This window comes from Pseudomonas sp. PSE1(2024) (assembly GCF_050990555.1).
GTDB classification, from domain to species: domain Bacteria; phylum Pseudomonadota; class Gammaproteobacteria; order Pseudomonadales; family Pseudomonadaceae; genus Aquipseudomonas; species Aquipseudomonas aphyarum.
Genome location: NZ_CP158967.1, coordinates 1,670,220 through 2,592,965, shown reverse-complemented (window position 1 = coordinate 2,592,965; position 922,746 = coordinate 1,670,220). Strand labels below are relative to the sequence as shown.

The 922,746-nt window shown below is 60.4% G+C and carries 839 protein-coding genes, 16 tRNA genes, 1 other RNA gene, 7 pseudogenes and 1 riboswitch (2 of these 864 running past the window's edge); of the genes and pseudogenes, 357 read left to right on the top strand and 506 right to left on the bottom strand.

Features of this window, described 5'->3' with window-relative positions:
• The 4 genes from ABTV87_RS11830 to ABTV87_RS11815 all read right to left on the bottom strand — a co-directional run.
• A protein-coding gene (locus ABTV87_RS11830; RefSeq protein WP_433899567.1) for an Orn/Lys/Arg decarboxylase N-terminal domain-containing protein crosses the window boundary here: on the bottom strand, positions 1-1,494 show its 5' portion. It extends 762 nt beyond the left edge of the window; 1,494 of the gene's 2,256 nt are visible here — the first part of the coding sequence; its start codon is at positions 1,492-1,494; its stop codon lies off the left edge, out of view.
• 154 nt (positions 1,495-1,648) lie between these two features.
• Positions 1,649-2,407 carry a DNA polymerase III subunit epsilon gene (gene dnaQ / locus ABTV87_RS11825; RefSeq protein ID WP_085608959.1) on the bottom strand — a complete coding sequence of 253 codons (759 nt, stop codon included), beginning with the start codon at positions 2,405-2,407 and terminating at the stop codon, positions 1,649-1,651.
• A gap of 83 nt (positions 2,408-2,490) precedes the next feature.
• Positions 2,491-2,952 carry a ribonuclease HI gene (gene rnhA / locus ABTV87_RS11820; RefSeq protein WP_003224162.1) on the bottom strand — a complete coding sequence of 154 codons (462 nt, stop codon included), beginning with the start codon at positions 2,950-2,952 and terminating at the stop codon, positions 2,491-2,493.
• 92 nt (positions 2,953-3,044) lie between these two features.
• Complete coding sequence (locus ABTV87_RS11815) at positions 3,045-3,803, bottom strand: methyltransferase domain-containing protein (protein ID WP_007956935.1); 759 nt, start codon at positions 3,801-3,803, stop codon at positions 3,045-3,047.
• A 65-nt stretch (positions 3,804-3,868) separates the two neighbouring features.
• Between ABTV87_RS11815 and gloB the strand changes: the two genes are divergently transcribed.
• The 10 genes and pseudogenes from gloB to fabI all read left to right on the top strand — a co-directional run bounded on the left by gloB (position 3,869) and on the right by fabI (position 17,342).
• Entirely contained in the window at positions 3,869-4,636 is a 768-nt protein-coding gene (gloB, locus tag ABTV87_RS11810) for a hydroxyacylglutathione hydrolase (RefSeq protein ID WP_433899565.1), read from the top strand.
• A 99-nt stretch (positions 4,637-4,735) separates the two neighbouring features.
• Positions 4,736-6,214, top strand: coding sequence for a transglycosylase SLT domain-containing protein (locus ABTV87_RS11805; protein WP_433899564.1), 1,479 nt, complete (start codon positions 4,736-4,738; stop codon positions 6,212-6,214).
• A gap of 92 nt (positions 6,215-6,306) precedes the next feature.
• Positions 6,307-7,560 (top strand): annotated as a pseudogene (locus ABTV87_RS11800) (IS3 family transposase).
• Between the two features lie 265 nt (positions 7,561-7,825).
• Positions 7,826-8,977 carry an integrase core domain-containing protein gene (locus ABTV87_RS11795; RefSeq protein ID WP_433898162.1) on the top strand — a complete coding sequence of 384 codons (1,152 nt, stop codon included), beginning with the start codon at positions 7,826-7,828 and terminating at the stop codon, positions 8,975-8,977.
• 169 nt (positions 8,978-9,146) lie between these two features.
• Entirely contained in the window at positions 9,147-10,979 is a 1,833-nt protein-coding gene (locus ABTV87_RS11790) for an extracellular solute-binding protein (RefSeq protein WP_085608962.1), read from the top strand.
• Complete coding sequence (locus ABTV87_RS11785) at positions 10,976-12,817, top strand: extracellular solute-binding protein (protein ID WP_433899563.1); 1,842 nt, start codon at positions 10,976-10,978, stop codon at positions 12,815-12,817. The genes ABTV87_RS11790 and ABTV87_RS11785 overlap by 4 nt, the downstream gene beginning before the upstream one ends.
• A 4-nt stretch (positions 12,818-12,821) precedes the next feature.
• Positions 12,822-13,895 (top strand): microcin C ABC transporter permease YejB, encoded by a 1,074-nt coding sequence (locus ABTV87_RS11780; RefSeq protein ID WP_007956943.1) that lies wholly within the window; start codon positions 12,822-12,824, stop codon positions 13,893-13,895.
• 1 nt (position 13,896) lies between these two features.
• A complete protein-coding gene (locus tag ABTV87_RS11775) occupies positions 13,897-14,916 on the top strand; it encodes an ABC transporter permease (RefSeq protein ID WP_007956945.1) in 1,020 nt (339 codons plus the stop codon).
• Between the two features lies 1 nt (position 14,917).
• On the top strand, positions 14,918-16,528 hold the full coding sequence (locus ABTV87_RS11770) for an ABC transporter ATP-binding protein (RefSeq protein WP_007956946.1): 1,611 nt from the start codon (positions 14,918-14,920) through the stop codon (positions 16,526-16,528).
• A gap of 19 nt (positions 16,529-16,547) precedes the next feature.
• Positions 16,548-17,342 carry an enoyl-ACP reductase FabI gene (gene fabI / locus ABTV87_RS11765; protein WP_007956947.1) on the top strand — a complete coding sequence of 265 codons (795 nt, stop codon included), beginning with the start codon at positions 16,548-16,550 and terminating at the stop codon, positions 17,340-17,342.
• Positions 17,343-17,387: 45 nt separating this feature from the next.
• Here the strand turns inward: fabI and ABTV87_RS11760 are convergent, their stop codons facing one another.
• A complete protein-coding gene (locus tag ABTV87_RS11760) occupies positions 17,388-18,251 on the bottom strand; it encodes a LysR family transcriptional regulator (protein WP_433899562.1) in 864 nt (287 codons plus the stop codon).
• A 113-nt stretch (positions 18,252-18,364) separates the two neighbouring features.
• Between ABTV87_RS11760 and ABTV87_RS11755 the strand changes: the two genes are divergently transcribed.
• Complete coding sequence (locus ABTV87_RS11755; protein WP_007956949.1) at positions 18,365-18,790, top strand: VOC family protein; 426 nt, start codon at positions 18,365-18,367, stop codon at positions 18,788-18,790.
• A 69-nt stretch (positions 18,791-18,859) separates the two neighbouring features.
• On the opposite strand, the gene ABTV87_RS11750 is transcribed toward ABTV87_RS11755, so the two are convergent.
• The 5 genes from ABTV87_RS11750 to ABTV87_RS11730 all read right to left on the bottom strand — a co-directional run bounded on the left by ABTV87_RS11750 (position 18,860) and on the right by ABTV87_RS11730 (position 24,497).
• Positions 18,860-20,059, bottom strand: coding sequence for a hypothetical protein (locus ABTV87_RS11750; protein WP_221533084.1), 1,200 nt, complete (start codon positions 20,057-20,059; stop codon positions 18,860-18,862).
• A gap of 195 nt (positions 20,060-20,254) precedes the next feature.
• On the bottom strand, positions 20,255-21,220 hold the full coding sequence (locus ABTV87_RS11745; protein ID WP_433899561.1) for a sensor domain-containing diguanylate cyclase: 966 nt from the start codon (positions 21,218-21,220) through the stop codon (positions 20,255-20,257).
• A gap of 61 nt (positions 21,221-21,281) precedes the next feature.
• Positions 21,282-21,860 (bottom strand): hypothetical protein, encoded by a 579-nt coding sequence (locus tag ABTV87_RS11740; RefSeq protein ID WP_085608968.1) that lies wholly within the window; start codon positions 21,858-21,860, stop codon positions 21,282-21,284.
• 1 nt (position 21,861) lies between these two features.
• Complete coding sequence (locus tag ABTV87_RS11735) at positions 21,862-24,024, bottom strand: molybdopterin cofactor-binding domain-containing protein (RefSeq protein ID WP_433899560.1); 2,163 nt, start codon at positions 24,022-24,024, stop codon at positions 21,862-21,864.
• Between the two features lie 17 nt (positions 24,025-24,041).
• Positions 24,042-24,497: a (2Fe-2S)-binding protein gene (locus tag ABTV87_RS11730; protein WP_007956954.1), complete on the bottom strand. Its 456-nt coding sequence runs from the start codon at positions 24,495-24,497 to the stop codon at positions 24,042-24,044.
• A 240-nt stretch (positions 24,498-24,737) separates the two neighbouring features.
• Here ABTV87_RS11730 and ABTV87_RS11725 point away from each other — a divergent pair, with 240 nt between their 5' ends.
• Positions 24,738-25,568, top strand: a complete 831-nt coding sequence (locus tag ABTV87_RS11725) for an alpha/beta fold hydrolase (RefSeq protein ID WP_258713289.1) — start codon at positions 24,738-24,740, stop codon at positions 25,566-25,568.
• A 38-nt stretch (positions 25,569-25,606) separates the two neighbouring features.
• On the opposite strand, the gene ABTV87_RS11720 is transcribed toward ABTV87_RS11725, so the two are convergent.
• Positions 25,607-25,999, bottom strand: coding sequence for a GFA family protein (locus ABTV87_RS11720; protein WP_433899559.1), 393 nt, complete (start codon positions 25,997-25,999; stop codon positions 25,607-25,609).
• A 109-nt stretch (positions 26,000-26,108) separates the two neighbouring features.
• Between ABTV87_RS11720 and ABTV87_RS11715 the strand changes: the two genes are divergently transcribed.
• Together ABTV87_RS11715 and ABTV87_RS11710 are read left to right on the top strand one after the other, a co-directional pair.
• Positions 26,109-27,257: a GGDEF domain-containing protein gene (locus tag ABTV87_RS11715; RefSeq protein ID WP_258713287.1), complete on the top strand. Its 1,149-nt coding sequence runs from the start codon at positions 26,109-26,111 to the stop codon at positions 27,255-27,257.
• 38 nt (positions 27,258-27,295) lie between these two features.
• Positions 27,296-27,967: a class I SAM-dependent methyltransferase gene (locus ABTV87_RS11710; protein ID WP_433899558.1), complete on the top strand. Its 672-nt coding sequence runs from the start codon at positions 27,296-27,298 to the stop codon at positions 27,965-27,967.
• Between the two features lie 5 nt (positions 27,968-27,972).
• Here the strand turns inward: ABTV87_RS11710 and ABTV87_RS11705 are convergent, their stop codons facing one another.
• On the bottom strand, positions 27,973-29,127 hold the full coding sequence (locus tag ABTV87_RS11705) for an NnrS family protein (RefSeq protein ID WP_433899557.1): 1,155 nt from the start codon (positions 29,125-29,127) through the stop codon (positions 27,973-27,975).
• A 2-nt stretch (positions 29,128-29,129) separates the two neighbouring features.
• Positions 29,130-29,378 (bottom strand): transmembrane sensor/regulator PpyR, encoded by a 249-nt coding sequence (locus ABTV87_RS11700; RefSeq protein WP_248738972.1) that lies wholly within the window; start codon positions 29,376-29,378, stop codon positions 29,130-29,132.
• A 262-nt stretch (positions 29,379-29,640) separates the two neighbouring features.
• Between ABTV87_RS11700 and ABTV87_RS11695 the strand changes: the two genes are divergently transcribed.
• The 3 genes from ABTV87_RS11695 (at position 29,641) to ABTV87_RS11685 (ending at position 34,928) form a co-directional block, all read left to right on the top strand.
• On the top strand, positions 29,641-30,144 hold the full coding sequence (locus ABTV87_RS11695) for a VOC family protein (RefSeq protein WP_433899556.1): 504 nt from the start codon (positions 29,641-29,643) through the stop codon (positions 30,142-30,144).
• Between the two features lie 34 nt (positions 30,145-30,178).
• A complete protein-coding gene (locus tag ABTV87_RS11690; RefSeq protein ID WP_433899555.1) occupies positions 30,179-31,012 on the top strand; it encodes an AraC family transcriptional regulator in 834 nt (277 codons plus the stop codon).
• A gap of 268 nt (positions 31,013-31,280) precedes the next feature.
• Positions 31,281-34,928, top strand: a complete 3,648-nt coding sequence (locus tag ABTV87_RS11685; protein WP_433899554.1) for a hypothetical protein — start codon at positions 31,281-31,283, stop codon at positions 34,926-34,928.
• A gap of 53 nt (positions 34,929-34,981) precedes the next feature.
• Here ABTV87_RS11685 and ABTV87_RS11680 read toward each other — a convergent pair whose 3' ends face one another.
• Positions 34,982-35,569 (bottom strand): LysE family translocator, encoded by a 588-nt coding sequence (locus tag ABTV87_RS11680; RefSeq protein ID WP_433899553.1) that lies wholly within the window; start codon positions 35,567-35,569, stop codon positions 34,982-34,984.
• 142 nt (positions 35,570-35,711) lie between these two features.
• Here ABTV87_RS11680 and ABTV87_RS11675 point away from each other — a divergent pair, with 142 nt between their 5' ends.
• On the top strand, positions 35,712-36,467 hold the full coding sequence (locus tag ABTV87_RS11675; RefSeq protein ID WP_433899552.1) for a type 1 glutamine amidotransferase domain-containing protein: 756 nt from the start codon (positions 35,712-35,714) through the stop codon (positions 36,465-36,467).
• A 9-nt stretch (positions 36,468-36,476) separates the two neighbouring features.
• On the opposite strand, the gene ABTV87_RS11670 is transcribed toward ABTV87_RS11675, so the two are convergent.
• Together ABTV87_RS11670 and ABTV87_RS11665 are read right to left on the bottom strand one after the other, a co-directional pair.
• Positions 36,477-38,714: an ATP-binding protein gene (locus ABTV87_RS11670; protein ID WP_433899551.1), complete on the bottom strand. Its 2,238-nt coding sequence runs from the start codon at positions 38,712-38,714 to the stop codon at positions 36,477-36,479.
• Complete coding sequence (locus tag ABTV87_RS11665; protein WP_085608986.1) at positions 38,711-39,316, bottom strand: biliverdin-producing heme oxygenase; 606 nt, start codon at positions 39,314-39,316, stop codon at positions 38,711-38,713. Before ABTV87_RS11665 ends, ABTV87_RS11670 begins: the two co-directional genes overlap by 4 nt.
• 276 nt (positions 39,317-39,592) lie before the next feature.
• Between ABTV87_RS11665 and ABTV87_RS11660 the strand changes: the two genes are divergently transcribed.
• Entirely contained in the window at positions 39,593-40,213 is a 621-nt protein-coding gene (locus ABTV87_RS11660; protein WP_433899550.1) for a LysE family translocator, read from the top strand.
• On the opposite strand, the gene ABTV87_RS11655 is transcribed toward ABTV87_RS11660, so the two are convergent.
• A complete protein-coding gene (locus tag ABTV87_RS11655; RefSeq protein ID WP_433899549.1) occupies positions 40,210-40,623 on the bottom strand; it encodes a VOC family protein in 414 nt (137 codons plus the stop codon). The two genes, ABTV87_RS11660 and ABTV87_RS11655, sit on opposite strands and share 4 nt — an antisense overlap.
• Positions 40,624-40,732: 109 nt before the next feature.
• On the opposite strand from ABTV87_RS11655, the gene ABTV87_RS11650 reads away from it, so the two are divergent.
• The 3 genes from ABTV87_RS11650 to ABTV87_RS11640 are packed head-to-tail and all read left to right on the top strand — an operon-like array spanning position 40,733 to position 43,263.
• Positions 40,733-41,815, top strand: coding sequence for a bifunctional transcriptional activator/DNA repair enzyme AdaA (locus ABTV87_RS11650; protein ID WP_433899548.1), 1,083 nt, complete (start codon positions 40,733-40,735; stop codon positions 41,813-41,815).
• A 21-nt stretch (positions 41,816-41,836) separates the two neighbouring features.
• Positions 41,837-42,634: an isocitrate lyase/PEP mutase family protein gene (locus ABTV87_RS11645; protein ID WP_433899547.1), complete on the top strand. Its 798-nt coding sequence runs from the start codon at positions 41,837-41,839 to the stop codon at positions 42,632-42,634.
• Positions 42,635-42,636: 2 nt separating this feature from the next.
• On the top strand, positions 42,637-43,263 hold the full coding sequence (locus tag ABTV87_RS11640) for a DNA-3-methyladenine glycosylase family protein (protein ID WP_433899546.1): 627 nt from the start codon (positions 42,637-42,639) through the stop codon (positions 43,261-43,263).
• A 135-nt stretch (positions 43,264-43,398) separates the two neighbouring features.
• Here ABTV87_RS11640 and ABTV87_RS11635 read toward each other — a convergent pair whose 3' ends face one another.
• From ABTV87_RS11635 to ABTV87_RS11620, 4 genes are all read right to left on the bottom strand, one after another.
• Positions 43,399-44,787, bottom strand: coding sequence for a hypothetical protein (locus ABTV87_RS11635; RefSeq protein ID WP_433899545.1), 1,389 nt, complete (start codon positions 44,785-44,787; stop codon positions 43,399-43,401).
• Between the two features lie 160 nt (positions 44,788-44,947).
• A complete protein-coding gene (locus ABTV87_RS11630; RefSeq protein WP_433899544.1) occupies positions 44,948-46,045 on the bottom strand; it encodes an extracellular solute-binding protein in 1,098 nt (365 codons plus the stop codon).
• Positions 46,046-46,047: 2 nt separating this feature from the next.
• Positions 46,048-47,163, bottom strand: a complete 1,116-nt coding sequence (gene aguA / locus ABTV87_RS11625; RefSeq protein ID WP_433899543.1) for an agmatine deiminase — start codon at positions 47,161-47,163, stop codon at positions 46,048-46,050.
• Positions 47,164-47,262: 99 nt separating this feature from the next.
• Entirely contained in the window at positions 47,263-48,147 is an 885-nt protein-coding gene (locus ABTV87_RS11620; RefSeq protein WP_085608994.1) for a LysR substrate-binding domain-containing protein, read from the bottom strand.
• A gap of 236 nt (positions 48,148-48,383) precedes the next feature.
• On the opposite strand from ABTV87_RS11620, the gene ABTV87_RS11615 reads away from it, so the two are divergent.
• The 3 genes from ABTV87_RS11615 to ABTV87_RS11605 all read left to right on the top strand — a co-directional run bounded on the left by ABTV87_RS11615 (position 48,384) and on the right by ABTV87_RS11605 (position 52,103).
• On the top strand, positions 48,384-48,872 hold the full coding sequence (locus ABTV87_RS11615) for a GFA family protein (protein ID WP_433899542.1): 489 nt from the start codon (positions 48,384-48,386) through the stop codon (positions 48,870-48,872).
• Between the two features lie 108 nt (positions 48,873-48,980).
• Positions 48,981-51,191: a TonB-dependent siderophore receptor gene (locus ABTV87_RS11610; RefSeq protein ID WP_433899541.1), complete on the top strand. Its 2,211-nt coding sequence runs from the start codon at positions 48,981-48,983 to the stop codon at positions 51,189-51,191.
• Between the two features lie 114 nt (positions 51,192-51,305).
• Positions 51,306-52,103, top strand: coding sequence for a MipA/OmpV family protein (locus ABTV87_RS11605; protein WP_433899540.1), 798 nt, complete (start codon positions 51,306-51,308; stop codon positions 52,101-52,103).
• Between the two features lie 6 nt (positions 52,104-52,109).
• Here ABTV87_RS11605 and ABTV87_RS11600 read toward each other — a convergent pair whose 3' ends face one another.
• Together ABTV87_RS11600 and moaB are read right to left on the bottom strand one after the other, a co-directional pair.
• A complete protein-coding gene (locus ABTV87_RS11600; protein ID WP_433899851.1) occupies positions 52,110-53,315 on the bottom strand; it encodes a molybdopterin molybdotransferase MoeA in 1,206 nt (401 codons plus the stop codon).
• Positions 53,312-53,851, bottom strand: a complete 540-nt coding sequence (gene moaB, locus ABTV87_RS11595; RefSeq protein WP_039770868.1) for a molybdenum cofactor biosynthesis protein B — start codon at positions 53,849-53,851, stop codon at positions 53,312-53,314. The genes ABTV87_RS11600 and moaB overlap by 4 nt, the downstream gene beginning before the upstream one ends.
• 298 nt (positions 53,852-54,149) lie before the next feature.
• On the opposite strand from moaB, the gene ABTV87_RS11590 reads away from it, so the two are divergent.
• From ABTV87_RS11590 to ABTV87_RS11555, 8 genes are all read left to right on the top strand, one after another.
• On the top strand, positions 54,150-55,049 hold the full coding sequence (locus ABTV87_RS11590; RefSeq protein ID WP_007957027.1) for a LysR family transcriptional regulator: 900 nt from the start codon (positions 54,150-54,152) through the stop codon (positions 55,047-55,049).
• A gap of 160 nt (positions 55,050-55,209) precedes the next feature.
• Positions 55,210-56,052: a formate dehydrogenase accessory sulfurtransferase FdhD gene (gene fdhD, locus ABTV87_RS11585; RefSeq protein ID WP_433899539.1), complete on the top strand. Its 843-nt coding sequence runs from the start codon at positions 55,210-55,212 to the stop codon at positions 56,050-56,052.
• Positions 56,049-56,534, top strand: coding sequence for a cyclic pyranopterin monophosphate synthase MoaC (gene moaC / locus ABTV87_RS11580; RefSeq protein WP_039770876.1), 486 nt, complete (start codon positions 56,049-56,051; stop codon positions 56,532-56,534). Before fdhD ends, moaC begins: the two co-directional genes overlap by 4 nt.
• Complete coding sequence (gene moaD / locus ABTV87_RS11575; RefSeq protein WP_433899538.1) at positions 56,531-56,782, top strand: molybdopterin converting factor subunit 1; 252 nt, start codon at positions 56,531-56,533, stop codon at positions 56,780-56,782. The genes moaC and moaD overlap by 4 nt, the downstream gene beginning before the upstream one ends.
• A gap of 3 nt (positions 56,783-56,785) precedes the next feature.
• Positions 56,786-57,247: a molybdopterin synthase catalytic subunit MoaE gene (gene moaE, locus ABTV87_RS11570; protein WP_433899537.1), complete on the top strand. Its 462-nt coding sequence runs from the start codon at positions 56,786-56,788 to the stop codon at positions 57,245-57,247.
• Positions 57,248-57,318: 71 nt separating this feature from the next.
• Complete coding sequence (chrA, locus tag ABTV87_RS11565) at positions 57,319-58,662, top strand: chromate efflux transporter (protein ID WP_433899536.1); 1,344 nt, start codon at positions 57,319-57,321, stop codon at positions 58,660-58,662.
• A gap of 424 nt (positions 58,663-59,086) precedes the next feature.
• Positions 59,087-60,451, top strand: coding sequence for a glutamine synthetase family protein (locus tag ABTV87_RS11560; protein ID WP_236197496.1), 1,365 nt, complete (start codon positions 59,087-59,089; stop codon positions 60,449-60,451).
• Positions 60,452-60,595: 144 nt separating this feature from the next.
• Positions 60,596-61,879, top strand: coding sequence for an NAD(P)/FAD-dependent oxidoreductase (locus ABTV87_RS11555; protein ID WP_433899535.1), 1,284 nt, complete (start codon positions 60,596-60,598; stop codon positions 61,877-61,879).
• 107 nt (positions 61,880-61,986) lie between these two features.
• Here the strand turns inward: ABTV87_RS11555 and ABTV87_RS11550 are convergent, their stop codons facing one another.
• Both ABTV87_RS11550 and ABTV87_RS11545 read right to left on the bottom strand, forming a co-directional pair.
• On the bottom strand, positions 61,987-62,772 hold the full coding sequence (locus ABTV87_RS11550) for a DeoR/GlpR family DNA-binding transcription regulator (protein WP_221533051.1): 786 nt from the start codon (positions 62,770-62,772) through the stop codon (positions 61,987-61,989).
• Positions 62,773-63,017: 245 nt separating this feature from the next.
• Entirely contained in the window at positions 63,018-63,911 is an 894-nt protein-coding gene (locus ABTV87_RS11545) for a LysR family transcriptional regulator (protein ID WP_433899534.1), read from the bottom strand.
• A gap of 84 nt (positions 63,912-63,995) precedes the next feature.
• Between ABTV87_RS11545 and ABTV87_RS11540 the strand changes: the two genes are divergently transcribed.
• A complete protein-coding gene (locus ABTV87_RS11540; RefSeq protein ID WP_433899532.1) occupies positions 63,996-64,772 on the top strand; it encodes an NAD(P)H-dependent oxidoreductase in 777 nt (258 codons plus the stop codon).
• A gap of 41 nt (positions 64,773-64,813) precedes the next feature.
• Here ABTV87_RS11540 and ABTV87_RS11535 read toward each other — a convergent pair whose 3' ends face one another.
• Entirely contained in the window at positions 64,814-65,329 is a 516-nt protein-coding gene (locus tag ABTV87_RS11535) for a transporter suffix domain-containing protein (RefSeq protein WP_127797652.1), read from the bottom strand.
• A gap of 129 nt (positions 65,330-65,458) precedes the next feature.
• Here ABTV87_RS11535 and ABTV87_RS11530 point away from each other — a divergent pair, with 129 nt between their 5' ends.
• Genes ABTV87_RS11530 through ABTV87_RS11520 form a run of 3 tightly spaced genes read left to right on the top strand, consistent with a single transcriptional unit; the run spans position 65,459 to position 69,117 of the window.
• Positions 65,459-67,012: an efflux transporter outer membrane subunit gene (locus ABTV87_RS11530; protein ID WP_433899531.1), complete on the top strand. Its 1,554-nt coding sequence runs from the start codon at positions 65,459-65,461 to the stop codon at positions 67,010-67,012.
• Positions 67,005-68,102, top strand: coding sequence for an HlyD family secretion protein (locus ABTV87_RS11525; protein WP_007957059.1), 1,098 nt, complete (start codon positions 67,005-67,007; stop codon positions 68,100-68,102). The genes ABTV87_RS11530 and ABTV87_RS11525 overlap by 8 nt, the downstream gene beginning before the upstream one ends.
• Positions 68,092-69,117, top strand: a complete 1,026-nt coding sequence (locus ABTV87_RS11520) for a DUF2955 domain-containing protein (protein WP_433899530.1) — start codon at positions 68,092-68,094, stop codon at positions 69,115-69,117. Before ABTV87_RS11525 ends, ABTV87_RS11520 begins: the two co-directional genes overlap by 11 nt.
• On the opposite strand, the gene ABTV87_RS11515 is transcribed toward ABTV87_RS11520, so the two are convergent.
• The gene (locus ABTV87_RS11515) at positions 69,102-69,542 is read right to left on the bottom strand and encodes a hypothetical protein (RefSeq protein ID WP_433899529.1); all 441 of its coding nucleotides are present in this window, start codon (positions 69,540-69,542) and stop codon (positions 69,102-69,104) included. The two genes, ABTV87_RS11520 and ABTV87_RS11515, sit on opposite strands and share 16 nt — an antisense overlap.
• Before the next feature lie 169 nt (positions 69,543-69,711).
• Here ABTV87_RS11515 and ABTV87_RS11510 point away from each other — a divergent pair, with 169 nt between their 5' ends.
• Positions 69,712-69,954, top strand: coding sequence for a DUF4177 domain-containing protein (locus tag ABTV87_RS11510; protein WP_085607494.1), 243 nt, complete (start codon positions 69,712-69,714; stop codon positions 69,952-69,954).
• Complete coding sequence (gene yidD, locus ABTV87_RS11505) at positions 69,951-70,157, top strand: membrane protein insertion efficiency factor YidD (RefSeq protein ID WP_201817465.1); 207 nt, start codon at positions 69,951-69,953, stop codon at positions 70,155-70,157. Before ABTV87_RS11510 ends, yidD begins: the two co-directional genes overlap by 4 nt.
• A gap of 18 nt (positions 70,158-70,175) precedes the next feature.
• On the opposite strand, the gene ABTV87_RS11500 is transcribed toward yidD, so the two are convergent.
• The 5 genes from ABTV87_RS11500 to ABTV87_RS11480 form a co-directional block, all read right to left on the bottom strand.
• On the bottom strand, positions 70,176-71,195 hold the full coding sequence (locus ABTV87_RS11500) for an AbrB family transcriptional regulator (protein ID WP_433899528.1): 1,020 nt from the start codon (positions 71,193-71,195) through the stop codon (positions 70,176-70,178).
• A 39-nt stretch (positions 71,196-71,234) separates the two neighbouring features.
• Positions 71,235-71,657 (bottom strand): HD domain-containing protein, encoded by a 423-nt coding sequence (locus ABTV87_RS11495; protein ID WP_085607498.1) that lies wholly within the window; start codon positions 71,655-71,657, stop codon positions 71,235-71,237.
• A gap of 15 nt (positions 71,658-71,672) precedes the next feature.
• Positions 71,673-72,062 carry a hypothetical protein gene (locus ABTV87_RS11490; protein WP_433899527.1) on the bottom strand — a complete coding sequence of 130 codons (390 nt, stop codon included), beginning with the start codon at positions 72,060-72,062 and terminating at the stop codon, positions 71,673-71,675.
• A 201-nt stretch (positions 72,063-72,263) separates the two neighbouring features.
• Positions 72,264-72,677 carry a hypothetical protein gene (locus tag ABTV87_RS11485; RefSeq protein ID WP_007957072.1) on the bottom strand — a complete coding sequence of 138 codons (414 nt, stop codon included), beginning with the start codon at positions 72,675-72,677 and terminating at the stop codon, positions 72,264-72,266.
• Positions 72,678-72,739: 62 nt separating this feature from the next.
• Entirely contained in the window at positions 72,740-73,165 is a 426-nt protein-coding gene (locus ABTV87_RS11480) for a hypothetical protein (RefSeq protein ID WP_077572288.1), read from the bottom strand.
• Between the two features lie 588 nt (positions 73,166-73,753).
• On the opposite strand from ABTV87_RS11480, the gene ABTV87_RS11475 reads away from it, so the two are divergent.
• Both ABTV87_RS11475 and ABTV87_RS11470 read left to right on the top strand, forming a co-directional pair.
• The gene (locus ABTV87_RS11475) at positions 73,754-74,029 is read left to right on the top strand and encodes a fructose-bisphosphate aldolase (protein WP_221533043.1); all 276 of its coding nucleotides are present in this window, start codon (positions 73,754-73,756) and stop codon (positions 74,027-74,029) included.
• Positions 74,030-74,159: 130 nt separating this feature from the next.
• Positions 74,160-74,429 (top strand): hypothetical protein, encoded by a 270-nt coding sequence (locus tag ABTV87_RS11470; protein ID WP_179695546.1) that lies wholly within the window; start codon positions 74,160-74,162, stop codon positions 74,427-74,429.
• Positions 74,430-74,505: 76 nt separating this feature from the next.
• Here ABTV87_RS11470 and ABTV87_RS11465 read toward each other — a convergent pair whose 3' ends face one another.
• The 4 genes from ABTV87_RS11465 to ABTV87_RS11450 all read right to left on the bottom strand — a co-directional run bounded on the left by ABTV87_RS11465 (position 74,506) and on the right by ABTV87_RS11450 (position 79,802).
• A complete protein-coding gene (locus ABTV87_RS11465; protein ID WP_011333561.1) occupies positions 74,506-75,054 on the bottom strand; it encodes a cupin domain-containing protein in 549 nt (182 codons plus the stop codon).
• A gap of 361 nt (positions 75,055-75,415) precedes the next feature.
• A complete protein-coding gene (locus ABTV87_RS11460) occupies positions 75,416-76,699 on the bottom strand; it encodes an NAD(P)/FAD-dependent oxidoreductase (RefSeq protein WP_108561094.1) in 1,284 nt (427 codons plus the stop codon).
• Between the two features lie 52 nt (positions 76,700-76,751).
• Positions 76,752-78,242 carry an aldehyde dehydrogenase gene (locus ABTV87_RS11455; protein ID WP_433899526.1) on the bottom strand — a complete coding sequence of 497 codons (1,491 nt, stop codon included), beginning with the start codon at positions 78,240-78,242 and terminating at the stop codon, positions 76,752-76,754.
• Between the two features lie 183 nt (positions 78,243-78,425).
• Positions 78,426-79,802, bottom strand: a complete 1,377-nt coding sequence (locus ABTV87_RS11450; protein WP_007957099.1) for a glutamine synthetase family protein — start codon at positions 79,800-79,802, stop codon at positions 78,426-78,428.
• A 282-nt stretch (positions 79,803-80,084) separates the two neighbouring features.
• On the opposite strand from ABTV87_RS11450, the gene ABTV87_RS11445 reads away from it, so the two are divergent.
• From ABTV87_RS11445 to ABTV87_RS11425, 5 genes are all read left to right on the top strand, one after another.
• A complete protein-coding gene (locus tag ABTV87_RS11445) occupies positions 80,085-80,846 on the top strand; it encodes a gamma-glutamyl-gamma-aminobutyrate hydrolase family protein (protein ID WP_007957108.1) in 762 nt (253 codons plus the stop codon).
• A gap of 219 nt (positions 80,847-81,065) precedes the next feature.
• On the top strand, positions 81,066-82,208 hold the full coding sequence (potA, locus tag ABTV87_RS11440) for a polyamine ABC transporter ATP-binding protein (protein WP_007957110.1): 1,143 nt from the start codon (positions 81,066-81,068) through the stop codon (positions 82,206-82,208).
• Positions 82,205-83,119 carry an ABC transporter permease subunit gene (locus tag ABTV87_RS11435; RefSeq protein WP_007957117.1) on the top strand — a complete coding sequence of 305 codons (915 nt, stop codon included), beginning with the start codon at positions 82,205-82,207 and terminating at the stop codon, positions 83,117-83,119. The genes potA and ABTV87_RS11435 overlap by 4 nt, the downstream gene beginning before the upstream one ends.
• The gene (locus ABTV87_RS11430) at positions 83,116-84,000 is read left to right on the top strand and encodes an ABC transporter permease subunit (protein ID WP_007957119.1); all 885 of its coding nucleotides are present in this window, start codon (positions 83,116-83,118) and stop codon (positions 83,998-84,000) included. The genes ABTV87_RS11435 and ABTV87_RS11430 overlap by 4 nt, the downstream gene beginning before the upstream one ends.
• Positions 84,001-84,068: 68 nt before the next feature.
• Complete coding sequence (locus ABTV87_RS11425; RefSeq protein ID WP_007957121.1) at positions 84,069-85,166, top strand: polyamine ABC transporter substrate-binding protein; 1,098 nt, start codon at positions 84,069-84,071, stop codon at positions 85,164-85,166.
• Positions 85,167-85,441: 275 nt separating this feature from the next.
• On the opposite strand, the gene thpR is transcribed toward ABTV87_RS11425, so the two are convergent.
• Positions 85,442-85,981 carry an RNA 2',3'-cyclic phosphodiesterase gene (gene thpR, locus ABTV87_RS11420; protein WP_221533038.1) on the bottom strand — a complete coding sequence of 180 codons (540 nt, stop codon included), beginning with the start codon at positions 85,979-85,981 and terminating at the stop codon, positions 85,442-85,444.
• A 107-nt stretch (positions 85,982-86,088) separates the two neighbouring features.
• Here thpR and ABTV87_RS11415 point away from each other — a divergent pair, with 107 nt between their 5' ends.
• Positions 86,089-86,283: a hypothetical protein gene (locus ABTV87_RS11415; protein WP_007957125.1), complete on the top strand. Its 195-nt coding sequence runs from the start codon at positions 86,089-86,091 to the stop codon at positions 86,281-86,283.
• 37 nt (positions 86,284-86,320) lie between these two features.
• Here ABTV87_RS11415 and ABTV87_RS11410 read toward each other — a convergent pair whose 3' ends face one another.
• The 3 genes from ABTV87_RS11410 to ABTV87_RS11400 form a co-directional block, all read right to left on the bottom strand.
• Positions 86,321-86,581, bottom strand: coding sequence for a hypothetical protein (locus ABTV87_RS11410; protein ID WP_433899525.1), 261 nt, complete (start codon positions 86,579-86,581; stop codon positions 86,321-86,323).
• Between the two features lie 123 nt (positions 86,582-86,704).
• On the bottom strand, positions 86,705-87,058 hold the full coding sequence (locus ABTV87_RS11405) for a DUF1428 domain-containing protein (RefSeq protein ID WP_433899524.1): 354 nt from the start codon (positions 87,056-87,058) through the stop codon (positions 86,705-86,707).
• A 2-nt stretch (positions 87,059-87,060) separates the two neighbouring features.
• Positions 87,061-88,140 (bottom strand): hypothetical protein, encoded by a 1,080-nt coding sequence (locus ABTV87_RS11400; RefSeq protein WP_007957129.1) that lies wholly within the window; start codon positions 88,138-88,140, stop codon positions 87,061-87,063.
• A gap of 223 nt (positions 88,141-88,363) precedes the next feature.
• Between ABTV87_RS11400 and ABTV87_RS11395 the strand changes: the two genes are divergently transcribed.
• Complete coding sequence (locus ABTV87_RS11395; protein WP_085607515.1) at positions 88,364-88,636, top strand: hypothetical protein; 273 nt, start codon at positions 88,364-88,366, stop codon at positions 88,634-88,636.
• Positions 88,637-88,679: 43 nt separating this feature from the next.
• Here the strand turns inward: ABTV87_RS11395 and ABTV87_RS11390 are convergent, their stop codons facing one another.
• Positions 88,680-88,886: a hypothetical protein gene (locus ABTV87_RS11390; protein ID WP_064382340.1), complete on the bottom strand. Its 207-nt coding sequence runs from the start codon at positions 88,884-88,886 to the stop codon at positions 88,680-88,682.
• 304 nt (positions 88,887-89,190) lie between these two features.
• Between ABTV87_RS11390 and paoA the strand changes: the two genes are divergently transcribed.
• From paoA to paoC, 3 genes are read left to right on the top strand one after another with little or no spacing between them, the layout of a single operon-like run.
• Positions 89,191-89,832: an aldehyde dehydrogenase iron-sulfur subunit PaoA gene (gene paoA, locus ABTV87_RS11385; protein ID WP_433899523.1), complete on the top strand. Its 642-nt coding sequence runs from the start codon at positions 89,191-89,193 to the stop codon at positions 89,830-89,832.
• A complete protein-coding gene (locus tag ABTV87_RS11380; protein WP_433899522.1) occupies positions 89,829-90,785 on the top strand; it encodes an FAD binding domain-containing protein in 957 nt (318 codons plus the stop codon). The genes paoA and ABTV87_RS11380 overlap by 4 nt, the downstream gene beginning before the upstream one ends.
• On the top strand, positions 90,782-92,980 hold the full coding sequence (gene paoC, locus ABTV87_RS11375) for an aldehyde oxidoreductase molybdenum-binding subunit PaoC (protein WP_433899521.1): 2,199 nt from the start codon (positions 90,782-90,784) through the stop codon (positions 92,978-92,980). Before ABTV87_RS11380 ends, paoC begins: the two co-directional genes overlap by 4 nt.
• Before the next feature lie 84 nt (positions 92,981-93,064).
• Here the strand turns inward: paoC and ABTV87_RS11370 are convergent, their stop codons facing one another.
• Both ABTV87_RS11370 and ABTV87_RS11365 read right to left on the bottom strand, forming a co-directional pair.
• Positions 93,065-94,408: a dicarboxylate/amino acid:cation symporter gene (locus tag ABTV87_RS11370; RefSeq protein WP_433899520.1), complete on the bottom strand. Its 1,344-nt coding sequence runs from the start codon at positions 94,406-94,408 to the stop codon at positions 93,065-93,067.
• Positions 94,409-94,504: 96 nt separating this feature from the next.
• Complete coding sequence (locus tag ABTV87_RS11365; protein WP_039770942.1) at positions 94,505-95,560, bottom strand: tartrate dehydrogenase; 1,056 nt, start codon at positions 95,558-95,560, stop codon at positions 94,505-94,507.
• A 136-nt stretch (positions 95,561-95,696) separates the two neighbouring features.
• Between ABTV87_RS11365 and ABTV87_RS11360 the strand changes: the two genes are divergently transcribed.
• Positions 95,697-96,611 (top strand): LysR family transcriptional regulator, encoded by a 915-nt coding sequence (locus ABTV87_RS11360; RefSeq protein ID WP_039770944.1) that lies wholly within the window; start codon positions 95,697-95,699, stop codon positions 96,609-96,611.
• Here ABTV87_RS11360 and ABTV87_RS11355 read toward each other — a convergent pair.
• Positions 96,608-97,552 carry an aldo/keto reductase gene (locus tag ABTV87_RS11355; RefSeq protein ID WP_258713250.1) on the bottom strand — a complete coding sequence of 315 codons (945 nt, stop codon included), beginning with the start codon at positions 97,550-97,552 and terminating at the stop codon, positions 96,608-96,610. The two genes, ABTV87_RS11360 and ABTV87_RS11355, sit on opposite strands and share 4 nt — an antisense overlap.
• 111 nt (positions 97,553-97,663) lie before the next feature.
• Here ABTV87_RS11355 and ABTV87_RS11350 point away from each other — a divergent pair, with 111 nt between their 5' ends.
• Both ABTV87_RS11350 and ABTV87_RS11345 read left to right on the top strand, forming a co-directional pair.
• Positions 97,664-98,434, top strand: a complete 771-nt coding sequence (locus ABTV87_RS11350) for an alpha/beta hydrolase (protein ID WP_433899519.1) — start codon at positions 97,664-97,666, stop codon at positions 98,432-98,434.
• A gap of 130 nt (positions 98,435-98,564) precedes the next feature.
• Positions 98,565-99,431 (top strand): CAP domain-containing protein, encoded by an 867-nt coding sequence (locus ABTV87_RS11345; RefSeq protein ID WP_433899518.1) that lies wholly within the window; start codon positions 98,565-98,567, stop codon positions 99,429-99,431.
• 9 nt (positions 99,432-99,440) lie between these two features.
• On the opposite strand, the gene ABTV87_RS11340 is transcribed toward ABTV87_RS11345, so the two are convergent.
• On the bottom strand, positions 99,441-99,887 hold the full coding sequence (locus ABTV87_RS11340; RefSeq protein WP_433899517.1) for an NUDIX hydrolase: 447 nt from the start codon (positions 99,885-99,887) through the stop codon (positions 99,441-99,443).
• 418 nt (positions 99,888-100,305) lie between these two features.
• Between ABTV87_RS11340 and ABTV87_RS11335 the strand changes: the two genes are divergently transcribed.
• Positions 100,306-100,734 (top strand): nuclear transport factor 2 family protein, encoded by a 429-nt coding sequence (locus ABTV87_RS11335; protein WP_433899515.1) that lies wholly within the window; start codon positions 100,306-100,308, stop codon positions 100,732-100,734.
• 66 nt (positions 100,735-100,800) lie between these two features.
• On the opposite strand, the gene mqo is transcribed toward ABTV87_RS11335, so the two are convergent.
• Entirely contained in the window at positions 100,801-102,450 is a 1,650-nt protein-coding gene (gene mqo / locus ABTV87_RS11330) for a malate dehydrogenase (quinone) (RefSeq protein ID WP_011333540.1), read from the bottom strand.
• A 433-nt stretch (positions 102,451-102,883) separates the two neighbouring features.
• On the opposite strand from mqo, the gene ABTV87_RS11325 reads away from it, so the two are divergent.
• A complete protein-coding gene (locus ABTV87_RS11325; RefSeq protein WP_433899514.1) occupies positions 102,884-103,309 on the top strand; it encodes a nuclear transport factor 2 family protein in 426 nt (141 codons plus the stop codon).
• A 40-nt stretch (positions 103,310-103,349) separates the two neighbouring features.
• Here ABTV87_RS11325 and ABTV87_RS11320 read toward each other — a convergent pair whose 3' ends face one another.
• Complete coding sequence (locus tag ABTV87_RS11320) at positions 103,350-104,963, bottom strand: methyl-accepting chemotaxis protein (RefSeq protein WP_433899513.1); 1,614 nt, start codon at positions 104,961-104,963, stop codon at positions 103,350-103,352.
• A gap of 247 nt (positions 104,964-105,210) precedes the next feature.
• On the opposite strand from ABTV87_RS11320, the gene ABTV87_RS11315 reads away from it, so the two are divergent.
• Both ABTV87_RS11315 and ABTV87_RS11310 read left to right on the top strand, forming a co-directional pair.
• Positions 105,211-105,525 (top strand): DUF2388 domain-containing protein, encoded by a 315-nt coding sequence (locus ABTV87_RS11315; RefSeq protein WP_007957157.1) that lies wholly within the window; start codon positions 105,211-105,213, stop codon positions 105,523-105,525.
• Positions 105,526-105,639: 114 nt separating this feature from the next.
• Positions 105,640-106,044 (top strand): hypothetical protein, encoded by a 405-nt coding sequence (locus tag ABTV87_RS11310; protein ID WP_170929433.1) that lies wholly within the window; start codon positions 105,640-105,642, stop codon positions 106,042-106,044.
• Here ABTV87_RS11310 and ligD read toward each other — a convergent pair whose 3' ends face one another.
• The 4 genes from ligD to ABTV87_RS11290 all read right to left on the bottom strand — a co-directional run bounded on the left by ligD (position 106,045) and on the right by ABTV87_RS11290 (position 111,850).
• Positions 106,045-108,591: a DNA ligase D gene (gene ligD / locus ABTV87_RS11305; RefSeq protein ID WP_433899512.1), complete on the bottom strand. Its 2,547-nt coding sequence runs from the start codon at positions 108,589-108,591 to the stop codon at positions 106,045-106,047.
• A 17-nt stretch (positions 108,592-108,608) separates the two neighbouring features.
• Positions 108,609-109,562: a methyltransferase gene (locus ABTV87_RS11300; RefSeq protein WP_433899511.1), complete on the bottom strand. Its 954-nt coding sequence runs from the start codon at positions 109,560-109,562 to the stop codon at positions 108,609-108,611.
• A gap of 11 nt (positions 109,563-109,573) precedes the next feature.
• A complete protein-coding gene (locus ABTV87_RS11295; protein WP_433899510.1) occupies positions 109,574-110,950 on the bottom strand; it encodes an iron-containing redox enzyme family protein in 1,377 nt (458 codons plus the stop codon).
• Between the two features lie 168 nt (positions 110,951-111,118).
• Complete coding sequence (locus ABTV87_RS11290) at positions 111,119-111,850, bottom strand: tellurite resistance TerB family protein (protein ID WP_433899509.1); 732 nt, start codon at positions 111,848-111,850, stop codon at positions 111,119-111,121.
• 260 nt (positions 111,851-112,110) lie between these two features.
• Between ABTV87_RS11290 and pcsA the strand changes: the two genes are divergently transcribed.
• Positions 112,111-112,833: a phosphatidylcholine synthase gene (pcsA, locus tag ABTV87_RS11285; protein ID WP_115079921.1), complete on the top strand. Its 723-nt coding sequence runs from the start codon at positions 112,111-112,113 to the stop codon at positions 112,831-112,833.
• Positions 112,834-112,943: 110 nt separating this feature from the next.
• Here the strand turns inward: pcsA and ABTV87_RS11280 are convergent, their stop codons facing one another.
• Positions 112,944-113,756 carry a class I SAM-dependent methyltransferase gene (locus ABTV87_RS11280; RefSeq protein ID WP_433899508.1) on the bottom strand — a complete coding sequence of 271 codons (813 nt, stop codon included), beginning with the start codon at positions 113,754-113,756 and terminating at the stop codon, positions 112,944-112,946.
• Between the two features lie 25 nt (positions 113,757-113,781).
• The gene (locus tag ABTV87_RS11275) at positions 113,782-114,054 is read right to left on the bottom strand and encodes a DUF4242 domain-containing protein (protein WP_007957179.1); all 273 of its coding nucleotides are present in this window, start codon (positions 114,052-114,054) and stop codon (positions 113,782-113,784) included.
• A 232-nt stretch (positions 114,055-114,286) separates the two neighbouring features.
• Between ABTV87_RS11275 and ABTV87_RS11270 the strand changes: the two genes are divergently transcribed.
• Positions 114,287-114,748, top strand: coding sequence for a GNAT family N-acetyltransferase (locus ABTV87_RS11270; protein WP_007957180.1), 462 nt, complete (start codon positions 114,287-114,289; stop codon positions 114,746-114,748).
• 18 nt (positions 114,749-114,766) lie between these two features.
• Here ABTV87_RS11270 and ABTV87_RS11265 read toward each other — a convergent pair whose 3' ends face one another.
• The 3 genes from ABTV87_RS11265 to ABTV87_RS11255 all read right to left on the bottom strand — a co-directional run bounded on the left by ABTV87_RS11265 (position 114,767) and on the right by ABTV87_RS11255 (position 116,696).
• Positions 114,767-115,981, bottom strand: coding sequence for a cytochrome c biogenesis protein DipZ (locus ABTV87_RS11265; RefSeq protein ID WP_221535107.1), 1,215 nt, complete (start codon positions 115,979-115,981; stop codon positions 114,767-114,769).
• A gap of 77 nt (positions 115,982-116,058) precedes the next feature.
• Complete coding sequence (locus tag ABTV87_RS11260) at positions 116,059-116,397, bottom strand: hypothetical protein (protein ID WP_127797616.1); 339 nt, start codon at positions 116,395-116,397, stop codon at positions 116,059-116,061.
• 29 nt (positions 116,398-116,426) lie between these two features.
• A complete protein-coding gene (locus ABTV87_RS11255) occupies positions 116,427-116,696 on the bottom strand; it encodes a DUF2790 domain-containing protein (protein WP_007956290.1) in 270 nt (89 codons plus the stop codon).
• 306 nt (positions 116,697-117,002) lie between these two features.
• On the opposite strand from ABTV87_RS11255, the gene ABTV87_RS11250 reads away from it, so the two are divergent.
• Positions 117,003-117,743, top strand: coding sequence for a response regulator (locus tag ABTV87_RS11250; RefSeq protein WP_085607563.1), 741 nt, complete (start codon positions 117,003-117,005; stop codon positions 117,741-117,743).
• Positions 117,740-119,047, top strand: coding sequence for an ATP-binding protein (locus ABTV87_RS11245; RefSeq protein ID WP_433899507.1), 1,308 nt, complete (start codon positions 117,740-117,742; stop codon positions 119,045-119,047). Before ABTV87_RS11250 ends, ABTV87_RS11245 begins: the two co-directional genes overlap by 4 nt.
• Before the next feature lie 141 nt (positions 119,048-119,188).
• On the opposite strand, the gene ABTV87_RS11240 is transcribed toward ABTV87_RS11245, so the two are convergent.
• Positions 119,189-119,938, bottom strand: coding sequence for an HvfC family RiPP maturation protein (locus tag ABTV87_RS11240; protein ID WP_433899506.1), 750 nt, complete (start codon positions 119,936-119,938; stop codon positions 119,189-119,191).
• A complete protein-coding gene (locus tag ABTV87_RS11235) occupies positions 119,931-120,770 on the bottom strand; it encodes an HvfB family MNIO-type RiPP peptide maturase (RefSeq protein WP_433899505.1) in 840 nt (279 codons plus the stop codon). Before ABTV87_RS11235 ends, ABTV87_RS11240 begins: the two co-directional genes overlap by 8 nt.
• 812 nt (positions 120,771-121,582) lie before the next feature.
• Between ABTV87_RS11235 and ABTV87_RS11230 the strand changes: the two genes are divergently transcribed.
• Together ABTV87_RS11230 and ABTV87_RS11225 are read left to right on the top strand one after the other, a co-directional pair.
• Complete coding sequence (locus tag ABTV87_RS11230) at positions 121,583-122,629, top strand: class I SAM-dependent methyltransferase (protein ID WP_085607571.1); 1,047 nt, start codon at positions 121,583-121,585, stop codon at positions 122,627-122,629.
• A gap of 81 nt (positions 122,630-122,710) precedes the next feature.
• Positions 122,711-123,553 (top strand): NAD-dependent protein deacetylase, encoded by an 843-nt coding sequence (locus tag ABTV87_RS11225; RefSeq protein WP_433899504.1) that lies wholly within the window; start codon positions 122,711-122,713, stop codon positions 123,551-123,553.
• A 10-nt stretch (positions 123,554-123,563) separates the two neighbouring features.
• Here ABTV87_RS11225 and ABTV87_RS11220 read toward each other — a convergent pair whose 3' ends face one another.
• Positions 123,564-124,442 carry a LysR family transcriptional regulator gene (locus tag ABTV87_RS11220; RefSeq protein WP_007956275.1) on the bottom strand — a complete coding sequence of 293 codons (879 nt, stop codon included), beginning with the start codon at positions 124,440-124,442 and terminating at the stop codon, positions 123,564-123,566.
• A 266-nt stretch (positions 124,443-124,708) separates the two neighbouring features.
• On the opposite strand from ABTV87_RS11220, the gene ABTV87_RS11215 reads away from it, so the two are divergent.
• The 3 genes from ABTV87_RS11215 to ABTV87_RS11205 are packed head-to-tail and all read left to right on the top strand — an operon-like array spanning position 124,709 to position 127,290.
• A complete protein-coding gene (locus ABTV87_RS11215) occupies positions 124,709-125,407 on the top strand; it encodes a CoA transferase subunit A (RefSeq protein ID WP_007956274.1) in 699 nt (232 codons plus the stop codon).
• A gap of 24 nt (positions 125,408-125,431) precedes the next feature.
• Positions 125,432-126,097 carry a CoA transferase subunit B gene (locus ABTV87_RS11210; RefSeq protein WP_115077327.1) on the top strand — a complete coding sequence of 222 codons (666 nt, stop codon included), beginning with the start codon at positions 125,432-125,434 and terminating at the stop codon, positions 126,095-126,097.
• Between the two features lie 11 nt (positions 126,098-126,108).
• On the top strand, positions 126,109-127,290 hold the full coding sequence (locus ABTV87_RS11205) for an acetyl-CoA C-acetyltransferase (RefSeq protein ID WP_433899503.1): 1,182 nt from the start codon (positions 126,109-126,111) through the stop codon (positions 127,288-127,290).
• Positions 127,291-127,470: 180 nt separating this feature from the next.
• Here the strand turns inward: ABTV87_RS11205 and ABTV87_RS11200 are convergent, their stop codons facing one another.
• Positions 127,471-128,073, bottom strand: a complete 603-nt coding sequence (locus ABTV87_RS11200) for an NADPH-dependent F420 reductase (RefSeq protein WP_085607579.1) — start codon at positions 128,071-128,073, stop codon at positions 127,471-127,473.
• A 114-nt stretch (positions 128,074-128,187) separates the two neighbouring features.
• Here ABTV87_RS11200 and ABTV87_RS11195 point away from each other — a divergent pair, with 114 nt between their 5' ends.
• On the top strand, positions 128,188-129,081 hold the full coding sequence (locus tag ABTV87_RS11195) for a LysR family transcriptional regulator (protein WP_433899850.1): 894 nt from the start codon (positions 128,188-128,190) through the stop codon (positions 129,079-129,081).
• Here the strand turns inward: ABTV87_RS11195 and ABTV87_RS11190 are convergent.
• A complete protein-coding gene (locus tag ABTV87_RS11190; RefSeq protein WP_433899849.1) occupies positions 129,078-130,346 on the bottom strand; it encodes an Nramp family divalent metal transporter in 1,269 nt (422 codons plus the stop codon). The two genes, ABTV87_RS11195 and ABTV87_RS11190, sit on opposite strands and share 4 nt — an antisense overlap.
• Positions 130,347-130,473: 127 nt before the next feature.
• The gene (locus ABTV87_RS11185; protein ID WP_433899502.1) at positions 130,474-131,013 is read right to left on the bottom strand and encodes a chalcone isomerase family protein; all 540 of its coding nucleotides are present in this window, start codon (positions 131,011-131,013) and stop codon (positions 130,474-130,476) included.
• Between the two features lie 148 nt (positions 131,014-131,161).
• Between ABTV87_RS11185 and ABTV87_RS11180 the strand changes: the two genes are divergently transcribed.
• Both ABTV87_RS11180 and ABTV87_RS11175 read left to right on the top strand, forming a co-directional pair.
• Entirely contained in the window at positions 131,162-131,935 is a 774-nt protein-coding gene (locus ABTV87_RS11180) for a hypothetical protein (protein ID WP_433899501.1), read from the top strand.
• Between the two features lie 86 nt (positions 131,936-132,021).
• Complete coding sequence (locus ABTV87_RS11175; protein ID WP_433899500.1) at positions 132,022-132,588, top strand: hypothetical protein; 567 nt, start codon at positions 132,022-132,024, stop codon at positions 132,586-132,588.
• A 3-nt stretch (positions 132,589-132,591) separates the two neighbouring features.
• On the opposite strand, the gene ABTV87_RS11170 is transcribed toward ABTV87_RS11175, so the two are convergent.
• The 4 genes from ABTV87_RS11170 to ABTV87_RS11155 all read right to left on the bottom strand — a co-directional run bounded on the left by ABTV87_RS11170 (position 132,592) and on the right by ABTV87_RS11155 (position 136,084).
• Positions 132,592-133,308 (bottom strand): alpha/beta hydrolase, encoded by a 717-nt coding sequence (locus ABTV87_RS11170; protein WP_433899499.1) that lies wholly within the window; start codon positions 133,306-133,308, stop codon positions 132,592-132,594.
• A gap of 66 nt (positions 133,309-133,374) precedes the next feature.
• Positions 133,375-134,487 (bottom strand): succinylglutamate desuccinylase/aspartoacylase family protein, encoded by a 1,113-nt coding sequence (locus tag ABTV87_RS11165; RefSeq protein WP_262160125.1) that lies wholly within the window; start codon positions 134,485-134,487, stop codon positions 133,375-133,377.
• A 128-nt stretch (positions 134,488-134,615) separates the two neighbouring features.
• Positions 134,616-135,395 (bottom strand): ABC transporter substrate-binding protein, encoded by a 780-nt coding sequence (locus ABTV87_RS11160; RefSeq protein ID WP_221535094.1) that lies wholly within the window; start codon positions 135,393-135,395, stop codon positions 134,616-134,618.
• A gap of 254 nt (positions 135,396-135,649) precedes the next feature.
• Positions 135,650-136,084 carry a rhodanese-like domain-containing protein gene (locus tag ABTV87_RS11155; RefSeq protein WP_433899498.1) on the bottom strand — a complete coding sequence of 145 codons (435 nt, stop codon included), beginning with the start codon at positions 136,082-136,084 and terminating at the stop codon, positions 135,650-135,652.
• Between the two features lie 100 nt (positions 136,085-136,184).
• Between ABTV87_RS11155 and ftrA the strand changes: the two genes are divergently transcribed.
• Positions 136,185-137,174 (top strand): transcriptional regulator FtrA, encoded by a 990-nt coding sequence (gene ftrA, locus ABTV87_RS11150; protein WP_433899497.1) that lies wholly within the window; start codon positions 136,185-136,187, stop codon positions 137,172-137,174.
• Here the strand turns inward: ftrA and cobF are convergent.
• Both cobF and ABTV87_RS11140 read right to left on the bottom strand, forming a co-directional pair.
• A complete protein-coding gene (gene cobF / locus ABTV87_RS11145; protein ID WP_433899496.1) occupies positions 137,143-137,898 on the bottom strand; it encodes a precorrin-6A synthase (deacetylating) in 756 nt (251 codons plus the stop codon). The genes ftrA and cobF overlap by 32 nt on opposite strands.
• Positions 137,895-138,467, bottom strand: a complete 573-nt coding sequence (locus ABTV87_RS11140; RefSeq protein ID WP_433899495.1) for a histidine phosphatase family protein — start codon at positions 138,465-138,467, stop codon at positions 137,895-137,897. The genes cobF and ABTV87_RS11140 overlap by 4 nt, the downstream gene beginning before the upstream one ends.
• 320 nt (positions 138,468-138,787) lie before the next feature.
• Between ABTV87_RS11140 and ABTV87_RS11135 the strand changes: the two genes are divergently transcribed.
• The 8 genes from ABTV87_RS11135 (at position 138,788) to ABTV87_RS11100 (ending at position 147,045) form a co-directional block, all read left to right on the top strand.
• On the top strand, positions 138,788-139,642 hold the full coding sequence (locus ABTV87_RS11135) for a MurR/RpiR family transcriptional regulator (RefSeq protein ID WP_007956246.1): 855 nt from the start codon (positions 138,788-138,790) through the stop codon (positions 139,640-139,642).
• A gap of 2 nt (positions 139,643-139,644) precedes the next feature.
• On the top strand, positions 139,645-140,289 hold the full coding sequence (locus tag ABTV87_RS11130; protein ID WP_085607605.1) for an isochorismatase family cysteine hydrolase: 645 nt from the start codon (positions 139,645-139,647) through the stop codon (positions 140,287-140,289).
• Positions 140,286-141,617, top strand: a complete 1,332-nt coding sequence (locus ABTV87_RS11125; RefSeq protein ID WP_433899494.1) for a glutamine synthetase — start codon at positions 140,286-140,288, stop codon at positions 141,615-141,617. Before ABTV87_RS11130 ends, ABTV87_RS11125 begins: the two co-directional genes overlap by 4 nt.
• On the top strand, positions 141,601-142,353 hold the full coding sequence (locus ABTV87_RS11120; protein ID WP_433899493.1) for an N-formylglutamate amidohydrolase: 753 nt from the start codon (positions 141,601-141,603) through the stop codon (positions 142,351-142,353). Before ABTV87_RS11125 ends, ABTV87_RS11120 begins: the two co-directional genes overlap by 17 nt.
• 87 nt (positions 142,354-142,440) lie before the next feature.
• Positions 142,441-143,790 (top strand): APC family permease, encoded by a 1,350-nt coding sequence (locus ABTV87_RS11115; RefSeq protein ID WP_011333496.1) that lies wholly within the window; start codon positions 142,441-142,443, stop codon positions 143,788-143,790.
• 118 nt (positions 143,791-143,908) lie between these two features.
• On the top strand, positions 143,909-144,925 hold the full coding sequence (locus tag ABTV87_RS11110; protein ID WP_433899492.1) for an arginine N-succinyltransferase: 1,017 nt from the start codon (positions 143,909-143,911) through the stop codon (positions 144,923-144,925).
• A gap of 55 nt (positions 144,926-144,980) precedes the next feature.
• Complete coding sequence (gene astA / locus ABTV87_RS11105) at positions 144,981-146,015, top strand: arginine N-succinyltransferase (protein ID WP_007956239.1); 1,035 nt, start codon at positions 144,981-144,983, stop codon at positions 146,013-146,015.
• Positions 146,016-146,175: 160 nt separating this feature from the next.
• Positions 146,176-147,045, top strand: a complete 870-nt coding sequence (locus tag ABTV87_RS11100; protein ID WP_007956238.1) for an isocitrate lyase/PEP mutase family protein — start codon at positions 146,176-146,178, stop codon at positions 147,043-147,045.
• 88 nt (positions 147,046-147,133) lie between these two features.
• Here the strand turns inward: ABTV87_RS11100 and ABTV87_RS11095 are convergent, their stop codons facing one another.
• Together ABTV87_RS11095 and ABTV87_RS11090 are read right to left on the bottom strand one after the other, a co-directional pair.
• On the bottom strand, positions 147,134-148,369 hold the full coding sequence (locus tag ABTV87_RS11095) for a M20/M25/M40 family metallo-hydrolase (protein WP_127797590.1): 1,236 nt from the start codon (positions 148,367-148,369) through the stop codon (positions 147,134-147,136).
• A gap of 84 nt (positions 148,370-148,453) precedes the next feature.
• Entirely contained in the window at positions 148,454-149,527 is a 1,074-nt protein-coding gene (locus tag ABTV87_RS11090) for a diguanylate cyclase (RefSeq protein WP_433899491.1), read from the bottom strand.
• A gap of 190 nt (positions 149,528-149,717) precedes the next feature.
• Between ABTV87_RS11090 and ABTV87_RS11085 the strand changes: the two genes are divergently transcribed.
• The 14 genes from ABTV87_RS11085 to ABTV87_RS11020 all read left to right on the top strand — a co-directional run bounded on the left by ABTV87_RS11085 (position 149,718) and on the right by ABTV87_RS11020 (position 165,906).
• Complete coding sequence (locus tag ABTV87_RS11085) at positions 149,718-151,172, top strand: flavin-containing monooxygenase (RefSeq protein WP_433899490.1); 1,455 nt, start codon at positions 149,718-149,720, stop codon at positions 151,170-151,172.
• Positions 151,173-151,188: 16 nt separating this feature from the next.
• Positions 151,189-152,127: an alpha/beta fold hydrolase gene (locus tag ABTV87_RS11080; RefSeq protein ID WP_007956226.1), complete on the top strand. Its 939-nt coding sequence runs from the start codon at positions 151,189-151,191 to the stop codon at positions 152,125-152,127.
• 111 nt (positions 152,128-152,238) lie between these two features.
• On the top strand, positions 152,239-153,624 hold the full coding sequence (gene hglS / locus ABTV87_RS11075) for a 2-oxoadipate dioxygenase/decarboxylase HglS (RefSeq protein WP_433899489.1): 1,386 nt from the start codon (positions 152,239-152,241) through the stop codon (positions 153,622-153,624).
• A 314-nt stretch (positions 153,625-153,938) separates the two neighbouring features.
• Entirely contained in the window at positions 153,939-154,454 is a 516-nt protein-coding gene (locus ABTV87_RS11070; protein WP_003226246.1) for an Hcp family type VI secretion system effector, read from the top strand.
• Between the two features lie 130 nt (positions 154,455-154,584).
• Complete coding sequence (gene tssI, locus ABTV87_RS11065) at positions 154,585-156,627, top strand: type VI secretion system tip protein TssI/VgrG (RefSeq protein WP_433899488.1); 2,043 nt, start codon at positions 154,585-154,587, stop codon at positions 156,625-156,627.
• The gene (locus tag ABTV87_RS11060) at positions 156,617-157,354 is read left to right on the top strand and encodes a DUF4123 domain-containing protein (protein ID WP_433899487.1); all 738 of its coding nucleotides are present in this window, start codon (positions 156,617-156,619) and stop codon (positions 157,352-157,354) included. Before tssI ends, ABTV87_RS11060 begins: the two co-directional genes overlap by 11 nt.
• On the top strand, positions 157,354-162,000 hold the full coding sequence (locus ABTV87_RS11055; protein ID WP_433899486.1) for an RHS repeat-associated core domain-containing protein: 4,647 nt from the start codon (positions 157,354-157,356) through the stop codon (positions 161,998-162,000). Before ABTV87_RS11060 ends, ABTV87_RS11055 begins: the two co-directional genes overlap by 1 nt.
• 1 nt (position 162,001) lies before the next feature.
• Entirely contained in the window at positions 162,002-162,538 is a 537-nt protein-coding gene (locus ABTV87_RS11050) for a CPCC family cysteine-rich protein (protein ID WP_433899485.1), read from the top strand.
• A gap of 77 nt (positions 162,539-162,615) precedes the next feature.
• Positions 162,616-163,011 carry a hypothetical protein gene (locus tag ABTV87_RS11045; RefSeq protein WP_433899484.1) on the top strand — a complete coding sequence of 132 codons (396 nt, stop codon included), beginning with the start codon at positions 162,616-162,618 and terminating at the stop codon, positions 163,009-163,011.
• A gap of 75 nt (positions 163,012-163,086) precedes the next feature.
• Positions 163,087-163,419: a hypothetical protein gene (locus tag ABTV87_RS11040; protein ID WP_433899483.1), complete on the top strand. Its 333-nt coding sequence runs from the start codon at positions 163,087-163,089 to the stop codon at positions 163,417-163,419.
• A gap of 151 nt (positions 163,420-163,570) precedes the next feature.
• The gene (locus ABTV87_RS11035; RefSeq protein WP_433899482.1) at positions 163,571-163,957 is read left to right on the top strand and encodes a hypothetical protein; all 387 of its coding nucleotides are present in this window, start codon (positions 163,571-163,573) and stop codon (positions 163,955-163,957) included.
• Positions 163,958-164,344: 387 nt separating this feature from the next.
• Positions 164,345-164,632 (top strand): barstar family protein, encoded by a 288-nt coding sequence (locus tag ABTV87_RS11030; protein ID WP_433899481.1) that lies wholly within the window; start codon positions 164,345-164,347, stop codon positions 164,630-164,632.
• A gap of 531 nt (positions 164,633-165,163) precedes the next feature.
• Positions 165,164-165,556, top strand: a complete 393-nt coding sequence (locus ABTV87_RS11025; protein WP_433899480.1) for a hypothetical protein — start codon at positions 165,164-165,166, stop codon at positions 165,554-165,556.
• Between the two features lie 44 nt (positions 165,557-165,600).
• Positions 165,601-165,906, top strand: a complete 306-nt coding sequence (locus tag ABTV87_RS11020) for a hypothetical protein (RefSeq protein WP_433899479.1) — start codon at positions 165,601-165,603, stop codon at positions 165,904-165,906.
• Positions 165,907-165,963: 57 nt separating this feature from the next.
• On the opposite strand, the gene ABTV87_RS11015 is transcribed toward ABTV87_RS11020, so the two are convergent.
• Positions 165,964-166,782: a VanW family protein gene (locus ABTV87_RS11015; RefSeq protein ID WP_433899848.1), complete on the bottom strand. Its 819-nt coding sequence runs from the start codon at positions 166,780-166,782 to the stop codon at positions 165,964-165,966.
• Between the two features lie 244 nt (positions 166,783-167,026).
• Here ABTV87_RS11015 and ABTV87_RS11010 point away from each other — a divergent pair, with 244 nt between their 5' ends.
• Complete coding sequence (locus ABTV87_RS11010; RefSeq protein WP_433899478.1) at positions 167,027-167,845, top strand: glycosyltransferase family 2 protein; 819 nt, start codon at positions 167,027-167,029, stop codon at positions 167,843-167,845.
• Positions 167,846-168,174: 329 nt separating this feature from the next.
• Here ABTV87_RS11010 and ABTV87_RS11005 read toward each other — a convergent pair whose 3' ends face one another.
• The 7 genes from ABTV87_RS11005 to ABTV87_RS10975 form a co-directional block, all read right to left on the bottom strand.
• Positions 168,175-168,759, bottom strand: coding sequence for a hypothetical protein (locus tag ABTV87_RS11005; protein WP_433899847.1), 585 nt, complete (start codon positions 168,757-168,759; stop codon positions 168,175-168,177).
• A gap of 83 nt (positions 168,760-168,842) precedes the next feature.
• Positions 168,843-169,022: a hypothetical protein gene (locus ABTV87_RS11000; RefSeq protein WP_221535081.1), complete on the bottom strand. Its 180-nt coding sequence runs from the start codon at positions 169,020-169,022 to the stop codon at positions 168,843-168,845.
• 11 nt (positions 169,023-169,033) lie between these two features.
• Complete coding sequence (locus tag ABTV87_RS10995) at positions 169,034-169,276, bottom strand: hypothetical protein (protein ID WP_127797575.1); 243 nt, start codon at positions 169,274-169,276, stop codon at positions 169,034-169,036.
• A gap of 86 nt (positions 169,277-169,362) precedes the next feature.
• Positions 169,363-170,430 carry a lipocalin-like domain-containing protein gene (locus tag ABTV87_RS10990; protein ID WP_221535080.1) on the bottom strand — a complete coding sequence of 356 codons (1,068 nt, stop codon included), beginning with the start codon at positions 170,428-170,430 and terminating at the stop codon, positions 169,363-169,365.
• Positions 170,420-172,891, bottom strand: coding sequence for an FtsX-like permease family protein (locus ABTV87_RS10985; RefSeq protein ID WP_433899477.1), 2,472 nt, complete (start codon positions 172,889-172,891; stop codon positions 170,420-170,422). Before ABTV87_RS10985 ends, ABTV87_RS10990 begins: the two co-directional genes overlap by 11 nt.
• A complete protein-coding gene (locus ABTV87_RS10980; protein WP_007956196.1) occupies positions 172,888-173,541 on the bottom strand; it encodes an ABC transporter ATP-binding protein in 654 nt (217 codons plus the stop codon). The genes ABTV87_RS10985 and ABTV87_RS10980 overlap by 4 nt, the downstream gene beginning before the upstream one ends.
• Before the next feature lie 50 nt (positions 173,542-173,591).
• Positions 173,592-175,289 (bottom strand): sulfatase-like hydrolase/transferase, encoded by a 1,698-nt coding sequence (locus ABTV87_RS10975; RefSeq protein ID WP_433899476.1) that lies wholly within the window; start codon positions 175,287-175,289, stop codon positions 173,592-173,594.
• 391 nt (positions 175,290-175,680) lie between these two features.
• Here ABTV87_RS10975 and ABTV87_RS10970 point away from each other — a divergent pair, with 391 nt between their 5' ends.
• From ABTV87_RS10970 to ABTV87_RS10890, 17 genes are all read left to right on the top strand, one after another.
• Positions 175,681-177,033 (top strand): UDP-glucose dehydrogenase family protein, encoded by a 1,353-nt coding sequence (locus ABTV87_RS10970; protein WP_007956193.1) that lies wholly within the window; start codon positions 175,681-175,683, stop codon positions 177,031-177,033.
• A complete protein-coding gene (locus tag ABTV87_RS10965) occupies positions 177,030-178,067 on the top strand; it encodes an NAD-dependent epimerase (protein ID WP_433899475.1) in 1,038 nt (345 codons plus the stop codon). The genes ABTV87_RS10970 and ABTV87_RS10965 overlap by 4 nt, the downstream gene beginning before the upstream one ends.
• A gap of 18 nt (positions 178,068-178,085) precedes the next feature.
• Positions 178,086-178,832, top strand: a complete 747-nt coding sequence (locus ABTV87_RS10960) for a sugar transferase (protein WP_007956191.1) — start codon at positions 178,086-178,088, stop codon at positions 178,830-178,832.
• Positions 178,832-179,479, top strand: coding sequence for a CpsD/CapB family tyrosine-protein kinase (locus ABTV87_RS10955; protein ID WP_221535076.1), 648 nt, complete (start codon positions 178,832-178,834; stop codon positions 179,477-179,479). Before ABTV87_RS10960 ends, ABTV87_RS10955 begins: the two co-directional genes overlap by 1 nt.
• Before the next feature lie 21 nt (positions 179,480-179,500).
• On the top strand, positions 179,501-180,526 hold the full coding sequence (locus ABTV87_RS10950; protein ID WP_262157764.1) for a polysaccharide biosynthesis/export family protein: 1,026 nt from the start codon (positions 179,501-179,503) through the stop codon (positions 180,524-180,526).
• 16 nt (positions 180,527-180,542) lie between these two features.
• Positions 180,543-182,135: a GumC family protein gene (locus ABTV87_RS10945; protein ID WP_433899474.1), complete on the top strand. Its 1,593-nt coding sequence runs from the start codon at positions 180,543-180,545 to the stop codon at positions 182,133-182,135.
• A gap of 35 nt (positions 182,136-182,170) precedes the next feature.
• The gene (locus ABTV87_RS10940; protein ID WP_433899846.1) at positions 182,171-183,223 is read left to right on the top strand and encodes a glycosyltransferase family 4 protein; all 1,053 of its coding nucleotides are present in this window, start codon (positions 182,171-182,173) and stop codon (positions 183,221-183,223) included.
• Positions 183,220-184,590, top strand: a complete 1,371-nt coding sequence (locus ABTV87_RS10935) for an O-antigen ligase family protein (protein WP_433899473.1) — start codon at positions 183,220-183,222, stop codon at positions 184,588-184,590. Before ABTV87_RS10940 ends, ABTV87_RS10935 begins: the two co-directional genes overlap by 4 nt.
• The gene (locus tag ABTV87_RS10930) at positions 184,587-185,555 is read left to right on the top strand and encodes a glycosyltransferase (RefSeq protein ID WP_127797565.1); all 969 of its coding nucleotides are present in this window, start codon (positions 184,587-184,589) and stop codon (positions 185,553-185,555) included. Before ABTV87_RS10935 ends, ABTV87_RS10930 begins: the two co-directional genes overlap by 4 nt.
• The gene (locus ABTV87_RS10925; RefSeq protein ID WP_127797564.1) at positions 185,548-186,684 is read left to right on the top strand and encodes a glycosyltransferase; all 1,137 of its coding nucleotides are present in this window, start codon (positions 185,548-185,550) and stop codon (positions 186,682-186,684) included. The genes ABTV87_RS10930 and ABTV87_RS10925 overlap by 8 nt, the downstream gene beginning before the upstream one ends.
• A 13-nt stretch (positions 186,685-186,697) precedes the next feature.
• Positions 186,698-187,699 (top strand): polysaccharide deacetylase family protein, encoded by a 1,002-nt coding sequence (locus tag ABTV87_RS10920; RefSeq protein ID WP_433899472.1) that lies wholly within the window; start codon positions 186,698-186,700, stop codon positions 187,697-187,699.
• Positions 187,696-189,015, top strand: a complete 1,320-nt coding sequence (locus tag ABTV87_RS10915; protein WP_179695627.1) for a lipopolysaccharide biosynthesis protein — start codon at positions 187,696-187,698, stop codon at positions 189,013-189,015. The genes ABTV87_RS10920 and ABTV87_RS10915 overlap by 4 nt, the downstream gene beginning before the upstream one ends.
• A complete protein-coding gene (locus ABTV87_RS10910; RefSeq protein ID WP_433899471.1) occupies positions 189,012-190,931 on the top strand; it encodes a hypothetical protein in 1,920 nt (639 codons plus the stop codon). The genes ABTV87_RS10915 and ABTV87_RS10910 overlap by 4 nt, the downstream gene beginning before the upstream one ends.
• Before the next feature lie 68 nt (positions 190,932-190,999).
• Positions 191,000-191,689 carry an N-acetyltransferase family protein gene (locus ABTV87_RS10905; RefSeq protein WP_433899845.1) on the top strand — a complete coding sequence of 230 codons (690 nt, stop codon included), beginning with the start codon at positions 191,000-191,002 and terminating at the stop codon, positions 191,687-191,689.
• A 4-nt stretch (positions 191,690-191,693) separates the two neighbouring features.
• Positions 191,694-192,881, top strand: a complete 1,188-nt coding sequence (locus ABTV87_RS10900) for a GNAT family N-acetyltransferase (RefSeq protein ID WP_433899470.1) — start codon at positions 191,694-191,696, stop codon at positions 192,879-192,881.
• Positions 192,853-193,641, top strand: a complete 789-nt coding sequence (locus ABTV87_RS10895; RefSeq protein WP_221535068.1) for a ChbG/HpnK family deacetylase — start codon at positions 192,853-192,855, stop codon at positions 193,639-193,641. The genes ABTV87_RS10900 and ABTV87_RS10895 overlap by 29 nt, the downstream gene beginning before the upstream one ends.
• Positions 193,642-193,758: 117 nt before the next feature.
• Positions 193,759-194,451: a GNAT family N-acetyltransferase gene (locus ABTV87_RS10890; protein WP_375746598.1), complete on the top strand. Its 693-nt coding sequence runs from the start codon at positions 193,759-193,761 to the stop codon at positions 194,449-194,451.
• Between the two features lie 49 nt (positions 194,452-194,500).
• Here the strand turns inward: ABTV87_RS10890 and ABTV87_RS10885 are convergent, their stop codons facing one another.
• Positions 194,501-195,307, bottom strand: coding sequence for a class I SAM-dependent methyltransferase (locus ABTV87_RS10885; protein WP_433899469.1), 807 nt, complete (start codon positions 195,305-195,307; stop codon positions 194,501-194,503).
• A 174-nt stretch (positions 195,308-195,481) separates the two neighbouring features.
• Between ABTV87_RS10885 and ABTV87_RS10880 the strand changes: the two genes are divergently transcribed.
• Positions 195,482-195,850: a hypothetical protein gene (locus ABTV87_RS10880; protein ID WP_085607681.1), complete on the top strand. Its 369-nt coding sequence runs from the start codon at positions 195,482-195,484 to the stop codon at positions 195,848-195,850.
• Here ABTV87_RS10880 and ABTV87_RS10875 read toward each other — a convergent pair.
• From ABTV87_RS10875 to ABTV87_RS10855, 5 genes are all read right to left on the bottom strand, one after another.
• Complete coding sequence (locus tag ABTV87_RS10875) at positions 195,841-197,277, bottom strand: sigma-54-dependent transcriptional regulator (protein ID WP_085607683.1); 1,437 nt, start codon at positions 197,275-197,277, stop codon at positions 195,841-195,843. The two genes, ABTV87_RS10880 and ABTV87_RS10875, sit on opposite strands and share 10 nt — an antisense overlap.
• Positions 197,246-198,739: an ATP-binding protein gene (locus tag ABTV87_RS10870; protein WP_433899468.1), complete on the bottom strand. Its 1,494-nt coding sequence runs from the start codon at positions 198,737-198,739 to the stop codon at positions 197,246-197,248. Before ABTV87_RS10870 ends, ABTV87_RS10875 begins: the two co-directional genes overlap by 32 nt.
• Before the next feature lie 104 nt (positions 198,740-198,843).
• Positions 198,844-199,935, bottom strand: coding sequence for an SCO family protein (locus ABTV87_RS10865; RefSeq protein WP_433899467.1), 1,092 nt, complete (start codon positions 199,933-199,935; stop codon positions 198,844-198,846).
• Entirely contained in the window at positions 199,932-202,739 is a 2,808-nt protein-coding gene (locus ABTV87_RS10860; protein WP_433899466.1) for a multicopper oxidase domain-containing protein, read from the bottom strand. The genes ABTV87_RS10865 and ABTV87_RS10860 overlap by 4 nt, the downstream gene beginning before the upstream one ends.
• 159 nt (positions 202,740-202,898) lie before the next feature.
• Positions 202,899-204,347 (bottom strand): sensor histidine kinase, encoded by a 1,449-nt coding sequence (locus ABTV87_RS10855; RefSeq protein WP_433899465.1) that lies wholly within the window; start codon positions 204,345-204,347, stop codon positions 202,899-202,901.
• 318 nt (positions 204,348-204,665) lie between these two features.
• Between ABTV87_RS10855 and ABTV87_RS10850 the strand changes: the two genes are divergently transcribed.
• The 4 genes from ABTV87_RS10850 (at position 204,666) to ABTV87_RS10835 (ending at position 210,324) form a co-directional block, all read left to right on the top strand.
• A complete protein-coding gene (locus tag ABTV87_RS10850) occupies positions 204,666-206,012 on the top strand; it encodes a hypothetical protein (protein WP_433899464.1) in 1,347 nt (448 codons plus the stop codon).
• Positions 206,013-206,047: 35 nt separating this feature from the next.
• A complete protein-coding gene (locus ABTV87_RS10845; RefSeq protein ID WP_007956151.1) occupies positions 206,048-208,282 on the top strand; it encodes an Ig-like domain-containing protein in 2,235 nt (744 codons plus the stop codon).
• Positions 208,283-208,381: 99 nt separating this feature from the next.
• Positions 208,382-208,846, top strand: a complete 465-nt coding sequence (locus ABTV87_RS10840) for a curlin (RefSeq protein ID WP_007956150.1) — start codon at positions 208,382-208,384, stop codon at positions 208,844-208,846.
• Between the two features lie 26 nt (positions 208,847-208,872).
• Positions 208,873-210,324, top strand: a complete 1,452-nt coding sequence (locus tag ABTV87_RS10835; RefSeq protein WP_433899463.1) for a curlin — start codon at positions 208,873-208,875, stop codon at positions 210,322-210,324.
• Between the two features lie 68 nt (positions 210,325-210,392).
• Here ABTV87_RS10835 and ABTV87_RS10830 read toward each other — a convergent pair whose 3' ends face one another.
• On the bottom strand, positions 210,393-211,115 hold the full coding sequence (locus tag ABTV87_RS10830; RefSeq protein ID WP_433899462.1) for a hypothetical protein: 723 nt from the start codon (positions 211,113-211,115) through the stop codon (positions 210,393-210,395).
• A 204-nt stretch (positions 211,116-211,319) separates the two neighbouring features.
• Here ABTV87_RS10830 and relB (ABTV87_RS10825) point away from each other — a divergent pair, with 204 nt between their 5' ends.
• Positions 211,320-211,544, top strand: coding sequence for a type II toxin-antitoxin system RelB family antitoxin (relB, locus tag ABTV87_RS10825; RefSeq protein WP_085607698.1), 225 nt, complete (start codon positions 211,320-211,322; stop codon positions 211,542-211,544).
• Here the strand turns inward: relB (ABTV87_RS10825) and ABTV87_RS10820 are convergent.
• The 23 genes from ABTV87_RS10820 to ABTV87_RS10710 all read right to left on the bottom strand — a co-directional run bounded on the left by ABTV87_RS10820 (position 211,537) and on the right by ABTV87_RS10710 (position 235,674).
• Positions 211,537-211,755, bottom strand: coding sequence for a hypothetical protein (locus tag ABTV87_RS10820; RefSeq protein ID WP_007956145.1), 219 nt, complete (start codon positions 211,753-211,755; stop codon positions 211,537-211,539). The two genes, relB (ABTV87_RS10825) and ABTV87_RS10820, sit on opposite strands and share 8 nt — an antisense overlap.
• A 94-nt stretch (positions 211,756-211,849) precedes the next feature.
• Positions 211,850-212,041 carry a type II toxin-antitoxin system RelB family antitoxin gene (relB, locus tag ABTV87_RS10815; RefSeq protein WP_007956144.1) on the bottom strand — a complete coding sequence of 64 codons (192 nt, stop codon included), beginning with the start codon at positions 212,039-212,041 and terminating at the stop codon, positions 211,850-211,852.
• A 71-nt stretch (positions 212,042-212,112) separates the two neighbouring features.
• Positions 212,113-212,493 carry a DUF6124 family protein gene (locus ABTV87_RS10810; RefSeq protein WP_258713217.1) on the bottom strand — a complete coding sequence of 127 codons (381 nt, stop codon included), beginning with the start codon at positions 212,491-212,493 and terminating at the stop codon, positions 212,113-212,115.
• A gap of 819 nt (positions 212,494-213,312) precedes the next feature.
• Positions 213,313-214,173 (bottom strand): CsgG/HfaB family protein, encoded by an 861-nt coding sequence (locus tag ABTV87_RS10805; protein ID WP_085607704.1) that lies wholly within the window; start codon positions 214,171-214,173, stop codon positions 213,313-213,315.
• 29 nt (positions 214,174-214,202) lie between these two features.
• Positions 214,203-214,634: a curli assembly protein CsgF gene (locus tag ABTV87_RS10800; protein ID WP_007956141.1), complete on the bottom strand. Its 432-nt coding sequence runs from the start codon at positions 214,632-214,634 to the stop codon at positions 214,203-214,205.
• Positions 214,631-215,023, bottom strand: coding sequence for a curli production assembly/transport protein CsgE (csgE, locus tag ABTV87_RS10795; RefSeq protein WP_007956140.1), 393 nt, complete (start codon positions 215,021-215,023; stop codon positions 214,631-214,633). Before csgE ends, ABTV87_RS10800 begins: the two co-directional genes overlap by 4 nt.
• On the bottom strand, positions 215,020-215,559 hold the full coding sequence (locus ABTV87_RS10790; RefSeq protein WP_007956138.1) for a type II secretion system protein: 540 nt from the start codon (positions 215,557-215,559) through the stop codon (positions 215,020-215,022). Before ABTV87_RS10790 ends, csgE begins: the two co-directional genes overlap by 4 nt.
• The gene (locus ABTV87_RS10785; RefSeq protein WP_007956137.1) at positions 215,534-215,908 is read right to left on the bottom strand and encodes a type II secretion system protein; all 375 of its coding nucleotides are present in this window, start codon (positions 215,906-215,908) and stop codon (positions 215,534-215,536) included. Before ABTV87_RS10785 ends, ABTV87_RS10790 begins: the two co-directional genes overlap by 26 nt.
• 5 nt (positions 215,909-215,913) lie before the next feature.
• Complete coding sequence (locus tag ABTV87_RS10780; RefSeq protein ID WP_007956136.1) at positions 215,914-216,387, bottom strand: type II secretion system protein; 474 nt, start codon at positions 216,385-216,387, stop codon at positions 215,914-215,916.
• A gap of 2 nt (positions 216,388-216,389) precedes the next feature.
• Positions 216,390-218,237, bottom strand: coding sequence for a secretin N-terminal domain-containing protein (locus ABTV87_RS10775; RefSeq protein ID WP_433899461.1), 1,848 nt, complete (start codon positions 218,235-218,237; stop codon positions 216,390-216,392).
• A complete protein-coding gene (locus tag ABTV87_RS10770) occupies positions 218,234-218,752 on the bottom strand; it encodes a hypothetical protein (RefSeq protein WP_007956134.1) in 519 nt (172 codons plus the stop codon). Before ABTV87_RS10770 ends, ABTV87_RS10775 begins: the two co-directional genes overlap by 4 nt.
• Entirely contained in the window at positions 218,752-219,300 is a 549-nt protein-coding gene (locus tag ABTV87_RS10765) for a GspMb/PilO family protein (protein WP_007956132.1), read from the bottom strand. The genes ABTV87_RS10770 and ABTV87_RS10765 overlap by 1 nt, the downstream gene beginning before the upstream one ends.
• Positions 219,287-219,832: a PilN domain-containing protein gene (locus tag ABTV87_RS10760; RefSeq protein WP_433899460.1), complete on the bottom strand. Its 546-nt coding sequence runs from the start codon at positions 219,830-219,832 to the stop codon at positions 219,287-219,289. Before ABTV87_RS10760 ends, ABTV87_RS10765 begins: the two co-directional genes overlap by 14 nt.
• 1 nt (position 219,833) lies before the next feature.
• Complete coding sequence (locus tag ABTV87_RS10755) at positions 219,834-220,637, bottom strand: hypothetical protein (protein WP_433899459.1); 804 nt, start codon at positions 220,635-220,637, stop codon at positions 219,834-219,836.
• Positions 220,618-222,339 (bottom strand): GspE/PulE family protein, encoded by a 1,722-nt coding sequence (locus ABTV87_RS10750; protein ID WP_433899458.1) that lies wholly within the window; start codon positions 222,337-222,339, stop codon positions 220,618-220,620. The genes ABTV87_RS10755 and ABTV87_RS10750 overlap by 20 nt, the downstream gene beginning before the upstream one ends.
• Positions 222,340-222,422: 83 nt before the next feature.
• On the bottom strand, positions 222,423-222,956 hold the full coding sequence (locus ABTV87_RS10745; RefSeq protein ID WP_085607714.1) for a response regulator: 534 nt from the start codon (positions 222,954-222,956) through the stop codon (positions 222,423-222,425).
• Between the two features lie 236 nt (positions 222,957-223,192).
• Positions 223,193-224,146 carry a peptidylprolyl isomerase gene (locus ABTV87_RS10740; RefSeq protein WP_433899457.1) on the bottom strand — a complete coding sequence of 318 codons (954 nt, stop codon included), beginning with the start codon at positions 224,144-224,146 and terminating at the stop codon, positions 223,193-223,195.
• A 15-nt stretch (positions 224,147-224,161) separates the two neighbouring features.
• On the bottom strand, positions 224,162-225,712 hold the full coding sequence (locus ABTV87_RS10735; RefSeq protein ID WP_433899456.1) for a cytochrome c/ABC transporter substrate-binding protein: 1,551 nt from the start codon (positions 225,710-225,712) through the stop codon (positions 224,162-224,164).
• A gap of 9 nt (positions 225,713-225,721) precedes the next feature.
• Entirely contained in the window at positions 225,722-226,360 is a 639-nt protein-coding gene (locus ABTV87_RS10730; RefSeq protein ID WP_179695655.1) for an SCO family protein, read from the bottom strand.
• A complete protein-coding gene (locus ABTV87_RS10725) occupies positions 226,357-227,007 on the bottom strand; it encodes an SCO family protein (RefSeq protein WP_064595146.1) in 651 nt (216 codons plus the stop codon). Before ABTV87_RS10725 ends, ABTV87_RS10730 begins: the two co-directional genes overlap by 4 nt.
• A gap of 13 nt (positions 227,008-227,020) precedes the next feature.
• On the bottom strand, positions 227,021-228,943 hold the full coding sequence (locus ABTV87_RS10720; RefSeq protein ID WP_433899455.1) for a cytochrome D1 domain-containing protein: 1,923 nt from the start codon (positions 228,941-228,943) through the stop codon (positions 227,021-227,023).
• A gap of 75 nt (positions 228,944-229,018) precedes the next feature.
• Positions 229,019-234,859, bottom strand: coding sequence for a manganese-oxidizing multicopper oxidase MnxG (gene mnxG / locus ABTV87_RS10715; protein WP_433899454.1), 5,841 nt, complete (start codon positions 234,857-234,859; stop codon positions 229,019-229,021).
• A 203-nt stretch (positions 234,860-235,062) separates the two neighbouring features.
• The gene (locus tag ABTV87_RS10710) at positions 235,063-235,674 is read right to left on the bottom strand and encodes a lytic transglycosylase domain-containing protein (protein ID WP_433899453.1); all 612 of its coding nucleotides are present in this window, start codon (positions 235,672-235,674) and stop codon (positions 235,063-235,065) included.
• Between the two features lie 203 nt (positions 235,675-235,877).
• On the opposite strand from ABTV87_RS10710, the gene gspG reads away from it, so the two are divergent.
• The 3 genes from gspG (at position 235,878) to ABTV87_RS10695 (ending at position 238,289) form a co-directional block, all read left to right on the top strand.
• Positions 235,878-236,306 carry a type II secretion system major pseudopilin GspG gene (gene gspG / locus ABTV87_RS10705; protein WP_007956107.1) on the top strand — a complete coding sequence of 143 codons (429 nt, stop codon included), beginning with the start codon at positions 235,878-235,880 and terminating at the stop codon, positions 236,304-236,306.
• A gap of 14 nt (positions 236,307-236,320) precedes the next feature.
• Positions 236,321-237,508 carry a type II secretion system F family protein gene (locus ABTV87_RS10700; protein ID WP_007956102.1) on the top strand — a complete coding sequence of 396 codons (1,188 nt, stop codon included), beginning with the start codon at positions 236,321-236,323 and terminating at the stop codon, positions 237,506-237,508.
• Between the two features lie 79 nt (positions 237,509-237,587).
• Positions 237,588-238,289: a hypothetical protein gene (locus ABTV87_RS10695; protein WP_433899452.1), complete on the top strand. Its 702-nt coding sequence runs from the start codon at positions 237,588-237,590 to the stop codon at positions 238,287-238,289.
• Between the two features lie 152 nt (positions 238,290-238,441).
• Here the strand turns inward: ABTV87_RS10695 and ABTV87_RS10690 are convergent, their stop codons facing one another.
• On the bottom strand, positions 238,442-239,341 hold the full coding sequence (locus ABTV87_RS10690; protein ID WP_085607732.1) for a LysR family transcriptional regulator: 900 nt from the start codon (positions 239,339-239,341) through the stop codon (positions 238,442-238,444).
• Between the two features lie 162 nt (positions 239,342-239,503).
• On the opposite strand from ABTV87_RS10690, the gene ABTV87_RS10685 reads away from it, so the two are divergent.
• Positions 239,504-240,520, top strand: coding sequence for an alpha/beta hydrolase (locus ABTV87_RS10685; protein ID WP_085712057.1), 1,017 nt, complete (start codon positions 239,504-239,506; stop codon positions 240,518-240,520).
• A gap of 63 nt (positions 240,521-240,583) precedes the next feature.
• Positions 240,584-242,011 carry a mechanosensitive ion channel domain-containing protein gene (locus ABTV87_RS10680; protein ID WP_433899451.1) on the top strand — a complete coding sequence of 476 codons (1,428 nt, stop codon included), beginning with the start codon at positions 240,584-240,586 and terminating at the stop codon, positions 242,009-242,011.
• A 57-nt stretch (positions 242,012-242,068) separates the two neighbouring features.
• On the opposite strand, the gene ycaC is transcribed toward ABTV87_RS10680, so the two are convergent.
• The 7 genes from ycaC to ABTV87_RS10645 form a co-directional block, all read right to left on the bottom strand.
• Entirely contained in the window at positions 242,069-242,695 is a 627-nt protein-coding gene (gene ycaC / locus ABTV87_RS10675; protein WP_064595127.1) for an isochorismate family cysteine hydrolase YcaC, read from the bottom strand.
• Positions 242,696-242,764: 69 nt separating this feature from the next.
• Positions 242,765-244,603, bottom strand: coding sequence for an amidohydrolase (locus ABTV87_RS10670; protein ID WP_221534563.1), 1,839 nt, complete (start codon positions 244,601-244,603; stop codon positions 242,765-242,767).
• Positions 244,604-244,648: 45 nt separating this feature from the next.
• On the bottom strand, positions 244,649-245,275 hold the full coding sequence (locus ABTV87_RS10665) for an antibiotic biosynthesis monooxygenase (protein WP_221534565.1): 627 nt from the start codon (positions 245,273-245,275) through the stop codon (positions 244,649-244,651).
• Complete coding sequence (locus ABTV87_RS10660; protein WP_007956088.1) at positions 245,268-245,684, bottom strand: DoxX family protein; 417 nt, start codon at positions 245,682-245,684, stop codon at positions 245,268-245,270. Before ABTV87_RS10660 ends, ABTV87_RS10665 begins: the two co-directional genes overlap by 8 nt.
• Positions 245,685-245,770: 86 nt before the next feature.
• On the bottom strand, positions 245,771-247,501 hold the full coding sequence (locus ABTV87_RS10655; protein WP_433899450.1) for a hypothetical protein: 1,731 nt from the start codon (positions 247,499-247,501) through the stop codon (positions 245,771-245,773).
• Positions 247,502-247,616: 115 nt separating this feature from the next.
• Positions 247,617-248,540 (bottom strand): LysR substrate-binding domain-containing protein, encoded by a 924-nt coding sequence (locus ABTV87_RS10650; protein WP_433899449.1) that lies wholly within the window; start codon positions 248,538-248,540, stop codon positions 247,617-247,619.
• A 45-nt stretch (positions 248,541-248,585) separates the two neighbouring features.
• On the bottom strand, positions 248,586-249,569 hold the full coding sequence (locus tag ABTV87_RS10645) for an MBL fold metallo-hydrolase (protein WP_433899448.1): 984 nt from the start codon (positions 249,567-249,569) through the stop codon (positions 248,586-248,588).
• Positions 249,570-249,816: 247 nt separating this feature from the next.
• On the opposite strand from ABTV87_RS10645, the gene ABTV87_RS10640 reads away from it, so the two are divergent.
• Positions 249,817-250,218: a helix-turn-helix domain-containing protein gene (locus ABTV87_RS10640; protein WP_064595111.1), complete on the top strand. Its 402-nt coding sequence runs from the start codon at positions 249,817-249,819 to the stop codon at positions 250,216-250,218.
• A gap of 6 nt (positions 250,219-250,224) precedes the next feature.
• Here the strand turns inward: ABTV87_RS10640 and ABTV87_RS10635 are convergent, their stop codons facing one another.
• Positions 250,225-250,794 (bottom strand): flavodoxin family protein, encoded by a 570-nt coding sequence (locus tag ABTV87_RS10635; RefSeq protein WP_433899447.1) that lies wholly within the window; start codon positions 250,792-250,794, stop codon positions 250,225-250,227.
• A 333-nt stretch (positions 250,795-251,127) separates the two neighbouring features.
• On the opposite strand from ABTV87_RS10635, the gene ABTV87_RS10630 reads away from it, so the two are divergent.
• Positions 251,128-253,914, top strand: a complete 2,787-nt coding sequence (locus ABTV87_RS10630) for an ATP-binding protein (protein WP_433899446.1) — start codon at positions 251,128-251,130, stop codon at positions 253,912-253,914.
• Here ABTV87_RS10630 and ABTV87_RS10625 read toward each other — a convergent pair.
• Together ABTV87_RS10625 and ABTV87_RS10620 are read right to left on the bottom strand one after the other, a co-directional pair.
• A complete protein-coding gene (locus ABTV87_RS10625; protein WP_085607756.1) occupies positions 253,876-255,348 on the bottom strand; it encodes an ATP-binding protein in 1,473 nt (490 codons plus the stop codon). The two genes, ABTV87_RS10630 and ABTV87_RS10625, sit on opposite strands and share 39 nt — an antisense overlap.
• Positions 255,349-255,438: 90 nt before the next feature.
• Positions 255,439-256,389, bottom strand: coding sequence for a GlxA family transcriptional regulator (locus tag ABTV87_RS10620; RefSeq protein ID WP_085607758.1), 951 nt, complete (start codon positions 256,387-256,389; stop codon positions 255,439-255,441).
• A 211-nt stretch (positions 256,390-256,600) separates the two neighbouring features.
• Here ABTV87_RS10620 and ABTV87_RS10615 point away from each other — a divergent pair, with 211 nt between their 5' ends.
• Positions 256,601-257,323 carry a pirin family protein gene (locus tag ABTV87_RS10615; RefSeq protein ID WP_085607760.1) on the top strand — a complete coding sequence of 241 codons (723 nt, stop codon included), beginning with the start codon at positions 256,601-256,603 and terminating at the stop codon, positions 257,321-257,323.
• 50 nt (positions 257,324-257,373) lie between these two features.
• Here ABTV87_RS10615 and ABTV87_RS10610 read toward each other — a convergent pair whose 3' ends face one another.
• Both ABTV87_RS10610 and ABTV87_RS10605 read right to left on the bottom strand, forming a co-directional pair.
• The gene (locus ABTV87_RS10610) at positions 257,374-258,114 is read right to left on the bottom strand and encodes a hypothetical protein (protein WP_433899445.1); all 741 of its coding nucleotides are present in this window, start codon (positions 258,112-258,114) and stop codon (positions 257,374-257,376) included.
• Between the two features lie 249 nt (positions 258,115-258,363).
• Positions 258,364-259,239: a LysR family transcriptional regulator gene (locus ABTV87_RS10605; RefSeq protein WP_221534577.1), complete on the bottom strand. Its 876-nt coding sequence runs from the start codon at positions 259,237-259,239 to the stop codon at positions 258,364-258,366.
• A gap of 112 nt (positions 259,240-259,351) precedes the next feature.
• Between ABTV87_RS10605 and ABTV87_RS10600 the strand changes: the two genes are divergently transcribed.
• The 4 genes from ABTV87_RS10600 (at position 259,352) to ABTV87_RS10585 (ending at position 263,265) form a co-directional block, all read left to right on the top strand.
• The gene (locus ABTV87_RS10600) at positions 259,352-260,572 is read left to right on the top strand and encodes a YbfB/YjiJ family MFS transporter (protein ID WP_433899444.1); all 1,221 of its coding nucleotides are present in this window, start codon (positions 259,352-259,354) and stop codon (positions 260,570-260,572) included.
• A 64-nt stretch (positions 260,573-260,636) separates the two neighbouring features.
• Positions 260,637-261,635: an NAD(P)H-quinone oxidoreductase gene (locus ABTV87_RS10595; RefSeq protein WP_433899443.1), complete on the top strand. Its 999-nt coding sequence runs from the start codon at positions 260,637-260,639 to the stop codon at positions 261,633-261,635.
• A gap of 112 nt (positions 261,636-261,747) precedes the next feature.
• Positions 261,748-262,692 carry an alpha/beta hydrolase gene (locus ABTV87_RS10590; RefSeq protein ID WP_433899442.1) on the top strand — a complete coding sequence of 315 codons (945 nt, stop codon included), beginning with the start codon at positions 261,748-261,750 and terminating at the stop codon, positions 262,690-262,692.
• 159 nt (positions 262,693-262,851) lie between these two features.
• Positions 262,852-263,265: a VOC family protein gene (locus ABTV87_RS10585; protein WP_433899441.1), complete on the top strand. Its 414-nt coding sequence runs from the start codon at positions 262,852-262,854 to the stop codon at positions 263,263-263,265.
• 57 nt (positions 263,266-263,322) lie between these two features.
• On the opposite strand, the gene ABTV87_RS10580 is transcribed toward ABTV87_RS10585, so the two are convergent.
• Positions 263,323-263,652: a hypothetical protein gene (locus ABTV87_RS10580; protein ID WP_007956060.1), complete on the bottom strand. Its 330-nt coding sequence runs from the start codon at positions 263,650-263,652 to the stop codon at positions 263,323-263,325.
• 225 nt (positions 263,653-263,877) lie between these two features.
• Between ABTV87_RS10580 and ABTV87_RS10575 the strand changes: the two genes are divergently transcribed.
• Positions 263,878-264,135, top strand: a complete 258-nt coding sequence (locus tag ABTV87_RS10575; RefSeq protein WP_085607776.1) for a hypothetical protein — start codon at positions 263,878-263,880, stop codon at positions 264,133-264,135.
• A gap of 105 nt (positions 264,136-264,240) precedes the next feature.
• On the opposite strand, the gene ABTV87_RS10570 is transcribed toward ABTV87_RS10575, so the two are convergent.
• From ABTV87_RS10570 to ABTV87_RS10520, 11 genes are all read right to left on the bottom strand, one after another.
• Positions 264,241-265,263 (bottom strand): ABC transporter permease, encoded by a 1,023-nt coding sequence (locus tag ABTV87_RS10570; RefSeq protein WP_007956055.1) that lies wholly within the window; start codon positions 265,261-265,263, stop codon positions 264,241-264,243.
• Positions 265,264-265,320: 57 nt separating this feature from the next.
• Complete coding sequence (locus tag ABTV87_RS10565) at positions 265,321-266,886, bottom strand: sugar ABC transporter ATP-binding protein (protein WP_221534584.1); 1,566 nt, start codon at positions 266,884-266,886, stop codon at positions 265,321-265,323.
• A 70-nt stretch (positions 266,887-266,956) separates the two neighbouring features.
• On the bottom strand, positions 266,957-267,883 hold the full coding sequence (locus ABTV87_RS10560; RefSeq protein ID WP_085732515.1) for a sugar ABC transporter substrate-binding protein: 927 nt from the start codon (positions 267,881-267,883) through the stop codon (positions 266,957-266,959).
• A gap of 161 nt (positions 267,884-268,044) precedes the next feature.
• A complete protein-coding gene (locus ABTV87_RS10555; protein ID WP_433899440.1) occupies positions 268,045-269,094 on the bottom strand; it encodes a Gfo/Idh/MocA family protein in 1,050 nt (349 codons plus the stop codon).
• A gap of 66 nt (positions 269,095-269,160) precedes the next feature.
• Positions 269,161-270,186 carry a Gfo/Idh/MocA family protein gene (locus tag ABTV87_RS10550; RefSeq protein ID WP_433899439.1) on the bottom strand — a complete coding sequence of 342 codons (1,026 nt, stop codon included), beginning with the start codon at positions 270,184-270,186 and terminating at the stop codon, positions 269,161-269,163.
• Positions 270,187-270,221: 35 nt separating this feature from the next.
• Positions 270,222-272,153, bottom strand: a complete 1,932-nt coding sequence (iolD, locus tag ABTV87_RS10545) for a 3D-(3,5/4)-trihydroxycyclohexane-1,2-dione acylhydrolase (decyclizing) (RefSeq protein ID WP_127797509.1) — start codon at positions 272,151-272,153, stop codon at positions 270,222-270,224.
• 45 nt (positions 272,154-272,198) lie between these two features.
• Positions 272,199-273,020 (bottom strand): TIM barrel protein, encoded by an 822-nt coding sequence (locus ABTV87_RS10540; protein ID WP_433899438.1) that lies wholly within the window; start codon positions 273,018-273,020, stop codon positions 272,199-272,201.
• Between the two features lie 25 nt (positions 273,021-273,045).
• A complete protein-coding gene (locus ABTV87_RS10535) occupies positions 273,046-274,548 on the bottom strand; it encodes a CoA-acylating methylmalonate-semialdehyde dehydrogenase (RefSeq protein WP_433899437.1) in 1,503 nt (500 codons plus the stop codon).
• 30 nt (positions 274,549-274,578) lie between these two features.
• Positions 274,579-275,388, bottom strand: a complete 810-nt coding sequence (gene iolB, locus ABTV87_RS10530; RefSeq protein ID WP_085607789.1) for a 5-deoxy-glucuronate isomerase — start codon at positions 275,386-275,388, stop codon at positions 274,579-274,581.
• Positions 275,385-276,278, bottom strand: a complete 894-nt coding sequence (gene iolE / locus ABTV87_RS10525) for a myo-inosose-2 dehydratase (RefSeq protein ID WP_007956043.1) — start codon at positions 276,276-276,278, stop codon at positions 275,385-275,387. Before iolE ends, iolB begins: the two co-directional genes overlap by 4 nt.
• A gap of 43 nt (positions 276,279-276,321) precedes the next feature.
• Positions 276,322-278,259, bottom strand: a complete 1,938-nt coding sequence (locus tag ABTV87_RS10520) for a bifunctional 5-dehydro-2-deoxygluconokinase/5-dehydro-2-deoxyphosphogluconate aldolase (protein ID WP_433899436.1) — start codon at positions 278,257-278,259, stop codon at positions 276,322-276,324.
• Positions 278,260-278,580: 321 nt separating this feature from the next.
• Here ABTV87_RS10520 and ABTV87_RS10515 point away from each other — a divergent pair, with 321 nt between their 5' ends.
• Together ABTV87_RS10515 and ABTV87_RS10510 are read left to right on the top strand one after the other, a co-directional pair.
• On the top strand, positions 278,581-279,501 hold the full coding sequence (locus ABTV87_RS10515; RefSeq protein ID WP_085607793.1) for a MurR/RpiR family transcriptional regulator: 921 nt from the start codon (positions 278,581-278,583) through the stop codon (positions 279,499-279,501).
• Between the two features lie 119 nt (positions 279,502-279,620).
• Positions 279,621-280,742, top strand: coding sequence for a Gfo/Idh/MocA family protein (locus ABTV87_RS10510; RefSeq protein WP_433899435.1), 1,122 nt, complete (start codon positions 279,621-279,623; stop codon positions 280,740-280,742).
• A gap of 144 nt (positions 280,743-280,886) precedes the next feature.
• Here ABTV87_RS10510 and ABTV87_RS10505 read toward each other — a convergent pair.
• From ABTV87_RS10505 to thrS, 9 genes are all read right to left on the bottom strand, one after another.
• Positions 280,887-280,963, bottom strand: a tRNA-Pro gene (locus tag ABTV87_RS10505).
• Positions 280,964-281,052: 89 nt separating this feature from the next.
• Positions 281,053-281,409, bottom strand: coding sequence for a MerR family transcriptional regulator (locus ABTV87_RS10500; protein ID WP_003179985.1), 357 nt, complete (start codon positions 281,407-281,409; stop codon positions 281,053-281,055).
• Positions 281,390-281,692 (bottom strand): integration host factor subunit alpha, encoded by a 303-nt coding sequence (gene ihfA / locus ABTV87_RS10495; RefSeq protein ID WP_002553164.1) that lies wholly within the window; start codon positions 281,690-281,692, stop codon positions 281,390-281,392. The genes ABTV87_RS10500 and ihfA overlap by 20 nt, the downstream gene beginning before the upstream one ends.
• Before the next feature lie 3 nt (positions 281,693-281,695).
• Positions 281,696-284,074 carry a phenylalanine--tRNA ligase subunit beta gene (gene pheT / locus ABTV87_RS10490; protein ID WP_085607825.1) on the bottom strand — a complete coding sequence of 793 codons (2,379 nt, stop codon included), beginning with the start codon at positions 284,072-284,074 and terminating at the stop codon, positions 281,696-281,698.
• A 26-nt stretch (positions 284,075-284,100) separates the two neighbouring features.
• Positions 284,101-285,117, bottom strand: a complete 1,017-nt coding sequence (pheS, locus tag ABTV87_RS10485; RefSeq protein ID WP_011333387.1) for a phenylalanine--tRNA ligase subunit alpha — start codon at positions 285,115-285,117, stop codon at positions 284,101-284,103.
• Positions 285,118-285,226: 109 nt separating this feature from the next.
• Entirely contained in the window at positions 285,227-285,583 is a 357-nt protein-coding gene (gene rplT, locus ABTV87_RS10480; protein WP_007913489.1) for a 50S ribosomal protein L20, read from the bottom strand.
• 30 nt (positions 285,584-285,613) lie between these two features.
• A complete protein-coding gene (rpmI, locus tag ABTV87_RS10475; RefSeq protein ID WP_002553160.1) occupies positions 285,614-285,808 on the bottom strand; it encodes a 50S ribosomal protein L35 in 195 nt (64 codons plus the stop codon).
• Between the two features lie 60 nt (positions 285,809-285,868).
• Positions 285,869-286,420 (bottom strand): translation initiation factor IF-3, encoded by a 552-nt coding sequence (gene infC / locus ABTV87_RS10470; RefSeq protein ID WP_170929410.1) that lies wholly within the window; start codon positions 286,418-286,420, stop codon positions 285,869-285,871.
• Complete coding sequence (gene thrS, locus ABTV87_RS10465; protein ID WP_007956031.1) at positions 286,420-288,342, bottom strand: threonine--tRNA ligase; 1,923 nt, start codon at positions 288,340-288,342, stop codon at positions 286,420-286,422. Before thrS ends, infC begins: the two co-directional genes overlap by 1 nt.
• A gap of 372 nt (positions 288,343-288,714) precedes the next feature.
• Here thrS and ABTV87_RS10460 point away from each other — a divergent pair, with 372 nt between their 5' ends.
• Together ABTV87_RS10460 and ABTV87_RS10455 are read left to right on the top strand one after the other, a co-directional pair.
• Positions 288,715-289,017 (top strand): hypothetical protein, encoded by a 303-nt coding sequence (locus tag ABTV87_RS10460; RefSeq protein ID WP_085607829.1) that lies wholly within the window; start codon positions 288,715-288,717, stop codon positions 289,015-289,017.
• A gap of 290 nt (positions 289,018-289,307) precedes the next feature.
• Complete coding sequence (locus tag ABTV87_RS10455; protein ID WP_007956027.1) at positions 289,308-289,520, top strand: cold-shock protein; 213 nt, start codon at positions 289,308-289,310, stop codon at positions 289,518-289,520.
• A 71-nt stretch (positions 289,521-289,591) separates the two neighbouring features.
• Here the strand turns inward: ABTV87_RS10455 and ABTV87_RS10450 are convergent, their stop codons facing one another.
• Both ABTV87_RS10450 and ABTV87_RS10445 read right to left on the bottom strand, forming a co-directional pair.
• Positions 289,592-289,909: an I78 family peptidase inhibitor gene (locus ABTV87_RS10450; RefSeq protein WP_007956025.1), complete on the bottom strand. Its 318-nt coding sequence runs from the start codon at positions 289,907-289,909 to the stop codon at positions 289,592-289,594.
• 167 nt (positions 289,910-290,076) lie between these two features.
• Positions 290,077-290,382 carry a hypothetical protein gene (locus ABTV87_RS10445; RefSeq protein WP_007956024.1) on the bottom strand — a complete coding sequence of 102 codons (306 nt, stop codon included), beginning with the start codon at positions 290,380-290,382 and terminating at the stop codon, positions 290,077-290,079.
• 128 nt (positions 290,383-290,510) lie between these two features.
• Between ABTV87_RS10445 and ABTV87_RS10440 the strand changes: the two genes are divergently transcribed.
• Positions 290,511-290,723, top strand: a complete 213-nt coding sequence (locus ABTV87_RS10440) for a hypothetical protein (RefSeq protein ID WP_007956023.1) — start codon at positions 290,511-290,513, stop codon at positions 290,721-290,723.
• Positions 290,724-290,756: 33 nt separating this feature from the next.
• On the opposite strand, the gene ABTV87_RS10435 is transcribed toward ABTV87_RS10440, so the two are convergent.
• From ABTV87_RS10435 to ABTV87_RS10400, 8 genes are all read right to left on the bottom strand, one after another.
• Positions 290,757-291,785 (bottom strand): nucleoside hydrolase, encoded by a 1,029-nt coding sequence (locus tag ABTV87_RS10435; protein ID WP_085607831.1) that lies wholly within the window; start codon positions 291,783-291,785, stop codon positions 290,757-290,759.
• Between the two features lie 44 nt (positions 291,786-291,829).
• Positions 291,830-292,234 carry a D-ribose pyranase gene (rbsD, locus tag ABTV87_RS10430; RefSeq protein ID WP_007956017.1) on the bottom strand — a complete coding sequence of 135 codons (405 nt, stop codon included), beginning with the start codon at positions 292,232-292,234 and terminating at the stop codon, positions 291,830-291,832.
• Positions 292,231-293,148, bottom strand: a complete 918-nt coding sequence (gene rbsK / locus ABTV87_RS10425) for a ribokinase (protein ID WP_433899434.1) — start codon at positions 293,146-293,148, stop codon at positions 292,231-292,233. Before rbsK ends, rbsD begins: the two co-directional genes overlap by 4 nt.
• Before the next feature lie 23 nt (positions 293,149-293,171).
• The gene (locus tag ABTV87_RS10420) at positions 293,172-294,191 is read right to left on the bottom strand and encodes a LacI family DNA-binding transcriptional regulator (RefSeq protein WP_433899433.1); all 1,020 of its coding nucleotides are present in this window, start codon (positions 294,189-294,191) and stop codon (positions 293,172-293,174) included.
• Positions 294,192-294,194: 3 nt separating this feature from the next.
• The gene (locus ABTV87_RS10415; protein WP_007956013.1) at positions 294,195-295,172 is read right to left on the bottom strand and encodes an ABC transporter permease; all 978 of its coding nucleotides are present in this window, start codon (positions 295,170-295,172) and stop codon (positions 294,195-294,197) included.
• On the bottom strand, positions 295,169-296,722 hold the full coding sequence (locus tag ABTV87_RS10410; protein ID WP_433899432.1) for a sugar ABC transporter ATP-binding protein: 1,554 nt from the start codon (positions 296,720-296,722) through the stop codon (positions 295,169-295,171). Before ABTV87_RS10410 ends, ABTV87_RS10415 begins: the two co-directional genes overlap by 4 nt.
• A gap of 55 nt (positions 296,723-296,777) precedes the next feature.
• On the bottom strand, positions 296,778-297,734 hold the full coding sequence (locus ABTV87_RS10405) for a sugar ABC transporter substrate-binding protein (protein ID WP_433899431.1): 957 nt from the start codon (positions 297,732-297,734) through the stop codon (positions 296,778-296,780).
• 197 nt (positions 297,735-297,931) lie between these two features.
• Positions 297,932-298,381, bottom strand: a complete 450-nt coding sequence (locus tag ABTV87_RS10400) for a hypothetical protein (protein WP_085607839.1) — start codon at positions 298,379-298,381, stop codon at positions 297,932-297,934.
• Positions 298,382-298,730: 349 nt separating this feature from the next.
• On the opposite strand from ABTV87_RS10400, the gene ABTV87_RS10395 reads away from it, so the two are divergent.
• From ABTV87_RS10395 to ABTV87_RS10385, 3 genes are all read left to right on the top strand, one after another.
• Positions 298,731-299,819 (top strand): asparaginase, encoded by a 1,089-nt coding sequence (locus ABTV87_RS10395; protein ID WP_007956004.1) that lies wholly within the window; start codon positions 298,731-298,733, stop codon positions 299,817-299,819.
• Positions 299,820-300,005: 186 nt separating this feature from the next.
• Positions 300,006-300,275: a DUF1654 domain-containing protein gene (locus ABTV87_RS10390; protein WP_371857356.1), complete on the top strand. Its 270-nt coding sequence runs from the start codon at positions 300,006-300,008 to the stop codon at positions 300,273-300,275.
• 4 nt (positions 300,276-300,279) lie between these two features.
• Complete coding sequence (locus ABTV87_RS10385) at positions 300,280-300,969, top strand: endonuclease (RefSeq protein WP_007956001.1); 690 nt, start codon at positions 300,280-300,282, stop codon at positions 300,967-300,969.
• Positions 300,970-301,023: 54 nt separating this feature from the next.
• Here the strand turns inward: ABTV87_RS10385 and ABTV87_RS10380 are convergent, their stop codons facing one another.
• Both ABTV87_RS10380 and ABTV87_RS10375 read right to left on the bottom strand, forming a co-directional pair.
• The gene (locus ABTV87_RS10380) at positions 301,024-301,926 is read right to left on the bottom strand and encodes a siderophore-interacting protein (RefSeq protein ID WP_221534604.1); all 903 of its coding nucleotides are present in this window, start codon (positions 301,924-301,926) and stop codon (positions 301,024-301,026) included.
• Positions 301,927-302,012: 86 nt separating this feature from the next.
• Positions 302,013-302,378: an SPOR domain-containing protein gene (locus ABTV87_RS10375; RefSeq protein WP_433899430.1), complete on the bottom strand. Its 366-nt coding sequence runs from the start codon at positions 302,376-302,378 to the stop codon at positions 302,013-302,015.
• A gap of 251 nt (positions 302,379-302,629) precedes the next feature.
• Here ABTV87_RS10375 and csrA point away from each other — a divergent pair, with 251 nt between their 5' ends.
• Entirely contained in the window at positions 302,630-302,824 is a 195-nt protein-coding gene (gene csrA, locus ABTV87_RS10370; protein ID WP_003179932.1) for a carbon storage regulator CsrA, read from the top strand.
• 207 nt (positions 302,825-303,031) lie between these two features.
• Here csrA and ABTV87_RS10365 read toward each other — a convergent pair whose 3' ends face one another.
• The 3 genes from ABTV87_RS10365 to ABTV87_RS10355 all read right to left on the bottom strand — a co-directional run bounded on the left by ABTV87_RS10365 (position 303,032) and on the right by ABTV87_RS10355 (position 304,557).
• A complete protein-coding gene (locus ABTV87_RS10365; RefSeq protein WP_127797493.1) occupies positions 303,032-303,487 on the bottom strand; it encodes a DUF2214 family protein in 456 nt (151 codons plus the stop codon).
• Between the two features lie 347 nt (positions 303,488-303,834).
• A complete protein-coding gene (locus ABTV87_RS10360) occupies positions 303,835-304,233 on the bottom strand; it encodes a GNAT family N-acetyltransferase (protein WP_433899429.1) in 399 nt (132 codons plus the stop codon).
• A gap of 197 nt (positions 304,234-304,430) precedes the next feature.
• A tRNA-Ser gene (locus ABTV87_RS10355) sits at positions 304,431-304,557 on the bottom strand.
• A 168-nt stretch (positions 304,558-304,725) separates the two neighbouring features.
• Between ABTV87_RS10355 and ABTV87_RS10350 the strand changes: the two genes are divergently transcribed.
• Positions 304,726-305,070 carry a hypothetical protein gene (locus ABTV87_RS10350; RefSeq protein WP_433899428.1) on the top strand — a complete coding sequence of 115 codons (345 nt, stop codon included), beginning with the start codon at positions 304,726-304,728 and terminating at the stop codon, positions 305,068-305,070.
• Here the strand turns inward: ABTV87_RS10350 and ABTV87_RS10345 are convergent.
• The 38 genes from ABTV87_RS10345 to ABTV87_RS10160 form a co-directional block, all read right to left on the bottom strand.
• Positions 305,067-305,579 carry a lysis system i-spanin subunit Rz gene (locus ABTV87_RS10345; RefSeq protein WP_433899427.1) on the bottom strand — a complete coding sequence of 171 codons (513 nt, stop codon included), beginning with the start codon at positions 305,577-305,579 and terminating at the stop codon, positions 305,067-305,069. The genes ABTV87_RS10350 and ABTV87_RS10345 overlap by 4 nt on opposite strands.
• Entirely contained in the window at positions 305,579-306,004 is a 426-nt protein-coding gene (locus ABTV87_RS10340; RefSeq protein WP_433899426.1) for a cell wall hydrolase, read from the bottom strand. Before ABTV87_RS10340 ends, ABTV87_RS10345 begins: the two co-directional genes overlap by 1 nt.
• Before the next feature lie 51 nt (positions 306,005-306,055).
• Complete coding sequence (locus ABTV87_RS10335; protein ID WP_433899425.1) at positions 306,056-306,391, bottom strand: hypothetical protein; 336 nt, start codon at positions 306,389-306,391, stop codon at positions 306,056-306,058.
• 5 nt (positions 306,392-306,396) lie between these two features.
• Positions 306,397-307,659, bottom strand: a complete 1,263-nt coding sequence (locus ABTV87_RS10330; protein ID WP_433899424.1) for a hypothetical protein — start codon at positions 307,657-307,659, stop codon at positions 306,397-306,399.
• Positions 307,660-307,680: 21 nt separating this feature from the next.
• Positions 307,681-308,364 carry a hypothetical protein gene (locus tag ABTV87_RS10325; RefSeq protein ID WP_433899423.1) on the bottom strand — a complete coding sequence of 228 codons (684 nt, stop codon included), beginning with the start codon at positions 308,362-308,364 and terminating at the stop codon, positions 307,681-307,683.
• Positions 308,364-308,675: a hypothetical protein gene (locus ABTV87_RS10320; protein WP_433899422.1), complete on the bottom strand. Its 312-nt coding sequence runs from the start codon at positions 308,673-308,675 to the stop codon at positions 308,364-308,366. The genes ABTV87_RS10325 and ABTV87_RS10320 overlap by 1 nt, the downstream gene beginning before the upstream one ends.
• Before the next feature lie 15 nt (positions 308,676-308,690).
• Positions 308,691-312,254 carry a phage tail protein gene (locus tag ABTV87_RS10315; protein ID WP_433899421.1) on the bottom strand — a complete coding sequence of 1,188 codons (3,564 nt, stop codon included), beginning with the start codon at positions 312,252-312,254 and terminating at the stop codon, positions 308,691-308,693.
• A gap of 59 nt (positions 312,255-312,313) precedes the next feature.
• On the bottom strand, positions 312,314-312,517 hold the full coding sequence (locus ABTV87_RS10310; RefSeq protein ID WP_433899420.1) for a hypothetical protein: 204 nt from the start codon (positions 312,515-312,517) through the stop codon (positions 312,314-312,316).
• Positions 312,518-312,570: 53 nt separating this feature from the next.
• Positions 312,571-313,164 (bottom strand): tail assembly protein, encoded by a 594-nt coding sequence (locus tag ABTV87_RS10305; RefSeq protein ID WP_433899419.1) that lies wholly within the window; start codon positions 313,162-313,164, stop codon positions 312,571-312,573.
• 57 nt (positions 313,165-313,221) lie between these two features.
• Positions 313,222-313,566 (bottom strand): hypothetical protein, encoded by a 345-nt coding sequence (locus ABTV87_RS10300; protein WP_433899418.1) that lies wholly within the window; start codon positions 313,564-313,566, stop codon positions 313,222-313,224.
• Between the two features lie 32 nt (positions 313,567-313,598).
• Positions 313,599-314,354 carry a C40 family peptidase gene (locus tag ABTV87_RS10295; protein ID WP_433899417.1) on the bottom strand — a complete coding sequence of 252 codons (756 nt, stop codon included), beginning with the start codon at positions 314,352-314,354 and terminating at the stop codon, positions 313,599-313,601.
• A 1-nt stretch (position 314,355) separates the two neighbouring features.
• The gene (locus tag ABTV87_RS10290) at positions 314,356-315,105 is read right to left on the bottom strand and encodes a phage minor tail protein L (RefSeq protein ID WP_433899416.1); all 750 of its coding nucleotides are present in this window, start codon (positions 315,103-315,105) and stop codon (positions 314,356-314,358) included.
• Between the two features lie 9 nt (positions 315,106-315,114).
• The gene (locus ABTV87_RS10285) at positions 315,115-315,453 is read right to left on the bottom strand and encodes a phage tail protein (protein ID WP_433899415.1); all 339 of its coding nucleotides are present in this window, start codon (positions 315,451-315,453) and stop codon (positions 315,115-315,117) included.
• Entirely contained in the window at positions 315,443-318,334 is a 2,892-nt protein-coding gene (locus ABTV87_RS10280) for a phage tail tape measure protein (protein WP_433899414.1), read from the bottom strand. The genes ABTV87_RS10285 and ABTV87_RS10280 overlap by 11 nt, the downstream gene beginning before the upstream one ends.
• A gap of 3 nt (positions 318,335-318,337) precedes the next feature.
• Positions 318,338-318,541, bottom strand: a complete 204-nt coding sequence (locus tag ABTV87_RS10275; protein WP_433899413.1) for a phage tail assembly protein T — start codon at positions 318,539-318,541, stop codon at positions 318,338-318,340.
• Between the two features lie 23 nt (positions 318,542-318,564).
• Complete coding sequence (locus ABTV87_RS10270) at positions 318,565-319,005, bottom strand: phage tail assembly chaperone family protein, TAC (protein ID WP_433899412.1); 441 nt, start codon at positions 319,003-319,005, stop codon at positions 318,565-318,567.
• 9 nt (positions 319,006-319,014) lie between these two features.
• Complete coding sequence (locus tag ABTV87_RS10265) at positions 319,015-319,755, bottom strand: phage tail tube protein (protein WP_433899411.1); 741 nt, start codon at positions 319,753-319,755, stop codon at positions 319,015-319,017.
• Between the two features lie 84 nt (positions 319,756-319,839).
• Positions 319,840-320,205, bottom strand: a complete 366-nt coding sequence (locus ABTV87_RS10260) for a DUF3168 domain-containing protein (protein ID WP_433899410.1) — start codon at positions 320,203-320,205, stop codon at positions 319,840-319,842.
• On the bottom strand, positions 320,205-320,648 hold the full coding sequence (locus tag ABTV87_RS10255) for an HK97-gp10 family putative phage morphogenesis protein (RefSeq protein ID WP_433899409.1): 444 nt from the start codon (positions 320,646-320,648) through the stop codon (positions 320,205-320,207). Before ABTV87_RS10255 ends, ABTV87_RS10260 begins: the two co-directional genes overlap by 1 nt.
• A complete protein-coding gene (locus tag ABTV87_RS10250) occupies positions 320,641-320,982 on the bottom strand; it encodes a phage head closure protein (protein ID WP_433899408.1) in 342 nt (113 codons plus the stop codon). Before ABTV87_RS10250 ends, ABTV87_RS10255 begins: the two co-directional genes overlap by 8 nt.
• Positions 320,982-321,281, bottom strand: a complete 300-nt coding sequence (locus ABTV87_RS10245; protein WP_433899407.1) for a head-tail connector protein — start codon at positions 321,279-321,281, stop codon at positions 320,982-320,984. The genes ABTV87_RS10250 and ABTV87_RS10245 overlap by 1 nt, the downstream gene beginning before the upstream one ends.
• A complete protein-coding gene (locus ABTV87_RS10240; RefSeq protein ID WP_433899406.1) occupies positions 321,282-321,500 on the bottom strand; it encodes a hypothetical protein in 219 nt (72 codons plus the stop codon).
• A gap of 57 nt (positions 321,501-321,557) precedes the next feature.
• Complete coding sequence (locus ABTV87_RS10235) at positions 321,558-322,760, bottom strand: phage major capsid protein (RefSeq protein ID WP_433899405.1); 1,203 nt, start codon at positions 322,758-322,760, stop codon at positions 321,558-321,560.
• The gene (locus ABTV87_RS10230; RefSeq protein ID WP_433899404.1) at positions 322,757-323,398 is read right to left on the bottom strand and encodes an HK97 family phage prohead protease; all 642 of its coding nucleotides are present in this window, start codon (positions 323,396-323,398) and stop codon (positions 322,757-322,759) included. Before ABTV87_RS10230 ends, ABTV87_RS10235 begins: the two co-directional genes overlap by 4 nt.
• Positions 323,385-324,599 carry a phage portal protein gene (locus ABTV87_RS10225; RefSeq protein ID WP_433899403.1) on the bottom strand — a complete coding sequence of 405 codons (1,215 nt, stop codon included), beginning with the start codon at positions 324,597-324,599 and terminating at the stop codon, positions 323,385-323,387. Before ABTV87_RS10225 ends, ABTV87_RS10230 begins: the two co-directional genes overlap by 14 nt.
• Positions 324,600-324,601: 2 nt before the next feature.
• Complete coding sequence (locus tag ABTV87_RS10220) at positions 324,602-326,281, bottom strand: terminase large subunit (RefSeq protein ID WP_433899402.1); 1,680 nt, start codon at positions 326,279-326,281, stop codon at positions 324,602-324,604.
• A 3-nt stretch (positions 326,282-326,284) separates the two neighbouring features.
• On the bottom strand, positions 326,285-326,773 hold the full coding sequence (locus ABTV87_RS10215) for a terminase small subunit (RefSeq protein ID WP_433899401.1): 489 nt from the start codon (positions 326,771-326,773) through the stop codon (positions 326,285-326,287).
• 179 nt (positions 326,774-326,952) lie between these two features.
• The gene (locus ABTV87_RS10210; RefSeq protein WP_433899844.1) at positions 326,953-327,285 is read right to left on the bottom strand and encodes an HNH endonuclease; all 333 of its coding nucleotides are present in this window, start codon (positions 327,283-327,285) and stop codon (positions 326,953-326,955) included.
• 114 nt (positions 327,286-327,399) lie between these two features.
• Complete coding sequence (locus ABTV87_RS10205; RefSeq protein WP_083368521.1) at positions 327,400-327,723, bottom strand: phage holin, lambda family; 324 nt, start codon at positions 327,721-327,723, stop codon at positions 327,400-327,402.
• A gap of 212 nt (positions 327,724-327,935) precedes the next feature.
• Positions 327,936-328,289, bottom strand: coding sequence for an antiterminator Q family protein (locus ABTV87_RS10200; RefSeq protein ID WP_433899400.1), 354 nt, complete (start codon positions 328,287-328,289; stop codon positions 327,936-327,938).
• A gap of 3 nt (positions 328,290-328,292) precedes the next feature.
• Positions 328,293-328,610, bottom strand: coding sequence for a hypothetical protein (locus tag ABTV87_RS10195; protein WP_433899399.1), 318 nt, complete (start codon positions 328,608-328,610; stop codon positions 328,293-328,295).
• Positions 328,607-328,858 (bottom strand): hypothetical protein, encoded by a 252-nt coding sequence (locus ABTV87_RS10190; RefSeq protein WP_433899398.1) that lies wholly within the window; start codon positions 328,856-328,858, stop codon positions 328,607-328,609. Before ABTV87_RS10190 ends, ABTV87_RS10195 begins: the two co-directional genes overlap by 4 nt.
• Positions 328,859-328,874: 16 nt before the next feature.
• Complete coding sequence (locus ABTV87_RS10185) at positions 328,875-330,155, bottom strand: tyrosine-type recombinase/integrase (protein WP_433899397.1); 1,281 nt, start codon at positions 330,153-330,155, stop codon at positions 328,875-328,877.
• The gene (locus ABTV87_RS10180) at positions 330,152-330,523 is read right to left on the bottom strand and encodes an endodeoxyribonuclease RusA (protein WP_433899396.1); all 372 of its coding nucleotides are present in this window, start codon (positions 330,521-330,523) and stop codon (positions 330,152-330,154) included. The genes ABTV87_RS10185 and ABTV87_RS10180 overlap by 4 nt, the downstream gene beginning before the upstream one ends.
• The gene (locus tag ABTV87_RS10175; RefSeq protein ID WP_433899395.1) at positions 330,520-330,822 is read right to left on the bottom strand and encodes a nuclease domain-containing protein; all 303 of its coding nucleotides are present in this window, start codon (positions 330,820-330,822) and stop codon (positions 330,520-330,522) included. Before ABTV87_RS10175 ends, ABTV87_RS10180 begins: the two co-directional genes overlap by 4 nt.
• Positions 330,813-331,022 carry a hypothetical protein gene (locus ABTV87_RS10170; protein WP_433899394.1) on the bottom strand — a complete coding sequence of 70 codons (210 nt, stop codon included), beginning with the start codon at positions 331,020-331,022 and terminating at the stop codon, positions 330,813-330,815. Before ABTV87_RS10170 ends, ABTV87_RS10175 begins: the two co-directional genes overlap by 10 nt.
• Positions 331,015-331,677, bottom strand: coding sequence for a replication protein P (locus tag ABTV87_RS10165; protein WP_433899393.1), 663 nt, complete (start codon positions 331,675-331,677; stop codon positions 331,015-331,017). Before ABTV87_RS10165 ends, ABTV87_RS10170 begins: the two co-directional genes overlap by 8 nt.
• Positions 331,677-332,468, bottom strand: coding sequence for a helix-turn-helix domain-containing protein (locus ABTV87_RS10160; protein ID WP_433899392.1), 792 nt, complete (start codon positions 332,466-332,468; stop codon positions 331,677-331,679). The genes ABTV87_RS10165 and ABTV87_RS10160 overlap by 1 nt, the downstream gene beginning before the upstream one ends.
• 261 nt (positions 332,469-332,729) lie before the next feature.
• Here ABTV87_RS10160 and ABTV87_RS10155 point away from each other — a divergent pair, with 261 nt between their 5' ends.
• The gene (locus ABTV87_RS10155; RefSeq protein ID WP_252959790.1) at positions 332,730-333,002 is read left to right on the top strand and encodes a hypothetical protein; all 273 of its coding nucleotides are present in this window, start codon (positions 332,730-332,732) and stop codon (positions 333,000-333,002) included.
• Here the strand turns inward: ABTV87_RS10155 and ABTV87_RS10150 are convergent.
• Positions 332,999-333,193, bottom strand: a complete 195-nt coding sequence (locus ABTV87_RS10150) for a hypothetical protein (RefSeq protein WP_433899391.1) — start codon at positions 333,191-333,193, stop codon at positions 332,999-333,001. The two genes, ABTV87_RS10155 and ABTV87_RS10150, sit on opposite strands and share 4 nt — an antisense overlap.
• A gap of 42 nt (positions 333,194-333,235) precedes the next feature.
• Positions 333,236-333,520, bottom strand: coding sequence for a hypothetical protein (locus ABTV87_RS10145; RefSeq protein ID WP_433899390.1), 285 nt, complete (start codon positions 333,518-333,520; stop codon positions 333,236-333,238).
• Between the two features lie 83 nt (positions 333,521-333,603).
• Here ABTV87_RS10145 and ABTV87_RS10140 point away from each other — a divergent pair, with 83 nt between their 5' ends.
• From ABTV87_RS10140 to ABTV87_RS10120, 5 genes and pseudogenes are all read left to right on the top strand, one after another.
• Positions 333,604-334,344 (top strand): S24 family peptidase, encoded by a 741-nt coding sequence (locus tag ABTV87_RS10140; RefSeq protein WP_433899389.1) that lies wholly within the window; start codon positions 333,604-333,606, stop codon positions 334,342-334,344.
• A gap of 357 nt (positions 334,345-334,701) precedes the next feature.
• Positions 334,702-334,935: pseudogene (locus ABTV87_RS10135) on the top strand (response regulator transcription factor); the annotation flags it as partial.
• A 359-nt stretch (positions 334,936-335,294) separates the two neighbouring features.
• Positions 335,295-335,612, top strand: coding sequence for a hypothetical protein (locus ABTV87_RS10130; RefSeq protein WP_433899388.1), 318 nt, complete (start codon positions 335,295-335,297; stop codon positions 335,610-335,612).
• A gap of 11 nt (positions 335,613-335,623) precedes the next feature.
• Positions 335,624-335,917, top strand: coding sequence for a hypothetical protein (locus tag ABTV87_RS10125; RefSeq protein WP_433899387.1), 294 nt, complete (start codon positions 335,624-335,626; stop codon positions 335,915-335,917).
• Positions 335,918-336,001: 84 nt separating this feature from the next.
• Positions 336,002-336,385, top strand: coding sequence for a hypothetical protein (locus ABTV87_RS10120; RefSeq protein ID WP_433899386.1), 384 nt, complete (start codon positions 336,002-336,004; stop codon positions 336,383-336,385).
• A 49-nt stretch (positions 336,386-336,434) separates the two neighbouring features.
• Here ABTV87_RS10120 and ABTV87_RS10115 read toward each other — a convergent pair whose 3' ends face one another.
• Entirely contained in the window at positions 336,435-337,082 is a 648-nt protein-coding gene (locus ABTV87_RS10115; protein WP_433899385.1) for a hypothetical protein, read from the bottom strand.
• Positions 337,083-337,148: 66 nt separating this feature from the next.
• On the opposite strand from ABTV87_RS10115, the gene ABTV87_RS10110 reads away from it, so the two are divergent.
• The 13 genes from ABTV87_RS10110 (at position 337,149) to ABTV87_RS10050 (ending at position 344,727) form a co-directional block, all read left to right on the top strand.
• The gene (locus ABTV87_RS10110; protein WP_433899384.1) at positions 337,149-337,928 is read left to right on the top strand and encodes a DUF2786 domain-containing protein; all 780 of its coding nucleotides are present in this window, start codon (positions 337,149-337,151) and stop codon (positions 337,926-337,928) included.
• 45 nt (positions 337,929-337,973) lie between these two features.
• Positions 337,974-338,897, top strand: coding sequence for a DNA cytosine methyltransferase (locus ABTV87_RS10105; protein WP_433899383.1), 924 nt, complete (start codon positions 337,974-337,976; stop codon positions 338,895-338,897).
• A 407-nt stretch (positions 338,898-339,304) separates the two neighbouring features.
• A complete protein-coding gene (locus ABTV87_RS10100; protein WP_433899382.1) occupies positions 339,305-339,889 on the top strand; it encodes a hypothetical protein in 585 nt (194 codons plus the stop codon).
• Positions 339,890-339,903: 14 nt separating this feature from the next.
• Positions 339,904-340,665, top strand: a complete 762-nt coding sequence (locus ABTV87_RS10095; RefSeq protein WP_433899381.1) for a hypothetical protein — start codon at positions 339,904-339,906, stop codon at positions 340,663-340,665.
• A gap of 46 nt (positions 340,666-340,711) precedes the next feature.
• Positions 340,712-341,146, top strand: a complete 435-nt coding sequence (locus ABTV87_RS10090) for a hypothetical protein (RefSeq protein WP_433899380.1) — start codon at positions 340,712-340,714, stop codon at positions 341,144-341,146.
• A gap of 73 nt (positions 341,147-341,219) precedes the next feature.
• Positions 341,220-341,594 carry a hypothetical protein gene (locus tag ABTV87_RS10085; protein WP_433899379.1) on the top strand — a complete coding sequence of 125 codons (375 nt, stop codon included), beginning with the start codon at positions 341,220-341,222 and terminating at the stop codon, positions 341,592-341,594.
• Between the two features lie 49 nt (positions 341,595-341,643).
• Positions 341,644-341,832 (top strand): hypothetical protein, encoded by a 189-nt coding sequence (locus tag ABTV87_RS10080; protein ID WP_433899378.1) that lies wholly within the window; start codon positions 341,644-341,646, stop codon positions 341,830-341,832.
• A complete protein-coding gene (locus ABTV87_RS10075) occupies positions 341,829-342,143 on the top strand; it encodes a hypothetical protein (protein WP_433899377.1) in 315 nt (104 codons plus the stop codon). The genes ABTV87_RS10080 and ABTV87_RS10075 overlap by 4 nt, the downstream gene beginning before the upstream one ends.
• Positions 342,144-342,159: 16 nt before the next feature.
• Positions 342,160-342,468: a hypothetical protein gene (locus ABTV87_RS10070; RefSeq protein ID WP_433899376.1), complete on the top strand. Its 309-nt coding sequence runs from the start codon at positions 342,160-342,162 to the stop codon at positions 342,466-342,468.
• Positions 342,469-342,519: 51 nt separating this feature from the next.
• Positions 342,520-343,113: a hypothetical protein gene (locus tag ABTV87_RS10065; RefSeq protein ID WP_433899375.1), complete on the top strand. Its 594-nt coding sequence runs from the start codon at positions 342,520-342,522 to the stop codon at positions 343,111-343,113.
• Between the two features lie 52 nt (positions 343,114-343,165).
• A complete protein-coding gene (locus ABTV87_RS10060; RefSeq protein ID WP_162803818.1) occupies positions 343,166-343,321 on the top strand; it encodes a hypothetical protein in 156 nt (51 codons plus the stop codon).
• A gap of 36 nt (positions 343,322-343,357) precedes the next feature.
• Entirely contained in the window at positions 343,358-343,591 is a 234-nt protein-coding gene (locus ABTV87_RS10055; RefSeq protein ID WP_433899374.1) for a hypothetical protein, read from the top strand.
• Positions 343,591-344,727, top strand: a complete 1,137-nt coding sequence (locus ABTV87_RS10050; protein ID WP_433899373.1) for a tyrosine-type recombinase/integrase — start codon at positions 343,591-343,593, stop codon at positions 344,725-344,727. Before ABTV87_RS10055 ends, ABTV87_RS10050 begins: the two co-directional genes overlap by 1 nt.
• 110 nt (positions 344,728-344,837) lie before the next feature.
• Here ABTV87_RS10050 and ABTV87_RS10045 read toward each other — a convergent pair.
• Positions 344,838-344,914 (bottom strand) — tRNA-Val (locus ABTV87_RS10045).
• Positions 344,915-345,098: 184 nt separating this feature from the next.
• On the opposite strand from ABTV87_RS10045, the gene ABTV87_RS10040 reads away from it, so the two are divergent.
• Complete coding sequence (locus tag ABTV87_RS10040; protein ID WP_074687695.1) at positions 345,099-346,382, top strand: NAD(P)/FAD-dependent oxidoreductase; 1,284 nt, start codon at positions 345,099-345,101, stop codon at positions 346,380-346,382.
• A 52-nt stretch (positions 346,383-346,434) separates the two neighbouring features.
• Here ABTV87_RS10040 and ABTV87_RS10035 read toward each other — a convergent pair whose 3' ends face one another.
• The 23 genes from ABTV87_RS10035 to leuC all read right to left on the bottom strand — a co-directional run bounded on the left by ABTV87_RS10035 (position 346,435) and on the right by leuC (position 371,261).
• Positions 346,435-347,406, bottom strand: coding sequence for an XdhC family protein (locus ABTV87_RS10035; protein WP_102717967.1), 972 nt, complete (start codon positions 347,404-347,406; stop codon positions 346,435-346,437).
• Positions 347,407-347,408: 2 nt separating this feature from the next.
• A complete protein-coding gene (locus tag ABTV87_RS10030) occupies positions 347,409-348,644 on the bottom strand; it encodes a c-type cytochrome (RefSeq protein ID WP_433899372.1) in 1,236 nt (411 codons plus the stop codon).
• 2 nt (positions 348,645-348,646) lie between these two features.
• Positions 348,647-349,186, bottom strand: coding sequence for a (2Fe-2S)-binding protein (locus ABTV87_RS10025; protein ID WP_433899371.1), 540 nt, complete (start codon positions 349,184-349,186; stop codon positions 348,647-348,649).
• Positions 349,179-352,010: a xanthine dehydrogenase family protein molybdopterin-binding subunit gene (locus tag ABTV87_RS10020; protein WP_433899370.1), complete on the bottom strand. Its 2,832-nt coding sequence runs from the start codon at positions 352,008-352,010 to the stop codon at positions 349,179-349,181. The genes ABTV87_RS10025 and ABTV87_RS10020 overlap by 8 nt, the downstream gene beginning before the upstream one ends.
• 422 nt (positions 352,011-352,432) lie before the next feature.
• Positions 352,433-352,509, bottom strand: a tRNA-Asp gene (locus tag ABTV87_RS10015).
• Between the two features lie 93 nt (positions 352,510-352,602).
• A tRNA-Asp gene (locus ABTV87_RS10010) sits at positions 352,603-352,679 on the bottom strand.
• Between the two features lie 55 nt (positions 352,680-352,734).
• A tRNA-Val gene (locus tag ABTV87_RS10005) sits at positions 352,735-352,810 on the bottom strand.
• A 90-nt stretch (positions 352,811-352,900) separates the two neighbouring features.
• Positions 352,901-353,677, bottom strand: a complete 777-nt coding sequence (locus ABTV87_RS10000; protein ID WP_007956470.1) for an SDR family oxidoreductase — start codon at positions 353,675-353,677, stop codon at positions 352,901-352,903.
• Positions 353,674-354,885, bottom strand: coding sequence for an O-succinylhomoserine sulfhydrylase (locus ABTV87_RS09995; protein WP_085607856.1), 1,212 nt, complete (start codon positions 354,883-354,885; stop codon positions 353,674-353,676). The genes ABTV87_RS10000 and ABTV87_RS09995 overlap by 4 nt, the downstream gene beginning before the upstream one ends.
• Before the next feature lie 80 nt (positions 354,886-354,965).
• Complete coding sequence (purF, locus tag ABTV87_RS09990) at positions 354,966-356,471, bottom strand: amidophosphoribosyltransferase (protein WP_007956466.1); 1,506 nt, start codon at positions 356,469-356,471, stop codon at positions 354,966-354,968.
• A 41-nt stretch (positions 356,472-356,512) separates the two neighbouring features.
• Positions 356,513-357,073 carry a CvpA family protein gene (locus ABTV87_RS09985; RefSeq protein WP_007956464.1) on the bottom strand — a complete coding sequence of 187 codons (561 nt, stop codon included), beginning with the start codon at positions 357,071-357,073 and terminating at the stop codon, positions 356,513-356,515.
• A gap of 98 nt (positions 357,074-357,171) precedes the next feature.
• On the bottom strand, positions 357,172-357,840 hold the full coding sequence (locus ABTV87_RS09980; RefSeq protein ID WP_221534614.1) for an SPOR domain-containing protein: 669 nt from the start codon (positions 357,838-357,840) through the stop codon (positions 357,172-357,174).
• Positions 357,824-359,131, bottom strand: coding sequence for a bifunctional tetrahydrofolate synthase/dihydrofolate synthase (gene folC / locus ABTV87_RS09975; RefSeq protein WP_258713179.1), 1,308 nt, complete (start codon positions 359,129-359,131; stop codon positions 357,824-357,826). The genes ABTV87_RS09980 and folC overlap by 17 nt, the downstream gene beginning before the upstream one ends.
• Positions 359,128-360,048 (bottom strand): acetyl-CoA carboxylase, carboxyltransferase subunit beta, encoded by a 921-nt coding sequence (gene accD / locus ABTV87_RS09970; protein ID WP_007956457.1) that lies wholly within the window; start codon positions 360,046-360,048, stop codon positions 359,128-359,130. Before accD ends, folC begins: the two co-directional genes overlap by 4 nt.
• 192 nt (positions 360,049-360,240) lie before the next feature.
• Complete coding sequence (locus tag ABTV87_RS09965) at positions 360,241-360,855, bottom strand: phosphoribosylanthranilate isomerase (RefSeq protein ID WP_433899369.1); 615 nt, start codon at positions 360,853-360,855, stop codon at positions 360,241-360,243.
• A gap of 64 nt (positions 360,856-360,919) precedes the next feature.
• Complete coding sequence (truA, locus tag ABTV87_RS09960; protein WP_085607862.1) at positions 360,920-361,744, bottom strand: tRNA pseudouridine(38-40) synthase TruA; 825 nt, start codon at positions 361,742-361,744, stop codon at positions 360,920-360,922.
• 150 nt (positions 361,745-361,894) lie between these two features.
• A complete protein-coding gene (locus ABTV87_RS09955) occupies positions 361,895-364,549 on the bottom strand; it encodes a FimV/HubP family polar landmark protein (protein ID WP_433899368.1) in 2,655 nt (884 codons plus the stop codon).
• A 209-nt stretch (positions 364,550-364,758) separates the two neighbouring features.
• Positions 364,759-365,769, bottom strand: a complete 1,011-nt coding sequence (locus ABTV87_RS09950) for an aspartate-semialdehyde dehydrogenase (protein ID WP_433899367.1) — start codon at positions 365,767-365,769, stop codon at positions 364,759-364,761.
• Positions 365,770-365,962: 193 nt separating this feature from the next.
• Positions 365,963-367,075: an aspartate-semialdehyde dehydrogenase gene (gene asd, locus ABTV87_RS09945; protein ID WP_085607866.1), complete on the bottom strand. Its 1,113-nt coding sequence runs from the start codon at positions 367,073-367,075 to the stop codon at positions 365,963-365,965.
• 66 nt (positions 367,076-367,141) lie between these two features.
• Positions 367,142-368,224 carry a 3-isopropylmalate dehydrogenase gene (gene leuB / locus ABTV87_RS09940; protein WP_433899366.1) on the bottom strand — a complete coding sequence of 361 codons (1,083 nt, stop codon included), beginning with the start codon at positions 368,222-368,224 and terminating at the stop codon, positions 367,142-367,144.
• A gap of 69 nt (positions 368,225-368,293) precedes the next feature.
• Positions 368,294-369,058, bottom strand: coding sequence for a class I SAM-dependent methyltransferase (locus tag ABTV87_RS09935; protein ID WP_007956447.1), 765 nt, complete (start codon positions 369,056-369,058; stop codon positions 368,294-368,296).
• Positions 369,059-369,186: 128 nt separating this feature from the next.
• On the bottom strand, positions 369,187-369,831 hold the full coding sequence (gene leuD / locus ABTV87_RS09930) for a 3-isopropylmalate dehydratase small subunit (RefSeq protein WP_007956446.1): 645 nt from the start codon (positions 369,829-369,831) through the stop codon (positions 369,187-369,189).
• Positions 369,832-369,842: 11 nt separating this feature from the next.
• Complete coding sequence (gene leuC, locus ABTV87_RS09925; protein WP_007956445.1) at positions 369,843-371,261, bottom strand: 3-isopropylmalate dehydratase large subunit; 1,419 nt, start codon at positions 371,259-371,261, stop codon at positions 369,843-369,845.
• Positions 371,262-371,401: 140 nt separating this feature from the next.
• Here leuC and ABTV87_RS09920 point away from each other — a divergent pair, with 140 nt between their 5' ends.
• A complete protein-coding gene (locus ABTV87_RS09920; protein WP_433899365.1) occupies positions 371,402-372,292 on the top strand; it encodes a LysR family transcriptional regulator in 891 nt (296 codons plus the stop codon).
• Between the two features lie 68 nt (positions 372,293-372,360).
• Positions 372,361-375,639: a bifunctional diguanylate cyclase/phosphodiesterase gene (locus tag ABTV87_RS09915; RefSeq protein ID WP_085607870.1), complete on the top strand. Its 3,279-nt coding sequence runs from the start codon at positions 372,361-372,363 to the stop codon at positions 375,637-375,639.
• 46 nt (positions 375,640-375,685) lie between these two features.
• Here ABTV87_RS09915 and ABTV87_RS09910 read toward each other — a convergent pair whose 3' ends face one another.
• The 10 genes from ABTV87_RS09910 to gltX all read right to left on the bottom strand — a co-directional run bounded on the left by ABTV87_RS09910 (position 375,686) and on the right by gltX (position 381,538).
• The gene (locus ABTV87_RS09910; protein ID WP_007956437.1) at positions 375,686-376,129 is read right to left on the bottom strand and encodes an Hsp20 family protein; all 444 of its coding nucleotides are present in this window, start codon (positions 376,127-376,129) and stop codon (positions 375,686-375,688) included.
• 120 nt (positions 376,130-376,249) lie between these two features.
• Positions 376,250-377,209 carry a tRNA dihydrouridine synthase gene (locus ABTV87_RS09905; protein ID WP_007956436.1) on the bottom strand — a complete coding sequence of 320 codons (960 nt, stop codon included), beginning with the start codon at positions 377,207-377,209 and terminating at the stop codon, positions 376,250-376,252.
• Positions 377,210-377,244: 35 nt separating this feature from the next.
• A complete protein-coding gene (locus ABTV87_RS09900) occupies positions 377,245-377,706 on the bottom strand; it encodes an acyl-CoA thioesterase (RefSeq protein WP_007956435.1) in 462 nt (153 codons plus the stop codon).
• 47 nt (positions 377,707-377,753) lie between these two features.
• Positions 377,754-378,587: an alpha/beta fold hydrolase gene (locus ABTV87_RS09895; RefSeq protein WP_262157889.1), complete on the bottom strand. Its 834-nt coding sequence runs from the start codon at positions 378,585-378,587 to the stop codon at positions 377,754-377,756.
• Between the two features lie 30 nt (positions 378,588-378,617).
• Positions 378,618-379,157, bottom strand: coding sequence for a TetR/AcrR family transcriptional regulator (locus tag ABTV87_RS09890; RefSeq protein WP_007956432.1), 540 nt, complete (start codon positions 379,155-379,157; stop codon positions 378,618-378,620).
• A gap of 183 nt (positions 379,158-379,340) precedes the next feature.
• Positions 379,341-379,416, bottom strand: a tRNA-Glu gene (locus ABTV87_RS09885).
• A gap of 78 nt (positions 379,417-379,494) precedes the next feature.
• Positions 379,495-379,570 (bottom strand) — tRNA-Ala (locus ABTV87_RS09880).
• A gap of 53 nt (positions 379,571-379,623) precedes the next feature.
• Positions 379,624-379,699: transfer RNA gene (locus ABTV87_RS09875), tRNA-Glu, on the bottom strand.
• Between the two features lie 79 nt (positions 379,700-379,778).
• Positions 379,779-379,854, bottom strand: a tRNA-Ala gene (locus ABTV87_RS09870).
• Positions 379,855-380,056: 202 nt separating this feature from the next.
• Positions 380,057-381,538 carry a glutamate--tRNA ligase gene (gene gltX, locus ABTV87_RS09865; RefSeq protein WP_007956429.1) on the bottom strand — a complete coding sequence of 494 codons (1,482 nt, stop codon included), beginning with the start codon at positions 381,536-381,538 and terminating at the stop codon, positions 380,057-380,059.
• Positions 381,539-381,768: 230 nt separating this feature from the next.
• On the opposite strand from gltX, the gene ABTV87_RS09860 reads away from it, so the two are divergent.
• Complete coding sequence (locus ABTV87_RS09860) at positions 381,769-382,818, top strand: HlyD family secretion protein (RefSeq protein ID WP_433899364.1); 1,050 nt, start codon at positions 381,769-381,771, stop codon at positions 382,816-382,818.
• Between the two features lie 49 nt (positions 382,819-382,867).
• Positions 382,868-384,358 carry an MDR family MFS transporter gene (locus ABTV87_RS09855; RefSeq protein ID WP_170844900.1) on the top strand — a complete coding sequence of 497 codons (1,491 nt, stop codon included), beginning with the start codon at positions 382,868-382,870 and terminating at the stop codon, positions 384,356-384,358.
• A gap of 113 nt (positions 384,359-384,471) precedes the next feature.
• Here ABTV87_RS09855 and uvrB read toward each other — a convergent pair whose 3' ends face one another.
• Positions 384,472-386,487 carry an excinuclease ABC subunit UvrB gene (gene uvrB / locus ABTV87_RS09850; RefSeq protein WP_007956424.1) on the bottom strand — a complete coding sequence of 672 codons (2,016 nt, stop codon included), beginning with the start codon at positions 386,485-386,487 and terminating at the stop codon, positions 384,472-384,474.
• A 336-nt stretch (positions 386,488-386,823) separates the two neighbouring features.
• On the opposite strand from uvrB, the gene ABTV87_RS09845 reads away from it, so the two are divergent.
• Both ABTV87_RS09845 and ABTV87_RS09840 read left to right on the top strand, forming a co-directional pair.
• A complete protein-coding gene (locus ABTV87_RS09845; RefSeq protein WP_262157894.1) occupies positions 386,824-388,020 on the top strand; it encodes an amino acid aminotransferase in 1,197 nt (398 codons plus the stop codon).
• A gap of 111 nt (positions 388,021-388,131) precedes the next feature.
• Positions 388,132-388,332, top strand: a complete 201-nt coding sequence (locus ABTV87_RS09840) for a hypothetical protein (protein ID WP_262157895.1) — start codon at positions 388,132-388,134, stop codon at positions 388,330-388,332.
• Here the strand turns inward: ABTV87_RS09840 and ABTV87_RS09835 are convergent.
• The gene (locus ABTV87_RS09835; protein ID WP_007956420.1) at positions 388,329-388,559 is read right to left on the bottom strand and encodes a hypothetical protein; all 231 of its coding nucleotides are present in this window, start codon (positions 388,557-388,559) and stop codon (positions 388,329-388,331) included. The two genes, ABTV87_RS09840 and ABTV87_RS09835, sit on opposite strands and share 4 nt — an antisense overlap.
• Before the next feature lie 228 nt (positions 388,560-388,787).
• On the opposite strand from ABTV87_RS09835, the gene ABTV87_RS09830 reads away from it, so the two are divergent.
• Positions 388,788-388,863, top strand: a tRNA-Asn gene (locus ABTV87_RS09830).
• A gap of 124 nt (positions 388,864-388,987) precedes the next feature.
• On the opposite strand, the gene ABTV87_RS09825 is transcribed toward ABTV87_RS09830, so the two are convergent.
• Entirely contained in the window at positions 388,988-390,508 is a 1,521-nt protein-coding gene (locus ABTV87_RS09825) for a nucleobase:cation symporter-2 family protein (RefSeq protein WP_433899363.1), read from the bottom strand.
• A gap of 255 nt (positions 390,509-390,763) precedes the next feature.
• Here ABTV87_RS09825 and ABTV87_RS09820 point away from each other — a divergent pair, with 255 nt between their 5' ends.
• On the top strand, positions 390,764-391,048 hold the full coding sequence (locus ABTV87_RS09820) for a BrnT family toxin (protein WP_433899362.1): 285 nt from the start codon (positions 390,764-390,766) through the stop codon (positions 391,046-391,048).
• 3 nt (positions 391,049-391,051) lie between these two features.
• Entirely contained in the window at positions 391,052-391,381 is a 330-nt protein-coding gene (locus ABTV87_RS09815; protein ID WP_085607883.1) for a BrnA antitoxin family protein, read from the top strand.
• A gap of 3 nt (positions 391,382-391,384) precedes the next feature.
• On the opposite strand, the gene ABTV87_RS09810 is transcribed toward ABTV87_RS09815, so the two are convergent.
• Positions 391,385-392,212, bottom strand: coding sequence for an arylamine N-acetyltransferase family protein (locus ABTV87_RS09810; RefSeq protein ID WP_433899361.1), 828 nt, complete (start codon positions 392,210-392,212; stop codon positions 391,385-391,387).
• A 101-nt stretch (positions 392,213-392,313) separates the two neighbouring features.
• Complete coding sequence (locus tag ABTV87_RS09805) at positions 392,314-393,108, bottom strand: exodeoxyribonuclease III (RefSeq protein ID WP_221534634.1); 795 nt, start codon at positions 393,106-393,108, stop codon at positions 392,314-392,316.
• Between the two features lie 118 nt (positions 393,109-393,226).
• Between ABTV87_RS09805 and ABTV87_RS09800 the strand changes: the two genes are divergently transcribed.
• Complete coding sequence (locus tag ABTV87_RS09800; protein ID WP_433899360.1) at positions 393,227-393,814, top strand: GNAT family N-acetyltransferase; 588 nt, start codon at positions 393,227-393,229, stop codon at positions 393,812-393,814.
• A 4-nt stretch (positions 393,815-393,818) separates the two neighbouring features.
• Here ABTV87_RS09800 and ABTV87_RS09795 read toward each other — a convergent pair whose 3' ends face one another.
• Both ABTV87_RS09795 and ABTV87_RS09790 read right to left on the bottom strand, forming a co-directional pair.
• A complete protein-coding gene (locus ABTV87_RS09795; RefSeq protein ID WP_433899359.1) occupies positions 393,819-395,261 on the bottom strand; it encodes a mechanosensitive ion channel domain-containing protein in 1,443 nt (480 codons plus the stop codon).
• A 139-nt stretch (positions 395,262-395,400) separates the two neighbouring features.
• On the bottom strand, positions 395,401-396,267 hold the full coding sequence (locus ABTV87_RS09790; protein WP_433899358.1) for a pirin family protein: 867 nt from the start codon (positions 396,265-396,267) through the stop codon (positions 395,401-395,403).
• A gap of 221 nt (positions 396,268-396,488) precedes the next feature.
• On the opposite strand from ABTV87_RS09790, the gene dkgB reads away from it, so the two are divergent.
• A complete protein-coding gene (dkgB, locus tag ABTV87_RS09785) occupies positions 396,489-397,292 on the top strand; it encodes a 2,5-didehydrogluconate reductase DkgB (RefSeq protein ID WP_085607893.1) in 804 nt (267 codons plus the stop codon).
• Between the two features lie 4 nt (positions 397,293-397,296).
• Here the strand turns inward: dkgB and ABTV87_RS09780 are convergent, their stop codons facing one another.
• From ABTV87_RS09780 to ABTV87_RS09750, 7 genes are all read right to left on the bottom strand, one after another.
• The gene (locus ABTV87_RS09780; RefSeq protein WP_433899357.1) at positions 397,297-400,509 is read right to left on the bottom strand and encodes an ATP-binding protein; all 3,213 of its coding nucleotides are present in this window, start codon (positions 400,507-400,509) and stop codon (positions 397,297-397,299) included.
• Between the two features lie 8 nt (positions 400,510-400,517).
• Complete coding sequence (locus ABTV87_RS09775; RefSeq protein WP_085607897.1) at positions 400,518-401,147, bottom strand: response regulator transcription factor; 630 nt, start codon at positions 401,145-401,147, stop codon at positions 400,518-400,520.
• A 107-nt stretch (positions 401,148-401,254) separates the two neighbouring features.
• Positions 401,255-401,689 carry a hypothetical protein gene (locus tag ABTV87_RS09770; RefSeq protein WP_007956400.1) on the bottom strand — a complete coding sequence of 145 codons (435 nt, stop codon included), beginning with the start codon at positions 401,687-401,689 and terminating at the stop codon, positions 401,255-401,257.
• Between the two features lie 109 nt (positions 401,690-401,798).
• Positions 401,799-402,515, bottom strand: coding sequence for an MgtC/SapB family protein (locus ABTV87_RS09765; RefSeq protein ID WP_085607898.1), 717 nt, complete (start codon positions 402,513-402,515; stop codon positions 401,799-401,801).
• Between the two features lie 55 nt (positions 402,516-402,570).
• Complete coding sequence (gene mgtA, locus ABTV87_RS09760) at positions 402,571-405,270, bottom strand: magnesium-translocating P-type ATPase (protein ID WP_433899356.1); 2,700 nt, start codon at positions 405,268-405,270, stop codon at positions 402,571-402,573.
• A 577-nt stretch (positions 405,271-405,847) separates the two neighbouring features.
• Positions 405,848-407,185 (bottom strand): lysine N(6)-hydroxylase/L-ornithine N(5)-oxygenase family protein, encoded by a 1,338-nt coding sequence (locus tag ABTV87_RS09755; protein ID WP_085607901.1) that lies wholly within the window; start codon positions 407,183-407,185, stop codon positions 405,848-405,850.
• Positions 407,186-407,298: 113 nt separating this feature from the next.
• The gene (locus tag ABTV87_RS09750; protein WP_007956380.1) at positions 407,299-407,781 is read right to left on the bottom strand and encodes a sigma-70 family RNA polymerase sigma factor; all 483 of its coding nucleotides are present in this window, start codon (positions 407,779-407,781) and stop codon (positions 407,299-407,301) included.
• Between the two features lie 319 nt (positions 407,782-408,100).
• On the opposite strand from ABTV87_RS09750, the gene ABTV87_RS09745 reads away from it, so the two are divergent.
• The 3 genes from ABTV87_RS09745 to ABTV87_RS09735 are packed head-to-tail and all read left to right on the top strand — an operon-like array spanning position 408,101 to position 412,649.
• The gene (locus tag ABTV87_RS09745) at positions 408,101-409,273 is read left to right on the top strand and encodes an efflux RND transporter periplasmic adaptor subunit (RefSeq protein ID WP_433899355.1); all 1,173 of its coding nucleotides are present in this window, start codon (positions 408,101-408,103) and stop codon (positions 409,271-409,273) included.
• Complete coding sequence (locus tag ABTV87_RS09740) at positions 409,274-411,247, top strand: MacB family efflux pump subunit (RefSeq protein WP_433899354.1); 1,974 nt, start codon at positions 409,274-409,276, stop codon at positions 411,245-411,247. It begins immediately after the preceding gene.
• 7 nt (positions 411,248-411,254) lie between these two features.
• On the top strand, positions 411,255-412,649 hold the full coding sequence (locus ABTV87_RS09735; protein ID WP_221534643.1) for an efflux transporter outer membrane subunit: 1,395 nt from the start codon (positions 411,255-411,257) through the stop codon (positions 412,647-412,649).
• A gap of 131 nt (positions 412,650-412,780) precedes the next feature.
• On the opposite strand, the gene pvdP is transcribed toward ABTV87_RS09735, so the two are convergent.
• Complete coding sequence (pvdP, locus tag ABTV87_RS09730) at positions 412,781-414,400, bottom strand: pyoverdine maturation tyrosinase PvdP (protein ID WP_262157920.1); 1,620 nt, start codon at positions 414,398-414,400, stop codon at positions 412,781-412,783.
• A gap of 174 nt (positions 414,401-414,574) precedes the next feature.
• On the opposite strand from pvdP, the gene pvdM reads away from it, so the two are divergent.
• The 5 genes from pvdM (at position 414,575) to ABTV87_RS09705 (ending at position 424,269) form a co-directional block, all read left to right on the top strand.
• Positions 414,575-415,945, top strand: a complete 1,371-nt coding sequence (pvdM, locus tag ABTV87_RS09725) for a pyoverdine-tailoring dipeptidase-like protein PvdM (protein WP_433899353.1) — start codon at positions 414,575-414,577, stop codon at positions 415,943-415,945.
• A complete protein-coding gene (locus tag ABTV87_RS09720) occupies positions 415,942-417,225 on the top strand; it encodes an aminotransferase class V-fold PLP-dependent enzyme (RefSeq protein WP_433899352.1) in 1,284 nt (427 codons plus the stop codon). The genes pvdM and ABTV87_RS09720 overlap by 4 nt, the downstream gene beginning before the upstream one ends.
• Positions 417,226-417,257: 32 nt before the next feature.
• On the top strand, positions 417,258-418,166 hold the full coding sequence (gene pvdO / locus ABTV87_RS09715; RefSeq protein ID WP_127797451.1) for a dihydropyoverdine dehydrogenase: 909 nt from the start codon (positions 417,258-417,260) through the stop codon (positions 418,164-418,166).
• A gap of 151 nt (positions 418,167-418,317) precedes the next feature.
• Positions 418,318-419,979 carry a cyclic peptide export ABC transporter gene (locus ABTV87_RS09710; protein ID WP_007956365.1) on the top strand — a complete coding sequence of 554 codons (1,662 nt, stop codon included), beginning with the start codon at positions 418,318-418,320 and terminating at the stop codon, positions 419,977-419,979.
• A 126-nt stretch (positions 419,980-420,105) separates the two neighbouring features.
• Positions 420,106-424,269 (top strand): amino acid adenylation domain-containing protein, encoded by a 4,164-nt coding sequence (locus tag ABTV87_RS09705; RefSeq protein ID WP_433899351.1) that lies wholly within the window; start codon positions 420,106-420,108, stop codon positions 424,267-424,269.
• 177 nt (positions 424,270-424,446) lie between these two features.
• On the opposite strand, the gene ABTV87_RS09700 is transcribed toward ABTV87_RS09705, so the two are convergent.
• The 5 genes from ABTV87_RS09700 to ABTV87_RS09680 all read right to left on the bottom strand — a co-directional run bounded on the left by ABTV87_RS09700 (position 424,447) and on the right by ABTV87_RS09680 (position 457,436).
• Positions 424,447-426,936, bottom strand: coding sequence for a TonB-dependent siderophore receptor (locus tag ABTV87_RS09700; RefSeq protein ID WP_007956360.1), 2,490 nt, complete (start codon positions 426,934-426,936; stop codon positions 424,447-424,449).
• Between the two features lie 335 nt (positions 426,937-427,271).
• Positions 427,272-430,502, bottom strand: a complete 3,231-nt coding sequence (locus ABTV87_RS09695) for a non-ribosomal peptide synthetase (protein WP_433899350.1) — start codon at positions 430,500-430,502, stop codon at positions 427,272-427,274.
• A complete protein-coding gene (locus tag ABTV87_RS09690) occupies positions 430,499-444,046 on the bottom strand; it encodes a non-ribosomal peptide synthase/polyketide synthase (RefSeq protein ID WP_433899349.1) in 13,548 nt (4,515 codons plus the stop codon). The genes ABTV87_RS09695 and ABTV87_RS09690 overlap by 4 nt, the downstream gene beginning before the upstream one ends.
• Positions 444,046-456,456 (bottom strand): non-ribosomal peptide synthase/polyketide synthase, encoded by a 12,411-nt coding sequence (locus ABTV87_RS09685; RefSeq protein WP_433899348.1) that lies wholly within the window; start codon positions 456,454-456,456, stop codon positions 444,046-444,048. Before ABTV87_RS09685 ends, ABTV87_RS09690 begins: the two co-directional genes overlap by 1 nt.
• A 242-nt stretch (positions 456,457-456,698) precedes the next feature.
• A complete protein-coding gene (locus tag ABTV87_RS09680; protein ID WP_433899347.1) occupies positions 456,699-457,436 on the bottom strand; it encodes a thioesterase II family protein in 738 nt (245 codons plus the stop codon).
• A 129-nt stretch (positions 457,437-457,565) separates the two neighbouring features.
• On the opposite strand from ABTV87_RS09680, the gene ABTV87_RS09675 reads away from it, so the two are divergent.
• The gene (locus ABTV87_RS09675; RefSeq protein WP_258713159.1) at positions 457,566-458,699 is read left to right on the top strand and encodes a cupin-like domain-containing protein; all 1,134 of its coding nucleotides are present in this window, start codon (positions 457,566-457,568) and stop codon (positions 458,697-458,699) included.
• A gap of 6 nt (positions 458,700-458,705) precedes the next feature.
• Here ABTV87_RS09675 and ABTV87_RS09670 read toward each other — a convergent pair whose 3' ends face one another.
• A complete protein-coding gene (locus ABTV87_RS09670; protein WP_433899346.1) occupies positions 458,706-459,878 on the bottom strand; it encodes an MFS transporter in 1,173 nt (390 codons plus the stop codon).
• Positions 459,879-459,962: 84 nt separating this feature from the next.
• Positions 459,963-461,132 carry a 1-deoxy-D-xylulose-5-phosphate reductoisomerase gene (ispC, locus tag ABTV87_RS09665; protein ID WP_221533009.1) on the bottom strand — a complete coding sequence of 390 codons (1,170 nt, stop codon included), beginning with the start codon at positions 461,130-461,132 and terminating at the stop codon, positions 459,963-459,965.
• 404 nt (positions 461,133-461,536) lie between these two features.
• On the opposite strand from ispC, the gene idi reads away from it, so the two are divergent.
• The 12 genes from idi to ABTV87_RS09605 all read left to right on the top strand — a co-directional run bounded on the left by idi (position 461,537) and on the right by ABTV87_RS09605 (position 474,674).
• Positions 461,537-462,082, top strand: a complete 546-nt coding sequence (gene idi / locus ABTV87_RS09660; protein WP_433899345.1) for an isopentenyl-diphosphate Delta-isomerase — start codon at positions 461,537-461,539, stop codon at positions 462,080-462,082.
• Positions 462,083-462,095: 13 nt separating this feature from the next.
• Positions 462,096-463,928 (top strand): 1-deoxy-D-xylulose-5-phosphate synthase, encoded by a 1,833-nt coding sequence (gene dxs, locus ABTV87_RS09655; protein WP_433899344.1) that lies wholly within the window; start codon positions 462,096-462,098, stop codon positions 463,926-463,928.
• 27 nt (positions 463,929-463,955) lie between these two features.
• Positions 463,956-464,915 (top strand): SAM-dependent methyltransferase, encoded by a 960-nt coding sequence (locus ABTV87_RS09650; RefSeq protein WP_221533006.1) that lies wholly within the window; start codon positions 463,956-463,958, stop codon positions 464,913-464,915.
• Positions 464,916-464,945: 30 nt separating this feature from the next.
• The gene (locus ABTV87_RS09645) at positions 464,946-466,025 is read left to right on the top strand and encodes a terpene synthase family protein (RefSeq protein ID WP_433899343.1); all 1,080 of its coding nucleotides are present in this window, start codon (positions 464,946-464,948) and stop codon (positions 466,023-466,025) included.
• Between the two features lie 219 nt (positions 466,026-466,244).
• On the top strand, positions 466,245-467,165 hold the full coding sequence (locus ABTV87_RS09640; protein WP_433899342.1) for a Rieske 2Fe-2S domain-containing protein: 921 nt from the start codon (positions 466,245-466,247) through the stop codon (positions 467,163-467,165).
• A gap of 167 nt (positions 467,166-467,332) precedes the next feature.
• Complete coding sequence (ispH, locus tag ABTV87_RS09635; protein WP_221533003.1) at positions 467,333-468,262, top strand: 4-hydroxy-3-methylbut-2-enyl diphosphate reductase; 930 nt, start codon at positions 467,333-467,335, stop codon at positions 468,260-468,262.
• Positions 468,263-468,287: 25 nt separating this feature from the next.
• Positions 468,288-469,556: a flavodoxin-dependent (E)-4-hydroxy-3-methylbut-2-enyl-diphosphate synthase gene (gene ispG, locus ABTV87_RS09630; RefSeq protein ID WP_433899341.1), complete on the top strand. Its 1,269-nt coding sequence runs from the start codon at positions 468,288-468,290 to the stop codon at positions 469,554-469,556.
• Positions 469,557-469,800: 244 nt separating this feature from the next.
• Positions 469,801-470,601, top strand: coding sequence for a glucose 1-dehydrogenase (locus ABTV87_RS09625; protein WP_433899340.1), 801 nt, complete (start codon positions 469,801-469,803; stop codon positions 470,599-470,601).
• Complete coding sequence (locus ABTV87_RS09620; RefSeq protein ID WP_433899339.1) at positions 470,594-472,420, top strand: glycoside hydrolase family 15 protein; 1,827 nt, start codon at positions 470,594-470,596, stop codon at positions 472,418-472,420. The genes ABTV87_RS09625 and ABTV87_RS09620 overlap by 8 nt, the downstream gene beginning before the upstream one ends.
• A gap of 308 nt (positions 472,421-472,728) precedes the next feature.
• Complete coding sequence (locus ABTV87_RS09615; RefSeq protein ID WP_433899338.1) at positions 472,729-473,118, top strand: hypothetical protein; 390 nt, start codon at positions 472,729-472,731, stop codon at positions 473,116-473,118.
• An 11-nt stretch (positions 473,119-473,129) separates the two neighbouring features.
• Positions 473,130-473,762 (top strand): BRCT domain-containing protein, encoded by a 633-nt coding sequence (locus ABTV87_RS09610; RefSeq protein ID WP_433899337.1) that lies wholly within the window; start codon positions 473,130-473,132, stop codon positions 473,760-473,762.
• 12 nt (positions 473,763-473,774) lie between these two features.
• The gene (locus ABTV87_RS09605; protein WP_433899336.1) at positions 473,775-474,674 is read left to right on the top strand and encodes an alpha/beta fold hydrolase; all 900 of its coding nucleotides are present in this window, start codon (positions 473,775-473,777) and stop codon (positions 474,672-474,674) included.
• On the opposite strand, the gene ABTV87_RS09600 is transcribed toward ABTV87_RS09605, so the two are convergent.
• Positions 474,643-475,626, bottom strand: coding sequence for a GlxA family transcriptional regulator (locus ABTV87_RS09600; RefSeq protein WP_085607944.1), 984 nt, complete (start codon positions 475,624-475,626; stop codon positions 474,643-474,645). The two genes, ABTV87_RS09605 and ABTV87_RS09600, sit on opposite strands and share 32 nt — an antisense overlap.
• A 90-nt stretch (positions 475,627-475,716) precedes the next feature.
• Between ABTV87_RS09600 and inhA the strand changes: the two genes are divergently transcribed.
• The 5 genes from inhA (at position 475,717) to ABTV87_RS09575 (ending at position 479,894) form a co-directional block, all read left to right on the top strand.
• Positions 475,717-476,403, top strand: a complete 687-nt coding sequence (gene inhA, locus ABTV87_RS09595; RefSeq protein ID WP_433899335.1) for an isonitrile hydratase — start codon at positions 475,717-475,719, stop codon at positions 476,401-476,403.
• 250 nt (positions 476,404-476,653) lie between these two features.
• A complete protein-coding gene (locus ABTV87_RS09590; RefSeq protein ID WP_433899334.1) occupies positions 476,654-477,445 on the top strand; it encodes a lysostaphin resistance A-like protein in 792 nt (263 codons plus the stop codon).
• 102 nt (positions 477,446-477,547) lie between these two features.
• A complete protein-coding gene (locus tag ABTV87_RS09585) occupies positions 477,548-479,113 on the top strand; it encodes a methyl-accepting chemotaxis protein (RefSeq protein WP_433899333.1) in 1,566 nt (521 codons plus the stop codon).
• A gap of 208 nt (positions 479,114-479,321) precedes the next feature.
• Entirely contained in the window at positions 479,322-479,468 is a 147-nt protein-coding gene (locus ABTV87_RS09580) for a hypothetical protein (RefSeq protein ID WP_433899332.1), read from the top strand.
• Between the two features lie 6 nt (positions 479,469-479,474).
• Positions 479,475-479,894: a type II toxin-antitoxin system YafO family toxin gene (locus ABTV87_RS09575; protein WP_433899331.1), complete on the top strand. Its 420-nt coding sequence runs from the start codon at positions 479,475-479,477 to the stop codon at positions 479,892-479,894.
• A gap of 93 nt (positions 479,895-479,987) precedes the next feature.
• Here ABTV87_RS09575 and ABTV87_RS09570 read toward each other — a convergent pair whose 3' ends face one another.
• Complete coding sequence (locus ABTV87_RS09570) at positions 479,988-480,347, bottom strand: DUF6124 family protein (protein WP_433899330.1); 360 nt, start codon at positions 480,345-480,347, stop codon at positions 479,988-479,990.
• An 87-nt stretch (positions 480,348-480,434) separates the two neighbouring features.
• Complete coding sequence (locus ABTV87_RS09565) at positions 480,435-480,800, bottom strand: DUF6124 family protein (RefSeq protein WP_102717702.1); 366 nt, start codon at positions 480,798-480,800, stop codon at positions 480,435-480,437.
• A gap of 622 nt (positions 480,801-481,422) precedes the next feature.
• On the opposite strand from ABTV87_RS09565, the gene ABTV87_RS09560 reads away from it, so the two are divergent.
• Entirely contained in the window at positions 481,423-484,020 is a 2,598-nt protein-coding gene (locus tag ABTV87_RS09560) for an AAA family ATPase (protein ID WP_433899329.1), read from the top strand.
• A gap of 696 nt (positions 484,021-484,716) precedes the next feature.
• Here the strand turns inward: ABTV87_RS09560 and ABTV87_RS09555 are convergent.
• Entirely contained in the window at positions 484,717-485,397 is a 681-nt protein-coding gene (locus ABTV87_RS09555; protein WP_221532993.1) for an alpha/beta family hydrolase, read from the bottom strand.
• A gap of 95 nt (positions 485,398-485,492) precedes the next feature.
• Here ABTV87_RS09555 and ccoN (ABTV87_RS09550) point away from each other — a divergent pair, with 95 nt between their 5' ends.
• The 10 genes from ccoN (ABTV87_RS09550) (at position 485,493) to ABTV87_RS09505 (ending at position 493,226) form a co-directional block, all read left to right on the top strand.
• Positions 485,493-486,917 (top strand): cytochrome-c oxidase, cbb3-type subunit I, encoded by a 1,425-nt coding sequence (ccoN, locus tag ABTV87_RS09550; RefSeq protein ID WP_085609009.1) that lies wholly within the window; start codon positions 485,493-485,495, stop codon positions 486,915-486,917.
• 10 nt (positions 486,918-486,927) lie between these two features.
• Entirely contained in the window at positions 486,928-487,536 is a 609-nt protein-coding gene (gene ccoO, locus ABTV87_RS09545; protein WP_433899328.1) for a cytochrome-c oxidase, cbb3-type subunit II, read from the top strand.
• Positions 487,537-487,539: 3 nt separating this feature from the next.
• Positions 487,540-487,737: a cbb3-type cytochrome oxidase subunit 3 gene (locus ABTV87_RS09540; RefSeq protein WP_102717705.1), complete on the top strand. Its 198-nt coding sequence runs from the start codon at positions 487,540-487,542 to the stop codon at positions 487,735-487,737.
• Positions 487,734-488,687, top strand: coding sequence for a cytochrome-c oxidase, cbb3-type subunit III (gene ccoP, locus ABTV87_RS09535; protein ID WP_433899327.1), 954 nt, complete (start codon positions 487,734-487,736; stop codon positions 488,685-488,687). Before ABTV87_RS09540 ends, ccoP (ABTV87_RS09535) begins: the two co-directional genes overlap by 4 nt.
• Positions 488,688-489,168: 481 nt before the next feature.
• Positions 489,169-490,611 (top strand): cytochrome-c oxidase, cbb3-type subunit I, encoded by a 1,443-nt coding sequence (gene ccoN / locus ABTV87_RS09530; protein ID WP_007960352.1) that lies wholly within the window; start codon positions 489,169-489,171, stop codon positions 490,609-490,611.
• Complete coding sequence (gene ccoO, locus ABTV87_RS09525; protein WP_007905434.1) at positions 490,611-491,219, top strand: cytochrome-c oxidase, cbb3-type subunit II; 609 nt, start codon at positions 490,611-490,613, stop codon at positions 491,217-491,219. The genes ccoN (ABTV87_RS09530) and ccoO (ABTV87_RS09525) overlap by 1 nt, the downstream gene beginning before the upstream one ends.
• A 6-nt stretch (positions 491,220-491,225) precedes the next feature.
• On the top strand, positions 491,226-491,411 hold the full coding sequence (locus ABTV87_RS09520; RefSeq protein WP_003175465.1) for a CcoQ/FixQ family Cbb3-type cytochrome c oxidase assembly chaperone: 186 nt from the start codon (positions 491,226-491,228) through the stop codon (positions 491,409-491,411).
• Positions 491,408-492,391: a cytochrome-c oxidase, cbb3-type subunit III gene (ccoP, locus tag ABTV87_RS09515; protein ID WP_262157976.1), complete on the top strand. Its 984-nt coding sequence runs from the start codon at positions 491,408-491,410 to the stop codon at positions 492,389-492,391. Before ABTV87_RS09520 ends, ccoP (ABTV87_RS09515) begins: the two co-directional genes overlap by 4 nt.
• A gap of 172 nt (positions 492,392-492,563) precedes the next feature.
• Positions 492,564-492,818 carry a type II toxin-antitoxin system Phd/YefM family antitoxin gene (locus ABTV87_RS09510; protein ID WP_039770179.1) on the top strand — a complete coding sequence of 85 codons (255 nt, stop codon included), beginning with the start codon at positions 492,564-492,566 and terminating at the stop codon, positions 492,816-492,818.
• Positions 492,819-493,226, top strand: coding sequence for a type II toxin-antitoxin system VapC family toxin (locus ABTV87_RS09505; RefSeq protein ID WP_127797431.1), 408 nt, complete (start codon positions 492,819-492,821; stop codon positions 493,224-493,226).
• A 76-nt stretch (positions 493,227-493,302) separates the two neighbouring features.
• Here ABTV87_RS09505 and ABTV87_RS09500 read toward each other — a convergent pair whose 3' ends face one another.
• A complete protein-coding gene (locus ABTV87_RS09500) occupies positions 493,303-494,307 on the bottom strand; it encodes a metallophosphoesterase family protein (RefSeq protein WP_221532992.1) in 1,005 nt (334 codons plus the stop codon).
• Between the two features lie 369 nt (positions 494,308-494,676).
• Between ABTV87_RS09500 and ABTV87_RS09495 the strand changes: the two genes are divergently transcribed.
• The 7 genes from ABTV87_RS09495 (at position 494,677) to hemN (ending at position 502,055) form a co-directional block, all read left to right on the top strand.
• On the top strand, positions 494,677-494,865 hold the full coding sequence (locus ABTV87_RS09495; RefSeq protein ID WP_433899326.1) for a hypothetical protein: 189 nt from the start codon (positions 494,677-494,679) through the stop codon (positions 494,863-494,865).
• A gap of 264 nt (positions 494,866-495,129) precedes the next feature.
• Complete coding sequence (gene ccoG, locus ABTV87_RS09490) at positions 495,130-496,545, top strand: cytochrome c oxidase accessory protein CcoG (protein ID WP_007951662.1); 1,416 nt, start codon at positions 495,130-495,132, stop codon at positions 496,543-496,545.
• A gap of 11 nt (positions 496,546-496,556) precedes the next feature.
• Entirely contained in the window at positions 496,557-497,096 is a 540-nt protein-coding gene (locus ABTV87_RS09485; RefSeq protein WP_127797428.1) for a FixH family protein, read from the top strand.
• Positions 497,097-497,228: 132 nt separating this feature from the next.
• Complete coding sequence (locus ABTV87_RS09480; protein WP_433899325.1) at positions 497,229-499,679, top strand: heavy metal translocating P-type ATPase; 2,451 nt, start codon at positions 497,229-497,231, stop codon at positions 499,677-499,679.
• Between the two features lie 22 nt (positions 499,680-499,701).
• A complete protein-coding gene (ccoS, locus tag ABTV87_RS09475; protein WP_007951659.1) occupies positions 499,702-499,914 on the top strand; it encodes a cbb3-type cytochrome oxidase assembly protein CcoS in 213 nt (70 codons plus the stop codon).
• Complete coding sequence (locus tag ABTV87_RS09470) at positions 499,907-500,590, top strand: sulfite exporter TauE/SafE family protein (protein WP_039770036.1); 684 nt, start codon at positions 499,907-499,909, stop codon at positions 500,588-500,590. The genes ccoS and ABTV87_RS09470 overlap by 8 nt, the downstream gene beginning before the upstream one ends.
• 82 nt (positions 500,591-500,672) lie before the next feature.
• A complete protein-coding gene (gene hemN / locus ABTV87_RS09465) occupies positions 500,673-502,055 on the top strand; it encodes an oxygen-independent coproporphyrinogen III oxidase (RefSeq protein ID WP_433899324.1) in 1,383 nt (460 codons plus the stop codon).
• On the opposite strand, the gene ABTV87_RS09460 is transcribed toward hemN, so the two are convergent.
• Positions 502,052-502,534, bottom strand: coding sequence for a hypothetical protein (locus ABTV87_RS09460; protein WP_433899323.1), 483 nt, complete (start codon positions 502,532-502,534; stop codon positions 502,052-502,054). The two genes, hemN and ABTV87_RS09460, sit on opposite strands and share 4 nt — an antisense overlap.
• A gap of 155 nt (positions 502,535-502,689) precedes the next feature.
• On the opposite strand from ABTV87_RS09460, the gene fnr reads away from it, so the two are divergent.
• Positions 502,690-503,424, top strand: a complete 735-nt coding sequence (gene fnr, locus ABTV87_RS09455) for a fumarate/nitrate reduction transcriptional regulator Fnr (protein ID WP_007951654.1) — start codon at positions 502,690-502,692, stop codon at positions 503,422-503,424.
• Positions 503,425-503,502: 78 nt separating this feature from the next.
• On the top strand, positions 503,503-504,051 hold the full coding sequence (locus ABTV87_RS09450) for an adenine phosphoribosyltransferase (protein WP_003223345.1): 549 nt from the start codon (positions 503,503-503,505) through the stop codon (positions 504,049-504,051).
• A gap of 127 nt (positions 504,052-504,178) precedes the next feature.
• On the opposite strand, the gene ABTV87_RS09445 is transcribed toward ABTV87_RS09450, so the two are convergent.
• From ABTV87_RS09445 to dnaX, 5 genes are all read right to left on the bottom strand, one after another.
• Positions 504,179-505,327 carry an acyl-CoA dehydrogenase family protein gene (locus tag ABTV87_RS09445; RefSeq protein ID WP_433899322.1) on the bottom strand — a complete coding sequence of 383 codons (1,149 nt, stop codon included), beginning with the start codon at positions 505,325-505,327 and terminating at the stop codon, positions 504,179-504,181.
• 71 nt (positions 505,328-505,398) lie between these two features.
• The gene (recR, locus tag ABTV87_RS09440) at positions 505,399-506,001 is read right to left on the bottom strand and encodes a recombination mediator RecR (RefSeq protein ID WP_007951652.1); all 603 of its coding nucleotides are present in this window, start codon (positions 505,999-506,001) and stop codon (positions 505,399-505,401) included.
• Positions 506,002-506,067: 66 nt separating this feature from the next.
• The gene (locus ABTV87_RS09435) at positions 506,068-507,102 is read right to left on the bottom strand and encodes an NADP-dependent oxidoreductase (protein ID WP_433899321.1); all 1,035 of its coding nucleotides are present in this window, start codon (positions 507,100-507,102) and stop codon (positions 506,068-506,070) included.
• Between the two features lie 148 nt (positions 507,103-507,250).
• Complete coding sequence (locus ABTV87_RS09430) at positions 507,251-507,589, bottom strand: YbaB/EbfC family nucleoid-associated protein (protein ID WP_007951650.1); 339 nt, start codon at positions 507,587-507,589, stop codon at positions 507,251-507,253.
• 67 nt (positions 507,590-507,656) lie between these two features.
• Entirely contained in the window at positions 507,657-509,747 is a 2,091-nt protein-coding gene (gene dnaX / locus ABTV87_RS09425; protein ID WP_433899320.1) for a DNA polymerase III subunit gamma/tau, read from the bottom strand.
• Positions 509,748-509,892: 145 nt separating this feature from the next.
• Between dnaX and ABTV87_RS09420 the strand changes: the two genes are divergently transcribed.
• Positions 509,893-510,642: a substrate-binding periplasmic protein gene (locus ABTV87_RS09420; RefSeq protein WP_433899319.1), complete on the top strand. Its 750-nt coding sequence runs from the start codon at positions 509,893-509,895 to the stop codon at positions 510,640-510,642.
• 9 nt (positions 510,643-510,651) lie between these two features.
• Here the strand turns inward: ABTV87_RS09420 and ABTV87_RS09415 are convergent, their stop codons facing one another.
• The 7 genes from ABTV87_RS09415 to ABTV87_RS09385 all read right to left on the bottom strand — a co-directional run bounded on the left by ABTV87_RS09415 (position 510,652) and on the right by ABTV87_RS09385 (position 522,103).
• Positions 510,652-512,607 (bottom strand): hypothetical protein, encoded by a 1,956-nt coding sequence (locus tag ABTV87_RS09415; RefSeq protein WP_433899318.1) that lies wholly within the window; start codon positions 512,605-512,607, stop codon positions 510,652-510,654.
• Between the two features lie 235 nt (positions 512,608-512,842).
• Positions 512,843-512,939: signal recognition particle sRNA small type (ffs, locus tag ABTV87_RS09410), an RNA gene on the bottom strand.
• A 111-nt stretch (positions 512,940-513,050) separates the two neighbouring features.
• Positions 513,051-514,217, bottom strand: coding sequence for a zinc-binding metallopeptidase family protein (locus ABTV87_RS09405; RefSeq protein ID WP_433899317.1), 1,167 nt, complete (start codon positions 514,215-514,217; stop codon positions 513,051-513,053).
• Between the two features lie 165 nt (positions 514,218-514,382).
• Entirely contained in the window at positions 514,383-516,740 is a 2,358-nt protein-coding gene (gene ligA / locus ABTV87_RS09400) for an NAD-dependent DNA ligase LigA (protein ID WP_433899316.1), read from the bottom strand.
• Between the two features lie 87 nt (positions 516,741-516,827).
• Positions 516,828-517,694 (bottom strand): cell division protein ZipA, encoded by an 867-nt coding sequence (zipA, locus tag ABTV87_RS09395; RefSeq protein WP_007951644.1) that lies wholly within the window; start codon positions 517,692-517,694, stop codon positions 516,828-516,830.
• A 258-nt stretch (positions 517,695-517,952) separates the two neighbouring features.
• On the bottom strand, positions 517,953-521,441 hold the full coding sequence (gene smc, locus ABTV87_RS09390) for a chromosome segregation protein SMC (RefSeq protein WP_433899315.1): 3,489 nt from the start codon (positions 521,439-521,441) through the stop codon (positions 517,953-517,955).
• Positions 521,442-521,443: 2 nt separating this feature from the next.
• Positions 521,444-522,103 carry a GntR family transcriptional regulator gene (locus ABTV87_RS09385; RefSeq protein WP_007952019.1) on the bottom strand — a complete coding sequence of 220 codons (660 nt, stop codon included), beginning with the start codon at positions 522,101-522,103 and terminating at the stop codon, positions 521,444-521,446.
• Positions 522,104-522,369: 266 nt separating this feature from the next.
• Here ABTV87_RS09385 and xdhA point away from each other — a divergent pair, with 266 nt between their 5' ends.
• The 4 genes from xdhA (at position 522,370) to guaD (ending at position 528,529) form a co-directional block, all read left to right on the top strand.
• On the top strand, positions 522,370-523,824 hold the full coding sequence (gene xdhA, locus ABTV87_RS09380) for a xanthine dehydrogenase small subunit (protein ID WP_085609029.1): 1,455 nt from the start codon (positions 522,370-522,372) through the stop codon (positions 523,822-523,824).
• Positions 523,817-526,216: a xanthine dehydrogenase molybdopterin binding subunit gene (xdhB, locus tag ABTV87_RS09375; RefSeq protein WP_433899314.1), complete on the top strand. Its 2,400-nt coding sequence runs from the start codon at positions 523,817-523,819 to the stop codon at positions 526,214-526,216. Before xdhA ends, xdhB begins: the two co-directional genes overlap by 8 nt.
• Positions 526,217-526,353: 137 nt before the next feature.
• Positions 526,354-527,211: a xanthine dehydrogenase accessory protein XdhC gene (xdhC, locus tag ABTV87_RS09370; RefSeq protein WP_085609031.1), complete on the top strand. Its 858-nt coding sequence runs from the start codon at positions 526,354-526,356 to the stop codon at positions 527,209-527,211.
• A 13-nt stretch (positions 527,212-527,224) separates the two neighbouring features.
• On the top strand, positions 527,225-528,529 hold the full coding sequence (guaD, locus tag ABTV87_RS09365) for a guanine deaminase (protein WP_085609032.1): 1,305 nt from the start codon (positions 527,225-527,227) through the stop codon (positions 528,527-528,529).
• A 231-nt stretch (positions 528,530-528,760) separates the two neighbouring features.
• Here the strand turns inward: guaD and ABTV87_RS09360 are convergent, their stop codons facing one another.
• The gene (locus ABTV87_RS09360) at positions 528,761-529,525 is read right to left on the bottom strand and encodes a GntR family transcriptional regulator (RefSeq protein ID WP_007952027.1); all 765 of its coding nucleotides are present in this window, start codon (positions 529,523-529,525) and stop codon (positions 528,761-528,763) included.
• Positions 529,526-529,872: 347 nt separating this feature from the next.
• On the opposite strand from ABTV87_RS09360, the gene ABTV87_RS09355 reads away from it, so the two are divergent.
• Positions 529,873-531,063 (top strand): benzoate/H(+) symporter BenE family transporter, encoded by a 1,191-nt coding sequence (locus ABTV87_RS09355; RefSeq protein WP_207985526.1) that lies wholly within the window; start codon positions 529,873-529,875, stop codon positions 531,061-531,063.
• A gap of 54 nt (positions 531,064-531,117) precedes the next feature.
• Here the strand turns inward: ABTV87_RS09355 and ABTV87_RS09350 are convergent, their stop codons facing one another.
• The gene (locus ABTV87_RS09350; protein ID WP_433899843.1) at positions 531,118-531,426 is read right to left on the bottom strand and encodes a 50S ribosome-binding protein YggL; all 309 of its coding nucleotides are present in this window, start codon (positions 531,424-531,426) and stop codon (positions 531,118-531,120) included.
• Positions 531,427-531,494: 68 nt separating this feature from the next.
• On the opposite strand from ABTV87_RS09350, the gene ABTV87_RS09345 reads away from it, so the two are divergent.
• From ABTV87_RS09345 to ABTV87_RS09330, 4 genes are read left to right on the top strand one after another with little or no spacing between them, the layout of a single operon-like run.
• Positions 531,495-533,798: a hypothetical protein gene (locus ABTV87_RS09345; protein ID WP_433899313.1), complete on the top strand. Its 2,304-nt coding sequence runs from the start codon at positions 531,495-531,497 to the stop codon at positions 533,796-533,798.
• On the top strand, positions 533,785-535,863 hold the full coding sequence (locus ABTV87_RS09340) for an integrase (protein ID WP_433899312.1): 2,079 nt from the start codon (positions 533,785-533,787) through the stop codon (positions 535,861-535,863). The genes ABTV87_RS09345 and ABTV87_RS09340 overlap by 14 nt, the downstream gene beginning before the upstream one ends.
• Before the next feature lie 18 nt (positions 535,864-535,881).
• Positions 535,882-536,496 (top strand): hypothetical protein, encoded by a 615-nt coding sequence (locus tag ABTV87_RS09335; protein WP_433899311.1) that lies wholly within the window; start codon positions 535,882-535,884, stop codon positions 536,494-536,496.
• On the top strand, positions 536,477-537,895 hold the full coding sequence (locus tag ABTV87_RS09330; protein WP_433899310.1) for a tyrosine-type recombinase/integrase: 1,419 nt from the start codon (positions 536,477-536,479) through the stop codon (positions 537,893-537,895). The genes ABTV87_RS09335 and ABTV87_RS09330 overlap by 20 nt, the downstream gene beginning before the upstream one ends.
• A gap of 116 nt (positions 537,896-538,011) precedes the next feature.
• Here ABTV87_RS09330 and ABTV87_RS09325 read toward each other — a convergent pair whose 3' ends face one another.
• The 4 genes from ABTV87_RS09325 to ABTV87_RS09310 all read right to left on the bottom strand — a co-directional run bounded on the left by ABTV87_RS09325 (position 538,012) and on the right by ABTV87_RS09310 (position 543,573).
• Complete coding sequence (locus ABTV87_RS09325; protein ID WP_433899842.1) at positions 538,012-538,086, bottom strand: hypothetical protein; 75 nt, start codon at positions 538,084-538,086, stop codon at positions 538,012-538,014.
• A gap of 131 nt (positions 538,087-538,217) precedes the next feature.
• Positions 538,218-539,732: a zinc finger domain-containing protein gene (locus ABTV87_RS09320; protein WP_433899309.1), complete on the bottom strand. Its 1,515-nt coding sequence runs from the start codon at positions 539,730-539,732 to the stop codon at positions 538,218-538,220.
• Between the two features lie 748 nt (positions 539,733-540,480).
• Positions 540,481-540,660 carry an antitoxin Xre/MbcA/ParS toxin-binding domain-containing protein gene (locus ABTV87_RS09315; protein WP_433899308.1) on the bottom strand — a complete coding sequence of 60 codons (180 nt, stop codon included), beginning with the start codon at positions 540,658-540,660 and terminating at the stop codon, positions 540,481-540,483.
• A gap of 114 nt (positions 540,661-540,774) precedes the next feature.
• On the bottom strand, positions 540,775-543,573 hold the full coding sequence (locus ABTV87_RS09310; RefSeq protein ID WP_433899307.1) for an SEC-C metal-binding domain-containing protein: 2,799 nt from the start codon (positions 543,571-543,573) through the stop codon (positions 540,775-540,777).
• Between the two features lie 464 nt (positions 543,574-544,037).
• Between ABTV87_RS09310 and ABTV87_RS09305 the strand changes: the two genes are divergently transcribed.
• The gene (locus ABTV87_RS09305) at positions 544,038-544,499 is read left to right on the top strand and encodes a hypothetical protein (protein ID WP_433899306.1); all 462 of its coding nucleotides are present in this window, start codon (positions 544,038-544,040) and stop codon (positions 544,497-544,499) included.
• An 88-nt stretch (positions 544,500-544,587) separates the two neighbouring features.
• Entirely contained in the window at positions 544,588-545,085 is a 498-nt protein-coding gene (locus ABTV87_RS09300; RefSeq protein ID WP_433899305.1) for a hypothetical protein, read from the top strand.
• Between the two features lie 559 nt (positions 545,086-545,644).
• On the opposite strand, the gene ABTV87_RS09295 is transcribed toward ABTV87_RS09300, so the two are convergent.
• Complete coding sequence (locus ABTV87_RS09295; protein WP_433899304.1) at positions 545,645-547,828, bottom strand: AAA family ATPase; 2,184 nt, start codon at positions 547,826-547,828, stop codon at positions 545,645-545,647.
• 186 nt (positions 547,829-548,014) lie between these two features.
• Between ABTV87_RS09295 and ABTV87_RS09290 the strand changes: the two genes are divergently transcribed.
• The gene (locus ABTV87_RS09290) at positions 548,015-549,277 is read left to right on the top strand and encodes a phosphoribosyltransferase-like protein (protein WP_433899303.1); all 1,263 of its coding nucleotides are present in this window, start codon (positions 548,015-548,017) and stop codon (positions 549,275-549,277) included.
• 459 nt (positions 549,278-549,736) lie between these two features.
• Complete coding sequence (locus tag ABTV87_RS09285) at positions 549,737-550,606, top strand: reverse transcriptase family protein (RefSeq protein WP_433899302.1); 870 nt, start codon at positions 549,737-549,739, stop codon at positions 550,604-550,606.
• A 463-nt stretch (positions 550,607-551,069) separates the two neighbouring features.
• Here ABTV87_RS09285 and ABTV87_RS09280 read toward each other — a convergent pair whose 3' ends face one another.
• The 6 genes from ABTV87_RS09280 to ABTV87_RS09255 all read right to left on the bottom strand — a co-directional run bounded on the left by ABTV87_RS09280 (position 551,070) and on the right by ABTV87_RS09255 (position 558,365).
• Positions 551,070-552,032 (bottom strand): hypothetical protein, encoded by a 963-nt coding sequence (locus ABTV87_RS09280; RefSeq protein ID WP_433899301.1) that lies wholly within the window; start codon positions 552,030-552,032, stop codon positions 551,070-551,072.
• 308 nt (positions 552,033-552,340) lie between these two features.
• Positions 552,341-553,546 (bottom strand): hypothetical protein, encoded by a 1,206-nt coding sequence (locus ABTV87_RS09275; protein WP_433899300.1) that lies wholly within the window; start codon positions 553,544-553,546, stop codon positions 552,341-552,343.
• 226 nt (positions 553,547-553,772) lie between these two features.
• Positions 553,773-556,331: an AAA family ATPase gene (locus ABTV87_RS09270; protein WP_433899299.1), complete on the bottom strand. Its 2,559-nt coding sequence runs from the start codon at positions 556,329-556,331 to the stop codon at positions 553,773-553,775.
• 328 nt (positions 556,332-556,659) lie between these two features.
• Positions 556,660-557,157 (bottom strand): hypothetical protein, encoded by a 498-nt coding sequence (locus tag ABTV87_RS09265; protein WP_433899298.1) that lies wholly within the window; start codon positions 557,155-557,157, stop codon positions 556,660-556,662.
• 159 nt (positions 557,158-557,316) lie between these two features.
• On the bottom strand, positions 557,317-557,634 hold the full coding sequence (locus tag ABTV87_RS09260) for a hypothetical protein (protein WP_433899297.1): 318 nt from the start codon (positions 557,632-557,634) through the stop codon (positions 557,317-557,319).
• On the bottom strand, positions 557,634-558,365 hold the full coding sequence (locus tag ABTV87_RS09255) for a metallophosphoesterase (protein WP_433899296.1): 732 nt from the start codon (positions 558,363-558,365) through the stop codon (positions 557,634-557,636). The genes ABTV87_RS09260 and ABTV87_RS09255 overlap by 1 nt, the downstream gene beginning before the upstream one ends.
• 335 nt (positions 558,366-558,700) lie before the next feature.
• On the opposite strand from ABTV87_RS09255, the gene ABTV87_RS09250 reads away from it, so the two are divergent.
• On the top strand, positions 558,701-559,129 hold the full coding sequence (locus ABTV87_RS09250; RefSeq protein ID WP_433899295.1) for a helix-turn-helix domain-containing protein: 429 nt from the start codon (positions 558,701-558,703) through the stop codon (positions 559,127-559,129).
• Between the two features lie 60 nt (positions 559,130-559,189).
• Here the strand turns inward: ABTV87_RS09250 and ABTV87_RS09245 are convergent, their stop codons facing one another.
• From ABTV87_RS09245 to ABTV87_RS09235, 3 genes are all read right to left on the bottom strand, one after another.
• Complete coding sequence (locus ABTV87_RS09245) at positions 559,190-559,828, bottom strand: HAD family hydrolase (RefSeq protein ID WP_433899294.1); 639 nt, start codon at positions 559,826-559,828, stop codon at positions 559,190-559,192.
• A gap of 437 nt (positions 559,829-560,265) precedes the next feature.
• Positions 560,266-560,592 carry a hypothetical protein gene (locus ABTV87_RS09240; RefSeq protein WP_433899293.1) on the bottom strand — a complete coding sequence of 109 codons (327 nt, stop codon included), beginning with the start codon at positions 560,590-560,592 and terminating at the stop codon, positions 560,266-560,268.
• A gap of 994 nt (positions 560,593-561,586) precedes the next feature.
• Positions 561,587-562,252, bottom strand: coding sequence for a DCL family protein (locus tag ABTV87_RS09235; RefSeq protein WP_433899292.1), 666 nt, complete (start codon positions 562,250-562,252; stop codon positions 561,587-561,589).
• A 464-nt stretch (positions 562,253-562,716) separates the two neighbouring features.
• Here ABTV87_RS09235 and ABTV87_RS09230 point away from each other — a divergent pair, with 464 nt between their 5' ends.
• Together ABTV87_RS09230 and ABTV87_RS09225 are read left to right on the top strand one after the other, a co-directional pair.
• Entirely contained in the window at positions 562,717-563,355 is a 639-nt protein-coding gene (locus ABTV87_RS09230; protein ID WP_433899291.1) for a hypothetical protein, read from the top strand.
• Positions 563,352-564,554 carry an XRE family transcriptional regulator gene (locus ABTV87_RS09225; RefSeq protein ID WP_433899290.1) on the top strand — a complete coding sequence of 401 codons (1,203 nt, stop codon included), beginning with the start codon at positions 563,352-563,354 and terminating at the stop codon, positions 564,552-564,554. The genes ABTV87_RS09230 and ABTV87_RS09225 overlap by 4 nt, the downstream gene beginning before the upstream one ends.
• A gap of 424 nt (positions 564,555-564,978) precedes the next feature.
• On the opposite strand, the gene ABTV87_RS09220 is transcribed toward ABTV87_RS09225, so the two are convergent.
• Positions 564,979-566,178, bottom strand: coding sequence for a hypothetical protein (locus ABTV87_RS09220; protein ID WP_433899289.1), 1,200 nt, complete (start codon positions 566,176-566,178; stop codon positions 564,979-564,981).
• Between the two features lie 199 nt (positions 566,179-566,377).
• Positions 566,378-567,348 (bottom strand): annotated as a pseudogene (locus tag ABTV87_RS09215) (IS3 family transposase); the annotation flags it as partial.
• Between the two features lie 91 nt (positions 567,349-567,439).
• Here ABTV87_RS09215 and ABTV87_RS09210 point away from each other — a divergent pair.
• Positions 567,440-567,724, top strand: a pseudogene (locus tag ABTV87_RS09210) (pyridoxal-phosphate dependent enzyme); the annotation flags it as partial.
• Positions 567,725-567,858: 134 nt separating this feature from the next.
• Here the strand turns inward: ABTV87_RS09210 and ABTV87_RS09205 are convergent.
• The 3 genes from ABTV87_RS09205 to ABTV87_RS09195 form a co-directional block, all read right to left on the bottom strand.
• Complete coding sequence (locus ABTV87_RS09205) at positions 567,859-568,446, bottom strand: hypothetical protein (protein ID WP_433899288.1); 588 nt, start codon at positions 568,444-568,446, stop codon at positions 567,859-567,861.
• Positions 568,447-568,491: 45 nt separating this feature from the next.
• Positions 568,492-569,742, bottom strand: a complete 1,251-nt coding sequence (locus ABTV87_RS09200) for an HNH endonuclease (protein WP_433899287.1) — start codon at positions 569,740-569,742, stop codon at positions 568,492-568,494.
• A 93-nt stretch (positions 569,743-569,835) separates the two neighbouring features.
• A complete protein-coding gene (locus ABTV87_RS09195; RefSeq protein WP_433899286.1) occupies positions 569,836-570,126 on the bottom strand; it encodes an FCD domain-containing protein in 291 nt (96 codons plus the stop codon).
• A gap of 441 nt (positions 570,127-570,567) precedes the next feature.
• Between ABTV87_RS09195 and ABTV87_RS09190 the strand changes: the two genes are divergently transcribed.
• On the top strand, positions 570,568-571,305 hold the full coding sequence (locus ABTV87_RS09190) for a hypothetical protein (protein WP_433899285.1): 738 nt from the start codon (positions 570,568-570,570) through the stop codon (positions 571,303-571,305).
• Between the two features lie 288 nt (positions 571,306-571,593).
• On the opposite strand, the gene ABTV87_RS09185 is transcribed toward ABTV87_RS09190, so the two are convergent.
• A complete protein-coding gene (locus tag ABTV87_RS09185; RefSeq protein WP_409487824.1) occupies positions 571,594-572,502 on the bottom strand; it encodes a restriction endonuclease in 909 nt (302 codons plus the stop codon).
• A 498-nt stretch (positions 572,503-573,000) separates the two neighbouring features.
• Between ABTV87_RS09185 and ABTV87_RS09180 the strand changes: the two genes are divergently transcribed.
• Complete coding sequence (locus ABTV87_RS09180; RefSeq protein ID WP_409487823.1) at positions 573,001-573,342, top strand: YggL family protein; 342 nt, start codon at positions 573,001-573,003, stop codon at positions 573,340-573,342.
• 549 nt (positions 573,343-573,891) lie between these two features.
• A complete protein-coding gene (gene dacB, locus ABTV87_RS09175; RefSeq protein ID WP_039770010.1) occupies positions 573,892-575,352 on the top strand; it encodes a D-alanyl-D-alanine carboxypeptidase/D-alanyl-D-alanine endopeptidase in 1,461 nt (486 codons plus the stop codon).
• A gap of 201 nt (positions 575,353-575,553) precedes the next feature.
• On the opposite strand, the gene ABTV87_RS09170 is transcribed toward dacB, so the two are convergent.
• Both ABTV87_RS09170 and rlmKL read right to left on the bottom strand, forming a co-directional pair.
• Positions 575,554-577,938: a sensor domain-containing diguanylate cyclase gene (locus ABTV87_RS09170; RefSeq protein WP_433899284.1), complete on the bottom strand. Its 2,385-nt coding sequence runs from the start codon at positions 577,936-577,938 to the stop codon at positions 575,554-575,556.
• A gap of 146 nt (positions 577,939-578,084) precedes the next feature.
• Complete coding sequence (rlmKL, locus tag ABTV87_RS09165; RefSeq protein WP_433899283.1) at positions 578,085-580,355, bottom strand: bifunctional 23S rRNA (guanine(2069)-N(7))-methyltransferase RlmK/23S rRNA (guanine(2445)-N(2))-methyltransferase RlmL; 2,271 nt, start codon at positions 580,353-580,355, stop codon at positions 578,085-578,087.
• A 530-nt stretch (positions 580,356-580,885) separates the two neighbouring features.
• On the opposite strand from rlmKL, the gene rmf reads away from it, so the two are divergent.
• Complete coding sequence (rmf, locus tag ABTV87_RS09160; RefSeq protein WP_003223300.1) at positions 580,886-581,101, top strand: ribosome modulation factor; 216 nt, start codon at positions 580,886-580,888, stop codon at positions 581,099-581,101.
• 138 nt (positions 581,102-581,239) lie between these two features.
• On the opposite strand, the gene ABTV87_RS09155 is transcribed toward rmf, so the two are convergent.
• A complete protein-coding gene (locus ABTV87_RS09155; protein WP_007952033.1) occupies positions 581,240-582,259 on the bottom strand; it encodes a quinone-dependent dihydroorotate dehydrogenase in 1,020 nt (339 codons plus the stop codon).
• Positions 582,260-582,481: 222 nt separating this feature from the next.
• Here ABTV87_RS09155 and ABTV87_RS09150 point away from each other — a divergent pair, with 222 nt between their 5' ends.
• The 8 genes from ABTV87_RS09150 to cobA all read left to right on the top strand — a co-directional run bounded on the left by ABTV87_RS09150 (position 582,482) and on the right by cobA (position 594,085).
• Positions 582,482-583,693, top strand: coding sequence for a CmpA/NrtA family ABC transporter substrate-binding protein (locus ABTV87_RS09150; protein WP_433899282.1), 1,212 nt, complete (start codon positions 582,482-582,484; stop codon positions 583,691-583,693).
• Between the two features lie 15 nt (positions 583,694-583,708).
• A complete protein-coding gene (locus ABTV87_RS09145; RefSeq protein WP_007916390.1) occupies positions 583,709-584,284 on the top strand; it encodes an ANTAR domain-containing response regulator in 576 nt (191 codons plus the stop codon).
• 355 nt (positions 584,285-584,639) lie between these two features.
• The gene (locus tag ABTV87_RS09140) at positions 584,640-585,851 is read left to right on the top strand and encodes a nitrate/nitrite transporter (protein WP_007952035.1); all 1,212 of its coding nucleotides are present in this window, start codon (positions 584,640-584,642) and stop codon (positions 585,849-585,851) included.
• A gap of 7 nt (positions 585,852-585,858) precedes the next feature.
• Positions 585,859-587,529: a bifunctional protein-serine/threonine kinase/phosphatase gene (locus ABTV87_RS09135; RefSeq protein WP_258713129.1), complete on the top strand. Its 1,671-nt coding sequence runs from the start codon at positions 585,859-585,861 to the stop codon at positions 587,527-587,529.
• A 308-nt stretch (positions 587,530-587,837) separates the two neighbouring features.
• Positions 587,838-590,291: a nitrite reductase large subunit NirB gene (nirB, locus tag ABTV87_RS09130; RefSeq protein ID WP_039770178.1), complete on the top strand. Its 2,454-nt coding sequence runs from the start codon at positions 587,838-587,840 to the stop codon at positions 590,289-590,291.
• Positions 590,288-590,605, top strand: a complete 318-nt coding sequence (nirD, locus tag ABTV87_RS09125) for a nitrite reductase small subunit NirD (RefSeq protein WP_007951992.1) — start codon at positions 590,288-590,290, stop codon at positions 590,603-590,605. The genes nirB and nirD overlap by 4 nt, the downstream gene beginning before the upstream one ends.
• Positions 590,605-593,319 (top strand): nitrate reductase, encoded by a 2,715-nt coding sequence (locus tag ABTV87_RS09120; RefSeq protein ID WP_221532974.1) that lies wholly within the window; start codon positions 590,605-590,607, stop codon positions 593,317-593,319. The genes nirD and ABTV87_RS09120 overlap by 1 nt, the downstream gene beginning before the upstream one ends.
• A gap of 13 nt (positions 593,320-593,332) precedes the next feature.
• Positions 593,333-594,085 carry a uroporphyrinogen-III C-methyltransferase gene (gene cobA, locus ABTV87_RS09115; protein WP_221532973.1) on the top strand — a complete coding sequence of 251 codons (753 nt, stop codon included), beginning with the start codon at positions 593,333-593,335 and terminating at the stop codon, positions 594,083-594,085.
• Between the two features lie 75 nt (positions 594,086-594,160).
• Here cobA and ABTV87_RS09110 read toward each other — a convergent pair whose 3' ends face one another.
• The 8 genes from ABTV87_RS09110 to ppsA all read right to left on the bottom strand — a co-directional run bounded on the left by ABTV87_RS09110 (position 594,161) and on the right by ppsA (position 602,324).
• On the bottom strand, positions 594,161-595,195 hold the full coding sequence (locus ABTV87_RS09110) for an OmpA family protein (RefSeq protein ID WP_007951988.1): 1,035 nt from the start codon (positions 595,193-595,195) through the stop codon (positions 594,161-594,163).
• 107 nt (positions 595,196-595,302) lie between these two features.
• Positions 595,303-595,893, bottom strand: a complete 591-nt coding sequence (gene sigX / locus ABTV87_RS09105) for an RNA polymerase sigma factor SigX (protein WP_011333251.1) — start codon at positions 595,891-595,893, stop codon at positions 595,303-595,305.
• Positions 595,894-595,983: 90 nt separating this feature from the next.
• On the bottom strand, positions 595,984-596,808 hold the full coding sequence (locus ABTV87_RS09100; protein WP_007951987.1) for a mechanosensitive ion channel family protein: 825 nt from the start codon (positions 596,806-596,808) through the stop codon (positions 595,984-595,986).
• 2 nt (positions 596,809-596,810) lie between these two features.
• The gene (locus ABTV87_RS09095; RefSeq protein WP_007951986.1) at positions 596,811-597,059 is read right to left on the bottom strand and encodes a hypothetical protein; all 249 of its coding nucleotides are present in this window, start codon (positions 597,057-597,059) and stop codon (positions 596,811-596,813) included.
• Between the two features lie 63 nt (positions 597,060-597,122).
• Positions 597,123-598,118: a zinc transporter ZntB gene (locus tag ABTV87_RS09090; protein ID WP_007951985.1), complete on the bottom strand. Its 996-nt coding sequence runs from the start codon at positions 598,116-598,118 to the stop codon at positions 597,123-597,125.
• A gap of 24 nt (positions 598,119-598,142) precedes the next feature.
• Positions 598,143-598,634, bottom strand: a complete 492-nt coding sequence (rraA, locus tag ABTV87_RS09085; RefSeq protein WP_007951984.1) for a ribonuclease E activity regulator RraA — start codon at positions 598,632-598,634, stop codon at positions 598,143-598,145.
• A gap of 226 nt (positions 598,635-598,860) precedes the next feature.
• Complete coding sequence (locus ABTV87_RS09080) at positions 598,861-599,850, bottom strand: alpha/beta fold hydrolase (RefSeq protein WP_085609042.1); 990 nt, start codon at positions 599,848-599,850, stop codon at positions 598,861-598,863.
• Positions 599,851-599,948: 98 nt separating this feature from the next.
• Positions 599,949-602,324: a phosphoenolpyruvate synthase gene (gene ppsA, locus ABTV87_RS09075; RefSeq protein ID WP_258713127.1), complete on the bottom strand. Its 2,376-nt coding sequence runs from the start codon at positions 602,322-602,324 to the stop codon at positions 599,949-599,951.
• Between the two features lie 174 nt (positions 602,325-602,498).
• On the opposite strand from ppsA, the gene ppsR reads away from it, so the two are divergent.
• Positions 602,499-603,317 (top strand): posphoenolpyruvate synthetase regulatory kinase/phosphorylase PpsR, encoded by an 819-nt coding sequence (ppsR, locus tag ABTV87_RS09070; RefSeq protein ID WP_007951980.1) that lies wholly within the window; start codon positions 602,499-602,501, stop codon positions 603,315-603,317.
• Between the two features lie 134 nt (positions 603,318-603,451).
• Here ppsR and prpD read toward each other — a convergent pair whose 3' ends face one another.
• The 6 genes from prpD to ABTV87_RS09040 form a co-directional block, all read right to left on the bottom strand.
• Complete coding sequence (prpD, locus tag ABTV87_RS09065; RefSeq protein ID WP_433899281.1) at positions 603,452-604,936, bottom strand: 2-methylcitrate dehydratase; 1,485 nt, start codon at positions 604,934-604,936, stop codon at positions 603,452-603,454.
• A gap of 215 nt (positions 604,937-605,151) precedes the next feature.
• On the bottom strand, positions 605,152-606,342 hold the full coding sequence (gene prpF / locus ABTV87_RS09060; protein ID WP_085609046.1) for a 2-methylaconitate cis-trans isomerase PrpF: 1,191 nt from the start codon (positions 606,340-606,342) through the stop codon (positions 605,152-605,154).
• Between the two features lie 54 nt (positions 606,343-606,396).
• On the bottom strand, positions 606,397-608,991 hold the full coding sequence (gene acnD / locus ABTV87_RS09055) for a Fe/S-dependent 2-methylisocitrate dehydratase AcnD (RefSeq protein ID WP_433899280.1): 2,595 nt from the start codon (positions 608,989-608,991) through the stop codon (positions 606,397-606,399).
• 61 nt (positions 608,992-609,052) lie between these two features.
• Entirely contained in the window at positions 609,053-610,180 is a 1,128-nt protein-coding gene (gene prpC / locus ABTV87_RS09050; protein ID WP_433899279.1) for a bifunctional 2-methylcitrate synthase/citrate synthase, read from the bottom strand.
• Positions 610,181-610,223: 43 nt separating this feature from the next.
• Entirely contained in the window at positions 610,224-611,114 is an 891-nt protein-coding gene (gene prpB, locus ABTV87_RS09045) for a methylisocitrate lyase (protein WP_433899278.1), read from the bottom strand.
• Entirely contained in the window at positions 611,111-611,833 is a 723-nt protein-coding gene (locus ABTV87_RS09040) for a GntR family transcriptional regulator (protein WP_169432611.1), read from the bottom strand. The genes prpB and ABTV87_RS09040 overlap by 4 nt, the downstream gene beginning before the upstream one ends.
• A gap of 300 nt (positions 611,834-612,133) precedes the next feature.
• Between ABTV87_RS09040 and ABTV87_RS09035 the strand changes: the two genes are divergently transcribed.
• From ABTV87_RS09035 to pabB, 4 genes are all read left to right on the top strand, one after another.
• The gene (locus ABTV87_RS09035) at positions 612,134-612,670 is read left to right on the top strand and encodes an ATP-dependent zinc protease family protein (RefSeq protein WP_011333239.1); all 537 of its coding nucleotides are present in this window, start codon (positions 612,134-612,136) and stop codon (positions 612,668-612,670) included.
• A gap of 5 nt (positions 612,671-612,675) precedes the next feature.
• On the top strand, positions 612,676-614,211 hold the full coding sequence (locus tag ABTV87_RS09030) for an inactive transglutaminase family protein (RefSeq protein ID WP_007951967.1): 1,536 nt from the start codon (positions 612,676-612,678) through the stop codon (positions 614,209-614,211).
• Positions 614,211-615,197 (top strand): alpha-L-glutamate ligase-like protein, encoded by a 987-nt coding sequence (locus tag ABTV87_RS09025; protein ID WP_433899277.1) that lies wholly within the window; start codon positions 614,211-614,213, stop codon positions 615,195-615,197. The genes ABTV87_RS09030 and ABTV87_RS09025 overlap by 1 nt, the downstream gene beginning before the upstream one ends.
• 227 nt (positions 615,198-615,424) lie before the next feature.
• Positions 615,425-616,768 (top strand): aminodeoxychorismate synthase component I, encoded by a 1,344-nt coding sequence (gene pabB, locus ABTV87_RS09020; protein WP_433899276.1) that lies wholly within the window; start codon positions 615,425-615,427, stop codon positions 616,766-616,768.
• A gap of 56 nt (positions 616,769-616,824) precedes the next feature.
• Here pabB and thrH read toward each other — a convergent pair whose 3' ends face one another.
• Positions 616,825-617,442 carry a bifunctional phosphoserine phosphatase/homoserine phosphotransferase ThrH gene (gene thrH / locus ABTV87_RS09015; RefSeq protein ID WP_433899275.1) on the bottom strand — a complete coding sequence of 206 codons (618 nt, stop codon included), beginning with the start codon at positions 617,440-617,442 and terminating at the stop codon, positions 616,825-616,827.
• Between the two features lie 163 nt (positions 617,443-617,605).
• On the opposite strand from thrH, the gene ABTV87_RS09010 reads away from it, so the two are divergent.
• From ABTV87_RS09010 to ABTV87_RS09000, 3 genes are all read left to right on the top strand, one after another.
• Complete coding sequence (locus ABTV87_RS09010) at positions 617,606-618,340, top strand: phosphoadenylyl-sulfate reductase (RefSeq protein ID WP_433899274.1); 735 nt, start codon at positions 617,606-617,608, stop codon at positions 618,338-618,340.
• Between the two features lie 498 nt (positions 618,341-618,838).
• Positions 618,839-620,383, top strand: coding sequence for an NCS1 family nucleobase:cation symporter-1 (locus tag ABTV87_RS09005; RefSeq protein ID WP_273902037.1), 1,545 nt, complete (start codon positions 618,839-618,841; stop codon positions 620,381-620,383).
• A 54-nt stretch (positions 620,384-620,437) separates the two neighbouring features.
• Complete coding sequence (locus tag ABTV87_RS09000; RefSeq protein ID WP_085609052.1) at positions 620,438-621,166, top strand: aspartate/glutamate racemase family protein; 729 nt, start codon at positions 620,438-620,440, stop codon at positions 621,164-621,166.
• Here ABTV87_RS09000 and ABTV87_RS08995 read toward each other — a convergent pair.
• The gene (locus tag ABTV87_RS08995) at positions 621,135-622,076 is read right to left on the bottom strand and encodes a LysR family transcriptional regulator (protein WP_085609053.1); all 942 of its coding nucleotides are present in this window, start codon (positions 622,074-622,076) and stop codon (positions 621,135-621,137) included. The two genes, ABTV87_RS09000 and ABTV87_RS08995, sit on opposite strands and share 32 nt — an antisense overlap.
• A gap of 125 nt (positions 622,077-622,201) precedes the next feature.
• On the opposite strand from ABTV87_RS08995, the gene ABTV87_RS08990 reads away from it, so the two are divergent.
• Positions 622,202-622,948: a 3-oxoacyl-ACP reductase family protein gene (locus tag ABTV87_RS08990; RefSeq protein WP_085609054.1), complete on the top strand. Its 747-nt coding sequence runs from the start codon at positions 622,202-622,204 to the stop codon at positions 622,946-622,948.
• A gap of 76 nt (positions 622,949-623,024) precedes the next feature.
• Here the strand turns inward: ABTV87_RS08990 and ABTV87_RS08985 are convergent, their stop codons facing one another.
• Positions 623,025-623,720 carry an HAD-IA family hydrolase gene (locus tag ABTV87_RS08985; protein ID WP_433899273.1) on the bottom strand — a complete coding sequence of 232 codons (696 nt, stop codon included), beginning with the start codon at positions 623,718-623,720 and terminating at the stop codon, positions 623,025-623,027.
• A gap of 249 nt (positions 623,721-623,969) precedes the next feature.
• On the opposite strand from ABTV87_RS08985, the gene ABTV87_RS08980 reads away from it, so the two are divergent.
• Positions 623,970-628,757, top strand: coding sequence for an RHS repeat-associated core domain-containing protein (locus tag ABTV87_RS08980; protein ID WP_433899272.1), 4,788 nt, complete (start codon positions 623,970-623,972; stop codon positions 628,755-628,757).
• Positions 628,750-629,127: a hypothetical protein gene (locus tag ABTV87_RS08975; protein ID WP_433899271.1), complete on the top strand. Its 378-nt coding sequence runs from the start codon at positions 628,750-628,752 to the stop codon at positions 629,125-629,127. The genes ABTV87_RS08980 and ABTV87_RS08975 overlap by 8 nt, the downstream gene beginning before the upstream one ends.
• 44 nt (positions 629,128-629,171) lie before the next feature.
• Here ABTV87_RS08975 and ABTV87_RS08970 read toward each other — a convergent pair whose 3' ends face one another.
• The 4 genes from ABTV87_RS08970 to ABTV87_RS08955 form a co-directional block, all read right to left on the bottom strand.
• Complete coding sequence (locus tag ABTV87_RS08970; protein WP_085609061.1) at positions 629,172-629,384, bottom strand: hypothetical protein; 213 nt, start codon at positions 629,382-629,384, stop codon at positions 629,172-629,174.
• A gap of 123 nt (positions 629,385-629,507) precedes the next feature.
• Positions 629,508-629,930: a YMGG-like glycine zipper-containing protein gene (locus ABTV87_RS08965; RefSeq protein WP_433899270.1), complete on the bottom strand. Its 423-nt coding sequence runs from the start codon at positions 629,928-629,930 to the stop codon at positions 629,508-629,510.
• A 137-nt stretch (positions 629,931-630,067) separates the two neighbouring features.
• Positions 630,068-630,436, bottom strand: a complete 369-nt coding sequence (locus ABTV87_RS08960) for a glycine zipper domain-containing protein (RefSeq protein WP_039769955.1) — start codon at positions 630,434-630,436, stop codon at positions 630,068-630,070.
• A 310-nt stretch (positions 630,437-630,746) separates the two neighbouring features.
• Positions 630,747-630,935 (bottom strand): hypothetical protein, encoded by a 189-nt coding sequence (locus ABTV87_RS08955; protein WP_007952174.1) that lies wholly within the window; start codon positions 630,933-630,935, stop codon positions 630,747-630,749.
• A gap of 242 nt (positions 630,936-631,177) precedes the next feature.
• Between ABTV87_RS08955 and ABTV87_RS08950 the strand changes: the two genes are divergently transcribed.
• A complete protein-coding gene (locus ABTV87_RS08950; RefSeq protein ID WP_262158042.1) occupies positions 631,178-631,456 on the top strand; it encodes a hypothetical protein in 279 nt (92 codons plus the stop codon).
• A gap of 45 nt (positions 631,457-631,501) precedes the next feature.
• Here ABTV87_RS08950 and ABTV87_RS08945 read toward each other — a convergent pair whose 3' ends face one another.
• Both ABTV87_RS08945 and ABTV87_RS08940 read right to left on the bottom strand, forming a co-directional pair.
• On the bottom strand, positions 631,502-631,822 hold the full coding sequence (locus ABTV87_RS08945) for a YbjQ family protein (RefSeq protein ID WP_085748512.1): 321 nt from the start codon (positions 631,820-631,822) through the stop codon (positions 631,502-631,504).
• Between the two features lie 504 nt (positions 631,823-632,326).
• Positions 632,327-632,470: a hypothetical protein gene (locus tag ABTV87_RS08940; protein WP_433899269.1), complete on the bottom strand. Its 144-nt coding sequence runs from the start codon at positions 632,468-632,470 to the stop codon at positions 632,327-632,329.
• 766 nt (positions 632,471-633,236) lie between these two features.
• On the opposite strand from ABTV87_RS08940, the gene ABTV87_RS08935 reads away from it, so the two are divergent.
• From ABTV87_RS08935 to ABTV87_RS08925, 3 genes and pseudogenes are all read left to right on the top strand, one after another.
• On the top strand, positions 633,237-633,752 hold the full coding sequence (locus ABTV87_RS08935) for a hypothetical protein (protein ID WP_433899268.1): 516 nt from the start codon (positions 633,237-633,239) through the stop codon (positions 633,750-633,752).
• Complete coding sequence (locus ABTV87_RS08930; RefSeq protein WP_433899267.1) at positions 633,749-635,290, top strand: ATP-binding protein; 1,542 nt, start codon at positions 633,749-633,751, stop codon at positions 635,288-635,290. The genes ABTV87_RS08935 and ABTV87_RS08930 overlap by 4 nt, the downstream gene beginning before the upstream one ends.
• Positions 635,291-635,640: 350 nt before the next feature.
• Positions 635,641-635,782: pseudogene (locus ABTV87_RS08925) on the top strand (site-specific integrase); the annotation flags it as partial.
• A 60-nt stretch (positions 635,783-635,842) separates the two neighbouring features.
• On the opposite strand, the gene ABTV87_RS08920 reads toward ABTV87_RS08925, so the two are convergent.
• The 3 genes from ABTV87_RS08920 to ABTV87_RS08910 all read right to left on the bottom strand — a co-directional run bounded on the left by ABTV87_RS08920 (position 635,843) and on the right by ABTV87_RS08910 (position 638,164).
• Entirely contained in the window at positions 635,843-637,522 is a 1,680-nt protein-coding gene (locus ABTV87_RS08920) for a tetratricopeptide repeat protein (RefSeq protein WP_433899266.1), read from the bottom strand.
• A gap of 146 nt (positions 637,523-637,668) precedes the next feature.
• Positions 637,669-637,881: a hypothetical protein gene (locus ABTV87_RS08915; RefSeq protein WP_433899265.1), complete on the bottom strand. Its 213-nt coding sequence runs from the start codon at positions 637,879-637,881 to the stop codon at positions 637,669-637,671.
• Between the two features lie 193 nt (positions 637,882-638,074).
• Positions 638,075-638,164, bottom strand: a tRNA-Ser gene (locus ABTV87_RS08910).
• Between the two features lie 307 nt (positions 638,165-638,471).
• Here ABTV87_RS08910 and ABTV87_RS08905 point away from each other — a divergent pair.
• From ABTV87_RS08905 to ABTV87_RS08895, 3 genes are all read left to right on the top strand, one after another.
• On the top strand, positions 638,472-639,161 hold the full coding sequence (locus ABTV87_RS08905; RefSeq protein ID WP_011333225.1) for a crotonase/enoyl-CoA hydratase family protein: 690 nt from the start codon (positions 638,472-638,474) through the stop codon (positions 639,159-639,161).
• Between the two features lie 216 nt (positions 639,162-639,377).
• Positions 639,378-640,100 (top strand): 1-acylglycerol-3-phosphate O-acyltransferase, encoded by a 723-nt coding sequence (locus tag ABTV87_RS08900; protein ID WP_433899264.1) that lies wholly within the window; start codon positions 639,378-639,380, stop codon positions 640,098-640,100.
• A gap of 134 nt (positions 640,101-640,234) precedes the next feature.
• Positions 640,235-641,206, top strand: coding sequence for a magnesium and cobalt transport protein CorA (locus ABTV87_RS08895; protein ID WP_433899263.1), 972 nt, complete (start codon positions 640,235-640,237; stop codon positions 641,204-641,206).
• A gap of 39 nt (positions 641,207-641,245) precedes the next feature.
• On the opposite strand, the gene ABTV87_RS08890 is transcribed toward ABTV87_RS08895, so the two are convergent.
• The 3 genes from ABTV87_RS08890 to ABTV87_RS08880 all read right to left on the bottom strand — a co-directional run bounded on the left by ABTV87_RS08890 (position 641,246) and on the right by ABTV87_RS08880 (position 645,431).
• Positions 641,246-641,968, bottom strand: a complete 723-nt coding sequence (locus tag ABTV87_RS08890) for an amidotransferase (protein ID WP_085608794.1) — start codon at positions 641,966-641,968, stop codon at positions 641,246-641,248.
• Positions 641,969-642,063: 95 nt separating this feature from the next.
• Positions 642,064-644,208, bottom strand: a complete 2,145-nt coding sequence (locus ABTV87_RS08885) for a 3-hydroxyacyl-CoA dehydrogenase NAD-binding domain-containing protein (RefSeq protein ID WP_433899262.1) — start codon at positions 644,206-644,208, stop codon at positions 642,064-642,066.
• Between the two features lie 17 nt (positions 644,209-644,225).
• Positions 644,226-645,431, bottom strand: a complete 1,206-nt coding sequence (locus tag ABTV87_RS08880) for an acetyl-CoA C-acetyltransferase (protein WP_433899261.1) — start codon at positions 645,429-645,431, stop codon at positions 644,226-644,228.
• A 624-nt stretch (positions 645,432-646,055) separates the two neighbouring features.
• On the opposite strand from ABTV87_RS08880, the gene ABTV87_RS08875 reads away from it, so the two are divergent.
• A complete protein-coding gene (locus tag ABTV87_RS08875) occupies positions 646,056-646,841 on the top strand; it encodes a c-type cytochrome (RefSeq protein WP_433899841.1) in 786 nt (261 codons plus the stop codon).
• Positions 646,842-646,855: 14 nt separating this feature from the next.
• Here ABTV87_RS08875 and ABTV87_RS08870 read toward each other — a convergent pair whose 3' ends face one another.
• The 10 genes from ABTV87_RS08870 to ABTV87_RS08825 all read right to left on the bottom strand — a co-directional run bounded on the left by ABTV87_RS08870 (position 646,856) and on the right by ABTV87_RS08825 (position 655,927).
• Positions 646,856-647,665: a transglutaminase family protein gene (locus ABTV87_RS08870; protein WP_007959971.1), complete on the bottom strand. Its 810-nt coding sequence runs from the start codon at positions 647,663-647,665 to the stop codon at positions 646,856-646,858.
• Positions 647,662-648,612: an alpha-E domain-containing protein gene (locus ABTV87_RS08865; RefSeq protein ID WP_007959974.1), complete on the bottom strand. Its 951-nt coding sequence runs from the start codon at positions 648,610-648,612 to the stop codon at positions 647,662-647,664. Before ABTV87_RS08865 ends, ABTV87_RS08870 begins: the two co-directional genes overlap by 4 nt.
• Positions 648,613-648,624: 12 nt before the next feature.
• Positions 648,625-650,034: a circularly permuted type 2 ATP-grasp protein gene (locus tag ABTV87_RS08860; RefSeq protein WP_085690507.1), complete on the bottom strand. Its 1,410-nt coding sequence runs from the start codon at positions 650,032-650,034 to the stop codon at positions 648,625-648,627.
• Positions 650,035-650,511: 477 nt separating this feature from the next.
• The gene (locus tag ABTV87_RS08855) at positions 650,512-650,859 is read right to left on the bottom strand and encodes a ribonuclease E inhibitor RraB (protein ID WP_007959978.1); all 348 of its coding nucleotides are present in this window, start codon (positions 650,857-650,859) and stop codon (positions 650,512-650,514) included.
• 210 nt (positions 650,860-651,069) lie between these two features.
• Complete coding sequence (locus ABTV87_RS08850; protein ID WP_007959980.1) at positions 651,070-651,303, bottom strand: hypothetical protein; 234 nt, start codon at positions 651,301-651,303, stop codon at positions 651,070-651,072.
• Between the two features lie 156 nt (positions 651,304-651,459).
• Positions 651,460-652,335, bottom strand: a complete 876-nt coding sequence (gene speE / locus ABTV87_RS08845; RefSeq protein WP_007959983.1) for a polyamine aminopropyltransferase — start codon at positions 652,333-652,335, stop codon at positions 651,460-651,462.
• A 253-nt stretch (positions 652,336-652,588) separates the two neighbouring features.
• Entirely contained in the window at positions 652,589-652,780 is a 192-nt protein-coding gene (locus tag ABTV87_RS08840) for a PLDc N-terminal domain-containing protein (RefSeq protein WP_007959984.1), read from the bottom strand.
• Positions 652,781-652,851: 71 nt separating this feature from the next.
• Positions 652,852-653,382 (bottom strand): hypothetical protein, encoded by a 531-nt coding sequence (locus ABTV87_RS08835; protein ID WP_085608798.1) that lies wholly within the window; start codon positions 653,380-653,382, stop codon positions 652,852-652,854.
• Between the two features lie 90 nt (positions 653,383-653,472).
• A complete protein-coding gene (locus tag ABTV87_RS08830) occupies positions 653,473-653,991 on the bottom strand; it encodes an ankyrin repeat domain-containing protein (protein WP_085608799.1) in 519 nt (172 codons plus the stop codon).
• 97 nt (positions 653,992-654,088) lie between these two features.
• Complete coding sequence (locus tag ABTV87_RS08825; protein ID WP_433899260.1) at positions 654,089-655,927, bottom strand: long-chain-acyl-CoA synthetase; 1,839 nt, start codon at positions 655,925-655,927, stop codon at positions 654,089-654,091.
• Between the two features lie 388 nt (positions 655,928-656,315).
• Here ABTV87_RS08825 and ABTV87_RS08820 point away from each other — a divergent pair, with 388 nt between their 5' ends.
• Positions 656,316-656,594, top strand: a complete 279-nt coding sequence (locus ABTV87_RS08820) for a DUF3509 domain-containing protein (RefSeq protein WP_039769924.1) — start codon at positions 656,316-656,318, stop codon at positions 656,592-656,594.
• A 78-nt stretch (positions 656,595-656,672) separates the two neighbouring features.
• Here ABTV87_RS08820 and mtnC read toward each other — a convergent pair whose 3' ends face one another.
• The 5 genes from mtnC to aroC form a co-directional block, all read right to left on the bottom strand.
• A complete protein-coding gene (mtnC, locus tag ABTV87_RS08815; RefSeq protein WP_085608801.1) occupies positions 656,673-657,356 on the bottom strand; it encodes an acireductone synthase in 684 nt (227 codons plus the stop codon).
• A gap of 4 nt (positions 657,357-657,360) precedes the next feature.
• Positions 657,361-657,906 carry a 1,2-dihydroxy-3-keto-5-methylthiopentene dioxygenase gene (locus ABTV87_RS08810; protein ID WP_039770173.1) on the bottom strand — a complete coding sequence of 182 codons (546 nt, stop codon included), beginning with the start codon at positions 657,904-657,906 and terminating at the stop codon, positions 657,361-657,363.
• A gap of 91 nt (positions 657,907-657,997) precedes the next feature.
• Positions 657,998-658,624: a methylthioribulose 1-phosphate dehydratase gene (locus tag ABTV87_RS08805; RefSeq protein ID WP_221532958.1), complete on the bottom strand. Its 627-nt coding sequence runs from the start codon at positions 658,622-658,624 to the stop codon at positions 657,998-658,000.
• Positions 658,621-659,766 (bottom strand): MFS transporter, encoded by a 1,146-nt coding sequence (locus ABTV87_RS08800; protein WP_221532957.1) that lies wholly within the window; start codon positions 659,764-659,766, stop codon positions 658,621-658,623. The genes ABTV87_RS08805 and ABTV87_RS08800 overlap by 4 nt, the downstream gene beginning before the upstream one ends.
• 31 nt (positions 659,767-659,797) lie before the next feature.
• Positions 659,798-660,889 (bottom strand): chorismate synthase, encoded by a 1,092-nt coding sequence (gene aroC / locus ABTV87_RS08795; RefSeq protein WP_011333207.1) that lies wholly within the window; start codon positions 660,887-660,889, stop codon positions 659,798-659,800.
• Between the two features lie 130 nt (positions 660,890-661,019).
• Between aroC and ABTV87_RS08790 the strand changes: the two genes are divergently transcribed.
• Both ABTV87_RS08790 and ABTV87_RS08785 read left to right on the top strand, forming a co-directional pair.
• On the top strand, positions 661,020-661,973 hold the full coding sequence (locus ABTV87_RS08790) for an alpha/beta hydrolase (protein ID WP_221532956.1): 954 nt from the start codon (positions 661,020-661,022) through the stop codon (positions 661,971-661,973).
• Positions 661,974-662,069: 96 nt separating this feature from the next.
• Positions 662,070-662,861, top strand: a complete 792-nt coding sequence (locus tag ABTV87_RS08785) for a hypothetical protein (RefSeq protein WP_007960006.1) — start codon at positions 662,070-662,072, stop codon at positions 662,859-662,861.
• A 93-nt stretch (positions 662,862-662,954) separates the two neighbouring features.
• On the opposite strand, the gene prmB is transcribed toward ABTV87_RS08785, so the two are convergent.
• Positions 662,955-663,863, bottom strand: a complete 909-nt coding sequence (gene prmB / locus ABTV87_RS08780; protein WP_433899259.1) for a 50S ribosomal protein L3 N(5)-glutamine methyltransferase — start codon at positions 663,861-663,863, stop codon at positions 662,955-662,957.
• 239 nt (positions 663,864-664,102) lie between these two features.
• On the opposite strand from prmB, the gene ABTV87_RS08775 reads away from it, so the two are divergent.
• The 5 genes from ABTV87_RS08775 (at position 664,103) to ABTV87_RS08755 (ending at position 666,873) form a co-directional block, all read left to right on the top strand.
• On the top strand, positions 664,103-664,693 hold the full coding sequence (locus ABTV87_RS08775) for a cysteine hydrolase family protein (protein WP_011333204.1): 591 nt from the start codon (positions 664,103-664,105) through the stop codon (positions 664,691-664,693).
• Between the two features lie 131 nt (positions 664,694-664,824).
• Positions 664,825-665,145: a hypothetical protein gene (locus ABTV87_RS08770; protein ID WP_007960009.1), complete on the top strand. Its 321-nt coding sequence runs from the start codon at positions 664,825-664,827 to the stop codon at positions 665,143-665,145.
• 73 nt (positions 665,146-665,218) lie between these two features.
• Positions 665,219-665,776, top strand: coding sequence for a Smr/MutS family protein (locus ABTV87_RS08765; RefSeq protein WP_085690493.1), 558 nt, complete (start codon positions 665,219-665,221; stop codon positions 665,774-665,776).
• Positions 665,777-665,853: 77 nt separating this feature from the next.
• A complete protein-coding gene (gene folE / locus ABTV87_RS08760; RefSeq protein ID WP_003204506.1) occupies positions 665,854-666,399 on the top strand; it encodes a GTP cyclohydrolase I FolE in 546 nt (181 codons plus the stop codon).
• A gap of 102 nt (positions 666,400-666,501) precedes the next feature.
• On the top strand, positions 666,502-666,873 hold the full coding sequence (locus ABTV87_RS08755; protein WP_323151152.1) for a glutathione S-transferase N-terminal domain-containing protein: 372 nt from the start codon (positions 666,502-666,504) through the stop codon (positions 666,871-666,873).
• 28 nt (positions 666,874-666,901) lie between these two features.
• Here the strand turns inward: ABTV87_RS08755 and ABTV87_RS08750 are convergent, their stop codons facing one another.
• Positions 666,902-668,068, bottom strand: a complete 1,167-nt coding sequence (locus ABTV87_RS08750; RefSeq protein ID WP_433899258.1) for a PLP-dependent aminotransferase family protein — start codon at positions 668,066-668,068, stop codon at positions 666,902-666,904.
• 82 nt (positions 668,069-668,150) lie between these two features.
• Here ABTV87_RS08750 and ABTV87_RS08745 point away from each other — a divergent pair, with 82 nt between their 5' ends.
• The 6 genes from ABTV87_RS08745 to ABTV87_RS08720 all read left to right on the top strand — a co-directional run bounded on the left by ABTV87_RS08745 (position 668,151) and on the right by ABTV87_RS08720 (position 678,078).
• The gene (locus tag ABTV87_RS08745) at positions 668,151-668,594 is read left to right on the top strand and encodes a MarR family winged helix-turn-helix transcriptional regulator (RefSeq protein WP_085608807.1); all 444 of its coding nucleotides are present in this window, start codon (positions 668,151-668,153) and stop codon (positions 668,592-668,594) included.
• Between the two features lie 196 nt (positions 668,595-668,790).
• Complete coding sequence (locus ABTV87_RS08740) at positions 668,791-670,140, top strand: NCS2 family permease (protein WP_007960018.1); 1,350 nt, start codon at positions 668,791-668,793, stop codon at positions 670,138-670,140.
• Between the two features lie 87 nt (positions 670,141-670,227).
• A complete protein-coding gene (locus ABTV87_RS08735) occupies positions 670,228-670,857 on the top strand; it encodes a LysE family translocator (protein ID WP_007960020.1) in 630 nt (209 codons plus the stop codon).
• Between the two features lie 201 nt (positions 670,858-671,058).
• Positions 671,059-674,742 (top strand): calcium-binding protein, encoded by a 3,684-nt coding sequence (locus ABTV87_RS08730; protein ID WP_433899257.1) that lies wholly within the window; start codon positions 671,059-671,061, stop codon positions 674,740-674,742.
• Positions 674,743-674,913: 171 nt separating this feature from the next.
• Positions 674,914-676,524, top strand: coding sequence for a hypothetical protein (locus tag ABTV87_RS08725; RefSeq protein ID WP_433899256.1), 1,611 nt, complete (start codon positions 674,914-674,916; stop codon positions 676,522-676,524).
• Between the two features lie 105 nt (positions 676,525-676,629).
• A complete protein-coding gene (locus tag ABTV87_RS08720) occupies positions 676,630-678,078 on the top strand; it encodes a hypothetical protein (RefSeq protein ID WP_433899255.1) in 1,449 nt (482 codons plus the stop codon).
• Positions 678,079-678,186: 108 nt separating this feature from the next.
• On the opposite strand, the gene uraH is transcribed toward ABTV87_RS08720, so the two are convergent.
• Positions 678,187-678,540, bottom strand: coding sequence for a hydroxyisourate hydrolase (gene uraH / locus ABTV87_RS08715; protein ID WP_011333195.1), 354 nt, complete (start codon positions 678,538-678,540; stop codon positions 678,187-678,189).
• Between the two features lie 430 nt (positions 678,541-678,970).
• Between uraH and puuE the strand changes: the two genes are divergently transcribed.
• The 8 genes from puuE (at position 678,971) to ABTV87_RS08675 (ending at position 687,069) form a co-directional block, all read left to right on the top strand.
• The gene (puuE, locus tag ABTV87_RS08710) at positions 678,971-679,897 is read left to right on the top strand and encodes an allantoinase PuuE (protein ID WP_007960032.1); all 927 of its coding nucleotides are present in this window, start codon (positions 678,971-678,973) and stop codon (positions 679,895-679,897) included.
• The gene (gene uraD / locus ABTV87_RS08705) at positions 679,894-680,409 is read left to right on the top strand and encodes a 2-oxo-4-hydroxy-4-carboxy-5-ureidoimidazoline decarboxylase (RefSeq protein ID WP_007960034.1); all 516 of its coding nucleotides are present in this window, start codon (positions 679,894-679,896) and stop codon (positions 680,407-680,409) included. Before puuE ends, uraD begins: the two co-directional genes overlap by 4 nt.
• Before the next feature lie 87 nt (positions 680,410-680,496).
• Positions 680,497-681,492 (top strand): allantoicase, encoded by a 996-nt coding sequence (gene alc, locus ABTV87_RS08700; protein WP_007960036.1) that lies wholly within the window; start codon positions 680,497-680,499, stop codon positions 681,490-681,492.
• 151 nt (positions 681,493-681,643) lie between these two features.
• Entirely contained in the window at positions 681,644-682,147 is a 504-nt protein-coding gene (locus ABTV87_RS08695) for an ureidoglycolate lyase (protein ID WP_027613342.1), read from the top strand.
• Between the two features lie 51 nt (positions 682,148-682,198).
• Positions 682,199-683,512, top strand: coding sequence for a urate hydroxylase PuuD (locus ABTV87_RS08690; RefSeq protein ID WP_064378710.1), 1,314 nt, complete (start codon positions 682,199-682,201; stop codon positions 683,510-683,512).
• Positions 683,513-683,680: 168 nt separating this feature from the next.
• The gene (locus ABTV87_RS08685) at positions 683,681-685,039 is read left to right on the top strand and encodes a nucleobase:cation symporter-2 family protein (protein WP_221532949.1); all 1,359 of its coding nucleotides are present in this window, start codon (positions 683,681-683,683) and stop codon (positions 685,037-685,039) included.
• An 86-nt stretch (positions 685,040-685,125) separates the two neighbouring features.
• Positions 685,126-685,911, top strand: a complete 786-nt coding sequence (locus tag ABTV87_RS08680; protein WP_007960055.1) for an outer membrane protein OmpK — start codon at positions 685,126-685,128, stop codon at positions 685,909-685,911.
• A 372-nt stretch (positions 685,912-686,283) separates the two neighbouring features.
• The gene (locus ABTV87_RS08675) at positions 686,284-687,069 is read left to right on the top strand and encodes an outer membrane protein OmpK (protein WP_433899254.1); all 786 of its coding nucleotides are present in this window, start codon (positions 686,284-686,286) and stop codon (positions 687,067-687,069) included.
• Between the two features lie 116 nt (positions 687,070-687,185).
• Here the strand turns inward: ABTV87_RS08675 and ABTV87_RS08670 are convergent, their stop codons facing one another.
• Positions 687,186-688,358 carry a patatin-like phospholipase family protein gene (locus ABTV87_RS08670; RefSeq protein WP_085608812.1) on the bottom strand — a complete coding sequence of 391 codons (1,173 nt, stop codon included), beginning with the start codon at positions 688,356-688,358 and terminating at the stop codon, positions 687,186-687,188.
• Between the two features lie 36 nt (positions 688,359-688,394).
• Entirely contained in the window at positions 688,395-689,327 is a 933-nt protein-coding gene (locus tag ABTV87_RS08665) for a lipid A biosynthesis lauroyl acyltransferase (protein ID WP_007960061.1), read from the bottom strand.
• A 117-nt stretch (positions 689,328-689,444) separates the two neighbouring features.
• Here ABTV87_RS08665 and minC point away from each other — a divergent pair, with 117 nt between their 5' ends.
• The 7 genes from minC to ABTV87_RS08630 all read left to right on the top strand — a co-directional run bounded on the left by minC (position 689,445) and on the right by ABTV87_RS08630 (position 696,046).
• Positions 689,445-690,182, top strand: coding sequence for a septum site-determining protein MinC (gene minC / locus ABTV87_RS08660; protein WP_007960063.1), 738 nt, complete (start codon positions 689,445-689,447; stop codon positions 690,180-690,182).
• Positions 690,183-690,351: 169 nt separating this feature from the next.
• Positions 690,352-691,164: a septum site-determining protein MinD gene (minD, locus tag ABTV87_RS08655; RefSeq protein ID WP_007960065.1), complete on the top strand. Its 813-nt coding sequence runs from the start codon at positions 690,352-690,354 to the stop codon at positions 691,162-691,164.
• Positions 691,164-691,418, top strand: coding sequence for a cell division topological specificity factor MinE (minE, locus tag ABTV87_RS08650; RefSeq protein WP_007960071.1), 255 nt, complete (start codon positions 691,164-691,166; stop codon positions 691,416-691,418). The genes minD and minE overlap by 1 nt, the downstream gene beginning before the upstream one ends.
• A 91-nt stretch (positions 691,419-691,509) precedes the next feature.
• Positions 691,510-692,145, top strand: coding sequence for an RluA family pseudouridine synthase (locus ABTV87_RS08645; protein WP_007960072.1), 636 nt, complete (start codon positions 691,510-691,512; stop codon positions 692,143-692,145).
• Positions 692,146-692,213: 68 nt separating this feature from the next.
• Complete coding sequence (locus ABTV87_RS08640) at positions 692,214-693,503, top strand: M18 family aminopeptidase (protein WP_085608813.1); 1,290 nt, start codon at positions 692,214-692,216, stop codon at positions 693,501-693,503.
• Positions 693,504-693,633: 130 nt separating this feature from the next.
• Entirely contained in the window at positions 693,634-693,810 is a 177-nt protein-coding gene (locus ABTV87_RS08635) for a hypothetical protein (RefSeq protein WP_165369545.1), read from the top strand.
• Positions 693,811-693,886: 76 nt separating this feature from the next.
• Positions 693,887-696,046, top strand: a complete 2,160-nt coding sequence (locus ABTV87_RS08630) for a mechanosensitive ion channel family protein (protein WP_433899253.1) — start codon at positions 693,887-693,889, stop codon at positions 696,044-696,046.
• A 368-nt stretch (positions 696,047-696,414) separates the two neighbouring features.
• Here ABTV87_RS08630 and ABTV87_RS08625 read toward each other — a convergent pair whose 3' ends face one another.
• A complete protein-coding gene (locus tag ABTV87_RS08625) occupies positions 696,415-697,128 on the bottom strand; it encodes a UTRA domain-containing protein (RefSeq protein WP_007960207.1) in 714 nt (237 codons plus the stop codon).
• A 351-nt stretch (positions 697,129-697,479) separates the two neighbouring features.
• Between ABTV87_RS08625 and ABTV87_RS08620 the strand changes: the two genes are divergently transcribed.
• Positions 697,480-698,544 (top strand): ABC transporter substrate-binding protein, encoded by a 1,065-nt coding sequence (locus tag ABTV87_RS08620; RefSeq protein ID WP_433899252.1) that lies wholly within the window; start codon positions 697,480-697,482, stop codon positions 698,542-698,544.
• Positions 698,545-698,577: 33 nt separating this feature from the next.
• Here ABTV87_RS08620 and ABTV87_RS08615 read toward each other — a convergent pair.
• Positions 698,578-698,695: pseudogene (locus tag ABTV87_RS08615) on the bottom strand (metal ABC transporter ATP-binding protein); the annotation flags it as partial.
• A gap of 27 nt (positions 698,696-698,722) precedes the next feature.
• On the opposite strand from ABTV87_RS08615, the gene ABTV87_RS08610 reads away from it, so the two are divergent.
• From ABTV87_RS08610 to ABTV87_RS08590, 5 genes are read left to right on the top strand one after another with little or no spacing between them, the layout of a single operon-like run.
• The gene (locus tag ABTV87_RS08610; RefSeq protein ID WP_433899251.1) at positions 698,723-699,529 is read left to right on the top strand and encodes an alkaline phosphatase family protein; all 807 of its coding nucleotides are present in this window, start codon (positions 698,723-698,725) and stop codon (positions 699,527-699,529) included.
• A 5-nt stretch (positions 699,530-699,534) separates the two neighbouring features.
• A complete protein-coding gene (locus tag ABTV87_RS08605; RefSeq protein ID WP_207986185.1) occupies positions 699,535-700,371 on the top strand; it encodes an ABC transporter permease in 837 nt (278 codons plus the stop codon).
• Complete coding sequence (locus ABTV87_RS08600; RefSeq protein WP_007960203.1) at positions 700,358-701,158, top strand: ABC transporter permease; 801 nt, start codon at positions 700,358-700,360, stop codon at positions 701,156-701,158. The genes ABTV87_RS08605 and ABTV87_RS08600 overlap by 14 nt, the downstream gene beginning before the upstream one ends.
• A complete protein-coding gene (locus ABTV87_RS08595) occupies positions 701,155-702,144 on the top strand; it encodes an ABC transporter ATP-binding protein (RefSeq protein ID WP_007960200.1) in 990 nt (329 codons plus the stop codon). Before ABTV87_RS08600 ends, ABTV87_RS08595 begins: the two co-directional genes overlap by 4 nt.
• A 34-nt stretch (positions 702,145-702,178) precedes the next feature.
• The gene (locus ABTV87_RS08590) at positions 702,179-702,832 is read left to right on the top strand and encodes an HAD family hydrolase (RefSeq protein ID WP_433899250.1); all 654 of its coding nucleotides are present in this window, start codon (positions 702,179-702,181) and stop codon (positions 702,830-702,832) included.
• A gap of 45 nt (positions 702,833-702,877) precedes the next feature.
• On the opposite strand, the gene ABTV87_RS08585 is transcribed toward ABTV87_RS08590, so the two are convergent.
• Positions 702,878-703,840: a zinc-binding dehydrogenase gene (locus tag ABTV87_RS08585; protein WP_085748480.1), complete on the bottom strand. Its 963-nt coding sequence runs from the start codon at positions 703,838-703,840 to the stop codon at positions 702,878-702,880.
• Positions 703,841-704,021: 181 nt separating this feature from the next.
• Between ABTV87_RS08585 and ABTV87_RS08580 the strand changes: the two genes are divergently transcribed.
• Complete coding sequence (locus tag ABTV87_RS08580; RefSeq protein WP_007960197.1) at positions 704,022-706,106, top strand: carboxy terminal-processing peptidase; 2,085 nt, start codon at positions 704,022-704,024, stop codon at positions 706,104-706,106.
• A 134-nt stretch (positions 706,107-706,240) separates the two neighbouring features.
• Positions 706,241-708,031, top strand: coding sequence for a bifunctional diguanylate cyclase/phosphodiesterase (locus ABTV87_RS08575; RefSeq protein ID WP_127797360.1), 1,791 nt, complete (start codon positions 706,241-706,243; stop codon positions 708,029-708,031).
• Between the two features lie 88 nt (positions 708,032-708,119).
• On the opposite strand, the gene ABTV87_RS08570 is transcribed toward ABTV87_RS08575, so the two are convergent.
• The 9 genes from ABTV87_RS08570 to ABTV87_RS08530 all read right to left on the bottom strand — a co-directional run bounded on the left by ABTV87_RS08570 (position 708,120) and on the right by ABTV87_RS08530 (position 717,027).
• Complete coding sequence (locus tag ABTV87_RS08570) at positions 708,120-708,536, bottom strand: hypothetical protein (protein ID WP_102688259.1); 417 nt, start codon at positions 708,534-708,536, stop codon at positions 708,120-708,122.
• Positions 708,536-708,943 carry a hypothetical protein gene (locus ABTV87_RS08565; RefSeq protein WP_433899249.1) on the bottom strand — a complete coding sequence of 136 codons (408 nt, stop codon included), beginning with the start codon at positions 708,941-708,943 and terminating at the stop codon, positions 708,536-708,538. The genes ABTV87_RS08570 and ABTV87_RS08565 overlap by 1 nt, the downstream gene beginning before the upstream one ends.
• Before the next feature lie 42 nt (positions 708,944-708,985).
• Entirely contained in the window at positions 708,986-709,336 is a 351-nt protein-coding gene (locus ABTV87_RS08560) for a hypothetical protein (protein WP_433899248.1), read from the bottom strand.
• Entirely contained in the window at positions 709,336-714,102 is a 4,767-nt protein-coding gene (locus ABTV87_RS08555) for an RHS repeat-associated core domain-containing protein (RefSeq protein ID WP_433899247.1), read from the bottom strand. Before ABTV87_RS08555 ends, ABTV87_RS08560 begins: the two co-directional genes overlap by 1 nt.
• Before the next feature lie 226 nt (positions 714,103-714,328).
• Positions 714,329-714,736, bottom strand: a complete 408-nt coding sequence (locus tag ABTV87_RS08550; protein ID WP_085608825.1) for an SEL1-like repeat protein — start codon at positions 714,734-714,736, stop codon at positions 714,329-714,331.
• The gene (locus ABTV87_RS08545) at positions 714,737-715,108 is read right to left on the bottom strand and encodes a hypothetical protein (RefSeq protein ID WP_003223109.1); all 372 of its coding nucleotides are present in this window, start codon (positions 715,106-715,108) and stop codon (positions 714,737-714,739) included.
• Positions 715,105-715,446: a helix-turn-helix domain-containing protein gene (locus tag ABTV87_RS08540; protein ID WP_262158083.1), complete on the bottom strand. Its 342-nt coding sequence runs from the start codon at positions 715,444-715,446 to the stop codon at positions 715,105-715,107. The genes ABTV87_RS08545 and ABTV87_RS08540 overlap by 4 nt, the downstream gene beginning before the upstream one ends.
• 114 nt (positions 715,447-715,560) lie before the next feature.
• Positions 715,561-716,016: a YkvA family protein gene (locus ABTV87_RS08535; protein WP_007950434.1), complete on the bottom strand. Its 456-nt coding sequence runs from the start codon at positions 716,014-716,016 to the stop codon at positions 715,561-715,563.
• A 294-nt stretch (positions 716,017-716,310) separates the two neighbouring features.
• Positions 716,311-717,027 carry an FKBP-type peptidyl-prolyl cis-trans isomerase gene (locus ABTV87_RS08530; RefSeq protein WP_007950433.1) on the bottom strand — a complete coding sequence of 239 codons (717 nt, stop codon included), beginning with the start codon at positions 717,025-717,027 and terminating at the stop codon, positions 716,311-716,313.
• Positions 717,028-717,297: 270 nt separating this feature from the next.
• Between ABTV87_RS08530 and ABTV87_RS08525 the strand changes: the two genes are divergently transcribed.
• Together ABTV87_RS08525 and ABTV87_RS08520 are read left to right on the top strand one after the other, a co-directional pair.
• Positions 717,298-719,106 carry a di-heme-cytochrome C peroxidase gene (locus ABTV87_RS08525; RefSeq protein ID WP_433899246.1) on the top strand — a complete coding sequence of 603 codons (1,809 nt, stop codon included), beginning with the start codon at positions 717,298-717,300 and terminating at the stop codon, positions 719,104-719,106.
• Positions 719,107-719,132: 26 nt separating this feature from the next.
• On the top strand, positions 719,133-720,269 hold the full coding sequence (locus ABTV87_RS08520) for a catalase family protein (RefSeq protein ID WP_433899840.1): 1,137 nt from the start codon (positions 719,133-719,135) through the stop codon (positions 720,267-720,269).
• 145 nt (positions 720,270-720,414) lie between these two features.
• Here the strand turns inward: ABTV87_RS08520 and ABTV87_RS08515 are convergent.
• The 4 genes from ABTV87_RS08515 to ABTV87_RS08500 all read right to left on the bottom strand — a co-directional run bounded on the left by ABTV87_RS08515 (position 720,415) and on the right by ABTV87_RS08500 (position 720,948).
• Positions 720,415-720,491: transfer RNA gene (locus ABTV87_RS08515), tRNA-Asp, on the bottom strand.
• A 19-nt stretch (positions 720,492-720,510) separates the two neighbouring features.
• Positions 720,511-720,586: transfer RNA gene (locus tag ABTV87_RS08510), tRNA-Val, on the bottom strand.
• 190 nt (positions 720,587-720,776) lie between these two features.
• Positions 720,777-720,853: transfer RNA gene (locus tag ABTV87_RS08505), tRNA-Asp, on the bottom strand.
• Between the two features lie 19 nt (positions 720,854-720,872).
• Positions 720,873-720,948: transfer RNA gene (locus ABTV87_RS08500), tRNA-Val, on the bottom strand.
• Positions 720,949-721,107: 159 nt separating this feature from the next.
• Between ABTV87_RS08500 and rdgC the strand changes: the two genes are divergently transcribed.
• The 3 genes from rdgC (at position 721,108) to sugE (ending at position 723,501) form a co-directional block, all read left to right on the top strand.
• The gene (rdgC, locus tag ABTV87_RS08495; RefSeq protein ID WP_007950430.1) at positions 721,108-722,028 is read left to right on the top strand and encodes a recombination-associated protein RdgC; all 921 of its coding nucleotides are present in this window, start codon (positions 721,108-721,110) and stop codon (positions 722,026-722,028) included.
• Positions 722,029-722,102: 74 nt separating this feature from the next.
• Positions 722,103-723,068, top strand: a complete 966-nt coding sequence (locus ABTV87_RS08490) for a bile acid:sodium symporter family protein (protein ID WP_085608827.1) — start codon at positions 722,103-722,105, stop codon at positions 723,066-723,068.
• 118 nt (positions 723,069-723,186) lie between these two features.
• Positions 723,187-723,501, top strand: coding sequence for a quaternary ammonium compound efflux SMR transporter SugE (sugE, locus tag ABTV87_RS08485; RefSeq protein WP_039769847.1), 315 nt, complete (start codon positions 723,187-723,189; stop codon positions 723,499-723,501).
• Between the two features lie 42 nt (positions 723,502-723,543).
• Here sugE and ABTV87_RS08480 read toward each other — a convergent pair whose 3' ends face one another.
• The 4 genes from ABTV87_RS08480 to ABTV87_RS08465 all read right to left on the bottom strand — a co-directional run bounded on the left by ABTV87_RS08480 (position 723,544) and on the right by ABTV87_RS08465 (position 728,338).
• Positions 723,544-725,418 carry an MFS transporter gene (locus tag ABTV87_RS08480; RefSeq protein WP_433899245.1) on the bottom strand — a complete coding sequence of 625 codons (1,875 nt, stop codon included), beginning with the start codon at positions 725,416-725,418 and terminating at the stop codon, positions 723,544-723,546.
• Between the two features lie 110 nt (positions 725,419-725,528).
• Positions 725,529-726,680 carry a TDT family transporter gene (locus ABTV87_RS08475; RefSeq protein WP_433899244.1) on the bottom strand — a complete coding sequence of 384 codons (1,152 nt, stop codon included), beginning with the start codon at positions 726,678-726,680 and terminating at the stop codon, positions 725,529-725,531.
• Between the two features lie 105 nt (positions 726,681-726,785).
• A complete protein-coding gene (locus ABTV87_RS08470) occupies positions 726,786-727,097 on the bottom strand; it encodes a cupin (RefSeq protein ID WP_127797353.1) in 312 nt (103 codons plus the stop codon).
• A gap of 53 nt (positions 727,098-727,150) precedes the next feature.
• A complete protein-coding gene (locus tag ABTV87_RS08465; protein ID WP_433899243.1) occupies positions 727,151-728,338 on the bottom strand; it encodes an MFS transporter in 1,188 nt (395 codons plus the stop codon).
• Positions 728,339-728,429: 91 nt separating this feature from the next.
• Here ABTV87_RS08465 and ABTV87_RS08460 point away from each other — a divergent pair, with 91 nt between their 5' ends.
• Both ABTV87_RS08460 and ABTV87_RS08455 read left to right on the top strand, forming a co-directional pair.
• Positions 728,430-728,972, top strand: coding sequence for a TetR/AcrR family transcriptional regulator (locus tag ABTV87_RS08460; RefSeq protein ID WP_433899242.1), 543 nt, complete (start codon positions 728,430-728,432; stop codon positions 728,970-728,972).
• A gap of 134 nt (positions 728,973-729,106) precedes the next feature.
• Entirely contained in the window at positions 729,107-732,577 is a 3,471-nt protein-coding gene (locus ABTV87_RS08455; protein ID WP_433899241.1) for a hybrid sensor histidine kinase/response regulator, read from the top strand.
• Between the two features lie 9 nt (positions 732,578-732,586).
• On the opposite strand, the gene rmuC is transcribed toward ABTV87_RS08455, so the two are convergent.
• Positions 732,587-733,951 (bottom strand): DNA recombination protein RmuC, encoded by a 1,365-nt coding sequence (gene rmuC / locus ABTV87_RS08450; protein WP_273900421.1) that lies wholly within the window; start codon positions 733,949-733,951, stop codon positions 732,587-732,589.
• A gap of 175 nt (positions 733,952-734,126) precedes the next feature.
• Positions 734,127-734,450, bottom strand: coding sequence for a hypothetical protein (locus tag ABTV87_RS08445; RefSeq protein WP_081493545.1), 324 nt, complete (start codon positions 734,448-734,450; stop codon positions 734,127-734,129).
• A 954-nt stretch (positions 734,451-735,404) separates the two neighbouring features.
• On the opposite strand from ABTV87_RS08445, the gene ABTV87_RS08440 reads away from it, so the two are divergent.
• From ABTV87_RS08440 to ABTV87_RS08430, 3 genes are all read left to right on the top strand, one after another.
• The gene (locus ABTV87_RS08440; RefSeq protein ID WP_007950419.1) at positions 735,405-735,629 is read left to right on the top strand and encodes a hypothetical protein; all 225 of its coding nucleotides are present in this window, start codon (positions 735,405-735,407) and stop codon (positions 735,627-735,629) included.
• Positions 735,630-735,905: 276 nt separating this feature from the next.
• Positions 735,906-736,388: a hypothetical protein gene (locus ABTV87_RS08435; protein WP_007950418.1), complete on the top strand. Its 483-nt coding sequence runs from the start codon at positions 735,906-735,908 to the stop codon at positions 736,386-736,388.
• 146 nt (positions 736,389-736,534) lie between these two features.
• Positions 736,535-737,806 (top strand): OmpP1/FadL family transporter, encoded by a 1,272-nt coding sequence (locus ABTV87_RS08430; RefSeq protein WP_064594534.1) that lies wholly within the window; start codon positions 736,535-736,537, stop codon positions 737,804-737,806.
• A gap of 97 nt (positions 737,807-737,903) precedes the next feature.
• On the opposite strand, the gene ABTV87_RS08425 is transcribed toward ABTV87_RS08430, so the two are convergent.
• From ABTV87_RS08425 to cobO, 14 genes are all read right to left on the bottom strand, one after another.
• The gene (locus tag ABTV87_RS08425; RefSeq protein ID WP_039769833.1) at positions 737,904-738,464 is read right to left on the bottom strand and encodes a glutathione peroxidase; all 561 of its coding nucleotides are present in this window, start codon (positions 738,462-738,464) and stop codon (positions 737,904-737,906) included.
• A gap of 55 nt (positions 738,465-738,519) precedes the next feature.
• Positions 738,520-738,642: a hypothetical protein gene (locus ABTV87_RS08420; protein ID WP_007950415.1), complete on the bottom strand. Its 123-nt coding sequence runs from the start codon at positions 738,640-738,642 to the stop codon at positions 738,520-738,522.
• Complete coding sequence (locus ABTV87_RS08415; RefSeq protein ID WP_007950414.1) at positions 738,639-739,847, bottom strand: MFS transporter; 1,209 nt, start codon at positions 739,845-739,847, stop codon at positions 738,639-738,641. Before ABTV87_RS08415 ends, ABTV87_RS08420 begins: the two co-directional genes overlap by 4 nt.
• A gap of 54 nt (positions 739,848-739,901) precedes the next feature.
• Positions 739,902-740,306 carry a MarR family winged helix-turn-helix transcriptional regulator gene (locus ABTV87_RS08410; RefSeq protein ID WP_007950413.1) on the bottom strand — a complete coding sequence of 135 codons (405 nt, stop codon included), beginning with the start codon at positions 740,304-740,306 and terminating at the stop codon, positions 739,902-739,904.
• A gap of 56 nt (positions 740,307-740,362) precedes the next feature.
• A complete protein-coding gene (locus ABTV87_RS08405) occupies positions 740,363-741,094 on the bottom strand; it encodes an adenosylcobinamide-GDP ribazoletransferase (protein WP_433899240.1) in 732 nt (243 codons plus the stop codon).
• Position 741,095: 1 nt separating this feature from the next.
• On the bottom strand, positions 741,096-741,671 hold the full coding sequence (gene cobC / locus ABTV87_RS08400; protein WP_221534181.1) for an alpha-ribazole phosphatase family protein: 576 nt from the start codon (positions 741,669-741,671) through the stop codon (positions 741,096-741,098).
• Entirely contained in the window at positions 741,668-742,723 is a 1,056-nt protein-coding gene (gene cobT / locus ABTV87_RS08395; RefSeq protein ID WP_221534183.1) for a nicotinate-nucleotide--dimethylbenzimidazole phosphoribosyltransferase, read from the bottom strand. Before cobT ends, cobC begins: the two co-directional genes overlap by 4 nt.
• On the bottom strand, positions 742,720-743,241 hold the full coding sequence (cobU, locus tag ABTV87_RS08390; RefSeq protein WP_085608839.1) for a bifunctional adenosylcobinamide kinase/adenosylcobinamide-phosphate guanylyltransferase: 522 nt from the start codon (positions 743,239-743,241) through the stop codon (positions 742,720-742,722). Before cobU ends, cobT begins: the two co-directional genes overlap by 4 nt.
• A 99-nt stretch (positions 743,242-743,340) precedes the next feature.
• Positions 743,341-744,843: a cobyric acid synthase gene (locus ABTV87_RS08385; RefSeq protein WP_433899239.1), complete on the bottom strand. Its 1,503-nt coding sequence runs from the start codon at positions 744,841-744,843 to the stop codon at positions 743,341-743,343.
• On the bottom strand, positions 744,840-745,847 hold the full coding sequence (gene cobD / locus ABTV87_RS08380; protein ID WP_011333142.1) for a threonine-phosphate decarboxylase CobD: 1,008 nt from the start codon (positions 745,845-745,847) through the stop codon (positions 744,840-744,842). The genes ABTV87_RS08385 and cobD overlap by 4 nt, the downstream gene beginning before the upstream one ends.
• A complete protein-coding gene (cbiB, locus tag ABTV87_RS08375; RefSeq protein WP_375746111.1) occupies positions 745,840-746,748 on the bottom strand; it encodes an adenosylcobinamide-phosphate synthase CbiB in 909 nt (302 codons plus the stop codon). The genes cobD and cbiB overlap by 8 nt, the downstream gene beginning before the upstream one ends.
• Positions 746,745-747,395 (bottom strand): 5,6-dimethylbenzimidazole synthase, encoded by a 651-nt coding sequence (gene bluB, locus ABTV87_RS08370; protein ID WP_433899238.1) that lies wholly within the window; start codon positions 747,393-747,395, stop codon positions 746,745-746,747. The genes cbiB and bluB overlap by 4 nt, the downstream gene beginning before the upstream one ends.
• Positions 747,392-748,687 (bottom strand): cobyrinate a,c-diamide synthase, encoded by a 1,296-nt coding sequence (locus ABTV87_RS08365; RefSeq protein WP_085608844.1) that lies wholly within the window; start codon positions 748,685-748,687, stop codon positions 747,392-747,394. The genes bluB and ABTV87_RS08365 overlap by 4 nt, the downstream gene beginning before the upstream one ends.
• On the bottom strand, positions 748,684-749,295 hold the full coding sequence (gene cobO, locus ABTV87_RS08360; RefSeq protein ID WP_007950401.1) for a cob(I)yrinic acid a,c-diamide adenosyltransferase: 612 nt from the start codon (positions 749,293-749,295) through the stop codon (positions 748,684-748,686). The genes ABTV87_RS08365 and cobO overlap by 4 nt, the downstream gene beginning before the upstream one ends.
• Before the next feature lie 81 nt (positions 749,296-749,376).
• A riboswitch (cobalamin riboswitch) is annotated at positions 749,377-749,602 on the bottom strand.
• Between the two features lie 166 nt (positions 749,603-749,768).
• On the opposite strand from cobO, the gene ABTV87_RS08355 reads away from it, so the two are divergent.
• The gene (locus ABTV87_RS08355) at positions 749,769-750,353 is read left to right on the top strand and encodes a hypothetical protein (RefSeq protein WP_007950400.1); all 585 of its coding nucleotides are present in this window, start codon (positions 749,769-749,771) and stop codon (positions 750,351-750,353) included.
• A gap of 65 nt (positions 750,354-750,418) precedes the next feature.
• A complete protein-coding gene (locus tag ABTV87_RS08350; RefSeq protein ID WP_433899237.1) occupies positions 750,419-751,732 on the top strand; it encodes a PQQ-dependent sugar dehydrogenase in 1,314 nt (437 codons plus the stop codon).
• Between the two features lie 65 nt (positions 751,733-751,797).
• Here ABTV87_RS08350 and ABTV87_RS08345 read toward each other — a convergent pair whose 3' ends face one another.
• The 5 genes from ABTV87_RS08345 to ABTV87_RS08325 all read right to left on the bottom strand — a co-directional run bounded on the left by ABTV87_RS08345 (position 751,798) and on the right by ABTV87_RS08325 (position 756,469).
• Entirely contained in the window at positions 751,798-752,334 is a 537-nt protein-coding gene (locus ABTV87_RS08345; protein ID WP_007950398.1) for a C40 family peptidase, read from the bottom strand.
• Positions 752,335-752,552: 218 nt separating this feature from the next.
• Entirely contained in the window at positions 752,553-753,173 is a 621-nt protein-coding gene (locus ABTV87_RS08340; protein ID WP_007950397.1) for a C40 family peptidase, read from the bottom strand.
• Between the two features lie 214 nt (positions 753,174-753,387).
• Positions 753,388-754,092: a DnaA regulatory inactivator Hda gene (gene hda, locus ABTV87_RS08335; RefSeq protein WP_007950396.1), complete on the bottom strand. Its 705-nt coding sequence runs from the start codon at positions 754,090-754,092 to the stop codon at positions 753,388-753,390.
• Positions 754,093-754,302: 210 nt separating this feature from the next.
• On the bottom strand, positions 754,303-755,376 hold the full coding sequence (locus ABTV87_RS08330; protein WP_433899236.1) for an AI-2E family transporter: 1,074 nt from the start codon (positions 755,374-755,376) through the stop codon (positions 754,303-754,305).
• A gap of 34 nt (positions 755,377-755,410) precedes the next feature.
• A complete protein-coding gene (locus ABTV87_RS08325) occupies positions 755,411-756,469 on the bottom strand; it encodes a DUF2066 domain-containing protein (RefSeq protein ID WP_433899235.1) in 1,059 nt (352 codons plus the stop codon).
• A 375-nt stretch (positions 756,470-756,844) separates the two neighbouring features.
• Here ABTV87_RS08325 and purM point away from each other — a divergent pair, with 375 nt between their 5' ends.
• From purM to ABTV87_RS08310, 3 genes are read left to right on the top strand one after another with little or no spacing between them, the layout of a single operon-like run.
• Positions 756,845-757,903, top strand: a complete 1,059-nt coding sequence (purM, locus tag ABTV87_RS08320; protein ID WP_007950393.1) for a phosphoribosylformylglycinamidine cyclo-ligase — start codon at positions 756,845-756,847, stop codon at positions 757,901-757,903.
• Positions 757,903-758,553, top strand: a complete 651-nt coding sequence (gene purN, locus ABTV87_RS08315; protein ID WP_085608847.1) for a phosphoribosylglycinamide formyltransferase — start codon at positions 757,903-757,905, stop codon at positions 758,551-758,553. The genes purM and purN overlap by 1 nt, the downstream gene beginning before the upstream one ends.
• An 8-nt stretch (positions 758,554-758,561) precedes the next feature.
• Positions 758,562-759,275, top strand: a complete 714-nt coding sequence (locus tag ABTV87_RS08310; RefSeq protein ID WP_007950391.1) for a DUF3108 domain-containing protein — start codon at positions 758,562-758,564, stop codon at positions 759,273-759,275.
• 53 nt (positions 759,276-759,328) lie between these two features.
• Here the strand turns inward: ABTV87_RS08310 and ABTV87_RS08305 are convergent, their stop codons facing one another.
• From ABTV87_RS08305 to ABTV87_RS08295, 3 genes and pseudogenes are all read right to left on the bottom strand, one after another.
• Positions 759,329-760,372 carry a methyl-accepting chemotaxis protein gene (locus ABTV87_RS08305; protein ID WP_433899839.1) on the bottom strand — a complete coding sequence of 348 codons (1,044 nt, stop codon included), beginning with the start codon at positions 760,370-760,372 and terminating at the stop codon, positions 759,329-759,331.
• Between the two features lie 102 nt (positions 760,373-760,474).
• Positions 760,475-760,891: pseudogene (locus ABTV87_RS08300) on the bottom strand (MCP four helix bundle domain-containing protein); the annotation flags it as partial.
• Positions 760,892-761,084: 193 nt separating this feature from the next.
• Entirely contained in the window at positions 761,085-762,140 is a 1,056-nt protein-coding gene (locus tag ABTV87_RS08295; protein WP_433899234.1) for an amidohydrolase family protein, read from the bottom strand.
• Positions 762,141-762,268: 128 nt separating this feature from the next.
• Here ABTV87_RS08295 and ABTV87_RS08290 point away from each other — a divergent pair, with 128 nt between their 5' ends.
• Both ABTV87_RS08290 and ABTV87_RS08285 read left to right on the top strand, forming a co-directional pair.
• Entirely contained in the window at positions 762,269-762,685 is a 417-nt protein-coding gene (locus tag ABTV87_RS08290; protein WP_007959010.1) for an OsmC family protein, read from the top strand.
• Positions 762,686-762,746: 61 nt separating this feature from the next.
• A complete protein-coding gene (locus ABTV87_RS08285) occupies positions 762,747-763,637 on the top strand; it encodes a pirin family protein (protein WP_433899233.1) in 891 nt (296 codons plus the stop codon).
• Positions 763,638-763,679: 42 nt separating this feature from the next.
• Here the strand turns inward: ABTV87_RS08285 and ABTV87_RS08280 are convergent, their stop codons facing one another.
• The 4 genes from ABTV87_RS08280 to ABTV87_RS08265 form a co-directional block, all read right to left on the bottom strand.
• Positions 763,680-764,408, bottom strand: a complete 729-nt coding sequence (locus ABTV87_RS08280) for a dienelactone hydrolase family protein (protein WP_039769796.1) — start codon at positions 764,406-764,408, stop codon at positions 763,680-763,682.
• 68 nt (positions 764,409-764,476) lie between these two features.
• Positions 764,477-766,381 (bottom strand): molecular chaperone HtpG, encoded by a 1,905-nt coding sequence (gene htpG / locus ABTV87_RS08275; protein ID WP_221534197.1) that lies wholly within the window; start codon positions 766,379-766,381, stop codon positions 764,477-764,479.
• Positions 766,382-766,462: 81 nt separating this feature from the next.
• Positions 766,463-766,915, bottom strand: coding sequence for a PaaI family thioesterase (locus tag ABTV87_RS08270; protein ID WP_007959014.1), 453 nt, complete (start codon positions 766,913-766,915; stop codon positions 766,463-766,465).
• Positions 766,912-767,388 (bottom strand): PaaI family thioesterase, encoded by a 477-nt coding sequence (locus tag ABTV87_RS08265; RefSeq protein WP_085608852.1) that lies wholly within the window; start codon positions 767,386-767,388, stop codon positions 766,912-766,914. Before ABTV87_RS08265 ends, ABTV87_RS08270 begins: the two co-directional genes overlap by 4 nt.
• A 158-nt stretch (positions 767,389-767,546) precedes the next feature.
• Between ABTV87_RS08265 and ABTV87_RS08260 the strand changes: the two genes are divergently transcribed.
• Positions 767,547-767,783: a hypothetical protein gene (locus ABTV87_RS08260; RefSeq protein WP_007959016.1), complete on the top strand. Its 237-nt coding sequence runs from the start codon at positions 767,547-767,549 to the stop codon at positions 767,781-767,783.
• A 77-nt stretch (positions 767,784-767,860) separates the two neighbouring features.
• On the opposite strand, the gene ABTV87_RS08255 is transcribed toward ABTV87_RS08260, so the two are convergent.
• The 12 genes from ABTV87_RS08255 to sdhC all read right to left on the bottom strand — a co-directional run bounded on the left by ABTV87_RS08255 (position 767,861) and on the right by sdhC (position 782,157).
• Positions 767,861-768,262, bottom strand: a complete 402-nt coding sequence (locus ABTV87_RS08255; protein ID WP_127797328.1) for an MAPEG family protein — start codon at positions 768,260-768,262, stop codon at positions 767,861-767,863.
• Positions 768,262-768,999, bottom strand: a complete 738-nt coding sequence (locus ABTV87_RS08250; RefSeq protein ID WP_085608854.1) for a DUF599 domain-containing protein — start codon at positions 768,997-768,999, stop codon at positions 768,262-768,264. Before ABTV87_RS08250 ends, ABTV87_RS08255 begins: the two co-directional genes overlap by 1 nt.
• Positions 769,000-769,150: 151 nt before the next feature.
• A complete protein-coding gene (gene brnQ / locus ABTV87_RS08245; RefSeq protein WP_007959023.1) occupies positions 769,151-770,464 on the bottom strand; it encodes a branched-chain amino acid transport system II carrier protein in 1,314 nt (437 codons plus the stop codon).
• Positions 770,465-770,793: 329 nt separating this feature from the next.
• The gene (gene sucD / locus ABTV87_RS08240) at positions 770,794-771,678 is read right to left on the bottom strand and encodes a succinate--CoA ligase subunit alpha (RefSeq protein ID WP_007959025.1); all 885 of its coding nucleotides are present in this window, start codon (positions 771,676-771,678) and stop codon (positions 770,794-770,796) included.
• Positions 771,678-772,844, bottom strand: coding sequence for an ADP-forming succinate--CoA ligase subunit beta (gene sucC / locus ABTV87_RS08235; RefSeq protein WP_007959029.1), 1,167 nt, complete (start codon positions 772,842-772,844; stop codon positions 771,678-771,680). The genes sucD and sucC overlap by 1 nt, the downstream gene beginning before the upstream one ends.
• Before the next feature lie 199 nt (positions 772,845-773,043).
• A complete protein-coding gene (lpdA, locus tag ABTV87_RS08230) occupies positions 773,044-774,480 on the bottom strand; it encodes a dihydrolipoyl dehydrogenase (protein WP_007959030.1) in 1,437 nt (478 codons plus the stop codon).
• A 97-nt stretch (positions 774,481-774,577) separates the two neighbouring features.
• Positions 774,578-775,801, bottom strand: coding sequence for a 2-oxoglutarate dehydrogenase complex dihydrolipoyllysine-residue succinyltransferase (gene odhB, locus ABTV87_RS08225; protein ID WP_011333116.1), 1,224 nt, complete (start codon positions 775,799-775,801; stop codon positions 774,578-774,580).
• Positions 775,802-775,843: 42 nt separating this feature from the next.
• Positions 775,844-778,675 (bottom strand): 2-oxoglutarate dehydrogenase E1 component, encoded by a 2,832-nt coding sequence (locus tag ABTV87_RS08220; RefSeq protein ID WP_011333115.1) that lies wholly within the window; start codon positions 778,673-778,675, stop codon positions 775,844-775,846.
• A gap of 253 nt (positions 778,676-778,928) precedes the next feature.
• On the bottom strand, positions 778,929-779,633 hold the full coding sequence (locus tag ABTV87_RS08215; RefSeq protein ID WP_007959035.1) for a succinate dehydrogenase iron-sulfur subunit: 705 nt from the start codon (positions 779,631-779,633) through the stop codon (positions 778,929-778,931).
• 11 nt (positions 779,634-779,644) lie between these two features.
• Positions 779,645-781,417: a succinate dehydrogenase flavoprotein subunit gene (gene sdhA, locus ABTV87_RS08210; protein WP_007959037.1), complete on the bottom strand. Its 1,773-nt coding sequence runs from the start codon at positions 781,415-781,417 to the stop codon at positions 779,645-779,647.
• A gap of 3 nt (positions 781,418-781,420) precedes the next feature.
• A complete protein-coding gene (gene sdhD, locus ABTV87_RS08205) occupies positions 781,421-781,789 on the bottom strand; it encodes a succinate dehydrogenase, hydrophobic membrane anchor protein (RefSeq protein ID WP_007959040.1) in 369 nt (122 codons plus the stop codon).
• Positions 781,783-782,157, bottom strand: coding sequence for a succinate dehydrogenase, cytochrome b556 subunit (gene sdhC, locus ABTV87_RS08200; protein ID WP_011333113.1), 375 nt, complete (start codon positions 782,155-782,157; stop codon positions 781,783-781,785). The genes sdhD and sdhC overlap by 7 nt, the downstream gene beginning before the upstream one ends.
• 364 nt (positions 782,158-782,521) lie before the next feature.
• On the opposite strand from sdhC, the gene gltA reads away from it, so the two are divergent.
• Entirely contained in the window at positions 782,522-783,811 is a 1,290-nt protein-coding gene (gene gltA / locus ABTV87_RS08195) for a citrate synthase (RefSeq protein WP_007959044.1), read from the top strand.
• A gap of 998 nt (positions 783,812-784,809) precedes the next feature.
• Here gltA and ABTV87_RS08190 read toward each other — a convergent pair.
• From ABTV87_RS08190 to ABTV87_RS08180, 3 genes are all read right to left on the bottom strand, one after another.
• Positions 784,810-786,468, bottom strand: a complete 1,659-nt coding sequence (locus tag ABTV87_RS08190; protein ID WP_064594474.1) for a cation acetate symporter — start codon at positions 786,466-786,468, stop codon at positions 784,810-784,812.
• A complete protein-coding gene (locus tag ABTV87_RS08185) occupies positions 786,465-786,776 on the bottom strand; it encodes a DUF485 domain-containing protein (RefSeq protein WP_007959307.1) in 312 nt (103 codons plus the stop codon). Before ABTV87_RS08185 ends, ABTV87_RS08190 begins: the two co-directional genes overlap by 4 nt.
• Positions 786,777-787,006: 230 nt before the next feature.
• Positions 787,007-787,858: a glycine betaine ABC transporter substrate-binding protein gene (locus ABTV87_RS08180; RefSeq protein WP_085605856.1), complete on the bottom strand. Its 852-nt coding sequence runs from the start codon at positions 787,856-787,858 to the stop codon at positions 787,007-787,009.
• A gap of 300 nt (positions 787,859-788,158) precedes the next feature.
• On the opposite strand from ABTV87_RS08180, the gene ABTV87_RS08175 reads away from it, so the two are divergent.
• Positions 788,159-789,754, top strand: a complete 1,596-nt coding sequence (locus ABTV87_RS08175) for a beta (1-6) glucans synthase (protein ID WP_433899232.1) — start codon at positions 788,159-788,161, stop codon at positions 789,752-789,754.
• Positions 789,755-789,784: 30 nt separating this feature from the next.
• Here ABTV87_RS08175 and ABTV87_RS08170 read toward each other — a convergent pair whose 3' ends face one another.
• The gene (locus ABTV87_RS08170; protein WP_085605850.1) at positions 789,785-790,153 is read right to left on the bottom strand and encodes a hypothetical protein; all 369 of its coding nucleotides are present in this window, start codon (positions 790,151-790,153) and stop codon (positions 789,785-789,787) included.
• A gap of 223 nt (positions 790,154-790,376) precedes the next feature.
• Here ABTV87_RS08170 and ABTV87_RS08165 point away from each other — a divergent pair, with 223 nt between their 5' ends.
• Positions 790,377-791,675: a serine protein kinase PrkA gene (locus tag ABTV87_RS08165; protein WP_007959293.1), complete on the top strand. Its 1,299-nt coding sequence runs from the start codon at positions 790,377-790,379 to the stop codon at positions 791,673-791,675.
• Entirely contained in the window at positions 791,668-792,456 is a 789-nt protein-coding gene (locus ABTV87_RS08160; protein ID WP_011333106.1) for an MlaA family lipoprotein, read from the top strand. The genes ABTV87_RS08165 and ABTV87_RS08160 overlap by 8 nt, the downstream gene beginning before the upstream one ends.
• A gap of 64 nt (positions 792,457-792,520) precedes the next feature.
• Here ABTV87_RS08160 and ABTV87_RS08155 read toward each other — a convergent pair whose 3' ends face one another.
• Positions 792,521-793,435, bottom strand: a complete 915-nt coding sequence (locus tag ABTV87_RS08155; RefSeq protein WP_085605845.1) for a DUF808 domain-containing protein — start codon at positions 793,433-793,435, stop codon at positions 792,521-792,523.
• Positions 793,436-793,569: 134 nt separating this feature from the next.
• On the opposite strand from ABTV87_RS08155, the gene ABTV87_RS08150 reads away from it, so the two are divergent.
• Complete coding sequence (locus ABTV87_RS08150; protein ID WP_007959290.1) at positions 793,570-794,175, top strand: TetR/AcrR family transcriptional regulator; 606 nt, start codon at positions 793,570-793,572, stop codon at positions 794,173-794,175.
• 70 nt (positions 794,176-794,245) lie between these two features.
• Here the strand turns inward: ABTV87_RS08150 and ABTV87_RS08145 are convergent, their stop codons facing one another.
• Together ABTV87_RS08145 and ABTV87_RS08140 are read right to left on the bottom strand one after the other, a co-directional pair.
• Positions 794,246-794,740: an REP-associated tyrosine transposase gene (locus ABTV87_RS08145; RefSeq protein WP_085605843.1), complete on the bottom strand. Its 495-nt coding sequence runs from the start codon at positions 794,738-794,740 to the stop codon at positions 794,246-794,248.
• A 214-nt stretch (positions 794,741-794,954) separates the two neighbouring features.
• Positions 794,955-795,395, bottom strand: a complete 441-nt coding sequence (locus ABTV87_RS08140; RefSeq protein WP_011333104.1) for a GlcG/HbpS family heme-binding protein — start codon at positions 795,393-795,395, stop codon at positions 794,955-794,957.
• A gap of 268 nt (positions 795,396-795,663) precedes the next feature.
• Here ABTV87_RS08140 and gcl point away from each other — a divergent pair, with 268 nt between their 5' ends.
• The 8 genes from gcl (at position 795,664) to ABTV87_RS08100 (ending at position 805,268) form a co-directional block, all read left to right on the top strand.
• Complete coding sequence (gene gcl / locus ABTV87_RS08135) at positions 795,664-797,439, top strand: glyoxylate carboligase (RefSeq protein WP_433899231.1); 1,776 nt, start codon at positions 795,664-795,666, stop codon at positions 797,437-797,439.
• Between the two features lie 138 nt (positions 797,440-797,577).
• Positions 797,578-798,360, top strand: a complete 783-nt coding sequence (gene hyi / locus ABTV87_RS08130) for a hydroxypyruvate isomerase (RefSeq protein WP_007959286.1) — start codon at positions 797,578-797,580, stop codon at positions 798,358-798,360.
• A 157-nt stretch (positions 798,361-798,517) separates the two neighbouring features.
• Positions 798,518-799,411 (top strand): 2-hydroxy-3-oxopropionate reductase, encoded by an 894-nt coding sequence (locus ABTV87_RS08125; protein WP_064594449.1) that lies wholly within the window; start codon positions 798,518-798,520, stop codon positions 799,409-799,411.
• Positions 799,412-799,570: 159 nt separating this feature from the next.
• Positions 799,571-800,845: a glycerate kinase type-2 family protein gene (locus tag ABTV87_RS08120; protein ID WP_433899230.1), complete on the top strand. Its 1,275-nt coding sequence runs from the start codon at positions 799,571-799,573 to the stop codon at positions 800,843-800,845.
• On the top strand, positions 800,842-802,257 hold the full coding sequence (gene pyk, locus ABTV87_RS08115; protein WP_127797320.1) for a pyruvate kinase: 1,416 nt from the start codon (positions 800,842-800,844) through the stop codon (positions 802,255-802,257). Before ABTV87_RS08120 ends, pyk begins: the two co-directional genes overlap by 4 nt.
• A gap of 145 nt (positions 802,258-802,402) precedes the next feature.
• Positions 802,403-803,317, top strand: coding sequence for an urea transporter (locus ABTV87_RS08110; RefSeq protein ID WP_433899229.1), 915 nt, complete (start codon positions 802,403-802,405; stop codon positions 803,315-803,317).
• Between the two features lie 21 nt (positions 803,318-803,338).
• Complete coding sequence (locus tag ABTV87_RS08105; RefSeq protein WP_433899228.1) at positions 803,339-804,163, top strand: ion transporter; 825 nt, start codon at positions 803,339-803,341, stop codon at positions 804,161-804,163.
• Positions 804,164-804,269: 106 nt separating this feature from the next.
• Positions 804,270-805,268, top strand: a complete 999-nt coding sequence (locus ABTV87_RS08100) for a sulfate ABC transporter substrate-binding protein (RefSeq protein ID WP_221534212.1) — start codon at positions 804,270-804,272, stop codon at positions 805,266-805,268.
• A 55-nt stretch (positions 805,269-805,323) separates the two neighbouring features.
• Here the strand turns inward: ABTV87_RS08100 and ABTV87_RS08095 are convergent, their stop codons facing one another.
• Positions 805,324-805,944 carry a hypothetical protein gene (locus ABTV87_RS08095; RefSeq protein ID WP_433899227.1) on the bottom strand — a complete coding sequence of 207 codons (621 nt, stop codon included), beginning with the start codon at positions 805,942-805,944 and terminating at the stop codon, positions 805,324-805,326.
• Between the two features lie 241 nt (positions 805,945-806,185).
• Between ABTV87_RS08095 and ABTV87_RS08090 the strand changes: the two genes are divergently transcribed.
• A complete protein-coding gene (locus tag ABTV87_RS08090) occupies positions 806,186-807,373 on the top strand; it encodes an MFS transporter (RefSeq protein ID WP_085611510.1) in 1,188 nt (395 codons plus the stop codon).
• 45 nt (positions 807,374-807,418) lie between these two features.
• Here ABTV87_RS08090 and ABTV87_RS08085 read toward each other — a convergent pair whose 3' ends face one another.
• Positions 807,419-807,823, bottom strand: coding sequence for a type II toxin-antitoxin system HicB family antitoxin (locus tag ABTV87_RS08085; protein WP_085605824.1), 405 nt, complete (start codon positions 807,821-807,823; stop codon positions 807,419-807,421).
• A 279-nt stretch (positions 807,824-808,102) separates the two neighbouring features.
• Between ABTV87_RS08085 and ABTV87_RS08080 the strand changes: the two genes are divergently transcribed.
• Positions 808,103-808,570 carry a helix-turn-helix domain-containing protein gene (locus ABTV87_RS08080; protein WP_433899838.1) on the top strand — a complete coding sequence of 156 codons (468 nt, stop codon included), beginning with the start codon at positions 808,103-808,105 and terminating at the stop codon, positions 808,568-808,570.
• 149 nt (positions 808,571-808,719) lie between these two features.
• Here the strand turns inward: ABTV87_RS08080 and ABTV87_RS08075 are convergent, their stop codons facing one another.
• The 10 genes from ABTV87_RS08075 to ccmA form a co-directional block, all read right to left on the bottom strand.
• Entirely contained in the window at positions 808,720-809,127 is a 408-nt protein-coding gene (locus ABTV87_RS08075) for a hypothetical protein (RefSeq protein WP_085605822.1), read from the bottom strand.
• Positions 809,128-809,152: 25 nt separating this feature from the next.
• Complete coding sequence (ccmI, locus tag ABTV87_RS08070; protein ID WP_085605820.1) at positions 809,153-810,355, bottom strand: c-type cytochrome biogenesis protein CcmI; 1,203 nt, start codon at positions 810,353-810,355, stop codon at positions 809,153-809,155.
• Positions 810,352-810,822 carry a cytochrome c-type biogenesis protein gene (locus tag ABTV87_RS08065; protein ID WP_221534220.1) on the bottom strand — a complete coding sequence of 157 codons (471 nt, stop codon included), beginning with the start codon at positions 810,820-810,822 and terminating at the stop codon, positions 810,352-810,354. The genes ccmI and ABTV87_RS08065 overlap by 4 nt, the downstream gene beginning before the upstream one ends.
• The gene (locus ABTV87_RS08060; RefSeq protein ID WP_007959246.1) at positions 810,819-811,355 is read right to left on the bottom strand and encodes a DsbE family thiol:disulfide interchange protein; all 537 of its coding nucleotides are present in this window, start codon (positions 811,353-811,355) and stop codon (positions 810,819-810,821) included. Before ABTV87_RS08060 ends, ABTV87_RS08065 begins: the two co-directional genes overlap by 4 nt.
• Positions 811,352-813,340 (bottom strand): heme lyase CcmF/NrfE family subunit, encoded by a 1,989-nt coding sequence (locus tag ABTV87_RS08055; RefSeq protein WP_221534221.1) that lies wholly within the window; start codon positions 813,338-813,340, stop codon positions 811,352-811,354. The genes ABTV87_RS08060 and ABTV87_RS08055 overlap by 4 nt, the downstream gene beginning before the upstream one ends.
• Positions 813,341-813,343: 3 nt before the next feature.
• On the bottom strand, positions 813,344-813,799 hold the full coding sequence (gene ccmE / locus ABTV87_RS08050) for a cytochrome c maturation protein CcmE (RefSeq protein ID WP_011333086.1): 456 nt from the start codon (positions 813,797-813,799) through the stop codon (positions 813,344-813,346).
• Positions 813,796-813,972, bottom strand: coding sequence for a heme exporter protein CcmD (gene ccmD / locus ABTV87_RS08045; protein WP_003222944.1), 177 nt, complete (start codon positions 813,970-813,972; stop codon positions 813,796-813,798). The genes ccmE and ccmD overlap by 4 nt, the downstream gene beginning before the upstream one ends.
• On the bottom strand, positions 813,969-814,724 hold the full coding sequence (locus tag ABTV87_RS08040; RefSeq protein WP_007959237.1) for a heme ABC transporter permease: 756 nt from the start codon (positions 814,722-814,724) through the stop codon (positions 813,969-813,971). Before ABTV87_RS08040 ends, ccmD begins: the two co-directional genes overlap by 4 nt.
• Before the next feature lie 77 nt (positions 814,725-814,801).
• Positions 814,802-815,470, bottom strand: coding sequence for a heme exporter protein CcmB (ccmB, locus tag ABTV87_RS08035; RefSeq protein ID WP_007959235.1), 669 nt, complete (start codon positions 815,468-815,470; stop codon positions 814,802-814,804).
• Entirely contained in the window at positions 815,467-816,102 is a 636-nt protein-coding gene (gene ccmA, locus ABTV87_RS08030) for a cytochrome c biogenesis heme-transporting ATPase CcmA (protein ID WP_007959232.1), read from the bottom strand. Before ccmA ends, ccmB begins: the two co-directional genes overlap by 4 nt.
• Before the next feature lie 197 nt (positions 816,103-816,299).
• On the opposite strand from ccmA, the gene ABTV87_RS08025 reads away from it, so the two are divergent.
• Both ABTV87_RS08025 and ABTV87_RS08020 read left to right on the top strand, forming a co-directional pair.
• The gene (locus ABTV87_RS08025) at positions 816,300-817,874 is read left to right on the top strand and encodes a flagellar hook-length control protein FliK (RefSeq protein ID WP_221534223.1); all 1,575 of its coding nucleotides are present in this window, start codon (positions 816,300-816,302) and stop codon (positions 817,872-817,874) included.
• Positions 817,871-818,200 (top strand): EscU/YscU/HrcU family type III secretion system export apparatus switch protein, encoded by a 330-nt coding sequence (locus ABTV87_RS08020; protein ID WP_007959228.1) that lies wholly within the window; start codon positions 817,871-817,873, stop codon positions 818,198-818,200. Before ABTV87_RS08025 ends, ABTV87_RS08020 begins: the two co-directional genes overlap by 4 nt.
• Positions 818,201-818,323: 123 nt before the next feature.
• On the opposite strand, the gene ABTV87_RS08015 is transcribed toward ABTV87_RS08020, so the two are convergent.
• The 15 genes from ABTV87_RS08015 to ABTV87_RS07945 form a co-directional block, all read right to left on the bottom strand.
• Positions 818,324-818,716 (bottom strand): DUF2802 domain-containing protein, encoded by a 393-nt coding sequence (locus ABTV87_RS08015; protein WP_085605812.1) that lies wholly within the window; start codon positions 818,714-818,716, stop codon positions 818,324-818,326.
• Positions 818,717-819,202, bottom strand: a complete 486-nt coding sequence (locus ABTV87_RS08010; protein ID WP_007959223.1) for a chemotaxis protein CheW — start codon at positions 819,200-819,202, stop codon at positions 818,717-818,719. It lies immediately after the preceding gene.
• An 84-nt stretch (positions 819,203-819,286) separates the two neighbouring features.
• Positions 819,287-820,240 carry a CheW domain-containing protein gene (locus ABTV87_RS08005; protein ID WP_433899226.1) on the bottom strand — a complete coding sequence of 318 codons (954 nt, stop codon included), beginning with the start codon at positions 820,238-820,240 and terminating at the stop codon, positions 819,287-819,289.
• 2 nt (positions 820,241-820,242) lie between these two features.
• Positions 820,243-821,031 carry a ParA family protein gene (locus tag ABTV87_RS08000; protein ID WP_007959220.1) on the bottom strand — a complete coding sequence of 263 codons (789 nt, stop codon included), beginning with the start codon at positions 821,029-821,031 and terminating at the stop codon, positions 820,243-820,245.
• 43 nt (positions 821,032-821,074) lie between these two features.
• Positions 821,075-821,965, bottom strand: coding sequence for a flagellar motor protein MotD (gene motD, locus ABTV87_RS07995; protein ID WP_011333075.1), 891 nt, complete (start codon positions 821,963-821,965; stop codon positions 821,075-821,077).
• A 12-nt stretch (positions 821,966-821,977) separates the two neighbouring features.
• Positions 821,978-822,718, bottom strand: a complete 741-nt coding sequence (locus ABTV87_RS07990) for a flagellar motor protein (RefSeq protein WP_007959217.1) — start codon at positions 822,716-822,718, stop codon at positions 821,978-821,980.
• Positions 822,718-823,854: a protein-glutamate methylesterase/protein-glutamine glutaminase gene (locus tag ABTV87_RS07985; RefSeq protein WP_085747100.1), complete on the bottom strand. Its 1,137-nt coding sequence runs from the start codon at positions 823,852-823,854 to the stop codon at positions 822,718-822,720. Before ABTV87_RS07985 ends, ABTV87_RS07990 begins: the two co-directional genes overlap by 1 nt.
• Positions 823,855-823,903: 49 nt before the next feature.
• Positions 823,904-826,174 carry a chemotaxis protein CheA gene (locus tag ABTV87_RS07980; RefSeq protein WP_433899225.1) on the bottom strand — a complete coding sequence of 757 codons (2,271 nt, stop codon included), beginning with the start codon at positions 826,172-826,174 and terminating at the stop codon, positions 823,904-823,906.
• A gap of 303 nt (positions 826,175-826,477) precedes the next feature.
• Positions 826,478-827,266, bottom strand: a complete 789-nt coding sequence (locus ABTV87_RS07975; protein ID WP_007951961.1) for a protein phosphatase CheZ — start codon at positions 827,264-827,266, stop codon at positions 826,478-826,480.
• Positions 827,267-827,284: 18 nt separating this feature from the next.
• A complete protein-coding gene (locus tag ABTV87_RS07970) occupies positions 827,285-827,656 on the bottom strand; it encodes a chemotaxis response regulator CheY (protein ID WP_003183998.1) in 372 nt (123 codons plus the stop codon).
• A 167-nt stretch (positions 827,657-827,823) separates the two neighbouring features.
• The gene (gene fliA / locus ABTV87_RS07965) at positions 827,824-828,564 is read right to left on the bottom strand and encodes an RNA polymerase sigma factor FliA (RefSeq protein ID WP_007951959.1); all 741 of its coding nucleotides are present in this window, start codon (positions 828,562-828,564) and stop codon (positions 827,824-827,826) included.
• Entirely contained in the window at positions 828,561-829,391 is an 831-nt protein-coding gene (gene fleN / locus ABTV87_RS07960; RefSeq protein WP_003222917.1) for a flagellar synthesis regulator FleN, read from the bottom strand. The genes fliA and fleN overlap by 4 nt, the downstream gene beginning before the upstream one ends.
• 113 nt (positions 829,392-829,504) lie before the next feature.
• A complete protein-coding gene (gene flhF, locus ABTV87_RS07955) occupies positions 829,505-830,845 on the bottom strand; it encodes a flagellar biosynthesis protein FlhF (RefSeq protein ID WP_085605801.1) in 1,341 nt (446 codons plus the stop codon).
• A gap of 11 nt (positions 830,846-830,856) precedes the next feature.
• Positions 830,857-832,986: a flagellar biosynthesis protein FlhA gene (gene flhA / locus ABTV87_RS07950; RefSeq protein ID WP_433899224.1), complete on the bottom strand. Its 2,130-nt coding sequence runs from the start codon at positions 832,984-832,986 to the stop codon at positions 830,857-830,859.
• A gap of 171 nt (positions 832,987-833,157) precedes the next feature.
• Positions 833,158-833,826 (bottom strand): hypothetical protein, encoded by a 669-nt coding sequence (locus ABTV87_RS07945; RefSeq protein ID WP_085605799.1) that lies wholly within the window; start codon positions 833,824-833,826, stop codon positions 833,158-833,160.
• 702 nt (positions 833,827-834,528) lie between these two features.
• Here ABTV87_RS07945 and ABTV87_RS07940 point away from each other — a divergent pair.
• Complete coding sequence (locus ABTV87_RS07940; RefSeq protein ID WP_007951954.1) at positions 834,529-834,903, top strand: DUF6124 family protein; 375 nt, start codon at positions 834,529-834,531, stop codon at positions 834,901-834,903.
• 198 nt (positions 834,904-835,101) lie between these two features.
• Here ABTV87_RS07940 and flhB read toward each other — a convergent pair whose 3' ends face one another.
• The 54 genes from flhB to ABTV87_RS07670 all read right to left on the bottom strand — a co-directional run bounded on the left by flhB (position 835,102) and on the right by ABTV87_RS07670 (position 897,053).
• Positions 835,102-836,241 carry a flagellar biosynthesis protein FlhB gene (gene flhB / locus ABTV87_RS07935; RefSeq protein WP_085605797.1) on the bottom strand — a complete coding sequence of 380 codons (1,140 nt, stop codon included), beginning with the start codon at positions 836,239-836,241 and terminating at the stop codon, positions 835,102-835,104.
• A gap of 3 nt (positions 836,242-836,244) precedes the next feature.
• Complete coding sequence (fliR, locus tag ABTV87_RS07930) at positions 836,245-837,030, bottom strand: flagellar biosynthetic protein FliR (protein ID WP_007951952.1); 786 nt, start codon at positions 837,028-837,030, stop codon at positions 836,245-836,247.
• A 3-nt stretch (positions 837,031-837,033) separates the two neighbouring features.
• Positions 837,034-837,303 (bottom strand): flagellar biosynthesis protein FliQ, encoded by a 270-nt coding sequence (fliQ, locus tag ABTV87_RS07925; protein WP_007951951.1) that lies wholly within the window; start codon positions 837,301-837,303, stop codon positions 837,034-837,036.
• Complete coding sequence (fliP, locus tag ABTV87_RS07920) at positions 837,300-838,058, bottom strand: flagellar type III secretion system pore protein FliP (protein ID WP_007951950.1); 759 nt, start codon at positions 838,056-838,058, stop codon at positions 837,300-837,302. The genes fliQ and fliP overlap by 4 nt, the downstream gene beginning before the upstream one ends.
• Positions 838,058-838,516, bottom strand: a complete 459-nt coding sequence (gene fliO, locus ABTV87_RS07915; protein WP_007951949.1) for a flagellar biosynthetic protein FliO — start codon at positions 838,514-838,516, stop codon at positions 838,058-838,060. The genes fliP and fliO overlap by 1 nt, the downstream gene beginning before the upstream one ends.
• On the bottom strand, positions 838,517-838,975 hold the full coding sequence (fliN, locus tag ABTV87_RS07910; protein ID WP_007951948.1) for a flagellar motor switch protein FliN: 459 nt from the start codon (positions 838,973-838,975) through the stop codon (positions 838,517-838,519).
• A gap of 57 nt (positions 838,976-839,032) precedes the next feature.
• Complete coding sequence (gene fliM / locus ABTV87_RS07905) at positions 839,033-840,001, bottom strand: flagellar motor switch protein FliM (RefSeq protein WP_003222890.1); 969 nt, start codon at positions 839,999-840,001, stop codon at positions 839,033-839,035.
• Between the two features lie 9 nt (positions 840,002-840,010).
• Positions 840,011-840,514 carry a flagellar basal body-associated protein FliL gene (gene fliL, locus ABTV87_RS07900; RefSeq protein ID WP_007951946.1) on the bottom strand — a complete coding sequence of 168 codons (504 nt, stop codon included), beginning with the start codon at positions 840,512-840,514 and terminating at the stop codon, positions 840,011-840,013.
• A 209-nt stretch (positions 840,515-840,723) separates the two neighbouring features.
• Positions 840,724-842,091, bottom strand: a complete 1,368-nt coding sequence (locus ABTV87_RS07895; protein WP_221533338.1) for a flagellar hook-length control protein FliK — start codon at positions 842,089-842,091, stop codon at positions 840,724-840,726.
• A 105-nt stretch (positions 842,092-842,196) separates the two neighbouring features.
• A complete protein-coding gene (locus ABTV87_RS07890) occupies positions 842,197-842,544 on the bottom strand; it encodes an Hpt domain-containing protein (protein WP_007951942.1) in 348 nt (115 codons plus the stop codon).
• A gap of 30 nt (positions 842,545-842,574) precedes the next feature.
• The gene (locus ABTV87_RS07885; protein WP_433899223.1) at positions 842,575-844,278 is read right to left on the bottom strand and encodes an ATP-binding SpoIIE family protein phosphatase; all 1,704 of its coding nucleotides are present in this window, start codon (positions 844,276-844,278) and stop codon (positions 842,575-842,577) included.
• Between the two features lie 5 nt (positions 844,279-844,283).
• Positions 844,284-844,583 (bottom strand): STAS domain-containing protein, encoded by a 300-nt coding sequence (locus ABTV87_RS07880; protein WP_007951938.1) that lies wholly within the window; start codon positions 844,581-844,583, stop codon positions 844,284-844,286.
• Between the two features lie 101 nt (positions 844,584-844,684).
• Positions 844,685-845,134, bottom strand: coding sequence for a flagellar export protein FliJ (gene fliJ / locus ABTV87_RS07875; RefSeq protein WP_085605789.1), 450 nt, complete (start codon positions 845,132-845,134; stop codon positions 844,685-844,687).
• 6 nt (positions 845,135-845,140) lie between these two features.
• On the bottom strand, positions 845,141-846,499 hold the full coding sequence (gene fliI / locus ABTV87_RS07870; RefSeq protein ID WP_085605786.1) for a flagellar protein export ATPase FliI: 1,359 nt from the start codon (positions 846,497-846,499) through the stop codon (positions 845,141-845,143).
• Positions 846,489-847,295, bottom strand: a complete 807-nt coding sequence (fliH, locus tag ABTV87_RS07865) for a flagellar assembly protein FliH (protein ID WP_433899222.1) — start codon at positions 847,293-847,295, stop codon at positions 846,489-846,491. Before fliH ends, fliI begins: the two co-directional genes overlap by 11 nt.
• Positions 847,296-847,299: 4 nt before the next feature.
• Positions 847,300-848,319 (bottom strand): flagellar motor switch protein FliG, encoded by a 1,020-nt coding sequence (fliG, locus tag ABTV87_RS07860; protein WP_007958288.1) that lies wholly within the window; start codon positions 848,317-848,319, stop codon positions 847,300-847,302.
• A complete protein-coding gene (gene fliF, locus ABTV87_RS07855; RefSeq protein WP_007958290.1) occupies positions 848,312-850,099 on the bottom strand; it encodes a flagellar basal-body MS-ring/collar protein FliF in 1,788 nt (595 codons plus the stop codon). Before fliF ends, fliG begins: the two co-directional genes overlap by 8 nt.
• A 15-nt stretch (positions 850,100-850,114) precedes the next feature.
• Entirely contained in the window at positions 850,115-850,444 is a 330-nt protein-coding gene (fliE, locus tag ABTV87_RS07850) for a flagellar hook-basal body complex protein FliE (protein WP_007958292.1), read from the bottom strand.
• 128 nt (positions 850,445-850,572) lie between these two features.
• Complete coding sequence (locus ABTV87_RS07845) at positions 850,573-851,964, bottom strand: sigma-54-dependent transcriptional regulator (RefSeq protein WP_085605782.1); 1,392 nt, start codon at positions 851,962-851,964, stop codon at positions 850,573-850,575.
• Positions 851,965-851,969: 5 nt separating this feature from the next.
• Positions 851,970-853,181 (bottom strand): sensor histidine kinase, encoded by a 1,212-nt coding sequence (locus ABTV87_RS07840; protein WP_085605780.1) that lies wholly within the window; start codon positions 853,179-853,181, stop codon positions 851,970-851,972.
• Between the two features lie 110 nt (positions 853,182-853,291).
• Positions 853,292-854,767, bottom strand: coding sequence for a sigma-54 dependent transcriptional regulator (locus tag ABTV87_RS07835; RefSeq protein WP_003222863.1), 1,476 nt, complete (start codon positions 854,765-854,767; stop codon positions 853,292-853,294).
• 172 nt (positions 854,768-854,939) lie between these two features.
• On the bottom strand, positions 854,940-855,236 hold the full coding sequence (locus ABTV87_RS07830) for a hypothetical protein (protein WP_007958300.1): 297 nt from the start codon (positions 855,234-855,236) through the stop codon (positions 854,940-854,942).
• 10 nt (positions 855,237-855,246) lie between these two features.
• The gene (gene fliS, locus ABTV87_RS07825) at positions 855,247-855,645 is read right to left on the bottom strand and encodes a flagellar export chaperone FliS (RefSeq protein WP_085605778.1); all 399 of its coding nucleotides are present in this window, start codon (positions 855,643-855,645) and stop codon (positions 855,247-855,249) included.
• A gap of 129 nt (positions 855,646-855,774) precedes the next feature.
• Positions 855,775-857,238 (bottom strand): flagellar filament capping protein FliD, encoded by a 1,464-nt coding sequence (gene fliD / locus ABTV87_RS07820; protein ID WP_085605776.1) that lies wholly within the window; start codon positions 857,236-857,238, stop codon positions 855,775-855,777.
• 81 nt (positions 857,239-857,319) lie between these two features.
• Positions 857,320-857,676 carry a flagellar protein FlaG gene (locus ABTV87_RS07815; RefSeq protein ID WP_085605774.1) on the bottom strand — a complete coding sequence of 119 codons (357 nt, stop codon included), beginning with the start codon at positions 857,674-857,676 and terminating at the stop codon, positions 857,320-857,322.
• A gap of 71 nt (positions 857,677-857,747) precedes the next feature.
• A complete protein-coding gene (locus tag ABTV87_RS07810) occupies positions 857,748-858,599 on the bottom strand; it encodes a flagellin domain-containing protein (protein ID WP_085605772.1) in 852 nt (283 codons plus the stop codon).
• Between the two features lie 243 nt (positions 858,600-858,842).
• Positions 858,843-859,109 (bottom strand): hypothetical protein, encoded by a 267-nt coding sequence (locus ABTV87_RS07805; RefSeq protein ID WP_258713079.1) that lies wholly within the window; start codon positions 859,107-859,109, stop codon positions 858,843-858,845.
• Positions 859,106-860,398 (bottom strand): motility associated factor glycosyltransferase family protein, encoded by a 1,293-nt coding sequence (locus ABTV87_RS07800; RefSeq protein WP_085605768.1) that lies wholly within the window; start codon positions 860,396-860,398, stop codon positions 859,106-859,108. Before ABTV87_RS07800 ends, ABTV87_RS07805 begins: the two co-directional genes overlap by 4 nt.
• A gap of 86 nt (positions 860,399-860,484) precedes the next feature.
• The gene (locus tag ABTV87_RS07795; protein WP_007958310.1) at positions 860,485-861,411 is read right to left on the bottom strand and encodes a ketoacyl-ACP synthase III; all 927 of its coding nucleotides are present in this window, start codon (positions 861,409-861,411) and stop codon (positions 860,485-860,487) included.
• A gap of 226 nt (positions 861,412-861,637) precedes the next feature.
• Positions 861,638-862,690, bottom strand: coding sequence for a pseudaminic acid synthase (pseI, locus tag ABTV87_RS07790; RefSeq protein WP_221533343.1), 1,053 nt, complete (start codon positions 862,688-862,690; stop codon positions 861,638-861,640).
• Complete coding sequence (gene pseG, locus ABTV87_RS07785; protein ID WP_433899221.1) at positions 862,687-864,189, bottom strand: UDP-2,4-diacetamido-2,4,6-trideoxy-beta-L-altropyranose hydrolase; 1,503 nt, start codon at positions 864,187-864,189, stop codon at positions 862,687-862,689. The genes pseI and pseG overlap by 4 nt, the downstream gene beginning before the upstream one ends.
• Positions 864,186-864,881 (bottom strand): pseudaminic acid cytidylyltransferase, encoded by a 696-nt coding sequence (gene pseF, locus ABTV87_RS07780; RefSeq protein WP_433899220.1) that lies wholly within the window; start codon positions 864,879-864,881, stop codon positions 864,186-864,188. The genes pseG and pseF overlap by 4 nt, the downstream gene beginning before the upstream one ends.
• The gene (locus tag ABTV87_RS07775) at positions 864,878-865,498 is read right to left on the bottom strand and encodes a pseudaminic acid biosynthesis-associated methylase (protein WP_085605760.1); all 621 of its coding nucleotides are present in this window, start codon (positions 865,496-865,498) and stop codon (positions 864,878-864,880) included. The genes pseF and ABTV87_RS07775 overlap by 4 nt, the downstream gene beginning before the upstream one ends.
• Positions 865,499-865,529: 31 nt before the next feature.
• Positions 865,530-866,687 (bottom strand): UDP-4-amino-4,6-dideoxy-N-acetyl-beta-L-altrosamine transaminase, encoded by a 1,158-nt coding sequence (gene pseC, locus ABTV87_RS07770; RefSeq protein ID WP_221533345.1) that lies wholly within the window; start codon positions 866,685-866,687, stop codon positions 865,530-865,532.
• Positions 866,684-867,685: a UDP-N-acetylglucosamine 4,6-dehydratase (inverting) gene (gene pseB / locus ABTV87_RS07765; RefSeq protein WP_007958320.1), complete on the bottom strand. Its 1,002-nt coding sequence runs from the start codon at positions 867,683-867,685 to the stop codon at positions 866,684-866,686. Before pseB ends, pseC begins: the two co-directional genes overlap by 4 nt.
• A 30-nt stretch (positions 867,686-867,715) precedes the next feature.
• Complete coding sequence (locus ABTV87_RS07760; protein ID WP_433899219.1) at positions 867,716-870,631, bottom strand: glycosyltransferase family 2 protein; 2,916 nt, start codon at positions 870,629-870,631, stop codon at positions 867,716-867,718.
• Positions 870,632-870,686: 55 nt separating this feature from the next.
• Positions 870,687-871,424 (bottom strand): cephalosporin hydroxylase family protein, encoded by a 738-nt coding sequence (locus ABTV87_RS07755; RefSeq protein WP_007958324.1) that lies wholly within the window; start codon positions 871,422-871,424, stop codon positions 870,687-870,689.
• 17 nt (positions 871,425-871,441) lie between these two features.
• Positions 871,442-872,515 carry a class I SAM-dependent methyltransferase gene (locus ABTV87_RS07750; RefSeq protein ID WP_433899218.1) on the bottom strand — a complete coding sequence of 358 codons (1,074 nt, stop codon included), beginning with the start codon at positions 872,513-872,515 and terminating at the stop codon, positions 871,442-871,444.
• Positions 872,512-873,363, bottom strand: a complete 852-nt coding sequence (locus ABTV87_RS07745; protein ID WP_433899217.1) for an NAD-dependent epimerase/dehydratase family protein — start codon at positions 873,361-873,363, stop codon at positions 872,512-872,514. Before ABTV87_RS07745 ends, ABTV87_RS07750 begins: the two co-directional genes overlap by 4 nt.
• Positions 873,360-874,586 (bottom strand): methyltransferase domain-containing protein, encoded by a 1,227-nt coding sequence (locus ABTV87_RS07740; RefSeq protein WP_433899216.1) that lies wholly within the window; start codon positions 874,584-874,586, stop codon positions 873,360-873,362. The genes ABTV87_RS07745 and ABTV87_RS07740 overlap by 4 nt, the downstream gene beginning before the upstream one ends.
• Positions 874,583-875,143, bottom strand: coding sequence for a dTDP-4-dehydrorhamnose 3,5-epimerase (gene rfbC / locus ABTV87_RS07735; RefSeq protein WP_085605746.1), 561 nt, complete (start codon positions 875,141-875,143; stop codon positions 874,583-874,585). The genes ABTV87_RS07740 and rfbC overlap by 4 nt, the downstream gene beginning before the upstream one ends.
• Positions 875,140-876,222: a CDP-glucose 4,6-dehydratase gene (gene rfbG / locus ABTV87_RS07730; protein ID WP_085605744.1), complete on the bottom strand. Its 1,083-nt coding sequence runs from the start codon at positions 876,220-876,222 to the stop codon at positions 875,140-875,142. Before rfbG ends, rfbC begins: the two co-directional genes overlap by 4 nt.
• Positions 876,204-876,977 (bottom strand): glucose-1-phosphate cytidylyltransferase, encoded by a 774-nt coding sequence (gene rfbF / locus ABTV87_RS07725; RefSeq protein ID WP_085605742.1) that lies wholly within the window; start codon positions 876,975-876,977, stop codon positions 876,204-876,206. Before rfbF ends, rfbG begins: the two co-directional genes overlap by 19 nt.
• A gap of 246 nt (positions 876,978-877,223) precedes the next feature.
• Complete coding sequence (locus ABTV87_RS07720) at positions 877,224-879,257, bottom strand: calcium-binding protein (protein WP_085605741.1); 2,034 nt, start codon at positions 879,255-879,257, stop codon at positions 877,224-877,226.
• 97 nt (positions 879,258-879,354) lie between these two features.
• Entirely contained in the window at positions 879,355-882,951 is a 3,597-nt protein-coding gene (locus ABTV87_RS07715; RefSeq protein WP_085605739.1) for a beta strand repeat-containing protein, read from the bottom strand.
• Positions 882,952-883,179: 228 nt separating this feature from the next.
• Positions 883,180-886,776 carry a glycosyltransferase gene (locus ABTV87_RS07710; protein WP_085605737.1) on the bottom strand — a complete coding sequence of 1,199 codons (3,597 nt, stop codon included), beginning with the start codon at positions 886,774-886,776 and terminating at the stop codon, positions 883,180-883,182.
• 117 nt (positions 886,777-886,893) lie between these two features.
• Positions 886,894-888,465, bottom strand: coding sequence for a flagellar hook-associated protein 3 (locus ABTV87_RS07705; RefSeq protein WP_433899215.1), 1,572 nt, complete (start codon positions 888,463-888,465; stop codon positions 886,894-886,896).
• 13 nt (positions 888,466-888,478) lie between these two features.
• Positions 888,479-890,524: a flagellar hook-associated protein FlgK gene (gene flgK, locus ABTV87_RS07700; protein WP_433899214.1), complete on the bottom strand. Its 2,046-nt coding sequence runs from the start codon at positions 890,522-890,524 to the stop codon at positions 888,479-888,481.
• Between the two features lie 21 nt (positions 890,525-890,545).
• Positions 890,546-891,838, bottom strand: coding sequence for a flagellar assembly peptidoglycan hydrolase FlgJ (gene flgJ / locus ABTV87_RS07695; RefSeq protein WP_433899213.1), 1,293 nt, complete (start codon positions 891,836-891,838; stop codon positions 890,546-890,548).
• An 11-nt stretch (positions 891,839-891,849) separates the two neighbouring features.
• Positions 891,850-892,938, bottom strand: coding sequence for a flagellar basal body P-ring protein FlgI (locus tag ABTV87_RS07690; RefSeq protein WP_039765528.1), 1,089 nt, complete (start codon positions 892,936-892,938; stop codon positions 891,850-891,852).
• A 27-nt stretch (positions 892,939-892,965) separates the two neighbouring features.
• Positions 892,966-893,661 carry a flagellar basal body L-ring protein FlgH gene (gene flgH, locus ABTV87_RS07685; protein WP_085605729.1) on the bottom strand — a complete coding sequence of 232 codons (696 nt, stop codon included), beginning with the start codon at positions 893,659-893,661 and terminating at the stop codon, positions 892,966-892,968.
• 53 nt (positions 893,662-893,714) lie between these two features.
• Positions 893,715-894,500 (bottom strand): flagellar basal-body rod protein FlgG, encoded by a 786-nt coding sequence (flgG, locus tag ABTV87_RS07680; protein ID WP_007958342.1) that lies wholly within the window; start codon positions 894,498-894,500, stop codon positions 893,715-893,717.
• Positions 894,501-894,545: 45 nt separating this feature from the next.
• On the bottom strand, positions 894,546-895,286 hold the full coding sequence (locus ABTV87_RS07675; RefSeq protein ID WP_007958343.1) for a flagellar basal body rod protein FlgF: 741 nt from the start codon (positions 895,284-895,286) through the stop codon (positions 894,546-894,548).
• A gap of 204 nt (positions 895,287-895,490) precedes the next feature.
• On the bottom strand, positions 895,491-897,053 hold the full coding sequence (locus ABTV87_RS07670; RefSeq protein ID WP_007958344.1) for a sigma-54-dependent phenylalanine hydroxylase transcriptional regulator PhhR: 1,563 nt from the start codon (positions 897,051-897,053) through the stop codon (positions 895,491-895,493).
• A 280-nt stretch (positions 897,054-897,333) separates the two neighbouring features.
• Between ABTV87_RS07670 and phhA the strand changes: the two genes are divergently transcribed.
• From phhA to ABTV87_RS07640, 6 genes are all read left to right on the top strand, one after another.
• Entirely contained in the window at positions 897,334-898,125 is a 792-nt protein-coding gene (gene phhA / locus ABTV87_RS07665; RefSeq protein ID WP_011333014.1) for a phenylalanine 4-monooxygenase, read from the top strand.
• A gap of 110 nt (positions 898,126-898,235) precedes the next feature.
• The gene (locus ABTV87_RS07660) at positions 898,236-898,592 is read left to right on the top strand and encodes a 4a-hydroxytetrahydrobiopterin dehydratase (protein WP_003222798.1); all 357 of its coding nucleotides are present in this window, start codon (positions 898,236-898,238) and stop codon (positions 898,590-898,592) included.
• Positions 898,592-899,785: an amino acid aminotransferase gene (locus ABTV87_RS07655; RefSeq protein WP_433899212.1), complete on the top strand. Its 1,194-nt coding sequence runs from the start codon at positions 898,592-898,594 to the stop codon at positions 899,783-899,785. Before ABTV87_RS07660 ends, ABTV87_RS07655 begins: the two co-directional genes overlap by 1 nt.
• Positions 899,786-900,091: 306 nt before the next feature.
• Entirely contained in the window at positions 900,092-900,223 is a 132-nt protein-coding gene (locus tag ABTV87_RS07650) for a hypothetical protein (protein ID WP_007958347.1), read from the top strand.
• Positions 900,224-900,296: 73 nt separating this feature from the next.
• Positions 900,297-900,476 (top strand): hypothetical protein, encoded by a 180-nt coding sequence (locus ABTV87_RS07645; protein ID WP_007958348.1) that lies wholly within the window; start codon positions 900,297-900,299, stop codon positions 900,474-900,476.
• Between the two features lie 95 nt (positions 900,477-900,571).
• Positions 900,572-901,759, top strand: a complete 1,188-nt coding sequence (locus ABTV87_RS07640; protein ID WP_162831796.1) for an MFS transporter — start codon at positions 900,572-900,574, stop codon at positions 901,757-901,759.
• Here the strand turns inward: ABTV87_RS07640 and arfB are convergent.
• The 8 genes from arfB to ABTV87_RS07600 all read right to left on the bottom strand — a co-directional run bounded on the left by arfB (position 901,756) and on the right by ABTV87_RS07600 (position 909,448).
• Complete coding sequence (arfB, locus tag ABTV87_RS07635; RefSeq protein WP_011333010.1) at positions 901,756-902,169, bottom strand: alternative ribosome rescue aminoacyl-tRNA hydrolase ArfB; 414 nt, start codon at positions 902,167-902,169, stop codon at positions 901,756-901,758. The two genes, ABTV87_RS07640 and arfB, sit on opposite strands and share 4 nt — an antisense overlap.
• Positions 902,170-902,259: 90 nt before the next feature.
• Positions 902,260-903,678 carry an amino acid permease gene (locus tag ABTV87_RS07630; RefSeq protein WP_433899211.1) on the bottom strand — a complete coding sequence of 473 codons (1,419 nt, stop codon included), beginning with the start codon at positions 903,676-903,678 and terminating at the stop codon, positions 902,260-902,262.
• An 848-nt stretch (positions 903,679-904,526) separates the two neighbouring features.
• Positions 904,527-905,744, bottom strand: coding sequence for a 23S rRNA pseudouridine(2605) synthase RluB (gene rluB / locus ABTV87_RS07625; RefSeq protein WP_433899210.1), 1,218 nt, complete (start codon positions 905,742-905,744; stop codon positions 904,527-904,529).
• 153 nt (positions 905,745-905,897) lie between these two features.
• Positions 905,898-906,089 carry a DUF1289 domain-containing protein gene (locus ABTV87_RS07620; protein WP_007958358.1) on the bottom strand — a complete coding sequence of 64 codons (192 nt, stop codon included), beginning with the start codon at positions 906,087-906,089 and terminating at the stop codon, positions 905,898-905,900.
• Positions 906,090-906,091: 2 nt separating this feature from the next.
• Positions 906,092-907,111 carry an SMC-Scp complex subunit ScpB gene (gene scpB / locus ABTV87_RS07615; RefSeq protein WP_433899209.1) on the bottom strand — a complete coding sequence of 340 codons (1,020 nt, stop codon included), beginning with the start codon at positions 907,109-907,111 and terminating at the stop codon, positions 906,092-906,094.
• An 11-nt stretch (positions 907,112-907,122) separates the two neighbouring features.
• Positions 907,123-907,821, bottom strand: a complete 699-nt coding sequence (locus ABTV87_RS07610) for a segregation and condensation protein A (RefSeq protein WP_170844946.1) — start codon at positions 907,819-907,821, stop codon at positions 907,123-907,125.
• Between the two features lie 120 nt (positions 907,822-907,941).
• Positions 907,942-908,571 carry an L-threonylcarbamoyladenylate synthase gene (locus ABTV87_RS07605; RefSeq protein ID WP_045121866.1) on the bottom strand — a complete coding sequence of 210 codons (630 nt, stop codon included), beginning with the start codon at positions 908,569-908,571 and terminating at the stop codon, positions 907,942-907,944.
• A gap of 13 nt (positions 908,572-908,584) precedes the next feature.
• Complete coding sequence (locus ABTV87_RS07600; protein ID WP_085747145.1) at positions 908,585-909,448, bottom strand: PHP domain-containing protein; 864 nt, start codon at positions 909,446-909,448, stop codon at positions 908,585-908,587.
• Between the two features lie 87 nt (positions 909,449-909,535).
• Between ABTV87_RS07600 and ABTV87_RS07595 the strand changes: the two genes are divergently transcribed.
• The 6 genes from ABTV87_RS07595 (at position 909,536) to ABTV87_RS07570 (ending at position 913,754) form a co-directional block, all read left to right on the top strand.
• The gene (locus ABTV87_RS07595) at positions 909,536-910,132 is read left to right on the top strand and encodes a septation protein A (RefSeq protein WP_007958367.1); all 597 of its coding nucleotides are present in this window, start codon (positions 909,536-909,538) and stop codon (positions 910,130-910,132) included.
• Between the two features lies 1 nt (position 910,133).
• On the top strand, positions 910,134-910,433 hold the full coding sequence (locus ABTV87_RS07590; protein ID WP_011333002.1) for a YciI family protein: 300 nt from the start codon (positions 910,134-910,136) through the stop codon (positions 910,431-910,433).
• Positions 910,434-910,553: 120 nt separating this feature from the next.
• Positions 910,554-910,964: a hypothetical protein gene (locus tag ABTV87_RS07585; RefSeq protein WP_007958369.1), complete on the top strand. Its 411-nt coding sequence runs from the start codon at positions 910,554-910,556 to the stop codon at positions 910,962-910,964.
• A 7-nt stretch (positions 910,965-910,971) separates the two neighbouring features.
• Entirely contained in the window at positions 910,972-911,649 is a 678-nt protein-coding gene (locus ABTV87_RS07580) for a response regulator transcription factor (protein WP_433899208.1), read from the top strand.
• 136 nt (positions 911,650-911,785) lie between these two features.
• Positions 911,786-912,235, top strand: a complete 450-nt coding sequence (locus ABTV87_RS07575) for a Spy/CpxP family protein refolding chaperone (protein ID WP_007958371.1) — start codon at positions 911,786-911,788, stop codon at positions 912,233-912,235.
• Between the two features lie 178 nt (positions 912,236-912,413).
• Positions 912,414-913,754, top strand: a complete 1,341-nt coding sequence (locus ABTV87_RS07570) for a sensor histidine kinase (protein ID WP_085605709.1) — start codon at positions 912,414-912,416, stop codon at positions 913,752-913,754.
• A 5-nt stretch (positions 913,755-913,759) separates the two neighbouring features.
• On the opposite strand, the gene ABTV87_RS07565 is transcribed toward ABTV87_RS07570, so the two are convergent.
• Positions 913,760-914,326, bottom strand: coding sequence for a nitroreductase family protein (locus ABTV87_RS07565; RefSeq protein WP_085747150.1), 567 nt, complete (start codon positions 914,324-914,326; stop codon positions 913,760-913,762).
• Positions 914,327-914,447: 121 nt separating this feature from the next.
• Between ABTV87_RS07565 and ABTV87_RS07560 the strand changes: the two genes are divergently transcribed.
• Positions 914,448-915,902 (top strand): TrkH family potassium uptake protein, encoded by a 1,455-nt coding sequence (locus ABTV87_RS07560; protein WP_007958377.1) that lies wholly within the window; start codon positions 914,448-914,450, stop codon positions 915,900-915,902.
• On the opposite strand, the gene ABTV87_RS07555 is transcribed toward ABTV87_RS07560, so the two are convergent.
• Positions 915,859-916,920, bottom strand: a complete 1,062-nt coding sequence (locus tag ABTV87_RS07555) for an AraC family transcriptional regulator (protein ID WP_011332998.1) — start codon at positions 916,918-916,920, stop codon at positions 915,859-915,861. The two genes, ABTV87_RS07560 and ABTV87_RS07555, sit on opposite strands and share 44 nt — an antisense overlap.
• A gap of 167 nt (positions 916,921-917,087) precedes the next feature.
• On the opposite strand from ABTV87_RS07555, the gene ABTV87_RS07550 reads away from it, so the two are divergent.
• Both ABTV87_RS07550 and ABTV87_RS07545 read left to right on the top strand, forming a co-directional pair.
• Positions 917,088-917,399: a DUF962 domain-containing protein gene (locus ABTV87_RS07550; protein ID WP_127797264.1), complete on the top strand. Its 312-nt coding sequence runs from the start codon at positions 917,088-917,090 to the stop codon at positions 917,397-917,399.
• A gap of 24 nt (positions 917,400-917,423) precedes the next feature.
• Positions 917,424-918,014: an HD domain-containing protein gene (locus tag ABTV87_RS07545; RefSeq protein WP_085605701.1), complete on the top strand. Its 591-nt coding sequence runs from the start codon at positions 917,424-917,426 to the stop codon at positions 918,012-918,014.
• Positions 918,015-918,153: 139 nt separating this feature from the next.
• Here ABTV87_RS07545 and ABTV87_RS07540 read toward each other — a convergent pair whose 3' ends face one another.
• Positions 918,154-918,969 carry a UDP-2,3-diacylglucosamine diphosphatase gene (locus ABTV87_RS07540; RefSeq protein WP_007958385.1) on the bottom strand — a complete coding sequence of 272 codons (816 nt, stop codon included), beginning with the start codon at positions 918,967-918,969 and terminating at the stop codon, positions 918,154-918,156.
• Positions 918,970-919,101: 132 nt separating this feature from the next.
• Here ABTV87_RS07540 and ABTV87_RS07535 point away from each other — a divergent pair, with 132 nt between their 5' ends.
• Together ABTV87_RS07535 and ABTV87_RS07530 are read left to right on the top strand one after the other, a co-directional pair.
• A complete protein-coding gene (locus ABTV87_RS07535) occupies positions 919,102-919,866 on the top strand; it encodes an AraC family transcriptional regulator (RefSeq protein WP_433899207.1) in 765 nt (254 codons plus the stop codon).
• A 72-nt stretch (positions 919,867-919,938) separates the two neighbouring features.
• Complete coding sequence (locus ABTV87_RS07530) at positions 919,939-920,832, top strand: DMT family transporter (protein ID WP_007958389.1); 894 nt, start codon at positions 919,939-919,941, stop codon at positions 920,830-920,832.
• Here the strand turns inward: ABTV87_RS07530 and ABTV87_RS07525 are convergent.
• Positions 920,826-921,113 (bottom strand): SelT/SelW/SelH family protein, encoded by a 288-nt coding sequence (locus ABTV87_RS07525; protein WP_085605697.1) that lies wholly within the window; start codon positions 921,111-921,113, stop codon positions 920,826-920,828. The two genes, ABTV87_RS07530 and ABTV87_RS07525, sit on opposite strands and share 7 nt — an antisense overlap.
• A 71-nt stretch (positions 921,114-921,184) precedes the next feature.
• On the opposite strand from ABTV87_RS07525, the gene ABTV87_RS07520 reads away from it, so the two are divergent.
• Positions 921,185-922,746 carry the 5' portion of a patatin-like phospholipase family protein gene (locus tag ABTV87_RS07520; RefSeq protein WP_085605695.1) on the top strand. Its footprint extends 640 nt past the window's final position, so 1,562 of the gene's 2,202 nt are visible here — the first part of the coding sequence; the start codon lies at positions 921,185-921,187; its stop codon lies beyond the right edge, outside the window.

Below are 922,746 nucleotides of genomic sequence, written 5' to 3'. Positions count from 1 at the left end.
CTGCACCCGGTCGATGCCCTCGACACCCGGCGGCTGCCAGATCGAGAACCACCAGTCGTCGGCGGCAATGTGCTGGCGAAGATTGGCCAGCGCCCGGCGAAAGCTCAGGGCTTCATCGAAGGTTTCCTGTAGCAGCGAACGTCCGGCCGGGCCTTCCATCATCGCCGACGCCACGTCCAGCGAGGCGATGATGCTGTACTGCGGCGACGTCGAGATGTGCATCATGAACGCTTCGTTGAACCGGTCGCGATCCAGCTGCCGCGCGCCGCCGTCCTGCACATGGATCATCGAAGCCTGACTGAACGCCGCCAGCAGTTTGTGGGTGGAATGGGTGGTGAACACCAGCGGACTGTCCTCGCTGCGCGAGGTGGCCATGCCGTAACGGCCGGCAAAGAATTCGTGAAACGCCGCGTAGGCATACCAGGCTTCGTCGAAATGCAGGACTTCGACGCTGTTGCCCAGGCTCTGTTTGATCAGTTCGGCGTTGTAGCAGAGACCGTCGTAGGTGGAGTTGGTGATCACCGCCAGTTTGACTTTCGGCTCGCGACCCTTGGTCAGCGGGCTGGTATCGATCTTGGCCTGAATCGATTCGCGGCTGAATTCACTCAACGGAATCGGGCCGATAATGCCCAACTCATTGCGTTCCGGACACAGGTACAGCGGAATCGCGCCGGTCATGATGATCGCGTGCAGCACCGACTTGTGGCAGTTGCGATCCACGAGCACCAGATCATCGCGCCCGACCATCGAGTGCCAGACGATTTTGTTGGCGGTCGAGGTGCCATTGATCACAAAAAAGGTGTGATCGGCGCCGAAATTGCGCGCGGCTCGCGCTTCCGCCTCGGCGAGTGGCCCGGTGTGGTCGAGCAAGGAACCCAGCTCCGGCACCGACACCGATAAATCGGAGCGCAGGGTGTTTTCCCCAAAGAACTGGTGAAACGCCTGCCCCACCGGACTCTTGTGATACGCCACCCCGCCGCCATGACCGGGGGTGTGCCAGGAATAGTTGGAATCGGCCGTATGCTGCACCAGCGCCTTGAAGAATGGCGGCAACAGGCCGTCCAGGTATTTGCGCGCCGCCCGCGCCACTTGCCGGGCGAGAAACGGCACCGTGTCTTCGAACAGGTAGAGAATGCCGCGCAACTGGTTGAGCTCGGCCATGGCATCGGCCGGGGCATTTTCCAGGGTGACTTGCTCGCCAAGGGCAAAGATCGGCAGATCCGGCGCCCGCACCCGGGCCAGACCGATCAGTTCGGCCATGTTCTGCAACAGATGGGAGTTGGTGCTGGCGTCTTCGGCGGCGATCAGCATGCACGCCAGACCATGATGGGTCGACGCCACCAGCCGGCCTTCGGTGTAGTCGGTGGCCGAAACGATACTGAAACCTTCCAGCTCCAGCTCTCGGGCGATTCCGCGAATGCGGTCACCGGCAACCGTATCGGCCTTGATGTCGCGGTGGACGATCAGCACCGGGAACTTCAAATCTTTGTACATGGGGCTCAGTGTCCTGAGGCGGCGGAGAGTGATCTGCCAATGTCCTCAGGGTAGAGGGTCGGAGCGGATGTGGCGAGGGTGGCCAGTTGTCAGTACTGCCAAAAACAAAGGATCGCCCGCACATGGCTTGGTGTTCGGACGATCCTTTAGTGCCTTACGCTTGAGCTTCAGCTTCCAGCAGCTGAGTCCACAGCGCCGGGGCGCCGGCCGACTTGGCGATGATTTCCAGACGCACCTGATGTTCGGCCAGCTCGGCTTCGGTGGCGCGAATGACTCGCCCCGGCTGACGATCTGCCGGCAGACGACGGATTTCGGTGGCGGAGTTGTCCGCGCCATTGCCCGTGCCATTGCCGTCGGAGGCGTTGCCGGCCAGCGACAGGCTGGTCTGGCCGCCGGTCATGGTCAGGTAGACGTCGGCGAGAATCTCCGAGTCGAGCAATGCGCCGTGCAGCTCACGGCCGGAGTTGTCGACGCCGTAGCGTTTGCACAAGGCATCGAGGCTGTTGCGCTGACCCGGGTGACGCTCCCGGGCCATCATCAGGGTGTCGAGGATCGTGCAGTGCTGCGTGATGTCCGCGCGATCCTGCTGGCCCATCAGGGCGAATTCGTTGTTGATGAAGCCAACGTCGAACGCCGCGTTATGGATGATCAACTGCGCGCCGTTGATGAACTCGAAGAACTCGTCGGCCACTTCGGCGAAACGCGGCTTGCCGACCAGGAATTCGTTGGTGATGCCGTGAACGCCGATCGCGCCCTCGTCACTCTCGCGATCCGGTTGCAGATAAACGTGAAAGTGCCGGCCCGTCAGGCGTCGACCGATCAGCTCGACACAACCGATTTCGATAATCCGGTGGCCGTCGGTCACCGGCATGCCGGTGGTTTCGGTATCGAGTACAACGGATCTGGTGGCCATCAGTGTTCAGCTCTCAACGGGGGTCAATCGTGCAAAAGCGGCGATGTTAACACGCTCGCCGGAAGGGTTTCAGTGGTAAGGACTCAGCTCTGCTTGTAACCGCGAACCTCATCCACTCCACGGTTGGCCAACTGGTCGGCGCGTTCGTTGCCGTGGTGGCCGATGTGGCCACGGACCCATTTCCAGGTGACCTTGTGGCGGTTGACCTGTTCGTCGAGCTCTTTCCACAGGTCGGCGTTTTTGACTGGCTCCTTGGCGGCGGTTTTCCAGCCGCGCTTTTTCCAGTTGGCCATCCACTCGTTGATGCCCTTCATCACGTATTGCGAGTCGGTCACCAGCAGCACTTCGCACGGACGCTTGAGGGCTTCCAGGCCGCGAATCGCACCGAGCAGCTCCATGCGGTTGTTGGTGGTGTTGGCTTCGCCGCCCCACAGTTCCTTTTCGACGCCCTTGCACACCAGCAAGGCGCCCCAGCCGCCCGGACCGGGGTTGCCCTTGCAGGCGCCGTCAGTGAACAGTTCTACGCTATCGACGCTTTCGCTCATGCCAGTCTATCCAGAAAAATGCGTGGCCTCGCCGATCACGGATCGACAATGGCCGAGGCCGGGAATTAACCCGGCCATCAATAAAAGAAGGTTTACGGTTCGATGCGCCGGCGGTTGACCTTGGCCATCGGCAGCGGAATCAGCTTGCCCATCGGCTCGCGGCGTTCCTGACGCACCGGACGCAGGCCGACCACGATCTTGCGCGCGACCAGCAGATAGAAGCCGCCGCCCGACAGTTGCCAGTCGCCGGCCTTGCGTTCCCAGCCGGCCAGACGGGCCTGCCACTTGGGTGACGCGAGCGGCGGACGATAGCACCCGAAGCGGCGTTTCTCCAGCGCGAAGCCCAGCAGGTTGAGCCAGTCGGCCACCCGTGACGGCGAGATGCAGCGCGCCTGACGCAACGCATCATGGGCGAACACATGGCGCAGCCCCCAGGTACTCCAGGGGTTGATGCCGACGATCAGCAGATGCCCGCCGGGGCGCACGCTGCTGGCCGCTTCGCGCAAAAGGCCATGGGGCGACAGGCAGAAATCCAGGCCGTGCTGCAACACCACCACGTCGGCGGCGTGCTCGCTCAACGGCCAGGCCTGTTCTTCGCAGACGATCTCCACGCCCGGCAACGGTGCGCCCAGCCGCACATTGCGCTGCACCTGCGGCGCCGACGGCGGTGTTTCGGCGGACGGGCCGTAATGCACCAGATAGCCGCCGAAGAATCGGCCCAGCTCGTCTTCGAGCATGCGCCGTTCTTCGTCCAGCAAAAATTGCCCGAGGGGGCCGGACAGCCATTCACGGGCTGCACCGATCAGCGCGAGCCAGTCTGGATCGGCCTGAGCGAACGCTTTATCGATCATTGCATTCTCCAACACGCCAGGAACCTCTAAGATGCGCCAATGTTACCCGCTTGGCGAATTCGACGATGATACAGATCAGTGCCCTGCCCGCCTTCACCGACAACTACATCTGGTTGTTACAGGATCATGCCACCCAGCGTTGCGCAGTGGTCGATCCGGGGGATGCCGCCCCCGTGCAGGCGTGGCTCGACGCGCATCCGGGCTGGGTGCTCGGCGACATTCTTATCACTCACCATCACCACGACCATGTCGGCGGCGTCGAAACGCTGAAGAAGGCAAGCGGCGCCACGGTCTACGGACCGGCCAGCGAAAGCATCCCGGGGCGCGACGTGGCCCTCAAGGACAACGACACGGTGCGCGTGCTCGGCTGGGACTTCGACGTCTATGCCGTGCCCGGCCACACCCTGGGACACATCGCCTACTACCATCACGGCCTGCTGTTCTGTGGCGACACCCTGTTTGCCGCCGGCTGCGGCCGCCTGTTCGAAGGCACGCCGCAACAGATGCACCATTCGTTGAGCCGTCTTGCGGCGCTGCCGGAAGACACGCTGGTCTACTGCACCCACGAATACACCCTGAGCAACCTGAAATTTGCCGCTGCCGTGGAGCCGGGCAACCGGGACATCGCCGCCCGTCTGGAAAAAGTCAGCCAGCAACGTGCCAGCGGCGTCATGACCCTGCCCTCGACCCTCGCACTGGAAAAGCTCACAAACCCGTTTTTGCGCACCAGTGAAATATTAGTTACACAAAAAGTGGACGAACGGAACGGCCCCCAAAACCGGGCGCCGAGTGAGGTTTTTGCGGCTCTGCGGGCATGGAAAGATACGTTCTAAGTGGCTCACCGCTTGGTACAAAAATTCTGAATGGTTGACCGCAGGGGGTGCGCTTTCTAGAATCGCCCGACATTTTTGCCCGGAACTTACTTCCAGCCAATGTCGTCATCCATACGTAAGTCCGTCAATTCAGATGCTTTGACCCGCCTGGCGCAAGCCATCGCGGTGGCTGTGTCCGCCACACTGGCGGGCTGTTCCAGCCATGCTCCGCAGACTGAAGCGACACATACGCCGAACATTGCTGCGCGAGCCAAGCAGAAGCCTATCTGGTTGTCGGAAAAGCCCAGCCCGCAGGTGCCTCAGGACATCTGGGAACGTATGCGCGGCGGTTTTCAGCTACAGGATGGTCTGGGTGTAAACCCGCGCATCGAGCAACAGCGCCTGTGGTTCGCCAGTAACCCTTCCTTCCTCGAGAACGCCGGCGAACGCGGCAGCCTCTACATTCATTACATCGTCGAGCGCCTCGAAGAACGCAACATGCCGCTGGAACTGGCGCTGCTGCCGGTCATCGAAAGCGCCTACAACCCGATGGCCTATTCCCGGGCCGACGCGGTGGGCCTCTGGCAGTTCATTCCTTCCACCGGGCGTTACTTCAACCTGCGTCAGACCCGTTTCTACGATGGCCGTCGCGACATCACCGCGTCGACCACGGCAGCGATGGACTACCTGACCCGCCTGCACGACATGTTCAACGGTGACTGGCTGCTGGCACTGGCTGCTTACAACGCCGGCGAAGGCACGGTCAGCCGCGCCATCGAGCGCAACGAAAAGCTCGGTCTGCCGACCGACTACTGGAACCTTCCGCTGCCGGCCGAAACCCAGGCTTACGTGCCGAAACTGCTGGCGCTCTCGCAAGTGGTCCTGACGCCTGAAGCCTATGGCGTGAACCTCAACCCGATCGCCAACGAACCGTATTTCCAGGTCGTCGAAATCAACCAGCGCATGGACCTGTCCAAGGTCGCGGCGGTGGCCAACATCGACGAAGACGAGCTGTTCCAGCTCAACCCGGCCTTCAAGCAGCGCACCACCATCGACGGCCCGCAGCACCTGCTGGTGCCGACCTCGAAGGCGCAACTGCTGACCGCCAGCCTGCAGACCATGCGTCCTGAAGAGCTGATCAGCCCGCGTTCGCTGAAACCGGTGTTCGAAGGCGCCGACCCGAGCGAGATCGCTCAGGCCAAGCGCGCCTATCGGGTCAAGCGCGGCGACAACCTCGGCTCCATCGCCAAGGCCAACAAGGTCGAGGTCAAGGACCTGCAACGCTGGAACAAGCTGACCGGCAAGAACCTCAAGGTCGGCCAGACTCTGGTCATGCGCGACACCACCCAGCGCACGCCTACCCGCAAGAGTGGCGGACGCATCAATACGGTCGTCGCTGCCAACAGCAAAACCAGCAGCAAGGTCAAAGACAAGGACGACAGCAAGCAGCAGACCCAGTACAAGGTCAAACGTGGCGACACGTTGTACGTGGTCGCCAAGCGCTTCAACGTCGAGATGCAACATCTCAAGCGCTGGAACCCGGGCGCCGGCAAGGCACTCAAGCCCGGGCAGATGCTCACGGTCTACCAGCCGCACTGACAAAGAGCCCCTGAATTTCAGGGGCTTTTTTTGGTTCGATGTCTCGTCCTGAATAAGGTTTACACCTTCTGGCTTCTTATCAGGAGGGTGCAATGGATTCGGGCGCAAAACGCAGTCAACGCGATTACACGCTGACTTTTAAATTGTCGGTTGTCGACCAAGTCGAAAAAGGCGAGTTGAGTTATAAAGAGGCTCAACGGCGCTACGGAATTCAGGGTCGGTCGACGGTGTTGGTTTGGTTACGCAAGCATGGTCGGCAAGACTGGAGCCAAGGCGCCTCCATTCGTTCCCAAAGGAACCGACCAGTGGACGAGCCCACTTTGCCCTTAACTCCCGAGCAGAGAATCAAAGAGCTTGAGGAGCAGTTGGCGCTGGCGAATCAGAAAGCCAAGTTTTTTGAAGACGTGGTGGATGTGCTGAAGAACGACTACGGCGTCTCTGTCGTAAAAAAGCGGCCCGGCAAGTCGTTGCGCAGACCCAAACCCTGAGTGTCAGCAGGGCTTGCCATTTTATGGGGATCAGTCGCCAAGCCTTTTACAAACGTAATCGCGTCTATCGGGCTCGCATCGAGCAAGATCAGAAACTCATCCAGTTTGTGCAGACAATCCGAGTACGCCAACCCTGCATTGGCGCCCGCAAATTGCACTCGTTGATGCACGCGGAGCGTGAGAAACAGGAGCTGCATGTCGGCCGCGATCGGTTATTGGCTGTCTTGCGTGATCACCGCCAACTGGTCCGCAGGAAGCGGGCTTATCACAAAACGACCGACAGTCATCATCACTTCCGCTGCCATCCCAATCTGCTCAAACCAGGCCCATCGCAAGTTGTCGCTACCGGTCCGGAACAGGTTTGGGTAGCCGATATCACTTATCTGTCCACCAAGCGTGACGATCCGGTCTATTTGAGTCTGGTGACGGATGCCTTCTCGAGAAAAATAGTCGGCTATCACGTGCATGGCAGCTTACATGCCGACTCGGTGGCTCAAGCCTTGCGCATGGCTTTGAAGACGCGTCGAACACGCCAGAAACTGGTTCATCACTCGGATCGAGGTGTGCAGTACTGCTCGGCGCTTTATCAAAAGCTCCATGCCAAGCATGGCATTACGTGCTCAATGACTGATGGCTACGACTGCTACCAAAACGCCTTGGCAGAGCGGGTCAATGGCATCTTGAAGACAGAGCTTTTGCTCCATCGGCCAACAGACCTGGCGCAAGCGGAGCAAATGGTGCGGGAGGCGATCTTGATCTACAACCAGGAGCGCCCGCACCTGTCCTTAAAATACAAAACGCCCGATGCGGTGCATCGGGCGTTAGGGTGAAACAGGTGTAAACCTATTTCAGGACTAGACACGAATTTTGCGGTGCCATTAAGATCCACCCCTCACCCCAGCCCTCTCCCCAAGGGGGCGAGGGGGAAAGGGAGCCGATTGGGGGCTTTTCCAATCCTGAGCTCGGCTCGATATTTCAGGTCGGCGTACATCTCATAAACACCTCGGTCAGTCCCCTCTCCCTCCGGGAGAGGGCTAGGGTGGGTAAAGACCGGGTACATCCTTTACGTTTGAGACCGGGGACATGGTTTACAGGTATCAATCATGGTCAGGAGGTGCTGACCATGCCCTGGAATCAAGAGTCCCCGATGGATCAACGAGTGAAATTAGTCAGTGACTGGCTCAGTGGCAGCTACACCAAGAGCCAATTGAGCCGGCGTTATGGGGTCAGCCGGCCAACCGTCGATAAATGGCTGGATCGGTATGCAGCGCTCGGCGTGGATGGCTTGAAAGAGCAATCCCGCAAGCCTTTGAACTGCCCTCATCAAACCCCGGATGAAATCATTACCACATTGCTGGCAAAGAAAAACGAGCATCCTGATCGAGGCCCCAAACAGATCATTGATCGCCTGCGAAAGTCCGATCCACAGATCCCATGGCCGGCCGCGAGCACTGCTGGGGAGTGGTTGAAGAAGGCTGGCTTGGTCATTGCGCGGCGCCCCTATCCTTTGCGCCCGCGTGCTCCGACGCATTTACGCCCGGCCGATGAACCCAACCAGACCTGGTGTGCCGACTTCAAAGGGCAGTTCAGGATGCAGGATGGTAATTGGTGCTATCCGTTGACCATTACCGATCAGATGAGCCGCTATCTGCTGCTCTGCCGGGCGCTGCCCGGCACGCACAGTGAGCCGACGCGACAGGGGTTCGAATGGGCTTTTCGGGAGTTTGGATTGCCGGACGTAATCCGCACGGATAACGGGGCGCCTTTCGCATCGACCGGTTTGGCACGGCTGTCGAAGTTGTCTGTCTGGTTCATCAGGCATGGCATCCACATCGAGACAATCACGCCTGGGCGTCCTGACCAGAACGGTCGACACGAACGGATGCACCGCACTCTCAAAGCAGCGGTACTGCGGACACCTGCGGAAAATCTCGTGCGCCAGCAGTTGGCCTTTGAGGAGTTCGTCCGGGACTTCAATCATGATCGACCACACACCGCACTGGGCATGAAGCCGCCGGCTTCCGTCTACAGACCTTCGTTGCGCCCGTATCCGGGCTACTTGCCTGCAGTCGAATACGGCCCTGATGTTGAGGTACGCAAGGTTCGCTCGAACGGCGAGTTCAAGTGGAAGGGGCAACGAATGTTTTTGGGCGAGGCGCTGATCGGCGAGGACATCGCGCTGAAGGAAGTGGCTGATGACGTGTGGGAGTTGTACCTTTGCACCTTCTGTTTAGGCAGGCTTGAACGCGGAGCCAACCGCGTATCAAGCCTGTAAAAGGTGTAAACGATGTCCCCGGTCTAATGTGTAAAGGATGTACCGGTCTCTACAGTGAGGGGCTCTTGGCCTTGTCGATTAACCCCACATTAACCTCTGTCTTTTTCCTGTCCATACAAGCTGTTACTGTACGGCCCACAAAGCCCAAGCCGCCTGGATCGGATCTGACTTGAAGCGTCCCCTCCTCCTGCTCCTGATCAGCCTGGCCTTGAGCTCCCCCGTCAGCGCGACGATCACCGAAAGCCACGGTTATGCGCAGTTCGGCACGCTCAAGTACCCGGCCAGATTTACCCACTTCGACTGGGTCAACCCGCAAGCGCCCAAGGGCGGCACCTTGCGGGTGATGGCGTTTGGCACCTTCGATACGCTCAACCCCTACACCTTCAAGGGCACCAGCCCGGTCACCACGGCGAATTTCCTGCAATACGGCATCAATGAGCTGAACGAGCCATTGATGGTCGGCACCGGGCAATACGCACCGTCCGGGGACGAGCCGGCCTCCAGTTACGGCCTGATCGCCCAATCGGTGGAGTACAGCGAAGATCGCAGTTGGGTGGTGTTCAATCTGCGCCCGCAAGCGCGCTTCCACGATGGCACGCCGATCACCGCGTACGACGTGGCGTTCTCCTACCGTTTGCTGCTAAAGGAAGGTCATCCGCTGTATCGCACCGCCCTTCAGGAAGTGCTCCGCGTCGATATCCTCAACCCGCAGCGCATCCGCTTTGTGCTCAAGCGCAGCGGCAATCCGTTGCTGATCCTGCGCCTCGGCGAATTGCCGGTACTGCCCCAGCATTACTGGAAGGGTCGCGACTTCAAGGCCACTACCTTCGAGCCGCCGCTGGGCAGCGGGCCGTACCGCATCACCTCGGTCACGCCGGGGCGGCAGTTGATTTTCGAGCGGGTCAAGGATTACTGGGGCAAGGACCTGCCGGTCAATCGCGGCAAGTACAACGTCGACCGCATGGAAGTCGAGTTCTACCGCGACAGCGATGTGGCCTTCGAAGCATTCAAGGCCGGCGAGTTCGACATCTATATCGAGCATCAGGCCAAGAACTGGGCCAACGGCTACAACTTCCCGGCGATCCGTCGCGGCGACGTGATCAAGGCGCAGATCCCCCACCAGATCCCGACCCAGAGTCAGGGTCTGTTCATGAACACCCGGCGCCCGGCCTTTGCCGATATCAAGGTGCGCGAAGCCCTGGGCCTGATGTTCGACTTCGAATGGACCAATCGCGCGCTGTTCAGCGACGCCTACAAACGCACCACCAGCTACTACCCCAACAGCGAATTCAGCGCCGTCGGCCTGCCGGTCGGCCATGAATGGCTGATGCTCAAGCCGTACAAGGATCAACTGCCGGCGCGCCTCTTCACCGAGCCGTTCACGCTGCCGCAGACCGACGGGCGCGGCATTCCCCGGGAAACCATGCGCAAGGCCCTGGCGCTACTGGCCGAGGCTGGCTGGAAGCTCAACGGCCAGCGTCTGCAGAACACCGCCGGCCAGCCGCTGCGTTTCGAGTTGCTGCTGGTCAATCCGAATCTTGAGCGGATCCTCCAGCCGTACATCGAGAACCTCAACAGCATCGGCATCGACGCGCGCCTGCGCACGGTGGATCGCGCCCAGTACAAACAGCGTCTGGATCAGTTCGATTTCGACATGATCCTGATGACCCTCAACCAGACTCTCAGTCCGGGGCTGGAACAGTGGCAGTACTTCCACTCCAGCCAGGTCGGGGTCAAGGGCAGCAAGAATTACGCGGGCATCGCCAACCCGGTGGTCGATCATCTGCTCGAGCAACTGCTCGCCGCCCGCACCCGCGATGAACAGGTCGCCGCCGGCAAGGCACTGGACCGCGTGCTGCTCTGGCAGCACTACAGCATTCCCAACTGGTACCTCAATTATCACCGTCTGGCGTACCGCAACCGGTTCGCCTTCGTCACTACGCCGCCCTACACCCTGGGCCTGAGCGCGTGGTGGCTGAAATCTTCGGAGAAAGATCGATGAAACCTATCCGCGCCCTGCTCGTGCAGGCCAGCGGTCTGCTGTTCGCCGGGCTGGCCTTTGCCGCTCCGCAACACGCCGTGACCCTGTACAACGAGCCGCCGAAATACCCCGCCGACTTCAAGCACTTCGATTACGTGAACCCCGACGCGCCCAAGGGCGGGATCTTCCGCCAGGCCGGCTTCGGCGGTTTCGACAGCCTCAACCCGTTCATCAGCAAAGGCGTGCCGGCGGACGATATCGGCCTGATCTACGACACCCTGGCCAAACAGGGTCTGGACGAGCCATTCACCGAATACGGCCTGATCGCCAGCAAGATCGAAAAAGCCCCGGACAATAGCTGGGTACGCTTTTACCTGCGTCCCGAAGCGAAGTTTCACGACGGCCATCCGATCCGCGCCGAAGACGTAGTGTTCAGCTTCCAGACGCTGACCAAGGAAGGTGCACCGATGTATCGCGGCTACTACGCCGACGTCGAGGAAGTGATCGCCGAAGACCCGCTCAAGGTGCTGTTCAAGTTCAAGCACACCAACAACCGCGAACTGCCGCTGATCCTCGGTCAATTGCCGGTGCTGCCGAAGCACTGGTGGGCCGAACGTGATTTCAACAAGGGCAACCTGGAAATCCCGCTGGGCAGCGGCCCCTACAAAGTCACCCAAGTGAAGGCCGGGCGTTCGGTGCGTTACGAGCGGGTCAAGGATTACTGGGGCAAGGATTTGCCGGTGAATCGCGGCTTCTACAACTTCGACGTGATGACCACCGACTATTACCGCGACAACACCGTCGCACTGGAAGCCTTGAAAGCCGGGCAGTTCGATTACTGGCTGGAAATGGCCGCGAAAAACTGGGCCAACGCCTACAACGTGCCGGCAGTGACCGAGGGGCGGCTGATCAAGGAACAGATTGCCAACAGCAACCCGACCGGCATGCAGGGCTTCGTCTTCAATCTGCGCCGCCCGGTGTTTCAGGACGTGCGGGTACGCCAGGCCCTCGGCCTGCTGTTCGACTTCGAATGGACCAACAAGCAATTGTTCAACGGCGCTTATGCGCGCACCCGCAGTTACTTCGAAAACTCGGAAATGGCTGCCACCGGCCTGCCTGATGCAGAGCAGGTGGCGATCCTCGATCCGTTCCGCAGCAAGCTGCCGGCGCAGGTGTTCAGCGAAGCCTTCGAGAATCCGAAAACCGACGCCAGCGGCATGATCCGCACGCAGCAGCGCGAGGCGTATCAGTTGCTGCAAGAGGCTGGCTGGAAAATCGTCGACGACAAAATGGTCGACGCCACCGGCAAACCGGTGGTCATCGAATTCCTCCTGGCCCAGACCGAATTCGAACGCGTGTTGTTGCCGTTCAAGCGCAACCTCAGCGACCTCGGCATCGATCTGGTGATTCGCCGTGTCGACGTGTCGCAATACGTCAATCGCGTGCGCTCGCGAGACTTCGACATGATGGTCGGCAGCTTCCCGCAGTCCAATTCGCCGGGCAACGAGCAGCGCGAGTTCTGGATGAGCGCTGCGGCCGACAAGGCCAGCAGCCGCAACTCGATGGGCCTCAAGGACCCGGTAGTCGATCATCTGGTGGAGAACCTGATCAACGCCGATTCGCGCAAAAGCCTGGTGGCCCACGCCCGGGCGCTGGACCGTGTGCTGCAATGGGGTTACTACGTGATCCCGAACTGGCACATCAAAACCTGGCGCGTGGCGTACTGGAACCACATCGGCCACCCGAAAGTCTCCCCCAAGTACGACATCGGCATTAACACCTGGTGGGTCAAACCCGATGCGAAACCGGCGGTAGAAGTCGAAACCCAACTGCAAGCCGACCCTGTGGGCACGGAGTAATCAGATGCTGGCGTACATTTTTCGGCGACTGCTGCTGATCATCCCGACCCTGTTCGGCATTCTGCTGATCAACTTCGTGATCATCCAGGCCGCGCCCGGCGGGCCGGTGGAACAGATGATCGCCAAGCTCGAAGGCTTCGAAGGCGCCACCAGCCGCATCGCCGGCGGCGGTGCCGAAGTGTCGGTGGCCGGCTCTTCCTATCGCGGTGCGCAAGGGCTGGACCCGGCGCTGATCAAGGAAATCGAGAAGATGTACGGGTTCGACAAGTCGGCCCCGGAACGTCTGTGGATCATGGTCAAGAACTACGCCCGGCTGGATTTCGGCGACAGTTTTTTCCGCGACGCCAAGGTCATCGACCTGATCAAGGAAAAGATGCCGGTGTCGATCTCGCTGGGGCTGTGGAGCACGCTGATCATGTACCTGGTGTCGATTCCGCTGGGGATCGCCAAGGCCACGCGGCACGGTAGTCATTTCGACGTCTGGACCAGTTCGGCGATCATCGTCGGTTATGCGATCCCGGCGTTCCTGTTTGCGATTCTGCTGATCGTGGTGTTTGCCGGCGGCAGTTATCTGGACTGGTTTCCTCTACGCGGCCTGACCTCGAACAACTTCGATGAGCTGAGCCTGGGCGGCAAGGTTCTCGATTACTTCTGGCACCTGGCGCTGCCAGTGACGGCGCTGGTGATCGGCAACTTCGCGACCATGACCCTGCTGACCAAAAACAGCTTCCTCGACGAAATCAACAAGCAGTACGTGGTCACCGCCAAGGCCAAGGGCCTGACCCGCCACCGCGTGCTCTACGGCCATGTGTTCCGCAACGCGATGCTGCTGGTGATTGCCGGTTTCCCGTCGGCGTTCATCGGCATCTTCTTCACCGGTTCGTTGCTGGTGGAAGTGATTTTCTCCCTCGACGGCCTTGGTCTGATGAGTTTCGAAGCGGCGATCAACCGCGATTACCCGGTGGTGTTCGGCACCCTGTTCATCTTCACCCTGCTGGGGCTGGTGGTGAAACTGATCGGCGACCTCACCTACACCCTTGTCGATCCGCGCATCGACTTTGCCAGCCGGGAGCATTGAGATGAACCTGTCCCCTCTCAACCGCCGGCGTTTCGAACTGTTCAAGGCCAACAAGCGTGGCTGGTGGTCGCTGTGGCTGTTTTTGATCCTGTTCGGCCTGAGCCTCGGTGCCGAGCTGATCGCCAACGACAAACCGCTGGTGGTGCACTACGACAACAACTGGTACTTCCCGGCGATCAAGCGTTACCCGGAAACCACCTTCGGCGGCGAATTCCCGCTGGAGGCCAACTACAAGAGCCCGTACATCCGCGAACTGCTCAAGGCCAAGGACGCGTGGGTGCTGTGGGCGCCGATTCCGTTCAGCTATCAGAGCATCAACTACGACCTGAAAGTCCCGGCCCCCGCCCCGCCGTCGGCGGACAACCTGCTGGGCACCGACGATCAGGGCCGCGATGTGCTGGCGCGGGTCATCTATGGCTTCCGGGTGTCGGTGCTGTTCGCCCTGACCCTGACCGTCCTCAGCTCGATCATCGGCGTCATCGCCGGCGCCTTGCAGGGTTTCTATGGCGGCTGGGTCGATCTGGCCGGCCAGCGCTTTCTCGAGATCTGGTCGGGTTTGCCGGTGTTGTACCTGCTGATCATCCTCGCCAGTTTCGTCCAGCCGAATTTCTGGTGGCTGCTGGGAATCATGCTGCTGTTCTCGTGGATGAGCCTGGTGGACGTGGTGCGCGCCGAGTTCCTGCGCGGGCGCAACCTCGAATACGTGCGCGCGGCCAGAGCGCTGGGCATGCAGAACGGCGCGATCATGTTCCGCCACATCCTGCCCAACGCGATGGTTTCGACCATGACCTTCATGCCGTTCATCCTGACCGGCGCCATCGGCACCCTCACCGCCCTGGACTTCCTCGGTTTCGGCTTGCCGGCCGGCAGTCCGTCGCTGGGTGAACTGGTGGCCCAGGGCAAATCCAACCTGCAGGCGCCGTGGCTGGGCATGAGCGCGTTTGCGGTGCTGGCGCTGATGTTGAGTTTGCTGGTGTTCATCGGCGAGTCCGCTCGCGATGCCTTCGACCCGAGGAAGTGACATGAATCAGGACAATCTGATCGAAATCCGCGACCTGGCCGTCGAATTCGGCATCGGTGATCGCGTGCAACGGGTGGTCGAAGGCGTGAGTTTCGACATCAAGCGCGGCGAAACCCTGGCGTTGGTGGGCGAGTCAGGCTCGGGCAAGTCGGTGACGGCGCATTCGATCCTGCGCCTGCTGCCCTACCCGCTGGCGCGGCATCCGGCCGGCAGCATCAACTATTCAGGGCAAAACCTGCTGGAGCTGGGCGAAAAGACCATCCGTCACATTCGCGGCAACCGGATCGCGATGATCTTTCAGGAGCCGATGACCTCGCTCAACCCGCTGCACTCGATCGAGAAGCAGATCAACGAAGTGCTGGGCATCCACAAGGGCCTGACCGGCAAAGTCGCGACCAAGCGCACGCTGGAGTTGCTGGAGATGGTCGGCATCCCCGAACCGCACAAGCGCCTCAAGGCCCTGCCCCACGAATTGTCCGGCGGCCAGCGCCAGCGAGTGATGATTGCGATGGCCCTGGCCAACGAGCCGGAACTGTTGATCGCCGACGAGCCGACCACTGCGCTGGACGTGACCGTTCAGCTGAAAATCCTCGACCTGCTCAAGGAATTGCAGGCCCGATTGGGCATGGCGCTGTTACTGATCAGTCACGATTTGAACCTCGTGCGAAGAATTGCGCATCGTGTATGTGTCATGCAGCGCGGTTGCATCGTCGAACAGGCATCGTGCGAAGAGCTGTTCCGTTCGCCGCAGCATCCGTACACTCGGGAACTGCTTGGCGCGGAGCCCAGCGGAGGCCCGGCGAGCAATAAAATCGGGGCGCCGCTGCTTGAGGTCGAGGATCTGAAAGTCTGGTTCCCGATCAAGAAAGGCCTGCTCAAGCGCACGGTGGATCACGTCAAGGCAGTGGACGGCATCAATTTCAGCCTGCCTCAGGGTCAGACCTTGGGGATTGTGGGAGAAAGCGGTTCCGGCAAATCCACCCTCGGCTTGGCGATCCTGCGGTTGATCGGCAGCAAAGGTGCGATCCGTTTTGAGGGCAAGCAGCTAGACTGCCTGACGCAAAGCGAAGTCCGGCCGTTGCGCCGGGAGATGCAGGTGGTGTTTCAGGATCCGTTTGGCAGCCTGAGCCCGCGGATGTGCGTGAATGACATCGTTGGCGAAGGCCTGCGGATCCACAAGATGGGCACCGCCGCCGAGCAGGAAGCGGCAATTATTGCGGCATTGAAGGAGGTAGGTCTGGATCCGGAAACCCGGCACCGCTACCCCCACGAATTTTCCGGTGGGCAACGGCAGCGAATTGCCATAGCCCGGGCTTTGGTGCTCAAACCGGCGCTGATCCTGCTGGACGAGCCGACTTCGGCCCTCGACCGGACGGTGCAGCGGCAAGTGGTGGAGCTGTTGCGTTCACTGCAAGCCAAGTACAACCTGACGTATTTGTTCATCAGCCATGACCTGGCTGTTGTGAAAGCGCTGAGCCACCAGTTGATGGTGGTCAAGCATGGCCAAGTGGTCGAACAGGGAGACGCGCAAAGTATCTTTGCCGCCCCCCAACATCCGTATACACAGCAGTTGCTGGAGGCCGCTTTCCTGGCACCAGCCACTGCGCAATAACCTGAAAGAGGAGCAACACATGGGTTTTCTCGCCGGTAAGCGCGTACTGATCGTCGGTGTCGCCAGCAAGCTGTCCATCGCATCCGGCATCGCTGCCGCCATGCATCGCGAGGGCGCTGAGCTTGCCTTCACTTATCAGAACGACAAACTGAAAGGTCGCGTAGAAGAGTTCGCACAGGGCTGGGGTTCGAGCCCTGAGCTGTGCTTCCCGTGCGACGTGGCCAGCGATGAAGAAATCGCCAAGGTCTTCGAAGAACTGAGCAAGAAGTGGGACGGCCTGGACTGCATCGTGCACTCCGTCGGCTTCGCCCCGGGCGACCAACTGGACGGCGACTTCACCGAAGCCACCACCCGTGACGGTTTCCGCATCGCTCACGACATCAGCGCCTACAGCTTCGTGGCCCTGGCCAAAGCTGGCCGCGAAATGATGAAAGGCCGCAACGGCAGCCTGCTGACCCTGTCGTACCTGGGCGCCGAGCGCACCATGCCGAACTACAACGTGATGGGCATGGCCAAGGCTTCGCTGGAAGCCGGCGTACGTTACCTGGCCGGCTCCCTGGGCCCGGACGGCACCCGCGTCAACTGCGTATCGGCCGGTCCGATCCGCACCCTGGCCGCTTCCGGCATCAAGAACTTCCGCAAGATGCTGGCCGCCAACGAAGCGCAAACCCCGCTGCGCCGCAACGTCACCATCGAAGAAGTCGGCAACGCCGGCGCCTTCCTGTGCTCCGACCTGGCGTCGGGCATCAGCGGTGAAATCATGTACGTGGACGGCGGCTTCAACACCACCGCCATGGGCAACATCGAAGAGTAATCTTCGCGCTGCCGATAAAAAGCCCGCCTATTCAGGCGGGCTTTTTCATGCCTGCGATTCCAGGCAACGGGCGAACAACTGTTGAATCGGTTGAGAACGCTGGCTGTAACGCTGCAACACCACCATCTCCCGATAAAACGTCAGTTCTCCCAGTTCGATCACCCTCACCTTCAGCGGATGCTCCAGCCATAGCCCGGCCTTGGGCAACAACGAAACCCCGAGCCCGCACTCGACCATCTTCACGATCGCTTCCAGCTCATCCAGCTCAAGCGCTACGTGGACATCAATCCGCTGCTCGCGCAGAAACTGCGTCACCAGCCGTCCACCAAACGAGTTGCGGTCATAACGCACGTGAGGATGCTCCGCCAGCAGTTGCAGCGGATCATCGCCCTCGACCGTTGTCGGCACGATCAGCACGAACGGCTCGCGGCGAATCACCTGCGCCGACAGCTCCTTGGGCAATTCGAACGGTGGCTTGATCATGATCGCCAGATCGACTTCCCCGGCATCCACCTGGCTCAACAGATTCAGCGACACACCCGGCACCAGTTTCGGCTCCACGCCCGGCGCCTGTTGCCGCAAGCGCAATAACGCCTGAGGCAACAACCCGGTCTGTGCGGTCGCCACGGAGCCGATTCTCAGCTCACCGCGAAACTCGCTGACATCTTCGCTGATCGCCATGCGGCTGAAGGTGGCGAGCATTTCCTGCGCCATCGGCACCGCGCGCTGCCCTGCCGGATTAAGGATCGCCTGTCGCCCGGTGCGATCGAACAGGCGCACGCCCAAGGCCTGCTCCAGATTGCGGATCTGTGCGCTGACCGCCGATTGTGTCAGGCCGATATGCAGGCCGGCGGCGGCAAACGTGCCATGCCGCGCCACCGCCAGAAAGGTTTTCAGTTCACGCAGCATGGGCGCCTCGACTGATCGAAATAATTTGAGCTCGGCGCAAAAACTATCGTCTTTCAATCGAAAAGCACAGCGCTAGACTCAGTTCATTCCAACCGTTGATAGAGACCATGCCTATGTCACTCAGCCCTTTCCATCTGGCCATTCCGGTGTACGACCTCGCCGCTGCCCGGCATTTCTACCGTGAAGTGTTCGGCCTTGAGGAAGGTCGCTCCAGCGATCACTGGGTCGACTTCAACTTTTTCGGCCATCAACTGGTGATTCACCTGGCGCCGAAGAACGCCTCGCAGGAGGCGGCGCACACCAACGCCGTGGACGGGCATGACGTGCCGGTGCCGCATTTTGGTGTGGTGCTGGGGATGGAGGAATGGCATGCGCTGGCCGAGCGTTTGAAATCACTGGGCACGCAGTTTGTGATCGAGCCGGGAATCCGGTTTCAGGGGCTGGTGGGCGAACAGGCGACGATGTTCCTGTTTGATCCGTGCGGCAATGCGCTGGAGTTCAAGGCGTTCAAGGATATCGGGCAGTTGTTTGCCAAATAGCAGCCAGGGACATCAGTAGAAACTCGCCTACGTCGAATTTCTACTGATACGGCCTTCGATGGAGCCAGATTAAAGTCGGATCCCCAGTACTTGCGGAAGTCGGGATGTATTTCCCAAGTCACTGGCGACAAGGAGTCTCTGCCGACCCGATTGAATGCACACGTCGTACACCAGACTTTCCTCAACCCGCTGGAAAAGCCCTTGATCGCCGAAGCCAGAATCAATCGCCCCACCCGCGCTGAGGCGCCCCACGTAAGCCTTTATACTCCCCCCCGCCTCTCCAGCGAAGACAATGCCCTTATCCGACTGCACAACGACTGACCGGCAAATCACATATAACCCGGGAAAGTCCGCCCGAATATCAATAGTCGCGGCTGTGCCATTATTGAAGGCAGGATCTGTCACACCTTCAGCCGTCACTCGGGATACGGCTGCGACTGAACTACCATTCACCTGTGCATTGCCCACACAGATAATCGTGTCTCCGTCGACAATCATTTTCCCCATCGCGAGACCGCTTGCCGACTCCCAATACCCTGCTCTGCCGAACGACGAGTCAAGAGCACCTGTAGAGTGAAACCTGCCCACCGCCTTCGTTGTTTTGGTGTCTCTTGTGACGGTGCCTCCCACGAGGATTTTTGCATCGTCGGTGACAGCAACGCTTTTGCCGTCAGATCGCTCGTCATTGAATAGGATATTCACAAAGCCCTGCCCACCGAATGCGCCATCAGGATCTCCGGTGGACATAAAGCGATATAGCACCAGTTCGTGCTCGGTAGTGCTGCTGTTGAGCCGGTTCACCAGTACCAGTATTTTTCCGTCAGCTTGAAGACATCCCGCAGGAAGCGACATATCAATATCCGGTAACACCCTGGTGCGAAAGACAAGGTCAGGACTACCGCCCACGTTGAACCGGGTAATCGCAGTCTGACGCTTAAACGGGTCATCCCCCACTTTCCCAAGCAAAATAACCTTGCCATCCGGCTGCATGATGAGTTCGGTCGGTAGGGAATCAACACCAGGAACAAACGACCATTTGCTGACCCCGTTCTGGCCATACTGAGTATCCAGCCCGCCGTCTGAAAAAATGCGATAGAGCCAACACTGACTTGAAACCCAGACAGCGACCAGGTAAGCACCTTGGCCATCTGCGACAATCGCTCTGATTGATCCTTCACCGCTTGGAATATCGAGAACACCCTGTGCTGCGAATTGCGGGTCAAGCTCGCCGGGACCGGCAACAAGGATCGAATTACTCTGACTGGTCATATCGTTCTTCTCCTGAAAGACAATCCTTTCTCTCTTCCGAAGAACTTCATCTATATCTCGGGGAGTTCGAAAGGGGCAACGTATGCGCTGCACCCTCGTACTATTACGTTGACGCGGTCACTTCGGCACCTGTCAGGAATGACAGTAAAAGTACCTTTTAATGCCAGATCGATGTCGTTACAGGCCTTGAAAGCACTAACAACGCTTCAACGCCTGCTTGTGCTCATACATCGCTGCATCCGCATCCGCCAGCAACTTGTCCACGGTGTCATGGCGCTGCGGGTTGTATTCGATCTGGCCGACGCTGAAGCGAATCGCGTAGCCCCGGTGCAACGTGGCATTGCGCTCTTCGAGGATTTCCTTGAGTCGCGCCATGATCGCCGTGGTTTCGACGTGGCTTGAGCCGGTCAGCAGCGCCACGAACTCATCGCCGCCCAGGCGCCCGACCACATCGCTCTCGCGAAAGGCGATGCGCAGCACATCAGCGAAATTCTTCAGCGCGCTGTCGCCCTCGGCGTGCCCATAAAGGTCGTTGATCTGCTTGAAGTCATTGAGGTCGAAAAACAGCAGCGTCGCCGGTTTTTCCAGGCGTGCGCAGGCGTCGAGCGCGTGCTGGGCCAGCATCTTGAAGCCGCGACGGTTGGACAGCAGCGTCAGCTCGTCCATGCTCGCCATCTGCACGGCCATCAGTTCCTGCTCGGCCATGCCGGCCAGATCACGCAGCAAGGCGCGCTCTTCGTCGTCGAGTTCACGGGGTTTGGTGTCGATCAGGCACAAGGTGCCCATCTTGTTGCCGTTGGGCACGGTCAGCGGATAACCGGCGTAGAAGCGGATGTTCGGGTCGCCGATCACCAGCGGATTATCGTGAAAGCGCTCGTCATCGCGGGCATCGCGCACCAGCAGCAGTTCGTCCTTGAGAATCGCGTGGCCGCAGAACGAAACGTCCCGCGGGGTTTCGGTGGCGTCCAGGCCCACGCAGGACTTGAACCACTGCCGATCCTTGTCCACAAGCGTGACTAGTGCGATCGGCACGTTGAACAGACGCTTGGCCAGTCGCGTCAGCCGGTCGAAGCGCTCCTCCGGGGCGGTGTCGAGCAGTTTCAGATCCTGCAGCGCTTGAATACGCACAGCTTCATTGGCGGGTTTGCCGGGTACCAGCATCACACACTCCTTTGTCGTCGATGCAGTTGAGCGTAGACCGAATCAGCAATGACTCAACTTCTCATCCGCCGGCCACCGGACACGGCCCGCCTGCATCGGCCCACAGTTTGAACTGGGTCACGAAGATATCGTGCGGCACCGGCACCGGCGCGCGCCCTGCCCCGGGATTCCAGCCCCAGAGCACCAGTTTGTCTTCGTTGACGTGCTTGATCAGCGCGGCGAAATCCCGGTCGCCGTTGCTGGCGCGATCCTTGATCATCGCGCACAAGCGATCCGGCGGCAGACCGATCCAGGCCATTTTGTGCGCGGCCGGCGGCAGGCTCCAGTGCGGCGCCCCAGGTGGCGCATGAGGGCCGTAACTGGCCGGCGGGTTGCTTTCGGCGTGGCAGGTGGCGCACGGCAAACCGGCCGCGCCCTTGCCGTCCATGCCGCGCACCACGCTCATGGCGTGGGGAATGCCGGCGTCGAACTGTAACGGTGAATCCCCGGGGATGTGACAGTTCTGGCAACGCGGGCTCTGGAAGACTTTCTGCACCGTGCCGAAGGCCTTCAAGGCTTCCTGATCGTCGGCAAACAGATCCGAGGCGTAACCGCCCAGCCCAAGCAGAATCACCGTGCCCAACAACAGATGTCGTTTCATCTCACACCCCCGACAATAGCAGCGGCAGTTCCCGCAGGCGCTGCCCGGTCAGGGCGAACACCGCGTTGGCCACCGCCGGCGCCGTGGGCGGCACACCGGCCTCGCCGATGCCGCCGGGTTTGTCGGTGCTCGGCACGATGTGCACCTCGACCACCGGCATTTCATTGAGCCGCAACACTTGATAATCGTGATAGTTGGACTGCACGACATGGCCGTCCTTGAGCGTCAGTTTGCTGTGCAGCGCCATGCCCAGGCCGAAGGTGATGCACGACTCCATCTGCGCCGCAATGCTCTGCGGGTTGACCGCAATTCCGCAGTCCACCGCGCAGACCACGCGATGCACGCGGATTGCCAGATTGTCCTGAGACACCTCGGCCACTTGCGCCACGTAACTGCCGAACGATTCGTGCACCGCCACGCCCAGCGCATGGCCGTCCGGCAGCGGGGCTTTCCAGTTGGCCTTCTCCACCGCCAGATTCAGCACGCCGAGATGCCGGGCGTGATCCTTGAGCAGCGTTCGTCGGTACTCCACCGGGTCCTTGCCCGCCGCCGTGGCCATTTCATCGATCAGCGACTCCATGACAAACGCGGTGTGGCTATGGCCCACCGAGCGCAGCCAGAGCACGTTGATCCCGGTGGTCGGCGAGTGCAGATCGACCTGATGATGGGCCAGTCCTTTGATGTACGGGCTGTCTGAAACGCCTTCGACCGACGTCTGGTCGACGCCGTTCTTGACCATGGTTTTCTCGAGCATGGTGCCGGCCATGATCGACTGCCCGACCAGCACATGCTGCCAGGCCAGCGGCATGCCGTCGGCGCCGAGGCCGATCTTCGCCTGATGCAGGAACATCGAGCGGTAGTAACCACCGCGAATATCGTCCTCACGCGACCACACGGTTTTCACCGGCATCGCGGCAGCCTTGGCCACTTGCACCGCTTCGGCGACAAAGTCCGAGGTCGGGTTGGCCCGCCGGCCGAAACCACCGCCGAGGAATTCGGTGTGGATCTCCACCTGCTCCGGCTTGAGCCCGGTGATCTTGCCGGCGACCATCTGATCCAGCGTCTGGAACTGGGTGCCGGTCCAGATCTCGCACTTGTCGGCGCTGATCTTCACCGTACAGTTGAGCGGTTCCATCGGCGCATGGGCCAGATACGGCACGCTGTATTCGACGTCGATTTTCTTCGCTGCCTTGCCGAAGTTGCCCTTGGCATCGCCGGCCTGCGCCGCCGAAGTGCCCGGCGTGGCCGCCAGTTTGCGGAAACTCGCCAACAGCTTTTCACTGCTCAGATCAGCGTTCGGCCCCAGGTCCCAATCGACCTTCAGCGCATCGCGACCGAGCTTCGCCGCCCAGTAATGCTCGGCGACCACGGCTACACCGGTCGGCACCTGCACCACTTTGTGCACGCCGGGGATCGCCAGCGCCTCAGCGCCTTCAAAGGATTTCACCGTGGCGCCGAACGCCGGCGCTCGGGCAACCATCGCGGTCATCAATCCCTCGAACTGCACGTCCATGCCGAACTTGGCGCGGCCGGTGATTTTTTCCGGGGTGTCGAGGCGTTTGGTGGGTTTGCCGATGACTTTCCAGTCCTTGGCTTCTTTAAAGGTGATCGACTTCGGATCCGGCACCGGCAGTTGCCCGGCGGCATCCGCCAGTTCGCCGTAGGTGGCGCGGTTGTCGCCGGCAATCACCACGCCGGATTCAGTGCGGATCGTCGACGGCGCCACGTTGAAACGCTTGGCCGCCGCCTCGATCAGCATCTGCCGCGCCGTGGCGCCCGCGAGTCGATATCGGTCGAATTCCATCCAGGTTGAAGTGGAGCCGCCGGTAATCTGCATCCCGCCAAAACCGGGCATGCCGTAATCGGCTGCCGAAGCTGGCGAGTGCTCGACGCGGATCTTCGACCAGTCGGCGTCCAGCTCTTCGGCGATCAACATGGTCAGGCCGGTCCAGATGCCCTGGCCCATTTCCGAATGGCCGAGCAGCACGGTGACGCTGTTGTCCGCTGCAATCCGCAGGAACGCGTTCGGCGCAAACACCTTGCCTTCATTCTCGGCCGCCATGGCAAAGCGGTTGCCGCCGGGCACCGCGAACGCCACCACCAGACCACCGCCAAGCACCGCACTGCCCTTGAGAAATCCGCGACGGGATACAGGACTGTTCATCACTCACCTCCCCTCGCTCAGCCGATGTCGGCGGCGCGTTTGACCGCCGCGCGGATTCTTGGATACGTGCCGCAGCGGCAGATATTGCCGGAGAGCGCCTGATCGATATCGCTGTCGGTGGGTTTGGGGATTTTCGCCAGCAACGCGGCGGCGGACATGATCTGCCCGGACTGGCAATAACCGCACTGCACCACGTCCAGTTCGGCCCAGGCCTGCTGCACCGGGTGCGAACCGTCGCTCGACAGGCCTTCGATGGTGAGGATTTTCTGGCCGTGAGCGACGGCCGTGGCCGGCGTGATACACGAGCGCAGCGGTGCGCCATCGACGTGCACGGTGCAGGCACCGCACTGGGCCATGCCGCATCCGAATTTGGTACCGGTCAGGTGCGCGACATCGCGCAGGACCCAGAGCAACGGCATGTCCGCAGGGACATCGAGCTCCTGATCCTTGCCATTGATGTTCAAGGTCAGCATCGGGGACTTCCTCAGACTCACGGTGTTCTGAAGGGCGCTGCTACGGCTCTCGATGGCCGTGCGCGCCTCGGCTTATCCCTTTCAGCTAAGCGCATTTTGACCCGACGACCAGCCGCTGCGACCACCGGTCATGCAGCACCGTTCGGGAATTCTTCGATCAAAGTGCCGACTTTGCTCCTACAGTTGATTCCGGTTGTCATCGCAAGACCTGCCCCTTCACACTTTCCAGGAGTCGCGAACATGGGATATGTCACAACGAAAGACGGCGTCGAAATCTTCTACAAGGACTGGGGCCCGAAAGACGCCCCGGTGATTCACTTCCACCACGGCTGGCCGCTCAGCGCGGACGACTGGGATGCACAGATGCTGTTCTTCCTGACGCAAGGCTTCCGGGTCGTGGCCCATGATCGACGGGGGCACGGGCGTTCGAGCCAGGTCTGGGACGGTCACGACATGGATCATTACGCCGACGATGTGGCGGCGGTGGTCAATCATCTGGGGACGCAGAAAGCCGTGCATGTCGGTCACTCCACCGGGGGCGGCGAAGTGATCCATTACATCGCCCGGCATGGCGAGGATCGGGTCTCCAAGGCCGCGATCATCAGCGCCGTACCGCCGCTGATGGTGAAGACCGAAAGCAGCCCCGGTGGTTTGCCCAAATCGGTGTTCGACGATCTTCAGGCGCAACTGGCGGCCAATCGCTCGCAGTTCTATCACGACGTGCCGGCTGGCCCGTTCTACGGCTACAACCGCCCCGGCGCCAAACCTTCGGAAGCGGTGGTCCTGAACTGGTGGCGCCAAGGCATGATGGGCGGCGCCAAGGCCCACTACGACGGGATCGTTGCGTTCTCGCAGACCGACTTCACGGCCGACCTGAAAAGCATCTCGATCCCGGTGCTGGTGATGCACGGCGACGACGACCAGATCGTGCCCTATGAAAATGCCGGCGTGCTGTCGGCGAAACTGCTGAAAAACAGCACGCTGAAGATTTATCCGGGCTTCCCCCACGGGATGCCGACCACCGAGGCACCGACGATCAACGCGGATCTGCTGGCGTTCATTCGCGGCTGATCATATCGTCCGGGGTCAGGTGCCCTGCCTGACCCCGGCTACTCTTCGGTTCGCCCCGTTCCTTCGCGATCACGCACATAATGTCTGGCCAATGGAAAGGCCGGCAGCCACGACTCGCGACGCACCGTCCACAGCTCATAGGTCGGCTGGCATTGATCCGGTGCATCCAGCGCACCGAGATTGACCTCGACTTCATCGCCACTGCGACCGAACACCGACGAACCACAGCGCGGACAGAAATGCCGCCCCGCATAGTCATGGGTCTCGCCAGTAATCGTCACCGCCGCCTCGGGAAAGATCGCCGACGCGGCGAACAGCGCGCCATGGTGTTTGCGGCAATCCAGACAATGGCAAACGCCAATCCTGTAGGGCCGCCCTGACGCCTCGATCCGCACTTCGCCGCACAGACAACCGCCGGTCAATCGGTCCATGGGACACCTCGTCTGAAAATGGAATATCCGGTGAGTGAAAATAGCAGCCCAATGGGGGAACGCTTACAATCGTGGCCCATTAATACTATTCAGGCAGAACCGTTCTTTCATGGCGCTCGATCCTCTCACGATGCTCACCATTTCCACCGCCCTGGCCGCGGCGGCCGCCCTGTATCTGGCGGTCGAATGGCGCAGCATCCGCGAACCTTCCCTGCTGTTCTGGAGCGCCGGTTTCGCCACCATCACCGTCGGCTCGAGCCTGGCCCTGTTGCGCGCCAATGGTTATCCGCTGATCGGCATCTGGTTCGCCAACGGCTTGCTGGTAGTTGCGCACTGGCTGTTTCTGCTGGGGGTCGCGCGATTTACGCAGAGACGGTTGTCGCGGGCCTGGTACTTGATGTTCCTGCTTTGGCTTTCGTTGCTGCTGTTACCCGAAGATCCGTCGTGGTCGAAGATCATGCTTATGGCCAACTCGCTGCTGGTGGCCGCGTTGATGCTGCGGGCCAGCCTGTTGCTGCGCCCGCACGGCAAATCGTTGAGCGTCGGCGCAGTGCAGTTGCGTTATGTGCTGCTGATCCACGGCGCGTTCTATTTCGCCAAGGCGATCATCGCCGTGATTCCCGGCACGCTGATCGATCTGGCGTCGCTGCGTGGCGAAATCATTCAGATTTCCCTGGTCGAGGGCGCGATGGCGATCATGCTGATCGCGCTGTCGATGACCGGCACCGAGCGCTATCGCCGGGAAAAGCAGATTGCCGAACTGGCCGCCCGGGATCCGCTGACCGCGCTGTACAACCGCCGCGCCCTCGAAGTCCGCGCACCGCGTCTGCTCGATGAAGTCTCCAGCGCCCGCCCTGGCGCGCTGCTACTGATCGACATCGACAACTTCAAACTGATCAACGACCTGTACGGCCACACCGCCGGCGACCGCTTGCTCATCGCCCTCAGCGAAATGATCCGCGCGGTGCTGCCCAAAGGCGCATTGGCGGCACGGCTGGGCGGTGACGAATTCGTCATGTTGTTGGGCGATGCGTCCCACGCACAGATCATGGTGCTGGGCAGCGCGCTGCGTGAGCAGTTTCAGCAGATGACTTCCCAGACCTATACCACCCCGCAGGCGGTTACCCTGAGTATCGGCGCCAAGGTGTTCGATCAGCCGCCGGCCAGCCTTGCGGCGTTGATCGAGCAAGGTGACAGCGCGCTCTACGAATCCAAGCGCGGCGGACGCAACCGGATTCAACTGGCCGACTACACCTGACCTATCCTTGCCTGCATCCCGTAACGTCGGAGTTCGCAATGTCCTCGCCTGAATCCACCCTCCTCCAGAGCTGGCACCACAACGCCCTGGCCTGGACCGAAGCCGTGCGCAGCGGCGCCATCGAGAGTCGCCGGCAGGTCACCGATCAGGCCATTCTGCTGGCGGTGATGGGGCGTCAGCCGGAGCGCGTGCTCGATCTGGGATGCGGTGAGGGCTGGCTGTTGCGGGCGCTGGCCGAGCGAGGATTTGACGCAGTCGGCGTGGACGGCGATGCGACGCTGGTCGAGGCCGCGCGGGTGGCCGGTTCATCGCCCGTGCATGTCGCCAGCTACGAAGAACTGGTTGAGGCAAAGGTCGACATCGGCCGCGACTACGATCTGATCTGCGCCAACTTTTCCCTGCTGCATCAGGACATCATTCCGCTGCTCGCGGCGATGAATGCCCTGCTCGTGCCGGGCGGTGCGCTGGTGATCCAGACGCTGCATCCGTGGTCGGTGGCAACGGGTGATTATCAAGATGGCTGGCGGGAAGAAACCTTCGACGGGTTCCAGGGCAAATGGCAGCCGATGCCATGGTATTTCCGCACCTTGTCCAGTTGGCTGAATGCGCTGGACATGGCCGGCCTGCAGTTGACCGGCCTGCGCGAACCGCAGCATCCGCAAAGCCCGGTGCCGCAGTCGTTGTTGATGATTGCCGAGCGTCGCGCTTAAAACGCTTAGAGCCTCGGCTGGAGCAGAATCCCGGTGTAGTGCCGCAAAAACAGCGCGAACCCCGCGCACCAGAGCACCACCGACAGCCCCAGCCCCAGACTGGAAAACGGCACCAGCAACACCCGGCAACCCGCCGCAATCAGCACCAGCGCAAAGCCCGACACCATGCCTTTCGAGGGCTGCAACAACCGGCCGGTATGCCCAAGGCTGACCCGCGCGATCATCGCCAGAATCAACCCGCCCACCCCGCCCACCGCCAGTGCATGGGTCGCCAGGCTTTGCTGGCCGATCAAGCCGAGATGCCACAGCGCCATGGCCCAGGTTGCCAATGCCATCCAAACGTAAGCCAGGTACAGCGACCAGAGCAGCGGCACGCGCCACATCCCGCGATCATGCCAGCGGATCAGCCGCATCAACTGCAAACTGCCGGTCAGCACGAACAGGCCTGCCAGCCATAGTCGGGGCGAATCATTGAGGCCTGCCGTAAAAGTGACAGCGGTCAGCAGGCTGCCGATCAGCAGCAAACGGGTTGGCAGTGGATTGGCAGCAGGCGCCGGTGGACGGTTCAAGCCGCGCTGGATAAAGAACGGAATCACTCGCCCACCGATCACGGTCATCAGCGCCGCCACCAGCCACAACGCGCCCAGCACACCCTGGCGTTGCAGGCCGGCGTCGTCGTTGTAAAGGCCGATCAAAGTCAGTGCCTGACAACCCGCCATCAACCCAAGCACCAACACAATCGGGTAGTTGTCACGTTTGCGGGCGGCGACCAGATCCCGTCCCAGCATCACTGCCAGCAGCGGTAGAAACCCCCATTGCAGCGCCAGAATCAGTCCGGTCGGCAACGGCAGCCACCAGGCCACACGCCCGAGCAGCCAGACCGACACCAACGCGATCAGCGCCCCGCCGCGCACGCCGGGAATCCCGGTCCAGTTGGGCACCGCCGTCAGCAGAAACCCGGCAACGATCGCCGCCGCGAAACCGAAGGGCATTTCATGCCGATGCCAGGCGAGCATGCCGCCCGCCGGTTGCAGGTCGAACCAATGGCCGTAAAGCCACAAGCCCCAGATCAGGATCGCCAGCGCGGCGAATCCGGCCCCGGCCAGAAACAGCGGCCGGAAGCCCAGGCTGAACAGCGGTGCATCAGCGAGTCTGCGCATGTTCAAGCCACTACGGCGGCGTGATGCCGGCCCAGCCGATATTGAGACAGGAGCCGCATCACGTAGCCGATTTTCAGCAGTGTCGGGCCGATGATGGTCATGGCATGCATCGCCACCAGCAGCGCAATCGGCATGTGGCCCTGATAGAGGTAGGCGCCGTAGATGCCTGCCAGCAGCATCACCAGACCGGCGACGAGGATCTTGCTCGACAGGTGCAGAACGTTCAGCGGATTCTCGAAGAAAGTGAACATGTTTCGTACTCCTGAGCGGATCAGTTTGTACGTAAAGCAATTCAACTTGCGTGCCAGATTTCCAGCCCAGCAAAATCAATCAGTTACGAAAATACGAGTCAATTTGACACAAGCACGTAAGAGTCTTTTTGACACCCACGAAAGTCAATACGACTACACCCCACTTTAACAACAGCCAACCACTCGACCCATGGCGCTGCCAGCTGATCACAGACTGACTACTCTGTTATCCAGCGTGTCTAACCTGCCGAGGATGACTGCCATGCAACGCTTTCAAAAGCTGACTCCGTGCCTGTGGTTCGACGATCAGGCGGAAGCTGCGGCGAAGTTTTACTGCTCGATCTTCGACCACTCGAAAATCACCGCCCTGACCCACTACAGCAAGGTCGGCCAGGAATTCCACGGCCGCCCCGAGGGCTCGGTGATGACCGTCAGTTTCGAACTCGACGGCCACACCTTTACCGGACTCAATGGCGGGCCGGTGTTCAAGTTCAATGAGGCAATTTCGTTTCAGGTCAATTGCCAGAACCAGGAAGAAGTCGACCATTTCTGGGGCAACCTCAGCTCGGGGGGGCCGGTGGAAGCGCAGCAATGCGGCTGGCTCAAGGACAAGTTTGGCGTGTCGTGGCAGATCGTGCCGGTGGCGTTCATGCACATGGTGACCGACGCCGACCAGACCAAAGCCCAACGGGCGATGCAGGCCATGTTCGGCATGAAAAAGCTCGACATCGCCGAACTCGAGCGAGCCTTCGCCGGCCAGAGCTAATACACTCGGGCACTGGCCTGCCGAGAACCCAACGATGAAACACGCTGCCGCCAAGAACTCCGAACAAGCCCCGCGCTTCTGGCGCGACGACGCCCTGCCCTTCATCGAAGCGCGGGCCATCGCCGACGGGCGTGAGGTCTGCTATTCACGGCACTCCCACGCGCATTTCTCCATCGGCGCGATCACCGCCGGGCGCAGCACCTACGTGCATGAGCAATCATCTTTCGAAGTGACGGCCGGCACCGTGGTGCTGATGAATCCGGGGGACGTCCACGCGTGCAACCCGATCGATGATCAGCCGTGGTCGTATTTGATGTTGTATGTGGAAACGCCGTGGCTGACAGATTTGCAGCATCAGCTGGGGTTCAGTGCGGAGCTTGAGTTTCGGCGGTTTTCCGATACCCATTTGAATGACGCCCGCCTGTTTCACGACTTGAATGCGTTGTACGCAGTGTTGGTCGACGAGCAGCAAGACGTCCTTTGCAAACAGAGCGCTGCGGTGGAGTTTTTCAGCGACCTGCAACTGCGCCTGAACCCTATCGAACAATCTGTACGAGAGCCGAACTTCAAACTCGAACGCGCCGCCGACTTCATTCGCCAGCATTGCACCGACCTGCTCAGCCTCGACGACATCTGCGCCGCCGCTGAACTGTCGCCGTCGTACCTGATCCGCGCCTTCAAACAGCATTACGGCATGACGCCCCATGCGTTTTTGGTGAACCAGCGTATTCAGTTCGCCCGTGAGTGTTTACGGCGTGGGCAGTTGATTGCGGATGTGGCGCTAGAGGCGGGGTTTGCCGATCAGGCGCATTTTCAGCGGGCGTTCAAGCAGCATCTGGCGGCTACGCCGGGGCAGTATCGGGGGTAAAAGCAAAAACGGCCTGCAATGGGCCGTTTCGGTTTAATTCTACATACCCGGAAAGATATACATATTTATCGCCAACAGTGCTTCAGGCCTTTAAAAACAGCCACCCCTCTCATTCACGCCACCACAAAGAAACACTTCGAACATTAATCCACGCCAACTTTTCGCCTTGGCGCCTTACTCTAAAAACCTGTCTGCCGCACAAACACGACAATCAATAAACAACCACCACATTTCATTTATTTCGCTATCAGAGAATGGATTCTGAATCATGAAGCCAATAGACAACTATGCTTACGACTCCAAAAACACACTTCAGAAGAAGACAGTAAGCCAGACCATTGCAAACTTTATCGGTGATAAATACGCCATTGAACGTCTTGGCTGGAAATGTAACGAAATCCTTGTTCCGTGCGTGGAGGACAGCGCGTTCGACCAAATCCACCGCAGCGGCAAAGTTTCGCTTTCCATACTGCTGCGCCACGACGACTTTCACTTTGTCCGCGCTCGCCGCAAGATCCCGGAAAACGCGATTTTTCTGCTGAATGAGAATGGCCGGCTCTACTTCAGCCATCGAAACATGGTCTCCAGCAACGACCGGCCCGCTACCCCGTTTGTATCTCCGCAGGAGATCACCGCCGACGTCGCGGGTCTGGCGGATTTCGACGACAACCTTCCGCTATTGGCCAAGGTCGCCGCCTCCAGTGGCGGCTGGATCATTACAGGAGACGAAGTTACGGTCGGCCAGTGGCTGCGTTTCAACGGGCTGCAAGTGCCGGACAACGAACAAGACACCCGCAACCTGCTCGACCTGTTGAATTTCTCGACATTGCCCGAGCCACCGAAGTACGGAAACTATTGGCAACTTCTGGACGCCCCCGACGAGTCGCCGTTCAAACTTGAGGGAAACAACCGGGCAATCATTCTTGATCTGATACAAAGTTGCACGCTGGATTTTGAGGCCATCGTCAATGGCCTCGGCAGACGAGTGCAGATTGAAGGCACGCCGGGCGATGGCGCTATAACCAGCACGGACTATCGCCTGCAGCAATTGATCGAAAGTGCGGCATCCCGGCACGGACAGTACTATCTTTCCAAACTTGGATGGCTCACTGAAGCAGCCGCAAAACAACAATCGACTGAACTCATGGAGCAACTGGCGGTTGCCGTGATACTGCTTGACCTGGACCCGGCGCTCGATATTGCCAACACCCACTTCGCCGGTTTCGACCTGTATTCCAAAGGTTACTTCAAACAGCGTCCGGCCCAGGTTCGAACAGACCTGGAAGCGCATCTGATCAAGAACCTTCACGTCGAACCTTCGCTTGCCCCACTGGTGACGCAGATGATTCTGGCAGGCATGGCGCCGGAGTATCTCTTCACCGACTGGCCGTCCAGCCTGCAGATGGGGACGCCGGCCTGGGTGATCGCTACGCAGGCTGTGCATCTGGTCGAAGCACTGGTTCCCGGCACCAGCCGCAAAATGACCTATCAACATCTGATGGGATTCAGCCAGTCGACGAAATCCCTCGCGCCACTGGCAGCTTTGCAAGCCGAAGGCTCGGTGGATCCGGTGGTGACCTGGGCCTGGATGAACGGCCTCATCACGCGAGATGCGCAAGGCAATCTCGACGCAAAAGAAATCGAGCGCGCCACGCTCGAATACGATCAATACATCGCCATGATGCTGGAAGCCGCCGAACGGTTTTCCAGGCCGTTGCCCGATCGCATACAGCTCGCATTGCAAGAATTGAAGTCCCAGGAACGGGATTGTGACCCCGATGAACTGCTGGTCAAACATCGCGGCAGTGGCGGTGGCGCGGGCCGTAAAGTGTCGGTGCTGGACCTGTACATGGGTGACGAGCTTCACACCAAGGACTGGGATCGTCTCAAAGGCACCAGCATCTATAAATCCTTTCCTGAACTGCCTTTTCTGTTTCCCGTTGCCGACCTCTACGAAACCGCGACCTCCAGTCACTTCGACGCCGTTCTCGGTGGGCTGGCGCGCAACATCCAGATCGCCATTTCACAGGTGCTCCCGGAGGATGCGGCGTCCATTGAATACGGGGCGATCGGTGTCTATTGCGTTCAGAAGATGAACTACAAGCCGGCGAGAACCAACGGTCGCGGCGGCGTCAGCCCTGCAAGATACATTCCGGGAGAAACCGGGCGTTACGGGGTCATTCTCTGCGTACAACTCGGTTACGCCATCAAATGCTTCGAGCTGTTTGCGCTCCGGATGGAGTGTCGGTACAACCCGGAGCTTGAAGCATTCTTCGAGCCACTGGTTTCCGGAAGTTTCTTCAAGCTCGACACTCGGTTCACCGATCAGGAAGAGCTTGAAAAAGCCCCCGTTGATCTGCAGGCCTACCTACAAAACGTCGCCCCCAGGGCCAGCATCAAATCCAGAATTCAGGTGCGCAAGATCGGTGTGCTGGAAGCGCCCCGCGAGCGCAGCGATGGCACACCTCTTTATCGCTCTCCTCGCATGGAAATCCTGAGCCGGATGATCGCCGAGAAAAATCCGTACATCACCGAGCAGGAAATCCACCAACTGGGCCTGCAGCAAACCGTACGGGAGAAGGCGATTGAAAAGACCGATGCCATCTTCAATATGATTCTCAACCTGATCATTCCCTTCAAGAGCTGTGTGGAAGGGCTGACTTCCGGGGATCCGAAGAAACACGGTGGCGCAATCTTCGACTGCATTGTCGATGCCGTCGTACTGGCGATGACCATTTTCGCCGCACCTGTGGCAATCGCTGCCGCCGCCAGCAAAGCCGCGAGCATCGCCGGTAAACTGCTGTCGGCCTCGCGGATTCTGGCAAGCGCAGCCCTCAGCCTGTTCAACCCTTTGTCGGGCTTGCCGCAACTGCTCAAGGCCGGAGGCAAATTACTCGGCCGAGGCGTCGCGAAGCTGAGTGGACATGCCCTATCGCTGGCACATCAGGCCAAGCAGCAACTCAGGTTCCTGACCGGCGCAAACAGTTACGACCTGCTCAAAGTGATTGATCACACCGGCTCGGCAACCCACGCGCGGATGTCGCTGGACACGATTTCACATGCTCGGGCGCTGCTGAAAAGCGATGCCATCGAAACCGCTCAACACATCGTCACGCGCTTGAGCGACAAGCACTTCAAGTTGCCCAAAGGGGCTACCGAAACGGAATTGCGCCATCTTGCGAACAACGCCGTGAAGGAAACGGCGTACCAGTCGAAACAGGCAGTTGATCTGGAGTCGCTGATCGGTCGCAAGGCTTTGGAAGAACTGACGGAAGCGTTCATCAAGGGCCACCCCGTCCAGCTCAACGATGCGCGCAGCACGGCGCAGGGTTACACCGAAACGCTGGCAGTCCTGTACGAACTCGAGAGCAAAAAAGCCCGATTCATGACGGGCTATCAGCAAGACATTCTGAAACTGGATTTGGGCAAACCACCCTACAACGACGTCATGCCCGATTCGCTGTTCAACCCGCAGGGGTTCACCGATCCTTCACAACGTGCGACCGCCTGGATGTTGAAAGGCTCGACCTCCAACGGCAACGACTTCGAAAACATCCTTGGCGTATTGCGCGAATACACCGCGAACAAGGCCTCCCTGACCGATCCGAACGTGATCAGGGAGATTCATCGCAAACTTGTGCCGGAAGCTGTAGGGCGCGTGCGCGACGCCGGCGCACCGACCAAGTACGGCAGCAGCCCGACTGGATTCGCCTTGCTCGAGCAGCACCTGAAAAACCTGGACCCGAAACATCCGCACTTCGATAAACAAGTGCTGGGGGCTGTGGTCGGTTTTCAGGGGTTCGGTGATGGCAACGGCCGTACGGCCAGCGCTTTGTATTCGATCAGCCAACTGCGCGAAAACCGCTTCACGGCCATGCCACCCCATGTGTTCAGGGAGCTCAACGGCATTTTCTAAGGGATTTCGCATGAATTGAACTCAGGTCCGTACTCCGTTTGCCGGGGTACGGATCAGGGCAGCAGCAAATACCCCGCACTCACCGCCAACAGCAACGCCATCACCCGGTTGAACAAGCGCATCCCCGCCGGATTTTGCAGATAACCGCGCAAAAACGTCCCGGCATACACCCAGCACCCCACCGACAGATAACAAATCACCAGATACACCGCCGCAAACTGCCACACCAGCCGCGCCTCGCCATCGGCGACAAACGCGCCCATCCCCGCCACGCAGGCCAACCAGGCCTTGGGGTTGAGCCATTGCATCACCGCGCCATACAGCATCGATGGCGCACGTCCCGATTCGCCTGCATTCAACCGGCCGTCATCGGTAGCCAGTTTCCACGCCATGAACAGCAGAAACGCCACCCCGGCCAGTTGCACCACGCGGGTCAGCGAGGGCCACAGTTTCAGTACTTCGTGCAGCCCCAGTCCCATCAACACCAGCAACAGCACAAACCCCAGCGTCGCCCCGGCTACATGCCGCTGGCTGGCGCGAAAGCCGAACTGCGCCCCCGAACTCAACGCCACGATATTCACCGGCCCCGGAGTAATGGACGCGGCCAGGGCAAACGCCGCCATCGACACAATCAGACTCATCGCACACCTGCTTCAAATCGAGGAACAAGGCGCTCACAGTAGCCAGCACACACCGGGTGGTATTGAAGGAAATTACCCCCGCTCGCGCAGACCCACTACGCTCTGGCTATGCAAACACTTTTGACCAGGAAGTCTGCCCTCGATGATCTTGATTCTGCTGCCCTCTGCCGATTACGACCCCACCGAAAGCAGCGTGCCCTGGCAGGCACTGCGCAACGCGGGCATTGAAGTACGTTTTGCCACACCGCAAGGCTTGCCCGCCCATGCCGATCCACGGTTGGTGGATATCGGCTTCGGCCTGTTGAGTTCGATGCTGATGACGCGCAAGGCCGATCTGGACACCTACACACAGATGATCGAGTCCGATGCGTTTCGCCAGCCGCTGGCGTATGCCGATGTCGACACGAAACAATTTGACGGGCTGCTGATACCCGGTGGTCATGCCAAGGGGATGCGCACGCTGCTGGAATCGACGCAGGCTCAGCAGATCGCCCTGCAATTTTTCAAGGCAGAAAAACCCGTGGCGGCGGTGTGTCATGGCGTGTTGTTGCTGGCGCGCACGCTCGATCCCGACACCGGGCGTTCGGTGTTGTTCGGGCGCAAGGTCACGGCACTGCTGGCGGCAACCATGGAGTTGCCGGCGTGGCTGATGACCGCTGCGTGGCTGGGGCGCTACTACCGCACCTACAAGCAGACCGTCGAAGCGGAAGTGAAGACCGTTCTGGCCAGCAAATCCGACTTCATACGCGGCCCGCTGATCGCCAAACGCGATGGCGCGAATAAACTTCAAACGGGATTTGTGGTGCGCGACGGCCAGCTGCTGACAGCGCGCTGGCCCGGCGACTGCCATCGATTCGCCGCAGAATGGGTGGCCATGTTGCAGGCCACCCAACGCTGATCGGCTGTTTCAGTCCTGACGCGGCACGGTGAAGCGGAACTCACTGCCCTGCCCCGGCTCACTCTCGGCCACGATCCGCCCGCCATGGGCCTCGACGATGCCTTGCGTGATGTACAGGCCCAGCCCGGTGCCGTTCGGATTGCCTTCCTTCACCGTCCAGTAACGGTCGAACACGTGCGGCAAGTGATCCTTGGGAATGCCTTCGCCGCTGTCGCGGACCGTGAAGACGATGTCGTCGCCAACCGATTTGGCATACACATCGACCGTACCCAGACGCGGAGTGAACTTGATCGCGTTGCCGACCAGATTCGACAGCACCTGAAACAACCGCTCCGGGTCGGCGTGGATGCTCAGGTCGGGATCGGCCTCGAACGAGATGCTGATGTCCTTGTCCAGCGCCAGCGGTGCGAGCAGTGATTGCGCCTCTTCGAACATCTGCGCGACATCGAGTTTCTGCGGCGCGATGGTGTAGCGGCCGGCGTCGATTTTCGAGGTGTCGAGCAAGTCTTCCAGCAGCGTGTTCATGCGCCCGGCGGCTTGCTGCATGGTATCGATGGCGGTCGAGATGCGCCGCGAAGTGTGCGGCCCGTCCGAGCTGAAAGCCTTTTGCATCATGCCGCAGAGCATCGAGATCACGGTCATCGGGTTGCGCAGGTCGTGGGACACCACCGCCACCAGTTCGTCGCGGGCGCGCACCGCTTCCTGCTCGCGGCGCACCTGACGGGCCAGGTCATTTTCCAGCGCCGAGCGACGCAGGTCGTTGGCGGCAAACAGATCGCCGTGGCTCCACTTGGTGGAAATCCCGGCCATCTCGACCTTCCAGATTTCGAACGAAGTACGCGGCCGCAGGCGCAGGCCGGCGTCGGAGTTTTCCAAATCCAGCGGCTTGCGCGGGTCGCCGCTCCAGTTGATGTTCTCTTTGACTTCGGGGCGGAACCACAGCACGCCGTTGTCCACCGGTTTCGGCAGGCTCATGGCGAGCACACCGCTGGCGACCTGCTGATACTGCGCAGCCGGCGGATAAACGCTGGCCAGGTGATGACTGGCAAACACCGGCTCGCCACGCTCCTGCAACCACTTGTGCAGGGCACGAATTTCTTCCGGCTCCGGGCAGTTGCCGTAGCGGTGCAATTGCTTGTCTTCGATGATCGCGATGCCGCCGGCATTGGCCAGCGCCATCAGGACTTGTGGCTGGTTGGCCAAACCATCGAATACGTTCTGTGGCGAATCGATCATCGCCTGATTGAGCAGCGCCAGCGCTTCAACCTTTTCCTCCCGTTGACGGCTGACTTCCAATGCCTCCATCGCGCTGATCTGCAATGACAGCACCTGGCCGATGGTCTGGCACGCGGTGCGCAATTCATGCGGTACATGCAGCGGCTGGCGATTGCCGCAACTGATCAGGCCCCAGAGCTTGTCGCCCTTGAGCAGGGAAATGCTCATCGAGGACAGCACGCCCATGTTCTTCATGTACTGGCAGTGGATCGGCGACACGCTGCGCAATGTGGCGAAGCTCAGGTCCAGCGGTGTCTGGGTGTCCGGGCGCAACTTGGGCACCAGCGGCACCGGTTGGTAGTCGGCATTCGGAATGATCCGCAGCCAGTTGGTGCGGTACAGCTCGCGGGCCTGCTCGGGGATGTCGGAGGCCGGGAAAAACAGGCCGTTGAAGACTTCCATCGACGGGTCGGACGCTTCGGCGATGACCTGACCGTGGCCCTCCTCTTCGAAGCGATAGATCAGCACCCGGTCGTAACCGGTCATGGCCTGGATTTCCCTGACGCTGATGTCGTACAGCGCCTGCAGGCTCTGAGCCTTTTGCAGGCGCGCGAGCATCCGTCCCAAGTGGGTTTCGGTGCCGGCGACGTTACGCGGCTGGAAGTTCTCGACGTGGATTTCCAGCTCCAGGATCAGCACATCCTGATGCCGGTGCAGCAAACCTTCGAACGCTGTGCCGTTGAGGCGAAAGTGCAGCGGCGGCGCATCGGACAAGGCCGGTTGCTGCAAGGCCTCGCGAACCTGCGCGGCATGAGCATCGCCGATCAGGCTTTGCAGTGGCTGGCCGATCAGCTCTTGCGCCGGTCGCGCGAGCAAGGTCTCGACGTTGGCGCTGATCTGGATGATCGAAAGGTCCGGCTCGCTCAGGGTCAGCAGCAAACCGTGCGGCTGGATCGCGCCGGGAAAGCGGATCGGCTCGTCGGCGCAGTTGGCCAGCAACTCTTCAAAGGCTTCTTTGTCTTGCGGGGTCATACCAGAACCTCCTGGCTTTCGAGCCAGCGCTCGAAACAGCTGAATGTAGTGTGGGCGGCCGCCACGACGGCTTCACGCTCGTCGGCGTCCATCGGGCGACTGCCCAGGTATTCGATGAAATCGCGCCAGCGCCGGCCGGTGGCAGCGCCGTAGATGTCCAGAAACGCTGCACCGTTGTCCGCGTCCAGGCTCAGTCGTGCGGCGATTTCCCGGCGCAGGATCTGTCCGCCGAGGGTTGCGCCTTCCAGCACGTACAGCACGCCCAGGCAGGCGGCGGCGGAGTCGATGGCGGGCAACTGGCGGCAGAGCGAAAACGCTCCACCATTCGCGCCCAACGCTTGCAGATCGCGTTGCAGGGTCGGCGCCTTGAGGCGCGAAACCAGATCGAAATCGGCGGGGATCTCGCCGCTGCCCTGCAACGCAGCCTCCAGTGGCTGATAGAAGCCGTAATAGGCGCGCATCAATCGCTCGAAAGCCTGCAGATCAAGGGTGTCGGAGAAGAAAGGAAGGCGTTTTTCCAGAGCAATGTGCAGTTCGGCCGTGCCGGCGCGCAGGTCCTGCAACACCGGTGGTACATGAACCTCGCGGGCCTTTGCTTGCATGTAGTCGCTCGTACAGTGGGCCGCCTGGGGCCATGGGGGAATGGAAAAGCATTGCGCGAAAGCTTACACGGCAATTGTCCTTTCTGACCCGCCAGATGATTTTTTTTCTGGCGGATTCATCACCCTGTGACGAATTCAGAGTTGACGGGACGGCAGAAAGTTCGAACGGATTTACGCCCGACCGTCGCTGTACCGCGACTCTGCCGCCTGACTGTACGGTTCAGGCCCGCACGCCCGCGTGATAAAAATAGCGCTCCCGTCACCGGAGCCCGCACCATGGATCTCGCCACCCTCTCCCTGTTTCTGCCCGCCTGTTTCGCCTTGAACATGGCGCCGGGGCCGAACAACCTGCTGTCGGTCAGCAACGCCACCCGCTACGGCTATCGTCGCGCCTGCGTGGCGGGTGTCGGTCGTCTGCTGGCGTTTGCCGGGATGATCGCCCTTGCGGCGGCGGGGCTGGCAGTGGTGCTGCAAACGTCGGAACTGTTGTTCTACGGGATCAAGATTGTCGGCGCGGGGTATCTGCTGTATCTGGCGTGGCAGCTGTGGCGGGCCAATCCTGCCGCCGAAGACGCTGTGGCGGCGCCCGCGAACGGGCTTCTGGCCCTGGCGCGTCAGGAGTTTTTAGTGGCGGCGGGCAATCCCAAGGCAATTCTTATATTCACCGCTTTTCTGCCGCAATTCGTCGACCCGACCCGCGCCATCACCCCGCAGTTCATGCTGCTGGGCGTGCTGTTCCTGCTGCTGGAATGGATCGCCATCAGCGCCTACGCCTACATGGGCCTGCATATGCGCCGCTGGTTCGCCGAGCCGCGCGGCAAACGGATTTTCAACCGTTGCTGCGCGGGGTTACTGTCGGCGGCGGCTTCGGTGTTGCTGATGGCCAAGCGGGCCTAAGCTTCGGGCGGGCCTTTGAGTTCGACCTGATTGCCGTCCGGGTCGAAGCAGTACAGCGACAGGCCGTAGCCCTCGGCGCCAAAACGGGTGGCGGCTTTTTCGACGGTCAGGCCGCAGGCTTGCAAATGGCTGACCAGTGCCGCTTCATCGAACGGCTCGATGCGCAGGCAGAAGTGATCGACGTTGCGCCGTTCGCTTCCGGCAGCAGCACCGCCCTTGCGGCCGATTTCCCCGTCGAGGTCGACCAGATCGATCATCGACGTGCCGGCGCGCAGGTGCACCAGGCCGAACTTTTCGTTGCGTTTGACCACTTCGGCGCCGAAGACCCGGTGGTAGAAATCAATGCTGCGTTGCAGATCGGCGACGCGCAGCACGATGTGATCGATGTGTTGAATCATGAACGGTGGCATACCTTCATTTCCCGAGTTGTAGCGACCCGATCACTGTAGTGCAGCGGCCCGAAAATTCACTGTCGATTTTTCGGTGGAGCCATCGAATAACTGGTTTTATCCTCGGCCCATGAACATACAGACCGCTGTCCTGCCCCCTCACGCCGAAATGGTTCGCGCCATGCTCGCAAGCGATACTGCCTATGAAGGCGTGTTCTTCACGGCCGTGAAAACCACCGGGATCTTTTGCCGCCCTACCTGCACGGCGCGCAAGCCGAAACCGGAAAACGTCGAGTTCTTCGCCCACGCTGACGAATGCCTGTCCGCCGGTTATCGCGCCTGCTTGCGCTGTAAACCGCTGGACGCTGCGGCCATCGCCCCGGACTGGGTGCAACGGCTGCTCAAGGCCGTCGACGCCGATTCGGAGATGCGCTGGAGCGATGCGCAATTGCTCGCCGAGGGCATCGAACCGCTGAAGCTGCGGCGTTGGTTCAAACAGCATTTCGGCATGACTTTCCATGCGTGGCTGCGCACCCGGCGGCTCGGTGTGGCATTGGGCGGGATCAAGCAAGGCACGTCCATCGATCACGCGGCGTTCGATTCCGGCTATGAATCCCTCAGCGGTTTTCGCGATGCGTTTCAGAAGTCGTTCCACATCACGCCGGGACGCGCGGCATCCAGCGAGCCGTTGCTGTTCACCCGCCTGACCACGCCGTTGGGGCCGATGATCGCCATGGCAGAACGACGCGGGCTGGTATTGCTGGAGTTTCTCGACCGTCCGGCGCTGACCCGAGAAGTTGAAGAATTGCAGAACCGCTACGGCTACGTGGTCGCACCGGGGCACAACGCGCATTTGCAGCAGATCGAAAACGAGCTGGCGCTGTACTTCGCCGGCAAGCTGAGCGAATTCAGCGTGCCGCTGCACCTGCCCGGCAGCGAGTTTGCCCGGCAAGTCTGGAGCGAACTGCGGCAAATCCCCTACGGCCACACCAGCACTTACGGCACCATCGCCGCACGACTGGGCAAACCCGGCGCCAGTCGCGCGGTGGGTCTGGCCAACGGGCACAATCGGCTCTCGATTGTCGTGCCGTGCCATCGGGTGATCGGTGCGGACGGCTCATTGACCGGCTATGGTGGTGGGCAACCGCGCAAGGCGTTCTTGCTCCGGCTGGAAAACGCCGCCGTGCAGCTCACGCAACCACTGGCTTTCTGAAACCGACAAGAAGGGATCTCGATGAACGCGCTCGACACTCAGTTTCACCAGTTGCACCACGATGGCCTGCTGATCCTGACCAACGTCGCCGACGCCACGGGTGCGCGGCTGGTCGAGCAACTGGGTGGCAAAGCCGTCGCCACCAGCAGCGCCGCTGTCGCCTGGGCCCACGGTTACCCGGACGGCAACACCCTGCCGCTGGAGCGTTTGATCAGCACCGTGGAATCGATTGCCCGAGTCATCAAGGTGCCGTTGAGCGTGGACATCGAGGCCGGTTATTCCGATGACCTCGACCGGGTCGCCGAATTGATCGATGCGGTCATCGCGGCAGGTGCGGTCGGGATCAATATCGAAGACGGCAGCGGCACGCCGGAACTGCTGGTGCGCAAGATCGAAGTCGCGCGGCAAGTGGCCGAGAGGCGCAATGTGAAGCTGTTCATCAACGCCCGCACCGACGTTTACCTCAAAGGGCTGGTGCCGGCCGAGGATCGTGTCGCCGAAACCCTGCACCGCGCGGCGCTGTATCAGGCGGCCGGGGCGGATGGATTGTTCGCTGCCGGCGTGACGTCCGCCTACGAAATCGAAGCGATCTGCAAGGGCACGACTTTGCCGGTCAATGTCCTGGGCTTCGCTTGCCTGCCCTCCCCCGAAGAACTGCAAACCCTCGGCGTGCGCCGCTTGAGCGCAGGTTCCGGGATCGCCGAGTTCATGTACGGCGCCATGGGTTCGCTGGTGAAAAGCTTTCTCGCCAGCGGCAAGCTCGACACCCATGACCTCAAGGCCTTCACCTACGGCGAAGTCAACGGTCTGTTGAAGTAACCATGCCCGATCCCTATCAACCGGCCAGCGAGTTTCTGGCCAGCCTCGACGCCGACTGGCAGCGCCACATTGCTGCGGTCGGCCCTTGCCTGCATCAGCCGCATCCCGCGCGTGATCCCTATGAGTCGCTGGTGCGGGCGATTGCCTATCAGCAACTGCACGCCAAGGCGGGCGATGCGATTGTCGGGCGGTTGGTGGGGTTGTTTCCCGGGCAGACGTTTCCACGTCCGGAGCAGATTCTGGCGACGGACTTCGATCAATTGCGCGGTTGTGGGTTTTCGGCGGGCAAGATTGCGACGATTCAGGGGATTGCCCAGGCGACTCTGGACGGTGTGGTGCCGGATTACGCCACGGCGCTGGCGATGGAGGATGAGGCGCTGATCGAGCAATTGGTCAGCCTGCGCGGGGTTGGGCGCTGGACCGTTGAGATGTTGCTGATTTACAGCCTGGAGCGGCCGGACATTCTGCCGGCGGATGACTTTGGGGTTCGCGAGGGGTATCGGCGGTTGAAGGGGCTGGAGGTGCAGCCTGCGCGCAAGCAGATGGTTGAGATCGGGTTGGACTGGAAGCCGTTTCGGACGGTGGCGGCCTGGTATTTGTGGCGGGTGCCGAAAAGCCCCTCACCCTAGCCCTCTCCCAAGGGAGAGGGAACCGATTGGGGGATATTTCAGATATACGCCGACTTGATCCGGTTTTACTGAATCCTTGATCGATTGGGAATATCAGCTCGATGTATACGGTCGGCGCGCTCTGCCTTTGGCTATTTACGGAAAGATCATCTTCATCTCTTTGTCCGAATAATTGTAGTTCCAGCGCAACTCGGTTCCCGCCGCAATATCCTCCGAGGCAAACAGCGCGTTCAACATGTAGGGCCGGTTGACCAGCCGGTCTCCGATCAGCATGTCCGCTTCGACTTTGAACCCGACGATCTGCACGTTATAGCCGTCCGGCGATTGATGGATCGGTTTGCCGGTGGCGTCGTATTCGAAGTTCGAGTTGATCCGCGAAATGATGTTGTCGCCGATGACCACAACTGGATCTTCAACAAACTTTCCTGGTGTGTAATGCACGCTGAAACCCGCCAGCATGGTGAACGTCTGTTCTTCGCGTCGTACCAGACGCACCGGGCTGAGCGTCCCGCCGTAGAGGCCCAGCGCCTCGCCTTTGCTGATTCGTTTATTGGCGACCACCATGAGTTGTCCGATCAGCGCTTTCTCGCCCGGGACCTTCATGTCGGCCTCGGTAAAGGTGCGCAGCTCGAGTTTCTCTTCGTAGAGCCTCGCGACATCTTCATAGCCTTCGAACTTGATGTAGGGCTTGATCGGCTCCGAGCGGAAACGCTCCCCGGTGGTCAGTGTGACCAATGTCTCCAGCTTGCGGATCCGCACCGGTCTGCCCAGGGTGTCGCGTAGCGGGTATTTGCCGTTGTTGGCACGGTCGTAGGTGCCCAGGCGATTGCCCCGGAAGGAATAGCGCACTTCATCGCGCATGCTCACCAGTTCCTGATCGGTGTAGGGCTTGACCGGCATCGATTCGGAGGCAAGCTCGAATTCGTCGTCGGCGTCGTCCGCACGAGCCCGTCCTTCGTCGCCCTCCGGATGCGGCATGGCCTCCAGTGTCGAGGCGACTTCACTTCGCGGGTCGGGGGTGCGAAAACGGTCGGTGGCAAACTCTTCCAGCGGGTGCCAAAGCTTGCCGTCGCTGTCGCGCTCCAGCACCGGGCCGGAAGGATTGAGTTCGCTGGCCAGTCTGGCCCGGTACAAACCGGTTTGCGGGTCGGCGCCGACCTGAACGATGCCCTGACCGGGCAATTCGGCGAACTGACGCCCCTTGAACGTCCTGAAGCCGTCGGCGTCGATGTCTGTCAGCCGGCTCGCCGCCGGGACGTGATACGCCTCCAGCGGCAGTTGCCCCACGGTGGGCGCGACCTCCACCACCGGCAGTGCATCACGAAAGCTGATCGATGCCGGAGGGCTGACGACCTCTGCGCCGCTGTGATGGGGCGTCCGTACGCCACTGGATATTGCGGGCGGCTCCGGCAGATTGCCGTGGACACTCGGTCGAATCACCGGCCCCGACACAGAGCCATCGCTGGAAGGTTTCAGATGAACATCGGCCGGGCCCGTGCCCTTGACCGGCGGTTTGATTGGCATGTTTTTCTTCCTTGAAAGTTGGCCACTCCAGATCCTGAAAAGTCAGGAACCGAAATGGCATCCGGCGTCATTGCCGGTTCAGATCCATGGCGAAAAAACTACCAGACTCACCCCCACACGCCCACGTACAAACCGCTTCAAGATGATTCCCGGCCCTCGCTCACAACCCCGACTTCAACCGGCTGAATGCCCGAATCAATGCCCGGTTGAACGCCTTGCCATTGTCATTCTTGCTGTACAGCGAAGCCCTCACCGCCTGCGGTGGATAGGTCCCCGGATCATTGCGAATCGCCGGTTCGATCAAGCCATCCGCCGCTGTGATCGCGTTGGCGTAGTGAATGGTGTCAGTGATCGGCGCAATCACATCGGGCGTCATCAAGTAATCCATCAATGCCAGCCCGGCTTCAGGGTGCGGTGCATCCTTGGGAATGACCATGGCATCGAACCAGATCAGCGTGCCCTCCTTCGGAATCCGGTAATTCAACTTGAACGGTTTTTTCGCCGCTTCGGCCTGACCCGCCGCGATGGCAACGTTGCCATTCCACGACATCGCCACGCAGGTGTTGCCGTTGGCCAGGTCGCTGATGTTCAGGTCATTGTCGAAGTAGCGGATGTACGGGCGGATCTTCGCCAGTTGCTGCTCGGCGAGTTTCAGGTCGTCGAGGCTCTGGCGGTTGATGTCCAGGCCCATGTACTTCATGACCGCCGCGAACACTTCGTTCGGGTCGTTGAGCAGGCTCACCCCGCAATCGGCGAATTTCGACACCACTGCCGGATCGAACAGCATCGCCCAACTGTCCCGTGGCGCCTCCGGCAGGCGCTGCTTCACGGCCTCCTCCTGATAGCCAACGCCGGTGGTGCCCCAGGCGTAGATCCCGGCGTAGCGGTTGCCCGGATCGAACACCGCCATGTGCTGACGGAACTCCTCGCCGACTCCGGCAAAGTGCGGGAGCTGCTGCTTGTTCAGGGTCTGGATCGCGCCGCTCTCGATGGCCCGCGACAGGTGCTGGCCGGCGGTCAGCACCAGGTCGTAGCCGCTGCGGCCGGTGAGCAGTTTGGTCTCGACGGTTTCCAGTGAGTCGAAGTGATCGGCGACCACCCGAATCCCGGTTTTCGCCTCGAAATTCTTCAGGGTATCCGGGGCCAGGTACTCACCCCAGATGTACAGGTTGACCACCGGTTTCGCTGTTTCGGCAGCCTGCACACACAGGGGTGCAAGCACCAGCAATAACGCTTTACTCAGTTTGTGCAGGCCCATGGTCAGGCTCCTTTTTTCTGGCCGGCGTATTGCGGCATGGTGATGCACGCGACGTTGCCGCCACCGAGCAGGATTTCCCGGGAGTTTTCGATGCCGACGATCTTGTGCTGCGGGAACAGTTCGGCGAGGGTCGCCAGCGCCACCTGATCGCTGCGATCACCGAACAGCGGCACCACGATCGAGCTGTTGCCGGCGTAGTAGTTGATGTACGAGGCACAGATTTTGGTGCCGGCCTGGCGGGTGTGGGTGCTGTCCTGCTGATCGAGGCCTTCGGCTTCTTCGGCGGTCCACTCCAGCACGTCCGGTTGCGGCAGCTTGTGCACGATCAGTTCGCGGCCACGGCTGTCGCGGGTGCTGCGCAGGATGTCGTAGGCCTCCTGATAGATTTCCCACTGCGGATCGTCGCGGTTGTCGGTCCATTGCAGCACCACTTCGCCGGGGCGCACGAAGCACGCGAGGTCGTCGACGTGCCCGTCGGTTTCGTCGAACTTGCAACCGCGCGGCAGCCAGATCACTTGCTCGGCGCCGAGGTAATCGGTCAGCCGGCGGGTCACTTCGTCCTTGCCCAGGTGCTGGTTGCGATTGCGGTTGAGCAGGCATTGCTCGGTGGTGAGGATGCTGCCCTGGCCGTCACTCTGGATGCCGCCGAGTTCGGCAATCAATGGCGCGCGATAACGGTCGAAGCGTTCGATTTCGAGGATCTTGCTGGCGATCTGGTCGTCCTTGTCCCACGGGTAGTAGAGCCCGCCGTCGAGGCCGCCGTAGGCGTTGAACTCGAAGTCGACGCCACGCACTTCACCGCTTTGATCGTTGACCACAAAGCACGGGCCGCTGTCGCGAAACCAGGTGTCGTTGCAGGTCATCTCCACCACCCGCACTTGCGGCGGCAACTGAAGGCGGGCGGTGGCGAACTGGGATGCCGAAGCGCAGACCGTCACCGGTTCGCTGTGGGAGATCGCGGTGACGATCTGCACCCAGACTTTCTGCGCAGGCTTGGCGCCGTTGCGCCAGACGTCGGTACGCTCCGGCCAGCCGAGCCAGCAGCCGGACTTGGCTTCGAATTCGCCGGGCAGACGGAAGCCGTCCTGTTTCGGGGTGGTGTCGAGCAAACGTGCCATGGTCAAACCTCGTCATCGGGATGGGAATGACCTCAGGCTACGGTCGTGGGCGGTCGCGCCGCCAACGATGATTATTTCGGAACAGTTGAATTCAACTCATCAATCGGCCAGTTGATCGTTGAACCATTCCAGCATCTGCGCCACCGCCGGGCGCTCCAGCCGCACCCGCTCGCAGACCAGCGCGTATTGGCCCAGCGCGGTCATGCTGGAGGTGAACGGGCGCACCAGACGCCCGTTCTGCAAGTCCTCCTGCGCCGTGAGGTTGTCACCCATCGCCACGCCCTGCCCTTGCGCCGCCGCCTCCAGCGCGAGGCCGGCGTGGGCGAAATACAACTGGCGCTCCGGACGCAGGTCGCCGGCATGGCTGGTCAGCCACGCGGTCCAGGTCTTGCCGTCCTGGTCGTCGTGCAGCAGGCAGTGTCGGGCCAGATCCTTCGGGGTCTTCAGGTTGCCCTGGTTGAACAGGCCGGGGCTGCACACCGGGAAGAACTGCAACGCCGGCAATGGACGAACGAAATACGCGCTGCTGTCGACCGGGCCGGTGCCGTAGGTGATCGCCAGATCGATGTCTTCGCCGGGCGCCGTGGCGTCGATCGGTTGCTCATAGAGATGCAAGGTGATGTGCGGATAACGCGCGTAGAAATCGGTGAGACGGTTCATCAGCCACTTCTGCGCCAGCTCCGCCGTGACCGCCAGCCGCAACACCGCGAGCGAGGACGGATCGCGCAATTCATCGCAGGCATCGCCGATCAGTTCGAAGGCCTGTTGCAGGCTCTGCATCAGTCGCCCGGCGGCAATGGTCGGGCGAATCTGCCGGCCCTCGCGGATGAACAGCGATACGCCCAGTTGCTCTTCGAGCTGGCGGATCTGATGGCTGACGGCGCTGTCGGTGACGCACAGCTCGGCGGCGGCACGACCGAAATGCGCGTGACGGGCGGCGCATTCGAAGGTTCGCAGGGCGGCCAGGGAAGGTAATCGGCGCATGGGTTTGGGTCCCTTTTTTTGCGGACATGCTGACCTTCGGATTCGTGGGCGTCCAGTTGTACCGCGTTATCGTTCATCGCGAGCAAGCTCGCTCCCACAGGTTTTGCGGTGTGCCCTCAATCTTTCAAACTCTGAATAACCCTGTGGGAGCGAGCTTGCTCGCGATAGCGGCGGCACAGACACGACATCTCTTCTAGGCTGAACCGCATCAACAAAAGCCCAACCGGAGGCCACTCATGCACCTCGAAGGCTCCTGCCACTGCGGCGCGGTTTCATTCACTCTCGACAGCGCCCACCCCTACCCTTATCAGCGCTGCTACTGCTCGATCTGCCGCAAGACCCAGGGCGGTGGCGGCTTTGCGATCAACCTCGGCGGCGACGCGGCCAGCCTCAAGGTGCGCGGGCGCAAACACATCACGATCTACCACGCGAAAATGAAAGACGAAGGCGATGCCCGCGCCCACCGCAGCACCGCCGAGCGACACTTCTGCTCGCTGTGCGGCAGCGGTCTGTGGCTGTTCAGCCCGGAGTGGCCGGAGCTGATCCACCCGTTCGCCTCGGCCATCGACACGCCATTGCCGGTGCCGCCGGAACACACCCATCTGATGCTCGGTTCCAGGGCGCCGTGGGTCGAGGTGCAAGCGAGCGCCAGGGATCAGCAATTCGAGGTCTACCCCGAAGAATCCATCGCCCAGTGGCATGAACGCCTTGGCCTGACTCGCTGAGCATCGATTCCGTTTAATTTCAGACCGCAGTTCCCTTTTGCATCGCTCGTTCGGTTAACCCACCAGAAGCACTTCAACTACCGATCGATTCGATGCAAAGGGATCTCCATGTCGCACGTCCGTTTCCGTTTTGCCTTGCGCCCGCTGGCGCTGGCCGTTGTGAGTTTTGCCGCCACCGCCCACGCCGCTGAAATCACGACGAAAAAAGAAACCCTGCAACTGGGCGCGACCAATATTTCCGCCCAGGGCCTGGGGGCGACCACCGAAGGCACGCAGTCTTACACCACCGGTGCGACGTCCTCGGCCACCGGTCTGCCGCTGTCACTGCGCGAAACGCCGCAATCGGTGACGGTGATCACCCGCCAGCAAATGGACGACCGTGGAGTGCAAAGCATCGGCGATGCGCTGCGCAACACTCCAGGCATCTCGACCCAGAAATACGACAGCGACCGCACCGAGTTTTCCGCTCGTGGTTTTGCAATCACTAATTTTCAGTACGACGGCGTCAACCTGCCCTACGACGGCGTCTACGGCGAGAACCCGAACAACGGCGACGACGCCTCCAGCATCGACCGTGTGGAAGTGATCAAGGGCGCCACCGGCCTGATGACCGGCTCGGGCGATCCGTCAGCCACGGTCAACCTGATCCGCAAGAAGCCGACCAAAGAGTTCAAGGCCTCGATCAGTGGCACTGTCGGTTCGTGGGACGCTTATCGCACGGTGGGCGATATTTCCGGTTCGCTGACCGATTCGGGCAATGTGCGCGGGCGCTTTGTCGGCGCGTATTCGGACAAGAATTCCTATCTCGATCACTACAGCCAGAAGAAGGATCTGTTCTACGGCATCCTCGAAGCCGACCTGACCGACGACACCCTGCTGACCTTCGGCATCGACAAGTCCAGCACCACCCCGCGCGGTACGTCGTGGACCGGCAATCCGGTGTATTTCGCCGACGGCGGCCGCACCGACTTCCCGCGCCACTTCAACAACGGCGCCGACTGGAGCCGTCGCGATTTCGACAACATCACCTACTTCGCCTCGCTGGAACAGGCGCTGGCCAACGACTGGAAGTTCAAGGTCAGCCTCGACCAGAAAACCACCGACCACGACACTCGACTGGCCTCGGCCAGTGGCGGTAACCCGGATCGCGCCACCGGCGAAGGCATGTTCCTGTACTGGGGCCGCTGGGAAGGTCATCGGGTGCAGAACACCGCTGACGTCAACGTCTCCGGCCCGTTCACCCTCGGCGGCCGCGAGCATGAGCTGATCGCCAGCGTGATGACTTCGCACTCGCGCCAGACCGGTTCGACCTACGACACCAGCGCTTTCGAACTCGTACCGGGCAGCATCTACGACTGGAACGGCGACCTGCCGAAACAGGACTTCCCGAAGAACGGCAAATACGAACGCACCCAAAGCCAGAACGGCGTTTACCTGGCCACCCACCTGCACCCGACCGACGATTTGTCGGTGATCCTCGGCAGCCGCCTGAGCACCTTCAAATACAATGAAGACTACCGTTACAACGCCGGCGCCGGCCTCGACGACACCAACGCCAGCTACAAGGAGCACGGCGTGGTCACGCCATACGCGGGGCTGGTCTATGACCTCGACGACACCTACTCGGTGTACGCCAGCTACACCAGCATCTACCAGCCGCAAACCTACAAGGACATCAACGGCTCGACCCTGGCCCCGGTAGAAGGCGACAGCTATGAAGCCGGTCTGAAAGCGGCGTATTTCGACGGTCGCCTGAACGCCAGCCTGGCGTTCTTCCGCATCGAGCAGGACGGCGTCGCCGAGTCGATCGGCACCAACGCCGTCACCAACGAAGGCATCTACAAAGCCATCGACGGCGCGACTACCAAGGGCGTCGAACTGGAACTGGCCGGTGAACTGGCCGACGGCTGGAACGTCTCCGCCGGCTACACCTACGCCCGCACCCGCGATGCCGACGAACAGCGGATCTACGGCTACCCGCTGTCCACCACCAAACCGGAACACGTGGTGCGCACCTTCACCACCTATCGCCTGCCGGGCATGCTCGACAAGGTCACCGTCGGTGGCGGCATCAGCTGGCAGAGCGCGTTCTACGGCAAGATCTACAGCGCTCCGGCCGGCGATTACACGCGCATCAAACAGGGCGGCTACACCCTCGTCGACCTGATGACCCGCTATCAGTACAACGAGCACCTGAGCTTCACCGTCAGCGCCAACAACGTGTTCGACAAGAAGTACCTGACGGGGCTCGGCAACTTCGACACCACGTTCTACGGCGAGCCGCGCAACCTGATGCTCACCACCAAGTGGGACTTCTGATTCAGCGCCAACGGCGGCTTCACAGTCTTTGACAGTTTCCCGACAAAGCTGCCAAAGATTGCCGGCCGCCACCTCACTAGCATGGGCGCATCCAACCTCCCCCTCGGGTGCCCCATGCCGGTTTCGTTACGCACATTTTCGCTGTCCCTGACCTCCCTCTGCCTGCTGCTGCCGGGCGACTCGCTGCGCGCCGAAGACTGGCACGCCACCCTGCGCGCTGGTGCGGCCAGTGCGCCGCGTTACAGCGGCAGTGATGAGCGGGTGGTGGCGCCATTGGTGGGTGTGGAAATTGTCAGCCCTTACGGCGTGTTTCTCGACAGCAGCCGAGGCCTCGGCTGGGGCTTCGACGAAGAGGACTTCGGCCTCAGCGTCTACATCGGCGCCAGCGACGTGCGCAAGGATCGCAAGACCGGATTCAAAGGTTCGGACAAGCTCAACGGCATGGGCTCGATCAAGTCGCGCCCGGTGATCGGGCTCGACGGGACGTATCACATGGGCCCGATCATCCTCGGCGCAAACTTCGAGCATGCGCTGGAAAAGGACGAAGATGACCACGACACCGGCTCGTCGTGGAACCGCCTCAAGCTGAGCATCAGCGCGCCGTTCTACGAAGGCCGTTACGGCAAGGTTACCGGCGGCCTCAACAGCCAGTTCGGCGACAGCAACTACATGCGCACCTGGTACGGCGTCAGCGATGCCCAGGCCTCGCGCAGCCAGTTCCGGGCCTACAACGCCCGAGGTGGCCTGGTCAGTCGCGGCGCGGATCTGACCTGGTCGTTGCCGCTGGATGAGCAATGGAGCGTGTCGACCGTTCTGGCGGTGCAGTACCTGAGCCACGAAGCGGCCGACAGCCCGATAGTCGAGCGCCGGTTGCAGGCCTCATTCGCCGGGCAAGTGGTCTACACCTTTTGATCGCGCTCAGAACAGCTCGCTGAACGGGATGAACCGCAGCGGATCGCCCCTCTGCAAGGTGCTGTTCTCGGGGATTTCCACCAGCCCGTCGGCCCAGGTCGCGCCGAGCAGAACCCCGGAACTCTGGTTCAGATACAGCGCCGCCTGCCCGCCCTCCAGACGCACGCGCAGGTATTCGCGACGGCTGCCGGGTTTCGGCCAGTCGAAGCCGGCGTTGACCGTGAAGCTCAGCGGCATCACCTCTTCCACGCCTTGAATGCGCAGCAGGTACGGGCGCGCCAGCAGGCCGAAGGTCACCAGCGCCGAGGTCGGATTGCCCGGCAGGCCGATCACCGGCACCGTGCCGAAATGGCCGACTGTCAGCGGTTTGCCGGGTTTGATCGCGAGTTTCCACAGCAGCGGTTTGCCGTTGTCACGCAGCACCTGGCCGAGACAATCGGCGTCACCGGCAGACACGCCGCCGGTAGTCAGAATCAGATCGGCCGCCACTTGCAGTTGCTCGAGTTTGAGCCGGGTCTGCGCCGGGCGATCGGGAAGAATCCCGGCGTCGATCACTTCGCAACCCAGTTCGCGCAACCAGTGGTCGAGCAAGGTGCGGTTGCTGTTGTAGATGCTGCCGGGACGCAGCGGCTGACCCGGTTCCACCAGCTCATCACCGGTCGACAGCAACGCCACGCGCGGACGGCGCACCACCGGCAAATGGGTCATGCCCTGCCCGGCGGCGACGGCCAGTTCGAACGGGCCGAGGCGTTTGCCGGCGCGCAGCAAGGTGTCACCGACGCGGTTCTCCTGGCCCTGGGGACGGATGTTCTGGCCGACCTTCAGCGGTAGCAGGAAACGTACGCGACCGTCCTCCAGCACTTCGACGTTTTCCTGCATCTCCACGCAATTGGCGCCCATGGGCAACGGCGCGCCGGTGAAAATCCGTGCGCAGGTGCCGGAGAGCAAGGCGTCCGGCGCCATCCCGGCGTAGACCCGCTGTGACACGCTCAACGGCTGGCGATGCAGGTCGGCGAGATTCAAGGCGTAGCCATCCATGGCGCTGTTCGGCCACGGTGGCAGGTCGAGGGTGGCGACCAGATCGCTGGCCAGCACTCGCCCGCGCGCTTCAATGAGCGGCACCGACTCGCTGTCCGGCAGACGTTGTTCATCGGCCATCGCCAACAGTTGGTCGAGGGCGTCCTCGACCGGCATCAACCCCGGCTTGCTCATCCGCGCGGCCCGCAGGCTTGCACCGGTTTGAGGTGCGGAACGAAGTTGCACGGGCGATGACGGTTATCCAGTTGTTCGGCGAGGATGCCTTCCCACGCGGTGCGGCAAGCGCCGGTGGAACCCGGCAGGCAGCACACCAGCGTGCCGTTGGACAGCCCGGCCAGCGCGCGGCTTTGTACGGTCGAGGTGCCGATATCGAGAATCGAGATGGCGCGGAACAGCTCACCGAAACCGTCGATCTGCTTGTCCAGCAGGCAAGCCACGGCTTCCGGGGTGCTGTCACGCCCGGTGAACCCGGTGCCGCCGGTGATCAGCACCACTTGAATGCCGTCGTCGGCAATCCACTGCGCGACCTGGGCGCGGATCTTGTACAGGTCGTCCTTGAGCAGGTTGCGTTCACTCAAGGTGTGGCCGGCCTCCAGCAAACGGCTGACCAGCAATTGGCCGGAGGTGTCACTGGCGTAATCGCGGGTATCGCTGACCGTCAGCACGGCAATATTCAGGGGAACGAACAAGGCATCCGATTTAACACTCATGGCACTCTCCGGCCGTCGTCAATTCAATGGATGACGAGCCTAAGTGCCGTTTGTGAGGACTGTCTAATCACTCTGGCCAACCACACTATCGACCTGCTCTATCGGTGAATTTTTTCAGGCCCTCGACCACTGTCCGGCCCAATGAAAACGGGCGTCATCGAAACCCTCGATAGGCTCTTAGACACTGCCGATTGGACGAAAAAAGCCCTCAGTGGGATCGTCGATCCCTGCGCTTTCCGTGCGCCGTACGCATCTGCGTCAATACTCAATCAAAATTCCTTATCGAGCAGGTGCCGTCGTGGACATCAAACAACTCAAGTTCCTGATCGCGCTGGACGAAACCCGCCACTTCGGCCAGGCCGCCGCGCGCTGCCACATCACCCAGCCGACCCTGTCGATGCGCCTGCGCAATCTGGAAGACGAGCTGGATCTGGTGCTGGTCAATCGCGGCCAGCGCTTCGAAGGTTTCACCCAGGCCGGCGAGCGCGTCCTGGCCTGGGCCCGCACGTTGCTGGCGGCCCACGACGGGCTGTTTGCCGAAGCTGCAGCCTGCCGCGGGCAACTGGTCGGTAGCCTGCGCCTGGGGCTGGTGCCGCTGAGCAACTTCAATCCGGTGAATTACATTCAGGGTTTGTCCGGGACTTATCCAGAGCTGAAATACAGCCTGTCGTCGCTGAGTTCGGACGAGATCATCGAAGGCCTGGGCAACAATCAGCTGGACCTGGGCGTGTGTTATCTGGACCACGTCAACCCGAACTATTTCGAGTTTTTCGAGATTGGCGAAACCCGCGTCGGCCTGCTCTACGACACCCGCCACTTCCATTTCGAAGGCCCGGAAATGAGCTGGGAAGACGCCGCCGAACTGCCGCTGGGGATGATCACCACCGGCATGCACTACCGCAAATCCATCGACCTGAGTTTCCGCAGTCGCGGGCTGAATCCGCAGCCGATCATGGAAAGCGACTCGACCTATCAACTGCTGCAGGCGATTCACCAGGGTTTCTGCTGCTCGATCATGCCGCTGGACAGCGGGCTGGAAGAGCCGATCGAGCACCTGGCTTTCATCAACCTGCCGGATGCCAGTGTGCTCGCGCCGCTGGGCCTGGTGATGCGCAAGACCGAACCGCGCTCGGCGATTGCCGAGAAGTGTTTTGCCGAGGCGCGCAAGATGTTCGGGATCGAGGCGCCTGCCGTTTAGCCCTCCCCAAGTAGCCTGAAACGTTGCACTTCGGTGCAGCGTCTTCAGGTTCGCCTGCGGTCATCGACCAATCCAATCACTGCATCGGAACAAGCGATTGGACGCACTTTTCCCTGCCCCGTAGCCTGAACCCACTTCAGCGCTTCGGGGACTTTTCAAGATGCTGTGCCAAGTTGAACAACTCATCGAACCGGGCGACGCCAACGCCCCCGCGCCACAACCGGCGCAAGTGGCCTACCGCGAATACCTCGACGATGCGCCGGTGTCCCACGCGGCGCTGGCGGCCGAAATCGCTTTGGCCATCAGCTACAATGGCCTGAATCAGGCCGTGATGATGGTCTCGCCAGGCAACATCGAGGACTTCATTCGCGGCTTCAGCCTCAGCAACGCGATCGTCGACCGCCTCGACGATATCCACGACATCCGCCTGACCCATTTCGACCAGGCCTGCCAGGCCGACGTGCAGATTTCCAGCCGTGCGTTCTGGGCCCTGAAAGATCACCGACGGCAGATGGCGGGCACCAGCGGCTGCGGCCTCTGCGGCGTGGAAGCCCTTGAGCAGGCGCTGCCGCAACTCGAGATCCTGACCCCGACACCCTTGCCACCTGCCGCACATTTCCACGGCATCCGTCAGCGCATCGAACAGGCACAGCAACTGGCCCGCAGCAGCGGCGCCCTGCACGCGGCGTTGTACTTCGACGCCGACGGCGAAGCGCTGCTGTGCCGCGAAGACATCGGCCGCCACAACGCCCTCGACAAACTGATCGGCGCTTTGCAATTCGAAGGCCTCGATGCGCGTCAGGGCATCGTCGTGGTCACCAGCCGTTGCAGCCTCGAACTCATCCACAAAGCCGTGCGCGCCCGCCTCGGCACCCTCGTCAGCCTGTCCGCCCCCACCGCATTGACCGTGCGCTGGGCGCTCAAGCACCGCTTGAACCTGATCCACGTCCCGCACCGCAACGCCCCGCGAATCTACAGCCCGATCCAGGAGCCCACCGCATGAGCAACACCCTCACCCACCTCGACGATCAGGGCCGCGCCAACATGGTCGACGTCAGCGACAAAGCCGCAACCCGCCGCGAAGCCACCGCCCAGGCCTGGGTGCAGATGCGTCCGGAAACCCTGCAAATGATCCAGTCCAACGGACACCCCAAGGGCGATGTATTCGCCGTGGCGCGGATCGCCGGGATTCAAGCGGCAAAACGCACCCACGAGTTGATTCCACTGTGTCATGCGCTGCTGCTCAGCTCGATCCACGTCGAGCTCAAGGCCTGCGAACCGGACCGCGTGCAGATCACCAGCACCTGCCGCCTCACCGGCCAGACCGGCGTCGAACTCGAAGCCCTGACCGCCGCCAGCGTCGCCGCGCTGACCATCTATGACATGTGCAAAGCGGTGGACCGGGCGATGGTCATCGGCGACATCCGCCTGCTGAGCAAACAGGGCGGCCGCTCCGGCCACTTTCAATGGGAGAACCCGCAATGATTCTGATCAACTACTTCGCCAGCTACCGTGACCGGCTCAATCTGGGGGGTGAAAAGATCCCTGTGACCGACTCGCTCAACAGTGTCGAGGACGTGCGGCAGATGCTGATGCAACGTGGCGATGTGTGGCGTGAAGTGCTTGGCGCCGGCAACCTGATGTGCGCGGTGAATCAGGAACTGTGCCAGCCGGATCAGGTGATCGAGGATTTCGACGAGATCGCGTTTTTTCCACCGGTCACGGGGGGTTGAGGCATGGGCGTTCGAGTCCAGCGTAAAGGCTTCGATGCCGGGCAGTTGATTGCGGATTTGCATGCGCGCAACCCACGGGTGGGCGCAGTAGTGAATTTCATTGGTTATGTGCGGGATCTGAACGTCGGGCAGTCGGTGACCGAGCTGTTTCTGGAGCACTATCCGGGCATGACCGAGAAGGCTCTGGAGCAGATTGCCGAGCAGGCCCGCGAACGTTGGCCGCTGATGGCGGTGGAGATTGTGCATCGGGTCGGCGCGCTGTCGGTGACCGAGCCGATCGTGTTTGTTGGCGTGAGCAGCAAGCATCGGCATGCGGCGTTCGAGGCCTGCGCGTTCATCATGGATGTGCTGAAGACGCGGGCGCCGTTCTGGAAGCGGGAGACCACGCCTGAGGGTTCGCATTGGGTCGAGGCGCGGGAGAGTGATCAGGATGCGGCGGTTCGCTGGAGCCTGGCGCATGCCTGACCGGGTACTGTCGAATGCGACAAAAGCCTGATTAGATAGCAGCTCCCGCCGATTCGAACGTGGAGCCACACTTGAGCCAGACGCCAAAAGACTTGCCCCGTCCTCAACCCATCACCTTGCGCCAGGCCTGGCCGTTCTGGCTCAAACTCGGCTGCATCGGCTTCGGCGGCCCCGCCGGGCAGATCGCGATCATGCATCAGGAACTGGTGGAGCGCCGGCGCTGGATTTCCGAGCGGCGCTTCCTGCATGCGCTCAACTACTGCATGTTGCTGCCCGGCCCCGAGGCCCAGCAGCTGGCGACCTACATCGGCTGGCTGCTGCACCGCACCCGTGGCGGCGTGCTGGCCGGTGCACTGTTTGTGTTGCCTTCGCTGCTGATCCTGATCGCTTTGTCCTGGGTGTACATCGCGTTCGGCGACGTGCCAGCGGTGGCCGGGGTGTTTTACGGAATCAAACCGGCGGTGACCGCGATTGTGTTGCACGCGGCCCATCGCATCGGCTCGCGAGCGTTGAAGAACAGCTGGCTATGGGCAATTGCCGGGGCCGCGTTCGTGGCAATTTTCGCCTTCAACGTGCCGTTCCCGCTGATCGTACTCGGCGCGGCATTGATCGGCTATTTCGGCGGACGCTGGGCGCCGCAGCGGTTCAGCAACAGCGGTCATCGCGGCAGCGAAAAGTCCTTCGGCCCGGCCCTGATCGATGACGACACCCCGCCACCCGAACATGCGCGGTTCAGCCTGCCGAGGCTGCTGCGTCTGCTGCTGATCGGTGCGTTGCTGTGGTGTCTGCCGATGGCGCTGCTGACGGCGCTGTTCGGCTGGGGCGGCACTTTTACGCAGATGGGCTGGTTCTTCACCAAAGCGGCGCTGCTCACCTTCGGCGGCGCTTACGCTGTGCTGCCTTACGTGTATCAAGGCGCGGTCGGGCATTACGGCTGGCTGACGCCGACGCAGATGATCGACGGCCTGGCCCTGGGCGAGACCACGCCGGGGCCGTTGATCATGGTGGTGGCGTTTGTCGGGTTTGTCGGCGCTTACGTGCAACCGACGTTCGGCCCGGAACACGCGTTCGCCGCCGGCGCGCTGGCCGCGACGCTGGTGACCTGGTTCACCTTCCTGCCTTCGTTCCTGTTCATCCTCGCCGGTGGACCGTTGGTGGAGTCGACGCACAACGAACTGAAATTCACTGCGCCACTGACCGCGATCACCGCAGCGGTGGTCGGGGTGATCCTCAATCTGGCGTGTTTCTTTGCTTACCACGTGTTCTGGCCCGACGGTTTTGCCGGTCAGCCCGATGTTTTCTCGATCGTGCTGGCCCTCATGGCCGCCCTCGCCCTGTTCTTTTTCAAGCGCGGGGTGATCGAGGTGTTGATCGTTTGCGCCCTCGTCGGGCTGGGGTTTTACCTGCTGCGTTGAACCGGGGGGCACGCCACCGCTCGCGGAATCAGGCGTTTACTTATCCGGGGATTCCCCCTTACTATCCAGCCACACCGGCATGGCGGGACTCTCCCGCCGCCGACGTTTTCCGCCAACGGAAACACGCGTCATGAGCACGTCACTACAACAATCAGAATCGTTGAACGTCTCTGCACCGTGCGCCCTCCTTCACAGGGGCCGCGCATGAATCGCATCGTCAATCTCCCCATGGCCCTGAGCCGTTCCAAGCTGCGTCACTCCGCACGCCCGCCGGATATCTGCCTGCCCGTCTGATCGCGCCGCTAAAAATCGCGACAGCTCCCCCTCTTTTTCCGATATCCCTGCCAGGACGCCCGCGCCTTTTGCCGCGCTGCGTCCGGCCCGAATCTGCGCGCCTGTGCGGCGCCATCGTGAGTGATTGATTATGAAATTCGCAGCCATTGAAGACGCCCGCCACTTTCTCGAGCAGAACCCCGACATCGACATGATCGAGCTGTTCATCCTCGACGCCAACGGCGTGCCGCGCGGCAAGCTGTTGCACCGCGAAGAACTGCTCGCCGTGTACGAAAGCGGACGCCCGCTGCCAAGCACCATCCTCGGCCTGACCGTGCATGGCGAGGACGTGGAAAACTCCGGTCTGGTCTGGGACGTTGGCGACATCGACTGCCGCGCCTACCCGCTGGAAGGCAGTCTGGTGCGCCTGCCGTGGCGGCAGATTCCGACCGCGGCGGTGCAGGTCAGCATGCATCCGGAACAAGGCATGCCGGCGAGCATTGCCGACCCTCGCCACCTGTTGATCAAGGTGATCGACCGCTTGAAAGCCGAGGGTTACCACCCGGTGATGGCCTGCGAGCTGGAGTTCTACCTGCTCGACGCCAAACGCGATCACAACGGTCGCCCGCAACCGGCGCTGGATGCCGACGGCGGTCGACCGAGACACACGCAGGTCTACGGTTTGCGTGAGCTGGAGCAGATCGAACCGTTCCTCGCCGATCTTTATAGCGCCTGCAAACTGCACGGCATTCCGGCACGCACGGCGATCTCGGAATACGCACCGGGCCAGGTGGAAATCACCCTCGAACACGGCGATGCGCTGGAGGCGATGGACCAGGCCGTGCGCTACAAACGGCTGGTCAAAGCGGTGGCGCACAAGCACGGCATGCAGGCGACGTTCATGGCCAAGCCGTTCGATCACCTGGCCGGCACCGGCATGCACATGCACGTCAGCCTCGCCGATGCCGAGGGACGCAATCTTTTTGCCTCCGAAGATCCAGCGGGCACCCCGCTGCTGCGCACGGCGATTGGCGGGATGCTCGCTTCCCTGCTCGATTCGCTGCTGCTGTTCTGCCCGAACGCCAACTCCTACCGGCGTTTCCAGGCCAACAGCTACGCGCCGCTGGCGCCGACCTGGGGCGTCGACAACCGCACCGTCAGCCTGCGCGTGCCCGGCGGCCCGGCCAACACCCGGCACATTGAACACCGCATCTGCGGCGCCGATGCCAACCCGTATCTGGCAGCGGCGGCGATCCTCGCCGGCATTCATCGCGGGATAAAAGACGACATCGATCCGGGCGAGCCGGTGGAAGGCAACGGTTACGCGCAGGCGAAAGAATTGCTGCCGACCGACTGGCTGACCTCGCTGACCGCGCTGGAAAACTCGGTGTGGGCGCGGGATGCGCTGGGACAGGAATTTCTTGGGGTGTATCTGGCGGTGAAACGCGCGGAATACCGGCAGTTCATGGCCGAAGTGGGCGAGCAGGACTGGCGCTGGTACCTCACAGAAGCCTGATAAATCACTCCGCCCCCTTGTGGGAGCGGGCTTGCCCGCGAAGGCGTCGTCACATTCAACACTTCAGGTGACTGACACATCGCTTTCGCGAGCAAGCCCGCTCCCACAGGGTTCGTGCACCGACTCCCGAATCTGGACACTGAAATGACTGAACGCAGCAATTCCTACTACACCGCAACCCTCAACCGCGACACCGACTACCCGACCCTAGAAGGTCGGCACAAGGTCGATGTGGTGATCATCGGCGGAGGTTTCACCGGCGTCGCCACAGCCGTCGAGCTGGCCGAAAAAGGCCTGAAAGTCGCCATCGTCGAGAGCCACAAGATCGGCTGGGGCGCCACCGGGCGCAATGGCGGGCAGGTCACCGGCAGCCTGTCCGGCGACGGTGCGATGCGCAAACAGATGCGCAATACATTGGGCGATGAGGTCGACGATTTCATCTGGCACCTGCGCTGGCGCGGGCACGAAATCATCAAGCAGCGGGTCGAGAAATACGCGATCGATTGCGACCTCAAGCACGGCCATTTGCATGCTGCCTATAAGCCAAGCCACATGGTCGGTTTGCGCAGCGATTACGACGAAGCCGTGCGTCGCGGCATGGGTGATGAAGTCAGCCTGCTCGACCGCAGCCAGGTGCGCGATCTGCTGCAAAGCGAGCTGTATCACGGCGCAATCAAGAACACCCGCAACATGCACCTGCACCCACTCAACCTGTGCATCGGCGAAGCGCGGGCGGCGGAAAGTCTCGGCGCGCTGATCTTCGAAAATAGCGAAGTGCTGGAGATCATTCACGGCGACAGCCCGGGCGTGCGCACGGCTCACGGACAGATCGACGCCAATCAGGTGCTGCTGGCCGGCGACGTCTACCACAAGCTCGAGCCGGCTCAGCTCAAGGGCAAGATTTTCCCGGCCATGGGCGGCATCGTCACCACCGAACCGCTGGGGGATCTGGCCAAGCAGATCAACCCCGAAGACCTCGCCGTTTACGACTGCCGCTTCGTCCTCGATTACTACCGCCTCACTGCCGACGGCCGCCTGCTGTTCGGCGGCGGCGCCAACTACAGCGGCAAGGATTCACGGGACATCGCTGGCGAACTGCGGCAGTGCATCGAACAGACCTTCCCGGCGCTCAAAGGGGTGAAGATCGATTACCAGTGGAGCTGCGCGATGGGCATCGTCATCAACCGCATCCCGCAACTGGGCAAGCTCTCGGACAACGTCTGGTATTGCCAGGGCTACTCCGGCCACGGCATCGCGACGACCCACATCATGGGCGAAATCATGAGCCGGGCGATCACCGGGCAGATGCAGCAGTTCGACACGTTTGCCGCGTGCTCGCACATTCGCGTGCCGATGGGCGATCTGCTGGGGAATCCGATGCTGGCGGCGGGCATGTGGTACTACCAGATGCTGGAAAAACTGCGCTGATAGGTCTGGCCCTATCGCCAGCAGGCTGGCTCCCACAGGTTTTGTGACGACGCACATTCACTGTGGGAGCCAGCCTGCTGGCGGGCCACCGGCCTCACCGCAAAACCTCAGTCAGGCAACTGCTCCACCTCAATCCCCAACCGCCGATAATCCTCGACACTCCCCGACGCCACATGCCGTTCGGTGATCAGCGTGTGCAAACGCTCGCACGGCGCCACCACAAACGGTTCCACCGCGCCGAGCTTGTCCGCCGTGGTCACGGCAATCACCCGCGCCGCACAGTCGAGCAGCGCCTGCTTGACCGGCACTTCATCGAAATGCAGCGAGGTGATACCCACCTCCGGATGAATCGCACAGACCCCGGTGATCGCCAGATCCGCCTTGATCCCCGACAGCAGCCGCAGCGCCTCGTGACCACCAGCCGACATGGTTTTCGGATTCAGCTGCCCGCCCGCCAGAATCACCTTGATGCCCGGATATTCGGACAACGCGATCGCCGTCATCGGCGATGCCGTGACTGCCGTAAGGTTGATATCCCTGGGCAACGACCGCGCCACCTGCAACGAGGTGGAACCGGAGTCGAACATCACCGTCTGCCCGTTCCGCACCTGCTGCGCTGCCAATTGCGCCAGACGAATCTTCACCTCGTCGATCTCGTCCAGCCGGGTGAAGTAATCCTTGCCGGTGTCTTTGGGCCTCGGCAACGCGCCGCCGTGCACCCGCTGCACCAGCCCGGCGTTGTCCAGTTCGGCCAGATCGCGGCGGATGGTGTCTTCCGACACCGCAAAATGCTGGCTCAACTCGGACGCCATGACCTTGCCGTCACGTTCAAGGATCAGAAGGATCTTCTGCCGGCGCAGAGAGGGAAGCTCGGAAGCGGAATGATCGTGCATGGTTTTGCCTGTTTGTGCTTTTAATTGCAGGTTTGCGCGAGCTTAGCCAAGCAAACCTGCAAACACAACGCCGGTATCAATGGCTTCGATCATTGGAATCACGAAGCCGAATTTTTTCTTTTGACCCGCCCCCGGCAGAATGGCCCCACTTTCAAAAGGACCAGGATGAACACCCCATGAACCTCAATTTCGCTTTCGCCTGCATGGTCGTCGTGTCGTTTGCCATCGCGCTCGGGCATGCCTGATCAGACTGACGCCGCCAGATGCTCACGAAACCATTTGTGCGCCGGGTCACGGTGCGAACGCTCGGCCCAGAGCATGGCCATTTCGTAGCCCGGCACTTCAAGCGGCGGCTCGACCACTTGCAGCGCGGGATTGCCGCGCGCCAGCCTTGACGGCAGCATCGCCACCAGATCGGTGCTGGCCAGCACCGACATCAGCAACAGAAAGTGCGGCACCGACAGCACTACGTTTCGCGTAAGCCCCACCTCCGCCAGCGCCTTGTCCGTCACCCCGAAAAAACCTCCGCCCTCCGGCGACACCAGCACATGCTCCAGCTCGCAGAATTGCGCGCGGGTCGGCTTGCGTTGCAGTTTCGGGTGCCCGGCGCGACCGGCCAGCACATAACGTTCGGTGAACAGCGCACGCCGGTGCAGTTCCAGCGGCGCGTCCTCGCTGGTGTGCAGCGCCAGATCGATCACACTCTGCTCCGCCTGCTTGACCAATTGCCGAGGCGACAAATCAAGCACCGCCAGCCGTGTGCCCGGCGCCTGACTGCGCAGCCCGCCGAGGGCCGGCAGCAGAATGGTCGATTCACCATAGTCCGAGGCCGCAACTTTCCAGGTATGGGTCGCCTGCGCCGGGTCGAACGGACTGGCCGGCGCCACCGCCCGCTCCAACGCTTCCAGCGCCTCGCGCAACGGTTCGCGCAATTCATCGGCCCGCGCCGTCGGGCGCATGCCACGAGGGCCCGGCAGCAAGAGCGGATCGCCAAAAATCTCCCGTAAGCGGGCCAGATGCACGCTCACCGATGGCTGCGACAGATGCAGCCGTTGCGCGGCGCGGGTGACGTTGTGCTCGGACAGCAGCACATCGAGGGTCAGCAGCAGGTTGATATCCAGCCGTCTCAAATTATTCATGGCTATACCAGACATATCAGACATTCATTTCCAATATACCTGCCGGGCGCCGATCCTGCTGTCACTCAGCAACGGAGCCTCACCATGAATGTGCTACTGGTCTACGCCCACCCCGAACCGCAATCGCTCAACGGCGCGCTCAAGGACTACACCGTCCAGCGCCTGGAAGCCGCCGGCCACACCGTGCAGGTTTCCGATCTCTACGCGATGAACTGGAAAGCCAGCCTCGACGCCGACGACAGTCCCGGCCGCGACAGCACTCGCCCGTTCGACGCGTCCCTCGATTCGAAACTCGCCTTCGAGCAAGGCCGGCAAGCCGCCGACATCACCGCCGAGCAGGCCAAACTGCTGTGGGCCGACACCCTGATCCTGCAGTTTCCGCTGTGGTGGTTTTCCATGCCGGCGATTCTCAAAGGCTGGGTCGAGCGCGTGTACGCCTACGGATTTGCCTACGGTGTCGGCGAGCATTCGGATTCTCGTTGGGGCGACCGTTATGGCGAAGGCACCTTGAAAGGCAAGCGAGCGATGCTGATGGTGACCGCCGGCGGTTGGGAATCGCACTACAGCCCGCGCGGAATCAACGGCCCGATCGATGACCTGCTGTTCCCGATTCATCACGGGATTCTGTATTACCCCGGCTTCGAGGTGCTGCCGCCGTTCGTGGTGTATCGCACCGGGAAGATGGATGAAGCGCGGTTTGCCCAGACGTGCGAAGAACTGGGCGCGCGGCTGGATGAGTTGCGGAGTACGCGGCCGATGGGATTTCGGCGGCAGAATGCCGGGGATTACGAGATTCCGGCGTTGACCTTGAAGGACGATATTGCGCCGGGCAGCGAAGGCTTCGCCGCCCACCTGAAATAGCCGCCCACCTCAAAAAACAGGGGGCCTGGCCCCCTGTTCTTTTATTCCACCACCACCCGCGCCTTGCGCACGAACAGCGCATGCACCTTGTCCCAGAAATTGCCGCCCAGCACGAAGAAGCTGCCGATGAACATCAAGTCGCCCAGCGCCTGCATCTGCCAGAGGTTGGGCCGCACGCCAGGGAAGAAGTTGTCGAAATACGGTTCCAGGAAGGACGACAGTAGCGGCAGGCAGAACATCACCACGCCGATCTTGTGGCGCATCGGGCTGACTTCGGCCACCGGGGTCGGAATCACGCCGGAAATATAGTGGCCGATCGTGCGCTTGAGTTCGGCGAACCCGGCCTTGCCCATCACCGCGATCACCAGCAGCAACAGCACTTTATTGCTGATGAACAACACCCCGGTGAGCGCCGCGACTTTCGAGCCCGGCACATCGAGGGCGGCGGCAATCGGCACCATCAGCCACGAACCGAGCATCAGGCAGATGATTGCCACGCCGACCTTGAAACGCCAGCTGGCGCTGGTGGGGGCAAGCGGTTCTTGAGCAGTGTCCATGGCTTCCTACCTTTTCGTCGGGGGCGGTTCAGGGGAGTTCGCCTGAAAAAGCGTAGCAGCTGATTGCTTCGATCAACCCGCAATCTGCGGTCTATGCTCCAGTGACATTTCCCGCTGGGGCCTCCCGGTATGCCTGCAACGCCAGCCCTGCTGATCCGTCCCGGCCACCTGCTGCTGCTCGGTGTGCTGAGCCTTGGCGGCTGCCTGCGGCTGGGCCCGGATTTCCAGCCGCCGGCGGAGGACTGGAGCAAGCAATGGCAAAGTCCGGCACTGGAGCAGGCCAGCGAACGCGGCACGCTGCCGGACCTGCGCCAGTGGTGGCAGGTATTTTCCGATCCGGTGCTCGACCGCTTGATCAGCGACGCCGAAGCCCGCAACAGCAGCCTGAAGATCGCCGGCCTGCGGGTGCTCGAAGCCCGCGCGCAACTGGGCATCGCCGACAGCGGTCGCTACCCGCAACTGCAACAGGCCAGCGCCGACAGCCTGTACATCGACCGCCATCAGTCCGGCGGCAGCAATCCGCAGGACTTGTACTTCTGGCAGCACAGCGCTGCGTTCGATGTCGGCTGGGAGCTGGATTTCTGGGGCCGTTTCAGCCGCGCCATCGAATCCGCCGACGCCAGCTACTTCGCCGCCCAGGCCAACTACGAAGACGCCCTCGTGCTGCTGCGCGCTCAAGTGGCCGACACCTACTTTGCCCTGCGCACCACCGAAGCCCGGCTGCGAGTCGCACGGGAAAACGCCGCCCAGCAAAAACGCAATTTCGAGATCACCGAAAAACTCTTTCGCAGCGGCCAGACCGCCGAACTCGACCTGCAACAGGCCAGAACCCAGTACCTCGGCACCCTGAGCAGCATTCCGGCGTTCGAAGACCAATTGCTGCGCACCCGCAATGCGCTGGCGGTGCTGGTCGGCCAGCCACCCGGTGGTGCGGCGTTTCTGGCCGAACAACCGGGGCTGATTCCACTGGTGGATCGCGCCGTGTTGCAGGACGTCCCGGCCAACCTGCTGCTGCGCCGTCCCGATGTGCGCGCGGCGGAGCTGAACGTGGCCGCGCAATCGGCGCTGGTCGGCGTGGCCGAAACCGATCTGTACCCCTCGCTGACCTTGCTCGGCAGCATCGTCTGGTCCAGCGACACCCTCGGCGCCACCCCGCGCAGCCTCGACCTGATCGGCGGCCCGAGCCTGCGCTGGAACCTGTTCGACTACGGCCGCATTCACAACAACATTCGCGTGCAGGATGCGCGCTTGCAGCAACTGATCGAAGCCTATCGCGACAAGGTCCGCCAGGCTGCCCGCGAGGCCGACGATGCCGCCAGCGGCCTGACCAAAGCGCTGGAACGCGAACGCATTCTCGGCGAGGCCGAAGGTGCAGCGCGGCGTTCGCTGGTGCTGGCCAACACTCAATATCGCGAAGGCTATTCGGATTTTCAGCGGGTGCTCGACGCCCAGCGTGCGTTGCTGGAGCTACAGGACAACTATCTGGTCAGCCGCAGCAACGCCGTGAGCAACCTGATCGCGCTTTACCGCGCCGTGGGCGGCGGCTGGCAAAGCGCCGGGCCGCAGATTGATTCAGCGACCCGGCAACAGATGCAGCAGCGCACCGATTGGGGCGATCTGCTGAGCGCCCCGCCGCCCCAACCGACTTATCCGATTCCCTCGCAGGTAGACCGCCATGAGTGATGAAGCGCCGCCGGATCCGGCGAAAAAAGGCATCCGCTGGGTGCTGCTGGTGATTGTGCTGAGCCTGGTCTGGTATCTGCTGGCCGACCGCTTTACGCCGTATACCCAGCAGGCGCGGGTCGGCGCATTCGTGATCCCGGTGGCGGCAGAGGTCGCGGGCCGGGTGATCAAGGTCAACGTGCGCAACAATCAGGATGTGCAGGCCGGCGACATCCTCTTCGAGCTCGATCCGCAGCCGCTGCAGATCGCCGTCGACCGGGCCCGCGCCGATCTGGAAAACACCCGGCGCACGGTCGGCGCCAGCACCGCGGGCATCGCGTCGGCCCAGGCGTCGTTGCGGGCCGCGCAAGCCAATGAACTCAAGGCGCGCCAGGACAATCGACGGCTGGAAGGTTTGTATAAAGAAGATCCGGGCACGGTGTCCGTACGGCTTCTGGAAGTGTCCCGAGCCAACCACGAAGCGGCAGTCAGCAAAGTCGCCGCCGCCAAGGCCGAAGTGCTGCGCGCGCAGGAGCAGGAAGGCGGCAACACCGACACCAACGCCAAGCTGCTCAGCGCCGCCGCCACTTTGGCCAAGGCTGAACTTGATCTGGCCAATACCCGCATCGGCGCGCGTTCGGCGGGCCTGATCACCGACCTGCGCACCGATGTCGGCCAGTTCGCCGCTGTCGGCAGTCCGGTGATGACGTTGATCACGATCCAGGATGTGTGGGTCAGCGCCGACCTCACCGAAAACAACCTCGGCCGGATCAAGCCCGGCACGCCGGTGTCGATCATCCTCGACGCCCTGCCCGGCGAAGTGCTCGACGGCCGGGTGCGCAGCGTCGGGTATGGCGTCAGCGTCGGTCAGACGCCGCCGCCCGGCACCCTGCCGACGATCCAGAACAGCCGCGACTGGCTGCGCCCGGCGCAGCGTTTTCCGGTGATCATCGAGTTCAGCGAAGAGGCGAAAAAGCGCCTGTTCGAGAGTCGTTCGATTCGCGCCGGTGGGCAGGCGGAAGTCATGGCGTTTCCCAGTGAGGGCAATCTGCTCAATCCGTTGGGCCGGGTGTTTGTCTGGCTGATGAGTTGGCTGTCGTATGCCTATTGAGCGCAGTGTCCCGGCGCAACGGGCCTTGCGCCTGGCCTGCGGCACGGCGTTGTGCACCGCCGCCAGTTACGGCCTCGCCTTGCCGCTGTCGTTTTTGTCGCCGGTGCTCGCAGTGTTGCTGCTGGCCAGCATGCCTCGACCGTTGCCAGTCAAAATGGCGCTGGTACTGACGTTGGTCGCCGCATTCACCACCAGCATCGGCCTGCTGCTGGTGCCGTTGCTGCGTTATTACCCGGTGTGCGGCGTGCTGCTGATCGGTGTCGGACTGTTTCTGGTGTTCACCTACGGACTGCGCGGCGGCAACGTGCTGATCATGACGTTTCTGGTGATCGGCATGACCATGATTTCCGCCGCCGGTTTCGCCTCATTCGAGCTGGCGATGGCGGTGATCGGCGCGCTGGTCAAAGGCCTGTTGCTGGCCGTCGTCATCGTCGGCCTGAGCCACGTCCTGTTCCCGGAACCGGCCAACAGCCCCGCGCCACCACCCGCTCCCGCCCTGCCCGCCGAAGACGTGCCCCGCGTAGCGATGCGCGCAACATTGATCGTGTTGCCGACCTTCCTGCTGGTGCTGATCGACCCGGCCAGCTACCTGCCGATCATCCTCAAAGCCGTCAGCCTCGGCCAGCAAAGCACCACCACCCGCACCCATCACGCCGGACGCGAACTGCTCGGCTCGACCTTATTGGGCGGACTGCTGGCGGTGCTGTTCTGGTGTGCGTTGAGTCTGTTCGTGCACCTGTGGATGTTCTTTCTGTGGATGCTGCTGTTCGGGCTGTTGGTGGCGCGCAAACTCTATCGCCTGCACCCGACACAACTGACGCCGGGGTTCTGGCTCAACACTCTGATCACCATGATCATCCTGCTCGGCCAGTCGGTGGAGGACAGTGCAGCGGGCAAAGACGTCTACACCGCGTTTGCGGTACGCATGGGGTTGTTCATTCTGGTGACGCTTTACAGCGGCGTGATGATGCACCTGCTCGTCGCGCACCGGGAAAGCCGTCAGGGCGTGACCTGATAACCCCGCCCTTGCAGGCAACCTATGTAGGCGCTTGAACTGGCTGAAGCATCGGACCGTCGCTGCTCGCGCCGATCCTGCCGCTGCCGCGCACCGCCAACCACCGCACCGGCGGCAGCCGTCTCTTTGGCTCGGTTCTGGCGGTAATCCTGCTTGCGATCATCGTCCACGGCTTCGTAAAACTCGTCGTGCTGACGGCCGCGCACTTCAGCGGCTGTGGCGCCGGCCGCCGCACCCACGGCAGCGCCCTTCAACCGACCACCGGCCTGGGGTGTCGACGTGGTTGACGTGGATGCGATGGAATGGCAATCGTTGATGTCGATCTGGGTTTGCTGGGAAGTCTGGCCCTTGAGCGGGACGACCGATTCGGCGCTGGCCTGTATGGCGCACAGGCACGCTGCGATGAACAGTGAATGGCGGAACATGATGACCTCCGACGCGGCGGGGTTGCCTGTGGGGCGGGGTAATCTGGGAGTGTAGTTCACGACCGATCCAGCAACGCCCAGCGAATGATGGCCAAGAGATATCAAATTAAGTATAAACGTTCGGTTCTGTCATTCATTCGGAATGCAGCGCTGGAAAGGATGAGCAAGGATGTACGTATATAAAATGGTTCAAGTCCCGCCAAACATTGAAGTTCGTGCCAAAGAGCACCGTGGGAATGAAGCCGCAGTCTATCTTCAGAACGTAGTGAACTCCCACGCAGAAGACGGTTGGGAGTTCTACCGAATCGACACCATTGGGGTTTCTGTCAAACCGGGATGCTTCGATGCGCTGCTCGGTAAGAAAAACGTACTGACCGAGTATTACGTCATTTCCCTACGCAAGCCTGCATGATGGTTCCCATCGCCATATTGGCAATCCGTTGCTATCAAAAAATGGCGCCTGAAAGGCTAAGATCGGCATGTAGATTCGAACCTAGCTGTTCGAACTATTCGATTTTGGCCTTTCAGAAATATGGCTTTTTCAAAGGGGTCGATCTAACCGCTCGACGAATTTGCAGATGTCGCTATCCAAACGGTGGCACTGATTATCCGTAAAAGTCAGCACCACTTGGATCACGCCCCTTCCCTCACCCGCCGTACTTGCACCAACAACGCCGGCGCAAAGTGCAACACCACCATCCGCGCCAGATGGTGAGTCAGGATAAACACCACATTCAGCCCGCCGACGAACGCGACGATTGCGATGGTTTCGATTGCCCCCGGCATGTACGCGAGCCACAGCGACAACGCATCGCTGCCCAGCAATCGCGCGGCGGCCAATGCAAAAACCGCCGCGACCAGAATCATCAAACCGACCGACACCAATGCCGTGCGGCCATGACGTCCCAGTTCCGCGAGGCCCAATCCCTGGAACCGCGAGCCGATCCGCACACCGAGAATCAGCGCCGCCAGATTCAGACTCCAGTCCGGCATGTGAAAGCCCTGCAGCCATCCCGATTTCACAAACACGGCGGTGATGATGATTGCCGTCAACATGAACGGCGCCGGCACGCCAACAGCCAGCAGCAAACGCCCGACCACCACGCTCAAACCGATCACCGACAGCACGGTCAACGCCATGCCCGTCGACAGCGGCTCGACCTCGGCCGCCGCAACCGTTGCCGTTCCCGGAATCAGCAAACTCACCAGCACCGTGATCAGCAGCAGCCGCATCAAGTGCACGATGATCACCTTGCTCGACGCCTGATGCGATTCCAGCAAATCGAACACCGCCGCCAGCGCCCCCGGATACACGGCCAGCAAGGCATCCGTGCGATTCCACCCTGCCCCGCGCGACAGCCACCAGGCGGCCAGCGCCACTTGCACTGCCAGGCACAGCAGCAACACGCCGAGGCTCGGCAACATCGTCGAGACCGTCGCGCTGTCCCACGCTTCAAACATCAACCCGGTGGCGATACCCAGCGTGACCTGGATGTAGCCCAGGCCATAGGGCGTCGCTGGCGCGAATTTGAATTTGGTGACGACCAGTGCCGTCACGAGAATCGAGCCCAACAGCAAACCGTGGGGCACTCCTTCGAACTGCAACAGCGCGCCGAAGCCGGCAGCAATCAACAAACACAGAATGGATTTCATGGTCGCCTTCCTGGCTATTCAAAGTGCTTTTCAGTTAAGTCAGGCGCGCAACCGTCCAATCGCCCGCCGGTATTTTTCGATCCGCTCCAGATCCTCCCAACTCGGCGAGGCGATCCGCGACAGGTCGCTGTTTTCTTCCAGATCCGCCAGTTTCACCACCCGACCGATCGGGTTCTGCGCCGCGCGCTCGACGAAGTCCTCGTAGGATTCGCCGGGCACTTTGGTCACCGATTCGATGGCGGACAAAACGGCTTCGCTGAAACCTTCCTTGCGCAAATCATCCAGGCTGATGCCGCAGTCCTCGACCACATCGTGCAGCACCGCGACGATGCGCTCTTCCAGGCTGCTCATGCGCAACATGACCTTCAGCGGATGCAAAATATACGGCGCACCGCCCTTGTCCACCTGCCCCGCATGGGCTGTGGCGGCAATCGCGATGGCGCGTTCCAGAGTCTGAGTCATGGAGGTTTCCTCGGGTCAGACGCCGTACCGGCCGCCAATATAGAAGTGGCGCTTGAACCAGCGCCCAATCGCCTGAAAACGCCCGGTCGGCTGCGCCGGCTCGGCGTACCGCTGGAGAATCAGCGAGACCAGATCAGCCTGACTCTCCCCCGAACGCGCGTCCAGCAACTCGCCCACCCAGGCACATCCGGCCTTCTTCAAATGCTCACGCCATTCACCGGGCCAGCCATCCAGCTCATCCAGTGCCAACCACCGCGCACCGCCCTGCTCGACATGCCCGCCGCCAATCGATTGCTCGAAACAGAACGGCGTCGCCGGGCGGGACAGGTCGATGCTGAAGATGTAGATGTCCTGGGTTTTGTGCTGCGGCGTGGGGGCGTTGTTGCGGCTGCCGATCTGAATCATGCGCGGTTCCGTCCGTGGGAGAGGCTTTACAACTTGTTTCGCAGTCTACGACGTGGTGCTGATGGGAGGAACCTTTGGCGATGAGCCGGGGCGTGGCAAGTGAAAAGTTTGACTGGGTGGTCCGGGAAATCCGTTTCAATCGCACACAAAAAAGGGACACCGTTGGGTGTCCCTTTTTGCGTTTGGATTCAGGCCGATGGATCAGCGTTTCATGGCTTCACACTGGTTGCGCAGATCCCCGTCGCCGATGCTCGCACAGCTGCTGCCCTGCTTCGCTTCACAGAAGGAGCGTTTGTCACGATCCTGGATACTCGCGCATGAACCGCCTTTCTCCCCTTCGCAAGCGGTGCGAAGATCGTAATTATCGATCGAGGCACAACTACTGCCTTTCTTGGCGTCGCAATAGGCGCGCTGGTCACGATCCTGGATACCCGCGCATGAACCGCCCTTCTCCGCTTGGCAGGCCGTGCGTAAATCGTAATTGTCGATGGAATAACAACTGCTACCTTCCTCCATCGCCTGGCAATAATTGCGTTTGTCTGGGTCAGTGATGCTGGCACAACTGGCGGAAACGTAACCGCTGAACAGCAACAACATCGCAAGAATCAGTTTCATCTCACACTTCCTTGAGCTTGCCGGGAAACAGCCTGGCACTGAGTAAAGCAATCAAAACCAGATCAGCGCTTCATGGCCTCACACCGCGTACGCAAATCATGGTTGTCGATGTTCCCGCAACTGCTGCCGCCCGTGGTCGCATTGCAGTAAGCACGCTGGTCGTGGTCATCGATGTTGCCGCAGGAACTGCCACCCTGCTCCGCGTTGCATCGCGCACGCAGGTCATGATCATCGATGTTGCCGCAACTGCTGCCGCTCTGTTTGGCGTTGCAGTAGGCGCGCTGGTCGTGGTCGTCGATGTTGCCGCAGGAACTGCCGCCCATCTCCGCGTTACACGCCGCCCGCAGATCGTGATTGTCGATGTTGCCGCAACTGCTGCCGCTCTCCCTTGCATTGCAATAGGCACGCTGATCGTGATCATCAATGTTGCCGCAACTGGCAAAGCTGTAGCCGCTGAACATCAACAACATTGCGAGTAATAGTCTCATCACACACTTCCATGGTTGACCAGGAACCAGCCTGGCACTGCTTGAGCCGATGAATGAGCGTCGCGACACGCCATCAAATTGACATCGGTTTTGGGGAAAGTTCCGGGGGTGGAATGTGTGATGAGTTTTTTGATCTGAAAACGCCGTAGGAAATTGCTCCGCGTGGTGAGGGAGCTTGTTCTTGCGGGGCTGCGAAGCGGGCCGAAATCTGGCAAGTCGTTTTCCCCTGTTACTCCGCAGCCCCTGATTTACGCCGGTTGCGCCGCCGAACGCGAGCGAACTCTCTGGCCAGACGTGGTGATTTCACGTCCTACAGGCTGATTGCGACGGTGGGAATCGGTGCCTAGAGTGGGTCTGTCGCTGAACGAATTTGGCGATAGGGTTTCGCAGCCCTTAAGATTGACACCCTGTTCCGCCTAGCACGGCCGACTCTCGGCTGCGCAAATTTTATGGCGGTTGTGCGTGGGAGACCTTCGGGTCTGCCGGGTCTTGGTGTTAATCCTCCGGTCTGCGAACCCGCGCATAGCTGCCACCCATTTTGTTTCGCAGCAGGACGGTGGCAATTCTTCTCAACAAAGGATTAACACCATGACGACACAGAAACTCATACGCCACTGCGCGAACATGTCACATCCAGCTACCGATCACCCCGTCCTGCTCATCGATACTGACGCCCCACTGCGCGACCTCCATGCTTGTGCCAGTGAGCGCCTCAATGCCGTTCTCAAATACCTGGATCTAATGACCTGCATCCGCCTCCCTGACCATGCCGAACACGACATTTACACCGTGACCACCATCGCCAGAATCATGGTGCAGGACGTGAGCGACGTATTTCGCATCATTGAAAACCGGACAAGTTAAATTGTTGCTTTTATTCAGAAAGCTATTAGGGCAATCACGAAATAGACTAGGCACCTGTCAGTTCTGACAGGTGAAATAGAATTTATTTTTCGCCAATCTATCTAGGAAGAAAACTATCGAGGTTCAACAAATGAAATATTTCGCGACGTTCAATTCCGTATCTGAATCAAACTTACTTCAGGTCAACAAAATCATGGATGAAGCGCAAGCGACAACCGGTGTCACGGGGATGCGCGGTCCCTATCCGGAATGCCCTGCAGAAGTCAGGACTGGCTGGTACTTCGACCCTCAAAGTGGAGAGTATTTTTCTCCCGAGCGGTATGAAGAGGTTAAAGAAAAATTTTCGGCAAAAGGTTTGAAGGCTGGGATTGAGTCAACATTCTTTGAACCCAGAAGGTAGTAAGAAAAACTCTAAAAAAGGAAATGTCTGAACAAGCCATTTCCTTTTTTATGAAACATTTCGGGACAAGCCGCCTTTAAAAATTCGCCGGCGTATTCGCACTAATAATCTCAGCCTCATCCGCCCCGATATTCCGGAACTTATGCGGCAGCGTCGTCGGGAAGTAATACCCATCCCCCGCACTCAACACACTCACCTGCCCATCCACCGTCAACTCCACAGTCCCACGCGTCACCAACCCACACTCCTCGCCTTCCGCGTGAACAATCGGCTCTTCCCCCGAACTCGCGCCCGGTGCGTATTGTTCGCGCAGCAAGCGCATCTGGCGGCTTGGGACCGAGGCGCCGATCAGGAGCAGGCGCAGGCCGTGGCGGCCGAGGTCGGGTTGTTCGTTGGCGCGGAAGACGTATTGGTGTTCGCGGGGGGGCTGGTCGAAGGTGAAGAAGTCGGCCAGGGACATCGGGATGCCTTCGAGCAGCTTTTTCAGTGAGCTGACGGAAGGACTGACACGATTCTGTTCGATCAGGGAGATGGTGGCATTGGTCACGCCGCTACGCCGGGCCAGCTCGCGCTGGGAGAGTTTGTAGCTTTCGCGTACTAGTTTGAGTCGAGAACCCGTATCCATGACAGCCTTATGTGAGAACGACTTAAGGGCAATGGGGGTGGGTGGCGGGTGCCGCGCAGGTCGCGCGGATCACGTTGCTCCCGTGTCCCGGAACCGTGAAAGGCGGCTATTAAATCACGTTTGTCGGTGTTGCTCAGCAGGTTCGATGGACGGTGGGTGAAAAGAGCCTGCTGGAGGTAATTGCGGGTCAGGCACAAGACCTGTGGGAGCGAGCTTGCTCGCGATTGGGCGGCATATTCAACATCCCTTTTGCTGATAGGCCGCTTTCGCGAGCAAGCTCGCTCCCACAGGGTTTGTGGTGCTGCTTGCACGGTGTAAAAGCCGGCAACGCCCTTTTTGGGGGCGCCGCCGGCGAGGTTAATCAGATGCCGAAACGGTCGCGCAGCGAGTAGTACACGGCGCCGAGGGCGGTCAGTGGCGCGGAGAAGGTGCGGCCGCCGAGCATCGGCATGTGTGGCAGGGAGGCGAAGGCGTCGAAGCGTTCGGCGTCGCCGCGGATCATTTCCGAGATCAGTTTGCCGGCCAGGTGCGAGCACGTGACGCCGTGGCCGCTGTAGCCCTGCATGTAGTAGGCGTTTTTCTCGATGCGGCCGAATTGCGGCATGCGTGACATGGTCAGCAGGAAGTTGCCGGTCCAGCGGTAATCGATTTTCACGTCCTTGAGCTGCGGGAAGGTCTTGAGGATCTTCGGGCGGATCAGGGTTTCGATGTCGTCCGGTTCACGGGCGCCGTAGACCACACCGCCGCCATAGAGCAGACGGTTGTCGGCGGTGAGGCGGTAGTAGTCGAGCAGGTAGTTGCAGTCTTCGACGCAGTAGTTGTTGGTGATCAGGCTGCGGGCCTGTTTCTCGGTCAACGGTTCGGTGACGCAGATCTGCGAGCCGCACGGCATGCTCTTGGCCGTCACGCGGTTGTCGAGGCCTTGCGGCAGGTAGGCGTTGCCAGCGATCAGCAGGTACTTGGCGCGGACCTGGCCTTTGGCGGTGCGCACGACGTTGGGCTCGCCGTATTTGATTTCCACCGCAGCGGACTGCTCGTAGATCTTGCCGCCCAGACGCACGATGGCGGCAGCTTCACCGAGGGCCAGGTTCAGCGGGTGAATGTGGCCACCCTGCATGTCCAGCAGACCGCCGACGTAAGCGTCGGAGCCGACTTCGCGGCGGATGTCCGCAGCGTCGAGCATCTTCAGGTTTTTATTGCCGTAACGTTCCCAGCTACGTTTTTGTTCGGCGAGTCCCTTGAGCTGTTTGTTGTTCATCGCTGCGAAAATGCCGCCCGGGCGGTAGTCGCACTTGATGTCGTATTCCTTGATGCGCGAACGGATGATGTCGGCGCCTTCGAAGATCATGCTGCCGAGGATTTCGGCGGTCTTGTCGCCGTAGCGTTCTTCGATCACGTCGACGTCGCGGCTGTAGGAGTTGACCAGTTGGCCGCCGTTGCGACCGCTGGCGCCATAGCCGACTTTCGCCGCTTCCAGCACCGTCACTTTGTAGCCGGCTTCGCTCAGGAACAGCGCCGAGGACAGGCCGGTGTAGCCGGCGCCGATGATGCAGACATCGCACTCCACCGACTCTTCGAGGATCGGGAAATCGATCACTTCGTTGCGGGTGGCGGCGTAGTAGCTGTTCACGTGTTGTTGTTTCATTTTTTTATTCTCCGAGGGTCGCCGGTTGCAGGCGACCACCGCTGTAAAAGAGTCAGAGCTTGATCCAGGTCGCTTTCAGCTCGGTGTACTTGTCGAACGCGTGCAGCGATTTGTCGCGACCGTTGCCCGACTGTTTAAAGCCTCCGAACGGTGCGGTCATGTCGCCGCCGTCGTACTGGTTGACCCACACGCTGCCGGCGCGCAGGCCACGGGCAAAGGTGTGGGCCTTGCTCAGGTTGCTGGTCCAGACCCCGGCGGCGAGGCCGAAGATGCTGTCGTTAGCGATGTGCAGTGCTTCTTCAACGGTGTCGAAGGTGATCAGCGACAGTACCGGGCCGAAGATTTCTTCCTTGGCGATGGTCATGGCGTTGGTCACGCCGTCGAAAATCGTCGGCTCGATGTAGGTGCCGCCGGTTTCTTCGAGAGTGCGTCGGCCGCCGGCGATCAGCTCGGCGCCCTGCTCGCGGCCGATGCTGATGTAGCGCAGCACGTTGTCCAGTTGACGCTGATCGACCACGGCGCCGACGGTGGTCGCCGGATCCAGGGCGTGACCCGGTTTCCACGCTTGCAGCGCTTCCACCAGCAACGGAATGAATTGCTCGCGGATCGAACGCTCCACCAGCAGGCGCGAGCCGGCGGTGCAGACCTCGCCCTGGTTGAACGCAATGGCGCCGGCCGCCGCTTGTGCTGCCGCGCGCAAGTCCGGTGCGTCGGCAAACACCACGTTCGGGCTCTTGCCCCCAGCTTCGAGCCAGACGCGTTTCATGTTGCTTTGGCCGGCATAAATCATCAGTTGCTTGGCAATCGCCGTGGAGCCGGTGAAGGCCAGCACGTCAACGTCCATGTGCAGCGCCAGCGCCTTGCCGACGGTGTGGCCGAAGCCTGGCAGGACGTTGAACACGCCTTTCGGAATGCCGGCATCCAGCGCCAGTTGCGCGATACGGATCGCGGTCAGCGGGGATTTTTCCGAAGGCTTGAGGATGAACGAGTTACCCGCCGCCAGCGCCGGGGCGAATTTCCAGCTGGCCATGATCAGCGGGAAGTTCCACGGCACGATGGCCGCAACTACGCCGGATGGCTCGCGAGTCACCAGACCCAGTTGATCGTGCGGGGTGGCGGCGACTTCATCGTAGATCTTGTCGATCGCTTCGGCGCTCCAGCGGATCGCGTTGGCGGTCGCCGGGATGTCGATGTTCATCGAGTCGCTGATCGGTTTGCCCATGTCGAGGGTTTCGAGCAGCGCCAGTTCTTCCTGGTGTTGCAGGATCAGATCGGCGAAGCGAATCAGGATGCGCTTGCGCTCGGCCGGGGCCTTGTTCGCCCACACGCCGGAGTTGAAGGATTGGCGCGCGGCTTCGACGGCCAGGTTGGCGTCGGCTTCATCGGTGCTGGCGACGGAGGCCAGGAAACGGCCGTCGACGGGGCTCAGGCATTCGAAGGTTTCGCCGCTGATGGCCGGGCGGTATTCGCCGTTGATGAAGGCACGGGATTCGAGGGTCAGGGACTGGAAGCGTTGTTCCCAGTCGTTGCGGGTCATGGTCATGGGGGTGACTCACACAGAATAATTGGTGAAAGGCGAGCAGATGCCCGCCCATCAAAACTTTGGTAATACGACCCCCTGTGGGAGCGAGCCTGCTCGCGATAGCGGTGCATCAGATAACAACGATGTCGGCTGACACTCCGTAATCGCGAGCAGGCTCGCTCCCACAAGGTTTTCAATTAGCCCTTAGACGGTATGCAGATACCAGTTGTACTCAAGGTCAGAGATCGAGTTTTCGAACTCGGCGAGCTCGCTTTCCTTGCACGCGACGAACACGTCGATGTACATCGGGTCGATGTAGCGGGCCATGACTTCGCTGTCGTCCAGCTCACGCAGGGCGTCGCGCAGGTTGTTCGGCAGGCTCTGTTCGTTCTGCTCGTAGCTGTTGCCTTCGACCGGGGCGCCCGGCTCGATTTCGTTGGTCAGGCCGTGGTGAATACCGGCCAGCACGGAAGCCATCAGCAGGTACGGGTTGGCGTCGGCACCGGCTACGCGATGCTCGATGCGCACGGCATCCGGCGAACCGGTCGGCACGCGGACGGCCACGGTACGGTTGTCGATACCCCAGCTCGGCGAGTTCGGCACGTAGAACTGTGCGCCGAAGCGGCGGTACGAGTTGACGTTCGGGCACAGGAAGGCCATTTGCGCAGGCAGGGTCTCCAGCACACCGCCGATCGCGTGGCGTAGCGCGGCGTTCTGCTCGGGATCCTCGCTGGCGAAGATGTTGTTGCCTTCTTTGTCCAGGATCGAAATGTGCACGTGCAGACCGTTGCCCGCCTGGCCCGGATACGGCTTGGCCATGAAGGTGGTATCCATTTCGTGGTCGTAGGCGATGTTTTTCACCAGACGCTTGAGCAGGACGGCGTAGTCGCACGCCTTGATCGGGTCGGACACGTGATGCAGGTTGACTTCGAACTGCGCCGGGGCGCTTTCCTTGACGATGGCGTCGGCAGGAATGCCCTGCTCTTTCGCGCCTTCGAGGATGTCTTGCAGGCAGTCGACGTACTCGTCGAGATCGTCGATCAGATAAACCTGGGTCGACACCGGACGCTTGCCCGAAACCGGCGAACGCGGCGATTGCGGACGGCCGTTCACGTTGTCCTGGTCGATCAGGTAGAACTCGAGTTCGAACGCGGCGCAGATGGTCAGGCCCATTTCGTCGAACTTGCGCACCACGTTGGCCAACACTTCACGCGGGTCGGCAAAGAACGGCTCGCCTTCCAGTTCGTGCATGGTCATCAGCAGTTGTGCGGTCGGGCGCTTCTGCCAGGGCTCGATGCTCAGGGTGCCGGGGATCGGGTAGCAGATACGGTCGGAGTCGCCGATGTCCAGGCCCAGACCGGTGCTTTCCACCGTGGAGCCATTGATGTCGAGGGCAAAGAGCGAGGCCGGCAGATTGATGCCTTTCTCGTAAACCTTATGAAGACTGGTGCGCTCGATGCGCTTGCCGCGCACCACACCGTTCATGTCTGCAATCAGAAGGTCGACGTACAAAACCTCAGGATGTTTCTTAAGGAATGCGTTTGCTTCGTTGAGTTGAACGGCACGCAGAGGGACCGACATGATGCACCTATTTAGCTGTTAATTATTATGTTCACTGCTGTTTCGCCGAGCCAGTCAACCCGAACGGCAAAGTGAAGTCAATAGCGAACACAGGGCCGCTCAGCGTTTATTTTTCGGGCTTTTTTTAACACTCACGTGCCAATGCAGGCGCCAGAGCCCCGGTCTTGATGAAGATTTGATGAACGGCGTTTAGAATTTTTTACATGGGAGTTGTTAATTAAAATCAACGAGGCTAAGCTCCGGAAAAGCTCGTTCAAGTGTCAAACTTCGAGGTGAATAAAAATGGCATTCAAGCCATTGATCGGCGTTACTGCGTGCGTCAAACAGATTGGCCTGCACCCCTATCACATCAGCGGCGACAAGTACGTTCGCGCTGTCAGCGTTGCGGCGCTGGGGTTGCCCGTCGTCATTCCTTCCCTTGGCAAACTGACTGAAATCGAAGACCTGCTGGGTCAGCTCGACGGTCTGTTGCTGACCGGCTCGCCGTCCAACGTGGAACCTTTCCACTATCAGGGCCCGGACAGCGCTCCCGGCACGGATCACGATCCGGCGCGGGATGCCACCACCCTTCCTCTATTGCGTGCAGCCATCGCGGCGGGCGTTCCGGTACTCGGCATCTGCCGGGGTTTCCAGGAAATGAACGTGGCGTTCGGCGGCAGCCTGCACCAGAAGGTGCATGAGCTGCCGGGCATGCTCGATCACCGCGAAGCCGACAGCCCTGATGTCGCCGTGCAGTACGCCCCGGCCCATGCCGTGACGGTGCTGGCTGGTGGCGTGTTCGAAGCGCTGGAGCTGCCGGGTGAATTTCAGGTCAACTCGATTCACAGTCAGGGCATCGACCGCCTCGCTCCCGGCCTGCGCGCCGAAGCCGTGGCGCCGGACGGCCTGATCGAGGCGGTCTCGGTGGAGCACAGCCCGACCTTCGCCCTCGGCGTGCAATGGCACCCCGAATGGCAGGTGCTGGACAACCCGAACTACCTGCGGATTTTCCAGGCGTTCGGCGAGGCCTGCCGCCAGCGTGCGGCGCGACGCAACCAGCGCTGACGCCACCCAACGATTGCAAAACCATTTACTGCCCCCGCGGGGTCGGCGGCTGCGCGCTTGCGCATCCGTCATCCGCGATCAGCAACACACCGCGAAAACAAAAAGCACCACCCGGCAGCCAGGACGGCGGCGCCGAACAACCCGCACGGTGCGGGTCTGCAATCCACTCTTAAGCCAGGCCGCGTTGGCCCGGCGACTGAAACCTGTTGGGAGTTTCACATGGCAAACGCCTCCAGCACTTACAGGAAGGCTCTTGAAGGTCATCAGCAACCGAAAAAGGTTCTGGTGAAGGTCGATCGAGTCACCAAGAAGTTCGACGAAACCACTGCGGTGGACGATGTGTCCCTGGAGATCCATCAGGGCGAAATCTTTGCCCTGCTCGGCGGCTCCGGCTCGGGCAAATCGACCCTGCTGCGCATGCTCGCCGGTTTCGAACGGCCGACTGAAGGACGCATTCTGCTCGACGGTGTCGACATCACCGACATGCCGCCGTACGAGCGGCCGATCAACATGATGTTCCAGTCCTACGCCCTGTTCCCGCACATGACCGTGGCGCAGAACATCGCCTTCGGCCTCAAGCAGGACCGTTTGCCGGCCAGCGAAATCGACGCCCGCGTCGAAGAAATGCTGCGCCTCGTCCACATGACCCAATACGCCAAGCGTCGCCCACATCAACTGTCCGGCGGCCAGCGTCAGCGTGTGGCCCTCGCCCGCTCCCTGGCCAAGCGTCCGAAGCTGTTGCTGCTCGACGAACCGATGGGCGCACTGGATAAAAAGCTACGCTCGCAGATGCAGCTGGAACTGGTGGAAATCATCGAACGCGTCGGCGTGACCTGCGTGATGGTGACCCACGACCAGGAAGAGGCCATGACCATGGCCGAGCGCATCGCGATCATGCACCTGGGCTGGATCGCCCAGATCGGCAGCCCGGTCGACATCTATGAAGCGCCGGTCAGCCGCATGGTCTGCGAATTCATCGGCAACGTGAACGCCTTCGACGGCACCGTGGTCGAGGACCTCGAAGGTCACGCGATCATTCACAGCCCGGACTTGCAGCAAAAGATCTACGTCGGTCATGGCGTCAGCACGTCGGTGCAGGACAAGTCGATCACCTACGCGATCCGCCCGGAAAAAATGCTCGTCAGCACGATCAAGCCCGAGACCCGCTACAACTGGTCCGAAGGCAAGGTGCATGACATCGCCTACCTCGGCGGTCACTCGGTGTTCTACGTCGAATTGCCGAGCGGCAAGATCGTCCAGTCGTTCATGGCCAACGCCGAACGCCGTGGCGCGCGGCCGACCTGGGACGACAAGGTCTACGTCTGGTGGGAAGACGACAGCGGCGTGGTACTGCGCTCATGAGAACCTTCAATCAGCAATTCCTGCGCCTGGTGCCCAGCGGGCGAAAGTTCGTCATCGGCATCCCGTTCATCTGGCTGTTCCTGTTCTTCATGCTGCCGTTCTTTTTGGTGATGAAGATCAGCTTCTCGGAAGCCGCGCTGTCGATCCCGCCGTACTCGGAGATCTACACCTACGCCGAACAGAAATTTCAGCTGTTCCTGAACATCGGCAACTACACCATGCTCGGCGAAGACGAGCTGTACCTGTCGGCCTACCTCGGTTCGCTGAAAGTGGCGCTGCTCAGCACGCTGATGTGCCTGGTGATCGGTTTCCCGATGGCCTACGCGATCACCAAGACCGGCAAGGAAACGCAAAACGTCCTGCTGCTGTTGATCATGATGCCGACCTGGACCGCGATCCTGATCCGCGTTTACGCGTGGATGGGCATCCTCAGCAACAACGGTCTGCTCAATGCGTTCCTGATGTGGACCGGGCTCACCGATCACCCGATCGAGATCCTCAACACCAACACGGCCGTGTATATCGGCGTGGTCTACGCCTACCTGCCGTTCATGGTGCTGCCGCTCTACGCCAACCTGGTGAAGCACGACGGCAGCCTGCTGGAAGCCGCGCAGGACCTGGGTTCGAGCAACTTCAACAACTTCTGGAAAATCACCGTGCCGCTGGCCAAGAACGGCATCATCGCCGGCTGCATGCTGGTGTTCATTCCGGTGGTGGGCGAGTTCGTGATTCCGGAACTGCTGGGTGGCCCGGAGACCCTGATGATCGGTCGCGTGCTGTGGCAAGAGTTCTTCAATAACCGCGACTGGCCGGTGGCGTCTGCTCTGGCGGTGGTGATGCTGTTGATCCTGATTGTGCCGATTCTGCTGTTCAACCGCAGCCAGGCCAAAGAGATGGAGGCACGGGGATGAAACGCTTCGGTTTTGCAAAGTTCATGTTGATCTTCGGCCTGACGTTCATTTATCTGCCGATGCTGATTCTGGTGATCTACTCGTTCAACGCATCCAAACTGGTGACGGTCTGGGGCGGCTGGTCGGTGAAATGGTACGTCGGCCTGCTCGACAACACTCAACTGATGGGCTCGGTGGTGCGCTCGCTGGAAATTGCCTGCTACACCGCGATTGCCGCCGTGGCGCTGGGCACCCTCGCCGCCTTCGTGCTGACTCGTGTAACGCGCTTCAAGGGTCGCACGCTGTTCGGTGGTCTGGTCACGGCGCCGCTGGTGATGCCTGAGGTGATCACCGGTCTGTCGCTGTTGCTGCTGTTCGTGGCGATGGCGCAACTGATCGGCTGGCCGCAGGAGCGTGGCATCGTCACGATCTGGATCGCTCACACCACGTTTTGTGCCGCTTATGTGGCGGTGGTAGTCTCCGCCCGCTTGCGCGAGCTGGACCTGTCGATCGAAGAAGCGGCGATGGATCTGGGCGCGAAACCGTTCAAGGTGTTTTTCCTGATCACCATCCCGATGATCGCGCCGTCGCTGGCGGCGGGCGGCATGATGTCGTTCGCCCTGTCGCTGGACGATCTGGTGCTGGCGAGCTTCGTGTCCGGGCCGGGCTCCACCACCCTGCCGATGGAAGTGTTCTCGGCCGTGCGTCTGGGCGTGAAGCCCGAGATCAACGCCGTGGCCAGCCTGATTCTGCTGGCAGTGTCGCTGGTGACCTTCCTGGTCTGGTACTTCGGCCGCAAGGCAGAAGCCAACCGCAAGCGTGCGATTCAGGAAGCGATGGATCAGACCGCCAACGAATCGTGGCAGCAACCGCAACCTCAACGAGTGGCAGCGACGGCCTAGGGCCGTCGCGTTTTACGGCTTTGCGCTTTGCTTAAAAGCTTTTGAATAAAAAGAATGGAGTTTCACCGATGAAAATGTTTGGCAGGACTCTGCTGACACTGTCCTTATTGGGCGCAATCGCCACGGGCGCCCAGGCCAACGACAAGGTACTGCGCGTTTACAACTGGTCGGATTACATCGCTCCGGACACCGTCAAGAAGTTCGAGGACGAGACCGGCATCCGCGTGACCTATGATGTGTTCGACAGCAATGAAACCCTCGAAGCACGTTTGCTCGCGGGTAAATCCGGCTACGACATCGTGGTGCCGTCCAACAGTTTCCTGGCCAAGCAGATCAAGGCCGGGGTCTATCAGACCCTGGACAAATCGAAGCTGCCAAACTGGAAAAACCTCAACCCGGTGCTGCTGAAAAACGCCTCCGCCAGTGATCCGGACAACGCCCACGCGTTCCCGTATATGTGGGGCTCGATCGGCATCGGCTTCAACCCGGACAAGGTTCGCGAAGTGCTCGGCAAGAATGCGCCGACCAATTCCTGGGACCTGCTGTTCAAACCGGAGAACGCCGAGAAGCTGAAGGCTTGCGGTATCAGCTTCCTCGATTCGCCGACCGAAATGCTCCCGGCCGCCCTGCACTACCTGGGCTACCCTGTGAACGACAAGGACGTGAAGCACATCGCCGAAGCCGAAGCGCTGTTCATGAAGATCCGGCCGTCGGTGGCGTATTTCCATTCGTCCAAGTACATCTCCGATCTGGCCAACGGCAACATCTGCGTGGCGGTCGGTTACTCGGGTGACGTGCTGCAGGCCAAGGCCCGCGCGGTGGAATCGGGCAACAAGGTCGAGATCGACTACAGCATTCCCAAGGAAGGCGCCGGCAGTTTCTACGACATGGTCGCCATCCCGCGCGATGCCGCCAACGTCGAGAACGCCTACCTGTTCATGAACTTCCTGATGCGCCCGGACATCATCGCCGAAGTCACCAACAGCATCGGTTACAGCAACGCCAACGAAGCCGCGACGCCGCTGGTAGACGAAGCGATCCGCAACGACCCGGGCTCATACCCGCCGCAAGCGGTGATGGCCACGCTGTATGCGGTGCCGGATCAGCCGATTGCCACGCAACGGATCATGACCCGGGGCTGGACACGCGTGAAACTCGGCAAATAAACCTGGAGTACTCGCGGTGATCGTTCCCACGTCGAGGCGTCGAACCGTCCGCGTGGGAATGCCTCAATGGACGCTCTGCGTCCGCTTTGGGACGCGGAGCGTCCCGGGCTGCATTCCCACGCAGAGCGTGGGAACGATCAGGCAGTCAGCGATCAGAATCACAAGTTTCCGTTCATGCAGCGCCTTACCACCGCTGCCCCCTGCTCTGAACGGCCTCACCTGGCTTCCTCGGTTCAGGTGAATTCAGGCGCCCTCGGGCGCCTTTTTTTGTGGGCTCAGATCAGTGGCCAATCGGCCAGCGAGCGGTAGCGGCCCTTGTGGGATTCGAACAGCGCAAAGCGTTCCGCCCGCAGAAAGAACTCCGGTGGCGTGGCGGATTCCGGTTCCGGCGCCCGGTAGTCCCGGGCCAATGTCAGGTGGGGGCGATACTCGCGTGTCGCCTCTTCAAATCCGAACGGCAACATCGCCTGCTCCAGCGCATACACCAGCCGCAACAATCCCTGCGGCGCCTGCTCGGGCGCCAGCGACAATACCCCGGCACGGCGCCAGACCTGCAACCGATCCAGTGAAATCCTCAGCGCCTCGCCCGGCGTGCGCACCTTCGACGCCGCCTCGCAGACTTCGCCAATCTGCGCCAACGGCACCGCACCGAGAAACAGCAGCGTCAGGTGAAAGTTGTCCGCCGGCACCGGTTTGCCGGTACGCAAACCCAGTTCGCCGCGCCACTGGGCAATCGCCTTGCGCTGCGCCGGCGGGCAGTCCAGGGCGAAGAACAGCCGCTTGAACGGTTGATCCCCGCGCGTTTCGTCCGTCATGGCCACGCTCCTTCGTTCGTCGAGATCCCTGGATTCTACACGCCCGTTTCTGGCGACTCTCGGCATGGGGTTTATAGTTCAACGATTGCCATCAACCGGAGGACGTCATGCGCGAGATCCTCAGCAAAGAACCCTGGTGGGCCCGACCGCCGAATCCCGGACAGGATGAGAGCGAACTGGAATGGGGCTGGCTGGTGCATTACAGCGAAGGTGAGCCGCGTTTCGAATTCGTCCGCGAGCGACCGACGGACGAGCAGATCCGCAACCGCAAAGGCTGCCGGATCACCCCGTCGGCGGAGTGATCCGGTTAATACGATTACGGAAATCGCTCTAATTGCTTCAATACCTGCTTGGATGTTTTGAAAGAGTGCCATCCTCCTCTAAGAAATGCGTGGGCACTCCATGTTCGAGATTTAAATCAACGCTGCTGATGTCAGCGTAAGCAAAGGCCTTATCTTTGCCATAAGTAACCCAGTCAATCGTGATACTTGTTCCACCTACACTTTTTAGCGTGCCGCTGTGGGCCGCGCCGCTGGCATCTCTAACGATAATAGAGGTGCCAGCAGTAACGTTTACAAACGAACTTTGTGAATACGACATCATCATTGCTCCATCAGTGATATGAAGTCGAATCCTGCAACATTCGCATCCATTCGCAACCTGTAAAAAATGACAGTCCTTTATACTGGTTCGCTATTAAAGCTCTGGCTTTGTACATCATGTTCAAGATTCCAATAAATACTTGAAGCCACCGTAAACCATCCGCTGCCCATCGAACGGCATCGGATTGACGTCCGGCTGCATGCGCGGGTCTTCCATCATTTTCGCCATGCCGGCGTCGCGGGTGGCCTTGTCCGGCCAGACCAGCCAGCCGGCCGATACGGTTTCGCCTTCCTTGAGTTTCACTGCCATCGGGAATGAAGTGACGTTGCCATCCGGCACATCATCGCCCCAGCCCTGAATCACCTCCAGAGCGCCGTATTCCTTGAACAGCTTCGCGGCGATTTCGCAGTGTTTTTTGTACTGTTCGCGATTGGCATTCGGCACGGGCGCCACGAACACATCGATGTAAGCCATGATCATTCTCCTTGCAGGGTGGGTTCGATCTGCTGAGTAGTCGACTCGGGCGGCCGCCATTCGACACGGTTGACGCCCAACCCGACCGACGGCTCATCCCGCCCGCCTAGATTTCCCTCGACCTGCGCCGCCATGTGCAGCGTGCCGGCCATCACGCCGGTGGTCGGGTTTTGCACCAGTTTCAGCCAGGCCTTGTCGAAGGTGTTGCCCAGGCTGCTGCGGATCAGGGCTTCGCTGTCGGGGCGGTCATTGGCCTGAATGATCGCGCGGATGCCCGCAACACCGACCGAAATCAGCGCCCCGGCCAGTTTGCCGGCCGCTGCCGCCACCGCGCTCGCGGCGCCGCGCGGGGCCATTTCCGCCTCCATGCGCTGACTGGCGCGCTTGGCCACCGGCGCCATCGCCGTATCGGTCGAGGCCACGCCTTTCGAGCCGCCGTCGGTATGGATCTTGTCGATCAGCGCGGCGTAGGCCGGCAGCGTGTTCAACGGCTGCGTGCTGACAACCTGGTACAACGAGGCGTCCCGGGCTGGCGGCGGGCCAAGGGCGATGGCGGGGATTTTCTGCAACCGCCCGTTGAGCTGGGCGATGGGCACGCCGTGGCGCTGGGCGATGACCGGCATCTGCTGCGCCATCAGCTGCGCGTAGAACGCGGTGGACTGGCCGAGGATCGCGTCCGGGTCGATCTCCACCGCCACCGGCGCCAGCACCCGTTCCTGATATTGCTCCAGCAGATAGGCCGCCAGGCGTTTGGCCGAGGCATCCTGCTCACCGCTGGCACTGATCGTGTACCAGCTGACCTTCATCGACAGCCACTCCTGGGTCCAGTAACTGCTGAACCACGGGATGAAATTTTCTTCAGTTTGCTCATAGACCCGAATGCGCCAATGTTCCATCGAGCCACGGGCGAATAGCTTGACCTGCTCGGTGGCCTGCTTCGAGGCGCTGACGATTTCCCGGTCGATCTGCTGCCAGGTGGCCGGCGAGACCACCACTGCCGGCGCGGTCACCGGGGCCCGCGCCGTGGTGGCGCAGCCGGCCAGCAACACCAGTGCGGCGACGAGCAGCGCACGCAGGTTCACGGTGGCGGTCCTTATCTGTTCCTCGGTCGCAAGACCGGAAGAATCCGGGGGAGATGACATGAGTATAGGTGCGTGCGGTGCGCCGTTTATCCGCTGGTCAGGGCTGCGTCAGTCCAACCATCAATGGCGTCGATATTCACCATCGCGACGATTGCCTTCCGCCGACCGCTCGTCAAAGGCACGATTAACCCATCCGAAACACACAGCACGAGGAGTTCACATCATGATCAGTACCGTCACCCTCGCCGTGAGTTTCCCGGTCTTCGGCAGCAACTACTACGATCAGCACGCCGTGTCGCGCAAGACACAAGCGCTGGTGTTCGACGAAGCCTTCGAAGATCTGTTGATGCCCGCCGCCAGCAATCATTTCAGCAATGAAGTGGTCGGCCTCAACGATCAGTTCCGTTTTCTGAGCGACATTCTCGCCACCCATTTGCTGGACATCGAGGCCTCTGTGCCTGCGCGATCCAGCGTCCGGGCGAGCGCTCATTTTTAATGCCAGAGGGCGTTCCCGTCGGGGAACGCCCTCTTCGTTTCAATCAGTCATCATCCCGGTCGCGGTGATAACGACGCCCGTCGCGGCGATCGTCGTCGCGGTCGTCCCAGCGTCGGTCATGATCGTAGTAACGGCCATGATCGCGGTCGTAATGCCGGCCATGGCGATGGTCATCATCGAAATCCGCCACACAGCCGCCCAGCAGTACGGCGGCGGAAACAGTCAGCAGCAGGCTTGTTGCACGCATCATTCAGAATTTCCCTAAAACCAAGGTCTTGACGTCGGAAACGGTCAGCGCGGGTGCGCGCTGGCGCAGATACGACCGGGGAAAAAGGCTTTGATTCACTGGCCACCAATGACCGTTCATCGCCCATCCTCCCGCGTCCGGCCCATTCAACCAGTGGCCGTTTGATGGCTTTGACTGGGGCGAAATCCGACAAAACCTTTTCCTCCCCCCTGCGGTCACTCCTAGAACAGACCAAGACTGGCTACCACGCCGGCGTGCCCTGGCGGGTCATTTGCAACCTGCCGACCTGATCAGAGGAAGCCCAGCCATGAACGACCATCCGCCGTTGGCGATTTCCCGACGCCGTTTCCTGATTCTCGGGGCCGTGACCGCGACTGCATTCGCGATGCCGCCCTTCATCAGCCTCAAGGCCTACGCGGCCACTCTGGAGCTACCGGCCATGGCCAAAGTGACCCTTGAAGTCAACGGCAAGCCGCAGACGCTGGAGATCGACACCCGCACCACCCTGCTCGATGCGCTGCGCGAACACCTGCACCTGACCGGCAGCAAAAAGGGCTGCGACCACGGCCAGTGCGGCGCCTGCACGGTGATCGTCGATGGCCGGCGAATCAATTCGTGCCTGACCCTGGCGGTGATGCAGGACGGCGCCAAAGTCACCACCATCGAAGGCCTCGGCATGCCGGACCACCTGCATCCGATGCAGGCGGCGTTCATCAAGCATGACGGTTACCAGTGCGGCTACTGCACGCCGGGGCAGATCTGTTCGGCGGTGGCGGTGCTTCAGGAAATCCGCGACGGCATCCCCAGTCACGCCAGCGCCAGCCTCACCGAACCGCCGCAACTGATCGCCAGTGAATTACAGGAACGCATGAGCGGCAACATCTGCCGTTGCGGCGCCTACTCGAACATCATCGAAGCCATCAGCGAAGTCGCGGAGGTGCCAGCATGAGAGCGTTCAATTACAGCCGCGCCGACTCCCCTGCCGCTGCTGCTGCCCAAGCCGCGCAAATCGAAGGGGCACGTTTCATCGCCGGCGGCACCAACCTGCTGGACTTGATGAAACTCGACATCGAAACGCCGCAGCAGTTGATCGACGTCAATCACCTGGGCCTCGACCGGATCGAAGCCACCGAAGACGGCGGCTTGCGCATCGGCGCACTGGTGCGCAACACCGATCTGGCCGCCGACAGCCGCGTCCGGAAAGACTATGCGCTGCTGTCCCGCGCCTTGCTCGCCGGTGCATCGGGCCAGTTGCGCAACATGGCGACCACCGCCGGCAATCTGCTCCAACGCACGCGCTGCCCGTATTTCTACGACACCAATCAGGCCTGCAATAAACGCAAACCCGGCAGTGGCTGCGCGGCGATTGACGGGGTCAGTCGACAACTCGGCATTATCGGCGTCAGCGATGCTTGCATCGCGACCCATCCGAGTGACATGGCGATTGCGATGCGGGCGCTGGATGCCCAGGTCGAAACGCTCAAAGCCGACGGCAGCACCCGGCGCATCGCCATGGCGGATTTCCATCAATTACCCGGCACCACGCCGAATGTCGAAACCAGTCTGACACCCGGCGAGCTGATTACCGCCGTCACCCTGCCCGCGCCAGTGGGCGGCACCCATGTCTATCACAAGGTGCGCGACCGCTCGTCGTACGCCTTCGCCCTGGTTTCCGTCGGTCTGATCCTGCAGAAGGATGGCAGCGGTCGCCTCGCCGTCGGCGGCATCGCGCCGAAACCCTGGCGGGTCGAAGCGGCGGAAGCGCTGTTGCCGCAAGGCGCGAAAGCCGTCAGCGCGCGCCTGCTCGACGGCGCCACGCCGACCCCGGACAACCAGTTCAAAGTGACGCTGGTCGAGCGCACGATTGCCTCGGTGCTGGCCCAAGCGAGGGACGAAGCATGAAATTCGACACGCCCGCCACGACCAACCCGATTGACCAGTTGAACGTCATCGGCAAACCCACCGACCGCATCGAAGGTCCGCTGAAGACCAGTGGCCAGGCGCCTTACGCCTACGAGCAACATGAAGCGGTGAAGAATCAGGCCTATGGCGTGATGGTCGGTTCGGCCATTGCCAAGGGTCGCATCACCCACATAGATCTGGAGGCCGCCCGCGCCGCGCCGGGGGTGCTGACCATCGTCACCGCCGCCAATGCCGGCAAGCTCGGCAAAGGCAAATACAACGCCGCGCACCTGCTGGCCGGGCCGCAAGTGCAGCACTATCACCAGGCCGTGGCGCTGGTGGTCGCCGAAACCTTCGAACAGGCGCGGGCCGCCGCGCAGTTGGTCAACGTCGAATACGCGACCGACAAAGGTCAGTTTGATCTGGCCAGCGTGCGCGATCAGGGTGTGGAACCGAAAGACGAACTGCCGGACGTCACACACGGCGATTTCGCCAGCGCTTTTTCCGCCGCGCCTGTGCAGTTCGAACAGACCTACACCACGCCCGATCAGTCCCACGCGATGATGGAGCCCCACGCGACACTCGCCGCCTGGAAAGGCGATCACGTGACGCTCTGGACCTCCAACCAGATGATCGCCTGGAGCGTCGGTGACATCGCCACCACCCTCGGCCTGCCCAAGGAAAACGTGCGGTTGATCTCGCCGTACATTGGCGGCGGTTTCGGCGGCAAGCTGTTCATTCGTGCTGACGCGATCCTCGCCGCCCTCGGCGCCCGTCTGGCGAACCGACCCGTGAAGGTCGCCCTCGCCCGCCCGCAGATTGCCAATAACACCACCCACCGCCCCGCCACCGTCCAGCGCATCCGCATGGGCGCCACGGCGGACGGCAAACTCACCGCCATCGCCCATGAAGGCTGGTCGGGCAACCTCGCCGACGGCAAGGTCGAGGTTGCAGCGCAGCCGAGTCAGTTGCTCTACGCCGCAGAAAATCGTTTGGTGACCATGCGCCTAGCGCCGCTGGATCTGCCGGAAGGCAATGCCATGCGCGCCCCCGGTGAAACGCCGGGACTGATGGCGCTGGAGATCGCCATGGACGAGATGGCGGAACAGCTCAAACTCGATCCGATCCAGTTCCGCATCCTCAACGACACGCAGGTCGATCCGGTGAAAACCGAGCGGCCGTTCTCCCAGCGGCGCCTGATCGAATGCCTGCAAACCGGCGCCGAACGCTTTGGCTGGGATAAGCGCAACGTAACGCCCGGCAGCCGTCGCGAAGGTCGCTGGCTGATCGGCATGGGCGTCGCGGCGGCGATTCGCAACAACCTGCTGGTGAAGTCCGGCGCGCGAGTGCGGCTGGAGCACGACGGCAAGATCACCGTCGAAACCGACATGACGGACATCGGCACCGGCAGCTACACGATCATTGCCCAGACCGCCGCCGAAGTGATGGGCGTGCGTCTCGACGAGGTGACTGTGCATTTGGGCGATTCGAATTTTCCGGTGTCGTCCGGCTCCGGCGGCCAGTTCGGCGCCAACTGCTCGACCGCCGGGGTCTACGCGGCGTGCATGAAGCTGCGCGAAGCGATCACGGCCAAACTCGGCATGAGCACGGGTGAAGCGCAGTTTGCCGACGGTCACGTGCGACTGGGCAGCAAGAACGTGCCGTTACGTGAGGCCGCGCAACATGCCGCAATCGAAGTCGAGGACAGCATCGAATTCGCCGACCTCGCCAAGCAGTACCAGCAATCGACCTTCGGCGCGCACTTCGTCGAAGTCGCCGTCGATGCCGCCACCGGCGAAGTCCGCGTAAGGCGCATGCTCGCGGTCTGCGCCGCCGGGCGGATTCTCAATCCAAAATCGGCCCGCAGCCAGGTGATCGGCGCGATGACCATGGGCGTCGGCGCGGCGTTGATGGAAGAGCTTTCGGTGGACAAGCGTCAGGGTTTTTTCGTCAACCATGACCTGGCGGGCTACGAAGTGCCGGTGCATGCCGACATCCCGCATCAGGAGGTGATTTTCCTCGATGAAACCGACCCGATTTCCTCGCCGATGAAAGCCAAGGGGGTCGGTGAACTGGGGATCTGCGGCGTGAGTGCGGCGGTGGCGAATGCGATCTACAACGCCACGGGCGCGCGGGTGCGGGAATATCCGATTACCCTGGACAAGGTTCTGGATGCGTTGCCTGAGATGATCTGAAACCGAATGAAAAACGCCCGGCGTGAGCCGGGCGTTTTTGTGCCTGAGACGGCATGGCACCTGCGGTTGCTGTATCCGATTCGTCTACCTGGCGGCCACGCGTTCAAGACCTGGGCGCAGAGATTCGCTGGCGTGGAGAGTGATCTCGGCTTCCGGCACCTGCGCACTCCGTTCCTCGGCCTCGCCATTGAGCGCCCTGTGCATTTTTTCGCTATCGAGCGCCCCGACCCATTTGGCGATGGCCATGGTGCCCACGCCATTACCGATGGTGTTGGTGATTGCCCGAGCCTCCGACATGAAGCGATCGACCCCGAGCAACAGCACCATGCCTGCCACCGGTATCGTGCCGAGCGAGGCCAATGTCGCGGCCAGTATGATGAACCCTGAACCGGTTACCCCCGCCGAGCCCTTGGAGGTGAACATCAACACCGCCAGCACAATCAATTGGTCGGTCAGCGTCAGCGGTGTGTTCGTCGCCTGAGCGATGAAGATCGCCGCGATGGTGTAGTAGATGGCCTGGCCGTCCGGGTTGAAGGTCAGCCCCGAGGGGATGATCATCCCGGCCACCGGTTTCGATACGCCGGCCTTTTCCATCTTCGAGATCATCTGCGGCAGCACCGACTCCGAGGAGCTGGTGCCGAGTACCGTAAACAGCTCTTCCTTGATGAACCTGAGGAATTTCCACAAGCTGAAACCGCTGTAACGGCAGATCGGGCCGAGCACAAAAATCACGAACACCGCACAGGTCAGGTAAACGCAGGCCATCAGTTTTCCCAGTGAAAACAGCGAACCGAAACCGTACTTGCCAATGGTGAAGGCAATGGCGCCGAACGCACCAATCGGCGCCAGACGCATGACCATGTTGACGATTCGAAACATGCCCTGCATCAGACTCTCAAGCGCATCGACAAACACCTTGCCACGCGGCCCGACATGGGCCAGGGCGATGCCCAGCAGGATCGAAAACAACAGGATTTGCAAAACATTGCCCTTAGCAAATGCATCGACGATCGTGTCGGGGATGATGCCCATCACAAAATCCATGAACGACGTATGTTTGGCCGCTGTGGTGTACGTCGCCAGGCTGCTGGTGTCGAGACTGGCGACATCGACATTCATGCCCGCGCCAGGCTTGAACACGTCCACCACGATCAGGCCGATGACCAGCGCCAGCGTCGACACCACCTCGAAATAGATCAATGCACGAAAGCCGACCCGACCCAGCTCCTTCATGTTTTCCATGCGGGCGATACCGGTCACCACCGTGAGAAAAATCACCGGCGCCAGCAGCATTTTGATCAGTTTGATGAAGGCGTCGCCCAAGGGTTTGAGCGCAGTGCCGGTCTCGGGCACCAGCACGCCGATGAGTGCGCCGAGGATCACGGCGACAAGGACTTGTACGTAGAGTTTACCGAATATTCTTTTCATGACAGGGCCCTGATTTTTATTGTTGTCAGGAAATGCCGAGGGGCGCGATACGCCCCTCGGCGGTGTGCCGCAGTACTGATTTGAATTGCAGAGGGATCAGCGGTTGATCAGCGCGATCACCGCGTCGGTGACCTGGCGCGTCGTGGCGGTGCCACCCAGATCCGGGGTGTGCAGACCGCTTTCCGTGACCGCCTCGATTGCCGACATCAGGTGTTTGGCGGCTGTTTTTTCGCCCAGATGCTCAAGCATCATCGCGGCAGTCCAGAACGTCGCGATCGGATTGGCCACGCCTTTGCCGGTGATATCAAACGCCGAGCCGTGGATCGGCTCGAACATCGAAGGGAAATCACGCCCTGGATTGAGGTTGGCCGTGGGCGCAATGCCGAGGCTGCCGGACAACGCAGCGGCCAGATCAGACAGAATGTCGGCGTGCAGGTTGGTCGCGACAATCACGTCCAGCGTCGCCGGCTTGAGCACCATGCGAGTGGTCACGGCATCGACCAGTTCCTTGTCGATCTTCACGTCCGGGAAGTCCTTGGCGACTTCGTAAAAGATTTCGTCCCACAGCACCATGCCGTGCCGCTGGGCATTGGATTTGGTGACCATGGTCAAATGTTTGCGAGGGCGGCTTTGCGCCAGTTCAAAGGCGAAACGATGAATGCGCTCGACCCCGGCACGGGTGAACACCGACACTTCGGTCGCCACTTCTTCCGGCAAGCCTCGATGAACGCGGCCGCCGTTGCCGGAATACTCGCCCTCGGAGTTTTCCCGGACCACGACCCAATCGATCTGCTCACCGTTGTGCAGCGGACTTTTCACCCCCGGCAGCACGCGGGCCGGACGCACGTTGGCGTATTGATCGAAACCCTGGCAGATCGGCAGACGCAGGCCCCACAGGGAAATGTGATCCGGCACATTGAGTGCGCCGACCGCGCCGAAGAAAATTGCGTCGAAGGTTTTCAGTTCCTGCAAGCCGCCTTCAGGAATGTAGTGACCGTTTTTCAGGTAGTTGTCGGAGTTCCAGTCGAAGTGTTTGAAATCCAGTTCAAAACCGGATTTCTTCGCCAGGGCTTGTAGTACTTCGACGCCGGCGGCAATCACTTCCACACCAATGCCATCACCCGGAACCGCTGCAATCTTGTATGCACTCATGGTCAACTCCACTCTCTTCACGTTTTTGTTTTGCCTGCCGGACAGGGCTGTCAGGCGGGGTGTGATCGGAGTATATGTAGTGACCAGAAAGCGGTGAGTTACAGAAAATCACTACATCCATAACTTTGAGTTACCAATGAGCCAGACCCTCGATCTGTCGTTTTTTCATTTGCTGGCCAACAAAGGCAGCCTGGCCGCCACGGCTCGGGAATTGGGTGTGACGCCTCCAGCCGTAAGCAAACGCCTGAGTGCGCTGGAGGCTCGTCTGGGTGTGCGGCTGGTCAATCGCACCACGCGCTCAATGAGTCTCACGGCAGAAGGCGAACTGTATTTTTCCCATGCGGCGCGGATCCTGACGCAGATCGACGAGGTCGAGCAGTTGATCGGCGCCAGCCGGGCAACCCCTAAAGGGCTGATCCGGGTCAATGCCTCGCTGGGCTTTGGTCGTCGCTACATCGGTCCGGCCCTGGCGGCGTTTTTTGCCCGATACCCGGAGGTGGAAATCCAGCTGGAAATCAGCGACCACCCACTGGATCTGACGACCCACGGCTTTGATCTGGGGATCCGTTTCGGCACCCTGCCCGACGCGGCATTTCATGCCCGCAAAATCGCCTCCAACCGCCGCTTGCTCTGTGCCTCGCCGCTGTATCTGGAGAAACACGGGGTGCCACAGAAACTGTCGGACCTGCCGCAACACAACTGTATATTCCTGCGGCAGAACGAAACGCCCTACGGCGTCTGGAGTTTCACTGACGGCGGACGGACGCAAAACATCAAAGTGCGCGGTGCCCTGGGTTGCAACGATGGTGAGGTGGCTTTGAATTGGGCCCTGGAAGGCTATGGCATTCTGCTGCGTGCCGAATGGGACATCGCCCGCTACGTGCGCAGCGGCCGTTTGCGCCTGGTGCTGGAAGACCAGACCCCGACCCGCGCCGATGTGTACGCGGTGTATCCGCAACAGCTGCACCTGTCGGCACGGGTTCGCAGCCTGATCGATTTTCTGGTGGAGCGCTTCAAGCACATCGACAATCTGGATGACCCAGGCGACTAACTCACCAGCGCAATCAACTGCTGACGCTGCGCATCGGTCAGCGTCAGCCCGAACCCGGCGCCCGCGTTGTCGGCCATGTACAGGGGATTGCTGGTACCGGGAATCACACAAGTCACCGCCGGATGCGCCAGCAGGAATTTCAGCGCCAGTTGCGGCCAGCTCTTGGCCCCCACTTGCGCCGCCCAGCCCGGCAGGGGCTTGCCCTTGAGCCGCGCGAGCAGGTCACCGCCGCCGAACGGCCGGTTGCAGATCACCGCCACCCCGCGTTCGCGGCACAGCGGCAGGATGCGCTTCTCGACCCCGCGATCATCCAGGGCGTAATTGATTTGCAGGAAATCCAGCGGCTCGGCCTTGAGCACCGCCTCCACCTCCTCATAGGCCGACGACGTGTAGTGGGTGATGCCGATGTAGCGGATCCGGCCCTGCTCTTTCCAGTCGCGCAGGGTCGGCAGATGGGTTTGCCAGTCGAGCAGGTTGTGAATCTGCATCAGGTCGATGCGCTCGGTGCGCAGCAGGCTGAACGACTGCTCCATCTGCGCGATGCCCTCCTCGCGACCACGGGTCCAGACCTTGGTCGCCAGAAACGCCGGCGAGCGCGGTTCGTGGATCGACAGCAATTCACCGGTGGTTTCCTCAGCGCGGCCGTACATGGGCGAGCTGTCGATCACCGTTCCGCCCTTTTTGAACAGCTCGCCGAGCACCGCCGGCAATTGTTTGTAGACCGGATCGCCGGGGGCGACGTCGAAACCGCGATAAGTGCCCAACCCTACCAGCGGCAGTGGCTCGGAGCTCGAAGGGATGGCGCGGGTCTGCATGGTCTGGGCTCCTGTGGCGTTCGGCGACGTAATGGCGGCCAGCGCCCGGTCAAAGGTGAAAACCGCTGACACCCCGGCTGCCAGTGTCAGCAACCGGCGGCGGGAATATCCCTCAGTGTGGTTCATGCTGGCGCCCTTGCCCTGTGGATCTGTTGCACCTTGTGTTTTGACGCAGCCCGCAAAACCGTTGGACTACACTGCGACAGCCAACCTGCGCGCCCGGTTAAAGTTAGTCGAATGTCCAGAACCCTGTTGTCACTCGTCGCATTGATCGTCGCCGTGTACTTGATCCTGTGCGCGGCGCTGTTCGTGTTTCAGCGGGCGCTGATCTATTTTCCCCAGCCCGCCAGCGTGGAATCACCGGACACACGGATGACGCTGGCCATGCCCGACGCCGAGATCCGCGTGACGGTGCGCGAGCGCGCCGGGCCCAGAGCGCTGATCTATTTCGGCGGCAATGCCGAGGACGTTTCGCGCAATCTGCCGGAGTTTTCCGAGGCGTTTCCTGACTATTCGTTGTATTTGCTGCATTACCGGGGCTTTGGCGGCAGCGGTGGTTCGCCCTCCGAAGAAGCGATTGCCGAGGATGCGCTGGCGCTGTTCGATCAGGTGTATGCCAGTCACCCGCAGGTCGCGCTGCTGGGGCGCAGCCTTGGTTCCGGGGTCGCGGTGCGGCTGGCCAGCCAGCGTCCGGTGGCGCGGCTGATTCTGGTCACGCCCTACAACAGCCTCGAAGAAATCGCCGCCCGCCAATACCCATGGGTGCCGGTGCAGTGGTTGCTCAAGGATCGTTTCCGATCCGGCCAGTACGCGGCGCATATCCGGGTGCCGACGCTGCTGCTGGCGGCGAGCGATGACGAGGTGATTCCACGGGCCAGCACCGAGCGCTTGCTGCACAGTTTCCCCGACGGTGTGGCCACGCTCAAAGTGGTGAACGACTCGGCACACAATTCGATTTCCGAGCGGCCGCAATATCTGCAATGGATCGAAGATGTGTTGAATCGCTGAGCACTTCGTCGGCGACCGTTGAAACCCGGCGCTGCTTCGTGAACCAAGTGCAAAAAGGCCAGTCCTACCCGCGCCGCGTTCTGCGGTTCACTCCCCTTCTGTGTTGTCCTTTTTCAGAGCTTTGCGTCCCATGCGCCACGCCGTTCGTTCGTCTCGCCTCGTTTCGCTGTGCCTGCTGATCCTTTCTCCCCTGCTCTCTCCCTCTGCCCACGCCGGCGCCGAGCGGCAACTGGTGGCCGCCATCAACGACTACCGCGCCCACCCGCAACGCTGCGACCGACGCCCGGCCCAACGGCTGGCGCCGCTGACGCTGAAGTCGAACCTGGCGTTGCCGGTCGGCTATGGCTACGGCGGTGGATTGCGCGAACGATTGAAAGATTCCGGCTATGCGGCCGTGGCGGTGCGCAGCATCCGGATCGTCGGCGCGCAGGACGCCGAAGAGGCGTTCGAAATGCTGCAAGACGATTACTGCGGTGCGCTGCTCGACGGTCAATACGCCGACATCGGCATCAGCCGCGCCCGCAGCGAATGGCAAGTGGTGCTGGCGCGGCCAGTGCTCGACAGTCGCGTCGGCGACAACCGCAGTGTCGGCAAGGCCTTGCTGGCCGAGGTCAACGCCGCCCGCGCCCGACCGCGCATGTGCGGTCGCCAGCGCTTTGCCGCCGCCCGGCCCTTGAGCTGGAACACGGCACTCGGCGCCGCTGCTCAGGGGCACAGCAAGGCCATGGCCTACGGCAATTATTTCGCCCACCGCGACCCGGACGGCGACGGCCCGGCAGATCGCGCCCGGGCGGCGGGCTACCGTGGCCGGCAGATCGGCGAAAATATCGCCGCCGGGCAAAGCTCACCGGGCAAGGCCATGGCCGGCTGGCTGGCCAGCCCCGGACACTGCGCCAACCTGATGAACCCGATGTTCACCCAGGTCGGCGCCGGGTTTGCCAGTGAGGCGCGCAGTGATGAAGGGGTTTACTGGACGATGGTGTTCGGGGCGCAATGACCCCGGCCGTCAGCCCAGCATCTTGACGCTCTCGAGCAGCGCCGCCAGACCGACAGGCACCAGCGGCGACTGCTCCGTGAAGCTTGAACTGTCCTGCCAGCTCACGGTGAACGGTGAACCATCGCTTTCGTGGCCGTCGATCTGCAGTTGCTCATATACCTGCGCGTCTTCGAAAGGGGCGTCATACACCTGGACAATTTCATGCCCCGGCTTGCCGTTGTAGACGAAGAGGCTTTCAAGCGTGCCGAGCAGGCGCAGATCCTTCATTGCAAGACCCAACTCCTCCTGCACTTCGCGCACGATTGCCTCGCGGCTGGTTTCGCCAAACTCTATGCCGCCACCGATAGGCCGGTAGAAGGATTTGTCTGCGACCGGGTCGTGGAACCGGTTAACCAGAATCTTGCCCTGGTGGTGAAAGACACACAGTGCAAGTGCGCGAATACGCTGCTCGGCCATGGGGTGAAATCCGTTTGCTGGAAAAAAGGCCGGCGATTAGATCACACCCCACAGGGATCGCGCTTGCGCTGGTCTCAGACCGGAGAAATCGTGGCAAGGACGCCAATCATGATGGTCAACACAAGAAAGCCGCCGAGGAAAATCGCCATCTTAGCCATGAAGGCCTCCTGAATACTGAATGTCCGGCGCACCGGGCGCTCCGGAATGAAGCGCGTCGCGTATGGCCGAACGGCAGGGGTATTTTGGGCGCATGGCTGAGATGGTTACAGATGCAGATTCGACAGGAAAAAGCGGATCAGATGGATCGGGCTGGCGCATGGGTCGACATTCAGATCGGTACAGATGGTTTCCATTGCGCCGCTTTGATCTAGAGTCATGGGCGCCGCGCCAAGAACAACAAAAATACAGGAGTGAAACCATGTCCGACCTGAACCTGCACCCCAACGCCGCCGAGTCCCTGAATCGCTGGCACGAGATGATCCGCACCGGCAATCTCAAGGCCCTGCCCGACCTGCTCGATTCCAAAGCGGTGTTCCGCTCGCCGATGGCCCACACGCCTTACCCGGGTGCACCGGTGGTCTCGATGATCCTCAACACCGTGTTCGAAGTGTTTGAAGACTTTAAATATCACCGTGAACTGGCGACGGCGGACGGTTTGAACGTGGTGCTGGAGTTCAGTGCAAAGGTCGGTTCGAAAGAGCTCAAGGGCATCGACATGCTCCGCTTCGATGAACAAGGCAAGATCGTCGAGTTCGAGGTGATGGTGCGGCCGCTCAGCGGGTTGCAGGCGCTGGGTGAAGAGATGGGACGGCGGCTTGGCGCCTATCTGGCGGCCGCCAAGGCCTGAAACCCGGACACAAAAAAGCCCACTGACCGTCGCCGGTTCAGTGGGCTTCGTGTGTCAGGCGTCTAGTTACAGAGCCATGTCACGTGCAGCGCTTTCTTTTGGAGCCGGGGCTTTTTCAGCCGAGGCGTCCGCCGCTGGAGCTGCAGCCTGGCCAATCACCGGAGGGGTTGGCAGTTGCAGGATCTTGGCGGTGTAGGCCCACTCTTCAGCCACTTTGGCTGGATCGTTGTTCAGCTGGGTGCCGTAGCTTGGAACGATCTGGTGCAGCTTGGCTTGCCACTCAGGGCTGGCGACTTTGTCTTTGAAGACTTTCTGCAGCACGCTCAGCATGATCGGTGCAGCGGTCGACGCGCCTGGGGATGCGCCCAGCAGACCGGCGATGGAGCCGTCTTTGGAAGCAACGATTTCGGTGCCCAGTTTCAGCACGCCGCCAGCAGCTTCATCACGCTTGATGATTTGCACGCGCTGGCCGGCTTGCCACAGGCGCCAGTCTTCGGCCTTGGCGTTCGGGAAGTATTCCTTCAGCGCGTTCAGACGATCTTCATCCGACAGCATCAGTTGACCGGCCAGGTACTCGACCAGCGGGTATTCCTTGATGCCGACCTTGGTCATAGGCCAGATGTTGTGGGTGGTAGTGCTGGTCAGCAGGTCCAGGTACGAACCTTCTTTCAGGAACTTGGTGCTGAAAGTCGCGAACGGGCCAAACAGGATGACGCGCTTGCCGTCCAGGACACGGGTGTCCAGGTGCGGAACGGACATCGGAGGCGCGCCAACCGAAGCTTTACCGTAGGCCTTGGCCAGGTGCTGTTCGGCGATGGCCGGGTTATCGGTCACCAGGAACGAGCCGCCTACCGGGAAGCCAGCGTATTCCTTGGCTTCTTCGATACCGGACTTCTGCAGCAGGTGCAGTGCACCGCCGCCGGCGCCGATGAACACGAACTTGGCGTCGGTTTCAGTCTTGGTGCCGTCTTTCAGATTCTTGTAGCTGACGCGCCAGGTGCCATCTGCATTCTTGGTGATGTCTTGCACTTCGCTCGACAGCTTCAAGTTGAAGTTAGGCTTGGTCTGCAGGTAACCGGCGAACTGGCGGGTGATTTCGCCGAAGTTCATGTCGGTACCCAGCGGGCTCCAGGTGGCCGCGATTTTCTGGTTCGGGTCACGCCCTTCCATCATCAGCGGAACCCACTTCTTGATCACAGCCGGGTCTTCGGAGTACTGCATGCCGGCGAACAGCGGGCTCGCTTGCAGGGCTTCGTAGCGCTTTTTCAGGAACTTGATGTTGTCATCGCCCCACACGAAGCTCATGTGCGGAGTGGTGTTGATGAACGAACGAGGGTCCTTCAGGACGCCTTGACGAACCTGCCAGGCCCAGAACTGACGGGAGACCTGGAACGCTTCGTTGATCTCGACGGCTTTCGGGATGGTGACATTGCCCTTGTCGTCTTCCGGGGTGTAATTCAGCTCGGCAAGTGCCGAGTGACCGGTACCGGCGTTGTTCCAGCCGTTGGAGCTTTCCAGGGCGACGCCGTCGAGGCGCTCGACCATTTCCATCGACCAGGTAGGTTCCAGCTCATTGATCCACACACCGAGGGTGGTGCTCATGATGCCGCCGCCGATCAGCAGGACGTCGACTTTCTTTGCTTCTTCGGCATTGGCGGAAGACATCCCCATCGCCAAAGCCAGCCCCAGCAAGGCTGTGTTCACTTTCTTAAACATCTGTTGCACCTATGATAAAACGCCTTCCGCCCGCCGCTGTTGTACGTATGAGGTTCCCTCTTTCGCGACACTCAGGCCAGCGTCGCGGGTTCCGGCACACTTCAATTTTGACGGGTGGGCACACAAGGCCGACAGGCTGCGTCGACCTCAGTTATATGTCCCTTCTGAACTGACTTCTTATCATTATTGGCTTCAGCTACTTGAGCGACAGGGGTTCTGTCTGGCCCGCCGAAAAGCGCGCCAGACTGAATTAGGTCAAACCAAGTGGGGCGAAGAATATCACGTCATGGCAAACCCGCGCGTCTGTTCGCGACCGGATAGTTTTCAATAGGTTCCTCAAGCGCTTTCTAACGCCAGCGTGTTCCTGCTAAGTTGTACGACGACTGACAAATCAATCAGTCGTCTTCATTACCTACAACAACAAGGAATACTCATGAACAAATCCAGACTGCTGCTCGGTCTCGCCTGCCTCTTCAGCGCGTACGTCACCGCCGCCCCCGCGGAACAGGACGTCGCCCAGGCCGTCGACCACCTGACCCAGGCGATGCTGCACAAGGACGTCGCCGAACTGAACGCCCTGACCGCCGATAACCTCACCTACGGCCACTCCAGCGGCAAGATCCAGGACAAGAAAGCCTTCATCGCCGATATCGAAACCGGCAAGAGCGCGTTCAAGACCCTGGAGATGCAAAACCAGACCATCACCCTGTCCGGGGACACCGCGCTGGTGCGCCATCATTTTTCAGCACAGGCCCTCAAAGGCACCGAGGTCGTGCCGACGGAAATCGAGAACTTCCAGATCTGGCAGAAGCAGGCTGGCAAGTGGTTGCTGGTGGGGCGTCAGGCGTACAAGTTCTGATGCATGAGCTCTGCCGCCAATGCGGCGGCAGAGCCTGCTCTCACAACCGAAACCGATCCACCGACTGCGCCAGCCGCCCCGCCAGACTCGACAGCTCATCCGTGGTATTGGCCGTCTGGCCGATCACCTTACTGTTGCCCTCCGACATGCCCGCGATCATCTCCACCTGATGGGCGATCTCGTTGCTCGCCTGGCTCTGTTCGCCGATGGTGCGGGTGATGTCGTTGACCAGTTGCGTGGTGCTGAGGGTGGCATCGAGGATTTCGCGGATGGCGCGTTCGACGTCGGCGGTGACCGCCATGCCTTTGTCGACCTGGGCGACACCAGCCTCCATGCTGCTGACGGCCTCGCGGGTGCTGTTCTGGATGCGTGCGACCATCGCGGCGATTTCCTGGGTCGAGGCGCTGGTGCGCGCAGCGAGGCTGCGCACCTCATCGGCCACCACCGCAAAGCCCCTGCCCTGCTCGCCCGCCCGGGCGGCCTCGATGGCCGCGTTGAGCGCCAGCAGGTTGGTCTGGTCGGCGATGCTCTTGATCACCTGAATGATGTTGAAGATGCCCTCGGATTCCTGATCCAGGGTGCGGATCACCTGCGCCGATTGCTGGGCGGAACGGGCGATGTCGTCCATGTCGCTGACCACCTGATGGATCACCTGCCCGCCGTTTTTCGCCAGTGACTCGGCCTGGCTGGCCATGTTCAAAGCACGCTCGGCGTGACGGGTGATTTCCTCGATGCTGGCGGTCATCTGGCTCGCGGCGGCAGCCATGGTGCCGGCGGCGGTGCTTTGCTGCTGGCTGCTGTCGGCCACCTGATGGCAGCCGTGGCTCAGTTGTTCGCTCATGCCGCTGACGCCATGGGCGTTGCGTCGCACCACGTCGATCATGTCTCGCAGGTCGCGCTGCATGGTGGCCAGCGTGCGGATCAGCGCACTGGCTTCGTCCTTGCCGGACGGTTCGGCGATCGGTTCGCTGAGGTTGCCGTGAGCAATGCTTTCGGCGATGCGGCTGGCGGATTTCAGCGGACCCATGATGCTCAGGATCACCCACCGGCCCTGGGCCAACAGCAGCAACAGACTGGCGACCAGGACAATGCCAAGGGCGATATTGGCATTGTGGATCGCCGCCTCGGTGCCTTCGCTGGTGTGCCGGGTATTGGTTTCGATCAGCTCGCTGAGAGCGGCCATCTGTTCTTCGAGCTGGCTGAATGCGGTATTGAAGGTCCCCAGTTGCTGCTGGGCGCTGTCTGGATTTTCCAGTGCAAGACCGACGATCTGTTCGCCGGCGCTGATGTAGGTATCGAGGCTGGGCTTGATCTGCTCCAGCGCGGACTTGATCGTCGGGTTCACCGGCAGCTTGAGGTTTTCACCCAGCACCTCGCGAAAATGCGCCGCATGCTCTTCGACCGAACCGCGCACCTCGTCCGCCGAACTGGTGCTTTTGCCCAGCCCCACCAGCATCGCCGAATACACGTCCGCGCGCAGGGCGTCGTGCATCATGTCGGCTTCCATGTGGTTGCGCAGCGCGCTCATGCTGACCGCGTTATCACTGACCGCCGAAGCCATCCGCTGGTTGCCCACATAACTGACCAGGCTCACGATCAGCGCCGTCAGCAGGCTGGTCGCAATCAGCAACACCAAACGCAGTTTGATCGACACCGTGATTTCCTCCCTGGTCGCGCCACACGGCGCCTTTCAACGCTTCAGTTAAGCCTATTTGGGTGAATCCGCCGCTTTAGAGCGTCGCAGGGTGTGTCGTTACATCCGGTAAAATGAGGACTGTGCGGTGCTTCTCGTTCTATGCCTTCTACCGCCCGGCCCGGCGCATGGAACTCCCGTGCCGTCCGACACCTCTCACATTATGTGGTACTTCCTTTTCGCTTTACGCTGCTGGAGGAACACCGTCATGCGCCGTTTATTACTCGTTTCGTCTCTCATGCTGTGCCTGCCGTTCGGCTCGGCCCTTGCCCGCGTGGACGCAGGGGATGTCGCCACTTCGGCGGGGGTTTCGGCCTCGCTGTACTCGACCTTCAAGGATCACAAAATGGTGATTCCGGCCCGTGACGACTTGTCCGCATTCGTCGCCAGCGGCGGAACGATCCGTGGCGTGTACCTGGAATCGGTGCTGCAACAGGTGCGTCAGGAAAATCCCGGCCTGAACGCCAGCGATGAAGAGCTGGCCAATGCCATCCTGGTTCACTACGAAGGTCTGTCGCAGTAACCACGGCACGTTCGATGATGGTGGCTGACGGACTCGCCACCGTTGTGCCCTGCCGATGGACGGCTGGCGAACGACCATGGGCAAAACCGTCGAACGGCCTCTATGATGGAGGCCATGACGATTTCCGCCTCCCTTCGCTCCCCTTGCCCGCCGGGTCTTTGCATTTGCGGGCGTGATCCGCTGCTGGATACACCCGGCGCGGACGTGCGCATCTTGCTGCTGACCCGCGAGGAGGAAAAGCGTCTGCTCGAGCGTCTGGAAAACCTGAAAGACCTCGCCGACCTCGAGCGTCTGCAAGGCAAGATGTTCGATCAACTAGGGATTCGCGTGCTGATCGCCCCGAAGTTCGGTGAAGTGCGGACCGTGCGCGGAGGCATCGAAATCGAGGTCCAGGACCTGCCGGGACTCTGCCGCAAAACCCGCAAAACCATCCCGGCTGCCATCCGCCGTGGCCTGGAAAACAACCCGCAAGTCGCCTTCGACCTGCTCAACGCCCACGACTTGCTGCGCGGCACCTGATCATTTCTTCATGCCCACCCGCTTGCGCATCTCGGCTGTGATGCTCTGCCGGGTTTTCTTCATGTCCGCCCAAGGCTCATCGCCCACTTCCGCCAGCCGTTCGTGAACGTTGTGCACGTTCCATTGATCGGCGCCTTTGATCTCGCCGACCTCTTCCCGAAACAACGGCACCGACACCGGTAACCCTTCGCGGGTACGCGCTGCGTAGGCACAAATGGTGGTGGCGCCCAGGCCGTTGCGCAGGTAATCGATGAAGATCCGCCCGACACGATTTTTCGGCCCGGACACCGCAGAAAAGCGCTCCGGCAACAGGTTCGCCATGTGAGTGACGATGGCGTGGCTGAAATCCTTGACCTCGTCCCAGCCATGCTTGCGGGTCAGCGGCACCACCAGATGAATGCCCTTGCCGCCGCTGGTCTTGAGAAACGCCTTGAGGCCCAGTTCATCGAGCACGGTCAGGGTCAGCGCCGTGGCTTCGACCATGCTTTTCCAGGGCAGCGCCGGATCCGGGTCGAGGTCGAGGACAAAGCGGTCGGGCTTGTCCAGATCCGTCGTGGTGGCGTTCCAGGTGTGCAGTTCGACCGTGCTCATCTGCACCGCGCCGATCAAGGCTTCGGCGTTGTTGATCAGCATCACCGGCTGGCCGGTCAGCTCCTTGTCGAGCGTGCGGATGCCGGGGATCGCCAGGTTCTCGGCGTTCTTCTGGAAGAACAGATCACCGGCGATACCATCGGGCGCGCGCACCAGCGCCACCGGGCGATCCTTGAGCTGCGGCAGAATCCATTCGGCGACGCTGGCGTAATACTCGGCCAGCTGCATTTTGGTGGTGCCACTGCTGGCGTCGATCACCCGGTCGGGGTGCGTGATCCGCACCTTGCCGTCTGCCAGATCGGATTGGGACGGCGCGGTAGATTGAGCCTTTGAAGTCTTCATAGGTTTGGCGCGCTCCTCGGTGATGTCCTTGGCCGGTTTGTCCTCGCGCAGGCCATGGAACACGGCGTGGCGCACCGAGCCGTCCTGGGTCATTTCGGCAAACGCCACTTCCGCCAGCAGACTCGGCTTGAGCCAGTGCACACCCTTGGCCTCGAATCCTGTGGGCGGGTTGGCCACCGCAGATTTCTTCACCCGCAACGGTTTGAGCTGCGCGAGGATGCTCTTGAGGGTGGTTTCGTTGAACCCGGTGCCGACCTTGCCGGCGTACCGCAACTCGCCGCTGTCACGATCATGCAGACCCAGCAGCAACGCGCCGAACGAACTGCGCGCGCCTTTCGGATCGGTGTAGCCGACGATCACGAATTCCTGGCGATGCTTGCACTTGAGCTTGATCCAGTCGCTGCTGCGACGAGATACATACGGCGAGCCGAGGCGTTTACCGATCAGCCCTTCCATGCGCATCTGGCAGGCGCTGTTGAGCAATGCCTGCGGGGTTTCGTCGAACGCTTCGGAAAAGCGCAACAGCGGATCTTCATGAGCTTTCAGCACCGTGGCCAACGCCGCGCGCCGTTCCTGCACCGGCACTTCACGCAGATCGACACCGTTGAGATACGGCAGATCGAACAGGTAATAGAGGATGTTTTCGCTGCGGCCCGCATCGAACGCGTTTTGCAGGGCCTGAAAATCCGGCACGCCGTCCGCGTCGGCGACGACCATCTCACCGTCCAGCCACGCCGACTCCAAACCCAACGCCGCAAGGGCCTGCGCCTGCTTCGGCAACTTGTGCGTCCAGTCATGACCATTGCGGGTGAACAACTGCACCTCGTCCTGATCGATGCGCGCCATGATCCGGTAACCGTCGAACTTGATCTCGTATTGCCAATCCCCTTCCGGCGCGCTCTCCACCAGGGTGGCCAGTTGCGGTTTGAGTTGCGCGGGAATCCTGGCCTTGTGCGCCCCGGCGAGTTTGCCCGAGGCTGGCTTGCGCGGTGCTTTCGGCGAGGCTTTCAGCGGTTTGACTTGCTTCGCACTGAGGCTGGGTTTGTCGACGATAGTACGTTCACTGAGCACGCTGTCGGGCTCGGCAACCAGCACGTCGTAATCGCTTTGCGGGCGCGCGGCGCTGTCCTGATGCTTGATCAGAAACCACTGCTCTTTCTTGCCCGGCATGTGGGTGCGCACCAGATTCCACACCCCGGCGAGCTTCTCGCCTTGCAGTTCGAATTTGAGTTTGCCCTTGGCGTAGGCTTTCTCCGGGTCTTCCAACGGAATCCACACGCCGCGATCCCAGACGATCACATCGCCGGCGCCGTAATGCCCCTCGGGAATGCTGCCCTCGAACGTCGCGTAGTCCAGCGGATGGTCTTCGACGTGCACGGCCAGGCGCTTGACCTTGGGATCCAGCGACGGCCCCTTGGGCACCGCCCAGCTCTTGAGCGCGCCGTCGAGCTCCAGGCGAAAGTCGTAATGCAGGTGCGAGGCATCGTGTTTTTGAATACAGAACTGCAGGGCATGGTCGCCGGCGGATTTCTTTCCCCGACGGCGTTCAGCTGCCGGTTCAGAGGTGGCCGAAAAGTCGCGCATCCGGTTGTAGTCGTCGAGATTCCTGCTCATCCTGCACCTGCCTTGTTTCAGCCTGTTCGAGTCACAGTCAGTGCGACCACGGCAATCCGGTCGACGCGCTGATAGCCTGGATTCAGCAACTCTTCACCAAACACATCGGGATCAAGTTCGCGGTAGGTCCAGCCGAAGCGTTTTTCATCCAGCCGTGGCAATACCGTATCGAGGAACGGATCGCGGCCATCGACCATCGCCACGCCGGTGTACAGCAGCAACGAGCCGCCGGGCGTCAGGCGATTGAGCGCCTGTTCGACGATCCGCAGCGACAGCCCCGCCCCCAGCGTCCCGCCACCGTGGCGGTAAGCTCGCCCGGCCGGATCGGCCATGTACGGCGGGTTGGCGACGATCAGGTCGAATTCGCCGTCGACGCCTTGCAGCACATCACTGGCACTCACTTCGACATTGGCCACTTCAGCCAGCGCTGCGTTGATCGTGGTCAGGCGCAACGCGGCGGGGTTGATATCCACCGCCAGCACTTGCGCTTCTCGCCGGGCACGGCCAATCAGGATCGCGCCCACTCCGGCGCCGCAACCGATGTCCACCGCACGGTGGATGGGCGCAAAGTTCTGCTGCAAATGGCTGTGAATCAGTTGAGCAAAGCGATAGGTGTCCGGGCCGAAGAACACCGAATCGGCTGCGTCGGTGGGAAACCCGGAATGCACAAACAGCAGGTCATCCAGGCTCGACCAGCGCACCCGGCTCTTCAAGCGCCCGTCGAACTCATCGATCACTTGAGCTTCCTGCAATTGCCGTTGTTCATCGGCAGACAGCAGGCCCGGTTCGAACGGCCGCGACCATCCGAACACATCCCGCAGGCAATCGGCTGGTTGTCCTTCGTCGCGCTGGTTGACCCGTTGATGGGTCAGCGGCGTCGGTGTGATGAAACGATAGCCGTCGGCCTGCAAGCGCCGCCCCAGTTGCAGCAGCACGAGGTCGTTGGCGGACAGTTGTTCTTCCTGATTCATTGATGACTTCCTTAGCGCAGGCCGGATTTGAGTTGGATGAATCGGCGAGTGGCGAGCAGCCCGGCCGGATGGGCATGGCGTGACGGTGCGAGCCACGGGATCAACGTTGCGATTTGGGTGTGAGCGTCCTGCCCCTGAAGTGCCGCATTCAGGCGCTGCACATCGGGATCCTGTTCGGGCACCTCGATCGGTGCAGGGACCGAGGGGCGGCGGCGGAACGCGACGGTTTTTTCTGCAGAAATCCAGTCACCGGCAATCCAGTCGTGAACCAGTTGCTTTTCATAGGCGCTGAACACGCCGAACATCGCCGCACCATCGCCATCGATCAATTGCCAAAAGCGGCTGCCCTGTGGGTTTTCGTTGCGCTTGATCCAGCCCTTGTCCTGTAAGGCTTGCAGGAAGCCGGGCAACTGCTGCGGTTCGGCCAGCCATTGATTGACGGTCTTGCCTTCGAAGCGGCAATAGTCGGAGTGCATGTGCTGAGCGAACGGACACTTGCGCTCAAGCATCGCCAACAATTCGCGCTCCAGATCAAACCCCTCGATGATTGCGCGGCTGCCCTGCCCCAGGTCATTGAGCCGATAGCCCAGCGAGACCCGGCGCAGGAAATCGCTGCGATCGGCCTCCAGAGGCAGCAGATCAAGAACGGCCTGAACGGCTTTTTGCGCATGGCCGGTACTGGCGTTGTCGATGGTCACATGCAGGGTGAAATAGTAAGGATCGATCCCCAGCTCACTCAGCTCGTAGCTGCTGATCAACAGGTGCAACGGCAGTTGCTCGTAGCCAAGGTTGTAACCGATCACCTCCGGCAGAAAATCCATGCCGCCGGCACCGAGGGCCAATTGCAGCGCGCCTTGCAGGTAGCGCTCGTCAGGCAGAGGACTGCCGGGCTCAAGACCATGTTCGGCGAGCAGTTGCCGGTAGATCACGACGTGATTCTGCGCCGGATTGCCCTCGCCCAGTTCTTCCAGATAGGTGCTGATCAGACTGCTGAAGCGCGGATCGCGCCATTGGGCCAGCAAGCCGTAAAGCCAGGCGCCATCAACCAGTTTGGTGGGCGCCACCGCTTGCAGGAAATACAGCGCATGAGCCCTGCAACTGAAGAACTGCCGCGCTCCTCCAGCCTTGCGCTGTTGCAGATAGTCGGCATATTGCCGGGCGACATCGGCACAGTGTTCGGCCACCCAGGCATGCCAGTGCGCGGGGTCCGATGGCAGTTCATCCTTCAACTGCGCGGCTTGCAGCAGTTGATCTTCCAGAAAGGCGCGCGCCAGCTGCTGCGGATGTTCGTCGGCTAAAAGTGCTTCATGGATGCACCGCAACTCAGTCAGAGAGTCGAGCGGACGCGATGGGGCGGAAGCAGCTTGCAGGCGTGTCAGGACAGTCATGGCAATATTCTCGGTCGATTGGCAGGACGCTCAGTCACTCGCCTCTAATGCAGCAGAGAGGCGGCGCCTGCCGAAAATTCAATCGACGTTAAATTTGCCCGGACGGACGGAGCCTTCGGCGCGCCACTGGCTTGAACAGAAGCGCTCGAAGGCTGCGAGGTTTTGCGGTCAGGCCGTGCCCTTGGCCTGCTGCTCGAGGTGAACCTGCAACTCGGGGTCGATCTGCAACGCCGCCGCCAGTTCATCCAGATAATTGCGCTCGGCGTCCTGCTGATTGTCCACCAGCATCACGCTGGCCAGGTACATTTCGGCGGCCATGGCCGGATCGTTCTGCGCCGCCTGGGCCACTTCTGTGGGATCCAGCGGTTTGGCGACTTCATCGTCGAGCCATTGCTGCAGGTTCAGGTCATCGGTGTGCTTGCCGATTTCACTGCTGATGAGGTGTTTTTCCGACTCGTCGATCCGACCATCAGCCTTGGCCGCCGCGATCAATGCACGCAGGACGGCGTGGCTGTGTTCTTCGACTTGCGGCCCGGACAGCAGATCCGCGGTTTGCGGGGTTTGCTGCGGCGCAGCAGAAGCCTGACTGCGTTGCCAGGCCTGATAAGCCTGGAAAGCCATCATGCCCAGCGAGGCGAGTGCTGCGTAATTGGTACCGCCAGAACGACGCTGCGTCCCGCCGCCCAGCGCTCCGCCACCGCCGAGCAGTCCACCGAGCAACCCGCCCAGACCACCGAGCCCGCCAGCGGGAGAACCGCCGCCGCTGTTGCCACCACCGCCCAGCAGACCGCCGAGCAATCCACCCAGCCCGCCCAGTCCCCCGCCGGCCGACGCGCCACCTTGTTGTCCCGCCGAGGCCTGACCTCGCAGCAGTTGTTCGAGCAGATCACTGGTGTTCATGACGTCGTCCTCAGACAAAGGGGTATGACTGCGTCAGGCAACGATAGTCCTCTTGATGCGATGTGCCAGCACCGTTGGGCTGACGTGGCGATGGGCGAGTGATTCTCCAGAGAAATTTTTCCCCGGCCAGCTAATCTTCACGAATGGGTGAACCTTGACCCGGCCCGACCGGTCGATAGCTGCAACCCCGACCCGGTTGGTCGCCGCCCTTGCTGCCCAAGGGTTTACGCGGCTTGCTGCACTTTCTGGAGAACGCCTTCGTGATATCGACCGTCCACATCGCCAGGCTCAAGGCCTGGGGCGCCCATGGTTTCACCGCGACCGGCGTGGTCACTGCCTTTCTGGCCACCCTTGCCCTGCTGGAAAACCAGCCGACCCACTGCCTGATGTGGCTGGGCGTGGCGCTGATCGTCGACGGCCTCGACGGGGCGTTGGCGCGCAAGGTCAACGTGCAGTCGGTGCTGCCGAGCTTCGATGGATCGATCCTCGATCTGGTGATCGACTACCTGACCTACGTGTTCATCCCGGCGCTGTTCATCTATCGCTACATTCCCCTGCCCGACTACACCCTGCTGCTGACCGTGTCGCTGATTCTGGTGTCGTCGCTGTTCTGCTTCTGCAACGTCAACATGAAAAGCAAGGACAACTACTTCGTCGGTTTCCCCGCCGCGTGGAACGTGGTTGCCTTGTGTCTGTACATCATCGATCCGGGGCCGTGGATCACCTTTCTGACGGTGATTGGCCTGGCGCTGCTGACCGTGACCCGAATGAAGTTTTTGCACCCGTTCCGGGTACGCCGGTTCATGCCGATCAACATTGCGGTGACGGCGATCTGGCTGCTGTGCAGTCTGTCGCTGGTGCTGAACCACCCGGTGATCAACCCGCTGGTGATGGGCCTGTGGCTGCTGGCGTCGGCGTATTTTCTCGGCATCTGCATCTGGCGCACGGCGCTGGAGTGGTTTGACAGTGCGCACCTGAAATAGAAGCCCGTCGGGGTCCTGTGGGAGCGAGCTTGCTCGCGAATGCGGCGTGTCAGCCAACAGAGATGTTGAATGTCAGTCTGCATTCGCGAGCAAGCTCGCTCCCACAATGGCTAACGCTTAGTAATCACCACCTCCAGATACTCACTCGGCAGCACCATCGATTCCGCCCCCGCCCGATTCAGTCCGTCGATCAGTTGCGTCAAATCCCCTTCCAGCGCCTGCCCGCTCTCCGGCGGCAACGCCGCGAACGCCTTGTGCACCGGGCCGTACCAGTGGCGAAACACATCAATGAAATGCGCCGCCGAGCGGTAGCGGAAGTTGAAGTGGCGTCGGGTCACCTGCACCTGAAACTGGCGATCGTCGAAGTGCGAATGCAGCCAGGCTTCCGCACCCCAGTTCGAGGGCGGTTGCGCACCGGGTGGCGGCGGCAGATACCGGCCGAGGGTCTTGAACATCTGGCCGACGAAGCCTTCCGGCGTCCAGTTGGCCAGACCGATCCGTCCGCCACGGCGACAGACCCGCGCCAGCTCCTTGGCCGCTTTCGCCTGATCCGGGGCGAACATCACGCCGAAGGTCGACAGCACCGCGTCGAAACTGGAATCGGCAAACGGCAGCGCTTCGGCATCGGCGACCTGAAAGGTCACGTCCAGATGCTCGGCGCGCGCCCGGTCCTGCCCGCGCTCCAGCAGCGCCGCGACATAGTCGGTGGACGTCACCAAACAACCGCGACGTGCCGCCGCCAGCGTGGCATTGCCATTGCCGGCCGCAACGTCCAGCACTTCTTCATCGCAGCGCAGGTCGCAGGCTTCGGCGAGGGTTTCGCCGACGATCTGCAAGGTGGTGCCGATCACGGCGTAGTCGCCGCTGGCCCAGGCGACTTTCTGGCGTTCCTTCAGGGCAGTGAGATCAATGGGGGTACTCATGAATGGGTGCTCCGCGGCAGAGGGGTCAATCGGCGGTGGTCGGGTCGATGATGCTCGTCACCCGGGACACGCTGTTGGCTGGAAATCCCCCACGCTTGGCGTGTTCGCGCACCAGCTCTTCGTTGGGTGCGATGTACACGCAATAGATTTTGTCGGCAGTCACATAACTCTGCAGCCACTGCACCTCTGGCCCGAGTTCACGCAGCACGTTGCAGGACGTTTGCGATACGGCCTTGAGTTCTTGCTCCGATAGCTTTCCGGCTCCTGGAATCTCGCGTTCAATCACGAACTTCGGCATGGCAACCTCGCTTTCTTTTTATGGATGTCAGGGCCGTGGCGGCCCTGCTCGCCCACTATCGCGCGGGCGCTGTGCGGCGTCCCTGCCAATCGTCCGGAGAGCCTGTAAAACCGGGCGCTGGCCGATGAATGGCGGGATTATGTAAAGGCCTCGAAACACTGTCGGGGGGGGGTTGCCAACGCGCCGGCTGATCGGCTCTCATGCAGGCCCTCCTCCGGAACGGAATTCGATCATGTCCTTGCGCTTCGAATGGCTCGCCGATCACATGCAGCACAGCGACACTTACGCGGCATGGATCCATCAACAGTTTCATTACGAATATGCCGAGCAACCCCTGGCCGAATGGCAGCGCGAATTTGCCGAGGGCCAGACCAATGGCGACTGGCGTTGCCTGATTGCGCTGGACGGGGATCGACTGCTGGGCGGCGCGGCACTGGCCCGGGCGGACCTTGCCCTTCGACCGGATCTGGGACCGTGGCTGGCCTGTGTGCTGGTCAGCCCTGAATCGCGGGGCCAGGGTCTGGCAGAAAGGCTGATCGAGGGCATTGCCGAAGAAGCGAAACACCGGGGCCTGCCGCGTTTCTACCTGCACACCCAGAGCAAACAGGACTATTACGCCAAACGCGGCTGGACGGTGCTGGAGCGTTTTCACGCCTGGGGCAACGAACAATGGCTCATGGTGCGCGACCTGTGAGCCATTGAGTTTTGCGGTTTACGCAGCGGGCGCCTTGGCCTCTTTGAGCAGCTGTTGAATCATCTGCTCCTGCGCCTGATAACTGCCTTCGCCGAAGTGGGTGTAACGCACCTGCCCCTTGGCGTCGACCAGGTAATGCGCCGGCCAGTACTGGTTATCGAAGTTGCGCCAGATCGCGTAGTTGTTGTCGATGGCCACCGGGTAGGTGATGCCGAGCTTCTTCACCTGATCCTTGACGTTGTCGATGATCCGCTCGTAGCCGTATTCCGGGGTGTGCACGCCGATCACCACCAGGCCGTCCTTGCCGTACTTCTTCTCCCACTCCTTCACATACGGCAGTGTGTGCTGGCAGTTGATGCAGTCGTAGGTCCAGAAGTCCACCAGCACCACTTTGCCGCGCAGGGACTCAGCCGTCAGTTCCGGCGAGTTCAGCCACTGCACCGCGCCGGACAGCGACGGCATCGCGCCTTTGCCGGCTTCGTCTTCGGTCGAGTCCGCACGGACTTTGCTGACGAAGTAGTCCACCACCTTCGGCACGTTTTCCAGCACGCTTTTCTCGACCGACGCCACGCCTTGGGACGAGGTGTTGGCCAGCAGCAGATTATCGGCACCGGTGGCGATCACCGCCGCCGTCGCCAGCACCGCGACACCCGCACCGCGACGGAACCAGCCGGTGAACGGAATCGACGGTTTCAGCCGGTTGACCAGCCCGCGACCGGCGAAGATCAGCGTCCCCAGCGACAACGCACTGCCCGCACCGTAGGCCAGCAGCAACAGGCTGGTCTGGGCGTTGGCGCCTTGCAGCATGGCGCCGGTAAGGATCACGCCGAGGATCGGCCCGGCGCACGGCGCCCACAACAGACCGGTGGCGACACCAATCATGATCGACGCCATCGGGCCGGCTTTTTTCCGGCTGTCCGGGTCGAGGCGATTGCCCAGCAGCACGAAGGGCCGGGCCAGCCAGTCACCGATACGGGCGGAAATCAGCGACAGCGCAAACAGCACCATCACCGCCAGCGCAATGTGGCGACCGGTGTTGCTGGCCTGGATCACCCACTCGCTGCTGACCACCGCCAGACTGGAGATCAGGGCAAAGGTCAGGGCCATGCCGCCGAGGGTCAGCAGGATCGAAGAACGGGTGCGGTCGGCACCGGCGAACAGAAACGGCACCACCGGCAGAATGCACGGACTGAGGACAGTCAACAGACCGCCCAGGAAAGCGATGAGAAACATGAGGTTCACCTTTTGAATGAGGGGTGGTCTGTCGACTGGATCGGGGGCCGTCTGTTACAGGCAGCCCCCTTCAATCCTCAAGCCGTCTGGCTGTCCAGCCATTGGCTTTGTGGCGTACGGCTAGCACCGTTTTCAGCCACCATCTGGCCTTGCGGCGTATGGCTGGAACCGTCGGCGGCCAGTGTCTGGCCCTGTGGCGTGCGGCTGGAGCCGTCGGCAGCCAGTGTTTGGCCTTGTGGCGTACGACTGGAACCGTCGGCGGCGATCAGGCCGTCGCTGCCCGGCTTGGCCACCGGAGCCAGTTGGAAGCAGGTGCTGCTGCCACAGCTGTTCTGTTCGACGGCAGCGTTGGCGTGGGCTGCGACGCCGGCGAGGGAGAAGGCAACAGCGGTCAGATAGCGCGATACGTTGTTCATGGCGATGTTCCTTTTATAGAGGTGGGTAATCAGTTGTCTTCGTTGCAGCCGTCGGCGAATTTGCGGTAGTCGAGCACCTGGGTCTTGCCGGCCGAGTCGAGGTAGGTCAGGCGGGCGTCGACGATGCCGCAGGTCATCGAGTTGTCCTGTTTCAGCGACACCACTTTCTGGATGTCCAGGTGGCTGCCGTAGGAGTAGGTTTGCGGGGTGACATCGGCTTCGGCGCGGGCCGACAGGGTGCAGATGTTCAAAGCGGCAAACAGGCAAGCGGCAGCGATCGATTTGGTCTTGGTGTTCATGGCGTTTTCCTCGGGGCTTCAATGGTTGAATCGTTGATTTGGCCGAGGCGTTCTGTGTGTGCCTCGATGGAGCTCATTTAAAGCTCGCGAGGTATCGCGCATGTGTCGGCAAATGCCGTGTATAAATCGCTACGTATCCGCACGCGCCCGGGATACACAGCGATACAAAACCCTGTAAAAATCCGCTTTTTGCGTCGGCGTGTATCCGTCACAGCGCTGGATACACTGCAATACAAAGGCAGGCAGGCGGCCTCGCGCAGGCTCGATAGACTGCCCGGCAATCCCCTTTGATTGAGGTTTGGCCCCATGGAACATGTCGATCACATCCTGATCGTCGACGACGACCGCGAGATTCGCGAACTGGTCGGCAATTACCTGAAGAAGAACGGCCTGCGCACCACAGTGGTTGCCGATGGCCGGCAGATGCGCAGCTTTCTGGAAGCCAACACCGTCGACCTGATCGTGCTCGACATCATGATGCCCGGCGACGATGGCCTGCTGCTGTGCCGCGAATTGCGCTCGGGCAAACACAGGGCCACGCCGATCCTGATGCTCACCGCGCGCAATGATGAAACCGACCGCATCCTCGGCCTGGAAATGGGCGCCGACGATTACCTGACCAAACCCTTCGCCGCCCGCGAACTGCTGGCGCGGATCAACGCCGTCCTGCGACGCACACGGATGCTGCCGCCGAATCTGGTGGTCACCGAAAGCGGTCGGCTGCTGGCGTTCGGTCGCTGGCAACTCGATACGTCGGCCCGGCATCTGCTGGACACCGACGGCACCATGGTCGCGCTCAGTGGCGCGGAATACCGATTACTGCGAGTGTTCCTCGACCATCCGCAACGGGTGCTGAGCCGCGATCAGCTGCTCAACCTGACACAGGGCCGCGACGCCGATCTGTTCGACCGTTCCATCGATCTGCTGGTCAGCCGTCTGCGCCAGCGCCTGCTGGATGACGCCCGCGAACCGGCCTACATCAAGACCGTGCGCAGCGAAGGCTATGTGTTTTCGCTGCCGGTCGAAGTCCTCGGAGCCCCCGCATGAATGTCGCCCTGCGCTGGCCGCGCACCCTCGCCTCCCGGTTGTCGCTGATTTTCCTGATCGGCCTGATCCTCGCTCAGGCGCTGTCGTTCGGCGCGCAATATTACGAGCGCTACGAAAGCGCGAAAAACACCATGCTCGGCAACCTCGAAACCGACGTTTCGACCTCGATTGCCATCCTCGACCGCCTGCCCGCCGAAGAGCGCCCGATGTGGCTCAAGCGCCTGGCCCGCAAGAATTACGGCTATCTGCTGAGCGAAGGCGAACCGGGTACGCCGATCGGTCCGGGCGAAGTGCCGATTGCGGTGACCTCGATCACCGATGCGATCGGCGAAGCGTACCCGCTGACCTTCACCGACATTCCCGGCCCGAAAAAACACTTTCAGGGCCACCTGCGCCTGAGCGACGGCAGCCCGGTGACCATCGATGTGCGTCCGTCGATGGTGCCGCTGTCGCCGTGGCTGCCGGTGGTGTTGCTCGGTCAACTGGCGCTGATGCTCGCCTGCACCTGGCTGGCGGTGCGCATCGCCATCCGCCCCCTCACCCGCCTCGCCAACGCGGTGGAAACCCTCGACCCCAACGCCCACCCGATCAACCTCGACGAAAAAGGCCCGAACGAAGTGGCCTACGCCGCCCGCGCTTTCAACTCGATGCAGGCGCGCATCGCCGCGTACCTGAAAGAACGCATGCAACTGCTGGCGGCGATCTCCCACGACCTGCAAACCCCGATCACCCGCATGAAGCTGCGGGCAGAGTTCATGGACGATTCGGCCGAGAAAGACAAATTGTGGAACGACCTCGGCGAGATGGAACATCTGGTGCGCGAAGGTGTGGCCTACGCCCGCAGCATCCACGGCTCGACCGAGGAAAGCCGGCGCACCAATCTGGATTCGTTCCTCGACAGCCTGGTGTTCGACTATCAGGACATGGGCAAGGAAGTGCAGTTGAGTGGCAAGAGTGAGGCGGTCATCGACACCCGCCCCCACGCTTTGCGCCGAGTGCTGGTCAACCTGACCGACAACGCGCTGAAGTTCGCCGGGGCAGCCGAGTTGCTGATTCAACGGGACAAAAGCGGCCTGTCGATCAAGGTCATGGATCGCGGCCCGGGCATCGCCGAAGAAGAACTGGCCCAGGTGATGGAGCCGTTCTACCGCGTGGAAAACTCTCGTAACCGCAGCACTGGTGGCACCGGGCTGGGGCTGGCGATTGCCCAGCAACTGGCGATGGCGCTGGGCGGTTCGCTGAATCTGAGCAACCGTGAAGGTGGCGGGTTGTGTGCTGAACTGAAGCTGCCACTGCACACCTAAAGCAAACATAAATTCCTGTGGGAGCGGGCTTGCCCGCGAAGGCGTCTGTTCAGTCGATGAATACATTGACTGTACCGGCCTCTTCGTCGGATCGCCGCCCGGACCAAGCCCGCTCCCACAGGATTTGCGGTGTTTGCGAAATCAGGTAATGCCTAACACACCGTCCTCATGCATCTGCCGCAACAACGCCAGACCGCTGTCCATTAACGATGCCGTTACCGGCAAACCCGCCTCCATCGCCAGCCCTTCCAGTTGTTCATGACCGTTCAGCGCAGGGAACTCGCCAATGCGCTGCAACAACCGCCAGGCCAGCGGACTCAGCTCGGAAAACTTCACGTTCCAGTCCGTCGTGCGCCGTACCAACAAAAGCGTCGGCTGGGCTGGTGGCGTGGCCGGTTGATGATCCGGCCCCAGCATTTGCACCGGCCAGGTGTACGCCAAGGGCCAGGCGAGTGCCGAAACCTGCAACGGCCGCTCCAGCAACTGCGCCGGATCGCTCGCGGGCAAGGCTTCGGCGTCGGACTGCTGCAACACCATTTCCACCCATTCGTAATGCGCCAACTCCACCAGAAAAGCCGGCCATTTAAGGTCGCCCAATACGGCCGGCTCCGAGGCGAGGTAACCGACGAACTCCTCGGCGATCTCGCCGAATTTCGGCGTCTGCGCGCGGTAGTCCCGCAGGAAGCCGCGGATCAACGTGCGCCAGCGTTCCTGGCCGATGATCCGGATCAGCACCGGAAACGTACCGCCCAGCAGTTGCGAGACATTGTTGAACACCAGGTCGCGATAGACATTGACCCGCGCAGCGTTCATGTCGGCGGGTGGCGCTTCATGTTCTGGATCGCGCAAATAGCGGGTCAGGGCCTGTTGTTGCAGTAGCAGATTATCCACGCGGGCCTCCTTCGGCTTGCAGGCGGCGGATGGTTTGCAGCTCGGCCACCAGTTCAGAAAACGACGGGAAATTGAAATCCCGCTCCAGCAAGGTCGGCTGCGCGCCGAATCGGCGATAGGCGTCGGCCAGCAACGCCCAGACCACCGGTTTGACCGAGGCACCATGGGTGTCGATCTTCAACGTGTCGGACTCGTCGAAATGCCCCGCCACGTGCATCCCGACCACCCGGCCCGGCTCGATGGCAGCCAGAAATGTCTGCGGATCGAAACCGTGGTTGATCGAATTGACGTAGACGTTGTTGACGTCCAGCAGCAGATCGCAATCGGCCTCGCGCAGCACAGCGTTGGTGAAGGTCACTTCGTCCATGTCCTGCCGGGGCGCGGCGTAGTAGGAAACGTTTTCCACCGCCAGCCGCCGACCGAGGATGTCCTGGGCCTGGCGGATCCGTGCGGCGACGTGGTGCACCGCTTCCTCGGTGAACGGCAGCGGCAGCAGGTCGTAGAGATGACCGTCGTCGCTGCAATAACTCAGGTGCTCGCTGTACAGCGGCACTTTGTGATGATCGAGAAAAGCCCGCACTTCCCGGAGGAAACCAACGTCCAGCGGCGCCGAGCCACCGAGCGACAACGACAGCCCGTGGCAGGACAACGGATATCGCTCGGCCAGCTCGCGCAACGCAGCGCCATGGGCACCGCCGACGCCGATCCAGTTTTCGGGGGCGACTTCAAGAAAGTCGAAATCGCCGGTGCGAGCGGCTTGCAAGTCTTTCATCAGGCCGCGACGCAGGCCGAGCCCGACACTGGCCTGCAAGGTGGGGTGGGTAATCTGCATGGGCAACATCTCTGCTGAGGAGCCGCCGGGTGCGGCGACTGACAGGCTCAGTAAAACCGGCGGGTGTATCGCGGCTGTGTGGGTAATGCGCGGGAAGTGGCGGGATTTGTATCGGTGGTGAGCCTGTACACAATGGGATACAGACTCGCTGCCTCCTTCGTGAACGGCGAGTTCATCGGTTTAAACCAACTCAAAAACTGCACATACAACCCTGTATATCCAGAGCTTACGGATGACACCTACAGATGCAGACGAAATGCCCTACCTTCGCACGAGAACCAGCTGCGACATCAGGTACTGAAAACACTGCCCAAGATCTCAAACTCACCTGCTCATGGTGGGTAAAAATTGCATTGCAAGGACAGAAAAAGCTCAATAACATGCCTTCCACGCCAGTGCTTCCGGTCAGACGCACTAAGCCTCAGCCGCAATCTGAGGCTTGCTAAAAAACCGCCCCGCAAGGCGGTTTTTTTTCGCCCATCATTTGCTCCAGGCGGACATGGGCCGGCGGTTTGTCTTGGCCTCTTGGCGAGATCGCCCTGAGTCGCATCGTTTGGCATAGGACAGGAACCGTCGGCGGATAATTCGGGAGCCCACGCTAAAGTGGGAGAGCGCACCATCGCGATACAAGCCCCGAAATCCACACAGCCCGCTCCCACCGGCGCCAACAGCGGCTAGACTCAATCAGTACCCAGTCGAGGGGGACGCAGGACAGCAGTGTCGCCCTGCCCGTTTCCACGACCACCGCCCGGTGGTGAATGCCTCGACCCCCAACGCCACCGGACTGTGATCCTGTCAAAGGAGCACATGAAATGGACGAGGCCAGACTCAACGAGTTCATGGGCAAACTGGTCAACGACATGGGCGGCGCGGCGATGCTGGCCAATGTCATTGTCGGCGAAGAACTCGGCCTGTATCGGGCGATGGCCGACAGCCAGCCGGTCAGCCCCGAATCCCTCGCAGCAAAAACCACCTGCAACCCGCGACTGGTGCGCGAATGGCTGAGCGCCCACGCGGCGTCCGGCTACATGGAACACCACGACGGCAAATTTCGTCTGCCGGAAGAACAGGCGCTGGCCCTGGCCAAGGAAGATTCGCCGGTGTACGTGGCCGGCGGCCTCGGGGTGGTGGCGTCGTTTTTCCATGACAAGGACAAACTGGTCAAGGCCATGCGCGGCAACGGCGCCCTGCCCTGGGGCGATCACCATCCGTGCATGTTCACCGGTACCGAGCGGTTCTTTCGTCCAGGTTACAAGGGGCATTTGATCGCCGAGTGGCTGCCGGCGCTGGACGGCGTGGTGGCCAAACTTGAGGAAGGCGCCAAGGTCGCCGACATCGGCTGCGGTCACGGTGCGTCCACGGTGATCATGGCTCAGGCCTATCCCAACTCGCGGTTCGTCGGCTTCGACTATCACGCACCTTCGATCACCGTCGCCACCCAACGGGCCGAAGAAGGCGGCGTCAGCAGTCGCGCGCGGTTCTTCCAGGGCACCGCGAAAAGCTATCCCGGCGATGACTATGACCTGATCTGCTATTTCGACTGCCTGCACGATATGGGCGATCCGGTCGGCGCTGCCAAACATGCCTTTGAATCCCTGAAAGACGACGGCACGGTGCTGCTGGTCGAACCCTTTGCCAACGACACCCTGGACGAAAACATCACGCCGGTCGGGCGCTTGTTCTATGCCGCGTCGACGTTCATCTGCACGCCAAACTCGCTGTCCCAGGAAGTGGGACTCGGTCTCGGAGCACAGGCGGGCGAGTCGCGCTTGCGCAAAGTGTTTACCGAAGCGGGTTTCAAACACTTTCGGCGGGCGACGCAGACGCCGTTCAACCTGATCCTGGAGGCTCGCAAGTAACCTCGGGCAGCGGACGCCTCTGAAAAGAGGCGTCCGTCGGTGCTAACCTGCAAGGCACTTACAGCCTGCGGAGCGCTGATCATGCTCGACCGTCCCCTCCCCGACCCGCTCGACTATCTGCAACAGGTCATGGCCGACGGCGACTTCATTGTGCTGACCGGCGCCGGCATCAGCACGCCGTCAGGCATCCCGGACTACCGCGACACCGACGGCGTACGCCGTGGCCGGCAGCCGATGATGTACCAGGAATTCCTCGCTGCCCCGGAATCGCGCCGCCGCTATTGGGCCCGGGCCATGCTCGGCTGGACGCGCGTACGTCAGGCGCGGCCGAACGCCGCCCATGAGGCGCTGGCCAGTCTGCAAAGCCACGGGCGGATTGGCGGCCTGATTACCCAGAATGTCGACACCCTGCACGATCAGGCCGGCAGTCACGACGTCATCGAACTGCACGGCAGCCTGCACCGGGTGCTGTGTCTGGATTGCGGCCAGCGCAGCGAGCGGGATTCGATCCAGCACTTGATGGAAACGCAGAATCCGTATCTGGCGGGTGTCGATGCCGTGCAGGCACCGGACGGCGACACTCTGCTCGACCCGGCCTTCGAGGCACGCTTTCAGGTGCCGCATTGCCCGCATTGCGCTGGCGAGCGGATGAAACCGGATGTGGTGTTTTTTGGTGAGAACGTGGCGCAGCCGACAGCGGCGCGGGCCATGGCGCTGGCGGAAAATGCCGCCGGGATGCTGGTGGTCGGTTCGTCGCTGATGGCGTATTCGGCGTTTCGCCTGTGCCGGGTGATTGCGGATCGGGGCAAGCCGCTGATTGCGATCAATCTGGGGAAGACGCGGGCGGATGAGTTGCTGGATTTGAAGATTGAAGCGTCCTGCGAACAGCTATTGCCGCTACTGACACAACGCCTGACTTCGTGACCTCCCAAAGTCAGTGCTCAGCCTTGAGAATGTCAAAAAGCGCCTGCGCCGCCGCCGACAATTCATTCCCCGGATCCGTCAGCACGCCAATCGCCCGTTCCACCACCGGCTCGTGCAAGGTCAGGCAATGCGCGCCCAGTTCGCGCATCTGTCCGGCACACAACGCCGGCACCGCACTGACGCCCAGCCCGCTCGCCACCATCCGCCCGACCGTCGCCAGTTGATGGCTTTCAAATTCCACCGGCAGTTTCATCCCTCGGGCCTGCAAGTGTTCTTCCAGCATCACCCGAACCGTGGATGGTCGTTGCAGGGTGATGAACGGTTCCTGCAACAAGGTCTGCCAATCAATGTCGCTCCGGGTGGCCAGCGGCGAATCCTGCGGCACCACGGCGACGAAGCGATCCCGGTAAAGCGGCGTGAAGGTCAGCGAGGTGTTCTGCATCGGCTCGAAGGCCACGCCGAGTTCGACCTGGCGATCGCGGACCATCTCCAGCACTTGCTCATTGATCACGTCATTGACCGTGACGTTGACGTTCGGATAACGCGCGCGGAAGGTCTTGAGGATCGGCGGCAGCAGGTTGCCGGCAAACGATGGCATCGCCGCCAGCGTCACCCGCCCGCGCTGAAGGCTGAAGCGCTGGCGCATTTCGTCTTCGGCGTTGTCCCAGTCGGCGATCAGGCGCCGGGCCAGCGGCAGCAGCGATTCGCCCTCCGGGGTCAACGCCACGTTGCGCGTGTTGCGGCTGAACAGGCGCCCGCCCAGGCCTTCTTCCAGCGCCTTGATGGTCAGGCTCAGCGCCGATTGCGAGAGGTGCAGGCGCTCGCAGGCCACGGCGAAGCTCAGGCTCTGGGCCACGGCAAGAAAGGCGCGGATCTGCTTGATGGTCATGAACGATTCACTCAAGGGACTAAGCTGAACACCTCATTGATCGTTCCCACGTCGAGGCGTCGAACCGTCTGCGTGGTAACGCAGCCCGTGACGCTCCGCGTCCCTAGAGGCATTCCCACGCAGAGCGTGGGAACGATCAACGAGGTCAATTATTGAGTTTTATCAATCAATCAACCTTAAAAATCAACTTAACAAATATATCCTTCAGCGCGACACTCCAGTCATTCGGCTAGCCAGCCGCCCGACAAACAATAAAAGAGGTGCATATGGCAGGTTTCGACAAGCGCGTGTATTCCTACGAGGAAGCCATGGCAGGTCTTGAAGACGGCATGACCGTGATCGCCGGCGGCTTCGGCCTGTGCGGCATTCCGGAAAACCTGATCGCCGAGATCAAGCGCAAGGGCACCCGCGACCTCACCGTCGTCTCCAACAACTGCGGCGTTGATGGCTTCGGCCTCGGCGTGCTGCTGACCGACCGCCAGATCAGCAAGGTGGTCGCCTCCTACGTCGGCGAAAACAAACTGTTCGAAGAGCAACTGCTCAAAGGCGACATCGAAGTCGTCCTGACTCCGCAAGGCACCCTCGCCGAAAAAATGCGCGCAGGCGGCGCCGGCATCCCGGCCTTTTTCACCGCAACCGGCGTCGGCACTCCGGTTGCCGAAGGCAAGGAAGTGCGTGAATTCCACGGTCGCAAGTACCTGATGGAAGAGTCCATCACCGGCGACTTCGCCATCGTCAAAGGCTGGAAAGCCGACCACTTCGGCAACGTCATCTACCGCCACACCGCCCAGAACTTCAACCCGCTGGCCGCCACCGCCGGCAAGATCACCGTGGTCGAAGTCGAAGAAATCGTCGAACCCGGCGAGCTGGATCCGGCACACATCCACACGCCCGGCATCTACGTCGACCGGGTCATTTGCGGCACGTTCGAAAAACGCATCGAACAACGCACCATCCGCAAATAATCCAGGCTGACGGAGAACAAGAACATGGCACTTACCCGCGAACAAATGGCTCAACGCGTCGCCCGCGAAATGCAGGACGGCTACTACGTGAACCTCGGCATCGGCATCCCGACCCTGGTCGCCAACTACATCCCCGAAGGCATGGAAGTCATGCTGCAATCGGAAAATGGTCTGCTCGGCATGGGCCCGTTCCCGACTGAAGAAACCATCGACGCCGACATGATCAACGCCGGCAAGCAGACCGTGACCGCGCGCATCGGCGCGTCGATCTTCAGCTCTGCCGAATCCTTCGCAATGATCCGTGGCGGTCACGTCGACCTGACCGTGCTCGGCGCCTTCGAAGTGGACGTGCAAGGCAACATCGCCTCGTGGATGATCCCCGGCAAACTGGTCAAGGGCATGGGCGGCGCGATGGATCTCGTAGCCGGCGCCGACAACATCATCGTCATCATGACCCACGCGTCCAAGGACGGTGAGTCCAAGTTGCTGAGCCAGTGCAGCCTGCCGCTGACCGGCGCCGGTTGCATCAAGCGCGTCCTGACTGACCTTGCGTACCTGGAAATCGAAAATGGCGCTTTTGTCCTCAAGGAACGCGCACCTGGCGTCAGCGTCGAGGAAATCGTCGCCAAAACCGCTGGTAAACTGATCGTCCCGGATCACGTACCGGAAATGCAGTTCGCTGCCGAGTGAGGAATTCGAAAATGCAAGACGTCGTCATTGTTGCCGCCACGCGTACCGCGATCGGCAGTTTCCAGGGATCGCTGGCCACCGTCTCCGCCGTGGATCTGGGCGCAGCGGTCATCCGCCAGTTGCTTGAGCAGACCGGTCTGGACGGTGCTCAGGTCGATGAAGTGATCATGGGCCAGGTGCTGACCGCCGGCGCCGGCCAGAACCCGGCGCGCCAGTCGGCGATCAAGGCCGGCCTGCCCCACGCCGTACCGGCCATGACCCTGAACAAGGTTTGCGGCTCGGGCCTCAAGGCTCTGCACCTCGGCGCCCAGGCGATCCGTTGCGGCGACGCTGACGTGATCATCGCCGGCGGCCAGGAAAACATGAGTCTGGCCAACTACGTCATGCCGGGCGCACGCACCGGTCTGCGCATGGGTCACGCACAAATCGTCGACACCATGATCAGCGATGGCCTGTGGGATGCGTTCAACGATTACCACATGGGCATCACCGCCGAGAACCTGGTCGAGAATTACGAGATCAGCCGCGAGCAGCAGGACGCCTTCGCTGCCGCGTCGCAACAGAAAGCCGCCGCTGCCATCGAGGCCGGCCGGTTTGTCGATGAAATCACCCCGATCCTGATCCCGCAGCGCAAAGGCGATCCGGTGGCGTTCAAGGTTGACGAGCAGCCACGCGGCGACACCACCGCCGAATCCCTGGCCAAACTGCGTCCGGCCTTCAAGAAGGACGGCAGCGTCACCGCCGGCAACGCTTCGTCGCTGAACGACGGCGCCGCCGCCGTGATCCTGATGAGCGCCGAAAAAGCCAAGGCCCTGGGCCTGCCGGTACTGGCGAAAATCGCTGCCTATGCTAACGCGGGCGTCGACCCGGCGATCATGGGCATCGGCCCGGTGTCGGCCACTCGTCGCTGCCTGGACAAGGCCGGCTGGAGCATCGGCCAGCTGGATCTGATCGAAGCCAACGAAGCCTTCGCCGCACAATCGCTGGCGGTGGCCAAGGATCTGCAATGGGATCTGGACAAGGTCAACGTCAACGGCGGCGCCATCGCCCTCGGTCACCCGATCGGTGCATCGGGCTGCCGTGTGCTGGTGACTCTGCTGCATGAAATGATCAAGCGTGACGCGAAAAAGGGTCTGGCGACCCTGTGCATCGGCGGCGGCCAAGGCGTGGCCCTGGCGCTGGAACGCGCTTAAACGCAAAGAGCAATAACAGACAGCGGGTGGATCCACGACATCCGCTCGCTGTCTGCCGCAAAAAAACTGTGGGAGCGAGCTTGCTCGCGATGACGGCGGCACAGTCAACATTATTGTTGAATGTAAAGCCACTTTCGCGAGCAAGCTCGCTCCCACTTTGGTTTGAGTTCAGCAATCGAATCAGGCGAACTTCACCAGATTCAGCACCGGCAACGGCCCGCCCGGGAACTGCACCAGTCGCGCGCCCACGCTCAATTCGCCCAGGTCGATCCCGAAGAAGCCGAGCTGATCAATCAGCGCGCCGACTTCTGCCTTGGCCTGCGCATCATCCCCGGACAGGAACAACACACGCTTGCCGCCCTCCGACGCCGGATCCGCTTCCAGCAAACGCGCCAGCAAGTGGTTGAACGCCTTGACCACCCGCGCGCCCGGCACCCATTCGGCGAACACTTCGCTGGACGGCCGCCCCTGCAAATCCACCGGTTTGAACGATGGCGCTTCAATCGAGTTGTTGGCATCGATGACGATCCGCCCGGTAAAGTCCGGCAGCCCGGCCAGTGCCGTCGGCAATTTCGACCAGTTCACCGCGACCAGCACAATGTCCTGGGCGGCGGCTTCTTCACGGGTAACGGCGCGGGCGGTCGGGCCGAGTTCTGCGACCAGTTCCGACAAGGTGTCCGGCCCGCGACTGTTGGCGATGACCAACGGGATGCCCTGACGTGACAAGGCTTTGGCAAACGCTGAACCGATGGCGCCAGCGCCGATGATTCCGATAGTGCTCATGGTGTTCTCCTCAAAGTGGGGTAAGACTCGAAACGAATCTTGCGCTTGCCATTCCCACTTGATTAGCCGGTAATGCCTTGAATGATCTTCAAGCATTGCTATCAGGTCGAAACCATGGAAACCCTTGCCAATCTTGAATCCTTCGTCCGCAGCGCCGAGACCGGCAGCTTCTCCGCCGCCGCACGGTTGCTGGCGCTGACTCCGGCGGCGGTCAGCCGCAACGTGGCGATTCTTGAACGCAATCTCGGCGTGCGGCTGTTTCAGCGCTCGACCCGAAAGCTGTCGCTAACCGAGGCCGGTGAAGGTTTTCTGGCAAGTATCGGCGGCAACCTCGACGCCTTGCAGGCCGCGATTGCCACTGTGGCGACCGAACGCGGCGAGCCGGCGGGTGTGCTCAAGATCAGCCTGCCGCCGACATTCGGCATCGATCACATGCTGCCGCTGCTGCCGGAGTTTCTGGCGCGCTATCCGCTGATTCGCCCGGAATGGCACTTCGAGAATCGTCAGGTGGATTTGATCGCCGAGGGTTATGACGTGGCGATTGGCGGCGGCTTCGAACTGACGCCCGGCGTGGTCGCCCGGCCATTGTCGTCCGCCGAAGTGCTCGCGGTGGCGTCGCCGGCGTATCTGGCCGGACGCGCCCTGCCGCAACATCCGGCCGATCTCGCCGATCACCACGGCATCGTCATGCGCGGCCTGCGCACCGGGCGCCTGCGCCAATGGCAGATGCACAACGAAACAGGCGAACAGGCCAGCGCCCTGCTCAACCCGAACATCGTGCTGAATGACCCGATGGCCATGCGCACCGCTGCGCTGCTGGGTCTGGGCGTGACGATGCTGGTGCTGCCGGATGTCAGCGCGCAGATCGAACGCGGTGAGCTGGTGCGGCTGCTGCCCGACTGGCAGTGCGATGCCGGGGCGATTTCGCTGTACTACCCGAGCCGCACCTTGCTGCCGGCCAAGACCCGGGTGTTCATTGATTTTGTGGTCGAGGCGTTTGGCCGTTAGGCGGCCAGCTGCAGAATCAGCCAGGCATTCGCTCCGCTGATCACCACAAACAATCCCCACGCGAGAACCTTGGTCGGTAACCGGTTCACAAACGGCCCCATCAGCTGTTTGTCGTTGGTCATGCGAATCAGCGGATACAGCGCAAACGGCAATTGCAGGCTCAACACCACCTGGCTCAGCACCAGCAACTTGCCCACCGCGCCGTCGCCCATCAGCCACACGCCGATGAATGCCGGGATCAGCGCCAGCCCGCGGGTGATCAGGCGCCGCTGCCAGCAAGGGATTCGCAGGTTCAGATAGCCTTCCATGATCACTTGCCCGGCGATGGTGCCGGTGAAGGTCGAACTCTGCCCCGACGCCAGCAGCGCCACGCCGAACAGCACGCTGGCCAGCGCGCCGCCCACCAGTGGGTCGAGCAAGTGATAGGCGTCCTGGATGTCGACCACGTCGGTGTGTCCGGACTGATGAAAGGCTGCCGCCGCGAGAATCAGGATCGCCGCGTTGACCAGCAACGCCAGCGCCAGCGAACCAATGGTGTCGATGCGCGCCAGTTTCACCGCGTCTTGCTTGCTGGCCAGATCCTTGCCGATCAGTCGCGTCTGTACGATCGAAGTGTGCAGGTAAAGATTGTGCGGCATCACCGTGGCCCCGAGGATGCCAATGGCCAGATACAACGGCGCGGCATCGCTGATCGCCGACAGCGACGGTTTGAAGCCTTGGGCGACGTCCGGCCAGTACGGTTTGATCAGCAACAGCTCGACGAAGAAACACGCGCCGATGGTGCCCACCAGCACCAGCATGATCGCCTCGAGCCGGCGGAAACCACGGTTTTGCAGGGCCAGCACCAGCAACGTATCGAATGCGGTCAGGGCGATGCCGAACGTCAGCGAACAGCCCAGCAACAGGTGAAACGCCAGCGCACAGCCGAGCACTTCAGCCAGGTCAGTGGCAATGATCGAGATTTCCGCCAGCACCCATTGCAGCCGCGCCGTCGCAGTGCTGTAGCGTTCGCGGGACAACTGCGCCAGATCGCGTCCGGTGGCGATGCCCAATCGCGAGCACAGGCATTGCACGACCATGCCCGCCAGACTCGCCAGCAACACCACGAACAACAGGCTGTAGCCGAAGCGCGAACCGGCCTCGATGGCGGTGGCCCAGTTGCCCGGATCCATGTAGCCGATCGACACCAGCAAACCGGGGCCGGCAAAGCGCAGCACGCGTTTGAAGAACGAGGCGTTGGGATCGACCGGGACACTGCCGGCCACCTCCGGCGGGCAGAACGGCGCCGTGGCGATTTTGGGCAAGCTGAATTTCACGCACACATCCAGAAACAAGTCGAAAGACGCAGCTTAGACGTTTCAGTCGATGTGCCCAAGCGCAGATGTGCTGCGCTCAGGGTTTGGCGTTGCCGAGCAATTGCTGGCGCAGCTCGGGACTGCGCGTGCGCGGGTCGAGCCAGATGTCGAAAAACGCCCGGGCAAACTGCGGATCATCGATTTCATGCTGCAACTGTTGGCCGACAAAGAAACGCGCGCCCTGCCCCGGCAGATAGACCCCGGTGATGCGTGTGCCGGCCTGCACGTCGACGAACGATTGCTGCATGTGGGTTTGCCACACGGCCAGTTGCACCGGGCTGAGGGAAGCACCGGCCAGACGCCTGATCTCATCGACGCTGGCCTTCACCAGGTCATCGCGGGAAATGGAGCGCCGGTAGATCAGCTCAAGTGCAAAGGGCTGCCCATCGGCCAGCGGTCGCGCCGCGCTCCACAATCGAGCGTTGTAGACGTCGAAACCGAACACGCTGAAATCGCCGGTGCCGATGATCTGTGCGCCGGGCACCGCGTCCTGCCAACTGGCCCAGGTGGGTGTCAGCAACAAGGCCCACAAGCCGATCCCGCAGCATCCACGCAACACCTTCGGTGTACTGCTCATCGCGGCATCGACTCCGGTAAACCCTGATACTCAGAGCATAGTCGGCTATCGCGCTCGTCATTTTGTATACATGTTTTGCATGCATATGCAGCAATCCATTCATGACAATGCTAACGTGGCCCTCATTCACCCCGACGGAGACACCTGCGTGCTGATCCTCAAACTGCTGCTGATTCCCGGTTTCCTGCTGCTGATTTCCCTCGCGGGCAAGCGATGGGGCCCCAGCGTTGCCGGGTGGCTGTCGGGATTGCCGGTGGTGGTCGGGCCCATTCTGTTTTTTCTGGCCATCGAGCAAGGCCCGGCGTTTGCCGCGCAATCGGCGGTCGCGGCGCTGTCGGCCATGTTTGCGATGATCGCGTTTTGCGTCACTTATGCGCAGGTGGCCCAGCGGGCGAACTGGCCGCTGGCATTGGTGGTTTCCTTATCGGTCTGGGCCGTGCTGGCGCTGATCCTGTCGCTGATTCCGGCCTCGCTGCCTTTCTCGATTGCCGCCGCTGCAACTGCCCTTCTTGCCGCGCCATACCTGTTTCCCAAGGTGCAACCGGTGGTCAGCGGCCCGGCGCCGAAGTCGGACAAACTGGTCTGGCGAATGATCGCCGGGGCGGCGTTGACACTGGTGGTGACGATGCTGGCCAGCACCGTCGGCGAACGCTGGAGCGGTCTGCTCGCGGTGTTCCCGGTGCTCGGCAGCGTGATGGCGGTGTTTTCCCAGCAGACCCGTGGCCCGGCGTTTACCGCCGCGTTGTTGCGGGCGACAGCGACGGGGATGTATTCGTTTTCGGCGTTCTGCCTGGTGTTGGCGCTGATAGTCCCAAGCCTGGGCTTCGGCGGTTTCGTGGTGGCCGTGGCCGTTTCGGTGGCGATGCTGGGCGTCACCCGGCAGTTGCTGGCCAAACCTGCACCGACACCGTCGCCGAACTGAGCCCGCCTGGACAAACCGCTCTGGAGTGCCGGGTGTGCTCCGTGGGATGATCGCCGCCCAAGCGCGACCATCCCTCGGAGATTCGAATGTCATTGCTTAGCAAGAAAGCCGTCGTCCTGTTGTTGGCGGCGGTGGCCGGTTTCGGCGCCATCAATGCTCAGGCAGCCAAGGCCAAAGAGAAGGCTGTCACCGAGAAAGTCTCGATGCTCGACGGCAAATTCAGTTTTGTCCTGCCCAAGGGCTTTGTCGGCGACCCGCTAGCGGCCGGCCCGACCGGTGCCAAGGGCACTATGTACAGCAACGATGCCACCAAGACTGTGGTCATCGTCGCCGAAAATCAGATTCCCGAAGGCAACAACGTCAAGGACAACGACAGTACGTTCCTCGACGGCACCGTCTCCGATTTCATCGACGCCCAGCGCAAAGCCCTGCCGGACTTCAACAAACTCAGCGAAAAGAGCCTGACCCAGAAAGGCAATGGCCTGGGCCTGCGTCAGGTCGACAGCACCGCCACCCAGGGCGGCGGCCAGACTCTCAACACCACGTTGCTGGCCGGTTCCGGCACGCGCATGGCGCTGGTCCAGGTGATTTCCCGAGCCAGCGACAAGAGCGGTCACGAGGCACTGGTGAAAACCATCCTCAAGGAAAAGTGATCTTCACGGGTTGAGTTGCTGCAACCATTCGTTCAAATCCCGAAGCTCGGCCGCGCTGATGCTGTGGCCGACGCCGGGATAGGCATGAAATTGCGGTTTGTACGACAGCTTCTGCAACAACGCATCGGCCTCGGTGCCACCGCTGTACGGCACACGGTCATCCGCCGTGCCGTGGCCGATGAAGATTTCCAGCGGCGGATGCTGTTGCTCTGACTTCAGCTCGCTCTTGAGCACCGGCAACACCCGCCCGCTCAACGCGGCAATGCCACCCACCGCCGCCGGCTGCCGCAGTCCGACCTCATAGGTCATCATCGCGCCCTGGCTGAAACCGATCAGGTACACCTTCTCCGGTTGCGCGTGATATTTCTGCGCCGCAGCGGCGATAAAGGCCCGCAGTTTCTGGCTGCTGGCCTTCAGATCATCCGTCTCGCCGTTGTAGGCCCCTTCGCCTTTCTTGCGAAACCATTGGAAACGCCCCTCCCCCAACGCCATCGGTGCCTGCACCGACAGGTAGTTGTACTGCTTGGGCAGCTGAAATTTCATACCGATCAAGTCTGCTTCGTTACTGCCATAGCCATGCAGGAAAATCACCAGCGGACGCTGTTCGGCGTCCGGGTGCACCTGGGCCAGGTAGTTGAGTGGCAGATCGTTTTGCAGCGAGGTCTGAGCCTGAACGGCAGTGGACGCGAGCAGCGTCAACAGCGCAAACACCTTCAACATAAGCTTTCCTTCACACAGTGCAGGGTTCGGGGCAGAGCCTAACACTGTGATCCGGAGGATGGGGTGTCAGTCGTTGATCAGCTTTCCAACTCGAATCGGCTCGCGCCCCGCCACTTTCGCCTGCCAGATGCCCGGCTGGGTGTAGCGACCGCGATCGATGGCGAACAACACGCCGCTGGTGCCGGCGCGCACGGTGGTCACGCGGTCGTTCAGCGGATCGACCACCTCGAATAGCGCATCGCCGCGCTCGACCCATTCACCAGCATCGCGTAGGAAACTCACCACGCCATGGTGCGGTGCGAACAGGTATTCGGTGCCTTCGAACGGCATGCCTTCGCAGCATTCTTCCGGCGCTTTCGGCCAATCGCCGCTGATGAAGCCCTGCTCGGCCAGGAAGCCGAGGATCGCCTCGCAATTGGCCTGAGCCTGATCGACGCGGGTGTCGCCCATGCTGCCCAGTTCCAGAGTGGTGGCGAGGTTGGCCGGTGGAATCGCCGCGTTCGGGAAGGCCCGGGCCAGGCGCAACCACGGCGAAGAGCAGGATTCATCGAACGAGCTGCCGCCGGAATCTTCACACAGCAGCGCCACGCCAGCCTTCAGGCGTGCGGCGAGGGACTGCCACTGCGGCCAGTGTTGCGGCAGTGCGTAAATATGAATCGCGGCGTCAAAGTCGCAATGCAGGTCGAGGGTGATGTCGGCCTCACAGGCGTGGCGCAGCAACAGGCGGTGCAGCGCTTCCAGTTGCGAGGCCGGAGCTGGCAGTTCGTCGAGGACCTGGCCCATGGTCTGGCGGATCAACGCAATGTTGGCTTGGGCATCACTACCCAACTGACTCCCGACGCGCTCGGCCACCGGCGCGCTGAGCTCGACGAAGGAGCGGTTGAAGTTCTTGCCGCTGCCCAGCTCGAAACGCCCCATGTGGCTGCCTTGCAGGTGCTGATCGAGGCCGATCGGGTTGGCCACCGGCACCAGTTCGATCACGCCTTGCAACTGACCGTTGCTTTCCAGCTCGGCCAGGCGTTTTTTCAGTTCCCACGCGGTGCGCATGCCCGGCAGTTCATCGGCGTGCAGGCTGGCCTGGATGTAGACCTTGCGCGGGCCGGCGCCGTAACGGAACACGCTCAGGGAACGTTCGCTGCCCAAGTGGCTCCAGGGCAGAAGATGGTCGATGCGTTGCATGGGGAACTCCGGGAATTCTGTGGTCGTTGCCGGGGCAATGACTGCATTGAAAATGTGCTGACAGGATAAATCACGGGCGAAAAAAAAGTGGCCACCGCGTCAACGGGGCCACTTTTTTCTACGGCGTATTAATGGCCGTACACGTCAAAGTCGAAGTACTTGTCCTGCACTTGCTTGTACTTGCCGTTGGCGCGGATTTCGTTGATGGCGCTGTTGAATTTCTCCGCCAGCTCGGTATCGCCTTTACGCACTGCGATACCGGCGCCGCCGCCGAAGTACTTGGCGTCTTCGTAGGTCGGGCCGACGAATTCGAAGCCTTTGCCGGCGTCGGTTTTCAGGAAGCCGTCGCTCAGGTTGACCGAGTCGGCCAGCATCGCGTCGATACGACCGGAAACCATGTCCAGGTTGGCTTCCTGCTGCGAGCCGTAACGCACCAGCTCGATCCCGGCCGGCACCAGCACTTCGGTCGCGTAACGGTCGTGGGTACTGGCACGCAGCACGCCGACTTTCTTGCCTTTGAGTTCGACCAGCGGGTCTTTCACGCCCGAGCCTGCCTTCATCACGAAGCGCGCCGGGGTATGGTAGTACTTGATGGTGAAATCGACGTTTTTCTTGCGGTCGTCAGTGATGGTCATCGAGGACAGGATCGCGTCGATCTTCTTCACTTTCAGCGCCGGGATCAGGCCGTCGAATTCTTGCTCGACCCAGGTGCATTTGACTTTCATCTGCTCACACAGCGCATCGCCGATGTCCACGTCGAAACCGGCCAGTTTGCCGTCAGGGGTTTTCATCGAGAATGGCGGGTAACCGGCTTCGATACCGATACGGATCGGTTTGGCGTCTTCGGCCACGGCGGTCAGGGACAACATCGACAGTGCCAGGGCACCGAACATAACCAGCTTTTTCATTTATTACTCCCGTGTGCGGAGGCTTTTATTGGCAGCTTTCGATTGTCAGGTTCGGCCTTGGGCTGTGTAGCGCAAAGAAACCGAAGTGGCCGGCAGTCTATGGCGGCGCGCACGGGGCAAATTGTGTTTAAGCGACAAATACTTACAGAAAATCGGCGAGTGCCATCACGTGCGAAAAGTGTGCGCCAGAGCGGTGCAAGGGTTGTAGGACAAAGCCGACAAAAGGTGCCGCCGAAGCGGCAACCCTCCGGCTATCAGCAATCGCAGGCGATCGGCGCGGCGGCGACGCGCGGTGTCGCAACACTCAGCTGAAAGCCTTCATCGAGCCAGCCGGTCACCCCGCCGATCATCTCCTTGACCGGATAACCCAGCGCCGCCAGCTTCACCGCGGCCTTGTTGGCGCCATTGCAGTGAGGGCCGGCGCAATAGACCACGAACAGGGTGTTTTTCGGGTAGTCCGCCAGCCCTTCAGCTGTCAGCAAACGCCCCGGAATATTGATCGCCCCGGGGACATGCCCACGCTCGAAGGCCAGCGGCCCGCGCACGTCCACCAGCACAAAGTCGACTTCGTCGGCTTCCTGGCTGCTGAAGACGTCGGAACAATCGGTTTCGAAGGTCAGACGATTGCTGAAATGCATCAGGGCAATGGCCGAAGGGGCGGCAGGAATTTCGCGAACCAGGCTGGGCATGTTGAATCACTCCTTTGTCTGTGGGCATGAGCAGACTTTATCGAGCCGCCGCTTGCCGCTACAGTGGCGCACAAGACACTCACCGGGAATTTTCCGCCAAATGCCTGATTCACCTGGATTGGTCGCGATTCTGGCCTACGACGGCCTCTGCACATTCGAGTTCGGCATCGCCGTGGAGATCTTCGGCCTGGCCCGGCCGGAGTTTGATTTCCCGTGGTACGAGCACTGCATCGCCGCCGTCGATCAAGGCCCGATGCGCGCCATGGGCGGGATTCAGGTGCTGGCCGATGGCGGTCTTGAGCTGTTGGCGGATGCACGCACCATCATCATTCCCGGCTGGCGCGACCGCAGTGCGCCAGTGCCCGAGGCCTTGCTCGAAGCATTGCGTGATGCCCATTCACGCGGCGCCCGGTTGCTGTCGATCTGCTCGGGCGTGTTTGTGCTGGCCGCCAGCGGCCTGCTCGACGGGCACGGCGCCACCACTCACTGGCGCTACACCTCGGAGCTGGCCGAGCGATTCCCGGCCATCGATGTCGATCCGGACGTGCTTTACGTCGATTCCGGCCAATTGATTACTTCGGCCGGCAGCGCGGCCGGAATCGACGCCTGCCTGCACCTGGTGGCGCGGGACTTCGGCACCCAGATCGCCAACTCGGTGGCGCGACGGCTGGTGATGTCGCCGCAGCGCACCGGGGGTCAGGCGCAATTCATTCCGACACCGGTCAGCCCAACGCCGCGCAGCGACCTGTCGCGCGTGATGCAGTGGGCCCGCGAGCGCCTGCACGAACCGCTGGAAGTGCGCGATCTGGCCAGCGAAGCGGCGATGAGCGAACGCACCTTCCTGCGCAAATTTACCGAAGCCAGCGGCCAGTCACCCAAGGCCTGGCTGCAACACGAACGCCTGGCCCGGGCCCGGGAATTGCTGGAAAGCACGCCGCAGAACACCGAGCAGATCGCCCTGCGCTGTGGTTATCGCTCGGTGGAAAGCTTTCGTGTGGCGTTTCGCAGTGTGGTCGGGGTGCCGCCGTCGGTGTATCGCGAGCGCTTCGGTCGCAAGATCAAGGCTTGCGCAACAGATAGGTATCCATGATCCAGCCATGCTCGGCCCGCGCGGCTTTGCGCACCCGTTCGATCTCATCGGCAACGTCGCCGAGCTTGCCATGGATGAGGATTTCATCCGGCGTGCCAAGGTAGGCGCCCCAATAAATCTCGGTCTCCTGATCCGCCACCTGGTGGTAGGAATCTTCCGCGTCGAGCATCACCACCAGACTGTCCGTGTCACTCACCTGCCCCGCCGCCAGGCGCCGGCCGGTGGTGATTTCAATCGAGCGACCGATGGTGTTCAACGGCACCTTGTGTTGTGCCGCCAGGGCCTGAACGCTGGTGATGCCGGGAATGACTTCAAATTCAAACTCACATCGCCCCGAAGCCAGAATCGCCTGCAGAATACGAATCGTGCTGTCGTACAACGCAGGATCGCCCCACACCAGAAAACCGCCGCACTGCCCGTCAGACAATTCGTTATTGATCAGGCGTTCGAAGGTTTGCTGCTTGGCGCGGTTCAGATCATCGACGCTGGCGCTGTAGTCCACATCGCCGCGCTCGCGTTCCGGGCTGTGGGCTTCGGCGAAACGGTACGTACGATCAGTGATGTAGCGCTCGCAGATTTCTCGCCGCAGGTCGATCAGCTTGTCCTTGCTCTGGCCCTTGTCCATCAGGAAAAACACGTCCACCCGGTTCAGCGCCTTCACCGCCTGCATCGTGATGTAGTCCGGGTTGCCGGCACCGATGCCGATCACCAGCAATCGCTTCATTGCTCCGCTCCTTCCAGGTTCATGCCTGACAAGCGTAGCCGCCAGCGCCCGGTAAACCGCAGATCGACCACCGCCAGCGGCTCGACATCGATGTTGTGAAACGCCTCGCCCTGCACGACCTGCATCAATGCAGCACGAATCACGAACGGATGGGTAACCGCCACCACGTGCCCCGGCGTGGCTTGCAGTGAAACCAGCCACGCGGCCACCCGCTCGCGCAGTTGCGCCACCGACTCGCCGCCGTGGGGTGCGGCGTGCGGATCTTCGAGCCAGGCTTGCAATGCCTCGGGTTCGTTTCGTTGCAAGTCCTTGATCGACTGACCTTGCCAGCGTCCCCAGTCGCAATCACGCAGGGCCTGATCGATTTGCGCTTCATGGCCAAACCACGCCGCTGTCTGGCGGGTACGCAGCTCCGGGCCGCAAATCAGCCGTGAAGCTGTGTCGAAACGCGAAGCAAGCGAGCAGGACGCCAGCGCCGTTTCTTCAACAGCTTCGTTCGTAGGAAAACACGCCAATTTTTGTGCGACTGTTCTGGCATGGCAGATCAATGTCAAACGGGTGGTCTGCACGGGAAGTCACTCGGCTGGAAAACAGGACGGTCATCGACAAAGTCGCTGATGCGGCGGCAATTGTGCCGTAAACCGGGCGGCCTCGGGCAAGTCGATTGGGCGACTCGAGCGCATGAAAGCGGCAATGTCTGACACCACTATGGGCAATGGACTACAAGACCGATCGACATCCGTGTAACCCTTGCGTTACGGGCATCCCGCCCCATTTTGGGGCTTGGTTTAAACGCCGAAAAATTCGCTAGACATGTAGCGTCAGTTACATAAATACTGTTTTAACGGATTGTGAAGCGAATTCAACACCCCATCCAGCAGGAGCCCGGATGCCCCCTTTAAGAGACCTGATCACCGACCCCGGCCTTGACCTGACGCCGTCGGAGCGCAAAGTCGTTCGCGCCTTGCTCGATCAGTATCCACGCAACGGGCTTGGCCCGATGGCGCGCCTGGCCGAACATGCCGGCGTCAGCGATCCAACCATCGTGCGGCTGGTGAAAAAGCTCGGCTTCGGTGGTTACGCCGAATTCCAGGACGCCCTGCTCAGTGACATGGACCATCGCCTGCGCTCACCGCGCACGCTGTTGCAGCCGCGCTCGCATCAGAACAAGGACGATGCCTGGAGTCACTACCTGGCTCATAGCCACAACCTGCTGGCCGAAACCCAGGCCCTGACTCAACCGGAAGATGTGCGAATTCTGGCCGACTGGCTGCTCGACACCCGCCATCAGGTGTACTGCTTCGGCGGGCGCTTCAGCAGCCTGATGGCGACTTACCTGCTCAATCATTTGCGCCTGCTGCGCCCCGGCTGCTTTGCGCTGGAAGACAACGCGCAACTGCCGGATCGCCTGTTCGACCTGCAACGTCAGGATGTGGTGCTGGTGTTCGACTATCGCCGCTACCAGACCCAGGCCCTGCGCGTGGCGAGCGCGGCGAAGAACAACAACGCCCGCGTCGTGCTGTTCACCGACATCTATGCCTCGCCGCTGCGCGAACTGGCCGACATGATCATCAGCGCTCCGGTGGAGTCGGCCTCGCCGTTCGACACCATGGTCCCGGCGCTGGCCCAGGTCGAGGCATTGATTGCCTGCCTGACCCTGCGTTGCCCGGACCTGGCCGATCGCCTGGAAGGCATCGATGCCCTGCGCAACGACTTCGACACCCATTTGCTGGAGGATAAATAAGGATGTTCAGCCTTCCCCATCGCTCGCCACGGGACCTGCCGTTTGTCACCGACCACACCGCCCTGTTGCTGGTGGACATGCAGCGCGCCTGGCTCGAACCACAGTTCGACCCGCACCTCGAAGGCCCGGACGCCGCGTACTTCCTCAACCGCACGCGCTCGCAAGTGGTGCCCAATCAGGTCCGATTGCTCAACGCCTTCCGCGACGCACGACAGAACGTGCTGCACACCCTGATCGAAAGCCTGACCGCCGACGGCCGCGATCGCTCGCTGGATCACAAACTGTCGGACATGCACCTGCCCAAGGGCAGCCCGCAGGCTCAGGTCATTGCTGAACTGACCCCGGTGGAAAACGAAATCGTGCTGCCGAAGACTTCGTCCGGCGTCTTCAACTCGACCAACATCGACTACGTGCTGCGCAATCTCGAAACCCGTCACCTGATCATCGCCGGCATCGTCACCGACCAATGCGTGGACATGGCCGTGCGTGACGCCGCTGACCGTGGCTACCTCGTCACTCTGGTGGCGGACGCCTGCGCGACCTACACCGAAGCACGCCACGACGCCTGTCTGAATGCGATCAAGGGCTACTGCTGGATCACCGACACCGACACCGTGCTCGGCCGGTTGCAGGAGATGCAGCCATGAGCGAACGCCTGTCGCCGTTGCCGATGACCACCATCGTCACAACCGACCTGATCGGCGTCACCCGTGGCCGTTCGTTTCCCACCGATGAGCTGGAGCATTATCAGGCCGCCGGTTGTGGTTGGGTGCCGGCCAACAGCGCGCTGACGCCGCAGGACATCATCGCGTCGACCAGCCCGTGGGGCGCTTATGGCGACCTGCGGCTGATTCCCGATCTGGCCAGCCGCGTCACCGTCAGCAACGGCCCGGACGCTGCAGCGCCAGCGCTGGATTTCATCCACGGCGACATCCGCGAGACCGACGGCCGGCCATGGGCCGCCTGCCCGCGCACGCTGTTGCGCAACGAGGTCGAGCGCTATCGTGATGAACTCGGCTTGCAGGTCAACGTCGCGTTCGAACACGAATTCAATCTGCACGCCGGGTTTGCCGAACATCTGGCGTTCTCGCTCGAAGCCCAGCGCCAGGGCGCCGAATTCGGCGGCTGGCTGCTCAGCGCTTTGCGCGCCGGGGGCGTCGAGCCGGAAATGTTTCTGCCCGAATACGGCAAGCACCAATACGAAATCACCTGCCGCCCGACCCTTGGTGTGGCGGCGGCGGATCGTGCGGTCAACGTGCGCGAGATTACCCGAGAAATCGCCCGGCAGATGGGCCTGGATCTGAGTTTTGCGCCGAAGACCGCTGCCGACGCGGTGTGCAACGGCGTGCACCTGCATGTCAGCCTGCTCGATCTGGCTGGCCAGCCGATGCTCTACGACGCCGGCACCAGTAATGGTCTGTCGACCCTCGGCCAGCACTGGGCGGCGGGCGTGCTGCATTACTTGCCGGCACTGTGCGCGTTCACTGCACCGACGCCGGTGTCGTATGAACGCTTGCAGCCGCATCACTGGAGCGCGTCCTACGCCTGTCTGGGCCAGCAGAACCGCGAAGCGGCGCTGCGCATCTGCCCGACCGTGAGCCTGGGCAACAAGCCTGTGGCGAAGCAATACAACCTGGAATTCCGCGCCATGGACGCCACCGCCTCGCCGCATCTGGCAATGGCCGCGCTGCTGATCGCCGGACGCCTGGGGATCGAGCAGCGTCTGGCGCTGAACGCGATCACCGATGAAATCCCCGATTCACTCAACGACGAACAACGCAAGGCCCGGGGCATCGTTGCCCTGCCCGCCTCCCTGGCCCAGGCACTGGATTGCCTGCGTCGCAGTGAAGCGCTGGTCGAAGCGCTGCCAAGCGCGTTGCTCGAAACCTTTTTCGCCCTTAAAACCGAGGAACTGGCGCTGACGGAACAGCTCTCGCCCGCTGATCTTTGTGAGCACTATGCACGCCTGTACTGAATCCGCCGAGCTTGGGTTGTACACCCGACCGGTCTACAACCTGAGCCGTGAAGATTCGACGCACCCGCTGATTCTGGTGTGCGAACACGCCAGCCGCTACATTCCCGAGGCCCTGAACAATCTGGGCCTGGATGACACGGCGGCGCGCGAACACATTGCCTGGGACATCGGTGCCCTGGCGCTGGCCGAGCAACTGTCGGAGCAACTGGGTGCGACGCTGCTGAGCGCCAACTACTCGCGCCTGCTGATCGACCTCAACCGCCCCCGGCATGCGCCCGACAGCATCCCGGCGCAGAGCGAGATCTATCAGGTGCCGTGTAACCGCGAGCTCGACGAAGCCACCCGCGAATACCGGCGCCAGTGCCTGTTCAAGCCGTTTCACACGCGGCTGCAACAACTGATCGATGCCCGTCTGGCCGAAGGTCGGCCGGTACGGGTGGTAGGGATTCACAGTTTCACCCCGGTGTACTACGGCCAGCCGCGTGAGCTGGAAGTCGGCGTGCTGTTCGGTCAGGCCAAGGCCTACGCCCAGCGGATGCTCGACGGTCTGGAACGACACCCGCTGAAAGTCGCCGGCAACCAGCCGTACAGGATCGACCCGCTGGGCGACATGACCGTACCGGTGCACGGCGATGCACGGGGCCTGGAGTCTGTGTTGATCGAAGTGCGCAACGACCTGCTGCGCAGCCCGGAAGCGGTGACCCGCTGGGCGGATTATCTGGCTCCATTGCTGTAAGGATTGTTGTAACCACTACTGACGCTGTAAACGACGGACCGATATAACAACTAAAACGACCGATTGGCTGACAAGGAGTTGCGCTTCATGGAAATAGAAGAGTTCGGCTACAAACAGGAGTTGAAACGTAGCCTGACACTGACCGACCTGGTGGTGTACGGGATGATCTTCATGATCCCCATCGCCCCGTTCGGCGTGTATGGCTACGTCAACGCCGAGGCACCGGGGATGGTGCCTCTGGCTTACATCATCGGCATGGTGGCGATGGTCTTCACCGCGCTGAGTTACGGCAGCATGGCCCGGGCCTTTCCGATTGCCGGATCGGTTTATTCCTACGCGCAACGGGGCCTGAATCAACACGTCGGCTTCATCGCCGGCTGGCTGATGCTGCTCGACTATCTGCTGATTCCGCCGCTGCTTTACGTGTATGCGGCGATGGCGCTCAACCATTTGTATCCGGACATCCCGAAAGTCGGCTTCATTCTGGCGTTTCTGGTCAGCGCCACGTTCGTCAACCTGCGTGGCATCACCTTTACCGCTCGCATGAACATTGTGTTCCTGCTGGCGCAGTTGGTCGTGCTGGGGATTTTCCTGTTCTACGCCTGGAATGCCCTGCACAACGGTGGCGGCAACGGCCAGTTGACCCTCGCGCCGCTGTATCACCCGGAAACCTTCAACTTCGCCCTGCTGATGCAAGCGGTGTCGATTGCGGTGCTGTCGTTCCTCGGCTTCGATGCGATCTCCACCCTCGCCGAAGAGATCAAGGGCGATCCGGGCCGCAGCGTCGGCAAAGCGGCACTGATCACTCTGGTAGTGATGGGTGTGATTTTCGTCGCGCAAACCTGGATCGCTACCGATCTGGCAGCCGGCATGGGCTTCAAGTCCGCCGACACCGCGTTCTATGAAATCGCCGAAATCGCTGCCGGCAGCTGGCTGGCGACCCTGACCGGCGTGGCCACGGCCCTGGCCTGGGGTGTGGCGGTGGCGATCACTTCACAAGCGGCGGTCTCGCGCCTGCTGTTCGGCATGGCCCGCGACGGCAAGCTGCCGAAAGTGCTGGCCAAGGTGCACCCGAAACACAACACGCCGTACCTGAGCATTTATCTGGTGGCCGTTCTGTCGCTGGTGATCTGCTACTTGTTCATCAATTCGGTGGACACCCTGACTTCGCTGGTCAACTTCGGCGCCCTGAGCGGCTTCATGCTGCTGCACCTGACCGTGATCAATTACTACTGGCGCCGGCAGAAATCCGGCCAGGTGATCCGTCACCTGATCTGCCCGGTGATCGGCTTCATCATCGTCGCGGCCATCATGTACAACATGGGCGTCGATGCACAGAAACTCGGCCTGATCTGGATCGCACTGGGTCTGGTGTACCTGTTCTTCCTGAACAAGCTCGGCGCCAGTACCGCGCTGCCTGACCCGAGCAATGGCTGACAAGAAAAAGAGCGGCGTCTGACAACAAATCAGGCGACCGCCGCTTTAACGCGTGGAAACCGACAGTGATAGTCAGGTTCGGCGAATGGGCCGAACCTTTTGATACAGGAGTGCATCCATGCTGGTCTTACGCCCAGTCGAGCCAAACGACCTGCCTCAATTGCAACAATTGGCGCGCGACAGCCTGGTGGGCGTCACATCCCTGCCGGACGACAGCGCGCACCTGGGCGAAAAAATCGCCGCGTCCTGCGCCTCGTTCGACAGCGATGCGGCGGCTCAGGGCCCGGAGAACTACTTCTTCGTGCTGGAAGACATCGACAGCCATCGACTGGTCGGCTGCTCGGAAATCCTCGCCACCGCGGGTTTCAACGAGCCGTTCTACAGCCTGCGCAACCGCCACTTCACCAGTGCCTCGCGGGAGCTGAACATCGAACACGGCGTGCCGGCGCTGTCGCTGTGCCACGACCTCAGCGGGCATACGCTGCTGCGCGGTTTTCACATCGACGCAACGCTGGTACGCACGCCGTTTTCCGAATTGCTGTCGCGGGCACGGCTGCTGTTCATCGCCGCCCACGCGCCGCGTTTTGCCGAAGCGGTGATCACCGAAATCGTCGGTTACAGCGACGAACAAGGCCATTCACCGTTCTGGGATGCGCTGGGCAAGCATTTCTTCGACCTGCCCTACGTCGAGGCCGAACGCCTGTGCGGTTTGCAGAGCCGTACGTTTCTCGCCGAACTGATGCCGCAATACCCGATCTACGTGCCGATGCTGCCGCAAGCCGCGCAGGACTGCATCGGCCGCATCCATCCGGACGGCCAGGAAGCCTTCGACATCCTCGAGCGCGAGGGTTTTGAAACCAACAGCTACATCGATCTGTTCGATGCCGGCCCGACCTTGTATGCACGCACCGCCAACATCCGTTCGATCGCGCAGAGCCAGACAGTCACGGTTCAGGAGGAACCCCTGATCGATGCTCGCGGTCGCTATCTGGTGAGCAACGATGCTCTGCATGGCTTTCGGGCGGTGGTCACCGAGCTGGATTTCCAGCCCGGTCAGCCCCTGGGGCTTGACCCGGCCCTGTGCGCGGCGCTGAACGTCCGCGCTGGCGGCACGATCCGGTTGATCGCCCTGTGAACCGCGCCCCTACCCAACGACAGTGCCCGAGCAGGCGCGCAAAAGGAGTTGCAGCATGATTGTCCGTCCGGTTCAAGTCAGCGACCTGCCAGCGTTGATGACGCTGGTGCAACAGGCCGGGCCGGGGTTCACCACCCTGCCCGCCAACGAAGATCGCCTGGCCCACCGGGTACGCTGGGCTCAACGCGCCTTCGCCGAACAGGTCGAGCGGGCCGATGCCGATTACCTGTTCGTGCTTGAAGACGACGAGCAGCGAGTGGTCGGGGTCAGCGCCCTGGCCGGGGCCGTCGGCCTGCGTGAGCCTTGGTACAACTATAGAGTTGGTCTGACCGTCAGCTCGGCGCCGGACCTGGGCATTCAGCGGCAGATTCCGACGCTGTTCCTCAACAACGAACTGACCGGCCAATCGGAACTGTGCTCGCTGTTCCTGCGCCATGACCAGCGCCACGGCAGCAATGGACGCTTGCTGTCGCTGGGGCGCTTGCTGTTTGTCGCCGAATTCCCGCACCTGTTCGGCGAGAAGATGATCGCCGAACTGCGCGGCAGTGCCGACGAGCAAGGCTGTTCGCCGTTCTGGGACAGTCTGGGCCGGCACTTCTTCCAGATGGACTTCAGCCACGCCGACCACCTGTCCGGGCTGGGCAATAAAGCGTTTATCGCCGAACTGATGCCACGTCAGCCGCTGTACACCTGCCTGCTCACCGAACAGGCCCAGGCCGTGATCGGTCAGGCCCACCCCAACACCGAGCCGGCACTGAAAATCCTTCAGTCCGAGGGTTTCGCCCACAAAGGCTATATCGACATCTTCGACGGTGGCCCGGTGATCGAAGCACCGATCCGCAGCATCCGCACCGTGCGCGACAGCCTGGAACTGACCCTGAGCATCGGCACGCCGGACGATCAGGCGCCGCTGTGGTTGATCCACAATCGGCGCCTGGAAAACTGCCGCATCACCGTCGCGCCGGGCCGTCGGGTCGGCAGCAGTCTGGTGATCGACCGCCTCACCGCCAAACGCCTGCAATTGCAGCCGGGCAACTCGGTGCGGGCGGTGCCGCTGCCCAATCAACAGCAGCAGGCGGTGGCGGCCTGAGCGCCTCTGCCTGCAGCAAGAAAGCCTGAACAGGATTTTCCTGGTTAACTTCCTCGTTAATTCGTCATGATCCTTGACCCATTGGCGTGATAGCCTTTTCACCTTCGGCGTTGACACCTTTGCTCAAGCCTTTCCATTCCTTTGTATTGGTGGAACTCGTATGACCAGGCTTTCTCATCAAGATTTGCGCCGTAACTTCCGTCAGCTGCTGGCTTCCGACACCTGCTATCACACCGCCTCGGTGTTCGATCCGATGTCTGCCCGCATCGCCGCTGACCTGGGTTTTGAAGTAGGGATTCTCGGCGGCTCGGTCGCCTCGTTGCAGGTGCTGGGCGCTCCGGACTTTGCCCTGATCACCCTCAGCGAATTCGCTGAACAGGCCACCCGCATCGGCCGCGTCGCCCAATTGCCGGTGATCGCCGACGCCGACCACGGCTACGGCAACGCCCTCAACGTAATGCGCACCATCGTCGAACTGGAACGCGCCGGCGTCGCCGCGCTGACCATCGAAGACACCCTGCTGCCGGCACAATTCGGCCGTAAATCCACCGACCTGATCACCGTCGCCGAAGGCGTCGGCAAGATCCGCGCGGCACTGGAAGCACGGGTCGATTCGGAGATGGCAATCATCGCCCGGACTAACGCCGGCATCCTGCCGAACCAGGAAATCATCAGCCGCACCAAGCAGTATCAAGCTGCTGGCGCTGACGGTATCTGCATGGTGGGTATCCAGGACTTCGACCAGCTCGAGCAAATCGCCGAACACCTGACCGTACCGCTGATGCTGGTCACCTACGGCAACCCGGCACTGCGCGACGACAAACGCCTGGCCGAACTGGGTGTGCGCGTGACCATCGACGGCCACGGTGCTTATTTCGCGGCGATCAAGGCGACTTACGACAGCCTGCGCGAACAACGCCAGATCTTCACCCAGGCCTCGGACCTGAGCGCCACCGAACTGACCCACACTTACACCCAGCCTGAGGAATACATCCTCTGGGCCAAGGAATACATGAGCGTCAAAGAGTAACCTCGCAACACGCTACAAAGAGGCAGAGCGGCCCGACGCCATCACGAGTCCACTCGCATGGCGCCCGCCGCGAAACCGCTGCCTGCCGTTACCGTTTCGCCAACTCCATAATCATCCGCGACAACAGATAAATCCGCGGCGCCACGCTCTCCACCTCCGCGTATTCCTCCGGCGTATGAATGTTGCCGCCAACAATCCCGAACCCATCCAGCGTCGGCGTCCCAACCCCGGCCGACAAACTCGCATCCGCCGCCCCACCGCTGCCTTCTTCGGTCAACTTGCGGCCAATCTCACCGTAAATCCCCTGGGCCATCGCCATCAACCGATCCGACTCCGCCGTCTGCGGCATCGGCGGCAAGCCGCGCTGCAGCGAAGTCTTCACTTCGGTATCGGGGATCAACTTGTCCTGCGACACCCGCGCCAGATCCTTCTCGATCCGGTCGAACTCTTCCGGCACTGCCGCCCGCACGTCAGCCTTGGCCGTGGCCTGATCCGGGATCACGTTGGTGCGGTCGCCGGCCTTGAGCACGGTGAAGTTGATGGTGGTTTTCTTGGCCTCGTCGCCGAGCTTGCCCAGTTGCAGGATCTGGTGCGCCGCCTCCATCGCCGCGTTGCGCCCCAGTTCCGGTGCGACGCCGGCGTGGGCCGCCTTGCCCTTGACCTCGACCAGCGCGGTTGCGCTGCCCTTGCGCCACACCACCAGACCATCGGCCGGACGGCCCGGCTCGAGGTTGAGGGTCACGTCGTGAAGTTTGGCGGTTTTCTTGATCAGGTCGGTGGCGACGTCCGAGCCGGTTTCCTCGCTGGCATCGAGCAGGAAGGTGATTTGCGCGTAGTCCTTGAAATCGAGGTTCTTGAGGATTTTCAGCGCGTAGATGCCGGCGACGATCCCGCCCTTGTCGTCCATCACGCCCGGCCCGTAGGCGCGGCCGTCCTTGATGTGGAACGGTCGCTCGGCCGCGGAGCCTTCCTTGAACACCGTGTCCATGTGCGCCATCAGCAGGATTTTCGCCTTGCCGGTGCCCTTGAGCGTAGCGAGCACGTGGTTGGTTTTTTCCGGGGTGTTGGGCACCAGCTCGATGGTGGCGCCGAGCTTTTTCAGCTCATCGATCGCGATGTCGCTGACTTGCTTGAGCCCCGGTTCATAGCCGGAACCGGAGTCGATATTGACCAGGCGTTCGAGCAGTTTCAGGGCTTCGGGTTTGTACTGTTCTGCGTCGGCCAGCACCTGTTTGTGCGGTTCGGCGAACGCGCCAGCGGTGGCGAAAGACAGGGTCAGGCCGAGACCGGCGGCCAGCAGGGAACGAGGGAATTTGAACGTCATGAATCAATCCTTGTTTCGTGTCGGGTACTGAACCGTACCTGACATCGCGCCAAGGCTCTATCCCGGATGCGACACCCAATCCGTTCAAACCGAATCGAATACCTCGCGCCGTGGCTTGTCGTCGCTGCAGCAGATCACCCGGTTACGCCCGCCGGCCTTGGCTTCGTACAGCGCCTGATCGGCGTCATCCAGCCAGCGTGTCGCGTCGCCGTGAGCCGGATCGAGCGCCGCCAGACCAATGCTCAGGCTGACTTTCAGCGCCGGGTTCTGTTCGTACACCAGAAAGGAAAAACGCTCACGCAACGCTTCCATCGCCTGCGCCGCGTTGAACAGCGGCAAGTCCGGCAGGATCACGCAAAACTCGTCGCCGCCGTAGCGCCCCGCCACATCGGCCATACGCAGGTTCTGCTTGAGCATCTTGCTCAGCTGGCGCAGGACGATATCGCCGGCCACGTGGCCGTAGGTGTCGTTGATTGCCTTGAAGTGGTCGATGTCGATCAGCGCAATCGCCGCGCCTGTCTGCTGGCGTTTGCAGCGTTCGAATTCGACTTCCAGTTGATCCTTCCAGGCGCCGTGATTGAGCAGACCGGTGAGGCTGTCGGTGCGGCTCAGGGCCAGCAATTCGCGTTTATGCAGGCCGAGGGTGTAGGCCTGGCGAAAGCAGATCCAGCCCAGCGCCAGCGGATACAGCATCAACAACGGCAGACAGGCATAGAGTTGCGCCGGTGTGGTCATCGGGACAAACGCGGGGGCAAACACCACCAGCCCAACGCCGACGCCGAGCAACTGCGCCGCCGCCCCGGCCAGTAGAAAACGCAGGCCGCCGATGGCGACGTTGTTCATCGCCATCATCGAAATGGTCGTGGCACTGGGCAAGGGATTGAAGTGCATGGCGGCGACCCAGAAGCCACCGAGGAAAGCGTCGATCAACAGGTTGCGGTGTTCGGCGTGGTACGGAACCCTGGCCCGGCGGGCCCATTGATACGCGAGGTGCGGCCAGACCAGTCCGTTGAACAGCATCAGCGCCCAGACCCAGGCCGGCGGATCGAGCGGGTACATCGCGACGCTCACGCACAAAAGCCCCAGGACCAAGCCGAGGGTTCGCGATGTATAAAGCCTCCTGGCCAGTGAAAGTCCCTTTCCTCCCGTTCTTCCCATAGGGGCCTCGACCACTCGACGGCACTGCGCAGGCCGCAGACCGGATGTGCTGAGAGTCTATCAGGGCGACGTTAAATAGCCATCACCGGCCAGCGGGCCGAATACCCCGTCATTACCGCCATACGGCAGGCAAATGTTTGGCTATACATGAAAGTAGGAAAATGGAAAAAAGACTCTAAGAAGGAGGCCCATGCAAACCTACCAAGTGTTGATCATCGGCAGCGGTTTTGGCGGCCAGTGCGCGGCGGTCAATCTGCTCAAGGCCGGTATCGACGACTTTCGCTTGCTGGAACGCCGGGACTTTTTCGGCGGCACCTGGTGCCAGAACACCTACCCCGGTGCAGCGGTGGATGTACCGTCGCCGCTGTATTCGCTGTCGTTTGCGCCTTACCGCTGGACCCAGATGTTCGCCGAACAGGCTGAACTGCACCGCTACACCGACCATGTGCTCGAGCGTTTCGGCCTGCGCGACCGGGTAGAACTGCAGGCCAACGTCGAACGCGTCGAATGGGACGACACCGAAAAACGCTGGGCCGTACACACCGGCACCAAAGGTATTTTTTATGCGCAGTTCCTGATCAATGCCACCGGGCCACTGAGCCAACCGGTTATCCCACACTTCCCCGGCCAGGATCGCTTTCAGGGCAAGACCTTTCATACAAACAATTGGGACCACAGCTACGACTATCACGGTAAACGGGTGGCGATTGTCGGCAGCGGTGCCAGTGCGGCTCAGGTGATTCCGGCGATTGCACCGAAGGTTTCCCAATTGCACGTGTTTCAGCGCACCGCGCACTGGGTGCTGCCCCGGGCCGACCGTACGTTCGGGCGTTTCCAGCGCTGGCTGCTGGGTCTGAAACCCGCCTACAAACTGCTGCGCTGGATGATCTACTGGCAGTTCGAAACCCGGGTCATCGCCTTCAAATACTCGAAACCGGCGATTCACATGGTGCAGCGCCAGGCCCTGAAGTTTCTCAAACGCCAGGTGACTGACCCTGAGTTGCGGAAAAAACTGACACCGGACTTCACCATCGGCTGCAAACGGGTGCTGCTCTCCAGCACCTATTACCCGGCGCTGACCCGGCCCAACGTCACGTTGCACAGCCGCGAACAGGGCATCGTCAGCCTCGACGAAACCGGCATCGTCACCACGGACGGTCAGCACATCGACGTCGATCTGATCGTATGGTCGACCGGTTACGACGCCACCGACGGCGTGATTTCCTACCCGGTCAGCGGAAAAAACGCCGTGCAACTGCGCGATGTCTGGGCGCAGTACCCGCGCGCCTACCTCGGCACCAGCCTGCCGGACTTTCCCAACCTGTTTATCGTCACCGGGCCGAACACCGGCATCGGCCACACCTCGGCGCTGTTCATCATCGAATCGCAGATGAACTACATCCTCGACTGCATCCGCACCTTGCACGCCAAAGGTCTGCGCAGCATCGAAGTTCGCCCCGAAGCAGAACGTACCTACACTCAGATGATTCACCGGGAAATGGAACGCACGGTCTGGAAAACCGGCGGCTGCCACAGTTGGTATCAAAGCAGGAGCGGTCATGTGATCGCGATGTTCCCCGGCTTCAGTTTCAGCTACCACCGGTTGACCCGGGCGCTGAAACCGGCCGACCACATTCTGTCTTGAACAAGGAAGACCCACGATGCTTTTGCTGTTTGTCGCCCTCGCGGTTTTCGTGGCCTGGAGCTGGTTGAGTTACCCGGCGGTCGGCCATTGGCTCTACGATCTGAGCGCGGCCCTGGAGGCCAGGCTGTACCGGTTGCACAAGATTGAAGTTCCGATTGCCGAAATGACCGTGTCGACCTGGCAAGGCGGGCCTTATGAAGCGTCAAGCAGCATTTTGATGCTGCACGGCTACAGTGCCGAAAAGAACTTGTGGCTACGCTTTGCCCGGCATTTTGTCGGGCAGTACCGGGTGATCATCCCGGATCTGGCCGGCCACGGCGAAACCGGCTTCAAGGCCGGCGGTGGCTACGACATTCCGGTGCAGGCCAAGCGCATGATTCAGTTGCTCGACGTCTGCGGCGTCGAGAAAGTCCACGTGATCGGCAACTCCATGGGCGGCTATATCGCCGCGTGGCTGGCGGCGACCTACCCGGATCGCATCGCTTCGGTGGCGCTGATCGACCCGGCCGGCGTCACTGCGCCCGAGGCCAGCGACATGGAGCGGCATCTGGCCCGTGGGCACAATCCGTTTCTGATCAATTCCCGGGAAGAATTCCGACGTTTCTATGCGATGACCATGGCCTCGCCACCGTGGGTGCCCGGTCTGGTGCTCGACGCGATCGCCCAGCGCTACGAACAATGCCGCGACGAACTGGAAGAGATCTTCCGGGATTTTCGCGCCAGCCCGCCGATGGAGCCGAAACTGCCGGACATCAAGTGCCCGGCGCTGTTGCTCTGGGGCCGCAAGGACCGGTTGATCGACGTCAGCAGCGTGCCGGTCTGGAGCAAAGGCATCAGCAATTTGCGGGTCGATGTCTGGGATGGCGTCGGCCATATGCCGATGGTCGAACAGCCGTCGAACACAGCACGTCTGTATCGGGAGTTTCTGGGGGAGAATTCGCGTCAGGACAGGTAAACGGTCAGTCGTTGGCAGAATGAAGTTCGTAGGATTCTTCGTTTGCCCGCGTCGGCGAAGGCTGCGATCTTTTCCGACATCCTTTACGTGACCGTGCCAGGAATTTTTTTCATGACCGTGCAGCTTTTCGTCAGCCCCGACCTGATCCGCCAACGCTTCTCCAAAGCGATGTCCGACATGTACCGCGAAGAAGTGCCGCTGTACGGCGCCTTGATGGACCTGGTGGAACAGACCAACCGCGACGTGCTGGCACGCGAGCCGCAGATCGCCAGCCAACTGCACAGCACCGGCGAAATCGAACGGCTGGACATGGAGCGCCACGGCGCAATCCGCGTCGGCACCGCCGCTGAACTGGCCACCCTCGCCCGCCTGTTCGCGGTGATGGGCATGCAACCGGTAGGCTATTACGACCTGACACCTGCCGGGGTGCCGGTGCATTCCACGGCATTTCGCGCGGTGCATGAAGAGGCGCTGCAGGTCAGCCCGTTCAGGGTGTTCACTTCGTTGCTGCGACTGGAGTTGATTGAAGACCCCGAGCTGCGAGCCTTTGCTGAATCGGTGCTGGATAAGCGTTCGATCTTTACACCTTCGGCGCTAAGGCTGATCGAACAGGCCGAGTCCGCTGGCGGCCTCAATGAATCCGAGGCCGGGGAATTTGTCCTGCAAGCGCTGGAGACTTTTCGCTGGCATCACAGCGCCACCGTCACCGCCGCGCAGTATCAGACCCTCAGCGCCCAGCATCGCCTGATTGCCGATGTCGTGGCCTTCAAGGGCCCGCACATCAACCACCTGACCCCGCGCACGCTGGACATCGACATCGTCCAGGCACAGATGCCGCTGCACGGCATAACGCCCAAAGCGGTGATCGAAGGTCCACCGCGTCGGCAGCATCCGATCCTGTTGCGTCAGACCAGTTTCAAGGCGCTGGATGAGCCAATCGCCTTCACCGACCAGACGCAAACCCGCGGCAGCCACAGCGCCCGTTTCGGCGAAATCGAACAGCGTGGCGCGGCGCTGACACCCAAGGGCCGCGCGCTTTACGACCGCCTGCTGAACGCGGCGCGCGATGAACTCGGCGATTTCCCCAACGAAGCCAATGCCTCACGCTACAACGCGCTGATGACCCAGCATTTCAGCGAATTCCCTGACAGCCTCGAGGGCATGCGCGAGCAGGAACTGGCGTACTTCCGTTATTTCCTGACAGACAAAGGGCTGACGGCGGGTCGTCCCGCTGATTTTTCGCTGCAAGCGTTGTTGCGCGACGGCTATGTGAAAGCCGAACCGCTGGTGTACGAAGATTTCCTGCCGGTCAGTGCAGCGGGGATTTTTCAGTCGAACCTGGGAGACGCAGCGCAGATGCACTATGGCGAGCATTCCAACCGCCAGGCGTTCGAGCTGGCTTTGGGGCGTTCGACCATTGATGAGTTGGGCCTGTATGCCGAAACCCAGCAACGCTCGATCGAGGAATGCCTCGCTACAATCACCCGCTCCGTGTGAAAAGCGGCGATTGGCCATACTGCGCAAGAAGTTGCGCACTTGCTCCCTGAAAACGCTCACCGATTCCGCTGGAGGCCATGTTTTTCAAGGCCTCCAGCCAAGTGCGCAAGAAGTTGCGCAGTACTGCGCAACTTCTTGCGCACTTCCAGCCATTTCGCTGTTCAAAAAACGCTCAAAGCCGCGAAGCAGAGCGGCGAAGTCCCCAGCTCCCGGGGATGCGCCAAAAGCTGGCACGCTCCTTGATAACAGTCAGGCACCCACCGGGCGATTTCGCCTCCCGGGCACCCTAACTTTATCCGCAAGGAGCACCTCCCATGGCAACACCAGCGTACATGTCGGTTACCGGCGAAAAACAAGGCCTGATCACTGCCGGCGCCTTCACCGCCGACTCCGTTGGCAACACCTACCAGGAAGGTCACGAAGACCAGGTCATGGTTCAGGCGTTCAGCCACGACGTGATCATCCCGCGTGACCCGCAATCCGGTCAGCCAACCGGTCAGCGCGTTCACAAGCCAGTGATCATCACCAAGGTCTACGACAAGGCTTCGCCACTGCTGCAAGCTGCTCTGACCTCCGGCGAGCGCATGAGCGAAATCGTTATCCAGTGGTACCGCACTTCGGCTCAAGGTACCCAAGAGCACTACTACACCACCAAACTGGAAGACGCGATCATCGTCGCCATCAACAACAAAATGCACAACTGCCAGGATCCAGGCAACTCGCACTTCACCCACCTGGAAGAAGTGCAGTTCACCTACCGCAAAATCACCTGGACCCACGAAGTATCCGGTACTTCGGGTTCCGATGACTGGCGTGCTCCAGTCGTTTAATTACGGCTGATCGTTTCAAGCATCGGCCAGCTCTGCTGGTCGATGTTGTTTACGCCCCTCCAGAATTTCGCGTGCGTTGAACCGCCTGGCGGTCGTCGACACACGCCGCATGCAGCACGAGGAACAAGGGATGTTCGCGCCGGCCAATGAAACCCACTTTGCCCTGACCATCGAAGGTCTTTCCGCCGATTTCCAGGTGTTTACCCTCACCGGTCGGGAAGCCGTCAGCCAGCCTTTCGTATTCGAGGTGGAGCTGGTCAGTGAGCAGCCGTCGCTGGACCTCGAAACCCTGCTGCACAAACCGGCCTTCCTGCAACTGTCGCCCGACGGCAGCGGCATCCACGGCCTGATCTACCGCGCCGCGCAAGGCGATTCCGGCAAGCGCCTGACGCGCTACTCCGTGACCCTGCGCCCGCAACTCGCGTACCTCGCCCACCGGATCAACCAGCGGATCTTCCAGAACCTCAGCGTGCCGAAAATCATCGGCAAGGTGCTCGAAGAACACGGTATCCAGGGCAATGCCTATGAGTTTCAGACCGGTTCGATCTACCCCGATCGCATCTACTGCGTGCAGTACGACGAATCGGACCTGCATTTCATCCAGCGCCTGTGCGAAGAAGAAGGCATTCACTACCACTTCCAGCACACCGCGACGGCGCACAAACTGGTGTTCGGCGATGACCAGACGGTGTTTAAGAAACTGGCGCCGGTGGCCTATCAGCAGGACTCCGGCATGGTCGCCAGCGACCCGGTGATCAAGCGCTTCGACCTTCGCCTGGAAACCCGCACCAGCCGCACCACCCGCCGCGATTACGACTTCGAAAAACCGCGGATCACCCTCGAAAGCGAAAACCGTGGCGACGCCCTGCCCGACCTCGAGGACTACGATTACCCGGGCCGTTTCGTCGACCGCGAACGCGGCAAACACCTGGCCAAACGCGCCCTCGAACGTCATCGCAGCGACTTCCAGCTCGCCGAAGGCAAGAGCGACCAGCCGTTGCTGGTCAGCGGCCATTTCCTCGCGCTGAAAGAACACCCGAAGGCCAAGTGGAATGACCTGTGGCTGCTCACCGAAGTCCATCACGAAGGCAAGCAGCCGCAAGTGCTGGAAGAGTCGGTCACCAGCGACACCACCGCGCTGAAAGACGATTTCCATCAGGGCTACCGCAACCGCTTCCAGGCCACCCCGTGGGACGTGCCGAACCGCCCGCCCCTCAATCATCCAAAGCCGCGCATCCTCGGCAGCCAGAGCGCCGTGGTCACCGGCCCGAAAGGTGAAGAAATCCACTGCGACGAATACGGCCGCGTGAAAGTCCAGTTCCACTGGGACCGCGACGGCCTCGCCGACGACAAGACCAGTTGCTGGCTGCGCGTCTCCAGCGCCTGGGCCGGCGCCCAGTACGGCGGCATCGCCATCCCGCGCATCGGCATGGAAGTGCTGGTCACCTTCCTCGAAGGCGACCCCGACCAGCCGCTGATCAGCGGCTGCCTGTACCACAAGGAAAACACCGTCCCGTACGCCCTGCCGGCGAACAAGACGCGCACCACCTTCAAGACCCTGAGCTCGATGGGTGGCGGCGGCTTCAACGAACTGCGCATCGAAGACAAGAAAGGCCAGGAACAGATCTTCCTCCACGCCCAGCGCGACTGGGACGAGAACATCGAACACGACCAGAAAATCCGCGTCGGCAACGAACGCCACGACGTCGTGGAAAAGAACAGCTACACGGAATTCAAGGCCGAAGAACACCACACCGTCTACGCAGACCGCAAAGTCGAAACGAGGGCCAACGACCACCTGACCGTGGGCGTGAACCAGCACATCAAGATCGGCACCGGACAATTCATCGACGCTGGCCAGGAAATTCACCTGAGCAGTGGCATGAAGGTGGTGCTGGAGGCTGGGGCTGAACTGACGCTGGTCGGCGGTGGCAGCTTCATCAAGATCGATGGCGGCGGCGTGACCATGAGCGGGCCGGCGATCAACATCAACTCCGGTGGTGGACCGGGGAGCGGCACGGGTGCGGCGCCGTTGATGCCGGGGCCGTTGAAGCAGGCGGATGCCGACAAGGCGGGCGCCGTACTGACGCCGGCGCAGATCAATACCCTCAAGCGTAATGCGCCGTTTTGTGAAGAGTGTGAAAAATGCAAGGCAGGTGCCTGTGCCATCTAATCGACTGACACCCAAAGACTGGCTGGCGCAACAGCCGCTGCAGAAAGACGAACGTCTGTATCTGGTCATCAGCGCCGCCAGTGATGCCGAAGCGCTCAAGGCCTTGTATCAGAGCGAACCGTCCGTGCAGGCCATTCCCGTCTGGGGCGGAACGCCCTACTCCACCTGGCAACCGGTGATGCCATACGTCGCCGAACTCAAGACCAACTCGGCCTTCCTGCCCTGGATCACCGAAACCGACGCCCTCGACTGGGGCTGGCTGGCGGTCTCCCGCTCGGAGCCCAACGAAGTTTTCGAACACCTGCGCAGCTTGACCCAAGTGAAAATGCCGGACGGGACCGAAGTGTTTTTCCGGTTCTGGGATGGGCGGCATATCTATCCGATTCTTGAAGGGCTGGGTGAGACGGCTGGGGAAGTGTTGCCGGTGTTTGAGCGGTATCTGATCAATGGGCGGAGGCTGGAAGTCGGGCCGCGGGTGGTGCCGAAGGCGAAGGATTGGCCGTGGTGGGAGGTGCCGAAGAAGTTGCTGGATCAGTTGGCGAAAGAGGATCACACGACGCTGGTCGGCAACTTGATGCAGTGGCTCGAAGAAGCACGCCCGGACCTCTACAGCGCATGGCCCGAGAACAACCTGAAACTGAAAATCACCCGTTTCGTACGTCGCCCGGATGCTCCGGACAACCTTAAAGAAGCACTGTTAAACCACCTGATTCTGGAGCAAGGCTGATGGATCGCGTTGCCTTTGTTGATGCACAACTTTCCTCTTTCCCGGAAAGCTTGAAGGATTACCGAGAGCTGACAGAAAGCAAATATGCGGAGTGGTTGGATAAAGGGCCCCAATTCTTCGATAGACCAGCTTTTTTTGGACTGAGCAGATCCATAAAGCTCGGAAGCGCGAGCACTGCGGTCAGTGTGAAAGACAATGAATTCGAGTCTTCAGTCGCACAGTGCCCAAAGGATGGCAGACTGCTGATCGAAAGTAAGTTTGTTTCCGTAAACGACATTCCCGTAGGCAATATAACGGTCGAGGTCACTCCTAAAGAGGGTGGTACTGCTGTATCCATTACTCTCGATGCTGATGGCAAAGGTGTTTACAAGGGTATACCGGGAAAAAAATATTACGTTCGAGTACAAAGCTCTGTCACGACTAATCAATTGAATGAGTTGTTCAGCTCATACGATGGTTTCACAACACACCTAAAAAGCTGGCTCGATTCAGAATGGGTTAAATACCGGCCACTTTGGCCAAAGGAAACGCTTACTTCTTCTTACTTTGCCCAGCAGAAGGGAACACTAATTGGAAGTTGGGAAGCCGTTAAAGCGGCGTTCGACGGTATCAAGCGAATCTTTGAGATTCTGAAAAACCCAAAAAAATTCGGTGAGGAATTAGGAGAAAGTGCGAATGATCTCCTGAAGCTTGCAAAAGAGACACCAGCAGCGATGGAAAAGCTGATGCTACTTGCAAGTGATCAAGCCGCACTTTTTCTTATACTTAAGGCGTCGGGGATCTGGCTACTGCAACTCCCCCCAAGCATAATCTCCGGAAAAACAGCTGAAAAAATATCCAGCGCCGTAGTAACAGTATTAATTGACATACTCCTGGCGATAGTTCTCACCTTCGCCGCCGAAGGGTCAGGAATTGCTTACCTCGGTATTCGCCTTGTCAACTATGGCGCCAAAGTTATCGAAGCTGTTTCAGGATTCGTAAAATCCATATTCAGCATCGTTAAAAAATTCATGGAAGCCATCGAAAACTACAAAAAGCTCGCTACACGGGCTGTTGCTGGTACTTTCGAAAAAGGCAAGGTAAAGCTTGGCTGGGACCGACAAGATCATGCAAAAGTCGGTAGTTCAGAGCACGTTGACGACAAATCAAGGCAATCAACTAATCACGACGACAAAACCGTTGCTTGTACGAAAGAAACCTGTGTGAACGGCTGCCCAGTTTCGATGGTTACTGGGGAGGAATTGTTGACTCTAACTGATGGACAGTTAAATGGAGTTTTTCCATTCGAATGGACCCGTCTATATCGCACTAGTGCAGCGGAAGTAGACTGCGGGCTTGGCTACGGATGGAGCCATGCTCTGGCGCAGCGAGTAGAGGTCAATCATGACGGGATTATCTGGACAGATCATGAGAACCGTATTACCAGCTTTCCGCTTCCTAGCGAAAAACGGCCTGCTATTACTAACACTTTGGCTAAAGCTGCCATTTTTATCGGTGATGATCCATCTGAACTCATTCTGACCCAAGCTGGTGATCGCCCCCTGTTTTACCACTTTAGGCACGATAGTAAAGGTGCAACACTTGTTGCAATTACTGACCGATACCGTAACCGGCTTCACATTAGTCGCGATATTCATGGCCGTATCAAACGCGTTGATAATGGTGCAGGACGAGCACTGCTATTGCGTTACGACCGAAAGCACATTGTTGGCGTCGACTACCAACAGTTTCTTCCAGCAGAAAACTTGGAAGACGCTTGGAAAACCATACACACGCTTGTCACCTATGGGTATGACGAACATAGTCACCTCATAGACGCAAAGAATGCTGCTGGTGAAAGCGAACGCTACGCCTACAATATCCAACATGTGATTCTAGAAAGACAACTAGCTGGTGGTGCGAGCTTTTTTTGGGAATGGGAGAACGAGGGAAAATCCTCGCGCTGTATCCACCACTGGGCGAACTTTATCCAAATGGATGCTCGCTACACTTGGGACGATAAAGGAAGCGTCACTGTTACTAACGCTGATGGCAGTGAGGAGATCTACACTCATGACGATCAAGCAAGACTTGTAAGCAAGGTTGAGCCAGATGGTGCAGAACATCTAAACGTTTATGACGAAAAAGGTCGCCTTGTTGCCGAAAAAGATCCTCTGGGCGCGATAACCGAATACCAGTACAACGATGCAGGCCGATTGGAAGCACTTATACCACCAGAGGAACTACCTACGCTCTACGACTACACCTCCGGTTTTGTCTCCGAGATTCGTCGTGGCGATTCAATCTGGAAATACACACGGAATAAACAGGGTGATATTACTCAGCAAATAGATCCAGAAGGCTATATCACCAATTACTCCTATGACACTCAGGGCCGCCTTTTAGAGATCCGGCATGCAGATGGCAGTCGCCATCAATTGATCTGGAATAATCTGGGTGAATTACTTGAAGAACACCTTCCTGAAGGCGGCAAACGAAAATACCGTTATGACGCGCTTGGACGGCAAATTACTAGACAGGATGAAACTGGCGCAATTACTCAATATCAATGGGATGCGGTTCATCGTTTAACCCAGGTCACTCTGCCTGGCGGTAACAACCGAGCGTTCAGCTACAACGCATATGGCCGTATTACAGCTGAACGAGACGAACTCGGCCGCATCACACGCTACGAATACGCCGATAACCTGCACCTCGTCAGTCGCCGCATCAATCCGGACGGCAGCCAACTGCGCTACCGCTACGACAACTCGCGCCTGCTTCTGACCGAAATCGAAAACGAACGTGGCGAGCATTACCACCTCGACTATTTTGCAAATGGCCTGATCCAGCAGGAAACCGGTTTCGACGGCCGCCGCACCGCGTACGAATACGACCTCAACGGCCAGTTGCTGAAGAAGACCGAATTCGGCGACGACGGCAGCGAACTGGTCACCGAGTATCAGCGTGACGCTGCCGGACGACTGCTGGTGAAAACCCTCGCCGATGGCGAAGAGATTCACTACAGCTACGATGCCCTGGGCCGTTTGGTGAATGTCGACGACGGTCACTGGCCGCTGGCCTACGAATACGACGTGCAGGATCGCCTGATCACCGAACACCAGGGTTGGGGCACCACACGTTACGAATACGACAGCGTCGGACAACTGAGTCACTGCCGCCTCCCCGACGGCAGCACACTCGACTACCGCCATTTGTCCGGTGGACGTCTGAGCAGCATCGACCTCAACGGCTCACGCCTGACCAGCCACCAGTTCAGCGCCGGTCGCGAACAGCAGCGCCAGCAAGGACTGCTGCTTAGCCAATACCAGTACGACGAACAAGGTCGCCTGCAAGCGCACAGCGTCAGCCAGCGTGAAAAAAAACTGTTCCAGCGTCGCTACAACTACGACGCCAACGGCAACCTCGTCGGCATCGACGACAGCCGCAAGGGCAACCGCAGCTTCCACTACGACCCGCTGGACCGCTTGACCAGCGTACGTGGCGCGACACCGGAAACCTTCGCCCACGACCCGGCAGGTAACCTGCTGGGCCAGAACAACGAAGGCACAGCCAACCTCGCCAACGTCAAAGGCAATCGCCTGATGATGCAGGGCGACCGCCACTACGACTACGACGCCTATGGCAACCTGATCCGCGAACGCCGTGGCACCGGACAGAAACTTGTCACCGAATACCGCTACGACTGCCAGCATCGTTTGATTGGCGTTAGCCAACCGGGCGGCAGTACTGCGTCATACAAATACGACGCTTTCAGTCGCCGCATCGAGAAAACCGTCGATGGCCATACCACTGAATTTCTCTGGCAAGACGAGCGTCTGATCGTTGAAAGTGCCGACAACCGCTATCGCAGTTACATCTATGAACCCGGAACCTTCCGCCCGCTTGCCATGCTCGATGGTGAAGGCCCGCGCAAGGCGAACCCGTTCTATTACCAACTCGACCATCTTGGTACGCCGCAGGAACTCACAGACTACAGTGGCGAGATTATGTGGTCGGCCAAATACCGCGCCTACGGCAACCTCGCAGCACTAGACGTCAGCGAAATCGACAACCCGTTGCGATTCCAAGGACAGTACTTCGACGCGGAAACGGGGTTACATTACAACCGACACCGCTACTACAATCCGAGGACTGGGCGGTTTCTGACGCCAGATCCGATCAAGCTTGCCGGTGGGTTGAATAACTACCAGTACGTGCCTAACCCTACGGGCTGGGTGGATCCGCTGGGTTTGAATACATGCCCCGGTGGAGATAAATGCATCCCGGGACAAGGAGCTGAAGTACCTGAGGAGAAGGCCAAAGCAAATCAGGGAGATGCATCTCCACCAAGGGCTGCATCAGTCAACTGGAAAGGTTTTTCATCTGGAAAACTACAGCCTCATTATCAAAAACATGTAATTGATCAAAAAGAATTTGGAGACATTTCCCAAACGGAGTATTTGAAACAGGCTAAAGAATTTTCCAAGGAATCCGGAAACTTCAATGAAACCAATGTTGGGAATTTTATAATCAAGCATGACCCAGCTACTGGAAGAATATTTGTTGGACACTTAAAGTCTCGAGAAATTAGAACATTCTATAGAGATGACGGAAGAAGCGCCGACGCCTTTCAATCCGCTATCGACTTAGCAAAGGGTTTATAGCATGAAAAAAATCAATAGGCAGCAAGCAGTAAATCAGATCTCTAAAGAAATTTTAATTTCCCTCAGTCATGACGAGCGTGAGTCACTCCTACTCGACTGGTGGGGAATTGACGATACTAGCCCAGAATTTCTCACTTTATCAGAGCAGTTGCAGCACTCAATCAAAACCAATGACGACTTGCCAAATGATATCAGCGACAGCAAATACGACGAACTTATCCAAGTTGCGCTAATATCAAAATTTAAAGGCGTCACAAATATATACCTTTCAAAAAAGCTAGCTTTGCTAAAGCTTGGCGACTACGAAGTATATGGAGATATTGAGCCTTTAGAAGTTTGCCCCTGCTGCGGCTATCACACACTCCCATCACTTGCAAACTATGACATTTGCGATTTATGTCACTGGGAAGATAACGGCACCAACTCCCTTGACTCTTATAGCAGTCCCAATCATATGACTCTTCGAGAAGCAAAAGAAAGATTCGTAAAAAAAGCCGAAAACTTGCCTTTAGACAAGTGGGCGAGAGGGGAAGACTGATAACAACCAAAGGGGCCACACCTATTTCTCGTTGAAAAAATAGAGCTGTCCCCTTTTCCCGAATTTGAAGGACAAAAATGAGCACCCAGAAGACTATCCCTAGAAAAGTTTGGTGGGGTTTGGAGGCAAAATCATATACAGAGATTGCGCAGGAACTACCTTCGCAGGATGAGTCACTTAGAAAGTGGATCGCAATCTACGCTGTTTATCATTTAAACTTTGAAAATAGATACCCTGGAGAGAGTTACTACAAGTTTCTAGAAGATGCAAAAAAATCTAAATACGTCATTATAGAATTCACTCTCCCAATCCACTTTCTCGAAACAAGAGACAGCATTGGCGCCAACGACACAACAATCACAAAGTGCAAAACCATGGAAACAGAGGAAGAAATAAACTCTTTTCTTTATGAAAACAACATAAACCCTGAGCTATTTACGCCCCCATGGACCTGCGAATACCCACTAGACTGAACTCAACAAAAATGAAGACAAAGGAGACAAAGGGGACAGATTTATTTTTAATATTTATTCAACAAAGAGCCTTAATTGAAAACAATATCAGTACCCCTTAACGCACTTGCAATGCAACGTCTAGACATGGACGAAGCTCAACCAAGTGATTTAGCTGAACTAATATTGACGAATAATCAATACGCCGACCTCTCCAATTCTGGAGCTTTTGAAAAAATCAATAAAACTTTAGGAACGCTAATTGACGAATACGAAGATGAATCCATCAAGGGGCGTAAAAATCTAGCAACCACGCTTGCATTCTTTAGCGACGCGTTTAATAGTAGCCATCTTGAAGTATTTAACGACATAGTAAAGCTCAACAAAATAGCAATTGAAAAAGAAACTGGAATATTCTTTTATTTTTAACCAACGCACCTTATAAAAATCAAACGATGAAGATTTATTTTCAGCTTAACAACCCCCCTTTCTAGAATACTAAAACTAGAGGACACAGATTTATTCTTTCCTTAAATAAAATAAATTCATCCCCTTTTTAGAATCCGTTCAAGGGGCAAAAATGACAGCACATAAATGTATCCCAAGAAGTGTATGGAACGGGCTCGACGGAACAGGCTACAACAACATTTCGCAAGAGCTAGAATCCAAAAACCATTCACTAAGAAAATGGATTTCATTATATGCCATCTACAAATACCCCTTTAACAATGACCCACATCAATATTACGACTTTATCCACCAGTCAAAAAATTTCCGATACGCATTAGTAATATTTACAATTCCCACCGAAACACTTGAAAAAAGCGATGGCGTGGACGACCGAGACATTTGTATCGCAAAAATAGAAACCATGAACTCTGAAGCGGAAATCAACGCCCTTCTTGAAAACCTCAACATAGACCCAGAACTGTTCACCACGCCATGGCGTTGTGAATACCCGCTCTAGTAGCCAAACTACAACCAGAGGGGCTTCCCACTGTCGTTTAAGCTGATGGAGCCACCATTCTGCAGGAGAAGAAATATTGCTAACAGACTTAGAATCTCGCATAGCACTCAAAGAATTGATCGAAAAATATCTCAAAGGAAGAGATCCCGATTACGACCGTTTGATCGAAATAGTCCAAGATCCAACGCGTCAAGTCCCGATCAGGGGAGTGCTGGAAAACATTCGACGATACAATAATTCTCAGTGCACGCATGAAGAACTAAAACTGATCAACGACCTTTTGTAAATATATGGGTGAGACGGTCTGATTGGTAGTGCCCACTTTTCATAACTAGCGACCCTTACGACTCCGTTAATCCTATTGAAACGTGGAAGTGAGCTTTAAAGATGATGATAGTACTTGACGGCTTAACCATTTCATCAGAGCAAGAGTTTCATAAAAAAATAGCCATTGCTTTTTCAGTGACGGATTTTTATGGAAACAATCTCAATGCCTTATGGGACTTACTCAGCGCCGGCGTGGAGCGCCCAATAGATTTAATATGGAAAGATTCTGAATCCTCTCAAAAAGACATGGGAGATTCGTTCAGCAAAATAATTAAAATTTTTGAACGCACAAAGCAACAGGACGTGAGCCTTGGACTGGAGGAAAAATTTAACTATTACCTAGAGTAACCACTGGAAAGCCAAAGCAAACGGCCAAAAATGACAGATTTATTCTTCATCGAAGAAAAATAAACCTACCCTCTCCCACCAGTCAATTTTTCATGAAAAAAAAACGTCTCACTTACGGTAAGATCAATGTTAGAAAGCAATAAAACAATATAAATCAATGGAGAGGACGCTCTTGAGGCTCTAGCGGAAATTGAATTTATCTTGATTTCTCTGCACAAGATCGGAAGCTACTATTTCGACAAGCCTGTCAACGATTACCAAAAAGCGACTACCGATTTTATTGACAACGAGCAGGTGACTCAAAGACTTGCGAAGGTAAGAAAAATCATCTCTACAAAATTTGATTCAAACCTCGGAGAGGATGACATGGACGATATTGAGCGTCATATGGAAGGAATCCAATTGTGGAAGCCTTAGACAACCTTTCCCTGCTATCCCAATAATTTGGTATTAACTCTAAAAACGATTGGGCATTTTTTATATTTCCAATCAAAGAAAAAACTCATCAAAAACCCTCCCACTAATAAACTCATGAAAATCACAATATCGCGCATAGTTAAAATCCACACAGAAAAGACCCTTGTTGAATTCTCCACCCCTTACGGAGAAGGTCTTTCAAGCTTATTCACTCTAGAGGCAATAGAAAACCGTTCCTATGACGTCGAAATAAATATTGATGATTATTTCTATTGGGGTAAAAACATCTCCACATCAATGAGCAACACACCATCAATTCGCCACGAATCAGAAACAACCTATATAACAGCAGAGCTGATTTCTATTAGCAAAGATGGATGCGGCTCGCTACAATTCGGCAACTCCATCATCCTCATCCCACTAAAAAACGAAAATAGAGATCTTATTTTTCCGAGCTTTATAGAGATTTCAGCTATTCAAATCACCCTTTACCCAACCAACACCTGAGCAGTGCTAAAAAAGCCCCCTCAAATACCCCTGGATATCACTAAATGAACACAAGCAAAATCATCACTCTCGGAGCCAAAATAACTCTCGATGACATTTCCCAGCTTGATCAAACAATCGATATTTCTCTCGAAATAGAAAACTTAAAAGAAGACCTTTTTCAAGCGACTTTCCCATGCGGCCAAATACTCGATATCGGATGGTATCCAGAATTCAGTACATACGGTTCCTTTGTAATCTCTTTAATCCGCAATCAAGACTGGCAAAATTCGACTCATTGTGAAAAAGCCAAAAACTGGGAAGAGTTCAAAATCGCGCTAGAGAACATATTGAAAAATCTGGAAAGCTAGTATCGATAAACGCTTCCGATATATGGAGTAAACCACCTTACCAAAACAACATCACCGCTATCCCCCCTCAATCATCCCCTCCAAAACCTCATACTTAACCACCACCCGATTCCCATACAACCGCTCCCTCTCCACCAACGCCCCCACCTGCCCCTTCTCCCTCACCTCCCGCCAAATCTCATTCTCCCGATACACCCGCTCCCCCTCCCGCACAAACCGTTGCCCCACCTCAAACACGTGATACCGATACTCCCGCTCCCGATCACACAGCAACTCCCCCTCCAACTGCGTCTCCCCGACCTTCAACTTCAGCTGAAAGCTGCGATCCGTCGGGTTGTGCAGTACCAGGTCGATGTAGTTGTAGAAGATCGCCGCGCCGGAGCCGAATGGCAGGACGCGGCCGTCGTCCGGGAAGGGGTCGAAGCTGTGGTTGGCGCGTTCGATGACGACCAGGGGTGAGTGAATGGCCATCCAGTGGATGAGGTTGCTGAGTTGGCAGATGCCGCCGCCGATGCCGGTGCGGGCTTCGCCGAATGAGAGTTCCATGCCTTCGACATAGCCGCGTTGGCGGGTCGGGCGGCCGACGAGGCGGCAGAAGGAGAAATATTCGCCGGGGGCGATGGTGACGCCATCGATGGCGGCGACGGCGAGTTTGAGGTTGATGACTTTGTTGTGTTGCAGCGCGAGGTCGGAGTCGCCGAGTTTGCGGATCAGTTTTGAGGTGTGTTTGAGGTAGCGGTAAGGCAGGCGCGCGGACGTTGTGGCAGGCCGCGCGTAGCGTTTGCTCGAGCAGTGCCAGGCGATGTGGCGGAACAGTCTTTTTTGCCACACGCGCAGCCAGTAAAGGGCCGGGTGGTAGAGGGAAAGTGGTTTCATCCTTGGCGAACGGCGCGGGCCGTGGTCTTCCTTGAGCTTTAAAGGGCGGCGCATCTTACCGTGGAACCGCGCTTGATCGCCAAGCGCCTCGCCGGTGTCGCAAGCCGTAACAAGTCGCCCGGCCCGGGCGCTCGGAAATTAAGCTTCAACTAAGGTTGCGTCCCTACCATCCGGGCCACAAAGCAGCGGTTCTGTGTGCTGATTGCCGTCAGCAGAACCCTTCAACTTGAAGTGAGCCCGGACCATGAGTGCGATCGATTCCACCTCTAAACAACTGCCCGCCTTCAGTCTTGTATTGGTCAATTACAAGACGCCGGAAATAACCCGGATGTGCCTGGAGTTTCTCCAGCAATACGTCAAGGAGCATCAAATTCCGGTGTGGGTGGTGGACAACGATTCCGCCGATGAAAGCCTGATCTACTTGCGGTCTCTGGACTGGATCAACTTGATCGAGCGCCCTTCACCCGGCAAGGAAGCGGGACATATCGCTCATGGCAAGGCACTTGATCTGGCACTTGCGAAAGTTGAAACCGATTACCTGTTTTTGCTGCACACCGACACTTTCGTTTTTGACAGTACTGTCTTTTCGATGATGATGAATGAGTGCATGCAATCTTTGGATACAGCGGCGGTAGGTTGCGTCGAGCAATTGGATCGCGGCGTGCTTAGAGACACCTGGCGTTTGTCTTCGCGTTACTTCAAACACTATTTCCGCCGGGCAAAACAGCAATTGGGATTGCCGTCCAGAGATCCAAAACCCTACCGGGAAACTCACCTGAAAAGCTTCTGCACCTTGTGGAATGCACGGCTGATCAAGGTTCACGGGTTGCATTTTTCGATGGACGACCGGGTCCCGGGATACACGCTGCAGGATCGTTTAAGCAGCCTTGGCTACGGCATCAAATGTCTCTCGCCGCGGACGATCTTCCGCTACCTCGATCACATCCAGGCCGGCACCGTGGCAGCTATCGGTGGATACGGCACACAGCACCGCCGCACCACCATGTATCAGGAAACGCTCAAGCGCCTGCAGTTACAACAAGGCATGCGACCTGCAAAATAGTAAGACAATAAAAAAGGGCGACTTCAAAGTCGCCCTTTTTGCATCTGAATTCTTTGGCCTCCACTCCGAGGAGGTGTTCGCCCAGTGTAATGGCCTGGCAATCCATGCACCGGTAAAGAGCCCTGACACTGGGCGAACGCGAAGGATTTTAATGGAAGTTGGCGGATATGTCGTGCAAATTGAAGATGAAATTTATGTACTAAAACGTTAACGGATATTGATGACCGATATTTCCCGACAAACTTTCAGAATTATCCGACTCGAACATTTTATATGACTGTTCTCATACCATTACTTGTACAAGAACAGCCATTCTGTAGAGTCAATACTCAACTTTCATGCTGACTGGTCACTTTTAATACATCGGTGTAAGTGACCACGACGCTTTGCCCGACTTTCAAATCTTTCAGTTTGGCCTGAATATCAGGCTTTTCGACGTTGAGGGTTTTCGACTGGCCCGACGGGTTTTCCAGGGTCACCTGGTTTTTCGCCAAATCAATTTTGGTGATTTTCAGTTGCACCTGAACCTGGCGGAAGGCCTCGCCACCGGGGTTACTGCTGCCCACGGCGTTGCGCAGCTCACCCGTGCGCTCGGTAGAGCCTGGCAGACCTTTATCCACGTCGGTGTCCAGATAAGCGGCCACAGAGCGGGTCACTTCGATCTGTACCAGATCGCCCACTTTCAAATTACCGAGGTTTTTCGCCTTGTCGCTGAGCTGAATGTGCACCTGGCGACCTTCCGCGCCTTCCAGAACCACTTGATGATTGGCCGGGTCAACCGCCAGCACTTTGGTGGTGACCCGGTCGGCCTCGACAGCGGCCGAAAGCGGTATATCGGCGGCCACCGCCGAAAAGCTGGCAGTAGAAAGGACAGTGGCAAGTGCAATGGCGTGCGTCAGTGCTTGGAGCTTCATAAGCGGTACTTTCCCTGTGATGGATGGCAACACCCGGCGCCAACGTGGTCAGCGACGGATGTGCCAGTGAGCATAGACGCGCTTCAGGGTTTGTTCCGTGATCGTTGCGCAGTGTCCTGCGCCGTGGACTCGCCACTGGGGGTGCCTTTACCGGAGCTCTGCCGCTGTTTGGGATCGGTGGGGCGCAGCGCGTCGTTGTCGCGCTCGGTTTCACCCGGCGGACGAGGTTCGTCGGGGTGCTCGCTATCAGGAACAGTCTTCATGTCGGACCTCCTCAGGCTTCCGGGTCATCGAGTTCCCGCGTGACGTTCACAGCAGGTGAGTCCTTGTGCAGGTCATCGGCTTTGGCTCTAAGGATCTGCCACTGCTCAAGATCGATGGCACCTTGACCAAGCAAATCGTCAGCAATGCGCTGCAGATCGAAGTAATGGGCATCCGGGGATTGTTGCCAGTACGTCTGATCGTCAAACATTTGCTGCCAGGTCGTCAGGTCTGGAGATTTCAGTTCCTCGCTCATGGATCGGATCCTCGGCCATGTTCCTCGGTAGAGGGGGCATCCCGGACAGAGTTCCAATCGATTCCTTCGCGGCACGGCGCGCGGAATCAATACCCGGTCATCTCCAGATAACCCTGCCCGCTCCGATTGCCGCTCAGGCGCACCGGCCCTTCCCAATACGGAATGCGCAGGTTCATCCAGGCGTCGGGGTTGATTGCATCGAGGGTGATCTGCAGATTTTTTTCCGGAATGCCGATCGACCAGCGCACCGGCATCGAACGTCCGGCGACCTTCGCAGTGTTCTGCGGGGTCAGCTTGATCTGGTCGGCGTGCAGGGTTTCGGTCTGGCCATCGGCGGCAATCCACGTGCCGGTGAGGTACGGCGCCCCTTCCTTCTGGCGCATGCGGTAGAGCATGACGTGTTCGCCGCTGTCCAGATGCAAGGAGAACCAGTCCCAGCCCGTCTGATTGGCGGTCAGAGGTTGACTGCTCCACTCACGATCAAGCCACGCCGGGCCGTTGACGGTGTAGGTCTGGCCATCGATCTGCAGGGTGCCGCTGGCCTGGAAAAACGGTTGGCTGTAGTAATACGACGCCTGGCCCTGTTCGGATTTCTGGCTGAAACCCTTGTCGCCTTGCAACACCAGCGGGCGGCTGGAGGTCAGGCGCAGTTGATAGCTGAAGTTCTTGTCCCGGGCGCTGAGTTGCAGGTCGGCCAGCGGATCGCTCGCCTGACTGACGAAACGCCAGTCATCGATCCACGCCTCGAACGGCGCCGCATGCACGCCGGCCTGCCCCACGCCGCCACGGGCGTAACGCTCGGCGGCATGGTGGACGCTGGCCGAGGTCACCGCCGCATGCCCGAGCCAGATCGTCTGGTTTGCCCAGCCCGGCTGCTGCGGTGAGGCGTTCAGAGCGCTGCGAAACAACGTCCACTGCACGCCGAAATCGTTACCCTGCGCATCCTTGAGATTGGCCGTCACGTACCACCATTCAATGCGAAAACCGTCATGGGCGCCGTGATCCGCCGGAAAGCTGAATACCCGTCCCGGCACCACCGGCGTGAAGGCCTGTGCCTGAGCGCCCATCCCGGCGAAACCCTTCTGCTCCGGTGCGGGGTTGTCGCAACCACTCAACAACAACGCCAGAAACACCAGCGCAAACCTAGTCCTCATGGGCAAACGTCCTCAGCAGGTCCGCCGGTTGCGTGCGGTACAGCGAATACAGCGGCCACGCCGAGGCCAGCAACGTCGCCAGCAGCGCCAGCCCCATCAGTTGCAGCAACTGCAATGGAAACACCCGCAGCGGCAGACGCCAGCCAAAGGCCTGAACGTTAATAACCGCGTCCAGGCACCACGCCAGGCCGATGCCCAACGGCAAGGCCAGCACCAGCGTCAGCAGCGCCAACAGCCACGTTTGCCCGAGATTGAGCAACATCAACTGCCGTCGCGTCACGCCCAGGGCCCACAACGGTGCGAGCTGGCCGAGACGGCTCTGGCTCTGGGTCAGCAGGCTGATGAACAGCGCCACGCCGGCGACGGCAAGCGTCAGGCTATTCAGCGCGGCGGTCGCGGCGAAGGTGCGTTCGAAGACTTGCACCGACCAACCCTTGAGCCGCGCCTGATCGACGATCCGGCTGTCATCGAGTTGGAAACGTGCCTGCAAGGCCGTGAGCAACGCCGGGATGTTCGGGGGGTCGATGCGCAGGTTGAAGCGGTTCGGCGTCAGCTGCGGCCAGCCGCGCAACAGGTGATTGCTGTTGACCAGCACATGACCCTTGGGATTGCCGTAATCGGCGTAGATCCCGACTATGCGCGGCGACCACGACCCGCCCGGCGTGGGAATCGTCAGGTGATCGCCCGGCGTCACTTTCAAGCGCCGCGCCAGTTGTTCGCTGAGCATCACCGCATCGTCCTTGGCCAGCGCCGCCCACGGGTCGTCTCTTCGAGATTCGAGCAACGGCCAGTGCTGGCGATAGTGCGGATGATCGATGATCCCGAACACGTCCGCCGGCCAGCCTTGCAGCGTCACCGAAACCTGCCAGTTGGGCATAATCGCGGTGACGCTCGGTTGCTGTTTGAGCCACGTGTACAGCTCTCGCGCCTGCGCCGGGTTGCTCGGGTTCAGATAAAGCTCGGCTGTGAGCCGTTGTTCGAGCCAGTCGTTGAAGGTCTGGCGAAAACCGGCGGTCATGCTGCCGGCGCCGATGTTCGCCGCCATCGCCAGCAGCAGCGCCATCAAGGCCAGGCTCAGCGCCGGCAATTGCTGGCGGCAATCGGCGAGAAACCATTGCCCGAGCACCGAGCGGCTGCGCCCGAGCAAACCGTTGAGCAGCGCGCTGAGCAACACCGGCAACGCCAGTGCGGCGCCGAGCAACAGCCCCGCCATCAACACAAAACCGCTGGCCAGGCTGTTGCCCCACACCAGCGCGGCCAAGGCAATCACTGCACATACGCCGGCCACCCAACCCTGACGCCGCAACCAGCGCGCATGTTGCTGATGCCAGGCCTGCGGATCCGCCACCGCCAGCAATGGCAGTCGCGCTGCACGCAGCAAACTGTTGGCCCCGGCCAGCAACGCGCCGAGCAGGCTCAAGCCGATACCGCTGAACCACCACCAAGGACTCAGGCGCAACTGCCCCGCCACTTCCGCGCCGTACAGACCGCGCAGGCTGGCCGCGACGTCCGGCAACAGCACGCTCGCCAGCCAGTAACCGCTGACCACGCCGAACAATCCGCCGATCAACGCCAACGCGCCAAGCTCAACGATCAGGCAAGCGATCAGCATCCGCGCGCTGACCCCGCAGGCCCTCAAGGTGCGCAGCAATCCCCGGCGTTGCTCCAGCGCGAGACCGATAGCCGCGTGAACAATGAACAACCCAACGATGAACGAGAGAAACCCGAGGGCATCGAGGTTGAGGTGGAAGCTTTCGGTCAGTCGAGCAAGGTTGTTTTCTTCGCCACTGCTTTTGAGCTGTAACTGGCCTTTGAACGCGGCCGGCACCTCGGCGTGAAAATCCTTCGGCAACAGCAGACGTGACAGTTGATCGGGCTGTTCGAGCACGCGCTGAGCGACGCCAATGTCCACCAGCAGCACGCCGGGTGCCATGTCGGTTTGCGCGCGCAGCGGCGGCAGCGTCTGAGCGGTTTCGGTGGCCGGGGTCGCGCCCTCGGCGAGGTTCAGCGCCCGCAAGGTTTCGGGAGAAATCCAGGTGCTGCCCGGCGGACTGAAGAACTCGACGATGCGCTCGATCGGCATCGCCTGCCCGGCCACCGCGCTGTCGCCGGGTAACGACACCGGCTCGATGCCCATCAATTGCAGACGCTGGTTTTCGTGGCCTTTAAGAATCAGGCGCCCTTGCAGCACCGGCGACACCGGCCAGCCCAGGCGCCGCAGATCAACGAACCATTGTTGCGGGAACGTCGCGCCGTTTGGCGTGCTGAGGCTGGCCTGGGGTTCGCCGCCAACCAACTGGCTGGCCCGGGCGTAACTGTCCCGCGCCTGACTGTTGAGCGCTTCGACTCCGGTCAACAGACTGGTGGCCAACCACAACCCGGTCAGCACGCTGAAAAACTGCACCGGATGGCGCCGCCAGTGACTGAGCAGCGCCATCAACGCGTGGCGGAAAACCTTCACGTCAAGCGACCGCTGGACAGCACCACGCGCTCCGCCAGCCGCGCCGCCACGCGTTGACTGTGGGTGACCATCAGCAAGGTGGTCGGAGTGTCATCGAGCAATTCCAGCAACAGCCGCAACACTTCGTCGCTGGTGGCTTCGTCGAGGCTGCCCGTGGGCTCGTCGGCCAGCAACAGTTTCGGTTGCGCCGCCAGCGCCCGGCCGAGCGCAACCCGCTGTTGCTGGCCGCCGGAGAGTTGTTCGGGATAGCGCTTGAGTAATTCGCCCAGCCCCAGACGCTGCACCAGATGATGCTGCCAGCGCGGGTCATGCCGCCCGGCCAGCCGCGCCTGAAACGCCAGGTTGTCTTCGATGCGCAGGCTGCCGATCAGGTTGTACTGCTGGAACACCAGACCGATTTCGGTGCGCCGCCAGTTGGCCAGTTGCGCCTCGTTCATCCGGTCCAGCCGATGTTCGCCGCTGCTGATGCTGCCGCTGTCGACTTTGTCGAGCCCGGCGATCAGGTGCAGTAGCGTGCTCTTGCCGCTGCCCGACTCGCCCATCAGCGCCAGACTGCTGCCGGGCTTGAGCGTCAGGTCGATGCCTTGCAGCACCGGCAACGGGCCTTGCGGGGTGAGGTAGCTTTTGAAGACGTTTTGAACCTGGAGCATGCCGCCATCCGATCGATCCGTGTCGGCCAAGGATAGCGGATACCGACGCGTTACTGACCCACCGCCACACTCGTCGGCGCCTCACCCGGCGTCACGATGCTGTTCAGGTCGATGTGTTTCCACTCCGGCTTGGCCCCCAGCCGTGCGTTGAAGCGGTAGTTGAAGGTGAATTCATCCGCCGTCGCCACGCTCAGCGGTTTGCCGTACACCGCCTCGATTCCCGGCAGGTCGTAGCCCATCAACTGCAGCAGGGTCGGGAAGATGTTGTAGTGACTGGAGCGATCCTTGTTCGCCGCCAGTTGCGCCGACCAGTCGAGCGTCTGCAACTGATCGCCCTGAATCACCACCAGCGGCACCAGCCCTTCTTCCTCCACCGGGTCGCCGCCGCAGTGGGTGTTGAGTCCCGGATTACCGCGCTCGTGCAAATCCTGGCCGTGATCCGAGGTGTAGATCAGCAGCGCGTTGTTCAGATTGGCCTGGGCAAACACCCGCGAGAAGAACTCGCCGACGTTCCACAGCACGGTGTTCTTGTAGGCGTTGCGATACAGCACCCAGTCATCCGGCTGGCCGTTGAAACCGGTGCGTTCGCCGGTGTCGGCGACTTCCGTGAACTGCCCGCGCGGCAAGGTCGGACGGTAAGCCATGAAGGCGTCCGGGTATTTGTCGTGCACCGGAAAATGCGCGCCGACCTTGTTGATCAGCACCAGCTCCGGTTTGTCGTCGTTGAGCAGTTCGATCAACTTGGCGGCGGCGGCCATGTCGCGGTCGCGCACGCTGGTCTGGTCGAATTGCACGAATTCGTCGATGTCCTTTTTTTCGGCATCGTTCATCAGGTTCTGCAGGTTGCCGCCGGTGCGCTGAGCGTCGATGTAGACCGTGCGCATGCCGGCTTTTTTGGCGTACTGCCAGATCGACGGCAGCGTGCTGTTGATCCGCATGTAGTCGGCGCGGGTGCCGCCGTAGCGCAGGGTGATGTTGGTGTCGGCGCTGCAATTGGCGATGGACGCCGCGTAACCGTAATTGAAGATCTCGACGCCCGGACGGGCCTGCTTGAGGTTGCTGTGCACACCGAACGGCGCGTTGATGTCCAGGTAATTGCCGGAAATGCTCTCGTCGATGATCAGCACGATGTCATGGCCGACCGCCGGACCATTGCGCGCCAGGGTCACCGGCTCACGCGGGCCGACGGTGTTGTGCAGCGCTTCGTAACCGAACAGGTTCAGATAGGCCAGCGGCGTGTACATGATCGGCAACCCGCGCGCGCCCTCGCCGGCGCGCACGAACAACACGGCGCTGAGCAGCAACACACCACACAACGGCGCAGCGATCCGCAAGGCATTGGGCACCGGGATCGCGTGTCGTGGCTTGAGACCGATCCCGAACAACAGCAGCAACCCGTTGAGCAGCCCGTGGATAATCGCCCCCCGGTACTGATACGCCGCCTCCTGGATGAAGCCGCCGGAGTACACCAGCGAGACGAAACTGCTGTAGGTCAGGTAATCGGCGGTCACCCTCGTATAAACATCGAAGAACACCGCCGAAACAAACAGGGTTAATGCGAACAAATGCCGAATGAAAGTCTGACGTATATAGGCTGTTAGTAATAATGCGAAAGTCAGCGTCAAAAACATCGCGCCAAAAAGAAGTACTGCCAACCCCATACCCATCGCATTTAAGCGGTCAAGGTAATATTCGAAATAAAGCAGCAGATAAATAATTAAAAGCAGTTCTTTCAGGTATCGAAACATGGCAATTCCGGGGCGCGTCCGACGAGACATGGTCAATCATTTGTCGGTCAAAATCTGACACTAGCACCGGGCCATCAAAGCGCAAGAAATGTCGGACATAATGCAAAAGCGTCAAAAAACTGTTGACTCAAATCTGACACACCCAAGTCGTTAAAACCCTTGAATTTCGCGGCCTACGACCGTTTATCGTTTTCTTCGGAATGTGAAAAACCCGTCAAGAACGGGACAAATCCATCTACAGCAAGCACTTGATGGCCTTTCGCCCCCAAAAATGGGGGTGTTATACCCTTGCAACATGTCATTTTGCTGACACGCTTTCCCCACGCTGCGCTATACCCCTTTTGACAGTTCCATTTCGATCTTCCATCACCGTCTTACGAGGCACGCCAATATGGACGTGAGCGTATTTGGTACGGGCTATGTTGGCCTGATACAAGCAGCCGCACTTGCCGATGTCGGACATCGCGTATTGTGCGTCGATATTGACCCGAACAAGATTAAACAACTGCAACAGGCAGTACCGCCTATTAGCGAACCGGGTCTTTCGGCAACTTTGGAAGAAAACATCAAGGCCGGGCGTTTGTTGTTCAGCACCCAGGCCAGCGATGCGGTGGAACATGCCGCACTGATCTTCATCGCCGTGGGCACGCCGGCCGACGAAGACGGCTCCGCCGACCTCAGCCATGTACTCAACGTGGCGCGGCAGATCGCAAGCTTCATGGAGGACGATCGCACGCTGATCATCAAATCCACGGTGCCGGTCGGCACGGCGGATCAGGTGCTGCACACCGCTGAAGAAGAACTGCAGCGGCGCGGCAAAAGCGCCCTGGCGGTGCGGGTGGTGTCCAACCCGGAATTTCTCAAGGAAGGCAGCGCCCTCGCCGACTGCATGCGGCCGGACCGGATTATCGTCGGCACCCGCGACGACCTGGCCCGCGAGCAGATGAGCGAGCTGTACGCGCCGTTCTGCCGCAACCACGAAAAACTGATGTTCATGGACAACCGCAGCGCCGAGCTGACCAAGTACGCGGCCAACGCGATGCTCGCCACCCGCATCAGTTTCATGAACGAGCTGGCCAACCTCACCGAACTGCTCGGCGCCGACATCGAAGCGGTGCGCAAGGGTATCGGTTCCGACCCGCGCATCGGCTATCACTTCATCTACCCGGGCTGCGGCTTCGGTGGCTCGTGCTTTCCCAAGGACCTGCGCGCCCTGCTGCACACCGCCGAACACAACGGCATGCCGCTGAAACTGCTGCGCAGCGTCACCGACGTCAACGACGCGCAGCGGCACATCCTGTTCAGCAAACTCAGGGCGCAATTCCCCCAAGGCCTGGCCGGCAAGTCGATCGCGATCTGGGGCCTGGCGTTCAAGCCGAACACCGATGACATGCGCGAAGCCCCCAGCCGCTATCTGATGGATGCGCTGTGGGCCGAAGGCGCCAGCGTGCAGGCCTACGATCCGGAAGCCATGTCCGAGTGCCGGCGCATTTACGGTTACCGCAATGACCTGCACCTGTGCGCCACCCGCGACGACACCCTGGAAGACGCCGACGCCCTGGTGATCTGCACCGAGTGGAAGAATTTCCGCGTGGTGGATTTCGAGCTGCTGGCCAGCAAGCTGCGCTCGAAAGTCATCATCGACGGACGCAACCTCTACAACCCGGAACAAGTGGCAGCCGCCGGCCTGCACTACAGCGGCATCGGTCTGCGCCACATCGCGCCTGACGGGTTGCGGCCATGAAAATCCTCGTCACCGGTGCGGCCGGCTTCATTGGTGCTCATGGCGTGCTGCGGCTGGTGCGCGACGGGCATCAGGTGATCGGCCTGGACAACTTCAACGGCTACTACGACCCGCAGCTCAAGCACGATCGGGTGGACTGGGTGCGCGAGCAGGTCGGGGATTTCCAGCTCGCCACGATTGATCTGGCAGACGCCTCGGCGCTGGAAGCGTTGTTCGTTCGCGAACGGCCGCAAGTCGTGGTGCACCTCGCGGCGCAGGCCGGGGTGCGTTATTCGCTGGAGAATCCAAGGGCTTATCTGGACAGCAACCTCGACGGTTTCCTCAACATCCTGGAGTGCTGCCGCCGGCACCCGGTCGAGCACCTGATCTACGCCTCGTCGAGTTCGGTGTATGGCGCCAACCAGCGCACGCCTTACTCGCTGCAGGACGGCGTCAATCACCCGCTGTCGCTGTACGCCGCGACCAAGAAAGCCAATGAATTGATGGCCCACAGTTACAGCCACCTGTTCGGTATTCCTTGCACCGGGCTGCGGTTTTTCACGGTCTACGGGCCGTGGGGCCGGCCGGACATGTCGCCGATCCAGTTCGCCAAGGCGATCAGCGAAGGCTCGCCGTTGAAGCTGTTCAACTACGGCGAGCATCAGCGCGATTTCACCTACATCGACGACATCATCGAAAGCATCGCACGCCTGATCGAGCGGGCGCCCCGGGCCAATCCCGAGTGGGACCGCGAACAACCCGATCCGGCGAGCAGCATGGCCCCGTGGCGCCTGTTCAACATCGGCGGCCAGCACCCGGTGGCGCTGAAAACCTACCTCGCCCTGCTGGAAAAACACCTCGGCCAGAAAGCCGTGGTCGAGCTGCTGCCGCTGCAGCCGGGCGATGTGCTCAACACCTGCGCCGAGGCCAGTGACCTGGCCCAGGCCACCGGGTTCCAGCCCCGGATAGAGCTGGATGAGGGACTGCGGCGGTTCATCGCCTGGTTCCGCGATTACTACCCCACTGCCTATCGCCCACGCGCCGAACGCGGCTGACCATCAGCGGAGGACTCCATGACTGGACATGAGAAAGGTGTACCGATCCAACAATTGGTGCGGGACAAACGCATGGATCCGGAACAGCGAATGCGCCTCGACGCGGCGATCCATCGCCAGGGTCAGGGCTGGATGACCGGCCGCGAAGGTGGCCGGCCGTGGCAACTGTCGCGCACCAACCGGGTGGTGGCCTGCCTCGGCGCGCTGATGATCCTGCTGATGATTTCGCCACTGCTGATCGGTCTGGCGCTGGCCATCAAGTTCACCAGCAAAGGCCCGGTGATGTTCGTGCAAAAGCGCACCGGTTATCGCGGGCGCAAGTTCGGCATGTACAAGTTCCGGACCATGGTCGCCAACGCCGAAGAGCTCAAGGAGTCGCTGCGCCACCTGAACAAGCACGGTGCCGACGCCATCGACTTCAAGATCGACCAGGACCCGCGCATCACCGGGATCGGCGGCTTCCTGCGGCGCACCAGCCTCGACGAACTGCCCAATCTGATCAACGTAGTGACCGGCGACATGCGCCTGGTCGGCCCTCGCCCGACCTCGTTCAACGCCTACCGCTACAAAGACAGTCACCTCGCCCGTCTGGCGATCTACCCCGGCATGACCGGCCTGTGGCAGATCTCCGGACGCAGCAATATCGACTTCGACCAGCGCGTTGAGTTGGACCTCAGCTATATCGCCGAGCAGAGCCTCCTGCTTGATCTGAAGATTCTGTTGAAAACCCCCTTCAAAGTATTCAGCGGCCACGGAGCAAGCTAATGGACGGTTCAACCAACAAAAGCCTGAGCATTGCCAGCCCCAGCGAGTCGAATCTGACCTCGACCGTGCTGGACCTGGATCTGCGGATCCTGTTCCTGACCGCCGCCAACCCCGGCGCCGGCACCACCACCAGCGCCCTGGCGCTGGCCAGTCAACTGGCGCAGATGAGCAGCGGCCAGGTGCTGTACGTCGATGCCAGCCAGTCGGCGAGCAACCTCACCCAGCAACTGAACCTGAGCAAGGAGCGCGGCCTGCGCGACCTGCTGTTCAACCGGGAAACCCCGCCGCTGTTGCAGGACTGCGTGGTGCAGGTGTCGAGCTTGCCGTTCCACGTGCTGCCCAACGGCCGGCCGATCCGCACCATGGAACACCTGACCGCCGAGCGCTTGAGCCCGCTGCTCGATCAACTGGGCGCTCAGTACCGCTTTGTGGTGATCGACGGCGACGCGGTGTATTCGGCCGCCGACACGCTGGTCATCAGCACTCAGGTCGACGGCGTGGTGTTCGTGGTACGCGCCGAAGACACCCGCTGGGAAGTCGCGCAAGCGGCGGTGCAGCGGTTGACCCAGGCCGGGGCAAAAGTGGTCGGCAGCGTGTTCAACCGGCGCAAGTACTACATGCCCAAATGGCTCTACAAAAACCTGTAAGCAACCGCAAAGGATGACGCCATGAACGCCAGGATTCTTGTGCTGCTGATGCTGCCGCTTGCAGGCTGCTCGAGCACCTCCGAAACCCAGAACATGCCGGTGAACATTCTCACCGCCACCCCGGCCAACGCCCAGGCCACCGACATGCCGAAGATCGAGCAGACCCTGCGCCCGCAGGATGTGCTGGACGTGATCTTCCACATCAGCACCAGCGGCTCGGACGCTTACCGCGTGCAGTCGGGTGACCAGATCGGCCTGAACTTCACCGCCGCCAGCCAGCTCAACGGCAACCAGTTGGTGCTGCCGGACGGCACCATCGAACTGCCGGGCGCCAACACCTCGGTGAAAATCGCCGGGCTGACCAGCGAAGAAGCGCGCCAGGAAATCCAGCGCGCCTACCAGCGCAAACAGCTGTTCCAGCCCAACCGCAATCAGTTGACGGTGCAGATCATCAGCCCGCTGACCAACGAGCAGAACCTGAAAAGCGCCCTCAACCACCCGGCCACCGGCATGAGCCGCGAGATCACCGTCGGCACCGACGGCTACGCGAGCTTCCCGGAAATCGGCGCGGTGCCGCTGCAAGGCATGACCGTCAACCAGCTCGAAACCTTCCTCAACAAGAAGTACGCGCAACTGCCGGGCCGGATGACCGTGGACGTGCTGCTCAAGTCCACCGCCGGCAACGAGATCTACGTGCTGGGCGAAGTCGGCCAGCCGGGTTCCTACCCGATCCGCCGGCCGGTGTCGGTGCTTGAAGCGCTGACCCTGGCCCGCGGCACCAACGTCAAGGCGCGGCTCGATTCGGTGATGATCATGCGGCGCAACGGCAATCAGGTGCAGGCCGTGCGGTACGACGTCGAGAAAGCGTTGTCGGGCGAGGCACCGCAAATCGCCTACCTGCAACCGGACGACATGCTGTACGTGCCGAAAACCAAACTGGCCAGCGCCGGCGAACTCGCCCGGCAACTGGCCGACGTGGTGCTGTTCCAGGGCGTGGGCTTCAGCTTCGGCTACCGCGTCGACAACAAAGACAGTGACAGCAACTGACTCTCAGGTGACCGACATGAATCCAAAGGAAAACTACCTGCATGAGTTCTTCAGGATCTTCTTCGCCAACAAGCAACTGGTGAAACGGGTCTTCCTGATCTTTGCAGTGATCGCGCTGGTGCTGCCACTGTTGCTCAAACAGAGCTTCGATATCACCGCTCAGGTGATCGTGCAGTCGAAAAAACTTTCACAGGGCGACGCCACCACATCGCTCACCGTGGACAACGCCACCTTCATCCCGCCGTCGCTGGCGGACATGGAAACCGAGAGCAATATCCTGCGCTCGCCGGCGCTGATCCGTCAGACCATCAGCGAACTGCGCGACAAGGGCGAATACACCCCGTCGCCCGGAATGTTCAACAAGCTGGTGAGCGAGCCGTTCAAACGCTACATCAGCTCGCCGCTGCGCCAGTACGTGATCAACCCCGTGCGCAACGCTTTGGGCCTTGAGACCGATCCGGTGCGCGACACCGCGCTCGATGCGCTGACCCAGCAAGCCATCGACAGCCTGAAAATCGAGACCCTGCCCGGCTCCAACGTGATCTCGATCGTCTACAGCTTCCCCGATCCGCACCAAGGCACGACCTTCGTCGCCGCCCTGTTGCAGAACTATCTGGTGAGCCGTCAGGCGCTGCAATCGATCGACCTGCCGCAATCGTTCTACGAGTCCAAGAAGCAGCTTTATCAAGTGCGCCTCGATGGCCTGGAAGGCAACCGTCAGGCACTGCTGGAAAGCGTCGGCTCGTCGGATCCGAAGGAGGAAATCACTTTCCGCCTGAACGCGATCAACACCGAAGAGCAGGCACTGAACCTGTACCAGGATCGCCTGCTGCAAAGCCAACGCTGGCTGGAGTACCTGAAAACCAGCCTGGCCGCCGCCAGCAACAACAAGCTCAATGACTACACCTTCCCCTACACCTTCACCACCACCGTCGACAACGTGGCGTTCGAGGACCGGGAAATCAAACAGCTCGGCGAGCAACTGACCACTCAGGTCAGCCGCTACATGAACGATCTGGCGGTGTTCCAGCCCGGCAGCGAGCCGATGCTGCTGACCCGCGAGCAGATCGCCCGCACCCGCCAGCAGTTCCTCAAAGTGGTCAGCAACCGCATCCAGGAACGCACCAACGACCTGGCCGTGGTGAAACAGGTGATCGATCAGAAAACCGCGCGCATCGCCGAGTTCAAGAACCGCATCCACGAGTTGCAGCAGACCCAGAGCAAGCTGCGGCAGATGGACACCGAGATCGACGCCATGCACGCCGCGTTCTCGACCTACGCCCAGCGTTTTGCCGAAAGCAGCACCACCCGCTCGCTGAACGACGACTTGTCCAACGCCCGGGTCTTGAGCCCGCCGTTCGAGCCGACCGAAGCGGCGTTCCCCAAACCGATGCTGATCATTCCGTTCGGGCTGTTCACCGGTCTGTTGCTGGCGATTGCACTGGTCTACGTGCGTGAGTTCTTCGATCACCGCTTCAAACATCCGGCGCAAATCAGCCACGAGCTAGGCCTGCCGGTGCTGCTGGTGATCAACGACCAGAACACGCAGCCGAGCAATCCGCACAAGAACTGGACCGTGCCGAGCTTCGTACACTGGGTGCGCAATTGAACACGCCCTCTACCCAGAACGCCGCGCTGCCGATCATGCATTTGCTCAGCAGCGGCGGGTTCTACGGGGCCGAGCGGATGTTGCTCGATCATTGCCTGGCAACGCCGGGGCAGCACCAGGTGCTGTTCCTCGATGCGCCGCCGGAATTGATCGCGCGCTTTCGCGAGGCCGGCGTCGATGCACAAGGCTGCGCAGGGCTTGCTGCCCTGCTGCGGCACTTGGGTCAGCGGCGCGGTGAACGTCCGTTGATCAATACCCACAATTTCAAAGGCCTGTTGTTCGGTTGGGTCGGCGCCACGCTGTTGCGCCTGCCGCTGGTGATCACTCAACACGGCTTCACCCCGCGCAGCCGCAAGCAGAAGTTCTACACCTGGCTGAGCCTGCAACTGTGCCGCACGGCGTCGGTGGATCGAGTGGTGTGCGTCGCCGAGAGCATCGCGGTGTTGCACCGTCAGGCCAGCGTACGTGCGGAAAAATTGCAGGTGATCCCCAACGGATTGCCGGCAGCCGCCGCGCTGCTTTCCGATGCGCCAAGACAACGCTGGCTCGCCGGCTACGTCGGGCGCTTGAGCAGTGAGAAAGGCCCGGATCTGTTTCTCGACGCGCTGATCCCGCTGTGTCACCAGCACCCGCAACTCGACGCGGTAATGCTCGGCGACGGCCCGGAACGCGAAGACTTGCAGGCACGGATCGACGCCGCCGGTTTGCAGCAGCGCATCCGCTTGCCGGGTTATCAGACCGACATGCGTCACTGGTGGCAGCAACTTGATGCGCTGGTGATCAGCTCGCGCACCGAAGGCACGCCAATGATCCTGCTGGAAGCGATGCAGGCCGGGGTGCCGGTGGTGGCATTCGGTGTCGGCGGCATTCCCGATGTACTGGAGCACCGCCACAATGGCTTGCTCGCCGCCCCGACCGACAGCGCCGCCCTCGCCCGCCAGCTCGACACGTTGCTGTCAGAGCCGGGACTGGCGCGGCAACTGCGCGACAACGCAAAACGCACGCAACAGGACCGCTACGACCTCAAGGCCCTGGCCGAACGCTGGTCGCAGCTGTACATCCGCACGGCACGGGAGGCACGCGCATGATTTTCCCGCTCTCGATCGTCAGTCTGCTGGGCCTGGTCTGCATCGCTCTGCTGGCCAGCCCCTGGCCCTACCTCGCGCCGGGCGCAGTGCTCGGTCTGGTGGGGTTCGCGGTGTTGTACCGCAAACCGACCTGGGGCCTGCTCGGCATTGCCGCGTTGGTGCCGTTCGAGGGCTTCTTCAAGGACAGCCCGTTGTCCGGCAGCAAACTGATCGGCGCTTCGCTGGCGGTGATCCTGATGCTGCAACTGGCGATGCACCAGATTCCCTCGGATCGCCTGCGCAGCAATATCTGGCGCTTTCTGATCGCCTTCATGACCCTGTACTTTCTGAGCCTGCTGAACACCGATGACATGGGCATGTCGCTCGGTCACCTGCGGGAAATCAGCGTCGGCCTGATCCTGTTTGTCATCACCCTGCTGATCGGCCGCGAACTGAACCTCGACCTGTTCGCCCGGCTGGTGACCCTTGCCGTCAGCACGACCTGCGCCATGGCCATGTTCTCCACCAAATTCCAGGATCAGGGCCGCGCCGCCGGCCTGCTCGAAGACCCCAACGCCTTCGCCCTGCTGATCGCGTTCGCCATTCCGCTGGGCCTGCTGCTGGTGATCCGCAGCCCGAACCTGTTGCATCGGCTGTTCTGGGGCGGTTGCTGCCTGCTGTTGCTCGGCGGCATGACCAAGACCGAATCACGCTCCGGGCTGGTGGTGCTGGCCTTGAGTCTGGTGATCGGTTGCTGGCACTACCGCGCGCAACTGGCGCGGATTCGTCCGCGTCACCTCGGCTTTGCCATGCTCGGCGCGGCGATCGTGATTCCGCTGGCGATCTACGCGATGCCTGCCGGTTACATCGCCCGTATCCAGTCGCTCAGCGTATTGAGCGCCGGCGCCAAGGGGCACAATGACGAATCCCTCGGCCGCCGCGCCTCGTACATCGTGGTCGGCAGCCAGATGATCCGCGAGAACCCGCTGCTCGGCTCCGGCCCCGGCACCTTCCCGCTGCACTACGCCACCACCGGCTACGCTAAGGCGTTTTCCGCCAACCGCAAGATCGGCGACCTGTACCGTCGGGCGCACAACACCTACCTGGAAATCTTCAGCGAACTGGGGGTTCCCGCCGGTTTGATGTTCGTCGGCATGCTTGGGTTGGGCCTGTACAACCTGGCGCGGGCACGCAAGGAATGGATGCTGCGCCGCAACTGGCAGCAGGCGGATCTGATGACCCACCTTGGGGTGAGCTTTCTGTCGCTGACGCTGTTTCTGATGTTCCTCAGCGCGCCGAACCAGAAATACCTGTGGATCATGCTCGCGCTGACCAGCGTCCTGCGCCTGAAAGCCGAGCAGGCACCGATGACGGAGGCCAAAGCATGAGTCGGATCAGCATCGTCATCCCGATGTACAACGAGGCCCGGCACATTGGCCGCACCCTGCTGGCCGCGCAAAAAGCGGCGCATGCGGCGGATGTCGAATGTGAGCTGATCGTGGTCGACAACGGTTCGAGTGACGAAGGTCCGCAGATCGCCCGTCAGTTTGGCGCCCAAGTGCTGGTGATGCCCGGCCTGCTGATCGGCGCCCTGCGCAACCGCGGCACGGCGATCGCCACCGGGGAATGGCTGGCATTCATCGACGCCGACATCGAAATGCCCGAAGACTGGCTCACGCAACTGTTCGCCCTCGAAGCCGAAGGCCAGGCCGATGTCTTCGGGCTCGACCTGCACACCCCCGCCGCCGCGCCGTGGTACGCCACCGCCTGGCAACGCCGCACCTTGCGGCCGACCACCCATACCAGCCATGTCGTCGACTGGCTGCCCAGTGCCAACCTGCTGATGCGCAAGCGCTGGTTCGACAAGGTCGGCGGTTTCAACGAAACCCTGCGCACCGGCGAGGACAAGGAGTTCACCTTGCGCCTGAGAGAACACGGCGCGCGGCTGCTCTCGATCAATGAAAGCGTGGCTCTGCACTGGGGCTACGAAATGAACTGGCGCGAGTGGATGGGCAAGGAGCTGTGGCGCCAGGGCAGTCATCTGCAATTGCTGCGCAGCCACGGTTTCAGCCTGCGGCTGCTGCGATTTCCAATGTTGTCGATCTTCGTCTGGATTCTCGATTTCCTGGCGATATCCGCGCTGCTCGACGGTTTTCCCCATCACGCCGCGATCATGGTGATGCTCACGCTGGTACCGGGGCTGGTGCTCAGCGTGCGTCAGAGCGCCAAGCACCACAACGTCTGCCTGACCCTGCAACTGTGGGGCCTGCACTGGGTGCGCCTGCACCTGGCGGGGGCCGCGTTCATTCTCAGTCTGTGTCATTGGAACGCCAGGAGGCCTGCCCGTGGCTGAATTCATTTTCTGGATGTGCCTGCTGCTGCCGGTGTACGCCTATGTCGGCTACCCGCTGCTGCTGACGCTGCTCGCGCCGCTGTTCCCGGCGTGGCGCCACAGCCCGGCACCGCCGCTGAACATCAGCATCGTCATCGCCGCCCACAACGAAGCGCGGCACATCGAACACAAGCTGCGCTCGCTGCTGTCCCAGGATTATCAGCCGGCGACCCTGCAAATCATTCTGGCCAGCGACGGCTCCACCGACGACACCGTGGCCTGCGCGCACAAGGTCGTCGACCCGCGAATCACCGTGCTCGACCTGCCCCGCCAGGGCAAGGCCGCCACGCTGAACGCCGGCACGGCTTTGGCCACGGGCGACATTCTGGTGTTCACCGATGCCGACAACCAATGGTCGCGGGAAACCCTCGGCTACCTGCTGGCGCCGCTGAGCGATCCGCAGGTCGGCGCCTGCGCCGGGCACATGGTGATCCCGGTCACCGGTGGCGGCTTGAGCATCGGCGACAGCCTTTATCGACACTACGAAGGCTGGCTGCGCCGGGTCGAAAATCGCACCGGTTGCATGGTCTCCGCCGACGGCGCCCTGCTTGCCCTGCGCCGGGAACTGTTCGAGAACGTGCCGGCCGAGGTCAACGACGATTTCTTCATCAGCACCTGCGCGCCAGTGAAATTCAAACGCATCGTCTACGTGCCCGAAGCGCAAGTGATCGACCACGGCGTGGACGAAGCGGACAAGCAATTCCGCCGTCGCCAGCGGGTCACCGTCGGCGGCCTGCAAAGCCTGGCGCAACGTAGTGAACTGCTCAATCCGTTCAAGCATGGGCTGTATTCGATTGCGTTGATCAGCCACAAGTTGATCCGCCGCCTGGCGCCGATCCTGTTGCTGCCGCTGCTGCTGAGCAATTTCTGGCTGTGGGAAGAGCACGGTTTCTATCGCCTCTGCCTGATCGCGCAACTGATCGGCTACGCCATCGCGATTGCCGGCCTGCTGGATTCGCAACACCGCCTGCCCAAGCCGTTCCGCCTTGCGGCATTCCTGCTGGTGACACTGGCGGGCATGAGCATCGGCCTGTGGCAGTTCCTGCGCGGCCAGCGTTATGCCCAATGGAACCCTGACCAAAACCGTTGAGAGGGATCGAGCCATGGCGATCAAGCAACTGATTAAACGCACCAGCGGCTGGCTCTATCTCAACTCGTCCGTGGGGCGCAACCAGCTGCACGGCGCCGGCGTGATCCTGATGTTGCACCGGGTGCTGACCAACGACCGCGCCGCCGACCTGCCACACCGCAACGAACTGTGCGTCGGGCCCAAGGCCTTCGAACACTTGCTGGTGTGGTTGCGCAAGCATTTCGATTGCGTGCCGCTGATGGAAATCCTGCAGCCCAACGCCTTGCGCACCGAGCGCCCGCGAGTGGCGCTGACCTTCGACGACGGCTGGCGCGACAACGCCGCCAACGCCTTTCCGCTGCTGCAGAAACATCAGGTGCCGGCGAGCATTTTTCTCTCCACCGATTTCATCGGCAGCCGTCAGCGCTTCTGGTGGGAAAGCATCGGCGAAACCCTGTGGGGCAGCCATGGCGAAAAACCGCGCATGCACCTGATCGAATATTTGCAATCGATCCATCATCCCGTGCCGGTGCTACTGGACGACATCGACGTGGACCGGCGCAGTCTGACCCTGTTGCATTACCTGCAAGGGCTCAAAGCGCTTGACCCGATGATGCTCGAACGCCTGACCGACGAGTGCCCGCAAGAGTCGCAACCTCAGGCACTCGACTGGCATCAGGTGCGGGCAATGGAGTCTTCCGGCCTGGTGCGGTTCGGCCCCCACGGCGCCAGTCACGCCATCCTCACCGGCCTTGACGATGTGCGCCTGGGCGAAGAAATCAGCCGCAGTCGCGATGCCATGCTCAACGGCTGCAACCGGCCGCTGCCGGTGTATTGCTACCCCAACGGCGACAACGACGAGCGGGTGCGCGAACAGATCGCCCATCACGATTACCCCTTCGCGCTCGGCACTGGCAGCGGCATCTATCGCGGCACCGGTGATCCGCTGAACCTACCACGCTTCGGCGTTAGCCAGCGCACCGCGCGCAATCCGCAACTGCTGTCGTGGCGGATCTATCGCGGGGCGCGACCATGAGTCGAGGCAGTTACCTCAAGCATCTGGCGCTGAGCATGGGCACCAAACTGGCGATGATCGCCCTGCGCCTGCTGAGGAATGTGCTGCTGGCGCGAATTCTCGGCCCCAGTGAGCGCGGGCTGTTCGCCCTGCTCAGCACCCTGCCCGATCTGATCAGCGCGGCCACCAGCGGCGGCTTGAATTCTGCTGTTGGTTATCAAGCGGCCAAGCAACGGCCGATGGGTTTGTTACTCGCGCAGGTGCTGGTGTTCGGTTGTCTGCTGGCGGGTCTGCTGACCTTGTTGGTTGTGGCGCTGGTGCGCGAGTTCGGCAGTGAACTCGACGTGACCCTGCAACTCGGGCTGCTGGCGTGGCTGTTGCTGCTGGCGGTGCCGTTGACTGTGCTCAAAAGCGGTCTGCTGACCTTGCACAATGCGTCCGGCGGCGTGGTCGCGTTCAATGCCTTGCGACTGGTGGAATCTCTGGCGCCACTGCTGCTGTTTCTCGCGTTGTTCTGGATGTGGAAAGAAGCGGCCCTTGAAGCGGCGCTGATCAGTTGGCTGGCCGGCATCAGTCTGGTGGTATTGGTCGGCTGGCTGTGGCTCAAACGCGCGCAGCCGTTGCAGCTGCAATGGGATCGCGCGAGCCAGAACGAACTGCTGCGCTTCAGTGCGCGCAGCCATCCGGATCTGCTGTTCCAGCAAGTGATCCTGCGTTCCGATTACCTGTTCATTGGCGCCCTGCTCGGCAGCACAGCCCTGGGGCATTACGCGATGGCCAGCGCCGCCGCCGAGTTGCTGCTGATCGTTCCGGAAGCGGTGACCACACCGCTGATGAAACGCCTGCTGCAACAGGACGAAGGCATGGACAAGGTCACCCCGCTGGCCCTGCGCCTGACCGCCACGGTGATGCTCGGCGCCTGCCTGACCATGGCCGTGATCGGCGAATGGCTGATCGTCACCCTGTTCGGCGTCGCCTACCAACCGGCGTATCCGGCGCTGCTGGCATTACTGCCGGGGCTGCTGGGCCTGTGCTACGCGAGCATCCTGCGCCTGGACCTGATCGGCAAGAATCGACCCGGCACGGTGTCGCTGCTGATGGGGATCGGCGCGCTGCTCAATCTTGCGCTGAACCTGCTGCTGATTCCGGCCTACGGCATCGTCGGCGCGGCGGCGGCGTCGTCGATTGCCTATCTGGCGGTGACCGTGGCGATGCTGGTGTTGTACTGCCGGTTGAGCGGTGTGGCGTTCTGGCAAACCCTGATCATTCTGCCCAGCGACCTCACGCCGATGTGGCTGATGTTGCAGCGTCGTTTTTTACAACGGAAGTCAGCATGAAAGGCCTGGCCCTGCTGCTCGGTCTTGGCCTGTCGCTGGACGCCTTCGCGGCGTCGATGCGCTGGGGTGACATACGCGACGGCAGCCTGTACCTGCAAGCCGATCGCCCCGACACGGTGACCGTGCGCTGGGCGCCGGCGTGGCAGGCGGAGGCCAACGAAGAGCACATCTTCCTGCTCGACGGCCGGGGTAAATTGCAGGGCGAGCGCTTCATCAAGGCCAGTGAAACCCGTGGCAGTCAGAGCTGGCCATTGGCGCCGGGGGCCGCGAGTTATCAGCTGGAAATCCCCGGCTACAGCTTCCGCAGTTATCGGATCGAGCACGACGAAAACACCGTGGCCCTGTTCGCTCCGGCCAAGGTGCATTTCAGTGCAGAAACCCGTAACGGTGATGAGCTGTATTTCAAGGTCGCCGCCGGTGAGCACGCGATATTGGCGGGCAAGTTCCACGGCGGGGTCAGCGCCCTGCAAGCGCAGCGGGTCGGCGATGGACAACAACTGTCCTTGGCGCTGAAACCCTATCGCGCCTATTGGCAGTTCGATCAGGTGGCGTTGCCGGTCAGCGAACGCGAACAGGTCTGGCGCCTGCGTCTGCAAGGCAGCGGCAAAGCGGCGTTCTGGCTCGACGGCACGGCCAATCTGTTCGCGCAGACCCCGCAACAGCTCAAATCGCTGCGCGAAGACGACGGCCAGACGCGTCTGACCCTGCACGACAAAGTCCTCGGCCGCACCCCGGATCTGGGCATCGCCCTGCCCTACGTGATGCCGCCGCCCGCCAGCCATCCGGTGCTCGACGCGCTGAAACCGACGGCTGCCAGTTACTACAGTTTCGTCGACGTGACGGCAAAGAAGCCGCACTTCGAAGATGCCTTCCGCCAGCTCTATCAGGAACGTTTCGGCATTCGCCAAGACATCACTTTGCTCGCCGGCAGTCAGCGCCAGGCCGATCTGCGCGCCGATATGCAAAGCAACAGCGGCCTCGACGCCTGGCTCGCCGGCACCCGTGCACTCGGCGGCAAAGGCACGCACTACATCGGGTTCGCCGACGAGCCCAACCTGAATTATTCGAGTTACGAGCAATACCGTTCGATCTTCACCAGCATGGCCCGGCAAGTGCGCAGCGATCCGGCGAATGCCAAGGCAGGCGTGCGCATCGCGATGCCGGCCAGTTCGCGATTGGTCAACGGGCCATTCGCTGATAACGCGGCGACCAAGCGTGGCATCGACTGGGCCCGGCGCCTGCTGAGTGAGTCCGCCGATCAGGTCGATGCGCTGGCCTGGCACGAATGGATGATTCGCGACCTGCTCGCCACCCGCGTGTACCGCGACAGCGTGCGCCGCGCGGCGGATCTGGTCGGCCTCGATGCCAAGGGTCAGCCGCGCAAGGCCTTGTTGCTGGACCAGACCAACCTGTCCAGCGGCTCGAGCCTGAGCCCCTATGATCAGGAAACCCATTTCACTTCGCTGTGGTGGGCCTCGGTGGTGATCAACGCCTCCCAGGACGGCTTGCTGACGATGCTCAACTGGTTCCAGGCCGCCGATGAACCGCAATACCCCAAAGGCATGTTGCGGGTGCTGGGCGATGACCGCTTCGAGTTGAAACCGGTGGGCCTGGCCCAGCAGTTCATCCAGCAGCACTGGCTGCACAACGTGCTGTGGCTGGAGAACGATGCGTTCGAAGTCGATGTGCTGGCGATGGCCGGCGACGATCAGCGCGGGCTGCTCGGCGTGAACAAAGGTACGCGTTTGCAGCGTGTCGATCTGGCGGGCGCCAAGTGCCCATTGAACAACGGCGCGCTGCGCTACTTCGGCGCCGACAACCGCAGCCGCGACGCGCCTTTTCGCTGTCAGGACGGTCGCGTGCGCTTCGAGCTGCCGGGACAGACCCTGTTTGCCCTGAGCTGGAGTGCCTCATGACCGCCCTGTTGATGTCCGGCCGCGCTGGCCTCTGGCCGCGCGATGACTCGTCATCAGGAGCAACGACCATGAACATGCTGCGCAAACTGACTGAAAACCTACGGCAGAAAGGACTCACTGCCACCGTGAAAAAGATCTGGAAGCACTGCATTTTTTCTCACCAGGAACTGCTGTGGATGGAGCGCGATCTGGTCAGTCCGGTGCCACCTCACAGCCTCAAACCCTATCCGCCGCTGCGGGTGGTGAAGATCACCCCGGACAACGTCAGCGCCTTCGCCCGCCACTTCGGTGACCGCGTCGGCACCATGGCGGAACTGGCTCGGGAAAATCACACCGGGCACATGCACCTGGACGACCAGGGTCATGCGGTGGCCTTCATCTGGGGCACCGCTCAAGACTACTTCGACCGTCACTATTACGGCTGCATGTTCCCGGTGAAACCCGGCGAGTTTTTCGAGTTCGGCGGCGAACTGACCCGCTCGTACTGGGGCACCGAACTGTCGGTGGATCTGCAACTGGAACTGTGGAAAGCCATGGCTGCCCAGGGCTGCGACAAGGTGGTGGACGTCTGCGAGTTCCACAACATCCCGGCGCTCAAGCTGCACCTGCGCATGGGCTATACCGAACAAGGCCGGATCATGAATGTGTATGAGTTGTTCGGTCGCTGGCGCTTCTACCGCGAAACCCGCTACAGCGGCTCGCGCCTGGACGCGCTGCGCAAACCTTCCCGTCCACCTGTCACAGCAACGGCGACCTGAGCCTATGGCGCAATTCGAATGGCGCACCTCGTTGTGCGCACCTGATTTCCCGGCGGCGGCCTATGAAGCGCTGCGCCTGCGGGTGACGGATCACACGCCGTTCAACAGCCTCGACTGGCTGTGTGCGGCAGAGCAGGCGCTCGACGCGCACGAGCGGCTGCATGTATTGCTGGGTTGGGAAGCAGACGAATTGCGCCTGTGCCTGCCACTGGTGGCGAGCCGTGAACGGTTTTTCGGTTTGCCGTTTCGGGTGGTGCATCACCTCGGTTATCCGCTGGCCGATCGCCTGGCGTTGTTATCGCTGCTGAACGCCGAAGATATGCGTCAGGCCCTGCGGCTGATTCGCCAGCGAGTGCCCCACGCCCTGCTGCAACTCAACGAAATCGCCGAACCGGTCGGCGACGAAAGCGTGCTCACCGAATGGATGGCCCACAGCTCCACCGGCGAACGTCGCTTGAGCTGTCGGGTGCCGGTGCACCTGATCAGCGACACCGACCGTCAGGAAGTCTCGGGCGATCCCCGCTACAAACTGCGCCGAGCCCGCAAGCGGATTGCCGCGTGCGGTGCCGAAGTCCGGCGGATCATTCCCGATGCGACCAGCATGGGCCCGTTGCTGCAGGCCATCAGCGAAGTCGAAGCGGTGAGCTGGAAAGGCGACGAAGGCGTCGGGATCTTTGCCAGCGAGCGCAGCCGCCGTTGCATGGAAAACGCCTTCACCGCCCTCGCCGCTTCGGGCCGGGTGCGCGTGGTGATGCTGGAGCTGGACGGACGATGCATCAGCTATCGACTCGGCCTGTTCGAGCAGGGCCGGCTCTACGATTACAACCTCGCCTTCCTGCCGCAGTACGCCGACCTGGGCAGCGGCCGGGTGTTGCTGGAGGAATGGATTCGCTGGGGGCTGGACGATAACTGGCGCTGGATCGATGCCTCCCGGGTCAGCCTGGAAAACTCCAGCCATCAACTGCACGAACGCATGACCGGGCAACTGGAACACTGGCGCTGGAGCTTCTACTCGTGGCGCCCGAGCGGTCTGTTGCTGGGGCTCGGTCTGCGCGTCTGGCACCGGCTCAAGCCTGGGTTGCAACAATGGCGGGCGAAGCGTGCGACGGCCAAAGCGGCAGCCATTGCGACACCTGTGATCAACCCCACCAAGGAGGGCGAACATGCCTCGCCAAGTCATAGTCAACGCTGACGATTTCGGCCTGAGCCCGAACGAAAACGCGGTGATCCTCGGTGCGTTCCAGGCCGGGCTCATCAGTTCTGCCACCGCCATGGCCAACATGCCGGCGTTCGAAGCGGCCTGCGCCATGGCCCGGCTGCCGCTGCTGGAAGGCCGGATCGGCCTGCACTTCAACCTGACCTACGGCCGGCCCTTGAGCCGGGCCATTCTCGAACGTCGCACCTTCTGCGACAGCCACGGCGTGTTCGACCTCAGCCTGCCTCGCCACAGCCTGTGGCTGGGCCGGGAAGATCGCGAGGCGGTGCAGGAAGAATTGCAGGCGCAGTGGCAGCGCTGCGTCGATCACGGCGTGCGTCCCAGCCACCTCGATTCGCATCAGCACGTGCACAATATCTGGCCGATCGGCGAGATCGTCGCGCGCTTCGCCGCCCATCAAGGTGTGCCGGTGCGGCTGGCACGTAACCTGGGGCAAAACCTCAGCCTGCCCAAACGCGTGTTCAAGGGTTTGCTCAACCGCCGATTGCAGGGATTGGCCGGGGTCACGGCCGATTACGTCTGCACCCCGGTGGACCTGCGCAACGCTGCTGCGCCGACCGACGGCGTGCTGGAAATCGTCGCCCATCCGAACCAGCTCGGTGCGGATTTCGGCGACGCGTATCTGCAACCGGGAGAGTCCCTGAGCCGCGTGCTAGAGCAGCGGCTGGCGGGCGTCCCACGGGTTTCCTATGCCGATCTGAACAAGGATTTTCTACGCGGTGCTGCGGCACTCTGAACCGTTACACAACTTGCAATACATTCAAAGCTGGCGCTTTGACATGGACTTGCAGGGGTGATCTATACCCACAAAAGCGTCATCCACAACACCCGGGCTTCGGCCACGGAGGGCATCATGAGCGTCATTGAAAAGCTGCGCGAACGTATCAAGCAAAAAGGCCTGGGCCGCACCTTCGGCACGTTGTGGAAACGCTACGTGTTCTTCCATTGGGAACTGTTGTGGATGGAGCGCGACCTGGTCAGCCCGGTACCGCCGCACAAGCTGCGCCCCTACGACGGCCTGCGCAAAGTCGACATCACCGCCGAGAACGCCGGCGCGTTCGCCAAGCACTTCGGTGACCGCGTGGAAACCATGGCCGAGCTGGCCAACGAGGGCCATACCGGGCACATGTACCTGGACGCCGACGGCCATGCGGTCGGGTTCATCTGGGGCAGTATTCGCGACTACCACGACCGCCACTATTACGGCTGCACCTTCCCGGTCAAACCCGGCGAGTTCTTCGAATTCGGCGGCGAAATGATTCGCGCCTACTTCGGCAGCAGCCTGTCGGTGGACGTCCAGGTCGCCCTCTGGGAAGCCATGGCCGCCCAGGGTTGCAACAAGGTGGTGGACGTCTGCGAAACCCACAACATCCCGGCGCTGAAACTGCACATCCGCATGGGCTACCACGAACAGGGCCGCGTCACCCACGTCTATTGCCTGTTCGGCAAATGGCGCTTCTTCCGCGAAACGCGCTATGAGGGCTCACGCCTCGATCCGCTGCGCAAGCCGGGACGGCCGGTGGTGACGGCGGCTGCGCAGGCTTGAAACAACGAAGGCGGCCATTCGGCCGCCTTCGTAATGCTCCATTCGCGCTTCAGCGCTTCACCCCCACCCACGTAAAACACATCGGCATCTGCGCCTCGCGGTTCTGGTACTGGTCATACACTTCTTCCCGGTTCGAGTGCGGGTATTCCTTGAAGTGCGTGATGTTCAGGCCGGCCTCGATGGCGGCGGTGAAGATTGCGCCGAGGCTGTGCACGAACCAGTAGGACTTCGCAGCCGGCTGTTCGATCTTGCCGACGTAGACGATCGGTTTTTCAAGCACGAACGGTTCTTCGCGGAAATACGAGGTGGCGAGACGAAACGGGTCTTCGGCCTCGGGGTCGACCATTTCCAGGAACGGGTGGGTTTCGTAGATCACCAGTTGACCGCCCGGTTTCAGGGTCGAGGCGACGTGGCGGAAGCATTCGCCGATGTCGGGCATCCAGCCAAAGACGCCGATGGTGATCAGCGCGACGTCGAAACGGGCGCGCAGCGAATCAGGCAAATGATGAATATCGGCTTCGATGAATTCGGCGTTGTGCGGCGAACGCTTGTTCAGTTCGCGGGCCTGTTCGAGAAACGCCCTCGATTGATCGATGCCGACCACGCTCCGTGCGCCGAGGGCGAACAGTGACAGGCTTTCGCGGCCATTGTTGCAACACAGCTGCACGACGTCTTTGCCATCGACACCGACCTGCTCGAGCAAGCCGCGAAGGGTGTCGTCGAGGCAGGAAAAGTCAGCCTGCGTGACTTCGGTCAGCAAGGCCTGCCAGTCGGGCGAATCCTGGTGATGACGGGCGGAATCGTTCCACGCCTGACGATTGCTCTCGACGGCGTTTTTATTGTTTGGCACTTCCATGGCGCACTCCGGGCGATGCTCACAATTGAGCGGCCCGAGTCTAGTTCAGCCTCGCGTTACAGGTTGTTGCGAACTTGTAAGCCGACAAACTTGCACCAGCGCCTGCACCAACGCCTGCACCGCGGGCAGCTATAGTTAATAGCCTTGGGGAAATCCGCTTCCACAGGTGCTGCCATGGGAATGTTCAATCGACTGCTGTTGTCCGCCTGTCTGCTCGCCGCCGCCCAGGCGCAGGCGCTGGACAGCAACTTCAACTACTACGGGGCGGACCAGCCTTTTGCCCACCCTGCTCCGCCGTCGCTGTCCGCTCAGCCGCCCCGGCCGTTCGATGACACGGCGCCGCAGGATTTCATCGTCATCCCGGATCGCCACGTGTTCCATGACTCGCAACTGCCCACTGTGGCCGATGCGACGGTGCGGGTGTTTATCCGCACCTACGATGCCGAACGCGGCATCTACGTCAACGACGAAGTGCTGGACCCGACGTGCGTGCTGGAATGCCTCGGCACACCGAGTCCGCGCAGCAACGCGGTCTACCACTGACGCTTGTCCGGACGGGCCAGGCCGAGCTTTTCGATGCGGTAGCGCAGCATGTCGCGGCTCAGGCCCAGCAGGCGCGCCGATTTGGTGACGTTCCAGTCGGTCTTGTCGAGCATCTTGCGCACCATGTCGCGCTCGACCTCCGGCAGGTTCATCGATTCGGTGTTGCTCGCCGGGCGCGGTTCGAAGTGCGTGTGCGGCACCTCGTGCTGATGCTGCGGTGGCAGCTCATCGCACAGGCTCATGCACACGTTCAGTTGATGCGCGGCGATGGTGTCGCTCGGCGCCAGCAGCACGGTCTGTTCGAGCATGTTGCGCAGTTCGCGCACGTTGCCCGGCCAGGTGTAGCTGAGCAGCAGCTCTTCGGCCTGATCGCTGAAATGCAGGTTCGGTTTGCCATAGCGCTTGCCGTGGCTGGCGAGGAAGTGCCGGGCCAGCAGCAGGATGTCTTCGCCACGGGCGTACAGGCGCGGCACCTTGATCGAGATGATCCGCAAACGGAAAAACAGATCGCGGCGGAACTTGCCCTGCTGGACCATCTGCTCAAGGTTGCAATTGGTGGCGCTGATCACACGCAGGTTGACCTTGCGTTCCTTCACCGAGCCGACCCGGCGAATAGTGCGATCTTCCAATAGCTTGAGCAGTTTGGCCTGCAACAGCAGGTCCATTTCGCCGATCTCGTCGAGAAACAACGTGCCGCCGTCCGCCGCTTCCACCAGCCCGACCCGGCGATCCTTGGCGTCGGTGAATGCGCCTTTCTCGTGGCCGAACAGTTCCGATTCCACCAGGTTGGACGGAATCGACGCGCAGTTGAATTCAATGAACGGGCCTTTGCTGCGCGGGCCGTCGAAGTGCAGCGCGCGGGCCACCAGTTCCTTGCCGGTTCCGGTTTCGCCTTCCACCAGCACCGGCGGCAGATCGGTGTTGGCCATGCGCCGCTCGGCGTCGAGCAACTGGCCGATGGTGTTTTTCAGGTACTGCATCGGCGACGACTCGCCGATCAGCGCCTGCACCCCGGACTTCTGCGCCTCGCGCTCCTGATAGAACGACAGCGTGCGTTCCATCCGTTCGGTGGCCAGGGCCTTGTCCAGCAGCAGTTTGAGTTCCGGCAGCGCGACCGGTTTGGTGACGTAATGAAAGGCGCCCTCCTTCATTGCGACCACCGCGTCTTCGACGTTGCCGTAGCCGGTCATCATGATCACTTTCAGTTCCGGCGCGCTGATGCGCAGCTTCTGGATCAGATCGTGACCGCTCATGCCCGGCAGCGAGTTGTCGGTCAGGACGATGTCCGGCATGAAGCTTTCCAGTTGCCCCAGCGCGTCCTCGGCCGAGTGGCAGACCGTCACCTCGAAGTCTTTGCGCTCCAGGTAGGTCTGAATATTCTCGGCCAGCAGTTCGTCATCCTCGACCAGCAGAATGCTGTGTTCCATATTCCCCTCCCGATGCCACTCTAAAGTTGAGACTGACGCGGGTTCCTTCCTGCTCCCGGCTGGTCAGAATGACCGAACCCTGAAACCGCTCCATGATTCTTTTGACCAGCGCGAGGCCAACCCCGAGGCCGCCCTGCTTGGTGGTGAAAAACGGCTTGAACACCAGCTGTTGCTGCTGCGCGCTCATGCCTTTGCCGGTGTCGCTCAGGGTCATGCGCACATGACCGGTGTGCGGTGTTTCAATCTCGACAGTCAGTACGCCCCCCTTGGGCATCGCTTCCAGGGCGTTGGCAAACAGGCTATTGAGTATTTGCGTCAGCAGCACCTTTTGACTGACGACCGGCGGGCAATTTTGTGGCGTGAATCGCACTTCGACGCCATTGCGCCGGATCAACGCGTCAAACGCCCCCAGGGTGTCCTCGACCGCCGCCAGCAATTCCACCGCCTCGCCGTCGTCACTCATCGGGCGCAACGACACCAGCAACTCGCGCACCCAGCGCGACATGCGGTCGACCTGGCTGATGATGTCGCCGATATTGCGTTGCGCGCCGGGGCTGGCGATTTCCTGGGCCAGTTCGGCGCTGGAGCGAATGGTCGCCAGCGGGTTGCGCAGGCTGTGGGCCACCGCCGAGGACATCTCGCCCAGGGCGACAAAGGTTTCGTTGCTGATCAGTTGCTGTTGCTGGCTCTGCAGCAGCGTCGAGGCGCGCCGCACGATCCAGAACAGACCGAGATAAATCGCCGCGCCGCCAAGAATGGTCGCGGCCCAGATCGAAGCGAACCCACGGTCGATACGGTCCACCAAATCCGCCGGTTCCTTGTAGATCTCGACCATGGCGACGACTTTGCTTTTGTCGGCGTTGAACATCGGGATGTAGTTTTCGATGAACAGGTATTTCGGTTCGCGGGACAGCTTCTGCTCGGGTTTTTCGTCGTCGATCTTGTGGTAGCTGGAAGACACCGGCACCTTCATTTCGAACGACTCGTCCAGTTCGTCGTCGTCTTCGATCTTGACGTTGATCAGCTCGGGGTTGGTCGACCAGATAATCGTGCGATCCAAGGCATACACCGTGGCCAGCAACACGTCGGGCAAGTGTTCGACATGATCGAGAAACTCGGCGCGGGCCGACGCATGGGCCAGCGGGTCGACGTCGGGGTAGTTCCCGTCCTGGCGCGGGTCGAGCATCTCGCCCATGGTCCGTTGCGGCGTGATGTTGGCGTGGCGCATTTCCGCATCGCCGATGGCCTGCACGAATTGCGCGGTGAGCAGTGCATCGCGCTCCACGCTTTCGGTGACCACGAAGCGCGTGGAGATAAACCCCAGCCCCAGCGCCACGGCCGCGATGATGAAAAAACTGGCCAGCGAGAACCAGCGCAGCAGATTGAACTGCCCGCCCCAACTCTTGATGGCTGCCAACGCCACGTTCGGCGCTGCTGTTTTTTGTTCTTCCAGTCGCTGCATGGGAATGCCCTGGCGTTTTTGTGTCGAGCCCGTTACAGCCGCCTTCTCGAATGAGTGTAGGTGGCAATGACCGTGACACACGGTTCAGTGATGCTATTTAGCCGCTACTGCATACGACTCACCGTTTCGCTGGCAGAACCCGGTTTTACTGGCGTCAAAGCCCCGTCAGCCAAGGGCTGCACCGACGGATGCTGACGTTCGGTTTCGGCACTCAAAAAGTCGATGATCGATTGCGCTGAAGCTTCATCCAGACGCAGATTCGGCATCGGGATGCGCTCGTATTGCTCGAACAGCTGCAATGCGATCGGGTCTTTCTCCGCCAGCACCCGATCCGGTTCGCGGATCCAGCGATTGAGCCAGGCCGGGTCACGCTGGCGGGTCACGCCGATCAGGTCCGGGCCGATGTTGCGCATGCCGATGCCTTCGCCGTCCTGCGGGCCGAGGCTGTGGCACGAAGCACAGCGGGTGCGGAACAGTTCTTCACCATTGCTCGGCGGACGGATCTGCGGAGCGTCGGCGTAACTTTCTTCGGTGCTGGCCTGTTTCCAGTTCTGCAAGGTATTGGCGAGCTGGTCGGCGAGGATCCACGGGTTCTCGAACGGCGAAGCTTTCATCCAGCGCCCGGTGCTCTGGTTGCCGACGATCAGGCTCAGGTTGTGATCCTTGGTCCGGCCGTTGTCGACGCCTTCGATGAACAGCCCGAGCTTCTTGCGCAGCTCGGTGACGTCTTCGAATTCGCCGGTGAGGAATTTCCAGCCAGGGCCGACCTTGAAGCGTTGCGAATAGGCCTTGAGCACTTCGGGGGTGTCGCTCAGCGGATCGATGGTGATCGAGTAGAAAAAGATGTCTTTCCCGACCCGGTCCCCCAGCAGTTTCTGCACCTGGCGCAGGCGCGCGGTTTCCAGTGGGCAGGAGTCGCTGCACGAGGTGAAGATGAAGTTGATCACCACCACCTTGTCTTTGATCAGGTCATCGAAAAAACGCACCTGCCGACCGTCCTGGTCGGTCAGCAGGGTATTGGGGAAATAGTCGCCACCCCACGGGGTGGCGGATTCGCTGGCGCCTTCGGGCTGCGCCTGATGGGCGATGAGCACCTGACTGCCGAGCAGGCAGGTGACCAGCACCAGAATCAGGTGCATGCCCAGGGCGCGGGAGCGCGGCGTTGGCTGTGTCATGTCGGCTCCCTCCCTGCTCATGGTTTCACGGTCACTTGCGGGCCGAAGCCATCGCCAGTGCGGAAGGTTGGCAGTGCGGCGGAGTTGACGTAGCGCACGCCATCCCAGCTCGGCAGCGGCGTCGGCATCAACTGCAGTTGCCCGGGTTTCTCGAGGTCCCAACGCAGCAGCATCGAGTTGTCTTCATGCTGGGTGTTGTGACAATGCTCCATGTAAGTCCCGGCAAACTCGCGGAAGTTGATCGCCATTTCCACGCTGTCCAGCCCGTCGGCCTCCGAACCGATGCGATAGACGTCCTTGCGCGCCCATTTTTCCCACTCAGGCGGGGCCTTGCCGCCACGGCTGAGGATGATCCCCTCCTCGAAGTGCACGTGTACCGGATGGCTCCAGCCCGTGCCGCCGGCCTTGATGTTCCACACTTCCAGGGTGCCGATGCCGCTGACTCCGGCGTCGGTCGGGCCGCTGGCCAGTTTGGTCGAGGCATTCAACCGGCGAGGGTCCATGTGGAAGCCGAAACCGCCATCGGTCTTGATCGTCCATGGCGCTTCATCGGTGCCGTCGGAGCGGCCGAAGATAAAGGTCCGGTGCAGCGCCTTGGCGAGCAAGGCCTTGTCGGCAGCGTTGTCGCGATGGATCTTCAGCGGAATCATCACCATGCCTTCGGCCTTGCCCGGTTTGGCCGGCTCGTAGGCCGCCGGGTTCATCGACAGATCCTGACCGGTATAAGCCTTGACGTTGAGTTGCAGAACCTTGCCTACCACCGGGTCGCCCCGGTCCCATTGCGGGCCTTTGCTGGTCTGCTTGATGACCGCCAGGTATTTCTCCGACAGCACGTCGGCCAGCGGGATCACTTCTTTCGGGCCCTTGCCGTCGTCCTGGGCCTGCAGGTTGACGAAGAACAGCTTGTCGCCCGGTTTGATGCCGTTTTTCGCAAAGTTGACGATGATGTCGAACCGCTCGGCGATGCCCTGAGTCGGCAGAATCGCGTTGTGGTTCTGTTTGTCGCCGTCGGCATCCAGGTCCATAGAGCCGTCGAACGGCACGCTGTGTTCCATGATGTTGCCGTCGTTGGCAATCATGTGGAACGGCACGCGGCTGTAGGACACACCGGAGTTTCTCGGTCCCTGGAACTCACCACTGGTGCCTTTGACTTCACGCACCAGCGCAAGCTTGAAGTAGCGCGACACCGAACCATTGAGGAGGCGGAAGCGATAACTGCGCGCCCGCACGTCGAGGGTCGGTTTCCACTGCCAGTTGACCAGCACCTGATCGCCGATGAAGCCGTCGGTGTTGAACGGGTTGAACCACAGCTGACCTTGCTGATCCCAGGCCTTGTCGGCGAACACCAGGTTGACGTCGTAGTCGCGATTGCCCCACGGCAAGGCGCTGCCACTGGGGAAACGCAGGTTGACGCCGTCGTTCACCGATTCGTTGCCACGGTCCAGGGCGCTGTAGTAATTCATCATCGCCGCGTTGCCCTTGTAGACGTTCTGCGCGGTGAAATCGAGCATGTGGTCGTGGAACCAGTGGGTGCTCATGGTTTCGCGCCAGTCGCCGCGAATCTTGATGGTGCCGTGGTCGCAGGTCTTTTTCGCAGGCTGAATATCGTTGACCCAGAGGGTTTCCCCCGGTGCGCACGGGAACGCCGCGCGTGGGTCTTCCGCCTTGGTGTTGATGCTGTCGTAGCCGGCGAGCTGGATCGGCCAGCGATAGTCGTAGTACTGGCCGGGAAAGAAAAATGCGTTGGCATAACCGTCGCTTTCCGCTGGCGCGTGGCCGTTGTGCTCGTGGGTGGTGATGGTGTGCAGACCGAAACCGCGGTTGGCGGAAGGGTCGATCGGCAAGCCGTTGTAGTGACGCATCAGCACCGGTTGCCCGTAGCGCACCATCAACAGTTTCGGCGGCAGCGTGCCGTCGAAGGTCCACACCGAATTGTGGTCCTGCACCGGCATCGCCGGGTGGAACCGTGGGTCGACACCCTTGGCCGTGCCATCGGTCGCCGGCACGCCCGCGACGTTGTGGTACAGACCACCAGGGCCGAACTCGCCGACGGCATAACCGTGCATCTGCCGACTGTCACGCAGGCCGCCGTTCAGCCGCGCACCGGTCTGCACGGTCTTGTAGGCGACTTGCGGGTAGAACTCGTTCCAGCGCTGATGGGCCCAGCCTTTTCCCGGTGGGCGGCCTTCGGCGGAGGAACCGATATGACGGTTGAGAAACAGTTCGATCTGCGCCTGCCAAGGGTTGCGGTCAACCACGTTGGCGTACTGGCTCGGAAATGGCGTGAGCCCCGGTTGACGCAGGAATGCATCCAGCGCCGTGCCGGGTGGCGCGCTGCGGGCGATGTTGTTCGGGTCTTGCGCCGGCGCCGGGCCGATGGCCGCAGGCGGGAAGCTCAACGGCGCGGCCGGTGTGGTCGGGTCGAGTTTTTCCGGGCCGAACTCTTCGAACAGCACCAGTTGCTGAGTGAACGGCTGCGCACCGTACAGCGGGCTCGGCTTGCCGTTGGTGGGGTAATTGAAACTGGTCTGGACGGTGGGCGGCAGGATGTTTTCCGTGCGCGTCGTGTTGCGCGTGCCTTTGACCCCGTCGGGCAGATCGAAAGAGTCTTCGTTGGCCTCGGGCATGGTCAGGATGGCGTTGAGCGCGCCGGCGCGGTCTGCGGGCTCGTCGTAATAGGCCGACGGGTCGGAGGCCTCCGGCTGATTTTCGTCGTCGATCGGGCTCGCTCGGACCGCGGTCATCTGGCCGAGGGTCAACATCAGAAAGACGCTCAGGGGCGTCAACAGGAACAGCTTTTTGGGGTCACGCATTGCTCTGTCCATCACCAGCCGCCTCATCTAAGGAAGGGGTGATGGTGTTTTGCAATTACCTCGCCAAAAAATCATTTCCAGTTGTAACAGGGACTTGGGAGCGCTGTTGCATTCCCCACTCCCCGGTGACCGGGGCCTGACACCCACTGCTGGGGGAAAGTTCACCCCAATTTACTGAATGAGCTGAAACGCCAGACGAACGGTGGTGCCCTCGCCTTCGCGGCTGTCCAGGCTCACGCCCCCGCCGAAGCGTTCCATGATCCGTTTGACCAGCACCAGCCCCACGCCGAGGCCGCCCTGCTTGGTGGTGAAGAACGGCCGGAAGGCCATGCTGCGCTGTTCCTCGTTCATGCCTTTACCGGTGTCGCTGAGCATCACGCTCACGCCACGGCTGTCGCTCGGTTCGAGGGTGATGGTCAGCGTGCCGCCCTTGTCCATGGCCTCCAGCGCGTTGGCCAACAGGCTGTTGAGGATTTGCGTGAGCTGGATGGGCTGGCTCAGCACCATCGGCGTCTGCTGGGGATGAAACACCACCTGCACGCCGGCCTTGGCGATCTGCTGCTCGAAGGCCATCAGGCTGTCGTGCAGCGCCGCCACCAGGTTCACCGGTTCCGGGTCGTCATTGAGCGGTCGCAACGATTGCAGCAGTTCGCGCACCCACTTCGACATGCGGTCGACCTGGCCGATGATGTCCTTGATGTTCTTCTGCGCCGGCCCCGCATCGAATTCCAGCGCCAGCTCGGCGCTGGAACGGATGGTCGCCAGCGGGTTGCGCAGGCTGTGAGCCACCGCCGATGACATCTCGCCCAGCGCGACAAAGGTTTCGTTGGCGATCAGTTGTTTTTGCTGGGCCGCCAGCAGAATCGCTGCCCGCCGCACGATCCAGTACAGCCCCAGATAAATCAGCCCGCCGCCCAGCGCGGTGGCCAGCCAGATCAGCGTCAGCCCGCGCTCCATGCGGGCGATCAGGTCTTTGGGCTCTTTATAGATCTCGACCATCGCCGTGACATTCTTGCCCTCGGCGTCGAAGAGCGGGATGTAGTTTTCGATGAAGATGTATTCCGGCGGCACCACGAACTTCTGTTCTTCACGGCCCTTGTCCACATCGTGATAACTCGCCGACACCGGAATCTTTTCATCGAACGCCCGGTCGAGGTCTTCGTCGGCATGAATACGCGTGTTGACCAGCGCGGGGTTGGTCGACCAGATCACGGTACGATCCGGCGCATAAATGTTGGCGAGGATCACGTCCGGCAAATGCTCGATGTGATCGAGAAATTCGCCCCGGGCGCTGGCTCGGGCTTGCGGGTCGACGTCGGGAAAGTTCTTGTCCTGGCGCGGGTCGAGCAATTCGCCCATGGTGCGGATATTGGGGATCGAGACGTGGCGCACTTCCGCCGACGCGATGGCCTGAATGAACTGCGCGGTCAGCAAGGCATCACGCTGCACGCTTTCTTCGATCACGAACCGTGTCGACACCGCCCCGAGCGCCACGGCCACGGTGCCGATCACTGCCATGCTGATCAATGAAAACCAGCGCAACAGGTTGAACGGCTGCTTGCGCGAGTTCAGCCGCTGGCTGCTCTCCTCGATCGGTAGCGATTTTGACTGCATGTTCATGGCGGCGACTTCCCGATACGTCCCTATAGGGTTATAGCCCACGGTTGGGTGTTTGCCCGGATCCGGGGGGTGAACGGCCCCACGTTCGGCCGATTTCCCCGTCATGCAAAAACCGCCAGGCGTTCATGCCCCCACAATCCCCAATGCTGGGGACAGTCGCCCTATCCGGGCTTGCGCCCTTTCCCCCCACGCCAAGCCGCGAACCCTTGCGCCACGGGCGTTTGCGGCCGGTTGGCCCGTCGTTGGTATGGAAGTTGTAAAGCCCTCTGCAACTGACCCATCCCCAAGGGGCAGGTACTTTGATAGAGGGATTAACTCATGCACCCTTTACTGTCCAAAACCGCGACCGTCCTGGTCGTGAGCGCCTTGGCCCAGGGCATTGCCCAGGCCGCTCTGTTCGCCGTCGATCCGGGTCCCTACACACCGGCCAATGGCGGTTTCGCCAGCTGGTATCAGGACACCCACGGTCGCACCCTGGATCTGTGCCTGTCCAAAGCACTCAGCTCCCGCGTACCGAGCACACCCGGCGCCCCGTCGTACATGTGCTCGCTGCTGCCGACCCCCGGCGTGTTCGATGACGCGCAGCCGATCGTGTTCCCCACCAACTTCCCCGATGAAGCGTTCTGGTTCACCGGCGAGACCTCGCTGGTCGATGCCGCGCGCGGAATCAACCTCGGTTATGTGAGTGCCGTCGAAGCCGCGTTCGCCGCCGAAGAGCCGGTGGAAGGCGATCAGGTGAGCTTTGCGCGGATTCGCATTCGCGTGGATGTGCCCACCGCTGGCACCTACGTCATCACCCACCCGTACGGCGTCGATGTGTTCAACGTCGATACCCCCGGTCGCCGCGCCATCAACATGACCCGCGACATCGGCATCGGCACTCCGAAAACCTACGACGGCGCGCTCAAGGGCGACATCGGTCCGTTCCTGCGCAGCGTCAACGGGCCGTACACCGAGACCAACCCGGTGAGTGGCGCGGCCGAGCAGTTTGTCGGCGACCCGAACCTCAACGAAGCCGTGACCGGCAGCCCGTTCAACACCAACTACGTGCGCATCGAAGGCCCGGGCGGCATTGACCTGCGCACCACGACCTTCGCCGTGTCCGGCAAGTTGTCGACGGTGGTGCGGCCGACCCCGCTGATCCCGCAGCGCAGCACCTACTCGCGCAAACCGGGTGACAGTGCGCCGGTGGCCCAACAAGACGTGTTCGTCCAGGCGCCACCCGCGCCGGGCACCGCCGCCATCACCAGCAGCACCCCGGTGGTGAACATGAAAGAAGCCGACAGCACCGGCAGCTGGTACGCGCAATCGGCGGTCAACCCGACCCTGCCGACCGTGCTGCAAGTGACTGCCGACAACCACCTGGCGATCGCCACCAGTTCGCCCACCACCCTGCCCATGACCCTGACCGACCTGGTGGTGATCCAGCGCGCCGAGTACAGCCTCAGTTCCGGGCAATTGACCGTGGTGGCCTCGACCAGTGACGAAACCTCGCCACCGGTGCTCACCGCCACCTCCGGCACCGGCGCCGCCATTGGTGCGCTGGGCGGTGACGGCGCGGTGAAAACCCTGGCCACCGGGATCACGCCGATTCCGCCGGCCAAGGTTCGGGTGACGTCGTCCAACGGCGGCAGCGATACCGAAGAAGTGGTCATCGTGCAATGAACGCTCACATGCCCAGATCCGCATCAGGAGGCATCATGAACAAGTGGCCACGCTTCGCGCTCAACGCGCTCGGGCTGACAATCTCGCTGACCGGCAGTGCGTTCGCGCAACTGGCCGCCGTCGATCCCGGCCCCTACACCTTCGCCACCGGGAAATTCCCGATGTGGTACCAGGACAACAACCTGCTGTCGATGGAGCTCTGCCAATCGCGCGCCGCCAGTTCGCGGGTGCCGGTCAGCACCCCGCCGGCGTACATGTGCACCCTGCTGCCGGAGCCGGGCGTGTTCGATGACACCCTGCCGATGGTGTTCCCCGACAACTGGCCGCCGGAAGCCTTCTGGTTCCTGGCTGAAACCGCGATCCCAAACAACGGTGCCGGTTTCGGCGTAGACGCCTACGTCGCAGGCATCGAAGCGGCGTTCGCCTCGGAGAATCCGGTCGATGGCGATCAGCAAAGCTTCGCGCGGATTCGTATCCGGGTGAACGTCCCGGTGGCCGGCACCTACACCATCACCCACCCGTACGGCGTTGAAACCGTCAACGTCACCACACCGGGGCGGCGGGCGATCAACATCACCAAGGACATCGGCATCGGCGCGCCGGGCAACTTCAGCGGTGCGCTCAACGGCGCCATCGGCCCGTTCCTGCGCAGCATCAACGGCCCGTACACCGAAGTGAACCCGGACACCGGCGGCATCGAAACCTTCGTCGGCGACCCGAACCTCACCGAAGCGGTGACCGGCAGCCCGTTCAACACCAACTTCCTGCGGATCGATGGTCCGTCGGGCGCCGGCTCGATTCAGACCAACCTGTTCACCGTCGCCGGCAAGGTCCTCGACAACCGTCAACAGACCCACGTCGCCATCGACCGCGCCACCTATCGCCGGACGTCGGCCGGTGTGCGCGCCGAGGTGTTCGCCAAGGCTGACAGCAGCACGACCCTGTGCTTCCGCGAAACCCTGGCGTTGCTGCCCGGCCCACCGCCAACGCCGTGCCAGACCAGTCTGCTGGGTGACAACAACGGGCTGTTCTTCGGCCAGCGCCTGGGCAACGGCACCCTGCCGTCGGTGGTGGTCGTGACCGCGACCAACCCGGCCGGCACCACCCGGCCGACTGCCGTCTCGGCCAAGCTCACCGACGTGGTGAAAATCCAGACCGCCCGCTACAGCTGGGCCAACCACAGCCTGCTGATCGAAGCCACCTCGACCGATGAAGTCGCGGTGCCGGACATGGTTGCCCAGGGCTACGGACGTCTGTCGAAAACCGGCACCCTGCAAAAAATCACCGTCGCCGACCTGACTCAGCCTCCAGCCACCGTCACGGTCAAATCCGCCGCCGGCGGCAGCGATACCGAGCCAGTCGTAGTGGTCGGTGCAGCACCGGACACCGGTGAGAACCAGGCGCCACTGGCCAACGCCGACACCGGCAGCACCAGCTTCGGCGTGCCGATCACCCTCAGCCTGTTGACCAACGACAGCGACCCGGACAACAACGTGCCGCTGACGATCACCGCGTTGACTCAACCGGCTGCCGGCCAAGGCACCGTCGCGCTGAGCGGCACCACCTCGGTGGTCTACACCCCGCCAGCCGTGGTGACGACACCGTTGACCACGACCTTCACCTACAAGGCGCAAGACAGCAAAGGCCTGGCCTCGGCCAACCCGGCGACCGTGACGGTGACCGTCGCGCCTAACCGGCCACCGACCGCCGTCGCCGACAGCGTCGCCACATTGGGTGTCGCGATCCCGATCAACGTCCTGGCCAACGACACCGATCCGGAAGGCAACACACCGCTGGGCGTCGCCAGCCTGACCCAACCGCCAGCAGGACGCGGCACGGTCAGCACCGACGGCACGGTGATCACCTACACCCCACCGGCCACCGTGACCACGGCCTTCACCACGACCTTCACCTACATCGCCCGGGACAGCTTCAACGCCCAGTCGACGCCGGCGACCGTCACGGTGCAAGTGTCGCCACGGCCAGCGGCGGAAACCTTCACGATCACCACCTCGACTGTGCAGGCCCGTTCCGGCGGCCGCTTCAACTGGGACTTCGCCGGCACCTCGTCGGTGACCACCGGCAACACCATCACCGTGCAGGTCACCACCCCGACCGGGCTGGTAACGCTGGGCACAACCACGGTACCGGTGACCGGACGCTGGCGGCTGACGCTGAACAACACGCTGGTCGTGCCATCAGCCAACCCGACCGCCACCATCCGTTCGTCCCAGGGCACCGTTCGCACCATCTCGGTGACCACGCTCTGAGCCCACGCCCCACCCGACCCACACCGCCTGGCGCGGGGTGGGTGGGGCTGACTCAGCCGCGATTCCGGATTTGAGCAACACACAACACAGGACAACGCCATGAACACGCCGACCGCCGCCCTGCTTTGCCTGCTCGCCCTGTGCGTCAGTGCGGGCGTGCGCGCCGACGACCTGATGGAAAACGATGACCTGGCGCCCAACAGCGCCGATCTCGGCGAACTGCCACCCCCCGTGGGCCAGCAAGCCCTGATCGACCAGAACGGCCAGGTCAACCTCGCCCTGCTCTCGCAGAACGGTCAGTCGCTGCTGGGCAAGATCGTGCAGTCGGGCAGCAATCAGGAGGCGTACATCCTGCAACAAGGCAGCGACCTGATGGCCTTGATCACGCAAAACGGCTCCGGCAACGCCGCGTCCATCACGCAAACCGGCAGCCACAACCGTGCGCAGATTTCGCAAAACGGCAACAACAACGACGCCAGCATCGAGCAGGCCGGCACGGGGCTGCAAAGCGCCGTGACCCAGTCGGGCAACGGCATGAGCGTTTCGGTCAAGCAATATCGCTAAGCACTGCAATCATCGGAGAGTTCATCATGTTCAAACTGACGCCCCTCACCGCCGCCATCCTGGTCATGATCAGTGCCCAGGCCATGGCCGACGACAGCCTTTCCACCCAGAGCCAGTTCGGTACGGCCAACATCGCTGATGTGAAGCAGACCCAGGCCCCGTTCAGCACCGCGACCCAGACCCAACTGGGCCAGGGCAACAACGCCGCCGCCGTGCAGGACACCGCCACCAGCGTCATCACCCAGGACGCGGTCGGCGATTACAACGCCGGTTACGCCGAGCAGCTTTTCGAAGACAACAGCACCATCACCCAACAACAGGTCGGTGCCTTCAACACCACCCACGCCAGCCAGTCCCTGGGTTTCGGCGCCGGCAACCAGGCCCTGCAACAACAGCAAGGCACCGGCAACTTCTCGTTCGTCTACCAAGACTCGCAGAACGGCAGCGAAGGCAAGACCTTCCAGTTCGGCGACAGCAACGAAGCCAACATCGAGCAACTGTACGAAGGCACCGGCAACAGCTCGGTGATCACCCAGTACGGCACCGCCAACTACGGCACCGCCGAACAAGTGCTGCACAACGGCGGCCAGATCGGTATCAACCAGGCCGGCGAAAACAACTACGCCTACGGCGACCAGCGCAACGGCACTGGCGGCAACATCACCATCAACCAGTTCGGCAACCTCAACGGCACCGAAATCTGGCAAGACTCGCAACTGGCCAGCCAGGCCACCGTCAACCAGTACGGCGACAGCAACGAAACCGTGGTCGACCAGAGCTTCGGCGAAAACAACACCGCCGCCGTCACCCAGGTCGGCAACACCAACGCCATCTATGCCGACCAGTTCGAATCGGTCAACTCGACCCTGGCGCTCTATCAAGTCGGCAACGGCAACGTGCACTTCACCTACCAGAACGGCGACAGCCACACCCTCAACGCCACCTCGGTGGGCAATGACAACAAGGTCTACGCCAGCAACTGGAAAGGCCCGCAACTGGGCGGCCAGTTCGGCAGCAGCCAGCGCGCCACCGTCACCCAGGCCGGCAACGGCAACATCGCCAGCTTCAAACAGGACGGCATCGGCCACATCATGACCACCAACCAGACCGGCACTGGCAACAAGACCACGGTCAGCCAGGCGGATTCCTACAACGAGCTGTACTTCGATCAGAACGGCAGCGACAACATCCTCATCGCCGACCAACGCGGCACCACCAACCTGGTTCAGGGCTCCTCGAACGGCTCGGGCAACAGCGCCGAATTCGATCAATCCGGCACCGGCAACCAGGCCTACACCGCGCAGCTGTATGGCAGCGACAACATGATCACCGTGAAACAGGCGGACACCATGAACGTGGCGTATGTAACCCAGGGCGGCACCGGGAACATTGCCAATGTGGATCAGAGCGGGATGACGCAGACCGCGACGATTCAGCAGTTCGGGTCGGCTAACCAGGCGACGGTGTTGCAGCAGTAAGGGTTGGGTAAAAAAAAACCGCGATCCCCGGGTGAGGGATCGCGGCTTTTTTATGCCAGCAGGACGATTCAGCCTTCGCTGCTCTTCACGACAGAAAACATCATGCCTGTGTGATCACCCGTCCTCGCCGAGTATTTGAGGTCGCCTACCCGACGCTCGACTGAATCTTCAGAATTGAACTTCACAATGGATTCATGGAATACCTCCATCACCATCTTTTTGTTCTCCTCCACCGGAATGTCAGGATTGAGTGCCTCGGTGGTCGCCAACAGAACAGTCAACATACGAAGCTGCTCCACCTCCTCCTCGTTTGGAGAGATATTGATGATGATCAAGTCGACGTTGCCGTCATCCTTGTCAAGGGTTCCCATCATCGTCAGGTCCTGGCTGAAAATGTAATTGAACACTCCCGTAACGCCGGTTGTGTCGACATCAAAGTCGGCGGCTTTGTATTCTTTTTTGTATCGACCAATAGCGGCGTTGAATGCGTCATGAAACTCGTCGACGCTCAATCCCATGGAAGTCGCAGAAGGTGAAGCGTCCCGGTTGGCGCTGGCGGAGACGCCGCCCGACCCGCCAAAGCCTGCGGCCTGCTGAACCTTGGTGGAGGTATAGGTGAGAAGAGCGAAAGACGCTCCACTCATGACCAACCCTGCCAGGAACAGGCTGAACCGGCTGGGGATCCGACCGGTTTTTCTGTCCCTGAAAAGCTTCGGCGCTATCACACCAACCACCCCAATCAAGGCGAACGTCACGGTAAACAACAGCGCCAGCGCGAACAGTATGAGCACTTATTCATTCCTTTTGATTTGCACACTGAAAGTGATGGCATTCTAACGTCACCCATGGGTAAAAGCCCATGGTCGCGTCCTACGGAAAAACGGAACGTTTTCAGAAGCTTCGGGAATTTTCTGACGAGTTCTGGCGGTTGGCCGTCGGAAGTGCAGGCTCTAGGATTTGCCGGGACAACTTGATCCCCATGGAGCTTGGCCCACATGCAATTCATCCAGACAGCGACGACAGCGATACCTTTCGACCCACTGTGCCCGGTGGTTTCGGATCTTGATCCCGAGGAGCAGGCTGCGAGTTATGACCGTTGGTTTCGGGCCGAAGTACAGGCTTCTCTCGATGATCCGCGTCCGAGCATTCCGCATGACCAGGTGATGGCCGAGATATATGCCTTGATGGAATCGATGCGCAAAAGGGCTGATGCTAATTGAGATGAAATATACGACTTATAGCGGCTCGAGCCTTCTTGCCGTCTGCCTCGTACAGCCCCTGTAACAAAGCCTGATCGGTTAACCGATGGAGGCGAAAATGGTTGTAGAAGGCTTGCCCCAATCGCTGGTTATCAAAAGAGCCCATTTCCCACAGACCCAAGAATTCTGCATAAGCTGCGCTGTCGATTTCCAGTGGTGGTGAAAGGTCCATGCGCTCCTCAAAAATAGTTAGTCGTCAGGAAGCAGTAGAGTAGCCAAAATCGGCATTGCGCTTTTCTACTTTTCACCTTGCCAACGCAAAGCACTCACCCCGCCTCATGCTTTCTTCGTTTGTCCTCCATCAGGGCCGACATTTCAGCCATCACCTGTTCATTCGGAATGCTGGGTCGTGGGTCATCGATTGAAGCCTGTATTTTGGCAATCAACCAGCGGTCGTAGCTGGCGGCCTGCTCTTCGCTTTCAAAGTCTGAAACGATTGTGGATATCAGGGGATCCATGGTGACTCCAGTTTGAATGTGAAAAACGCGACCCGTTGCTGGGCCGCGTTTTTTATTGGGGATGTGCTGGATCAGCCCTTCAGTTCGACGTGATCCAAGGCCTGATTTACGGCCAATTCACCCAGCATGAGGATCTGTGCGATGCCCAGGGCGGTCTTGCGGTGGGCGGGGTCTAGGGTGGCGGCGAAGTTGTTGAGCATTTCGCTGGCGGAGCCCAGAGATTCGCAGGCGTTGGCGAGCAGGGATTCGGTGTTGTAGGCCGGGTTGGCGAGGTACATCGGGGCGGGTTCGTTGGCGCTGCCCATGATGTGGGCGCCGGGGCAGAGGTAATGATCGAGGGCGCGTTCGGCGGCTTCGTGGAGTTTTTTGGAGTGGGTGGAGGTGTATGGGGAGGTTGGGTCGCTTTCGGGGTTGGCTTGGGTTTCGGGTGGGTTGGGTGTTGGTTTTTTCATGGTCATTTCGTCCTCATTGATGGTTGCAGCCGGCCCAATCGACTTCCAGGAAGAATGGGTGGCAGCTGTACGCGGGCTGGAAATCCGGGGAGAACGCGACCCGGCAGACATAAATGTCTCCCGCGCACAGCCGCCATAACAGCGTGCACACAATGAAGGTGCGCAAGCATACGTTATGAAAAGCGATTTCGCTTTCTCACACATCCGGGTTTCCAGACCCGATCGCTGAATTGGCAGCGACCGAAACAGGCTAGAGCCCGCGCTTCCGACGGACAACCTGAAAACCTTGTGGGAAGGATCGGCAAAACAGACACAACTTTTAAACATTCGAGAATGGAACGCGGAGCGTCCCGGGCTGCATTCCCACGCGGAGCGTGGGAACGATCAAAGCAAAAGCAGTCCGCTTTCTGCTTTCTGCTTTCTGCTTTCCGCTTTCCGCTTTCCGCTTTCCGCTTCTCACCACTCAACACAATGAGCGTTAGCTCGAGTAAAGCTTTTGACGTACTGGCCCCTTCGGCAGGCTGAGTGGAGGGATTCATCCGGGGGTGGGAGCGCAGCGACCGTGCGGCGAAGCCGCATGCATCGAGAGGAGGTGCAGCGAAGCAAACCGGAGGCGATGCCCCCGGATGAATCCCGGAGCGAAGGAACCCCGAGCCCCAGCGAGGGGCCGAACGCCGGGGCCCAGACCTTTTGGTTCCTTTTGGGGCGTTTGCCAAAAGGGACTCGCCGTAAGGGCGAAACCGCCAGCAGCAACACCCAAAAAAACGGATATTCACCCAAACCACCCATAGAACCTGGTCGGCCCAAAGGCCGCCAAGTTCACTCAGCCTCCGGATCCACCTTGTTCTGAGTCAAATACCGATTCAAAACATCATCCTGCGAAGGCGTAGAAGCATCCCCCGCCACCTGCCACAACCGCCGCTCAATCCCCTGCGCCACCATATGCCCCACCGCCGCCTCAATCGCCGAAAGCACACACAACTGCGCCGGCTCATTAGTCGTATACCCGACCTCAGCCTCAAGCAACTTCTTGAACTCGATAAACTTGAAAATCCCCGCACTGCGCGCCACCGAATAAATCGTCTTGCTCGTCATCACATTCGCCAACACCTGCCCGCTACGCACATCCACCGCGCGCAAATTCACAGTCACCTGATCCACCCGATACTCACGGGACAGATCAATCCCCAGATACCGCGCCCCTTCCCCACCGCTACGCACGTTAGTGTCATAAGCGATGATCCCGCCCTCAAGCATCATGTTCGCCGCCTGCAACGGTGGCAGCTCACCCTGAATGTTCACCGGCGTATTCGGCTTCTTCTGCGAAGCCCGAATGATCTTGCGTTCAGTCAGCAGGTTCTGCAGCCCTTCCCGTTCGAGCACCACAAACCAGCCGCTGGCCTGCATCGCGTCCATCAACATCGACGCCGCGCCCTGGGTGACGCTGGTGGAAAAGGAACTGGCCGGCGTCGGTTTGTACTGCCCGGTCTGGTCACGGAAGCCGTACACCACCGCCATCAGCCGGCCCTTGGGTCGCGGCATTTTCAGCAAGTCGTAATAAGTGGAGGCCCTGGGGGTCAGGGTCGGGGTATCGGTGTCCTGCTCGGCCGGCATCGGCTCGCGCAGACTGCACCCTTGTAATGCTGCCAACATCAGCCCTAGCGCTATTATTTTTTTCATGTCCATCACTCCCCGGAACCGTCATCCCGTCATGGGTTGAGGCCGTTCACCTGAATTTCGGAAACTTCGCCGCTCGCTCGGTCGGTCACTTCAATCGTGAGTGCCCCCGAGTCATCAACGACGTTGACGATAAAAGCGTCGGTGGACAGGCTCCCCGTGTTGCCGGTGGAGATGTTGTCCAGCAGTTGCCCTAGCAACCGCGACTGCAATTGACTGGTGAAACGTTCGAGCGCCGAAGTGCCGGCCACCGTCGAGCGCTTCTTGAGATCCGGATCGTCGTGGTCGTTTTGCGCCTGGGCGTTGTTGAGCAGCCAGGTGCCGTTGAGCGGGTTGCCGCCGAACGACGGGTTGACCGGCGTGTAGACCAGTTCGGTGGCCTGGACGGCAGCGGCGCTGGCAAGCCCGATCAACAACCCCGAGATCCAGAATCCGCTGCGCCGTGAGAACGTTGTCGTGTTCATAGTTCGTCCTTCTCAAGGTCGGTGGTGTCCTGCAACAAGGCTTCCAGCTTGCGCCGGACGACCTCCAGTCGAACCGAGTCGGCGGCCTCGTAGGCCTCGTCCTTCAGTTCCACAGTGTTCGGCGGCAGGAAGCGCCGATACACCAGGCGTTGTTGATATTCGACGGTCACAAGGCTGCCCCAGCGTGCGTCGGGGCGCTCGCGCACCACCAGGTTGAAATCCATGCGGCTGGTGTCGCGCAGGCGCTCGCTGAACGAGTAGTAAAAGTCGTGGCCGATGTGCGAGATCGTGTCGTCGACGATGAAGCCCATCATTTCGTCTTCTTCGCTGGCGCTGGCGAAAGACGCCACGGCCGCGAGGATCAACGCGCACCACCATTTCCGGCTCATGGCTGCAACGCCTGCGGCAGCGCTGACTGGCCTTTTGCAGGGCCGTTGGTGCCATCAAGAAAGGCTTTCTCGGCCACGAACTGCCAGTCCGAATAACGCTGCATGCCTTCGAAATCCGACCACTGCGACGGGAAGTCCGCCTGCTTCAACGGCACCTCGGTGGAGGCACTGTTGATGCCGGTGATGCGTCCATCGAAACCTCGTTGCAGCGCCCATTCGCCACCGCCGATCGGGTCCGGATAGAGCTGACGCAGGTGGTGGCGGGCTTCCGGAAAACGTTCGTCCTGCAGCAGGTCGACCAGCTCTTTCGGGTACTGCGCCAGGCCCGGCGAGCTGCGGTAGTAGCTGCGCAGCGCCTGGGCGTACTGGGTGCCGACCCACAGCAGTTGCTTCTCGCGATCGCGGCGCGACACGGTCGACCACAGCTCGCCGGCGCTGGCCAGGCCCATGCCCATGATCACGATCAGGAACAGCACGCCCAGGTAGGTGAACCCACCCTGCTCCACGTGCTTACCACTCGGAATACTGGCTGCCATCACGCGCCCTCCCGGTAGCTCCGCTCTTGATGTCGGCAACGCCGCCCGCCACGCCGTCCGGCGGAGCGATCAGCACCCATTGGTCATTGCGTTCGGTGATCGGGTCCAGTGGCGCGTTGCGCAGGTAACGGGTTTCCACCAGTTGTTCGATGGAATCGGGATAGCGCCCGGTGTCGCCGTAGTAGTGATCCAGCGCCTCGCGCATGGCCGACAGGCTCTGGTGCAACGTGGTCTCTTTCGAGGCCTCGAGGCTGTTGAAGTAGCGTGGCAAGGCGATGGTCATCAGGGTCGCGATGATCGCCATCACCACCATCAGCTCGAGCAAGGTAAACCCCTTTTCCCGGCGCATGAGAATCACCACTCGCGGTACGCGATGCCGTTGAGGCCTTTACCCCGGGCGTGGGAGTAGACGTCGAACACGTCCTCGCCATCGCGCGGGTTCTGGGCCGAACTGTTGTAGGCCCGCAGGCCCCAACCGCCGTTGTCGTCACGCTTGGCCGGCACCAGCGGATCCCGCGGTATCCGGCGCAGAAAGTAGAACTTCGCACCCTTGGCACTGCGCACGTCGCGCACGCCTTCGACCAGCACTTTCAGGTTCGGCGGATAGCCGCTGCTGTTCAGGGATTTCTCGATGTAGCCGGCATCGAAGGCACGCTTGTAGGCGTCGATGCCATCGCGAATCTGATACAGCGCGGTGCGCAGTTCCTGCTCCTTGCCACGCCGTACCAGGGTCTCGGTCAGCGGCGCGGCCATGCCGGCCAGCAGGCCGATCAGGGCCAGCGTCACCACGACTTCGATCAAGGTAAAACCGCGCTGGGAGGCGTTCATGATCAAGGCTTCTCGACGGTAACGTGAGTGGTTGCCACGGCCGCTTCACCGACTGCACGAGGCTGCGCGGCAGGCGCTGGCATCGTGTAGTTCTGCGAACGGTCCGGCGCCTGGATGTGCATGCTGGTTTCGGTGCCGGTCGGGAATTCCATGTCCGACGGGCTCTGGTACGGCAGGTTGCGCACGATCCGTGGGGTGATCGAGAGCACCAGTTCCGATTTGCCGATGGTGTCCTTGTTGCTGCCGAACAACCGGCCCAGACCCGGAATGTCGCCGAGGCCCGGAATCTTGTTGCCGGTGGCGCCGTGGTCGTTGCGCATCAGGCCGGCAAGGATCTGGGTTTCGCCGTCATGCAGGCGCAGCGAGGTCTGGGCGTTGCGGGTGTCAACCTGCACCGGGATCGTCCCCTGGCGGGTCGGCTCCAGCGGCGTGGCGTTACTCACTTCCAGGGCGATCTTGATCGCCACTTCGTTGTTCAGGTGTACGGTCGGTTGCACTTCGAGCTTCAGACCGACGTCGAGGTAGGTCACGCTTTCAGTGATCACCGGGCCTTGAGTCGAAGGCACCGAGGTGGCGCTGATGATCGGCACCCGCTGACCGATGTGGATGCGCGCCTGTTCGCGGTTGCTGACGCGGATCACCGGGCTGGCCAGGGTGTTGATGTCGTTGTCCTGCGCGTTGATCTTGGCTTGCGGCGACGGCGAGATCGAAATCCGGCTGGAGTTGATGCCTTTCAGTTGATCGAGAAGGGTCACCGCCGAACCGTCGCTGTTGACCACACCGAAGGTGTTCGGCCATTGCAGGCCCAGATCGAGAATGCGCTGGGTGGCGACCTCCATCACTTCCACTTCCAGCACCACTTCGGGGTTGGACTGGTCTTGCGATTGCAGGAGTTTCTCGGCCATGCGCACGGCGTCTTCGGTGTCGCGCATGGTCAGGGTGTTCAGGCGCTCGTCGACGAACACGTCGCGGGTCTTGAGCATGGTCTTGATCATGTTCAGCGCGGTGTTGGCGTCGATGCTGGTCAGGTAGAAGGTGCGCATCACCAGCTCTTGATAATCCTTCAGCTTCTGCGGCGAGTCCGGAAAGATCAGCAAGGTGTTTTCGTTCACCACTTTCTGGTGCAGCTGGTTCTGTTGCAGCAGCAGTTGCACGGCGTCTTCGATGCGCACGTCACGCACGAAAATCGTGGCTTTCATGTCCGGACGCAGGTCCTTGTCGAAGATGAAATTCAGGCCGGCGACCTGCGACAGCACTTCGAAAATGGTCTTGAGGTTGGCGTCGCGAAATTCCAGGGTCACCGGGCGATCGAGCCGGGTGCGCAGTTGCGGGTACTGGATCACGTTGCGGCTCTGCACCAGCCGGATGTTGCCTTGCAGTTCCAACGCACCGTCGTTCTTCGGATCGAGTTCGAGGATCTGTTTGACCTGGCGGTCGGCGCCGTAGATGTCGCCCCGGCGCAGGTCGCCACGGGCCAGTTCAAGTTTCTCGTCCATGCTGCGCAGGTAATCGAGCTGGCGCAGGGCATCCTGAGCGCGGCGGTTGTTCGGCTCGATGGTCAGCACCCGGCTGTAGGCGGTGCGGGCCGAAGCGAAATCGCGGCGGGCGCGGTCGGTGTCGCCGGAGGTCAGCAGCGCGGTAATGGCTTTGGCCCGTCCGCTGTTGAGCAGCAAATGCAGTTCGGTGTCGCGAGGATCTTCGCGCAGGCCTTCTTCGATCCGGGCCAGCCCGGCCTCGTATTGACCCTGCTCGATCAGGTCGGAAGCCTCCTTGTTGGCGACCTGCGCGGAACTGCACGCGGCCAGCCCGGCACAAAGGCCGAGGCTCATCAGCAAACGGGATCTGTTCATTGCGTACTCCCCACAGACAAGGTCTGCGACAAATGCAAAGGCAGGTAGACCAGGCTCAGTTCCACATCGGAAATCGCCGCAATCTTCCAGGTGTCGTCGATCACATCCCCGCTGCGCACGACGTAGATTTTCTCGCCGTCCTGCAAGAACACCTGCAGGTCGCTGCGGTCATGCAGCCTGCCGACGAACTGAAACGGCACCGGTGGCAGGCTCGGGGCTTGCACCACCGGGGTCGGGTTGATCGCTTGTTCGGTGACCGTCGCCAGGGTCGGCGCGGCCTTCCAGGATTTGCTCGCAAACAGGTCGCCGGCCGGGCTCAGGTCCTTGATCGGCGCCGCATTCGCCTTGGCGCTGCTGGCGGGCAAGGCGCCACGGGCGCTGGCTTTGGCCGGGCTGGCCACGGCGACCTCGGTCGAGTCCGCCTCGTCGCTCGGCGAGAAATATTCCGGCAACCAGGCCAGCGCCGCCGCCACGCCGAAGAACGCCACCCAGCCGGTTATGCGTTTGGTGTCCATCACGACCTCGACAGGTAGAGGGTCATACGGATCCGGCCGCTGAGGTCGGTGTCGGCAATCTTCTTGCGTTGAAACTCGACGTCTTCCACCACCACCGCCGGCAACTGGCCGAGCAAGGCGTGCAGGAAACGGCGCAGTTGCGGGTAGCTGCCGCGCACCGGCAACAGGATCTGGTAGCGCGCCAGATGGGTCTTGGGATCGACGCCGAGGGCGTATTCGCCGCGCGCCAGGGTGATGTGCTCCTGCGCAGCCAACGCATAGATGCGATCGATGGCGACGGTGGCTTGCGGCTGGGCCGGCAGCTTGTTGCGGAAATCATCGAGCTGACGCTGCGGCACCACCGGCGGCGCGATGCTACCGTCCTCGACCTTGGCCAGGTATTCGGTGGCTTCCTGGGTTTGCTGGCTGAGCTGTTGCAGCGATTGCCAGCCCGGCAGCAAACCGCCGAGTGCCCAGGCAACCGTGACCAGCAGCAGCGCCAGACCGGCCAGGCCCGGAACACCGAGGCCTTGCAGGTATTCGTGAACGATCAGTCTAGGGATTCGCATCGCCTATCTCCCAGGTCGCCGACAGGTTGAATTGCACCGGTTGCTCCGGCGATTTGACGACGATTTCGTGGCTCAGCAGCGACACGTCGGACAGCTCGTCACTGGCCTCCAGCCGTTTGTGGAAATCCAGCATCGCTTGCAGATCCCGCGCCTCGGCGCTGATCCGCACCTGGCCCTTGCGGGCATCCGGGGTCAGGGTCAGCAAGGCGATGTCGTCGCGCGGCATGGCTTCGAGCATGGCGAACAGGCGCTCCCAGGGCCGGCGCAGTTGCTGCGAGACCTTGCGCATTTCAGCAAGGTTCTGCGCCTGCTCGCGGGTTTCCGCCGAGCTCAGCGTTGTTTTGCTGCCGCTGTCGCCGGTGAGCTGGCGCTGGGTGTGCTGGAGATGACCTTGCTGCTGCTCGGCCTGATCACCGAGGTGCTGCTGCACGCCGAAGCACACCAGCGCGAGCAACACACCGCCGCCGAGCAGGCTCCAGCCCAACGGGCCGGAACGCGGACGAGGCTGGAAGTCGAGGTTCAAGGCGCGCATGTCAGGCCACCGCCCGGGACATGACGTACAAGGCGTCACGCACGGTCATCGAGTCGTCTTCGAGGGTGCGCAGGTGCACCCCCGCCACATCCGGTTGCCCATCGAGGCGCGCCGGGGCGTGCAGATAAACGTTGAAGGCGCGTTCGCTGGTGGAGGCTTGCAGTTGCCGTTCGCGGCCGATCAGCGCGCTGAGTGCCGTATCGCTGTCGCTGCCGCCCACCGAACGCACCGACGACCAGCGCCCTTCCCTTGCCAGCAGCAACACGCTGCGTTGCGGTTCGGCGACGATGAACAGGAAGTCGCCAGCGTCGAGGCTTTTGTCGAAGCGGTTGAACGCGGTCATCAGGTACGGCTGCACCGAGCGCAGGCGCAGGCCGCGACCCGTGACCAGCGTGCGCAGGCGTTCCAGCAAATCCTGCGGCAAGGCACTGGCGATCCGGTCATGCCCGGCCGGCTCGGCCGAAAGCACCAGGCTCCACGGTTGGGTCGGGGCGCCGAACAGGTCTTCGAAGCACAGTTGGGCGAAACCGCGCAGTTCGTCAGGGCTGCTGATCTGCTCGCTCCATGGCACCAGACAGAAGCGGCTGAAGTGGCCGGAGATCACCACGCTCAGCTCGGCACCGGTACGGGTGTGTTCGCCGAGCAGACGGTCGAGGGTGTCCAGCGCCACCGCGTAGCTCTGGAAGCTTTCGTCGATGTAGCCGACGCTGCCCAGCCACAGGGTGTCGCTGCCCCGGCGCTGGCCGAGGCCGACACCGCTGGCGCCGAGCACGGCGATAAATTGATCACGCGATAAAAGTGACACGATTGATCTCCTCCAGCGTGGTCCGACCGTGCTCCACCAGCTCCAGCGCCGATTCGCGCAACAGGCGCAAACCACGGGCGCAGGCCAGGGCTTTGATCTGGGTGATGGGTTGGCGCTCGACGATCATCTGGCGCAGTTCGTCGTCCAGGTGCAGCAGCTCGGCAATCGCCGTGCGGCCGCGATAGCCGCTGCCCCGGCAGTGGCCGCAGCCCTTGCCGTGGACGAAGTGGTAGTGATCGACTTTCTGTGGATCGAGGCCCGAAGCGCGCAGCTCTTCATCGCTCGGGTCGACCGGCGTGCTGCAACTGCTGCACACCAGCCGGATCAGACGCTGGGCGAGAATCGCGTTGAGCGCCGAGACCAGGCTGTAGGGGTCGATTTCCATTTGGGTGAAGCGGCCGATCACGTCGAACACGTTGTTGGCGTGGATGGTGGTGAACACCAGGTGACCGGTGAGCGCCGATTGCACGGCGATCTGCGCGGTGTCCGGGTCGCGGATCTCGCCGACCATGATCTTGTCCGGGTCGTGGCGCAGGATCGAGCGCAGGCCACGGGCGAAGGTCAGGCCTTTTTTCTCGTTGACCGGGATTTGCAGCACGCCGGGCAGCTGATATTCCACCGGGTCTTCGATGGTGATGATCTTGTCCACGCCGTGGTTGATCTCGGTGATCATCGCGTACAGCGTGGTGGTCTTGCCGCTGCCGGTGGGGCCGGTCACCAGCACCATGCCATAGGGTTCGGCAGCCAGGCGACGCAGTTGGCGCAGGGTTTCGTCTTCAAAGCCCAGCGCCTGAAGCTGCACGCCGCAGACCTTGTCGGCCAGGTCCTGTTTATCCAGCACCCGCAGCACCGCGTCTTCGCCGAAGATGCTTGGCATGATCGAAACGCGAAAGTCGATCTGCCGGCCGCTGATGCCGATCTTGAAGCGACCGTCCTGAGGCACGCGTTTTTCGCCGATGTCCAGCTCGGCCATGACCTTGACTCGCGAGATCACCTGCTCGGCGAACTCGCTGCCCTGGATCTTGCCGATGTTGTTCAGCACGCCGTCGATCCGGTACTTGATCACCAGGCCCTGGCCGGTGGTGCCGAGGTGGATGTCGCTGGCGTGCATTTTCAGCGCGTCGTACAGGGTCGAGTTGACCAGTTTCACCACCACGCTCGAGTCTTCGCTGATGCTGGTCAGCGACAGGCTTTGCAGGGTGTCGGTCTCGCTGCCGGCGTCGGCCTGGGCGTTGAGCGATTCGACGGCGTGGAAGCTTTCTTCGTGGCGGGCCAGATAGGCCTTGAGGTCGTCGGCGTGAACGAGATACAGCGGCGCGCCGTGCAGGCATTCGTCGATCCAGGCCAGGCGCGACGTGTCGAAGGGGTCGGCGAACACGCCGATGACTTCGTCGTTGTGGCGCAGCAGGATGAATTCACGTTTGAGGCATTGCGCGAGGGTGACCCGGTCAAACACCGGGGTCGCCAGAAACAGCGTGTCGGTGTCGAGCACCGGGTAATGCAGGGTGGCGCCGAGGTTGGCAATGAACGGCATCGGCGCCAGTTCGCAGAGCACGGCCAGTGCATCGAGCACCCGTTCCCCGGAAGTGGTAGCCCGTGCCCGAGCCTGGGCCAGTTGCTCACTGGAAAAGCGTGGCGGGGTCTGTGCCTCCTGCGGAGGATTGACCGACAGCGGTTCGACGACAACGGACAGACGATCCATGGCTTGCTCTCCAACACCCGGGGCTTGAGGCCCTGACGGCGCGGGAGGCGAATTCGGCGAGTGCCGGAACGTCTATCGCGCCATTACTCCCCGGTGAGCATTTGATCGTCGTCCGGTGCCATGGCCTCCGACCTGTTTCGTCGGCGGTCCGCCAGCACCCAACTGCCATCGTACAACTGCAACGGGAAGCTCTCGGTCCTGCTCTGGCGTCGTTCGACAAAGCCTTCGGATGGGCTCGCACCGGGTTTCGCTTCGCGCTGGATCCCCAGAAGGTCGCAGACAGCTCGGGCAAGTTCCGCCAAAGGAAACGGTTTGAACAGGATGTGACTGACCCCCAGTTGCCGCGCCCGCTCACAGACTTCAGCGGTCGGGTGACCCGTTATCAGCACGAAATGACACGTCCTGTTCTGGCGAACCGCGTCGAGCACCTCGAACCCTTCCATATCGGGCAAGCGGTAATCGAACACCAGCACGTCGGGGGCGAAAGTCTCGGCCTGGCCGATTCCGTCTGCGCCGTCATGTGCAATCCGGACTTCCAGCCCTTGCGCCGACAGATAATCCTGAAGGTTCTGTGCAAGCAGCTGTTCGTCTTCGACAACCAGTACTTTGTTAACCAAGGTGGACTCCCTGAAACCTCAAGTGCCGGCAATTGAAATTCAATGACCCGAACCTGCTGGAGTGCGCCTCACAAGAGGTAACGCACACTTCATGCCAGGCTGAGTGCCGGTATTTTTTTGTCTTCATGTCCTTGAATTGAATGGAAATGCCCGCTCGTCCCGGTACCCCGTTCCCCAGAAACGGGGAAGCACCTGAATGGGCATCGAAGCCATTCCCCACTATTGGGGGGGAACCTTCAGTCGTCGTCAATTCGTTCGATCCTGTTCTCTGCCCGTAATTGCGCGAGCACCTGACGACGAGCCTGGGTCTGTTGCTGTCGGGCGAGGTACGCCCTGACTGTTTCCAGCCCTTGCTCCTCTGGGACATCGGCCGCCTCCTTGTGGTTCTCGACAAAAATCAAATGCCAGCCGAACGGTGTGCGCACCGCCGTGCTGACTTCGCCAGGCTTGAGAGCAAAGGCCGCCGTTTCAAACGCCGGCACCATCTGCCCACGGGCGAAATACCCCAGATCCCCGCCCTGGCTGGCGGTGATATCTTCCGATCCCGATTGAGCGACGCTAGCAAAGGTTTGCCCCCCTGCGATAGCGGCACGCAACTCTTCTAAGCGTAGCCGCGCCGCTTCAACCGTGGCGGCATCGGCATCGCCGGCAACCTTGATCAGAATGTGCCGGGCCTGGACCTGCTCCGGCGCGCCCATTTCAGCGCGGTGTTCTGCAAAAAACGCCCGCACCGTTTGCTCGTCCGGGGCCTGGACTTTAGTCAGCTCGGCGAACATCCGCTGCGCCGCCAGTTCGCGGTGGGTGTACTCGGTGAACGAGGCCTCATCGAAACCGGCGTCCTGCAGACGCTGGAGGAATTTATCGGTGCCGCCGATGGCGGTGCGGGTCTGCTCGACCTGTTCGCGCACGGCTTGCGCATCGATTTTCACCCCGCGCTTGCGCGATTCCTGCCAGAGCAGTTCCTTGTCGATCAGCGTGTCCAGTGCGGCCTGACGCAGTTGCTTATAGGCCTTGGGGTTGCGGATGCTCGCCACGGCGCGGCCCTGATCTTCCAGGTATTCGGCGAAAAAGCGTTCCAGGCGAAACTCGGAAATCGCCTCGCCGTTGACCCGGGCGGCCACCGGTTCATTGTTCGCCAGCGCCACCGGCAACCAGCATGTCAGCAGCAAACACAGGGTTTTGAGCTTCATGATCAGGGCCTCCGGTCAGGGCGTGGCAATAATCGGTTTGTAGGGAGCGACCAGATAAAAACGCTGGTCGGGCAAGTCAACGGTGACCACGTGCGCCCCGCTCAGGCCCAATCGTCGGCCGGGACCGAAGCTCAGGCGCGGGGTCAGGCCGGTGTCGAAGTCGTGCAGGCCTTCGAGCGCCGCCACCAGTTTTTCGCGGCTGGCGTCGCGGCCCGCCTGCTTCATGCCTTCGCTGAACAACAGCATCGAGGCGTAGGCGCCGACTTGCAGCACCGCGTGCTGGGCGCCGAGGCCCTGGTGTTCGCGCAACAGCGTCAGCGCCATGCGCCCGGCCTGGGTCCAGTCGCTGGGCACGAACGGATACGCCAGAAACACCCGCCGGGAAAAGCCCTCCGGCACTTGCAGCAGATCCCCCGCCACCTGGCTCGACGCAGCAAACAGGTACGGCACCTGCCCGGCATTCTGCAATCCGGCCGCCAGCCGACTGAAACCACCACCGCTGCCCAGGTAGAACACCGAGCGCGAGCCCAGCGGCAAGCTGTCCGCCGTCGGGTCGTAGGCCTGCAAATGGACTTTTTGCCAGCCGTGATCCTGCAGATAGCGGCCAAGGGTCTGTGCCGCCAGCACCTGGGCCGGGTCATCGGGATAGGCAATCAGCGTCGGCCCTTGCAGCACCCGCAAACTGGCGGTGGCGTAGTCGGCCAGCGCGATCAGTTGCTCGCGCAGGCCCGGCAGCGGTTCGAAAATCTGCGGGCTGGCCTGCACCGGGCCGAGCAGCGACATGGCCCCGATCAGCGGCACGCCGGACTGCTCCAGGCGCGGCGCCAGTTCGCTGTCCAGCGCCGGGGCCAGCGGTGCAATCAGGGCGAAGACTTTCTCTTCCTCGATCAACCGTTGCAGGGCCTGTTCGGCGCTGGCGCGATCCGGGCCGGGATCGGCCACAGTCAGGCGCAACTGCCGGCCGTGAATGCCGCCGGCCTGATTGATCCGCGCAACGCTGCCGTTGAGCACCGCCGCGATGGTGGCGCCCTCCTCGGCCAGCGGCCCCTGGCTGGGCAACAAGGTGCCCAGGTGCAAGGTCTGGTCATCGAGCCCCGGATCGCGGTCATCGGCCAGGCGTTTGAGGTACGCGGTGAGGTTGCGCTGATCCTTCATCGACAGCAGGAAGCGCGGCATGCTCGGGTCGAGGCGATTGTTGCCGGGGTCGCGCCCCTGCTGGATCACCCGCGCCAGACTGCTTTCGGTGTAGGCCGGATAGTTGCGGCCGTTGACCTGTTGCTGCCCATGGATGCTGGTCAGCCGCGACCAGTTGAGCTGCGGCGGACGCACCCCGCCTTCGGGCCGTCCAAGGCCATCGGCGCCGTGGCAGTTGGCGCACGGCAGGCTGGTGGCCGGCAGCAACACATCCGCCGCGCCGACCCGCGCCATGATCGGCTCGCCGCTGGCGGACAGGCCTTCGCGGTACAGGCGCTTGCCGGCGCTTTCTTCATCAGTCAGCGGCAACGCGGCTGCGCCGAGGCTGACGCCAGCGAGCAGGATCAGGGCGAGGACGCGGCCGAGGTTCATGGCGCGGACTCAGCGGCCGGCCACGGGCATTGTCAGCAGCTGCAAGCGCTGGGCAATGGCGGCGGCCGGGGCGTCGGGACGGATTTTGCTCCAGCGTTTGTTGGCCACATCGCCGACGATCAACTGGGTCGAGTGCTGCTCGGGCGTCGGCACGATCTGGCCGATGCGGCCCAGCACCAGGTCCATCTGCGCCTTGTCGCCGGTAAGGAAAAGCCAGTGAGGGTCATCGGCACCCTGCTTCAAGGTGTAAGCCTTGAGCACCGCCGGCGTGTCGCGCAGCGGATCACTGGTAAGGGAAATGAAGGTGATGCCGTCGGCCTTGTCGCCCAGCAGCTCGCGGACTTCCTTGAGCTTGCGGGTGATCAGCGGGCAGGCGTCGTTGCAACTGGTGAAGATCACGTTGAGCAGCACCACGCGGTTGTGCAGCGCATCGCTGTAGAAACGCTGGACGTCGCCGTGCTGGTCGAGCAACGGGGTGTCGGTGAACCAGGTTTTCGCGTCGTGGGTGCCTTTGGCCGGTGCGGGCGCAGCGCTGGTGGTTGTCGTTGCTGGTGCCGGTGCCGGTTGTTCGTGGCCTTCGTGAGCCAGGGCCATGGCGCTGAAAATCCAGAAACAAACCGTCAGGGTGATCCAGTCCAGGGTTCTCATGGTTGTTGCTCCATGGCAATCGCGGTGTGTTTGGCGTGGGTACGCAGGCCGCTGAGTTTCTCGACCTCTTTGGCCAGCAATGCCGGGTCGGTGAAGCCGTAATAACGCGTCCAGTGGCGACTGTTGCCGTCACCGACGAGGATCAGCGGCTGGTGATTCTTGAAGTCGCCGCTGAAACTGCCGAGGCCCTTGAGGGTGGCGGTGATCGATTGCGGCGAACCGGTGAGCCAGCTCCAGCCCGGGCCTTTCTGGAAGGTGCGGGCGTAATCCTGCAAGCGTTTCGGGTCGTCGCGCTGCGGGTCGATGCTGATCGACACCAGTTGCACCTCGGTGCCAACCCGGGCACCGAGCTGTTTCTGCACCTTGCCCATGATCGACGAGACCACCGGGCAGACCGTGGTGCAGCTGGTGTAGATGAAACTCATGACGACGATCTTGTTGTGCACCAGATCCTGTTCCAGGTGCACGGTCTTGCCGTTCTGGTCGAGCAGCGGCACGTCGGCGAACTTGACCTGGGCGTGCTCCTGGCTGTTGGCGGCCGGTGCGGTGTGCCCGGCATGCTCGTCCGCCGAGTGGGCGCTGGCCTGCTGGATACCGACGGCCAACAGGCACAGGGTCAACAGGCCACGGGATGCAAATCGATTCATGGTCTTTTCCTCGTCACTGAGTCTGGCCGGGCAGCACCCGGACACTGGCAAATGTCTTGTCGTCGAAACCGGCGCCCAGCGAGGCCGCGCGCACATGCAGGTACCAGGCGCCGCTGCGGTCGAGGGTCACCGGCGCTTCGTACACGCCATCGGCGACTTCCCGTGCGGCCACTTCGCGGGGGCGCGAGGTCGGCGCAAGGAAGTAGCGCAACTGCACGTCGGTCACGCCGCTGCGCTGGATCTTCTGTTTGCCCTGGACGATGCGAAAGCGCACCACGTACGGGTCGTTGAGGGCCACGGCGGTCTTGTCCAGCAGGAACTCGACTTTTGCCGCCCCCAGGTGTTTTTCCGGCGCGCCGTCGGACGCCACCTGGGCGCTGAAGCAATGAATGATGTTCGGCTGGTTGAGCAGGAACGCCACGTCGAAGCGCCCCGCCGCCGGCAGCTTGACCCGGGCGCTGTAGAGCCCCGGCGAGACTTCGCGCAGGCTGCGGTCGATCACCAGCGCAGCGCGGGCGATCTGCCCGCGGTTGGGATAACCGGACATCGGCGCGTTCATGCCTTCGGCGTAGAAATAGGTGGTGTTGTCCACCGGGTTGACCACGAACACCGCGTTGTCATCGCGCGATACCGCGAGGCTCGACGCCAGCGGCAGATCGCCGGCCAGCCGTGGCGGTTGCGGCCCGGCTTCAAAACCTTGAGTAATCGGCTGACGCCCTTCGCCCAGCGAAGACAGGTTGATCATGGTGACTTTCGGCGAAGCCAGTCCGCGCACGTAGGCATAGGCCTGGGTGAACACCACTTGATAGGGTTCGGCTGAAACCTCCAGATCATGGATCGCCGAATCGTTGGCCGCATCGATGACCGTGGCGCGGTTTTCCACCGTGTTCAGCACCACACCAAAACGGCCGTCGGCGCTAAAGCCCATCGGGCCGAGGCCCTGTTGCAGCTTGATCACCCGGCGTACGGCGCGGCTGTTGCTGTCGATCACCGTGACGGTGCCGTCCTTGCCATCGGCCACGTACACCGCGCCGGACAGCGGCGAATACGCTACCGACAACGGGCTGGAACCGGTCTTGACCTGTTGCAGCAGGCTCAGGCTGGCGATGTCGATAACGCTAAGGGTGCCGTCGTCGCGGTTGCTGACGAAGGCGAAACGGCTGTCCTTGCTGAACGTGATTTCGTGGTGGCCGCGCCCGGTTGCCAGGTGTTTGAGCGGTTTGAGGCTCTGGGTGTCGATCACCGTGACCCCGGATTCTTCAGCCTTGCTCGCGTTGTTGCCGACCCACAGCAGGCGCTCGTCCGGTTGCAGCGCGACCCGCACCGGTTGGCTGCCGGCGGCCACCGAGTCGATGACCTTGAATTGCTCGCTGTCGATCACCGCCACTTCCCCCGCCGTCGGCATCGACACGAAGACCTTCTTATTGTCCTTGGGCGTGACCCAGTCCATCGGCGATTGCTTGAGTTCGATCCGCGCCAGGGTGCTGGTGATACCGCCGACCGACACTGACGGATCGACCACCGAAACGCTGGCATCGCGGTTCATCACCAGCAGGAAATAGCTGTTGAGGTCGAGCAGTGGCCGCGCGCCGATGTTGGATTTGAGGAACGTACCGACCCGCGACTTGCAGCTCTGGTCACGGCCCTGGGCCTGGTCGGCGGCGACGGCTTGCGGATCGATCCACGCCCCCGGCGCCACACCGGACAACGGCTGGCCGGACGCACCGTCGGTGACGCGAAACTGCACGTCGGCGAACTCGCCCTCACGCAACTGGCCGTCGCTGGCCAGCGGCTTCAGATCGAAGGCGATCGACACGCCGTCGCGGGTCAGCACCTGCCCGGCGCCGGTTTGCGCCAGGGCAATCTCGCTCAGCGTGAGCAGCGCGCCGGCCATCGCCAGCAGGCAGACGCCGATGATGTTGATGATCCTGTTCATGTCGCTCTCCCCTACAAATCCTGTGCCCACCTGTGGGAGCGGGTTCACCGGTTCCCACAGGTCGCGCATTGGCACCTACTGAGCAGGCGGCGCCGGCTCCGGCTCATTGGTCACCCGCAGCAATCCCCACAGTCCCGAGGTGTTGCCATAGGCGGCGTAATCGCGGAACAGGTAGTCCCCCGGTATCGCGTTGCTGCCCCCGGCGCTCGGGATCATGAAGCTGAAGTGCGCCGCCGGCAGGATGCTTTCGTGAGCGCCGATGTACATCGACATCGGGTTGTAGCCGAAGCGCACCGAACCCACGCCCGGCGTACCCATCGGGTAGCCGCCGGTGTCGCTCTTCTCGGCCTGGAACGGGTTGAGCGACCAGACGTGCCCGTCAAGCTGGAACGTCGTGCCGCGACTGCCGCCGCTCGGCATCAGGATGTGCGTACGGAATGGCTGACCCGGTTTGGCATACAGCACCGGCGTCTGCGGATCGCCTCCCACCAGCGCATTGCTGTAGGCCATGTGCGCGTTGGTCATGTCGCCGTAACCCGCGCCATCGGCACGACCGAACGGCGCATCCGGGGCGAGGCCGAAGCGATACCACAGCGGTTCGGTCTTGTAGTTGATCGCCATGCTCGAGTTGTCCTGCGGATCGGTCGGCACGCCGAAGCCCTCCGCAGCGATGCCTTCGACCGGCCGGCCATTGGCCCAGCGGGTGTTCAGCGCCTTGTGCCAGACCATCGCGAAGTCGCGGTAAGTCGTCTGCCCCGGTGCGGTGACCGTGGCGTTGACCTTGCGCGCATCGTCGACCCAGGTCGCGCCGATCGGCAGGATGCTCATCGCACCACCCAGGCCTTTTTGCGGTTGCTTGATCACATCCGCCGGGGTGAAGTTCAGGCCACCAAACTCCACGGCCGTGGCGTTGATGTTGTCGACACTGCGGCCCAGTTGCGTGACCGGTTTGCCTTCACGCTCCAGGTGCCCGGCGTAGTACTGATAGGTACGGGTCGGGTAGGCGCCGCTGCTGCCAACCCGTGGTGGCACGGTCTGGGTCGGGTTGGCGCCGACGTTGGTGCCGTCGGATTTGGTGATGTCGTAGGCCAGCAGTTGGGCGTGCAGCCCCACGTGGCTGGACGGCCGCATCAGGTTGTTGCTGAAGGTGGTCGAGCCCAGGCCGCTGTTGCGGTCGCGCTTGACCATGCCTTGCATCACTGCCGTCTGGGTCAGGTCCGGCATCACGCTCGGCAGACGGTTTTCCAGGGTGATGTTGATGCAGTCCCCGGCCGCTGCGCGCAGCACCAGCGGTTCGACCGGAATGCCGGGTTTGAGCTTGCCGCTGACCGGATCGAGGTCGGATTTGCGCACGTACAGGATCGCCGTCGGATCATGCAGCGGCCCGCTCTGGCCACCAATGGTGATGGTCTCGCCGTCCTCAGGATCAGTGACCGTGACCTGCGGAATGCTGACCGTGCGCGAGTTCAGCACCAGGGTGCCGCCCGCCGGATTCAGCGGCCCGCCGACATGCTGACCGAGCCCGGCCGAATCGCCGATGCTCAGGCCCAGCGGATTGCCGAGGATGTCGTTGGCCAGCGCGGCGACCACTTCATAGTTGCGCTGCACCGTCGGCCGGGTGCCGATGCCGTTGGGGTTGGCGCTGATCCGTGGGCAACTGCCTTCGAACGCCACGGTATTGCGCATGCCGGCCGGACTCGGGTTGTTCGGGATGGCGAACAGGTCATTGCGTTTGGCCGTGTAGTTGCGCATCACGCCCCAGATCCCGCTCCAGTAGCCTTCGATCGAAGCGTCCATCGAGTACAGATAGTCACCGGTGGTCGCCGCAGAGCTGGACAGCATCGACACAGGTGCGATGAAGCCCATCTGTTCGGAGATGCCGATCATCTGCGAGGCGCGCCAGCCCGAGTTGGAGCTGTTGCCGAAACCGGAACCGCTCTGAAGCCATTTCACGCCGTGCAGGGTGACGTTGTGCTCTTCCTCGTGGCCGCCGGCATGCACCCGCAGACGCACGTTGTCGCCGGTGTAGGTGCGCAGCATCGGGGTGAACGGATCGCCCGGCTCGCTGCCGCCCTTGTTGATGTGCGGCGGGAACAATGTCGTGCCGCCAGTCGGGCCGGTGGCGGCCGTCACCAGGTTCGGTGCCAGGTTCATCGCCGGGATCGCGCGGTCGGTGCGGCTTTGCATGGCGTACGCCAGATCGCCGCCGAGGCCGTCGGCCTGCATGCCGCGCTTGCCGTCCGGGCCGACCTTGTTCGGGTCATAGACCCGCAGGGCCAGCGGCTCGTTGCGATAGTTGACGACGAACATGCCAGGATCATCCACGGAGATCGCTTGCGGGCAAGGCCGGCTCGGGCAACCCGGCACCTGACCGCCCTGCACTTCCAGCACGCCTTCGAGCAGGGTGCTGGCGTTGTTGCGAACCGGCGGGTTGATCGCGTAGCGGAAGCTGTCGGCGGTAGCCGGGAACGCTTGCGGATTAGGCACGCCGTTGGGGCCGGCGCCCACGTACACACCGGCTTCATAGGCATGCTGGAAGTCGCTGTATTCAAGGAAGAACTCACGGAAGCTGTCGTTCTTGCCGTCGCCGTCGAGGTCACCGGTGTTGATCACAGCCTGCCACGAAGTCGGCCCGCCGTCCTGGCGCGCGCCGCTGTACAGAGGTTCGCCGGTTTCGGCGTGGAACCAGGTGGAACCGGCCGGTTCCGCCAGCACCGTGGCATACAGCCCGATCTGCTGGTGAGTCGATGGGCCGAGGTGGTCGTGGGTGAAGATGGTGCCCAGCCCACGGTCCACGCCCTTGGCGTTGACCACCGGGTCGACGAACCAGCGTTGCATGGCCGTGCGCGCGCCCATCCAGTCACTGCGCCCGAACTGACCGAAGAACGGATGCGCCTTGGCTTTCGGGCACGCCTGGGTGCCGTCGCGCGGGTCGGTGCCCTCGCACTGGTTGAATTCACGGATCGCGTGAATGCGTTCCTGAACAGCGCCTGGCGAGAGTACGCCGTCCTCGTAGTTCCAGCCGTTGGAAGAACCGTCGGCAGCTGTCAGATCCCACTTCGGCAGGTGAATGTGCTGGCCGATCACGTCGGTCGGGGTGCGCACCTGATAGTCATCCATCTCGTAGGTGGCAGGCACCAGGTTGGTTTGCTGGTATTGCACGCAGTCGAAGGTGTTCATGCGCATCACCAGAGGCTCTGGCGGACGCTGCTTGGTGATCACCGGCCAGGCGTCTTCCCACAACGCCAGAATCCGGGCTTGCGGGAAGTGATAGCCGACCTTGTTGTAGACCGCGTCGAACTGAATGTTGGCGGCCTTGTAGATCCGCGGCCGGTCGGCGGTGAAGGTCGAGGCGCCGACGAAGGACATGCCGTCCAGCCGGTCGCCGCTGGCGAATTCACCGGTGCCGGCGCTGCTGGTCAGGCGTTTTTGCCGGTCGTCCATGCACGGTTCGTAGTACGGCGCGCCGGCAATCGGCAAGGCGCCGTTGGTGCGGAAGGCCTTGGCCACGATCTGGTTGCCGGGCAGCAAGGCAAAACTTGGGTGATCCTTTTTCGCGTGGAACGCCATCGCGGCCTGTTCCACTTCAGTGCCCTCTTCGGGCAGGTAAATCGGTTTGGCGCGGGTGACTTCCTTGGAGAAGTCCAGCGAGGTGGTCACGGTGTGCGCCGCGCCTCCGGCCGACACCCCGTCGAGGGTGTGACGCTGCAAGCCGCCGTCCCAGCCGCCGGACTGATTTGGATCGAGGTTGGCCCACAGCGCTTTGCCGCTGGCTTTCAACGATTGCGCGGTGGCGGCGTCGAGCATGTCCAGCGGTGGGGTTGGCGGACGCTGACCCACCGAACTTTCCATGCCGCCGATCCAGAACGGATAGCCAGGGTTTTTCAGGCTGCCATCGGCGTTGCGGTTGGCTTCGCTGCGATCGACCAGTGCCAGGGAACCGATGGCTTGCGATCCACCGTTACCGCCATGGTGTTCGCCGTCGTCATCGCCCTCTTCTTCCTCATCATCGTGGCCGGCGACCAGGGTTTCGCCGATTTTCGGCACCACCACCACTTTGCCCGGCATCGGGGCCATGGCTTTGCCGGGCAGCGGCACGACGGCGGGAATCGGCGTGCCGGCAATGATCTCGCCATCCGGCAAGGCGCGGGCACCGGCGGCGGGTTTACCGCTGCGCAGTGCGTAAGGTTCGCTGTGATAACCATCGGCGCCCTGTTGCGAGACTTCCAGCCGGGTGCCTTCTTCGAACACATCGTGTACCCGCCACATCGACCACATGCCCTGGGCAAAATGCGGGTAGAAGTGGCAGTGATAGATCGCATCGCCGGCCACCCGGTTGCGGTTACCGGAGCCGCCGTTGGCGATTTCGTAGGTATAGCCGGCGCCTGGGCCAATGCCTTGGGCATCGACGTAATCGGAGTTGTCGTCGTTGGGGTTGAACAGCCACTGATGGCCGTGCAGGTGGAAGATGTGCTGCTCGTGGCCGTTGTGGGTGTTGCGGAATTTGACGAAGTCACCGATGTAGCTGTGGTTGACGTTCGAAGGCTCCGACGGATACAGGGCCATGGTGGCCTTGACGCCGACCTGATCGGCGCTCGGTGTCTGGCCGGGGGCGATGTTCTCAAGCCCGGTATTGGCCGGCACGTCCACCAGCATCGCCACGTCGCCGACGGTGTGCGAGCTGAGGAAGAATTCTTCGTAGGCACACGACAGGCAATCGTGCATCGGCCCCACGCCGAGGCGGTTGGCGACCACTTCAGCGCCCATGCCGCCGGAACCGTAGTTGATCATGAACGAGTCGCGGGTCGGCTCCAGCACATGGGCCATGACCGGGTCGGCCCAGTAGGCGGGGAATGCCTGGGTGGCGGCGGTTTCGTCCTGGAACTGCGAGGCGAAATCGCGAAACGGCTCGAGGCGGTTGGGGATCGCCGGGTTGCGCTTGCCCACCGATTCCAGCGGATAGGTACTGTTCGCAAAACTGCCATCGGCGTTGCTGCCCATGACGATCGCGTCGCTTTCGCTGGAGATGATTTCGTTGCCGTCGACCATGCTGATGATCGGCGTGCCGGCCTTGCCTTCACGCAACCACGGTTCGCGTTGCGGGTAGCGGGCCTGGTAATCGACGATGGGGTGACCGGCCGGTGTGCGGCCAGTGGTCGCCAGACGCATTTCTTCTTCGGTGAGGGTGTTGCGATAGGTGCGTCCCGATTTCGGCACCACCACGACCTGGCCGAACAGGCCGTTGGCGACGTTCCCGGCCGCGCCCTCCCCGCCGAATGTCGCGCCACGGCTGCTGACGGCAAACGCCCCTTCGCGCTCGGCGTACAGCACGTACGAACGGCTTGCACCCGGCGGCACCAGGGTGTTGGCGTTGCGCCCGGTGTAGGAGGAAATGTCGTCGATGCTGTTCACCGCTTGCAGGCCGTTCACCTGGAAACCGACATGGCGGTCGGCGACCTGTTCGTCGACCTTGAAGTCTTCAGCGCCGCCGGCGTTCTCGATGCCCTCCTCGCCTTCTTCTTCGCCTTCAGGCCCTTCGAAGTGCTTGTTGGGGTTGGCCTGATAATCGAGCAGGTTCTGCAGATTGATCGTCAGGCAATCACCCGCGGCGACCCGCAGCACCAATGGCCGTGGGCGCTTGTCGGCACGCAGCGAGACCTTGCCCGGCACCGCGCTGCCGCCGTAGGCCAGCGAGACGTCATGGTCATCGACCACGTCGCGGCGCAGCGCGAACATCATCCCGTTGACGTTCTGCGCACCGAGGCGGTTGAACATCAGCGGTTGATCGAAGGCGACCACATTGGCCACCAGATTGCGCTCGCAGCGCACGGCCGAGCTGGCGACCTCGATGCTGAGCATCGAGGCGACAAACACCAGCAGGTTGAAAAGGGACGGAGCGTGATGAAGGCCGACCATGATCAGAAACCTCGTAGTGGGTGCTCACAGGGAACGATTCTCGATAAACCCCTTGGAGCAATCCGCGTGCCACAAAAAATTGCTTTCCATCTCAACCAGTTACACAAACCATTTGAGAATCCGGGGGATATTCCCCACCCGATTCCCCACTTTTTCCGGGGCCATCGGTTTGCCCCGATAGTGGGGAAAACCGGGGACGTCCTTTACAACGGTGCATCCACCGCCAGCCCCTGCAGGCGCCGGTACTGACGCAACACGCTCGGGACATAACGCTGGGTTTCGGCGAACGGCGGGATCACCCGGCCCCGGCTGAGCACCGCGTCGGGCCCGGCGTTGTAAGCGGCCACGGCCAGGGCGATGTCGTTGTCGAACATCGTCATCAGGCGCTTGAGGTACTTGGCCCCGCCCTGGATGTTGGCCTTGGGGTCGTAGACGTCGGTGACGCCCATGTCCCGCGCGGTGCCGGGCATCAGCTGCATCAGCCCGCCGGCGCCCTTGGGCGAGGTGGCGCCGGGGTTGTAATTGGATTCGGACTTGATCACCGCATGCAGCAAAGCTTCGGGCAGCTGATTGGCGCTGGCGGCGGCTGACACCAGCTCGGCGTAGGGCTGGTTGGCGATCAATTGCGGTTGCCGGTCAAGGCTGACCAGCGGCGCATCGGCGTCGCGGATCACCCGCTCGTAAGTGCGTCCGGGACGGTGGACGTTGGACAGCACGTAGCTGCCCTTGGCGTCCACGGAAACGAAGACATCGGCTTGCGCGACACCGCTTAACAGCACGCAGCCGAGCAGTCCTGCAGTGAATGAATGGATCATTGGGCCTCCCCTGACAGGCCCCGAAAAATTGGGGGAAATGCCCCACTGACCCGTCGTCAATCAGCCGTACGCAAGCACTGTGCCGACTCTTGAAAAGCCCGTAATACAAGGGCTTCAGCCCGGCAGTCGAAATTATCGGGGGCTGAGCATGGCAATTGCATAAGCCCTTTCGGCGACACGGCTGCCACTCACGGGAGGTCATCATGAAGCTGCATTTTCGTCCGCGTGCCCAACGCGGTTTCACCCTGCTCGAATTGCTCGTGGTGCTGGTGGTGCTCGGCCTGTTGGCCGGGATCGTCGCGCCCAAATATTTCGCCCAGCTGGGGCGTTCCGAGGTGAAGGTCGCCAAGGCGCAGATCGAAGGCCTGAGCAAAGCACTGGATCTGTATCGGCTGGAAGTCGGCCATTACCCGTCCACCGAACAGGGCTTGCAGGCGCTGGTGACCGCACCGAGCGACGAAGCCAAATGGACCGGCCCGTACTTGCAGAAAAAACTGCCGCAGGATCCGTGGGGGCGTAACTACACCTACCGCTATCCCGGCGAAAACAGCGAGTACGACCTGCTCTCGATGGGCAAGGACGGCCAGCCTGGCGGCGAAGGCGAAAACGCCGAAGTCACCAACTGGCAATAAGCGGAGCACACGGCATGCGATTTCAACTCAAAGCAGTGGGCAAGGCCGGAGTGGTGTCGCTGAGCGTCGAGGCGCCGGGTCAGAGCGAAGCGCGGCGCATCGCCGAGGATCAGGGCTTGCGCGTGGTCAGCCTGCACGCCGAGAGGCACTGGCGTTCGTTGCGCCTGAGCAAGCGTGAAACCTTCAACCTGGTGTTGTTCAGCCAGGAACTGACCACCCTGCTCAACGCCGGCCTGCCGCTGATCGATGCGCTGGAAAGCCTCGCCGAAAAAGAAACCGCCCCCGCCGCCCGCAAAACCTTGAGCGAGCTGGTGCGACTGCTGTACGAGGGCAAATCCTTCTCCCAGGCACTGGGCCAGTTGTCGGCGGTTTTCCCGCCCTTGTACGTTGCGCTGGTACAGTCCAGCGAGAAGACCGGCGCGGTCGGCGATGCGCTGGGCCGTTACGTGAGCTATCGCCAGCGCATGGACGAGGTGCGGCAGAAGATCGTCAGCGCCTCGATCTACCCGCTGTTGCTGCTGGTAGTCGGCGGTGGCGTGGTGCTGTTTTTGATGGGCTACGTAGTGCCGCGCTTCAGCCTGGTGTTCGAAGGGCTGGGCTCGAACCTGCCGTGGCTGTCGCAGATCCTGATGAGCAGCGGCATGTTTCTGCACGCCCATCAGGGTGAGTTTTTCGGCCTGTTGGCGACAATCGTCATCGCCCTCGCCGTGCTGCAGAAACAACCGGCGTTTCGCCGTGGGCTGGATCGGCTGGTGGAGAAACTGCCCGCCGTGCACCAGCGGATTTTCATGTATGAGCTGGCGCGGTTTTACCGGTCACTCGGGATTCTGCTGCAAGGCGGGATTCCGCTGGTGACGGCCATGGGCATGGTGCGCGGCCTGCTCACGGTAGCCTCGCGAGCCCGCCTGGATCAGGCCTGCGAGCGGGTGCGCGAGGGGCAGTCGCTGTCCACTGCGCTGGAGCTCAACCGTCTGGTGACGCCCGTGTCCCTGCGCCTGCTGCGCGCCGGCGAGCAGTCCGGCAACCTCGGGCAAATGATGGAACGCAGCGCCGATTTCTACGACGAGGAAATCAGCCGCTGGATCGAGTGGTTCGTGCGTCTGTTCGAACCGCTGCTCATGACCTTCATCGGCCTGTTGATCGGGGTGATCGTGATCCTGATGTACATCCCGATCTTCGAACTGGCTTCGAGTATCCACTGACCTCGGGAACGGGTCGGATCACACGCAAAAACAAGGCACATCCACGTTCCCAATCAAGACAACAAAGACGGAGAACGATATGCACATTAAAAAGCTCGTGCTCGCAATGGCCATCGGCGCAGTCCTGTCGGCGTCTACCGTACTGATTCCGGACAGCCTGTCCGGGGTGTCGAGTGTTCAGGCCAAGGATGGGGGAAGTGGTGGTGGCGGCGGTGGTGGAGGTAGTGGCGGAGGCGGCGGCGGTGGCAACGGTGGTGGCGGAGGCGGTAACGGCGGGGGTGGCAACGGAGGTGGTGGCGGCGGCAATGGAGGCGGCGGTGGCGGCAATGGAGGCGGCGGTGGCGGCAATGGAGGTGGTGGTGGCGGTAATGGAGGTGGCGGCGGCAGCGGTGGCAATGGTGGTGGTCACGGCGGCAGCGGCAGTGGCGGCAACAGTGGCAGTGGCGGCGGTGGCAACAGTGGCCACAGCGGCAGTGACCACGGCTCGGGCCACTCGGGTGACAGTGCCTCGTCCGGTCGCAGCGGCACCCATGCCGAACCCGGTGACAATCACGGCGTCCATCGCGCAGGCGAAATCGGCGATGACCGCGGAGTGCATCGTGCCGGCGAGATAGGTGATGACCGTGGTGTCCACCGGGCCGGCGAAATCGGCGACGACCGTGGTGTCCACCGCGCGGGTGAAATCGGTGATGACAAAGGCCTGCATGCGGCGGGCGAACCCGGTGATGATCGCGGTGTTCACGTCGGCGGCGAGCCTGGCGATGACAAGCGCGCCAACTGACTCACGTTGAAACACACCACCTGTGGGAGCGAGCTTGCTCGCGAAGGCGTCGGCACACACAACCTCTTCGCTGGCAGACAGAAAGCTTTCGTCGGAACGCCGCCCGGAACAAGCTCGCTCCCACAGTTATCGGCTACTGAATCTTTGAGCGGCTACAAAATCGCTTGTGCCTTATCCAGCCGCTCCCGCAAAAACTCGATCAACGCCTGCACCGGCCGCGACGCCTGGCGATGCTGCGGATACACCGCCGACAACGTCAGCGGTTCCGGCCGAAACTCGTCCAGCACCGGCACCAGCCGTCCATCCTTCAGCGCCGCGCCGACAATGAACGTCGGCAGATAGGTAATCCCCATCCCCGCCACCGCCGCATCCCGCAGCAACTCACCGTTGTTGACGCGCATCCGCCCGGTGACATTCACCAGCAGCGGCTTGCCCTGCCCCGCGTTGAACCGCCACTGCACCGAACGCCCATGGCCGTAAGGCAGGCAGTCGTGACCGAGCAGGTCTTCCGGTTTGACCGGCGTACCGCGCTCGGCCAGATACGCCGGACTGGCGCAATACACCCGCTCGATTGACGCAATGCGTCGGGCGATCAGGGTCGAGTCCTCCAGCACGCCGATGCGCAGCGCCAGGTCGTAACCCTCGCCCAGCAGATCCACCGGCCGGTCGCTCAGGTCCACCTCCACCGTGACCTCGCGATAACGCTGCAGAAACGGCGGCAGCAAGCAGCCCAGATGGGCCAGCGCAAACGACAGCGGCGCACTCACGCGAATCGCCCCGCGCGGCTCGGCGGTCTGCCCGGCGATGCCCTGCTCTACCGATTCCACTTCACCGAGCAAGCGCAGCGCCGATTCGTAATAACTCTGGCCCAGCGGCGTCACGTCCAGGCGCCGGGTCGAGCGGTTGAGCAATCGCACGCCGAGGCGCTCCTCCAGTTGCATCAACCGACGGCTGACGAACTGCTTGGACAGGCCCAACTGATCGGCCGCCGCCGTGAAGCTGCCGGAGTCCATCACCTGGCAAAAAATACGCATGTCTTCGAACGGGTTCATTGTCACTCTCTGGTTGACAGTTAAACGCTTTATAGCCGCTTTTTCACTTTCCGGCACCTCATTAATCTGTGCTCACGGTGTTGCTGAGGCCTGAAGCCCAGCGCCACAGCAGCCCGATCCCAAGGCATACAAAAACTCAAACGACTTAAAAAGGAATTGCACATGAACATCAAGAAAACCCTCGCCGCTTCCCTCCTCGCCCTGTCCATCGGCAACGCATTCGCCGCCGAGGGCACTGGGGTCGAACACAACACTCAGGCCTTCCTCGACGCCCTCGCCGCCGGCGGTGGCAAACCGCTTGAGCAACTGAGCCCGAAAGACGCCCGTGCGGTGCTGACTGGCGCCCAGGCTTCGGTGAAGGTTGACCTGTCCGGCGTTGAAGTCAGCGACAAGGCGATCAAGGTCGACGGCCAGACGATCAACCTGAAAGTGGTGCGTCCGGCCAAGGTCAAGGGCGAGCTGCCGGTGTTCATGTTCTTCCACGGTGGCGGCTGGGTGCTGGGGGACTTCCCGACGCACCAACGCTTGATCCGTGATCTGGTGGTGGGTTCTGGCGCGGTCGCGGTGTACGTCGATTACACGCCGTCGCCGGAAGCACAGTACCCGACCGCGATCAATCAGGCTTACGCCGCGACGAAATGGGTGGCGGAACACGGCAAGGACATCGGCGTCGACGGCAAGCGTCTGGCGGTGGCCGGCAACAGCGTCGGCGGCAACATGGCGGCAGTCGTGGCGTTGATGGCCAAGGAACAGAAAACCCCGGCCCTGCGCTTCCAGTTGCTGATGTGGCCGGTGACCAACGCCGGGTTCGATAACGGCTCGTACCAGCAATTCGCCGAGGGCCACTTCCTGACCAAGGGCATGATGCAGTGGTTCTGGGACAACTACACCACCAACCCGGCCGAGCGTGCGCAGATCCATGCCTCGCCGCTCAACGCCAGCGCCGAACAGCTCAAGGGCCTGCCCGCCGCGCTGGTGCAGACCGCCGAGTTCGACGTGCTGCGTGACGAAGGCGAAGGCTACGCCCGCCACCTCGACGCGGCCGGTGTACCGGTGACCTCGGTGCGCTACAACGGGATGATTCACGACTTCGGCCTGCTCAACCCGCTGAACGGAATTCCTGAAGTGAAAGCCGCCGTGCGCCAGGCAGCGGCAGAACTCAAGACCCATCTGAACTGAGTGCAACCCCTCGCCACACCTTCGGGTGTGGCGTTTTCTTTTGTGCCCGCCGGAGTTCACCTCATGAGCCTTTTTTCTGCCCACCTGCTGTCCTGGAGTGCCCTGCTGCTGGTGCTCGATACCCTGCTCTGGCATCTCGCGCCGTTCAAACATCGCGCGCAACGGGTCGCTGTGCGACTGGTGTTGTTTCTGGCCTTCAACGCGCTGGCCATCAACGCCGGTGTCAGCCCGTTGCAGGCGCCGTTGTTTGCCGATGACCCGGTGGCGCAACTCGGGGCGACGGCACTGGGGATTCTCTGGTGGCTGTACGCCGCGCGGGTGCTGACCGAAGTCATCGGCCTGATCCTGATGCGTCGCATCGGCCACAGTGGCCGGCTGTTGCAGGACGTGATCGGGGCGCTGGTGTTTCTCGCGGCCATCGTCGCGGCGGCCGGTTATGTGCTGGATCTGCCGGTCAAAGGCCTGCTCGCGACTTCCGGCGTGGTGGCGATCGTCATCGGTCTCGCGCTGCAAAGCACCTTGGCCGACGTGTTTTCCGGCATCGTGCTGAACACCACCAAGCCGTATCAGGTGGATGATCTGGTGGTCATCGACGGCGTCGAAGGCAAGGTGCTCGACATCAACTGGCGCGCCACGCACCTGCTGACCAGCACCGGCACTCTGGCCGTGGTGCCGAACTCGGTGGCGGCCAAGGCCAAGATCGTCAACCTCAGCCGGCCGAACAACCTGCACGGCGTGTCGATCAGCATCAAGGTGCCGAACCACATCCGCCCGCGCCGGGTACTCGACGCCCTCGACCGCACGCTGCAAGGCAGCAGCAGCCTGTTGCTGTCGCCTGCGCCGAAAGTGGTGCTGAAAGAGGCCGGCGACGAGATGTCGGAATACGTGGCCAGCGGTTTCATCGCCGAATTGGGCAAGAAAAGCGACGTGCGCAATCAACTGTTTGACCTCGCCCACCGCCATCTCGAAGCGGCCGGCATTTCTCGGCACCCGGACGGCGTGATCGAACCTTCGACCCGCGCCCGTACGTTGCTCGATGAAGTGAAAATCTTCCGCTCGCTGAGCCATGAGGAACGCGATCGTCTCGCCGAGTCGATGGTCGCGCAGCAGTACAGCGCCGGGCAGGTGGTGCTCAATCTGGAGGAAGTTCCGGACAGCCTGTTCGTGATCGCCACCGGCGTGGTCAGCGCCAGCGTGCCGGACGGCAATGGCTTCACCGAAGCCGGGCGCATGGGGCCGAGTGAGGTCATGGGCGAACAGAGCATTCTGGCGGATACGCCCTCGCAAGCGACCTTCACAGCACTCACCTCTTCGATCATTTATCGCCTCGACAAGAACCTGACTCGCGCTTGTATGGAGCAGCGCAGTGAAGTGGGTCGGGCGTTGAACAAGTTGCAGGCGGTGCGTCAGCAGAACAGTCGGCTGGCGTTGATGGCCAAGCCTGTGCCGGTTCGCAAGGGTGGTTTTCTGGGGTGGTTGCAGAAGCGCTGAGCCCTTTGCGACAGACAAAAAAATGCCCGCTCTTCAGCGGGCATTTCGTTCAGCCAATTACTGGGCCGTGAACTTGGTATAGCTATTGATCAGGTTGCGGTAGTTCGGCAGACGCTGGGACAGCAGATTCGCCAAGCCTTCCATGTCGTTGCGCCAGTCACCCTGCAGCTCGCAGGCCACAGCAAACCAGTTCAGCAGGTGTGCGCCGGCAGCCGACATGCGCGCCCACGCCGCTTGTTGCACGGTGGTGTTGAAAGTGCCGGAAGCGTCAGTCACCACGAACACTTCGAAGCCTTCAGCGATGGCCGACAGGGTCGGGAACGCCACGCACACGTCAGTCACCACACCGGCGATGATCAGTTGCTTGCGGCCGGTGGCCTTGATGGCCTTGACGAAGTCTTCGTTGTCCCAGGCGTTGATCTGGCCAGGGCGGGCAATGAACGGCGCATCCGGGAATTGCTCTTTCAGCTCAGGCACGATCGGGCCGTTCGGGCCGGAATCGAAGCTGGTGGTGAGGATGGTTGGCAGGTTGAAGAACTTGGCGATGTCGCCCAGTGCCAGCACGTTGTTCTTGAACTCGTTCGGCGAGAAATCCTGTACCAGCGAGATCAGACCGGTCTGGTGGTCGACCAACAGTACAACGGCATCGTCTTTGTTCAGGCGGCTGTAAGGAACGTTGCTCATGTGAAACTCCTCGATGGATGGTTGTTGCGGGGAGCGCCGCTCACACAGAGCGGCGCTTTTTCAAAAGCATCAGAAAGCGAAGCAGGAGCAACCGAACGCGCCCCAGAAACCGGCGAAGTCACTGACCGGTGCATTCGACATCCGCGCTTTTTCATGGCTGTGGGTATGCACTGCGCACGGGCCGCTGCACTGGTGAACCTGGGCCTGCAAGGGCGAATTCGGGCGCCAGTGGCCCGGGACTTTCACCACTGGCGACCAGTCCGGCAGCACCGGCACGCTGGCCGGCCCGAGTTTTTCGAAGTCACCGGCGGCGTAAACGATCTTGCCGCCGACCACGGTCAGCACCGACTCGATCCACTTGATCGCTTCTTCCTCGACATGGAAGAAGTCCGCGCTCAGCGCTGCCAGATCCGCCAATTGCCCGACTTTGATCTGGCCCTTCTTGCCCTGCTCGGACGAGAACCAGGCGCTGCCGTGGGTGAACAGTTCCAGCGCGGTGGTACGCGGCAAACCTTCTTCGTACAGCGCCAGACCGCCGACGGTGCGACCGCTGACCATCCAGTACAGCGAGGTCCACGGGTTGTAGCTCGACACCCGCGTGGCATCGGTGCCCGCGCCGACCGGCACGCCTTCGGCGAGCATGCGCTTGATCGGTGGCGTGGCTTCGGCGGCCTGCTTGCCGTAGCGGTCGACGAAGTATTCACCCTGGAACGCCATGCGATCCTGAATCGCGATGCCGCCGCCCAGCGCTTTCACCCGCTCGATGTTCTGCGGGGTGATGGTTTCGGCGTGGTCGAAGAACCACGGCAAGCCGTTGAACGGGATGTCGCGGTTGACCTTCTCGAACACATCCAGCATGCGGCTGATCGATTCGTTATAGGTGGCGTGCAGACGGAACGGCCAGCGCTGCTCGACCAGGTGGCGCACCACCGGCTCCAGCTCCTGTTCCATGGTCTGCGGCAGGTCCGGGCGCGGTTCGAGGAAGTCTTCGAAGTCCGCCGCCGAGAACACCAGCATTTCGCCGGCGCCGTTGTGACGCAGGAAGTCATCGCCCTGATGCAACTTGACGCTGCCGGTCCAGTTCTGGAAATCGGTCAGTTCTTCTTTCGGCTTCTGGGTGAACAGGTTGTAGGCGATGCGCACGGTCAACTGGTCGTCTTTGGCCAGTTGTTCGATCACCTGATAATCGTCCGGGTAGTTCTGGAAACCGCCGCCGGCATCGATGGCGCTGGTCAGGCCGAGGCGGTTGAGTTCGCGCATGAACTGGCGGGTCGAGTTGACCTGATATTCCAGCGGCAGCTTCGGCCCCTTGGCCAGTGTCGAGTACAGAATCATCGCGTTCGGCCGCGCCACCAGCATGCCGGTCGGGTTGCCGTTGGCATCGCGCACGATCTCGCCACCCGGCGGGTTCGGCGTGTCGCGGGTGTAGCCTGCCACGCGCAGCGCGGCGCGGTTGAGCAACGCACGGTCGTACAGGTGCAGGATGAATACCGGGGTGTCCGGCGCGGCCTGGTTGATTTCTTCGAGGGTCGGCATGCGTTTTTCGGCGAACTGGAATTCGTTCCAGCCACCGACCACGCGCACCCATTGCGGGGTCGGTGTGCGGTCGGCCTGATCCTTGAGCATGCGCAGCGCATCGGCCAGCGACGGCACGCCTTCCCAGCGCAGTTCGAGGTTGTAGTTCAAGCCACCACGGATCAGGTGCAAGTGCGAGTCGTTGAGCCCGGGAATCACGCAGCGGCCCTTGAGGTCGACCAATTGAGTGCCGGCGCCCTTGAGCGCCATCGCCTCGGCATCGTTACCGACGGCGACGAAGCGCCCGTCCTTGATTGCCACGGCGCTGGCGAGGGGTTTTTCGCGGTCTACCGTATGAAATTGGCCATTGAACAGAATCAGATCGGCGTTCATCGCAGTTCCTTCGAGATAAGTGAAACGGAGCCCGGACCCGCCGCTTCAGCGCGGCGGATTGGCATTGGATTCGAGGTGTTTGTGTGACTGACCGGCTTCCAGCCACGGCGCGAACAGACGGGTCACGGGCGGCATGAACACGTAAACCACCGACACCACGATGGTCAGGGTGATCAGGAACGTGGCGACCACGTAGTTGGAGAGAAAGGCGTTGAGTTGCAGCAACGGCCCCCAGATCAGCGGCACCAGCAAGGTGTGCGGCAGGATCACCAGCAGCGTGACCACGGCCTGCTTCCAGCGCGGTGGCGGTGAGCCGGCCTCGGCCGTCGGCGTGAACCAGAATTCGTTGGCCGCGTTGACCTCGGTCTGGTCGCCGTCGGCGAGCATTGGCGCGGCTTCATCAATCAGTTTCTGACGCTGCGGTGAATCGAGCCAGCGCTGCATCGCGTCGGTAGAGCAATAACGCAGCACGCAGGTGAACAGCGCGAGCCCGCCCTGCTGGCTGCGCATCACGTCCACACCCAGATGCCCTTCTTCGCGCCCCGCCACGCTGACGATATTGCGCAGCCAGGCTTCGTAAGGCGCTTCAAAACCGGCCTTGACCCGGTGCTTGACGATCAGCGTCACGGTTTCTTCGGGTCCCGGTTTTTTCAGGGTCTGGGCATCAGGCATAACGGAGTACTCCGGGCAAACGAACATTGAGCGCCAGCCGTCCGGGCCCGGCGATCAGAACAGTGGTGAATAGGATCAACAGCAACCAGCCGAACTGCCCTTCGGCCACACTCCATTGCGGATGCACAAGCAGCAGCGCCACCAGCAGCACAAAGAGAATAGGCAAGCACGCCAGACGCGCCAGCACTCCGGCGACGATCAGCAGCGGACAGAGGACTTCGGCGAAGATCGCCAGAATCAAAGTGAGGTGGGCCCCGAGGTGGAACGGGTCTTCGATCAGTTGCAACTGCGCGGTGAAATCCAGCAGCTTGGGCAAGCCGTGGACGAACAGCAGGAACAACCCGCCGGTCACCCGCAGGAACAGCAGGCCGAGGTTTTGCGCCTGGTCATTGCGCTGAGAAAGTTGCATGGCCCTACCCTTGATCGATCATTGCCGCAAATAGTGCAACGAACGGGTAGGGCAAAATTGAACAGGTGTGCTCTTTTGTCCTCAGGTCAACGGGTGTCTTTGATTGTGTATTCCCGCGCGTTGAAATCGATGCGCGCTACCGAACCCGGCACTTGATCCATGTACACGGCGAACAACACAGACAAGGTGCTGCCGGGTCCGAGCGCAAGCATGTAGTCGGAGCGGATGAGCGTGCTGTAGCGGCCTGCCGTCACCCATGCCCGATGTACCGCATTGCGCGAGTCTGTCCAGATGGAGAGGTTGTGCTCGGTGCCGCTGGCATTAAAACCGGTCAGCTTCAATTCAAGCCGTTGCCCGGTGGCAATACCCAGCCAGGTGAGAAATTGCACAGTCGCGCCGGCAACGACATCTTTCAGGTCGAGTTCAGTGCCTTTCGCTTCGGCGATCACAGGCGGAATCCGCAACGCCTCAGGTATGGGCAAAACCTTCAGCGGCCAGGGTGTCGAAGTAACCGGTGCCGACGTACCTCGTACATGTGTGAACGAGATAGCTGCAGTTTTATTCATGCTGTAAGCCACCAGTGCGACCGGCAACGGCATTTCCATGAGCATCGCACTTACGGGGACCAAAGCCGTAGTGCGAGAACCGGCAGACGGCGTATCGGGTTCGGCAGCCCAAGTGGCACTGACGAAGTCGGCGTCGTCGGGAACATTCAAAACGGCGGTCAGGCTCACCTCAGCATCCGCCGGGTTCAAGGTGACGTTGTCCGGGGCCTCCTTGATCCTCAGTTCTTGGCTGAAAACAACCTTTATCGTCCAGGTGTTGGACGCTCCGCCGTCAACATATTCGGCCCTGAAGACGTGTTCGCCGTCAGTCAATGCCGTGACTGAAAACTGCCAGGTGCCGGCGTTAACCAAAACCGAGTCCAGGCGTGTTTGCCCATCAAACAGCACAACCTCGGCACCGTCAGTGCCAACACCATCGACGGTGACACGGCTGGACGGAGTTTCCCCGCCGTCGGCAATCAGCCCCTGCGGCCCCGTCACCGACATTATCCTCGGCGCCCTCACAGGTGCAGTCCGTACGATGTAGTTTCGATGGGCAAATGCCTGGGCATCGGATTGATCCGGACTGTTTTGCAGCCCGGCCCAAAAACTCAACGTCAGCACGCTGCCATTTTTCAGACCTTGCAGCGGTGCAGCAGGGACCTTTTGTTCGTAATATCCGAGACTGAATCCATTACCGACGACGTTCTCCGGCGCTTGCCAATACCAGGCCTCCCAGACATCGCCGTCGGGCTTCACACCTGTGAGCAGGAGCCAGAAGAACTGCTCGCGCCTGCTCAGCAGCCATGACCGGATACGCAATGTAACCTCAGTCAGTTCGCTCACATCCAGGTCACGGCCCTCACCTTCGTCGCTTGCCTCTTTAATCACCGGCAGGGGCAGATCAAGTTGGTTGATGAGCGGTATGTAAAGCGGCAAAGGTTGTGATTCCACAGACGGTTCAGTGCCACGGTAAAGCGTGTAAAAGGCGATGACAGTCAGCCCGAGATTGAAAGCCACCAATGTGGTGCCAATGTGGGTCGTAAAAGGGCGTTTGAATCCGCCGATCGGGATTCGCGGCGACGTATAGGAACCGGAACCTGGAGTTCCAGCCACCTTGATCGTAATAAAGTCCCCTGGCAACCAAGGGAAGTCGATTGTTACCGTCAGGTTGTACCGGGCGGCCGCTGGCACCAGGAAACCCTTCGAACTTTCTTCAATTGCCAGTGGTGGCAGAGCGTCACGGGTGAGCGCAGGAATCGGCGTGTCCATATTCACTTCCCTTGATAACTGGCCGCTTCGGCATTGGCCCATCAAACACGGGAAGACAAGCACGCACCACTGTCAGAACTAACAGGTTGCGGGTTGATTCAGACGAACGGCACGCTTAAACCACCGGAATATCCAGCGTCACCGACATGAACTGACTGATCCGCAAACGCAGCCATTTCTCCGCCGGATCGTTGTCATGCACCCCGCTCCAGGCCATCGACAGTTGCGCCGCATCAATCGGAAACGGCGGATCCTCAGCTCGCAACGCACAGCCATCGACCAACGCACACGCCGCGTAATCCGGCACAGTCGCGATCATCTCGGTGCCCGCCAGCAGCGCGCGCAAACCACTGAATTGCGGCACGCCAAGCACCACCCGGCGGCTGCGACCGACCTTGGCCAGGTCCACGTCGATGTTGCCGCTCAGATCCCCCGAGAACGACACCATCGCATGAGGCCGCTCGCAGTATTCGTCGAGAGTCAGCGGGCCCGGGCGGTTGTCGCCGCGCAGAACCTTGCAGGGAATGTCGCGCAGTTTCTTGCGCTTGGCGTTGGCCGGCAGATCGGTGGTGTAACTCACGCCGACGGAGATTTCCCCGGAGGCCAGCAACGTCGGCATCAGCAGGTAGTTGGCGCGTCGCACCACGACCACTATCCCCGGCGCCTCTTCCTGCAACTGGCGCAATAGCGGCGGGAACAGGCCGAACTCGGCGTCATCCGACAGGCCGATGCGGAACACGTCGCAACTGGTCGCCGGATCGAATTCCTTGGCCCGGCTGACCGCACCGGAAATCACGTCCATCGCCGGTTGCAGTTCCCGCAGAATCGCCAGCGCCCGCGCCGTCGGTTCCATGCCGCGACCGTTGCGCAGCAACAGCGGGTCGTCGAACAGATCGCGCAAGCGGCCCAGCGCCGCGCTCACCGCCGGTTGGCCCATGAACAGTTTTTCGGCGACGCGGGTCAGGTTCTTTTCGAACATCAGTGCTTCGAAAATCACCAGCAGGTTCATGTCGACGCGGCGCAGATCGTTTCGGTTCATGGGACACGTTTTCCTTGTTTGAGCCTGACGTGAAAGGTGGGCACTTTACTCGATGAGCGGCACTTTGGCCGCGCGTTTGTAGGGGCCGTATTCGACCGGCACCCACTGGAAGTGTTTGTCGACCGCGGTGATGTGGCCGATGCCCGGGAACGGCAAGTGCGCAGCCGTGACCCAGGTCTTGCTGGCCGCCGCTGCACTGAACACCGCATTACGACTCTTGATCGCTTGCTGGCTGTTGACGTCGAAGCTGATCGCTACCTCAGGATGATCGAACTGCACCGCGAGGTTGTGCACCAGATCCCCCATGAACACGATGCTCTGATTCTGTGAAGTAAAACGGTAAGTGGTACTGCCCGGCGTGTGCCCGGCTTCCAGCGTGGCTTCGACCAAGCCCGGCAACGGCGACTGGCCCGCCGCGAATGTCTTGAAGCGCCCGGCGGAGACGTATGGCGCGGTAGAGTCCTGAGCGATCTTGAAGAACTCCCGCGCGCCGGCTGGTGCCTTGGCGAGGGCCTTCGGGTCGAGCCAGTAATCGGCTTCTGCCTTGGCGGCGTAAACCGTCGCATTGGCGAAGATCGGTTGTTGCTGGCCGTCGACCAGTCCACAGACGTGATCCAGGTGCAGGTGAGTCAGCAGAATCGCATCGACCTGTTCCGGCTTGTAGCCCGCCGCCCGCATGTTCGCCGAGAGCTGGCCGGCAGTGGCGCCGATGCACTGGCCCGCGCCGGTATCCACCAGAATCAATTGTTTGCCGGTGTTGACCAGGAACGCATTGAACGCAGTCTGCACGCCCGGCGTTTCAATCGAGCGGCGGGCCAGCAAGGCGCGAATCTGGCTCTGGCTCATGCCCTGCAGCAGCTTCGGCGACAAATCGTTGTAGCCGTCGAACAGCGCCGTCACTTCGTAATCGCCCAACGCCAGTCGAAAATAGCCTGGCGCCTGCGTGCCGACCTGCGGCGCCTGCGCCATGGCGGTCGACATCACACCGACCAACGCCACGCCGATTGCGCCGTTGAACAAACCTTTCATATTCATCCCCTCGAACGAGCCCGATTCTGCGGCCCTTATGGCCCGCTCCCCATCGTCGCCATCCTGCCCGGTTCCCGTCATGGGGACTTGCAGCGGTGTGCTGAGTTGGAGCTGACAGTGGAATTAACAACGTTTAACTCGTCAGCCTTCGCCCCTCGCCAAACAATGAATCCCTCTGCGCAGCGTTGTTTTATTGACCTGAGGGAAAGCGCTGACCGTGCGTTCCCCACCGACACGGACCTTGGCCATGGCTCACTTACAGCAAACCGTCGCCCGCGCCCCTGCCAGCGAACCCCGCAAGACCAGCACCGGTGGCCTCAGCCCGCAGCGCGAGCGGCTGGTGAAACAGCTGATCCTCGAACGCCTCGGCGACAGCCTTGAAGTCACCGAACTGGCCAGCGCCTGCTCACTCTCACGCAGTCACTTTTCCCGGGCGTTCAAGTGCAGCACCGGGTATTCGCCGCAAGACTGGATCCGCACCCAGCGCATCGCCCGGGCGAAGCTGTTGATCCAGCAGACCAACCACAGCCTTACGCAGATCAGCCTGGAATGCGGCTTCTGCGATCAGGCGCACTTCTGCCACATCTTCACCCGCAGCGAAGGGATCAATCCGTTTGCGTGGCGTTGTCAGGTCATGAAAAACCGCTGAGGCGGTTCATCCGCGAGCCATCCGCTGAGCCAATCGTGCCACCCGCTCGCCCAGGTGCGCGGCGGTTTGTTGGTCCTCCAAAGGCGGTGCCTGCTCGGGCGGTTGTTCGACACTGGATTGGGACATCGCACCGAGGGAGCTGCCGAGGCGATTCAACTGGCCGTCGAACACACCTTCGCACGCACGCGCCGGCAACAGATCAAGCCCGACCCAGATCATCGAATGTTGGGCCGCGAACACCGCCATCTGCACCAGGGTATTGAGCTTGTCGCCGCACAGGCTGCCGGAATTGGTGAAGCCCGCCGCGAGCTTGTCGCGCCACGGCCGGGCGAGATAGAACGGGGCCGTGGCCTCCATGAACTGCTTGAACGCCGCCGAGGCGCTGCCCATGTAGGTCGGCGCGCCGAAGATGATGGCGTCGGCGCGGTGCAAGTCATCCCAGTGGGCTTCCACGTCTTCGACCGCCAGCAACAGGCAAGTGCTGCCCACGTGGCGCTCCACACCTCGGGCCACTGCCTGCGCAATGACGCGGGTGTGCCCGTAGCCACTGTGATAGACCACCACTACCTTGCTCATCGCAGCGTCCTCCGGACGTATGCATTCCATTGCCCCGGAGTTTTGGCTCTGACGCGGGCGCGGACGAGTTAATCGTTGTTAATTTTTCCCGGCTGTCGGGTGAACCGGCACGGGTTCCGGCCTTTAAATACAGTGGTGACGGCACTGGATGCCGAGCGATGCCGGGGCGCGTGCACTGCACGCAAGTTGCACTGGCGACAAATCCTGAGGAATATGCCCGGATACTGCGGATTAGACGGCTTGCGTGACCCTCAAGTCGCTCCCCGCCCTGCCCGTCACGGATTCTTCACCGAGGCGGACCAGGATCATAAAAAACGTCGAAGGAGTGAGCGGTTGAGTCTTTCCCCGAATCAGGCCATCGGTTTCGGCCCCTATCGGATCCACCCCGGCCAGCGGCTGGTGCTTGAAGGCGACCAGCCTTTGCGCCTGGGCCGCCGCGCCATGGACATTCTGCTGATCCTGCTGGCCCACGCCGGCGAGGTGGTGAGCAAGCAGCAACTGATCGCCGGAGTCTGGCCGGACAGCGTGGTGGAAGACATCAATCTGCGGGTACACATGGCCGCGCTGCGCAAGGCCCTCGGCGACGGTCAGGCCGGGCAGCGCTACATCGTCACGGTGGCGCAGCGCGGCTACAGTTTCGTCGCGCCGGTCGTGCTGCAATCGATTGAGCAACGCCCCACCGCCGCCACTATCGGCCGGCATAACCTTCCATTGCGTCGCACGCGGATGATCGGTCGCCAGTCGGTGGTCGACAGCCTGATGACACAACTGCCGCGCCAGCGCAGCATCACCCTGGTCGGCCCCGGCGGCATCGGCAAGACCACCGTGGCCCTGCGCGTCGCCGAGCAACTGATCGGTCGTTATCGCGACGGGATTCGCCTGCTGGATCTGGCACCGCTCAACGATCCGGGCTCGATCTGCTCGCACCTCGCCGCCCTGCTGGACCTTTCGCTGCATGCCAGTGAACCGATGGCCTGCCTGATCAACAGCCTGCGCGAGCGGCAGATGCTGCTGGTGATCGATAACTGCGAGCACTTGATCGACGCCGTGGCGTTGCTCAGCGAAAGCATTCTGCGTGGCGCGCCGCAGGTGCATATTCTGGCCACCAGCCGCGAAAGCCTGCGCGCCGAGGGCGAGTATGTGCAACGTCTGGAATCCCTCGATTGCCCGCCACCGATTGCAGTGCTCGACCGCGATCAGGCGATGGGATTTTCTGCGCTGCAACTGTTCGTCGAACGGGCGATGGCGGCGCACGAACACTTTGAGCCGGGCAACGCTGATCTGCCGTTGATCATCGACATCTGTCGACGGCTGGACGGCATCCCGCTGGCACTGGAACTGGCCGCCGCGCAGGTCGCGGGCCTCGGGCTGGACGGTTTGCTGAGTCAGCTTCAGGGGCGTTTGCCGGCGGGCAATCAGACTCGCCTCGGTCGGCATGAAACCCTGCGCGCTACGCTGGACTGGAGCTTCAACCTTCTCAACGCCTGCGAACAGACCGGCCTGCGCCGACTGGGTGTGTTCCGTGGCGCGTTCACGCTGGATTCTGCGGCGGCGGTTATCGTCGGTCAGCACATCGAGTCGAACGAAGTGTTTGCCTCGATCACGCAACTGGTCGCCAAGTCGCTGCTCAACGTCGAGGTTGGCGATGAAGAAGTGTTTTATCGCCTGCTCGACACGACTCGTCGCTATGCATTGGAAAAACTCGATCAGGCTGACGAACTCGGCGAAACCCGCGAACGCCATGCCGAACGCAGCCTGGCGCTGATGCATCAGGCCCAGGCCGATTGGGAGAACACGGCGACCGAAGTCTGGATCGAGCGTTACGCCCGTGGCCTCGAAGACCTGCGGGCGGCGCTTGAGTGGACGCTGAACGATGAAGGCTCGCGCGCGCTCGGCGTGCGCCTGACGGCGACCTCGGCGCCGTTGTGGCAGGAGCTGTCGCTGCTCAAGGAGTACGGCGTTCATGTGCGCCGGGCACTCGCGTTGCTGGCGTCCTCCGACGAGCCCTGTCCGCGACTGGAAATCGCCTTGAAACTGGCCCTCGGCAGCGCCTGCTATCACACCTGGGGCGGCACCCCGGAAACCATCGAAGCCTTTGCCAGTGCCCGTCTCTTGGCGCAGAGGCACGACGACAAGGCCGGACAATTGCGCGCCGTGTCGGGGCACATGGCGGTCAATCTCAGTTGCGGGCATTACCAGATGGCGCTGGAGCAGAGCGAGCAATTCGAAAGCCTCGGCGTGCACGGCGATGCGCAGCTGTCCCTGAGTACCCATCGCTTGCGGGTACTCGCGCTGCATTACGCCGGCGATCAGCATCAGGCGCGAATCCACGCCGAGCAGGTCATTCAGCGCATGGCCCACAGCGGCCACCTCAACCGCTTCACCCACGGTTTCGGCGTGCAATACGATCAGAGCGTCGCCTCGCTGACCGTTCTCGCCCGAGTGCTGTGGCTGCAAGGTTTTCCCGAGCAGGCCTGGCGCACGGCGCGGCAGGCACTGGACATCGCGGTGCAGATCAACCACGGCACCTCGATCTGCTACACGTTGGCACTCGCCTCGTGCCTGATCGCCCATTACAACGGCGACGTACAAAACGCCCGCGCGCTGCTGCAACTGTTGCTCGAACAGGCGCAAAAGCATTCGGTGCTGCTGTTCTACACGTGGGCGCGGCACTACGCGCAGGTGATCGACGCCGACAAAGCCCCCGCCATCCCGCCCGCCGATAGCGGTCTGGTCAGGGAAATAATGGTCACGCTGGATCCGGGTTTCGTTGATGATGCGTTGCTCGAACGAGCACAAAGTGGCGCGGCCGGCTGGAGTACTGCGGAGATCTTGCGGGCTCGCGCCGAGCGGTTGCTGGCGGCTGATTCGCCCTGCCATCACACGGTCGAAAGCGCTTTGCAGCAATCGCTTGAGATTGCGCGGACGCAAGGCGCGCTGGCCTGGGAACTGCGCAGCGCGACGTCGCTGGCCCAGTTGTGGCAACGCCAGTCGCGCTATCTCGAGGCACTCGAATTGCTGACACCGGTCTACCAGCGTTTCACCGAAGGTTATGCCACCCCGGATTTGCGCAAAGTGCGTTTACTGCTCGACGAACTGCGCGGTCAGTCGGCCGCTTGAGGCTGGCCGGGTGCGACCCAGGTAACGCGCGTGCCGACGCTCGACATCACTCAGTTCGCCGCCCTGCTCCAGCTGTTCGCGGGCATAGCGGCGTGTGGTGTTGAGCATTCGATAGCGCAGTGTTCCGCTGGATCGGTCCGTTGTCAGCAATGACCTGGCCGCCAACTGTTCAACCACTGCCACCAGTGTCGAGGGTGGTAGTTGCGCGCAACTGATCACACCGATGGCGGCGTCGAGGGTGAATGCCATCTTGAACACCGACAAGCGTTGCAGCACGCGTTGTTCCTGCTCGCTCAAGCGCTGATAGCTCCAGTCCAGCGCAGCCTTCATCGACTGGTGGCGTGTCACGGCAGTGCGGCGACCGTGACTCAGGACTTGCAGGCCTTGGTCCAGCTGGGTCTGAAGGCCGACCAGCGCCAGCGCATCGATCTGCGCCGCCGCCAGTTCGATCGCCAATGGCAGACCGTCGAGCCGCCGACAGATATCGCGCACCGTTTCCAGATCCTGCTCACGCAGACTGAAGCCGTGTTGACGCGCACGGGCGCGACTGACAAACAGCTGCACCGCCGAATAGCCCATGACCTCGGCGACACTGTTGAGGGCCGAGGCTTTGGGAAGGGTCAGGGGCGGCAGCGGCTGGAGGACTTCCAGACCGAGACGCAACGGTTCGCGGCTGGTGGCCAGGATCGAAAGACGGGGCGCGGCGTCGAGGAGTGTTTGCAGCAGGTTCCGGCAGGCTTCGTGCAGATGCTCGCAGTTGTCCAGCACCAGCAAGGCGTGGCGCGCTGCCAAGGTGGGGAAATCGATATCGAGGGTTTTCAGCAGGTGATTGAGGAGCGGAGTGTCTCCGTCGATAAGCGACAGATCCACCTGCCACACGCCGTCACGGAAATGTTGCAGCAGCAGTTCTGCTGCGCGCAGTGCCACGGTGCTTTTGCCGACACCGGCAGGCCCGGTCACCGTCAGGAGCCGGGACAGCGGCAGTTGCCGCACCAGACCACCGACCAGTGAGTCGCGCCCGGTGACCGGCGTCAGCCGCGCGGGCAAATTGTGTTGGGGCGCTTGCAGGTTTTCGAACACCACGTGAGCAGCGCTGTCGCCCTGCACCGGGGCCACGAAGCTGTACCCGCGCTGCGGCACATTGACGATGTAGCGCTGGCCTTTTTCGCCGTCGCCAAGGGCCCGGCGCAGCGCGGCGATGTGCACCCGCAGGTTGATCTCCTCGACCACCGACGTCGGCCACACCAGCGAAATCAGTTGCTCTTTGCTGACCACCCGCCCGGCGCGCTCGACCAGCACTTGCAGAATGTCCAGCGCACGACCGCCCATGCGCAATTGCCGATCCCCTTCGAGGATCAGCCGTTGACGCAAATGGAACGCGTACGGTCCGAAACGCAGGACCGACGCCGAGTTCAATTCGTTGAGGCTGTTCATGTCCGTTATCTTCGCAGGCCTCGATGACGATACAACCACCACGCGGGGTCCAGCACGGACATCCGGATGCCCGTAACGGACAGAACCGCTCTAGCTGAACTGTTCGCGATATTGCGTCGGGGTCAGCCCGAGCTTTTCGCCGAACAGAAAACGCATGTGCCGCACGCTGCCGAAACCGCTTTTGTAGGCGACGGTTTTCAGCGGCAGATCGCTGGTTTCCAGCAGATTTCGCGCGCAATCGATACGCGCACTTTGCAGGAATTCCATGGGCGTCATGTTGACCTCGCGAGCGAACACCCGGGCGAAGTGCCGTGCACTCATGTTCGCAAGACCTGCCATGCGCTCGACGGTGAAGGCTTCCTCCAGATGCTCCAGCACATGATTCTGCACCCGGGTGATCGGGGTTTCCTGGGGCGCCACTGCCGCCATCAACGGGCTGAACTGCGCTTGCCCGCCCTGACGTTTCATCACCACCAGCAACACCTTGGCCACGTCCTGGGCAACCTTTTTGCCATGATCGCGGGCGACCACCGCCAACGCCATATCGATGCCGGCCGTGACGCCTCCGGAGGTGATCAGGTTGCGATCCTCGACAAAAATCTGGTCGGTGGCGACGTTTGCCTTCGGAAAACCCTTGATCAGGCGCTCGGTGTAATTCCAGTGAGTGGTCACACGATAGCCGTCGAGCAAGCCGGCGTGACCCAGCACGAAGGCGCCGGTACAGATCGAGCCGTATTGCCCGGCACGCGTGACCGCGCCTTGCAGCCAGGCGAGCAACGGCGGGTGTTTTTCGTTGTAGGCGCCAGGGCCGCCCGGCACCAGCAGCAAGTCGTAGCGCTCATCGGCTTCGTCGATATGCCGATCGGTGTGCACGAGGACGCCATTGGACGCACGCAATGGCCCGCGCTCGGTGCCCAGGGTGGTCAGGTGATAGTGGGCTTGCGGTTTCAGGTAGCGGTTGGCAACCGAAAAGACCTCCAGCGGCCCGGCCATGTCGAGCAGCAGAAATTCCGGAAACAGCACCATTGCCACGGTCTTCATGGGGGTATCACCAAAATCTATGTGGAATCATAAGTCTGCGCATTATGGCCAGATACGGTGGAACCGTTGGAAAAGAATGCGTGATCCAGTGCTCACAACTGTCAACTAAAAACGGACAGTATTTCAATTTTCATCTACTTATTGCATCGCAGGGTAACCAGTAACCTTCTCCTCACTCGGACGAATCAACGTCCTGAAAGGAGATTTCATCATGCTGACCCTTCGTAAAGCTTCCGACCGTGGTCTGGCCAATCATGGCTGGTTGAAGTCGTTCCACACCTTTTCCTTCGCCAGCTACCGTGACCCGCGTGAACAGGGTTTTTCCGACCTGCTGGTGATCAACGATGACCGCGTTGCCGCCGGCAAGGGCTTCGGCCAGCACCCGCACCGTGACATGGAGATTTTCTCCTATGTGCTCGAAGGCGCCCTGGAACACAAGGACACCCTCGGCACCGGTTCGGTGATCCGCCCCGGCGACGTGCAACTGATGAGCGCTGGTAGTGGCGTGGCCCACAGTGAGTTCAACCATTCGGCGACCAAGCCTGTGCACTTCCTGCAGATCTGGATCGTGCCGGACGTCAGCGGCGCGAAACCGCGTTACCAGCAAGAGCACTTCAGCGAACAGAAAAAACGCGGTCGCCTGCAACTGATCATTTCGCCCGAAGGTAGCCACGGCTCGCTGAAAGTACGCCAGGATGCACGAGTGTATGCCGGACTGTTCGATGGTGAGGAAAGCGCCACCCTCAAGCTGCCTGCCAACCGCTATGCCTACGTGCACGTTGCTCGCGGCAGCGTTGAACTGAACGGCGTGCAGTTGAAGGAAGGCGACGGCGTGCGGGTTCGTGAAGAACAGGCACTGACCCTGAGCAATGGCCATGATGCCGAGGTCCTGGTGTTTGACCTGCGCCCGCAGGAATTGCCGGAAATGCCATAAGCCCGTGGTTTTCATCGCTCGAAAAAACGGCCTTCGTTGAAGGCCGTTTTTCATTCAGCATGCAAGGTCATCAGCACTGCCGGCGCAGGGTTTCCAGCCTCTTTCACCGATTGAATCATGGCCAGGGTGGTCTGTATCGTGACAAGCACGTTTGACTGGTTCGCGTAGTAGGAGCCGACGAGAATGGCAACCATCCCCAGAAAATGTACGGTGGTCGCGGCCCAGTAGTTCGCCTTGTTCGTCGAGACCATTCTCATTGCTTCGTCTATACGCTCCAGGGATCGATCCATACGAGCCGTCATCAACGCATAACGCTTGTCGCGCTCCTGATGAACCTTTTCCTGTGCCAGACGAATTCTTCGCTCAATCTTCTCTCGCTCCAGCCAGGCTTTTTCATTGGCCTTTTCCCTTCCCAACCGAATCCTTTCTTGCTCCTGGCGAAGGTTCTCCAGATACCGCTCCCGAGTCAGGCGGACTTCTTCCTGAGCCCTCTCTCGCTCCAGCCGAGCCTCTTTCCGAGCCTTCTCCTGTTCCAGTCGAACCTTTTCCTGAGAGCGCTCTCGCTCCAGCCGAGCCTCTTCCTGAGAGCGCTCTCGCTCCAGCCGAGTTGCTTCCAGCTCCAATCGAGCAGCTTCCTGCGATTGCTCCTGCTCCAACCGCACCTTGTCCCGCTCGGCCTGCTGGGTCAGAAAGCCATCGATCTTGGCGGACATGGATTCGATCCGTGCATCGATTCTTGTCTCGATGACCTCGATCCTGGCGCTGAATTCGTCTCGCGTTATGTAGGTCATAGACTCAGTTCTATCCGTTTGCCCGGCCATGTCGCTTGCTTGAAATTGGCTGACTTCCCTTGCAATCAATTCCGCACCTCTGACGTTTATCAATACTTCCCTGGATTGATCACCTCGGAGCATTTCACCTGTTCACTCCGGGTGTGAGAAACGATAGGGCCCGGCCAAAAAACTCACAAGCCAGCGGATTCTGGCGCTGTTGTAGGCAAGATCGTCAGCTGATGTAGCCGTCCTACACGGCATCAAGGACTACTCATTCTCCAGCGCAAACGCTTCGACAATCTGCTCGATCACCGCCCTGACCCGCGCGGTATGGCGCAGATCCGCGTGGGTCACAAGCCACACTTCATAAGGCAACGGCCGCGTACGCTCCGGCCACAGTCTGAGCAGACCATCGCGCTCGCCCATGTAGACCGGAATTTCTCCTACACCCAGACCGGCGGCAATCGAGCGTCGGACCAGCAGACTGGAGCTCAGACCGGCGACGATCCGCCCGCGAGTCACGGGCTCGGTCACCAGGGTCAGGTCCTTGTTGCCTTGCAGATATGGCTGGTACACCACCAGATCATGGCCCTCAAACGCACTGCCCGGCGCCGGCACACCATGCCTGTCGACATAGTCCTGCGAGGCAAACAGCCCCACGGGCCAACGCGCGATGCGCCGGGCGATCAGGTCCGGGTTGTCCGGGCGGGTATTGCGTACGGCGATGTCAGCTTCGCGTTTGGCCAGGCTGAGGATCTGCGTGGAGGCGTCCAGTTGCACGCGCACGTCCGGATGCCGTTCGTGCAACTGCGCGATGGCCGGGATCAGGAAATCGATGGCCAGCGAATCGGTGGTGCTGACCCGCACACTGCCGGTCAGACGGTCGTCCAGGCCCTGGATTCGCCGCTCCAGCTCCAGCGCCGAATGCTCCATTTTTTCCACCGACTTGAGCGCCGCTTCGCCGACGGCCGTCAGTGCATAGCCCTCGGAGGTGCGCAGGAACAAGGTCGCGCCCAGCGACTTTTCCAGTGAGGTGATGCGTCGCCCGACTGTCGCCTGATCCACGCCCAGCACGCGCGCGGCGCCGCGTAACGTCGACTCGCGACAAACCGCAAGAAACACCCGTGCGTCATCCCAATTCATACCGTTCTCCATTGATGCATAAACGCATCACTACAACGCAAACTTGCTGCATTAACGCAGCAACAATAGCCGATATGCTGGACGCCATAAACCTTTCCACAGGATTGCCGTCATGCGCACTTCAACTGCTTCGCCCGAACGTCCGGACACGAGTGTCTGGCTGGCGATCTTCGCCGGACTCTGCGCCAGCCTGGTCAGCATCGGTCTGGCGCGTTTCGCCTACACGCCGCTCATCCCTTCGCTGATTCAGGCGCAGTGGTTTTCCGCCCATGATGTGGTCTATCTCGGCGCGGCCAACCTGGTCGGTTACCTGATCGGCGCCCTCCTCGGCCGACCGCTGGCACGTCGGCTCACCCAGAGAAATGCCTTGCGACTGATGATGCTGGCGGTAACCGTGGCGTTTTTCGCCTGTGCGTACCCGGTGTCGGTGAGCTGGTATTTCGGTTGGCGCCTGCTGTCCGGCATCGCGGGCGGCGCGATCATGGTGCTGGTGGCCGCGACGGTGCTGCCGCATGTACCGGCCGCGCGCAAAGGCCTGGCCAGCGGGGCGATTTTCCTCGGCATCGGTCTTGGCATCGCTGGCTCCGGCACGATCGTCCCGCTGCTGCTGAATCTGGGCCTGCAAGCGACGTGGCTGGGATTGGGAGTTTTGTCGCTGGCACTGACGGCTTTGAGCTGGTTCGGCTGGCCTTCGGAGCTGCCCCATGCAACCACCGCAACGGCTCAGCTGGATCCGGTCGAGCCGACACCGCCTGCTGTTTATCTGCTGTTTGCCCAGTACGCGTTCATGGCCGCCGGGCTGGTGCCGGCCATGGTTTTCCTGGTGGATTACGTCGCCCGTGGCCTGGGCGCCGGGGCGCACGTCGGCGCGCTGGTCTGGATCATGTACGGTCTGGGCGCCATCGTCGGTCCGGTGAGTTATGGCTTTCTCGCCGATCATCTCGGTGCGCGGACCGGCATTCGTCTGGTGCTGGTGGTGCAGGCGATCACTCTTGGCCTGCTGGCCATTTCGCATTCGGTCCTGGCGCTGGCACTGCTGGCAGTGATCCTCGGTTCGTTTCCGCCGGGCATTGTCCCGCTGGCGTTGGCAAGGGTGCATGAGCTGGTGCCGGATCATCATCGCCAACAGGTGGCGTGGAGCCGGGCCACGGTGTCGTTCGCCTCGTTTCAGGCGCTGGCCGGCTTCGCCTATTCGGCGCTGTTCAACGCCACGGGCGGACAGCATGTCCTGCTCTTCGTGATTGCCGGAGGTGCCATCGTGATCGCGCTGATACTTGAGCACGCCATGAAACTGCTGCCCTCCTCCGTCGAACAACGCTGCTGCGCCCAGTGAGGGGAATCATTGCGCCCTGCCTGTGCTCCCATCTACTGATCACTTGTTTCAAGAGGAACCGAAAATGACGTTGCCTACCGAAATGACCCGAATCGAAATCACCGAACCGGGCGGGCCCGAGGTTCTGCAATCCCGACGCGTTCCGCTGCCGGCCGCCGCAGAGGGCGAAATACTGATCCGCGTGCACGCCGCCGGCATCAATCGCCCCGACGCTCTGCAACGCGCCGGCAAATACCCGATGAAGCCCGGCATGAACCCGATTCCGGGCCTTGAAGTGGCCGGCGAGGTCGTGGCAATTGGTAGCGGTGTCAGCTCATTCGCGGTCGGTGACCGGGTCTGCGCACTGACCAATGGCGGAGGTTACGCCGAATACTGCACGGTCCCGGCCGGCCAGGCCCTGCCGATCCCCGATGGGCTGGACTGGATTCAGGCAGCGGCCATTCCCGAAACTTTTTTCACGGTGTGGGCCAACCTGTTCGGTCTCGGCGGCGCCAGCCGAGGTCAGCGCGCCTTGATTCACGGCGGCACCAGCGGCATCGGCACCACCGCGTTGATGCTATGCCGCGAGTTTGGCATCGAAGCCTTCGCCACCGCCGGTAGCGCCGACAAATGCGCAGCGATCCGCAAACTGGGCGGCGAAGCGATCAACTACCGGGAACAGGATTTCGTGGCTGTCATCGCTGAAAAAACCGCCGGCCAAGGCGTCAATGTGATCCTCGACATCATGGGCGGCTCGTACCTCAACGGGAACATCAGCGCCTTGGGGATGGATGGGCGGTTGGTGATGCTCGGTTTCCTTGGTGGCGCGCGGGCCAATGACATCGATCTGCTGGCGATCCTCGGCAAGCGCGCAGTGGTCACCGGCTCCCTGCTTCGCGCCCGTACCTCGGCGGAAAAGGCCGCCATCGCCGATCAATTGCGCGAACACGTCTGGCCGGTGCTGGCCGCCGGGCGCTGCCTGCCGATCATCGACAAGGTTTATCCGCTCACCGACGCAGCCAAGGCCCATGCTCACATGGAAGCGGGCGACCACATCGGCAAGATCGTGCTGAAGATCGACTGAGTCGTTGCAGTATTTTGTAATCGTTGCAGGCGTGCGGTGGTCGAAAATGTCACGCACGGGTCAAGGCATCTGGTAAAAAGCGTTCTCTGTCCGCGCCGTGGTGAATCGTTTAATGTTCCTTGCCTTCATGACCCGACTTCGACGCCGCCGTCTGGCGTTCGCCTGCATGGTCGCCCTGATCATCGGCGTGCCGGCGAGTTGTGCCGTGCTGGAACACACCGAACGCAAGCTGCTGTTTCGCATCGAACCGGGCACCGCCGGCTGGTATCACGGCTTGCCCGGCAGCGTGCAGGAACTCGACCTGCAACCGAAAAGCTTCAAGGCCGGGCAAAACATTCACGCCTGGTGGTGGCCGGCGGAGCGCGCTGATGCTCCGGCCATCCTTTATCTGCATGGCGTGCGCTGGAACCTCACCGGGCAGCTGTTCCGTATCGAGCAACTGCGCGCGGCAGGTTATTCGGTTCTGGCGATCGACTATCGCGGCTTCGGCCAGAGTCATGGCGACCTGCCGTCGGAACGCACGGTTTACGAGGATGCGCGGGTGGCCTGGGAGCGCTTCCAGCTGTTGCAACCGGACCCGAACAAACGCCTGATCTACGGGCATTCGCTGGGGGGCGCGGTCGCCATCGATCTGGCTGCCGAACTCGGCCGCGATGCTGCCAGCCATCACACCCCACTGCCGGTGCGTGGGCTGGTCATCGAATCCACTTTCACCTCATTGGCGGATGTCGCGGCTGCCGTGGCCAACACTTCCCTTCCCGTCCGTTGGTTGCTGTCGCAGAAATTCGATTCCATCGACAAGATCGCCGAGATCCACATGCCATTGCTGGTGGTGCACGGTCTGGCCGACGCATTCGTGCCGTCACGCTTCAGCGAGCAACTGTTCGCCGCCGCCCGACAACCGAAACGCCTGCTGCTGGTGCCCGGCGCAACGCACAACAACAGCATGGCGCTGGGCGGACAGAACTATCGCAAGGCGATTGATGCGCTGATGCAGACCCGACCTGCCGCCCGAGTGGCGGGCGCCGCGGTACAGAAGAACCCGCGCGACTCCTGACGCCCCTCCCCGCAGACCATCGGTCACCCCGAAAGGAAATTCTTGCAGCATCGGCTGGCAATCCGGCGTTCTAACGCTTTGCTGGATGGAGTCAATCCATGACGCTGCTTCGGCACACCCGGCCGCGCCGCGTCTAACTGCCTATTCGGGAGCACCCTCATGAAAATCAACCCGTACCTGATCTTCAACGGCGACTGCCGCGCGGCCTTCACGTTTTACGAGCAATGCCTGCACGGCAAACTCGAAGCGATGATGACCTTCGGCGAAACCCCAGCCGCCGAACATGTCCCCAAAGAGCATCACAACCTGATCATCCACACCTGCCTGAAAGTCGGCGATCAGATGCTCATGGCGTCGGACACCACCCCCGACCGCCCGACCCAAGGCATGAGCGGTTGCTCGATTTCCCTGAATGTCGCCAGCATCGCCGAGGCCGAACGGGTGTTTAACGCCCTGGCCAAGGACGGTCGTGTCGACATGCCGCTGGAAGCCACCTTCTGGGCCGCGCGCTTCGGCATGCTGGTGGATCGTTTTGGCGTGTCGTGGATGGTCAATTGCGAAAGTGACAAGTGACGCTCTCATTGCACCGGACATGAAAAAGCCCGACCTCTTCAGGTCGGGCTTTTTCATTCAACGCTGGGCCAGCTCGTGCCGAACGCACTGTTCGTAGTAGGTCTGCTTGACGGCCGCCGGCTTCAGCCGCGACGCGCTGTCGTAGGTCTGCTCAGTGATGCCCATGGCGGTCATGCGCATCCACGGTTGCTGGAACTTGCGCGCCTGCAAGCGCTTTCGCGCACCATAAAGAGAAATGCCCGAAAGCTTCGATTGTTGCGCACCGGCGGCGATGTCCGAACCCCAGGTACACGCAAAACGATGGCTCTTGCTCAGTTCCCTGGCCTGGGCCTCCAACGCGAACAGAGCGAGGGAAAGCGTTGCTACGGTGATGACAATCGTCCGCATATAGCCCACCTAACCTTTTGAAAAAAGGCGAGTTTGCCGGGACTTGAAACATTCGGGGGCCAGCAATTTGCCGCCTGTTGCAGCCATGCTCGACCGGAGGCTCTCCACACAGATGCGCGGCTACACAGCCACCCGTCTCCCACCTCTCCCGCCCGTCAGCCGCTCGGCACTTTGTTTCGCCTCTGATTTTCCAAGGTAAATCCACCCGACGCGGAAGCCCCGACGATGAACAGAACCATTGCAGCCCTCATGCTTGGAAGTCTTTTGTCTGCCACCGCACCGCTTGCAATGGCGGGAAGCAGCGTCCCGCCAACCGGCATTCCTGGAGTCAATCAGGGAGGCACCGAATCCAAGGAAGACAAGGCCGACAAAAAGGGTGAAGAAGCCTCGGGGTCGAACTCCGGTGCAGAGACCCATGAGACAGAGAAGGATGCGCAAACATCCAGCGAATCAAAGAATGGGATGGAAGAAAAGAAACCCTGAACGACTTTGCCGCCTCTGCAGTTTTCGCAGACACAAAAAAGCCGATCTTCCGATCGGCTTGACTGTTTTACGCGCATCCCTTTTCCAAGGCCGGGATGATGGACTTCAGCGTTTGAGCTTGCGCTTGTTGCGGTATTGGTCGATCACCACCGCGACCACGATGATCAGTCCCTTGATGATGTCCTGGATGTAAGCATCGACCCCGACAAACGTGAACCCGCTGGCCATCACCCCCAGGATCAGTGCGCCGATTACCGTGCCGGTGATGCGCCCCACCCCGCCCGCCAGACTGGTACCACCGATAACTGCGGCGGCAATCGCATCCAGCTCATAGGACATGCCCATCCCGGCCTGTCCGGTGGCGGCGCGAGCCGAAGCCACCACGCCGGCCAGCCCCGCCAGCAACCCGGCGATGCTGTAGACGATGACCAGATGGCGTTTGACGTTGATGCCTGAGGTGCGCGCCGCCTGCATGTTGCCGCCGATGGCGTAGGTGTATTTGCCGTATTTGGTGTAGCGCAGCGCGATGTGGAAGATCACCGCCACCACCAGAAAAATGATCACCGGCATCGCGCCGTGGCCGATCGCCGTGTAGGAATCCGACAGCATGCTCACCGGCTGGCCTTCGGTGTAGTAACGCGCCAGGCCTCGGGCCGAAACCATCATGCCCAGCGTGGCAATGAACGGCGGAATCCCGGTGATGGCGATGATGCTGCCGTTGATCGCCCCCGCCAGCAGCCCGACACCGAGCCCGGCAATCACCGGAATCCAGACCGGCAAATCGGTCAGTGACGGGAACACCGCCCGGGCGAAATCCGAGGTCTGCGCCAGACTGGCCGCGATCATCGCCGACAACGCGAGTACCGAGCCCGACGACAGGTCGATACCGGTGGTGATGATCACCTGGGTCACGCCAATCGCCAGCAGGCCGATGATCGACACTTGCAGGATCATCAACACCAGCCGCTGGGAGTTCATCAGAAAGCTCTGATCGCGCACGATCCAGCCGAACAGTTCGAATACCAGGCCAATGCCGATCAGCACCAGGAAAATACTCAGCTCCGTCGGAAAGCGCCGGCGACTCTTGACCGGTGCCGTGGCCGGTTTGTTTTCCAGTATCGCGTTCATAACCACTCACCTTTCTATCGCATCATCGACGGCGGCCTCGGCCACCAGCGGTATCCATTAATGAACCGAGGACAGGCCCGAAGCCAGTTGCATCACCCGCTCCTGAGTCGCCTCGCTGCGGTCGAGGGTGCCCATCAGGTCGCCCTCGTGCATGACCATCACACGGTCGCTCATGCCGAGCACTTCCGGCAGCTCCGAAGAAATCATGATCACCGCCATGCCCTCGCTGGCGAGGTAGGCGATGAGCCGGTAAATCTCGGCCTTGGCGCCGACATCAATGCCGCGGGTCGGCTCGTCGAGAATCAGGATGCGCGGGTTGGTCATCAGCCAGCGGGCCAGCAAGGCCTTCTGCTGATTGCCACCCGACAGGGTGTCGATGCACTGCTCCAGCGACGGGGTTTTAACCCGCAGCTTCTTGCACATGTCCTCGCACAAGGCGCGCAAGGCCTTTTGCTGGATGAACCCGTGGCCGGCGTAATACGGCAGGACGGCCATTTCCATGTTCTCCAGCACCGAGAGACACGGGAACAGACCACTGAGCTTGCGATCCTCGGTCAACAGCGCGAAGCCCTTCTCGATCGCCATGTGCGGATCACTGATGCGCACCACCTCGCCATCGAGGCGGATCTCGCCACCGTCGCTGGGCGTGATGCCGAAGATCGCCTCAGCCACATTGGTCCGGCCCGAGCCCATCAACCCGGCGATGCCCAGGATTTCCCCGGCGTGCAGGTCGAAGGACACACCCTTGAAAATGCCATCGAGCTTGAGGTCGCGCACCGACAGCAACAGATCGCCGATCGGCTTTTCCCGCACCGGAAACAACTGGCTCAACTCGCGACCGACCATCATCGAAATCAGGCTGTCGCTGTCCATGGAATCGGCCCGCTGCAGGCCGATGTAGGCCCCGTCGCGAAACACCGCCACTTCATCGGCGATCGCGAACACTTCGTTCATTTTGTGGGTGATGTAGATGATGCCTTTGCCCTGGTTTTTCAGGTCGGCAATGATCGAGAACAGATGGGCGACTTCCTTGTCGGTGATGGCCGACGTCGGTTCGTCCATGATCAGGATGTCGGAGTCGTAAGACACGGCTTTGGCGATCTCGACCATCTGCCGCTCGGCGATACTCAGGTTGCCGACCAGTTCTTCGGGGTCAAGGTTGATCCGCAGGCGCTCCAGCAGTTTCGCCGTGCAGCGGTGCATTTCCCGGTGGTCGATCATGTGAAAGCCGTTGAGCTGCTCGCGGCCGATCCAGATGTTTTCGGCGATGCTCATGTGCGGCATCAGGTTGAGTTCCTGGTGGATCATCGCGATCCCGGCCTGAAGCGCTGCTAGCGGCGTTTCGAACACCACCGGCTTGCCCCGCAGGCGCAGCTCGCCGGCGTCTGGCTGGTAAATGCCGGCGATGATTTTCATCAGGGTAGATTTGCCCGCGCCATTCTCGCCCATGAGCGCCAGCACGGAACCGGGGCGTACCCGCAGTTGCACATCGGACAACGCCACCACACCGGGGAAACCCTTGCTGACGTTGAGGATCTCCAGCAGGTACGGCTCTTCGACAGGTAGTGCAGTGGGCGGGCTCCCCGTCACAGGGGTGCTCGAAGCAGTCGCTGAAGCGAACATGATCAGGTACTCCATCAGCAAGGTCGCGGTCGCCACCTTGCGGGCTTATTGTTGTTATTGAACGGACGGACTATTTGAACTGGTCAACGTTTTGCGGCGTGATCAGGCGGAACGGCACCCAGACCGCCGGCTCGACCGGCTCGTTCTTCGCCATTCTCACCGCGGTATCGATGGAACCGTCGGCCTGACCCTTGGCGTCCTGGAACACGGAAGCGGCCAGCGAGCCCTTCTTCACAGCGTTCAAGCCGTCCGGCGTGCCGTCGACACCCGCGATCAACACGCTGCCTTTGGCGACGCCGGCCTGTTGCAGGGCCATGGCGGCACCGATGGCCATTTCGTCGTTGTTGGAGACGACCGCGTCGAACTTGCGGCCCTGGGTCAGCCAGTCATTGACCAGCGTCATGCCCTTGTCCCGCAGCCAGACGCCGCTCTGCTCCTGCTCGACCTTGATGTCCGGGTATTTGGCCAGCACCTCTTTGACGCCCTTGGTGCGGTTGGTGGTGGAGTTGTTCGCCAGATCGCCCAGCAGAATCACGATGTCGCCCTTGCCGCCCATTTTGTCGGCGAGGTACTGCATCTGCATCTCGCCGGCTTCCAGGTCGTTGGAAGCAACGGTTACCACGCCTTTGGGCAGGTTCAGGTCATCGGGGCGGCGGTTGACGTAGACCAGCGGAATGCCGGCCTTCACTGCGGCTTCGGTGATCTTTTTGGTGGCGGCGGTATCCACCGGATTGACCACGATGGCGTCGACCTTCTGGCTGATGAAGCTTTCGACCTGGCTCAGTTGCTTGACCACGTCGCTGCGGGCGTCTTCGAACTGCAGCTTGACGCCGTCGGGATAGGACTTGGCTTTCTTGTCCATGGATTCGCGCAGGTAGGTCAGCCAGGTGTCATCGAACTGGGACATGCTGACGCCGATCTTCATATCGGCCAGCACAGCGCCGCTGGCGAACATCAGGGACAAGGCCAGTGAGGCAAAGCGGGTCTTGGTCTTCATGAAAAGTCTTTCTCCACATTCTTGTTGGTTTTATGGATGAGGCATGACGATTTCAGTAAGCGGACAAGCAGTCGAAGCGTTGAAAACGTATCCCGAGACAGTGAATCTGGAATCGACTTTATTGGAAAATATTTTCCATATCAACCTGTTTTAGAATTTTATTATGATTTTATTCCATGGCTTGCAAACTCGCTCAGTTCCACCACCTGATGACGTTTGAAACTCAGGCGCGCAGCGTCTAGCACGCGGGTTGTCGCCAGTGCATCACGGGCGTCAACGGGCAGTGGGCCACCGTTTTGCAACGCGATTTGTAGCTGCAAATAGAACTGACTCCAGCAGCCGCGCTCAGACGGAACCCGCTCACGCTCGTCTCCGTGCTCGAACCAGCCCCAACGGCGGTGCTCCTCGACGCCCCAGCGCTCGCCTTCGGTTTTCGGCGAGAGCCCGGCCAGTGCCTGGGCCTCTTGCCCGTCCAGACCCTCGACGCTGTAACAGCCCAGCTTGCCGCTCACCCGAAAGCGCGGGCCGGGGCTGTTTTGCAGGCAACTGCCGCCCAGGTGCGAGGTCACGCCGCTGGCGTGGGTCAGGGACATGAAGAAGCCGTGATCGAAGGTCTGGTCTTTTTCCAGGTAGTCCAGTTCGGCGTAGACCCCTGTCACCGGGCCGAACAGCAACAACGCCTGATCGACCAGATGACTGCCCAGATCGCGCAGGAAACCACCGCCGCTGCCGTTGTTAACCGACGACGGCGAATAACGCTCGATCCGCGATTCGAACCGGCTGACCTGGCCCAGCGCGCCGGATTCGATGAGTTTGCGCACGGTTAGAAAGTCCGAGTCCCAGCGCCGGTTCTGATAGACGCTGAGCGGTACATTCTGGCGCTCGGCCATGGTGATCAGGGTTTGCGCCTGCTGCCAGTCGGCGGCGAACGGCTTGTCGCTGACCACCGCCACGCCGTGTTCGATGCCGTCGAGCACCATTGCCGGCCGGCCCTTGAGGGGCGTCGATACCACCAGCACATCGATCCCGGCTTCCACCAACTGGCCGATGCTGTCGAAGGCCGGCACACCCGGATGCTCCGCCGCCAGCAACTGTCGGCGCTCCGCTGAACGGGTGACCACGCCGACAAACGTCGCCGCCGGCAGGCTGCTGATCAGCGGAGCATGAAAAAACCGGCCGCCATGGCCGTAACCGACAAGTCCGATGCGCATGTCTGAACTCCTTCTTATTGTTATGTCACCGCGTCTCGGGAAAACGCGGTGGTTGTGGGAGCAGCGTTAACCGTAGAACCTCGGGCGATCAGGCAGTGCAACGTTGACGATCGCTCCGCTGTTCTGCGCTTCGATGCACGCATCGGCGGCAACAGCAGCGGCGAAGCCATCCCACGCCGAAGGCCCTCCGACCTGCCCTGCCCGCACGCCATCGATGAACGCCTGCAACTCGACGTCATAGGCCGCGATGAAGCGATCCTTCCAGTCCATCAGAATCGCGTTGGACAGCTTGGCCCCGCTGCGCAATTGCACCTGGGACGGCTCCGGCAGTCTGGCGATGCCGGTCTCCCCCACCACTTCGCACTGGATGTCGTAGCCGTACTGGCAATTGACGAAAACCTCCACGTCGATGCGCGTGCCCTTGGCGGTTTCCAACAGCACGATCTGCGGATCCTTCAGGTGCGCGAGGGCTTTGCTGCTCTTGCGCGGGAACACCACCTGCACCGAGACGTAATCATCGTCGAGCAACCAGCGCAGCACGTCCAGCTCATGGATCAGCGTGTCGGTGATCGCCATGTCGGTCTTGTAGTTTTCACCCACGCTCGGGTTGCGGTGGGCGCAATGCAGCATCAATGGTTCGCCGATTTGGCCGCTGTCGATCACCGACTTCAACGCGCGATAACCTTCATCGTAAGGACGCATGAAACCGACCTGCACCAGCCGTTTGCCGTGGGCTACTTCAGCCTCGACGATCTTGCGGCAGCCTTCGGCGGTGACCGCCAGCGGCTTCTCGCAGAACACCGGTTTGCCCGCCGCAATCGCGGCCAGCACGAACTCTTCGTGGCTCGGGCCCCAGGAGGTGACGAGGATCGCGTCGACGTCCGGCGCCTGGATCAGCGCGTGGCCATCGGGATAGACCTCGGCGGTCAGTTTCAGGTCAGCCACGACCTTGGCCGCCTGCTGCAGATTGATGTCGGTAACCGCCACGACCTGACTGTTGAGCAAGGTCTGGCTGCAACGACGGATGTGGTCCTGGCCGATGGACCCGGTGCCGATGACGCCTAGCCGCAACGCTTGGGAAAGCAATGACATGAAAGGATTCCTTGTAGTTGTTCGATTCAGGGCAATCAGTACTGACGAGCCTTGGCCAGTCGTTCGTTCAGGGTTTTGGCCACCGCGTCGGTGCGGGCGCTGGTGGAGACTTGCGCCACGCCGACCCGCCACCACGACAGGTAACCGTGAATCATGGTCTTGGGCAGAACCTTGATGTCGATCAGGGTCGAGACCGTCTGCAAACGTGCATCGGCCAGCGCCGCCTGCAACTCTTCAACGGTGTTCACCTTGTAGGTCTTGCAGCCGTAAGCCGCCGCGCTCATGGCGAAATCCACCGGCACGAAAGTGCCGTCGAGCTTGCCGCTTTGCGGGTTACGGAAACGGAACTCGGTGGCAAAGCTGTCCATGCCGTTGCCCATCTGCAGGTTGTTGATGCAACCGAAGGTCATGTTGTCGAACAGCACCACGTTGATCTTGCGTCGCTCCTGGATCGAGGTGGCGAGCTCCGAGTGCAGCATCATGTAAGAGCCGTCGCCTACCAGCGCATAGACCTCGCGCTCAGGCTCGGCGAGCTTCACGCCCAGCGCGGCATTCACCTCATAGCCCATGCACGAATAGCCGTACTCGACGTGATAGGTGTTAACGCCCTTGCTGCGCCAGCTGCGCTGCAAGTCGCCGGGCAGACTGCCGGCGGCGGCGACGATCACTGCGTCATCGGCAAGAGTTTCATTGAGCACGCCGAGCACGCGACTCTGGGTCAGGCAGGAACCGGTCAGCTCGATGAATTCGCGCAACACCGCCGGATCGAGGTGGTCGTTGATTTCCGGGATGAAATCCCGGGCCTGGTAGTCGATCTGATACAGGCGATCCACTTCCTCATCCAGTTGCGCCCGTGCCTGACGGGGTTGATCGCCCCAGCCGGAACGGTAGTCACCCAGCGCTTCGGCCAGCGCCGACAAACCTGTCCGGGCATCCGCCAGCAGTTGCACGCCGTCGAGTTTCAGTGCATCGCACGGGCTGATGTTGAGGTTGAGAAATTGCACGTCAGGGTGCTGGAACAAGGATTTCGACGCCGTGGTGAAATCGCTGTAGCGAGTGCCGACACCGATGATCAGATCCGCTTCTTTGGCCAGCAGGTTTGCTGCCAGGCAACCGGTTTCGCCGATGCCGCCCACGTTCAGCGGATGGCTGGACACCAGCGCGCTTTTGCCGGCCTGGGTTTCGGCGAAGGGAATATCGAAGCGCTCGGCAAACGCCTGCAACGCCGCATTGGCGCCCGAGTATTTGACGCCGCCACCACAGATGATCAGCGGTTTGCGCTTGCCTTTGAACAGTGCCACGGCATCGCCGAGCATCGCTTCAGTGGCCGGACGACGCTCGATGCGATGCACGCGTTTTTGCAGGAAGTAATCGGGATAATCGTAGGCCTCGGCCTGCACGTCCTGCGGCAAGGCCAGGGTCACGGCGCCGGTTTCGGCGGGGTCGGTGAGCACGCGCATGGCGTGGATCGCTGCGGTCATCAATTGTTCGGGACGGTTGATGCGATCCCAGTATTTGCTCACGGCCTTGAACGCATCGTTGGTGCTGATGCTCAGGTCGTGGAACTGCTCGATCTGTTGCAACACCGGATCCGGTTGACGGCAGGCATAGACATCACCCGGCAACAGCAGCAAGGGAATCCGGTTGGCGGTCGCGGTGGCGGCAGCGGTCAGCATGTTCGCCGCGCCCGGCCCCACGGACGAGGTGCAGGCGTAGATCTTGCGCCGCAGATGCTGCTTGGCGAAACCGATTGCCGCATGGGCCATGCCTTGTTCGTTGCGGCCCTGATGGACGATCAGGTCACCGCTGTCCTGCTCCAGTGCCTGCCCCAGGCCCAGCACGTTGCCGTGGCCGAAAATGGTAAAGATTCCGGCGACGAACTTGCTCTGAACGCCATCGACCTCGATGTACTGGTTATCGAGGAATTTCACCAGGGCCTGGGCCATGGTCAGTCTTGTTGTGGTCATAACCGCACCTTTCAAATTCAGATCCGATCCCTGCGAGGGGCACTGTCAACTCAGGGATTTGCTCAGGTGGTCCATACTCGCGCCGATCGCCGTCTGAATATCCGCCAGGCCATGGACGCTATCGGCAAACGGTTCAAACGACAGATAGCCGCTGTAGCCGCCAGCGAGCAGGCTGTTGATTTGCGCCGCGTTGCCGAGAATGTCGTCCGCGCCCACCAGCACCCGGTGACCATCGCCAAGGGTCGCCAGCGGCGCCTCGGTCTCCTCGACACCGGAGATGTGCACCAGCCCGGTCAGCTCAGGGAAAAACTCCTGCTCACCGGCCAAATGGTGATGAAAGGTGTCGTGCACCAGACGGAACACATCCAGCCCGCCGACTGACTTGATCGCCTCCACCGCCGTGCGTTTGCGGCGCAGCGAGCAGGCTTTGAAACCCAGCGGCTCGATGAAACCCAGCAGGCCGTGATCGCGCAGGATCGGCGCCAGCTCGCTCAACGCGGTGCGCAGGCCCGCCGCACGTTCGGCGACGCTGCGCGGATCGGCGCGATCGTTCAACGGGCACATCACCAGCCCCCGCGCACCACAATCGCGGGCATAGGCCGCCAGCTTCAAGGCCTGCGCGCGGCGCTCGTCATTCCATACGTCAAACGGATACAACGCGTTGATCGACAGCACGCTGATGCCATGTGCCGTGCACAACTCACGCACGTGTCCGGGCGCGGTGCCGTCCTCGATCTCGATGCCTTTGAGGTCGTTGCGGATCTCGATGGCATCGGCCTTGAGAGTCACCGCCAACTCGATGAACGCCGGCAGGGACAAACGTGGAGCGACCATTCGGTTCAGGGCAAAACGCAGTGGAGTACTCATTCTTGTTGTTCTCCGCGCAAATAATTTATTTGGCCGTCGGCATGCTGAATTCCGGGCCCTTGGCAATGCTGTCGGGCCAGCGCTGCATCACGCTTTTGTAGCGACTGTAGAAACGAATGCCTTCTTCCCCGTAGGCGTGGTGATCGCCGAACAGCGAGCGCTTCCAGCCTCCGAACGAATGCCAGGCCATGGGCACCGGAATGGGCACGTTGATGCCGACCATCCCGACTTTGATGCTGCGGGCGAAGGCGCGGGCGATCCCGCCATCGCTGGTGAAGCACGACACGCCGTTGCCGAATTCATGAGCGTTGATCAACGCCACGGCACTGGCGAAATCCGGCACGCGCACGATGCCCAGCACCGGGCCGAAGATTTCCTGCTGATAGATACTCATGTCGGTGGTGACGTGATCGAACAGCGTCGCGCCGACGAAAAAGCCCGCCTCGGCCCCCGGCACCTTGAAGTGGCGGCCGTCGACAATCAGCTGCGCGCCCTGTGCCACGCCCTGATCGATAAAGCCTTCCACCCTGGCCTTGTGTTCGGCGGTGACCAGCGGCCCCATGTCGCTGTCGCCTTGCAGACCGTTGCCGACTTTCAACTGATCGATGCGCGGCAACAGTTTGGCGATCAACTGATCGCCGACTTCACCGACCGCGACCGCAATCGAAATCGCCATGCAGCGCTCACCGGCCGAACCGTAAGCGGCGCCGATCAAAGCATCCGCCGCCTGATCCAGATCCGCGTCGGGCATGACGATCATGTGATTCTTCGCGCCGCCCAGCGCCTGCACCCGCTTGCCGCGCGCGGTGGCCTGCTGGTGGATGTACTCGGCAATCGGCGTCGAACCGACAAACGAAATAGCCTCGATGTCCGGGTGCTGCAGCAAGGCGTCGACCGCCGTCTTGTCGCCCTGAACCACGTTGAACACGCCGTCCGGCAAACCGGCTTCGGTCAACAGCCGAGCCATCAGCAAACTGGCGGACGGATCGCGCTCGGACGGTTTGAGGATGAAGCAGTTGCCGGTAACCAGCGCCAGCGGAATCATCCACAGCGGCACCATCACCGGGAAGTTGAAGGGCGTGACCCCGGCGCAGACGCCGAGTGGCTGACGCAGGTTCCAGTTGTCGATGCCGCCGCCGATGTTGTCGCTGAACTCGGTCTTCAACAGACTCGGCGCACCGCAGGCGAATTCGACGATTTCGATGCCTCGGGTGACTTCGCCCTTGGCGTCGGAAAACACCTTGCCGTGTTCACGGCTGATGATTTCGGCCAGTTCATCGTGATGACGATCGAGCAATTCCTTGAACTTGAACATCACCCGCGAACGGCGCAGGGACGATTGCTCGGACCAGGCGGGAAATGCCTTCAGCGCCGAAGCGACGGCAGCGTCCACGGTCTCCTGGCTGGCCAACCCGACCCGCGCCTGAACGGAGCCGGTGGCCGGATTGAAGACATCGCTGAATCGTTCGCTACCGCTGTCCTGCACCTGACCATCGATGTAATGGCCTATGACCGGGGCGTCGCTCATTGTTCTTGTTCTCCGTGCGAAAGTTGGAATTCAGAGATCCAGCAGCCAGCTGTGCTGCGGGTCGTTATGGAACTGCCAGACGCGTTTCGGCCCGGCCATCACGTTCAGGTAGTAGGACTCGTAGCCATACGGCACGCTGACCGGGTGATAGCCCTTGGGGACGACGACGAGGTCGCTGTTTTCCACGGCCATGGCCTGATCGATGCTGCGGTCGTCGGTGTAGACCCGTTGGAACACGAAGCCCTGGGGCGGGTTGATCTGGTGGTAGTAGGTTTCTTCGAGAAAGCTCTGGTGCGGCAGGTCGTCGGTGTCGTGTTTGTGCGGCGGATAGCTCGACGAGTGCCCCGACGGCGTACGGACTTCCACCACCAGCAGCGAATGGGCCGGCTCGCTGTCCGGCAGGATGTCGCAGACATAGCGAGTATTGGCACCCTTGCCGCGCACGCTGCGCTTCATGGTTTCAGGCCTAATCAGGCGCGGGCCAAGGTCCGTGGTGGTCGAACCGGGAGCGGCGCAGACCGCCACTTGCGCATCACTCAATGCCACCACCTGCGCCTGACTGCCGGGTGGCAGGTACGCGGCGAACGGGGATTTGTCTTCGAACACCGACTGGCGATCACCGAGGTTGTCCCAGTTGAAAGCCCCCTGCCCCGGCGCTTCGCCGTGGATGCCGACCCGACCGCTGAGCAGCACCAGGCACAGTTCCTTGTCGCCCGCTGCGACTGGCAAGGTTTCACCCAGGCTCAAGCGATAGGCGGCGAATCCCACGTATTGCAGCTCACCTTCAGCCAGCTCGACCATAGTCCGGCCACGGGCATTGCTTTTGACCAGCAGGCTCATCGCGCAGTCCTCTCGTCGAGCAACGCACGCAAGGTGTCGAAGCCTTTTTTCGCGTAGACGTAACTCGGCGCCACTGCCGGATCCTGCTCGGCCTCGACCACCAGCCAGCCGTGGTAATCGGCCGCCAGCAACACGTCCAGCAACTCGGCGAAGTCGATGTCACCATCCCCCGGCACGGTGAAAGTGCCGTTGATGATGCAGTCGGGGAAGCTCCACAGGTTGTTGCGCGCCAGTTGCACCACCGGTTTGCGCACGTCCTTGAAATGCACGTGGCAGATGCGCGACAGGTGTTTGCGCAGCACCTGCAAGGGCTCGCCGCCGCCCATGTAGCAATGGCCCGAATCGAACAACAGCCCGACTTCATTACCGGTCAACGCCATCAGGGTGTCGATGTCCGACGGCGATTCGACGTAGGCGCCCATATGGTGGTGATACGCCAAACGCACGCCTTGGGACAGAGTGAAGCGCGCCAGTTCGGTCAGCTTGTCGGCGTATTGCTGCCACGCCTGCTCGGTGTGAAAACGCGGGCGCTCGACCAGCGGAATTCGCTGGCCCTGAATGGAGTCGGCCACTTCACCGTAAACCAGCACGTTCGCGCCGTTCTTCGCCAGCAGCTCGACATGGCTGGCAATCGCGTCGATTTCCTCGGCCACCGAACGCCGCGCCAGGCGACTGGAATACCAGCCGGACACCAGCGCCAGGTCATACGGACGCAGCACGTCGCCAACGCCTTTGGCGTCCTTGGGAAACTTGCCGTTGAGTTCGAAGCCTTCGTAACCGATGGCCTTGCCTTCGCTGAGGGCGGTGCTCAGCGGTGTTTCACCGCCGAGGGACGGCAGGTCGTCGTTGCTCCAGGAAATCGGGTTGATGCCAATTCGGATAGCGGGCATGGCTGCACCTTTTATTGTTATTTCTAGAATGTTCAACCGCGGCTCAGGCCCGGGCCGTACGCCAGGCATCGATCAGTTCGACAAAGGTGCTCTGTACCTGGCGGATCAGCGTCTCATCGTCGATTTCCCCGGCCAGCCAGGCGCGGCTCGGCTCCTGGAAAATCGTCCGGCCCACGGCGAACCCGCGGCAGGTCTGGCTCTGACTGGCCTGTTGAAAGCCTTCGGCCAACGCTGACGCCGGGGCATTCAGGCCCAGCAGCACCACGCCTCGGCAATAGGGATCGCGTGCCTGGATCAGTTCGTCGAGCTGTTGCCATTCCTCGGCGCTTTGCGCTTCGATCTTCCACCACGCCGGATAGATGCCCAGGTTGTAGAGGCGTTTGAGCGCGCGATACAACACGTCGGGATGCGGTGAGGGGTGATCCTTGGGCGGGATGATTTCCAGCAGCAGTTCGTGACCGCTGACTTGTGACGCCTGATACAGCGCCTTGATCTGCGCTTCCTGCTCCAGGCGCAGCATCGGTTCGTCGTCCGGGTGGAATTGCACCAGGCATTTGATGATTTGTTCTTGCGGCCAGGCGATCAGGTTGCTGCCGATCGAGCGCCCGTGTTCGAAGGCCAGCGGCCGCGAACCCTGCACCTCGACCGGCCGCGCCACCCACCAGCCACGGCCGGTCGCGGCGTTCAGCGAGTCCTGGCCGAAACGCTGATCCGCCAGCAGCCCGACATCGGCTTCGATGCCCTGCTCGCGCAAATCGCTTTCGACCCGCTCCACGGCCTTGATGAACAGTTGCTTGAGTTCGCCGATGGCGCCGAGGTCGCGTCCGCCCTTCTGGGCCAGTTCCACCAATTGCCCGCGATGGTCGAAGGCAAAGATGAACAATTGCTTCCACTGTTTGCGCGGCACACTGACCTGATGCAGGCGTTGCAGGGTGACGTCCTGATCCGGACGGGTAATCGGCACCGGGCTGCTGAACAGGTAATCCAGTTCGGCACGGGTCGGCATCGCCGGCGCGCAGGCATGACGCGACACCACCAGTCCACCGCAGGCATTGGCCAACTGGCAGCAACGCTCGTCGCTTGCGTCCTCCAGCCAACCGCTGAGGAAACCCGACATGAACGCATCGCCGGCGCCCAGCACGTTCAGCACTTCGACTCGCACGCCGGGATAAATCGCGCCGTCTTCAAGACGTTGTGGAATCTCCCCGTGGATCACTGTGCAACCTTGCGGGCCGAGCTTGACCACCAGGGTTGCCGCGCTCAATCGTCGGACATTGCGCAGCGCGGTGAGCAAATCCTCTGAACCGCCGGCCATCAGAAACTCTTCCTCCGTCCCGACCACAAGGTCGAAGCGCGGGAGGATTTGTTGCACATGTTGGGTGACGTTCTGATCGGCAACGAAACGGGTTTCGCCGTCCGCCTTGCCGGCGAGCCCCCACAGGACCGGACGGTAGTCGATGTCCAGCACCCGTTTGACGTTGTGCTTTTCGGCGTAGTCCAGCGCCTGGGTGCTCGCCTTGTAGACGCCGTCGGTGGAGAAATGGGTGCCGGTGATCAGCAAGGCTTTGCTGGAGGCGATAAAGGCTTCGCTGATGTCTTCGGCCCGCAACGCCATGTCGGCGCAATTTTCACGGTAGAAAACCAGGGGAAAGGTTTCCCGATCCTTGAGACCGAGCAGCACCATGGCGGTCAGACGCTCCGGATCGACCTTGATGCCGCTGACATCACAGCCTTCACGGGCCAGCGAATCGATCAGGAAACGCCCCATGTGATCGTCGCCGGTCCGGCTCAGCATCGCCGACCTGAGCCCCAGCCGGGCGGTGCCGAACGCGATGTTGGCGGAGGAGCCGCCGAGGTATTTGGCGAAGCTGCTCACATCCTCCAGCCGTGCCCCGACTTGCTGCGCATAGAGGTCGACGCCGAGGCGTCCGAGGCAAATCAGATCCAATTGACGTCCACTGGCAAAACGAGTCTGGCCCATGCTGGCTCCTGTTATTTTTATCAGCCTGTACCCAACGCGGTGACCGCGCCGGACACTCTTGGTGGATGCAGACTAAAACGAGCCGGATCGAACAATCAATAAATATTCCAATTATTTTTCACGTGGAATATTTTTTCCAATAAACTTCAGTGCAGGCGCTCCAGACGCAGTGCATCGTTTCAGCAGGCATCGCGCTGGCGCAAGCCCAAGATTTTGTCGGGGCCGAGCCTGTAGACTGCGCACAGCCAACCTATTGTCCTGGGACGAGACGAACCGCCGTCGCTATAAGTACAAGCCGAGAACAAGCCAGAAGGATTATTTATGTCCCGCACCGATCAGCCGGCTACCGCCGAGAGCACGCCCGAGAGCGATCTTGCCAGCCCCCCGATCAATGCCGAGCGTCTGCTGCAGCTCATCACCACTGAATACGAAAGCCTGCCGCGCCAGCTCAAACGCATCGCCAGTTACATGAGCCAGCAAAGCGACCGGATCATGGTCGACCGCATCAGCGACATCGCCCGCGAGTGCGAAGTGCATCCGTCGGCCATCGTGCGGTTTTCCCAGCGTTTCGGTTTCAGCGGATTCAGTGAAATGCAGGCGCTGTTCCGCGAGGCGTATACCCACAAAGCCACGCCGGTACAGAACTACCAGCAGCGCATTCGCAGCATGATCGCCAACAAGTCGCAGAAAGCCAGCGGCGGCGACCTGGCCCGCGAGTGCATCGACGCCACCCTGTCGGGCATCGAACGCCTGGGCCAGGAACTGGATGACCAGGCCTTCGAAAAAGCCGTGGATCTGGTGGTCAATGCCGACAATATCTACGTGGTCGGCGTGCGCCGCTCGTTCGCGGTGGCTGATTATCTGGTCTACAACCTGCAACATACCAACAAGCGCATCCACCTGGTCTCGGGCCTCGGCGGCAGCTATCGCGAGCAGATGCGCAGCGTGCGTGCCAATGACCTGGTGATCGCCATCAGCTTCACGCCGTATGGCAAGGAAACCCAGCACTGCCTGCGCATCGCCCAACACCATCAGGCGAAAACCCTGATCATCACTGACAGCAATCTCTCGCCCTTGGCCAAACGCGCCAACACCCTGCTGCTGGTCAACGAAGGCAGTTCGTTTGCGTTCCGTTCTCTGAGTGCGACCTTGTGCCTGTGCCAGGCGCTGTTTATCGCCGTGGCCTATCGACTGGAGTTGAAGGTGGACGAGATTCACGAGCAAGTCGGGTTCGAGGACTGACCGGAACACCGTCATCCCCGCAAACGCGCAATTCAAAATATTTATTCCATTATTTGAACGTAGGGAATATTTATTCTATAAACAGGATCTCTGAAAACAAGAACTCAAAGGATCCTGTCATGCGTGAACTCGGAATCGGCCTTATCGGCACGGGCTTCATGGGGCGCGCCCACGCCCTGGCCTTTCGCAATGTTGGCGGGGCATTCGAACTGCCCTTCACCCTTCGCCTGGCCGCCCTGGCTGACGCCGATCCCGCACGCGCACAAGCCTGCGCCACCGCCTGGAGTTTTGAGCAGGCCCATGGCGACTGGCAGCGATTGATCGATGACCCCAAGGTCAACCTCATCGCCATCACCACACCCAATCACCTGCACTACCCGATGGCCATGGCCGCTCTTGCTGCCGGCAAACCGGTTTACTGCGAAAAGCCATTGGCGGTGAATCTTGAACAAGCTCATGCCATGCACGTGGCGGCGAAGCATGCCGGCGTCGTCACCCGGGTCGGCTACAACTACCAACACAACCCGCTCATCGGCCTGGCACGCGAGCTGATCCTGAGTGGCGAACTCGGCGAGATCATCAGCTTTCAAGGTGAATTCAGCGAAGATTTCATGACGGATCCAGCCTCCCCCTGGTCGTGGCGCTGCGAACCCGAACATGCCGGTGGAGCCCTGGCAGATCTGGGCAGTCACCTGCTCGCCATGGCGCGCTATCTAATGGGTGATGTCGAAGCGGTGTGTGCCGACTCCCAGACCGTCCATGGCCAACGCCCGGCCACAACCGGCAGCCAGGAACAACGCCGCATTGCGGTCGACGATCAGGCCCATGCGCTGTTGCGCTTCGCCAGCGGCGCACGCGGCACCTTCAGCAGCAGTTGGCTCAAGCATGGCTACAAGAATCATCTGAGCTTCGAAATCAGCGGCACCCGAGGCACCCTGGCGTTCGATCAGGAGCGTTTGAACGAGCTACGCCTGTGTCGCGCCGGCCAGGGTGGTTTCCAGCGTTTACTCGCAGGACCGGACTTGCCCGGCTACGCAGCATTCAGCCCGGCGCCGGGACATCAACTGGGTTACAACGAGCTTAAAACACTGGAAGTGCATGAGCTGATCATGGCGTTGGCGGGGAACGGGCAAACCGGGACTGATTTTGAAGAGGCATTTGAAGTTGAGAGGCTGGCGACGGCGATTCGGGTCGCGGCTGAGGAGCGGCGCTGGGTGTCTGTCCGTGAGATCACTGGCTAGTTTTGTGTGGGCACAAAAAAGCCGATCGGGGATGATCGGCTTGAGTGTCTGAATTTACTGAAGAGGAAACTGGGATCCCCTGCAAAAGTCCCTGCGCATGAAAAAGCCCAACTCGCTAAAGTTGGGCTAAGTCATTGAATTATATGGTCGGGACGGAGTGATTCGAACACTCGACCCCTAGCACCCCATGCTAGTGCGCTACCGGACTGCGCTACGCCCCGACTAGGTTTGAAACTCGTTCTCCATCTCGAAGAACGCTCAAGAATATATCGCAAGCTTTTGAAAACTGGAAGTATTTAAAAGCAGGAAATTATTTCTTGAGAACCACCAGAACATCTTCGAGCTCGGCGATCATCTGGCGGATCATTTGCTTGTATTGAGTGGTGTCGTCTTTGGCTTCATCGCCGGACAGACGCAGGCGCGCGCCGCCGATGGTGAACCCCTGATCGTAAAGGAGCGCGCGGATCTGCCGGATCATCAGCACGTCCTGGCGCTGATAATACCGGCGGTTTCCGCGGCGTTTGACGGGGTTGAGTTGAGGAAACTCCTGCTCCCAGTAGCGCAGCACGTGTGGTTTTACCGCACACAGCTCGCTGACTTCACCGATGGTGAAGTAGCGTTTGCCCGGGATGACGGGTAGTTCGTCGTTATGACTTGGTTCCAGCATAAGCCTCAACTCGGGCCTTCAACTTCTGCCCTGGACGAAAGGTGACCACACGGCGAGCCGTGATCGGGATTTCTTCCCCCGTTTTCGGGTTGCGGCCAGGCCGCTGGCGTTTGTCCCGAAGGTCGAAATTGCCGAAACCCGACAATTTGACCTGCTCGTTGTCTTCAAGAGCGTGCCTGATTTCCTCGAAAAACAGTTCAACCAATTCCTTGGCTTCCCGCTTGTTCAGGCCCAGCTCTTCATACAGACGTTCCGCCATCTCAGCTTTCGTCAAAGCCCCCATACGTCACTTCCTTAACGTGGCGTTCAACCTTTGTTCGAGCGAGGTGAGGATATTTTGCGTCGTCGAATTCACCTCATCGTCATTAAGAGTGCGCGATGGATGCTGCCAGGTCAAGCCGACTGCGAGGCTTTTTCTATCAGGATCAATGCCTTTACCCTGATACACGTCAAATAGCCTGAGGTCTGTCAGCCATTCGCCTGCATTTTCACGGATTACGTCCAGTACAGCCGAGGCTGCAACGTCTTTGTGCGCAATCAGTGCCAGGTCACGACGCACTTCAGGAAAGCGCGACAACTCGTGGAATTTCGGCATTTTACCCAGAGCGACTTCAGCCAGGACCAGCTCAAAGACGAAGACCGGACGGTCCAGACCCAGGGATTTCGACAGCTCAGGGTGAATCGCGCCGATAAAGCCGACTTCACGCCCTTCCCGTTCGATGCGCGCGGTCTGGCCCGGATGCAGTGCAGGGTGTTTGCCCGGTGCAAAAGTGAACTGATCCAGCGCACCTGCAAAGCCCAGCACCGCTTCTACGTCAGCCTTGACGTCGAAGAAGTCCACGGTATCGCGACCTTGCGCCCAGCCTTCCGGCAGACGGCTGCCGCATACCACACCGGCGATCATCGGCTCTTGCTTCAGACCTTCCAGCTGACCGACAAAGCGCAGACCGCTCTCGAACAGACGAACACGATCCTGCTGACGGTTGAGGTTGTGCTGCAACGCCTTGACCAGACCCGGCCACAGCGACGAACGCATGGCGGCCATGTCATTGGAGATAGGGTTCGCCAACAGCAGCGGCTCCACGCCCGGGTTGAACAGCTCGAACTGCTTCGGATCGATGAAACTGTAAGTGATCGCTTCCTGGTAACCACGTGCAACCAGCAGACGACGCAGTTCCGGCAGATCGCTGCGCGCTTCGGCCTTGGCCTGTGGCGCCAGACGAGCTTGCGGGTAACGAACCGGCAAGCGGTTGTAACCGTACAGACGTGCCAGCTCTTCGATCAGATCGACTTCCAGGCTGATATCGAAGCGATGGCTCGGCACTTCTACGCGCCACTGTCCTGCTCCGTCGGCGGAAACTTTCAGACCCAAAGCGTTGAGCAGACGCTCGACTTCGGCCGAATCCATTTCCATGCCCAGCATCTGGGTAATGCGCTGAGCACGCAGGGTGATCGGCGCGATCGACGGCAAGTGCTGCTCGCTGACGGTCTCGATGATCGGGCCGGCTTCGCCGCCGGTGATTTCCAGCAGCAGGCCAGTGGCGCGCTCCATGGCTTCACGAGCCAGTTGCCAGTCCACGCCACGCTCGTAGCGGTGCGAAGCGTCGGTGTGCAGACCGTAGGAACGAGCCTTGCCCGCGACAGCGATCTGGTCGAAGAACGCACTTTCAAGGAATACGTCGCGAGTGGTCGCGGAAACACCGCTGTGCTCGCCACCCATCACGCCTGCAATGGCCAAAGCGCGAGTGTGGTCGGCGATCACCAGCGTATCGCTACGCAGGCTGACTTCCTGACCGTCGAGCAGTACGAGCTTCTCGCCCTCTTCCGCCATGCGCACACGGATGCCGCCATTGATTTCGGCGAGATCGAAGGCGTGCAGCGGCTGGCCCAGCTCGAGCATCACGTAGTTAGTGATGTCGACGGCGGCGTCGATGCTGCGGACTTCGGCGCGACGCAGACGCTCAACCATCCACAGCGGCGTCGGCCTGGACAGGTCAACGTTACGGATGACACGGCCCAGGTAACGCGGGCAGGCAGCAGGTGCCAGGACTTCTACCGAGCGCACTTCATCGTGCACAGCCGGAACGGTCATCACTACCGGGCGAGTGACCGGAGCGTCGTACAGCGCGCCGACTTCACGGGCCAGACCGGCCAGGGACAGGCAGTCGCCGCGGTTCGGAGTCAGATCGACTTCGATGCTGGCGTCTTCCAGGTCCAGATAAACACGGAAATCTTCACCTACCGGCGCATCGGCCGGCAGCTCCATCAGACCGTCATTGCCTTCACCGACCTGCAGCTCGGATTGCGAGCACAGCATGCCGTTGGACTCGACGCCGCGCAGCTTGGCCTTCTTGATCTTGAAGTCGCCCGGCAGCTCGGCACCGATCATCGCGAACGGAATCTTCAGGCCCGGACGCACGTTTGGCGCACCGCACACGACCTGGAAAGTTTCCGCGCCGTTGCTGACCTGGCATACGCGCAATTTGTCGGCATCGGGGTGCTGCTCGGTGCTCAGCACCTCGCCCACGACCACGCCACTGAAAACACCGGCGGCCGGCGTAACGCTATCGACCTCAAGACCGGCCATCGACAGACGTGCAACCAGCGCGTCGCGATCTACCTGCGGGCTGACCCAGCCACGCAGCCATTGTTCACTGAATTTCATCCTGCTCTCCTAAGAATTCGTTACGACTAGCGAAATTGCGCGAGGAACCGCAAGTCGTTGTCGAAGAACAGACGCAAGTCGTTCACGCCGTAACGCAGCATGGCCAGACGCTCAACGCCCATGCCGAAGGCAAAGCCCGAGAACTCTTCCGGATCGATCCCGGACATGCGCAGCACGTTCGGATGAACCATGCCGCAGCCCATCACTTCCAGCCAGCCAGTCTGTTTGCAGACACGGCAGCCTTTACCGCTGCACATGACGCATTCCATGTCGACTTCGGCGGAAGGCTCGGTGAACGGGAAGTACGAAGGACGGAAACGCACGGCCAGTTCTTTTTCGAAGAACACCCGCAGGAACTCTTCGATCGTGCCTTTGAGGTCGGCGAAGTTGATATCGCGATCGACCAGCAGGCCTTCGACCTGGTGGAACATCGGCGAATGGGTGATATCGGAGTCGCTGCGGTACACACGGCCTGGGCAGACGATGCGGATCGGCGGCTTTTTCGATTCCATGGTGCGGACCTGTACCGGCGAGGTATGGGTGCGCAGCAACATGTTGGCGTTGAAATAGAAGGTGTCATGCATCGACCGGGCCGGGTGGTGGCCTGGGATGTTGAGCGCCTCGAAGTTGTGATAGTCGTCTTCGACCTCAGGGCCTTCGGCAATGCCGTAGCCGATATGAGTGAAGAACTGTTCGATACGTTCCAGAGTCCGGGTTACCGGATGCAGACCACCGGAGGTCTGACCACGGCCCGGCAGGGTCACGTCAATGGATTCGGCAGACAGTTTGGCAGCCAGTTCGGCTTCCTCAAACAGAGCCATGCGCGCATTGAGAACGCCTGTAACACGTTCCTTGGCAACGTTGATCAGGGCGCCGACCTGCGGACGCTCTTCTGCCGGCAAATTCCCCAGGGTCTTCATCACCTGAGTCAATTCACCCTTTTTGCCAAGGTATTGAACCCGGATTTGCTCCAGGGCATTGATATCTTCAGCGCTTTGCACAGCCTCTAGTGCTTGAGAGACCAGCGCATCCAGGTTTTCCATGTACAGACTCCAGATACAAAATAGGGGAAGAGCTTGAAGGCTCTTCCCCTATTTAAGACGTTTACCACCTGGCCCCACGGAGGTGGGGCCGGGTGATTGTCGGGGGTACTTAAGCCAAGGTGGCTTTAGCTTTCTCGACAATCGCAGCAAACACCGCTTTTTCGTTCACTGCCAGATCAGCCAGAACCTTACGGTCGATCTCGATGGACGCTTTTTTCAGGCCAGCGATGAAACGGCTGTAGGACAGACCGTTAACACGAGCACCAGCGTTGATACGAGCGATCCACAGAGCGCGGAACTGACGTTTTTTCTGACGACGGTCACGGTAGGCGTATTGGCCTGCCTTGATTACCGCTTGCTTGGCAACACGGAATACGCGGGAGCGTGCGCCGTAGTAGCCTTTAGCAAGTTTCAGAATTTTTTTGTGACGTTTACGGGCAATGACGCCACGCTTTACACGAGCCATGAGTTACTTCCTCTATTCTTGATCCAAAAATTAACGAAGGCGCAGCATGCGCTCGACTTTTGCCACGTCAGACGGATGCAGCAAGCTGCTACCGCGCAGTTGACGCTTACGCTTGGTCGACATTTTGGTCAGGATGTGGCTCTTGAAAGCGTGCTTGTGCTTGATACCGTTAGCAGTTTTCAGAAACCGCTTAGCAGCACCACTTTTGGTTTTCATCTTTGGCATGTTCGGATACTCCGCATTCAGTTGATAAACATAATCAGAAGGCCTGCCGTGCCCTGTTGATTACTTCTTCTTTTTCGGGGCGATGACCATGATCAGCTGGCGTCCTTCCATCTTAGGATGCTGTTCGACCGAACCGTACTCGAGCAGGTCAGCTTCAACCCGCTTGAGGAGTTCCATCCCCAGCTCCTGGTGGGCCATCTCACGGCCGCGGAATCGCAAGGATACCTTGGCCCTGTCCCCGTCACTCAGGAAACGTACCAGGTTGCGCAGTTTTACCTGGTAATCCCCTTCCTCCGTCCCTGGACGAAACTTGATTTCTTTTACCTGAATCTGCTTCTGGTTTTTCTTCGCCGCAGCAATCTGCTTCTTCTTTTCGAAGATCGATTTGCCGTAGTCCATCACCCGGCAAACCGGTGGGACTGCGTCTGCAGAGATTTCTACCAGATCAAGCTTTGCTTCTTCAGCAATACGAAGCGCTTCATCAATCGAGACGATGCCAATCTGCTCGCCATCAGCGCCAATTAACCGAACCTCGCGTGCCGAGATATTCTCGTTGATCGGGGCTTTCGGTGCAGCTCGTTTATCTTGTCTCATTTCACGCTTAATAATAATTACTCCGAATCTGGGCGACCACGCCGGGAAACCGCTTGCGCGAGAAACTCAGCGAACTGGGCGACGGGCATCGAGCCCAGGTCAGCACCTTCACGAGTACGCACAGCGACAGTCTGCATCTCGACTTCCTTATCCCCAATAACCAAGAGATATGGAACCTTGAGCAAAGTATGCTCGCGGATTTTAAAGCCGATCTTTTCATTTCTCAAGTCGGACTTGGCACGAAACCCGCTTTCGTTGAGAGTTTTTTCGACCTGAGCGACGAAATCTGCCTGTTTATCAGTGATATTCATGATCACTGCCTGGGTTGGCGCCAGCCACGCAGGGAATGCACCTTCGTAGTGCTCGATCAGAATCCCGACGAAACGCTCGAACGAACCGAGTATCGCACGGTGCAACATCACCGGATGCTTGCGGCTGTTGTCTTCGGAGACGTATTCGGCCCCCAGACGCACAGGCAGGTTGAAATCGAGCTGCAAGGTACCACACTGCCACACGCGGCCGAGGCAATCTTTCAGCGAGAATTCAATCTTCGGACCGTAGAACGCACCCTCACCCGGCTGCAGATCGTACGGCAGGCCAGCGCTATCAAGGGCTGCAGCCAGGGCTGCTTCGGCGCGATCCCACAGCTCGTCGGAACCGACGCGCTTTTCCGGACGAGTGGACAGTTTCATCTCGACATCGGTAAAGCCGAAGTCGCGGTAAACATCCATGGTCAGCTTGATGAACGCAGCGGATTCAGCCTGCATCTGCTCTTCGGTACAGAAGATGTGGGCGTCGTCCTGAGTGAACGCGCGCACACGCATGATGCCGTGCAACGCACCCGACGGCTCGTTACGGTGGCAGGCACCGAACTCAGCCAGACGCATCGGCAGCTCACGGTAGCTCTTCAGGCCCTGGTTGAACACTTGCACGTGGCAAGGGCAGTTCATCGGCTTGATGGCGTAGTCGCGGCTTTCCGACTCAGTGGTGAACATGTTGTCGGCGTAGTTGGCCCAGTGCCCGGATTTCTCCCACAGGCTGCGGTCAACGACTTGCGGCGTCTTGATCTCGAGATAGCCGTTGTCGCGCTGCACCTTGCGCATGTACTGCTCGAGTACCTGGTACAGCGTCCAGCCATTCGGGTGCCAGAACACCATGCCCGGCGCTTCTTCCTGGGTGTGAAACAGGCCCAGGCGCTTGCCGATCTTGCGGTGATCGCGCTTTTCAGCTTCTTCGATACGCTGGATGTAAGCAGCCAGTTGCTTCTTGTCTGCCCAGGCAGTGCCGTAAACGCGCTGCAATTGCTCGTTCTTGGCATCACCGCGCCAGTAGGCGCCGGACAGCTTGGTCAGCTTGAAGGATTTCAGGAAGCGGGTGTTCGGCACGTGCGGACCGCGGCACATGTCGACGTATTCTTCGTGATAGTACAGGCCCATGGCCTGCTCGTTCGGCATGTCTTCGACCAGACGCAGCTTGTAGTCCTCGCCACGGGCCTTGAACACTTCGATCACTTCGGCACGCGGAGTGACTTTCTTGATGACGTCATATTCTGTATCGATCAGCTGTTGCATGCGCTGTTCGATGGCCGCCATGTCGTCCGGAGTAAAAGGACGCTCGAAGGCGATGTCGTAATAGAAGCCTTCGTCGATAACCGGCCCGATGACCATTTTTGCAGTCGGGTACAGCTGCTTGACCGCATGGCCGACAAGGTGGGCGCAAGAGTGGCGAATGATCTCCAGCCCCTCTTCATCCTTTGGCGTGATGATTTGCAGCGTCGCGTCGCTGTCGATGATATCGCAGGCGTCGACCAGCTTGCCGTTGACCTTGCCGGCCACGGTGGCCTTGGCCAGACCTGCACCAATGGATGCGGCGACCTCGGCTACGGAAACCGGGTGATCGAATGAACGTTGACTGCCGTCGGGAAGAGTAATAGTTGGCATGGCGCCTCCTCTCCTAGTGGTGACCCCTACCAAAGGTCACGTGGGTTGGGATGAGCCAGTACAAGATCCGATCCAGGCCATTCAATGACGAACGCCTGCCTTACAGCGGCAGGAGCCTTGCGGCCAACCGGAAAACCGAACCAGAGTGACTGGGATTCAAATCAGAAAATTCGTGCACTGCCGCTACCGGGACTGAAGGTCATCCGGAGCCTGCGAACGCCCGAGCCAGGCATGCTAGCACAGATGAACGGTCACCGATGCACTCTGGTTTTTACCGAGAGGCAAATCGTCTGTTTTATGCCAGAGTGCTGAACTTGATCGGCCTTTGAGCCCTCAGATAACAAGACATTGACCCACAAGGAGCATCCTCGCATGCGTCTTAATACCCTGCTTGCTGCAGTCGTCCCCCTCGTTTTGCTGCTGCCGCTGAGCGCCCACGCTGACTGGCCAAAGGGCGAGCGTGAGAAATACATGGCTCAGTGCACCCAGGCGGCCACTCCGCAAATCGGTGCCGCTGCCGCAAAATCCCACTGCGCGTGCGGTGCCGATGCCATCAAGTCCTACCCGGCCAGCGACATTCAGGCATTGATGGACAACAAGGCCACGCCTGAACTGCAACAGAAAGCCTTGGGGCAAATTGCCAAATGCAAGGCCAATACCCCGGCGAAAAAATGATGAAACAGGCCTTTTCACTGCCCCCAGCACTGCTGAAAAGCATCTGAATCAGGCCTTTTCGTACGATTTATGCAGGTTTTACAGGTTTTTTTGTTGTCTTTATTTTTCGCTCGAGGCCTTATAAACCGGGGCCTCCAGCCGAAACAGGCAGTAAAGAAAACACGACTGATTGGCAAACAGCACGTCCGGGGGGCTACCAAAGCGAACATTTCGACTATGATACCCCGGTGTGCCCAGTTGGCCTGAGCAGCACAGTACTACTGAAAATATATGTTTCTTGGAGATACACCATGTCTAATCGCCAAACCGGCACCGTTAAATGGTTCAACGATGAAAAAGGCTTCGGCTTCATCACTCCTCAAGGTGGCGGTGACGACCTGTTCGTACACTTCAAAGCTATCGAAACTGACGGTTTCAAAAGCCTGAAAGAAGGCCAGACCGTTTCCTTCGTGGCTGAGAAAGGCCAAAAGGGTATGCAAGCTGCACAAGTTCGCCCAGAGTAATTTCCCGGCGCACTAAAAAAACCCCGTCCATGTGACGGGGTTTTTTATGGGTGAAACAAAAGCCCGAAGGCTCAGCCGCAGTTGACGCGGGTGATCACCAGGTTCTGATCGGTATTCAGGTTAAGGCGATCGGAACGGTACTCCAAAGTAATCATGTCATTAGGCTTGAGGAAGCGGGCGTTCTGCGCACCGGCTTTCTTGCGTGCCTGCTCCAACAGCTCCGGCGAAGCTTTCTTGCCGAGAGCGAACTCCGCTGCCGATGCTTCACAACGACCATGTCCGGCCTCAGTCGCCACGGGTTCCTTCTGCGACTCGCTGGAGGTCGTAGAGCAACCAGCCAACAGAGCAACGGCCATCAGTGCACCCAGTGACGCGAACTTCCAAGGCATTGAAGCCTCCTTATTTCAATTTTGAGCAGAGATCGTGCGACCGCCAATACGGCGTTTGGTTTCACGGTGAGTGCTATCACCCTGCCCCACGATCGGAAAAACGCCGAGTGTGCCTGAGCAACACCTGAAGCATCACCCCGTAAAACGTCACTGAATATTAATGACGCTCAGTAGACATCAATGTAGTCGTAAGGCGGATTCGGCCAGTTGTCCTTGAGCGCATTAAAAATCTGCATGACCCAGACTTCGTCGCTGGCTGCGACATTTCCCACGTATCCCGAGCCTTTTGCCCAGGTCTCCAGACGAAACAGCAGGCCATCGATGTCCTGACCGCCAGTGACACCCGAAGAGATATAGGCAATCCCGCCCTTGGTCACGCGCAGTTGGGTGTGTTCGTCATCACTGGCCGACGCCAGCATCCGGCGGACAGCATCAAGGGTCAGGCCGTCGGGACTATTCAAATCGATCTGCACAGCGCAATCCTTGTTTTTTGCGGAAACGACCAAGTGTCGCATAGCCCTGCGCTCATGCCTAAGTCGCAGTGCCAAACGCTCGGCAAAGTGGTTAACTCAAGACTCCGATCCCGCGACCGAGCCTTGCCATGACCACCGTAAGCATTACCGCCGACATCAAGGCCACCTGGCCACAAGGGCACAGTTCTTACAGCCCGGGCAGTCCGGAGGAATTGGCATTGATCAGCATTGACTTGCTGGTGAAGACGCTGGGAACACAGGGCGCGCAATCGTTCATCGCCCAGCTGTTCGAGAAGTATCCCGATGACTTCAAAGGCACATCGGACACCGAGAGGGAGTAAAAGCCCGCAAGCTGGCACCTGCGGGCATATGGCTTACTTCAGACGTTTGAGACGTTCGGTCAGCAGATCGAAGAAGCCCTGGGCATCGCCGTTCTCCACCCAGAAGGCGTTCTTCGGCGCCTTGAGGCCGTCATACCAGTCGACAATGGTCTGGCCGAAGGTCGGGCCTTCGCGGCTGTCGACCACCACATTTACCGACCGGCCAGTGAACAGCTCAGGCTTGAGCAGATAAGCCACGACGGTGGCGTCATGCACCGGGCCACCCGGAATGCCGTAGTGCTCCATATCGCCTTTGATGTACTCGTTGAGGATGTCGCCGACAATCTTGCTCGCATTGTTGTTCAGCGCCGCAATCTGCTTCAGGCGCGCATCGCTGGTCAGGATCTTGTGGGTCACGTCCAGCGGCAGGTAAGTCAGTTTCACGCCACTTTTGAGCACCACTTCCGCTGCTTGCGGATCGGCGTACAGGTTGAATTCGGCCACTGGCGTGATGTTGCCGCCATTGAAGTGGGCGCCACCCATGATCACCACTTCCTTGATCCCCTGAACGATCTCCGGCTCCTGGATCAGCGCCAGAGCCAGATTGGTCTGCGGGCCGAGCATCGCGATGGTGATGCTGTGCGGCTTGGCTTTTTTCAGGGTGTCGATCAGGTAGTTGACCGCATTGCCTTTGGCCAGGCCTTTTTTCGGCTCGTGCACGGTGACACCCGACAGGCCTTCCTTGCCATGGATGTTTTCGGCGTAGATCGGCGTGCGCATCAGCGGTTTCGGCGCGCCGGCGTACACCGGAATCTCTTCCCGCCCTGCCCACTCACGGGCCAACCGCGCATTGCGCGAAGTCTTGTCCAGACGCACATTGCCGGCCACGGTGGTCAACGCGCGAATGTTCAGTTCTTCCGGTGAGGCCAGGGCAAACAACAGGGCGACCACGTCGTCGGCGCCCGGATCGGTGTCGATGATCAGGTCGATTTTTTCCGCCGCCTGGGCGCCGGTCGCGGTTATTACGGACAAAAGCAGCAGACTCCGAATCAATTGATGCATTTTTTGAGCATAGCGGTGCATGGCGCATTCCTTGTGCAGATGAAATCAAAAGGGGCGAACCCTGTTTAGAACGTAACTCCAGACACCAGCACGATGTTGCAGTACGGCTGGCATTCGCCCGTACGAACAATCGCTCGTGCCTGTCGGCTGAGTACTTTGAATTGCTCGTGACTGAGCAGGTCACGCCGCCCCAGTGAGCCTTCGTCATTCAGCTCGTCCAGCGTGGAAAGCGCGGTCGGTTGCTTGTCGAAAATCTCCTTGGCCAGTGCGTGGCTTTCCACCTGCATCTCGCTGAGCACGACTTTCAGGGTGCTGACGAAATCCGGAACGCCGTGCGTCAACGCCAGGTCGATCAACTCGACACCCGGCGGTACCGGCAGGCCGGCATCGCCGATCACGACCATGTCGCCGTGGCCGAGGGAAGCAATCAGCCGCGACAGGGCGACATTGAGCAAAGGAGTCTTTTTCATGCTGGGTTGAATGCCTGTACGTCGGTGGTTGTGGGAATGGACGGCTGGGCACCTGCCCGGGTAACCGACAGGGCCGCAGCGACCTGCCCGAAACGAATGGCCTCGTCCTCGGCTTTGCCGGCCGCCAGTGCAGCCGCAAATCCGCCGACAAACGTGTCCCCGGCGGCAGTGGTATCGACAGCCTTCACTTTGGGTGCAGGAAAATGCTGGTAGCCCGTGCCGTTGGCGAACAATGAGCCTTGAGCCCCCAGCGTGATGATGACCTTGCCGGCGCCCAGTGACATCAGGTGTGCCGCAGCTTTTTCAGCGGTCGCCAGCGAGTCCACCGGCAAACCGCTGAGGGCGGCGGCCTCGCTCTCGTTGGGAATCAGGTAATCGATGGCGGCAAACCAATCCGCCGGCAGCGGGCGACTGGCGGGCGCCGGGTTGAGGATGACAGTCTTGCCCAGTTCACGTCCGCGCTTGAGTGCATGGCCTACCGTGGCATCGGGAATTTCCAGTTGGCAGATGATCACGTCGGCCGCTTGCAGCACGGCATCGAACCGGTCGATGACCGCCGGGGTCATCGAACCATTGGCACCGGCCACGATGACAATCGCGTTTTGACTGTTGTCATCGACCACGATCAGCGCCACGCCACTGGAATCATCCACCACGCTGACCGCCTGGCAATCGATCTGCTCGGCCAGCAACGCGTCGCGCAATTGCACGCCATAGTCATCGTTGCCGACACAGCCGACCATCGACACCTTCGCACCCAGCCGCGCAGCAGCCACCGCCTGATTGGCGCCCTTGCCACCTGATACGGTCGTGAAGGAATGGCCGATCAGCGTCTCACCACCCCGGGGCAAGCGTGGCGCCCGGGTGACCAGATCCATGTTCAGGCTGCCTATTACCACTACATTTGCGGACATACATCACTACTCTTCAATTCGTTTCAGCGGTATTCGGTGAACACACCGGACAGCGGTGCAGTCGATTCGCGCAGGACAATACTCGGGGTCACGATCCGCTGATCCGTCGCCAGACCCGGGGTGGCAATTCTTCGCAACAAGACTTCCGCCGCCATCTCGCCGAGTTGCAGGATCGACTGCCCCACGGTCGTCAGCGCTGGATATACGTAGCGACTCATCTGGATATCGTCGAAGCCGATCACCGACAGCTCGGCGGGCACGCGCACGTTACGTTCTGCCGCCGCTCGCAACACGCCAATGCCGATCATGTCGTTACCGGCAAAAATCGCGCTCGGCGGGTCGCGCTCAAGCAGGATGGAAGCAGCGTTGTAACCACCAGTGCTGGTGAAGTCGCTTTCCAGCATGCGCGACGGGAACACTTCCACACCGGCCTCCTTCAGCGCTCGAGCAAAACCGGCCTGACGCATTTGCGCGACGCTGGTACTGGCCGGACCACCGATCGTGGCGATGTCGCGATGACCGAGCTCAAGCAGATGCCGCGTCGCGAGGTACGCACCATATTCGTGATCGATGCGCACCAGGTCGGCGTCCACGCCTTCGAGCCCACGGTCGACGATCACCATCGGCGTCTTCACGCCCGCCAGTCCTTGCGCCAGACCACTGTCGCCACCCGCCGAGGCGACGATCAAGCCGTCGATGCGCTTTTCCAGCAGGACCCGCAGGTAGCTGCGCTGCTTGTCCGGGTTGTCGTCGGAGTTGCAGAGAATCACGCAGTAGCCGTTACGCTCGCAGTAATCCTCGATCCCGCGCGCCAGTTCGGCGAAGTACGGGTTGAGGCTGTTGGGCACCAGCAAGCCGATGGTGGCGGTGGTTTTCGCTTTCAGCGAACGGGCCACCGCGCTCGGCACATAGTCGAGACTCTTGATGGCCGCCTCGACCTTGAGCCGCACTTCTTCACTCACCGGTCGGGTCTTGTTTACTACATGGGACACGGTCGTGTAGGAAATTCCTGCAAGTGCCGCCACATCCTTGATCGTTGCCATTTATCAGCCCCGTCGGCTTGCGCGTTGACTGCGATAGGTGTCGAGCACCACGGCGATCACGATCACCGCACCGGTGATGATGCGCTTGGTCGGCTCGGTCGCGCCAATCTGCGCCAGACCCGCCGCCAGCACGGAGATGATCAACACACCGAAAAAGGTGCTGATCACCGAACCACGCCCCCCCATCAGGCTGGTGCCGCCGATCACCACGGCAGCGATGACTTGCAGCTCAAGGCCGGAACCAGCATTCGGGTCGGCCGCTTCCAGTCGGGAAATCTGGAACAGCGCTGCGATGCCGGCAAGCAGACCCATGAGGCTGAACACCAGGATCTTGTAGGGCTTTGGATTGATCCCCGCCAGACGCACCGCTTCTTCATTGGTGCCAATGCCGATCAGGTAGCGACCGAACACGGTACGGGTCAAAACGGCCTGGGCAATGAAGATGACCAGCAAGGCAATGATGAACGACGGCGAAATACCGAAGGCGATCGGGTTCGACAGCCAAGCGAAGGAATCACCGATGTAGGCGGTACGCGAACCGGTCATCTGATAGGCCAGACCACGGGCCATCTCCAGCACACCCAGAGACACGATGAACGACGGAATTCGCCACGCCACGGTAATCGAGCCGGTAACCGTGCCGGCCAACGCGGCAACGGCCATACCCAACAAAGCAGCCGGCAATACGCTCCAGCCCCAGCCGAGGATTGCCACGCTGACAGTGGATGCTGCGAGCGCCAGTACCGAGCCTACCGACAGGTCGATCCCGCCGATGATCAGGACAAACGTCATGCCCACCGCCAGAACCATCAGGTCGGGAATCTGGTTGGCCAGGGTGCTGAAGGTGTTATACGACAGGAAATGGCTGCTCATGACCGAGAACAGCGCAATCATTGCCAGCAACGCGCCGGCCAGGCCCAGGTAAGTGCCGAGGCCGTAGAAATTGCCGCTGGATTTGCCTGCGGAAGATGCAGTTTTCATGGGAGGTCCCTAGGCGCTGCTTCGTTGAGCAACGCATCACGTTTCTGGTAGCCGGCGAACGCGGCGGCAAGCAAGTCATCCTGGGTCCAGCTGTCGCGCTCGAACGTGTCGATCAGGCGCCCTGCCGACAACACACCGATGCGGTCGCAGATCAGCATCAGCTCGCGCAAATCGCTGGACACCACGACCAGCGCCTTGCCCTGACGGGTCAGTTCGCCGAGCAAGGCATAAATATCGAACTTGGCGCCGACATCGATACCACGAGTCGGCTCATCGAATAGCAACACCGAACAGTCGCGCTCGAGCCAGCGACCGATCACCACCTTTTGCTGATTGCCGCCGGACAGCTCCGACACCAACTGCGTCGGGCTGGAACTGCGGATACGCATCGCGTCGATCTGCCGCTGCGCGAGCTTGGTTTCATCGCCGTTGTTGACGAACCCGCCGCTGGAAATCTCCGGCATGTTGCCCAAGGCAATGTTGGCGCTGATCGATTGGCTCAGCAGCAGGCCTTCTCCCTTGCGATCCTCGGTGATCAGGGCGATGCCGTTGCGCACCGCGTCGACAGGCGAACGGATGCTCACCGTTTTTGCCGGCGAACCGAGTGCCACAGTGCCGCTGTCCGCGACATCGGCGCCGAAGATCAGCCGCAAAAGTTCGGTGCGCCCTGCCCCGATCAGACCCGAGATGCCAAAAATCTCACCGGCGCGAACCTCAAAGGACACGTCGCGCACCTTGTCGGAGCGGGTCAGGCCTTTGACCGTCAGGGCCGGCGCGCCGATATTACGAGCCCCGAGATCGATATGCTCGCCCAACTCGCGACCGACCATCAGGGTGACCAGTTGCTCGCTGTTGTAATTGGCCATCGGCTCGACGCACACCAGGTTGCCGTCACGCAGCACGGCAATGCGCTGAGCGACCCGGGCCAGTTCTTCGAGGCGATGGGAGATGTAGATGATCGAGACGCCACGCGCCTGCAGCCGGGCGATCTGCTCAAAGAGCATCTCGACCTCACGGGCGGTCAGCATCGCGGTCGGTTCGTCGAGGATCAGCACGTGGCAATCGCCGATCAGGTTGCGAGCGATTTCGACCATTTGCTGGTGACCGATACCCAGCTCGCCGACCAGTGTGTCCGGATCGATGGCATCGAGGCCGACTTGAGCCATGGCTTCGATCGCGGCCTTGCGCAGCTGCTTGCGGCTGATCCAGCCACCGTTGCTCGGCAGATTGTCGAGGAACAGGTTCTCGGCCACCGACAGCGTCGGCAGCAGATTGAGCTCTTGCATGACCATGCGCACACCCAGCTCTTCAGCCTGCGTGCGACTGCCGGGGCGATACTCCTTGCCCTGGAATTGCATCTGGCCGGTGGTGGGTGTGACCAGACCGCCGATGATCTTCGACAGGGTGCTTTTGCCGGCACCGTTCTCTCCGGTCAACGCCAGCACTTCACCGCGCATCAACGTCAGGTCGATGCCGGTCAGAACCGGTTGCGCATAGGTCTTGCCGATACCGCTGACCGAGAGGACAGCGTTCGGAGCGGAAACTGACATAAAAATCTCCATGCGCTCGCCCGGACGGACGAGCGCCATTGTGTCGCCAGTGGACTTACTTGGTGACCAGCTCGACCGGCGTTTCGATCACACCGTTCGCACCACTGTCGACTTTCTCGCCCTTGATGATTTTCAGCGCGGTCTCGATGCCAAACACCGCTTGCTTCGCGGCGTACTGGTCAGCAGTCGCCAGAACGCGGCCGTCCTTCAGCATGGGTTTGATGGCATTGATGTTGTCGTAACCGACAACCTTCACCTGACCGGCCTTGCCGGCAGCGCGCACGGCGGAAACGGCGCCCACGGCCATGCTGTCGTTACCGGCCAGCAGCGCCTTGACGTCCGGGTATTCGCTGAGAATCGAAGCGGCCACCTTGTTGCCCTTGTCGATTTCCCAGTCACCGGACTGCAGGGAGACAACCTTGATCTGTGCAGCCTCCATCGCATCCTTGAAGCCAGCGGTACGCTGCTGGGCGTTGGTCGTCGTGGAGACACCTTCAATGATGCCGACTTCGTCACCGGCCTTCAGTTGCTTGGCCAGGTACTCACCCACCAGACGCGCGCCTTTGCGGTTGTCCGGGCCTACGAACGGAACGCTGATGTTCTTGCTTTTGATCACAGCCGGATCGAGTTGGTTATCGATGTTGATCACGGTGATACCGGCATCGACCGCCTTCTTGATCACTGGCACCATCGCCTTGGAATCAGACGGTGCGATGACCAGTGCGTTGACCTTCGCCAGAATCATCTGCTCGACGATGCGCGTCTGCCCCGCCGTGTCGGTTTCGTCCTTGATGCCGTTGGAGATCAGGTCGAAATCGGCGGAATGTTCTTTCTGGTAGGCCTTGGCGCCATCTTCCATGGTCAGGAAGAACTCGTTGGCCAGGGATTTCATGACCAGGGCGACTTTTGGTTTTTCAGGGGATTCGGCGAAAGCCGAAGAGACAGGCAGTGCGGCGGATGCGGCAGCCAGCATGGCGACAGCAAGAAGACGTCCAGCGAATGGCAGCTTCATGGGTTCACTCCGATCTTATGATTATTGTGAGCAACGCTTGCACTGGCGTAAGCTCGCTGCACCCCACGACAATTCAATCTATCGCGAAGGCCGCGCAAACGTTTGCGTAGACCGAACTATGCGAATCCTGCCGACATTTGTCAACGACTGAAGATCTGCTTTTTTTGTAGGGCGAATAACCGTCATCGCCCCTTTTCCTACGCGGTCGTGTTGATCACACCGCCGCTGCCAGAACCCTTGGCCATCTCACGAACCAGGTTGCCGGCCACTTCCATGAGGGCTGCGTTGGTGTCTGCGATCTGCCCCTGAATCGACATCACAACAGTCGTCTTGGCTTCTTCGGTCGGATAACTCGCTGCCTGCGCGGCAGCCAATTGCTGCTGCTGCTCCTGCAATTGCTGCTGCAATTCCTTCATGCGCTTGAGCAGTATTTTTATCGTGATGCTTTGATTGCCACTGCTCTCGGCCGGCGCCTCTTCCTGCACGGGGCCGCCACCGGTTCTGACTTCCTTGGTTTCGCCCGCGTCTTTACCCAGCGCCTCGGCCGATGCTTGCTCGTTCGCCTCGCTCAGGGCATTGATCGTCGCGGCCGTTTTTCCGCCGATAGTGACCGCGCCGGGATTTGGCAAACCGATAGTCAATGACATTTGAACTCCTGAAAAATTGGATCCCTATCAAGGCGCATCGGCCAGCGCGCCGTTTTCTTTAGCAGAGATCTGGAAAGCGGCCAGTTCAGTTTACGGACGAGGTGCGTAGTCCTTTTCGGTGAGCCGAACGAGAAAACATCCCGTGTTCGGAAACCCGGATGAGCGAGGGAAGCTCACAGCCACTCTTCGAATAAATCTTGATTTAAATCATAAGGTTAAACATTTCTCTCAAGCACAGTACGACTGGTACAGATCCTGCTCCCTCCCTGCACCCCTGGCATTCAGATCGGCCCGGGGCGCATCTAGATGAACCTGCATCAGCACCGTCTCACTACTAGAGAGAAAAATAATGACATCTGCTTTGAAGAGTTTCGTTCCGGGCGCTTTGGCCCTCCTCCTGCTCCTGCCAACCGCCCTCCAGGCAAAAGAAGCTGAAACCCAGGCCAAACTGGCTAACGTAGTGGTATTGGCCACCGGCGGCACCATTGCCGGCGCGGGCGCCAGCGCTGCCAACAGCGCGACTTATCAGGCCGCGAAAGTGGGCATCGAACAATTGATCGCCGGCATCCCCGAACTGAGTACGCTGGCCAATGTGCGCGGCGAACAGGTCATGCAAATCGCCTCGGAAAGCATCACCAACGAAAACCTCCTGCAACTGGGTCGTCGTGTTTCCGAACTGGCCGACAGCAAAGACGTCGATGGCATCGTCATTACCCACGGCACGGACACCCTGGAAGAGACCGCATACTTCCTGAACCTGGTGGAAAAAACCGACAAGCCGATCATCGTCGTCGGCTCCATGCGCCCGGGCACCGCCATGTCGGCGGACGGCATGCTGAACCTGTACAACGCCGTGGCCGTCGCCAGCAGCAAAGAAGCTCGCGGCAAAGGCGTACTGGTGACTCTGAACGATGAAATCCAGTCGGGTCGCGATGTCAGCAAGATGATCAACATCAAGACCGAAGCCTTCAAAAGCGCCTGGGGCCCGCTCGGCATGGTGGTAGAAGGCAAATCCTACTGGTTCCGCCTGCCAGCCAAGCGCCACACCATGGATTCGGAGTTCGACATCAAAAACATCAAGAGCCTTCCTGATGTAGAAATCGCCTATTCCTACGGCAATGTCAGCGACACGGCCTACAAGGCCCTCGCCCAGTCCGGCGCCAAGGCGATCATCCATGCCGGTACCGGCAACGGTTCTGTTTCCTCCCGCGTGGTTCCGACCCTGCAAGCGCTGCGCAAGGACGGCGTGCAGATCATTCGCTCGTCTCACGTCAATGCCGGTGGTTTTGTCCTGCGCAACGCCGAACAGCCTGACGACAAATACGACTGGGTGGTTGCTCACGACTTGAACCCACAGAAAGCCCGCATCCTGGCCATGGTCGCGTTGACCAAGACTAACGACAGCAAAGAGCTGCAACGGATGTTCTGGGAATACTGATTTGACCTCGCCTGATCTTTTCCTGATCGGGCACTGACTTCACCCTTCGTCAACTTGACGAAGGGTGAAGCTTGCGCCTCCTCCAAAGAAAAATTTCACCTGAGTGACATCAAAACCGGAAAACCGCTGTCAGAGGATTTTCTTGAATTTTAAGCAGTTGCGAAAATGCCTACAGTCAAATACTGTATGCACGTACAGCTTAATAAGGATAACCTCGTGGCCACTTCCCCTGATGCTCCTGACGCTTACGAACGCATGGGCATGCGCGTTCAAAAAATCATCAACTCCCCCACCGCACAAAAAGCCAAAGCCGCACTGATCTTCCGCCTTCCGGACGAGCCGGTGGATGACTGGGAGCGCTTGCTGGAAGAGATCGACGAGAACGACAACGTCACCCTCGCCTACCGCGACGATGGCGGCGTACAGATTTTCTGGGTTGTGCCGAAGGAAGATTGATTCAATGATTCTGCGTTTTGCTGCTGTACTGTTGCTTTTCATTTCCCTGGGTGCGCACGCCGGCGCACCGCGTACATTCACCGAGGCCAAGAAGGTCGCCTGGAAGCTGTACGCACCACAATCCACCGAGTTCTATTGCGGGTGCAAATACACCGGCAACAAGGTCGATCTAGCCGCGTGCGGCTATGTCCCACGCAAGAACGCCAAGCGGGCGTCCCGCATCGAATGGGAGCACATCGTTCCCGCGTGGCAGTTCGGCCATCAGCGTCAATGCTGGCAGGAAGGCGGTCGCAAGAATTGCACCCGCTACGACCCGAGTTATCAGAAAGCCGAAGCCGACCTTCACAACCTGGTGCCGAGCATCGGCGAGGTGAATGGCGACCGCAGCAATTTCAGCTACGGCTGGCTGCCGGTCGAAAAGGGTCAGTACGGCTCCTGCCTGACTCAAGTCGACTTCAAGGCGAAGAAGGTCATGCCCCGCCCTTCGATCCGCGGCATGATCGCCCGCACCTACTTTTACATGAGCAAACAATACGGCTTGCGCTTGTCGAAGCAGGATCGGCAACTGTACGAAGCCTGGGACAAGACTTATCCGGTGCAAGACTGGGAACGTCAGCGTAACCAGAGCGTGGCGTGCGTGATGGGACGCGGCAACGAATTTGTCGGCCCGGTGAACCTGAAAGCCTGCGGTTGATATCCTGATCAAAAGAAAAGGCCTTGAGCGACAAACTCAAGGCCTTTTTTGTGCTCAGCCGCCGGACTTGTTGTAACGCCAGTAGCCCATCAGATTGAGCGACTCGCGCGGGATGCCACGCTCCTTGATCAAGTACTTGCGCAGACTCATGACAGCGGTGGATTCTCCAGCGATCCAGCCATAGAATCCCTCGCTGGCCGTTTCGGCGATCTCCCACAGAATCTCTTCTTCAATGTCGACATCCGCCAGCTCGACCGCCTGCCCCGCCGGCGATGCATCGACAGGCAACGTCGCCTGCCGCACGGCTTCCACCATCAACGTGCCGGCAGCTGCGTGATCGCGGATCAGCCATTGCACCGAAAGCCCGGGCCAGTCAGGAACCGCCAACATGTCTTCACGACTGTCGACCTCAAAAAACGCCTGAGCCTGCGGCGGTTCAGCCAGTGCCGCCAGTTCTTCCAGAATTCCCATGGCGGCCGGCAACGCTGTGGCATCGGCGACCAGAAGAAGTTGCTTGAGCGTTTGCGGAGGTTTCCATTCAAATCCCCCCGCCTCTTGTGCAGAGAATCGGCTGTCGGGCGCCAGAATCTGCATCGACTCGCCAGGTTGCGCTCGCAACGCCCAACGGGAGGCGGGGCCGGTTTCGCCATGCAGGACAAAATCGATATCGACTTCACCTGACTCTGCGCGCAAATGACGGATGGTGTAGGTGCGCATCGCCGGGCGACGATCGATCAGCATCGAGCGGAAACGGGCGTACCACCCCTCGCCCTGAGAAAGCTTGGCGGGTGAGCCGTCTGCGGCAGGAAAAAACAGCTTCACTCGCTGATCCGGCGCCCAGGTCGCCATCTCGGTGACCGTGGGGCTTGAGAGCGTGATCCGCATGAGATGCGGGCTCAACTGCTGCTTGTGACGCAAAACGACGTCGAACAACTTGTAAGGATTGGCGGAGGCCATGCGGAGCTCCTTCTGGGTATCTTCAGTGACTCCTTGAAAAACGAATCACGGGGGACACCCTTTAGTCAGCTCCGCCGAATGGACCCTTATTGCGTCGCCGTGCGCTCGATCACCAGCGTTTCGATGTTCTGCTTCTTCGCCTTGATCAATGCGGCGTTCACATCTGCCTGGCGCGCCTCGGCGTCAGCCTTCGAATTGAAAGGGCCGAGCAGGATCCGGGTCTTGCCGCTGGCGTCCTTGATGACACTGGCCACAAAACCATGCTCGATCAGCCAGCCGCTGAGGTCGCTGACGGCCTGAGGGGTTTCACCGCGCACTTCCAGATCCCACTGCGGGCCCACCGCAGCAGGCGCCGTTACCACCGCCGGTTTCGGCTTTTGCGCATCCACGCTCTTGCCTTCGCCACATCCTGCCAATGCCAGTGCCGCGACTACCCAGACCAATTTGCGCACAACGCTTCCCTCTGAATTCTCAAAGCGGCGATCTTAACATTCGAGAATACTTTCCGAGCCCCGCAAATTGCGGCATAAAACTACGAGATTGATGCCGACGGCCCCTGTATAGTTACGCGCTGGGAATTAATGCCGCTGCTGCGCGTCAGAAAGAGGCACCCAAACTGTAAGACTTCGCACTAATCTATACGTACCACCGACCTCTGCACTGTCTGAATCAGGTGCCCTACAAAGCAATCAAGGAGAAGACCATGCTGATACTCACCCGCAAAGTCGGTGAAAGCATAAACATTGGTGATGACATCACGATCACCATTCTCGGCGTCAGCGGCCAGCAAGTTCGAATCGGCATCAATGCTCCGAAGAACGTTGCAGTGCATCGTGAAGAAATCTACCAGCGCATCCAGGCTGGCCTGACCGCACCGGACAAGCCACAAACGCCCTGAGCCCTATCGCAGTCAGTAGCCAGTTCGTTTGCCTGCGCGCAATGACTGGCTAAAGATTCAAGCGCCGTATTGCCATTCCCCCACCTCCCTGGTGACGGCGCGTGCCACGCCCCTTCCTGCCTCAACCCTTCTCGCAACCGATACTAACCGTCATTCAACGGGCTGGCTGTCGGACGTTTCCGAATAGCGGCCGGGAATCTCGCCCGCCTAGCCGAATGTAACGCCACGCGCCATCCCGGTGGCCGCCACGACCATCAATATCAACAGCAGCGCTTCGGCATGACTGATCCGCGCGAATACCTTCGCACGTCCTGTATCAGGAGCAGCGCCACGCGCCTTGGCCATGCGCCACTTGATCAGGGTGATCATCGGCACGAGCTCCAGAAGCAGAATCAACACAAACAGCGTCATCTTCAGATGAAACAGTGGCTGATGCAGGTAATAGTCGGTTCCCTTCTCATAGCCTCCGAAGGCGCGCATGCCGCCGGTGATGAGCAAGACCAGCGCCGAAAGCCCCCAAAGATTGTCGGCAAGCAATACGCGCCCGACCTCACCGGAGCCGGACGCCAGACGGCTGAAGGCCGTTCCGCGCGTCAACACCGCCCAGAAGCCCAAGGCAAACGCCAGTAAATGAATCGCTGCAAGAAACCAATGAACCAGCATCGATGAACTCCTGTCCGGCAGAGTTGAAATCAGCCAAACAGTAGTAGTCGAAAAAATGTGGGGTTGCCTGCCACCCTTCCCGTAAAACAGAAGCGGGCGAGACGAGAGAATGGGCAAAGGTGCGGGAGAGGCAAATCGCGGGCAAAAAAAATCCCAAGCAGCTGATGGAAGCTTGGGATTTAAAAATGCATAAACCGTGGTGGTGAACGCGGGGCGGATATTACTGATTTTTCCAGTATGTAACAACGTATTTTTGATAACCGGATGGTTAATAAAATCCGTAACCCCTTAAATATCCACACTATTTAAAAGGTCGCTCGCGACGGTCGGCGACGAATGGATCAAAATCAATCACGATCAATACGCGCCTGGCTCAAGAATTTTACAAAAATGAGCTCAGGATCCCCCGAATCAAGGTTCTCCACCATGCCGCTGTGCTGATATCCAAGATTGGTCAGCAGCTGTCGCATCGGCGAGTTGGACGTATTGGTCGACGTGAAGATCTTTTCTGCACCGGCATGCTGCTCCAGACCGCCCACGATCTGCCGCCCCACGCCGGAACGCCTGTTCGCACTGGAAACGACCACGAGAGGTATGAACCACTCTCCAAAAAAGCTTCGATCCAGACATCCGTAGCCGAGGGGAGCGCCAGGATCGTCCGCCTCGCAGACAACCCAGCACGCCTCTGCCCTGACGGCCCTCGTGATGTACTCGACGGCAGCTATCTTTTTCAGCGACAGGATCAATCTTCAACAGGCTTTCGATATCGCCTGGACCGGCGCGCCTGAATTGGCGACTCATGAATACACCCCTGCAAATGTGCCGAAGTGTAGCTGCGGTCGACCAAACCGAAATTTTGCAAAGGTTCTGAAATCGCAGACAACAAAAAAGGGCCCACCTTTCGGTGAGCCCTTCCAGACCGCCCAGCAGAGCGGATTTTGTTTGGTAGGCGCGATTGGACTCGAACCAACGACCCCCACCATGTCAAGGTGACTTCGGAATCAACGTAAGATACTGATATAAAAGGGAAACCAACACAAAATAGCAGGGTAAAAAACCACCATTACCCCCTATAAGAATCAACAACTTAGCGCTGTATTTTCCTACAGTGCTTTGCACTCCTACGGCGTTCTGCCGAAAGTTACCAACCCCAAATCCTACAGCTCGTCGCCTCACCCTCGCCGACCGTCCGCGCCTCGATTACTGTATATCCAAACAGTACACAGCAAGGCGCTACCGTGGATCCCCTCTATATAGAAGAAACCGATGACTGGCTCGGCTGCCCGACGCCGCTCGAAACCTGCCGGCATCAGCTCGCGCTCTACGAAAATGAATTCGAGGAACTGAACCGTCAGCTCCGCGAAGAGCGGGAACGGATATTCAAGCTGGTCGAGATGCACGCCGAAGCCGTCAAGCAGCGGGACGGGTATATGGCGACACTGCGTGAAAAAGCGGCAGAGACGGCATTGCTCCGCCGAGAAATGTCCAGCCTTCGCACGTCGGCAACCGCGCACAAGAAGGAAGCGGCCACCCTTCGCGGAATGCTTGAAGGGCTGACGCCCCAGACGAAGACAAGCATCTAGCGGCTGGGAAACAAAGCCCTGACGTAGGCCTGGCACGCCTGCAAAGCAATCAATCCCCGGTCACCTTCGTCGGTGATGGCGATAATTCGTCGAGCATGCGCCGGGTCAAGTCGGGCGCGTACGGCTGCATGATCCACGCCGCCGGTACCGGAGGCGGCTGGCACACCACGGCCTTGGGCAGCGTCGCCTGCGTCGATGAGGACTGACAGGCGCAGATCAGCAGTGGCAAGACGATCGCGCAGGCGATCCTGATCACGTTGGGCATCGTTCAGTGCTCGGTAATGGGTCTGTTCGCTGGCCGTGAGCCGTTGCTCCAGGGCCAGACGCTTGTCCTGTTCGGCCTGTTGCGCGGTGGCGGCCGTCAGGGTCAGTTGATTCAGGGATTCGGTATGCAGTCGGGCCTGATCCGCCAGCTGCTTGCCGTAGCGCCAGTCCTGGAACTGCCAGGACCCGGCCGCGCCAACCAGCACCAGCAGCACTGCGCCGACCATCTTCCACGGAACGACCATCACGGCACGTCCCGGAAGAACACGTGTCCGCCCAACCTCAGGGTCTGCTTTGCCTTCGCCGCCCAGGCTGGCGGAGTCTTCATGCTGAGCGCGTAGTAGTGCGTGGCGCCGCCTGTGGGATCCGGTACTTTCCCATCGACCACCTGATCAGCCGCGATCCGGCACTGCGCCAGCTCGCGGAAAGGGATCTGTCGTGCACCGCTCAAGAATGGGAAGTTCGGGTCGTTCTTGTTCCAGCAGCTGAACTGGTACGGCTTCTGGCAAACGCCGGCGTACCCTTCGCCCCACCACGAATTGTCCTTGCCATCGTTTACCCGGTTGCGAATTGTCCAGGCCACGGCGATCTGGCCAGCCAAGCTCTCACCGCGGGCCTCACCCCACAGAGTGCGCGCAAGGACATCTCGGTCTTTTTCAGTAACAGGCATACAGTTCTCCAGACAAAAAAATACCCGCTCAATGGCGGGTTACAGGGTGGTTTAAGCGACTGGTCGCCACGGTCTGTTGGCTGGCTCAGGAAATCCCTCGGCCCCTTCCTTCCAGTTCCTGACCCGAGTTCGATAGGCCAGCCACTGTTCACGCGTACCAGGAAGAACCTCAGCGCCCTCCTCCAGAGCCATCAACTGATCGTTGATCTCCAAAATCTCGGCAGCTCGCCATCCATCCTCGATGCGCGCGCCTTCGCGCTGGGCATCCGCCGCAGCGCTTGCATCAGCAAGCCACTGTGGGATCTCGTCGGCGAATGTCTCCCCCTCCATCAATTCCATGTCCGGGTTGATCGCTCTCCAGCCGGTGGCTGTAATTGCATATGGCATTTTCGTTACCTGTCGAAGTAGTAGCCAAGCGTGTAGATGTAGGCCAGGTTTGACGAAGAGGTGTAATAGGAAATCGTCCGGTCATCGGCGATTCGGCAGTTCCCGGTCTGAACCGTGCCGGCGGACACAAAAACCTGCCAGCCAGTGCTTACAGAGGTAAGTGCGTCGGACGGTGTGAACTGCGCGATCCCGCCTGCGTTTGTCTGGAAAGAGCCAATCAGGGTGTGGGCAGTCGGTGGGCAGCTCGCCGAGGCGCTGACGCTGCCGATCCCCGTTACCCCGTTGAGAATTCGGAATGGTGCAATCGATGGGTTGCCGAACGTGTAGCTCATCGATGAATCGAGCGGGTGATGGTGAAACTTGTAAACGTTGTTCGCCGCACCCACCAGCAGGGAGCCAATGTAACGGCGTGAGTTGTCGCCAGTTTTCTGGTGTGCCTGGTTGTAGTAGCGCAACGGCACCGTGGCGGCCTGCTCGATATCTCCGGCAGCAGTCAGGTAGATGTGAATGAAGCTATTGGCGGCGCCCGATGGGGTGAACGTACCGCCTGCATAACTGACAACCTTGCTCACCGAGGGAATGTAAGCGCTGCCCGCTCCGACGCTGATTGACGTCGCAGAAACCCAGCTGAGTGTCAGCCCGTCGATGTAGCCCCGGCCGACGCCCAATGAGGCCGCCGTCGCGGCAGAAGCAGCGGCACTGATTGCAGAGTTTGCCGCAGCATCTTTGTAACCCAGCGCAGCCTGCTCAGATTGCCCGGCATTTGTTGCGGAAGTCCCCGCCGAATTTTTGTATCCAAGCGCGGCCTGCTCAGATTGCCCGGCATTTGTTGCGGACGTCCCTGCCGAATTTTTGTAACCAAGCGCGGCCTGTTCGGATTGCCCGGCCGCCGTGGCCGACTGCCCCGCAGAATTTTTGTATCCAAGCGCAGCAGCGGCCGATTCAGATGCCGACTGCACGCTTTCTTCCAGCCCATCAAGCGCCCCGCCAACCTCAAGAGAAGCCTGTCGGAGCGCGTCAGCGGTATCTTTCAAGTAACCCTGCATCGGCGCCAAGGCGTAATTGCCTTCGGTGACGGCGACACCTTTGTACGGCGGCGAAATCGATAGCGCGGTATCGCTCGCAATGTTGGTGACCTCATACAGCCCACTGTCTGGACCGATCCACGCATCACCGACTCGACCATTCGCGATGAAGGCCGTGCCGACGCCGAGTACCGCATTGGAATTTTGGGCGACAGAAACCGTTCCCGATTTGTACCAGGACATGGATATTTCCTTGTTTAAGGGTTAAGCGGCAATTTTTGCGAAGACTGCAGGCAGGAAGAATGCAAAAGGATTCGAAACAGCCACCGTAACCGCGTATAGCGTGGCGTTGGGAAAGTCCCACCAGCAACTCAGATCACGAGGAACAGCACTACCTGCGGTCATTGCCATTCCAAAGTTGTTGATCAGCAGGTATTCGTTTTGTGGAAAGTTGAACGGCACCGAGTAATAGTTTCGGTACAGGCCTTGCGCGGTCATATCCGACTTCACGTATGACCAGTTTTGGAATGCTCGCGTGAATGTTGCGTTCGGTGTTCCAGAATCGAACAACAGCTGCCCCGCGCCGTCCCAAAGCCGCATGCCGTACTGCGCGACTGGCTGCGCCGCGAACGCTGCAACGAAGTAGCGCCCGTTCGGCTGCGCGGTGTTGGCGTCGTACGCCCGGACATAAAACCCAACCCAGTTACCCGCCGATCCGATCAGGCGCATCCGGCACAGGCCGGCAACCCCACCGACGGTATCGGGCCGAACAAAGACCAGCGGCGGTTCCTGAGACGTCACGGGCCGGACGAAATAGGTTGTCGACCCAAGCCCGCCCTCTTCCGTCGGCGCGAAACGTCCAGTGGAAATCACCATCAGCCTGGCGAACTCGGAATCGATGACCACTGTGTTGGTGTTGTTGGTGTATTGGAGTCCAAAAGAAGCCATCAACCCCACCTCATTACGATTAAGCGCATGGTGCCGGCCGACGTGAAGCTCGCTGCGTAGGTGCGCGTGTGGTTGTACACGCGCACCAAGCCGTCGAGGACTTCGGTTTCAAATTGCATTTGCGAGTCGGTGTATGCGCCGATGGGAACCACGATTGCCGTTCCGTTGCTCGGACTAACGCCGGGAACCGAGAAATCCTGATTCCCTTTGTTCGCCCCAAGAGCAAAGGTAACGAGCGTCGAGAACAACACCCTGATGGTGAAAGAATTCTCATCGACCTGGAGCGCGCCATCCGCGCCCCAGACCCTCATTCCATGAGCCATAGTTCACCCCAAGTAGCCGAGACGGACACGCAGCACGTTATTGGCGTCGTAGACCGAGACGTTCAGCGAGTTGATCACCAGCCGGCCCTGGCCGGGCACGATGCCGTTGATCTCCAGCGTTCCGTCTTTATTGAGAATCCAGCCTTGCACGCCGGCGATGTAGTTGGTCGAGCTGATGTAGCTGCCGATCTTGGCGTTGGTGATCGTGCCGTCAGCGATGAACGCCGAATTCATGAACACCTGTCCCCCTTGCACAGCGAACGGAACCGAGATCGCGCCGCCGGCAATCGTGTTGACGATGGCGAACCGATCAGCAGCCACCAGGAACTGGCTCTGGAAAACACCGTTCACGTTCTCGATGCCCAAACCGATGCCGGCCGCAACGTACTGCCCATTCGCAGTGACCGACATCTTCACCGACCACATCGTCTTGAGGTTGCCGTCCAGATCCGCGAATGCCTCGGCCGTTTCCTGAATGGCTGAGGTGTTGTCGCCAACCGTTGCGGTCAACTGCGTGATTTTGGTGGCGGTGGCTTCTTCATTGGTGGCGACCGTTTGTTCCAGCTCGGTGAGGTTTGCGGCGTTTTCACCCACTTCGGCATCGAGCGTGGTCACGCGCTGGGTCAGGGCACTGTTTTGCGTGGCCCGGACCTTCACCTCTTCGGCAAAGCTGGTCGTAGCATTCCACCCGCGCAGAGCATCCTGCGCGTCACCCTCGCCACTGTCATCGCGGTAGGACGCGCGCAGCGCCTGAAACGAAGTCGCCTGCGCCGTGACCACGCCGTCGAGCTCGGTGATGTCGGAAGTATTGGTAGCGACCTGCTGAGCAAGCCCGTTCGCCGTCTGCACGGTTTGCCCGACATCAAGCCAGTACGTCGGGTTCGGCGGTGGTGTGTCGAGCGGCACAGTGCCGATCGCCTGATAGATCCGCTTGCCCACCACGACCTGGTCATATTCCTCGTAGGTCTCCTGCGGGTCGTAACCCTTGAGCGCATCCAGCGCATCGATCTGCGCCTGCAACCCCGGGATCTTGTCGATTTCGTCAAGGATGTCCGGACCCAGTTCGGTGCGACCGATTTCGCCGGCGATCATTTCCAGAATCGCCGCCGCGTCAGAGCTCGACTGGCCTTGCACGCCGATGCCAATCGGATACCACGGCCCGATGTTGCCGATCTTGTCGACGATCCGCCCCCAGAAGTAGAACGTCACGCCAGCGCGCAGGCCGAGCATGGAAAAATCGCTCTGTGGGTACGCCAGGTCGGTCAGTTTTGTCGCGGCCTCAAGGTCTGTGGTCTGGCTGTACCAGATTTCCGTCCTTTGGCTATCCTCGGCGCCGGCAGGGAAACCCCATTTCAAGTAGATCCCGAACAGCAGCGGCGTCGCCGTCAGGTAACTGAGCGCCGGCGGCAGACCCTGCTTGCCACTGAGGTTGGTCAGGATCGAGTTGCGCCAGATCGATGTGATATCGAACGCGCTGACCGCTCGGACACGGGCCACGTAGGCACCGGCGTAAATCCCGACCACGTCCACGTTGGTCATGCCGGTGCGCTGGAGCTTGATCCAGTTGCCACTGTCCTTGCGCCATTCCACGTCATAGCCGACAGCGCCCGGAACGGCTGGCCAACTGATGGTCATGGTGGCTACCGCCAGGCCTTGAACGACCGACGAGGTCGATACCAGTGTCACGCTAGCCGGAGCCGGAACCACCGTGATCGGGATTACGCTGATTGGCCGCTCCTCCAGGCGGGCACCGGTGTCGATGTAGGCGAACTTGCTCGGGTCGTACTGGAGCGCGCTGATTTCAAAGTCGCCCTCGGTGGTGCGCTTAGTGCGCAACACGCGGTACAGCGGAATCGCCAGGTCGTTGGCATCCAGTGCCCATTGCAGCTGCGCGATCGGCGGCTCGCTGTAGTTCGTGGTGACCGTCACGGCGCGGCCGTTTACGCTTTGCACGGTCCGGCCTTCGGCACGACCGCCTGGCAGGTTGATGATCAACCGATCACCGGCCTTGGCCAGGGTGTCACGGTCGAGCGTCACCACGCGGCCGGACGCCGTCGAGATCCGTCCACCAACCTCCCGCCCAGCCAGCAGCGAGTCCGCCACCGGGATGATGTGACCTGGCAACGGGATCACGCCTTCCATGCCTGTCTTGAACGACACGGTGCGGTCTTGGTTGTTGCTGAGGATCGCCCACTTGCCCCGGCGCTGGGCCTCGGACGCGCGGGTGCAGCCAATCGCGCTTAGCTCGGTCGGCCGATCGCCGTAGCGACGCTGCAGCTCGAGGTCGGCAAACGGAATGACGTCAGTGTCGTAGTTGTTCGCCGGGTTGTCGTAGCTGACCAGCGCTCGCGTGTACCGAGTTTTCGCCGACGCGCTGCCGTACGAGAACTTCCCGTCGATGACGTTGGCCCGGGTGAAGACGTAGTCGAAGTCCTGCGCGCGCGGCATGTCGGCCTGCATCACCAACTGCCCCTGCGCCCAGTACGTCATGCCCCGGTAAATCGCGGAGATGTCGCGCAGCAACGACCAGGCATCGGCCTTACCCTGCAAGTTCATGTCACACAGGAAGCGAGGCTCCAATCCGCCCAGCCCGTTCGGCACCATCTGGTCGCAGTACTGGGCAATCCGGTACAGCTCCCACTTGTCGACCATAAATGGCTTGATGCGCTTGCCCAGACCGAACATTTCGTTCGTGCAGATGCCGTAGGTGATCCACGCCGGGTTGTTGGTCCAGGCCGACTTCATCGAGCCGTCCCACGTTCCGGTGTAGGTGCGCAGGATCGGGTCATAGTTGCTCGGCACCATCCAGCGCCGGGCCTTGCACTTCACGGTCACGGCCGGAATGTTGGTGAACTGCTCAGCATCGAACTCGATGTAGAGCAGCGCGGTATTCGGGTAGCGCAGCTTGGCGTCGATCACCTCGGTGTAACCGGCCACCAGCATGGTGTCGGCGATCTTGTTGCTGTTCTGGTTAGGCGTCAGGCGGCGCACGCGGATCTGCCAGCCGGTGGTGGCGTCCGGCAGATCGATGCGACGCGAGCGCTCGTAGCGCGTGGTGGTCTTGCCGTCGACCGCGTCCACCAGCACCTGCTGGTAGGCGCCGCCGTCGGTGGCCACGTCGATGGCGTATTCGATCCGGTAGCCGCCGACATTGCCCTGGTCGTCTGCCCGCTGCAGCGCCGGCCAGGCCAGACGCATCCGCACGGCTGACAGTTGGGTGTTGGTGATCGAGCGCACCCACGGTGCATCACTGCGCAGCTCGACGTTCAGCGACGTCTCGTTTTCAACGGCTGGAATGCCCGGGATGTACGACTGGTTCACCGAACCCGGGCGCCAGTCCCACTTCACACCCGGGAAGTTGTAATTGCCGCTGGCATCACGAATCGGCGTGTTGTCCAGGTAGATGTCGTATTCAGTCGGTACGCCGTCAAACTCGCCCTCACCCACGGCGATCAGCAGCTTGGCCAGGTTGGTCGAGCGCAGGCTGTCGCTGGCTTCGACCGGCGACTTCGGCTTGCTGCTGCCGCCCTTCTCGCCGTGGATTTCTATCTGTTCCGCTGCGCCCATGCTTTCCTCCAGGCATAAAAAAACCCGCTCGATGGCGGGTTCTCGTGTATCTGATACTTTTATGGGGATTCGGCAATCTCAAATTGCCGGCGGATCTCAGCGAGCTCCTCGTTGCTGACCTTTACCTCAAGGCCCTTCCACGGCAGGTCTATTTTTCGACTGCCCTTAAACACGCAAGGAGGAATGGTTTCCAAGTTCAACGACCAGCCAGGCATCTGAAGTTCCTCGCCGTCTGCCGTAACAAGTCGCACGCCGTAAGCCATTTGATTACCTCCGAAAATTTTCCTGAGCATATCCTAGTGTACGGCCGGGTAAATTACGCTTTGTCTTCAGCCAGGATAGAGGCCGAAATGATCATCCCGCCCCACCGGCGATCGCCGATGCAGATCGGGACCGGGTTGCCGCTGGCCGTGGTGTTCTTGGCGCTGCCGAAGGCGTAGGACGGGGCGTTCTCGGGGGAGGCGCTCTGTTTCAGGCCATTCGCTTGAGGGCTCAGAAGTTGCACCACACCGCCGATAGTCAAACCAACACCAGCTGAAAACAGACTTGGTCCAGCACCACCCGCAAAAAATGAGGCAGCGATCAGCACTACCCCGATAATGGTTTGAAGAACACCAGCACGCTTGCTGCCAGAGATGACCGGGACAATGCGGATTTCTTGTGTGCCGCCCAAGGCAAAGTCTTTCTCACCGACATTCTGTCGATTTCGGAAGATAGCGAATCGCATGCCCCGGCGGTCTAGATTTCTGATCGCGTCTTCAAACCCATCGATTGTGCACTTCAAGGCCTTGAACGCTTCACCAACGGACTTGCTTTCCAGCTCTCGGTAATGCACCCGCCCGAAACTCTTTGCCAAAGGCCCGGACAACAAAATAGTTGTCATAGAATTCAAGCTTGCTGTTGCCGCCACGGGCTTTCTCCTGACGAAAAAAAACCGCCAACTGGCGGTTCTATAGATTTGAATTTGTCACAGACATTCGCGTACAGCAGCCTCAATCTCGCCGCGCCCCCACATCTTCGACCATGGCATACGCTGATACAGAGAGACCTTGCTGCCGGCGCCGGTGCTTGTCACTTCAAGCACCTCATCAGTCATCATGTCGGTGGCCACTACAAGGCGATAACCGTTCTCTGTTTCGGACATAGTGGAAGTTGAACGCTGATCCTGCCAACGAGGGAAGACGCAAAGAGCGTACTTTTTCGCCGACTTATTCGTCGAAGCAGTAATGGTTGGATCGTTCTTTTTGATATCGCCCGGCGATGAACACCCCGCCAATAGCGCTAACGCCATCGCTCCTACGATCAATTTCATGCAGGTCACTCCTGTGGAAATGACCCACCATATCACTGCGCGTCCTTGTGGCGCAGCACCAGGCGCGTGCGATCAAGCCACGGGCCACCGAAAACGATAACCTCAGATGGCCTGCCGTACAGGTGGTGCAGCAAGAACGGGCCGGGACCGAACGTCGCGGCATCCTCGCCGGGGAGTGCCGGATCGGCGCCGAGGAAGATCCCGGCGTGGTTCGGGTAAACCGTCCGCCCCACTTCCATCACGATCATGTCGCCGCGCTGCGGCTGGTCGACCCGGTAGAAGCCGGCGGCTTCGTAGTTCGCTTCGTAAAGGCTGGTGTTGTCCTTGCTCTCCCACCAGCCCTCGGCGCGTTTGAAGGCTTCGAATTCCAACCCCCACTCGCGTTTGTACCAGTCGGCGCAGACCTGCCAGCAGTCCCAGGCTCCATGTACAAATGGACGCTTGAGCAGCGGCACCTCGCCGGTAGGCATGACGGTACGCAGGTCGCCCTCGGGCCAGCTCAGAATGTGCCACGGCAGCGCGGTCGCCTCGCACATGGCCAGGTCGCGCGGTGACGGGCGGCTGGTGGCGTCCGGATGCGAATGCACCACGCCGATCACATCGCCGATGTCCTCGGCAGCCGCGTACTCCTCCGGGTCGATTCGGAATTCCTCGTTCGGCTCGGTCGAGACGTTGCGGCACTGGTAATACTGCTGTTTGCGGCCCACCGCCAGCAGCAGCCCGCAGCACTCTTTCGGATACTCGGCCGCCGCGTGCGACTGGATCGCGTTGAGAATGTGTTTGCGCATGTCAGCTCCGTGCGATCAGCGAAACGGCCGGGAAGCCACCGAAGGGCAGCGGGTTACCCTCGCCGAAGCGTGGGATGCAACCTTTGCCCAGGGTGGCGTCGCATTCGTCCAGTTCCGGGTTATCGGTGACGACGCCGTCCTTGGTCACGTACGGGCCGGTGTATCCACAGTTCGGCCCACGGTATCCGCCGGTGAGGCACCAGTGGCACAGCGTCGTAGCCTGCCGGCCGATGGACTCGTTACCGACGTCGCCCGGGCTGGCCAACTCCCAACTGACATTCTCCCCGTCCTCGTTCGTTTTCTGGTCGATGTACCAGACCTCGATCGTCTCCTGGGTCGGATCTGCCGTTGGGTTACCGGCCGGGAAGTTCGCCGCGTCCAGGTACGTGCCCAGCGTGTGGCGCATCGTCAGCTTGAACTCAAGCAGATCCTCGAACGCCAGGCAGAGCGCCGTGATGCGGCCGTTGACGTTGCCAACCGACAGCGTGGGCCGAACGGCCGTACCGTCCCCGTTCGCCTCGATGCCGTCGATCTGCATTGGCCAGGCGCCGTACTCGTTGTCCTGCCAGTAGATCGCCTTCGCGGGGAGCTGATCGGCATTGGCGCCGGCGGCGATCAACTCAGCCGCCGTGTACGGGATTGAATGCCCGTGGAAACGCAGAACATCCGCGCCGTAGTCCGTGCCGTCCAATTCAAAGAGCAGCACTTCGCTGCCAGGCTCAAGCACCTGGATGTCACTGATCAGCGGCATGATTGCCCCTTATGGAAGAAACGATTGCGTGAATGTTGTGGCGAGGGAGTACATCCCAGCACCGAGCGACGTGACCGCTGGAGCAGAAGCCCGGTAGAACGACAGATCCCCGAGCGGCGGCGTCCAGAAGAACGACTTGTGACCGGCGTGCCGATCAAGAAAATCCTTGATCTGAAGCGCGACCGCCTCCTTCACGACGAAGGTAAGCGGCCAGGCGTCTTGCCGATTATTTGGGCCGTCCCCGACCACCTGCTCGTAACCGTTGCCGAACTTTGATGATCGGGTTCGGTACTCGGGCGTACTGGTGGCCGATACGAACGGGCACCAACTGAACGTTTCAACGGCCATTTACAAGCCTCCAGATTTGCCCGCCGGGCTGGGTTTCTTTGGCGATTTCCTGCTGGGCACCGCGCCTTGCCACATCGGCATAGGCTTGCCCCAATGCCTGGGAGTCCTGCTGCGAAGTGCCGCCACCCTCGCTCTGAATTTGGAAGGACTGCTGAATGACGATCTGCCCAGGCGCAGCCGGTGCTGAAGATGAACCGCCAGACAGGCCGACATAACCACCGTCCGCATAGCCGCGCTTGTTCAGCCGCGTCAGGTATTCCTTCATCCCCGGCTGATCGACCACTTCCTTGCGGATAACAACCTCTCCGCCGTGCACGATGCCGGCCGGTTCGTATTTGCCGCCAGGTCCGGTATAGCCACCGTCGTCGAAGCCCTGCCAGTTCGACAGAACATCAGCCGAATAGCCGGCGGTCGTGCTGCCAGCCGAAGCAGCCGCACCTCCACCACTGCTGAATGCGGCACCAATCGCGCTACCGGCAATGCTGGAAAACACATTCGAGGCGGCCGATTGAAGGGCCATTTTCGCGATCATGCGAGCAAAGCTCTTGGCGACATCGCCAAAGCTCTGATCAGCGCCGAACGCCCAATCGACTGCGGCGTCGGTCAACCCGTCATACAGCGACGTGAACGCCGACTTCGCCTGACCCGCAACATCCCGGGCCTGATTGAGGTAGTTGTCGAACGCGGATGAGGCGCCCAACTGCCAGTCGCTGCGCGCCGCGTCTTCGTCCTCGTAGTACTTCGCCTGCATGGCGAGGCGCTGGTCGAGAGCCGACCGCAAGGACTGAGTTTCCTTGTCGTAGAGCTCGGTGCTGAACTGGTCTTTGTTGCTCTTGTTGTAGTCGGAGGTCAGCTTGTCGAGTTGCGACTGATACGACTGCTGAATGGCGCGCTGCTCCTGCAAGCGCTTACGCTGCTCGTCGCCCAGGCCGATCCCGGCCAGGTTGTTGTCGAGGCCCTGCTGCGCACTGGACAGCTGGCTTTTCAGGTTCTCATCGAACGCCGCCAGCTTGCGCCGGGTTTCCAGCCCTTTCTCACGCAGCGTGTTCTCGGTTTCGAGGGCGGCGTTTCGCTTGAGCTGTGCGGTGATCAGTTCCTGATTGGCCAGCAGCGACTGCTGCTCAGCAGTGAGGGTTTTCTTGCCCTTGATGTCGGCAAGCTGCTGCTCCCACTCGACCAGTTTTTTCGCGTTCGTGCCAAGGGTCTGGCTCGCTGCCGACTGGTCGCCGATCAGTGCGCTCTGCTGCTGAAGCACGGCGTATTGCTGTTTCGCCTGATCCAGCGCCTTGATACCGGCGTTTTCCTGGTACTTCGGCGTCTTGGCGGCCTTCGGATCCTTGTATTTCTCGTTGATGGCGGCGATGTCTTTCGCCTGCTGATCCGCAGAGATCAGCAGCGAGTTGTCACCTTTGGCTTTGGCCTGGGTAACTCGACGCTCCACCAGCAACCGGTAATCAGCCAGTTCACGCTCACGCTTTACCGAATTGCTCTCGGTTTCCTTGCGGAGTTTGTCCAGCTTGAGCTGGTCATCCAGCGCCGCCTGCTGTTGCTGCTGGGCGTACCCTTTGGCGGCGGCCCGACGATCCTGCTCGGCCTTGAGCAGCAGCTTTTCGGTTTTCTCCCGCTCGAGCGCTTCCGTGCGAAAGCTGTCATCGGGTGTCAGATTGCCGAACGGATCCGCCGGCTTTCCTCTGGCGTTGCGCTTGTTGCGCGAGGCCGCGTTCTCGGCGATAGCGTTCAGTTGCTCGTCGAGCTTGGCGATCTGCTGGTCGAGAGTTTCCTCGCGGCCAACGTTCAGCGCCGCATCCCACGCACCCTTGGCGGCGCTCTTGACCGCTCCCCAGCTCGCCTCGAGGTAGCCGAGATTCTGCTTGATGGACGTGGATGTCCGATTCAGACCGTCCTCATAGGTTGCGGTCGCCAGCGCGGCCGCTTCCTGAGTCCTACCCTGCTCCTGCAACGACTTGATGTTTTCGTACGTGGTCGCCGTCAGGAAGTTCATCGACTCGTTGAGTTTCAGAATCTCCGCGACCGGGTCCTTGGCGATCTTCTCGAAGTTCTCGACCGTTTTACTGGCCGCAATCCCGGTCGCCGATTCGAACTTGATGGCGGCCTCGGCGATGGACTCGAAAGCCGCTACCGGAATCCGGGTAGTCGCCGCCAGCTGCGCCAGTACCTCGGACGCCTTGCCGACCGTGCCACTCACACCCGAAACCTGACGCGCCATCGACGCCAAACCGTTCGCGGTGGTGCCGGCCGTATTGCCCGTCATCGCCAGCGAGGTATTGAACGCGGTGGCTTCGTCGGAACCCTGCTTGTAAGCCAGGGCCAGCACTGCCGCCGCAGCCGCCGCGACCGTGAACGGGTTCACCAGACCCAGCACGTAGCCGCCGAGGGCTTTTGCCGCCGGCACCACGCCGCCGAACATGTCCTTGAGTTGGCCACCCTGCTGGAGGAACACCGTCAAAGGATTCTGACCGGCCTGCAACGAAACGGCGATGTCGGTGAACTGAGCCGGCACGCCGCGCAGGTTGTTTGCGTACTGCTTGGCGGTCTGGCCGTTCTTGGCCATCACCCGGTCTACCTTCTCGACCGCGTCGCGCTGTTCCTTCAGCTTGTTGAGGTACAGGGTGAAGTCGGCATTGTCGAGTCGACCAGCCGCGCGATGCTTGCGCAGCTGTTCTTCCATTTTGTCGAGGCGGCCATAGGCCCCGATCACCGGGTCAATCTGGCCGACCAGCTTGTCGAGCTGGCCAGCCTGATAGGCCGCTTCCTTGGTGGCCGACTTCAGCGCACGCTGGGCACGGTCCATACCCTTCTCAAAGCCGCCGGTGTTGGCCACCAGATCGACCGTCAGTTGGCCAAGTGAATCAACCGCCATAAATCACCTCTTGACCGACTGCAATAGCCTGAACAGATCCTGCGCTGACGCCTCCGTCTCTTCGACGACCTCGCCGCGTTTCGGCAGGAAATCATCGAAGTTGGCTTTGCCGCCGTGCAGGTTATTCAGGATCGTGGCGAGCATTGCGAAACCATGCTCAATGCGCAGCCCCATGTTCAAAGAACCGGTCTGTTTGGCGTAACGCATCCAGTCCAGAGCTTCGACATAGGTCAGTTTTTGCTTGGCTTCCGCGATTGTGCGGCCGCCGATCCCCGCGAGGACGAGCTCGTGCCAGAACTCTTCCTCGGGCTCGATTTTTTTTCGAGGGTTCCCTCCGGCACCTTATTGACCTCGCCGATCGCAGCGAGCAGCACAATGGTCAGCTGCGCACACAGTGGTCCGTGGCCAGTCTCTGCACCGCCCACAATATCGGCGACGGTGAATACCGGATTGTCGTCCTTGTCGAGGATGCAGGACGCAATCTGCTGTGCGGCGACGTCTGCTCCCTTGTTTTCAGCGTCCCAGCGCCGGGTCACGGATATGAACGACTCATGGGCGACGTACACCGTGGCTTTTTGCAACTGGCCGCCGGAGTGCCACTGAATGTCTTTTTTCACCGACGGGGCGGCGAAAGCGCCGGCGGCGGCCAGCGCTGCGATACTCAGATCCATGGGGCTTCCTTATGGAGTGATGACTTTCGGGACGAACACCGGATCGCCGGACACCTGGATGCCGACGGTGGACTTCACAACGTCGTTCAGCGCGAAGCTGAACGGGAAGCTGTTCATGTACCCCTCGAAGGTGATCCAGGTGCGGGTCGTCGGCAGGTTAAAGTCGACACCGGCATCGATCACCGCGCTTGCCGCAGCACCGGTGCCAGCGCCGCCAGTGAACGCCACGGTCGGAGTCGAGGTGTAACCGCTGCCAGGGTTGGTGATGGTCAGCCCGGTGACCTCGCCGCCAGAAACAGTTGCGGTAGCGGTCGCGCCGGTACCGCCACCGCCAGTCAGTCCGACAGTAGGGGCCGTGGTGTAGCCGCTGCCTGGATTGGTGACCGCCAGCGCCGTCACCGAGCCTGGCTGGCTGATGGTTGGTGGAATGCCCACCAATTCGCCGTTGCTGTTCAGCACTCGGCCGTCAGACCAGCCGATCGCCCACAGCAGCTTGGTGCCGGCGGTCTTCAGTTGGTGCAGGCGAACGTGCGCCGGCGACTGCGGGTCGATGTTCAGGCCGAACGACGCAGATCCTGGCTCAGCCAGACCGGCCTCATACTCCCGTGCACTGGAGTTCATGCAGGTCGTTTCGATCTGCGCAATGCTGGTGTCGATCCCGTCCAGGGAGGTGAAGCAGCCAACCACCAACAGGGTGTTGTTGGCTGGGTCAATGGCATAGAGGTCCGTGCCTTGGGTCTTGATGGTCAATTTAAACTCCCCGATTTCCTTCGAAATCACTTGTGAGCGGGCATAAAAAAACCCACCGAAGTGGGTCGTTCTTTCAGGTTCCGCCTACTGGCTCACAAGCCAGGCGACGTCGAAGCCTTTGCGGTAGTTGTGCGTGTCCTTGTCCTTGGCGTCGACGCCAAAACCGGTGATGTACGCGTGCTGCGCGATCGCGTTGCGCATCGCCATCACAACAGAAGCGGCGGCTGACGCCGTATCGGCGTACACGTCCACCTGCAGGCCGTAGCGATCCGTATCCGGCACGCCGTTGACGTAGTTGATCGGCGATCCACTGACGACTTGCCAGACCGCGTATGGCTTGGCTGTGCCTTCCGGCGCCTCGCCGTGCGGGTAAAGCCGCGTCGGGTTGGTGCCGAGCAGTGCAGTGACCGGCGGCGAGGCTGCGCAAACTGTGAAAATGGGTGCAGTCATCAGTTCACCCCCAACTTGATCAGCTGGTACTTCGCCGAGCTGAGGAATTCCTTGAAAAGCGCCTCGCGGTTGTTGGCCAGGGCCGGTCGGAGAAACGGTTTTGCCCGGTTCTTCTCGGTGCCCAGTTCAACCCACCACCAGTAAAACGTGTTGCCGCCCTTCTGCCCGCGCTTGCGCATGCGCACGCCCACGGAAATGACCACGGCGCCGACTTCCTCGCCGATCGCTTTGCGCTCGATCATGGCCAGGTTGGCTGGAATGAAGTTCGAGGTTTCTGGGTCGTCGATCCGCGCGGCGCGGTCCTTCGCATCGAGCAGAACGATGTCCATTGCGTCCTTGGCCGCCGGCAACACCACCTTGCGGCGCATTTCCTCGGTCAATCCTTTGAACTTGGCGGACAGATCGTCAGCTCCTTTGAGGCTATACGTGACCCAATCAACCATCACTCACCCCCGAGGTCACCAGAAGCGTCAGATACTCCTTGCGAGAGTTAGCGTCAGCCAGTGGAGGCCCGACGATTCCGCAAATGGTGCCGTCATCCAGCACAACACGCATTGCAGCGGTAATGCCTTCGCGACGGCGAATGACTACCCGGCTTTTCGCCTCGGACTGGCCGGCCTGGGCGGCGATGAAGTCACGCGCGCTCAAATCCTCAACCGAGGCCCAAACTTTGGCGAACTCGACCCATTGATCAGTCAACTGCTCACCGGTTTGCGGGTCTTGGCTCGTAACCTTGTGCTGGATTTGTACCCGATGCTTGAGTTTACCGGCCTGCATTAGAAGCGCTTCCTGTACCAAAGCAGCCGTTCGACTGCGAGAGGGACGGCAGAAGCCGCACCGCCTACTACCACCGCTTCGCGGTTCGCGTACCAGTGCCCAACCATCAGCAAAATTGCCTGCTCAACGTCCCGGGTGAGTCCCATTTCGTCAGGTTCAGTCGGATCTGTTTCCACCAGCTTCCGGTCGCAGTGCTGTTCTACGTGCGCCTTGGCTGCTTCGAGGTAGCCACCGATCAACGCGTCTTCTTCGTCGCTGTCGACTCGCAGATGCAACTTCACGGTGGTCATGTCGAGCATTTACTTGGCCTCTTTTGGCGCTGCCGGCTTACTTTCTTTTGGTTTCGCAACTTTCGGCTTTCCGTTGGTATCGAGCTCAACGGCCAAGCCTTTGCCGAGCAGCACGTGGGCGTACTCATCATCGACGTCTTCGAACTCCTGCCCACTTTTCACCTGCGGCGATCCGGCGCCCAGTAGTTCGGCGTTACCTACAAAACCCCACAGAGCTTTGATTTTCATGTTGCCTCCAAAAGCAAAAAGGCCGGCAAATGGCCGGCCTTGAAGGGTGATTTTGAATTACGGCGCGATGGGGAACTGGCCCTTGACCAGTGCTTCCTTGCGGCGAACGCCCAACCCCAGACGCTCTTCAGCAAGAAGAGCGATCTGGTTCTTGATGAACATGTCGTTGATCAGGCCCATCTTGAACAGGTAGGTCATGCGGTCGAACAGAATGGCAGCACGGGCAAAGTTGGCGATCAGGAACTCACCGCCGGTGTCGGCATCGCCTTCATCCATGCTGTCGGAGGTGATGACCGGACGCCCCCACAGAACTGGGGTCACCAAGCCTTGCAGGTTGGCGAACAGATAGCGGTTTTCACCGTCTTTCTGCAGTTCGATGTTCATCCAGTCCAGCTCGCTCATCACGACGCCATCGGCCGACAGCTTGGACTGTTTGCGCACCTGGTAGATGCCACGACGCACGATGTCGATCGAGGTATCGCCGGCCTTGGTCAGGGCGGCGTCGTAGATGGTAGCTTGGGTCATCAAACCATTCAGGTTCTCGCCAGTGCCATCACCCTTCAGGATCTGGTTTTCTTCTTCCAGCTTCAGGTCGTAGCGCAGCAGCTCCTGGATGTAGCCCTGCATTTGCGGGACATCGTCCAACGCTTCTTCGGTGACCGGCATCCACACCGCAATTTTTTTCACGCGATCGGTGGCGGCTTCGAAGGTCACATTGCTGGTTGGCTTGGTACCGCCCTCTGCCACCGGAGCTGCGCCGCGAGTGTGCAGCAGTTCTCGGAAGTAGGTGTACTGCTGTCCAGTGACCGGGATCGCGGTGAGCAGATCACGAATGCGCAGCTCCTGACGAATGCCCGGCTGAATGACAGGGTCGTAGATCGGCGCGACGATACCGGCGCTGGTGACCTTCACTTCCTTCATGCTTGCCAGGTCGGATTTGGTGACTTCGATCTCGGCTCGGTTCGCCGATTTTTGGGTGAGAGCCTTGTAAGCGTCGTCACCCTTGATCATGTCGATGAAGGACTTGCCTTCGCCCGGAACGCCACGCAGCTTGACGCCCTTCTGCTCCAGGTCTTGAACCTGATCGATGACCTTTTGCAACTCGCCCTTCTGGTCTTCGATTTTCTTCTTCAGGTCACCAGTGACCTGGTTGCCTTTCTGGACCTCGTCCATCGCGGCGTCGTACTTCTTCTGCAGCTCGCCGAAACCGTTTTTCAGTTGCAGCTCGAGGGAATCCTTGATGTCTTTAACTTCGCTCATGGCGATACTCCGAAATGATGGGTGAACAGTGTGGAAATGTCTTTCAGCTCATCCACGATCGCCGTGGCCTCGCTCCCGCCATCACGGCGGAGCGCGGTATAGCCGAGCGAAGCGACCGCCGCCGCTTCCTTCTGCGAGAGCCCCACGCGTTCGCGCAGGGCCTTTTCGAAAAGCCTGATGTCCGACTTCACGCTGAGGACTTGGGCCTCGGGGTTCATGCCGAACGGGACGAAGGAGGCCTCCCAGAGTTCGGCCTCCTTGATGAGGCGAACACGCCGGCCGGCGCGGTCCTCGAAATCTGCCTTGATTGTGTTGAAACCGATCGACATGCTGTCGAGGATTTCTGCTTTCATCAGTTCGTACGCATCGCGGGCGTAGCTGACGTTGAGGTTGACCCGCCCTTTAAGCAGAAGACCGTGATCGTCCTGTTTGTAGTCGGCTGCGCCAACCAGTCGAGTCAGGTCGTGATAGAGGGCGAGTTTGAGCTTGCCGCCGCGAGTCGCCTTAACCCGGGTGAACGCACCCGGCAAGATCACGTCATCGCCCAGGTCTACGTTGTTGAAAACCGCCGCGTAGCCCTCGAAGTTACCGGCTTCGTCAACGGACTTGAGCTCAAACGGAACTTCAAGATTTGACATTCTTCTCCATCTCCCACCGGGTGACCCGGTTGTATTCGGCGCCTTCCAGGGGAGGCAGGTTTTCCTTTACGCGGACTTCGTTGATGGTCATCCATCCAGATCCGCCTGAACCTCCAAGCGCGCTGCCGTAGTACGTAGCGCGGCCAGCACTATCAGCACGCAGCAGACCCTCGACGGTGAACTCAGAGAAGCGCGATTTGACCCGGTAGAGCTTGTCGTTGAACTCGTCCTCCACCGCGTCGACGTAGGGTTTGAGTCCGAAAGTAATGAACCCGGTGAGCTGCTGCTCCAGGTTCGAGCCCATGATTGAAGTTTTGCCGGCGCGGTTGGCCAGCCATAGCGGCACCCCGTAGATGCCGGCTATTGACTCTTCCTGGAACTGCTGAGACTCGATGAACTGGGCATCCTTCTGGCTGATACCCGCTGGAACGATTTTTGGGTTGCCCTGCAGGATGGCCATTTTTCCAATGTCGTCGACGTCGGCCTTACGCACATCGGGAAACTTCTCCATCACCTGGGCCTGCTGGGCCTTGGTCAGGAATTGCTCATAAATCACGTAGCCGCCAGTGAAACCACCCTTGCGCATGAACCGCGCCGACCATTGCTGGCCAGCCTTGGCCAGGCCCATGGTTTCAGCCTGGTGCTCAATAGGAGAAAGGCCGATGATTCCGTCCAGGCTAAACAGCTTGAAGTGGAGCATGTGCTCAGGAGACACCGGGTAAGGGTCTCCATCGCTTGGAGTCACCCAGTAGATGAGGTCGTCTTCAGTGTCGATCTTGACGGTCCGACCATCCAGCGGCACCAAGCCAATCGGGTCTCCGTTCCTGTTGCGCTCGATCAAGGCGAACGCATTGCCGCGCAGTGCCATATTTACGACCACGAACTTCAGAAAGTTCAGCATGGTCATGTAGGGATTTGGCTTTCTCAGCAGCTTGAGCATCCGATCATTGCTGTCGACAAGCGATCGCCCTCCCTGCTTGTCCTCATACAGCTTGAGCGGCAGGCCGCTAAGCGATTCGGAGAGGATCTTGACGCATGACCAGACCATGCTGATCGACAGCGCCGTTTTCGTGGTGACCTTTACACCCGACTTGGTGCGCTTGCCCCCGACCTCAAGATCGACCTCGACATAGTCGCCCGTCACCGGATCGGTATAGCCGAAGAAGCCCCAAGTCGCGGGGTTGTACCATTTGAATGCCATGGTCAGCCTACTAGTCCGAAAAAGCCGTTATTGAGGTAGTCATCCATGCCGCCGCGCGCCTCCGGATTCAGTGCGAGCAGTGAAACGGCGTTGAACGTAGCCATGAGTGGGTCGATTTTTGCGGTGCCCGAGGCCTGTTTTGTGATCAAAAAGGCATTGGCGGACGGAACGCCCTTGGCGTTGCCGCAAGCCCATGCCATCAGAGGCTGACCGCAATGCAGCAGCGCCCCTTCGGCGAGCTTTCGCTCAGTGGTTTTGATTGCGCCGGTCAGCTTCCAGCCCTGAGAGATACCAATTACCTGGTCTTCTTCGATGCCGGCGTCGGCCAGCGCGTCGAGAACCGCGCCGATGCCAGCCGGGTCGAGCCCAACCTTGTCGAGCAACCCAGCCTCATTGATCCGAGCGACAGTCGCCGCGAGATGCGCGACGTCATCGCCGATCTTTTGAACCAGCGTCAGATCGCCTACCGCCGCCAAGTCCATCAAGCGCGGCGCTTCGGTCTTCCGCCTGGTCAGCACTGAGGGGTGAGCATATGCATGTGCCCAGTGCAGCCAGGTGCGCGACTCTCTAACGCGCCCCATGACCGCCAGTCCCAGTAAGTCATCGAGACCGCCACCGTCGACGCCCACCACGATCACCTCGCAGCGCTCAATGAGCGAATCCAGCGTCAGGCCCTTCTCTGCTTGCGGCTCCCAGAAGTCGGCGCCGACCCAGCTGTCTGACATCAGCGCCAGGCCAATCTCGATGTTGAGGAACTTGGCCAGAAACCCTCGCACCTCGGCCTCACCGTCGAGTTCGGCCTGCATAAACAGCCGCTCGAGGGTCGGCCTGTCCACCGAGTACCCCATGTTGGGGTTCACTAGGTGGAAATTCTCGGGTCGGCGAGCCTCGCCGCTCTCAATCATCTCCGGCGGAAACTCGTAGATCACCGGAAGGAAGCGCGGATCTTCAATTCGGCCCTCGCGCACGCCGCGCGCGTAGCTGAGTTTCGACTTGAATATTCCGGCCGGCGGCTCGTTTGACTGAGTCGTCAGCCAGATGATGAAGCCTTCAGGCCGGGATAGCAGGCCGCCCGTGGCCTCCCGAATCATGTCCGGCGCCTTGACGTTCTTGCCGAACAGCCAGGCCTCGTCGATCAGGACGCCCACGGCCTTCTTGCCACCAACGACGTCACTATCTGCCGCCACGACCTTCAGCGTTGCGCCCGTTTCGCGGTGCGTGATCAGTTTTAGGTGCGGCTGAACGTGGAGCAGATCGCTAAGCTCTTCATCGTGCTTGACCATGGCCGCGCACGGCTTGAATGCGTTGTCGGCAATCTCTTTGGTCGGTGCCAGGATGATGAACTCGGCTTCCAGCCTCCAGTTGCGAATCAGTGCGGTCAGCATGATCGCCGCCGCGATCGTCGACTTGGAGTTCTTCTTCGGAATGCAGAGGAAGTACTCGCTGATCAGGCGATGGCCTGTTTCGCTGTTGTAGCTGCCGAAGATCGCGCCGGCGAAATCCAGCACCCAGGGTGCACACGCCGTTTCGATGGTCGGACAGCCCGGGGCATCCACGATCTTCAGCGAACGGAAAACCTCCAGCCCTTCCTCAGCTTCGGCGGGAAACAATGGCGCCGGAATGATTGATTCGCCCACAGAGAGACGCTGCCACCAGTCAGGGCAGGCAGTTGTCCAAAGCATTGGCTACTTCCTTACGACAGTGAGCGGTGGCTTGCCGGCGGAGTATTTGCCCTTCCCCGCCTCCTTGGCGGCCTGTTCTTTCAGTTCCTTCTTGCCAGCGTCACCCTTCTTGCCATGCACATAAGGCACAGCGGTCTGGGCGGCGTTGCGCCGATCAAAAACCTTGGCCCTTGGCTCGTTCATCAGCGCCAACAGCCAGACCAATGGGTCTTCAGTAGTAGGAAGGCAATCGAGGAATTCGCCGCCGGCTTCATCCGTCTCCGGAGCTTGGTCGGATGACTGTTCTCGGCGTTTTCTGGATTTCTCAGGGTTAACACTGAGCTCAGCTCGGCGAGCAAGGATTGCACTTGCAATCTTGGGGTCATTGGCCCATCGGGAACCGGCTGCAGATGCCGTCGAAGCCTTACATCCTGCGGCTTCTGCCGCTTCTTTGTTTGACGCACCCCGGGCTTTTGCGTCAACAAACTGTCGCTGTTTGTCTGTTAACACCATTAACAAAAAACCTTAGGGTCGGGAAAAAAAGTACGAATGGGATCGGGCGCGGTCTGGAGCGTATTAACCCCCTATATTTCGACCCCCCCCTCCATAGACGTTTCCTATCGCACCATTTCGGTGCATCTTATTGAGAATTCGTCTCATTCTCTACCAGCGGCTTGGATCGCCTGCCTGTCTCAAGCCTGGCCAGCCTCCTCAGCCTGCTTGACCGAGTCGTGGCAGGGCTTGCACAGGGTCTGCCAGTTGGATCGATCCCAGAACAGCACCATGTCGCCACGATGCGCGACTTTGTGGTCGACGACGGATCCAGCAGCGACTCGACCAGCCCGCTCGCAGTAGACGCAGAGAGGATGGTCAAGCAGCCAGACCTCGCGGGCCTTCTGCCACTTGTACCCATAGCCACGCTGCGCTGACGTTTCCTTCGTGGCGCGCCATGAATTCGTGTTGATGGACGCCAGTCGGTCAGCCTGGGTCTGAACCCTGCTTCCTAACGTCTTCAGCCTTCCCATCAGGTAGCGCTCCAACATTCGGCTTCGGTGAGATCAACGAGGCTGCACGCTCTCGGGCGATGTTCAGCCACTTCACCGCCCGCGCTCGCCGAGCAGCGCATCCAGAGCAGGCCATCAGCCTTCAACCTTTCGAGCGGCTGCTCGGTCGTAGTAACCGCGCACCTTCTCGACACCGAGAAAGCCAACGGCGCCGCCAGCGAACGTGGCCATGCTCTGCGGTAAGCCCATCCATTCAAGGAGTGGCACCAGCGAGAGCGTGACCAGGCCGCACAGCGCACCCTCCAGATACATCTGACGGCGAGTGCCACCGCCGTACATCACCCGCAGTACAGCGATACCGACCGAAAGGCCAGCGGCATAGAGCTGCGGCTGATGCAGCAGCAGCCAGGCGAGCACAGCGGCCCACAGTCCGGGATCCTTCTCAGGCATGTTCGGCATCTCGATTCCTCCCTTTAGGGGAGTGCATTAGGTCCGGCTCCAGCAGCACTCCCAGCTCGGAGCAATGGGTGTGGTGGAACCGAAAACGAAAAAGCCCCGGCGAATGCCGAGGCTCATTGAGTGGTAGAAAGCAAAAAGCCCATCTCGGAGACGGGCTTTGCACGCGGAAAAACCGCAAAGTAACTGAAATCTATAGTCAGTCCCCGGGCCTGTCAAGCGGCCTGACGTCGAATATCGAGCGCGCCATCAATCCAGGCCACGCCGGCTTTCCAGAGCTGCCTGGTCTTCTCTTCGCCGAACTTCATCTTCTTGCCGACTTCCATCAGCGACGTGTCGCGGCTGGTGTAGTAGCGCATCAGCACCTGCCCGCATTCCGGGTAACGCTTCAGCAGGCGACCCATCAAACCATCGATCATCAGCGCGTCGTCATCAGTGATCATCGGCGACAGGATCGTGTTCTCGCGGGAGGCGCAGCTGGACACGCCGGAGCCCAGTACGACCCAGCGCCCCCAGTGTTCCAGCAGATCCTCGGCGGTACGTTCTTTAAATGTCGGTGTAAAGGCCATGGCTCAATCCCCAGTAAAGTTGGTGGCACCAGGGCCACGGCGGTTGTTCTCGTTGTATTGCGCTTCAGCACCGGCAGGCTTGAAGCAGTTGAACTGTTCGATCTGGTGCTCGGCAGCCTGAAGACGAATGCTTAGCTGCGTCACCAGCACATCCAGCGGCAGGGGCTCGCCGGTCTCGGCGGTGACCCAACCCGAGGCGTTACACTGCACGCAGGCCAGTTCGTGAAACACGCCCTTGATCACTGCACGACCACGGCATGCCGGGCACTTGGCCAAGTCGAGTTGAGCGGCGCGGAACGCCGGACCGTGGGACTTTTTCATAGAGCCTCCACTTCGGCGTAATGCACATCTGCCTGGGGCTGAATGAGACGACCACGATCAAAGTTCCCCTTATCAACCCCCATGATTACTGCCGGACGGTACGTGACCCCGTTGAGTTCGAGGTTGTTGAACTCTGCGGGGAGATCCTCAAGCACCTCAGTTTTGATCAGCACGCCACCAACAAGATGACGAACAACGACCCACTGTTCTCGGCCTTCGACGAGGGACAGATGACTCATATTTTCCATTTTTAAACCTCGCCTTTTATTGTTTCGTGATTTGGCTAGAAGCCGCGCCATTCAAGGCCTTGGCGGCATTCTGCGAATTTCCGTTTCTAGTCATGGTCAAGCCGTGAATCAGGCGAAAGCCCTTTCCGTCTAACCATTCGTGCCACTTGTTCAGGGCTTCGCGCTTGAGCAGTTCGGCAGATGTGTGGATGTAGGTCTGCACATTGCGGGTCATCGTGTGGTTCACCAGCATCTCGCCAATGAGGAAGTCCACACCGAGGTCAGTCCAGCCGGTCCGGGCCACCTTCCGCAGGTCGTGGCTTGTCCACTCACCCTTTCCCAACCGGGTAAACACAGCGCAGGCCTGACCATCACTAAGGCACCCGCCCAACCGTGCCGGGAACACGAACGCGCCCTTGTAGCCCTTCCCTGCCTGCCAGTCCCGGTACCGCTCCAGCAGCGCACAGACCTGCTGCGTCAGCGGCAACCGATGCTCGCAACGGGTCTTCGTGTTCTCGGCCGGGATGAACCACTCGCCCTGCTCGCCCAGAGTCAGGTGCTGCCATCGAGCCATTCGGGTTTCACCGACACGCGTGCCGTGGCAAAGCATCATCAGCGCGAGCATGCAGTCCTGCGGTGCCCGGTCGAAGCCACCGGCCAGCTGTTCGATCACGTCCTCAAGCTGCACGGCACGCAGGCGCGATGGTTTCGGCAGAATCCGGGCCTTGGTGAAGTCGGTGAACTTGAAGCCGGCGATCGGGTTGGTGCTGATCAGGCGCAGCTTCTCGGCCTGCCGCATGGCAACCACCAGCACGCCCCACACCAGCCGAACGTAGGACAGAGAGAACTCGGCCTGCATCGGCCACATCAGTTGCTTGTCCAGGGTGAAACGGTCGAGATCGTCCACCAGCAGCTCGCCGAGGCGCGGTTTCAGGTGGAGACTGATGATCGAGGTGTTGGTGGAGCGGCGCTTGTCCGAAAGGCTGCGATCAACGGCCTGTCGGGCGGCGAACCAATCCAGCAGCTGGCCAACGGTCTGCAGGGTGCCAGCCGACGCAGAGGCCTTCGGATCGGCGGCCAGGCGTTCGCGGATCTTCGGCAGTGCGTTGATCAACCCCTTCACCGGCAGATCCGGGAAACGGGCGATTTTGTCCCAGCCTTTACCGGACACCAGGTACCACGTACCCCGCTCGCGGTTCTTGTGGAAGCGGAAGTAAACGCCTGGGAACCGCGCGTCGCGCATGTCACGGATATCGGTGTTGGCTGATTGGCGGCGGATCTCGGCATCTGAAAACGTGGTCAGCAGGCTCTGGCTCATGGCGTGTTCGGCTCCGGGTCGATTGGATAATCCCGGATGTGCACGCGCACCTCGCCACCTGGCACCGGCTTGCCGATGTTGATCGTGGTCACGAAGTTCTTGTCGTCGATGCCTAGGCCGTCCGCAACACCGTCACGGCCGGCCTTGAAGCGCGCCAGCAGGTTGTCATCGTCATAGGTCCGGCGATTCGGCGGACAGAACGTAACCCAGAAGTATTTTTTGCCACTGAGTCGCGGTGCATCCAGCGCCAGCGCGATCAGTCCGCAGGTGCGGCGGTACGCTTTTGCGTGCTTGTGTTTTTGCCGCCAGTGCACGCGCGCATTCGGACTCAACTCCTTTGGCGGCCACGGCAGCGTCATGTCGATCATGCAGCCCCCTTCACGGTGAGAATTCCAGCCCGGATCAGGCCTTCATGGGTTTCGGCGATGGCGCGCGGTATATCGGACCAATCGACCTCGCCGGCGGCGCGGCCATCGATGACGTCGTGGCAGGCGCTGCAGGCGTACACCGCAACAGTGTCGAAGCCCTTCATGCCCATGCCCTTTTGTCCGCACGGCAAATGCGCTAGGACGGTGGTTTCAGGGTTGTGATTGCAGACACCCGGCAGGCGCACGGTGCAGTCCTGGCCTCGGGCCGCGTTGCGCAGCTTTTTCGAGTTCACTCGCATGCCGGCTTCCCCGTGACGACGTCGACCACCTCGAAGGTGCCCGGCCACATCCACGCGCCGTAGCGTTTGGCCATGGCCGAATCGGCGAACAGCGCCAGTGCGTGATCCGGCGGCGAACTCAAGTCGACCTTGAACGAGCAGCAGAACACGGCCCAGCGGTAGGTTTCGATTTGAGGGACAGCGAGGCGGCGATCAGGCATGGCGAACCCCGCTCGAACGCATGGCGCGCAGCTCGGCCAATGCCCTGTTTCCGACCTCGGGCGTCCGGCGGCCATCAACACGGGCCGGCAATGCAAGCGGCATCTTTTGCAGCGGTAGGCCATCGATCAAGCGGCGCACCGTGATCACGTAGTTGCGCTCAAACAGCTTGCGCGCCAGCGAAGTTTCCAAACGGTTCAGGCTTTCGAAGCCAGACTCCTTGGCCGTGTGCCAGATCGCGTCGTGCGACCAGTTCGCCTGGCCGGCCATCGACGGATGAACATTTCGGCACGCTTCTCGAAACGCCGTTTCGAGCGGCGGAAGGCCGAGCATTTCCGGGGTTGGCTGGCACAGATTGATGAACCGGCCGACGCTCGGCGCGAAGTCAGACCCCAGCTTCCTGCACCGCTCGATGCCGAAGCGAATCTGCTCGATCGTCGTGATTTTTTCGGCCATGAACGCCTTGGTCCATGTGGCCTTAGCGGCGCTGGTTGCCTCTTTGTCAGGCCATGCCTGTTTCCACGCCGGGAAAATCGCCATGAGTTCGCGGAACAACGCATTGATGACCTGGACAGTTCCCGGGTCAGCCTTCACCGGCACCACCTCGGCCGACGCTACGTTGGGCAACATTTGCAGCACATTCGAAACGGACTTCATCACAGACCTCCCAGGTCATCGCCCCAGCTGGTGTCGTTGAAATCAGGCTCTTGACCACGGCCTGCTGCTTGCACACGTTCACGCTTCACCCACTGGACGAGCCGATAGCACCAGCCGGCCGATGTATCGACGGTGGCGGGCTTGGCAACGAAGAAACCCATGAAAGCCCGAACGGCGGCGTCAGGTACCGCATCAGCGGGAAGCCCGGCGATTGCGATCTGATCGTCCAGCGCCTTTTCGTTTGGCGCCCAGGTGGCGAACATGGCGAAGCGCCGGCGATCATCCTGCGGCTCGAGGGCGGCGGTGTTTTGTTCGGCGAGAGCGGCATCAATCTCGCGCTGCTGCAGCTGCTCTTCGGTTAGTTGATGGTTAAGTGACGGATTGGGTGCAGCCGCTGCACCCCGTTCTGTCGTAGGTTGCACCCCGTTCTGTTCTGAACTGCACCCCGTGCCGTCATTTGCACCCCGATCAGAACGGGGTGCAGCATTTGCACCCCGCAATAGTTGAAGGTCGTAAACGACTGGGCGGCGGTCGTGGCGATCAATGTGAACAGCGGCAATCGCCTGATTTCCCTGCTTGATCAGACCGGACTTCTCCAGGTCATCAAGTTTGTAGCGGACGGTGCGCTCGGACAGGCCGGTGTCCTGGGCTAGAGTCGTCGCCGACGGGAAAGCGCCCGCGCCATTCGATCCGGCATAGTTGGCCAGGCACAGCAGCACGTGCCGGGCACTGGCATCCTTGAGAACTTGCGTGGGCAAAGACAGCGCCCATGACATTGCTTGAACGCTCACTTCGAGGCTCCGATATTCAATTCGGCTGAACTAGATGGCGTGTGTCGCGACACGTTTTGAGATTGACCAAAACGTGTCGTAGGAATGGGGGTATTGCCGGGGGTGACGTTCGTGCTCATACTGGCCCCTCAAGTTGTTGTGCGTTTTAAAGAAGCCGGTCTAGCCACCGGCTTTTTTTTGCCTGCGATTCAGGCGGTGTAGGTGTCCGGCGCATCTGTGGTAGCTTTCTGATTCCACTCGAAAAGGCCTAGGAGGCCGGACATGAAGTTTGTAGATTTAAGTGATGTGGTTCGCAGCACCGGTGACATCAACGAAAAATTCGACCATGTGGTGAAAGTGCTATCTACAGCGACACTGGCCAACACAAATGCGGTGATGTTTCTAATCGATGCTGTCAAGGAAGTGCCCGGCTTCGATGTTGAAAAATTCAAGAAAGCCCTAACCGATCTGCAAAACTCTCCCCCGACTGGCAAAGATGTCGTTGGTCCGCTGCACTCACAGCTCATCGGCATGTTCAAAGGTCGCCTTGACTAATCAACACAGACCGAAAAACCGGCTACAAGCTGGTGGCCTGAATCGTTTGTCTGAATACTGAGTGAATAGGTGTTCTTTTCAGCTCGGCGACTACGCAGATCTACCGGTGTAACCAGATTGGCGAGGTAGTCGAGCTTCTCGTCTGCCCCGCCACTTACCGGAAAGCCCGATTCATTTTTCTTGTCTGTCATTTCCTTATCCCTTCCTTTGTGCTGTATGGATTTACAGCTATTTCACATCGCTACGGGCGCAAGGCCTGGTGGCGCATAATTCGTCTCAGCCGCCAAAGACTTCTTTGGCTGGGCTTCGGAAAGCAGCCAGTCGACATCAAACGTTTTGCCCTTAGCGGCGGCCAATTCGGCAATCTTCTTGGCGTATTGGGTTTCGCCGGTGTAGTCCGTGCGCGGCAGCGCATCGGCTTCAAGCCATTTGTAAACAGCTCTGGGGGTTTTGCCGCAGGCCATAGCAACAGCTGAAACACCGCCGGCAGCATCGATCGATTTCTTGAGCGGCCGCATAAGGCCTCCGGGTCATTTATGAACTTACAGTACATATTATGTCGGAACTGAAAGTACATGCAAGCACGTGTAACCATGTACCCATGGTTCAAATAGAAGAATTACGCGCAGCGTTCGTCGCTCGCCTGAAAAAGGCACTGGCCGAAAAAGAAATCCCCGAGTGGGGCGCTGGTGCTCGCCTGGCAAAAATGGCAGGCGTCACACCTAAAGCCACCAGCAAATGGATGAATGGAGAGTCGATGCCTGGTGGAGCGAAGATGCTCGCCGTGGCCAATGCTCTTGGAGTACGTGTCGAATGGCTGGAGTACGGTCGCGGAGACATGAAAGAAGCGTCAGCCACCCTACCAGTCGAGGACGAACGGACTCCTCCGAGAGGTTTTGAGCTGAAGGACGACCCGAGTTATACGGGCGTACTCCAACTCACCGCGCGAGGCTCGACAGGATCCGGCGAAGACAACAGTCATGTCGAAATTCGTGGCGTCATGGCGTTCAAATCTTCCTGGTTGCGCGCTAACAATCTCAACCAGAGACACCTCGACGTAATCTACGCGAACGGTCACAGCATGGAACCGACCATCAACGATGGTGACGTGTTGCTGGTGGACGAGTCGAAGATAGAACCGAAGGACGGTCAGATATTTGCCATGCAAAGCGCTACGAAGGGAACAATCGTGAAGCGTCTGGTGAAGTCGGATATCGGCGGTTGGATAATTCGAAGCGACAACCAGGACAAAGCGCGCTACGGGGATGAGGCGCTGCGTGACGGCGAAATAAACGAAGTGCGGATCATCGGTCGCGTAGTATGGCGCGGGGGAATGATCTAAAGCATCCGAATCAAATTAACCCGGCCAGGCGCCGGGTTTTTTGTGCCCCAAAGAAAAATATGTACTTTTGGTACTTGACCGTTATGAACCATTGGTACATATTTGCTCCATCGCCGGATAACAACCGGCCAGATGGAAGGCAGCGATGAACCGGCCTGAACGGTTCAGAGGGTTGGCAACTGACCCGGGCGTGCAGCGTAAAGCGCCAAATCCAGTTATCCGGCGGACGGTGTCGCGGTCGGACGAACAACTTGAATGAGCCCGTACCGCGCCAGCAGCGCCGAAGGGACACGGTGTTTTTCACTGATGCGCCTGGCCCGCCGGGCGCATTGGGAAATCAACCGAGAGGCACACAGCATGGAATCAATCATCAAGAGCGGCACATGGATCGGCCATCTCGGCCGTGGGCTTGCTCGCAGAGAACTTCAGTTTTTGCTTTTAGTCGCCCAGGGCCTTACCGCCAAACAGATCGCCCGATCTCACGATGTTGAACCGGGGACGGTCGCCAAGCGGATCTCCAACGCCATGTTCAAGCTGGGCGTTCAGCGCCAGTCGGCTGCGGTCGCCGAGGCCATGCGGCGGGAAATCATCGTAGGACAGGCAGACGGTCCGAATCCTCAAGGTCCAGTTGGGGAATCGAACGATGGTGTTTTTATCGCTTAAACGACGGCTAGGCATCACTGCTGCACCTTGGCGACAGGGTGCATCGGGATGCGGACGAAACTGCGGCCTATAACCGCCCACCTGCATTTCAGATACCCCGGCACGGAGGATTGGCAGTCATGTGAAGCTCAGTCAAAGCCCTCCTACCGGAGGCACTTTTCACCCCCTTCACGTAGGGAGGTCTACGTGAAGACGAAAGCCCGGGTGCTACCGGGCTTTCTTTTGTCCGGCGTTTATTGCGTCAGCACTCTCCCCTGCGCCCAACGGCAACCAGCAGGCGGCGCCGAGTGCTGACGAATGAACGCAACCCCACCACCGAGGGATCAGCCATGCAAATGCACCCACTGATGCAACAGCGCGTCGATGTTCTGCGCGTCCTGATGATTCGCACCCAGGCAGCGCGCGAGACGTTCGCACGGCTCGCCGGCCTGGTGATGCCGGAGAAGAAGGTGCGCTTTCAGGTGAAGACAGTCGGCAAGGCTTTCCATGTCGTGGATCTGTCCACCGGCAAGACCAAGGCGTTTCGCTGGACCTACAAAGCAGCGCTCGACATGGCGATCCAATTCGAAGAGAAGGCCAACCGGCCAAAGGTTGGTGAGCAGTGATTGGTGTGCCAATGCGAGATCCGCGCGAGCAGATCACCGACCACCTGAACCGGGCGCTGGAAGAGTTCTTCGGCGCCGGCAAGCAGGCTCAACAGATCGCGCCGGGCGTGTCCGGTGAGCGCGAGCTGACCTTCGGCACCGCCTACGGCGACAAGCTCCGCGCCAAACGCGACAAGATCGCGCCCGACCTCAAGCGCCTGGCCGAAAGCGGCGCCAACCTCTACCAAGCCTGCAAAGAGCTGGACATCGGCCACAAGCGCGCCCTGCTCATCGCCAAAGAAAACAACATCAAATTCAAAGACTGATGAAACGAACCACCACCCGGGCGGCCACGCGCCGCCGACAGACCTGGCTGGACTTGCCGGCCAGCGGAATTGAAGAGGTAGGCCATGGCCGAAGAACAGGAACTTGCGCCGGTCGAGCCGCCGCCGACGGCGGAAGCCATCAAGCAGCGCAAGAAGCGCGAGAAGGCAGCAGCGAAGGACGCTGCATTGGGCGTCGAGAAGTTTACGGTTGAAGTCGCCGGAGTCTTCAAGCCAGACCTCAAGCGAGTCATGGCCGCCCACGGCTTCAACAACCAGCAGGAGGTGTATCAGAACCTGCTGCGGAACCTGATCGCCGCCGACTTCGAAACCCAGGCCCAGATGCTCAAATGTGTCACGACACCTTTTGTTGTTTCTGAAAAGGTGTCGCGAATCATTCAGGCCGCCGGTATGAAATCGCTCGCCGACGATCCGCCCGAGCCTGACGACGAAATCGATATCCCACAATAACCCTTACCATCGCTGCGCATCCGTATAACGCAAGGCGCCGCCTGCCGTTCTATTTCAGCAACTTCTGAAATAAATCATCAACACCTAAGCGCGCTTCGTTTGCAGCCTCAGATATCAACGCTCTAAATTCACTATGATTTTTCTCGATTGACATATGAGCGGCCATTTGGTCTTCCCCTGCCAATTTATTCATTTCTAAATGGAATTTAGTTACGCTTTCAAAATATAAATTATCCACAGCATCTGGCGTCCATCGATACCCCGCCAATTCAGCTTTATCGAGATATCGAGACGCCCGCCACCAAATTGACTGATAAGTGCCGTGCTGCACAAAATAATCAAGTCGCTTTTTATCTAGCTCTATTTCCGCCTCTTGCATGCCGTCGCGGCGTAGGTGAGCGATTCCTATTCCCCGGCAGGCAATTCCGATACGCTGCAAGCTTTTAAAACAGCTATCGACGGCCTCTAACTCCTCTGCATGCGCATACTTTTTGCTGTAGTGAATCTGCCTCTTCCAACTTCCTAACGCGTCAAAAGCAATAGCCACACCGACTATAGTCGCAAGTGACGAAATCATTCCGAAAACGTCGGTAAGCTTGAATTCAAAAAAAACGCTAGATGGAGTGAGACTACCAAACAAAATTCCAACGCCCATCAAAAGAGCGGCAACAAAAAACTCCAATCCTCTGTTTTTCATAATTTCCAACTCATAATTTTATCGACCGATTATGCATAACGTTGCTAAAGGTTGCGAGGATCCCCTATGTCCGCACAACAGATCGACGAAAAGAAACTCGAGCGCGCGATCCGCAAGATTAAGCACTGCCTGGCACTGGCCCAGAGCGCGAACGAGAACGAAGCCGCCACGGCGTTGCGCCAGGCCCAGGCATTGATGCGCGAGTACAGACTGACCGACATGGATGTGAAGTTGAGCGATGTCGGCGAAGTTGAGTCGGAACTGTACCGCGCCAAGCGCCGGCCGGCATGGGATCAGCAACTGAGTATCGCCGTAGCAGATGCATTCAATTGCACGACGCTGCGCCGCAGCAAGTGGAGTTCTGCAAAAGGCCAAGTGATCGAGTGCGCGACATTTGTCGGCGTTTCTCCTGCTCAGAACATCGCCTTGTATGCGTATGAGTCACTGCACACCAAGCTCACCCAGGCACGCAAAGAGTACTGCTCTGCGGTCAGGTCTGGAGTTCGCCGCAGTGACTACTCGCCCGAAACCGCAGGCGACCATTTCGCGCTGGCGTGGGTATGGGAAGTCCAGTCGAAACTGAAAGCGCTTGTACCTCAGGCTGATGATGATCCGATCGGACAGTCCGCCACTGGCCACGACCTCGTCGCGATTCAGGCGCAGGACAAGGCATTGATCAGCGAGTACCTCGCCACTCAGGACATCAGAGAGTCACGGAAAAGCAAGGGCGTCGAGTTAGATATGAACGCCCAGATCGCCGGGATGCTCGCTGGCCAAAAAGTGGAGCTACACGCCGGCATCGCACGCGGTGGCGACGACATTCTGGCCCTTTCCGCGACAGCCTGACCTCATCTCACTTCACTACCCGGCACATGCCGGCAAGGGCTCAGCATGCTCACAGCAATCGACTTGTTCGCCGGATGCGGCGGATGGACAACTGGCGGAAAGGAAGCAGGCCTGAAAGTGCTTTGGGCTGCCAACCACTGGCCAGAAGCCGTTAAATGGCACAGCGCAAACCATCCGGAAACAATCCATGTCTGTCAGGATCTGCACCAAGCGAACTGGGCGGACGTGCCGAAGCACGATGTCATGCTCGCCTCTCCCTGCTGCCAGGGGCACACCAAGGCTCGCGGCAAGTCAGCCGGTAACCCTCAGCACGACAACTCGCGCTCGACAGCATGGGCGCCGGTGCAAAACGCCGAGGTCAACCGGCCGGAGTTCGCGGTGATCGAGAACGTACCGGAGTTCATGGACTGGATTCTGTACCCGGCCTGGGCTGATGCCATGCAGCGCCTGGGTTACTCACTGGCACCGCACATCGTGGACTGCGCCGACCTCGGCGTCCCACAACACCGCGTTCGCCTGTTCATGGTCTGCTCACGCAGCAAGGCACCGCTGCACCTGCAACTGCCCCGCTACCAACACGTCCCGGCCCGCGAGATTATCGACTTCGATGCCGGCAAGTGGTCGCCGATCAACAAGCCAGGCCGCGCCGCCTCGACACTGACCCGCGTGAAGAATGGTCGTGAGCGCTTCGGCGATCGTTTCGTCATGCCTTACTACGGCTCAGGCTCTGGCCTCACCGGTCGCAGCCTTGACCGCCCGATCGGCACCATTACCACGCTGGACCGCTGGGCAGTCGTCGACGGCGACATGATGCGCATGATCAACGCCGACGAAGCGATGGCCGCTCAGTCATTTCCGAAGGGTACGCTGCGTCCGGACAACCACCGGCTGACCATGCACATGACCGGAAATGCGGTGCCACCACTCGCCGGCAAACGAATCCTCGAAGCGCTCAAAGCCGCGGCGTGACTTAGATCAACCCTCTCTTTTTGTCGAGTTCGTAGAGCGCCTGCCCGTCTCCAGCGTCTAGAGCGGAGTAGAACTCGGGATCCCTGATCCTATTCAGTTGATCCTGCGCTTCCAAGCACTCAGCGTCGAGCCGGTCGAATCTGACCTGCAATTCCTCAAGGTCCTCTTTGTATCGATCTCGTTCTTCCGTGACATCGCGTAGTGCCTGCCCAGCTCTCGGAAGGCGAACGAACGAATCGTATAAGGCCTGGCCGGCAATCAGAGCCGTTACCAACCACCAGTTCCACCATTCCATCTCAGGCCCTCGCACGTGATTCCAAGAGCCTAACACTCAGCCACGCGAACAACGAGAACGTCGCGGGACCACCCTCCACCGCCCGGGCATGCCCCGGCATAGGAAGCCACCCATGCTGAACATCTTCTGGCGAATCCTCGCCAAGGTACTCGCGCGCCCAACCATCGCCGACTGGCTCATCGCCCGCGCCAAGCTCACCCCGTACCAGCACATCATGTCCGCCGACGGCACCGAGATGTACATGGGCCGCTGGTGGCTGTTCAACCCGTACAGCCGGGAGACGCACAAGGCGAGGTTCTGGTGGTGCCCGTGGTCATTCCGGATCCACCACATCCTGCGGCCGGACGAAGACCGGGACTTGCATGATCACCCGTGGAACGCCCGCACGATCATCCTGCGCGGCGGGTACACGGAGCAGCGGCTGCTTCAGCCAGATGATCCGGTGCTTCACCAGCTGCTGATGAAAGCCTCCGAGCTGCGCCAGTCGTTCGACGCTGCCTTCCAGGCCACCGAGTACATCGAACGCCAGCCAGGCGACACCGCCCGCCTCAACCACGGCGAATACCACCGCATCGACCAGGTATCCCCCGGCGGCGTCTTCACTCTCTTCATCACCAGCAAGTGGCGCGGTGACTGGGGATTCCTCGTAAACGGCGTGAAGGTGCCTTGGCGCACCTACACCGGTACCGACAATTGAAAGAGGCATTCGAAGTGAGCAATCAAGACCAAAAGTCCACCCGACTCGGAACCATGGTTTTCACTATCGCCAACGAGCTGGTCAACCACTACAGCAAGAAGCTTGACCGCGAGGTAATTGACGAGATCACCAGCAACCTGACGCTGGAGATGTGCCAAGGCCCCACAGCGTGGGCATTCAGCGGAAAAGATCAGCCGGACACTTGCCAGCAACCACAACCTGATGTGGTGATGGCCGTCGAGTTCGACCGTGTCACCGCCGAGCGTGACGCCCTGCAGCAGCGCCTGAACGCAGCGGATCAGCGGTCTGATGATCTCGCCGAGATGCTGGCCTTGGCCTCTGTCAGCGTCGACTACCACGCCGGAATGAAGGGCGAAGACGGCGAACACCTCTACCACCTTCTGGCCCGGATTCGCGCATTGTTTCCGAACCATGTCGAGCACCCGCTCGCAATGGTCGAGCAAGACCATGTCGTTGGCACCACCGGAAAGGTCGCCCAGCCCTTCACCGAGCAGTTCATCGAAGACCACCTCGGCAAGATGCCCGATCAATTTCGTGACGCCACGCAATTGATCACTGCGAAGCAGCCCGAGCGGATCAAGGGAATGATCGAAACATGGAACGGCAAGTTTGCCGTCATGATCGACGAGGCGAACGCCCATTACGGCTGGACTTTCCAGCGCCATCCCGACGGCATGTGGGTATCCGGGCGCAAGGCCACTGAAGCAGAGATGCACGCCGCGAGAACCCACGCCAGCTGCACCAAACAGCTGTAACTCCCTCCCCTTCAAAGTCAGCCGCTATAGCGGCAAGGACGAAGTCATGCCTGAAGATAAGTTGATCGGACCCGTAGAAGTCGCTCGCGATGAAAACGGCTTTTGGTGGCACCCGGGCATTCCGGCATTCGATGGCGGTGAAGACCCAGCGCCATACCATGCCTGGCTCAAGGAGCAAGGTCTCGAGCTGACGTACTGGGGGATGGATTCCGACTTGGATAGCCACCCCTACTACAACGGTTCCGCCGCGCACTGTATCGGATGGGATCCTGAAGCACCTGGTCCCGAGTGGTTTCTGCTGGGGATCTTCGATACCGAGGACGGCCCGCATGTGCACTGGGCACGCCTCACATCAGAGGGTCGAGTGAAAGCAGCGCAGGCGTGGCTGAAAGGGATTGAGCAGGAGTATGGCCAGGAAGCTGCCGACAAGTGCGAAGACATCCTGATGGAAGCAGAAGCCCGCAAGCAGGCCGCGCCATGATCCTTTCCTGCATGGCCGGCTGCACCCTCTTCTTCTGGCTTCCATTGGCCCTGACCATAAAGGCGGTGATCGGATGAGCAAGCGAGCGATTCACCTGTACCCGTGGGATGGCGGCACCGAGGCTGATCAGGATCCGCCAGAGCACGTTTATTGCGGCACCGACGGCGACATGGCCGACGAGCAACTCACCAATGACTGGCGGTACGTCACCTGCAAGCGGTGCCTCAGGATTCGGGAAAAGGAGTTGGCCGCGCGGGCGGCGGACGATCGAGACCAGAAGGTCAAACTGTTCGACGAAGCCCAAGCCATCACCATCACCCTCGGTCACCGGAATATCTCAACAGCCATCAAGGCTTTGATCAGGGAGCGCGACCAGCTCAAGGCTGAGCGCGACAACCTGCGCGAAGACCGCGACGGCCTACTCGAAGCAGGAGCGCACCTACTATGATCTTCGCCCCGCTCTACATGACCTACCTCATCTACAAGGGGCCGTGGCGATGAACTGGTTCCAGCTTCTGGCGAGACGGTTTCGCCGGCGCTGGCTCGGCACGACGTACTGCACGATCGAAACGCGCAGCACCCATCAGTTCGAAGTCACGGGCCAGATCGTGGACATGCGGACCTTCAAGTGCAGCAAGTGCGAGCACCAAGCGTTCTGGCATCCGCTGACCGGGCTCACATCATGAGCCGCACGGTCAGCGCCCGTACCGAGGAACTGGCCGGCCCGGCGCTGGACTGGGCAATCAACACGATCGAGGGTGACCAACAGCCCGTCGTGGGCCAGCTGGATCTCTTCGCCCTGCCCGACGCCGAGCAGCTGATCACGAAGTACGGCGTCTGGATCGATGTCGGCCACCGGCACCCGTGGCTGGCCGACGTGACCAACGACCCACTCAGCCGCCAGATCGGCGAAACCCGAACCATCGCCGTGTTCCGCGCTGTGGTCTTCGCCAAGCATGGCGCCACGGTCAAGGTCCCGGCCGAACTCATCCAATAACCACGGAGGAAACCCCATGGCTGAGATCTTCGAATTCCCGGCCAGCACCCGACTGCACAACCGAAAGGTTCTGCAAAACCAGGCAGAGCGCAAGAAGCTGGCCAACTGGTTCCGCGCGATGGCGGCGCACATCGAGGGCGACGAAATCGAACGCGAGCCACTGGCGGCGATGATTGTCCTGAGCAGCGCCGGCGGCGACGAGGTCTGCCACGTTGGCTATTCCGACCACAAGGAAGTCAGCCTGCGCCAAGCCGGGTACGCCGCGAAGCAGCTGGTATCGATCCCCTACACCCGACGCGGCGGCAACTTCTTCGACCGCTGGTAACCCCTCCCCCTACTCAACAGCCTGCCGGTGTACGGCGGGCGAGGAATTCGCATGTCCGGAATAGAACGAATCATTGAAGCCTTGACGGCGCCGCCTGCGCCGGCCGCCGAAGTGGTGAGCCTCGATCGCGGTACCGTCGAGCGAGCGCTGGCCTTGTTGGAGAGCCATCCAGATATTGCCCAAGGCGGCCCATCGCTCTGTCAGGAGGTCTGCGCTTTCCGACAGGCAATGGCGGAGCCAAAGGTCGAGCTTTGGGCAATCCACAGTGTTGGGCCCGGTGAGCAATACCCCTGCCTCAATAAAGAAGATGCCGAGAAAAGAGCACTGGAGCTGCGCGAGCTGGGGGAACGCATGAAGCAGGAGCGCATTGCACGCGGTGAAAGCGTCGAGCATTGGCAGGATTGGGCAACGAACGTTATCCCGTCGCCTTGGGAGCCCGCCGAGCACTTCGAAATTCTGGCAGAAGAATGCGTGGAAGAAGCTGACCAGCTCCGCCAGGCGCTCATCGAGCTGAAAGACCAGCGCAACGAAATCGTCGAGGTGCTCAAGGGCGTTGAAAAACGCTGCGAAGGCATGGGCTACGTCGGCGTTGATGGCCAGTACCTGAAAGTCGTCCGGGCTGCCATCGCCAAAGCCACCGAATAACCACCTTCTGCCGCCCCGCGCGGCACCGCCCACCCGGGCAAGGAAGTGCGCCATGACCATCACGAAGATCATCAAGGGCCCGCACCGCTTCGGCGGCTTCTGGTGGGTCATCGCTGACTGCAACGGCACCAAACAGCACATGTCCTTCCGCACCGAACAACAGGCTCGCGCCATCGCCCCAGGGCAGGACAGCGTGACCCTTCATTAAACCCTTCTGCCGCCGCCGGCGGCGTGGAGCATCACAATGGCAAAAATTCTGGCCCAGATCACGGTCAAGTTGCCTCGCCTCATGGAGGCGGGCGAATACAGGAAGCTCCGGTACGCCGGCGGTAAGCCGAGTCTGCAGCAATTGAAAAAATGGATTGAGGACGGGGAAGTGGTAGGCGAGATAAAAGGCGGGATGTATTTCGTCGATGTGCAGGCGGCGGTCATGGGTTCGAGTGACCCACTGCTGGCCCAGATGCTGGAGGTAGGCTGATGGCTGCTCGGCCGCGCACGATAAAGAACAGGAAGTTGCCGCCAAACCTTTACCCGAACGGGAAGTATTGGCGGTACCGCAACCCTATCACCGGCCTGATGACGAGCATCAACCGGCCGTTGGAGGAGGCAATCAAGCTGGCTCACGCGGCCAATCTCAAACTGGCGGCGCTGGTCGTGGATGACGGCGCCCTGCTCACCCTGCTGACTGGCGATCGCCTACCGACGGTGAGCAACCTGCTGCAGCGCTTCCATGACGAATGGCTGGTGGACAAGGGCTACGCGGCACGCACCCTGGAAGAGATCAAGTTCAAGCTCGAGCGGTACCGGCAGGATCTCGGCGAGCGGCTGATTGGGCAGATGGACGTGCTGGCCATGGCCGAGTACCTGGACCAGTTCAGCAACAACGCCTACACAAAGCATCGCGGGTTATGGGTGCAGATCTTCGCCTTCGCCGTGGCCAAGGGCCTGGCCGAGCGCAACTGCGCCGAGCTGACCCTGGTGAAGAAGGAAGCGGAGAAGAAGCGCCAGCGGCATACGCTCGAGGGATTGAAGTCGATCATCGATGCGGCGACCACGCCGCCGTGGCTCAAGCGAGCGATTCGCCTGGCACTGGCCAGCCTTCAGCGCCGCGAGGATATCGTGACCTGGCTGAAGTCTGCCGTCGACATGGAGAAGAACACGCTGACCGTGTCGCCGGGCAAGACTCAGGGGTACGACAACCCGGTGCACCTGAAGATCACCATGGGTGCCGCGCTGCGCGACGTGGTCGGGGAATGCCTGCGCTCGCCGCTGGTCTCGCCGTACCTGATCCACTACAAGCCGAAGGCCCGGCGCCGGGAACAGATCGACGCGAAGGATCACTGGACGTCGGTGACGCCGGACTACCTGACCAAGGAGTTCAGCAAGGCCCGGGATGCGGCGCACGCCTACGACCATGTGCCGGCCGGTGAGCGCCCCACTTTTCACGAGATCCGCGCTTTAGGTGCGTGGCTGTACGAGCAGCAGAACTTCCCGCAGGAATACATCCAGGCGCTGCTGGGCCACGCGGACGAGAAGATGACGAAGCATTACCAGGAGGGGCACGGCGATAAGACGATTGAGTACGTCGAGGTGGGCGCCGAATTGGCGTTCTGAGGTGGGAGTTTTGCAAAATTTTTGCAAAAGTTTTGCAAATCGCAGAAAGCAAAAAGGGGTTACCGTTTCCGGTAACCCCTTCCAGACCGCCCAGCAGAGCGGATTTTGTTTGGTAGGCGCGATTGGACTCGAACCAACGACCCCCACCATGTCAAGGTGGTGCTCTAACCAACTGAGCTACGTGCCTGCTGTGAGGCGGCATTCTACGGAATTCCGGAGGGGTGTCAACACCTTTTTTTCACCTAACCCTATGAATATGCAAAATATTTAATTTCGACCCGACGCAAGAAGATTTCCCGGTGGCTGGCGGAGGTTTTTCAACTGGGGTAGGATCGCTGCACTCGTAAAATATATTAAACAGAGGCTGCAGGATGGCGAACACCCCTTACCCAGAGTCTTATTACGCTGCGTCGGCCAACGCCGTACCACCACGCCCTGCCCTGCAGGATGACGTGGAGACGGATGTCTGTGTGATCGGCGCTGGTTATACGGGACTTTCCTCGGCCCTGTTCCTGCTGGAGAACGGGTTTCGCGTGACCGTGCTGGAAGCCGCCAAGGTCGGCTTCGGTGCCTCGGGGCGCAATGGCGGGCAAATCGTCAACAGTTACAGCCGTGACATCGACGTGATCGAGCGCAGCGTTGGTCCGAAGCAGGCGCAACTGCTCGGGCAGATGGCGTTCGAGGGCGGCCGGATCATTCGTGAGCGCGTCAGCAAGTACAACATCCAGTGCGACCTGAAAGATGGTGGCGTATTCGCCGCCCTCACCGCCAAGCAAATGGGCCACCTCGAATCGCAGAAGCGCCTGTGGGAACGCTTCGGCCATACCCAACTGGAACTGCTCGATCAGCGCCGCATCCGCGAAGTGGTTGCCTGCGATCAGTATGTCGGCGGCATGCTCGACATGAGCGGCGGCCACATCCACCCGCTTAACCTTGCGCTGGGCGAAGCTGCCGCCGTGGAATCCCTGGGCGGCACCATCTACGAACAGTCACCGGCCGTGCGCATCGAACGCGGCGCCAATCCGGTCGTGCATACACCACAGGGCAAAGTCAGAGCCAAATTCATCATCGTCGCTGGCAACGCCTACCTCGGCAATCTGGTGCCAGAGCTGGCGGCCAAATCGATGCCATGCGGCACACAGGTCATCACCACCGAGCCACTGGGCGATGAGCTGGCGAAATCCCTGCTGCCGCAGGACTACTGCGTCGAAGACTGCAATTACCTGCTCGACTACTACCGCCTCACTGGCGACAAGCGCCTGATCTTCGGCGGCGGCGTGGTATATGGCGCGCGGGATCCGGCAAACATTGAGGCGATCATCCGCCCGAAAATGCTCAAGGCCTTCCCGCAACTCAAGGACGTGAAGATCGACTACGCCTGGACCGGCAATTTCCTGCTGACCCTGTCGCGCCTGCCTCAGGTCGGACGCCTGGGCGACAACATCTATTACTCCCAGGGCTGCAGCGGCCACGGCGTAACCTACACGCACCTGGCCGGCAAGGTATTGGCCGAGGCACTGCGCGGACAAGCCGAGCGCTTCGATGCGTTTGCCGACCTGCCGCACTACCCGTTCCCTGGCGGGCAACTGCTGCGCACACCGTTTGCCGCGCTCGGCGCGTGGTACTACGGACTGCGCGACAAGCTCGGTTTCTGATGAGCGAAAAAAAGGGCCGCTGAAAAGCGGCCCTTTTTACATCCAGCATCAATCACAACTGATCCCGCGCAATCCCGCTGCGAATCCGCAAGATATCCGCGAGCACCGCCAAAGCGATTTCCGACGGCGTCTTGCTGCCCAGGTTAAGGCCGATCGGTGCATGAATCCGCGCCAGCTCGCTCTCCCCCAGACCACCAATCCGACGCAAACGCTCGAAGCGCTTCTGCGACGTCTGCTGCGAGCCCATTACGCCAATGTAGAACGCTTCCGTGCGCACTGCTTCCATCATCGCCAGATCGTCGATGCGCGGATCGTGGGTCAACGCCACCACCGCCGTATCACGGTGGCAACCGCCGTCGGCGATAAACACCGACGGTAATTGCCGGCGGATCTCCACGCCATTGAGCACCACGCCTTCCAGCACCTCATCGCGCGGGTCGCAGAGAATCACTTCAAAGCCGAGACCCACCGCGAACTCTGCACAGGCCTGCGCCACGCTGGAATATCCCGCCAGCAACAAACGCTGAGCGGCGCCGATGCGGATCCGCACCCGGTCGATTTCACGCTCGATCCGCGCACCTTGTTCGCGATCGGCAAACAGGCTACGCGCGCCCGTGGCCAGATCGACCTCGCGAATCAACCGGCGCTGCCCCAGCAACGCCGATTCGAGTTCACGCAGGTGCGCCTGCACATCGCAGCTCGCGTCAAATTTCTCTACCAGCACATCGAGAATGCCGCCGCACGGCAGGCTGACCCGCGAACGTGGATCGTCACCTTCGCCATAACGCACGACATTGATCGCATCGAGAAACGCACCTTCGGCGACGCGCTCGAGAAAATCTTCCTCGACGCAACCACCGGACAGCGACCCGATCCACTGCCCACCGTCGTTCACCGCCAGCAGCGAACCCGGCGCGCGCGGCGCCGAGCCGTAGGTGGTCAGCACGGTGCAGAGCCAGATGCGCTGCCCCGCCGTCGACCACTCCAATGCCCGCCGAACCACTTGCAGATCGAGATGCTGCATGATCAGTGCGCCTTGTGCTCGATGGACGGGGCATCAGCCTGAAGCTTCTGCACATCGCCGACCGCCAGCTCGGCCGACTGACCACCCCAACCCTGACGCAGGTAGTTCAGCAGATCGGTCAGTTGTTCGGCACTGAGCTTGTCGGCAAAACCCGGCATCGGCTGCATGTGTTCGAACCCGGCGAATTTCTGTTCGCCGATGCCATCCTCGATCACTCGCAACAGGTTGCGCGGGTCTTCCAGACGCAGCGTGGTGTTGCCACGCATGGCCACCGCAATGTGCGGCTTACCCTCGCCACCGGCCGCGTGACAACCGGCGCAGACGTTCAAGTATTCCTGACGGCCGCGTTGAGCGCTGGCACTGAGTTTTTCCACCGGCACTTCGGTCAGCTCTTTCGCCGCCGGAGGCTTGTCGCCCAGCAGGAAAGTCGCCATCGCCGCCAGATCCGGATCATTCAGGCCCTGGGTGCTGTTGTGGAACACCGGGAACATCTCGTTGAACATCGTGCCCTGGGCGCTCATGCCGTGCTTGAGGAACGTGCTCAGGTCCTGATGATTCCAGCCGCGCGCCGCCAGATCCGTCGCCAGCAGGCTCGGCGCCAGATAGCCGTTGAGGATGCCGCCGGTCAGGCGTTTGTCCAACTGCATCGCGCCCGGCAGGCCGCGTGGCGTATGGCATTCGCCGCAATGGCCGAGCACTTCGACCATGTACTGGCCGCGTTTCCAGGCCTCGCTTTTGCCTTCGGCAGATTCGAGCTTCAAGGCTTTGCCGTACATCATGTTCCAGCCGATCAGGCCCGGACGCACGTTGAACGGAAAGCTCAGGCTCGTCACCGGCGCGGCACGCTCGATTGGCTCGATGGTTTTCAGATACGCGTGAATCGCATCCGAATCCGCACGCGGCATCAAGTGATACGAGGTGTACGGCATCGCCGGATAGAGGTTCGCGCCGTCACGACGCTTGCCTTCAGTCAGCGCAGCGAAAAACTCGTCGTCGTTGTACAAACCGATGCCGTGCTCTTTGCTCGGGGTGATGTTGGTGCCGTAGATCGTGCCGAACGGCGACACGATCGGCAGGCCGCCGGCAAACGGCGCGCCGCCTGGCGCCGTGTGGCACGCCATGCAGTCGGCCGCGCGGGCGAGGTATTCGCCGCGCTTGACCTGATTATCCGCGTGCACCGCCAACACAGGCGCAGCCAGCCCGACCGCCAGGGTCAGGCGGGTCAGTAATTGCTTCATGCTTAACCCTCCTTGACCAGGCCGAGATCGGTCAGCACGTTGCGGGTGGCGTTGTAGTAACGCACGTACCCGGTGCAACGGCAGACGTGATGACCGAGGCTGTCCTCGATGACTTGCTCCAGTTTGCTTTCGACGATCGGCTGGCGTTGCAGCTTTTCCACCAGCACGGTCGCGGCGTTGACGAAGCCCGGTGCGCAGTAGCTGCACTGGAAGGCGAATTCGTCGACGAAACGCTGCTGGATCGGGTTCAGCTCGGTGACCTGGCCTTGCTCGTCACGCTTGGCGTGGCCTTCGATGGTGCGGACTTTCTTACCCTCGAAGTAATGCGCGCCGGTGATGCAGGTACGCACTTCTTCGCTGGTGCCGTCCGGGTTGTCAACGATCACCACGCAGGCGTGGCAGATGCCCTGGCCGCAGCCCAGGCGCGAGCCGGTGAGGTTCTTGTATTCGTGCAGGTAATCGATCATCGGCAGGTCATCAGGGATGTCCACCGGACCGACGGATTGACCGTTGAGGGTCAGTTGAAGCGGACGGTTAGCCATTGAGGGCCTCCTTGATGCGCGCAGCAGTGATTGGCAGATCGCGAACACGTTTACCGATGGCGTGGGCCACGGCGTTACCGATGGCACCGACCACCGGGATCATCACCACTTCGGCGATGCCTTTGGACGGGTCGCTTGGCGACAGCGGCGGCAGGATTTCCGACGTCTGTTTCCACACCGCCACATGCCGCGCCATCGGCAGGCGATAACGGTTGAAGTTCCAGTCACCCTCCCCCGGCCCGCCTTCGTACAGCGGCATCTCTTCCATCAAGGCGTGACCGATGCCCATGGCGATTCCGCCTTCGAGCTGGCCACGAACCAGTTCTTCGACCAGCACCCGGCCGCATTCCAGCCACGAGTGATGGTTGAGCACTTCGACTTCTGCCGAACCTTTGTTGACCTTCAACTCGACCAGCGTTGCAACTGGGCTGTAGTAGGTCACGGCGGCGTTGTTCAACTGAACCACCGGGTAGGCGATGTTCTGCCGATCCAGCAGGTGGAAACCGGCACTGGTCATCTGCGCTTTCTTCGCCTTAGGGGCGCCTTCACCGTACTTCACCGCCAGACCGTCGAGCGGCAGACGCTCGCGCACGCCGTCGATGCTGTATTCGGCTTCGGCCCAGCTCCAGCGGTTAAAACCGTGAACCGTGGCGCCAGTGACCAGACCGCGGTCGTGAGCACGCTTGGCCAGCTCTTCGAAGGTCAGTGGCTGCATGCCATTGGCGGTCAGTTTGCCGTCGACCCAATGCGCATCTTCGCGACGCACCACGTAAGGGTTGGCCTGGCCGCCGTAAGGGCCCTGACGCCAGATCTCCAGCGCCGCCGGCCACAGACCGTGGTTGAACAACACGCGCGCCGCTTCACGGGTGGCGTGGCTGAAGTAATAGGCGGAGTTGGTCGCGGACGAGGCCGATGCCAGCTTGCCGACCCAGCGTGGGTTGCGCAGGAAGTTGTCCTGCTCGGCCTGGCTCATGATGTAAGGGTTGCCGGCGGTCACCAGCTGCATCTCATCCCACTCGGTTTCGCCGGTCTTCACGTCGTGCGCCGCGCTGCCGAGGAAGTCAGCCACCACCAACGCTTGCGAGGTGGACATGCCGGTACCGATCTCGATGCCGATGTGACGCAGGGAAATGCGCCCGTCGGCGGTGAACTCGATGCTGGCCATCGGCGCTTCGGAACCGGTGCCGAAGTCTTTCTGGCAAATGGCGAAACCCACGCCATACCAGTTGTCCGGGTCTGCCGCTTCGCGCTGTTTCTTGATCGCGTCGCGGTTTTTCCAGACTTCGTGCAGCGAAGCCTTGTCGAGAATCTCGTGCAGGCGCAGCGCACCGGCCGGGATCGCGCCCTGGGTGTTTTTCATCCCCGAGCGCAGCGCGTTCTTGCGGCGCAGATCAATGGCATCGACACCAAGACGATCGGCGATTTCGTCGACCATCATCTCGGTGGAGGCCATGCTCTGCAGCGTGCCGTAGCCGCGCATCGAACCCGCTTCAACGGCGCGGGAATGGTACGCGGTGACCTGCAGGTCGTTCTGCGGCATGTAGTAGATCGACTGCGCCGCAGTAGCGCCAACGGCGGCCACCGACGGGCTGTAGTTGATCCGACCGCCACCGTCGACGCTCATCTCGGCACGGAAAATCTTGAAGCTGTGATCGGTCTTGTCCACCGCCAACTGATAGCGGATGTCGAACGGGTGGCGCTTGATGCCGCTCTGGAATTGCTCGTAACGGTCGTTGGCCAGGCGAATCGGCACACCTGCGCCGTACAACGCCGCCAGGGCCGCGTAGTAGACGAAAATATTGTGGTCCTTGGAACCGTAACCGACGGTATAACCCGGGTGCATGTTCAGGTTCGCCAGGCCGAAACGCGACGGCCCGATCATCTTCGCGGTCTCGGTGGCGGTTTCCAGCGGGCACTGAGTGGCGACGACGAAATGCAGGGTCTTGGTCGCCGGGTCGTACCAGCCGTTGCCGTTGTCCGGCTCCATCGCAGCAGGTTCGATCGACGGAGTTTTGTAGCGCTCGTCGAACACCAGCCAGTTGTCCGGCGGGGTGTCGATCTCTTTTTTCATGCGGTCGGCGTAGAACAGGCCGCGTTCGGTCAGGTTGCCGTGCAGGTTCGGCTGGGAATTCCACACCGGGCGACGGTTCTTCAGCATCGGGAACAGGATCGAATCCTTGAGGCTGGCGAACTCGTCTTCGTCCGCCGACGTCGGGCCACCGACGCGCACGTAGCGGAAGCTGCCATAGGGATCGCCTTCGTAGAACGGAACTTGCGCACCGTAACGAATCGCTTTGTCATTGAATTTGAGTTTGTTCTTGGCCTGACGGAAACGCTCGAAGTCGTTCCAGATCAGGATCGCGACCGGGTGGCCGATGAACATCGGCACTTTGCCTTCCGGCAGCAGAGGATCCGGTGCGTGCTCTTCAGGGAACACGATGCCGTCCTTGTCCAGGTCGGCGGCGGTAACGATACGATCAGGCTGCAGATCGGCGCCGAGCCACGACAGGTCGTAACCGTCGTAGATGCGGTCGGCCTTGATGGTTTTCAGCAACATGGCGTGGCCTTGCTGCTGGGGCCAGCCCGGCATGTCCTTGGAACGGATGTCGCGGGCAAACACTTTGCTGCCGCAGACCTTGGACAAGGCATCGTTACGCTGGCGCGCCTTGCCGTTGTTGCCGAGCCACTGCTCGGACGGCACAGTCACGCTGTTTTCCATCAAGGCAGCCAGCGCCTGACTGCTGAGCGGCGTGAGCGTAACGCTCACACCCGCCACCAGCCCGCCCTGAAGGAACGAGCGCCGGGATATTTCACGGTTGGACATGGATCATCCTCTGGGCGGTTATGGATCCGCCCTTCTGGTTATCTACTGGGAATCTCGAGTCTTGCAGAAGCCCTTTTTGGCTAAACAAAGGGCATGATGACAGTGCAAAGCTGACCGAAAGGTTAACTTTAAAGGTTTCTGCGCTCGCAGCAAACAACCAGTTACAAAAATTTGACCAAAGAATCAAAAATCAATGCGGCATCGCATCGCAGCGACCCATGGACGCAGGGGAGATTGCCGGGCGGCATCGAACGAGCCACGACTGACGATCATCGCTGGATTTCAGAGGAGGAATGTGGGGAAGGTCAAATTTCAGACACAAAAAACCCCGGTCTTTCGACCAGGGTCTTTGCTATCGATGCCGAATCAACCAGAGGTTGCTTTCGGTGTTTCAAGGCGTTCAGTGGTCCTTGAAACAGATATGGCGCAGCGGACGGGACTCGAACCCGCGACCCCCGGCGTGACAGGCCGGTATTCTAACCGACTGAACTACCGCTGCGTATCGCTTTGAGCTGACGCTCAAGTAACTCGTTTGACTGAAAGCTTCGGTGCTTTTCAATCGCGAACCAGATAGTGTCTGACTCGTTAAATATGGCGCAGCGGACGGGACTCGAACCCGCGACCCCCGGCGTGACAGGCCGGTATTCTAACCGACTGAACTACCGCTGCGCGTCGGTGCAGGCACTTTCAGCCTACGTTCTTGCTTACGCAAGTATCTCGGGAGTGGTGGGTGATGACGGGATCGAACCGCCGACATTCTGCTTGTAAGGCAGACGCTCTCCCAGCTGAGCTAATCACCCGTTTGCATCTCCGAGGCCGCGAAATTTACGCAGGTAGCGAACCTAAGTCAATAGCAGGATTGAAGTTTTTCTAAAAAAGACGAAATTGCTTCATTCCGTATAAATCATCTTCTTGGTCATGCCGCCATCGACCACGAATTCCTGCCCCGTCACAAACCCTGCATTCTTCGACAGCAACCACGCCACCATCGCCGCCACATCCTCGACCGTCCCTACCCTGCCCGCAGGATGCTGGGCATGATCGGTATCGGTCAGCGGCTCCGCGCGCCGGGCGGATGGATCCCGCGCATCGATCCAGCCCGGACTGACCGCATTGACGCGAATCTCCGGCCCCAAGCTGATCGCCAGCGCGTGAGTCAACGCCAGCAAACCACCCTTGCTCGCCGCATAGGCTTCCGTATCAGGTTCCGACTGCGCCGCACGGGTCGAGGCCAGATTGACGATCGCCCCGTTGTGCGCACGCAGATACGGCGCGCAGTGCTTGGCCAGCAACATCGGCCCACCAAGGTTCACCGCCAGCACCCGATTCCAGTAAGCCAGATCGAGGCTTTCCAGCGTGATGTTGTGCGGATCGGCCACGGCGGCATTGCACACCAACGCATCCAGACGACCGAACTGTCCCAGCACCTCAGCGACACCCAACGCCACCTGGCTTTCGTCCGCAACGTCCATGGCGATGAACCAGGCGTTTTCGCCCAGCACTTTCGCCACTTTCGAACCCCGCGCACGGTCCAGATCCGTCAACACCACCTGCCAGCCTTCGCTGATCAGCCATGCCGCGATACCCAGACCGATCCCGCGCGCGGCACCCGTGACCAATGCAACGCGGCCATGGGTGCCAATCTTTGGCGTAGACAACTCGATCACAACGCCGCCAGACCGCGCGACAGGTCGGCTTGCAGGTCAGCCACGTCTTCCAGACCGACCGCAATGCGGATCAGGCTGTCACGAATACCTGCGGCCTCACGCTCCTGCGGCGCCAGACGGCCGTGAGACGTGGTGCTCGGGTGGGTGATGGTGGTTTTGCTGTCACCCAGGTTGGCGGTGATCGAGATCAAACGGGTCGCATCGATGAAGCGCCAGGCGCCCTCTTTGCCGCCCTTGACCTCAAAGCTCACCACGGCGCCGAAGCCCTTCTGCTGACGCTGAGCCAGCTCGTGCTGCGGATGGCTCTTGAGGCCGGCGTAATGCACCTTCTCGATACCGTCCTGCTGCTCCAGCCATTCGGCCAGTTGTTGGGCGTTGGCGCAGTGCGCCTTCATCCGCAGGTTCAGGGTTTCCAGACCCTTGAGGAAGATCCAGGCGTTGAACGGGCTCAGGGTCGGCCCGGCGGTACGCAGGAAACCGACGATTTCTTTCATCTGCTCGCTGCGACCGGCAACCACGCCGCCCATGCAACGGCCCTGGCCATCGATGAACTTGGTGGCAGAGTGCACGACGATGTCTGCGCCGAGTTTCAGCGGTTGCTGCAACGCTGGCGTGCAGAAGCAGTTGTCGACCACCAGCATCGCACCCTTGGCGTGCGCGATTTCCGACAGCGCGGTGATATCCACCAGCTCAGCCAACGGATTGGACGGCGACTCGACGAACAGCAATTTGGTGCTGGACTTGATCGCTGCATCCCAGGCCGACAGATCGGCCAGCGGCACGTAATCGACTTCCACGCCAAAACGCTTGAAGTACTTCTCGAACAGGCTGATGGTCGAGCCGAACACGCTGCGCGACACCAGCACATGGTCGCCGGCGCTGCACAGGCTCATCACCACCGCCATGATCGCGGCCATGCCGGTCGCCGTGGCCACCGCTTGCTCGGCGCTTTCCAGCGCGGCGATGCGCTCTTCGAAGGCGCGAACGGTCGGGTTGGTGTAACGCGAGTAAACGTTGCCCGGCACTTCCCCGGCAAACCGTGCAGCCGCGTCAGCGGCGGTACGGAACACGTAGCTGGAAGTGAAGAACATCGGATCACCGTGCTCGCCTTCCGGCGTACGGTGCTGACCGGCACGTACGGCCAGGGTATCGAACGCTACGCCTTCGAGGTCGCTGTCCAGCCGACCGGCATCCCATTCCTGACTCATGCTGTCACTCCTTGCCCTGTTCTCGATAAATAAAAGTCTTTTGCCAGATACAAAACCGGCCCCTAAGGGCCGGTTGAAACTCAGTTGTTGTACAGATCGATGATCGCACTGACCGCCTGGGTCTTGACCTTCGAGGCATCGTTGCGTGCCTGTTCGATCTTGTTCAGGTAAGCCTCGTCGACGTCGCCGGTGACGTACTTGCCGTCAAACACTGCGCAATCGAAGTTTTCGATCTTGATCTTGCCGCCACCGACCGCCTCGATCAAGTCAGGCAGGTCCTGATAGATCAGCCAGTCAGCGCCGATCAGGTCAGCGACATCCTGAGTCGAACGGTTGTGCGCGATCAGCTCGTGAGCGCTCGGCATATCGATGCCGTACACGTTCGGGAAGCGCACAGCCGGAGCCGCCGAGCAGAAGTAGACGTTTTTCGCGCCAGCTTCGCGGGCCATCTGGATGATCTGCTTGCAGGTGGTGCCGCGAACGATCGAGTCGTCCACCAGCATCACGTTCTTGCCGCGGAATTCCAGTTCGATGGCGTTGAGCTTCTGGCGTACCGATTTCTTGCGCGCGGCCTGGCCGGGCATGATGAAGGTACGGCCGATATAACGGTTCTTGACGAAACCTTCGCGGAATTTCACGCCCAGATGGTTGGCCAGCTCCAGCGCGGCAGTGCGGCTGGTGTCCGGAATCGGGATGACCACGTCGATGTCGTGCTCAGGACGCTCGCGCAGGATCTTCTCCGCCAGCTTCTCACCCATGCGCAGACGGGCCTTGTAGACCGACACGCCGTCGATGATCGAGTCCGGACGCGCCAGGTAGACGTGTTCGAAAATGCACGGGGTCAGGGACGGATTGGTCGCGCACTGACGGGTGTGCAGCTTGCCGTCTTCAGTGATGTAGACCGCTTCGCCCGGCGCCAGGTCGCGGATCAGGGTGAAACCGAGCACGTCAAGCGAAACGCTTTCGGAAGCGATCATGTACTCGACGCCTTCGTCGGTGTGACGCTGGCCGAACACGATCGGGCGGATGCCGTGCGGGTCACGGAAACCGACGATGCCGTAACCGGTCACCATCGCCACGACCGCGTAACCACCGACGCAACGGTTATGCACGTCGGTCACGGCGGCAAACACGTCTTCTTCGGTCGGTTGCAGCTTGCCGCGCTGGGCCAGCTCGTGAGCGAACACGTTCAGCAGCACTTCCGAGTCGGAACTGGTGTTGACGTGACGCAGATCGGATTCGTAGATCTCTTTGGCCAACTGTTCAACGTTGGTCAGGTTACCGTTGTGCGCCAGAGTGATGCCGTAAGGCGAGTTGACGTAGAACGGCTGAGCCTCGGCCGAGGTCGAGCTGCCGGCAGTCGGGTAACGGACGTGGCCGATACCCATGTGGCCGACCAGGCGCTGCATGTGACGCTGTTGAAACACGTCACGCACCAGGCCATTGTCCTTGCGCAAGAACAACCGGCCATCATGGCTGGTCACGATACCGGCAGCGTCCTGGCCGCGGTGCTGGAGCACGGTTAGCGCGTCATACAGCGCCTGATTGACGTTCGACTTACCGACGATACCGACGATGCCACACATGCGACGCAACCCCTACTTAATGGATCTGAACTGAACAACACTCACTGAGGCGTTTTGGCCGACGGCAAGAGTTGCTCCTTGAACGGAATATCAGCGGGTACGCTGATTCCGCTGGCAAGCCACTGACTGCTCCACCCGAGAATCAGGTTCTTGGACCAGTCTGCGACCAATAGAAACTTTGGCACGAGCTGTGATTCTTTCCACCACCCGTCCTGCTGTACCGGCCCCAGGCTCAACAGCCCGACCGCCACGACCACCAGCAACACGCCACGCGCAGCGCCGAAGGCCATGCCGAGGAATCGATCGGTCCCGGACAACCCGGTGACGCGAACCAACTCGCCGATAAGATAATTGATCATTGCACCCACGATCAGTGTGGCGACAAACATGATGGCACAGCCCGTGATCACACGAGCCGACGGTGTTTGAATGTATCCGGCGAGGTATTCGGACAGTGAGCCACCGAACATCCAGGCAACGGCTCCTGCGATGATCCAGGTCACCAGCGACAATGCTTCTTTGACGAAGCCGCGGCTCAAACTGATCAAAGCGGAGATGGCGATGATTGCAACGATCGCCCAGTCAACCCAGGTAAATGGCACAGTGCAGCCTACAGACGGATAAGGCGGCGCATTTTAGCAGAGCGCAGGGCTGTCGGTAAGCTGCGAATGTCAGTGCATTTCAATCGGGGCGATAGATTTCAGCCACGCTCGGGCTGGAAGCGCACCACAAACCCCTTGAGGTTCTGCTGGCGGCTCAACAGATCGCGCAGACGATCGGCTTCGGCGCGATCGATCAGCGGACCGACGAACACCCGGTTCTTGCCATCGGCGGAACGGATGTAAGCGTTGTAACCCTGACTGCGCAAGGTTTTCTGCAGGCTTTCAGCGCTGGCACGGCTGGACAGACTGGCCAGTTGCACCGACCAGCTCACCGACAGGCCATTGGCATCGACGCGGCTTTGAGTGGTATCGGGTTTGGCAGACAGCGCAGCGATCGGCTGGGCCGGGGCCGTGGTTGGCTTGACCACGGGAGCTGGAGCAGGCGTCGGTGCAACCGGTTTGGCTACAGGCGCCGGAGCCGGGGCTGGCGCGGCGGAAGCAATCGGTGCCGCTGGCGCAGCCTGCTCGGCGACTTCGTCATCGCTCGGCACTGGCTCTTGCGGCAGAACCTGCGGCTCGGGCACGGCCACGGTTTCCATCTGGATCTGCGCCACGGCAGGCGCCTGCGGTGCGGCCGGCGCATCGACGGTTACCTGACGCTGCTCATCCTGACGGGAAAACAGCATCGGCAGGAAAATCACCGCCAGCGCCACCAGCACCAGGGCACCGACCATGCGCTGTTTGTACGCTTTATCCAGCAAAGCCATTTGCCGCTTCCTCCGTGGAGCGCCGAGACAGCCATTCGAGGGCCTCGGCGACACAATAAAATGATCCGAACAGCAAGATCTCGTCGTCGCTGGTGGCCACTGCACACTGCCCTTCCAGCGCAGCCGCCACACTGTCATAAGACGTGACCGACGCGCCAAGGTTCTGCAGTGCAACATTCAATTCAGCCACCGGACGCGCACGCGGCGAATCCAGCGGCGCCACCGCCCAATGCTGGACGCTGGCATTCAATTCACCGATGACACCGTCCAGATCCTTGTCCGCCAACAGGCCGAACACCGCCAGACGCTTGCCGACCGGTGGACGCGCAGCCAGACGCCGCGCCAGATACTCCGCCGCATGCGGGTTATGGCCAACGTCCAGCAGCAGGTTCAAGCGCTTGCCGTTCCATTCGAACGAACGACGATCCAGGCGACCGACCACGCGAGTCGCCTGCAACGCCGCAACAATCTGTTTGGCATCCCATGGCAAACCGAGCAGCAGATAAGCCTGCAACGCCAGCGCGGCGTTCTCCATCGGCAGATCAAGCAGCGGCAAATCACGCAACTCGACGACCTGACCGTCAGCATTAGTGCCGCGCCACTGCCAGAATTGATCCGTGATACCCAGATCGAAATCACGCCCGCGCAGGAAGAACGGGCAAGCAAGCTCGCGCGCCTTGTCCAGCAGGGGCTGTGGAGGATTCAGATCGCCGCACAGCGCAGGTTTGCCCTGACGGAAAATCCCGGCCTTCTCGAAGGCCACGGATTCGCGGGTATTGCCCAGGTAATCCGCATGGTCGACACCGATGCTGGTGACCAGCGCGATATCGGCATCGACCACGTTGACCGTGTCCAGACGCCCTCCCAGACCGACTTCCAGCACCACCGCATCGAGCCCGGCCTGTTGAAACAGCCAGAACGCCGCCAGGGTGCCCATTTCGAAGTAAGTCAGGGAAGTGTCGCCGCGCCCCGCCTCGACCGCCGCGAAGGCTTCGCACAGCTGCGCGTCAGTGGCTTCGACGCCATTGAGCTGCACCCGCTCGTTGTAACGCAGCAGGTGCGGAGAATTGTAGACACCGACGCTCAGGCCCTGCGCCCGCAGCAATGAAGCCACGAAAGCGCAGGTCGAACCCTTGCCGTTGGTGCCGGTGACCGTAATCACCCGAGGCGCCGGCTGGCCCAGTCCCATGCGGGACGCTACCTGTTGCGAACGCTCCAGCCCCATGTCGATGGCCGATGGATGCAACTGTTCAAGGTAGGCGAGCCACTCGCCAAGGGTGCGCTCGGTCATACGTTGGCAGGCACCGGCGGAACGACGATCGGCTCGATCGGCGCGGCAACGAAGGTCGGGGTCGGCTTGCCGGTCAGTTGCGCCAGCAGGTTGCCCAGACGCGGACGCAGTTCGCGACGGTCGATGATCAGGTCGATTGCACCGTGCTCCAGCAGGAACTCGCTGCGCTGGAAGCCTTCCGGCAGTTTTTCGCGCACGGTCTGCTCGATCACGCGTGGACCGGCGAAGCCGATCAGGGCTTTAGGCTCGCCGACGATCACGTCGCCCAGCATCGCCAGACTGGCGGAAACGCCGCCGTAGACCGGGTCGGTCAGCACGGAGATGAACGGAATGCCTTCTTCACGCAGACGCGCCAGCACAGCCGAAGTCTTGGCCATCTGCATCAGCGAGATCAGGGCTTCCTGCATCCGCGCGCCACCGGAGGCGGAGAAGCAGACCATCGGGCAACGGTTTTCCAGCGCGTAGTTGGCGGCGCGTACGAAGCGCTCACCGACGATGGCGCCCATGGAACCGCCCATGAAGCTGAATTCGAACGCCGAAACCACGACCGGCATGCCCAGCAGGGTGCCGCTCATGGAAACCAGTGCGTCTTTCTCGCCGGTCTGCTTCTGGGCAGCGACCAGACGGTCCTTGTACTTCTTGCCGTCGCGGAATTTCAGACGGTCAACCGGCTCCAGATCGGCGCCCAGTTCGGCACGGCCTTCGGCGTCCAGGAAGATGTCGATGCGCGCACGTGCGCCGATGCGCATGTGGTGGTTGCATTTAGGGCAAACGTCCAGGGTCTTTTCCAGTTCCGGACGATACAGCACAGCCTCGCAGGACGGGCATTTGTGCCACAGACCTTCAGGGACCGAGCTCTTCTTGACCTCGGAACGCATGATCGAAGGGATCAGCTTGTCTACCAACCAGTTGCTCATGCTTTCTTTCTCCAGTACCGGCGGCCCGAACGCTCTGGTTCGCGGCCCCGCGTATGCCCTTCAGCTAAATTCATGTGTGGCGATGATCGTCCGGACTGCCGGGTCAGCGGAACTGACCTGCGTACACCCCGAAAAGACCCTCAGCCTCTTTTCTACAGAGCTGTGGACGGCGGCAGTCTGCCAGCCGTCACATCAGCGTACGGCGTTGATGAATGCACGAATCTTTGCGTGATCCTTGATGCCCTTGCTCGCCTCTACCCCGCCGCTGACATCCACGGCATACGGCCGCACCCGGGCGATCGCATCGGCGACGTTCTCCGGCGTCAGGCCGCCGGCCAGAATCAACGGTTTGCTCAAGCCTTGCGGAATCAATGACCAGTCGAACGCCTCGCCGGTTCCGCCGGGCACGCCTTCGACATAAGTGTCGAGCAGCACGCCGCTGGCGCTCGGATAGGCATCGCAGGCAGCGGCAATGTCATCGCCGGCCTTGACCCGCAAGGCCTTGATGTACGGCCGGTGCCAGCCTTCGCAGTCGGCGGCGGTTTCGTCGCCGTGAAACTGCAGCAGATCCAGCGGCACGGCATCGAGGATTTCCCCGAGTTCGCAGCGGCTGGCATTGACGAACAACCCGACCGTGGTCACGAACGGCGGCAAGGCGGCGATGATCGCCCGCGCCTGCTGAACGGTCACGGCCCGCGGACTTTTAGCGTAGAACACAAAACCGATGGCATCGGCCCCGGCCTCGACGGCTGCCAACGCATCTTCTATGCGGGTAATCCCGCAAATCTTGCTGCGAACGGCCGACATGTCGATAAAAACCCCAAGGCAAATCCGAGAAAGTCCCGGATGGTAACAAATGCGTTCGAGGGCGTCAGCCGTCAAGTTCCGAGAAACCCGTAAGGAAATGTGGCCCGATGAAACGCTCGGGCAACGGGAACTCGTCGTGGTACTCGACCTGCACCAGATACAGGCCGAACGGATGCGCCGTGACCCCGCCGGAACGCCGCTCGCGGCTCTCCAGCACTTCTTTCATCCACTCCACGGGCCGCTCGCCGGCGCCAATAGTCATCAGCACACCGGCGATGTTGCGCACCATGTGATGCAGGAACGCGTTGGCGCGGATGTCCAGAACGATCATTTTGCCGTGCCGGGTCACGCGCAGGTGGTGCATCTTCTTGATCGGCGACTTGGCCTGGCACTGGCCGGCACGGAAGGCACTGAAATCATGGGTACCGATCAGGTACTGCGCGGCTTCGGCCATGCGCTCGACGTCCAGCGGACGGTGATTCCAGGTGATTTCTTCGTTGAGATGCGCCGGGCGGATCTGATCGTTGTAGATCACGTAGCGATATCGCCGGGCAATCGCCTTGAATCGCGCATGGAAATGCGCCGGCATGACCTTCGCCCAACTGACGCTGATGTCGTGGGGCAGATTGATGTTGGCGCCCATGACCCAGGCTTTCAGCGAACGGTCGACCTGAGTATCGAAATGCACCACCTGCCCGCAGGCATGCACACCGGCGTCCGTGCGCCCGGCACATTGCAGCGAGATCGGCGAGTCGGCGACCTTCGACAGGGCTTTTTCCAGGGTTTCCTGCACGGTGAGCACACCGGTGGACTGGCGCTGCCAGCCGCTGTAGCGCGAGCCCTTGTATTCAACGCCCAACGCGACGCGGAAAAAGCCTTCGGGTGCCATTTCGGCGGCCGGGTTATCTATGTTTGCCAAGTCGGTACAGCCTGCTGATCTACAAAGGCGGGCATTATAAGGCGGCGGGACGGGGAAACCAGACCCAAACAAAAACGGCAGCCTCATGGGCTGCCGTTTTGTTTACCGCTGAATGCCGACTCAGGCCAGATGCGAAAGCATTTCGCTCGCTTCGCTCTTCTGCTTGTCGTTCCCCTCGCTGATGACTTCATTGAGGATGTCGCGCGCGCCGTCGTTGTCGCCCATGTCGATGTAGGCCTGAGCCAGATCGAGCTTGGTTGCGGCTTCGTCGGTCCCGGACAGGAAGTCGAAGTCATCCTCACCCAGATCATCACCCAGCGCGGCATCAGCTTCGGTGAAGCTTGGCTCGTTGATGCTGCTCGACAGACGATCCAGCTCGGCGTTGACGTCGTCCAGTTCAGCGGCGAACGCATCCGGCTCGGCAGGCGCCGCGTCCATTTCGTCAGCCAGGGACAGGTCGAAATCGGCTGGCAGCTCCAGATCGTCCTGCGGCACGTCGGCCACGGTTGGGGTTTCGACCAGCGGCAGATCCTTCACGCCCTCGTCCAGATCCAGCAGGAAGTCATCGTCTGCCAACTCGACCGGCGCAGGCGCCGGATCGGCGCCGAGGTCCAGATCCAGGTCGAAGTCCGACAGGTCGTCGAGGTTTTCCTTGATGTCGGTCTGCTGTTGCAGCACCGACTCGAAGCTCAGGTCGTCGTCAGTCGGGAACGCGTCCAGCTCGACCGGCGCTTCCGGCTCGACAGCCGCCACAGGCTCAACCGGCGTGATGTTGTCGAGATCGTCGAGGCTCAGGTCGAAAGCGCTGTCCAGTTCGTCATCTGCCGCAACAGGAGCCTCAGGCTCGTCGAGCAACAGCTCCTTGACGTAATCCTCGTCCAGCTCGGCGGCAATCGCCGCTGCCGCCAGACCGCTGGCCGCAACGACCGCCATGGCCGGGAAGCGGCTTTTCAGCTCTTCGACCTTGGCGAAGTTGTCGCCATTGGCAACCAGTTGACGCTCCTGACCGACGAAGGCATCGCGATCACCCTGGCGACCGTAGACTTCCATCAGCTTCAGACGCAGATCGCTGCGCTGCGGCTCCAGGCTCACGCCCTCCTCCAGCAACGCGGCGGCTTGATTCAGACGACCGCCATCGATGTGCGACTGCGCCTTGTCCAGCACGTCGTCGGAACGCTCGGCGGCAGGTGCCACCAGCGGCGCGGCGATCGGCTCGGCCATCACGACTGGAGCAACTACAGCAGCAGCGGCGGCAGGCGCCGGAGCCGGGGCCGGAGCCGGGGCCGGGGCCGGGGTCAGCTTGACGCTGGCGGCTGGCACTTCCAGACCTTCAAAGCTGCTTTCCGGCAGATCGAGGTCCTGGGAGAAGGATTGCTCCTCCAGCGCACGGGCCATGCGCAGGTGTTTTTCGGCTTCCTGTTGCGCCTTGCGGCGACGGGCCAGCAGCAACAGCAGGAGCAGCAGGACCACTGCGCCGCCACCGACCAGACCCAGCAGGATCGGATTGGTCAGCAGTTCGTTGAAGGTTTTCTCGTCATCGGCGGCGGACGTCGTTTCAACCACAGGCTCGACAACCGGCTCGACCGGTGCCGGAGCAGCAGCCTCAGGCGCAGGTGCGGCCGGGGCCGCCTCTGCCGGAGTAGCCGGCGGCGTGGCCGCCAGTTCCGCGGTGATCGCCGGCACTACTGGCGCAGTCGCGGTGGCTGGAGCAGCGCCCGAACCTTCGGCCTGCATTTTCGCCAGTTGATTGTTCTTCAGCTCGATCAGGCGTTGCAGCTTGTCCAGCTGACTTTGCAGATCGGCCATGCGGCTTTTCAGTTCTTCGTTGTCACGACGGGTGGTGTCGAGACTTTCCTGAGTGACCGCCAGCTTGTTGCTCAGGGCCTTGGCATCGCCGGCCGGGCCCTTGCCACGCGCCTTGGCGCTTTCGGCGGACACCAGGCTCAGGTTGTCCTTGGCGTTTTGCGCAGCAGCGGTATTGGCGCGACCACGATTGGTCGCATCGAGTTGCTGCTGACCGGTGCCCGGCTTGGCCACATAACGACGGCCCTGACGCCAGGCTTCGTTCTGCGCCGCCACTTCGGCAATCGCCTTGGACTGCGGCAGTGCGGTGCTTTGCACCTGATCCGGAAGACGCAGCACCTGACCGGTTTTCAGGCGGTTGATGTTGCCGCCGATGAACGCGTCCGGGTTCAAAGCCTGGATCGCCAGCATGGTCTGCTGCACCGAACCGCCAGTGCGCGCCTTGGCGGCGATTTCCCACAGGGTGTCGCGCGGCGTGGTGGTGTGGGTCGAATGCGTGGCGCCGGTGGTCGGCGCGGTGATGGTTTGCGCTGGCGCTGGTTGAGCGGCGGCGTCAGCGGTCTGCGGCGAGAACTTCGACGGATCCAGCAGCACGCTGTAATCACGCAGCAGACGGCCGTTCGGCCACATCACCTGCACGAGGAATTTCACCATCGGTTCCGACAGCGGCTTGCTCGACGTTACGCGCAGCACGCTTTTGCCGCTGGCGTTGAGCACCGGGGTGAAAGTCAGATCATTGAGGAAGGCCTGGCGATCGACGCCGGCCTTGGCGAAATCTTCGGGCGAGGCCAGGCTCGGCACCACTTCGGCAGCGGTCAGATCCTTGACATCGAGCAGCTCGATTTCCGCCACCAGCGGCTGGTTCAGGGTCGACTTCAGGGTCAGCTCCCCGAGCCCGAGGGCATGCGCCATACCGGAGGACAGCGCCGAGGCGGCCGCTATTGCTAACACCAGTTTGCGAACTTGAACCATAGCCTCTTCCTTTGTTTGAACGTTCCTCGGCCAGCGAGAAGATATTGATTGTCGCTGCCGTAAGGCATTGCGCGCGACGACGACAGCATGCCGCGCGCGATCATTTCTTTGATGCCCCGGAAAGTCCCGGAGGGTGACACGTCATCGAGTGCTCCGGCCAAGCATAGCGCTCGCCTAGAATCAGTCGACAAATTGTTGCCAAGTATCTTTTACAGCAGGTCTTTTATCAACAACTCGGCAACCTGCACGGCGTTGAGGGCCGCACCTTTGCGTACGTTATCTGACGTCAGCCACAGATTAAGTTCCGACGGTTCGTCGACACCGGCACGCACGCGCCCGACGTAGACCACGTCCTGCCCCACCGCGTCACCGACGGCGGTTGGATAATCGCCGGCCTCGACCAGCTCGATACCCTCGGCCTCTTCAAGCGCAGCATTGACCTTTTCCAGGTCGACCGCGCTCGCTGACTGCAAGGTCACGCTAAAGCTATCGCCAAAAAACACCGGGGCTTGAACGCAAGTTGCGGAAATCTTTAATAAAGGCTTGGCCAGCACCTGACGCAGCTCGCGAACCAGACGTTTTTCCAGCAGCGTATGGCCCTGCGCGTCCGGCGTACCAACCTGAGCCAGCAGGTTGAAAGCCATCTGCCGGTCGAAGAAAGTCGGCTCCAGCGGACGCATGTTCAGCAGTTCGGCGGTCTGGCGCGCCAGCTCGGTCACGGCTTCGCGGCCTTGGGCGGAAACCGCCAGATTGGCGGTGACATGCACGTATTGCAGCTCGATCAGATCGAGCAGCGGCGCCAGCACCACAGCCAACGTAGTAGTCGACGGGCTCGGGCTGCTGACCTGGAACGGTACTTTCAAACCGGCCAGCACATCGGCATTGGCTTCCGGCACCACTTGCGGCGCCTGATCCGCCGGCAAGGCGCCAGACAAATCAACCAGCGAGCAACCTGCCGCATGCGCACGGGCGGCGTAACTCAAAGTGATGGCAGGGCCGGCGGCAAAGAACGCAAGCTTGACCTTGCTGAAATCGAACTCGTCGACTTCGCGCACGCGCACGTTCTTGTTGCGAAACAGCACCGAGCTGCCCGCGGATTCGCTGCTGGCCAGCAGGTGCAACGTGCCGACCGGGAAATCGCGCTCTTCGAGAATCTGCACGAGGGTTTCGCCGACAGTACCGGTGGCGCCGATCACGGCAATATCAAGGGTCTGGGTCATGTTGCTACCTCTGGCGAAACGGGGGGAGCGGCACTTTACCGGGTGAGTCGCACACAGGCAATTCGCGCCCGCCACGAAGAGCGGACGCGGAGCGTCCATGGCTGCATTCCCACGCAGAGCGTGGGAACGATCAACAGGTACAAAAAAACCCGCGCCTCTTGCAAGGCGCGGGTTCTTTCATTGCATCAAGCGATCAACGCTCAAGCAGTATCCGCAGCATGCGGCGCAGCGGTTCGGCCGCGCCCCACAGCAGTTGGTCGCCGACGGTGAAAGCACCGACGAACTGCGAACCCATGTTCAGCTTGCGCAGACGACCGACCGGTACGTTCAGGGTGCCGGTGACTTTCGTCGGGCTCAGCTCCTGCATGCTGATTTCGCGCTGGTTAGGCACCAGTTTGACCCAAGGGTTGTGCTGGCTGATCAGCCCTTCGATGTCGGCGATCGGCACGTCTTTGTTCAGCTTGATGGTCAGCGCCTGGCTGTGGCAACGCATGGCGCCGATGCGCACGCAGATGCCGTCGACCGGGATCGGGCTCTTGAAGCGACCGAGGATCTTGTTGGTCTCGGCCTGGGCCTTCCACTCTTCACGGCTCTGGCCGTTCGGCAGCTCCTTGTCGATCCACGGGATCAGGCTGCCGGCCAGCGGTACGCCGAAGTTTTCGGTCGGGTACGCGTCGCTGCGCATGGCGTCGGCCACACGACGGTCGATGTCGAGGATCGCGCTGGCAGGATCAGCCAGTTGATCGGCGACAGCGGCGTGGGTCGCACCCATCTGCTTGATCAGTTCACGCATGTTCTGCGCGCCGGCACCGGAGGCCGCCTGATAGGTCATGGCGCTCATCCACTCCACCAGACCGGCCTCGAACAGACCGCCCAGGCCCATCAGCATCAGGCTGACGGTGCAGTTGCCGCCGATGTAGTTCTTGGTGCCCGCGTCGAGCTGCTGGTCGATGACCTTGCGGTTGACCGGATCGAGGATGATGACGGCGTCGTCGTTCATCCGCAGGCTCGAGGCCGCGTCGATCCAGTAACCCTGCCAGCCGGCTTCGCGCAGCTTCGGGAACACTTCGCTGGTGTAGTCGCCGCCCTGGCAGGTCAGGATCACGTCGAGGGTCTTCAGCTCTTCAATGCTGTAAGCGTCCTTGAGCGGAGCAATGTCCTTGCCCACGGACGGGCCTTGGCCACCGACATTGGAAGTGGTGAAAAACACCGGCTCGATAAGATCGAAATCCTGCTCTTCCAGCATCCGCTGCATGAGCACGGAACCGACCATGCCGCGCCAACCGATCAGACCTACACGTTTCATCGCAACTACACCTTCTTGAAAAGTGGGCCGCTGCTTTGTATTGAATTTCGCAGCGGGCCCGAGAGATTACAGATTCCGCAGCGCGGCGACTACTGCGTCACCCATTTCCTGCGTACCGACTTTAGTGCAACCGGTCGAAAAGATGTCGCCGGTGCGCAGACCTTGATCCAGCACCACGCTGACCGCTTTCTCGATGGCATCCGCCGCTTGGTGCAGATTGAAGCTGTAACGCAGCATCATCGACACCGACAGAATGGTCGCCAGCGGGTTGGCGATGCCTTTGCCGGCGATGTCCGGCGCCGAACCGTGGCAAGGCTCGTACATGCCCTTGTTGTTGGCGTCCAGCGAGGCCGACGGCAGCATGCCGATGGAACCGGTGAGCATCGACGCTTCGTCGGACAGGATGTCGCCGAACATGTTGTCGGTGACGATCACGTCGAACTGCTTCGGCGCACGCACCAGTTGCATGGCGGCGTTGTCGACGTACATGTGGCTCAGTTCGACGTCCGGGTAATCCTTGGCGACCTGCTCGACCACTTCACGCCACAGTTGGCTGGACGCCAGCACGTTGGCCTTGTCCACCGAGCACAGCTTCTTGCCACGCACGCGGGCCATGTCGAAACCGACACGGGCGATACGGCGGATTTCGCTTTCGCTGTACGGCAGCGTGTCGTAGGACTGGCGCTCGCCGTTTTCCAGAGTACGGGTGCCGCGCGGCGCGCCGAAGTAGATGCCGCCGGTCAGCTCACGGACGATCAGGATGTCCAGGCCGGCAACGATTTCCGGCTTCAGGCTCGAAGCGTCGGCCAGTTGCGGATACAGGATCGCCGGACGCAGGTTGCCGAACAGGCCCAGTTGTGCACGGATTTTCAGCAGGCCGCGCTCAGGGCGGATGTCACGCTCGATGGTGTCCCATTTCGGGCCGCCCACGGCGCCCAGCAGCACAGCGTCGGCCGCGCGGGCACGGTCGAGGGTTTCGTCGGCCAGCGGCACGCCGTGTTTGTCGATGGCCGCGCCACCGATCACGTCATGGCTCAGCTCGAAGCCCAGGCTGTACTTGTCGCTGGCCAGTTCCAGCACCTTGACCGCTTCGGCCATGATTTCCGGACCAATACCGTCGCCTGGGAGAATCAGAATCTGCTTGCTCATGCTTTCCTCGTGTCTTCAGTCGGTGCGCCATCGACTGGCGCGCCCGGAAAAATACTTATCGTTTCAGGATTACTTTTCAGCCCAGAGCACCAGTACATCTGTACTGAACGAACCATCGGCCTCAATCTCAAAATATTCGCGTACTTCGTTGCCCATCGACTGCTGCAACTGGCGGATCGCGGCGCGCATCACTTCGGGTGTGCGCATGCGCTCGACCCAGCTGTTGTACTCCAGACGCAGGCGCTGACGCGTGGTGCTGCGGGTATGCAGACCGGCTTCGCTGACCTGGCGCAACCACTCACCGGCCGAATAATCGCGTACATGACTGGTGTCGCGCAGCACTTCGACGCTCTGCAAATAGGTGTCGAACAGCGGACTGCCCGGCGACAGCACATCGATGAACGCCGCCACGCCGCCCGGTTTCAGCACCCGACGCACTTCGCGCAAGGCCACACCGAGATCGCTCCAATGGTGCGCCGAATAACGGCTGAACACGAAGTCGAACTCACCATCGGCAAACGGCAGGCGCTCGGCGGCACCGTTGACCGTGGACACGTTGCTCAAGCCGCGATCAACCGCAGCGGCGGCGACCACGTCGAGCATCTGCTGCGACAGGTCGTACGCCACCACTTCTTTCACCAACGGGGCAACGTGAAAACTCACGTGCCCGGCGCCGCAACCCAGATCCAGCACCCGCGCCTCGCCCTGCCCCGCCAATTCAGCCTGCAGCAGCGCAAATTCAGTGCCTTGAGCGTGAACGGCGCTGCTCAGGTAGGCGGCGGCCTGTTCACCGAATTGCTTTTGTACAACCTGACTGTGGGCGGTGCTGGTCATGGTCACATCCTGATAGCTGTGTTGTTTGAACTGCCCCTTTCGCGAGCAAGCTCGCTCCCACAGGGGAATGCATTTCAAATGTGGGAGCGAGCTTGCTCGCGAAGGGGCCAGCCCTGACTACATCAATCTCACGCGTCGCGGAACAACCATGGCTGGCTCGCGCGATGCTTGGCTTCGAACGCGGCAATCGCATCGCCGTCCTGCAAGGTCAGGCCGATATCGTCCAGACCGTTGAGCAGGCAATGCTTGCGGAACGCGTCGATCTCGAAGCGGTAGACCTTGCCGTTCGGGCTGGTCACGGTCTGCTCGTGCAGATCGATCTGCAACTGATAGCCCGGCGCGGCCTCGACTTGCTTGAACAGTTCGTCGACTTCAGCATCGCTCAAGATGATCGGCAGCAAACCGTTCTTGAAGCTGTTGTTGAAGAAAATGTCGGCATAGCTCGGCGCGATGATGCTGCGGAAACCGTATTCTTCCAGCGCCCACGGCGCGTGCTCACGGCTGGAGCCGCAACCGAAGTTCTCGCGGGCCAGCAACACGCTGGCGCCCTGATAACGCTCGGCGTTGAGCACGAATTCCTTGTTCAGCGGACGCTTGGAGTTGTCCTGATACGGCTGACCCACATCGAGGTAACGCCACTCGTCGAACAGGTTCGGGCCGAAACCGGTGCGCTTGATCGACTTCAGAAACTGCTTCGGAATGATCTGGTCGGTGTCGACGTTGGCACGATCCAGAGGCGCGACGAGACCAGTGTGCTGGGTAAAAGCTTTCATGCTGCGCTCCTTTAGATCAATTCACGAACGTCGATGAAACGACCGTTCACCGCCGCCGCAGCGGCCATGGCCGGGCTGACGAGGTGGGTACGGCCACCGGCGCCCTGACGGCCTTCGAAGTTACGGTTGGACGTCGAGGCGCAATGCTCGCCGGACTCCAAACGGTCCGGGTTCATCGCCAGGCACATCGAGCAACCCGGCTCGCGCCATTCGAAACCGGCCTCGAGGAAAATCTTGTCCAGACCTTCGGCCTCGGCCTGAGCCTTCACCAGACCCGAGCCCGGCACCACAATGGCCTGCTTGATGGTCGACGCAACCTTGCGGCCCTTGGCGATCACCGCCGCAGCACGCAAGTCTTCAATACGCGAGTTGGTGCAGGAACCGATGAATACGCGGTCGAGCTGAATGTCGGTGATCGCCTGATTGGCGGTCAAACCCATGTATTTCAAGGCGCGGACGATCGAGTCGCGCTTGACCAGATCCATCTCTTTGGCCGGGTCCGGCACGTTCTGATCAACGGCCAGCACCATTTCCGGCGAAGTGCCCCAGCTGACTTGCGGCTTGATCTGCGCGGCATCGAGCTCGACCACGGTGTCGAAGTGCGCGTCGGCGTCGGACACCAGGTCTTTCCAGGACTCGACAGCCAAATCCCACTCGGCGCCTTTCGGTGCGAACGGACGACCGTTGACGTAATCCACAGTCTTCTGGTCCGCCGCCACCAGGCCCACGCGGGCGCCGGCTTCGATGGACATGTTGCAGATGGTCATGCGGCCTTCGATCGACAAATCGCGAATCGCGCTGCCGGCGAACTCGATGGCATGGCCGTTACCGCCGGCGGTGCCGATCTTGCCGATCACCGCGAGGACGATGTCCTTGGCGGTCACACCGAACGGCAACTGGCCTTCGACGCGCACCAGCATGTTCTTCATTTTCTTGGCGACCAGGCACTGGGTGGCGAGCACGTGCTCGACCTCGGAAGTGCCGATACCGTGAGCCAAGGCGCCGAACGCGCCGTGGGTCGAGGTGTGCGAGTCGCCGCAGACCACGGTCATGCCCGGCAAGGTCGCGCCCTGCTCCGGGCTGATCACGTGAACGATGCCCTGACGCACGTCGTTCATCTTGAATTCGACGATGCCGTATTCATCGCAGTTGTCGTCGAGGGTCTGAACCTGCAAACGCGAGACCTGGTCGGCAATGGCTTCGATGCCGCCCTTGCGCTCCGGGGTGGTCGGTACGTTGTGGTCCGGGGTGGCGATGTTGGCATCGATGCGCCACGGCTTGCGCCCGGCCAGACGCAGACCTTCGAAGGCTTGCGGCGAGGTCACTTCGTGGATGATGTGACGATCGATATAGATCAGCGCCGAGCCATCGTCGCGCTGCTTGACCAAATGCGAATCCCAGAGCTTGTCGTAGAGCGTTTTGCCGGCCATCAGACGGTTCCTCATCAGCTTGTTTCTATGCCCTGGGCTTATCAATAACCCTTTGGCTTGTGAGGCCGATCCTATGGGGTTAGATTAAATAACTCAAATTCATATTTTTTATGCTTTGGATAACCAACTGGAATACAAACATGGACCTGGCCAACCTCAATGCTTTTATCGCGATTGCCGAGACCGGAAGCTTCTCCGGCGCCGGTGAACGGCTGCACCTGACGCAACCGGCGATCAGCAAACGTATCGCCGGGCTGGAGCAGCAATTGAATGTGCGGTTGTTCGACCGGCTCGGTCGTGAAGTGGGCCTGACCGAGGCCGGCCGGGCCCTGCTGCCACGGGCTTATCAGATTCTCAACGTCCTCGACGACACGCGCCGCGCCCTGACCAACCTGACCGGCGAAGTCACCGGTCGCCTGACCCTGGCCACCAGTCACCACATCGGCCTGCACCGCTTACCGCCATTATTGAGGGAATACACTCGCCGCTACCCACAGGTGGCGCTGGATATTCAGTTCCTCGACTCGGAAGTGGCCTACGAGGAAATCCTCCATGGCCGCGCAGAGCTGGCGGTCATCACCCTGGCGCCGGAGCCGCATACGCTGGTCAAGGCCAAGCCGGTCTGGGACGACCCGCTGGATTTCGTGGTCGCCCCGGAACATTCATTGATCAGCAATGGCGCCGTCACATTGGCGGACATTGCCGGCCATCCGGCGGTTTTCCCCGGCGGCAACACCTTTACCCACCATATTGTCCAACGGCTGTTCGAGGCTCAGGGCCTGACGCCGAACATCGCCATGAGCACCAACTACCTGGAAACCATCAAGATGATGGTGTCGATCGGCCTGGCCTGGAGCGTTTTGCCGCGCACGATGCTCGATGAACAGGTGGCGCGCATACCTTTACCGGGCATACAGCTCAGTCGCCAGCTAGGCTATATCCTGCACACTGAAAGGACGCTGTCGAATGCTGCACGGGCGTTTATGGCCCTGCTGGACGCTCAAATCGATCTGCCAGGGACTCTCGGCTAACTTGTGCTACTCCTATAGAGCTGCCGTCCCTGTGCCAAACGCCCACATCAGCTCAAGGCTTCTCGACAATGCCGAAATCTGTTGACCGTATTCCGCCGATGCCGCGTATTCAGGCCATTGATCCACGGCGTTCCGAGCAGAGCTGGGAGAGCGCGCCGCAATTGCTCGCGGCGCTCAACGGCGCCCGCCTCGGCGCCTGGTATTGGGACATAGAGCGCGGGCAGATCAGCTGGTCGCGCGGCACTCAGGCCTTGTTCGGCTTCGACCCGCGGCAACCGCTGCCCGAAGACCTGGAATACCTCGACCTGCTGCCGCCGGAAGACCGGGCGAAAACCATCCGCGCCTTTCACGCCGTGATTGCCGGCGCGCCGCTGGAACAGGCGATGCACCACCGCATCCGCTGGCCCGACGGCAGCCTGCACTGGCTGGAAATCAACGGCAGCCTGCTGCCGGACAAACACGGCCGGCCCCGAATGATCGGGGTGATCCGCGAAATCACCCACCAGCGGCAACGGGAACAGGCCCTCAGCAGCTCCGAAAAACGTTTCGCCACGCTGTTCCACCTGTGCCCGAACATGGTGCTGCTGACCCGTCAGGAAGACGGCCTGATCAGCGAGGCCAACCAGTATTTCGAAAGCCTGTTTGGCTGGCCGGTGCAGAGCGCCATCGGTCGCACCACCCTGGAACTGGGCCTGTGGGTGCATCCCGAGCAACGGGCGGAGCTGGTCAAGAAGACCAAGGCCAAGGGCGAACTGATCAGCATGGAGGTGCAGTTCCGCGCCAGCAACGGCCAGATCCACGACGGCATCCTCAGTGCGCAAAAGGTCGAACTCGAAGGCCAGCCGTACCTGCTCAGCACCTTTCTCGACACCACCGAGCGCAAAGCCGCCGAACATGCCCTGAAAGACAGTCAGGAACGCCTCGACCTGGCGCTGGATTCGGCGCAGCTCGGCACCTGGGACTGGCACATTCCCAGCGGCATGCTGTACGGCTCGGCCCGCGCTGCGCAATTGCACGGCCTGGAGCCAAAACCGTTTCATGAATCGTTCGAAGAGTTTTTCGAGGGCGTCCCCGGCGAAGAGCGCGACAGCATGCGCGACGCCTATCGCAGCCTGCGCGAGGGCCCGGCCGGCAATTATCAGCTGACTTACCGCGTACAACTGCCGGACGGCAGCTCACGCTATCTGGAAAGCCGCGCCCGCCTCTATCGCGACGACAACGGCGTACCGTTGCGGATGGCCGGCACCCTGCTGGACATCACCGATCAGGTTGAACGCGAGCAACGGCTGGTGGCTTCGGAAGAAAAATTCGCCACGCTGTTCCAGGTCAGCCCCGACCCGATCTGTGTCACGCGCCAGGAAACCGGGGAATTCATCGAGATCAACTCCAGTTTTTCCCAGACCTTCGGCTGGAGCGCCAGCGATGTGATCGGCCACACCGCCGAAGAAATCGGCTTGTGGGACGCCTCGGCGAAAAGCCTGCAACGCATCGAACGGGTGATCCGCGAACAGGGCCTGAGCAATGTCGCGATCATCGTCCAGCACAAGGACGGCCAGTCGCTGACCTGCGTGATTTCCAGCCGGCAGATTAGCGTCGGCAACCAGCCGTGCATCGTCACCACGTTGCGCGACATTACCCAGCAACAGCGCTCCGAAGCGGCGCTCAAGGCCAGTGAAGAGAAATTCGCCAAGGCGTTTCACTCCAGCCCCGACGCGATCACCATCACCGAGCGCGACACCGGGCGTTATCTGGAGGTCAACGACGGTTTCTGCCGCCTCACCGGCTATCGCGCCGACGAAGTGGTGGGCAAAACCGTGTATCAGGTCGGCATCTGGGCCGAGGAAAAACAGCGTTCGGCACTGCTCGCCGAGCTACAGATCAAGGGCCGCGTGCACCATCAGGAAATGCTCGGGCGCAACAAACGCGGCGAGATCCTGACGGTGGAAGTCTCGGTCGAACCGATCACCCTCAACGAAACCGCGTGCCTGTTGCTCACAGCCCGGGACGTCAGCCTGCTGAAGAACGCCGAAGCGCAGATCCGCCATCTGGCCTATCACGACCCACTGACCAACCTGCCCAACCGCGCGCTGTTGATGGATCGCCTGAGCCAACAGATCGCCCTGCTCAAGCGCCACAACCTTCGCGGGGCGCTGCTGTTTCTCGATCTGGACCACTTCAAACACATCAACGACTCGCTGGGTCACCCGGTCGGCGACACGGTGCTGAAAATCATCACCGCGCGGCTTGAAGCCAGCGTGCGCATGGAAGACACCGTGGCGCGGCTCGGCGGCGATGAATTCGTGGTATTGCTCAGCGGTCTGGAAGGCACCCGCAATGAAGTCAGCGCCCAGGTGCGCGAGCTGGCCGACACCATTCGCGAACTGCTGTCGGAGCCGATGTTCCTCGACGGTCAGCGCCTGCAAGTGACACCGAGTATCGGCGTGGCGCTGATTCCCGATCACGGCTCGACCCCGACCGACCTGCTCAAACGCGCCGACATTGCGCTGTACCGCGCCAAGGATTCCGGGCGCAACACCACGCAGATGTATCACAACACCATGCAGAAAGCGGCCAGCGAACGGCTGCGCATGGAGACCGACCTGCGCCTGGCGCTGTCCCGGGGCGAATTCGACGTGCACTATCAACCGCAGATCGACGCTCAGGACAATCGCATCATCGGCGCCGAAGCCCTGGTGCGCTGGAATCACCCGGAACTCGGCGCGCAATCGCCCACCGAATTCATCAAGGTGCTGGAGGACAGCGGACTGATTCTGGAGGTCGGCACCTGGATCCTCGATGAGGCGTGCGAAGCCTTCAAGCAGTTGATTGCCGAAAAGCTGATTGATCCTCTGGCCTTCAGCCTGTGCGTCAACATCAGCCCTCGGCAGTTCCGCCAGAACGACTTCGTCGAGCGCATCGAGCGCAGCATGAGCAGCCACGGCCTGCCCTGCTCCTTGCTGAAACTGGAGATCACCGAAGGCATCGTCATCCAGAATCTGGAAGACACCATCAGCAAGATGCGCCGCCTGAAAAAACTCGGCGTGAGTTTTGCCATGGACGATTTCGGCACCGGTTATTCATCGCTGACCTATTTAAAACGATTGCCGGTGGACACGCTGAAGATCGATCAGTCGTTCATCCGCGACGCCACCACCGACCCCAACGACGCCGAAATCATCCGCGCCATCGTCGCCATGGCCCGCAGTCTGGAACTGGAAGTGATCGCCGAAGGCGTGGAAACCCCGGAGCAACTGGAGTTCCTGCAAGGGCTGGGTTGCCATTTGTATCAGGGCTATCTGCACAGTCGGCCGGTTGCGTTGGAGGTGTTAAAAGGTTTGCTTGAATGACGGGCACAAAAAAGGGCGCCTTTCGGCGCCCTTCTTCTCGGTCGGCTTATTGCAGAGCCGGCTTCTGCACCCCGTTAATCGGGATGCGCTTGGCTTTCGCCTCTTCCGGAATTACACGCAACAGGTCGATGCTCAACAGACCGTTGCTCAGGCCGGCGGCCTTGATCTCGATGTGATCGGCCAGGCGGAAAGACAACTTGAATGCACGCTGGGCGATGCCCTGGTGCAGGAAGGTGACGCCTTCGTTGGCATCACGCTTGCCGCCACTGATGGTCAGCACGCCTTTCTCGACTTGCAGGTCCAGGTCTTCTTCCTGGAAACCGGCTGCCGCCACGACGATGCGGTATTGATCGTCACCGTGTTTTTCAACGTTGTAAGGCGGATAGGTGCTGCCTGGCTCGTTGCGCAGGGCAGTTTCGAACAGGTCGTTGAAACGGTCGAAACCCACCGAGGAACGGAACAGTGGAGCGAGGGAAAATGCGGTACTCATGGTTCAAATCTCCTGAAAACAATCAGCAAGGTTTTTTGTCTCCGCGACCCGAATTCGGCATCGCGTAACCCTTAGATAGGGACCTGCGTTTTGTTTTCAAGAGATCGTTTGAAGATTTTTTCAGGCGGCTTCGGCGACCGGCAAACCCAGCAAACGCGAGACCTGATCCGGCTCGGTCTCCCGACGCAGGACGGTAAACAGCTCGACAGCTTCGGGATAATTGCGGGTCAACATGGCCAGCCATTGCTTCAAACGGCCCGGCGATTGGCGTGGCGTCATCTGCGCTTTGGCTTGCAGCCAGAAGTCCTGGATCAGTGGCATCAGTTCGGTCCAGGTCATCTCGACGATTTCCTCGCCGGCACGGGCGGCGGCGATCTGTTTGGCCAGATCCGGGCGCGACACCAGACCACGACCGAGCATGATGTCTTCGACGCCGCTGATTTCCCGGCAGCGGCGCCAGTCTTCGACGCTCCAGATGTCACCGTTGGCGAACACGGGCACCTTGACCACGTCCTGCACGCGCGGAATCCACTCCCAATGCGCCGGCGGCTTGTAGCCGTCGACCTTGGTCCGAGCGTGAACCACGATGTGCTCGGCACCGCCCTCGGCCAGCGCGGTGGCGCAGACCAGCGAGCCGTCCGGGCTGTCGAAACCCAGGCGCATCTTGGCGGTGACCGGAATGTGTGCGGGTACGGCGCGACGCACGTGTTCGACGATCTGGTTGAGCAGCTCCGGCTCCTTGAGCAGCACCGCACCGCCACGGGACTTGTTGACGGTCTTGGCCGGGCAGCCGAAGTTCAGGTCGATCACTTCAGAACCGAGCTCGCAGGCCAGTGCCGCGTTTTCCGCCAGGCACACCGGGTCGGAGCCCAGCAACTGCACGCGCAGTGGCACGCCGGAAGCGGTGCGCGCACCGTTGAGCAGTTCAGGGCCGAACTTGTGGAAATAGGCCGGGGTCAGCAACTGGTCGTTGACCCGGATGAACTCGGTCACGCACCAGTCAATACCGCCGACACGGGTCAGGACATCGCGCAGGATGTCGTCGACCAACCCTTCCATCGGCGCCAGAGCAATTTGCATGGGAAACACACACTCAAGGAAAAACGTGCGGCAGTTTACTGGGTTTCGCGGGTTAAACCCATGTCCGCTGTCTGGATGGCCGGGCCGTAGCCGTCGATGAACTCGGCGGGCATGCGCTTGGGCCTGCCGGTGGACAGTTCGATGCAGACGAAGGTGGTCTGGGCGCGCAGCAGCGTGGCGTTGTCGCTGGGGCGAATCAGCTGGAAGTGACGAGTCATTTTCAGGCGCTGATCCCAATCGACGATCCAGGTCGCCAGTTGCAGCTCGTCGCCTTCGTAGGCGGCGGCCAGGTAATCGATTTCGTGACGCACAACGGCCATCGCCCGATCCAGACGCCGGTACTCGACCAGATCCAGCCCCAGACGCTGCGAGTGGCGCCAGGCGCAGCGCTCGAGCCAGGTCACGTAGACCGCGTTGTTGGCGTGGCCCAGCCCGTCGATGTCCTCGGCGCCCACTTGCAGATCAATGGTAAACGGCGTTGCCCGATCCCAGCCCATGCCCTACTCCCGGTCAGATGATTCAACCGGGGCAGTGTAACGGATGACTACGCCGATTGCCGCGCCTGTAGGCTGCGCCCGGCCAGCAGTGATAACACGCCATCAATCACCCGAGGGTCGGCCAGTACGCGCTGGTGACCGCCGGCTTCGAGGCGCAGCAGTCGGCTGTCGAACCAGGATTCGTGAATCAATTGGGATTCCTTGACCGAGACGAAGGTGTCGTCCTCGGCATGCACGATCAGGCCCGGCATATCCAGTTGATAGTGGGCAACATCGAGGGTGGCGGCGCGCATCCCGACGTCCTGTTCAACCTGACGAATGAACGCGGAACGAGCTCTGGGTGGCATGCCGACGTAACGGGCAAATCCGCGCAACACACCAAGAATTCGCGCCGGAGCGGCAATGCTGACCAGGGTTTCAGTGCGCAAGCCCAATTGCACGGCGAGCATGGCACTGGCGCCGCCCATGGAGTGACCGATGACGGCTTGCAGCGGTGGCAACTCGGCAGCGGCCTCAAGCATCGCACGAGCAAACAACACCACATTGGCTTCGCGTCCCGGCGAGCGGCCGTGGGCCGGGCCATCCAGAGCGACAACGGTGTAGCCTGCTTCGACCAGCGCAGTGATCAACGCAGCAAACTGGGTGGGCCGCCCTTCCCAACCGTGCATCAGCAAGACAGTCGGGCCTTGCCCCCAACGCAGGGCCGAGAGACCGAAACGCAAGGTAATGCGCTCGGATTTGGCCAGCAGCGGCAATTCCCAGTCCCGCGGTGTATTCGCGCGCGGCGTCATGAACGCCAGCCGCATTTTGCTCGCTACCAGTTTCGGTGCGAACCAGCCCAAGGTGCCATTAACGCCGCGAACCCACTTCAACGTGCTCATCGCTCTCTCCTCGGGCTTGTAGCCTTCAGGTCAACGCACCGCCGACTTGGCAGCGCGCAGCAATCGATCGGATAAATCACCAGGTCCCAACGCCCTTGAGAGCGCCAGACCACCTACCATCAGGGCCACGTCGGCCAACGCTTTATCGATGTCTTCAGGGCTTGAAGCCAGCTGCGCAATCATCAGTTCCAGGTGCTCGTTCAGCGCTATGCGGAATTCTTCCGGCAACCGCCCAAGCTCGCCGATGGAGGCTGGAATCGGGCAGGCCGAATCGCTGGAATCGCGATGCTTGCGCGACAGATAGAACGCAGCCACAAGGGCGCGGCGCTCTTCACCGGTCAGCTCGCTGTCCATGTCGGCAATCAGGTCGCGACGGCGACCGAGCAATTGCTTGAACGCCTCAAGCATCATTGCGTCCTTGCTTTCGAAGTGTGCGTAGAAGCCACCGACGGTCAGGCCGGCCGCACCCATCACTTCGCCCACGCTCGGTTCAGCCGGGCCGCGCTGGATCAGTGCAGCACTGGCGGCCTTGAGAATGCGTTCGCGGGTTTGAGCTTTCTTGTCGTTCATCGTCGCCTCCGAATATTACGATAGCAATATTATTCTCATAATAATATTCCGCAAGTCACAAGCGTGACCGCTGGTCTGAAGCACAGTGTTAAGGAAAAAGAGGATTTGGCCAAACGCCAGACAAACAAAAGGGCCATTCAATAATTGAATGACCCTTATAAAATCCCGCAGAGCGGGTAATCGTGGCGTCCCCTAGGGGACTCGAACCCCTGTTACCGCCGTGAAAGGGCGGTGTCCTAGGCCACTAGACGAAGGGGACACAAACCTTCTATACAACTGATCAGCGCTGAGTACTGATCGATTCAAGGCCGGTGTGGCCAGACCTTGAATTGTAAATTGGTGGAGCTAAGCGGGATCGAACCGCTGACCTCCTGCATGCCATGCAGGCGCTCTCCCAGCTGAGCTATAGCCCCGGATTTTTCGCCTCTCGGCGGAGCGACATCTTGCAACATCGCTTCTGTAAAACTGGCGTCCCCTAGGGGACTCGAACCCCTGTTACCGCCGTGAAAGGGCGGTGTCCTAGGCCACTAGACGAAGGGGACGCAAACCCTTCTATACAACTGATCAACGCTGAGTGTTGATCGCTTCTAAGCCGGTGTGGCCAGGCTTCGAAGTGTAAATTGGTGGAGCTAGACGGGATCGAACCGTCGACCTCTTGCATGCCATGCAAGCGCTCTCCCAGCTGAGCTATAGCCCCTCATCGTTGATGTCATCGCTGAGGACGGGGCGAATCTTAAGGGCGTATCGAAAGGCTGTCAAACTTATTTTTGAAAAAATTCAAAATTTTTTGTCGGCATTACAATCACTTACCGCCCTCCCCCCGTAAATTCGGGGGAAAACACCGAAGGACAGGATCAAAAGATCCTGACCTTCGGCGCGTCCTGCAGAGTCAAACGCAATCAGGCGATGGCGCCCAACAGCTTTTCCCACTCTTTGTTTTCTTTCTTCGACACGCCGCCCAGCAGGTCAATCGCCTGGCGCAGACGGAAACGGGTCAGGTCCGGCCCGAGGATTTCCATCGCATCGAGCACCGACACCGAACTCGCCTGCCCGGTGATCGCGGCAAACATCAGCGGCATCGCATCACGCAGCTTCAGCTCGAGGGATTCGACCACCGCCTGAATCGTCGCGGTGATGCTGTCCTTCTCCCACTGACGCAGACTTTCCAGCTTCCACAGGATCAATTGCATCAGTTGACGAACCTGATCGCCCGAGAGCTTTTTCGATTCGAACAGCTTCGCATCCGGGTTCACGCCACCGGCAAAGAAGAACCCGGCCAGCGGTGCAACCTGGCTGAAGGTCTCAACGCGGCCCTGAACGTGCGGCGCGATCTTCATCATGTACTCGGAATTGAACGCCCACTTTTGTACGCGAGCGGCAAACTCTTCCACCGGCAGATCACGCAGCCACTGGCCGTTGAGCCAAGACAGTTTCTCGATATCGAAAATCGGCCCGCCCAGCGAGACACGCTTGAGGTCGAAGTTGTCGACCATTTCCTGCAGCGAGAACTTCTCGCGCTCATCCGGCATCGACCAGCCCATGCGGCCCAGGTAGTTGAGCATCGCCTCAGGCATGAAACCCATGCGCTCGTAGAACGTCACCGAAGTCGGGTTCTTGCGCTTGGACAGCTTGCTCTTGTCCGGGTTACGCAGCAGCGGCATGTAGCACAGCTCCGGTTGTTCCCAGCCGAAGTACTCATAAAGCAGGATCAGTTTCGGCGCCGACGGCAACCATTCTTCGCCGCGCAGCACGTGGGTGATGCCCATCAGGTGATCGTCGACCACGTTGGCCAGGAAGTACGTCGGCAGGCCGTCGGTCTTCATCAGCACTTGCATGTCCATGCGATCCCACGGGATCTCGACATCGCCACGCAGCATGTCCGGCACCACGCAGACGCCTTCGCTCGGCACTTTCATGCGGATCACGTGCGGCTCGCCGGCAGCCAGGCGACGGGCGACTTCTTCCTTGGACAGCAGCAGTGCACGGCCGTCGTAGCGCGGGGTTTCGCCGCGGGCCATTTGCTCGGCGCGCATCTGGTCCAGCTCTTCGGCGGTGCAGAAGCACGGGAAGGCGTGGCCCATGTCGACCAGTTGCTGGCAGTACTTCTGGTAGATGTCGCCGCGCTCGCTCTGACGGTACGGGCCGTGCGGGCCGCCGACGTCCGGACCTTCGCTCCAGTCGATGCCCAGCCAGCGCAGGGCGTCGAAGATCTGCTGTTCGGACTCGCGGGTCGAACGCAACTGATCGGTGTCTTCGATCCGCAGGATGAACTCACCGCCGTGCTGCTTGGCAAAGCAGTAGTTGAACAGTGCGATGTAAGCGGTACCTACGTGGGGATCCCCGGTAGGCGATGGCGCGATGCGAGTGCGGACGGTGGTCATGGCATGTCTCGAAAAGAATGAAAAGCAAAGAACGATCAAGCGGCGAATGGTAACAGGCGACACCCGCCCCGCTCCAGCGGGCAGGGCATTTAAGCCAAGGTTGCGTCTGGAACGCCCGTTGGCCGTGGTGAATGGCCGAATATCAACAGACAGCATTTACCGTTCATCGGCTGTATGCCAGATTCGCCTGCTGATAACTTTCCTTACAATTCCTCGACTACAGTTTGCCCATGCCTGCCCAACTCAAGCGTCGCCTGTTCATTTTCCTGTTGCTGGTCCTGTTGATTGCCGGGGGCTTTTTTGCTCATTGGTTTTTCAAGGGACGCTTTTATGAAAGCACCGACAACGCCTATGTCCAGGGTGAAATCACCCGCGTGTCGAGCCAGTTGAGCGCACGCATCGACGAAGTCCTGGTGCAGGACAACCAGCACGTGGAAAAAGGCCAGTTGCTGATCCGTCTCGAAGGCGATGACTTCCGCCTCGCCGTCGATCGCGCCAACGCCGCCCTCGCCACCCGCGAGGCCGAGCGCCTGCAAGCCCAGAGCAAACTGACCCAGCAAGCCAGCCTGATCGCCGCCAGCGACGCGCAGGTCGCCACTACCCAGGCGACGCTCGGTCGCTCGCAGGTGGATTTGTCGCGGGCAGAAACCCTGCGTAAACCCGGCTACGTCTCCGAGGAACGGGTCACCACCCTCTCCGCCGACGCCCACATCGCCCGCTCGCAAGTGGCCAAGGCCCAGGCCGATGCCCAGAGCCAGCGCCAGCAGGTCAACGCGCTGACCGCCGAAATCAAACGCCTCGACGCGCAGATCGCCAACGCCCGCGCCGACCTCGCCCAGGCCGAACTGAACCTGACCCGCAGCGAACTCCACGCACCGATCAGCGGCCTGATCGGCCAGCGTGCCGCACGCAATGGTCAAGTGGTGCAGGCCGGCGCCTATCTTTTATCGATCGTTCCGGACGAAGACATCTGGGTGCAGGCCAACTTCAAGGAAACCCAGATCGGCCACATGCAGCCGGGCCAGAAGGCCGAGCTGCTTTTCGATGCCTATGGCGATACACCGATCGAAGCCCGGGTCGACAGCCTGTTCGCCGCCTCCGGCGCGCAGTTCAGCCTGTTGCCGCCGGACAACGCCACCGGCAACTTCACCAAGGTCGTGCAGCGGATTCCGGTCAAGCTGACCTTCAAGGCCGATAACCCGCTGCGCGGCAAGATCCGTCCGGGCATGTCCGTCACCGCCACCGTGAACATCAAAGACGCCCCTGACAATGGCCGGTGATTCACTGATCCGCCCGGTCGGTGAACCGACCCGGCGGGACTGGATCGCGGTGATGAGCGTGATGCTCGGCGCCTTCATGGCGGTGCTCGACATCCAGATCACCAACTCCTCGCTCAAGGATATTCAGGGCGCGCTGTCGGCGACCCTGGAAGAAGGCTCGTGGATTTCTACCTCTTATCTGGTGGCGGAAATCATCATGATCCCGCTGACCGCCTGGCTGGTGCAGCTGCTGTCGGCACGGCGGCTGGCGGTGTGGGTGTCGCTGGGGTTTCTGATTTCGTCGCTGCTGTGCTCGATGGCCTGGAGCCTGGAGAGCATGATCGTGTTTCGCGCCATGCAGGGCTTCACTGGCGGTGCGCTGATCCCGCTGGCGTTCACCCTGACCCTGATCAAACTCCCTGAACACCACCGCGCCAAAGGCATGGCGATGTTTGCCATGACCGCCACTTTCGCCCCGTCCATCGGCCCGACCCTCGGCGGCTGGCTCACGGAAAACTGGGGCTGGGAGTACATCTTCTATATCAACATCCCGCCGGGGCTGATCATGATCGCCGGGCTGATGTACGGGCTGGAGAAGAAAGAAGCGCACTGGGAACTGCTAAAAAGTACTGACTACACCGGCATTCTCACGCTGGGCATCGGCCTCGGTTGCTTGCAGGTTTTTCTTGAGGAAGGCCATCGCAAGGACTGGCTGGAATCGAGCCTGATCGTGACGCTGGGCAGCATCGCCCTGCTGAGCCTGATCACCTTCGTGATCGTGCAAATTTCCAAGCCCAATCCGCTGATCAACCTTGGCATTCTGCGCAATCGCAACTTCGGGCTGTCGAGCATTTCCAGCCTTGGCATGGGCGTCGGGCTGTACGGTTCGATTTATCTGCTGCCGCTGTATCTGGCGCAGATCCAGAATTACAACGCCCTGCAGATCGGCGAAGTGATCATGTGGATGGGTGTGCCGCAGCTGTTTCTGATTCCGCTGGTGCCGAAGCTGATGAAATTCGTCTCGCCGAAATGGCTGTGTACGATCGGTTTCGGCCTGTTCGGGCTGGCGAGTTTTTCATCCGGCGTGCTCAACCCGGATTTCGCCGGGCCGCAGTTCAATCAGATCCAGATTATCCGCGCGTTGGGTCAGCCGCTGATCATGGTGACCATCTCGCTGATCGCCACGGCGTACATCCTGCCGCAGGACGCGGGCTCGGCATCGAGCCTGTTCAACATCCTGCGCAACCTCGGTGGCGCCATCGGCATCGCCCTGCTCGCCACCCTGCTGGACGCGCGCACCAAGACCTACTTCGATTACTTGCGTGAAGCGGTGGTACCGACCAACCCGCAGGTGGCCGAACGCCTGGCGTCGATGACCGATCGGTTCGGCAGTGACACGGCGGCGCTGGGCAAGTTGAGCGAGATCGTGCATCAGCAGGCGCTGATCATGGCCTACAACGATGCGTTTCACTTTGTCGGGATTGCGCTGGGGATCAGCATGCTGGCGATTTTGCTGACCAAGAAACTGCCGGCCGGACTGAAGGCCGGCGAGGCTCACTGAGACCGAGCGGCCCCAATCGCGAGCAGGCTCACTCCCACAGGGGATTTGTGAACGACACAGATCCAATGTGGGAGCGAGCCCGCTCGCGATGAGGCACTGTCAGGCAATGAAGATCAGACGGCCAACAAACGCTCACGCAGCTTGGCGATTTCGTCGCGCATCTGCGCTGCCGCTTCGAATTCCAGGTCGCGGGCCAGCTGGTACATCTTCTCTTCCAGTTGGCGAATGCGCTTGGTGATCTCGCTCGGCGAGCGCAGTTCGGCTTCGTACTTGGCGTTCTCTTCGGCGGCCTTGGCCATGCCTTTGCGCTTCTTGCTGCGCGAGCCGGGCACGGTGGCGCCTTCCATGATGTCGGCGACGTCCTTGAACACGCCCTTCGGCGTGATGCCGTTGGCCAGGTTGAAGGCGATCTGCTTGTCGCGACGGCGCTCGGTTTCGCCAATCGCCCGCTCCATCGAACCAGTGATGCGATCGGCATAGAGAATCGCCCGGCCATTGAGGTTACGCGCCGCGCGGCCGATGGTCTGGATCAGCGAACGCTCGGAACGCAGGAAACCCTCCTTGTCCGCGTCGAGAATCGCCACCAGCGAGACTTCCGGCATGTCCAGACCTTCACGCAGCAGGTTGATCCCCACCAGCACATCGAACGTGCCCAAACGCAGGTCGCGGATGATTTCGACCCGCTCGACGGTGTCGATGTCCGAGTGCAGATAACGCACGCGCACGCCGTGATCGGCCAGGTAATCGGTCAGGTCTTCGGCCATGCGCTTGGTCAGCGTGGTGACCAGCACCCGCTCCTCCACCGCCACACGCTTGGTGATTTCCGAGAGCAGATCGTCAACCTGGGTCAGCGCCGGCCGCACTTCAACCTGCGGGTCGACCAGACCGGTCGGGCGCACCACTTGCTCGATTACCCGCCCCGCGTGCTCGGCTTCATAGTTGCCGGGTGTAGCGGAGACGAAAATCGTCTGTGGGCTCACCCCTTCCCACTCGTCGAAGCGCATCGGCCGGTTGTCCAGCGCCGACGGCAGGCGGAAGCCGTATTCCACCAGGGTTTCCTTGCGCGAACGGTCGCCCTTATACATCGCGCCGACTTGCGGCACGCTGACGTGGGATTCGTCGATTACCAGCAGCGCATCCGCCGGCAGGTAATCGTAGAGCGTTGGCGGCGCCGCCCCAGCCGGGCGACCCGACAGATAGCGCGAGTAGTTTTCAATGCCGTTGCAGTAGCCGAGTTCGAGGATCATCTCCAGGTCGAACCGGGTGCGCTGCTCCAGACGCTGGGCTTCCACCAGTTTGTTGTTGTTGCGCAGGTATTCCAGGCGCTCCTGCAACTCGACCTTGATCCCCTCGATAGCGTCGAGCAGGGTTTCCCGGGGCGTCACGTAGTGGCTCTTCGGATAGAAGGTGAAGCGTGGAAGTTTGCGGATGACTTCACCGGTCAGCGGGTCGAACGCGGAAATGCTCTCCACTTCATCATCGAACAACTCGATGCGGATCGCTTCGAGGTCGGATTCCGCCGGGTAGATGTCGATCACATCGCCGCGCACCCGGAAGGTGGCCCGGGCGAAATCCATGTCGTTGCGGGTGTATTGCAGGTCGGCCAGACGCCGCACCAGCGCACGCTGGTCGAGCTTGTCGCCGCGATCGACGTGCAAGACCATTTTCAGATAGGTTTCCGGGCTGCCCAGACCGTAGATGCACGACACCGTGGTGACGATGATCGCGTCCTTGCGCTCGAGCAATGCCTTGGTCGCCGACAGCCGCATCTGTTCGATATGGTCGTTGATCGACGCATCCTTCTCGATGAAGGTGTCGGACGACGGCACGTAGGCTTCGGGCTGGTAGTAGTCGTAGTAGGAAACGAAGTACTCGACGGCGTTGTTCGGGAAGAACGACTTGAACTCGCCGTACAACTGCGCAGCCAGGGTCTTGTTCGGTGCCAGCACCAGCGTCGGACGCTGCACCTGGGCGATTACGTTGGCGATGCTGAAGGTCTTGCCCGACCCGGTCACCCCGAGCAGCGTCTGGTGCGCCAGCCCGGCTTCGATGCCTTCGACCATCTGGCGAATGGCTTCGGGTTGATCGCCGGCGGGGTCGAAACGGGTGACGAGCTGGAATTCAGACATAAACACCTCTGGAATCGCGCCGCTGCGGGCAAACCGCAGCACCACGAGAAAGACCGCAAACGACCGATGTCGCGCAAGGAAAAACGAAGATTGTGCTGAATGTGGAGCCGATTGCCTCGCCTTTCAAGGCAAACGTCCTACATCCGGTAAAGTCTCCGACAGATCCATTCGACTAACGGTCGAGAAATAATCGGAAAAACTTACCTTAAAAGCCGATTCGCCTGTCGCCATTGATCGATGATGGCCTCTATACTAGCTCCCCGTTTGTGCACCGCTCTAGTGCATTCGGCTGGAGCGCCACACGTCCCTCCACTCTCCATTAGAGCTGCCGCAAAAATGAGCCTGTTCTCCGCTGTCGAAATGGCACCCCGCGATCCAATCCTGGGCCTCAACGAAGCATTCAACGCCGATACCCGGACCAATAAGGTCAACCTCGGGGTGGGTGTGTACTGCAACGAAGAGGGGCGAATTCCACTCCTGCGCGCCGTCATCGAAGCCGAAACCATTCGCGCCGCTCAGCACGCCTCGCGCGGTTACCTGCCAATCGATGGCATCGCGGCCTACGACCAGGCCGTGCAAAAGCTGCTGTTCGGCAATGATTCGCCACTGCTGGCAGCTGGCCGCGTTGTCACCACTCAGGCCGTCGGCGGGACCGGCGCACTGAAAATCGGTGCCGACTTCCTCAAGCAACTGCTGCCCAATGCCGTCGTGGCGATCAGCGATCCGAGCTGGGAAAACCACCGCGCGCTGTTCGAAACCGCCGGTTTCCCGGTGCAGAACTACCGCTACTACGACGCCGCCACCCACGACGTGAACCGTGCCGGCCTGCTGGAAGACCTGAACGCCCTGCCGAACGGCTCGATCATCGTGCTGCACGCCTGCTGCCACAACCCGACCGGCGTCGACCTGAGCCCGGCGGACTGGAACAACGTGCTGGAAGCGGTCAAGGCCAAAGGTCACGTGCCGTTCCTCGACATGGCTTACCAGGGTTTCGGTGACGGCATCGCCGAAGACGCCGCTGCCGTGCGTCTGTTCGCTGAATCCGGCCTGACCTTCTTCGTGTCGAGCTCGTTCTCCAAGTCGTTCTCGCTGTACGGCGAGCGCGTCGGCGCCCTGTCGATCGTCAGCGAATCGAAAGAAGAAAGCGCCCGCGTCCTGTCGCAAGTCAAACGCGTGATCCGCACCAACTACTCCAACCCGCCGACCCACGGTGCAAGCGTCGTCGCCGCCGTGCTGAACAGCCCGGAGCTGCGCGCCCAGTGGGAAGACGAACTGGCTGAAATGCGCCTGCGCATTCGTGGCATGCGCGAGCAGATGGTTGCTCTGCTGGCGAAGAAAGCCCCGCAGCGTGACTTCAGCTTCGTCGGCCGTCAGCGCGGCATGTTCTCCTACTCCGGCCTGACCACCGAACAGGTTCACCGCCTGCGCAACGAGTTCGGCATCTACGCCCTGGACACCGGCCGCATCTGCGTCGCCGCGCTGAACCAGAGCAACATCGAAGCCGTGACGGACGCCATCGTTCAGGTCATCTGATCCGGCGCTGCACTGAAAACGGGAAGCCTTCGGGCTTCCCGTTTTTATTTGTCTGAAGAAAAGCCGCTACAACCTCTAGACTGCACCCAAACGATATTTCAGAGAGACGACATGAAAAACGATGACCTGCGCGCCGACCGCGACGATCTGGATGGCTTCATCCCCCGCGCTCCGGCCAAACGCGGCAACAACCTGGTGCTGCAAGTCGCGGCCGGGGTGTTTCTCGGCGGGCTGGCGCTGTGGCTGGTGCAACTGGGCGCAACGATGCTGTACGCCAAACTGATGCTCGGCACCTTCACGTTCGGCGGTTAAGCCAGTTCCGCTGCACGCTGAGTCGCCGCATCGTCATAAACGACGTAGAGCGATTCGGCGACCTGGCTCTTGATGGCCTTGGTGCTTTCCAGACCGAGGACAAAACCTTCGGCCTTGCCGCCTGCACGGTTCAGCTCTTCAGCCGTGGCAGCCTGAGTGATCGCGTCGAAAAGCTTTTCGGCGTGTGGCCCTACGCCTTTGGGCAGGCTGATTTGTGCGGTGCTCATGCGAACACCTCGACAGGACTACGGTTGAGGATGGAGCTATTCATGGCGCGTACCTTTTCGGCGAATGGCCGGCAGCGCGTGTGACCACTTCCGGGCGGCCATGGTAGACCTCTGCTACGGTTCTGGTAACCGCCAATCGCTGATAGATCGCCGTCCGTCCTGATATTTCCAGAAAATTTACAACTGGCGCTTGACTAGTCTTTTTAAATCAGTAACATACGCACCAATTCCGCAATAGCTCAGTTGGTAGAGCAAGTGACTGTTAATCACTGGGTCCCTGGTTCGAGTCCAGGTTGTGGAGCCAAATACAGAGCCCCTGAATCGAAAGATTCAGGGGCTTTTTTGTGGGCGCTGAAAAAAGCGGCGCCATAGAAAAAGGGCCGATCAGTTTCGCAACTGATCGGCCCTTCTTCATTCAGCTACAGCGGTCAGACGTGCTCGCTGCTTTTGGCATGTGCCTTCGGTGCGCCATGACCGTGATCCGCATCCGGATCGATCACCGGCACTTCGTTGCCATCGCAGTCGTGCAGCTTGCCGTCGCTGAAGTAGTCGCCTTCACGCAACGCGGCCAGATCGCGATAACGCAGGGTCCGCTCTTCTGCCGCCGCGAACACCGACTGCTGATCCGAGTTACCCGCCGTGAAGTGGTTGAACGCCAGGTTCAGCAGGATCGCCATGATCGCCGACGAGCTGATGCCCGAATGGAAAATGGTCGCGAACCAGCTCGGGAAGTGATCGTAGAAGTTCGGCGCGGCAATCGGGATCATGCCGAAGCCGATCGAGGTGGCGACGATGATCAGGTTGACGTTGTTGCGGTAGTCGACCTTGGACAGCGTACGGATCCCGCTCGCCGCCACGGTGCCGAACAGCACGATGCCAGCGCCACCGAGTACCGAGGTCGGCACGGCTGCGATGACCCGGCCCATGAATGGCAGCAAGCCGAGGATCACCAGGAAGATACCGCCGGTCGCCACCACATAGCGGCTCTTGATCCCGGTCACCGCCACCAGCCCGACGTTCTGGGCGAAGGCGCTTTGGGTGAACGAGCCGAAGATCGGCGCAAACATGCTCGACAGCATGTCCGCCCGCAGGCCGTTGCCCAAGCGTTTGGAGTCGACCTTGGTGCCGATGATTTCACCGACCGCCAGGATATCCGCCGAGGTTTCCACCAGGGTCACCATGACCACGATGCACATCGACAGGATCGCGGCGAAGTGGAAGGTCGGCATGCCGAAATGGAACGGCGTCGGGAAGCCGAACATCGGGCCCTGGGTGACGTTGGAGAAGTCCGCCATGCCGAGGAATACCGCCAGCACCGTGCCGATCACCATGGCCAACAGGATCGACAGACGCGAGATGGTGGAACTGCCGACCTTGCTCAGCAGCAACACCAGCACCAGCGTGACCGCCGCCAGCCCGATGTTCCGCATGCTGCCGAAGTCAGGAGCGTGGCTGTTGCCGCCCATGGCCCAGCGTGCGGCCACCGGCATCAGCGTCAGACCGATGGTGGTGATCACGATGCCGGTGACCAGTGGCGGGAAGAACTTGGTGATTCGCGAGAACACCGGCGTGATCAGCAAGCCGATCAGCGACGCGGCAATCACCGCGCCGAGCACCGACTGGAAGCCGCCCTCCCCGCCACTGCTGACAATCGCCACCATCGTGGCAACGCCGGAGAACGACACGCCCTGCACCAGCGGCAACTGACAGCCGAAGAACGGTAAACCCAGGGTTTGCAGCAACGTGGCCAGCCCCCCCGCAAACAATGAAGCAGCAATCAACAGACCGATGTCCGCCGGCGAAAGCCCGGCGGCCTGACCGATGATCAGTGGCACCGCGACGATACCGCCATACATGGTCAGAACGTGTTGCAGGCCGTAAGCCATATTCGCGCCGACCCCGAGATTCTCGTCCTCGGGCCGTTGGTGTGAAACATGGGGCGTTTTCATGGTGGGGGAGTTCCCTGGTTTTTGTTATGCGCACACTGTATGCAAGAGTCAGGACAAATGTCCATAGACTTGTATACAACTTATCAGTCACATAATGGTTAGCTAGCCACCCAACCTTCTATCCCGCTGCTTTCATCCCCCACAAATCCGGCAACACATCCTCAATCGAGTGCACGTTTTATCCGCCTAGGCTGAAATGTTCATGGCGACCGACGGCGCGGTCGCACCCTTTTTTATACATATAAAGTATGCATAATGAAGTCATTCAAGATTCAGTTCGATAAAAGCAAGAATGCTGCCAACAAACTCAAGCACAGAGGGATCAGCCTCGCCGAGGCGGAACCGGTCTTCTACGACGAACGAGCACTGACCATTGAAGACAACGACCATGACGAGCAACGCTGGACCACACTCGGCAGCGACGGCAAAGGGCGTTTATTGGTTGTTGCATACAGTTACCGCGAACCGAATTTCGTTCGAATCATTTCCGCACGTGTCGCTACACCGAGCGAACGTCGCGAATATTTTTTGGAGGCTTGACCTATGAAAGACGAGTACGACTTCTCTCAGGGCAAACGCGGCGCATTGGCGTCCAACAAGGGTAAAACGCGCATCACCATCATGCTTGATGATGCGGTCATCGAAGCGGCACGTACGGTCGCCGAAGAGGAAGGGTTTGGCTATCAGACAGTAATCAACAACACCCTGCGCCACGCATTGCTTAACAGCCGTGGTGCAACCGAGGAACTCGAGCATTCCAGCGGGCAATTCAAGCAAGGCATCACCGCCACCGACCTCAAGAGCCTTGAGAAAAAACTGTCGGCGGCCGTGAACGAGATCCGGCGGGTGCTGGAACCGGAGGCAAAACCGTAGGTTTCAGGTTGGCTGAATCAAGCGCGCCAACGCCAGACGTGCACCGGGCTGGTGCGGCAAACGCAGGCCAAACTCCCGTTCCAGCAATTCGATCAGTTCATCGACATCCGTCACTTCACGCCGCTCGCTCTCGGCGCCCATGCGATGGATCGCGAAACTGCCGTTGTTCAGTGTGCGCCGCCAGCCGTCGCCGGTACGCGCAACCATCAGGCGCTGGGCAAATGGCGAGTCTGGATGAGTCGAGACGTACCAGTTGCCGAGGGTGTAATCGATGTCTTCCTGGCGTTGCAGGTCGAACAGGTACATCGGCCGCCATTCGCCGGCGACTTTGGCCCGCAGCATGTAGCCATCGGCCTGCGCTTCGATGCGATACAGTTCGTGCGGCGTGGATTGCTCGGCGTCGATATCCAGCACCAGCGGCGCGGTCGGCACCATGCCGCCGAAGCCGACGTCGGTGATGTAGCGCACGTCGTCAATCGTCACCAGGCTCAAGCGGTGGGTGCGCGCCGTCCAGCTGCCCTCGGGCTGATTCATGACCACTCGCCCGCTGATGCCACGAGCATCGAACCCCAGTTCCAGCAGCAACGCCAGAAACAGATTGTTCAGCTCGTAGCAGTAACCGCCCCGGGCGTCATTCAAGACCTTGCGTTCGATGGAGGGCAGATCGATCAGGACGGGTTCGCCACTGAGCGTCGACAGGTTTTCGAATGGAAAGGCGCCGGTATGGCGCAGCTGCAACAGGCGCAGGGTTTCAAGAGTCGGTGCCGGGGGCGCATCGAATCCCAGGCGTTGCAGGTACTGTTGCAGATTCGTCAGGCGTGGCTCGCTCATGGCTGGGTCCTTTTGCATGGGGGCGCGGATCGTTCCGCCGATGGTCGCCATGTATACGGGATCCGGGCATCGAATCGACAATTGAATTAACCAATCACCTGCTAGCGTCTTTTACGCGAATCGATGCGAATCCACGTCGGCGCGTGGTCGCTGGCATGCGGTTCGTTGCGCACCCAGGCATCCACACCGGCCTCGTGCAGATAAGGGCTCAGCGTCGGATTGAGCAGCAGATGGTCGATCCGCAGCCCGGAGTTCTTCTGCCAGTGCTGGCGAAAATAATCCCAGAACGTATAGAGGCGATCTTCGGGATACAAATGCCGCAACGAATCGGTCCAGCCCTGATCCAGCAGGCGCTGATAGCACTCGCGGCTTTGCGGTTGCAACAGCGCATCCTTGAGCCACGAACGGGTGTTGTAGATATCCAGATCGGTGGGCACCACGTTGTAATCGCCGGCCAGCACCACCGGGTGGTCGCTGCTTTGCAGATCCTGGGCGTATTTGATCAGACGCTCGAACCAGGCCAGTTTGTAGTCGAATTTCGGCCCCGGCTGCGGATTGCCATTGGGCAGGTACAGGCACCCCACCAACACCCCGTGCACCGCCGCTTCGAGGTAGCGGCTGTGTTTGTCGTCAGGATCGCCGGGCAGACCGCGCCGGCTCTCCAGCGGTTGCGCATCGCGGGCAAGAATCGCCACGCCGTTCCATGACGCCTGACCGTGCCAGATGGCGCCATAACCGGCGGCCTCCAGATCGGCGGCAGGAAATGCGCTGTCCACCAGTTTCAGCTCCTGCAAGCAGACGATGTCCGGCTGCTCGCGCCTGAGCCATTCCAGCAGGTTCGGCAGTCGGGCCCGCAGGCCGTTGACGTTGAACGTGGCAATGCGCATTTTTTTCATCGTCCGGTTTCCTGCCATTGACCGATAAAAACTGTGACATCCGCCGACCGCGACGGTTGCGTCGGATCCTTCCCGTACGGCGTAATAGGCCCTCGCCTGAACCGCCGAGAATCCCCACATGCAAACCACGCTGCAAGGCCAGGGAATCATCCTGCGCCCGCTTCAATACACCGACGCCGACGCCCTGCTCCATGCTGCCGCCGACGGTGAACTGTGGAATCTCACGGTCACCGTGGTGCCGTCGACTACCACCGTCGACGCTTATCTGAAAAAGGCCCTCGACGGCCGTAAGGCAGGCACGGTCATGCCGTTTGTCATCGTGCTGAAGGAAACCGGCGAAGTGATCGGCTCGACCCGGTTCTGGAAGATCGACCCGCTCAATCGCAAGCTGGAGATCGGCAGCAGCTGGATTTCGGCACGCTTTCAGAAAACCTTCGTCAACACCGAGGCCAAATACCTGATGCTGCGCCACGCCTTCGAGGTGCTCGATTGCGTGCGGGTGCAGTTCACCACCGACGAAAACAACCAGAAGTCGCGCAACGCGATCCTGCGGCTCGGCGCGCAGCAGGAAGGCATCGTCCGCCACGAACGCATCATGCCGGACGGCCGCAAGCGCAACTCGGTGCGCTTCAGCATCATCGATGATGAATGGCCGCAAGTACGCCTGAACCTGGAACGCAAACTGGCGGATTACGGCCTGCGCTGAACGGTCAGACGCGGTTGCGCAGCCATTGCAGGAAGCCTTTCTTCGGCGCCGCTACCGGCGTTTCCTCCGTCAGGGATTGCGCCTTGTGCAGGCGGAAATCGAGCAACGCCTGCATCGCATCGTTGATGTCGTGACGGGCATCCAGGCACGGTTTGAGGTAAGACTTCTCGATGCGGTACAGCGCGCAAAAGGTCTTGGCTGAGAAGTCGGCCGGCAGTGAGGTATCGGACAGAATCCCCGCCTCGCCAATCACTTCGCCAGGCCCCATCCGCCCGGACTCGAATGGCGTGCCGTGGCGCTTGAGCGTCACCGAGACCACGCCGGACTCGATGATGAACAGATGATCGCTGACCTCGCCGCCCGCAAGAATCATCTCGCCGGCACGGAAGGTCTGCAGGGTCATGTTCTGGCTGAAGGTTTCCTTCTCCTCCTGACGCAGCGTGGAGAAAATCGGCGAGCTGTCGAGCAACGCCCGCGGTCGCGAGAGATTGCTCAGCATGCCCGGCTCATCGCTCGACAGCAGATTGACCCCGGACGCCTGCAGATGCCGGTACGCCAGGTCGAACAGCTGATTGCGCACCACGCGCTTTTCGCTCATCGAGGCGACGAACCCGCTGATTTCATATTCGGCGCCGGCACTGCTGGAGCTCTTCAGCGCGACACTCGGCGCGGGGCTATCCAGCAATTGGCGACAGCCCTGCATCGCCCGCTCCAGGGCATCGATCACCGAACTGGGCCGCGCATGGGGGCTGACCTGCACGCTGACGGCAACCCCGAACATATTGCTCGGCCGGCTGAAGTTGATGATCTTGGCCTTGGCCGCCAGCGAGTTGGGAATCACTGCCATGCTGCCCTGACTGGTTTGCAGGCGTGTGGCGCGCCAGTCGATGTCGGTGACCCGGCCTTCGGTACCGTCGATGGAGATCCAGTCATCCAGTTGATAAGGCTTGGTGGTGTTGAGCACGATCCCGGAAAACACGTCACTCAAGGTGCTCTGCAACGCCAGACCGACGATGATCGCCAACGCCCCGGACGTTGCCAGCACGCCCTTGACCGGCAGATCCAGCACGTAGGCCAGCGCCGCGATAATGGCGATCAGGAAGATCACCGCGCCCAGCAGATCCTGCAACAACCGCCCGGTGTGCCCGACCCGCTGCATCATCACCGCGCCGATCAACACCGTCAGGGTGCGCGCGCCGAACAGCCACCAACCGATCTGCAAACCGGTCGCCGCCAGATGCAACGGCACATTGTCGGCCCACGGCGCAGGCTCCATCGGGTTGAGCCCTTCGTTGAACAGCAGGATGCTGAACAGGGCAAAAATCAGCACCCGCACCAACAGTTTCCACGCGCTGCCGTGGGAGCTGATCAGACGCCACAGACCGAGATCGATCAGGATCAGGATCAAGGCGCAAAACAACGGATGATCGGTGAGCAGAGACAGCATCAAACAACTCCGACAGGGGCCAGTCGCGAGAAGATCGCACAGATTGGGCTCAGTGTAGGAGGAATTGATTTGGCGGGATGAGCGCCACGGCGCGCGCTCAAAAAAAACCGGCAGGCGCACGTGGCGCCTGCCGGTTTTTTTAGCTGTGCATCTGGCCGAAGCGGCCGGACTGGAAGTCGGCGAAGGCCTGATGGATTTCTTGCTCGGTGTTCATCACGAACGGGCCGTGGCCGACGATCGGCTCGTCAATCGGCTCGCCGCTGAGCAGCAGCACTACCGCGTCCTGGCTGGCTTCGAGGGTGATGCGATCGCCATCACGCTCGAACAGCGCCAACTGCCCTTCGCGCATCGACTCCACACCGTTGATCTGTACCGAACCTTTCAACACCACCAGCGCGGTGTTGCGGCCTTCGTGCAGATCCAGCGAAAGCAACTTGCCGCTGTTCAGCCGCAGATCCCAGACATCGATAGGCGTGAACGTGCGGGACGGGCCCTTGTGGCCGTCGAACTCACCGGCGATCAGACGCAGGCTGCCGGCACCGTCCTTGAGCGTGATATTCGGGATATCACTGTCCAGAATGGTCTGGTAACCGGGCGTTGCCATTTTGTCCTTGGCCGGCAGATTCACCCACAACTGCACCATTTCCAGGTTGCCGCCGGTTCGGGCGAAGTTTTCCGAGTGGAATTCTTCATGCAGGATTCCGGAAGCCGCCGTCATCCACTGCACATCGCCCGGACCGATGGTACCGCCGCTGCCGGTGGAGTCGCGGTGCTGCACTTCACCTTCGTAAACGATGGTCACCGTTTCGAAGCCACGGTGCGGATGCTGGCCCACGCCACGGCGTTCGGTGGTCGGAGTGAATTGCGCGGGCCCGGCGTGATCCAGCAGCAGGAACGGGCTGATGTGCTTGCCCAGGTTGTCGTAGGAAAACAGGGTACGCACCGGAAACCCATCGCCGACCCAGTGGCCGCGAGGGCTGGTGTAGATACCGATCAGGTTTTTCATGGTGGACTCCGTAATCAGGTTGATCATGGACCGATCATAAATTCGCCACGTATTTAGTACTAGTCAGCCAAAACCGTCCTCATCGTTCTACTGATGGAACGATACCGATCGCAGTGATTCGTGACTTCCAGTCAACAGTACTTTGCCCCGACAGCGGTTTTTCCCGAGGAATCAGACGCGGATACTCCTGCCCATTCCCACTGCAACCCTGGAGTCTCTGCATGTCTGTTCCCGCTTTCGGTCTTGGTACGTTTCGCCTGCAAGGCCAGGTGGTCATCGATTCGGTGAGCACTGCCCTTGAGCTCGGTTACCGGGTCATCGACACCGCGCAGATCTACGAAAACGAAGCCGACGTTGGCGAGGCCATCGCTGCCAGCGGCATCGCCCGTGAAGAACTGTTCATCACCAGCAAGATCTGGATCGCCAACTTCGCCAAAGACCGGCTGATTGAAAGCCTCAAAGAGAGCCTGCAAAAGCTGCAGACCGACTACCTGGACCTGACGCTGATCCACTGGCCATCGCCGGAAGATCAGGTGCCGGTCGAAGAATTCATGGGCGCGCTGCTGGAAGCCAAACGCCTGGGCCTGACCCGGCAGATCGGCGTGTCCAACTTCACCATCGACTTGATGAAACAGGCGATTGCTGCGGTCGGCGCGGAAAACATCGCCACCAACCAGATCGAGCTGCACCCGTACCTGCAAAACCGCAAGGTCGTCGAGTTCGCGCAAAGTCAGGGCATTCAGATCACGTCGTACATGACCCTGGCCTATGGCGAAGTGCTGAAGGATCCGCTGATCGTGCAGATCGCCGAGCGTCTGCACGCCACCCCGGCGCAGGTCACTCTGGCGTGGGCGATGCAATCGGGTTACGCGGTGATTCCGTCGTCGACCAAACGCGCCAACCTGCAAGGCAACCTCGGCGCCACAGCGCTGACCCTGAGCGACGCCGACATGGCGCTGATCGCAACACTGGATCGCGGCCATCGCCTGACCAGCCCCAAAGGCATCGCGCCGCAGTGGGATTGACCGATCAGGCCTGAAGCTGCTGCTCGAGGTCGTGCATGGCCACGCGCAGCAACTCGATGGCGGCCGTCAATGCCGCTTCGGGCTCATCGTCACGGCAGGCCTGCTCGAGTACCCGACACGCGGAGACCACGCGCTCAGCACCGATCATGTGCGCCCCGCCTGTGACGTGATGCGCCAGATCACGCAAGACTTCGCGATCCCGACCTGATGCGTCCAGGCGCTTCAGATCGATGCGCAGACTACTCAGTACTTCCTCACGCAATTGCCCGATCAGCGGGTTGTCCGCGCCTGCCAGTTGCAACAGCGCGCTCAGATCGAACTCGGCCTCTACCGGATCGTCCACGCTTTCGATCTGCGCGCCTTCGGATGTTGCGGCCATCAGCGCCTGGCTCAATTCACGCAGCAGAACCGGTTTGAACAGACAATCGTCCATCCCGGCTGCCCGGCATCGCTGCTTCTCTTCCATCTGCGCATTGGCGGTAAATCCGAGGATCAGACAGGGCGCTCTACCCGTCGCGGCTTCTTCCTGACGTACCGCGCGCGTCAGCTCGTAACCGTTGAGCCCCGGCATGTTGCAGTCAGTGATCAGTGCATCGAAGGCGTGCCCGCGCCAAAGCGCCAGCCCCTCCTCACCGCCACAGGCGTCAACGGCACGATGCCCGAGCTCACTCAACTGCCGACAAAGCAGCAGGCGATTCACCGGATGGTCATCCACCACCAGCACGTTCAGCGAATTAACCATCGTCGCCGCTGGCACCGGTACAGCCTCTTGCACAAGCGGCGCCAGCAACGGCAGTTCCATTCGCAGCATGACCTGAGTGCCGCGGTTCAGCTCGCTACTCATCCACAAATCACCGCCCATCATCCGGCACAGATTACGGCTGATCACCAGCCCCAGACCAGAGCCACCGTGCGCCACAGACTGATGATCGCCGACCTGCACAAACGGGCTGAACAACCGTTGCTGATCCTCGGCGCTGATCCCCCCGCCACTGTCTTCAATGGCCACGCCCACTTCAATCTGTCCATCCTGTTCGCCGAACACCCGCAAGCGCAGGCTCACCTCGCCGTCATCGGTGAACTTGATTGCATTGCTCAGCAGGTTCGACAGCACTTGTTTGAAACGCAGGGGATCGAGCATCACCTCGACGTTGCTGCGCTCATCCATTTCCACATTCCACAACAGTTGCTTCTGGCGGGCCAGGCCTTCGAAAATCCGACACACCGACGCCACCACTTCATGCAGATTGACGCGCTCGGGGGCCAGCGACAGATGCCCGGACTCGATGCGTGCGATGTCGAGAATATCGCCGATCAATGCCAGCAGTTGCTGCCCCGCGCTGGACGCCACCTCGATCGCCTGGCGATCGGTCACGCCTTCATCGGCACGTTTGAGGGCCAGTTCGAGCATGCCGATCAGGGCGTTCATCGGTGTGCGGATTTCATGGCTCATGGTCGCCAGAAAGGTGCTCTTGGCGCGATTGGCTTCATCGGCTGCGTCCTTGGCCTCCTGCAACTGCTGAAGCCATTGCTGGCGCTGGCGGATCTGCCGACGCTGAAAGCCGATCCAGCCCAACGCCAACAGCAACAGCCCGGCCGCCACTGCAAACCCGCGCAGTATTTGCGTTTGATGACGCTGCCAATAGCTGTCTTGCAGCACCACATTACGACTCCAACGCGCGACCAGACCGTCAATTTCCTGGGGGGCGATGCTCAGCAGTGCCTTGTTCAGAATCGATTGCAACTGCGGGGCGTCGAGCGCTGTCGCCATGGCAACCCGGGCCGGCAAATCGCCCAGCGTGGAGACAATCCGCAAGCGATCGCGGTATTGGTGATCGATCTGGTAGCGCGCCACCAGCAACGAGCTCAATGTCGCATCGGCCTTGCCGTCGAGCAGCGCCTGCGTGCCGTCGGCCGGGCTTGGCAACTCGATCAGGCTGATCTGCGGCACGTTCTCCAGCAGATAATCGCGCAACGGACTGCCGCGATAGAGCGCCAGACGTTTGCCCGTCATGTCGTCCAGGCTGCGCGGCCCCTGAGCCTTCGAATCGGCAATCAGCACAAAGGGGCTGTTGACGTACGATCGGGTGAACAGCATTTCAGTTTCGCGCTCGCGGCTCGGTGTCAACACCGGCAACAGATCCAGCGCACCGCCTTTGAGTTGCTCGACCTGACGATCCAGCGACCGACCGCGCACCACCTCGAATGTCAGGCCACTGCGCTGACTGATCAGGTTGAGCAATTGGGCGGCCAGCCCACTGAAACGGCCATCAGCGTCAAAGAATGTCAGCGGTGCAAAATCATCGATAGCGCCGACCCGCACCACCGGATGCTGATCCAGCCATTGTTGCTCGCTGTCGCTCAGGCTCACCTGCGACTGCGCAGCCACGTCCGCGCGACCGGCGCTCCAGCGCAGCTCGATGGCCAGGCGCTGTTCCATGGGAATGGCCAGCAGGGCTTTGTCGACCAGACCTTTCAAACGCGTATTGCTGCGGGCCAGGGCAAAGCCGAACGGGTTGGCGTCAAGGCCCGAAGGCCCGGCCAGTTGCAGGTCGTTGTGAAAGATCGTGTTGAGCAGATAGCTGGCGCTGATGAAGTCGCCAACGTAAACCGCATCCGTGCCGTACGCCACGGCGCCGAGGGCATCGAAAATCGACCTGTAACGCTGCAGGGAGGCTTGCGGGTAAGCCTCCTGGATGGTCGAGGCTGGCAGGTAGTCGTCCACCATGGCGATGCGTTTGCCAGCCAGATCGCCAGGCAACGGTTCGTCGATCCGAGTCACCCACATCGGCTGATCCTCGGCGTAGGCACGGGACAGCATGAGGTCGGAATCAGCTTCTTCGAACTTGTTCGACGTGCCCAGCAGGTCTACCTCACCGGCCTTGAGCGCAGCCATGGCGCTTGCGCGGTCGGAATAGCACCAGACTTCAACGGCTATGTTCAAAATCTGTGCAATTGCGTTGGCGTAATCGGCCGTAAGGCCTTCCTGTTCATGACGCTTGCGGGTCAGCTCGAAGGGCGGGTAATCCGGCCAGGAGGCACCGATGCGCAATACCGGATGCGCACGGAGCCACTGCCGATCCTGCTCATCCAGTTGAATCTGCACACCCTCAAGGCGGGTGCGGGAGACGATTTCCAGCCGTTGCGCCTCGGTCGCGTGCACCAGGCTTGCAAGCATCAGTATCGACAGAGAAACCAACCGCAGAAGACACATCATGGGGCGGCCTATGGAAACAGGCCGTTGCGTTGGACAAACTCTCGCAACACCACCAGCGAGCTTACCCCGAGTTTCAGCATCAAGCGGGTCTTGTAGGTGCTGATGGTTTTGTGACTGAGGTTCATCTTCAGAGCAATATGCTTGTTGGATTCACCTCTGGCCAGCTTCAGCATGATCTCCATTTCGCGGGTGGACAGAAGTGCAATCAACTCTCGCTCATCGCGGTGCGCTTCGGATTGCCCGGCATTGACCACAGGCATTTCGGGAAAGTAGGTATAACCCGAACGGACGGCCTTGATTGCATTTTGCAAATGCTGCATCGAGGCGGATTTGGCGACAAAAGCCATCGCCCCCGCACGCCGGCAACGCATCAGATAGTGTTCAGGGTCGGCCGCGGTGAAGATCAACACTTTGCAGACCAGCCCGATGGCCCTGATGCGCGCCAACACCTCCAGGCCGCCGAAGCCATCGAGTTTCAAGTCGAGCACGACCAGCTCCGGCGCGTGTTCACGTAGCATCGACACCACATCGACACCTTTGCCAGTCACATGGATCGGTTCGTAACCTGCGGACTCCAGAACCATACGAACGGCACCCACCACCACTGGGTGATCATCAACAATCAATGCTGAACCCATGACCACTCCCGGGGCGAATACCTGACATGGCGCCACCGATCTTGCATGAACGGGACTATTGGTAGCTGCGCTACTACTGTTGCACGCTGTGCACGCTGAATCACCTGTCAGATCTGACAGTTGTGCGCCAGACCGATCTGTGATCGAACACGCGATGGGCGCCCGAACGAAGCCTCGACCGAGGTCATCAACTGTTCGATGGCGCGGATTGAAGGCAAAGGCGCAGGGCTGGTGATGATCTTTGCCCCGAAATGCCCGGGAACACCGGAGGAGTCCACCGGCTCACCATAGACCAGCGCCCGCCGGATTTGCGGATGATCAAACAGAAAACCGCGAAGATCCGCCATTCCGGCCGCCAGTTCGGCATTGATCACCAGGACATCGAACGGCTGACCGCCGTAATCGACCAGCGTCAGCAGTTCGGCAAGGTTCTGCACCGGTGCAATACGGTAGTAATCGAGGCCGTTGAACATCCGCTCGATTTTCATCCGGTGAAAATGCTGCAAGTCGGCGATCAGGATGCGCAGGGTTTTGTCGGTCAATGTGAAAGTCCGGGTAGTCGCTTGAAGTGACGGCAAGACTACCCAAGCATCGGGATACGCTCTGTAGGACTTTTCCGAAAAAACCCGTCACTCATCCGGATTAAAAAAGTTACTCCGTCGTGCTCGGACTCCAGAAAGCCTGCACCACCAGGCTTGAAGTGGAAATCCGCTTCACCAGTGCATCCAGCTCATCGCCGTCCACCGAAGTGGTCGCCAGCGTCGCTTCGATCTCGATTTCATCGGCCCCGAAGGCGTGCACATCGACGTCACTGGCCGGGTAGTTGCTGCGTTCGAGCTCGGCTTCAAGCAAGGCGAACACGGCGGTCTGCTGCGAACGCCGGGCGATGACGTAGACGATGTTGGTGACTTCCGCCGAGACCACGTCCAGCGGCTGACGGTTGATGTTGTTGACGATCGGCCGCAGCAAGGTATTGGCGGCGAGTACGAACAAGGTCCCCAGCACCGCTTCGGCCAGCAGGTCGGCACCGGCGCAGGCGCCGACCGCTGCCGAGGTCCAGAGCGTGGCGGCGGTGTTGAGCCCGCGCACGTTGCCTTCTTCGCGCATGATCACGCCGGCACCGAGAAAACCGATGCCGGAAACCACATACGCGACCACCCGGACCGCGCCTTCGGCACCGGCGAGACGGTTGGCCATGTCGACGAAAATCGCCGCGCCGACCGCCACCAGCACATTGGTGCGCAAGCCCGCCGTGCGTTGCCGGTATTGGCGTTCGAAGCCGATCAGGCCGCCGAGGATGAACGCCGCGCTGAGGCTGACCAAAGTGTCGAGCAATGAGGTGAGGTTGAGATTGTTGATCGCTTGCATGTCGAACTCCTTGAAACCGCCCCCCTTGCTCCCACAAGGGGGGAATTCTTGCCTGTTACTGCCAGCCGAACCGGCGGATGTAGAAGCCTTTGACGGCTTGAGTCAGCGCCATGTACGCCAGCAGGATCACCGGCAGGAACACGAAGTACATCGACGGCAGTGCCTGCAATTTGAAGTAGTGCGCCAGCGGCCCCATCGGCAGGAAGATGCCCACGGCCATGATGATTCCGGTCATCACCAGCAACGGCATGGCCGCGCGGCTTTGCAGGAACGGAATCTTCGGCGTGCGGATCATGTGCACGATCAGCGTCTGGGTCAGCAGCCCCACCACAAACCAGCCGGACTGGAACAGGGTCTGGTGATCCGGGGTGTTGGCATCGAACACGTACCACATCAAGGCGAACGTTGTGATGTCGAAGATCGAACTGATCGGACCGAAGAACAGCATGAAGCGCCCGACGTCCCCCGGCTGCCAGCGTTGCGGCTGTTTCAGCATCTCGTCGTCGACGTTGTCGAACGGGATCGCGATCTGCGAAATGTCATACAGCAGGTTCTGCACCAACAGGTGCATCGGCAGCATCGGCAGGAACGGAATGAACGCGCTGGCCACCAGTACCGAGAACACATTGCCGAAGTTCGAACTGGCGGTCATCTTGATGTACTTGAGCATGTTGGCGAAGGTCCGGCGCCCTTCCAGCACGCCCTCCTCCAGCACCATAAGGCTCTTTTCCAGCAGGATGATGTCGGCCGCTTCCTTGGCGATATCCACCGCGCTGTCCACGGAAATTCCGATGTCTGCGGTGCGCAGCGCCGGCGCGTCGTTGATACCGTCGCCCATGAACCCGACCACGTGGCCGTTGCCCTTGAGGATGCGCACGATGCGTTCCTTGTGCGACGGCGTCAGCTTGGCGAACACGTTGGTGGTTTCCACCGCCACCGCCAGTTCCGCGTCGCTCATGCGTTCGATGTCGTTGCCCATCAGCAGGCCTTGCTGGGCCAGGCCCACTTCGCGGCAGATCTTGGCGGTCACCAGCTCGTTGTCGCCGGTCAGCACTTTCACGGCCACGCCGTGTTCGGCCAAGGCCTTGAGTGCCGGGGCGGTGCTTTCCTTCGGTGGATCGAGGAACGCCACATAACCGATCAGCGTCAGTTCCTGCTCGTCGCTCAGGCTGTAAGTGTCGCGTCCTTCAGGCATCGACCGTGCCGCCACCGCTACCACGCGCAAGCCTTCAGCGTTGAATGCTGCAGTGACCTGACGGATTTTCGCCAGCAATTCATCGCTCAAGGCTTCGTCGACTTCACCGTGACGAACCCGGCTGCACACCGCCAGCACTTCTTCAACCGCGCCTTTGCAGATCAGTTGATGCGGCTGGCCGCGCCCTTCGACGACCACCGACATGCGCCGACGATTGAAGTCGAACGGGATCTCGTCGACCTTGCGAAACGCCGTGCCGACCTTCAGCTCACGGTGGATTTCCACGTGTTCCAGCACCGCCACATCAAGCAGGTTTTTCAGGCCGGTCTGGTAGTAGCTGTTGAGGTAAGCCATTTCCAGCACGTCATCGGAGTCTTCGCCCCAAACGTCGACGTTACGCGCCAGGAAGATCTTGTCCTGGGTCAAAGTGCCGGTCTTGTCGGTGCACAACACGTCCATGGCGCCGAAGTTCTGGATCGCATCCAGGCGTTTGACGATGACTTTCTTGCGCGACAGGAATACCGCGCCCTTGGCCAGCGTCGAGGTGACGATCATCGGCAGCATTTCCGGGGTCAGGCCCACGGCAATCGACAGCGCGAACAGCAGTGCTTCGGTCCAGTCGCCCTTGGTGAAACCGTTGATGAACAACACCAGCGGCGCCATGACGAACATGAAGCGGATCAGCAGCCAGCTGACTTTGTTCACGCCTTGCTGAAACGAAGTCACCGCGCGATCAGTCGCCCCGACCCGCTGCGCCAGCGCACCGAAATAGGTGCTGTTGCCGGTGGTGAGAATTACCGCCACTGCTGTGCCGGACACTACGTTGGTGCCCATGAACAGGATGTTGTCGAGCTCCAGCGGATTGCGCGTGTCGCGATCGGCCTGACGCGGGAATTTTTCCACCGGCATCGATTCGCCGGTCATCGCCGCCTGGCTGACGAACAGGTCCTTGGCGCTGAGCACCCGGCAATCGGCAGGAATCATGTCGCCGGCCGACAGCACGATCAGATCGCCGGGCACCAATTGCTTGATCGGCAATTCAGCGCGCGGCGCATCCCGGCGCAGCACCGTGGCGGTGTTGCTGACCATCGCTTTGAGCGCGTCGGCGGCCTGGTTGGATTTGCTTTCCTGCCAGAAGCGCAGCAGCGTCGACAGCACCACCATCGAGAAAATCACGATGGCGGCCTTGAGGTCTTCGGTCAGCCACGAGATCACTGCCAACAGGGTCAGCAGCAGGTTGAACGGGTTTTTGTAGCAGTGCCACAGGTGGGTCCACCACGGCAGCGGTTGCTCGTGTTCGACTTCGTTGAGGCCATGCTGCGCACGCAGCACATCGACTTCGAAATCGGTGAGGCCGTCGGTGTGAGTGCCGAGGTTCGACAGCAGCACGCCGCTGTCGCAATGGGCGGCGTCCACCAGTGTATTGGCGAGAGTCGGCGGCACTTCACGGCTGACCGTGGTGTCGCTGAGGGTTTCCAGCAAGGCCAGGCGACGGAAGTGCCGGGCGATGTGGCGGGTCCGCAGGAAGCCTGCGAAAAATTCCTTGAGCGTAAGTTTCATGGCTGTTGCCCCTATGGTCAGCCGGGAAACCGTCGAGCAGGTACGTCCTCGTCCTGGGCACCGCAAAACCGGCACGGCAAGGCGTGGCGCGCCGGTCAGAAAAGACAGGCGTGTCGATAGGGCTGCAATGACGACGATGAAGTCGACTTCACAGGCTTTTCAGTGTCGATGAGAAGGACGTCGGGACATGACCGGGACCGGTCATGATCGGGATGCCGCTGCTCGCTGTTCGGCGAGACAACGGCACAAAGGAATGCGCGTTATCTTGCCGAGAATCTGCCGGTTACAAGGACCGGCCGACAACTGTCACTCGAACAAGTACCCACTGTGGGTCTCCGCTATTGATGAAAACGCGCGAAGCTTACGCCCCGATGTCTGGAGAGTAAACCCGCAAAAGGAAGTGTGTCGGGGAATGTGGCGGGTGTTCAGGAAGGGTTCAGGATTGCCCCCGAGATCGCCGAGATCGTTCCCACGCTCTGCGTGGGAATGCAGCCGGGGACGCTCTGCGTCCCATTGGAACGCAGAGCGTCCCTTGAAGCATTCCCACGCAGAGCGTGGGAACGATCAACGGTCTGGTTTAGCTGGCAGTCGCCAACAACAGATCCATCACCGAACGGCTGTGCCCACGGTTCTTGCCATGCTCATACAGCGAGCCGGCAATCTCGTCCGCGCGGATCGGCAGGATCGACAGCAGCGTATCGCTCAGACCGTGGCTGGCCTGGCAGAAGCCCTGCATGTACAGACCGGCCTTGCAGCGCTCGTCGGTGATCAACCGGTAATTGCGGTCGACCTCGAAGTCACCCAGGTACTCTTCCAGCGGCGCCAGCAGTTTGCGGTGCATCTGACGCTCGTAACCGGTGGCCAGCACGACCGCGTCGTAGGCACGCACGGTGACTTCGCCAGTGGCGTTGTTACGCACGGTCAGCTCGATACCGCGTTCGGTGGCAGTGGCTTTCTCGACAGTGGTCAGGGTGCGGAATGCGTGGCGTGCCACGCCCGAGACTTTCTGGCGATAGAAGATGCCGTAGATGCGCTCGATCAGGTCGATGTCGACCACCGAATAGTTGGTGTTGTGGTACTCGTTGACCAGACGTTCACGCTCGCTGCTCTTCTGCTGGAAGATCAGGTCGGTGAATTCCGGCGAGAACACTTCGTTGACGAACGGGCTGTCGTCCGCCGGCTTCAGCGCCGAGCCGCGCAGGATCATGTCGACCTGCACCGACGGGAACGAATCGTTCAGGTCGATGAAGGCTTCCGCCGCGCTCTGGCCGCCACCGATGATTGCGATGCTCATCGGCTGGTTGTTGATGCACGGCTGCTTGGCCATCTCGGCCAGGTACTGCGAGTGATGGAACACCCGACCGTCGCCCTTCAGCGCCTTGAAGGCCTCGGGAATGCGCGGCGTGCCACCGGCGCTGACCACCACCGAACGCGCAGTACGCACGAACTGCTGGCCGTCCGTACCACGGGAAATCACCCGCAGCGCTTCGACCTGATGGTTGTGCAGCACCGGCTCAATGGTCAGCACTTCTTCGCCGTAGCGGCTCTGCTCGGTGAACTGTGCAGCCACCCAGCGCAGGTAGTCGTTGTACTCCATGCGGCACGGGTAGAAGGTGCCGAGGTTGATGAAGTCCACCAGACGACCATGGTGCTTGAGGTAGTTGACGAACGAGTACGGGCTGGTCGGATTGCGCAGGGTCACCAGATCCTTGAGGAAGGAAATCTGCAACTCGCTCTGGGTCGACAGGGTGTTGCCGTGCCAGCTGTAGTTGGGTTGTTTGTCGAGAAACAGAACATCCAGTTCCCCCTGGGTCGGGCCGCGCTCTTGCAGAGCGATGGCCAGCGCCAGGTTCGAAGGGCCGAAACCGACGCCGATCAGGTCGTGAACGATGGGCGATGCAATTGCCTGTGTCATTTCCAGTGTCCTCTGGACGAAAAGCCTGAGTGACCTGACCGGCCTTGAGCAGGACAGCAGATCGTCTGTTGAGTAGGAACGAGGACAGTGAAATAAAATTTAACGACGACGGCTCAATGGGCGTCCCATTGTTTGATGCGCAGGCGGCAATGCTTCATGGCGTTGACGATGTGCTTTTCCACCAGAGCCTTGGAAATCCCTAGGTGTTCGGCAATCTCCGGGTGCGACAGACCTTCGATCTTGCGCAGCAGAAAACTTTCGCGGCACAGCGGCGAAAGTTCTGCCAAGGCACGCTGGAGCATCTCCAGTCGCTGGCCGTGATCGAAGGTGTTGTGGGGGGACGGGGTGAAATAGCGCTCTTCGCTGTCGAGCACTTCCAGCGATTCGACCTGACGCAGGGCATTGCGCCGATGGTCGTCGATCACCAGATTCAAGGCTGTGCGATAGAGAAATGCCCGAGGCTGCTCGATCGGCGTTTCGCTGGATCGCTCCAGCACCCGCAGATAAGCGTCATGCACCACGTCTTCGGCCACCTGACGGTTGCCGAGCCTGGCGTTCAGGAAACACACCAACTCGCGATAGTAGTTTTCCAACATGATTCCCCGCCGCAGCGTGCGGTTTCGATCCTTGAGCCAGATCCGCGACTGTCGAAACAGGCAGTGGCACGGTAATGGCAATTTCAGGTGCGTAATTTATAGTAATTCTCATATAGATTTAAAGCGCTGTTTCGGTTTGCCCGACAAATTGTTCTCGCCTATACCTGTTACCGCGTTTTTCAGCGCTTAAATTCGCCGCCCCTTCTCTCGTTTAACCAACAGCCCTCCCGTGTCTGTCGTGCCCTGCGACAGCATTCGGCCGTGCCCGCTTGCGGTGCCCGCCGGATGACGGGCCGATTCACACTGGCCGGAACCCCGCATGAAACGTCCCCGCCCCGCCCGACGCGCCCTGCTCATCGCTCTTTGCCTGATCCCCGTGATTGCCGTTGCGGCGTGGCAAGTCCTGCCGCCCGGTCGCGATCAGTTCGCCACCGTTTCCGTCAGCCGTGGCGACATCGAAAGCAGCGTCACCGCGCTGGGCACGCTGCAGCCGCGGCGCTATGTGGACGTCGGCGCCCAGGCGTCGGGGCAGATCCAGAAAATCCATGTCGAGGTCGGTGATGTGGTCAAAGAAGGCCAGTTGCTGGTGGAAATCGACCCGTCCACGCAAAAGGCCAAACTCGACGCCGGGCGCTTCTCCATTGAAAACCTAAAGGCGCAATTGCAGGAGCAAAAAGCCCAGCACGAACTGGCGCAGCAGAAATACCAGCGTCAGCAGAATCTCGCCGCCGGCGGCGCCACCCGCGAAGAAGACGTGCAGACCGCCCGCGCCGAACTGAAAGCCACCCAGGCGCGCATCGACATGTTCCAGGCCCAGATTCGTCAGGCCGAAGCCAGCCTGCGCAGCGATCAGGCCGAACTCGGCTACACCCGCATCTACGCGCCGATGGCCGGCACGGTGGTCGCCCTCGATGCCCGCGAAGGCCAGACCCTCAACGCCCAGCAGCAGACGCCGCTGATCCTGCGCATCGCCAAACTGTCGCCGATGACCGTGTGGGCCGAGGTCTCCGAAGCCGACATCGGCCACGTCAAACCCGGCATGACCGCCTACTTCACCACCCTCAGCGGCGGCAACCGGCGCTGGAGCAGCACCGTGCGGCAGATCCTGCCGGTCCCGCCAAAACCGCTGGACCAGACCAGCCAGGGCGGCGGCAGCCCCGCCAGCTCCAGCAAAAGCGGCAGTGCCCGGGTGGTGCTGTACACCGTGCTGCTGGACGTCGACAACGCCGACAACGCGCTGATGGCGGAAATGACCACGCAAGTCTTCTTCGTCGCTAACCAAGCGCAAAACGTGCTCACCGCACCGGTTGCCGCGCTGCAGGGCAGCACCACCGCCAACGTGCAGACCGCGCAGGTAATCGCCGCCAACGGCAAGATCGAAACCCGCGAAGTGCGCACCGGCATCAGCGACCGCTTGAAAGTGCAGATTCTCGAAGGCCTCAACGAGGGCGATCACCTGGTGATCGGCCCGGCCACCGGCAGCGGAGGTTGAATGCAAACGCCTCTGATCGACCTGCAGGACATCCGCAAATCCTACGGCGGCGGTGACGCGCCCGAGGTTCATGTCCTGCGCGGTATCGACCTGTCGATCCACGCCGGCGAATTCGTGGCAATCGTCGGCGCCTCCGGCTCCGGCAAGTCGACGCTGATGAACATCCTCGGCTGCCTCGACCGGCCGACCACCGGCGAGTACCGCTTCGCCGGGGAAAACGTCGCCGGCCTGGACACCGACGAACTGGCCTGGCTACGCCGCGAGGCCTTTGGTTTCGTGTTCCAGGGTTATCACCTGATTCCGTCCGGCTCGGCCCAGGAAAACGTCGAGATGCCGGCGATCTACGCCGGCACACCCGCCGCCGAGCGCCATGCTCGTGCCGCCGCCCTGCTCGACCGCCTCGGCCTGGCCTCGCGCACCGGCAACCGTCCACATCAACTTTCCGGCGGCCAGCAACAACGGGTGTCGATTGCCCGGGCCTTGATGAACGGCGGGCACATCATTCTCGCCGACGAGCCCACCGGCGCCCTCGACAGTCACAGCGGCAAGGAAGTCATGGCGCTGCTCGACGAGCTGGCGAGCCAGGGCCATGTGGTGATTCTGATCACCCACGACCGCGAAGTGGCTGCGCGAGCCAAACGCATCATCGAAATCAGCGACGGCCTGATCGTCAGCGACAGCGCCCGCCATAACCCCGAGGCCCAGACCAGCGCCAACCCCGGCGCCTTGCAAGCCGTGGATCTGCGCAAGCGCCTGACTGAAGGCGCCGAAGCGACAGGCGCCTGGAAAGGCGAACTGATCGACGCACTGCACGCCGCCTGGCGAGTGATGTGGATCAACCGCTTCCGCACCGCGCTGACCCTGTTGGGGATCATCATTGGCGTGGCCTCGGTGGTGGTCATGCTCGCGATCGGCGAAGGCAGCAAGCGCCAGGTCATGGCGCAAATGGGCGCCTTCGGCTCGAACATCATTTACCTCAGCGGCTCGTCACCCAACCCGCGCACACCGCAAGGCATCGTCACCCTCGATGACGTGGCGGCACTGGCCAGCCTGCCGCAGGTCATGCGGATCATGCCGGTCAACGGCGCCGAGGCCGGTGTGCGTTTCGGCAATGCCGACTACTTGAGTTACGTCGGCGGCAACGACACCAACTTCCCGGCGATCTTCAACTGGCCCGTGGTGCAGGGCAGTTATTTCACGGAGGCCGATGAACGCAATGCCGCAGCGGTCGCAGTGATCGGCCACAAGGTTCGCACCAAATTGCTCAAGGATGTTGCCAACCCCATCGGCCAGTACATCCTGATCGAGAACGTGCCGTTCCAGGTGGTCGGCGTGCTGGCGGAGAAAGGCGCCAGCTCCGGCGACTCCGACAGCGACAACCGCATCGCCGTGCCCTACTCCGCCGCCAGCGTCCGTCTGTTCGGCACGCGCAATCCGGAATACGTGGCGATCGCCGCCGCCGATGCGCGCAAGGTCAAGGAAGCCGAACACGCCATCGAGCAACTGATGCTGCGCCTGCACAACGGCAAGAAGGATTTCGAACTGACCAACAACGCCGCGATGATCCAGGCCGAAGCCCGCACGCAAAACACCCTGTCGCTGATGCTCGGCTCGATTGCCGCGATTTCGCTGCTGGTGGGCGGTATCGGCGTGATGAACATCATGCTGATGACCGTGCGCGAACGCACCCGCGAGATCGGGATTCGCATGGCTACCGGTGCCCGTCAGCGCGACATCCTGCGCCAGTTCCTCACCGAAGCGGTGATGCTCTCGGTGGTCGGCGGGATCGCCGGCATCGCCCTGGCGCTGATCGTCGGCGGCGTGCTGATTCTCAGCGAAGTCGCCGTGGCGTTTTCCTTGATGGCGGTGCTCGGTGCCTTTGGCTGCGCCCTTGTGACCGGTGTTGTCTTCGGCTTCATGCCGGCCCGCAAAGCCGCCCGACTCGACCCGGTGACGGCCCTTACCAGTGAATGATCGATCTATGAAATCGCGCCTCAGCCTGTTGACCGTGTGCCTGATGCTCAGCGCCTGCGGCAATCCCGTCCAGCGTCCCGACAGCGGCTTGCAGCCACCGGCGACCTGGCAATCGCCCCACGGCGCCAGCGTCGCCCGCATCGATCCGCAATGGTGGAAGCAGTTCGGCAGCCCCGAACTCGACCGCCTGATCGAACAGGCCCGCCTCGGCAGTTTCGACCTCGCGGCCGCCATGGCGCGGGTACGTCAGGCCCAGGCCGGCACCGTGATTGCCGGCGGCTCGCAGTTGCCTGAAGTGAAAGCCGGGGCCAATGCCAATCGGCAGAAATTGCTGCGCGGCAACGGCTACAGCCAGCTCGACGCCGACAACAGCAACAAGGCCGTGGACTATTTCGACGCCAGCCTGACCGCTACTTACGAAATCGATTTCTGGGGTGGCAAACGTGCCTCCCGCGACAGTGCCCAGTTTGCCCTGCAAGCCAGCGAGTTCGATCGGGCGACCGTGGAACTGACCTTGCTCAGCGGCGTGGCCAACACCTATGCGCAGGCCTTGTCCCTGCGCGAGCAAAGTCGTATCGCCGAGCTGAACCTGGCGAACGCGCAGAACGTGCTGAAGCTGGTGCAGACCCGCTTCGATTCAGGCTCGGCCACCGCGCTGGAGCTGGCCCAGCAGAAAAGCCTGGTGGCCGCGCAACAACGGCAATTGCCGCTGGTGCAACAACAGGCCCAGGACGCTTTGATCAGCCTCGCAGCCCTGCTCGGCCGGCCGGTGCAGGATCTGCAAACCGGCGCGGAGCCGTTCGACCGACTGCAATGGCCGACCATCGCCGCCGGCGTGCCTAGCGACCTGCTCAGCCACCGCCCGGACATCGCCCGCGCCGAGGCGCAACTGGCGGCGGCCGAAGCCGACGTCAAGGTCGCCCGCGCCGCCATGCTGCCGAGCGTGACCCTGTCTGCCCAGCTCGGCTCCGGCGCCAATCAGTTCGACGACATCATCCGCAGCCCCTTCTACAACCTCACCGCCGGACTGCTCGCCCCCGTCTTCAACAACGGGCGACTGAGTGCCGAGCGCGACAAGGCCAGGGCCCGTCAGGAAGAACTGCTGGAAACCTATCGCGCCGCCATCATCAACGGTTTCGCCGACGTCGAAAAAGCCTTGAACAGCATTCGCGGGCTCGACGCGCAGCGGCAGTGGCAAAGTGAAGAGTTGAATCAGGCGCAGACCGCGTTCGACATCGCTCAGAGCCGCTATCAGGCGGGTGCCGAAGACTTGCTGACGGTGCTGGAAACCCAGCGCACGCTGTATGCGGCGCAGGATCTGAATGTGCAACTGCGTCTTTCGCGATTGCAGGCGAGTATCGGCTTGTACAAGGCACTGGGCGGTGGGTGGCAGGCGCTGTAATCGCAGCGGACTCAAGACCGCTTTCGCGAGCAAGCTCGCTCCCACGGTGACCGCATTCCATCTGAATGGACACGATCACTGTGGGAGCGAGCTTGCTACTTTGGGCGATCCAGCGAACGACAACGCGGTCCTCAGACCGCGTCGGTTTTGGCCTTCAGATTGCGCGCATACCACGGCCGCTTCGGCACTCGCCGGAACAATCCTTCCAGCTTCTTCTCATCCGAACCGAACACGATTCGCAGCGCCAGCTTCATGACTTCCGGATCCATCTCGACCGACTTGCCGACCTGCAACCCCGGCGTAGTGCTGCAACCGTGAGTCGTCGGGCCAAGCCACGGGTCAGCGACTTCGACCCAACGCCCAGGCGCAAACCATTTCACACCATTGACTTCAAGCCGCGTGACCTGACCCGGATGGAAACGCTCGTGGGCGCGGAACCAGTCTTCCACGCGGTCATCGATCCAGCCGTGGAAATGCCAGAACACCGGGTTCACATGAGATGAAAACGGATCGCCGAGGAAGTCGTTTTCCGGGGCGAACCAGCGTGCGGCAAAATCGTCCAGATCCCGGGCCAGCGGCACCGGCTGACCGTTGGACGGATCGCGCGGCACCGAAGCCCAGCGCATGTGCAGCCAGTCGTGCAGCCCCAGCTCGACTTCGGAGCCGAACTGACCGAGGGTCATCTTCGACAGATACTGTGGATCGCGGTACTGCGACTCCCAGACCTCGAAGTTGCTCTGATAGGTCTCGGCAGTCTTGATGTCGCTGACCCACTGGCTGAATTCATCGTCGCCATCGGCCAGCCAGGTCGGCGGCAGCGCGGTGCCGTCGTGATTATCGAAATAGCGGGCAAAACCCTGACGGTCGCGCACCAGTTCCGGCTGCGGCAGCGGGAAGAACTCCCACGACGGCAGATCCTGCAGCGAACGCGCCGTCCCGAGCATGTGCCGGTGCATGAAAAAGAAATCGATGCCTGAACCGTTGCGGTCCTTGCGCTTGCCCCGGGCGTCACGCTCCTGATCGCGGGGGCCGGGCTGCCAGCCGAGGCCGCGTATGGCGTTGCGTTTGTCCTCGGACAGGGTGTGCCATTTGTCCCGCGTCGCGTGCCACACCTGGTGGAACAGTCGATGCTCGGGCGACACCAGCCAGGCCAGCAAAGGCCCATTCAGCGGTGTGCGCTGACGGGCTTCGGGGAACAGGCATTTGACCGCGATGAAGCGGTGATCCTGCGCCGGCAAGGCCAGCGCGCGATCGAGGCGCTGGACACTGCCACTGAGGGTGCCGCTGCCGGCGTTGCCGAAATCCGCCCAGACCTCGTCGAGGATCATGTTCAGTTCGTAGTCGACGCTGCCGCCGGTGCCCAACAGGCGCCAGCTGAGCTTCGAAGCCTCGGCCCCGGCAAGATCGCCGAGTATTCGGTAACGAGGTGTGTCGGCAGAGCGCAGACGCTCCGGCGTGTCGAGAAAACCGCACACGCCCCGGCCTTTCTGACCGATGTCGATGAACACTTCCAGGCCCTGGGCCGGCAAGCCGTCCAGGCCCGCGTCACGCCCGACGAAGCGGATCTTCCAGACCCCGCGCAACGCATTCGCCAGGCGTTGCCCGGCCACGTCGGCGACATCGAAAGACGCCTCACCGGGGGTGATCGTCGGGTCGGGCTTCGTCCATTCGCGATGCCCGAAATAAGCTGCAGGTACGGCAGCGCCGGTCAGCGCCAGGCCTGCCATGAACCATCGTCGAGAAATCCTCATTGCCCTACCTGTGTTCAGCCCTGAAGCAGGCTTTATCCAAGCTAGAACGTTTGCTGAGCGAACAAATTTAAGCGCCCTCGAGGCGGACTAATTTTCTCCCGCGCCCGCTCGTTCTTCCCAGATAGCAAAGGCCTCTGTGCCTGCACCTCGACGGCGAACCTGACTGAGATGGCAATGACAAAACCACGTTCGAAAAAGGCTCTTTACATCGGCCTGCCGCTGGCCCTGGCGATCAGCGCCGGTGCCGGTTTCGCGGTCTGGGATATCTGGTTCAAGGACAATCCCGGCTACCCTCGCAAAGTCATGCAGCAGGCCGAAGAGCTGCACGAACACATGCTCTCGTTCGACAGCCACATCACCATCACCCAGAATTTCGGCACCACCGGCCACGAAGTCGACAAGGACGGCAGCGACCAGTTCGACCTGGTCAAGGCCAATCGCGGACGCCTGTCCGGCGCGGCACTGACGATCTTCGGCTGGCCGGAAATCTGGAACGGCGCCAATGCCCCGCACAAGCCCACCGCCGGCTTCGTCGACGAGGCGCGCAACCAGCAGGAAATCCGCTACAAGATTATTTCCGGCATGGTCCGCGACTTCCCCAACCAGGTCGGCATCGCCTACACCGCCGACGACTTCCGGCGCCTGCACGGCGAAGGCAAGTTCGCGATCTTCATCAGTATGCTCAACGCCTACCCGCTGGGCCACGACCTGAACCTGCTGGACCTGTGGACGGCGCGCGGCATGCGCATGTTCGGCTTCAGTTACATCGGCAATAACGACTGGGCCGACTCGTCGCGCCCGCTGCCGTTCTTCAATGATTCGCCGGACGCCCTCGACGGTCTTTCGGACCTGGGCAAGCAAGCGGTGAAACGCCTGAACGACCTGGGCGTGATCATCGACGTGTCGCAGATGTCGACCAAGGCCCTGGAGCAGGTCGCGCAACTGAGCCGCACCCCGCTGGTGGCGTCGCACTCGGCGCCGCGCGCCATGGTCGATATCCCGCGCAACCTCAGCGACAAGGAAATGCAGCTGATCAAAAACAGCGGTGGCGTGGTGCAGATCGTCGGCTTCTCGCAATACCTGCGACCGCTGACCCAAGGCACTCAGGACAAGCTGAATGAACTGCGCAAACGCTACGATCTGCCGCCGCTGCCGAACCTGGCCGTGGCCCTGATGCCGGGCGATCCGATCATCTCGGCGTGGTCGGAGCAGAAGTTCGGCGAATACGCCGGCCAGCTCTACGCAATCCTCGAAGGCGAACCCAAGGCCAGCCTCAAGGACCTGGGCGACGCCATCGATTACACGGTCAGAAAGATCGGTATCGACCACGTCGGCATCAGCTCGGACTTCAACGAAGGTGGCGGCGTCAAAGGCTGGGAGAACGTCAGTGAGATTCGCAACGTGACCGCTGAACTGCTGTCGCGCGGTTACACCGAAGCCGATATCGCCAAGCTCTGGGGCGGCAACTTCCTGCGGGTCTGGGACCAGGTGGAGAAATCCGCCAAACCGGCACTGGCCACTGCCCGGGAAGCCGCCAAGCCATGAGCAACCGTCGCGACTTTCTCAAGCAGGCCGGGATCCTCGCCGCCGCATTGCCATTGGGTGCGAGCCTGCCGAACATCGCCAACGCTTCGACCGCCGCCGCCTCGCTGCCACGCAACAAGTGGGCGCAGTTGCAGCAATTGTTCGATCAGGATCCGTCGTGGCTGCACTTCTCCAACTTCCTGATCACCACCCACCCGCGCCCGGTGCGCGAGGCGATCGAAATGCACCGCGCCGCCCTCGACAAGAACCCCGGGCTGGCGATGGACTGGGACCACGGCGTCACCGAAAAACGCGAGGAAGCCGTGCGCGTGCTGGCCGGCCAATACGTGCAGGCCGATGCCCGGCAGATTGCGCTCACCGGCAGCACCACCGAAGGCCTGGCGATGATTTACGGCGGCGTGCAGGTGCGCGCCGATCAGGAAATCCTCACCACGGCCCACGAGCATTACGCAACGCACACCATTCTCGAATTGCGCACCCAGCGCGACGGCACGAAGGTGCGCAAGATCCGTCTGTTCAAGGATCCTTACCGGATCAGCAAAGACGAAATCCTGACCAGCATCGACCGCGCCATCCGCCCCGAAACCCGCGTGCTGGGCATGTGCTGGGTGCATTCGGGCAGCGGCGTGAAACTGCCGCTCGCCGACATCGGTGCGCTGGTCGACAAACACAACCGCGGACGCAGCGAAGCCGACCGGATCATCTACGTGGTGGACGGCGTGCACGGTTTCGGTGTGGAAGACATGAGCTTCCCAGCCATGAACTGCGACTTCTTCATCGCCGGCACCCACAAATGGATGTTCGGCCCGCGCGGCACCGGGATCGTGGTCAGCCGCACGCCGGAAGTGAAATACGTCACGCCGATCATCCCGACGTTTTCCGAGGCCGAGCACTTCTCCACCACCATGACCCCGGGCGGTTATCACGCTTTCGAACACCGCTGGGCACTGACCGAGGCGTTCAAGTTGCACCTGCAACTGGGCAAGGCCGACGTGCAGGCGCGCATTCATGAACTCAACAGCTACCTGAAAAAACGCCTGCTGCAACGTCCGCAGATCGAGCTGGTCACGCCGTTGAGCCCTGAGTTTTCCGCCGGCTTCACCTTCTTCCGGGTCACTGGCAAGAACAGCGACAAGATCGCCGCGCACCTGATGGCCAACAAAGTCGTGGCTGACGCCGTCGAGCGCGATGTCGGGCCAGTGATCCGCACCGCGCCGGGCCTGCTCAACGACGAAGCCCAGATCGACCGCCTGCTGGCCGTGCTGGATCAGGCGCTGTGAGCCGAACCTTTTTCCTTTTGACGAGACTCGAAATGAACAGTGAACTGCCTCGTTTTGCCTTGAAAAGCCTGTCGGCGCTGACGCTCGCCGCCCTCGCCGCCTGCCTGCTGCCGACCACCGCCCAGGCTGCCACCCCACCGGCACCGGGCAAGGTGTTCAAGGACTGCAAGGACTGTCCGGAAATGGTCGTGCTGCCCACCGGCACGTTCACCATGGGCACGCCTGAAGACGAAGTCGGTCGCGAGCCCGACGAAGGCCCGATGCACCCGGTGACCTTCGCCAAACCACTGGCGATCAGCCGTTTCCAGGTGCTCAAGGGCGAATGGTTTGCCTACCTCAAGGACACCGGTTACGTCATGCCCGACGGCGATACCCGCCCGGGCCGCGCGTGCAAGGCCGGGATCCCGGATTACGCCGGCAGCGACCCGCGCAAGCAGTACACCGACAAGCACCCGGCAGTGTGCATGGACTTCGCCGAGGCCAACGCCTACGTGGCCTGGCTGTCGAAAAAGACCGGCAAGCAGTACCGCCTGGTCAGTGAGTCCCTGCGCGAATACGCCGCCCGTGGCGGCACCACCGGGCCGTTCCCCTTCCCGTTCGATGAGGGCAAGGAATACAGCATCGCCAAGCACGCCAATACCTACGGTGCGGCCGATGGCTACAACTTCACCGCGCCGGCCGGCAGCTTCCCGCCCAACGCCTTCGGTGTGTACGACATGCACGGCAACGTCTACGAATGGACCGCCGATTGCTACAACGAAAACTACGAAGGCGCGCCGAGTGACGGCAGTGCGTGGGAGACCGGCAAGTGCCAGTTCAAGCGCATTCGCGGCAACGACTGGGGCGAAGCGCCGGTGTTCTCCCGCTCCGGCAACCGCAATGCGCTGGTGCCGACCGAGCGTGGCGACTGGATCGGTTTTCGCGTGGCGCGCGACCTGTAATCCCGAGCACCGCAGCGGCAACCGCCGCTCGCTCGTCGCTTGAGTCCTCGAGAAACCCGCGGGCGGCTAAATCGCTGCCCGCGGGTTTCGTCTTTTAACCAGCCCTACCCTTGAACCAATGCCTTGACCGGCACCAAAAGCGGAAACCTCCATGACCACAAAATCGCGCGGAGCCATCAGTGAAGTCCTCGGCCTGCTCAAGCCTTACCGGGTCGTCGTGGCGCTGTCGATCCTGCTCGGCATGCTCGGTGGCGTCAGCGTCACCGCCCTGCTGGCGACCATCAACAAAGCCCTGAACGGCGCCGGCAGCCCTTCGGCCACGGTATTGGCGACGTTTGCCGGCCTCTGCGCCTTTGCCCTGTTGACCTCGATTCTGTCGGACATCGGCACCAACCACGTCGGCCAGCACATCATTGCCGGGCTGCGTAAATCCCTGGGTGAAAAGGTCCTGCTGGCGCCCATCGAACAGATTGAACGGTTCCGCAGCCACCGCCTGATTCCGGTGCTGACCCACGACGTCGACACGGTCAGCGATTTCGCCTTTTCCTTCGCGCCGCTGGCCATCGCCTTTACCGTGACGCTCGGTTGCCTGGGCTATCTGGCGTTCCTGTCGCTGCCGATGTTCATCCTGCTGCTGGTGGCCCTGGTGGTCGGTATCGCGGTGCAATACGTCGCCCGCAACAAAGGCATCAAAGGCTTCGAAACCGCTCGCGAAGCCGAAGATGAGCTGCAAAAGCACTACAGCGCGATTGCCGCCGGCGCCAAGGAGTTGCGCATTCATCGGCCGCGTCGCCAGCGCATGTTCAGCCAGCGCATCGAAGGCACCGCCGATTTCATCTGCCGGACCCACATTCGTTCGGTCAACATTTTCGTGATGGCCAAGACGTTCGGCTCGATGCTGTTTTTCGTGGTCATCGGCCTGGTGCTGGCGCTCCAGTCCTTGTGGCTGGGCACTGACAAAGCGGTGCTCAGCGGTTTCGTGCTGGTGCTGCTGTACATGAAAGGCCCGCTGGAATACCTGATCACCACCCTGCCGGTGATCAGCCGCGCGAACATCGCGTTCAAGCGCATCAACGATCTGGCGGAGCAATTTTCCTCGCCGGAGCCGCACCTGCTGTTGAGCGAATCCGCGCCGGTGAGCAAAACCCCGGTCCAGCAGTTGCAAATGCACAACGTGCATTACGCCTTTCCACCGGTCAAAGGCAGCGCCGCCTTCGAACTGGGCCCGGTCAATCTGAACATCGCTCAGGGCGACATCGTGTTCATCGTCGGCGAGAACGGCGGTGGCAAGACCACCCTGATCAAATTGCTGCTGGGGCTGTATGCGCCACAGCGCGGTGAAGTCCTGCTCAACGGTCAGGTGGTCGATGCCCGGGCCCGCGATGACTACCGCCAGCTGTTCACCACGATTTTTGCCGACTACTACCTGTTCGATGAGCTGGTACAGGGCGATCAACAGGTTCCTGCCGATGCCGGCCGTTATCTGGAGCGCCTGGAAATCGCCCACAAGGTGAGCATTCAGGACGGCGTGTTCAGCACCACCGATCTGTCCACCGGCCAGCGCAAGCGTCTGGCACTGATCAACGCCTGGCTGGAGGAACGTCCGGTGCTGGTGTTCGACGAATGGGCCGCCGACCAGGACCCGGCGTTCCGGCGGATCTTCTACACCGAGTTGCTGCCGGAACTGAAACAGATGGGCAAGACGATCATCGTGATCTCCCACGACGACCGCTATTTCGACGTCGCCGATCAACTGGTGCGCATGGAGGGTGGCCGGGTCGTCACCCACAAAAAGCCCCTCGAAACCGCCTGAGCGAAAGCGCCCTTTCAGCCGACAGCGCCTGTGCGCTGTCGGCCTTCTACCTGAATGTTTATCGCCGTGGACCCGACTGTCGGCAACGCCGTCAGCGACCACGGCGCTGCCAACCACGAGAGACCGATGAACGACTTACTCGATGATGAAGTGCTGGCGCTGCTGATGGCTGATGCCGGCGTGCAACTTCAAGGCATCCCGGCCCGCCTCCACCCGGTTCCGGCGCCGCTCTCCTTCGCCCAGCAGCGCTTGTGGTTCGTGCAACAGCTGACGCCCGACAGTGCCGCCTACAACCTGCCCCGCGCCGTGCGCCTGAGCGGCGTTGTGCAAGCCCGGCATCTGCAAGCGGCACTGAACAAAATCATCGCACGCCACGACGTGCTGCGCAGCGCGATCGTCGAGATCGACGGCGGGGCGATGCAGGTCGTCGATGAACACGCGACACTCAAACTGGCCTTCGAAGACCTGCGCCATCTGAGCGCCGAAACACGCGACCCCGAACTTGCCCGACGCATCGCCGTCGAGGCCGGTCTGCCCTTCGATCTGAAAACCGCGCCGCTGATGCGCGCAACGCTGCTGCAGACCGCCGACACTGAACACCTGCTGCTGATGAACATGCACCACATCGCCTCCGATGCCTGGTCCAACGCCATTCTCATGCAGGACCTGATGCAGGCCTATGAACAGGTCGTGGCGGGCGATTCGTCGCCGCTGCGCCGACCGGCCATCCAGTACGCCGACTACGCCAACTGGCAACGCGGCGAATACCTCGACAGCGCCGCGTGTGCCGCCAGTGCCGACTATTGGCGCAACTACCTCGGGCAGACCCTGCCGCCGCTGGAACTGCCGACCGACTTTCCTCGTCACGAGCAGCAGACCCACCCGGCCGGCAAACACGACTTCAGCCTGCCGACGGCACTGACACAGAATTTGAACCGCTTCTGCCAACAGTGGGGACTGACACCGTTTGTGGTGGCGCTCGGTGCCTGGCAATTGCTGTTGAGCCGCTACAGCAACCAGCAGGACTTCACGGTCGGCGTGCCGAATGCGAGCCGCAATCGCAGCGAAACCCAGGAGCTGGTGGGCTTTTTTGTCAGCGCCCAGGTCTACCGCGTGCGCATCGATCCACAGCTGCCGTGCCAGGATTTTCTCCAGCGCCTGCGCCGCGAAACCCTCGCCGCGCTGGATCATGCCGACTACCCGCTGGAGCTGAGCTTCGACGACCTGCAACTGCGGGCGAACGGGCAGATCAACCCGCTGTTTCAAACGCTGTTCAACTGGCGCACCGAGGTCTCCGGCGAGGGCCCGCTGATGCTGGGCGACCTTGCGCTGGACTTCCTTCCGGCGGACACGACCCAGGCCAAATTCGACCTGTCGCTGGACATCGCCTATTCGCTGGAGCGCATCGACGCCAGCCTCGAATACAGCCGCGACCTGTACACCCCCGCGACCCTCGAACGGCTGGCCGGTCACTGGCAGAACCTGCTGCACGCGATCACCGAAGATCCGCGCCGCGCGCTGAGCGAACTGCCGCTGCTGAGCCGCGATGAACGCCGCGTGCAGCTCGAACAATGGAACCCGCCCGCCTCGGCCTTGCCCGACGAAGGCGTACACCAGTTGTTCGAGCGTCAGGCGCTGGCCACACCGGACGCGGTGGCGCTGATCGTCAATGACCTGCACGTGAGTTATGCCCGGCTCAATTCGGCGGCCAATCGACTGGCGAACACCCTGATCGCCTGCGCCGTCGGCCCGGAAGTCCGCGTGGGCATCGCCGTCGAGCGCTCGGCGCACATGATCATCAGCCTGCTGGCGGTGCTCAAGGCCGGCGGTGTCTATGTCCCGCTCGACCCCGACTACCCGCAGGAACGCCTGACCTGGATGATCGAAGACAGCGGCCTGGATGTATTGCTGACGCAGGATTCGCTGCTTGAGCGCCTGCCGTCGCCGTCATCGGTCAAGGTGGTGTGCGTCGATGAGGTTGATCCTCTCGATGACCGACCTGTCGACAACCCGCCCTGCCGCACTTTCGCCAGCAATCTGGCGTACGTGATGTTCACCTCGGGCTCCACCGGTCGCCCGAAAGGCGTGGGCATCACTCACGGCGCCCTGACCCGTCACGCGCAAATCGGTCGGGAGTTCCACGGTCTGACGCCTGCCGACCGTTTGCTGCAGTACGGCACGTTCAATTTCGATGCGTTTGTCGATCAGCTCTACCCGGCGCTGATTTGCGGCGCTTCGGTGGTGCTGCGCGGGCAGGACATCTGGGACAGCGAAACCTGGTATCAGCAGCTGCTGGAGAAAAAATTCACCGTCAGCGAACTGACCACGACGTACTGGAACTTGCTGGCCAAGGACTTCGCGGCCGCCGGCCCACGGGACTACGGATCGCTGCGTCAGGTGGTGGTCGGCGGCGAAGCCATGCCACCGGAAGCGGTCGCGGCCTGGGGCCAGGCCGGTCTCGGTCACGTGCGTCTGCTCAATGTCTACGGCCCGACGGAAGCGACCGTCGACTCCACGCTGCTCGATTGCAGCGACTACGTCACCGGGCGCACGCCCCTGCCCAAAGCCATGCCGATTGGTCGACCGCTGGCCGGTCGTGCCGTGTACCTGCTCGACAGCGGCGGTCAGCCGGTGCCCGTCGGCACCGTGGGCGAACTGATGATTGCCGGCGACCTGCTCGCGCGGGGCTATTTCAATCGACCGGAGCTGACCGCCGAACGCTTCATCCCGGACCCGTTCAGCAACCGGGGCGGACGCCTCTATCGCACCGGCGATCTGGCCCGCTATGGCGCCGACGGCGTGATCGAATATGTCGGGCGCCTCGACCACCAGGTGAAAATCCGCGGTTTCCGCATCGAGCTCGGCGAAATCGAGTCCTGCCTGCTGCAATGGCCAGCCGTACGTGAAGTTGTGGTCATCGCCCACGAAGGCGCGACCGGCACGCAGTTGATCGGCTATGTCGTGCCGCGTGCGAGCGAGCCACCCGAGGACGAACTGCGCGAAGCCCTCAAGGCAGAATTGAAGGTGCGCCTGCCCAACTACATGGTCCCTGCTCACCTGATGGTACTGAGTGCATTGCCACTAAGCCCCAACGGCAAACTGGATCGCAAGGCTCTGCCACTGCCCGATCTGCATCAGACGCAGCGGCCGTTCCGTGCGCCGCAAACGCCCCTCGAAACAGCGCTGGCCGAACTCTGGCAGGAGGCGCTGCATGTCGAGCGCGTGAGCCTGGACGACAATTTCTTCGAGCTGGGCGGCCATTCGATTCTGGCCATTCAGTTCATTTCCGCCTTGAACGCGCGTCTGGGGATCAAACTGGCCCTGCAACAAATGCTCGCGCACCCCACGGTCGAAGTGCTGGCCCGGTTCATCGGCATGGAACATCAACAGCAGGTGCAATGCGTGGTCGAACTGACTGGCGCCACGTCAACCGCCACACCGCTGTTCTGCCTGCACCCGAGCGGCGGCATCGTCTTCTGTTATCAGCCGCTGGCCAAGCGTCTGAGCAAGCACGCTCGCACCTTCGGCATCATGCACAAAGGCTTCGCCGACAAGGACGCCAGCACCCAGACCTGGCCCGAGATGATTGCCGAATACACCGAACAGATTGTCGAAAAACACCCCGACGGCCCCTATCGCCTGATGGGTTGGTCGCTGGGTGGCGCGATCGCCATGGACGTGGCTGCTGCACTGGAGCACCAGGGCAAACAGGTGACGTTCCTGGGGCTGGTCGACACCACGCTGCCGGAAAGCATCTTCCCTGCGGATCTGCCACGCAAACCGCTGGAGGAAGACAGCCCCGAGTACCTCAGCGCAGACAACGAACTGTCCGTTGCCGTGGAAATGTTCAGCCTGATGTTTGCCCATCTGGAAGAGCCGGCGGCGCGTTACATCGCCGAGAACCCGACAACCAGCCTCAAGGCCTTTTATCAGTGGGCCAGCCAGCAGGCCGCCACCGACGAACAGGAAATGATCGCCACCCTGGAGGCCATCAAGCAGGAAATCATGAACGCCCAGGCGTTCGACATCCACGAGCGGCTGGTCAAGAGTTTCGATGCGTTCTCGCTGCCAACCCTCAAGGTCAAGGCCAGCTGCTGGTGGTCGTTGCAGCACAAGACCCTGGAGCAAGTCCTGCACTCGGAGCAGGTGCTGCGCCAGTACAACCTCAGCGGACAGTTGCAAGGTTCCGTCCATTCGCCATTGCCGCACCGCAGCATGATCTATGGCGAAAGCCTGCTGGACTCGTTTGAATCCGTGCTCCTCGCCTGCGAGGGCGTGACGCGGGACTGACCCTTCGGCAACACTCAAAAAACGCAGACGCCTCGGCCTCTGCGTTTTTTCATGCCTGCTGTTTTGTTCGGGTGTGCCTTGTTTCAACAAGGTGCCGGCGAGAAACTCCGGGCATAAAAAAACCGGCCCACCCTCCTTGTTCAGGAGCGTGGGCCGGTTCGGCGCCCAGTCAGTGCATCAGAACTGCGGGGTGTACTTCACGGAGAACATCACGTTGCGTGGGTCACCGAAGTTGTTGTTACCACTGAGCTGGTTGTACGCCGCGTTTACGTAGTTCTTGTCGAACAGGTTATTCGCGTTGACCGCCAGACCGATCTCCGGCGTCAGCTGATAAGCGACACGGGCGTTCCACACGGTGTAACCCGCCACCTCGTAATTGCCTTCGTAGCCCAGGGTGTGGTTTTGAGCGGTGAAACCAAGCCCGGTGCTCAGACGGTTCAAATCACCGGTGAACTGGTAGTTACCCCACACGCGCAGCATGTGTTTCGGCGTCCAGGTGCTGAACGTGCGACCTTCCATGTCCGGGTCGTCGAGGTACTTGGTGGTGTTGTAGGTGTAACCGGCAAACAGTTGCAGGTTGTCGGTCACAGCACCACTGATCTCGGCGTCCAGACCCTGGCTGCGCACTTTGCCCGCCGCCGTGGAGCAGTACCAGCCGTCACATTCCATGCCGCCGGAAACATCATCGACCGCACGGTTTTTCTGGTCGTAGCGGAACAGCGCCAGGGAGGTGTTGACCCGGCCATCCATCAGCTCGCCCTTGAGGCCGATTTCGTAGTTGCTGCCGATGATCGGCTTGAGCATCGAGCCATTGGCATCGCGCACCGTCTGCGGCTGGAACACGTCGGTGTAGCTGGCATACACCGCCCACTCGCGGCTCAGGTCATAGACGATACCGGCGTAAGGGGTGACTTCCCCGGTTTCGTTCGATTTGCTCGGATCGGCGGTGACGTATTCATCGCTGAAGGCGGCACGGTTCTTGGATTTGTAGCTGAAGTCATACCAGCTGACACGCGAACCCAGCACCAGCGTCAGGTCATCGACCGGTTTGACGCGCCAGGTGCCGTACAGACCTTTCTGACGAATATCGTACTTGCTGTCGGTGGCACGGCCGCCGGCGGTGTTGAGCAGACTGTCGTAGCTGATGTCCGGACGATCGTTATTGACGTTGAAGATCGTGTCGGTGGCGTTGTTGTTGAAGGTACGGGCGAGCTGGTCATCCGTCTCCAGCTGGGAGTAGTTGCCGCCGATCATGACTTCCTGCTGCATCGACAAGGCTTCGAACTTGCCGGTGAGGTTCATGTCGAGACCGACCTTGGTGGAGTCGAAGTCGGTGATGAAGTCGGCGTACTGAATACCGCTGCCATCCGGCTTCAGACCGGCACCGGAGCTTTGCAGACGCTGGCTTTTCGACTCGTTGGTTTCGGTCATCTGCACGGCACCGACCTTGAACGCCCAATCGTCGTTGAAACGGTGTTCGAGATCAGCGTAAAGGGTGGTGACGTTGATCTGCGAGTGGTTCCATTTGGCACCGCCGTAGGTCGAACGCGAAACGTCCGGCATTCTGCCGTCGGCGTAACGCGGCAGGCCACGGATCATCGGACGCGACTCGGCCTCGGTGCGGCTGGCCGCCAGGCCCAGGGTGGTGTCTTCACTCAGGTCGAAGTCCAGCGAGCCGTACAGCGAGTGGGTCTTGCTCCATTCGTAGTCGACGAAGGAATCGCTCTGGTCTTCATCGGCAACGAGACGGCCACGGATAGTGCCGGCCTGGTTCAGCGGGCCGCCCGCGTCCAATTGCAGACCGTAGTGATCCCACGAGCCGGCCTTGCCGGTGATGCTCACGGTCGGTGCCGCCTGACCGCGCTTGCGCACCAGGTTGATGGCACCGCCAGGGCTGCCGGTTCCTTGCAACAGGCCGGATGCACCGCGCAGGATTTCCAGACGGTCGAAGAAGATCAGGTCCTGGGTCGCCCAGTTGCCCAGCGAGTAGGTGTTACGTGGAATCGGCACGCCGTCGTACTGCCAGTCGTCGATCTGGAAACCGCGCGACGACACGATAATGCCCTTGCCGACGCCCTGCAGGCCGACGATGCCAGTGGTCTGGTTCAGCGCGTCCTTGAGGTCGACCAGGTCCTGATCGTCCATCTGCTTGCGGGTCATCACGGTGACCGACTGCGGAATTTCCTTGAGGGTGTGAGTGCCCTTGCCGATCGTGACGGCGTTGGAGGTGTACGAGTTGCTGCCTTCGGTGGTTGCCCCGACCTGTTGCGCACTGATGTTGGTCGCGCCCAGTTCCAGACCCTGTGTGGCCGTGCCGCGCACCAGCATCAGGGTGTTGCCCTCGATGCTGTAACGCACGCCGGTGCCGCGGAGCAATTCGGCGATGGCGGTCTGCGGACTCATCTTGCCGCTGACGGCGTGGCTCTTGAGTCCGGCCATGTCGTCAGCGTTGTAGATCACTTGCTGGTTGGTCTGCTGACCGAACGCCTGCAATGCCTGTGGCAGCGATTGGGCCGGGATGTTGATGCTGACGTCTTCAGCCATCACTTGAGCGCTGAGCGGCAATACGCAGACCAGCCCCAGACCGGTCAACACTCGGCGCGAACGCAGGCCGCGGGACATGACGAGTGCCTTGAACAGAGGTTTCAACTCATGAATTGCTGACATCGTGCTCTCTATTATTGGTAGAAGTGGAAATCCATTGGGCCGAAGGGCCCGCCGCTGTCTGCACAAGTGAGCCGCGCACTCGATGGCCCTCGGGGCGATCTGTCAGTGCGCGGTCGACCGGCCCCTCCCCGGGCACGGTCATCTGGCTGGACAACGGCGAAATTTTTCGCTGAACAAATCCGGTGACCTGGCTGCCCTGCCCGACCCGATTTGCCCACATACCTTAGTAAGACGCAGCACCTCCAAAAAACCGGAATGAGTTTATTTATCATTAGCGCGAAAAGTTAAAAAAAAGGCCGACGCTGTTGGGCGACGGCCTTTTGTTTCATGCCATGTCAGCTGCCTTGCGCAGCCTTGGCGGCTTGCAGCTGCCGCGCCTGCTCGGCCAGGCGGGCCTTTTCCTCGGGGCTCATCGCGTCCATGCGCAGGCGTACCTGGGCCATTTTCTCCAACTGGCCCGGAGTGCTTTCCACCGCCCGCAACGTCATGGCCAGCGACGCCACGGTCGGATGATCGAAGACCAGCCCCGGATGAACTTCGCACTGCAGCAACTTGCGAATCCCGGCCACCAGCTTGATCACCAGCAACGAATGGCCACCGGCGGCAAAGAAATCGCGATCAACGCCCAGCCGCTCGAGCCCGAGCAACTGCGCCATGCGCGAGGCCAGCAATTGCTCGAGCGCATCGCGCGGTGCGACACCTTCGTCATCCGCCGCCCTGCCCGCCATTTGCTGCAATGCCCTGCGGTCGATCTTGCCGTTGGCCAACCGTGGGAAACGGTCGATCAGTTGCAGATGCTGCGGCACCATCACGCCGGGCAGACGAGCGCTCAGTTCGGCGCGCGCGGCGTCCAGCAACCCCGCCGACATACCCTGATGCGCGACGACAAAGGCCAGCAATCCCTGCTCGGCCGACGCGGCCGGCAGGACGAGCGCTTCGGCCACCGGCGCAAGGCGCAGCAACTCGGCTTCGATCTCCGCCAGTTCAATGCGGAACCCACGCACCTTGACCTGCTGATCGCGCCGACCGTGCAACTGAATGCCGCCGTCCACGCGATAGCGCGCCAGGTCGCCGCTGCGATACAGACGCTGCGCCGGATCAAACGGGCTCTGGATGAACGTCTGCTCATCAGCTTCGGCATTCAGGTAGCCACGGCACAACTGCGCACCACCCAGGTACAACTCGCCCAGCACACCGGCCGGCGCCAGACGCAACTGCGCGTCCAGCACGTAAACCTGGTTGTTGCCCAACACCTGAGTCAGCGCCGAACAATCGCCGGCAGCGCCGTGCAGATCCAGCGGATGAACCATGACCCCGACCGTCGCTTCGGTAGGACCGTAGTGGTTGAACACCCGGCAGTCGCTGCGCAACCGCGCAATGCGCTCGATCAGGGTCGGGGCAATCGGCTCGCCGCCGAGCACCAGGGTGCGCGGCAAGGTTGCCCGCTCGCTGTCGAGCAACGCGGCGAGGTGCGACGGCACGATCTTCAGGCAGTCGATCTGTTGTTGTTGCAGGTACTCGGCGAACAGCGCGCCGTCCTGCATCTGCTCATCGCTGGCAACGTGCAGCGTGGCCCCGTTGAACAACGCCCCGAACAACGCGGTGTTGCCCAGGTCCGCCGCCACCGTCGAGCTTAAACCGACGTTGCGGCACTGTTCCAGCCCCAGGGCCTGACTGGCCTGAGCCGTGTAGTTCAGCAGTTGCCGATGCTCGATCACCACGCCTTTCGGCACACCGGTAGAGCCGGAGGTAAACAGCACATACGCGATGTCGTGGCCTTGGGTGGCGAGCGCCGGCAATGCTGCACTCGACTGGCTGACATCTGCCAGGGTCAACGCCTTGTGCGGCTGCCCCTGCCAGGCCGGCAGATGCGCGGCGTCGGTCAGCAACAATGCGGCGCCGGCCTGTTCCAGCATCAAGGCCTGACGTGCCTGCGGCCATTGCACATCCAACGGCAGATAAGCCGCACCGATGCGCCAGCTCGCCAGCATGGCGATCACCAGATCCGCCGAGCGCGGCAGCGCCAGCGCAACGATCGAGCCTTCGCCCAGGCCCTGCGCCTTGAGACCTTGCGCGACGCTGTCCACGCGGACTTGCAACTGGCCGTAGCTCAATGACTGCCCGGCATCGGTCAGGGCGATGGCATCCGGGGTGTGCAGCATCAGATCGGCGATGCGCTGCGGCAGATAACGGCTGTCGGCCAATGGCTGCGCAGACGGATTGATGGCCAGCAAACGCTGCTCTTCGGCATGACCGAGCAGGTTGAGCTGCGTCAGCGCGGTGTTCGGGGCGGCCAGGATCGAATCCAGCAGAACGCCGAATTGCTCCAGCACCACGTTCGCGGCTGCCGGCGAATAACGCGAGCTCGCATAAAGCAGATCCACCGCCACCGGTTGCTGTGCGTCGTCCAGTTGCACCTGCAACAAGCATTCAAAGGCATCCGGCTGCACCGGCAAGGCATCCGACACCGCCCAGCGCAAACCGCCGCTGTTGCCGCTGCGACCGGCCTGGCCAAGCGTAAAGCCGTAGGCCGGGCGCGCTGCATCCGGCGCCAGATCCGGGGTCCAGTATTCTTGCCAGGTGCGATGTTCTTCGAGGCGCGCGGCCAGTTCCACCAGCCAGTCGCTGAAGGCCGCACCGGCCGGCAACGACACCGACAGCGGCAAGGTTTTCTCGAAAACCCCCACGGCGCTGGCGAAGTATTCATAGTCGCTGCGGCTGTCGTGGCGTACACCGACCAGCACCTGCTCAAGCCCGCTCAAGCGGCCCAGCAACACCCACCATGCACCTTGCAACAACGTGGCGACGGGCTGGCCGAGCTGCTCGGCCAGGGCCTGCAAACCTGCGCGTTGCGCCGGTTGCAGCGTCAGTGACAGGCGCTTGTCGGCGCCGGTCGCTGCCTGACTTGCACTGCGGGCGGCCAGCCAAGGGGTGGCGATGTCGACCTGGGCACCTTGCAGCTGTTGCTGCCAATAAGCCCGCGCCGTGGTCGCGTCTTCGTCGAGCACCACTTCGCTGCGCCATTCCAGGTACTGACTGAACTCGCCCGGTGCCTCGTCTTCGGCAGTCTCAGCACCGGCGTAGGCTTGCTGCACCTGCTCCAGCAGCAGATGCAGCGATTGCGCATCGGCACTGTGGCGAGCGATACCGATCAGGCACTGCCATTGCTGCGGCGCCAGTCGATAAAGCATCGCCTGAACACCCGCCGATTCGCCGACCACAAAAGCGCGGCCCATCGACTCGTCGATCTGCGCCTGAACGTCCTCGGCACCCTGCTCGGTTGCCTGAATCGTCAGCGGAAAACGGACGGCCGGGATCGCGCTCTGGCGCAAGCCATGGAAACCGGCGACCTTGTTCAATTGCGCCAGCAACATCGGCTGTTGCGCCAGCAGCGTATCGAAAGCGGCCTGCAGGCTTTGCGGATCGAGGTCGCCCTCCAGGGTCACACTCAACCAGCGCAATGCCTCACCGCAGGTCGCCGTGTTCGACAGTTGCTCCAGCAGCGCCTGTTGCTCGGGCGTCAGGGCGAATCCGCTTTCCTGCGTGTCCATCATGACTTCGTTCATGCTCCGGTTTCCTCGGTGTTCACTGCGCCCGGGGCGGTTTGCCCGGTGGCCGGCGCACGTTCAAGACTGCTGTGGTCGTACATGTCGCCCATCGCCACGACAATCTTGCGCGGCCCCTCGAACGGATCACGGGCATGGGCCACGAGCATGTTGTCAAGCAGGATCGCGTCGCCTTTCTGCCAGTCGAAACGCACGGCGCACTCTTCGTACAGATCGCCGATGCGCTGCATCACTTCGTCTTCGATCGGGGTGCCGTCGCCGTAGTACACGTGACGCGGCATGCGCTCGGGCCCGAACATCGACAACAGGTCCTCACGCACATCCGGCTCCAGCCAGTAGATGTGGTGCAGCTGCACCTGATTGAAGAACGACTTGGCGCCCGTGATCGGGTGACGAATGATCGCCGGCCCCGGTGTGCGGGTTTGCAGTTCGTTGTTGTCCAGCCAGCGCCACTCGATGCCGCCGGCCCGGCAACGGGCTTCGACTTCGGCGCGGTCTTCAGTCTTGAAGAAGTGCTGCCACGACACATCGAGGTTGTCGGTGAACGTGCGCACGTACAGCAGGCCCTTGGACTCGAACTTGTCACGCAGGTCGGCCGGCAGTTTTTCGTACATCAACCGGCAATCCACCACCGGCGTCGCACCGCCCACCGGTGCGGCCACCTCGCAATAGAACATCTGCTTGCGCGGCCAGCGGTCCTGGTGGGAGCTCTCGTTGTGGAACAGGATCATCTTGCGTTCCGGGTACGGCGTAGAGCGATAGGTGTTCTTGCCGCCCTCCTTCTTCGGCAGGTCGCCGTACTGGCCGTACAGGCCCGGTTGAATCGCTTCGGCGAACGCCTCGAAACCCTGAATGCCGTCGAGTTCGAAACCACGGAACAGGATGCCGGCGTGGGTGGCGAGTTTTTCTTCGATCAGCGGCCGGTTGTTCTTGATCCATTCGATCAAGTCCAGTTGCGGCTCGTTCGGCTCCACCAGCAGCGGGAATGGCTGGGGTGCCGCGATCAGCGATTCACGTACCGGGGCCGGGCGAACCTTGGCCACCGGGGCGGCGCCGCGCTTGAGGAACTTGCCCAGTTTGTCGGCCTTGGGTCCGGGCGCAGCGGGTTTGGCGGCCACTGCGAAATTGTCGACTGGCATGCTGATAGCTCCCAATTGAATGTCCTGATCAGCGACGATCTGTTCCAACAGGGCTATCCAGGCCTTCACCAGGTACTGAATGCGCTCGTGTCCGAACAAGGTTGTGGCGAATTGCCAATTACCCAGCAATTGCCCTTCTTCTTCGTCAACGAACAATGCCATGTCGAATTTAGAATGGGTCTGCAACGCCGCCAGCGGTTCAACGCTCAAGCCCCCCATCGATTGCGTGCGCCCCGGCAGGTTGTTCATCACGAACAACACCTGTACCAGCGGGTTCATGCCCTTGTGACGCGGCACGCCGCAGCTTTCGACGATCATGTCCAGCGGCAGGTCCTGATGCTCCAGCGCACCGAGCAGGCTGTCCTGCGTGCGGGCCAGGAAGTCCGAGAACGCGCTGTTCGCCTCGAAGCGCGAACGCAGCGGCAACACGTTGACGAAGAAACCGATCAGACGCTCCAGTTCCGGCTGTTCACGCCCGGCGACGTCCGCGCCGACCAGCACATCGTCACCGCCGCTGAACTGATGCAACAGCACCTGGAACGACGCCAGCAGCGTGCTGTACAGCGTCACCCCGGCGTCGGTGGAGACCTTGCGCAAGCCCTGGCTCAGATCCGCCGGCAGACGGAACTGCACGGCATCGCCTTCGTACGACGCCACCGCCCCGCGCGGTTTGTCCAGTGGCAGGTTCAACTGCCCGCTGTAACCGTCGAGCCGCTCTTTCCAGTAAGCCGCCTGCTGCCCGAGAACGCCTGCGCGCTCCAGTTCCTGTTGCCACAGGGCGAAGTCCGAGTACTGCACGTCCAGCGCTGGCAACGGCGTGTGGTCGCCCGCCTTGCTCAGCTCGTAGATCTGCACCAGCTCGTTGACCAGCACGCCCATCGACCAGCCGTCGGAGATGATGTGGTGCATCGAGAACAGCAGCACATGCTCGGTCGCCGACAGGTGCAGAATGCGCCCGCGCCACAGCGGCGCCTGCTCCAGGTCGATCGGCGTGCGCGCGTTGTCCAGCACCGCCTGCGCCACCTGTTCTTCCTGGGCACTGCGCGACAGACCGGACAGATCGAGCACCGGGAAATCGACGTCGACCTGCTCGGCGATCAAGGCGATCGGGTCACCTTCATCGTCCTGGGAGTAAGCGGTACGCAGCACCTCATGACGGCGCACCACTTCAGCGAAGCTGCTGATGAACCGCTCGGTCGACAGCTCGCCGCGCAGGCGCAAGGCCAGCGGCATGCCGTACGCCGAACTGCCGCCAGACAACTGCTCGGCGACCCACAAACGACGCTGCACCAGCGACAACGGTGCCGTCGACTTGGCGCCAAAGGCCTTGAGCGGCAAGGCCTGGCTGCCAGCGTCGGTAGCCGTCGGCGCCTGAGCCTGACTCATCCACGCCGCCAGATCCTTGAGGCGCGGATGGTTGAACAGATCCCGCAGACCCAGCGTGCCAGTGGTCAACTGACGCAAACGCGACACCGCCTGCGTGGCCAGCAACGAATGCCCGCCCAGCTCGAAGAAGTGGTCTTCGCGGCTTACCTGATCGAGCTCCAGCACGTTCTGCCAGATCACTGCGATCTGCTGTTCCAGCTCACCGACCGGCGCCACGAAGTCCCCGGCCGAAACCACACTCTCGACGCCCGGCAAGGCCTTGCGATCGATCTTGCCGTTCGGCGTCAGCGGCAGGCTGGCGAGGAACAACAGGTGCGCCGGGATCATGTAGTCCGGCAGGTTTGCCTTGAGCTGCGTCTTCAAGTCTTCGCGCAGCAAGGTTTGCGCGGCGGCATCGGCGTTCGCCACGGCCGCGTCGTCCATCACCACGTACGCCACCAGTTGATGGCTGGAAGCGATCGGTCGCGCCACCACCAATGCCTGGCTGACGCGCTCGATCTGCAACAGACGGGCCTCGATTTCACCCAGCTCGATGCGGAAACCGCGCACCTTCACCTGATGGTCGATACGCCCGACGTACTGCAAAGTACCGTCGGCCTGATAACGGGTCAGGTCGCCGGTGCGGTACATGCGCTCGCCATGGCCGGCGAACGGGTTGGGCACAAACTTCTCGGCGGTCATCGCCGCCCGGCCCAGATAGCCTCGGCTGAGGCCGGCACCGGCCAGGTAAAGCTCGGCCGACACGCCCAGTGGCGCCGGTTGCAGATCGCCGCCCAGCACGTAACTCGCGGTGCGCGCCATCGCCCGGCCGATGTTGGCCGTGCCACCCGCCTCACGACGGGTCCAGGTGGAATAAACGGTATCTTCCGACGGGCCGTACAGGTCGATGACGTCTTCGATACTCGCCTGTTTGTAAAGCAGGTCCACCAGATTCTGCTTCAGCGCTTCGCCGCACAGGTTGATAAGCCGCACACCCGCCGGAATGTCGCCGGCGTCCTGCAAGGCATTGATCGCCGACGGCACGGTATTGATCAGGCGCACCTGATCGCGGGCCGGCAGTTGCGGCAGTTCAAGGGCGTTGCGGGCGATGATCAGCGAGCCGCCATTGGCCAGGGTGACAAACAGCTCCCACACCGACAGGTCGAAACACACCGAGGTCGAAGCCAGCACGCCTTGAATGTCATCGCGGCTGTAAGTGTTTTTCGACCAGTCGCTCAGCGCCATCACGTTGCTGTGGGTGATCGAAACGCCCTTCGGCTTGCCGGTGGAACCGGAGGTGTAGATCACGTAAGCGAGATTGTCCGTGCACACGTCCGTGACCGGCGCAATTGCACTGTTGGCCGACAGGTCGAGTTGATCCAGAAGCAACACTTGCGTATCGCCACCGACCGTCAGAATCGCAGCCACCTCGGTTTCAGTCAGCAGCACCCGGGCGCGGCTGTCTTCGAGCATGTAAGCGACGCGATCCGCCGGGTAATCAGGGTCCAGTGGCACGTAGGTGCCGCCGGCCTTAAGCACCGCCAGCAGCGCCACCAACAGTTGATCGGAACGCTGCATGGCCACGCCGACCCGCACTTCCGGGCCGACCCCGCAGTCGATCAAACGGTGAGCCAGGCGATTGGCCCGGGTGTCGATGTCAGCATAAGTGAACGACTGATGACCGAAGGTCACGGCCCGCGCGTCCGGCTGGGCAGCCACCTGACGCTCGATGGCCTGGTGGATGCACAGCGCTTCGAGGGGGTTGGCCTCGACCGGATTCCAGTCATGCACGATCCGTTGCTCGTCCGCCGCTTCCAGCAGGTTCCATTCGCCCAGGCAGCCTTCGGCGCTGAGGTCGAGGCGCGTCAGAAGCTGTTGCAACTGCGCGGCCAGTTTGACCACGGTCTCGGCGGCAAAGCTTGTGCGCTGATAGCTGAAATGCACGGTCAGTTGCTGGTCGAGGTTGACCATCAACGTCAGCGGATAGTTGGTCTGCTCGTAGCGGTCGACCTCGCCGAAGCGCAGGTCATCCGATGCGACCTGTTGCAAGGCTTCGGCAATCGGGTAGTTCTCGAACACCAGAATGTTGTCGAACAACGCCTCCCCGCTCTGCCCGGCCCAGCGCTGAATGTCGAACAGCGGCGTGTGTTCCTGCTCGCGCAGCAACAGATTCTGCGCCTGTACCTGTTGCAGCCATTGCGACAACGGCTGTTCGGCACGGGGGCTGGCGATGATCGGCAAGGTGTTGATGAACAGGCCGATCTGGCCTTCGACGCCGCTCAACTGCGCCGGACGACCCGACACCGTGGCGCCGAACGCGACCGTGTCCTGCCCGGTGTAGCGCTGCAACAGCAACAGCCACGCGGCCTGCACCAGGGTGTTGACCGTGACCTTTTGCACGCGGGCAAAACGGTTGAGTTCAGCGGTCGCGCGACTGTCGAGCGTGAGCAGGTGCTCGCCCTGACCTGCCACCGAGCTGTCCACGCTGTGCGGCACCGCATCGGCCAGATAGGTCGGCATGTCGAAGTCGGCCAGTTGGCCCTTCCAGAAGTGCTCCGTGACCTGCGCGTCCTGCTGCGCCAGCCACTGGATGTAATCGCGATAGCGCCCGGCACCGCTCACCGGCGCCTGGCCGTGGTAGCGCTGCAGGACTTCGCCGAGCAACTGCGAGTTGCTCCAGCCGTCCATCAGAATGTGGTGCGAGGTGTAAATCAGATGGAAGCGCTCGGCTGCCACCCGCACCACCTCCAACCGCAGCAACGGCGCGGCGTGCAGGTCAAAACCCTGCTGACGCTGCGCACGTTCCAGTTCGCTCAGGGCCTGTTCCAGGTCATTGCGCTCACGCCAGTCGAGCACGCTGAACGGCACCTGCAACCCCTTGTGCACCACTTGCAGCGCATGGGGCAGATCACCGTCCCAGACGAAGCCGCTGCGCAGCACGTCATGGCTGTCCATCGCCGCTTGCCAGGCCTCGCGGAAACGCTCGACCTGCAAACCGTCCACGGCCACGCACATCTGGTTGATGTAATCGCCCGACTGCTGCGCGTAGAGGGTGTGGAACAACATGCCCTGCTGCATCGGCGACAGTGGATAAATGTCTTCGACCAGACGCGGCGCAGTCGGCAAACCGTCGAGCTGCGCCTGAGTCAGACCTGCCAGCGGGAAGTCCGACGGGGTCAGGCCTTCCACGCCCGGCGTCAGGCAGTGAGCGATCAGCGCGGCGAGCTCATCGGCGTAGTCGCGGGCCAGCGCTTCAATGGTGGCGCTGTCGAAGCGTTCCTCGCTGAAGGTCCAGCCGACGCTCAACTCACCGCCATACACCTGACCGTTGAGGGTCAGCCAGTTGCCCAGCGGCGCGTCCGGGCTTTGTTCAAGGCCGGCATTGTCCGGGGCCGGCGCGAACAGTGCGCCGTCATCGGCTTCGAAGCTGCCGTCGAACTGACCGAGGTAGTTGAAGGTGATGCGCGGGGTCGGCAACGCCTTCAGGCTGCTTTGCGCCTCGGCATCACCAAGATGACGCAGCGCACCGAAACCGATGCCCTTGTTCGGGATCGAGCGCAGCTGTTCCTTGATCCGCTTGATCGAATCGCCCGCGCCTTCGGCCGGGGTCAGACGCACCGGGAACAGGCTGGTGAACCAGCCCACGGTACGGGTCAGGTCGACGCCGTCGAACAGCTCTTCGCGACCATGACCTTCCAGTTGAATCAGGGTCGACGGCTGCCCGCTCCAGCGCCCGATCACTCGGGCCAGCGCGGTCAGCAGCAGGTCGTTGACCTGGGTGCGATAGGCCGCCGGGGCTTCCTGTAGCAGTTGCCGGGTCAGCTCCGCGCTGAGGCGAGTCTGCACGGTTTGCGCCAGACGATTCTGCTGGCCGGCGTCGAGACGCTTGCACGGCAGATCGGTGCTGACGTCGCTCAGGCACGCCTGCCAGTACGCCCGTTCTTCCTGCAATGCCGGGCTGTTGGCATAGCGCTGCAAGTGTTCGCTCCAGTCCTTGAAGGCACTGGTCTTGGCCGGCAGGCTCAGGGCCTGCCCGTTGCTGGCTTGCTGATACGCGGTTTGCAGGTCTTCCAGCAGAATCCGCCACGACACGCCGTCCACCGCCAGGTGATGAATCACCAGCAACAGGCGTTGGCTGCCATCGGCCAGATTCGCCAGCACCGCACGCAGCAACGGGCCGTTTTGCAGGTCGAGGCTGCGCTGGGCGCGGTTGCCCAAAGCTTCAAGATCCACGATGTCGGCAATGGTTTCCTGCCAAAGCAGGTCTTGCGACAAGGCGTCGACCGCCAGATGTTCGGCCTGCCAGACGTTGCCCTGCTGGCTGAAACTCAGGCGCAAGGCATCGTGATGGATGACCAGCGCGCGCAACGCTTGCTCGACCTTTTCGGCCACCAGCGGCTGACGCGGTTTGAGCAGCACCGACTGGTTCCAGTGGTGACGCTCGGGGATTTCGTCCTCAAAGAAATGTTGCTGGATCGGCAGCAGCAACGCCGGGCCGGTGACCGGTTGCTGATCGATGGTCGACTCGCTGTCGCCGATTTGCGCAACCAGCGCCAGACGCTGCACGGTCTGGTGCTGGAACAGGTCTTTGGGGTTCAGACGGATGCCGGCCTGACGGGCGCGGCTGACCACTTGAATCGAGATGATCGAATCGCCGCCCAGCTCGAAGAAGTTGTCGTTCAGACCGACTTGCGGCAGCTTCAGCACGTCCTGCCAGATCTCGGCCAGACGCTGCTCCAGTTCGCTTTGCGGTGCCTGATAAGCCTGCTGCGCCTGACTCGCATCCGGCGACGGCAAGGCGCTGCGGTTGAGTTTGCCGTTGGCGGTCAGCGGCAATTGTTCGAGCAACAGCAAGTGCGCCGGGATCATGTGATCCGGCAGGTTTTCCTTGAGCGCGGCCCGCACGCTGTCACGCCACTGGCCTTGTTCGGCAGCGTCGGCGTCGAGCAATGCAGCTTCGCTCGGCACCAGGTACGCCACCAGTTGCTGACCACTGAGGCCCGGTTGCGCCAGCACCACGGCCTGACGCACGGCGGCTTGTTCGAGCAGCTGCGCTTCGATCTCGCCGAGTTCGATGCGGAAGCCGCGAATCTTCACCTGATGGTCGATCCGGCCGATGTATTCGATCACGCCGTCGGCGCGGTAGCGCGCCAGGTCACCGGTGCGGTACAGACGACCGCCATCGGCGGCAAACGGATCGGGAATGAAGCGCAGCGTGGTCAGGTCCGGACGGTTCAGATAACCCCGGGCCAGACCGGCGCGACCGACGTACAGCTCGCCGATGCAACCCTTGGCCACCGGGTTCAGGTCGCCGTCGAGCAAGTACCAGGACAAGTCCGGAATCGGCTCGCCAATCGGGCTGCTGGCGTCGCGTTGCAGGTCGGCCAGCGAGATCGGCCGCCAGGTCACGTGAACCGTGGTTTCGGTGATGCCGTACATGTTGATCAGTTGCGGAGCCTGATCGCCGAAGCGCTCGAACCATGGGCGCAGGCTCTTGACCTCCAGCGCCTCGCCGCCGAACACCACGTAACGCAGGGCCGGTTGCGCCGCCGCATGTTCCGGGGCGCACGCCACTTGCATCAGTTGCTTGAACGCCGACGGCGTCTGGTTGAGGACGGTGATCCCTTCACGGCAAAGCAAAGCGTAGAAATCGTCCGGCGAACGGCTGGTCTCGTACGGCACCACCACCAGTTTGCCGCCGTACAGCAGCGCACCGAAGATCTCCCAGACCGAGAAGTCGAACGCGTACGAATGGAACAGGCTCCAGACATCCTGCGGGCCGAAATCGAACCAGGCATCGGTGGCCTTGAACAGGCGCAGCACGTTGTGATGGGCGAGCAAGGTGCCTTTCGGCTGACCGGTGGAACCGGAGGTGTAGATCACGTAAGCCAGGTTGTCCGGGCTCATGGACACCTGCGGGTTGCTGTCGCTGTAGCCTTCGAGGCCGTCGCGTTCCTGATCGAGGATCACGCTGCGCACCGAATCCGGCACCGGCAGACGGCCGAGCAGATGACTCTGGGTCAGCAGCAAAGCGATGCCGCTGTCGCCGATCATGTAGGCCAGACGATCTTCCGGATAGGTCGGATCAAGCGGCACATAGGCGCCGCCGGCCTTGAGGATCGCTAGAAGGCCGACGAGCATTTCCAGGCTGCGCTCCACCGCCAGACCGACGCGTACGTCCGGCCCGACACCGCTGGCAATCAACTTGTGGGCCAACTGGTTGGCGCGGCTGTTGAGCTCGCCGTAGCTCAGGGCCTTCTCGCCGTAAGTCACGGCCACCGCTTGCGGCGCACGCGCAGCCTGCGCCTCGATCAGTTGATGCAGGCACGCCTCGCTCGGGAAATCGGCCACGGCCGGGTTCCATTGCAACAGCGTTGCCTGACGTTCAGCCGCGTCATGCAACGGCAGCTCGGCGATGCGCTGGGCGCAATCGGCGACGATGCCGTGCAGCAGATGGGTCCAGTGCTGCGCCAGACGTTCCATGGTGACCGCGTCGAACAGGTCGGTGGCGTAAGTCAGTTCGGCCCAGACGTTGTCCGCCGATTCGAACGTGTCGAGGGTCAGGTCGAACTGCGCGGTGTGCGAGACCCAGCTCAGGCCTTCGATCTCGATCTTCGACAGACGCGTGGCGCCTTCGGCCTGACGGGCCTGGCTCTGGTGGTTGTGCAGCACCTGGAACAGCGGACTGTGGCTCAGGCTGCGTTCCGGTTGCAGCGCATCGACCAGTTGCTCGAACGGCAGGTCTTGATGGGCCTGAGCACCGAGCACGGTGTTTTTCACTTGCTGCAGTAGGCTACGGAAGCTCTGCTGGCTGTCGAACTCGGTTTTCAGCACCTGAGTGTTGACGAAGAAGCCGATCAGGCCTTCGGTCTCGACCCGGTTGCGGTTGGCCACCGGCACGCCGACGCGAATGTCGGCCTGGCCGCTGTAGCGGTGCAGCAGGGTCTGGAACGACGCCAGCAGCAGCGCGAACAGAGTGACGTTTTCCCGTTGTGCGACCTGTTTCAGGCCGGCGGCCAGTTCGGCGCTCAGCGGGATGTCCTGACGCGCGCCCCGGTAGCTTTGCTCCGGCGGACGCGGGCGGGCGGTCGGCAGCTCCAGCAACGGCTGATCGCCGTCGCCCAGTTGTGCGGTCCAGTAACTCAGTTGACGCTCACGCTCACCGGCGTCCATCCACTGGCGCTGCCACACGGCGTAGTCGGCGTACTGCACCGGCAGCGCCGGCAACTGCGCGGTCGTGCCTTCGCTGTGCGCGGCATACAACGCCACCAGTTCGTTGACCATGATGCCCATCGACCAGCCGTCGGAGACGATGTGGTGCAAGGTGATGATCAGTGCGTGGTCATCGGCGGCCAGACGCAGCAGCTTGACCCGCAGCAGCGGGCCTTTCTGCAAATCGAACAAGTGCAGGGTTTCGGCAGCGACCAGGGCTTGCAGCGCGGAATCGTCCAGCTCGCGGTCGATGCTTTCGACGGCGATGTCCAGCGCTGCGTGAGCCTGGATTACTTGCAGGGTCTGGCCCTGCTCCTCGACAAAGCAGGTGCGCAGGGATTCGTGGCGGGCGATCAGCGCATCGAAGCTGCGCTGCAACGCCGGCAGGTCCAGTTCACCGCGCAGGCGCAGTGCGGCCGGCACGTGGTAGGCGGTGCTGGTCGGCTCCAGTTGCCAGAGGAACCACTGACGCTCCTGAGCGTAGGACAGCGTCAGCGGTTGCAGGCGTGGCAACGCCACAATCGGCGGCTCCTGCTGCGCCTGCTCGACGCCGAGGGCGGCGACGAAATCCACCAGCGTGCTGTGTTCGAACAAGGTGCGCAGCGGCACCTGAACATTGAGCGCCTGACGCACTCGAGAAACGACCTGGGTCACCAGCAGCGAATGACCGCCGAGTTCGAAGAAGTTGTCGCCCAGCCCCACCTGCTCCAGTTTCAGCACCGCTTGCCAGATTTCGGCGACGGTGTGCTGGGTGGCGGTCTGCGGCGCGATGTAGGTCGACTGCAACTGGCTGGCGTCGGGCGCCGGCAAGGCCTTGCGGTCGACTTTGCCGTTGGGGGTCAGCGGCAGTTGCGCGAGGAACAGCAAATGCGCCGGCACCATGTACTCCGGCAGCTCAGCCTTGAGGCTGGTCTTGAGCGCAGCGCGCAACGTGGCTTCGCCATCGGCATCCAGCACCTCGCCGGACGCTGGCACCACGTAGCCCACCAGTTGCGGGCCGGTCGGGCCGTCCTGGGCGACGACCACGGTTTCGCGCACGCTGTCGAGCGCCAGCAGGCGCGCTTCGATTTCGCCCAGCTCGATGCGGAAACCACGGATTTTCACCTGATGGTCGATCCGCCCGATGTACTCGATCACGCCTTCGGCGCGGTAACGGGTCAGGTCACCGGTGCGATACAGACGCTCGCCGGTGGTCGAGAACGGATCCGGCACAAAGCGTTCGGCGGTCAGCGCAGGTCGCTGGAAGTAACCCCGCGCCAGACCATCGCCACCGATCAGCAGCTCGCCCGGCGCGCCGAGCGGATTGAGTTCCAGATCGCTGCCGAGGATGTACAGCGCGGTGTTGTCGATAGGTTTGCCGAGGAACGGACGGCTGCTGTCCACGCTCAGCGGATGCAGCGCCGACCAGATCGTGGTTTCGGTCGGGCCGTAAAGGTTCCAGACCTGCGGCGAGCGCGCCAGCATGCGTTGCGCCAGTTCCTGGGGCAGCGCTTCACCGCCACACAGGAACGTGCGGCCGTCGAGAATCGCAGCGTGTTCGTTGTCCAGCAGCATGCGCCAGCTCGAAGGCGTGGCTTGCAGCATGGTCACGCCGTGGCGGTCGATCAGTTCGAGCACCGCTTGCGGATCCTGATGCACGTCCTTGCCGGTCAGCACCACGGCGGCGCCGGCCAGCAGCGGGCCGTAGATTTCCAGGCCGAAAATATCGAACGAGAAGGTGGTCAGCGACAGCATGCGATCCGCCGCAGCGATGCCCGGTTGCTCGACCATGCTCGCGACGAAGTTGCTCAGGGCTGCGTGGCGGACCATCACGCCTTTAGGCTTGCCGGTCGAGCCGGAGGTGTAAATCGTGTAGGCCAGATGCTCGCCGTTCACGGCCACGTCAGGCGCGGTGGTCGGGTACGCCGCCAGCCAGTCCTGCGGTTGATCCAGCAACACCGTGGCAAGGCCGGCCGGAATCGGCAACAGCGTCTGCAAGTGCGCTTGGGTCAGCAGCAATTCGATACCGCTGTCCTCGATCATGTAGGCCAGACGATCTTCCGGATACGCCGGATCCAGCGGCACGTAGGCGCCGCCGGCCTTGAGGATCGCCAGCAGGCCGACGATCATTTCGACGCTGCGCTCGACCGCGATGCCGACCAGCCGATCCGGGCCGACGCCCAGCTCGATCAGCTTGTGCGCGAGCTGGTTGGCGCGGGCGTTCAACTCGCCGTAAGTCAACACGTCCTCGCTGATGATCAGCGCGGTGGCGTCAGGCGTTTTCTCGGCCTGCAAGGCGATGCGTTGCTGCACACATGGCGCTGGCGCTGCGTGATCGACCACGCGTTTCCAGTCCTGCAACAACACTTGATGTTCGGTGGTTTCCAGCAGCGGCAGTTCGCCGACACGCTGATTCGGCGCGGCGACGATGCCGTCCAGCAGGTTCAGCCAGTGGCGTGCCAGACGCTCGATGGTTTGCGGTTTGAACAGGTCGGTGGCGTAAGTCAGTTCCGCCGCCACGCCTTCGCTGGATTCGTAGGTGCCGAGGGTCAGGTCGAACTGCGCGGTGCGGCCCTCCCAGACGATGTCCTCGACGCTCAGTTGCGGCAGTTGCACCTGGCTCTGACGCTGGGTCTGGTCGTTGACCGCCTGGTGGTTGTACATCACCTGGAACACCGGGCTGTGGCTCAGGCTGCGTTCCGGTTGCAGGGCTTCGATCAGTTGCTCGAACGGCAGATCCTGATGGGCCTGGGCCGCCATCGCCGATTGCTTGACCTGGGCCAGCAATTGATTGAACGGCAGTTGCCCGTGGACGTCCGCGCTCAGCACCTGGGTGTTGACGAAGAAGCCGATCAGGCCTTCGGTTTCCACCCGGTTACGGTTGGCGGTCGGCACGCCGACGCGAATCTGCGACTGGCCGCTGTAGCGGTGCAGCAACGCCTGGAACGACGCCAGCAGCACCATGAACAGACTCGCGCCTTCACGCTGGGCCAGTTGCTTGAGGGCATCGCCCAGTGCCGCCGGCAGGTTCAGATCGAGGCGCGCACCACGGAAACTCTGCACCGCCGGGCGCGGATGATCGATCGGCAACTCCAGCACCGGTTGCTCGCCGCCGAGGGTGTCGATCCAGTATTTCAGCTGCCGTTCACGCTCGCCGGCCTCCAGCCAGTGGCGCTGCCAGATCGCGTAGTCGGCGTATTGCACTTCCAGCGGCGGCAGGCTGAGGGACTGGCCGCCGGTGTCGGCGGCGTAATGCTTGATCAGCTCGCCGACCAACACTTGCATCGACCAGCCATCGGAGATGATGTGGTGCTGGATCAGCGCCAGCACGTGATCGTCTTCACCGACCTTGAGCAACGACACCCGCAGCAACGGGCCCTGTTGCAGGTTGAACGGACGCGCGGTTTCCTGTTCGACGAAAGCCTTGATCGCAGCGTCGGCGTCCAGACCGGGCGCCAGCGTTTCGACCGTGATGCTCAACGGCATCTGCGCGTGAACCTTCTGGCAGAAGGTTTCACCCTGCTCGACGAACGTGGTGCGCAGGCTTTCGTGGCGGGCAACCACCGCGTTGAAACTGCGCTCCAGCGCCGCGATATCCAGCCGGCCCTTCAACCGCAGGGCGCTGGGAATGTGATACGCGGTGCTGTGCGGGTCCATCTGCCACAGGAACAACTGGCGTTCCTGGGCGTAGGACAGCGGGATCGCCTCGAAGCTTGAGCGAGTTTCCGGAATCGGCAGGTTGGCCGGCGAGACGCCCTCTTCGAGCATCTTTTCCAGGTAGAGCTTACGTTTGTCCAGCGGCAGAGTGATAAAGCGCTTGGCAATCCTCAAAGCAACACTCGTGTCCATCAGAACTCCTCCATATCGTCAAGCAGGGCTTCCAGCTTGTTCAGTTTCTGTTCGTTGATTGCCCCGCCTCCTGTATTGAGGTGAGCGACAAAGTCGCTCAGGACGGGGTGCTGGAATAACAGTTGCGGTGTCAGCGTCAGGCCCAGTTCCAGGGCGATGCGCGACACGACATTGACCGCCAGCAGCGAGTGCCCGCCGAGTTCGAAGAAGTGATCGTTCAGACCGATGCGTTCCACGGTGAGCACTTGCTGCCAGATTGCCGCGACCTGTTGCTCGAGCTCCGATTGCGGCGCGACATACGCGGCCTGCATCTGGCTGGCATCCACCGCCGGCAGCGCCTTGCGGTCGAGCTTGCCGTTGGGGGTCAGGGGCAACTGCTCAAGGAACAGCAGGTGCGCGGGAATCATGTAGTCAGGTAACGAAGACTTGAGGCCAGTCTTTAGTCCGTCGCGCAGTTGGCGCTGCGCTTCACCGTCGTACACGTCCAGTTGTGGAGCGACCACGTAGGCCACCAGTTGCGCGCCACCCTCGGCCTCTACGGCCAGCACGGCTGCCTCGCTGATGCCCGGTTGCGCCAGCAGCCGCGCTTCGATTTCACCGAGTTCGATACGGAAACCACGGATTTTCACCTGATGGTCGATCCGGCCCATGTACTCCAATTCGCCGTCCTCGCGCTGACGAATCAGGTCGCCGGTGCGGTAGAGACGCTCGCCGTTGCGGGCGAACGGGTTGGGCACGAACTTCTCGGCGGTCATCGCCGCTTTGCCCAAGTAACCGCGCGTGACACCGGCACCGGACAGGTACAACTCGGCCGACACGCCTTGCGGCACCGCTTGCAGATCGGCATCGAGCAAGTGACTGGCGGAGTTATCCAGCGCCCGACCGATGCGTGCCTGACCACCGGCGGTGCGGCGGGTCCAGGTCGAGTAAGTGGTGTCTTCCGACGGGCCGTACAGGTCGTAGACATGCTCGACCGTCGACTGCTGATAAAGCGCGTCCACCAGCCCTTGCTTGAGCGGTTCGCCCGCCAGGTTGATGATCCGCACACCCGGCGGAATCTGCCCGGCGCGCTGCAACGCGTTGATCGCCGACGGCACGGTGTTGATCAGGCGCACCTGATCGCGGGCCGGCAGTTGCGGCAGTTCCAGCGCGTTGCGGGCGATGATCAGCGAGCCGCCGTTGGCCAGGGTCACAAACAGCTCCCACACCGACAGGTCGAAGCACACCGAGGTCGAGGCCAGCACGCCTTGAATGTCTTCGCGGCGGTAGACCTTCGCCGACCAGTCGATCAACGCCATGACGTTGCGATGGGCAATCGCCACGCCTTTCGGCTTGCCGGTGGAACCGGAGGTGTAGATCACGTAGGCGAGGTTGTCCGGGGTCACGGCGGTTTGCGGTGTCTGAACCGGATAGCCATCCAGCGCGATCTGATCCAGCAACAACACTTGAGTCTCGGACGGCACGGTCAACGTGACAGCCAGTTCCTGCTCAGTCAGCAACACTCGCGCACGGCTGTCTTCGAGCATGTAGGCCACGCGATCGGCCGGGTAATCCGGGTCCAGCGGCACGTAGGCGCCACCGGCCTTGAGCACCGCCAGCAGTGCAATCAGCAACTGTTCGGAACGCGGCAACGCCACGCCCACCCGCACTTCCGGGCCGACGCCGAGTTCGATCAACTTGTGCGCCAGACGGTTGGTCCGGGCGTCCAGTTCGGCGTAGGTCAGCTTCGTATCGGCGAAGGTCACGGCCAGCGCATCCGGGTTCGCGGCGACCTGATAGGCGATGCTCTGGTGGATGCACAGTTCGGTGACGAAATCGGTGTGAACCGGCGCCGTCTCGATCAGGTGCAATTGGCTGAGCGAACGCTCGCCCGCCTCGGTCATCTGCTCAAGCAAACGCTGCAAATGCGCGCCCAGTTGCGCCACGCCGACGTCGGCAAAACGGTCGCGCTGGTAGCTGAAGTGCACAGACAGTTCGGCGCCCAGATGCACCAGCAGGGTCAACGGGTAGTTGGTCTGCTCGTGGTTCTCCACCGGACCGAATCGCAGGCCCTGCGGCGCGCCTTGCTCCAATGCCTCGGCAATCGGGTAGTTCTCGAACACCATCAGGCTGTCGAACAGCGCATCACCGCCCTGCCCGGCCCAGCGCTGGATCTGCGCCAGCGGCGTGTGCTCGAACTCGCGCAGCGCTAGGTTCTGCGCCTGAACGCCTTGCAGCCAGCTGGCCAGGCTCTGCTGCGCTTGTGGCGCGGCGATCACCGGCAAGGTGTTGATGAACAGACCGACCTGCTGCTCGGCCCCCGGCAGATCCGCCGGACGCCCGGCGACGGTGGCGCCGAACGCCACGCAATCCTTGCCGGTGTAGCGCTGCAACAGCAGCAGCCACGCGGCTTGCACCAGGGTGTTGACGGTGACTTTCGAGGCCCGGGCAAACTCGCCAAGACGCTGGGTCAGACCGGCATCGAGCACCTGGAAATGATCGCCATAACCAACGCTCGGCAGACCGGCACTCGGTCGCGCGATGGCATCGGCCAGACGCGTCGGCTCTTGCAGATTACCCAGCGCCGCCAGCCAGTAGGCTTCGGCGGTTGCAGCGTCCTGACGCTGCAGCCAGGCGATGTAATCGCGGTAACGCCCGGTCGGACGCGGCACCGCTTCGCCGCTGTAATGCTGCAACACTTCGCCGAGCAACTGCGCGCTGCTCCAGCCATCCATCAGGATGTGATGGTTGGTGTAGATCAGGTGATGACGATCCGCAGCCGTGCGCACCAGCACCAGACGCAGCAACGGTGCGCGGGTCAGATCCAGGCCTTGGGCACGTTCTTCATCGGCAAGTTTTTTCAGCGCGGCATCCAGGTCGGTCTGGCCATTCCAGTCGAGTACGCGGAACGGCACGTCGAGCTGACGCTGCACCACTTGCACCGGCTGCTCCAGATCGCCCTGCCAGACGAAACCGGTGCGCAGAATGTCATGGGCATCCACCACCGCTTGCCACGCGGCGCGGAAACGCTGCGGGTCGACGCCATCAACATCCAGACGCATCTGGTTGATGTAGTCGCCGTTGCCGTGTTCGAGCAAGGTGTGAAACAGCATGCCCTGCTGCATCGGCGACAGCGGGTAGATGTCGTCGATGGTCTGCGGCTGCGGCGCCAGCACGTCGAGCTGGGCCTGGGTCAGGGTCGCCAGCGGGAAGTCCGACGGGGTCACGCCACGGTTGGCGCTGTCGCAGCAATGGGCGATCAGCGCGGTCAGTTCTTGCAGGTAGTCGTCGGCCAGACGCTGGATGGTCGCCGGTTCGAACATCTCGCGGCTGAAGGTCCAGCTCAAGTCCAGCTCGCCGTTGAACACCTTGCCGTCGAGGGCCAGCGGGCTGCCCAGCGGGCCTTGCAGGTTGACCTCTTCGCCACCGGATTCGCTGGTCGGCACGAACAGCGCTTCATCGCCGGCGTCGAAACTGCCGTCGAACTGGCCCAGATAGTTGAAGGTCAGGCGCGGCGTCGGCAGCGCTTGCAGGGTGGCCCGGGCGTGGTCGTCGCCCAGGTGCGCCAGCGCACCAAAACCGATGCCTTTGTTCGGGATCGCCCGCAGCTGTTCCTTGATCTGTTTCAGCGAGGCGCCGAGGTCGGCGGTCGGGGTCAGTTTTGCCGGGAACAGGCTGGTGAACCAGCCCACGGTGCGGGTCAGGTCGACGTGATCGAACAGGTCTTCACGACCGTGCCCTTCCAGTTGCACCAGCACATTGTCGTCACCGGTCCAGCGCACCATCACCCGCGCCAGGGCGGTCAGCAGCAGATCGTTGACCTGGGTGCGGTAGGCCGCCGGGGCCTCTTGCAGCAGTTGGCGGGTCAGGGTCTTGTCCAGCGGCGTGCGGATCGCCAGTGCCTGGCAATGTTGCTGGCCACCCTGAGGGTTGTCGCACGGCAATGCGTTCGACGCACCTTGCAGTTGTTGCTGCCAGAAGTCCAGTTCGGCTTGCAATGGGGCGCTGCCGGCGTAGTCCTGCAACGCTTCGGTCCAGGCTTTCACGGCGCTGGTCTTGGCTGGCAGTTGCACCGCCGCCCCCGACTGGATCTGCCGATAAGCGCTTTGCAGGTCTTCGAACAGAATCCGCCACGACACGCCGTCCACCACCAGGTGATGGACCACCAGCAGCAGGCGCTGGCTGCCATCGGCCAGATTCGCCAGCACTGCACGGATCAGCGAACCGCCGCTCAGTTGCAGGCTGCGCTGGGCCTGATTGCCGAGCGCTTCGAGTGCCGCCAGATCAGCGACCTCGACTTGCCACAGCACGGTTTCGCCGGCCTGGGCTTCGACGTCGCGGTACTGCGCCGTCCAGTCTTGCGTTTGCTCGGCAAAGTCCAAGCGCAGGCTGTCGTGATGCACGACCAGCGCGTCCAGTGCCTGCTCCAGAACAGAAGCATCCAGCGGCTGAGCGGTCTTGAGCATCACCGACTGGTTCCAGTGATGACGGTCGGGAATCGGCTGGGCGAAGAACCACTGATGAATCGGCAGCAACGCGGTTTCACCGGTCACCGGGCGCTGATCGATCTGCTGCACCGGCTCGCCGGTCTGCACCACATTCGCCAACGCCTGAATGGTCTGGTGCTGGAACAGGTCTTTCGGCGTGAAGCGCAACCCGGCCTGACGGGCACGGCTGACCACCTGAATCGAGATGATTGAATCGCCGCCCAGCTCGAAGAAGTTGTCGGTCAGACCCACGCGTTCCAGCTTTAGCACGTCCTGCCAGATCGTCGCCAGTTGCTGCTCCAGCGCGCTTTGGGGCGCCACGTAGGTTTGCTGCAATTGGCTGACGTCAGGCTTCGGCAGGTTCTTGCGATCGAGTTTACCGTTCGGCGTCAGCGGCATCCGCTCAAGGGTCAGCACGTAAGCCGGGACCATGTGCGCCGGCAAGCTAGCCTTGAGTTGCGCCCGCAGTTGCTCGGCGAAATCGGCCTGTTGCGAATCGCCGACCACGTACGCCACCAGCCGTTTGCTGCCGGCGCTTTCCTGGGCCACGACCACCGCTTCGCGCACGCCGTCGAGGGCTTGCAGGCTGGCTTCGATCTCGCCCAGTTCGATGCGGAAACCACGGATCTTCACCTGGTTGTCGATGCGCTCCAGGTAGTCGTAAGTGCCGTCGGCGCGCTGACGCACCAGGTCGCCGGTGCGGTACAGCACGCCACCGGTTGCGCTGAACGGGTCCGCGACAAAGCGCTCGGCGGTCATCGCCGGACGATTCAGGTAACCACGGGCCACGCCGCTGCCTCCGAGGTACAGCTCGCCGGCCATGCCTTGCGGCAACAGGTTCAGGTCGGCGTCGAGCACGTAGGCGCTGCGGTCGCCGATGCGGCTGCCGATCGGCGCATACGCGGCGCCGCACGGCACATCGCGACCGGCCTTCCAGATCAGCGGCGTGACCACAGTTTCGGTCGGGCCGTAGCCGTTGATGATGTACTCCGGACTCAGCGCGCGTTTGACTCGCTCGAAACTCGCGTTCGGCACCGCATCGCCGCCGAAGCAGTAGATGCGCACCTTCGGCGGATTGCCCACGCGTTCGGCGTGCTCGGCCAGTTGTTGCAGGTACACCGGCGGGAACGCGACCACGGTCACGCCATGCTCGATCATCGCGTTGTAGGTCTGCTCCGGCGTCCACAGGCTGTCGTCGCGGATCAGCAGCGAGCCACCGTGGGTCAGGCTGGTCAGCCAACGCTCATGGGCGCCGTCGAAGGCGAATGACATGAAGTGGAATTCGCAATCGCTGTCGCGCATTTCATAGCGCTCACCGATGGCCAGGCAGTGCATTGCCAGCGGCCCGTGGGTGACGCTGACGCCTTTCGGATTGCCGGTGGAACCGGAGGTGTAGATCACGTAGGCCAGATTGTCCGGATCGATCGTCACCACCGGCGCCTGCGCCGAATGGCGGCTGAGGTCGAGGCGATCCAGTTCCAGCACGCTCATGGCGTCGTCGATCGGCAGTTGTGCCGACACACGGGAATCGGTCAGCAATAACGCCAGACCGGAATCCTGCATCAGGTACGCCAGACGCTCGCGCGGGTAGCTGGTGTCCAGCGGCACATAGGCGCCGCCGGCCTTGAGCACCGCCAGCAAGGCAACGATCAGGCCTTCGCCGCGCGGCATCGCCACGCCGACCCGCACTTCAGCACGCACGCCACGGGCCACCAGTTCATGGGCCAGACGGTTGGCCCGGGCATCCAGTTCGCCGTAGCTGTAATGCTTGCCATCGAAGATGACCGCCGTGCGATTAGGCTGCTGCGCCGCCAAGCGGGCATAGCGCTGGTGCACGGCAATATCGGTCGGATACGCCTGCGGATGGTTCTGCGCCTGTTGCCGCGCGTGTTCGTCAGCCGTGGCCAAAGCGATTTCACCGAGACGACGCTCGGCGGATTCGGCGAACTGTTCCAGCAGATGCAGCAACTGCGCGCTCAGGCGTTCGACGGTGGCGACGCTGAAATGCGCCTGGTCGAAGCTCATGTGCAGCGCCAGGGTTTCGCCCAGCGTCACGCCGAGGGTCAGCGGATAGTGGGTCTGATCCTGGTTGGCGACTTCGCCGAACACCACCCCTTGGGCGGTGCCGTGTTGCAGCGCTTCGGAAATCGGGAAGTTCTCGAACACCAGCAGCGTGTCGAACAGCGACTCGCCGCCCTGCCCGGCCCAGCGCTGAATGCTCGCCAGCGGCGTGTGTTCGAACTCGCGCAGCGACAGGTTCTGCGCCTGCACCGCCGCCAGCCACGCGGCCACGCTCTGGTCTGGACGACTGCCGGCAATCACCGGCAAGGTGTTGATGAACAGACCGACCTGCTGCTCGATCCCCACCAGTTCCGCCGGACGCCCGGCCACCGTGGTGCCGAACGCCACGCAGGCGCTGCCGGTGTAGCGCTGCAACAGCAACAGCCACGCGGCTTGCACCAAGGTGTTGACGGTGACTTTCTGCTCACGGGCAAACGCGTTCAAGCGACGGGTGCGCGACGCATCGAGGTCGTAATGTTTGAGCAGATGACCGACTTCACTGCGCACCTCGCCACCGCCGGCAGCGGCTTGCGCCAGCACCGTCGGTTCGTGGAAATCCGCCAGTTGTTGCAGCCAGAACGCTTCGCTGACCGCCGCGTCCTGACGTTGCAGCCACTGGATGTAATCCGAGTAACGGTTGACCGGACGCGGTGGTTGCTGGCCGGCATAACGTTGCAGGACTTCGCCGAGCATCTGCGCGCTGCTCCAGCCGTCCATCAGGATGTGATGGTTGGTGAAGATCAGGTGATGACGCTGGTCGCTGATGCGAATCAGGGTCACGCGCAGCAGTCCGGCCCGGGTCAGGTCGAACCCTTCGGCCAGATCGGCAGCGGTGAAATCCTTGAGCGCCTGGGCGATGTCGCCGCGCTCGCGCCAGTCGAGCAGCGTGTACGGCAGCGTCAGTTGGCGATGGATGATTTGCAGTTGTTCCTGCAATTCGCCCTGCCAGATGAAGCCGCTGCGCAGGATGTCGTGGGCGTCCATGGTTGCTTGCCACGCCGCGCGGAAACGCTCGGGATCGAGGCCCTCGACATCGACGCACAACTGGTTGATGTAAGTGCCGGTGCCCTGTTCGTACAAGGTGTGGAACAGCATGCCCTGCTGCATCGGCGACAGCGGATAGATGTCTTCGATGCCGGCGGCCGGCACCGGGATCGCGTCCAGTTGCGCCTGATCGATATGCGCCAGCGGGAAGTCCGACGGCGTCACGCCCATCGAATCCGCGTCGCAGCAATGGCTGATCAACGCTTGCAGTTCACGCTCGTAGTCTTCTGCCAGACGGGCGATGGTCGCCTCGTTGAATTGCTCGCGGCTGAAGGTCCAGCGCAGGTCGAGTTCGCCGTCGTAGACCTGGCCTTCGACGCCCAGCCAGTTGTCCAGCGGCGCGTCGAGGCTTTGCTCGAGCCCGGCGCTTTCACCGGCCGGGCTGAACAGTGCACCGTCCTCGGCATCGAAGCTGCCGTCGAACTGGCCGAGGTAGTTGAAGGTGATACGCGGCATCGCCAGCGCCTTGAGGCTGGCCTGGGTGGACGCGTCGCCGAGATGGCGCAGCACACCGAAACCGATGCCTTTGTTCGGAATGGCGCGCAGTTGTTCCTTGATCTGCTTGATCGCTGCCGCGACGGAATCCGCCGGGGTCAGGCGCACCGGGAACAGGCTGGTGAACCAGCCGACGGTGCGGGTCAGGTCGACGTCGTCGAACAGGTCTTCGCGGCCGTGGCCTTCCAGCTGAATCAGGGTGTCGGCGTGGCCGGTCCAGCGGCTGATGACTCGCGCCAGCGCGGTCAGCAACAGATCGTTGACCTGCGTGCGGTAAGCCGCCGGGGCCTGTTGCAGCAATTGCTGGGTGAAAGTCTTGTCGAGGCGGCTGTGCAGCACCAGGGCGTGACGACTTTGCAGACTGCCTTGCGGGTTGTCGCAGGGCAGATCCAGTGCCGCGCCATCGAGTTGTTGCTTCCAGAATCCGAGTTCGGCCTGCAGCGCTTCGGTCGCGGCATAGGCTTGCAGATGCTCGCCCCAGGCCTTGTAGGCGCTGGTTTTCGCCGGCAGCTTGATGGCGGTTTTTTGCGCAGCCTGTTGATAAGCCAGTTGCAGGTCTTCCAGCAGAATCCGCCACGAAACACCGTCCACCACCAGGTGATGCACCGCCAGCAGCAGACGCTGACTGCCATCGGCGACGGTCGCCAGCACCGCGCGCAGCAGCGGGCCGTTTTGCAGGTTCAGGCTTTGCTGGGCCTTGGCGTACAGCGCTTGCAGTTCGCTGTCGGCCAGCTTGTCGGCGGTCCACAACAGTTCCGGATCGTGCGCAATTGGCGCGACTTCGCCACGCCAGCCTTCGGCGCTTTCGACGAAGCGCGAACGCAGGCCGTCGTGATGCGCGATCAACGCGTTCAGCGCTTGCAACAGTGCCTCGGCGTTCAGGGTTTGATGGCTGCGCAGCAGCACCGCCTGGTTCCAGTGGTGGCGCTGGGGAATCGGGTCTTCGAAGAACACTTGCTGGATCGGCAGCAACGGCAGCTCGCCGGTGACCGGGCCCTGATCGATGCTCACGCCACCGCTGCCCTGCTGCGCCACGCTGGCCAGACCTTGCACGGTCTGGTGCTGGAACAGGTCGCGGGGGCTGAAATGAATCCCGGCCTGACGCGAGCGGCTGACCACCTGAATCGAGATGATCGAGTCGCCGCCCAGCTCGAAGAAGTTATCGGTGAGGCCGACCTGTTCGAGCTTGAGCACGTCCTGCCAGATGCCGGCGATTTTCTGTTCCAGCTCGCTGCGCGGCGCGACGAACGCCTGCTGCATCTGGCTGGCGTCCGGCGCTGGCAGGGCCTTGCGGTCCAGTTTGCCGTTCGGGCTCAGGGGCAGTTCGGCGAGGAACAACAGCTGCGTCGGCACCATGTAGTCCGGCAGGCTGTCCTTGAGCTGCGCCTTGATCGCTTCCCGCGCCGCGCCTTGTTCGTCGGCGGACGCCGCGACCACGGACGCATCCTTCGGCACCACATAAGCCACCAGTTGCAGGCTACTGCCGCCCTGCACCGCCAGCACCACGGCTTCGCTGACGTCGTTCAGTTCCAGCAGGCGCGCTTCGACTTCGCCCAGCTCGATACGGAAACCACGGATCTTCACTTGATGGTCAACGCGGCCGACGTATTCGATCTGGCCGAGGGCGTTGTAACGCGCCAGGTCGCCGGTGCGGTACAGGCGCGCGCCGCTGGTGGAAAACGGATCGGGAATGAAGCGTTCGGCAGTCAGATCGGCGCGCTGGAAGTAACCGCGTGCGAGCAATTCACCACCGATCAACAGTTCACCGACCACACCGACCGGGGTCGGTTGGCCGTCAGCATCCAGCAGATAAGTGTGACGGCCCGGCAGCGGCTGGCCGATCGGCAGGGTCAGCGGCAACGGCTGACGACCGAACACGTAGTCGCTGCAATCGAGGGTGGTCGCTGTGACGGTGGCTTCGGTCGGGCCGTAGGTGTTGAGCAATTTGACGTGTTCCAGCCCGGCCTGACGCCAGGCCTGCACGCCTTCCGGCGGCATCGCTTCACCGCCGCTGTGCACCTGACGCAGCGCCGCGTAATCACGCGGGCCGGCGGCGGCGAATTCCTTGGCGATCATGTTCCAGTAAGCGGTGGTCAGGTCCATGACCGTGATGCCGTGTTCAACAATGTTCCGGTACAGGGTTTCGCTGTCCCACACTTCGTTACCGCGCAGCACCACCGAGGCGCCACAGGTCAGCGGGCCGAACAGCTGCTCGCCGAAGGCATCGAAGTTGAAGGTCGCGAATTGCAGCGCGCAATCGGCGGCGCTCAGGTCGTAGTAATGCTGCGAGGCGAACGCGTGTTTGCTCAGGGCACCGTGGCTGATGCCGACGCCTTTCGGGCGACCGGTGGATCCGGAGGTGAACATCACGTAGGCCAGGTTGTCGGCCCACACGGTGCGTTGCGGGTTGCTTTCGTCGGTGTGGGCCCTGACTTCGGCCTGATCCAGGCACAGACTCTGGACGTTCTGCGGCACCGGCAAACGGTCGAGCAAATGGCTTTGGGTCAGCAGCAAACGGCTGCCGCTGTCTTCGATCATGCACAACAGGCGATCACGCGGGTATTGCGGATCCAGCGGCACATACGCGCCACCGGCCTTGAGCACGGCGAGAATCGCGACGATCAGCTCCAGTCCGCGATCCACCGCCACGCCCACCAGCACGTCCGGGCCTACACCTTGCGCCAGCAGCGTGCGCGCCAGGCGATTGGCCCGGGCGTTGAGCTGGGCGTAGGTCAGGCGCTGGCCGTCGAAAATCAGCGCGACGGCATCCGGCGTCAGCTCGGCCTGGGCTTCGAACAGTTGATGCACCGGGCGTTCGCTCGGCCACTGGGTGTCGTGGCGACCCCACTTCTGAGTCAGTTGTTCCAGCTCGATCGTTTCCAGCAGCGCGATGTCACCGACGCGCTGCTGCGGATCGCTGACGATGCTGCGCAGCAAGTTCGTCCAGTGGCGCGCCATGCGTTCGATGGTTTCAGGCTCGAACAGATCCGTGGCGTAGGTGAACGCCGCGTGCAGTTGCCCGCCTTTTTCGTAGGTGTCCAGGCTCAGGTCGAACTGGGTGCTGCGGCTTTCCCATTCGATGACGCCCAGTTCCAGACCGCTGCCGACCTTGAGCGTGGTGACGTCGGCGACTTCCGGCTGGTGGTTGTACATCACTTGGAACAGCGGGTTGTAGCTGAGGCTGCGCTCCAGTTTCAGCGCCTCGACCAGACGCTCGAACGGCAAGTCCTGATGGGCTTGGGCGCCAAGGGCGGTTTCCTTGAGGTCACGCAGCAGATCGGCGATCAAGGTCTGGCCGTCCAGCTCGACGCGCAGCACCTGGGTGTTGACGAAGAAGCCGATCAGCCCTTCGATTTCCCGGCGGTTGCGGTTGGCGATCGGCACGCCGACGCGCAGGTCGGTCTGGCCGGTGTAACGGTGCAGCAGAATATTGAAGGTGCCGAGCAACAGCATGAACAGCGTCACCCCGTGCTGACGGGCGATGCCGCGCAATTGCTCGACCAGTGCAGCGTCCACCACGCTTTCCAGACGCTGACCCTGATTGCTCGGCAGCACCGGACGCGGGTGATCCACCGGCAATTCCAGCACCGGGTGTTCGTCGCCCATCTGCGCCAGCCAGTAGTCGAGTTGACGCTGCTGTTCGCCGGCCTCCAGCCAGCGGCGCTGCCACAGGGCGTAGTCGCTGTATTGCACCGCCAGCGGCGGCAGTTCGGCGGTGCGGCCCTGATCGTGGGCGTCATAGAAGCGGCAGAACTCGTCGATCAACACATTCATCGACCAGCCGTCGGAGACGATGTGGTGCAGGGTCAGCAACAGCACGTGTTCCTGCTCGGTCAGTTGCAACAGGCGCACCCGCAGCAGCGGGCCGTTGGCCAGGTCGAACGGCAGCAGCGATTGCTCCTGCGCGGCGGCGGCCACACGGGTTTCACGTTCGGCGGCGGGCAAATCGCTGAGGTCGATGCGCTGGATGTCCAGCGGTTGTTGCAGCGGCACTTGCAGCAGGCTGTCGTCAGGCTGCTGCTGGAACACCGTGCGCAGGGTTTCGTGACGCTCGATCAGGCTGGCGAAGGCTTGCTCCAGCGCTCCCTGGTTCAGGCGACCGGTCAGGCGAACCGCCGCCGGCAGGTTGTAGGCGCCGCTTTGCGGGTCCAGATGCCAGAGGAACCACATGCGTTGCTGGGCATAAGACAGCGCCTGCCGGTCCTCGGCCTCGACGCCTGCGGGAATCGGGAACCGGGAAAAATCCACCCCTTCTTTCGCCAGGGCAGCCAGGAACATCTGGCGCTTTTCCAGGGGCAACCCGATAAACCGGCGAGCGAGTTTCAAGGAGTCTTCTGCATTCATTTCTTGGCATCCGGATCAGTAGGCAGGCAGCACAAAGGCACGTCGTCCCTATAAAACGAATGCAGACCGGAAAAATTAGCGATTGAGAAGAAGTGTCAGGCGGGCGGTAGAGCGCGGATTTCAGTGGTACACAAAACCCTGTGGGAGCGAGCTTGCTCGCGATAGCGGTGCGACAGACAACACAGCATCGTCTGCAAAATGGCTATCGCGAGCAAGCTCGCTCCCACAGATTGCTTCGGCGCTCAGGCGGTTGCAGCCATGGCATGCCGCCGGTGATGCACCTCAAGTTGATCCTTGATCACCTTGAGCACTCGGGCTTCGTGCTCATGAATGAAGAAGTGCCCGCCGGCCAGCATGTCCACCGAGAAGCTGCCCGAGGTTTCCTTGCTCCAGCCGATCAATTGCTCGGTGGTGGCCTTGTCGGCCTTGCCGCCGAGCACATGCACCGGGCACTTGAGCAACGGGCGCTGCAACGGCTGGAATTTGCCACAGAGCAGGAAGTCCGCGCGCAGGATCGGCAGGGTCAGGCTCATCAACTCTTCGTTGGCCAGCACTTCTTCGCTGGTGCCGTTGAGCGTGCGCAACTGATCGATCAGCTCAGCGTCGGTCTTGGGGTCGGCGAAACCACGGTCGTAATCGGCGCGCATGGTCGGCGCAGCGGTGCCCGAAGCGAACAGTGCCACCGGTTCCGGGCAGCCCAACGCCCGCAGTGCATGGGCGATTTCGCAGGCCATCAGCGCGCCCAGGCTATGGCCGAACAACGCATAAGGGGTCTTGAGCGTCGGGCGCAATTCCTTGGCCAGTTGCATCGCCAGTACGCGCATGTCGGTGTGCAGCGGTTCGTCGAACCGTGCGCCGCGCCCGGGCAGCTCCACCGGTTGCAGTTGCAGCCATTGCGGCAGCTTCGGCCGCCAGCGGCTGTAGACCATGGCACTGGCGCCGGAGTACGGCAGGCACAGCAGGGTCAACTTGGTCACCACGCTTCCCTCGAAAAAATGTCTCTTCAAGAGGGTACGGATCAACGACCCGGAGAATTAGTCGGCGGTGGCTAAATTTCCCCCACAAACCCTCGTTAACCGTTCAGGCCAAAACAACAACGAGGATTCACCGTGGACCTGCAGACCATCCTGGGCAAGCTGTTCGCCAATGCCGGTGCCGTCGGCATCGAAGGCGTTTTCCAATTCGTGCTGGGTCCACAGCTGGCGTGCTGGTCCGAGGTCAAGGCCAGCACCCGGACCGAGGCCGGTCGACACCCGAACCCGGACGTGACCATTGAAGTGGCGCCGAACGATTTCGCCGGGATCATGAGCGGCACCGCCAACGTCGAAGAACTGTTCGCCAGCGGGCGGCTGAAGATCGGCGGCAACATGGGCCTGGCGACGATGTTGCCGCAGATCATCGACCACGCCCGCCACGGTGGTGCGCCGGCGCAAAAGGTCGACATGAACAAGCGCTACCCGACGCCGCCGCGCCCCAGTGAAGCCATCACCGCCGCGCGACCGGTGCAGACCGTCGTCGAGCGCCGGCCACGCAGCGAGTTGTCAGTCCAGGAATTCGAGGAGCGCTACCTGCCCTTCGGCACGCCGGTGGTCATCAGCAATGCGTTGCACGACTGGCCGCTGTTCAAGCTCAGCCGCGAAGAATCGCTGGTGCATTTCGCCGAACTGCAAGGCATCACCCGCCACGGCGACTACGTGAAGAAAACCTTCTCTACCGAACGGGATTTCCGCTCCACCTCGATGGCCGATTTCATCGCTTCGCTGGAGAGCCCGGCGGTCAAGGGCGCGGACGGCGAGCCGCCGGCCTACATGGGCAACAACATCCTGCCGGCCGCGCTGATGCAGCAGATCAAATACCCGCCCTATTTCGATGGCTCGCTGTTCATCCCGCCACGGATCTGGATCGGCCCCAAGGGCACGCTGACGCCGCTGCACCGCGACGACTCCGACAACCTGTTCGCCCAGGTCTGGGGCCAGAAGAAATTCACCCTCGCTGCGCCCCACCATCGCGAAGCGCTGGGCACCTGGTCCACTGCGCCGGAAGGTGGGCTGGACGGCTGCGATTTCAACCCGGATGCGCCGGACTATGAGCGCTTCCCCGCCGCACGCGACGTGACGTTCCTGCGCGTGACCCTAGAGGCCGGGGATCTGCTGTTCCTGCCCGAAGGCTGGTTCCATCAGGTGGAGTCGGTCTCGACGTCGCTGTCGGTCAACTTCTGGGTGAACTCGGGCCGGGGCTGGTAACCGGCATTATTTGAGGTGACGAAAGCTCTGCACCGCCGAGCCCAGCACCACCGCCCCGGCGGCAATCGCCAGCCAGAAGCCGCTGCGGGCGCCGAACGCATCCACCAGTGCGCCGGAACCGGCGGCGCCGATGGCCACGCCGATGCTCAGGCCGGTCACCAGCCAGGTCAGGCCTTCGGTGAGTTTGGCCGGCGGCACGATGCGCTCGATCAACGCCATCGCCACGATCAGGGTCGGCGAGAAGAACAGCCCGGCGATGAACACCGCGACGGCCAACCCGAAAATATTGCTCGCCAGCAACAACGGCAAAGTGGTCACCGCTGTCGCCAGACCGCCGTAGAGAAACAGGCGCGGCAACGGCAGTTTCGAGCGCATCGCGCCAAAGGCAATGCCGGCCAGACAGGAACCGATGGCGTACACCGACAGCACGATGCTCGCCGCCGCCGGCTGCCCCTGCTGCTGGGCGAACGCGACACTGACCACATCCACCACGCCGACAATCACGCCCATGGCGAGCATCAACGCCAGCAGCCATTGCACGTCGGTCGAACGAATGATCGAGCCTTGATGCTGCGATTCGTGCGGATGCACCGGCGGCTCGGTGCTGCGCTGGGCGACGAACGCCGTGACGCCGATGGCCAACATCAACAGCGCCGCCAGCGGCCCGGCCTCGGGAAACACGCCGACGCACAAGCCCACCGACAACGGCGGGCCGACGATGAAGCAGACTTCGTCGAGCACCGACTCCAGCGCATAAGCGGTCTGCAATTGCGGCTGGCCACGATAGATTTCGGTCCAGCGCGCCCGCGCCATCGCCGACATGCTCGGCATGCAACCGGCCAGTGCGGCGCAGACAAACAGGGTCCAGATCGGCGCCTGCAAACGGGTGCACAACAGCAACATCAGCAGCGCGCCCCCGCCGATCAGCGCCGCCACCGGCAACACTCGCCCCTGGCCGAAACGGTCCACCAGCCGTGACACCTGCGGCGCGCAAAACGCCGTCGCCAGCGCAAACGTCGCCGCCACCCCACCCGCGAGCGCATAGCCGCCGGTCAATTGCGAGAGCATCGTGATCACGCCGATGCCGGTCATGGAAATCGGCATGCGCGCGATCATCGCGGCAATCACAAAAGCCCGGGCGCCGGGGGCGTTGAACAGTTCGCGGTAAGGGTTTGCCATCGGATGCAGCCTCATCAGGGGCGGCCAAGTTGCCACAAAGCCTGAGGGCCGGGGAAGCGAGGAATTGTTGGTGGAATGTGAAGACTACAAGCGTGCGATTGACTCACGACTGACTCTACGTGCCTGGTCATCTATTGCCAGAATGTCGTCAATCGTATTAACCGGCGCTGAGTCGATGCGTTGCAGGGTTCGATCAATGACTCGCACGATGTCAGTAAAAGAAATTCGCAAGGACAAGAAGGCGTCGACCGCCACTTCATTTGACGCGTTCAGGACAATACTTGCCGCCGGCGGCTGATTGATCACCTCCATGGCCAACTCAAGGCACGGGAAACGAACAAGATCAGGTTTCTCGAAGGTCAATGCCGACAACTGGCTGAGATCCAAAGGCGCGACGCCTGAAGTTATACGTTGCGGATAGGCCAACGCATGGGCAATGGACATGCGCATATCGGGATTGCCCATCTGTGCCAGTACGGACTGATCCCGAAAAACCACCATCGAATGAACAATGCTCTGAGGGTGTATCAGCGCCTCGATACGCGACGGCGCCGTATTGAACAACCAGCTGGCCTCAATGATCTCCAGGCCTTTGTTAATCATCGTTGCTGAGTCGACGGATATTTTTCGGCCCATCACCCAGTTGGGATGAGCACAGGCTTCTTTGGGCGTAACGTCTCTGAGCGATGCCAGCGAACGCGTCCTGAACGGCCCGCCCGAGGCGGTCAGAATCAACCGCTCAACGCCGGATAATTCGGGATCACAACCTTGCAAGCATTGAAAGATCGCATTGTGTTCGCTATCCAGCGGCAAAATAACTGCACCGGACTCTCTGGCCGTGCGCATGAACAACGCACCAGACATGACTAAGGCTTCCTTGTTGGCCAAGAGTATTTTTTTTCCGGCCCGGGCAGCGCTCAAAGTTGGCAGAAGCCCTGCCGCACCGACAATCGCAGCAACGACGGTATCGCACTCTGCGACACAAACGACCTCGCACAAAGCCTCAATACCGCAACATACTTCGGTACGTGACTGTACTGCCTGTAGATGTGCCTGAAGCTCTATCGCGTGGTGCGGTTCACTTACGATAGCCACGATCGGGTTAAACTCAAGACACTGTTGAAAAAGCTTTTTTATATTGCAATGCGCACTTAATGCATACACAACATACTTGTCAGAGTTACGTGCGACCACATCTAAAACACTGTCGCCAATAGACCCGGTAGAACCGAGAACACATAGGCGTTGTAACATTTGATTACCCTAACCCATAAAAACCAGACGTTAAAACTTCGATATATACAAAATCGAAATCACCCAACATCAAAAAAACTCCCACGACCTGCGACATCCACCATCACAAAATTCGGAGAAGTTCTGTCTGACAATAGCTACAAAGCTACGTACCACAAGTGCTATCTCTATGAGCGTTTGCTATAAGCATCAATACAATTCTGAATATTCACTCGCAAAATATCGCATACACCATAGAACTATACAACCAGAAAAACGCAACAAGAATAAGAAAAAGATCTAATCAAAATTTGCCCCTTCAACAACAAACAACTAACTTCCAACCACAACACCCGTCTGTTTTTCCCTAAGAAGTCTGGTCAGCGTAGTAACGCCCAGTAGCGAAGACGTATTGGAGTCTAGCTATGGAAGAGTTACTTATTCTGGTCGATCGGCGAGATCGTAAAAAAGGCTGTGCGCCCAAGTTGCAGGCCCATCAATTCGGGCTTTTGCACCGTGCGTTCTCGATCTTCATTTTCGATAACACTGGCCGTGTCCTGTTACAACAACGCGCCTTCGGCAAATATCATTCTCAAGGCCTGTGGACCAACACTTGCTGCGGGCATCCCCGGCTTGGCGAGCGGACGCTTTCAGCCGCAAAACGCCGTTTGCAGGAAGAGATGGGCATAACCTGCTCCTTGCGCAAGGTTTCCACGCTGCTCTACCGCGAAGAAGTCTCGAACCAACTGATAGAGCACGAGTTCGACCACGTGTTCGTCGGTGTCAGTGACTGTGACCCCATCGCCAATCCCGAAGAAGCCCATGCATGGCAATGGCTCAAGCTTTCACAACTCCCCGCACGAATAGCAGCTGCCCCCGAGACCTTCACCGTTTGGTTCCGTCGGATCGTCGAGACCACCGGAGTTTCCAGAATAAGCGCCTGGAAAGAACTCGCAAAAATGAGCCACTAGAAAGGAATCCAGCATGTTCGAATTACTCAAGACCATCGATAGCCCGGTTGATTTGCGTGCGCTGCATGTCGCCGCCCTGGGCCCACTCGTGGATGAACTGCGGGCGTTCATTTTGCATAGTGTCGCTAGAACCGGCGGTCACCTCTCGGCCAACCTTGGCACCGTGGAATTGATTGTTGCGTTGCATTACGTGTTCAACACCCCCAACGACAGAATCGTGTGGGATGTCGGCCATCAGGCCTACGCCCACAAAATCCTTACCGGACGACGTGAGGCGATGGAGAGCATTCGCCAATTCGGTGGAATTTCCGGCTTTCCCCGCCGTTGCGAATCTGAATTCGACACCTTTGGCACGGCGCACTCGAGCACTTCCATCTCAGCGGCACTGGGCATGGCGTTGGCCGCTCGTAATCAATCGCAACCCCGCCATTGCGTAGCAGTAATCGGAGACGGCGCGGTAACAGGCGGCATGGCATACGAAGCGATGAACAATGCCGGCTTATATAAGGAATTGCCGTTTCTTGTGATTCTCAACGACAACGATATGTCGATCTCGCCACCGGTCGGGGCCTTACGCGAATACTTCGGGAATTTGAAACAGTTAAAAGAGTCAGGAACCGAGGCGACTTTTTTCGAAGCCTTGGGCTTTGGCTACACAGGCCCCATCAACGGTCATCATCTCGACGAGTTGCTCCCTGCGCTGCACGCCCTGAAAAAACTGCGCGGCCCGCAACTGCTGCACATTGTCACAGAAAAGGGGCACGGTTATTCACCGGCAGCATCCAACCCGGTGCTTTACCACGGACCGGGAAAATTTGACCCCGCACACGGTATCGATCCCCCTGTGACCAGCAAGGCCACTTACACCCAAGTATTTGGCAGGTGGATATGTGATGAAGCTGAACGTGATCCAAACGTAGTGGCAATCACCCCAGCGATGTGCGAAGGATCAGGTCTGGTGGAGTTCGAACGACGCTTCCCCGACCGTTTTTTCGATGTCGGAATTTCCGAACAACACGCGCTGACCTTCGCTGCAGGATTGGCAGCCGAGGGTTTGAAACCGGTGATGGCGATCTACTCGACCTTTTTGCAACGAGCTTACGACCAGTTGATTCACGATATCGCTATCCAGAATCTGCCTGTGGTTTTCGCCATAGACCGGGCTGGTATCGTCGGTGCCGACGGTGCCACTCACACGGGCGCTTTCGACATCGCTTATCTGCGCTGTATACCGAACCTTACTGTCATGGCCCCGGCAGATGAAGACGAATGCCGACTGATGTTCCACACCGCCCTCCTCCAAAAAGGCCCGAGTGCAGTGCGATATCCACGCGGATCGGGTAACGGCGTCGTCACGTCGCGGGCATTGCATACCCTGCCGGTGGGCAAAGGTGAAATCCGCCGAAACTCCACGCAGCCCACGGGCTATCGCATCGCTATCCTGGCATTTGGCTCGATGCTGCGCCCCGCCCTTGAAGCCGCCGAAGCATTCGACGCCACTGTCGCCAACATGCGCTTTATCAAACCCCTCGATGGGGCCCTAGTTGAGCAACTGGCCCGGAACCATGATCTGTTGGTAACCATTGAGGAAGGTTGCGTGATGGCGGGTGTTGGCTCAGCGTGCCTGGAGCAGTTAGCCGCGATCAGCCACTCACCGCCAGTGCTGCAATTGGGCTTCGTCGATCAATTCATCGAGCACGGTGCATCTGAAAAATTACTGAGTATGTGCGGGCTCGATGCGCCCGGGATCACGCGTTCGATAGAGGTATTTATAAGCCGCCTCGATGTGAAGTTTCCCGACAACAGCAACGCAACGATCGGCGTGTCGTTGCGGACACGAGTATGACGTGAATATTCACAAGGAGAGAAAACAATGAGCAAACAAGCCAAACCGGCTGTCATCGCCGACGAAACTCACTTGCCCTATCAGATCATTCAAGGATCGAGCGTCGATAACTACCAGGAAAAGGTTGTATACACCTATGGCGACAGTCCCGAAGACTGGCGCAAGGCGATCGGTAATTACATCCTCTTCCAGTTCGGTGTCTATGACGATCCACGTTCGACACCGCCAATCAGCCTCGACGAGTCAGGTATTCGCTACTTTGAGCGCCAACTGAAACTGGCAGGTCTGGAAGAACCCGATCGCCCACCGATCAAACGTATTCTCGATATCGGCTGTGGCTGGGGTTACATCCTTAAGTACCTGGCCGAACGCTTCCCGGAATGCCAGCACCTCGACGGCGTGAACGTCAGCCGGCGCCAACTGGAATTCTGCGCAAAATTTCACGCCGAACAGGGTTTGACCGATCGCATCAATCTGTACCTGTGCAACGCCAAAGACATCGAATTGCTCCCCGATGCCGATGAGCCCTATGACCTGGTGATCATTCGCGGCGTGATCTCGCACTTTCCCGATGAACTCTACGAAAACACCATGCGCGCCCTCTTTTCTCGAGTGCGCGAAAGCGGCGTCGTAGTGATTTCCGACAACCTATACAACACCGATCCCAAGGAATACAAACCCGACACTCCGGACGACGTGGATCGCTTGGCCTGCAAACACCGCAAGACACCTGAGTACTTTCGTCAAGTGCTGGAAGAGAGTGGTTTCACCACTCATGACATGCGCGTATTGCCATCCAACATAGATGTTGCACGCTGGTTGATGGATTCGAAAGCCAATATTGAAAACGAGGAACTGTTTCCGAATGGGGTGACGGGGGCATTGGAAGAGTTGCGGGTATTGGCGGAGAACTGGTCGGTGGCGCTGCTTAAGAACAAGGTTTCTACTTATAGTGTGATTGTGAAAAAGCCAGGCGAAAAGTTCTGATCGCTTTTAAAAATATCACAAGGAGTCTACATGACCACTCTTACACTAACCAATATCAATTGCCCATTGCCATATAAAATTTATCCAGAAAGTGAAAAGCTTGAGGAAGGAGTTATCTCGTGGATGGATAAATGGCATTTATACAGTGATGAAAAACATCGGCAACGTCTGGCCAGCGTTGGATGCGGCCGCCTGGCGGCACTGATGTACCCCGATGCGGCGAGTGCTGATATCGCACAAATCTTCGCGGACTATACTCTTTGGGCTTTTTCATTTGACGACGAGTACTGCGACGAAGGTGCAATGAGTGAAAACCCCGCGCGATCAATTACCGCCATGTTACAGATGCAACGCTCGATCGAATCACCCGAAGTCCCCGCTTACCCTGAAAACAATTTTGCAATGGCTTTACGCGACATACGTTTAAGGCTGGACAAATATACAACTCCATTACACACCTCTAGATTTGTAAATACTCAACGTGGTTACTTCATGGTCGAAGTAGGAAAACTGGTCAATCCACAACCAACCTTGAACGATAGCGCACTGCTGCGTCTTAGTTCAGGTGGCGGAATGGTTTTTCCAACTTTTGGCCATATTAGCACCCTGGTCAATATAAGCCAGTCAGATATGGAGGATCGACGCCTATGTGCTCTGACCGAAATGGCTGCAATGATGATTGTCTGGGAAAGTGACTTCTTTTCGTATGGCAAGGAACTGGCAAGAGATCCCGAGGGCAGACAACATAATATTGTCTCTCTGATTCAACAGCGCACTGGAATTACTCATAATCAAGCATTGGCAGAAGCTTTCAGCATGCGCGACAACATTGCTGGCTTGTATATGCGACTGAGAGATTCTGTGCTAGCAAAAGCGTCACCGGAAGTTGAAGCCTATATCCAGAGCCTGGATTGTTACTGGCGTGGGGGGTTGGAGTGGATAATTGAAAACCCTCGATACCGTTACTTGAATGGAGTCGACGGACCACTGGCTTATTACGGGGGAACTCTGACCGAGAACTTCCCGGATAATTGCAGGGGAATAGTCGATATTCCTTCAATATCTTGGTGGTGGCATTACGATCCTTTGCATTCAGCCCCTATAGACTAGGCCACATAGAGAAAAAAGTGTGCGACAGGAATCCGTCGATTACGAGATAGTGGGGAAACTCACCGTCCATTAATACTCAACTATAGGTGGGATCACTTCGTGACAATGTCGAGCACTCCTAATGAGAGGATAACTCCATCAACTTTATATCCTGACGGCTGGTTCGTACTGTGCTTCGCCAGTGAACTCAAACCCAAAGCTGTGAAAACGGTGCCATTCATGGGCGAGGAATTAGTGCTTTACCGCACCGAATCAGGCGCTGTCCGAGCCGTCGAGCCCTTTTGTCCGCACCTGGGTGCCCATCTCGGAAGAGGAGGAAAGATCGTCGGCGAAACCATTGTGTGCCCGTTTCATCATTTCGCGTTCACTGCGGATGGCCATTGCCTACACACTCCCAGCGGGATCAAACCGCCACAGGCAAGGCTCGCTCACCGCCGAGTACAAGAATGGAACGGACTGATATTCGTGTGGCAGGGATCTGATGTACCCCACGCAATATGGAAACTGCCCGACCTTCAATTGGCAGGATTTCCCACTCCGCTCAGAAGTCATCACAACGCACGGGGCAACCTCCAGAACATAGGCGAAAATGTCTTTGACCTGAACCATTTCGCACCTGTTCACAGCTGGATGAATGCAGTCATGCAGCCACCTATCGCCGAAGGTCATCAACTGACAGTCCAGTACACTATGGAAGTACTCGGGCTCGCTATAGAGATGAAAATGACGCTTTACGGGCTCGGATTAACGGTTGTGGATGTGACCCAGAAACGACTAGGTCTGCATATCATATTGATGGTGACTCCTACCCAGATAGCCCCACTCCAATGGTCATTGAAAGACTTCATGGTGCTTCGGGTCGAGAGGCTCTCGATGTTCCCACGCTGGATCAGAAACACATTGAATCTGGCCCTGACAGCGGCGGCTTACCATTTCTGGTTCATTCCTGAGGCGAAAAAAGACCTTCATATCTGGGCCTACAGAAATTACGGCGCAAAACCGAAACTCACCGTCAACGAAGGCCCTATTATGATTTTCCGCAATTGGACAGCGCAGTTCTATCCACCTCATGAAGTCCCGCCCGAAAAGCTACCGCTAACGGGAACGCTCATTGCTTCTACCCGCGACATACACACTTGAAGTGTCACGGAGCCAGAGCCAGCAATGGACACTGAATGCCCTTTGAGTAGCATCGAACAGCCGTAAAAGCCCCTCGCGAACCTTTAGCGACAGAGATGTGGGCGAAGCCTGTTCAGATAGATTGTGCTCATTGACAGGTAAATACCGAAGGAACGTGAGAATCCACCATGAAAGTCATCCTCGCCCAACCCCGAGGTTTCTGCGCCGGTGTAGTTCGCGCTGTCGATACCGTCGAACAGGCCCTTGAGCAATTCGGTGCACCAGTCTATGTGCGGCACGAAATCGTCCATAACCAGCACGTGGTCGAGGACTTGCGGGCCAAAGGAGCACGATTCGTCGAAGATCTGAATGAAGTCCCAGCCAATGCCGTCACGATTTTCAGCGCTCATGGTGTTGGAAAAGAGGTAGAAAACGATGCTCACCAGCGGGGATTAAAGGTCCTGGACGCCACCTGCCCGCTGGTAACCAAAGTGCACAACCACGGCCGTCAATACGCCGCCCGAGGTTATCAGGTGATCCTGATTGGCGAACCGGACCATCCCGAGGTGATCGGCACGCTCGGACAAATTCCCTCTCCGGTGGTGGTCGTACAAACCGAAGCGCAAGTCGCCACACTCGAGTTTTCACAGGACACACCGCTGGCCTACATCACCCAAACCACCCTCAGCGTCGACGACACCCATGCAGTAGTCGACGCACTCAAGCGACGTTATCCGCAGATCATCGGACCCGACACCCGCGACATTTGCTATGCCGTACAGAACCGTCAAACGGCTGTACGTGAACTGAGCCAATGCGTCGATGTGGTGCTGGTGATCGGCAGCCCACAAAGCGCCAACTCCGTGACGTTGCGTGATATCGCCGCTGAAACAGGAATCCCCAGTTACCTGATCGCCGATGGCAGCGCAGTTCACAGCGAATGGCTTAACGATCAATCGACCATCGGTATTACCGCCGGCGCTTCAACACCCGAGGCGATGGTCAATGATGTGCTCAATGCGCTGAACAGGATCGCCCCGCTCGAGATCGAGACCCTACCAGGACGCGAAGAGCATGCTCACTTCCGTTTGCCCGACGGTTTGATTGCCCGTCAGTAAGCCGCGCCCTACAGGAGTCGTATCCATGGACAGCCCTATCGCTCGACGCAACACCCGGCAAGTCATCATCGGTCCTGTCAACGTAGGCAGCGACGGGCCCGTTGTTGTGCAGGCCATGACCAATACCGATACCGCCGACGCCCAAACTACAGCCCGCCAGGTCGAAAGCCTCGCGCTGGCAGGCGCCGAACTGGTGCGGATCACAGTCAACAGTCACGACGCCGCAGCGCAGGTAGCACACATTCGCGAGCTTCTGGATCGGCGCAACATCAAGGTGCCGCTGGTGGGTGACTTTCATTTCAACGGCCATCGTTTATTAGCGGCATATCCCGAATGCGCCGAGGCACTGGGCAAGTACCGCATCAACCCCGGCAATGTCGGCAAGGGCGCCAAGCGTGACGAGCAGTTCTGCAGCATGATCGAAGCCGCCTGCCGCTACGGCAAGCCGGTGAGAATCGGTGTTAACTGGGGGAGCCTGGACCCGGATTTGCTGGCTCGGATGATGGACGCAAACGCAGCATCAGCCCTGCCGCTGGAGTCCGATGCGGTGATGCATGAGGCACTAGTGGTATCGGCGCTGGAGAATGCGCAACGGGCCATCGACGTCGGCTTGTCGGCAGACCGGATTGTGCTGTCGGCAAAAGTCAGCCATGTGCAGGATTTGATCGCGGTGTACCGCAATCTCGCCGCACGTTGCGATTTTCCGCTGCATCTGGGGTTGACCGAGGCCGGCATGGGCTCCAAAGGTATCGTCGCCTCCTCTACCGCGCTGGCGGTGCTTTTGCAGGAAGGCATCGGTGACACGCTGCGCATTTCCCTGACTCCGGAACCCAACGGTGACCGCACCCGTGAAGTGCTCGTGGCGCAGCAGATTCTGCAGGTCATGGGCTTGCGTGCATTTACCCCCACCGTGGTGGCCTGTCCCGGGTGCGGGCGCACCACCAGCAGCTTTTTTCAGGAACTGGCGCAGCAGATTGATGGTTTTCTTCAGGCCCGAATGCCCGAGTGGAAAATGCAATTTCCCGGCGTCGAAAATATGCATGTCGCGGTCATGGGCTGCGTCGTCAATGGCCCGGGCGAAAGCCGTCTGGCGGACATCGGCATTTCCCTGCCTGGAGCAGGAGAGCATCCATCGGCACCGGTGTACATGGACGGCGAGCGGGTAATGACACTCAAGGGCAGCAACATCGCAACGGACTTCACTGAGTTGCTCGATGCCTACGTGGCTGCCCGGTATGGCCTGCAATCCGAGGCCAAAGCCAGACTGGAAGCACTGTTAAATCCACCCCGGTGAATTTGAATAGATTTAGCAACGTCGTTGGAGATCTCTTCAAGTGTCAATGTGAACTCGTGGCCAAGTTGCCACAAAGCCTGACGGCCGGGGAAGCGAGGAATTGTTGGTGGAGTGTCAAGTCCCTGTGCCGTGCAGGGCCAATCGCTGCCGCATAAACCTGTCGATGATTTCATGTACGCGGATGAACTCTCGCCGCCGCCCATCAGTCAGCTAAATAAGCCCTCAACCCAAGGCGCGACCCTGCATGCAGATTTCCCTCGCCCGCCAAGTGGCTCTTGTCACCGGCGCCAGTTCCGGCATCGGCCACGGTGCCGCCAAAGCCCTGGCCGCCGCCGGTGCCGCCGTGGTTATCAACTACAACCGTCAGGCCGAGCCCGCCGAAGCGCTGGCCCGGCAGATCATTGCCGACGGTGGTCAGGCCATCGCCATCGGTGCCGACGTCTCGAAGGAAGAAGACGTGGAGCGACTATTCCAGCAGACCCTCGATGCCTTTGGAACGCTGGACATTCTGGTGGCCAATTCCGGCCTGCAAAAAGACGCGGCGGCTGTGGATATGTCGCTGGCCGACTGGAACGCGGTGATCGGCGTCAACCTCACCGGCCAGTTCCTCTGCGCCCGCGCCGCGCTGCGGATCTTCAATCGCCAGGGCGTGCGCGAAGGCGTGTCCCGGGCTGCCGGTAAGATCATCCACATGAGTTCGGTACACCAGCGCATTCCCTGGGCCGGGCACGTCAATTACGCAGCGTCCAAGGGCGGCGTCGATCAGCTGATGCAGACCCTCGCCCAGGAAGTCAGCCACCAGCGCATCCGCATCAACGGCATCGCACCGGGGGCAATCCGCACGGCCATCAATAAGGACGCCACCGAAGGCGACGCCGCGCAGGACCTGCTCAAACTCATCCCTTACGGGCGCATCGGCGATGTCGAGGACGTGGCCAACGCGGTGGTGTTCCTCGCCTCCGATGCCTCCGACTACATCGTCGGCACCACCCTGTTCATCGACGGCGGCATGAGCCTCTATCCGGAGTTCCGTGGCAATGGCTGAGCATCAATCCGAACGACAAAGTCCCATCGACGCCCACGGCATCATTGGCGACATGCGCAGCGCCGCGCTGGTCAATGACAAGGGCAGCGTGGATTTTTTCTGCTGGCCGGAGTTCGACAGCCCGTCGATTTTCTGTTCGCTGCTCGATACCCCCGATGCCGGGATTTTTCAGCTCGCGCCGGACCTGCCCGATGCCCGGCGCGAACAGATTTACCTGCCGGACACCAACGTCCTGCAAACCCGCTGGCTCAGCGACCACGCCGTGGTGGAAATCACCGACCTGCTGCCGATTGGCGACAACGACGATGCCCTGCCGCTGTTGATGCGCCGGGTGCGGGTGGTCAGCGGGCAGGCGACGTTTCATCTGCGCTGCGCCGTTCGGCATGACTATGCCCGCGCTGAAACCCGCGCTGTCATCGACAAAAAGGATGTGCTGTTCAGCGCCAGCGGGCAGCCGACATTGCGGCTGGCCTCGGATCAAACCTTGAGCGTTGATGACGATGCGGCAGTCGCACAGTTCACCCTCAAGCAGGATCAAACCGCCGCCTTCATGCTCGGCGCCAGCGACGATCCGCGCTTCGCCGAAGGCGCCGCGCAACTGTGCATCGAGCGCACCCTGAAGTTCTGGCGCGACTGGATCGGCCAGTCCAACTATCGCGGTCGCTGGCGCGAAATGGTCAACCGCTCGGCCCTGGCCCTGAAGCTGCTGACCTCGCGCCAGCACGGGGCAATCCTCGCCGCCGCCACCTTCGGCCTGCCGGAAACCCCCGGCGGCGAACGCAACTGGGATTATCGCTACACCTGGATCCGCGACGCCTCCTTCACCGTCTACGCCTTCATGCGCCTGGGCTTTGTCGACGAAGCCAACGGCTACATGCGCTGGCTGCGCGGGCGGGTCAGCGATTGCAGCGGCCAGTCGATGAAACTGAACATCCTCTACGCCATCGACGGCCGCCAGGAACTCCCGGAAACCGAACTCACGCATTTATCCGGCCACGGCGGCGCGAAACCGGTGCGGATCGGCAATGGCGCCTACGACCAGATTCAACTGGATATCTTCGGCGAACTGATGGACGCCGTTTATCTGGTCAACAAATACGGCGACGCGATTTCCCACGAAGGCTGGAAACATGTGATGGAAGTGGTCGATCAGGTCTGTGAGACCTGGCAGACCAAGGATGTAGGCATCTGGGAAATGCGCGGTGAGCAACATCACTTCCTGCACTCACGGCTGATGTGCTGGGTGGCGCTGGACCGGGCAATCCGCCTGGCCTCGAAACGCTCGCTGCCGGCGCCCTTCGCCCGTTGGGACCAGACCCGTCAGGCGATCCACGCCGACATCTGGGACAACTTCTGGAATGAAGAGCGCGGGCATTTTGTGCAGTACCAGGGCGGCACGGCGCTGGATGGCTCGATGTTGCTGATGCCGTTGGTGCGATTCGTCAGCGCCAAGGATCCGAAATGGCTGGCGACGCTGGAAGCCATCGAAAAACATCTGGTGCGCGACGGCATGGTTTACCGCTATCGCAACGATGATGCGGGTATCGACGGTTTGTCCGGCACTGAAGGCGCCTTCGCCGCGTGCTCGTTCTGGTACGTGGAATGTCTTGCCCGCGCCGGACAAGTAGAAAAGGCCCACCTGGAATTCGAACAACTGCTGCGTTACGCCAATCCGTTGGGGCTGTACGCAGAGGAATTCGACAACCGTGGCCGGCATCTGGGCAACACACCACAGGCGCTGACGCATCTGGCACTGATCAGTGCAGCGAGTTTTCTGGATCGCAAGTTGAGTGGGGAGAAGAATTACTGGCAGCCGTAGTCATCCATTTTCGCCAGAGCCTGTAGGAAAGATCTCAACTTCAATCGCCGCTTGTAGGAAGGCTACCTACGAGCGGTAAACACCCCCGAGCCTTGCAGTTGAAGGGTTGGCCCACACAATCGATTCCTTTCGATACAACTGGTTGATGGCACGGCCTACAGAAACCTGCCAACCCCGTGTAACGCTTGGCCCGCAACTCGCACTTACACCCCGAAATACCTTGTTGCCAGCTGTTACATCCCCCCCTACCATCCACCGCAACGGGCACAGCGGAGCTGTCCAATAAAAACCCGATTCAAGGAACCAGAATGAGCCAACGCATCCACCGCCAGATCGACACCCCACTGCGCACCGGCCTCAAGCGCGATGAACTGTGGGACGCCGCCGACAAGGGCCTGATCAAATGCTGGGAAATCGGCCGCCAGCGCGCCACCCGCTTCCCCGACCTCGCTCAACGCTGCAGCGCCGATGAACTGCCGGTGCTGGGTTGGAAAGGCGGGGTCAGTCGCAGCCTGAAGAAGAATGAAAAATACGGATCGCTGAAATACCTCGCCCAGTGGCAAGGGTTGCGTGGGGAAGATCTGGATATTGATCTGAGTGCCGAACGGGTCATGACCTGCTCGCGGACGAAAATGGTGGTGACGTTTACGCCGGATCGCAGCAAGTATCTCAATCAGGTAGCGGAAGCTGAAGCTTAAGGAGAAGCGCAATGGTCGATCTGCATCAGGAGTTTCAGAACAGCAGTTTCTTTCATCAGGCCCGAATCGACCGTCGCTCCGTCGACGCGCTGACTGGAATCGCCGCCGGGCTTGCAGCAGACGGCAAGATCAATCAGCAGGAAGCCGAATTTCTCAAAAACTGGATCGAATCGCACTTGATCCATCTGAATGATCCGGTCGTCAACATCCTTTATAAGCGTCTCGCCGACATGCTCAGTGACGGCGTTCTTGATGCAGAAGAGTCAGCCGAACTGCTGGAAATGCTTCACCAGTTCGCAGGTCTTCCAGTCGGCGTACAGCAACCCTTCGTTGCCTCAACCTCTCTGCCTCTGGACAACCCTGCTCCGGCATTGAGCTGTGCTGATCGTGTCTTTCTCTTCACCGGTGTCATGGCCTACGGCCCCCGCAAGGACTGTGAAGCGCTGATTGTCGAGCGAGGTGGACTGATCGGCGGCTCGGTCAGCAAAAAGATTCATTATCTGGTGGTGGGCAGCATCGGGAACGATCAATGGCTTCACAGCAGCTACGGCACCAAGATCAAAAAAGCCGTTGAGCTTCGCGACAGTGGCGTGCCGATTGCCATCATCAGCGAAGACCATTGGCAGAAGGTGTTATTCGGATAACGGGAGAGTGAGATGACCCAAGCCGTGATGCAGTTTTGCAAGACTGAAAGCCTGACCATCGCGTATGAGCATCACGGCCCGGAAAATGGCACGCCGGTCATCCTCCTTCACGGCTTCCCCTACTCTCCCCGCGCCTACGATGAAATCGCCCCGCCCCTCGCCGCCAAAGGCTATCGGGTGATCGTGCCGTACCTGCGCGGCTATGGGCCAACGCGTTTCAACAGCCCGGACACCCTGCGCTCCGGCCAGCAAGCGGCGCTGGCTCAGGATCTGCTGGATCTGATGGATGCGCTGGGTGTCGAGCAAGCGACGCTGTGCGGTTACGACTGGGGTGGTCGGGCGGCGTGCATCGTTGCGGCGCTGTTTCCTGATCGCGTGTGCGGTTTGGTGACGGGCGATGGCTACAACCTGCAAGACATTCCGAATTCGGTCCAGCCGCTGGATCCGCAGAGCGAACATCGCTACTGGTATCAGTATTACTTCCACACGCCCCGTGGCGTTGAAGGGCTGATGCAGAATCGTCGGGCGCTGTGCGAGTTGCTGTGGCAGTTGTGGTCGCCGACCTGGGCGCGGAACGCCGAGCGTTATCCGCTGAGTGCGTCGGCGTTCGATAACCCGGATTTCGTCGAGGTGGTGATTCACTCTTATCGCCATCGCTTCATGTACGCACCGGGCGATCCGGCGCTGGAGGGGATGGAGCAGGCGCTGGAGAAACAACCGGCGATCGGCGTTCCGACGATTTCGCTGTGCGGTGCCGATGATGGCGTTGGCCCGGCACCGGCGGACGATGAAGATGCGCACCACTTCACCGGGCCTTATGAGCGGCGAGTGCTGGCGGGGGTCGGGCATAACATTCCCGAGGAAGCGCCGGGCGAGACGCTCAAGGCATTACTGGATCTGCTCCAGCGCTGACCGAAAACCGCTCCCGATAAGCCTGCGGCGTCACACCCATGGCCCGCAGGAAGCTGCGTCTTAACGTCTCTTCACTGCCAAATCCACAATTGGCCGCGACCCGTTTGATTGGCAAACCGGTATCGCTCAACAACCGGCGGGCGGTTTCAACGCGAATCAGTTCAATCGCCCGGGCCGGGGTCTGGCCGGTGTCGGCGCGGTAGTGGCGCACGAAACTGCGTTCGCTCATGCCGGCCTGTTCGGCGAGGGTTGGAATACCCAGATCGCAGGTCAGGTGTTCGGCAATCCACGCGTGCAGATCATCGAAGCGGTTGCCCTGTTTTTGCAGTGACAGCGTCACGCTGAATTGCGACTGCCCGCCCGGGCGCTTGAGGAACACCACCAGTTGCCGGGCGACGTCCAGGGCCATGTCGCGACCGAGATCGTCTTCGACCATAGCCAGCGCCAGGTCGATGCCGGCGGTGACGCCTGCCGAGGTCCAGACCGGGCCGTCGTTGATGAAGATCGGATTGGGCTCGACCTGCAATTGCGGGTGTTGCTGCGCCAGTTGTTCGCAGCGGGTCCAATGGGTGACGACCCGGCGACCGTCGAGCCAGCCGCTGGCCGCCAGTAGAAATGCGCCCGTACAGACCGAAGCCACACGCCGGCAGTCATTTGCGTGTTCACGCACCCAACCCACCAATTCGACATCTTCGGCAGCGGCGTAAACGCCCCAGCCGCCGGCGATGATCAGCGTGTCGCTGGGCTGTTCCGGCAGCGGCTCGGCCAGCATCGCCAACCCGGCGGAAGAGTTGACCGCCCCGCCACCGCTGGCAATCACCGTTGGCGCATAGGGCGCAGGCAAACCTTGCTGGCGGGCGATGTCGTTGGCCGAGGCGAAGACCTGCAACGGCCCGGTGACATCGAGCAATTGCACATTGGCGAACGCGAGTACGTGGATGGTTTTCGGCATTTGGCGTAATTCGTGGGCTGATTGGCGTATGCGCCAAAACCTACGCGCCTACAGTGAAGCCGTCTACCCCCCTTTTCACGGAGAAGAACCATGGCGTTGCAGATCGGTTTTCTGTTGTTTCCACAAGTGCAGCAACTCGACCTGACCGGCCCGTATGACGTGCTGGCCTCGTTGCCGGACGTGCAGGTGCACCTGATCTGGAAGGATCTGGTGCCGGTCACCGCCAGCACCGGGCTGGTGCTGAAACCGACCACCACGTTCGAGGACTGCCCGGATCTGGATGTGATCTGCGTACCCGGAGGCGCCGGGGTCGGGCCGTTGATGGAGGACGAGCAGACGCTGGCGTTCATCAGGTCGCAAGCGGCTCAGGCGCGTTACGTGACGTCGGTGTGCACCGGTTCGCTGGTGCTTGGGGCGGCGGGTCTGTTGCAGGGCAAACGGGCGACCACGCACTGGGCTTATCACGATCTGCTACCGACGCTGGGCGCGATTGCGGTGAAGGATCGGGTGGTGCGTGACGGCAATCTGTTCACCGGGGGCGGCATCACGGCGGGGATCGATTTTGCCCTGACGCTGGCGCAGGAACTGGTCGGTGTCGACACGGCGCAACTGGTGCAGTTGCAGCTGGAATATGCGCCGGCGCCGCCGTTTGATTCGGGCAGTCTGGAGACGGCGCCGAGTGCGGTTGTTGAAGAAGCCCGCAAGCGTGCAGCGCCGTCGTTGAAGCTGCGCACTGAAATCACCGAGCGCGCGGCGGCGAAACTCAACCTGCGCTGATCTCCCGCCAAACACAAAATTCCTGGTGGAATATAAATCCCCTGTGGGAGCGGGCTTGCTCGCGAAGGCGTTGTAACATTCAGCAAATCTGTTAGCTGACACACCGCATTCGCGAGCAAGCCCGCTCCCACATTGGGATTTGTGTTTGGCCAATGGCTTTGTTGTCCCGGTTTCTCGCCACACCTTCACTTGTCCCCTCGGCCTTACGAGTGTAGAAAGCCTGTCCACAAATCGTGCACAAGGACTTTCCATGACAGCTCTGCCATGGCTCTATCTCGGGCTTCTCAGCCTTGGTTACGGATTGGCGCTGAGTTTCGGCCAGCTCGGCTGGCTGGCGCTGATCTCCATTGCACTGCTGGTTTTCGCCGCTTACGCCGTGCGCCAGCAAACCGTGCCGGTCGGGCGTTATCTCGGCCATGGCCTGTTTATCGTGCTGGCTCTGGCGCTGGCCCTGCACTGGCTGCCGGGCTTCTACAACGGCCGGGCCATCGTGCCGCAGCGCTTCACCGACAACGCCGTGCCGTTCTCGATGTACCTGAATCTCGACAAACCGTTGATTGGTTTCTGGCTGCTACTGGTCTGCCCATGGATCGTCGCGCGACGCTCATTGCGCCTGACGGTGTACGCCACCGCGCTGGCACTGACGCTGAGCGTAATCCTCGCATTGGGCGGCGCGGTGTTGCTGGGCATGATCACCTGGGCGCCGAAATGGCCGGATCAGGCGTGGCTGTGGGTGCTGAACAATCTGCTGCTGGTGACGCTGGTCGAAGAAGCGCTGTTTCGCGGCTATATCCAGGGCGGCCTGAGCCGGCGTTTCAAACACCTGCCCTACGGCGAAAACCTCGCGCTGCTGCTGGCGTCCTTGCTGTTCGGTCTGGTGCATGTGGGCGCCGGCTGGCAATGGGTGTTGCTGGCGAGCCTGGCGGGTGTCGGCTATGGTCTGGCCTACCGTTTTGGCGGGCTCGGTGCCGCGATCGCCACGCATTTTGGCCTGAACCTGCTGCACTTCGGTCTGTTCACCTATCCGATGCTCGCGGGTTGAAGCAAGGGCCGTTTTGCGACGCCGTACTTATAAATGAAAAAAAATTTCAATAAATGGCCGACCCCGCCGACAACCTTTCAAAGCCTTGCGGATTGAAAAACCATGCGTAATAACCAGCCCATTACACAACGCGAACGGACTTTCCCGGCTCAGCAACGGTTGATTTCCACAACCGACGCCAAAGGCGTGATCACCTACTGCAACGACGCATTCGTCGAAATCAGCGGGTTTTCGCGTGAGGAACTGATCCGTGCGCCGCACAACCTGGTTCGTCACCCCGACGTCCCGGCTGCGGTGTTTTCGCACATGTGGGGCACACTGAAACAAGGCTTGCCATGGATGGGCATTGTCAAGAATCGCTGCAAGACCGGTGATCATTACTGGGTGAACGCCTATGTAACGCCGGTGTTCGATGGCAATCAGGTGGTCGGTTACGAGTCGGTGCGGGTCAAGCCGTCCGCCGAACAGATCCGCCGTGCCGAAGCGCTCTACCAACGCATCAACCAGGGCAAGTCGGCGATCCCTCAAACTGACAAATGGCTGCCGGTGCTGCAGGACTGGCTGCCGTTCATTCTGGTCAGCCAGCTGAGCTTCATGATCGGCGCCACCCTGAACTCGCAGTGGGGCTTCGTCCTCGCCGCCGGTCTGTCGGTGCCGCTGGGCCTGTTGGGCCTGCAATGGCAACAACGCGGGCTCAAACGCCTGCTACGTCTGGCCGAGCAGACCACCTCCGACCCGCTGATCGCGCAGATGTACACCGACAGCCGTGGCCCACAGGCCCGTCTGGAGATGTCGATCCTCAGCCAGGAAGCCCGCCTGAAAACCTGCCTGACCCGTCTGCAGGACACCGCCGAGCACCTGACCGATCAGGCCAAACAGTCCGACGCCCTGGCGCACAACAGCTCCAGCGGTCTGGAACGTCAGCGCGTGGAAACCGAACAGGTCGCCACCGCCGTCAACCAGATGGCCGCCACCACGCAAGAAGTGGCCAGCCACGTACAACGCACCGCCGACGCCACCCAGGAAGCCAACCGTCTGACCGGTCGCGGTCGCGACATCGCCGGCGAAACCCGCGAAGCCATCCAGCGCTTGTCCGTAGTTGTTGGGGAAACCGGTTTGACCGTCACCCAACTGGCCAAGGACAGCGACGAAATCGGCGGCGTGGTCGACGTGATCAAAGGCATCGCCGACCAGACCAACCTGCTGGCCCTCAACGCCGCGATTGAAGCCGCGCGGGCCGGCGAGATGGGCCGTGGTTTTGCGGTAGTTGCCGACGAAGTCCGCCAACTGGCACAACGCACCAGCGAATCCACCGGCCAGATCCACGCCCTGATCGCCAAACTGCAACAGACTGCATCCAGCGCCGTGCAAACCATGGAAGCCGGTCATCGCCAGGCGGAAGAAGGTGTGGCGCGTGTTCTGGAAGCGGATCAGGCACTGGTGGGCATCAGCGAAGCAGTGGCCAACATCACCGACATGACCACCCAGATCGCCGCCGCGACCGAAGAGCAAAGTGCCGTGGCTGAAGAAATCAGCCGCAACATCAGCAACATCTCGGAACTGGCGGACCAGACCTCGGAACAGGCGCATAACTCGGCGTTGCTGAGTGAAGAGCTGACCAAGACTGCTAATACGCAGTATTCGTTGGTGGAGCGGTTTAACCGCTGATTGTTCTGCAATACAAAAAACCCGGATAGCGAGAGCTTCCGGGTTTTTTATTGTGGCTCACCGCGTGACTACACATAGGGGCGCTATGCCCTACAAGAACGCCAGAATCCGCTGACTGGTGCACCTTTGGGGTCGGCTCTATCGTTTGCCGGTAGAAATCCAATCCCTTAAGCTGGTCAGTATGAATACATCTCCTTTGGAGGCTCCGATGGCCACCACCAGAAAGACCGACAAGCCAGTCAAAAAAGTCATTCGCGATGAACTGACTTTTCTTGATGTCCGGCAAGCCGCGCGTGATGGGCAGAAAGCGTTCGATAAATATGTGATCACTGGCAAGCTACCCATAACAAAGTAGCCATAGATGCCAGCAGTCAAAATCTCTGCGCTTTTCGAACAAATCAACAACTGGAAAAACTTCGCCGCTCATTTTTATAACTACAAAGTGTGCGGTGAACTGCCCGCTATTTTTGGGCGAGACGAACGACTCGACCTCAGCGATATGCATCACATCCACCTGGCCAGCACCCAAGCGACCCAGTCACGGTGGGCAAAAATAGACCGCCAGTATTATCGAACTGCCTTGGTTGATGATCCTGACAACGACTTCTGGCTTATCTACGCCTACGACGCTTTCCGGGATGAATATCTTTTGCTGACAATCACAGGCCCGGATGCCCATAACCGGAGTGAGTGGGGTTCATTTCTGCGAACGGTGCATAGCGAGATTGTTGAGCCATGGATCGTGGGAAAAGTCATCTATTCCGACCTTGAGGACTTTTGATCAGTTGGCTGGCCAATTCTTGGAACTCGCCTGTAGCAAGGCAATAAAAAACCCGGATAGCGAGAGCTTCCGGGTTTTTTATTGCCTTGCTACTTACGCCTTCGGCACGAGGTTATCCAGCGCCTGATTCACCGCCAACTCGCCCAACATCACCACTTGCGCAATGCCCAACAGGGTCTTGCGGTTCGGCCCTTCCAGCAGGCCGGCAAAGTCACCGAGCATGACCGTGGCTGACGCGAGGGATTCGCAGGCGTTGGCCAGCAAGGACTCCGTGTCGGTTTGCGGGTTGACCATGAACATGTCGTTTGGGGTGTAGGGCGTGGCCATGATCTGGGTTGCGGGTGTCAGGTAATAGTCGAGGGCGCGTTCGGCCGCGTCGTGGAGTTTTCTTGAATCGGGAAATTCGTACGGGGACACCGGATCTTCTAACGGTGGAATGACGGTCTTGGACATCAGCTGGAACTCCGGAAAGAGTCGCTTGAGAATTTTTATCGACGGCTGCCAGGCAGTGAGGGGACAAGCCCCTCACCGGGGCGACAACTACCGCGAGACGTGATGGTTATCCAGCACACGATTGACCAGCAGCTCACTCAGCATGATGACCTGCTGCAGAATCTGCATCGCCTTGCGCTGCGACGGATCGACGGTTTCGCCAATGTCCCGGGCCATGTCACTGGCCGACGACAGCGTTTCGCACGCTTCGACCAGCAGCGTTTCGTCATCCATGGTTGGGTTGACCAGATAGATCTTGCCCGGCTTGCGCGAGGGCTTGGACGTCTTCTGCGCCCCAGGATCGAGGTAATGATTGATCGCCCGCTCGGTTGCCGATTTTATGTTTTCGGCTTCGAGTGCGGCGTCGTAGGGGATTGAATCGGTTTCTGGTGGGTTGGGTGTGGCTTTGAACATAGACGTAACTCCAGTTTCGAATGTAAGGAGCCATCACCCTCGCTACCAAACGAAGGGTGGTGGCCATACGCGGGTTGGTAGACCGGTCGAAACGGGAAACCCGGCGCTCACAAAGGAGCCCCGCGCATGCCCACCATAAAATCTGAGCCCCAAAATAAGGGACTGCATATGGTGACGCCATACGACGGTTTCGAAGCGGGCTACCAAACCCGATCACTGTTTTTCAGTGACAAGGAAACGATATAGCCCTTTCCGAACCGCGTAAGCCGGCGGATTCTGGCGTACGCGTAGGCAACGACGCAAGGTGTTGTAGCCCTTATGGCGTAACGGTTCGTGTACTTTAAACGTGGTCGCTGGATTACGTTTATGTGCAAAAAACGGCCGGGCATTACCCTGTTCTTTTGATGTGTTCTGATAGACCGCTTTCGTCGGGTCGCCACCCGGAGCAATCTTGCCCCCGTGAACACATATTCAATAGGTTCCCGAAGCATCACTGCCATGTTCAGCCTTCTGCTGATGCATTTTAGCGACGTCGCATTTTGCAATCATTGAGATGGCCAAATAGTGGCAGAAAGCCGAGTCACGCCTACGCTCAGGGATTCAACTTTGAGATAAGCACTCCATGTCGACATTAGAGATTGAGCCGGTAGTAGCTGATGATTTCGAGACTTGGCTGAACGGGCGCCCTAAGTGGTTACAGACAGCCGCTCGAATGCTGATCGACTCGAAACGACAGCTTAATCAGGAAGAGATCAAGTCGTTAGCTAGGCTATGCAAGCTTGAAGCCGAGGACAAAGTTGATCCGGGGTTTCTCACCATAATTCCTGGAGCGCTGTCGCAGGCAGCCAACAGACCCATGCTTCGAATTGATGAGATCCTTGATGTGCATGGTTTGAATGCAATCAAGGCCGGCGCAAATCTTCCATTCGGCAAAAGCAATCTTGCGGTGATCTATGGGCAGAATGGAACCGGCAAGAGCGGATTTGCACGTTTGCTCAAACAGATCTGCGGATCACGATCCAAGGACGAGATACACGGCAATGTTTTCGATCCAACCCCTACGGCATGTCGTGCTCACTTCAAGGTTTCCATTGACGGAAAACCTGCAGATGTTCACTGGGATATTGCCAGTGGCCCGCACAAAGCTTTACGGCATGCACAGGTGTTCGATAGCAAGGCCGCCCAGCAATATATGGGTAGAACTGAGGCATGCTATGAGCCCAGCCGGATGAAGTTTGTATCGGCCCTAATTGCAACAGCGGACGCCGTTAACGCAGAGCTTGCCGCAGAAAAAGCTTTATTGAACAAAGCACTACCCGCCATCCCAGAGACCCTAAATCAAACTCCCGAAGCGAAATGGCTTCAAGGCCTGAAGGGTACGACTACGGCTGCCAGCATTGATAAGGAATGCTTGTACACCGACCAATTTGACCGAGAGCGTATAGAGAACGAGGCCTTGCTCGCAGAGAAGGATATCGCTGGTCGGCTTTTGCTCATCAATAAAGAAAAAACCGCACTGAAAAATATTGAAACAACGTTGACGACACTTCAGCAGGGATTGAACGATGCGACGGCAGCTGAGCTAGAGAATCTAAAAAATACAGCCGTCAAGGCGAGGAATACCAGCGAAGAGGCGGCGGCAGTCATTTTCGGTAAAGCCGAGCTTGAAGGCGTTGGCTCTGCGACTTGGCAGGAGATGTGGGAGTGCGCACGCGCATACTCCACTGGCACGGTCTACACAGAATCTCCGTTTCCCAATATCGCGACTGACTCACGTTGTGTGCTTTGCCATCAAAGCCTCGACGAGGATGCCAAAGCCCGCCTGTTAGGTTTTGAGAAGTTCGTTACTGACGGCCTTGAGACAGCCGCCAAGAAGGCTGAAAAGAGTTTTACTGATCACAAAAACCGGTTGCCAACTCTTCCAGGGCAAGCAGACTGGATCGTTAACATGTCCACCTTGGGCTTCGAAGAGAACGATGGAGTCACTTGGCTTGGTATGCTCAAAGCGAGGCGTGATCAAATTGTACTGGGGAGCCCTGTCAGCACCTTGCAGCCGTTCGACTGGTCGAGCATAAACGAAGCGGCAAAAACCAAGTCAGCAGACCTAATTGCCGAAGAAGTTAGCCTGTCGTCCCTAATGAAAGATGAGCATCGCCAGGCAATGCAGAGCCGAGTTCAATGCCTTCAAGCAAAGCAGTGGCTCTCACAGAACAAGACGTCGATCAACGCTGAAAAGTCCAGATTGATCGCAGTCGCAGCGATAGATAAAGCCTCTCGCTCTGCCGCTACCAACTCTCTGACCTCAAAGAAAAATGAATTGGCCAAAACTGAGCTGGATGCTGGCTACCAAACTCGATTCATCGAAGAATTGAAGCTCTTGGGAGGTCACCGCATTCCAATTGTTCCGCAGAGTAAATCGGGAGGCAAAGGGAAGATCACCTTCGGCCTGAACCTTGTAGGTGCGCATGGATCGCATGGCCTGGACTACATCTTGAGCGAAGGTGAAACCCGAATCGCCGCGCTGGCAGCTTTTCTTGCAGACACCACCGGCTCAAATCAACTGGCACCGTTCATTTTCGATGACCCTATTTCGTCGCTCGACCAAGACTTTGAAGAAAAGGTCGTCGAGCGCCTCGCGTCATTATCTTTGACTAGACAGGTGATCATTTTCACTCACAGGCTATCTCTCGTTGCCCAGGTCGAAGCTGTTACTAAGAAATGGGAACAGACTCCTGGGATGCCCTCTATAAAGCCAACGCTGACTTCTCTTCGGAGGATGGATAAGACGGCAGGTATCGTCGCCACGACTAGCGCTAGAGACTTGCGACCGGAAAGCGCTGTCCGGGGATTAATCGACAATACGATTACGCGTCTGAAAAAGCATGTGGAGAAGGCTGAGGTCGAGGCTTACGAGTCACTCGCCAAGAGTGCCTGCAGTGATTTCCGGATCATCGTTGAGAAGACGATTGAGTACATTTTATTGGCGGATGTGGTTGGTCGTTTCAGACGCGCAATTAATACACAAGGCAAGCTGCATAAGGTCGCCAAGGTCACAAGTGATGACTGTAATTTCATTGATGATCTGATGACTCGCTACTCAGTGTTTGAGCATGCTCAATCTGAGGAGATGCCAAGCAGCGCTCTTGAACTGGCTGTATTCGAAGCCGATGTAATAGCCTTGCAAAATTGGATGACTGAGTTTGGATCAAGAGCCAGTTAATGTGAGCAATTTAATCATGGTCAGAATCAAGCCAATCGCTCCGATTCTGGCCTGTTCTTGGAAAAGAGCATTCTCTAGGGAGCGTCTCTGAGCAGCAGTTACCCCAGAGACGGATGAACCCGGTCTTTACCCACCCTAGCCCTCTCCCCGAGGGCGAGGGGACTGACCGAGGTGCGTGGGCGAGGTACGCCGAGGTGGGATATTGAGTTGAACTCAGGTTTTGAACAGCACTTCAATCGGCCCCTAACCACTCAAAACGATGAGCGTTAGCTCGAGTATCGCTTTTGATCTTCGGGCGACGTCGGAAGGCTGAGTGGAGGGATTCGTCCGGGGGTGGGAGCGCAGCGACCGTTTGGCGAAGCCAAACACATCGAGAGGAGGTGCAGCGAAGCAAACCGTAGGCGATGCCCCCCGGATGAATCCCGGAACGAAGGAACCCCGAGCTTTAGCGAGCGGGCCGGACGTAGGAGCAAGCCTTTTTTTGCTTACTTTTTTGAGGCGTTTGTCAAAAAAGTGAGTCGCCGTAAGGGCGAAACCCTAGGTGGGCTTGACCGCAGAAACGGATATGCACACAGATCGAAAAGTGTGTCGTGTTCAAGATCTACCCCCTCACCCCAGCCCTCCCGAAACGTCGGACCGCCCCCAAGGGGGCGAGGGGGAAAGGGAGCCGATCTTCATGCGGTTCAAAAATCTCGATCAGTGCTTGAGAAACGCAGCCACTTTCTGCGCGGCGGCAGCCAAATGCTGCTCATGCGTAAACCCGGAAACCTTGAGCGGCTTCAAATCATGATCCCCCGCAGCCAGCCAAAACACCTCAATACTCGGCGATAGATCGTAAGCTTCGACAGCGTCCCGATTGCCAAGAGCATCGCGCTCGCCTTGCACAATCAACGTCCGAGTCTTTAGCCCAGCCAGATGCTCAACCCGTGGCTTCTCAGGCTTACCCACTGCATAAAACGGATAACCCAGACAAACCAGCGCATCCGCACCCAACTCGTCCGCCAAAAGACTGGCCATCCGCCCCCCCATCGACTTCCCGCCAACCGCCAAAACCCCAGCGACATGAAGTCGCACCAAGCCATAAACCTCACGCCAACATTCGAGCAACTTCGGCGCAGGATTCGGCGGTCGCTTAACCCCATCAACCCGCCGCTGCGCCATATAAGGAAACTCAAACCGCAACACATTCACCCCAAGCCCAGCAAGGCGCCCAGCCACATCCGTCATCCACTCACTGTCCATCGGCGCCCCCGCCCCATGCGCGAGAATGAGCGTCGCCGAAGCCTCACCACTGGCCGCATCCCAAAGCCACCCACGATCCCGCAGGCACTGCGCCCATTGATCCCCGTCAATACTGGCCTTGTGCTGTTTGTCCATGCTTGCCTCGCTTTTAGTCTGCCTATAACTCCAGGCGAAGGATTCGCGGCGTTTTCTGCGCGCGCTCACTTCGGCTGAACCGTGGATGGGGAACCATGAACACTTCTATCAGTACCGCCTACAACTACAAGGTGGTCCGCCAATTTGCCATTATGACGGTGGTGTGGGGCATCGTCGGCATGGGGCTCGGGGTTTTTCTCGCGGCTCAATTGGTCTGGCCCGAACTCAACTTCAACCTGCCGTGGACCAGCTTCGGACGCCTGCGCCCGCTGCACACCAACGCGGTGATCTTCGCGTTCGGCGGCTGTGCCTTGTTCGCCAGTTCGTTCTACTCGGTGCAGCGCACCTGCCAGACCCAACTGTTTGCGCCGAAAATCGCCGCCTTCTGCTTCTGGGGCTGGCAACTGGTGATCCTGCTGGCGGCCATCAGCCTGCCACTGGGTTACACCAGCTCCAAGGAATACGCCGAGCTGGAATGGCCGATCGACATCCTGATCACCATCGTCTGGGTCGCCTACGCCATCGTGTTCTTCGGCACGATCATGCAGCGCAAGACCAAGCACATTTATGTGGGCAACTGGTTCTTCGGCGGGTTCATCATCACCGTGGCGATTCTGCACATCGTCAACAACCTTGAATTGCCGGTGAGCTTCACCAAGTCCTACTCGGTGTACGCCGGTGCAACCGACGCGATGGTGCAATGGTGGTACGGCCACAACGCCGTAGGCTTTTTCCTCACCGCCGGTTTCCTCGGGATGATGTACTACTTCGTGCCGAAACAGGCCGAACGTCCGGTGTATTCGTATCGTCTGTCGATCGTGCACTTCTGGGCGCTGATCACCCTGTACATCTGGGCCGGTCCGCACCACTTGCACTACACCGCGCTGCCGGACTGGGCGCAGTCGCTGGGCATGGTGATGTCGCTGGTTCTGCTGGCGCCAAGTTGGGGCGGCATGATCAACGGCATGATGACCCTCTCGGGCGCCTGGCATAAGTTGCGCAGCGACCCGATTCTGCGCTTCCTGGTGGTGTCGCTGGCGTTCTACGGCATGTCGACCTTCGAAGGTCCGATGATGGCGATCAAGACGGTGAACGCCCTCTCCCACTACACCGACTGGACCATTGGCCACGTACACGCCGGCGCCCTCGGCTGGGTGGCGATGATTTCCATCGGCGCGCTGTATCACATGATCCCGAAAATCTTCGGCAAAGAGCAGATGCACAGCATCGGCCTGATCAACGCGCACTTCTGGCTCGCGACCATCGGCACCGTGCTCTACATCGCTTCGATGTGGGTCAACGGCATCGCCCAGGGCCTGATGTGGCGTGCGGTGAACGAGGACGGCACGCTGACCTACTCCTTCGTCGAAACCCTGGTGGCCAGCCACCCTGGCTTCGTCGTGCGGCTGATTGGCGGGGCGATCTTCCTCAGCGGCATGTTCCTGATGGCTTACAACACCTGGCGCACCGTGCGGGCCTCGCAGCCTGCTGACGTCGTTGCTGCCGCGCAGATGGCCTGAGGAGTCCGCCATGAAACACGAAACGATTGAAAAGAACGTCGGCCTGCTGATGCTGCTGATGGTGTTCGCCGTGAGCATCGGCGGCCTGACCCAGATCGTCCCGCTGTTCTTCCAGGACGTGACCAACAAACCGGTGGAAGGCATGAAGCCCTACACCGCGCTGCAACTGGAAGGCCGCGACATCTACATCCGCGAAGGCTGCGTCGGTTGCCATTCGCAGATGATCCGTCCGTTCCGCGCCGAAACCGAACGCTACGGGCACTACTCGGTGGCCGGCGAGAGCGTGTGGGATCACCCGTTCCTGTGGGGCTCCAAGCGTACCGGTCCGGACCTGGCCCGGGTTGGCGCGCGTTACTCGGATGACTGGCACCGTGCGCACTTGTACAACCCGCGCAACGTTGTACCGGAATCGAAAATGCCGGCCTACCCGTGGCTGGTTACCCAACCGGTCGACAGCAGCCACACCGAGACCAAGCTCAAGGTCATGCGCACCCTCGGCGTGCCGTACACCGACGACGACATCAGCGGCGCAGTGGCCAGCCTCAAGGACAAGACCGAAATGGACGCTCTCGTCTCCTACCTGCAAGTGCTTGGCACTGCGATCAAGAGCAAGAGGTGAACCATGGTCATTGAAATGAGCGCGGGGCTGATTCGCGGCCTCGGCACGGTCGTGGTGTTCGTAGCCTTCGTCGGCCTGACCCTGTGGGTGTTCAACCGCAAGCGCACGCCTGAATTCGCCGAAGCGCGCCTGCTGCCGTTTGCCGACGAGCCGCAACCCGACACTACCCAAGCTAATGAAACAAGGAGTACCCGGCCATGACCACCTTCTGGAGTACGTGGATCTGCGTACTGACCATCGGCAGCCTGATCGGCCTGACCTGGCTGCTGGTCGGCACCCGTCGGGGCGAAACCAAGGGCAGCGTCGACCAGACCATGGGCCACAGCTTCGACGGCATCGAGGAGTACGACAACCCGCTGCCGCAGTGGTGGTTCATGCTGTTCGCCGGCACGCTGGTGTTTTCCGTGGGCTATCTGATCCTTTACCCGGGCCTGGGCAACTGGAAAGGCATCCTGCCCGGCTACGAAGACGGCTGGACCGGCGTCCACGAATGGGAAAAGGAAATGAGCAAGGCTGACGCCAAGTTCGGGCCGATCTTCGCCAAATTCGCCGCGATGCCGGTGGAAGAAGTGGCGAAGGATCCGCAGGCGCTGAAAATGGGCGGCCGTCTGTTCGCCTCCAACTGCTCGGTGTGCCATGGCTCGGATGCCAAGGGCGCGTTCGGTTTCCCTAACCTCGCCGACAAGGACTGGCGTTGGGGCGGCAGCGCCGACACCATCAAGACCACCATCATGGGTGGCCGGATGGCGGCGATGCCGGCGTGGGGCGAAGCACTGGGCGAGGCCGGGGTGAAAAACGTCGCGGCTTATGTGCGTCACGAACTGGCCGGCCTGCCACTGGCGGCGGACAACAAGGCCGACCTGCAAGCCGGGCAGCAAGCGTTCAGCACCATGTGCGTGGCTTGTCACGGGGCAAACGGCCAGGGCACCGAAGCCATGGGCGCGCCGAACCTGACGCACCCGGCCGGTTTCATCTACGGCACCAGCCTGACCCAACTTGAGCAAACCATTCGCCATGGCCGTCAAGGCCACATGCCCGCTCAGAACGAGCTGCTGGGCAACGATAAAGTGCAATTGCTGGCCGCTTATGTGTACAGCCTGAGCAACGGATTGAATACAGAAAAACTGATTACTGAGGACAATAAAAAGTAATCATTGCGTACAAGACTGCCGCACGTTTCCAGTGCGGCAGTTTCCAGCCCCTTTGCGACGCATTGTCGCACCCCTTCACCCCCTCTCCTTTCGGTTACCCGGATTCGGGTCTACGCTTGCTCGATGCGGACTGGCCCGTGCCGGTTCCAGGTCGACCCCGAGCGAGGCGTTGAACGAATCGGCTGACTGACATGGCCGCAAAGGCCGGTAGATACCGGCTGTCGTGCCAATTACCGTCCGTCACCCGAACCGAGCGTTCGAACACACCCCGTTACATCCGACCGGGACCCCTCGCTTTTTTCGTCCGCTGCGACATTTTGCCCGAGGGCAATTTTGTCCTTACGCGGCGCATGGAAAGGCCGCAGAATCAGCGTTGGAAAGCATTGACCCAGGTCATGGCGCGTTGCATTGACCCCCTGCTTTCTACATACTTGCGGCCGATTTTAATCCTAATAAAACACCCAAACCGTGGAACCTTAGAATGAGCACAGCAATCAGTCCGACTGCTTATAACTATAAGGTAGTCCGCCAGTTCGCCATCATGACGGTGGTCTGGGGGATCCTTGGCATGGGGCTCGGTGTCTTCATCGCCTCTCAACTGGTCTGGCCGGAGTTGAATTTCGGTCTGCCGTGGACGAGCTTTGGACGCCTGCGCCCGTTGCACACAAACCTGGTGATTTTCGCCTTCGGTGGTTGTGCACTGTTTGCCACTTCCTACTATGTCGTGCAGCGAACCTGCCAGACGCGACTGATTTCCGACAGCCTCGCGGCCTTCACCTTCTGGGGATGGCAAGCGGTGATCGTCGGCGCGATCATTACCTTGCCGCTGGGTTACACCACCACCAAGGAATACGCGGAACTGGAATGGCCCCTCGCCATTCTGCTGGCCATTGTCTGGGTCACCTACGGTCTGGTGTTCTTCGGCACCATCACCAAGCGCAAGACCAAGCACATCTATGTCGGTAACTGGTTCTACGGTGCGTTCATCGTGGTGACCGCGATGCTGCACATCGTCAACCACATGTCGCTGCCGGTCAGCCTGTTCAAGTCCTACTCGGCTTACTCGGGCGCCACCGACGCGATGATCCAGTGGTGGTACGGCCACAACGCCGTGGGCTTCTTCCTGACCACCGGCTTCCTGGGGATGATGTACTACTTCGTGCCGAAACAGGCCGAACGTCCGATCTACTCGTATCGTCTGTCGATCGTGCACTTCTGGGCGCTGATCACCCTGTACATCTGGGCCGGTCCGCACCACCTGCACTACACCGCACTGCCTGACTGGGCACAATCGCTGGGCATGGCGATGTCGATCATTCTGCTGGCACCGAGCTGGGGCGGCATGATCAACGGCATGATGACCCTGTCGGGCGCCTGGCATAAGCTGCGCACCGACCCGATCCTGCGTTTCCTCGTGGTATCGCTGGCGTTCTACGGCATGTCGACCTTCGAAGGTCCGATGATGGCGATCAAGACCGTCAACTCGCTCTCGCACTACACCGACTGGACCATCGGCCACGTACACGCCGGCGCGCTCGGCTGGGTAGCGATGATCTCGATCGGCGCGATCTACCACATGATCCCGAAACTGTTCGGCCGTGCACAGATGCACAGCACCGGCCTGATCAACGCGCACTTCTGGCTCGCAACCATCGGTACCGTTCTGTACATCGCTTCGATGTGGGTCAACGGCATCACCCAGGGCCTGATGTGGCGTGCAATCAACGATGACGGCACCCTCACCTACTCGTTCGTCGAAGCGCTGCAGGCCAGCCACCCTGGTTTCATCGTCCGCGCCCTGGGCGGTGCGTTCTTCGCCAGCGGCATGCTGCTGATGGCTTACAACGTATGGCGCACCGTTCGCGCCTCGAACCCGGCTGAAGCCGAAGCCGCCGCCAAGATTGCCGTAGTTGGAGCTCACTGATGAAGCATGAAGCCGTCGAGAAGAACATTGGCCTGCTGGCTTTCTTCATGGTCATCGCCGTCAGCGTCGGTGGTCTGACCCAAATCGTTCCGCTGTTTTTCCAGGACGTCACCAACAAGCCGGTCGAAGGCATGAAGCCGCGCACCGCCCTTGAACTGGAAGGCCGCGACGTTTACATCGCCAACGGATGTGTCGGCTGCCACTCGCAGATGATCCGTCCGTTCCGTGCCGAAACAGAACGCTACGGCCACTACTCGGTCGCCGGTGAAAGCGTCTGGGATCACCCGTTCCTGTGGGGTTCCAAACGTACCGGTCCGGACCTGGCCCGCGTCGGTGGTCGTTACTCCGATGACTGGCAGCGTGCGCACTTGTACAACCCGCGCAACGTCGTCCCCGAGTCGAAAATGCCGGCCTACCCGTTCCTCGTAGAAAACAAGCTCGATGGCAAAGACACGGCCAAGAAAATGGAAGTGTTGCGCACGCTCGGCGTCCCTTACACCGATGAAGACATCGCCGGTGCGAAGGATGCCGTGAAGGGCAAAACCGAAATGGACGCGCTGGTGGCCTATCTGCAAGGCCTGGGCACCATCATCAAAAGCAAACGGTGATTCTTAATGGATATCGGGATGATTCGAGGCCTGGGCACCGTTGTCGTGATGGTTGCCTTCATCGGCCTGGCGTTGTGGGTGTTCAGCCCCAAGCGCAAGTCGGAGTTTGAAGACGCGACCTTGCTGCCCTTCGCGGATGATCCCGAAGCCATCAAGCACGTCGAGCAAGCTTCTAGGAGTAACAAAGAATGACTACATTCTGGAGTCTGTACGTCACAGTCCTCAGTCTCGGTACGATCTTTTCCCTGACCTGGCTGTTGTTGTCGACCCGCAAGGGCCAGCGCACCGAGCAGACCGACGAGACGGTCGGCCACTCCTTCGACGGGATCGAGGAGTACGACAACCCGCTGCCGAAATGGTGGTTCATGCTGTTCGTGGGCACCATCGTGTTCGCTCTGGGTTATCTGGTGCTGTACCCGGGCCTGGGCAACTGGAAAGGCCTGCTGCCGGGCTACAACTACCTCGATACCGAGAAGCAGACCGCGTTCGCCAACGGCCAGACCGGCTGGACCGGCGTTCACGAGTGGGAAAAGGAAATGGCCCGTTCGGACGCCAAGTTCGGTCCGATCTTCGCCAAGTTCGCTGCCATGCCGATCGAAGAAGTCGCGAAGGATCCGCAAGCGCTGAAGATGGGTGGCCGCCTGTTCGCCTCCAACTGCTCGGTCTGCCACGGTTCCGACGCCAAGGGCGCTTATGGTTTCCCTAACCTGACCGACGCCGACTGGCGCTGGGGCGGCGAGCCGGAAACCATCAAGACCACCATCATGGGCGGTCGTCACGCCGTGATGCCGGCCTGGGCTGAAGTGATCGGCGAGCAAGGCGTGGCCGACGTGGCCGCGTTCGTGGTGAGCAATCTGGATGGCCGCAAGCTGCCGGAAGGCACCAAGGCTGATCCGGCCAACGGCCAGAAACTGTTCGCCGCCAACTGCGTGGCGTGCCACGGCCCGGCGGGCAAAGGTACGCCAGCGATGGGCGCACCTGACCTGACCCACCCGGCCGCGTTCATCTACGGTTCGAGCTTCGCCCAACTGCAGCAGACCATCCGTTACGGCCGTCAGGGCCAGATGCCTGCCCAGGAACAACTGCAAGGCAACGACAAGGTTCACCTGCTGGCGGCGTACGTTTACAGCCTGTCCCACGGTGAAAAACCAGCGGAAGCCGAGGCCCAGTAAGGCCAACGCTTGAAGCAAAAAAACGGCCCCGCCAATGAGAATTGGCGGGGCCGTTTTGTTTCTGCCCTTTGAATGGCCGACCAGCGGTCAGGCTCGTCAGGCCTTCCCGGTTGTGGGTCGCCGGACGCAGTAGTAACGTTGCTACATATCTTCTTCAGGAGAGGTCGCAATGATGGCCATCACCACCATTTCCAGCCGCGAATTCAATCAGGACACAAGCAGTGCCAAAAAAGCCGCGCGCAATGGGCCGGTGATCATCACGGATCGTGGCAAGCCCGCCCACGTACTGCTAAGCATTGAGGAGTACGAAAAACTCACCGGCCTCAACGCGAGCATCGTCGATCTGCTGGTCATGCCTGAAGCGGCAGACATCGAGTTCGAAACCGAGCGTGCCGTGATCACTCACCGCCCTGTGGATCTGTCCTGAATGTATTTGCTCGACACCAATGTAATTTCCGAATTGCGCAAACCCCAGGCCGACAAGAACGTTGTCGCCTGGGCCAAAACGATCATTGCCCCTCGCATGTTTATCTCGGCCATTACCTTGAAGGAACTGGAGACCGGCGTCCTACGCATGGAGCGCCGTGATCCGGCTCAGGGAAAGATTCTGCGCACCTGGCTCAAGCGCCACGTGATGCCGGCCTTCGATGCGCGAATCCTGCCGGTCGATGCCGCTGTCGCCCTACGCTGCGCGCGCATTCATGTGCCGGATCAGGCGAATGAAAGCGATGCCCTGATCGCGGCAACGGCGCTGGTTCATGGGTTGACAGTGGTCACTCGCAACACCGGTGACTTTGCATCCAGCGGCGTTGACGTCATCAATCCATGGGACTGAGGCATTCGCCTTACCGAATAAAAGCCATGCCCGAAAATGAAACGGCCCCGCCAATGAGAATTGGCGGGGCCGTTGCTTATGGGCGACTGGCCCAGAGGGATTTCACCAGAACCGTGTGCACGAAATGCGGCTTTTGCCAATCATTGTTCTCGACCAGGTTGACATGCAGTAGCTTGCGATCATCCGAAAAGCTAGCTGTCAGGTACGTCTGCTGGGACGTTGCGCCGCTGAGAAACATCGGCACCTTGCCCATCCAGCGCCTGCCACCACCTTGCGTATGGTAATGACCGGCAAAGATGGCGGTGACCTCATACTTCTCGATCATGTCCTGAAAGCGCTGTTGCTGTTGCCAGTCCCCCTGCCAGTCATCCCACTTGTGCATGTTGATGATGATGGCGTAACCCGATACCCGCGCAAGCCTTAAATCCGTTTCAAGCCAGTCCAGAGCGCTGGTGATATTGAAAGTTGTCGGATTCAACGCATGAGCAATCTTCGTAGTGTAGGTGGGCTCATTATTGAGTTGTACCAAATGAACGTCTCCGACATTTTTCGAGTACGCGAGACTGCCCGAATAACGAATATCCAGAAAAGCCCCAGTGACCTCGAGGTCAAAGTTATCCACCTTCCCCTTATGATGTTCGTTGAACTCGACAATGCTACCCGCCGCACAACTATTACTGAAACAGTCATCCACATTATTTTCGTAATCATGATTACCCAAGCCGTACAGGTAATCACCCTTGAAGTATTTTTCCAGGGCCGATTTCATATAGGACCGCTGCCAGCCATGGCCAAAAGCAGTAATGTCACCGTTGATCATCAACGGGATTGCCGCCTGCCCTCCATGGGCGTTTCGAAACGCAGCGATACTGCCCAACTGGCTGTCCACCAGCCACTTGGCACGTTTTTCGAAGTCCGCATCGGATTCCGGCTCTCTACTGTCGGTCTTGTCAGTCCAGGGATATTGCGTGTCGGACGCGAACACCATATGCCGTGGAGCGCCCTCAACGGCATGAGCCAAAGTAACAGAAGAGAATAAACAGACACCCAGCAGAAATTTTACAACTCCATTAAAAGCCATAGCCTCGAAACTCCATTTAACTTGAATAATAACTAGCGACCGAATATCGCCAGACGCAAACATATTCCATCAAATAGTGCTTTTCAAAGCAGATCACGCAGGCAATTAAATAAACTTATTTCAAACACAACAACAGAAACCAGAATTTCTTTACTTCAACGAGACCTGTCTAATCTTGACGACTGGAAACCGAACAAGAAAGAACCGGTTTTCGGCCACGCAGATCAATCTGTGGGACTAAAAGAACCACATCGCAGCTTCACATCTCGCAACTGAAATTCGATGGGCACATTGGCTGGCAAGCGATAACGTTCTGCTGCAGCCGATGTGCTGCCTACCCCACGACTCATCTTGCAAGGAAGCTAAACGATGAACGAACAACATCAGAATCAGGATACTGATCAGCCGACTCAAACGGGTGAACAGACGCCACAAAATGATGCGGCCAACGGCGACAGCCCGAGACGACAAACACGATCCATCGTTAGCGAGGCCGCTGCCGACAAAAAGCGCAGCACCGGCGGGATCGACAGCCTTGGCGGGGGCCGATTGCCCTGACCGACTGGTGAAAGCGGCGGCAATGCCTGCACTTCCACTGCATCGCCGTCGCGCTGCCAGCAGCACCTATCGTCTATAGTCAATTGATCTGCATCATGCTTTGTTACATTCGCTACACCATTCATGATTTTTCCCCAACGCGACCAAAGGTCGCACCCGTTCGTCGACATGACAGGCGTATCATTGCGCCACCGCAACACCCCTTTTTGACCCCGGCCGGCACGTATCGACCGAGGCATTTTTCCACTGCCGTGGGATGCAATGATGAGCAACCAGATTCCGGTACACGACGTCACGCCACCCAGCAAGAACGCGAACAACAGCGTCGACCTTTACGCCTCTCGAGAAAAAATCTACACCCGAGCTTTCACCGGCCTGTTCCGCAATCTGCGGATGATGGGCGGCGCGGCTCTGTTCCTGCTGTATTTCGGTACGGTGTGGCTGAACTGGGGCGGCCATCAGGCGGTGTGGTGGAACTTGCCGGAGCGCAAGTTCTTCATTTTCGGCGCCACGTTCTGGCCGCAGGATTTCATTCTGCTCTCGGGCCTTTTGATCATTGCCGCGTTCGGCCTGTTCTTCATCACCGTGTATGCAGGTCGGGTCTGGTGCGGGTACACCTGCCCGCAAAGCGTGTGGACATGGATTTTCATGTGGTGCGAAAAGGTCACCGAAGGCGACCGCAATCAGCGCATCAAGCTCGACAAGGCGCCGATGAGCGCCAACAAGTTCCTGCGCAAATTCGCCAAGCACGCGCTGTGGCTGCTGATCGGTTTCGTCACCGGCATGACCTTCGTCGGCTACTTCTCGCCAATCCGCGAACTGGTGTTCGAATTCTTCACCGGGCAGGCCGATGGCTGGTCGTATTTCTGGGTCGGTTTCTTCACCCTCGCCACCTACGGCAACGCCGGCTGGCTGCGTGAGCAGGTGTGCATCTACATGTGTCCGTATGCGCGCTTCCAGAGCGTGATGTTCGACAAGGACACGCTGATCGTTTCCTACGACCCGCGTCGCGGTGAAAGCCGTGGCCCGCGCAAGAAAGGCGTCGACTACAAGGCTCAGGGCCTGGGCGACTGCATCGATTGCACCATGTGCGTTCAGGTCTGCCCGACCGGCATCGACATCCGCGACGGCCTGCAGATCGAGTGCATCGGCTGCGCCGCGTGCATCGACGCCTGCGACAGCATCATGGACAAGATGGATTACCCGCGCGGGCTGATCAGCTACACCACCGAACACAACTTGTCCGGGCAGAAAACCCATAAACTGCGGCCACGCCTGATCGGCTATGCCGTGGTGCTGCTGGCGATGATCAGTCTGTTGGTGACGGCATTCTTCATGCGTTCACTGGTAGGTTTCGACGTCAGCAAGGACCGCGTGCTGTACCGCGAAAACGCTGAAGGCCGGATCGAAAACGTCTACAGCCTGAAAATCATGAACAAGGATCAGCGCGACCACACCTACGTGCTGGAAGCCGCCGGTTTGCCTGACCTGCGCCTGCAAGGCAAACGCGAGATCAAGGTGCCGGCCGGGGAAATCTTCAGCATGCCGGTCGAGCTGTCGAGCGCGCCTGAGCAATTGCCATCGAGCACCAACGAGGTGAAATTCATCCTCAAGGATGCCGATGACGACAGCGTCCACGTAGAAGCCAAGAGCCGGTTCATCGGCCCACAAAATCGTTGAGAGAACTGAACATGCCCGCAGCAAACGCCGCAAGTCCCTGGTACAAGCACCTTTGGCCATGGATCATCATCGGGATTCTGGCCTGTTCGGTGACCCTGACGTTGTCCATGGTGACCATCGCGGTGAACAACCCGGACAACCTGGTCAACGACAACTACTACGAGGCCGGCAAAGGCATCAACCGTTCGCTGGATCGTGAGCTGCTGGCGCAGACCCTGAAGATGCGCGCTGCCGTGCATCTGGATGACGTCACCGGCGAAGTCGACCTGCGCCTGAGCGGCGACAGCCAGCCGAAAACCCTGGAACTGAACCTGATCTCGCCGACCCAGCCGGAGAAGGATCGCAAGATCGTCCTCGCTCGCAGCGAGACTGAAGCGGGCCGCTACATCGGCCAGTTGAGCGACAAGATCGAAGGCCGGCGTTTTGTTGAGTTGCTGGGCACTCAGGACGATCACGTGTGGCGGATGTTCGAGGAAGAGCTGGTCAGCCATGACAAGGATTTGTTGCTGGGTGATGAGCCGCTGCAAGGCGCCGAAGACCTGAAAAAATAAGCCTTACACTGATCGTTCCCACGCTCTGCGTGGGCACGCAGCCAGGGACGCTCGGCGTCCCAGCCGAAGCGGACGCGGAGCGTCCAGGGAGGCATTCCACGCGGAGCGTGGGAACGATCATCGGAACGCCTCATGACCATTCCAATCCCCTGCTACCACTGCGCCCTGCCCGTCCCGTCCGGCAGTCGCTTCACCGCCGTCGTGCTCGGGGAATCCCGCGAGTTCTGCTGCCCCGGCTGTCAGGCGGTGGCCGAAGCCATCGTCGCCGGCGGGCTGGAAAGCTATTACCAGCATCGCAGCGAAGCCTCGGCCAACCCCGAAGCGCTGCCAGTGCAATTGGTCGATGAGCTTGAGCTGTACGACCGCGCCGACGTGCAGCAACCTTTCGTGCGCCACGAAGGCGAACTGGCCGAAACCACGCTGTTGATGGAAGGCATCAGTTGCGCCGCCTGCGGCTGGTTGATCGAGAAACACCTGCGCACCCTGCCCGCCGTGGCCGAGGCGCGGCTGAACCTGTCCAACCATCGCCTGCATGTGCGCTGGGCTGACACTCAGTTGCCGCTGAGCCAGATCCTCGGCGAACTGCGCCACATCGGCTACGCCGCGCACCCGTATCAGGCCGACCGCGCCAGCGAACAACTGGCCAGCGAAAACCGCCTCGCCCTGCGCCAACTCGGGGTCGCCGGGCTCCTGTGGTTCCAGGCGATGATGGCGACGATGGCCACCTGGCCGGAATTCAACATCGACCTCAGCCCGGAGCTGCACACGATCCTGCGCTGGGTCGCGCTGTTCCTCACCACGCCGATCGTGTTCTACAGCTGCGCGCCGTTTTTCAAAGGGGCCATGCGCGACCTGCGCACCCGTCACCTGACCATGGACGTCTCGGTATCACTGGCGATCGGCGCGGCTTATGTCGCCGGGATCTGGACCTCGATCACCGGGGTCGGCGAGCTGTATTTCGACGCGGTCGGCATGTTCGCGCTGTTCCTGCTCGCCGGGCGCTACCTCGAACGCCGTGCCCGCGAACGCACCGCCGCTGCCACCGCACAACTGGTCAATCTGTTGCCCGCCTCGTGCCTGCGCCTCGACGACGCCGGCCAGAGCGAACGCATCCTGCTCAGCGAACTGCGCCTCGGTGATCGCGTGCTGGTGCAACCGGGTTCGGTGCTGCCGGCGGACGGCAAGATTCTCGATGGCCAGTCGAGCATCGATGAGTCGGTACTGACCGGCGAATACCTGCCGCAGCCACGCGCCAAGGGCGACGCCGTCACCGCCGGCACGCTGAACGTGGAAGGCGCGCTGACCGTCGAGGTGCAGGCGCTCGGCCAGGACACGCGACTCTCAGCCATCGTCCGCCTGCTGGATCGCGCCCAGGCAGAAAAACCACGACTGGCGGAAATCGCCGACCGCGCCGCGCAATGGTTTTTGTTGCTGTCGCTGATCGCGGCGGCCGCAATCGGTCTGCTGTGGTGGGAACTGGATTCGTCGCGAGCGTTCTGGATCGTCCTCGCCATGCTGGTCGCAACTTGCCCGTGCGCGCTGTCGCTGGCGACGCCGACCGCGCTGACCGCCGCCACCGGCACCCTGCACAAACTCGGCCTGCTGCTGACCCGCGGCCACGTGCTGGAAGGCCTGAACCAGATCGACACGGTGATCTTCGACAAGACCGGCACCCTCACCGAAGGCCGGTTGGTGCTGCGTTCGATCCGACCGCTCGGCGCCCTCGACAGCGATCAGTGCCTGAGCCTCGCCGCCGCCCTGGAAAACCGTTCCGAACACCCGATCGCCCGCGCCTTCGGTCGCGCGCCGCTGGCTGCCGAAGACGTCCACAGCACGCCGGGGCTGGGGCTGGAAGGTTTGGTTGGCGAACAGCGCTTGCGCATCGGTCAGGCGGATTTTGTCTGTGATCTCGGCGGCGCGCCGGTGCCTTCGATGCCGAAGGAGCCGGGGCAATGGCTGCTGCTCGGTGACAATCAGGGACCGCTGGCCTGGTTCGCCCTCGACGACCGTTTGCGCGACGACGCCCCGGCCCTGCTCGCTGCGTGCAAGGCACGCGGCTGGCGCACGCTGCTGCTGTCGGGCGACAGTTCGCCGATGGTCGCCAGCGTCGCTGCCGAACTGGGCATCGACGAGGCCCGGGGCGGTCTGCGTCCGGACGACAAGCTGCAAGTGCTGCAACAACTGCACAAGGACGGCCGCAAGGTGTTGATGCTTGGCGACGGGGTAAACGACGTGCCAGTGCTGGCCGCTGCGGACATCAGCGTGGCCATGGGCTCGGCCACTGATCTGGCGAAAACCAGTGCCGACGCGGTGCTGCTGTCCAACCGACTCGACGCCTTGGTACAAGCCTTCACGCTGGCCCGCCGCACCCGCCGGGTGATCATCGAGAACCTGTTGTGGGCCGCGCTGTACAATGGCCTCATGTTGCCGTTCGCCGCCCTCGGCTGGATCACTCCGGTGTGGGCCGCCGTCGGCATGTCGATCAGTTCGCTGACCGTGGTGCTCAACGCCCTGCGCCTGACTCGCCTGCCGAGCGCGCCGGCCGTCAACCCCACGTCAGAAACCCGCCCGCTGCCGGCCTGAGCCGCGCGGGCATGGAGTACAGATGCCAGCTCTCTACGTGATGATTCCGGCCGCGCTGCTGATCGTGGCCATCGCCGTCTACATCTTCTTCTGGGCGGTGGACAGCGGCCAGTACGACGACCTCGACGGCCCGGCCCACAGCATCCTGTTCGACGACCAGGACCCGAACCACACCGCTGCGGTAGACGAAGCCAACCCCGCCAAACCGGACGACAAGGCGCCACCCCATGCTTGAACTGGCGCCACTGCTGGTGTCTGCGTTGATTCTTGGCCTGCTCGGCGGCGGGCATTGCCTGGGCATGTGCGGCGGCTTGATGGGCGCGCTGACCCTGGCGATTCCCAAGGAACAACGCAGCCGACGCTTTCGATTGTTGCTGGCCTATAACCTCGGGCGGATTCTCAGCTATGCCACGGCCGGATTGCTGATCGGGCTGGCGGGATGGGCGGTGGCCAACAGTCCTGCTGCGCTGTTCATGCGCGTGCTCGCCGGGTTGCTGCTGATCGCCATGGGCCTGTATCTGGCGGGCTGGTGGAGCGGCCTGACCCGCATCGAAAGCCTCGGTCGCGGACTGTGGCGTTACATCCAGCCAGTCGCCAATCGCCTGCTGCCGGTTTCGAGCCTGCCCCGGGCTTTGCTGCTCGGCGCGCTGTGGGGATGGCTGCCGTGCGGGCTGGTTTACAGCACGTTGTTGTGGTCGGCCAGTCAGGGCAATGCACTGGACAGCGCGTTGCTGATGCTCGCCTTCGGGCTCGGTACCTGGCCGGTGTTGCTGGCAACCGGCCTCGCGGCCGAACGAGTGACCGCGCTGTTGCGCAAACGCAGCGTGCGCATGGCCGGCGGTCTGCTGGTGATCCTGTTCGGCATCTGGACCCTGCCGGGGCCGCACCAGCACTGGCTGATGGGCCACTGATCCCGTTGATGCAAATCAAGATGCCTTTTTGTGCCCTCCCCTAGACTCGGCACACTGCCAGCCTATCCGGGGGAATGCCCGCATGCTCGACGCCATTCGTTGGGACACCGATTTGATCCGCCGCTACGACCTGGCGGGGCCGCGCTACACCTCGTACCCGACGGCCGTGCAATTTCACAGTCAGGTCGGCACCTTCGACCTGTTTCACGCCCTGCGCGACAGCCGCAAGGCTCTGCGCCCGTTGTCGCTGTACGTGCACGTGCCGTTCTGCGCGAACATCTGCTACTACTGCGCCTGCAACAAGGTCATCACCAAGGATCGCGGCCGCGCGTTGCCGTATCTGCAACGGCTCGAGCAGGAAATCCAGCTGATCGCCTGCCACCTCGACCCGGCGCAGAAAGTCGAGCAACTGCACTTCGGCGGCGGCACGCCGACCTTTCTTAGCCACGATGAACTGCGCCAGTTGATGGCGCACCTGCGCAAGCATTTCAATCTGCTGGACGATGACTCCGGCGATTACGGCATCGAGATCGACCCGCGCGAAGCCGACTGGTCGACCATGGGCCTGCTGCGCGAATTGGGCTTCAACCGAGTCAGCATCGGCCTGCAGGATCTCGATCCGGCGGTACAACGGGCGGTCAATCGCCTGCAAAGCCTGGAAGAAACCCGTGCGGTGATCGACGCGGCACGCACCCTGCAATTTCGCTCGATCAACATCGACCTGATCTACGGCCTGCCCAAGCAGACTCCGGACAACTTCGCCCGCACCGTCGAGGAAGTTATCAGCCTGCAACCGGACCGGCTGTCGGTGTTCAACTACGCGCACCTGCCGGAACGCTTCATGCCGCAGCGGCGGATCAACGGCAACGAACTGCCGAGCCCGGCGCAGAAGCTGGAAATGCTGCAACGCACCATCGAACAACTGACCGCCGCCGGCTACCGCTACATCGGCATGGACCATTTCGCCCTGCCCGACGATGAACTGGCGATTGCTCAGGAAGAGTCGACCCTGCAACGCAATTTCCAGGGCTACACCACCCACGGTCATTGCGACCTGATCGGGCTGGGCGTGTCGGCGATCAGCCAGATCGGTGATCTGTACTGCCAGAACAGCAGCGACCTCAATCACTACCAGAACACCCTCGCCGGCGCGCAACTGGCAACCAGCCGTGGACTGGTGTGCAACGCCGACGACCGCTTGCGCCGTGCGGTGATCCAGCAACTGATCTGCAATTTCAGCCTGGATTTCGCCGAGATCGAGCGCAGCTTCAACATCGATTTTCAGGGTTACTTCAGCGCGCTCTGGCCACAATTGCAGGGCATGGCGCAGGACGGGCTGATCGAACTGGATCGCGAGCGCATCACCGTGCTCCCGGCCGGACGCCTGCTGGTGCGTTCGGTGTGCATGGTGTTCGACGCGTATCTGGAACAGCAGAACCGCCAGCGTTTTTCGCGGGTGATTTAGCTCTTCATCAGCAGCGAGTTGGTGTTCAGATTCTGGTCAGCGGTCAGGCTCGATTGGTCGATGACCTTGGCCAGAGACAGGTTGGCGGTGATCAGACCGTTGTTGAGGGCGGAGATGGCGCCTTTGAGGGCAGCGATCTTGGCGAATCGCTCTTCGTTGGTAAGGGTCTTGTTGGCCATCAGTGCGTTGATCTGGGCGTTCTTCTCGGCAATCTGCTGGCGAAACTTGCGAATCATCTTCAGCAATTGCTGGACGTTTTCAGGCAGCCCGCTTTCTTCGATATCGCGGTTTTTTCCGCCGGAGCCGGCGGATTTTGCAATGGCGGCACCGGACAGCGACACTTTGACGCCCTCGACCAAGGTCGGGCTTCCCAACGATGCCGCGTCTGTGCCGGACTCATCGTCAACGGAGGTTTCAGCACTTTCCAGCAACGACGCAACGCCACTGTTACCGGGGGTCAGCGTACCTATAGCAGTCATCGAAGCGGTTCCTTGCATGCCGTCAGATACCTGTTTATCGGCCGTCATCCCTGCGGCTTTATGCCGTGGGGGCAATCTCGCCACAGGCTGGCCTGAATGTCCTCCGCTGGGTTACCCTTACGCCTTATGTGTGTTTTCCCACAAGGATTTAAGAAATGTCCGAGCCAGTTAAACTGCGCGCTCACAACCAGGCTAATTGCAAGGATTGCAGCCTGGCCCCTCTCTGCCTGCCACTTTCGCTGAATCTGGAAGACATGGATGCGCTGGACGAAATCGTTAAACGTGGCCGCCCGTTGAAAAAGGGTGAGTTCCTGTTCCGCCAGGGCGACACCTTCGATTCCGTTTATGCAGTACGCTCCGGCGCCCTCAAGACCTTCAGCCTGAGCGACACCGGCGAAGAACAACTGACCGGCTTCCACCTGCCGAGCGAACTGGTCGGGCTGTCCGGCATGGACACCGAGAAACACCCGGTTTCCGCCCAGGCGCTGGAAACCACTTCGGTCTGCGAGATTCCCTTCGAACGCCTCGACGAACTGGCCCTGCAATTGCCGCAGCTGCGCCGTCAGTTGATGCGCGTGATGAGCCGCGAAATCCGCGACGACCAGCAGATGATGTTGCTGCTGTCGAAGAAGACCGCCGACGAGCGCATCGCCACCTTCCTGGTCAACCTGTCGGCGCGTTTCCGCGCTCGCGGCTTCTCGGCCAACCAGTTCCGCCTGAGCATGTCGCGCAATGAAATCGGCAACTATCTGGGGCTGGCGGTGGAAACCGTGTCCCGGGTCTTCACCCGCTTCCAGCAGAACGAACTGATCGCCGCCGAAGGCAAGGAAATCCATATCCTCGACCCGATCCAGCTCTGCGCCCTGGCCGGCGGCTCGCTCGAAGTCTGATCTCGACCCGCGGCCGAGCGTATCGTTTCAGCCGCGGGTATACTGCGCCGTTTGCAGCCCTGCCAGGACACCTCGACGATGGTCTTCGACTCCTTCGACATCAAATCCCTGATCCGCCCCGTGATCGACTTCCCGAAACCGGGCGTGATCTTTCGCGACATCACCCCGCTGTTCCAGTCGCCCAAGGCCCTGCGCCTGGTGATGGACAGCTTCGCCCACCGCTATGTGGAAGCCGACTTCACCCATATCGGTGCGATGGACGCTCGCGGTTTCCTGATCGGTTCGGTGCTGGCCTATCAGCTGAACAAGCCGCTGGTGCTGTTCCGCAAGCAAGGCAAACTGCCGGCGGACGTGCTGGCTGAAGGTTACGCGACCGAATACGGCGAAGCGTTTCTGGAAGTGCACGCCGACAGCCTGTGCGAAGGCGATTCGGTGGTGATGTTCGATGACCTGATCGCCACCGGCGGCACGCTGATCGCAGCGGCCAACCTGATCCGCCGCATGGGCGCCCGCGTTCATGAAGCGGCAGCGATCATCGATCTGCCGGAGCTGGGTGGTTCGCAGCGTCTTGAGGACATGGGGATTCCGACGTTCTGCCTGACGCAGTTTGCGTTGACTGACAAGTAAGCGGCGCCTGCCGTTACGCCTTCGCGAGCAAGCCCGCTCCCACATTCGACCGCATTCCCCTGATGGAGCACGATCGAATGTGGGAGCGGGCTTGCTCGCGAAAGGGCCACCAGCGTCACCAAAAAATCTAAAGCCCCATCTGTTTGCTGATGATCTCGTTCATCACTTCCCGCGTCCCGCCGCCAATCGACAAGATGCGGTTATCCCGATACAGCCGCTCCACCAGGCTTTCGCGCATATAACCCAGCCCGCCAAGAATCTGCACCGCCTCGTTGGTGATGCGGTCCGAGGTGTCCGTGGCGAAGTTCTTGGCCATGGAAATCTCCTTGATCACGCTCTGCCCCGCCGCCATTTTCGCCGCCTGCCGGTAGGTGAACTCCCGCGAGACTTCCAGCGCCGTGGCCATTTCCGCGAGGCGATGCTTGATCACCTGGAACTTGCCGATGGGTTTGCCGAACGCTTCACGCTCCTTCGCCCACTTCAGGCTTTCTTCCAGCGCCAGTTGCGCGGTCATGTTGGCCATCAGCGCCAAGGCCAGACGTTCGCTCTGGAAGTTACCCATGATGCAGGCGAATCCCATGTTTTCAGCGCCGATCAGATTTCCCACAGGCACCCGGCAATCGTCGAAGAACAATTCAGCCGTGTCCGACGCCCACCAGCCCATTTTCTTCAGTTGCCGGCCGACGGTGAAGCCCGGCGTGCCCTTCTCGATCAGCAGCAGGCTGATGCCGCCAAAACCGGGCGCGCCGGTACGCACCGCTACGGTGTAGTAGTCGGCGCGTACGCCACTGGTGATAAAGGTTTTGCTGCCGCTGACCCGGTAATGATCGCCATCGCGTACGGCGCGGGTCTGCAGGTTGGCGACGTCGGAGCCACCGCCCGGCTCGGTAACGGCCAATGCGCTGATTTTCTCGCCGCTGAGCACTTGAGGGACGACACGGTCACGCACTTCGGGTCGGGCCCATTTGACGATCGGCGGCAAACCGATGTCGAGCGAACCGAGCCCGGCTACCAGCCCGCCGGAGCCGCAACGCATCAGTTCTTCGCTGGCGGCGATCTTGGCGAACAGATCACCTTCGTGACTGCCGCCCAGCGCTTCGGGGTAACCGATGCCGAGAATGCCGGCCGCACCGGCCTTGAGGTACAGCTCACGGGGAAAGCTTTCGGCTTCTTCCCACGCATCGATGTCCGGAAGGATCTCGCGCTCGACGAAACGTCTGACGCTATCGCGGACCATTTGGTGGCTGGGGTCGAAGTATTCCTGGAAGGCAGGCATCGGCGAACTCCATGGAAGGGTTCGCCGAACTTAACCGAGCGCTTGCTTGGTTTTCAACAGGATTGTGTGGCTCAGAGGGAAATCGGCTTGCGCCCGGCAAACGAGTGAGCCAGCGTGCCGCCGTCCACCAACTCCAGTTCGCCACCCAACGGTACGCCGTGAGCGATGCGCGAGGCGATCAGGCCTTTGTTCTGCAGCAACTGGGCGATGTAGTGCGCCGTCGCTTCGCCTTCCACGGTCGGGTTGGTGGCGAGGATGACTTCGGTGAAGGTGCCCGCCTCTTCGATCCGCGCCATCAGTTGCGGAATGCCGATGGCTTCCGGGCCCAGACCGTCCAGCGGCGAGAGATGCCCCTTGAGCACGAAGTAGCGACCACGGAAGCCGGTCTGCTCGACCGCGTAGACGTCCATCGGCCCTTCCACCACGCACAGCAGCGTGTCGTCGCGACGGGTGTCGGCGCATTGCGGGCACAGATCGTCTTCGGTCAGCGTGCGGCACTGGCGGCAGTGTCCGACCCCTTCCATGGCCTGGCTCAAGGCCTGGGCCAGGCGCGTACCGCCGCTGCGGTCACGTTCGAGCAACTGCAACGCCATACGCTGGGCAGTTTTCTGACCCACGCCTGGCAAAGTTCGCAGGGCGTCGATCAGTTGGCGAATCAAAGGGCTGAAGCTCATGGGGAAAAAGTCCGACAAAACAACGAGACGCGGTTTATACCCGCGCCTCCGGCCAGCGTCAAATCCTCAGTCCTGGGCGACCTTCACCACCAGTTTGCCGAAGTTGCGCCCCTCCAGCAGCCCGATAAACGCCTCAGGCGCCTGCTCCAGGCCTTCGACCACGTCCTCGCGGAATTTCACCTTGCCGTCGCGCACCCACGGCACCATGGCGCTGATGAATTCCGGCTGCCGGTCGCCGTAGTCGTCGAACACAATGAAGCCCTGAATCCGTGCGCGCTTGGTCAGCAAGGTGCGTTGCAGTGCAGGCAGACGATCCGGGCCTTTCGGCGCTTCCGAGGCGTTGTAGCCGGCGATCAGGCCGCACAGCGGGATCCGCGCCTTGGGATTGAGCAGCGGCACGACCGCATCGAAGACATGGCCACCGACGTTTTCATAATAGATGTCGATGCCATTGGGGCAGGCTTTGACTAGTTGCTCGGCGAAGTCCGGTGCCTTGTGATCGATACAGGCGTCGAAACCCAGTTCCTCGACCACGTATTTGCACTTTTCGGCACCACCGGCCACGCCGACGGCACGCAGGCCTTTGATCTTGGCGACCTGGCCGACCACCGAACCCACTGCGCCGGAAGCGGCGGCGACCACCAGCGTCTCCCCTTCTTTCGGCTGGCCGATGTCCATCAGGCCCATGTACGCGGTCATGCCGGGCATGCCCAGTACGCCGAGCGCCATCGACGGGCTCGGCAGGCCGGACGGGATCGGGATGATGTTGCGGCCATCGCTGATGCTGTGGCTTTGCCAGCCTGTGGCACCGACGACCAGATCGCCGGGGTGGAATTTCGGATGACGCGACTGTTCGACCCGGCTGACAGCGCCGCCGGTCATCACCTCGCCGATTTGTACCGGCGCCGCGTAGGACGGCGCGTCACTCATGCGCCCGCGCATGTAGGGATCGAGCGACAGGTACAGGGTCTTGAGCAACACCTGGCCGTCTTCAAGATCCGGCAGCGCCTCGCGCTCCAGACGGAAGTTCTCGGGCGTTGGCGCACCTACCGGCCGCGAGGCCAGCACGAAGCGTTGATTGAGGGTCAGAGGGTCGGACATGTCAGCGTCTCCTGTGAATGATGAATTCGGCAGTATAGGGAGCAGACCGTTGCAGCTATTGCGCGTTCGATGTTTCGTCAGCCGGAAACAAAAATGCCAGGCGCGATGCCTGGCATTTTTTGTAGCTCATCCAACCCGCAAAGGCGAATCAGAACGGCAGTTTCATACCGGCCGGCAGATTCATGCCAGCGGTCATGCTGCCCATTTTCGCCTGGCTGTTGGCTTCGATCTGACGCACGGCGGCGTTGACGGCTGCAGCCACCAGATCCTCGACCACTTCGCGGTCGTCTTCGTCCAGGCCCGGCAGTACGCTCGGGTCGATGCTGACTTTCTTCACGTCATGACGACCGGTCATCACCACGGTGACCAGATCGCCACCGGCTTTGCCGGTGACTTCGGCGTTGGCCAGTTCTTCCTGCATCTTGGCCATTTTTTCCTGCATCTGCTGCGCCTGCTTCATCAGGCCGGCCATGCCACCTTTCATCATGGGAATCACCTCAAAAGTACTTGGATCAAAACAGCGCCCGGCCAGACAGGCCGGACGCCCTCAGTTATTAGCCCTGACTGACCAGGGCGTCGACAGGTTCAATAGTATCGTGTCGCACGACCGCACCGAACTGCTGCACCATCTGCTGGATGAACGGATCGCCGTGGATCGATTCCTCCGCCTCGCGCTGACGGTTGGCACGGCGCCGGGACGCGGCCTGGGCCGGGGTTTCCTGCTCGGGCTTGATCAGCTCGATGGTCAGGGTCAGCGTGCGCCCGTGGAACTGGTTCAGCGCATCGTTCAGACGACGCTGCTGGGTGGCGTTGAACAAGGCGCTGTGGGCCGGGTCCAGGTGCATCAGCCAGTTGTCGCCATCGACCGCGATCAGCGTGCAGTTGGCGGCGATGCTGCCGGTCATGCCGGAGATCGGCAGTTGCGGGAACAGCTCCAGCCATTGCAGGGCCAGACCGGTGGCCGGCGCGGCGGCAGGCTCCGGCTCGGGTTCGGGAGCCGGTTCTGCGGCGTGTTCGCTGGCCAGATCGTCGAGGTAACTGTAGGCCGAATCCATGTCCGGCTCGATGTAGTCCTCGTCGAGCGGCGGCTCGTCGTCCATGTCCATGCCCGGTGTTGCGGCATCGACGTCGGCCACCGACGGCTCGGGAATTGGCGCGGCGGCCCATTCCGGAGCGTCCGGCACGACGCTGTCCGGGGTCGGCAGCGGCATTGGCGGCAGGTCCGGTTGTTCGGCGGTGGTTTCCAGCACCGGCTCGACCGCTGGCTGCTGCACAGGCGCCGGTTCTACCGGGTCATTCCACGGCAGGTCGACGACTTCTTCGACGGCGACCGGCTCTGGCTCTGGCTCTGGCTCAGAAACAGGTTCAGGCGCAATCACCGGGGCAACCGGTGCAGGCTCGGGAGCTGGCGCAGATGCAACCACCGGCGCGGGCGCGGGCGCAACAGCCGCAGCAACTACCGGCGCAGGTTTCGGCGCGGCAGCCACTGAGTTTGCGGAATCAACTGTGGCCTGGCTGATCCCCACTGGCTTTAGCGGTTGCCTCGGGGCGTCCGCCGTGTCTGCCGGCCGGAAGGCCAGCATCCGCAGCAGCACCATTTCGAAACCGCCTCGCGGGTCCGGCGCCAACGGCAAGTCGCGGCGCCCGATCAGGCCCATCTGGTAATAGAACTGCACGTCTTCGGCCGGCAACGCCTGGGCCAGCGCCAACACCCGGTCACGGTCGCCGTGGCCGTTGTCGACACCTTCCGGCAAGGCCTGGGCGATGGCGACGCGGTGCAGCACGTTGAGAATTTCCGAAAGCACGCCGTTCCAGTCCGGGCCCTGTTCGGCCAGGTGGCGCACGGCTTCGAGCAACGCCTTGGCGTCGCCTTCGATCAGCGCATGCAGCACGTCGTAAACCTGGCCGTGATCCAGCGTACCGAGCATCGCCCGCACATCGGCGGCCAACACTTTGCCTTCACCGAAGGCGATGGCCTGGTCGGTCAGGCTCATGGCGTCACGCATCGAACCATCGGCCGCACGGCCGAGCAGCCACAGTGCGTCGTCTTCGAACGGGACGTTTTCGGCGCCCAGAACGTGGGTCAAATGCTCGACCACACGCTCAGGGGTCATGTTCTTCAGGGAGAACTGCAGGCATCGCGACAAAATCGTTGCCGGAAGTTTCTGCGGGTCGGTGGTCGCCAGGATGAACTTGACGTAGGGCGGCGGCTCTTCGAGGGTTTTCAGCAGCGCATTGAAGGAATGGCTGGAGAGCATGTGCACTTCGTCGATCAGGTAGACCTTGAAGCGCCCGCGGCTCGGGGCGTACTGCACGTTGTCGAGCAGCTCGCGGGTGTCCTCGACCTTGGTCCGGCTCGCGGCGTCGATCTCGATCAGGTCGACGAAGCGGCCTTCATCGATCTCGCGGCACACCGAACACTCGCCACAAGGGCTTGAAGTGATACCTGTTTCACAGTTCAGGCATTTGGCGATGATCCGCGCAATCGTGGTCTTGCCGACGCCCCGCGTACCCGTGAAGAGGTAGGCGTGGTGCAGGCGCTGGCTGTCCAAGGCATTGATCAGAGCCTTGAGCACATGGGTCTGGCCGACCATTTCGCGGAACGAGCGCGGACGCCATTTACGTGCAAGAACCTGATAACTCATCGAAAACCGTCGCGGCAAAGGAAGCAGAAGCGGCTAATGCTAGCGGAGCAAGGCCAAAATTGCATCCGGTGTGCTCGTCTATTCTGGCTAAGCTGCATGAGCGAGGGCTTTTGTCGGCTCGGGATCAGGAATTACCGGAGCGTTTATGCGGTGGGCCGTGGGGGCATTACTGGGATTGAGCCTGAGCGCGATGGCGTCGCAACCGCCGCTGCGCTTCGTGGTTGCCGACAGCTGGGCGATGCCGATGGTGCAGATCGAACGCGGCCGCCCGACCCAGGGCATCCTCTACGACATGATGCTCAGCCTCGCGACCCAGGTCGGCGTACCGGCGCAATTTCACGTCTTGCCCCGTGCCCGCGTGCAGAACGCCATGGAACACGGCGAAGTCGACGTGCGCTGCTATGCCGCACAATCGTGGCTGCCGAACCTCTCCGGGGATTACATCTGGAGCATCCCGCTGTTCTTCCAGCGCGACCTGCTGATCAGCCGTCAGGATCAACCAACCAGCGCAGATCCGGCCCACCTGCCCCGCCAGTCGATCGGCACTGTGCTCGGATATAGCTACCCCACGCTGCAACCCATATTCGACGCCGATCGACTATGGCGCGAAGACGCACGCAACCAGGAGCAGGTGCTGGACAAACTGCTGGCCGGCCGCTACCGCTACGCCGTGAGCAATCAATGGACCCTGGACTGGTTCAACCAGCGCCTGCTGCCGGGGCAGCAACTGCAAGCGGTGGCAGTCTTGCAGGAGCAGAAAGTCGGCTGCTATGTGCGCAACGATCCGAATGTGCCGGTGCAGCGGATATTGAGGACGTTGCTGCGAATGAAAATGTCGGGGGAGATTGATGACATTATTCGGTTGTATACCGGCAGCGCGGGCGGCGAACCGTGAGGCAGCCCCTCAATGCCCCGCCGTATCACGAAACTGCTGGTACTCGTGATACTCGACCCACGCCACCACATCGTACGGCACGTATAGCTTCAGCCTGGCGCGGGAGATGGCGATGTACACGGCGCAGATCCGCTGGTCGAACGCGTAGGCATCCTTGAATTTCTCGTTGGTCAGCAACCCCGGTGTCAGCAGGACCTTGTCGAACTCCATGCCCCCCGCCTCTTCCGCGAGCATCAGCAGGCAGCCATTGCCGGCGTTGTCGATCATTCGGTTCAGGCGTGTCAGGTCGGCAATCATGAAGCCGCTTTCCAGCTTGGCCTTGACCCGCAGAAACGACTCGTCGAACTGATTGGCATCGCACACGGCTTGCCAGTCAGGCAGGTCGCTGAAGTACGGATGCACGCCGTTTTCGCTGAATTCGGAACGATAGAAATCAGGTTTGAACAGTTCGATGGCGGTGGCCATGAAATGCTTGAGCTCATCCTGGGTTCGCTTGTCCGGGAATCTGAACTTGCAGTTGGAATCGTGCAGGTGGATGGCCCAGATCATGCTGTCCCACGGCGATGCCGTCAGCACCACGCACCCCTCGGACGGTACGAAACCTTCCGGGTATTCCTTGATGACGACATCAGCATCGCTGGCGCCTTCGAACGGAATCTTGCCCTTCTGCGAATGCCGGGCGATCAGCGGGTTGACCAGCCGTTCGACGTTGCGGCCCGAGCGCACGGAATAGCTGATATCGCTTTGGCGAACCTCGCGGTGCCGTTTGACCGGTACGCCACTCGCCTGCTGGTACTCGTCGCCAAGGGTGATCAGCACCTGACGACCGCGTTCGATGATCTGCAACAGCGATCCGGGAATGTCCTGGCTCTCGTCGATCAGCACATGCGTGTAGCGCGCCGGCACCACGCAGCCGGCGATGCAGGCACGCTTGATCATCAGCAGCGCTTCGAACCCGGTCTGGCTGCCCCACGCCGGGTTGAGTTCGAGGTAGCCCCACACCCGGCTCGAATACTCCAGCAACACCTGAGCGTCGACGCTAGAGAGCGGCTGGTTGAAATGCGGCAGATGCTTCGCCGAAAAGGTGTGATCGCGGAAGCGGCAGTAGCGCTCGATCACTTTGAGGCAGAGTTCAAGGGTCGCCTGCCCGTCGTGGTGGCGGAAACCGAAAATATTCAGTTCCTGCGCCAGTGCCTGCCGGGTCGGGATTCGCCCTGCCTCCGCCTGAGGCCTGCGCCCGAGCATCAGCGACTGCGCAAACGCCAGGAAGGTCTTGCCGGCCTTCTTCTCGCTCGGCCCCACCATGCGCTGACGAAGAACTTCCAGTTTGGCCGGGGTGCGCGCCAGCAACAGGGTCTTTTCCGGGCGCAGATGTTCCAGCAAAGCGACCAGCAGATGACTCTTGCCGATCCCCGCATAGCCTTGAACATGCAGGTCTTCGTCCAGGTTGGCGCGGAAGGTTCTGACCAGTTTGTCCTGTGCCGGGCTCAACCAGCGCTCGCGGTAACGGGGCGTCACTATCGGCTGGCTGAACGGGTCATGGCTGCGATGGCGCCGAACCTTGTATTCAAAATCCCACTGGCCGTCGGGCAACAAGTAGTCGCGTGCCGATATTTCATCGGCCAGCAAAAAACGCAGGTTCAGAGGGTTCAGGACCTTCAGGCCGAAATACAGTTTGCGCGGGTCGAACAGTCGCTGGGCTTCGGACAGCAGGCCCGCCGTCGTTGACTGACGTTTTTCGACAGCCCAGGACAAGAGCTTGGCCAGAATTTTCTCTGCCGCCACGGCGCCGAGATCCTGCTCTTTCGTCTGCACCAGATTCTGGATGACCAGCACCGCCGCCAATTCTGGATCGGTCAGGCTTTCAAGCGCTTTTGCGCCGCCCGCCTGCAACAGGTTCGCGCAGGTTTCGTCCGTGACGGGCAAGAACACAGGGCTGGATAGATCGGAATGTTCCGGGAGCATAAAACCTCGCGGCCAGGGCGCAGACCTTGCAAGGTCGATACTGGCCAGACTCTTCATTTATTTCGGTGGCTGCGAGTATGCGCGATTGCAGGAGAAATGATTACCCTGTGTCGACGCAGGCTCGCTCCCACAGGGTGTGCTGACTCGAACGACAAATCGCAGGCATAAAAAAACCGCAGTGGGCGAAACCCATGCAGTTCAGTGTTGATTCGTTCGATGTTCGTTAAGGTGGTAACCCTACCAGCCACACCCCGGCACACAATGTTCCCGCTGTGGCTGCTGCCTTCCGGCTCTGACCAGGTTCACGGGTAATCGTTGCGGGGGGACCGATAGGGTCACCATAACGACACTCGCCTGTCGGCGAGCCGCGCCATTGTACCTATCTGAGACGAAGTTACAACCGCTGGTTGCAGATTAAAAATATGAAGGGCTTCAAGCACTTGCTATTGCGCTTGAAGCACCTCGTCCGCGCGGCCGCCCTCTTGCTGGATCACCAGATGAATGAAGTGCAGCTTGGCGATCGCTGCCGGCGGCAGGACGAACGGATAGAAATCCGGCTGGCCCATGCTGCGGGACAGCTCGTTGAGCATGCCGGCCAGTTCGATCCATGCGTTGACGAACGACAGGAACGCCGCGCCGCCGGGATGCTCGGGATCGTACAGTGTGCTCGACGGAAACGGCTGGTAATCCAGGTCCATCTCCCGGGCACTCATGCCGAAACCCAGCGCCGTATCCACCGCGTCCATCATGTGCAGGTAATGCGCCCAGGTTTCCGCCCAGTCTTCCCACGGGTGCATGGTGGCGTAGGCGCTGACGTAATGCTGCGACCAGTCCGCCGGCGCGCCCTGTTGATAATGCCGTTCAAGCGCCTCGGCATAACTGGCGCGTTCGTCGCCGAACAGGTTGCGGAAGGAACCGAGCCACGGGCCGTTGTCGATCAGGCGATCCCAGTAGTAATGCCCGACCTCATGGCGAAAGTGCCCGAGCAACGTGCGATAAGGTTCGTGCATCTGCGCCCGGACCCGCTCACGGTGGGCGTCGTCGGCTTCTTCGATGTCGAGGGTGATCAGGCCGTTGGCGTGGCCGGTCATGGGAGCGTTGCCCTCCAGATCGACGCCAATGAAATCGAAGGCCAGACCGGTGGCTTCGTCGACGGTTTTCGGGACGACCGGCAGGCCGAGGCTGATCAGTTGCGCCACCAGCCGCCGCTTGGCGATTTCCACTTTGCGCCAGCGTTCGGGGTTTTCCGGGACGGACAGATCGGGGATGGTGCGATTCAGATCGCAGGCCGCGCACAAAGTGTCGTGATCGTTGGCGGGCAGCAGCCAGTTGCAGGCCGCCGGGGTGTCGAGGTTGGCGCAACGCCGGAACAGTCCGGCCTCGGGATCGACATCCAGCGTCCAGGTGCCCTCTTGCGGCCCCGGTTGCAGCGAGGTCAGGCGACTGTGTTCCGGTTGATAACCCAGCGCCGCGTTGCAGGCCAGGCACTGACTGTTGCGAAAGAACAGCGACTGGCCGCAGCGGCACGGCCAGACTTTGCTGTTGCGCGAGGATTCGCCCATGAACGGCGCGACGATGCGGGAACTGAGCTGCTCGAAAAAGCGGTACATGGCGATCTCTCCCTTGGGCTTGCCAAGACTAGATCATTCCCGCCCAAAGATCGTTCCCACGCTCTGCGTGGGAATGCATACCGTGACGCTCTGCGTCACAGCGGACGCGGAGCGTCCGGGGTGGCATTCCCACGCGGAGCGTGGGAACGATCACCTGTCGATCAGTCAGGCGCTGATACCGTGCCCTTTCAGGAACGCGATAAACGCCTCCTCATCCATCACTTTCACGCCCAGTTCGTTGGCCTTGGTCAGTTTCGACCCGGCCCCCGGCCCGGCCACCACGCAATGGGTCTTGGCCGACACGGAGCCGGCGACCTTGGCGCCGAGGCTTTCCAGGTGTTCTTTGGCGACGTCGCGACTCATCAGCTCGACCTTGCCGGTCAGTACCCAGGTTTCGCCGGCCAGCGGCAGGCCTTCGACGACTTTCTTTTCGCTCTGCCAGTGCATGCCGAAATCGCGCAGTTGCTTCTCGGCGTCTTCAGCCAGTTGACGATGCTCGGGCAAGGCGAAAAACTCGCGAACCGAATTGGCCTGTTTCTCCGGCAACGCCTGGCGCATGTCCAGCCAGTCCGCGTTCATCACCCCTTCCAGCGATTCGAACTTGTCCGCCAGCTTCTGCGCCCCACCCGGCCCGACCGAAGGAATATGAAGCTTGTCGAGGAAGCCACCCAGCGTGGTGCTCGCGGCAAACTCGGCGCCCAGTTCGCCCTGATCCTGAATCTGCAAGCCATGGCCCAGCAGCTCGGTGATTACTTGCTGGTTGTGCGCATCTTCGAAGAAGCTGTGGATCTCGTGCGCCACTTCCAGGCCGATGTCCGGCAGGTACGTCAGCACTTGCGGCAAGGCTTGCTGAACACGCTCCAGCGACCCCAGCGAGCGGGCCAGCACCTTGGCCGTCTCCTCGCCGACATCCGGAATGCCCAGCGCATAGATGAAGCGCGCCAGCCCCGGTTTCTTGCTGTCTTCGATAGCGGTCAGCAACTTGTTGCTCGACACCTCGGCAAAGCCTTCGAGATCGACAATGTCCTCGAACTTCAGCGCATAAAGATCAGCCGGCGAACTGACCAGACCTTCGTCCACCAGTTGCTCTACGCTCTTGTCACCAAGGCCTTCGATGTCCATCGCACGACGGGAGACGAAGTGAATGATCGCCTGCTTGAGCTGTGCACCACAGGCCAGTCGGCCGACGCAGCGATACACCGCGCCTTCGCTGATGGTTTCCTTGCCCTTGCTGCGTTTGACCAGTTGCGTGCGCTCGACATGGGAACCACAAACCGGGCAGCTCTCGGGAATCTGCACCGGCCGCGCGTCTTCCGGACGACGCTCCATGACCACTTGCACCACTTGCGGAATCACATCGCCAGCGCGGCGAATGATCACCGTGTCGCCGATCATCAGGCCCAACCGGGCGACTTCGTCCATGTTGTGCAGCGTGGCATTGGCCACGGTAACGCCGGCAACCTTGACCGGCTTCAAGCGTGCCACAGGCGTGACGGCGCCGGTGCGGCCGACCTGGAATTCCACGTCGAGCAGTTCGGTAAGTTCTTCCATGGCCGGGAATTTGTGGGCGATGGCCCAGCGCGGTTCCCGGGCGCGGAAGCCCAGTTCGCGCTGGTCGGCAATGCTGTTGACCTTGAACACCACACCGTCGATTTCATAGGCCAGCGAGTTACGGCGTTCGCCGATATCGCGGTAGTAGTCCAGGCACTCGCCGATGCCTTTGGCCAGTTTCAATTCGTGGCTGATCGGCATGCCCCAGGCTTGCAGTTGCTTGAGGTTGCCGATGTGGGTGTCGGAAATATCGTGAGAGACCTGGCCGATACCGTAGCAGCAGAATTCCAGCGGCCGGTTGGCGGTGATCTTCGAATCCAGCTGGCGCAGGCTGCCGGCGGCGGCGTTGCGCGGGTTGGCGAAGGTCTTGCCGCCGACTTCCAGTTGCGAGGCGTTGAGGCGTTCGAAACCGGCCTTGGACATGAACACTTCGCCGCGCACTTCCAGGGTCGCCGGCCAGCCCGTGCCGTGCAGCTTTAGCGGGATGTTGCGCACCGTGCGCACGTTGACGCTGATGTCTTCGCCAGTGGTGCCGTCGCCGCGTGTGGCGCCGCGCACCAGCACGCCGTCCTGATACAGCAGGCTGACCGCCAGACCATCGAGTTTTGGCTCGCAGCTGTATTCCACCGCTGCACCACCGCCGAACAGATCACCGGCCGGCAGATCCAGACCTTCGGTCACCCGACGGTCGAACTCGCGCATGTCGGTTTCTTCGAAGGCGTTGCCGAGACTGAGCATCGGCACTTCGTGACGCACCTGAGTGAACGCGGTCAGCGCCACGCTGCCGACGCGCTGGGTCGGCGAGTCGCTGGTGATCAGTTCCGGGTTGGCCGCTTCCAGCGCCTTGAGCTCGTGGAACAACCGGTCGTACTCGGCATCCGGAATGCTCGGCTCATCGAGAACGTGGTAACGGTAGTTGTGCTGATCGAGTTCAGCACGCAGCTCTAGAATGCGGGTTTCGGCGGCAGTCATGGGTGTTCTCTCATAAAGCAAAAGAGCAGCCGAGGCTGCTCAATCTATTTTGCCGATTGCCCCTTTATTGCGAGGCAACCTTTTCAATCAACGCTTCTGGGTCAGGGCGCGACGTTCGAATTCAACGATGCGCTGACGGTAGTGCTCGATGGTCTGCGCGGTCAGGACACTGCGCTGGTCATCTTTCAACTCGCCGTTCAGTTCCTGGGACAGCTTGCGGGCTGCCGCCACCATCACGTCGAAGGCCTGCTTCGGATGACGCGGGCCTGGCAGGCCGAGGAAGAAGCTCACCGCCGGGGTACTGAAATGGTCGATGTCGTCCAGATCGAAAATGCCCGGTTTGACCGCGTTGGCCATGGAGAACAGCACTTCACCGTTGCCGGCCATGCTTTCATGACGGTGGAAGATATCCATCTCGCCGAAACGCAGACCGCTTTCCAGAATGTTCTGCAGCAGTGCCGGGCCTTTGAAGCCAGCCGGATCGCGGCAGATCACGCTGATGACCAGCACTTCTTCGGCTTGCGGCTGATCTTTATCAGCCACTGCCGCCGACGATTTGGTGGCAGGCTCGACGAAATCATCGTCGCGGCTGCTGAAGCTCGGGCCGCCGTCCAGATCCAGATCGAGGTTCAGGTCGCCCTGGGCCGGACCGTTGCTGCCACGCTTGCCGCGCTTGGAACCGGATTCGCGAGGCTCGCGTGCTTCGCGGGCCGGCATGCTCACCGATGGCAGATCGTGTTCGTCCAGTTGCGGCTCTTTATGGGTATCCAGCACGCGGGCCGGGCCCAACAGCTCGGCGCTGGTGTCCTCGTCCGGCAGGTTGGACAGACTTCGGTCAAGACGGAATTTCAGTTTTCCCTTGCCGCCGCGCATACGGCGCCAGCCATCGAAAAGAATACCGGCTATCACAATGATGCCGATGACGATCAGCCACTCGCGCAGACCGATTTCCATGTAATCCCGTGCCTCTATAAAAAATGCTGAAAAATAAGGGGTTTACACTGTGCAAACCGCTTTAAAACGTGGCGCCAACTCTATGTTCTGACAGGCGTTTTGCCCACGTATACGAAAAATTGACATTAAACTAGCACGACCAAAGACAACTTTACACCGTCTGTCTCATTGGCTTGCGCGATTATGTCGATTGGCCAGCAAGTCGAAGCCGGTAAATATGTCCTACAGACTACAAATACCTTTTCCGACAGCGCCGGCTCAGGCATCCACCATCGCCATCGCCTCCTCGACATCCACGGCTACCAGTCGCGAACAACCCGGCTCGTGCATCGTCACGCCCATCAACTGGTCAGCCATTTCCATGGCGATCTTGTTGTGGGTGATATAGATGAACTGCACGGTCTGCGACATCTCTTTGACCAATCGTGCGTAGCGTCCAACGTTAGCGTCATCCAGTGGTGCGTCAACCTCATCGAGCATGCAGAACGGCGCCGGATTCAACTTGAAGATCGCAAAAACCAGTGCCAGTGCCGTCAGGGCTTTTTCGCCGCCGGAGAGCAAATGGATGGTGCTGTTCTTCTTCCCGGGCGGCTGCGCCATGATCGTCACCCCTGTATCGAGTAGATCTTCGCCCGTCAGTTCCAAATAGGCGCGTCCACCACCGAAAACTTTCGGGAAAAGCGCCTGTAAACCGCCATTGATCTGATCAAAGGTATCTTTGAAACGGTTACGGGTTTCCTTGTCGATCTTGCGGATGACGTTTTCCAGCGTCTCCAGCGCTTCGACCAGATCGGCGTCCTGGGCATCCAGATAACGTTTACGCTCGGATTGTTGCGTGTATTCATCGATCGCCGCGAGGTTGATCGCGCCCAGGCGCTGAATGCGCGCGGCAATGCGTTCAAGTTCTTCTTCGGCAGCCTTCTCGCTGGCCTCGGCGGTCAGGGTGTTGAGCACGCCGTGCAGATCATAGCCGTCTTCCAGCAGTTGATCCTGCAGGGCCTTGCGGCGCACGGTCAGGGCCTGCCATTCCATGCGTTGCTGTTCGAGCTGGCCACGGATCAATTGCGATTGCTGCTCGGCCTGGGTCCGGCGCTTTTCCGCATCGCGCAGTTCGCGGTCGGCGTCTTCCAGAGCGATCTGCGCGGTCTTGAGCTCGTCGTCGACGCTCATGCGCTTGTCGAGCAACTCTTCGAGTTTGAGGCGCAGCTCTTCCAGCGGCGCTTCGCCCTCCTCCAGATTCAGGCTGAGTTGTTCACGTTTTTCAGTCAGGCGCTCGGCCTGCATTTCCAGACGTTCAAGGGCCTGACGGGTCGAATCGTGCTGCGCACGCAACGAACCCAGACGCACGGCCAACTGATGGGCGTGGTCCTTGTGCTGGCGCGCTTCCTGACGCACTCGATCCAGGCGCTCGCGCAGGCTGTCGCGCTGGGCCAGCAGCAATTCGCGCTGCTCGGTGTCGAGGGCCATGGCGTCGAGGGCGTCCTGCAACTGGATCCGCGCTTCGCCGATGTTTTCGTGTTCCAGCTCGCGCTGCTCGGCGAGCTCGACCAGTTCCTCGTCGAGGCGGGTGCGACGCAGATTCAACTGCTCGGCCTTGGCTTTACCGGCGGAAAGCTGAGCTTTCAGTTCGCCTTGCTGACGGGCTTCGTCCTGCAACAGGCGACGCAAATGTTCGCGACCGTTTTCCTGCTGACGCTGTTGCGCACGCAGGGTTTGCAGACGGGCTTCCATGGCCTCGACCGTGGCTTCGCGCTCTTCGCGTTCCGCATGCAGCGATTCGATTTCCTGACCGCGCGCAAGCATGCCGCTTTCGGCTTCGCTGGCGCGGCGCACCCGCAGGAAATGCCGGCCGACCCAGTAACCGTCGCGGCTGATCAGGCTCTGCCCGGCAGCCAGTTGGCCGCGCAGGGCCAGTGCCTGTTCAAGGCTGTCGACCGGTTTGACCTGAGCGAGCCAGGGCGACAAATCGACCTGCGCCTCGACCTTGTCCAGCAGGCTGCCAGCCACGCGCACGCCGTCATTGCCGGGGCTGAGCAAACGCAGATCACCCTGGGCAAAACCGGACAGATCGAAACCGTCGAAATCATCCACCAGCACCGCTTGCAGGTCGGCGCCGAGCACGGTTTCCACCGCCAGCTCCCAACCGGGCTCGACCTTCAGGCCTTCGGCCAGACGCGGACGCTCGGCGAGGTTGTGCTCTTTCAGCCATTCAGCGGTGCCGGTGCCCGGATCGAGCGCGGCCTGCTGCAAGGCTTCGAGGGATGCGAGGCGACCGTTGAGGCGCTGCAAGTCGCCCTGCGCCTGTTGCTGCGCGGTCAACGCTTGCTGCAATTCCTGGCGCAGTTGCTCGAGTTTTTCGACCTGGGCTTCTTCGCTCGTTTGCAAGTCTTCAAGGGTGGCTTCGGACTCGGCGAGCTGTTCGCTGAGTTCCATGATCGCCGCGTCTTCCGGATCGGCCGACAGCAGCGCCCGCTCTTCGCCCAGACGTTTTTGCCGATCGGCCAGACGCTCCATGCTGGTTTCCAGCTGCTGGATGCGCGACTGCTGCACTTCGGCCTGACGACGCGGTTCGGCGGCAGTCAGGTTGAAGGCGTCCCACTGCTCCTGCCAGCCGTGCATGACGGTTTCGGAATCTTCCAGCGCGGCGGCGGCTTCTTCGGCCGCGGCGTTGGTGATTTCCTGCTCGGGCGTCAGTTGATCGAGTTCTTCGCCGAGAGTCAGCAGTAAGGTGCGGTCGTGGCCCAGGTGCGATTCGGTTTCGAGGCGTGCACGTTCGGCTTCTTTCAGATCGTCCTGCAATTGGCGCAGACGCTGCTGGCCGTGCTGGATGCTCTGCTCGACCCGGGCGATGTCGCCGCCGACCGAATAGAAGCGCCCTTGCACCAGATTGAAGCGCTCGGACAGGTCATGGTGACCGTCGCGCAGGCGTTCAATGGCCGCGTCGGCGTTGCGTTGCTCGGCGACCAGCGCTTCGAAGCTGATTTCCTGGTTGCCGATGATCGACTCGCGCTGACCGACCTGATCGTTCAGATCCTGCCAGCGCAGGGCCGACAGCTGCGCCTTGAGCTGGCGTTCTTCGGCTTTGTATTCCTGATACTTCTTGGCGGCCTCGGCCTGACGGTGCAGGCGTTCGAGCTGACGCTCGAGCTCTTCGCGCAGGTCAGTCAGACGGGCAAGGTTTTCGTGGGTGCGGCGAATGCGGTTTTCGGTCTCGCGCCGACGCTCCTTGTACTTGGAGATGCCGGCAGCTTCTTCGATGAAGTTACGCAGGTCTTCGGGCTTGGACTCGATCAGCTTGGAGATCATCCCCTGCTCGATGATCGAGTAGCTGCGCGGGCCGAGGCCGGTGCCTAGGAAGATGTCGGTGATGTCGCGACGACGGCATTTGGCGCCGTTGAGGTAATAAGTCGTCTGGCTGTCGCGGGTCACTTTGCGGCGGATCGAAATTTCCGCATAAGCGGCCCACTCGCCCAGCAGCGTGCCGTCGGAGTTGTCGAACACCAGTTCGATGCTCGCCTGGCTCACCGGTTTGCGGCTGGTCGAGCCGTTGAAGATGACGTCGGTCATCGACTCGCCGCGCAGGTTTTTCGCCGAGCTTTCGCCCATCACCCAGCGCACGGCGTCGATGATGTTCGACTTGCCGCAACCGTTCGGCCCGACGACTGCCGCCATGTTGCTGGGGAAGTTCACCGTGGTCGGATCGACGAAGGATTTGAACCCCGCCAGCTTGATGCACTTGAGCCGCAAGGTCAGGCAACCGTCAGGGCGGACACCACCAGATCGCAACTGCGCTGGGCGTAAGCCGTCAGCACGATGCGGATCTGCGGCAGGTCACGGGCGAGGACGGCGGCGAGCAGGCGTTCGAACAGTTCGAGGAACTCGCTCATCTCGGCCTTGCGCTGCTCCAGCGCGAGGAAGTACGCGCGGCTCATGGCCGGTTGCAGGTTTTCCACCGTTTCTTGCAGGTACGGGTTGTTGGCGAACGGGTACGCGGCGCGCATCACGTTGAAGCTGTCGTCAACGAAGGTGCGGATGTCCTGACGCTCGTAGCTGGCGGTCAGGCGCTGCTGGATCTGCACGAACGGCGCCATGTCGGACTGGACTTGCCAGCCATTGGCCACCGCGTTGCCGAGCAGGATGTACAGCTCGCTCATCAGCGTGCACAGACTCTGCACCTTGTGTGCCGTCAGCTCGGTGACGTGGGCGCCACGGCGCGGCAGGATCGCGATCAGGTGACGGCGCTCGAGGATCAGCAAGGCTTCGCGGACCGAGCCGCGGCTGACGTTCAGCGCCAGCGTGACCTTCTGTTCCTGGATACGCTCTCCCGGCTTCATTTCGCCGCGAATGATCCGTTCGGCGAGGTGGTGAGCGATTTGCTCGGCGAGGCTGTCCGGCGCCTTGAACGTCATGGTTGTCCTTCAAACTCTTCGATCTGCACAAGCGGCGCAGTGTAGCGCAATGCGCGGTCATGGCGGAGTGCCCGCACAGCGGTTTTTGGCACGAATCCCGCAAAAAAGCGCTTGATCCAATGAGGGTCAATACTGAAGAGACACGTGGTTGAGCGACAAAACGGTTTTTCCTGACCTTTAAGTCAGAAAACCATTGACCGAAAAGTCAGACCTGCTAAATTCGGCTCAAGTCGCTCAACAACAATAATGAGTCTGCGAGGCCTTCCGTGATCCAGTTTTTACTTAACCAGGAACTCCGTAGCGAGCACGCCCTGGACCCGAACCTGACTGTGCTCAACTACCTGCGCGAACACGTGGGCAAATCCGGCACCAAAGAAGGCTGCGCCAGCGGTGACTGCGGCGCCTGTACCGTGGTGGTCGGCGAGTTACAGACGGATGACGATGGCCGCGAGCACATTCGCTATCGCAGCCTCAACTCGTGCCTGACGTTCGTATCGTCCCTGCACGGTAAGCAATTGATCAGCGTCGAAGACCTCAAGCACAAGGGCGAACTGCACAGCGTGCAGAAAGCCATGGTCGAGTGCCACGGTTCGCAGTGCGGTTTCTGCACCCCCGGTTTCGTGATGTCGCTGTTCGCCCTGCAAAAGAACAGCGATGCACCGGATCAGGCCAAGGCCCACGAAGCGCTGGCCGGCAACCTCTGCCGCTGCACCGGTTACCGGCCGATTCTGGCCGCTGCCGAACAATCCTGCTGCGGCAAGCAACCGGACCAGTTCGACGCCCGCGAAGCGGAAACCATCTCCCGCCTCAAAGCCATTGCCCCGACATCGATCGGCGAACTCAACAGCGGCGACAAACGCTGCCTGGTGCCGCTGACCGTCGCCGATCTGGCCGATCTCTACGACGCTTATCCACAGGCTCGCCTGCTGGCCGGCGGCACTGATCTGGCGCTGGAAGTCACTCAGTTCCACCGCACGCTGCCGGTGATGATCTACGTCGGCAACGTCGCCGAAATGAAGCGCATCGAGCACTTCGAAGATCGCATTGAAATCGGCGCCGCCACCGCCCTCTCCGACTGCTACGAAGCGCTGAACGCCGAGTACCCGGACTTCGGCGAACTGCTGCACCGCTTCGCCTCCCTGCAAATTCGCAACCAGGGCACCCTCGGCGGCAACATCGGCAACGCCTCGCCGATCGGTGACTCGCCACCCCTGCTGATCGCCCTCGGTGCGCAGATCGTGCTGTGCAAGGGCGAAACCCGCCGCACGCTGGCGCTTGAAGATTACTTCATCGATTACCGGGTCACCGCGCGTCAGGAAAGCGAGTTCATCGAGAAAATCATCGTGCCTCGTGCCACGGCTGAGCAGCGTTTCCGCGCCTACAAAGTCTCCAAGCGTCTGGACGATGACATTTCCGCCGTCTGCGCCGCCTTCAATCTGCGCGTCGAAAACGGTGTGATCACCGACGCCCGCGTCGCCTTCGGTGGCATGGCCGCGATCCCGAAACGCGCCGCTCATTGCGAAGCCGTGCTGCTCGGTCAGCCGTTCAACAATGCCGTCGTCGAACGTGCCTGCACCGCGCTGGGCGAGGATTTCACCCCGCTCTCGGACTTCCGCGCCAGCAAGGAATATCGCCTGCTCAGCGCGCAGAACCTGTTGCGCAAATACTTCATCGAACTGCAAACACCGCACATCGAGACTCGGGTGACCGCTTATGTCTAACCATCACGGCGTAGAGAAAACTCAAGCTGAACTGACTGAATTGTTCGCCAAGGACCTGACCACCGGCGTCGGCCGCAGCGTCAAGCACGACAGCGCAGCCAAGCATGTGTCCGGTGAAGCGCAGTACATCGATGACCGCCTGGAATTCCCCAACCAGTTGCACGTTTACGCGCGGCTGTCGGATCGCGCCCACGCGAAAATCATCAGCATCGACACCAAGCCCTGCTACGCCTTCGAAGGCGTGCGCATCGCCATCACCCACGAAGACGTGCCGGGCCTGAAAGACATCGGCCCGCTGCTGCCGGGCGATCCGCTGCTGGCCATTGATGACGTGCAGTTCGTCGGTCAACCGGTGCTGGCCGTGGCCGCGAAAGATCTGGAAACCGCACGCAAGGCCGCCATGGCCGCGATCATCGAATACGAAGATCTGGAGCCGGTGCTGGACGTGGTCGAAGCCCTGCGCAAACGCCACTTCGTGCTCGACAGCCACACTCATCAACGTGGCGATTCGACCACCGCACTGGCCACAGCCGAACATCGCATTCAGGGCACGCTGCACATCGGCGGCCAGGAACACTTCTATCTGGAGACTCAGATCTCTTCGGTGATGCCGACCGAAGACGGCGGCATGATCGTCTACTGCTCGACGCAGAACCCCACCGAAGTACAGAAACTGGTGGCCGAAGTCCTCGACGTGTCGATGAACAAGATCGTGGTCGACATGCGCCGCATGGGCGGTGGTTTTGGCGGCAAGGAAACCCAGGCCGCGAGCCCGGCGTGTCTGTGCGCAGTGATCGCGCACCTCACCGGCCAGCCGACCAAGATGCGTCTGCCGCGTGTCGAAGACATGCTGATGACCGGCAAGCGTCACCCGTTCTACGTCGAGTACGACGTCGGCTTCGACAGCACCGGACGCCTGCACGGCATCGCGATGGATCTGGCCGGTAACTGCGGCTGCTCGCCTGACCTGTCGGCCTCGATCGTTGACCGGGCGATGTTCCACTCGGACAACTCGTACTACCTCGGCGATGCGACCATCAACGGTCACCGCTGCAAGACCAACACCGCGTCGAACACTGCCTACCGTGGTTTCGGCGGCCCGCAAGGGATGGTCGCGATCGAAGAAGTGATGGACGCCATCGCCCGTCACCTCAACCTCGATCCACTGGCCGTGCGCAAGGCCAACTACTACGGCAAGACCGAGCGCAACGTCACCCATTACTATCAGACCGTCGAGCACAACATGCTCGAAGAGATGACCGCTGAACTTGAAGAAAGCAGCCAGTACGCCGAGCGCCGCGAAGCGATCCGTCGCTACAACGCCAACAGCCCGATCCTGAAAAAAGGCCTGGCGCTGACCCCGGTAAAATTCGGCATTTCCTTCACTGCCAGCTTCCTCAACCAGGCCGGTGCCTTGGTGCACGTCTACACCGATGGCAGCATCCACCTGAACCACGGCGGCACGGAAATGGGCCAGGGCCTGAACACCAAGGTTGCGCAGGTCGTGGCCGAAGTGTTCCAGGTGGAAATGGACCGCGTGCAGATCACTGCGACCAACACCGACAAGGTGCCGAACACCTCGCCAACCGCGGCGTCCAGCGGCGCCGACCTGAACGGCAAAGCCGCGCAGAACGCTGCCGAGATCATCAAGCAGCGACTGGTCGAATTCGCCGCGCGGCACTACAAGGTCAGCGAAGAGGACGTGGAATTCCACAACGGCCACGTGCGCGTTCGTGACCATATCCTGACCTTCGAAGCGCTGATCCAGCTGGCGTATTTCAATCAGGTGTCGCTGTCGAGTACCGGGTTCTACAAGACCCCGAAAATCTACTACGACCGCAGCCAGGCCCGTGGTCGGCCGTTCTACTACTTCGCCTTCGGCGCGGCGTGCTGCGAAGTGATCGTCGACACCCTGACCGGCGAGTACAAGATGCTCCGTACCGACATCCTCCACGACGTCGGCGCCTCGCTGAACCCGGCCATCGACATCGGTCAGGTCGAGGGTGGTTTCGTCCAGGGCATGGGCTGGCTGACCATGGAAGAACTGGTGTGGAACAACAAGGGCAAGCTGATGACCAACGGCCCGGCCAGCTACAAGATCCCGGCCGTGGCAGACATGCCGCTGGACCTGCGGGTAAAGCTGGTGGAAAACCGCAAGAACCCGGAAGACACGGTGTTCCACTCCAAGGCTGTGGGTGAGCCGCCGTTCATGCTCGGCATCGCCGCGTGGTGTGCGATCAAGGATGCGGTGGCCAGCCTCGGCGACTACAAGCATCAGCCGAAGATCGACGCGCCGGCGACCCCGGAGCGGGTGTTGTGGGGTTGCGAGCAGATGCGCCAGCTCAAGGCGGTGAAAGCCGTAGAAGCTGAAACCGAGTTGGCTCCGCTCTAAGACCGAGGTGCGGCCTTCGCGGGCAAGCCCGCTCCCACAGTGATATGCGCTGACTGTTGGACTTGTGCAAATTCAATGTGGGAGCGGGCTTGCTCGCGAAGAGGCCCGAACAGACAACGACAGATGTCGAGGTGAACATGTACAACTGGATCGACGCCCTCGCCGACCTGCAGAACCAGGGCGAACCCTGCGTTCTGGTGACGATCATCGAAGAGCTCGGCTCGACGCCGCGCAATGCCGGCTCGAAGATGGTCGTCAGCGCCCGCCAGACGTTCGACACCATCGGTGGCGGGCATCTGGAATACAAAGCCATGCAGATCGCTCGCGAGATGCTCGCCAGCGGCAAGCAGGAAACCCATCTGGAGCGCTTCAGCCTCGGCGCCAGCCTCGGCCAGTGCTGCGGCGGCGCCACAGTGCTGTTGTTCGAACCGATGGGCCAGGTGCAGGCGCAAATCGCGGTGTTCGGCGCCGGTCATGTCGGTCGCGCGCTGGTCCCCTTGCTCGCCAGCCTGCCCTGCCGGGTGCGCTGGATCGACTCCCGGGAAGAGGAATTCCCCGAGCAGATTCCCCACGGCGTGCGCAAAATCGTCGCCGAGGAACCTGTGGATGAAATCGACGACCTGCCCGCCGGCAGCTACTGCATCGTCATGACCCACAACCATCAGCTGGATCTGGAACTCACCGCCGCGATCCTCAAGCGTAACGACTTCACCTGGTTCGGCCTGATCGGCTCGAAGACCAAACGGGCCAAGTTCGAACACCGTTTGCGTGATCGTGGTTTCGACGCCAGTGTCGTGCAACGCATGCGCTGCCCGATGGGCATCGGCGAAGTCAAAGGCAAGTTGCCTGTGGAAATCGCCATCTCCATCGCCGGCGAAATCATCGCCACCTATAACGCCAATTTCGGCCAGCACACCGCCAGTGCCGAACCGATTGCCAAACTGCTGCCGGTTTCACGCCGCAGTCAGGCCGCCACACTCAAAGCCTCAAACTGATTAGAGAACCCTCATGCCTCTGACTCGCAAAGCCTACCGCGCCGCCATCCTGCACAGCATCGCCGACCCTGCCGAGGTCGGCATCGAAGCCTCCTACGAGTATTTCGAGGACGGCCTGCTGGTGGTCGATGACGGCAAGATCAGCGCCCTCGGCCACGCCAGCGAACTGCTGCCGACCCTGCCGGCGGACATCGAGATCACGCATCACAAGGATGCGCTGATCACCCCGGGCTTCATCGACACCCACATCCACTTGCCGCAGACCGGCATGGTCGGCGCCTACGGCGAGCAACTGCTGGACTGGCTGAACACCTACACCTTCCCGTGCGAAAGCCAGTTCGCCGACAAGGCCCACGCCGATGAAGTGGCGGACATTTTCATCAAGGAACTGCTGCGCAACGGCACCACCACCGCGCTGGTGTTCGGCAGCGTGCACCCGCAATCGGTGAACTCGTTCTTCGAAGCGGCCGAGAAGCTGGATCTGCGGATGATCGCCGGCAAGGTGATGATGGACCGCAACGCGCCGGACTACCTGACCGACACCCCGGAATCGAGCTACGTCGACAGCAAGGCGCTGATCGAACGCTGGCACGGCAAGGGTCGTCTGCACTATGCAGTCACCCCGCGTTTCGCCCCGACCAGCACCCCGGAACAGTTGACCCTCGCCGGCCAGTTGCTCAGCGAATACCCGGATCTGTACATGCAGACCCACATCAGCGAAAACCTCAAGGAAGTCGAGTGGGTCAAGGAGCTGTTCCCGGAGCGCAAAGGCTACCTCGACGTCTACGATCACTATCAATTGCTCGGCGAGCGCTCGGTGTTTGCCCACGGCGTGCACCTGTGCGACGACGAATGCGCGCGTCTGGCGGAGACCGGCTCGGCGGTCGCGTTCTGCCCGACCTCGAACTTCTTCCTCGGCAGCGGCCTGTTCAACCTGCCAATGGCCGAAAAGCACAAGCTGAACGTCGGCCTCGGGACTGACGTCGGCGGCGGCACCAGTTTCTCGCTGCTGCAAACCCTGAACGAAGCCTACAAGGTGATGCAGCTGCAAGGTGCGCGCCTGAGCCCGTTCAAGTCGCTGTACCTCGCCACCCTCGGCGGTGCGCGGGCACTGCGTCTGGAAGACAGGATCGGCAACCTGCAACCGGGCTCCGACGCCGACTTCCTGGTGCTGGACTACAACGCCACGCCGCTGCTGAGCTACCGCTTGAAGCAGGCCAACAACATTGCCGAAACACTGTTCGTGCTGATGACGCTGGGCGATGACCGCACTGTGGCCCAGACCTACGCAGCAGGTGCGCTGGTACACCAGCGCTAATTGATTGCTCGATCGTTCCCACGCTCTGCGTGGGAATGCCTCTGGGGACGCTCCGCGTCCAGTGACGCAGAGCGTCACGGGCTGCATTCCCACGCGGAGCGTGGGAACGATCAGGACGCTAGTTTTCCGCAGACAAAAAAATCCCCCGGTACTTTGCAGTCCGGGGGATTTTTATTGCTTGTCAGATTGCTATCGCTGGCAAGCCAGCGATTGGGGTCGACGCGGTCTGACTCAGAGCTTGACCGCCGGCCGCCCCGGCTTCTTGGTCTGCAACAGGTGCGAGAACACCGCATGCAGATCGTCGGACGCGCTTTCCTCATCGAGGTTGAGCTTGCTGTCGATGTGATCCATGTGATGCATCATCAAATCCACTGCCAGCTCGCCGTTGCGCGCTTCGATGGCGTCGATCAACTGGGTGTGCTCGTCGTAGGAACAGTGCGAGCGGTTGCCGCTTTCATATTGGGCGATGATCAGCGACGTCTGCGAAACCAGGCTGCGCTGGAAGCTGATCAACGGCGCGTTCTTCGCCGCTTCGGCCAGTTTCAGGTGGAATTCGCCCGAGAGGCGGATGCCGGCACCGCGATCGCCACGGGAGAAGCTGTCGCGTTCGTCGTTGACCATCTGGCGCAGTTCGGCGATCTGCTCGGCGGTGGCGTGCTGCACCGCCAGCTCGGTGATCGCGCGCTCCACCAGACGTCGGGCGAGGAACACCTGACGCGCCTCTTCAACGCTCGGGCTGGCGACGACCGCGCCACGGTTCGGCCGCAACAGCACCACGCCTTCATGGGCCAGACGCGAGAGTGCGCGGCGAATGATGGTGCGGCTGACCCCGAAAATTTCCCCCAGCGCTTCTTCGCTCAACTTTGTGCCGGGCGCCAGGCGCTGTTCGAGGATAGCCTCGAAGATATGCGCATAGACAATATCGTCCTGGGTTCCGCTGCGGCCGGCTTTGCCTGCTCGCGGTTGTTTCTTGAGGGGTTGCAACTGTTCGTTCATGGGCACTCGAGTCGGGAAGAACTGCGGCGAATTGACCGTGACTGTAATACGGCACAGTGGGTCGCTGGCAAGTATCGCGTAAAAAACAGCGCGATTGTACACAATGGAAGGTGGCAACACGACTGTACGGCTGTTTGTGGCTTTGGCTGTATTGCAACGCTCCGTTACGTTTGAGTTTAGGCTTGATCGCAGAATCCGCGATCCCTGTGGGAGCGAGCTTGCTCGCGATAGCGGTTGGACATTCAACTCCAATGTCGACTGTTCCGCCGCCATCGCGAGCAAGCTCGCTCCCACAAGGGTTTCGCGTAGCAGCAAATATCTTCATTGGTACAAGGAACGCCGCTGTCATGAACGAAATTACCCACACCCGACTGCGCCCGCTGGCGGACACATCGCCCTCCGCCATCGTCGCCGGGTTCATCGCGATGATGACCGGCTACACCAGTTCGCTGGTGCTGATGTTCCAGGCCGGGCAAGCAGCGGGGCTGACCAGCGGGCAGATTTCGTCGTGGATCTGGGCGATCTCCATCGGCATGGCGGTGTGTTCGATCGGCCTGTCGCTGCGTTATCGCACGCCGATTACCATCGCCTGGTCGACACCCGGCGCGGCGCTGTTGATCACCAGCCTCGGCGGCGTTACCTACGGCGAAGCGATTGGCGCCTACATCACCTGCGCGGTGCTGGTGACCATTTGCGGCCTGACCGGCAGCTTCGAACGGCTGGTGAAAAAGATCCCGGCCTCCCTCGCCGCCGCGCTGCTGGCGGGGATTCTTTTCAAGATCGGCAGCGAAATCTTCGTCGCCGCGCAACACCGCACCGGTCTGGTGCTGGGGATGTTCTTCACTTATCTCATCGTCAAACGCCTGTCGCCACGCTATGCGGTGCTCGCTGCGCTGCTGATCGGCACCGCACTTTCGGGTTTCATGGGTTTGCTGGACTTCAGCGGTTTTCACCTTGAAGTGGCGACGCCGGTCTGGACCACGCCGCACTTTTCCCTGGCCGCAACCATCAGCATCGGCATTCCGCTGTTTGTGGTAGCGATGACCTCGCAGAACATGCCCGGCATCGCCGTGCTACGCGCCGACGGCTACAACGTCCCGGCCTCGCCGCTGATCACCTCTACCGGCATCGCGTCGCTGCTGCTGGCGCCGTTTGGTTCCCACGGCATCAACCTCGCAGCGATCAGCGCGGCGATCTGCACCGGGCCGCATGCCCATGAGGATCGCAACAAACGCTACACCGCTGCGGTGTGGTGCGGGATTTTCTACGGGATTGCCGGGGTGTTCGGCGCCACGCTGGCGGCACTGTTCGCCGCGCTGCCGAAGGAGCTGGTGCTGTCGATTGCCGCACTGGCGCTTTTCGGCTCGATCATCAACGGCTTGAGCATCGCCATGACCGAGGTGAAGGAACGGGAAGCGGCGCTGATCACCTTCATGGTCACGGCGTCGGGGCTGACGCTGTTTTCCATCGGTTCGGCGTTCTGGGGGATTGTCGCGGGGGTGCTGACCTTGCTGATCCTCAACTGGCGCAAGGCTTGAGTAAAAAGCAGGCATAAAAAAACGGCGACCCTCAGGTCGCCGTTTTTTTCAGTATCACTTGGCCGCGTTGATCGGCTTTTCCGGATACCAAACGTCCAGCAGCGGGCTGATTTCAGTAGAAGTCAGCTCGGAGCGGGTTTTCAGCCAGGCTTCAACAGCAGCGCGCTGCTCTTCGGAGACCGAACCACGCTTCTGCAGGCAAACCAGACCGAAGTCGTCGCCGCCGACATAGCCCAGACCGTTGGCTTCCATGGCTTCTTTGATGAATGCTTCGAGGAAAGCGTCAATGGCTTCTTCGGACAGGTCTTCTTTGAAGCCCAGGTTCAGTTCGAAACCCAGCTCTTGAATTTGACTACTTAGCAGGTCATGTCATTATGCTACAAAGGCCCACAGAATACGGCTTACAGACAAGATTACCACCACTATAAAAAATGACAATTATCAAAAACACCTCAGCCATCCGCCAACATCCTCTCACCGCCATTGATGGCGAGGTTGGAGACCTGATCCTCCAATCTGCCGAGTCGTTACGTCAGTCGCTCAATCTCAAAAGCTTCGTCATCAGGCCTCAACTGATGGCGCTGGAAGCGTACTGCGATGTGATGGGCCATCGCGTCACAATGGACACGCTCCGCTGCCCCGAAATCCAGGAAATCCTCGAAGGCTTTACTACCGCAATGGCCGGACAGGCACTCATCGTCCTGCCGGACACAGAGTCCATCAAGTTCTGTCGCACCCTCTATAAGGTGCTGAATGAAGCCAGAGCAACATACCCAGACCACCACCCATTGGAATGGGACTTCCGGAATTTCAAACCAGACCCAGCGGTATGCACTGCAATCCGAGCACGCACGAGCAAATTTCACGAGTGGTACTGGAAAGGCTGGGACATCCAACAGCCACGACAGGCAGCCGTATACCTGCGCCTAGCCCAGCTGGTCGTCCCCTATGGCCGGACTTTTGTACAGGACGTTTACAACGAGCTGCAGCAGTATTTTCGGAATCGTACGGGTAGATTCCGCAGCGAATGGAACGTCATGTTTGACTACCTTGCCAGGCACCACCGCTCCTGGCCACTGAGCCGGCTCAAAACGGAGGCGGGGCTTAAGCATTTCATGCAGGAGTTCTCCATTTCCTATTTTAACTATGCCAAGGAAGCCGAGCTGGACGCTCAGTCTCAGATCAAAAACTGGAACCGATTCCTCAACTCTGTAGAGCAATGCCTCTGCAAGCCGACTATCTGGGCAAGCATCAGCTCTCCAATTCGACGCCCGCCACCCGATACGAAGCATGGATCAGAAACTAAAGTCGTCGAAGACGAAGAAGGCACGCTCGTTCAAGAGAAGTTGCTCACAAACATCCCCTTGCACGTGACCGATGCTGAAGCCATCGAAATTCTCTTTTTTCACATCAAAAGGGATGTCGCTACGGTTCGCAGCTGGGCGATGGCGCAAGCGGCTGACCTCAAGTCTCGGTATATGTTGCGAGTTGAGCAAGCGAAAAAAGGCACTCCGATTAAAGAATACGAAGGCAAGGGTCTGTACAACACCTATACAGTGGCTGATGTCTGCGCAACTCTAGAAGACGTTAATTCAAATGTCCCCACTGCGTTTCTCTGCAAGGTATATCAGAACGTGACCAGTTCGAAGTGCAGCGCGACGGAACTTGCCAACGCTTTAGGATTTGCGGTAGCGGGAAGCTTATTCCCTTTCCAGTGCCTGCTTGTGCTTGAGCACCCCGAAATCACATCTGAGTTCTTGAAAAGTTTCGAACTGTATGACCAAGACGGTCAGTTGGTCGGATTCGACGAGGAGAAACGGCTGCTCACTGGATACAAAGACCGCAAACAGCCAGAAGTACGGGAGCAGGTCATTGAGCTCAACGACCAGTCGTTTGCCATCGTCAAAGACATCATCGCGATCACCAGTTTGGGCCGTCGCACGCTGAAGGCGGAGAAAAACGACGATTGGCGCTACCTCTTCATCACATCCGGGAAGGCCATCAAGCCCTTTCAACTAGCAAAACCGACTCTCTGGAATGACAACTCGTTCATCAACAACCGCACCCTGCGCGAACGGTTGCTCAGGGAATTCAGGCCGCACAGTGAACTTCCTGATGACGAACTCGTCGAGTTCATCAAGCGGGTTCGTCTGACGAAAATCAGGCCTTCCAGAGCAGTGGAAATTTTCATTCAGAGCAAGAGCTCAGAAAAGATGTCCGATGCCTTGGGTCATGAGCACTATTACCCGGATCTGCTCAGCCACTACCTACCTGACGCGATCCTGGCGTTCATCAAAGCTCGCTGGATCCGGATCTTTCAGAAGGCCCTCGTCTGCGTAGCAATGGAAGAGAGCCCTCATCTGCTTAGAGCAACCAAATTCACCAGCATCGATGAATTGGACGCCTTCCTTGAAAACCACCGCATCAAGGAGATCCCGTCTGAGGCGTCCGACCCCGAACGCAAAGCGCAACGCGAAGAAGTCGATAGCAGCGAAGCTGTGCTTTCGATTGGCGTTCCGTTCCTGGCCTCACTGTTGTCACTGGAGGCAGCAGTGCTGGCATCCCCTGACAGGGCCCGGGTGTGCGGCAAAGCCGAATACTGGGCATCCTTTGCGGAGAAGATCAAAACGGAAATCACGACCGGGACAAAGCGGGCGCTGAAGAAACACCTGGCTACCGCACTTGAAATGGTGGATGCGAAGAAAATGGAGGCGCTGATCTATGCGCAAGCTTAAGGCGGTCAAATCCAGGTATGACTTCCTGGAGACGTTTGGCCAAGAAAACGACTCGGCGCATACCACCGCTCCATGGCTCCTTAATGATTTCAGTGAAAATGCTTGGGAAATGCAGACCCAGCAGAAGGTGCCCTTCTATCTCGACTGGGGTGTTCAGCTCTGGGATGGAAGCTTGCTGACTGACGCGAAGAACCACGTGCTGCTGCGCTCGCTCAAGCATTTACTCATCATCGGCGGCAACGGGATGAACGAAGAGTTTGCGACGCTGGCTCCCAGCAGCAAGCACATGAGGGTCACTTACACATTAAAGCTCATCGACTATCTGTTGATCCATGCCGAGAGCTATGGATTGGTGGAATTCGGCTTGGGATATCTCAATGGTGACCACTTGAAGGGCATGCTGAATCACCTAGCCAAAGAGGCCAGATCCGAGGACTCCGTGTATGCCTGGAAAGATCGAGTAACGGCATTTAGCGCATCAGAGCTCAGCAAACTGACTCCTTCGGAAGAACAGGCGCTATTCAAGAAATACCCAAGCATGTTGGAGGTCAGCGATGACGAGCTAGAGGACTTCTTGCTCGGCATGGAAGCATCGGAGATTCCGAGGGTACGCGCTGCACTGATGAAAGCGGGTGTGTATTACGGCAATCGGAACCATGGATTCCGGATCAGCACAAAACAACTGTCGGAGCTGATCTACAGCGACACGCTACGAGGCTGTCAGACCCAGAAGTCTGCCCTTCACGCACTCACTTTTTATCCCCATGAGAGGAGCTACCGCCGCGAGTTTCCAGGCGTAAGGGTCACGACAGGCGAGTCCGAGAGGCTGCAGGACACCATCTATTTCTACTACCGCTACACCCTGATTGGCAGTGCTGCCTTGGGGGCATTGGGGCTCCCCTCCCCATCCGATATCGAAACCATCAAAGAGTATGTGCCCGATGTGAACGAGTCCAAACGCTTCAGAAGCGTTCCGTCGGCCAACCTACTCAAGCTGTTCCGCCGAAGCATGGAGTTTCATGTCGAGAAGGGCAGGATGATCTTGAACGGCTTCGTTAGGGTCGCTGCCTACTGCAAGGCAAAAGGTCTGTCGATGACCCAGCTCCCAGAAGCTGAATTTCTGAACGTCATTGGCCAGGAACTCGTCAGCCTTGGCGTTAAAAAGCTGGGCCTTTCAAGCAACCGCAGAACGAAAAACAGACTCCCACGAAAAGGCAGCCGCGAGAAATACTTCAAGGATCTGCGTGCAAACCACGGCTTGATCGAGCTGGTTTACGTGTACCTGGGATGCATCCAAATGACCGTCGGTATGCTTATGGCACGGCGGGTCGACGAGCTGGTGACGCTCAAAGCGCGTGGCTGCCTCGACGGTAGTAAATCTTGGCTTATCTTCGGCGTGGCAAAGTCAACCCGCCAAGCGCTTGGGTTACGACAGCGTGAGTCTCGCCCTATCGATGCCATCGCAGTTGAAATGATTGAAGAGCTTCGTCGCTTCCAGAAGCTGCTTAAGCTGCCGGGGATCATCGATGACCTCGGTGACCTGTATGCCACCCCCTCTTCGTTGGGTTATGCAGGCCTGCAAGAGTGTTCAACGCATCTCTACAACCGGCACCTGGATTTTGCTTGCGACTACTTCGAAAGCGATCTGAATGATGCTGGCCAGCGTTACTACGTCCGTCAGCATCAGTTGCGGCGCTTCTTCGCCATCATGTTCTTTTACACCAACAGCTTCGGCGAACTTGACACGCTGCGCTGGATGCTTGGGCATCGTGACATTGAACACGTGTGGCACTACCTGACAGAGTGCCTGGATCCTTCAGACATTCGGGGGGCTGGCGCCCGGTATTTCGCTGATCAAGCAAAAAAAGATCGCCTGGAAAACTACCAAAACCTAAAGGACTTGCTGGCTGCAAAATTTGGTACCACTTCCTTCCATTTGGTCGATGAGCAGGCGATCGAATCGTATCTCGAAGGCATGCTGGAGGAAGGGAAAGCTCGGATCGAGCCGCACTTCTACAACGATGAAAATGGCAAAGCCATGAAAGTCCTCTTCATCGTCAGCTGAAATATCGGGAGAACGCCAATGAGCACAACGACCAAACGCGAGCAGATCGAACAATCGATTGACGGAATCTTCCGACTATTGCATGAAATCAGTCGCGAGCCTGGCACCTATGCCGAGAACGAACAGGTGCTTCATGCCCTCAAGAGCCAGGGCTATCTGTGCGCGCTGCAGATGGAGTTCTGGATCCGGGACGAACAAGTGAAAATTCAGCCAATCAGCCTGAATACGCTCAAGAAAAAGCTGGCGGGTAATAGCCCTGATCGCGACTTCGCCTATTTAGACAAACTACGAATCCATGCCCTGGCCGCCATTGCCAAGTTCAGTGAGGAGCCGCCCGAGCCGAAAAAGCGATCGCGAAGCGCCATGGAGAGTCAGGTCGAAGATCTCAAAGCCTCCGTTTCCTCGCTCCACGCAGTCAATATGGTGCTGATACAGGCTTTGGAGGTTAACCGTAGAGACCTCATCACTATTGCAGACACCCCCAACACTGGGTTACGGCAGAAGCGAATCAATGACGCGATCAATCGGATCATCAAAATTCTGGGGATGAACCCTGCCCCATTTGACGACATCTCCGTTCTCTCAATGGAAAAACACCTGAAGCTGGTGCCAAATGACAAAGCGAACCGTTAAATATCCCGAGTCGGGCCAGCTTTTCACTCCGATTCCGAAGCTGCGGCTCTACGATTATCTGACTCACGGCGAGCTGCATCAGCTTGATGGCAGCATGATGCCGTTCATGTCCTGGCCTGACGGCTCGCCTTGCCTGCAGGCTAACGCTTATATGATCAAGCTCCGGATGCAGTCTGGCAGGGGCGGGAATGGCCCATCGAGACATGGCACTAAAGGCGGATCATTTGGACAGTACGCTGGACAGATCAGCCACCTGATCCGCTTCTGCTACTACAACAAGCTGAGCTTCATCGCCCTGTCGGATGACGACTTCTGCGAATTCATCGATGGGCTCCGCCAAGAGACGAAGCTTGATAATCCTAAACAGCAAAAACGGAATGAGCGTACCATCACAGGCATTGGCAGACGGTGCCTTCACTTCCTTGCCCATGTCGCTGAAATGAATGGCCTGCATAACTTCGTGGGGATCAATGGCACCATTTCTATTGTCATGGTGGACTCCATTTATTATCGGAATGGTAAAGCCTTCAAACGCTCAAGCGTCCACCATAGGTCGTTCAGGACACCTTCTGCGAAGAAGACTCGTAAGCCGATCGGTGAGGCGACCATCGAGAAATTGAGGGATGCGATTGACGCTCACTCATCGTCTGAGTTTTTGAGTACCCGCCGGCACCTGATGATCTCTCTATTCGAAGAAATGGGAACTCGAAGAGCTGAAACCCAGCCCATCATGGTGGCCGAGGTCATTGCCGCCAGCAAAGTGAAATCTCCAACCCTTATCGTCAATACGCTAAAACGCGGAGGCATGGGGATCACAAGAGAGCTTGAGCTGAGCCCTCCCCTTATCGATGAGCTCATGGATTACATTCGCGGCCCCAGACGTACAATCATGAAGAAACACAAAGGTATTCCAGACCACGGGTACTTATTCGTCACTGAGCGCGGAGGTCGCCCTTTAGGCATCGACAGCATTACAACGGAGTTTTCAAAGATTCGCAGGTCAGCCGGCATCGATGAGCAAGCGTGTGCACATTTGTTCCGACACTCCTTCTGCACCAACATTGTCTCCCAGCTCATTGCGGCAACTCAGGCACTGAGTCCAGATTCGTTCAGGCAGACGTTGATGACCAACAAGATGCTCGCTGAACGTGCGATGGCTAAGAGCGGGCACGCCACGCTGGAGAGCTTGTTGGACTACGTCGACTCTGCATTCAAACAGAAATCGAAGTACCAGCAGATCATTCAAAACGCCGAAGCTGCCCGAACCTATGAGAACTATGAGAGGCGCCGCAAGCGACTGCGTGACGACTTCAAAAAAGGCAAGCTCACCAAAGACCAATACATTGAGCTCGATGAGAAGCTGGATGCAGCCATGGATCGTGATTTCAAGGCAGCCTGACCCTTGCTCCGGGCTCTGCTGGTCAATGGTGACTAGGACAGCCAGTCGCACAGAATCTGCCAGATACGGAGCGCGCCTGACTAGGCAAAAGCCAGACCCACCCACGCGAGCAGATCCTAGGCCGCTTTGAAATCTGTATCAACCGGGCTTTTCCCGCCTAATGCACGTACGGGAGTGATCAGCCATCGCATGGCGCGAAAGCGATCGCGCTCCATTCGAGACACACTGACTAATTCTAGCCAATAGAGAGGAAGACAACCTATCAACTACAAGCGAGGGTGCTTCAAGGCCAACCGGTCTGCTAGCAGCTGGCCTGGTTAACTCAATAGTAATCGTCAGATCTATCGACAAAGCGGCGCTGAGTTTCCCCGTACCCTCCACAGCTACGACAATCATCCCCGTTTAAATGCCCTTTTCCTTTGCATTTTGGGCATTTAATCACTTCAAAGCTCGCGAAATCGGTAGCGTCCGACTGCGCTTTAGTCATCTCGCCATACCCCCCGCAAGCTGGGCAATCTTCACCATTGTAAGTCGAGCTTCCCTCACAGAGACGGCACTTGCAGACATCAAATTCAGACAAATCAACATTGGCTGCGTCTTTTGCCAACAGCGTGCACTCCCCCTTGCACACTGGGCAATCATTCCCATTAAATAAGCCCTTGCCTTTACACAAGGGGCATTTAACATCCTTATAGGATCTGACATCTACTTGGCCAGCTTGCCACCTAGAAAGCTTTCTCTCCCCATGACACTCACGACAGTCATCACCCTTCCAATTCCCACGACCTTTGCATAGCGGACAATCAACTGCGTCGAAGTCTTTGAACTCCGTCATATCTGAAAAGCGACGTTCAAGCTCGCCTTCACCGCGACAAACCGGGCAGTCGTCACCTTCATGAACCCCACGTCCGTCGCATAATTGGCAGGTGATCAATTCGAAATCGGCAAGATCGGGGTATACGCCCTCATCAATCGCGCCGTCCGCGTGGCAAACCGGACAGTCGTCCCCGTTGTAAGCCTTGGCTCCCTCACAAAGCGGACAGCGCTTCAGGCCACTCTTCTCTAAAAACTCATCCTCGAAAGAAACTGCGTCCACCAGACGCTGAGCAATGCTCTTGGCTTTAGCCTTTTTACCAGGCGCAATCTTCTTGGTGAGTTTTCGGAGAGTGTCGCTTACCTCTTCCACATCAGAGTAAGAGGCCAGTTTTGGCAGGAGATCCAACACTCGCCCCCCCAAGTCTTCGATCGCCCGAAGGGCAGCAGAGGACTGCGTGACACGGATTTGCTGTTGAATGGTCTCGCAAAGAGATAAGGTCGCCGCAATCTGCTTGCTAATCTGCGCTTGCCCAAGCCACGCATGCCTGCTGAAATACTGCAAGGCCTTTTTAACAGACCGAATATCGCTGTTGTCAGCCCCCTTTGGGCCGAAGCTACCGTTATCCAACTTCGTGTGGTGGTTGGCGCACAGCCAAATCAGATTGTGAGGGTGATTATTTTTGCTAATTGCCACGTCTCGGATGTGAGCCGCCTCACCCGCTTGTCCGGACGCTTTGCAGAGCGCGCACTCAAGATTAGCTTCTTGCTTAATTTCAGACCGTATAGAATTGGGCAGATGAGGTCGCTTACCTTTATCAGCCGGCCACGGTTGCTTGAGCCAGTTATCGTAGGCAATAAGCTCGTCGGCCTCAAAATACAAGGTGTTGCTAACTTTCTTCGCAACCACCAGCTTCCGAGGATCACCTTTCTTAGCTGCGTAGGACGAAAAGTACCGCAGCAATTTCGGCGACATCCCGACCATGGCAGCTGCCTCGTATTCGTCCAGAAGTTCGCTTTCCATCGCCTAAACCATTCCGTGAGTATGGAGTACCGACTGCATTTTACGTCCCGGATGCAGGCAGTGGAAGCACTCAGCCTCAGCACAAAAACTCTCGCCCGATGCGTCAAGGCACGAAGCGTTTTAGGTTCTGAACGAAATGAGATGCCAGTGAGCTAAAGCTGGCACTGTTCGACAAACCCTTGCTTTGATTACGAGCCCTTCAGGTCGACCCTCGTGAGCCAAAGCCCCACGTGCGAGTATCTTGGCCTATCAGGCGTCGATCCTCACACCCATTTCTAAATGGTGCGTCTTTCGATGGTTACGGCAGCTTGCCAAATACGCGGACACCCTCGCACTTAAAGCTGGACTTCGGAAAGTGTGTTCGCCGGACGCTGACAATTCATGCGTGAGCCCACCCGCAGCCTCTGCGATAAAGCCATTGTCCCTAACGGGGATGCGCTGGTGCTGGATGATCTCGTTTAGCTTCAAGCGTTGACATGTGAGGAAGCTATGTCCGTTGCTAACAGATGGTACGCGCGGTAACGGACATAGCAGGCAGTTCTTCAGGGGGCACCTACTGCGGTTTTCCAACGGTCGCCATCCCGTAAAGCCTTCATGTCAGGTGGATGGAGTTGCACATCCAGCAAATAAAACCTCGAAGCAAAGCCCCCTACCCAGGCCTCAACCTGAAGAATTCCGTACTCGACAGGTCGTGAATCACCTGGCCGAAGACTTGGGCAGGATCTTCCGAACCCGGAGGCTAGCTACGTTAGGCACAAAAGCCATGCTCCAATCGCGCGAGTAGTTCCAGTGCATCCTCAGTATCTGCATCAACCGGGCTTTTGTCGGCCAATGCAAGCAACGGAGTGGTCAGCCAATGCTCGGCCAGCGACTCATCACCGAAAACTCGGATTGCGGCTTCGCATAGTTTAGGATCGCCTTTTTTCACGTTTACACCCTCAAGAGGCACCACCGGCTCGGTGATGCCCGGCCTTGCTAGTGGCCAAGACACTGGCAAGAAATTTGAACGGGCAGCTCAGGGACGTATCACTCCGGCCCAGGTTTATGCGCCGTGGCATTTTTTGAACTTCCGCCCTGACTCACATGGGCAAGGCTCATTGCGGCCTACTGTACCCATTTGAGAACGGAACGCCACACGCCTGCTTTCGCTGATGATGTTACCAATCAGCGCAGTTTGGCCCGCCAGCTCCTGCCGCTGCCAGTCCTCCAGCCCTTCGAAATACGGGTCTAGGCGCCTGATTTCGGAGATCGCACCTTTGTGATCACCATACCAAGCCAAAATCACCGCATATTGGCTCCTGACTTGAACAAGCCTGCCAATAAGGCCGGCCCGGCTAACAACCGGCAGAACATGCTGCTCCATAACCTTTTTGGCACCCACGAAGTCCTTGACCCCCACGAACACATCGGCCAAATCCTGCCCTACACGGACAATTGACTCGTATCCCTCGACCATTCCGTAGAACTTCATGGCATGGATACGTTGAAGGGGAGCCTCCAATCCCTGGGCTTCGCGAGCTTTGGCATACACTTCCAGAGCATCCGCAAGGTGTTTGATGTGCTCATGGACGTCAGGTGGTCGCTTGATGACTTCCCAGAGGACATCCGAATTTTTGCCCATGACATCTTTAGGTGTCAGCCCCAGGATTTCGAAGTACTCACTGACGACTTTCTGGCACATCGCTTCTGCGACCTTGTTGCGCTTCAACTTCCAGAGCGCGACGGCGTGGTTGTAATCGAATACGCGACGGAAATCGTCGTCCGGGATTCTGGGTGTGGCGTACGCTACTGCCTGTTCAACCTCGTCTTCACGCCCCTGATCGGATGCCAACAGCACTTTTCGCATCGCCCACCCAACTTGCTCACGGGCCTCGAACCCATGGGCATCCAGGAGCTGCAGCATCATGGCGACTGGTTCAGCGGCCTCGTCAAAGCGCCCTTCTCGCATGTAAGAGAACGCTAGCGCATCAAGAGCCCAGAACGCCTGGTGTGGATTTAGTTCGCCCGCGTCGAGCGCCCGTTTCAAGCTGGAGGTGATATCGACCGATATCCCCATCTCGTGGAACAACTCTTCGCCTGCGAGGCCGATCAAGGTCATCACGTCGTCAAGTCTGATGAATACACGTGTGAGTAGCGAAAACCGCGAGACATCACGACGCTTCTCCAGGCTCTGAATCAGCAGTTCCTTCAGCGTGACCAAGGCCTCGGTGATCACGGGCGTGCCCATGAGCTCCAGATGGCGCAGGCCTAGGGCACGGACAGCATCATGGACTTTAAGTGTTTTGGCACCAAACACCTCAACTGTCCCTGTGGCCAAGATTTTTTTGATGGCCGCAGCTGCGCCGCCCTGTGACAACTTGAGCGTGGCCGATAGCAGACGGACAACTTCCTCATGCGTGAGCCCTGTATCAGCCAGGCTGACGACGGCCAACGCATTCTGGGTAACCTGATCGAAACCATCGTAAACGCGAGCCAGGATGACCTCTTGGGCCGTTTCCACTACGTTCGCTTGCTGGCCGAGATCGACGCAGAGCGCTTCGATGTCTCCGCCATATTCCGACAGTGCAACAGCAATGGCGCTGTCAACGTACAGCGGCAGCCCGCCAGAGTATGTCCGAATCTGTTCGAATGCCTGAGCACTGCCGAACGCCCCGGCGTCATTGGCAACCCGAGCCACCGTATCCAGATCCCATCCGAAAAGCGTCTCACGTCGCAACGTCATGACCGCTTCAAGTTCCCGGACGTTCTCATGCGGCTGGCACAGAAGAGTGAAACGGATGTGGCGGGTCGCGTTCAGCAAGTCTCGCAAGTGGACTACAGGAACGCGGTGTGCGTTGTCGATCACAACAACCAACGGCGCCTGAGTCTGCTCCAAAAATCGGTCGAAGGCCCGAATCGCCTCGTAGCCGCTAGCACCCGGCAAGAGAATTTGCCGGATGCCTTCGGGGTCTTTTTGGGAGTACTTGGAGGCAAGCTCGCGCACGATTGAGCTCGCAATCGCGGGCCCTGGGAGGTCACCGACGTCGTAGTAGGCACATGGTTCGGGGGTATGCAGGGCCGCATAGGCTGCCCAAGACGTTTTCCCTGCGCCAGACAACCCACAAATGATCCGCACCCGCTCCGTCGATACCAGAGCAGGCTCGTTTTGTTGCGGCTTGTAGGAAGCAGGTGGCGTAGGAAAATCTTGCAGTTGGACGATCAATTGCTCGAACAAGCCCGGCAAATCGGAAGTGCGGAACACGTGCCTGGCGTTGCCATCGCCGGCAGCGGAAGCCAACATCACCAACCCTGCCATTTTCCAGGTCAACGACGAAGGCGACAGCAGTGAGAATTGCAGCTTTTCAGCCTGGGTGACGCACCACTGGGCCGCCTCCTCCAAGGTCGCCCACGCGGGCGGAAGGTAATCTGGGCGCGGGGCCGTCGATCCGGGATAGAGGTAGATCAGATCCGAAGGTAGCTTCTTCTCGTCCACCTGGGTCTGGAGCGTTTTACCGAGCGGCTGGTTCGCAACGATAACAAACTCTGGGTTCCCAGCCCTTCCCTCTGGCCCGTGCGCCTGTCGGATCTGCTCAAAGCGCTCCAATGCACCTGAAGCGTCGCCAGGCATCAGGGGCTGAGAACGGGTTTTGACCTGCACATAAACCCGCGTGGAATCGGTGGTGAGCTCTATGTCTTCATCCAGCTCGACCAGCACCTCATTAACGCCCGCAGCCTGCGCCAGGAATAAGCAACCTACACCATACAGATGTTGATATAGGAAACCTCTGTGTAAGGACTCGATGCGCTTGAGCTGGGCGGGATCGAGCACGGTCAAGGTAGTGAGTTGGTCATCAGGTTGCATAGGGCTTCGACTTGGCTCTGGCAGATAGGTGTTGTGCTCAGGCAGAAACGAGCACCGGTGACGGGTACCATTCTCTGGTGATCGGCGCAAAAGAGCGAGCAAAAGCCCCTCCCGGCCACGGCCCGTCATAGTTCACCGCTTTTACGAAACGAGCTCCCCCGCTTCGGCTCACTCACACAACCCCTCCACTCCTGACTGACCAGGGTGACGCGAGAGACTGCGCAATGGTCGTTGACAGGTAGCCTGTATAAAAACACAGCAAAACCTAGAAGCGACCGCTACACAGGTGAGTAGTGACCGGGCGCCTGTAGGCACAGATCAGACAGTTTTGGCCTCCTCAGCAGAGGCCAGGATTGAGGGTGGTAGTAACTGCAACTACATGAGTTGCAACGCCTCCGCACAAAACAGGAAGCTTGAGTGAGTCCTGGCCACTCGGCCAAGACAGCCTTCCAACAGGAGTTGCTATGACCCGTCTCCGCTTCATCCCCAGTCAACTGACACGTTTCCCACACACGAACGAAGCGCTGCTCGCCATTGCCCTTTGGCCTGCGTTGTTCGCGGTCGGCTGCTGGCAAACGCCACAGATCACCGAGCTCCTGAACGCTCAGGGGCTTGAAATCAGCACGCTGCAGGTCTTTCTGGCAGGCTTGGGGGCCTACCTGTTTTTGCTCGGCAAGCACCGGGTATTCAACCGCCGCTATTTCGAGCGCCACGCAGTCGATATTGCCTCGCACCGCCGGCTGTGCGAGGTTGATCAGGAGATGGTTGCCGCAGGCCAGGCTGGTACCGATACGCACAAGGCTGTGATGAGCGAGATAGCGCAACTTCGCAAGAAGCTGGGTTTCCTGATCGACGCGGACAACTTCTACCGCAAGCTGAAATTTTTGATCGATGTGATGACCTGGCTGCGCAGCAAGCTCAAATAACTCAAGTCGCCCGCCGGCAAACACAGTCCGGGTTCGCAGCACTGAACCCGGCTTCTACCGTACCTGAACAGGCAGTTGAAGTACGACCATGACAACCGAGCTAAACATTCACAGCATCAGAGGACTCACCCGTCTCGCACTACCTGCCGACGATGGATACATTTACCGACTCGGCGTCGCGCTGTATGGCTTTGCTTCGCTGAGCAGCTTCATGGCCGAGGTAGCACACCATATGGATCCGCGCGTAGATCGTACGAAGCTTCAAGCGAAAACCGGCGGCCACATATTAGACGCTTTCCGCGCTAGCCTTAAAAAAGCCAAAAAAACACTTCCGGCGGTGGAGCCCATTGGCAGGGTCGCCGCCGATATGTTTCAGGCGCTGAACACCAGGCGATCAGACATCGTGCATGCCTACCCCATCACCGACGAGGCCAAACAGCAAATACTGCACCGTCGACTGGACGAGAAAAAGCGATACTTCGACGTCACCAATGAACTGTTGGACGAGTTCATCAGCAAGCTTCATGAGGTGAGCCTCAAGCTCTACGACATCCGCGATATTGTGAAGCCGGAGCTCGGTGACTGATCATCGTTAGGAGCAGAGCGAAAGTCGCTAGGGAATGCAACCAGCTGCCATAACCCGCCACGACACCACCTACATACAACGGTAGGTGTGGACTGACGTAACTGCAACCTGGCAACGAGTAGATGAGAATCAAAACTGAGGGGAGGTGCAGCTACCACCGAGGTACGTTCAAATTAACGGCGCGGAAGGGATCGCATGTGCATGCACACGGTCTCCCACTGCCCGAACCGGAACCGGTTGTACTGGCGAACCAGGACAACTTTTCCATGATTGTTCATGGCGTATTCTCCATCTGATCTCAGCGGGCCGCTGATAGCCTTTACACCACGTGCAAAGCGAGCAGATGAATGACAGGCAGGAAGGAGAGTCCTTGGGTGGTAGCTGCAGGCGCAATGCTATCAGCGCAGCCAGAGCCTGGAAAGCCCAGCGAAAGGGTAAAACGATTCACTTCTGACGCATTCTCAGCAAATGAGTGCCTAGAGTAGCCGTCGATCTGAGGAGCCCACTGCAAGCGGCCACGCACGTCGTCCCCTGCCCTGACTCAAGCGATAAGCGAGCGCTACCCCATCATCTTGTCGTAATGCTCCTGAAATTCCGTTCTGACAAACACCTGGCGGAAGCGCTCGACGTACACCGCCGGGTCGATCTCACCAAAATCGGTGATGTTTACGGCATCAGCATGGGACTCACGGTTGATGTAGCGGTACAACGAGCGGAACTGGGGGTCTTCGTCGCTCAGGTCTTCGAGCGCCTTTGCGAGCCTGTCCTGGCGGTGCACGAACGTGAAGTAGTACTCCAGGATATTTCGCATCATGTTCGGGATGACGGTGGCCGAGGTGCGTCCACTCAAGGCGTCCTTGATGGCCTGCCAGAACGATTGATAGTCGTTCTGGATCTCCTTTGGCTGCATCGCAACCACTGCGCTGTACTCGGACTTGGTGATCCGGAACAGCGCCAACTGGCCTTCCTGCTGACCACCATTACCCCGGCCACGTCCTCCGTCCTCATTCATGAGCTTGACCATCTCGTGGAAGAAAAACAGGTTGTGGGTCAGGATGATCACCTGCTGGAAGCGGGTATTAGGGCTGATCACATGGCGCTTGATCAGGGAGGCAATGTCATACACGTAATTGTGGGACAAGCTTGAAATAGGATCATCGATCACGATGATGCGGTCGCTGATCAACCTTCCCGCAGTCGCGTTCAACTCACCATTACAGACTTCCAGAAAATACAAAAACGAGATGAGTGTTTTCTCGCCCTCACTCAGCGTTTTGAACACACCGGCGCGCTGCTCGGGACGCTGCAACCTGTATTGAGGAACATCTCCTTCCTCCTTGGTCAACTCAAAACCTTTGAGGCCGAGGACGCGCAACCAGTGGTTGATGCTGTCAATCGACTGGTCGATATTCGTGATGGCTGCCCTGGACTGGGCGATGATTTCGCGCTCAGCCCTGGCCTTGACCCGAAGCGCCTCAATGGTGTCCCTGGCTTTTTGCTGAGCCTCGGCCAGCTCCTGATCTACTTGAGCGTAATGATCCAGCAAAGCACCAGCTGAAGTCCTGAGCACGCCCCAGAATCGATCCTTGATCTGGGCCAGATGAACCTGCTTGTTTTTGACCTTGAGGTTGAAGGCGTCGATTTTTTCCTGCTCGACTGCAATGCACTCATTCAAGGACTCAACCAACCCTGCGCTGGACTCAAGCTCAACCACGATCGACGGGCTGGCTATCTTTTTCTCGATAGTCTGAACGTTGCGCTGAAGCGCTGCAGTTAGGTTTGAGATGGCCAGTTGAAACGAAGGTTGCTGATAGCTTGGACTACGCAGGCGCTGCAGAGTTTGCTCAACAGCTCCGACGTAACGGCGTTGCAGGTTCGTTAGGTCACGTATGCGCTGCTCGTAGGTCTTATCGAAGATCTTGGCAATCTCGCCATGAAAACCTTCCGGTAACGGCTGCTGACAGAAGGGGCATAAATCGCCATCGATGGGGGGAAATGTCAGCGCATGCTGAACCCAGTCCGAATGGCCGAGCGCGTGGATGAGACCTGCCAAGTAGGAGTTGTCGGTGCCCGTGATGATCTCCCTGAAAATAGGGTTGGGCTCAAGCTCGGAGCTTGGGAAACCGACAAGCGAAATTGAGGGCAACTGTGCGTCCGTTGCCGCCTGAAGCTCAGTGGCCTCTGCCATCAATTCGGTAGTGGTAACAGTATCCGGCACTTCAGAGGTGGCCTGGATCCTCTCCAGCAGACGCTCTTTGGTGTTCACACCTTGAAAGCAATAGGCCAAGGGTGAGCCATCGAATGGTGTTTTGAGCTTCCACAGGCCGTCTTTCAATGCCTGCTTCTCAGTGTCTCGGGCCGCCTTACTCGCCTTACCCTTGGCCATCTCCTCCTCTTGCTGGGTCGACAGCAACTTGATTTCGGCCTGCGCTGCATTCAGAGCATTCTCGGCCTCGATATTGCCGGCGTTGAGTGTAAACACCCCAGGTTGTGCTACGTCTTCGTGGAAGTTCATCTCCATGAAGGCGTGGTTGTAGACCAAAATTTCGCGTTCGGGGTCAGCAGGCGCCATGCTACAACGCTGGTAGCACGCCTCGCCTGGCGTTTGCAGGTAGTTGCCAATCGTGCTCTTACCGGTGCCATTTTGGCCGTAAAGCATGCTCACACGCTTGAGAGGGCCGATGAGGGTCGGGGCGTTAGGCGAATAGCTTGATACGCCGCGTATGAGCAGATTCTCAATCACAAAGGCTGTCCGTGGCACACAGAAAATCCGAGATTAAGCCCTCTGCCAAAAATTGCAATGTGCCACCACATAACTCTTTCTGCCCCCAGAACGACTAACACCTACCAGTCCAATACCGTTGGCGTATGCTAGGGCGCGCAAAACCCTGCTTAACCAACGCACCCAGCAATTTAAGGGATCAGGATGATGCAGCCCCCTCTTCAGGAACAGGAAAAAACTCAGCTGTGGCTCAACCAGTTCGATAAGCGGCCTGGTGATCGCGAGCTGGCCGAGGTTTTGCTGGACTCAATCAACTACTGCCCCCTTAACGAATTCAAGAACAGCCTGACCAAGCTCATAAAAAGAGAGCTGCCAATGAAGAAGTCTTCGGCTTTGTTCATTGAGCGCGAGCTGCAGAAGACAAAAGCCAAGCTTCCCCCGCCTTTCTACAAGCAGAAGAAAACCCGCAACCCCAGATCAAAAAAGAAGCACCTGCGCGCATATGGCGCAGCGAAGCAGGCCGTCCAATCACTGACCTACTCAACTCAAGATGTGGGTAGTGAAGGCTTGGTGGCATTCATGGCCAACACGCTGTGTCGCTCCAACCCAACGCGCTTCCTGCTTCAGCCTACAGCGGAAAAGGTCAGGGAATCGGAGGTTCGGAACTTCGTTATCCTGACCGACTTCATCGGGAGCGGTGATCGAGCTAGAAGGATGCTCGATGCGATGTGGAATGTAGCGTCAATCAGAAGTTGGTACTCAGGGAAGTTTGTAACATTCTGGGTGATGGCCTACACCGGCACCGAACAAGGCATCAAGCATGTGCGCAGTCACAAATTTGCCCCCAACGTCCGAGTGGTGACCGAATGCCCAACGCTCTTCAATAGCTTTGACGATGGCCTGGACGAGATGGTCGAGCTGTGTGAAACGTATGGCGCACATAGCAGCACCCCTTTGGGCTGGAAAGACTCTGCAGCACTGCTTGCATTTGAGCACGGAGCGCCGAACAACATGCCGGCGATTTTCGTCTCGGAGAAAACCAGGGGCAGGAAAAAATGGGCGCCTCTCTTCCCCAAGCGCGTTACTGACAACCTCTGGCACTCTACTCAGGTCAATATGGCCAATGTGATGAGTAATGCACTTAATCGTCTTGATCTGCCTGAGATATCGAGATCACCCACCTTCAAACGAGCAAGCGAACAGCACAAAAACGCAACCATCATCCTGCTTGCTCATTCCCAGGGTAGACGCAGCGTTGCAGAGCTTCGGCAAGTGCTTCCGCTTTCGCTCGACACGATCCTCAGCGCGGTAGAGCGCGCCGTGAACCGAGGTTGGATTACCCAGTCTGGAGCACTAACGCTCGCGGGCCAGAAAACCATCCGACTTCTGCGCCGGGAAGGCCGCAAATTTTTTGTAGCTCCTGACCCCTTTGCTTCGTATTATCCTGACCAGCTGAGAGCTCCGCAGTAGCGGAATCTAGAATCCCGCACGTTGTGCGGGGCGTTTTTGGGAGCAAATTATGCTTACCGTCGGACGATCCCACGCCTACCGGAGATGTGAGCCTTCTTTGGTTCGCTTTCGACGTCTTGCGATCAGAAGGCTCACGTCCGCCAGGGCGGAATCTAAAGGTAGATGAGTCGCTGGAGCTCTCAGCCCTATTTAAAAGCCGGCCAACAGGCAGGTGTGCCCCAGCGCATACTGAAAAACGCTGTAAAGACGGCAAAGCAGGTAAAGCACGGGTGCCCACCCATCCTCACCCTGAATCACCTCGCCCAACTGACAGGCGTCCCATACCCCTTCTTACATCGCACGATCAGCCGAGTTTACGAGACAGAGGCGTACAACGTCTTCAAGCTCAGGAAACAGAATGTTGGGCACCACGTAGATCGTTTCAGGTGGATATGCGCCCCGTGCGAAGATCTACTGAGGGTGCAACGGTGGATAAACACCCACATTCTGTCCAAGATCGAGCCTCATGAGGCCAGCTACGCGTATGACAATCGCCACGGGGTGCTGGAAGCTGCCAAGCTTCATTGCGGGGCAGAGTGGCTGATCAAGCTCGACCTGACAAACTTCTTCGAATCGATCCTGGAGCCACGCGTTTTTGAGTTGTTCAGGTCATTCGGGTACCAACCATTGGTGGCATTCGAACTCACCAGGCTTTGCACTCGCGTACGAGCAAGCGGTAATCCGGATCAAAGGTTCTACAAGAAGACACTTCCTCCAGGGCTCCCCTACTCTGGCGATGCCCGTATTGGCCATTTACCCCAGGGCGCTGCCACGTCGCCACGAATCGCCAACCTAGTCATGCAATCCTTAGATGAGAGCCTGCAGGAATATGCGTCGGATAATCATCTGGTCTACTCCCGCTACGCCGATGACCTTGTGCTCTCTTCCAAGAATGCATTCGATCGCTCAAGGGCGATTCACCACATCAAGGCGATCAATGAGTGCTTGGTTGCAGAAGGATTCTGGCTCAACGAGGCTAAGACGAAAATCATCACACCTGGGGCTCGTAAGATCGTCTTGGGACTGCTTGTCGACGGCGACACGCCACGGCTCCCGAAATCTTACAAGAAGTATGTCAGCGACCACCTGTACTACCTGTCCCACCCCATGATCGATGCGAAGTCGCATGCCGAGCATCACGGATTTCAGTCGCTTCAGGGGCTGCTCAACCACGTCAGTGGAAAAATCGCCTACGGTTTTAGTATTGAGCTTGATTGGGGCAAGAAACAAGGTAAACAGCTCGCCAGCATCTGTGAAAGGCTACAGCTCGACCACGTCATCTTTCCCTAATATGCACACCAGCGGAGCCAATACATTTTGAATTAGCAGTAAGCCTGTCACGATGATCCAGAGCCCCACGCTCTCTCGCGCCCCCCCCTTAATGGCATGCCTGCATCACCATCCTCGTAGCCGACGTGATTATCTCAAGGATGTGCGGACGCGGCTGCCTACACAGCGGGCCAGTGAGATTGAGCAGTTGCTGCCGCATCAGTGGATAGCGGCCTGACTTACGCAAGGAGAGATGGGCGGACGCTTACGGAGTTCGGATGCTTATGAGCAACATGACATCCACTTTCACACCCATTTACACCCATTTCGGAAGGTAGGTTCGCCGGACGCTTACTTTTGGCGATCGCATTTCATTCGCTAACCAAGCGTGCTCCAGCCGATGAGCGCTCCAACACTTCAGAGGGCACGCATGGTGGTCATGTCCAAGCACGCGTGCCGACAGATCAGTGATCACGCCTTCGCGCTACTTTGCAGACTCAGGCGCGGCGCCAAGCTGAGGTGCCTGGCTGAACGATGCAGCTCTCGCCTCTGGGCTTTCCAGCACCATGGCCGAGAACAGGGTAAGAAACAGATTTTGTTCTTCGTCCTTGACGGCGGGGAGAATTTGTTCAAGGTAAGAACGAGTCTGCTCCATCGACTCCGAGATTGGGAGCGAGTGAAAACTGCTCTGCAGGCTTTCTAGCTTTTCCCAAGTGTCCCGTGCAAATTCCTCAGTCATCCAGCCTTCGTCGAACATCTCCTGGACAAATTCGAAGCTACGCTCGAACTGCTTGTTTTTGAGGTAGGCCATGGCCAGTTTGTCGATAGAGAGCAGAAAGCTCATGATCCTGTCCTCTTCCTCGGTCGTTTCAGGAGGAGCAGAATCCAGAGGAATCAACCCCTGATACATCCTTCTAGCGTAGGCTTCTCGTACTTCTTGATGAGCAATGACCCGCGCTCTATCCAGGGTGTTTGACTCGATCAATGGTTCCAAAATCCGCACTCTGTATACCGGTGGCAAGGTGCTCAGCACCGTCGCAAGCCAATCCGTCGACATGAGGCCGTGCTTTTTGATGTACGTCAGAATCGCCCATTCGCAAAGCACACTCAGGGCGCTGAGGCCATCACCTATGCGTTCATCCGTGAGGGCTGCATGCTTCGCTTGATGGGCGCCGTCATTGCCTAACAGCCTGATGCTGTGAAGCCGATCAATGACATCGGCAGAAAAGAAATGGCTAAGCAGTCCAATTCGGGTATTCAAATCACCCCGGCGCCATTTAGCCTTATCACCAGTTTCGACGATGTGAACGAAGATCGTTTCAACGATGTTTTCCAAGCAGCTACGGATGCTCGCGACCTTTTGGTAAGGGATCGGAGATTGCTTCTCGTCGAGGTAATAAACCAGCGCAGACTTGGGCATCAGGGGTAGATTCTCAGCTTCCTGCACGAGCAGCTCCTTTTAAGGGTCATCAGAAAATAGGGGCTTAACGAGCACCGATGATACTGAATTGAGATCATGAGATCACCCTGCGCCGCGTTCGACCCCGTCGAGAACGCCCCCTCAAAATGATGTGCACGCTACTACCATAAGCGACCGGGCAGGAGGCATACACGGCTACAAGGCTGGCATCATCTACAGCCGCTCAGGCCAGCTCCTGGATAGGGTTCAAATCCCTATCTGGAAAGCTGTGCGGTTCGATACCAACTTGATCGCGATCCTCCCGCACAGCACCATGCCCTGGTGACGTAGAGGCCTTACATTGACGCCTTAACGACCTCATATTCGTCCCAGGTCATATGAGAGTGCTCGATCATATGGTCAATCATCTTCCGAATATAACTATCGAGCTCAGCAAATATCTCCTCTCGCTCGCGACGACCTTTAACCAATTGCTCAAGTCGCGAACCAATGTGTACGATCCTTGTACGGAGACCTATTTGCTCACTCGTAACTTCATCTACTTTACTGGTCAAGACCTCGAACCTGTCGAGTATTCGCTTACGCTCCCCGAGATCATCAGCCATGTACTTCGACACCACAGTCTTTACTCTTTTGAACTGCTGATACTCTTTGGGGTAGGCTAAAAACTCTATCAGGCTGAGTGCTTGCACAAATTTTGAAGTTGCTGATTGCACCTGAAGCATTTGCGAGTACAACGACAATGCATGCACTGCAGTAATGCCAACGCCTCCACCCACAGGGAAGCTATCCCACTCGGGTTGCCGTAGGTCAAGCCCGAGCCCCTTTGTAATGGTATGGGTGAAAGCCGCCCCTGCCAGGAGTACAGAATCCAAGTCACCGGACTTTACTAGCACTGCCGCAGACATCATTGATTTGGACGATAATTGACCTGGGGACGCCGGTTTGCTTTCTGAGGACAAGTGCTCCAGCTTGCAGTTCATGTAATTGATCAAATCGAAGGACAAGCCATCCACGATTTCAGATATGCCGACTATCATCTCCATATGACCTTGGTGATCCCCCTGCAGAAGAGAATCCCAAGAAAACCTTAATGGCACCACCAGAAGCGGGTATTTATTCAACTCCTGAAGATTCACTCCAGAAGCACCAATCTGAGACGAAGCTGACTTAGTCAACTGTTTGTTACCGAGATTTATAGCACTTAATTTCAAACGACCCTGTGGGTAGATCATGACTCCATAGGGTAGAAAAATTGAGCGATCAGTTACCAGTCGCGATAGCGGAAGTATCGCCAAATGGCAGCCCTGATCGAAGTATTGGCTGTAAGTCGCACAGAGGTCACCCTGATCAATAGCTTGATAAATTGAGATATCGTACCAATGACTGTGGTCACGAGCGGCCTCAACTTCGATAGCCAAGCTTTCACTTTCTGACAAGAGTGCATCTTCCAGTTCAGAGACACCCAGCCAGCACTCCAAACAGTTCCGCTCACAACCATTCTTATAGTTGACTGGCCTGTAGAAATGCTGCTCGCTCATCCCCATATAATCATGGATGCTGTATTCCTTGTTACAACCGGAACACGTTCTAACAATTCTTGTCTCATAGCGACTTAACGTCAGACCATCAATGCTCAATTTCAAATCGACTACTCAATAGCTATAGGAGATTTTTTGTGGTGTGCCAACTCGAAAAAATCGGCCTCAGATTAACCATACCCTCTAGAAGCAACTCAGAAACAGGCCGCCAAAACAGTGAGCTGGACTACCCTCGCAGGCGTAAAGTGTTCATGCTCTCCAGCAGTTGAACTACGCCCTCAACCACGCCTGCGTCGAAGTCATCCCGATCGGCCTCTTCATGGGTTCCTTTGTTCAAGTACCGCCAAACCAAGGTTTGCTCGCCAATGCCAAGAATACGAGCCAGAGCATCGATGAGCGGTTGTTTGTCAACATGCTCGAATGTGTTGGCTCCACGCAGCTTCGCACAAATAGAGCCGCAGAGGTTGCTCAGGCTGGGTTGGTCACCATCCCTGGCCAACTGCACGGTGAGAACACCCTGGTTGCATCTGCAGAGCCACTTCCAGATCTTCAGTGTGAGCATTTCCAGCGCCTGCCGGGAGGCCTGCAACGCCGCTCGATAGTCACCCCGATCCACAGCGGCCCTGGCCAGCACCAGATATGCCTGAGGCGGAAGATTGCGTATGACTCTGGGATGGTAGTCTCCGTGATGGTGCATAAGGGCATAGGCCAACCACTGATTCTGAGGGACGTGGTTCTGGATATCCTTGATGAACTCGTTACTGTGGCAGGTGACAATGATCTGAGTGTTGGCGAATCGATCACTCTCGAACAACGCTTCGCGAATGCCTTGACGATGCTCATGATCGATCGCGTTGATTGCATCGTCAAAGATCACCGTAGGGGCTTGGATACTGGACACCTTCGCGAGGAGGATCGCCAGTCCCAGGCATCGAACATGACCTTCACTAAGCACCTGAAGCGCGTCAACGCGTCGCTGTGGGGCTCCTCGGAAGCAAAGCTCAATGCGCCCTTCTCCGGTAAGCGGCAGGTGTAGTTCGACGAGCTTATCTTGATCCGCATCCCTAACGTTGAACTCGTTGTAGAGTTGCAAGGCCTGCGCATTTAAACCAGCCATCAGGGTGCCGGGCAACTCTGAGCGATGCCTGCGCAACAGGGCCAAAAATTCGGTGTACGCCTGTTGAATTCGCAGCTCGGCGGCGATCAGTTCGCCCTCCGTAGCAGCCGCTGCAATTAGCTCAGCGTTCTGCACTTCAAACTCGGCGATGCGTTGTCGTGCCCCCTCAACGGCCTGTTGGGCTTGCTGTCGCCTGGCCGCGTGCTCAGCCAAAGCGATTCGTGCTTCGTTCAATCGATCTCTCTCAGCAACGTGCAGCGCTCTCTGCGCCAGGTTTTGCTGAGTAGTGGCATCAGCTTGCTCCAACTGTGCAGCCCAGTTCACCGCCTGTTGAGCGATGGACAGCGCTCCACCCACCCCGACATAACCGAGTCTCCACCATGCGGTATCTGCAACCACACCCGGAGCAGCCAGATAACGGCAAACAGCATTCTCGCTATCAATCCTTGCGCCCACCCGCTGGGTAAAGTGTGCCAGGCAAGCACTTAGCACATCGGACGCTGCCCGGCGACGCCCCAGAGCAGCCTGATACCGTTGCTGTAGCAGGGTCAGCTCACGCATTTGCTCCAGGCCTTGTGCGGCCTTTTGATAAGGATCAACCTGAACTCGGGGATGCCCCTGGAGTGGCGTCTCGCAGGCTGGGCAGCGGTCAGGAGAAAGGGCCTGCAATCCCTGAATGGCTGTGAACAACCCTTGGTAAGCAACATCATCATGCAGCTGTCCGAGCTGTTGGGAGAGCGCTTCAACCTCATCGTGAGCCTCGTCGGCTCGCTGATAAGCAGTGACCAGATCTTGCGAGCGAACGCCGTACAACAAAGGCGGTGGCTGATTGAGCGTTAACTCCAGTACTTGCAGCCTCCCTGGGACGCCGAACCAGCCCACGGCCTCCTGAAGCTGTCGATAGGTCACGCCATTCCCATAGGCCTGCGCGTAAGCTTCTTCGATCCGATGAAATTCGGCACCAGACTGTGCCTCCCCCGCGACGGCCCTCATGTCGTTGGCAATGGCGTTCTGCCGGACTTCAAGCTCCTGCCCTCTCAACGGCATCAGGTTGAGCTGATCAGTCAGCGCCTCGTTGAACTGCCCAACAAACTCGTTGTAGTGATCCATGCCGAACAGTGCCGCGATGAGCTCGGTTTTTTGCCCTGCCGGTTTGGCTGCAATCCTTGAGAACGAGTCGATTCGATTCTTCTCAATGAAGCAGAACCTATAGGCATCTGCATCAGCGTTGATCACCATGGGTTGGCCGGCCAGGTCAACGCCTCGGAGCTGAGGGGCTGCAAAGCGATTTTCGTGGATGTTGCGCAGGTACTGGCCGGCATCAATCCGCTTCTGTGCCCCCTCGTCCACAGCCCCTAACAATCCGTACTCCAGCGATTCGCAGAGGCTGGTTTTCCCACTGCCGTTAGGGCCGTAAAAGAGGATCAGCCGTTTGTTGAGATCAAAGGTTTCGGGATGTCGGAACCCTCTGAAAGGGCCGATCGTGATTTCAGTGAGACATCGCCATCCCCATCCTGCCCCCGCCGCGATGGCGTCCAACTCGGGCAGCCCATCATTCATCTGAGCAAACTGAGCACGGGCCAGATCAACGATCCGAATCGCTCGCTGGCTACGATTACGTGTTGTCGCGCTGACCGCTTCGAAATTACGCAACACCAGGCTGCCCATGCGCCGTGCGTCGGGTGATGCCCCCACTAAAGGCTCATGAAGCCACCGTACGAAATGTTGAAAGTCGTGTTCCGCAGATGCCATCCTTGCCTCCCCACTGCCCTGTCAGCTTTTGCCAACCACGCCGGCGCACAGCTTGCTATTACATCTCATCGAGTTTTCATAATAGCAATAAGCAGGAATTTGGCATTCACCATACACAGTTTTTAGGCTGAGTATGGCGACCGAAGTGAGTAGGTATGAAGTGGAGGGCCGATCACGGGAAGTTGTGGATAATCTAATCCGCACCACCAGGTACTGGCACAGCAATCACTAGCCTCGGCATTCGCTATCGTACGACGATGCCGTGATCAGCTAGCTCATTGACCAATGTCTTACGACGCAGCATGCGAGGGATCTTGAACATACTTCTGTATGCGTAAAAGAAGCCCACAGGAATGAAAAGCAATCCCACCCCGTACGTGGCGGTTGCGATAATCACCCCTGCCGGTATAGCCGCAAGCGCATAGACAACACCCCTGATGACGCTGGATTTAGCAGCGACCCGGATGTTATCCAAATCATATTCTACTTTCCCGCCAGCCTTCTCAAATGCAATGAGAACAATTGACTTCTTGCTTAAATTCTTATAATACCAAGTGCGCGATGCATCTGTAACTATTGCGCCATGGCGCTTAAGGTAATTCAGCATAACAACTTCTTTAAAATAAAAAGTATTACCTTGATCATCCTCACATCGAACGTCTTTATAGAGCGCATCAAGATCATTACTGGCTTGCAGATGGTAATTCTTGACAACAACTGTCACTTTCTTAATCTCAGACATACGTCATCCTCAAGCACACATTTATCATCAGAAAATCTGTGATCGTTACCGCAGAGCCGCTCGGCGGCGCTAACCCATTACTGGAGGAAACGCTAAACTCCTGGGCTCGGCTGAACTGTCTTCAGAGCCTGAATAACCGCAGTCCCTCGCACGTCGCGCTTAGGTGTTCAGCTCACTCGCGATCACGTAATGGTCTCGACCGCTCACGCTGTGCATCAATTTAAACCCAGCCCTGGACTCGACAAACTCAAGCGGCGGGGTTGCAATGGTCATCCCGTTTTGGCTTACGCCTGAACGATCGAAATAGACAAGAGCGGAATAACGCAGCCCTACCCGGGCAGCGCCGGACAAATATGCATCAACTTCCACATTCCACTCGATGGCCTGAGCTTGGATCACCTCTGATGGAGCGCTAGCCTCAAGGGGTAGCGCCTCAACATCAAACTGGAAAGATCGCTTCCTCACGCAATTAGCCATTACACTTGAATCTCGAAATAGGGGTTAAAGCCCGTTTTTTCATTTGGATAGCCCTTCGGGTTGGAAATCACCCTGCAACCGGCTAAGTCGATGTCCACAGCTTCGTGAGTGTGGCCAAACACCCAAACGTCCACGTCAGGAAAGAGATGTTGCCAATCATTTGCATAGGCGGCAGTCAGGTGGCCCTCATGCTGGCCACCAATCACTACGGGCGACGGACAGTGGTGTGTCACGACGATGGTGCTGCCTTCGAACTTTTTGGCCAACTCCTGATGCAACCAAGCCTTGGCGACATGGTTTCTAGCAATGACGTCATCGGGCCTCAGACGCCTGTAGTTAGAATCGACACGGATGTACTTGAAGTCACCCATCCATTCCCGGGCTAAGTTGCTTGCCGCGAGCTGATCACCAGTGACAGTGAAATCAGTCCACCCCGTCGTGCCGAGTACCCTCAGGTTGCCGAGCACCAGGGTCTCGTTCTCCAGAATGTGAACATGGCCGGAGGCGGCGTCCCTCATTTTCTGCAGCGTACGGTCAACATGGCCGTCGTAGAACTCATGATTGCCACTGATATAGGCGACTGGGCAGTCAAAAGTCTCATTGGCCCACTTGACCCCTCTCCCCTTTTTGTCAACGTCCCCCGCCAAGATCACCAGGTCGACCTTCGACGACTCCGGTGCTTCCCACGCTTCAAATTCACGGTGCAGGTCAGAATAAATTCGCACCCTCAAACCCTGCCCCCCATTGAACTGGCACCCCTCTGACGACGGAGGGTTGCTATACGGTTTAGCGATTAATTGATCAGCAACTCCTCGCCAGCCTGTTGAGGCTGGCGGCGATCTGCACCCAGCAGACGCTGATACGAACCTATGCAAGGGCCCCTTCATCGGCGGGCAGCCCATAGCGTCACCGGGCACAAAATGCCTGGCGACCAGTTTTATACACTATATGATGTGTAACTGTACATCGCGACGTGGCTACATCCTCAATTTTGAGGACATTCGCGTTGACGTCGATAAGGCCTGCGCTCGCAGCAGTCATACGAGCAGTTCGAGGGAGTTTAGGGTTGACTCAGGAAGGGATGGCGCAGGCCACCTCGCGCACCTACTTGACCAAAATCGAAAGCGCTCAGAGCACCCCGAGCCTGGATAAATTCATTGAGCTCGCGGCAGTACTCGAACTGAGCCCCGTGGCGTTGATGGCCTTAGTGGTAGCGACCCGCGATGACGAACCCGCCTCCCATTTATTTGCAAAGGCTAGTGAGGAATTGAAAGCGCTCCAGGAGCGTGTCAGTCCCGATGAAATCGCTGTCCATATTGCGGGCAGCGAGGTATTGAAGCGGCCTCCAGCGCGTCCAGCAGATCTGAATAAGCTGCAAAAGGTGCAGGAGTGCAAGAAGACTGGACTGACGCAGGCAGAAACGGCAAGACAGCTAGGAATCAGCAGATCAACTGTCAGCTTCCTTTGGAAGCGATCGCTGCCAGCAGCTTCCTGAACCGGCGGGATAAGCAGCCCTGTCGATACCAGTGGGGTTGGCCCTCACATACCCTAACCCCTAACGCTTGTCCTCAATCACAAGCTGCGCAAACTGAACAAGGTTGGTTAGCGTCCCAGCCCCTTTCCTGTCCAGGTAGTATCCAGAAATCCCGACAGCTGCGGGGCCAATCTGATCACACTGCAGGGAATCACCGATCATCACAACCCGCTCATCGGAGGGGGTCACGTCTCTGTTCGGATGCACCTGCAGTTGGTCGCAGATATTGCGATAAATCCCCTCTTGGGGCTTCAACATTCCGACCTCATAGCTCAAAGCGAACGCCTCTACATCGCACAGTAACTTCCTGAGTACAGGCCCGTAGGGCGCTGCGAGATTCGAGCAGATACCTGTCGCTATTCCCTGGGCCTTGAGCATCAGGAGCGCATCGACTGCATCGGGATAGACCGAGATCGACTCCAGTTCGTCATCAAGATCATGCTGCAGCGAAGTCAGCTGTGGCAGGCTCAAGGTGATACCGAAGCGCTCAGCAGCATCCTCCAGCGCGAAGTTGGATGTCATCAGGCGATGGAGGTCAGCACCGCTTGGCCTGCGACCTTGTTGAGCACCGATGCGCAGCAGGCGCCGAAATGGATGATGCTTGCGCTTGATGTGGACAACGGTTCCAAAAGCATCAAACACTGCCGCTACGATTGGCATGAGGCTGGTTTCCAGAAGCTGGTGGCCACCTCAGTGGGCCGGCGGAGTGCGAACCGCTGGGTTGAAGTAAGCCGTGAAATGGCCACAGGTACATAGCACCGAGTCACCATCAAGAAGTGGGTATGACCTCCAATGGACGCGCTGCGGTTCGACGTCATCACCAATGTACCCGTAGCGGTAGTCCGAAAAGCCAAGCGTTCTCGAACACTCTCGGTTGCCACAAACTACTGTGTCAGGCATTCGTTCACGCTGGGAAGCCATGATTTGCTCTCAAATGATCAATACGTGTGCCAGTCAGTCGCCTAACGAGCACTTGTTCAAGATTGGCAATGGGTACGCCGTGCAATTCTCTGCGGTCATTCTATATGGGAACAGGCCGTTACTCGCTCGCGCCAAGCAACAGTGTTCCTCTCCTGGGCCCTGCATAAAGGCAAAGCTCAGACCTGGACGGGCATGACTGATACGACGTGGAAATACCGAAACTTTGTCTTCTTGGCCACCGCTTTGGCTTCAGCCTCAGCCATCAGCGTACTGAGGGTGTTGGCGTCGTGAATGAGTAATTCCTCCGGCCCCTCGTAGACCTTTGCCGCGCGCATCGTCACACGCAACCGAGACGACAGCGATCTCGATGAGGCCCTTGGCGCTGGCGACAATGCTGGCTTGGTATGGGGCGGGGATGCATCGGACTCGAATTCACTACGAGGTTGGTCAGCACCGCCAAACAATGCTTGGCGCATGTCTTCTTCGCTGAGAGGTTCAGTCATTTGTGGGCTCGCATGGTGATGCTGTTGCAGATTTTCGGAAGGGGTCTATGACGCTGGAAAGTAACCTGTAGACCTTAATGCCTGGCAACTCGAACAGAGTAACGCCTTGCGGCTTGAGTAGCCCTCCACCACCCATTTTACACCGCTGGCTGACTGCCCTGACGACTGATCTTGGAAGGTTCAAAGGCCAAGATCAGTGCCAAGCAAATCATCCCGGATTGCCGGAGTCGCGTAGCCGTCATCAATGAGGCACCGCTGAAGGTAACGAACGAGATGCCACCTCAACCGGTACCGAACCTCTATGAAATTACCAGGTGCTCGGGTCGACTCTGGAGCCCCTTCGGAGAGCAGAGAACTAAGTACCTCAAAGGCCGGATAGCCCACCGTGCCTGGAAATACCCGCGTCAGGTCATCAAGGCCTGGACTGCGCTTGAACGCTGCCAATGCCTGGCCTAACAGGCTTCGCAAGTTTACGCCGTAGGCTTGCGATGCAGCCAACCATACTCGCACCTCCAGTTCAGACCCTAGGTTCACAGGCCACCACGCAGCTGGCCAGCAGAAGAAACACAATATATGGGCATATTAATGATAAAAATCTAGACAAAGCACTACATATTGATTTTTTAAAAAAATAACGATGTTGTTTGTAATCAAAGCATAAGCAGCAGCCTTACGGCTGCAAAGCAAGGCGATTGCTCCCGTCCCCCCAGCCCGGCAACTTATGCCCAAACTCACCTACAGTCCTCAAACCGTGTGACCTGGAAGCCGTAAATATCAGATGTAAAAGCCGGTGGGATCCTGCGGTTACGGAGGTGCCTGGGCCACTGCCGCTTTTTTCTTGTTCTCAAATATAGAACTCCGTCTCGCTTTAAAATTTTCAAGGGGGTGGGGTGCGCAAGTCGTCGCATATTTGACTGTTTTGTCGCCTATCTGAACGTTTGTCCGAAGCTGTCCGCAAATTTCGACCATAAATGACCCCATCGCCCCCACTGACCTAGACTTTCGGTGCGTCCATCAGATCGATCTGCAACCTGCCACCCTTCCATACATTGGCCGCCCTGGACGTGGGCTGAAGTTGCGCATAACGGAAATGGAAAGCTTCGAATGCAGCACTGATCTCGCGATCTACCAACGCGAGCGTCATCCCGTTGCCCGTTACCTGAAGCGAGGGTAGATCGATCCGCTGCTCGACGCAGAAAACTTCGAGTAGGCGCCAAAAGGCCACCTTGTGATCGATGTGCAGATCATTTGGGTGGGGGATCTCGACACCCGTTATTGCGCACTTCAAGGGCCAAACGAGGCCTGCACGGAATGCGTCCATTTGTGGCCTGACCACAAACCTGAGGGCCTCGCAGACTTTTCCATGATGGGACTGGGTGACGCCTGTGATACACCGCTTGTAAGAGAAGCTGTCGGTGCTGCCATCCAAACGCACCAGATGCAGTCCCCTTCCAGCAAGCGGATTTCTCTCCAACCGAAAATGATCAACGCCTGCGCCGATCTTACGATCCGCGTCGGGGTGGAGTGCCAACAGCAGATGGAGCTTTTGAACGGCCACTGGTTGGGTGATCCGTCCTAAGTCAGCGGTTCGAATGAAGTGTTTCAATCGCTCCAAAAGTGCTTGCTTGGATGGATACTCGAACGGCCCTAACCAGTACATCCCTGCACTCCATGCAATGCTGACCAATGTCATTTGTGGGAAGCGTGCCACGAATAAATGAACGCTCAGCGATCTTGTACCACGCCTCCGTCCAGGCGACATCTGTCAGAAAGACTGCGCATCATCTGGTTGTTCAAACGGTGCCCATGCTCTCTGAGTTTCACCAGCGAGGCGAAGAAGGACACCACATCACAGCTCGAAAGCACCTGCGACCTCATAGAACGTCGCCCCTCTACATGCTCCCATGCCTCAGTTCCTCCCTGGTTGACCCAGCCGGCTGCCTAGGCCGTTTATTGAGCTCCCCGTCGATTGGTACTGGCTGCGTCCTGGTAAGCGAGCGCTCGCCCCATTCGGACTTAACGGCACTAGGTACCTGTCCGACCACACCAAAATCGAGAGATAGGCTATCCACACGAAATTTTTCGGGTATATAATCCCGACCATCGAAACCTGAGACTGGCTCAATGACCCCAAACCCAGATGCTATCGCTGCTTTGCTAATTGCTAACGTCCCACGTGACCTTGTGATGGGTGTAGAGGACGCTTTTGCCGCTGGTGCGCTAGAAGCGCATTCGATGACAAAGGGCGTCAGTAAGAAACAACGCAAGATTGCTTTGGGTTACATGCGACACATCCAGATGAATGAGCGGTTCAGTGACCTGCTTGAGGCAGCCGAGGCCGAACTGGTACCACTCCAGGGTAATCGCGTGATCGTGGGCAAGGCTGGCATTTTCAAGTTCACACGCTTGAACATGAGCACCACAAATTGGAATAACGCTAGCCGCAGCATCATTCGACGCGAGCTTTCAGAGGCGAATCAGGCGCTGAATGAACTGATCCAACCCTCTCTTTTTGAAGCCCAGTCGGTGAGTGGTGGGACATTCTTCTTCGTCGCGCGCTTTAGCGGCTCCCTGCATCACCATCCTGAAACGCCCCTGCAGATCTATATTGCGGTACCTACCCCCAAGATGGATGGCTGGATTTTTCGTGAACCATTGCAGCAGTTTCTGGATCGATACGACGCTGCGCCGAAACAAATCGACAACGCAACAGTGAAACTCAAGACGGGCCTCATCGAGCTCGGAGAACAGGAAGAACCATGACCCGGGGCATTACAGATTTTCAGCCAGGCCGTTTGATCCAAGCTCTGGCTGCTCGCGCCCTTTCGCAAGTACAACTCGCTGCGATGGTTGGCGTATCGCCTGCAACGATCAGTAAATGGAAATCGGGGCAACAAGCCCCTGAGGCCGAGGCCCTCGCCAACCTTTCGAGGGTGATCAATGTAAGCCCTGAGTGGTTCACACGCCCTCTTCCACAAAAAGGATCCTTGCCCCTGTTTCGAAGCAATGCCTCGGCACACGTTGCCGCCCGGGCAATGCTCGAAGCGCGGCTTGAGTGGACGCAGGACATCGTTTTAGCGATGAGTGAATTCGTCGATTTTCCGGACGTGAATCTGCCGATCAGGTCGTTCACCGACCCGCAGCAAATTGCCAATTCCGACATTGAAGAAGCGGCCAGTGAGTGTCGAGACCTCTGGAGCCTGGGGCGTCGAGCGATTCCTGATCTCGCACTCGCGGTGGAAGGTGCCGGGGTGATTCTGGTTCGGGAAGAAACCGGGATTGCCCCGATTGAGGGCCTGTCCGCATGGAGCCATGAACTCCAGCGGCCTCTAATCCTCCTTTCAGCTGACAAAGCCAATGGCTTTCGCAGTCGATTCGACCTCGCTCACGAGCTGGGCCACCTCATTCTTCATAAGGGCATTGACCGCTCCACTGACCCTGAGCGTTACAAGCTTATGGAGTCCCAGGCTCACCGATTCGCAGGAGCGTTTCTGCTGCCTGCCGAAACCTTTGCAGCAGATGTGAGGACGCCTGTCACCTTGGATAGTCTGCTGCTTCTCAAGCAGCGATGGGGCGTTTCGGTTGCGGCGATGATCATGCGGTTGGAAGCGCTAAAAATCATCGACGCCGATGAGAAGCTGGTTCTATTCAAGCGTCGCTCTGCGAGGTGGGGCGCTAAATCCGAACCAGGTGATGAAGCCCGCGCCCCTGAACAACCTCGCCTGCTCAAGCGCACCATTGAGCTGCTCTCGTCATCAGGCGTTATGCCCATTGAGTCCGTCACCGGGTATATCGGTTTGGCCGCCAATGACGTCGAAAAGCTGGCTGGATTGCCGGAGAATTACCTGTCTGGAAAAGCATCGGTGTTTCATCTGGCGAAGCTCAAAAGCATGGTAGCTTCGGACACCTCGATCAAGGCGGGCGATGGCGGTGTAGTGCTCCCGTTCAACCGGGGCAGATAGCGTGCTAGGTAAGCTCTTCACATGTTGATTTAGCCACCTTGCGTGGCCGCAGTGAAAGCGCGTCAGTGGGCCCGATTCACTCGTGCGTTACGAGGTGGGTAATGGGCCACAACCACTTCAGTGGAGCAGCGGGCAGCGGACTTCAACGCCCTGTTCGACCTTGCGCGGCAGTCGCCACATCTGTTCAGCGGCTACAACGAGTACCCGATCGACAGCGTGATCGACGCAATTGCTGCAGCTGAGACCAGTCCACGTAGAGGCGCAACGATCCTGGTTTCTTAAGGCTAACACTGCGCCAAGTTTTCGATGACTTGGCCTGGTCAGTCTGGGTAAGCGTGGCTCGTCAACCGAGCCACGCCCCTATCCCTCAAAATGCGGCTCGCAGCTGACCAAAGCTTCCTGCGCGCCTCCGCCCTCACTCCTGTCACACATGCTGATGCACATACCAGTATGCCGAATGCCCTTTTCGAATTCGTTCACTGTACCCCTCCAGAATCCGATTGACTTCAGCTTCTGGGAAATACATACGCACAACATGAGAACTACTAACGTCAAGGTATTCCGGTGCAACTTTTAATGGATTACCCATCACAGCCAAGGATTCATTAGCAGTAATAGCATTTTTAGCGACACGTAAAGTTTCGCGGGGATCCAGAGGGCCGTACCCCTCTGAGTCGAACAGTACAAGATCCTCAATGAGCTTCTCATAAAAATGAGTTGAGACCTGGTGACTTCCTTCAACAAGCTCACTATAAGCAAGTGAATGCATCAGGGTGTTAAAAACCCCATTAGTCCTAGTCATCGACAGATTATCGAGTGCCGGACTGTGCTGAACCCTCACAAAACCAGCCGCAGCACCAACGACCTGCGCATGCTCAAAGCCAGGCAAAATCTTTGCTCCCGCCTCCATCAGCTGAGGAGCGACGAGACACCAAGAAGCCGTTATTCCCGGGCCACGATCCTCAGTGAAAAGATTATCTACCTCAATCAATGTGGCCTTGCCTGCAGCCTGCCACTCGTTAAAGAGGGCCCTGTTCCTTTGAGTAAGTTTCTGCCCACCTTGGTCAATGATCAGTACGTAGTGACACTCATTCAAGCCACAGGAGCGCATACTGCTTTCGATTTCGACGACCGCACGCCCAGAAACAACAGTATCAACAAATACGAAGCGACGAGACGGTTTGATAATGCTCGCGTTTCGCCCAACACTTATGCCGAGCAGATGTTCCTGTACGAACTGATAATAATTTAGTTCCGGAGAATGCAGATCACCATCAATCCAGGCCCTGAGCACTTTTACCCAGTAATCCCTGATCTGATAACTAATACCCTGACCAGCTGCGGGATCATCTAGCGTGGAATCGGCAGTGAACGGTAGAGTGATCTGACTTCTATGAAATGGTGTTGAACTACCATGAAGCACTCTATTTTCATGCTCGCGGGTCTTAGACCACTTCTGGTGAATCGTGAATAAACGATCTGTGAATGGGAACGTTCCCCGGCTTGGCACGACTAGAGTCCCAAACCCCTTGAACTCTAACTCCACCAGAGTCTCATAGAGTCTTACGGCCCCCCAAGCAAACGAACAAACATCATCGTAGGTTATATGCTCACGCCAATCCATTAACAACTCCAAAATGTTCAACCATTATCAGCAGCGCTCAGCATCTGCCTCAATTATCAAACCCGGCCTCCCCTTGCATCGATGTAAAGACCCTATCTTCGAGAACGCCTAACAATCCGTTTCTCACAGAGTAACACCAAGCATCCTGCTGAAATTCAAGCGCCACTCAAACCCTTGCCCGGAGATAGCGAGCCCCCCCAATCGGTGCATTATCCCAACAGTTGCCTCGGCGGCTCATGCTCTGGCGCATGCGGTAGCGCCACAGTCTCTGGCGGAACTGACGGCTGCCATATTGCGATCCTTGGTCAGAGTGGAACAGGAGTCCTTGAGGCTTTCCACGTTGTTCGTAGGCGACGTCCAGCGCTTTGACCACCAGGTCTCCATCCGGCTTTTCTGACAAGGCCCAGCCAACCACTCTGCGTGCATAGAGATCCAGGACAACTGCCAGATAGTGCCATTTGCCCTGTGCCCAGACGTAAGTGACGCCTCCACACCAGACCTGATTTGGAGCTTCGACATCAAATGCTCGGTTCAAGGTATTCGGTATATCTGGCCGCTCCACTGTGGCCTTTTTGTACGCATGTGATCCTGGCTGCTTGCTGATCAACGCCAGCTCACGCATCAGGCTGCGTACCTTGAACCGCCCGATTTGCTCACCCTCTTGTTGCATCATTGCCATGATGGTACGGCTGCCGGGCGCACTTCGACCTCGCGTGAACAACTCATTCACTCGACTGCGCAACCGTAGTCGTTCAACGTCCGGAGTTCGCCTTCTGTGACGATGTGCGTAGTAACTTGAGCGAGTGACTTCGAACACTTCGCACAAACAATCAACGGGCTCATGGTCGCTGAGCTGGCGGATCAGCGCGTACGCTCGAGATCTTCCGACATCAAGAGCGCGGTAGCCTTTTTTAGTATCGATTTCTCGCGTTCAAGGCGCGTGATCCGGGCTTCCAACTCTTGGATTTTTTGCTGCTCTGGCGTCAACGCTTTGCTGGCCGGCGTAACGCCGCCGCGCTCCTGCTGAAGCTGATTAACCCATCGGCGCAGGGCCGACTCGACCAAGCCGAGCGAACGGGCCGCTTCGGCATGGCTGTAGCCTTGATCGAGCACTAGGCAGGCAGCTTCGCGCTTGAACTCAGGGGTAAAAGTACGGCGTTGCTTGGTCATCGGACACCTCTCTGTGGCGAGCATTCTCGCCTAAATGCGTGTCCGGGGTTAGTAGACCACTACACTCCATCCAAACGGACAGCACAGCGTACCCGACACCATCGCCGACGGCGCGCAGACACAAGCGCTCGGAAAGCTCACCTTTCCCATCATCAGGGATCTGGTCAGTGACATGCGTACGGTCACCGATGACGAATTGCTCCAGGCAATGCGCTTTCTCGCTGAACGCATGAATCTGGTAGTTGAACCTACCGGCTGTCTAGCCGTGGCAGCGGCATTCAGAATGTGTGAAGAATTGGCAGGCAAGCGCGTTGGCGTAATTATTTCGGGAGGGAATGTCGACCTCAAGCATTTCGCCCGCCTACTTGTGTCCTGACGAACGCAGATCAATCACCGTGGGGTGCTAGAACACCCCACGCTGTAATTCCACATCCAACTACTACTTTGGGAATGGTTAATCTTGAACACCATGAAACCACTGCACCAGTCAACTTATTATAAGTTAAGCCCCTATGGTTGCGCTTGAACCTTTGGGATGAAGCTTTTAATAAACCAACCACCTGCGATGGTTACTACCGACCCAGCAACACCGAGAATTAGAAAAACGAGACTCCATAAGCGATCAATTTCAGCTTTAACTGCCGCTGCATTCTCATCGACACGCTTGGTTAACGTTTCAAAGTCCTTACGAAGCAATGGAACAGATAACAGTTGCTCTGGAGATTTAGAAATTCCCGCCTCAAGTACCCCTAACCGCTTTTCTAAACTCATCAACCCTGACTGAACCATGCTGACCCTGGCCGATATTTTTTCATTATTTCCACCAGAGTCAAGTCCTTGAAGGCTTTCCTGAATTGATTCAACCTCTTTCTTAAGGCTCAAAAAATCCACATCGGTTGCAAACATTACAGGCCGACCTGAAACGCTCGATGTCGACTGGCTTGAATCTTTAGCAGAACCCTCATCAAAGTAACGATTGAAGCTTGCCAGCGAAATAGTAAACGAGCAGACTGTGACTGCAACAGCCGCATACAAAACAGTCCGCGAGTAAGTTTTTCGCCTCTCCCCAACGCCCGGCTTAACTTCCTGTGCTCCCATGAAGCCACCACTCCAAATAGGTTATCCTTAAGAAACATGAACCACTTAAAGCTTCTTGATGATCCTGGTGACAACCTCATGCCCAACAACACGATACATCTTACCAGTACTAATTGCCTTGATATAATAATATTGCAAAGGATTAAATATGCTCTTTTGAAAAAAACCAGAATCCGTTTGCACGACATCACACGCCGAAGAAACAACCAAGTCTTTTAGATAACAAACATGGATTCCGCTTGCATTATAAATAGGTGTGCATTGATTACTCTTACCTTCGTAAGAGAAATCTGGAGACCTTGTATCTTCAATCGGCCCCGACCTACCAAGTTCATCATGCAAGGCAAAAAGAAACTGACACTCCAAAGGGCCCATACACTGAGCCATTAGTTCAAAGCTTGTGAATTTTTTGAACGTCCTGTCTTCAAGGGAGTTAACACCTATATGGAATAGGCCTTGTCCTAAGTGTTTGTTTTTCGATAGCGTCACGCCAACCGCAAATAGATCATGCAGCTTCACCACCCCAACAAGACCAAGGTCACCACCATCGGAGAGGGCCAGATAATGGCTCTTGCTGGAGAAATCCAAAAAAGCCTTGTACGGCAACATGACTTCGTCCTGCAAGCCATTGCCAATATTTACATATTTTTCTACTTCGTCATATTTCGCGCCCTTCAAGATCTTAGATATCTCGACGGCGCCTGGATCTTCAAAGTACGAAGGAATTGTATCAACCGCAAATTCGTATGCAATTTTCAAAAGGCCTATTTTGAAACTATTAACGTCGACAGGCCAGCTCATACTGTAGCGACTGGTATCAATCTCAACCGTTCTCTCACCTCGAACCACAGATTCTCGCGGGATATCGTTTCGCGCAAGGATCTTGTCTGCAATATTATCCAGATTTTTTAAGTCTTTTTCATCCACGGCAATTTGAATAGCCGTAATCTGCCCGTCTTTCTCCAGAATCCTTACCTCTGGCGGGAAGTACAGTTTCAAATTCCCATCAGACTGCAAATCCAACCTACCCTTCTTATTAGGATCGTCGTCCTGCGTAAAAGTCCCTGAAAATGGATTGGGTATTTTGCCGGTTTTCCCAGCGATGCTTTGCGCAAATCGATAAAGCTCGCTGAGTTTGTGGTTAACCAAGGGAGAGTCGACTTTATCACCAAGATTAGAGTTACAAACACCACATACCGTGTAGATGTGATAATAACCGCCTAGTGAGTCAGGAATCACGTGCTCATCCGTAAAACGATCCTTGTCTTCTCTACAAATGATGCATTTTCTTTTCATGTTTATGCTCCCTGCGTTGCGCTGAACGACAGCACCTTTGATTTTTTATTCGGATTTAGCCGACTGCAAACCCTAAAAATAAAATAGGTTTAACTAGAATGCATTTTTCTGGCTATCGCGAAGCTGATAATGAGCAACATAGGTATCCCGCGACGGCTTTAGATGGTCACCACAAAGCTGGGCCAAGCGATCGACATCGCCAGTCTGCAGCGCCTCAATGATCAACCAGTGCTCACAGCGAGCACGCTCCAATTGCTCACTGATCACTAACGAAGAAGAGCGAATTGAATGAGCACGCTGGGCATGATCCTGGATCGCAGCGACAAGGACTTTGTTATCTGAAAGCCCAAACAAAATCTCATGGAATAGCAGGGTTGAAATCAAGGATGCTGCCCTCGATCAGGCTCACATCTCGGCCAACCTGAAGCCCAAGGTCTTCCACGCAGCGAAAAATCCTACCGCGAAGTGCCATCCGAAGATTTTGCGGAATATCCCCCAGAAGCGCCAAGGAATAGAGGGATGAGTGATCGTCCATTAAGCCTACCCGAACCATGCTGATTACTTTGGTGGCAATAGGCTATCAAATCCGTTTGCTCTTGGCTCGCCAATATTTTTATCAATATTGCCATCAACAGATATAGAGGTTCACCCTAGGGCTGTTTTTTGCGCTCCAGGTAGACTCACAGGCGTTGGTCGAGGATGGACGTCCGCTTGGTACTGACAGGGCACCCGAGGCTCCACAGGTGCTTCGTCGGGTGCCACAATCTGCCACGAAGACAAGACCTTGGAACCCGCAGCCACAAGCTGATATTGAGGAGGTTAAAAATGCAGGACTCGGAAGAATTCATGTCAAAAGATGCTTTTACAGACATGATGCTGGGCCAGGTTCATCCGGTGATCCTCAGCAGCGAACACCTCGGCGACTACTACTCCCATGGCGGGGTTGGCACTGCTTTCGTGCTGGAGTATGAGGGTGAACTCTTCGTCATAACCGCCATGCACGTTCTCAATAACCAACTCGCCACACATGACGATTTGCGGATTCTGCTGCGTAACGCCCCGATCTCTATCCTGTTTGACCTACGCGCGGTTTTTCCGGAAGAGGCTGACCCCGATCTTGACTCAGACTTGGTCATCCTCCGTGTGGTGAAAGAACAACATGCTGATTTGTTCGTAGCGGGGCTCACCAGCCTGGACGCCGCCTGCTGTATTGACGATGAGGATTTCTGTCGCGCGGATTTCTTCCACGTCTTCGGCTATCCGGACGAGGGCCGAGAATACGACTACGAAGAAAAAGTCCTGGGGGCGCGCTTGCACTGGCTCAGGGGAGAACTCTCCGAGCCAAAAATCCGGGGCCTCTCAACTATAGAAATCGTCGGCGATCGCCCAGGCGACTTCAATGGCATGAGCGGCTCAGTGGTAATCGCCGATATCGACGACGTGTGGAAATTCGCTGGCATGGTCACGCTTGCAAACGAAAAACACGGACTTTTGCATTTCATCCCCGCAGAGAAGATTGCTCATCACTTGAACGAAATGATGCTGATGGAGGTGCCCTCATGAGTATCATAAGCAGGCCGTAACCTCGCTTCTGGGGCCTGAGTGTTGGCGGGGTCAGTTTTGCCTGCGATGCCGTTAGCAATCTAGTTAAAGGGAGCTAGGGGGAATGGAAAGCCACTGGCTGGAGATTCACGCGGCACTTTGTTGGTAATTCACTACCACCGTCCAGACGGCACCCTACCCCATGCAGGGAGCAGCACCGGAGAGAACCATTTTTTGGGTGATAGGTTTACGACTCGCATTGGGCACAGCCCATGCCGCGAGAGCCGTTTAGGCCAGTGAACTGGGGCTCTACAGCTTCGCCCTTCCGGACATGGCGTCAACGTAGATCAAGCCTCGTGTTTGAGCAGCCTTGATCTTGCAATCCAGCATCTGTGTGAACGTCAGCAATCCTTCCAATACGAGTATGAGATCGGCCCCGTCGATGAACACCGTCTTGATTGCTTTTCCGGCGATCAGCGAGCTCACAACCTGCTCACTGAAACCGTGGATTGAGATGAAGAGACCTCGGCCATACATTTTGCCTTCAACCTTGCCCGCAAACTGGTACACCGACTCGTTTGCAGCCGCCTTTTCTTGCCACTTCGCCTCGATAAGGTAGTGCTCTCCGTCGTACTTGATGGCGCCGTCAATCTGCTCACCCCTTTCTCGAAATGCCTCGGTCACTTCCAACGAAGAGACGCGAGCGAGCTCATGAAGAATTCGCTCCAAAGCATACCCCCGCTTACTTCCAGCTTGCTCGCCCTGAAGCAGCGAAATGAACTGCTTCTGGAGGTCTGGCAGGGTAGATTTGGCTGTTCGATTTTCTGACTCACGCCGCTCCCGCTCTTTTCTGAGTTCCTGGAGTTTATGGTCACGAATTTCCTGCAATTGCTTGAGGTGGGTGATCGCATTCTGGGCATGTGTACGATCCAACTTTTGCAGCCGATCAAAGTAGTACTCGTCAAAATGCGTCCACGTGACAAGCGTTTGTAACATCGCCCTGAACTGTCCCAGGCCCTCATCTGGCTTCCGGCTCAAGTGACTAAACATCGCGTCAACGATCGCTGAGCGCGAGAGCGTCTTGTAATCACCCAAGGCGTTAATATCTGCCTTGGTACAGCTGTTGCTGCCAAAAAAACTGAGGATGTCGTCCTTTGGCCAAAGCACATTGAGAATGCACTGCCGCATGGCCAGCTTGATGTCGGATGGAAAACTCATTGAACAGTCCAAGCGCGTCAAAGGGAAGCTCAGTGTAAGGTCAGACGCTGCTTGCCACTACCACCTTTCCATCTACGGCTCACGCCTCGCTAGAAACCTCTGCAAGGAGATCCTCGGCCTAACCAAAATGAACTGGAACAACACCCAGCTCGATGGGCGCCTTTCCATCCCCCTTGAGTGCCCCAACAAGGTCGGGGAAGTACATCGACAGCTCAGAAAAGCCACAGGTCAGCTACAGCGTCTACATGTAGAGGTTGCATCCGGCGTTCCTGGGACGTCGGAGAGGTCTGCGGGGCGTTTCCTTATGAGGAGTTGATCATCGCGGCAAGAAGGTGACCAGAATTGACTAGCCTATGGAGGTAATTGCCCTCCGAGCCATAGGTTCTCTACGCCGGTGTGCCTGGAAGCCGCCTTGAAACCTCGGCTGATCGGACAAAGCAGGCATTTGAACGGGTTAGCTGGTAGACTGCGCGCCGTAATTACTTAGAGGATTTTTTGATGGCCACTAACCGCTCCCGTCGTCTTCGCAAAAAGCTTTGTGTGGACGAGTTTCAGGAATTGGGCTTTGAGCTGAACCTGGAATTTAAGGAAGACCTGGATGATGAGGCAGTCGATGCATTCCTCGATGACTTCCTGACCGAAGCCATGGACGCCAATGGCCTGGACTATGTCGGCGGCGAAGATTTCGGCCTGGTTTGCAAAGCAGAACGTGGCTCGGTTACCGAAGAGCAACGCGCAGCTGTCGAAGCATGGCTCAAAGGCCGTAGCGAAGTGACCAAGGTTGAAGTCAGCCCTCTGCTCGACGCCTGGTACCCAGAGAAGCCGGTCAACGCAAAGTGATCGCGCCTAGCTGCAGTGACTAACTGCTGGCTTGTGAAAAGACCACCTTTCGAGGTGGTTTTTTTATGGGCGATCACAAATCTCAAGGCCATCTCGTGGCGTCAAGCCAGGGGGGTCAGCGAGGAATGAGAGAGGCGCGAGGGAGAGGTTGCTGGTGACTGCCGTCAGGGGATACGGCATGAGAGGAGAAGGAATTCGGACGCAGATGAGAGAGGATTTTTGACAACCAAACCACTATTTTTTGCTAATTAGCAAAACTTGAAATTCATCGACGCACAGTTTTTTGCGCAGACGCTGGGAACGGTTAGTCGCCATTGGAACAATCCTCTTAAGTAATAACGGCCGGCACTTTACCAGTTTAAGCCGGCGATTGCCCGACTCTCTGGGACGTGCGTGCGACCGCCTGTAAAAAAATAACGAATTGGCGCCCTTGCGAAAGGCACAAGCTGTTACACCTTGGGGCATAATGCCGACACTTTCATGACCACTGAGGGCCTTTTCATCCATGTCCTCGTCTTTTTTCCCCTCGGCTGTAGGGTTTTATTTCATATGATCAAATCGTTGCGTCCTCTGCTCCTGGCCGGTCTTCTTCTGCCGCTGGCCTTGCCCGTCTCCGCTGCCACCATCAACACCGCCCTGACCCCCAACGTCGAAAAAGCCCTCAAGGCCAGCAAGCTGCAGCCCACTGCCCTGTCGCTGGTGATGGTGCCGCTGGACGGCCCGGGCACGCCGACCGTGTACAACGCCGACGTTTCGGTCAACCCGGCCTCGACCATGAAGCTGGTCACCACTTACGCGGCGCTGGAAATGCTCGGCCCCAACCATCAGTGGAAAACCGAGTTCTACACCGACGGCGACCTGAACGGCGGGATCCTCAACGGCAACCTCTACCTCAAGGGTGGCGGCGATCCGAAGCTGAACATGGAAAAACTCTGGCTGCTGATGCGCGACCTGCGCGCCAATGGCGTGACCCAGGTCACCGGTGATCTGGTACTGGATCGCAGCTTCTTCGTGCAGCCACAGCTGCCGGAATTCAACGATGACGGCAACGACGAAAACAAGCCGTTCCTGGTCAAGCCGGATTCGCTGCTGGTCAACCTCAAGGCCCTGCGTTTCGTGGCCCGCAACGACAATGGCCGGGTGTTGATCTCGGTCGAACCGCCGATTGCCAGCATCAACATCGAAAACACCGTCAAGGCGCTCAACTCCAAACAGTGCACCGGCGGCGTGCGCTACAACCCGGTGCCGCAGGCCGATGGCAGCGTGACCGTGACCGTGGCCGGCCAGTTGGGCGAAGGCTGCAGCTCGCAGACTTACCTGTCGCTGCTCGACCACGCGACCTACACCGCCGGCGCCGTGCGGGCGATCTGGAAAGAACTGGGCGGCAGCATCCAGGGCAAGGATCGTCTGGCCCCGACCCCGAGCAGCGCCAAAGTGCTGGCCCGCGCGTTCTCGCCGGATCTGGCGGAAATCATCCGCGACATCAACAAATACAGTAACAACACCATGGCTCAGCAGCTGTTCCTGAGCCTGGGCCAGAAATTCCGCAACGACGCCGACGGCGATGACGCCAAGGCCGCGCAACGCGTGGTCCGTCAGTGGCTGGCGAAGAAAGGCATCACCGCGCCGCACCTGGTGATGGAGAACGGCTCCGGTCTGTCGCGTTCGGAGCGGGTCAGCGCCCGTGAAATGGCCAACATGCTGCAAGCGGCCTGGCACAGCCCTTACGCCGCCGAGTACATCAGCTCGCTGCCGATTGCCGGCACCGACGGCACCATGCGCAAACGCCTGAAGACCACCGCGATGCGCGGCGAAGCCCACGTCAAGACCGGCACCCTGAACACCGTGCGGGCAATCGCCGGCTTCAGCCGCGACGTCAACGGCAACACCTGGGCGGTGGTGGCGATCCTCAACGACAAGGCCCCGTTCGGCGCGTCGTCGGTGCTGGATCAGGTGCTGCTGGATCTTTATAAACAGCCACGGACGCCGCAGACTGCTTCGGTCCTGTAATCCCCGTAAATGATTGTTCCCACGCTCTGCGTGGGAACAATCATCACAGCCGAAACTGCCGCCCCCCCCCCCAAAAAAAAACCTGATTGTTCCCACGCTCCGCGTGGGAATACAGCCCGTGACGCTCTGCGTCACTGGACGCGGAGCGTCCCCGGAGGCATTCCCACGCAGAGCGTGGGAATGATCAGGTGGCAGACCGGATCAGTTCATCTGCCGCTCGACCCGATCCCGTCCGCCCTGTTTCGCCGCATAAACCCCCGAATCCGCCCGCAGCAACAGCGCGTCCGCGCCCTCCCCGGGTCGCCAGCTGGCAATCCCGAAACTGGCCGTCACCACCCCCACCACATCGATTGGCGCACTGCGCAGGCTTTGCCATAACTCTTCGGCCAGCATGTGCGCGTGATCGCCGTCGATGTCCGGGCACAGCACCATGAACTCTTCGCCGCCCAACCGGCAGAACACGTCGGTACGCCGCAGACGATGGCCGATGCGCTCGCAGACCGCCTGCAACACGCGGTCGCCCGCCGCGTGACCGTACTGATCGTTGATCCGCTTGAAGTGGTCGATGTCGAGCATGATCACCGACAACTCGCCACCGCCACGCTCGACCCGGGCCATTTCGGTGGTCAGGCGCTCCTGGAAATAGCGCCGGTTGTGAATGCCGGTCAGTGCGTCGGTCACCGACAGCGCGCGCAACTCTTCTTCAACCCGCTTCAGGTCGGAGATGTCGGAGATATAACCGTGCCACAGCACGCCGCCGCCCGGCAGTTCCTCCGGGGTCGCCTCGCCGCGAACCCAGCGCAGGCCGCGCTCGGGCAGCTGCACGCGGTATTCCTCGCGCCACGGGCTGAGGTTGTCTGCCGAGGCACGGATCGACTTGCGCACGCGGCTGACGTCCTGCGGGTGGATGCGGGTGAAGATGGCTTCGGCGTTGAGCAGCAGCACGTCCGGCTCCAGCTCGTAGATCTCGCGGATGCCGTCGCTGGCGTAGATCACACTGAAGCGCCCGTCGAACTCCATCTTGAATTGATAGATCCCGCCGGGAACGTGGGCGCTGAGTTTCTTCAACAGCACGTCCCGCGCGGCCAGCGCTTCGTGCACGCGTTTGCGCTCGGTGATGTCGATGCAGATCGCCAGATGTCCGACCCACAGCCCCTGCTCGTCCAGCACTGGCGTGGCCAGCATGTTCACTGGGATGTGGCTGCCGTCCTTGCGCACCAGCGTCCATTCCCGCGCCTCGTGCCCGCCGACTTCGCCGCCCTCCACCAACATCGCCTGACAGGTCGGAATGGTTTTGCCATAACGAGCGCTGAGCTCCGCCGCGCGAGCCACCAGTTCCCGGGGAAAGTGCAGGTTTTCCAGGGTCATGTGGCCGACCACTTCGCTGCTGAGATAACCGAGCATCTGCTCGGCGCCGGGGTTGAAGGTGTTGATCACGCCGCGCAAGTCGGTGGCGATGATTGCCACCTGGGTCGCCGCGTTGAGCACCCCGCGCAATTGGCCGTGGGTGCCGCGCAGTTCCTGTTCGCGCTCATGCAGTTCCTGAGTGCGCAACTCGACCATGCGCAACGCGCGGTGGCGCTGACTGACCAGCACATAAAGCAGCGCGCTCAACAGCAGACTGAGCAACCCGCCCAGCACGACCACGCTGCCCACCGCCGAATGGTTGGCCTGCATGAACGCTTCGCTGGGCAGAATATCCACCTGATAGTCGTGATCGGCCATGCGCACCAACCGGGTAGCGGACAGATCGCTCGGCGCCGGCTCATTGGTCGATTCGAACAGCACTTCATGCTGATCGTTGGTGGACAGATCAAGAATGCGCACCGAGAGATAGTCATGGAACGCATCGGGCAAACCGTCCGCCAGCAGTTGACGCATGCTGATCACAGCCATCACATAGCCATATGATCTGGACTCCCCTTTGCGCAGCACCGGTGCCACCAACAATACGCCGCGTGCGTAAGCCGGCTCGATACCGACCAGATGCATCGGCTGCGACACCGCCAGACCGCGTAGCTGGTCGGCGCGTTCAAGGGTCGAGCGGCGCAATGGCTGGGCCAGCAAGTCGTAACCCAGCGGCGCGCCAAGCCGGCTCTGGGTCTGGCTATACAAAACCACCACGTATTCATCGCGGGCCGAAGCCAGTTGCAGCTCGCCGCGCGCGTTGAGTTCGCGCACGCTGAAGGTGCTCAGGCCTTCATCCCGCGCCCGCTGTTCAAAGGCTGCACGCTCGGCGCCGCTCACCCGCAGGGCGAACGAATAGGCCTGGGTGCGCAGTAATAAAGGTTGGGTGTAGCCGTCGAATTCGGCGCGGGACACCGATTCGGAGTTGGCGAAGAACCGGCGCAGGCCATCGAGGCGTTGCTCCTGATCCTGAAAACGTTCTTCGATGCGGCTGTAGCGCTCGTTCGCCAGTAGCTGAAAGCGTTGGCGCAACTGGCTGTGAAACTGATTGAGGGTGCCCCAGGCGAGCAGCCCCGTGAGAATCCCGCCGGCGAGCAATACCAGCAGCGCGACCAGCCAGGCCGAGACTTCTTCGCTGATAAAACCCAATATCTTCGGGCGCACGGGGTGCAACGACATAAAAGCCACTCACTACGTCAGCATCTGCGGGAAAAACCCCATCGGCCGTGTGTGAGTTATAGCTATTAGCCACTAATTTGGCTAGCTCTGAACGGATCCAAGAGCCTTTAAAAATCAAGGCTCTGTGGATCCAATTTTGCAGAGTGTCAACGAGCCGTGATTTTCCAGGCGCGGTGGATCTTGCCGTTGCGGGCGAAATCCGGGTCTATGGTGCTGGCGGTGATTTCCTCGACCGCATAACGCTCGGCCAGGTTGTCTTCGAGCTGGAACTTGCGGAAGTTGTTGGAGAAGTACAACACCCCGCCCGGAGCCAGACGCGCCATCGCCAGGTCGATCAACTGCACCTGATCACGCTGCACGTCGAAGATGCCTTCCATGCGCTTGGAGTTGGAGAAGGTCGGCGGATCGATGAAGATCAGGTCGTATTCGTCGCGGGAATTCTCCAGCCACGCCATCACATCGCCCTGCTCCAGGCGGTTCTTGTCGGAGAAACCGTTGAGCGACAGGTTGCGACGCGCCCAGTCGAGGTAGGTTTTCGACAGGTCGACGCTGGTGGTGCTGCGCGCGCCGCCCTTGGCTGCGTGCACGCTGGCGGTCGCGGTGTAGCAGAACAGGTTGAGGAAGCGCTTGCCGGCGGCCTCTTTCTGGATCCGCATGCGCATCGGCCGGTGGTCGAGGAACAGCCCGGTGTCGAGGTAGTCGGTGAGGTTGACCAGCAACTTCACGCCGCCCTCGGTCACTTCATTGAACTTGCCCTGAGCCGCCTGACGCTCGTACTGCTTGGTGCCGCTCTGACGCTCGCGGCGCTTGACCACCACGCGGCTCTTGTCGATGTTCAGCGCCTGCGGGATGGCCGCCAACGCGTCGAACATGCGGATCGAGGCCTTTTCCGGGTCGATCGACTTCGGCGCGGCGTATTCCTGAACGTGCACCCAGTCGTGGTACAGGTCGATGGCCATGGCGTATTCCGGCATGTCCGCATCGTAGACGCGGTAGCAGTCGATGCCTTCGCGCTTGACCCACTTGCCCATGGCCTTGAGGTTCTTCTGCAGGCGGTTGGCAAACATCTGCCCGCCTTCGCTCAGGCGCGGTTGCTCGATCACTGGCGCCGGGGCCGGCGTCGGTTTGATCGGGTTGCCGTTCTTGTTGAACTCGCGCTCTTGCGGCTCGTTCGGCGTCTGATCGTAGGCGGCTTGCTCGCGCTCGGCCTGACGTTGTTCCGGGGTGCGGCGCTCGCCGGTGACGAACTGATCCGGCAGGACCTTGATCAACAGCAGCTTGCACGGCAGCGCGCCGTTCCAGAACGAATACTGTTTGTGGCTGCGAATCCCCATGCGCTTGCCCAGGTCCGGCGCGCCGGTGAACACCGCCGCTTCCCAGTTCAGGCAGGCCTGACGCAGACGCTCGCCGAGGTTCTGGTAGAGGTACAACAGGCTGGCTTCATCACCCAGACGCTCGCCGTACGGCGGGTTGCAGATGACCAGGCCTTTCTGATTCTGGTCCGGACGCGGTTCGAACGTCGCGACTTCACCCTGATAGATCTTGATCCATTCGCTCAAGCCGGCGCGTTCGACGTTGTTGCGGCCCGGCTGGATCAGCCGTGGGTCGGCTTCATAACCACGAATCCACAGCGGCGGTTTGGCCAGACCGGCAGCAGCACGCTCGACCGCTTCTTCATGCAGTTTTTTCCACAGCGCCGGTACGTGGCCCAGCCAGGCGGTGAAGCCCCACTGCTCGCGACGCAGGTTCGGCGCCATGTCGGCGGCGATCATGCCGGCTTCGACCAGGAACGTGCCGACACCGCACATCGGGTCAGCCAGCGCGCCACCTTCGGCGGCAATGCGCGGCCAGCCGGAACGGATCAGGATCGCGGCTGCCAGGTTTTCCTTCAGCGGCGCAGCGCCCTGCTGCAAGCGGTAACCGCGCTGGTGCAGGCTGTGGCCGGAGAGGTCGAGGGACAGAATCGCTTCGCCACGATCCAGACGCAGGTGAATGCGCAGGTCCGGGTTGAGCTTGTCGATGCTTGGGCGGTCGCCCTGCGGGGTACGCAGTTTGTCGACGATGGCGTCCTTGACCTTCAGGGCGCCGAAGTGGGTGTTGTCGATGCCCGAACCGTGGCCGCTGAATTCCACGGCCAAGGTGCCGTCGGCCAGCATGTGATCCTGCCAGTCGACGTCGAGTACGCCGTGGTACAGGTCTTCGGCGTTTTTCATCGGGAAACGCTTGAGCACCAGCAGCACCCGGTTGGCCAGACGCGACCAGAGGCACAGGCGATAAGCGGTTTCCATGGTCGCCATGCCACGCACGGCGGAGGTGTGTTCGCGGGCCTCTTCAAGGCCAAGCCCGACGGCTTCCTCGATGAGCAGGCCTTCAAGGCCTTTGGGGCAAGTGAGGAAGAGTTCGAAACGGTCGGACATGGTTTTTCCAGAGCCTTTGGCTAATGAACCGGCAACGCATTGCCGATCCGGTTTTCAATCAGGCGCTTTTCTACAAGAGCGCCCGCGTGGCACGAAGGTGTGCCGTTCCATCCCCGCTGCTCGGGTTAAAAGAGCTTAGATGCCGGGACAGATAAAAAAGTTGAAGCAACAAAATGACTCAAAGCAACCCTTCGTCGAATAGTACCCCAGCGCAAACGTGGGTCATTCTCACTAAAGGATTAACCTCATCATCCAGCGCGGGGCCGATCATACCGGGGTTTGGCCAATAAACATTGGATAAATACGCGGTTACTTATGGCCATAGCATCTTTTTCGTTACGTCCTTATGACAAAACGGTCATTCCATCGATGTGACTCATTGGTTAGAACTGGACACAGGTTGACGTCGCAACGGCGTCAACGCCTTGGCTCGCCACGCCGGCAGCGAGCCGCCAACGGCAGAGTTTTTCTGCCAGACCTCAATTGAGGTCGACGCGACAAAAACAGTCAACAAGTGAGGGAAACACCCTATGAGAAGACTTAAGCGTGATCCGTTGGAAAGAGCATTTTTGCGCGGATATCAATATGGCGTTGGTGGCAAATCCCGTGAGCTTTGCCCATTTACTCTACCGTCGGTACGTCAAGCTTGGATCAACGGCTGGCGAGAAGGACGCGGCGACAACTGGGACGGTATGACCGGCACTGCGGGAATCCACAGACTCAACGAACTTCACGCCGTCGGCTGACACAGGGCACTTATTCCGACACGACAATCTGATTTCGCAACACACTGATCACCATGCACGTCCTTCCCGGACGGCGGGCTACGGCCCAGGGGCTCCTTCGAGGAGCCCTTTTTTATGCCTGCCTTTTATGTCCGCCAATCAGCGCTTGGCGGCGATCGCGTCCACGGACTCGCGAATCAGCGCCGGGCCCTTATAGATGAAGCCGGAGTAGATCTGCACCAGGCTAGCGCCGGCAGCGATCTTCTCGGCCGCATGCTTGCCTTCGGTGATGCCGCCCGCCGCGATGATCGGCAGCTTGCCGCCCAGCTCGGACGCCAGCACTTTCACGGTGTGGGTGCTCTTCTCGCGCACCGGCGCGCCGGACAGACCGCCCGCCTCGTCACCGTGTTCCATGCCTTCGACGCCCACGCGGCTGAGGGTGGTGTTGGTGGCAATCACCGCGTCCATCCCGGTTTCGATCAGTGCTTGTGCGACCTGCGCGGTTTCTTCGTCGGTCATGTCCGGCGCGATCTTGATCGCCAGCGGTACATGTTTGCCGTGGCGCAGGGCCAGTTCGGCGCGGCGCGTGGCCAGGTCCGCCAGCAATTGCTTGAGCGAATCGCCGAATTGCAGGCTGCGCAGGCCCGGGGTGTTCGGCGAGCTGACGTTGACCGTGACGTAACTGGCGTGGGCGTAGACCTTGTCCAGGCAGATCAGGTAGTCATCCACTGCGCGTTCGACCGGGGTGTCGAAGTTCTTGCCGATGTTGATCCCCAGCACGCCCTTGTATTTGGCCGCCGCCACCCGCGCCAGCAGATTATCCACACCGAGGTTGTTGAAACCCATGCGGTTGATGATCGCCTCGGCTTCCGGCAGGCGGAAAATCCGTGGTTTCGGGTTGCCCGGCTGCGGACGCGGGGTCACGGTGCCGATTTCGACAAAACCAAAACCCAGCTGCGCAAAGCCGTCGATGGCCGCGCCGTTCTTGTCCAGACCGGCCGCCAGACCCACAGGGTTCGGGAACTCCAGGCCCATGACATTCACCGGCAGCGACGCCGGAGCCTTGCACAGCAAGCCGTTGAGGCCCAAACGCCCGCCCGCGCCGATCAGATCCAGCGACAGATCGTGGGAGGTTTCCGGGGAAAGTTTGAACAACAGCTGACGGGCCAGGGTGTACATGGGCGGCTATGACTCGGGCGGCGAAAAGAGGCGGCGATTATAGCCGGGCATCGCCCCGCCGCGCGAGGCGCACGGGTAAATCCGTGCGCATGGCATATGCCTTGCACCTTCCTCGACATCAGCCCGCAGGCCAATGGTGGCGTGCAGGCAAGGACAATGGCGTCGTCTCTCGGTTTTGCGCGGGCAAAGCCCGGGACGACGTTTTTTTTGAGGGTGGCTTTCATGACTCAAACCTCCGCCGGGCCGCTGGCCTGGGTCAACGGCAGCGATGCCCCGGAAAAAAGCGCGATCAACCTCGGTTTCATGGCCCTGAGCGACTGCGCCTCGCTGGTGGTCGCCGCCACTCAAGGCTTTGCTCAGCCTTACGGGTTGACCCTGAATCTCAAGCGCCAGAGTTCCTGGGCCAACCTGCGGGACAATCTGGTCAGCGGCGAACTCGATGCTGCCCACAGCCTTTACGGTCTGATCTACGCGGTGCACCTGAGCATCGGTGGTGTCGCGCCGACCGACATGGCGGTGCTGATGGGCCTGAATCAGAACGGTCAGAGCCTGAACCTGTCCCACGGTTTGCAAGGCCTGGGCGTGACCGGTCCTGAAGCGCTGCACCACCATGTGCACCAAACCCGCGCAAAACTGACCTTCGCCCAGACCTTCCCGACCGGCACCCATGCCATGTGGCTGTATTACTGGCTGGCGAGCCAGGGCATCCATCCGTTGCAGGATGTCGACAGCGTGGTGGTGCCGCCGCCGCAAATGGTCGCGCACTTGCAGGCCGGACGCATCGATGGCCTCTGCGTTGGCGAGCCGTGGGCGGCCAGCGCCGTGCAGCAGGATCTCGGTTTCACGCTGGCCACCAGCCAGACCATCTGGCCCGATCACCCGGAAAAAGTCCTCGGCTGCACTCGCGCCTTCGTCGAGCAGTACCCCAACACCGCCCGCGCGCTGGTGATGGCGATCCTCGAAGCCAGCCGTTTCATCGAAGAAAGCCCGGAAAACCGCCGCAGCACCGCGCAGTTGCTGAGCGCCCCGGAATACCTCGACGCCCCGGTTTCCTGCATCGAACCACGCTTTCTCGGCGACTACGACGATGGCCTCGGCAACCGTTGGCAGGACCCGCACGCCCTGCGCTTTCACGGCGATGGCGCGGTGAACCTGCCGTATCTCTCGGATGGCATGTGGTTCATGACTCAGTTTCGCCGTTGGGGTTTGCTGCGCGATGACCCGGATTACCTCGCCGTCGCCCGTCAGGTGCAGCAACTGGAGATCTATCGCGACGCGGCGACTGCTGTGGGCGTCGCGGCCTGGGGCAAGGACATGCGCAGCAGCCAGTTGATCGACGGCAAAATCTGGGACGGCAGCGACCCGGCCGCCTATGCCCGGAGCTTCAAGCTCCACGCGCTGAGCGACAGCGCGCCCCTTCTCGCCCACCGCTGACAGGAGACCGCGAACATGCTGCGCATTCTGCTGATCAACGACACCGCAAAAAAAGTCGGACGCCTGAAAGCTGCGCTGACCGAGGCCGGTTTCGAGGTGATCGACGAGTCGGGCCTGACCATCGACCTGCCGGCGCGCGTCGAAACGGTGCGTCCGGACGTGATCCTGATCGATACCGAGTCACCGAGCCGCGATGTGATGGAGCAAGTGGTGCTGGTCAGCCGCGACCAGCCGCGGCCGATCGTGATGTTCACCGACGAGCACGATCCCGGCGTAATGCGTCAGGCGATCAAGTCCGGGGTCAGTGCCTACATCGTCGAGGGCATTCACGCACAACGCTTGCAGCCGATTCTCGACGTGGCCATGGCCCGCTTCGAAAGCGACCAGGCCCTGCGCGCCCAGCTACAGGCCCGCGACCAGCAACTGGCCGAGCGCAAGCGCATCGAACTGGCCAAGGGTTTGTTGATGAAAATGAAGGACTGCAACGAAGAAGAGGCCTACACCCTGATGCGCCGCCAGGCCATGAGCCGCCAGCAGAAACTGATTCAGGTGGCGGAACAGATCATTGCCATGAGCGAGTTGCTTGGCTGAAGCCCTGCCCTGCCTTGATCGTTCCCACGCTCCGCGTGGGAATGCAGCCATGGACGCTCCGCGTCCGCTTCAGAGCATGACGCAGAGCGTCACCGAATGCGTTCCCACGCAGAGCATGGGAACGAGCCACATCGATGTGGCACAAATCTCGCTAAGCAATCCCCACAGGTAACCAACGGCGGTTGCCCCACCTACGACAAAGACGTCGCTCACCTTCTTCGCCCCTTTCGGCGATCCGGGTAGCGGCGTTTTTGCGTTTTGGCCCCACAGCCCGGGGCCGGTGGTGCGGCCGTGGTGGCGCCCCACTGTGCTGGTTCTGACTCCTTCTCGAGATTCTCTACAGCTGAGGTGCGCGATGAATAAAAGCTTCTGGAAATCCGGCCACACCCCGACCCTGTTCGCGGCCTTCCTGTATTTCGACCTGAGCTTCATGGTCTGGTACCTGCTCGGCCCGCTGGCGGTGCAGATTGCCGCCGACCTGCACCTGACCACCCAGCAGCGCGGTCTCGTGGTGGCCACGCCGATTCTGGCCGGCGCGGTACTGCGTTTTGCGATGGGCATGCTCGCCGATCGCCTGTCGCCGAAGACCGCCGGGCTGATCGGCCAGGTGATCGTGATCTGCGCACTGTTCGGTGCCTGGAAACTCGGCATCCACAGTTACGAACAGGCCCTGCTGCTCGGTCTGTTCCTCGGCATGGCCGGCGCCTCGTTCGCCGTGGCCCTGCCCTTGGCCTCGCAGTGGTATCCACCGGAGCATCAGGGCAAGGCGATGGGCATCGCCGGGGCCGGCAACTCCGGGACCGTGTTCGCGGCACTGATCGCCCCGGTACTCGCGGCGGCGTTTGGCTGGAGCAATGTATTCGGTTTCGCCCTGATTCCGCTGATCCTGACGCTGGTGCTGTTCGCCTGGCTGGCGAAAAATGCGCCGGAGCGGCCGAAAGCCAAATCCATGGCCGACTACTTCAAGGCCCTGGGCGACCGTGACAGCTGGTGGTTCATGTTTTTCTACAGCGTGACCTTCGGCGGCTTCATCGGCCTGGCCAGCGCCCTGCCCGGTTACTTCAACGATCAATACGGCCTGAGCCCGGTGACCGCCGGTTATTACACCGCGGCCTGCGTGTTCGGCGGCAGCCTGATGCGTCCACTGGGCGGCGCGCTGGCTGATCGTTTCGGTGGGATTCGCACGCTTTTGGCGATGTACACGGTGGCCGCAGTTTGTATCGCAGCGGTCGGCTTCAACCTGCCAAGTTCCTACGCGGCACTGGCACTTTTCGTCTGCACCATGCTCGGTCTCGGCGCGGGTAATGGCGCGGTGTTCCAACTGGTGCCGCAACGTTTCCGTCGCGAGATCGGTGTGATGACTGGCCTGATTGGGATGGCCGGCGGCATCGGCGGTTTTGCCCTGGCGGCCGGCATGGGCGCGATCAAACAGAGCACCGGCAGCTATCAACTGGCGCTTTGGCTGTTCGCCAGCCTTGGCGTGTTGGCGTGGTTCGGTCTGCACGGGGTCAAACGTCGCTGGAGAACCACCTGGGGTTCGGCGGCCGTGACCGCTGCCCGGGTCTGAGGCCCGAATGGCTCTGCAACTGAGCTTCGCCGAAGCCAGCGCCACCGGCCCCCGCGCGGAAAACCAGGACGCTTTGCGCCTGGTGACCCCGGCCCCGGCGCTGGCTGCCAGCAAGGGGTTTCTGTTCGCCATCGCCGACGGCGTCAGCCAGTGTGCCGATGGCGGGCTGGCCGCGCGTTCGACCTTGCAGGCGCTGGCACTGGACTACTACGCCACCCCGGAAACCTGGAGCGTGGCCCAGGCCCTCGATCGTCTGTTGCTCGCGCAAAACCGCTGGTTGCAGGCCAACGGTGGCGGTCAGCCGCTGCTCACCACGGTCAGTGCGCTGGTCCTGCGCGGCCGGCGGTTTACCTTGGCGCATGTCGGTGATTGCCGGGTCTATCGCTGGCATGCCGAGAACTTGCAGCGGATCAGCGAGGATCACGTCTGGGACCAACCGGGCATGCAGCATGTGCTCAAGCGGGCATTGGGGCTGGATCAGCATCTGGTGCTGGACTTTCTTGATGGCGAACTGCGTGACGGCGAATGTTTCGTGCTGCTCAGTGATGGCGTGTGGGCGGCGCTCGGCGATACCACCATCGCCGGAATTCTGCGCGATCAGCCGGATCTGCACAGTGCCGCGCAAACGCTGGTCAACGCCGCGCATCTGGCCGGCAGCCAGGACAACGCCAGCGCGCTGTTGGTGCGAGTGGATGCTGTCGGCGAGGCCAGCCTTGGCGATGCACTGATTCATTTGCAGCAGTGGCCGCTGCCCCCGCCGTTGAAACCGGGTCAGGCATTCGAAGGCTGGCAGGTGCAAGGGATCGTCGGTCAGAGCCAGCAATCATTGCTGTATCGCGTGCTCGATGGTCAGGGCCAGACCTGGCTGTTGAAGACTTTGCCTGCACAACTGGCAGACGATGCCCAGGCCGGTCAGGCCTTGCTGGCGGAGGAATGGTTTCTCAAACGCGTCGCCGGGCGGCACTTCCCTGAAGTCCATAGCGCCGGCCAGCGTCAGCATTTGTACTACGTGATGCGTGAATACTCGGGGACGACCCTGGCTCAGTTGTTCGAGCAAAGCGGCCCGCTGCCACTGGCTCAGTGGCAGGATCTGGCCGAACGCCTGCTGCGGGCTGTCGGCCTGTTGCATCGACGGCAGATCCTGCACCGCGACATCAAACCGGAAAATTTGCACCTGGGGGACGACGGCGAGTTGCGTCTGCTGGATTTCGGTCTGGCGTATTGCCCCGGTCTGTCGCAGGACGCACCGTCAACCTTGCCAGGGACCCCGAGCTACATCGCGCCGGAAGCCTTTCAGGGTGAAGCACCCAGCGCACAACAGGATCTGTATGCGGTGGGCGTGACTTTGTATTTTTTGCTCACCGGGCATTTTCCCTACGGCGAGATCGAAGCCTTCCAGCGCCCGCGTTTCGGGGTGCCGGTGAGTGCCGGTCGCTATCGCCCGGATCTGCCGGAGTGGCTGGCGCAGTGTCTGGAGCGCGGTGTGGCGACCGATCCTTTGCAACGCTATGAAACCGCCGAGGAATGGTTGCTGATTCTGGAGCAAGGTGAGCGCCGCAGCCTGAGTGTGCGCCCTCGCCCCTTGCTGGAACGTGAGCCGCTGAAGGTCTGGCGGACACTGGCGTTACTGGCACTGCTGGGCAATCTGGTCCTGCTGTTTCTGCTGTTTCATGGCTGATGCGGCGCTCCATTAACGGGCGTGCCGCTTCCATTCAGTGCAAAAACCACAACGAACATCGGCCAATTCCAGCTTTACCCCAGTGAATTCGCGGCCCGCCGCGACTTGGCACAACCACTGCATTAACGTTTTCAACTGACATAAAGCCCGACCTTCAACGACGAAGGCCAGGCTTCCCGAGAGAACGGGACAAGGACAAAGGCGTCCTCGCTAGGTAACTGGCGGGACGCCTTTTTTGTTTGCGCCATTTTTGTCGAGCAAGGCCTGACTGCCCACAAGAGGCAAGCCCGATGCTCCCGGAGAACCTGATGAAAAAACTCAAACTGGTGATGATCGGCAATGGCATGGCCGGGGTCCGCACCCTGGAAGAACTGCTCAAGCTGAGCAACGAGCTGTACGACATCACGGTCTTCGGCGCCGAACCGCACACCAACTACAACCGCATCCTGTTGTCGCCGGTACTGGCCGGCGAACAGACCTTCGAAGAAATCGTGCTCAACGACCTCGACTGGTACCTGGAAAACAACATCAAACTGCTGCTCAACCGCAAAGTGGTGGAGATCGACCGGGTCAAGCGTCGGGTGATCGCCGAAGACGGTACCGAAGCTGAATACGATCGCCTGCTGATCGCCACCGGCTCGACCCCGTTCATCCTGCCGATCCCCGGCAACACCTTGCAGGGTGTGATCGGCTACCGCGACATCGCCGACACCCAGGCGATGATCGACACCGCAAAAACCCACAAGCACGCCGTGGTGATCGGCGGCGGCCTGCTCGGCCTCGAAGCGGCCAACGGCCTGATGCTGCGCGGCATGCACGTCACCGTGGTGCACCTCGGTGAATGGCTGCTGGAGCGGCAACTGGACAAGACCAGCGGCCAGCTCCTGCAAACCGCCCTCGAGTCCCGTGGCCTGCACTTTCGCCTGTGCGAACAGACCCACGCCCTGCACGACGCCGGCAACGGTCGCGTCGGCTCGGTGCAATTCAAGAACGGCGACATCATCCCTGCCGATCTGGTGGTCATGGCCGCCGGCATCCGCCCCAATACCGAACTCGCGGAAAAGGCCGGCATCCCGTGCAATCGCGGGATTCTGGTCAACGACACCCTGCAAACCTACGACCCGCGCATCTATGCCATCGGCGAGTGCGCGAGCCACCGTGGCATCGCCTACGGCCTTGTCGCGCCGCTGTTCGAACAGGCCAAGGTCTGTGCCAATCACCTGGCTCAACTGGGTTTCGCCCGCTATCAGGGCTCGGTGACGTCGACCAAATTGAAAGTCACCGGCATCGACCTGTTTTCCGCCGGCGACTTCATGGGCGGCGAAGGCACCGAGACCATCACCCTCTCCGACCCGATCGGCGGGGTGTACAAAAAACTGGTGATCAAGGATGACGTGCTGGTCGGCGCTTGTCTGTACGGCGATACGGCAGATGGCGGTTGGTATTTCCGGCAGATTCGTGAGAATCACGCCATCGGCGAGATCCGCGATCACTTGATGTTTGGCGAAAACGCCTTGGGCGATGTAGGACATCAAGGCCAGGACAAAGCCATGAGCATGGCCGACAACGCCGAAGTCTGCGGCTGCAACGGCGTGTGCAAGGGCACCATCGTCAAGGCGATTCAGGAACACGGCCTGTTCAGCGTCGACGAAGTGAAGAAACACACCAAGGCCGCCAGCTCCTGCGGCTCCTGCGCCGGACTGGTCGAGCAGATCCTGATCAACACCGTTGGCGGTGCAGCCGACGTCAAACCGAAAAGCGAAAAAGCCATCTGCGGTTGCAGCGACCTCAACCATGGCCAGATCCGCCAGGCGATTCGCGAACAGCATCTGCTGACCATCGCCGGCACCATGAGCTACCTCAACTGGCGCACCCCGAACGGCTGCGCTACCTGCCGCCCGGCCCTAAACTACTACCTGATTTCCACTTGGCCCGGCGAGGCCAAGGACGATCCGCAGTCGCGCCTGATCAACGAACGGGCCCACGCCAACATTCAGAAGGACGGCACCTATTCGGTGGTGCCACGGATGTGGGGCGGCGTGACCAACCCGTCGGAACTGCGGCGGATCGCCGACGTGGCGGACAAATATCAGGTGCCGATGGTCAAGGTCACCGGCGGCCAGCGCATCGACTTGCTGGGGATCAAGAAACAGGACCTGCCCGGTGTGTGGAAAGACCTCGACATGCCATCCGGCCACGCCTACGGCAAATCGATCCGCACCGTGAAAACCTGCGTCGGCAGCGAGTTCTGCCGCTTCGGCACGCAGAATTCGACCCAGTTGGGCATCGACCTCGAACATGACCTGTTCAACATGTGGTCGCCGCACAAAGTGAAGCTGGCGGTCTCCGGATGCCCACGCAACTGCTCGGAAGCGGGGATCAAGGACGTAGGAATCATCGGCGTCGATTCCGGCTGGGAGATGTACATCGGTGGCAACGGCGGGATCAAGACCGAAGTCGCCGAGTTCTTCGTCAAGCTCAAGACCGCCGAGGAAGTGCGCGAATACAACGGCGCGTTCCTGCAGCTGTACCGCGAAGAAGCCTTCTACCTCGAACGCACCGTGCACTACCTGCAACGGGTCGGCATGGAGCACATCAAGAAAGCCGTGCTGGAAGATCCCGAACGCCGCAAGGCCCTGAACGAGCGCCTGCAATTCTCCCTGTCGTTCGAACAGGACCCTTGGAAAGAGCGCCTCGCCCAGCCGCAACTGAAAAAAGAATTCGACGTGATCCCCGTGAAAAACCTGGAGGTGCCGGCATGAACTGGCTCGATATCTGTGCCCTGGAAGAGATCAACGCCCTCGGTTCGCGGATCATCGCCGGGCCCAAAGGTGACATCGCGATCTTTCGCACAAGCGACGACGAGGTTTTCGCACTCGATGACCGCTGCCCGCACAAGGGTGGCCCATTGTCCCAAGGCCTGATCTACGGCAAACGTGTCGCCTGCCCGTTGCACAACTGGCAGATCGACCTGCAATCCGGCGAAGCGCAGGCACCGGACGTCGGTTGCGCGCACCATCACCCGGCCCGGGTCGAGAACGGCCGCGTGCAACTGGCCCTGCGGGACGCCGTCTGATGAACCGCCAGACGACCGCCTCGACCTGCTGTTATTGCGGGGTCGGCTGCGGCGTGCTGATCGAGCATGACGGCGAGCGCATTCTCGGCGTCAGTGGCGATCCGGCGCATCCGGCCAACTTCGGCAAACTGTGCAGCAAAGGCTCGACCCTGCACCTGACCGGCGACCTGGCGGCCCGGGCGTTGTACCCGGAATTGCGCCTGGGCAAAGGCCTGGCGCGCAGTCGCTGCGACTGGAGCACCGCGCTGGATCACGCCACCAACGTGTTCGCCGATACCATCGCCGAACACGGCCCGGATAGCGTGGCGTTCTATATCTCCGGGCAGTTGCTGACCGAGGATTACTACGCCTTCAACAAACTGGCGCGGGCGCTGGTCGGCACCAATAACATCGACAGCAATTCGCGGCTGTGCATGTCTTCGGCGGTGGTGGGTTACAAACGCAGCCTCGGCGCCGACGCACCACCGTGCAACTACGAAGACCTGGAGTTGAGCGATTGCGTGGTGATCGTCGGCAGTAACATGGCCTACGCACATCCGGTACTTTTTCGCCGTCTCGAAGAAGCCAAATCTCACCGCCCGCAGATGAAAGTCGTCGTTATCGATCCACGGCGCACCGACACCTGCGATCTGGCGGACCTGCACCTGGCGATACTGCCGGGCACCGATGTCGCTTTGTTCCATGGGATTTTGCATCTGCTGTTGTGGGAAGACTGGATCGACCGCGACTTCATCAAGGCCCACACCGAAGGCCTCGCCGAGCTGAAAAGCCTGGTGCGCGATTACACCCCGGCGATGGTTTCGCAGCTGTGCGGGATCAGCGTCGAGCAGTTGCAGCAATGCGCCGAATGGATCGGCACCGCGCCGAGTTTTCTGTCGCTGTGGTGCATGGGCCTGAACCAGTCAACCGCCGGCAGCGCGAAGAACAGCGCGCTGATCAATCTGCACCTGGCCACCGGGCAAATCGGCCGGCCGGGTGCAGGACCTTTCTCCCTGACCGGTCAGCCGAATGCCATGGGCGGGCGCGAAACCGGCAGCCTTTCCAATCTGTTGCCCGGTCACCGTGAAGTCGCCAATCCAGAGCACCGCGCTGAAGTGGCGGCGTATTGGGGTGTGGATAAACTGCCGGAAAATACCGGTCTCAGCGCCATCGAACTGTTTGAACAGGTGCGCAACGGCAAGATCAAGGCGTTGTGGATTGCCTGCACCAACCCCGCACAATCGATGCCGGACCAGAACGCCGTCCGCGCCGCGCTGGAAGCCTGTCCGTTCGTGGTGTTGCAGGAAGCGTTTCGCACCACCGAAACCGCAGCGTTTGCCGATCTGCTGCTGCCGGCGGCCAGTTGGGGCGAGAAGGAAGGCTCGGTAACCAACTCCGAACGGCGGATTTCCCACGTCCGCCAGGCCATTGCCGCACCGGGTGAAGCACGACCGGACTGGGCGATCACCGTAGATTTCGCACAACGCCTGGAGAAGCGTCTGCGCCCGCAGCAGCCGGGGCTGTTTGCGTTCGAACAACCGGCGCAGCTGTTTGACGAGTACAAACAACTGACCCGTGGCCGCGATCTGGATTTGTCCGGGATCAGCCATGGGTTGATTGATGAACTGGGGCCACAACAATGGCCCTTTCCCGCTGGTGCCCGCCAAGGTACAGCCCGGCTGTATGGCGACGGAATCTTTCCTACACCGAACGGGCGCGCGCAGTTCGTTGCCGATCCCTATCGCGCCGCCAAAGAACAACGCGACGCGCGTTTTCCCCTGACCCTGATCACCGGTCGCCTGCGTGATCAATGGCACGGTATGAGCCGCACCGGCACGGCGGCGCAGTTATTCGGTCATGTCAGCGAAGCAGTGTTGAGTCTGCATCCTGACGAGTTGCGGCGTCACCGCTTGCAGCCGGGGGATCTGGTGAATCTGAAAAGTCGTCGAGGCGCAGTGATCGTGGCGGTCGCCAGCGATGACAGCGTGCGTCCGGGCCAGGCGTTCCTGCCGATGCACTGGGGCGATCGTTTCCTCAAGGGCGGCGTGAACAGCCTGACCCTGCCCGCCTTCGATCCTTTGTCGAAACAGCCGGAACTCAAGCACAGCGGTGTGCGGCTAGAACCGGTGGATTTGCCATGGCAACTGTTCGCACTGATCGAGGGCGATGTTCAACGGCATTTCGAGGCGCTTCGACCGCTCTGTGAGGCGTTTTCCTACGCAAGTTTCAGCCTTGTCGGACGTGAACGGCCTGCGCTGCTGATACGCGCAGCCAGCGCCGTGGCGCCGGAGCCGCAATTGCTGCGTGAAATCGACCAGTGCCTGGCCCTGATCGACGGGCCGGTGCTGGCTTATGACGATCCTCGCCGCGCCATCGGCAAACGGGTACGGATTGAAAACGGACGAATCACCGCGATCCGTCTGGCCGGTGAAACCCTTGCCCAACACTGGTTGCAAGGCCTGTGGCTGGAGGGTCGTGCCGACGAACAACTGCGGCGCTGGCTGCTGGCACCGATGAGTGCGCCGCCGGGCAATGCAGGTGCGCAGGTTGTGGCGGACAAAACCCTGTGCAACTGCAAGAACGTCGGCCACAGCGCGGTTTGCGCCGGTATTCGTGAAGGTCTTGATCTACAGGGTTTGAAAAACAAGTTGGGGTGCGGCACGCAATGCGGTTCCTGCGTCCCGGAAATCAAGCGTTTGCTGGCCGCCGAAGTGCGTCCGGTTGCCGTCATCTGAAGAGGAAAACACCATGAACGCGAAAGTCTGGCTGGTGGGCGCGGGCCCCGGTGATCCTGAATTGCTGACGCTCAAAGCGGCGCGTGCCTTGCGCGAGGCCGAGGTGGTGCTGATCGACGATCTGGTCAATGAGGCGGTACTTGAGCACTGCCCTGCTGCGCGGATTATCGCGGTCGGCAAACGCGGCGGCTGCCGCTCGACGCCCCAGGCGTTCATCCATCGGCTGATGCTGCGTTATGCCCGTCAGGGTAAATGCGTGGTGCGGCTCAAGGGTGGCGATCCGTGCATTTTCGGGCGTGGGGGTGAGGAAGCGCAGTGGTTGCGCGAGCGCGGGGTCGAGGTGGAATTGGTCAATGGCATCACCGCCGGACTGGCCGGCGCGACCCAGTGTGATATTCCACTGACGTTGCGCGGCGTGGCCCGAGGCGTGACGCTAGTCACGGCTCATACCCAGGACGATAGCCAGTTGAACTGGCGGGCGCTGGCGCAAGGCGGGACGACGCTGGTGATTTACATGGGGGTGGCGAAGCTCGGCGAGATTCGCGAGCAACTGCTGGCGGGCGGCATGGCGGCGAATACGCCGGTGGCGATGATCGAGAATGCTTCATTGCCAGAACAACGCGAATGTCGCAGCAATCTGACAGCGATGGAAGACGATGCCCTTGGTTTCCAGCTCAAAAGCCCTGCGATTCTGGTCATAGGTGCCGTCGCAGCGGCTGCGTCCCAGGTCGATTCGATTCACTGGCCAGCCGACCGATTGGCCTGAAAATCCCCGATTTCACCAAATCGCAGGCAAAGAAAAGCCCGGCCTAAGCCGGGCTTTTCTCGGAGCGGCAGCTAATTACTTAGCTTGAGCTTCAACCTGCGCTTCTACGCGACGGTTAACAGCACGGCCAGCGTCAGTTTTGTTGTCAGCAACTGGGCGGGTTTCGCCGTAGCCAACAGACTGAACGCGGGACGATTCAACACCGTACTGGTTGGTCAGAACTTGCTTAACGGCGTTTGCACGACGCTCGGACAGTTTCTGGTTGTAAGCGTCAGGACCGACGTTGTCAGTGTGACCTTCAACAGTAGTGGTGGTGGATGGGTACTGCTTCATGAAGTCAGCCAGGTTCTTGATGTCGCCGTAGCTGTTTGGCTTCACAACCGACTTGTCGAAGTCGAACTTGACGTCCAGCTCAACACGAACAACTTCAGCAACTGCAGGGCAGCCATCAGCGTCAACAGTTACGTTGGCTGGGGTGTCCGGGCACTTGTCAACGTTGTCGCAAACGCCGTCGTTGTCGCTGTCGGAGCAGACTTCAGCTGGTGCTGGAACTGGAGCAGCAGCAGGCTTGGAGCCGCCACCGAAGTTCACACCGATACCGACGCTAGGAGCCCACTCGGTGTCGCCCTGGTCGATGTTGTACTGAGCTTCAACGCCAGCACGGGCGTAGAAGTTGTCGGTGAAGTACAGCTTGGCACCAGCGCCCAGGTTGGCGAAGGTGGAACGGTTACGACCGTTCGAGCCGTTCTGGTCGATGCTCTGGTCGGAGAAACCGGCCGAGACGTATGGACGCAGCATGTCGCCTGGGTTGTTGAAGTGGTACAGAGCGTCCAGAGCGGTGTTAGCGCCTTTGACGTTCTTGCCATCGTCGGCACGCACGTTGTGCACTTCGTCGTAGCCCAGACGCAGTTCAACGTCGTCGGTCAGGAAGTAACCGATCGAACCGCCGAACAGGTTGCCGTTGTTCTTGAAGTTACGAGCGCTGTCGAATTGTTCTTTCTTTGCGAAGCCTTCGATTTCAACTGCGCCTTGGCCTTGTGCCAGAGCGCCGAAAGAAGTGGCGGCAATCAAAGAACCAATGGCCAAGCCCAAGGTGTTTTTCAGTTTCATCCGTTAAATCCCCATCTGGTGATTGTGAAGCAGTCCCGCAAACCGGGGGACAACTCGGCGGCAAGTCTATCAGAACTTGCCTACACGTAAGAGATATTTGCGCCGAACTAAGTTTCAGCAATGCCTGCAAATTTCTCACGCAATTTATCAAGAGCGCGTTTGTAACGCATTTTTGTCGCACTCAAACCCATGTGCATGATGTCTGCGATCTCCTGAAATTCCAGCTCTGCGACAAATCGTAGCACCAGAATTTCCCGGTCAATCGGGTTCACATACACCAGCCAGCGATCCAGTCCGCCCTTCTCCTCGGGTTTCGGCGCCTTTTCTTCGGACGCTTCCTCGAGGGGGTCAAGACTCAGTGCGTCCATCAAGCGACGCTTTCGCCGTTCCTTCCGATACTGCGTGATGCATTCGTTGTAAGTGATGCTATATAGCCACGTCTTGAACTTCGATTTCCCCTCGAAGTTCTTCAGGCCGTACAGCACCTTCAACATCACTTCCTGACAGACATCGTCTGCGTCGCGATCGTTCCCAAGATATCGCGCACAAACGTTAAATAATGTGCGCTGGTAACGCCGCATCAATTCTTCATACGCGCGCGTCACGTGAAAAAGCTCGGTATGCGAGCGCGCGACCAACTCCTCATCAGAGAGCTCGCGGGGGTCGTAGCGCGTGGATAGCGTTTGGGCTTTATTCAAAACAAGTCGTGCCGACAGTCAGGTCAATGTCCACCGCAGCCAGCGACAGCTGGCATTTTGCGGCGGCATACATTAGCAGGGTTTGCCGGGTTAGCGGCTACTCACATGCTGCTCCAGCAGGATCCGATTGGAGAGAGAGACTAGCTCACCCTCATCGGTCAGCAATGTGGTCTTAACCGTGCCGATCTCTTCGATCTGGCCTTCGACCTCGCCAATACGCACTTGTTGCCCAACCTGATACAACTCACGCACATAGATTCCCGCAAGAATCTGACCGGCAATTTCCCGGCTTCCCAAACCCATGGCCAGCGCAACCGCCAGACCAACGGTAATCAATACGATGACGATCACATGGTTCAGCAGGTCGGTCTTGACCTCCAACTGACTGATCGCGACCGAAATGCTGATGATGATCACCAGGCCCTGGGCAATTCGCCCAAGTCCTGAAGCGTAGTCCAGGCCTACGCCTTCTGCCGCCCCGCGAACCAGGCCATTGGCCAGTTGTGCGAGCAGCACACCCACCAACAACACCAGCGCGGCACCGAACACTTTCGGCAAATACAGCGCAAGCATGTCAAGCGTAGCTGAAACTCGCTCAAGTCCAAGGGATTCTGCTGCCGAAACCAGGAAAATCAGCAGAACGAACCAGTAGACGATCTTGCCGATCAGGGTCGAGATCGGTACTTGCAGCCCCGCACGGGACATCAATTTGGTCAGGCCGGTGCCGCCCATCAGGCGATCGAGGCCCAGTTTCGCCAGCAGTTTGGACAGCAAGGTGTCCAGCAGCTTGGCCACGACAAAACCCAACAGCAGCACAACCAGTGCGCCGAACAGGTTCGGAATGAAGTTAGCGACTTTGGTCCACAACGCAGTCATTGCAGTGACGAGGCTCTGAGTCCAGAGATCAAGTTCCATATTCAATCAGCCTTATCAGCAGTGCGAGCGGTAGGTTTACGAAGACGGGAGACCGGCGCGACATGGGCCGAGCCGTTATTAAGGGCGATCATCAGCGCGGGCAGCCAGCGGCCCAGCAGGCTGAACAGATCGCCGGCGCCAACCTGGCGGTTGGCGGTTTTGAGTACGCGGCCCAGGCAGGCATCGTCGTCGCGGCTGGACGGCGAGGCGTTGAGCATGTCGCGCAAAGACTGTTCAAACGGATCGTGCATACGCACCTCTCGTGATGTCTGTGAAAGACGCGGGCAAATTTGGTCGGGTCACATGGCGCATCTTCATACCCAGCGCAAACGGCGGAACAACCACCATTGTCCGAACGCCAGGGCGAGCACCGTCAGGCAGGCGATCAGGAAACCATAAGGGCTGCTCGCGAACGGAATGCCGCCGACATTGATGCCCAGCAGACCGGTCAGAAAACTCATCGGCAAAAAGATGCAGGTGATGATCCCGAAGCGATACATCGTGCGATTCATGCGCACGCTCAAGCGCCGGTCTTCGGCCTCCAGCACAAGGCCCACGCGCTCTCGGGTCAATTCGAGCTCTTCGAGATAACGGGTCAGGCTGTTGTTCAATTCGTTCCAGTAGTCGGCATCGTCATCGACGAACCATGGCAGTTTTATCCGCGTCAGCTGTCCGAAAATATCCCGCTGCGGTGCCAGAAAACGCTTCAGTCCGGCAGCCCGGCGACGGATGTGCAAAATGGCGCCATGCTCGGGGGTATACCGTTCGTCGGCATCCAGTTTTTCTTCCTCTTCATCGACCACTTCGGAGAGGCAAGTCACCAGATCCTGCACCTTGTTGGTGAGGAATTGCGCCAGATAAAGCATCAGTTCGGACGAGGTTTTCGGCCCTTTGCCCTCGCCCAGCATCACCAGCAACTCGTCGGTGGCGCGCAATGGACGCAAGCGCAGGGAAATCACTCGCTGGGCCGAAGCGAAAATCCGCACCGACACCATGTCTTCCGGCTCGGCACCGGGGTTGAGATTGACCCCGCGCAAAAACAGCAGCAGCTCGGAATCCGGCAGCGGCAACAGGCGTGGGCGGGTGTTTTCTTCCAGCAGCAGATCGCAGGTGAACTCGTTGAGCCCACTGGATTTGCGCAGCCAGGTCTGGGTCTGCGGGTGACTGCGATCCCAGTGCAACCACAGGCTTTCATGAGCCTGCAGTTGCAGATCGTCGAGATCAGTCCGGGCTATCGAACGCGCACCGCCTTTACCGTCCAGCACCAGGGCATGCACCAGCCCCCATTGCGCGTTTTCTTCCTCGAACATCCTCACCCCTGTGGTTACCGCGATTTATTCAGGCATTTTCAGCGGGCTTGGCGAGATGATCACGCCATTGTTGTCCGCATAGATGTACTGGCCGGGATGGAAAGTGACACCCGCGAAGGTCACCGGCACGTTGAGGTCGCCGATACCGCGCTTGTCGGTCTTCATCGGGTGGCTGGCCAGGGCCTGTACGCCAAGATCAGTCTGGGCGATGACGTCGACATCACGGATGCAGCCGTAGATGACCAGCCCTTCCCAACCGTTTTTCGAGGCCTTCTCGGCGAGCATGTCACCCAGCAGCGCGCGACGCAGGGAACCGCCACCATCAACCACCAGCACCTTGCCATTACCCTTGAGCTCGACCTGCTCCTTGACCAGCGAGTTGTCTTCGAAGCACTTGATGGTCACGATCTCGCCGCCGAACGAATCACGGCCGCCGAAATTGCTGAACATCGGGTCCAGCACCTGAACCAGCTCCGGATAGGCGTCGCACAGGTCAGGCGTAAGGTAATGGTTCATCGAATAACTCCTGTAACAAGGAAGACGATCAAGGATGTCGCACTCTTTTGAAACGAGTTCCGGCGGTCGCTGTTTACCTTAGCCCATGTCATGGTCGCTGAACGAACCTGAACACAAGCTGAAACGTAATAGCGAAACAGTCACTAAATATGACCAGAACCGTCCAATGCGTCATATCTTAGCCGCAAGCCGACTCGAACGAAATGCCCTTTTCAGGGCGCCGCGTTCAGACCGCTGCCGCCAGATCCGGCTTCTCGCCGAGCAATGGCGTGTGCTGATCCGCCAGCCAACGCGCCACCAGCGGCCAGACCTCAGCCTGCGCCGCCTTGCTGACCAGCATCTCGACATGCCCGAACTGATCGTTGAAACCCTGTTCACGGCCCAGGTTGATGAACTGCTTGTGCTCCGAACCGATCTGTTCGAACAGCTTCTGGCACGCCCAGGCCGGATCCTGATGATCCCCCGCCGCGCTCACTGCCAGCACCGGTATCTGCACATCGGCAAGGCCTGCCCACCAATCCTTGTCCTTGTCGCCGAAACGGCCGAACAATCCGTACCAGCGCATGCTTTCCAGCGCCAGGCCGATCGGCTCGTCCTCGGGGCCGCGCTTGAGCCGCGAGCCGGACAACTGGGCAAAACGCTTGAGAATGAAGCGCCCGCTCCACTCCACCGGCGGAATCTTCAGCGGCCAGTACGTGCGACTGACCTGGGTGCCGAAAAACGCGGCCGAGGCCACCGCTGGCTCACCAAGGTATTCGCCGCCCAGCGCAGCCGCCAACGTGATGCCACCCAGCGAGTGGCCGATCCAGTGCGGAATCTGCCCGCTCTGCTCACGCACGAACGCGGCAATGGCCGGCAGATCGTAACGGGCATAGTCGGCGACGCGGTTGCGGCGGTAGTCCTCGTTGCGCTGGGACAGACCGTGGCCGCGCATTTCCGGGATCCACACATCGAAGCCCAGACGCGTCAGATACGCGCCCAGGCCAAGGCCCTTCGGCGAAAACCAGAAGCGCCGGTTGGAAAAACTGCCGTGCAGCAAGATCACCGGCACGCCGCGCGACGCCGGCTCATCCGCCATGCCGAGACGGGTTACCGCGATTTCCACGGACCAGTCAGGGCTGTTGCCCGGTTTCAAACGGTAAACGTCTTCGCTCAGATCACCGCGTCGTTCGGCGCTGATCAGGGCGACAGGAAATAGGTTGCTGCTGCTTTGCATAATGCTCTTGCACAAAAAAGGGCGGCATCCGGAGAGCTCGCCCTACTTCAATCTTAAAGCCCCGACCCGGTTCAACGGGCCGAGGCTTCATTCACGGCTTATTCCGCCGCCTGGCCTTCGGCAAGGAAGAACCAGGTTTCCAGCACGGTGTCCGGGTTCAGCGACACACTTTCAATGCCCTGCTCCATCAGCCACTTGGCCAGGTCCGGGTGGTCCGAAGGGCCCTGACCGCAGATGCCGATGTATTTGCCGGCCTTGTTGCACGCGGCAATCGCGTTGGCCAACAGCTTCTTGACCGCCGGATTACGCTCGTCGAACAGGTGCGCGATGATCCCGGAGTCACGGTCCAGACCCAGTGTCAGCTGAGTCAGGTCGTTGGAACCGATCGAGAAACCGTCGAAGAATTCGAGGAATTCTTCAGCCAGGATCGCGTTGGATGGCAGTTCGCACATCATGATCACGCGCAGACCGTTGTCGCCACGTGCCAGGCCGTTTTCGGCGAGCAGATCCACCACCTGGCTGGCTTCGCCGAGGGTACGGACGAACGGCACCATGATTTCGACGTTGGTCAGGCCCATCTCGTTGCGCACGCGTTTCAGCGCACGGCATTCGAGTTCGAAGCAGTCACGGAACGATTCGCTGATGTAACGCGAAGCGCCACGGAAGCCCAGCATCGGGTTTTCTTCTTCCGGCTCGTACAGTTTGCCGCCGATCAGGTTGGCGTACTCGTTGGACTTGAAGTCCGACAGACGCACGATGACCTTCTTCGGGGCGAACGCAGCGGCCAGGGTGCTGATGCCTTCAACCAGTTTCTCGACATAGAAGCCGACCGGATCGTCGTAACCGGCGATGCGCTTGTCGACGCTTTCCTTGATGTCCTGCGGCAGGCCGTCGTAGTTCAACAGCGCTTTCGGGTGAACACCGATCATGCGGTTGATGATGAATTCCAGACGGGCCAGGCCCACACCGGCGTTCGGCAGCTGCGCGAAGTCGAAGGCGCGGTCCGGGTTGCCGACGTTCATCATGATCTTGAACGGCAGCTCCGGCATGGCGTCGACGGAGTTCTTCTTGATGTCGAAGCCCAGCTCGCCTTCGAAGATGTAGCCGGTGTCGCCTTCGGCGCAGGACACGGTCACACCCTGGCCATCCTTCAGCAGTTGGGTGGCGTTGCCGCAACCGACGACCGCAGGAATACCCAGCTCACGGGCGATGATCGCCGCGTGGCAGGTACGGCCGCCACGGTTGGTGACGATGGCGCTGGCGCGCTTCATTACCGGTTCCCAGTCCGGGTCGGTCATGTCGGAGACCAGCACGTCGCCCGGCTGGACTTTGTCCATCTCGGACACGTCCTTGATGATCCGCACCTTGCCCGCGCCGATGCGCTGGCCAATGGCACGGCCTTCCACCAGCACGGTGCCGGTTTCTTTCAGCAGGTAACGTTCCATGACGTTGGCCTGGGTGCGGCTCTTCACGGTTTCCGGACGGGCCTGCACGATGTACAGCTTGCCGTCGTCACCGTCTTTGGCCCACTCGATGTCCATCGGGCAGCCGTAGTGCTTCTCGATGATCATCGCCTGCTTGGCCAACTCGCTGACTTCAGCGTCGGTCAGGCAGAAACGCGCGCGCTCGGCCTTGTCGACATCAACGGTTTTCACGGAACGACCGGCCTTGGCCTCGTCGCCATAGATCATCTTGATGGCTTTACTGCCCAGGTTGCGGCGCAGGATCGCCGGACGACCGGCTGCCAGCGTGCCCTTGTGGACATAGAATTCGTCCGGGTTCACCGCGCCTTGTACAACGGTTTCGCCCAGGCCGTAGGCGCCGGTGATGAACACCACGTCACGGAAGCCGGATTCGGTATCGAGGGTGAACATCACGCCGGCGGTGCCGGTTTCCGAACGCACCATGCGCTGCACGCCGGCCGACAGGGCGACCAGCTTGTGGTCGAAGCCCTGGTGCACGCGGTAGGAAATGGCACGGTCGTTGAACAGGGAAGCGAACACTTCCTTGGCCGCGCGGATGACGTTTTCCACGCCACGGATGTTCAGGAAGGTTTCCTGCTGACCGGCGAACGAAGCGTCCGGCAAGTCTTCGGCGGTGGCGGAGGAACGCACGGCCACGGCCACGTCAGGATTACCGGCCGACAGCGCGGCGAACGCGGTGCGGATCTCGGCATTCAGTTTTTCAGGGAATTCGGCTTCCATGATCCATTGGCGGATCTGGGCACCGGTCTTGGCCAGGGCATTGACGTCATCGACGTCCAGCGCATCGAGGGCCTTGTGGATCTGATCGTTCAGACCGCTCAGTTCCAGGAAGTCGCGATAGGCTTGCGCCGTGGTGGCGAAGCCGCCGGGGACCGAAACACCGGCACCGGCCAGGTTACTGATCATCTCGCCCAGGGATGCGTTCTTGCCCCCCACATGCTCAACATCGTGTTTGCCGAGCTTATCGAGGGAAACTACGTACTCTACCAAGGTGATCTCTCCACTAACTGTGTTGGAAAAGCTCAGAAACCGGCGGCTCGGGGGAGCGTTGGCCGGCTGTATGGCCTGGACCTGGAAAATAAGTGAGAATGCGGGCCAATGGCGGCCGGCAATTCGCGCCTATCATATCCAGAAATACTCATTAGCTTAAGGCCCAAGGTGCAAATGAAACGATCTGCTTTCTTTATCTCCGATGGCACCGGCATCACCGCCGAAACCCTGGGTCAAAGCCTTCTGGCGCAGTTCGAAAACATTACCTTCAGCAAATTCACGCGACCGTACATCGACAGCGTTGAAAAAGCGCGGGCCATGGTACAACAAATCAACAAAGCCGCTGAAACCGACGGTTTCCGGCCGATCATCTTCGACACCATCGTCAATCAGGACATTCGTGAGATTCTCGCAACCTCCAATGGTTTCATGATCGACATTTTCTCGACGTTCCTCGCCCCGCTCGAGCAGGAGCTGACCGAGCATTCTTCCTACACCGTCGGCAAGTCCCACTCCATCGGTCACAACTCCAATTACATGGAGCGGATCGAGGCGGTGAACTTCGCCCTCGACAACGATGACGGCGCCCGCACCCACTATTACGACAAGGCCGACCTGATACTAGTGGGCGTGTCGCGTTGTGGTAAGACGCCGACGTGCCTGTACATGGCGATGCAGTTCGGCATCCGCGCGGCCAACTACCCGCTGACCGAAGACGACATGGAACGCCTGCAACTGCCGGCCGCCCTGCGCGCCCATCAGCACAAGCTGTTCGGCCTGACCATCGACCCGGACCGCCTTACCGCGATCCGCAACGAACGCAAACCCAACAGCCGTTATTCGAGCTACGCCCAGTGCGAGTTCGAAGTGCGCGAGGTGGAAAACCTGTTCCGCCGCGAGAACATCCCGAACATCAACTCCACGCATTTTTCGGTGGAAGAAATTTCCGCGAAGATCCTCGTGGAAAAAGGCGTCGAGCGGCGCTTCAAATAGCTCTGCGGTATCTGATCTGACGCCTTCGCGGGCAAGCCCGGCTCCCACAGGTGTGGTGGCGTTTGCAAAAATTGCATCCGACACAAAACCCTGTGGGAGCGTGGCTTGCCCGCGAAGAACGATAACGCGGTCTCTCAGATAACAAACAAATCGACAAACCGGTTCACCGGCGTGGCCTCAAGCCGCGCCTGATCCTTGCACAACGCAAGAATTTCCCCGCTGCGCTGCCCGGTAAAACGGGTGGCCAGGTTCGCCCTGAACTTGTCCTCCAGCAATGGAATGCCCTCTGCGCGGCGCCGACGGTGTCCGATCGGGTACTCCACCACCACGTTTTCCGTGCTCGAACCGTCCTTGAAAAACACCTGTACCGCGTTGGCAATCGAACGCTTGTCGGCCTCCAGGTATTCGCGGGTGAAGCGCGGATCCTCGACGATGACCATTTTCTCGCGCAGCACATCGATGACCGGATGGGCCTTGTGGAAATCATCCTCGTACTGCTCGGCCACCAGATTGCCGAACGCCAGCGGCACGGCGGTCATGTACTGGAGGCAGTGATCGCGGTCAGCGGCATTGGCCAGCGGCCCGACCTTGGAAATGATGCGAATCGCCGATTCGTGGGTGGTGATGACGATCCGGTCGATCTCATGCAGACGATTGCGCACCTGCGGGTGCAGGGTCACGGCGGCTTCGCAGGCGGTTTGCGCGTGGAATTCGGCGGGGAAGCTGATCTTGAACAGCACGTTTTCCATCACGTAACTGCCGAACGGCCGCGAGAAACTGAAGGTGCGTTTGTCTTCGGGCTTGAGCGCCAGATCGTTGTTGGTGTGGCTGAACAATACGTCGTAAAAGCCCCACTGTTTGGCACTCAAGACGCCGGGAATCCCCATTTCGCCGCGCATCGCGATATCCGCCAGCCGCACGCCCCGGCTCGATGCATCCCCTGCCGCCCAGGATTTTCGCGAGCCGGCGTTTGGCGCATGGCGGTACGTGCGCAATGCCTGGCCGTCGGCGAACGCGTGGGACAACGCTGATAGCAGCTGCTCACGGTTGGCGCCCATCAGTTTGGCGGTCACCGCGGTAGAGGCGACTTTCACCAGGATGACGTGGTCGAGGCCTACGCGATTGAACGAGTTTTCCAGCGCGATCACGCCCTGGATTTCGTGGGCCATGATCATGGCTTCGAGTACGTCGCGCACGGTCAGCGGCGCTTCGCCGTTCGCCAGGCGCTTTTGCGACAGGTGATCGGCCACCGCGAGAATTCCGCCGAGGTTGTCCGACGGATGTCCCCATTCGGCGGCGAGCCAGGTGTCGTTGTAATCGAGCCAGCGCACGATGCAGCCGATGTCCCACGCGGCTTTGACCGGGTCGAGGCGATAGGAGGTGCCGGGGACTCGGGCGCCGAATGGGACGACGGTGTCTTCGACGATTGGGCCGAGGTGTTTGGTGCACTCGGGGAAACGCAAGGCCAACAGGCCGCAGCCCAGGGTGTCCATCAGGCAGTTGCGGGCGGTGTCGAGGGCTTCGATTGATTCGATCTTGCAGGTGAGGACGTAATCGGCGATGTCCTGCAGGACACGGTCGTAGTCGGGGCGGTTGTTCAGGTCGACGTTGGCGCTCATGTTCGATTCACTCTTCAAAGTGGTTCGTTGATGGGACCTCGGTTCAGGCTGAGTCTTGGTTTTAAACCATTCTTATTGTTGAAACACAGAACCTGTGGGAGCGGCGGTGCGACGATTCGACTTGCCCGCGAATGGGCCGGCATATCCAGCGTTGATGTTGCCTGATACACCGCTTTCGCGAGCAAGCCCGCTCCCACATTTGGATCTGTGTTACGTCAGAAAGAATCTCCGGGGATGCGCACGTAGCCCTCCATCAGGACGCGCGCACTGCGGCTCATGATCGCTTTCTTCACAACCCACTCACCGTTTTCCAGGCTGGCCTCAGCGCCAACACGCAACGTCCCGGACGGATGCCCGAAGCGCACGGCGTTGCGTTCAACGCCACCGGCCGCGAGGTTGACCAAAGTGCCGGAGATAGCTGCTGCGGTGCCAATCGCCACCGCCGCCGTCCCCATCATCGCGTGGTGCAGCTTGCCCATCGACAATGCCCGCACCAGCAAATCCACATCCCCGGCGCCAACGGCCTTGCCACTGGACGCGACGTAATCCGCAGGCTTGGCGACAAACGCAACCTTCGGTGTGTGTTGTCGCTTGGCCGCCTCATCCAGATTCGAAATCAGCCCCATGCGCAGCGCGCCATAAGCACGAATCGTCTCAAACATCTGCAGCGCTTTCGGGTCGCTGTTGATCGCGCTCTGTAGTTCGGTGCCGGTGTAGCCGATGTCTTCGGCATTGACGAAGATCGTCGGGATACCCGCGTTGATCATGGTCGCCTTGAACGTGCCGACGCCCGGCACTTCCAGCTCGTCGATCAGGTTGCCGGTGGGGAACATCGAGCCACCGCCGCCCTCTTCTTCCGCCGCCGGATCCATGAATTCGACCTGGACTTCGGCAGCCGGGAAGGTCACGCCGTCGAGTTCGAAATCACCGGTTTCCTGGACTTCGCCGTTGGTGATCGGCACGTGGGCGATGATGGTCTTGCCGATGTTGGCCTGCCACACGCGAACCACCGCCACGCCGTTGTGCGGAATGCGGCTGGCGTCCACCAGACCGTTGCTGATGGCGAACGAACCGACCGCCGCCGACAGGTTGCCGCAGTTACCGCTCCAGTCCACGAACGGCTTGTCGATGGACACCTGACCGAACAGGTAATCGACGTCGTGATCGGCCTTGATGCTTTTCGACAGGATCACGGTTTTGCTGGTACTGGACGTGGCGCCGCCCATGCCGTCGATCTGCTTGTCGTACGGGTCGGGGCTGCCGATTACCCGCAGCAACAGAGCATCGCGGGTCGGGCCGGGAATCTGCGCGGCTTCGGGCAGATCCTTGAGGCTGAAAAACACGCCTTTGCTGGTGCCGCCGCGCATGTAGGTGGCGGGGATCTTTATTTGCGGTGCGTGAGCCATGGTGCTCCTTAACGAAAGCATGGGACTTGAAGTCCCATGCCCACATCGATTGATTTAAACGGCAACCGCCGACTCTTCGAGGAAGTCCTGGGCGAAGCGTTGCAGCACGCCGCCGGCCTCGTAGATCGACACTTCTTCAGCGGTATCGAGGCGGCAGGTCACCGGCACGTCAATGCGCTCGCCATTCTTGCGATGAATCACCAGCGTCAGATCGGCGCGCGGCGTCCGCTCACCGATCACGTCATAGGTTTCGCTGCCGTCGATGCCCAGCGTCTTGCGGTCGGTGCCCGGTTTGAATTCCAGCGGCAACACGCCCATGCCCACCAGGTTGGTGCGGTGAATGCGCTCGAAACCTTCGGCGGCGATCGCTTCCACACCCGCCAGACGCACGCCTTTGGCCGCCCAGTCACGGGACGATCCCTGACCGTAGTCGGCGCCGGCGATGATGATCAGTGGCTGCTTGCGTTCCATGTAGGTTTCGATGGCTTCCCACATGCGCATCACTTGGCCCTCCGGCTCGACGCGGGCCAGCGAGCCCTGTTTGACCTTGCCGTTCTCCACGACCATTTCGTTGAACAGTTTCGGGTTGGCAAACGTTGCGCGCTGCGCGGTCAGGTGGTCGCCACGGTGGGTCGCGTAAGAGTTGAAGTCCTCTTCCGGCAGGCCCATTTTCGCCAGGTATTCGCCGGCGGCGCTGTCGAGCATGATCGCGTTCGACGGCGACAGGTGATCGGTGGTGATGTTGTCCGGCAGCACCGCCAGCGGGCGCATGCCTTTGAGCGGACGAGCCCCGGCGAGCGCGCCTTCCCAGTACGGCGGACGGCGGATGTAGGTGCTCATCTCGCGCCAGTCATACAGCGGCGTGACTTTCGGGCCGGTGTCTTCATGGATGGCGAACATCGGGATGTAGACCTGACGGAACTGCTCGGGCTTGACCGAGGATTTCACTACCGCGTCGATTTCTTCGTCGCTCGGCCAGATGTCTTTCAGGCGGATTTCCTTGCCGTCGACCACGCCCAGCACGTCTTTTTCGATGTCGAAACGAATGGTGCCGGCAATCGCGTAGGCCACCACCAGCGGCGGCGAAGCGAGGAACGCCTGCTTGGCGTACGGGTGAATCCGGCCGTCGAAGTTGCGGTTGCCGGACAGCACAGCGGTGGCGTACAGGTCACGGTCGATGATCTCTTGCTGGATCACCGGATCCAGCGCGCCGGACATGCCGTTGCAGGTGGTGCAGGCAAACGCGACGACGCCGAAACCGAGTTGCTCCAGCTCCGTGGTCAGCCCCGCTTCATCGAGATACAGCGCCACGGTTTTCGAGCCCGGCGCCAGCGACGACTTGACCCACGGTTTGCGGGTCAGCCCGAGCTTGTTGGCATTGCGCGCCAACAGGCCGGCGGCGATCACGTTGCGCGGGTTGCTGGTGTTGGTGCAGCTGGTGATGGCGGCGATGATCACCGCGCCGTCGGGCATTTGCCCCGGCACGTCTTCCCACTGGCCGGCGATGCCTTTGGCCGCCAGATCCGACACCGCCACGCGGGCGTGCGGGTTGCTCGGGCCGGCCATGTTGCGCACCACCGAAGACAGATCGAAGGTCAGGCCCCGCTCGTATTGCGCGCCTTTGAGGCTGTCAGCCCACAGGCCGATCTGCCTGGCGTATTGCTCGACCAGTTGCACTTGCTGGTCTTCACGACCGGTCAGTTTCAGGTAATCGATGGTCTGCTGGTCGATGTAGAACATCGCCGCCGTGGCGCCGTACTCCGGGGCCATGTTGGAGATGGTCGCGCGGTCGCCGAGGGTCAGTGCCGAAGCACCTTCGCCGAAGAACTCCAGCCACGCACCGACCACTTTCTGTTTGCGCAGGTATTCGGTCAGCGCCAGCACCATGTCGGTGGCGGTGATGCCCGGTTGCAGCTTGCCGGTCAGTTCGACGCCGACGCTTTCCGGCAGGCGCATCCACGACGCGCGGCCGAGCATCACGCTTTCGGCTTCAAGCCCACCGACGCCGATGGCGATCACGCCCAGCGCATCGACGTGCGGGGTGTGGCTGTCGGTGCCGACGCATGTATCCGGGAACGCCACGCCGTCGCGCACCTGGATCACCGGAGACATTTTCTCCAGGTTGATCTGGTGCATGATGCCGTTGCCCGGCGGGATCACGTCGACGTTCTTGAACGCCTTTTTGGTCCAGTTGATGAAGTGGAAACGGTCTTCGTTGCGACGGTCTTCGATGGCACGGTTCTTCTCGAACGCCTGGGCGTCAAAACCGCCCGCCTCCACCGCCAGCGAGTGGTCGACGATCAGTTGCGTCGGCACCACCGGGTTGACCTGCGCCGGGTCGCCGCCCTGCTGGGCAATCGCGTCGCGCAGGCCGGCCAGATCCACCAGCGCGGTCTGGCCGAGAATGTCGTGGCACACCACGCGGGCCGGAAACCACGGGAAGTCGAGGTCGCGTTTGCGCTCGATCAGTTGTTTCAGGGAATCGGTGAGCGTGGCCGGGTCGCAGCGACGCACGAGGTTTTCCGCCAGCACGCGAGAGGTGTACGGCAGGGTGTCGTAGCTGCCGGGCTGGATCGCATCGACAGCCGCGCGGACGTCGAAAAAGTCCAGCGGCGTGCCGGGCAGGTTCTTGCGAAATTCTGTGTTCATCGGTCAGGACTCGGTCACGGTAGTTTCAAAGAGGGGGCGCCTGTGCCGGCGCCCTCCCCGGTCAGCGCTGTTCGATGGGCACGAACTTGCGCTGTTCGACGCCGGTGTACTCGGCGCTTGGACGGATGATGCGGTTGTTGGCGCGCTGTTCGAACACGTGCGCTGCCCAGCCGGTCAGGCGCGAGCAGACGAAGATCGGGGTGAACAGCTTGGTCGGGATGCCCATGAAGTGGTACGCCGAGGCATGGTAGAAGTCGGCGTTGGGGAACAGTTTCTTTTGCTCCCACATGGTCTTGTCGATGGCCTCCGAGACCGCGAACAACACCTTGTCGCCCACTTCGTCGGCGAGTTTTTTCGACCAGCCCTTGATCACCTCGTTACGCGGATCGCTGTCCTTATAGATCGCGTGGCCGAAGCCCATGATCTTGTCCTTGCGCTCGAGCATGCCGAGGGTGCCCTTGATCGCCTCTTCCGGCGACGAGAAGCGTTCGATCATTTCCATCGCCGCTTCGTTGGCGCCGCCGTGCAGCGGGCCGCGCAGCGAACCGATGGCTGCCGTGACGCAGGAATACAGATCGGATAGGGTCGAAGCGCACACGCGAGCGGTGAAGGTCGAGGCGTTGAATTCGTGCTCGGCGTAGAGGATCAGCGACACGTTCATCACCTTGACGTGCAGTTCGCTCGGCTTCTTGTCGTGCAGCAGGTGCAGGAAGTGGCCGCCGATGGACTGCTCGTCAGTCACGCAATTGATGCGTTTGCCGTCGTGGCTGAAGCGATACCAGTAACACATGATCGCCGGGAACGCGGCCAGCAGGCGGTCGGTCTTGTCGCGTTGCTCGGAGAAGTCTTTCTCCGGCTCGATGTTGCCCAGGAACGAGCAACCGGTGCGCATCACGTCCATCGGGTGAGCGTCGGCGGGGATGCGTTCCAGCACTTCTTTCAGCGCTTGCGGCAGGTCGCGCAGCTTGCTGAGTTTGTTCTGGTAGTCGGCGAGCTGTGCCTGGGTCGGCAGCTCTCCGTAGAGCAGCAGGTACGCGACTTCTTCAAATTGTGCGTCTGCCGCCAGTTCGCGCACGTCGTAGCCGCGATAGGTCAGCCCGGCACCGGCCTGGCCCACGGTGGACAGTGCGGTTTGCCCGGCAACCTGGCCCCGGAGCCCGGCGCCACTGAGTACTTTTGCTTCGGCCATTGTTGTCTCCAATCTTGAATTTATTAGGGAGTACGGTTGCGGCTTACTTCTTCGCCGCAAACAACGCGTCGAGCTTCTGCTCGAAGGTGTGGTAATCGATGCGATCGTAGAGCTCCATGCGAGTCTGCATGGTGTCGATGACATTCTGCTGAGTGCCGTCGCGGCGGATCGCGGTGTAGACGTTTTCCGCCGCCTTGTTCATCGCGCGGAACGCCGACAGCGGGTACAGCACCAGCGACACATCGGCGCCGGCCAGTTGCTCGGTGGTGTACAGCGGCGTCGAGCCGAATTCGGTGATGTTGGCCAGGATCGGCGCTTTCACGCGGCTGGCGAACAGCTTGTACATCTCAAGCTCAGTGATGGCTTCCGGGAAGATCATGTCGGCGCCGGCCTCGATGCACGCGGCGGCGCGATCCAGTGCCGATTCCAGACCTTCAACGGCCAGGGCGTCGGTGCGGGCCATGATCACGAAGCTGTCGTCGGTGCGGGCATCGACGGCGGCCTTGATGCGGTCGACCATTTCCTGCTGGGTCACGATCTCTTTGTTCGGGCGGTGGCCGCAGCGTTTGGCGCCGACCTGGTCTTCGATGTGAATCGCTGCTGCGCCGAACTTGATCATCGACTTGACGGTGCGGGCCACGTTGAACGCCGAGGCGCCGAAACCGGTGTCCACGTCCACCAGCAGCGGCAGGTCGCAGACGTCGGTGATGCGGCGCACGTCGGTCAGCACGTCATCCAGGCCGGTGATGCCCAGGTCCGGCACGCCGAGGGAGCCGGCGGCCACCCCGCCACCCGACAGGTAGATCGCCTTGAAACCGGCGCGTTTGGCCAGCAGCGCGTGGTTGGCGTTGACCGCCCCGACCACTTGCAGCGGATGTTCGCTGGCGACCGCATCGCGGAAACGCTGGCCTGGAGTGCTCTTGTTGGAACTCATGACTCACCTCGTTCAGTGGCTGTCTTATTGTCGGCGCCGTCCTGGTAGTGACGGGCGATGTTGCGTTTCGAGGCGCCGATGTGACGGCGCATCAACAATTCCGCGAGCTCGCCGTCACGGTCGGCGATGGCATCGAGAATCCGGTGGTGTTCGGCAAAGGCCTGGCGCGGGCGGTTGGGCGTGGTGGAAAACTGGATGCGGTACATGCGCACCAGTTGATAGAGCTCGCCGCAGAGCATTTGCGTGAGGGTGCGGTTGCCGCTGCCCTGGATGATCCGGTAGTGAAAGTCGAAATCGCCTTCCTGCTGGTAGTAGCCGACCCCGGCCTGAAACGCCGCATCGCGTTCGTGGGTTTCCAGCACCCGGCGCAGTTCGTCGATTTCTTCAACGCTCATGCGTTCGGCCGCCAGACGGCAGGCCATGCCTTCGAGGGATTCGCGGATTTCGTAGAGTTCGAGCAATTCGGCGTGGCTCAGCGACACCACCCGCGCACCGACGTGCGGTACACGCACCAGCAGACGCTGGCCTTCCAGCCGGTGAATCGCCTCGCGCAGCGGCCCGCGGCTGATGCCGTAGGTGCGCGCCAGTTCCGGCTCGGAGATCTTGCTGCCCGGGGCGATCTCGCCTTTGACGATGGCCGCCTGGATGCGTCGGAAGACGTTTTCCGAGAGCGTCTCGGAATCGTCGCCGCTGATCACCGGGGGATCGAGTTGATCCAGCATATTGTCGACACCTTGAAATCCAATGCGGCAAAAACTAGCGAATCAGCCCGCATCAGTCAAAGGATAATTAAGGATTGTCGACAATCGTCTAATAAGCCTGCGTATCAGCCCCAAGGGTTATAGACCGGTCCCGGCGCTGGCGCCATAAAACCACCGTGCTAGAATGCCGCCCGCATTTGCGAGTCATTTGCACGGCTTGTCATAAAAAGCTGATAGGCACACGAAGGCGCATGGGCAGACAGGATTTCCTGATGCCATGGCCCTGAACCGAGAACGGAACGCTGCTCGCCAGGATTTATGAGACTCAAGCCCTTCCCCACATTCTTTGCACTGTTTTGCCTGCCCGGCCTCGCCGCGGCGGGGGAAAAGACCGTGTACGGCCTCAACGAATACGCTGCCCTCGACGGAATCAACCTGGAAGTGGCGGCGAAACTCGACACCGGGGCGAAAACCGCCTCGCTGAGCGCCCGCGACATCAAACGCTTCAAACGCAACGGCGAGTCCTGGGTACGTTTCTACCTGGCCATCGACGCCGCGCATTCGCACCCGATCGAACGGCCGCTGGCCCGGGTCAGCAAGATCAAGCGCCGCGCCGGCGACTACGATCCGGAAGAAGGCAAGAAGTACACCGCCCGCCCGGTGATCGAGCTGGACATCTGCATGGGTTCGGCAATGCGCAGCATCGAAGTGAACCTGACCGACCGTAGTGCGTTCCAATATCCGCTTTTGATCGGCTCCGAGGCGCTGAAACGCTTCGATGCGCTGGTCGATCCCAGTCTTAAATACGCTGCCGGCAAACCCGCCTGCGCCATCGCCGCTCATACCGCCGAGTAATTTCCATGCGTTCTCTAACCTTCCACCTGAAAGTCCTGATCACCATCCTGGTGTTGCTGGGCGTTTCGGTTACGGCCTATCAGATTTTCGTGCTCGGCATTCCAGTGACCGAAGACGCCACCGACGACCTGTGGAACATCGACGCCAAGGTCGAGTTCGTCGCCAGCACCAAGGATCCGGTCAAGATCCAGATGTTCGTGCCGCCCCTGAGCCGCGATTACGTCAGCCTCAATGAAAGCTTCATCTCCAACAATTACGGCGTGGCGGTCAACCGTGTCGACGGCAACCGCAAGGTCACCTGGTCGGCGCGCCGGGCCAAAGGCAACCAGACGCTCTATTACCGTCTGGTGCTGACCAAGCGTTACACCGCCGAGAAAACCAAGATCAAAGGCCCGACCTTCCGCGACAGCATGGCCATCGAAGGCCCGGAAAAGATTGCCGCCGAAGCCCTGCTCGCCCCGATCCGCCAGCACTCGGCCGACGTCGAAACCTTCATTGGCGAGGCGATCAAACGCGTCAACAACGTCAATGACGACAACGTAAAACTGCTGCTGGCCGGCGATCCGTCGACGCCGCACAAAGCCAAAATCGTCGAGCTGCTGCTGTCCATCGCCCACGTGCCGGTGGAAAAAGTCCACACCATCCGCCTCGTCGCCGATCAGCCGCAAACCCCGGAACTGTGGCTGCGCAGCTTCAACGGCACTGACTGGCTGTACTTCAACCCGGAAACCGGCGAGCAAGGCCTGCCGACCGACCGCCTGCTGTGGTGGAGCGGTGATGAAAACCTGATCACCGTCGACGGCGGCAAGAAAGCCAACGTGACCTTCAGCCTCAACAACAGCGAGATGAACGCGATTCGTCTGGCCAAGCTGACCGACGAAAACACCGACGCCAACTTCCTCGAATACTCGCTGTACGGCCTGCCGCTGCAAACCCAGCAGACGTTCATGATCATGGTGATGATCCCGATCGGCGTGCTGGTGATCCTGATCCTGCGCAACCTGATCGGCCTGCAGACCCTCGGCACGTTCACGCCGGTGCTGATCGCCCTGGCCTTCCGCGAGACGCAACTGGGCTTCGGCATCCTGCTGTTTACCGTGATCACCGCGCTCGGGTTATCGCTGCGCTCGTATCTGGAACACTTGAAGCTGCAAATGCTGCCGCGCCTGTCGGTGGTGCTGACCTTCGTGGTGGTGCTGATTGCGGCGATCAGCCTGTTCAGTCACAAGCTCGGTCTGGAGCGCGGTCTGTCGGTGGCGCTGTTCCCGATGGTGATTCTGACCATGACCATCGAACGCCTGTCGATCACCTGGGAAGAACGCGGCGCCAGCCATGCCATGAAAGTGGCGATCGGCACGCTGTTCGCGGCCTCCCTGGCGCACCTGATCATGACCGTTCCAGAGCTGGTGTACTTCGTGTTCACCTTCCCGGCGATCCTGCTGATTCTGGTGGGCTTCATGCTGGCCATGGGTCGCTATCGCGGCTACCGCCTGACTGAGCTCGTGCGTTTCAAGGCTTTCCTGAAGAAGGCTGACGCCTGATGTTCGGTTTCTGGAAGACCTGGAAGGCCCTGGAAGCCCGGGGCATCATGGGCATCAATCGGCGTAACGCCGACTACGTGCTCAAGTACAACAAGCGCAACCTGTACCCGATCGTCGATGACAAGATCATCACCAAGGAACGCGCGATCAAGGCCGGCATTCACGTGCCGGAACTGTATGGCGTGATTTCCACGGAGAAGGAAATCGACAAGCTCGGCGAGATCATCGGCGGGCGCAACGACTTCGTGATCAAGCCGGCCCAGGGCGCCGGCGGTGACGGCATCATCGTGGTCGCCGACCGTTTCGAGGGCCGCTATCGCACGGTATCGGGCAAGATCATTGCCCACGAAGAGCTGGAACATCATATCTCCAGCATCCTCACCGGCCTGTATTCGCTGGGCGGCCACCGCGACCGGGCGCTGATCGAATATCGGGTGACCCCGGACCAGATCTTCAAGAGCATCAGCTACGAAGGCGTGCCGGACATCCGCATCATCGTGCTAATGGGTTACCCGGTGATGGCGATGCTGCGGCTGCCGACCCGTCAATCCGGCGGCAAGGCCAACCTGCACCAGGGCGCCATCGGCGTCGGCGTCGACCTGGCCACCGGCCTGACCCTGCGCGGCACCTGGCTGAACAACATCATCACCAAACACCCGGACACCACCAACGCGGTGGACGGCGTGCAACTGCCCTACTGGGACGGTTTCATGAGGCTCGCCGCCGGTTGCTATGAGCTGTGTGGTTTGGGTTACATCGGCGTGGACATGGTGCTGGACCAGGAGAAAGGCCCGCTGATTCTGGAGCTGAATGCAAGGCCGGGGCTGAATATCCAGATTGCCAATGATTGCGGGCTGACGTTGCGCACCCATGCGGTGGAAGCGCATCTGGAAGACCTCAAGGCGCGCGGGGTGACAGAGTCGGTTGAAGAGCGGGTGGCGTTTGCTCAGGAGTTGTTTGGGCATATTCCGGCGGTTGAGGGCTGACTTCCCTTTCATGATCGTTCCCACGCTCCGCGTGGGAATGCATACCGTGACGCTCCGCGTCACAGTGGACGCGGAGCGTCCATGGCGGCGTTACCACGCAGAGCGTGGGAACGATCAAGTCGCGTGATCCTGCCGCCAATCTGCCAATCCCCGACATCCCCTCTAGGAGCAATTCCCGGAGGGGACTACAATCCCCACCCCGCCTCGATGGCCGATCTGCCCCGCCCATGTTGACCTGTTCCGTACACCCGCTGCCCTACCGTGCCAACCCCGCCGACTATTTCGCGGCCGTCCGCCATGCGCCCGGCGCCGTGCTGCTCGACAGTGGCCGGCCGAGTGCCGACCGTGGCCGTTATGACCTGCTCAGCGCCTGGCCGCTGGAACAGCTGGCGGTGTTGCCGGACGAGCGCGGGGAAGATTTCCTGCAACGTCTGCGGGACAATCTGACCCGCTTGGGCGACGCGCAATTGCCCGACGGGTACGAGTTGCCCTTCGCCGGTGGCCTGATCGGTTACCTGAGCTACGACTTCGGTCGGCATCTGGAAAATCTGCCAAGTCAGGCCCGGGATGATCTGCAATTGCCCGATGCGCGTTTTGGTCTGTACAACTGGGCGTTGATCAGCGATCACCAATCGGCAACCAGCCAACTGGTGTTCCACCCCTCGGTCAGCGCCAGCGAGAAACAGCGGTTGATCGATGTATTCAGCCAACCGGTGGGAGCCGAACTGACCCCGTTCAAGCTGAACAGCCCGATGGCAGCAGATCTTTCAGCCGATGAGTACCGTCAGGCCTTCGAACGCATCCAGCATTACATCCAGGCCGGTGACTGCTATCAAGTCAACTTCGCCCAGCGCTTCCGCGCGCCGTGCCAGGGCGATCCATGGCTAGCCTACTGCAAATTGCGCGAAGCCTGCCCGACGCCGTTTTCCGGTTTCCAGAGCCTGCCTGACGGCAACGCGGTACTGAGCCTGTCACCCGAACGTTTCGTCAAAGTCAGCCAGCGTCAGGTGGAAACCCGCCCGATCAAGGGCACCCGCCCCCGTGGCGCGACCCCGGCCGAAGACGCGGCGAACGCCGCCGAACTGCTGGCCAGCCCCAAGGACCGCGCGGAAAACCTGATGATCGTCGACCTGCTGCGCAACGACCTGGGCCGCACTTGCCGCATCGGCTCGGTGCGGGTGCCGGAGTTGTTCAGTCTGGAAAGTTATCCGAACGTGCATCACCTGGTCAGCAGCGTGACCGGTGAACTGGCGGAAGATCGCGACGCTCTGAATCTGATTGCCGGCAGCTTCCCCGGCGGCTCGATCACCGGCGCGCCGAAGATTCGCGCGATGCAGATCATCGACGAACTCGAACCGACCCGACGTGGGTTGTATTGCGGTTCGTTGCTGTATCTGGATGTGCGTGGCGAGATGGACAGTTCCATCGCCATTCGCAGCCTGCTGGTGAAGGATGGACAGGTGTGCTGCTGGGGCGGTGGCGGGATCGTCGCTGACTCGGATTGGGAGGCGGAGTATCAGGAGTCAATTACCAAGGTCAGGGTTCTGCTCGAAACCTTGCAGAACCTTTAACCATTGATCGCTTGATGATCGTTCCCACGCTCCGCGTGGGAACGATCATGTGGTGGCTACAAAGTCAGATCGCGGTTCGAAGCCTTGAGAAACTCCTGCTTTAACTCTTCGAACGTATGCACCGCCGGAAACTGCGGAAACTCGCGAATCACGTTATCCGGCGCATGGAACAGAATCCCCGCATCAGCCTCGCCCAGCATGCTGGTGTCGTTGTAGGAATCCCCCGCCGCAATCACCCGGTAATACAAGCCCTTGAAAGCCAGGACCGACTGACGTTTCGGATCTTTCTGACGCAACTGGTAGCTGGTCACCCGCCCGCTGTCGTCCGTAATCAGTCGATGGCAAAGCAAGGTCGGAAAGCCCAGCTGACGCATCAGCGGCTGGGAAAACTCGTAGAACGTGTCCGACAGAATCACCACCTGAAACCGCTCGCGCAGCCAGTTGACGAACTCCACCGCGCCGTCCAGCGGCTTGAGGGTGGCGATCACTTCCTGGATGTCCGAAAGCTTCAGACCATGCTCGTCGAGGATGCGCAGGCGCTGCTTCATCAGCACGTCGTAGTCGGGAATGTCCCGGGTAGTGGCCTTGAGCGATTCGATTCCGGTTTTTTCGGCGAAGGCGATCCAGATTTCCGGCACCAGCACCCCTTCAAGATCAAGACAGGCAATTTCCACAAGACACTCCCGTTTGTAATGTTTATTGAGTCGAGCGAGCCCGAACTCTAGCGGCTCGACCTGGAGCGCGCAACGCAGAGGCCGCCCCGGCGGGCGTTGCTTTTTGTTAACATCGCCGCCATATAGAGCGCCCAGCGCCACCGACCTGTAGGAAGCCGCCCTGATGAGCCCAACGTTCGACGTCGTGGAACTCGCCACGACCTATGCCAACAAATCCGCGCAGGACATCCTCAAACTCGCGTTCGCCGAGTTCGGCGATGACCTGTGGATATCTTTCAGCGGCGCCGAGGATGTGGTGCTGGTGGACATGGCCTGGAAGCTGAACAAGAACGTCAAGGTGTTCAGTCTCGACACCGGCCGCCTTCATCCGGAAACCTATCGCTTCATCGATCAGGTACGCGAGCACTACAAGATCGACATCGAACTGGTCTCGCCGGACTACACGAAACTTGAACCGTTCGTGAAGGAAAAAGGCCTGTTCAGTTTCTACAAGGACGGCCATGGCGAATGCTGCGGCATCCGCAAGATCGAGCCGCTGCGCCGCAAGCTGTCCGGCGTCAAAGCCTGGGCCACCGGCCAGCGCCGCGATCAAAGCCCTGGCACCCGCAGTGCCGTGGCGGTGATGGAAATCGATACAGCGTTCTCCAACCCGGAGCGCACCCTGTACAAGTTCAACCCGCTGGCGCAGATGACCAGCGAGGAAATCTGGGGCTACATCCGCATGCTGGAGCTGCCGTACAACAGCCTGCATGAGCGCGGTTTCATCAGCATCGGCTGCGAACCGTGCACCCGCCCTGTCCTGCCGAACCAGCACGAACGCGAAGGTCGCTGGTGGTGGGAAGAAGCGACCCAGAAAGAATGCGGGTTGCATGCCGGGAATATCATCAGCAAGGCATAACCCCTGATGCCCCGTGGGAGCAAGTCAGCTCCCACAGTGTTCGCTACCCACCTTGAAAAATGTGTACACACGAATGTCACCATCGGTGCCATTTATGTGTGCACTTTTCGTTTCTGCGCCCTGAAAAGTTACATCAAGCTCCAAAAACACTCCCTCCCGGCGTCCAAAATCCCTCCCGAAAAATAAATACCTGTTCGAACGGTCAATTTATATCGCCCGTATTTCAGCAGCTTAGCGCTCTTCAATAACTTTTCGAAATCAGCGGTGGTTTTCATAGATCGCCGACTGGCACAGATCTGGCTTTAGTGCATACATGTTTTGTATACAAAACCGCAAAACATGAACCCACACTTTCGATCCGCAAGCCTGAAGCGCCCTATCCCGTACAGGCTGCAGATGCCCCGTAACCAGTGATGTTTTCACCGCCGCGACGAAGATCTGCCGAGCCCGAGCGCTCATGCACAGTCATCGCGGCCCGAACATCAGGAGCCTGCCGGAATGCGTACGAGTCTCTCCAATAACAACATCGCGCTGAATCTGCCCGCCTCTTCACCCCTCGACCACAGCGTGCCCGGTGATGGCATCGCCGAACCGCTGCAACTGAGCCCGCGTCTGCACAACAGTGACCTCGCGCCGACCAAGGTCGAAGGACGGCGCTGGGGCAAGTACAGCATCTTTGCCCTGTGGACCAACGATGTGCACAACATCGCCAACTACTCGTTTGCCATCGGTCTGTACGCCCTGGGCCTGGGTGGCTGGCAGATTCTGCTGTCGTTGGGGATCGGCGCGGCGCTGGTGTATTTCTTCATGAACCTGTCCGGTTACATGGGGCAGAAAACCGGCGTGCCGTTTCCGGTGATCAGCCGGATCAGTTTCGGCATTCACGGGGCACAGATTCCTGCATTGATCCGGGCGGTGATCGCCATCGCCTGGTTCGGCATTCAGACGTACCTGGCGTCGGTGGTGTTTCGCGTGTTGCTCACGGCGATCCATCCCGGTTTCGCCGACTACGATCACAACTCGATCCTCGGCCTGTCGAGCCTGGGCTGGGTGTGTTTCGTGGCGATCTGGTTCGTGCAGCTGGCGATCCTCGCCTACGGCATGGAAATGGTCCGCCGCTACGAAGCTTTCGCCGGGCCGGTGATTCTGCTGACCGTTGCCTGCCTCGCCGCGTGGATGTACACCCAGGCCAACGCGACCATCGCCTGGTCGATTCGCGAACCGCTGACCGGCGGCGAGATGTGGCGCAACATTTTTGCCGGCGGCGCCTTGTGGCTGGCGATCTACGGCACGCTGATCCTCAACTTCTGCGACTTCGCCCGCTCTTCGCCGTGCCGCAAGACGATCAAGGTCGGAAACTTCTGGGGCCTGCCGGTCAATATTCTGGTGTTCGCCGGGATCACTGTCCTGCTGTGCGGCGCGCAGTTTCAGATCAACGGCCGGATCATCGAAAGCCCGACCGAGATCATCGCCTCGATCCCCAACACGTTCTTTCTGGTGCTCGGCTGCCTGGCGTTCCTGATCGTCACCGTGGCGGTGAACATCATGGCCAACTTCGTCGCCCCGGCCTTCGTGCTCAGCAACCTGGCGCCTAAATACCTGACCTTCCGCCGCGCCGGGCTGATCAGCGCAACGATTGCCGTACTGATCCTGCCGTGGAACCTCTACAACAGTCCGCTGGTGATCGTGTACTTCCTGTCCGGCCTCGGCGCCCTGCTCGGCCCGTTGTACGGCGTGATCATGGTCGACTACTGGCTGATCCGCAAAGGCCGGATCCACGTGCCGCAGCTGTACAGCGAAAACCCGAACGGCGCGTATTACTACAGCCGCGGGGTCAATCTGCGGGCGGTGGCGGCGTTCATTCCCGCCGCGCTGATCGCGATCGTTCTGGCGCTGGTGCCGGGCTTCCACAGCGTTTCGCCCTTCTCCTGGCTGATCGGCGCCGGCATTGCCGGGATGCTCTATCTGATCATCGCCAAACGCCAGCCGCACTACGCCGATGTCGACGGTGAAGCCATCGCCGTCGACAACGTCAGCCACTGAATCTTTTGGCGGCCCCTCGCGGGGCCGCAGAACCAACCGTAATAAGGACTTCCCATGCGAATTCTCGTGGTCAACGTCAACACCACCGAATCCATCACCCAGGCCATCGCCCGCTCGGCGCAGGCTGTCGCCTCCCCCGGCACCGAGATTGTCGGCCTGACGCCGCACTTCGGCGCCGATTCAGTCGAGGGCAATTTCGAAAGTTACCTGGCCGCCATCGCCGTGATGGACCGGGTGATGTCCTACGACCAGCCGTTCGACGCGGTGATCCAGGCCGGCTACGGCGAACACGGTCGCGAAGGCTTGCAGGAATTGCTCAACGTGCCGGTGGTGGACATCACCGATGCGGCGGCCAGCACCGCGATGTTTCTTGGCCACGCCTATTCGGTGGTCACCACGCTGGATCGCACCGTGCCGCTGATCGAGGATCGGCTGAAACTGTCCGGCCTGTGGGATCGCTGCGCCTCGGTGCGCGCCAGTGGTCTGGCGGTTCTGGAACTGGAACATGAACCGCAGCGCGCTCTGGAAGCCATCGTGCATCAGGCGGAACTGGCGGTGACTCAGGATAAAGCCGAAGTGATCTGCCTTGGTTGCGGCGGCATGGCCGGACTCGACGAGAAGATCCGTCAGCGCACCGGAGTGCCGGTGGTGGACGGCGTCACAGCGGCCGTGACCATCGCCGAATCGCTGGTGCGACTGGGCCTGTCGACGTCCAAGGTGCGGACTTACGCGACGCCACGGCCGAAAACCATCATCGGCTGGCCAGCACGTTTTGCGCGTTGAACCGTTCAGCGAGGCCCAGGGTTGAAAACTGCTCGATGACAAAATCTACGAACGCCCGGGTCTTGCCCGGCAGCAATTTGTGTTCGGCGTAATAGATGGAGATGTTGCCGTCGTCGACGTACCAGTCGGGCAAGACTCGCTGCAAAGTCCCCGCCTCCAGGTAGCCGACCGCGAACGGCATGCTCACCAACGCAATCCCCAACCCCTGCGCCGCCGTGGCGCAGGCGGCTTCGGAATCGCTCATGGTCATTCGGGCCTTGAGGGTCAGCGGGCTGTGTTGCCGGGTGCGATGCGTCAACTGCCAGGAGCGCACGCGACCGGTCTGTGGTGAGCGGATCAGGATGCCGTCGTGCAGCTTGAGGTCGTCTGGCTCGCTGATCGGCGCGTGCCGATCCAGATAATCCGCAGAAGCCACCAACACCCGATGCGCTGGCGTCAGCCTGCGCGCCACTACGCCCTGGGGCAGTTCGAAGCCGCCGCCAATCGCCGCATCGAAACCTTGGCCGATCAGATCGACCTGGCGGTTATCGAAGTGCCAGTCCGGGTTGATCGCCGGAAACCTTGTCAGGAATTCCCCCAGCAACGGCACGATGTACAAACGGCCGAACACCGTGCCCATGCTGACTTTCAGCGTACCGGCCGGTTGGCCGCTGGCACTGGCCAGATTGTTCACAGCGTTCTGGATGGTGGTCAGGCTGCCGCTGACCTCACTCAGAAACAATTGCCCCGCTTCCGTCAGGGTCAACCGACGGGTGCTACGCTGGAACAGCCTCACGCCGAGGCGCGCTTCCAGTTTCGCCACGCTTTTTCCCACAGCGGCCGGTGTCAGGCTCAGGCGTCGCGCGGCCTCGGCAAAGCTGCCGACTTCGGCGCTACGCACGAAGCATTCGATACTGCTGAAGGTTTCTATGGCCACCACTCTAAACTTTTGGTTTACACAGACTATAGCAACCACGGTCTACCCGCCTATTGGCGAGGGGCAGATACTCGACACCACACCAAGGCAGCCTGCCTTGAAACTTCTGGAGATCGAACATGACCACTCAACACCTCAGCGGTAAAGTCGCTCTGATTCAAGGCGGCTCTCGCGGCATCGGTGCCGCCATCGTCAAACGCCTGGCCGCTGAAGGCGCCGCGGTTGCCTTTACCTACGTCAGCTCAGCCGCGAAGGCTGAAGAACTGCAAAACAGCATCACCGCCACCGGCGGCAAAGCCCTGGCGATCAAGGCTGACAGCGCCGACGCCAGCGCCATCCGCAACGCGGTGAACGCCACTGTCGAAACCTTTGGCCGCCTCGACATTCTGGTCAACAACGCCGGCGTGCTGGCCGTCGCGCCGCTGGAAGACTTCAAACTGGAAGACTTCGACCAGACCCTGGCAATCAACGTGCGCAGCGTGTTCATTGCCAGCCAGGAAGCCGCCAAACACATGGGTGAAGGCTCGCGCATCATCAACATCGGCAGCACCAACGCCGACCGCATGCCCTTCGCCGGTGGCGGCGTGTATGCGATGAGCAAGTCCGCACTGGTCGGCCTGACCAAAGGCCTGGCCCGCGACCTCGGCCCACGCGGCATCACCATCAACAACGTGCAGCCCGGCCCGGTCGATACCGACATGAACCCGGCTCACGGCGAGTTCGCCGACAGCCTGATCCCGCTGATGGCGGTGGGTCGCTACGGTAAAGCCGAGGAAATCGCCAGCTTCGTCGCCTACCTCGCGAGCCCGGAGGCCGGTTACATCACCGGTGCCAGCCTGACCATCGACGGTGGTTTCGGCGCCTGATTGATCAGATAGTCGATAACGAAAAACGCCGCCCCTCCTTTAACAGAGGGGCGGCGTTTTTTTGTCTGCGGTTTGATCAGGCCCAGTCGAGCGCCGGCAATCCGCATGCACTCGGCGTGAACGCTTTCAACGTACGAAGAATCCCGTCGGCGTGTGCATATTTTTCATCGGCCATCGCGGCATCGGGAATGGCGATGGCAGTCATGCCGGCTGCTTTCGCCGCCGTCACACCGAATGGAGAGTCTTCGAACACGAGGCAATCTTCCGGCGCTACACCCAAGCGGCGCGCGGCGGTGAGGAAGATGTCCGGTGCCGGTTTGGCCGCGCCGACTTCCGAGTCGTCAGCGGTGACGATGAAGTCGAACAGTGCAAACCAGTCGCGGTGCAAGGTGGTTTTCTGACCGAACGACTGACGCGACGAACTGGTGCCGACCGCAATCGGAATGTTGTGCGCCTTGAGGTGGCGGATCAGCTCCTCGGCGCCCGGCATCGCTTGCGCGGTGGGAAAACGCTCGCGCATCAGCGGCTCGCGGATCACCAGAAATTCTTCGGCAGTGATCGGCAGGTCCAGCGCTTCAACCACATAACGCGCCAGATCGCCGGCGCCACGGCCGATGATGTTCTGCTTGATGCTCCAGTCGAAAGTGCGGCCATAACGCTCGGCAATCAGCGAGGTGACCTCGGTGTAGATGCCCTCGGTGTCCAGCAGCAAACCGTCCATATCGAAAATCACGGCCTTGATCGGGCCGAACGCCTTCAGCGGTGCATTCATCATCGGATCCGTTATCAAAGACATCCCGGGCGGCGTGGATAGCGCCGCTGCTCGGATCTGATTAAAGGGTTCAGCAGCATAACGAGCGCGCCCGAGTTTGGGCAACGGGCAATGTTGGTTGTCCGCCGAACGCCCTCCCGCAGATTTAGAGAATCGCCCTACAGACATCGCCTACTCGGCTGACTTCTTTCCTGTTTGATCCCCCGCAAAGTTTCGCGCCATTCCCCTGATGCGCGCGAGTGACTGCGAATGCTTCCATCTGACCAACTCCTGAAACTGAACAACAGCATTGGTTTGCTGGTGGTCGCTGCGCTGAACCCTGATCAGCCCGACGTCGAAAAGCTGTTTAAGGAGTTTCGCCTCTGTCTCAACAACTATGACGCCTGGGCCGAGCAGTTCTGGACTGGCACCGCGCTGGGTGTCGAGCAAGTGTTCCAGGTCGGCAACGATGTCCGGCTCAGTGCACCGGTTGGCAGCCGCAAACCCATCAGTTCCTCCGTGGCCATGTGTTCCGCCAGCGGCTCCCTGACACTGGTGCACATGTTCGAAGCCGCACGGTTTGTGCCGATCGGTGATACGCCGGTGATCCTTGAACCGGTCATTTCCGATGTCGACGGTGTTCTGGGTTTCGGCGATCCGCTGCGCTACACCATCGGCCCCAGCGGCATTCTCAAGGTCGACGACTGCGACCGGGGCCAGCGTTATCGCATCACCTTCTTTCCCGATGTTTCCACCGACCACGTTAAAGCCTTGTATGCCTCCTACCAGGGCTTGATCGATGGTCTGGAGAAATGGCTGCGTGCGGAATGGACGGAGCTCCACCCGCAATGGACCGAGTTTTCCAGTGCCGGCTTCCTGGAGCGTTTCGGCCAACTGCAAGAGGCTGACTGGCACGGTTTCGAATCTGCGCTGAATGGCGTCTGGGATGACGTGAAGCAGCTGTTTGCCCTGCTCGCCGATTTGCAGGCCAACAGCGAAAAGCTTCTGCAGTACCTGTCCAGCGCTGAACTGGATGCCTTGCTCGAGGCGTCCAGCGAAGCCATTGCCAATGGCCTGCTGATGCTCGGCGATGAGCCGTTGCTGTTCATTTATCTGGCGGCCTTTACCAGTTGGCTGAAAATGTTGCCGCCGCAGTATCTGGCCGAGGTAGTGGCTGAGGTTCGGGCCGAGCTGCTGGTCAGTTTTCTGCTGATGTGTGTGTCGGGTGGCATGGGTGTGCCGCTGCGGTTGAGCACCAAGGTACTGGGCAAGATCAAGTCGCCGCGTGCGCGGGAATGGCTGGCGGCTTCGGCGTTGCGGCTGGCAGCGGTGACCTCGGCGCCTGACCTGACCCGGCATGCGAGCGCTTTGAAACCGCTGATGGTCAATGCAGGTCCGGCACCGTTGCGGCCGACACCGGCCATTCCGCTGGAGGTTCGCACGGGGGATGCGCTGGTGCTGACAGTGCCTAATCCGGCGGCCGTTGCGCGTGACAAGGCCCACGGCATGACGCGAATGGAACGGCATGAGTCTCGGGATGAGGCTTCGGATCAGGCGAAAAATCCCAACGGTGACAGTGCCGATTGTGCGCCGCTGACCTGTACCAATGGGTGTCCGGTGTCGATGGTCACCGGTGAGGAATTGCTGACCCTGACTGACGGTGTGCTTGATGGACTGCTGCCGTTCGAATTCAGTCGGTTGTACCGCAGCAGTGCGGCTGAGATCGATGTTGGGTTGGGGTTTGGCTGGAGCCATTCGCTGGCGCATCGGCTGGAGGCTGATGGCGCTGCGGTGGTCTGGGTTGACCATGAGAACCGGCGGACGCGGTTTCCGTTGCCGAGCGTTGAGCGGCCGGCGATTCACAACAGCCTTTCGCGGGCGGCGATCTTTCTCGGGGATGAGCCGGAGGAGCTGATTGTTGCGCTGGCGGGTGAGGCGGCGCGGTTTTATCACTTTCGGGCTGGGCGCCTGACGGCTGTCAGCGATGCCTACGGTAACCGGTTGCGTATTACGCGGGATCGTCTGGATCGCGTTGAGCGCCTCGACAACGGCGCTGGACGTTCCTTGTTGCTGCGCTATGAGCGGGCGCATCTGGTCGCGGTCGATTATCAGGTTTTTCGGGAGTCTGCCTGGCGCACCGAGCAGACGCTGGCCAGTTATCGCTTTGATGCCCGTCATCGACTGATCGAGGCGGCGAACGCGGTCGGCGAAAGCGAGCGTTACGACTACGACGATCAGCACGTCATCCTGCAACGGCAACTGAGCGGCGGCGCGAGTTTCTTCTGGGAGTGGGAGCGTTCCGGCAAGGCGGCGCGTTGCGTGCGGCATTGGGCGTCGTTTTCGCAGATGGACACGCGCTACGTCTGGGATGACGCCGGCCGTGTCACCGTGCATTACGTCGATGGGACTGAAGAGGCTTACGTCCACGACGACACGGCGCGATTGGTGCGTCAGGTCGCGGCGGACGGTGGCGAACAGCTCAAGGCTTACGATTCGGCGGGCCGGCTGGTTGCCGAGCAGGATGCGCTGGGGGCGGTTACCGAGTACCGCTATGACGACGCCGGTCGGCTGATCGCGCTGATTCCGCCGGACGATGCGCCGACGTCCTACGAGTACCGCAACGGTTTCCTGCACAGCCGTTCGCGTGGCGATGCGGTGTGGACGTACCGGCGCAATCCCCAGGGTGACATCACCGAAACGGTCGATCCCGACGGCCATGTCACCCATTACCACTACGACGCGCAGGGGCGGTTGCTGTCGATCCGTTATCCGGATTCGGGTCGGCACGTGTTCGTGTGGAACGACCTCGGACAACTGGTCGAGGAAAGTCTGCCGGACGGTGGGGTTCGGAAGTTTTCCTACGATGCTTTGGGGCGGCGGATTACTGCGCAGGATGAACACGGTGCGGTCACTCGCCAGGCGTGGGACGCCGTTGGCCGGCTGATCCAGACCACCTCGCCGAATGGCGCCACTCGAGCCTTCAGTTACAGCGCCTACGGCCAGATCACCGCCGAACGCGATGAGCTGGGGCGCATCACCCGATACGAGTATGACGACGACCTGCACCTCGTCAGCCGCCGGATCAACCCCGACGGCACGCGCCTGCAATACCGCTACGACCATGCGCAGCTGCTGCTCACGGAAATCGAGAACGAGTCCGGCGAAAAGTACCTTCTGGACTACACGCCCACCGGACTGATCCGACAGGAAACCGGTTTCGATGGTCGGCGCACCGCCTACGCCTACGACCGCAACGGTCATCTGCTGGAAAAGACCGAGTTCGGCGATGACGGCTCGACGCTGGTCACCGGCTATCAACGTGATGCTGCTGGGCGTCTGCTGCTCAAAACCCTGCCCGACGGGGTCGAGGTCAGCTACCGCTATGACCGTCTCGGTCGACTGGTCGGCGTCGATGATGGCCAGGATCACCCACTGGCCTTTGAATACGACCTGCAGGACCGGCTGGTGCGCGAGCATCAGGGCTGGGGCACCCTGCGTTACACCTACGACGCCTGCGGCCAGCTCACTCGCATGCGTCTGCCGGACAACAGCAAGCTCGACTACCACTACGCCAAGGGCGGCGCGCTGACCGCAATCGACCTCAACGGCGCCTTGCTCACCCGCCACGTCTACCAGAACGGCCGCGAACAGCAACGCCAGCAAGGCCTGCTGCTCAGCGAATACGCCTACGACGAGCAGGGCCGCTTACGCGCCCACGCCGTAGGTCATCAACGCAGTGCACTGTACCGCCGCGACTTTGCCTACAGCGCCAACGGCAACCTCGAACACATCGCCGACACCCGCCACGGCCAGCGCAGCTACCAGTACGACACCCTCGACCGGCTGATCCGCGTGCGCCACACCCGCGATGACCTGCCGGAAAACTTCGCCCACGACCCGGCCGGCAACCTGCTGATGCAGGATCGCCCCGGTCCGACACAGATCAAAGGCAACCGCCTGCGGATGCAGGGCGACCGCCATTACGACTACGACGCCTTCGGCAACTTGATCTGCGAACGCCGCGGCCGCGCGCAAACCCTCGTCACCGAATACCGCTACGACAGCCAGCACCGCCTGATCGGCCTCACGCGCCCCGACGGCACCAGCGCCACCTACCAATACGACGCCTTTGGCCGGCGCATCCGCAAAACCGTCAACGGCCAGACCACCGAGTTCTTCTGGCAAGGCGACCATCTGATCGCCGAAAGCAGCAAAGAACAGCACCGCAGCTTCATCTACGAACCCGGCACCTTCCGCCCCTTGGCCATGCTCGACGGCAAAGGCCCGAAACGCGCCTGCCCGTTCTACTACCAGCTCGACCACCTCGGCACCCCGCAAGAGTTGACCGACTACAGCGGTGAGATCGTCTGGTCCGCCAAATACAGCGCCTACGGCAAAGTCACCTCACTGGAACTGGCGACCGAAGACTATCTGAACCAGCCACTGCGCTTTCAGGGGCAGTACTTCGATGACGAAAGCGGGCTGCATTACAACCGGCACCGGTACTACGACCCGGACGTGGGACGGTATCTGACGCCGGATCCGGTGAAGCTGGCGGGCGGGCTGAATCAGTACAGGTACGTGCCGAATCCCACGGGGTGGGTGGATCCGTTGGGGTTGACGTCCAATTGTCCGCCGCCCAATAAGCCGGATTGTTCGGTTCCGGACGAAACTGGCGGCTCTTTTGTCGACAACGAAGAGCCGGTAGCTCCAAAGCCAAAAACTCGCCCTTATAATTTTGGTGATGAAGGAACCTTGGTTACGCATTACAAAAAACATGGTGCGGCATTCAATGCAACGAGCAAAGATGAGTATTTATCCGTCGCTCGTGACGTTGCCAAACTAGGAACCCACGTTCGATATGTATACAAAGAAGAAATGCGGTCAGGATTTTTTATGTTGATGGGTACGACCAAAAAAGGTGAGGCAAAATTTGCATTTGTTGGCACGAACAACAACCAAGAGATAACAACCTTTCATACCAAAAGCGGAAAAGAGTTCTGGAAAACGATCAACGGAAACTCAAAAAACAAAGAGATCACTCCCGAAAATGATTAAAAAATATGCTGCAACCGTAATTGAGATCGATGACATCGTTGAAGAGTTTGTCGTCCTACTCATCAACAACGTTGAAGTCAGGTGCTTTATAAGCTACTGCCCACACCGAATTCGAATCGGAGAACAACATAGTGTCGAACTAGAAATTGTATTGCCTGATGAGAACTACGCTGAAACTTCAAAAGAGAAGCGAATGGGTGTTGAAACAATTGATGACAGCTTTTCGTGCATTCTTTACGGTTACCTCAATGGCAGCATTCTTGAGTCCTTCGTTAGCTTCTATGAGCAAGAAATCCATTACGAATATCCACACTTGAATGAACGATACGTAAAAATCATCGTAGAAAGAATTAACGTTTTTTTCGAGTAAGCCACAGGCACCCGATGAAATGAGAAAGCCTGAATAAAAATACGCTAAACGTTGACATCCTCCGGCGGCAAATCATCACGCCCCAGTGAGTCAGTAGGCGAAGGCAACGGATACTCAAGCGTATCCTCTTCATCAGTCTCAATTAACGGAACCGTCGCATCATCCATCAACGATCCCGGATCTTCATTCCCCGGATCATTGATAAACGGCAATCCGCTGGGGCCTTTTTCTTCCTTGCCTTCGGTTTCGGGAGTCATGGCGCACCTCGTCAATCGCATTCATATAGGACGTTCGAAAAGTATGGTCGCGAATCGTTCCTGCGCATGACGCGCAGCCGCAAAAAACCCGGCATAAAGCCGGGTTTCCGTAGAACCGGTTACTCAACGATGACGGTTCTTGTGTTTGTTCTTGTGCTTGTGGCCGCCCCCGGAGTGCGACTTGCCGCCATCGTCACCCAGGTTGTTGCCGACCGCGCCACCCGCCGCGCCGCCCAAGCCTGCGCCGATGGTCGAACCGGTGGAGCCGCCGAGGCTGTTGCCGATCACTGAACCGCCAGCGGCACCGAGGCCACCGCCAATGGCGGCTTCCGTGCGATTGCGCTTGTTCGCTCCGACGGCACTGCCAGCTGCACCACCAACACCAGCGCCCACCGCAGCACCGGTGCTGCCGCCGAGTTGGCCGCCGACCACATTGCCCAACGCGCCACCCAATCCACCACCCACGGCGGCCGTGCCATCACCGGCGGCCATGGCGCCTTGGGCCACGAACAATCCCAAAACCAATGCGGATAATGTCAATCGCATACAGACCTCACAGGTCCCGAGTCGGGACGGTTCGCCCGCGGAGGGGGCTATGTGGCATTGGAGGCGAATTCGGGAAAAACGTTCAGCAACGAAAAGGCCCGGCATCAAGCCGGGCCTTTTCAGTCACGCGTTGGCAATCAGTGACGCTTGTGACCCTTGGACAGGTTGCTGCCCACCGCGCCACCGGCTGCGCCGCCCAGGCCAGCACCGATGGTAGCGCCAGTCTTGCCGCCCAGGCTGTTACCGATCACCGAACCACCTGCCGCGCCGACGCCACCGCCGATGGCCGCTTTAGTGCGAGCACCTTTCTTGGCAGCCAATGCGCTGCCGGCCGCGCCAGCTACGCCAGCACCAATCGCTGCACCGGTGCTGCCGCCCATTTTCTGGCCAACCACGTTACCCAGCGCACCGCCCAGGCCGCCGCCCAGTGCGGCGGTACCGTCGCCAGCCATTGCACCTTGAGCAACCAGAAGCCCCAGAACCAGAGCAGGCAGAGTTAAACGCATGACGAAAAACCTCAACAGAAGGAATAAAAAAGGGCGCAGATTGAATGCTGTTGTCGCGGCAATGTCCAGCGTTGCAGCGCACTTGGCGCCGATTGGACAGCGAATACGGAAAAGGTTTTATGACGGGCAAAAAAAAGCCCGCTGGGGAGACGGGCTGGAGACTTGCTTTCTAACGGATGGCTTCACCCTACTCAGCCGGGTGTGAAAAGTTTGTGAAAGAAACCGGACGAATCTGCAATTTCTGTAGGACGCTTCTCAAAAAATAGAAACAAAAAACCCCGCTCAATGGCGGGGCTGTGTGGCATCCGGATTACTTCCTGGAACGTGTCGTCACCTTGGGCAGAAATTTTGCTTTAGGCCCCTTGGGTGCTGCCGACTTGATCTTGCCGGTCTGCACCGGGTCCTCGCCAAATCCGGCCTGATACTCCGTCTGGCCACAGCGTACGCAATTGTTGAATGGAAATTCAGCCCCGTCGTCTTCGATGTACGGATCAGTCATCTCTTCACCCCTTTTCAAATGCGGGCCGACACCGGCAAACCCTTTCGCCTGAAAAAATATCGACCTCCAAGGCTTTTGAGACTAGCCGGTCATTCCTGGACTTGTGATTCAGACCGCCCGAAGCCCGACGAATGGCCTACGGAAATTAAACACATTGAGGAACCGTTGGTCCCACGCAGCTAAAGATTTGCGGCGACCGGCCGCTGCCCTTTTTCCTACGCAATGAATCTCAAGGAGAGAACATGGAAATCAAAGGATTCCCGACACTGCCTGTTGTAAAGCTCACGGATGAACAGATCGCCGCCGGCAAGGCCGGGGCGGAGAAACTCAAGGAAAAGATCGCTTCGGGTGAAATCGTCATCAAGCAGCCGACCGGACCGAGTCCGTTGCAGCCTGGCGTGATCTACCACCCAGACCCGGCCCAGCCAGTTCAACCAGGCGATACCCCGCCTCTCGTCGCGATCGACACCCCACTGACCTACGACTCGAAAGGCACCATCCTGCTCAAACCGCAGGGCTGATTGTCAGCAAGAAGCCCATTCCGTTGAATGGGCTTTCAACAAGCGTCAGCGCAACTTGACCGCCGTACCGGTCGCAAACACCACAACCATGCCACCCTTCCCTGCCGGCATGCTGATCTCGAAATCCACCCCGACCACCGCATCCGCCTGCAAGGCCCGCGCACGCTCCCTGATCTCGTCAGTCGCCTGAACCCGCGCCTCCTTCAACGCCCGCTCCAGTGTCTGCGAACGCCCGCCAAAAAAGTCCCGCATCCCGGCAAACATATCGCGAATCACATTCACGCCCTGCACCGACTCGGCACTGACGATGTCCAGATACGCCGTAATCTGCCGGCCTTCGATGGAATGGGTGGTGGAAATGATCATGGAGGTCGTCCTTTTACATGCCGGATAAAACCGCGATTGTAATGCCCTGGCAAAAAGAAGCCGAACCGATCTCTGTGACCAAAAAAATCCGGACGCCAGAATGCACAAAACCCCTGGTTTCTTTCGAAACCAGGGGTTTTGTTTACATCGAATTTGGCGGTGAAGGAGAGATTCGAAACTATCCGTTTACGGTTTTCGGAGCCCCCCCCCTGTTTATAAGGGTTTCAGAGCAGCGAGATTTTCAATCTCAGTCCCATGCTAGTCCAATGGGTTTTGCGCGCCTAGATACAGAACGGGGTCGCGAAGGACATTTCAACGCTTCATGTTGACTCATGGGAAAAAGGTAATTTTGGTAATAAGCGGTGCGAGATTCGATGCAGGCCTCTAAATTCGGCACGTTCAGCGATTTGCATAAAGGTAATAATTAGGTAAGCAAATGGTTAGAAAATTATCTTCTATGTGAGTAATACCCCTAGGCCACGAAACCTAATGAAATAAGGCCATTCAGAAAATATTACCTTGTCCCTTACCTAAGATTACCCCTTGAGATAACAACGCAAAGCCAAGCGCTGCGAGGGCTGCAGCCGTTTCTAACGCTTGCTTACCAAAATTACCTTTTTTCCAGCCCACGTCTGAAAAAATAGCCAAGACGACGTTCCGTTTCTACGTTTTTCGCGTCATGCAAAATGGCACTGTATAGGAAGGAAATTCTTGGAGACGTTGTGCAGTACCTCAAAATATCAGAGAGCCAAGCAGCGCCGGCCTTACAGCCATTTTTGCTAGTGGACTGAGCGGTGCCGGACTCGCAGCTGATTCGAACAGCTCCGAAAACGAAAACGCCCTTTCCGGTGAGTTCTCAAGGCTATAGCGCCTGCAGGCTGGGTACCACACTCCCCTGACTATCTCGTCGACGGTCCGTAACGCTGTGCAACGCATCTGCACTTTTTTGCAAAACTTTGATTGCATCCAATTTCTACAATGCCCTCATCCCCCGCAGCAGGCCTAGGCGAAGTGGGGGTTTGCACCGTTCCAGCCTTGCACAAAAAGGGACACAAAGCCCGTCGGCGGGAGGGGGATAAGCGCTTTTTCGACATGTTTTTTCTGGATGTAGGCCGATCTCGACCAAATGGTTGACGGCTGAGTCCTGTAAAGCAGTAGGTGGCTCATTTCCAACTCCGCTTAAGGAATGCATGGGTAGGTATCACACATGAAGCTAAAGAAACGAAATAGTATTTTTCGGAGAGTCAGTGAAAATAATTGTTTCGTCCGGAGCTATTCTTTAGGATATGGAAAATTTTTCTTGCAAAAAAACAACTGCATGACCGACAAGAGCAAATTTTTGTTATAAATATCAACCGATTTTCTGTTAAACACGGACTTATCTGAGAAAGCTTAATTTATAAAAGGAAGTAGCATGGCATCTCACAAAGGTCTTATGGAGCCACATGTTCTTTTAGCATCAAGCAATCCTATTCGACTTATAAAAAATCTTACATATATACTCTCAGCCGATCAAATACAAAAAATCGAAGACGAAGTAAATAGAAACGTCCTATCACTATATACACTTGGCTTCTCTCACTATACTTTTGCAATGAATATTAGCAATGATGAATGGCGCCAAGTTATTTCCAGACTCTACTATGCAGCCTACAATGTTAAACGGGCTGTCTCGTTGCGCTGTGATGGAGCGTATTCAACGGAATCATCTGATCATTCAAAAATTGAATTTTTGCCTTCCACTTTGGAAAATGCTGAAGCATATAAGCTAAGACTAAAAAACCTTCGCGACGATCGAAATTTAGCAGATTACAGCCACTCAGCGGTTGAGGAAGATTTGCTACATCCAGTGGAATCAGCGAGAAGAATGGTTACTGATTTCATTAACGACGCAAAGAAATTTTTAATTGCTAACGGGGTTGAAATATGAGCGATCTAAAAGAAGGCATGAGTCCATACATAGAGGATATAGTTTCGAAGTTAAGCTTTAAAATAAACGGCGCGAGACTATCACATCACATTAAATCACGACCAGATGGTGACTATTTGGTTTTCGAGGTTGCAAAACCCACTGGAATGTTTTTCTCGAACATCAACGAACTTAATGACAATCTGCCGATAGACAACCCTTTTAAAGATAAGATCTCTCTTCAGGAACGAAAAAAAAAGCCGTCAGCTGTTTTTGAAATGCCAGAGATAAATATATTAAGAAGTGAGCTGGTGCAAAGTTTGACCGTGCAGCGCAGCACTTTCAAAGAGGATTTTTTCAATCGTTACACACGCTCCGTGTCCAATTATGAGGCTATAATTTTAACTAACGCAAACTTTATTGCTTATGGCCGACGGGGAGCTGGAAAGTCAAGTCTACTAGCGTACGCATTGCACAAGATGATCGACTCGTCCATGCCGGTGGCATGGGTGGCAATGCAGACTTATAGCTCTAGAGATGATACCCAAGCTATATGCAGTGTATTTTCCGAGATATTCGCCGAACTCGGAAAATACAGCCATAACGGTTCTGAATTAAAGGATTTGGAAGAATCTTTAGGAAAAATGGGAGAGGAGGATGTATCGGACGGGCTAGATAAGAAACTAGCTCGAATGGTTCCAAGAATTCGAAAAGTTCTTAGTACTGTTTCAAGCACCGACAAGCCCCTCACCATCTTCCTTGATGATTTACACCTCCTGGATGCATCCTTACAACCTAAGCTACTTGCCACACTTTACTCATTAACCCGGGACAATAATATTTATATAAAATTGTCGGGAATAGAGCCCTTAACAAAGCTATGGGACACCGAAGCCAATATCGGCTTACAATCGCCGGGCGACATCCAAGAGCTGAGACTAGACTACAACCTCACGATACCCGAGCAATCTAAAGAGCATATTAAAGAAATCTTAGATGCCCACGTGAAGTACTGCGGACTACCTGGAGTCTCATATATAATTGAGGACGCAGCCGTATCTAGACTTGTTTTATCAGCTGCCGCTGTCCCAAGAGATGCGCTTAGTCTTTTCGCTCAAGCCATACACAAATCTACGATGAAAAAACAAAAGCTTGTTTCCATAACAAGCATTAACTCAGCAGCCTCTGAAAACATTGAAAGCAAGCTTAAGGATCTTGAGCTTGATGCAGGACTGGAAAAAGGCGAAGTTTGGGGATTACTTGAGCGCGTCAAAAACTTCTGTATTGTTGAGCAGCGAAAAAATGCTTTTCTTGTGCGCATTGATCACTCCAGCCGTGGATACTCTCTAGTACAAAAGCTGGCTGCATTGCGCTTCGCGCATGTCTTGCATGAAGGGATCACCCCGCATAAAGCTGGTGAGCGATATATCGCATTAATGTTGGATTTTGGTTTCTATGTAGGAATACGTGCAGCTCGCAGCGTAGAGCTATTTTTAGAGGAACCAAGGGACTTGTCAGCAAGAGAGTTGCGTAGGCTTCCAATTTTCAACCCTGAATAATAATTCATGAATTGTTTTTTTAATTGATAAAGCCCCCAGTAAGACTTTGTACTGGGGTATTTTTTCGGCTAACAAATCGAAAATTTGATCGATCTATACTTCGCCGCGCAGCCTAACGCGAGAAAATCCTTCTACGATCGCAACAAAACAGTAATAGGTTTTTTTGATTTATCTGCGTCAATTGAAGTTCCCTATGGCAATTCAGTAATTACTTTTAATTTCGCACCGAACTGAGCAGCGATGAGCGCTGCGCCTGTGAAGGCGTCAGCATTCACAGGTGGAGGTGTTGGACCATGAGTGTGTACAACAAGCTGAGAATTCATCTGCTCCAGTAAATCCAGAATATCGCGCTTACTCCACGCGTAGCGTCAATCGACTGGATCGCCGAACAGGTTGACCAAACTAAACATGATCCGCCAACACTATGGAACTTGGATCAACGAAGACAGATCCGACGTGGTAGGGATGTTGCAGCTAGCTTTGGGAATTTAGAGCGAAAAGTCATAAGAAAACATAGCTACCAAGCGTACTGGTAGCTATACAGTTTTCAACTCAAGAAACACCTCTTCCCTCTTTTGATTGATAGGCACTCATAACGTCGTCCAATATCCTGCGAAAAGCCTCGTCAACCTCACTAACAGGAAATATGTCAAGGTCGCCCAAAGTATCTTCGTAGAGATTTTTGCCCCCTAATTCGACGGCCCTGCCCAGCTGCCACTTAAGATCTGACTCAGGCAAACCTAACAGATGCTTACAATATGCGAGATTTCCAAAAATATTCGGATTAGTTGGATTAAGTTCTACTCCCTCTTCGAAAAGCGTACGAGCGTTTGCCAGAGTAGTATTTCGACTCTCTTCGTCGAGCCAACCTTCCTTCGCCAGACATAACAAACTAAAACCCTTGCTATTTAATGCAAGACTAATATAGCGTTTAGTTCTAGTCGTTTTTTTCTCCCCGAACTCCGAAACCATTTTCTCAAAACGCGCATCAAACTCTTCGTAACGCCTTAGTCTGGCAAGTGTCCTTAGCGCGCTGACAGTTATATTCAACAACATCTGATGCAAATCATCAGACCCTTTGCCGCTATACTCTTTCAAAATTCCATCATAAATCTTGAGCGGCTCCTCGCACTCACCCTTGCGTTCCAGAGCAACAGCCCTATTCCCCAACGACTCAACAATAAGCTCCTTCGACAATGAACTACCCGCACGCGAGATCTTATCTAGTATCAAGTTGTAGACTTCTAAAGAAAGATCGTATTCATTCTTCGCTGCCAAGCTAAGTGCTTTTCCATTAAGGGCCTGTATTTCGATGGCCTTAGAGTTTTCCGAGTTCTGCTGGCTGTTGCGTTCGAGTATGTCATCAAACACTGATATCGCTTCATCATGACGAGCTAACAGATCGAGAGCGCGACCGACGTTTAGCAAAGCTTGATAGCTTGCATCTGAAGTTGCTGTGTGATGATAAGCAGCTGCGCGCCAGAATTGAATTGCACTTTCTATGTCACCATTCCTGAAAGAGTCGAATGCTCTGAAGTTATAGTCATTGAAATCAAACTTACTCTCAGGCTTGTCCTTTGTAGCCATAGCTACTTGAGCTAATGCTTCAGAGATCTTATCAGATAGAGGTTGAGCTCGACTGCTATTTCCATCAGTGCTTTTTTCCCCCTCGACATTTGGAGATGAACTTATGAGCTTTTGAAGATCACCAACCGCCTTATCCGCTAAAGTTTCTTTCTCTTTCATTTTTTCTTTGTGATTTATAAAGTTTGTATCAGCCGCTCGCTCTAACTCTTTAAGTTTATCTCGAAGAGATTCAATTTCACTCTGTATATTCGCAGCGTTTTTATTAAACCATTCCTCTGCACTTGCCTCTGCTTGCTTTAACGCTCTACTACGAACCGAAAAATACCCGACAAAGCTCCCCACCGCAAAGACAATACCCAACACGCCAAGAACAATACTGAGTAAGCTTAGACTTTGATCAATATGAGAATTCTGGCTATCAATCCTTTTATCTTGAGCATCAACACGCACCGACAAAGTTTGTATATCTTTTTTTAGAAGATCACGAGCATTTTCCAAACGCAATTGAGAAATAACTTTGAAAGCATCTAGTTCCGCATTAGACTTTTCCTCTGTAGCAAATGCGGTAGGGATAGTAAATAAAATCAAATTAATTGTAAAAAAAACACACACACCAAACTTTGTATTTTTGTCGTACTTATACATCAATAATGCCATCCTTGATAAACAGAATTAGTCTTTATTTAAAACTTTACACTATGGAAGCAAAGATCTTGTCATCTATCGACGTCCGTATGCACTTATAGCTGTCAGACGTTCGTGCCGCCAGAAGCAGGAACGCCTTGCTACAACTACCGTAATCGCGTTATCGCATCTCCGATTGCTTTCGCATTCGTGTCCAAGGTTTCCATAGCCATTATTGCGTTAAGAGCAACATCTTCTACGCCATTCTCTGAAAACCATTTCGTCACCTCATCAATTGCCGCGCCGATGGCGTGCTGGTTGTGCAGTAGGAACGTCAGAGCGTCTGCCATGACGATTTTGGAATCTGATGTGTCGGGCATTGGTCCCGTCCTAGAATGAGGGGTTGGAAAGCCTAGCCCATGCAACCGGATTGGTTGGCCCTACGTCCACGCTCTACGGGGCCTCTTTTGCACCAGAACTGTGCACCAGTCCCATATGGCCTTTTTTCAAACGCCAAAAACCACAAACCCCCGACTTTCTCTAGGAAAATCAGGGGTTTGTGTTTACTGAATGTGGCGGTGAAGGAGAGATTCGAACTCTCGATACAGTTTCCTGTATACACACTTTCCAGGCGTGCTCCTTAAGCCACTCGGACACTTCACCGTATCTCTTCAAACATGTTCTGTCTGTCGAGGCGCGCTAATGTAGTCGAAAGCTTTTCTGATGGCAAACTTTTTTTCAGAATTTTCATGCGGTTAAGAGAAAAAGTCGCTTCCACCTTCTAGGGGCCATGGCAATCCGGCCAATCTTGGGTGGGCGCGGCCCTTCTATATAGGTGCGCAGGCGTCAGGCGCGGGGCGTGTTGCAGCGCATAGACCGGTAAACGGTGACTGGCGGGTCAGTCACAGTGCTTTACCTGACCGGCGACGGTGGGTAACGTCTGCCCATCTTTCTTATAAGGAATTGCGCCATGAGCGACCTGATTGCCTACCACCTCGAAGACGGTATCGCGACCCTGACCCTGAGCAACGGCAAGGTCAACGCCATTTCCCCGGACGTGATCGCGGCCTTCAACGCGGCGCTGGATCAGGCGGTGGCGGATCGTGCCATTGTGATCATCACCGGTCAGCCGGGCATTCTCTCTGGCGGCTACGACCTGAAAGTGATGACCGCCGGCCCTAAAGAAGCCGTGTCCCTGGTGACTGCGGGTTCGACCCTGGCCCGCCGCCTGTTGTCGCACCCGTTCCCGGTGATCGTTGCTTGCCCGGGGCATGCCGTGGCCAAGGGCGCGTTCATTCTGTTGTCCGCCGATTACCGGATCGGTGTCGACGGCCCGTTCAGCATTGGTCTGAACGAAGTGCAGATCGGCATGACCATGCACCACGCCGGCATCGAGCTGGCTCGTGATCGTCTGCGTCGTTCGGCCTTCCATCGCTCGGTGATCAACGGCGAGATGTTTGATCCGCAAAGCGCAGTGGATGCCGGCTTCCTCGATAAAGTGGTTGCGGCCGAAGAACTGCAAGGCGCCGCCCTTGCCGCCGCGCGTCAGTTGAAGAAGATCAACATGACCGCACACAAAAACACCAAGCTGAAAGTGCGCAAGGCGCTGCTGGAAACCCTGGACAACGCCATCATCCAGGATCAGGAGCATCTCGGCTGATACCCGGCTCGCACCGCTTCAGAAAAGCCCGACCGTCGTGTCGGGCTTTTTCTTGCACGCCCCGTTGAAAACTCCGCAGCAGCTCTAGGACGCCTCTGACCAACAAGTCGGAAACATGCGCTTAAACATCGCCCATCTCCGGACTCTATAGCGGCAATTGCCGAAAACAGTGCACATCCGTACACTGCGCCACCTTTTGTCCCGATGGGCCTGAAAATGCTGTTTGTGTTTCGTATGTTATTGATGGGCCTGCACTTTATTCTGGCGGGGATCCTCGGAGTGATCCTCGGGTTGTGCCGCCCGTTCAATCCGGACAACAGTCGCCTGTGCGCCCGTCTCTATGCACTGCCAGCGATGTGTATTTTACGTCTGCGAGTGAAGGCCGAGGTCGGCCCGCTGATGAACAAGCCTGACAACTGCGTGATCATCGCCAATCATCAGTCCAACTACGACCTGTTCGTGTTCGGCAACGTGGTGCCGCGTCGTAACGTGTGCATCGGCAAAAAGAGCCTGAAGTGGGTGCCGCTGTTCGGGCAGCTGTTCTGGCTGGCGGGCAATGTGTTAATCGATCGTGGGAACGCGCACAAGGCGCGCCAGTCGATGCTGACCACCACCGACACCTTGCAGCACAAAGACACCTCGATCTGGGTGTTTCCGGAAGGCACCCGCAACCTGGGTGAAGAATTGCTGCCGTTCAAGAAAGGCGCGTTCCAGATGGCCATTGCCGCCGGGGTGCCGATCGTTCCGGTGTGTGTCAGCAGCTACATCAAGCACATGCGCCTGAATCGCTGGCACAGCGGGAAAATTCTCATACGCTCGCTGCCGGCAATTCCTACCGCCGGCCTGACCATGGACGACATGCCCATGCTCATCAACCAATGCCGCGAGCAGATGCGCGAATGCATCGATGCGATGGATCGGCAACTGCAAGCCGCGTGAAAAAGAAGCCCGCCCTGTGCGGGTTTTCTTTTGCCCGGTGAACTGTGCAGATTTCACTGACTCTCAAGCAGCGACACGGCTAAGCTGAAGCCATGTCTCCCCTGCCATCTGCCAAGAAGAAGTGAATCACCACCATGGGTCGAGTTGTTGCTGCTGCGGTTTACAGCGCCGGTAAGAAAGTCACCAATATTTCCCTCGACGAAGGCGCGGCCTGGGCCGCCAAGACCGGCCACTTCGTCTGGATCGGCCTCGAAGAGCCGAACGCCCAAGAACTCTCCAACCTGCAACGCCAGTTCAACCTGCACGAACTGGCCATTGAAGATGCCCTGGAAAAGCACAGCCGGCCGAAACTGGAAACCTTCGGCGACGCGCTGTTTATCGTCACCTACTCGCCGGTGCGCGAACACGGCATCCTGCAATTCATCGAAACCCACATCTTCGCCGGCAAGGGCTACATCATCACCGCCCGCAACGGCCACTCGGCGTCCTACGCCCATGTCCGTCAACGCTGTGAGGCGCGGCCGCTGTTGCTCGAACACGGGGAAGATTTCGTACTGTATGCGCTGCTGGATTTCGTGATCGAAAACTATCAGCCGGTGGGCGAAGCGATCCATGCCGAGATCGATGAGCTGGAACGCAACGTGTTGTGCAGCGCATTGAATGAACACGACATCCAGAAGCTGCACGGCCTGCGTCGCGACGTCCTGCGCCTGCGCCGTTACGCCGCTCCCATGGTGGAAATCAGCGAGGAACTGCAGAAGCTGAGCTTCCCCTTCATCGACAAGAACATGCGCCCTTACTTTCGCGACGTGCAGATCCACGTGAATCGGCAGATGGAAGATCTGACCACCCTGGCCGACATCGCCAGCCAGACCATCGAAATCGGCGTGTTGCTGGAGGCGTCACGGCAAAGCTTGGTGCAGCGCAAATTCGCGGCATGGGCGGCGATTCTGGCGTTCCCGACGGCGGTAGCGGGGATTTACGGGATGAACTTCCAGAACATGCCGGAGCTGAGCTGGCACTACGGCTATTTCGGCGTGCTGGGCTTTATCACGGTCGGCTGCGTGAGCCTGTGGGCGAGCTTCAAGAAATCGGGCTGGCTATAAGAAAAAACGCCCCCGTGCAAAACACGGGGGTGCCTGGATTCAAGCAGCGGTCGGCTTGTGCGCCACAAAGCGCATCATCCATTCCGCCACGGTGGTGCCGTGGTGCTGATGCTCCAGGCTCGCCACGCCCTTGCTGTACACCTGCTCGCCCAGCGCTTCCTGACGCAGATCCAGCAGCGCCCGCGAGTAGTCGTGAATGAATTCCGGATGCCCCTGGAAGCACAACACCTGATCGTTGATGTGGTACGCGGCGAACGGGCAGAAATCGCTCGATGCAATCACCGTCGCGTTTTCCGGCAACGCCGTCACCTGATCCTGGTGGCTGATCAACAACGTCAGCTCCTCGCGCACCGGGCTCATCCACGGTGCCTTGGCCGCCAGTTTGTAGTTGTGGATGCCGACACCCCAGCCTTGCGTGGCGCGCTCGCTCTTGCCGCCCAGCAGCAGCGCCAGCAACTGATGGCCGAAGCACACGCCGAGCAGTTTGTCGCCGCGCTCATAGCGGTTCAGCAGGTATTGCTTGAGGGTCTGGATCCACGGGTCGGTACCGAACGAATCGGCCTTGCTGCCGGTGACCAGGTACGCATCAAAGGTCAGGTCATCACTCGGATAGTCGCCCTGCATCACGTTGTACACCGTGAACTCGGCGGCGATCGGCTGTTGCGAGAACAGGCGCTGGAACATCTGCCCGTAACCCTGATATTCATCGACCAGTTCCGGACGCAGGATGTCGGTTTCCAGAATGCAGATGCGTAGCGACATAAAAAATACCTGACACGTGATGGGAATAATGCACACCCCAGAGCCTGCCTTGAAACCACCCGGCAAGGCAAGCCCCGAAATGCGTCCCCGCCCCGTTAGAACAACTCGCCCTTCGCGGCTTTTTCCAACAGCAGCGCAGGCGGTGCGAATCGCTCGCCGTACTGTTCCGCCAGATACTGCGCCCGGGCGACAAAGTCCTTCACGCCATATTGGTTGATGAACTGCAACGCGCCGCCCGTCCATGCCGCAAAACCGATGCCGAAGATCGAGCCGACGTTGGCATCCGCCGTCGACGTCAGCACGCCCTCCTCCACACAACGCACGGTTTCGATGGCCTGCACGAACAACAGTCGATCACGTACATCCTTCGGCGAAATCTGCCCGTCGGCTTTCTCGAAACGGGTTTTCAGTTCGGGCCACAGATGTTTCTGCCCACCCGCCGGGTACTCATAAAAACCGCCTCCCGCGGCCTTGCCCGGCCGCTTGTATTCGTTGAGCAGCAAGTCAATCACGGCGAACGCCGGGTGCTCAATCAGCGGTTTCCCTTCTGCTTGAAGGTCTTTGGCCGTTTGCTGACGGATATGGCTCATCAGGCTGAGGGAAACTTCGTCAGAGATCGCCAGCGGTCCGACAGGCATGCCGGCCTTGCGCGCTTCGGTCTCGATCATCGGCGCACTGACGCCCTCACCCAGCATCGCAATGCCTTCATTGGTGAAGGTGCCGAACACCCGCGACGTGAAGAAGCCGCGACTGTCGTTGACCACGATCGGAGTTTTCTTGATTTGCAGTACGAAATCGAACCCGCGTGCGAGGGTTTCGTCGCTGGTTTGCGCGCCTTTGATGATTTCCACCAGTGGCATCTTTTCCACCGGGCTGAAGAAGTGCAGGCCGATGAACTTGCTCTGATCCGGTACCGCAGTTGCCAAGCCAGTGATGGGCAAGGTCGACGTGTTGGAGGCAATCACAGCGTCGGCGCCAACCATCTGTTGCGCTGCTGCCGAGACCTTGGCCTTTAGTTGACGATCCTCGAACACCGCCTCGATGATCAGATCGCAACCTGCCAGATCGGCATCGCTTTCGGTCGGGTGAATACGCGCCAGCACCGCTTCACGCTGCTGCGCAGACATCTGCCCGCGAGCGACTTTCTTGTCCAGCAACGCCGCCGAATGCGCCTTGCCCTTTTCCGCAGCCGCGAGGTTGATGTCCTTGAGCACCACGTCGATCCCGGCCGATGCGCTGACATAGGCGATCCCGGCGCCCATCATGCCCGCGCCGAGTACGCCCACGCGTTTCGTCACATAAGGCGCAAAACCCTGCGGCCGCGAACCGCCGGCATTGATTTCATTGAGCTGGAACCAGAACGTACCGATCAGGTTTTTCGAGATCTGGCCGGTGGTCAGTTCGGTGAAGTAGCGGGTTTCGATCAGGTGCGCCGTGTCGAAATCCACCTGCGCGCCTTCCACAGCCGCGCACAGAATCTTCTCCGGCGCCGGCAACGTGCCCTGGGTTTTGGTGCGCAGGATCGACGGCGCAATCGCCAGCATCTGAGCAACTTTCGGGTTCGACGGAGTGCCGCCGGGAATCTGATAACCCTTCACATCCCAACGCTGCACGGCCGCAGGATTGGCCAGAATCCAGGCCCGGGCCTTGGCCAGTAGCTCATCGCGATCCGCCGCCAGCTCATCGATCAATCCGGCCTGCAACGCCTGCTGCGGACGGACTTTCTTGCCTTCAAGCAAATACGGCAAAGCCTTTTCGATGCCCAGCATGCGCACCATCCGCACCACGCCACCGCCGCCCGGCAACAGGCCGAGGGTCACTTCCGGCAAACCGAGTTGCACCGATGCATCGTCCAACGCAACGCGGTGGTGGCAGGCCAGGCAGATTTCCCAGCCGCCGCCGAGCGCCGCGCCGTTGATCGCCGCGACCACCGGTTTGCCGAGGGTTTCCAGAGTGCGCAACTGGCCCTTGAGGGTCAGCACCATGTCGTAGAACGCCTTGGCTTCGGGCTTACCGACCTTGATCAATTCATTCAGGTCGCCGCCGGCGAAGAAGGTTTTCTTGGCCGAAGTGATGATCACCCCGGCGATGTCATCTTTTTCCGCCTGCAGTCGGGCGACGCTGTCGGCCATGGCCTCGCGGTACACCGCGTTCATGGTGTTGGCGCTCTGGCCCGGCATGTCGATGGTCAGGAGAACGATACCGTCCTGGCCTTTTTCGTAACGAATGGCTTGGGTCATGACAGGATTCCTTGGGGTCAGAGGCGTTCGATGATGGTGGCGATGCCCATGCCGCCGCCGACGCACAGCGTCGCGAGGCCGTAGCGCAGGCGCCGGGCTTCCAGTTCATCGAGCAAGGTGCCGAGGATCGCGCAACCGGTGGCGCCCAGCGGATGGCCCATGGCGATCGAGCCGCCATTGACGTTGACCTTGTCCGGGTCGACAGCCATGTCCTTGATGAATTTGAGCACCACCGAGGCGAACGCCTCGTTGACTTCAAACAGGTCGATGTCCCCCACCCGCAGCCCGGCCTTGGCCAGCGCCTTGCGAGTGGCCGGCGCCGGGCCGGTGAGCATGATGGTCGGGTCGGTGCTGGTGACCGCCGTGGCGACAATCCGCGCCCGAGGTTGCAGACCCAACGCGCGCCCCTTCGCTTCGGAGCCAATCAGCATCAGCGCCGCGCCGTCGACGATCCCCGAGCTGTTGCCCGGCGTGTGCACATGATTGATTCGCTCGACATGGCTGTAGACCCGCAATGCCGTGGCGTCGAAGCCCATCTGGCCGATCATTTCGAAACTCGGCTTGAGCTTGCCCAGGCCTTCAAGGGTCGACTCGGCGCGAATGAATTCATCGTGATCGAGCAGGATGATGCCGTTCTGATCCTGCACCGGCACCAGCGACTTGCTGAACGAACCGTCGGCCCTGGCGCGAGCGGCTTTCTGCTGCGAGTGCAGCGCGTAGGCATCGACGTCCTGCCGGCTGAAGCCTTCAAGGGTGGCGATCAGGTCGGCGCCGACGCCTTGCGGCGTGAAGTGGCTGTGCAGGTTGGTCTGCGGGTCCAGCGCCCAGGCGCCACCGTCGCTGCCCATCGGCACACGGGACATGGATTCGACGCCACCAACCACCACCAGGTCTTCGAACCCGGAGCGCACTTTCATCGCCCCCAGGTTCACCGCTTCCAGCCCCGAGGCGCAGAACCGGTTGATCTGCACGCCCGCGACGCTGACGTCCCAATCGGCCACCTGCACGGCGGTCTTGGCGATGTCCGAGCCCTGATCGCCAATCGGCGTGACGCAACCGAGCACCACGTCATCGACCTGGCTGGTGTCCAGCGCGGTGCGCGCCTGCAAAGCGGTCAGCAGCCCGGCCACCAGGTTCACCGGCTTGACGCTGTGCAGCGATCCGTCGGCCTTGCCCTTGCCACGGGGCGTGCGTAACGCGTCGAAAATCAAAGCTTGGGTCATGACGTCCTCGAACCTGTGCGGTGAGTGAAATTCGTGCTGCCACTGTTGTCTTCGCAGGCCATGGATTCAATGACCACAGCGCTCAATGACGTTGACGCGCACGCTCAGACGGACGGTCATCCGTGTCTTGGTTAACCGGTTCAGGTGCGCGAGCTGTCTAGCAAACGGGCGGCAAAGAAGCTGGCAATGGGCCTCATGCCCTTTTAATCGCGACAGGTAGCAAATACATACGAAATGGATCTAAGCCAAGCGTGACGCGGGCCCTAAGGTGAAGATGTACGTCGTTGTCGTCGGGTTTTGCCGAGACAGGCGTTCGCTACAGGAAGTGCAGCGCTTGCCGTCATGGATATGCAGGCAGGCATCAGGAAATAACAAAAAAGGCGGTCAAGCCATGTTCAAACAACCGAAAGTACGGCAAGCAGGGCTCATTCTTTTCGCCACGACGCTGTTGTTGATTCTGCCGAACCTGACCAAGGTCATCGGCTGATTCAAGCGGCAGGTATTGTTTATCGCCACTGAAAATGTGACTGGCCCGCTACCCGGGCCAGCGTGGCTGTGCCAACCTTTGCGCACTTCCACGACACGGACGGCGATCACTTGAAAACGCTCATTCTGTTCGGGGCCATGCTGCTGAGCATGCCCCTGTCTGCCGCGCAGCTGAACCTGGAGCTGGGCGCGAACAGCCGCACCTGGCAGACCGACGAGTTGCTCAAGCATCCTCAGGTACAAACCCTCACGATCAAGAATGACGTGTCCTACAAGAAGGACATGACTTATCGCGCCGTGCCGATGGCCGCGCTGCTGATCGGCATCAAACCGGACGATCACCTGCAAGCCGTGGCGCTGGACGGTTTTGCCGCCGAGCTGTCCGCCGCACCGCTACTGAACAACAAGGGTTCACGCGCCTGGCTCGCCATCGAGGATCCGGCGCAGCCCTGGCCGCCGCTGTCGGAAGGCAAGCACAGCGCCGGGCCGTTCTATCTGGTGTGGACCGATCCGCAGGCCGGCAATATCAGCCCGGAACAATGGCCGTTCGAAGTGGCGAGCATCAAGCGCATGGCGCCGGTGGCAGAGCGCTTCCCTGCCCTGTTGCCGGATCCTGCGTTGAAGGCCGATGACCCGGTGAATCAGGGATTTGCGCTGTTCCAGAAGAACTGTCTGGCCTGCCATCGTCTGAATGGCGCGGGGGATGCGCAGTTCGGTCCGGATCTGAATATTCCGTACAACCCGACCGAGTACTTCGGCGCGGACTTCCTCAAGCGCTATATCCGCGATCCGCAGAGTCTGCGCCAGTGGCCTCAGGCGAAGATGCCGGGGTTTTCCGCCGAGGTATTGCCGGATGCGGATCTGCAGAAACTGGTGGGGTATTTGCAGCACATGGCCGGGCGCAAGGTTGCGCCGGCCAAGTAGGCCAACTACGTCGTTTACTGCTGCTGCACTGAAATGATTGGCGCTGGTGTGGGCGACACCAGCACTTTCGCATGCATCTGCTCTGAGCCGCCGCCCCGGCGCATGCCCCTCACTGGGCAGGCGTCGAGGTAATCCAGACCCACTGCCAGTTTCAGGTGCCGCTCCGGCCGCGCCAGTTCATTGGTCACGTCAAAGCTGTACCACGCGTCATCGATCCAGGCCTCGGCCCAGGCGTGACTGGCCAGATGCTCGCAATCCTCGCTGTACAGATAGCCCGACACATATCGCGACGGCACCCCGAGGCTGCGCGCGCAGGCCAGAAACGCGTGGGCATGATCCTGGCAAACACCCGCCCGCCCGGCAAACGCCTCGGCGGCACTGGTATCGACTTCGGTGGCGCCCGGTTTGTAGGTCATGTGCTGGTTCAAACCATGCATCAGGTCGATCAGTGCATTGCGGTCCCGGCGCTGTTTGCAGGACTTCTCGGCAAACGCCCGCAGCGCCTCGTCAGCCTCGGTCAGCCGGGTGAAACGCAGGAACGGCAGCGCCGACTGACTCTCGTGCTCGGCTTCGCGCAACTCGTCGATATCGACCTGCCCCCGGGCGCCGATGATGATCGCTTCGTGGGGCTCGTCCATGGTCAGCACATGCAGGATGTTGCCGAACGGATCGAGCTGGGCGCGCACCGGGCGCGGCAGGTCGAGCTGCCAGCTCAGCACATGCTGACGCTCGCTGTCGTGGGGTGTCAGGCGCAGGTACTGGATGCTCGCGCGCACCTGATCTTCGTAGTGATAGGTGGTCTCGTGGCTGATGGAAAGTCTCATGCGGCCTCCAGGTAGGAACTGTGAATGGCGTTGCCCAGCTGGCGCACCAGCGGGATGAATTCGGTGAGCCAGGCGTGTAGCCCTTCCTCGAGAATTTCTTGAATGCCGGTGTAGCGCAGACGCGCATCCATTTCCGCCGCCAGTCGTTGCGCAGGACGACCGTTGGCCCCCGGCAATTGCGCGAGAATCTGGTCGATTTCTTCGGTACAGGCCCGCAGCGAACGCGGCACGTCAGCACGCAACAGCAGCAATTCAGCGACATGCCGGGCGCCCGGCGCATCGCGATAGATCTCGGTGTAGGCCTCGAACGATGACAGCGCCCGCAACAGCGCACTCCACTGGTAATAGGCGTGAGCGGTGCCGTCGCTGACCGCTTCGGCCTGATCGCCGGCCATCTCGTAACGAGCATCGAGCAGGCGCAAGGTGTTGTCCGCCCGCTCGATGAACGTACCCAGGCGAATGAAACGAAACGCGTCGTTGCGCATGATGGTGCCGTAGGACGCACCCCGGAACAGGTGCGAACGCTCCTTGATCCACTCGCAGAAGCGACTCATGCCGTAGCGGCTGAGGCCCTGATTGGCGATCCCGCGAATTTCCAGCCAGGTGGCGTTGATGTTCTCCCACATGTCGGCAGTGATTCGCCCGCGCACCGCGTGGGCGCTCGCTCGCGCCGCGCCGAGGCAGCTATAGATGCTCGCCGGATTCGCCGCATCGAGGGCGAAGAAGTGCAGCAGTCGCTCGGCATGCAACTCGCCGTGGCGTTCCAGGTAATCGTCCAGCGTGCCGGTGATCAACAGCGGCATCGCCAGTTCGTGCAGACCGTCGCCACGGCCGTCCTGCGGCATCAGCGACAGCGAATAGCTGACATCGAGCATCCGTGCGAGGTTTTCCGCCCGCTCCAGGTAACGCGACATCCAGTACAGATCCGAGGCAGTTCTACTTAACATGGCAGGCTTCCTTCAATCCTCGACCACCCAGGTGTCCTTGGTTCCGCCGCCCTGGGATGAATTCACCACCAGAGAGCCTTCACGCAGGGCGACACGGGTCAAACCGCCGGGCACGACCCGGGTTTCGCGACCGGACAATACGAACGGGCGCAGGTCGATATGGCGCGGCGCAATGCCGTTTTCGACAAAGGTCGGACAGGTCGACAGCGACAGCGTCGGTTGCGCGATGTACGCGTGGGGCTTGGCCTTGATCCGCTCGCGGAACGCATCGATTTCCGCGGTCGTCGCCGCCGGCCCGACGAGCATTCCGTAACCGCCGGAGCCCTGGGTTTCCTTGACCACCAGATCCGGAAGATTGGCCAGGACATGGGAAAGTTCAGACGGATTGCGGCATTGCCAGGTCGGCACGTTCTTCAGGATCGGCTCTTCGTCGAGGTAGAAACGGATCATCTCGGTGACGAACGGATACACCGATTTGTCGTCCGCCACTCCGGTGCCGATGGCATTGGCCAGCACCACGTTGCCGGAGCGATACGACGACAACAGTCCCGGCACGCCCAGCATCGAATCCGGGCGGAAGGCCAGCGGATCGAGGAACGCGTCGTCGAGCCGGCGGTAGATCACGTCCACGGCTTTCGGGCCGTCGGTGGTGCGCATGAAGACTTTGTCGTCGCGCACGAACAAGTCCGCACCCTCCACCAGCTCCACGCCCATTTCCCGGGCGAGAAACGCATGCTCGAAAAACGCGCTGTTGAAGCGTCCCGGTGTCAGTACCACCACACTCGGGTCGTCGATCGGGCTTGAGCTTTTCAGGGTGTCGAGCAGCAGGTTCGGGTAATGGTCGATCGGGGCGATGCGCTGGGCCGCGAACAGTTCGGGGAACAGGCGCATCATCATCTTGCGGTCTTCGAGCATGTAGCTCACGCCGCTCGGCGTGCGCAGGTTGTCCTCGAGCACGTAATACGTGCCGTCGCCGTCGCGCACCAGATCGACGCCGGAGATGTGCGAATAGATATCGCGGTGCAGATCCAGTCCCTGCATCGCCAACTGATATTGCTCGTTGGCCAGCACCTGTTCGGCGGGAATGATCCCGGCCTTGATGATGCGCTGCTCGTGGTAAAGGTCGGCGAGGAACATGTTCAACGCCTTGACCCGCTGAATACAGCCGCGCTCGACGATCCGCCACTCGCTGGCGGGAATGCTGCGCGGAATGGTGTCGAAGGGAATCAGGCGTTCTGTCCCTTGCTCGTCCCCGTAGAGCGTGAAAGTGATCCCGGCACGATGGAACAGCAGATCGGCCTCGCGCCGCCGCTGGGCCAGCAGTTCGTCAGGCGTTTCGGCCAGCCAGCGGGCAAACTCCCGATAATGCGGGCGAACCTGGCCGCCGGCATCGTACATTTCATCAAAATAGGTGCGGATCATGCCGTACTCCTTGTCACCCCGGACATACAGGCCTTCGCAAGGCCCGTGCCATCGGCATAAACGCTTTGATTTCAATCGGTTGGATATTCACGCCACACACACCGCACCATTCCTGTGCGGCAAATGCCCCAACCTGATCGCCCCCGCTTCATTGCGACGCAGTCCCGTCGCCTATCACCAGCATAGTCAGAGTTGATTTCACTGCCCGGTGCCGGCTGCGGATAATCCGCGCATCCGCTGCAAAAACGTCGCTGACGAAGTACGCAGCCTCACTGATCCGGCTTGCCTCGGCAGCCCTCCCGGCCGTAACCCTGACCGGTTTCCTCTCCTTCCGGTCTTCCCTTTCAGCCACCTTTTCAGGTGGCTTTTTTTTGCGCCGGTTTCTTGTTTCAGGGTTTTGCCATGCGCTTTCGGGGCGGCAGAAACGACAACGGCCGACCCGAAGGTCAGCCGTAGCTAGACGTGTTGCGAGAGTGATCAGTTCAAACGGTGCCGGTTGCGGATCTCCTGTTTCACGCCCCAGCCTTCGATGATGCCGCCCAAGGGCTCGACCACCGCCGAAAAGCCCTGCTCGAAATCGCCAATGTCGTCGTAGGTTGCGTACATCACCTTGCTCAATTCCAGAGACCAGGCGCCGTCGTCGCGCGCACTGACCTGGGCATTGATGGATTCACCGCGAAATTTGCCTGCCGCCCTGCGCGCCCGCTCCTCGTCCGGGAAAATGGCGTAGAACTCGATGGGATGGAATCGGGAAAAATCGAAACCGCCTTCTTTCATGCGGCGCAGCACGCTGCTGCTGATGTCTTCTTGATAGGCTGTGCTCATGAATCGTCCCCCTCGCATAGATGGATAGACTTTCCGTATTCCCTGCACTGGCCCAACGGGCCCGGGTGCTTACGGCAACCGCGTTGCCGGCGGGAAACAAGCATGTAGCTGACAAGACCAGACCTTAGCGATCCGTTCGCTGATCTCGCTTGCAGAGTAGCCCCAAGATAGAGCCGCTGCCAAGGCCTGGTACATGAAGAAAATGAAGATTCAGATTGGGGTGATGCTGCGGATTTCGATGCTGTTCTGGGTTTTCAGGCTTTTCACGCCGGCATCGGCGGTGCGCCCTTCCAGATCGTTCAGGTCAAGCTCGGCGGCGACTGGCAGCAACCGTTCCTTGATGAGGCGGGCTGCCCGTTCATGGCTGGGGCATTCCTCGCACTCGAAGACTTCGTCGATCGTTTCACCATGATCGTCCACGAAAGTGACTTTCCACTTTGACATCGGAGCCTCCTCGATCAAACCCGCAAATGGGCTTACACCTATCTCGACTTTTGTCAGGATTGATCGTTCAAAAGGTTTACACCGATGCAACATGAAAAAAGCCGAGGCCGGCGTGTTTTCGCACACCGGCCTCGGCTTTTTCTGACCCGCGAACGATCAGTCGTTGCTTGGCTTGTTCACCGCTTGCAGCACGTATTGCGGCAAGGCGAAGGCGCCGATATGGATTTCCGGGTTGTAGTAGCGGGTGACGATGCCGCTGCCGATGAAGCGCTGTTGCAGGACTTCGCGGCTCAGCTTGCGGTAGGCCGGGTTGGTCGAGCCCCAGGCGAAGGTCATCGAACCGCCGATGTAGGTCGGTACGGCCGCCTGATAGAAGTGCCAGTCCGGGAACAGGCTGCGCAGGCGGCCGGCAGTGGTTTTCACTTCTTCGATCTGCATGAACGGCGTGCCGTTCTGGGTCACGAGGATGCCGCCCTCGTTCAGGCAGCGGTGACAGGCCTGGTAGAAGTTTTCCGAGAACAGCACTTCGCCCGGGCCGATCGGGTCGGTGGAGTCGGAAATGATCACGTCGAACTTTTCAGTGGTGGTCGCGACGAAGCGCATGCCGTCGTCGATCACCAGGTTCAGGCGTGGATCGTCGTAGGCGCCCTTGGAGTGGTTCGGCAGGAATTCCTTGCACATGTCGACCACGGTGCCGTCGATCTCGACCATGGTGATGTGCTCGACGCTGGCGTGTTTGGTCACTTCGCGCAGCATGCCGCCGTCGCCGCCGCCTATGATCAGCACGCGCTTGGCGGTGCCGTGGGCGAGGATCGGCACGTGGGTGAGCATTTCGTGGTAGATGAATTCATCGGCTTCGGTGGTCTGGATCACGCCATCCAGCGCCATCACCCGGCCCATGCGCGGGTTCTGGAAGATCACCAGGTGCTGGTGTTCGGTGCGCACTTCGTGCAGCAGTTTTTCCATGCGAAAACGCTGGCCGTAGCCTTCGTAGAGGGTTTCCAGGTATTCGCTGGTCTTGGTGACGGTCATGGTGAAGTGCTCCGATGAATGCGCGGGCGCCAATCGTCAGGTTCGATTGCCCGGGAAAGGCGCGCATTCTACGTTGCCGAAGATGACAGGTCGAACCTTCCTCTGACAGACGACATTTTGAAGCCGCAGAAAGGCAAATGTGGGAGCGAGCTTGCTCGCGAAGAGGCCATCCGACTCAACACATTTGCTGAATGAAAAATCGCCTTCGCGAGCAAGCTCGCTCCCACAGGAAAGAGCCTGTTCAGTTGTGAAACTAGATCCGCACATTGCCCCGCGGCCCGGCAATCGCCCAGATGATCAGGCCCAGCACCGGCAGAAGGATGATCAGCAGCACCCAGAGGATTTTCATCCCGGTCTCGGCGCCGCTTTTCAGCACATTGATGATCGCCCAGATGTCGAGCGCAAGAATGATCAGGCCGACCAGGCCGTTGAACGTGGAACCCATGGTGTCGCTCCAGAATAGTGGCATGCACTTTTAGGATAGACGGTCGCGCACAGGGTTCCCTTTTATTGCGCTCAGACGTGAACGGCGATCTTCAGGGCTTCCAGCGACGGCGCGGCGGCAATGCCGACTTCGGCGCACAGTTCCAGTACGCGCGGCACGTCGTTGCCGTAGACCAGCACCACTTGCAGCTCGTCGTCGAGCAACTGGCTGAAGTTCATCAGGGTGTAACCGCCGTTTTCCTTGTTCAGGCTGCTCATCTGCACCTGGATGCGGTTGAGCGCGGTCAGCGCCTCGGTCTTGGCCAGTTGCTTGGGCTTGAGGTTGAACTCGACGCCCGGGCCGAACGAGGCAACGATCTGCGCGAACAGGTCGGCGTAGGTGTCGGCCTGGAACAGCACGGTCTCTGGCAGACTGCCGACCACGACCCACTCGCCCAGCGGAATCGGGAAAGTGTCGTCGTAGTTGATGTCCGGGTTGGCGGTCAGAAAAGCGTCGGCATCGGCGTAGGCCTGTGCCGCTTCGTCAGCGACCTTCTGAATCTCGTCGTCGCCCATGCAGCCGGAGCTGATTTTGCTGATGAGTTCGGCGAGTGCGGCTTTCATGGGGGCGGATCCTGTGGCGAAGGGAATTTTGAGGGCGCGAAGGATAGCGCATTCTCGCCTTCGCCACAGAGCGGGTTCCGGCCAGCGGCTTCAGCCCAGCAGTTTTTCCAGCTGCGCAGTAGTGTCGACAGCGCCCATGGTGCGGGCCGCGTCCAGCGCGGTGATGCCGTTGGCATCCTTGGCTTTCGGGTCGGCGCCCTGGTCGATCAGGAAGTCGACGATTTCAACGCGGTTGAACATCGCCGCCATCATCAACGCCGTGCGGCCGTCGAACGAGGCGCCTTCGATCTGCGCGCCACCGGCAACCAATGCCTTGACCACGGCCAGATCACCCTTGAACGCCGCGCCGGCAATCGGGCTCTGGCCGTTGCCGTTGCGTTGTTCCGGATCGGCCTTGTGCTTGAGCAGCACTTGCACCGCGTCCACATGCCCGTAGTAACTGGCGAGCATCAGCAGGGTGTCGCCCTTGCTGTTGGTCAGGTTCACCGGCAGACCGGCAGTGATCAGGCGATCCAGCATCACCGCATCGCCCTCGCGCGCCTTGTTGAATACCTGCTCGGTGAATTCGGCAGCTTCTTCGGGGGTCATCTGACGGCTTTGGTCGGACATGGGGCAACTCCACTTTCGGTCAATCGGAAAACCGATAGTTTCCCGAGCGCGGCGATAGCTGTCATCCCCTTTTTTCCAAGACCGCCGATAGCCAATATCAATAACGGAACTTGCCTGCCCGGATGTCCGCAAGGATTTCATCCGTAACCTGCACGTAGGTTTCGGTCCCCGGCAGCCAGGCATAAATCGGGTCATCCCCCGTCTGGCCGGGGTCGAAGCCTTCGTTTTTCAGGCGGGTTTTCTGGTATTTGAAGGTGCCGGTGGTTTCCATTTTCACCTTGACCCGCAAGAACAGCGGCACTGCGTAGGCCGGCATGCGCTGGCGGGCGAAAGCCAGCAGTTCGGCGAAATCCAGGGTCGCGAGGGACTCGGCCGGGGTGATCGCCGCCATGCCGGCGCGGCCATTGGTGTTGGGGATTTCCACGCCATAGGCCACCGCTTCGGAAATATGCGGATGCTGAAGCAGCAGATTCTCGACCTCGGTGGTCGAGACGTTCTCGCCCTTCCAGCGGTAGGTGTCGCCGAGACGGTCGACAAACTGTGCGTGGCCGAAACCGATGTTGCGCAGCAGATCGCCGGTGTTGAAGAAGCGATCGCCCTTGGTGAACACGTCCTGCAGCACAACCTTGGCGGTTTTCTGTGGGTCGGTGTAGCCATCCAGCGGTGCCTTGTCGTCGATCCGCGCCAGCAACAGGCCTCGCTCGCCCCGGCCGACCTTGCGCATGAACCCGTCAGCGCCGCGAATCGGTTCGCCGCTGTCCTGGTCGTAGGCGACCAGCTCCCAGGCCATCAGCGAGAAACCGATGGTGTTGTCGAAATTGAGGATGTTGGTGAAGCCGATATTGCCGTCGCTGGCCGCGTACAGCTCGCAGATGTGATCCACGCCGAAGCGGGTCTTGAACTCGGCCCACGCGCCGGGCCGCAGGCCGTTGCCGATCATCTTGCGCACATCGTGACGGCTGTCGTCGGCGCTGAGCGGCTGATCCACCAGATACCGGCACAACTCGCCAACGTAACCGATGGTGGTTGCGCGGTAGCGGCGCACATCGCTCCAGAACTGCCGGGCGCTGAATTTGCGGCGGATGGCGAAACCCGACGCGCCATTGACCGCCGAACCCCAACACACGCAAAGCCCGGTGGCGTGGTACAGCGGCAAGGTGCAATAAACGATGTCGTCCGGGCGCATGTCGAGGGCGATCATGCCGAAGCTCGCCGAGCTGCGCATCCAGCGGCCGTGCTTGAACACCCCGGCCTTGGGCAAACCGGTGGTGCCGGAGGTGTAGATATAAAAACAGGGATCGTCGAAGAAAATCTGCCGGCTACTGGCCGGGTTGTCGCCAGAGGCATCGGCACTGGCGCTGATCAGGTTGATATAACCCTCGGGCGCGATGCCCGGATGGCTGAAGGTATCCTGATCGGCGACGAACCATGCGCGCGCTGCCGGGATCGACACTTGCTCGCGTACCGCCGCAAATGCCGGCAGCAATTCTTCACCGACGACAATCGCCGCCGGCGTCACCAGATTGATGCTGTGAATCAGCGTATCGCGGGTCTGCGAGGTATTGAGCAGCGCGCTGACCGCGCCGACTTTGGCCAGCGCCAGAATCGTCACCAGCAGTTCCGGGCGGTTCTCGATGAACACCGCCACCACATCGCCCTTGCCGATGCCCTGCCCGATCAAATAATGGGCGATGCGGTTGGCCCACTGGTTGACCTGTGAATAACTCAGCACCACCTCGCCCGACAGCAGCGCGGGGCCTTCGGGATTGCGCAGGGTCGCTTGCTCGAATGTCCAGCCCAGGCCACAGGTTTGGGTCGGATCCTTGACGTTGGCCACCTTCATGCCTTTCACCACCCGGGGGATGGCTTTGGCAATCATCGGCAGTTTGCGGAGCATCATGCCCCAGGTAATCGTGTCGCTCGGCGCGTGGCGCATGGCAGCTCCCGTTCGACCTTGACGTGCAGGCCGGATTTTTATTGTCGGGCAATCGGGTGAGGCAACCAGCGCTTCTCGAGCGAGGGTCGAGGCCGAAAATACGTCAGGGCTTCGCGGGCTGTACACGCGGTTTTTGCAATGTTTTGTATCCGCCAGCGCTACAAGGCGAAGCGGGATTGCGGCCCGCCGGAATGGTTCCATCGGATCGACAGCAATCCCGCAAAATGCAGGATGCACGATGGCCATTCATGCAGATTGCACGACAGCCAAAATCATCAGATTTTATAAATTACTGATTTATAAGGATTTTTAAAAACTCAAATACTGGCACAATCGCTGCAACTCCCTATACATGCTTGCCATTCAAGTGCATACGGAGCTGAAAGACATGAACCTGATCCAAGAAAAATTTACCTCCCTGTTTTCCAACTTCGCCGTCACCACCCAGCCCCGTCCCGATGGCGGGATCCTGCTGACGCTGAAGAGTGCCGACGGCAAAGTGTTCAAGCGTGCGCTCACGTATCAGCAACTGCATACCGGTGATCAACTGTCGTGGGCGATCAGCGCGATCCGTCGTGATCTGGCGGAACAGGCCAGCGAGCTGCCACAGATCGGCATGCTGCAAAGCCAGCAGCGTTTTGCCCTGCCGACCTATCACTCGATGTAATTCGAACACCGTATAAACAGACAGGCCGTGGAGCTTTCGCTTCACGGCCTGTTTTTTTTGCGCGTCGATTGGGTGAACTCAGAACGCTTCCGGTTCGATCCCGGTGAAACTGTCCACGGTTACATGCCCTGCCAACTCCCCGCCTTCACGGGCCAGCCCGCAGGTTTGCAGGCCGGCGGCCTGGGCGGCATCGAGCTCTTGCACGATGTCGGACAGGAACAGGATTTCCTGCGGATCCACTCCGATGGACTGCTGAATATTGCTGTACGACTGCGCTTCGCGCTTCGGTCCTGAAGTGGTATCGAAATAACCGCTGAACAGCGGCGTCAGATCCCCGGCTTCCGAGCAGCCGAAAATCAGCTTCTGCGCCTGGATCGAACCGGACGAATAAACGAACAGTTGATAACCGGCCTGATGCCAGCGCTGGAGCGCTTCAACGGCGTCCGGGTAAACATGGCCTTTCAACTGCCCGGCCTGATAACCCTGCTCCCAGACCATGCCCTGCAACGCTTTCAGCGGCGTGGCCTTGCGGTCTTCGGCGATCCAGGCCAGCAGAATTTCCACGACTCGCTCGACATCAGCCTGCGGTTCGTTGCTGTCGCGGCGCACGGCGTCCAGTTGCTCGGCAACGTCGGCACGCTGGGCGTTCTGGCGAACGAATTCTGGCAGGTGCTTCGCCGCATACGGGAACAGCACGTCGAACACAAAACTCACTGCGCTGGTGGTGCCTTCGATGTCGGTGAGAATGACCTTGATCGACATCGACTCAGTCCTCCAGACGCGGGAAGCGGCCGGCGATGTCTTCGCCGGTGAAGTTGGCGACCCAGCCTTCGGGGTTGTTAAACAGACGGATCGCCACGAAGTGCGGGTTCTCGCCCATGTCGAACCAGTGCTTGGTGCCGGCCGGCACCGAAATCAGGTCGTTCTTTTCGCACAGCACGGCGTAGACGTAATCGTCGATGTGCAGGGTAAACAGGCCACGACCGGCGACGAAGAAACGCACTTCGTCTTCGCCATGCCGATGTTCTTCGAGGAACTTGGCGCGCAATTCGGCTTTTTGCGGGTGATCGCTGTTGAGGCTGATCACGTCGACCGTGATGTAACCGCGCTCGGTCATCAGTTTGTCGATCTGCTCTTTATAAGCACCGATCACTTCTTCCTGACTGGCGCCGGGCTGGATCTTTGCGGCGGCTTGCCAGCGGTCGAAGCGCACGCCCTGCTCGGCCAGGGTCGAGGCGATGTCTTCAAAATGGGTCAGCACCTTGTTCGGAATCTCGGGGCTGGAAACGTGATAGACGGACAGGCTGCTCATGGGGCATTCCTCGGTATCGGCCTTGCCGTCCGGTTCTTCGAGACCGGTCGGGCACTGCATTCATCAGGCAAATGGGCTGGTTCTGGTGAAGTCAGCCTTGGCGGTTCATGACGCTGCGGGTCTTCAACTCGCATTCAAACAGGAATTCAAAGGCCTCGATCTGGCGCAGCGCATCGCTCATCTGCGCGCCCCAGGTGTAGAGGCCGTGGCCGCGAATCAGATAACCGACGCAATCGGGATGGGCTTCAAGCCAAGGCTGCACCTTGGCGGCGAGGCGCGCAATGTCCTGATCGTTGTCGAAGATCGGCACGCGCACCCGGGATTCGTGGGTCGAAATGCCGCTGAAGGCTTTTTGCAGTTCGTAGTCTTCGAACTCGATGAAGTCTTGCGGCGTCAGGCGCGACAGCACCGTGGCGTTCACCGAGTGGGTGTGCAACACCGCGCCGATCTCCGGACGCCAGCTGTAGAGCTGGGTGTGCAACAGAGTTTCGGCAGACGGTTTTTTGCCCGGCTCCAGGCTGTTGCCGGACAGGTCGGTGGCGAGCACGTCGTCCAGGCCCAATTGGCCTTTGTGCTTGCCGGACACGGTCAGCAGCGCTTCGCTCGGCGACAGGCGCGTCGAGTAATTGCTGCTGGTGGCCGGCGACCAGCCGCGACCATAAAGAAAACGCCCGGCGTCGACAATTTGCTGGGCAAGCTGTTCACGGGTAAGGCTCATGGCCTGTCCTCTTGCATTCGAATGGCAATGATAACGGCAGCGGCGAGCGCTGCGAGACTGGCAATACTAAAGGTCAATGTCGCGCCGAGGGCATTCCAGCTGTAACCGGAATACAACGCGCCGAGCGCACCACCGGTGCCGGCCAGCGCTGCATACAACGCCTGGCCCTGCCCTTGCTGGCGCGCGCCGAAGCTACGTTGCACGAACGCGATGGCAGCCGCATGAAAGCTGCCGAACGTCGCCGCGTGCAGCACCTGGGCAAACAACAGGACCCACAGGAACTCGGCGAACGAACCTAGCAGCAACCAACGTAGCGCCGCCAGCAGAAAACTCGCCATCAGCACCCGCCGCAGGGAAAAACGCGCGAGGATCCGGCTCATGGCCATGAACATCAGCACTTCCGCCACCACGCCGACCGCCCAGAGCATGCCGATCACGCCACGGCTGTAGCCCAGTCGCTCGAGGTGCAGCGTCAAAAACGTGTAATACGGCCCGTGGCTCATCTGCATCAGCGCCACGCAACCGTAGAACGCCAGCACCCCGGGATTGCGCAACTGCTTGAGAAAGCCCTCGCCTGTCGGCCGGTTGCCCTGAGGTGGCTGCGCGTTCGGCACCCACAGACTGCTGAGGACGATGCCGGCCATGATCAACACCAGCGCCGCCGGATAGATGTCGAGGCTGAGCCACTCGAACAGCCGACCGAGAGCAACCACGGTGATGATGAAACCGATCGAGCCCCACAGGCGAATCTGACTGTAGCGGGAGGTCTGGCCCTGCAAATGCGCCAATGTGATGACTTCAAACTGCGGCAACACCGCGTGCCAGAAGAACGCGTGCAAGGCCATGACCATCGCCAGCCAGGCGTAGGTCTTGCTGACGAAAATCAATGAGAAAGTCAGCAGCGTGCACACCGCGCCAAAGCGCACGATGACCAGGCGTCTGCCGGTGTAATCGCCGAGCCAGCCCCAGATGTTCGGCGCCACGCAGCGCATCAGCATCGGGATCGCCACCAGCTCGCCGATGCGTGCCGCACTGAATCCGAGGTGATCGAAGTACAGCGCCAGAAACGGCGCCGTCGAACCGAGCAAGGCGAAATAGAACAGATAGAAACTGGACAGCCGCCAGTACGGAAGCGCCGCCACGGTCAGACCGCGGCGGCCTTGAGATCACCCATCAAAGCTGACCCAGCACCGGGGTGCTCACGCGCACATCGGCGTTCTGGCCACGGTGACGCAGCAGGTGATCCATCAGCACGATGGCCATCATCGCCTCGGCAATCGGCGTGGCGCGGATGCCGACGCACGGATCGTGACGACCCTTGGTGATCACGTCGACCGGATTGCCGTCGATGTCGATCGAACGGCCCGGGGTGGTGATGCTCGAAGTCGGCTTCAACGCCAGATGCGCGACGATCGGCTGACCCGAAGAGATCCCGCCGAGGATGCCACCCGCGTTGTTGCTGAGGAAGCCTTCCGGGGTCAGCTCGTCACGGTGTTCGGTGCCGCGCTGGGCGACGCAGGCGAAACCGGCACCGATTTCCACGCCTTTGACCGCGTTGATGCTCATCAGCGCGTGGGCCAGTTCGGCGTCGAGACGATCGAAGATCGGCTCGCCCAGGCCCGGCATCACACCTTCGGCAACCACGGTGATCTTCGCCCCGACGGAGTCCTGATCGCGACGCAGTTGGTCCATGTAGGCTTCCAGCTCCGGCACTTTGTCCGGATCCGGGCTGAAGAAGGCGTTCTGCTCGACCGATTCCCAGGTCTTGAACGGGATTTCGATCGGACCGAGCTGGCTCATGTAGCCGCGAATGACGATGCCCTGGCTGGCCAGGTATTTCTTGGCGATGGCGCCGGCCGCGACGCGCATGGCGGTTTCCCGCGCGGAGCTGCGACCGCCGCCGCGATAATCGCGCTCGCCGTATTTGTGGTGGTAGGTGTAGTCGGCGTGGGCCGGGCGGAACAGGTCCTTGATCGCCGAGTAGTCCTTGGACTTCTGGTCGGTGTTGCGGATCAGCAGGCCGATGGAGCAGCCGGTGGTGCGGCCCTCGAACACGCCGGAGAGGATTTCGACTTCGTCGGCTTCCTGGCGCTGGGTGGTGTGGCGGCTGGTGCCCGGCTTGCGACGGTCGAGATCGCGTTGCAGGTCCTCAAGGGAAATCTCCAGGCCCGGCGGGCAGCCGTCGACAATGGCGACCAACGCCGGACCATGGCTTTCGCCCGCGGTGGTGACAGTGAACAGCTTGCCGTAGGTATTGCCGGACATGCAGGACGCTCCGTGAAATCGAACCCAAATTCGTGATGCGCGCCAGTATACGCAGGCTAACCGAGTAGTTCATCCTCGAACCTTAGCGGTGTGGGTGAGTCCAACCGGCACCTTGGCAAATGATGGCGTGATGATGCTGCGAGTTTTGATCTTGAGCCTTTCCCTGTTTACCGGCTTTGTCCAGGCAACTGTCCTGCAACGTCCGGTCACGTTGACTACCGACAATGGCGAACTTTTCGGCTCGCTGTTGCTGCCGAAATCCGACAGCCCCGTGCCGGTTGTCCTGATCCTTTCTGGCTCGGGTCCTACCGATCGTGACGGAAACAACCCCGACGGCGGGCGCAATGACAGCCTCAAACGACTGGCCTGGGTGCTGGCCAAACACAATGTCGCCAGCGTGCGTTTCGACAAGCGCGGCGTGGCGGCCAGCCTTGCGGCAACCCCGGACGAGCGAAACCTGTCGGTGGAAGCCTATGTGGCGGACGCCGTGGCCTGGGGTCAGAAGCTTAAAGCCGATCCGCGCTTCGGCCCGTTGATCCTGCTCGGCCACAGCGAAGGCGCGCTGATTGCCAGCCTCGCGGCGCCAAAGGTCGACGCGGCGGCGGTCATCTCGCTTTCCGGCACGGCCCGACCGATTGATCAGGTGCTGCGTCGGCAACTGGCCCGCAGCCTCCCTCCCCCGTTGATGCTGCGCAGCAATGAACTGCTCGACAGCCTCAAGGCCGGGCGCACCGACGACAATGTGCCGGCGCCGTTGCAGGTGATTTTCCGTCCGAGCGTGCAGCCGTATCTGATTTCACTGTTCCGTCAGGATCCGGCGGCGGCCTTCGCTCAACTGAAAATGCCGGCGCTGATCGTGCAAGGCAGCAACGACATCCAGGTCCAGGTCGATGATGCGAAATTGCTCAAGGCTGCCAAACCGGACGCGGAGCTGGCGCTGATCGAAGGCATGAACCACGTGTTGCGCATCGTGCCCAACGACGTGAAGCGGCAACTGGCCTCCTACAAGGACCCGAATTTGCCGCTGGCGGCAGAACTGGGGACACGCGTCCTTGAATTTATTGACGGACTTCGCACCCGTTGAGCTCTTTTACCCTCTAGTCCTATGGAAAACGGCCGATAAGCCTTTGTCGCCAGCGTACTGGCTGGCGGCAAGCAGCTTGGACAGGATCTCGCCGTTATGACTGATACCCAGACTTCACCCGACACCACCGCTGAAAAAGACGCACCGCCAGCGGTCGAGCTGCCATGGGCGGATGTCCACGTCGAGCACCACAAGATGCTCCGCCTGGCGCCGTTGCAGACCGACCGCAACACCGGCGGGCGGCCACTGCGCTTCGTTGAATTCGGTTACGCCGAGCGCAACGGCAAAGAACACAGCCTGATGCGCATGGCGATCAAGTTGCCCGCTCAGCGCGTGCGTAAAGAACAGAATCATCTGGACGTGTGGGTCGATCACACGACCAAACGCGTGCACTTCGGCCCGGACAGCGGTTTGCAGATCGAACCGATGAACCGTGGCATCGGCCGTTTCATGGCCGCCCAGGGCATCAACTGGGCGAAAAAACGCTGGCCCACCTACACCGTCGACGGCATGGACTTGAACAACAAGGACGCGCTGAACGAAGACACTCGCCTGCGCCGCGATCATTTTCTGCGAGTGCATGGCTTTGACGTGGTTTACGCCGACGCCCAGCATTTGAAGGGCAGCGTCAAGGAAGTGCAGGTCGGTGATTTGCTGGGCGACTGGAACAGCGAAAAGCTGCAGATCGTCGAGATTCTTGAAGCTGCGCAGATGTTGCAGCAGGCCGAGCAGAACCTCGCCGAGCAGGAAGTGAAGCTGAAGAAGCAGGAAGACAAGGTCAGCAAGTTCAAGCGTGAAGACGCCGGTTTGCGTTTCACCATTACTTGCCTGGTGGCGTTTGCGGTGTTTCAGGCCGGGTTGCTGATCTGGATTGCAACGCACCGCTGACTGATCTTTCCCACACTCCGCGTTTGACTCGGATGGGACGCAGAGCGTCCCGGGCTGCATTCCCACGCAGAGCGTGGGAACGATCAGAGCAATTTAGACGCGGGGAGCGAACAGTGCCTGATGGGCGCGGCACTGTTCGGCGGTCAGCATGAACACGCCGTGCCCGCCGCGCTCGAACTCCAGCCAGGCAAAATCGACTTCCGGGTACAGCGCCTCGACGTGCACCTGGCTGTTGCCCACCTCGACAATCAGCAAACCCTTCTCGGTCAGATGATCCGCCGCTTCGGCGAGCATCCGGCGTACCAGGTTCAAACCGTCATCGCCGCAGGCCAGGCCCAGTTCCGGCTCGTGCTGGTATTCGTCCGGCATGTCGGCGAAATCTTCCGCATCGACGTAGGGCGGGTTCGACACGATCAGGTCGAAACGTTGACCCGGCAGACCATCAAAACCATCGCCCTGCACAGTGAACACACGCTCATCGACGCCATGACGCTCGATGTTCTGGTTCGCCACTTCCAGCGCTTCGAACGACAGATCCGCCAGCACCACTTCGGCGTTCTGGAACTCGTAGGCGCAGGCGATGCCGATGCAGCCGGAGCCGGTGCACAGGTCGAGAATGCGCGCAGGTTCGTCGCCGATCCATGGGGCAAAACGGTTTTCGATCAGCTCGCCAATCGGCGAACGCGGGATCAGCACACGCTCATCGACGATGAACGACATGCCGCAGAACCATGCCTCGCCCAGCAGGTAAGCGGTCGGAATGCGTTCTTCGATGCGGCGCTTGAGCAGGCGCTGAAGATTGACCAGTTCGTCGTCTTCCAGCGCGCAATCCAGATAGCTGTCGGCGATTTCCCATGGCAGGTGCAAGGCACCGAGCACTAGCTGTCGGGCTTCGTCCCAGGCATTGTCGGTGCCATGGCCGAAAAACAGATCCTCCCCATGGAAGCGGCTGACGGCCCAACGGATGTGGTCGCGCAGGGTACGAAGTCGGGAAGTGATCACGGGGCAGAACTCCAGAAAAAACGACTGGCGATTCTAGCAGCCAAAACGCGCCGCGACGACGCAGGAAAGATTCCGGGGCGACGGTAGGACTCTTCCGATTTTCCCCTCGGCTATTGAACAGATCGTGTAACTTGACAAGGCTGCAGGCCAGCAACGACGGTGTCTACGATGGTAGCGATTCACAGAACCGCTCAGCCAGAGGACAATGTCGCAAAAGCCCCACCCGAAGGAGCCCCAGAATGTCCGTTCCAAAAACGATGTTTCAACTCAGCGGTCGCGGTTACGCAGCGGCCACGTTGAGCCATGCCACCGTGGTCATCATCGATGCCCAGAAAGAGTACCTCAGCGGCCCGCTGGCCCTGAGCGGCATGGACGCGGCTGTCGCGAACATCAAACAACTGGTTGCCGCCGCCCGCGCAGCCGGCCGGCCGATCGTGCACGTGCGTCACCTCGGCACCGTCGGCGGCCTGTTCGACCCGCAGGGCGAACGCGGCGAGTTCATCCCCGGCCTGGAACCCCAGGGCGATGAAACCATCATCGGCAAACTGCTGCCGAGCGCCTTTCACGGCACCGAACTCTACGATCGCCTGCAAACCATCGGCTCGCTGGACCTGATCGTCTGCGGTTTCATGAGTCACTCCAGCGTCAGCACCACCGTGCGCGCGGCGAAAAACCTGGGTTTCCGCTGCACCCTCGTCGAAGATGCCTGCGCCACCCGCGATCTGCCGTTCAAGGGCCGCGTGCTCAGCGCCGAACAGGTGCAGGAAGCGGAAATGGCGATCATGGCCGACAACTTCGCCACCCTCGCGCTGACCCAGGATCTGATCTGATCGAACGTAAATGAGCGGCTCAGCCCGCCGCTCATCTGCAAAAACCTCGCATTTGCTTCAATTACCCTAGCCTCAGGAACAACCCGGTCAACTCCCGGTCGAAGGGCCGATACCCATTGAGGAAGGTCGGAATGAAGTTATCCGATGGATTTGACGCACGCCGCTTGCGGCCCAAAGGCCAAAGCAACTGGCGATTTCGATTCGGCGCGGCGATCGCGGCCATACTGGCGACGTTCGGCGTGCTGCTGGCGATGGCCGGGGCCGCCAGCCTGCTGGGGCGCCCGCCGGCGCTCGGCGATCTGAATGCAACACCGCTTGGCTCGGCAATCATTCTCGCAGTCGGCCTGCTGTTCCTGTATTTCGGCGTGGCCCTGTGGCGTCGTTGCCGGCGTCGCGCACGGCAATCGCGGGAATTGAACATGTCCCCGCACCTGATGAAAAAACACGATTGATCAACGGCCTGGCTTTTTGCCGGGCCGTTTTGTGTCTGTTTGGGTAAACTGGCCGCCCTTCGCGGAGGCTGACATGCAAGACGACGATTTTTCCCTGTTCAAAAGTGCGATCCAAGGCGTCAAGCCGATCAAGCACGACCGCGCCGACACCGGCAAACCCAAGGCAGACCGCGCACAAATTGCCAAGCTGCGCCAGTCCGCCACCGTGCGCACCGACACCACTACCGTTGACGGCCTGTCCGATCAGTTCGTGATCGACGTCGGTCCCGAAGACGAGTTGATGTGGGCCCGCGACGGCGTGCAGGAAAGCCAGATGCGCAAGCTCAAGGTCGGGCAGATCCCGTTCGAAGGCAGCCTCGACCTGCACGGCATGAGCGTCGAAAAGGCCCGCGAAACTCTTTGGGCGTTTCTCGCCGAAGCCACCAAATTCGAAATCCGCTGCGTGCGCGTCACCCACGGCAAGGCCGTGCGTCTGGACGGCAAGCGGCCGATGATCAAAAGCCACGTCAACACCTGGCTGCGCCAGCATGCGCAAGTGCTCGGTTTCTGCTCGTGCCAGGCGAAACATGGCGGCGCCGGCGCGGTTTACGTGATGCTCAAACGCACCATGATGGAAGGCCGCGACGAATAAACCCGTCACACCGAACTTGCAGGGTCGTGTCCGCCACCGTACCCTTGCCCTTTGCGAAAATCCCCACAGGTAGTTTCATGTCCCTGGAACAGAATTACACCGCGATTCTCGGCCAACTGGGCGAGGACGTCTCCCGCGAGGGCCTGCTCGACACGCCAAAGCGTGCCGCCAAAGCCATGCAGTACCTCTGCCGCGGTTATGAACAGACGCTCGAAGAGGTCACCAACGGTGCCCTGTTCAGCTCCGACAACAGCGAAATGGTGCTGGTCAAGGACATCGAGCTGTACTCGTTGTGCGAACACCACCTGCTGCCGTTCATCGGCAAGGCCCACGTCGCGTACATCCCGAGCGGCAAAGTGCTGGGCCTGTCGAAGGTTGCGCGGATCGTCGACATGTACGCCCGCCGCCTGCAGATCCAGGAAAACCTCAGCCGCCAGATCGCCGATGCGGTCCAGCAGGTCACCGGCGCGCTGGGCGTGGCCGTGGTGATCGAGGCCAAGCACATGTGCATGATGATGCGCGGTGTCGAGAAACAGAATTCGTCGATGATCACTTCAGTGATGCTCGGTGAATTCCGCGAAAACGCGGCGACGCGCAGCGAGTTTCTCAGCCTGATCAAGTAACTCGTGACAGAAAAAAACCGGCGTTGATCGCCGGTTTTTTTTCGTCCGTGAAAAATCGGGTAAGCTGCGCGCCTTCTTCAATGTCCCTGTGAGGCTTGTAACGTGTTCGTCAAAGCGCTTCGTGTCGGCCTCGGCCAACTGATCATCTTCGTTGATTTCCTGACCCGCCCGGGCAAGAAACAGCGCCCCACCGCTGCCCAGGCTCAGGTTGATGCCGCCGCCAAGGACCTGACCCTGTATCAGTTCCACGCCTGCCCGTTCTGCGTGAAGACCCGCCGCAGCCTGCGTCGCCTGAATGTTCCGGTGGCCCTGAAGGACGCGAAAAACAACGAGCAGGATCGTCAGACCCTGCTGGAACAGGGTGGCAAGATCAAGGTGCCGTGCCTGCGCATCGAAGAGAACGGCCAGACCACCTGGATGTACGAGTCCAACACAATCATCGAATATCTGAACAAGCGGTTCGCCGCAGTCTGAAAAAAAACCGGCCTGATGGCCGGTTTTTTTATGCCGCCTGCGCGGCCTGAGCCTGGCGCACCACCGCCGCCAGACGTTTGAGCCCTTCGTCCAGTCGGGCCGGGTCGATGTGACTGAAGTTCAGGCGCAGATGACCGGGATTGCGATCCGGCTCGGGGAAGAACGGTTCGCCCGGCATGAACGCCACATCGTTGGCCAGCGCGGTGTTCAGCAACGTACGCGTGTCCAGCGGTTGCTTCAGGGTCAGCCAGAAAAACAGCCCGCCCTGCGGCGTGTTCCAGTCCGCCAGATCGGCGAAATGGTTTTCCAGCGCCACTTGAAAGGCATCGCGGCGCTGACGATAGAAGCCACGCAATTCACTCAAGTGCTGCTGATATTTCTCACTGCCGATCCATTGCAATGCTTGCCACTGGCCGATGCGGTTGGTGTGCAGATCCGCCGACTGCTTGAGTTTGAGCAGATGCGGAAACAGATCCGGGCTGGCGATGAGATAGCCGACACGCAGGCCCGGCAACAGGGTTTTGGACACGGTGCCGGTGTAGATCCAGCTGGATTTCTTCAGGCGTCCGGCAATCGGCTGAGCGCTGCCGCCGTCGAAGGTCAGCTCGCGATAGGGTTCGTCTTCGATCAGGGTCACGCCGAATTCGTCGAGCAATGCCGCAACGGCTTCGCGCTTGGCTTCGCTGTAGCGCACGGCGGACGGGTTCTGGAAGGTCGGGATCAAATAGATGAACGCCGGGCGATGCTGTTCCAGGCGTTGACGCAACTGCGCAAGGTTCGGACCGTCAGCCTCCAGCGGTACGGTCAGGCAATCGGCGCCGAACAGCTGGAAAATCTGCAAGGCCGCCAGATAGGTCGGTGCTTCAAGCAGGATTTCGGTGCCCTTGTCGATGTACAGCTTGGCCGCCAGGTCGAGGGTTTGCTGGGAGCCGCTGACCACCAGCACCTGACTCGCCTCACACGACAAACCCAGCGCCCTCGCCTCTGCCGCCAGCGCTTCGCGCAGTGCCGGCTCGCCTTCACTCATGCCGTACTGGCCGAGAGACAGCGGCATTTCTGCCCACTCTACCTTCGGCAGCATCGCTTCAGCCGGCAAACCGCCAGCGAATGACATGACCTCCGGGCGCTGGGCCGCAGCAAGGATTTCACGGATCAGAGAACTTTTGAGGCGCGAGACACGTTCGGAAAAAGCCATGGAAGTCACCGCTAGCGAGGCATGGGAAAAATGAGTCAAACTTGTTGACTGAAATTACGACACCCTCTCTGGAAACGTCAATATGCTTGACCTTAAAAACTGCGCCAGCCAGCAACAAGCCATGGAAGCATTTTTCTTCGGTTACCAGGCGTTCACCGCCAAGGCCGATGAAATGCTCGAGCGTCGCGGCTTGTCCCGAGTGCATCAACGCATCGTGTTTTTCATTGCCCGTTATCCGAATCTGAGCGTCAAGGAATTGCTCGCGCTGCTCGGCGTCAGCAAGCAGGCGCTGAACATGCCGTTGCGGCAATTGCAGGAAATGCATCTGGTGGACAGCGTGGCGTCCGAGACTGACAAGCGCAAACGCCTGCTGGAGCTGACCGTTGAAGGCGCGAAATTTGAACAGGCATTACGCCGCGAGCAGGTGAAATTGCTTGAGCGCGTCTTTGCCGAAGCGGGCGAAACGGCGGTCAACGGCTGGCTGGCGGTGAATCTGGCACTGGGAACACATCGTCCGAACGAGTGATATAGCTTGATCGCCAGTATTTTCGTCTACAAAACCAAAAACAATATTTGCTTTATTTGTACACAAAAGCATAATCCACAGCGTGCGAGTTCCTGACCGCATGGTCAACAAATTCGCGTATGCCTCAAAGGGCCGCTGCCACCCCTCATGGGTCCGGTCCTGGAAATAACAATAAAACTCTTGAGGAGTACTCGCTGTGGAAAGCCGCAAATCCGAAGCATCGACGCTGGAACTCTCGCCGCCGTTACGCAATGGCCTGCTGGAGCGCATCTTTAAACTCAGCTTGCATGGCACCACGGTGAAGACCGAGCTGATTGCCGGTCTGACAACCTTCATCACCATGGCCTACATCATTTTCGTCAACCCGAACATTATGGCCGATGCCGGGATCGACCACGGTGCAGCCTTCGTCGCCACCTGTATCGCCGCCGCGCTGGGCTGCCTGCTGATGGGCCTCTACGCCAACTGGCCGGTAGGCCTGGCGCCGGGCATGGGCCTCAACGCGTTCTTCACCTACACCGTGGTCGGCACCATGGGCTACAACTGGGAAACCGCGCTCGGTGCGGTGTTCGTCTCGGGCGTGCTGTTCATGATCCTGACCTTTTCGCGGATTCGCGAATGGCTGCTCAACAGCATTCCGGTCAGTCTGCGCTATGCGATGGGCGCCGGTGTAGGTCTGTTCCTCGGGCTGATCGGCCTGAAAACCGCCGGCATCGTCGTCGATAGCCCGGCCACCCTGATCAAACTCGGCTCGCTGCGTGAACCCGGCCCACTGCTCGCCGCCATTTGCTTCCTGATGATCGCGATCCTCAGCTACCACAAAGTGTTCGGCGCGATCCTCATCAGCATCATCACCGTGACCCTGGCCGGCTGGGGGATTGGTCTGGTGCACTACGAGGGCATCATGTCCGCCCCGCCAAGCCTGGCACCGACCTTTATGGCCATGAACGTCGCCGGCGTATTCAACGTCAGCATGATCAGCGTGGTGCTTGCCTTCCTCTTCGTACACATGTTCGACACCGCCGGCACCCTGATGGGCGTCGCCCAGCGCGCCAACCTGGTGAACGCTGACGGGCGCATCGAGAACCTCTCCCGCGCCATGAAAGCCGACTCCGCCTCCAGCGTTTTCGGCGCAGTAGTCGGCGTTCCACCGGTCACCAGTTACGTGGAAAGTGCCGCCGGTGTAGCGGCTGGTGGTCGGACTGGTCTTACCGCAGTCACCGTGGGTGTGCTATTTATAGCCGCGATGTTCTTTGCACCGCTGGCCGGCATGATTCCCGCCTATGCCACCGCCGGCGCGCTGATTTACGTAGCGATGCTGATGATGGGCGGCATGGCGCACATCGAATGGGACGAAGCGACCGACAGCATTCCGGCGATCGTCACCGCGATCATGATGCCGCTGACCTTCTCGGTCGCCGACGGTATCGCGCTGGGCTTCATTACTTATGTCGCGCTGAAGGCCGGCACCGGTAAATACAAAGAGATCTCTGTCAGCCTGTGGGTGCTCTGCGCGATCTTCATCGCCAAGTTCATCTTCCTGTAAGCGCTACGCGGTTCAAGCTTCAAAACAGCCTCACCCCACCGGGTGGGGCTTTTGCACATTCTTTATAACGATAAAAAGGAGCAAGTGATGAGTCTGGAAACCTGGCTGCTGTTCAGTGGCGCTGCGCTGGTGGTGATCCTGATTCCGGGGCCGCTGTCGTTGCTGATGATCAGCAACAGTCTGAATTACGGTCTGCGTCGATCGTACCCGGCGTTTCTCGGTGGCGTGTTCGCCTCGATCTGCCTGCTCAGTGCCTCGGCGCTGGGGCTGGGCGCCCTGCTGCTGGCGTCCGAAAAACTGTTCAGCGCCCTGAAGATCGTCGGCGCGATTTACCTGTTCTACCTCGCCTGGCAGAGCTGGCAGCAATCGCGCCAGCCGTCGGTGGGTGCCGAAGTACCTCAGGCTGCACCGGTTCCGAAATTCCGTGCATTGTTCAGCCGGGCCTTCGTGCTGGGCGCGAGCAATCCGAAAGACATTTTGTTTTTCGCCGCGTTTCTGCCGCAATTCCTCAGCGCCGAACAACCGTTCCTGCCGCAACTGCTGGTGATGATCGCCACCTGGACGCTGCTCGATCTGCTGTGCAAATTGACCTACGGCCTCGGTGCCCATGGTGCAGCGCGTTACCTGCGCAGCGGCAAGGGTCAGAGCTGGTTCAACCGCATCAGCGCCGGATTGTTCGGCGGTGCCGGTGCCGCATCGCTGCTCAGCGGGCACTGATTCCTCGCAGACAATCTTCTGAGCTTCAGAAATTTCAAAGCTGGCTGCCAGTTTCGACACTTGATTCATGCATCGAAACTGGCAGCAACTTCCGTTTCCAAAACGCAACACACCGCAACACCCCGCCGATGTACATCGTTTGAACCCTCTTCCTAAGATGACGCCACAGCGCAACCTCATCTTCAGAACAAGGATGTTCAAATGGCTACCCTTATCCTCCCGTCATCGATCGAACATAACGACGTAGACATTGCCGACATGCAACTTGTCGGCAATGAACGGCAACCGTCAACGATCGACTATGACGACAACAATTCCCTCCAGACCCCGCCCGCGCTCAAACGCAAAAGAGCGCAACTGAAAACGGTAGACCAGGTATTCGGCCCACTGCAGATAGGCGGATATTCAATCACCCGTAGAGCCCTGGATACATTGGGCGCGACCATTGACGGGCAACCCCTGAACGGCAAGAACACGTTTTTCCGCACGCCCGGAAAGCGTTTCATCAATGCGTTGCAGTTTGATCCAGCCGTCATTGAAGCGCGGATGAAAACAACGACCGGGGCGGATGATTATCTGCTTCCCAGCCTGCTCTTCGAACTTGCCAGCCAACGCCCCCTGACGGCGCCGCCGTTGTTGCATGACTCATTCGATTCCCCGAGCGATCCAGGTACTTATCCGGGCAAGCTGAAACAACTTCTGAACGCAGCGCAAAAACTCTACATCCGCCATGCCCATATTCAGCAGCCACTCCCGAACTGGGTCAAACGCTCAACCAGCCGCACCATGGCCAGCACGGGTATCGGACTTCAGGCGTTCGGGATCTACAGTGGTCTGCGCGGTCTGCAAGATGCAATCAGAGACAAGGATTCATATGGCATCGTGTTCAACAGTTCGGCGTTCAGCGCTGACGTTGCTTCGATAGCGATCGATCTCGCGGTAGCCCGCAAAGTCACGCAAATGCTCAAGGCCAGCGAGAGTGCCTTCAAGGGTTTTGCCAAAACCAGTTTCGCCCTGAAACTGGGGCGCGGCGGCGGCTTGATTGGCGGCGCCCTGACGCTGCCCTTCGATATCATTTGCGCGGTGGATGGTTTCAAGGCGGCAGCCCGGACAACCGGCAAAGAATCCATCAATCACTATGTGAATGCCGGGTTGAGTGTCACCAGCGCGGCCATGACCGTGCTGCTCGGTGCAGCGGCACTGGCCGGATTCTCCTCGGCGGGCCCGATCGGGCTGGTCGCCGGTTTGCTGCTGGTCGCAGGATCCCGAGTCTGGGCGGCGATCAATGTGGTCGATGACATTGACGACTACATCACGTTGACCACCGAAGAGCGTCTGCGTACCGGCTGGATTGCGTTCTGGGGAATCAGCCCGGATGAAAGCATTGAAGATCGCCACCTTATCGCCAGGTCGGCCGCCCGACACTCACAACAACTGCGCGCCACTGCCCGAAAGTTGCTGGACGAGACACTAAAAGACCAGGCCGAAGCCATCGTCAATGGCAGTTTCCAGGTGGATGTCGAACCCATCCAGGTTGCGACTTATGAGTGGACAGCACAAAACCCGAAGTACAAAACCATCAAGCGTCCCCGCATCAACGATCACAACGACACCATCGATGCACGCGCAGGCGTTACCAAAGACACTCCCGGAGCAGTGCTTGGAACTTCTGCCGACGACAAGGACATCCTGTGGTTTATCGGCGGCGGTAACGACACTATTCAAGGGGTGAAAAAAAAGCCCAACGGCTTCTATTACGCTGCCGGCCATAAATCCCTGAACGGTGGCGAGAAAGCCGACGAGTTCATCTTCGAGGGCGCTGCCGACCTGCTGAAAACCGGCACCCAAGAAACACTGATTTCCGAACTGCAAGGTGATGCAGGTAACGACACGCTGAAACTGGCGGGACACTTCCCGGAAACCAACGAAGATCGTTACGGATTCCGAGTGGACTTGCATAAGGGCGAGATGTCGCTACTGGTCAAGCCGCCCACTCCAAAAGAGCAGGCCTACAGGCTGCACAGTCATCTGCAAAGTATCGAAAACGTCGAGACGCTGGCCGGTGCAACCAATGAAGTCATCGGTAGTGACGGTCCGAACATCATCAAGTCCCGTGGTCGCGACGAGATTGATGCAGGCCCCGGCGAGGACCAGATTTATTTGCTCAGCCATTACGTATCGGCCAATGGCGGCAAAGGCAAGGATGCCTACGCTATCGCTCATGTCCCCGGCGCAGCATCGATTATTGAAGACGGCGCAGAGGAAAGCATCATTGCACTGGACTGGCGATCGGACCTGATCGAAAGCTGGAAGATCGAAAACCGGGAGTTGGTCATCACATCAGGATTCGAATTCGACGACGTCAGCAAGAAAGTGGTCAGGATCAAGAATGTCTACCAGCGAACCGGGGACAAACGAGCGCTACAGAATGGAAAACTGACCTTCATCACCAAAGACGGATTTCATCTCGTGCCAGAACTTCCAGCCAGCATCGAAACGCCGCAAGCGGTCGATGTGGAAGTGGTGATCCTGCGACAGGGAATCCGACAGCTTCCGGTCATCGTGTTTGATACGAAGTGCACCGTCCCCAACGACAGGAGTTCGAGCTACTGGCTGTCACGCAACAATATCCAGACAGTTTTCCAGGTAACAGCGCCCGGTAATAATGGGGTCACTACGCTGCACATTGATTGCCCCAGCACAGAACTGACGCGCGTCGAGGCTTATTACAACGCCGACCTCATACGCGGCACTCACTTCAACTACATCATGTACAAGGAATGCGGGATGACCCTGCATTTCGGCAGCAAACAGCTAGCGATCAAAAATCTTGCCTCTTCGACCATGTCCGGCATGCGCGATCTCAAGCCCCGGTTGAAGGCTCCCGAACGGGCAACCCATCACTCGTTCATTCTGGTCATGAACGACGGCGCGTCTTATCGGCTTGTTCAGCCCGCCGTCACCGACAGTCATTTTTGGAACGACACGTTTGAAATAAGCGGTCCGATGCATTGGACCAGCAACGTGCCTCTGCCACTTTCCCCCAGAGCGGGAACGCATCAATACCTGCAACCGCTCGACAACCAGGCACATGCGCTGGGTAGCCGGGAGAAGTGCGTCATGCTCAAACCCGCTGCGTACCAGACTGCCGTGGAAAGCCTCACCGGTGAGGGCTCGAAGTACCTCGTCCACCTCACCCCCGGCATGTCATTGCGCATTTCCACACCCGGCGCACTGGCGACCGCGAGCCAGCAACTGGCATTTTCCTCGACGTGGGAATTCGACGCCTCCAGCCTGGGCACGGTCGAGATCACGCTCGTCGACAACCGGTTACAGATCGGACAGACGATCATTTACCTGCCGCAATACCAGAACACGGGCGACCTGATCGACCAGATTCGCGTCATCACCGCGCAAGGCATTGTCTGGGCGGTCGACCTGATCTTCGAAGCGGTTTATATCGAAGCGATCGATGCACGGTTTCTCGTACCGCCAACCGACCTCTCCACCCCGTTGCCTATCGAACTGAAGCAATATCCGGAAGACGACATACTTGTGCGCAACATGGCCATGAAAGATGGCAGCCTCGGTGCCCTGCGATATCACCTGGCGCAACGTCAATGGATACTCGACGCGGACAAGTCCCGCGAAATTGATCGCCTGGATCTACAGACGACCAACCACTGCACCCACCAACTGAAACTGTTCGAAGAAGTGGCACAGATCGGCCTCGCTTACACTCCCCCGCTGGGCGACCACGCCTTGAAACTCCTGCGCGAACATTGCGTCAGGTTGATGGGCGATCTCTCGCTGGACTACCCGGAGAAACTGAAAAAGGCGAAACACTTCGCCTGGCTTTTATCCGGACAAACGCACTACAACTGATTCCCTCGGGAGCAACGGACTCAGCTGGAAACGCTTTGCATCAGTCGCTTGCACCGATTGATCTATGTACCGCACGCCAGAAGTGCGCTTTGACGATCATTCAGCCCCCTTTAGCCAGCATCACTCCATGGCTTTACACAGCTGAATCAGTCGTACATCGGAGCACTTCAAATGGCCAAGCCACCCAAGCAGATTCCTCCAGCGGGTTCGTCGCCTCCCAGGCCTTCAACAGACACGCCTCACGTCAACCTCGATAACGTTTCGAACATTCGCCCCGGCATGCATCTGCCCACCGGCGAGCCGACTCTGACCGGACACTCTTCGCCGCGCACGACGGAACATGACGCAGGCAACCGACAGCCCTCGGTCGAAGTCAGCGAGATGCTGCCCCGCCAGCCGCCACACGCGTCAGGCATTGCACCTGAAGCCTCGCCAAGGCCGACATCACCCGTATTCATTCCTGCACATCTGGCCCTCAGGCTGACCCCGGCAGCCGCGTCCTCGCAAGGCATCCGCCGTGACGGCCGGGAGCGAACCTATGTGGACATGCGCGAAGGCACCGCCATGGTTCATCAGCACCCTGACGGACGCTTTCAACTGACCTCGGCCAGCGAACTGACGCCCTCCGGTTTTCTGGTCGAGCGGATCCGGGGCACGAATCTGTGGCAAAAACGACAAGCAATCACGGCACGCCGCCCACATGTCGACGAGCCGGACACGCAGGCCGATCCGGGCAAGCGTCCGCGACTGGATGAAGATGACGCGTCGACCGATCCAGACCCACTCGCCGACAAGCCTTCGACCATTGCCCAGCCTCTGGATCTGTCCAACAAGCCATGGCGAAATTGGGGCCAGCCGACAAAGCCCACCGGCGGTCAATCGGTGGAAATAGACGGGCTGCACTACCCGATCGTGCCGCAGATCGTTCGCTCCAACACATCGATCGTCTGCATCAAGCACCCGCGTTTCAACCCCGAGCGCTTTGATGCCTTCGAACAGATGCTCGTGGACGATCGCACACTGCAACCGCGCTGGGCAGCTCGCGGCCCGGACAATCAGTGGCGCTTTACAGACCATCAACTGCCATTCGAAAAGCCGCTGACGCAATATGTTGCCGATGCCTTCGAGTGCTTGTCCGGGCAGTCTGCCAAGGCCGTGGCCAAGGCCATGTTCAGAGAGTCCCGCGGCGCCGAAGTGATCAACGGCGAAGGGTTGCAGGCGCTGAGCCAGACCTTCCGTCACTGGCAAGACAGGGCCATCCCCGCCCCCCGACACCTTGCAGATCCACTGCTGTTGCTGCCGGTCCAGCCCATCATCTCTGACGGCACTTTCGGGGGAAGAATCGTGCTGCCCCCGACAACCGGGCCGAGCCTGCAGCGAGTCGATTTTGATCCGCAGAAATTCTCGCAGCAATGGAGTGAATATACAGCTGCACCGGGGGCTGCGAGCTTGCAAAAGCTCTTCCACAACATCCTGGTCAAGAGTGGATACACCGTCAGTTCGCCAGATCCCTTGCTGCTGGAACACTCGCTGGTTTTTCATCGGGAAGGACTGGATTCGCTTTTCGTATTGAAGCTCCCGTTGGTCTCCCCGGGCTTCATCCCTCGCTATACCAGGCCGGGTTCCGAACTGACCAGTTCGGCAGCGCGGATGACACTCGATGAAACCGGACAACAAAGGCTGAACGCTCTGCTGGCACAAGACAAAGTCAATTATCTGGTGGGCGGCATTCAACATCCGAGCCCGGACCAACCCACCCTCTTCATTCTTCGCGAAGGCTGATCATCAATGAGCCCCAAACGTCCTATCCGAACGAAAACAGATACAGCGGATTCCACGCCTGTCTTACGAGACACCACGCCGGACATTTCAACGACGCCTCGACTGATGCCCGACACACTGATCGATCCGACCTCGACCCACCCGGCCTGGCAATTGCCTGCGCCACCCGTTACCCGTCAACAGATGATCGAAATCTACGATCTCCCTGCCGAGACACATGTCCGGAACGTCACCGCGCAACGACCGATCGGCAGCTATTTTCTCGCCCCCGGACTGGTCAACAGATTGCCGCCTGCCGATCCTCGGGACGGCACGCGCACAGCGGGACGTTATACCTACGTCGACCTTGTCGAAGGGGGGACGGTGCAGATCGGCCCCGATGCGCAGAATGGATTGAGGGCCCGGTTATCCAGTGAACTCCTGGCATCCGGCCCACTGCTGGAAAGGGTTGAGGGTACGCTTGTGTGGCGTCCGCTCCCTGCGCAAAACATCCCGGATGCCGACATCTCGCAGCTGTCCATGACACGTCACCGATTGCCGGATGACGAACCGTCGGTCGTACCGCCCAAACGTCAGCGCACCGATGAAACGCTGGACCCGTGGAGCAGTTGGGGCATCGACCCGCAACATGCCACCACCGGTGACATTCGCGTCGACGGTATCCAGTACAAAGTCATTCCGCGAGGCGATGCGGGCGATCCGATCGTCTACATCAAGAACCCGAGTCATCTGATCTACGACTTCGACTTGCTGGACCGCACGCTCAGACTGGAACCACAGGAACAGCCGCGGGGCGCCATCCAGGTTCCGCCGGCTAATGACTGGCAAATCGATCCGACGCTGCCGTTCGAACGTCCACTGACGAAATACATCAGCCAATACTTTCCGGAGCTATCGACGACCTCGCTGGAGAGTGTCGCCTTTCACCAGTTCGTGCTGGCAAATGGTTCCGACACGGCGACCGGATCGGGGCTGACCCTTCTGCGCCAGACATTCAATGACTGGCAGACCGGAAACCGCCATCCCCGTCCGCAACTGGCCGATCCGCTGCTGATGCTGCCGATTCTCCCGACGTCGGGCAATGGGGCGGTTCGCATCATCGAATTGCCGACGCCGACATCGGACGGTCCGCTGCAGCGACTGGATTTCGATCCGGCACTGTTTCGCCAGGAATGGCTGTATTCCAACACCACGCAATCGGCGCTGGATCTCAAACGTTTCATGGCCACCCTGCTGACCCGCAACGGCTACGCCGTATTCGACCCCAGCCTCTCCAACTCGTTTCCGGCGCTGGTGTTCAAGCGCTCGGGGCATGACTACGTGTTCTTCATCAGCCTGCATCGCATCCGGGGCCGCAAGATCAACCAGACGCTGAATGTCGATCACAGCAGTGCCAATCTACGTCTGCACATTCAGGTGGGTGCGACAGCGGCGGCGGCCGTTGTTGCAGCAAACGCTGCAAACAAGGTCGTCTGGCTCAGAGGCGGTCCCCAGACACTGGCGAACGCCGACGACACCGTGTTTATCGTGCGCGACGCAAACCCACGGCTGTGATTGCACTCCGCTGAACGACGGGCGAAAAAAAGCCCGCAGTGTGAGCGGGCGAAAGACCAAAGAAGCTATATGCGCAGTCGCTTCCCGGTAGGGGCAGCTGCTTGGGGGTCAGCTGCCCCGATAGGTGGAATAGCTGTAAGGCGAGATCAGCAACGGTACGTGGTAGTGATCCTGTTCGGCAGAGATGCCGAACCGCAGCACGACCACGTCCAGGAATGCCGGCTCCGGCAACTGGACGCCACGGGCGCGGTAGTAATCGCCGGCGTGGAACTGAACCTGATAGACACCGGTACGGTAGTCATCGCCTTGCAGCAGCGGCGCATCGACCCGGCCATCGCTGTTGGTAAGCGCACTGGCGACCAATTCCAGGTGCGAACCTTCAACGCGGTACAGCTCGACCTTGATCGAGCTGCCCGGGCAACCGTGTGCAGCGTCCAAAACGTGTGTTGTCAAACGTCCCATTGATTCTGCGCGCCTGCCTGCGTGGAGCAGTCAGACTTCGCGCCTCCCGAAGTCAGTTGAAAAGGAGACCGCACCGTTTCGGAGCACGAAAAGCTGCGGCGAGCGATTGATTAAGACACTTTTCAAAAAAATTGTACACAATAAAAACGACATTTTTGCTGCTACCCCCGCCATCCTTCGATTTCACGGTGATTTGCCTCGTAACCTCGCATTCATTGAACCCCCAATCCATTAGCTGACTGGTCAGGCAGGTTTCTTGCAGGTTCACGCCATTAACAGCAAAAGATGACAGCCGGTGAAAAATGCGAAAATTCAGGCTTACAAATTGAGAATAAAGTTGTATACAATCAGCCCATCGCTGTGACGCCAGCCTGCCATCCAAACTTCAGGGCGCCACACAATCTGTCAACGAATAAGAAGGAAGACTGCAGTGAGCGCTGACTACCCACGCGACCTGATCGGTTACGGCAGTAACCCTCCTCACCCACACTGGCCGGGCAATGCCCGGATCGCCCTGTCGTTCGTACTCAATTACGAAGAAGGCGGCGAGCGCAACATTCTGCACGGCGACAAAGAATCCGAAGCCTTCCTCTCGGAAATGGTCGCGGCCCAGCCTCTGCAAGGCGCGCGCAACATGAGCATGGAATCGCTTTACGAGTATGGCAGCCGTGCCGGCGTCTGGCGGATCCTGAAACTGTTCAAGGAATTCGACATTCCGCTGACCATCTTCGCTGTGGCCATGGCCGCCCAGCGCCACCCGGACGTAATCCGCGCGATGGTCGAGGCCGGTCACGAGATCTGCAGCCACGGCTACCGCTGGATCGACTACCAGTACATGGACGAAGCGCAGGAACGCGAGCACATGCTCGAAGCGATCCGCATCCTCACCGAACTCACCGGCGAGCGCCCGCTGGGCTGGTACACCGGTCGCACCGGCCCGAATACCCGTCGCCTGGTGATGGAAGAAGGCGGTTTCCTCTACGACTGCGACACTTACGACGACGACCTGCCCTACTGGGAACCGAACAACCCGACCGGCAAGCCGCACCTGGTGATCCCGTACACCCTGGACACCAACGACATGCGCTTCACCCAGGTCCAGGGTTTCAACAAGGGCGACGATTTCTTCGAATACCTCAAAGATGCGTTCGACGTGCTTTATGCCGAAGGCGCCGAAGCACCGAAGATGCTGTCGATCGGTCTGCACTGCCGTCTGGTGGGCCGTCCGGCGCGTCTGGCTTCGCTCAAGCGCTTTATCGAATACGCTAAAAGTCATGAACAGGTGTGGTTCAGCCGTCGCGTCGACATCGCGCGTCACTGGCACGAAACCCACCCGTACCAAGGGGCTGCCAAATGAGCACCTTTCAAACCCTGAAACCGTCGACCCTGAGCCGCGACGCCTTCGTCAAAGCCTTCGCCGACATCTACGAACATTCGCCATGGGTGGCCGAGAAGGCCTTCGACCTGGGCCAGGACGCGTCGATCGACCAGATCGAAACCCTGCACCAGCGCATGAGCGACATCCTGTTGAGCGCCGATCACGCCAGCCAGCTGGCACTGATCAACGCTCACCCGGACCTGGCCGGCAAAGCTGCCGTCCAGGGCGAGTTGACCGAAGCCAGCACCAATGAACAGGCTGGCGCCGGTATTCACCAATGCACGGCCGAAGAGTTCCAGCGCTTCACCGAGCTGAACGACGCCTACAAAGCCAAGTTCAAGTTTCCCTTCATCATGGCGGTAAAAGGCAGCAACCGGCATCAGATCCTCGCGGCGTTCGAAACGCGCATTCACAACCCGGTCGACACCGAGTTCAAATGCGCGCTGGCGGAGATCAACAAGATCGCCCTGTTCCGATTACTGACTCTCTAGCAAGCCTGGCCCGAGTGCATCAAACGCGGAGAGCACCCAGGGCCCTGCAAGCATCCCAAGCCACTTATTTAAAGGCAGACAAGAAGAATGAAAGCTTACGCCGTACCTTTCGAGAAGTTCGTCAACCTGGCCGATGCCCGTCTGGGCACCAAAATCATCTCGGTCACCGATGACTGGTTCGCAGACGCCAATCGTCTGTTTCAGCCGACCCCGGCCGTGTGGAAGGAGGGCGTGTTCGATGACAACGGCAAGTGGATGGACGGCTGGGAGTCCCGCCGCAAGCGCTTCGAAGGCTACGACAGCGCGGTGATCCGCCTGGGCGTACCGGGTTCGATCAAAGGCGTGGACATCGACACTTCATTCTTCACCGGCAACTTCCCGCCATCGGCCTCGCTGGAAGCCTGCTTCCTGGCGTCGGGCGAGCCGGACGAAAACACCCAGTGGACTGAAGTGCTGTCGGCCGTCGAGCTGCAGGGCAACAGCCACCACTACCACGAAATCAGCAACGACAAGGCGTTCAGCCACCTGCGCTTCAACATCTATCCGGATGGCGGCGTGGCCCGTCTGCGCGTGTACGGCATTCCGTTCCGCGACTGGTCGGCTGTTGGCGACAACGAGCAAGTGGACCTGGCAGCAGCCCTCAACGGTGGCCGCGCCCTCGCCTGCTCCGACGAACACTTCGGCCGCATGAGCAACATCCTCAACCCGGGCCGTGGCATCAACATGGGCGACGGCTGGGAAACCGCACGTCGTCGCACGCCAGGCAATGACTGGGTGATCGTCGCGCTGGGCCACCCGGGCGAGATCGAAAAAATCATCGTCGACACCCTGCACTTCAAGGGCAACTACCCGGACACCTGCTCGATCCAGGGCGCGTTCGTCAAGGGCGGCACCGACAGCCAGATCGAAACCCAGTCGCTGTTCTGGCGCGAACTGCTGCCAAGCCAGAAGCTGGAAATGCACGCCGAACACACCTTCGTCGAGCAGATCAAGGCGCTGGGCCCGATCACCCACATCCGTCTGAACGTGTTCCCGGATGGTGGTGTGAGCCGCCTGCGCGTTCTCGGCAAGGTAGCGAAGTAACACCTGATCGTTCCCACGTCGAGGCGTCGAACCGTCTGCGTGGGAATGCATACCGTGACGCTCCGCGTCACAGTGGACGCGGAGCGTCCATGGCAGCGTTCCCACGCAGAGCGTGGGAACGATCAATTTTCAAGAGATTAAGAAGAACAGCATGCGCACACTGACGATTGAACCGCTGACCAAAGAAGCCTTCGCCCCTTTCGGTGACGTGATCGAAACCGACGGCAGCGATCACTTCATGATCAACAACGGTTCGACCATGCGCTTCCACAAACTGGCGACGGTCGAAACCGCGACGCCTGAGGACAACGCGATCATCAGCATCTTCCGCGCCGACGCGCAGGACATGCCGCTGACCGTCAGCATGCTGGAACGCCATCCGCTGGGCAGCCAGGCTTTCATTCCGCTGCTCGGCAATCCCTTTCTGATCGTGGTCGCGCCACTTGGCGATGTACCTGTATCAGGCTTGGTCCGCGCCTTCGTCACCAACGGCAGGCAGGGCATCAATTACCATCGCGGCGTCTGGCACCACCCGGTGCTGACGATCGAAAAGCGGGATGACTTCCTGGTGGTTGATCGCAGTGGCACAGGCAATAACTGCGATGAGCATTTTTTCAAAGAGGATGAGCGTTTGATCCTCGCCCCCCACCAATAAGAGAAGGTCTGATCACTCGACAACAAGAGTGACAGGCGAGAGGTAAAGACTGTGGAAGCACATCTGTTGGAATGGCTGAACCTGAGCGTGCGCTGGGTTCACATGATCACTGGCGTGGCCTGGATCGGCGCGTCGTTCTACTTCGTCTGGCTGGAGAACAACCTCAACCGCGTCAACCCGAAAACCGGTCTTGCCGGTGATCTGTGGGCGATCCACGGCGGCGGTATCTATCACCTGGAAAAATACAAACTGGCCCCTCCGTCGATGCCGGAGAACCTGCACTGGTTCAAATGGGAAGCCTATTTCACCTGGATGTCGGGTATCGCGCTGCTATGCGTGGTGTTCTACTCCAACCCCGTGCTCTACCTCGTGGCACCCGGCAGCGGCCTGACCGGCCCTGAAGGCGTGGCCATCGGCATCGGTTCGCTGATCGCCGGCTGGTTCATCTACGACTTCCTCTGCGATTCGCCCCTCGGCAAAAAACCTGCCCTGCTCGGCTTCATCCTGTTCGTGCTGATCATCGGCGCGGCGTATGGCTTCAGCAAGGTATTCAGCGGTCGTGGTGCGTACCTGCACGTCGGCGCGATCATCGGCACCATCATGGTCGGCAACGTGTTCCGCATCATCATGCCGGCCCAGCGCGCACTGGTTGCCGCGATCGCCGAGAACCGCACGCCGGATCCGGCGCTGCCGGCCAAAGGCCTGCTGCGTTCGCGTCACAACAACTACTTCACCCTGCCGGTGCTGTTCATCATGATCAGCAACCACTTCCCGAGCACTTACGGCAGCCAGTACAACTGGCTGATCCTGGCCGGGATCGCGGTGTTGGCGGTGTTGGTGCGTCACTACTTCAACACCCGTCACGACAGCCACAAGTTTGCCTGGACCCTGCCAGTGGCAGCGGTAGGCATGATCAGTCTGGCGTACGTCACCGGCCCTGCGCCGATGTCGACCGCTCCGGACGTGGCCAAGGCGCCTGCGAAAATCGAGTACCAGCCGTTGCCGGAAACGGCTTTGGGTGGTGGCGCGAAACCGGCTGAAGCTGCACAACCGGCAGCTCCTGCTGCACCGGCCGCTGCTCCGGCTCAGGCGTCCAACGCCGGTCCTGCGTTCGACAAGGTGCACAACGTGATCCAGGAACGCTGCGCGGTCTGCCATTCGGCCAAACCGACCAGCCCGCTGTTCAGCGCTGCACCGGCCGGTGTGATGTTCGACACCCCCGAGCAGATCCGCCAGAACGCGGCACGGATCCAGGCGCAAGCCATCACCACGCAGATCATGCCACTGGGCAACATCACACAGATGACCCAGCAGGAACGTGACCTGATCGGTGCATGGATCGCCCAGGGAGCCCAGACCAACTAAGCAGTAAAAGCATCGCTGGCAAGCCAGCTTCCACAGGGTTTTGCACTGCCTGTGTGGGAGCTGGCTTGCCAGCGATTAGCCGCAACGCGGTTTACCTGATGCAAAGAAACAGCTGTGAGCAACCCGGCAGCTGTTAATCACAAGAATAAAAAAGATCCGAGGTGTTGCATGTCCGAGCTGTCCAAAGCGCGCATCCCCGACGCACCCGCCATTCAGCGTTTGCCCCTTTTGCAACTGATCCTGGTCGGTTTGCAACATGTACTGCTGATGTACGGCGGCGCCATCGCGGTACCGCTGATCATTGGACAGGCCGCTGGCCTGAGTCGTGAAGAAATCGCCTTCCTGATCAACGCCGACCTGCTGGTCGCTGGCATCGCCACCATCGTGCAATCTCTGGGCATCGGCCCGATGGGCATTCGCATGCCGGTGATGATGGGCGCCAGTTTCGCCGCCGTCGGCAGCATGGTCGCCATGGCCGGCATGCCCGGCATCGGTCTGCAGGGAATCTTCGGCGCAACTATCGCCGCCGGGTTCTTCGGCATGATCATCGCGCCGTTCATGTCCAAGGTCGTACGCTTCTTCCCGCCTCTGGTGACCGGCACGGTCATCACCTCGATCGGTTTGTCGCTGTTCCCCGTGGCCGTGAACTGGGCCGGTGGCGGCGCTGGCGCCGCTCAATTCGGTTCACCGATTTACCTGGCCATCGCCGCACTGGTGCTGACCACCATTCTGTTGATCCACCGCTTCATGCGCGGTTTCTGGGTCAACATTTCCGTGCTGATCGGCATGTGCCTGGGCTACGTGCTCTGCGGCGCCATCGGCATGGTCGACCTGAGCGGCATGGCCAACGCGCCGTGGGTTCAGTTCGTCACCCCGCTGCATTTCGGCATGCCGAAGTTCGAACTGGCACCGATCCTGTCGATGTGCCTGGTGGTGGTGATCATCTTCGTCGAGTCCACCGGGATGTTCCTCGCGCTGGGCAAGATCACCGGCCAGGAAGTCTGCCCGCGCATGCTGCGTCGCGGCCTGCTGTGTGATGCCGGCGCATCGTTCGTTGCCGGCTTCTTCAACACCTTCACCCACTCCTCCTTCGCGCAGAACATCGGCCTGGTGCAGATGACCGGCGTGCGCTGCCGCTCGGTGACCATCGTCGCCGGCGGTCTGCTGATCGTCCTGAGCCTGTTGCCGAAAGCAGCGTTCCTGGTGGCGTCGATTCCACCGGCAGTGCTGGGTGGCGCGGCGATTGCGATGTTCGGCATGGTGGCGGCGACCGGCATCAAGATCCTGCAGGAAGCCGACATCGGCGACCGCCGCAATCAATTGCTGGTAGCCGTGAGCATCGGCATGGGCCTGATCCCGGTGGTGCGCCCGGAGTTCTTCGCCCACCTGCCGTTGTGGATGAGCCCGATCACCCACAGCGGGATCGCCATGGCCACCCTCAGCGCGCTGACGCTGAACCTGTTGTTCAACATTCTCGGCGGCGCCGAACGCGCCGCGATCAACGACTGCCACGCACACCCGCACTGATCCGAAGAGTAAAAAAGGGGGCTCGCCCAAGCCTGCCCCCTCGCGACAGCTTTGCCTCAAACAATAAAAACAAGAGGGAGCAACAGATGATCCGGACTCAAACCAACGTGTTGTTGAGCGGCGGCCTGCTGGCCGCATCGCAAGCCATGGCCGGCGATTTATTGCTGTGGCAGACCAACAGCCTGAGCTACCTGTACGGCAAGAACTTCGCGATCAACCCGTCGATCCAGCAGACGGTGACGTTCGAGCACGCCGACAAGTGGAAGTACGGCGACAACTTCCTGTTCGTCGACAAGATCTTCTACAACGGCCAGGAAGACCGCAACAAGGGGCCCCACGCGTTCTACGGCGAATTCAGCCCGCGCCTGTCGTTCGGCAAGATCTTCGACAAGAAACTGGAGTTCGGCCCGATCAAGGACGTGCTGCTGGCCATGACCTACGAGTACGGCGAAGGCGACAGCGAGGCCTACCTGATCGGCCCCGGCTTCGACCTCAAGGTGCCGGGCTTCAACTATTTCACCCTGAATTTCTATCGCCGCCAGACCGAAGGCCCGCGCCCCGGCGACGGCGTCTGGCAAATCACTCCCGGCTGGTCCTACAGCATTCCCGTGGGCAATTCCGACCTGCTGATCGACGGCTATCTGGACTGGGTGGTCGACAACGACCAGAACTCACGCGGCACCTATCACGCCAACCTGCACATCAACCCGCAGATCAAATACGACCTGGGCAAAGCCCTCGGCTGGGGTGAGAAGCAGGTGTACGTCGGCACCGAATACAGCTACTGGAAAAACAAATACGGGGTCGAGAGCACCCACAGTTTCGACACCAACCAGAACACCGCCAGCCTGCTGGTGAAGGTGCACTTCTAAGATGACCCGCAACCGTGCCCCCTACCTGTCGTCGGTGCTCTGTTGCGGGGCACTTGAGGCCTGGCCGTTGAGTCAGTATTCTCCGCGGCCTCCTGAATTCGGTCTAAAAAAAAGCCCGAATTTAATTCCTGACCGAAAAGCCAACTTATCCCGGCCGCGGTCAGTACCGAGGCATCCCGAAAACACGCTCAATCGACTGTTTTTCAGCAGCCGACGGGCGTTTTTTTGCTTTTCGAAAAGCCTTGGCTCAGCTCTTGCTAACAGCACTAAAGCTGACCGAATGGATGAATTTTGCTGCAACGAAAAAAGGCGCCACACCAGAGCGCCGACTCAAAAAAATAAACGTGGAACACCTACTTTGGGAGCAACCGAATGAAACGTATGTGCACCAGCCTGATGCTTGCGGGATCGCTGCTGGTAGGGGGTCAGGCCATGGCCGACGGCCTGCTGCAATGGCAGAACAACAGCCTGACCTACCTCTACGGCAAAGACTTCAAGGTCAACCCGGCCATCCAGCAGACCGTGACCTTCGAGCACGCCGATGCGTGGAAGTACGGGGACAACTTCTTCTTCCTCGACAAGATTTTCTACAACGGTGACAAGGACTTCAACAACGGTCCGAACACCTACTACGGCGAGTTCCAGCCACGCATCTCGCTGGGCAAGGTCCTCGACCAGAAGATCGAGTTCGGCCCGATCAAGGACGTCCTGCTGGCGATGACCTACGAGTTCGGCGAGGGTGACACCGAGTCCTACCTGATCGGCCCGGGCTTCGACCTGGCCATTCCGGGCTTCGACTACTTCCAGTTGAACTTCTACCAGCGTCACACCGAAGGCTCGCGTCCGGGTGACAACGTCTGGCAGATCACACCAGTGTGGTCCTACACCATTCCGGTGGGCGACTCGAACATCCTGATCGACGGCTACATGGACTGGGTGGTCGACAACGACGTCAACAGCAGAGGCGAATACCACGCCAACCTGCACTTCAACCCGCAGGTCAAATACGACCTGGGCAAGGCGCTGAATTTCGGCGAGAAGCAGTTGTACGTCGGTGTTGAATACGACTACTGGAAAGACAAGTACGGTATCGACGACACCAAGGCCTTCACCACCAATCAGAACGTGACCAGCTTCCTGGTGAAGTTCCACTTCTGATCCGGCGGCGTCCTTACGGACGCCTTCGCGAGCAAGCTCGCTCCCACATTCGGTTTGTGTCGTTCACAAAACCAATGTGGGAGCGGGCTTGCTCGCGAATGGCGGCACCCCAAATCTCAAGCGGGAGCCACCGCCTCGTTAATCCCCAAAAACCGGCACAGTTCATCGCGCTTGGCCAGGGCATCGCGCCGTCCAAGGTCGATCAATTCGCTGCAATACCCCGCCTCGAACAGCAAGTAACTCAACACCCCTGCCCCGCTCGTCTTGGTCGCTCCCGGCCCACGCAGAAACAATCGCAAAGCCGCCGGCAGTTCCTGACGATGCCGCGCCGCGATTTCATCGATCGGCTGACTCGGCGAGATCACCAGCACTTCCACCGGCGCCACCCCCAGCGCACGGGTCGGCGTGCCTTCGGGCATCAGATGACTGAACTGGTTGAGACGTTGAAGCAACTCGATATCACTTTCCAGGCTATCAATGAACGTACTGTTGAGCATGTGCCCGCCGATCTGCGCCAGCGTCGGCTGTTGCCCGGTGTAGGTGCGCTCCAGCGGTTGCGCCGGATCAAAACCGCGCGGGTTGCCGCTGACGCCCACCACCAGCACCCGGCTCGCGCCCAGGTGCAGCGCCGGGCTGATCGGCGCCGACTGTCGCACCGCGCCATCGCCGAAATATTCATCGCCGATCTTCACGGGCGCGAACAACAGCGGGATCGCCGAACTGGCCAGCAAGTGCTCCACCGATAACTGCGTCGGCACACCGATACGCCGGTGACGCAGCCAGGAATCGATGGTCCCGCCGCCCTGATAGAAGGTCACGGCTTGCCCGGACTCGTAGCCGAACGCCGTCACCGCCACCGCGTGCAGTTGCTTGCGTGCGATGGACTCGGCGATGCCGGGCATGTGCAGTTTTTCGTTGAGGAGATGACGCAGCGGCGAACTGTTGAGCAGCGCCACCGGCATTTGCCGGCCCATGCCCAACAGGCTGTGACTGACGAAACGGCTGGCCTGGCGGATCACCCCCGGCCAGTCGCTGCGCAACACGCGATGGCTGCGAAAGCCTTGCCAGAACAGCGTAAGGCGTTCGATGGCCGCGCGAAAATCAGTCGCACCGCTGGCCAGGCTGACCGCGTTGATCGCCCCGGCCGACGTGCCGACGATCACCGGAAACGGATTGTCCGCCCCCAATGGCAGCAATTCGGCAATCGCCGCCAGCACCCCCACCTGATACGCCGCCCGAGCCCCGCCGCCGGAAAGAATCAAACCTGTGACCGGTTCAGCTGGGCTCATCGCAACGCTCCGTGGTGCTTATGGGGATGGGTCAAATCAACCGCGTTTGGCGTACAGCTTCGGCTCGCCCGGTGGCCGGCTCTTGAAGCGCCGGTGTGCCCACAGGTATTGCTCGGGGCACTCACGCAACACGCCTTCGACCCACTGATTGATGCGGATGCAATCTTCTTCTTCGGTCTCACCCGGGAAACCTTCCAGCGGCGGATGAATCACCAGACGATAACCGCTGCCGTCGGCCAGACGCTCCTGGGTGAACGGCACCACCAGTGCCTTGCCCAGACGGGCGAACTTGCTGGTGGCGGTGACGGTCGCGGCCTGAATGCCGAACAGCGGCACGAAGATGCTTTGCTTGGCGCCGTAGTCCTGATCCGGCGCGTACCAGATCGCCCGGCCTGCGCGCAGCAATTTGAGCATGCCGCGCACGTCGTCACGTTCCACCGCCAGCGAATCGAGGTTGTGCCGCTCGCGGCCCTGACGCTGGACGAAGTCGAACAGCGGGTTCTTGTGTTCGCGGTACATGCCGTCGATGGTGTGCTGCTGGCCGAGCAGCGCCGCGCCGATTTCCAGGGTGGTGAAATGCACCGCCATCAGAATCACGCCCTTGCCTTCACGCTGGGCCTTTTGCAGGTGCTCCAGGCCTTCGACGTGGGCCAGTTTCGCCAGGCGCTGACGCGACCACCACCAGCTCATCGCCATTTCAAAGAAGGCAATGCCGGTGGAGGCGAAGTTTTCCTTGAGCAGGCGCTTGCGTTCGGCGGCGGATTTTTCCGGGAAACACAGTTCCAGATTGCGCTTGGCGATGCGCCGCCGGTCGCCGGCGAAGCGATACATCAAGGCACCAAGAAAACGACCGATGGCCAGCAAGGCCGGATAGGGCAGCTGCACGATCAGCCACAACAGCCCGAGGCCGCACCAGAGCGGCCAGAAGCGTGGGGCAAGAAATGCTTTTCGAAAACGCGGGCGATCCATTAAAGCTTCCGTAAATACAGTGGCCGCGCATTCTACATCGTTCGACCCGGCTTGCGGCCTGCGGGCGTTCTCGTTATAAGTCTCGGCACTTTTAGTGACAAGCCGTTGTATGCCGACATGAGCCAAACCGAACCGAAAGACCAAGATCCTGTGTTCCAGCTGAAGGGCAGCATGCTCGCCATTACAGTGCTGGAGCTGTCCCGCAACGACCTGGACAGCCTCGATCGGCAATTGGCCGCCAAAGTCGCCCAGGCACCGAATTTCTTCAGCAACGCGCCGCTGGTTCTGGCGCTGGACAAACTGCCGCCGAGCGAAGGCGCCGTCGACCTGCCGGGCCTGATGCGCGTGTGCCGCCAGCACGGCCTGCGCACCCTGGCGATCCGTGCCAGCCGCATCGAAGACATCGCCGCCGCCATCGCCATCGATATCCCGGTGCTGCCGCCGTCCGGCGCCCGCGAGCGACCGCTGGAAAGCGCCGAACCCGTCGCCCCGAAGAAACCGGAAAAACCGCCGGAGCCGGCCGTAAAACCGACCCGCGTCATCACAACGCCAGTACGTGGTGGCCAACAGATATATGCGCAAGGTGGCGATCTGGTGGTGGTTTCCTCGGTCAGCCCGGGGGCGGAACTTCTCGCCGATGGCAACATCCATGTATACGGCCCGATGCGCGGTCGTGCGCTGGCCGGGGTCAAGGGCGACACCAAGGCGCGGATTTTCTGTCAGCAATTGAGCGCTGAACTGATCTCCATCGCAGGCCATTACAAGGTTTCCGAAGACCTGCGTCGCGATCCGATGTGGGGTTCGGGCGTACAGGTCAGCCTGTCGGGCGACGTGTTGAACATCATTCGGCTTTAACGGATACTGCCGCATTTTCCAAGCATCTCTAAAACGTAGCGAAAACGGCTCAAACGAAGTAGGAAAAAGGCCAAAAGCCGAATTCCAGCCAAGGCTGTCCGACTGCAGTAGTTTTCTAGAGATGTTTTTCAGGGGCTGAACAGTCCTTCTTCCTTAGGGGTGAAACACCTTGGCCAAGATTCTCGTGGTTACATCCGGCAAGGGTGGTGTGGGTAAGACCACCACCAGCGCCGCTATCGGTACCGGCCTCGCTCTGCGCGGCCACAAAACAGTGATCGTCGACTTCGACGTGGGCTTGCGTAACCTTGACCTGATCATGGGTTGCGAGCGCCGCGTGGTGTATGACTTCGTCAACGTCGTGAACGGCGAAGCCAACCTGCAACAGGCCCTGATCAAAGACAAGCGCCTGGAAAACCTCTATGTACTGGCCGCCAGCCAGACCCGCGACAAAGACGCACTGACCGTCGAAGGCGTGGAAAAAGTCCTGATGGAGCTCAAGGAACAATTCGAGTTCGTGGTCTGCGACTCCCCGGCGGGTATCGAAAAAGGCGCCCACCTGGCCATGTACTTCGCTGACGAAGCGATCGTCGTGACCAACCCGGAAGTGTCCTCGGTACGTGACTCGGACCGCATGCTCGGCCTGCTGGCCAGCAAATCCCGTCGCGCCGAACGTGGCGAAGAGCCGATCCAGGAACACCTGCTGATCACCCGCTACCACCCGGAGCGCGTAGAGAAAGGCGAAATGCTCGGCGTCGAAGACGTCAAGGAAATCCTCGCCGTACGCCTGCTGGGCGTCATCCCGGAATCCCAGGCCGTACTCAAGGCCTCCAACCAGGGCGTACCTGTGATCCTCGATGATCAGAGCGACGCCGGCCAGGCCTACAGCGATACCGTTGATCGCCTGCTGGGCAAGGAAAAAGAACACCGGTTCCTGAATGTCGAGAAGAAGGGATTCTTCGAGCGTCTGTTTGGAGGTAGGTAATGAACCTTTTTGACTTCTTTCGTGCCAACAAAAAGCCAAGTACCGCCTCGGTCGCGAAAGAGCGTCTACAGATCATCGTGGCGCATGAACGCGGCCAGCGCAGCACCCCTGACTACCTGCCATCCTTGCAGAAGGAACTGGTGGAAGTGATCCGCAAATACGTCAACATCGGCAACGACGACGTACACGTGGCACTGGAGAGCCAGGGCAGCTGCTCGATTCTGGAACTCAACATCACCCTGCCAGACCGCTGAGTCGATCCGGCAGGAACGACGGCGGCTCAGGGCCCTTCCGACACCGGAGGGGCCCTGAGCCGCCGTTGGCATTTGTTACGAGGCTGTTTTAATGCCGTTGTCCAACGTCCAAATCATTCATCAGGACGCCGCCGTTCTGGTGGTGAACAAACCCACCCTGTTGCTCTCCGTGCCCGGCCGGGCCGACGACAACAAGGACTGCCTGATCACCCGCCTGCAGGAAAACGGCTACCCGGAAGCGCGTATCGTCCATCGCCTGGACTGGGAAACGTCGGGGATCATTCTGCTCGCCCGTGACGCCGACACCCACCGCGAACTGTCGCGGCAGTTTCACGATCGTGAAACAGAGAAAGCCTACACTGCGCTCTGCTGGGGTCAGCCGGAACTGGACAGCGGCAGCATCGACCTGCCCTTGCGCTACGACCCGCCGACCAAACCGCGTCACGTGGTCGATCACGAACTCGGCAAACACGCCCTGACCTTCTGGCGCGTGCTGGAGCGTTGTGGCGACTGGTGCCGCGTCGAGCTCACGCCGATCACCGGCCGGTCGCACCAGTTGCGCGTGCACATGCTGTCGATCGGTCATCCGTTGCTCGGTGACGGCCTCTACGCTCATGAACAAGCCCTCGCCGCCTGGCCTCGTTTGTGCCTGCACGCGAGCATGCTCAGCTTCACGCACCCTCAATCCGGTGAGCGTTTGCGCTTCGAATGTCCGGCGCCTTTCTGACGCGCCACAATGTCCCAAGCATCAGGCCGATGCGTTAAACTCCCGCCCATTGCTGTCTGGAGCTTCTTATGCGCGAAGAGTTGAACCAAGGCCTGATCGACTTCCTCAAGGCCTCCCCTACCCCGTTCCACGCCACCGCCAGCCTTGTTCAACGCCTGGAGGCCGCCGGTTATGTGCGACTCGACGAGCGCGAAACCTGGCACACCGAAGCCAACGGTCGTTACTACGTCACCCGTAACGATTCCTCGATCGTCGCGATCAAGATGGGCCGCAACTCGCCGCTGCACGACGGCATCCGTCTGGTCGGCGCCCACACCGACAGCCCGTGCCTGCGGGTCAAGCCACAACCTGAACTGCAACGCCAGGGTTTCTGGCAGCTCGGCGTCGAAGTCTACGGCGGCGCGCTGCTGGCGCCGTGGTTCGACCGCGACCTGTCGCTGGCCGGCCGCGTCACCTTCCGCCGCGACGGCAAGGTCGAAAGCCAACTGATCGACTTCAAGGCCCCGATCGCGATCATTCCCAACCTGGCCATTCACCTCAACCGTGAAGCCAACCAGGGCTGGCCGATCAATGCCCAGACCGAACTGCCGCCGATTCTCGCGCAGTTCGCCGGTGACGAGCGCGTGGACTTCCGCGCGGTGCTCACCGATCAACTAGCCCGCGAGCACGGCCTCAATGCCGACGTGGTGCTCGATTACGAGCTGAGTTTCTACGACACCCAGAGCGCTGCGGTCATCGGCCTGCATGGCGACTTCATCGCCGGCGCGCGCCTCGACAACCTGCTGTCGTGCTATGCCGGCCTGCAAGCCCTGCTGACCGCCGACACCGAAGAAACCTGCGTGCTGGTGTGCAACGACCACGAAGAAGTCGGCTCCTGCTCGGCCTGCGGCGCCGACGGCCCGATGCTGGAACAGACCCTGCGCCGCCTGCTGCCGGAAGGTGACGAATTCGTACGCACCATCCAGAAATCCCTGCTGGTCTCGGCCGACAACGCCCACGGCGTGCACCCGAACTATGCCGAGAAGCACGACGCCAACCACGGCCCGAAACTCAACGCCGGCCCGGTGATCAAGGTCAACAGCAACCAGCGCTACGCCACCAACAGCGAAACCGCCGGCTTCTTCCGCCATCTGTGCATGGCCGAAGAAGTGCCGGTGCAAAGCTTCGTGGTACGCAGCGACATGGGCTGCGGCTCGACCATCGGCCCGATCACCGCCAGCCACCTGGGCGTGCGCACAGTCGACATCGGCCTGCCGACCTTCGCCATGCACTCGATCCGCGAACTGTGCGGCAGCCACGACCTCGCGCACCTGGTCAAAGTGCTGAGCGCGTTCTACGCCAGCCGCGAATTGCCATAGGAAACAGCCGGGATCGCAGCGTCGCGCTGCGATCCCGGCCTTTAGAACCGGCTCATTTCTGATACACATCAGCACCGTCCATCGAAAACCCACCTAGACTTGAATAATCCCCTTCGACAAGGCTGTCGCCATGATCTCGATGTCTGCGTTTCACTCCATGCTCATTCCCATCCTCGGCGGAATGATTCTGCTGGCCATCGGTTTCAACTTCCGTGACAAGAACGCCGGTGTGTTCGCCATGTGGATCGGCATGCTGATGATCCTGGCCACCGTGGTCTACAAGATCCTTGCCAAACTCAACGAATAAATCCGCGCCCGGCTCGCATTGAATCTGGCGGGCTCGTACACTCGCCCGATCCGCCCCTTGCGAGGTTGACCGCCTAGTGTTCGCTCGTCTTTTTGCCCTGCCCTGCCTGCTCCTCATCTGCCTGATGACCCTGATGTCGCCGGCACCTACCGACGCCGCCGGTCTGCCGGGACTGCTCACGGGCTCCGGCAAGGCTCAGCCCGAAGCTCAGGAACCGCTTGGCCAGTCGCTGGACGAAGTCATCAAGTCGCTGGAAAACGACAAGCAACGCGCCCAGTTGCTGAGCGACCTGAAAAAACTCCGCGACGCCACGAAAAAAGCCCAGGCCAGCCCGGAAGAAGGTGTGCTGGGACTGATCGGCGGCACCCTCGCCACTTTCGAAAAACAGTTCACCGGCGCCGACAGCCCGCTCAATCGCTGGTCCGCCGAATTCGACATGGCCCAGGATGAATTGAAAGGCCTGATGCTGCCGGCCAGCGAATGGCTGCCGATCATCTTTGCCTTCGCCGTGATCCTCGCGGTCTGGAGCCTGCTCGCCGCCGCGCTGATCTGGCTCGGCCACCGGGTACGCATGCGCTTCGGCCTGACCGAAGAACTGCCGCAAAATCCCCGGGCCCTCGACATGCTGCGCTTCGCCCTGCGCAAGCTCGGCCCCTGGCTGATCGCGTTGGTGATCACGGTCTACATGAGCTACGCACTACCCTCGTCACTGGGCAAAAGCCTGGCGATGGTGCTGGCTTACGCGCTGGTGGTCGGCACCTGTTTCTCGGCGATCTGCGTGATCGCCTTCTCCGTACTCGACGGCCCGCACCGCCACCGCGCGCTGTACATCCTGCGTCACCAGGCCTTCCGCCCGTTGTGGCTGATCGGCAGCTTCGCCGCCTTCGGTGAAGCTCTGAGCGATCCAAAACTGGTGGCCGCCCTCGGCGTACACCTGGCCCACACCGCCGCCACGGTTGCCAATGTCCTCGCGGCGCTGTCGACCGGCCTGTTCATCCTGCGCTTCCGCCGGCCGATCGCCCACCTGATCCGCAACCAGCCACTGTCCCGCCGCCTGACACGCCGCGCCCTCAGCGACACCATCGAAATCCTCGGCACCTTCTGGTACATCCCGGCGCTGGTGCTGGTGGGCATCTCCCTGTTCGCCACCTTCGTCTCCGCCGGCGACACCAGCACCGCCCTGCGCCAGTCGCTGATCTGCACCGTGCTGCTGGTGTTGTGCATGGTCATCAACGGCCTCGTCCGCCGCCACGCCCTCAAACCGCAACGCGGGCCGAAACGTCATGCGCTGTATTCCGAACGCCTGAAAAGCTTCTTCTACACCCTCGCCCATTTGCTGGTGTGGCTGGCCTTCATCGAACTCGGCCTGCGGGTCTGGGGCATGTCACTGATCGGCTTCACCGAAGGCGAAGGCCACGACGTCAGCGTCAAACTGTTCAGCCTGATCGGCACGCTGATCTTCGCCTGGCTGATCTGGATCCTCAGCGACACCGCCGTCCACCACGCCCTCACCCGCTCCCGCAAAGGCCTGGCCAACGCGCGCGCGCAAACCATGATGCCGCTGATCCGCAACGTACTGTTCGTGGCGATCTTCATCATCGCCCTGATCGTCGCCCTGGCGAACATGGGCATGAACGTCACGCCCCTGCTGGCCGGTGCCGGCGTGATCGGCCTGGCCATCGGCTTCGGCGCCCAGTCGCTCGTAGCGGATCTGATCACCGGCCTGTTCATCATCATCGAAGACTCTTTGGCCATCGACGACTACGTCGACGTCGGCGGCCACCTGGGCACCGTCGAAGGCCTGACCATCCGCACCGTACGCCTGCGGGACATCGACGGCATCGTCCACACCATCCCGTTCAGCGAAATCAAAAGCATCAAAAACTACTCCCGCGAATTCGGCTACGCCATCTTCCGCGTGGCCGTGCCGTTCAACATGAGCATCGACGAAGCCATCAAACTGATGCGCGACGTCGGCCAGAAAATGCGCACCGACCCTCTGCAACGACGCAACATCTGGTCACCACTGGAATTTCAAGGCGTGGAAAGCTTCGAATCCGGCAACGCGATATTGCGTGCAAGATTCAAAACCGCGCCGATCAAACAATGGGAAGTTTCACGAGCGTTCAATTTGTCGCTCAAACGGCATCTGGATGAAGCCGGCCTGGACTTGGCGACGCCAAGGATGAATGTGCAAGTGATCACAGCAGGCGGTGGTGGCCAAACTCAAGAATAGGGCCACCGTCAAAGTCCTCTTCGCTGGCAAGCCAACTCCCACCACTCAACACAATTAGCGTTAGCTCGAGTACCGCTTTTGACGTGCCGGCCCCATCGGAAGGCTGAGTGGAGGGATTTATCCGGGGGTGGGAGCGCAGCGACCGTGCGGCGCAGCCGCATGCATCGAGAGGAGGTGCAGCGAAGCAAACCGTAGGCGATGCCCCCCGGATGAATCCCGTAACGAAGGAACACCGAGCCCAGGCGAGGTGCCGAACGCCGGGGCCCAGACCTTTTGGTTACTTTTGGGGCGTTTGCCAAAAGTGACCCGCCGTAAGGGCGGAACCATAAGCCGCAACACCCGAAGAAACGGATATTCACACAAAACGATCAAACCACATCAACACCTACGTGAATCGCATCATGCCGCCAAAACTCCAGATCACAATCAATCAACCGCCCAAACTGATCATAATTAACCCGAGCAATCCTCAACCCCGGACTCCCCACCGAAACCCGTAACCCCGCCGCCGCCTCCACCGACAACGACGTCGGAACAATCTCGAACCGCACCCGCCCATAGTGCAAATCGTAATGCCGCGCATACAGCTCGGTAATCGACTGATTCAAATCAAACTCCAGAATCCCCGGAAAAAACTGCGGATTCAGATAATGCTCCACATACAACACCAGCCGCCCATCGATCCGCCGCGACCGGCAAATCTGAATCACGCTCGACAACGCCGGCAACTGCAACCACGCACACACCGCCGCTGACGCCGGCTGCAAGCGCGCCGAAATCACCTCGGTCGACGGCACCCGCCCCTGCGCACTGACCATCGCGTGAAAGTGACTACGCTGCATCAGGTTGTAAGCCAGACGCGGCGGCGACACGAACCAGCCCCGCCGCTCCTCGCGATAAATCTGCCCTTGCGCCTCCAGCTGCAACAAGGCTTCCCGTACCGTAATCCGCGTCGTACCGAACAGCTCACTGAGCTTGCGCTCGGCCGGCAACTTGCTCCCCGCCGCCAGCAACCCATGGTCGAGCTGCTCCTGAAGGATCTGGCCAATCGCTGTCACCGCTTTTGTTGCCTCATCGCGCATCAACGTTACCTATCTGGACTAGACCAGCACTGTTTCGGGGCAAAACCGCACAGCTATTGCGCCGTTTGGTCGTGTTGCAAGCCTAGGCAGTGCAGATGACCGAGAGATGACAAAACTACCGAACGGTCGCCCTGACAACTTGCAATACATCGGCCAAGTCCCTTGCCCACCGGGACTTTGCGGGTGGTCTACGCTTAGCGGGCAGCCGTCGATACCGGGGAAATAAAACGCGGCCCTGGTATCCGCCGACATCAAAGTGTCATCCAGCCCCCCTACATTGGCTCAGGTATTGCTGACCTAGACCAACACAAACCGCAATCGCAGCGTTGAACACGACCAAGGAGCTTCGGAATGAAACAGCTTTTCCTGGCAACACTGTTAGGCTCGACCATTGCCATGTGCACCGCCGCCATGGCGGCTGATGATCTGAAAACCCTCGAAGCCGCTGCGAAAGCGGAAGGCGCCGTCAACAGCGTCGGCATGCCCGATGACTGGGCCAACTGGAAAGGCACCTGGGAAGACCTGGCCAAGAACTACGGCCTGAAACACATCGATACCGACATGAGCTCGGCCCAGGAAATCGCCAAGTTCGCCGCTGAAAAAGACAACGCCACCGCCGACATCGGCGACGTCGGCGCGGCCTTCGGCCCGATCGCGGTCAAGCAAGGCGTGGTGCAACCGTACAAGCCGACCACCTGGGATCAAGTGCCAGACTGGGCCAAGGACAAGGATGGCAACTGGGCACTGGCCTACACCGGCACCATCGCCTTCATCGTCAACAAGAAGCTGCTGCACGGCTCCGAAGTACCGACCAAATGGGCTGACCTCAAAGGCGGCAAATACAAGGTTTCCATCGGTGACGTGAGCACCGCTGCACAGGCTGCCAACGGCGTACTCGCTGCTGCGCTGGCCAACGGCGGAGACGAGAAAAATATCCAGCCTGCCCTGCTGCTGTTCGCAGACATCGCCAAGCAGGGTCGCCTGTCGATGGCCAACCCGACCATCGCCACCATGGAAAAAGGCGAGATCGAAGTCGGCGTGGTATGGGACTTCAACGGCCTGAGCTACAAAGCCAAGATGGCCAACCCGGATGACTACGTGGTGCTGATCCCGTCCGACGGCTCGGTGATTTCCGGCTACACCACCATCATCAACAAATACGCGAAGAACCCGAACGCCGCCAAGCTGACCCGCGAATACATCTTCAGCGACGCCGGCCAGACCAACCTCGCCCGCGGCAACGCCCGCCCGATCCGCGCCGAGCATCTGCAACTGCCGGAAGACGTGAAAGCCAAGCTGCTGCCAAACGAACAGTACAAGAAGGTCACGCCGATCAAGGACGCCGATGCGTGGGAAAAAACCTCCAAGGCCCTGCCGCAGAAGTGGAACGAAGAAGTCATCGTCGAGATGAAGTAAGCCCGTAAGTCCCGCTTCCGGGATTGCTGGAGATCCCTGTGGGAGCGAGCTTGCTCGCGAATGCGGTCTTTCATTCAACATTGATGTTGGCTGACACGACGCCTTCGCGAGCAAGCTCGCTCCCACCAGGGCTCCCGACTGAATCTGAAATTTTCTGTTTCGCGGAGTTTTTGCCCCTATGAAGCACACCGTCATCCTTGTCGTGCTCGACGGCCTCAACTACGAGGTTGCGCGTCACGCCATGGGGCATCTGCAGGCTTACGTTGGCGCAGGACGCGCCGCGCTCTATCAGTTGGAGTGCGAGCTGCCGGCCCTGTCCCGACCGCTTTACGAATGCATCCTCACGGGCGTGCCGCCGATCGACAGCGGCATCGTCCACAACAACGTCTCGCGCCTGTCCAGCCAGCGCAGCATCTATCACTACGCCCGCGATGCCGGTCTGAAAACCGCCGCTGCGGCGTACCACTGGGTCAGCGAGCTCTACAACCGCTCGCCGTTCATGGCAGCACGGGATCGGCATACCGATGACCCGACGCTACCGATCCAGCACGGCCACTTCTACTGGAACGATCACTACCCGGACTCGCACCTGTTCGCCGACGCCGAAAACCTGCGCCTGCGTCATGCCCCGGATTTTCTGCTGATCCACCCGATGAACATCGACGACGCCGGGCACAAGCACGGCCTCGACACCCCGCAATACCGCAACAGTGCGCGCAGCGCCGACATCATCCTCGCCGACTACCTGCAAGGCTGGCTCGACGCCGGCTGCCAGGTGCTGGTGACCGCCGACCACGGCATGAACAACGACCGCTCGCACAATGGCCTGCTACCGGAAGAACGTCAGGTGCCGTTGTTCGTACTCGGTGATGCCTTCAGCCTGAACAGCGAAGCTGCACCGAAGCAGACCGACATCTGCGGCACCGTTTGCGAACTGCTCGGCGTGCCCCACGACAAACCTGTGTGCCGGGAGTTGCTCAAGTGAACTCAATGACTCGCGGCAAATGGCTGGCGGCCCTGTGCCTGGTGCCTTTCGCGCTGTTCTTTATCGTGTTCGAAATCGCCCCGCTGATCTGGGTGATGATCAACAGCCTGCAATCGGAAGAATCCGGTTGGGGCTTCGCCAACTTCAGCAAGATCTTCAGTTCGAAGTTCTATCTGCAGGCGATCCAGTACAGCCTCGAAATCAGTTTCTGGTCGAGTGTGTTTGGCATCATCATCGCGGTGCTGGGTGCGTACTCCCTGCGCCGGGTCGATTCGAAACTGCGCAACTTCGTCAACGCCTTCGCCAACATGACCAGCAACTTCGCCGGCGTGCCGCTGGCGTTTGCGTTCATCATCCTGCTCGGCTTCAACGGCAGCATCACCATCATGTTGAAGCAGGCCGGGATCATCGAGGACTTCAACCTGTACTCGAAAACCGGGTTGATCATCCTCTACACCTACTTCCAGATTCCGCTCGGCGTGTTGCTGCTGTACCCGGCGTTCGACGCCCTGCGTGAAGACTGGCGCGAATCCGCCGCGCTACTCGGCGCTGACGGCTGGCAGTTCTGGCGCCACATTGGCCTGCCGGTACTGACCCCGGCCCTGCTCGGCACCTTCGTGATCCTGCTCGCCAACGCCCTCGGCGCTTACGCCACGGTCTACGCGCTGACCACCGGCAACTTCAACGTATTGCCGATCCGGATTGCGGCGATGGTCTCTGGCGACATTTCCCTCGACCCGAACCTGGCCAGCGCCCTGGCCGTGGTGCTGGTGGCGCTGATGACCCTGGTGACCGTCGTGCATCAACTGCTGCTGAAGAGGAGCTACCATGTCTCGCGCTGAATCCGGTCCGGCCGGCGTCTACCACCGCGTCGTGGTCTATCTGCTGTTCGCCATCCTGCTGCTGCCGCTGGTGGGCACGCTGATCTACTCGATCGCCAGCAGTTGGTCGGCCACCATCCTGCCCAGCGGTTTCACCTTCAAGTGGTACATCCAGTTGTGGAGCGATCCGCGCTTCCTGCACGCTTTCGGCCAGTCGTTGCTGGTGTGCGTCGGCGCGCTGATCCTGTCGGTGGTGCTGATCCTGCCGCTGCTGTTCGTGGTGCATTACCACTTCCCGAAACTCGATGCGCTGATGAACATCCTGATCCTGCTGCCCTTCGCCGTACCGCCGGTGGTGTCGTCGGTGGGCCTGTTGCAGCTCTACGGTTCCGGGCCGTTCGCGATGGTCGGCACACCGTGGATCCTGATCGGTTGCTACTTCACTGTGGCGCTGCCGTTCATGTACCGGGCAATCACCAACAACCTGCAAGCGATCAACCTGCGCGACCTGATGGACGCCGCCCAACTGCTCGGCGCCAGCACTTTTCAGGCGGCCTTCCTGGTGGTGCTGCCAAACCTGCGCAAAGGCCTGATGGTCGCGTTGCTGCTGTCGTTCTCTTTCCTGTTCGGTGAATTCGTGTTCGCCAACATCCTGGTCGGCACTCGCTACGAAACCCTGCAGGTTTATCTGAACAACATGCGCAACAGCAGCGGCCACTTCACCAGTGCGCTGGTGATCTCCTACTTCTTTTTCGTGCTGGTCCTGACCTGGGTCGCCAACATCTTGAACAAGGACAAAAGCGAATGAGCTATGTCAGCGTCCAACACCTGCAAAAAAACTACGCGGGCACCACGGTGTTCAGCGACATCAACTGCGAAATCCAGAAGGGTGAATTCGTCACCCTGCTCGGCCCGTCCGGTTGCGGCAAGTCCACCCTGCTGCGTTGCATTGCCGGGCTGACGCCGGTGGATGGCGGCAAGATCCTGCTCGATGGCGTCGACATCGTGCCGCTCACCCCGCAGAAACGCGGGATCGGCATGGTGTTCCAGAGCTACGCGCTGTTCCCCAACATGACCGTCGAACAGAACGTCGCCTTCGGCCTGCGCATGCAAAAGGTCAATGCCGACGACAGCCACAAGCGGGTTGCCGAAGTATTGAAACTGGTTGAACTCAACGACTTCGCCAGCCGCTATCCGCATCAGCTGTCCGGCGGTCAATGTCAGCGTGTCGCCCTTGCCCGCTCGCTGGTCACCCGTCCGCGCCTGTTGCTGCTGGATGAACCGCTGTCGGCCCTCGACGCGCGGATTCGCAAACACCTGCGCGAACAGATCCGTCAGATCCAGCGCGAACTCGGCCTGACCACGATCTTCGTCACACACGACCAGGAAGAAGCCCTGACCATGTCTGACCGGATTTTCCTGATGAATCAGGGAAAGATCGTACAAAGCGGCGACGCCGAAACCCTCTACACCGCGCCGGTCGACGTGTTCGCCGCCGGCTTCATCGGCAACTACAACCTGCTGGATGCCGAGAGTGCCTCGAAGCTGTTGCAGCGGCCGATCAACCACCGCATCGCGATTCGCCCGGAGGCCATCGAGCTGAGCCTCAACGGCGAACCCGACGCGCAAATCCGCAGCCACAGCCTGCTGGGCAACGTGATCCGCTATCGCGTCGAAGCCCGGGGCGTGGAACTGGTGGTGGATGTGCTCAACCGTTCGGCGGCGGATCTGCATCCAGACGGCCAGCGCCTGTCACTTTCCATCGATCCCACCGCCCTGTGTGAGGTAGCCTGATGACTTTGCTGACACCCAAGAGGGAACTGAACTGATGGCCCTGGCAATTTTTGATCTGGACGAAACCCTGATCCACGGCGACTGCGCCACCCTCTGGAGCGAGCAGATGGGGCGCCTGGGCTGGGTCGATCCCGAGTCGTTCATGCGCAAGAACAACGAGCTGATGGACGCCTACAGCCATGGCAAGTTGCGCATGGAAGACTACATGGACTTCAGCCTCGAACCGCTGATCGGCCGCACCCCGGAAGAAGTCGAGCATCTGGTCGGCCCATGGGTTGAAGACTTCATCGAACCGATCATCTTCAGCGACGCCACCAAGACCATCGCCGCCCACCGCAAGGCCGGCGACCGGATTCTGGTGATCTCGGCCTCGGGCACGCACCTGGTCAAACCGATTGCCGAACGGCTGGGCATCGACGAGGTTCTGGGCATCGAACTGGAAGTGGCGCATGGCGTGTACAGCGGCCACACCGTGGGCACCCTGACCTACCGCGAAGGCAAGATCACCCGCTTGCTGGAATGGCTGGATGCCGAAGAGGAAAACCTTGAGGGCGCGAGTTTCTATTCCGACTCACGCAATGATCTGCCGCTGCTGCTGAAAGTGGATTTCCCGCATGTGGTCAATCCGGATCCGGTGCTGCTTGCAGAGGCCGAGAAGTCCGGCTGGCCGATCCACCTCTGGAAATAAGCGATGGTCTTGTGGGAGCGAGCCTGCTCCCACAAGCATCGATGATCAGCTCAGGCTTTCGTCGATCACCAGCACCAGCTTCCCCGCCACCGTGTTGCTCGCCAGTTCGGCGAACGCTGCCTCGGCATCCTTGATCGGGAATGCCTTGGCCAGTTGCGGCTTTAGCCGACCTTCGGAAAACAGCGGCCACACGTGCTGGCTCAGATCGCTGAACAGATCGGCCTTGAACTGATCGTCACGGCTGCGCAGGGTCGAGCCCAGCAGTTGCACGCGCTTGGCCAATACCTGGGCCAGATCCAGTTTTGCCTCGCGGCCGCCCATCAGACCGATCAGCACCCAGCGGCCGTCCTGCGCCATCAACTTGAGGTTCAACGCCGAATAGTTGCCGCCCACCGGATCCAGAATCACATCGAACGGCCCGAAATCCCGCAGACTTTCCAGATCGTCGGTGCGAACCACCCCGCCCTGGGCACCCAGCGATTCGCAGTAGGCCAGTCGCTCAGCCGAGCCGACGCTGACCCAGCAGGGATTGCCGAAAGCCTTGCACAGTTGAATGGCGGCTGAACCGATGCCACTGGCCCCGGCATGCAAAAGAACTTTCTCACCCGGTTTGAGCGCCGCAAGTTGAAACACATTCAGCCAGACGGTCGCGTACACCTCGGGCAACGCCGCAGCTTCGATCAGCGATACACCTTCCGGAACCGGCAGCACATGCCGTCCGTCGACGACCACCTCTTGCGCCATCCCGCCCCCGGCCAGCAAGGCGCAAACCCGGTCACCGACCTGCCAGGACGAGCCTGCGCCGACCTCGCTGATCACCCCGGAACACTCAAGACCCAGCACCTGGCTGGCACCCGGAGGGGGCGGATAAAGTCCGGCTTTCTGTAATAAATCCGCGCGATTGAGGCCCGCTGCCGCCACCCGGATGCGAACTTGTCCTACATCACATGTAGGACTTGGTTCATCAACCCATGCCACTTGACCTTCAACGCCTTGCAATGCCTTCACAGTGCCTCCATAGTGAGTCTGGACTGAGCCCGAAGCTGTAGCGCCGGGCTTTTTGCATTATGCGACCGGCCCTGGGGTCTGAACGAACGCTGAACAGCAGTTATCGTACAGAGCGTAGAGGTACCGGCGACTTCAAAGACGGCCTAATATGCGTTATCAATTGTCCCCGCGTCGAATCAGCATGAAGCATCTGCTCCCCAGCACCGCCCTCGCTCTTTTCATCGGTATCGGTCTGTTGCCGGTGTCGGGCACCACATTCGCAGCCAACAGCTGGGACAAGTTGCAGCCTGATCGCGACGAAGTGATCGCCAGTCTGAACGTCGTCGAGTTGCTCAAGCGTCACCACTACAGCAAGCCGCCGCTCGACGATGCGCGCTCGGTGATCATCTACGACAGCTACATCAAGCTGCTCGACCCGTCGCGCAGCTACTTCATGGCCAGCGACATCGCCGAATTCGACAAGTGGAAGACCCAGTTCGACGACTTCCTCAAGAGCGGCGACCTCAACGCCGGGTTCACCATCTACAAGCGCTACCTGGACCGCGTGAAGGCGCGTCTGGACTTCGCCCTTGCCGAGCTGAACAAAGGCGTCGACAAGATGGACTTCACCACCAAGGAAACCTTGCTGATCGATCGCAAGGACGCTCCGTGGCTCAAGTCCACCGCCGAACTCGATGACCTGTGGCGCAAACGCGTCAAGGACGAAGTGCTGCGGCAGAAGATCGCCGGCAAAGAGCCGAAGCAGATCCAGGAAACCCTGACCAAGCGCTACAAGAATCAACTGGCGCGTCTGGACCAGACCCGCGCCGAAGACATCTTCCAGGCGTACATCAACACCTTCGCCATGTCGTACGATCCGCACACCAACTATCTGTCGCCGGATAACGCGGAGAACTTCGACATCAACATGAGCCTGTCCCTCGAGGGCATCGGCGCCGTGTTGCAGAGCGACAACGACCAGGTGAAAGTCGTGCGTCTGGTGCCGGCAGGCCCGGCCGACAAGACCAAGCAGGTTGCTCCGGCCGACAAGATCATCGGCGTTGCCCAGGGCAACAAAGAGATGGTCGACGTGGTCGGCTGGCGTCTGGACGAAGTGGTCAAGCTGATCCGTGGCCCGAAAGGCACCGTGGTGCGTCTGGAAGTCATCCCGGCGAGCAATGCGCCGAACGACCAGACCAGCAAGATCGTGCCGATCACCCGCGAAGCGGTGAAGCTCGAAGACCAGGCCGTGAAGAAGTCCGTGCTGAACCTGAAACAGGACGGCCGCGACTACAAGCTCGGCGTGATCGAAATTCCGGCGTTCTACCTCGACTTCAAGGCCTTCCGTGCCGGCGATCCGGACTACAAGAGCACCACGCGCGACGTCAAGAAGCTGCTGACCGAACTGCAGAAAGAGAAAGTCGACGGCGTGGTCATCGACCTGCGCAACAACGGCGGCGGCTCCCTGCAGGAAGCTACCGAGCTGACCAGCCTGTTCATCGACAAGGGCCCTACCGTACTCGTGCGTAACGCCGATGGCCGGGTCGATGTACTTGAAGATGAAAACCCGGGCGCGTTCTACAAAGGCCCGATGGCGCTGCTGGTCAACCGCCTGTCCGCCTCGGCTTCGGAGATCTTCGCCGGCGCCATGCAGGACTACCACCGTGCGCTGATCATCGGTGGCCAGACCTTCGGCAAAGGTACCGTGCAGACCATCCAGCCGCTGAACCATGGCGAACTGAAACTGACCCTGGCCAAGTTCTACCGGGTTTCCGGTCAGAGCACCCAGCATCAGGGCGTACTGCCGGACATCGATTACCCGTCGATCATCGACACCAAGGAAATCGGCGAAAGCGCCCTGCCGGAAGCCATGCCGTGGGACACCATCCGCGCGGCGATCAAACCGGCGAGCGACCCGTTCAAGCCGTACCTGGCCCAGCTGAAATCCGAGCATGACAGCCGTTCCGCCAAGGACGCGGAGTTCGTGTTCATCCGCGACAAGCTGGCCCTGGCGCAGAAGCTGCTGGAAGAGAAAACCGTCAGCCTCAATGAAGCCGAACGTCGTGCCCAGCACGCCGACATCGACGCCAAGCAACTGGCGATGGAGAACATCCGTCGCAAGGCCAAAGGCGAAGAACCGCTCAAAGAGCTGAAGAAAGAAGACGACGACGCCCTGGCAGCCGCCGAGCCGGACAAGGTCAAACCGGAAGACGATGCCTACCTGAGCGAGACCGGGCGCGTACTGCTGGATTACCTGAAGCTGAGCAACCAGGTCGCAAAGAAGTAAGGTGATGGCAATTTAATGCTGACGATCCCCGGATCGTCATCAAACAGTCATCATTCTGTCGTGCAATAAAGGACTGGGAGCTGTTCTCTTCATCGAGAACGCTCCCAGTCCTTTTTTTATCGCCAGAGATTGCCATGACCACGACCGAACAGCTGAGTGCCTTGAGCTCGATCCTGACTCAAAGCGGATTACACAGCCTGTTCCAGCCGATCATTTGCCTCTCCGAACGGCGCATTCTCGGCTACGAAGCCCTGACCCGCGGCCCGTCCAACAGCCCGCTGCACTCCCCCATCGCCCTGTTCGCCGTGGCCCGCCAGGCCGGGCGTTTGAGCGAACTGGAAATCGCCTGCCGCCAAAGCGCCTGCCGCCGTTTCAATGAACAACAATTGCCGGGCAAGCTGTTTCTCAACGTCTCTCCGGAATCCTTGCTCGAAGCCGCGCACCAGCCGGGGCGCACACTGCAGTTGCTTCAGGATTTTGGTATTCCGCCGAGCCAGGTGGTGATCGAACTCACCGAACAGACGCCGATCGACGACTTTCAGTTGCTGCAAACAGCACTGCATCACTATCGGGCGATGGGGTTTTCGATTGCCCTCGATGATCTTGGGGCTGGTTATTCGAGCCTGCGCCTGTGGTCGGAGCTGCGGCCGGATTACGTGAAGATCGACCGGCACTTTATCGACGGCATTCATCAGGACGCGTTGAAGCGCGAGTTTGTCGGATCGATCCTGCAAATCGCCAAGGCCTCAAGGGCGCAGGTGATTGCCGAAGGCATCGAATTGCCGGAAGAGTTGGCGGTACTGACCGAGATGGGTGTGGATCTAGTGCAGGGCTACCTGCTCGGCCGTCCTCAGGAACACCCGCCGCGCGATGCCCGCGCCTTGATGCCCAAGCACGACAGCAGCGCCGTGGCGCTGAACGATGAAGGCAGTGACCTCAGCGCCCTGCTCAACGATCAACCGGCCGTGAATCGCGACACACCCACCGCTACCGTACTGGAAGCCTTCCGCCGCCAGGCCAACCTGAACTCACTGGCGGTGCTCGACGAACAGGGTCAGCCATGCGGCATCGTTCATCGTCACTCGCTGTCCGATGCGCTGCTCAAACCGTTCGCCACCGACCTGTTCGCCCGCAAACCGATCAGCCGCCTGATGAACGACGACTTCCTCGCCGTGGAAATGAGTCAGTCGCTGCAACAGGTCAGCCGCCTGATCACCAGCCGCGCCCGGCAACGCATCGAAGAAGATTTCATCATCACCCTCAACGGCAGCTACCTGGGCCTGGGCCGGGTGATTGACGTGCTCAAGCTGATTACCGAACTGAAAATCCAGCAGGCCCGCTATGCCAATCCGCTGACCTTGCTGCCGGGGAATGTGCCGATTCAGCAATGCCTCACCCGACTATTGCAACAGGGGCGCGAGTCGGTTATTTGTTATGTCGACATCGACAGCTTCAAACCCTTTAACGATATCTATGGATATGGACGTGGGGATGAAGTGCTGCTGTGTCTGGCGCAATGCCTCAACGAACGCGTCGACCCGTCCCGCGATTTCGTCGGGCATATCGGGGGGGATGATTTCCTGTTGGTGCTCGGCCCGGAGGATTGGCGCAAACGGCTGAACCAATTGCTTGATGATTTCCAGAGTCAATGCCGACGTTTCTACCGCCCTGAGCACCTTGAGGCTGGTTGTTTTGTTGCGCCGAATCGCCAAGGGATTCGTCAGGAGTTTCCTCTGCTTTCATTGTCCATTGGCGTGGTGCATTTGCATCCTGAAGCGTGTGCGCAACTGGATGCGAGTCAGTTGGCGGAAATGGCTTCGCAGGCGAAGCATCATGCGAAGAATGTTCCGGGGTATAGCGTGCATTTGATTGATAGCCTGTTCGCTCAGCCACCTACAGAAGCACTTACACTCGGACATCGGTGATTCGCCATAACCTAATTCGTGCAACCAGCATCTTCACCCTATGAATGCCCCCGAAACTTACAAAATCGTAGCGAGCACCAAGTCGCACCTACCAAGTTGACAAGTCTTCTTGACTGGCTTTGTAAAGCTCGTCCATCCATGCTTCGGACAACTGAAAGTACATACCTTCGAAAAATGCCCTTGGGTCATTCATCTCATCCCAGCCGTCTGGTAGCAAGGAGTGAGAGTATGGATCATGCTCCAGCACCTCTTGAAAGACATCACCACTTTCTTCAAGCGCCTCTCCCAAGACAGCAAACAAAACGAACTTATGCCGATGGCTCAGTTTCGAAAACCGCTTGATTACGTACCTGGATATCAAAATACTTCTGTCTGATGGATCCTCCGGATCGTATGCAGACAGCGTCTCACCCAAGCTCTCCTCGCGATCATATGTATCAAACCCACCGAGAAAGTGAGACAACCTTGGACGATAAGGAATATCAAGATAAGGATGCATCAACATTATGCTTTCTCTATTGGATATAGAGCCCAAGGCTTTAGCGTCTCGAAATCAAATCTCATCTCAAAACCACACATTTCAGAGATGTGGCGTGGGTCAGATGGATCGGCAGGATTTGGCTCATACCCTTCACCTATATTTTCAGTCTTCATTCTCACTACCAAATTTCCCATACTATCCTCTCCCGTGAAGCGGGGCATTTTTCTGGATTCTCTCGTCATAGCCTCGTTATATGCATTCATCTGTGCTTTGTGACTCAAAAAGCGAGAGCTGTGAACACCCCGACACTTTCCAGGCTTAACAGAATTCGCATCATCAATTTGTAAAAAAACTTCATTACCAGCTTGGACTCCTGGCTTACGCACAGCACCAAAAAACGACAGGAAAAACCGAAAAAAATCTTTAATCACAGCTACTCCACAGCCAAACAACTTAATCCATCTCACAGCATTTCATAAAACTTCACGTCGATATCTTGAAAGACATTCTAGAAGCACGGTCATAAACTGCCTCCTGTCTTCCACCTCATCATCAAAGTAGGTTGTCATCCTTCCAAAAACCCGCTCAAAATCATCGCCTTCATTTAAGAAGTATCTGACAGTCTCGATTAACAAATCCTGCTCATTTGTTGTGTATTCAAAAAACTCAACGCGCAACAAATCGTCAAACAGCTCGGCAAGCTCTAATCGGCTATTCACATCCTTCGAAACTATCAATCTCTCTCTGGCATCATCCGTCGTATTCTCTATATCAAAAACGAAAAGCAAATTCTTAATATCTACAATTTTATATAACTTATTCATTAGTCAAAATCCGCATAAGCTGTCCTGACACGTTGCTGCGGCGTAAGAATCACCACAGCCTTAGATTGCCTACCATATTCAAGACTTCCTTTTTTATACCCTTCACCAATAATTTTACCCATATCAATAGGCCTCTTGGAAACTTGTAAATTCGTATACTTAAAAATCAATTGCGCCCTATAGATCGCGTTCAATTGATCCCTATGACTCAAAAAATGTGTTGCTGCAGACGGTATTTTTGGTTCCCCATCTTTACTACCACCAATGTATCTCTCTATTTCACCCGTGGTGGGATTCCTGCCTGAATTCAACCTTTCGAGTTGAGATGCCGATGTAGTTTGAGCACCATGCTTTTCCAAAAAATGCTCTCCATTATCTGCATCTTCCATTTCATATAAACGCCGATAAGCATTCTCCTCCGCCAATTCATCAATCCGCGCCCGTCGTTCTTGCGCGGTCATCTTCGGTAGTGGTGGCTCCCCTTCATTAACGACCGAGCCAGTTGTTCCATGTTTCACTGGTCGACACGGTTTTTTCGGCGGCGGACAATTGGACGTCAACCCCAACGGATCCACCCACCCCGTGGGATTCGGCACGTACCGGTACTGGTTCAGCCCACCCGCCAGCTTCACCGGATCCGGCGTCAGATACCGTCCCACGTCCGGGTCGTAGTACCGGTGCCGGTTGTAATGCAGCCCGCTTTCGTCATCGAAGTACTGCCCCTGAAAGCGCAGTGGCTGGTTCAGATAGTCTTCGGTCGCCAGTTCCAGTGAGGTGACTTTGCCGTAGGCGCTGTATTTGGCGGACCAGACGATCTCACCGCTGTAGTCGGTCAACTCCTGCGGGGTGCCGAGGTGGTCGAGCTGGTAGTAGAACGGGCAGGCGCGTTTCGGGCCTTTGCCGTCGAGCATGGCCAGTGGGCGGAAGGTGCCGGGTTCGTAGATGAAGCTGCGGTGCTGTTCCTTGCTGCTTTCGGCGATCAGGTAGTCGCCTTGCCAGAAGAACTCGGTGGTCTGGCCGTCGACGGTTTTGCGGATGCGGCGGCCGAAGGCGTCGTATTGGTAGGTGGCGCTGGTGCCGTCGGGACGGGTGAGGCCGATCAGGCGGTGCTGGCTGTCGTAGCGGTATTCGGTGACAAGGGTTTGCGCGCGGCCGCGGCGTTCGCGGATCAGGTTGCCGAAGGCGTCGTAGTCGTAGTGGCGGTCGCCCTGCATCAGCAGGCGGTTGCCTTTGATCTGTGTCGGACCGGGGCGATCCTGCATCAGCAGGTTGCCGGCCGGGTCGTGGGCGAAGTTTTCCGGCACATCGTCGCGGGTGTGGCGTACGCGGATCAGCCGGTCGAGGGCGTCGTACGTGTAGCTGCGCTGGCCGTGGCGGGTGTCGGCGATGTGTTCGAGGTTGCCGTTGGCGCTGTAGGCAAAGTCGCGGCGGTACAGCCCGCTGCGTTGATGGCCTACGGCGTGGGCGCTTAACCGGCCCTGTTCGTCGTAGGTGTATTCGCTGAGCAGCAGGCCTTGCTGGCGCTGCTGTTCGCGGCCGTTCTGGTAGACGTGACGGGTGAGCAAGGCGCCGTTGAGGTCGATCGCGGTCAGCGCGCCGCCCTTGGCGTAGTGGTAGTCGAGCTTGCTGTTGTCCGGCAGACGCAGGCGGGTGAGCTGGCCGCAGGCGTCGTAGGTGTAACGCAGGGTGCCCCAGCCCTGATGCTCGCGCACCAGCCGGTCCTGCAGGTCGTATTCAAAGGCCAGTGGGTGATCCTGGCCGTCATCCACGCCGACCAGTCGACCGAGACGGTCATAGCGGTAGCTGACCTCGACCCCGTCCGGCAGGGTCTTGAGCAGTAGACGTCCGGCGCTGTCGCGCTCATAAGTGGTGACTAGCGTGGTGCCGTCGTCGCCGAACTCGGTCTTTTCCAGCAGGTGGCCGTTGCGGTCGTAGGCGTAGGCGGTGCGCCGGCCATCGAAGCCGGTTTCCTGTCGGATCAGTCCGGTGGGCGTGTAGTCCAGCCGGTACTTGTCGCCGGACTCGTTCTCGATTTCCGTGAGCAGCAACTGCGCATGGTCGTAGCGGTACTGCAGCCGGGTACCGTCAGGATTGATCCGCCGGCTGACCAGGTGCAGGTCGTCGTCATACTCGTAACGGGTGATGCGCCCCAGTTCATCGCGTTCGGCGGTGATCTGGCCGTAGGCGCTGTAACTGAAGGCTCGAGTGGCGCCATTCGGCGAGGTGGTCTGGATCAGCCGGCCAACGGCGTCCCACGCATGACGAGTGATCGCGCCATGCTCGTCCTGCGCAGTAATCCGCCGCCCCAAAGCGTCGTAGGAAAACTTCCGAACCCCACCGTCCGGCAAACTTTCCTCGACCAGTTGTCCGAGGTCGTTCCACACGAACACGTGCCGACCCGAATCCGGATAACGGATCGACAGCAACCGCCCCTGCGCGTCGTAGTGGTAATGGGTGACATGGCCGTCGGGATCGACCGTTTCGGTGATGTCACCCTGGGGATTGCGCCGGTACGTCCACACCGCATCGCCACGCGCACGGCTGTGCAGGAAACCATTGCGGTACTCGTAGGACGTCGGCGCATCGTCCGGCGGAATCAGCGCGATCAGCCGTCCGGCATCGTCATAGTGGTACTCGGTAACCGCGCCCAGCGCATCCTGCTCGGCGACCAGCCGGCCCTGCGCGTCATAGGCCTTGAGCTGTTCACCGCCGTCGGCGGCGACCTGACGCACCAATCGCGCCGTGTCGTCGTGGACGTAAGCCTCTTCAGTCCCATCGACGTAATGCACCGTGACACGGCCGGCGTCATCCCAGACGTAACGCGTATCCATCTGCGAAAACGACGCCCAGTGCCGCACGCAACGCGCCGCCTTGCCGGAACGCTCCCACTCCCAAAAGAAGCTCGCGCCACCGCTCAACTGCCGTTGCAGGATGACGTGCCGGTCGTCGTAGTCGTAACGCTCAGTCTCGCCAACCGCGTTCGACGCCTCGATCAATCGATGGCGAGCATCGAAGCGATAACTGGCCAGCGTCTGCTCGGTACGCCAGGCAGACTCCCGAAAAACCTGATAATCGACCGCGACCAGATGCGCCCGCTCATAGCGCAGCAACAAGGAACGCCCGGCGCCGTTATCAAGGCGCTGAATCCGGTCGGAAAGATCCCGATGCACCGTCAGACGATTGCCGTAGGCATCGCTAACAGCCGTCAGACGCCCAGCCCGAAAGTGATAAAACCGCGCCGCCTCACCCGCCAGCGCAACGATCAACTCCTCCGGCTCATCCCCGAGAAAGATCGCCGCCCGCGACAAGCTGTTGTGAATCGCCGGCCGCTCAACGCTCGGCAACGGAAACCGCGTCCGCCGGTTCTCATGGTCAACCCAGACCACCGCAGCGCCATCAACCTCCAGCCGATGCGCCAGCGAATGGCTCCAGCCAAACCCCAACCCAACATCGATCTCAGCCGCACTGCTGCGGTACAACCGACTGAATTCGAACGGCAGCAGTCCATCAAGCACACCGTCAGTCAGCGTCAACAATTCTTCGCCGGTGACCATCGACACCGGACACCCATTGGTACAGGTCAGCGGTGCACAATCGGCGCTGTCACCATTGGGGTTCTTCGCCTGATCCGGCGTGTCGTCGTGGTGCTCGTCTTTTTTCAGGGAAGCATTGCGCCGGGCATCCCAGCGCAGTTGCATGCGGCCCTTTTTCACCCCGGCGGCGATGCCTCGTGCGGCGACGGTTTTGTACTGGTTCACGTAGCCGATGAAGGTGCTGACGATGCCGAACATCGCCTTCACCAGGCGCGCCACCGCCGACAGCAACTGAGCGCCACGCTCCGCCAGCCGCAAGGTCAGATACGCAATCCCCGCCCCGGCACCGACAAAGGTCAGCACAACGCCGATCAACACATCGATCAGCAGTTGAACCACCACCATCGATGCCGCCTCGGCGGTTTTTCCGGCAATCTCATTGGGAGGCAGCATTTCCAGCCAGAGGCTGGCGGTACGCAGCAAAAGGCACAGCGCCGCCTCGTCACTGACCAGTAACTGAAGCTTCTCCATCATTTCAGGCGCTGTTTCTGCCAGCGCGATCAGCTGTGCGGCGCCACTGCCCAACCGCTCGGCAAACTTTCCGGGTTCCTTGAGAATCTCCGACAGCAACCCGATGCTGTCCCACACCCCCTCGATCGCCGCCCAGCTCCCGGCCAGCATGCCGTTCCCGGCCGCAGTGGCCACCGACTGCGACCACTGCGGCTTGAAACCCTGCCACTCGCTGCGCAGCCAGCCATCCAGCTGCCGGGTCAGGCCATCGTAGGACTCGAAAAGCGCATCAACCTGCTGCTCGCTGGCCTCGCCGTGCACCACCACCCGATAAAACTTGCCCGCCTCACCGGTGAACAGTCCCCTGCCCTGAGCATCGAGGGTGACCGACTCGACTGCACCGCCCTCCACCGCCACCACATCGACAACGATGTCGCCCAACGGAATGTCGTACGCCGACTCGAACTTGCTCTCGATCTCCATCGGCCCGGATTCCGGGCATTGCACGATCGCAGAGGAGAAACGGTTGTCGTCAGTCGCAACGGCCGTGCTGTGCTCGCCGAAACGGATGATCCGCTCCATCCCCATCAGCGACGGCAGATCGGCCGCATGACTGACGCCGTCTGCCGAGCGACTGAGCCAGTGCTTCAGCTGTTTGCGATAGAGATCGAGGGTGCGAGGAAAGCTGTCGAGTTCTTGCTCGATGCGGGTGAAGGCATCCATCAGCGCATTCCCATGCGCATGGCGAAACGAAAAACCGGGTCAAACATGTGCGTTCCCTCGCGCAAAAATCAGGCGAGGGACTTTGCGGGGGATCAATCAGAAAAGAAGTCAGGCGAGTAGGCAGAGGATGTAGGAGAAGTCTGTAACTGTTTTTTATCGAACTGCAGACGCAAAAACGGGGCGGGAGGTTTCCCTCACGCCCCGTTCACAGAACAGATGAATTGTTTTATTGAGAAGCGTCTCGGCCGGCCAGCTCTTTCAACTTGAGCTCGGCCAACGGGTGCCCGGCCTTCGCGGCCATGGTCCACCAGCGAGCGGCCTCCGAAGGATCGGGAGCTTTGCTCGGCGTACCTGCAAGACTGATGACACCGACCTGATACGCCGCCTTGCCATCCCCGGCCAGCGCCGCCAGTCGCAACAACCGCACACCCTCTTCACGTGCGCCCAGGCCAACCCCGCGAAACGTCAGGATGTGCCCGTAAAAGCTTTGCGCGCCGACATCGCCCAGGTTGGCCATGCGCGCAAACTGTCCTTCGAGCCAGCGCCAGCCGCGGGGCTGACGGACAAACCACGACCAGTGAAACAGCCTACGGGCCAGCCAGTAACTTGCCCGCGCCTTGAGTCGTAAAAACACTCAGGCCTCCGCCGATTCCGGGTACTCGTACTCAAAGACCCGCACCACTTCCGAAGCATGCCAGGAGGCGGCGGCAACGCCGTCGGACGGCCCGGAAAAGCGCCCTAGACGCTCGACACACTCAAAGAAACCGGTGCGTGGCAGGCGGCTGGCACCCTGGCTGATCACCAACGAGCTGCGCAACGGTTGTTCGGCTTTCGCGTCCAGTGCTGCGAGATGCTCCAGTGCAGCGGTCAATGTCTGCATGGCCGGCGTGGGCAGTTGCAGGCGTTCAAGCAAGGCTCGATAAGTCAAAAGATGGCGCTGCCTGCGCGCCTGATCCAGCTCCCCCAGCAATCCGTCCCAATGTTGACGACTGATGCGTACGCTCACGATTGTTCCCTCCACCCTGGCACCGTCAACTCCCAGGCCAGGCTGCGGCGAATCGCGGCGTCGGGCAGACGCTCGCCACTTTCAATCATGGCCAGGTAAGACGGGCTGATGCCTACCGTGCGGGCCAGCGCCTCGATGGCGATGCCCTTCCCTTCGCGCAAACTGCGTAACTGATCCAGACCTGGAAGAATCGGGTCCGGGGTTGCCGCAAGCGACGCTGGAGCCGGTTGCGACGGTGCTTCGTTAATGCCTGCTGCTTTCAGTAGAGCCTGATACTGAGCCCATGGCAGAACCGCATATTCGGGTTCGCCATCGCGTGCAATTATCTGAATATCCATGACTACCCCGTAGGACAACAACACTTAGCGAGTCGGCACTTTTCCCTAGAAGTGTAATCCTAACAGCGGCCAAGGTCGTGGGGGGTATCTATCTGTGTAAGAGGCTGTCGCGATTCAGGACTTTTTCGGCCCCTGAAGCTGAAGTTGCTCGGGCGTATCGGGCAGACGCTCGACCACTCTGAGCTTTTCCGGCGCCTGGCGCTGACGCCACAGGCGGAAGGCATTCAGTTCATCGTCGAGGGTTTTCATCAGCCAGGCGAGGACGGCGATATCATCGAGCATGCCGAACATGGGAATGAAATCGGGGATCGCATCCACCGGACTGAGGAAGTACATCAGACCGGCCACCACCGAAACGATCGCCTTGGCGCTGATCGCGCGGTACTCGCCGCGCCAGTACGCCAGACACAGTGCCTGCAACAGACGCAGATCGTCCTTCAGCTTGCCGAGACGATTGCCCTGGGCGGCGCCTTTGCTGGCCACGGCGAACAACAAGGTCGGCAAGCGGCCTCGAGCCAGCAAGCGTCCGGCCAAAGGCAGGAATCGGGCGAAATTCCACGGCGCTTTCATTTATTTCTCCCGTTGAAATGTTATCCACACAAATTGTGGATAACCTTGTGAACAGAGCTGCATTTCAGCGCTGAGAGCCCCGTTTCATAAGGGCTGCGCTCAGATCGGGCGTTTTTTACTCACATAAAAAAACCCAATATTTCATTGACTTGGCGGCTCCGGGCGTCTAGCGCGGGCAACCTTAAAGTCTAGGACTGCCATGACCGGCATCGGTTCGGTCTGTTTACGCCGACCATCGTCCAGATGCAACAACGCCCCGCATAAGCGAGGCGTTGTTGTTGAGACCGGCGCAGATTACTTGGCGGCGGCGTCTTCTTTGGCTGGATCCTTGATGGCCAGCAGTTCCAGGTCGAAAACCAGAACCGAGTTGGCCGGGATTGCCGGGCTTGGCGATTGTGCGCCGTAAGCCAGATCGCTAGGGATATACAGCTTGTACTTCTCCCCAACGTGCATCAGTTGCAGGCCTTCGACCCAACCCGGGATCACACCGCTGACCGGCAGATCGATCGGGCTGCCGCGCTCGACGGAGCTGTCGAATACGGTGCCGTTGGTCAGCTTGCCGGTGTAGTGAACGGTCACGACGTCAGTAGGCTTAGGCTGTGGGCCGTCGGCTTTCTTGACCACTTCGTACTGCAGACCGGAAGCGGTGGTGGTCACGCCGGCTTTCTTGCCGTTTTCTTCGAGGAATTTCTTGCCGGCGGCTGCCGACTCTTCGCTCATCTTGGCCATGCGCTCTTCGGCACGCTTTTGCAGCGCGGCGAAAGCTTCGACCAATTCTTCATCTTTCAGCTTCTGTTCTTTCTTGCCGACGGCATCTTCGATGCCCTGGGCTACCGCTTTGGAGTCCAGATCATCCATGCCTTCCTGAGCAAGGCTCTTGCCCATGTTCAGGCCGATACCGTAGGAAGCTTTTTGCGCCGGGGTTTTCAGCTCTACGCTGGTCTGCGAGTCACAACCCGCGAGTACCAGGCTAACCAGGGCAACCGCCGCCGCCAACCGATGCTGTTTCATGCTATTTCCTTGTTCATGCGCCGAAAGGGCAATCGAGTAAAGCCGCGAGCTTATCAGGCCGCCACGACCAATGGCTACCGGCATGAGAGCAGGAATCTTCCGATAAGTTCAGGGATTAAAAAGCATTTGGCGAAAGGCACGATGAAGCTTCTGTCATCTTTCGCCGACAGCGATTGATGCCGCTTCCCACAACACTTGGCGTAATGGCCACTTGCCGCACATGGCTTGGCTCAGGCATAACAGCGCAACAACTCGACAAGGATGTTCATCTTGCGCCTCTTATACCGTGTGTTGACGCTGATCGTGGTGCTGCTGGGACTGGTCCTGGCGGTGGTTTTTTACTATGTCGCCAATCCGAGATTGCCCTTTCCCGCGCCCGCAAAACAGGTGCATTACCTGAACCAGTGGACTGAGCAAGAACGCCAGACCTACTACTTCACTCCGCAGGGGACGCAGGTCAAAGGCCTTCGTTACGAATGGTTTCAGGCGCTGGAGCTGCCGTTCTCGCAGCAACGTTTTGCCTCCCCGGAATACCTCGCGCGCTTTGGCTTTCTGATCGACCCGCAACAGAAAGCCACGCCGGACAACCCGGGCAATCTGCCGGTAGGTTTCGCCCGGCACCAGAATCCCGGCAGCTCCGAGCAATATCTCGACATCACGTGTGCGGCCTGCCACACCGGTGAACTGCACTTCAATGGCCAGGCAATACGCATCGACGGTGGCTCGGCCCAGCATGTGTTGCCTTCCAGCGTTCCTACATTGCGCGGCGGAAGTTTCGGACAGGCATTGGTCGCCAGTCTCACCTCGACTTACTACAACCCGTGGAAATTCGAGCGCTTCGCCCGCCACGTGCTGGGCAACGACTATGACGCCCGCCACGAACAACTGCGCAAAGACTTCAAAAGCTCACTGAACACCTTCATCAAAGTGGCCTGGAACGACACCCATCGTGGCCTCTACCCCACCGAAGAAGGCCCCGGCCGCACCGATGCGTTCGGGCGTATCGCCAACGCGACCTTCGGCGATGCGATCTCCCCGAGCAATTACCGCGTGGCCAACGCCCCGGTGGATTACCCGCAACTGTGGGACATGTGGACCTTCGACTGGGTGCAGTGGAACGGTTCGGCGCAACAACCGATGGCACGCAATATCGGCGAGGCGCTGGGCGTCGGTGCCACCCTGAATTTCTTCGACGCCAACGGCCAGCCGCTGCAGGGCGATGATCGCTATGCCTCCAGCGTACGTGTGCGTGATCTGCACAAGATCGAAGAAACCCTGCAAAAACTGCGACCTCCGGCATGGTCTGAAGAGGTGCTCGGCGTCGTCGACAAACCCTTGGCAGCCAAGGGGCGAGCCCTGTTCGCCGAGAATTGCGCCGGATGCCATGTTCCGCGCCAGACCCAGGAAGGCGAGCGTTGGGTGCAACACCTGCACATGCTCCCGGTGGATGTCATCGGCACCGACCCGAATGCCGCCAACAACATTGCCAATCACCGTTTCGACCTGACCGCCCTGCAATGGAACCCGGCGGAACTCGAACAAATGGACGTGAAGTTGCACCCCAAACCCAAGGAGCCGCTGGATCTCAGCCAGCTTTCAGTGGCCAAGGGACTGGCTTACGTCACCGCCTTCGTGGAAAACCGTGCGTACCGTGAAGCGGGCGTCACCGCCGCCGAAAAACCACAACTCGATGGCTTCGGTCTGCCGATTGGCGTTCGCGAAAAAGTCGCCTACAAGGCGCGTCCGCTTGCCGGCGTATGGGCCACGGCCCCGTTCCTGCACAACGGCTCGGTGCCGAGCCTTTATCAGTTGCTGTCGCCTCAGGACGAGCGCGCCACCACCTTCTATAAAGGCACCTTCGAATACGACCCGCGCCATCTGGGCTACCGCACCGAAGCCTTCACCAACGGTTTCCTGTTCGACACCCGCATCACCGGCAACCACAACAGCGGCCACGAATTCCGCGCCGGCGAGCGCGGCAACGGCGTCATTGGCCGACTGCTGCAGCCAGAAGAGCGCTGGGCGCTGCTGGAATACCTGAAAGTGCTGGGCGGCCCGCTGGAGGCGCAACTGCCATGATCTTCAATTCCTTCAAAAGACCTTCGATGCTGGCGCGGTTCTGGCTCTGGCTGGGACGGTTATTGGGTAAAACCCTGCTGATCCTGCTGGTGATCGGCCTGATCGGCTGGGCCCTGAGCACCGCGTGGTTCGCCTGGCAGCACCGTGGCCCGGTGTCGGCACTGGAACAGATTCCAGATGGCGAAGCCGCCATGACCCAGGACGTGATTCAGACCGCCGTGCGCATCGTCGATCAGCATCGCGAAAGCACCCGCTACCTGCGCGACGCCCATGCCAAGGCCCATGGCTGCGTGAAGGCCGATGTGCAGGTGTTGCCGGATCTGGCTCAGGAATTGCGCCAGGGCGTCTTCAGCGAACCGGGCAAGCTCTGGAAAGCGACGATGCGCCTGTCCAACGGCAACGCCTATCCACAATTCGACAGCATCCGAGATGCCCGAGGCATGGCGCTCAAATTGCTCGATGTGCCGGGCAAGCAGTTGCTGGGTGATCGTCAGGGGCTGCACGAGCAGGATTTCGTGATGTTCAGTCACCCGAACTTCTTTGTCAGCGATGTCGCCGAGTATCGTCAGAATGTGGCGGCGCAGGCTGACGGCAAGAAGGTCATGGCGTTTTTTCCGGGGTGGGATCCGCGCAGCTGGCAGATCCGGCATCTGTTCATTGCACTGGCGACCCTATCGCCACCGCCAGAAAGCCCGACCCGCACGACATACTTCTCGGTATCGCCCTACAAGTTCGGCGAGGCCAATGCCAAGTTCCGGGTAATGCCGGATCCGGAGCGCTGCCCCGCTTACACCTTGCCGAAACAGAACCAGGATCTGCCGAACTTCCTGCGCAGCGCGCTGAATCAACAGCTGTCGACTGACCGGATTCCGGCGTGTTTCGTGTTGCAGATCCAGCGACAGGACGCGAACAAGTACATGCCGATTGAAGACACCAGCATCGAATGGCGCGAACAGGACAGCCCATTCCAGACAGTGGCGAGGATCACCCTGCCCCCGCAGGACTTCGACACCCCGGCGCTGAACCTGCAATGCGACAACCTGTCGTTCAATCCCTGGTTCGGCATCGACGCTCATCGCCCGATTGGCGGGATCAACCGCCTGCGCAAAGCGGTGTATGAAGCGGTCAGCAATTACCGTCACAGTCGCAACTCGGCACAATAGCAGCGCCAGAAACGAAAAAAGCGACCGTTAAAGGTCGCTTTCTCATGTTCAGGCCCGGCAAAAGCCAAATCCCGGACAGCAAAAAGCCCGCACCAGGCGGGCTTTCTGTGGTGATCTGGCGTTCAGTGTTCCAGATTACCGAATATGGCGCAGCGGACGGGACTCGAACCCGCGACCCCCGGCGTGACAGGCCGGTATTCTAACCGACTGAACTACCGCTGCGCGAAACGCTTGAAACGAATGGTGGGTGATGACGGGATCGAACCGCCGACATTCTGCTTGTAAGGCAGACGCTCTCCCAGCTGAGCTAATCACCCTTCGCTTCGTTACGGGGCGCATTATGCCACAGATTTTCGTAATGTGTTGATTTAATTGAAGTTTTTTTCAAATAAATCCGAAAACCGGTGAAACGACACATCCCGCATGTACAACTCGAGGCAGAAAAAAACCCGCCTTGGCGGGTTTTTCCGTGGTGACCTGGCGTTCAGTGGTCCAGGTTACCGAATATGGCGCAGCGGACGGGACTCGAACCCGCGACCCCCGGCGTGACAGGCCGGTATTCTAACCGACTGAACTACCGCTGCGCTAAACACTTGAAACGAATGGTGGGTGATGACGGGATCGAACCGCCGACATTCTGCTTGTAAGGCAGACGCTCTCCCAGCTGAGCTAATCACCCTTCGCTTCGGTGTGGCGCGCATTCTACGGAGCGACCCAACCTCTGGCAAGCACTTTTTTAATTAATTTTCTTAGCCCTTCCAAAGGCTTAGAGAAGGGTTGGCCTATGACCCGGCGAAGACAATAATGCCCCCCTTTGTATAAAGGAGAGACTCACCCCATGTGGTTCAAAAACCTGCTTATCTATCGCCTGACCCAAGACCTGCCTGTCGATGCCGAGGCGCTGGAAACTGCACTGGCCACCAAACTGGCGCGTCCATGTGCAAGCCAGGAGTTGACCACCTACGGTTTCGTCGCGCCGTTCGGCAAAGGCGAAGATGCTCCACTGGTGCACGTCAGCGGTGACTTCCTGCTGATCTCCGCCCGTAAAGAAGAACGCATCCTGCCGGGCAGCGTCGTGCGCGACGCGGTCAAGGAAAAGGTCGAAGAGATCGAAGCCGAGCAGATGCGCAAGGTCTATAAGAAGGAACGCGATCAGATCAAGGATGAAATCATCCAGGCTTTCCTGCCGCGCGCCTTTATTCGCCGCTCGTCGACCTTCGCCGCCATCGCGCCGAAACAGGGTCTGATCCTGGTCAACTCGGCCAGCCCGAAACGCGCCGAAGACCTGCTCTCCACCCTGCGTGAAGTGATCGGCACCCTGCCGGTTCGTCCGCTGACCGTGAAAACCGCGCCGACTGCCGTGATGACCGAATGGGTCACCACCCAGCAAGCCGCCCCGGACTTCTTTGTGCTGGACGAGTGCGAACTGCGCGACACCCACGAAGACGGCGGCATCGTGCGTTGCAAGCGTCAGGACCTGACCAGCGAAGAAATCCAGCTGCACCTGAGCACCGGCAAGGTGGTGACTCAACTGTCGCTGGCCTGGCAGGACAAACTGTCGTTCATGCTCGACGACAAGATGACCGTCAAGCGCCTGAAATTCGAAGATCTGTTGCAGGATCAGGCGGAACAGGACGGCGGCGACGAAGCCCTCGGCCAACTGGACGCCAGCTTCACCCTGATGATGCTGACGTTCGGCGACTTCCTGCCGGCGCTGGTTGAAGCACTGGGCGGTGAAGAGACTCCGCAGGGCATCTAAGCCTCTGCGCAGTCTTTGGGTTATCTTCAAACGCCACCGCTTCGGTGGCGTTTTCACATAATAAGGAACAGGCCATGCGCGCACTGGCTGCACTGAGTCGTTTTGTCGGCAACACCTTCGCTTACTGGGTTCTGATTTTCGCGGTGATCGCGTTCCTGCAACCGGCCTGGTTTCTCGGCCTCAAAGGCGCGATCGTGCCACTGCTCGGGCTGGTGATGTTCGGCATGGGCCTGACCCTCAAACTCGACGACTTCGCCGCCGTCGCCCGCCATCCATGGCGCGTCGCATTGGGCGTGGTCGCGCATTTCGTGATCATGCCGGGGATGGCATGGTTGCTGTGCCAGATCTTTCATCTGCCGCCGGAAATCGCCGTCGGTGTGATTCTGGTCGGTTGCTGCCCGAGCGGCACCTCCTCGAACGTCATGACCTGGCTGGCCCGTGGCGACCTGGCGCTGTCGGTGGCCATCGCCGCCGTCACCACCCTCCTCGCCCCGCTGCTGACACCGGCGCTGATCTGGCTGTTGGCTTCGGCGTGGTTGCCGGTTTCGTTCATGGAGTTGTTCTGGTCGATCCTGCAAGTGGTGCTGCTGCCGATCATCCTCGGCGTGGTCGCGCAACGTGTGCTCGGTGACAAGGTCCGCCACGCGGTGGAAGTGTTGCCGCTAGTGTCAGTGGTCAGCATCGTGATCATCGTCGCTGCCGTGGTTGCCGCCAGTCAGGCGAAAATCGCAGAATCCGGCCTGCTGATCATGGCCGTGGTGATGCTGCACAACAGCTTCGGCTATCTGCTGGGTTATTTCACCGGCCGCCTGTTCGGCCTGCCGCTGCCGCAGCGCAAATCCCTGGCGCTGGAAGTCGGCATGCAAAACTCGGGGTTGGGGGCTGCGCTGGCCAGTGCGCACTTCTCGCCGCTGGCGGCGGTGCCGAGCGCGTTGTTCAGTGTGTGGCACAACATTTCCGGGGCGCTGCTTTCGACGTACTTCCGGCGGATGAGCGAAAAAGAAGACCGTGAAACGTTGGCGCAACAGGCGGCCGACTGATTCCGGATCAAGGCGCGGCGCACAATTTTAGGTAGTATGTGCGCCACGCGGGGACGACCCTGCGGCTCAATCGAGTTTTCAATCTGGGGACGGCCCCGTCAATCGATGGAGGTCTTTCATGTCCTGGATCATTCTGTTTTTCGCCGGCCTGTTCGAAGTCGGCTGGGCCGTCGGCCTGAAATACACCGATGGTTTCACCCGTCCGCTTCCCACCGTTCTCACCGTTGCCGCCATGGCGGTCAGCCTTGGCCTGCTCGGGCTAGCGATGAAGGAATTGCCGCTAGGCACGGCTTACGCGATCTGGACTGGCGTCGGTGCCGTGGGCACGGTGATTGCCGGGATCATCCTGTTTGGCGAATCGATGGCGTTGATTCGCCTGGCCAGTGTGGCGTTGATCGTCACCGGACTGATCGGGCTCAAGGTCAGCGCCTGAGCCGTTGCCGCCATCCGTCAGGGGTGGCGGCTTTCCAACCAACTACCTGACTGTCCCGCGCAACTCCCCGACCAACGCCTGCAACTCCGCTGGCTGTGCCGCTTCAACGGCAACCGGCGAACCCGCCACCAGCGTCACCCGCGACCACAACCGGTGAAAGAAACCCTTATCGGGATCGCGACTGAAGAAACTCCCCCACAACCCCTGCAACGCCAGCGGAATCACCGGTACTGGCGTCTCCTCGAGAATTCGCGTCAGCCCGCCCTTGAACTCGTTGATCTCACCGTCGGCAGTCAATTTGCCTTCCGGGAAGATGCACACCAGCTCACCGTCCTTCAGATACTGGGCAATCCGGGTGAAGGCCTTTTCGTAGATCTGAATGTCTTCCTGGCGTCCGGCGATAGGAATCGTCCCCGCCGTGCGGAAGATAAAGTTCAGCACCGGCAGGTTGTAGATCTTGTAGTACATGACAAAACGAATCGGCCGACGCACCGCGCCGCCGATCAGCAAGGCATCGACGAACGACACGTGGTTGCACACCAGCAACGCCGCGCCCTCATCGGGAATCGCCTCAAGGTTGCGATGCTCGACGCGGTACATGGAATGGCTGAGCAGCCAGATCATGAAACGCATGCTGAACTCGGGGACGATCTTGAAGATGTAGGCGTTGACGCCGATGTTCAGCAGCGACACCACCAGGAACAGCTGAGGAATCGACAACTTGACCACGCTCAGCAACACGATGGTGACAATCGCCGAAATCACCATGAACAGCGCGTTGAGAATGTTGTTGGCGGCAATCACCCGCGCCCGCTCGTTTTCGGCGGTGCGCGACTGGATCAGCGCGTACAACGGCACGATGTAGAAACCGCCGAAGATCCCGAGGCCCAGCACATCAAGCAACACCGCCCAGGCATGGCCGAAGCCCAGTACTTCAGTCCAGCTGTGGCCAGCGGCGCTTTCTGGAATTCCACCGGAATGCCACCACAGCAACAGCCCGAAAACGGTCAGACCGAACGAGCCAAACGGCACCAGGCCGATCTCGACTTTGCGCCCGGAAAGCTTCTCGCACAGCATCGACCCCAGCGCGATGCCGACCGAAAACACGGTAAGAATCAGGGTGACCACGGTTTCGTCGCCGTGCATCCATTCCTTGGCGTAGGCCGGGATCTGCGTCAGATAAATCGCCCCGACGAACCAGAACCACGAGTTGCCGACGATCGAGCGCGACACCGCAGGCGTCTGCCCCAGGCCGAGTTTCAAGGTGGCCCACGACTGACTGAAGATGTTCCAGTTCAGGCGCATTTCCGGGGTCGCCGCTGCGGCGCGAGGAATGCTGCGACTGGCCAGATAACCCAGCACGGCGATGCCGACTATCGCGGCGGACACCACCGGCGCGTAATTGGCCGACGACATCATCACACCGGCGCCGATGGTCCCGGCCAGGATCGCCAGGAACGTGCCCATCTCCACCAGCCCGTTGCCGCCGACCAGTTCGTCTTCTCGCAATGCCTGCGGCAGGATCGAATACTTCACCGGCCCGAACAGCGCCGAGTGCGTGCCCATGGCGAACAGCGCCACCAGCATCAGCGACAGGTGATCGAACAGGAAGCCGACGGATCCCACGGCCATGATGGCGATTTCTGCCAGCTTGATCAGACGGATCAACGCGTCCTTGGCGAATTTTTCCCCGAACTGTCCGGCCAATGCCGAAAACAGGAAGAACGGAAGGATAAACAGCAGCGCACACAGGTTGACCCAGATGGAGCGGTCACCTTCGATGGTCAGCCGATAGAGAATGGCGAGGATCAGCGACTGCTTGAACACGTTGTCGTTGAACGCGCCCAGCGACTGGGTGATGAAGAACGGCAGGAAGCGCCGGGTGCGCAGCAGGTTGAACTGTGAGGGGTGACTCATCTTCCGTGTGACCCTGTTGTTTTTGGAAAGAGAAGGTAGCGAGTGGCCTGGCTACGCTTATAAGAATCTCGAACCGCGATCCAGGCCACACATTACCTAATCTTTGCAGGTTATTTCTTCAAACCTGCAATGCACGGTGAAACAAACAGCTCGCCGCGCCACGCACCTTGCAGCGTGCGTTTACCAACGATCAGCCACATCACCGCCAGCAACGTCACCAGCACACAACCGACCACACTGAAGAATGTCAGGTGCAACGTGCTGCCCAGTTTCAGGGTGGCCAGCGAATAAACGCCCAGCGGGAAGGTAAATCCCCACCAGCCGAGGTTGAACGGGATGCCGTCACGCAAGTAGCGCAAAGTGATCAGCAGCGCCATCAACATCCACCACAAACCGAAACCCCACAGCGTGATCCCGGCGACCAGCCCCAGCCCCGAAGCCATCTCGCCGATGCCTGGCAAGCCGTTGGCCGCGAAGATCGCCGGGGCATCGCCGCCCAGCAGCAACATGCCCAAGGCTCCGGTCCCGATCGGGCCGAGAGCCAGCCAGCTCGACGCCGCCATGTTTTCGTGGGGCAGTTTGTGCAAGGCCATGCGCAACAACAGGATGGTCAGGATGCTGAACGCCACCGGCAGGGAAAAGGCCCACAGCACATAGCTGGTCACCAGCACCACCAGTTGCGAGTGCGCATCGGCGAGATGCGGCGCCAGCAGTCCACCGCTGGCCGCCGCCACTTCCGCGGCCACCACCGGCAGCAGCCAGACGGCGGTCATCTGATCGATGCTGTGTTCCTGACGGGTAAACATCATGTAGGGAATCAACACACCGCAGGCCAGCGACATCGCCACGTCCAACCACCACAACACCTCGGCCAGCTGAATCACCCCGTCGCCCCAGCGCGGCAGACCGAACAGCAGAAAGCCGTTGATGATGGTCGCCAGACCCATGGGAATGGTACCGAAGAACATCGAAACCGTGGAGTGGCCGAAGATCCGCCGCGCTTCGTCGAAGAACAGAATCCAGCGCGCGGCGTAGGCAGCGGTAAACAGCACGAACAACAGAATGTTGAACAACCACAGCCCTTCGGCCACGGCGTGCAGGCCGGGAATGGACACCGGCAATTGCGCCAGCGCCAACGCCAGCACGCCGGTGCCCATGGTCGCGGCGAACCAGTTCGGGGTGAATTGGCGGATCACTTCACGCGGGTGCTGAAGCTGGCTGAATGGCTTGATGCCGGGTTTGGCGCTGTTGGGGCAAATCATCATGAACTCCTGTCCTCAGGTGAGGTTGAGCTCATGGTAGAACCGAATCGAATATCTATATAACGGGTAATATCTCTAACTGTTATCTGTTTTGCAGATATGCAGTCAAACACTGCCTTCGGTTTCGATCACCAGAATCCGCGCCGCGCCCTGAGGATGAGCGACGTGTTCAGTGCCGATGGACGCGTAGAAGATGTCACCGACATCGAGCAAGGCTTGTTTCTCCTCGCCCTCTTCGCGGTAGTGCATGAGCACCTGACCGTCGAGCACCACAAACACTTCTTCGCCATCATTGACGTGCCATTTGTACGGCTGATCAGTCCAGTGCAGGCGCGTGGTGATGCCGTTCATGTTGGCGATGTCGAGCGCGCCCCAGGCGCGCTCGGCGGTGAAGGTCTTGCTGCGGATAATCTTCATGCGTTGATCCGTGAGAAGAATGGCCTGGCCAAGGCTAACCGAATCCAGAGTTGTTATGGAGCGCTGCAGGTCTTGGTCGCTTGCGCCCGGAAACTCATCAGCAGCGCACCAACCGCCAGCACGATCAGCACCGCACCATATACATCGGTGGTGGCCAGCAGACCCACGCTGTGAGTGAAGTGCCCGGCCAGCAACGCCGGCAGGCAGAACGCCAGATAACTCAGCACATAAAACGCCGACATCAAACCAGCCCGCTCATGAGGCAATGCCAACGGCACCAGGCTGCGCACTGCACCGAGAAAACCGGAGCCAAAGCCACAACCGGCCACCAGCGTGCCGAAGAAGAACAGCGACAGACTGGCGCTGTGCACGCCCAGCAGAATCAACACGATACCGGCCGGGAGCAGGCTCGCCCCAAGTTGCAGCGCTCGGGAGGCAGGACGATTGCGCAACGTGAAGATCATCAACGCACCGGTCACGGTCAGTGCCGCCACGGTCGCGCCGCCAATCAGGTTGGAGGTGGAGCCGGTGGCCGTGCGCACCAGCGACGGTGCCAGCGAGGCATAAAAACCGCCGAGCGCCCAGGTCGCGGTGTTCAACGGCAACACTCGCCACAGCGTCGAACGCGCCTGAACCGGCACATGCAGGGTCGGCCGCAACGAGGCCCACGCCCCGGCCTGCGGCGAAACGCTTTCCGGCAGGCGCCAGACATAAATGCCCTGCAACACAAACAGCGCGAGCAGCAACCAATAGGTCAACTGCAACGGCGCCGGAGCGAACTCGGCCAGCAAGCCGCAACCCATGCCGCCCAACGCCATGCCCAGCAAAGGCGCAACGCTGTTGATCAACGGCCCCTGCTGGCGATCAGTGTCCAGCAGCGTCGCGCTCAACACGGCGGTGGCCATGCCGGTGGCGAAACCTTGCAGCACTCGCGCGCCGATCAACCAGCCCACGCTGTCGGCGTAGATAAACAGCAGCATCGCCAGCGCATTGAGCGTCACGGCGGCGAAGATCACCGGTTTGCGTCCCAGGTGATCCGACAGCGACCCGACCGTCAGCAACGCGGCCAACAGACTCAGCGCGTAGACGCCGAAAATCAGGGTCAGCACCGCTGCCGAAAAATGCAGCTGATCCTGATACAGGTGGTACAACGGCGTCGGCGCAGTGGAAGCGGCGAGAAAACTCAGTAAGGTGATCGCCAGAAACCACAGGCTGGAACGGTGGGAAGCAAGGCTGGTCATGGGCACACTCCGCAAAAGCTAATTTTTTGCTTTTGCGGAGTGTGCTCTCGGCCTGCGCTTAAAGCAAATTCTTTGTGTTAAGGTCTGCCGCATGGCTATTAAAGAAGGTTTACGCCCCGGCGGTCGCAGCGCCCGGGTGCAGGAGTCGATTCACTCGGCAGTTCGCGCGCTTCTGCAAGAACAGGAGCGCTCGACGGTGACCGTCCCGCAGATCGCGGCGCGCGCCGGGGTGACGCCGTCGACGATTTATCGGCGCTGGGGCGATCTGGCGGCGTTGCTGGCCGACGTCGCCCTCGCCCGCATGCGCCCCGACAGCGAGCCGGCTGAAACCGGCAGCCTGCGCAGCGATATCCGCGCGTGGGCCGAACAATATCTCGACGAAATGAGCTCGGAACCCGGACGCAACATGATGCGCGACGTGCAGGCGAGCGCGACGCCGGGCTATTGCGTGGCGATCATCGGCGCGCAATTGCAGACCATCATCGAGCGCCACCCCGAGGAAACGGCGCCGAGCGTGGATCGGCTGATCAATCTGGTGGTGTCCCCGGTGGTGTTCCGCATTCTGTTTTCGGCAGCGCCGCTGGAAGTCGAAGAACTGCACCGGCTGATCGACATCGCGCTCAAACCGGACTGACCACAGAACTGCCCGGTTCTGTTCCTGCGACACCCCGCCACGCCAAGACCTTGGTCGACACTGACTAACCGCCGCGCCCGTGCGAGACTGTCTGACCGGGCGCGAGTCCGGTCGTTTTCTGTCGGGAGTGTTCCATGTCGTTGTCCACCGGGCTGATCGCCGCCGTCGCCCTGGCCTATATGGCCATCATGTTCGCCATCGCCTTCTACGGCGACCGTCGCAGCACACCGCTGCCGCCACGGGTGCGTGCCTGGGTGTACAGCCTGTCGCTGGCGGTCTATTGCACCAGCTGGACATTCTTTGGCGCGGTCGGCCAGGCCGCCGAACAACTGTGGTCGTTCCTGCCGATCTACCTGGGGCCGATCCTGCTGCTGCTCGGTGCACCGTGGGTGCTGCAGAAAATGGTGATGATCAGCAAACAGGAAAACATCACCTCCATCGCCGACTTCATCGCCGCCCGTTACGGTAAATCCCAGTCGTTGGCGGTGGTGGTCGCGCTGATCTGTCTGGTCGGCGTTCTGCCCTATATCGCCTTGCAGCTCAAAGGCATCGTCCTCGGCGTGAACTTGCTGATCGGTGCCGGCGCCGACGCCATGGGCACCCGCGCCCAGGACACCGCGCTGATTGTGTCGCTGGTGCTGGCGCTGTTCACCATCGTTTTCGGTACGCGCAACCTCGATGCCACCGAGCACCACCGGGGCATGGTGCTGGCGATTGCTTTCGAGTCGCTGGTCAAACTGTTCGCCTTCCTTGCCGTCGGCGCCTTCGTCACCTATGGGCTGTATGACGGTTTCGACGACCTGTTCAATCAGGCAATGCTCGCCCCGCGCCTTGAGGAATACTGGAAAGAAACCATCAACTGGCCATCAATGGTCGTGCAGACCGGCGTGGCGATGATGGCGATCATCTGCCTGCCCCGGCAGTTCCACGTAACAGTGGTGGAGAACATCGACCCGCAGGATCTGCGCCTGGCCAAATGGGTGTTCCCGGCCTACCTCGCACTGGCCGCGTTGTTTGTAGTCCCGATCGCCCTGGCCGGTCAGATGATGCTGCCCAGCTCGGTCATCCCCGACTCCTTCGTTATCAGCCTGCCATTGGCCCAGGCCCACCCGGCGCTGGCGATGCTGGCGTTTATCGGCGGCGCTTCGGCGGCCACCGGCATGGTGATCGTGGCGAGTGTGGCGCTGTCGACCATGGTCTCCAACGACATGCTGTTGCCGTGGCTGCTGCGCCGCAACAATGCCGAGCGCCCGTTCGAAGTGTTCCGCCAGTGGATGCTCTCGGTGCGTCGGGTCAGCATTGTGGTGATCCTTTTGCTGGCCTACGTCAGCTACCGTTTGCTCGGCTCGACCGCGAGCCTGGCGACCATCGGCCAGATTGCTTTCGCGGCGGTCACCCAACTGGCCCCGGCGATGCTCGGCGCGCTGTACTGGAAACAGGCCAACCGTCGTGGCGTGTTCGCCGGCCTCGCTGCCGGCACATTCCTGTGGTTCTACACCCTGATCCTGCCGATCGCTGCGCGCAGCCTCGGCTGGTCGCTGGACAGCTTCCCCGGCCTTGCCTGGCTGCACAGCAACCCGCTGAACCTGCCGATTACCCCGCTGACCCAAGGTGTGGTGCTGTCGCTGGCGGGTAACTTCACGTTGTTCGCCTGGGTCTCGGTGCTGTCACGCACCCGGGTGTCGGAGCACTGGCAGGCCGGACGTTTTATCGGACAGGAAATCAGCGCACGGCCGAGCGCGCGCTCGATGCTGGCGGTGCAGATCGACGATTTGCTGCAACTGGCGGCACGCTTTGTCGGTGAAGAACGTGCGCGGCAGAGCTTCATCCGCTTCGCCTATCGCCAGGGCAAAGGCTTCAACCCGAACCAGAACGCCGACGGTGAATGGATCGCCCACACCGAGCGATTGCTGGCGGGTGTCCTTGGCGCCTCTTCGACGCGAGCTGTAGTAAAAGCCGCCATCGAAGGTCGGGAAATGCAGCTGGAGGACGTGGTCCGGATCGCCGACGAAGCTTCGGAAGTGCTGCAGTTCAACCGCGCACTGCTGCAAGGCGCCATCGAAAACATTACCCAAGGCATCAGTGTGGTCGACCAGTCGCTGAAACTGGTGGCCTGGAATCGCCGCTATCTGGAGCTGTTCAACTATCCGGACGGTTTGATCAGCGTCGGCCGGCCGATTGCCGATATCATTCGCCACAACGCCGAACGTGGCTTGTGCGGCCCCGGCGAAGCGGAAGTTCACGTTGCCCGACGCCTGCACTGGATGCGTCAGGGCCGCGCCCACACCTCCGAGCGACTTTTCCCCAACGGCCGGGTGATCGAGCTGATCGGCAACCCGATGCCCGGCGGCGGTTTCGTCATGAGTTTCACCGACATCACCGCGTTCCGCGAAGCCGAACAGGCCCTGACCGAAGCCAACGAAGGGCTGGAGCAACGGGTCAGCGAACGGACTCAGGAACTGTCGCAACTCAACGTCGCGTTGACCGAAGCCAAGGGCAATGCCGAAGCGGCCAACCAGTCCAAGACCCGTTTCCTCGCCGCCGTCAGTCACGACCTGATGCAACCGTTGAACGCGGCGCGGCTGTTCTCCGCCGCCCTCTCCCATCAGGACGACGGCCTGAGCGGCGAAGCGCAGAAACTGGTACAGCACCTCGACAGCTCGCTGCGTTCGGCCGAAGACCTGATCAGCGACCTGCTGGACATCTCGCGTCTGGAAAACGGCAAGATCAACCCGGATCGCAAGCCGTTCGCGGTCAATGAGCTGTTCGATATTCTCGGCGCGGAGTTCAAGGCGCTGGCTCAGGAACAGGGCTTGAGTTTCCGGGTACGGGGCAGTCAGCTGCGCATCGACAGCGACATCAAACTGCTGCGGCGCATTCTGCAGAATTTCCTTACCAACGCGTTCCGCTACGCAAAAGGCCCGGTGCTGCTGGGCGTGCGTCGGCGAAAAGGCGAAATCTGTCTGGAAGTGTGGGATCGCGGGCCGGGGATTCCGGAGGACAAACAGCAAGTGATCTTCGAGGAATTCAAACGCCTCGACAGTCACCAGACCCGCGCCGAAAAAGGCCTGGGCCTGGGCTTGGCGATCGCCGATGGCCTGTGTCGCGTGCTCGGCCACACCTTGCGCGTGCGCTCATGGCCGGGGCGCGGCAGCGTGTTCAGTGTCCGCGTGCCGTTGGCCAAAGCGCAGACCGTGCAGGCGCCGGCGACGGTGGAAATCAATGGCAAACTGCACAGCGGTGCGCAGGTGCTGTGCATCGACAACGAAGACAGCATTCTGATCGGCATGAACAGTTTGCTCACACGCTGGGGCTGCCAGGTCTGGACCGCGCGCAACCGCGAAGAATGTGCGGCGCTGCTCGACGACGGCGTGCGGCCACAATTGGCATTGGTCGACTATCACCTCGATCACGGCGAAACCGGCACCGATCTGATGGCCTGGTTGCGCACAAGGCTGGGCGAGCCGGTGCCGGGCGTAGTGATCAGCGCCGACGGGCATCCGGAAACGGTGGCGCAGGTGCACGCGGCGGGACTGGATTACTTGGCCAAACCGGTGAAACCGGCGGCGTTGCGGGCGTTGTTGAGTCGCTATTTGCCGCTCTAGCAGAGCGGCTTATTCAGGCAGTTCGACCAACCCGTCGGCGTCGGTCATTGCGCGCTCCAGCAGGTCTGCAGGCAGGCTTTTGCTGGCTCGTGCGCCGAGCAGCTTGAGCTGTTCGCTGCGGCTGACCAGGTTGCCGCGCCCTTCCGTCAGCTTGTTTCGCGCCGCGCTGTAGGCCTTGTCCAGTTGCTGCAAGCGATTGCCGACTTCGTCCAGATCCTGAATGAACAACACGAACTTGTCGTACAGCCAACCGGCGCGCTCGGCGATTTCCCGGGCGTTCTGGCTCTGGCGCTCCTGCTTCCACAGGCTGTCGATGACTCGCAAAGTGGCCAACAGCGTGGTCGGGCTGACGATCACGATGTTGCGGTCGAAGGCTTCCTGGAACAGCGTCGGCTCGGCCTGCAACGCGGCTGAAAACGCCGCTTCGATGGGCACGAACAGCAAGACGAAATCGAGGCTGTGCAAACCTTCCAGACGCTTGTAATCCTTGCCGGCCAGGCCTTTGACGTGGCTACGCAGGGACAGCACGTGCTGCTTCATGGCGATCTGGCCGATGGCATCGTCGTCCGCAGCCACGTACTGCTGATACGCGGTGAGGCTGACCTTGGAGTCGACCACCACCTGCTTGTCGCCCGGCAGATAAATGATCACGTCCGGCTGGAAACGCTCGCCGTCCGGGCCCTTGAGATTGACCTGGGTCTGGTACTCGCGGCCCTTCTCCAGCCCGGCATGCTCAAGCACACGCTCGAGAATCAGCTCGCCCCAGTTGCCCTGGGTTTTCTGGCCCTTCAGGGCGCGAGTCAGGTTGGTCGCTTCGTCGCTGAGGCGCAGGTTCAGTTGCTGCAAACGCTCCAGTTCCTTGGCCAGCGAGAAGCGCTCGCGGGCTTCGGCCTGGTAGCTTTCCTCGACGCGTTTTTCGAACGACTGGATGCGCTCCTTCAACGGGTCGAGCAATTGGCCGAGGCGCTGCTGGCTGGTTTCGGCAAAGCGTTGTTCGCGCTCATCGAAGATCTTGCCGGCCAGTTCGGCGAACTGGGCGCGCAGCTCGTCGCGGGAACCTTGCAGGTCATCCAGCCGTTGTTGATGGCTTTCCTGTTGCTCGCGCAATTCGGCATTCAGCGAAGCCGCCTGGGCGTCCAGGCGCCGTAATTCGGCTTCCTTGTTGGCGCGTTCGAGGTTCCAGGCGTGGGCAGCGTCACGGGCGTCATCGCGCTCGATCTGCAACAGCTCGACTTCCCGGCGCACGGCCGCGAGATCAGCTTGTTTGGAGGCATTGGCCTGGCCGAGGTCGGCGATTTCATCGCGGCAGGCTTCAAGTTGAGCAGTGAGGCCGTCCTGGGCCAGTTGCGCCATGGCCAGTCGCTCTTCGAGCAACGCGACTTCAGACTGGTTCTGACTGGCCCGGCGTTGCAGTTGCCAGGCCAGTGCCAGCAGCGGCACGGCCGCGCCTGCCAGCCCCAGCAGGATGCTGGTCAAGTCCATCGCCATAGTGATTCCCGCCGATCCGATAAAGCCTGAAGGTTAACCAAGGCGCCAGGTCTTGGACAGCTCAGTCTTCGATCAGGCCGAGTTCCTGTTGCGCGCGGCGGTCACCGGCGCGGGCGGCCTGGCGCAGCAGGTCCTGGCCGATCCGGCGATCCCGGGCATTGCCGCACTCGCGGCACATCAACTGACCGAGACGACTTTGCGCGGCGACCACCCCTTCCCGGGCCGGTTGCTTGAGCAGGCGGCCGGCGAGATGCTTGGCATTCTGGCTGTCGCCCAGGCGCGGGCTGTCGAGCAGCCATTCGGCCACGCGCACGGAAAATCGCTTGGGAGCGGTAACACGAGGAGGTTGGGAGGTAACAGATTCTGGAGCTGAACGAAACTTCATAAAGCACTGTGGGACAGATCGGAAGGCGCGCCACTCTACTCTTTTTTTCGCACAGGTAAAGTCGAAAAAAACCCGGCACGCCCGTGCTAGAGCAAGCGCTCGGGACAATCCACAGAAGCTGTGGATAACTCAGTGGACAACCGTCCTCCAGTCGCCGCAAAGCCTTGTGGAATGGGGCTCGCAGTCAAACTGACGATTTTTTCACCAGTTAAAAAAAGCGATGTTTTTCATTGACTTAAACTTTCGATGCAGGCAGCCATCGGGGTCAGGATCGTTGTGACAGCGCCGTTACAGTCTGCGCAACTAATGTGCACAAGTACCTGTTACGCGGTTATATCGATGCGCCTTTTCGGGTCGTTTTGGCATTCGGACTGGGGATAAGCCCCTGCGCCGAGCTTCAGCGCCGGCCATGTCGTGGCGACCGACGGTCATGATGTGAGCCAGATCGGGGCAGACTCGGGGCCTGGACAATGTCCCCGGAGTTTTTTTGATCATCGGGTTTGCCTTCTGCGGTTCGTTCCGTTAGTATCCGCGGCGTTAGTACCAAGCTGAAAGTCAATTCCGGTCGAACACACCCCCACGGTCAAGTTTCTCTCACAGAGACCTTCACTGAAAAAAGCGGGATCGACCCCTCGATGGTTTCCAGGTAAATCTTGCGACGACACAGCCTTTGAATCGAATGCAAAGGGTGTTGCGAAGACCACTTACTCTGACCGAACCAACCTGCAAATTGATCAGGATCTTCACCAAGGGCCCAGAACCTCTGCCCTTGATATGTTGCCTGTCCTCCTAAGTACCTACCTGCCAGCCCAAGCGCGCCAACTTTTATAGCGCTCGAACTGGCTGCCTTGTTCCAGTCGGGTTCTTCGTTCGACCAATGGTGGTTGACGTTACTGGAACGTTTTAACGTTGCACGGTTCTTATCCGTGTCATTTGTAGGAACACCTAATAACTATGTCGACTCAAATCCAGACTCAGGATGCCATTCGCACCCTAACCAACGCTTTTGCTCCAATGAACTGCCTGATCATGGCCGCTCGCAAAGGCTGCTTCAGCTTCACCGTGGTCAATGAACACGGGATCGCCCGCCACAGCGAGCGTCTGTACCCCGATCAATACTCCAGCGCCGAACCGCTGCAGGCCGTGATTGATCGCACCCGTCAGGCATTGATCGCCTGAGAGGCCGAAATGGCTGCAAAAGCAAAAGCCCCGCTGAGAATGCGGGGCTTTTTATTGCCCGATGTTTCACTTCTGCCACTTTCTGCCTAATCACTAACCGATATAACGGTTATAACGCCTCGCCGGAAATATTTTAAAAACAGGCCTTTACGTCGCGAATATGACACTACACTTCAACTCAAGCGGCGTGATCCGCTTCCGGCGAGCCTGAGTCGATCCACAGCTGCCAAGCTCCCCTTCAGGTCTCGCCGCCCGATAACAAGATCCGAGGGTTTTATGGGTATCGCTGCCAGCGAACTGTGCCGCTATGTGATCCGTCCTACGCTGATCTACCTGGGACGCCACTGCGCAACTGCCGAATCCCTTCTGCTGGGCATTGCCGCCAGCCAGTCCGCCCTCGGTTCCGCCCTGCATGACCGCCGTGGCCACGGCCTGTACCGGATTGCCGAACACCGTCACCAGGCCCTCTGGGATCATTACCTGGCGCTGGATCCGGAACGCGCCAGCCTGGTTCGCGGCCTTGCCAGCCAGCACGCTTTCCTCAGCGGCCCGCACCTCGAACTGACCGTCAACCTGCGTTACGCCACGGCCATCGCCTGGCTGCTGGTGGAAGAACAAAACCCCGTCCTCCCCGAGCCGGATGATCTGCTGGGCATGGCGCGCATCTGGCGTCAGACCTTCCAGCCTCAAGGTCGTCTGCGCGATTTCACCTGCGCCTGGCAAACCTGTGTTTCACCGCTGAATCAGGTCGCTTGCTGACCCACCGGTTTCGCAACATCGCCTAACGAGCAGCGAATCTGGTCGGATTGTCCTACAAAACCGCTCTAACTCAAGGCATACGGACTATAGCGCTGGGACGAAAATGTTGGTAATTTTCGCCCCGGTGATCACCAGGAGTTCTAATAATGAAAAAAGTCATGCTCAAAACCACCCTTAGCCTTGCCGTAACCGTGGCATCCACCCAGATCTTCGCAGCTGGCTTTGCCATCAACGAACACAGCATCAGCGGGATGGGGACTGGGTACGCCGGGCGATCTTCTTCTGCCGACGACGCAAGCACTGTTTATGGCAACCCTGCCGGCATGTCGCGCATCACGCGCGAACAAGTCACCGGTGGCGTTGCATTCCTCGACGCAAAAACCGATATCAGCGACGCCAGCTCCAGCCCGAACGGCGGCAGCAACAAAGGCGACATGGTGCCCTTCACCTCCGTACCTATGGGCTACTACGTCAAGCCGATCGACGAGCATTGGGCATTCGGTCTGGGTGTGTACGTACCCTTCGGCCTGATCACCGACTATGAAAACGGCTTCGCCGGCCGTTACTTCGGCAGCAAGTCAGAAGTCAAGATCATCACCTTCCAGCCAACCGTCAGCTACAAGTTCAACGATGTCGTGTCGATCGGTTTCGGCCCGACCATCAACCGCATCGACGGCTCGCTGGAATCCAACCTGTCGATCACTCAGGCAGCGCCGGACGGCAAGGTCAAGATCAAGGGCGACGACACCGCACTGGGCTACAACATCGGCGTGCTGGTACAGGCTACCGACAGCACTCGCCTGGGTCTGACCTATCACTCGAAAGTCGACTACAAGCTCGAAGGCAACACCAAGGTCAACTACGGTGTGCTGGGCGCGATCGGCCTGGGTGCGAACCAGAAGTACGACGCTTCGCTGAAGATCACCACGCCTGAATCCGTGGACCTCTCGGTCACCCAGGCGATCAACGATCGCTGGAACGTCTACGCCGGTACCACCTGGACCCGCTGGAGCCAGCTGGAAAAGATCACCGTCAAGAACTCCGGCGTTCAGCCGCTGCTGGCTGGCCAGTTCGGCGAGATCACCGAAGAACAGAACTGGCATGACACCTGGGCTTACGCCATCGGTACGTCCTACCAGCTGAACAAGGAATGGGTACTGCGTACCGGTCTGACGTTCGACCAGTCGCCGACCAACAACGTCGACCGTTCGCCACGCATCCCGACCGGCGACCGGACCATCTTCAGCATCGGTGCCGGCTGGAGCCCGACTGAAGACCTGACCATCGACGTTGCCTACTCGTACCTGAAGGAAGAGAAGGTCAACATCCGCAACGAAAACGATCGTGGCCAGAGCTACAACTCGCAGTATGAAAACTCGGCAAACGGCTTCGGTGTCGGCGCAACCTACCGCTTCTGATGCTGTACGGCGAGGCTGAGCTCTTTACCATTTGAGGCCTCGCCCATTAAAAAGCCCCGCTCTCTTCACAGAGGCGGGGCTTTTTGATGGGCGTCGATCAGGGTTTCAGCGGCTGGGACGCAATGGCTTTCTCGATGGCTGCGAGAAATTCCGGATCATCCGGTTTGGTCAGGCTGGAGAAGTTGGCGATCACCTTGCCCTGGCGGTCGATGACGTATTTGTAGAAATTCCACTTCGGTGCGCTGCTCTGCTTGGCCAGCACCTGGAACAAGTGAGTGGCATCGTCACCTCGGACCTTTTGCGGTTCGGTCATGGTGAACGTCACGCCGTAGTTGGCGTAGCAGACCTTGGCGGTCTCGGCGCTGTCCTTGGACTCCTGCTTGAAGTCATTGGACGGCACGCCGAGCATTTCCAGGCCCTGGGCCTTGTAGCGCTGATTGAGCGCCTCCAGCCCCTCAAACTGCGGCGCGAAACCACAGAAGCTGGCCGTGTTGATCACCACCAGCGGTTTGTCGGCGTAGCGCTGACACAGGTCGATGGATTCCTTGGCCCGCAACTTGGGCAACGAGCCTTGCAACAGATCCGGACAGTCCGCGGCCTGGGCCAGTCCGGTCAACGCCATCAGCAACGCGGGAACAGCACACCAGCGCTTGAGCATGTCGGGCATCCTTGAGCAATCGTCAGACCCCGACGTTACTCGCCCTTCCGCCGGTCTAGCAAGCACCCATGCCCAACTGCATCAGCGCCAGCCCGCCCTGATGCCAGCCCCACCACACCAGCGCCAGCAACGCGGCGCCGAGTGCGGTGACGACGATCTGCGGCCAGAAACGGTTCATGCAGCGCTCGCACGCGGTTGCAGGCGCTCGACCGGACGCTCGCGCACCGGCCAGTTCAGCGCGGCCGCCAGCAGACTCAAGAGAACCGCCACTTGCCAGATCAAGTCATAACTCCCCGTTCGGTCATACACCACCCCGCCCAGCCAGCCGCCAAGGAACGAACCCAACTGATGGAACAGGAACACGATACCGCCGAGCATGGACAGGTTTCGCACGCCAAACAAGGTCGCCACCGTACCGTTGGTCAACGGCACCGTCGACAGCCACAAGAAGCCCATGGCCATGCCGAACAGATAGGCCGAAGTCGTCGTCACCGGCAGCCACAGGAACAGCACGATCACCACCGCCCGCAGCAGGTACAACCCGGTCAGCAGACGCGGTTTGGACATCCGCCCGCCGAGCCAACCGGCGGTGTACGTACCGAAGATGTTGAACAGACCGATCAACGCCAGCACCGTGGTGCCGACACTCGCCGGCAAATGCTGATCGACCAGATACGCCGGCAGGTGCACGCCAATGAACACCACCTGAAATCCGCAGACGAAAAAACCGAACGCCAGCAACCAGAACCCGGAATGCGAGCAGGCCTCACGCAGCGCTTCGGACAGGGTTTGCTCATGCCCGAGCACCGGCAGCGGTTTGTCCTTGAGCATGCTTACCAGCGGCACGATCAACGCCACCAACAGGCCCAGCACCAGCAACGCCGCCGACCAGCCGAGCCAGCCAATCAGCCCGAGGGTGCCCGGCAGCATGGCGAACTGGCCGAAAGAACCGGCAGCACTGGCGATGCCCATGCCCATGCTGCGCTTCTCCGGCGGCACAGCGCGGCCAACCACACCGAGGATGACCGAGAACGAAGTGCCGGAAAGCCCGATGCCGATCAGCAGACCTGCGCTCAGGGACAGGCCCAGCGCCGTTTCCGACAGGCCCATGAACACCAGGCCCAAGGCGTAGAGCACACCGCCGATCAGCACCACTTTTGCCGCGCCGAAGCGGTCGGCCAGTGCGCCGGTAAACGGCTGCGCCAGACCCCAGATCAGGTTCTGCAATGCGATGGCGAAAGCGAACACCTCACGGCCCCAGCCAAACTGGGCGCTCATCGGCGAAAGAAACAAACCGAAACCGTGCCGCACGCCCAATGACAACGCCAGAATCAGCGCACTCCCCAGCAACACCCAACCGCACGTACGCCACATCGAACTCATTGTTATTCTCCAGTCGCGGGTATATACCCGCTTAGATTCGGAAAAAACCGGCCCTCAGGCCAGTTCATCCAACAGCCGCAGCAAGGTTTCACGCTTCTCGGCGCCCAGTCGGTCGATTAACCGCTGTTGCGCCGCTTCCCAGGCCGGCAAGGCTGCTGCCAGGCGTTGTGCACCGGTTTCGGTGAGCCGGACGATGCGGTTGCGCATGTCCTCGCCCTCGGCCAGCGCCACCAGGCCCTCGCCTTCCAGCACCCGCAGATTGCGCCCGAGGGTGCTGCGATCCAGGCCCATCGCTTCGGCCAGTTCGGAAATGCTCGGCTGATCCAGCCGCTGCAAATTGCACAGCAAAGAATACTGGGCAACGTTGATCCCGAAGCCGTCGAGAGCGCCGTCGTAATGCCTGCTGACGCCACGCGCGGCGCGTCGCAGGTTGGTGCACAAACACTGAGAAGGAAGCATGATGCGTGTATATACCCGCGACTGTGTTAAATCAAGTTACCGATCAAAGTTACTTATCAAAACAAGGCCAGCCCGACCAGCACTGACATCTCCAGCAATTCCAGCAAGGCACCGGCGGTATCACCGGTGGTTCCGCCCAGTCGCCGCACCATCAAATGCCGTAGCCAGATGAACACGACAACCGCCAGCAGCAGCGCCACGACGGCGTTGAACCCAGCGATCACCACACACGCCGCTGCACTCACCGTCAGCACCTGCCAACCCGTCTTGCGCGGCAGATGATCGGCCAGTGCCTGCCCTAATCCACCAGCCCGGACATAGGTCGTGGTGAGGAACAGTCCGAGCAGCGCCGCCCGCCCGATCAGCGGCACGATGATCAACGCCAGGCCTTGCTGTTGTTCGATCAACGCCAGCAACGCGGCGAACTTGAGCAACATCACCAGCACCAGCGTCACCACCGCGATCGGCCCGCTGCGCGGATCCTTCATGATCGTCAGCGTACGCTCGCGATCACCGAAACCGCCGAGCCACGCGTCGGCGCTGTCCGCCAGCCCATCTAGGTGCAACGCTCCGCTGAGCAGCACCCACACCGTCAACAGGAGCGCCGCGTGCAGCAACAATGGCGCGCCGGCCAATGCGATATTCAGCGCCCAGAGAATCACGCCGAACAGCAAGCCCACCAACGGATAAAACAGCAGCGACCGGCCGAGCTGTTCAGGCGCCGGCATGCCCGGCAGACGAATCGGCAGGCTGCTGAGAAATTGCAGGGCGATCCACAGGGGCAGCATGTCAGAGCACTTCCCTGAGCGAACCGTCGGCCTCGACGATCAGCGAAAACAGCGCGCCGTGGCCGACTTCGACATTCAGCAACTGTTCACGGGGCAAACCACGGGCCCGCGCCAGCAGCAGACGCATGACGCCGCCGTGGCTGACCAACAACACCCGCTCCCCCGCGTACGCCGCGTGCAGTCGCATGACCGCCGCCAGCACCCGTGCCGAAAAATCGCTGACCGGCTCACCCTGCGGCGGAGTAAACCCATACGGATCCGCCCAGAACAGCCCAAGCGCTTCGGCATCAGTCTCCATCAACGCCGCCGCGCTCTGCCCTTCCCAGGCACCGAAATGCAGCTCTTGCAGATTCTTGTCCAGAGACACCGGCAGATCCCGCTGCGCGCTCAACGCTTCAGCAAACCGCGCGCAACGCTGCAACGGCGAACTGACCAGCCGATTCCACGGCCCCTGCCCGCTCACCGCCTCGCGCATCTGCGCCCAGCCTTTTTCGGTCAGCGCATCGTCGAGGCTGCCGCGCAGGCCGCCGCCGAGTTCGGTTTCACCGTGGCGCAGCAGATCCAGACGCAAAGTCATGCCGGGCGATCCGCCACCGCGGCTTCGGCGAAGGTCGCCATCTGCCCGTGCAGGTCGCAGGCCAGACGCAACAACGGCACCGCCAGCGCCGCGCCACTGCCCTCGCCCAGGCGCAGGCCCAGTTCGAGCAGCGGTTCTGCGCCAAGAGTTTCCAGCACATGTCGATGACCCGGCTCGGCACCGCGATGACCGAACAGCAGCCACTCACGGCAGGCGGGATTCAGGCGTACCGCCACCAGTGCGGCGACCGTGCAGATAAAACCGTCCACCAGCACCGCCACACCTTCCTGAGCACAGGCCAGATACGCGCCGACCAGTGCCGCAATCTCAAAACCACCGAGATTGAACAGGGTCTGCAACGCGTCGCCACGTTGCGCCGCATGCAGTGCCAGCGCCCGCTCGATCACCTGCGCCTTGTGGCTGACGCCTTCGGCATTCAACCCGGTGCCCGGACCGGTCAGATGCGCCACCGGGCAATCCAGTAAGGCACAAGCCAGCGCACTGGCGGCGGTGGTGTTGCCGATGCCCATTTCACCGCCGATGAACAATTGCGCGCCCGCCGCCTTCGCGCGCAGCACGCTATCGCGGCCGCCCTGCAAGGCGAGTTCGCCCTGGGCCTGAGTCATCGCCGCGCCCTTGGCGAAATTCGCCGTGCCCGGGCCGATGTTCAGGTGACGCACGCCCGGCAGGTTCAGCGACGGGGTCACCGTGCCCAGATCCACCACTTCCAGCTGCGCGCCGAGTTGCCGCGCCAGCACGCTGATCGCCGCGCCGCCGCTGACGAAATTCAGCAGCATCTGCCCGGTGACTTCCTGCGGGAACGCGGAAACCCCTTCGGCGACAACGCCGTGATCGCCAGCAAAAATTGCGATCCAGACCTGATCGAGTGTCGGCTTGACCTGGCCCTGCAATCCGGCCAGTTGCACCGCCACTGACTCGAGCTGCCCGAGAGAGCCGGCGGGTTTGGTCAATTGCTGCTGACGCGCCGCCGCGTTTTCAACGGCGTCCGTATCCACCGGTTTGCACGGGTTCAGCCACCAGGCTTGGGTCATAACGCAGGTCCTTTCAGAGTCAGGGGCAGGCCGGCGACCGTCAGGACGACTCGCTGACAACGCTCGGCCAGAGCTTGATGCAGCCAACCGGCTTCATCGACGTAGCGGCGAGTCAATTCGCCCAGCGGCACGACACCCATTCCGGTCTCGTTGCTGACAAAAATGATTTCACCCGGCAGCAACGCCAGGCATTCGAGCAGGGCTTCGCGTTCGGCGGCGAGGCGTTCGGCGTCGTCGAGCATCAGCAGATTGGTCAGCCACAGCGTCAGGCAATCCACCAACAGGCAACGCTCGGCGCCAGCGTTTTCGCGCAGCACACGGGCCAGTTCCAGCGGTTCTTCGATCAACGCCCATTCGGCGGGACGACGGGCGCGGTGATGGGCGACACGCTCATTCATCTCGCCATCCAGCGGCTGGCTGGTGGCGATGTATGTCACGGCCAGTGCGCTGTCAGTGGCGAGCTTTTCGGCCAGACGACTTTTGCCGGAGCGGGCGCCGCCGAGGATCAACTGGAGCATGGAGGCATCCTGAAAAAAATTCGTTGAGACAACTGGCCTCTTCGCGGGCAAGCCCGCTCCCACAATGGATGTCGGCCGGACATGGCTCTTGAGTACACCTCAGCCCCCTGTGGGAGCGGGCTTGCCCGCGAAGAGGCCATCACATCCAGCCTGGATGCCACAAAGTTCACGTAACAGATCGGTATCGAGATGCTTCTCCACCATATCCGCCAGCCGCTCGATATCGCGTTCGCGCAGGCCGTGGTAATCCACTTCCTGCACATTGTTCAGACCGGCCCAGCGCAACAGCGCCGCACTGGCCGCCGGCGATTCGAACAGGCCATGCAGGTAGGTGCCGAAAATCTGCCCGTCGAGACTTTGCGCGCCATCGCAGCGACCGTCGTCCAGATGCACCGCAGCATTTTCCAGCGCAGCTCCCGCAGTCACGCCGGCATGAATTTCATAACCACTGACCTCGGCATCTTCCAGCGCCAGACGCCCGCGCACATTGCGCAACTGTTTCTCGGCCTCGAGCTGTGTTTCAAACGCCAGCAGCCCCAGACCGGCGCTGGAACCCGGCGCGCCTTCAAGGCCCAGCGGATCGTGCACTTGCTCGCCGAGCATTTGCAGGCCGCCGCAGATCCCCAGCAATTTACCGCCGTAACGCAGATGACGGCGGATGGCGGTCTCCCAGCCATTTGCGCGCAGATACGCCAGGTCACTGCGCACGCTTTTCGAGCCTGGCAGGATAATCAGATCGGCCGGCGGAATCGCCTGCCCCGGGCCGATGAATTGCAGATCAACTTGCGGATGCAGCCGCAGCGGATCGAAATCGGTGTGATTGCTGATGCGCGGCAGCACCGGCACCACCACTTTCAGGACTTGCTCGGCCTTGTCGGTCTGGCGCTGGTCGATGCCGTCCTCGGCCTCCAGATGCAAGTCCATCACGTACGGCAGCACGCCCACCACCGGTTTGCCGGTGCGCTGTTCCAGCCAGTCGAGGCCCGGTTGCAGCAAGGCGATATCACCGCGAAAACGGTTGATGATGAAGCCTTTGACCCGTGCCTGTTCGCTCGGCGACAGCAGTTCCAGCGTGCCCACCAGATGGGCAAACACGCCGCCACGATTGATGTCGGCGATCAGCAACACCGGGCAATCCACCGCTTCGGCGAAGCCCATGTTGGCGATGTCGCCGGCACGCAGATTGATCTCTGCCGGCGAGCCTGCGCCTTCGACCATCACCAGCGGATACGCGGCGCTCAAGCGTTCATGGGAAGCGAGCACGGCCTGCATGGCGATGGCTTTGTAGTCGTGATAGGCGACGGCGTTCATGCTGGTGACCGCGCGGCCGTGGATGATGACCTGAGCGCCGGTGTCGCTGTTGGGCTTGAGCAGCACCGGGTTCATGTCGGTGTGCGGCTCGAGAAACGCCGCCTGCGCCTGCACCGCTTGCGCGCGGCCGATCTCGCCGCCGTCGGCAGTCACCGCGCTGTTAAGCGCCATGTTCTGCGGTTTGAACGGCACCACGGCAACGCCCTGACGGGTTGCCCAGCGGCACAGCGCCGTCACCAGCGTACTTTTGCCGGCGTCGGAGGTGGTGCCCTGCACCATTAATGTGGTCATGCTGGTTTTTCCATGGAGCAATGCTTGGCGAATGCTTGCAGGGCTTGCTCAAGGCGCGCCTCGTCGGCGGCATCGGCGGGCAGCCCGAATCGCAGGCTGCTGTTGTGCGCAAACAGACGCAGAAGAATGCCGCGACGAGCCATGAATTCGTGCAGCGCGGCGGCCTGTTCGGTGATCAGCCACTGAAACAGCGCGCAGCCGCCCTGCGGTTTGAAGCCGTGGCGCTCAAGCAGCGCAGCCAGCCGTTCGCTGGCCTCGTCGCTGCGGATGCGCTGGCGGGTATGGCCTTCGGTGTCGCGCAGACAGGCCTGGCCAAGCACCCGGGTCGGCCCGCTGACTGCCCACGGCCCGACCTGTTCGGCCAGCAACCGGAGCAACTTGCGTTCGGCCAGCACGAAGCCCAGCCGCACACCGGCCAGACCGAAAAACTTGCCGAACGAGCGCAGCACGATCAACCCAACCTGATGCGCATGCGGGGCCAGACTCAGCTGCGGCGTGTTGTCCATGAACGCTTCGTCGACCACCAGCCAGCCGCCGCGCTGGGCCAGCCGCGCATGCCAGTCGAGCAGGCGCGCCGGGGTCAGATTCAGGCCCGTTGGATTGTTCGGATTGACCACCACCAGCACGTCGAGGCTGTCGAGAAAGAAGTCGACTTCCTGCTCCAGCACCTCGCGCACGATATAGCCGCTGCGGCGCCAGGCTTCTGCATGCTCGGCATAACACGGCGACAGCACGCCGACCTTGCCGGCGCGACGCAATCGCGGCAGCAGTTGAATGGCCATCTGCGAACCGGCCACCGGCAGCACTTGGCTGGCACCGTAATAATCGCAGGCGGCCTGCTCCAGACCGTCATCGTTTTCCGGCAAGCGCGCCCAGGCCCGCAGCGGAATGTCCGGGACCGGAAACGGCCACGGCGCTAGCCCCGTGGACAGGTCGAGCCAGTCTTCTTCCGCGATGCCGTACTCGAGCGCCGCCCTGCGCAACCGGCCACCGTGCTCAAGCATAGAATTCAGCCCCCACGCAGAGAATCAGCAGCCATAACCATACCCCGCGCTGGACCAATTGCCAGCCGCGATCAATGGAATCGGCATCCGCCTGCACGCCCTCGCCCAGTTGCGGACGCTCGTGCAGCTCGCCGTGGTAAATCGCCGGGCCTCCGAGCTCGACACCCAAGGCACCCGCGCCGGCAGCCATCACCGGGCCGGCGTTCGGGCTGTCCCATTTCGGCGCCTGAGTCCGCCAGCATTTCAGCGCCAGTCGGGTTTTGCCCAGCAGCGCGTAGGTCAACGCCACCAGCCGTGCAGGAATGTAGTTGAGGACGTCGTCGATTTTTGCCGCCGCCCAGCCGAAACGCTCGAAGCGCTCGTTGCGATAACCCCACATCGCGTCGAGCGTATTGCTCAGGCGATAGAGCACCACGCCCGGCGCACCGGCCACGGCAAACCAGAACAGCGCGGCGAACACCGCATCGCTGCCGTTCTCCAGCACCGATTCAGTGGCGGCGCGGGCGACGGCGGTGCTGTCCAGCTCATCGGTCTGGCGGCTGACCAGATAACCCACACGCTTGCGCGCCTCTTCCAGATCATCGGCGCGCAACGCCTTGGCCACCGGCTCGACGTGCTCACCCAGGCTGCGCATGCCGAGGGCGCAATACAGCGCAAGAATCTCGACGATCCAACCCACGTAAGGCGCCCAGGAAAACGCCGTGGCCAGCAGGGTCAGCGGCAGCACCGCGATCACCCACGCCGTGACGCCATGGCTGCGCCAGCCACGACCAGCACTATTGAAACGTTGCTCGATGCGCCCGGCGAAATTGCCGAACGCCACCAGCGGATGCCAGCGTTTCGGTTCACCCAGCAGCGCATCCAGCGCAACCGCGGCGACACTCAACAACGCCACACTCATTGACTCACTCCCCAAAAATTTTCATACAGCAGCTCATTGAGCGGACGCGCCTGCGCCCACCCTTCGAGTACCAGCATCGGCGCCGGATAGAATTCCTTGACCGCCCCCAGGCAAAGCACCGCCAGCGGCTTGGCCCCGGCCGGCAGTTTCAGCAGATCGGCCAGCGCCTGCGGCTCGAACAGCGACACCCAGCCCATGCCCAGGCCTTCGGCACGCGCCGCGAGCCAGAGATTCTGGATTGCGCAGGACAACGACGCCATGTCCATTTCCGGCAGCGTGCGACGACCAAAAATGTGTCGCTCGCGATCGTCCATCAAGGCTGCGACCAACACTTCGGCGCAGTCGTTGATGCCCTCGACCTTGAGCTTCATGAACTCGTCGCTGCGCTCGCCGAGGGCTTCGGCGGTGCGCACACGTTCTTCTTCAACAAGGTTCTGGATCTGACCACGTAGCGCGCGGTCGCTGATACGGATGAAGCGCCACGGCTGCATCAGGCCGACACTCGGCGCCTGGTGCGCGGCTTCAAGCAAACGGCGCAACAGTTCAGGCTCGACCGCGCCACCGCTGAAGTGGCGCATGTCGCGACGTTCGGCGATGGCGCGGTAGACCGCTTCGCGCTCGGCGTCAGTGAAGGCGTTGTCGGTCATGGCACCAACAGTGCGGCAATCGCCGACGGATTCGACGGGAAATAGAAGTGAACGTACGAGGCGGTCATCCGCCCTTCCCGGTACACCGCTTCCGCGCCGCGCCCGCCGTTGGGGCTGTGGCCACGGGCAATCGGCGTCAGTTCGGTGGTGGTCAGGGAATGGTGATAGGTGTGGCCGCGCAACAGGCCTTCCGGCAGGTCGACCTCTTGCAGCGCCAGTGCGGCGAGGCGTTTTTGCATCACGGCGTCGCCGCTCAACACGCCGACCAAATCAGCGCGGGTGCCTTCGACATCGGTCAGCGAGTCGAGCAGATAAAGCATGCCGCCACATTCGGCGAGCAGCGGTTTGCCGGCGGCATGATGCGCGCGGATCGCTTTGAGCATGTCGGCGTTCTGCGACAAGGCAACGTGGTGCAATTCCGGATAGCCGCCGGGCAGGTACAGACTGTCGGCGTCGGGCAATTGCGCATCGCGGATCGGCGAGAAGAAACTCAACTCGGCGCCCATCGCCCGCAACAGATCTAGACTGGCGCCGTAGGTAAAGGCGAAGGCTTCGTCGCGGGCGACGGCAATTCGCACGCCTTCGAGCAGCTTTTCGGTCTCAATGATTTCAGGCGCGGCGAATTCCACAGCCGGTGGCAGCGCTACCTCGCAAGTGCCGGCCAGCGCTTCGGCGGCGGCGTCGAGGCGCACGTCGAGGTCATTGAGTTCGCTGGCCTGCACCAGACCGAGATGGCGGCTCGGCAGTTCGATCCCGGTTTCCCGGGACAACGCGCCGTACCAGCGCAGGCCTTCGGTGAGGCTGCCTTCCAGCAATTGTGCATGACGCACGGTGCCGACGCGGTTGGCCAGCACGCCGGCGAACGGCAGATCAGGCTGATAGCGCGCCAGGCCTAGCGCCAGTGCGCCGAAGGTCTGGGCCATGGCCGTGCCGTCGATCACGCCGAGCACCGGCACGCCGAAATGCCGGGCCAGGTCGGCGCTAGACGGCGTGCCGTCGAACAAGCCCATCACGCCTTCGATCAGGATCAGATCGGCTTCGGCGGCGGCTTCCCACAACAGGCGACGACTTTCCTGCTCGCCGACCATCCACATGTCCAGTTGATAGACCGGCGCCCCGCTGGCGCGCTCGAGGATCATCGGGTCGAGAAAGTCCGGGCCGCACTTGAATACGCGAACCTTGCGCCCCTGATTGCGATGCAGACGGGCCAGCGCGGCGGTGACGGTGGTCTTGCCCTGACCGGAGGCCGGCGCGGCGATAAGTACCGCCGGGCAGTGACGTGGTTGATTCAAAGTTCGACGCCTTTCTGCGCTTTGATGCCGGCCTGGAAGGCGTGCTTGATCATGCCCATTTCGGTGACGGTGTCGCCCATCTCGATCATTTCCGGCTTGGCGGCGCGGCCGGTGACGATCACGTGCTGCATCGGCGGACGGGCCTGCAGATCGCTGAGCACCTGATCCAGATCGAGGTAACCGTGCTTGAGCGCGATGTTCAGTTCATCGAGCACCACCAGACCGATCGATGGATCGCGCAGCAGTTCGCGGGAGACTTCCCACGCTGCCTCGGCGGCGGCGATGTCGCGCTGGCGGTCCTGGGTTTCCCAGGTGAAGCCCTCGCCCATCACATGAAAACGCACTTGCTCGGGGAAACGGCGGAAAAACAGCTCTTCGCCGGTGCTGTTGCGGCCCTTGATGAACTGCACCACGCCGCACTGCATGCCGTGGCCCATGGCGCGAGCAAGCATGCCGAATGCCGAGCTGCTTTTGCCTTTGCCGTTGCCGGTCAGCACCAGCACCAGGCCGCATTCGTCTGGCGAATTGGCGATGCGTTCGTCGATCACGGCTTTTTTGCGCTGCATGCGCGCCAGGTGGCGCTCGTCGCGTTCGGGGGAATCAGTCATGGGGGAGCTCTCCGTTGAGGCTGGATAACGGCGGGCAGGCACAAGAATAGACGGCAACAAGCCTGGCATCGCCCACCGTGATGCCGCTGGATGGATCAGGCCGGTCTCCGGGCTCATGAGCGGATTGCGCCTGGCTGCGCGCCTTCCCGCTTTTACGCAGTGGCATAAGACGCAGCTTTTACTCATTTACCGTTGCGGGGGCAGCGCCGGGATCGTGAGGGTTCATCGCTTGAAGACCCGCCTCACCGGCTTCCCTGTTTCACTCTGTCGACATGCGCCACAGAGCACCTGAAACAAGCCGCGAAGGTTAGAGGGTTGGGGGTGGAGCGTCAATTGAAGAGGGGCTTGTGCGGCGAATAACTGCCGCCGATCAATTAACTGACGCCAATCTTGTGCCACACTGTCAGCAGTGATATCAAAGAGCCATGCTTTTTGACTGCAGAGAGCACATCACAATAACAAGGGAGAGCACCATGCAAGGCATGATCATCAGCAATCCGCGGCTGGAATTCCTGCGCCCGGTGCTGGAACGCTGGTTTGACTGTATCGACCGCTACAACGCCGTGCGCGGCGACAACGACACGCCCTACTGGCACGACGAAAAAGCCAACCTCGGCCTGCTGTCGGCCGCTGCCTGGATGGCCGAACTGGTCACCCTGCGCGACACCGCCACCCGCAAACAGAACGAGGAAGGCGAGCGCAATGCCCGCGCCGACCTGTTCCTGGCTGGCGCTGAAGATCGCGCCTTCATTCAGGCCACCCAACGCTGGCCGCGCGTCACCAGCCTGAATCTGACGCAGGCCCTGGCGGATATCACCAGCGACGCCAAGCGCATCAGCTACGCCAGCGACCTGAAACTCGGCTGCCTGTTCGTCGCCCCGCAAAAGGCCCAGCACAGCGCCAGCCCGGAAGAGTTGCAGGACATGGTCGACGACCTGCAAAAGGAACACACCTGCGCCGTCGCCTGGTACTTTCCCTACGCCTACCGCAAATTGCGCAGCGAGGCCGGCAACTATCACCCCGGCATTGCCGTGCTGTTCAAGGAAGCCCGCGGCTGAGGGTTGAACCATCGGGCTTGTGCGCTTCTCTATGATTAAGAATGCATTCATAGGGAAGATCAGCAATGCGCAAGCCCCAGCTCGTTTTCGTCATCGTGCTCGCCGGAGGGCTCGCCGCCTGTGGTGAATCCTCCAGCCTGCAAGTCTCCGACGGCACCGGCCCGTCTCCCCGATTGCCCGAACCGAACAAGACCCTGATCCCGACGGTGAACATCGCCCCGGCCATCGGCTGGCCGGCCGGCGCAAAACCGACGGCAGCGGCAGGCACGCAGGTGGCAGCCTTTGCCGAGAATCTCGATCACCCGCGCTGGCTGTACGTATTGCCCAATGGCGACGTGCTGGTGGCGGAAACCAACGCCCCGCCCAAACCCGACGACGGCAAGGGCATTCGTGGCTGGGTGATGAAGAAAGTCATGGGCCGTGCCGGTGCCGGCGTTCCCAGCCCGAACCGCATTACCCTGCTGCGCGACGCCGATCATGACGGCGTGGCCGAAACCCGGACGGTGTTCCTGCAGAACCTCAACTCGCCGTTCGGCATGACTCTGGTCGGCAATGATCTGTACGTCGCCGATACCGATCGCCTGCTGCGCTTTAATTACGAGCCCGGCGCTACCGAAATCAAGAGCCAGCCGATCAAGGTCGTCGACCTGCCGGGCGGCACGCTCAACCACCACTGGACCAAAAACGTTATCGCCAGCAAGGACGGCAGCAAGCTGTACGTGACGGTCGGTTCGAACAGCAACGTCGGCGAAAACGGCCTCGATCAGGAAGAAGGTCGCGCGGCGATCTGGGAAGTGGATCGCGCCACCGGCAACCACCGGATTTTCGCATCGGGCATCCGCAACCCCAACGGCCTGGCCTGGGAGCCGCAAAGCGGTGCGCTGTGGACTGCCGTGAACGAGCGCGACGAAATCGGCAGCGATCTGGTGCCGGACTACATCACGTCGGTCAAGGACGGTGGCTTCTATGGCTGGCCGTTCAGCTACTACGGCCAGCACATCGACGTGCGCGTGGAACCACAGCGGCCGGACATGGTGGCCAAGGCCATCGCTCCCGACTACGCCGTCGGCCCGCACACCGCGTCACTGGGCCTGACCTTCGCCGAGGGCAATCGCTTGCCAGCGCAGTTCAAGGAAGGCGCATTCATCGGCCAGCACGGCTCGTGGAACCGCAAACCGCACAGCGGCTATAAGGTGATCTTCGTACCGTTCGCCGCTGGCAAACCGAGCGGAACGCCAGTAGACGTGCTGACAGGCTTCCTCGACAAGGACGAAAACGCGCTGGGCCGCCCGGTCGGCGTGGTGATCGACCAGCAAGGTGGATTGCTGGTAGCCGATGATGTGGGGAACAAGGTGTGGCGGGTGTCAGCAGCCCGCTAGTGTGTTTCAGGCATTAAAAAACCCGTGGGAGCCATTCAGCTCCCACGGGTTTTTATGTATCTGGATTACGGGTTATGCGCCAGATGCTCCGGCTGCAGAACGCGCTTGGCGCTCAGATAAGCCTTCTGCCAATACGCTTTCGACAGGCTGTCCAGCTTCACCGTGCCGCCGGTGGCCGGCGCATGAACGAAGCGCCCTTCCCCGACGTAGATCCCCGCATGGCTGACCTGCGAGCCGCCATTGGTGGCGAAGAAGATCAGGTCGCCGGTTTGCAGCCCTTCCTTGCCTACGTTCGGCGCCTGCATGACGATCATCTCGCGGGTGGAACGCGGCAGGCTGATGCCGGCGGCATCGCGGTAGACAAACCCGATCAGGCCGCTGCAATCGAAGCCCGAATCCGGCGTATTGCCGCCCCAGCGATAAGGCGTGCCCACCAGCCCGAGCGCGCGGAACAGCACGTCTTCGGCAGCGGGTGAAAAGGCCTGGGAGGATCCGAACACGATCGGAGCGCGAACCACCGGCGCAGGCGGCGGAGTGCGACTGGCGCAGCCACTGAGCAGCGCTGCGAAGAACATCAAGGCAAAGCGGGCCGACATCGTCATATGCAGAACATCCTGATCTGGCTGAGGCTTTGACTGCCGATTCGACAGAAAACAAAACCGCCTGCGTTGGGACGCAGGCGGTTTGCCATCAATATAGATCAGGATTCTAGCGGCTACGCGGCAAACTTCAAGTAAGACTTTAACTTCACCTTGTAAAGTTTAAGTCTATTGCCCCTGAAGGACCGCTTGTCGCCACGAGCGTGGCGACAAAAGCGTGATTACTTGCGAGCGGTAACCACGGTTGGAGCGTTCGCCAAAGCGCGTTTGGCTTCGATGAAAGTCTTGCTCCAGTAGCTGTCGCCCAGGCTGTCGATGCGAACACCGCCGCTGCGACGAGAGCTGGAATGGATGAACTGGTTGTCGCCCAGGTAGATCCCGGCGTGGCTTACACGACCGCGACGACCATTGGTGGCGAAGAACAGCAGGTCGCCCGGCTCGAGGTTGCTGCGCGAAACCAGCGGCGCATCAACGTTGATCATTTCGCGGGTGGAGCGCGGCAGATTCATGCCGGCTTCTTCGCGGAACAGGTAGCCGATGAAACCGCTGCAATCGAAACCGGCTTCAGAGGTACCGCCGAAACGGTAACGGGTACCGATCAGGGACATGCCGCGTTCGAGGATGCTGTCGGCCAGAACCGGAAGCTGGTAAGGCTTCTTGCCGTTGAAGTCGGCGAGTTCTTTTTCGGTGTCCAGCTCTTCCTGGTAAATAACGGAAGACTGGGCGGTGGCAGAATTTTTAGCCTGTTGTTGCTGCTCTTGATTAACAGGTGAATGAGCAGCGCAACCGAACAACAGGGTGACGAGTGCGAGAGGCACGAGGGGTGCGAAGCGCTTTAGCATGGGCACGACCGTGGCTGATAGTTGTAAAGAAGCCGAGACTATGCCCGCTATCAGCCTCATTTGCAAATTCAATCGATCTTTTTGTGACTTCCCGGTTTCTCGTTAACATCTAAGCGCTTAAGCCTATTTGAATCGAGACGCGGCCTGTGCAACCCACAGGAAAGCGGGTTTTCTGGCGCCTGAAATATGCCGAAACCGGCTGAAAGCCCCGGTTTTACCAGCCCAGAGTTTCTTTCAGGAAGGGAATGGTCAGCTTGCGCTGAGCCTGCAAAGAAGCCTGATCGAGCTGCTCCAGCAGATCAAAAAGCGCGCTCATGCTGCGGGTACCGCGAGTCAAAATAAAATGCCCGACTTCATCGGTCAGGTGCAGACCGCGACGGGATGCGCGCAATTGCAGGGCACGCAATTTGTCTTCATCGGAGAGAGGACGCATCTGGAAGATCAGCGCCAGGGTCAGGCGCGATTTCAGGTCGGCGAGTTTGATCGGCAGTTCACGCGGCGAAGTGGACGCCGCAATCAGCAGACGCCGCCCGCTGTCACGCAGACGGTTGAACAGGTGAAACATCGCCTCTTCCCAGTCTGCCTTGCCGGCAATCACCTGCAAGTCATCCAGGCAGACCAGTTCGTACTGTTCGAGGTTGTCGAGGATTTCGATGCCGCGATCCATCAACTCGGCCAGCGGCAGGTACACCGCCGGTTCACCCATCTGCTCGAAGCGCAGGCACGCGGCCTGCAACAGATGCGTACGCCCTACCCCGTGCTTGCCCCACAGATAGATCAGGCTTTCGGTCCAGCCGGCGTCGGCTTCGCATAGACGCTCGACATAGCCGAGTGCAGCGGCATTGGCGCCTGGGTAGTAGTTGATGAAGGTGGCGTCGTCACGCAGACGCACACCTAGGGGCAGCTGAATCGGTTTCATGCTGACTGAACAGTTCCCAAGGAACCGTTAGTGGCCTCTGTGTAAAGTGAGCGAAGTTTATACCCGTGAAGCGGAGCGCACAATGCGACAGACCCCAAGCAAAATCAAAGGTTTGCGTTAACGTGCTGGTTTTATGACAGTTTCTTTGGCGCCACGGCCTGCATGAGACGGGCCAACCCGGTGATCCACCGGGCAGCCCGCGCGTCACGATTACAACTCCGGCTCATCCACCCCGCTATAGATGTCGGAATCCTTGTACAGATCATGGACATGCCGCACCAACACCATGATCACCGCCGCCACCGGCAACGCCAGCAGCACACCGGTGAAGCCGAACAGCTCGCCACCGGCCAGAATCGCGAAGATCACCGCCACCGGGTGCAGACCGATCCGGTCCCCCACCAGCAACGGCGTCAGCACCATGCCTTCCAGGGCCTGGCCGACCATGAACACCGCGACGATCCCGATCATCGGATACAAATCGCCACCGAACTGGAACAACCCGGCAATCAACGCCGCACCGATGCCGATCACGAACCCCATGTACGGCACAATCGCCGCCAGCCCTGCGATCAGACCGATCAACAGGCCTAGCTCCAGCCCGACAATCATCAGGCCGGCCGCGTAAATCACACCCAACGCCAGCATCACCAGCAACTGCCCGCGCACGAACGCGCCCAGCACTTCATGGCACTCACCCGCCAGCGCCACCACGCGCTCTTCGCGATAACGCGGCAACAGGCCACGGATCTTGGCCATCATCACGTCCCAGTCGCGCAGCAGGTAAAAGCTCACCACCGGGATCAGCACCAGATTCGCCAGCCAGCCGATCAGCGCCAGGCTCGAGGCCGTCGCCTGACTCAGCACCACACCGACGATATCGGTGGTCTGGCCCATATGCTCACTGATGGCAGCTTTGACCTTGTCGAACTTCCAGAAGCCATCCGACAGCCCCAGCTTCGATTGCGCCCATGGCACGGCGGTGTGTTGCAACCAGTCGAGCATTTGCGGCGCCAGTTCATACAGCCGCAGCAATTGCTTGGCGAGCATCGGCACCAGCACCAGCAACAGTGCAGTGACGATCAGGGTGAACAAGGCGAACACCGTGATCACACCCCAGGTGCGGGACAGCCCCAGGCGCTCCAGACGATCAACAAGCGGATCGAACAGATACGCGAGCAGCAGCGCTACCAGAAACGGCGTGAGGATCGGATGCAGCAACCAGACAAACGCGCAAAGCAGGAGCACCCCACCGAGCCAGAACCAACGCCGCGTATCGGCCATGTAACACTCCATTGCTTATATATAAGAAAGAAAACTACCAGCGGAACCGCAAGGACGGCGCCGCCGGTGTCGGCGTTGGCGCAGTAACTGGCGGCGCCCCGACGACCGCAGGCTGAGGCGCAGCGACCGGAGCCGGCGCCTCGGCCGGCAGCTCCTGCAGCTTCGCCAGCGACAATTGCGCCCGCAACTGATCAGCGCTGCCGTTGACCCGATACAGGATGCGATCGGCATCGACACTCTGCAGACGCACGCCGAACGGTTCGAGTAACCGCAGCAGCGCAGCGTAGTGCTCCAGATTCATGCCCTGCACTTCCAGGGTCTGCTGGCCGGACGCGCCCGGCTTGGCCACAAAGCGTGGCGCCAGGCGTTCAGTGACCGCCAGCATCACCGCATCGGCCACGGCGGCCTGATCCGCGCCCTGCACGTTGCCCGCCTCTTTTTTATCGCCCAGCCACAATTGCCATTTGGCCTGCCATTGCCCGCCGTCTTCGCGGGCATGCACAGCAAGCAAGGCGTCAGCGTTGTAGCGCTCGGAAGCGTTGCGCAGCGGCGCCGGGTCGGCTCCCTCTAGCGCTGGCGCCGTAGCGACCAATTGCTCACTCAAGTCCGCCAACGGCAGGCGCAAAGGCAATCCACGGTGCTGGGCCGCACGGCGCAACGGCGCGGCGCTGGCCTGACCGTCGCCCACAAGGCTCGAACCCTCGGTCGAATCGTTCAGCCACCAGCTTAGGATCGAGGGCCGGTTGGCACCCCACAGCGCCAGCCCTGCGCGGCGCAACGCCTGCTCGGTGGATCCCGGATCGAAATCGACTTTCAGCACTTCCGGCGGCCCGGCATCGAAACCGAACTGACTGATGATCTGCTGCGGATCCTTGCGAACCGGCGCCAGCCCCGCGTTCTGCGGGGCTTTCGGGTCACCGGTCAGGCGCAGCACCAGCGTATCCAGTGCGGCCTGAGTGGCGCGATCGCGCTCCTCGGGCGACTGACCAGTAACCGGTTCGCGCACCTGATAAAGACCTTTGAGATTTTCGGCCTGGCTCGCCAGACTGATCAGAGACAAGCCACCCACTAACAGCCATTTACAAAAACGCATGGAGAATTCCCGTCGACAAGAGCGGCTGGAACAGGCCGCGTGTACCGTTGCTGCAAGCCTGTGACCACAGGCCGTCGCAAAACATTCACACGCGGTCGGTAAGTTTTTGCACAGTCCTAACGATAGACGGTTCCTTATACAGGCACCCGTGATGTCGCCCACAGCGTCAATTGCAAAATTTTTCCACCGATATGCCCCTGCCCGTCGGCGTGAGGATGGCCGCTGCCCCTCAAGCCTGATAAAATCGCGCGCCTTCGCAGACCGGCAACAGCCGGGCACCCCGAACTTCGCGTGAGGCAATCGCCCCTGTCGGATTCGGCGCTCCCGCTGAACTCGGTCGTTACCCCTGAATCCCCTCCCCTAAAGGCCTGGATCATGAGCAAGCAACCCTCCCTGAGCTACAAGGACGCCGGTGTAGACATCGACGCCGGTGAAGCATTGGTCGAACGCATCAAGAGCGTCGCCAAGCGCACTGCGCGCCCGGAAGTCATGGGCGGCCTGGGCGGTTTCGGCGCCCTCTGCGAAATCCCGGCCGGCTACAAGCAGCCAGTACTGGTTTCCGGTACTGACGGCGTCGGCACCAAGCTGCGCCTGGCGCTGAACCTGAACAAGCACGACAGCATCGGCCAGGACCTGGTCGCCATGTGCGTCAACGATCTGGTGGTGTGCGGCGCAGAGCCGCTGTTCTTCCTCGACTACTACGCCACCGGCAAACTGAACGTCGACGTGGCTGCCACCGTGGTTACCGGTATCGGTGCAGGCTGCGAACTGGCTGGCTGCTCGCTGGTCGGCGGCGAAACCGCTGAAATGCCTGGCATGTACGAAGGCGAAGATTACGACCTGGCCGGTTTCTGCGTCGGTGTCGTGGAAAAAGCCGAAATCATTGACGGCTCGAAAGTCGCCACCGGTGATGCCCTGATCGCCCTGCCATCGTCCGGCCCGCACTCCAACGGCTACTCGCTGATCCGCAAGATCATCGAAGTGTCCGGCGCCGACATCGAAACCGTTCAGCTCGACGGCAAACCGCTGACCGAACTGCTGATGGCCCCGACCCGCATCTACGTGAAGCCGCTGCTCAAGCTGATCAAGGACACCGGCGCGGTCAAGGCCATGGCCCACATCACCGGTGGCGGCCTGCTGGACAACATCCCGCGCGTTCTGCCAAAAGGCGCTCAAGCCGTGGTTGACGTGGCCAGCTGGAACCGCCCGGCCGTCTTCGACTGGCTGCAAGAGAAAGGCAACGTCGACGAAACCGAAATGCACCGCGTGCTGAACTGCGGCGTGGGCATGGTGATCTGCGTGGCTCAGGAGCACGTTGAAGTTGCCCTGAACACCCTGCGTGACGCCGGCGAGCAGCCTTGGGTCATCGGTCAGATCGCTGTCGCTGCCGAAGGCGCGGCCCAGGTCGAACTGAAGAACCTCAAGGCTCACTGATGTCCCAGACCTGTGATGTCGTGGTGCTGTTGTCCGGCACCGGCAGTAACTTGCAGGCCCTGATCGACAGCACGCGGACCGGCGACAGCCCGGTCCGCATCGCTGCGGTGATTTCCAACCGCGCCGACGCCTACGGCCTGCAACGCGCCAGTGACGCGGGTATCGCCACCCGCTCGCTGGATCACAAGGGATTCGAGGGCCGCGAGGCCTTCGATACCGCTCTGATCGAACTGATCGACGAATTCAACCCCAAACTCGTGGTACTGGCCGGCTTCATGCGCATTCTCAGCGCTGACTTCGTCCGTCACTACCAGGGTCGCCTGCTCAACATTCACCCGTCGCTGCTACCCAAATACAAAGGGTTACACACGCATCAGCGTGCGCTGGAGGCCGGCGACGCCGAACACGGCTGCTCCGTGCACTTCGTCACCGAGGAACTCGATGGCGGACCACTGGTCGTACAGGCAGTAATACCGGTAGAGTTGCACGATTCGCCGCAAAGTCTGGCGCAACGGGTTCACGTTCAGGAACACCTGATCTACCCGATGGCCGTACGCTGGTTCGCCGAAGGACGGCTGAGCCTCGGCGAGCAAGGTGCTTTACTGGATGGCCAGTTACTCGGGGCCAGCGGTCACTTGATTCGAAACTAGGAGATTTTATGCGTCGCGCCCTGCTCTTCGCTTGCGCTCTGCTCGCCCTGCCTTTTGCCCAGGCGGCAGACCTTCAACCGTTCTCCGCCAGCTACACCGCCGACTGGAAGCAGCTGCCCATGAGCGGCACTGCCGAACGCAGCCTGACCAAACAGGCCAACGGCGTCTGGAAGCTCAGCTTCAAGGCTTCGATGATGATTGCCAGCCTGTCCGAGGAAAGCACCCTGACCCTGGACAAGGACACCCTGCTGCCACAGTCCTACCACTTCGAACGCGGTGGTCTGGGCAAAGCGAAAAAGGCTGATCTGGACTTCGACTGGGCCAACAAGCTGGTGACCGGCACCGACCGCGGCGACGCGGTGAAAATCCCGCTCAACCGCGGCATGGTCGACAAATCCACCTATCAACTGGCGCTGCAGCATGACGTAGCCGCCGGCAAGAAAAGCATGAGCTATCAGGTGGTCGATGATGGCGAAGTCGATACCTACGACTTCCGCGTGCTGGGTTCGGAGAAAGTCGAAACCAAGGCTGGCCAGATCGATGCGATCAAGGTCGAGCGCGTCCGCGATCCGACACAAAGCAAGCGCATCACCGTCCTGTGGTTCGCCAAGGACTGGGATTATCTGCTGGTTCGCCTGCAACAGGTCGAAACCGACGGCAAGGAGTACAACATCATGCTCCTCGACGGCACGGTCAACGGCAAGACGGTCAAAGGCAGCTAATTCAACGAAAAGCCCCGCAAACGCGGGGCTTTTTTTCGCCTGTCGAACGCTGATCAAACCGAGAACTTGGCGACCATGCTGTTCAGATCCACCGCCAGCCGCGACAACTCCTGACTCGCGGCACTGGTCTGATTGGCCCCGGCCGAGGTCTGCATCGCCAGGTCACGAATGTTCATCAGATTGCGATCGACTTCCCGCGCCACGGCCGCCTGCTCTTCCGACGCACTGGCGATCACCAGGTTGCGCTCGTTGATCAAGGTGAACGCCGAAGCAATTTCCTCCAGCGCCACGCCAGCCGCCTTCGCCAACTCCAGGGTCGAGCGCGCCCGAACGTTGCTCTGTTGCATCGAGCTGACCGCCGAATCGGTGCCCTGCTGGATGCCGCCGATCATCTGTTCGATCTCCTGCGTCGATTGCTGAGTGCGATGGGCCAGCGCCCGCACCTCGTCCGCCACCACCGCAAACCCCCGCCCGGCATCCCCCGCCCGCGCAGCCTCGATCGCCGCGTTCAACGCCAGCAGATTAGTCTGCTCGGCAATCGAGCGGATCACATCCAGCACCTTGCTGATGCTGTAGACCTTCTGCGCCAGATCCTCCACCTGCGTGGCATTGGCGGTGACATCGTGTGCCAGCAACTCGATGGACGATACCGTCTGCTGGACCTGCTCGCGACCATGCTGGGCAATGCGATCAGACTCACGGGAAGCCTCGGAAGTCGCGACGGCATTGCTCGCCACCTCCTCCACCGCGGCGGTCATCTGATTGACCGCCGTGGCCGCCTGTTCAATTTCCAGACTCTGCTGGTGCAGCCCTCGCGTCGCATCCTCGGTGACGCAGCTCAACTCTTCCGAGGCCGAAGCCAGCTGACTGGAGGACTCCGAGATTCGGCGGATGGTGTCGCGCAGGTTGTGCTGCATGCTCTTGAGCGCGTGCAGCAGCCGCGCTGGCTCGTCCTTACCGGAGATGTTGATATCACCGGTCAGATCGCCACCGGCCACCACTTCCGCGACATTGAGCGATTGCGACAGCGGCAGCACGATGCTGCGGGTCAGCAACAACGCCAGCGCGATGGTAATCAGCGCGGTGATGCCGATCATCACACCGACCCAGACCCGGGAATTGGTGAACACCAGCCGTGCGGCCTCCGTGGCGAGGTTGGCGTTGTGCTTGTTCAGCTCGACCAGCTCACGCAGGCTCACCGCAATTTCATCCGCCAAAGGACTCATCTGCCCGTTGAGAATGGCGGCCGCCTCCTCCACTCGTCCCTGAGCAGATAACGTCATCACCTGCGCCTGAAGCTCCAGGTACTTGTGTTCGGCAACTTTGAAGCGGTCGAACAGCGCGCGCTCTTCGGGCAATACGATCAGGATGTCGTAACGTTGCTGGGCTTCGCTCAGCACACCGCGCAAATCATTAAGCTTGGCCACATTCTGATCCAGCGCCTGCGGATCGCGATTGAGCAACAGGCGCATGGTCAGCGCACGCAGGCGCAGCATGTCCTGGCTCATCTCGCCCACCGCCATCACGCTGGGCAGCCAGTTATTGTCGACCTCGTCGGACTGCGCGCGCATGTTCGACATCTGCAGCAGGGCGAACGCGCCAAGGGCAAACACCATCAGCGCCAGCACGCCAAAACCCAGCCCGGCCCGGGGCGCAATATTGAGACTACGGATACTCATTGCTCTGGTTCCTTCCAAAAGCGCTGCATCAACCCTGCAGCTGGTTGCTCTAGAAGGTATCGGCCCTTTGGAAAATTGCGTAAGACCAAAACGTGATATCAAAAGGCCTCGATACTTCGAACCTGGCGCATTAACGATTCAGCGCGGGTTTGCCGGACTTGAGCGCTGTTCGCGGCAAGATCGCCAGGAAGTTGTCCCGCGCGACTTTTTCCGCTACCGCCTCGGGCAATGCATCGAGAAACGGCTTGAAGCCGTGGATTTCCTTACCGAGTTTGTTGAATCGCCCGACTACATCGGAACCGATCATGAAGCGATCCGGATAGCGCTCCACCAGTTGCACCCACTCCGCTCGCGGTTGACCCTTTTCGTCCAGCAAATAAGGCTTCAGCAGGCTCCATGACAGGTCAATGAACAGGTTCGGGTACGCCTCCAGCATTCGCGTAAGTGTCGGCAGCAGAAAATCCAGCTGCGTCTGATGACGATGGATTTCGGCGCTGGTGCCGGCATGCGCCCAGATAAACCGGGTGTGCGGATGATTACGCAGCGGCTCTTCAATTTCCTTCAGGTACAGCGGATTCTTCTCACGCTTGGAGGTGATGTTGGAATGCAGCATCACCGGCAGATCGTTTTCGGCGGCCAAGTGATAGATGCGGGTCATGGCTTCGTTGTTGGCGCGTGGCGTGTCACCCGAGGTGAGTGCTGTGAGGTCGTCGTGACGGGTGAAGACCTCGCCGATGCCCTGCCACAAGCCGGGATACAGATCGAGCATGCGCTGGATGTGCGCGGCGGAGTTCTTGTCGTTGGGGTTGAAGCCTGAAAGAAACGGGTGAAAGTACTGGCGCTGCTCCGGTGCGAGTTTCTGCACCGCGTCGGCGACGATCACGTCAGTCGCGCTGTACCAATAGGCGTCGGCGTCGTCACCGGCGTAGTAACGCGGGCGCTTCGGCTCGTCTTCGTGCCATTTCTTCGCCACGGGAATGCCGGAAATCATCACGTGCTCGATGGAGTTTTCCTTCATGGCCGTCAGCAATTTCGGCATGCCGGCGGTTTCCTGGAAAAAATCCACGTAATGCAGGTGCGCGTCACTGTAGGTGTAATCCCGGGCACTGGCGACGCCGGTAAAAACCATCAGGCAGGCAAGACTCAAACGAAACACGGACACAAGCTTTCTCCGGCAGACAGGCATAGCCTAGACCCTCGCCGGGCGACGAGGGTTCACCCGGCAAGAAAGTGGAACGCGCCTGTGTGGGAATGCTCTATACCTGCAAGGTCTTTTTTGATCGAATCCCTTTTCCTACAGCTTGCGAGGTTCACATGACCGTTACCGTCAATACCGTGTCCGCCGAAGGTTTTCGCCACACCGTACAGATCGATGAGCATGAGCTGTTTGCCGATGTCCCGACCACTGCCGGCGGCGAAGGCTCGGCTCCGGAGCCGCACGATTACTTCGACGCCGCTCTCGGCGCCTGCAAGGCCCTGACCCTGAAGCTGTACGCAAAGAAAAAGGACATCCCGCTGACCGGCGTCGGCGTTGAGGTCAAACGCGACAACAGCCAGGAACAGAAAGGCAAATACGCCCTGCACGTGACCCTCACTTTAAAGGGCGTGCTCACCGATGCCCAGCGCGAAGAACTGCTGCGCGTTGCCGATCGCTGCCCGATCCACAAGCTGATGACCACCAGCGAAGTCACCATCGAAACCCACGCGCCAGTCGGCTTCGACAGCCAGTAATCACCCCGACGACACCGGCGGGTTATGCTCCTCGCATCACCCGCCAAGCCTGGAATGGAACATGGACACCCAACCCCTGATCATCCGCCCGCGCGCCGAAGACGTCGAAGGCCAGCCGATTCTGCGCCCGCTGCCGTCAGCCAAATGCCGCAGCGTCGGGCCTTTCGTGTTTTTCGACCACATGCTCGAAACGGTTTATCCGACGGGCAAAGGCATGAACATCCGACAGCACCCGCACATCGGTCTGTCGACCCTCACGTATTTGTTCGACGGGCAGATCCAGCACAAGGACAGCCTGGGCTCGGATCAGGTGGTCAGCGCCGGCGATGTCAGCTGGATGACGGCCGGCACGGCGATCGCTCACGTCGAGCGCACGCCCGAACCGCTATGGGAAAAAAGCTTCAAGATGCACGGCCTGCAAATCTGGCTCGCCTCACCCAAGGATCACGAACAAGGCCCGGGGCATTACAGCCATCACCCGGCCTCGACCTTGCCGGTCAGCGATAACCTCGGCGTGCAGATCCGCATGATCGCCGGGTCAGGCTTTTGCCTGGAATCGCCGGTGCCGGTGCTTTCTCCTACGCTGTACGCCGAATTGAAGATGCAAACCGCGACCACACTGCTGATCCCGACCGAACATGAAGAGCGGGCGCTGTACGTGTTGAGTGGTGATGTGCAGCTGAATGGCGAAGCGGTCGAACCCCATGCACTGGTTGTGTTGCCGGCCGGGGAAGAGATGAGCCTGTTTGCCGAGAGCGATAGCCACGCGGTGCTGTTCGGTGGTGCGCCACTGGACGGGCCACGGCGGATCAACTGGAATTTTGTCGCGAGCGATCCGGCGGCGATCGATGAGGCGCGGCGCAAGTGGGCGGCCGGGGATTGGCCGACGGTGCCGGGGGAAGTCGAGCGGATCGAGCTGCCTAAATCGCGCAGCGAACCGACACCGCTGTAAAGCAACACTCCCACGCCAGGCGTGGGAGTGCGTTCAGCCGATTCAGCCCTTGAACACTTCTTCCAACAAGTCATGCATCGACTTGAACGCCCGCGCTGCGGTCTTCGCGTCGTACATCATCTTGCCCGGAACATTGGCATGCGGATCGGTGAACGAGTGCACCGCGCCGCCGTAGCTCAGCAACTGCCAATCCACGCCTGCCGCGTTCATCTCGTCTTCGAATGCCGGCAACTGCTCTTTCGGCACCAGCGGGTCGGAAGCACCGTGCAGCACCAGCACCGAACCCTTGATGTTCTTCGCGTCCGCCGGGTTCGGTGAATCCAGCGTGCCGTGGAACGACACCGCCGCTTTCACTGCAGCACCGGTGCGGGCCAGATCCAGCGCACAGCAACCGCCGAAGCAGAAACCGAATACCGCCAGTTTCGAGGTATCGACCGCCGCCTCGCCCTGCTTCTGCAATTGTTCGAACGCGGCCTGCATACGCTTGCGCAGCAGCGCGCGGTCATTCTTCAGCGGCATCATTGCCGCACCGGCCTGATCGGCATTCTGCGGACGCACGGCCTGGCCATACACGTCAGCGATCAGCACCACATAACCCTTGGCCGCCACCGATTTGGCGATCTCTTCAGCGCCAGCGCTGACACCCATCCAGTTCGGCGCCATCAACAGACCCGGACGCGCGCCTTTGTGCTCGGCGTCGAACGCCAGGCGACCTTCATAAGGCTGGCCGTCAATCTGATAGACCACGGAACGTACAGTGACTTGGCTCATTTCTGACTCCTGATTGGTTGAACACCAGAATGAAAAAACCCGCCGAAGCGGGTTTTTCTACAGTTTGATCAAGCGGACAGCTCGACCAGCAGCTTGTTCAGGCGGCTCACGTAAGCGGCCGGGTCTTTCAAGCTGTCGCCAGCCGCCAGCGCGGCCTGGTCGAAGAGGATGTGCGACAGGTCGCCAAAACGCTCTTCGCTGGTTTCGTTGTCGAGCTTCGCGATCAGCGGGTGGCTCGGGTTGAATTCGAAGATCGGCTTCGAATCCGGCACCTTCTGCCCGCTGGCCTCGAGGATCTGACGCATTTGCAGACCCAGGTCCTGCTCGCCGATGGCCAGAATGGCCGGCGAATCCGTCAGGCGATGGGAAACCCGGACTTCGGCAACGGAGTCGCCCAGTGCGGTTTTTAGACGCTCGACCAGACCTTCTTTCGACTTGGCGACTTCTTCTGCGGCCTTCTTGTCCTCTTCCGAGTCCAGGTTGCCCAGATCCAGGTCACCGCGCGCGACGTCGACAAAGCTCTTGCCGTCGAACTCGCTGAGGTAGCTCATCAGCCACTCGTCGATACGGTCGGTCAACAGCAGCACTTCGATGCCTTTCTTGCGGAAGACTTCCAGGTGCGGGCTGTTCTTGACCTGCGCGTAGGTTTCGCCGGTGAGGTAGTAGATCTTGTCCTGACCTTCCTTGGCGCGCGCCAGGTACTCGGCCAGACCGACGATCTGCTCGCCATCGGTGCCGTTGGTCGATGCGAAACGCAGCAGACCGGCAATTTTTTCCTTGTTGGCGAAATCTTCTGCCGGGCCTTCTTTCATGACCTGACCGAAGTTTTTCCAGAAGCCCTTGTATTGCTCAGGCTCGTTCTTCGCCAGTTTTTCCAGCATGTCCAGCACGCGCTTGGTCAGCGCCGACTTCATCGAGTCGATGATCGGGTCTTTCTGCAGGATTTCCCGCGACACGTTCAGCGACAGGTCGTTGGAGTCGACCACGCCCTTGATGAAGCGCAGGTAAAGCGGCAGGAACGACTCGGCCTGATCCATCACGAACACGCGCTGCACGTACAGCTTCAGGCCTTTTGGCGCTTCACGCTGGTACAGATCGAACGGTGCGCGGGCCGGCACGTACAGCAGCGAGCTGTACTCGAGCTTGCCTTCGACCTTGTTGTGGCTCCACGACAGCGGGTTTTCGAAGTCGTGAGCGATGTGTTTGTAGAACTCCTGGTATTCCTCGTCCTTCACTTCAGTGCGGGGACGGGTCCACAGGGCGCTGGCGCGGTTGACGGTTTCCCACTCGGCTTCTGGCTTCTCTTCGCCTTCGGCAACGGCCACTTCTTTCGGCAGCTCGATCGGCAGCGCGATGTGGTCGGAGTACTTCTTGATGATGTTGCGCAGACGCCAGCCATCGGCGAACTCGTCTTCACCGGATTTCAGGTGCAGGACGATGCGAGTGCCGCGCTCCGGCTTGTCGATGGTGGCGACTTCGAATTCGCCCTCGCCTTTCGACGACCAGTGCACGCCTTCGCTGGCGGCGGTGCCGGCGCGACGGCTGTACACGTCAACTTTGTCAGCGACGATGAAGGCCGAGTAGAAGCCCACACCGAACTGGCCGATCAGGTGCGAATCCTTCTTCTGATCGCCGGACAGGTTTTTCATGAAATCGGCAGTGCCGGACTTGGCGATGGTCCCCAGGTGGGTGATCACATCGTCGCGGTTCATGCCGATGCCGTTGTCTTCGAGGGTGACGGTCTTGGCGTCCTTGTCGAAGCTCACACGGATTTTCAGTTCAGCGCCACCTTCGAGCAACTCAGGCTTGGCCAGGGCTTCGAAGCGCAATTTGTCGACAGCGTCAGAGGCGTTCGAGATCAATTCGCGAAGGAAAATTTCCTTGTTGGAATACAGCGAATGGATCATGAGGTGCAGCAGTTGCTTCACCTCGGTCTGGAAGCCCAGGGTTTCCTTTTGAGTTTCCACACTCATGGTCATCAAACTCCAATCAGATGGCATTGGCCGCGACCTTGCTGGTCGGCGGCGGGTTGTTCTGTGAGTTGGGGGCGTGCTTCAGGATTTCAAGGGCTCATCGATTTTGAAGTGCGCGCGGGCGGTGGCAATCGGTTCGCTTTCGGTGCTTTGCCAGGCCGTGACCGCGACGTTGGCCACCCGCCGGCCCTGACGGCAGACCTGACACCGGGCCCACGTATCGCGAAACTGCCCGGCCCGCAGGTAATCGAGGGAGAAATCGATAATCTTCGGCACACCCGGCGCGCCGGTGAAAATCAGCAGGTGCAGGGCGGCGGACAGCTCCATGAACCCGGCAATCACCCCGCCGTGGATCGCCGGCAATAAAGGGTTACCAATGTTGTCCTTGTTGGCTGGCAGCTTGAACAGCAAGTCATCACCGACTCGCGAACACTCGACGCCGATGAGTCCGGCATAGGGGATCAGCTTCAGCAGCGGCGCGTAGTCACCCTTCTCGTGCGCCTCTTGCAGTTGCTGCTTGAAATCATCGCTCATGGGTTTTCTCCCTTGATCGCGCCACCAAAGCCTTTGGTGCCTTTTAGGCCCTTGCCCATGCGCATGAAGGTGCCGACGACGTGGGCAATCGGTTGTTCCGGATCATCCTGGTAAGCAAAGCCGCGAGCGAAGATCACATCGGTGGTGACCCGATAACATTGGGCGAAGCCATACACATCTTTATGCGGCTCGGCGGCGTGCATGTAGTCGATGCGCAGATCGAGGGTCGGGCAGACTTCGAATTCCGGCAGAACGCACAGGGTCGACATGCCGCACGCGGTGTCCATCAGCGACGTGATCGCCCCGCCGTGGATGACGCCGGTCAGCGGGTTGCCAACGATTTGCGCACTGTACGGCAGCACCACCGTCAGGCCTTCGCTACTTGCGCTGTGCACCTTCAATCCCAGTACCTGACAGTGGCGCAAGGCCGAGAGAAACCGTGTCGCACGCTCAAAAACGGGGTTTTCGGCCATTTGATAATTACTCTTGTTAGTCGCCATTCCCAGTAGTGGAAAGAACAGCAAAAGTTCCATTGCAAAACAAACTTATATATCTGAAAGAAATGAGGAACTTAAGCCTTGGGCCTGAGCTCTTAAGGCCAGTAGTTATTTTCCATAAGGAGAAACACCCCATGCGTAAGACTTTAGCTATTGCCTTGATGTTGACCGCTTCCCTCGGTCTCGCTGCCTGCGATAAAAAATCCGAGGACAAAGCTCAAGATGCCAACCAACATGCTGAACAAGCTCAGCAAGACATGAACAAAGCTCAGGATAAAGTGAACGACGCAGCGAAAGAAAACGCCGAAGCTGCCAAAGCTCAGGCCGAATCGAACGCTGCAGCGCAAGAAGAAGCTGCCAAGAAGCAATAAGCCGCTTCTGGCTGGCAAAAAAGAAAACCCGCCAAGTGCGGGTTTTCTTTTGCCAGTCTTTTTTTGCCGATGCGGTCTTAGAGCAAAACAGTTCTAAAAGTCGGACTAATCATCAGCAACAATGAACACACTAAGCCGACCAGCCAGACCAGACTGCGCAGCGTGGGAATATCCGCCAGGTAAAACCACAAATAGAAAATCCGCGAGATCACGAAGATGATCGCCAATGTATCGATCAGCCATCCCGCCGTCTGCGTGGTATGCGCCATCAGCACGCCAACGGCAAACAGGATGAACGCTTCAATGCTGTTCTGATGTGCCGCCAGCGCCCGGGCCCCGTAACCGGTGAGTTGCGCCTGCTGCTGACGCGGCAGGTGGTTGTTGTAACCGCCCTGCTCCTTCATGGCCTTGCCGACCGGCATCCGCGCCACGTAGATCAACAATGCACTGATAAACACACACCAGAACGGAATACTCATCAAGCAGCCTCTTTGTTCGCTTCGGGCAATGGCGCCTCTGTAGGGGTATAGACCATTACATCCAGTACGTCGGAATGAAACTCCCGGCGATACAACACCAGCACCACGCCTGCGCTCATCAACATGAACAGCCACGGGCTGACGAACCACGCCAGCATGCTCATGCCGAAGTAATAGGAACGCAGACCGAAGTTGAACTGGTTGGCCGCCATCGAAATCACTCGAGCCGCCCGCGAGGCGAACGCCTTGCGCTCCTGCTCCGAGACTTGCCGCTCACCGATCATCGGGGCCGAGCCAACCAGAATGGCGGCGAAGTTGTATTGGCGCATGCACCAGCTGAAGGTGAAGAAGGCGTAGACGAACACCAGCGCCAGGCACAGCAACTTGATCTCCGACATGCCCTGCGAGGCCTGTTGCACCATCGGAATGTCCGCCAGCAGCGACACCGCGCGCTCGGACGCGCCGAGCACGGTCAGGATGCCCGCCAGGATAATCAGCGTGCTGGAGGCAAAGAACGAGGCGTTGCGCTCGAGGTTGCCGATCACGCTGGCGTCGGCGATGCGGTTGTCACGCAGCAGCATGCGGCGCATCCAGTCTTCGCGATACAGGTGCAGCACGCTGGCCAGGCACGCGGTGTCACGGGCCTTCCAGGTGGCATAACGGGTGTAACCGCCCCAGCAGATGACAAACCAGAGCGCGGCCAGCAGGTGGATCAGGTTGGCTTGGATGAACGACATGCAATTCCCTGTGATGAAGATTTCGGCTCCCCTTCGACGTTAGTCGAGGGAAAAAGACACTGCCTGAAGCCCATAAAAAATGCCCCGTATCGATTGATACGGGGCATTTCTGTTTAATCGCTCGGGAGCCGCTTGTGGCGGCCCGGCAATCTTAGGCGAGTGCTTCGGCGCGCTTGCCCAGCAGGCGGTCGCAAACCACAGCAACCACCAGGGTCATCACGCATGGCACCAGCCACGCCAGACCTTGCTCACTCAGCGGCAGGTGGGCCAGTTGCGATGGCATCCAGTCCGCCAGACCGGCGCCTTTCAACGCATCGATGGTGCCGAACACGAACGACACCAGCATCACCGGGCCCATGATACGGCTCTGCTCATGCCAGAACGCAGCGCAGAAGCTCAGGGCCACCAGCACGATGCACGGCGGGTAGATCGCGGTCAGCACCGGGATCGAGAACGCGATCAGCTTGGTCAGGCCCAGGTTGGACACCAGCAGCGAGAACGCCGCGAGGATGATCACCAGGGTCTTGTACGACAGCGGCAGTACGCGGCTGAAGTATTCGGCACAGGCGCAGGTCAGGCCGACAGCGGTCACCAGGCAAGCCAGGGAAATCAGCACAGCGAGGAAGCCACTGCCCAGCGAACCGAAGGTGTGTTGCACGTAAGCGTGCAGCACCGCCGCGCCGTTGGTCGCGCCCGCCGCCACTTCATGGCTGCCGGAACCCAGACGAAACAGGCTGACATACACCAGCGCCAGACCGACGCCGGCAATCAGCCCGGCGATGATCGCGTAACGGGTGATCAGTGCTGGCGACTCTACGCCACGGGAGCGGATCGCGTTGACGATGACGATGCCGAACACCAGCGCGCCCAGGGTATCCATGGTCAGGTAACCATTGATGAAGCCTTGGGAGAACGGTGCCGCAACGTATTCCGGAGTGGCAACGCCGATATCACCGGCCGGCAGTGCGAACGCGGCGATGCCGAGCACGGCCAGGGCGATGATCTTCAGCGGCGCGAGGAAACGACCGACGGTGTCCAGCAGACGCCCAGGGTAGAGCGAGATGAAGAACACCAGCAGGAAGTACACCGAACTGTAGAGGAACAGTGCCAGCGGGCTCTCGCCGGTCAACGGCGCCAGACCCACTTCAAAGGAAACGGTCGCGGTACGCGGGGTGGCGAACAGCGGGCCGACTGCCAGGTAGCAAGCCGCTGCCAGTACGCCGCCAGCGATCTTGCCGATCGGGCTGCTCAGGGCGTCCATGGCGCCACCGACCTTGGCCAGTGCGACCACGGTGACCACCGGCAAACCGACCGCCGTGATCAGGAAGCCCAGCGCCGCCATCCAGACGTTTGGCCCGGACTGCAAACCGACGATAGGCGGGAAGATGATGTTGCCGGCCCCGACGAACAGGGCGAATGTCATAAAGCCAAGTGCCAGGATGTCCTGACCTTTCAAAACTTTCATTAAGGAAATACCACACTACTGAATCGGAATTTAGAGGGGGATTTCCCTGTGGGGTTAGGGAAATGCTGTCAATCCGTATAAGACTGACCCGTTTAGCGCGTTGCATGCCTTGTGGGCGGCAGACGCAAAAATGGCTGCTAGCCTAACGAATTTGCCTGACAAACGCACTGTTAGAGGGCGAACTATCCGATACGCGACGTTTCTGTGTCGCGTTTTTGCATGTTATTGGGTGAGTGCTTATAAATTGCCATCGTCCACCCGAACGCCAGAAACGACAAAGGCCACCCGAAGGTGGCCTTTGTTGCTGGAGCAGAAAAGTCAGCCGAAGCTTACTTCTTCACTTCCCAGCCAGTCAGCTCGGCCAGGGCCTTGCCGATGTCTGCCAGCGAACGCACGGTTTTCACGCCTGCGTCTTGCAGAGCAGCGAATTTCTCGTCTGCAGTGCCTTTGCCGCCGGAGATGATTGCGCCAGCATGGCCCATGCGCTTGCCCGGAGGAGCAGTCACACCAGCGATGTAGGAAACAACCGGCTTGGTCACGTGTGCCTTGATGTAGGCAGCCGCTTCTTCTTCAGCCGAACCGCCGATCTCGCCGATCATTACGATCGCTTCGGTCTTCGGGTCTTCCTGGAACAGCTTCAGGATGTCGATGAAGTTCGAACCCGGGATCGGGTCACCACCGATGCCGACGCAAGTCGACTGACCGAAACCGGCGTCAGTAGTCTGCTTCACAGCTTCGTAGGTCAGGGTGCCGGAACGGGAAACGATACCGACCTTGCCTGGCAAGTGAATGTGACCTGGCATGATGCCGATCTTGCATTCGCCTGGGGTGATCACGCCTGGGCAGTTAGGGCCGATCAGGGTAACACCCAGCTCGTCGCACTTAACTTTAGCGTCCAGCATGTCCAGGGTAGGAATGCCTTCGGTGATGCAGACGATCAGCTTGATGCCGCCGAAAGCAGCTTCCAGGATCGAGTCCTTGCAGAAAGGAGCCGGAACGTAGATGACGCTGGCGGTGGCGCCAGTGGCTTCTACAGCTTCTTTCACGGTGTTGAACACAGGCAGGTTCAGGTGAGTGGTGCCACCTTTGCCTGGAGTCACGCCGCCAACCATTTTGGTGCCGTAGGCAATGGCTTGTTCGGAGTGGAAAGTACCCTGCGCACCGGTGAAGCCCTGGCAGATTACTTTGGTGTCTTTATTGATCAGGACGCTCATTACTTGCCCTCCGCAGCTTTAACGACTTGTTGAGCAGCGTCGGTCAGGCTGGTAGCAGCGATGATGTTCAAACCGCTTTCTGCCAGTACTTTAGCGCCCAGTTCAGCGTTGTTGCCTTCAAGACGAACAACAACCGGGATTTTCACGCCGACTTCTTTCACTGCACCGATGATGCCTTCGGCAATCATGTCGCAACGAACGATGCCGCCGAAGATGTTAACCAGTACTGCAGCGACATTGCTGTCGGACAGAATGATTTTGAAAGCTTCGGTTACGCGTTCTTTGGTAGCACCACCACCTACGTCGAGGAAGTTGGCTGGCTTGCCGCCGTGCAGGTTGACGATGTCCATGGTACCCATGGCCAGGCCGGCACCGTTCACCATGCAGCCGATGTTGCCTTCCAGCGCTACGTAGTTCAGTTCGAACTTGGCAGCGTGCGCTTCGCGCGGATCGTCCTGCGACGGATCGTGGAAAGTCTTCAGCTTAGGCTGACGGTACATTGCGTTGGCGTCGATGTTGATCTTGGCGTCCAGGCAGTGCAGATCGCCATCAGCCTTGATCACCAGCGGGTTCACTTCCAGCAGAGCCAGGTCGTGATCCTTGAACAGCTTGGCCAGACCTACGAAGATCTTGGCGAACTGAGCAACCTGCTTGCCTTCCAGACCCAGCTGGAATGCCAGCTCGCGACCCTGGAATGGCTGAGCGCCAACCAGTGGATCGATAGTGGCTTTCAGAATTTTTTCTGGAGTGTCGTGAGCGATTTTCTCGATGTCCACGCCACCTTCGGTGGAAGCCATGAACACGATGCGACGGCTCGAACGGTCAACGACAGCGCCCAGGTACAGCTCTTTAGCGATATCAGTGCACGATTCAACCAGGATCTTGGTGACTGGCTGGCCGTTGGCGTCAGTCTGGTAAGTCACCAGACGCTTGCCCAGCCACTGCTGTGCGAAGGCTTTGGCGTCTTCTTTGCTGCGAACCAGCTTGACGCCGCCCGCTTTACCGCGACCACCGGCGTGAACCTGGGCTTTGACAACCCACTCGTTGCCGCCGATTTTGTCGCAAGCTTCTGCTGCTGCTTCCGGGGTGTCTACTGCGAAACCAGTGGAAACTGGCAGGCCGTATTCAGCGAACAGCTGCTTACCCTGATACTCGTGAAGATTCATGCTTTTTACCGTCTTCGTTAGGTACTGCGCATTCGGCGCTGCGCTCTTTATGAGTGCCGCGCCACCTGTGACTGCTGCTTGCGTAGCCTTTCCGGATACCCGGTGCAGCTACGCAAGGCTGCGTCCAGCGGACATTCCGCGGTGAGTCTTGCACGCAAGGCTCACGACGGGCCGTACCGCCGTGGTTTCTTATTGTGTCTTAACGCTTCTTGCGGTTGGCAATGTGGATGGCGCCGCCATTCACTGCCAAAGCTGCTTCGTGCAAGGCTTCAGACAGGGTCGGATGGGAGAAAACCATCATGCCCAGGTCTTCAGCGCTGGTGCCGAATTCCATACCGATCGCGCCCTGCTGAACCAGTTCTGCAGCGCTCGGGCCAATCACGTGCACGCCCAATACGCGGTCAGTCTTGGCATCGGCGATGACCTTGACGAAACCACCGGTATCGTTGGCGGCCATGGCACGGCCGGATGCTGCGAACGGGAAGGTGCCGACGTTAACTTCAACGCCTTCAGCTTTCAAGGCCTGCTCGGTTTTACCGACCCATGCGATTTCCGGGTGAGTATAAATAACCGAAGGGATCAGGTCATAGTTCATCTGGGCCTTGTGGCCCTTGATGCGCTCGACAACCATGATGCCCTCTTCCGAGGCCTTGTGAGCCAGCATCATGCCGCGAACCACGTCACCGATGGCGTAAACGCCCGGTACGGTGGTGGCGCAGTGATCGTCAACGTGCACGAAACCGCGCTCGTCCAGGGTCACGCCGCTGTCGGCAGCCAGCAGATCAGTGGTCACCGGACGGCGACCAACGGCTACGATCAGCTTGTCGAAAGTGATGGTCTGTTCGCCGTTGGCATCGGTGTAGTTCACAACGACTTCGTCGCCGTTCACTTTCGAGCCGGTTACGCGAGCGCCCAGTTTGATGTCCAGACCCTGTTTGGTCAGGGTTTTCAGCGCTTCCTTGGAAACAGCGGTGTCCGCTGCCATCAGGAAGGTGTCCAGTGCTTCCAGAACAACCACTTCGGAGCCCAGACGCGACCATACCGAACCCAGTTCCAGACCGATCACGCCAGCGCCGATCACGCCCAGACGTTTAGGTACGGATTGGAATTCCAGAGCGCCAGTCGAATCAACGATGACTTTCTGATCGACCGGAGCCGGTGGAATGTCGATCGGACGCGAGCCTGGAGCCAGGATGACGTTTTCGGCTTCGATGACTTCAACCGAGCCGTCCGGCTTGGTGACTTCGACTTTCTTGCCGGCCAGCAGTTTGCCGTGGCCCTGGATCGAAGTAACGCCGTTGGCCTTGAACAGGGTGGCAACACCGCCGGTCAGGTTCTTGACGATGCCAGCCTTGCGGCCAACCATCGCTGCGACGTCCATTTTGACTTCGCCGGTCGAGATACCGTGGACGTTGAAGCTTTCTTTCGCTTCCTTGTATTTCCAGGAGCTGTCCAGCAGCGCCTTGGAAGGAATGCAGCCTACGTTCAGGCAGGTGCCGCCCAGGGCTTGCTTGCCTTCAGCATCGGTGTACTTCTCGATGCAGGCAGTGCTCAGGCCGAGTTGCGCGGCCTTGATAGCTGCCACGTAGCCGCCAGGGCCCGCACCGATCACTACTACGTCAAATTTCTGCGACATTCAAAAAATCCTCTTTAGCGAAAAGCTTCAAGCCGCGCGCTGCAAGCCAGGCTGCGTTTTCCCGCAGCTTGAAGCTTGCAGCGCGTGACTGCTTCTATCAGATATCCAGCAACAGACGAGCCGGATCTTCCAGCAGGTTCTTGATGGTCACCAGGAAGGTTACAGCTTCTTTGCCATCGATCAGACGGTGATCGTAGGACAGTGCCAGGTACATCATCGGACGGATCACGACCTGACCGTTGATGGCCATCGGACGCTGGATGATGTTGTGCATGCCCAGAATCGCTGCCTGCGGCGGGTTGACGATCGGGGTCGACATCATCGAACCGAAGGTACCACCGTTGGTGATGGTGAAGGTACCGCCGGTCATTTCGTCCATCGACAGTTTGCCGTCACGGGCTTTCTTGCCGAAGGTGGCGATGCCGCCTTCGATTTCAGCCAGGCTCATGTGTTCGGCGTTACGCAGAACCGGAACCACCAGGCCACGGTCGCTGGAAACGGCGACGCCGATGTCGGCATAACCGTGGTAAACGATGTCGTTGCCGTCGATCGAAGCGTTGACAGCCGGGAAGCGTTTCAGCGCTTCGGTGGCAGCCTTCACGAAGAACGACATGAAGCCCAGGCGTACGCCGTTGTGGGACTTCTCGAACAGGTCCTTGTACTTCGAACGCAGGGCCATGACTTCGGTCATGTCGACTTCGTTGAAAGTGGTCAGCATCGCCATGTTCGATTGAGCTTCAACCAGACGCTTGGCAACGGTGGCACGAACGCGAGTCATCGGAACGCGCTTCTCGATGCGGTCGCCAGCGGCGAACACAGGAGCGGCGGCGGCCGGAGCAGCAGCCTTGGCAGGCGCGGCAGCCGGAGCGGCTTTCTTGGCAGCAACGGCTGCAACCACGTCTTCCTTGGTCACGCGACCGCCTTTGCCGGTGCCGGCAACGGAAGCGATGTTGATGCCGTTCTCTTCAGCCAGCTTGCGCGCGGCAGGAGCAGCGATCGGGTCGTCTTCGCCATCGGCGGCAGCAGGTGCAGCGGCGGCAGCGGCCGGAGCAGCAGCGGCAGCCGGAGCAGCGGATGCAGCGCCGCCTTCAACGATGGAGCCCAGGACTTCGTCGGACAGGACGGTTTCGCCCTCGCCCTTGACGATTGCGCCCAGCACGCCGTCGGCGGTAGCCAGCACTTCCAGTACGACTTTGTCGGTTTCGATGTCGACGATCAGTTCGTCACGCTTGACGGCGTCGCCCGGTTGTTTGTGCCAGGTGGCAACGGTGCCATCGGCAACCGATTCCGGGAAAGTGGGGGCTTTGATCTCGATAGCCATTATCTGTGGTTCCTTAAATTCGGTTTCAGGTGCGCGAAGGCGTTAAACGGTAAACGCGTCTTGCAGCAGTTGTTCCTGCTGCTCGGCGTGCATCGATGCGTAACCACATGCTGGGGCAGCAGAAGCCTCACGGCCCGCGTACTCGAGTACGAGAGATTTGTTGAGGTTGCTGATGCTGCGACGCAGGTGGTGCTGGCTGCAGTACCAGGCGCCCTGGTTCATCGGCTCTTCCTGACACCACACGGCCGCTTTGGCATTGGTGTAAGGAGCCAGGACTTCTTTCAAGTCGTCCTCAGGGAACGGGTACAGCTGCTCGATACGCACGATGGCGATATCTTCGCGGCCTTCGGCACGACGTTTTTCCAGCAGGTCGTAGTAGACCTTGCCGCTGCACAGAACAACGCGCTCGACCTTTTTCGGGTCCAGTGCATCGATTTCCGGGATCACGGTCTGGAACGAACCTTCGGCCAGATCTTCCAGGGTCGAGATGGCCAGCTTGTGGCGCAGCAGCGACTTTGGAGTCAGAACGACCAATGGCTTGCGCAGCGGGCGAATCACCTGACGGCGCAGCAAGTGGTAGATCTGGGCCGGAGTAGTCGGCATGCACACCTGAATGTTGTGCTCGGCGCACAGCTGCAGGTAACGCTCAAGACGTGCCGAGCTGTGCTCAGGGCCCTGACCTTCGTAGCCGTGTGGCAGCAACATGGTCAGACCGCAGAGACGGCCCCACTTGTGCTCGCCGCTGGTGATGAACTGGTCGATAACGACCTGTGCACCGTTGGCGAAGTCGCCGAACTGGGCTTCCCAGATCACCAGCGCGTTCGGCGTGGTGGTCGAGTAACCGTATTCGAACGCCAGTACGGCTTCTTCCGACAGGAACGAGTCGTACAGGTCGAAGCGTGGCTGACCTTCATACAGATGCTTGAGCGGAATGTAGGTACCGGCATCTTTCTGGTTGTGCAGCACAGCGTGACGGTGCGAGAACGTACCGCGGCCGATGTCCTGACCGGTCATGCGGATCGGGTGACCTTCGAACGCCAGGGTCGCGTACGCCATGGTTTCGGCGTAACCCCAGTTGATCGGCAGGCCGCCGGCTTGCATCTTCTGACGGTCTTCGTAGATCTTCGCGACCTGACGCTGAACCACGAAGCCTTCCGGAATTTCCAGCAGCTTGGCGGACAGTTCCTGCAGGGTCTTGAGGTCGAAACGAGTGTCGTGACGCGCAGTCCAGGCGTGGCCCAGATACGGACGCCAGTCCACGAACAGCTCTTTGTTCGGCTCTTTGACCAGCGATTTCACTACGTGCAGACCGTTGTCCAGCGCGTTGCGGTATTCGTCGACTTTCGCCTGAACACGCTCTGCGTCCAGCACACCGGCCTGGGTCAGACGATCAGCGTACAGCTCACGAGTGGTGCGCTGCTTGGTGATCTGCTGATACATCAGAGGCTGGGTGCCGCTTGGCTCGTCGGCCTCGTTGTGGCCGCGACGACGGTAGCAGACCAGGTCGATCACCACGTCACGCTTGAACTGCATGCGGTAGTCGATGGCCAGCTGGGTCACGAACAATACGGCTTCCGGATCATCACCATTCACATGGAGGATCGGCGCCTGGATCATTTTCGCAACGTCGGTCGCGTACTCGGTGGAACGCGAGTCCAGCGGGTTGCTGATGGTGAAACCGACCTGGTTGTTGATCACGATGTGCACGGTACCGCCGGTCTTGAAACCGCGGGTCTGCGACATCTGGAAGGTTTCCATCACCACGCCCTGACCGGCGAATGCCGCGTCACCGTGGATGGAGATCGGCAGAACCTTCTCACCGGTAGGGTCGTTGCGACGATCCTGACGGGCGCGAACCGAACCCTCGACCACCGGGGAAACGATTTCCAGGTGGGACGGGTTGAACGCCATGGCCAGGTGAACTTCACCGCCGGTGGTCATTACGTTGGACGAGAAGCCCTGGTGGTATTTAACGTCACCGGAACCCAACTCGACCTTCTTCTTGCCTTCGAACTCGTCGAACAGCTCGCGCGGGTTCTTGCCGAAGGTGTTGACCAGTACGTTCAGACGGCCACGGTGGGCCATGCCGATGACGACTTCCTTGGTGCCGTAGGAACCGGAACGCTGGATCAGTTCGTCGAGCATCGGAATCAGGCTTTCGCCGCCTTCCAGACCGAAACGCTTGGTGCCCGGGTATTTGGTGCCCAGGTATTTTTCCAGGCCTTCACCGGCAGTCACGCGCTCGAGCAGGTGGCTCTTGATGTCCGCGGAATATTCCGGACGGCCACGCACGCTTTCCAGACGCTGCTGGAACCACTGGCGCTGCTCGGAATCGGTGATGTGCGTAAATTCAGCGCCGATGGTGCGGCAATATGTCTGCTGCAACGCTTCGTGAATTTCGCGTAGGCTCGCTTCCTCTTTGCCGATGAACAGGTCGCCGGCACGGAAGGTCGTATCAAGATCGGCATTGGTCAAGCCGTAGTGATTGATCGACAGGTCTGCAGGTGCAGGACGCTGCCACAGCCCCAGCGGGTCAAGCTGGGCTGCCTGGTGGCCACGCATACGGTAGGCCTGGATCAATCGCAGCACTTCAACTTGCTTCTTCTCGTGCTCACTGCTCACGCTGCCGGCGGAAACCGGTTGGGCGCGGCGCTGGTTCTTTGCCAGCAGCACGAAATGATCGCGAATTGTGGAGTGCGAAACATCGGTGGCAGAGCTGCCGTCGGCAGGCAGCTTCTGAAAGTAGGTGCGCCACTCTTCTGGCACAGCGTTAGGGTCGTGCAGGTAGAGCTCGTAGAGCTCTTCCACATAGGCAGCGTTTCCACCTGAAAGGTAGGCGCTGTTCCACATGCGCTGCATCACGCTTTCTTGCATGCTTGGTCACCCTCGGTTAGGGGAACACCATCGGTGTCGACACCGAGCAAGCTTGCAGAAGTCCGAATGCAGCGACCAAAACAAGCCACTTAGGATCACACTGATAGTCCGGGTACCAGCCCGGATGCCCCTGCTTGTCTCATTTCTTCAAAATAAGAGCCGCAGCTTATGGCTGCTGCTCTGGTTATAGCCATGGCGCGGGTTGAAGCCCGCGCCTAAGCCCTCTGCGGGTACAGCGGTTACAGCAGCTGAATCACACGCCGCTCGAAAGCAGCATGTTACGGATGTGACCGATGGCCTTAGTCGGGTTCAGGCCTTTCGGACATACGTTGACGCAGTTCATGATGCCCCGGCAGCGGAAGACGCTGAACGGGTCATCGAGGGACGCCAGACGCTCGGACGTCTTGGTGTCACGGCTGTCTGCCAGGAAGCGGTACGCTTGCAGCAGGGCAGCTGGACCCAGGAACTTGTCCGGGTTCCACCAGAAGGACGGGCAAGAGGTCGAGCAGCAAGCGCACAGGATGCACTCGTACAGACCGTCGAGCTTTTCACGCTCTTCAGGGGACTGCAGACGCTCGATGGCCGGAGCCGGCGTGTCGTTCTGCAGGAATGGCTTAACCTTCTCGTATTGCTTGTAGAAGATGCTCATATCGACAACCAGGTCACGGATAACCGGCAAACCTGGCAGCGGACGAACGATCAGCTTGTTACCTTTTACGACAGCGGACAGCGGCGTGATGCACGCCAGGCCGTTCTTGCCGTTGATGTTCATGCCGTCGGAGCCGCAGACGCCTTCACGGCAGGAGCGACGATAGGAGAAACCCTCGTCCTGCTCTTTGATCAGGGCCAGCACGTCCAGCACCATCAGGTCTTTACCACCGGTATCGACCTGGAATTCCTGCATGAACGGCGCAGCGTCCTGATCAGGGTTGTAACGATAAACACTGACTTGCAACATGGCGGTCACCCTTAATAAGTCCGGACTTTAGGTTCGAAAGTCGGAACAGTCTTCGGCGAGAAGTTCACGGCACGCTTGGTGACGCGCTTGTCACCCGGGAAGTACAGGGTGTGGCACAGCCAGTTTTCGTCGTCACGGTCTTCGAAGTCTTCACGGGCGTGAGCGCCGCGGGACTCTTTACGTACTTCGGCAGCGATGGCGGTAGCTTCAGCCACTTCCAGCAGGTTTTGCAGTTCCAGCGCTTCGATACGTGCAGTGTTGAACGCCTGCGACTTGTCGTTGATCTTCACATTCGCGATGCGCTTGCGCAGATCAGCCAGCTGGGCAATACCCTTCTGCATGTATTCGCCGGTACGGAATACACCGAAGTAGTTCTGCATGCAGCTTTGCAGCTCGCGACGCAGGGTAGCGACGTCTTCGCCGTCGGTACGGTTGTTCAGGGCGTTCAGACGCGCCAGGGCAGCTTCGATGTCGGCTTCGGTAGCGTCGTCGTATTCGATGCCGTCGGTCAGCGCCTTTTCCAGGTGCAGGCCGGCAGCGCGGCCGAATACCACCAGGTCGAGCAGCGAGTTGCCGCCCAGACGGTTGGCACCGTGAACCGATACGCAAGCCACTTCACCTACTGCGAACAGACCAGGAATGATCTGATCCACGCCTTCGGCGTCCTGGGTGATCGCCTGGCCATGAATGTTGGTGGCAACGCCGCCCATCATGTAGTGGCAAGTCGGAACAACCGGAACCGGAGCAACCACCGGGTCAACGTGTGCGAAAGTCTTCGACAGTTCGCAGATGCCTGGCAGACGGCTGTGCAGCACTTCCTCGCCCAGGTGGTCGAGTTTGAGCATCACGTGGTCGCCATTCGGACCGCAACCGTTGCCGGCGATGATCTCTTTAACCATCGAACGGGCAACAACGTCACGACCGGCAAGGTCTTTGGCGTTCGGAGCATAACGCTCCATGAAACGCTCGCCGTGCTTGTTGATCAGGTAACCACCTTCACCACGGCAACCTTCGGTAACCAGTACACCGGCGCCGGCGATACCGGTCGGGTGGAACTGCCACATTTCGATGTCTTGTACCGGCACGCCAGCACGCAGAGCCATGCCGACGCCGTCACCGGTGTTGATCAGGGCGTTGGTGGTGGATGCGTAGATACGACCTGCACCGCCGGTAGCCAGTACGGTGGCTTTGGCGCGGATATAGGTGGTTTCGCCGGTTTCGATGCAGATTGCGATCACACCGACGAATTCGCCTTCCTGGTTTTTCACCAGGTCGACAGCGTAGTACTCGTTCAGGAACGTGGTACCGGCTTTCAGGTTGCCCTGATAAAGGGTGTGCAGCAGTGCGTGACCGGTACGGTCGGAAGCGGCGCAGGTACGGGCAGCCTGCCCGCCTTTACCGTAATCCTTCGACTGACCGCCGAACGGACGCTGGTAGATACGGCCTTGCTCGGTACGCGAGAACGGCAGACCCATGTGGTCCAGCTCGAAAACGGCAGCCGGGCCTTCCTGACACATGTATTCGATAGCGTCCTGGTCACCGATGTAGTCGGAACCCTTGACGGTATCGTACATGTGCCAGCGCCAGTCATCGTTCGGGTCGGCCGAAGCGATGGCGCAGGTGATGCCGCCCTGTGCGGACACAGTGTGCGAACGGGTCGGGAAAACCTTGGTGATCACGGCAGTCTTGTGACCGCCCTGTGCCAGTTGCAGCGCTGCGCGCATGCCCGCACCGCCACCACCAATAATGATGGCGTCGAAAGAAATCGTTGGAATGTTAGCCATGAATCAGATACCCCAGAGAATCTGCACACCCCAGACGAAGTAAGCGAACATCGCGACGCCGCATACTGCCTGGAAAAGGAAACGTACTGCAGTCGCGGACTTGCCCAGCGCCATTGGCGTCAGGTAGTCGGTCGCGATGGTCCACATGCCGACCCAGGCGTGAGCGCCCAGGGCAACCAGTGCCAGCAGACTGAAGATACGCATTCCGTTGTGGGCGAACAGACCGTGCCATTGGTCGTAGCCAATGCCCGGGTTCGCGACGAGGTAGCCGATCAGGAAGATGAAATAAGCCGCGAGAACGACCGCAGACACACGCTGTGCCATCCAGTCATAGAGGCCCGAACGCGAAAGGTTTGTAACGCTGGTTACCATATCCAAACTCCTGCCAGAACGATCAGCACCACGGAAACGGCGATGATCAGTTTCGAGCCCAGGCGGCCGCCTTCCAGCGTCTCACCGATGCCCATGTCCATGATCAAGTGGCGCACACCGGCAACCAGGTGATACAGAAGAGCGGACAGGAGGCCCCATGCTACGAACTTGGCCAGCGGACTGGTCAAGCATGCCTTCACCTCGACATAACCTTCCTCGGAACCCAGGGATTTGCCCAATGCATAAAGCATGATGCCAAGGCCCAGGAAGAGGATGATGCCGGAAACACGGTGAAGAAACGACGTAACGCCGGTGATGGGGAGTTTGATGGTCCTTAGGTCTAGGTTTACAGGTCGTTGGCTTTTCACGGCTTTTTTTTCACACTGAAGAGCCCCTAACAATCAGGGCAAAGTTGTTGGGGAGTGCACTGGTCAGGTAACCACCACCCAGGGATGCGACCCCCAATGAAAGCAAGCCCAAAAGCCCTTGGCGGTCGGTCGCCGAGTATAGACAGTTAGGCTACTAATGACAACGCAATCGCCTACCCCCAATAGCGGATTGCACAAGTCGTATAAAAGGCGTAAATGGCAGGCAATTTCGAGGAAAAAGTACGGTTAAAGCCTTCTGGAGCAAGACTTTAGGCAAATTGACATTCGAATTTATCTCACTATAGTGGTGCGGGCCCTGCGTGGGGGGTCTGTCTGATGATTTCAAGCATAAATAGGAGGCCACATGGCTGACAAAAAAGCGCAGTTGATCATCGAGGGCGCAGCCCCCGTCGAGCTGCCCATTTTAACCGGCACCGTTGGTCCCGATGTTATCGATGTTCGGGGCCTGACGGCCACGGGCCGCTTCACTTTCGACCCCGGTTTCATGTCGACCGCTTCCTGCGAATCGAAGATCACCTATATCGACGGCGACAACGGCATCCTGCTGCACCGCGGATACCCGATCGAACAGCTGGCTGAAAAGTCGGACTACCTGGAAACCTGCTACCTGCTGCTGAACGGCGAACTGCCGACTGCAGAGCAAAAGGCCCAGTTCGTCGGCACCGTGAAGAACCACACCATGGTTCACGAGCAGCTGAAAACCTTCTTCAACGGCTTCCGCCGTGACGCCCACCCGATGGCCGTCATGTGTGGTGTAGTCGGCGCCCTCTCGGCCTTCTACCACGACTCCCTCGACATCAATAACCCGCAGCATCGCGAAATCTCCGCGATCCGCCTGGTTGCCAAGATGCCGACCCTGGCCGCGATGGTTTACAAGTACTCCATGGGCCAACCCATGATGTACCCGCGCAACGACCTGTCGTACGCGGAAAACTTCCTGCACATGATGTTCAACACCCCGTGCGAGATCAAACCGATCAGCCCGGTACTCGCCAAGGCCATGGACCGGATCTTCATCCTCCACGCCGACCACGAGCAGAACGCTTCGACCTCCACCGTGCGTCTGGCGGGCTCTTCGGGTGCCAACCCGTTTGCCTGTATCGCCGCCGGCATCGCCGCACTGTGGGGCCCTGCCCACGGCGGTGCGAACGAAGCCGTGCTGACCATGCTCGATGAAATCGGCGATGTTTCGAACATCGACAAGTTCATCGCCAAGGCCAAGGACAAGAACGATCCGTTCAAGCTGATGGGCTTCGGTCACCGCGTCTACAAGAACCGCGACCCTCGCGCGACTGTAATGAAGCAGACCTGCGACGAAGTGTTGAAGGAACTGGGCATCCAGAACGATCCGCAACTCGAACTGGCCATGCGCCTGGAAGAGATCGCCCTGACCGATCCGTACTTCATCGAGCGCTCGCTGTACCCGAACGTCGACTTCTACTCGGGGATCATCCTCAAGGCGATCGGCATTCCGACCAGCATGTTCACTGTGATTTTCGCCCTGGCACGTACTGTCGGCTGGATTTCGCACTGGAAGGAAATGCTCTCCAGCCCGTACAAGATTGGCCGTCCGCGCCAGCTTTACACGGGTTATGAGTCGCGGGATATCACCAAATTGGAAGACCGCAAATAAGAGCTGTCTTGCGATAGCGTCTTAGCGTTGTACCGGGAACGGCCTCCATGAGAATGGGGGCCGTTTTTGTTTTTGCGGTTTTTTATTGGGGGCATATCCGTTGCTTCGGGAGCTGCCGCTGGCGGTTTCGCTCTTACAGCGAGTCACTTTTGACAAACGCCTCAAAAGTAACCAAAAAGTCTTGGCCCCGGCGTACGGCACTTCGCCTAGGCTCAGTGTTCCCTCTCTACGGTGTCCATCAGGGGGCATCGCCTACGGTTTGCTTCGCTGCACCTCCTCTCGATGTATGCGGCTTCGCCGCACGGCGCTGCGCGCCTACCCCCTGATGGACACCTCCGCTCGGCCTGCCGAAGGGGCTGGAGATCAAAAGCCAGAGCAAAAGCCAGATCAAGAGCCCCCCTAGCCCTCTCCCGAAGGGAGAGGGAACTGATCGAGTGGTTTGGGAGAGGTTCGCCGACGTGCGATACCGCGTCGAACTCAGACTTTGAATAGCACAAAAATCGGCTCCCTCTCCTCGGGGAGAGGGCTGGGGTGAGGGGTGAATCCACCACAAAACAAAAGCCAAACACCCGCCCTTCACCACTCACCACGATGAGCGTTAGCTCGAGTACCGCTTTTGATCGCAGGGCCCGTCGGCAGGCTGAGTGGAGGGATTGATCCGGGGGTGGGAGCGCAGCGACCGTGCGGCGCAGCCGCATGCATCGAGAGGAGGTGCAGCGAAGCAAACCGTAGGCGATGCCCCCGGATCGATCCCGGAGCGAAGGAACCCCGAGCCTCAGCGAGGGGCCGTACGTCAGGGTTAGAGACTTTTTGGTTACTTTTGGGGCGTTTGCCAAAAGTGACCCGCCGTAAGGGCGGAACCCCAAGAAGCCGTTACCGCAGCAACGGATATACACACAAACCAAAACCACCCCAAAGAAAGCCCGATAACCGCCCACAAAAAAAACGCCCCAATCTCTCGACCAGGGCATTTTCCATTCAACTCAACCTACAAAGCCTCAGTGCGAAACCGCCCCACTAGCCCCCAACCCAGTCTGCGAACGCACAAACTGCGGGAAGAACGCCGCACGCTCGTTCTCAGCCGCCGCCGACTTGTCGGTAACCGAGAAGAACCAGATCCCGATAAACGCAATGATCATCGAGAACAACGCAGGATACTCGTAAGGGAAAATCGCCTTCTCATGATGCAGAATCTGCACCCAGATGGTCGGGCCAAGAATCATCAGGCCCACCGCACTCACCAGACCCAGCCAGCCGCCAATCATGGCGCCACGGGTGGTCAGCTTCTTCCAGTACATCGAAAGCAGCAGCACCGGGAAGTTGCAGCTCGCCGCGATGGAGAACGCCAGGCCGACCATGAACGCAATGTTCTGGCTTTCGAACAGGATGCCCAGGCCGATGGCCAGAACGCCCAGTGCGATGGTGGTGATCTTCGAAACGCGGATTTCATCCTTCTCGTTGGCCTTGCCCTTCTTGATCACGCTGGCGTACAGGTCATGAGACACCGCCGAAGCACCGGCCAGGGTCAGGCCGGCCACTACTGCCAGAATGGTCGCGAACGCCACCGCCGAGATGAAGCCGAGGAACACGCTGCCGCCCACGGCGTTGGCCAGGTGCACCGCCGCCATGTTGTTGCCGCCGAGCAGAGCGCCCGCTGCATCTTTGAAGGCCGGGTTGGTGCTGACCAGCAGGATCGCGCCAAAGCCGATGATGAAGGTCAGGATGTAGAAGTAGCCAATGAAACCGGTCGCGTACAGCACGCTCTTACGGGCTTCTTTCGCGTCGCTGACAGTGAAGAAGCGCATCAGGATGTGCGGCAGGCCGGCGGTACCGAACATCAGCGCCAGACCGAGGGAGAACGCCGAGATCGGATCTTTTACCAGACCGCCCGGGCTCATGATCGCTTCGCCCTTGGCGTGAACCTTGATGGCTTCGGAGAACAGGGTGTTGAAGTCGAAGTTGACGTGCTTCATCACCATCAGTGCCATGAACGAGGCACCGGACAGCAACAGCACCGCCTTGATGATCTGCACCCAGGTGGTCGCCAGCATGCCGCCGAACAGCACGTACATGCACATCAGGATACCGACCAGAATCACCGCAACGTGGTAGTCGAGACCGAACAGCAGCTGGATCAACTTGCCGGCACCGACCATTTGCGCGATCAGGTAGAACGCCACCACCACCAGCGAACCGCAGGCAGACAGGGTGCGGATCTGGGTTTGCCCGAGGCGGTAGGACGCCACGTCGGCAAAGGTGTATTTACCCAGGTTACGCAGACGCTCGGCGATCAGAAACAGAATGATCGGCCAGCCCACCAGGAAGCCGATCGAGTAGATCAGGCCGTCGTAGCCGGAGGTGAACACCAGCGCGGAAATACCCAGGAAGGACGCCGCCGACATGTAGTCACCGGCGATCGCCAGACCGTTCTGGAAACCGGTGATCTTGCCGCCCGCTGCATAGTAGTCGGCGGCCGAGTTGTTGCGCTTGGACGCCCAGTAAGTGATGCACAGGGTCGCGCCAACGAACGCCACGAACATGACGATCGCGGAAACGTTGAGTGGTTGTTTGTGGACTTCGCCGGTCAGGGCGTCAGCGGCCCAGACGGCCGGAGCAAATGCTGCGATGCTCAAAAGAGCCAGTAGACGCCGGATCATTGCTGAGCCTCCTTGAGAATCGCGTTGTTCAGGTCGTCGAACTCGCCATTGGCGCGGCGCACGTAAATGCCGGTCAGGATGAAGGCCGAGATAATCAGCCCGACACCGATCGGGATGCCCCAGGTGATGGACGATTCGGGACTGATTTTCGTGCCGAGCACTTGCGGCCCGTACGCGATCAGAAGGATGAAGCCGGAGTAGAGCCCGAGCATGATCGCCGAGAGTATCCAGGCGAACCTTTCCCTTTTCTTGACCAGCTCCTTGAAGCGCGGGCTGTTCTGAATAGAGAGGTAAATGCTGTCGTTCATTGTTTTTATCCTCGCAGCACAGATTTTTATTTTTGGAACATATCCACTGTATGCGGCTGCGAGCCGGGTTCCAGACGACCTTAGTAGTAGAACGCCATGACGTTTTTGCCAATTTCCAGACAAGCCGAAAACGGCCAACGCTGCTTATTAATAGTGGGCAAACAAAAAAGGCCGCCCGACTGTGATGTCGGGCGGCCCTGGGAAGCGCAGATTAGACGCTTCGGCTTAAATCACTTGGTCCAGTCGGCAACACGCTCAGGGTGCTTGGCAACCCAATCCTTGGCCGCTGCGTCAGGTTTTGCACCGTCCTGAATCGCCAGCATGACTTCGCCGATTTCGTCTTTCGAAGCCCACTGGAAGTTCTTCAGGAACTTGGCCACTTCCGGCGCCTTGGTCGCCAGCTCCTTGCTGCCGATGCTGTTCACGGTTTCAGCCGCGCCGTACACGCCTTTCGGGTCGTCGAGGAAGCGCAGTTTCCACTTGGCGAACATCCAGTGCGGCACCCAGCCGGTGACGGCGATGGATTCGTTTTTCTTCTCGGCGCGGGTCAGCTCGGCAATCATGCCGGCGCCGGAACTGGCCTTGAGTTGATAGCCGGTCAGGTCGTAATCCTTGATCGCCTGATCGGTCTTGAGCATCACGCCTGAACCGGCGTCGATGCCGACAATGCGTTTCTTGAAGGAGTCGTCGGTTTTCAGGTCTTCGATGGTCTTGGCCTTGACGTACTCCGGCACGATCAGACCGATTTTCGCGTCTTTGAAGTTCGGGCCGTAATCGACGACCTGATCCTTGTTCTTGGTCCAGTAGTCGCCGTGGGTCACGGGCAGCCAGGCCGAGAGCATGGCGTCGAGTTTGCCGGTGGCAACGCCCTGCCACATGATGCCGGTGGCGACGGCTTGCAGTTTCACGTCGTAGCCGAGTTTCTGCTTGATCACTTCGGCCGCCACGTGGGTGGTCGCGACGCTGTCGGACCAGCCGTCAACGTAACCGATGTTCAGGGTCTTGGTTTCAGCACTGGCGAGTGTGGAGCCCATCGCAAGCACCAGAGCGGCACCTGCGCCTAAAAGTCGTCGCATCTTCATCGTTACTTCCCCGAAATGCTGCGCCCGACGGATGCCGGACATCGTCAACGTATTGTTATGGTGCACAGCGCCCCCATCACGCCTGACCGCAAACTCGTTAGTACATCAGCCGGATTATCAATAAGGGTACTGACGGTTTCGATCATCAACCTGACGCCCGATAAGACCTGCTCTGCCAGCGACCTCGAAGCAACGAGAAACGACATCAGAAAGCCATTAACTGCCTCCGGATATTTGGCGCCAGACAATCCGCCCGAACTTTGCATGTCAAAATCGTGCGGGCCACCAACCTGCTTATAAATGCAGGTAACATGCGTCGCTTTGCAGCCACTCGGCCTGACCATGTCCGCGACTTCCCGCTTCCCCTTTCTTCCTTATGTGTTCGCCTGCCTGCTCGGGCTGTTTGCCCTGTGCGGCTTCTGGTACGGCCTCGGCAAACCGGTGATCCTGCCGGACGTCGCCACCCCGACCCACAAACTGCAATGCGCCTCCTACACCCCGTTCGACAAAGACCAGTCGCCGTTCGACGTGCCGTTCAAACTGCGCCCGGAGCGCATGGACGCCGACCTCGCCCTGCTCGCCACCCGCTTCGAATGCATCCGCACCTACTCCATGACCGGCCTCGAAGCGCTGCCAGATCTGGCGCGCAAGCACGGCTTGAAGTTGATGATCGGCGCGTGGGTCAACAGCAATCCGGTGGACACCGAGAAAGAAGTCGATCTGCTGATCGCTTCGGCCAATGCCAACCCGGACGTGGTCAGCGCCGTAATCGTCGGCAACGAGGCCTTGCTGCGCAAAGAGGTCACCGCGACCCAGCTGGTGAAGCTGATCAACAAGGTCAAGAGCCACATCAAGCAGCCGGTGACCTACGCCGATGTCTGGGAGTTCTGGCTCAAGCACCCGGAAGTCGCGCCGGCGGTGGATTTCCTGACCATTCACTTGCTGCCGTACTGGGAAGACGATCCGTCGAACATCGACGCCGCGCTGCATCATGTGGCGGAAGTGCGTCAGGTGTTCGGCAACAAATTCGCGCCCAAGGACGTGATGATTGGCGAAACCGGCTGGCCGAGCGAAGGCCGCCAGCGTGAGACCGCGCTGCCGAGCCGGGTCAACGAGGCCAAGTTCATTCGTGGTTTTGTCACCCTCGCCGAGCAGGAAGGCTGGCGTTACAACCTGATCGAAGCGTTCGACCAGCCGTGGAAGCGCGGCAGCGAAGGCGCGGTCGGCGGTTACTGGGGGCTGTTCGATGCCGATCGCCAGGACAAGGGCGTGCTGGCCGGTCCGGTGTCGAACGTGCCGTACTGGTCGCAGTGGCTGGCCGTCGGCGGGCTGATTTTCCTCGGAACATTGCTGCTGGGCGGTTGGGTTCGTACGACGCGTTCGGCACTGATCCTGCCGCTGCTCGGCGCCCTCGCCGCCTGTTCGATCGGCGCCTGGGGTGATCTGGCACGGGTGACCACGCGGTTTGCCAGCGAATGGCTGTGGGTCGGGTTGCTGACGGCTCTGAATCTGTTGGTGCTGGCCCATGCCGCGCTGACCTTGAGCGCCCGCAATGGCTGGCGTGAACGGGCGTTCAACGCTTTCGAGCGACGGGCCGGCTGGCTGGTCGCGGCAGCGGGGTTCGCTGCTGCGGTGATGATGCTGGAGCTGGTGTTCGATCCGCGCTATCGCAGCTTTCCGAGCGTGGCGTTAATCCTGCCGGCGCTGGTTTACCTGTGCCGCCCGGTGCCCGTGGCCCGGCGGGAGATCGCGCTGCTGACCTTCATCATCGGCGCCGGCATTGCGCCGCAGTTGTTCCGTGAAGGACTGCAGAATCAGCAGGCGTGGGGCTGGGCGCTGGTCAGCGTGCTGATGGTGGCTGCACTTTGGCGCTGCCTGCGGGTTCGCAAGGGCTGATTCACAGGGAATGCCCGCGATGACTGACGATCAGGCCTCGCGGGATTCCCGGACCAGTCGCAACCCGGCAATCACCACCGCAAACACCGCCAGTGTCGTGTTGTACAATGCCAGCGCCGGCAACCCGAACACCAGCGCCAGCACCGCCAGCCACCACCCTGCCCGTCCCGGCACGACAAAACCGATCACCGCAGCCGCGATCGCCGCCCAGCCCAGCATCTGGAAATGAATCATCAGGCCCAGGTTCGAGCGCACCGAACATTCCCAACGGCTCGCCTCATCCACGCAGATGCCCACCCACTGCGCGTCCTCCATGAAGCCATAACGCGCGCCATAACTGGCGGCCAGCCACAACGGCAACAGAACGAGCAACAGAATCACGGGCAAGCGGCGGGACATGGAACACTCCAATCGATGAAATCGGCGGCCAGCTTAATCTGCCGCCGCGCATACGCAAGGGCTAACAACTCTTAACTGGTCATTCATTCCGTGCAAAGTGTATCGTCCGGCTACTATTACTCCGAATTCCGTCAGTTTGGTGCCGTGGCATGGCACTTTGGCGCAAACCCGGTGGTCATAGCCTGCGAACCTCATTCGGCACCTTCCTCTAAGGGATCTAGTCATGCTCCGTTCCTTGCGCTTCGCCGCCCTGTTTGGCGGCCTTATTCTGAGTGCGTCCGCGCTGGCGGTGGATATCGACGCCGCCAGCTATGGCTATCCCCTGACCAACCCGTTCGAGGCGACCATCGCCACCACGCCGCCGGACTTGCGCCCTGAACTGCCACTGGACGACGACATCGATCAGACCGATCGCAGCGTCACTCTGCGCCCCGAGCGCGAATTCATCCTGCCGGACAATTTCTGGCCGGTGAAAAAACTCACTTACCGCATCGCCACCCAGGACAAGGCCGCGCCGCTGATCTTCCTGATCGCCGGCACCGGCGCGCGCTACGACAGCACGCTCAACGAATACCTGAAGAAGCTTTATTACAAGGCCGGCTACCACGTGGTGCAGCTGTCATCGCCGACCAGCTTCGACTTCATGAGCGCCGCCTCGCGCTTCGCCACCCCCGGTGTGACCAAGGAAGACGCCGAAGACATGTACCGGGTGATGCAGGCCGTGCGGGCGCAGAACCCGAAACTGCCGGTCACCGACTATTACCTCAGCGGTTACAGCCTCGGCGCACTGGACGCAGCGTTCGTTGCCCATCTGGATGAAACCCGTCGCAGCTTCAACTTCAAGAAAGTCCTGCTGCTCAATCCGCCGGTCAACCTCTACACCTCGATCACCAACCTCGACAAGCTGGTGCAGACCGAGGTCAAGGGCATCAACAACAGCACCACCTTCTATGAACTGGTGCTGAGCAAACTGACCCGCTACTTCCAGCAAAAAGGCTACATCGACCTCAACGATGCACTGCTCTACGACTTCCAGCAGTCCAAGCAGCACCTGAGCAACGAGCAGATGGCGATGCTGATCGGCACTTCGTTCCGCTTCTCGGCGGCGGATATCGCGTTCACTTCGGACCTGATCAACCGCCGCGGCCTGATCACCCCGCCGAAATTCCCGATCACCGAAGGCACCAGCCTCACGCCGTTCCTCAAGCGTGCGCTGCAATGCGACTTCGATTGCTACCTCACCGAACAGGTAATCCCGATGTGGCGCGCCCGCACCGACGGCGGCAGCCTGCTGCAACTGATCGATCAGGTCAGCTTGTACGCATTGAAGGATTACCTGCACGACAGCCCGAAAATCGCCGTCATGCACAACGCCGACGACGTGATCCTCGGCCCGGGCGACCTCGGTTTCCTGCGCCGCACCTTCGGCGATCGCCTGACCGTTTATCCGCTGGGCGGCCATTGCGGCAACCTTAACTACCGCGTCAACAGCGACGCCATGCTGGAGTTCTTCCGTGGCTAAATATCTCCTGCTGATTGCAGCGCTCCTCAGTGCAGGTATGGCCCAGGCCGACAACAGCAAAGCCAATGCACCGGTGGTCATCGACAGCGACGGTTTCAAGGAGCCGCTGTCCAAACTCAAGTTCAACCCGGGGCTGGATCAGCGCGAATTCGAGCGCTCGACCCTCAGCGCGCTGAACGTCTATGACCCGCTGGAAGAGTGGAACCGCCGCGTCTACCACTTCAACTACCGCTTCGACCAATGGGTGTTCCTGCCGGTGGTCGATGGCTATCGCTACATCACCCCGAGCTTCGTGCGCACCGGCGTGAGCAACTTCTTCAACAACATTGGCGACGTACCGAACCTGGTCAACAGCCTGTTGCAGTTCAAGGGCAAGCGCTCGATGGAAACCACCGCGCGCCTGCTGCTCAACACCACCATCGGCATCGCCGGGCTCTGGGATCCGGCCACCGCCATGGGCCTGCCGCGTCAGAACGAAGACTTCGGCCAGACCCTGGGCTTCTACGGCGTACCGGGCGGCGCTTACTTCGTGCTGCCGATTCTCGGCCCCTCGAACCTGCGCGATACCGCAGGTCTGGCTGTGGACTATACCGCCGAGTCCGCGATCAACTTCCTCAATGTCTCGGAAGTCAGCTCCAACCACCCGGAAGTCTGGGTACTGCGTGGCGTCGACAAGCGTTACCAGACCAGCTTCCGCTACGGTCAGCTGAACTCACCGTTCGAGTACGAGAAGGTGCGCTACGTCTACACCGAGTCGCGCAAGTTGCAGATCGCCGAGTAAAAACGCCGGCCACAAAAAAGGCCATTCGATGCGAATCGAATGGCCTTTTTGTTTGCCTCAGGATTTAGCCTTTCAGGGCTTTCCAGACTTTGCCGATCACGGACACGCCCGCCAGCACCACCGCACCCGCGATGATCCCCGCCACGCCGTTCAACAGCATCGGCACCACAAACCCGGCGCCACCGGCCGCTGCGCCGACGCTTTCGATCCAGTGATGCACCACCGGTACGCCGTGGGTCAGGATGCCGCCACCGACCAGGAACATCGCTGCGGTGCCGATTACCGACAGGCTTTTCATCATGTACGGCGCCGCACGCAGGATGCCGTTGCCGATACTTTTGGCCATCTGCCCAGGCTTCTGGGTCAGCCACAGACCGAGATCATCGAGTTTGACGATGCCGGCCACCAGACCGTAAACACCCACGGTCATGACAATGGCGATGCCCGACATCACGATCACTTGCTGGGTCAGCGAAGCATCGGCCACGGTGCCGAGGGTGATGGCGATGATTTCCGCCGAGAGGATGAAGTCGGTGCGGATCGCGCCCTTGATCTTGTCCTTCTCGTACGCCACCAGATCGGTTGCCGGATCAGCCACGGCCTCGACCAGTTGCGCATGCTCGACCTCGTCTTCGGCCTTGCTGTGCAGAAACTTGTGCGCGAGTTTTTCGAAACCTTCGAAACACAGGTAGGCGCCACCGACCATCAACAGCGGCGTCACCAGCCACGGCACGAAGGCACTGATCGCCAGCGCCGACGGCACCAGGATCAGTTTGTTGACGAACGAGCCCTTGGCCACCGCCCAGACCACCGGGATTTCCCGCTCCGCGCGTACGCCGGAGACTTGCTGGGCGTTGAGCGCCAAGTCGTCGCCGAGCACGCCGGCGGTCTTCTTGGCAGCCATTTTGGTCATCAACGCAACGTCGTCCAGAACGGTAGCGATGTCGTCGATCAGCACCAGCAAACTGCTTCCTGCCATGAATCATGTTTCCTTATGTGAATAATGCCGCGCAGCATACCGCGACTGTGGGCCACACGGGGCATTGTTGAGCGCCGCGCGAGGCCGGTGCTACCATGCGCAACCGCCAGAACAGGCAAGGAACCACCGGGTTTATGAGCACAATCCGCGAGCGCAACAAAGAACTGATCCTGCGTGCAGCCAGTGAAGAGTTTGCCGACAAGGGCTTCGCTGCGACCAAAACCAGCGACATCGCCGCCAAGGCAGGACTGCCCAAGCCCAACGTCTATTACTACTTCAAGTCCAAGGAAAACCTCTACCGCGAGGTGCTGGAAAGTATCATCGTGCCGATCCTGCAGGCCTCGACCCCGTTCAACCCGGACGGCGTACCGAGCGAAGTGCTGAGCGGCTACATCCGCTCGAAGATCCGCATCTCCCGCGACCTGCCCTTCGCCTCCAAGGTGTTCGCCAGCGAAATCATGCACGGCGCCCCGCACCTGAGCGCCGACCTGGTCGAGCAGCTCAACGGCCAGGCCAAGCACAACATCGACTGCATCCAGACCTGGATCGACCGCGGCCAGATCGCCCCGATCGACCCCAACCACCTGATGTTCAGCATCTGGGCCGCAACCCAGACCTACGCCGACTTCGACTGGCAGATCTCCGCCGTCACAGGCAAGGACAAGCTCGACGAAGCCGACTATGAAGCGGCAGCACAAACCATCATCCGGTTGGTGCTCAAGGGCTGCGAGCCGGACTGAAGACTCCGGCGACCTCATCGCTAGCAGGCTAGCTCCCACTCTCCTGTATCCGCAAACTCTCCTGTGGGAGCTAGCCTGCTAGCGATGAAGGCGACTCGATTTTGGCTTGAGCCCAAATGGCATCCCACAACGGATAGTCAGACAGCTTTTCCACCAGTCCAGCCCGCAATGGGTTAGCCACGACATACCGTGCCATTTTCACCAAGTCATCTTCTCGGCGCAGAGCCTGGTCATAAAACCCCTTTTGCCAAAGATTGATTTTTCCGCCATTGGACTGGTTCACGGCTTTGGTACTGAATGATTTAGTTCGTTGCATCAATTCACCGAGCGATCCCCTCTTCAGTTCAACGAGCCAGTGAAAGTGATCGGGCATAACCACCCAAGCCAGAGAGTTCACATGACCCTGTTTCTGCGCGCAGACAAACTGATTGGCCACTAACCTGCCCAAAGCAAAATCTCTGAAAAACGGTTTTCTCTGGCAAGTATTGGAAGTGAGCAAATAAATGCGATCAGGTTCGGCATAGCGGCCGATCCTTAGGCGGTGTGAAGCGGGTGAATTGGACATTGATGAGCCTCCTCCATGATTGCAGTCATGAAAAAAGCTAGCCCTGAAAAGGCTGGGGTGCGGTTCAGATCCTTATCAGGTTGTGTCTGCCAGGCAGCCATCGCGAGCAGGCTCGCTCCCACAGGGGCTTTAAGGTGGCCACAGAAATGTGTCTACCTGTGACCACCTGTAGCAGTAAGCCTGCTCGCGATGGCGTCAGTTCAATTGCCGCAAATCACGCAGCCACCCCCGCATCCGCCCGCAGGTCCAGGGCCTCTACGGCCTTGATTGCCACCTGCTCATCGATGTCCGACAGATCGCCGCTGATGCCAATCGCACCCAGCACGTTCCCCGCCTGATCACGAATCAACACACCACCCGGTGCCGGCACGACGCTGCCCTGCCCCATGCTGTTAAGTGCGGCGATGAACGCCGGGCGTTGTTGCGCGTCCAGCGCCAGCAGGCGTGAGCCCTTGCCCAGGGCGATGGCGCCCCAGGCTTTGCCGATGGCGATGTTCGGGCGCAGCAGGCTGGCGCCGTCTTCGCGTTGCAAGGTGACCAGATGGCCCCCGGTATCCAGTACCGCGATGGTCAGCGGCGCGGCGGAGATGGCCCGCCCTGCATTGATGGCTTCGTTGACCAGCTTGACTGCGACTTTCAAGGTTAAAGCGCTCATGGTGCCGTCCTCATTTTGTTATTGGGAAAGTCGTTGGGCTGCGCGTTTGTGCCGCAGCCCGATGCAACAAATAGAACACAATGAATTATTTTTTTGTATACAATAATTCTCGAAAAGCGCCTCATGCGACGAAAAGCCACAGCAGAACAGGCTTCCGACGAATGAAACAGGCGCTTGAGAAAATGGATTGACCTGCGCCGTCCGCCGTGAATACACTCTGCGCAAAGCCACTTGTATACAATTACAAAACGTAAAGAGGCACAAAACCATGAGCAAAATGAGAGCAATCGAAGCCGCCGTTCTGGTGATGCGCCGTGAAGGGGTTGATACCGCTTTTGGCATTCCAGGCGCTGCAATCAACCCGCTGTACTCCGCCCTGCAGAAAGTCGGTGGCATCGATCACGTCCTCGCTCGCCACGTTGAAGGCGCCTCGCACATGGCCGAGGGCTACACCCGCACCAAGGCCGGCAACATCGGCGTGTGCATCGGTACTTCCGGCCCGGCCGGTACCGACATGGTCACCGGTCTGTACAGCGCCTCCGCGGACTCGATCCCGATCCTCTGCATCACCGGGCAAGCACCCCGCGCCCGTATGCACAAGGAAGACTTCCAGGCCGTCGACATCACCAGCATCGTCAAGCCGGTGACCAAGTGGGCGACCACCGTTCTGGAGCCGGGCCAGGTGCCTTACGCCTTCCAGAAAGCCTTCTACGAAATGCGCTCCGGCCGTCCAGGCCCGGTGCTGATCGACCTGCCGTTCGACGTGCAGATGGCTGAAATCGAATTCGACATCGACGCTTACCAGCCACTGCCGCTGGCCAAGCCGAGCGCCACCCGCGTGCAAGTTGAAAAAGCGCTGGCCCTGCTCGATCAGGCCGAGCGTCCATTGCTGGTGGCCGGTGGCGGCATCATCAACGCCGACGCCAGCGAGCTGCTGGTCGAGTTCGCCGAGCTGACCGGCATTCCAGTGATCCCGACCCTGATGGGCTGGGGCACCATTCCTGACGATCACCCGCTGATGGTCGGCATGGTCGGTCTGCAGACTTCGCACCGTTACGGCAACGCCACGATGCTGAAATCCGACGTGGTACTGGGCGTCGGCAACCGTTGGGCCAACCGTCACACCGGCTCGGTCGACGTTTACACCGAAGGCCGCAAATTCATTCACGTCGACATCGAACCGACCCAGATCGGCCGCGTGTTCACCCCGGACCTGGGCATCGTTTCCGACGCCGCAGCCGCGCTGACCGTGTTCATCGAAGTCGCCCGTGAATGGCAAGCCGCCGGCAAGCTGAAAAACCGCTCTGCCTGGCTGCAAGACTGCCAGCAGCGCAAAGCCAGCCTGCATCGCAAGACCCACTTCGACAACGTGCCGGTCAAGCCGCAGCGCGTTTACGAAGAAATGAACCAGGTGTTCGGCAAGGACACCTGCTACGTCAGCACCATTGGTCTGTCGCAGATTGCCGGCGCGCAGTTCCTGCACGTCTACAAGCCGCGTCACTGGATCAACTGCGGCCAGGCCGGCCCGTTGGGCTGGACCATTCCGGCAGCGCTGGGCGTGGTGAAGGCCGATCCGAACCGTAAAGTCGTGGCCCTGTCGGGGGACTATGACTTCCAGTTCATGATCGAAGAGCTGGCGGTCGGCGCTCAGTTCAAACTGCCGTACATCCACGTCGTGGTGAACAACTCGTACCTGGGGCTGATCCGTCAGGCCCAGCGCGGGTTCGATATGGACTACTGCGTGCAGCTGTCCTTCGATAACCTGAACGCGCCGGAACTCAACGGTTATGGTGTCGACCACGTCGCAGTCGCCGAAGGCCTGGGCTGCAAGGCACTGCGTGTGTTCGAACCGGCTGACATCGCCCCTGCCCTGCGCAAGGCCGAACAGCTGATCGAAGAGTTCAAGGTGCCGGTGATCGTCGAGATCATTCTGGAGCGTGTGACCAACATCTCCATGGGGACCGAGATCAACGCCGTCAACGAATTCGAAGACCTGGCGCTGGTCGGCAACGATGCGCCTACGGCGATTTCGTTGCTCGATTGATTGCTTTTGCTTGATCGTTCCCACGCTCTGCGTGGGAATGCAGCCGGGGACGCTCCGCGTCCCAAAGCGGACGCAGAGCGTCCATAGAGGCATTCCCACGCAGAGCGTGGGAACGAGAATCTAGAACGGGAGACCACCATGCCGCGTTTCGCAGCCAACCTGTCCATGCTGTTCACCGAACAGGATTTCCTTGCCCGTTTCGACGCCGCCGCCAAGGCTGGCTTCAGCGGTGTCGAGTACCTGTTCCCGTACGATTTCAGCTCTGCCGAAATCAAGGCCAAACTCGACGCCAACGGTCTGACCCAAGTGCTGTTCAACCTGCCGGCCGGTGACTGGGCCAAGGGCGAGCGCGGTATCGCGTGCCTGCCGGACCGGGTCGAAGAGTTCCGTGCCGGGGTCGATCTGGCCATCGCTTACGCGCAGGTTCTGGGCAACACCCAGGTCAACTGCCTGGCCGGTATCCGTCCGCAGGGCGTGGACGATGCCACCGTTGAAAAGACCTTCGTCGCCAACCTCAAGTACGCCGCCGACAAGTTGCAAGCCGTCGGTATCAAACTGGTGATGGAAGCGATCAACACCCGCGACATCCCGGGCTTCTACCTGAACAACACGGCGCAGGCCCTGTCGATTCGCGAGCAGGTCGGCAGCGCCAATCTGTTCCTGCAATACGACATCTATCACATGCAAATCATGGAAGGCGATCTGGCCCGTACCCTGCAATCGCACCTGGCCGAGATCAACCATGTGCAGCTGGCCGACAACCCGGGCCGCAACGAGCCGGGCACTGGCGAGATCAACTACCGCTTCCTGTTCGAACACCTTGATCGCATCGGTTATCAGGGCTGGGTCGGCTGCGAGTACAAACCGCTGACCACCACTGAAGCAGGCCTCGGCTGGCTGAAGACCCACAACGCGATTTAAGAACAATGCAAAACCCTGTGGGAGCGAGCCTGCTCCCGAATGCGGTGGTTCAGTCAACACGGATATTGAGTGTTCCACCGCATTCGTGAGCAAGCTCACTCCCACAAAGAGCTGACCCTTATTTGCTTGAGCAAGACAAAAACAAGAGGATTTTCTCATGGCTAAAATCGGATTCATCGGCACCGGCATCATGGGCCACCCAATGGCGGCGAACCTGCAGAAAGCCGGTCACAGCCTGTTCCTGTCGGCGCACCACGACGCTGCCCCTGCCGACCTGGTCGCCGCTGGCGCCGTCGCTCTGGCCAACCCACGCGAAGTGGCCCAGGAAGCCGAATTCATCATCGTCATGGTGCCGGATACCCCGCAGGTCGATGACGTGCTGTTCCGCGCCGACGGCGTCGCTGCCGGCATCGGCAAAGGCAAGGTCGTGATCGACATGAGCTCGATCTCGCCGACCGCCACCAAGGCCTTCGCCGCGAAGATCAACGAGAAAGGCGCGCAATACCTCGACGCCCCGGTGTCCGGCGGTGAAGTCGGTGCCAAGGCCGCGACCCTGAGCATCATGGTCGGTGGCGACGCCGATGCCTTCGAACGCGCACTGCCGCTGTTCCAGGCCATGGGCAAGAACATCACCCTGGTCGGTGGCAATGGCGACGGTCAGACCGCCAAGGTGGCGAACCAGATCATCGTTGCGTTGAACATCCAGGCCGTGGCCGAAGCCCTGCTGTTCGCTTCGAAAAACGGTGCCGATCCGGCCAAGGTGCGTGAAGCGCTGATGGGCGGTTTCGCCTCCTCGAAGATCCTCGAAGTGCACGGCGAGCGCATGATCAAAGGCACCTTCGATCCGGGCTTCCGCATCAGCCTGCACCAGAAGGACCTGAACCTGGCCCTGCAAGGCGCCAAGGAGCTGAACATCAACCTGCCGAACACCGCCAATGCCCAGCAAGTGTTCAGCACCTGCGCGGCCATCGGTGGCAGCAACTGGGACCACTCGGCACTGATCAAGGGCCTGGAACACATGGCCAACTTCTCGATTCGCGACAAGAAGTAAGCCCTGCCCCAACCTGCATCAAACCTGTGGGAGCCAGCCTGCTGGCGATGGAATCGACGCGGAGTGTCTGCCAGACCTCAGCGCCTGAATCGCTAGCAGGCTAGCTCCCACAGGGTTCCGAGTTGCCCTTTCGAATAACAAGAATTCCGGGAGCCCGCCATGTCGGTCGATCCGCAACAACTGCTGCGCGAGCTGTTTGCCACAGCCATCGACGCGGCCCATCCGAACCAGGTCCTCGAAGCTCATCTGCCGGCTGATCGCACAGGTCGCGTGATCGTCATCGGCGCCGGCAAGGCTGCCGCTGCCATGGCGCAAGTGGTCGAGCGCTGCTGGGAAGGTGAAGTCTCGGGCCTTGTGGTGACCCGCTACGGTCACGGCGCCCCGTGCGAAAAAATCGAAGTGGTCGAAGCCGCGCACCCGGTGCCGGACGCTGCCGGTCTGGCCGTGGCCAAACGCGTGCTGGAACTGGTCAGCAACCTGACCGAAGACGACCGCGTGATTTTCCTGTTGTCCGGTGGTGGTTCTGCCCTGCTGGCGTTGCCGGCCGAAGGCATCACCTTGGCCGACAAGCAGTCGATCAACAAAGCCCTGCTCAAATCCGGCGCGACCATCGGCGAGATGAACTGTGTGCGCAAGCACCTCTCGGCGATCAAGGGCGGACGCCTGGGCAAGGCCTGCTGGCCAGCGACTGTTTATACCTACGCGATTTCCGATGTACCGGGCGACCTCGCCACAGTCATCGCCTCCGGTCCGACCGTGGCCGACCCGAGCACCAGCGCTGAAGCGCTGGCGATCATCAAACGTTACGGCATCGAGATTCCGGCCTCCGTGCGCACCTGGCTGCAAAGCCCGGAATCGGAAACCGTCAAACCCGGTGATCCGAGCCTGGTCCGCAGTCACTTCCAATTGATCGCCCGCCCTCAGCAATCGCTGGATGCCGCGGCAGTGAAATGCCGTCAGGCCGGTTTCAGCACGCTGATCCTCGGCGACCTGGAAGGCGAATCCCGCGAAGTGGCGAAAGTCCACGCCGGCATCGCGCGCCAGATCATCCATCACGGCCAGCCACTGGCGGCGCCGTGCGTGATTCTCTCCGGCGGCGAAACCACGGTGACCGTGCGCGGCAATGGCCGTGGCGGACGCAACGCCGAATTCCTCCTCAGCCTCACCGACAGCCTGAAGGGCCAGCCCGGCGTTTATGCGCTGGCCGGTGACACCGACGGCATCGACGGCTCGGAAGACAACGCCGGCGCAATCATGACCCCGGACAGCTACGCCCGCGCCGCCGCCCTGGGTCTGAGCGCCAGCGATGAGCTGGATAACAACAACGGCTATGGCTACTTCGAGGCGCTCGATGCGCTGATCGTCACCGAGCCGACTCGCACCAACGTCAACGACTTCCGCGCCATCCTGATCCTCGAGAGCTCTAAATCATGACGCCTGATAAAAAGGTCAAAATCCTCGCCACCCTCGGGCCTGCCGTCGACGGCATCGAAGACATCCGCGAGCTGGTCGAGGCCGGGGTCAATATCTTCCGCCTCAACTTCAGTCACGGCGATCACGCCGACCACGCCAAGCGCTATCAGTGGATCCGCGAAGTCGAGCGCCAGCTCAACTACCCGCTCGGGATCCTGATGGACCTGCAAGGGCCGAAACTGCGGGTCGGCAAGTTCGCTGACGGCAAGGTTCAGTTGCATCGCGGTCAGGCGTTCCGCCTCGATCTGGATGCAACACCGGGCGACGAACGCCGGGTAAACCTGCCGCATCCGGAGATCATCGCCGCGCTGGAAGCCGGAATGGATCTGCTGCTGGATGACGGCAAACTGCGTCTGCGGGTCGTCACCAAATACACCGACGCGATCGACACCACCGTGCTCAATGGCGGCGAACTGTCGGATCGCAAAGGCGTGAACGTGCCGCAAGCGGTACTCGACCTGAGCCCGCTGACCACCAAGGATCGCCGCGACCTGAGCTTCGGTCTGGAACTGGGTGTGGACTGGGTCGCGCTGTCGTTCGTGCAACGTCCGCAAGACATCATCGAGGCCCGCGAACTGATCGGCGACAAGGCGTTCCTGATGGCGAAGATCGAGAAGCCGTCGGCCGTGGAGCAACTGCGCGAGATCGCCGAACTGAGCGACGCGATCATGGTGGCTCGTGGCGACCTGGGCGTGGAAGTGCCGGCCGAGAGCGTGCCGCAGATCCAGAAAAACATCATCACTACCTGCCGCCAGCTCGGCAAACCGGTGGTGGTGGCGACGCAGATGCTCGAGTCGATGCGCTTCTCGCCTGCCCCGACCCGCGCCGAAGTCACCGACGTCGCCAACGCTGTGGCCGAAGGCGCCGACGCGGTGATGCTGTCGGCTGAAACCGCGTCCGGCGAGTACCCGCTGGAAGCCGTGCAGATGATGAGCAAGATCATCCGTCAGGTTGAAAACGGCCCGGACTATCAAACTCAGCTCGACGTCAGCCGCCCGAAAGCCGAAGCGACGGTGTCCGACGCGATCAGCTGCGCGATCCGCCGCATCAGCAACGTGCTGCCGGTGGCGGTGCTGGTCAATTACAGCGAGTCCGGTGCATCGAGTCTGCGTGCCGCGCGGGAGCGGCCGAAAGCGCCGATCCTCAACCTGACGCCGAACCTGCAGACCGCGCGCCGGTTGAGCGTGGCGTGGGGCATTCACTCGGTGGTCAATGATCGCCTGCGTCAAGTGGATGAGGTGTGCTCGACCGCGCTGGAAATCGCTCAGGCTCAAGGAATGGCCGAGCGTGGCGATACGTTGCTGATCACCGCGGGTGTGCCGTTCGGGCAGCCGGGATCGACTAATTCGCTGCGGATCGAAACATTGATTTAAGCAACACCTGTGTGGCGAGGGAGCGTGCTCCCGTCGCTCGGCATGACGGTTTCCACAAGAGACACCGCATTCACCGGGCACGAGCTCCCTCGCCACCGCTTCACGCAAGACCTTTTGATTTTCCTACTGCCCAGATTCTCCAGACATGCCTGCCAATCATTTCAACACCCACTGCCCTGACTGGGCCGAGGCTTTGCTCAACGGCTTCAGTCAAATCTTCCTCCAGCGTCATCCGCTGTGTGGACTCCTGTGCCTTCTGGCCATTTTATTCACCGCGCCGGTGTTGTTTGCCGGCGCGCTATTGGGCGCGGTCGCAGGTTTGCTCACTGCGCAACGGCGCAACTACGCCAAGGCTGATCGCCAGGCCGGACTGTTCAGCTACAACGGCGTGCTGGTCGGCCTGTTGCTGAGCCTGTATTTCCCCTGGTCGCCGATGCTGCCGCCTCTGATTCTGGCGGCCGGTGGTCTGAGCGCGATGATCACGCAGCAATGGCTCAAGCGCGCGCGCCTCATAGAATACCTGCCCGCCTACACCGCGCCGTTCGTGCTGCTGAGCTGGGTGTTCCTGTGTTTCGCCGAGCCTTCGACGCCGGCTCCGGCGCTTGAACTGAATACCGTGAACCTGCTCGGTGCCGCCCTGAAAGGCTTCGGTCAGGTGATGTTCCTCGACCATCCGTTGGCCGGTGGATTGATCGCCGCCGGTTTGCTGATTGCCGATCGCCGGGCCTTGGCCTGGGCGCTGCTGGCTTCGGCGATCGGTCTGGGTTCCAGCCTGTTGCACCACGACAGCCAGGTCGCGCTGTTGGGTCTTGGCGGCTACAACACCGTCCTCGCCGCCCTCGCCTTCAGTGCGCAGCGCCAGCAACCTTGGCTGCCGCTGTTCGGCATCGGCCTGGCGCTGCTGCTGACGCCGCTGTTCAGTGCCCTGGGTCTGGCGACCCTCACGGCACCGTTCATTCTTGCCTGCTGGCTGCTGCGTACCGGCATTCGCCTGATGCGCCAACCGGAGATCAACGTCGCGCCTTGCGCTAACGGGGAGAATCAACCTAGGCTGCGCTGATTGATGGCCAAGGCGATATGCATGAACGGCAACAACACATGGCGTGATCGCCTGTACGTGATCATTTTCCAGACCGATACGGTGGCCGGCCGCCGTTTCGACAAGACCCTGCTGCTGATCATTCTCGCCAGTCTGGTGATCGTGATCCTCGACAGCATCGATGAAGTCCACCAGAACTACGCCAATGTGCTGGCGTACATCGAATGGGGCTTCACGATCATCTTCCTCGGCGAGTACCTGCTGCGCCTGTACTGCTCGCCCAAGCCTTTGCGCTACGCCTTCAGTTTCTATGGGCTGGTGGACCTGCTGGCGATCGTGCCCGGCATCCTCGCGCTGTATTACAGCGACGCCCAATACCTGTTGATCATCCGGGTTATCCGGATGCTGCGGATCTTCCGTGTACTCAAACTCGGGCCGTACCTGAAACAGGCGCATTACCTGCTCGATGCCCTGCGCGGCAGCAAGCAGAAAATCCTCGTGTTCCTGCTCAGCGTCTGCACTCTGGTCACAGTGTTCGGCACCCTGATGTACGTGGTCGAAGGCCCGGAGCATGGCTTCACCAGCATTCCCAAAGGCATCTATTGGGCTATCGTGACGCTGACCACCGTGGGTTACGGCGACATCGTGCCGAGGACCGTACTGGGACAGGTGATTTCGTCGCTTGTGATGGTCACCGGTTATTCGATCATCGCCGTGCCGACCGGGATTTTCACCGCTGAACTGGCCACCGCCATGCGCGGCGGTCAGCTGCAACACGACTGCCCCGTGTGCAAGAAAAGCAGCCATGAACAGGAAGCGTCGTTCTGCTCCCGTTGCGGCAATGCGCTGTTCAAGAAAATGGAATAAGCAAAGTTCTTTTTAATCTTTAAACGACTATGCACGCCCCGCTATAGTCGCTGGCAAATGGCCTCATCTTTGTAAAAAAACACCCCCACAGAACAAGGAATGCGCAGTGAAAAAACTCTTTGGCGCCTCACTTCTCGCCGCTGGTCTTGCCTTCGGCAGCGTGGCTCAGGCCGCACCGACCCTGCTCAACGTTTCCTATGACGTGATGCGCGATTTCTACAAGGACTACAACGCTGCGTTCCAGAAACACTGGCAAGCCGAGCACAAGGAAGACATCACCGTACAGATGTCTTTCGGCGGTTCGAGCAAGCAAGCCCGTTCGGTCATCGACGGTCTGCCGGCTGACGTCATCACCATGAACATGGCCACCGACATCAACGCCCTGGCCGACAACGGTCAACTGGTGCCGAAAGACTGGGTCACCCGTCTGCCGAACAACAGCGCGCCGTTCACCTCGGCCACCGTGTTCATCGTGCGCAAGGGCAACCCGAAAGCCCTGAAAGACTGGCCGGACCTGCTCAAGGATGGCGTGCAAGTGATCGTGCCCAACCCGAAAACCTCGGGTAACGGCCGCTACACCTACCTGTCGGCCTGGGGTTACGTGCTGAAAAACGGCGGTGACGAGAACAAGGCGAAAGACTTCGTCGGCAAGCTGTTCAAACAGGCACCTGTGCTGGACACCGGTGGCCGCGCCGCCACCACCACGTTCATGACCAACCAGATCGGCGACGTGCTGGTGACCTTCGAAAACGAAGCCGAAATGATCGCCCGCGAGTTCGGCCGCGACCAGTTCGAAGTCATCTACCCAAGCGTCTCCGCCGAAGCCGAGCCGCCGGTGTCGGTGGTCGACAAAGTGGTCGAGAAGAAAGGCTCCCGCGCCGCTGCCGAGGAATACCTGAAGTTCCTGTGGTCGCCGCAAGGTCAGGAAATCGCGGCCGCCAACTACCTGCGCCCACGTGACCCGGCGGTACTGGCCAAGTACACCGACCGCTTCCCGAAAGTCGACTTCCTGTCGGTCGAGAAGACCTTCGGCGACTGGCGCACCGTGCAGAAGACCCACTTCAACGATGGCGGGATCTTCGACCAGATCTACTCCGGCCAGTAAGGCTTGAGCTGAAATGAAAAAGGCGACCTGCAGAGGTCGCCTTTTTTGTGTGCGGCTACATGGGCGGCTTGACGCCATCCTTGCCCGCCGAGATCGATTGCGCGGTCAGCGTGCCGTCCACGCTCTGGGTCACGAAGGTAACGATCTTCACCCCGACTTTGAGCAGGCTGCGATCGCCCGGGGTCAGGTTGACGATCGGCACGTCCTCCGGCACCAGGATCTTCTGCTGGCCGCCCTTGTAGTTGACGGTCAGCACCCGGCCGTTGCTCACCACCAAATCGCCGACGCTGCCGTTGGTCATGCTGCTGCCCTTGGTCAGGTCGAACGGCCGATGGCCGTCGCCGCTGCCGGCCAGCTCCGGCGGGAAGACATGAACCTCCAGCGCCTTGAGCGTGCCATCCTCCTGGGGAATGGCGGCCGAACCGATGTAGCTGCCGGGCTTGATGTCTTCGATATTGGCCAGGGTGACCGCGCGGACCTTGGTGTCCGGGGTCAATTGGATCACGACGTTTTCACCGCTGTTGACGTGAACCTTGAGCGAGTCGGCACTGACCCCGGTGATCTCGCCGCGCACACCCATGCGCATGCCGGGCGCTTCGGCGGCCTGCACAGCAGTGGCGCCGAGCAGACTGATCAGGGCAATCGTTGTGGTGTGGCGAAGCAACTGACGAAACATCGCAATCCTCCGTTGATGAACGCTGAAACCCGGTCACAACATAAGCACGCTATCGAACAAGATGTAAGTGAATGTATCATCGACGCTCAACGGTCGGACGCAAGGTTCGCCGATGAACAATGGATTGTTCGGCGCCACCTGTTCCGCAACGGAATAACTGATATCGATCAGAAGCCTCTACTGCCGGCTCGGCCCGTCCCTTAGCCTCACCGCATTCCTTTTCGCTGGATCGAGAAACCCTATGACCGCCACAACTCACGCAATGACCCGAGGCATGGTGCTGCTGTTCGCTTTCTGCTGCGGCGCCATCGTTGCCAACATCTACTACGCCCAGCCGATCATCGGCCTGATCGCGCCGGACATCGGCCTGAGCGACACCATGGCCAGCTTCATCGTGTCGCTGACCCAGATCGGCTATGCGCTGGGCCTGTTCTTCCTGGTGCCGCTGGCGGATCTGCTGGAAAACCGCCGCCTGATGATCATCACCACCGTGGTGGCGATTGCCAGCCTGCTCGGCGCGGCGTTTACCGATCAACCGAATGTATTCCTGCTGATTTCGTTGCTGGTGGGTTTCAGCTCGGTGTCGGTGCAGGTGCTGATCCCATTGGCGGCGCACCTTGCGCCGGAAGAATCCCGTGGACGGGTGGTCGGCGGGATCATGGGCGGTCTGCTGCTGGGGATTCTGCTGGCGCGTCCGGTGTCGAGCGTGGTCGCCGACCATCTCGGCTGGCGGGCGATGTTCATGATCGCGGCAGCCTTGATGGCGGCGATCAGCGTGGTATTGGCGCTGACCGTGCCCAAGCGCCAGCCGGATCACAGTGCCTCTTACGGCCAGTTGCTGGGTTCGTTGTGGACGCTGCTGCGCAAACAACCGGTGCTGCGTCAGCGAGCGTTTTACCAGGCCTGCATGTTCGCCACGTTCAGCCTGTTCTGGACCGCCGTGCCGCTGGAACTGGCGCGCAACCATGGCCTGTCCCAGAGTGAAATCGCAATCTTCGCCCTGGTCGGCGCCATCGGTGCCATCGCCGCGCCGATCAGCGGACGCCTGGCCGACGCCGGCCACACCCGCATCGCCTCGCTGCTGGCCATGCTGTTCGCCAGCCTGAGTTTCCTGCCCGCCTTCATCCACCCGGCCTACAGCGTGATCGGCCTGGCCGTGACCGGCGTGGTGCTCGACTTCTGCGTACAGATGAACATGGTGCTTGGCCAGCGCGCGGTCTACTCCCTCGACGCCAAAAGCCGCGGCCGCCTCAACGCGCTGTACATGACCAGCATCTTCGTCGGCGGCGCCTTCGGCTCCTCGGTGGCCAGTGCGGTGTACGAGCATGGCGGCTGGTTGTGGATCGTGATTGTTGGCAGCGCGTTCCCGCTGCTGGCGCTGGTGCGGTTTTTGAGTGCTTCGCAGAAGCCTGTTCTGGCAACGGCCTAGAATCTGAAAGCACTGTCGGATCACTGATCCGACAGTGCTCGAGGCTCAATGCCGGACCAGCTTTTCCATGGCGGCATCCGCCAGGAAAGAGGAACGGCTTTTGACGTTGTGCTCACGCACGTAGCGGTCGATCCGCTGGATGACATAGCCTGGCAACGTCACATTGACCTTTTCGGTCTTGCCCATGTACGGCGAGATGTCCAGCTCGAGCATGCCCCAACCCATGTCCGCGAACTCCGGGTTGTTGCGATGTGCAGCCGCAGAAGTCGGCATCGGAATCGAATCACCATCCGCCGCGATCTCCTGCAGCATGATGTGGGCAATCTCGACAGCCGCGTTGTAGGCATCCTCAAACGTATCCCCGGCCGTTATCGCGCCGGGAATATCGGGGATCTGAATCCCGATGGCTGTATTCTCGTCACCCCACTCGATGCAGATTGGGTATTGCATTGTGAAATTGCCTCGCCCATTAAAGTAACTCTAGAGATACCTTTAGTAGCCTGCGGAAGGTTGTGACACAACGTTGGTTGTTTTGCAGGATGTTTTGACCACCTGTCGGCGGTGTTTCCTATGGGTAGGCTGGCCAGTGTCAAGGCGCGGGCGTTCGTTGAATATGTGCAGGGTTGTTGGCGAAAAAACCATAAAACTCCATACTCGTTTCGTTTATTGCGATTTTTGCTTATTTCGAATAACGTTCCGGCATTCCTCATTTCCAAAACCGGACTCGCCATGTCGACCGTTGTTCATCCCTCCATCAGCCTCCCCGTAGAACGCGAAGTAAAAGCCGCCATTGAAGGGCAGCGTGCCCTGGCGGCTTACCTCGCGACCCATTTCGAGACTCAGCACATCCAGATTTTCGACGAGCAGAACGAAGCTCATCGCGTCGAACTGCCCACCTCGGCCCTGCGCTTGCTGATCGACATTCTGGCGGAACTGGCAGCCGGCAACGCGGTGCAGGTCGTACCGGTGCATGCCGAATTGACGACCCAGGAAGCCGCCGACCTCCTCAACGTCTCACGTCCACACCTCATAAAACTGCTGGAAAGCGGCGAGTTGTCCTACCACAAAACAGGCAAGCACCGACGTGTGCGTTTTGCCGATCTGATGGACTATAAGACCCGGCGCACCACCGCCAGCGAGCAGGCAATGGCGCTTCTCGCAGAGCAGGCTCAGGCGTTAAGGACAGGATACGAGTGAGGCATTCCTCTTTTACTGCTTTGTACGGATCTACTGCAACGACAAGGCCTGATTAAATCGGTCCAGGCACTCAGCAGTTATCACGCGATCCTTTAAAAACTCATCACCCCCAGACAGCAAAACGGCGATCCTGAGATCGCCGTTTTTCATTACTCCCCGAACTGCTTGCCCAGTCCCGCCGGTACGCCGTGGATGTTGGTTTCTTCCCACGGGCCGTTGGGGCTGATCGAGCGGCTCCAGCCGTTGTTCCAGCGGTAGTAGGTGCGCTGGCGGTAGAAGGTGTTGGTCTGGTCGTCGAGCACGTACACGCCCAGTTTCTGGTCCCAGTGGCTGTTGCCGCCCGGTGGCGGGGCGAAGCTGGCGGAGGTGCGCGGGACGGGTTTGGCGGGTTTGGCCGGGATGCCCGGTTTGCTCGGCGTCGGGGTGGTGGACGGGGTCGGGCTGGGTTGTGACGGCGGGATCGGCGGCAGCCGTGTGGTGGGCTCCGGTCGTTGCACCGCACATGCGCTCAAGCCCAGGGCCAGTGTGAGGACTGTGATTCGGGCGATGGCGTTCATGGCGGTGCTTTCCTGTTGGTTCCGGCTATTTGTCCGGGCTGTCGATGGTCAGTGTCTGCGGCGTGGTGGTGCTGCTGGCCAGAGGCCCGCTGCGACCGACCCACTCACCGGCGGTCGGTTGACCGGCACGGGAGATGCGCGCAACCAGTTGGACTTCGGGGAAGTTCGACAGTTTCAATTGCGGCATCATCGCGTCGGCATCGCCCAGTTCGACGGTCACCGGCAGATCGGCGACGGTCAGGCGCTTGGCTGCCAGCGGTGCCGGTGGGCCCGAGGTAGCGCGGGCAAAAATGAACACGCTGTCACCCGGTTGCACCTTGGCTTTGAGCTCGCTGGCCAGATCCACACGCACTTTCAACAACGCCGCCGCTTTCGCCGCCGGTGCCTGGGCGACCTTGCCGCCGCTGGCTTGCAGTTTCTCGGTGGCGCGGGTGATGCCGCCTTGCAGAGCCTCGCGGGATTTGTCCTGCGGCGGCAGTTGCGCCAGCAGACGGTTCCAGTAGTCGATGGCTTCCTGATAACGCTCGCCTTCAAACGCGGCGATGCCCAACAGGCCGAGGCTGGTGACTTCTTTCGGATCGGCTTTCAGCGCTTCATCGGTCAGGGCCTGAACCTTGTCCGACCATTTTTTGTTGTCGGCAAAGTACTGGGCCTGCGCCCACTGACCGAGCAGTTCCGGCTGACGACCGGCGAGATTGACCGCGCGTTCGAACATCTTCGCCGCGTCCGCCGGGCGATCCTGAGCCATGTAGGTACGACCGAGGAAATACACGCCTTCAGCCGAATCCGGTTGCGCAGCCACGGCGCGCTCCAGACGCTGAGTCATTTCTTCCATCGACTGTGGCGCCTGGGCGAATTCCCGGGTCAGTTCAACCTTGTCGCTCGCGCCAAAGTGCAGGTATAGACCGAGACCCAACACCGGCACCAGCACGGCTGCCAGCAGCGGCAACGGCTTGCCCAAACGCGAAACCCGCGCCGGCGCCACACCTTCAGTGTCGGCAAGCAACTCACGGGCTGCTTCGGCACGGCCGCTGTCCATTTGCGCAGCGTCGAGCACGCCTTCGGCCTGCTGCGATTGCAGTTCGGCGACGCGTTCCTGATACAGCGCGACGTTGAGAGCGGTTCGATCCTCTTCACGCTGGGCGCGACGCTCACGCAGGACGGGGATCAGCAGAAAACTCAGGGCGACCAGAAGCAACAGCCCTGCAGCAAGCCAGAAATCAATCATTCTTGGTTTTTATCCAACAGTTGGTCGAGGCGCTGACGTTCTTCAGGAGACAGCGTTTGCGGCGTCTCGGCGCGCTGCCCGCGACGGCGGCGGACGATCACCGCGATCACCACGAAGCCACCCAGCAACAGGCCGGCCGGGCCGAACCATAGCAAAGCGGTCTTGGCATTGAGCGCCGGTTTGTAGCGGACGAAATCACCGTAGCGGTCGACCATGAAGTCGATAATCTGCTGATTGTCCTTGCCCTCGCCGAGCATGCGGAAAATCTCTTTGCGCAGGTCGGCGGCAATCGGCGCGTTGGAGTCGGCAATGTCCTGGTTCTGGCACTTGGGGCAGCGCAGTTCCTTGGTCAGTTCGCGAAAACGTTCGCGATCGCCTTCTTTGGCGAACTCGTAAGTATCGATGGCGGCGTGGGCCACACCGGCCAGGCTCAAGCCCAGCACCATGGCAGCTAAAAAGCGCTTCATGGCTTGGCCTCGTCGACCAGCGCCTGATACTTGGCCGCCAGTTTTTCCCGCCAGACCTGCTCGTCGATCACCCCGACGTACTTGTCGCGGATGATGCCCTTGGCGTCGATGAAGAAGGTTTCCGGCGCACCGTAGACACCGAGGTTCAGGCCCAGCGAGCCTTCGTCGTCGCGGATGTCCAGTTGATACGGATTGTGGAACTCGGCCAGCCACTTCAACGCATCGGCGTTGGTGTCCTTGTAGTTGATCCCGTAGATCACCACCCCGCGCTCGGCGAGTTTGTTCAGCACCGGGTGCTCGACCCGGCAGGAAATGCACCAGGTGCCCCAGACGTTGACCAGTGCCGGTTTGCCGAGAATGTCGGCCTTGGTCAGGGTCTTGTCGCCCTGCACCGCCGGCAGCGAAAACTCCGGGAACGGCTTGTTGATCATCGCCGACGGCAGCTCCGCCGGATCCAGATACAGACCGCGATAAAGGAATACGGCCACCAGCAGGAAAATCGCCAATGGCACCAGCATCAACCAACGTCTCATGCAGCGGCTCCTTCCATGCCCAGCGCTTCACGCACGCGGGCTTTGACCTTGACCCGATAACGCCGATCCAGCGCCGCCAGCAGACCACCGAAACCGGTCAGCAGGCCGCCGAACCAGATCCAGCGCACGAACGGTTTCACATGCACCCGCACTGCCCAGGCGCCATCACCCAGCGGTTCACCCAAGGCGACGTAGAGGTCGCGGGTGAAACCGGCGTCGATCCCGGCCTCGGTCATCACCGAGTTCTGCACGGTGTACAGGCGCTTTTCCGGGTGCAGCACGCTGACTTCCTGACCGTTGCGGATCACCCGGACGGTGCCCTTGTCGGAGGTGAAGTTCGGGCCTTCGAAGTGCTTGGCACCCTCGAACACGAACTGATAACCGGCCAGATCCATCGACTCGCCCGGCGCCAGGCGCAGGTCACGTTCGGCACTGTTCTGGCTCGACAACACCACGCCCAGCGCGCAGACGGCGATGCCCAGATGCGCGATCTGCATGCCCCAGTAACTGCGGGTCAGGGTCGGCAGGCCTTTGATCAGGCCTTTGTGACGAGTCTTGTCGAAGATGTCGCGCACACCGGCCAGCAACACCCAGGCCGCGAGCAGGAATGTCGCGATCACCGCCCAGTTGAAATCGCCGTAAGCGACGCCGGCCACCACCGCCAGCGCAACACTGCCCAGCAGCACCGGAGTGAGCATGCTGGCCAGCCATTTCACCGGGGTGTCTTTCCAGCGCACGATCACACCGACCGCCATCACCAGCATCAACAGCGCCATCAACGGAATGAACAGCGCGTTGAAGTACGGCGGGCCGACCGACAGCTTGGCGCCGCTGATCGCATCAAGAATCAACGGATACAGGGTGCCGAGCAGGATCATCGACGCGGCCACCACCAGCACCAGGTTGTTGCCCAGCAGCAGGGTTTCCCGTGACCACAGGTTGAAGCCGACCTGGCTCTTGACCACTGGCGCACGCAGCGCGAACAGGGTCAGCGAACCACCGACGACAAACAGCAGGAAGATCAGGATAAACACGCCGCGCTCAGGATCCGAGGCAAACGCGTGCACCGAGGTCAGCACGCCGGAACGCACGAGGAAGGTGCCGAGCAGGCTCAGGGAGAACGCGGCAATTGCCAGCAACACCGTCCAGCTCTTGAACACGCCGCGTTTCTCGGTGACCGCCAGCGAGTGAATCAGCGCCGTGCCCACCAGCCATGGCATGAACGAGGCGTTTTCCACCGGGTCCCAGAACCACCAGCCGCCCCAGCCGAGTTCGTAGTAAGCCCACCACGAACCGAGGGTGATACCGATGCCGAGGAAGGCCCACGCGACGATGGTCCACGGACGCGACCAGCGTGCCCACGCCGCATCGAGACGACCGCCGAGCAGTGCGGCGATGGCGAACGCGAAGGCCACGGAGAAACCGACGTAGCCCATGTAGAGCATCGGCGGATGCACGATCAGACCGATGTCCTGCAGCAACGGATTGAGGTCACGACCGTCGGCCGGGATCTGCGGCAGGATCCGCGAAAACGGGTTCGAGGTGAGGATCAGGAACAACAGGAAACCGGTGCTGATCATGCCCATCACTGCCAGCACGCGAGCGAGCATCACTTGCGGCAACTGCCGCGAGAACACCGACACCGCGAAGGTCCAGCCGCCGAGGATCAACGCCCACAGCAGCAGCGACCCTTCGTGGGCGCCCCACACGGCGCTGAACTTGTAGTACCACGGCAGCGCGCTGTTGGAGTTCATCGCGACGTAAGCCACGGAGAAATCGTCGGTCATGAACGCATAGGTCAGGCAACCGAAGGCGAACAGCAGAAATGCGAACTGCCCCCACGCCGCCGGCTGCGCCAGGCCCATCCACAGACGGTCGCCGCGCCAGGCACCGAGCAACGGCACCACGGCCTGCACCAGCGCGAAACACAGCGCCAGAATCATGGCCAGATGGCCGAGCTCGGGAATGAAAATGCTGGATGTCATCGATCAACCCTCCTTCGCAGGGGTTGGTGCGGATTGGCCGCTGTCCTTCAGGGCTTTGGTCACTTCCGGCGGCATGTATTTCTCGTCGTGTTTGGCCAGTACTTCATCGGCGACCACCACGCCATCGGCGTTGAGCTTGCCGAGCGCGACGATGCCCTGCCCTTCGCGGAACAAGTCCGGCAGGATCCCGCGATAGGTGATGGTCACGGATTTGTTGAAGTCGGTGACCACGAATTTGACGTCCAGCGAATCCGTCGAGCGCTGCAGCGAGCCCTTCTCGACCATGCCGCCGGCGCGGATGCGGGTGTCCTGCGGCGCTTCGCCGTTGGCGATCTGGGTCGGGGTGTAAAACAGGTTGATGTTCTGCTGCAGGGCGCTCAAAGCCAGGCCGACGGCAGCGCCGACCCCGACCAGAATTGCCAGGATGATGATCAGACGCTTTTTACGCAGCGGATTCACTTGCCGTTCTCCCGGCGCAGACGACGCGCCTCTTGTTGCAGATAACGCTTGCGGGCCGCGATCGGCGCCACCACGTTGAGGATCAGTACCGCCAGACAGATGCCGTAGGCCGACCAGACATACAGGCCGTGATGGCCCATGGCGAGGAAGTCGCCGAATGACGCGAAACTCATCGAGCGGCCTCCAGGCTGTTCTGCACTTCTTCTTTCACCCAACTGGCGCGGGCTTCGCGCTTGAGCACTTCAAGGCGCATGCGCAGCAACAGCACGGCGCCGAAGAAACAGTAGAAACCCAGCACCGTCAGCAGCAGCGGCAGCCACATCTCGACGGGCATCGCCGGTTTTTCGGTGAGGGTGAAAGTCGCGCCCTGGTGCAGGGTGTTCCACCACTCCACCGAGTATTTGATGATCGGAATGTTGATCACACCGACGATGGCCAGCACCGCGCAGGCCTTGGCGGCGCTGTCGCGGTTGCTGATGGCGTTGCCCAGCGCGATCACGCCGAAATACAGGAACAGCAGAATCAGCATCGAGGTCAGCCGCGCGTCCCAAACCCACCACGAACCCCAGGTCGGCTTGCCCCAGATCGCCCCGGTGACCAGCGCCACGGCGGTCATCCACGCGCCGATCGGTGCGGCGCATTGCAGGGCGACGTCGGCCAGTTTCATCTTCCACACCAGCCCGACCACGCCGCACACCGCCAGCATCACGTAGATCGACTGAGCGAGCATCGCGGCGGGTACGTGGATATAGATGATGCGAAAGCTGTTGCCTTGCTGATAGTCCGGCGGCGCGAAGGCCAGGCCCCAGATGACGCCAACGGAGATCAGCAACAACGCTGCGATGCTCAACCACGGCAGCAACTTGCTGCTGATGCCGTAGAACCACTTGGGCGAGCCGAGCTTGTGAAACCAGGTCCAGTTCATACTGTTTCCATCACGGTGCCGCTCATCGGTGTGAGCAGTCTCAGGGTCTTTGCTGGTTAAATTTTAACCAGACCTCATTATTCGCCGACGCTGATCTTCAGGCCAGCAGCTATTGCAAAGGGTGTCAGGGTTATTGCCAGGGCGGTCAGGCTACCAAGCCACAACAGATAACCAATCGCCGGCATGCCCTGCAACGCCGCCTGCAAGGCGCCACTGCCCAGGATCAACACCGGGATGTACAACGGCAGAATCAGCAGCGCCAGCAACAGGCCACCGCGTTTCAGACCGACCGTCAGCGCCGCGCCCACCGCGCCGAGCAAGCTCAGCACCGGTGTTCCCAGCAGCAACGAAAGCAGCAATACCGGCAGACACGCAGCCGGCAACCCGAGCATCAGCGCCAGTAACGGCGAGAGCAAAACCAGTGCCAGCCCGGAAAAAAGCCAGTGTGCCAGCACCTTGGCCAATACCAGAAGTGGCAGGGGGTGCGGCGAAAGGACCCACTGTTCAAGGGAGCCATCTTCGAAATCACTGCGGAAAAGCCCGTCCAGCGAGAGCAGGACCGACAATAATGCCGCCACCCAGACTAACCCCGGGGACAAGTTTTGCAATACTTGAGTTTCCGGTCCGACGGCCAGCGGGAACAGCGCGATGACGATGGCGAAGAAAATCAGCGGATTGGCCAGCTCCGCCGGGCGGCGGAACAGCAGTCGGGATTCACGGGCAACCAGCAGGCCGAACACACTCATACCGCCCAATTCCCCAGATCGATGTCGCGATAACCGGCCGGCATACGGCTCAGCGTGTGGTGCGTGGTGAGCACCACCAGCCCTCCCCGTTCGCAATGCCCGGCCAGGTGTTCTTCAAGCTGTGCCACGCCCTGCTTGTCCAGCGCGGTGAACGGTTCGTCGAGAATCCACAACGGCGGGCTGTCCAGATACAACCGCGCCAGTGCCACGCGGCGCTGCTGGCCGGCGGACAGACTGTGGCAGGGAACATCCTCAAAACCGCGCAATCCAACCGCCGCCAGGGCCTGCCAGATCGCGTCGCGTTCGGCGGGTTGATGCAGGGCGCAGAGCCAGGCGAGGTTTTCTTCCGGCGTGAGCAGATCCTTGATCCCGGCGGCATGGCCGATCCACAGCAGGTTGCGCGCCAGCTCGCTGCGTTGCTCGCCCAGCGGCTTGCCGTTGAGCAGTACCTGACCGTCGGTCGGCTGCATCAGACCGGCCAGCAAACGCAGCAGGCTGGTCTTGCCGCTGCCGTTGGGGCCGCTGATCTGCACCATATCGCCACTGGCCAGTCTCAATTCGAGATTGTCGAAGAGCAGTCTGAGATCACGTTCACACGCGAGGGCAACGGTTTGCAGGACAGGACTGGTCAAGGGTTCACGGGCCTTATACGGTTCAAGTCGGCTCTGGCGCGGCCGTTAAAGAGTTGCAGCATAGATGCATTGACGGCTCGATCTAGAGAGCTGCGTCAAACAATTGCAATGTTTTCGCCACTCCTGGAACGACGGGCGGCATTATACATGTCGCCATCCTCTCTCCAGAGTGCATTTTCCTCAGGTTGTGTCCGCGTATGACAGGCGAAATGAACATCCTCCCGCTCCCGCCCACCACCCCGGCGACCGTTCGCCCGCAGGTGGGTGAGCTGCTGAAGTTGCTGACGCCGGTCGACGGGCTGATTGCCGCCGGCCAGAGTGCCAAGGCCGAGGTGTTGTCGCTCAAGCAGGCGGATCAGACCTTTCAGTTACTGCTCAAGGTGACGCTGGACAGCGGCCGTCAGACCACCGTGCAGGCGACCAGCAATCTGCCGCTGCCTCAAGGCACCAGCCTGGCGATCACCCAGCCGTCGGCGGGCAATCTGGCGATCACCGTGCAACAGGCCATCGCCAGCAGCGTCGCCACCCTCACCCGCATCGACACCGCGCAACTGCCGGTCGGCACGCTGCTGCAAGGCAAGGTGCTGACGGCTCAGGTCTTGCCGCAGGTACCGGGCCAACCGACGGTGTACCGCTCGATGGTCAGCCTGCTCAACACCGCACTGAGCGGCAGCACCCTGAGCATCGACAGCCCGCAACCGTTGCGTATCGGCACCTTGCTGTCGGCGCTGGTGCAGGACTCGCAGACCCTGAAGTTCCTGCCGCTGAGTAATCGCCAGGAACAACTGGCGGTCAGCCAGCAACTGGTCAGTCAGCAAAGCCGTCAGGGCTCGCTCGACGGCTTGCTGAAAATGCTCCAGAGCCTGCCCCCCGCCACCGATCAGACGTCCCAGGATTTGCGCGCCGCCGTGGACAAACTGCTCGCCAACCTGCCGGACGTGCAACAACTCAGCACTCCAAAAGGTCTGGCCCAGGCGCTGGCCAACAGCGGCGTGTTCCTCGAAACCAAACTGCTGACCGGGCAGACCCCGACGCTGGCCCCGGACATGAAAGCCGATCTGCTCAAGCTGATCGCCCAAATCACTCCCGGCCTGCCCGGCAACACCAACCTGAACGCAATTATCGCCGCCAACACGCTGGCCCAGGCATTGCCGAGCTTTGTGCGCAACGCCCTCGGCATGCTCGGTCAGGTCAGCGCGAAACCGGTGCCGAGCAGTTTCCCGCTGCCCGACCGGCTGCTGCAAAGTCTGGAAGGTGAAGGCGATCTGGAACATTTGCTGCGCCTCGCCGCAGCTGCCGTGTCGCGTCTGCAAAGTCATCAGCTGTCGAGTCTGGAACAGACCGGCGTGACCGACGACGGCCGCCTGCTCAGCACCTGGCAACTGGAAATCCCGATGCGCAATATGCAGGACATCGTGCCGTTGCAGGTCAAGTTCCAGCGCGAAGAAGCGCCGGAGAAACAGGAAGCGAACGAGCAGCGCCGCGATGAGCGCGAACCGAAACAACAACTGTGGCGCGTCGATCTGGCGTTCGACATGGAACCGCTGGGGCCGATGCAGATTCAGGCGCAATTGATCAGCGGCAGCCTGTCCAGCCAGTTGTGGGCCGAGCGGCCGTACACCGCGAGCCTGATCGAAAGCAACCTGACCGCACTGCGTCAGCGCCTGCTGGATTCCGGGCTGAACGTCGGCGACCTCGACTGCCACCTCGGCACCCCGCCGCAAGGCATCCAAACCCGCCTCGAACACCGCTGGGTCGACGAAACCGCATGAATGACACCACCGCTCCACGCCAGGCCATCGCCCTCAAATACGACGGCAGCCACGCCCCGACCCTCACCGCCAAGGGCGACGAAGAACTGGCCGAAGAAATCCTGCGGATCGCCCGCGACTGTGAAGTGCCGATCTACGAGAACGCCGAGCTGGTGAAGTTGCTGGCGCGGATGGAACTGGGCGACAGCATCCCCGAAGAGCTGTACCGCACGATCGCCGAGATCATCGCGTTCGCCTGGAACCTCAAGGGCAAGTTCCCGGCGGGACACAACCCGGATGCACCGATGGTCGAGAAGGACGTCACCGAACGCGGCGACGATTACTGAGGTTTTAAAGACCCCTTCGCGAGCAAGCCCGCTCCCACATTTGTCCGCGATCCTATTGAAGGAATGCAGTCAAATGTGGGAGCGGGCTTGCTCGCGAATAGGCCATCAGCCTCAACGCAAAAATCAGTTCTTGTGCAGCTTGCGCATCAACTCCGCCTCAGCCTGGGTCAACCCGCAGGACTGGGTCAGCTCATCGACGCTCGCGCCCATCCCCACCAGTTTCGCCGCCTGGGCGAATGACAGGCTGGAAGGATCGCGCTGTTCGAGCTGGGCGAGTTTGTCCGGGATCGGACCGACCACCGAGCGCAGCTCGTGCAGGGCTTCGCCCATGCGCACGTTGCCGTTTTGGTAATCGTCGACACGCTTGGCCAGGTCCTTGATGCGCTGATCACGCAGCGCATCGCCCTGAGCCTGTTGCGCAGCGATCACGCGCTGCGCCTTGATGTACGCCAGAAACATCGCCAGCGTGCCTGCCCAGAACAGGAACAGGACAATGACCGCTACCTCGAGAATCAATCAGATGTTCTCCAGTTCCGACCATTCTTCTTCGCTCATCATCTTGTCCAGCTCGACCAGGATCAGCAACTCGTTGTTCTTGTTGCACACGCCCTGGATGAACTTGGCCGACTCTTCGTTACCGACGTTCGGTGCGGTCTCGATTTCCGACTGACGCAGGTAAACCACTTCGGCCACGCTGTCGACCATGATGCCGACGACTTGCTTGTCGGCTTCGATGATGACGATACGGGTGTTGTCGCTGATCTCACCGCTCATCAGGCCGAAGCGCTGACGGGTATCGATCACGGTCACCACGTTGCCGCGCAGGTTGATGATGCCCAGCACGTAGCTTGGCGCACCCGGCACCGGAGCGATCTCGGTGTAGCGCAGGACTTCCTGAACGCGCATCACGTTGATGCCGTAGGTTTCGTTGTCCAGCTTGAAGGTCACCCATTGCAGGATCGGATCTTCGGAACCCTTTGCCGCCGTAGCCTTGTCGTTCATACCCTAGCCCCTCGAAATACCGCAATGGCGGTGTGTGTCTCGTGTGCCGGCGGTGAATGCCGGTACATGTCTGTTATGTAAGTGTTATGTCGGTTTGTGGTTCGGCTTACTGCCGGACATGTGCTTTGCCCCACCGCTGGCGATCAACTCGGCCAGTGCGGAGACATCGAGCAAGGCGCACATGTGTTCAATCACCGTGCCGGCGAGCCATGGCCGCTGACCCCGGTGACTTCTCCATTTGATTTCATTCGGGTCCAGGCGCAACGAGCGACTGACCTGATGCACCGCCAGGCCCCACTCGTAACCCTGCACCGAAATCACGTATTGCAGGCCCTGACGGAAATCATCGCGGTAGCGATCCGGCATGACCCAGCGTGCGGTGTCCAGCACCTTCAGGTTGCCGGCCTGACTTGGCAGGATTCCGAGGAACCATTCCGGCTGACCGAACAGCGGCGTCAGCTCGTGGCCGGCCAGCGAATAGATCGAGCCCAGGCACACCAGCGGCACAGCCAGGGTCAACCCGGCCACGTCGAACAGCAGGCATTCGAAGGCTTCCGAAGCCCAGGCCGGACGACCGTCGGTTTCCACCGGTGGTGGCGTGTTGCTGGGCGGCAGATGCACTTCGACCAGCGGCGCAACCAGGGTCGGCTCGACCGGGGCTGGTGCAGGCGCTTCAGGCTCGGGCTCTGGCGCCGCCGGAACCGAAGGCGTTTGCAGAAGTTGTGTTTGCAGCAGCGGTGCCAGGGTCGAGACCACGCGCACCGGCTCAGGCTCTTTGATAAACGTCGCAGGTGCCTTCGCTACCACAGCGGCAGGCGCTGCAACCGGGGCGACCGGCCGGGCGGCTTTTTGCGCATCCCGGGCCTGCTCTTCAAGCACGGCAGCCTGGAATTCATCGAGTGCCGCAGCGGTCTCGACCACCTCGACCGGAGCTGCAATTTCCTGCTCGACCTCGTCCGTCACTTCCTGCAGCAAGCCGTCCAGATAGGACTGCAGCGCCAGTTGCGGCTTCGACGTCAGCTTGATCGGCCGATTCATGCTCAAGCCACCTGCGGAACGAGTTGCTGCGCCAGCAGATGCTTGAGCAGCGCGCGGTAAGCCAGCACGCCACGGCTCTTGCCGTCGAATTGCGAAGGGGTGACACCGGCACGACTGGCGTCGCGCAGACGGGTATCGACCGGGATGTAACCCTGCCAGATCTCGTCGGGGAATTTATCGCGCAGCACGCGCAAGGTGCCCATCGACGCCTGAGTGCGGCGGTCGAACAGGGTCGGCACGATGCTGAACGGCAGCGCCTGTTTGCGCGAGCGGTTGATCATCGCGAGGGTGTTGACCATACGCTCCAGGCCTTTGACGGCCAGGTGCTCGGTCTGCACCGGGATCACCAGTTGTTGACTGGCTGCCAGGGCGTTGACCATCAGCACGCCGAGCAACGGCGGGCTGTCGATGATCGCGTAATCGAAGTCCTGCCACAGCTGCGCCAGACTCTTGGCGATCACCAGGCCCAGCCCACTCTGCCCCGGCGACTGGCGCTCAAGGGTGGCCAGCGCAGTGCTCGACGGCAACAGGGAAATGCGTTCATCGCTGGTCGACAGCAACAACTGGCCCGGCAGGCCTTGCGGCACGCTGCCCTTGTGCAGAAACAGGTCGTAGTTGCTGTGTTCCAGGCTGTCGGGGTCGTAACCGAAATAGCTGGTCATCGAGCCGTGCGGGTCGAGATCGACCACGACCACGCGCTTGCCCGCCTCTGCCAGCAAACCGGCTAAAGCGATGGAAGAAGTGGTTTTACCAACACCACCCTTTTGATTGGCGACTGCCCAGACTCTCATTCAGATCGTTCCTCCCGGCCGGGATACTCGGCCGAGACATGGTTCAGCGTATTAATGCGGGCGACGGAGAATTGACGGCACTCTCGCGTCCCGGCGTCTTGACCGGGGTCGGTGCAGTTTGTGTGCCAGCACGCTTCAACGCGGCATCCGGTTGCGCATGGGCGGTTCCGGTGCCGGTCAGGCTGCGGCGCACATCAAGATTGCGCGACACCACCAGCACCACACGACGGTTCTTCGCCCGGCCTTCGGCGGTGGCGTTGTTGGCCACCGGCTGGAATTCGCCGTAGCCCACCGACGCCAGGCGGCCAGGGTTTACGCCCTGCATCGCCAGCATGCGCACGATGCTCGCCGAACGCGCCGAGGACAGCTCCCAGTTGGTCGGATACTGCGCGGTGCGGATCGGTTGATCGTCGGTGAAGCCTTCGACGTGGATCGGGTTGTCGAACGGTTTGAGGATCGCCGCGACCTTGTCGATGATGTTGAACGCGATGTCGCTCGGCATCGCATCACCGCTGCCGAACAACAGGCTGGAGTTGAGTTCGATCTCGACCCACAGCTCGTTGCCGCGCACGGTCATCTGGTTCGAGGAGATCAGGTCGCCGAACGCGGCGCTGATGTCATCGGCGATGCTTTTCAGCGGATCGCTGGCCCCGGCGATGCCGGCGTCGACCTGTTCGGCGTCCTTGACCAGCGGCTTGGCCGGGGTCACGGTCTTCGGTCGTTCTTCACCGATCGGGATCGGCTTGAGCGCGCGGTCGGAGTCGGTGAAGACCCCGATCAGCGCTTCGGAAATGATCTTGTACTTGCCTTCGTTGATCGACGAGATGGAGTACATCACCACGAAAAAGGCAAAGAGCAAGGTGATGAAGTCGGCGTAGGAAACCAGCCAACGTTCATGGTTTACGTGCTCTTCATGCTGGCGACGACGTGCCATGAGGTTAGTCCCTTAATCCATGAAGCCCTGAAGCTTCAACTCGATGGAGCGTGGGTTTTCACCTTCAGCGATCGACAAGATCCCTTCCAACAACATTTCGCGATAACGCGACTGTCGCAACGCGATTGACTTCAGCTTGGCAGCCACTGGCAGCAACACCAGGTTGGCACTGGCCACACCGTAGATGGTGGCGACGAACGCGACCGCAATACCGTTGCCCAGTTGCGACGGATCGGCCAGGTTGCCCATCACGTGGATCAGACCCATCACCGCACCGATGATGCCGATGGTCGGTGCGTAGCCACCCATGCTTTCAAACACTTTGGCGGCCTCGATGTCGCGGGCTTCCTGAGTGTAGAAATCCACTTCGAGGATGCTGCGGATCGCTTCCGGCTCGGCGCCGTCGACCAGCAGTTGCAGGCCCTTGCGCGAGTAGGCATCAGGCTCGGCATCCGCCACGCCTTCCAGGCCCAGCAGGCCTTCCTTGCGGGCGGTGAGGCTCCAGTTGACCACGCGGTCGATGCCGCCGGCCAGGTCCACACGCGGCGGGAAAAAGATCCAGGCCAGAATCTGCATGGCGCGCTTGAACGCGCTCATCGGCGATTGCAACAGCGCGGCACCGACGGTGCCACCGAGCACGATCAGCGCCGCCGGGCCGTTGGCCAGCGCGCCGAGGTGACCCCCTTCCAGGTAGTTGCCGCCGATGATGGCGACGAACGCCATGATGATCCCGATAAGGCTTAGAACATCCATCAGACGCATGCCTCGACGATGTGCTTGCCGATATCGTCCAGGCTGTACACCGCGTCGGCGAGGTCAGCTTTGACGATGGCCATCGGCATGCCGTAGATCACGCAACTGGCTTCGTCCTGGGCCCAGACCGTGCTGCCGCCCTGCTTGAGCAGGCGTGCGCCTTCGCGGCCGTCGGCGCCCATGCCGGTCAGTACGACCGCCAGAACTTTGTCACTGTAGGATTTGGCTGCAGAACCGAAGGTGATGTCCACGCACGGCTTGTAGTTCAGACGCTCGTCGCCCGGCAGGATTTTCACCGCGCCACGGCCGTCGATCATCATCTGCTTGCCACCCGGTGCCAGCAGCGCCAGGCCCGGACGCAGGATGTCGCCATCCTCGGCTTCCTTGACGCTGATGCGGCACAGCTTGTCCAGACGTTCGGCGAAGGCCTTGGTGAAGGCCGCCGGCATGTGCTGGATCAGCACGATCGGTGCCGGGAAGTTGGCCGGCAACTGGGTCAGAACCCGTTGCAGCGCTACCGGGCCGCCGGTCGATGTACCAATCGCCACGAGCTTGTAGTTCTTGCGTTTCGGGGCCGGCGACGAAGCGCTGGCCGCTGGCGCGCGAGTCGGTGCAGGCGCAGGTGCCGGACGGGCCGGAGCGCTGTGGCTGCCAAAGCTCGACGGCGCTGCTGCCGGAGTCGGCGCAGGTGCAGGTGTAGCGGCAGGCGCCGGCGCACTGTAGGCACTGAAACGACGGTTACTGCGCGAGATGCTGTGAACCTTCTCGCACAGCAGTTGCTTGACCTTCTCCGGATTGCGGGAGATGTCTTCGAAATTCTTCGGCAGGAAATCCACCGCGCCGGCATCCAGCGCATCCAGGGTGACCCGGGCGCCTTCGTGCGTCAGCGAGGAGAACATCAACACCGGGGTCGGGCAGCGCTGCATGATGTGCCGCACGGCCGTGATGCCATCCATCATCGGCATCTCGTAGTCCATGGTGATCACGTCCGGCTTGAGGGCCAGGGCCTGATCGATCGCCTCTTTACCGTTGGTTGCCGTGCCGACAACCTGGATGCTCGGATCCGCTGAAAGAATTTCCGAGACGCGGCGGCGGAAAAAACCCGAATCGTCCACCACCAGGACTTTGACTGCCATAAACACTCCATTAGGTGCGGCGGGACGTTGTCGCCCCGCCGCCCCGGATTCAAATACGCCGTGCGGCGTAACGCTTGAGCATGCTCGGAACATCGAGAATCAGTGCAATGCGGCCGTCACCGGTGATGGTGGCGCCGGACATGCCCGGAGTTCCCTGGAGCATCTTGCCCAATGGCTTGATGACCACTTCTTCCTGGCCGACCAGTTGATCGACGACGAAGCCGATCCGCTGGGTGCCCACCGAAAGGATCACCACATGGCCTTCGCGCTGCTCTTCGTGAGCGGCGGAGCTGACCAGCCAGCGCTTGAGGTAGAACAATGGCAGCGCCTTGTCCCGCACGATCACCACTTCCTGGCCATCCACCACGTTGGTGGTCGACAGGTCGAGGTGGAAGATTTCGTTGACGTTCACCAGCGGGAACGCGAACGCCTGATTGCCGAGCATCACCATCAGGGTCGGCATGATCGCCAGCGTCAGCGGCACCTTGATGACGATCTTCGAGCCCTGGCCCTTGGTCGAGTAGATGTTGATCGAACCGTTGAGCTGGGAAATCTTGGTCTTCACCACGTCCATGCCCACACCACGGCCGGACACGTCGGAGATCTCGGTCTTGGTCGAGAAACCCGGGGCGAAAATCAGGTTGTAGCACTCGGTGTCGCTCAGGCGATCGGCGGCATCCTTGTCCATCACACCGCGTTTCACGGCGATGGCGCGCAGGACGTTCGGGTCCATGCCTTTGCCGTCGTCGGAGATCGACAGCAGGATGTGGTCGCCTTCCTGCTCGGCCGCCAGAATCACCTTGCCGCCACGGGCCTTGCCCGACGCTTCACGTTCTTCCGGCGACTCGATGCCGTGGTCGACCGCGTTGCGCACCAAGTGGACCAGCGGGTCGGCCAGGGCCTCGACGAGGTTCTTGTCGAGGTCGGTCTCTTCGCCCACCAGTTCCAGGTTGATCTCTTTCTTGAGCTGGCGTGCCAGGTCGCGAACCAGACGCGGGAAGCGGCCGAAGACTTTCTTGATCGGCTGCATCCTGGTCTTCATCACCGCGGTCTGCAAGTCGGCGGTGACCACGTCGAGGTTCGACACGGCCTTCTGCATCGACTCGTCGCCGCTGTTCAGGCCCAGGCGCACCAGACGGTTACGCACCAGCACCAGTTCGCCGACCATGTTCATGATTTCGTCGAGACGTGCAGTGTCCACACGCACGGTAGTCTCGGCTTCGCTCGCCGGTTTTTCCGGTGGCGGAGTCGCCGGAGCACGGGCCGGAGCCGGTGCAGCAGCGGCAGCCGGCTTGGCCGGTTCGGCTTTCGGCTCAGGCGCTTTTGCAGCAGGTTTTGCCGCAGCGGCCGGGGCCTTCGCAGCAGGCGTTGCAACCGCCGAAGCATTGCCGGCAGTCACGACCGCACCGGTGGCGACGTCAGTGAACTTGCCTTTGCCATGCAGATCGTCGAGCAGCGATTCGAACTCGTGATCGGAGATCAGATCGCTACCGGCCGCAGCCGCTGCCGGAGCAGCAGGCGCAGGCACCGAAGCAATCGCCGATTCCAGCGCATCAACGGCAAAGTTGCCCTTGCCGTGCAACTGATCGAGCAAGGCTTCGAATTCGTCGTCGGTGATGTCGGAGCTGTCGCCCGCCGCTGGGGCAGCAGGTGCCGCAGCAGCCGGAGCTACGGCGTCGGCCGCGAACTGGCCTTTGCCATGCAACTGGTCGAGCAGCGACTCGAACTCGGCGTCGGTGATTTCATCGCTGGCCGCTTCGGTGGAAGCAGGTGCAGCGGCAGCCGCCGGGGCTTCGGCTTCGGCCTTGACGGCGTTCAGCGAGTCCAGCAACTGTTCAAATTCGTTATCGGTGATGTCGCCCGAATCGCCTTCGACGACCAGTTCTTCGATCATCTCGGCAACAGGCGAGGCCGGGGCTTCATCCGCCGATTGCGGTTCGGCCAGACGCGCCAGGGCGGCCAGCAGTTCCGGGGTGGCGGCGGTGATCGGGCTGCGATCGCGGACTTCGCTGAACATGCTGTTCACCGCGTCCAGCGCTTCGAGCACCACGTCCATCAGTTCTGCATCGACGCGTCGTTCACCCTTGCGCAGGATGTCGAACACGTTTTCGGCGATGTGACAGCACTCCACCAGCTCGTTGAGCTGAAGGAAGCCGGCGCCCCCTTTTACAGTGTGGAAACCGCGAAAAATTGCGTTGAGCAGATCTGCGTCATCCGGGCGGCTTTCCAGCTCGACCAGTTGTTCGGACAGTTGCTCAAGAATCTCGCCGGCCTCAACCAGGAAATCCTGAAGGATCTCTTCATCGGCGCCGAAGCTCATTAATGGGGTGCTCCTACAGTAGGTCGTGATGTCGGTTAATGCCGGGTCGCGTTGGGTTTGTGAGCGTGCCAGGCAAGGCGCGAGCCGCCGATAAGGGTCGTTTCCTTATCAAGGCTCGCAACGCAGCATGGCGCGCTCACAAACCCAACCCTCCGGGCCGCGCCCCACAAGGCGCAATCCGTCGTTACTCGTCGTTCATTTGGAAAAACCAAACCACTCTCCTCGTGCCTAGTCTTGCGCCTTGTGGGGCGCGGCGCGACCCGGCATTAACCGACATCACGACCTAACAAAACCCAAAAAAACTCAAAATCCAAGGCTGGATAGCAAATCGTCCACATCGTCCTGACCGGACACAACGTCTTCTCGTTTATCGGCATGAATCTGCGGACCTTCACCCTGCGAGAGATGTTTTTGTGGATCTTTTTCAGCAAGCATCGCCGCACGGTCATGTTCGATGCCCGCAAAGCGGTCCACCTGGCTGGCCATGAGCACGAGCTTGAGCAGGTTGCTTTCGACTTCGGTGACCAATTGGGTCACGCGCTTGATCACCTGACCGGTGAGGTCCTGGTAATCCTGGGCGAGCAGAATGTCGTTCAGATTGCTCGACACCGCGCGGTTGTCCGCGCTGCTGCGTGCCAGAAAACCGTCGACCCGGCGCGCCAGTTCACGGAACTCTTCAGCCCCGACCTCACGGCGCATGAAGCGGCCCCAATCGGCGCTCAAGGCCTGGGCTTCGTCAGCCAGGCCATTGACCACAGGGGTCGCGCTTTCCACCAGATCCATGGTGCGGTTGGCGGCAGCTTCGGTCAGTTTGACCACGTAGCCCAGGCGCTCGGTAGCGTCGGTGATTTGCGACACTTCCTCAGCCTGCGGCATGTGCGGATCGATCTGGAAATTGACGATCGCACTGTGCAGTTCACGCGTGAGCTTGCCCACTTCCTGGTACAGGCCACGGTCACGGGTCTGATTGAGCTCATGGATCAGTTGCACAGCGTCGCCGAACCTGCCCTTTTCAAGGCTTTCGACCAGTTCGACCGCGTGTTTTTTCAGGGTCGACTCGAAGTCGCCCTGTGAAGATTCTTTATGCTCCATAGCTCCCCCGCGCGTTCATCAGCCGATGCGTTCGAAAATCTTCTCGATTTTTTCTTTCAACGCCTGGGCCGTGAAAGGTTTGACCACATAGCCGTTCACGCCGGCCTGGGCCGCTTCGATGATCTGCTCGCGCTTGGCTTCAGCGGTCACCATCAGCACTGGCAGGTGCTTGAGCTTTTCATCGGCGCGCACGTGGCGCAGCAGGTCGATACCGGTCATGCCGGGCATGTTCCAGTCGGTCACCAGAAAGTCGATGCTGCCGCTGTTGAGCACCGGAATGGCAGTGGTGCCATCGTCGGCTTCAACGGTGTTGGTGAACCCGAGATCACGCAACAGGTTCTTGATGATCCGCCGCATCGTTGAGAAGTCATCAACGATGAGGATTTTCATGTCTTTGTTCAATTCGACCTCCAAGCAGTCTTAAACGCGTCCAGCACCTGGACGCGCCATTTCAATCAATCCGGCAAAACACTCGATGACTGTCTGGAGCACAACAGAGCAAGACCGGTGCCGTTCACCACCGCACCAGCCTCGTTCGCAGTGTCCCCACACTGCCTTCAGCGCGCTCGCCACTCCCCCAAACGCCCCCGCAAGCGGGCCGCGCACTGGCTGTGTAACTGGCTGACCCGCGATTCACTGACGCCAAGGACTTCACCGATTTCCTTGAGGTTCAGCTCTTCGTCGTAGTACAGCGCCAACACCAGTCGCTCACGCTCCGGCAAATTGGCAATCGCGTCCGCCAGCGCGGCCTGGAAACGTTCGTCTTCCAGATCGCGCGACGGCTCCAGATGAGCACTGGCGCCATCCTCGTGCAGCCCTTCGTGTTCGCCGTCCTGCAACAGGTCGTCGAAACTGAACAGCCGGCTGCCCAGGGTGTCGTTCAAAATCCCGTAGTAATCGTCGAGACTCAATTGGAGTTCGGCCGCAACTTCGTGATCTTTAGCGTCACGGCCGGTTTTAGCTTCAATCGAGCGAATCGCGTCGCTGACCATACGGGTATTGCGGTGAACCGAGCGTGGCGCCCAGTCCCCCTTACGGACTTCATCGAGCATCGCACCGCGGATCCGGATGCCCGCGTACGTTTCAAAACTGGCGCCCTTGCTGGCGTCGTATTTGGTCGAGACTTCAAGCAGGCCGATCATCCCGGCCTGGATCAGGTCTTCGACCTGCACACTGGCCGGCAATCGCGCCAGCAAGTGGTAGGCGATGCGTTTGACCAGTGGCGCGTAACGCTCGATCAGCTCGTACTGCGCGTCACGCGCCGACTTTTTGTAAAGGTTCATACCGCTGGCGGTCATAGCACAGGTCCTGCCGTTTGCTGCACGAGGCGCTCGACGAAAAATTCGAGGTGGCCGCGCGGGTTGGCGGGCAGCGGCCAGGTGTCGACCTTCTGTGCGATCGCCTTGAACGCCAGTGCGCACTTGGAACGCGGGAAGGCTTCATAGACCGCACGCTGCTTCTGCACCGCCTTGCGCACGCTTTCGTCGTAGGGCACCGCGCCGACGTATTGTAGGGCGACGTCGAGGAAGCGATCCGTGACCTTGGTCAACTTGGCGAACAGATTGCGACCTTCCTGCGGGCTCTGGGCCATGTTGGCCAGGACGCGGAAGCGGTTCATGCCGTAATCGCGGTTGAGCAGCTTGATCAGCGCGTAGGCGTCGGTGATCGAGGTCGGCTCGTCGCAGACCACCAGCAAGACTTCTTGCGCTGCGCGAACGAAACTGACTACCGAGTCACCAATACCCGCAGCGGTGTCGATCACCAGTACATCGAGATTGTCGCCGATGTCGCTGAACGCCTGAATCAGGCCGGCATGCTGGGCCGGGCTCAGGTGAACCATGCTCTGGGTGCCGGAAGCGGCCGGCACGATGCGGATCCCGCCGGGGCCTTGCAACAGCACGTCGCGCAGCTCGCAGCGGCCTTCGATCACGTCGGCCAGGGTGCGTTTGGGTGTGAGGCCCAGCAGAACGTCGACGTTCGCCAGCCCCAGGTCGGCGTCCAGCAGCATGACCCGACGGCCAAGCTCTGCCAGCGCCAGGGACAAGTTCACTGACACATTAGTCTTGCCGACGCCACCTTTGCCGCCGGTCACCGCGATCACCTGTACGGGATGCATGCTGCCCATGTTATTTCTTTACCTTGTCTTGCATAGACGGAGGCCACATTACTGGCTGCGCGTTCACAACCGGAACAATGCATGGCAGACCATCGATGTAGGTACAAAAACGGTTCATTACCTCAGCCAACCTGCTTGGTCGGACTGTGGTAGATATCAGCGAACATGTCAGCCATGGCTTCTTCGCTGGGTTCTTCCTGCATTTGCACACTGACGGCGCGGCTGACCAGTTGATGACGGCGCGGCAGATGCAGATCATCCGGAATACGCGGCCCATCGGTCAGGTAGGCGACCGGCAGTTCGTGACTGATCGCCAGGCTCAGCACTTCGCCAAGGCTTGCCGTCTCATCCAGTTTAGTCAGGATGCACCCGGCCAGCCCGCAACGCTTGTAACTGTGATAAGCGGCGGTTAGAACCTGTTTCTGGCTGGTGGTTGCCAGCACCAGATAATTTTTTGAGCGAATGCCACGACCGGCCAGACTTTCCAGCTGCATGCGCAAGGCCGGATCGCTGGCTTGCAGGCCGGCGGTATCGATCAGCACCACGCGTTTGCGCAGCAGTGGATCCAGCGCCTGCACCAGGGACTGGCCCGGATCGACGTGGGTCACCGACACATTGAGGATGCGGCCCAGCGTCTTGAGCTGCTCCTGCGCGCCGATACGGAAACTGTCCATGCTCACCAGCGCGATGTTCTGCGCGCCGTACTTGAGCACGTAGCGGGCGGCCAGCTTGGCCAGCGTGGTGGTCTTGCCCATGCCGGCAGGACCGACCATGGCAATCACACCGCCCTCTTCCAGCGGCTCGACTTCCGGTACAGCAATCATCCGCGCCAGGTGCGCCAGCAGCATGCGCCAGGCCTGACGCGGTTCGTCGATCTCGGTGATCATCGACAGCAGATCACGGGACAAGGGGCCGGACAAACCGATGCGTTGCAGACGACGATACAGATTGGCCTGAGCCGGACGGCTGCCTTGCAGCTGGTTCCAGGCCAGAGTGCCGAGTTGCACTTCCATCAGTTCGCGCAGGCTGTTGAGTTCGAAACGCATCGAGTCCAGAGCACGCGGGTCAACGCCAGCGGAAACCGGTGCAGGCGCCGGTGCCGGGCGGGCCGGAGCTTCGTAGGTCGGTTCGGTCAGCGGTTCGGCAGCGGTCAGCGGCAGGCCGGCCGTCAACGGCAGCCCGGCGAACAACTGGCGATTGGTGTTGCCGTCGGCTTCGCCACGCAGGCTCAGCTCGGCCTGGGCGGTGACGATGCGCGACTGGGTCTTGCGCAGCTCATCCTCGAGTTCCATGTTCGGAACACGCGGGGCCAGCGCCGACAGTTTGTAATCGAGCGCCGCCGTCAGCTCGACGCCGCCGGCGATGCGGCGGTTGCCAATGATGGCGGCATCAGCGCCCAGCTCATCACGAACCAGCTTCATGGCCTGACGCATATCGGCGGCGAAAAAACGCTTAACTTGCATAAACCACTACCTCAGCCGTTGGGCCCTACTGTCGCAACGATGGTCACTTGCTTGTTGTCCGGAATTTCCTGGTAGGCCAGCACATGCAGTCCGGGAACTGCCAGGCGACCAAAGCGCGAGAGCATCGCGCGAACCGGGCCTGCTACCAACAGGATCACCGGCTGACCTTGCATTTCCTGGCGCTGCGCCGCTTCGATCAGCGAACGCTGCAGCTTCTCGGCCATGCTCGGCTCCAGCAGAACGCCCTCTTCCGAGCCTTGTCCTGCCTTCTGCAGACTATTGAGCAATATTTGTTCCAACCTTGGCTCCAGCGTGATAACTGGCAGCTCCGACTCAGTCCCTACAATGCTTTGGACGATGGCGCGGGATACGCCGACCCGCACAGCGGCCACCAAAGCGGCGGTATCTTGACTCTTGGCGGCATTGTTGGCGATGGCTTCGGCAATGCTGCGGATATCGCGCACCGGCACATGTTCGGCCAGCAACGCCTGCAATACTTTGAGCAACTGCGACAGCGTGACCACGCCCGGCACCAGCTCTTCAGCCAGTTTCGGCGAGCTCTTGGCCAGCAATTGCATCAATTGCTGCACTTCTTCGTGGCCGATCAGCTCGCTGGAGTGCTTGTACAGAATCTGGTTCAAGTGGGTCGCAACCACGGTGCTGGCATCGACCACGGTGTAACCGAGCGATTGCGCCTGGGCGCGCTGGCTGACTTCGATCCACACCGCCTCCAGGCCGAAAGCCGGATCTTTGGCGGTAATGCCGTTGAGCGAGCCGTAGACCTGCCCCGGGTTGATCGCCAGTTCGCGATCCGGGTAGATCTCGGCTTCGGCCAGGATCACGCCCATCAGGGTCAGGCGATAGGCGCTTGGCGCCAGGTCGAGGTTGTCGCGGATGTGCACGGTCGGCATCAGGAAGCCCAGATCCTGCGAGAGTTTCTTGCGCACGCCCTTGATCCGCGCCAGCAATTGCCCGCCCTGGTTGCGGTCCACCAACGGAATCAGACGGTAGCCGACTTCCAGGCCGATCATGTCGATCGGGGTCACGTCGTCCCAGCCCAGCTCCTTGGTTTCCATGGCGCGGGCTGGCGACGGCAGCAGTTCCTGTTGACGCTTGACCTCTTCCAGCGCGATGACCTTGGCCACGTTCTGCTTCTTCCAGAACAGGTAAGCGCCACCGGCAGCCAGCGCAGCCATGGTCAGGAACGAGAAGTGCGGCATGCCCGGCACCAGGCCCATGACCGCCATCAGACCGGCAGCCACCGCCAGCGCTTTCGGCGAGGCGAACATCTGGCGATTGATCTGCTTGCCCATGTCTTCCGAGCCGGAAGCACGGGTCACCATGATCGCCGCCGCTGTAGATAACAACAGTGATGGCAATTGCGCCACTAAACCGTCACCGATGGTTAGCAAGGCGTAAACCTTGCCCGCGTCAGCGAAAGTCATGTTGTGCTGGAAGATACCGACGGCCATGCCGCCGATCAGGTTGATGAACAGAATCAGCAAACCGGCGATGGCGTCACCGCGCACGAACTTGCTGGCACCGTCCATCGAACCGTAGAACTCTGCCTCCTGGGCCACTTCGGAACGACGGGCCTTGGCCTGCGCCTGGTCGATCAGACCAGCGTTGAGGTCGGCGTCGATCGCCATTTGCTTGCCGGGCATCGCATCGAGGGTGAAGCGCGCGCTCACCTCGGAGATCCGGCCGGCACCCTTGGTCACCACGACGAAGTTGATGATCATCAAGATCGCGAAAACCACGATACCGACCACGTAGTTACCGCCGATCACCACCTCACCGAAGGCCTGGATCACCTTACCGGCGGCGGCGTGGCCGTCCTGACCGTGGAGCATCACCACCCGGGTCGACGCCACGTTCAGCGCCAGTCGCAACAGCGTCGCCACCAGCAGGATCGTCGGGAACACCGCGAAATCCAGCGGCCGCAAGGCGTACACGCAGACCAGCAGCACGACGATCGACAGGGCAATGTTGAAGGTGAAGAACACGTCGAGCAGGAACGGCGGCACCGGCAACATCATCATCGCCAGCATGACCAGCAGCAACAGCGGCACACCCAGATTGCCCCGACTGAGGTCGGCAATGTTCGAGCGAGCACTGTTGATTAACTGAGAGCGATCCACCGGTTTTCCCCGTTCCTTTAAAGCAAACTTTTGACGCCCGAAGCAGGCGCACGGCGGCTACTGCAAGAAGCCTTCCAACTTTTGCGGGGGATTGAAATAGAGGGGCTGATCTGAGGCGTACTGCACCGCTCGCCTCAGGCAGAAAAATACGGCGAGGTGAGATCTCAATGATCATGCGACCAGAATTTGATCGGCGACGATCGGACCAAACGCGAGAGCATCCCTGTCCAGGTACGGTGTGCGTTTGTAGATGGGGTGAGGTCCGCCCACATCAACCAGAGTTTCCCCGGCCGGCATGAGTACCACCACAGTCTCCGGGGCAACGGCAGAGGCTTTCGTCTCGCCCCTCAGCAGGTTCAGCGCCCCCTCGATCCAGATGAACGGCAAATCACCGATCTCGATTGGCGGATCTCCCGCGCTGAGCCGAAAGTATTGTCCGGAAGTGATCTGAATATTACCTCCCACCATTTTGAAGAACGGTTTGTCATAACGACGCTCCACCGGGCCTCCCCCACTCGACCATTGATCCATGTAATAGCCACGGTCGCTGAACAGCGCCAACAGCGTCTGGTTATCGACGATGCTGCCGGCTGCACTAAACAAGTAATTGTAGGAATAGTGATACGCCGACCCAGCCAGCTCGGGCCGAATCGCGTTGAGCGGTTTTGATAAATAACCCGGAATGTAGAGATCTGCCATTGCCTGGAACTTGGCAAAATCCAGAGCCAACTCCCAGGTCATTTGGTAGTAAATGGCTCGCTGCGCCACGTCCCGCTCCAGCGTCCCCGAAATGAACGTCAGCTCCATCCCGTCCAGATGTTTGTATAAGCGCGTCGTCATAATGATTCCTTCAGCCCTGAGTGGATGACTCATCCCCGACGCTCTCAATACGCGAGCATCACCGAGACGAGGACAAGGCCAATGGGGCGCCTGAGGGTGGTGCCTGTCTACTGTCAGAACTAACAGGTGACGAGGGATTTCCGACGAGCGGAAAAACACGGAAAAGGGGACCACGGAAAAGGGGACGAATTTATTTACCAAGGAAACAGCGGATTTGAGCGTGATTTTTCTGCTGGCCGGGATGCCGCCTTCGCGAGCAAGCTCGCTCCCACAGGGAAATGCATTCCAAATGTGGGAGCGAGCGCGCTCGCGAAGGGGCCCGAGAAGTCAGCACAAAATGCCTTTTAAACTCCGGCGTTTAAAAGACACCTCAAGACACGCCTTCTAGGCTACGAATCCTTGCGCCGTTGCCTACAGCTACGCCAGAATCCGCCGGCTTGTGCGCCTTGGGGTCGGGTTCTATTGTGGGTCGGTCGCTGACGAATCAGCGATCGGGTTTAGCGACTCGGCTCAATTTAAAGGTGCACCAGCGTTCCAGGCTTCGTTGCGGATCTGTATGTCTGCAATTTCGTTATGGTGGCTGTATGCGGGAGACCCTTGCGGTCTGCCGGGTGCCTTTGACCGGTTCGCTAACCTGCGTACAGCCGCCACCCTTCCTGTTTAGCGACTGGATTTGGCGGCTCCACCCAAAGGAGCTTCACCATGATCAAACCAACACCCAATCCACCCGAAACCGACCCCGCCTCGCCCTACGAATCCGCCGATTCCAGAAAGCTTCACGAAGCCGCCGACCGCGCCCTCGATCACTATCTCTGCCCGCCCGGCTCCACGCCGCCACCGCGCAAAACCCGCAGAATGTATGCCGTCACCGCGGACTTCAAAAACGAAGAGCTGCTGGTCGATGCCTGCGAAACCCTGGCTTCCGCCAGAACCATAGTCAATGACTTCACCCATCTCATGCCCGCCTCCCAGCGCAGGACGCTGGTGGGGATTGCGCAACTGATCATGCTCGGGGAGCTGGCAGTGAATCGGGTGCTGGATAATCTGGAATTACCGCCGTCGCCGAACCCTGTGTAAGGACTTGAGTGATGTGCCGTGGCTACTGACGCCTTCGCGGGCAAGCCCGCTCCCACATTTGGAATGCATTTCCCTGTGGGAGCGGCGGTGCGACGATTCGACTTGCCCGCGAAGGCGGCCTCACAAGCACCACAGATCATCAGGCATAAAAAACCGCCACCGGGTTCAACCGGAGGCGGTTTTTTTGTTTCATCAGATTCAGGAATCGCGCCGCAAATCCGGCGGGATCGGCAGGTCGTCCTTGAGCGGTTCCGGGAACTTGCCCTTACCCGCGCGGTGCTGGCGGATCTGGTAGACGTAAGCCAGTACCTGAGCGACCGCCAAGTACAGGCCGCCGGGGATTTCTTCTTCCAGCTCCGTGGAGTAATAGATCGAACGCGCCAGCGCCGGCGATTCGAGAAGCATGACGTTGTTGGCCACGGCGATTTCGCGAATCTTCAATGCCAAGAAGTCGCTGCCCTTGGCCAGCAGCATCGGCGCCCCGCCCTTCTCGGCGTCGTACTTGAGCGCCACGGCGTAGTGGGTCGGGTTGGTGATGACCACGTCGGCATCCGGAATCGCCGCCATCATCCGGCGTTGCGACATCTCGCGCTGTACCTGGCGAATCCGTTGCTTGACCTCCGGCCGACCTTCCTGGTCCTTGTGCTCGTCGCGCACTTCCTGCTTGGTCATCTTCAGCTTTTTGATGCTCTCCCAGATCTGCACCGGCACATCGACAGCGGCGATGATGATCAATCCGCACGCCAGCCACAGCGAGCTCCAGCCCACCAGTTGCAAGCTGTGAATGATCGCCCGGTCCAGCGGTTCGTGGGCGATGCGCAGCAGGTCGTCGATGTCCGAATTGAGCACCACCAGCGCCACACCCAGCGTGATGAGAAACTTGGCCAGTGCCTTGAGCAGCTCGATCACGGCCTTCATCGAGAACATCCGCTTGAGGCCCGCCGCCGGGTTCATCCGGCTGAATTTGGGTGCCAGCGAACCAGCGGCGAACAGCCACCCACCCAGCGCAATCGGCCCGAGGAAAGCCGCCACCAACAGGGTGATCATGATCGGCTGAATCGCCAGCAATGCCTGCAACCCGGAGTTCATCAGGAACGTCGCCATGGAGCGCTCGTCCATGATCACTTCGCGCGACAGCGTGAAGTTCTGGCGCATCAGTTCCATCAAATCCTGCGCCAGCATCCCGCCAAAGACCAACAGCGCACCGGCACCGGCCATCATCACCGCCAGCGTGTTGAGCTCCTTGGAACGCGCAATCTCACCCTTTTCCCGGGAGTCCTTCTTGCGCTTCTCCGTGGGGTCTTCTGTTTTGTCCTGACCGCTTTCGCTCTCAGCCATGACTCAGCGCGCCTTTGCCAGTTCGCGTAAAAACTGCAGGGCCTCGGTGGCCAGCGGTTGATACTGGTTGAGAATGTCCGCCAACCCGACCCAAACGATGAACAGGCCGAGCACCAGGGTCAGCGGGAAGCCGATGGAGAAAATGTTGAGCTGTGGCGCGGCCCGGGTCATCACGCCAAACGCGATGTTGACCACCAGCAGCGCAGTGACCGCCGGCAGCACCAGCAACAAGGCGGCACCCAGCACCCAGCCGAGTTTGCCGGCCAGTTCCCAGTAATGCGTGGTCATCAACCCGCCGCCGACCGGCAGCGTGGTGAAGCTTTCGGTGAGCACTTCGAAGACCACCAGGTGCCCGTTCATCGACAGGAACAGCAAGGTCACCAGCATCGTGAAGAACTGCCCGATCACCGCCACCGACACGCCGTTGGTAGGGTCGATCATCGACGCGAAGCCCATGCCCATCTGGATCGCGACGATCTGCCCCGCCACCACGAAGGCCTGAAAGAACAATTGCAGAGAGAAGCCCAGCACCGCACCGACCAGAATCTGCTCGGCGATCAGCAGCAAACCGCTGAGATCCAGCGGGCTGACCGCCGGCATTGCCGGCAGGTTGGGCGTGATCACCACAGTGATCGCGAAGGCGAAGTACAGACGGATCCGCCGGGGCACCAGCGTGGTTCCGAAGACCGGCATCACCATCAACATCGAGGCGACGCGAAACATCGGCAGCATGAACGACGCCACCCAGGTACTGATCTGGGTATCGGTCAACTGAAGCAGCGATTGCATGGCTTAGCCGATGACCATCGGAATGTTTTTGTACAACTGCGTGATGTATTCCATGAACGTCTGCACCAGCCACGGGCCGGCGACGATCAGCGTTACCAGCATCACCAGCAGACGCGGCAGGAAGCTCAGGGTCTGTTCGTTGATCTGGGTGGCGGCCTGGAACATCGACACCAGCAGGCCCACCAGCAGACTCGGTACCACCAGGATCGCCACCATCATGGTGGTCAGCCACAGGGCTTCGCGAAAGATGTCGACCGCTACTTCTGGCGTCATGGCGATACACCTCCGAAACTGCTGGCCAGGGTGCCGATGATCAGCGCCCAACCATCCACCAGCACGAACAGCATGATTTTGAACGGCAGGGAAATGATCAGCGGCGACAGCATCATCATACCCATCGCCATCAGCACGCTCGCGACCACCAGGTCGATGATCAGGAACGGAATAAAGATCATGAAGCCGATCTGGAACGCGGTCTTCAGTTCAGACGTCACGAACGCCGGCACCAGAATCGTCAGCGGCGCCTGATCCGGCGTCGCGATGTCGGTGCGCTTGGACAGGCGCATGAACAGCTCCAGATCGCTGGAACGGGTCTGGGCGAGCATGAAGTCCTTGATCGGCACTTGAGCCTTTTCCACTGCCTGCTGGGCGGTGAGCTTTTCCGCGAGGTACGGCTGCAAGGCATCGTTGTTCACACGATCGAACACCGGCGCCATGATGAACAGCGTCAGGAACAGCGCCATGCCGGTGAGGATCTGGTTCGACGGCGTCTGCTGCAGGCCCAGGGCCTGACGCAGGATCGAGAAGACGATGATGATCCGGGTGAAACTGGTCATCAGGATGACGGCGGCCGGAATGAAGCTCAGCGCCGTCATGATCAGCAGGATCTGAAGGCTTACCGAGTACTCCTGCGCGCCCTCGGCGTTGGTGCCCAGGGTGATCGCCGGGATCGACAACGGATCGGCGGCGAATGCCAGCGGCGCGGCCAACATCAAGGCCAGGGTCAAGACGATGCGCAACGCACCCATTACTTCTTATCCTTCTGATCCTTGCCGAGGATCTTCAACAGATGCTGGGCAAATTCCGGAGTCGCTTTGTCGGCGGTGCTCGGCACCTCGACCGGCTCTTTGAGCACGTGCAACGCAGTGATGGTTCCGGGGCTGAGACCGAGCAGAATCTGCTCGTTGCCGACCTGCACCAGCATCAGACGGTCACGCGGCCCGAGCGCGCGGGAACCGATCAACTCGATCACCTGACCCTTGCCGGCGGGACCTGCCTGCTGCACCCGGCGCAACAGCCAGGCGAGGAAGAAGATCAGGCCCAGCACCAGCAACAGGCCCAACACCAGTTGCGTCAGTTGACCCGCCACGCCGCTGTTGACGGCCGGCGCAGCTGCCGCCGCAGTGGTCGCCACCGGCTCGGCCGCCAGCACGCTGAACGGCAAGGCCAGCGCCAGACCGAACAAAGCCCCCAGAACCTTTTTCACTCAGCGCAGCTTCTTGATGCGTTCGCTCGGGCTGATCACGTCGGTCAGACGGATGCCGAACTTTTCGTTGACCACAACCACTTCACCGTGAGCGATCAGGGTGCCGTTGACCAGTACGTCCAGCGGCTCGCCGGCCAGACGATCAAGCTCGATCACCGAACCCTGGTTGAGTTGCAGCAGGTTGCGAATGTTGATGTCGGTGCTGCCCACTTCCATCGAGATCGATACCGGGATGTCGAGGATCACGTCCAGATTCGGACCGTCGAGGGTCACCGGGTCGTTGTTTTTCGGCACGCTGCCGAACTCTTCCATCGGCAGACGGTTGGAGCTCGAAGCACCAGCATCGGCGGCCAGCAGCGCGTCGATGTCGGCCTGCCCGGCTTCACCGGTTTCTTCCAGGGCGGCAGCCCATTCATCGGCCAGTGCCTGATCGTCCTGGGTGTTCATATCGTCGTTCATCATTTGTCCTCGGCGGGCAAAAAACCGGTAAAAGAATCAGGGAGTGAGGGCGCCGCTTCAGCGGCGCTCGATCGGCTCGATAACCTGCAACGCAAGGTTGCCTTTGTGTGAGCCCATCTTGACCTTGAAGGCCGGCACGCCGTTGGCGCGCATGATCATGTCTTCCGGCATCTCGACCGGAATCACGTCACCCGGCTGCATGTGCAGGATGTCGCGCAGTTTCAACTGGCGGCGGGCCACGGTGGCACCGATCGGCACGTCGACGTCGAGCACGTCCTGGCGCAGGGCGTTGACCCAGCGTTCGTCCTGGTCGTCGAGGTCCGACTGGAAACCGGCGTCGAGCATTTCGCGCACCGGCTCGATCATCGAGTACGGCATGGTCACGTGCAGGTCGCCGCCACCGCCGTCGAGTTCGATGTGGAACGTGGAGACCACGATCGCTTCGCTCGGGCCGACGATGTTGGCCATGGCCGGGTTCACTTCCGAGTTGATGTACTCGAAGTTGACTTCCATGATCGCCTGCCAGGCTTCTTTCAAATCGACGAACGCCTGCTCCAGCACCATGCGCACCACGCGAAGTTCGGTCGGGGTGAATTCACGCCCTTCGATCTTAGCGTGACGGCCGTCGCCGCCGAAGAAGTTGTCCACCAGTTTGAACACCAGTTTGGCGTCGAGGATGAACAGCGCGGTGCCACGCAGGGGTTTGATCTTGACCAGGTTGAGGCTGGTCGGCACGTACAGCGAGTGCACGTATTCGCCGAACTTCATCACCTGTACGCCACCGACGGCAACGTCCGCCGAGCGGCGCAGCATGTTGAACATGCTGATGCGGGTGTAGCGGGCAAAACGCTCGTTGATCATTTCCAGAGTCGGCATGCGTCCACGGACGATGCGATCCTGGCTGGTCAGGTCGTAGCTTTTGACACTGCCGGGTTCGGCAGCGTTATCGGTCTGTACCAGACCATCGTCGACGCCATGCAACAGCGCGTCGATTTCATCCTGGGACAGCAGATCCTGCACGGCCATGTCGTGTTCCTACTGCAGTACGAAATTAGTGAAAAGCAACTGTTCGATCACCACTTTGCCCAGCTCTTTCTGCGCCACTTCCTGGACGCTGGCTGTGGCCTTCTGGCGCAACATCTCTTGACCGACCGGAGTCGCCAGCGTGGCGAAATCCTGACCGGAGAAGAGCATCACCAGGTTGTTGCGGATCACCGGCATGTGCACTTTGAGCGCTTCCAGATCGGCCTGATTGCGCGCCAGCATGGTGATGCTCACCTGCATGTAGCGCTGACGGCCGTTCTGGTTGTAGTTGGCCACGAAGGCCGGCGCCATCGGCTCGAAAATCGCCGGTTGCTTGCCGACCGGTGCCGCTTCGGCGGCCGCCTCGGGCTTGCTCTGCGCACTGTGCATGAAGAACCAGGTCGCCCCCACAGATGCGCCGATGGCCAGCAGCAACCCGAGCACGATCGCAATGATCATCTTGAGTTTGCCTTTGGTTGCGGGGTCTTTTACTGCTGCAGCTTCGCTCTTCGCCATGCCAATAATCCGTCACTAATCGGGTTTTCACAGTCGCACGGCAAGGCAAGAGCAAGTGTTATGCCAGAAGTGTCGGAGCATCGTGGAGAGCACCACAAACCAATGTGGGAGCGGGCTTGCTCGCGAATGCGGTTCAACATTCAACAGATGTGTTGTTTGTCTTACCGATTTCGCGAGCAAGCCCGCTCCCACAGGAGTACAGCGTAGTGTCAGGCGTAGTAGTCGACGGCGCTGGAGCCGATCACGTGAGTGGCCGTGGCCGCCGCTTCAGCCACGGCGGCCGGCGTCAACTCTTCTTCGGCCGAATCCAGGCGACCGCCGGCTGCACTGGTGCGACCGCCCTGCCCCTGTTGCGCCTGTTCCTGGCCCTGACCCTGACCCTGCCAGCCACGGTTCTGGTCGGACACGTTGACGTCGACCTGCCCCATGCCTTGCTGGTTGAACATGTCGCGCAGGCGGTGCATCTGACCGTCGAGGGCTTCACGCACGCTCGGATGCGCGCTCATGAAGGTCACCTGGGTCTGCTGGTCCGGGACCATGTTCACCCGGATATCCAGACGCCCCAGCTCGGCCGGTTGCAACTGGATGTCAGCCGCCTTCAGGTTGTTGCTCGACAGGTACATGACCCGGTTGACCACTTCTTCGGTCCAGCCGTTCTGGTGCATGGCAATCGGCTGGTTCACTGGTACCGCGTTGGCGGTTTTCGGCGTGGCAGCCTGGGTCAGCGCCGCCAGACGGTTGGCGAAATCATCCACGCGGGTGTCGCTGGTGGCGGTCTTCAGGTCTTTCAGGCCGTCATCGATCAGACCGCTGAACGCCTTCTCACCGCCCTGACTGGTGCTGTCCTTGTCAGCCTGCACGTCGAGCATGCTGGCCATGCCGGCGGCGAAGTTCTGCGCCGAGGTCAATTCACCGTCAGCCTGAGTCTGGGCCGGGGTGGCTTTGGGCTGGGACTGGCTGGAAGCGGAAATGTGGCCACTCTGCTCCATGGCCATGCGCACGGCAGGCAGCGAATCCAGCGGATCCGCCTCGGGGTCGAAAGCCGGATCAGTGGCCGGCGCCGGATCCTTGACCATACCCGGCAATGCCGCCACGGCAGGTTTGTCGGTTTCAGGTTTCGCGGTGGTATCGACCACGGGTGTAGCCACCACTGGCGCAGCAACGACGGGTTCTACCGCTGCCACCAGCGCCGGGTCTACCGGCGCCGTGTCGACAACCGGAGTCGGCACGGTTTCAGCCGTTTCGTCATCGGTAGTAGTCTTGTCGTCCGTTGCCGCCGTCGCCGGTTTGTCGGCGGGCAAGGCTTTGCCGCTATCGGCAACCGCCGGCTCCGGGGCGGCAGACTGATCCTTGCCCACGTCTTTCTTGCCGCTGTTGTCGGCGACCTTGTCACGGGCAGGTTTTGCCGAATTATCGACGGTCACCGAGGGCTTGTTCGGGCCTTGATCGGCGAACACCTGAGCGAAGCTGGAGGCCTTGTCCCCGGGCTCTGCGGCCACTGCCGATGATTTGGCCGAGGCAGCTTGCGCCTTGGCCTGGGCGGCGGTCTGAAGAAGAATGTTGGGGCTTGCAGGCATGGCACGGTCTCCGCTGCACTGGGATCGTAGGTACAGTTGGGATAGATGACTGCAAGTGCCGGGCCAGTTTCGTCAGAATTCCGGCAAAACCGCCCGACGGCAGGATCAGTGGGTCAGCGAGCGCTGCCGCTCGGCGACATAGACGGGCCGCACATCGGCGAATTCGCTATGGATGTCGGCGACCAGTTTGATGATTTCAGAAGGGCTTTTGTCTTTGGCATGCTGTTCCAGCTCCTGGCACAACACCGCGAGACGGGTCGCGCCCATGTTGCTGCTGCTGCCCTTGAAGCTGTGCGCTACGGAAGACAATGCGTCGGCATCGGCAGTCTGCTGCAACTCCCGCAGGCGATTTTCGGAATCGGCGAGGAACGTATCCAGCAGTTCCGGATAGCTGTCTTCCATCACTTCCCGCAGCGCGCTTAGCGCCTCGTGGTCCACATGTGTATCAGCCACTTGTTCACTCCTTGATCAAGAATGCGCGGATTATGCCAGAGCCTCCCAGAAAAACTCCACGCGAGCACTGCGACCATCGTCTGACCAGCTGGCATTACGCGCCAATTGCCGGATCAGGCTGACGCCGCGCCCCGACAGACGGACACCGTCGAGCGGCCGCTCCATCACGCGCGAGACATCAAATCCCTGGCCGCTGTCTTCGACCCGCACCACCAGACAACCGCCCTCGCCTTCCGGCCGCACTTGCAAATGCACGCGCACGTAACCGTCCTGCAAGGCCTCGAGACGCGCATTGCGCTGCTCGTAATAACGGGCGAAACCCGACGCATCGCGCTTGAGGCTCGAATCCAGTCCCAGCACGCCATGCTCCAGCGCGTTGGAATAAAGCTCGGCCAGCACGCTGTACAGTGCGCCACTCTGCGCCCGCAAGCCATGCACCTCAAGCAGCAACTGCAACAGATAAGGCAACGGGTTGAAGCGCTTGAGCGTGGCACCGCGAAATTCGAAGCTCACCGACCAGTCCAGCGGACAGGACTGGCCACTGTCGGAATACACCGGCGCCGATGGATTGACCTGCGCCATCTCCAGCAGGCTGACTTCGACCATGCTCACATCGTCCCGGGCCTCACCGCGAAAGTCCTGCAACGCCTGCTCGATGTCCTCGAACAGCCGATCCGGCTGGTGATTGGCGGCGAACACCTTGTGCAAGCGCTCGACACCGAACAGCTGATCGTTGGCATCGCAGGTGTCGATAACCCCATCGGAGAGCAGGAACACCCGATCGCCCACCGCCATCGAGTGAACCTCGGTGCGGTCATCGAAGGTCTGCGGGCTGAGCACCCCCAACGGCAGGTGGCGTGCCGCCAGCGGTGTGCGCTCCCCGGTGGCGAGGCAATGCAGATAACCGTCGGGCATGCCGCCGTTCCAGACTTCCACCGAGCGCCGCTGAAAACTCAGGCACAACAGCGTCGCGCAGCAGAACATGTCCACCGGCAGGATGCGCTTGAGCTTGGCGTTCATTTCCCGCAGGGTTTCGGCCAGACCGTAACCCTTGGCGGTCATGCCATAGAACACCTCGGCCAGCGGCATGGCGCCGACCGCCGCCGGCAATCCATGACCGGTGAAGTCACCGAGCAACACATGCATGTCGCCGGCCGGGGTGTACGCGGCCAACAGCAAGTCGCCATTGAACAGCGCATAGGGTGATTGCAGGTAACGGATGTTCGGCGCGCTCAGGCAGCCGGAATGCGCGACCTTGTCGAACACGGCCTTGGCGACCCGTTGTTCGTTGAGCAGATACTCGTGGTGTTTGGCAATCAGGTCACGCTGCTGAAGAACCGTGGCCTGTAAACGTCGCAAGCGATCCATCGCCTTGATTTTGGCGGCGAGGATCACCTGGTTGTAAGGCTTCGCCAGAAAGTCGTCACCGCCGGCCTCAAGGCAACGGGCCAGGGCTTCACTTTCCGTCAGCGACGTGAGGAAGATGATCGGCACCAGGTTTTCACCCGCCAGCTTCTTGATCTGGCGTGCGGCTTCGAACCCGTCCATCACCGGCATCATGGCATCCATCAGCACCAGATGCGGCTTTTGCCGGATAAACGCCTCGACTGCCTCCGCACCGTGGGTGGCCGTCAGCACTTCATGCCCCTGACGACGGACGATGGTCGACAACAACAGCCGGTCAGCGGCGCTGTCTTCGGCAATCAGGATCGTCAGCGGCTCTTGCGGCTGCATGGCCGTCAACTGATGTCGAACAGTTTGTCGAAGTTGGAGATGGCGAGGATTTTCTTCACGTCGGAGCTGCTGTTGACCACGCGGATTTCCGAGTCGTCACCGCCGACATGATCACGCAGCAGAAGCAGCATGCCGAGCGCCGAACTGTCGAGATAGGTCGCCTCCTTGAGGTCGACAATCACCGATTCGGGCTGCTCTTTTTCGTAGGATTGGCGAAATTCCTGATGCTTGGCGAAATCGAATCGCCCCTTGACCGAAATCGTCAGTTTTTTCTTGTCCGGAGAGACTTCTGTAACGACTGACATGTACTGGCTTCCTTGTCATTGACGAACTTGTACAAGGTTTAGCACTTGGAGGGGCCATGGGCAAGGCGCGATGGCGTCGGGATCTGTGCGAGATCTGCCCGTCAAAACACCTCGTGGCGCGGCAAACGCTGAGACAACTCGTCCAGCAGCTTCTGTTCGCGCTTGTCTTCGGCGCGCTGCGCTTCATCCAGATAACGTTGTACAAGCTTGCGCAGACCTTCGACCCGGGCGAATGCCTGCTGCCAGGCATCGCGGGCCTTGTCCAGATTGTTCTGGTGCCATTGCAGACTTTGACGCTGTTGATCGACAGCGGTGTCGAGCTGCGCCAGAAAGCCCTGAAAACCCAGCAACCATTGCCCGGAAACGCCCGTGCTGCCGCGTACGATCCACTGCTCGGAGTAATCCAGACGAAAGGCATGCAAGTCGGCGAGTTTGCTCTCGGCCACTTTCACCTGACCCTGAAAGTAACCCAGGCGTTGCACGGCGGTTTTCTCGGCCTTCTCGGCCATGTCCACCACCGGCGCCAGACGCGCGGCTCGACTCAGGGCCATGACCGGTTACCCGCCGGCCGCCGGGGCGAAAATCGTGCCGAGATACGCTTCGCTTTCACCCAGGCTGATGTTGTCGTTGAGGCCCTGACGCAGATACCTGACCAACTGCGGCTGCAGGTTGATGGCAAGGTCAGTCTCGCGATCACCGCCAGCGACATAGGCGCCGACGCTGATCAGGTCGCGGCTCTGTTGGTAGCGCGACCACAGCTGCTTGAAGTATTGCGCACGCTGCATGTGTTCCGGCGACACCACCGCCGGCATCACCCGGCTGATCGAGGCTTCGATATCGATGGCCGGGTAATGACCTTCCTCGGCCAGACGCCGGGACAATACGATGTGCCCGTCGAGCACGCCCCGTGCGGAGTCGGCAATCGGGTCCTGCTGGTCATCGCCTTCGGACAGCACGGTGTAGAACGCGGTGATCGAACCCCCGCCCTTCTCCGCGTTACCGGCGCGCTCCACCAGTTTCGGCAGTTTGGCGAATACCGACGGCGGATAACCCTTGGTCGCCGGCGGCTCGCCGATGGCCAGGGCGATTTCCCGCTGGGCCTGGGCGAAACGGGTCAGCGAATCCATCAGCAACAGGACGTTCTTGCCCTTGTCGCGGAAATACTCGGCGATCCGCGTGCAGTACATCGCCGCGCGCAGACGCATCAGCGGCGCATCGTCCGCAGGCGACGCCACCACCACGGAACGCTTGAGGCCTTCTTCACCGAGGATGTGCTCGATAAACTCTTTAACTTCTCGACCCCGCTCACCGATCAGGCCAACGACAATGATGTCGGCCTCCGTGAAGCGGGTCATCATGCCGAGCAACACCGACTTACCGACACCGGTACCGGCGAACAGACCCAGACGCTGACCACGTCCGACCGTCAACAAACCGTTGATGCAACGGATGCCGACGTCCAGCGGCACGCTGATCGGGTCACGGTTGAGCGGGTTGATCGTCGGGCCATCCATCGGCACCCAGTCTTCGGCTTTCATGCCGCCCTTGCCGTCCAGCGCACGTCCGGCGCCGTCCAGCACGCGACCAAGCATGCTCATGCCCATCGGCAGGCGACCGGTGTCGGCCAGCGGCACCACGCGGGCGCCCGGCGCAATGCCGGCCACGCTGCCGACTGGCATCAGGAAAACCTTGCTGCCGGAGAAACCCATGACTTCGGCTTCAACCTGGGACGGATGATAGGTATCGTCGTTGATCACCATGCAGCGGGTGCCCATGGCGGCGCGCAAGCCTTCGGCTTCGAGCGTCAGGCCGACCATGCGCAGCAGGCGCCCTTCGAGGATCGGCGCACCGGCGATTTCGGTGGCCTCGGCGTAGGTGCTCAGGCGCTTGGCGAAACTGGTGCGTTCAAGGCGCATCGGGGGCGTCCGCGAGCGGCTCTTCTGCGACCGGGGCCGGTTTTGGCGACTCCGGCAGGTCGAGGCTCAGGTCCGGCGCGGCCGGGTGCAAGGCCTGTTCGTGCAACTGGTCGAACAGCTTGGCCATGACCTGGCTGACGCGGGTTTCGATGCTGGCGTCGATCCGGCTGTGGTCGGTCTCGACCCGGCAACCGCCCGGCAACAGGGATTCGTCCTCGACGATGCGCCAGGTTTCCTCATGACGTTCGCGCAGGGCTTTGACCTGTTCGAAATCCTGTGGATTGACGTACAGCCGCACATTGCCCACGCCCAGCGGCAACAGCTTGAGGGCGTCGCGCATGACGTGTTCGATCTGCGTCGAGTCGATGGCCAGCTCGCGCTGAATCACCTGTTTGGCGATGTGCTGCACGAGGTCGACCAGCGACTTTTCGATCTGGGTGTCTTGCTCGGCGATGGGCTCGAACAGGTGGCCCATCAGTTGCTCAAGGTTGTTGACCTTGGCCGTCAGGACCACTTCGGCTTCCTGGCGCACCTTGAGGGTGGCGCTGTGGAAGCCTTCCTTTTCGCCGATGGCGAAGCCCTCGTTGTAGGCCTCCTGACGGATGCTTTCGAGTTCTTCCAGAGTCAGTGGCTGGACTTCCTCCAGCGGCACTTCTTCCATTTCCGGCGGTTCAGGCTCCGGTTCCGGCTCGGGTTCCGGTGCCGGCGGATCGAAGCTCGGGATTGCCCAGGTTTCGAAACCGCGGACGTCCCGGGCACGGATCAGGTCCGTCACATCGTCGTCATGCTTGTCCATGGGCTTAGATCATTTCCTCGCCGCCCTTGCCACCGAGCACGATTTCTCCGGCTTCGGCCATACGGCGGGCGATGGTGAGGATTTCCTTCTGCGCGGTCTCCACGTCGCTGACGCGCACCGGGCCCTTGGCCTCGAGGTCGTCGCGCAGCAGTTCGGCGGCACGCTTGGACATGTTCTTGAAGATCTTTTCCTTGACGCCTTCGTCCGAACCCTTGAGGGCCAGCACCAGCACGTCGGAGGACACTTCGCGCAACAGCGCCTGGATCCCGCGGTCGTCGACATCGGCCAGGTTGTTGAACACGAACATGAGGTCTTCGATCTGACCGGACAGGTCTTCGTCGACTTCGCGGATCGAGTCCATGAGCTGGCCTTCGATCGAGCTGTCGAGGAAGTTCATGATGTCCGCCGCCCGCTTGATACCGCCCAGGGTGGTGCGCGAGGCGTTCGAGTTGCCGGAGAACTGCTTCTCGAGGATCTGGTTCAATTCTTTCAGCGCGGCCGGCTGCACGGTGTTCAACGACGAGACGCGCAGGATGATGTCCAGACGCACCTTGTGGTCGAAGTTGCCCAGCACTTCACCGGCCTGATCCGGATCGAGGTACGCGACCACGATCGCCTGGATCTGCGGGTGCTCGTAACGGATCACGTCGGCAACGGCGCGCGGCTCCATCCATTTCAGGCTGTCGAGGCCGCTGGTGTTGCCGCCCAGCAGAATGCGGTCGATCAGGCCGTTGGCTTTGTCTTCACCCAGGGCCTGGGTGAGCATTTTGCGCACGTAGTCGTCGGAGCCGACGCCCAGGCTGGTCTGGTCGCCGACGATGTCGACGAACTCGCTCATGACCTGTTCGACCTGCTCACGGTGGACGTTGCCCATCTGGGCCATGGCCACGCCGACTCGCTGAACCTCTTTGGGGCCCATGTGGCGCAGCACTTGTGCGGCATCGGTCGAACCCAGGGACAGCAGCAGAATCGCGGCTTTATCGACCCGGGACAGTTTGGCGACGGCGGCTCGGTTATCACTCATCTGCGTTAATCCACTCTTTCACGACCTGGGCCACACGACCCGGGTCTTCTGCCACCAGACTCTTGATTGCGTTCAACTGAGCGTCATAACCCTCGCTCGGGCTCGGCAGCAGGATGCTGGTCGGGCCGCCGAGGCTGACGCGATCGTTGGACAGTTCACCGTCCAGACCGCCCATGCCACCGAGTTCCATGTCGCCGCCCAGACCGGCCAGCTCCTTGCTTTTGCCGCCACCGGTGATGTTGTTGAGCACCGGACGCAGCACGCCGAACACCAGCACCAGGATGAACAGCACACCCAGCACTTGTTTGACGATGTCCCAGAACCATGGCTGGGAGTAGAACGGAATGTCGGCGATCACTTCGCCGCGCTCGGCGGAGAACGGCATGTTGATCACGCTGACGCTGTCGCCACGGCTGGCGTCGAAGCCGACGGCGTCCTGTACCAGACGGGTGAAGCGCGCCAATTCGTCGGCGCTCCACGGTGCACGGGTGGTTTCGCCGTTGGCCGGGTTGATCTTGACCTGATCGTCCACCACCACCGACACCGACAGGCGATTCAGGCGACCCTGCTGCTGTTTGGTGTGGCTGATAGAACGGTCGAGTTCGAAGTTCTTGGTGGATTGTTGACGCTTGTCCGCCGGGTACGGCGCGAGCATCGGCTGGCCGGTGGCCGGATCCATGATCTGCTGACCGTTGGCATCAACCAGTGGCTGGCCAGGCTGCACCATGCTCGCCGGGGCGGCTGCGCCACCGGTGGTTTGCGGCGCCGAAGCCGGCGACGGTGGCTGGTTGCTCAGGGCGCCCGGCACACCTTGCGGGCCATTGCTGGCGGTGCGTTGTTCGTTGACCGACTGTTCGCTGCGCAGCGCCGGTTGATCCGGGTTGAACTGTTCGGCGGTCGATTCGACGGCACTGAAATCGACGTCGGCCGATACTTCAGCCTTGTAACGGTCGTTGCCCAGTACCGGTTGCAGAATGTTGTGCACGCGCTGGGTGAGCATGCTTTCCATGCGGCGGCTGTAGTCGAACTGCTTGCCGGCCATGGTCATTTCGGAGTTTTCCGCCTGATCCGACAGCAGGTTGCCCTTCTGGTCGACGACGGTGATCTGCGATTTGCTCAGCTCGGGAACGGAGGTTGCCACCAGATTGATAATGGCAACGACCTGGCCTGGCTCCAGCGAACGACCGGAGTACAGCTCGACCAGTACCGAAGCGCTTGGCTTGCGTTCGTCACGCACGAACACCGAACTTTTCGGGATCGCCAGGTGAACGCGCGCGCCCTTGACGTTGTTCAGGCTGGAAATGGTGCGGGCCAGTTCGCCTTCGAGACCGCGACGATAACGGGTCGCTTCCATGAACTGGCTGGTGCCCAGACCCTGTTCCTTGTCGAGGATTTCAAAACCGATGTTGCCGTCGCTGGGAGTGACACCAGCGGCCGCGAGCTTGAGCCGCGCACGGGACAGGTCATCGGCCTTGACCAGCAAGGCGCCGGAATTAGGTTCGACGGTGTAGGGAATGTCGGCGGAGGCCAGGGTGTCCATGACCTGCTTGGCGTCCATGCCGGCAAGGCTGCCGTACAGAGGCCGGTAGTCCGGTTGCTGCGACCACAGCACCACGGCAAAGCCAATCGCCACGCTCGCGGCCAGGCCGACCAACAGGCCCACCTGACGCAGCACGGTCATCTCGGAGAGGTTTTCCAGGAAGGACAGGCCGAACAGCGGCGGTTTGCCGTCTATCGGGGTGGCCTTGGCCGGAACGTTATCGGCGACTGCTTCTGCCATGACTCAATCTCGTCCTTAAACCGGCATCTGCATGATGTCTTGATAAGCCTGAACCAGCTTGTTGCGCACCTGGGTCAGAGCCTGGAACGACACGCTGGCCTTTTGCGAGGCAATCATCACGTCCGTCAGATCGACGCCGCTCTTGCCGATTTCAAATGCGTTGGCCAACTGAGTCGACGCCTGCTGGGTATCACTGACTTTGTTGATGGCCTGACCGAGCATGTCGGAAAAGCTGCTGCCTGCCACTTCAGGGGCAGCGGCAATCGATTTCGGCTTCGACATGGCGTCCATTTGCATGGCCTTCATGTCCATCATCAACCGATTAAATTCAATACCTTGGCTCATGGTCTACTCTCTTGGGCGGCCCGCAATTTTTTGACACTCACTCGGCGGGTACTCAGGTGTTAGCAACAACGGTGCCAGCTCGTGGGCACCGCTTTCAGAAAAGCCGTTTCAAACGTTTGCGCCACCCGTCAGGTGGCGAACAGGTAGCCTTCGACATCCATGCCCGCATCGCGCATTTGCGCCAGTTTGTAACGCAGGGTGCGCGGGCTGATGCCGAGTTTTTCGGCGGCTTCCTTGCGCCGGCCGCGCTCGGTACGCAGGGTGTCGATGATCATCTGGAACTCGCGGCGACGCAGGTCATCGCCCAGCGCACCGGCCGAATCCGCCTCGATCTCGACTTCACGAATGACCGGCGTAACCGGCACTGCCGCCGGCAATGGAGCAAACAGCGCAGGCCCGGAGAGACAGAAATCCTGCGGCTGGATCAACCCGCCCTGCTGCAGAATCAAGGCCCGCTGGACCGCGTTATCCAGCTCGCGCACGTTGCCCGGCCACGGATAAGCGATCAGGCACGCTTGCGCCTCGGGCGAAAACTTCGCCATCGCATGCTTCATTTTATTGACGTGTTTGGCCAACAGACGCTCGGCCAGCGGCAGGATATCGGCGGTGCGCTCGCGCAACGGACGCCAGGCCAGCGGAAAGACCGACAGACGATAATAGAGGTCCTCACGGAACCGCCCCGCCGCCACTTCACCGGCCAGGTCGCGGTTGGTGGTCGCCACCACGCGAATATCGAGAGTGATCGGCTTGCGGGCGCCGACCCGTTCCACTTCCCGCTCCTGCAACACCCGCAGCAGCTTGGCTTGCAAACCCAGGGGCATTTCGGAAATTTCATCGAGCAGAATGGTGCCGCCGTCCGCCTGTTCGAACTTGCCGGCCTGGGCCGCGATGGCGCCGGTGAACGAGCCTTTTTCGTGACCGAACAGAGTGGCTTCGAGCATGTTGTCCGGGATCGCCGCACAGTTGATCGCAATGAACGGCTGACTGGCGCGATGGGATTGCTGGTGGATGTAGCGCGCCAGCACTTCCTTGCCGGTGCCGGACTCACCGGAAATCAGCACGGTGGAATCACTGCGCGCGACCCGCGCCGCCAGATCCAGCAATTGAGCACTGGCCGGCTCGACCGCGACCGGCCCTTCGGCGTCACTGGCGCCAAGGCTGCCCAAGGCGTGACGCGCCACCAGATCCAGCAGAGCCTTGGGCTCGAACGGCTTGACCAGATAATCCGCCGCGCCCTGGCGCATGGCATCGACCGCGCGCTCGACCGCGCCATGGGCGGTCATCAGCAGCACCGGCAATTGCGGTTGCCGCGCGCGCAGCAGGCCGAGCAATTGATGACCGTCCATGCCCGGCATGTTGACGTCGCTGACCACCAGACTGAACGCTTCGCGCTCGACGGCGTTCAGCGCCTCTTCGGCCGAACCCACCGCGTGATAGTCGTGACCGGCCAGCAACAGCGTATCGGCCAGCGCTTCGCGCAACGAGCGGTCATCCTCGACCAGCAGAACCTTGATGCCCATGACCTTCACTCAGCTCCCTGTACAGCAGAAAACAACGGCAGGATGACCTGCGCGCACGTACCGCGCCCGACCCGCGAACGCAGCTGCAATTCTCCCTGATGCGCACGTGCCACGGCCTTGACCACGGTCAGGCCCAGGCCGGTCCCGGTAACTTTGGTGGTGAAAAACGGCTCGCCCAGCCGCGCCAGCACCGCCGCATCAATACCGCTGCCGCTGTCACTGACACACAAACGCAGGGTGTTGTCGCGGGTATAGCAATGCACCTTCAGACGCACCTCGCCGGCACTCGCCTGAATGGCGTTTTCAATCAGATTGAGCAGCGCCCCGACCAGCGTGTCGCGATTGCACAGCAACTCGCCGACATGGCTGTCGCACTGCCAGCGGATCGGCAGATCCTGCACATGGGTCAGCGCCGCGGCCTGCAACGACTGCATCAAGGCATTCGGCGTGACACGATCGGTCAGCGGCAGCTCGCCGCGGGCGAACACCAGCATGTCGCGCACCTGATGCTCGAGCTCGTGCAGGCGCTCCTTGAGACGACCGGCGAAACGCTGCTGGGTCGCGACCGGCAGTTCCTGCTCGGTCAAATGACTGGCGTACAGCAACGCGGCGGACAACGGTGTGCGGATCTGATGAGCCAGCGACGCGACCATCCGCCCCAGGGACGACAGGCGCTCGTGGCGCGCCAGCTGATCCTGCAAGTGACGGGTTTCAGTCAGGTCGTTGAGCAGCACCAACTGCCCCGGCTCGGCATCCAGCGAGCGGGTGGCAATCGACAGGCGTCGACCGTTCTTCAAGGAAATTTCGTGGCCGTCGTCTTCTCGGGGTGCGAAGCAACGGGCGATGACATGGCGCCACAGCTCGCCTTCCAGAGGCAGGCCGAGCAGATCGATGGCGGCCGGATTGGCCTCGCACACAATACCGTGACCGTCGATGACGATGACGCCGCCGGGCAACAGATCCAGGAGGTTTTGCAGACGGTTGGCCAGGCGTTCTTTTTCCGCCAGTTCCTGCATGCGCTGGGCGCTGACCACGGCCAGCTCACCCTTGAGCTCGGTGACCCGGGCTTCGAGCATGCTGTAGGAGTCGGTCAACTGGCTGGACATCTGATTGAACAGGGCGAATGCCTGCTCAAGCCCCTGGCGGCTCGCCTGCTCTACGGACGGCAGTTGCCCCGAGGACTCGGGAACAGAAGACATCTGGGAGGCTTGGGGCATTGTGCTCTCTCGCTTGGCTGACCGTCAGTTAAACGGAACGTTGCGAGGGATGTAGCAATACCCGTGCCTAAAAAAAACCGCTTATAAATGAAGCAGTTGAAAAACAGGCGTCAATCATCCGCCTGTTCATCACCTTCACGACGGCTCATGCCGTACTTGCGCATCTTCTCCACCAGCGTGGTGCGGCGAATGCGCAGGCGTTCGGCGGCGCGGGCCACGATGCCGTTGGCGTCGTCCAGCGCCTGCTGGATCAAGCCCTGCTCCAGACCACCGAGGTAGTCCTTCAGGTCGAGACCTTCCGGCGGCAGCATGGCGTTGGCGGTGAAGTCCGGCGTGTGGCCGTTGATTGCCACGCGCTCTTCCAGATCGCTGCGCAGGCTGTCGACCATTTGCTCGTCTTCGTCGTCGACGTAGCGGAATTTCTTCGGCAACTCGACCACGCCGATCACCCCGTACGGATGCATGATCGCCATGCGCTCCACCAGGTTGGCCAGCTCGCGGACGTTGCCCGGCCAGCCGTGGCGGCACAGGGACATGATCGCGGCGGAGTTGAAGCGGATCGAACCGCGCTTCTCGTGCTCCATGCGCGAGATCAGCTCGTTCATCAGCAGCGGAATGTCTTCGACGCGCTCACGCAGCGGCGCCATCTCGATCGGGAACACGTTCAGGCGATAGTAGAGGTCTTCGCGGAAGGTGCCGATCTCGATCATGCTTTCGAGATTCTTGTGGGTCGCGGCGATGATGCGCACGTCGACGCTTTGGGTCTTGTTGCTGCCCACACGCTCGAAGGTGCGCTCCTGCAGCACGCGCAGCAGCTTGACCTGCATCGGCAGCGGCATGTCGCCGATTTCGTCGAGGAACAGCGTACCGCCGTTGGCCAGCTCGAAGCGGCCGGCACGGCTGGTGATCGCGCCGGTGAAGGCACCCTTCTCGTGACCGAACAGTTCGCTTTCCAGCAACTCGGCCGGGATCGCCCCGCAGTTGACCGGCACGAATGGCGCGTCACGACGCTTGGAATGGTAATGCAGGTTGCGCGCAACCACTTCCTTGCCGGTCCCGGACTCGCCGAGGATCAGTACGCTGGCGTCGGTGTCGGCCACTTGCTGCATCATCTGACGCACGTGCTGGATCGCACGACTGGTGCCGACGAGACTGCGGAACAGGTTGGGTTCGCGATGACGGCCGCGCTCGCGGGCCTGGTCGTACATTTCGCGATAGACCTGGGCACGGTGCAGGGAGTCGAGCAGTTTGCTGTAGCTCGGCGGCATTTCGAGGGTCGAAAGTACCCGGCGGCGTTGGTCTTCGGGCAGGTCCACCGAAGAATTATCGCCCATCAGCAAAACCGGAAGGAACTCATCCCAGGTTGAGAGTGTCTTTAAAAGGCCCAAAAGCGCACCAGGAGCATTGACCGTCCCGATCAGTACGCAAATGACCTCACGACTAGACGACAAAGAGCCGACTGCCTGCTGCCAGTCATGGCTTCCGCAGGGTAAATTTTCTTCGCCAAGAAAATTTAAGATCACCGCCAGGTCGCGGCGGCGGACGCTATCGTCATCGATCAGCAGAATTTTGGTTTCACGCCACATGCAATAGCAACTTCCCTAGTCAACTCAATGCCCAAAATGAGGGGCAAGCGAGACGCTTGCAGGACACCTTGTGCCTGTAGACGCCTGAAATCTGAAAACAGCCACTAGTTAAGTCAAAAAACCGTGCACAGTCAAATTTATGGCGCACATGTCTGGATTAACTGAGGGTTAATTAACCAAACAGATGGTAAACCTTTGCCGCGTTCTGCGCTTGGGTGATCTGCGACATCTCGTCGACTATCGCCTGACGCTCACCCATGGCGACTTCAAGCAGCTGCTTGTAGACATGCAGCAACTCCTCAAGGTTATCGCGCAACGCGACCTCGTCCACCGAAGCTTCACTCAAGACATCTTCCATGCAGGAACGGCAATCGAGATCCAGTTGACCGATCGCCTCCCAGTTACGCTCGGCCAGGGCGCCGACCAACGCTGCTCGGGTTTCTTCGATTCGCTGCAATACAAGACTCATGGTGATCTCCTCAGAACTGCGGAGCGGGCGCAGGCGCGATCGCATCCCAGCCTTCTTTGACGGTGCTCAGCAAGCCGGCAACCTCATCAAGAATGCGCGGATCGCTACTGATGTTCGCCTCGGCGAGACGCTTCATCATGTAGATGTAAAGACCGTCCAGATCAGCCAGCGTATCCGCGGAATTTTCCAGATCCAGACCTTCGCGCAGTCCACTGACGATGCCGATGGCCTTGCTGATCGACGTGCACTTGCCAGGAATATCCTTGCGCTCGATCGCACCTTTGGCCTGGGCGATACGGTCCAGGCCGCCTTCCATCAGCATTTGCACCAGACGATGAGGGCTCGCTTCAGACGTCTGAGCGTGCGCACCTACTTTCTGGTATTGCCGAAGGGCTAACATCGGATTCATGTTCTACCTCATTTGCCACAATGACTCGTATGAACAGTGTATCGCCAGCGAGTCGAAAAACTTTAGACCACAAGACAAAAACCCGGCGCACGCTCGAAAGCGTAGCCGGGTTTTTGTCGCTCTTGCATGTTACTTCGCAGATTGCTGAGCGTTCAGCGAGCTGAAGAACGAAGTAATGTTGCTCGCTGTGGCCTTCATTTGTCCTACCAGCAGGTCCATGGCGTTGTATTTTGCAGTCAACGTCTTGGTCATGCCGGCAACGCGTATATCCAGTGCCGTTTGCTGGGCGGTAAGGCTACGCGTATTGCCGTTCAGGATCGTCAGACGCTGATCCAGCAAACCGGTGGTGGTCTTGCCATCGGCCGAAGCCTTGAGGTAAGGATCCACCGCCTTGCTCATGCGCGCCAACAGACCATTGGTGTCGTTGGTCCCGGTGAACATCTCCTGAACCTTGCCGCTCATGCCTGGCGTGGACATGGCCTTGTTGAACGCGGCCGTGTCGAACGTCAGGTTACCGGTATTGCGGTCGGTCATGACACCCAGCTGCGACAGATAGGCCATCGGGCTGCCAGCGGTAGCACTCGGGGCCGTGATTTGCCCACGGATATCGGCAACCAGCGAACGCGCCAGGGAGTCACCGGTGAACGCCGCCTGAACGGTCAGCTTGCCATCTTCGTCCGGCGTTGCCTTGGACAACGTATCAATGGTGTTTTTCAAGGTGTTGTATGCATCGACGAACGCCTGAACCGACGTCTGCAAACCCTTGGTGTTACCGTCGACAGTCACCGTGACAGGTGTCGGAGGCGTACCCGGGCTGACGGTTACCAGGTTCATCGTCAGACCACTGATGGCGCCGGTGACCGTGTTGCTCTTGCTGGTCACTGCCAAGCCGTCGATGGTCAGAGACGCATCCTGAGCGAGGCCGTTGACCGCGCCGGAAGCACCGGCCGCCGGGCTGGTGCCCATTTCCTGTGTGCCGTCGATTTCCAGGCCGGCAATGCCGCTGACCTTCATATCGGAGCCTGCGCCAGTCTTGCTCGAACTGATCACCAGACGCGAAGCGCCCGAGCTGTCGGTCACAATGTTGGCGGAAATGCCGTTGACGCCCTGAGCCGTGTTGATGGCGTCACGAGTGCTCTGCAAAGTGGCATTGGCCGGGATCGTGACATTGTAATCAGTGCCATTCTGACTGATTTTCAGGGTACCACTCGGAATGGCACTGGCAGCACCGCCGGCAAAGGATGCACTGGCTATTTTCGAACCGGTGGCCAGTTTATTCACAACAACACTGTAAGTACCCGAGACCGCGGTGTTATCCGCAGAGACCCCTAGAACGCCCGGAGTGCCCGAAGTCGCCGTGTAACCGGCAAACGCTGGATTGGTCTTGCTGCCCAGGTTGGTCATCGCCGTCTGGAATGCGGTCAGCGCACTCTTCAACGTGCCGATACCGGAAATCTTCAGCGTGTTGGTTTTAGTCGCATTATCGATCTGCGTCTGTTTCGGCGTCTTGTCGGCATTGACCAGCGCAGTAACGATCGCACCGATGTCCAGGCCGGAACCCAGGCCCGAACCCGGTAAAATTGGACTTGCCATGTGCATCTCCCTTGGGGTTATTGCCAGTCTTTTGACCAATGCCTGCGTCTAAAGAACTTCAAACACTATTCATGCCAGCTATCAGACTTTGGCGTCGAACAACACGTGACTCGCGTTGGCGAGGCTGTCTGCCAGCTTGAGGGCTTCTGCGGAGGGGATCTGTCGTACGACCTCGCCCGTCTCGCTCGCGATCACCTTGACGATGACCTTGCCGGAATGCTCGTCGATCGAGAATTCCAGATTGCGCTTGATCGACTGAACGAACTTCTCGATCTCCTGCACCGCCAGCTTCAGCTTGGTTTCATCTGCTTCCTGGCTCTTTTTCGAGGCAGGAACAGCATCAACGGTCTGAGGCTTGGTTTCCGACGGCTTGTCGGTAACGGTATTGGCTGGCTTGGGAGCCGGATAAGACACGTTAAGCTTGACGCTCATGTCCATGCTCATCACCTCATAACGTAAAAAGCGAGAGAGCACGCAAGCGCACTCCCCCGCTAAAACTCATTCCGAAATTACTGAAGCAGCTTCAGTACAGCGGAAGGCAGTTGGTTGGCTTGAGCCAGAACAGAGGTCGAAGCCTGTTGCAGGGTTTGCTGCTTGGTCAGGTTAGCAGTCTCTGCGGCGAAGTCGGTATCTTGTACGCGACCTTGTGCAGCAGTGGTGTTTTCGTTGATGTTCTGCAAGTTCTGGATGGTGCTGTTCAGACGGTTTTGCGAAGCACCCAGGCTGGCACGAGTTGCACCGATTGCAGCGATAGCGGCGTCGATTGCAGTGATCGCGTTGTCGATGTTCGAAGCGGCGGCAGCCGAAGTAGCACCGGTCAGAACAACAGTACCGCTACCTACCGACAGACTGGCGGCGTCGAACTTGGAGCTCAGTACCAGGTCGATGTGGTTAGCCGAACCGGTGTTTGCGCCAACTTGCAGAGTCACAGTACCAGCCGAACCGTCCAGCAGGTTTTTGCCGTTCAGGTTGGTCGAAGCCGAGATACGGGTGATCTCGTCGGACATCTGAGCGAATTCAGCGTTGGTAGCGGTCTGGTCAGCAGTGCCGTTGGTACCGTTACGTGCTTTAACAGCCAGTTCACGCATACGCTGCAGAATGTCGGTAGTAGCCTGCAGAGCGCCTTCAGCGGTCTGGGCAACGGAGATACCGTCGTTGGCGTTCTGGATTGCCTGGGTGTTACCGCGGATCTGGGAAGACATACGGTTGGAGATCTGCAGGCCAGCGGCGTCGTCTTTAGCGCTGTTGATTTTCAGGCCGGAAGACAGGCGCTGCATCGAAGTCGACAGAGCGTCGGAAGCGCGGTTCAGGTTTTTCTGAACGTTCAACGACGTGGTGTTGGTGTTTACTGTTAAAGCCATGACGAATTCCTCGTTGGTTGGGTACTGCGGCTTCCGGCCCTGGCAACCGCCGGGTATGGCCTAGAGAACCTTCGTAATAGTTATCGTCGGGTTTGCAGGTTGCTTGAGGGCTTTTTTGAAAAATTTTGCCATCACCCTGCCACCCCCTAGAAAACAAAGACTTAGCAGCACTTCACCTTCTAAAAAATGACGTCATAAAACCGTCCGTGGCGCAAAGCTGCGGGCCAGCGCCTTCGACCGTCGTCAGGCGGACGATTCTTCCAGCAATTGAATCAACTCGTACTCCATGAAGTCGGCAAGCCCCAACCAGTCCTGACGCTCCTGGCACTCGAGCATTTGCGTGAGCAACTGCGCCCAGGCCTGCTGCTTCTGCGCACCGGCCGACAGCAATGACTGCTGCGCGCCCTCGAACACATCGACCATGGTCAACGCGGCCTCGACATCACGTCCCAACCGAAACAGCCCGGCGCACTGTTGGCATTCGTCTACCCAGCTTTGCAGCGCAGTCATTGCACGAACTCCTGATTGAACGCTGTACCGGCAATCTGCGCGCCCGCGCGGCTGCTGTTGAAAAACGCCACCTGCGGCTGACTGGCGATGTATCGCTCCAGCACGCACAGATAACCGCGAAAATTGAGCTGGGTACTGACGCGCTGGCCATGGCCATCACGCACCCAGTGCCGCGCCTGATTCACCGACGGCCCCAGGTCACCGTCATTCCAGCCGGCATGGGTCTTGTTCATCGGGAAGGCAAAATCGGCGCCGAACAGCGTGATCCGTGCAGCGCCCATCTTCACCGCCAGGTCCACGGCCGGATGAATCACGCTGCCGCCCACATGCAGCAGCGCCCTCGGGTGCTGTTCACGCAATGCCGCATAGACCGGACTGGCCGAGTAACCGCCATAACGTTTGCCCTTCCAGGCCCTCAGCACCTCGGGATCACTCATGGGCAGGTACACCAGCGGGATGCCGTCGGACTCCTCGAAAGGCAAGTGCCGGAAGCTGATTCGCTGATCGATGCTCACCACATAGTCGGGCACGATCCCGTGCTCGCGCAGTGGCCGGTAAGCGGTATCGACACAAATGAACAACGGACGCCCGGACCGCTCGCGAATCGCCGCCAGGCGCTCGAAGTGCTGCTCCAGCGTCGGCCCGGTGCCGATCACATAAATCTCCCGACCGGTGCAGGTGCCGAACAGCGTCGCCACATCATCGTCGGCGAGCAACACGGGCAGGCAGTCCTGCAGGCGCTGCTGAATGAACGGTGACTGCGGATCGAACTCGCGATTGTTGAAGCTCAGGTGCACTTCGCTGACCAGTCGATCACGAATCTTTGCGTTGAAGTCATCGGCCAGCAGCATTTCGGCAGGCAATGCAAAGAACGGCGTGCAGATGTCGGGCAGGTCGCCGGCGTAGAGCAATTCAACTCGCGGATCCTGCAGCCACTCACGCTGATCGAGCAGTTGCAACACCAGGGTGAACAGCGCGCCATTGAGGATGTGCACATACAAGCGTTCAAGCCCGGCGCGCTCCAGCAACACCGTGGGCAAATCCCCGAGGCCGGTGCCGTAGACATGCAGTTGCGGCTTGTCCGTTGGCAGGCTGGCGGCCTGTATTTGCGCTTCGCGGACACGGTCATGCCGGCTGGTGAGCTGAATGCCGCCAATGCTCAGCGTCGAGCCCAGCCCTTGCGTCAGCTCGGCCTCGATTGCCGAACTGTCTTCGTTCAGCAATCGTGCGAACAGCGTCGGCCAGCGTCGCTCGAAGACTTCAGCGTTAGCTTGGAAAAACTCACTCATGGTGCCTTGCGCTCCCTTCAGGCAAAAAAACAGCGTTCAAGGTTACCCCTTGAACGCTGTTTTTGTATTCGTCGTTCGTACCGGACTCAAGGACGATAAATAATCGCCGAACCCCATGACAAACCGACGCCGAAACCACTGATCGCGATGCGACTCCAGTCGGAATCCATCACGTGTTTTTCCAGCAGCAGCGGCACACTGGACGACACGGTGTTACCGGTCTCGACCATGTCCTTGATGAACTTTTCCGGCTCGCCTTCGAAGCGCCGCGCCACGGCATCGACAATCGCCGCACTGCCCTGGTGGATGCAGAAGGCATCGATGTCATCGGCCTTCAGGCCGGAATCGTCGAGCAGTTCGTGCAGGTGCGCCGGCACCTTGAGCAGAGCGAAGTTGAACACCTGGCGACCGTTCATGAAGAACACGCCATCGGTCACTTTCAAGTGCGGTGCGCCGGAACCGTCAGTACCGAACTTGGCCTTGCCCAGCGCCCAGACCGGGTCTTCGCCCATCCAGGTGGCAGTAGCGGCATCGCCGAACAGCATGGTGGTGTTGCGATCTTCCGGATCAACGATTTTCGAATACGGGTCAGCGGTGATCAGCAGGCCGTTTTTCAAACCGGCGGCTTCCATGAAGCCTTTGATCGCGTAGATGCCGTAGACGTAGCCGGAGCAGCCCAGGGAAATATCGAACGCCGCGACATTGGTCGGCAGCCCGAGCTTGTCCTGGACTATGGCTGCGGTGTGCGGCAGGCCTTCCTCGTCACCGTTCTGGGTGACGACGATCAGCGCATCGATGGATTCACGTTTCAGTTCAGGGTTGTTGGCAAACAGCGCATTGGCCGCTTCAACGCACAGATCGGAGGTTTCCTGTTCCGCGTCTTTGCGTGGGAGGAAGGCCGAACCGATCTTGCCGAGGATGAATTCTTCATCCTTCTCGAATTTTGCACCTTGTGCGTAATTGTCCACGCCGGCTACAGGAACGTAGCTCGCAATGCTTTTTATGCCAATCATTACGGCTTCCCAATAATAAACAGCCCAATACCACCGCTCGCAAGGATTCGAGGGGCGCCGACAAACAGAAAACGGCCGCCACAACGGGCAGCCACGGGGAGCGCAAAGGGCTATCACTGGAACCGAAAACGGGCCAGGCGCCATCTCCCCGGTCATTACAATACAGTGAAGATGCGCGTTATGACTCGCAGGTCACGCTATTTTGCCGAATCGGTGCCAGATCGGGTCATTCGACCAATGACCAGTCCAGCGGCGTACCGCGTTTAATCGGCTGGCGCGCACGGCGCCCGAGGACGGCATCGGTGTGCTTGGGCGGCAGACCGAGACCGGGACGAATGGCGCGCACATTGGCCGCCGTGAAGGGTTCACCGGCCGCCATATCCGCCGTGACGTACAGCGACCGACGGTAAACCAGCGACTTCTGCTCAGCCTCGGTCACGCCGTAATGGACCTGGCCCATGGCCTGCCAGGCACGCTCGGTCTCGATCACCAGACTGGCCAGTTCCGCCGGTTCCAGCGAGAAACTGGCGTCCACCCCACCGGCTGAACGGTCGAGGGTGAAGTGTTTTTCCACCACCGTCGCGCCCAGCGCCACCGCCGCCACCGACACGCCGACGCCCATCGAATGGTCTGACAGACCGACCTCGCAGCCAAACAACTCACGCAGATGCGGGATCGTGCGCACGTTGCTGTTGATCGGGGTCGCCGGGTAGGTGCTGGTGCACTTGAGCAGCACCAGATCCTTGCACCCCGCTTCACGGGCGGCGCGCACGGTTTCGTCGAGTTCGGCGATGCTGGCCATGCCGGTGGAAATGATCAACGGTTTGCCGGTCGCCGCGACACGGCGAATCAACGGCAGATCAGTGTTCTCGAAACTGGCGATCTTGTAGGCCGGCACATCGAGGCTTTCAAGGAAGTCCACGGCGCTGTCGTCGAACGGTGTCGAAAACGCGAGCATGCCCAATTCCCTGGCCCGGGCGAAGATCGGCGCATGCCATTCCCAGGGCGTGTGGGCCCTTTCATACAGGTCGTAGAGCGAGGTACCGGCCCACAGACTGTTCGGATCCTTGATGAAAAATTCGCCCTCCGCCAGATCCAGGGTCATGGTTTCGGCGGTGTAGGTTTGCAGTTTCAAGGCATGCGCGCCGGCCTTGGCCGCCGCTTCGACAATCTGCAAGGCGACGTCCAGTGACTGGTTATGGTTGCCGCTCATTTCAGCGATGATGAACGGCGGCGCATCGGCACCGATCTGGCGGTTGCCGATATTGAAACTGCTCATTGACGGGATTCCTTCAAAACCTTGGTGAACGCGCAGGCACTCTGGGTGAACCCGGCGTCACGAAAAACATTCATCGAGGGCCGATTGGCCGGCAACACCTGGGCGGTGATGGCGGTCATTTGCGGCCAGTGCGCAGCCACAAAGGCCTCACCCTGCGCCAGCAGCGCCCTGCCCCAGCCGAGACCGAAACGCCCCTCGAACAGATATAGCGAAACTTCCGCCTCAAAGCCGCGCAAATCGTAGCGCAGGACGCCGACCGGGCCATCATCCGCCTCGGCCACCAGCAGCAGCCGCTGAGGATTGCGCAGACTCGCGTCCAGCCAGTTAACGTGCTGCGAGCAATCGATCGCCCCGCTGTCCAGCGACCAGCGGCGCACCGCCTCGGCATTGCGCCCGTCGAACAACAACTGCGCGTCATCCGGCGTCGCCAGACGCAACTTGAGCACCGCGCCGGCCAGTGCCGTCGCCACCCGCAGCGCACCGCGTCCGTCGACCAGTTGCCGCGAACGCTCGGCCAGGCTCTGGCGTAGATAAAAATTGCCCACGACAAAGCCGATGGCAGCGCGCAGTTGCTCGACGCTGACCTGCTCCCGCGCGCCCATGAACACATGCGCGCCGGCCGCCGCCATCACCTCGCCGTTGGCCTGCTGGTTGTTCGACACCGCGATGCAGATCGTCGGCAGGCCCAGGGCCGCGCGCTCCCAACTGGTGCCGCCGCCGGCGCCGATAAACAGGTCGGCCTCGGTCATGCGCCGATGAAAATCGCTGACGAAACTGTGCAGGCGCCAGTGCGGCCGCGTTTCGGCCAGCGCCTGCATCTCTGTCCAGGCCGGGTTGTCGGCACCGGCGACAAAATCCACTTCAAGCGCCGAAATATCCGCCAGCGCCAGCATCGCGTGATGAGTCTGGCGCGCCGCATCGAAACCGCCGAAATTCACCAGCACCCGGCGCGCCACCGGTTTGATCTCGATGGCCGGGCCACTGAACTCTTCACGCAACATGGCGAAGCGCGGACCGAGCAGCGTTCGGCAACCGGCCGGCAACAGCGGCTGATAGTTTTCGCTGAGCCCGGAGAGGTTCTGATTGAGCAGCAGATCCACGCTGTAGCGCCGGGTCGCCAGATCGTCGACCGCGGCAATCCGTGGTGCGAAGCGACGGGCAGCGGTTTGCCAGTGATGGTCGAGGCCGTAATGGTCGGCGATCACCCAGTCAAATCCGGGCTGCCCTTCCAGTTGCGCCGCCAGTGCCTCGATATCCGCCTGCCACGGCAGCATCGATTCAATGGCCTGCTCCGGGTCTTCACCGGCATAGCGATCCGGCAACGCGAAGGTCTCGAAGCCTTCGGCCTGCAACGCATCGAGCCGATGCCCCGGCAGACGACGGCAGGCGAACGCGACATGGCTGCCTTGCGTGCGCAGCACTCGCGCCAGTGTCAGGCAACGGGCGATGTGGCCGCTGCCGATGGTCGGCGACGCGTCGGCGCGGATCAGCACTCTCATTGCAATTCCCCGCCAGCCCTGAGGGCGGCGTAAAGGTACTCGGCGCGCTTCCAGTCTTCGACGGTATCGATGTCCTGCACCAGATACCGGGGCAGGATCACCGGCAGACTCGCCGGCGAATACAGCACCTCGCCACCCAGCCAGGCCTCGCGGCGCCCCCAATAGAACTGGCCGGCATCCTGAAAGGCAGCCGGCAGATCCTGCGAACGGGTGTTGCGAAATTCGGGGTACAACGCTGTCAGCGCGCCCTGCCCGTCGAGGGTCAAGGCGCGCTGCACCGGAAAGCCGAAATCGGTGACTGAAAATGCAAAGGACTTGTCCGGATGCTGCGCCAGCAACTCAAAGCCCTGACGCAGAAAGCGCGCCTGCAACAGCGGCGCCGTAGCGTACACACAGCAGGCGTATTCGAAGGCCGGCAGTTGCTGCAGGGCATGCGCGAACACCGCCGCAGTGCCGGTGAAATCATCGGCCAGCTCAGCCGGACGCATGAACGGCACGTGAGCACCGCTGGCCCGCGCCACGTCGGCGATCTCTGCGTCGTCGGTGCTGACCACCACCTGCTCGAACAACCCTGAATCGAGGGCCGTGCGAATCGAACGGACAATCATCGGCACACCGTCGAACGGCTTGAGATTCTTGCGCGGGATGCGTTTGCTGCCCCCGCGGGCCGGGATGATTGCGACGTTGTTCAAGGACGTTTTTCCAGCAGGAACCAGGTGATGTCGTCGACCGGAAACTGCGGATCGCGGTGATAACCGAAGCCGTAGTCCAGCAGTTGCAGATCAGGATAACGGTCAAGCATTTCCCCGGCAAAATCACGCTTGAACAGCTTGCCGCTGTTGCCGCGATAGGACACTTCCACCGGCGAGGGATTGTAGTACTCGGCGATCAGGATGTAGCGCGAACTCAACTCATACAACTGTGCATACGCCGTCGCCAATAGCTCCGGCGCCAGATGGATCAGCACACCTTTGCTCAGGGTCAGGTCGTATTGGCGTTCACGGTGAAAGTCGAACAGCGAACCGTGCCAGATATTCGCAATTTCCAGCGCTCGGGCCTGGGCGCAGGCACTGGCATTGATCTCGACCCCGAACAGCTCGCAGCGCGGCAGCAGCTGACGCAGCGCCTGCAAGTTGTTGCCGGCGTTGGTGCCCAACTCAAGCAGGCTGTCGATTCGCCCGGCCCGGGTCAGCGCCTTGGCGAACAACGCCAGATTGGCCGCCACCAGTGGCTCGCCGACGTTACGGTCAACGTACTGGTTGCCGAATTCGCCCTGCCAGAATTGTTCCTGCTCGCTCAGATCACGCATTACCGTTTTCCATCCACCGCCGCGGCGGCAATCATTCGGTCAACCGACGCAATTGCTCGACCACGTAGTCCTGCTGCTGATCGCTCAGCAACGGGAACAGCGGCAGGCTGATCGCTTCGGCGTAATAACGCTCGGCTTCGGGGAAGTCACCCTCGGCGAAACCCAGGTCACGATAGTACGGCTGCAAATGCACCGGAATGTAGTGCAGGTTCACGCCGATACCGGCGGCACGCAAGCCTTCGAACACCTGACGGTGGCTGAGGCTGATGCGCTCGGTCTGCAAACGCACCACATAAAGATGCCAGGCCGATTCGGCCTCCGGCTGGAGGCTCGGCACAGTCACCGGCAAGTACGCCAGCAAGCGCTCGTAACGCGCGGCCAGCGCCCGGCGACGGGCGATGAACTCGTCCAGTTTGCCCAACTGCGACAGGCCCAGCGCGGCTTGCAGATCGGTAATCCGGTAATTGAAACCCAGCTCGACCTGCTGGTAGTACCACGGGCCGTGGCTGGGCTCGGTCATCTGCTGCGGATCGCGGGTCATGCCGTGGCTGCGCAGGCGTTGCAGACGCTCGGCCAGTTCCGGGCGATTGGTCAGCACCATGCCGCCTTCGCCGCTGGTGATGATCTTCACCGGATGGAAGCTGAACACGGTCATCGCGGCAAATTCACCGCAGCCCACCGGACGCCCGGCATAGCTTGCGCCGACCGCGTGGGAAGCGTCTTCGATCACCGTGAAGTTGTAGCGCTCGGCCAGTTCGGCAATGCGCCGCATGTCGCAGCTCTGCCCGGAGAACGCCACCGCCACCAGCACTTTGGGCAGCGTGCCGTCGCGCTCGGCAGCATCGAGTTTGCTCGCCAGAACTTCGGCATCAAGGTTCCAGGTCAGCGGATCGATGTCCACGAAGTCCACGTCAGCGCCGCAATAACGCCCGCAGTTGGCCGACGCGAGAAAGGTGTTCGGCGTGGTCCACAAACGGTCACCCGCGCCGAGCCCCGCCGCCAGACAGGCAATGTGCAGCGCCGCCGTGGCGTTGCACACCGCCACGGCGAAGTCGGCCTGACAACGCTCGGCCATCGCCTGCTCGAAGCGTTCGATGGTCGGGCCCTGGGTCAACCAGTCGGACTGCAACACCTCGACGACCGCGTCGATGTCCGTCTGGTCGAGGCTCTGCCGACCGTAAGGAATCATACCGAGAGCTTCGCGTGCAGCTCGGCGATCTGCCCCACCGAGAGGAAGTGCGGGTTGGTGTCGGAGCGGTACTCGAAATCTTCGCCGACCGGCACACCACGCTCACCGAGTTTGTCCTCGGCAAAATCCACGTCGACGCTGGTGAAACGGATCGACGGCTGGATGGTGTAGTGATCGGCAAATTCTAGGGTCATCCGCGCATCGTCCAGCGGCACCATCAGCTCGTGCAGTTTCTCGCCCGGACGGATGCCGACGTTCTTGTGCGGCAGATGCTCGGCCATGCCGCGAGCCAGATCGACCACACGGATCGACGGGATCTTCGGCACGAACACTTCGCCGCCGTGCATCCGCGCAAAGCTGTCGAGCACGAACTGCACGCCGTGATCGAGGGTGATCCAGAAGCGGGTCATGCGCTCGTCAGTGATCGGTAGCTCCGTCGCGCCATCGGCGATCAGTTTGCTGAAAAACGGCACCACTGACCCGCGTGAACCGGCGACGTTGCCGTAGCGCACCACGGCGAAACGCGTCTGCTGTTCGCCGGCAATGTTGTTGGCCGCGACGAACAACTTGTCCGACAGCAACTTGGTGGCGCCGTACAGGTTGATCGGGCTCGCGGCCTTGTCGGTGGACAGCGCAACGACTTTCTTCACCCCGTTGTCGATGGCGGCGGCGATGATGTTTTCCGCGCCGTTGACGTTGGTGCGGATGCATTCAGTCGGGTTGTATTCCGCCGCCGGCACCTGCTTCAACGCCGCGGCGTGCACCACGTAATCGATGCCGCGCATGGCCTGACGCAGACGATCGGCGTCGCGCACGTCACCGAGGAAGTAACGCATGCACGGCGCGTTGAACGTCTGCTGCATTTCGTATTGCTTGAGCTCATCCCGGGAGAACACCACCACTCGCTTGGGCTGGTATTGCTCGAGCAGGCGCGCGATGAATTTGCGCCCGAACGAGCCGGTGCCGCCGGAGATGAAAATCGATTTACCGTTGAACATGTCTTGAGTCCTGTTCCCTTTACGCCAGCTTCAGGCGATCAACTGCGCCCAATTCAGCGAAGCGCTGTCGTTCAGCACAAAGCCTTTGCCAGTCAGGCTCAGGTTCGCGTTGTACGCCTGATCCCGGGCGAACGCCGCCGCCCATTTTTCCTGCAACGCAGCCAGTGCCTGATCAGCCTGGGCGATATCGCCCTGATGGATGACTTGCACCGATGGCGTCCAGACGGTCAGGTAGCCGGCCTGGCCGGCTTTCAGGCACAGATCGACATCGCTGAAGCCTTCGGTGAATGTGTTGTCGTCCAGACCGCCCAAAGCATCAAACAGTTCTTTGCGCACCATCAGGCACACATTAGAAACCGCCGAGTAGTTCTGATCCACGGACAACCGGTACAGGTAACCCTGGGCGTCGTGTTTTTCGCCGACGAATGCCGAGCCAACCCCATCGTTCATGCCGAGAATCAGACCGGCCTGGCTGATCTTGCCGTCGCGGTCGACCAGTTTCGGGCCGACTACGCCGACTTCCGGACGCAGAGCGTGGTTGAGCAACGAGTCGAGCCAGTTCGGGTTGACCACTTCTGCGTCGGCCGCGAGCAATACCAGATACTCACCCAGCGCCTGCTGGCTGGCCGCGTTGTACAACGCCGGCGCGCTCAGCGGCTGATCAACGCGCAGCACCCGGACTTTCGGATGCTGATAGGTACCGAGCCAGTCGTTGACTTGCGCTGACTGAGCGCCAGTGGTGGCGACCAGGATTTCGTATTTTTGATAGCGGGTGCGCAACTGCACGCCTTCCAGGCAACGTTGCAGGGCCGGCAGATCGTCGCCTGCCGGCACGATGATCGACACCAGAGGACGATCGCTGTGGTGGTAGTCGATCTGGTAAATGCCCGGCACGGATGAAGTGACCTTGGCCTTGTAGCCACGATTGCCCAGGTGACGCAACAGTGCCAGACGCTCGTGAGCGTTCTCTTCAAGCACCGGTGCCTGAGTGATCAGCAGCGGCTCATCGAGGTGGGCCAGGCTGTTGAGGCCATCCTGCTCGATGATGCGCAGCAGCAGATCGAATTCCAGCGCCTTGCTGTAGTCCGCCGAATAACCACCGGCCTCGACCAGCGCGTCGCGACGAATCAACCAATGACGCGCCATCATCGCTGGCAGGCTCAGGAGCAGATCCAGATTGAAGCCCGGACGGAACACGTCCACCAGCGCACCGTTTTCCGCGCGCTGGATTTCGTCGGTGGACACCGCTCGGCAATCACCGGCGTTCATCAGCTCCAGGCTGGCACGCAACAGGCCGCTGGCGGTGAACTCGTCCCCGGCTTGCGCCAGAAGCACCCAGTCGGATGGCGACTGACTGGCGCTCTGGTTAAGTTTGTCGATCAGGTTGCCCGGCGTCACGCGGACAAAATGCAGGGTGTTCTGTGCGGTGGTGGCCGCCGGTGCTTCACCGGTGGTGAACACAACGATCCTGAACGTCTTGCACTGGCCTTCGAGCAAGCTGTCGAGGCTGACTTGCAGCTTGTCGATATCGTTGTCCAGATCCAGCAGGAAAATACCGAACTGCTGACCGCCACCGTTGACGGCCAGATGCTCGGCAATCGCCTCGACCTGTCCGGCTTGCGGTTGACGCGAATCCAGCCACTTGAGCAGCCGGCCGGACTGCATGGCGTCGAACGTGCGATGGTGATCTTCCACCGTCAGCGCATCGAGCCGTGCAATCCAGTCACGCATTTTTTGCGCTTCTTCGTCTTCTCCCGACAATTCCAGTTGCGCCACCAGACGCTTGTTCACGGTACGGTTGAAGGCATTGAGGTCGTGGGCCTGCCACAGACGCTCGAGCACACTGTCCTGCGTGTCGTTATTGCGCGCCTGGAGCAGATGCGCCTGACGCGTCCACACCCCTTCGAGCCCCTGCAATTGAACGCGGCCGGCGGGCATCGCGTGCAGCATGAATTCGAACTGCGCCAGACGATCGAAGAATGCCTGGTTATAGAACGGCATTTCGACGTATTGCAACGGCCCGAAACGACGATCCGGCACCTTGAGCACCTGATTCCAGGTGGACTGGACAATCAGTTCCGCCGTCAGCGCCCGACCGCTTTGCAGGCTGTCGACCATGGCTTCGAAACTTTGCAGGGCAAACGCTTTGCTCTGTTCTGCATCCAGGCCCTGGATCGCAGTAGGCAACCCGGCGAGGAATTCAGCAAAGGCTTCACGCTCGGCCACCGACTTCGCGTCGGCGTACGTCAGCGAGTGGTAAACCTCGGTGCTGTGCTCGGAGTTGCCGTAGTTGATCTCGCGCACCACGTAAGGAATCGGCAGGATACGCGCCTTGGCACTGGCCAGCAGGAAGTACACGTGGCCGATTTCCTGCCATTGGAAACTGGTGCCTGGCGGCAGTGCCGAATGCCAGGTCTTCATCAGGTCGGTACGGGTCACCGCGTAGAACGGCGGGATGTACTGACTCATGTAATCGATGACCCGATCCTGAGCCTTCTCGGACGAGTAGTCTTCCATGACTTTCTTGTCACGGCGGTAGTAGCTCACATCACCGGCCATCGACAGGTACATCAGGCAGTAGCCGTGGCACATGCCGTAGTCGGGATTTGCCTGGAGGAAGCCCACCGACTCGGTCAGCGAATCGTGCAGGATGAAGTCGTCGTCGGCCGCCAGCACCATATACGGCGTGGTCAGTTGCTCCACGCCATAGGCCAGTTTGGCCTGCATGCCCCAGTAGGCGAACTGCGGCACGTGGTGATAGTCGACCGCGGAAAAGTCACCTTCAGGGCGTTCGGCCGTGGAGTCCAGCACCATGATTTTGCAGGGCAAGCTGCTGTAATACTTCACCGCCCGACGCAGGAACGCCGGACGATTGTGCGTAATCAGCACTACGGTCAACAACTCGTTGAGCGGTAGCGTCAGTTCAGAACTGTACTTGCCTTGCATAACTTCTCTCCACAACCGGCGACTCGCCGAGACAACGCTTTGGTGATGTTGCGAATTAACGAACGCGACGCAGATAGCCGTCCGGCGCCACGGTGATCAGCAGCTTGTTCTGCAGCTGAACATCGATCTCGAAATCCTTGTTCTCTTCCAGGTATTTCCACACGGCAGTCTTCGGGTTATCGCCCGGGCCCCATGGACGATCCGGGAAGAAATCGGCCGGCATGTCTTCAACCACGGTGTCCATCACCACGCAGTAGCTGTCGACCGACACCAGTGGCGCGTAGAGGCGCAGCTCTTCGAGCACGTGGTCGTGAGTGTGGTTGGAATCGAGCACCAGAATGACTTTCTTGCCTTCGGCAGCCGCACGCACCTGGGCAGCGATGGCCGGGTCGATGCTCGATCCTTCGATCATCTTGATGCGCTTGCTCATCGGGTGGCTTTCGATGGCTTCACGGTTGTGCGGACGAATGTCCAGATCGATGCCCAGCACTTCACCGTGACCTTGCAGTTCCAGCAGGGAGGCGTAGTAGATGATCGAACCGCCGTGGGCGATGCCGCACTCGATGACCAGATCCGGCTTCACCTGCCAGATGATTTCCTGCATGGCCATCATGTCTTGCGGCAGCTGGATGATCGGACGGCCCATCCACGAGAAGTGGTAGCTGTACTTGTGCTTGGCCGATTCGTTGAAGAAATCGCGGGCCAGGCCCGTCAGTTTCTGGTCGTCACCCTGCTGGGCGATCTGCTCGCGGCATTCGGCTTCAAAAGCTTTGTTGATGCTGTTGTCGGTCATTTTCAAAATCTCAAGGGTCACTGGAACGAAGCGCTGTCGACGGCGTGATAGACGTAACGTCCACCGGTCATCCGCTTGATCTCTTCGAGGTAATTGGAATTCATCACAAACAGGTTGGCGCCCTCGGGCAAGGCGTCCATCGCCTCTTGCGGCGAGGACACCCGGGCACCGCTCAGGGGCAGGTAACGCCCCTGCTTGGCCGGGTTGATATCGACCACGCGATCCACCGCCACACCGGCGCGTTGCAGGAACAGCGAATAGATCACGCCTTTGGACGAGGCGCCCCAGATCGCCGAACCCTGCTCGGGCGCGCCCTGGATGATCTGCACCGCGCGCTGGAGGCTGGCGGTGAAATCGTCCGGCAAGGCCAGACGCGGCACCGGTTGTTCCGGGGTCAGGCGCAACGTGGCGAGGTCAGCGACGATGTACAGGTACTGGCCGCCGAACAGGTGACCGGCCTCGTGCACGGTGCCGAACATCCGGCGCAGGTCATCGAGGCGGAAGTAATTGACGTGCTCGTAGAACAGGTCGAACCAGGCGCGGTGTTCGAGGATCCAGTCGAAGCACGGCACTTCGATGTAGATCTGCCCGCCGCCCTGATTGGCTTCGGCGATCACCGCCAGAAAGCTCAGCGGATCCTGAATGTGTTCCAGCACATGACGCAACACGATGGCGTCTGCCTCAAGGCCCAGGCCTCGGGTGAACGGCGCCTTGATCACGTCGACGTTTTCGCCTTCGTAGGCCGGATCAATGCCAGTGATGCGGTAGCCCAGACCTTTGAGCAGCTCCAGGAAATAGCCTTTGCCGCAGCCGACTTCGATCAGTTCCTGACCCTTGAAGTGCCGGGCAATGATGCCTTCGACATCGCCCAGGTGCTTCTGGAACTGGCCGGAATGCGCCTGTTCGTTCTGGTAGTCGGCGTCGTAGCTGAGCTTGTCGGCGTCGAACGCTGCATTGAAGATCAGACCGCTGCGCTCATCCTGCACCAGCAACATGTCGGCGCTGGCCGATGCCTTCGCCGATTCGGGATCGGCAAAGGTGCGGTTCTGCAGCACCGGCAGGTCGGTGACCCGATACAACTCGTGCCTCATTGCGGCTCTCCCAATAACTGTTGCAAGCGCTCGGTCACCGCCCAGAACGCCAGCGGTTCGTGGGTCGGATACGGGTAATGGCCGAGGTTCAGGCCGATGGTCGCGCCGCGCTCACGCACGCGCTGTTCGACCAGCGCCCGCACCGAAACCGGCTGGCCGCTGGCGCAGTTGATCGTGCCGTCGAAATCGCGTTTGTGCAGGATCGCGGCGAGGTACTCGGTGGCCGTTTCAATCGCCAGAAAATCGCGCAGCTGTTCACCGGCGGACATGTTGAACGTCGCATCGCCGGCATCGATTGCCCGGTCCAGCGCCGCCAACAGACTGTTGGGGTTCTGCCCGGCGCCGTGCAGGTAGAACAGCCGTGCCCACTGCAGGGTGAACGAATGCTCCTGCTGCAGATGTTGCAAAAACAGGTGCAGCGTGTGCTTGGCCAGACCGTAAGGATTGGCCGGCTGCGCGTCGTTCTGTTCGCTCAACGGGCCGCTCTGCATGCCGTACTCGAAGCAGGTGCCGGTCACCAGCACCTGCTTCACGCCCGCCTCTACCGCGCCTTTGATGAAGCGATAGTCGGCCATCAGGTTGTGCTCGAAATGGAACAGCGCCCGATAGTTCGGCAACCCAGGCCAGGCCAGGTGCGCGAGCGCATCTACGCCCTCGGTCAGCGCCGCGACGTTCAGATCCGCCGCGTGAATATCCGCGCTCACGAACTCGACGTCATTGATCCACGGCATGTCCGCGGCTTTCTGCGCGTCGCGTGCAACCGCCCGCACCGTGCAGCCACGGGCCAGCAACGCTGCGACCAGATGCCGACCGACGAAGCCCGTGGCCCCGGTGACCAGAACCTTCACAGCACGCTCAACTCAGGCACGGCGATCACGAAGCGACCGTCCCACTGACGGACCTGAGCCAGTTGCTGACTGACTTCGTGCAGCAGGTTCCACGGCAGCACCAGCACGTAATCCGGCTTCTCGATATCGATCTGCGCCGGCGCGACAATCGGGATGCGGCTGCCCGGCATGAACTTGCCCTGTTTGTGCGGGTTGGCATCGGCGACCCAGGCCAGCAGATCCGGTTTGACCCCGGCGTAGTTGAGCAAGGTGTTGCCTTTGGCAGCGGCGCCGTAGCCCACCACACGTTTGCCGTCGGCCTTGGCCTGCAACAGGAAACGCAGCAGATCGTGCTTGATGCGCTCGGCAGCCGGCGCCAGCGTCGCGTAGTACCCGGTGGTTTTCACGCCGGCGTCGAGCTCGGCCTGCAACTGCTGTTGCACGGCCGGCTGCACGACGCGGCGTTCGCCGTCCTTGCGCTGGACGAACACCCGCAGCGATCCGCCATGGGTGGTCAGCTGGCTGACGTCGAACACTTCCAGGCCGTTGCGCTCGCACAGCGTTTGTACGGCGGTTAACGACAGGTACGAATAGTGTTCGTGATACAGCGTGTCGAACTGCGCGCCGGCCATCAGCGTCAGCAGTTGCGGGAATTCGAAGGTGGCGACGCCGGTCGGTTTGAGCAGCTTGGCGAAACCGCCAAGGAAATCGTTGATGTCCGGCACGTGAGCGAGCACGTTGTTGGCGGCCATCAGGTCGGCGGCCCAGCCTTCGCTTTTCAGCTGGGCGGCGGTGTCGCGACCGAAGAACAGTTCACGGATCTCCAGGCCTTTTTCCCGTGCCGCCTGCGCGGTGCTGCGGGTCGGCTCGACGCCCAGGCACTGGATGCCGCGACCGGCCACGTATTGCAGCAGGTAGCCGTCGTTGGCCGCGACTTCCACCACGCGGCTGTCGGCGGTCAGGCCGAAGCGCTCGACCATCTCGGCCACATAACGCTCGGCGTGGGCCAGCCAGGTGCTGGAGAACGAACTGAAGTAGGCGTACTCGGCGTCGAACAGGCTGTCGGCGCTGGTGTAATCCTCGGTCTGCACCAGCCAGCACTCTTGGCACACGGCGACCTTCAGCGGCACCCATTGTTCGGCCTGCTCCAGCCGATCGGCATGCACATAGGCGTTGGACGGTGGCGAGGTGCCGAGGTCGATCAGCGGCAGGCTCAGCGGTGCGGCGCACCCACGGCAGTTCATAGACGCACTCCAGCAAAGTGTTGATCGAGCGCGGGATGGCTGGAATCACGCGCTGACAATTTATTGACAGGCAACGGCCAGGCAATCGCCAGCCGTGGATCGTTCACCGACAGACCGCCCTCGTGCTCCGGCGCGTAATCGGCGCTGTGCAGGTAAAGCAGTTCGGCATCTTCGGTGAGGGTCTGGAAACCGTGGGCGAAGCCGGCCGGAATCAGCAGGCTGCGTCCGTCGCCGGCCTTCAGGTGCTCGGCGTGCCAGTGCAGGAAGGTTTCCGAGTCCGGGCGCAGGTCTACCGCCACGTCCCACACCTCACCGCGCAGGCAGGTGATCAGTTTGGCTTCCGGCGCGTTGGCATTCTGGTAATGCAGACCGCGCACACTGCCCTTCTCGCGGGTGCAGGAATGGTTGATCTGGCGGATGTGAAATTCACTGCCGAACGCCTTCAGGCTGCCTTCGCAGAACAGCCGGGCGAAGTGCCCGCGCTGATCTTCGAAGCGTTTGTGCTGGACGCTGAACAACCCGGCCAGCGGCAACGGTTTCAAGGAAAACTCGCTCACAGCGCGCCCCGGTACAGGTTCAGTTGGCCGAGGGTCACGGTGCGCATGTCATCGCCGTTCTGCCACGCCAGGTGCCAGTCGAGGGTCTGGGTCAGGCATTGCTGCAACGACCAGCGCGGCTGCCAGCCCAACACCTGACGGGCGCGGCTGCTGTCCAGGCGCAGCAGACCAGCTTCGTGCAGGTCACTCTTTTCGAGGCGCAGGCCACGGGCCTGAGGCCAGCGGTTGGCGAGCAGTTCGACCACTTCGCCGACGCTGCACATGTCCGTTTCACCCGGGCCGAAGTTCCACGCACCAGCGTATTCCGGGCCTTCTTCATAGAGCCCGGCGGCCAGTTGCAGGTAGCCGGCCAGCGGCTCCAGCGCGTGCTGCCACGGGCGCACGGCTTGCGGGTAACGCAGGGTCACCGGCTCGTCTGCCGACCAGGCTTTCAGGACATCGGGAATCAGCCGTTCAGGAGCGAAATCACCGCCGCCCAACACGTTGCCGGCCCGCGCAGTGGCCAGCGCCAGACCGTGCTCGGCGTACTTGTCGGCCGGGAAGAACGATGCCGCGTAAGACTGCGCCAGCAACTCGCAGCACGCCTTGCTGCTGCTGTAAGGGTCGTGTCCACCGAGGGCTTCGTCCTCGCGGTACGGCCACAGCCATTCCTTGTTGGCGTAGACCTTGTCGGTGGTCACCAGCACGCAGGCCCGCACGCAACCGACCTGACGAATCGCTTCGAGCAGATTGAGGGTGCCCATGACGTTGCTGGAATAAGTGCCGAGCGGATCGCGATAGCCTTCGCGCACCAGCGGCTGAGCCGCCAGGTGCAGAACGATTTCCGGCTCGGTGTCAGCGATGATCTCAAGCAAGGCGCCGAGGTCACGCAGGTCGCCGCGCTGATCGTTGATGCCTTCGTTCACGCGCGCCAGTTCGAACAGGCTCGGCTCGGTCGACGGATCGAGGGAAAAACCGCTGACTTGCGCGCCGAGGCTTTGCAGCCACAGGGTCAGCCAGCTGCCCTTGAAACCGGTGTGACCGGTGACCAGAACCCGCTTGCCGCGCCAGAACTCAGGACTCAGGCCCATTGCTTCCATGGGGCCTCCCCGCTCTGCCACAGTGCTTCGAGATGGTTCTTGTCGCGCAGGGTATCCATTGGATGCCAGAAACCTTCGTGTTCGAAGGCTTTGAGTTGTTCGTCCTGGGCCAACTGAGCCAGGGGCTCCGCTTCCCAGGTGGTTTCGTCACCGGCGATGTACGACAGGACTTTTGGCGACAGCACGAAGAAGCCGCCATTGATCCAGCCGCCGTCGCCGCGCGGTTTTTCGGTGAAGCCGAGGACCTGATCGCCATGGCGCTCAAGGGCGCCGTAGCGGCCCGGCGGCTGCACGGCGGTGACGGTCGCCAGACGGCCGTGACCCTTGTGGTAGTCAACGAGTTGCGCAATGTTGATGTCGGAGACGCCGTCGCCGTAGGTGAAGCAGAACGCCTCTTCATCCTTGAGGTAACGGCCGGCGCGCAGCAGGCGGCCACCGGTCATGGTTTCCTCGCCGGTGTCGATCAGGGTGACGCTCCACGGCTCGCTGTAGTTCTGGTGCACGTCCATGCGGTTGTTGCGCATGTCGAACGTGACGTCGGAGGTGTGCAGGAAGTAGTTGGCGAAGAAGTCCTTGATCGCGTAGCCCTTGTAGCCGAGGCAGATCACGAAGTCGTGGATTCCGTGGGCGGAATACTGCTTCATGATGTGCCAGAGAATTGGCTTGCCGCCGATCTCGATCATTGGCTTGGGCTTGAGGTGCGACTCTTCACTGATGCGCGTGCCGAGGCCACCCGCCAAAATAACTGCCTTCATCGTCTCCCCTCTTCTACGTCACAGGGCTCGGCCTCGCTGCTGCAGGCCTTTGCGGCTGAACCTTTGCCAGTCCGGGCGCAGGTGAATGACCGCGAGCGCTCGTTTTATGGCGATTTGAGGGGGACTTGCAGGAAACGCGCCAGCTCCGCCAGCACCGCGTCGGCGAGGAAATGCAGGCATGAAAAAAGGGATGAATCCGTTGCCGGACTCATCCCTTCATCAAGCTACTTCAATCAATCGGGCGGATCAGCCAAACATCGCGAACCCATCGATCGTGGCCGGCAGGTCGTAGACCTGACCGTCAGCGGTCTGCAGATGCTCGATTTTGTTGTACCCGGCATACCCGGGATACCCGGCAGACTCGGCGTACCAGCCTTGCAGTTTCACGCCGCTGTCGGGAACGCCGACGCTGCCGTCGTTGGTGCCATGCAGATAGGCGTCATCACCGATGCGAGTGACGTTCAGCTGGCTGAGATTGGCGACAGTATTCAGGATCAGCGTGTCATTGAGGTCCCAGCCTTCGTCCTGAATCGTTACCAGCCCGGTGGTGTTCACGATGTAGGTATCGTCACCCATACCGCCCAGTGCGATGCCGCCAGTGCCCGATTGCCCCGGGAGATTGAGGTTCAGCACGTCGTTGCCGCTGCCACCGGACAACAGATAGCTATTGCCGGTGCCGGTGAGCACGTCATAACCGTCATCACCAAAGGCACTGCCGTCGTGGACCGTGATGGTGTCACTGCCCTGATCACCGTGGGCCACTGTACCCAGGTCATTCACGGCGCTGACGATAACATCATCGCCCGAGCCGCCAGACAGCGTGTCGGCCTGCGCGACATCTCCATCGAGACCTGATTTCAGTCCGCCGTAGAGGTGATCGTTGCCATCGTTGCCATTGATCACATCGTCGCCGTTGCCACCTTCCAGGATCGCGTCCTCGCGGCCGGCATCCATCACATCGTTGAAACGACTGCCTTGCAGACCTTCGACGTCGTAATACATGTCCCCTTCAGCTGTACCGTTCTGGCCAATCCTCCACAGGTTGACCACCACACCCGTATCGCTGTCGTCATAGCTGACGATGTCCGTTCCCGCGCCACCGATGAAGACATCCCGTCCGGCGCCACCGTAGAACAGGTCATTGCCGCTGCCGCCGAAGATGTGGTTGTCGGAATCGTTGCCATAACCGGTGAAATCGGCCGTGCCGGTGTAGGTCATTTTCTCGATGAACGGGTCCATTTTCATGACCGACAGGCTGGTGTACAGCTCGTCATAACCCATGCCTGAGTCTGACTCGATGATGGTCACACCCTCGCTGTTGATCGTGTAGACGTCGCTGCCCCAGCCACCTTCGAAGGTCACGCCACCGGAGTTGGCGGTGAAGTGATCGTCCAGGTTCGTTCCGACAACCTTTTCCACATTGATAAAGGTGTCGCCTTCGGCGTAACCGCCGGAACCGAAGCCCTTGCCATCACGAAACTCGATACTGACCGCATCGTTGGAAGGGCTGTAATCGACGGCGTCAAAGCCATCGGCACCGTCCATGACCATCGTGCTTGCGCCCGCGAAGATCACATCGTTGAAGTTCGAACCCTGCACGGCCTCGATGCTCGAGTAGGTATCGCCCCATGCAATGCCGGTGGCGCCCCAAATGCTGGAGAGTTCGATACTGACGCCTTCAAGGCTGTCGGTGTAGCTGACGGTGTCGAATCCTTCACCGCCAAAGAACTGATCGCCACCGTCACCGCCCCACAGAATGTCATTGCCGGCACCTGCGATAATCACGTTCGCCCCGGCATTGCCGTAACCCTTGAAGTCGCCGGTGCCAGTGAATGTCATCTTGTCGAGGAACGGGTCCATCTTCTGGATGTTGACGCTGGTGCGCAATTCGTCATAACCGCCGTACTCGTCTTCGATAATCGACACGCCTTCGCTGCCGACGATGTACACATCATCGCCGTTATCGCCTGCCAGCGTGACGCCGGCGATCGAACTGGCGAGGGTGTCACCGTGGGCGCTGCCGATGACTTTTTCGATGCCAACCAGGGTATCGACGGAGCCGCCCGCCTTGGAGACAGTGGCCAGTCCCTCGCGGAAATCGACGCTGACGCCTTGCGGCATCACCTGATAACTCACCGAATCGAACCCTTCTCCGCCATCCAGCAGATCGGACCCCGCGGTCCCCCAGATCTGATCATCCGACTCCAGTCCGTAGAGTTCGTCATTGCCTTCACTGCCGCTCATGAGGTCGGCTTCACTCGTTCCATAAATCACTGACATCTGCTACTTCCTTGCGTGGTTGAAAACCGGTTTGATCCCTCAGCTGCCGAGTGCACACCTGCAGCCGCATTGCGATTGCAGGTGTGCGATTCAGTGGTCAGCCAAACATCGCGAACGCATCACTGTTAGCCGGCAGATTGATGGTCTGCTTATCGGCTGTCACGATCTGCTCGATGGTGTCGGAACCGGCAAACCAGTCCTTCAGGCGCACGCCCTCGTCTGGCGTCTGACCGGCTGAAACGCTGTAACGGTGCAGATAGAGGTCATCGCCGACACGGTCGACTTGCAGTTCCGAAGCGCGAATGTACGACAGCACAATCTTGTCGCCACGGCTGGTGCCGTTGTCCTGAAGGGTGACCAATGCCGAAGTGTCGATTGTGTAGGTATCGTCACCTTCACCACCGAAGGCCGAACCGCCGGACTTCAGTATCAGATTGTCATTGCCTTCACCACCGTCGGCCATGCCATGAAACACGGTGATGGTGTCATCGCCCGCTTCGCCATACGCGCGGCTGCCGGTGTCGTTGGCCGCGGTGAGAATCGTGTCGTTGCCATTGCCGCCGTAGAGCGTGTCAGCCTGAGCTCCTGCATTGGGTGCCGAACTGGCTAACGGCCCGGCCACGGAAACCAGGCCTCCATAAATGAAGTCGGCACCATCGCCGCCATAAATCACGTCGTTGCCGGTGTTGCCCTCAAGAAAATCGACGGCCGAACTTCCGGTCAACGTATCGTTGAATTGGCTGCCGATCACTCGCTCGATATTGAGCAGCACATCACCTTGAGCATCGCCGCCTTCGTTGACGCTGGTCTGCAGATTGATGTTCACAGCGGCCTTGCTGTTGATGTACCAGGCGGTGTCATGCCCTTCACGCCCATCGATCAGGTCCGCACCGGAGCCACCGATGAAGTTGTCACCGAATGCCGTTCCGGACAGGGTGTCGTTGAAATTGCTGCCCTGGAAAAACTCGATTCCGGTGTAGGTATCGCCGGCCGCGTCACCCGCATTGACCTTGGTTTTCAAATCAATGGTGACAGCGCTATCGGATTGCTCGTAGCTGACCATGTCCATGCCCAGCAACCCGTCAAAGGCCATGGCCGCGCTGTCAGCGATGAAAATGTCATCGGCTATCGTGCCGCTCAATCCCTCGATGCTGACGTAGGTATCACCGGCTGCAATCCCGGAGTGGATCCCGGTTTTCAGGTTGATGGTCACGCCGATGGTGGTGTCGGTGTAGCCGACCGTGTCGAATCCGGCTCCACCGATGAACCGGTCGGCACCGGCACCGCCATAGAGCGTGTCGTTGCCGGAACCGCCGGTGATGATGTTGTCGATCGCATTGCCGTAGCCCGTGAAGGCGCCAGTACCGGTATACGTCAGAATTTCGACGTTAGCCCTCAGACTTTGCTGTCCGAATGTCGTACGCACCTCGTCAATGCCACCGTCGACCTTCTCGATCACCTCGCTGACATTGGTGCCATTGATGTAATAAACATCGTCACCCGCACCGCCTTCCAGGGTCATGGTCCCGCCCGCGACATAGAACGTGTCGTTGAACGCTGTGCCGATCACCTTCTCGATGTTGGTCAAGGTGTCGCCCTGAGCATCTCCACCGATGCCGGCACGGCCGGTGCCACTGGCTACGAGTTCGATGTTGATCGCTTCAGCAGACGTTGAATAATCCACCGCATCTGCCAGCCCGTCACTACCGTCAAAAGCAAACACCCGGCTGTCGGCAACAAAGATGTCATTGACGCTCGATCCCTTGATCACCTCGATGTCGGTGTAGGTATCCCCCGCTGCAATCCCGGAATTGACCCCGGTCTTGAAGTTGAGCGTTACACCCACGGTGCTGTCGGTGTAGTCCACGGTGTCTCTGCCCGCACCACCGATGAATTGGTCCGCGCCAGCGCCGCCCTGGAAAATATCGTTACCGATGCCGCCCGTGATGATGTTATCGCTGGCGTTGCCAAATCCGGAAAAGTTGACGGTTCCGGTATAGGTCAGTCGTTCGACGTTGGCCGACAGGTATTGAACTTCATAATTGGTACGGACCTCGTCATTTCCGCCGCCAGCCTGCTCGATCACCGTGGCGACCCGCGTACCGTTGATGATGTAAACATCGTCACCTGCACCGCCTTCGACGGTCACGGTCGCGCCCGCGACGTTGAACGTGTCGTTGAAGGCCGTGCCAATCACCTTCTCGATGCTGGTCAAGGTATCGCCCTGAGCATCACCACCGATGCCGGCACGACTGGTGCCACTGGCTACGAGTTCGACATTGATCGCCTCGGCAGACGTCGAGTAATCCACCACGTCAGCCGCTCCGCCACTACCGTCAAAAGCAAACACCCGGCTGTCGGCAACAAAGATGTCATTGACGCTCGATCCCTTGATCACCTCGATGTCGGTGTAGGTATCCCCCGCTGCGATCCCGGAATTGACCCCGGTCTTGAAGTTGAGCGTTACACCCACGGTGCTGTCGGTGTAGTCCACGGTGTCTCTGCCCGCACCACCGATGAATTGGTCCGCGCCGGCGCCGCCCTGGAAAATATCGTTGCCGATGCCGCCCGTGATGATGTTATCGCTGGCGTTGCCAAATCCGGAAAAACTGGCGGTTCCGGTGTAAGTCAGTCGTTCGACGTTGGCCGACAGGTATTGAATTGCATAATTGGTACGGACTTCGTCATTTCCGCCTCCAGCCTGCTCGATCACCGTGCTGACAACGGTGTCGTTGATGATGTAGACATCGTCACCCGCACCGCCTTGCAGGACCACGGTACCGCCCGCCACATTGAACGTGTCGTTGAACGCGGTGCCGATCACCTTCTCGATGCCGGTCAAGGTGTCGCCCTGAGCATCACCACCGATGCCGGCACGGCCGGTACCATTGGTTACGAGTTCGACATTGATCGCCTCGGCAGACGTCGAATAATCCACCACGTCAGCCGTACCGGCGCCGCCGTCAAAAGCAAACACCCGGCTATCGGCGACAAAGGTATCGTTGCCGCTCGAGCCGAGGATTCGTTCAATGCCGGTGTAGGTATCGCCCGCCGCGATGCCGCTGTTGACACCGGTTTTCAGGTTGATGCTGACGCCGACAGTACTGTCGCCGTAGCTGGCGGTATCGATGCCGGCGCCACCGATAAATTGATCGGCGCCCGCGCCTCCATAGAACAGATCGTTACCGACACCACCGGTAATAATGTTGTCGCTGGCATTGCCCCAGCCGACGAATGCCCCGGTGCCGGTATAGGTCAGACGCTCGACGTTCGCGCTCAGGTAGATCTGGCCGAAGCTGGAACGCACCTCGTCGTCGCCACCACCTGCCTGCTCGATCACCGTACCGCCATTGTCGAGGATGTAGACGTCATTACCGGCGCCGCCTTCAAAGGTGAACGTGCCCTTCTGCGCCGTGAACGTGTCGTTGAATGCGCTACCGATAACCTTCTCGATATTGGTCAGGGTATCGCCCTGGGCATCGCCGCCGGTACTGGCAAGACCTGCAAGGTTTACATTGACCGCCGCTGAGGACGCCGAGTAATCGACGGTATCGGCGTTTCCATCACCACCATCGATCTTGTCAGCTCCGGCACTGCCCCTGATGAGATCATTACCCGCCAGACCGTTGATCTCATCATCACCCGAAGTACCGTTCAGCGTATCCGCGCCGCTTGTTCCGTTTATGACTGCCATCGTTTCTTCCTTGCCTTTGTATGAACCGGTACCTGTCAGCGTGGCGAACGCACTTGATCGCGGCGCACCGCTCGTTAAGCGAATCTGTTGATATCGACAGAAAAATCCCAACGCTTGAGTGCGCCGACAAAAAAAAGTATCGCGATTGATACAAATACGTTTTTTGCAGCGCAAAAAAACAGGCGACTCGAAAGTCGCCTGTTTTGCAGAGGGTCATGCGCGAGCGGATCAGTCCGCCAGCCAGCCCGCTTCCCAGTACCGCAGGTTGTCGCCGCGCAGTACGTAGTCGCGCAGTACGACTTCACGCAGCTCATCACCCATGCGATAGCTGGCGTCCGGGTCGGCCAGGTGCATGCGGATCGCTTGCAACCACTCATCCGTGGAGTTGGTCTTGATCCGCGTGCAAGGCAAATAACCGCGATAAGCCTCGGTGTCGGTGCAGATGACCGGGTAGCCGCAAGCGCCATACTCCAGCAGGCGCAGGTTGCTCTTGCAGTCGTTGAAGATATGGAACTCCAGCGGTGCCAGGGCCAGGTCGAGGTTGAGGCTGGCCAGTTTCGCCGGGTACACGTCGAGGCCGATCACGCCATGGAACTCATGCATGTACGGACGCAGATCGTCCGGGCACATGCCGAAGAACACCCAGTCGACCTCGTTCGCCAATTCGCGAACCACATCGGCGATGACAGCAAGGTCACCGTGGTGACTGGTGCCGCCACCCCAGCCGACCCGCGGTTTTTTCGACGTGCGGCGCTGGCTGCGCAGGTCTGACCACAGGTGTTTGGCCAACATGTTCGGAACAACGCGAATATCGTTGTGCATGCTCGACAGCGCATTACCCAGCGGTGCCGTGGACACCACGACCCGGTCGCACATGCCGATCGCACGACGTACCAGCGCCTCCATCTCATCCTTGCCCGGCATGTTGCGAATGTGGGCATTGCGATGGGGAACATGGATCACGTAATCGTCGAGCTCGTAGATCCGGCGGGCATTCGAATATTTTTGCAGGCTCGGAATCTCGTTGATCGGGCCTTCGGAATATCGTCCCTGCAAAATGATCACGTCCGGCGACTGACGCTCGACCTCAATGATCGTCGGCAGGTTGTAGTGAATACGCCCCAGCGCCCGGCCGGCCGCTTCCAGCTCGATCAGCGGTTGCGTCACGCGGTAGTGACCGATGGCCGATGCGTTGACCGGCAGTGCGAGGATTTTCGGCAACTGCGGCTGCGAAAACGGGCTCCAGCCCGTGCGCAACCCCGGATCGAGACGGAAGCTTGACCCGACAATCCCGTTCAATGACAGGTTGGCGTTGTACGCAGGATCGCGCGCCACAATCGGCAGCCAGCGCTTGTAGAAGACTTCCTGCTCCTGACTGTGCAACGCCACTTCAGCGTCGCTCGCCGCCACGACCGGCTGTGCGCCGAGTGCCAGTTGGGCGAATGGTGTCCAGACCACCAGATAGCCTTCCTGACCAACGCGCAGGCACAGGTCGACCTCGTGCAGCGACTGCGCCAGGTTCTGCTCGTCAAGCCCGCCGACCGCATCGAACACCGACTTGCGCACCATCAGGCAATCGCTGCCGACTGCGCTCAGATCCTGAGCGACCAGCAGTCGGTACATGTAACCCGTCGCGTGCATCGACTCGCCGTAAAACGGCACACCCGCCGGCCCTTGCAGGCCGAGAATCAGACCGGCATGCAACACCCGGCCATCCGGGTTGAAAATCTTGGCACCCACCACGCCGACTTCCGGGCGCTGTGCGTGATTGAGCATTTCCGCCAGCCAGTCACCGTGGGTGATCACGCTGTACGGATTGAGCAGCAGCACATACTCGCCACGAGCATGGCTGACCGTGACATTGCGCACCGCCGCCGCATTGTCCTGCAGCGGGCAGTCGAGGACGCGAATCCGCTCGCTGCCCAATTGCGACATGCCGTCAAACCAGGCCTTCGCCTCGGCGCTCTGGCTGCCGTTGTCGACCAGCAACAACTCATATTCGCCGTAGGTGGTTTTCTCCAGCAGACTCTCGACACAACGCTGAACGGCCGCCGTCTGATCCTTGCTGACGATGACAATCGACACCAGTGGCTGGCTGGCGTGGTGGTAGTTCACCCGATTGAGCAAAGCCGAACTGCCCCGACGGATCTCATGCGAGATGCCCAGACGGTGCAGGTGTGCTTCCAGCAATTGCGCGTTGTTGTCTGCCAGTTGCGGCTCCGACAGCCATTTGGCCAGATCGAATGCCGACTCCAGCAGAATCTCCGAAATGTGGCCGACCGCCTGCAAACCGTCGTTCTCGACCATGCGCAGCAATAAGTCGTGCGGCGCCAGTTCGCCAAGGGCGGAGTCGAAACCACCCAGCGTCAGGAAGCGTTCACGCTCGAATGCCAGCGCCCTGCCTACGTACGGATAGCTGCGCATCAGGTCCAGGTTGAAATCCGGCTTGAACACGGGCTCTGTGGATTCGCCCTGGCTCAACCCGCCTTCATCGCTGTACAGACACATCAGCGTGCGCGAAAGCGCAATGCGCTCAGCCATCACCAACAACGCCGGCACGACCAGACGATCACCGGCACGCAGCAGATAGAACCAGTCAGCGCCGTCCAGTTGCGGCAACAGTTCATTGAGCTGCTGGCGCCAGTCATCCTGTAGCGGCATGCGCACGACACGCTCATCCAACTGCGCTTCGCTGCACGATGCCGACAATACGAGGGTCAGCTCAGGCACATACTCCTGGGCTGCGAGCGATTGAAGCGTCAACTCCAGGGCAGAAACGCTGTCCTGCTCGTCGATGATCACCGGCACGATCTTCGGAATGCGCGGCCAGTTGGCCATCGTCTCCGGCAACAGCTCGCGCTGCCCTTCTGTCAGGCTTCGGCACGCCAGCCATTGTGCGTACAACTGAGCAAAACTGACGCTGGCGATACCGACGTGCCAATCCTGGGTCGTCTGCTTGGTGCCCAGAGTCCGGCTCAACGGCAACTCTTCCCAGACCCGAGGCGACTCCTGCGCCTTGGTGACCGGCAAATAACGCACCCAGCCCGGCGCAGGCGCTGACTCGCCGCTGCGAGCCTTGAGCATCTGGGTCAACCATTGCCGTTCGACCATTGTCGCATCGCGCATCGCTTGCTGAGCGCTCAAGCGCTCGGGGTACAGGCGCTCGACGCTCAGAATGTGATTGGACACCACCATGTTGGCGCGACGCAGCAGGCACACATACAACGCAAAATCCAGGGAAGCGACAAAACAATGGCCCGGCTGTGTCAGGGCCGGCAGCAGCTCCAGCACATCGGCTCGACGGAACAGGGCATTACTGAAGCCGCCAAGAATATTGACCGGGAAGTTTTCGAAAATGGCCAGCAGGTCTTCGCCCTTGAACAGGCCGGACACCGGAGACAGCGGAGTATTTTCCAGACGCGAAGGCAGCGGCAGATCGTCGGCATCCCAGAACAGTCGCTGGGCCAACACCAGATTGACATCTTTCTGATCGATGAGCGTTTGTGCCTGACTTTCGATGCACGTGATAAACAACTGATCGTCGTCGCACAGGAACTTGATGAACTCACCCTGCGCCTGTTCCAGGCACGCCTGGAAGTTGCCGACCATCCCCAGAGTGTGCGGATTACGCACATAGCGCACGGCAAACCCGGTTCTTTCGACGGTCGATACGACAACCGCTTCGATCTCGTCGCCACGGCTGTCGTCGCAGACAATGATCTCGAGATTGCCGTAGCTTTGGCTCACGGCACTGTTCAAGGCCCGTTCGAAAAAACGCGGATTGAAGGCAGGAATGACGAGGCTGACAAGGGGGAGTGAATTCACGGCGGACTCGCAAGCGGCGGGAACCCGCCCGGAACAGCGAGCCCTTTGAAACCGCAAAAAAAAGACGATTGATACAGAGCGGTCAGAGCAAACGGGCGCTTGCGCGCCCGTTCAGGATCAGATCTTGTTGAACAGGCCCAACTGAGAGATTTTGCTGAACGCCAGTTGCGAGGCCTGCAGCATGGTCTGCTGCAAGGTCAGGCGGGTCATCACTTCGGCCGGATCCGAATCACGGATCGTGCCCTGGGTGGTGGCGTTTGCCAGCTGCAGGCTCTGGTTGGTGGTGCTCTGGTCGTCCAGCGACTGCCCGCGGGCACCGATGGAGGTCACCGCGCTGCCGATCTGGTTGGCGGCGCTGTCGATGTTGCCGAGACCGGCTTCCATGGCACCCTGGAATTTCTGCTTGGCCACCGGATCACCGTCGATCGGGGTGTTCAGCGCCGTGACCATCTGGCCCAGGGTGTCGAGCACGTTCTGGGTCTGGTGGTTGTTGGACTGGATCGAGAACTGGTCACCGGCCGCCGGCGTACCACCGAGGGCGAAGGTCACACCCGCTGCCGTGGCGTTGCCGCCAGCCACGGTACCCGACGAGATCGGCTTGCTGTCGGCAGTGACAGGCGCAGCGTACAGGTCGAACGCGGTGGCGCTGGTGAACTTCAGGACCGCGCCGCCGCCGGACGGGAAGGCCGCTGTGTAGGCCGCCTGGTCGGTCACGCTGGAACCGGTGATGACCGCGGTCGACGGGTTGCCCGGGCTGCGCGCGGTGGTAAACGAGTCCGGCGAAGCCGACAGCTGGAAGCTGTGGCCGGCAATGACTGCGTCCGGGTTGGTATCGCCGGTCTTGAGGTTGATGTTCAACTTCATGTCGACGCCACGGAAGCTGACCGTCTGGTTCGCGCCGTTGCTGTTGCTGATCAGACCGTTCTGGCTGGCCTCGGAAGTCACGTCGTTGCCCAGGGCATCGGTGATCTTCAGCTGAGTGCTGCTGATGAAGTCCACGGTGTAAGGCTGACCGGCCGTAAACTTGGCGTTGTAGGTGGCGGCGGTGCCGACCGTACCGTTGGTCAGCACCACGCGACCGTCATCGACGAGCGGAGCCGTCATTGTGGTCTGGGTACGACTGGTGTTGATGGTCTGCTGAAACGCATCCCAACCGGTGGTGTTGGTGGCGACCGACATACCGTCGCCAATGCCCAGGTTGATCTGGGTCTGGTCACCGTTGTAGGTGTAAGTGCCATCGGCGTTCTGCGAGTACGGCGCGGTATCGGTCTTCGAGCCGGAGAACAGGTAATTGCCGTTGGCATCCTTGGAGTTCATCAGGCCCAGCACTTGTTGCTGGATCTGGCTCAGTTCGGCGGCGTAAGCCTGACGGTCCTTATCGGTGGCGATGCCGTTGTTGGCGGCCAGTCCGATTTCCTTGGCGCGCTGCAAGGCATCGGTGATAGCCGTCAGCGTGGATTCCTGAACAGTCAGCGAGCTCTTGGTGGTATCGATGTTGCCTTTGTACTGATCGAGCATCGCGGCCTGCTGGCCGAGCTTCAGCAGGCGACCGGCACCGATCGGATCGTCGGCAGCGGTGTTGATGCGCTGCAGGCTGCTGGCTTCGTTCGCGGTCGCGACAGCCTTGCTGTAGTTGCGCTGATATTGAGCAGCTTGCGTCGCGTAATACTGAGCGGTGGAAATGCGCATGAATTACGACTCCTTAAAGACTGTTGATCAGCGTGGCGAAGGTTTCCTGCGCAGCTTTGATGATCTGCGAAGACGCTGTGTAGTACTGCTGATACTTGACCAGGTTGCCGGTCTCTTCGTCCAGGTTGACCTGAGACAGCGAATCACGCGCGCCTTGCGCCTGATCCAGAATGGCCGTGGTGGCTTCAATGTCGGACTTGCTTTGAGCAGCCTTGGTACCGACGTTGGTCACCAGCTTGTTGTAGGCGTCGGTCAGGCTGATGCCCTTGCTGCCCGAGCCGGTGTCCACGGTCTGCTTGGTCTGCAGGCCGACCAGCGCCTGGGCGTTGCGGTTGTCCGAAGACGCCGCGCCGGTCAGGCTCATGGTGAAGGTTTCGCCGGCTTTCGGCGTCGCGCCCACGGTGGTCTGCACGGTGAAGGTTTTCTGCACGTTCGGCGTGACGCTGGTGTCCATCACTGGAGCGCCAGTGGAGTCGACCATGCCGATCTTCAGGTTCAGGGTGTTGGCCTGCCCCGGCACGATGGTTCCGCTGCCGATGGTGTTGCCCTTGGCGTCGACCATGTTGTACGACTGGCTGCCGCTGGCGACCGCGCCGAATACCAGTTTGACCGGGGTCGAATACTTGAGCGCGTTCTGCAACTCGGCCTGGGAGGTCGGGTTGTAGATGTCGATGGTGTCGGTCAGCGTCGGCTGGGTGTAGGTGCCGGAGTTATTGGTACTGGCCACGCCGGTCAACGGTGCCGCCGCCGCGATTTTCTTCGGGTCGGTGAGCACGGTCTGGATGCTCGAGGCCGCGCCACGGGTCGGGGTCACCTTGAAGGTGTCACCGGCGCTCAGGGCACCGCCATTGAGGGCCAGGGTGAAGCCGTCGATCACCGGAGGCGGCGTGGTCGTGGTGCTGAACGAACCCATGTCGGTGCCGTCCGAGCGCTTGACCGTGTAGTTGGTCGCGCTGGTGAAGGTGACCTGGTAATCGTTGGTGGTCAGCTTGCCGGTGTCCTTGATGGTGACGTCAAGGTTGCCCGAACCCGCACTGTTGCCCGCCTGGGCAATGCTGCGCTGACTGATCAGCGCGGCACTGTTGATGTTGTTGAAAATCGCTGCGCCGAAGTCACCGTTCTTGTCGATGCCCTGGGCTTGCTGACGGTTGACCTGATCGGCGATCACCAGCGCTACACGGCCCAGTTCGTTGAGCGACGGGTCGAGCACTTCCTTGCGATAGCTCAGCAGACCGCCGATTTCGCCACCACTGATCACCGAAGTGATGTCGATGGTGCTTGAACCGCGATCCATCTGGATGCCCATGCGCGACGGGTCATCCTTGCTCGGCACAGTGCTCAGGGTGTTGGTGGTGTTACCGACAACCAGCGGCTGACCGCTGCCGACGTAGACGTCGAAGCTGGTGCCGCGCTCGACGACCTGCGCGCCGACCAGTTGGGAGAGCTGGCGCACGGCTTCGTTACGGGTGTCGAGCAGATCGTTCGGCTGACCGCCGCTGGTGGAAATCTCGCCGATCTTCTGGTTGAGATTGGCAATCGAGGTGGCCAGTTTGTTGACCTGAGCCGCCATGTCGCCGAGGTTGCCGTTGAGCGTGGTGTTCTGGTCGTTGAGCTGCTTGGCCAGGGCGTTGAAGCGGCTGGTCAGGGCTTGCGCGCCGGTCAGCACCGATTGACGGGAAGTGTCGTCGGTGGCCGAGGTCGATACGCCTTGCATCGAGGTAAAGAACTTCTGCAGCACGCCGGTCAGGCCGGTGTTGGTGTCGGACAGCGAGCCGTCCAGTGCGGTCGCCTGTGCGCCATAGGCGGCGGCTTCGCTGCTCAGCGAGGTGGCGGTGTGCAGCTGCGATTCGAGGTAGGAGTTGTACACCCGGCGCACGTCGGCGAGGGTCGTACCGGTACCGATGAACACGTTACCGTACTGAATCGAGGACTTGGTGCCCTGCACGGTTTGCTGGCGTGAATAACCGGCGGTGTCGACGTTGGCAATGTTGTTACCTGTCACAGCCAGAGAGGACGAACTCGCGGCCAACCCCGACATCCCGATATTGAGCAAACTCATGATTCAAACCTTACCTTGTGTTTATAAGGGCGTCGTTGAAACGCCGGCCGCAGCGTAGTTCTGATTTACCGTCATCTGCCTGGCAATCTGCGAAATCTTCGTCGCGTAGTTCGGGTCGGTCGCGTAACCGGCCTTCTGCAATTCGCGTACAAACTGTTCTGGGTTATCGGCCGACTTCAGTACATCTTGATAGCGATTATTGCTCTGCAGCAAAGTCACCAGATCGTGGAAGCTGTCCTTGTACGAGGCGTAGGAACGGAACTCGGCCGTCTCCTTGACCATCTGCCCGTTGCGGAATTCGCTGGTGATCGCCCGGGCCGAATCGCCCTTCCAGTTGCTGCTGGCCTTGATGCCGAACAGGTTGTGACTGCTGCTGCCGTCCTGGGCGCGCATGACCGATTTGCCCCAACCGGTTTCCAGCGCCGCCTGAGCCACCAGATAACGCGGATCGACGCCAATGCGTGCGGCGGCTTCCTGCGCCATCGGCAACATGGTGTTGACGAACTGGTCGGCGTTGCTGAACGCGCGCTTGGCCGGTGCCAGAGGAATCTGCGCCATGGCACGGCCGTAAATCTGCATCTGCCCGCCAGAGGCCTTGTCCGCCTCGGCGCGGTCCAGCCAGTCGCCGTTGTACAGCGGACCGGAACCGGTAACAGCGGCGGTCGCGGCGCGTTGCGGCAGTTGAGTGGCCGCTGCCGGCGTGGCCGACGGCACCAGACCTGCGAGCAAGCGATCCGCCAGTTTCGGCGGCAACGCCAGACGACGCTGGTTGATCATTTCCATGTCGTTGCGATGGGTCAGCTCGGTGTTCGGCGCATGCACCGAGCGCGACGCCCACAGCGGACGCTCGCCATTGAGTCGCGACAACGGGCCATTGGTGGCCACGGTGCCGGCGGCAATCGGCGTGGCCACGGCAGCGGCCTTGGCCTTGGCTTCTTCCTGCTTGGCGGCGGATGCGGCCGCAGCCTCGCCCGGCGCCATCGGTTTGTTCTTCGACATCTGCTTGATCAGCACGTCGGCCAGGCCGATACCCCCGCCCTCGCGGGACATGGAGACCGCCAGTTGCTGGTCGTACATTTCCTGATACTGCTTGGCGGCCGGCGTGTTGAGCGGGTTGTCCTGACCCAGCGCTTCAGTGGCCGAACGCATCGACTTGAGCATTTCACCGAGGAACAGCGATTCGAATTCCTGCGCGACCTTGCGCATGTTTGCGTCGCTGTTCTTGTCGCCGACCTTCAGCTGGTTCAAGCGATTGAGGTCGGAGTACGAACCCGAATCGCTGCTGCTGACCAGACCGCTTTTGCGCATATCCATGGTCGCCGTCCTCAGATCACGATCAGGTCGGCTTGCAACGCGCCGGCCTGCTTCAGTGCTTCGAGGATCGCCATCAGGTCACCCGGCGCTGCGCCGACCTGGTTCACCGCCCGGACGATCTCGTCGAGGGTGGTGCCCGGGCCGAACTTGAACATCGGCTTGGCTTCCTGTTCGGCATTCACCCGCGAACGCGGCACCACGGCGGTCTGGCCGTTGGACAGCGGGCCCGGCTGGCTGACGATCGGGTCTTCGGTGATGGTCACGGTCAGGCTGCCGTGGGTCACGGCGGCCGGCGATACCTTCACGTTCTGGCCGATGACGATGGTGCCGGTACGCGAGTTGATGATGACTTTCGCCACGGCCTGACCCGGATCGACTTCGAGGTTTTCCAGGATCGACAGGTAGTCGACGCGCTGGCTCGGATCGAGCGGCGCGGTCACGCGGATCGAACCGCCGTCGATGGCCTGGGCGACGCCAGGGCCGAGCATGTCGTTGATCTTGTCGACGATGCGCTTGGCAGTGGTGAAGTCGGAACGGTTCAGGTTCAGTGTCAGGCTATTGCCCTGGTTGAAACCGCTCGGCACCGAACGCTCCACCGATGCACCGCCAGGGATGCGACCGGCCGACGGAACGTTGACGGTGATCTTCGAACCGTCACGACCTTCAGCGTCGAAACCGCCAACCACCAGGTTGCCCTGAGCGATGGCGTAGACGTTGCCGTCGATACCCTTGAGCGGGGTCAGCAACAGGGTGCCGCCGCGCAGGCTCTTGGAGTTACCGATGGACGACACAGTGATGTCGACTTGCTGACCCGGCTTGGCGAACGCCGGCAGATCGGCACTCACCGATACCGCCGCAACGTTTTTCAGCTGCACGTTGCCCGATCCCGGCGGCACCTTGATGCCGAACTGCGAGAGCATGTTGTTGAAGGTCTGCAGGGTGAACGGGGTCTGCGTGGTCTGGTCGCCGGTGCCGTTAAGACCGACCACCAGGCCATAGCCGATCAACTGGTTGGAACGCACGCCGGAGATGCTGGCGATGTCCTTCAACCGTTCGGCTTGTGCATTGAAGGCCGCCGACAACAGGAACGCGGCCACCATGAGACTTCTGAAATTCAACGTAGCCACCTAGAAAGGGAACAGCGGGCTGAGGAAGAAACGGTCGAACCAGCCTGGCTGACTCGCATCGGCGAACGAACCGGTGCCCGAGTAGGTGATGCGCGCATCGGCAACCCGGGTCGAGGACACGGTGTTGTCGGTGGCGATGTCATCGGCCCGCACGAGACCGGCGATCCGCACCAGCTCGTCGCCGGTGTTGAGGGTCATCCACTTCTCGCCACGCACGGCGATGATGCCGTTGGGCAACACGTCGGCGACGGTCACGGTGATCGAGCCGGTCAGGGTGTTGCCCTGGGCGGCCTTGCTGTCACCTTTGGTCGCGCGGTCGCCTTCGTAGCTGGCGCTCAGGCTCAGGTCATTGCTGCCGATCGGGTTGTTGGTGGTCGCACTGCTGCCGAACAGCGACGTCAGACCGATGCCGGTCTTGCTGTTCTTGGCCACCTGCGAGTTGGCGTTCTTGCTGGCCTGGGTCCTTTCGTTCAGGGTGATGGTGATGATGTCACCAACCCGGAACGCCTTGCGGTCGCTGTACAGGTTCTGCTCGAAACCGGCCTGATAGATCGAGCCGTTGTTGGCGGCCGACGGCAACGGTGTGCGCGGCAACACCGGGGCGTAGTAAGGATCATTGGGCTTGGGCGTCGGAGCGACGCAGCCCGCGAGCGAGACGACCCCACTCAATGCCACAACAGATACAAAGCGCTTCATGACCCTTACCTCACGGTGTTGCAGGCGACCTCATGGCCGCCTCATAGACTTGATTACAGATTCTGCGTTACGAACGAGAGCATCTGGTCGGCGGTGGAGATCACCTTGGAGTTCATCTCGTACGCGCGCTGGGTGGTGATCATGTTGACCATCTCTTCCACGGTGCTGACGTTGGAGGTTTCCAGGGTGTTCTGCAGGGTGGTGCCGAAACCGTTCAGGCCCGGAGTACCGACTTGCGGTGCACCGGAAGCGGCGGTTTCCAGGAACAGGTTGTTGCCTACCGCTTGCAGACCGGCCGGGTTGATGAAGTCGGCGGTTTGCAGGTTGCCGATCACTTGCGAAGCGGCGTTGCCGGCCACGGTGATCGACACGGTGCCGTCACGGCCTACGGTGAAGGTCTGGGCGTTGTTCGGGATGACGATAGCCGGCTCCAGAGCGAAACCGCTGGCGTTGACGATCTGGCCGTTGGAGTCGAGGTGAAAAGTACCGTCACGGGTGTAGGACGTGGTGCCGTCCGGCTGCAGGATCTGGAAGAAACCGCGACCGTCGATAGCCATGTCCAGCGGCTGCTCGGTAGTTTGCAGGCTGCCGGCGGTGAAGTTTTTCTGGGTGCCGACGATGCGCACACCGGTACCCACTTGCAGACCCGACGGCAGTTCGCTGTCCTGGGTCGACTGGGCGCCTGGCTGACGCTTGATCTGGTACAGCAGGTCCTGGAACTCGGCGCGGTCACGTTTGAAACCCGTGGTCGACACGTTCGCCAGGTTGTTGGAAATGGTGGTCAGGTTGGTGTCCTGGGCGGACAGACCGGTTTTGGCAACCCATAGAGCCGGAAGCATTCGATTCTCCTCGTGCGCCTGTTTTACGGCGCGACGTTCTGATAATTAGCTGATCTGCAAGACCCGAGCCATGGCCTGGTCGTCGTCTTTGGCGGTGTTCATCATCTTGACGTGCAGTTCGAACTGCTTGGCCAGGGCCAGCACCGACGTCATTTCTTCCACGGCATTGACGTTGCTCGACTCCAGGAAACCCGACACCAGTTTGACGTTGGCATCGGCCGGCGCAGGCTGGCCGTCCTTGGTGTAGATCGAACCGTCCAGGCCCTTGTTCATGTTCTTGATGTCCGGGTTGACCAGCTTGATGCGATCGACTTCGGCCATGACGCGAGGGCCCTCGCCCATCGCACGGATGCTGATGGTGCCGTCTTCACCGACTTCCACCTGCTGCTCCGGCGGCACGGCGATCGGACCGCCGTTGCCCATGACCGGCATGCCGTTGCCGGCACGCAATACGCCAAGGGCGTCGATATTGAGGCTGCCGGTGCGCACGTAGCTTTCACCGCCATTAGGGTTCTGCACGGCGATCCAGCCGTTGCCCGACACGGCCACGTCGAGGTCACGGCCGGTCTGCACCAGCGAGCCCGGCGTGAAGTCGGTGGCGGGCCGTTCGCTCATGGCAAACGCACGCGCCGGAAAGCTGTCACCGAACACCGGCATCGAACGCGCCTGTTCCAGGTCGCGCTGAAAACCGTTGGTGGAGATGTTCGCCAGGTTGTTGGCATGAGCCTTTTGCGCCAGTGCGTTCTGGCTGGCGCCGGTCATTGCCACATAAAGGTACTTGTCCACACTCTTTCCTCTGCATGCCGGACGTTTGCCGCCCACCGCTGTACTGCTGAGCCATAAGCAATTTGCAGACCAACTTTTTTCTGGCGGCCGAGGGCCCGGTAAACAAAGGACTTGAGGGATTTTGTGGAGAGGAAGGAAATGTATCGAAGACGAAAAACCGGCGGTGTCATGCCGCTTGGCGGCAAACACCCGATCCGGCCATGATCACTCGGACGCGTCCTTGCCGACTTCATACTCACGCAGCTTGTTGGCAATCGTGGTGTGCGAAACCCCGAGCCGCTTGCCCAGCTGCCGGCTGCTCGGATGCTCTGAATACAGTCGCTCAAGCACCGCTTTCTCGAAGCGCCCGACAATCTCGTCCAGCCCGCCTTCGAGGGAGAAATCGCCAAGCGGCTGACGCACGCCGTAATCCGGCAGGCGAATGTGCTCGGCCTTGACCGTGCCGCCTTCGCACAGCGAAACCGCCTGGAACAACACGTTCTCCAACTGCCGCACATTGCCCGGCCAATGGTAATGACTGAGCCGGTCCATCGCCGCCGGCGCCAGTTTCGGCAACGGGCAGCCGATCTGCCGGCTGGCCTGATCGAGGAAGTGTTCCACCAGCGGCGTCAAACCGTCGAGGCATTCGCGCAGTGGCGGGATGTGCAGCGACAGCACGTTCAAGCGGTGATACAGATCCTGGCGAAACTCGCCGCGCGCGCACAACTCCGACAGGTCGACCTGGGTTGCGCAGATCACCCGCACGTCCAGGTAAACCTCTTCATCACTGCCCACCCGCCGGAAGCAACCGTCCTGCAGGAAGCGCAGCAATTTCACCTGCAAGCGCGGGCTCATTTCGCCGACGCCATCGAGGAACAGCGTGCCGCCCGCCGTCAGCTCCAGCAGCCCGAGCTTGCCTTCGGCGCGCGCGCCTTCAAAGGCACCGGGGCCGTAGCCGAACAGTTCGGTCTCGGCCATCGACTCCGGCAGTCCCGCGCAGTTGAGCGCCATCAACGGCGACTGACCGCGCGGGCTCGCCAAATGGCAGGCCCGTGCCAGCAATTCCTTGCCAGTGCCGGTTTCGCCCTCAATCAACAACGGCGCATCCAGCGGCGCCATGCGTCGCGCTTCACGCACCACCGCCGCCATCACTTTCGAGCTCTGGAAGATGCTATCGAAGCCACGCAACTCTTGTTTGCGCACGTTATAGATGCGCTCGCCGACCCGGTCCGCGCGGTGCAGGGTGAGCACGGCACCGGCCATGGCCTCGCTGTCGTCGTGTTCCGATTGCAGCGGCGCGATGTCGGCCAGAAAGATGTCGCCCTTGACCTTGACCCGCATGCCGTTGATTCGCGATTTGTTGGCGCGCACCAGTTCCGGCAGGTCAAAATCTTCGGCGTAACGCGACAACGGAATCCCCGGCACCTCGTCCACCCGCACCCCGAGCAACTGCGCCGCCGCACGGTTGGCCGCCACGATGGAGCCGCCCATGTCGATCGACAGCACCGGAAACTCCAGCGCACCGAGCAGCGCATTCAACTCCATGTGCCGCCGCTCGCTGGGCATCAGCCCGACCCGCTTGACGCCGAACACCCCGGCAATCGCCTCGAACTTCGGTCGCAACGCCTGGAACTGAATGTTGATCAGGTTCGGGCAATGCAGGTAGATCGCGTTGCCATGCTCACCGCCCACCTCGCCACGGGCGACGTTGATCCCGTACTCCACCAGCAGATTGAGAATGTCGCGCAGGATGCCGATGCGGTTCTGGCAGTGGACTTTGATACGCATATAAAGGCCCGAAACAGGTGAAGAGGCGGTCTGACGCCGGAATTTTCTGCGCAGCGCGCAAGATAGTCGTCAAGATTATGTGACAGCCATCGGCCTTTTCAAACCCGGCAGTCACCGCAAACACGACTTATCGCACGAAGCGTAACGAAAATTTTACGAATTAAAGAGACTTTTCCTACTCAACTGGTCATCTACCTGCTGCAACAACGAACGTTCCGGGGTATTTCTCAGTCCATCGCAGGACATAACAAGAACGAAATTCCCCTCGCAGGAGAGCAGTATGAAGCAGACGCAATACGTGGCCCGCGAGCCCGATGCGCAAGGTTTTATCGACTACCCCGCCGAAGAACACGCGGTGTGGAACACGCTGATCACCCGCCAGTTGAAAGTGATCGAGGGTCGTGCGTGCCAGGAATACCTGGACGGTATCGAAAAACTCGGTCTGCCCCACGACCGCATTCCGCAACTGGGCGAGATCAACAAGGTGCTCGGCGAGACCACCGGTTGGCAGGTTGCCCGCGTCCCGGCGCTGATCCCCTTCCAGACCTTTTTCGAATTGCTCGCCAGCAAGCAGTTTCCGGTGGCCACGTTCATTCGTACCCGTGAAGAACTGGACTACCTGCAAGAGCCGGACATTTTCCACGAGATCTTTGGCCACTGCCCGCTGCTGACCAACCCGTGGTTCGCCGAATTCACCCACACCTACGGCAAGCTTGGCCTGCAAGCGACCAAGGAAGAACGCGTTTATCTGGCGCGCCTGTACTGGATGACCATCGAGTTCGGCCTGGTTGACACCCCGCAAGGCAAACGCATCTACGGTGGCGGCATCCTGTCTTCGCCGAAAGAAACTGTTTATTCGCTGTCGGACGAGCCAGAGCATCAGGCCTTCGATCCGCTGGAAGCGATGCGCACGCCCTACCGCATCGACATCCTGCAACCGCTGTATTTTGTCCTGCCGAACCTCAAGCGCCTGTTCGACCTGGCCCACGAAGACATCATGGCCATGGTCAAGCAAGGCATGCAGCTGGGTCTGCACGCACCGAAGTTTCCGCCAAAACCAAAAGCCGCGTGACCCGCGACTTTTGCTTACAAGTGAGTCTGTCCGTCGTCGCCACTTTGGTTTAGCGTGGCGACACTGACCGCCAATATAAAAAAACACCTTCAGATTTCAGGAAGTCCACCATGTCCACTTTGAACCAAGCCCATTGCGAAGCCTGCCGCGCCGATGCCCCACAAGTCAGCGATGAAGAACTGCCGATCCTGATCAAGCAGATCCCTGACTGGAACATCGAAGTACGCGACAGCATCATGCAGCTGGAAAAAGTCTTCCTGTTCAAGAATTTCAAGCACGCGCTGGCCTTCACCAACGCCGTCGGCGAGATCTCCGAGGCCGAAGGTCACCACCCGGGCCTGCTGACCGAGTGGGGCAAAGTCACCGTGACCTGGTGGAGCCACTCGATCAAAGGCCTGCACCGCAACGACTTCATCATGGCCGCGCGCACTGACGAAGTGGCCAAGACCGCAGAAGGACGCAAGTAATGCACTTCGACGCCATCGGCCGGGTGCCCGGCGACCCGATCCTCGGCCTGATGGAGGCCTACGCGCAGGACTCCAACCCGCGCAAGTTCGACCTCGGCGTGGGCGTCTACAAGGATGCCCAGGGCCTGACGCCGATCCCCGAAGCGGTGAAAATCGCCGAGGCGCGTCTGGTCGAGAGCCAGGACACCAAGACCTACATCGGTGGCCACGGCAATCCGCTGTTCGGCAAGGTCATCAACGAGCTGGTGCTCGGTGCCGATTCGGCGCTGATCGCCGGGCAACGCGCCGGCGCCACCCAGACCCCGGGTGGCACGGGCGCCCTGCGCCTGGCAGCGGATTTCATCGCGCAATGCCTGCCGGGCAAAGGCGTGTGGCTGAGCAACCCGACCTGGCCGATCCACGAAACGATTTTCGCGGCCGCCGGGGTCAAGATCAGCCATTACCCGTACGTCGGCAGCGACAACCGCCTCGATGTCGACGCGATGCTCGCCGTGCTCAATGAAGTGCCGAAAGGCGATGTGGTGCTGCTGCACGCGTGCTGCCACAACCCGACCGGTTTCGATCTGAGTCACGACGACTGGCAGCGAGTGCTGGATGTGGTGCGCAGCCGTAATCTGCTGCCGCTGATCGACTTTGCCTACCAGGGCTTTGGCGACGGTCTGGAGCAGGATGCATGGTCGACCCGGCTGTTCGCCGCCGAGTTGCCCGAGCTGCTGATCACCAGTTCCTGCTCGAAGAACTTCGGCCTGTACCGCGACCGCACCGGTGCGTTGATCGTCAGCGCGAAAACCGCTGACAAGCTGATCGACATACGAAGCCAGCTGGCGCACATCGCCCGTAACCTGTGGTCGACGCCACCCGATCACGGTGCAGCCGTCGTCGCCACTATCCTCGCCGACCCGGAGCTGAAACGCCGCTGGGCCGACGAAGTGGAAGCCATGCGCCTGCGCATCGCCCAATTGCGCAGCGGGCTGGTGGAAGCGCTGGAACCGCACGGTCTGCGCGAGCGTTTTGCACACATCGGCGTGCAACGCGGGATGTTCTCCTACACCGGCCTGTCGCCGGAACAGGTGAAAAACCTGCGCGAGCATCACAGCGTGTACATGGTCAGCTCGGGCCGGGCCAACGTCGCCGGGATTGATGCGACACGCCTCGACCTGCTGGCCGAAGCGATCGCCAGCGTCTGCAAATAACTCCCCCTTGCCTTGATCGTTCCCACGCTCCGCGTGGGAATGCCTCAATGGACGCTCCGCGTCCGCTTCGGCAGGGACGCAGAGCGTCCCGGGCTGCATTCCCACGCAGAGCGTGGGAATGATCAGGCACGGAACACGGGGTCGATCAGGGCTGCGTCACCCTGTCGCACTTGTCTAGACAATCCCGCCCGTCGAAACAAATGGATTTAAAAATCTGTTTGTCACTTTTCCTGCTGTATCCTTCGCAGGCTTTCTGAAAGCGCGGATCTACCAGATCTATCAACAGACTTAGCGAGGAGCGCAACCATGCACGAGATTCCGAATCTCCCCTTCCCAAGCCTGCACGAAACTGAGCAGACGACCACGCAACAAGCCGGTGCCCAACAGCCCGAGCCGAAAGAAGCCGCCGAGAGCCGTCCGGCCGACAGCGAAGAGTAAGCAACACCCGCCGTACAGACCGTGTGGAAAGCGCTAACATGCGCTTTCCACACTGCCTGAAACCTGAGCTGCCATGTCCAAAGAATTCGATGAACAACAGGCCGAGATCCTGATCGGTGCCACCGAAAAGATGATCGAGATCTGGAGCCGCCTCTCGCCCGAGAAACAGGCCGCCCTGCTCGCCCGTTTCGGCAGCGAGGAAAACGCGTTGGCCGCACTGGTCACCACGCAATTGGTCGCCCCGGCCAAATAGTTTTACTTTTCCCCGCCCCAGACGCGTCCGCATCGGTATCATGAGCAGCCTATCTATTCTGCTCTTCCCGTGGATCGTAATTCATGTCGTCCTCTATGCCAGAACCCCAGCGCCCCCTGGCGGTCACGCTGCAAGTCGTTTCCATTGTTTTGTTCACCTTCATCGGCTACTTGAACATCGGCATTCCGCTGGCGGTGCTGCCAGGTTATGTGCACAGCGACCTGGGCTTCGGCGCGGTCATCGCCGGGCTGGTGATCAGCGTGCAGTACCTTGCCACGCTGCTCAGCCGCCCGTATGCCGGCAAGATTATCGACAACAAGGGCAGCAAACGTGCAGTGATGATTGGTCTGGCCGGTTGTGGCTTGAGCGGTGTGTTCATGCTGATTTCGGCGTGGACGCCCAACCTGCCGCTGCTGAGCCTGATCAGCCTGTTCGTCGGCCGTCTGGTGCTGGGCAGCGCTGAAAGCCTGGTCGGCTCAGGCTCGATCGGCTGGGGCATCGGCCGCGTCGGCGCCGCCAACACCGCCAAGGTCATCTCGTGGAACGGCATCGCCAGTTACGGCGCGCTGGCGGTCGGTGCGCCGCTGGGGGTGTGGCTGGTCAGCCGTTTTGGCTTGTGGAGCATGGGCGTGAGCATTCTGCTGCTGGCCACGCTGGGGCTGTTGCTGGCCTGGCCGAAAACCGCCGCGCCGATTGTGGCTGGTGAGCGTCTGCCGTTCATGCATGTTCTCGGTCGCGTCTTCCCGCACGGTTGCGGTCTGGCGCTGGGCTCGATCGGTTTCGGCACCATCGCCACCTTCATCACCCTGTATTACGCCACGCAGCACTGGGATAACGCGGTGCTGTGCCTGAGCCTGTTCGGCGCCAGCTTCATCGGTGCGCGGCTGCTGTTCGGCAACTTGATTAACCGCCTCGGCGGCTTTCGTGTGGCGATTGCCTGCCTGTCGGTGGAAACCCTGGGCCTGCTGTTGCTGTGGCTCGCGCCGGACGCGCACTGGGCATTGGCCGGTGCGGCATTGAGCGGTTTCGGTTTCTCACTGGTGTTCCCGGCGCTGGGCGTGGAAGCCGTAAACCTGGTGCCAGCCTCCAGTCGAGGTGCGGCGGTCGGGGCGTATTCGTTGTTCATCGACTTGTCGCTGGGCATCACCGGGCCGCTGGCGGGAGCCATTGCGGCGGGCTTCGGTTTTGCCTCGATCTTCCTGTTCGCCGCCCTCGCCGCGCTGAGCGGCCTGGCACTGAGCGTCTACCTGTACCGCCACACGGCGAAGTACCGCGAAGACTAGAAATCCACCTTGCCGCGCCCGGCCTTGATGCTGCCGCGCTTGGTTTTCGACTCGAGCCGACGCTTCTTTGAACCCAGCGTCGGCTTGGTCGGCCGGCGCTTCTTTTCAACCTTGGTAGCGCTGAGAATCAACTCGGTCAAACGCTCCAGCGCATCGGCGCGATTCTGTTCCTGCGTGCGGTACTGCTGGGCCTTGATGATCAGCACGCCGTCGCCGGTAATGCGACTGTCGCGCAACGCCAGCAGCCGCTCCTTGTAGAACTCGGGCAAGGACGAGGCCGGAATGTCGAAGCGCAGGTGCACGGCGCTGGAGACCTTGTTGACGTTCTGCCCACCGGCGCCCTGGGCGCGGATGTACGTCAGTTCGATCTCGGCATCCGGCAGATGCACGTTGTTGGAAATCACCAGCATGGAAAAGCGTCCGTATTCAGAACCCGCAGGATACCGCGAAAGCACAAAAAACCCGGCACTTGGCCGGGTTTGTTGTTTTTGCTGCGACGCTTACTTGGCAGCGTTCGCCGCGTGCAGTGCCTGTTGTGCACCGCGCTTGTTCTTGATCACGTAGCAGCCCCACATGAACACCACCCACACCGGGATCGCGTACACCGAGATCTGAATGCCCGGGATCAGCAGCATCACGCCGAGAATGAACAGGACGAACGCCAGGCAGATGTAGTTGCCGTACGGGTACCACAGCGCCTTGAACAACGGCTTCTGATTGGTCTTGTTCATGTGCTGGCGGAACTTGAAGTGCGAGAAGCTGATCATCGCCCAGTTGATCACCAGCGTTGCAACCACCAGCGACATCAGCAGTTCCAGCGCGTGTTGCGGGATCAGGTAGTTGAGCAGCAACGCCACCAGAGTCACTGCCGCCGACGCCAGGATCGAACGCACCGGCACGCCGCGCTTGTCGATCTTCGCCAGCGCTTTCGGCGCATCGCCCTGCTCGGCCATGCCCAGCAGCATGCGGCTGTTGCAGTAGGTGCCGCTGTTGTACACCGACAATGCCGCGGTCAGGACCACGAAGTTGAGGATGTGCGCAGCGGTGTTGCTGCCGAGCATCGAGAACACCTGCACGAACGGGCTGCCGCTGTAGGAATCGCCGGAAGCGTTGAGGGTTTCCAGCAGGCTGTCCCATGGGGTCAGCGACAGCAGGATCACCAGTGCGCCGATGTAGAAAATCAGGATCCGGTAGATCACCTGGTTGATCGCTTTCGGGATCACGGTTTTCGGCTTGTCGGCTTCGGCTGCGGTGAAACCGAGCATCTCCAGACCGCCGAAGGAGAACATGATGATCGCCATGGCCATCACCAGACCGCTCACACCGTTCGGGAAGAAGCCGCCGTGGGACCACAGGTTGCTGACCGAAGCCTGCGGGCCGCCATGGCCGCTGACCAGCAGGTAGCTACCCAGGGCGATCATGCCGACGATTGCCACGACCTTGATGATCGCGAACCAGAATTCGGCTTCACCGAAGACTTTGACGTTGGCCAGGTTGATCGCGTTGATCAGCACGAAGAACGCGGCGGCGGTGACCCAGCTCGGAATCTCCGGCGCCCAGTAGTGGATGTACTTGCCGACTGCGGTCAGCTCCGACATGCCCACCAGAATGTACAGGATCCAGCAGTTCCAGCCCGACAGGAAACCGGCGAAACCGCCCCAGTATTTGTGCGCAAAATGGCTGAAGGAACCGGCCACCGGCTCTTCGACGATCATTTCGCCGAGCTGGCGCATGATCATGAAGGCGATGAAGCCGCAGATGGCATAGCCGAGGATCATCGACGGGCCGGCGGATTTCAGCACCCCGGCCGAGCCGAGGAACAATCCGGTACCGATCGCGCCACCGAGGGCGATCAGTTGAATATGGCGATTTTTCAGGCCGCGTTTCAGCTCGCCTGATTGCGAGTTTTGTCCACTCATGAAAAAGGTCTCACGCAAGGTTTGATGATGTTCAGTAGACGTTGCTGCAAGGTTGCGATTTCAGCCAACCTTGATCAAACCCCAGCGCAGGCACCAGGAATTCAGCTTTTTTACAACGGTCATGCGTCACCTGTTTGTTTTTATCTGTGACGAAATCGAACCCGACACGCTTGTGACGCGGCGGAGTGAACAAGGCGGATAAACCTTGAGGTTTGCGCGATTACGCAGAGGGTCACAGTTAAAACGCGGCGCATTGTACACCGCTAACCCCCTGCTGCCAGACCTCGCCGGATCAGCGTGTCGGTTGCCGGGATTGCATGTGTCCACCCCGGGAGGCCCGGGCGGCTGCAAAAATTGAGTCAGGCCTTTGCAGGCCATCGGCGTGGGCGATGGAAAATCCGCCCCACGTGGAGAAGTGAAATTGGATAACGGCGTTCATTGCGCCTCCTTCTTGTTATGCACCTGCACGACAGGCATGCAGCGCATCTCACCTTCCAAACGACGCTGAAACAAGCGCGCCAGAGCGCTGCGCAAGGCCCGGCGGGCCTGGCTCCGGCAGATTTTCCTTACAGCCTTACAAAGGCACCCGATTCACGGGACTGCGACGGCTTTTTCGTAAATATTCACTGACAGTGCGTAACGTAAAGTTTCCACTCCAGACCCATCGAAGCGCCGTCCGGTAATTGACGTTAGCTGGCTAACTATTTGAAAGGCGTTAAGTTTTTTGTTTTAAAACAAGAAAAACACGCCCAAAAAATAGAAATAAAAAGTCCAAAAAAAAACGCCAACCCTGAGGTTGGCGTTTCTGTTTTCAGCTTGAAGCTTGCCGCTTGAAGCTTACAACCGCGTTATTCCGGCTTCTTGCGACCGAAACCCGGACGCTGGCCGGAACCGGCCGGTGCGCCACGGCGCTTGCCCGACGGCTTGTCATCGTCAGCCAGCTTGATGCCTGGACGCTTCGGCGCCGGCTTGGACGGACGCTTGGTGTCGACTGGACGATCCGCCACCGGCGTACCGCGACCTTCGCCCCGCTCGGTACGGCCGCTGGCCGGACGCGGAGTGCGTGGGCCGCGCTCGCCATCCGGACGCGCTGCCGGCTTGCGACCTGGACGCTCGCCTTCGATCTGCGGCTCGCGGACCGGACGCGGACCGGCGCCAATCGGTGCACCGTTGGCCGGACGCAGGGTGCGCACGCGCTCGGTACGGGCCATCGGACGCGACGACTTGCGCTGCATGCGATCGAGCTTGTCTTTGCTCTTGGCGTTCAGTTGCGGCATGGCCACCGGGGTCAGGCCGACTTCGGCGCTCAGTACGTCGACTTCGTACTGGCTCATTTCGCGCCAGCGGCCCATCGGCAGGTCGGAGTTGAGGAACACCGGACCGAAACGCACGCGCTTCAGGCGGCTGACCACCAGGCCCTGGGATTCCCACAGACGACGTACTTCACGGTTACGGCCTTCCATCACCACGCAGTGATACCAGTGGTTGAAGCCTTCGCCGCCCGGTGCCTGTTGAATGTCGGTGAAACGCGCCGGGCCGTCTTCCAGCACAACGCCAGCCTTCAGGCGCTCGATCATTTCGTCGTCGACTTCGCCACGCACACGCACCGCGTACTCACGGTCCATCTCGTAGGACGGGTGCATCAGACGGTTGGCCAGTTCACCGTCGGTGGTGAACATCAGCAGACCGGTGGTGTTGATGTCGAGACGACCGATGTTGATCCAGCGGCCTTCTTTCGGACGCGGCAGCTTGTCGAACACGGTCGGACGGCCTTCCGGGTCGTCACGGGTGCAGATCTCGCCATCGGGCTTGTTGTACATGATCACGCGGCGAACCGACTCGGCGGCTTCTTCACGCTTGATGACCTTGCCATCAATGGTGATGGCGTCGTGCATGTCGACACGCAGGCCCAAGGTGGCGTCTTTGCCATTGACCTTGATGCGGCCGGCAGCGATCCAGGATTCGACGTCACGGCGCGAGCCGACGCCGATACGGGCGAGGACTTTCTGCAGCTTTTCGCCTGCTGGGCCGATTTCCTGGTCGTCTTTCTGATTGATGTCACTCATCTGGGCACCTCCCGGTGTGGTCTGTTCAGCGGCGCTGAATGAGCCGCTGAAGCGTTGAAATCTGGGTTTTCGGGCGAAGGGATCGCCGAAGGGTCGCGAATCATACGCGGATGTGGCCGCGCGCGCATCAGAGACTAGTCGATCAGGCCAAGGTTATTTCTTTTTCCGCCGACCGGTGGCCCCGAGCTTGATCAGACGCAACGCGGCTTCAGCCAGTACGGTGCGCTTGTCGTCCTTGTCGAGTTTCTTCCAGGCCCGGATCTCGCGCTTGCTGCGGCCGCAGCCCAGACAGATGTCGTCGCTGAACTTGCAGACGCTGATGCACGGGTCTTTGGTCGAGCTCATGCTCAATCCTCGAACTCGCGGCGTTCGGCTTCAATGGCTTCGGCCAAGGCGCGGGCCTCGGCTTCTTCTTCGCTCAGCTCTTCTTCTACGACTGGTTCCGGAGCGGGCTGTTCGAGACGGGCGACGGCAGCCAGCAGTTTTTCCCGGGCTTCGGCCACGCCGAGCACATCGTCTTCCTGCTCGGGCTCGGGTTCGAATTCAGGCTCATGCTCGAATTCAGGCTCAAATTCAGATTCTGGCTCAACCTCGTCCGGCGGCTCGAGCGGATCGGACTCAACCCCGGTCGGCATCGACTCGCCACCCACTCCGTCACGCAGCAAGTCGTCGAAGTCGGTCTTGATCCCCTCCTCCATGCTGTCCAGTTCCAGCAGCAGGGTGTGGAAACTGGTTTCTTCCTTCGGTTCTTCCGGCTCGGCGCTGGCGTCGGCCAGCTCCTGCAAGCCAGGCGGCACGGGAGCGTCGTCGAAGTCGAGCACCGGATCGGCCTCGATCTCGCGCAATTCGGCAAGCGGCGGCAGGTCGTCGAGGTTCTTCAGGTTGAAGTGGTCGAGAAACGCCTTGGTGGTGGCGAACATCGCCGGTTTGCCCGGCACGTCGCGGTAACCGACGATGCGGATCCACTCGCGCTCGATCAGCGTCTTGACGATGTTGGTGTTGACCGCCACACCCCGCACATCTTCGATCTCGCCCCGGGTGATCGGCTGGCGATAGGCGATCAGCGCCATGGTTTCCAGCAGTGCCCGGGAATAGCGCTGCGGACGTTCTTCCCACAAACGACCGACCCACGGCGCGAACTTCTCGCGGATTTGCAGGCGATAGCCCGACGCGACTTCCTTGAGCTCGAACGCCCGGCCCTCGCAGGATTTGCCGAGCAGGGTCAGGGCTTTCTTGAAGACCGGCGGTTCCGGGCGTTCGCCCTCTTCGAACAGTTCATAGAGGCGTTCGAGGGATTGCGGCTTTCCCGAGGCCAACAGAAAGGCTTCAAGCAGGGACGCCAGCTCGCGGGGTTCAGTCAGGTTCATATCGGGACTCGTTATTCGGCTCGGGCTCGCACGTGGATCGCGGCGAACGGCTCATTCTGCACCAGCTCGATCAGGGATTCCTTGACCAGTTCAAGGATCGCCATGAAGGTCACCACCACGCCGAGCTTGCCCTCTTCGGCGGTGAACAGCTCGACGAACGGCACAAACCCGCCGCCCTTGAGCCGCTCCAGCACGTCGCTCATGCGCTCGCGGGTGGACAGCGCCTCGCGGCTGACCTGATGGCTTTCGAACATGTCGCCCCGGCGCAGCACTTCGGCCATGGACATCAGGATTTCTTCCAGCGCCACATCGGGCAACAGCTTGCGCGCGCGGGCTTCCGGGGCATCGAGCTTGGGCACGATCACGTCGCGGCCGACCCGGCTCAAGCCATCGATGCCTTCGGCGGCAGCCTTGAACCGTTCGTACTCCTGCAGGCGGCGGATCAGTTCGGCGCGCGGGTCGTCTTCTTCGTCCTCGACGGTTTCGGCCCGGGGCAGGAGCATCCGCGACTTGATCTCGGCCAGCATCGCGGCCATCACCAGGTATTCTGCAGCCAGTTCCAGACGCACCGACTGCATCAGCTCGACATAGCCCATGTACTGGCGGGTGATTTCCGCCACGGGGATGTCGAGGATGTTGATGTTCTGTTTGCGGATCAGGTACAGCAGCAGGTCGAGCGGGCCTTCGAAGGCTTCGAGGAAGACTTCCAGCGCGTCGGGCGGGATGTACAGGTCCAGCGGCATTTCCGTGACCGCCTGGCCATAGACCATGGCAAACGGCAGTTCCTGCTGGGCACCGGCCTGGGGATCAACGGTTTCCACTGCGGACATTCAGGCCTCGACCATGAATGGCGCAGGATCGCCGCAACCGACGCGGATCACTTCCGGATCGTCGCCCGTGAGGTCGATCACGGTGGAGGCCTTGATGCCGCCAAAACCGCCGTCGATGATCAGGTCGACCTGATGCTCGAGCAACTGGCGCATTTCGTACGGATCGCTCAACGGGTCTTCTTCGCCCGGCATGATCAGGGTCACGCTCATCAGCGGCTCGCCCAGTTCGGCCAGCAGCGCCAACGCGATCGGATGGCTCGGCACCCGCAGACCGATGGTGCGTTTCTTCGGATGCAGCAACAGACGCGGTACTTCACGCGTGGCGTTGAGAATGAAGGTGTACGGTCCCGGCAAGTGGGCTTTGAGGATTCGAAAGGTCCCGGTGTCGATCTTGGCGTAGTTGCCCAGTTGCGACAGATCGCTGCAGATCAGCGCGAAGTTGTGCTTTTCGTCGAGCTGACGCAGGCGTCGAACGCGCTCGATGCCGTTCTTGTCGCCGATCTGGCAGCCGATTGCGTAGGAAGAGTCCGTGGGATAGACCACCACCCCGCCCTTGCGGATGATCTCGACCGCCTGTTTGATCAGGCGCGCTTGCGGGTTTTCCGGATGAATCTGGAAAAATTGACTCACATTCTCTACCTGTTCAGACGGCGGCAATAACTGTGTCATGTTTGAACCGACACCACAGGGGTGGAAGGTCCTCCGGCACCGGCCGGTACTGGCCGATCTCGGACCAGCCACCAGGGCCATGGAAATCACTGCCGGCGCTGACCAGCAGACCGAACTCACGGGCAAGGATTGCCAGGCTGCCCACCTGTTCCGCAGGCTGGTGACCGTTGACCACTTCGATCGCATGCCCGCCTGCTTGAATATAGTCGGCAATCAGCTTTCGGCGCTTGCTGCGGGTGAAATCATAGTGCCACGGATGCGCCAGGCTGACCCAGGCGCCGGCGGCGCGCAGCGTGCCGACGGTGTCTTCGAGGGTCGGCCAGTGTTGCTTGACGTCCCCCAGCTTGCCGGCGCCGAGCCATTTGCGAAACGCCTCGGCGCGATCCTTTACAAAACCTTCACGCACCATCCAGTCGGCGAAATGCGGGCGGGCCGGCGCGTTTCCGCTGTCGCCCAGTTCCTGCTGGATCTGCCGCGCGCCGTCGAGCGCATTCGGCATGCCCTTGAGGGCGAGCTTGCGGCTTATTTCCTCAGACCGCAGCCAGCGGCCGTCGTGCAACTGCGCAATCGCCTCGACCAACGGCGCGGCGTTGACGTCGAAACCGTAGCCGAGCACGTGAATGGTCGCCCCGCCCCAGGTGCAGGACAGTTCGACGCCGTTGACCAGTTGCATGCCCAGCGCCTCGGCGGCCGTGCGCGCTTCGGCGAGGCCTTCGAGGGTGTCGTGATCGGTCAGGGCCAGGACTCGCACGCCGTTCTCGAACGCACGCGCAACCAGTGCCGCAGGCGCCAGGGCGCCATCGGAGGCCGTGCTGTGGCAGTGCAAATCAACATTCACGGGGATGTGTAACCTCAAATCAGCTGGCGCTATCGCGCGCCCATATGTTTGTTATTATGCCGCCACATCCAGCTTCTGGCTCTCACTGTGAAACAATTCATCGATTTCATCCCGCTTCTGCTGTTCTTCATCGTCTACAAACTCGATCCACGCACCGTCGACGTTGCCGGCCATGAACTGACGGTAGGCGGCATTTACAGTGCAACCGCCGTGCTGATCATCAGCTCCCTCGTGGTGTACGGCGCGATCTTCATCAAGCAGCGCAAGCTGGAGAAGAGCCAGTGGCTGACGCTGGTCGCCTGCCTCGTGTTCGGCAGCCTGACCCTGGCCTTTCACAGCGAAACCTTCCTGAAATGGAAAGCCCCGGTGGTCAACTGGCTGTTCGCCCTGGCCTTCATCGGCAGCCACTTCATCGGTGACCGCCTGCTGATCAAACGCATCATGGGTCACGCGCTGACCCTGCCGGATCCGGTCTGGACCCGACTGAACATCGCCTGGATCGGTTTCTTCCTGTTCTGCGGTGCCGCCAACCTGTTCGTCGCCTTCACCTTCCAGGACTACTGGGTGGACTTCAAGGTGTTCGGCAGCCTGGGCTTGACCGTGCTGTTCCTGGTCGCTCAGGGCATCTACCTGTCCCGTCACTTGCACGACGCCGATACCACAACGCCAAAAACCGAGGACTGACATGCTCTACGCCATCATTGCCACCGACGTCGCCAATTCCCTGGAAGCCCGCCTCGCTGCGCGCCCGGCACACCTTGAACGCCTGCAAGTGCTCAAGGGCGAAGGCCGCATCGTGCTGGCCGGCCCGCACCCGGCGGTCGACAGCAATGACCCTGGCGCAGCAGGTTTCAGCGGCAGCCTGATCGTTGCCGAATTCGATTCCCTGAGCGCGGCGCAAGCCTGGGCCGATGCCGACCCGTACATCGCGGCCGGCGTCTACGCCAACGTGATCGTCAAGCCGTTCAAGCAAGTCCTGCCGTAACCTCCCCCGCCAATACCCCTACGCGATGAACCTTGTCGGTTCATCGCGTTCTCAATCGCTCATTATTCTCGTTTGCCGGCCGACAACCTGCCCAATATCCATTTGGAAACAGGAGTCGCGATGCGCAAGGGTCCGTTGTGTCTGATGTTGGTCACGTTGTCGATCGTGGCGCCCGCCCATGGTGAAGAAAGCACTGAAGGCGGCAGCTCCACACCGCTTTCGTTGAGCGCCGGCAGTCAGATCACCGAGTTGCAGCAGCGCCTGAAGGCCAGCGAGCAGCAACGGGAAGAACTGAGCAAACAACTGCAAAGTGCCGACAACACCCGCGAAAGCGCCCAGCTTGCCCGGTTGCGCCAGGAGAATCAGCGTCTGAAGCTGCAACTCAAGGAAGCCCAGGCCAGCCCGCTGCCGCGCCTGCTGACCGAACAGCAGCAATGGTTCGTCACCGGGGCCGGGGTAGCGCTATTGGCGCTGCTCTGCGGTATCTTTGCCAGTGGAGCAAGCCGAAAACGTCGGCAATGGCTAAATTGAGTGAGTCATGAGCGAGCTGTTACTGATTGATGATGACCAGGAGTTGTGCGAACTCCTGAGTAGCTGGCTGAGCCAGGAAGGCTTTCAGGTCCGGGCCTGCCACGATGGTCAGAGCGCCCGCAAGGCGCTGGCCGAAACCGCGCCGGCGGCCGTGGTGCTGGACGTGATGCTGCCCGACGGCAGCGGCCTGGAACTGCTCAAGCAACTGCGCAGCGATCACGCCGACCTGCCGGTGCTGATGCTCTCGGCCCGGGGCGAGCCGCTGGACCGGATCCTCGGCCTGGAACTGGGCGCCGACGATTACCTGGCCAAACCCTGCGATCCGCGCGAACTGACCGCCCGCCTGCGCGCCGTGCTGCGCCGCAGTCATCCGGCCGCCGTGTCGACCCAGCTCGAGCTGGGCGACCTGAGCTTCAGCCCGGTGCGCGGCGTGGTCAGCATCGACGAAAAGGAATTCACCCTCACCGTCTCCGAAAGCCGCCTGCTCGAAGCCCTGCTCAAGCAACCGGGCGAGCCGCTGGAAAAACAGGAACTGGCGCAGATCGCCCTCGGTCGCAAGCTGACCCTGTACGACCGCAGCCTGGACATGCACGTCAGCAACCTGCGCAAAAAGATCGGCCCGCACCCCGACGGCCGCCCGCGCATCGTCGCCCTGCGCAGCCGTGGCTACTACTACAGCCTCTGATCGTCTGTCAGTTTTGTCAGGTCGGCGCGAAAACGTGTTTACCCAAGCTTTACACAGCGCTGACCGCCGCTGACCTTGATCTCCGTAATCTGTACTCATCCGGAACGTACCGGGAACGAGACAAAGGAGATTCACCATGCGCAAGACTCTTATCGCTCTGATGTTTGCCGCTGCCCTGCCGACCGTCGCCATGGCCATGCCACAGGATGGCGGCCCGATGGGTGGCCCGCTGGACGGCCCGCGCCATGGCGGTCAGATGCACGGCATGCACGGCAAAGGCCCGTACAGCCAGCTGGACCTGTCCCGCGAACAGCGCGAGCAGATCCGCAAGATCATGGGCGAGCAGATGCACGAGCGTAAGCAGACGGTCGAAAAATACCTGGAGAAACTCTCGCCAGCCGACCAGAAAGCCATGAAGGACGAGATGGCGGCCAACCACAAGAAAGCCGAGTCCGATGTCCGCGCCGTGTTGAAACCGGATCAACAGAAGAAATTCGACGAGATCCAGAAGAAACAGGCCGAGCGTCGCGCCGAATGGGCCGAGTTCAAAGCCTGGAAAGCGCAACAGCCGCAAAAGGCGCAATAATGCAGTAACCCCGGATCCGACGGCTAAACGCCGTCGGATCTGTTGCCACTCAATTCAAATGTGGGAGCGGGCTTGCTCGCGAAGAGGGAGTTTCAGTCGACATCATCAGTGACTGACACCCCGCATTCGCGAGCAAGCCCGCTCCCACATTGGATTTGTTTTTGTTTGAGGATTTTCTGTGCGTTCATTGTTCTGGCGTATCCTCGCCAGCTTCTGGCTGGCCATCGCTCTGGTTGCAGGGCTTTCCATTCTGCTGGGGCACATGCTCAACCAGGACGCGTGGATCCTCAGTCGTCACCCGGGCCTCAACACCCTGGCGGCCGAATGGACGCAGACCTACGAAGCCCAGGGCGAAGATGCCGCCCAGGACATCCTCGAACAGCGCAAGCGCCAATACCACATCGACGTGCAAGTGCTGAACGAAAGCGGCGACCCGGTGGTGCGCGGCACCTTCCCCCGGCGCGCGGCAGCCTTCGAGGCGCGGCAGAACAACGATGACCGACGCCTGCCCTGGCGTCGCCTGACCGACGAATTCACCAGCGACAAAAGCGGCGACACCTACCTCTTCATCTACCGCATCCCGCACCCGGAACTCGACGCCTGGCACCGCGAAAGCCTGCTCTGGCCGTTGAGTGCGCTGGGCATTGCGTTGGTAGTGCTGACCCTGTTCAGCCTGCTGGTGACGTTTTCCATCACTCGCCCGCTCAGTCGCCTGCGCGGCGCGGTGCATGACCTCGGCCAGACCACCTATCAACAGAACAGCCTGGCGCAACTGGCCAACCGCCGCGATGAATTCGGCGTGCTGGCCAACGACTTCAACCGCATGGGCGCCCGCCTGCAAAGCCTGATCGGCAGTCAGCGCCAGTTGCTGCGCGACGTCTCCCACGAGTTGCGTTCACCGCTGGCCCGACTGCGCATCGCGCTGGCACTGGCCGAGCGTGCAAGCCCCGAAGAACGGGAAAAACTCTGGCCGCGCCTGACCCGTGAGTGCGATCGGCTGGAAGCGCTGATCAGTGAAATTCTGGTGCTGGCGCGGGTCGATGCCGACAACGCCAGCGCCGAAGACGTGGATCTGAATGCCTTGCTCGCCACCCTGCAAAAGGACGCGCAACTCGGTTCGCCGGAGCAGACCGTGCGTCTGGAGGCCGAGCCGGCGCTCAATCTGACAGGCTGGCCGACCATGATCGAGCGCGCCGTGGACAACCTGCTGCGCAATGCCCAGCGCTTCAACCCGGTCGGGCAGTCGATTGAAATGCAGGCGTCACGTCAGGGCGAGCGGATCGTGGTCAGCGTGCGTGACCATGGGCCGGGGGTGCAGGCCGAGCATCTGAGCCAGTTGGGCGAACCGTTTTATCGAGCGCCGGGGCAGACCGCTGCGGGCCATGGCCTGGGGCTGGCGATAGCCCGGCGGGCGGCGGAGCGGCATGGCGGGACGCTGGTGCTGGCCAATCACCCGCAGGGCGGGTTTGTGGCCAGTCTTGAGTTACCGCTGGAGCCGGGGGCTGTTGTTCAGCCCTGATGGAGTCAGGCTTTACCCGGCCAGGCACTGACAAACTCCGCCAGATCAACCTTCTCGGCCACCCGCGGTTCTTTCTGCGGCGTGCCGAGGTAGAGGAACGCAATCACCTCTTCGTCATCCGTCAGGCCCAAACCCTTGGCGACATGTTTCGAATACGCCAGATCACCCGTACGCCACACCGCGCCAATTCCCTGCGCGTAAGCCGCCAATAGAATCCCGTGCGCCGCACAGCCCGCCGCCAGCAGTTGCTCGGCCTTAGGGTATTTGACGTGATCCTGCAATTTGGCGATGACCACGACCACCAGCGGCGCCCGCAGCGGGCCGTTGCGGGCCTTGTCGATCATCGCTTCGGTGACTTCGCCTTCCTGCATTTTTGCAGCTTGCGCCAGCAACTCGCCCATCTGCTCACGCGCCGCGCCTTCGACGGTCAGGAAGCGATACGGCTGCAAATGGCCGTGATCCGGTGCGCGGGTCGCGGCGGCGAACAGCACTTCGCGCTGTTCGGCGGTGGGGGCCGGATCGATCAGTCGTGGAACGGAAACACGGTTGAGCAAAGCGTCGAGAGCCTGCATCGGCCACCTCCTGAAAAAAATGTCCGGCTATTCTAGCTGCAAGTGATCCAGACGCGTCGGTTTACATGCCTTGCACCGCAGGTAGAATGGCGCCCTTCCCACATCAGCCCGAGCGGACTTCATGGCGTTGCCGACCTTACGGATCATTGGTTTCATCATCGGCATCTTCCTGATCACCCTGGCCATCGCCATGGTCGTGCCCATGGCCACCCTGGTGATTTTCGAGCGCACCGGCGATCTGCCGTCGTTCCTCTGGGCGAGCATGATCACCTTCGTCGCCGGCCTCGCGCTGGTGATTCCCGGTCGCCCGGAACACATTCACCTGCGCCCCCGGGACATGTACCTGCTGACCGTCAGCAGCTGGCTGGTGGTGTGCATCTTTGCCGCGCTGCCGTTTTTGCTGACCCAGCACATCAGCTACACCGACTCGTTCTTCGAAAGCATGTCCGGCATCACCGCCACCGGATCGACCGTGCTCAACCATCTGGACGACATGTCCCCCGGCATCCTGATGTGGCGCTCGCTGCTGCACTGGATCGGCGGCATCGGCTTCATCGGCATGGCGGTGGCGATCCTGCCGCTGCTGCGCATCGGCGGCATGCGCCTGTTCCAGACCGAATCCTCGGACCGCTCGGAAAAGGTCATGCCCCGCTCGCACATGGTGGCGCGGCTGATCGTGGCGGCGTACGTCGGCATCACGATTCTCGGCAGCCTGGCGTTCTGGTGGGCCGGGATGAGCCCGTTCGATGCGATCAACCACGCGATGTCGGCGATTTCCACCGGCGGGTTCTCGACCTCCGACCAGTCCCTGGCCAAGTGGACGCAACCGGCGGTGCACTGGGTGGCGGTGGTGGTGATGATTCTCGGCAGCCTGCCGTTCACCCTGTATGTAGCGACACTGCGCGGCAACCGCCGGGCGCTGATCAAGGATCAACAGGTGCAGGGTTTGCTCGGCATGTTGCTGGCGACCTGGCTGGTGCTCGGCACCTGGTACTGGTGGACTACCAACCTGCATTGGCTGGACGCGCTGCGCCACGTGGCGCTGAACGTGACGTCGGTGGTCACTACCACGGGGTTTGCGTTGGGGGACTACAGCCTGTGGGGCAACTTCTCGCTGATGCTGTTCTTCTATCTGGGCTTCGTCGGTGGTTGTTCCGGGTCGACGGCGGGCGGGATCAAGATCTTCCGTTTCCAGGTCGCCTACATCCTGCTCAAGGCCAACCTTAACCAGTTGATTCACCCGCGTGCGGTGATCAAGCAGAAGTACAACGGTCATCGCCTCGACGAAGAGATCGTCCGGTCGATTCTGACCTTTTCGTTCTTCTTCGCCATCACCATCTGCGTGATCGCCCTGCTGCTGTCGCTGCTGGGCGTGGACTGGATGACTGCACTGACCGGCGCCGCCAGCACCGTGTCCGGCGTCGGCCCCGGCTTGGGCGAGACCATCGGCCCGGCCGGCAACTTCGCCAGCCTGCCGGATGCGGCCAAGTGGATTCTGTCGTTCGGCATGCTGCTCGGCCGACTGGAGATCATTACGGTGTTTGTACTGTGTATTCCGGCGTTCTGGCGTCACTGATCGCCTTCGGCGCCTCGAGCAACCGCGCCCGGTAATCGCCGGGCGTGGTGTCGAACCAGCGGCGGAAGGCGCGAAAGAAATTGCTCGGGTCGGCAAACCCCAGCAGGTAGGCAATCTCCAGCAAGGTCATGCTCGGCTGCGCCAGGTATTGCTCGGCGAGTTCACGGCGAGTGTCGTCGAGCAACTGCTGAAAACTGGTGCCCTCCTCTTGCAAGCGTCGTTGCAAGGTGCGCTGCGACAGATGCAGGGTCTGCGCCACCGTATCGCGCTTGGGTTCGCCCTGCGGCAGCAAGCGGCACAACACCTGACGCGCCTTGTGCGTCACGCGGCTTTCGGAAAACCGCGCCAGATATTCCCCGGCAAACCGGTCATGCAGCAACGCCATCGCCTCGTTGGCGGTGGGCAGTGGCGCTTCCATGTCGGCCCGTTCGAAGATCAGCGCGTCATACGGCGCGTTGAACACCAGCGGTGCATGGAAGGCTTGTTTGTAGGGTTCAAGATCATCCGGCTCATCGCCCTGCACCAGCACTTTGCGCGGATGCAGCGTGCGCCCGGTCAGCCAGCCGCACAGCGCGAGTGCGCAGGCCAGCGAGGCTTCGGCACTTTGCCGGGTCGGCGGCAGATGATCGCCATGCACCGTCAGGATCAGCGCATAACCTTCATCGAGCAGGCGAAAACTCAGGTCGGCACTTTCGGCGATGATCCGCTGATAACGCACCAGTCGCTGAAAACCTTCCGCCAGCGTATTGCTGGACATCAGCGCATAGCCCGCAACATGGAACGAAGCCGGCCGCACCACCTTGCCCATGTTCAGGCCGATCGCCGGATTACCGGACAGCTCGACCGCCCGTTGCCAGAGTCGGGTCATGGAATCCTGTGGGAAGCGTGCGTCCGGATCCTCCAGCGCCGCGTAGTCGAGCCCCAGCTGTCTGAACAAAACCCGGCAATCCAGGCCGTCCATTTCCAGTGCTTTGACAATCCCCATCGCCCAGCTTGCAGAAGTCGTTCGTTCGCTCATGGCGTTTTTTCTTGGATGACATGGTGAGCCGCATACTACGGCCGATTTCCCAAGGATAGTAAAGTGGCGCCGATTGTCACTGGCCGACGCCATTGATCACTCTAGACTCAAATAAGCTACCCGCCGAACAACTTGCAATCAGAACAATAACCACAGAGATCGCAGTCGTGGAAACCATCAAGCATTTCAACAGCTTCGCCGAGTTCTATCCGTATTACCTCAGCGAGCACAGCAACAGCACCTGCCGTCGCCTGCATTTCATCGGCACGACGCTGGTGATCTTCATTCTCGCCCTGACCATCGCCAAGGGCGCCTGGCTGCTTTTACTTGCGCTGCCGCTGGCGGGCTACAGCTTTGCCTGGGTCGGCCATTTCTTTTTCGAGAAAAACCGCCCGGCCACCTTCCAGCATCCGTTCTACAGCCTGCTCGGCGACTTCGTCATGTACCGCGACATGATCCTGGGCCGCGTGCCGTTCTAGAAATTCCGACCAAGAGGACTGCCGATGAATGCCACTGCCCGTTTCACCCACATGAAGGACGGCACACAGGACGACTGGGCGATCATTGCGGCGGATTTCAGCGCCTACGCCCGTCAGTTGCCGGGCCGGATCATGGCCCACCTGAAACTGCTCGAAGGCGATTTCGGCGGTTTCCCGGTGGATCGCCTGACCCACTCACTGCAAACCGCGACCCGTGCCTTTCGCGACGGGCGCGACGAAGAGTACGTGGTCTGCGCCCTGCTCCACGACATCGGCGACACCCTTGGCTCCTACAATCACCCGGACATCGCTGCCGCCATCCTCAAGCCGTTCGTCAGCGCCGAGAACCTGTGGATGGTGGAAAAACACGGGATCTTCCAGGGCTACTACTTCTTCCATCACCTGGGCATGGATCGTCACCTGCGCGAGCAATTCAGCGACCACCCGCAATTTCTGGCGACCGCGGAGTTCTGCGCCAAATATGACGCGGCAGCGTTCGATCCCGAGTACGACACCCTGCCGCTGAGCTTCTTTGAGCCGATGATGGAAAGGCTGTTTGCCCAGCCGAAAAACTCGATCTACAAGGCGGCGATGGAAGAGCACTCCCCCGCTTGAATTTGATGTCGACTGTACCGGCCTCTTCGCGGGCAAGCCCGCTCCCACAGGTTTCGCGCCGTACACAGAATCTATGAGCGACGCGGTCACTGTGGGAGCGGGCTTGCCCGCGAAGAGGCCATCGAAACCACCAGAGATCCTAAGCCAGCTCGGCAACCTTCGCCGCTTTCAATTCCGCTTCCCGCGCCTGCGCATCCGCCAGGCGATAGAGCTCGATCGTGCCGTCCCAGTGCTCGATCAGCGCCGTGCATGACTCCACCCAATCGCCACAGTTGAGGTAATCCACCTCGCCGACCTTGCGGATCTCGGCGTGGTGAATGTGTCCGCAGACCACCCCGTGCAACTCGCGCTTCACGCATTCGTGGGCGATGGCTTCTTCGAAGTCGCTGATGAAGCTGACCGCGGTCTTCACCTTGTGCTTGAGATAGGCCGACAACGACCAGTAGCCGTAACCGTATTTCGCCCGCCAGTGATTGAGCCAGCGGTTGAGGGTCAGGGTGAATTCATAGGCCGAATCGCCGAGGAACGCGAGCCAGCGGTGATAGCGGGTGATCACGTCGAACTGGTCACCGTGAATCACCAGCAGATGCCGGCCATCGGCGGTGACATGCACGGCTTCGTCGACCAGCTGGATATTGCCCAGAATCAGCTTTGAATAGCGGCGCAGGAATTCGTCATGGTTGCCGGTGACGTAAATCACCTCCGTGCCACGCTTGCTCATGGTCAGCAAACGGCGAATCACGTTGGTGTGCGCCTGGGGCCAGTACATGCCGCCGCGCAGTTTCCAGCCGTCGATGATGTCACCGACCAGGTAGATCTTGTCGGCGTGATAGCCCTTGAGAAATTGCGACAGATGCTCGGCCTGGCAATCCCGCGTGCCCAAGTGCACGTCGGAGATCCACAGGGTGCGAACCCGTTGTTTACGGCTGGGTCTGGCGAGCTCGGCGCTGGTCATGGGCAACCCTCTGCGATGTTTTCGCCACTCTGCGCGCGCCCGGTTAATCGACCATGACAGATATGCGTCAGTCGTGTGACAAACGCGCCGCCCCTGCGCCGGTGTAGACTGGCGGCTCGCCCGGAGACCGCCATGCAACCGATCCTGACCCTGCGCCTTTACAGCCACGACCTGATCGCCCACAGCCACGACCACGCGCAACTGGTGTTCGGCCTGTCCGGCGCGCTGGATTTCGAAGTCGAAGGGCGTGGCAGCCAGGTATTGCAGCAGAGTTTCGTGGTGATTCCCGCCGGCGCGCATCACGCGTGCGGCAGTCCCAAGGGCAGCCGCTGTCTGGTGCTGGATGTGCCCGACGAACAATGGCTGACGCGCTCGTTGGGCGATCACGCCGATGCCAGCCGCCGTCTGCTGGACAACGCCGCGCGGTTGTCGCTGGATGCCGGGCAAGGCCAATTGGTCAACTGGCTGGCGAACAGTCCAGTGGACGATCCGCTGATTGCGCAACAAGGCGCGGTGTTGTTGCTGGCGAGCCTGAACCACGTGCCACCCGCCGAGATCGTCGCGCGCCGCCTGCCCTACGCGGCACTCGATGCGCACATCGAGCAGTACGCGGCCTATCCGCTGCAAGTGGCGGATCTGGCGCGTGTCGCCGGATTGTCCAGCGCCCGGCTGCATGCGCGGTTCGTCGCCGAATGCGGGCAGACACCGATGGACTACATTCGCAGTCGCCGTCTGCACAAAGCCGTGGCGCTGTTGCGCAACACCACGCTGCCCGTCGGTGAAGTGGCCAGCCGGGTCGGCTACAACTCGCAAAGCGCGTTTTCGGCCGCCGTCCTGCGTGAGTTCGGCACCTCTCCTACACAATTGCGACGCGAGGCTGACGACAAAAGTCGATAGCCTGCCGACAGACTTTTCGGCCGTTACACGCTTCAATGTGTGCCTGTAATCGTGTTTGGAAAAAGGACTGCAATGACTCCCCGTACCGCCCTCGGCGCCCTGCATATCGGCGCACTGATGTTCGGCCTGACCGGCGTCTTCGGCAAACTCGCGGCCGCAACGCCCGCCGTCATCGTGTTCGGACGCGCCGCGTTTGCCGTGCTGGCCCTGGCGTTTTTCGCCCGCTTCGCCCAACAGGGCGGCTGGCAGAAACTGCAAGCCGTCGACTGGCGGCGACTGGCCCTGAGCGGTGTGCTGCTGGCCGGGCACTGGGTGAGCTTCTTCATTGCGGTCAAGGTCGCGGGCGTCGCCATTGCGACCCTGGGTTTCGCCAGTTTCCCGGCCTTCACGGTGATCCTCGAAGGACTGATCTTCCGCGAACGCATCCGCATCAACGAAATCGTGCTGGTGGTGCTGGTCAGTGTCGGACTGGTGCTGGTGACCCCGGCGTTCGATCTGGCCAGCGGCGCGACCACCGGCCTGCTCTGGGCGATCCTGTCCGGCCTGCTGTTTTCCCTGTTGTCCCTGACCAACCGCGCCAGCTCCGGGCGCATCCCGGCGGTGCAGGCGGCGCTGTGCCAGAACGTGGTGGTGGCGCTGTGTCTGCTGCCGGTGGCCGCACCGCAACTGAGCGAAGTGCGGGCCATCGACTGGTTGTGGATCGGTCTGCTCGGGGTGTTCTGCACCGGCGTCGCCCACAGCCTGTTCGTCGCCAGCCTCGCGGTCATCAAGGCGCGTACCGCCGCGGTGGTGTTCGCCATGGAGCCGGTGTACGGGATTACCGTGGCCTGGCTGCTGTTCGATGAAGATCCGACCTTGCGCATGTTGATCGGCGGCGCGCTGATCATCGTTGCCATCGTGGTGTCGAGCCGGATGTCAGGCAGCAGCGACAAGAAAACCGTCGCGGCCGAGGCCGCCTCTCACTGACTGCGGTCGTTGTGGCCGAGGTCGCGGTCCGGATCGATCTGGTCGCGTACCCGCTGCTTGAGCACCTTGGCCTCCGGGAAACCGCCGTCGGCCTTGCGTTCCCAGATCTGCACGTCGTTGCAGGTAATGTGAAATATCCCGCCGGTGCCCGGCACCAGTGACACTTTGCCGAGATCGTCGCCGAAGGTACTGAGCAGCTCCTGCGCCAGCCACGCGGCGCGCAACAGCCACTGGCATTGCGTGCAATAGGTGATGACGATTTCCGGTTTTGTGACGGTCATGATCGCTGAAACTCCTGAGCCAGAGGGCGCCGCTATAATAGCCGGCTTTATCGCTCGCCCCGAGACTCACGATGCGTCGTCTTCTGATCTGCCTGTTGCTTGGTTTCCTACCCCTGTTCGCTGGTGTCAGCGTCCATGCCAGTGAGGCAACGCGCCCGAAAGTCGGCCTGGTGCTGTCCGGCGGCGCGGCCCGTGGCCTGGCGCATATCGGTGTGCTCAAGGCTCTGGAAGAACAAGGCATCAAGATCGATGCGATTGCCGGCACCAGCATGGGCGCGGTGGTCGGTGGGCTGTACGCCTCGGGTTACAAGATCGACGAGCTGGAAAAACTCGCCCTGACCATCGACTGGCAGCAAGCGCTGTCCGACGCCCCGCCCCGTGAAGACGTACCGTTCCGGCGCAAGCAGGACGACCGCGACTTTCTGGTGAAACAGAAGCTGAGCTTTCGCGATGACGGCAGCCTCGGCCTGCCATTGGGCGTGATTCAGGGCCAGAACCTCGCGCTGCTGCTGGAAAGCCTGCTGGCCCATACCAGCGACACCCGGGATTTCGACAAGCTGCCGATCCCGTTCCGCGCCGTCACCACCGACATTGCCAACGGCGAAAAAGTGGTGTTCCGCAAGGGCCACCTGCCCCAGGTGATCCGCGCCAGCATGTCGATCCCGGCGGTGTTCGCCCCGGTCGAACTCGACGGCCGATTGCTGGTGGATGGCGGCATGACCGACAACATTCCCCTCGATGTGGCCCGTGAAATGGGTGTCGACGTGGCCATCGTGGTCGACATCGGTACCCCGCTGCGCAATCGCAAGCAACTGGTGACCGTGGTCGATGTGCTGAACCAGTCGATCACCCTGATGACCCGGCGCAACTCCGAAGAACAACTGGCGACCCTGCATCCCGATGACGTGCTGATCCAGCCGCCACTGGCGAGTTTCGGCGCCACCGATTTCGGTCGCGGCCAGGAGATGATCGACGCCGGCTACCGCGCGACCCAGGCCCTGAACGTGCGCCTCGCGCGCCTCAAACCCGTGCAGTCGCAGGACGCCGAGCTCAACGCCGCCCGCGCACCGGGCCAGCGAACGCCGATCATCACCGCTATCAAGGTCGAGAACGACTCGAAAGTCGGCGATGACGTGATCCGCTACTACATCCGCCAGCACATCGGCGAGCCGCTGGATCTGGGCCGTCTGCAAACCGACATGGGCACCCTGTACGGCCTCGATTACTTCGAGCAGGTGCAATACCGCGTGGTGCACAAAGGCGCGGATCACACGCTGGTGATCAGCGCGCGCGGCAAACGCACCGGAACGGATTACCTACGGGTCGGCCTCAACCTGTCGGACGACATGCGCGGCGACAGCGCCTTCAACCTCGGCGCCAGTTACCGCATGAACGGCATCAACCGGCTCGGCGCGGAATGGCTGACCCGGGCGCAGATCGGCGATAAACAAGAGTTGTACAGCGAGTTCTATCAGCCGCTGGACGTGGGCTCTCGCTACTTCGTCGCACCTTATGCGTCGTTTGCCGCACAGAACGTCGACTCGGTTCTGGACAACGATCCGATCGCCCAGTATCGCGTCGAGCGCTATGGCTTCGGCCTCAACTTTGGCCGGCAGATCGGCAACAGCGGCGA

Coding starts and splice junctions, on each gene's coding strand:
- ABTV87_RS11080 (WP_007956226.1), top strand. CDS start 151,189: ATGCTTTTGCTGTTTGTCGCCCTCGCGGTTTTCGTGGCCTGGAGCTGG.
- ABTV87_RS10020 (WP_433899370.1), bottom strand. CDS start 352,010: ATGTCCAACCGTGAAATATCCCGGCGCTCGTTCCTTCAGGGCGGGCTG.
- ABTV87_RS11795 (WP_433898162.1), top strand. CDS start 7,826: ATGCCCTGGAATCAAGAGTCCCCGATGGATCAACGAGTGAAATTAGTC.
- ABTV87_RS07560 (WP_007958377.1), top strand. CDS start 914,448: ATGGCGTTGCCGACCTTACGGATCATTGGTTTCATCATCGGCATCTTC.
- ABTV87_RS11085 (WP_433899490.1), top strand. CDS start 149,718: ATGCAAACCTACCAAGTGTTGATCATCGGCAGCGGTTTTGGCGGCCAG.
- ABTV87_RS11090 (WP_433899491.1), bottom strand. CDS start 149,527: ATGGGAAGAACGGGAGGAAAGGGACTTTCACTGGCCAGGAGGCTTTAT.
- ABTV87_RS08790 (WP_221532956.1), top strand. CDS start 661,020: ATGATGCTGCGAGTTTTGATCTTGAGCCTTTCCCTGTTTACCGGCTTT.
- ABTV87_RS11610 (WP_433899541.1), top strand. CDS start 48,981: ATGTCGCACGTCCGTTTCCGTTTTGCCTTGCGCCCGCTGGCGCTGGCC.
- ABTV87_RS10260 (WP_433899410.1), bottom strand. CDS start 320,205: ATGACTGCACCCATTTTCACAGTTTGCGCAGCCTCGCCGCCGGTCACT.
- ABTV87_RS11350 (WP_433899519.1), top strand. CDS start 97,664: ATGTCCAGAACCCTGTTGTCACTCGTCGCATTGATCGTCGCCGTGTAC.
- ABTV87_RS09600 (WP_085607944.1), bottom strand. CDS start 475,626: ATGCCGAAAACCATCCACGTACTCGCGTTCGCCAATGTGCAATTGCTC.
- ABTV87_RS09800 (WP_433899360.1), top strand. CDS start 393,227: ATGCAAACCACGCTGCAAGGCCAGGGAATCATCCTGCGCCCGCTTCAA.
- rplT (WP_007913489.1), bottom strand. CDS start 285,583: ATGGCTCGTGTAAAGCGTGGCGTCATTGCCCGTAAACGTCACAAAAAA.
- ABTV87_RS11495 (WP_085607498.1), bottom strand. CDS start 71,657: ATGACTCAGACTCTGGAACGCGCCATCGCGATTGCCGCCACAGCCCAT.
- ABTV87_RS08260 (WP_007959016.1), top strand. CDS start 767,547: ATGCGTAAGACTTTAGCTATTGCCTTGATGTTGACCGCTTCCCTCGGT.
- ABTV87_RS09470 (WP_039770036.1), top strand. CDS start 499,907: ATGCTTGAACTGGCGCCACTGCTGGTGTCTGCGTTGATTCTTGGCCTG.
- ligA (WP_433899316.1), bottom strand. CDS start 516,740: ATGACTGCCGCCGAAACCCGCATTCTAGAGCTGCGTGCTGAACTCGAT.
- ABTV87_RS08875 (WP_433899841.1), top strand. CDS start 646,056: ATGCTGCTGAGCATGCCCCTGTCTGCCGCGCAGCTGAACCTGGAGCTG.
- ABTV87_RS07655 (WP_433899212.1), top strand. CDS start 898,592: ATGCACTTCGACGCCATCGGCCGGGTGCCCGGCGACCCGATCCTCGGC.
- ABTV87_RS10035 (WP_102717967.1), bottom strand. CDS start 347,406: ATGCAGCATCTCGATCTGCAAGTGGTTCGGCGGGCATTGGAGTGGTCG.
- ABTV87_RS11635 (WP_433899545.1), bottom strand. CDS start 44,787: ATGCCAATCAAACCGCCGGTCAAGGGCACGGGCCCGGCCGATGTTCAT.
- ABTV87_RS10345 (WP_433899427.1), bottom strand. CDS start 305,579: ATGGTCGTTCCGTGGAAGATGGTCGGCGCAGTGCTGCTGGTGCTGGTT.
- ABTV87_RS08020 (WP_007959228.1), top strand. CDS start 817,871: ATGAATGACACCACCGCTCCACGCCAGGCCATCGCCCTCAAATACGAC.
- ABTV87_RS08250 (WP_085608854.1), bottom strand. CDS start 768,999: ATGTCGTTCATCCAAGCCAACCTGATCCACCTGCTGGCCGCGCTCTGG.
- ABTV87_RS08065 (WP_221534220.1), bottom strand. CDS start 810,822: ATGAAGCGCTTTTTAGCTGCCATGGTGCTGGGCTTGAGCCTGGCCGGT.
- ABTV87_RS11485 (WP_007957072.1), bottom strand. CDS start 72,677: ATGAAACTGATTCTTGCGATGTTGTTGCTGTTCAGCGGTTACGTTTCC.
- ftrA (WP_433899497.1), top strand. CDS start 136,185: ATGCCTGATTCACCTGGATTGGTCGCGATTCTGGCCTACGACGGCCTC.
- ABTV87_RS08695 (WP_027613342.1), top strand. CDS start 681,644: ATGCGCACACTGACGATTGAACCGCTGACCAAAGAAGCCTTCGCCCCT.
- ABTV87_RS10740 (WP_433899457.1), bottom strand. CDS start 224,146: ATGAAGCTCAAAACCCTGTGTTTGCTGCTGACATGCTGGTTGCCGGTG.
- ABTV87_RS07630 (WP_433899211.1), bottom strand. CDS start 903,678: ATGAGTGGACAAAACTCGCAATCAGGCGAGCTGAAACGCGGCCTGAAA.
- ABTV87_RS11325 (WP_433899514.1), top strand. CDS start 102,884: ATGAACAAATCCAGACTGCTGCTCGGTCTCGCCTGCCTCTTCAGCGCG.
- ABTV87_RS08900 (WP_433899264.1), top strand. CDS start 639,378: ATGCTGTTTGTGTTTCGTATGTTATTGATGGGCCTGCACTTTATTCTG.
- phhA (WP_011333014.1), top strand. CDS start 897,334: ATGAAGCAGACGCAATACGTGGCCCGCGAGCCCGATGCGCAAGGTTTT.
- ABTV87_RS08810 (WP_039770173.1), bottom strand. CDS start 657,906: ATGAGCAGCCTGTCCGTCTATCACGTTTCCAGCCCCGAGATTCCGAAC.
- ABTV87_RS10585 (WP_433899441.1), top strand. CDS start 262,852: ATGAAAATCAACCCGTACCTGATCTTCAACGGCGACTGCCGCGCGGCC.
- ABTV87_RS08340 (WP_007950397.1), bottom strand. CDS start 753,173: ATGCTAAAGCGCTTCGCACCCCTCGTGCCTCTCGCACTCGTCACCCTG.
- ABTV87_RS08720 (WP_433899255.1), top strand. CDS start 676,630: ATGCCCGACACACTGATCGATCCGACCTCGACCCACCCGGCCTGGCAA.
- ABTV87_RS08635 (WP_165369545.1), top strand. CDS start 693,634: ATGATCTCGATGTCTGCGTTTCACTCCATGCTCATTCCCATCCTCGGC.
- ABTV87_RS10540 (WP_433899438.1), bottom strand. CDS start 273,020: ATGAGTACTCCACTGCGTTTTGCCCTGAACCGAATGGTCGCTCCACGT.
- ABTV87_RS10885 (WP_433899469.1), bottom strand. CDS start 195,307: ATGGAAGTGCCAAACAATAAAAACGCCGTCGAGAGCAATCGTCAGGCG.
- ABTV87_RS07810 (WP_085605772.1), bottom strand. CDS start 858,599: ATGGCTTTAACAGTAAACACCAACACCACGTCGTTGAACGTTCAGAAA.
- ABTV87_RS09625 (WP_433899340.1), top strand. CDS start 469,801: ATGCAGATTTCCCTCGCCCGCCAAGTGGCTCTTGTCACCGGCGCCAGT.
- ABTV87_RS09705 (WP_433899351.1), top strand. CDS start 420,106: ATGAACGACTTACTCGATGATGAAGTGCTGGCGCTGCTGATGGCTGAT.
- ABTV87_RS09650 (WP_221533006.1), top strand. CDS start 463,956: ATGAGCAAACAAGCCAAACCGGCTGTCATCGCCGACGAAACTCACTTG.
- ABTV87_RS07940 (WP_007951954.1), top strand. CDS start 834,529: ATGATCAAACCAACACCCAATCCACCCGAAACCGACCCCGCCTCGCCC.
- ABTV87_RS11260 (WP_127797616.1), bottom strand. CDS start 116,397: ATGAACAACGTATCGCGCTATCTGACCGCTGTTGCCTTCTCCCTCGCC.
- ABTV87_RS09225 (WP_433899290.1), top strand. CDS start 563,352: ATGACCCGGGGCATTACAGATTTTCAGCCAGGCCGTTTGATCCAAGCT.
- ABTV87_RS11530 (WP_433899531.1), top strand. CDS start 65,459: ATGCCTGCAACGCCAGCCCTGCTGATCCGTCCCGGCCACCTGCTGCTG.
- rmf (WP_003223300.1), top strand. CDS start 580,886: ATGAGAAGACTTAAGCGTGATCCGTTGGAAAGAGCATTTTTGCGCGGA.
- ABTV87_RS10395 (WP_007956004.1), top strand. CDS start 298,731: ATGACATCTGCTTTGAAGAGTTTCGTTCCGGGCGCTTTGGCCCTCCTC.
- ABTV87_RS11130 (WP_085607605.1), top strand. CDS start 139,645: ATGTTCAGCCTTCCCCATCGCTCGCCACGGGACCTGCCGTTTGTCACC.
- cobA (WP_221532973.1), top strand. CDS start 593,333: ATGAACGCGAAAGTCTGGCTGGTGGGCGCGGGCCCCGGTGATCCTGAA.
- ABTV87_RS07760 (WP_433899219.1), bottom strand. CDS start 870,631: ATGCAAGGCAAGTACAGTTCTGAACTGACGCTACCGCTCAACGAGTTG.
- ABTV87_RS08140 (WP_011333104.1), bottom strand. CDS start 795,395: ATGAGCGCTTTAACCTTGAAAGTCGCAGTCAAGCTGGTCAACGAAGCC.
- potA (WP_007957110.1), top strand. CDS start 81,066: ATGGCAAACGCCTCCAGCACTTACAGGAAGGCTCTTGAAGGTCATCAG.
- ABTV87_RS10255 (WP_433899409.1), bottom strand. CDS start 320,648: ATGGTTGATTGGGTCACGTATAGCCTCAAAGGAGCTGACGATCTGTCC.
- ABTV87_RS08890 (WP_085608794.1), bottom strand. CDS start 641,968: ATGTCGCTACGCATCTGCATTCTGGAAACCGACATCCTGCGTCCGGAA.
- ABTV87_RS11785 (WP_433899563.1), top strand. CDS start 10,976: ATGAAACCTATCCGCGCCCTGCTCGTGCAGGCCAGCGGTCTGCTGTTC.
- ABTV87_RS08535 (WP_007950434.1), bottom strand. CDS start 716,016: ATGAAAGCGCCGTGGAATTTCGCCCGATTCCTGCCTTTGGCCGGACGC.
- ABTV87_RS07990 (WP_007959217.1), bottom strand. CDS start 822,718: ATGGATGTTCTAAGCCTTATCGGGATCATCATGGCGTTCGTCGCCATC.
- ABTV87_RS08055 (WP_221534221.1), bottom strand. CDS start 813,340: ATGACATCCAGCATTTTCATTCCCGAGCTCGGCCATCTGGCCATGATT.
- ABTV87_RS11745 (WP_433899561.1), bottom strand. CDS start 21,220: ATGCTGGTACCCGGCAAACCCGCCAATGAAGCTGTGCGTATTCAAGCG.
- thpR (WP_221533038.1), bottom strand. CDS start 85,981: ATGACGGACGAAACGCGCGGGGATCAACCGTTCAAGCGGCTGTTCTTC.
- ABTV87_RS11540 (WP_433899532.1), top strand. CDS start 63,996: ATGAATGTGCTACTGGTCTACGCCCACCCCGAACCGCAATCGCTCAAC.
- ABTV87_RS08215 (WP_007959035.1), bottom strand. CDS start 779,633: ATGTTGCAAGTCAGTGTTTATCGTTACAACCCTGATCAGGACGCTGCG.
- ABTV87_RS09095 (WP_007951986.1), bottom strand. CDS start 597,059: ATGCACGATCCGTTTGAACAGTCTTTGCGCGACATGCTCAACGCCTCG.
- ABTV87_RS09500 (WP_221532992.1), bottom strand. CDS start 494,307: ATGGCTTTTAATGGAGTTGTAAAATTTCTGCTGGGTGTCTGTTTATTC.
- paoC (WP_433899521.1), top strand. CDS start 90,782: ATGAAATTCGACACGCCCGCCACGACCAACCCGATTGACCAGTTGAAC.
- dacB (WP_039770010.1), top strand. CDS start 573,892: ATGATCAAATCGTTGCGTCCTCTGCTCCTGGCCGGTCTTCTTCTGCCG.
- fliF (WP_007958290.1), bottom strand. CDS start 850,099: ATGGCAGAAGCAGTCGCCGATAACGTTCCGGCCAAGGCCACCCCGATA.
- ABTV87_RS09750 (WP_007956380.1), bottom strand. CDS start 407,781: ATGTTGGAAAACTACTATCGCGAGTTGGTGTGTTTCCTGAACGCCAGG.
- ABTV87_RS10695 (WP_433899452.1), top strand. CDS start 237,588: ATGCACATTAAAAAGCTCGTGCTCGCAATGGCCATCGGCGCAGTCCTG.
- ABTV87_RS07715 (WP_085605739.1), bottom strand. CDS start 882,951: ATGGCAGTCATAAACGGAACAAGCGGCGCGGATACGCTGAACGGTACT.
- ABTV87_RS09180 (WP_409487823.1), top strand. CDS start 573,001: ATGGCCACTAACCGCTCCCGTCGTCTTCGCAAAAAGCTTTGTGTGGAC.
- ABTV87_RS09695 (WP_433899350.1), bottom strand. CDS start 430,502: ATGAACGAAGTCATGATGGACACGCAGGAAAGCGGATTCGCCCTGACG.
- cobF (WP_433899496.1), bottom strand. CDS start 137,898: ATGAAGCGATTGCTGGTGATCGGCATCGGTGCCGGCAACCCGGACTAC.
- ABTV87_RS11450 (WP_007957099.1), bottom strand. CDS start 79,802: ATGTCGGTCCCTCTGCGTGCCGTTCAACTCAACGAAGCAAACGCATTC.
- ABTV87_RS11815 (WP_007956935.1), bottom strand. CDS start 3,803: ATGATCGATAAAGCGTTCGCTCAGGCCGATCCAGACTGGCTCGCGCTG.
- motD (WP_011333075.1), bottom strand. CDS start 821,965: ATGGCACGTCGTCGCCAGCATGAAGAGCACGTAAACCATGAACGTTGG.
- ispG (WP_433899341.1), top strand. CDS start 468,288: ATGGACAGCCCTATCGCTCGACGCAACACCCGGCAAGTCATCATCGGT.
- ABTV87_RS09245 (WP_433899294.1), bottom strand. CDS start 559,828: ATGCCAATCGTAGCGGCAGTGTTTGATGCTTTTGGAACCGTTGTCCAC.
- cobO (WP_007950401.1), bottom strand. CDS start 749,295: ATGACTGATTCCCCCGAACGCGACGAGCGCCACCTGGCGCGCATGCAG.
- ABTV87_RS11630 (WP_433899544.1), bottom strand. CDS start 46,045: ATGGGCCTGCACAAACTGAGTAAAGCGTTATTGCTGGTGCTTGCACCC.
- moaC (WP_039770876.1), top strand. CDS start 56,049: ATGAGCAACACCCTCACCCACCTCGACGATCAGGGCCGCGCCAACATG.
- ABTV87_RS10145 (WP_433899390.1), bottom strand. CDS start 333,520: ATGCGGCCGCTCAAGAAATCGATCGATGCTGCCGGCGGTGTTTCAGCT.
- ABTV87_RS10500 (WP_003179985.1), bottom strand. CDS start 281,409: ATGCTGGAACCAAGTCATAACGACGAACTACCCGTCATCCCGGGCAAA.
- ABTV87_RS09170 (WP_433899284.1), bottom strand. CDS start 577,938: ATGTCGTTGCACCCCGTGCGCCCGAAGATATTGGGTTTTATCAGCGAA.
- ABTV87_RS11665 (WP_085608986.1), bottom strand. CDS start 39,316: ATGCAAGCAAAGGCCCGCGAGGTTCATGTACCACCGGTGTTGCAGGAC.
- leuC (WP_007956445.1), bottom strand. CDS start 371,261: ATGGCCGGCAAAACGCTCTACGACAAGCTCTGGGATTCGCATTTGGTC.
- ABTV87_RS08855 (WP_007959978.1), bottom strand. CDS start 650,859: ATGAGCACAGCCTATCAAGAAGACATCAGCAGCAGCGTGCTGCGCCGC.
- ABTV87_RS11125 (WP_433899494.1), top strand. CDS start 140,286: ATGAGCGAACGCCTGTCGCCGTTGCCGATGACCACCATCGTCACAACC.
- ABTV87_RS11270 (WP_007957180.1), top strand. CDS start 114,287: ATGTCCTTGCGCTTCGAATGGCTCGCCGATCACATGCAGCACAGCGAC.
- pseI (WP_221533343.1), bottom strand. CDS start 862,690: ATGAGCAGTTTCAATATCGGCAACCGCCAGATCGGTGCCGATGCGCCG.
- ABTV87_RS11680 (WP_433899553.1), bottom strand. CDS start 35,569: ATGAGTCTGATTGTGTCGATGGCGGCGTTTGCCCTGGCCGCGTCCATT.
- ABTV87_RS11685 (WP_433899554.1), top strand. CDS start 31,281: ATGAAGCCAATAGACAACTATGCTTACGACTCCAAAAACACACTTCAG.
- ABTV87_RS09330 (WP_433899310.1), top strand. CDS start 536,477: ATGACAAAGCGAACCGTTAAATATCCCGAGTCGGGCCAGCTTTTCACT.
- sdhA (WP_007959037.1), bottom strand. CDS start 781,417: ATGGCTAACATTCCAACGATTTCTTTCGACGCCATCATTATTGGTGGT.
- ABTV87_RS09815 (WP_085607883.1), top strand. CDS start 391,052: ATGAAAGACGAGTACGACTTCTCTCAGGGCAAACGCGGCGCATTGGCG.
- ABTV87_RS08345 (WP_007950398.1), bottom strand. CDS start 752,334: ATGACGATGTCGGCCCGCTTTGCCTTGATGTTCTTCGCAGCGCTGCTC.
- ABTV87_RS08305 (WP_433899839.1), bottom strand. CDS start 760,372: ATGATCGGCATCACCGCGCTGATTACCATCGCGCTGGCGTTGTTGCTG.
- ABTV87_RS07840 (WP_085605780.1), bottom strand. CDS start 853,181: ATGCCCCAAGCCTCCCAGATGTCTTCTGTTCCCGAGTCCTCGGGGCAA.
- ABTV87_RS09150 (WP_433899282.1), top strand. CDS start 582,482: ATGACTCAAACCTCCGCCGGGCCGCTGGCCTGGGTCAACGGCAGCGAT.
- ABTV87_RS10400 (WP_085607839.1), bottom strand. CDS start 298,381: ATGTCATTGACTATCGGTTTGCCAAATCCCGGCGCGGTCACTATCGGC.
- ABTV87_RS10225 (WP_433899403.1), bottom strand. CDS start 324,599: ATGGCATTCAAATGGTACAACCCCGCGACTTGGGGCTTCTTCGGCTAT.
- ABTV87_RS10050 (WP_433899373.1), top strand. CDS start 343,591: ATGGCTGCTCGGCCGCGCACGATAAAGAACAGGAAGTTGCCGCCAAAC.
- ABTV87_RS11545 (WP_433899534.1), bottom strand. CDS start 63,911: ATGAATAATTTGAGACGGCTGGATATCAACCTGCTGCTGACCCTCGAT.
- ABTV87_RS08110 (WP_433899229.1), top strand. CDS start 802,403: ATGCCTGCCAATCATTTCAACACCCACTGCCCTGACTGGGCCGAGGCT.
- ABTV87_RS10335 (WP_433899425.1), bottom strand. CDS start 306,391: ATGCCATATGCAATTACAGCCACCGGCTGGAGAGCGATCAACCCGGAC.
- ABTV87_RS07755 (WP_007958324.1), bottom strand. CDS start 871,424: ATGACCGACAACAGCATCAACAAAGCTTTTGAAGCCGAATGCCGCGAG.
- ABTV87_RS08960 (WP_039769955.1), bottom strand. CDS start 630,436: ATGCGTTTAACTCTGCCTGCTCTGGTTCTGGGGCTTCTGGTTGCTCAA.
- ABTV87_RS08415 (WP_007950414.1), bottom strand. CDS start 739,847: ATGAGTTCGATGTGGCGTACGTGCGGTTGGGTGTTGCTGGGGAGTGCG.
- ABTV87_RS09775 (WP_085607897.1), bottom strand. CDS start 401,147: ATGGGTTCAGCATTGATTGTTGATGATCACCCAGTGGTGGTGGGTGCC.
- ABTV87_RS10080 (WP_433899378.1), top strand. CDS start 341,644: ATGAACTGGTTCCAGCTTCTGGCGAGACGGTTTCGCCGGCGCTGGCTC.
- ABTV87_RS08325 (WP_433899235.1), bottom strand. CDS start 756,469: ATGCGTTTTTGTAAATGGCTGTTAGTGGGTGGCTTGTCTCTGATCAGT.
- ABTV87_RS07650 (WP_007958347.1), top strand. CDS start 900,092: ATGCACGAGATTCCGAATCTCCCCTTCCCAAGCCTGCACGAAACTGAG.
- ABTV87_RS10310 (WP_433899420.1), bottom strand. CDS start 312,517: ATGGCTTACGGCGTGCGACTTGTTACGGCAGACGGCGAGGAACTTCAG.
- ABTV87_RS07545 (WP_085605701.1), top strand. CDS start 917,424: ATGAATGCCACTGCCCGTTTCACCCACATGAAGGACGGCACACAGGAC.
- ABTV87_RS11370 (WP_433899520.1), bottom strand. CDS start 94,408: ATGAAAAGAATATTCGGTAAACTCTACGTACAAGTCCTTGTCGCCGTG.
- ABTV87_RS10420 (WP_433899433.1), bottom strand. CDS start 294,191: ATGGCAACGATCAAGGATGTGGCGGCACTTGCAGGAATTTCCTACACG.
- ABTV87_RS07800 (WP_085605768.1), bottom strand. CDS start 860,398: ATGAGTGAGTTTTTCCAAGCTAACGCTGAAGTCTTCGAGCGACGCTGG.
- ABTV87_RS09755 (WP_085607901.1), bottom strand. CDS start 407,185: ATGACACAGGCAATTGCATCGCCCATCGTTCACGACCTGATCGGCGTC.
- ABTV87_RS11415 (WP_007957125.1), top strand. CDS start 86,089: ATGCGCGAGATCCTCAGCAAAGAACCCTGGTGGGCCCGACCGCCGAAT.
- ABTV87_RS10855 (WP_433899465.1), bottom strand. CDS start 204,347: ATGAACATGCAGTCAAAATCGCTACCGATCGAGGAGAGCAGCCAGCGG.
- iolB (WP_085607789.1), bottom strand. CDS start 275,388: ATGAGCCTGCTGGTCAAAAGCAATGCCCGTGGCCGGACTATGGTCGAG.
- fliL (WP_007951946.1), bottom strand. CDS start 840,514: ATGGCGAAGAGCGAAGCTGCAGCAGTAAAAGACCCCGCAACCAAAGGC.
- ABTV87_RS10910 (WP_433899471.1), top strand. CDS start 189,012: ATGAAAGGCCTGGCCCTGCTGCTCGGTCTTGGCCTGTCGCTGGACGCC.
- ABTV87_RS08620 (WP_433899252.1), top strand. CDS start 697,480: ATGAAACAGCTTTTCCTGGCAACACTGTTAGGCTCGACCATTGCCATG.
- hyi (WP_007959286.1), top strand. CDS start 797,578: ATGCCGCGTTTCGCAGCCAACCTGTCCATGCTGTTCACCGAACAGGAT.
- ABTV87_RS10520 (WP_433899436.1), bottom strand. CDS start 278,259: ATGGGCCAGACTCGTTTTGCCAGTGGACGTCAATTGGATCTGATTTGC.
- ABTV87_RS09025 (WP_433899277.1), top strand. CDS start 614,211: ATGTTCGGTTTCTGGAAGACCTGGAAGGCCCTGGAAGCCCGGGGCATC.
- ABTV87_RS11030 (WP_433899481.1), top strand. CDS start 164,345: ATGATGATAGTACTTGACGGCTTAACCATTTCATCAGAGCAAGAGTTT.
- ABTV87_RS11760 (WP_433899562.1), bottom strand. CDS start 18,251: ATGCTGCGTGAACTGAAAACCTTTCTGGCGGTGGCGCGGCATGGCACG.
- ABTV87_RS10725 (WP_064595146.1), bottom strand. CDS start 227,007: ATGAATCGATTTGCATCCCGTGGCCTGTTGACCCTGTGCCTGTTGGCC.
- ABTV87_RS11650 (WP_433899548.1), top strand. CDS start 40,733: ATGAACATACAGACCGCTGTCCTGCCCCCTCACGCCGAAATGGTTCGC.
- pseC (WP_221533345.1), bottom strand. CDS start 866,687: ATGATTCCTTACGGTCGGCAGAGCCTCGACCAGACGGACATCGACGCG.
- ABTV87_RS08150 (WP_007959290.1), top strand. CDS start 793,570: ATGAGCACAATCCGCGAGCGCAACAAAGAACTGATCCTGCGTGCAGCC.
- ABTV87_RS08950 (WP_262158042.1), top strand. CDS start 631,178: ATGGAAATCAAAGGATTCCCGACACTGCCTGTTGTAAAGCTCACGGAT.
- ABTV87_RS10845 (WP_007956151.1), top strand. CDS start 206,048: ATGAACAAGTGGCCACGCTTCGCGCTCAACGCGCTCGGGCTGACAATC.
- ABTV87_RS11100 (WP_007956238.1), top strand. CDS start 146,176: ATGACCAGGCTTTCTCATCAAGATTTGCGCCGTAACTTCCGTCAGCTG.
- ABTV87_RS07580 (WP_433899208.1), top strand. CDS start 910,972: ATGAGCGAGCTGTTACTGATTGATGATGACCAGGAGTTGTGCGAACTC.
- ABTV87_RS09460 (WP_433899323.1), bottom strand. CDS start 502,534: ATGACTGCTATAGGTACGCTGACCCCCGGTAACAGTGGCGTTGCGTCG.
- ABTV87_RS07880 (WP_007951938.1), bottom strand. CDS start 844,583: ATGTCAGTCGTTACAGAAGTCTCTCCGGACAAGAAAAAACTGACGATT.
- ispH (WP_221533003.1), top strand. CDS start 467,333: ATGAAAGTCATCCTCGCCCAACCCCGAGGTTTCTGCGCCGGTGTAGTT.
- pabB (WP_433899276.1), top strand. CDS start 615,425: ATGTTGACCTGTTCCGTACACCCGCTGCCCTACCGTGCCAACCCCGCC.
- ABTV87_RS08975 (WP_433899271.1), top strand. CDS start 628,750: ATGATTAAAAAATATGCTGCAACCGTAATTGAGATCGATGACATCGTT.
- ABTV87_RS08085 (WP_085605824.1), bottom strand. CDS start 807,823: ATGCAATACCCAATCTGCATCGAGTGGGGTGACGAGAATACAGCCATC.
- ABTV87_RS09420 (WP_433899319.1), top strand. CDS start 509,893: ATGCGGTGGGCCGTGGGGGCATTACTGGGATTGAGCCTGAGCGCGATG.
- fliN (WP_007951948.1), bottom strand. CDS start 838,975: ATGAACGACGATATGAACACCCAGGACGATCAGGCACTGGCCGATGAA.
- ABTV87_RS11185 (WP_433899502.1), bottom strand. CDS start 131,013: ATGAGCAGTACACCGAAGGTGTTGCGTGGATGCTGCGGGATCGGCTTG.
- ABTV87_RS09220 (WP_433899289.1), bottom strand. CDS start 566,178: ATGGATTGGCGTGAGCATATAACCTACGATGATGTTTGTTCGTTTGCT.
- ABTV87_RS07895 (WP_221533338.1), bottom strand. CDS start 842,091: ATGCCTGCAAGCCCCAACATTCTTCTTCAGACCGCCGCCCAGGCCAAG.
- ABTV87_RS11660 (WP_433899550.1), top strand. CDS start 39,593: ATGGATCTCGCCACCCTCTCCCTGTTTCTGCCCGCCTGTTTCGCCTTG.
- ABTV87_RS10930 (WP_127797565.1), top strand. CDS start 184,587: ATGAGTCGGATCAGCATCGTCATCCCGATGTACAACGAGGCCCGGCAC.
- ABTV87_RS10195 (WP_433899399.1), bottom strand. CDS start 328,610: ATGAAAAAGTCCCACGGTCCGGCGTTCCGCGCCGCTCAACTCGACTTG.
- ABTV87_RS09520 (WP_003175465.1), top strand. CDS start 491,226: ATGGATATCGGGATGATTCGAGGCCTGGGCACCGTTGTCGTGATGGTT.
- mtnC (WP_085608801.1), bottom strand. CDS start 657,356: ATGTCGATCAAGGTCATTCTCACCGACATCGAAGGCACCACCAGCGCA.
- ABTV87_RS09910 (WP_007956437.1), bottom strand. CDS start 376,129: ATGAGTACCGCATTTTCCCTCGCTCCACTGTTCCGTTCCTCGGTGGGT.
- ABTV87_RS10610 (WP_433899445.1), bottom strand. CDS start 258,114: ATGACCTACATAACGCGAGACGAATTCAGCGCCAGGATCGAGGTCATC.
- ABTV87_RS09575 (WP_433899331.1), top strand. CDS start 479,475: ATGCCAGCAGTCAAAATCTCTGCGCTTTTCGAACAAATCAACAACTGG.
- ABTV87_RS11000 (WP_221535081.1), bottom strand. CDS start 169,022: ATGAAGACTGTTCCTGATAGCGAGCACCCCGACGAACCTCGTCCGCCG.
- ABTV87_RS09845 (WP_262157894.1), top strand. CDS start 386,824: ATGAGCCTGTTCTCCGCTGTCGAAATGGCACCCCGCGATCCAATCCTG.
- ABTV87_RS10385 (WP_007956001.1), top strand. CDS start 300,280: ATGATTCTGCGTTTTGCTGCTGTACTGTTGCTTTTCATTTCCCTGGGT.
- ccmD (WP_003222944.1), bottom strand. CDS start 813,972: ATGAGTTTCGCGTCATTCGGCGACTTCCTCGCCATGGGCCATCACGGC.
- ABTV87_RS10125 (WP_433899387.1), top strand. CDS start 335,624: ATGCGAGATCCGCGCGAGCAGATCACCGACCACCTGAACCGGGCGCTG.
- ABTV87_RS10640 (WP_064595111.1), top strand. CDS start 249,817: ATGGCTCACTTACAGCAAACCGTCGCCCGCGCCCCTGCCAGCGAACCC.
- ABTV87_RS07740 (WP_433899216.1), bottom strand. CDS start 874,586: ATGAACTGCCGTGGGTGCGCCGCACCGCTGAGCCTGCCGCTGATCGAC.
- ABTV87_RS08270 (WP_007959014.1), bottom strand. CDS start 766,915: ATGAGCGATGATTTCAAGCAGCAACTGCAAGAGGCGCACGAGAAGGGT.
- ABTV87_RS10850 (WP_433899464.1), top strand. CDS start 204,666: ATGCACCCTTTACTGTCCAAAACCGCGACCGTCCTGGTCGTGAGCGCC.
- ABTV87_RS11195 (WP_433899850.1), top strand. CDS start 128,188: ATGGAAACCCTTGCCAATCTTGAATCCTTCGTCCGCAGCGCCGAGACC.
- ABTV87_RS09980 (WP_221534614.1), bottom strand. CDS start 357,840: ATGGCTTTGCTGGATAAAGCGTACAAACAGCGCATGGTCGGTGCCCTG.
- ABTV87_RS09030 (WP_007951967.1), top strand. CDS start 612,676: ATGCGTTCTCTAACCTTCCACCTGAAAGTCCTGATCACCATCCTGGTG.
- ABTV87_RS10880 (WP_085607681.1), top strand. CDS start 195,482: ATGGGAATGTTCAATCGACTGCTGTTGTCCGCCTGTCTGCTCGCCGCC.
- ABTV87_RS09120 (WP_221532974.1), top strand. CDS start 590,605: ATGAACCGCCAGACGACCGCCTCGACCTGCTGTTATTGCGGGGTCGGC.
- ABTV87_RS11510 (WP_085607494.1), top strand. CDS start 69,712: ATGTACGTATATAAAATGGTTCAAGTCCCGCCAAACATTGAAGTTCGT.
- ABTV87_RS11215 (WP_007956274.1), top strand. CDS start 124,709: ATGGCAGGTTTCGACAAGCGCGTGTATTCCTACGAGGAAGCCATGGCA.
- ABTV87_RS07750 (WP_433899218.1), bottom strand. CDS start 872,515: ATGAGGCACGAGTTGTATCGGGTCACCGACCTGCCGGTGCTGCAGAAC.
- ABTV87_RS07845 (WP_085605782.1), bottom strand. CDS start 851,964: ATGGGCATCAAGGTTCTGCTGGTCGAGGATGACCGCTCGTTGCGCGAA.
- ABTV87_RS10570 (WP_007956055.1), bottom strand. CDS start 265,263: ATGAACGCGATACTGGAAAACAAACCGGCCACGGCACCGGTCAAGAGT.
- hemN (WP_433899324.1), top strand. CDS start 500,673: ATGCTCGACGCCATTCGTTGGGACACCGATTTGATCCGCCGCTACGAC.
- ABTV87_RS09580 (WP_433899332.1), top strand. CDS start 479,322: ATGGCCACCACCAGAAAGACCGACAAGCCAGTCAAAAAAGTCATTCGC.
- rpmI (WP_002553160.1), bottom strand. CDS start 285,808: ATGCCAAAGATGAAAACCAAAAGTGGTGCTGCTAAGCGGTTTCTGAAA.
- ABTV87_RS08280 (WP_039769796.1), bottom strand. CDS start 764,408: ATGAGCCAAGTCACTGTACGTTCCGTGGTCTATCAGATTGACGGCCAG.
- ABTV87_RS10115 (WP_433899385.1), bottom strand. CDS start 337,082: ATGAAAAACAGAGGATTGGAGTTTTTTGTTGCCGCTCTTTTGATGGGC.
- ABTV87_RS10450 (WP_007956025.1), bottom strand. CDS start 289,909: ATGCCTTGGAAGTTCGCGTCACTGGGTGCACTGATGGCCGTTGCTCTG.
- ABTV87_RS10750 (WP_433899458.1), bottom strand. CDS start 222,339: ATGGATCGTCTGTCCGTTGTCGTCGAACCGCTGTCGGTCAATCCTCCG.
- fliE (WP_007958292.1), bottom strand. CDS start 850,444: ATGAGCCAAGGTATTGAATTTAATCGGTTGATGATGGACATGAAGGCC.
- fliA (WP_007951959.1), bottom strand. CDS start 828,564: ATGACCGCCAGCGGTATGAACCTTTACAAAAAGTCGGCGCGTGACGCG.
- ABTV87_RS11070 (WP_003226246.1), top strand. CDS start 153,939: ATGGCAACACCAGCGTACATGTCGGTTACCGGCGAAAAACAAGGCCTG.
- ABTV87_RS08785 (WP_007960006.1), top strand. CDS start 662,070: ATGACTGATACCCAGACTTCACCCGACACCACCGCTGAAAAAGACGCA.
- ABTV87_RS08750 (WP_433899258.1), bottom strand. CDS start 668,068: ATGGCTTTTTCCGAACGTGTCTCGCGCCTCAAAAGTTCTCTGATCCGT.
- minC (WP_007960063.1), top strand. CDS start 689,445: ATGAGCCAAACCGAACCGAAAGACCAAGATCCTGTGTTCCAGCTGAAG.
- ABTV87_RS11170 (WP_433899499.1), bottom strand. CDS start 133,308: ATGTTGAAGGTGTTTGCGCTGTTGACGCTGCTCGCGTCCACTGCCGTT.
- ABTV87_RS09615 (WP_433899338.1), top strand. CDS start 472,729: ATGAGCCAACGCATCCACCGCCAGATCGACACCCCACTGCGCACCGGC.
- ABTV87_RS07970 (WP_003183998.1), bottom strand. CDS start 827,656: ATGAAAATCCTCATCGTTGATGACTTCTCAACGATGCGGCGGATCATC.
- ABTV87_RS08170 (WP_085605850.1), bottom strand. CDS start 790,153: ATGTCCCGCCGCTTGCCCGTGATTCTGTTGCTCGTTCTGTTGCCGTTG.
- xdhC (WP_085609031.1), top strand. CDS start 526,354: ATGTACAACTGGATCGACGCCCTCGCCGACCTGCAGAACCAGGGCGAA.
- ABTV87_RS11295 (WP_433899510.1), bottom strand. CDS start 110,950: ATGACTGTCCTGACACGCCTGCAAGCTGCTTCCGCCCCATCGCGTCCG.
- ABTV87_RS09740 (WP_433899354.1), top strand. CDS start 409,274: ATGCAAACGCCTCTGATCGACCTGCAGGACATCCGCAAATCCTACGGC.
- ccoP (WP_262157976.1), top strand. CDS start 491,408: ATGACTACATTCTGGAGTCTGTACGTCACAGTCCTCAGTCTCGGTACG.
- ABTV87_RS08595 (WP_007960200.1), top strand. CDS start 701,155: ATGAGCTATGTCAGCGTCCAACACCTGCAAAAAAACTACGCGGGCACC.
- ABTV87_RS08765 (WP_085690493.1), top strand. CDS start 665,219: ATGCAAGACGACGATTTTTCCCTGTTCAAAAGTGCGATCCAAGGCGTC.
- ABTV87_RS10995 (WP_127797575.1), bottom strand. CDS start 169,276: ATGAGCGAGGAACTGAAATCTCCAGACCTGACGACCTGGCAGCAAATG.
- ABTV87_RS11380 (WP_433899522.1), top strand. CDS start 89,829: ATGAGAGCGTTCAATTACAGCCGCGCCGACTCCCCTGCCGCTGCTGCT.
- ABTV87_RS08825 (WP_433899260.1), bottom strand. CDS start 655,927: ATGCGCCACGCGCCGAGCGACACGATTACCTGGGGCATGATGCTCCGC.
- sugE (WP_039769847.1), top strand. CDS start 723,187: ATGTCCTGGATCATTCTGTTTTTCGCCGGCCTGTTCGAAGTCGGCTGG.
- ABTV87_RS09355 (WP_207985526.1), top strand. CDS start 529,873: ATGAACGAAATTACCCACACCCGACTGCGCCCGCTGGCGGACACATCG.
- ABTV87_RS09700 (WP_007956360.1), bottom strand. CDS start 426,936: ATGTCAGCAATTCATGAGTTGAAACCTCTGTTCAAGGCACTCGTCATG.
- ABTV87_RS09605 (WP_433899336.1), top strand. CDS start 473,775: ATGACCCAAGCCGTGATGCAGTTTTGCAAGACTGAAAGCCTGACCATC.
- ABTV87_RS10820 (WP_007956145.1), bottom strand. CDS start 211,755: ATGGACCTTTCACCACCACTGGAAATCGACAGCGCAGCTTATGCAGAA.
- ABTV87_RS11155 (WP_433899498.1), bottom strand. CDS start 136,084: ATGCCCAGCCTGGTTCGCGAAATTCCTGCCGCCCCTTCGGCCATTGCC.
- ABTV87_RS09965 (WP_433899369.1), bottom strand. CDS start 360,855: ATGTCGGCCGTTCGCAGCAAGATTTGCGGGATTACCCGCATAGAAGAT.
- ABTV87_RS11395 (WP_085607515.1), top strand. CDS start 88,364: ATGATCAGTACCGTCACCCTCGCCGTGAGTTTCCCGGTCTTCGGCAGC.
- ABTV87_RS10730 (WP_179695655.1), bottom strand. CDS start 226,360: ATGAGAACCCTGGACTGGATCACCCTGACGGTTTGTTTCTGGATTTTC.
- ABTV87_RS11465 (WP_011333561.1), bottom strand. CDS start 75,054: ATGGATACGGGTTCTCGACTCAAACTAGTACGCGAAAGCTACAAACTC.
- dnaQ (WP_085608959.1), bottom strand. CDS start 2,407: ATGGCCACCAGATCCGTTGTACTCGATACCGAAACCACCGGCATGCCG.
- ABTV87_RS09805 (WP_221534634.1), bottom strand. CDS start 393,108: ATGAAAAAAATGCGCATTGCCACGTTCAACGTCAACGGCCTGCGGGCC.
- ABTV87_RS10410 (WP_433899432.1), bottom strand. CDS start 296,722: ATGTCAGTTTCCGCTCCGAACGCTGTCCTCTCGGTCAGCGGTATCGGC.
- ABTV87_RS11135 (WP_007956246.1), top strand. CDS start 138,788: ATGCCCCCTTTAAGAGACCTGATCACCGACCCCGGCCTTGACCTGACG.
- gltA (WP_007959044.1), top strand. CDS start 782,522: ATGGCTGACAAAAAAGCGCAGTTGATCATCGAGGGCGCAGCCCCCGTC.
- ABTV87_RS10595 (WP_433899443.1), top strand. CDS start 260,637: ATGACGTTGCCTACCGAAATGACCCGAATCGAAATCACCGAACCGGGC.
- xdhB (WP_433899314.1), top strand. CDS start 523,817: ATGTCTAACCATCACGGCGTAGAGAAAACTCAAGCTGAACTGACTGAA.
- ABTV87_RS08530 (WP_007950433.1), bottom strand. CDS start 717,027: ATGAAACAGCATCGGTTGGCGGCGGCGGTTGCCCTGGTTAGCCTGGTA.
- ABTV87_RS11750 (WP_221533084.1), bottom strand. CDS start 20,059: ATGACCAGTCAGAGTAATTCGATCCTTGTTGCCGGTCCCGGCGAGCTT.
- ABTV87_RS11805 (WP_433899564.1), top strand. CDS start 4,736: ATGTCGTCATCCATACGTAAGTCCGTCAATTCAGATGCTTTGACCCGC.
- ABTV87_RS11235 (WP_433899505.1), bottom strand. CDS start 120,770: ATGCAGATTACCCACCCCACCTTGCAGGCCAGTGTCGGGCTCGGCCTG.
- ABTV87_RS10955 (WP_221535076.1), top strand. CDS start 178,832: ATGGACGGTTCAACCAACAAAAGCCTGAGCATTGCCAGCCCCAGCGAG.
- ABTV87_RS09840 (WP_262157895.1), top strand. CDS start 388,132: ATGAAAAACGATGACCTGCGCGCCGACCGCGACGATCTGGATGGCTTC.
- aroC (WP_011333207.1), bottom strand. CDS start 660,889: ATGTCCGGCAATACCTACGGCAAGCTGTTCACTGTCACCACCGCGGGC.
- ABTV87_RS08665 (WP_007960061.1), bottom strand. CDS start 689,327: ATGGATCGCCCGCGTTTTCGAAAAGCATTTCTTGCCCCACGCTTCTGG.
- ABTV87_RS07670 (WP_007958344.1), bottom strand. CDS start 897,053: ATGCGTATCAAAGTCCACTGCCAGAACCGCATCGGCATCCTGCGCGAC.
- ABTV87_RS11365 (WP_039770942.1), bottom strand. CDS start 95,560: ATGAGTGCATACAAGATTGCAGCGGTTCCGGGTGATGGCATTGGTGTG.
- ABTV87_RS10975 (WP_433899476.1), bottom strand. CDS start 175,289: ATGTTTCGATACCTGAAAGAACTGCTTTTAATTATTTATCTGCTGCTT.
- ABTV87_RS09310 (WP_433899307.1), bottom strand. CDS start 543,573: ATGCAACCTGATGACCAACTCACTACCTTGACCGTGCTCGATCCCGCC.
- moaB (WP_039770868.1), bottom strand. CDS start 53,851: ATGAGTGTTAAATCGGATGCCTTGTTCGTTCCCCTGAATATTGCCGTG.
- pyk (WP_127797320.1), top strand. CDS start 800,842: ATGACGCCTGATAAAAAGGTCAAAATCCTCGCCACCCTCGGGCCTGCC.
- ABTV87_RS08095 (WP_433899227.1), bottom strand. CDS start 805,944: ATGTTTCGTCAGTTGCTTCGCCACACCACAACGATTGCCCTGATCAGT.
- ABTV87_RS08285 (WP_433899233.1), top strand. CDS start 762,747: ATGGACACCCAACCCCTGATCATCCGCCCGCGCGCCGAAGACGTCGAA.
- mqo (WP_011333540.1), bottom strand. CDS start 102,450: ATGTTTAAGAAAGTGAACACAGCCTTGCTGGGGCTGGCTTTGGCGATG.
- ABTV87_RS08385 (WP_433899239.1), bottom strand. CDS start 744,843: ATGACCACATTAATGGTGCAGGGCACCACCTCCGACGCCGGCAAAAGT.
- rbsK (WP_433899434.1), bottom strand. CDS start 293,148: ATGTCCGCAAATGTAGTGGTAATAGGCAGCCTGAACATGGATCTGGTC.
- ABTV87_RS07830 (WP_007958300.1), bottom strand. CDS start 855,236: ATGAGTCTTGTATTGCAGCGAATCGAAGAAACCCGAGCAGCGTTGGTC.
- pvdP (WP_262157920.1), bottom strand. CDS start 414,400: ATGAGGATTTCTCGACGATGGTTCATGGCAGGCCTGGCGCTGACCGGC.
- ABTV87_RS10140 (WP_433899389.1), top strand. CDS start 333,604: ATGGTTCAAATAGAAGAATTACGCGCAGCGTTCGTCGCTCGCCTGAAA.
- ABTV87_RS11115 (WP_011333496.1), top strand. CDS start 142,441: ATGGAAATAGAAGAGTTCGGCTACAAACAGGAGTTGAAACGTAGCCTG.
- ABTV87_RS11535 (WP_127797652.1), bottom strand. CDS start 65,329: ATGGACACTGCTCAAGAACCGCTTGCCCCCACCAGCGCCAGCTGGCGT.
- fliG (WP_007958288.1), bottom strand. CDS start 848,319: ATGAGTGATAACCGAGCCGCCGTCGCCAAACTGTCCCGGGTCGATAAA.
- ABTV87_RS10455 (WP_007956027.1), top strand. CDS start 289,308: ATGTCTAATCGCCAAACCGGCACCGTTAAATGGTTCAACGATGAAAAA.
- ABTV87_RS08520 (WP_433899840.1), top strand. CDS start 719,133: ATGCTGGCGCGGTTCTGGCTCTGGCTGGGACGGTTATTGGGTAAAACC.
- dxs (WP_433899344.1), top strand. CDS start 462,096: ATGTTCGAATTACTCAAGACCATCGATAGCCCGGTTGATTTGCGTGCG.
- ABTV87_RS11205 (WP_433899503.1), top strand. CDS start 126,109: ATGCAAGACGTCGTCATTGTTGCCGCCACGCGTACCGCGATCGGCAGT.
- ABTV87_RS11730 (WP_007956954.1), bottom strand. CDS start 24,497: ATGCTGACCTTGAACATCAATGGCAAGGATCAGGAGCTCGATGTCCCT.
- ABTV87_RS08935 (WP_433899268.1), top strand. CDS start 633,237: ATGGCATCTCACAAAGGTCTTATGGAGCCACATGTTCTTTTAGCATCA.
- flhF (WP_085605801.1), bottom strand. CDS start 830,845: ATGCAAGTTAAGCGTTTTTTCGCCGCCGATATGCGTCAGGCCATGAAG.
- ABTV87_RS11390 (WP_064382340.1), bottom strand. CDS start 88,886: ATGATGCGTGCAACAAGCCTGCTGCTGACTGTTTCCGCCGCCGTACTG.
- ABTV87_RS08725 (WP_433899256.1), top strand. CDS start 674,914: ATGGCCAAGCCACCCAAGCAGATTCCTCCAGCGGGTTCGTCGCCTCCC.
- htpG (WP_221534197.1), bottom strand. CDS start 766,381: ATGAGTGTGGAAACTCAAAAGGAAACCCTGGGCTTCCAGACCGAGGTG.
- ABTV87_RS07640 (WP_162831796.1), top strand. CDS start 900,572: ATGCCAGAACCCCAGCGCCCCCTGGCGGTCACGCTGCAAGTCGTTTCC.
- rfbG (WP_085605744.1), bottom strand. CDS start 876,222: ATGGAAGCAATGGGCCTGAGTCCTGAGTTCTGGCGCGGCAAGCGGGTT.
- ABTV87_RS09505 (WP_127797431.1), top strand. CDS start 492,819: ATGTATTTGCTCGACACCAATGTAATTTCCGAATTGCGCAAACCCCAG.
- bluB (WP_433899238.1), bottom strand. CDS start 747,395: ATGACCGACAACGCCTTCACTGACGCCGAGCGCGAAGCGGTCTACCGC.
- ABTV87_RS08405 (WP_433899240.1), bottom strand. CDS start 741,094: ATGCTGCCCCTGTGGATCGCCCTGCAATTTCTCAGCAGCCTGCCGATT.
- ABTV87_RS11445 (WP_007957108.1), top strand. CDS start 80,085: ATGGCATTCAAGCCATTGATCGGCGTTACTGCGTGCGTCAAACAGATT.
- ABTV87_RS07885 (WP_433899223.1), bottom strand. CDS start 844,278: ATGCAGCCGCAAGAGCCGCTGACGATCCTGATTGCCGAAGACAGCGCC.
- fliM (WP_003222890.1), bottom strand. CDS start 840,001: ATGGCCGTGCAGGATCTGCTGTCCCAGGATGAAATCGACGCGCTGTTG.
- ABTV87_RS10155 (WP_252959790.1), top strand. CDS start 332,730: ATGAAGTTTGTAGATTTAAGTGATGTGGTTCGCAGCACCGGTGACATC.
- ABTV87_RS08770 (WP_007960009.1), top strand. CDS start 664,825: ATGAAGTTATCCGATGGATTTGACGCACGCCGCTTGCGGCCCAAAGGC.
- ABTV87_RS09290 (WP_433899303.1), top strand. CDS start 548,015: ATGCAGCCCCCTCTTCAGGAACAGGAAAAAACTCAGCTGTGGCTCAAC.
- ABTV87_RS08685 (WP_221532949.1), top strand. CDS start 683,681: ATGTCCGAGCTGTCCAAAGCGCGCATCCCCGACGCACCCGCCATTCAG.
- ABTV87_RS09385 (WP_007952019.1), bottom strand. CDS start 522,103: ATGACGTTCAAGGCGCCGGACAGCCTCGCCGAGCAAATCGCTCACCAC.
- ABTV87_RS09825 (WP_433899363.1), bottom strand. CDS start 390,508: ATGAAAACGCCCCATGTTTCACACCAACGGCCCGAGGACGAGAATCTC.
- uvrB (WP_007956424.1), bottom strand. CDS start 386,487: ATGTCTGAATTCCAGCTCGTCACCCGTTTCGACCCCGCCGGCGATCAA.
- ABTV87_RS08575 (WP_127797360.1), top strand. CDS start 706,241: ATGACCACGACCGAACAGCTGAGTGCCTTGAGCTCGATCCTGACTCAA.
- ABTV87_RS09685 (WP_433899348.1), bottom strand. CDS start 456,456: ATGAATGCAGAAGACTCCTTGAAACTCGCTCGCCGGTTTATCGGGTTG.
- ABTV87_RS10625 (WP_085607756.1), bottom strand. CDS start 255,348: ATGAACAGCCTCAACGAATTGAACTCGGCGTCGGTCCTGCGTTTCGGA.
- ABTV87_RS10030 (WP_433899372.1), bottom strand. CDS start 348,644: ATGAAGCAATTACTGACCCGCCTGACCCTGGCGGTCGGGCTGGCTGCG.
- ABTV87_RS10770 (WP_007956134.1), bottom strand. CDS start 218,752: ATGGACACCAAACGCATAACCGGCTGGGTGGCGTTCTTCGGCGTGGCG.
- ABTV87_RS11435 (WP_007957117.1), top strand. CDS start 82,205: ATGAGAACCTTCAATCAGCAATTCCTGCGCCTGGTGCCCAGCGGGCGA.
- ABTV87_RS11245 (WP_433899507.1), top strand. CDS start 117,740: ATGAATGTCGCCCTGCGCTGGCCGCGCACCCTCGCCTCCCGGTTGTCG.
- ABTV87_RS09620 (WP_433899339.1), top strand. CDS start 470,594: ATGGCTGAGCATCAATCCGAACGACAAAGTCCCATCGACGCCCACGGC.
- ABTV87_RS10105 (WP_433899383.1), top strand. CDS start 337,974: ATGCTCACAGCAATCGACTTGTTCGCCGGATGCGGCGGATGGACAACT.
- ihfA (WP_002553164.1), bottom strand. CDS start 281,692: ATGGGGGCTTTGACGAAAGCTGAGATGGCGGAACGTCTGTATGAAGAG.
- guaD (WP_085609032.1), top strand. CDS start 527,225: ATGCCTCTGACTCGCAAAGCCTACCGCGCCGCCATCCTGCACAGCATC.
- ABTV87_RS10550 (WP_433899439.1), bottom strand. CDS start 270,186: ATGTCATTGCTTTCCCAAGCGTTGCGGCTAGGCGTCATCGGCACCGGG.
- ABTV87_RS10940 (WP_433899846.1), top strand. CDS start 182,171: ATGCATTTGCTCAGCAGCGGCGGGTTCTACGGGGCCGAGCGGATGTTG.
- ABTV87_RS10090 (WP_433899380.1), top strand. CDS start 340,712: ATGCCTGAAGATAAGTTGATCGGACCCGTAGAAGTCGCTCGCGATGAA.
- ABTV87_RS08120 (WP_433899230.1), top strand. CDS start 799,571: ATGTCGGTCGATCCGCAACAACTGCTGCGCGAGCTGTTTGCCACAGCC.
- ABTV87_RS09300 (WP_433899305.1), top strand. CDS start 544,588: ATGACAACCGAGCTAAACATTCACAGCATCAGAGGACTCACCCGTCTC.
- ABTV87_RS07775 (WP_085605760.1), bottom strand. CDS start 865,498: ATGCGTGATCTGAGCGAGCAGGAACAATTCTGGCAGGGCGAATTCGGC.
- ABTV87_RS10180 (WP_433899396.1), bottom strand. CDS start 330,523: ATGATCGACATGACGCTGCCGTGGCCGCCAAAGGAGTTGAGTCCGAAT.
- ABTV87_RS08180 (WP_085605856.1), bottom strand. CDS start 787,858: ATGAAGATGCGACGACTTTTAGGCGCAGGTGCCGCTCTGGTGCTTGCG.
- ABTV87_RS09610 (WP_433899337.1), top strand. CDS start 473,130: ATGGTCGATCTGCATCAGGAGTTTCAGAACAGCAGTTTCTTTCATCAG.
- ABTV87_RS10150 (WP_433899391.1), bottom strand. CDS start 333,193: ATGACAGACAAGAAAAATGAATCGGGCTTTCCGGTAAGTGGCGGGGCA.
- ABTV87_RS09920 (WP_433899365.1), top strand. CDS start 371,402: ATGGACCTGGCCAACCTCAATGCTTTTATCGCGATTGCCGAGACCGGA.
- ABTV87_RS10915 (WP_179695627.1), top strand. CDS start 187,696: ATGAGTCGAGGCAGTTACCTCAAGCATCTGGCGCTGAGCATGGGCACC.
- yidD (WP_201817465.1), top strand. CDS start 69,951: ATGATGGTTCCCATCGCCATATTGGCAATCCGTTGCTATCAAAAAATG.
- ABTV87_RS11515 (WP_433899529.1), bottom strand. CDS start 69,542: ATGTTCCGCCATTCACTGTTCATCGCAGCGTGCCTGTGCGCCATACAG.
- ABTV87_RS09080 (WP_085609042.1), bottom strand. CDS start 599,850: ATGCAAAGCAGCAGCAACCTATTTCCTGTCGCCCTGATCAGCGCCGAA.
- ABTV87_RS09480 (WP_433899325.1), top strand. CDS start 497,229: ATGACCATTCCAATCCCCTGCTACCACTGCGCCCTGCCCGTCCCGTCC.
- ABTV87_RS08255 (WP_127797328.1), bottom strand. CDS start 768,262: ATGAGTATTCCGTTCTGGTGTGTGTTTATCAGTGCATTGTTGATCTAC.
- ABTV87_RS08985 (WP_433899273.1), bottom strand. CDS start 623,720: ATGAATGCACCGCTGAAGGCGTTCGGCCCGATCAAGGCCGTGATTTTC.
- ABTV87_RS09790 (WP_433899358.1), bottom strand. CDS start 396,267: ATGAAAAACCTGATCGGTATCTACACCAGCCCTCGCGGCCACTGGGTC.
- ABTV87_RS08955 (WP_007952174.1), bottom strand. CDS start 630,935: ATGACTGATCCGTACATCGAAGACGACGGGGCTGAATTTCCATTCAAC.
- ABTV87_RS11360 (WP_039770944.1), top strand. CDS start 95,697: ATGAGCCAGACCCTCGATCTGTCGTTTTTTCATTTGCTGGCCAACAAA.
- ABTV87_RS08265 (WP_085608852.1), bottom strand. CDS start 767,388: ATGGCCGAAAACCCCGTTTTTGAGCGTGCGACACGGTTTCTCTCGGCC.
- ABTV87_RS09185 (WP_409487824.1), bottom strand. CDS start 572,502: ATGAGTTTTCCATCCGACATCAAGCTGGCCATGCGGCAGTGCATTCTC.
- ABTV87_RS09270 (WP_433899299.1), bottom strand. CDS start 556,331: ATGGGCAGCCTGGTGTTGCGTAATTTCGAAGCGGTCAGCGCGACAACA.
- ABTV87_RS10515 (WP_085607793.1), top strand. CDS start 278,581: ATGTCCCGCACCGATCAGCCGGCTACCGCCGAGAGCACGCCCGAGAGC.
- ABTV87_RS08945 (WP_085748512.1), bottom strand. CDS start 631,822: ATGATCATTTCCACCACCCATTCCATCGAAGGCCGGCAGATTACGGCG.
- ABTV87_RS08465 (WP_433899243.1), bottom strand. CDS start 728,338: ATGACCAGCCTTGCTTCCCACCGTTCCAGCCTGTGGTTTCTGGCGATC.
- ABTV87_RS11120 (WP_433899493.1), top strand. CDS start 141,601: ATGCACGCCTGTACTGAATCCGCCGAGCTTGGGTTGTACACCCGACCG.
- ABTV87_RS08000 (WP_007959220.1), bottom strand. CDS start 821,031: ATGAGAGTCTGGGCAGTCGCCAATCAAAAGGGTGGTGTTGGTAAAACC.
- ABTV87_RS10215 (WP_433899401.1), bottom strand. CDS start 326,773: ATGGTGTTAACAGACAAACAGCGACAGTTTGTTGACGCAAAAGCCCGG.
- flhB (WP_085605797.1), bottom strand. CDS start 836,241: ATGGCTGAGAGCGAAAGCGGTCAGGACAAAACAGAAGACCCCACGGAG.
- ABTV87_RS11550 (WP_221533051.1), bottom strand. CDS start 62,772: ATGCACGATCATTCCGCTTCCGAGCTTCCCTCTCTGCGCCGGCAGAAG.
- fleN (WP_003222917.1), bottom strand. CDS start 829,391: ATGGGCAGCATGCATCCCGTACAGGTGATCGCGGTGACCGGCGGCAAA.
- fliQ (WP_007951951.1), bottom strand. CDS start 837,303: ATGACGCCAGAAGTAGCGGTCGACATCTTTCGCGAAGCCCTGTGGCTG.
- ligD (WP_433899512.1), bottom strand. CDS start 108,591: ATGAGCAGGAATCTCGACGACTACAACCGGATGCGCGACTTTTCGGCC.
- ABTV87_RS09305 (WP_433899306.1), top strand. CDS start 544,038: ATGACCCGTCTCCGCTTCATCCCCAGTCAACTGACACGTTTCCCACAC.
- ABTV87_RS09340 (WP_433899312.1), top strand. CDS start 533,785: ATGCGCAAGCTTAAGGCGGTCAAATCCAGGTATGACTTCCTGGAGACG.
- ABTV87_RS09915 (WP_085607870.1), top strand. CDS start 372,361: ATGCCGAAATCTGTTGACCGTATTCCGCCGATGCCGCGTATTCAGGCC.
- folC (WP_258713179.1), bottom strand. CDS start 359,131: ATGACCGAGCGCACCCTTGGCGAGTGGCTCGCCTACCTTGAACAGTTG.
- ABTV87_RS10460 (WP_085607829.1), top strand. CDS start 288,715: ATGCGTCTTAATACCCTGCTTGCTGCAGTCGTCCCCCTCGTTTTGCTG.
- cbiB (WP_375746111.1), bottom strand. CDS start 746,748: ATGAGTGTGGCGTTGTTGAGTGTCGCCGCGGTTGCGCTGGATGCGCTG.
- ABTV87_RS09035 (WP_011333239.1), top strand. CDS start 612,134: ATGAGACTCAAGCCCTTCCCCACATTCTTTGCACTGTTTTGCCTGCCC.
- ABTV87_RS11605 (WP_433899540.1), top strand. CDS start 51,306: ATGCCGGTTTCGTTACGCACATTTTCGCTGTCCCTGACCTCCCTCTGC.
- ABTV87_RS07530 (WP_007958389.1), top strand. CDS start 919,939: ATGACTCCCCGTACCGCCCTCGGCGCCCTGCATATCGGCGCACTGATG.
- ABTV87_RS11555 (WP_433899535.1), top strand. CDS start 60,596: ATGACTGAACGCAGCAATTCCTACTACACCGCAACCCTCAACCGCGAC.
- ABTV87_RS09510 (WP_039770179.1), top strand. CDS start 492,564: ATGGCCATCACCACCATTTCCAGCCGCGAATTCAATCAGGACACAAGC.
- ABTV87_RS10245 (WP_433899407.1), bottom strand. CDS start 321,281: ATGCTCGACATGACCACCGTGAAGTTGCATCTGCGAGTCGACAGCGAC.
- ABTV87_RS10870 (WP_433899468.1), bottom strand. CDS start 198,739: ATGCAGCGACTGGAAGAACAAAAAACAGCAGCGCCGAACGTGGCGTTG.
- brnQ (WP_007959023.1), bottom strand. CDS start 770,464: ATGAAAGTTTTGAAAGGTCAGGACATCCTGGCACTTGGCTTTATGACA.
- ABTV87_RS11695 (WP_433899556.1), top strand. CDS start 29,641: ATGCAACGCTTTCAAAAGCTGACTCCGTGCCTGTGGTTCGACGATCAG.
- ABTV87_RS07705 (WP_433899215.1), bottom strand. CDS start 888,465: ATGCGCATTTCCACCGCTCAGTATTACGCGACGCAAGCTGCTCAATAT.
- ABTV87_RS10330 (WP_433899424.1), bottom strand. CDS start 307,659: ATGTCCTGGTACAAATCGGGAACGGTTTCTGTCGCCCAAAATTCCAAT.
- ABTV87_RS10560 (WP_085732515.1), bottom strand. CDS start 267,883: ATGAAGACCAAGACCCGCTTTGCCTCACTGGCCTTGTCCCTGATGTTC.
- ABTV87_RS08625 (WP_007960207.1), bottom strand. CDS start 697,128: ATGCGCGATGAGGCAACAAAAGCGGTGACAGCGATTGGCCAGATCCTT.
- ABTV87_RS09435 (WP_433899321.1), bottom strand. CDS start 507,102: ATGTCCGACCCTCTGACCCTCAATCAACGCTTCGTGCTGGCCTCGCGG.
- ccoN (WP_007960352.1), top strand. CDS start 489,169: ATGAGCACAGCAATCAGTCCGACTGCTTATAACTATAAGGTAGTCCGC.
- ABTV87_RS08455 (WP_433899241.1), top strand. CDS start 729,107: ATGTCGTTGTCCACCGGGCTGATCGCCGCCGTCGCCCTGGCCTATATG.
- ABTV87_RS10175 (WP_433899395.1), bottom strand. CDS start 330,822: ATGCGAGTGAACTCGAAAAAGCTGCGCAACGCGGCCCGAGGCCAGGAC.
- fnr (WP_007951654.1), top strand. CDS start 502,690: ATGTCCGAGCCAGTTAAACTGCGCGCTCACAACCAGGCTAATTGCAAG.
- ABTV87_RS09200 (WP_433899287.1), bottom strand. CDS start 569,742: ATGAAAAGAAAATGCATCATTTGTAGAGAAGACAAGGATCGTTTTACG.
- ABTV87_RS08610 (WP_433899251.1), top strand. CDS start 698,723: ATGAAGCACACCGTCATCCTTGTCGTGCTCGACGGCCTCAACTACGAG.
- ABTV87_RS08600 (WP_007960203.1), top strand. CDS start 700,358: ATGTCTCGCGCTGAATCCGGTCCGGCCGGCGTCTACCACCGCGTCGTG.
- ABTV87_RS08330 (WP_433899236.1), bottom strand. CDS start 755,376: ATGGCCGATACGCGGCGTTGGTTCTGGCTCGGTGGGGTGCTCCTGCTT.
- ABTV87_RS08730 (WP_433899257.1), top strand. CDS start 671,059: ATGGCTACCCTTATCCTCCCGTCATCGATCGAACATAACGACGTAGAC.
- ABTV87_RS10650 (WP_433899449.1), bottom strand. CDS start 248,540: ATGAACCGAAACGATCTGCGCCGCGTCGACATGAACCTGCTGGTGATT.
- ABTV87_RS11255 (WP_007956290.1), bottom strand. CDS start 116,696: ATGAACACCAAGACCAAATCGATCGCTGCCGCTTGCCTGTTTGCCGCT.
- ABTV87_RS10100 (WP_433899382.1), top strand. CDS start 339,305: ATGCTGAACATCTTCTGGCGAATCCTCGCCAAGGTACTCGCGCGCCCA.
- ABTV87_RS10270 (WP_433899412.1), bottom strand. CDS start 319,005: ATGGATCTGAGTATCGCAGCGCTGGCCGCCGCCGGCGCTTTCGCCGCC.
- nirD (WP_007951992.1), top strand. CDS start 590,288: ATGAACTGGCTCGATATCTGTGCCCTGGAAGAGATCAACGCCCTCGGT.
- ABTV87_RS09905 (WP_007956436.1), bottom strand. CDS start 377,209: ATGCAAATTGCTCTGGCGCCGATGGAAGGGTTGGTCGACGACATCCTG.
- ABTV87_RS10785 (WP_007956137.1), bottom strand. CDS start 215,908: ATGCGCCGGGAAAAGGGGTTTACCTTGCTCGAGCTGATGGTGGTGATG.
- mnxG (WP_433899454.1), bottom strand. CDS start 234,859: ATGGTCGGCCTTCATCACGCTCCGTCCCTTTTCAACCTGCTGGTGTTT.
- ABTV87_RS11740 (WP_085608968.1), bottom strand. CDS start 21,860: ATGAAACGACATCTGTTGTTGGGCACGGTGATTCTGCTTGGGCTGGGC.
- ABTV87_RS10805 (WP_085607704.1), bottom strand. CDS start 214,173: ATGAAAAAAATAATAGCGCTAGGGCTGATGTTGGCAGCATTACAAGGG.
- flgH (WP_085605729.1), bottom strand. CDS start 893,661: ATGAAGCGCTTTGTATCTGTTGTGGCATTGAGTGGGGTCGTCTCGCTC.
- ccoG (WP_007951662.1), top strand. CDS start 495,130: ATGAGCAACCAGATTCCGGTACACGACGTCACGCCACCCAGCAAGAAC.
- ABTV87_RS09995 (WP_085607856.1), bottom strand. CDS start 354,885: ATGAGTCAGGAATGGGATGCCGGTCGGCTGGACAGCGACCTCGAAGGC.
- ABTV87_RS10990 (WP_221535080.1), bottom strand. CDS start 170,430: ATGAGGACTAGGTTTGCGCTGGTGTTTCTGGCGTTGTTGTTGAGTGGT.
- leuD (WP_007956446.1), bottom strand. CDS start 369,831: ATGAAAGCTTTTACCCAGCACACTGGTCTCGTCGCGCCTCTGGATCGT.
- ABTV87_RS07525 (WP_085605697.1), bottom strand. CDS start 921,113: ATGACCGTCACAAAACCGGAAATCGTCATCACCTATTGCACGCAATGC.
- ABTV87_RS11280 (WP_433899508.1), bottom strand. CDS start 113,756: ATGAGTACCCCCATTGATCTCACTGCCCTGAAGGAACGCCAGAAAGTC.
- ABTV87_RS11220 (WP_007956275.1), bottom strand. CDS start 124,442: ATGACCATCAAGCAGATCCGCGCCTTTCTTGCCGTGGCCCAGAGCCTG.
- ABTV87_RS09670 (WP_433899346.1), bottom strand. CDS start 459,878: ATGGCAAACCCTTACCGCGAACTGTTCAACGCCCCCGGCGCCCGGGCT.
- gcl (WP_433899231.1), top strand. CDS start 795,664: ATGAGCAAAATGAGAGCAATCGAAGCCGCCGTTCTGGTGATGCGCCGT.
- aguA (WP_433899543.1), bottom strand. CDS start 47,163: ATGGCACGTTTGCTCGACACCACCCCGAAACAGGACGGCTTCCGTCTG.
- ABTV87_RS10315 (WP_433899421.1), bottom strand. CDS start 312,254: ATGGGCGCAGCGGAACAGATAGAAATCCACGGCGAGAAGGGCGGCAGC.
- scpB (WP_433899209.1), bottom strand. CDS start 907,111: ATGAACCTGACTGAACCCCGCGAGCTGGCGTCCCTGCTTGAAGCCTTT.
- ycaC (WP_064595127.1), bottom strand. CDS start 242,695: ATGAGCAACGTTCCTTACAGCCGCCTGAACAAAGACGATGCCGTTGTA.
- ABTV87_RS09640 (WP_433899342.1), top strand. CDS start 466,245: ATGGGCGAGGAATTAGTGCTTTACCGCACCGAATCAGGCGCTGTCCGA.
- ABTV87_RS09445 (WP_433899322.1), bottom strand. CDS start 505,327: ATGCCTGCCTTCCAGGAATACTTCGACCCCAGCCACCAAATGGTCCGC.
- ABTV87_RS08425 (WP_039769833.1), bottom strand. CDS start 738,464: ATGCTCAAGCGCTGGTGTGCTGTTCCCGCGTTGCTGATGGCGTTGACC.
- ABTV87_RS08675 (WP_433899254.1), top strand. CDS start 686,284: ATGAAACGTATGTGCACCAGCCTGATGCTTGCGGGATCGCTGCTGGTA.
- ABTV87_RS09735 (WP_221534643.1), top strand. CDS start 411,255: ATGAAATCGCGCCTCAGCCTGTTGACCGTGTGCCTGATGCTCAGCGCC.
- ABTV87_RS08005 (WP_433899226.1), bottom strand. CDS start 820,240: ATGAATCGGCCGATCAAGCTGACGTCGAAGCCGCAACTGGCGCTGCAG.
- ABTV87_RS10025 (WP_433899371.1), bottom strand. CDS start 349,186: ATGGCTAACCGTCCGCTTCAACTGACCCTCAACGGTCAATCCGTCGGT.
- ABTV87_RS10510 (WP_433899435.1), top strand. CDS start 279,621: ATGCGTGAACTCGGAATCGGCCTTATCGGCACGGGCTTCATGGGGCGC.
- ABTV87_RS09155 (WP_007952033.1), bottom strand. CDS start 582,259: ATGTACACCCTGGCCCGTCAGCTGTTGTTCAAACTTTCCCCGGAAACC.
- ABTV87_RS10655 (WP_433899450.1), bottom strand. CDS start 247,501: ATGGACACGCCGATTCCTGCGCTCACCCGTGACGCTCTGCCACCACTG.
- ABTV87_RS09110 (WP_007951988.1), bottom strand. CDS start 595,195: ATGAAACTGAAAAACACCTTGGGCTTGGCCATTGGTTCTTTGATTGCC.
- ABTV87_RS07985 (WP_085747100.1), bottom strand. CDS start 823,854: ATGGCAGTCAAAGTCCTGGTGGTGGACGATTCGGGTTTTTTCCGCCGC.
- ABTV87_RS07590 (WP_011333002.1), top strand. CDS start 910,134: ATGCTCTACGCCATCATTGCCACCGACGTCGCCAATTCCCTGGAAGCC.
- ABTV87_RS09230 (WP_433899291.1), top strand. CDS start 562,717: ATGACCCCAAACCCAGATGCTATCGCTGCTTTGCTAATTGCTAACGTC.
- ABTV87_RS10935 (WP_433899473.1), top strand. CDS start 183,220: ATGATTTTCCCGCTCTCGATCGTCAGTCTGCTGGGCCTGGTCTGCATC.
- ABTV87_RS08865 (WP_007959974.1), bottom strand. CDS start 648,612: ATGTTAAGTAGAACTGCCTCGGATCTGTACTGGATGTCGCGTTACCTG.
- ABTV87_RS10280 (WP_433899414.1), bottom strand. CDS start 318,334: ATGGCGGTTGATTCACTTGGCCAACTGACGGTCGATCTGGTGGCCAAC.
- ABTV87_RS10065 (WP_433899375.1), top strand. CDS start 342,520: ATGTCCGGAATAGAACGAATCATTGAAGCCTTGACGGCGCCGCCTGCG.
- ABTV87_RS08475 (WP_433899244.1), bottom strand. CDS start 726,680: ATGATTTGCCCCAACAGCGCCAAACCCGGCATCAAGCCATTCAGCCAG.
- ABTV87_RS08775 (WP_011333204.1), top strand. CDS start 664,103: ATGTCCGTTCCAAAAACGATGTTTCAACTCAGCGGTCGCGGTTACGCA.
- ABTV87_RS08490 (WP_085608827.1), top strand. CDS start 722,103: ATGCGCGCACTGGCTGCACTGAGTCGTTTTGTCGGCAACACCTTCGCT.
- ABTV87_RS08075 (WP_085605822.1), bottom strand. CDS start 809,127: ATGAACGCCATCGCCCGAATCACAGTCCTCACACTGGCCCTGGGCTTG.
- ABTV87_RS07720 (WP_085605741.1), bottom strand. CDS start 879,257: ATGTCAGTGATTTATGGAACGAGTGAAGCCGACCTCATGAGCGGCAGT.
- ABTV87_RS10110 (WP_433899384.1), top strand. CDS start 337,149: ATGTCCGCACAACAGATCGACGAAAAGAAACTCGAGCGCGCGATCCGC.
- pheS (WP_011333387.1), bottom strand. CDS start 285,117: ATGGAAAACCTGGATGCGCTGGTCTCTCAAGCACTAGAGGCTGTGCAA.
- ABTV87_RS11720 (WP_433899559.1), bottom strand. CDS start 25,999: ATGGACCGATTGACCGGCGGTTGTCTGTGCGGCGAAGTGCGGATCGAG.
- ABTV87_RS10605 (WP_221534577.1), bottom strand. CDS start 259,239: ATGAATTGGGATGACGCACGGGTGTTTCTTGCGGTTTGTCGCGAGTCG.
- ABTV87_RS10900 (WP_433899470.1), top strand. CDS start 191,694: ATGGCGCAATTCGAATGGCGCACCTCGTTGTGCGCACCTGATTTCCCG.
- ABTV87_RS10190 (WP_433899398.1), bottom strand. CDS start 328,858: ATGGAAAATATGAGTCATCTGTCCCTCGTCGAAGGCCGAGAACAGTGG.
- ABTV87_RS09955 (WP_433899368.1), bottom strand. CDS start 364,549: ATGGTTCAAGTTCGCAAACTGGTGTTAGCAATAGCGGCCGCCTCGGCG.
- ABTV87_RS10965 (WP_433899475.1), top strand. CDS start 177,030: ATGAAAATCCTCGTCACCGGTGCGGCCGGCTTCATTGGTGCTCATGGC.
- ABTV87_RS10810 (WP_258713217.1), bottom strand. CDS start 212,493: ATGAAAAAACCAACACCCAACCCACCCGAAACCCAAGCCAACCCCGAA.
- ABTV87_RS11490 (WP_433899527.1), bottom strand. CDS start 72,062: ATGATTCAGATCGGCAGCCGCAACAACGCCCCCACGCCGCAGCACAAA.
- moaE (WP_433899537.1), top strand. CDS start 56,786: ATGGGCGTTCGAGTCCAGCGTAAAGGCTTCGATGCCGGGCAGTTGATT.
- ABTV87_RS11010 (WP_433899478.1), top strand. CDS start 167,027: ATGAGTGCGATCGATTCCACCTCTAAACAACTGCCCGCCTTCAGTCTT.
- hda (WP_007950396.1), bottom strand. CDS start 754,092: ATGAAACCGATTCAGCTGCCCCTAGGTGTGCGTCTGCGTGACGACGCC.
- ABTV87_RS07815 (WP_085605774.1), bottom strand. CDS start 857,676: ATGGACATGAGCGTCAAGCTTAACGTGTCTTATCCGGCTCCCAAGCCA.
- ABTV87_RS08670 (WP_085608812.1), bottom strand. CDS start 688,358: ATGAGCCCAGCTGAACCGGTCACAGGTTTGATTCTTTCCGGCGGCGGG.
- truA (WP_085607862.1), bottom strand. CDS start 361,744: ATGGCACCCGAAGGCTTTTTCCGCGTCGCGTTGGGCGTTGAATACAAG.
- ABTV87_RS10170 (WP_433899394.1), bottom strand. CDS start 331,022: ATGCCTGATCGCCGCCTCGCTGTCCCTCAAATCGAAACCTACCGCTGG.
- ABTV87_RS08010 (WP_007959223.1), bottom strand. CDS start 819,202: ATGAACGACAAGGCTACGGCGGCAAAGGGTTCCGAAGATCCGATCCTG.
- ABTV87_RS11645 (WP_433899547.1), top strand. CDS start 41,837: ATGAACGCGCTCGACACTCAGTTTCACCAGTTGCACCACGATGGCCTG.
- ABTV87_RS11690 (WP_433899555.1), top strand. CDS start 30,179: ATGAAACACGCTGCCGCCAAGAACTCCGAACAAGCCCCGCGCTTCTGG.
- ABTV87_RS11230 (WP_085607571.1), top strand. CDS start 121,583: ATGGACGAGGCCAGACTCAACGAGTTCATGGGCAAACTGGTCAACGAC.
- iolD (WP_127797509.1), bottom strand. CDS start 272,153: ATGACCACAACAAGACTGACCATGGCCCAGGCCCTGGTGAAATTCCTC.
- rdgC (WP_007950430.1), top strand. CDS start 721,108: ATGTGGTTCAAAAACCTGCTTATCTATCGCCTGACCCAAGACCTGCCT.
- ABTV87_RS08090 (WP_085611510.1), top strand. CDS start 806,186: ATGACCGCCACAACTCACGCAATGACCCGAGGCATGGTGCTGCTGTTC.
- ABTV87_RS08915 (WP_433899265.1), bottom strand. CDS start 637,881: ATGCCCGACACATCAGATTCCAAAATCGTCATGGCAGACGCTCTGACG.
- ABTV87_RS09560 (WP_433899329.1), top strand. CDS start 481,423: ATGTCGACATTAGAGATTGAGCCGGTAGTAGCTGATGATTTCGAGACT.
- ABTV87_RS10590 (WP_433899442.1), top strand. CDS start 261,748: ATGTTCCTTGCCTTCATGACCCGACTTCGACGCCGCCGTCTGGCGTTC.
- sdhD (WP_007959040.1), bottom strand. CDS start 781,789: ATGGTAACCAGCGTTACAAACCTTTCGCGTTCGGGCCTCTATGACTGG.
- ABTV87_RS11405 (WP_433899524.1), bottom strand. CDS start 87,058: ATGGCTTACATCGATGTGTTCGTGGCGCCCGTGCCGAATGCCAATCGC.
- ABTV87_RS09745 (WP_433899355.1), top strand. CDS start 408,101: ATGAAACGTCCCCGCCCCGCCCGACGCGCCCTGCTCATCGCTCTTTGC.
- flgJ (WP_433899213.1), bottom strand. CDS start 891,838: ATGGATATGCGCAAAAGCGGTCTGGTCAGCAGCAGCGATTCGGGTTCG.
- ABTV87_RS08930 (WP_433899267.1), top strand. CDS start 633,749: ATGAGCGATCTAAAAGAAGGCATGAGTCCATACATAGAGGATATAGTT.
- ABTV87_RS08820 (WP_039769924.1), top strand. CDS start 656,316: ATGAACCTGATCCAAGAAAAATTTACCTCCCTGTTTTCCAACTTCGCC.
- pseG (WP_433899221.1), bottom strand. CDS start 864,189: ATGAGAGTGCTGATCCGCGCCGACGCGTCGCCGACCATCGGCAGCGGC.
- ABTV87_RS08355 (WP_007950400.1), top strand. CDS start 749,769: ATGCAAGGCATGATCATCAGCAATCCGCGGCTGGAATTCCTGCGCCCG.
- ABTV87_RS10210 (WP_433899844.1), bottom strand. CDS start 327,285: ATGGGAAGGCTGAAGACGTTAGGAAGCAGGGTTCAGACCCAGGCTGAC.
- speE (WP_007959983.1), bottom strand. CDS start 652,335: ATGACCGTCACCAAGACCAGCGAATACCTGGAAACCCTCTACGAAGGC.
- ABTV87_RS08980 (WP_433899272.1), top strand. CDS start 623,970: ATGCTTCCATCTGACCAACTCCTGAAACTGAACAACAGCATTGGTTTG.
- purN (WP_085608847.1), top strand. CDS start 757,903: ATGTCCCAGACCTGTGATGTCGTGGTGCTGTTGTCCGGCACCGGCAGT.
- ABTV87_RS08805 (WP_221532958.1), bottom strand. CDS start 658,624: ATGAGCCTTACCCGTGAACAGCTTGCCCAGCAAATTGTCGACGCCGGG.
- ABTV87_RS11310 (WP_170929433.1), top strand. CDS start 105,640: ATGACGATTTCCGCCTCCCTTCGCTCCCCTTGCCCGCCGGGTCTTTGC.
- ABTV87_RS11675 (WP_433899552.1), top strand. CDS start 35,712: ATGATCTTGATTCTGCTGCCCTCTGCCGATTACGACCCCACCGAAAGC.
- ABTV87_RS10240 (WP_433899406.1), bottom strand. CDS start 321,500: ATGAAAATCAAAGCTCTGTGGGGTTTTGTAGGTAACGCCGAACTACTG.
- ABTV87_RS11620 (WP_085608994.1), bottom strand. CDS start 48,147: ATGCGCCGATTACCTTCCCTGGCCGCCCTGCGAACCTTCGAATGCGCC.
- ABTV87_RS11480 (WP_077572288.1), bottom strand. CDS start 73,165: ATGAGACTATTACTCGCAATGTTGTTGATGTTCAGCGGCTACAGCTTT.
- csgE (WP_007956140.1), bottom strand. CDS start 215,023: ATGAGCCGGAAATGGTGGTGCGCGTTGATCCTCGCGGCCGTGGCGTCT.
- ABTV87_RS11175 (WP_433899500.1), top strand. CDS start 132,022: ATGTCATTGCTTAGCAAGAAAGCCGTCGTCCTGTTGTTGGCGGCGGTG.
- ABTV87_RS08290 (WP_007959010.1), top strand. CDS start 762,269: ATGACCGTTACCGTCAATACCGTGTCCGCCGAAGGTTTTCGCCACACC.
- ABTV87_RS08870 (WP_007959971.1), bottom strand. CDS start 647,665: ATGAGACTTTCCATCAGCCACGAGACCACCTATCACTACGAAGATCAG.
- ABTV87_RS08850 (WP_007959980.1), bottom strand. CDS start 651,303: ATGTCAAAGTGGAAAGTCACTTTCGTGGACGATCATGGTGAAACGATC.
- prpD (WP_433899281.1), bottom strand. CDS start 604,936: ATGAGCGCCAACGTCGACCTGAACAACCGCCCCGACTACGACCGTGTC.
- ABTV87_RS08060 (WP_007959246.1), bottom strand. CDS start 811,355: ATGAGACGTTGGTTGATGCTGGTGCCATTGGCGATTTTCCTGCTGGTG.
- moaD (WP_433899538.1), top strand. CDS start 56,531: ATGATTCTGATCAACTACTTCGCCAGCTACCGTGACCGGCTCAATCTG.
- rbsD (WP_007956017.1), bottom strand. CDS start 292,234: ATGAAAAAGACTCCTTTGCTCAATGTCGCCCTGTCGCGGCTGATTGCT.
- ABTV87_RS10235 (WP_433899405.1), bottom strand. CDS start 322,760: ATGAGCGAAGTTAAAGACATCAAGGATTCCCTCGAGCTGCAACTGAAA.
- ABTV87_RS08440 (WP_007950419.1), top strand. CDS start 735,405: ATGTCGACTCAAATCCAGACTCAGGATGCCATTCGCACCCTAACCAAC.
- ccoO (WP_433899328.1), top strand. CDS start 486,928: ATGAAACACGAAACGATTGAAAAGAACGTCGGCCTGCTGATGCTGCTG.
- ABTV87_RS09900 (WP_007956435.1), bottom strand. CDS start 377,706: ATGGGCTGGGATCGGGCAACGCCGTTTACCATTGATCTGCAAGTGGGC.
- ABTV87_RS11470 (WP_179695546.1), top strand. CDS start 74,160: ATGAAATATTTCGCGACGTTCAATTCCGTATCTGAATCAAACTTACTT.
- ABTV87_RS09100 (WP_007951987.1), bottom strand. CDS start 596,808: ATGGAACTTGATCTCTGGACTCAGAGCCTCGTCACTGCAATGACTGCG.
- ABTV87_RS11200 (WP_085607579.1), bottom strand. CDS start 128,073: ATGAGCACTATCGGAATCATCGGCGCTGGCGCCATCGGTTCAGCGTTT.
- ABTV87_RS08580 (WP_007960197.1), top strand. CDS start 704,022: ATGAAGCATCTGCTCCCCAGCACCGCCCTCGCTCTTTTCATCGGTATC.
- cobD (WP_011333142.1), bottom strand. CDS start 745,847: ATGCTTGAGCACGGTGGCCGGTTGCGCAGGGCGGCGCTCGAGTACGGC.
- ABTV87_RS10780 (WP_007956136.1), bottom strand. CDS start 216,387: ATGAACGCCTCCCAGCGCGGTTTTACCTTGATCGAAGTCGTGGTGACG.
- prpC (WP_433899279.1), bottom strand. CDS start 610,180: ATGGCCGAAGCAAAAGTACTCAGTGGCGCCGGGCTCCGGGGCCAGGTT.
- iolE (WP_007956043.1), bottom strand. CDS start 276,278: ATGCCCGCTATCCGAATTGGCATCAACCCGATTTCCTGGAGCAACGAC.
- ABTV87_RS11780 (WP_007956943.1), top strand. CDS start 12,822: ATGCTGGCGTACATTTTTCGGCGACTGCTGCTGATCATCCCGACCCTG.
- arfB (WP_011333010.1), bottom strand. CDS start 902,169: ATGCTGGTGATTTCCAACAACGTGCATCTGCCGGATGCCGAGATCGAA.
- ABTV87_RS11715 (WP_258713287.1), top strand. CDS start 26,109: ATGGCGCTCGATCCTCTCACGATGCTCACCATTTCCACCGCCCTGGCC.
- ABTV87_RS10970 (WP_007956193.1), top strand. CDS start 175,681: ATGGACGTGAGCGTATTTGGTACGGGCTATGTTGGCCTGATACAAGCA.
- fliD (WP_085605776.1), bottom strand. CDS start 857,238: ATGGCAAGTCCAATTTTACCGGGTTCGGGCCTGGGTTCCGGCCTGGAC.
- ABTV87_RS09405 (WP_433899317.1), bottom strand. CDS start 514,217: ATGTACCGCTTTTTCGAGCAGCTCAGTTCCCGCATCGTCGCGCCGTTC.
- ABTV87_RS07795 (WP_007958310.1), bottom strand. CDS start 861,411: ATGATTGGCATAAAAAGCATTGCGAGCTACGTTCCTGTAGCCGGCGTG.
- ABTV87_RS08895 (WP_433899263.1), top strand. CDS start 640,235: ATGGGTCGAGTTGTTGCTGCTGCGGTTTACAGCGCCGGTAAGAAAGTC.
- ABTV87_RS10860 (WP_433899466.1), bottom strand. CDS start 202,739: ATGGACAGAGCAATGCGTGACCCCAAAAAGCTGTTCCTGTTGACGCCC.
- ABTV87_RS10055 (WP_433899374.1), top strand. CDS start 343,358: ATGGCAAAAATTCTGGCCCAGATCACGGTCAAGTTGCCTCGCCTCATG.
- cobU (WP_085608839.1), bottom strand. CDS start 743,241: ATGCTCCAGTTGATCCTCGGCGGCGCCCGCTCCGGCAAAAGTCGTCTG.
- ABTV87_RS10565 (WP_221534584.1), bottom strand. CDS start 266,886: ATGTTCGCTTCAGCGACTGCTTCGAGCACCCCTGTGACGGGGAGCCCG.
- rraA (WP_007951984.1), bottom strand. CDS start 598,634: ATGAACCATTACCTTACGCCTGACCTGTGCGACGCCTATCCGGAGCTG.
- ABTV87_RS11095 (WP_127797590.1), bottom strand. CDS start 148,369: ATGACGTTCAAATTCCCTCGTTCCCTGCTGGCCGCCGGTCTCGGCCTG.
- ABTV87_RS08965 (WP_433899270.1), bottom strand. CDS start 629,930: ATGCGATTGACATTATCCGCATTGGTTTTGGGATTGTTCGTGGCCCAA.
- ABTV87_RS11290 (WP_433899509.1), bottom strand. CDS start 111,850: ATGAACACCAGTGATCTGCTCGAACAACTGCTGCGAGGTCAGGCCTCG.
- ABTV87_RS10685 (WP_085712057.1), top strand. CDS start 239,504: ATGAACATCAAGAAAACCCTCGCCGCTTCCCTCCTCGCCCTGTCCATC.
- ABTV87_RS07980 (WP_433899225.1), bottom strand. CDS start 826,174: ATGAGCTTCGGCGCCGATGAAGAGATCCTTCAGGATTTCCTGGTTGAG.
- ABTV87_RS10220 (WP_433899402.1), bottom strand. CDS start 326,281: ATGCTTTGGACAACTGCCTGCCCTGACTGGTGGCAGCGTCTCTCTGTG.
- ABTV87_RS07835 (WP_003222863.1), bottom strand. CDS start 854,767: ATGTGGCGTGAAACCAAAATTCTGCTGATCGATGACGATAGCGTCCGC.
- ABTV87_RS08165 (WP_007959293.1), top strand. CDS start 790,377: ATGCTCCGTTCCTTGCGCTTCGCCGCCCTGTTTGGCGGCCTTATTCTG.
- ABTV87_RS08540 (WP_262158083.1), bottom strand. CDS start 715,446: ATGGATATTCAGATAATTGCACGCGATGGCGAACCCGAATATGCGGTT.
- ABTV87_RS09570 (WP_433899330.1), bottom strand. CDS start 480,347: ATGTCCAAGACCGTCATTCCACCGTTAGAAGATCCGGTGTCCCCGTAC.
- ABTV87_RS08435 (WP_007950418.1), top strand. CDS start 735,906: ATGGGTATCGCTGCCAGCGAACTGTGCCGCTATGTGATCCGTCCTACG.
- dnaX (WP_433899320.1), bottom strand. CDS start 509,747: ATGAGTTATCAGGTTCTTGCACGTAAATGGCGTCCGCGCTCGTTCCGC.
- ABTV87_RS09010 (WP_433899274.1), top strand. CDS start 617,606: ATGAGCCCAACGTTCGACGTCGTGGAACTCGCCACGACCTATGCCAAC.
- ABTV87_RS10230 (WP_433899404.1), bottom strand. CDS start 323,398: ATGTCAAATCTTGAAGTTCCGTTTGAGCTCAAGTCCGTTGACGAAGCC.
- ABTV87_RS10800 (WP_007956141.1), bottom strand. CDS start 214,634: ATGAACACGACAACGTTCTCACGGCGCAGCGGATTCTGGATCTCGGGG.
- ABTV87_RS11775 (WP_007956945.1), top strand. CDS start 13,897: ATGAACCTGTCCCCTCTCAACCGCCGGCGTTTCGAACTGTTCAAGGCC.
- fliI (WP_085605786.1), bottom strand. CDS start 846,499: ATGCGCCTTGAACGCACCAGTTTCGCCAAGCGCCTGAGCACCTACGCC.
- cobT (WP_221534183.1), bottom strand. CDS start 742,723: ATGACCCAAGCCTGGTGGCTGAACCCGTGCAAACCGGTGGATACGGAC.
- ABTV87_RS08460 (WP_433899242.1), top strand. CDS start 728,430: ATGGCTATTAAAGAAGGTTTACGCCCCGGCGGTCGCAGCGCCCGGGTG.
- ABTV87_RS08680 (WP_007960055.1), top strand. CDS start 685,126: ATGATCCGGACTCAAACCAACGTGTTGTTGAGCGGCGGCCTGCTGGCC.
- ABTV87_RS10085 (WP_433899379.1), top strand. CDS start 341,220: ATGAGCAAGCGAGCGATTCACCTGTACCCGTGGGATGGCGGCACCGAG.
- rfbF (WP_085605742.1), bottom strand. CDS start 876,977: ATGAAGGCAGTTATTTTGGCGGGTGGCCTCGGCACGCGCATCAGTGAA.
- ABTV87_RS08555 (WP_433899247.1), bottom strand. CDS start 714,102: ATGGATGCCTTCACCCGCATCGAGCAAGAACTCGACAGCTTTCCTCGC.
- ABTV87_RS10950 (WP_262157764.1), top strand. CDS start 179,501: ATGAACGCCAGGATTCTTGTGCTGCTGATGCTGCCGCTTGCAGGCTGC.
- ABTV87_RS10680 (WP_433899451.1), top strand. CDS start 240,584: ATGAGCCTTTTTTCTGCCCACCTGCTGTCCTGGAGTGCCCTGCTGCTG.
- ABTV87_RS10710 (WP_433899453.1), bottom strand. CDS start 235,674: ATGATCCATTCATTCACTGCAGGACTGCTCGGCTGCGTGCTGTTAAGC.
- ABTV87_RS10980 (WP_007956196.1), bottom strand. CDS start 173,541: ATGCTCCAGGTTCAAAACGTCTTCAAAAGCTACCTCACCCCGCAAGGC.
- ABTV87_RS09590 (WP_433899334.1), top strand. CDS start 476,654: ATGACAGCTCTGCCATGGCTCTATCTCGGGCTTCTCAGCCTTGGTTAC.
- ABTV87_RS08295 (WP_433899234.1), bottom strand. CDS start 762,140: ATGCCTGTCTGCCGGAGAAAGCTTGTGTCCGTGTTTCGTTTGAGTCTT.
- ABTV87_RS10440 (WP_007956023.1), top strand. CDS start 290,511: ATGACCACCGTAAGCATTACCGCCGACATCAAGGCCACCTGGCCACAA.
- ABTV87_RS09565 (WP_102717702.1), bottom strand. CDS start 480,800: ATGTTCAAAGCCACACCCAACCCACCAGAAACCGATTCAATCCCCTAC.
- ABTV87_RS09235 (WP_433899292.1), bottom strand. CDS start 562,252: ATGTACTGGTTAGGGCCGTTCGAGTATCCATCCAAGCAAGCACTTTTG.
- ABTV87_RS11050 (WP_433899485.1), top strand. CDS start 162,002: ATGAAAAAAATCAATAGGCAGCAAGCAGTAAATCAGATCTCTAAAGAA.
- ABTV87_RS10945 (WP_433899474.1), top strand. CDS start 180,543: ATGAATCCAAAGGAAAACTACCTGCATGAGTTCTTCAGGATCTTCTTC.
- dkgB (WP_085607893.1), top strand. CDS start 396,489: ATGTCTGTTCCCGCTTTCGGTCTTGGTACGTTTCGCCTGCAAGGCCAG.
- ABTV87_RS09935 (WP_007956447.1), bottom strand. CDS start 369,058: ATGACCAGCACCGCCCACAGTCAGGTTGTACAAAAGCAATTCGGTGAA.
- ABTV87_RS08185 (WP_007959307.1), bottom strand. CDS start 786,776: ATGAACGACAGCATTTACCTCTCTATTCAGAACAGCCCGCGCTTCAAG.
- ABTV87_RS10070 (WP_433899376.1), top strand. CDS start 342,160: ATGGCTGAGATCTTCGAATTCCCGGCCAGCACCCGACTGCACAACCGA.
- ABTV87_RS09720 (WP_433899352.1), top strand. CDS start 415,942: ATGAGCAACCGTCGCGACTTTCTCAAGCAGGCCGGGATCCTCGCCGCC.
- ABTV87_RS09190 (WP_433899285.1), top strand. CDS start 570,568: ATGCAGGACTCGGAAGAATTCATGTCAAAAGATGCTTTTACAGACATG.
- fliR (WP_007951952.1), bottom strand. CDS start 837,030: ATGCAATCGCTGCTTCAGTTGACCGATACCCAGATCAGTACCTGGGTG.
- ABTV87_RS10320 (WP_433899422.1), bottom strand. CDS start 308,675: ATGAGGGTCTGGGGCGCGGATGGCGCGCTCCAGGTCGATGAGAATTCT.
- ABTV87_RS11355 (WP_258713250.1), bottom strand. CDS start 97,552: ATGAACCACACTGAGGGATATTCCCGCCGCCGGTTGCTGACACTGGCA.
- ABTV87_RS10620 (WP_085607758.1), bottom strand. CDS start 256,389: ATGAAGACCGTGGCAATGGTGCTGTTTCCGGAATTTCTGCTGCTCGAC.
- ABTV87_RS10660 (WP_007956088.1), bottom strand. CDS start 245,684: ATGCAACTTTCTCAGCGCAATGACCAGGCGCAAAACCTCGGCCTGCTG.
- ABTV87_RS09415 (WP_433899318.1), bottom strand. CDS start 512,607: ATGCTCCCGGAACATTCCGATCTATCCAGCCCTGTGTTCTTGCCCGTC.
- ABTV87_RS08105 (WP_433899228.1), top strand. CDS start 803,339: ATGAACGGCAACAACACATGGCGTGATCGCCTGTACGTGATCATTTTC.
- sucD (WP_007959025.1), bottom strand. CDS start 771,678: ATGAGCGTCCTGATCAATAAAGACACCAAAGTAATCTGCCAGGGCTTC.
- ABTV87_RS11430 (WP_007957119.1), top strand. CDS start 83,116: ATGAAACGCTTCGGTTTTGCAAAGTTCATGTTGATCTTCGGCCTGACG.
- ABTV87_RS07555 (WP_011332998.1), bottom strand. CDS start 916,920: ATGAGCGAACGAACGACTTCTGCAAGCTGGGCGATGGGGATTGTCAAA.
- ABTV87_RS07585 (WP_007958369.1), top strand. CDS start 910,554: ATGCGCAAGGGTCCGTTGTGTCTGATGTTGGTCACGTTGTCGATCGTG.
- ABTV87_RS09765 (WP_085607898.1), bottom strand. CDS start 402,515: ATGCAAGCGATCAACAATCTCAACCTCACCTCATTGCTCGACACTTTG.
- accD (WP_007956457.1), bottom strand. CDS start 360,048: ATGAGCAACTGGTTGGTAGACAAGCTGATCCCTTCGATCATGCGTTCC.
- ABTV87_RS08040 (WP_007959237.1), bottom strand. CDS start 814,724: ATGAACTGGACCTGGTTTCACAAGCTCGGCTCGCCCAAGTGGTTCTAC.
- ABTV87_RS10895 (WP_221535068.1), top strand. CDS start 192,853: ATGCCTCGCCAAGTCATAGTCAACGCTGACGATTTCGGCCTGAGCCCG.
- ABTV87_RS09895 (WP_262157889.1), bottom strand. CDS start 378,587: ATGAGCACGTTGAAGTGGGTTCGCGGCGTTAATGGCACCTTGGGCTGG.
- ABTV87_RS11640 (WP_433899546.1), top strand. CDS start 42,637: ATGCCCGATCCCTATCAACCGGCCAGCGAGTTTCTGGCCAGCCTCGAC.
- ABTV87_RS11315 (WP_007957157.1), top strand. CDS start 105,211: ATGCGCCGTTTATTACTCGTTTCGTCTCTCATGCTGTGCCTGCCGTTC.
- ABTV87_RS08175 (WP_433899232.1), top strand. CDS start 788,159: ATGCAGGTAACATGCGTCGCTTTGCAGCCACTCGGCCTGACCATGTCC.
- ABTV87_RS08220 (WP_011333115.1), bottom strand. CDS start 778,675: ATGCAAGAAAGCGTGATGCAGCGCATGTGGAACAGCGCCTACCTTTCA.
- ABTV87_RS10775 (WP_433899461.1), bottom strand. CDS start 218,237: ATGAACAGATCCCGTTTGCTGATGAGCCTCGGCCTTTGTGCCGGGCTG.
- ABTV87_RS09555 (WP_221532993.1), bottom strand. CDS start 485,397: ATGGACAAACAGCACAAGGCCAGTATTGACGGGGATCAATGGGCGCAG.
- ABTV87_RS11210 (WP_115077327.1), top strand. CDS start 125,432: ATGGCACTTACCCGCGAACAAATGGCTCAACGCGTCGCCCGCGAAATG.
- ABTV87_RS08885 (WP_433899262.1), bottom strand. CDS start 644,208: ATGACCCAAGCCATTCGTTACGAAAAAGGCCAGGACGGTATCGTTCTC.
- ABTV87_RS10835 (WP_433899463.1), top strand. CDS start 208,873: ATGTTCAAACTGACGCCCCTCACCGCCGCCATCCTGGTCATGATCAGT.
- ABTV87_RS08480 (WP_433899245.1), bottom strand. CDS start 725,418: ATGAGTCACCCCTCACAGTTCAACCTGCTGCGCACCCGGCGCTTCCTG.
- cobC (WP_221534181.1), bottom strand. CDS start 741,671: ATGACTTTGCGTCTGGATCTGCTGCGCCACGGTGAAACCGAACTCGGC.
- csrA (WP_003179932.1), top strand. CDS start 302,630: ATGCTGATACTCACCCGCAAAGTCGGTGAAAGCATAAACATTGGTGAT.
- rnhA (WP_003224162.1), bottom strand. CDS start 2,952: ATGAGCGAAAGCGTCGATAGCGTAGAACTGTTCACTGACGGCGCCTGC.
- ABTV87_RS09810 (WP_433899361.1), bottom strand. CDS start 392,212: ATGAGCGAGCCACGCCTGACGAATCTGCAACAGTACCTGCAACGCCTG.
- ABTV87_RS11460 (WP_108561094.1), bottom strand. CDS start 76,699: ATGAAACAACAACACGTGAACAGCTACTACGCCGCCACCCGCAACGAA.
- ABTV87_RS08645 (WP_007960072.1), top strand. CDS start 691,510: ATGCCGTTGTCCAACGTCCAAATCATTCATCAGGACGCCGCCGTTCTG.
- ABTV87_RS11425 (WP_007957121.1), top strand. CDS start 84,069: ATGAAAATGTTTGGCAGGACTCTGCTGACACTGTCCTTATTGGGCGCA.
- ABTV87_RS10690 (WP_085607732.1), bottom strand. CDS start 239,341: ATGAACCCGTTCGAAGACATGCGTATTTTTTGCCAGGTGATGGACTCC.
- mgtA (WP_433899356.1), bottom strand. CDS start 405,270: ATGAAACTTACGCTCAAGGAATTTTTCGCAGGCTTCCTGCGGACCCGC.
- ABTV87_RS09000 (WP_085609052.1), top strand. CDS start 620,438: ATGCGAATTCTCGTGGTCAACGTCAACACCACCGAATCCATCACCCAG.
- ABTV87_RS08835 (WP_085608798.1), bottom strand. CDS start 653,382: ATGAAAGCCGCACTCGCCGAACTCATCAGCAAAATCAGCTCCGGCTGC.
- ABTV87_RS09450 (WP_003223345.1), top strand. CDS start 503,503: ATGGTCTTCGACTCCTTCGACATCAAATCCCTGATCCGCCCCGTGATC.
- ABTV87_RS11560 (WP_236197496.1), top strand. CDS start 59,087: ATGAAATTCGCAGCCATTGAAGACGCCCGCCACTTTCTCGAGCAGAAC.
- ABTV87_RS11655 (WP_433899549.1), bottom strand. CDS start 40,623: ATGCCACCGTTCATGATTCAACACATCGATCACATCGTGCTGCGCGTC.
- ABTV87_RS08445 (WP_081493545.1), bottom strand. CDS start 734,450: ATGAAGTTTCGTTCAGCTCCAGAATCTGTTACCTCCCAACCTCCTCGT.
- ABTV87_RS10205 (WP_083368521.1), bottom strand. CDS start 327,723: ATGCCGAACATGCCTGAGAAGGATCCCGGACTGTGGGCCGCTGTGCTC.
- ABTV87_RS10390 (WP_371857356.1), top strand. CDS start 300,006: ATGCACGTACAGCTTAATAAGGATAACCTCGTGGCCACTTCCCCTGAT.
- ABTV87_RS07645 (WP_007958348.1), top strand. CDS start 900,297: ATGTCCAAAGAATTCGATGAACAACAGGCCGAGATCCTGATCGGTGCC.
- ppsR (WP_007951980.1), top strand. CDS start 602,499: ATGAAACGATCTGCTTTCTTTATCTCCGATGGCACCGGCATCACCGCC.
- ABTV87_RS11475 (WP_221533043.1), top strand. CDS start 73,754: ATGACGACACAGAAACTCATACGCCACTGCGCGAACATGTCACATCCA.
- nirB (WP_039770178.1), top strand. CDS start 587,838: ATGAAAAAACTCAAACTGGTGATGATCGGCAATGGCATGGCCGGGGTC.
- ABTV87_RS11015 (WP_433899848.1), bottom strand. CDS start 166,782: ATGAAACCACTTTCCCTCTACCACCCGGCCCTTTACTGGCTGCGCGTG.
- ABTV87_RS11410 (WP_433899525.1), bottom strand. CDS start 86,581: ATGTCGTATTCACAAAGTTCGTTTGTAAACGTTACTGCTGGCACCTCT.
- ABTV87_RS10960 (WP_007956191.1), top strand. CDS start 178,086: ATGACTGGACATGAGAAAGGTGTACCGATCCAACAATTGGTGCGGGAC.
- gloB (WP_433899565.1), top strand. CDS start 3,869: ATGATACAGATCAGTGCCCTGCCCGCCTTCACCGACAACTACATCTGG.
- leuB (WP_433899366.1), bottom strand. CDS start 368,224: ATGAGCAAGCAGATTCTGATTCTCCCAGGCGACGGTATTGGTCCGGAA.
- ABTV87_RS10865 (WP_433899467.1), bottom strand. CDS start 199,935: ATGAGCAGGGAGGGAGCCGACATGACACAGCCAACGCCGCGCTCCCGC.
- ABTV87_RS07565 (WP_085747150.1), bottom strand. CDS start 914,326: ATGCAGGCTCTCGACGCTTTGCTCAACCGTGTTTCCGTTCCACGACTG.
- ABTV87_RS09585 (WP_433899333.1), top strand. CDS start 477,548: ATGCGTAATAACCAGCCCATTACACAACGCGAACGGACTTTCCCGGCT.
- ABTV87_RS10325 (WP_433899423.1), bottom strand. CDS start 308,364: ATGGCTTCTTTTGGACTCCAATACACCAACAACACCAACACAGTGGTC.
- ABTV87_RS11340 (WP_433899517.1), bottom strand. CDS start 99,887: ATGGCCGAGCAGCGTATTCGCGCACTTGCACTGTGTGTCTTTCACCAC.
- gltX (WP_007956429.1), bottom strand. CDS start 381,538: ATGACCACCGTCCGCACTCGCATCGCGCCATCGCCTACCGGGGATCCC.
- ABTV87_RS11600 (WP_433899851.1), bottom strand. CDS start 53,315: ATGAGCAAGCCGGGGTTGATGCCGGTCGAGGACGCCCTCGACCAACTG.
- inhA (WP_433899335.1), top strand. CDS start 475,717: ATGGCGTTGCAGATCGGTTTTCTGTTGTTTCCACAAGTGCAGCAACTC.
- ABTV87_RS10295 (WP_433899417.1), bottom strand. CDS start 314,354: ATGCGCAAACACATTCTCAACGCGATCCAGTCGCACGCGGCGGCCGAG.
- ABTV87_RS07805 (WP_258713079.1), bottom strand. CDS start 859,109: ATGACTGCGCTGCAAAGCTGGGTAGACGAATGCCAACAGTGCGCCGGG.
- ABTV87_RS08840 (WP_007959984.1), bottom strand. CDS start 652,780: ATGGGTTCCACGTTCAACGGCCTGGTCGGCCTGATCATTCTTGCGCTC.
- ABTV87_RS11055 (WP_433899486.1), top strand. CDS start 157,354: ATGGATCGCGTTGCCTTTGTTGATGCACAACTTTCCTCTTTCCCGGAA.
- ABTV87_RS08470 (WP_127797353.1), bottom strand. CDS start 727,097: ATGAAGATTATCCGCAGCAAGACCTTCACCGCCGAGCGCGCCTGGGGC.
- ABTV87_RS11025 (WP_433899480.1), top strand. CDS start 165,164: ATGAAAATCACAATATCGCGCATAGTTAAAATCCACACAGAAAAGACC.
- ABTV87_RS09135 (WP_258713129.1), top strand. CDS start 585,859: ATGGCTCTGCAACTGAGCTTCGCCGAAGCCAGCGCCACCGGCCCCCGC.
- ABTV87_RS07620 (WP_007958358.1), bottom strand. CDS start 906,089: ATGAGCTCGACCAAAGACCCGTGCATCAGCGTCTGCAAGTTCAGCGAC.
- ABTV87_RS10535 (WP_433899437.1), bottom strand. CDS start 274,548: ATGAGCGACGCCCCGGTCATAGGCCATTACATCGATGGTCAGGTGCAG.
- ABTV87_RS10290 (WP_433899416.1), bottom strand. CDS start 315,105: ATGCCGCTGATCAGTGACATCCAGGTGCTTGAGCCTGGCAGCGAAGTG.
- tssI (WP_433899488.1), top strand. CDS start 154,585: ATGTTCGCGCCGGCCAATGAAACCCACTTTGCCCTGACCATCGAAGGT.
- idi (WP_433899345.1), top strand. CDS start 461,537: ATGGAAGAGTTACTTATTCTGGTCGATCGGCGAGATCGTAAAAAAGGC.
- fliS (WP_085605778.1), bottom strand. CDS start 855,645: ATGAATCCGATGTTAGCCCTTCGGCAATACCAGAAAGTAGGTGCGCAC.
- ABTV87_RS08860 (WP_085690507.1), bottom strand. CDS start 650,034: ATGATCCGCACCTATTTTGATGAAATGTACGATGCCGGCGGCCAGGTT.
- ABTV87_RS11525 (WP_007957059.1), top strand. CDS start 67,005: ATGAGTGATGAAGCGCCGCCGGATCCGGCGAAAAAAGGCATCCGCTGG.
- recR (WP_007951652.1), bottom strand. CDS start 506,001: ATGAGCTTCAGCCCTTTGATTCGCCAACTGATCGACGCCCTGCGAACT.
- ABTV87_RS10165 (WP_433899393.1), bottom strand. CDS start 331,677: ATGAAGTCCGTTTCGAATGTGCTGCAAATGTTGCCCAACGTAGCGTCG.
- ABTV87_RS11670 (WP_433899551.1), bottom strand. CDS start 38,714: ATGACCCCGCAAGACAAAGAAGCCTTTGAAGAGTTGCTGGCCAACTGC.
- ABTV87_RS11705 (WP_433899557.1), bottom strand. CDS start 29,127: ATGCGCAGACTCGCTGATGCACCGCTGTTCAGCCTGGGCTTCCGGCCG.
- ABTV87_RS08745 (WP_085608807.1), top strand. CDS start 668,151: ATGCTTGACCTTAAAAACTGCGCCAGCCAGCAACAAGCCATGGAAGCA.
- ABTV87_RS08145 (WP_085605843.1), bottom strand. CDS start 794,740: ATGTCCAATTCACCCGCTTCACACCGCCTAAGGATCGGCCGCTATGCC.
- ABTV87_RS08990 (WP_085609054.1), top strand. CDS start 622,202: ATGACCACTCAACACCTCAGCGGTAAAGTCGCTCTGATTCAAGGCGGC.
- relB (WP_007956144.1), bottom strand. CDS start 212,041: ATGGATCCCCTGATATCCACAATCGTTTCAGACTTTGAAAGCGAAGAG.
- ABTV87_RS08080 (WP_433899838.1), top strand. CDS start 808,103: ATGTCGACCGTTGTTCATCCCTCCATCAGCCTCCCCGTAGAACGCGAA.
- ABTV87_RS08310 (WP_007950391.1), top strand. CDS start 758,562: ATGCGTCGCGCCCTGCTCTTCGCTTGCGCTCTGCTCGCCCTGCCTTTT.
- ABTV87_RS07535 (WP_433899207.1), top strand. CDS start 919,102: ATGCAACCGATCCTGACCCTGCGCCTTTACAGCCACGACCTGATCGCC.
- ccoN (WP_085609009.1), top strand. CDS start 485,493: ATGAACACTTCTATCAGTACCGCCTACAACTACAAGGTGGTCCGCCAA.
- ABTV87_RS09005 (WP_273902037.1), top strand. CDS start 618,839: ATGCGTACGAGTCTCTCCAATAACAACATCGCGCTGAATCTGCCCGCC.
- ABTV87_RS10735 (WP_433899456.1), bottom strand. CDS start 225,712: ATGAACCTCGGCCGCGTCCTCGCCCTGATCCTGCTCGCTGGCGTCAGC.
- relB (WP_085607698.1), top strand. CDS start 211,320: ATGCAATTCATCCAGACAGCGACGACAGCGATACCTTTCGACCCACTG.
- ABTV87_RS09950 (WP_433899367.1), bottom strand. CDS start 365,769: ATGACCCAGACCCTTGATATTGCCGTGATCGGCGCCACCGGTACTGTC.
- ABTV87_RS07540 (WP_007958385.1), bottom strand. CDS start 918,969: ATGACCAGCGCCGAGCTCGCCAGACCCAGCCGTAAACAACGGGTTCGC.
- ABTV87_RS09690 (WP_433899349.1), bottom strand. CDS start 444,046: ATGGACACGAGTGTTGCTTTGAGGATTGCCAAGCGCTTTATCACTCTG.
- ABTV87_RS11520 (WP_433899530.1), top strand. CDS start 68,092: ATGCCTATTGAGCGCAGTGTCCCGGCGCAACGGGCCTTGCGCCTGGCC.
- flgK (WP_433899214.1), bottom strand. CDS start 890,524: ATGAGTTTGCTCAATATCGGGATGTCGGGGTTGGCCGCGAGTTCGTCC.
- fliH (WP_433899222.1), bottom strand. CDS start 847,295: ATGGACAAGCATGACGACGATGTGACGGACCTGATCCGTGCCCGGGAC.
- ABTV87_RS08640 (WP_085608813.1), top strand. CDS start 692,214: ATGCGCGAAGAGTTGAACCAAGGCCTGATCGACTTCCTCAAGGCCTCC.
- ABTV87_RS10615 (WP_085607760.1), top strand. CDS start 256,601: ATGCTGACCCTTCGTAAAGCTTCCGACCGTGGTCTGGCCAATCATGGC.
- ABTV87_RS07945 (WP_085605799.1), bottom strand. CDS start 833,826: ATGACGACGCGCTTATACAAACATCTGGACGGGATGGAGCTGACGTTC.
- ABTV87_RS10760 (WP_433899460.1), bottom strand. CDS start 219,832: ATGCGCGCCTTGAACCTCGACTTCCAGCCTCGTCCGCGTTCCGGCCCG.
- ABTV87_RS10790 (WP_007956138.1), bottom strand. CDS start 215,559: ATGGCAGCCAGTATTCCGAGTGGTAAGCACGTGGAGCAGGGTGGGTTC.
- ABTV87_RS11160 (WP_221535094.1), bottom strand. CDS start 135,395: ATGAAAAAGCTGGTTATGTTCGGTGCCCTGGCACTGTCGATGTTGTCC.
- ABTV87_RS07975 (WP_007951961.1), bottom strand. CDS start 827,266: ATGGAGCATAAAGAATCTTCACAGGGCGACTTCGAGTCGACCCTGAAA.
- ABTV87_RS10275 (WP_433899413.1), bottom strand. CDS start 318,541: ATGCGTTACGCCAAACAGACCGGTTCTTTGAACATGGGGCTGCGCATT.
- pvdM (WP_433899353.1), top strand. CDS start 414,575: ATGACAAAACCACGTTCGAAAAAGGCTCTTTACATCGGCCTGCCGCTG.
- ccoS (WP_007951659.1), top strand. CDS start 499,702: ATGCCAGCTCTCTACGTGATGATTCCGGCCGCGCTGCTGATCGTGGCC.
- prpF (WP_085609046.1), bottom strand. CDS start 606,342: ATGGCTCACGCACCGCAAATAAAGATCCCCGCCACCTACATGCGCGGC.
- sucC (WP_007959029.1), bottom strand. CDS start 772,844: ATGAATCTTCACGAGTATCAGGGTAAGCAGCTGTTCGCTGAATACGGC.
- ABTV87_RS10405 (WP_433899431.1), bottom strand. CDS start 297,734: ATGAAGCTGCCATTCGCTGGACGTCTTCTTGCTGTCGCCATGCTGGCT.
- ccmI (WP_085605820.1), bottom strand. CDS start 810,355: ATGATTGATTTCTGGCTTGCTGCAGGGCTGTTGCTTCTGGTCGCCCTG.
- gspG (WP_007956107.1), top strand. CDS start 235,878: ATGAAGCTGCATTTTCGTCCGCGTGCCCAACGCGGTTTCACCCTGCTC.
- ABTV87_RS11710 (WP_433899558.1), top strand. CDS start 27,296: ATGTCCTCGCCTGAATCCACCCTCCTCCAGAGCTGGCACCACAACGCC.
- ABTV87_RS11615 (WP_433899542.1), top strand. CDS start 48,384: ATGCACCTCGAAGGCTCCTGCCACTGCGGCGCGGTTTCATTCACTCTC.
- ABTV87_RS09710 (WP_007956365.1), top strand. CDS start 418,318: ATGACCACAAAATCGCGCGGAGCCATCAGTGAAGTCCTCGGCCTGCTC.
- hglS (WP_433899489.1), top strand. CDS start 152,239: ATGACCGTGCAGCTTTTCGTCAGCCCCGACCTGATCCGCCAACGCTTC.
- ABTV87_RS10040 (WP_074687695.1), top strand. CDS start 345,099: ATGGCGAACACCCCTTACCCAGAGTCTTATTACGCTGCGTCGGCCAAC.
- ABTV87_RS08735 (WP_007960020.1), top strand. CDS start 670,228: ATGAGTCTGGAAACCTGGCTGCTGTTCAGTGGCGCTGCGCTGGTGGTG.
- ABTV87_RS10075 (WP_433899377.1), top strand. CDS start 341,829: ATGAGCCGCACGGTCAGCGCCCGTACCGAGGAACTGGCCGGCCCGGCG.
- ABTV87_RS11265 (WP_221535107.1), bottom strand. CDS start 115,981: ATGTTTCTCATCGCTTTCCTGGGCGGTCTGTTGACTGTCCTCAGTCCG.
- ABTV87_RS11725 (WP_258713289.1), top strand. CDS start 24,738: ATGGGATATGTCACAACGAAAGACGGCGTCGAAATCTTCTACAAGGAC.
- astA (WP_007956239.1), top strand. CDS start 144,981: ATGATTGTCCGTCCGGTTCAAGTCAGCGACCTGCCAGCGTTGATGACG.
- rluB (WP_433899210.1), bottom strand. CDS start 905,744: ATGAGTGACATCAATCAGAAAGACGACCAGGAAATCGGCCCAGCAGGC.
- ABTV87_RS10575 (WP_085607776.1), top strand. CDS start 263,878: ATGAACAGAACCATTGCAGCCCTCATGCTTGGAAGTCTTTTGTCTGCC.
- ABTV87_RS10120 (WP_433899386.1), top strand. CDS start 336,002: ATGGCCGAAGAACAGGAACTTGCGCCGGTCGAGCCGCCGCCGACGGCG.
- ABTV87_RS11345 (WP_433899518.1), top strand. CDS start 98,565: ATGCGCCACGCCGTTCGTTCGTCTCGCCTCGTTTCGCTGTGCCTGCTG.
- ABTV87_RS11005 (WP_433899847.1), bottom strand. CDS start 168,759: ATGAAGCTCCAAGCACTGACGCACGCCATTGCACTTGCCACTGTCCTT.
- ABTV87_RS08970 (WP_085609061.1), bottom strand. CDS start 629,384: ATGACTCCCGAAACCGAAGGCAAGGAAGAAAAAGGCCCCAGCGGATTG.
- ABTV87_RS09430 (WP_007951650.1), bottom strand. CDS start 507,589: ATGATGAAAGGTGGCATGGCCGGCCTGATGAAGCAGGCGCAGCAGATG.
- ABTV87_RS09205 (WP_433899288.1), bottom strand. CDS start 568,446: ATGGGAGCACAGGAAGTTAAGCCGGGCGTTGGGGAGAGGCGAAAAACT.
- thrS (WP_007956031.1), bottom strand. CDS start 288,342: ATGCCAACTATTACTCTTCCCGACGGCAGTCAACGTTCATTCGATCAC.
- ABTV87_RS11165 (WP_262160125.1), bottom strand. CDS start 134,487: ATGCAACGCATCGACCATCTTCTGCCCTGGAGCCACTTGGGCAGCGAA.
- pvdO (WP_127797451.1), top strand. CDS start 417,258: ATGAACAGTGAACTGCCTCGTTTTGCCTTGAAAAGCCTGTCGGCGCTG.
- ABTV87_RS10700 (WP_007956102.1), top strand. CDS start 236,321: ATGCGATTTCAACTCAAAGCAGTGGGCAAGGCCGGAGTGGTGTCGCTG.
- zipA (WP_007951644.1), bottom strand. CDS start 517,694: ATGGAAATCGGTCTGCGCGAGTGGCTGATCGTCATCGGCATCATTGTG.
- purM (WP_007950393.1), top strand. CDS start 756,845: ATGAGCAAGCAACCCTCCCTGAGCTACAAGGACGCCGGTGTAGACATC.
- ABTV87_RS09485 (WP_127797428.1), top strand. CDS start 496,557: ATGCCCGCAGCAAACGCCGCAAGTCCCTGGTACAAGCACCTTTGGCCA.
- ABTV87_RS07575 (WP_007958371.1), top strand. CDS start 911,786: ATGCGCAAGACTCTTATCGCTCTGATGTTTGCCGCTGCCCTGCCGACC.
- ABTV87_RS11500 (WP_433899528.1), bottom strand. CDS start 71,195: ATGAAATCCATTCTGTGTTTGTTGATTGCTGCCGGCTTCGGCGCGCTG.
- ABTV87_RS08430 (WP_064594534.1), top strand. CDS start 736,535: ATGAAAAAAGTCATGCTCAAAACCACCCTTAGCCTTGCCGTAACCGTG.
- ABTV87_RS10840 (WP_007956150.1), top strand. CDS start 208,382: ATGAACACGCCGACCGCCGCCCTGCTTTGCCTGCTCGCCCTGTGCGTC.
- purF (WP_007956466.1), bottom strand. CDS start 356,471: ATGTGTGGCATCGTCGGTATCGTCGGTAAGTCGAACGTCAATCAGGCG.
- ABTV87_RS09260 (WP_433899297.1), bottom strand. CDS start 557,634: ATGGCTAATTGCGTGAGGAAGCGATCTTTCCAGTTTGATGTTGAGGCG.
- minE (WP_007960071.1), top strand. CDS start 691,164: ATGAACCTTTTTGACTTCTTTCGTGCCAACAAAAAGCCAAGTACCGCC.
- ABTV87_RS08920 (WP_433899266.1), bottom strand. CDS start 637,522: ATGTATAAGTACGACAAAAATACAAAGTTTGGTGTGTGTGTTTTTTTT.
- pseB (WP_007958320.1), bottom strand. CDS start 867,685: ATGTTCAACGGTAAATCGATTTTCATCTCCGGCGGCACCGGCTCGTTC.
- ABTV87_RS10435 (WP_085607831.1), bottom strand. CDS start 291,785: ATGCACCGCTATGCTCAAAAAATGCATCAATTGATTCGGAGTCTGCTG.
- ABTV87_RS09265 (WP_433899298.1), bottom strand. CDS start 557,157: ATGTCTGAGATTAAGAAAGTGACAGTTGTTGTCAAGAATTACCATCTG.
- fliJ (WP_085605789.1), bottom strand. CDS start 845,134: ATGGCCCTGAGTCGAGCCGCGCGTCTGGCGCCGGTGGTGGACATGGCC.
- ABTV87_RS09780 (WP_433899357.1), bottom strand. CDS start 400,509: ATGATGTGTCTTCTGCGGTTGGTTTCTCTGTCGATACTGATGCTTGCA.
- ABTV87_RS10665 (WP_221534565.1), bottom strand. CDS start 245,275: ATGCCTGATGCCCAGACCCTGAAAAAACCGGGACCCGAAGAAACCGTG.
- ABTV87_RS08560 (WP_433899248.1), bottom strand. CDS start 709,336: ATGAATAAGTTATATAAAATTGTAGATATTAAGAATTTGCTTTTCGTT.
- ABTV87_RS10580 (WP_007956060.1), bottom strand. CDS start 263,652: ATGCGGACGATTGTCATCACCGTAGCAACGCTTTCCCTCGCTCTGTTC.
- ABTV87_RS11250 (WP_085607563.1), top strand. CDS start 117,003: ATGGAACATGTCGATCACATCCTGATCGTCGACGACGACCGCGAGATT.
- ABTV87_RS11300 (WP_433899511.1), bottom strand. CDS start 109,562: ATGAATCAGGAAGAACAACTGTCCGCCAACGACCTCGTGCTGCTGCAA.
- ABTV87_RS09275 (WP_433899300.1), bottom strand. CDS start 553,546: ATGAGCGAGCAGCATTTCTACAGGCCAGTCAACTATAAGAATGGTTGT.
- ABTV87_RS11455 (WP_433899526.1), bottom strand. CDS start 78,242: ATGACCATGACCCGCAACGACTGGGAACAACGCTTCCAGTCCCTGACC.
- ABTV87_RS10340 (WP_433899426.1), bottom strand. CDS start 306,004: ATGCCTGTTACTGAAAAAGACCGAGATGTCCTTGCGCGCACTCTGTGG.
- ABTV87_RS10555 (WP_433899440.1), bottom strand. CDS start 269,094: ATGCGCATCGGACTTGTCGGTTACGGCCATGGCGGCCGGTTTTTTCAT.
- uraD (WP_007960034.1), top strand. CDS start 679,894: ATGAGCACCTTTCAAACCCTGAAACCGTCGACCCTGAGCCGCGACGCC.
- ABTV87_RS10365 (WP_127797493.1), bottom strand. CDS start 303,487: ATGCTGGTTCATTGGTTTCTTGCAGCGATTCATTTACTGGCGTTTGCC.
- ABTV87_RS10300 (WP_433899418.1), bottom strand. CDS start 313,566: ATGAAATTGATCGTAGGAGCGATGGCGTTAGCGCTATTGGCGGGGTGT.
- ABTV87_RS11335 (WP_433899515.1), top strand. CDS start 100,306: ATGTCCGACCTGAACCTGCACCCCAACGCCGCCGAGTCCCTGAATCGC.
- ABTV87_RS09495 (WP_433899326.1), top strand. CDS start 494,677: ATGAACGAACAACATCAGAATCAGGATACTGATCAGCCGACTCAAACG.
- folE (WP_003204506.1), top strand. CDS start 665,854: ATGTCCCTGGAACAGAATTACACCGCGATTCTCGGCCAACTGGGCGAG.
- ABTV87_RS11020 (WP_433899479.1), top strand. CDS start 165,601: ATGAACACAAGCAAAATCATCACTCTCGGAGCCAAAATAACTCTCGAT.
- flgG (WP_007958342.1), bottom strand. CDS start 894,500: ATGCTTCCGGCTCTATGGGTTGCCAAAACCGGTCTGTCCGCCCAGGAC.
- ABTV87_RS10720 (WP_433899455.1), bottom strand. CDS start 228,943: ATGAACAGGATCATCAACATCATCGGCGTCTGCCTGCTGGCGATGGCC.
- ABTV87_RS08590 (WP_433899250.1), top strand. CDS start 702,179: ATGGCCCTGGCAATTTTTGATCTGGACGAAACCCTGATCCACGGCGAC.
- ABTV87_RS11035 (WP_433899482.1), top strand. CDS start 163,571: ATGACAGCACATAAATGTATCCCAAGAAGTGTATGGAACGGGCTCGAC.
- ABTV87_RS10200 (WP_433899400.1), bottom strand. CDS start 328,289: ATGGCCTTTACACCGACATTTAAAGAACGTACCGCCGAGGATCTGCTG.
- ABTV87_RS08880 (WP_433899261.1), bottom strand. CDS start 645,431: ATGACCCAAGCTTTGATTTTCGACGCGTTACGCACGCCCCGTGGCAAG.
- lpdA (WP_007959030.1), bottom strand. CDS start 774,480: ATGTCGCAGAAATTTGACGTAGTAGTGATCGGTGCGGGCCCTGGCGGC.
- ABTV87_RS08025 (WP_221534223.1), top strand. CDS start 816,300: ATGACAGGCGAAATGAACATCCTCCCGCTCCCGCCCACCACCCCGGCG.
- ccmB (WP_007959235.1), bottom strand. CDS start 815,470: ATGAGTGTGTTCGGCCTGCTGGTTGCCCGTGAATCCCGACTGCTGTTC.
- ABTV87_RS07660 (WP_003222798.1), top strand. CDS start 898,236: ATGTCCACTTTGAACCAAGCCCATTGCGAAGCCTGCCGCGCCGATGCC.
- ABTV87_RS10635 (WP_433899447.1), bottom strand. CDS start 250,794: ATGAGCAAGGTAGTGGTGGTCTATCACAGTGGCTACGGGCACACCCGC.
- ABTV87_RS11110 (WP_433899492.1), top strand. CDS start 143,909: ATGCTGGTCTTACGCCCAGTCGAGCCAAACGACCTGCCTCAATTGCAA.
- ABTV87_RS08155 (WP_085605845.1), bottom strand. CDS start 793,435: ATGGCAGGAAGCAGTTTGCTGGTGCTGATCGACGACATCGCTACCGTT.
- ABTV87_RS09335 (WP_433899311.1), top strand. CDS start 535,882: ATGAGCACAACGACCAAACGCGAGCAGATCGAACAATCGATTGACGGA.
- ABTV87_RS09240 (WP_433899293.1), bottom strand. CDS start 560,592: ATGACTGAACCTCTCAGCGAAGAAGACATGCGCCAAGCATTGTTTGGC.
- ABTV87_RS09835 (WP_007956420.1), bottom strand. CDS start 388,559: ATGAGCACCGCACAAATCAGCCTGCCCAAAGGCGTAGGGCCACACGCC.
- ABTV87_RS11700 (WP_248738972.1), bottom strand. CDS start 29,378: ATGTTCACTTTCTTCGAGAATCCGCTGAACGTTCTGCACCTGTCGAGC.
- ABTV87_RS10060 (WP_162803818.1), top strand. CDS start 343,166: ATGACCATCACGAAGATCATCAAGGGCCCGCACCGCTTCGGCGGCTTC.
- odhB (WP_011333116.1), bottom strand. CDS start 775,801: ATGGCTATCGAGATCAAAGCCCCCACTTTCCCGGAATCGGTTGCCGAT.
- ABTV87_RS10875 (WP_085607683.1), bottom strand. CDS start 197,277: ATGGAACACAGCATTCTGCTGGTCGAGGATGACGAACTGCTGGCCGAG.
- ABTV87_RS08905 (WP_011333225.1), top strand. CDS start 638,472: ATGAGCGACCTGATTGCCTACCACCTCGAAGACGGTATCGCGACCCTG.
- acnD (WP_433899280.1), bottom strand. CDS start 608,991: ATGAACACAGAATTTCGCAAGAACCTGCCCGGCACGCCGCTGGACTTT.
- ispC (WP_221533009.1), bottom strand. CDS start 461,132: ATGTTACAACGCCTATGTGTTCTCGGTTCTACCGGGTCTATTGGCGAC.
- ABTV87_RS10905 (WP_433899845.1), top strand. CDS start 191,000: ATGAACATGCTGCGCAAACTGACTGAAAACCTACGGCAGAAAGGACTC.
- ABTV87_RS09090 (WP_007951985.1), bottom strand. CDS start 598,118: ATGTTCGAGGAAGAAAACGCGCAATGGGGGCTGGTGCATGCCCTGGTG.
- ABTV87_RS11225 (WP_433899504.1), top strand. CDS start 122,711: ATGCTCGACCGTCCCCTCCCCGACCCGCTCGACTATCTGCAACAGGTC.
- paoA (WP_433899523.1), top strand. CDS start 89,191: ATGAACGACCATCCGCCGTTGGCGATTTCCCGACGCCGTTTCCTGATT.
- ccoP (WP_433899327.1), top strand. CDS start 487,734: ATGACCACCTTCTGGAGTACGTGGATCTGCGTACTGACCATCGGCAGC.
- ABTV87_RS08830 (WP_085608799.1), bottom strand. CDS start 653,991: ATGTCCGACCAAAGCCGTCAGATGACCCCCGAAGAAGCTGCCGAATTC.
- ABTV87_RS11735 (WP_433899560.1), bottom strand. CDS start 24,024: ATGAACAGTCCTGTATCCCGTCGCGGATTTCTCAAGGGCAGTGCGGTG.
- ABTV87_RS10415 (WP_007956013.1), bottom strand. CDS start 295,172: ATGAAAACTGCATCTTCCGCAGGCAAATCCAGCGGCAATTTCTACGGC.
- ABTV87_RS09145 (WP_007916390.1), top strand. CDS start 583,709: ATGCTGCGCATTCTGCTGATCAACGACACCGCAAAAAAAGTCGGACGC.
- fliP (WP_007951950.1), bottom strand. CDS start 838,058: ATGGGTGCGTTGCGCATCGTCTTGACCCTGGCCTTGATGTTGGCCGCG.
- ABTV87_RS11045 (WP_433899484.1), top strand. CDS start 162,616: ATGAGCACCCAGAAGACTATCCCTAGAAAAGTTTGGTGGGGTTTGGAG.
- uraH (WP_011333195.1), bottom strand. CDS start 678,540: ATGGGACGTTTGACAACACACGTTTTGGACGCTGCACACGGTTGCCCG.
- fdhD (WP_433899539.1), top strand. CDS start 55,210: ATGCTGTGCCAAGTTGAACAACTCATCGAACCGGGCGACGCCAACGCC.
- ABTV87_RS08190 (WP_064594474.1), bottom strand. CDS start 786,468: ATGATCCGGCGTCTACTGGCTCTTTTGAGCATCGCAGCATTTGCTCCG.
- alc (WP_007960036.1), top strand. CDS start 680,497: ATGAAAGCTTACGCCGTACCTTTCGAGAAGTTCGTCAACCTGGCCGAT.
- ABTV87_RS09360 (WP_007952027.1), bottom strand. CDS start 529,525: ATGAACGAACAGTTGCAACCCCTCAAGAAACAACCGCGAGCAGGCAAA.
- ABTV87_RS09140 (WP_007952035.1), top strand. CDS start 584,640: ATGAATAAAAGCTTCTGGAAATCCGGCCACACCCCGACCCTGTTCGCG.
- ABTV87_RS10600 (WP_433899444.1), top strand. CDS start 259,352: ATGCGCACTTCAACTGCTTCGCCCGAACGTCCGGACACGAGTGTCTGG.
- ccoO (WP_007905434.1), top strand. CDS start 490,611: ATGAAGCATGAAGCCGTCGAGAAGAACATTGGCCTGCTGGCTTTCTTC.
- ABTV87_RS10645 (WP_433899448.1), bottom strand. CDS start 249,569: ATGAAAGGTTTGTTCAACGGCGCAATCGGCGTGGCGTTGGTCGGTGTG.
- ABTV87_RS08420 (WP_007950415.1), bottom strand. CDS start 738,642: ATGAACCGTTTCTGGCCGCAGATCGTCGTCACCGCACTCGGCGCCGCG.
- ABTV87_RS10285 (WP_433899415.1), bottom strand. CDS start 315,453: ATGGCCGTTGAAACGTTCAGTTGGTGCCCGTTCGTATCGGCCACCAGT.
- ABTV87_RS08605 (WP_207986185.1), top strand. CDS start 699,535: ATGACTCGCGGCAAATGGCTGGCGGCCCTGTGCCTGGTGCCTTTCGCG.
- ABTV87_RS09345 (WP_433899313.1), top strand. CDS start 531,495: ATGACAATTATCAAAAACACCTCAGCCATCCGCCAACATCCTCTCACC.
- fabI (WP_007956947.1), top strand. CDS start 16,548: ATGGGTTTTCTCGCCGGTAAGCGCGTACTGATCGTCGGTGTCGCCAGC.
- ABTV87_RS09320 (WP_433899309.1), bottom strand. CDS start 539,732: ATGGAAAGCGAACTTCTGGACGAATACGAGGCAGCTGCCATGGTCGGG.
- ABTV87_RS09820 (WP_433899362.1), top strand. CDS start 390,764: ATGAAGTCATTCAAGATTCAGTTCGATAAAAGCAAGAATGCTGCCAAC.
- ABTV87_RS10920 (WP_433899472.1), top strand. CDS start 186,698: ATGGCGATCAAGCAACTGATTAAACGCACCAGCGGCTGGCTCTATCTC.
- ABTV87_RS11770 (WP_007956946.1), top strand. CDS start 14,918: ATGAATCAGGACAATCTGATCGAAATCCGCGACCTGGCCGTCGAATTC.
- ABTV87_RS10765 (WP_007956132.1), bottom strand. CDS start 219,300: ATGCGAATCCCTAGACTGATCGTTCACGAATACCTGCAAGGCCTCGGT.
- rlmKL (WP_433899283.1), bottom strand. CDS start 580,355: ATGTCCGACCGTTTCGAACTCTTCCTCACTTGCCCCAAAGGCCTTGAA.
- ABTV87_RS11755 (WP_007956949.1), top strand. CDS start 18,365: ATGTCACTCAGCCCTTTCCATCTGGCCATTCCGGTGTACGACCTCGCC.
- ABTV87_RS09860 (WP_433899364.1), top strand. CDS start 381,769: ATGCCTGCCCAACTCAAGCGTCGCCTGTTCATTTTCCTGTTGCTGGTC.
- ABTV87_RS11275 (WP_007957179.1), bottom strand. CDS start 114,054: ATGCCGAAGTTCGTGATTGAACGCGAGATTCCAGGAGCCGGAAAGCTA.
- ABTV87_RS09540 (WP_102717705.1), top strand. CDS start 487,540: ATGGTCATTGAAATGAGCGCGGGGCTGATTCGCGGCCTCGGCACGGTC.
- ABTV87_RS08570 (WP_102688259.1), bottom strand. CDS start 708,536: ATGTTGATGCATCCTTATCTTGATATTCCTTATCGTCCAAGGTTGTCT.
- ABTV87_RS07690 (WP_039765528.1), bottom strand. CDS start 892,938: ATGGTGGCCGCGTTCCTGTTGTCGGCGGCCTTCAATGCACAAGCCGAA.
- ABTV87_RS09645 (WP_433899343.1), top strand. CDS start 464,946: ATGACCACTCTTACACTAACCAATATCAATTGCCCATTGCCATATAAA.
- ABTV87_RS08410 (WP_007950413.1), bottom strand. CDS start 740,306: ATGCTTCCTTCTCAGTGTTTGTGCACCAACCTGCGACGCGCCGCGCGT.
- ABTV87_RS09890 (WP_007956432.1), bottom strand. CDS start 379,157: ATGAACGACAAGAAAGCTCAAACCCGCGAACGCATTCTCAAGGCCGCC.
- pheT (WP_085607825.1), bottom strand. CDS start 284,074: ATGAAATTCAGTGAACAATGGCTGCGTGGCTGGGTCAGCCCGCAGGTA.
- ABTV87_RS08125 (WP_064594449.1), top strand. CDS start 798,518: ATGGCTAAAATCGGATTCATCGGCACCGGCATCATGGGCCACCCAATG.
- ABTV87_RS10380 (WP_221534604.1), bottom strand. CDS start 301,926: ATGGCCTCCGCCAATCCTTACAAGTTGTTCGACGTCGTTTTGCGTCAC.
- ABTV87_RS10185 (WP_433899397.1), bottom strand. CDS start 330,155: ATGAGCCAGAGCCTGCTGACCACGTTTTCAGATGCCGAGATCCGCCGC.
- ABTV87_RS09795 (WP_433899359.1), bottom strand. CDS start 395,261: ATGCTGTCTCTGCTCACCGATCATCCGTTGTTTTGCGCCTTGATCCTG.
- prpB (WP_433899278.1), bottom strand. CDS start 611,114: ATGAGTTCCAACAAGAGCACTCCAGGCCAGCGTTTCCGCGATGCGGTC.
- ABTV87_RS10890 (WP_375746598.1), top strand. CDS start 193,759: ATGAGCGTCATTGAAAAGCTGCGCGAACGTATCAAGCAAAAAGGCCTG.
- ABTV87_RS10670 (WP_221534563.1), bottom strand. CDS start 244,603: ATGAACGCCGATCTGATTCTGTTCAATGGCCAATTTCATACGGTAGAC.
- ABTV87_RS10250 (WP_433899408.1), bottom strand. CDS start 320,982: ATGCAGGCCGGTAAACTCAAGCATCGGGTACAAATCCAGCACAAGGTT.
- ABTV87_RS08350 (WP_433899237.1), top strand. CDS start 750,419: ATGCGCAAGCCCCAGCTCGTTTTCGTCATCGTGCTCGCCGGAGGGCTC.
- asd (WP_085607866.1), bottom strand. CDS start 367,075: ATGAAACGTGTAGGTCTGATCGGTTGGCGCGGCATGGTCGGTTCCGTG.